This is a genomic window from Psychrobacter sp. CAL346-MNA-CIBAN-0220 (assembly GCF_040309805.1).
In the GTDB taxonomy this organism is placed as follows: domain Bacteria; phylum Pseudomonadota; class Gammaproteobacteria; order Pseudomonadales; family Moraxellaceae; genus Psychrobacter.
Window position 1 is genome coordinate 634,387 of record NZ_JBEOPF010000001.1, and the last position, 909,269, is coordinate 1,543,655.

Consider the following 909,269-nt stretch of genomic DNA (forward strand, 5'->3'; position numbering starts at 1 on the left):
TACCCGATCTGAGCCATTGACAGCTCTCACAGCTCCCACATGCACCAAGTGGATGGCTGTCACGCTCACGACATAACAGCCATGCGACCAAGCGCCAAACAAACGCACGTTTTCCCATGCCTTGCATGCCAGCCGCTAACAGTGCATGCGGTAATGACTGTGGCGGCGTTAACACCCTTTTAGTCAGCTGCGCCCATAGCCCCTGCTGCCATGGTAGTAATGGTGCAAAATAAATGCTCTCTGTCGTGTCGTTTACGTTGTCCACACATGCCACCTTGTAACTTGAGGTATTGCTTAAAAGTGTTAAGACTTAATTTGTGACTATATTTTTTATATTACTTAGGCTATTTAGTAGTGCTTAACACTTTGAAATTCAATAAAACTCATGGCATTTAAGCGATCCAAATCTTCTTGAGTATCAACCCCTGCTGGCAATTGAAGTGCTGCCGCAGCGATGGCAATTTTACCGCCATTTTCTAAGACACGTAGCTGCTCTAAGCTCTCCAGTGTTTCAAGTGGTGTTTGGGGCCAATGCACAAACTGCTGTAATAGGCTAACTCTATAAGCATATAAACCTAAATGACGATAAGCATGCTTTGGGGCAGGCCGTTGTGTTAGCTCTTGGGTATTCGTTACTAAATTTGAGTTTACATCGGCGCTATTTGTTGTAGCCAATACTAGCGCTACATCTCGATCACAGGGAATAGGCGCCCGGCTAAAATACAGCGCCCGTTGCTTATTATCAACAGTCGCGCTCACTACTTTGACCACAGATGGGCGCATAAAGGTATGATAATCCTCGATAGGCTCATACAAAGTTGCCATGACACTAGCACTATCTTGTACCAATAAGGTTTTGACTTGCTCTAATAATAATGGCGGTACCAAGGGTTCGTCTCCCTGCATATTAACCACGATATCCTGCTCTGACCAACCTTTTATAGCGGCAACTTCAGCCAAACGATCCGTACCTGAGGCATGATCAGCGCGGGTCATCACTACCTCGTAACCAGCATCTATGCAAACTTTGGCAATACGCGCGTCATCAGTAGCAATACACATATCATCAGCGAAATGCGCCGCTTGTGCTTTTTCAGCCACCCAAAGTATCATCGGTTTACCATGAATACTCAGTAATGGCTTGCCAGGCAGCCGTGTGCTTTTAAAACGTGCTGGGATTACGATATGAGTTTTAGCCGGTATTGTTACAGTAGACATAGCTGACTCCTATAATAAGTCATATAAAATCGTAGTTATTATCTATGTTTAACATAGCTATTATCTGTTTTAAATATAGATGTTATCTATAAGTTATTACTAATTATTATCAATCAATTAATGGCTCTCTTTATTGCTATGTATCTTAATATTCAAAGCTTCTAGTTGGCTCTGTAGCGTTTGATAACAGTCATTAGATAATACTGCGGTTACTGGTAATATCCATAATCTAGCTGCTAACTCCTGCCAATTAGCTTTAACGGCTTTATTAGTTTCTTGCTGTAAGAATAACGTACGGATTTTTACTGCATCCTTACTAGTGACAACAATAGGATATTGGGTATATTGCAGCAGATCAGTAAGACTAAAATCATAATGGTCGGGATAAGGATGCGGGATAACCTCAAAACCTAGAGTACTGAGTGTGTCAAAAAACCGTTGTGGATAGCCGATACCACTGATCGCATGCACTTGACTGCCTGCAGTCGGTGCTATACTACTCATTTGAATATCAGGTAGCAATGTCTGTAGCGTATCAGGACTTAATTGCATGGTTAAGCCACCAGCGGAAGGCTGATAGTTATCAGACATTGATGGTTGCTTCGGTTTTTGATGGTAAACCACCGTCGCATTTTTTAGCCGCGATATTGGTTCACGCAAAAACCCTGTTGGCAACCGCTGCTGATTGCCAAAACCGCGCGCTACGTCCACTACAATCCACTCGATATCTCGCTGCAACGCATAATGTTGCAAACCATCATCAGCAATAATCAGCTGCAAGTCAGGATAGGCCTCTAATAAAGTGCTAATCGCTTGCTGTCGATTAGGGCATACTGCCATCGCCGCGCCAGTCATATTAACAATCAAACACGGCTCATCACCTACGGCGCTGGGTAGACTATCCGCTGTGACCAATGCTGGCATCTGGCTGCTATCGCCGCCATAGCCGCGACTAATAACGCCTACCTTCAATCCCTGCTGTTGTAAATAATTGACCAAAGCAATAATTAATGGCGTTTTACCACTGCCGCCAACCGTAATATTACCGATTACCATCACTGGTATGGGCGCACGATAGCTTGAGAACAGCCCGACATTATAAGCTTGACGGCGCAACAAGGTTAGCAAACTATATAACCAGCTTAGCGGCAGCAGTAGCCACAACCAAAAAGCTTGACGTTGCCATGCACGGGTAATTGCGGTCTCAACACTCATGAATTAACACTTCACCTATTATTACTTATTTGCCAGTATCTCTATCAGCAAAGACTTATTTAACGATTATATTGCTATAGTTTAGTGAGCATTTAATCGCGTGTCCTTACTTATACATTTTTTGATGAGCAGCCATTTTCTTAAGTATTTAAATGCAAAAAGCTACTCAAAATCTCTTTCATACATTTGCGCGTAATGACCTTGCTTTTGCATCAGTTCACTATGGGTGCCAAGCTCCACAACCTGTCCCCCATCTAACACGGCAATACGATCAGCAGACTCGATAGTCGTTAAACGGTGCGCAATGACCAGTGTTGTACGGTCTTTCATAACGTTATCAAGCGCTTGCTGAATATAGAATTCTGACTCATTATCAAGGGCACTGGTCGCCTCATCTAAGATTAAAATAGGGGCATCTTTTAGTAACGCTCGAGCGATAGATAAGCGCTGACGCTGGCCGCCAGATAATTGTAAACCTTCAGCCCCAATCTGACTTTGATAGCCATGCGGCATTTTCATAATAAAGTCATGAGCAAAGGCGTCTTTTGCCGCGAGCTCAACCTCAGCCTGTGTCTTATGGGCTAAACCGCCATAAGCAATATTATTAAATACCGTCGTATTGAACAGCACCACTTGCTGATTGACCATGGCAATCTGCGCACGCAAACTCTCTAAAGTGATGTCTTCAATAGGTAACCCATCTATGGTAATTTGTCCTGAGGTAGTGGTTAGCGTACGCGTCAATAAATTCACTAAGGATGACTTACCTGCACCGCTACGACCAACCAAGGCTACAGTCTCGCCAGCTTGTACATTTAAATTAAAGTCACGTAATGCAACCGTAGAGTCTGGATAGATCAAGCTAACATTATCCATATGAATCTCACCTGACAATATGGGGCTTAGAATACCACTGTCCTGCTCTTCAGGCTCGTCAAGTAAGGCAAATATTGACTCACCTGCCGCGATACCTTTTTGTAGTTTTTGATTGACATCAGTCAGCGAGCGCACTGGCTTACTGAGTAGTCCCGCCGCGGCGATATAAGAGATGAACTCACCTGCTGAGATATTGTTAATCACCTCAGGACGCAGAGCAAGCCATACCACTACCGCCATCGCCATTGCCATCAATAGCTGTACAGCGGGCGTATTAATACTATTGGTGACCACCACTTTCATACCTTGGCGCAAGTTCTTTTTGGAAGTCTCATCAAAGCGCTTTGCCTCATAGGCTTGCCCACCGTAGTTTTTGACCACTTGATAGCCACCAATCACTTCATTAGTAATATGACTGACATCCCCCATGGTTTCTTGGATACCCTTCGACAGTTTAAGATAGCGCTTGGAGGCAATGCGAATCAACCATAATATTGGCGGTAGCACCAAAAATAAAATCAAGGTCAAGCGCCAGTTGCTGTATAGCAAAAAGCCCATCAACGCCACGACGGTCAAACCATCACGTAATAAGGTTTTCATCGAGTCGGTACTGGCAGCAGTGACCTGTTCGACATCAAAAATAAGTTTGGAGGAGATGGTACCGGCAGGATTGGCTAAATAGAACGAGCTTGGCAGGCGCAGTAGCTTATTAAAGACCTGGACCCGCAGCTCATATACTAAGTTGCGTGATACTAAAGCCGTATAATAGTTACCTAAAAAGCTACCCACACCGCGCACAAAGAATAGCCCAACAATAATAAACGGAAATAAATCTTGCTTACTTTGGTCGTTTTGGTTAATAGCATCCGTGATATATTCCAATAATTTAGCAATCCAAATCTCGGTTCCCGCATTGATGGCAAAACCGACAACGGTTAGCATCAATGCCCACCAATAAGGCTTTAGATAGCTTAACAGACGCAATAATGTCTTGTGCTTAGGCGTGCTAGTTGATAGCGCGGGTATTGGTTTGGTAGAAGTTTTTGTAGAGTCAGATTGATAAGCTTGGCTCATAAAAGCCTCAATGTAGGTATAAATAGGTGGGTTTGTCACACTGGTAGCGCGGCGATATAGAACGTCGATATCAAATAGCAGTATAAAACGTTTGGATAAATTTCTTAGGTAACTTATTGAGATAAAATGGTTAAGAGCGATAACGGGCAATACAGCAGATCACTGACCAAAATATTGCCGCTCTTTTCTTTTATTCTCTTGTCCCGATCGTTTAAAACCAGATAGTGACGACTTGTTTTTATGGTGAGTAATAAATCATTGCGCTTCTAGCATAAAAATAAAGTTTTGGCTTATTACTCATATCTTATTTGTTACTCACCTCTTAAATATAAGTTTTTAAAAAGGTATTAACTCTGAGCCTCTAAATGTTTCATTAAGGCCGTAAACTCATCTTGATTATGAAAAAATATCTCGACACTGCCTTGGCCATCTTTCTTATGCTTGAGCTTGACCTCTGCTCCTAGGGCATCAGTCAAACGCTGAGTTAAGCGCTCAGCATCGCGGCTTTGTGCTTGTTCAGTATGGCTCACTTTAGGCGCAGGCTGCAGGATCGATTTGACCAGCTTTTCAGCCTCTCGTACCGTCATACCGCCATCAATAATTTTTTGGGCGATGATAGGCTGCTGCTCAGACGATAAAGCAAGCAAGGTGCGTGCATGTCCCATATCGAGCGCATTATTGGCCAGATGATCTTTGACCGTATCATGGAGCTGATTGAGGCGAAGTAGATTCGACACTGTGGTACGCGCTTTGCCCACCACTTCTGCAATCATGGCGTGACTCATACCAAATTCAGTATGGAAACGCTGTAAAGCGGCCGCTTGATCAATGACCGATAAATCTTCGCGTTGGATGTTCTCAATCAGTGCTAACGCAATGGCCAGCTCATCAGATAATGCCCGCTCAATTGCGGGAATAACCGATTTACCCGCCATTTTTGCCGCCCGCCAGCGGCGCTCACCAGCGATAATTTCATGGGTGACATCGACTGTGCTTTTGTCTTCGCTTGCCAGCAGTGGTCGAATGACAATGGGCTGCATAATACCATGCTGCTCAATAGAAGAGGCTAACTCAGCTAATGCCGTCTCACTCATATCACGCCGTGGCTGGTATTTTCCGGCCTGTAAGCGCGTCACATCAATCTGTACTAGACTGATCTGATCTTCAGAACTCTCACCATACATACTGCTGCTACGCGTTTTGAGACTGTTGCGCTTTTTAATATCAGTGCTAGCTGATTGCGACATACGGCTGTTTGCATTAACCGATTTTTCAGCCGTTTTTGTACTACTGGTTGGCGCTTGCAACGCAGCTTTTGATACCATATCGGTTAGATTGGTATCACGCGCAGCCGTATCATCTTGTAATGCAGAGGCGGTAATTTGCTTTTCTTTTTTGATTGATCCTAATAAGGCATCTAAACCCCGATTGGCAGCCAATCCTCGTTTTTTCGCCATGATTACCTATCCTCTAACGCTAAAATAAAAACCAAATGAGTGTTAATAAATGTCTAATAATTAATAAGCAAGTATCTATTGATACCTCTAATATTTAATAAATACCAAGCCATTTATAATTCGACACTTTGATACTTCAATAATTTAATAATTTAATAATTTATTCTCTAGCTGCGGCTTTGTTTGATCACTTCAGCAGCAAGCTTTAAATAAGCTTGTGCACCTTTTGAGCTTTTTTCAAACGCCAGTACTGGCATACCGTGGGCTGGCGCTTCCGCTAAGCGGATATTTCTTGGAATATGAGTACGGTACATGATATCGCCAAAATGTGCATCAAGCTCAGCTGATACGTCATTGGCTAAGGTATTACGCGCATCAAACAAGGTTCTAACTACCCCGCGAATATATAGCTTAGGATTCAGCTCTGTTAAGCGCTCAATGGTCTGTGATAAGTCCGCGAGACCTTCCAGTGCATAATACTCGCATTGCATCGGAATAATAACGCCATCCGTTGCCACTAACGCATTAATAGTCAGCAAGTTTAAACTGGGTGCACAATCCATTATAATGTAATCATAAGGCTTTTTTTGGCCAGTTGCTTGGTCAGCGACTAATTCGGTCATTGCCGTCTTTAGTAGCTCGTGGCTATTGGTCTGCCCCATTAAGGTAATATCTATACCCGCTAATTCTCTATTGGTACCGATGACATCGAAGCCAGCTGGACTGTTGACAATCGCTTCTTGTAGCGATACACCGTCAAGCAAAACATCAGCCATGGTCAGCGCTAAATCATTTTTCTCCAGACCAGTACCCGTCGTAGCGTTGCCTTGTGGGTCTAAATCAATCAGTAGTACACGCTTGCGCTTAGCGGCCAAGCTTGCAGCCAAATTCACCGCCGTAGTGGTTTTACCTACGCCGCCTTTTTGATTCGCAATGGCTATGATTTCCATACACTCACTCAATTTAATTAATATAACGCGCTTTACTGATGCTCAAATAGTACCGACGTAAATGCTACGTGCCTATAAATGCTACGTAATTAATAGCCTATAATTAACAGCTGCTTACTTTGATCAAACTGTCTTACTGTTATGATCTAGCAAAAAAATATACCGTTTTATAGACGTCCATTTAAGCATAGCTTAGACATTCTTAACCGATAATTCAATCAAATGCCGGCTATCCTCTAAACGTGGGACGTCTAATTTAATGGTCTTAATCTGCCAAGTGTCCTGCAGCGCTTGTAATTCTTCAGCACTTGGTACTTTGCCTTTCATCGCACATAGATAGCCATTATCCGCTAAGCGGGGCTGCGCCGCTTCCACAAAATCTATCAAGCTGGCAAAGGCTCTGGAGGTAACAACGTCATATTGCCCTTCATGCGCTTCAATACGTGCGGCAATCGGTGTTACATTATTCAGGCCAAGCTCGCTGCTGATCTGCTTAATAAAACGAATCTTTTTCTTATTGCTATCTAGGGCAGTACAGTGACGCTCAGGCTGACAAATCGCGATAATCACTGCCGGTAATCCAGCACCCGTACCGATATCCAACAAAGACCCTGCAGGCAAGTGCGCTATAATAGCCAAGCAGTCAATCACATGCTTGATCAGCGCCTCTACTGGGTCAGTGATGGCGGTCAGATTATACGCTTTATTCCATAATAAAAGCTTGTCTAAGTACAACAATAGCGTGCGCTGCTGCGTCTCATTAAGCGGTAGTGCCAATGTTTGCAATGCTTGTGCTAATATATCAGCCAACGCTGGTAGCTGAGCGCCAAGCTTTACGAAGCCTGTTGAATCCATAGGTGGCCGAGCGCTGTTAATAGATTTAGCAAGGGACTTATCGGATGCTGACATAGAACACGTTATCCCGTTTTGGCATGTGAACCGGCTATTTTATCATGCAGGTTGCTTATTGAATAGTTGCAGATTGCGTCAATGTTCGCCATCTTATACTATCTGCGCTAGTATTAATGATTTATTCAGCCTTAATCACACTAAATTTATAACTTTAGGTCAAGCTTAATAAGTTATCTACCGCGCCAATGTATCCACCTAACTATTTATCTGGTTGTTCATTTGGTCGGGCATGACCTCTTTAACTTTGTCTAAGACTGGCTATAAATTGCGATTTTATATTTTATATTTTAATGCCACTAACACTACCATGTACGATTTTTGAGATGACCAAACATACGCTTATGACCGAACAGAAAACTGCCCCTACGACTCAAGCTTCAATAGACCTTAATTCGACACCCGCTGCTGTAACAACGGCTCAAAAAATTGATAATACGGCAACACAAATACAGGCTGTGACGAATATTGAGAAAGCACCACTGCCTCATCCTATATTAGTGGAAATTAATCAACGCTGTCTCATAACCGCAGAGCAGCTCAAACGCTATAGCGTTCCTGACGATCTACCTACCGATACGCGCACCGCCCCAGATTTAGATATTGGCTTTGGCCAGCAGCGTGCGATCAAAGCACTACGAACCGCACTAGATATCAATGCCAGTGGCTATCATGTGTTTGCTGCTGGAGAAAATGGACTGGGCAAGCGCACAGTAATCAGTCGCCTACTACAAGGTATTGCGGCAAATGCGCCCACACCTGATGATTGGGTGTATGTACATAATTTTGTTGACCCACGCACACCCATGGCTCTGCATTTACCCGCTGGACAAGCTACAATTTTGCAGCAGCAGATTAATAGTTTATGGCAACAGGCAAAAAAACGCCTTAATCAGCGTTTTCGTAGTGACCATTATCAAAGTAAAATCGAAGCAATAAAAAACGACACCCATCAAAAAGAAAGCCAGGCTTACGATGCGCTAAATGCTGAAGGCAAGCAATACGATTTGGCTCTAACTTTTCGACCGTTTGATAATAAAGCGGTCTTTGTACATCCTAGCGAGCTATCAACAGAAGATGAGGATAGTAATGATGCGGACAAGGTTGCTAATAATGCAAAAAAATCTGCTAGCAATCCAAATAATAAATCAGCATCAAATAAGAATAAAACCACCAGCAAAGACATTAAAAACAATAATAGCCATAATAATAGTCACTATCAGACTGAGCTAAATAATTTCACGCAAAAAAACCACATGCAAAAGCGGCTGAATCAACTGACCATCGCTTTAGAGCAGTTAGAAGATGAGGCTAATGATGCCATTGAGACCCTTCATAGTGATATCGCGCAGCGTACGCTACAGCCTCTATTTGCCCCTATTCGTGAGCGGTTTGCTGCCAATACTTCCGTAATCAATTATTTGGAAGCAATGTTTGCTGATATGGTCACCCATGTCGAGCGTATCGTCAATGGCGATGATGAAGAATTTATTACTGCCGTGCTGGCGACGACGCCAAGCCGTTATGCCGTCAATGTCATGGTCAGCCATGAGCCTGACAGTGGTTCACCGGTCATATTTGAAGACTTACCGACCCACTTAAATCTATTAGGTCATGTTGAGCAAGTTACTCAGCTTGGCACGGTTACCACCGATGTCAGCATGATACGTGCTGGCGCATTGCACCGTGCCAATGGCGGTTACTTGTTATTAGAAGCCAGTCATCTGCTTGAGCATCCCTATGCGTGGCAAGGACTAAAACGTGCGCTGCAATCACGCAAAATAAAGCTCTCTAGCCTTGAGCAAATGCTGACCTTAACCGGTAGCTTATCGTTGGCACCTGCGCCAATTGACCTTAACGTTAAGGTCATTCTGTTAGGGGAAGCGGATCTGTATTACGAGCTATTAGAGCTAGAGCCAGAGTTCGATGCGGTATTCAAAGTACGTGCTGACTTTCATGATGACGTCACCCGTACCGACGACCACGAATTGGCCTTGGTTGCCAAAATGGCCGATATTATCGATTATGCCAATCTTTATCCGTTTGACAATAATGCTCAAGCCGCACTGCTCGAGCATTTAAGTCTGCAAGCTGAAGACCAAGACCGTTTAAGCTTGCACAGTGATCGCTTAATTAAGCTATTACATGAATCCAATCGCCACGCTCGCCTTAATGGGCAAAGCATCGTCGATGACAGCCATGTTACCCAAGCCATCTCTGATATGGATGAGCGCTCAGGATACCTACGCGATCTCTACTGGGAGGAGCTCAAAAACGGTCAACAACTGATCAATACTCAGGGCCAAGCCGTCGGACAAGTCAACGCCTTGACGGTAGTCAGCTATGCCGATAGCGAGTTTGGCATGCCAGCACGCCTAACAGCCGTTATTCAACCCAATGTTGGCACGGGTGAAATTCTCGATATTGAGCGCGATGTCGATTTAGGTGGTAGCTTACACGCTAAAGGTATGCTGATTATGACCAGCTATCTGCGTGCACTGTTTAGCCACCATCACACGCTAAACTTTAGTGCTTCCTTAGCGTTTGAGCAAAGTTATGCCCATATTGATGGCGATAGCGCCACCGTTAGCGAAGCTTGTGCGCTACTGTCGGCATTAGCCAACGTTCCGATCAATCAAGCCTTTGCCATTACTGGCTCGATGAATCAGTTGGGCGAAGTGCAAGCAGTTGGTGGTATCAATGCCAAAATTGCTGGCTTCTTTGATGCCTGCCGTGAGCAAGACTTGACCGGTCAACAAGGTGTGGTCATTCCGATGGCCAATGTTAAACAGTTAATGCTGCGTGATGACATTATTGATGCGGTTGAAGCCGGGCAGTTTCATATTTATGGTGTGCATACTTTGAGTGAAGCTTTAACCCTAATGACTGGGCTGCCTATTGATACCATGAATAAAAAAGACCGCTATCGTAAAGATACTTTATTTGGCAAAGTATTACGCCGTCTGATGCTGTGGGATGAGAATCAAGACACAGCCGACACTGGCGAAGATAAAAAATCTAAGAAAAAAGCCAAAAAGAAGCGCAAATTACAACGCCAGAAAAAAGACGATAAAAGAAGGAAAGAAAAAAATAGAAAAGAACAAGATGAGGCAAAAAATATCGTAGAAGATAAAAACGTAAAAAAATAGCGCGGTCTTTAACCATCCGGTAACGGCTAACCCAGCTAGATTTGGTGAAGACAAACGAGCGAATTCAATATTTTATGAACCATAAATCTGAGCGTTCTTTACTAAACCATGATTAAGGTGTGTTGATTTTGGCTCAAATTAATTATATATCAGCAACATCATCGGGAAAGTGTGCCTAATCGACCCTAGACGCTATCGCCCTTTTCTGCGATGATAAAGTTTTTCAGTGAAAAACAAGCAACAACCAGCAAAATAAATCTAACCTAAGACTGGCTTCATACAGGTTATCTCTTAATGACTGTACAAACACCAACTGAACAACCAGCTAATGCCACCAACCTTACGGATAATGGCATTACTGATACGGCAAGCGATACCGCTGCTAGCCGTCATGGCGCAGCGACTACAGCACGGCAATGGCAAGTATTGTCACAGCTGCAGCGCAATCGCTGGATCGGTACTACTCATATCTATGAGCAGCTCAAACTGGCCGGCTTTGATAACAGCTTGCGTACCGTCCAAAGAGACTTAAATGCCTTGGCTAAGCGCTTTCCTATTGAAAAAAATAACGCCAATCCGCAAGGCTGGCGCTGGAAAGAAGACGCACCGCTACAAAGCTTACCGCATATGAACCTATCGCAAGCGGTCGCTTTTAACATGGTCGAAGCCAATTTAACCCAGCTTCTGCCTCCGGCTATCTTAGATGAATTATTTCCTTGGTTTGACTTGGCGCGGCGGCAGCTTAAAGACAGTAAAGTTACCCATTCATGGATTGATAGAGTACGTATCGAACCGGCAACTCAGCCATTAATTGCACCGCATATTGATTTAGACAGTAAAGACAATATTTATCACGCGCTGTTTTATCAATTACAATTCAAAGCTTGCTACACCCGTAGTAATAAATCTCAGGCCAGCGAATATATTTTAAACCCTATCGCCATTATTCAGCGCGGTGTCATTATTTACCTGCTCGCAACCCGCACCGATGATCCAGATACCATTATTCGCACCTTTGCCTTGCATCGATTTGCTAGCGTTGAGTTACTTGAGAGTACAGCGCAGACCCCTGATGACTTTCAGCTTGACCGCTATTTGGACGCAGGTAGTATGGGGTTTACCCATCCCCTGCTGAGCCAATTACCTGATCATGGTAAAAACACTGCTATTAAATTACACTTTACTAAAAAAGCAGGTAAGAGCCTTACTGAAAGTAAGCTTAGCGATGATCAAGTTGTCACTATCAATGCCGATGATACTCTTACCATAAATGCAACTGTGAATTTGACTTCGCAGCTGGTCTGGTGGCTACGTGGTTTTGGTAGAGGGCTATTAGATGCCAAGCCAGAGCTACTTTACCAGGCAGTTTTGGACAAAGCATTAGATGATGAACAGCAACTATAGCAGCTCGTTTAGATAATATCTTAGAGAAAACTTGTAGAGTATGACATCAACTAGATTATGACGATTAAGATGAGATAAATTAATGCTAAACAACGAGGAATTTGCAGTGAATATGAACATATTGACGTAATTTAGCGAAATTTTAACCATTTTAAGACTATCAAATTTTCAAATGTGCCAATTGATGACAGACCCTATACTTCGCTTATAAAATTCAGTGCTAAGAAGGAATATTATGCCACCGACTATCTCATCATCGCTACTCTCAGACAACTTAACCGCCCTTGGTCTTAGCGCTGATACCTTATTTTTTGCATTAAATTATGACTTTACGCCACCTGAAGCTAAAGGTATCAAAAAACGCTTAAAGCAAAACCAAGGTGCAATCGATATTGATATCGCCTGCGTATTGTATGACGATAATTGCACCATAGATGATATGGTCTGGTTCAAGCAGTTGCGTGATAAAACTGAATCGGTACGTCACCAAGGCGACAGTTTAAACGGCAAAGATCGTGGGGAGCAAGCGATGTATCACGCCCCACTCGATCAAGAACAGATTCGTCTGTACTTAAACCATATTCCAGCGCATGTCAGCCATATTGGATTGATTGCTAGCTCATACTACGGACAGCCGTTGGCTAAAGTAAAAGAAGGTGAGATACATCTCAGTGATGATGAAGGCAATCGCGCTTTTGAAGTGAATTTAAAGCAGCTGCCGCGTGACTGTAGCGCTATTTGGGTAGCCAGTTTGCGCCGCGAAGTTGATGATTGGCATTTAACCCTACAAAATTTGCCATTGGCTGACAATGACCTACAAAAAGCAGCGCAACAAGTCGCTCATGAACTGGCTCGCGCCTTACCAATACCACAGGCAGCGCTTATTTAGTTAGTAGGTGCTGAGTTATTGACTGGTTCATTAAGCCTAAAAGGGGCGATGCGCTATCAACGAGCACATCGCCCCTTTTATGTTTGGCGGTTCTATTTCTACTAGTGCTATAGCATTACTCTAGCGCCTCTCCACAATGCGGACAAAAATTCTTTTTACGTACTTCTTTTTCGCGGCGTTCAAGCTCTTGCTCACGTAGTACCTGTAACACAATATCTTGCGCCTGTTCTTTATCCAATCCCAGCTCACGACGTATTTTATCGATCATGGTTTGGTTCTGTACTAAATCGAAGTCGCCATCGACTAAAAACTCACGGAACTGCTGCTCCAGCTCGTCACGACGCTGGGCAAGCTCATTGGCCAGGCCAGTGGCCAAAATACCGGCGGGCAAAGCAGCCAAACCTACCCCTAATATCGTAATGACCGCGCCTAATATTTTGCCTGCTGTCGTGATGGGCGTCACATCTCCATAACCAACTGTCGTCAGGGTTACTACTGCCCACCACATAGCTTTTGGTATCGACTCAAACTCATCTGGTTGAGCATGGTTCTCCACTAAATAAATACCGCTAGATGCCGTCACAATCATGATAATTAAAATAAAGATAACCGCTTGAAATGAGCCTTTTTCTTTGCTGATAACCACCAATAAGATACGCATGGAGGCAAAGTAACGGGTGAGCTTCAAAATCCGAAACAGACGCAAAATTCTTAAGAAGCGCAAATCGATACTGACAAAGAAGTTTAAAAAGGCAGGGGCAATCGCTACCAAATCAATCAATGCCGAAGGACTTCTAAGCCAATTCCAGCGCTGCCGCCATGTGGTATTATCAGGTTTAGCTTCAGCCACACTCCATAAACGCAACAGATACTCGATAGAAAATACCACGATTGAGAAGTTCTCAAACCACGTAAAGTAGCTTTGATAAGGGTAATACCATTGATCAACTGACTCAGCAATCACTGCCGCCACGTTAGTCATGATCAAAAAAATTAGAAAATAATCGACGTAGCGACTGAACAAGGTGTCATGATCATCATTTTGTAAAATATTATAGACAAAATGACGCAGGCGCCGTATAGATTGGAATAACATGCCGTACCTATGCGGTGTAATACCGTGATTGTATGAGTAGAAAGTAGATCATGAGAAGTTAAAACAGTAAGTCAGGACAGGTACGTGACAATAATATCAATTGAGTGGTTAATAAGGCTCGGTTATTAAAATACAGATTTATTTATGATAGATTTATCGACAACTGTGCATAAATTTATACCTATGATATATGGTATTTCTTATGTTTATACTTAGTGATAGTAGGCTATTTGCAATGGTGTGACTATGCAAAATTTGCATAGTAAATGTAGACTAAAGCAAGCAACAGTAACCCCGTAATACCAAAACTAATATGCAAAAATTGCTGTTCCATTCGGGTACTACTACTTAGACTATTAACAGGTATCAAGGATAACCCACACTGGGGACAATTGTTATCAGCTTGATTCAATATGATCATCGAACGTGCATTGACACAACGTAAGGGTGAATTACTACAATAGCCAATCATAATATATTACCACTCTTTTTATAATAAAAAATTCATCAGTAATAGGTATTCAATCAATCTTATTATAATCCTACCTACAAGCATCAAAAGTATACTGCCTAAAATTCCGTACCAAACCCCAATATTAAGTAGACGACACCATAATTGATATAGAAAGTAACCAAACAACATCATATAAATGTAAATGTAAATGTCAAAGCACTATTCTATTGTAAATTCTTATAACAATGTTACTTGTTTATATCTAATTCACTACTGTTAGCAAGGTATTTGTACTATAATAGGGTTAAGAAGTTACGAGCTATACTATAACTGTAACTTTTTCTATCAGTAACGGATGTTATCCATCATCTGATATTTACTGACAATCTTGTATTACGTTGAGGAATTAAATGATGAAACTACAATCCCTAGTTTTAGCTACTGCTGCTGCGCTTACCATGACTACCGCCTTTGCTGTCCCTGCAGGTACTTGGACTGTTGGTGCCGGCGCACATTATGTTATGCCTAAAGATGATAATGGTACGTTGGCTAATGGCGCACTCTCTGTTGATGTTGATGGTGACGTTCGTCCCACTATTACTGGTGAATACTTTGTTGCGAATAACATCGGTGTTGAACTACTCGCTGCTATTCCATTTCATCATGACATCACGTTGACAGATACAGACGGTAATCCGTTCGATGCGAAAATCCAGCATCTGCCACCTACCCTGTCTTTACAGTATCACTTCGATGGCTACAATATGCCGATGAATGTGAAGCCTTTTATTGGTGTTGGTGTTAACTATACGACTTTCTTCAATGAAAGACTGTACCTTGGTGGCCCAGCTGATTTAGATATCGACGATAGCGTTGGTGTTGCTGGTCATATCGGAGTTGATATTCCATTCGCTGACACTGAATCTTTCCGTATTGATGCTCGCTACATGGACATCAAACCAGATGTTAGCCTAAACGGTGCTGACATTGGTTCTGTTGATATCAGCCCTTGGGTATTTGGTGTTGCATACGTCAAAAGCTTCTAATTAGAAGTGAAATAGACCAGAGATTGCCAATTAAAAAGCCAGCGCTAGCTGCTGGCTTTTTTGGGTCTGTTATTTAAATGTCTTGATAGCTAGAGGCAGTATCTAGTAGCTAAAAATAGAAGTCAGGTGCAATAAAAAAGACCATCCGAAGATGATCTTTTTAGTATTTACCATTAACTTATTGAGAGTCCGCGCTATACCCTATAGTAAGATACGGCGAGGATCGGCCAGTAATCCGGCAACATAACGCGTAAATACAGCGGCATCAGCCCCATTGATGACTCGATGATCATAAGACAATGACAATGGCAACATCAGACGCGGCTCAAAAACTTGCTTGTCTGCATTCCAGCGTGGCTGCATAGTTGCTTCTGAAGCCCCTAAAATACCCACTTGTGGCCAGTTTACCAGTGGTGTAAATGCCGTACCACCTAAGATACCTTGGCTTGAAATAGTAAAGCTAGCCCCTTGCAAATCTTTAGTGCTTAGCTTCTTATCACGAGCTTTTACCGCAAGCTCACCGATTTCAATGGCGATTTGCTTGATACCTTTGTCTTGCGCATCTTTAATAACGGGCACAATCAAGCCATCATCAGTCGCGACTGCAATACCCATATTGACACTTTTACGCAGAATCACTTGGGTATTATCATCGTTTAGATGACTGTTAAATCTTGGATGCTGAGTCAAGGCATACGCCGTCGCTTTAACGATGAAAGCTAGGATAGTGAGGCCAATACCTTGAGCTTTCATACCACCTTTTAGCTCACCGCGTAGCTTTTCAGTGTCAGTAATATCGGATAAATCAAACTGCGTTACTTGCGGTAGCAAAGTATTGTAGTTGAGCTGCGGTATCGATACTTTTTGCAAACGGCTAAGGTCTTGAGTTTCCGTTTCACCCCAAATAGCTGTATTGCTCATATCGGGTAATTTTGGCAGGCTTATGCCTGCTGTGCTATCCATCGTCGGAGCAGATTTTTGCGTGTTTACGCTGTTTTTAACATACGCAAACAAGTCTTCTTTTAAGATACGGTCATTTAGTGCCGAACCGGCAACTTGGGTAATATCTACGCCCAATTGACGCGCCAGCTTGCGTACGGCAGGCCCTGCATACACGTCAATTAGCTTCTCATTTACCTGCGCTTCGGTCAGCTTACTATCTGCTGTATTTGTAGAGGTGGCGCTGGTTGCAGGCGCAGACTTAACCTCCGCTTGCTTAGGCTCTCCAGTTGTTTGCACTTTAGGAGCAGCTTCCTTAGTATCAGCACTTGTATCACTCGCACTATCAATGCCAGAATCATCTGCAGCATTACCAATAATCACGATAAAATCTTGACCATTGGCAACCATATCACCAGCTTGTACTAAGATTTTCTCAATCTTTCCCGCTGCCGGTGCAGGTACTTCAACCGAAGCTTTGTCTGATTCAATCAGTAATATTGACTGATCAACACTGACGACATCGCCGACGCTAACCATAATTTCAGCAACCTGAGCTTCATCAACACCTAGGTCTGGTAGGGTGTATGTCGTTGCTGTTTCTGCTTTTGAGGCAGGTTTAGAGGGACTTGGCTCACTAGCAGCGACCTTATCCTCTTTACTATCGTCTTTACTGTTATTGCTAGTAGCAGACTGATTAGCATCAGGTGTCTTAGCACTTTCTTTATCAGAGCTGCCTTTATCAGAGCTGTCTGTGTCAGCGCTTTGACCATCAGTAGCGCTATCAATTTCGATGAGCACCATACCTTCACTGACTTGATCACCGATAGCAATATTAATTTTGGTAATTTTACCAGCAGCCGAGCTCGGTACTTCGACCGATGCTTTATCTGATTCTAGCAAGATAATGTTGTCATCTTTTTCGATGACGTCGCCAACCTGCACCATAATCTCACTGACTTCGGCGCTATCGACACCCAAATCGGGGGCTTTAATTTCCATCCTTTATCTCCTCGTCTTATGGTTATTATTCTTTGACATCATCATTATTAAGTAAAGCGGCGTCTGCTTGGTCTTCAGCACGGCCTTCACTAGTGATTTCGTCATCGTCTTCACCGACAAACTCAGGTACAGGATTCGGGTTGACATTATCAGGTGCTGGAGCATCTGGGAAATGATCATAATAAGGCTGTTGCTGCCATGCTGGTGGTTGATCAGCATCAATACCGAAGCTTGAGATGGCGTCTTTTACCAAGCGCTTCTCAACCTCGCCTTCATCAGCCAAACGTTTAAGGGTGGCGACCACAATATGGGCGGCATCAACGTTAAAGAAACTACGTAGGTTCTCACGGGTATCAGAGCGACCATAACCATCAGTACCCAGCGTGGTATAAGGACGATTGTCTGGTAACCAAGCGCGAATTTGTTCTGAGTAATTGCGCATATAATCTGTCGCTGCAACTACGATACCTTCGTGTGGGGCAATTTGTTCAGTAACCCATGGCACGATTTCTTCATCCATTGGATGCAGACGATTGTAGTCATCACACGCCATACCATCACGAGTCAGCTCGTTAAAGCTGGTTACACTCCAGACGTTAGCGGTGATATTGAACTCATCTTGTAAGATGCGTGCCGCCTTTTGCACTTCACGTAGAATAACCCCAGAACCCAACAGCTGCACTTGGCTTGAACCATTGTCTTCTAACAAATACATACCGCGCTTGATGCCTTCTTCTGCACCTTCTGGCATGGCAGGTTGCTCGTAGGTTTCATTCATTAAAGTCAAATAATAGTAGACGCGCTCGCCTTCACCATACATCCGGCGCAAACCATCATGCATAATTACGGCTAGCTCATAACCAAAGCAAGGATCATAGCTGACACAGTTCGGCACCACACTAAATAGAATTTGTGAATGACCGTCTTGATGTTGTAAGCCTTCACCGTTTAGCGTGGTACGGCCAGCGGTTGCGCCTAATAAGAAGCCTTGTGCTTGGCAGTCGCCTGCGGCCCATGCCAAGTCACCAACGCGCTGAAAACCAAACATCGAATAATAGATATAGAGCGGAATCATCGGTAAGGCATTAACAGAATAGCTGGTTGCCAGTGCAATCCAAGTACTCATCGCACCCGCTTCGTTGATGCCTTCTTCTAACATATGGCCGTCTATAGCTTCTTTATAACCCATTAAGGCTTCGCTATCTTCTGGGGTATATTTTTGTCCAGAAGCAGAGTAAATACCCAATTGACGGAACATACCTTCTAGACCAAAGGTACGCGCTTCATCAGGAACGATAGGTACCACGCGATCTTGAATGTCTTTGTTTTTCAGCATCGCTGCTAGCAGACGCACAAAGACCATGGTAGTTGATTGCTCTTTACCATTACTGCCTTTTAATATCCGGTCAAAAATAGATAAGTCAGGAATATTTAGTGGAATATGTCCACTGCGGCGATTGGGCAAATGACCACCCAATGCTTCGCGGCGACCTTTTAAATATTTCATCTCCGCTGAGTCTTCAGCGGGACGATAAAATGGCAGGGTCTCTAACTGCTCATCGGTAAATGGCAAGTCAAAGCGGTCGCGGAAATACATCAAGCCATCTTGATCCAGCTTCTTAATTTGATGCGATTTGTTAACCGCTTGCGCTTGATTAGACAAGCCGTATCCTTTGACCGTCTTGGCCAAAATAACCGTTGGCTGACCTTTGGTCTTCATGGCTTCACTGAAAGCGGCGTATACTTTCATTGGATCATGACCACCACGATCTAAGCGTGAGATATCTTCATCAGATAAGGCATCAGCCATCTCTTCTAATTCTGGATATTTACCAAAGAATTCTTTACGTGTAAATTCAGGGGTACGCGCTTCATAAAGCTGATACTCACCATCAACCGCTTCTTCCATGCGATGCTTAAGAACCCCAGTGTCATCGTTGGCGAGTAAACTATCCCACTTACCACCCCAAACGACTTTGATTACCCGCCAGCCTGCACCGCGGAATACCGATTCTAGCTCTTGAATGATCTTACCATTACCACGTACCGGACCATCGAGGCGCTGTAAGTTACAGTTCACCACCCAAATCAAGTTTTCAAGCTTTTCACGGCCTGCAAGAGAGATGGCACCTAAGCTTTCGGGCTCATCGGTCTCACCATCACCTAAGAACGTCCAAATCTTACGACCTTCAGCCTCAAGTAAACCACGATTGATCATATATTGATGCACATGCGCATGATAGATCGACATGATAGGTCCCAGACCCATGGAAACTGTTGGGAACTGCCAGTAATCAGGCATTAAGTAGGGATGTGGATAACTTGATAGGCCTTTGCCGCCCACTTCACGGCGGAAATTATCGAGCTGCTCTTCGGTCAAGCGGCCCTCTAAATAAGAACGCGCATAGATACCTGGGGCTGAGTGACCTTGGTAATAAATCATATCGCCGCCAAAGTGATCACTGGCTGCGCGGAAGAAATGGTTAAAACCAGTTTCATAGAGTGTGGCACTAGAGGCAAATGTCGCTAAATGACCACCCAAATCGTCATCGTTTTTATTCGCGCGCATGACCATTGCCAAAGCATTATAGCGAATCAACGCCCGAATCTTGCGCTCGATAGTCAAATCACCAGGATACATCGGCTCGTCTTCAACCGCGATAGTGTTGATATAAGCGGTATCTAGACGATTGAACGGCAGACCCTCTTGTACTGACATATTGTATAGCGCTTTTAGGAGAAACTGAGCGCGATCCTTGTCAGCATGTTTAATGACGGATTCAAAAGCTTCCAGCCATTCCTTGGTTTCGGTGCTGTCAGCATCCTTATAATAATTCATCTCTATTGATCCTTTTATATCAGTCATCCCTGCGCAATGACAGGGTGTTATTAAATATGGTGATGAGATAACGGTTCACTTAATGACGTCCTTGCTCACTATAAGCAATCCATTGCTAAACGCGATAATGCACCACGCCGTGGTATTCGATTGGTGTGCGACGAACTTTAATAGGTGTCATTAGATATAACGAGCCTATTGTAAAGTCTAAATATAAAGGTGCACACCGTTATGTAGTGCCCCATAAATGATTGTACACCGTAAATGGGCGTGCATGATAACCATCATGCTTGTCTGTCATCGGTCCACAATGATATTAATGCAAAGGCACCGAGCACTGACTATACCTGAGTATGGCAAGCGCGGTTAGTGATAACATTGTTTTATTGTGGGAGACTATAACATAACAAAGCTAGGTGCCAATCGTATGGTTACGTTTAAACCTTTAAGTGGTTACAACAGCCTATTATAAGCGCTTATTGCCAAAATGTTTATGGCCTTGGATAAATGATGATATGACAAGTATTTTTCAAAAAAATACTCGTTAGTTACAAAATAAATATTTGCTTAAAAATATATTTATCAATCAAAGCCTAATAACTTAGCAATTATCTCTATATCTCGCCTTTAGTTTTCTACTCTCAGCCCTGTAGTCCTCATATCTCTATTTATAAACATAGTATTCCTATAGACAGTACAGATTAAAAAACAGTAAGTACTCTACTTATTACTCTATTTAGTTAAACATACTCTTCACCAAAAACTCATGATCAATATAGCCTAAACTCCCGCGCTTAAATATCGATAGCGATAAAGTATGTTCGATACCTCTATTTTCTATCCATTTTTCCCTCACTTTAATTGCCATCTCCGTTCATCGGGTTTTTCCGATAATTGTTTGTTTTGTCAACATAACAAGTAAGTTATATGTGACAATAGTAATTACAATATAAATACAGTAAGTATACATCCGTTATACAGAATATACAAAAATCACATACTACAACTTGCCAGTCAAAACAGGATTTTACGATGAAAAATACACCTTCTATAAAACAGCTGATGATAACGGCGATAGCCTCTCTAGCATTTATGAGTAGCGTACACGCTGCAGATGCCCTAAAAATGGAGCTGACCGCCAATAAAGTCGTTAGGAATGCACAAGGTAAAGTGACTTATTTACCAGTACGTACCGCCCCAGCAGGTACGGTGATTCAGTATAAGGCCACCTATACCAGTACTGTTGATCAAAACATTAATGACTTGGCGGTTACCCTCCCTATTCCGGCCAATATGACCTTCACTGGTGAGGTATCTCCTACCAGCGCTCAAGCCAGCGTCGATAACAAAAACTATGCGGACCTGCCTTTGATGCAAAAGGTCAATGGCAAACTGGTCAACGTTCCATTGTCTGAATACCGGTCTATACGCTGGAATATCAAGCTATTGCCCGCCAAAAAATCAGCTGACGTGTCTCTGAATACCGTTACTGACTAATACCGTTAATCACACCCTTTTAGCTGTTAAATTTTTTCTCATCCTTTGGAGAATTACCGTATGAAACCCAATGTATTTAAATATTCCGTCTTAAGCCTTGGTATCGTCGCCGCTATGGGCGTCACTGGTATCGCTAATGCGGCAACCGAACAGTCTGTTACCGGTACCGCTCTCATTGAAAACACTGCAACCGCCACTTATAGTGTTGAAGGCGACAAACAGACTGACGTTATCTCTAATATCGTGACCATTAATATCGAAGAAATAGCTGCATTTTCATTAATCGCTACCAATGAAGACACTGGCGTCACAATAGGAGCGGTAGCTGATGATGATAAAAACGAACAGGTGGAAGTCATCCCCACTGGTATTGCGGCATACAACCATACTCTAACCAACGCTGGTAACTTAACTGATACCTACACCATGGCACTGCTCAGTAATAAGACTGCAGCACAATTGGATAATATTAGCGTTTCATACATCATTTATAACGTGGGTGGTATTCCAGCTATCACGTCAGACAATGCCTTAGGTGTTACAGTAGCTGACTTATCAGGTACTGATTTCGATACCTCAGCCATTACCCTAGAAGCAAGTCAATACGCCAAGATTGTGATTAATGAAACAACGGTTGGTAATAAGGGCGGTGAGACTCAAAACCTAACCTTGACGGCTACCAGTAATTATTTCACCAATGCGACAGACAGTCCCGAGGCAGACGTTACTAACACTAGTGACCTAATCACCAAGCTACCGGTGTTTGGTATCGTTAAAACCGTAACCAACCCGCTCGATCTTAATAACCCTGCTAGCAAAGCAGCCTATAAAATTGTCGTAACCAACGATAACTCAGGCGAATATGCGGCTGATGCCATAGACATCTCTATTATTGATAACTTACCAGCCGGTCTTAAGCTAGTAGCCGGTTCAGTAAAATCTACTGACGCTACAGGTACAGATACACCAGCAGTTACTGAAAACGGAAATGGCGCAGGTAGTGGTAGTGATGATGATGGCTTTGTCTATAGTGGCATCAATCTTGCCAAAGACGAAAGCGTAACCATCACTTTTGAAGTTACAAAAGACGTGGATGAAGACGAGGGGTTTGAGACTTTAACCACTGTCAACCATGCGCGCGTAGAGGTGACCTTGGGTGGTGTAGGTGATGTAGCTCAATATACCGTCACTGATAGTACTGATGGTACTGGTGGTGGTCAGAATACAGGTACTTACTATACAACGTTAGGCGATAGTCAAGTACTTGATATCGATGCATCTGGAATTGGTGGCGATTCAACAGAGACATTAACCATTGTACAACGTGGTCTAGCGATACTATCTTCATCAGATGACAAAGAAGTGCCCACCACTTCAAATGCAACCAGTATAGCCACTCATACTGCCGTCATCACCAACACCGGTAATCAGGTTGAAGGTGAGATCGCTGATGAAGTGACATTCAGTATTGTTGATAGTGAGACGAATGAGCTCATAAATATCGATGGCGATGTGACTATTGCCTATGATGCAGATGGTGAGGACGGAGCAGCGGCAGGAGATCCGACTACTATTACTGCTGTAGAGGGTATATATGACATCAATACTGTATTATCTGGCGGTATGGCAGCTGATGCTGATAGCACAGTAACCATCAGCTACAAGGTAGCCTCAGCAGGCGCTGCCCTTAATGACTTTGAGACCACTAAAGTCACCTTAATTCCAGGCAACGGCAACGGCGCAGCCAATAACAGTGTACCAACGGTAACTGACCCTATCATCACTGATACCACCACGGTTAGAGGCTTGACCTTGCTTAAAACCCAAGCGCTAGACGCTGATTGTGCCGATGGTGCGGATGGTGCCTTTAGCCAAGATGATGTCGCAGCAACGCCTGGCCAGTGTGTGGTGTATAAAATATTAGCCACTAACACCTTCAGCGATTTATCAAGCTTTAGCCTCAGTGACGTGGTCATCTCAGAACCTTTCACTAACTTTGACACTAATGCTGACTATGTAGAAGAATCTGCAACTACTACTACCACTGGTGAAGAAGTAACCATTACAGTACCAGCGTTTAAGGATACTGATGCTATCACTACTACTGTAACCCCACTGGTCTTTGCTCAGACTGCAACCTTACAGTACTCAATCAAAATCAAAGCAAATGCTGCTAAAGTAACACCAACACCAGCTGGACCATAAGCTATTAAATTTATTATGTAACTAATATCATTCATCCGACTGTACCTTCTATAAGTGTCACCCGCTACTTATAGAACTCCCCTAGTCTGGCACTGCTTAGACTGGGGGAATTAAGTTTATTCAACCAGGGTTTATTCTATTGGATAAGCAACATATGACCCCTCATTTTATGACACCGTCTAGACATGGCTCAGCACGCACCGTTACAATTTCGGCGTTGTCGCTAGCGATGTTGCTTATCCAATCAAATATGGCACTAGCTGCCCCTAATTCTGACCTAAATCTGATCGATAACGTCGCTAAGGCCAGCTATAATGTCAACAATCAAACCGATATCACCCTAACGACCAGCTCTAATCAAGTACAAGTTAAGGTGGCGGTCCTACCTGATTCCAGTATTGCCTTGACGCATTCGCCAATACAGACAGCAGCACCCGATACGACGGTCAGCTGGCTTAACGTACTGACCAATAATAGTTATAGCGACCAAATCATCGCCTTCAGCGATGATTATCCTGATACCTTGTCTAACTTTAAAATCTATCAAGATGTCAATAAAAATGGCCTTATTGACCCTGACGATACCTTACTGTCTAAGACTGAACTGTCTAATACTGATCCTATTACAATCACGCAAGGCCAGAGCCTTCAGCTTATCGTTCAAGCCTTAACCGCTAGTGAGGCACACGATGGCGATAGCGCTGATATCAAAATCAGTGCAGTTGTACTTGAGGATAAATCAGTAACAGCAACGGTGACGAACAGTCTGCGTATCGTCACTTCTTATCTTAACTTTACGACTGCTAATTTCGATGGGGGCAAAAGCACCTCACAAGTAGGCGATGACGTTTATATCGAAGCCAGCTATGCTCAGTGTAACGTCCAGCCTGATGAGCAAGATGAAGCGTGGATTACCCTGGCCTCGCCTTTAACGGGTGACAAATACTCGCTAAAAGCCATAGAGACTGGTAATAATACTGGTAAGTATCGCCTATCAGCCCCCACCCAAAATAATGCCAATAAAATCACCGATGATATCCTGCAAACTCTGAGCGGGGACACCTTAAATGCCAAGCTGGCAGCTTGTGTTGCGCCGTCTGCTGGTATTGAGCAAAAACAGCGCCGCTCTAAATTTGATCCTATCCCTGATGAAATCGCCAGTGACATTAAGAGTGACATTGCTATTATCAATACAAACCCTAGCTTACGAGTCGAAAAAGAAGGCGATATCAAGGCTGCTGAGCTTGGCGACTATGTCAATTACAGCATTAAAGTCACCAATGATGGTAAAGCGACCGCTTATGATGTGCAGCTAAAAGACGCGCTGCCGCGCGGATTTGATTATGTCAAAGGTAGCGTGCGCATAGATAAAAACCTTGATAAAAACAGCATCGATAGTGCTCAAGCGCCAACCACTGAGTTTAAAACCGATGGTAAATACCAAGTCTTGAATTTAGGTAGCATTGAAGTAGGCGAAGCCAATGCCAAAACAATCAGCTATCGTGTCCTTATTGGTGCATCGGCATTAGGTGGTGACGGTATCAACCGCGCGGTTGCTCATGGCCGTGATGAGAATGATAAAGCCCTCTCATCAATGGAGGCGCAATGGCCAATTGAGGTCAGCCGTGGAGTGATGAATACTGATGGCATCATCGTCGGTAAAATCTACCATGACATCAACCGCGACGGTATTCAACAAAAAGACGCGAGCGAGCTTGGGGTTGCAGGCGTGCGTATCTACATGGAAAACGGTAGTTTTGTGGTTACTGACTCCGAAGGTAAATATAATTTTTATGGTATCAGTGCCAAGACTCACGTCCTAAAAGTCGACCGCACTACCCTTCCTATAGGCACAGAACTGATTATCCAAAGCAATCGTAACGCTGGCGATGCAGGCAGCCGCTTTGTGGATTTAAAATATGGCGAGCTTCATCGCGCCGACTTTGCCTTAGTTAGCGGTATAGCAGACAGTATTGAGCGCCTAAATCAGGAACTGAGCGCTCGTAGCAAAAACATTAGCGCCAAGAATGACACCATGGATCAAGCGGTCAAAAGTGAGCTAATCTTAGAACCTGACTATGATCGTAATAACAGTGATAATATCGATGCCAGTGGCTGTAAGTCCAACGATATTTTAGAGCGCGGCATCCAATGTGATTCAGCGATTGTCGCTGAGAGGGTCAATCCAAATGCCACACGGGTGGATATGAGCGTTACCACTATCACGCCACCAAAGGCAGAAGATTTGAAAGAATATCTTAAAAAGGTATCGGATAATAACGTTCACTTTATTAATTTAAGCAGTGGTCAACAGTTGACTTCCTATAAACAGCTGGTACAAGTGCAAGCGCCGCTAGGCTCGAACTTCACTCTTTATGCCAATGACGTAGCGGTATCTAAGCAGCAAATCGGTAAAACTGCCAAGCAAGAAAAACAAAACGTCACTGCCTTTGACTATTACGCAGTTGTACTAAAACGCGGACGTAATACCTTGCGCGGAGTCGCAACGGATGTGAATGGCACCGTTATCTCTGAGCAAACTATCGAAGTATTGACCCCTGACAGTTTACAAGCCATCGACTATCGTACCCAAGCACAATTGGTTGAGGCTGATGGCGTCAGCGACTATCAAGTGATTATTAGCCTAAAAGACCATGACAATCGCCCCTATATTTCCCCAACACCCATTACCCTTGATACCAATATCGGCCGTATCAATCTGCCAGACAGCAATAAGGATCAAGTAGGCACCCAAATTATTGTCAATGGTGGCGAGTTGCTAATCTCAGTGATTGCACCCAGTGTTCCCGGTAAAGGCGAACTGGTAGTTGATACCGGCAGCAGCAAGCAAGTCATTCCGCTCCAGTTCACCGCCAAATTACGTCCGCTTATCGCCGTCGGTATCATTGAAGGAGCCATCTCCCTCAAAGATTTTGATGGCAGTAACATTACTGATGCTCAAGGCGCCTTTGAGCAAGAGCTACAAGAATTTGCTGGTAATAATGACTATTCAGCGACTGGTCGTACTGCAATGTTCCTCAAAGGTAAAGTACGCGGCGATTACCTATTGACCCTCGCTTATGATAGTGACAATAAAGGCGAGCGCCTATTTCGTGATATCGAGCCCGGCGAATATTATCCGGTCTATGGCGACTCATCAGCGAAGGGCTTTGACGCTCAATCTACCAGCAATCTATATGTACGTGTTGATAAAGACCGCTCATTTGCTATGTATGGCGACCTAAAAACCAGGATTGATAATGATGATGGTATCAAGCTGGGCCAATATAATCGTACGTTAACCGGTGTTAAAGCTCAATATGAAGATACCAATACTCGTGTCACCGCCTTTGCTGCCGAAACCAGCTCATCACAGCGGGTCAATGAGACTCGCGGTTTGGGTATTTCAGGGCCGTATCCGCTTGCTGAAAACTTCGATGCGGTACTTGAGAACTCTGAAACGATTGAAGTCATTACTCGTGATGCCAATAACCCCGGGCTTATCATTCGCATTGAGACTCTAACTCGTTTTGCAGATTATGAGATCGACCCGATCAGCCGTAGCTTATACCTTAAAGCACCGATTGCCAGCCAAGATTTAGAAGGCAATCCTATTTATCTACGGGTCACCGTAGAAGTAGACGAAGGCGGTGAGAAATATTGGATCGGCGGTATCGCCGCCAAGCAGCAATTGACAGCTAAAATATCGATTGGTGGCAGCTATATCAATAGTGACGACCCCCTCAATAAGGAAGCACTTGCCAGTATTAACAGCGTTATCAAATTTAACAACGAATTAAAACTGGTAGCAGAATATGCTAAAAATAAAGCAGAAAACCCAAACTATAAGCCCAGCACTCAAATCAACACCGAAACATTGAATGATAAAAACACAGACGGTGCCGCCCTACGTATCGAATTGGACTATGATAATAAGAAACGTACCCGTGCCAAAGCTTACTACAATGATGCCGATATAGGCTTTGTCACTGGTGCATCGCCTTTAACAGCGGGACGTACAGAGTCAGGGATGGAAATGACTCACGCCCTAGCTAATAAAAAAACCACGGTAAAATTTGAAGGGGTTCGTACCAAAGACCATAGCACTGACGCCAGCGTTGAGGGACTACAGGCCAGCATTGAGCAACGCTTAAGCAAAAATATCGTCGGTGAAATAGGGGTGCGGTACTACAAGCAAGAAGCCACCGCGGCCTCGCGTAATACCCAAGCGGCCCCTGATGTGGTCGACGTTACTGATGAGACAATCTTTAACGAGGACATCATCAATCAATCTGCACTCAACGGCGTGAGTGATGCAGATGAAGATATTGAAGGCACCACTGCTCGCGCGCGCCTCACTGCCCATCTGCCCAAGCTTAATAAGTCCTTGGTATTTGCAGAATATGAGCAAGATATTGACTATAGCAGTCGCAATGCCACTTCAATCGGCGGCGAAACCCCGCTGGGTAATCTCGGTCGTCTTTATGCGCGTCATGATCTGATCAATAGCTTGTCCGGCAGTTATGGACTCGACGATACTGATGAGCGTCAGCGCACGGTGATAGGTTTTGATGCCACTTATATGAAAGATGGTAAAGTCTATAGCGAATACCGCCTGCGTGATGCGATTAGTGCGCGCGAAGCAGAAGCGGCAATCGGCCTAAAAAATAAATGGTATGTACAGAAAGGCTTAACCCTCAACACCTTGTTTGAGCGCGTTGAATCTTTAGAGGGGAAAGAAGACAGTACCTCGACTGCCGCCGGTTTTGGGGTTGAGTACCTAGCAAAAGAAAACTATAAAGCATCAGGTCGCTTCGAGAAACGCTGGGGCGATACCAGTGATACGCTGCTAGGTAGTGTGGGCGTTGCCTATCGTTATACTGATGACCTCACCCTACTCGCTAAGAACATCTATTCACGGGTTGATTATGATGAGGGTCATCGTACTATTAACCGTCTTCAGATTGGCGGCGCTTACCGCGATTATGATAGCAATCAGCTGGATATGCTCGCCAAACTTGAGTATCGTCTCGATGATAATAATATAGGCAGTGATCCCTACCACAAAGACGCGGTAATCTGGTCATGGAGTGGTAACTATCACCCAACGCGCCCCTTAACCTTATCTGGTCACTATGCAGGCAAATATACCGAATATAACGCTGACAATATTACCAGTGACAATACGGCTCATGCAGTCTATGGCCGTGGGCTCTATGATATCAGTACGCGCTGGGATGTGGGTTTGCAAGCAGGAACTTACTGGAACAAGCAAGCTGATGACTTAGCCTATATGCTGGGTGCTGAAATTGGCTACAGCCCAATGACTAACCTATGGTTATCACTGGGCTATAACTTTATGGGCTTTGAAGATGACGATATTGCCTATGATGACAGCACTCAAGAAGGTGCTTATTTTAGACTGCGCTTTAAGTTTGATGAAGATTTGTTTAAGCGTAATGATCCCCGTAAAAACAAGGGTTAACAGATAATTCTATACTCTAAGTGATATAGCCTACGCGCCATTTTCTTATATTCAAATTATTGTGGATTGGCTATCGGTTCTTAGTGCTTATAAGGTAGTTATTGTGGTGATCATTGTTATAATGATGGCCATTCAATTGATCACTGTAATATAAGGTTGGTACTATGTTTAACTTGATACCTTTAGTAGATAAAGTAATCCTTTCTCTATGGCTTAAATTTTCTCCATGGCTTAAAATAACTCAAGGCAGCACTTTATCAGCGGTGTTATTGTTGACACTCACGCCCATAGCCCAAGCTGCTCATATCAATAATAATACAGCTTTAGCGGCTACTTTTACAAATCCGGCAGCCTATTGCGGTAGCAATACTGAAAACCAAACCTCTCATCTAACCAATCCTAGTACTCAGAATCCCAGCATTGACTGTATGCTTATCAAGCTACGGGGTTACCAACAGCAAGACCATCACTCAGCGCGCCAGCAATATCTTGCTTATAAAGCACAAGCTTGGCTCAACTATGCCAATAATGATAATGAGACCAGTGTTAATAGCCTTACGCCCACTGGCGTGCAAGCATTATTAGCAGGTAGTGCTATTTTTCAGGCTCTACAAAATGGTAATGATAAGAGCCTCCGTTTAACGCCTGATGTCCCATCGACATCGACTTTGATGCGTCCAGATCTTTGGGCAACACTGAATGCTTTAAAAGCTAGTAGCGGTATTGATAATGCACCTAAAGAGCTGGCATTTAGTGAAGTCGCACTCGTTTGGGCCGCAGCCAATCAGTGTAAAAATAGCGAGAGACAATTAGGGTCTTATTTTCGTATGGCAGATCGCTGGCTTGAACAGGCGCGCGAAGCTTATGTGAATACTCATGATTCAGAGGCCAATGTGGCGCTTGAAAATTTAATAAACAACTATTACAAACAATACGCGCTTCTAGATACAGGCGATGATATTTGTGGTGTCAAGAACTACCGATAATGACTCAAACCTTACATCTAGAGATTAAACCTACTTTATTTGTCACGTAAACAGTCACTGTTCCTATGCCCATCGTGATCGCAACCTAGCGTATGGTTCATTAGATAATAGTGATGTAGCCATAAGGTTATTACTGCTAAGCTTATAACTAATAAAGTGCTGACAATAAAAAGCCGACTTCACGTCGGCTTTTATTGGGTTTTTATTAAATCATTTATCAGCTGTCTGTTGAGTCCAGTTTTTCAAACTCAATCTGCTAAAATCGAACGCTTGATCTCATTACCACTATTATCACAACGCCAAATTAACGATTTTTACGGGGTAGTTTTTCTGGCAGATAGCAGCGTAAATAAGCGATAGAAGCCGTATTTGCCTCTTGCAGATAACTATCGGTAATACTTTCGTGGTGGCGGTAAGACAACGTAAATATACCGTTGATGATGCTATAAGTAACCAATAAAATATCTTCAACATCTTCAAAATTTGGCATCTCATAGCGCTCTGATAAACGCTTATATACCAGTTTTACAATTTGATGATCCATATCTTCGCCGAAACTATCACCTTCAAAATCTGGTGTATTGGTATCATATATCAGCTTGGCTTTGGTCTGATCGTCATGGAAAATGTGTACGCAGCGTTCAATTAACGCCGTCAAATATCCTTGCCATCTATCATAGTCAACCGTCTCAACCGTTGCTAATATCTCTAAGATTTCAATAGCATTTAGAAAACGCAGCGCTAAGAATATTGCTTCAATATTAGGAAAAAAGTGATAGGCAGAAGCTCGTGGAATACCTGCTTCTTCGCAAACAGCAGCTAAAGTAATGTCATTAATAGGATGAGTAGCGCTTAGCTTTTTGGCACCCATTAATAATTTCTGACGGCGTACGCGACCTTGCTGACTCGTGAATTTAAACTTATTGGGTACCAGCTTTCTCGCCAGCTCCGAGTCTACTAGTACATCTTCTATTTTGTCGTCTCTATTTTCACTCATGATAAACCTCTTAATGTTACGCCCTATTTTTATAGATATAGTTTTCATTGAATAGCATTTGCACTAAATTAGTACGCTACTGACAGATTTATGGTTAATGTAACCACTGTCATACCCAATGAAGATGCATCATAAGCACTTCTACATTATCAAGCAAGGGCTGGGATGGGTTAAAATAATAAATTAACAATTGATAATTTCAATCATTATATAATGCTATTAACTGTGAAGCTTTATTTTCGCTCGTATAATGCCATGGTCAGTCACTCTATCTGCATAGTCCCACTTTAAATGGTCGTTAAAATAATCTACCCGTTCAACGTGACCAAGCGAAAACTTACTATCCGGTAAGAACTCTTCTGAGACGAATAGCTGATCAATAACCTCTGGCATACCCTGATAAATATGGGTATAAGCCACATCCTTCATCCAGCCATAACGCCCTTGAATACGGGCTGCATCAAACAAGGCCACATCGCGCATACTTTTATCATAATTTACCTCACCGGTCTCAGTCATCAACTGGGTCGTCACGCTACCAGTAACATCATTCATATCACCTAACAGAATTAACGGCTCGCGATTGTGCTGTAAACGCTGAATAATAGACATACGAATTGACGCTGCTTCTGCCGCGCGCATACACAAACTGCGCAGCTTAGCACGAACTCGTATATTGGGATCGTCCATATCTTCTAACAGATTGCCCTCTGAATCTCGTAAAAAATAAGGGCGTTTACTTTTAAGATGAGCGGTAATAATAGTTATGGGTTGCCCAAATGCATTGACGCGTAAGAGCAATGGCGGACGATTAAAACGATGATAAGGGCCAATATCAGGAATATCTATTATGGCTTTATCAGCGATTTCTTCTAGTAAACTACTTTCTAGCTGCTCAAAACGACTGATAATACCAACCGCTGGCGTCTCTTGTGCGCCTTGACCTTGAGTATAGGGGCTAGCGCTATCATTACTTGCCAACGGAATGACCACATGTTCAGCTTTAAACCCTAATGAAATTGCCAATGCTTCGAGTGCGTCGCTGTCCCAAACTTCTTGCACGGCAATGATGTCAGCATGAGCCTTAGCAAGGAGCCCTGTTATACCATTTAATTTATGCTGATAAGCTTCATTGTCATACGCTGGGGCATTATCGTAATAAATGCGACCGGGATTGGCAAAGTTGAGTAAGTTAGCAGTCGCTATATAAAACTGCTTGTGGCCATCGGTATCCGTATGATGAGTCATAAATTACCTATTATTTTTATTTGGTCTTTTGAAGGCTATCTATTATTTTTCATATTGCAAAAAAAAACTTCCAAAGTAAACTCTGGAAGCCTTAAAGTAGCACGAATAACAATGACTCATAGTATAAGCTGTCAATTGTCTACAATTTATCTTATCTTGTTCACAAAGTAGCAAGCTTTTGTATTATTTCTTATTGATTTTACCTGTCTCTTGCTTACTGTATAACTTTATTGAAATGACCATTACTATTATATAACATTTTTTGGCGACTTAACTGACACGGTTCCAAGCATCACGTGACGCTGGACGAGCCTCATCCCATGCCAAGTTTGAATCCCCTTTTACTTCTTCCCATGAGCGTTTTAGATCTGCTTCATGATCATCAAAGTGTGCATCTACAGGATAACGGGCACGGTTGGCATAACCTACCGCATAAGCTGGATGTAAGTCACGGTCAAAATCATAGCTTTCTTTAGAATAACCAGAATTAGCATGTTCAGCACGCCAGTAAGCCTCTTCACGCGTGGGGTCAATTGCTTCTGCTGAAGCATGGCCTGCTCCGCCGCCTACGATAGCACCGATAGCACCGCCAATAAGTGTTCCCAATGGACCTGCCATTGAACCAATAGCTGCGCCCGCTACTGCACCACCAACGCCACCAACAGCAGTACCTACTGGATGTGATCCTGGTTCACCGGTGACCATATCCGCATTCAAATCTTCTTTGGTTTCTTTTGACATGGCTTTTACGTCATGACGGTCAATGTTGTCATGGTTATCTGTCGTTCTGTGATTCACAACATGATCAGAAGTTCCTAATCTGCGGGCATTGTCATCTATTATGCGTTCTCTATCCCCTATTTCAAGATTATTGTCCGTTATTATAGGATCGTCTTCTTTGATGACGCGTTCGTTAGCGATGCGATTGTCATCGTTTAACATACGATCATCATTGTTTATCATGCGTTCATTGTCGTTCATAATATAATCCCTTAATTAGTTATTATAGGTTTAATTAGTAGCTGCTAAAAATTTTCTATAAGATGAGTCGATTTAGCAATTCCCGTTATTACTCTTAAAGTATAAAAAATTACTCTCACTGGCAGATAGACTGGTTATGTAAGCTATGTCCATATCACGATGAGCTTACGTTACAGCATGTATGTTTATGACAGACTTACATGAATAGTTATCGATTAAGGTAATTGTTGAGACTGGTATTAATAGAGCTATTTAAGTAAAAGCTTAAATGTCTATCAGCGCTCTTGCGATAGCGCTTTGCCATTTGGTAAGATGCTGCTGGCGGATATCAGCGGGCATGTTAGGCTCAAAGATACGGTCGACATCCCAAGATGCCTTTATAGTTGATTCATCGTATAGCCCACTTTTAATCCCGGCCAGTAGAGCCACTCCTTTAGCGGTAATTTCTGTGTCTTTCGGACGTAGCACCGGCACCCCCAATAAGTCGGCTTGAAACTGCATTAATAAATCATTGTTAGCCGCACCGCCATCAACGCGCAGTTCGGTAAGCGGATGTGGACTGTCTTTTTGCATGGCAATAAGTACGTCGTAAGTCTGATAGGCAATCGCTTCGAGAGCAGCACGTGCGATATGCGCTTTAGTGGTTCCGCGGCTCATCCCACTAATACTGGCACTGATATCTGAGCGCCAATAAGGGGCGCCCAGACCGGTAAAGGCAGGTAGTAATACCACCGCTTCGCTACTATCCACTTGTAATGCTAACGATTCAATATCGCAGCTTTGTTTAATCATACCTAGATTATCACGCAGCCATTGCACGATTGCGCCAGCCATAAATACACTACCTTCTAATGCATAAGTCACGTTTTTTTTAGGCGCTTGGAGCATACGCTTGCCCGATTGTATAACCTGACCTATGGATAAATTATCGACGCGGCTGGGTATAGTTTTGCGTTGCCAAGCGATAGTAGTCAGCAATTGGTGCTCACTAAGCTTAGGCGTTTGACCGATATTCATAAGCATAAAACAGCCGGTTCCATAGGTGTTTTTGGCCATACCTGCATCAAGACAACCTTGCCCAAATAGCGCGGCTTGCTGATCCCCTAATACCGCATGAATAGGAATTTGTTTGGCGAACAGCCCTTTTTTGGTTTTGCCAAACTCACTGTCAGAAGGCAACACTTTCGGTAGTATTGCCTGGGGAATATCAAAACGAGCACAAAGCTCATTTGACCATGCCAGTTTATGAATATCATATAATAAGGTGCGTGAAGCATTAGTAATATCAATGACGTGCTCACCGCCGGTAAGCTGATAAATTAGCCAACTGTCAATAGTGCCAACCGCTATCTGACCACTGCTCGCGCGCGCCTTAATCTTAGGATAATGCTCAAGTAGCCAAGCAATTTTGCTAGCGCTGAAATAAGGATCCAAACGCAAGCCGGTGATACGCTGCACTTCCTTTGAGATATCGCTGTCTTTATTAGTATCGTTGTCCGCAAGTGCTTGACAATAACTGGCGGTACGCCGATCTTGCCAAATAATCGCTGGCGCCAGTGCTTTCCCTGTTTGCTTATCCCAGATGACGATAGATTCGCGCTGGTTGGTAATAGCAATGCTGGTAACATCAGTTGCCAAGAGCCCCGCTTGATTAATCACATCATGCGCACAACTGATTTGGGTTTGCCAAATTTGGCGTGCATCTTGCTCCACATAACCAGCCTTTGGCGTCTGTAAAGTAGTGGATTTCTGAACAATTTTGATTGGCCGTGCATGGTCGTCGTATAAAATTGCCCGACTCGACGTTGTTCCTTGATCCAAGGCCAAAATATATCCTGCCATCGCCTATTCCTTATTGTAATGTCATTTATTTTTATTAAGTATTGCTTTGATAACCAACCAAATGATTAAAGATATATGTATTTATAGCATGCAAAAATACAGCATCCCCCACTATTATCTAACGATTATTGATCCTAATATAACAAAATGCTTATCTGCGCTGACCGCAAACCTTGTATACTTTTGGGATAAAAATGTGCTGCCTTACTTTTATACTGATATGACAAACATAATCGACCATTTTATTCAACGTAAAACAAGCAATTACTGAGCATTGACCCGTCATGATTGTGGCCCTACAGTGTAGGCTGTGTTATTAGCATCGTCCTTTCTCATTAATGGTTTATCTGAATTATGAAATGTGCTTTATCCTTCTTACCTACTGCTATGCTTGCTACCCTGTCACTGGGGTTCTGCGGTTCTACGCTTGCTAATACGGATACCGCTAGGCAAAGTGATAAGCACCAAAACATGATAACACCGGTCGCAACCACACAAATTTTCGACACTAATGTGAATAACTACGATAAAAATAGTTTAACAGTACGCAAAAACGCACCTGATATTGCGCAAAAAAACAGCCTTAAACTTGATAGTCTTATTGATCCCATCACTCGTAAACGCATTGACAATAGCTATTCGTTAGAAGTTGCCAGCTTTTTGAGTCTTGAGCAAGCGCAGGATATTTTATTACAAGTCTCACCAAAACTAGCAGCCAATCAAGCAGCAATCGCCTCTAGTGAATACCAAACGGCGGCGCTTAAAACCCTTGATAATCCATTCGTATTTGCCCAAGTATCCGCCAACGCCTACACCTTGCAAGAAGATATTGACTTATCAACGCTCAAAAATGAGGTGATTAGCGGTATCAATAATACAGGTGCCGATGCAGGCAGCGGCATTCCTCCTATTCCTGCCTTACCCGCTTTGCCAAACTTCGGTGAATTGGTCGGTGATCGTATTCCAGATTCTTACGCTTTTAAACGCTCCGGTAGTAGAGCAGGTGCAGGGGTTGGTGTGGTTTGGCCGGTATACACGGCTGGACGTAGCACTGCGCTGACCGGAATATCAGATGCACGCACCCAAGAGGCCGTGGCGGACAGTATTTTAGATAAAAACGAGCTGTATAACACCTTGATTGAGCGTTATTTTAAGGCGCAATTGGCGATTATTGCTGCTTATTTACGCGAAGATGCTTATGACACTTTGCAGCAGACTGATCATATGGCACAACGGTTATTTGAAGAAGGCTTTATCGCCCGTATTGACCGTTTGGAGGCGCAATCGGCGCTGGCTGATGCTAAAAGTGAGGCTATTAACGCTAATAATGATGCCCGCCTTGCGATGATTGCCTTGCAGCGCCTGCTACGTACGGATTATCGTATCAAACCCACCACGCCCTTATTTGTTTCCAGCCGTCCACTGACCGATGTGAGCTATTTTCAAGAGCTGGCACTCAATCATCATCCGGGGTTACAAAAAGTCGCTGCCAAACGTGCGCAAGCCCAACAGCTACACGCATTATCTGACACTGGTTATAAGCCGACCGTTATGCTATATGGTTTCAGTCAAATTGACGAAAAACCCAGTTGGGTAGCAGGGGTCTCAGCCAGTTGGAAGCTGTGGGGCGGTCTTGATAAAACCGCATCATTGGCATCCAGTACCGCCAAAATCCGTCAAGCTGATTTATCTGAGATTGAAGTCAGTGACAACCTATTACTGCTGGTGGAAAAGAACTGGCACGATGTCAATAACGCCCAATCGCGTTATCAGGCGCTGCAAAGCAATGTCGACTTGGCCGCAGAAGTATTACGCTTGCGCCGTTTGGGTCTACAAGAAGGCGTGAATACCACCGTTGAAATAGTGCAATCACAAACCCAATATCTCAAAGCGCGCACCGAACAAGCCCAAGCGGCGAACAGTTATGTGCAAGCGCTTGCAGCCTTAATGCAAAGTTGCGGTACGCCATTGGCCTTTAATGCTTATCTCAATGCCGCTGATATTAGACTACCAACTTTATATAGTGAGTAGCCTGACCTCTAGCTATAACTAAAAAACAGAATAGCTAATATTAAAATGTGTCGTTACCTTATAAAAATAAACCCTTTATTTTGATTATCACTGACTTTACTGCTTTAGGAATCTCATTGTCATGCATGAACCCTCAGACGACTCACGCGAATCAGACGCACCGCACAGTGAGAATGCAGCTAATAACAATCCGCCTAATGACCCTATCGCTCATAGCAGTGTTCCTAATAACAGTGCCCCGACTGACTCTAGCACTGACCTTGAGCCAGAGGAAGGTACTTCTACCTATAACCACAACAAATCGAAAAGCGACAGGTCAACGGTCATCAAAAAATCCATTCTTGCGCTTCTTATTGTCATAGTACTTGGCGTCATCGCTTATGGTTTATTCAAGAGTAATGAGTACAGTGAGCCGGAAGTAATTACGTTGCAAGGGCAGATGCAAATGCAGCAAACCTCTATCGCGGCAAAAGTTCCGGGGCGTATTGCCACTATTTTGGTTACTGAAGGCAATATGGTGACTAAAGGTCAGCAGCTCATTGAAATGGACTCGCCAGAGATTAATGCTAAAATTAATCAAGCACGCGCTGGCAAACAAATAGCTCAAAGCCAACTGGATAAAGCCGAAAATGGTGCTCGCCCGCAAGAAATTGACCAAGCAAAAGCAGCTTGGCAAGCTCATAAAGCCGCCTCAGATTTGGCAGCCAATACTTATGAGCGTATCAATCGCCTTTATGAAGAAGGTTTAATGGCACGGCAAAAACGTGACGAGGCCTACGCTCAGTATCTGGCTACCCAAGACCAAACCGAAGCAGCGCGCCTGCAATACGAAATAGCCAAAGAAGGCACGCGCAGTGAAGACAAGTCGGCAGCGAGCGCGCAAGTAGCGCAAGTGGATGCCAAGCTAGAGGAAGCGTTGATTGCCAAAGAAGAAGCCAATCTCAAAAGTCCGATTGCTGGCATTGTCGATAACGTCATCGTGAGCGCAGGCGAAGTCATCGGTCAAGGCGTACCGCTACTCACTTTGGTGGATACCAACAATCAATGGGTTGTATTAAACGTCACCGAAACGTACCTAAATCAGTTTGCCATTGGTCAGCAGTTTACCGGTACTATTCCTGCCCTATCGATGCCTGAGCGTCCTTATACTAAGCAATTTACAGTATATGCGACCTCGACATTATCGGACTTTGCCACGTGGCGACCGACCAATAATGATGATGGCTTTGATGTACGTACCTTTGAAGTGAAGGCGCATCCAACCGCGCCAGATGCACGTATCCGTTCAGGAATGAGTGTCATCGTGCGTATCAATCCGCAAGCGCCTCAGTCAAAAACCAACAATCAGACCCCAGAGTAAGCCATGCGCCTGATTAAGGCTTTTTCACGCAGTGCCGCCTATGAGCGTCGCTTTTTAGCCAAAAACCAATGGGATTTGGCGATGGTAGTGTGGATACCACTGGCGACGGTGCTGCTGATTTGGTGGATTTTTTCGCAAACCCAAATTACCGATTTACCCGTTGGCGTCATTGACCAAGACCATAGTCCTGTTGCCAATACACTGGTGCGTTATTTGGAAGCCAGCCCTGATATTACCGTTGCAAATCTCTACCACTCGTCAGCTGATGCTGAAGCAGCTATTTTACAGCGCGATATTTATGCGGTGGTTATTATCCCTGAGGACTTTTCACGTAATATCTTATCTAGCAAACCAGCGCCCATTATGCTGCAAGTCAACGCCCAATACGGCACTCATTCTGGCATTATCCAAAAAAGTGTACAAGCTGTCGTTGGTACATTATCCGCAGGTGTTGAGATTCAGCGCTTGGTCAAGCAAGGCATGGCACCCTCACAAGCGGCCATCGCCTACTCGCCTATTAGCATTCAACGTATCAGCCTGTTTAATGCCGCCACCAACTATCAGCAATTTTTGGCATCGACCGTTATTCCCGCATTACTGCATATTTTGGCAATGGTGATTGGCGCAACCACTATCGGCCGCGAGTTACGCGATAAGCAACTTGGGCGTTGGTATCGTTTTATTGATACGGGCAAACCTGACTTAATGTTATTAAATAATAAAGAATGGCAACACGATAAATTAGAAAAAAATCAGAACCCACTTATCAAAAATAATAAGCCAAAAAATCAATTAAAAGCGCCTCAGAATGTCAGTATTTTAGTATTGCTATCGGGTCTAGCCGGCAAATACTTTTGGCCGACGCTGGCTTATAGTCTGTGGTCAGCATTGGCGCTATGGCTAGCCACTTATCAGCAAGATATTGCCCTTGCCTCTTGGATAGCCACTTATATCGGGCTAGTGATACTGATGAAACTGTCCTTTTGGCTGGGCGCCATTTTTACTTTAGGGTCATTTTCGCTACGTAGTGGCTTATCGGCGACTGGCTTTATCTCCGCGCCTTCTTATGCATTTGCTGGCGTCACCTTCCCTTATATCGCTATCAGTGACAGCGCCAAGCACTGGTCAAATGCACTACCCTTAACCCATTATCTCAAGCTACATATTGCCCAATTACAGATGCAAGCACCAGTCGCCATATCCTTACCGATTGTTTATGGGCTCGCGCTAGCAACCGTCATTACCATGAGCCTTACCGCTTTATTAACCAAACGCGCACTGGCGCATCCTGAACGCTGGGGAGCACGCTAATGTCGCCACTACCGCAAACCAAGCTAGCAAAATCTACCCCGCAAAATCTACCAGCAACCCAAACATTTTGGGCAAGCTTTTTGCAAACGTTAAAAGATATTTTTGCCGATAAAGGCGTGATTTTAATGTTGATTATCGCACCAGTTATTTATGGTTTCTTTTATCCATGGCCGTACTCATCCGAAGTGGTCAATCATGTGCCCGTTGGTATTATTGATAATGACAATAGCAATTTATCGCGCACCATTGCTCGTTATGCCAGTGCCAGTCCGCAACTGGATACGCAGCGTTTTATCAATGCACAAGCCGCTAAAGAAGCGATGTGGTCAGACCAAATTGCTGGTTATATGATTATCCCCAGTGGACTTGAGCAACAAGTATTGTCAGGTAAAGCGGCGCATGTCAGTGTGTTAGGCAATGGTGGCTATTTTATTTTAAATAAAAACGTTCAGTTGGGATTCTTGCAAGCCATCAGTACCGTATCGGCAGGTATTGAAGTCAAAAAGAATATCGCGCAAGGGGCTTATTCACCAACGGCAATAAAAAATACGCAAGCGATGCCCCTACAAATTATTCCTTTATACAATCAAACCGAAGGCTACGGCGCTTACGTGGTGCCTGCCGTATCTATTCTTATCTTACAACAGACCTTATTAATGGCAACTGCCATGCTGATAGGTACTTGGTATGAGCAACGCCGCCATGCAACCAGCGTACGTGGTTGGTTAGGACGAATTATGGCGCTGAGTATGCTAAGTTTTATTATTGGCTGCTTTTATTATGGCTGGGCATTTGAGCTCCATCACTATCCGCGTGGACAAAATATGCTGGGCAGCTTACTGTTCTTACTATTATTTTGTCCAACAGTAGCAACCCTTGGCTGTGTGTTGGGGCTTTGGTTTCGACAGCGCGAGCGGGGTTTGCAACTTTTAATCTTCAGCTCATTACCGATATTTTTCTTGAGTGGTTATCCTTGGCCGGCAAACCAACTGCCTGAAGTACTACAACTGGTACGCTGGCTTGTGCCTACTACTCCGGCTATTAATACGTCTGTGCAGCTCAATCAAATGGGCGCAAGCGTAGCGCAAGTCGCAACCGGATTTTATGCGCTTGCAGGTCTATGGCTGCTTTATTTTCTCTTACTGATGCTGTTGCGTTGGCGTACACGGCCCATAGCAAAAAATGCAGCCGTTGAATAGAAAGATAACAATATTTTTAGGTAAAAAATTAAGCAAAAAAAACGCCTGCATAGGGAGCAGACGCTTTTGTTATCAAAATATTTTTTTATTAAAGATTAGAACACGCGGTTAAGACCGTTCAGTGCCGCGACCCGATAGGCTTCTGCCATGGTCGGATAGTTAAAGGTAGTATTCACAAAATACTCAAGTGTATTGCAACACTTCATCACTGCCTGCCCAATATGAATAATCTCTGAAGCATGGTTACCATAACAATGAATACCTAAGATCTCTAAGGTCTCACGATGGAATAATATTTTTAATACCCCAGAACGTTCACCGATAATTTGAGCACGTGCCAAATCTTTAAAGAATGCTTGGCCTACTTCATAAGGTACTTTCTCATCCGTCAGTTCTTGCTCGGTTTTACCGATACATGAAATCTCAGGGATGGTATAAATGCCTGTTGGTACGCTAGAGACCGGTTCTGCATCACTATCACCAACCATAAAGGCCGCTGCACAGCGCCCTTGATCATAAGCAGCAGAAGCCAGCGATGGCCAGCCGATAACATCACCAGCAGCATAGATATTTTCGACTTCCGTACGGTAAGTATCATCTACTTTGAGCTGGCCACGACTATTAGATTTGAGACCAACGGCTTCTAAATTGAGTCCTTCAGTGTTGCCTGAGCGACCATTTGACCACAAAATAGCATCGGACTTGATTTTCTTGCCACTTTTTAGATGCAAAATAACATGGTCAGCATGAGTTTCTAGATGATCGATTTCTTCATTGCTGCGAATCAGTACCCCAAATTGTCTAAAATCATGGGCGATGGCATCACTGATTTCGCTATCAAGATAGCTGAGCAGTTGGTCTTTGTTATTGATCAAATCAACTTTATAGCCAAGACCCGTAAAGATAGACGCATATTCACAACCAACCACACCGGCACCATAAATGATGATTTTTTTGATTACATAATCCATTTGTAGGATTTTATCAGAATCAAAGACGCGTGGATGGTCAAAGTCTAACGTATCAGGACGATACGGACGGCTGCCAACAGTGATAATTGCTTTATTAAAGGTAATGGTTTCAAAGACGTTTTCGTCAGTTTCAACCCGCAATGTATGCGCGTCCGCAAAGCTTGCCCAGCCATGAATGACTTCAATCTGATTGCGTTCATAAAAACGGGTATGGGTACTGACCTGACGACGAATGACTTGGCGTGCTTTGGCCAGTACAATATTTAGCGGTACTTGATGGTAGTCCATCGCTTTGGTGAACATCGGATCACGGCGAAAGTTAATCAAGTTAAATACTGATTGGCGTAGCGCTTTACTAGGAATCGTCCCGACATGAGTACAGTTACCGCCTACTTGCTCACGCGGATCAACGACTGCGACTTTTTTGCCGGATTTGGCAAATTTCATGGCGGCAGCTTCACCAGCAGGACCGGCACCTAGTACGACCACATCATATTCAAACTCGTGTTTATCCCCTTTTATACGCTTTGAATCTTTGTTAAATCCAGACTTAATGTCGATGCGCGTATCATCTAGCGGATTAACTAGATCAGGGTGATGCATAATATCGTCAGTCACTTGCTCGTGTGTTTGTTCGATTTGTTCTTTCTTATCTGCCTCTTTGGTCTGTTCAGGGACTGTCACTGGCGCACTGCCACTGTCTTTATTAGAAACTTCAGTATGGGTGTCTTCACCAGTATCATTGGTGGTATCATTTTTACGTTTACTTCCCATGTGATCCTCTTGATTTATTTATTTATTAGATAATTTATGAATGAGTCGATGCTAAATACGCTACTATTGAGTTAGCATTTAGCCTGTCATTAGGGTGTGCCTACCATACGTTGTGATAGGGTTTTTTGCAACGTCCAGTGTCCAGTCGGGCTCTGCTTGCCTTCGTCGATTTGGGGGCGTGCGCTAATCATATACTCGGTTCCAAGACTTGGCTTAAAGTCATCAATCCAGTCATAAGGGATTTGAAATACGGAACCGTCTTTGCTTGATTTAGCCAGTAAACACTGCATAGGTAGCGCTGATTCGCAGGCCACACGCGTTGGCATAATGGTTAAGGTTTGCGCTTCACCCAACACAATGGTTGGGATATAACGCGGTTCAGGTACAGGCTCGCGAGCAAAAGGTGAGGTCTGACAGGCACTAAGCAAAGTCGCACTGCATAACAGACTTACCAATAATAAGGGAGATTTGAACAGTTTATGGGTTAAACTCATAGCACTCTCTATAGGGTAATAAAAACTCTGTGGTAATAAAAATATAGTGATGACCGTATAATCGTAATTGGATATGTAACAACTATATATGAAGGCGCAATATCATAATCATAGCTACGGTTACTTAACCAATACGGCCACTTAACCAATACGACGTTTAAGACCGGTCATCTGTAAGATACGCGTGGCAATCTCTTCAACTGACATCTCGGAGACATCAAGGCTCGGAATACCTTGCGAGGTATAAATTCCTTGAATGGCACGTTGTTCTTGCTGACACTGCTGATAGCTGGAGTAACGGCTACCCGCGCGGCGTTCTTGACGAATTTTCACCAAGCGATCAGTATCGATGATAAGGCCGAATAGCTTGTCTTTATGCTCACGCAGCGCTTTTGGTAGCTGATTGTCATACAAATCATCTTCGGTCAGCGGATAGTTAGCGGCACGAATACCGAACTGCAAGGCCAAATATAATGAAGTGGGGGTTTTGCCCGAGCGTGAGACCCCAATAAGAATAATATCTGCTGCACTATAATGACGCGTGCGCGCACCATCATCGTTATCTAAAGCGAAATGTACCGCATCGATACGTTCTTTATAAGTCTCAGAGTCGACATTGTCATGCGCGTGACCAGAGTGACCATCAGGCTCAATACCAATTTCTTCGGCGATGCGGCCAATCAGCCCTTCATACATATCCAAGTTGCAGCTATGCGCCGAATTAATTTTTTCGCGTATCTCAGGACTAACGATGGTATCGAAAACCAGTGGCAGCAGACCATCACGTTGATACGCCATATTGATTTGCTCAACGGCATCTTCAGCGCGCTCTAAGGTATCAACGTAGGGTAAAACACGAGTCTCAAAAGGCACAGAAGCAAACTGACTCAAAATAGAGCGTCCAAGGGTCTCAGCAGTAATAGCGGTACCATCAGAGATAAAAAACGCACTTCTTATGGTTTGTGAATTATCCAAGCTTAAGGCGTGGCGGTTCTGAATAGTGGGTTTATCTTGTTCGGACGGATTGTTAGCGTACATAATTTAAGAACCTTGATAGTAGCGCGCTATGATGACTGATACTAAGATGACTAATGCTGAGATGAACGATGCTAAAAATCTGCTGTGAGGTTTTATCTTACAGATATCTTGGTCATACTCCTATCATTCAAACTTATCATCCTAGACGTTTATAAACGATAGGAATAAACAATCGCAAAGGCAGTCACTACTCTATTAATGATTATCCTACTACCAATAAGAACAGTATGTAGATAGTCAATTATGGAACGTCGCTATCTATCAACTGAATCATCCTAAGCGTCATCGCGCGCGCTTGATATTTATGCCTACATTATACCCATAATAGACGCTCAATAGGAATCAATGTTAGCATAACTGGCTAACAACGACCCCAACCTACCATCCTACTATTTTGTGCTAAGTTCTGTACTATTAAATAGTGGGTGTTACACATAAAAGTATATTTTATGCAAATATCTAAGGCAGTTTTGCTCTTTTATATTGGATGCTTATAGACCGATATCTTGGTCAATTATCAAAAAACACTACAATTTGTATCTTTTTCATAATATTTTTGGTCTAACCCCTCGAAATTGTCCTAATATAGCGGTATAATTTAGCGTTATAATCCTTACTAAATAACCTTATTTTCTGGAGTTATCATGGCACTGCAATCTACAGCACTTGTAATCAATCTTGATCAGCTAGGAAAAAACGATGTTGAGACCGTTGGTGGTAAGAACGCTTCACTTGGCGAGATGATCAGTCATCTGTCTGATTTGGGCGTCAGTGTCCCTGGTGGCTTTGCCACTACCTCCAATGCCTTTAATCGTTTTTTGACCGAAACCGGCTTACTTGACAAAATTAACAGCGAACTTAAAGAGTTAGATGTTAATGACGTGAATAAACTCACCGCTACTGGCAAAAAAATCCGTAACTGGATCATTGAGCAAGAATTGCCAAAAGATCTGGAACAAGACGTTCGTAAATCATTTGAAGAGATGAGCGATGGCAAAGATATCGCCGTTGCCGTTCGTTCTTCTGCGACTGCTGAAGATTTACCAGATGCTTCATTTGCCGGTCAACAAGAAACTTACTTAAACATCCGCGGTATCGATAACGTCCTTATCGCCATTAAAGAAGTCTTTGCGTCATTATATAATGACCGCGCGATCTCTTATCGTGTGCATAAAGGCTTTGAGCACGAAGGTGTTGCCCTTTCTGCAGCCGTTCAACGCATGGTACGTTCAGAAACTGGCGCTGCCGGCGTAATGTTCACTCTAGATACTGAAAGTGGCTTTGATCAAGTGGTCTTTATCACCTCAAGCTATGGCTTAGGTGAAATGGTCGTCCAAGGGGCAGTCAACCCAGACGAATTCTACTTATCAAAAAAACTGCTTACTAATGGTAAGCCTGCGGTCATTCGCCGTAACCTAGGCAGTAAGCAGAAGAAAATGATCTATGGCGAAGAAGGCAGCACTACTAAATCAGTTAAAGTCGTTGATGTTGAAAAACAAGACCGTATGCAGTTTTCACTCTCTACTGAAGAGCTGATTGAACTTGCCAAACAAGCCATGACCATCGAAAAGCATTATGGCCAAGCAATGGATATTGAATGGGCAAAAGACGGCGACACCAATGAAATTTTTATCGTTCAAGCCCGTCCTGAAACCGTAAAGAGCCGTCAAGACAGCAACGTCATGGAACGCTATGTGATTAATACCACTGGCGCTAAAGTATTGTGCGAAGGTCGTTCAATCGGTCAACGTATCGGCTCTGGTAAAGTTCGTATCGTTGACAACTTAAACGAGATGGACAAAGTACAAGAAGGCGACGTCTTAGTTTCAGATATGACCGATCCGGATTGGGAACCAGTTATGAAGCGGGCGTCAGCCATTATCACCAACCGTGGCGGTCGTACGTGTCACGCGGCGATTATTGCTCGTGAGCTTGGCGTACCCGCTATCGTTGGTTGTGGTAATGCCACTGAGCTGTTAGTTGACGGTCAAGATGTTACCGTTTCTTGTGCTGAAGGTGATACTGGCTTTATCTATGAAAGCCAAATTGATTTTGAAATACAGACCAATTCTATTGAGTCTATGCCAGAGCTGGCATTCAAAATTATGATGAACGTCGGTAACCCAGATCGTGCTTTCTCATTTACCCAAATGCCAAACGAAGGTATTGGTCTGGCGCGTCTTGAATTTATTATCAACCGTATGATCGGTGTGCATCCAAAAGCGCTACTCAACATGAATAGCCTACCACGTGAAGTGGCTCAAGCGATTAATGAGCGCATTGCCGGTTATGCCTCGCCGGTTGACTTCTATGTTGATAAATTGGTAGAAGGTATCTCAACCTTAGCCGTTGCCTTTATGGATCAGCCCGTTATCGTGCGGATGTCAGATTTCAAATCGAACGAATATGCCAACCTGCTTGGTGGTAAATTATACGAGCCCTCAGAAGAGAACCCAATGTTGGGCTTCCGTGGTGCGAGCCGCTACGTATCCGACAACTTCCGTGATTGCTTTGAGCTTGAATGTAAAGCCCTTAAGCGTGTGCGCGATGTCATGGGCTTGACCAACGTTGAGATTATGATTCCGTTCGTTCGTACTGTTGACGAAGCCAAGCAAGTCATCGACTTACTTGAGAAAAATGGTCTAAAACGTGGCGAAAATGGTCTACGCATTATCATGATGTGTGAGCTACCAACCAACTGCTTACTCGCAGATGAATTCTTGGAACACTTCGATGGCTTCTCAATCGGCTCTAACGACTTAACTCAGTTGACTCTCGGTCTTGACCGTGATTCAGGTATCATCTCTCATCTATTCGATGAGCGTGATCCTGCAGTCAAAAAATTACTGTCTATGGCTATTGATGCCTGTCGCAAAGCTGACAAATACATCGGTATCTGTGGTCAAGGACCATCTGACCACCCAGATCTTGCTTACTGGCTGATGGAACAAGGTATCAGCTCAGTGTCATTGAATCCTGACTCAGTACTCGATACGTGGTTCTTCCTAGCGGGTGAAGAAGTCCAGTAAGTCACCACCGGAAGACACCGCATAAGAAACTTTGTCATTAGGGCAGGTTTGATGATTACAAATAAACGCTGTAAAACAGCAAAAGTGCCCTAATATAGTGAATCAAATACCAATTTAACATCCAGATGGCAAGTACAAATTGTCGCTGGCTTCTGAAGGCTAGTACGTTAAACGTGTCCAGCGCAATAACGAGCTGGTATTTGTTTTACTATATAATGACTTAAGATACGACTAACTATGCAGGCAACTATGCAGATTTTTCTTGCTCGAAATAATGTACAAGCAGGTCCCTACGATTTGGATCAGCTCAATATCATGCTGGCATCGGGTGAAGTAGTACTCGATGACTTGATATGGCATGACGGTTTAAGTCAGTGGCAGCGTGTTGGCGATTTAACGGGCAATCAACACGTATATCGCCCTACAGCTGCTGCACCCAATGACTCTATTGTTAATGATTCGATTGTCAATAATGTCACCGTGTTCCCTGAAGATTCTGATACTAATAGCAATGTTAATAGTAATCATCAGAATGGCAATAAGGTTTCCATTGATAGACTCTATGGAAAGCCTGAAAGGCCAAAATCTGACGCTAAAAATGCCAAAACTGACATGACAACCAATCGTCATCAAACACCGCATAATAACGTGTCACTGAACAAGCCGCGTAGTACTATACCGGTATTGGGATCAGATAAAATGCTCGGTAATATGGTGCTTGCGCCTATTATGTCGCGAGTATTGGCCACAGCAATCAATGCTTTAATGTATCTATTAGCGATTTTTCCGCTGGTGATGGCATTGACCAAAATGGACGTAGACTACTCAAAATTTCAAAATATTCAGAACATGGACGCCGCTTACCAGTATTCAATGACATTGATGGAGAGTATTCCCAGCACGACGCTGATGATGTCACAAGTGCTAGTATTCGGTTTGTTTGCTTTGCAACTGGTATTTATTACGCTGCGTGGACAATCGTTAGGTAAGCTAATTACGGGTATTCGCGTAGTGGATCAAACCACTCACCGCTTGCCATCATTTATTAAGCTTATTGGTGTGCGTACTTTGCTACTGTTTATCATTTATAATTTGCTATTCTCATTTACTAGTTTTTTAGGTTTTGTGGTCATTGCGGTTCATTATTATATGGCCTCTAAAAGCCCAGAAAATATTGGCTGGCATGATAAGTTAGCCAAGACCTTAGTAGTAAAAGCGGATAGTAGTCAATTGGTTAAACAGCCAAAAGTAAAATAGCCTAATAGCCTATAAGTACGATTATTAAATACAGACCATAAAATAGTAGCAAAAAGCAGCGTTACGCCGTTGCTTTTTTCTTCATATTACCTTATCTATATTCATTTATTGGTAGCGGTCTATTTATATTTGTTTATTGACAGTCTTTCGTTTATTAACCTTTGTGTTGAAGCGCGATTACTGTTACAATACGGCGCTTTATAAAATAAGCTTATCTCTTGTTTTTCTTTGGGCTTGAGCTTACTTTATAAATCTCCTTGCTATTAACATAGGGTTAATAGCTCCTAATCCGTAAGGAGCCATAATGCGACATTACGAAGTGGTGTTAATTGTACACCCAGACCAGAGCGACCAAGTGGTCGGCATGGTTGAACGCTATATCAAATTAGTTCAAGACAACAACGGCATTATCCATCGTCTAGAAGACTGGGGCCGCCGTCAATTGGCTTACCCAATCAACAAGATTCATAAAGCTCATTACGTCTTATTCAATATCGAATGTGATGGTGAGACTTTAGCTGAACTTGAAGAATTATTCCGTTATAACGACGCGATCATTCGTAGCTTAGTTATGCGCCGTGACGACGCAATCGCTGAAGAGTCACAGTTAGCCAAAAATGCCGATGAAAAACGCGCACGTAAAGCTAACCGTCGTCCAGACAGTCGTAACGACAACGATAATGACGACAATGACCACAGTGAAGACTAATTAAAGGAGAATACTTATGGCACGTTTCTATCGCCGTCGCAAATTCTGCCGTTTCACTGCTGAAGGCATCACTCACATCGATTATAAAGATGTTGAATTGCTAAAACAGTATATCAGTGACAATGGCAAGATCGTACCTAGCCGTATTACCGGTACATCTACTAAATATCAGCGTCAACTGGCCACTGCTATCAAGCAAGCTCGCTATCTTGCGCTACTTCCGTATACTGACAATCATCAGTAATTGACGTTTATCTAGGAGTGACTCATGCAAATTATTTTGTTACAGCGTATCGTCAACCTTGGTAAACTCGGTGAAACTGTCGATGTGAAACCAGGTTACGGACGTAACTTTCTTATCCCTCATGGCAAAGCGTTACCTGCAACGGCAGCTAACATTGAAAAGTTTGAAGCACGTCGTGCTGAACTTGAAGCTGAAGAGGCAGTAGAACTTAACGCCGCTCAAGAACGTGCTGATGCTTTAACTGACGTTAATGTTATCATGCGCGCCAAATCAGGCGATGAAGGCAAACTATTCGGCTCTATCGGTACTCGCGATATCGCTGAAGCGTTAACCAATTCAGGCCTAGAAGTTGACCGTGCTGAAGTTAAACTTCCAGACGGTGCTTTACGTCAAGTTGGTGAATATAACGTTGAGATCCAGCTACATCATGACGTTATTGCCAGCATCTTAGTCACTATCTTATCTGAAGATGGTGATGACGAAGAACTAGCAGTAGCAGAAGATCAGAATGAGGATGACTCTGAAGAGTAATCTTTAGGAATCTGACTCAAGTCTAAAAAAAAGCCAGCCATAATGCTGGCTTTTTTTGTGGGTAATGGATTTAAATTTTATTCTAGCTAGCCTTATGTGTTACTAAGTGTAAATATTCGAGATGGCGCCCTTGCTATCAATCTGTTAATACTTTATAATTCGTCGTTCTATTGGGGATGTTCTGGCTTCGACGCTGGTGATGAAACTCAATGATGCATGTCGAGAGTATATGTCCTCTCGTTAATCAAACATATATTGTTATAGTCGCAAACGACGAAAATTACGCTCTAGCAGCTTAAACCCTGCTTACTTGGTTGCTGATTACCTATAGTTGGTCAACTAAGTTGAGGCGTCCGCATATAGGATCGCCACAAGCGATTGTCTCAATTGCTTGGGTTCAAAAGTAGAGAATCGCTCAATCCATCCTGACTGTCGGATCGGTGCGAGTTAAAGCCAAAGACAGAAACTAAACATGTAGATTCATGAGCGTAATGCTGGCGGACGCGGGTTCAACTCCCGCCATCTCCACCAAACACTAAAAATCCGATCACTTAATGTGGTCGGATTTTTTTATGTCTTATTTTTTATATCCTATAGAGGATTTTATATTTAGCTGCTTATAATTTAGAATTTTCTACTTAGGTTCTGATTGATATATTATTTTAAATCTCAATAACAGTCACTTCAAAAAGACACCACCCTGTCCCGCAGCTGATCAATGAGTAGCAGAGTTATTTAAAGCCCAACGATGTAGCTTTCTGAGCCCATAACTTGCTGGATCTACTAACTCAAGCATATCTGCACAGGCTTCAGAGCAAAATAATCGATATTCAGGATTGTAGAAGCCTGGAATTATGGTTCTGATTAAGGCAAGGTAGTCATATTTAAAGGTTTGGCGTTTATTAAACCAACGTAAGGCATAGTCTATATCACACATAACAGGTATCAGTACCCAGTGATTAGACTTCATATGTATGGTTTTGCGACGCAGTCCACCATCACGATGACTTGAACTAATACAGTCATAACATCGATCACCAAGATCATTAATTATCAGCTCGCAATGACTATAAGGTGAACCGTCAATCATACTAATGATTCGGTCTAAAATCTTTCCCTGATCAGCAATATAAAAAGCTAAATAAGTGAGTTGCATAGTCAACCTCCGAAAGTTTCTTTCTGATTGAATCATAAGCTACACAGTTCTTTAACGTAACTTTAATCTTACGCTAGATATCCTTATAGATATTATTGTAAAACGATAACGCCTTCTTTACTATTGTTCATTTTATTATGACAACATAAAAGCCAACCGCATAACACGGTTGGCTTTTATGTTCGACTTCTCTTAATTTAAATATTATCAAGTGGAGTACTATAAAGCTTCGTAATTTATAAAAACTTTTACCTTAACACCTCATTCAACCACTCGCCGATACCTTGAATCTGCGGCATACAGACCTGATGTGCCATTGGATAAGTTCGATAATCGATATTATAACCTTTAGCGGATAATAGCTGCTTTGCTTGCTCACCAAGGATAACAGAAACAACTGGGTCATGAGTGCCATGCTCAATCAATATCGGCATATTTTTATTAGCGGCGCTATAGTCAATGTTATCATTAGTCGCTAAGTAGGTAGACAGTGCCATCAATCCAGCTAAACGCTGTGGATAGCCAAGTGCCACATGATAAGCCACTGCCCCGCCCTGCGAGAAACCAGCGATGACAATATGCTCAGGCGCCACACCGCGTTCTATTTCACGAGTGATTAAATCATGAATTTGCTGAGTAGACTCTTTGATTTGATCAATATCTACCTTACGCTCGAGGCTCATCTCTAGAATATCGTACCAGGCAGGCATCACCATGCCGCCATTGATAGTCACTGGCCGATTGGGCGCGTGCGGGAAAATAAAACGTACCGCCATGTCTTTACTGAGTCCCAATTGTGGGACAACTGGCTCAAAATCATGACCACTGGCACCCAACCCATGTAGCCAGATAACTGCCCGATTAATAGTTTTTTGGGCAGGATTGTGCTCGACGATAACGCAATCTAAATATTTGCTCATTTGATATCCTTTTTATAGATAAATTTTATAGATTTAGCCTTAAACAATGCTTATATATACATTATGCTTATCATTTTTATTATGACGCTCAGTATACTACATCTACTCTAAGCCTTGTGACTGAGCTCTGTTTAGAGCATTGCAGTTCACTGCTCAACATATCTTTTCTTAGTAGCCTACCACGCAATCTAGCAGTCCTTATCGTCTAAAGACTATTCACTAAATTTTAACTTTCTAAAGACGCAAAAAACCCTTTACCCTTTCTAATTGGAGAAAGAATAAAGGGTTAATCACTCAATAATAAATAGCTTAGGTAATTGAAGCTACCGGTTGCTCAACATCAGCATTTTGACCCCGGTGACGCAGATAGTGATCAAGCAATACAATGGCTAGCATCGCTTCCGCAATGGGCGTTGCACGCACACCCACACAAGGGTCATGACGACCTTTAGTCAACATATCGACTGCTTCGCCTTGAGTATTAATACTTTTACCGGCAGTAGTAATACTAGAGGTTGGCTTGAGCGCAATACTCACGCGAAGGTCTTGTCCTGAGGAAATACCGCCTAAAATACCGCCAGCATGATTGGCCGTGAACCCATCTGGTGTTAGCTCATCACGAGCACTATGTCCAAACTGTTCAGCAACTGCCATACCATCCCCAATCTCAACGCCTTTTACTGCATTGATACTCATCATCGCATGGGCAATATCCGCATCTAGGCGATCAAATACAGGTTCGCCCAATCCGACAGGGACACCGCTGGCAATAATTTCAAGACGCGCCCCGCAGCTGGTACCTTGACGGCGCAAGCTATCGATTAAAGTCTCAAAACGCCCCACCGCTTCTTTGTCGGCGCAAAAGAACGGATTACTATTCACAAATTCCCAATCAATCTCCCGAGAGTCCAAAACTTGACTATGTTCAGGGCCTATCTGAGTCACATGACCACGAACTTGGACACCCAAGCGATCTTGCAGGTACTTTTTAGCAATAGCCCCCGCAGCAACACGCATTGCAGTCTCACGTGCTGAGGAACGTCCACCACCGCGATAATCCCGAAAGCCGTACTTCATACTGTAAGTATAGTCAGCATGACCGGGGCGAAAAGTGTCTTGGATCTCGCTATAATCTTTTGACTTTTGATTGGTATTGCGAATCAATAAGCCAATGGAAGTACCTGTCGTTTTACCTTCAAAGACGCCAGAGATAATCTCAACTTCATCAGACTCACGGCGCTGAGTCGAGTATTTAGAGCTGCCCGGTTTGCGACGATCCAAATCAACTTGTAAGTCAGCCTCGCATAACGCTAAACCTGGCGGCACGCCGTCTACGATAGCCATTAGGCCGGCACCGTGTGACTCACCACAAGTGGTCACACAAAAAAGTTTTCCAATACTATTGCCTGCCATGTTTGTCCTTAAACCGGTTAACTCTATTTATGAGTATTTGATTATTGGTTGTCAGAAATAACTACGTAACTAATACTAGTGTAGTAGCCGTTAGGTTAATACCTGTTATTCTGGCACTTGGTATTTTAATGACTACTATCTAATAGCTGAACATAATTTGCAAACAGCTCACGGTGTTCAATCAAATCATCAAAGGTAATGGCAAATACACCATGACCACCATGGGCGAACTTTAACCAATCAAACTTGATATCAGGATAAGCTTGACTAAGCGCCCATTCGCTATCGCCAACTTCACAGACTAGCAAGCCTTCAGGGCTTAAGTAATCCGCGGCTTCGAACAAAATACGATGCACCAAGTCCAGTCCATCTTGACCAGCAGCAAGCGCATGTTCAGGCTCATATAAAAACTCAGGCGGCAAGTCTGCCATGATGGCAGCATCGACATATGGTGGATTGGTAACGATCAGCTCGTATTGATGCTCAGCTGGTATCTTGGCAAATAAGTCAGATTCAATAACATTGACTTGATGACCGATTCCATGATGATCAACGTTGACCATCGCGACTTCTAGCGCCCCTTTATCAATATCAACCGCATCAATCAACGCATCAACGAAACGCGTTGCCAAGGCAATCGCGATACAACCAGAACCGGTACATAAATCTAAAATACGCTCTGGCTGTGACAATTGCTTCATATCAAGGCCATGATCATAAAATACTGTTGACTGATCATTGACCGTTGCGCCTAGTGGTTTAGCAAGCTCATTAACATCAAAGTACGGATAGAACTGCTGACGAATCAGCTCTGCTATAGGTGAACGCGGAATCAAAACGCGCTCATCGATATAAAACGGTAAATCACAGAAATAAGATAAATTAATCAAATAGCTTAATGGTTTACGTTCAGCAATGCGCTCTTCTAATAAGCTCAGCACCGCTTGCTTCTCTGAGGTGGTCAAACGACAGTCAAGAATCTGTTCATTCGCTGACCAATCTAAAGATAGAGAATGTAAAACAATCGCTGAGGCTTCAGCAAACTCGTCCGTCGTTCCTTGTGCCACTACCACATCATAATTGCGCAACTGGGTCACTGAAAAGCGAATAAAGTCACGAATGCTAACCAGCTGCTGACGCGCTTCTTCAAGCTCAGCATGCAGGGTCGCAAACTCACTATCCTCAATGAGAAGTCCGGACTCATCTGCCTTTAAATCATGATCTAGGTCTAAGTCTTGAGACTCATTATCACTCAAATATTGATTCTGAAACTCTTCTGCGCTCATGATCTGGTCGTCTGACATATCGCACCTTATAAATTACGTGTTAATTTACTACATGCTTATTAGCGGCATGTGAATAAGTTAAATAGCTTTCGACTAAAAGCTTATGGTTTAAATAAAAATATATTGATGCATTATAGACGCAAACGCTAGGTAGCGCCAATCGCTGTTGCCTTTACTATTATAAAAAAATTGCTTAGAATTTACTAAGATAAATGCGGTTTGTACAAAGAAAGCTAATCTGCTGGAAATCCACTTTATTAGCATAACAGCATAATGAGAATAGCAGTGCAGCGACCCTTATTTTTATTAAGCTATTACGTTACCATAAGCTTACTGAATCAAAAATCTGTGCAATACGCTCTATAGACCATAACCCAATTATCACCAAACTGTAGTGAATACGTCAGTGATTGACGCCTAATAGCCTATTGGTATAAAAAGATATGTCGAAAGTTTGCGAAGCATCTAAATTATGCGCATAATAGCCCCATTGTAACAACCAACTGTGACTAAACATGATGAAAATAAAGCCACTCATTACCTCAATGTCGATTGCTGCTTTTGCTGCAAGTATTAGCGTCAGCGCGCTTGCCGCACCTAATGACAATAGCCGCGCGGCTGACAAGCTGCCTAGTATGGCTGTTTTAGCTAGCCTCAATGTGCAGGAAAGCCGTAGCCGCTCAGTCGACGGTCGTGCTGAAGTAACGACGCCTACGGCTAAACCTGACACTAATACAGCAAAACCAACTGATCGTATGAATCAGTTAATTAACGCTAAGCAAGACGCTCAACTAAAAGCAGACACAAAAACGACTGCCGCCGATAACATGAGCGCAGAAGAGCTGACTCGTAAAGACCAGCAGTCTGATAGCACTGATGACATCAGTGAAGGTCAAGCTGTTGCCGCGCCTAGCGACCTGTCATCTATTAACTCGTCTGATCCATTGGCTTTTGAGTTGCCTAAGCATGAGCAGCGTCAAGACTTTAGTGATGACCCTACTATCAAGAATATCGAAGATGTTGATGGTAAAAAACATACGACGCTGAACTTATCTAATTATGCCAAACAGGTAAACGGTGCTACCTGGTCACCGAATATGAAAGTTAACTCGGCGATGACTATTAAGATGCAAGCCCTGCTGGATTGGAACCATGCCTCTCCTGGTGCTATTGATGGCGGTTGGGGCATGAACAGCAAAAAAGCCTTAATCAACTTTCAAAATATGAAAGGCTTGTCAGCAACGGGTAAGATGGATCAAAAAACATGGAATGCATTAATTAAAAATATTCCTGCTAATAAGCCCGTTTTAGTCACTTACACCTTAACTGACGCTGATATTAAAACCAATTTTGCTTCTACGCCTTCAGGTTCAGAGGCCAAGTCAAAGATGAAAGGTCTATATTACCAGGATATCAAAGAGATGCTCGGTGAGCGTTTTCATATGGACGTGCGCTATCTTGATAAGTTGAATAAGAATAAAGCCTATCAAGCAGGTGAAACCGTCACTGTGCTCAATACCCGCGGCCCACTTAAAGAGCGTATTACTCGCGTAGTCGCTAACAAAGCCGATAAAACCTTATATGCTTATAATGGTAATAGGCTAGTCGCTACTTATCCGACTACTGTCGGTAGTGACAGTACCCCGTCACCACAAGGCAGCTATAAGATCGTCAATAAAGTCAAGATGCCGTGGTATAAAGCAACTGTTGGTGAAGGCGATCAAAAGAAAGTACATATGCTACCGCCTGGACCGAACAACCCAGTAGGTGTCGTATGGATGGGACTGTCTAAACCTTCTTATGGTCTACACGGTTCACCTAAGCCTGAAGGCATCAGCCGTCAAGCTTCAGCAGGCTGCGTACGACTGACCAACTGGGATGTACTAGAAGTCTATGCCAATATCGAAAATGGCGCGTCCGTTGAGCTAAAATAGCCCTTAGGCTAGTGCCATTTAATTGAGATATGTACAAAAAAGACCTTTTAAATAAAGGTCTTTTTTTTCATTGATTGAACCAGTCCGATAATAAAAAACGGTCCTTATCAGGTCTATCTTCTAGTAGTAAGGTGGAGCAGCAAATCCTTTGCGCAACAACATTCCTTCACGTATTAAACTTTATAGCCTTCCTCGTTACCAGTAATACTGCCAATTTTTTTGGTATAGAATAATCCAACAGGAACAGAGATTAACACGCCAGCAGCCACTGCCATTTGGATATGGGGAATCTCATTAAATCCAGTTACCAATGCGGTAATCATAAGAACGCCGATGCTAACAGTTGCTGCTATTGAGTAGATCACGGAGAATAGTGGCCAATTCATAACGTATTCCTCATATTGTGTGTGGGTATAACTCCTTTATACCTTATATCCACACAAATAGTAAGCCTTTCAGCTAGACTCGCAAGGCACTTATCCTAGCTGACTTTTGTTCAAAACCATGCTAATATTAAGGAGTTAGTTGAAGTGCTACAAAAACAGTCTATTTCCTAATTTATTACCCATTTTGCTTTCTTTTTTCTCCTCAATTTTTATTATCAGTACTTCTTATTCACTTCTCAATTCTGCTGATATAAGCTTGTGCATATAACCTCTTTTATTAGCAAAAAATTGATATGTTTTTTGTGGTTTATCATTACAATGGTGACTTTCTTTTCTTTTATTGATAAAGCCTTGTTACCATGACCTCATCTGTCAAACCCCCATTGTCTTCAAACAAAAATCAAGACCCGCAGTCTTCGACTTTTACGCCAGATAACGAATCATCTGCACTCAATAATACTCCTGCTAAGCTAGCAAATAATGGGCAAGCAGAAGATACCAGTCAGGAAACTATTGATAACGATACCAGTAATAAAAAAGACGCTGACATCCTAGATTCTGGTGAAATGGACGCTGATGAAATTGAGGGCGACAAGGAGGCCCAGCATCCTGAACCTAAAGTAACAATGACTTCGCCCAGTCCCGATGTGGTCGTCGCGACCTTAGAGACCCCTGACCCCGAAACTCAAATTGCTATCGAAGTGCTCAAAGCAGAAGCCCAAAACGAAGACGGCGCTCAAGTAAATAATAAGGAAACTGAGGCTGAAGTTATTGACGAGCCAAATCCACCCTCTGAACCATCCGTTGATACCTCTGTTGAATCTAAAAACATTTTTGATGTTTCTTATATCCCTGAAGCTTCTAGTAACCTTGGAGAGAGTAATAGTAATAGCGCTAATAGCAGTGACATGCCGCTTGAAGAAGATATTGATACCACGTTACCCACTGTCAATGACAAACAAGACGATGGCGATGAGAGTGAATCATCAGAAGCAGAAACAGTAGAAGAAAAGCAAGACGAGGTAGAAGAAAAAAAAGAAGCCAAACTTGAGTCTTACAAACAGTTCGTTGCTGAACAGTTTAGCCATAAAAAAATAGACTACCCAGAAGTGCGGGTTACCATTGAGGCTAACGCGCTGCCCAGTAAAATGTATTTTATGATGAATATGCTTTCTGCCATTATCGCCAGTTATGGACTGATTGCGAACTCTGCCGCAGTGGTTATTGGCGCGATGTTAGTGGCGATGATGCTAGGCCCTATCACTGGCGTGGCGCTAGCGATTATTGATTACCGAATGCCCTTACTACGCAAGTCGCTATTTACCGTAACGGCTGGCATATTTTTAGTGATATTTGTGGGCTTTGTAGTGGGATGGTTACATAAAGGTCAGCCGTTGACTGCTGAGGTATTATCACGAACTCAGCCTACGTCTATGGACTTAATGATTGCACTTGCCGGCGGTACGGCTGGGGCTTATGCCATGGTATCGCCTCATCTTTCTGTCGCGGTGGTTGGGGTGGCGGTAGCAACGGCTTTGGTACCCCCACTAGCCTCAAGTGGCATCCTATTTGCCAATGGCGAGATGACGCTTGGTTTTGGGGCAGCACTACTGGCATTAACCAACATTATCGCTATCCAATTTACCAATGCCATGGTGCTTTGGTTTTTAGGCTTTCGGCGCTTAGTCGATGACGACTATAAGTCAAACACTCATTTGACTTTTTTGCGGCGTAATGCGGTCACATTACTACTATTAATCGGTTTGGGTATTTATCTGACTATTAATCTAAATACCAATGCTCGGCAACAAACCTTTGAGAATAATGTCAAAGAGACCATTAATAGTTACTTTAAAAGTAAAGGTAATGTGCTGACTAATACTCAGTTTGATAGGGCAGATGGTAATGAGGTTGTGCGGGCGGTTATTCGAGGCGAGACCACGCCAAGCTCGTATGATGTGCAGCAAATCGAAGCCACAATCACCCAAAATATGGCAGACAACTTTCCCAACTACTTGCCCATTAAGCTACAGCTGCGCTATCTGCCGGTACAAGTCATTGAGTCCAACCCCCTAGTTCAGGATAAGCTTGATCAAACGGATGCGGCTATTTTGACCCATTAATTTGTGTAATGATCTTTATCAGCGTCTATGGAATAACGTAGCAGTGTGTATATGGTTTACCAAGAGCTTAGGCGTATGTGCTAAAATCGCTTGCAAAATTATTTAATCTATTTTTATTTTATTGTTGTTCTCATTTAATCCGTTACTCATCCTATCCGTCAGTAAGGAGCCGCTGTGAGCCAGCCATTTCGCTCAGCCGATATTCGCCAAGCCTTTATCAATTATTTTATAAGCAAGCAGCACACCCCCGTTGCCTCATCGAGCCTTATTCCACATAATGACCCCACGCTATTATTTACCAATGCGGGCATGAACCAGTTTAAAGAGACCTTTTTAGGTATGGAGCCTCGTGACTATACGCGGGCAGTAACCTCACAAAAATGTGTGCGCGCGGGTGGCAAACATAACGATTTGGATAACGTCGGCTATACTGCACGCCATCATACCTTCTTTGAGATGTTGGGTAACTTCTCCTTTGGCGACTACTTTAAGCAAGCGGGCATTGGCTATATTTGGGAATTTTTGACCTCAAATGAATGGTTGGCGATTGATAAAGACCGCTTATATGTGACCATTTATGAAACCGATGATGAAGCGTTTGATATTTGGCACAAAGACATCGGCGTGCCAGCGGAACGTATTATTCGTATTGGCGATAATAAAGGCGCACCATACGCCTCAGATAACTTCTGGACCATGGGCGATACCGGGCCTTGTGGGCCTTGTACCGAAGTCTTTTATGACCACGGTGCCGATATCGAAGGTGGTCTACCCGGTACTCCAGAAGAAGATGGCGACCGCTTTATTGAGATTTGGAACTGCGTCTTTATGCAGTTTAATCGCCAAAAGGACGGTACGATGCTACCGCTACCTGCACCCAGTGTCGATACTGGGATGGGACTTGAGCGTATTAGTGCCATCATGCAAGGCGCCCATAGCAACTATCAAATTGACTTATTTATCCATTTGTTAGATGCTGCTGCGACAATTTTAGAGATTAATAATGAGCAACAAGCGTCATTAAAAGTCATTGCTGACCATATCCGTGCGGTATCGTTTTTAATTGCTGATGGCGTCATGCCCAGTAATGAAGGTCGTGGCTATGTGCTGCGCCGTATCATTCGTCGCGCGGTTCGTCATGGTAATAAGCTAGGCGCAGAAAGTGAGTTTTTCTATAAAATGGTCGCGCCTTTGGTTGCTGAAATGGGTGACGCTTATCCTGAATTGAATGCCAAACAAGCCGTCATTGAAAACGCCATTCAAAAAGAAGAAACTCAATTTGCCAAGACGCTTGCCCAAGGTTTGCGTTTACTTGCTACTGAACTTGAAGACTTGCAAGACGGCGACGTGCTCTCTGGTGAGGCGGCCTTTAAACTTTATGATACTTACGGCTTCCCGCTAGACTTAACTGCCGATATTACTCGTGAGCGTGGTATTAGCATCAACGAAGCCGAATTTGATGAGCACATGCAGGCGCAGCGTGAACGCGCTCGTGATGCTGGCAAATTCGACGTTGATTATAGCAGTGTCATCCAAGTGGAGACGCCAACGACCTTTATCGGCTATGAACAATTAAGCGACGATAATGTCAATATCGTTGCCCTATACCAAGAAGGTCAAGCAGTCGATAGCTTAAATGAAGGTATGGAAGGGGTGATTGTCCTCGACCGCACACCATTTTATGCCGAAGGCGGTGGACAAGTCGGTGAACTGGGTGAAATTCGCAGTGCATCTGGTGTCTTTGAAGTCCAAGATACTAAGAAATCGGGGCAAGCTATCATCCATTATGGCGTGGTCACTATGGGTGAGATTAGTGCCAAACAAACGGCTGATGCGCAAGTATTGTCTAGCATTCGTGCTGCCAGTGCCAAAAACCATTCTGCTACCCATCTGCTTCATGCCGCTTTACGCCAAGTATTGGGCGCGGAAGTGACCCAAAAAGGCTCATTGGTCTCTAGCGAAGTTTTGCGTTTTGACTTCTCTTATGATAAGCCTGTTACCAATGCCGAAATTACCAGCATTGAACGCTTAGTCAATGAACAAATTCAGGCTAATACACCCGCTTGTATCGAGAACATGTCTATCGATGACGCCATGAATAAAGGCGCAATGGCGTTATTCGGTGAAAAATATGGTACGGACGTTCGTGTCCTAACTATGGGCACAGACAATATTGTTGATGGCAAGCGTCAGCCCTTCTCTATCGAGCTGTGCGGTGGTTTACATGTACAGCGTACTGGTGATATTGGACTGTTAAAAATCACCAGCGAGTCAGGTATTGCTGCCGGTGTGCGCCGTGTTGAAGCAGTTACTGGCATGAACGCGATAAAATACATTCAACAAAGCGAACAGCAATTGAGCGAGCTTGCAGGACAACTTAAGGTTAAACGTCCTGAAGTCGCCCAGCGTGTGCGTACGATGGTAGACAAGCAACGCGATTTAGAGAAGCAACTTGAACGCCTACAACAAAAAATAGCCAGTGCCCAAGCGGCAAACTTGCTCGATGATGTACAGACTATTGCTGGTACGCCAGTATTAATCAGCACTTTATCAGGTATTGATGGCAAGTCGATTCGGACGTTAATGGATGATATCAAATCCAAACTGCCTGATAGCGTGATTATACTCATTGGCGATAAAGATGAGCAATTGGCCTTAGCAGCGAGTGTGGCTAAATCGGTCACCAACCGCCTTAAAGCTGGCGATATTATTCGTCATTTAGCAGAGGAACTTGGCGGTAAAGGCGGCGGTAAACCTGATTATGCCCAAGGCGGCGCACCAAAATCTGATAACAGCGCTACAGTCATCAGTGCCCTCCCGGCTTGGCTTACATCTCAACTTGGCTAAAGCTATTTTTTGCTCAAAATACTGGGCTACTGCGTCTATATGATGCGATTGGTTATAAAGGTTATAACCAATCGACATACATCTAACCACCACTGCGCCTTAAATTTGTGTCGCGAATGTGGTATAAAGTATAGCGGTCAGGTAATAAGTCAATAAACAACGACGCAATTTTTATAATTCGGCTTTATCGTAGTTAGCATTAATCCTGAGTGATATGGATAAGTAGACTCATGATAGATTAAAGCTGACCACACACAGATAGCCATTGATGAATAATAGGTAAAATTTTTATGGCGTTAATAGTACAAAAATACGGCGGCACGTCAATGGGCAGTATTGACCGCATCAAAAGCGTCGCCAAGCGAGTCAAACGTTGGCATGATAACGGTCATCAGATTGTGGTTGTGGTGTCTGCTATGAGCGGAGAAACCAACCGCCTCATCGACTTAGCCCGTCAAATCAGCAGCGAGCCTGACCCGCGTGAATATGACCAAATGGTCTCAACCGGTGAGCAGGTATCGATATCACTATTAGCAATGGCGATTAAAGAGCTTGGCGTTGGCGCACGTTCATTTACGGGCAGACAAGTGGCCATTAAGACCGATGGCGCACACAATAAAGCACGTATCGAAAGCATCGAAGATAAAAATATACGCGAGCAATTAGAGGCAGGCAATATCGTCATCGTAGCAGGGTTCCAAGGAATCGACGAGCACGGTAATGCCACCACTTTAGGTCGCGGTGGCTCTGACACTACTGGCGTGGCGATTGCTGCGGCATTGGGTGCCGATGAGTGCCAAATCTATACCGATGTTGACGGCGTCTATACTACCGATCCACGCGTCACCTCAAAAGCCAAAAAACTTGAAAAAATTACCTTTGAAGAAATGCTAGAGATGGCCAGCTTGGGCTCTAAAATTTTACAAATTCGCTCAGTAGAATTTGCAGGCAAATACGGCGTACCTTTACGGGTGCTATCTAGCTTTGATGAAGACACCGATGGCAGCTATGACGACGATTTTAAAAATAACGTCGGTACCCTAATTACGATAGACGAAGGAGACAACATGGAACAGGCAATCATCTCAGGTATCGCCTTTAATCGCGATGAGGCAAAAATTGTAGTACGCGCCGTGCCCGATCACCCTGGTATCGCCTCTGCAATCTTAAGTCCTATCGGTCGTGCGAATATCGAAATCGACATGATTGTCCAAAACTTATCAACCAATGGCACTACTGACTTTAGCTTTACCGTCAATCGCAATGACATGGAAAAAACCATGAAAGTGCTCAATGATGAAGTTAAAAACGAGATTGGTGCCAAAGAAGTCATCGGTAACAGTGATGTGGTGAAAGTATCACTAGTGGGTGTTGGCATGCGCTCACACGCTGGTGTTGCTAGCCTGATGTTCCAAACCCTTGCTGAAAACAATATCAATATCCAAATGATATCGACTAGCGAAATCAAAGTGTCGGTTCTTATCCAAGAACAATACTTAGAAAAAGCAGTCAGATCCCTGCACACTGCTTTTGGCCTGGATCGTGAGGATGGCGATAGTCAAGTTGCTGGTCAGTAAAATAATTAAAGAGCGCAGCTGTAGTCTTAACGACTATTTAAGCATTTAACCCACTCAGCTCAGTCATGTTTATATTAATAGGGTCTCTTGAAGCCCTCTTTTTTATCTTTATGACTGATACGGTCAGCATTTACATCGCAGTTTTGTTAAAAGCCGTGACAGTATCCGTTATGACACTTATAATGAATCTTTCATTTGGGCTAAATGAATCTACCTATCATCACCGTAATGCGCATGACTTTGGCATGTTGCCCAGCGATATATTTATTATTGATAAAATGCTTATTTAGCGCGGCGGTGATGTCCTGCAATTGAGATGTAATTTGATGAGTAATAACTTGTTAATGCGACATAAGGAGTGTGACGCATGTTAATTTTGACACGCCGTGTGGGCGAGACGTTAATGATTGGCGATGAGGTCAGTGTGACTGTCCTAGGCGTCAAGGGTAACCAAGTACGAATCGGTGTCAATGCGCCAAAGGATATTGCCGTGCACCGCGAAGAGATCTACCAGCGCATTCAACATGAGCGGTCTGTACAGTCGCAAATGCAGCATTTAGAGCAAGGCAATTTTGCGCCTTCCTTTGATGATGAAGATTATTTTAATCGTTAGGCTGCGATCCCTAAAAACCAATCATTAAGTATAGATTAGGCATAAAGTATTTCTTGCTTGTTTAATCTGCTTTGAGGTCATTTACTTATGAGTATTCGCCAATCAGATGTATCCGCCCTACTCAATGGTTTGAACAAAAGAGCCATTGGATTTAATGATGTCATCAGTTTTATCGATGACTTTTATCGTTATGCGCCTGCCCCGTTCGTCAATGGTGCGATGCATAATAGCGCTGGCGAGAATGAAGGCAGTGCTAAAGTTTTTGGTTTTGCCAAGCATCATGGTCTAAGTCAGCTGGACACGCTCAAACTATTTGGTGAGCATTATATACAAGTGCAAGAGACACCAAATGGTACTAACCATGCCAATATCCGTAATTTTTTACATTGGGGTTGGCAAGGATTTTTGATGGAGAAAAATCCTTTAACTGTGCGTCCAAGCGTTGATACTACAGCACTTTAGTATTGTATTGGCGTTATGAGTATGCATGTTGTAGATCTAAAAAAGCCACGCTATCAATCGATAGCGTGGCTTTTTCCTTTAAGCGCGATCAAACTTTAACAGTCGTTAAAATAAAAGCTACTTATCGCGGAATTTTACCGGTTGAATCGCACCTTTAGGATTAGGCATGTTGGGATAATGATGCTCGTGCTCAACGTCACATTCAGCGCCAACGATAGAGCCGTCATCCTTCACCGGTTTATGCATATACCCAGTACGCTCAGCGGGTGCTAAATGCTCGTGCTCCCAGACCATTACCGCTTGCATGCAAATCTCGCGCTGTTCAGCAGTTAACTTGCGACCATCAGGCCATTTGCTAAGCTCAATAGCCATACGGAACTTATCAACCACTTCAGGCGTCAAGGTTGCTAATATCGTCTGTTTGTCCATTATATTCTCCGTTACTTTTCTCTTTATTTTAAGTATCTTACCCGTATTTATTCCTGTATTTTTATCTTATAAAGACGGCAAGCTTACTCATCATCCATAATATCATCATCGGTATCAAGAATGAACTCTTCGGCATGTACATTCCAGTGCAGCTTAGTGCGGCAGGCTTCGTAAAAGTCAAATCCTGGTGGATGCAATAAAGTGAGTTTGTCAGGATGTTTACGAATATATAAACGCTGCTCTTGTTCTAATGGTACGCTTTGCCTGCCATCGGCACTAACCATAGGCTGGGTACGATTGTCCTCATGGATACGGATGCTAATTTCACTGTTACCACTGACCACAATCGGGCGACTTGATAAAGTATGTGGATGCATGGGCACTAGGCAAATGGCATCCATACTCGGGTGAATGATAGGGCCACCACCCGAAAGTGCATACGCGGTTGAACCTGTCGGCGTCGCTGCTATTAAACCATCACTATGCTGACGATAAACATCATGGCCATCAATTTTCATCTGAAAATCGATCATATGTACCGACCTACCAGCATGCAATACAATGTCATTTAACGCCATATCTTCATGGATAATTTTTTGACCATCACGTATCTCCATGGTCAATAAGAATCGATGATCTAACTGATAATCGCCCATCAATACCTGACGTAGTTTAAAAGCAACTTCATCAGGCTTAACATCGGCTAAGAATCCAAGGCGACCGCGATTAACGCCCAATACTGGTACCCGATAACGTGCCAGCGCTTCAGCGGCATGCAATATCGAGCCATCACCACCCACCACGATAACTAAGTCACAAATCTCACCAATCAAACTACGCTTGACGATTTTGACTCTTTCAATCTCTTTTAAAACTAAGCTTGGCAGATTGGCAGTTTGAACGTCCATAATTAGGGTTAGACCCATCTCATTTACGGTTTGCGCAACTTGGATGAGACTTTGGATCACACTACGTTTTCCTGCGCGCCCCATAAGGCCAATACGACGAAAAGCAGGGTTTTTGATGGCGTGAAACAGCTCTGATTCATGTAAATGCGGCAATCTTTCTGACTGCGCTGAGTTTTCCATAAAACGACTCGGTATGGCTTTAAAGTACGTGACAATGATAGCGATAAATGAGCCGTTAAACTAGCATGTTTTACCAATTATCGTTGTTAACTGTCGTAATCGACCCCACATATAGGACATCATGCGTATCTTGTAGGCGCATCAATCTTTTTATTCAATGCTAGCTGTTAATTACAGCATTTTCTCTATTTATTAAAGACGTTAAACCTTAAAGGCAGTCACGTAAACACCGTTGACAATAATAGCGATTTTGCTAGAGTAGCAGTTATCTAAATCATTATATTTTTATTAAGGACAACTATATGGCCAATCCTATTGTCAGTCGCGCAGAACTTGCGATCGGTGGTGAGCCGATGACCGTCAAAGGCGTGATACAAAAGACCAGTCTATTACTGGGCCTGTCTGCCATCACTGGTGTGGGTTTTTTCTTTTATGCTCTTATGGCAGGCTTGTCTCAAGGTTTTATCACCGCTGCTGCTTTTGGTAGTATGTTCGCCGCGTTTGGTTTAGCCATGTATATTACTTTTAAACCCCAAAAAGCCAAAACCTTGGCGATACCTTATGCTTTGTTAGAAGGTATTTTCTTAGGCGGTATCTCACTATTCTTTATGAGAATGTATCCAAGCGTGCCAGTTACGGCTATGTGTGCGACTTTTGTGACCGCAGCGGTGATGTTAGGTCTGTATCGTTCTGGCCTCGTCAAGGTCACTGAGAAGTTTCGCTCAATCGTCACCTCAGCTATTATTGCCATTATGTTGGTTTATGTCGCTCAATGGGTTCTTTCTTTGGCGTTTGGTTCAAGCTTACCTTTCTTATTTGAGGGTGGCACTATTGCTATTGGCTTTAGCTTATTTGTGATTGTTATTGCCTCTTTTACGCTGTTATTAGACTTTGATAACATTGACCGCGGCGTAGCGGCGGGTGTCTCTGAAGACTACGAGTGGTTATTCAGTATTGGTATCCTTGCGACCCTAGTATGGATGTACATTGAATTCATGCGTCTCCTTAGCTATTTACAAGACTAATTTAGAGGCAGTTTTAAAAAGCTGTTTATAATTGAAAATAAAAAACCGTCTGCGGCTATTATATTTAGCTACAGGCGGTTTTTTTATGGTTAAAAATGCGAGAGGTTATTCTAAGTAATTAATTATCGGTTAGCATTAGATTAAGCACGTTTTAAACGTAGCGCATTCAATACCACCAGTAATGAGCTGAGCGACATCCCAATAGCGGCAAGCCAAGGTGGCACATAGCCAAATATGGCGGGCAATAACACAATGCCGTTATAAGCCAGTGCCCAGTGGAAGTTTTGCTTGATAATACGTTCGGTTTTATTAGCAATACGCTTAGCTGCCGTAATGGCTTCTATTTGGCCGTTAAGAATAATACTATCGCTTGAGACCTGCGCTAAATCTGCCGCACCAGCAATGGAAGTCGAAACGTCAGCCGCTGCCAATACTGGTGCATCATTAATACCATCACCAACCATCAATACCACCGCGTTCTGTGCTTGTAACTGCTGAATATGATTGACCTTATCGGTTGGTGATAGACCATTATAGGCTGCCTTCATTCCTAGCGATTTAGCCATAATTAACGCTTGCGGACTGGGATCACCAGTCAACATGACAGCCTCAATGCCCAATGCTTTGAGGCTATCTAGCATTGATTGTGCCGTATCACGTACCTTGTCGTTGAAGTAAAAACATGCCAGCGCTTGCCAAATATCCGACTGTTCATCATTAATAGAACCGTCTAATTCCGAAACTTGACGGCAAGACAAGATCACCGCCGAGCTGGCACGGTGCGCGACTAAATCAACTTTCAAATTATTATTTATACTTTCATTACCAGCCGTTCTATCCAACGCAAAGTCAACATGCCCGATCCGATACAATATTCCATCAATTATAGCCTCGACGCCGCCTGCTGGATAATGCTTTAAATCTTGGGTTAGGGGTAGATGTAACTGATAGGCGGAAGTGAGCAATGCATGAGCAATCGGATGTCGGCTACCAACCTCAAGAGCGGCGGCTATGGATAACAGTCTGTCTTTTTGGCCAGTTGATTCGGTTGCCTGACTCGCAGTTGATTTTAGGGCAAGCGGTAGCAGCTCAATATTTAATAGATTGGGCTTGCCATAAGTAAGCGTACCGGTTTTATCAAAGGCAACATGAGTAATCTCAGCTAAAGTCTGCAAGGTGTGACCGCGAGTGGTTAAAAAGCCATAGCTGGCCAACCGATTGGTAGCGACCGTTAAGGCAATGGGGGTAGCTAAAGACAGGGCACAAGGGCAAGTAGCGACTAAAACTGCTACCGTTGCCCAGATAGCTTGACTCGGATCAACAATATACCAACCAATAAATACCAGAACCGACAATACTAAAATCCGCGCCACAAACCAGCGTGCCAGTTTATCCGCTTGCTGCGCCAGTTTGGGTTTTTCACTCATTGCACGGTTCATAAGCCGATCAATGAGTCCAATTTGACTGTCTTCTGGCAGAGCAGTGACGAGCATCTCAAAGGGCTGACTGTCATTTTGTGCGCCGCCGACAATATAGTCACCTTGGCTTTTTATAATCAAATCGCCCTCGCCCGTCAACAAGCTTTGGGAAACAGTCGCGGTTTGGCTAAGTAGAATACCATCACTGATGATTTCTGCTCCCGCTTCAATCATAATAATATCGCCAACTTGCAAACTTTGGGCGGTAACCATTTGCTTTTGTTCTACAGGCTGTTGTTGTTCGGAAGTCTGCTGCTTGCGTGCCCATTGCCAATCAAGCGCAATACGCAACGTGACCTTATGCAGGCTGGCATCCATACTTTTCATAAAGTCGGGCGCAGCACTTGGCGCAGTAGCAGTTAACGTGTCAATTTGAGAGCTTGAATCATTAGGAGGTGAGCTGTCGATGGCATCAAGAGGCTCATTAAACTTGGTAGTGCCACTATCCTGCGCTACCTGTTGTAAAATAAGCTCGGCAGCATCTTTGTCCTCAGCGATTTTTCGTACTAGAATGGGCTCAACGACGACCAAGTCATTAGCCATGGTAGCGGCCTTTAGCCGCGCATTGTGCTCAATATAACGCCCGGCTAGTAAAAAGAAAATAAACATACTGACCGAATCATAATAGGTCTGCCCATTACCCGTAACAGTGGCATAAAGACTCGCAAAGAAAGTGACGATCAGCGCGACACTGACGGGCACATCCATATTAACTTGGCGGGCACGAACCGCTGACCATGCTGAGGCAAAAAACGGAATACCCGCATAAAAGAACACCGGCACACTGACAAATAAAGACACCCAGCGCAGGAAGTCACGTTGCAATATCAACATACCACTATATTCACCAAAATATAGCGCTACGGCATACATCATCGCTTGCATGGCACCAAGAGCAGCGATACCAAGTCTTAACAGCATCTTATTATTGTGTTTTGCCAGCATTGCTTCGTGGGTATCTTGCCGATAAGGCTTAGCTTCATAACCAATTTCATTAATCACTGCTAAGATACGACTGATTGGCAGTTTGGTTTCATCCCAAACGATACGCATACGTTGATTGGTCAGATTAACCTGGCATTTACTGATGCCGTCAATCTCATATAGCCGCGACTCAATCAGCCAGGTACAAGCCGCGCAGCGTAGATTATTGACAGATAACTCAGCGACTGATAGACCGTCTTGAGCATAGACAAATTGCGATTTAATCTCATCGTGGTCATAAGCTTCAAGGCGAGTCAATTGCGTAGGCAAACTTGCCGTTCGGTTGATCTCTGAGCGGTCGAGATAATACTGATCAAGCCCAGCCTCAACGATACTTTGCGACGCCAGCTGACAGCCCATACAACACATCTCACGTGATGAGCCAAGTATAGTCGTATGAAATGGCGGTCGCGGCACCGGATCACCACAGTGGAAGCAATGCCCAATCGGTGGTAGCACCAATCCTTGGGTGATAGAGTTATCTTCATAATGAGACGTGGTAGACGATGCCATCGATGACATTGGTGATGGGGCACTGGACATAATCGCGCTTACTTCCTTTAAACAGACTGACTTGAAACAAATATATTTAGAATAGAAGGCTTTTAATTAAAACTGGCTTTAAATAAATTTACTTTTATTTTGAATATTTTTACTCTGAGCATCTTTTAAATATAGCCGCTATTATTTAAATTACAGTAGCTTATCCATACAAAAAATATCGTTATAATAGCGGTGAATTGCTATTTTATATGGCATCTACAATCCAAATTAAAAGCCATCTACTCTTTAGTGTTACTATGGCAGCTATATGATAATTAATGGCTGTGATTAGTATAAACCTTTGCAGCTCAATATTAATGAATGCCTGCGTTAATGATGATAGATTGAAAATTTTATCAATTTGCGTCATTATGAGGCAGTTTTTTTATGTCAAAACGGTGCGTTATCAGTGCAAAAAAACAATTCTACTCTACCACAGCCGCCTAAGTTTGCTGTAAACACCCTACCCTCGCAGCAGCGTGGTCTGGTATTTAGCAGTCTCTTATTAATTATTGTCATCGCTGGCATGGTGTTATTGGCGCTATATCTGGTCAAGCTTGATCGCACCATTACCCATAAGTTTGAGGGTAAGCGCTGGGATATTCCTGCAAAAGTGTACTCGCAGCCTCTTGAGCTCTATCAAGGCGCTAACGTTGATAACACAACCATTAAGACTTGGCTTGAGCTGCTTAATTATCGCAGCAATAAGGCTTATGAGCGTACCGGTAGTTATCATAAATCAGGTAATAACTATTTTATTCATACACGCGGCTTTACTTATAGCGCTAATGATGTTGATAAAGAACAAGTCATTAAAATGACGATTGCCGATAATAAGATTAAGGCGATTCAAAGTACCGAGCAAAATAAAACCGGTATTATCCGTCTTGAGCCAGTAAGTATCGGTGGTATTTATCCCGATAGTAATGAAGACCGCTTGGTAGTCTCTCTAGATGAGGTGCCTCAGCCGCTGATTGACGCCTTGATAGCGACTGAAGATCGCGGTTTTTATGAGCATAAAGGCGTATCTGTACGTGGTATCGCTCGTGCCGTGCTCAATAACTTCTCTGGCGGTTCGATGCAAGGCGGCTCGACTATTACTCAGCAGCTGATTAAAAACTTTTATCTTAACTCTGACCGCACCCTAAAGCGCAAAGCCAATGAAGCGTTGATGGCAGTGTTACTAGAGCTGCATTATAGCAAAGATGAAATACTACAAACCTATCTGAATGAGATTTACTTAGGCCAAAACGGTAATCGCTCTATCAATGGCTTTGGCTTGGCCTCACAATTTTATTTTAACCAGCCTCTTAAAGAGCTGCGTATCGATCAGCAAGCCATGCTAGTCGGTATGGCAAAAGGCCCAAGTGTTTATAATCCACGCCGCCATCCAGAAGCTGCTAAAACGCGCCGTGATACGGTGCTGAATAATATGCTAACTATTGGTACGCTAACGCAAAAAGACTATGACACTGCCCTTAAAAAACCGCTTGGTGTCGTTGAGAAGCCGGTTGAAGGGAAAAGTCAATTTCCTGATTTTTTAGACATCGTCAAGCGTGAGTTGAATGATGTTTACTATCCTGACGATCTTAAAAACGAAGGTTTGATTATTATCAGTACGCTAGACCCTATTACTCAGTTAGCGGCTGATAAAGCGGTTGATAATAAGCTGGGTGAATTGCGCCGTAGTAGTAGCAAAACTAAAAATTTACAAGGTGCGTTGGTCAGCGCTAATCCTGAAACTGGTGAGCTGGTCGCGGTGGTCGGTAGTGGTAGTGAGTTTACTGGCTTTAACCGTGCGGTCGATGCTAAGCGCCAAGTAGGTTCATTATTGAAGCCCATCATCTATATGACGGCACTAGAGAGTGGCCGCTATAACTTAGCAAGCTCAGTCGATGATTCACCGATTACAGTCAATTTAAAAGACGGTACCCAATGGAATCCTAGCAACTACGACAACCGTGACCATGGCTATGTGCCATTGACCACGGCGCTGGCCAATTCTTATAACCAAGCTACTGTGCGCTTAGGAATGGAATTTGGTGTCGATACTTTTGCCAAGCAACTACGACGCTTAGGTATTGAAGAAAAAATTCCTGCCTATCCTTCAGCGTTACTAGGTGCAGTTAATCTTAGTCCGATGGATATGCTCGGTGTCTATCAAGTGTTTGCCACTGGCGGCTTTCGTACCCCAATTCATAGTATTCGTACCGTCATCGATGACCGCGGACGTATTTTGCAGCGTACTGGCCTAAACACACAGCGTAGTATTCCACCTGAGACTAATTATTTAACCAACTATGCGTTGCAAGAAGTAGTCAAAAATGGGACAGCTAAGCGTCTTAAATCGCTTGGTAGTAACCTGAACCTCGCTGGCAAGACCGGTACGACTAATGACTTCCGTGACGCATGGTTTGCTGGCTATAGCGGCAACTATGTCAGCGTGGTTTGGGTTGGCCGTGATGATAATAAGCCAATTGGCCTTAGCGGCGGTACCGGTGCGTTGCCAGTATGGGTTGACTATATGAAGCGGCTAAAGCTTACCCCCGTATCGATGGCAGAACCCGAAGGTATAGAATGGCTATGGCTTGAGAACAACTCCGGTAAGCTATCAAATGAGCGCTGTGCTGATTCCCGTTATTTACCCGTTATGTCAGCGTATTTACCAGAAGAGGCTAGCAGCTGTGCGCTGGCGTTGTATCAACAAGATCGTGATCGTGAGCAAATACAGCGGGAAAATGGGCAAGGATCAATCAATCAACAACGCCGTAGCGAAGGGCTAGCTGATCAAAATAACGGTGACGAACAGGGTGACAATGATGGCGCCGCGCAAAGACGTGCAGATACTTGGTATGATCGAGCGCTAGAATGGTTCTAATAACTGTATAGTTTAAGACATTCATAGTTTAATAAAATTATATTTTAATAGCTTTATAGTTTATAGACAGCTACGAGTAATTGATAAGTTTGAACCATTATTGATAATGATATGGGCAGGGGTTTGACATGACGGTATCGATACAACAGCAAAACTTAATCATCGCAGCAGCGCGTGGTTCAATAAAATATAAGCCGCTACTGTTATTAAGTGCGGTGATTAGTGCGATAACATTAAGTGCCTGTCAGACCGCTCCGAATGCGGCATCTGGTCGTACAGGGTCAATAACCAGTACCAGTACGACTGCCGTTATTCAAGCACCTGCAACTATAGAGGATACATACGCCGATGACTATTCTATTGAGCCTAGCCAAACCATTACTTCACCACCTTATACCATTACTTCACCACCTTATACCATTCAATCAGCACCGCCCATTAATGACAATACTGCGTCGCGAAACCCTTTAACTCAGCAACCGTCTACTCAAACCCATACAACAACGCAACAGCTCCCCGATATATTAAGCAACAATAGTGCAACGACCGTGACGCCGCTGCCTGAAGTCGCGATTGACGAGGCAATTACTCGTGATGATTACATGATATCTCAGCCATCGCATAATGAGCTATTAGAGCGCGCTCGTCAAAATTCGCAGCAGCAAACTCGTCGTACATCGTCTGATAAAAGCAATCTACCAGCATTTCGTAATCTAATGCAAACCGGTACCAAGCAGTTAAAAACCGGTAAGCTGACCGAAGCTGAAAGCAGTTTCACCCGTGCTCAGCGGCTAGCACCTAGATCGTCAGCGGTATATTTTTATTTGTCTCAAGTCGCACTTAAAAAGAACCAGCCACGTAAGGCTGAAGCGATGGCACGTCGAGGACTCAGCGTCTCACAAGAAACCAGTCGCCGCCGTGCGTTATGGCAGCTTATATTACAGTCAGGACAGCTACAAAATAATCCTCGCGTCATACGTGAAGCGCAGCAGGCATTACGCTAACTACTAAACTGATATTCACTAAGCTAATAATTACTAGACTAATGATTACTAAATCTTTAAAGGCTCGACTCTAAACGCGTAAGATAGACGTTATTCATTACTGATACATACTCATTCTTTTATTTTGAACTAAGGTTTTCGTTATGGCATGGCAACAACTCCACCTACAATGTGAAAAAGCAAACGTCGATCTCGCCGAGTCGCTATTATTAGAAGCAGGGGCACTATCGATTGGGTTAGAAGATGCAGGCGATCAGCCGTTATTTGAGCCACTTCCTGGTGAATCTCCATTATGGGACGAGGTGGTGTTAACCGGACTTTTTGATGCCGCAACTGAGATCGGCAGCCGCCAAGCCGTTGAGCGCTTAGGTAATGAGATTGCTGCTCAAGCACATGCCAGCCGTATATGGCTAAGCGCTGTTGAGGATAAAGATTGGGAACGTGAGTGGATGAGTCACTACCATCCTATTGAATGTGCCAATAATTTATGGGTTGTGCCTGACTGGATAACGCCACCAAATCCTGATGCGACCAATATCATTATGGATCCAGGTTTGGCTTTTGGTACTGGCTATCATGCCACTACCCGTTTATGTCTCGACTGGCTATCTGAACAAGACTTAAACGATAAAGTAGTCATTGATTATGGGTGCGGCTCAGGAATATTAGGTGTCGCTGCGCTGTTATTAGGTGCGCGCCAAGTCTATGCCGTAGACATCGATCCACAAGCGGTACTGGCTACCAATCAAAATGCCACCCGCAATAGCGTTGAGAGTCAGTTGCAAGCATTTTTGCCAGAGGACTTCACCACCTTCTGTGCGCAACATAACATTGTACCCGTCGATGTTATCGTTGCTAATATTTTAGCCAAACCACTCATTGGTTTAGCGCCCTACTTTGCGACTTTAATTGCTCCTCAAGGTCGTATTGTATTGGCAGGATTGATTGAATCACAAACTGAGCAAGTTAGTGATGCCTACCAGCCCTACTTTGCACTCGATCCCAAACATGCATTTACTGCTCAAGAAGATCAACATTGGCAACGTTTGTCTGGAACCTTTACAGGCTAATAAAATTTGATTATCTCTATTACAGTAGGGAGCTGGTTATCGTTGATATATTTGGCGCAGCTCTCTCATTGTCTGTCGATTAATAGATAATTTATAGCATTTAGACATTTAGGGTACCAAGCAAATTTTGGCAAGTAGATATGCAGAATTATTGCCGTATCTTTTTATTTAACATTGTGACCCTATTCATCAACACCCAATACCCATGCTGCAAAACTCATTTTAGTTTACTGGACGCCCAGTTAAGTGCTTTAGTCGAAAAAGCATACTGTAGTCGCTGCTAACCAGTATTTTTAGCAGACGAGCATATTATAGTTCCCGCTGATAATCATTCAACGCCCTCCCATAAAACTCCTTTACCTAATAATACTAAAAACAATACTCAGAGCTCAATTGGTCAGCAAAATAAAGAGAGTTTTTTAGGCTCGGACATTTTAATTTATAATAAAATACCGGTTGATGATACGTAAAATACAAGTAAGACCTATGGCTCACTTAATGAGAAAAATATTTTGCTTTCACAGCTAGAATTCGAGCAAACTATTAATGCAAAAATAAATACGATGAACTGATCACTGCATTGAAAATAATCAGTCACCAATCGTTATTAAAAAAATCTGCTCACACTATAGATTTGCCCATTGAAATAGTAGCGAGCCCAGCTACAGCTTTTAGATCGAACACTACTTCTATTGCCAGAAACATCCAAGAAATCTTAAAAATTACTGCCAGCTCAGCATCCGCTTATGATATTCATGCTACTATCAGTAATAACAAGTGGCTTGAGAGATGTCTCGAATAGCAAAAAAATAATATAAAAATCGGGCTTTCTGCAGACAGTCTTAGTGATATACAAGTGCCATTATCCAATCAAAGAACGCCGCCGTCGCTACTATTCAACCTTAAAGTGAGTGCTTGTGTTATGAATACAGTGATTGAACTGTATATCACGATGTCGAATAAACAATTTATTAAGCGTGAAAACTAACTAATGGCTAAAAACTGTCAGCAAATAATAGTTACAATGCCCATCGAAAACAATTAGATGGGTTAAATTAATATTAATCCTATTTATTAACATAAGCTTCCATAAAAAATATCTCAATAGGCCATAGTGCCGAGATGAATGCCCTGTTTACCAGTTGTTTTATTATTTTGTTGTTTAATACATTAACGAATGGATACGCTATAGTTTTAATCACTGATAGCCTTATCCTTACTCTTAAGGACATCACCTTATGGCACACCACGCACAACGCTCTGCCAACCGTTTTGCCCAGAGCCCTGAACACTCCAATGACTACAGTTATCAAAAAGACAGTCATCCAGATCACAACCAGCACTCCTCCAGTAGCTTAGAGCATCCTATGGGCAGCAACTTAAGTGGCCGTTCTAGTAATCAGTCACATAGTCGCTCAGACAGTGAGGATGAACCTTTACGTGTCCATGTTGAGCGTGTGGTACGTCAATATTTTGCAGCGCTAGGTAATGAGATGCCAACGGATTTGTATGCATTAATTTTAAAGGAAGTAGAACGGCCACTACTAACAGTTGTCCTTGAGCAAACGCGTGGGAATCAGACTAAGTGCGCGCAAATATTGGGCCTCAATCGCGGAACCCTGCGCAAAAAGCTGAAGACCTACGATTTAATGTAACCAGCCTTTATGACCTAGAACTATTGATATTTTTGTATAAATTTGACTGATGCTTTATCATTATAGCCCTCATAGTTTAATTACTGATGATTTCTTACGTAATTATTCATTGAGAATTTTAATATAATTGGCATTAACTTATTGGGGTTAACCCTTATTCGTGATTGTTATTACTATTTTGCCAGACGGTTGCGTCAGGCTTTTTTTATGGAATTGTTTTTATGGGCATAACACCACTTGCACTACTCTCGGTCTCTAATAAATCTGGTATTGTTGAGTTTGCTCAAGGCTTAATTCAGTCAGGTTTTGGTTTACTGTCTACTGGGGGTACTTATCGCCTGCTCAAAGAGCACCATGTAGAAGTAACCGAAGTATCGGATTACACTGGTTTCCCTGAGATGATGGATGGTCGGGTCAAAACCTTACATCCTAAGATTCATGGTGGTATTTTGGGCCGCCGCGGTACTGATGATGCCATTATGAGCGACCATGGAATTGACCGTATTGATTTAGTAGTGGTTAACCTCTACCCGTTTGCTGAGACTATCGCCCGCGCTGATGTGACCATGAATGAAGCCATTGAGAATATTGATATTGGTGGCCCTACTATGGTACGAGCTGCTGCCAAGAACCATGCCCATGTCGGTATTGTCACTGATCCGGTTGATTATGATCGGGTACTGGAAGCATTAGGTGATAACACTGAGCTGACCGCTACTTTACGTTATGACTTAGCAGTTAAAGCCTTTGAGCATACGGCTCAATATGACGGTATGATTGCCAATTTCTTAGGCAGTCGTGTCAATGAGACTCAGCAGCCTGAAACCTTTGCGCGTACTCTTAATTTACAATTCGATAAAATGCAAGATCTGCGCTACGGTGAAAACCCGCACCAAAAGGCCGCGTTTTATGTTGAAAACCTAGCCTCAAAAGATCAGCAAGCCTCTATTGCCACAACTCAGCAACTACAAGGTAAAGCATTATCTTATAATAATATCGCCGATACCGATGCCGCTCTTGAATGCGTTAAAGCCTTTACTGCCCCGGCTTGTGTCATTGTCAAGCATGCCAATCCATGCGGTGTGGCAGTCCATAGTGATCAAGTCAGCGCTTATCGCACCGCATTCAGCACCGATCCTGAATCTTCCTTTGGTGGTATTGTCGCTTTTAATCGTCAGCTAACCGTTGCTGCTGCTCAAGTCATTATTGACAATCAGTTTGTAGAAGTAATTATTGCGCCAAGTTTAGAGGAGGGTGTACTACAAGTGACTGCCAGTAAGAAAAACGTGCGGGTATTGGTCTGTGGTGAGTTATCTGTCCCTGATGCGCACTCAACGCCGCTCGACTATAAACGTGTCAACGGTGGCTTATTGGTACAAGAGCGAGATTTGGGCATCATGAGTGCCGATGAGCTGCAGATCGTCACCGATGTGCAGCCTACAGAAGCTCAGATTGCTGATTTACTATTTACATGGACAGTGGCCAAATATGTCAAATCTAATGCTATTGTCTATGGTAAGAATCAACGTACTATTGGCGTGGGTGCGGGTCAGATGAGCCGTGTTAACTCAGCGCGTATTGCAGCAATTAAGGCTGAACATGCAGGTCTTATTACCGAAGGTGCAGTTATGGCTTCTGATGCCTTCTTCCCCTTCCGTGATGGTATTGATAATGCCGCAGAAGTGGGTATCTCCGCTATCATTCAGCCTGGTGGCTCTATGCGCGATGACGAAACCATTGCTGCCGCTAATGAGCATGGTATCGCCATGGTATTTACTGGCATGCGTCATTTCCGCCATTAATTTAACCGTTAATAGCTTTTAGCCATAACTGAACCCTATATGATAGATATGACTTAATAAAGAATACTCGATTTCGTTGCACGCAGACTTTCAAAATATCTCTATTGTTTTATTGAATCGTTGTAATTTTTTATTCATTTCATTTTAAATTGATTACAAGCCATCCATAAAAAAGCCACTATATTTTTATAGTGGCTTTTTTATTCGTGCTATTTTTTATTTATCTACTGAAGTTAATCTATACAAGCATTAGCGTCCCTGCGCACCTGCCATATTTGCTTCATTAACCTCAACCTTATAAACCAAGCGTAAATAGTCTAGGTAATCTTGTAGCTGATCCTGTCCTAAATTATCACGGATAATGGCCGCTGTTTGAGATTTTTCAGTAGCGGATAGCTGTGATTGTTGCTGGGTTTTGATACGATCACCGATTATTACTGTCGCACCCATTTCCGTCTCACTTGCTAGCACTACTATACCATTATCAGCAGCCTGTTTGCTGAAAGCTAAACTACGCTCTTTTTCTGTTAATAATGTGGTTTGCCGGTTTAATTCACCCAAGGCTTGAAAACTGACAGGTTGTTTATTAATATCAGCAGCCGTTTTAATACCAGCGGCTAATTTTTTAGCATCTTTAAGCGCCAATGCGCTGGCTTTTTGTTGACGTAATATCTGAGTAATTTGCGGTGTGGCTGCTGCCAAAGTAAGCGTTTGAGTGGGCCGATAGTTACTTGGCTGTACCCACGCTGTACCATCGCCAACTTCGATGCCAGCGGTTACTGCCTGATCTTGGATGGTAAAATCATCAAAGGCTTGCTTAATGACCGCCGGTTGCGCCAGTACTGAAGTATTGTTCTCTTTACGATAATCTTTGAGTCGTTTTAGGACCACGTTTTCTTGTTGGGCAATATCTTCGATACTAAAACCATCTGCTGCTAAGTCATTAATCGCCGTAACTTTGTCTGCATAAATTGCTTGACGCTTGTATTCTTTGGCTTTAGCCGTCAGCTTTTCACGCATGCTGTCAAGACTGGGCACTTTACTGCCATTATCTTCAGTTACTGTAAATATTTGATAGCCAAAACCGGTCTTAATAGGTTTACTGATATCACCGACACTTAAGCCTTGCAATGCTTGCTCAACCGCTGCTGCATCATTACCGAATACTGATGGATTAAAGCGACCAATGGCACCACCGTCAGCGCCTGATGGATCATCAGATTCTTTTTTGGCCAGCGCTGCAAATGACTCCCCTTTATCAAGGCGTGCTTTTATTTTATCTGCCCGTACTTTAGCATTATCACCGGTGATTAGGATCTGACTGATTTTACGCTCATCAACGACAGCCAATCCCTGCTTATAGCCTTCATATTGCTGTTGTAACTCTTCTTTTGTAACGCTATCAACTTTAATCGTTGCTGGACTAATTTGCACATAAGCTAAATTTACCATAGCATCACTTTTTAGGGTGTCTTTATTGGCATCATAATAGGCTTGTATATCGCTATTGGTCAGCTTTACTTGTTGTTGATAATCCTGCCAATTAAACCGATGTAGCCAAATATTACGTGCCTCTAACTGTAGCTCAATCAGTTGGCTGACCGCCTTCATTGGATAAATAGCGGTGCCGACAATACTGGCATTAAGCTGATCTAGGCTCAACTGATTACGAAACTCTGCAAACAGCTGGTCTTTGTTCATACCGCGCTGACGTAAAAAGGCTGAAAACTGCTCGTTAGAGAAATCACCATTCTCATCTTTGAAAATATCTTCTCGGCGTAACAGACGGTTAATAGTGTCATCAGATACAGTCATGCCAAGCTTACCGGCTTGCTGCTCTAGTAAAGTACGATCAATAAGCCCTCTTAGTACTTGCTGATGTAGCACATCTTCATTCAATAAACTGGCGTCATCAAGCTGGTCTAAAATCTCAGAACGCCGGCTATTCACCGCGGTTTGATATTCTGATAATCCCACACTTGCCTCACCTACCTGAGCGATCTGGTTGGGATCGACACCACTTTGAAAGTAGCTTTCGATACCTAATAGAGCAAGTGGTGATAGGCATAGAATCAATAAAATGCGACCAGGCCAGCTTTTTAAAAAATCGCGCAATTTATCCATAATTATTTCTGCTTTATTAACCTATATTAATGAAAACCGTTACAATGATATTTATGCTATCTGAGCGAGCAATGGCAAGGTAAGGGATGTAAGTGTGCAATAGCTGTCTAACGCGGTTCGGTTGCATAATCAACCTATCAAGTAACTAAATGACTATGACTAAGGTCAAACCGTTAAGCAATACCAACGCGCGCCCTATGATACTTGAATTTTAGCATAGACTCAAAATATTCATACTATCTCGGATATAAATTTCTTCTATAAAAAAAGCACCCTATTAGGTGCTTTTTTATTACTTGTCTCATCATATTTAATATAGATGATAACATCATATATGCGCTATTTATGTTGCTACACAACGCTTATAAGTTGGTAACAATTTAGTTCAAACGCTCTTTAAGATTTTTACCGGCTTTAAAGCTAGGCACTTTGCTGGCTGGAATATCAAGCTCTTCGCCAGTTTTAGGGTTACGGCCAGTACGTGCTTTACGGTCTTTTACGCTAAAAGTACCAAAGCCAACTAATGAGATGCTTTCACCAGCTTCTAGAGCTTGGCCAATGCTTTCCATAACGGCGTTTAGAGCATCACCAGCTTGGGTCTTGTTTAGGCCACTTTTGTCTGCAATGCTATCAATTAATTCTGACTTGTTCATAGAACTTCCTTCAAGTTTAAGGGCTATAATAAACGCTAACGTCAGGTATTGTATCGCTCTCATACTATTTAAGCAATAAAAACCATTTGACTCATATATTAGCGGGTCACAGGTTATTAAAGCCTTTATAACAAGGCTGCATAAGGAGCGCAAGCGATTTTACGTTTTTTCGTGTCGTCTACTACGTATTTGACACTTAACGTTACGCAAAACCTATGTCATTTATCACGTCTCTCACAAATTTGTATGAAATCCACTAAAGATACCCTTTTTTCCTTATAGGGTGTTATCTGATATCCATATATACTTACCGCCTTATTTAAGCTCATATTGCAACAATTTGCTAACTGACAGCAGTAGGCGTTACTTTTTATCATGAAGACGTTATGATAAGCACAGTATGATCGCTTGTTTTTCGACAATCTTCACCTTACTTTTATCTTTATCTTTGTATTTTTAACGTGCCCAATAAAATGGATTATTTACATGAAGCGTTCTACGTTGTCTCACTCTTTTCTCAATATTGTTCTGGTTTTCATTGAGTCAGCACTGACGCTGCTGCTACGCTTAGACCCTGAACTACGCAAAGCAGCTTATCCGCTTGCCAAGCAAGGTACAGTCGTCTGTCTACGCTTATACCTACCTCATGTGCAAATATTTGCCACTTTTAGTTATAAAGGCGTGCTGCTAGATGCTAAATTACCAGCTGGTCGTAGTGAGCCGGATGTCATTATTAATGCTTATAGTATTCAAGTCTTAAATGCTATCACGACGCACGACAGCGAAACTACCGACAAACTACAAATGCGTGGCGAGCTGGCTCAAGTACAATTGGTTAAACAGTTCATCATGCAACTGGGTTTAGGTAGTCTGATTCAAAGCGTCATCAAAAAGCTCAAAGGCGGTGGCAATAAATCCAAGCCTAATGATGCTGAGATGGAAGAAAAAAAGAACAACTATAAACTGCGTATTAAAGAACAACAAATTCAGATCAGCGCCCTAACCATCAAAAACCGTGAGCTTGAGACTACGGTTAAAGAGCTGCATAGTAAGCAAAAGGCGCTCACCATAACCGCTGTAATTGCTGCCATTGTTGCGATTGGCGCTCTCATTATGCTCTTTACGAGCTAAATCTACAGCTCGAACGCTAAGCTGCCAACGTTACGGTTCAGCAGTTAGCCTTGCTACCATGCCTTGTTTGTCGTTTACGTCACCTATATTGATCTGCAGTTTTATAGATAAATATGGGTGATTGTTTTTACAAATAATGATGATAGATAATATTAACCATTTAACGACATTTCAATCTTGACTAAATTACTCGGGATTAAGTATACTAGCTCTATTGCAGCACACATCGGGTTAATCATCCCATCTGTTGTTTAATAGCGATAACGCTCAACTTAGTGTCAAACTTTCTAAAATTACGGTACTAAACTCGTTATTGAATTTGGCTTATGACTGATCAGTTTGGAGATATTTTATGCGCTTAACCACCCGAGGCAGATATGCAGTTACTGCGTTGCTAGATTTGGCTTTACAAACCAGTCAACAAGATGGAGCAGTCTCTTTATCTGACATCGCTAAGCGGCAGTCTATTTCAATCTCTTATCTTGAGCAGTTATTTTCTAAACTTCGTAAACGCGGTTTAGTAAGCAGTATCCGCGGTGCGGCAGGTGGCTATTATTTAGCCAAACCTTTGAATGAAATTGACGTGATGAGTATCATCTCAGCCGTTGATGAGTCCGTTGACGCAATGCAATGTGAGGGACGTGGCGACTGTCATGATGGTACGATGTGTTTAACACATGACCTATGGTGCGCTCTATCCAATCATATTGAGCAATACTTGAAAAGTATAACATTAGCACAATTATTAGATATGGAACATGTGCAGTCTATATCAGAACGCCAGCATATTCCCTCTATCAAAGACATTAATACTATTACCTTATCGACCAGCGAGGCAAACCCAGCATGAGCCAACATAACAAACTTATATACTTAGATTATGCCGCCACCACGCCAGTTGCCAAGTCGGTCGCTGCTAAAATGAGCGAGTATCTGACGGTAGATGGCATTTTCGGTAACCCAGCATCACGCTCACATGGCTATGGCTGGCAGGCTGAAGAAGCAGTCGAAACGGCGCGTCAACAAGTCGCTGAAGTGATCAATGCTGACCCTCGTGAAATCGTTTTCACCTCAGGTGCAACAGAATCTGATAACCTTGCCATTAAAGGCGCTGCGCATTTTTATCAGTCACGTGGCAAACATATTATCACCAGCCAAATTGAACATAAAGCAGTACTAGACACGTGCCGCGAGCTTGAACAAGAAGGCTTTGAGATTACTTATCTTGAACCTCAAAAAAGCACAGGACTGATTTTACCGCAGCAAGTCAAAGATGCACTGCGTGAAGATACAATTCTAGTGTCATTAATGATGGTTAATAACGAGCTTGGCACTATCACAGATATCGGCGCTATCGGCGAAATCACCCGCGAAGCTGGCGTTATCTTTCATGTGGACGGTGCGCAAGCCGTTGGTAAAATCCGTATTGACCTTGCAACCACTAAAGTTGATTTAATGAGCTTTTCCGGTCACAAAGCGTATGGTCCTAAAGGTATTGGCGCATTATTCGTCAGCCGCAAGCCACGTGTACGCTTAAAAGCAGAACAACATGGTGGCGGTCATGAGCGCGGTATGCGTTCAGGTACCTTACCAACCCATCAAATTGTTGGACTTGGCGCTGCATTTAGCTTAGCTAATGAGCGTTATGAGCAAGATCATGCACATGCAGCAGAACTGCGTGAAAAGCTTTGGAATGGCCTGCAAGATATTGAAGAAATTTATCTTAACGGTGATCTTGAGCACAGCGTACCTAATATCGTTAATATCAGCTTTAACTTCGTTGAAGGCGAGTCACTTATGATGTCGCTAAAAGATTTAGCAGTATCGTCAGGATCAGCTTGTACCTCAGCGACTCTTGAGCCTTCATACGTGCTGCGAGCTATCGGTCGCCCTGATGAATTGGCGCATAGTTCTATCCGTTTTAGCTTCGGTCGTTATACCACGGCAGAAGACATCGATACCGTTATCAGTCAAATGCATGAAGCCGTTGACAAACTACGCGACCTATCCCCTCTTTGGGATATGTATCAAGAGGGTGTTGATTTAGACTCAGTCGAATGGTCTGATCATTAAAATTAAAAAATATCATCCTAAAATATAGCAGTTAGTTTAGATTACTAACCGAAGAGAAACCAAACAATTTATTATAGAATAAATGTTTGACCCCAATTATCGATGAGTGTAGAAGATAACACTCATCGTCTAACCAGGAGAAGACTCATGGCATATAGTGACCAAGTTATTGATCATTACGAAAATCCACGCAATGTTGGCAATCTTGATAAAAATGCTAAAAATGTAGGTACTGGCATGGTCGGTGCCCCTGCTTGTGGCGATGTGATGCGCTTACAAATTCAAGTCGATGCTAACGGTATCATTGAAGATGCACGTTTTAAAACTTACGGCTGCGGCTCTGCTATTGCCTCAAGCTCACTCGTCACTGAGTGGCTAAAAGGTAAAAGTTTAGATCAAGCCGGCGAAATCAAAAACAATGATATTGTTAAAGAGTTGGCGTTACCACCGGTGAAAGTGCATTGCTCAGTATTAGCAGAAGATGCAATTAAAGCGGCTATTAGTGATTATAAAGGCAAGGCTGCCGCTGAAAACGCAGAAGTAGTGACAAGCTAAGCATTTATCACATTCGTTCTTTTATATTAAATAGCTGCTAATAATTTTTAGTTAGCAATATGGAGGTGGCAATAACATTAATGTAATTGTCACCTTTTATTTTCCAGCTTTTGTTAATGCTTGTGTTTAGTATTTTTAGACTCTTGAATATTAGTTGGTTAGTAGTTTTTAAAAAAGTTGTCTTATTATTGACAGTTAATAGGAGTTGGCATGATTGAAATGACAGAACGCGCCGCTCAGCATGTTCAAGACTTTTTGGACAATCGCGGTAAAGGTTCCGGTATTCGTGTTGGTATTCGCACTGCTGGTTGCTCGGGTTTGGCTTATGTATTAGAGTTTGTCGATATTCCTGATGATAATGATACACGCTATGATAGCCGTGGTGTGAGTATATTTATTGATCCTAAAAGCTTGGTTTATTTGGATGGATTATTGATGGATTATGAAAAAGAAGGCCTAAACGAAGGTTTTAAGTTTACCAATCCAAACCAAAAGGGCGAATGTGGTTGCGGTGAATCTTTTACAATATAAACGAACGCAACCTAAGTATGAAGCAATTGGCTCATAGATAGAGCTAGCTGTTAATATTGACGTTTTAATTAATACTTCAATAAAACCATAAATAAAAATAAAAACTAGAATGTAAGGCGTATGATATGACAGATATCACCCCAGAAGCGCAGTTCGAAAATTTCTTTGCATTATTTGAGCAGCCTATACAATTTGAGCTACCGCAAAAAAGTCTCGATGAGCGTTTGCGTCTATTACAAAAACGCTATCATCCTGATAATGTCGCAAAAAATATTGCTGATGTGGTCAAGGCTCAACAGCAATCAGAGCAAGCCTCCGCACTGATTAATCAAGGCTATCAGACTCTAAGTGCTCCTGATAGCCGCGCCGCCTACCTACTCGACATGGCAGGACAAGCGCAAAATGTAGAGCAGTCAATTGCCGATTTCGACTTTTTAGAAGATGCGATGCAAATGCGCATTGACCTAGATGAGGCTATCGACAATAAAGACCGCCCAGCACTACAGCAGCTGCATCCGAAAACTGCTGAACGTTTAGCCACTCAATCAACACGCTTTCAAACCGCTTATCAAAATAAAGAGTGGCAAACGGCTATCGATGCGACGCAAAAGCTAAAATTCTTAGTTAAGTTGGATGCTGATATTACGACCGGACTTGATGACATTGCTAGCACCGAGCAGTCTGACGATGACGACTTATATGTTTAATCATCGTTCCAGACCGCTAATGACGGTTAAAATAATATCCACAATACCGTATAATCAATCGCTCCAGACGCAAATAAAAATACTACCTCATATCGCTGCAAATTTATTACATGAGTGAGTCATAGCTAAATAGCTAGAATTTGTATTTATATTTGTACGTCTACTTATCTTGGCTGAACATTTCTTATTCATTTTATATCTGAGTTGTCTTATGTCTTTATTGCAAATTGCTGAACCCCATCAAAGTGCCCAGCCTCACCAACATCGTTTTGGTCTTGGTATTGATCTCGGTACGACGCGCTCATTAGTCGCCGTAGTACGTTCAGGCAAATCGCAGGTCTTAGAGGCAGACTCAAATTTAGATACCCTATTACCCTCAGTGGTTTATTATCCAAGTTCCGGCTCGCCACTCGTTGGTTATAAGGCCTTAGCTCATCTACCTGATGATCCAAAAAATACTATTATTTCTGCTAAGCGTTTTATGGGTCGCAGTCAAACCGATATTAAATTCTCTCATCCTTATGAGTTAAGTGGTGATGCTGATGCTATGCCAGCATTCGTGACTGCCCAAGGGGAGATTTCACCTGTTGAAGTGTCAGCACGTATTTTGGCCACACTCAAGCAGCGTGCGGTAAGTGCTTTACCCGAAGATAGCATTGAAGGGGCGGTAATTACAGTTCCTGCTTACTTTGATGAAGCTCAGCGTCAAGCCACTAAAGACGCCGCCCAAGCTGCTGGTATCAATGTCTTACGTCTGCTCAATGAGCCTACTGCTGCTGCAGTGGCTTATGGACTTGATAAGCCCAACCAAGATGATGCCGAAAGCTATTATCTTATTTATGACCTTGGCGGTGGCACTTTTGATGTGTCTATCTTAAAGCTGACTGATGGCGTATTTAAGGTGCTAGCGACTGGCGGTAATAGCGCTTTAGGTGGCGATGATATCGATCGCTTATTGACTAATTGGTTGATCAAACAGCTCAATATTGCTCCAGCTGATGTTAGCCTGCATGATAAATCAGTGCTCGCGCAACAAGCCAAAGCGTATAAACAAGCTTTAACAGATACCGCGCAAGTGGATATTGATATTGTGATTAACGGGCAGCCTTTTCAAGGAATTTTACGCCGTGAAGATTTACTCACTATTGTTGATCCTGTCAGTCGCCGGACGCTCAGTGTGTGTGAACAAGTACTACGTGATGCTAAGTTAAGTGTAGAAGATCTCGACGAAGTTATCCTAGTCGGGGGCTCGACACGTATGCCTGCTGTCCAACAAGTCGTGACAACATTTTTTGCTAAGCAGCCTTTGTGCCGCCTTAATCCAGATGAAGTAGTGGCATTAGGGGCGGCGCAAACCGCGCATCAGCTTGTGAATGGTGATAGCGATAATAACTTATTATTGCTTGATGTGACGCCGCTATCGCTTGGACTTGAAACCATGGGCGGCTTAGTTGAAGTCATCATTCCTCGTAACACCCCTATTCCAGTTAAAAAGCGCCAAGTATTTACCACTTATCAAGACGGTCAAACCGGTATGGTAATTCATGTGGTACAAGGCGAACGTGAGACGGTGGAGAATTGCCGTTCACTCGGACGCTTTGAGCTATACGGTATCCCGCCAATGAAAGCTGGATTTGGGCGCATTGAGGTAACCTTTAGCATTGATGCCAATGGCCAGTTGACTGTTAGCGCGCAAGAAACCACAACGGGTACTGAGAGTAAAATTGAAATTAAACCCGCTTATGGTCTATCCGATGAACAAAAAGAGCAGCTTCTTGTCGCAGGATTTCAGCATGCTGAAGAAGATAAAAATGCGCGCTCTTTAATTGAAACTAGAGTAGAAATCGAACGTGAGCTACTGGCGTTACAGTCCGCCCTTACTGATTTTTCTGACTTGTTGACCTCTGAAGAGCAACAAGCGTTAGCGGCACAAATGCAAGAAATGAAACTAGCTTTAGACTCTAATAACTCAACGATTATCGAAGCTCAAAAAGCCCAACTCAAGCCTCACAGCGATGCCTTTGCCGCCCGCATTATGGATCAGAGTGTCCAGACCAGTATGGCTGGCACCAATGCCCAAGATTGGTAATGAGTAAGAAAACGGTTCACTGAACACTGTATCATTAATGCCTTATACCACTTATATTTTAACTTTTTTGAATTGATCAGTACTGGATAAATTAGCTATGCCAAAAATTACTGTACTACCCCACCACGAAATTTGCCCTGAAGGCGCTGAAGTTGAGCTAGAATCTGGTAGCAACTTATGTAAAGCGCTAATAGAAAAAGGTATAAAGATTGAACACGCCTGTGAGATGTCAAAAGCGTGTACCACTTGCCATGTAGTGGTGCGTAAAGGCTTCAACGGTTTAGATGAAATGGACGATATCGAAGCGGACTTACTTGATCGCGCTTGGGGCCTTGAGCCTGATTCGCGTCTGTCCTGTCAAGTTATGCTCGACGATGATGATTTAACCATTGAGATACCTAAATACACCCTGAACCATGCTAAAGAAAATCACTAATTATTATTAATTTTCAATATGATAGAAAAAAGCCCGTCATAATAATGGTGGGCTTTTTTGTGGGTACTGGTTTATTGCTAATAAATTGGCTACATTTGCCAATCAAATGGCATTTGATGGTGACCTCGTAGTGCCATCATTAAGGTCTGTTGCATTTGAGCCAATACTTCTTTGGTATAAGGAACCGCAGGTATGCCCCATACTGGATTTGGCCATTGCATGTCGTTTTGATAGCGCACAATATGATGAAAATGCAACTGCGGTACTTGATTACCTAAGGCGGCAACATTCATTTTGTCTGCTTGAAAAGTCTTAGCAAGTTGGCTTGATAACCAGCTTGATTCGCGTAAAAACTGCGTTTGATCGGTCTCAGATAACTCATACAGCTCCTTGGTACCCGACACACGCGGGACTAGAATCAACCAAGGAAACTGACAGTCATTGATCAAACGACATGTTGATAATGGAAAATCACCCACCAAAAAACTATCAGCGGCAAGCTTAGGATGCAGTTGGAACATAATGATGGTTTCTCTTGTTATAGAATATCAATAAATAAAAGGAGCTAAAAATACATTGATGCCATTTTATCAGGTATCTACTGGATAAAATAGCGTCATTACCTATTCACTGTTGATGAACTATCTAGCACTATGCCGGCTCTGCTACCATATGCTCGCTAAAATAGTGTAATAGCTCTTTTATAACATTGACGCGCTGCTGCGGTGTTTCAAGCTTATCAGGGTCATTGTAGCGAATACCGGATGCTCCATTCATACGATAGCGCTGCCCATCCGATTGAATCAATTTAATAATCGCTAAGGCATCAACAGGGGTGTCGGGCGCAAACTCTAATGTCATACGGTTACTATTGGCATCAATTTTATTGATATTCAACGGTTCAGCTTGTAGACGCAGGCCATGAACGGCGAAAAGTTGCTTAGTTTGATCCGGCAATGTGCCAAAACGGTCGATCATCTCGGTACGGATATCAATAAGGCTTTCCTTATCATCAGCCTTACCAATACGCTTATAAAACAACAGGCGCTGATGAACATCGTGCACATATTCTTCAGGAATTAGAGCAGAGCTGTGCAAATTAATCTCACTGGTCAGTGATAATGGTGTATTTAAATCCAACTCTTTTCCAGCTTTAATAGCTTTCGTGGCGCGCTCAAGCATATCCATATATAAGCTAAAGCCAATGGCTTGCATGTTACCACTTTGCTGTTTACCTAATATTTCACCAGCACCGCGAATCTCTAAATCCTCACTTGCCAGCATAAAACCTGCACCCAATGTATTGGCGCGCTCGATAGCATGTAGCCGGCGCTTAGCATCGCCTTTAAGACCTTTAAGCGAAGGCACTAGCAGATAGCAGTAGGCTTGGTGATGGCTACGCCCCACTCGCCCCCGTAGCTGATGCAATTGGGCTAAGCCAAACTTATCGGCGCGCTCAATAATAATGGTATTGGCATTAGGTACATCAATTCCAGTTTCAATAATGGTGCTACAGATAAGTACGTTGAATTTTTTATGGTAATACTGCTGCATGATCTGTTCAAGTTGCCGCTCTTGCATTTGTCCATGTGCAACCCCGACTCGCGCTTCAGGAACCAGTTCACGAATAGTTTCTGCCATACGCTCAATACTAGCGACATCATTGTGCAGCAGGTAAACCTGACCGCCGCGTAATAACTCACGCAAGATAGCTTCTTTCATCAAGGCTTCTGTTTTTTGCATCACAAAGGTTTTAATGGCAAGCCGACGCGCTGGCGGAGTGGCGATAATTGACATATCACGCATACCTGACAACGCCATATTAAGGGTTCGTGGAATCGGGGTGGCGGTCATCGACATGCTATCAACATCGGTCTGAATGGCTTTGATACGTTCTTTATGACGGACACCAAAGCGGTGTTCTTCGTCGACAATCATCAAGCCTAAGTTGGCAAATTTAACATCTTGCTGCAATAGTTTATGGGTACCAATTACGATATCGACTTTACCAGCAGCCAAGTCAGCCAATACATTTTGTTGATGCTTTTTACCACCAAAGCGCGATAAAGTTTCAATCCGTACTGGCCAATCAGCAAAACGATCTAAGAAGTTATCTTCATGCTGCCCTGCCAGTAAGGTCGTCGGCACTAATATGGCAACTTGGTAGCCGGCACTTACCGCAATAAAAGCGGCGCGCATGGCTACTTCTGTTTTACCAAAACCCACATCACCACAAATCAAGCGATCCATCGGCTGATTTTGCTTCATGTCATCTATCACTGCATGGATAGCATTGGCCTGATCAGGGGTTTCCTCGAACTCAAACTGACTGGCAAACAGCTCATATTGCGAGATATCAATTTTAAAATGAATACCCACTTTTGCTTCACGCCTTGCTTGCATATTGAGCAGTTCAGCGGCAACGTCATGTATTTGCTCTAGCGCTTTTTGTTTGGCCTTATCCCACTTGCCACTACCAATCTTATGTAACGGTGCCAGAGCGGGATCACCACCACTGTAGCGGCTAATCATTTGTAAGTTAGCTACGGGAACATAGATACTGGCATCATCGGCATATTTTAGATGGATAAATTCTTGCTCACCATCACCCACGTCTAAGGTAATCAAACCATTATAGCGGCCAATACCATGCTCGATATGAACAATGGGACTGCCTTGAGTCATTTCGGTAACGCTCTTAACAAGGAACTCTTCTGAGACCCCACTTTGCTGACGCCGCCGCGTTTGTAGAACTTGCCTGCCAAACAGCTGGGTCTCACTAATCATTACCAGACGTTCAGGAACATAGACCCCACGCTCAATTGGCGCAACCGTTAAACCGACATGTGGTCGATTATGGTTAGAGACTGTTTTATCTGTTGCTAAGAAGTCTTTAAAGCTGGCATAGGTCTTAATATCAATCTTGCCCTTAAACAGCTCAATTAATATCTCACGACGACCAGCAGTTTCAGCGACTACCAATACGGGTGTACCCGTCTGCTCCTGCACTGCTAAAAAATCTAGCAATTCAGTTAACGGTTCTGCTTTTTGGTGATTAACTGGCAGTTGCGGTGGTACCTGTGCGCTCAGCGTTACGAGACCTTGCTGCTTATTTGACATTGCTGTCGAATCTGAGGCCAAATCATCATCGATAGCGGCGACGTCTGTCATCGTAGCTAATTCTGCACGGGCACTTAATATCACTCGTGGATAATGGTTTAAATATTCATTGAGAGTACTGGATAACAAGTACAGTAAATCAGGTGCGAGAATAGGTTTATCAATATCATGCCGACGTTCCTCATAACGTCGCTGAATCTGTGACCAATAATCTACTTGGCGCTCACTAATCAGCTCATCGGTAATAAACAACGCGTCACTCGGTAGATAGGCAAATAGACTGCTTTCCTGTGCCCAATCTTTTAGATCAAAAAATAGCGGCTGATAATATTCCAAACCACTACTGGCAATGCCTGCCAGCACGTCTTTATGTAGCTCAAACTTACGGCTACTGGCATTGGGGAACATAGCAGCAAAGTTCATCCGAAAAGTCTCTTTACCTTCTTCTAATGGAAACTCTTTGGCGGGTAGTATTTGGAACTGTTGAATAGGTTTGGAGATATCTGGAAGCTTGTGCAACAGGGATAGCGACTCTTTCGCCATACTACTGTCATTACCTGACACCATCGCCTTAAGATCGTCAGCAGTTAAGGTACGCTGGGTCTGCGAGTGAAAGAATCGAATAGTTTCAATTTCATCATCGAATAAATCAAGACGTAATGGAAACGGCTGACCCATTGCAAAGATATCTATAATGCTACCGCGTACTGCAAACTCACCAGGCTCAAAGACGTTTTCGACTGCTCGATAGCCAGCTTTCGTTAAGAGCTCACGCTGGGTATTGATATCAAATGTATCGCCAACACTCAGGTCAAAATGCTGACCGATAAGCCAGCTTGGCGGTGCCACACGTTGCATCAAAGTTTGTACTGATATTAGTAGTACACCGGTGGTTGGCATATCCGTCAATAGATTGATACGTTCACTGACGATATCTTGATGTGGTGATAGCTCATCATAAGTCAAAGTTTCCCAATCTGGAAACACGTAGGCATCAACGCCGCAAAACGCCAGCTCGGTCTCTATCTGATTGAGTTGATTTTGATCACGGGCCACGACGACCTTCAGTCGATCTGCCACATCCCATATCGGCGCCTTGACTAAGCTTGCTAACCATAGGCTACTAACGGCCCCGTGGACAGGTGCAAGCCAACGCCGCTGCGTGTCTTTGATGGGAAATAGCTGCTGGTTAATGGGAGCAAACGCGTCAGTCAAAGCAGTGATAGGCATAGAAGATAAGGTCAAGGTTGATAGTCAGGAGGTTATTATACGAACATTTTGGCAATTGACCAAAATTTATGCCGTAACGGTTTGTCACCCAGTTTATTATTAAAAATAAAGCTTATGAAAGAATAAATTCCTAATAACTAAAGCGACGTACAAAATTATTAAACACAAAGATTCCAGCTGATTGCTTAAGGTATAAACATAAGCTGGAATCGTTAAGCGGTAGTCATGTCATGTTACTTGTATTAGATAATACCAAGCTGAATTGTGATTATTATAGTAGCGGTTTATCACTGGCAATAATGCCATTATTATCTGCATAGACAAACATCCCAGAGTTTAAGGTTAGATCGCCAAAGCTAATCTCAATATCGGTCTGGCCTTCCTCACGGCGGGTAGATTTGCGCGGTATACAACCCAGCGCCATCACCCCAATATCCATCTGCACCATATCATCGACATCACGGACGCAGCCATAAACCACCACACCTGCCCAACCGTTATCTATCGCTGACTGAGCAATCATATCACCAAGCAGTGCACAACGCATTGAGCCGCCACCATCGACAACCAGTACCTTACCATTGCCATTGCTGTCTTTACCATCACTATTGAGCAACGATTTAACACGGCTATTATCTTCGAAGCACTTCACAGTCACAATCTCACCACAAAACTTGTCTTTGGCGCCAAAACTGTAAAATGATTTGCCTTCAATATTTGGTAAGCAGACTTGCGACTCAGGATTGGCATCCAGTAAATCACAAGTCACAAAATTTTCTTTATTCATTGTTGTCGATTCTGACATGGTAACGCTCCTTGTTGATGATTAATATTTGTATAGCAACTTATTCGCTAGGTTGTTATTTTATTAACTTGGCCTGTTTTAATTAGATAGTAGCCTAGTTTTTTACCCGCGTCATCGCCAGCATCTGCTTATTTTCTATGATGTCAGTATTGGTGGTTATCACCTCTGCACGAAATTTACTACGCTCATAAACATCATGCGCCGTCATGGCCATGGCACTTGCCACACGTTTAGCAGAAATAGGATGTAGCGGTAGTGACTCTGAAACCAAAGGTAAAATCAGCTGAAAAGCTTTTTGACTGATACTCTCAAATGGGCGACCTTTATGCTTACCGAGTAATAAAGATGGCCGAAAAATCACTAACTGGGCAAAACCCAACGCCATAATAGACTTTTCAGTCTCTGCCTTTACTCGATTATATAAAAATCGACTGTTACTATCAGCATTGGTAGAGGACAATAAAAAGAAGTTCTCTATACCTTTGTCATGGCATAACTTCGCAAAATTGACATTATAATCATGATCCACTTTTCGAAAGGCTTCATCACTACCGGCCTGCTTTTTGGTAGTACCGAGGCAACTAAACGCATCAGCAGTTCGATCTGCACCCACACTAGTGAACACTTCTGCCAGATTATCAAAATCGTTGATTTGATAGAAGCGCATACTGGCATTAATATAGCGCGGAGGACGTCGTGCAATCACAATCAAAGTGTCATAAAACTCAGTTAGCTGCTTGATAAGGTGTTGACCTACCAATCCTGTTGCGCCGATTACAATTGCTTTTCGTTGCATACCTTATCCGTATTTTCGTATTTTCGTATTTTCGTATTTTATATAATAATATTTTTACAGAAAAATATTGGTTAACACAATGTGGTTAATACCTAGCCATTAATAGCTTATGAGAGTAAAATATAACGGGTACTTCTTATTGACTTAGCTTAGCATCCTATCGCAATTAAGCTCATTTAGGTATAGTTCAACCGATTTAATTTCAATATAAGAGGCCCAAATGTACGCTATAAAGTTAGCATAGCAAGTAAAACCGTCTATGTAGTGTGTTTATATGCACTTATCTGACTATAACTATCTAATTATATCAGTCACGTTATAAATGAGGCAATTACTCACAATTTATTGTAAGAAATTTTGTCCGCTGGTTGATTCTTACTTCACTATTAATGTGTTCAGCAGCCGATAAACTATATCTTTGCACAACTTCTTTGTGTATTGACTATCAAATATATTGTCCTAAGCGCAATAATTTGCTAAGATGTCCGGCTTTACACGTCGATGCTATTTAATTATTCCAAACAGTATCGGCGCGAGCGATGATATCTATCGACATCATATTTGATGAGACGGCTGCTCGTCATCGATGATGGTTAAACCCATTATTGCAATCAACTTTCATATTTTTATCTGTCTTTCATAAAGGAGATTCGCGTGGCTAATACTGCACAAGCTCGTAAACGCGCCCGTCAGAACACCAAACGTCGTCAGAACTCTGCGTCACAACGCTCTATGGTTCGTACTTATTTGAAGCGTGTTGATGCGGCAATCGCAGCTAAAGATTATGACGCGGCTACCGAAGCTTATAAAAAAGCGGTACCGGTTCTTGATCGTATGGCTGACAAAGGTATTATTCATAAGAATAAAGCGGCTCGTCGTAAGAGCCGCCTAAACAAAACAATCAAAGGCTTACAAGCTTAAGATTGGTTTGGTTTAGACCGTACGCATAAAAAAACCTTGTCCTAGTGACAAGGTTTTTTTATGCTATTCTTGTTTATATATGTCTTTGGGAGAGACTCAGTGGAATCAATGAATAAGCGTGCAATCGTGATTGGTGGTTCGCTAGCTGGGTTATTTTCAGGGACACTATTACGCTCTATTGGCTGGCAGGTAGATATTTACGAGCGCTCTGCTCATGATTTGGATAGTAGAGGCGGCGGTGTTGTTTTGCAAACTGATGTCGTTGTTGCTCTTAAAAAAGCAGGAATTGCGACAGACAAGCTAGGCGTCGATGCCATTGAGCGCTATTACTTGCAAAAAGATGGCCAAATTGAAAAAATAGCAATGCGTCAGACACTCACCTCTTGGAACATTCTTTATCGCTCGATGCGAAGACACTTTCCAGACGAGCATTATCATCAAGGTAAAATGTTAGCGCACGTACAGTCAGAAGGCACTAAGGTCACGGCTGTTTTTGACGATGGCTCTTGTGAAACTGGAGATTTGTTAATTGGCGCTGACGGACCAACGTCAACGGTACGCCAGCAGCTTCTACCTACCTATGAGCCTCAGTATGCAGGTTACGTTGCCTATAGAGGCTTGATCGATGAAGTGAACTTAGAGCCAGAAGCAGCCAAGATATTTACTGAACGGTTCGTGTTTTATGATTTTCCAAACTCACATATTTTGGCCTATGTTATTCCTGGTGAAAACGAATCGCTGGCTTCAGGAAAACGTCGGTTTAACTGGGTTTGGTACGTTAACTATGATGAGCAGACAGAGCTACCTCATATACTCACTGACAAAAACGGTAGACAGAGAGCCAATTCCGTTCCGCCAGGGATGATATCCGCTAATGTTGAGCAAGCCATGCGCGGCTACGCCGATCTTGTACTTGCGGCTCCTTTTAAAACCTTAATAGCCGCGACTAAAGAGCCCTTTGTACAGTCGATATTAGACTTGGCTGTGCCGCAAATAGTTTTTGATAGAATTGTATTAATAGGAGACGCCGCTTTTGTTCCTCGGCCACATACAGCAGCGGGGACGGCAAAAGCGGCGGCGAACGCTACCGCACTGGTAGAAGCACTTGTCGACCACAGCCACAACGTTCCTAAAGCTTTACGAGAGTGGGAGATCAATCAGATGTCACAGGGAATGCAGTTATGCAAACGCGGTCGCAGCTTGGGCAATCGTTCTCAGTTTTCTTATGGTAAAGGCAGAACAGAAGGATAGAAAATAAAAATAGAATAACTGTCTACTTTTGCAATAGATAGGTTAAATTTACGATCAACAAGTAAACTAAACGTAAGTTACCCCAAAAATATCAGGTCCATTTTACCTCGGGTGGTAGGAGTAGCTTGCTAGGATGAAAGCCCGCAGCACGGTAACTGTCTAACAGCGCACTAACTGGACGAATATAAACCTCACCGCGCCATACGAAATACGCATTTGCCTCATTAAAAGGCTTGTCATCGAACCACAAAAAAACCCCTTCCATCATTTTTGGCCAATCATTCCAATCAATTTCGAGCACATCAAGCATCACTGCTAAAAATGCAGACAATAAAGTATCATGGCTCACAGCCAACATTAAATGACCTTGCTGAGGCTGATGTTGATAGAACAGCGATAGAATATCTAGACCGCCTTGATAGGCGTTTTTGGTGCCTTCAAGGTTGCCCTGTAAAAAGCGATTGATAAAGTTAAGCACACCAATCTCTTTGAATACTGCATTGGCGATTTCAGGCTCAATCACCAAGCTGCCCGGTTCAACTAATAATGACTGATGAGCAATATGACGCTGTAGGCCAGCGCCTTCTTGCATCAGCTGGGCGGTATCAATACAGCGACCTATAGGGCTAGAAATACTATCAACGTCAAGAGAATACGGCAGGTGACCCGCTAACCACCGGCCCCAAGATTTAGCCAGTACGCGACCTTTAGGGGTCAGTGGCAGCTGATAACTGGCAAAACCATTGCCATCGGAACGTTCTCGCAGAGAGTGTCTAGTGAATAAAATCAGACGCTTATCGTTAGGCAATAAATTGACCGAAGATATCATACTATCAGGCAAGTGCGCAGGTGCGGGCGCGCTCGGACTATGCCGTGATGACAAGTCAGAATCTAAATTGGATTTATGGGAATCAGGGAGTTTATTCATAGTAGTTAGCGTAGCAGATTTTTGGTCTCTAGTGAACGAAATACAAATTTGGTAGCAATAAATCTCACTGAGATAACTTCAATAATTAGACAATAATCACTATCACCATCAGCCAATATCGATAACTTTATCCCATGCAAACTCGATAGCAGTACTGCTCACTTCATTGGGATAAGCACGTGGATTGACAATCACTCGAGTATTATTAATACGATAGTCAAATGCTTCATGCGTATGCCCATGTATCCATAGCATAGGCGCCCAGCGTTCAGCCATCCAGGCCGAGAAGTCACTGACGAAGGCGGCATTACTTGGCAAGGTAGCATATTTTTCAGAAACTGATAACGGACTGATACTATGGTGACTCATGACGATGGTTTTTTTGCCCAGCTGCTTGGCAGTTATAAGGGCTTGTTTAAGCCACTGGCGCTGCTTTGCATGTAACTGCATAGATAGCTCAGGTGAGAATAACTCATTACCAGCATAGATTTGCTTGTAGTCACGCATAAAGCGCTTAGCAACCACCATCGTATCCTCGTTGGCTTGATACTGATAGTCAGTCCATAACGTGCAGCCTAAGATACGCACTTCACCGATATCGATATACTGACATTGCAGCACACGCACGCCTAAATTTGTGGCAACGTTATAGGTATCCCATGTTGCAAGCTTGTGGTCAAAATGCAGCACATCTTCATTAAAGTATTCATGGTTGCCCGCAATAGTGATCAGCGGTACTTGTAAGCGCGTGGCTTGCTCTTGTAGCCAAGGCATGCCACTATCACTATTAGCAGTATCACCAGCTACTAGAACCACGTCTGCATCAGTTTTAGGAATATGCCCCATCGGATGCGATTGTCTGGCGTAGCTATCAATATGCAGGTCACTTAAAATCTGTAATTTCATACGGTCCAATATCACTAAACAAACGTAAATGGGTCAAAGCATCTAGTGTAGCACTTATTTATCTGCCATTAAAAAGTAAAAAAAGACAACTTAGTGGTTGTCTTTTTTTTACTTCATATTTAACAATGGCTATTTATTTCTAGTAGCCTGTCTCTAGAAGAGAGGGCCCTTACAAGGCTAAATGCTCTGTAATATTTTCTGTAATTTTACTGCTGGATCTGGGGCTTGAGTAATTGAGCGACCAATGACCAGATAGTCTGCGCCATCGTTTAAAGCTTGCGCAGGGGTGCAGATACGTTTTTGATCATCGGCGTTATCTTCTGGCAGACGAATGCCTGGGGTCACTAGTTTAAAATCATCACCGCATAGTCTTTTAAGCGCTTTTGCTTCCTGTGCTGAACAGACGACGCCATCAAGACCTGCTTGCTTGGTCAGTTGCGCTAATCTGCTCACTTGCTTATCCAAATCATCAGTGATACCAATCTGTGCTAGCACCTCATTACTCATAGACGTTAATACCGTTACTGCTATTAATAACGTCTCATAATTACCATCAAGCAACCGCTGTTTTGCCAATGACATCGCAGCGCTACCTACACTAGCATGGACATTGACCATCCAAATTCCCAGCTCCGCAGCGGCCAGTACCGCTTGCGCCGTGGTGTTGGGAATATCATGAAATTTTAAGTCTAGAAACACTTCAAATTGTCGTTGATGCAATGCTTGGACAATCGCAGGGCCACAGCGCGTAAACAACTCCTTACCAACTTTTAGACGACATAATGCCGGATCTAACTTATCCGCTAACGCCAGCGCCGCATTCATATCAATGTTGTCTAGCGCCACGATAATAGGAGAGGTTATTATTTTATTACTCATAGTTTGGCCGTTTTATATCAAAATTATCAACGAATTATAGACTTAAAGGTTCATCTTACTCATATTTAATCACGCTTACGCTTGGTCAATAACGCAGGCTCAATAGCATTTCTATCCTCTAAAGGCATGTCATCAATGCCATCTTGTACATGCACAGCAGTCGCTCCATAGACGGCATCTTCTACGGTAGGCGCATTTGCTTGACGATCAATAACTATATTGGCTTGAGCGACCTGCTCTTGCAAATTCTTATTGAGCTTTTGTAATCGTGAAATTTCCCATTTATTTTGTAAGACGCGAAACATTAACAAAGCCAATAATAAGCCAATAACAATACCCAGTATGAGACAAAGTATCAATAACAGCCCTAAGTTCATGGTAGGGGCTTGTGAAAAGAGTAAATTTACCCCTACTTCAGTGTTATTTGCCAATACCAAACCAAGCGCATAAGCAAAGCTCAAGAACAATAATACAAACAGTAAAAATCGCATCAGCATATACCTCAGTTGTCAGTCGTAAGGAGTCTTTATTGATAAAGTATAGCAGTGATGAGCACTACGCTAATCACAATAATACAAACAATCTTTTATTAGGCCTCTATTTTTTCATTAACCGCTTCGCGTAGGGCTTTTCCTGGTTTAAAATGCGGGATAGCTTTGGCAGGCACAGGTACGCTTTCACCTGTTTTTGGATTTCGACCCAGGCGTGCGCGGCGGTGATGCAAACAGAAGCTGCCAAAACCGCGAACCTCAACACGGCCGTCATTCGCCAACGTGTCTATCATTAAATCTAATATTTCGCGTACGGCATCATCAATCACCATGTCGGTCATCGCGTCACAATTAGCACTCAAATTGTCAATAAATTCAGACTTATTAATCGCTTGCTGCATTATTATACTTGCCTTATTAATTTATGGGTATCATAGCTATGATGTCGTCTCATTATTTAATAACATATATGTATAAGGTATTACTTCACAAAATGATTACTATCATATCCAGCTGTTATTATGAGTACGGTATCGCTTAAAAGTTCATGATGTTTCAAGCACTTAGCACCATTTTACATTTCGTTACTCAAGGTTGCAAATATTAGCGAGAATTATTATAGGTAGGAACGAAATTTCGGCCATTTAAATAGAAATTTTACCCTATTTTACTGGAGTTTAAATCAATAGTAAAAACGAGACATAAAAAAAAGCGACCGAAGTCGCTTTTTTTCGTATTACTCTTTACTAAAAACTAATTGGTTATTAAGAACAGGTAGCTTACTGCATTTGCTCTTTAATCAAATCACCAATTGTTTTTGGTTGTGCATCAGATGTAGATGACGCTTGGGGAGTACTGCTGCTGCCACCTAAATCTTTGATCGCTTGACGCTCTTCAGCTTCGTCTTTCGCTTTGATTGACAGGCTGATGTTACGTGTTTTGCGATCAACGCTAATGATTTTAGCTTCAACGTCATCACCAACAGTCAGATGCTTAGTCGCATCTTCAACGCGGTCACGCTGGATTTCAGAAGCACGTAGATACGCTTCAACTTCGTCAGCAAGTTCAATAGTTGCACCTTTTGCGTCAACTTCTTTCACTTTACCATTAACGATAGCACCACGGTCATTATTAACTAGGTATTCGTTGAACGGATCTGAGCTTAGTTGCTTAACACCTAGGCTGATACGGTTGGCTTCTGAATCTACAGACAATACCATCGCTTCTACGGTGTCGCCTTTATTGTAGTTACGGATAGCATCTTCACCTGTTTCGTTCCAAGAAATGTCTGACAAGTGAACTAAACCATCAATACCGCCATCTAGACCAATAAAGATACCAAAGTCAGTGATTGATTTGATAGTACCAGTGATTTTGTCACCGCGTTCGTGTTTCTTATCAAACTCATCCCATGGATTGGCTAAAGTCTGTTTGATACCTAGGCTAATACGGCGACGTTCTTCATCAATATCAAGGATCATGACGTTAACATCATCACCTACTTGAACTACTTTTGATGGATGAATATTCTTGTTGGTATGATCCATCTCTGATACGTGTACTAGACCTTCGATACCTTCAGAGATTTCAGCGAAACAACCGTAATCAGTCAAGTTGGTTACGCGAGCTTTAACAACACTACCCACTGGGTAAGTGGCGCCAACGTTATCCCAAGGATCAGTACCAAGTTGTTTTAGACCTAAGCTAACGCGGTTGCGTTCACGATCAAACTTCAATACTTTAACTTTTAGATCTTGACCAACTTCAACAACTTCAGATGGGTGCTTGATACGGCGCCATGCCATATCAGTGATGTGCAATAGACCATCAATTCCACCTAGGTCAACGAACGCACCATAATCAGTTAGGTTCTTGACGATACCTTCGATTTCGATACCTTCTTCAAGCTTATTCAATAGCTCTTCGCGTTCAGCTGAGTTTTCAGCTTCCATAACAGCGCGACGGCTAACCACAACGTTGTTACGTTTCTGGTCAAGCTTAATAACTTTGAATTCTAGCTCTTTACCTTCTAGATGCGTCGTATCACGGATAGGACGAACGTCTACCAATGAACCTGGTAAGAACGCGCGTACTGAACCCACGTCTACAGTAAAACCACCTTTTACTTTGCTAGAAATAATACCTTTTACAATCTCATTGTTGTCATAGATTTTTTCAAGGATATTCCACGTTTCGACGCGTTTGGCTTTTTCGCGTGACAGTAAGGTGTTACCCATACCGTTATCAACTGCTTCAACCACGACATCAACGCTATCGCCAACTTCTACTTCAAGCTCGCCTTCTTCGCTTAAGAACTCTTCACGAGCAACGATGCCTTCAGATTTCAAACCAGTGTCTACTGTGATCCAATCGTTATCGATGGCCACAACGATACCTGTAATAACCGAGCCACGCTCGATATCCAGACCCTGATTTTCAATACTCGCTTCAAATAGTTCAGCAAATGATTCCATTATATCTACCTTTGTATAGCCGTAGCCTGTCCAGCACAGTACGGATCAAATTTATGAAGATATAAAACGCGATACTGGTTTTATATCTTATATCTCCATGTAAAAAAACATTTGTTGCTAATAAGCTAATACCAACTAAAAATAGGCCTGCTTAGCCAACTCATTAGCAACAACTGACTTTTTATCTCTTGACACTGTTAATTTGATAGCTATCTTATTCTAATCACTACAATTTTATACTAAAACAGACGCGGTAGGGGCTTTTTTAGCGATTATCTTTTTATATCTATGGTCTACCAAAACCATTTAGCAATAATATTAAAAACAAAATCCTTTTGATTGGCAGTGTGCTTTTATTTGTTGATAAACTTCATCAGCATTTAATAATGAGCTGTCTATCAATAACGCATCATCCGCAGGCCTTGATGGGGCCGTAGCACGATTTTCATCACGATCATCGCGCGCTTTAATTGTTGTTAATATCGCTTCAAAATCTGTCGTTTGGCCGGCATTCTGTAATTGGGTCACACGGCGCAGCGCCCGTGCTCTAGCACTAGCAGTCAAAAATATCTTAGCATCAGCATTGGGAAATACCACTGTTCCCATATCGCGACCATCCGCAACCAATCCTGAGCGAGTCGCCATGTCTTGCTGTAGCTTTAATAGTGCTTGGCGCACTTCTGGATATACCGCTATTTGTGAGGCATATCCGCCTACTGTTTCATTGCGTACCTGTTCGCCTATGGTATCGCCGTTGACGATGATATCTACTCGTCCTGAGTCATTATTAGGCTCAAACGCAATCTGTAAGCCTTGAGTAAGCGCTAATAAAGCCGACTCATCAATGGGTTTTTCTCCCTTTGAGTCAATCAATCCTGCTGCAAACGCCTTTAGTCCAACAATACGATACAGAGCCCCTGAATCTAATAATTGATAGCTTAAAGCTTGCGCTAGACGCCAAGCTGCCGTGCCTTTACCAGCCCCACTCGGACCATCAATGCAGACAACCGGATAGCGTAATGCTTGGTCATGATTATCAATAGCATCAGTAGCGCTAAATGATGACGTTAAGGCGATCATAATACTCACTTAATAACAGGCACTTATATGGCGATATTTACTTATTTATCAACGGCTTATTGACCGAGGTCTATTTTCACAGCTAAATAGGGCGATATTATAGCAAAGAAACCCTTTCATCACTAGCACTGAAACTGACATTTTGTTCGTTAGCCACTACTTATCAGTCGCTGATTCGATTATAAGAGGTTGTCTTTGTCTTTTCTTGCCATTTGCCTACGCTGACGAAAGAATTTTTTGAGCATCTGGCTGCTTTGATTCGCATATAGACCTTGATAGACTTCGATATGGTGGTTGTAAAATGGCTGGTCTGGTAAGTTGATCTGACTGCCGACCATACCAGCACGCGGCTCATAGGCTGCATATATAAGCCGATCAACCCGCGCATGAATGAGCGCGCCGATACACATAGTGCACGGCTCTAAAGTCACGTATAAGGTCGTTTGTAGCGGTAGGCGATAGTTATTCAAGCGCTGGCAGGCATCTCTTAACGCGACAATCTCAGCGTGAGCCGTCGCATCATGGCGACCAATGGGCTCATTAAAACCCATACCGATGACGACATCATCATGTACTAATACCGCACCTACTGGCACTTCTCCACGCTTGCCACCGCGCTGTGCTAATGCTAACGCATAGCTCATCCACTGAACATCTTGGATTGACCAGAACGTGCTAGTAGCTAGCGGGTCACCTACTGACTGGTAAGGCTGTAAACTTATAGTCTGCATATAGTTGGTCTGCTTTAAAACGAACACAGTAGGCATGGCTGTGGAGAGTTTTTGAAGTTTCTGGAGTGGCGTAGCCGCACAGCAAACAAGAAGATTTTGCCAAACTTGCGAGTTTATGTACCGTATCTATTTCATTTAGTATTCAATATATTCATCATTTACTGCGGCAACTGCCAATCAATAGGGGTTTGACCATACTGCAATAGATAATCATTGGTTTTAGAAAATGGCTTAGAACCAAAAAACCCACCGCGATTGGCGGCTAATGGCGATGGATGTACCGCCGTTAAAATTAAATGCTTATCAGTATCAATATATTTACCTTTCTTTTGAGCTTTGCTACCCCACAAAATAAATACGGTATGATTGGTCTGCTCATTAACCACATCAATAACCGCATCGGTAAACTGCTCCCAGCCTTTATTTTGGTGGCTGTTTGGCGCCCCTTCACTGACGGTCAGAGAACTATTAAGGAGTAAAACACCTTGTTGTGCCCAATAAGTCAAATCCCCATGCGCTGAATAACGAGTATCAATATCAGTAGCCATTTCTTTGAGCACGTTATTCAGTGATGGCGGCTTTGGTATGGTTTTGGGTACAGAAAACGATAATCCCATTGCCTGCCCTGGGCGATGATAAGGATCTTGACCCAAAATGACGACTTTGACTTGGGATAAAGGCGTTAAATTAAAAGCATTAAACATTAAATTTGCCGGAGGATAAATACTCTCATCTGATTGATAGGCCTGCTTCAAAAATGCACGTAAGTCATCCATATTATCAGACGTTAATTCATCCACCAATGCCATTTTCCAGTCATTGGGAAGACGCACGTTATCTAAGATTGCTTGTTTTTGTGCAGCAGTTTTTGGTGTTGTTTGGCCATCTGATTGTTCATCATCAAATAATTGCATGCGTATTTAGCCTCTTTTTTAGTTGTTTTATAACTGCTTAAGATATGTAGCGCTATATTAGGATTGTCATCAAAACTATCATTTCAATAGCAATAGTAGCAAAAAAGTGTATGACGTTTCATTATAAAAAACAATAAAAAAACGGCTACTAATCATAGTAACCGTTTTATGCTTGTATTAATTATTGGCCATAACCAATTACTAGCTGGCTACTGACTCAGAATCTGAGCGCGGCTCATGGGTTTCAACCACTGTCAATATAATCCGACTATCTGCTGAGCCCTTATCGCTTTGTACCTTGCCACTAAAGGCTGTTTTCTCAATAGAGACATTACTATCAGTGTCCGTATCTTTTGGCTCTAAAGTGAGATGTACTACCCCGCCATTAACCAAATCACCGAATAAAATCATATTTGCCAACGGTTTTTTGATCTCATCTTGAATCAAACGCTGCATGGGACGCGCACCCATCAAACGGTCATAACCTTTCTCTGCTAAATAATCACGAACCTCATCATCAATCTCTAAGGTCACTCGCTTATCATCAAGCTGTACTTGCAGCTCAACCAAGAACTTATCAACTACTGATACCACTACTGAAGTATCTAGCGCGTTGAACTGAATAATCGCATCTAAACGGTTACGGAACTCAGGAGTAAAGACCCGTTTTAGAGACTCAGTATTATCTCGGCTGTGATCTTGTTGAGTGAAGCCCATAGAAGAGCGGCTGATACTCTCTGCACCAACGTTAGTGGTCATAATGACAATAACTTGCTTGAAGATGGCAACACGCCCATTGTTGTCAGTCAGCGTGCCATGATCCATGACTTGTAATAACAAGTTAAAAACATCAGGATGTGCTTTTTCGATCTCATCAAATAACAAGACACAGTGCGGATGCTGATTGATCTTTTCAGTGAGCAAGCCACCTTGGTCATAACCTACGTAGCCAGGCGGTGCACCAATCAAACGCGACGCAGTATGAGCTTCCATATATTCTGACATATCAAAGCGTACCAGCTCTACCCCTAATAGGTTTGCCAACTGACGTGAAACCTCAGTTTTACCGACACCGGTTGGGCCTGCAAACATAAATGACCCAATCGGCTTATCTGGTGCTTTCAAACCTGCACGGGATAATTTAATGGCATCCGCTAAGGTTGCAATGGCTTCATCTTGTCCAAATACTAAGCGCTTAAGATCACGATCTAAGTGCTCAAGAATACTCTTATCATCACTTGATACGGACTTGGGTGGAATACGTGCCAGCTTGGCAACGATGGCTTCGATATCCGCTACACCAATTCTTATTGGTGCTTTTTTCTTACTAGCAGTCTGCGATTTATCAGCTTTTTTAGACTGATCATTTGCTTTAGCCGCCGTTGCTTCTTCATACATTTCGTTATCGGTATCGCCAATGTCCGCCTCGATATCATCGTAGTTTTGCTCGTCAATACCTTTCTCTAAATCAGCAATAAAACTTTCTTCGGCATTGATATCGTCCGCATCAGGTATAACACCCAGACGCTTATACGCACCTGCTTCGTCAATGACATCAATAGCCTTATCCGGTAGAAAACGCTCATGAATATACTTGGAGGATAGCTGTACCGCACTCACTAATGCCTCATCAGTATATTCGACGTTATGAAACTCTTCATAACGTGGTTTAAGGCCGCGTAAAATGTCGATGCTGTCTTCAACACTTGGCTCTTTAACATCAATTTTTTGAAAGCGACGAGATAATGCATGGTCTTTTTCAAACACCTGCCGATATTCAGTAAAGGTAGTCGAACCCACACAGCGTAGCTCGCCATTAGCAAGTGCTGGTTTAATCAAATTCGACACATCCATATTACTACTCATCGACGAGCCTGCACCGATGATCATATGAATCTCATCGATAAACAAGATGGCATTGGGTCTGTTTTTGAGTGCATCAAGAAGTGATTTCATGCGCTTTTCAAAATCGCCACGATACTTAGTACCCGCAATCAGCGAGCCAATATCAAGGCTATAAATCACGCAACCATTAAGTGGTTTTGGTGCTTTATCGTTAATGATTAACCATGCCAAACCTTCCGCAATAGAGGTTTTACCAACACCAGGCTCACCTACTAATAATGGATTGTTTTTGCGGCGACGACATAATACTTGCGCGGTGCGTTCAATCTCAGGAGCACGGCCAATTAAGGGATCAGTTTTGCCTTCGGCTGCGCGCTGGTTTAAATTGGTGGCAAATTCTACTAATGGGTCTTTACTGGTTTTTTCTGAGGCAGCACGGCGTTCACCAGTCATCGGAGCGCGAGGCTCTGAGGGTTCATTTTTATCTTGTCCATGTGACAAATACTGAGTTAACTCAAGGCGACTAATACCTTGCTTTTTCAGTAAGTAAACGGCATAGGTATCATGCTCTGAGAACATAGAGACTAAAATATCTGAGCCCTCAACCAAACGACCACCACCGATAGACTGCACATGAAAAATCGCTCGTTGCAGAATACGATCGAAGCTTTGGGTAGGCTGCGGTGACTGCTCCATATCCGCATCTACTGTTGGCGTGTGCTTATTAATATAAGCTTCAAGTTCAGTGCGCAGATTGGTGACATTAGCATTACAAGCGGTCAAAGTACTTGCCGCATGGGTATTTTCTAACAGCGCCAGCAATAGATGCTCAACTGTAAGATACTCGTGCGATTTTTGGCGCGCAAGGGTCATTGCTAGACGCAAGGATACTTCAAGATGACGACTTAACATAAGGAATTCCTACGGTTATACAACTTTTTATAATTGGATAGCTTAACTAAGCACTTAGATAGTAAATCAGGGCAGTAGGTGAATTGTTCAAGTCAGATAACCGATCAGCATCACTAATAGAGGCGAATTGATACAAAATAGTTATCACAAGATAGTTGTCAAGAAACAATTAACACCGAAAGTTTTAGGTTAGCTTTCATTCATATCAACATGATCAGCACGCATAGTCAATCTATTAACTCGTACTAAAATGTATCAAAGCATGCTGTGAATAAAGCTTATAGAAAAAGCGATGATTCTGAAGTCTTTTTTACAAAAATTAAGAATAGTAAAGACTTATATAAAAACAGAAAATAGATGTGGATAATATTAAAAGCTATTGCTTAGGATGAATATCTAAAAAATGTTTGGGACGAAGATAACAAGTATGAGATTAAAATAGCCATCGATAACAACTATATAAGGTTACATAAGGTTAAAATCAAGATTAATATGAAGAGATAATTGCCAACGTGGATGGCTTATAGAGCAAGGTTTACGTAGAAGGGTGTTAGATAAACTAACCTAGCAAATTAAGGGGACAAGACTTAAAAGTATTTATCAGAGAAAAATAGCTTTAAAAAGACTAAAAATTAGGCATAACTAATGACGGAATCTATTCGCCTTGATGGGGTTCGATTTGAGTCAATAATGGATAACCCTCGCGGTGAGCGAGACTGTTAACTTTTTTGGCTTTGGTCTCAGCAATGTCTTTAGGGTAAATGCCAGCAATACCCTTACTATTGTTGTGAATGTTCAGCATAATTTCAACGGCTGAATCAACAGTATGACGAAACTCTGATTGTAGAACGTAGACTACAAACTCCATTGGGGTGTAGTTGTCGTTATACATGACTACTGCATACATGGGTGGTTTGGCCACTTCTGGCTCAGCGACCATAACATCTGCTTGCGGCGTGGTTTCACTGTCGGTGTCACTATCTTGAGCACGATGGTTTACTGGCACCTTTGGAAAATGCCAGTCAGAAACGGTCGGTTCAGAATTCGGTAGTATTTGCGTCATCATCATAGTAATAAAATAACTTCAAAAAGTAAGATTTATAATCAGAGGGAGATAGAAGGTAAGTTTTAGGACTGCTATTACTATATTTATGGTTTAACTGGGCTTTGATCAACTTCTGGCAAGTCTGATAGTGATAGCGGCATGCTATCCACCATAGCACCAAGCTTCCAGTCATACAACTGCTCAACTTGTTGATCATCTGCCTTTAGGTTAAGCTTAACCTGTAGCGGTTTAAATCCTACTGGCATGACAAAACGGCCACGTATACGTACAATACCTTCGATAGTATATCGTGCAGGATCCAACGGTACTTCCACAAAGCTGTCTTTATTTTGTAGAGTTAACATCACCTTTAAGTTTTCAGCTTGACCATCTTCGCTGAGCATACCCACATCAAAGGCGTATTCAAAGGTATTTTCAGGCAATGGTTCAATCTTAGCGCCGAGTATCTGTAAAGGCATACCCCCTTGTTTGACAATTACCTTTGCATATAATTTGTTCAGCTGCGAAACTTGGCTGCTCTCAACCTTTAACGCTTGCTGGTTTTGGCGTAGCTCATCTAAAGTTGCTAAACTAATAGCCAATTCTTGTTTAGATGTCGCCGCTTGATTGGTCAAAGCTTTATGGCTGGTACGTAAGTCTTTGAGATCGGTAGTGGCTTGTTCGCTGTTGATGGTTGCTTGCTTAGATTCTGTTTGCATTACATAATAGCCACGTTGATAACCAAGCTTATGGCCAAGTAATATAGCCACTATCGCCGTTACTAATATAGCCACTACAAATAATGCCATCAACCAGGTTGAAGCCCCTTGCTGTCTACCAGTTATATTGCTACTACTTGTGATGCTATAGACGCTCTGAGAAGAAGGCAGTAGATTGCGCTCAGAATCGTCTGATGTAAAAGCTTGGCATGACAAACATGTTGGCTTAGAATGCAAATGCGGAATAGTCTTAACACACATCTAGACAGTATCTCTTAACAGTAAGGGCGAGATATTATAACGGAATTTATAACCAATACCTAGCACAGCGCTGTAAGCGGAATAAATTAACAATAAATACTCGGTGATAAGTAGATATTGGGCTATATAGTAGACACGCCATCTAGCAATATTAAGGTACAATCGGCGCAAAATTTAATCCCATTGCTTCATCAAGCCCAAACATCACATTCATGTTTTGTACCGCTTGCCCTGCTGCGCCTTTAACTAAATTGTCTTGCACTACTAACACGGTTAGCTCACGGCGATCATTGTCTTGATGTACCGCAATACGCAAACGATTACTGGCACGCACACTACGAGTATCAGGATAAATATCGCGCGGCATTACATCAATAAATACTTCTGACACATAACTGGTCTCAAACTCATGCTGCCAGTCAATCTGGGTACCGTCTTCGGTCAACTCCATGTGAATCGAGCTGAACATACCGCGAATCATCGGTACTAAATGCGGTAAAAAGCGAATACGCTGGGTGAATTGACTCTTTAATAACTGCGCAACGCCTTGTTCAATTTCTGGCAAGTGACGATGACCTTTAACACTATAAGCTTTAAAATTATCAGTGGTTTCAGCATAATTGAGGGCTATACTCGCTTGCCGACCGGCGCCTGATACCCCAGATTTGGCATCGATAACAATGCGAGATTCAATCAAACGCGTGGCTTGCTGGTTTTGTACCTCTATAATAGGCTTTAACCCTAAGATAGCGGTGGTTGGATAGCAGCCAGGGTTGCCTACAATCAAAGCGTTTGCCAGCTTGTCACGATTGATTTCAGGTAAACCATAAACAGCCGTTTTTAGCAAATCAGGACAAGCGTGTGGTTGTTGATACCATTTTTCAAAATCAGTTAATGATTGCAAGCGAAAGTCAGCAGCCAAATCAATAACTCTAACGCCAGCCTGGGTTAAGGCCTCCGCTTGCTTCATCGCCACCCCGTGTGGAGTAGCAAAAAACACCACATCACAATCTTGTAGTGCCGATAAGGTATCATCCCCTAAATCGCTAAAAACAATATTCGAGATACCGCGCAAACTTGGAAATATCTCATCAGCGCGCGTACCAGCTTCACTACGCGAGGTTAACAGGTCAATAGATACCTCAGGATGGGCAGATAGTAAGCGAATAAGCTCAATACCTGTGTACCCCGTTCCACCGACAATCGCTGCTGAAATCATAAAATGTCCTTGTTTGCTCAGTAAACGCTAAATATATAAATACTAAAAACGTATAGCAGTTTAAAATATTTGTTTAAACCACCTATCTGTTTAGTATCTAATGGCTTTTCAATTCAAAAAACTTTAAGAATGGTAGCTTTTAAAGCTTATAGTCATGTACAGCATCGATAAATACTTTGGCATTATCAGGATTAACCCATTGAGTAATACCATGGCCTAAGTTTGCCACATAACCGGTCTTCTCGCCACAAGCATACGCACTGTCCAGCATCAACTTCACTTCCGCACGGATAGTCTCAGGTGAACCATAAAGCGTTGCCGGGTCTAAGTTACCTTGAACGGCTTTTTTGCGCTGTAGTGGTTTATGCTGTTCAGTCAGTACTTGGCGCGCACGATCAAGCGGCATCGTCCAGTCTAGTCCCAACGCATCTGCTTCACTATCAGCTTGAGTATCTAACCAGAGACCACCGCCTTTGGTAAATAAAACCACTGGAATATCGGGGTGACGTACTTTTAACTCAGCAACGATGCGCTTATTGTACGCATGTGAAAATTCAATAAACTGACGATGGCCTAACGCGCCACCCCAACTATCAAATATCTGTAAAATTTGTGCACCAGCAACGACTTGCGCGTCTAAATAATCAATCACAGAAACTGCAATCTTCTCAAGCAGTTGATGTAAAAACTCAGGTTTGCTGTACAAAAAGCCTTTGGTATAACGATAGTCTTTTGAGCTACCGCCTTCAATCATATAAGTAGCCAGCGTCCAAGGGCTACCTGAAAAACCAAACAGCGGTACTTGTCCGTTTAATGCGGTACGGATACTGGTCACTGCACGCATGACGTAATCGAGTGAATCATTGACATCAAGTGTCGGTAGCCGATCAAGATCTGCCTGCGTACGTATAGGATATTTAAACTTAGGACCTTCTCCAGTCTCAAAATATAAGCCTAAGCCCATAGCATCAGGAATGGTCAAAATATCACTGAATAAAATCGCTGCATCCAAATCAAAGCGGCGTAACGGTTGCAATGTCACTTCCGTGGCGCGGGCTGTATCTTTGCACAGGCTCATAAAATCACCGGCTTCAGCACGGGTGGCTTTATATTCTGGTAAATAACGTCCGGCTTGGCGCATCATCCATACTGGGGTGGTATCGACAGTCTCAAAACGTAGCGCGCGCAGCAGTCGGTCATTTTTAAGGGGAGCAAAGTTTTGCTTAAGCGAGTTACTATTGTCTGAAACGCTCATACACAAATCTCCAAAATAGAACAATATTTATTATTGTCGTTGTTAAAAATAAGGATAAATAAAAATAATAAGCACATTGGGTATTTGTAAAAGTTTAATCAACAAAATAAGTGAGATTATTAAAACCATACATAGAGTTAATGCCATAAAGAGTAACTCTGTTATAGCATTAACTTTTCAATAGCTAACCAATATGAGCTTAACCAACCATAAATGGGTTTTATAGGCCAGCTATGTACCTGTTGGCTACAGACCCCTATTTTACACAGACAAAGCTAAGTTATCACGATGTACCATGACCACGCGCTCTTCATTATTACCTAGAATTCTATCAAACTGCTCGGTACGCTCACGCGCAACACTGCGCGCATCGGTAGACGAGAAGTTAACTTGGCCAACCGCTAAACGCTCATTGGTATCTTGATGAATAATCTCTACTACATCACCTTCATCAAAGTCGCCACGTACTTCGACTACTCCAACTGGCAACAAACTTCTATTGTGCTCGGTTAAGGCTTTGGCAGCACCAGCGTCCACAATCAAAGCACCTGACATCCGCAAATGCGCCGCGATCCACTGTTTACGGGCGATGACTTTGTCTTCATCATTGGTGGTGAGTAAGGTTCCTACTGCTTCACCCGATACCACACGAGTAATGACATCTTCAATCGCACCGCTGACAATGACTGTCGGACAACCACCCATTGCCGCCAAACGACCGGCACGGATTTTGGTTAACATCCCACCACGCCCAAGCTTACCGCCATCGCCGGCAATATCAAATAGATAATCAGCCATCGCACGCTCTTGACGAATCATTCGGGCATTGGGATTATCACGTGGATTATCGGTAAACACACCTTCTTGATCGGTTAAGATAATGTATAAATCAGCATTGACCATCGCCGCTGCCATCGCGCCTAAAGTGTCATTATCGCCAAATTTAATTTCATCAATAGTGATGGTATCGTTTTCATTAATCACTGGCAATACACGCCACTCTAGGAGCTGAGTCAGGGCGCTAGTAGTATTCAAATAACGGCTACGGTTGGACAAATCATCATGCGTCAACAGCAACTGCGAGCTCTGGATACCGTGTTGGATAAGTGCTGACCACCACGTACCAATCAAACCCATTTGCCCGATAGAGGCACAGGCTTGTAATGCTGCAAGCTTATTAGGCCGCTCATCAAGGTTCATGCGTACCACACCTTCAGCGACCGCACCTGATGAGACCAACAGCACTTCCACACCTTGGTTGTGCAATTCAGCAATTTGGGTGGCCCACTCGTAAATGGCAGTACGATCCAGCCCTCGACCATTATTAGTTAATAACGATGAGCCAATCTTGACAATAACGCGCTTAATATCAAAGTTACGAGTTTGCTTAATAAACCTTGCTTCTTCGATGGGTTGTTCCATGTCATCTGCCATATAAAATCCTATATATTGCGTGGATTAAGTTAAAATAAATAAATTTAACTTAAATAAGTAAGGGACTTATCAAAGTAGCTCACAAAGGAAGCAACTTATGAGCTAGTGCTTCCTTTATCGTCTTCATAATAATACAGACTTTGATAAGTGTCTGTTAGTTACCAGTTTTAGCTATAAATTCTAGTCGTAATTTAAGGGGCGTAGACTACTTCGACATCATCGTCGTCATCAAAGCTATCATTATCGAGGCTATCGTCTTCCACTAAGTCTGTACCTTCACGTTGCGCCTTACGGGCAGCACGGTAGGCTTCACGCTGAGCTTCCGTATTACGACGCACTTCTGCCTCTAAACGCTCGAAGCGCTCTTTTTGCGCCTCAGCAAAGAGTGGCTCTTCTAACTCGCGTTCACGCTCACGCTCAATCTCATTCATTAAATGATATTTTACGGCATCAGTACCTTCACCCATTAAGGTTGAAGTACGAAATACCATGCCAGTCCAGCCAAGCTCAGCGACAATATAGTTACACAACTCGTCTAATTCTTCTGGATCGATAACTTGGTCAATCTTGTTCAAGATTAAAATCTGCGGCAAATTAGCCAGTTCAGGAGAAAAACGTTCAAGCTCATTTAAGATAATACGAGCATTGTTGACCGGATCTGTGCCATCAATAGGTTGTATATCAACGATATGCAGCAAACGGCGCGTACGTGCCACATGCTTCAAAAAGCGAATACCCAGGCCAGCGCCTTCTGATGCGCCCTCGATCAGCCCTGGAATATCAGCCATTACAAATGAGCGATGGCGACCAATATCAACCACGCCCAAGTTTGGCACGATAGTTGTAAATGGATAATCCGCAACTTTTGGCTTAGCGGCAGATACTTGACGAATAAAGGTAGACTTGCCAGCATTTGGCATACCAATTAGCCCGACATCAGCAACAACTTTTAGCTCAAATTTGAGTATTTTAAGCTCACCTTCAAAACCTGAGGTGGCTTTACGCGGTGCTTGGTTGGTCGAGCTTTTAAAATGGGTATTGCCCAGACCACCATCACCACCTTTGGCGATTAATAATGTCTGACCGATCTCAACCATATCACCGATAACTTCATCAGTTTCAGTATCGATAATAGTGGTACCAACAGGAACTGACAAGTAAACAATGTCTGAGCCTTTGCCTGCACAGTTTTTACTATGACCATTTTCACCGCGCATCGCATCATAGCGGCGGGTGTAGCGATAGTCGACTAAGGTGTTGGTATTGTCATCAGCGATAACATAAACGTCACCACCAGTACCCCCATCACCGCCATCAGGACCACCGCGCGGGACGTATTTTTCTCGGCGAAAACTGGCGATTCCGTTACCACCGTCACCTGCTTTTACCGTTACGACGGCTTCATCAATAAATCGCATGTTACGTTCCTTAATTATCAATCTAGATAACAGTCAGCGACTGTTTTATAGGGTTGTGCGTTTTTATAGGCACATATTTATGCTGTTGCTAGAAACCTAATGTATTCTGACCATTCAGCAATCATTATGGCAACAACACCCGATAACCAATCGGACTATCGGGTGCTGTGGGCTCTATAACTGCTGTACATTCTAACAGCAATACAGTCTATTAATAATCAGTATAACATCTAACAGCCACTTTCAAATCGTGCTAATAAAATGCATTTTAATACCAATAGATTTTATGCTGGGATCTGGGTGTAGCTGATACCGGCCATTTGCGTCGCTAAACGCAATACTTGGGTACTATAGCCCACTTCATTGTCATACCAAATATAAACGATGGCATGATTATCAGTAACGATAGTGGCTTGCGCATCAACGATACCCACGTGCTTAGTACCAACAAAATCAGTCGATACCGCTTCTGTTGAATCGGTATAAGCAATTTGTGATTGCCATGTACTGCTGTTAGCCATTTGACGCATAAATTTATTCAATGCATCAGCACTTTGTGGCGCGCTTTTTAGATTTAAATTCAAAATCGCTAAGCTGACGTTTGGCGTGGGTACTCGAATGGCATTACCTGTTAATTTTCCACTCAGCTCTGGTAGGGCTTTACCGACCGCTTTTGCGGCGCCAGTGCTAGTAATTACCATATTGAGTACGGCGCTGCGACCACGGCGGTCTGCTTTATGATAGTTGTCAATCAAGTTTTGGTCATTGGTAAAGGAGTGAATAGTCTCAACGTGACCGTTTTCGATACCATACTCATCATTCAGTACTTTTAACGTTGGGGTAATAGCATTCGTAGTGCAGCTGGCGGCACTGACAATAGTATCGTCACCAATGGTATCGTTATTGACACCATATACAACGTTTTTAATCTCGCCGCCAGCAGGCGCAGTTAGTAGAACTTTGCTCACACCTTTCGACTGTAAATGCTTGCCAAGACCCGCTTCGTCTTTCCATATACCAGTGTTGTCAATGATTAAAGCATTATCAATACCATAGGCAGTATAGTCAATTTCACTTGGATCGTTAGCATAAATAACTTGTACAAAACGACCATTAACAATCATGCCATTATTATCGTCGTCAATACTAACGCCGCCCAAAAATCTACCATGAATCGAATCACGTTCAAGTAATGAGATACGCTTGGCTAAGTCGCCAGCAGCGGCAGGACGTACTACGATAGCTTTTAGTTGCAGACCTTTTACACTTGACGCTTGCGATAATAACAGACGCGTTAAGATACGACCAATACGACCAAAGCCATATAGAACCACGTCAGTAGCACCATTTACCGCGCTTTTATCACGGCTAATCGCTTGCAACACTTGTTGAATATCACTGTCGTTGGCAATCAGCTGACCAACATCAACGCTTGCGGATCGAATGTTATCGCTAGCGACCAATGCTTTAACCATCGCTAAAGTATCTGCAATAGCGATAGGCTTAGCGTCTTGCTCGCGAGTTGCTGCTTTTTGATGCAGTGCCAATACTTGACCGACTGAAGTGGTGTCAATAGTCTCGCCAAACAAAGTGACTTGTACATCTTGCTCGTTATATAGTTTATTGAGTAACCCAATCAGCTCAATAGCTTGTTGCTCTTGATTGTTATATTGGCTTAGGTGGTCTTGATGTAATTGGCGTAAGGTATCAGCGTTGCTCACGAGAAACATCCTTATGGTCGGTAAAAATAATAGTTAGTAAAAATTGAGATCAATAAGATTGATAACGTATAGAAATCTATAGAAACGAGAAGAGAAGGGAAATAATCGCTCTTTTGATGTAATAAAAATGCAATAAATAAGAACTATTGTCATTATCTATTATGATCAGTACGATTGAATTGTCTAGATTTTAGCTCAAAACGCTCTATTTTGCCAGTAATAACCACTATTGTTATGAGTGATGATCGGTTATAAATGATTTGATAAAAGCATTCCTATCTGTTATTGCGTTTTATCATTGTATTACGCACCTATATTTATATTCTATGATTGATTCCAACACATAGAAGACAACTTGTTAGGCTAACTTTTGAATTGTCAGGTAATGCCTAGTCACCTAAGACATGTCCTCGATACCGGTATTGTTGCTCTAATAGTTGCTATCAATCTAGTGGCTATCAAGGGTCTAAACTAACGGTTTGATTGGTATGCGGGGTCAACTTGAACTCTTTTAAATCATAGCCTTGTTGCTGTGCAATTTGACGATATTTCGCATAGGTTTGCTGGGTGATATTAGGCGAGCGCGCAAGTAGCCAAAGATAGTCATTATCTGGCGTTCCCACTAAGGCGGTTTGATAATTAGCATCACGCGCTAGCACCCAATAATCAGCCCGACCTACTGGTAACCAGCGAATCCATGACGGCAAAAAAGAAACTTTTAACTTGCTACCCGTATTGTCGGCAGGTTTTGCGATTCCTTCAGCAGTGATCATCTTGCTGTCTGCGCCAGTACATTGGTTAAGGACCGTAATCCCTGAACCATCGGTTTTGCCAGTATAGGTAGCTGTCACATTACTAGCGCAATTGCGCTGAAAGTACATCGGTAATCGCCCAATCTCATACCAAGTGCCGGCATACTTTTCAAGATCAACACTATCAACCGTAGTCGGCACACTTGCAGACTTGTGAATAATAGCGCTCGGCTCAATCGCTAGCGTTGCCATCGTCGTTTTATCAGAGGTTGCATTAGCGGTCGTCGCATTAACGGGTAATACCTGCGGAGCAGCATAAGCCGAAAATGCTGCCAGCGGTATAATAATAGCTAAAGCAATCGCAGTATGCTTAACAAGTCCATTCATAAATATACGCTCTGGTATGTCAGTATTTGATGTATAAATCTCGGGGGGTCTATTATTTTTGTCTCGCTTCAAACGGCGGGGATTAAAGTTACTAGGCTTAATAATATCTAACTTAATATCCTGCAGCTCAAAATCGTTCTGAAGTTTATTGGTATTATTAGTGGTCTTATCAGATAATTTTGCTATAGATGGCAATACACAAGTCGCTTTAATTGCCTTTTTATAGCCATGATTTACACGTACCTGTTGTGTACTAGTAGTTTTTTTATTCGTACTCACGTCGTTCATAGCATGATCTTCTGCCTTTGGCAGGCTACTGTCGAAACGCTTGTATATAAGACACCTATTATTTAAAAGTGTCTCTTCTACAAGATAATGTGAATTTTTACTGTTGTAATGGGCGTCATTGCTCGCGCTGTCAGTCCGCTGCACTTTATCGCGTCTTAAATAGCTAACATTTGAGTGGCTATTATGCGGCGATTGAGAACCGGCTGCCTTTGAATCAGACTTTGCTGACTGAGGTAACTTATTGGTTTTCATAGTAATACCATTGGTAGTTAAGTGTTAAAAGTCACTATTTATGACTGTTCATTATTAAACAAATTAATAGATATATAGAGTTTTAATTCCATCGATAACAATAACGTTGGATGTCACTAATTTCATAGCTCATTAGTTCTATAGACAAGACTAAGATATTTTTGTCCGCCTACTGTCTAATTCTAATTACCTAATTCTAATTACTTTCTAATTCTAGTTATTATCTGAGCTAATCACTCTAGGTTTTTATAGTAAAGGTATATGTGCGATTAGGACAGTGCAGCAATGTAGGGAAACGCAACGGTTTGTAAGTAATGCTAGGGTTAACTCACAAATCCTATATAGCGTTAACAACATGTAAAGTAAGCAAAAATTAACACTTTATTTCCAGCAGTTGTCTTTTATTTTTGTTTATGAGCGCAATTCAATGATGACTCTAAACGCTTAATATTTAACTCAGTAAAAACTGCCGGATACCAGCGATACTTACCGCACCATATTGTGCTGCTTGTTCGAACATTGCTGGTGACAACCCCCCTAGACCAATAACCGGCATATCAGCCAATTGTGCCCATGATGACCAAGACTTCCAGCCAAGCGGTTTAGCATCGGTATGAGTCTGAGTTGCCAATACTGGCGATAAAAAGACAGCAATTACTGGTGGCAGCTGATTTTGTAAGCGATCGGCAGCTAGCCTATTAGCCGCCTGAATACTGTCCACATCATGGCAGCTTACTATTAGGGGAAAATTTGCTAGCGGAGAATTCAAAGAAGCAAGCGGGCTACATTTAGACTGGCCTTTAGAATCCCTATCTTTAGAGGCATGAAACCCTTGCATTAATTCAGTGTGCGTTAAGTGAAAAGCTTTTATTTGTCTGCTCATGTCATTCTGTTGCGACCATTTTGTCTCTTCGTTATGCTGTTCTGATCTTATTGGTTCCAACACAACAGACTTCATTAAAGTATGGTTCGTATCGTCGTAATCATTGGCGTTGCAAGGCAAGATCGTATAAATATCAGGTCGCATACTCATTAATTTCTTTGTCATTTGTTCTGAATTTTTGGTTTTGATTCGTATATATATCCAGGCGTTTTTGGGAATATGCTGCTGATGGTAAGTCAGCCATGCTGCCTCTGAATCCAAATCTGCGCTAAAGTGGGCCTGCGGATAGGTGATAGCAATCTGCGTCGGTAATTGTAGCCAAGCTAAAATGGTCTGATTGGCAGCAGGTAGCGGATAATCACCTGCTAACAACGCCTGCTGAGGAACCCAGGTTAATGCTTGCTCTTCTAATCCATATCTACAATGTCGATGCTGCTCATATTGCGCTGCTGTCAGTGCTACCTTATACACCTGCAAACACACTTGCTTATCGATATAGTCATGATGCAAGCGGCCAAGCTTAACGAGTACATTGTCACTAATATCGATACCCGTCTCTTCGACGACTTCCCGTATTAATGCCCCTACTGCCGTCTCGTTACTCTCTATCTTACCGCCTACAAACTCATAACGGTTACCTTGGTGCTGCGCGCTGCTGCGAAATCCAAGTAAATATTGATCTTGATAATGAATGACAGCAACGGCGACATTAACTATGAGGGCTTTTTTGTTTTCTGATTGTTTTTCTGAATTACTCTGCATAACGGTATCCTATAGTACTTTTCAATTTTATAATTTTTGTGAATTCTAAATAATAGCTATTATTTACTTGAGAGATTAATCGATTTAACCCTAGCTTCATTTATGGCTCAATATTATGACTTATAGACACTGCCTTACATAAGTTTACGTAATAACTGCATTTTATTTTATCAATTGGCTTGCAAAATACTCTTATGTAAATGATAATCATTGTCGTTACCTAATTTATTCTTTGTTTTGTTTTTATTATTTAGTATGCCGCTACCCTATCAAAAGGAATTCACTATGAGCATGGTTATCTCTCGTTATTTAAACTGCCGTGACAATCGCCTACCTACTCTACAATCACAACATCTATTTGCGCTGACCAAAGAAGTGCGTATTGAGCATGAAGGTGAGGAATATCGTTTACGCCTTACTCGCAACAATCGCTTAATCTTGACTAAATAGCTTAGGGCCTGTTGAACATTCACAAATAGGCACTGCTGATAGCTGCTAGTTAATCAAAGCTGTGTTCCAGACCAGACGTAAATCGACGATAATGCAGGTGCCTTAGCTAGAGTTACAACACAGTATGGAGCAATTTTAGTATCAGCCCCAACAATCCAAAATAGAGACAGGACTCTTTTTGCCGCTACTTTGCTAAAATTATCCGCTTAGAATGACTAAACTAGATATTTTTAACTTTGAATCGCCTAAAAAAATAGTCTCTGTCAGTGCCATGGTCGAATGTTCAACAGACCTTAGATATTCTTAACCGCTTAATTATTTTTAATTCTCATAAAAAAACGCCTTTGATAAGGCGTTTTTTTATGACTGATATTCTCTTAGCTTATATTTTTTGAAAATTTTAATCATAAAAGCGACTGATAATATAACTTAAGCAGCGTATTAAAACTGCCAGCTATAAACCACATCAACTGCATTTTCTGCAGCCGACGTCGCTTCAACATAAATACGACGAGTCAACTGATACCGAATCGATAAGCTATTCTCTGCATTGAAGACCCCTACGCCATAGCGAATATATAAGTCGGGCGTCACGTAGCCGGTGACATTGACGTTGGTATCTTCACTACTACCGGAGGCATCAACCGTGAGACTTTGTAAACCAAAGGCTTGGCCGATTTGATTGGTTAAGCTGCGCGTACCACTAAGACCAAAACTCAGACCTGCGGCAGCTAGATTATTAGTCACCTCAGATTTAAAACCTTGCTCACTGATTTGGGTTGCACCCGAATTACTGAGACGTCCCGTTACTAGGGCATTCATCGCTTGCTGCTGCGTCAGTCCCGCATTATTAAAGACCACAATGTTTGGATTTTTAGTATTGCCTTTGACTCGTAGACCGACTGTTTTTCCACTAATGACCTTTACCGCCTCAATGCTTAGATTCGGTTTCATCACATCACCATTAAAGCGTACTTGCCCATAGTTGAGCTCTAAGCTCTGCCCAAAGACGTTCACATTGGTACGACGAGAGACCTGTACCACGCCTTTGGCACGCATGATACCTTGACCACTCTGATTGATATTCAGCGCACCCGCTAGAGGAATAACTGCTCCAAAGCCGCGAAAGTTAATATTATCGCCTAAATCAATACCAATATCAGCATTAATAGACCACGGTTTTGAGAGGGCTAAGACCTCATTGATATTACCAATCAAACGTCTATCAAGCACGACCGCATCTTCAGTTTGGGTAATGATATCTTCGCTGGCTTCTGGTGGACGTATAGTCGCTGATGGGACACTAACCGATCCCTGAATATTGACGTATCGATCAGTTGGACGCACGATGATGTCGATATCTGGGTTAATTTCTGCCAATAGCAATGGCGGCTGGGTCAATACCAAACGCTCACCGATAATACTAAGCTTAGCTTGTAATTTTTGTTGCCAGTTCACTGTGCCCGTCAGCGTGCCTGTACCTGTACCACTATTAAAGTTCCCATCAATCGTCGCTTGGGTACCTCGAATTTTAGCCGCCGCGTTAACTTTGGATAAATTAACTGGCAAATCAAGCATTGCAATACGTCCATCAGCCAACTTAACATCACCATAGAACTGCGGTTTATCGAGCGTGCCGCCCAAACCACCTGCCATAGTGATATTGCCTTCAAGTACTCGCATACCAGGAAAGAAAGGCTTAAAAATCGCTAAGTTAAGCTCATTGAGCACCAAGGCTCCTGAGATGGGCTTAGATGTTTTATAAGGATCGACGATGACCTCAGCATAACCACGCGCGTCATCTCCAGTATTGATGTCGGTACGCAGCTTTAGTCCTTCAGGAACGGAGAGCGCAATGAGTGATATACGCTTGTAAGGTAAGTTTATTGATCCTGCATCGCCCTCTTGAATTAAGCCGATTTTACCGTTGTCTGAATATAAAGTAGTATTAATAGTGGGCGGTTTACCACGCTGCCAACCGACGACTGCCTTACCGTTAATCTTACCGTGCCAATCAATGTCTTTCGGTAAAAATACTGAAAGCAGCGACGTATCTAGCTCTTGCAGTGCTAAATTGACTTGACCACTAGCGGCTGAAGCGATGAGGTTCTCGCGTAGACACAGTTTGCCAGTTTGATCTGCTGCCTGCCAACAATGCGCTGCCAGTTGTACTTTTAGATCACTGGTACCCTTGGCTTGAGTTTGTGGCAGATTAACGATTAATTGTGCTGGTTGCAGCTGATTTAAAGTAGCATATTTAGACTTAACGCGACCTTTACCTATTACTCCTGACCAGCTGAGCTGATCTCGGTCAAAGCCGCCTTTAAGCCGCGCTGATATATCGAGCTGCTCATTAGCCACGTCAAGGTCCAGCACATGCGCCTGTTCAGTACCATTAAAGGAGGCATTAACGCTTTTAAAGGTTTGCCCAGCCACATCTAAACCTTCGGCGCTCACTATGAATTGACTGGGGCTATTGGCTAGATTGACCAGTTTACCGCGGATACGCCCTTGACGTAAAATAAATCCTGGCAGTGCAATACGCTCACCAACCAAATCAACATAGATGGTTGGCAGTGCCTGTCCAACTGGCTGCGATAAGGTGGCGCCGCCAGTTACTTTACCCGCAAGCTTCTCTGAGAGCTGATCGAGACTGGTGATATTAATCTTCGCCTGTAACTGCTTGGCATTACCATTAGCAGTCAAATAATTATCACCCCAACGCAGCACTAGATTATCAGCATTGAGACTATCAATAAGCGCATTGACCTGCTTATACTGCCCTTTAGCATCTTTCGTCTGTAGATTCTTAAAGTAACTTGCTAAATCTTCTGGTAAATACAGCTTAGCGGCCAAACTACCTTTAGCACTCAGTGGTTGACCTTTTAGAGTGCCTTTTAGATTGATTTGCTGCAAGTTAATAATTTGCTGCGCTTTACTCCAGCGTCCATCACTGTTTAAAGTGCCAGTAATCACACTCGGGGTGTCTTTAAGAAAATAACCCAGATTAAAGCGATCCATCACCGCACTAATATCCCATGCGATTCCTTGGCGCACGTCGACTGATCCTTTGGCATCGATGCTGCCGGCTGCACCAACATGGCGAAAACGCTTGATTTGAATCAGCTGATCATCGCCACTAGCATCAATCGTCAGCTTACCCGCTGGTAGCTGCTTGGCATCTAATATTCCATCAAAGTTAACCGCAAAACGCTGCAATTTACCTTTGGCTGCTGCATTATTTTTAGGTGCTGATTGCCATTGGCCGCTGGTGGTCAAGTCGCCGGTGAGAATGGCTGGATTATTCGGTAAGAAATAACCTAAATCAAAGCTATCAAAGCGCCCCGACACGTTCCAGCCCAGTGCTTGGCGTAGGTCTATCACCCCTTTCGCCTTGAGCGCTCCTGCCTCGCCAGCGTAGTTTAATTTGCGGATACTAATCAGCTTGGGCGTACCTGCTGCATCGATAGATAAGCGACCTTTGGGTACATCAGCAGTATCCACTTGCCCATCAAAGCGCGCATCAAATACGGATAGCTCGCTGCCGATGATATCGACACTGGCATCGCCGCCACCTGTGAGTCCAATCCTACGACCTTCTTGCGAGGAATCAAGCTGCGCCTGCAAATCTGTATTATCAAAACCAATAATATGGCGCTGACCTTTGACCCGGTTTTTACTGATATTTAGCATACGGCCGCGTGCACTGATACGGCCAGTTAAGCGCTCAAGCGGTAAGTCGCTGCGGTATTGCTTAGGTAACAAACCCTTGGTACGCGCGTCAATCTGCCAGGTAAGTGGACGTTTTTTATTGGCCAGCTGAATCTGTCCATTACCCGACAGATCACCTACCACGCCTTTATAGTCAAGACCATTAATATCAATGACGTCGCCAGATTTACGTACGCGCACATCATAGCTACCTTTGGGGGCAGCGTTAAGTTCATTAATTACGGCATTTGCATCGACAGAAAGATGTGAGCCACGAACAATAACATCTGCTTGTCCGCGTGGACTGTCGATATTGCCAACATTGGGCACATTTTGGCGGAGTAGGTTTTGCCATTTGGCAGTAATATACCAGGGGGCTACTTGACTGGATTTGGCTGGGGTTTTACCGCGCACTATATTGGCATTGACATGCTCGCCATCACGCTGACGTAGATCGGCATCTAGTTGCAAGTTACTAACGGCATTTTTTTGTTGATAATGCAGCGATAACTTGCCGTTAAGCTTTTTTGGAGAATAAGGCTTAAAGTCAGCATAATCAGTAGGTATAGCACGGCGAATATCAAAATTACTGCCAGTAACTAATAATTTGGCATCAAAGCTATTTTGCCAATCTAGGATACCTTGCAATAGCAAACGTCCCGCTGGAACATTGGCATTGAGTTGATCCACACGCAGTTGGCTATTCGCAATTACCCCACGCGCTTGATAGTGCCCTGAGGGAATATCTTTGGCCGTCAGATCAGTATTAATGCGCAGACGTATCTCTGAGATAACGCCATTTGCGTTAACTGTGCCGCTTTTTAAATGCATATTTTGGGATTCAGCATAAGGAATGAGAATATCATCCCATTGTAGCTTGGCCTGAAACGGCGAATTATCATCCAGTCCCTGCACTACAAATTCACCGCGTATGTCACCTTCGTTATAGCGGCTACGCACCTTACCTACTGTACGTTTTAAGCTACCAGTAGCGGTGATATTTAAGGGATCAACATAGACTTTTTCTAAGGCACTGACCTCAGCGATGGCAGTAAGATCTAGTGGATAATCACCTTGTAGATTAATATCACCTTGTAAGGCTGTAACTTTAACAATATCGGCATAGCGCAAGTCGCCGCGCCCAACAGTGACCTGACTACCCACCCAGGTTAAATCACGCGCAACAATATCATGAATAACAATGGGCTTTTTAGTGACCTGTTTGTAGACGATGGTCTTTATTTTTGCTTGGTCAAAGCGCAGATTAACCGGTAGTTTGAGGGTTTTATAATCGAATGGTTCACCGGTCGGAGGTTTTTTATTGATGATCTCAATACGTTGGATGTTTGCCTCACGTAAATGGACTTCTTTGGCAAATATCGCTCGCCAGCCTATTTTGACATAAGCTTTATCTACTAGTATCTCGAGATCATCGGTTGCTTTGATATCGATGTCATTGACCCAAATACCATCACGCAGATTACCACTACCGTATTTGAACTCGATACCGGTCTCAGCACTGATCTTTTCTAATAAAAATTCTGTGCCTGAGTCTGTCCCAGCCAAGTAAAAAAACACTGCAAACATTATCACTAATACGATAAGGATTAATACCAGTAACTTGAGCACAAAAGACAGCGGATACCAACGACGTAGCGCACGGGCATCTTTTTGAGCCGGATCTTCATCCGATGGATCTTGCGGTGGGGTCTGATTGGTAAACATGACACTCAACTACGTTAAAGAATTATATGACTAATCAATGTTTGGCACGATTAGCACAATTAATAGGTACCGTTTATGGGGCTTTTTCAGCTTAGTAAATACTTAAATAACGGCTTAAATAATAAGCGGGCTTATAAAGGCGAGCCAATAAAGAAGTGCAGTCGAATAGGTATACTCTCTTCTGTCACGCCAGCGGCAACGTCGACACGCACCACACCTACTGGCGATGCCCAGCGAATACCAACCCCGACGCCAACCTTAGTTTCGGTCTCAAAATCTTTATCATAAGCATTACCAATATCAGTAAATATCGCCCCTCGGAATCCAGGCTTAAACTCATAATTATACTCAGCGCTACCAACTGCCAATATTTGACCACCAGTCAGATAGCCTTTGTCTATGGGCGATAGACTATTATAGTCATAGCCTCGAAGACTTTGATCGCCGCCAGCAAAGAAGCGCAATTTATAGGGCACATTATAGAAGTCATCCGCCCAAATATAACCCGTGTCAAAGCGACCCAGCACTTGATGTTTATCATCTTCACCAAAGCTATAAAGGCCGCTGACGCCAGCATGAATAATCGCCATATCCGTATCACTAAGCGCTTTATCTGCTCCTGCTTCAATACCATAATATTGGCGATAACCCTGAGTTGGGTTAGCAATATTATCCACACTGGTTTTACTGACACCATAACCGAGTAGTAGCGCTTGCTGCTTAGGATTAGAGGAAGCAAAGCGTACCGGCAAGTCATCAAGAGCAGCATCATCAACGCCGGTCTCTAGCTCATCCAAACGATAGCGCACAAAATAGCTGCGATCCCAGCCATTTTCGCTACGAATATTGCGTGCCAAAGCTGCTTTTAAGGTTTTGGTCGACAAGTCAAAGTTACCTTCGCCTTGATCTATGGTTTCTTCTTCATAAGTTAGACGCGCTTCAAGCTTATCGTTAAGTGGATGCTTCCACGGCCGGCTAGCATAAACGGTGGCATTTTTATTAATTCGCGATAATGCAACTTCTGCGCCTGCTTGATAGCCTTTGCGATTGATCAAATTATAATCAATCTTCCCAGTAGCGCGCACGCCGGTATCAGTACCATAACCGATACCGAATTGGGCATCACGAGGCTTATCGGCGGATACAAAGACATATAGCGGTACTTTTTTATTCTCTTGTACTTGCTGGGGAGTAATGCGACCTTCCAGTGTTGGTGGTACAAAATTTTCATCAGCGATCAATCCCTCTTCATCAGGGAAGACTTTTTTGGCCACTTTGCTGATAGAGTCACTGATTTTACCTAAGATACTGTCTGTTTCTTGCGTTTTTTCATCCAGCACCCGATCCGTTGGTAAGCGGCTTAAACGATCTGCTTTTTGTTTAATAGCTTGTAGCTTATCTAGTGTTTGTTCATCGACTTCAAACTCGATAGGCGCAATATCTGCTTCATTCACAGACTCGCCATTGTTAGCACTGCTATCAGTATTATCCTGACTGTCTTCATCAGCATCACTGGCCTCGCGCGTACGGCTGTCTGTTGCTACTATTGGTTCAGCAGAATTACGGGGGTTATTCCCAGTATTATCACCACTATCATTAATATTCACGTCATCTATAATGGCATTATTAGAATCGGCATTTTCTAGCGTATTATCAAACGCTAAGGAGCTATTTTCGCTACGCTCATCAGGGGGCAAAATAGACTCAACGTTAACGGTATTAAAATAACGAGTCGCCGATAAGTCATTAGTAAACTTAGTGATGGCAGGGCGATAAAAGGGATCACCTGCTTCAAAGTCAAACAACTGCTGCAACAATGATAATTCAACCGGTAACTTCTCAGGATCGCGCGTCAAAGTGCCCGATTCTTTGTCATAAGTAAAAAATACCACGTCATCGAAATCATAACGCTCACCGGTATTATAAACCAGCGACACATCAGCGATGTTGTCCGGTAAAATAATATCAACCGATTTGTTTAACCAGTATTGATCAAAGTAGCCATAGGTGTTACTGAGTGATTCAAGCGCCGCTTTAGTATTTTTATAAACACGGTGGTTAAATACGTCGCCCTCTTGCGGCGGTAACTCTTTTTCAAGGGCTTTAAATTCTGGCTGCTCAATACCGGCACCGCGGATATCAATGGTGCGACTGTCAACGCGCACCGGCTCGCCTAATTTCTCAATAATCACATCAAGAGTATCGCTATTGGGTTGGCGCAGACTCAAAGTAATGTCATAGTAACCAACCGCTTTTGCAGCATCTAGTGCCGTTTGACGTAGACGCGGTAAGGCAGCAGTAAAATCAGCAACAGACTGCACAGTGGTGTCATCAAGCGCGGCTTTGATATTGTTGACCGGCTGAATATCCTCATCAGCTTTGATTAGCTTTGGTTGCCCATTGATATCATCGGTCGCAGAGGCTTGTCGCAAATAAACAGTGGTTTCGACATGGGGTAGCGCCATGTAGCCCCCATTAAAGAAACGGTTATATAAGCGCTTAACGAAGTTACTGCTATTACGTGCCCGCGGTTTGGAGGCTTGCTGCACACTTTCGCTGACTGCTTGGGTGTCTGTTGCCGCTTGATAATCCGGCAGATAATTATTAGGGTTCAACGCGCTTGGGCGCTCGGCTTGCTGCTGAGCCTCAGCGCCATTCTCGTTGGACAGCTGGTCAGCACTAATCTGCGCCTTAATATCAGTAGGGGAACTGTCAGCCCCGGCCACCGAATTACGTTCTTGCTGGGCAAGCATTTGTGCTGACGTAGCTTGCTGATTAATAGTAACCCCTTCATCTACGCGTCCGCTGCTGACAGCATCACTCACGTCAATCGGACGTGTCATGATTTCGGCGGTTTCAACACGGTCTTGCTCATTTTGAGGCTTTCTAAGCGTATCAAGATTGGTTGGCGCTGGTAGACTGGCGGCGTCCAAGCTTGGATCTAAGCCGATAGGTAGCTGCTGGCTGTCTAAAGTCGCCACAGGGTTATTGAAATCACTGTCGCTGTTATTATCTGCCTTATTCTTTGCATCCGTCGCTGCCAGCTCACGATCAATTTGCTCAGGCGTCATCATTTGATAGCCCTGCTGCTGGACACTCGTCGCTTGCTGCTGCAGATAGTCATCTAACTGCATACTGTCTAAATTGTCTGCACGATTTGGGTTATCAGAATTACTATCACCCAAATTACTATCACCTGAGTTATTATCCATAACAGGTTTAGTTGATGAGAGCGTATTTCGCTTATCGCCTAAGTTTTGTTCCTTATAATCCTCTAATACCGATTGATCAATAATACCTTGTTCCACCGCCTTTTTTAGATGTAAGGCATCTAAAGCCGCATCAAGCTGATCGTCATTGTCAGCTATTGCAGTATCATTTATCGATTGATTTTGAGACTGACTTAAAGGTTGGCTTGAAGAAGGATTTGATACATCAGAGCGGGTATCAGCGGCGATAGCAGGTGTCATTCCAAAACCGACTAGCGTACTAGCAAGTGCAGTAAATAATGCAGATCGAGTAAAATGAAGGCGCGGGTAAGCATCTGAACACAGATCGCGTTTAGTAATGGTCTCAACTTTACTGGGTTGCGACCCACGCGGCTGGCATGACAAGTTGCGCGGTAGCGTTGAGGGTTGACGTCTCATGTTACTTATTTCCTATCACCTTACGCGGCACAATAGTACTGACGATATCTACCTATTATCTATCGCCACCCTTTACCGGTGAATAAACTTACAGCACGTGGCTGAGATTATTTGACTAACAACGTGGCGCTGACAACATCTTGTAGCTGGTATTGAGCGACATCATATCTTTTTTGGCGCTCAGCTTTTAATGATACAGACACGTAAAATTCACAAATCATAACTTAGTTAATTATTAAATCATAGTATCTAACGCATGTATTTCTAGCAAAGCCTTGCTATTATACCGCCTAATATTTATAAAACCTATCTTATGTTTTGATAAGTTTTTGATAATATTCATAATTATATAAAGATATCAGCAAATTCAACTGCTGCTATTTAGCCACTTCACGCAGTAGACGCTGGTCGCTTGTAGGAGCCCCCATGGCAAGTCAGTTTCAGTTATTCAAGCGTCGTCGCTTTAGCGCTATGTTTTTTACCCAATTTTTGGGGGCGTTTAATGACAATATCTTTAAGCAAGCACTGATCTTAGTCCTCACTTATACCGCCGCCAGTCAGTTGGAGGTAGAGGTCAGTATTTTAAATAACTTAGCTGCCATGCTGTTTATTTTACCCTATTTCTTATTTTCAGCCTTGGCAGGGCAAATTGCAGATAAGTTTGAAAAGTCTAAGCTCACGCGCTTTATTAAGGTGTTAGAGCTAGTGATTATGGCAATTGCAGCCGTAGGTTTTGTGTTTGAATGGTATGCGCTGTTATTTGTAGCGTTATTTTTGATGGGCACCCACTCTACCTTTTTTGGCCCCATTAAATACGCTTATCTACCGCAAGCGATGCAAGAAGATGAGCTAGTCGGTGCCAATGGTCTATTTCAAATGGGCACATCCTTAGCAATTTTGCTCGGTATGATTATTGCCGGGGTCTTAACGCAGCTGCCGCAGTCTTTATACTGGATCAGTGCAACGGTAGTGGTGGTAGCACTATTAGGCTATATGGCAGCGCGTTTTATTCCGGTCATGCCAGCAATGCAGCCCAGTTTAACTATTAATTGGAATATTTTTACCACCAGCATGGCGACGGTACGCTACTTATATTCATTGCCATTTTTATTCTTTGTAATTTTGGGCAACAGCTGGTTTTGGTTTTATGGGGCAACGTTTTTAACCCAAACTCCAGAATTTAGTAAGGTAATCTTACATGGTGATGAGTCTGTGGTTATTTTTCTACTGACACTATTTTCCGTTGGGGTGTCTATCGGCTCCTTGTTATGTAAAAGCCTCACTAAAAATCAAGTTAGCTTGCGTCTATTACCCTTTGGTATTGCTGGCCTAAGTATCTTTGCAGTTGATTTGTACTTTTCTCTTTCGGCGTTAAATATTGACCTTAATACTGAATCGCTATTAGGGGTTAGTGAGTTATTTAATGTTGCTGGCAGCTGGCGGGTATTTGTCGATTTGTTCTTTTTGGGATTTAGTGGTGGGTTATATATTGTACCTCTTTACGCCTCCATGCAGGCTTACGCGCCCAAAAGCCATCGTGCACGCATTGTGGGTGCCAACAATATTTTTAATGCTATATTTATGGTTAGCTCCGCCATCTTTGCTATTGTCGTATTGAATACTTTAGGCTTAACGCTGCCGCAGCTATTCTTAGTCACGGGTGTGCTCAATATTGCCTTTGGTATGCTTTTATACCTAAAGCTAAATAAACATATCAAACAGGCAGTCATGCAAACCCATGAGGATTTCCTTGATCGGCAAGATTAGGTTGGATAGATGGGTACGTGGCATGCTATGTAGTGGTTAGCTGATGTTTAAATGGTGACTTGACTGATAATTTTCATGCCGATAATTCATTTTGTTTGCTATAGTAATAATTATTGGCCATTTATCAGCAGCTGTTATTGATAGACGGTTACTATTTATAAACAGCTGTTATTAAAAACCAACTATAAATATCAATATTCTATATATCATACGCACAGCGTTAATAAATGAATTATCAATAAATAAAGTATTAATAAACATAGCCATCAGGAGCTGATTATGGCACTGCGTTCCTTATCCAAAGTTGATCATTTGCTACTCGGTGTTGATAAAGCACTGCGGGCAGTAGTACCACATTCCAATCCCAGTACCCGTCCACTACCGGTTAATAACGATACGATTCCTGAACTGAGTATCACTGAATCTCGCCATGTTGCAGGACTAATGCGTATCAATCATACGGGCGAAGTCTGCGCGCAGGGGCTCTATCATGGTCAGGCTTTTACCGCTAAAGACGATGGTGTTAAGCAAGCCATGCGGCAGTCAGCCGCTGAAGAAGTAGATCATCTGGTCTGGTGTGAGACCCGTCTGGATGAGCTGGGCAGTCATCCGAGTGTCTTTACCCCTTTGTGGTATGGGATGTCGTTTGGACTCGGCGCAGTAGCCGGCGCTATCTCTAATGAGTTCAGCTTAGGATTTGTTGCTGAGACTGAAGCGCAAGTCAGCGAACATTTACAAGATCATATCGGCCAACTGCCTATGCAAGACAGTCGCTCAAGAGAAATACTGGCGCAAATGGATACGGAAGAGCTCCATCACCGTGAGCTGGCATTAGAGAATGGCGGCGCAGCATTGTCACCACCGATACGTCATACCATGCGTTGGATGGCCAATCGTATGAAAGCCACTGCCTATCATTTATAACTTATTCTAGATGAGGCTTAAACATCCTGTTTTTAACAATCCTACTACTGAGAAGCTAGAGACTAATTTGCTAGGGTAGTGAAAATTTACACGTTTTTTGGCCAGTAAGGTACTGATGGTTATAACCTGATAGCAAGTAGCTATCCATAATAGCAAACCTAGTAACTGCAAAGCGTTTACAACTTAACGAATTGAACTCTGACTATTTTTACTGAAAAACTTTATCAAAATAAACGTCTAAACATGACTCACAACAGATAATGAAGGTAACTACCCCTATGAATTTTGTAAATCAACCGCTTAAAATATCAAAGCAGCATAAGTGTGCTACTCTCACGGCGCTAGCTGCAGCTTGCACTATGCTGCTATCTGCTCCCGCCATTGCCGCCACTGATACCGCAGCCGCTAATGACATCAGCATGAGTGCGCCAAGCGCTATTGATTCAAGCAAGCGTATCATTCGCCGTGCACAGCCTAACGCCACTGTAAGCACCAATCCCGCTGTAAGTGATGGTGCTCAAGTCAATGAGCAACCAAACATTGCCCAAGCACCCAATGCCCAAGCATCTAACGCCCAAGCACCCAACATCCCGTCTAATACGCAGTCAAATATTCCACAAGCGTCAGCAGAAAAGCCTGAAATGTCAGAGCCGACCGGAACAACCACTGTATATGAACGCGGTCCTATTACGGTCACTGGTATTGATATTAGCAGAGGTCAGTTGCCAAGCATCCCAGTACCGCAAGTGCGAGTCTCGGATATTAGCTTTGTACAGACAGTATTGATCCCGCAAACGCAAGGTCTAGGCACCGACAAGATAGACGTTAGCTTGCTTGATGACTTCATTAGAGAAGTATCTCCTAATGCCCGCCATTATCCACCAAACTTTCCTAACCGCTCACAGCGCCACTATACTCGTGAAAAAATTAAAGTATTGGCTGAATGGATTGAGCCTTATGCCAGCGCACCCAATGCTTCGTACGAGGTGCTTATTCGGGCGGCCAAACTCAACGGCATGGGTCGTAACTTAGATTTAGGTTCAGACTTCGCGGTACGCGGTAGTCAATATGTTGATCGCGCGATCAAAAGTAAAACGGATAGCGGTGAAGCCAACTTTTTATATGGCATGATGTTATCAGAAGGTGGTGGCTTTAAAGAAGGTCAAAAGTATCTAGATCGTGCGGTTGCGCTAGGCTACACTGAAGCGGAGCAAAGCTTGGCACAGTCTGATCTCTTAAGCGATCGTCGTAGTCAGGCGTTAGATCGTCTGCGTCGACTTGAGCAGCAAGTGCCTGATAACAGTATTATTCGTCAGCAAATTAAAATGGTTGAAGACGGTAAATTCTATATTTGGGACTTACCGGCGCCTGACGTCAACATCAAGCCCACGATCTAAAATTAGCGACATATTAAGCTGAACTGACTTATATCATAAGGCTGTTTGGTTAAGCTATAAAGTCTCACATAACGAGCGCGTTCGTTTTATATTGATGCTATATCAATCATAAAGCAAACGCGTTTTTTTATGCTTAGCGCAAAAACGGCTGCATCTATTCAGGTCCAATGATCAGAACGCTTTTATTAAGAACGTCATTTGATAAGTACCCTTGCATGATTAAGATTTAAATAAGATTTTTTCGTAAATAAGCTTTGAGCAAAGATTTTAAATAGCATGGTGTGATAATAAAAGGTACGCTACACTTATCATGGTGTGCCGATCACGCTTATGTTAATAACTCACATCTACTGAGACTATTTATGGCAATTGTCAGTCTGGGCGCATCTATGGCAACGACCGCTTATAAAAACACTGTCCCAAGCATAGCTTTAATAGCAGCGATAATTTTGCTGTCTGCCTGTAGTACCGTCTCAGTAGACAAGCAAGCCTCGGCAAAGACCATTTCTGCTCAGCGCGGCAATATCGTGACTGATGATAAGTTTAGTAGCAATACCGCATCGACACTATTGTCAGCAGGCCTTAATGAACAAGCTTGTATGCAGCACTTTGATCTGTGTTTAACGCAACTAACGGACAGTATGTTGAATGAACACTATAGATCAGCGCTTGCTATCTTCGCTGAGCTACACTATGCCAAGGCACGCCAGCTGGCAGACTTGCAAGACTGCCGTGCTGCACTTGTGCGCCCGCCGATTGATCCTTATTATGCCAACGCACCTTTGAGCGCGGCGCAAAAAGAAACCCAAAAGCAGAATACCAGCACGTGCTTAATGAACTATCAAGCACGGCTCTTTGACGCCGTTAAGTTCAGCTATACCTATCTATTTTATGACCGCTTGGCTCATGATTTTGAAGGAGCAGAGACCGATAAAGCCAAATCACATCATCAAAACCGCATTCCAGATGACCTCGATATTCAAACCCAAGATATTTATAACGCTGCCAGTAACGATGTCATTACCCAGTTATATGAGTCCACAAACAACGCAGATAAACTGCTAGGTGCTACCTCGGATATCAAAGTCACTTATCTACCAATCACTCTGAACAATAGCAATCAAGCAACCATTGCCAATAGTACGCCGCTTCGTGGTAAGCCTACCGATCAGATTAATGTTATGAACATGCAAGTGGATAATTATAATCTGAACGTCTATCTGCCAAACGAAAATAACTACCTACAAAACGCTCGTGAGCAAACCTCAGCATTGGCCGATTTAGTATCTACTTATGAGCTGCGCCTATCCGGACTTAATTCGATCAGCAAGCGTCCAGGATTAGGTATTAGCTTGGTAGCATCATTGGACGACCGCTATACCACCACCATTCGCCAGCTGTTAGTATCCTCTCTATCAGGCAAGCTTACTAAAGCGGCGAACAACGGTAGCATGAATGATAGCGAGGCCAGCGCCCGCATTTATCCAACGGGACATCTGCTAATGACCGGGCTAATAAAGCCAAAAGGTGACAGCGTGCTGAATGTACTTAATAGTGAGCAACTCGACATTCATTTATATAACCCTTATCGTAGCGAAAGCGTAAATATTTTGGGTGATAACTACCCGCTTGCTGCTAACTTCTCGGCCGGTTATGGCTTGTGGCTGGCAGAAAACCAACTGGACGGTGTGGGCTATCTAAATTTGTTGACCCGCCGGCAAGAAGCCAGCTTGCCCAAATTATTTATGCTTGAGCCTTACGACCCTAATAAGCGCGTCCTGATTATGCTGCATGGTCTGGCCTCAAGTCCGGCAACATGGGTCAACTTAACCAACGATATCTTTAATGACGACAAGCTACGCGATAACTACCAAGTATGGCAAATTTTTTATCCGACTAATTTGCCTATTTTAGAAAACCGCTATCAGATTCAGCATTTACTTGAAACCACTTATCAGCAAACAGATCCTAGTGGGCAAAACAAGGCCAGTAAAAATAGTGTGATTATCAGTCACAGTATGGGCGCAATTATCGCCCGTATGATGCTCTCTAATGATAATTTGGCCAAAAACTTAAACGCCTTAGAAGATCAAGATGTACTATCAAATAGTAGTAAACGTCAAATTGATACTATGCTTAAGCAAGCCTTCGGTAATCAGGAACTTGCCAAACGCTTTGAGTTACAGACCTTACCGCAAGTTGATACCGCCGTATTCTTATCGGCGCCCTTTCAAGGCACTGACTATGCTGACCGCTGGTTTACCCGTGCCCTACGCCGCATCATATACCTACCAATAAGTTTGGTAAAAACGGTCACTGATAACTTGGCGACTATTGCCACTCAAGGTGATCTGGCACAAAACCCATTAGGCGCCTTGTATCTACAAAACGGTGCCAGTCAACTGAGCGACAAATCATCGTTTATTCAGCTAACCAAAGACATTACTATCAACGATAGAATCACCTATCATTCAATCATTGCTAATAATGATGCGGATATTATCAATGGGCTGGCGCAGATGCAGCCGAATGGCGCGAGAATTGACTTATCCCAAGCAGTGCCTGACGATATAACCACCCTGCCCAATGGGCCACTCATCGCTTCGGTCACTGTCAATGGAGATATTAGCCAAGTGCTAACTGAGCGTTTATCTGATGGTATCGTACCTTATACTAGTGCCCATCTTGATGGCGCGGCATCTGAAACTGTCATTAGTGGTGGTCATAGTATTCAAGCCAATCCGCAAACCATTCTAACTTTGCGACGTATTTTACATCAGCAATTGCAACATTAATAATGACAGCGTTAAAGCAACTCAAACGTCAACTTAATAGGTTTAACAATTTAAAGTATAAAATAAGCGATTCTTATATTATTTAACTTTGTAATATATTATAATATATATTGAATGTCACTGTAGTGTATGTTGTATTATCTACTGTTAGTAGGATGAGGCCTAAAGATTAAAACAAAACAAGTTTTTATTGATCGGTAGCTGCTGTTGATTGACAAGAATAATTAAACAGTGTCCAATCTACTCAGCCTTGATACATGTCTTTATGAGGTGTTATTTTCAATTATTTATGACTGTTAGGTACGCAGCTATAATGATGCGTTACTTGCACGCTGACTTAGGGTGGCGCATAATATACTTACGTTAAATTATGATAATATTCTGATTTAACAGACAAATGATTTTTAATTTATAAGGATATAAATTATTCACTTCAGCTAAACAGTTTCTGGCTAATTAATATTTTATTGAGAAGCCCTTAATCAAGCAGTTTTTAGCTAAATAACATTTGCAACCAAACAACCATTGGCTATTGCCCGTAATACTTGATCCCCCTAATTTATGGACAGTTACGGACAGTTACTTAAGCGTATCATGGAAGCTAGCGCCAGTCAGCTAACAGATAAAGGTAACCGTTTATGTTCGCTACGTTTATGATCGACCAGCTTGATGCGCTGATGCTCGCGCGTATCCAGTTCGCTTTTGTTATCTCATGGCATATTGTATTTCCTGCCTTTACCATCGGTCTTGCCAGCTTTTTAGCTGTACTAGAATATCGTTGGCTCAAAACCGGTGAACCTATTTATGCGGAAGTCTATAAACACTGGGTCAAAATATTCGCTGTTGTCTTCGGAATGGGGGTGGTATCAGGCGTTGTCATGTCCTATCAGTTCGGGACCAACTGGGCGGTCTTCTCTGATAAAGCCGGTAACGTCATTGGCCCTCTACTCGCCTATGAAGTCTTAACCGCGTTTTTCTTAGAAGCTTCATTCTTAGGTATTATGCTGTTTGGTTGGGGCCGCGTTAGCAAACGTATGCACTTTGCGGCAACTGCGATTGTCGCTGCTGGTACGCTAATGTCAGCATTTTGGATTTTGTCGGCTAATAGCTTTATGCAAACCCCGCAAGGCTTCATGGTTGGCGCTGATGGTCTCCTATATCCAACCGATTGGTTAGAGGTTATCTTTAACCCATCCTTCCCTTATCGCTTTGCACATATGGTAACGGCGGCGTTCTTGACCACAGCCTTTGTCATCGGTGGTATCGGTGCTTATTATATTCAATCTAAAAAACATCCCGAACACCGTAAACATGGTCGTGTGATGCTGGGTATGGCGATGATTATGGCCATATTTGTTGCACCAGCACAGGTGCTTATTGGTGATATGCATGGGCTTAATACCCTTGAGCATCAACCAGCTAAAGTTGCTGCGATGGAAGGTCTTTGGGAAAATGAGCGCGGTGCGCCACTGGTGCTATTCGCCATTCCAGATCAAAAAGCACAAAAGAACCACTATGAAGTCAAAATTCCTTATGTGTCTGGTCTAATCCTGACCCATTCATTAGATGGCGAAGTGAAGGGGCTTAAAAATTGGGCACCAGAGGACCAACCGTATGTTCCTATTGTATTTTGGTCATTCCGGGTCATGGTTGGCATTGGTACGTTGATGGTGCTTGTGGGTCTGTTCAGTGCCTACAAATACTTTAGAAAGCAACAATTCAATCCCGAAAGCAAATGGTTTCACCGCTTATGGATGATGATGACCCCGCTCGGTTTTATTGCGCTACTTGCGGGTTGGTTTGTTACCGAAACCGGCCGTCAGCCTTGGACAGTATACGGCGTAATTCGTACTGCCGAGAGCATGTCACCGGTTGCCGCTCAGCAAGTTGCAACGACGCTAATTGGCTTCATTGTGCTATATATCTTCGTCTTTGGCGCGGGCAGTTTTTATATTCTACGCTTGATTGCTAAAGGTCCTCAACCATATGAAGATCCTGCTGATGATAACTTCTATGAGCATTCGGTCACTGAAGGTCAAGGTCGCACATTAAGTGGCGACAGTCATGCCAGCGATAATATGGAAAAAAATTCGGCTGAAGATATTGACAAACCAGCGAATGACAAAGAAGACGGAGGGTTACGCTAATGTTTAACTATGGTGATGTATTAGATTTACCCTTAATTTGGGGCGGCTTGATTGCCTTAGCAGTCTTCGTTTATGTGTTACTTGATGGCTTTGATTTGGGCTGTGGAATTTTATTCCCGTTTGCAGGCTCTGATAAAAACCGCAGTCGGATGATGAACTCTATCGCTCCGTTTTGGGATGGTAACGAGACTTGGCTAGTGTTGGGTGGTGGTGGTTTGTTCGCCGCTTTTCCAGTCGCTTACGGCATCATTATGACCGGCTTATATCTGCCCGTCATCTTTATGCTGTTTGGTTTGATTATGCGCGGGGTGGCGTTTGAGTTTCGCTTTAAAGCCTCTGCTCATCGATATGTGTGGGATTTCTTCTTCTTTATCGGCTCTGTATTAGCGACCTTCTGCCAAGGGCTTATGTTAGGCGCTTTGGTACAAGGGCTAGAGGCCAGCAATCGTTTATATACTGGCGGCCCGTTTGATTGGTTCACGCCATTTGCTGTCGTCTGCGGTATCGCCCTTATTATCGGCTATGCCCTTCTCGGCTCGACATGGCTAATCATAAAAACCGAGCACAAGCTACAAGTATGGGCACGCAAAGTATCAAGCTGGATACTTTCCGCCCTAGTTTTAGCGATGGTGGTAGTGACGATATTTATGTACTTCTCAGATATCAATGCGCTTGAAGGTTGGTTCAGCCTGCCGGGTCTGCTATATCTTGCACCCATGCCAATTATTGTGCTGCTATTATTCTTTGTGATGCGTAAAGACTTAGCGACTGAGCGCGAATATCGTCCATTTCTATTAACTGTGGCGCTGTTTTTAATGGGTTATATTGGCGTTTGTTATGCCATGTTCCCTTATATCGTGCCCTATCAAATGACTATTTATGAAGCCGCCGCAGCCGATACCTCACTATCATTTATGTTGATTGGGGCCGGTATTATGCTACCGATTATTTTGAGTTATACCGCTTTTGCCTATTATACCTTTAAGGGTAAAACGGACCATGAGCATATGTACTAAGTAAAACATTTAGTATTTGATAAAATATGATAATGCCTAGCAGCTGCCGCAAACCATTGTGGCAGCTCAGTCTAACAAGCAGCAAAAGAGGTCATCATGAAAAATCTTAGTAAAAAAAAATCGCAATGGGTATGGTTTATTGGCTTATATCTAGCAGGTTTTTTGACCATTTTTATTATTGCACAATTGATTAAACTGGCAATGGGTGTTTAAAACACTCGCTTATTAACTTTATTGATCAATAAAAAACCGCAACCTTAATAGCATTATTAGGGCGGCGGTTTTTTATTAATTTCTCATCGTCAAAATCACACCGCTATCTTATAAGTATTTAGATAAAAAATATTCGACTGAGTTATTCACAAGCTCCTAAAGTCGCCACCTATTTGTACCAAATCCTGTTTGGAATGTTTTTTGTAGGATGAACTATAGGCTTTGAGAACCGCAATAATCGTTAGCGCCTTTATTGGCAATAAAAGTATTCACCTGCGTCAAACGCTCAGGCGTGCCCACATCTATCCAGTTATCCGTGATAACTTCTGCGGTCACTTGAGACTTAATCATAGCCTTTTTAAGTAGCGGCCCAAGGGCTGCTGGCTGCCCTGATACCAAGCCATCAACCAAGCGCGGTGACATAACACTAATACCCGCAAAGGTATATTTATCCGCATTGCCAATCGGCTGCTCACTTGCCAAGCCATCATTAACCGCAAAGTCGCCGCCACTATTATGCACTGGATTGTCAGTCAGTAATAAGTGTGCGCGCTGATCGGCTTCCAGCTCATAGTTTTGCAACTGGGCAAAATCATAAGTCGTCCAGACATCGGAATTGACTAAGATAAAAGGCGCGTCTTTTAACTTACCTGTTTGCAAAGCATTAAAAATACCACCAGCAGTTTCAAGTGGCTCATCGTCTTCAAGCGACCAATGCAGGTTTACGCCATATTGCGAGCCATCACCCAAGGTTTTCATCAACTTATCAGCAAGCCATGAGGCATTAATAGTGATATCAGTAATACCTGCTGCTTGTAGCGCCTTGATATGCCAGACAATAAGCGGTTGTCCACCAACTTTTACTAAAGGCTTGGGGGTCTCAAGGGTCAGCGGACGCAAACGCGTACCCTTGCCAGCAGCCAAAATCATTGCTTGCGTTATTGCGGACATGGCCGCTCCTTTTTATCATGTTTGTATAAAGTATTTGTACTTAAAATCATGAAAGATAAAGTTAGTTTCAATATAAAAGTTTGCTTATAATCAGTTACTTATAGCAGTTCAGGCTACTAAGCAAACTTCCGCTGATAAGCTGGCAAGACAGTATTTGTCATCCATTTATTAAAAGGCAATACCGTTTGTTGCATACTATTATTACCATTCTTACCAAGCCATTCCAGCTCAAGGATTAAATCGCGCATGACTTTAGGAATATCAGCCAAATAGCGATTTTTACCATCGCGCTCAGCTAAACGAATAAAAATACCCAAGACTTTTAAATGTCGTTGCACACCCATGACATTGACGTCACTCTCCAGCTGTTCAGCGCTACCTGCTGTTTGTAATTCCGCTTGCTGCTGCAGTTGCCAAAAATTATGAATCCAACTGGATACCTGATCCTCAGGCCATTCCACGTAGGCATCACGCACTAATGATACCAAATCATAGCTATACGCCCCAATAACGGCGTCTTGAAAATCAATCACGCCTAAACGCGAGGGTTCCCTCTGATCTTGCATGAGATTACGGCTGTGATAATCACGATGGACGATCACTTGCGGCTGCGCCAAGATATTTTCTATTAACGCGGCTTTTAGGTTTTCCCAAAGCGCCTTCTCAAGATTGACATCAATAAAAGGCAAGAACCAATCACTAAACAGATCCATCTCGCGAGTCAGTAACGCGGTATCATAATCTGGCAATTGATACTGAGATTTTGCTGTCTCTACAGATATATTTTGCAGCGCAATTAAGGTTTGCATAGCCAGTTGATAATAGTCATTGATTTGCGCTGGCTGGCAACCTACCAATAAGTGTGCAAACTCCACCGTACCAAAATCTTGCAGTACCAAAAACCCTTGTGCCACATCCTGCGCTATCAGCTCTGGTACATTTATCGCAGGCGTCATTAGCTTGGCAACTTTGATAAACTGCTGCAATGCTTCTTGTTCATCAGCAGAATCCATGACAATATAGCGCGCCGTGCTGTTATTATTACCATCTGACAACTGTATGCGGTGATATTGGCGCGCGCTAGCATCACCCGGCAGACTATCAAGAATGAAGTCTTGATTTGCAAATATTTGCTGTAGCCACTGCTCTAACTGTTGCTGGCGAATGCCGACTGTAGAGATACTCGCATCAGGCTTGGACGTTACATTTTCTATCATAAGAGGCACCGCTGGTTAAATATCAATTATCAATCACTAAAATAGTGATAATTCAGGTAGATACTTGCTAAAATGGCAAGTAATTTTAGGGTGTTGGTTATTTTTAATGGTTTTGCCATCACTTTTTAATCGTGAAGTTAAGGTTTAACCTTAAGAAAACACCTTACTACCCCATAAAATTTGATGAATAGTGTAGCTGATTTGATTTTTTTTGACTATGATAAGTCATTAATAGTTGTCAGATGTTCAAATATCCTAACTTATATTATCGTATAGTGGTCGTATGGTTGTTTGTTTACTACCCATCTTAATTTAACAAACGGCTATTAAGCACAGTTATCGTACTATTTATTGTTTTATGTTGGTATGCCAAGCGTGCGTTTTGATATTAATGCTATTTAGTAGAATGCTATTTAATAAGCAAGTTTGCTAACAGATAAACTTACTGAACCCAAATTATGTTCCATTAGGCTCTGCAATCATAGGTGTGCCCTTGTTATATTCTCCGCTTTACCAAAGCATCCGTTTGATTTTATTTGGTGCATTAAGCCTAACCATGAGCGCTGCAGCAGTAGCGAGTACTAACCCGCAGGCAGCTGCCCCTTTAATTTCTGATAGTCCTAATTTTGCAAATGCCAGTACTAAGGTCGTAGACGCTGATAATTTGTATATCAATGAGTCGTCTGTTATTCACGCCTCTACTGATCTTCCAGTAATGAACCCCGCCATTGCAGTGACTGAAATTGCTGAAAGCTCAAACGACCCTGTAGTCAAAGCCTCAGATAATAGTCTCTATGATGATAACGCTGAGGCTAACGGCAGTAATGAAAATAGTAGTGTTACTAAAAATAGTGATGGTATTGATAATAGTAAAGGCTCAAGAGCACGTCGAAACATGGCGTCAGATCCAGCGCTGGATAACAGTCGCCTTGATGTCAGTGATGAAAGTATTCAAGACAGTCTCATGCGCCTAGCAGAATTTTATGAATTGACTCCTGATTCTAAACCCAATACTGACACACCAGAACCACAATCGCTAACTACTGACAATAATACAAACCCTGCTCAGCCGATAATGGATAGTCAGCTACCGCCGACGATTGATAGCCCTGCTACTCGTCAACCTATGCGTAAGCTTGGAACAAATTTAAATCTGTTTCCCAATACCGTAGATAGTGCTCAACGCTGTGAGGGCCAATGGGTTTATCCTAAGCGTAACCCTAATTATCAACGCGCCGTCAATGAAGCCAACGCGACGAATGGACAAGCTCCTACAAATCTGACCGGCACTTCTAATAGCCAAGCCGCGCTATTTACAGAATCGGATTACGGCTATTATGATAATGTTGACTACGCCGAGTTATCAGGTAATGTCATTATCGATCAAGGTACGCAGCATATCGAAGCGGATAAAATTGTGGTGGATTTAACCAGTGGTGTGGTCGGTGCTCAAGGTAAAGTAATGTTTACCGATCAAGCGACTGGCAATATTAACGGGTCTACGCCGCAATCAACAGCTAATAATACGGACACTGTTACCGATAAGGCCTCACAAGGTGGTCTGATTGGCGTCGCTGACAGCTTGGCTTATAGTACTGAAACGGGGCAATCAACCGCTTATGGTGTCGCGTTTGCTAGTGTGCCATTACAAGCGCATGGTTATGCCAAACGTCTTAATCGTCCTGATGAGAGCCAATATGAGCTTGATGAGGTTATGTTTAGTACTTGTCCGCCAACGGATCGCAAGTGGCAGTTAGAAGCCAAAAGCATCAATTTAGATACTGACAGTGGTCGCGGCAAAGCTTATAACACTACCTTTCGTATTGCTGATGTACCGGTATTTTATTTACCTTACTTTAACTTCCCAATCGACAGCCGCCGCAGTAGCGGATTTTTATTGCCCAGCGCCAGTATTGGTAGTGAAAGCGGCCTTGAGATCGACGTTCCTTACTATTTGAACTTAGCACCTAACTACGATGCGACGATCAACACTCACGTTTATACCAATCGTAACCCCATGCTGTCAGGTGAATTTCGCTATCTAACTGAGCAGTACGGCGAAGGTATTTTTAACGGTTCATACTTACCCAATGATAAAGAATACGATGACGAAGATCGCAGTAGCTTTTTTTATGATCATTACTGGTCCTCTAATAGCATTCCACGCTTAAGCGGCGATGCCAAGTACAGCTATGTGTCGGATGCCGACTATCTCAATGACTTTGATACCCTAGGTTTGTCGGACAATACTTTAAATCTGCCACGACGGGCGCGTCTTAACTACTATAACGATTATGTCAGCGGTGAGCTAAAGCTCGAGACTTTCCAAACGCTCAATGCCTTTACCAACAACGGTGAGGCATTAGAAGACAAAGACAAGCCTTACTCGCGCCTACCGCAGCTGAGCTTGGACTATCGCGTGCCTTGGTCAGATACTATCGATATTACCGGTGTTCATGACTCCGCCTACTTTAAAAAATCTATTGAAGATGGCTCAGAGGACGAAAAAAGTGGCCTAAGGGTTTATAACAAACTAAGCGCCGCTTATCCTATCGAGTCTGCTTGGGGCTATGTCAATCCCAAGCTTAGCCTGCAACACCTATACACATCATACGATCAAGACAGCTTAGTGGATAATGCGCTGAATAAAGGAGACGGTAGCCAGTCAGTATTTGTACCCCAAGCCAGTATTGACGCCGGACTACATTTGTATCGTGCTGGCTCACCATTTGGCGCTTTTGACGACACCATGGGTGGTTATCAGCTGCTCAGCCCGCGCCTAAAATATACTTATTCGCCTTTTGAGGATCAAAACGAGCTTCCCAACTTTAATACTCGTATAGCCTCTATTAACTATGAACAGCTGTTCTCGGACAGCTGGTTCTTAGGGCATGATCGCTTGCAAGACTTACATGCCATTACTCCTGGGATTAATTATCGTTACATCGATGCAACGGGTGTGACACGTTTTGATGGTAGCATTGCAGAGCAGTTTTATTATGGCGCTGGCCGTGTCACTCTTGAGGATCAGACTCCTGTCTTTAACACCTCCTCCTCTGGAATGGTCTGGGATACCAGCATTCAACCTTATAACAATGTTTGGGTTGATGTCAGCGGTGCGCTCGATAATAGCTATGATGTAAATTTCATCACCACTGAACTGCGCTATCAGCCATCAGATAATAGCTTGTTTAATGTCGGTTTTGTCAAACGTCAGAGGGATGAAAACACCAATCAGTTGCCATTGTCAGCCTTTACAGCGTCGGCAATTTTTCCTGTTAATAATAATTGGCGGGTGTTAGCGCAAGGACAGTATGATTATCAAAGTGATAGAATGCTCGACGCCTTAGTCGGTGTTGATTATGAAGATTGCTGCTTTGGCTTTGCTGTTTATGGTCGCCGTTACTATAATGACCTAAATGTAAAAGACAAACCCAATCAAGCGATTATGGCAGAGATCAGACTCAACGGACTTGGCAGTGGCAGTAGCCGCTTAACACGCTTGCTCTCGGATAAAATCTTGGGCTTCGAGCCTGTACAAACTGCGTGGAAAGACTAGCGGGCTATTGCCAACAATTAATTGCAAAATCAGTTATAAAACCAACTATTAATTGAACCTAAGTAGTCAAAGTTATAAAGCCAAACGAATAACAGATAACAACCTGACAACATTGAGGGCAACTCTATTTAACTTATGACTATTCAGCTCATAGTGAATACAGTTGTCCAACTACCATCCGATGCGATGACATTGATGAGGAGCATCATGAGATTTTTTTCTTTACGTCAGACCAGTCGCGCTGTACTGCTTTCTATGGGTATGAGTGCAGGCCTTGTGCTGAGCCTCAATGCTCAAGCCGCAACAGTCAAACCTATAGACGTGCCAGCCAATACCCCTACTAGCCAAAATAGCGATACTCGTCTAACCCCTGCTAATAGCACTGATGGTATCATTGCTCTAGTTAATGATAATGCTATTCTCAAAAGCGATCTGATTAATGCGGTGATTCAAACTCAAGCACGGGCGCAGGCCACTGGTGAACCCATTGCTAACTCAGCGCAGCTACAGTCTGAGGTATTAAATGCGCTTATCTTGCGTGAGTTACAGCTGTCATTGGTCAACCGTGTTGGACTCAAACCTGACGAAGCAGCCATTAATCAGCGTCTTACCCAAATCGCTAAGTCTGAAGGTGTCGATAGTCTTGCTGCCCTACAGCAACGATTGGATGCCAATCAAGCGGGCAGCTATGCGGCTTTGCGTGCACAGATTATCGAAGACGCTGCTATTCAATCTTTGCAGCAGCGTCAGATTACCAATCGTGTGCGTATCAGTGAACAAGACATTGAGGCGTTTTTGGCGTCACCTGAAGCTAAGCGTCTCAACCAAAGCGAATATCAAACCATTCACGTTCGCGTCCCTTATATAGATGACTATAGCCGATTGTCCCAAGATCAGCGTGACGAGGCGCTAAAAGTGGCTCAAACGCTACGTGCGCGTCTACAAGCCTCCAATGTCGATGTTGCTGCCATTATAGCCGAAGTCCAAGGCAGCTATCCGATTCCACTACAAGGTGGCGATACAGGATTTCATAAAGCGGCTGCCCTACCTACAGAGCTAGCGAGCGAGATTATCAAGCTTGATGTTGGTGCCGTCAGTGCACCACTCGTGACCCCCGAAGGCATCGATGTAATTAAGCTTGCCGGTAAAAAAGCTAGTGATACGATGATTATACCGCAATGGCACACTCGCCATATCTTAGTTAAGGTCGATGACCTCCAGACTGATGCGCTTGCTGAACAAAAAATTAATGATTTATATGCTCAATTACGCGGTGGTGCTGACTTTGCGGATCTAGCGGCAACTTATTCAGATGATCCAGGCTCAGCAGGACGTGGCGGTGATCTGGATTGGGTCAGTGAAGAAGATATGATTGGTCCTTTTGAGGCAGTTATGAAAAACACTGCAGTCGGTGACTACTCTGCTCCTTTTAAAACTCAGTTTGGTTGGCACATTCTTAAAATCGAAGGCAAACGTCAGCAGGACGTTAGCGACCAATATCGTCGCAACATGGCGCGCCAAGCACTCTATCAACGCTTAGCACCACAAGCTAAAGAAGACTGGCTACAGGAGCTACGGGCTGGCGCTTATATTCAAGTGCTCGAATAGTATTTGTAGATTAATTTAGTAGTGTTCCACTATTTCAATCTACAAATGTGATGTCTGACAATAAAGGGTATAGGCAAATGCGTATGCCCTTTTTGTATCAAGGACAATAGATAAGGTATCTAAATTTGAGCCTTATTTGATGCTTTGTTTAAGAGGTTTTAAACATACACAAATAGACTCAGTGGCTAGTCAAAAAGGTCTCAGGCATGCCGGAAAAAACAGGCAAGGCTTATTATCTCTCGAAAAACATCTATTATGTACCAAACTACGCACCAACTGTATGAAAAATAAACCTCGATAAATTAAACCTTTAACCCACAAGAAAAAACCCGAACCTAGGGCGATTGGTTCGGGTTTTTTGTGCTTCATTATGTTGTTATTATTATTTCTTCCGTAGTGACTTATCCTAAGTCATAAGCAGTAGCCTATAAGACAGTGGGCTGACCTGAGCTTGTATTGCTACTACCTCAACACTGCATCCTTGCTTTTCCTTGTGTTGATGATGGTATTATAGGGTAATTCCATTTAGGTGGATAGACGCTAAAAACCTTATTTGACGTAAGCATTTACTTACATGCATACAGGTAGGTTTGTAGAAAAAGTAGACCTTGTTTTAGTTAACCTATTAACGGTCATTTTGCTTCTCTTCCACATGCTCTTTTGAAACTTTACGCCCTTCTTTTTTACCTGCTTTGATCTTATTTTCTGTCTCTTCAATGTCTTCAGCTTGCGCCGTTGGCGCGTTTTGCTCTTGCTTACTGGTTTCTTCGGGTTCGTATTGTAAGGTAGTCAATACTGGAAAGTGATCGGAGCCGATAGAGGGCATACGTTTGATATCGACGACGGTAAAACAGGTGCTATGGAAGATATGATCGAGTGCCCAACGCAAAACGGGATAATTCACATTAAAAGTATTGATAAAGCGGCGGCCAATACGCGGATCAAGTAGCCCTGAGATACGTTGAAAACGCCGCGTGGTTTTTGACCAAGCCACATCATTGAGATCGCCTGCCAAAATTGCCGCTTGCTCCTGCTCTTTAATATGACGTCCAACCATTAACAACTCAGCATCACGTGTAGTGGACTTATCAGCTTCTGTCGGACTTGGCGGCATCGGATGCAAGCAATAGAGCCAAATAACGCGGCCACTTTGCAGCCGCAATTGGGTATGAATGGAGGGAATATCATCAATCATCAGATATTTAACTTCAGGCTTAATTAGCTCAAGCTTAGAATATAAGTGCATACCATATAAATTATCAAGTGGTACCTTAACGGTGTAAGGATAATCCGGTTCTATTTTGTTAAGCGCGTCTTGCCACTTTTGATCACTCTCAAGAGTAATTAAAATATCAGGCTGATTTTTCCTGACGAGATCAATTAAAGCTTGCGTGTTGTCATTAGTAGTTAGAACGTTTGAGACCATGATTTTAAGCTGACGCTTTGCGCTTTCAGGCCTATTTTTAGCACTTTGCACTTCTTTTTTCCACAGTTTGGTATAGGGCAATACCATTCTAAGCTGAAAAGCTAAGGTGACGCTTAAAGCGATAAATAATAGCCATTGGCCCAGTTGCCATTGCGACCAAAACACTAGCATACCAATCCATGCAATAATACCGAGCACCATAATCTGGATACGTGGAAAGTCGACGCTGCGCACCCACCAGTGATCGAGTGGCAGCCAGCCCCAAATAGTTATAAAGGCAATTAGCCCTGCCAGCAGCTGTATACCATAATATAGTAAAGAGAAATCCATAAGGTGTATTAACCGTTTATTAAATTGATGGCCAAGCCAATGATCAGATTAATTGTCAGTCCAAAATTCAAATCTTCTATTAGCTTAATATGACCTGACAGTAAATACTTACTTTAGCATCTCAAAGCCTTAACGCCTACTGCTCAACTTTGATTATAATGAGCTGCCAGTAAAATATTACAATCTTAGCATCTATATTTAGACTCAAGGATGCCCCGCTCAAATAAACCCACATTCCTTTACTTTGATAACGTAAAGTTATAATCAGTATAGTTAATAGTGATTAAAAAATGAGCAGAATTATTCAAAACGCCTTGCTTTTTATCACTATTCACGGCATTGTTATCGGTCGGTATTGCAACAAACAACTGTAAAAAGGATCGAGATTCATGAGCAATTTAACAGTAGGCTTGGTAGGCTGGCGCGGTATGGTAGGGTCAGTACTGGTACAACGTATGCGTGAAGAAAACGACTTTTCTGGTATCACCCCAGTGTTCTTTTCGACCAGTAATGCAGGCGGCGATGCCCCGAGCTTTGATGGTATCACTACCAGCCAACTGAAGGATGCTCATGATATTAAAGCGTTAGCCGCTTGTGATGTAATTATTACCTGCCAAGGTGGCGACTACACTCAAAAGGTGCATCAGCCCTTGCGCAATAGTGGCTGGAATGGCTACTGGATTGATGCCGCCAGCACACTACGGATGGAAGATAACAGTATCATTATTCTTGATCCGGTCAATCGCAAAGTCATTGATAGCGCCCTTGCAAACGGTAAAAAAGACTTCATCGGTGGCAACTGTACTGTCTCTTTAATGCTGATGGCAATCGGTGAGCTGTTTAACAAAGGCTGGATAGAATGGGTCAGTGTGATGACCTATCAAGCAGCAAGTGGCTCAGGTGCGAACAATATGCGCGAGCTGATCACCGGTATGGGCGTACTGCATGACGCAGTAAAAGATGAGCTGGCCAACCCTGCCAGCGCGATACTTGAGATTGATAAAAAAATTGCCCAAACACAGCGCTCGGACGACTTTCCTAAGCAGTATTTTGGTGTGCCGTTAGCCGGTAGCTTAATTCCTTATATCGACGCGCAGTTAGAAAATAAACAGTCGCGAGAAGAATGGAAAGGTGGTGTTGAAACCAATAAAATTCTTGGTAATAACGCCGAAAACAACATCGCTATAGACGGTATGTGTGTACGAGTCGGCGCGATGCGTTGTCATGCACAAGGCTTAACGATTAAACTAAAAAAGGACATTCCACTAGAGGAAATCGAAGCGGCGTTAAAAAACAGCGGCAATCAATGGTTAGATGTGGTCGAAGATGATAAAGAAGCAACCATGAACCGCTTAACGCCCGTAGCAGTGACTGGCACCTTGACTGTTGCTCTTGGTCGTCTGCGCAAACTTAATATGGGCGGTGAATACTTAGGCGCCTTTACGGTTGGCGATCAATTATTGTGGGGTGCGGCAGAACCTTTACGCCGGATGCTAAACATCATCCGTGAGCAAAAAAACTAAATGGCTTTTTATTAGTAGTCATTTATATTGACATAAAAAAGACAGCCTGTGCTGTCTTTTTTATGAGCTATTTTAGAAAGTTATATATCTTTAAAACCACCAAAATCTTATTTTTGCTTATAGGCAATCATAATCTCATTGCGGCGCATAAACGGTAATGTCCACGGTGGATTGTAACGTGCCAGCTCAGGTGTGCCGATGACCGTCAATTTTTGACTTTGCATCCAGGTACTCAGTATCTGTGTTTTTTCTGCGACTTTTTGTGGGCCAGCAAGTCCCGAAAATTTAATGATCCCATAAGTCTGTACGGGTAGCTTAGTGATAGTAATGTCCGGGTTATTGGGCTTAGGTAGGGTTTGCATAGTATAATGACTGGGCATCACAAATTGTACCCGCCACTTGCCATTATCTTGTTGCATACTTACCGGCGCGGTCATGGCAATTTTTTTTGACTTACTGTTATCAGCGACTTGTGGCTGCATCATCACCGGCGCGGTCATACTAATCTTACTACTAGTGCCACTTGGTGCAGTGTTATTGCCAAATATATAATTGGCTAAGGTTTTAAACCCTTGTCGACTGGCCGCATCTTGATCACCAGTTACCCAAGTTTGAGCAACAAGCTGCGCATCATAACGTCTTAATTCAAAGTCTTCAGTTTGGTTCAAAACGGTGTAGTTAGGTTCTTCAGTAGCCATAGCAACTCCTGGTATCCATAGTAAACTGCCAAGCAATAAGTAAACCCAAGTCTTCATAATAAGCCTCCACAGGAAAGTAGCGATTTTTAACGTGTGGTTTAATAACATTCTGTCCAGTCATGCAGCTGTTTATAAAGTAGTGAGTTGACTGTATATTTTATTAAGACTATACCTTATCAATATTTTAATGCGGTTGTCTGTGCTTTTTAAGTATAAGTTTAGACTTGTTTTCGATGTGTCTGTGCGACAAAACATGACTCAGATTATCTATTATCTACATTAACCCCTATCTACATTAGACATCGTATCAAGAACCGATTCCCAAAAAAATACCTAGCAGTGCTATAATTAGCGCTATTTTCATAGCTTAGATAGCGATTATTATATGCAATTTATATTACATAAGACAGCCAGTGGTGAAAGTCGGGCACGCCGCGGCACGGTTCATCTTAATCATGGCGATGTACAAACACCTGCTTTTATGCCTGTTGGTACTTACGGTACCGTCAAAGGCATGCTACCGCGCGATATCGAAGCCATTGGTGCAGATATTATCTTGGGCAATACCTTCCATTTATGGTTACGTCCAGGCACGGACGTCATCGATAAATTCGGTGGTCTGCACAAGTTTATGCATTGGGACAAGCCGATTTTGACCGATTCAGGTGGCTTTCAGGTGTTCAGCCTAGGTGCTACGCGTAAAATTACTGAAGAAGGTGTGCACTTTAAATCACCTATTGATGGGGCTAAAGTATTTTTGTCACCAGAAAAATCGATGCAAATTCAGTATAGCTTGAATTCTGATATTGTTATGCAGTTCGATGAATGCACGCCCTATCCGGCCACTCATAACGAGGCCAAAAAATCTTTAGAGCTGTCATTGCGCTGGGGCCAGCGCTGTCTTGATGAACATCGAAATCTCAATAGCACCAATGCTTTATTTGGTATCATCCAAGGCAGTATGTATAAAGATTTGCGTCAGCAATCACTGGAAGGCTTGCTCAATATCGGCTTTGATGGCTACGCAATCGGCGGTCTATCAGTCGGTGAACCTAAAGATGAGATGATGGATGTCTTAGACTATATCCCCAATGCCATGCCTGCGGATAAACCACGCTATCTGATGGGTGTCGGTAAGCCTGAGGATATCGTCGAAGCCGTACGTCGCGGTGTAGATATGTTTGACTGTGTAATGCCGACTCGTAACGCCCGCAATGGTCATTACTTTGTCACCGGTAACCTTGATAATGTCGGTGTGGTACGCATTCGTAATAGTCAATACCGTAATGATGAAGGTCCGTTAGATCCAGAATGTGACTGCTACACTTGCCAAAACTTTAGCCGTGCTTATTTATATCATTTGAATAAATGTAAAGAGATGCTAGGTGCACAGTTAGCGACTATTCATAACTTACGCTATTATCAGCGCCTTATGATAGGTATTAGAGAAGCCATTGAACAAGATGACTTCGATGCGTTTGTGAGTGAATTTTATAGCAAGCGCGGTCAAACCGTATCTGAGCTAAATTTACGTTAATGGCTATTGGTTTTTGGAGTATTAACGTCTAAATCCTCAAATACAGATTAAAGAATATAAAAAAGGCTTAAAATAAACTTAAGCCTTTTTTATTGAGCACTATTCTAGTAATACCGACAAATACTTAGCCGAGTAACGTTGCAACAAAAACCGCAATGACCGCGATTGGTGCAACAAACTTAGCAACGATTTGCCATATCTGCCAAGCACCATTAGATAAACCAAGCTCTTGTTGGATGGTATGCTGATCCATTCTCCAAGCAAAGAATATGATACCCGCAAGACCTGTTAGTGGTAATAAGAACTTACTAGTAATTTTATCTAACGCATCGAAAATACCATTGCCCATGATAGTAAAGTCAGCCCATAGGTTAAATGATAATAGTGCCGCTATACCAAGTAACCAAATGACCGTACTAGCAACGATAGTTGATACCGTGCGGCTCATAGCCGTACGCTCTTCTAAGAACTCAACAGTGGGCTCTAGTAACGATATTGATGACGTCACTGCCGCAAAGGTAATCAATAAGAAGAACAAGGTACCAATGATAGCGCCGCCAGCCATACTACCAAAAGCAATCGGTAAGCTGACAAAGATAAGGCCAGGGCCCGCAGAGGGATCAAGACCATTACTAAAGATAATGGGGAAAATGGCCAAACCAGCGGCTAGTGCAATGACCGTATCTAAAATGACAACCGTACGTGCCGTCTTTAGCAAGTTCACTTCACGACCTAGATATGAACCATAAGCGACCATGATGCCCATACCGATAGATAGGGTAAAGAAGGCATGACCTAAGGCTGCTAGCATTACTTCTCCAGTCAGTTTGCTAAGATCTGGGGCAAATAGATAAGTAACGGCTTCAATAAAGCCACCATTTACCACATTGTAACCAACAATGACAAATAGAATCAGGCCTAATAGTGGCATTAGTACTTTAGCCGTAGTTTCAATACCACGGGTCACCCCAATACCAACAATTAAGGCGGTAATAACCATAAATACCGTGTGCCAGATGGTCAGTGTGCCAGCTGATGCTAACATAGCATCAAAAGTAGCTGCGACGGCATCGCCATCTTGTCCTGCAAAACTACCTGTTCCTACTTTGGTAATATAGTTAAGCGCCCAGCCACCGATGACGCTATAGAAGGATAGAATTAAAAATCCCCCTAAAATGCCCGTAGCACCAACAATACCCCAATTGCGTGATTTTCCTTCGCTTACTGCCACATCAGTAAAGGTATTAATCGGGTTTTTTTGCCCACGGCGACCGATCAACCATTCCGCAACCAATACGGGGAAACCGACCAACGCGATACAAAATAAGTAGGCAATAACGAAAGCGGAACCGCCGCTCTCACCAACCATATAAGGAAATTTCCAAATATTTCCTAAGCCCACCGCTGACCCTACTGCCGCCAGCACAAAGCCAAAGCTTGAGCTCCACTGCGCATGTTCTTGTTTATTGTTAACCATTTTACCGTCCTTGTACTTCCCTTACTGTTGCTTGTACTCGCAGCTTATGATCATAAATAGTATTAAAATATTTAAACTATCTATCAATGGGCAATGTGACGTACTCAGCAACATTAAGAAAGAATTGTTTACAATTTTATAGACAATCAGTTTCTGCTAAGCAACCTAAAAAGTCAAGTAGTCATAAATACAAAAAGTCATAACGCTGAGTTATGACTTAATAAGTTTTTGGCAATTTGATAGCTATATTTTTCTTACTACAAAAAGCTATCTAGCAGACCTTAGCGAACAACGCCGCGTTTACTCTGCTGTAATGAATCAATAAGCAGCTGGATTCTGGGTTCAGTGGGCAGTAACTCTTCTTGTAAAACAGTGAGCGCTTGTACCGTCGTTAGCCCGGATCTAAAGATAGTCAGATAAGCTTGTCTTAGTATATCAATGGTCTGCTGAGACCAGTTTTTACGGCGCATTCCCTCGATATTGAGGCCATGCACATGTGCCGGATTACCCGATACCATAGTAAAGGCCGCCACGTCTTTTAAAATTAAGCTGGCGCCGCCTACTAAGCTGTAATCATCGACTCTACAAAATTGATGAATACCGGAGTTGCCCCCAATAATGGTATGGTCGCCAATGGACACATGCCCTGCAATACCCACATTGTTAGCCAATACATTATGATCACCAATTGAGCAATCATGGGCAATATGCGTATTTACCATCAATAAGTTATGACTACCAATCTTAGTTAGCTCTTTATCTTGTGCGGTTCCACGGTGTAAGCTACAAGCTTCACGAATGGTATTATAATCACCAATCTCAAGCCATGTGCGCTCACCATCATACTTTAGATCTTGTGGATCTTCACCAATACTGGCAAACTGATAAATTTGATTGTGCTTACCGATACGGGTTAGCTTAGTCACCACCACATGCCGATGCAACGTGGTGTGTGCACCAATTGTTACCTCGTCGCCAACGATACAATAAGGACCGATAAATGCCGTTTCATCAATCGTAGCGGACGGTGAGATGAGTGCTGTAGGATGGATCTGACTCATAATGGAGGCCTTTGTATCATTTAATGCGAGTAGATGGTAAAGCGAAATACTTATGGTTGATCTGTATGGCTAATATTGGTAGCTTTCAGACCAATAGCTTTAATTTTGATTAAAAATTTCAGCAGTTCTCATTTTTATCATGAGTCATGGCCAATACCAGCTAGATAGACTGAAGCCATAACGCTATTAGCAAGCAATCCGTCTCAGACAATTATTGCTCTTGACGAGCGATCATAACTTGAGCACTGGCCGCGAGCTCATCACCCACATGCACGGTACAATCAAATTTATAAATACCACGCTTTTGCATGACAGTTTTTGCACGGATAATTAGCTGATCGCCGGGAATGACTCGGCGCTTAAAGCGCACTTTATCGACGCCTGCAAATAGATATAAATAGCCATCTTCTGCTGTTAGCCCGGCACTTATAAAGCCCAATACGCCTGAAACCTGCGCCATCGACTCTACCATTAATACGCCTGGCATAATCGGCTCATCAGGGAAATGTCCATTAAAAAACTCTTCATTAATAGTGACATTTTTGATACCAGTAATGCATTCACCGGGTTTACAAGCGGTGATTTTATCGACCAGCATAAATGGATAACGATGCGGCAGATAATGCTTCAGCGTATGATACGTTAATGGTAAGGTCAGGCCTTGCTCAGATAAGGTTTTGATATCTTCATCACTTAAGGTATCAATATCGATGTTCATAACGGGGCTTCCTTGCTTTTATTGCGTGCTGTTAGTGACAATATGTCAGGTGTTAAATTTATTCTTAATAGACTTATAAAATGCTCAAGCTTAGTATTTAGTCGCTACCAAGCTGACGAAAACGCACGGCTGCACGCCTCCATTTAGCGGTTGGCATCGCTGCTGTTCCTGATGAATAGGAGCCGGCTATTTTAATAGATTTGGTTACCATCGTCATACCCGATAAAGTAACATCATCCGTAATTTGGACATGACCATTGATACCGACTGCGCCACCTATAATACAGCGCTTACCAATAGTAGTACTGCCTGCAATACCCGTTTTGGCAGCGATAGCTGTCCCATCACCGATACGGACGTTATGTGCCACTTGTACTAAGTTGTCGATAATAACATGATTGCCTATCACCGTATCATCAATAGCACCGCGATCGACACAAGTGTGACTACCGATACGCACATGATCACCAATAATCACCCGACCAAGCTGTGCAATACGCTCCCAGCCGCTACTGCTAGGATCTTGGGTCGGCGCAAAGCCAAAGCCTTCAGCGCCAATACTAACCCCTGCGTGAAATCTAGCATAATTACCGATAATACAGTCATGCCCTACGACCACGTGCGACTTGATAACGCAATCGTCACCTATTAAGGTATGCGCCTCAATAACCACATGCGCATCAAGACAGCTACGCGCACCAATGTGTACCTGCTCACCAATCACGCAGTACGCCCCAATACTAACATCAGCGCCAATGACAGCACTATCAGCAATTATTGCGCTAGGGTGAATACAACCAGTAGAGAATTTGCGCTCAAACAGCTGACTGCCACTAGCGTAGGCCAGATAAGGCGTTGCTACCACCAGCGCCAAAGAAGTCGCTGGCACTCGTGCCCGGTAAGGCTCAGTAACCAGTACTACCCGCGCCTTACTGCTGGCAAGGTGTGAGATATACTGAGGATCAGCCAAAAAGCTCAGCTGTGTGTGATCAGCGTCGCTTAGGCTACCGACACCTTTTAGGGTGACGTACAGCTGCTCAGCGCTGAACTCAGATTTATTTAATACTGGCTGACGCTGCTCAATTTGGGATATAAGTTGTTCAATCGTTATCATAGCTAAGATTAATATGATTAATAGAAGTAAGGCAGTCGCTAAGCGTAGCTTTCAGCTTAGCGACCAACTAAAATTCAGTAGCAGGCTACTTAATTTAATAGCTTTAAATGACTAAATTAAATTATGCCAATTCAAATTATACTAAATTAAAAAGTGCTACCAATTTGGAACTGTACTTTTTCAGTTTCATCGCCTTCTTTATCGCCAATAGGGACCGCATAACTGAGTGAAATTGGCCCAATAGGCGTATACCAAGTGATACCAGCACCGGCACTAAAGCGCAATTTATTGTCTTGGGTGAGTAAGGGTACATCAGTATCGTCACCACTTAATGGATCAATAAAGGTACGATCTTCCTTATCCGTGGTATCAAATACTTGTCCGCCCTCAGCGAACAGCACCGGACGCACTTGATCTGCCCAGTCGCCTTTAAATGGCATTGGTAAAATCAGCTCGGTACCGAAGCTTACTAAGGCATTACCACCGACTTCTTCGTCTCTGATACTACTAATACCGTCTTTTCTAACAGCATCATAGTAGGACTTAGATCTAGGGCCAAGGGTTGAGGCCTCATAACCTCTTACGGAACCATAACCGCCAGCGTAGAAGTTTTCATAAAATGGCAAATCATTACCATAACCAACCTTGCCGTAGCCGCGTGCAACCCAGTCTTTATAAATGGGATAATATAGGTTGCCACTATAAATCAATTTTTGGTAACTGGTATCACCCAAACCAATAGTAGCATCAACCGTATGGCTCATACCTTTGGTCGGGAATACTGGGCGATCCAAAGTACTATAATCCCAGCCTAATAGAAGGTTATAGGTGCTATAGTCATTTTTAAAGCCAGTACGTCCAGAAAATTCATCAGTAAATTTTTCAAACGTACCACCGTCATCAATCAGCTGCTGAACGTTTGATACGCCAAGAAAGCGGCCACCACGGACTGAGGTGTTATCAATATTTAATCCTGCACTAACGCGTTTGGTTTCATCAACCGGATAACTGTAATTCAGCGTCGCACCGTAGGAGTCGGTCACATAGTTACTGACGTTTCTGTCATCGTACTTGGTCTCCCGATAATAAGCACTAACCCCTTGCGAGACCCCGTTTTCAGTAAAATACGGGTCGGTATAACCTAAGCTGTAAGAGTCGCGAGTCTCTGAACGTGACAAGGCAGCTTTGACCCGATTACCGGTACCCATAAAGTTATTCTGAGTAAGATCCAACTGGAAAGTCACACCACCACTTTGTGAGTAGCCTGCAGCAATGGTCGAGCTACCAGAAGGCTGTTCTTCAACCGTATAATTAACATCAACTTGATCGGGCTGGTTGGGTACGGGCTTGACATCGACATTGACCACTTTAAAAAATCCGGTACGCAGCAGACGTGTACGTGATAGCTGAATGTCCTTAGTAGAAGCAAGAGACCCTTCTAATTGACGCATTTCACGGCGTAGTACTTCGTCCTCGGTACGTATATTGCCACTAAAGTTAATACGACGTACATAAATGGGACGCGCCGGATCAATATAGTAATCGATATTGACGGTTTTGGTTTCATCATCAATGCGTGGAACCGGACGAACTTGCGCTAAATAGTAGCCTTCATTACCATAACGGCTTTTGAGAGCGGCGGTTGTCGCATCAAGCTTGGCTTGAGAATATTGCTCATTTGGCGCAAATGTGACCAAATCTCGTAGTTCATCATCAGCAAATTTAGGCTCACCTAAGAAGTTTATCTCTCCAAATTGATATTGCTCACCTTCACTTAGACTGACTTCAATAAAGACACTGCGCTTATCTTCACTGATATTGAGCACCGCATTATCAACTGAAAAACGCACATAGCCATCATTCTGATACAGCGCCTTTAGATTCTCTAAACTGGCTGCTAGCTTCTCTTTAGCATAACGATCAGATTTAGACAGGAGACGTGTCCACGATGATTCTTTTACCGCAAAGACGTCTTTAATATCAGCATCGCTAAAGTGCTTATTACCAATAATATTGATATCGACAACTTTAGCCGGCTTACCTTCAATAAAGCGCACGTCTAGTTTGACCCGGTTACCATCAAGTACCGTTTGGTCGACTTCAATATTACTATTATAGTAACCTTGGCTGATATATTGCTGCTGAAGCTCATTGGCTACGCCTTGTAGCGTTGATTGCTTCAGTACATCGCCTACAGACAAGCCCGCATTTTTAAGCCCCTGCTCAAGGCCTTCTTTTGGAATAAGCTTATTGCCATCAAAGTTAACCTCAGCGACAATGGGACGCTCGACGACCTCAAAACGTAACTGGCTACCATTAACACGACTTTGAATATTAGCAAAGTTGTCAGTGGCATATAAGGCTTTAATACTTGCTGCAAGGCTACTATCAGTGACCGTCTCGCCCACCGATATAGGTAAAACAGGATAGAGGCTATCGGGGGTTAGACGTTGCAAACCAGTAAAGCCGATATCGGTTACCACGAAGTCCGCGGCTTGTGCCGACACACTCATCATTGCTACAACTAACGGCAACCCAGCCGCGCTCATAAATAAAGGCGTACGCATAAACACTATCCGTCAATAAAAAACTTGCTTAAGTTAAGTTAAAAAGTGCATGTTGTCTGGCCCAATTACTGCAGAGTCTTTAACTCAATCATGGGGGACTCAGGACACTTTATATAAAATGCATCATAAAATAAACTAAAAATTACCATTAGTATAGTAAGAGCGATAAAACGACGATGCTAAATACCAATAACAATCAACGCATTATTTTAACGCAGCCGTTAGTGTATCGCGTCTTACTCTACAAGTAACGCCGCGTCTAGTTAAAATAACCGACTGATATCATTACCAATCGCTAACACCATGAAACCTGCCAGCAAGAGTAAACCAATATTGAACCCTATGATTTGCACCCCTTCCGATAATGGCTTACCGCGAATCAGCTCAATGACATAATATAAAATATGGCCCCCATCCAATACCGGAATAGGTAATAAATTTAACACTGCAAGGCTCAAACTAATTAAGGCAGCGGTAGATAATACCATCTCCCAGCTGATGTCGAAGCTTTGTTTGGCAACTTTTGCAATAGTAATAGGACCAGATAAATTATCAAGGCCAATCGTTCCTGACAGCATTTTACCCATTGAACTGACCGTCATTACTGCCAGCTGTTCGGTCTTCTCAAACGATTTGACCAAGGCTTCACCAGGGCCATAGACAACGGTAGTCTTATAGACATCAGGGATCACAATTTCGGACTGAGCAACCATCGCTCCAATCTGTCCATAAACGTTACCTAAGGTATCTTTTTTACCTTGCGGCATGATTTGTAGCTGTACTGGCTTATCGGCACGTAGCACGGTAAAGTTTAGTAAAACCTCAGGATTGTCTCGAATAATTCGAGTCGCACTAATCCAGTCTGTCACTGGGGTTCCATCAATGGCGGTGATACGGTCACCTGCTTGTAGCCCTTGCCGAACAGCGGCACCATCCGCTGATAGCTCACCAATAACAGGCGCAATTTGTGGTTGCCACGGCAACATACCAAAGCTGGTTAAAGCATCTTTACCTTGAGCAGCACCCTGCATAAAACGCGTAACCGGTGCTTGGTAGGTTTTTATATTTTTGGCAGTGGGTTCAAGCGACTGCAAAGTAGCTTTAGATTGTAGGGTAACACTAACGTTATCGGTCTCGCCCATACGTCCGGCTAGACGATAATTAATCGCCTCCCACGTTTGCACTTCGTGACCATCAATAGCCACAATTTTATCACCAGCAGGTAACTGTGCCATAGCTGCTGGGGTATCTGGTAACACCTGTCCAATCTTAGTTGCCAATTGCTCAGAGGGGGTCATAAACAGCACCCAAAATAGTCCAATGGCAATGATAAAGTTCATAATAGGGCCAGCCGCCACAATAGCTATTTTCTTAAGCGGATGTTGACGATTAAAGGCTAAATGCTGCTCATGCTTTGCGACTTCGCCTTCACGCTCATCAAGCATTTTGACATAGCCGCCTAACGGTAGTGCTGAAATACGATAATCAATGCCACTACGCTTACTGGTCCAACCAGTAAGCTTAGGACCAAAGCCAATAGAATAGGTCAGGATCTTAACGCCGCACAAACGTGCTACGATATAATGACCCCATTCATGCAGAGCAATCAGAGGACCTAAGACAAAAATTGCCGCTAGTAGCGTTAATAAGAACGTCATGACCTTTTCTCGATTAAGTTGCTATTGCTTGAGTCAACGCTGAAATTATTATTTGAATTATCGCTTAAGTTATGCCATTTTAGCAATAAGCACCTCAGTATAACGCCGCGCTATCCCGTCAATGGCTAAAATATCATCGATATCAGCATTCGCACTTAAGGTTGACACTTGTACTTGACTCAGTGCTTGCTCATTAATATCAGCAATATCTGTTAAACGTACTTGTCCGGCCAAAAATGCCGCTACTGCCATCTCATTAGCAGCGTTCAAGACAATAGTTGCCTGCGTTCCTGACTGCATCGCTTGCCGTGCAAGATGCAGACAAGCAAATTTTTGTAAATCCGGTTTAATAAATTCTAGCGCGCTTAGCGCATATAAATCTAATGGTTGTGAGCCGCTGTTAATACGCGCCGGATAGCTGAGCGCATGAGCAATGGGGGTTTTCATATCAGGGCTGCCAAGCTGCGCCAAAAAGCTACCGTCGCTATATTCTACCATTGAGTGAATGATACTTTGTGGATGAATGACCACATTTATTTTATTCTCTGGCAAATCAAATAAATGGCAGGCTTCTATGAGCTCTAAACCCTTATTCATCATGGTTGCTGAATCAACGGATATTTTTTGCCCCATCGACCAATTTGGATGCTTGACTGCTTCTGCAACCCCTGCTTTTTGCATCTGGCTAAAAGACTGTTGTAAAAACGGTCCACCGGATGCCGTCAGCCACAGTTTTCGTACCCCGTGGCTGCGCTCATGGATTTGAGTATTGTCTTGTTGAATAACGGGCGGCAAACATTGAAAAATAGCATTATGTTCAGAATCAATCGGTAGCAAAATAGAATGATGGGTCTTTACCGCCTCAATCATGACTTGCCCGGCCATTACCAGCGCTTCTTTATTGGCGAGTAAAATACGCTTACCGGCACGCGCTGACGCTAGGGTCGATGGCAGCCCCGCCGCCCCAACAATAGCGGCGACCACGGTATCGACTTGGCTGTCAGTGGCGATATCTATCAATCCTGCTGCGCCGCCTACCACGTCGATTTTTAGACCTGCCTGGTTTAAGCGCTGAGCAAACTCATTAACGCTATCCACAGCTACGCAAACACGCTTCGGTATAAACTGCTGACACAGTGCAAATAGCTTGTCTAAACGCTGATAGCCCGATAAGGCATACACCTCATAATCATGCGGATGCGCCGCTAGAATGGCTAGGGTGCTATCGCCAATAGAGCCTGTTGCGCCAAGTACCGCGATGCGTTGCGTCATAACCATGAATGCCTATGAAATCGTTAGAATTATAAAAACAATGAATAACCAAAAATAAAAACATGAGAAATAATAATAGGCAAATGCCAATTATAAAGGGCTATAAATAAAACTCAGTAAGTATGAAGAGCCAAGCTATACGCTAAGCTCTTTAGCTTTTTAATCTTTTAAACAACCAATAAACCGAGCTGCTGTAGTCCCCAAAAACCAAGCGCAAATATCGGAGTAGCAGACAAAAGCGAATCAATACGATCGAGAATACCACCATGTCCTGGCAAAATAGTCCCTGAGTCTTTTACCCTAGCACGACGTTTAAGCATCGACTCAAACAAATCACCCAGTACCGATGCCAAGATGGTCAGCGCTGATAATGCCACAAAGGCAATCAGAGTCGTACCAGTCAGCTGTAGCTTAAAGACACTGATGGCAATAACAACAACCAAACCTGTCACTAGCCCACCTGCCAGACCTTCCATGCTTTTATTGGGAGAAACATTCGGTGCCATCTTGCGTCGACCCAACTTACGACCCACAAAATAGGCCCCACTGTCAGCGCACCAGACCATTAAGAATACATACAACAACCACCACGCCGACTGCTGCCATAAATAAAACATAGCAGTAATAGATGCCGTCAAAATTACCACACCCATCAATGCCAGCTGCTTACCATACCAGCTGGTATGGGTTGGAAACTTTCTAACCCAAGACAGTGCCATTAGCCATATGATTATCGATGCGGCCCACCATAACACCCAAGTCATTTGGAACATTAATGATACTAAGGTCACTAGCAATACGAGTAGGACAAAAACGATAGGCTGGCGCCATTTTGGCATCAGCTTGGTCCATTCGTGCGCAGCAATAGTTACGCCAACGGCTAATAGTGGTGCAAATAAGATGGGCGTTTGGCTCGCAAACAGTGCAATACCAACAATAATAATTAGAACAACCGCCGTTTTAATCCGTTGCCACATACTTATCAGGCCTTATAATAATAAAAAATATCTAATAAAATATGTATTATAGCAGTTAATTCCTTACTCACTAATCGCGACTTAGTAACATCGGCTTATAGTGGCTTAGGTGGACTCATTTGAATAAACTTAATATCTAAATCTCTATCTGTTCACTGGTTTTACCAAAACGACGTTGACGCTGAGCAAATTCTAACACCATAGCAGCAAGTTCCTTCGCTTCAAAATTTGGCCACAATGTTTGAGTGAAAAATAACTCTGCATACGCTGATTGCCACAATAAAAAGTTAGAAATACGATATTCACCGCCCGTCCGTATCAGCATATCTACCGCCGGCGCATCGGCCAGTTGCACATACTTGGCCAATCGCTCTTTATCAATATCCTCAACGCGCAACTCCCCTGCTTGTACTTGCACAGCGAGCTGGCGTGCGGCATGAGCAATATCCCATTGACCCCCATAACTGATCGCAATTACCAGCGTCATCGCTTCAAAATGTGCCGTTTTTGCTTCCGCATCTATCATTAACGCTTGCAAATCATCAGCAAGCTGACTGCGATCCCCAATAAAACGCAGCCGAATACGATACTTGTACATGCGCGGCATTTGTTCATGAATAGTAGCCGTTAATAGCCGCATCAATAGCGACACTTCATTCGGTGGACGTTGCCAGTTCTCACTTGAAAAGGCAAAAACAGTTAATACTTCAACTCCCCTATCGAGACAATATTCTACGATAGGATCTAGCGCCTCTTTGCCAGCGACATGACCTTCACCTTTGCCAAGATCATTGGCTTTACCGTAACGGTTATTACCATCCATGATGATAGCGATATGACGAGGGATAAGAACAAGAGGCAATGGGTCGGAATTAGACATGAACGTTACTGCTTATTGATAAAGGAAAATGAATGCGGATAAAAAATCGTATAAACAAGGCTTTTATGATAGCGCGTGCTTAGGCATTTAAAAAGTATCAGGCTTAAAATCCATCAATTTATCATGAGAAAAATTAGCTCATAGCAAACTTTAGAGGCCTTTTGCAATGATAGTATTTATACTTTATGCTGATTACATCTAACAATTTCATGCGAAGATAAATTTTAACAAAAGGCTATAGCCAGTGTCTGAAGTAATGAATATTTGTAAAAATGAATACTTGAAGTAATAAATATCTATAGCAATAAACAGCCAATAGTATTACACCATTGGCTGTTTACTTAACTTAACTACTTTAAAACCAAGCAGAAAAAGTCGACTTATACTGCCATCAAATCGGTTTCTTTTTTGCTAAGTCTGCTGTCAATAGTCTCAATATATTTATCAGTGATTTTTTGGATATCATCACTTGCCCGATGCTCTTCATCTTCTGAGATTTCTTTTTCTTTGGCTAAGTCTTTGATATCACCAAGCATATCGCGGCGAATATTACGGATAGAAACCCGGCTATTTTCAGCCTCACTGCGTGCTAGCTTTTGCATATCGCGACGGGTCTCTTCCGTCAAAGCAGGCATTGGAACGCGAATAACATCTGCAGTCATTGGATTCAAACCTAAATCTGCTTCACGAATGGCTTTGTCTATCGCTTGTACCATAGTGCGATCAAACGGCTGCACCAATAACGTGCGTGAGTCTTCAACGTTAACGCTAGCTACTTGGTTCAAAGGCGTAGCAGAGCCATAGTAGCTGACCATTACTCCTGATAGCATACCTGGGTGCGCGCGACCAGTACGAACTTTACTAAAGGTACTTTCAAGCGCTTCTAACGTTTTTTGCATACGCGCTTCGCCGTCTTGCTTAATCTCTTTAATCATAACGTGTCCTTATTTATCGATACCGATAATATTCATTGTTATTAGATGTTCATTAGCTATTATTTTACTGTATTCTAAATACGGTTATTGCACTTTCGATTTATATTTAAACGTCATCTGCTTTCAGATTAATGATAAACGCGCGTGCCTTCATTTTCGCCCATAATGACATTTAATAAGGCGTTAGGCTTGGTCATATCAAAAACTTGTAGCGGTACGTTATGCTCACGGCACAAGGCTATGGCGGTCAAATCCATCACCCCAAGCTTTTGCTCCAGCACTTCATCAAAGGTCAAGCCATCATATTTAGTGGCGTCAGCATGTAAGCTTGGGTCTTTATCATAGACACCATCAACTTTAGTGGCTTTCAGAATCAAACCCGCTTCAATCTCAATGCCGCGCAAACAAGCCGCAGTATCAGTGGTGAAAAACGGATTGCCCGTGCCTGCAACAAAAATACAGACTTCGCCGTTTTTAAGATAACGAATCGCATTACGACTGCTATAACTCTCAGTGACTTCACCAATTGGCAAAGCTGACATCAAGCGCGTTTTAATATTACGGCGCTCAAGGGCATCACGCATCGCCAAACCATTCATCACAGTGGCTAGCATACCCATTTGATCGCCGGTAACCCGGCCAACCAAGCCTTCTTTTTGTAATTGCGCGCCGCGATATAAGTTACCACCACCGACGACGATGCCAACCTGAACCCCAAGTCCACGCAAATGCGCAATGGATAAGCTCATTTTATCGAGCACGTCGCTATCGATACCCATATCTTTGCCACCCGCTAAGGCTTCACCTGAGAGCTTGAGCAAAATACGAGAATAACGGGGATTTTTGTCAGACATGAGAGCACCTTTTTATCGTTGAATGATAAGCAAAAACATTGTTAATACACAAATAGGGTTAGCATAGAAAGCAAGACATCATCATAAGCAGGTCAAGCGCGCTAAATTGCGCTAATTGTAGCAAAAACTGCCCGCTATTGGGCAATTTTCATATTTAATAGCTAACCAATGCTCTTGAAAGATTCGTCATACTTAGCCCTTATTAGCACTTATAACTGGCAAATAAGTCATATTCGCTGGCATCGTCAATAGTAACCGTTAAGAACTGCCCGACTTGTACTGCTGCCGTAATATTATCGACATAGACATGACCGTCAATCTCAGGGGCATCGGCATAGCTGCGGCAAATGGCGATATTCTCATCAAAATCAATCTCATCGACCAATACCATCAAAGTCTTACCAATTTTCTCTTGAAGTTTTTGCACCGATATATCTTGCTGTAAGGTCATCAAGCGCTCATAACGAGACTGTTTGACATCTTCTGGCACATGGTTTGGCAAATCATTAGCAACTGCGCCTTCTATTTCAGAATAGGTAAAAGCACCTACTCGATCGAGACGTGCCTCGACTAACCAATCAAGCAGACATTGAAAGTCTTCTTCGGTTTCACCCGGAAAACCAACTACGAACGTTGAGCGAATGACGATATCAGGACAAATCGCACGCCATGCATGAATACGCGCCAAGGTGTTTTCACTATGGGCCGGACGTTTCATCGCTTTTAGTATGCTATGACTGGCATGCTGAAAGGGAATATCTAGATAAGGCAGTAGTTTTTTCTCACTCATCAATTGAACGACTTTATCCACATGCGGATATGGATAAACATAATGCAAACGCACCCAAATGCCTAAATCATTCAACGCTTGGCATAAGTCATAAAATTTCGACTTCAGCGGTATACCATTCCAAAAGCTGGTCTTATATTTTAAATCTAAACCATAGGCAGAGGTGTCTTGGGAGATGATTAACAGCTCTTTAACTCCAGCATTTTTAAGCGCCATCGCCTCATTCATCACACTATCAATTGGACGCGAGACCAAATCACCGCGCAAGCTTGGAATAATGCAAAAAGTACAACGATGATTACAGCCTTCTGAGATTTTTAGATAGGCATAATGACTGGGCGTTAATTTAATCCCCGCCTCATTAATCAAATCTATTTTAGGATTATAATCTTTATCGGTGCTGCGATCCGGCTTAGGCACATGCAATGCTACCGCTCTAATCACTTCATCATAAGCATGTGCACCCGTTACCGCTAATACAGCAGGATGCATTTGGCGAATTTTATCCGCTTCTTTACCGAGACAACCCGTGACAATCACTTTACCATTTTTACTAATGGCTTCCCCGATCGCATCAAGCGATTCTTGCACTGCTGACTCAATAAAGCCGCAGGTGTTGACCACCACTAAGTCAGCACCTTCATAATCGCTGGCAACTTGATAGCCATCGCGGCTTAGCTCAGTAATGATACGCTCACTATCAACCAATGCTTTAGGACAGCCCAATGATACGAAGCCAATCTTAGGCGCCGATGATATTGCTGGGCTAGAGGTTGACGTACTTGTCGCATCGCCACTTTGGGCGATACTGCGGTTTTGATTGTGATTGGCTTTATGATGATAAGGTTGACCGCTGTCTGTTGGATTCTCAGTTTGTTGTGGCGACTGAGCAGGGTTAAATACAGTGGCAGTATTTTGCAGCGGTTGCGCGACAGTATTTAACGACTCTGAGGATAAACTATCGACTGAGTACATAGAATCAGGAGACGGGGTAGAAATTTTGGGCATGGCTGACCTTGCTAGAGATAAATTGGCTGAGCGCATTGTACGTTTTTTTTATGATAATCACCAGTTTTGCCGCGCTAGAGTGTTGATTTGTGGTTAAATATTATCTGACTTACCTTAATAGAGTAGCATCAATCATCAGGCAACTCATACTTATGACCCATTCAATATTAGCTGAACCCACTCCCAACTTAGCATTTATATCTCAGCATTTATTCACTGCTATTCTATGGGTCGATGATACCTTACGTATCACCTGGCTTAACGCTCAAGCTGAGCAGATTTTGGCAATTAGTCGTGGCCGGTTACTACAGCAATCCATATTGACCTTGCTTGCCCCCGAAGAATTAAGCGAGGTCAATAGCGTTACAGAATCTGTCACACTTTGTGATTCTAATCAAAATAAAACGTGTACGCTCGCTGAACGCTTTGCTCAAGCCCAGCACTATCAACAGCCGTTTATCGATTACGATCATATGATAAATCCCCAGCTCAGTAGTGGTGCGCCCGTATTGGTTGACTATAGCGTGACGCCAGTAATTTATGAGCAGCAGTCTTATTTTATTATTGAAATGTGGGGTAAAGATCGCCAAAGCCGGATATCAGAGGAGCAGCGCCAACAGCAGCAATATAGTGTCGCACGCCATATGCTACGCTCCGTTGCGCATGAAGTTAAGAACCCATTGGCTGGTATTAGGGGCGCAGCACAGCTGCTACAAAGACAGTTTAGTAAATTTAGCAACCTGACTGCTCACAAGAAACCTAGCACTATTATTGAGCCAAATGTACAAAAAACAGCACAAAAACTACGTACTTATACTGATATCATTATCTCTGAAACCGACCGCTTAACCCAACTGATTGGACAACTTCTTGGTTCAGCAGAGTTACCCCACTGGCAAGCGCTAAACATTCACGAACCGCTAGAGCACGTGTTAACCTTGGTAGGCAGTCATTATCCACAAATAATAATACAACGCGATTATGATTTGTCACTGCCTGAGCTAAATGCGGACAAAGACCAATTGATCCAAGTATTTCTAAACCTCATTAACAACGCTTGCGAAGCGATGACAGAACATCAACAAGAGCAGCAAAAATATTTGTCCAAATCTACCATTTCACAATCTAAAAGCGCTCAGACCGACAACCATTATCAACCGCAGCTACGTATCCAAACGCGGGTCGCCTTTCAGCACACCATCGGTAAGCAACAGCATAAGCAAGTATTACAGATTACTATTACTGATAATGGACCGGGTATTGACCCTATGCTTATTGAGCAGATATTTTTTCCGATGGTGACCAGTCGCGCCGCCGGTACGGGATTAGGGCTAGCGATCGTTCAAGATATTATCAGCCGCCATCATGGTATGATTGATGTCAGCTCATTACGCGGGCAAACGCGCTTTACAGTGTATTTACCGTTTACTCAGCCTGCGCCTACCAGCAGCAATTCCTCTATTCTGTCTAAACGATAACACCGCTTAATTGCTCATTAAGGCTTCTGTATGACTGATCACGATAATAACTCTAATTATAAACATAATAATAACCTAGCACCCCTACCAGCGAGCGATAATGACATTTATATGCCTACTGGTGACTTAGCAACTCTGTGGCTTATCGATGACGATGCTGCGTTGCGCTTGGTATTAGCCGACACCTTTGTCGATGCTAATCTCAACGTCATTAGCTTCACCCAAGCACAAGCGGCATGGACACGCCTCAATGATATCTTGCAGGAGCGCGAATCTACCTCACAGCTACCTGATGTCATCTTGACCGATATCCGCATGCCACTAATGGATGGCTTATCGTTTAGCGACTGGGTCCACAAGCATTTCCCCGACCTGCCTATTGTCATTATGACTGCCCATTCCGATCTGACTTCAGCTATCAATAGTTATCAAACGGGCGCTTTTGATTACCTGCCCAAGCCCTTTGACCTCGATGATGCGGTCGCGACTATTTACAAGGCTATTAACTATCAAGTAAGTAACAGTACGCCCGCTAAACAACCTAATACTGACGCTAATTCAAAATCCAGCTCTGATATAAAAATAAATTCGAAAAAAGATAACGAACCAAGTAACAGCAATAAGTCCGATGGCAGTTTTAAAAATAATAATAATAATAATAACAGTAATCCCAACGGCATTATCGGTCAGTCGCAAGCCATGCAAACCGTCTTTCGTGCCATTGGACGCTTGGCACACTCACCGATTACCGTCCTCATTACTGGTGAATCAGGTACGGGTAAAGAATTGGTTGCCAGTGCTTTACATCAACATTCACCGCGTCAGCAACAACCCTTTATTGCGCTTAATATGGCCGCCATTCCCCATGACTTAATTGAGTCTGAGCTATTTGGCCACGAAAAAGGCGCGTTCACAGGAGCCACCACCCAACGGCAAGGTCGTTTTGAACAAGCCGATGGTGGAACGTTATTCTTAGATGAAATTGGTGATATGCCATATAGTACTCAAACACGCTTGCTACGGGTGTTAGCGAATGGTGAGTTTTATCGAGTTGGTGGTCAACAGCCGGTCAAGGTCGACGTACGTATCATTGCTGCCACCCATCAAAACTTAGAGAATCTTGTCCAACAAGGCAAATTCCGTGAAGATTTATTTTATAGGCTTAATGTCATTCGCTTACCTTTGCCACCACTGCGTTCACGCCGTGAAGACATTCCAACCCTTGCCAAACATTTTATGCAGCGTGCCGGTGAGCAAATGCACACTACGCCAAAACAATTGCATCCTAAAGCGCTACGCACCATGCAAGCATTTGACTGGCGCGGTAATGTACGCCAACTCGAAAACGTCTGTCTGTGGCTCACCGTTATGACCACTGGTGACACCGTATTGATTGAGGACCTACCGCCAGAGATGCTGGTTGATAAACGCCATTCCTTATTATATTCGCCTGACGACAACCAATCATCTTTACACCCACTAAAGACTCTTCAACAAACGGATACTTATAATAATTATGAACCCATACCTACTGTAGCCACGACACCAGATATATCTGCTAATCCAACTTGGCAACAAGTATTGGCAGAATGGGCCAAACACTCTTTACAATCTGGGGCCATCGATATCCTACAAACGGCAACGCCTGAGTTTGAGCGCGTATTATTAACCGCTGCCCTCAATCACAGTGGTGGTAAAAAAATTGCGGCCGCTAGTCTGTTAGGTTGGGGTCGTAATACGTTAACCCGAAAACTCCAACAATTAAATATTGGTCAGTCAGAAAAGCGACTAGATACACAATCGAGTATGCAAAAAGACTGATTTAAAAAATAGAGCAATATCATCCATTTATAGAAACACATATAAAAAATTGTGAGAAAATTAAGATTAATTGCAGAAAGGGCTTGCCAAACCATTCAAACTCTATATAATGCCAACCACTGAGACGCACTACTGAATCAGTTAACTATCCTCACGATGTTTGAATTTAAACGCCAGTGATGATAGAGTAACGAATAAGGGGCTGTGGCGGAATTGGTAGACGCACTAGATTTAGGTTCTAGCGCCGAAAGGTGTGAGAGTTCGAGTCTCTCCAGCCCCACCATTTTTCAATAGTGAATAATTTATCTCAAAGCTATACAGAACCTGCCTTCGAGCGGGTTTTTTTGTGTCTTGAGTTTGAGAATCAATCAATAATAAAGAGCACTCAAGCAGATAAATTAGTAATAATAAAGTGTGCCATACTGACAATTATCTATTAAGAGCATAAAGTACCTAGGTAGAAACGATGAATAGAGGATTTTGGATATCAGTAGGTCTATTGGCACTTTTAGCAGGTAGTCTTGTCGGGCTGCGAAGCTGGTTTAAACCAGCTACCTCAACAAATACTAACGCAGCTATTGTTGATACTAATTCAAATACTAAGCTTATGATAAGTTTAGAAAGTTTTAAGGGCTTTCACCATGACGCAGCGATACTGTTGGAGAAGTTAACCGTTTTAAAAACGGGTCTGGAAAGTGGGATTGATACTAAAAATATCGGCCTATTAGGAAGTACTGTAAATAATACCTATAGAATTATGGATAGTGTGAGTGTTAATCGGCTGCCAACTATTGCCCCTTTTGAGATCTGTGATGAGGCGCTAGCTAGATTGGGTGTTTATGCTGTGGCCGCCAAAACTTATTATTCTGATACGGGAAAAATAAATATAGACCAGATAGATGAGATGAGGAATACATTTAATACGAAGTTTAGCCAGTGTCAAAGCATGGTTAATGACAAATCTGTTGAGGCACTCTATCAAGACTACCAGTGACCAGCTCTACCTAAGAATTCTCTAAATCCCCCAACACCTCCTCCATACTCTTATAACGCCTCTCTATCCGCTTCGCCAATACCTTATTAATAACAGGCTGGTAATTTTGATACTCTTTCGGCAATGCAGGAATTGGTGTTTGGCAATGCTCAATCGCCCAATATTTTAGGGGCTCACTACGTTGCCAAGCAATCTTAAATGGTCGTATGCCGGTTAATATTTCATACATCATTATTCCAAACGCATAGATATCGCTTTGCTGGGTTACGTCTTGCCCTTGCCAGCGTTCGGGAGCCAGATAAACGGCCGTGCCAGCAGCATTTATTGTGCTCTCTTGATTAAAGTCTTTATGAGCACTTCCATCAGAGGCTTCATAAAAGCAAGTAGCTAAAGAAAAATCAGTGAGTAATAAAGTAGGCGTGAAGTTCTCATTATCAGTGCTATGTAATAAAGTTTCTTTTATTAAAATATTACTTGGTTTGATGTCATTATGTAGCCACCCGCTGTTGTGTAAACAAGCTATGAGATACGCGCTCTGAACAATAAGTTGATATTTTTGCTCGTCTGTTAGTAATTTATCTTTTTTAGTATTGATATCCTGCTGTGAGAGGTGCTGATGCAAATAATGCGCCAAGCTACCGTGTAAACAATGAGGCATAACAAGGATAGTAAGCTGATAATTTTGGTTTAATATATTTATCTGCGAGGCATCATAAGCCAATATAGGCGGCGCGATACACAATGAGGTTGTGCTATTATTTTGAGCTTCGGTTGGTGCTGACTTATTCAAGATTTGTAGAACAGCTATTTCATGGCTAAGGTCAGATGACCTATGATTAGCGTCAGTATTGCGAGGCATCAACTCCCATTTAATCATCACATCCCCAAACTGCGTATGCTGCGCACGGGTTAAGCCTTGATAGGTGGTAGTTTTGATATGATACTGTTGATGACTATCTTGCTGGCTAATACGCTGATGAGATAATTGATGATAGCCCAGCTTCGACAACGAAGTGGTCAATAATGGCAGTAACTGTACGGCTTGCGCACGCAATGCTTGTGTTATGAACGGATTACTGGCACTATTTTTCATGGTACAGTCAAACCTTTATAAAATCGCTATAGCACTATTAAACGTAACATCAATTTAACTTATCAACGATAGAGTGATTATGTCCCCCTCATCTAAGTCATCATCTCATTACGCCCTGCCCGATCCACTGCTTGATTTACTGAGCCAGTATTTACAGCAGCAAGTAACCCCAAGTATTGAAATTGACCCTGAACAACTGGCCTATCGCTGGGTTGGCGGGCGCACTGGACATTTAGAGCCATTAGCGGTTAACTTGTTCCTAAGTTTAGACGATTTGCACGGTATTGATACTCAAAAGTCAAAACTGATACAAAATACGCGGCAATTCCTTAAAGGCTATCCTGCCAATCACGTATTGATGACTGGTACGCGCGGTGCGGGCAAATCATCGCTGATTCGAGCATTACTACAAGCCTATCATAGTGAAGGACTGCGTATTATTGAGATTGCCCGTGATGACTTATTCGTACTTGATAAAATTCGGGCAGCCATTGGTAAGCTACCTGCCGACTCTAACTGCCGCTATGTGGTTTACTGTGATGACTTGGCATTTAATGGGCAAGATGAGAGCTATCGTACTTTAAAAAGTGTGCTGGATGGGTCGCTTGATTCTGAGCAAGATAAGCTGTTGGTCTACGCTACCAGTAACCGCCGACATTTATTGCCGCAGTTAATGAAAGATAATGTCAATATTTATAATGGACAAACTGACGAGGTTAACCCTTACGAAACTATTGATGAGACCGTATCACTATCCGATCGTTTTGGTTTATGGTTGTCATTTCATCCAATGAATCAACAGACATACTTACAAATTGTTCAGCATTATTTAGCCCTTCAGCAACAGCAAATCAACAATGCTACTGCTACAGATATTAAATTGAACATTAACGTTACTAATGATTCAGGGCTTGCTGAGAATATTAGAGCCGATGCCCTGCGTTGGGCATCAGAGCGTGGTGGACGTTCGGGGCGCGTAGCGTATCAATTCAGTCGCTATTGGATAGGACAAGCACAATTAAAAGCGGCGGATAATGAGTTTTAAAACTTTAATAGTAGTCTACTGGTGTTTTATTTAAAAACCACTGCTCATTGCCGCGCCTCAGTGTTATGTAAGGAACCTAAATACTGTACGCGGCCAGCGGTTTGACCGTCTACTTCTGCGCCGTTGACCATATACTGAGCAAAGTCCGCTGCCAGCCATAAGTTACCTTCATACACCTTTTCAGCGTCCAAACGAACATGTGCCATGTTTGGCGTGCGACTGCTTGGATTATCAAAGCTTTGATAGCGGGCGCTAAAATGGGTTAAAATTAAATTATTAATACCAATATCTCGTGCGAACTTGCCAATTTGCTGTGCGCTACTATGCATCGGATCGAAGGCTGGATTTTTTTCTTGGATTGAGGCTAACACCTCAGACGTATAGGTGGCCTCATGTACCAATAAATCAGTATCGTGCAGCGCACTCTTAAGGCAAGATGACGTATCGTTATCACCTGCCACGACTATTCGTGTGCGCTGCTGCTCATTATCGACGTAGTCCACTGAGCGTAACTGCTGCCCACTTTCCGTACAGACATTTTCCCCTTGTTGCAGTTTGCCCCATAGTGTACTGGCCGGAATACCCGCGGTTATCAGCTTATTGGTATTTAGCGTATGGCGATTGATAGCTTGAGTAAATCCAAATCCATAAGAGGGCACACGATACGATAATAGTGTAATGTCAATCTCGAGCTGTTGTTGCCTATCTAGACTAATAGCGACCTTACCTTGTTGCTGGAACAGTACTTCTTCAATCGCCATAAAATCAATGGCGAATGGAAGGTATAATTCGGTGGTTAAGGTAACGGTATCGAGCAATTTGGCAATGGCTTTTGGTGCGATGATAGTGAGCGGGCTGGTACGTCCTGACATGGCAGCACTGGCAAGAAGTCCGGGCAAACCGTAGCAGTGATCGCCATGTACATGCGTGATGCAAATAGCAATCAGCTGATGCAGTGATAATTTGGTATGTAATAGTTGCTGCTGGGTGCCCTCGCCGCAGTCAATCAGTAACCACGGTCGTACTTTCTTATTATGATGGCGACTATACTGCTTAGGCCCTGCTAGATAAGGGTTAAGACACTCAATAGCCAGCGCCGTCACGTTGCGTTGCTTAGTAGGTACACCTGCTGATGTGCCCAAGAACGTTAATTGCAGCATGGCTGGTCATTTATGGAACATCTCCTCTTCATAAAATACATGATTTATGATATCTCGCACAATATGGTTTTATCGCGCTCAACGATTTGTCCGCCGCTAGCGAAGCATTGATTGACCATACTAGATTCGTACGACTTCCAGCCACCGTAGAAGCTGGCAAGGCATAATAACGCAACCAGCAGCTTTTGCGACCATGCCTTAATAGAGACTTGCTGGGGATCGACCGTATGCTCTGCTAAATGGCGTTGATTTTTATCAAGGGTGTCTTTATTACTGCCATCCCGTTTATTGCGCTCTGTCATCACGTTACCTTATCGAGATTCTATCTATTAACCAGTAAAATATATATAAAACGCCAAAAATGACTTCTTTTACGTTTAAAACTGAATACGACCACCTTTTGCTTCAGCGCGCTTAAAAGCGTCACGCTCCTGACAGCGTTTGAGCCAATTTAATAAATTAGCATAGTTGCCATTATCTAGTCCTGTACGAGATTTGGCAGCGACCACGACAAAATACATTTGAATATCAGCAGCACTGAAGGCCTCACCTGCGAACCAGTGATTGTCCTGTAGCTGTTGCTCCATCATGGTCAATATACTGCTAATACTGTCCTCAATTAAGCTACTTTCGACCTGCTTTTGGATATTTTTACTAATGGGCTTGATCAGCATTGGTGACTTCTCCACCACTTTATTAAATACCAAACGCATGACCAAGGGTGGCATCGCTGACGCTTCGGCAAAGTGCAACCAAAAAGTGTACGCGTCCCAAGCTGCTTCATTACTATCGGCAGGCTTAAACAGCTGGTCTTTATCATAATGCTTAAGCAGATATTCAATGATAAATCCAGACTCAACCAACGCGCGATCACCCACTTCTAGGATTGGCGCGTGACCCAGTGGATGAATTTTCTTTAAGCTATCGGGTGAAAGATACGCTTTATTGCGCTGATAACAGGTCAGTTTATAGTCAACATCCAGCTCTTCTAACAACCACAGAATACGAAAAGAGCGTGAATTTTCTAAATGATGAAGGTGTAACATAGACCATCCTAATAATAAGTTATCGTAAACCAAACATAAAACGTTGACGGCATCAGACTCGCTTAACGGAACTGTTTTGTTAAGTTAGCCACAATTTTCGCGCGTCTTTTTTCTACTCGTTTCATATTTTATTCACTAGCGTGCCTTAAATAAAACAGATTGATACAAGCTAATATAGAGCAGAGTGATATACAGTTGCTATTGATAATAGCGCACTTAACTTACCTTTGACACCACACACGGACACTACTGTTACGAAAAACAATGTCTGTCTGGTCAGGTTAAAACTGTCTGATTATGATCTACCTCTACCTTGAATGCAGTTGCTCAATTTTACGTGACATCTTATTAATTTTTTGTCGATAGCGTCTGATTTTACGAAACCGATGTGCGGTTAATACCCCTTTGATACGGCGGTTTTTTAGGCGACGACGCGGCGGAAAACTGTTAATTTGGGGCTCAGTATAACCATGCAAGCGGTTGTCACGGCGGCGCGCCAAGTAGCCCATCGCACTATCGGCAATCATGATTAGCAGCGCCACGAAAATCATACCATACATGAATAAAGAGCCAGCCTCTTCAACATTTTGGTTTAAAATGGTTAACGAGAATACGAACAAAAATATCGGCTCAAGATAGCATAAGGTGCCAAATAGAGAGACCGGTAGCTTGCGACTGGCAATCATAGTCAGCGACATTGCTGCTGTACTAATAATACCGAGCAGCGGTAGTAAATACCACAATCTACTGGTTGATACTGCCAGATCAAAGCCGCCACTGCTATATAATGCCACTAAAACAACCGGCGATAGCAGTACAAGATCTGATATTAAACCGGTGATAGGCGGTACGGCTAATTTGCGCCGTAGTAAATAATAAGGTGGATAACCCAAGCACACAAACAAGGTCGCCCACGATATAGTACCGTATTGCAGCACATCGTAGCCAATACCAGCAGCAGCACAGACAGTAGCAACCCACTGCAAGGTACTCATTGACTCATGATAACAAAAGCGGCCAACCAGTATCATCACCAATGGGTATAAAAAGTAGCCCAAGGTCACATCAAGGCCTAAACCATTAACGGGCCCCCACATAAACAGCCAAATTTGCCCACCCAAAATCGGGGTTGGTAATATAAATAAAAACCACTCTGTTGGTGTTTTTAAGGTCTTTAAATAATCAAAAATATGCTGCCACTGCTTTAGTATACTGACCAATAAAACCAAACTGAATAGCATCATCAACACGCGCCATGATGCTACTTGCGTACCCGATAGCGGGTGCATAAATAGCCCAAACAAAAACAATAACGAGAATAAAAAATTTGCAATCGCCGCAGCGGCGGTTCCCTGCACAGTTTGGTTGGTGGTCAACATAACAACAGCCTTGAAAAAATAGCTTTTAAAAAACAGCCTTTATAAATAGGTTATATCAATAATGATTTATCAGAAAAAAAACAAAAGCCTCAGACGCGAACGTCGGAGGCTTCCTTTCATTTTGTCATTAGCCAATCAAACACTGCTAAGACAATCTGGATTACTTTATGGTACTCACATTATAGGCCAGTATTATGTCAAAATCAGAACTGATAAGCAATAACTCTGCTTATCAGTCTATAAGACTAGGAGCTATAAAGACCCACACTTATTCTACGTCGTTATCGGTAACTTCATCACCATCAACAATATCATTGTTAACAGTACCATCAGTAGCGGTGCTATCAGTGACAGCAGCATCGATGTCCATTTGTTCCTGACCTTCTACTTCAAAGACACCATCTTCTTTAAGCGCATCGACTAAAGCGTTATCGCTTTCTACATACTCAACCCGCGCCATAGCAACCAGTTTTTCATCTTTTGACAAACGAATCAGGGTGACGCCTTGGGTGTTACGACCTGCACTAGCCACGTGTTCGACGGGTGTACGCACCAAGGTACCTTTATCAGATATTAAAATAATATCGTCTTCAGGTTCAACCTTAGTCGCACGTACCAGTGCTCCATTACGTTTACTGGTTTTAATAGCGATAACACCGCCACCGCCACGCCCTTGTTTATTAAACTCTTCAATAAAGGTACGTTTACCAAAGCCGTTTTCACAGGCAATCAAAATTTCTCGGACATCCTCTTCAATGACCACTAGCGACTTAATGAACTCGTCTTTAGCTAGACGCATACCACGAACGCCTTTAGCAGTACGTCCCATCGAGCGCGCATCATTCTCATCGAAGCGAATGGCTTTACCACTGGAAGCAAACAGCATCACATCCTGTGATCCATCAGTAATACGAGCGCTAACCAACTTATCACCATCTTCTAAACCAACGGCAATTAGACCATTAGAGCGAATGCTAGCAAACTGCTCAAGCTCAACCCGCTTGACTGTGCCATTAGCGGTAGCAAAGAATACAAAATGACCGGTCACTTCATCAGTCGTTTGCGGAATCGGTAAAATAGTGGTTACGGTCTCATCGTTATTAAGACCAATCAGATTCACCAATGGACGACCACGCGCACCGCGACTGGCAATCGGCACTTCAAAACCGCGCAAACTAAACACTCGGCCAGTATCGGTGAAACACAACACAGTTGCGTGCGTTGAGGTCACAATTAAGTGGTCAATCACATCGTCTTCTTTCATAGCGGTAGCAGATTTGCCTTTACCGCCACGTTTTTGAGCAACATAATCATCAATCGGCTGGGTTTTTGCATAACCCGTACGCGATACAGTCATCACTACGGTTTGTTCAGGTATCAAATCTTCACGGCTAAAATCAGTCCGTGAATCGATGATATCAGTACGACGTTCATCACCGAAGTTGTCGCGAATCTCAATCATCTCATTAGAGATAATGGTCATCAGTTTATCAAAATCACCAAGGATAGATTCTAAATTAGCGATTTCACGTAATAAGTCTTGGTATTCTTCCGTCAGCTTATCTTGCTCAAGACCGGTTAGGCGATGCAATTGCATCTCTAAAATCGCATTGACCTGATCTAATGATAAGCGATAATTTTCCGCACCTTCAATCAGACCAAACGGTGCTTTTGGATCTTCACCTTCGATAAAGTCAGGACGTACCGATTGGCTTCCAGCAGCGTCTAACATTGCTTGTACGCTACCTGAGCCCCAAGTAGTATTTAGCAAGTTCTCACGGGCGGTAGCGCGACTGGCAGAAACCTTAATAGTTGCAATAATCTCGTCAATATTGGCAAGAGCAACGGTCAAACCTTCGAGCAAATGACCACGTACACGGGCTTTATTAAGCTCATAAATAGTACGACGAGTGACGACTTCTTGACGGTGACGCACAAATGCAGCAATCAGCTGACGCAAGGTCAATAGCTTCGGCTGTCCATTATCCAGCGCTACCATATTAATACTAAAGCTGGATTCAAGTGGTGTTTGCAGAAACAAGTTATTAACAATAACTTCAGCGGTTTCGCCACGACGTAAATCAATAGCGATACGCATGCCGTCTTTATCAGACTCATCCCGAATCTCGCTAATACCTTCGATTTTCTTGTCACGAACTAATTCAGCAATACGTTCAATAAGCTTGGCTTTATTGGCCTGATAAGGTACTTCAGTGAATACAATACGTTCACGATCCCGGTTAACACCAGTATCAGCCATAGCCTCAATAATATAGCGACCGCGTATATGTAAACGACCTTTACCAGTGCGATAGGCGTCTAAAATGCCCGCACGACCATAAATAATACCGCCGGTAGGAAAGTCAGGACCTGAGATATAGGTCATCAGCTCCTCACCAGATATTTGCGGATTGTTAGCATACGCTAGGCAGGCATTAATCACTTCGGTAAGGTTATGCGGTGCCATATTGGTCGCCATACCGACGGCAATACCAGTCGCACCATTAACTAATAAGTTGGGAACACGTGCCGGCATAACGCTGGGCATGCGCTCAGATCCATCGTAGTTATCTTCCCAATCAACGGTGTCTTTATCCAAGTCAGCAAGCATCTGATGGGTCAGTTTGGTCATACGTACTTCGGTATAACGCATGGCAGCCGGTGGATCATCATCAATCGAGCCAAAGTTACCTTGACCATCAACCATTGGATAACGCAAGCTAAAGTCCTGCGCCATCCGCACAATCGCATCATATACTGCACTATCGCCATGCGGATGATATTTACCGATGACATCACCGACCACACGTGCCGACTTCTTATAGGCTTTATTGTAGTCATTAGATAACACGTGCATCGCATACATCACACGGCGGTGTACTGGCTTGAACCCATCACGCACATCAGGTAGCGCGCGCGAGACAATCACACTCATCGCATAATCCAAATAGGATTGCTTTAATTCATCGACGATGCCAATAGGACTGACCGATTCGCTCATATACATTCCTTCACTCGCATCCATTTCACTATCTTGCAGTTTTGTTTTGTATGCAAGGCTTATAATCACAGCCAATAGGTATAACCAAACATAGCCGCACAAACGCGCAGCTATTGCCCAAATATAACCCATAAAAAAACGCTACAAAGCGTGCAAAATGATAGGGAGATAGCGATAGTTTTAATGTTGAATAAAAGAAACTATTTTAGCACAAATTTGCCTATTTAGGGGCATTCGTACGTCATTAAACTTAAGCAAATCAGGTCACTAGTAGTAAATTTTCCAGAATATTAGTGAAGAGTTATCTTACGATATTGGTAGATATCGAACTTGCCCTAACGACATATTTTTTTAGATTTGCTTATCTTTCCATTTTTGCAGACGAACTTGCCGTCTTTTGAACAATGATCGATACCACCCATTTTACCAGAGCAAGGTATGTTTTGGGCTTGTGCTTGAATCACCGGTGCGGCAGTAAAGGCTAGCGCTAGTAGTGCCGGTATGATTGCTTTCATATTCTTCTCTTTATTATGTGAAGAGGTTAACCATTAAAAAAACTGCACCCACGTGGATACAGTTTTGTTTGGAATTGTCTTTTCTTAGATTAAGAAATACTGACTATCCTACGATTTTATAAATTCTTGATTAAAGAACTCACGCGTCGCTTGAGTACAAGCAGTACTGACGAGTCCAGCATGATAGGTACTTAATACAGCAACTTGCGAAGCTTGTTCCGCCTGTGCTGGCGTACCACCATTGCTAATAACTTGATCCGCTGCGTTTTTACCGACTAACTGAACCGTGCCAGCGAACTTAGCTTGGACATTGTCAATGACTGTCTGAACATTCCATGCGTTCATTGACGCTTGGCCAATTGTAGTTAACGTATTTTGATCGCGCTTAGCTGCGTTAGTCGCATCAACGTCTAATACGGTTACGTTAAGCTTAGCAGCTGGGTTTTGCATGCTTTTGCCCTGCAATAGCGCTGACATCGCACCAGTATTCAGATCATAGAATACTGTTGGGTCTTGGTTACCACCGCAAATAAGGGTTGGCATAGTGGGTGCATAACCGCGTAAATCATTGGCTTTTAGTGCTTTACGGAGATTGTTTTGTGGAGTAGCTGCTGGTAACGCATTGCCATTTTTAATCAGCAATCCATCGGGATTAGCTTGAGCGTCCGCTAAATAGACAGCACGAAAATTTGTCTGTACCAAATAATTTTTGTCCGCAAAACCAAAGCCTTCTTCTGGGGTAACGGCATCTAACTCCGGTATTCCAGTCGGTGCTGTTTGGAATAATGTGGTCTGCGGTAGTTTTCCAGTTTTTATGAGATCTTCAAAACTCGACGTGGTTGGCAGCCTGGTATTCGCATACTGCGGAGAAAAGAGATCGGTTGGGTTTCGATAGATATCGTTATTTACTTTTTGTAGACTGATGGCTAGCATCGGTGCAAATGCGGTCGCCCCAATATTTACATTACCTGCAAATATCGCGTCACCAAAAGCAGCCAATGCATACGGACCTGATGAAGGTGCCATAGCGGTTACAGGCTTGCCAGCTTCCTCTAAAAGACGTGCGGTCGCCATCGCCACATGCCCACCTTGTGAATAACCGGTAAGAAATAACTTACCGGAATCCTTAACCTTGACGTAGTTAGCATTATTAGCACCTTGTTGCTGCTTAATCAGCATACGTGCAGTATTTAAAGCGGTTACCATTTCCGCCGACTGCTGATTAGCATTCAAATATGGATGATAATCAAGATCAGAGGTATCATAGCCTGCATAGTTTGGCGCGATCACAATGTAACCTTGCGCTGCAAAGTTCGCCGCCATTAACGTTGCTCTCACGCCCGCAGAATTCTCAGTATTGCCCACCTGCGTAAAGTCGTAGGACTTCTCAGTCGCCGTACCATGAGCATGTAGTAATATCGGACGATCACCTTGACACTCAGCGGTATTACCACTAGGCAACATCAATGCGGCAGTTGCATTGGTTGACTCCCCTGCTGAACCAACCGTTTGATAACTTATTTTTTCTACCGTAACCCCGCAGACAGCATCTGGTGTCACTGCTTTACCGATAGCAGAGGCTTCTAACAATTCATCATCGATTTCATCGGCAGTAAACGTTGCAATGGGCTGAGGTGCATTAATATAAGTGATGGTTGTTTCACTATCATCGCCACAACCAGCAAGTAATAGCGCACTCGCTACTGCAACTGATAATAGACAACGAGTCATTATTGGCGTATTTATCTGGTTGATGCAGGAGAGTGATTGAGCATTAGCGGCAGGCTTGGTGGTCATGTTAGGTATGATCATAAGTGCTATCCTTAGCAGTAATCAAAAGAGGCTGTCTATCTCCTAGGCAGTCGATAAGAGCAAATGTTGTGTCTTGCACCTTACTGTTTATACCGTAAAATGTTATGAAAAGCTACTATGAAGTATGCAAGCAGACGTCATCATAAAATGTATGCCAAACACAACCACTGAATGCTGATGTCTGAATTGTACTTTTAATAACTTACAGCTTTTAATAACCTACAAACAGCTTTTAATAACCTACAATTAGTAACGCTGTTCTCATTAACTGTATTATCCGCTTACCTCACGAAAATGTCGGTTATTGTAGACAAAATATTTCTACCCGCTACACTAGTCGCAGTTTCGTTTTAACCTTGGTGACCTAACACCTTAAAATATCGTCACTTATATACAGGTCTTACTTATTATGGATATCATTCTTGCTATCGTTTGGATTTTGGCGATGGTGCTATACAGCTTTTCTAGTGACTACGCCGCCAGTTTTCCAAATCACAATAACAGCGCATTACCGTTTGTGCGCTGGGGTTCGCTACTGATTGCTATGGGGCTGTCAGCTTATCTCGCCTCTGCTTATCAAGCCAACTTACAAGGGTCTGGTATTTGGGTGTTTGTTGCGGTGGTATTTGTGATCATTACCCTATCTAAATTAATATTTAAATGGGTCATCAATCGGCGGCGCAAGCGTTAGTGTGATCTACTTACATAACCTCATGAACCTAATCCCAGTAAAAACAGCGTAAATCCTTATGCAAACTGATAATAAAGACCATCAAGCGCAAGACCCAATAAAGCAGGAAGACCAACCTACTGATCGTAGCTTTGATGCTATTGCGGATCATTTTGAAAAAAAGGTTTATGGTGGCTTAAAAGGTGAGATTCGGCTGGCAGTGTTACGCCGAGATATTTTTGAGTATGTCGACCAAATGAGTAACGCACTTGAACGTCCGCTACAGATTTTAGATGTGGGGGCAGGATTGGCGCAAATAGCGATTGACCTTGCTGGGCAGGGTCATAGCGTCGTGGTTAATGACATCTCTACTAATATGCTTGCCAAGGCCAAAGCCAATTTTAAAAAACAAAAGGCAGCTGTCAATAGCCATACTTTTGATACAAGGGCTTTCGGGCCGATCACATGGGTTGTTTGCCCTTATCAACAGCTTGAAGATAAGCTGCGCGCTGATAAAGCAGCCAAGTTTGATTTAATTCTATGTCATGCGTTACTGGAATGGCTGGCAGAACCAGAGGCAATTATGGACTTTTTTGATAGTCAGCTTACCGAGAATGGCACGCTGTCGTTATGCTTTTATAATCCAGCAAGCTTTGATTATCGCAACCTTATTATGGGTAATTTTAATCTACTCGATAACAAGGAATATAAATCGGACAACAAAACAAGCCTGACCCCTAATCATCCTGTTGCTAAGCAGCAAGTAGAGTCATGGTTACAAGACCATCATTATCAAATAGTGCTTACCAGTGGTCTGCGCGTGTTTCATGATTATACGCCGTTAAAACGCGGCGGCAATACTGATCCCGAAGCAGTGATACGGATGGAGCTGCGCTACTCACAGCAAGAACCCTATAAATGGCTCGGGCGCTATTTACATATATTAGCGACTCGTAACCGTCACTAACCCGCCAGACAGTTTTTAAACGCTGGCCTTTTATGACATATCATATTCTGACCACGTGGTAGCGTTGATATTCTTTTCATCGAAGACCACCACATGCTTAAGCATCGGCAATATACCAATACGCGAGCCCACCTCATGGTTATGATGGCTGGAAACCAAAGCTAATACTGTCTGTCCGTCGTCCAGTTGTAGGCGATATAGATAGTTTGCACCGCGAAATACCCGTCCAACCACCAGTGCTGTTTGTGTGCTGTCATCATCATGAATGATATCGTCAGGGCGTACAAGCACCTTAATCAGTGTGCCATTGGGATAGTCGTATTGACAATACTGCGGCTGCCCTGCCTCATCATAGACTTCCATACGTCGGTAAATATCACCAAGTGCGGTCTCGACATGGCCTTCTTTAATGACGCCATCTATCATTGCCCCTTCGCCAACGAACTCGGCAACAAATGGACTGACTGGCTCATGATATAACTCGGTTGGGGTCGCCCACTGGACTAGTTTACCCTCATGCATCACACCGACTTTATCCGCTAATGCAAAAGCTTCGTTTTGATCATGAGTGACTAAAATTGCCGTGGTATTGGTACGCTTCAGAATATCACGCACGCTCATCGCTAACGACTCACGTAGTATCACGTCAAGATTAGAAAATGGCTCATCAAGTAGCAATAATTTAGGCTTAGGGGCCAATGCTCGTGCTAAGGCAACTCGCTGCTGCTGACCTCCCGAGAGTTCAGTTGGCCGCTTATCAGCATGTTCTGAGAGCTCAACCAGACTTAACATTTCAGCCACCCGTGCTTTTTTATCAGCGGATGACCATTTATTAAGGCCAAAAGCAATGTTTTTGGCAACACTTAAATGTCCAAACAGCGCATAATCTTGGAACACCATACCCATGCCACGCTTAGCGGGTGCTACTGAAAAAGAGGTACGTGCCGCCTGCTCAGTTAGACACTGATTATTTAAGCCAATTACCCCAAAACGTGTGGGTTCTAAACCTGCAATTGCCCGTAGCGCCGTAGTTTTTCCACAGCCGCTGTAACCCAAAAAACAGCCAATCTCACCTTGTTGAAGGGTCAGTGATAACCCATTCACCACCGTGGTATCATCATAACCAACCACTAAATCTTGCACACTAAAATAAGGATTATTGCCGACTTCGTTGTTAGTATCCTTTATATGATAATCCTCTTGCCTAGGTGTATTGCGCTTATGAACCTGATTTTTATCAGTTTGCGATGCTGCTGTTAGAGACGCTGGCGGTTGCTGAGCATGATCAGGTCTCGTCTTAATCTTGGTGGACTTTTGATCTGGTTGGTCTGTCGAGTCATTCATCAAGTCAGTATACATAGACGGTACCAATAAGCGGTTAATGATTAGAGGGGTAAAATAAAGCAGTAAAGCAGCTCATATATAAAAACGAGCATTAACCAGTTTTGTCACTTTGACGCAGTAATATCCATACCGGAAGCAGTCCAACCAGCACAATGAGTAAGCTGGGTAGCGCTGCTCGGCCCCACATACCTTCACTGGTCATCTCAAACACTCGCACTGCTAACGTATCCCAACCTTGCCTGCGCGTCATCAAGGTAATAGGCATCTCTTTCATGACTTCAACAAAGCCCATCAATAAAGCAGTCAATACCCCAGGACTAAGTACGGGTAAGACCACTTGTCGCCAGCGCTGCAATGGACTGTCACTAAGCAATTTAGCAGCCGCTTCTTGATTAACCGTTAAACGTTGTAACTGTCGATCAACTGGCTGAAAACTAACGGTCATAAAGCGCGTTGATAAGGCCAGTAGCATCACAATGACACTACCTGACAACACTTGCTCCGATGTGACTCCAAAAGCTATCAGCTGATTATCAACCCAAGCAATTGGGATAAAAACGCCCACCGCCAATACTGTACCTGGCACTACATAGCCCAAGTTAGCCAAAGTCGTCATTAATTTAGTAGATTTATCTGGATATTGACGCTTGACCCACGCAATAATAATGGCTAAAACGGCAATAAACAGCGTGGTCATACTGGCAATCAATAGACTGTTGATGACAAAATCAATATAGCGGGCATCAAAATCTTGGCGAAAATTCATCGCTGTCCAGTAGATCAGCTGTAAGAATGGGATCAAAAAAGCAATTAAAAAGACTACTGTACATAATAATGCCATCGCTATCTTAGCTGGCGTGCTAGCCTCAAAGCGGCGATTACTACCTTGAGTGACGATAGTACCGCGCCTTGCTTGCCAGTACTGCTCAAAGAGCACCACGATAAATATCACTCCGATTAACAGACCTGCTAACTGGGCGGCAGTGGTCAGACTAAAGAAACCAAACCATGCCTTATAAATCGCGGTGGTAAAGGTGTCGACATTAAAAACTGACACCGCCCCAAAATCAGCAAGGGTTTCCATAGTGGCAAGCAACAGTCCGCCAATAACCCAAGGCAATGCTTGCGGTAACGCCAAGCGAAAAAATATCCGACTACGGCTTAAACCCAGCATTTGACCCGCTTCAATCGCACGCCGACCTTGAGATAAAAAGGCTTGGCGTGCCAACAGATAAACATAAGGATAAAATGCCAGTGATAATACCAAACCGGCGCCCCAAACATTACGTACTGAGGGGATAGCTGCACTGATACCTAAATCTCGTAGTCCCGTTTGCAACGGCCCACTAAAATCAACAATACCTACCGTCACAAAAGCCAAAACATAAGCTGGTATCGCCAGCGGTAACATCAGCGCCCACGAAAAAAATCGCTGCCCAGGGAAACGATACATACTCGTTACCCAAGCAAGCGCAGTGCCAATACTGCCTGATATTATAGTCACCATGAGCAATAAAATGGCGGTATTTTTGAGAACTTGCGGCAGTACATATTCGCGCATATGCGTCCAAATATCTGCCATCGGCTGTGTCCATGACAGCAGCACAATTAAAATTGGTACTAGCATAAACAACGAAATCAGCCCTAAGACTGATTTCGATAGAACACGCTTACTGACAATATGATCTTGGCTGACCGACTGGTTGTCATGGTTATTATCATTGACAGTATGGTCTTGACGCACAGCCGCTTTTCGCATTGTCATCATAAAATTTTTACCGTGTCAGACGCATAAGGACTGTACTATAAATACTAGATTATAAGAGTTATATTACTTTTAACCGTTTATTTATAACCTGCTTTATCCATCATTTGAATCGCTTGAGTCTGTAATGCGCCAAATTTTTGTACACTGATATCGTCTTGTTTAAACTCGCCCCAAGATCTGAGCAAATCTGACTCATCAACACCTTCTTTTACCGGGTACTCTTTATCAGAGCTGGCATAAATACCTTGCGCCGCATCAGAAGACAACCATTCCATCAGTTTGAGCGCACCATCTGGATTGTCTGAGTTAGCAATCACCCCAGCACCAGAGATGTTCACATGAGTTCCTGTGGTGTCTTGATTTGCCCAAAATATCTTCACTGGAAAATTAGGCTTTTCATCAAAAATGCGACCATAATAATAGCTGTTGGCAACAGCCACTTCACACTGACCAGCAGCAATCGCTTCTAACATACTGGTGTCATCACTGAAGACATCAGTGGCTAAGTTAGCGACCCAGCCGCGTATGACTTGTTCAGTTTTTTCTTCGCCTAAATGCTCCATCATACTGGCAACCAGTGACTGATTATAGACTGAATTCGAGGTACGCAAGCATAGCTTACCTTTCCATTTTGGATCCGCTAGATCTGCATAGGTTGATAGCTGATCCGCATTAACTTTGCTTGGATCATAAAAGATAGTGCGCGCACGTAGCGACAGACCTGTCCACTGACCTTTTGGGTCACGATACTTAGCAGGGACATTGGTCTCTAAAACGCTAGAAGCAACAGGTTGCAATAAGCCTTGCTGCGCTGCTTGCCATAGATTACCAGCATCTACCGTCAATAGCATATCCGCAGGGGTGTTTTTGCCTTCCGCTTGTAGACGTGCCATTAGTGGGCCTGTTTTATCAGTGACCAGCTCAACTTTCACACCCGTTTCTTCGGTATATTTATCTAATAATGGCTTAATAAGTTGCTCATTACGTGACGAATAAATGGTAACCACTTGATCATTATCAGAGGTAGTAGCCGTGCTATCTGTAGCAGCATCTTGCTCAGCGGGTGCATCCGCATTCGCATTTTGCTCAGGCGTTTCCGCTTTGTTACAACCTACTAGCCCCAACATTAAACTAAATACAGCAACAGATAAGGTGGCTTTAATGGGGTGAGTAAAAGATAAAGGTGCTGTAACCGCATTCAACGACATGGTTTTCTCCATAATAGTGCACAGATAGATGGGATAAAATTATATGATAGGCTATTTATTGATGCTTAAAATTGAAAAGTTCTTACTAAGAAAACAATGAAAACTGAAAGCAATATACTAATATAAATGAGATTAGTTATCAATACATTTATCAAATAGCCTAATGTTTTTGTTATGTTGCTTAGGGAGTAAGATTTAGAGACCACCTTTTGTCAGGCGTTAATTAATCTTGATCGCTTAATCTTGACTGTGTAGCAACCAGTGCCCAAGAATGATATTGACTGCCGCCTCTGTCCGTAGCACTCTTGACCCGATATTGACTGCTTGGCAGCCTTGGGTTTGTAGCAGCTCAATCTCGTAATCAATCCAGCCGCCTTCAGCCCCAATACAAACCACGCTTGGCAACCCTGTCTTTATTGTATTTATAGCTGGGTTAGTTTTGACAAGGCGATGTTCACTTTGTGCTGGTTTCGATAACTGATTTTGAGATAAAGCAAGTTGCTGAAGATAGGCCAATAATGACAGCTCACTATAAGGATGGGCGACAATGGCATGCTGAGTAATCAAACTTGCCAGCTCATCTTCAACAAAGGGTTTAAAACGTTTTTGTAGAGTGATGCGCGGAACAATTGTATCAACCCCTTGTTGCAGACCCTCTAAAACAAACTCATCAAGACGCGTCAATAATGGGCTTTGCCAATAGCTTTTTTGAGTACGGTAGCTATTAATAAGAATAATATCGCGTACGCCAAGCGCCGTCATATCCATAATTAAACGCCGCAAAACTTTTGGACGTGGCAGTGCCAGAACTACGGTGACATCTAGCTTAGGAGGTGGTGCAATAGTCAACTGTACATCACAAAGCTGAATGTTATCAGGTGTCATCTGTTTAATCACAGCGGTACCCAAATTGCCACCAAGCTGACCAATCTTTAGGGTATCGCCAATTTGCAAACCCAATACTTTATTGATATGCGCAATTTGCGTTGGTGTATCAATATGCGCATAAGGCAAGGAGAAGTTGGTAGTTGACAATAAAATACAGTTCATAAGAGTGATGACTTACTTAAAGTGAGGGACGGTTATTATTAAGAATTGATAGGAGTAAGAATAGTTAATAGTAAGGACAGTTGTTTGATGGAATTTATTCGTCAACTGTCGCGAACGGCACAATCACTTTTTCAATCATCAGCAGCTGCCGCGTAAGTACCGATTGTTGTTGGACAGTCAACTCCGCGCCTGCCCGCCCTGCTCGCTTGGCAACTTGCGGATGACTGAGCCAAAATTGCAGCTGCTCATAAATAAGGGCATCAACATCAGCATCAGCATCAGTAGCTTGTAAAATAGGTAAGGACTTATACTGCTCAGCTGACTGTTTATCAAGGGTAATGGGCCGATAAAATTCATTATGTGGCTGATATAGCGCACCCACGCCAGCCAGCTTATCTACCACGCTTTGACAGGATTGAGTATATAATCCCATAATAACAGGCGTGGCCACGCTCGCGGGCTCAACAGGATTATGACCACCAATATCAGTTAAAGAGCCGCCAACCAGTGCCACATCAGCCAACGTAAACCAAGTCATCAGCTCACCCATACTGTCAGCCAGATAAACTTGCGTCTGTGGATTAATAGTATCATTGCTACTGCGCCGTGCCATCTGCAATCCTGACTTTTGAACAAGGTCTGCTACCTCATCGAAGCGCTCAGGATGTCTGGGTACGATAATTAATAAAGTATCAGCTAATTGAGGATTTGATAACAGCTGCTGTTGCCATAATAAGGCGGTATCTTCTTCACCGCTATGGGTGCTCGCGGCTACCCAAACTGGACGATTTATATTTTCTAACTCAATTTTTTCTAATTCGGGTTTGGTGATATCTTCTTTACTGGCAATAAGCGGCTTTTCTTTATCGATGCTGGCAAGTTTTGGAGTGTTAATCACCCACTTAAGAGAACCAGCAACCCGAATTTGCGAGCGGTATGCGCCCAATTTCTGAAAACGCTGAGCAGACTCATCATCTTGGGCAATGATTAGCGTGAGATTCTGCATCATGCTACGGCTCACCGCACTAATTTTTTGGTAGCGGGTAAAAGAGGCTGCTGACAGCCGACCATTGACTAATATACTGGGAATATTCTGCTGTGAGAGAACCGTTAAAATATTTGCCCACAGCTCAGTCTCGACAAATAAGGCAGCAATCGGTTGCACGTGAGCTAAAAACGTTTTAATAACTGACGGACTGTCCACTGGTACATAGCTGTGACTCATGCGCCCGCTTGCAATGTCATTTGCGAAACGGCTGGCACCACGTGCAAAGCCAGTCTGGGTAGTATTGGTTAGCCATATTTGATAGCCCTGCACTAATAACTCATCTAACAAGGGCGCAACCGTATTGGTTTCGCCCAATGAGACTGCGTGACACCAAATGACTGCATTATTAACATCGATTTTATTAGTAGCAGTTTTATCAACGTCAGCTAGCGGACGCGGCGGATAGTGCTTACCAAAGCGCTGTGCCACTTCTTGCTGATAATTATCACGCTTGTGCGAGCGTCGCCAGACTTGCAGTCGATATAAGGGTTTCAGTAACGTAATGATGAGTCGATAGTACCAAGGTACTTTGCTAGGCGGACGTTCAGATAGCGCTGTAAGTATCGTAGCATCACGATTAACAGCTGCTAATAGCTCAGAATCATTTGTTGGCTTTTGAGGAGGTAAGTGCGAAGACGGCATGAAAAAGCCCAGATTAATAAGTAATAAAATAATATAACTAAAAGCCACACTATCAAAAAATATGTTAATTTTACCTGAAGATAGCGCTTAACAATATGACCTTATCTTTTTATACGCAAAGCTCTACGCCTAAAAACATTCATACAAAAAGCAATAGTAATAAAGCCGCTATTAGGATAACACCAATCAATAATTGATAACGCTTTATACTATGCTGCTCTTGCTTTTGGGTCGTTATTAACATTTGCGCTTGTTGCCACTGCGCTGCAATACTTGCGGCCTCAAGATGACCATTTTCTGCCGCTTGCCCTAACCAATCTTTACCATTATCGATATCTTGCGGCACGCCTATTCCTTGATAGTACATTTTACTCAATAAACGCTGAGCACGGTTATCTTTAGCACTAGCAGCTTGTTTAATCCAATTAACGCCTATGTTTTTACCTGCTACCTCATCCGCTGCTAGCCCTTCACCTAGCAATTCATACATAGCCAATCGCAGCATGGCGGCCGTATTACCAAGAGTTGCTGCATTTTGTAAAAGATTTAACGCTTGCTGGCGTGCCGCTTGGTGCGTTTCTAAAAATGTCACTTGATTGCGTGGTTTATGTTGCTTGGCAATATGCCGTTCAAACTGATCCAGTATTTTGCATGCTTGTTGATAGTCATCATGGCCAGCAGTTTGCGGTACCTCAATTTCATTAAGTTCGATAAGTAATTGGATAAAAATTTCTGGGGTTGGGGCTGCCTTTAGCGATGACGGTGCTGTTTTAGCAATAACCTCTTTATCAGCAAATTCATTTTTCGATTTATTAACTATAGGCTGGTTTGATTGTGATGTTAAAGCAGTACTAGTATTTGAAGCAGTAGACATAATATCAGTGGCAGTCTCCGGTAACCGTACACTGACCGCTTGATATAAGCCACTGGCTAATGGCCCACCTTGTATCGCCTCAAACGGTCGATCAATATGACCAAATAAGCGCAACCCTATGGGCTCTAAAGCAAAAAATAATGCCCTGCTCAAATTCTGATCAGACAAATCTTGATTACAATCGTCACAATATACGACTGCTATATGCTGATAAAAATCATCAGGGATAAATGGTAACTCAGGATAGCGACTCGTCAGCTCAAATTGACCATACCAATGTGGCGTACTTTGCCACTGCCGCGCGAGCACCCGTCCTGCATAGAACGCCAAGAAAATAAGCAAATTGCAATAACGTTCATCAGCCAGTAGCACCGTCTCAGTTAAGGGCACCATTTCATTCATGGTATGAGACTTAGTAATGTCACGGCGTATCCGTGACAACAGCGTATCTACTCGCTTTAAACTTGCCAGCGACTCATCTAGCTGGCAGTCGTGGAGCTCCGCTTCATAAGCAATAACGCCCGCCATAGGACGTTCCATTAAAAAATCTTGCCAATAATCTTCTGCGATACAATCAAGTAGCGTCTTGGATAAGGACATTGCAGACATAATTGACATAAGGCCAGCATATCCTGTCATAAAATGAATGGGCAGTAATGAGTTAGTACTAGGCATAATCACTACTATGAACAGCAAGATAACCAGAGTTTACCTTAACCTAAAATCTAGACCGCTACAATAAAGGACTAAATAAGCGCACCACATTGTCAAATAAACGCCGAGCGCTATGACGCTCTTGCCATTCCTCTAATCCTAGAAAACGGCAATTTTGTAAATATGACTGCTGACAGTCGGCAATTTGCGCGACCATCTCGGGGGTATAAATCGCCAAACTGACTTCCATATTTAGATAAAAGCTGCGCATATCAATATTGACCGTACCGAACAGACAGTAATCATCATCGATAACCACCATTTTGGCATGCAACAAACCCCCTTTAAAAAGTGCGATTTTTACCCCAGCCTCAAGCAACTCTTGATAATAAGCTTGTGAGGCGTGCTGCACTAAAAAAGAATCAACCTTTTCAGGGATAATGAGAGTCACATCTAAACCGCGCTTCGCTGCCGTTACCAAGGCACCCGACAACGCCTCGTCAGGAACAAAATAAGGGGTAGTGATTTGGATGCGCTTATTAGCACGATGGATAATCGTCACTAAAGTATTATAAATAACGTGAGCCGTTACTTGCGGTGCGGAGGGAATGAGCTGCGCAATCACATCTCTTACTACCGGCAGTGGCGCAATTGCAATCGACGTCGTTCCTACTATCGGCTGAACACTGGGGGTTAATCCATCACCCAGCACCTCAACACGGCTATTAATATCATTAATGGTCGGATGAGAGACATATAATTTGCGCGTGTAACTGTTTACACGCTGATGCAGCGCATGTAAGTTGTCGTTGCTTTCAGCACCAATATCAGTTACCACCACTTTTGCCATCGCTGTTGCAATACTAATCGGTTGATAGCTGACACTACGCATCATTACATCGATCCATTGCCCAACATCTTTATCTTGCTTAAAAAACTTCGGATCGACTAAGTTAAAACTACCGGTATAGCCAATATACTCATCAATGACCACAATTTTTCGATGATTGCGTAAATCAGAGCGCTTAAATAAGGTCTTAAACAAACCTACCGGTAACGACTGATGCACAAACACGCCCGCACGCTCTAATTTCTGATGCTCATGACTATTAAAAAAACTAAAACTACCGACGCTATCAACCATAATATGACACTCTACCCCGCGCCGTGCTGCTGAAATCAAGGCCTGTACCACATCTAGCACCTGCCCCTTAGGATAGACTATATAGAACTCCATCAAAATAGTACGCTCAGCACCATCAATATCAGTAATCAGATGCTCAAAAATTGTCTTAGGAGAGGTCAGTAGCTGCATTTGGTGACCTGTAAAAACCCCAAACCCTGTCCAGCGCGTACCAATACGACTAACGCCTCGATAATTATCAGGAATAAGATCTTGACCTTGATCGAACACTAAGCGTTCACGTGCTGCCATATCGTTCATAAGCAAACGCGCCTGATCCATCCGCTGACGATAGCGGCGCCCAATCATTGGTTCACCTACTAATATATAAGCGACAAACCCAAACAAAGGGACTGTATATAAAACTGCAATCCATGCAATCGCTACCCCAATATTGCGCTGCACCGATACAATACGTAAGGTCATCACCACCATCAGAATAATGTGTAATATTAGTCCAACCCCTGCAAAGTCAATCCACGACCAGGGTGCAAGATGCTGATCAGTAGCTAAAGCGTCTATGTTTGCCTCCATTAACCAATATGACTTATAAAATCAAATATAAGCCCAATGTCTAAAACGTTATCAGTATAATGGCTTTTAGCAGGCACACAATAGGTAACTATGTAGCCTACTTACCGCTATTTTCTCTATGTCCTCAAAGCATACTAATAAGATTTCTATAAAAGATATAAAATAATATTTGACAGGCAGGTGTAAATGTATATAATACACACCCACAGCAAGGGGCTTTAATTAGTTCTACGTTGTTAGAAATTCTCTTTAAGAGATTTCGATTATTGGCTAGAGAATGACTCCTTTGGTTGATGAAGCTCTAGAAAATTCTATTTAAAGAATTTTCTCTTGCGAAGCTAAAATTGCAGTGCAATTTTTTAACGCTTCTCAGGGTGATTAGCTCAGTTGGTAGAGCGTCTGCCTTACACGCAGAATGTCGGCGGTTCGAACCCGTCATCACCCACCACTCTTTTAGCGAAGTGGAAAAAGACGCTAAAAACGACCTAAGCAGCGGTAGTTCAGTTGGTTAGAATACCGGCCTGTCACGCCGGGGGTCGCGGGTTCGAGTCCCGTCCGCTGCGCCATATTTAAAACGAATTTAGACTTTCGAGTTTAAGCAAGTTTCGCCTCAAGTATTCATTTACTTGAGGTTTTTTTGTGTCTGTATTTTTCTCCAAAACTATCATTTATGAAGATTTTTTTATATTCTGCTAGAATATAAAAAATAAATTACTTTCTACTATTGCATCCAATATGAGTTTATGAGTAGGCAATATCTCTTGATAACATTGGTGACCAAGTGCTTGTTGATTAAACGTTGGCCATTTAATACCCAAAGTTTTTACAATCTGGGTGTGACAGCCTCTTCCTAATTTCTGATCAAAAGCTCGATACCCAACACAATGGGTTGGTTTTCAGAGGTTATCTTTTTACCAAAATAATGTTCGTTTTGGCTTTTTTAAGCACTACATTGAAGTTTCAGTATTACATAATCACGAGCCATTCATTTATCGCTTGGCTTTTTCTACTAACCTGACTAAATATGCACAAAAAAATTAATCATTAACAATTTGTTGTGTTTATGTTAATAACTGAATTTATAATACAATTGTTCACTTGTTTACAATATAATAGAGCAAGCACACTAAAAATACTCTTTAGCAAAAGTATTTTATAAGACTCATCAAACCATAATTCTACAAAAAATTGTTGAATAAATTGCCAATAGCTCATAACTTCATTAAATTTTCAACCTTATATATTCGTATGCTTACATATAGTTATCAATTGTTTCTACTAAGTAAGCTAATATACCCAATCACAGGCCTTTTTTATATCTCGATTCACAAATAGAGGATTTTCTATGTCGCAGTCAACGTTACAATCAAATACATCAGATAAAAAAGTTGCTTTAGTAACCGGTGCGCTTGGTGGTATCGGTACTGCTATTTGCGGAAAACTAGTAACTAGTGGATATCACGTCATTGCAACTGTAAGCAAAGACGATCCAGAACGTATAAAAAAATGGTGTAACGATAATGAGTTTGATTCAAATAGCTTCGAGTTTATTGCTGTTGATTTAAGCGATCATGAAACAGCAATGGCAACCATTCAGCAAACAATTGATAAGTATGACAGCATTTATGCCTTAATAAATGGAGCAGGCATCACTCGTGACAGTAGCTTTAAAAAAATGAGCTTCACACAGTGGAAAGAGGTAGTTGATACTAATTTAACGTCTCTTTACACGATTGTTCATCCCATTTTCGTAAAAATGTTGCAACAAAAAACCGGGCGTATTGTGAATATCAGCTCGATAAATGGTTTGCGTGGTCAGTATGGTCAGACCAACTACTCTGCTGCTAAAGCCGGTATTATTGGATTTACTAAGGCGCTGGCATACGAAGGTGCTACCTCATCAGTTACTGCTAATGTCGTCGCTCCTGGCTACACACACACCCCCATGGTAGAAAGCGTGCCTGAACATATCATGGATAAAATTAAAGAAACCATTCCAATGAATCGTTTGGCTAGTGCAAACGAAATAGCCGCTGCTTGTATGTATCTCATCAGCGATGAAGCAATATTTGTTACGGGAGAAACTATCTCAGTTAACGGTGGTCAATACATGTCTTAATTCGGGTATTAAATAATTTTTACCTATTACACCACTAACGTACTATTACAATGTCTTTTTAACAACCGACACACGGAGAATCAATATGTCACAATCGAACCCTCAAGATTTTTTCAATCAGTTCAATCAGTTCAATGGCGACACACAAAAAATGTTCGAACCTTGGAACAAGCTAAATAAAGCGTTTTTGAAAAACGCAGAAATGATGAGCGAGTTTTCACTCAACACTATGAAATCTTATTCAGAAATGGGTCTGGAAAATATGCGTCAAGTTGCTGGAATAGATTCTCCAGAATCTGCCAAAGACTTTAACGACAAGCAAGCAGAAATGCTTAATGTAATCAGTCAGAAAATGCTAGCAGATGCTCAACGTATGACAGAGCTTGGTACTAGTATGCATGATGAAGTTATGCAAGTGATGGGTGACGTTCATGGTCAAACCAATGAGGAAATGCAGGCTAATATGCAAAAAGCTGCCGACCAAGCAACAAAAACAGGTCAAGAATACGCAGAAAACATGAGCAAAATGGCCGAGCAATTTAATGAGCAAGCTGCAAAAAATGCTACAAATACTGGTAATGCAAATACTAGTACTGCAAACGCAAATACTAGTACTGCAAATGCAAAGACTGGTACTACAAACACCAATACTAGTACTACAAACGCAAAGACTGGTACTACAGACACAAAGACTGGTACTGCACACACAAAGACTGGTACTAGCAGTACTGGAAAATCAACAAGTAAGTAGCGGTGAGTATTAATAAGATTAATCACTTGTTTAACTATCTTATTAGTCGTCATTGGCACAATGTTACTTAATGATGTTATTTAATAATGACACTCAAAAGGTGGGTTAGCGAGAGTTTACCCACCTTATTTTTATTATATTGGCAGTTATTGTGCTGACAGTTTTAGTGTAGTTGCACTTTCTTATAAACTAGATATAAATATGGGTACCAATATGGATAACCAGCAATCTGACGACCAATCAAATAAGTCAAATAAGTCAAATAAGTCAAATGAACAAGATAGCACTAATAACTCCTTTGATTTTAACAGTTTAGGTAAACATTACTTAAATCAGTTGAATCAGATGAACCAATCTTTTTCTAATCAACATAAGCAATCTAATCAAACTTCAAACCCATTTGAAGCAAATATGAAGCTATGGCAAGATTCAATCAAAAATTTTAGTCATTTCATGACCCCAAATGCCGATGAGCACTCTACTGAGAACTCTGATGCTCACCAATCAAGCCAACAGACTCAGCAAAATCAAAGCAATCAGAGCACTGATGACGACATGGGTAGTTTTAATGAATTGACCCAAAGGTTTTTTAAAGAAACGATGAAACGAGGTGGTCAAGATAACAATATAAGTCAATCTCTCATGCTTAACCTCGTAGATGGATGGCAACAATTCACTACTGGCGTGACCGATAAAAGCCCCACTGTGTTACTGGAGCAACAGACGAGCCTGTGGCAACAGCAATTTCAACTGTATCAAAACACCTTAATGAAAGTATCAGGACATCAAACAAAACCTCTCATCACCCCAGAAAAAGGCGATAAACGCTTTACAGATGAAGACTGGTCCAACAATCCTATGTTCGACTTTCTAAAACAGAGCTATCTGCTAACGGTTAGTGGCATTATGGATACCATTGATAATACTGAAGGTATTGATGACAAAACACGCCAGCGTTTGTCTTTTTTTACTCGTCAATGGTTAAATGCAGTTGCTCCGAGTAACTTTTTATGGAGTAATCCAGAAGTGTTGCGACTGACAAGAGAGTCAAAAGGACAAAACCTTATAAGGGGATTCCAGCAGCTCACAGAAGATATGGAAAAAAGCTCTCACATGCTGAGCATTAGTATGACTGATGATGATGCTTTTCGGCTTGGTGAAAACATTGCCATAACACCAGGCAAAGTGGTATTTCGCAATCGTATGTTTGAGTTGATTCAATATAATCCGACCACCGCCAAAGTCAATAAACGTCCCTTATTGATTGTACCGCCATGGATTAACAAATTTTATATCATGGACTTAAAAGAAGAAAACTCTTATATCCGTTGGGCATTAAACGAAGGACATAGTGTATTTGTTATCTCATGGGTCAATCCAACTCGGGCGTATAAAGATGTTGGTATGGAAACCTATATGCACGAAGGTTTGCTGACCGCTTTGGACGTCGTTGAAGAGATTACTGGTGAGCCAGATGCCAATGTCATCGGTTATTGTATCGGTGGTATGTTACTGGCGTTGACCCTATCTTGGTTAACTGAGAATAAGCAAGCAGATCGTATTGCCAGTGCTACTTTCTGGGCCACGATATTTGATTTTAATGACCCTGGAGATTTGGGCGTATTTATTGATGAACGTGTTGTCAGTGCCCTTGAACAAGAAGAAGACACTCAAGGGGTACTTGACGGGCGTATAATGGGCGTCGCCTTTAGCTTGTTACGTGAAAACAGCCTTTATTGGAATTATTATGTACAAAACTACCTAAAAGGTGAGCGTCCTATGCCTTTTGATCTTTTGTATTGGAACTCTGATTGCACCAATGTTACCGCCGCACTGCACAGCTTTATACTACGTGAGCTGTATCTGGACAATAAGATGATCAAAAAGGGCGAGTTAGAATTTGACGGTGTGAAGATTGATTTGTCAAAAGTGACTATTCCAACCTATGTCGTGGCAACATTACAAGATCATATTGCCAAATGGAAAGGTAGCTATCAATCCACACAGGCGCTGGGCGGTGACGTTACGTTTGTACTCGGTGAATCAGGACACATCGCTGGTATCATCAACCCACCAACAGGTAAATATGGCTTTTATGCTCATGAAGAATATGTTGCAGATCCTGATGAGTGGTATACCAAATCAGAAAAACAGGATAGAAGCTGGTGGCTACATTGGGGAGAATGGATCAAGAAGCACACTGTAGACGAAGTAGATAGCAGACAACCTGGTGTAGATCACACCGGCAAATCATGGCAGGTACTATGTGACGCCCCAGGAGAGTACGTACATGTCAGAGCGGAGGAAGCTTTAGGCTCGGCTAACATTTAGCGTTACCTGATATTTAGCAATCTTCACGGTCATGTATATGCTATTTGCTTGTTGACACAGTTCTACTTTTTATTCTATTCAGATTTAACATTGTAACTACGGTTAAAAAACAATCAAATGTATAAAATAATATTATTCTTAAATTAAAATTGGAACAACCCATGTCAGCTACCATTGAAAAAAATATTGAAAATCCAGATAAAGCCGAAGTATGGTTAAGTCGTAATAATCTACATCATAGAGCCACAAGTTCGATACCAAACTTTCAGGAGATGTTAAACCATCAATTTCACAAAACTGAAAGCACCATAGACGAATATAACCGCCAAAATCGCTATAAGAAAGACAGTACTGGCTTGATAACAGAGGTTACTTCAAGGCATCTAGAGCAAAACCATCAACAAATCCAAGAAAATGCACAGACCCTGAAGCAAGATACTGATGCCATTATGAAAAGTTGGCAAAAGACGTCTACCCCAGACAGACTGTGGAAAGAATGGTTAAGCTATAGTACAGATAGCAGCAAACGCCTTTTACAAACGGTCGACGTACTTAAAGAACGTGGCGATGTTTTTCTTGAGCATGAACTGGCTGGCTGTCCCCCTGTTTTAGACTATGATTATGAAGTAATCTTGGATGCCGTCGAGTTTGAACGCCCATGTAACTATGTCTTACTAAGAATAATACCGCCTGTAGGGATTGTCACTAATGACGATAATCGCCCTTACATCATTATTGACCCTAGAGCTGGGCATGGCGCGGGTATCGGTGGCTTTAAACATGAAAGTCAGGTTGGTGTCGCACTCAATCAAGGTCACCCGGTATATTTTGTGGCGTTTAAGCGCCTACCAGAGCCCAAGCAAACCATTGCTGATATCACCTATGCAGAAGGAAAGTTCGTTCGCGAGGTGGAAAAAAGACACCCTAAGTCAGAGTCGCCAGTAATCGTCGGTAACTGTCAGGGTGGCTGGGCAGCCCTCATTTTAGCGGCAACCAATTCAGACATTAAAGGTCCTATCGTCCTGAATGGTGCGCCAGTCTCAGCGTGGAGCGGAGAAGTTGGCATTAACCCAATGCGTTATAAAGCAGGGGTCAACGGTGGCACTTGGCTCTCTATGCTTAGTGCTGATATGAATAATGGGGTCTTTGATGGGGCGGCGCTAGTAGATAACTTCGAAAAAATGACCCCGTATCGAAACTATGTAGGAAAATATTACGATCTATACAAAAACCCAGAGGCTAACCGTCAGCGTTTTCTTGACTTTGAGCGCTGGTGGGGTGGTTTCTTCTTAATGAATGAAGCGGAAATCAAGTGGATTGTAGAAAACATCTTTATTGGTAACCGCCTTGCTCGCAACACCGGACAGTTAGAAAAAGGGGTCAATATTGACTTACGCAATGTCAAAGCACCCGTTATCGTTTTTGCCTCGCATGGCGATGATATTACCCCACCGCAACAGGCACTATCGTGGATTTTGGATGCTTATAGCGATGAAAAAGATATTGAAGTTTGTGGTCAACGCATCATCTATATGATTCATGAACAAGTGGGCCATTTGGGTATCTTTGTCAGCTCAAAAATTGCTAATAATGAACATACAGGTATTGCTTCGATTTTGGATATGATTGAGGTATTACCACCAGGCCTGTATGAAATGGACATTGAAAATTTTGAAGGTCATGGTAAAGAAAAAACCTTTACCGTTGATTTAGGCCGTCGTACTTTTGATGATTTAAGCAAAGCGATAGGCGAACATCGCAATGATGAGGAATCATTTAAAGCGGTACATCGCCACTCAATGGCTCAAACTCAAGCTTATGAGAAGAACTTGCGCCCATTGGTTAAAGCCATGAGTAATGAAACTTCTGCTCAATTGCTGCGTACTATGCACCCAATGAGACTGCAAAGAAGTGTCTGGAGTAGCAAAAATCCGCTAGCACTAGCGTCCAGTAAATTGAGTCAAGTGGTCACGAGTACCATCGACAAAAACCAACATGGAAATGACAACCCTGTACAAAAAACTCAAGAGTCTTTTGATCCTTGTGACGTTTATGCCAGAGTCAAACTACCCGCCATTGAATCTATGGAGCAGGACAATCTTTTCTTGCAAGTAGAAAGAATGTTTATGAATAATGTTAAAATGACACTGGACTTCTGGCGAGATTTCCAAGGTAGACAGACCGAGAGCCAGTTCTTTGGAATTTGGTCAATGCCTTGGCTTCGTCAATATGGCGAACCAGTAGGCTCACGCCGTCTGACAAATAAAGATTCATTGCATGAATTGCCAAAGGTAGATGAAGCGCTTAATAATATCTTTGAAGGCAACTTTAATGAAGCGGTTGTGCGTATGCTGATTTTGAGCAATATTGTCGCTCATAACAACATTGACCGTGATCAGCTGGTACGTTTGACTGAAGTACTCACCAAAAAAGAACCGTTTACGCATCTGTCGCAGGCTCAACTGGCGGCTATGATACATACTCAGACGCTTATCGTCCGTTTTGCTGAGGATCAATCTATCACGTCACTAAGCACACTGCTAAAAACCAAATCTAAACGCATCGACGCGTTTAAACTGGTTCGTTATGTGGTTGGGGATAAGCTAGAAGATCAAGATCCTACTATCTTATCTATTATAAAGCGTATTGAAGCGGCGTTAGATTTGACTGATGCTGATATCAAATAGAAAACCTATTCCATAGCAAGCTCAAACGGATTTAAACTTTAGAGTTTAAGCAAGTTTCACCTCAAGTATTCATTTACTTGAGGTTTTTTTGTGTCTATTGGTTTTTGCATTTTCTTAAATGACTGGTTGTTTACAGTTCGATTACTTTTTTAGCAGAGAAATATTTTATAAAATGAGTCTAGTCTGCTCTTAAGGTTCAACCCTTGTGGCAACTTAAACGACTAAAGCAATATATTGGTAGCGTGTTGGTCAATATAATATCAATACGCTAAAATCAATTAACACTTCTCCAGATGGCTGCACCCAATAAACGCTCGATTAGTATATAGTTAAGTATGAAATCAAAGTATAAACACTTAAACATATTCGTTTTGAGGAACGTAAACGGTGTTCAATTACAGAAAAACATCTAACAGAAAATAAGCGCCCTATGATCTATGAGACTAGTCTAGAGAGTATCAAGCACTTAAATTAACAACGCCAACTCAGATAGTATTAGACAACAAGATAAGTATAAGAATACAAGGCTGCATTTATCATAAGCGGCTGTTTATTTACTGTTAAATAAGCCACTTAGTAACTACCGCTATTAGATTAAATTTCTCACTGCTTCACAGAATAAGAAATAGACACAAGGAAGAACACCATGTCAGGGATTGAGTTTTATACTAACGGACATATTGTCAGTAACACTGACAGTATGCGCCAAAAGCTAGGAGCGCTAGCCAAACAGTACTCTGCCACATCAGCCATTATCGTCACTGACGCTGGTATCTCGCAACTGGGTTACGTTGATATCGCACAGCAGTCTTTACAAGAAGCGGGCGTTGAAGTCGTGGTTTTCGATGGTGTCGTTGCTGATCCACCTGTTGAGGTCGTTAACGACGCCATTACACTGGCCAGAAGCAATCACTGCGACTTGGTTATTGGTTTGGGCGGTGGCAGCTCTATTGATACGGCAAAAATCGTCGCTCTATATCCCAATGACTTTGAGTCCGTCACTAATATCTTAGATCTTGATTTAAGCGGCTTTAAGAAGTTACCGCTGTTCGCGATACCCACCACTGCCGGCACGGGTGCAGAAGCAACTTTCGTATCAGTCATAACCGCGAAAGATGGCAGTAAAAAGGCCATTTATACCCCTAAAATTCTACCGGATGTTGCGATCTTAGATGCGACGCTGACGCTCAAACTACCTCGTCACATTACCGCTGCAACCGCGCTTGATGCGATGGTCCATTGTATTGAAGCTTATACCAGTCGTACTAAGAAAAACCCGATTTCAGATGCCCTAGCCGTTAAAGGCTTGCAAATGCTGTGGCATAATTTTGAACGAGTACTGGATCAAGGTGATGATATAGAGGCGAGAGGTGAGATGTTATTAGGTTCATCGCTGGCTGGTATCGCTTTTGTCAATGCGTCAGTCGCGGCTGTCCATGGACTCTCCTATCCGCTCAGTATTAACTTTCATATTCCTCATGGTCATGCCAATGCGCTGGTCATGTGCTCGGTATTTACTTTTAATTTGCCAGAAGCAGCACCTATGTATGCAGAACTGGCCCGCGCCGTCATGCCGAACCAAACCTCGACTATGACGGACTTAGAGGCGGCAAGTCTATTTATACATCAATTAAAGAAATTCTTAGAGATGAGTGGCCTTAAATATCGTTTAAGCGAACTCGACATTACAGAAAAAGATATTCCAGCACTAGTGGACATCGTTATCAATACTTATGCGCGGCTGATTGCGACCAATCCCAAGGATATGACAGTAGAAGAGGTGACGACGATGTATAAGGACATACTCTGATAGACCCTATTATTTTTTAATAAGCGTTTTTTAATAATCATTTTGCTCATTAATTAAGGAAGACATTTATGTCAAAATATAAATTGAGTGTTGTTGTTGATAGATTTCATTATTTAGAAGGGCCACGCTGGTATAAAAATGCCTTATGGTTTGTCGATTTTTATACCAAAGGAGTTTATTGTGTTAACGGTCAAGGCGTGGCAGAAAAAGTTGTCCATGTTGAGCAGCAGCCTTCTGGCTTAGGCTGGTTACCTGACGGGCGCATGTTGGTTGTATCGATGACAGATCGTAAAATATTACGCTTAGAAGACAATGGTGAACTAGTCGTTCATGCTGATATCTGGGAGCACTGCAATGGTCATGCTAATGATATGGTGGTGTCGCCAAACGGTCATGCCTATGTCGGTAACTTTGGCTTTGATTTGATGGGCGGTGCTGATCATAAAGATGCAAGCTTAATACTCGTTCGACCAGACGGGAGCTCGCAGATCGTTGCTGAAGGTTTAGCTTTTCCAAATGGTATGGTGATTTCTGCTGACCAAAAGACGTTAATTGTTAACGAGCTGTTTGGTAATAGAATTTCACAGTTTGATATTAAAGAAGACGGCACTCTGGGCGCAAGGCGTGATTTTGCTAGCTTTGGCGCGTTAGGAGATGAGCCAAATGTCGGTCTGCGTATAGAGCGTGCTGAAATCTTACCAGATGGACTAACCTTGGATGCTGAAGGTGCCGTTTGGTTTGCGGATACCCTACACCATCGCGTAGTACGTATGGCAGAAGGTGGTGAAATCTTGGAAGTAGTAAATACAGAGCCTGAAGGTGTCTTTGCGGTTGCCCTTGGCGGGACAGATGGCAAAACGCTATTTATGTGTGCGGCACCTGATTGGGATGAAGCTGCTCGCAAGTCTGAGAGAAAGGGTCGTATCTTATCTACGAAAGTCAACGTTGGTCATGCCGGTATCCCCTAACTTCCCTTGTGAGCGAATATTTCATTTTCAATCTTACTCATTAAGTTTTTAATCTCTTGATGACTGGCATGTAAATATTCGCTCCTTTGCTGCTCTTCTACTAAAGAAATAGAACGCTTTTCCTTTTCAGGTCGATGAAAGCGGCTCATAAATGCGTCATTATTGGCATTATGCGTCAGTAGCGTAAAAGTATGGATTGGATCATTAAAGTGTGGGTTAAATTCGAACATGCCAGCGATGGTAAAAGCTTGACTGTCTTTACGGTAGATACGTTGCCAATCGTTCTTACCGTCTAGGTAGTAGGGTTCAAAAAATGCTTGCATAGGCACCAGGCAGAATTGATTGTGCGTAAAAGGAGGCTCAAAAGTCTTTTTACTTTCAATGCCTTCTAATCGGGCGTTATAGGTCGAATAGTCAACTGGTTGGTTTGCCCATTTAGGACTTAATCCAAACTGCCCCATGACTACCTTCATATTACCATCTGATGAGATAATAATAGGACATTGATCCTTTGGGTAGACATGATTTTTATAGGAATCTAAACCGAGTGTTATCTGATTATCAAGAATGGCCTCGATTTGCTTAAGCGTAGCGGGTTCAAAGTTTGAGCACATAGCAGTCAATCCTTAATGGCAGTTAGACAGTTAGATACTTAAATATTTAGAAGCTTAGATAATTAGATAAATTGTAGGGGGCTGATATCAGCCTCCTACTTGTCATTACTTATAAGTATCTATTTATGAGAGATTTTAATCACAGTTTGTTAATAACTATCTGGGCATTTTTAGAATAGGCTTGATAGTAATACCGCTTGCCGAGTCTGCAAATGCCTGTGTAATCTGATTAAATTCATAGAATTTGGTTAGCTTGTCAAATGGGAACTGCCCTGCTTTGTAATACGCAATCAGCTGTGGAATAAATACTTTAGGAATAGAATCACCTTCAACGACCCCAATCATGCTTTTACCTTCAGCCATCAGATCATCCTGAATATTAAGCGTTACTTCAGGTGTAACGCCTACAATAGCAACGGCACCTAAAGGTCTCAAAGCATGCAATGACTGCTTGACAACTTCTGGAACGCCTGTGGTTTCAACAGCGTAATGACTGCCACCATCAGTAAGCTTTTTGACCTCCGTAACCACATCGATATTTTTACTATTAAAGACATGAGTTGCGCCAAGCTCTTTTGCCAAATTAAGTCGATTGTCATGAACATCAATGGCAATGATATGTTGACAGCCCGTAATCTTAGCAGCCATCACGGCACTAAGACCAACGGCACCAGCACCGTATATCACTATACTGGAACCAAATTCTGGCTTGAGACGATTGAGAACAGTTCCAGCGCCGGTTTGAATACCACATCCAAGCGGCCCAAGCAGGGCCAAATCAACATCCGGATCGACTTTTACCGCATTTTTAGCTTTGGCAATGGCGTGGGTAGCAAATGAGGATTGACCGAAAAAAGTCGCCAATTCTTGTCCGTTCTGAGCCAGTCGATGACTGCCGTCGTCCATAGCACCACCGAAATTAAGCTCGTTAAACGTATCACAAACGGATGGATGACCCATCAGGCAATGGGCGCAATGACCACAATGAGCAAACGACAGCACAACATGATCACCGACTTGCAATTCAGATACGCCCTGACCAATAGCCTCTACAATGCCAGATCCTTCATGACCAAGCACAATTGGGAAAGGCGCTATGCCTTGATCTCGAGCTACAACATCCGTATGACAGACTCCGACCGCAACAATGCGAACCCTTATCTCATCAAACTCAGGATTGGCAAGCTGTACAGCTTCTATTTTGAACGCGTCGCCTTGGCTATGGGTTACTGCTGCTTTAATATCCATTATGATGGCCTTTTTAGTTAATTAGACTGTCCTTCAACTAGATTACACGCTTCTCAAAAGCTTTCAAAGACTGCTCTAAGTAACTAAATAGATAAAAACGAAAGGTCTTGTAAACAGTGTTAAAAGTATATTTCACGTTGAAAGTTTAGGTTAGACAAGATCACCAGACAACGTTATTTGAGTGTTTAATTCCACTTTTAATTTCTTCGCACACTCAATAGTTTTTTTTCTATCAGCAGGAATAGCCCCATTTTCAATAGCGATTACTCGCATTTGTAGGGTAATATCATAATGAGGATAACTGGCATTGCGATGAAATAAACGTTTGTCTATCTCAATAAACTCAGCAAAATCGTGCAACTCTTGTAGGCTATCCGCTAACATATGGCACCATCTATAGCCTTTGAACTCTATACTCACAAAATCTACATATATTGCCATCTCGTTATGTCCTTAAAGAGATATAAATTGTCCATTTTACTCTACTGTATACGGACCGTGTCAGCAATTAAATCCTAAAGTCTAATGCTCAAAAAATACTTTATCAAAAGCCTCTTTCAAACGCTTTGGTTCTTAGTGCTTAACACTATTCAGCTCCTGACAAAGCTCACAAGCAATTTCATAAGCCTTCAAACATGCCTATTACAGATTAACAAGAGGTCAATTGGCCTCTAAGCTGCGAAATGGCGTAAACAATAATTTTTCCATTATCTCAAAGTTGCCGTCATTAATCATTAAAAGGAAATTCTATTAATCCAGAATAATAAACTTATACTGCGGACTTATTATTAGACTTAACAATCATACTAAACCCAATTAATTTACTCAAAACATTACAATTTACTCAAACAAAACGCTACAGACTCTAAACGTTTATCAAAAATATCTTAACTGAGACAGTTCAATTAAAGTAACGTAGTCAAAGTAACCACGCCTACCTTTATTTAAGTATTTGGATATCAGCGTATTTATGAGTTGGTGAGACTACACCTACTGATGAGAAGCATAACCAGCTTCCAACTGCGTAGAGATATCCAACAGAGGTTGAGAATGAGCTGAACGTTATTTATAAAGCGCAACAAAGCACTAAAAGACCGTACAAAGTTATCTATCATTTTGTCTCTAGTTACACCGTTAGAAATGCAATAATTACCTTACTTATACCATCGACTTTGTCGCTATTTATTGCTAAAGTAATTTTTCGCTGTTGATCAATAACAAAGCTCAGGATAGATATTTCACGGCCTTAAACTTGTTGTAAATTTGACTTACTTTTTCTACTATTTTTTAGTAATTATCGAAAACCGAGATTTTTATGATGTTAAAAAAGCAATATGCTGTCTTTTTTCCAATTTTGCTAGCGGCTGGCTGTGCTACTCAGCAGACTACTCAGCAACCAAGCAAACCGATCCGTCAAGCCAAGGTTCAGGTTACTCAGACCCAAACCATTCAAGTAAAACCCAAGCCTGTCATCGTTAAGCAAAATACTATCATTACCCCCAAACCTAGCTATCGCAGCTTTTCGGATTGGAAGTCAGACTTTTCTATGCGTGCTATGTCCGCTGGTTATCGTTCGTCGGATGTCCAGCGCTTGCTTGGTGCTGCCTACTTAAATGAGCAGGTTATTTCACTTGATTCAGGTCAGCCTGAATTTTCTAAAATGCCATGGGAGTATGCAGATTCGGCGGTATCGAATGCGCGGGTTGCGAATGGTAAACGCAATTTTGCAGAGCAACGCTCATATTTATCAGGTTTAGAGTCGCAGTATGGTGTTAATGCAGAGATAATCACTGCAATTTGGGGTATGGAGTCGTCTTATGGTGCGGTTACTGGTAGTAGTCATTTGCCCAGCGCGCTTGCTAGCCTTGCTTATGAAGGTCGTCGCCAAGAATTCGCTGAGACTCAATTACTCTCATTAATTGAGCTATTGCAACGTGGGGATGTCTCTTGGTCACAGCTTGAAGGCTCTTGGGCTGGAGGGATGGGACAGACGCAGTTTATTCCTGGCACTTGGATAAAAGAAGGCGTTGACGGTGATAGCGATGGACACCGTAATCCGTGGTCAACTGCTGATGCATTGGCATCGACTGCCAATTATTTGAGCAACTCTGGCTGGGTGCGCGGTCTTGCCCCATTTTATGAAGTGACATTACCGTCATCTTTTGACTACTCGATTGTCGATACTAAGCAATCAGCTTCTAGATGGGCGTCTCTTGGTATCGATACCATAGATGATGTCTACTTGGATGCCAATACTCAAATGGAGCTCTGGCTACCTGCTGGTAAAGAGGGTCCAGCATTATTACTTAGCCCTAACTTTGACGTGATAAAAGTTTACAATAACTCATCAAGTTATGCTTTAGGGGTTAGTTTACTGGGTAAAGCAATCGCGGGACAAAGTGATCTACGAACGTCATGGCCGCGCTACGAGCGTCCGTTATCAACGACTCAAGTGACTCGTCTGCAACAGCATTTAACCAGTTCAGGCTACGATACTAAAGGGGCCGATGGTATCATTGGTACCAATACTCGCAAGGCGTTTCAACGCTGGCAGGGTAACAATGGGCAAACGCCCGATGGTTTTATCAGCCAGCGTAGTGCATCATCATTGACCGTATGGTAAAGCTATTTTGACTGTTTAACGTCAATGATAGCCGCAATGAATAAGGCACAGTGAGTAGGTAGCTTCTAGCAGTCAGTAGATAACTTCTAAATGTTAGACTAGACAGTGAAAATGATAAGCATAAACATAGGGAGTGAGTGGTGATTAACACCGTCATTCCCTTTTTAATGATTGATATGCACCCTTTATACTGAATCGTCAGTAATTCTTAAAATTTTCCAGCTATCTAGTGTCACCCACACTCCTCTATCCAAATAGGCTTCGAATAAGCATTATGGAGTGTACTCAACTGCTATATAGTTTATATATTATCTAATATAATTATTCATTAGCAGATGCTGGCGCTAGAGCGGATTTATAGAAGTCTGATTATAGTTCTACATCATCTTGTGTTATTGCACTTATTTTAATGGGTACCGCAAACGACCAAGGCAACCCAGAGGTACAAATAAACTTACCATCATCATAGGACACCACATAAGCGGTGAAGTCATTGTTCTCAAGATCTGTGATAGCTCTCTCATCACTATCATCATCTATAGCACACCAGATCTTTCTATGACCCTGATCTAACATTGCGCGAGTTAAATTACTACCGATTAATTTGATGTCCACTTTTTGCTCCTTACATCATGGGATTCATTTTAGCTGTCAATATGGCGACTATTTACTCAGGATTGTTCTGTTGATGACTAGATGGCTGGGGGTCAACTAAATCTTGATATGTGTTTGACCCTCTTGTCATTTTTTTATTTGACTACCCAATAGAGCGGTACAGATAAAATTTATCGTTTTTAATTCAACAGACTATGAGTATTTAATTTAACAAACTATGAGTGCTTTTTACTACTGATTGTTATGCGAGTGGCATGATTATTGTCTTAAGTGGTAAAAACAATAAACCATCATTTATATTCATTTTTTTACATATATAAAATTTTAGATGAATTTTTTAAAATTTATAAAAAATTAAACAGTTAATAATATTAAGTCTAATATTTTTCTAAACATACTGATTAGTTGTATTTAAGCTAAGAATCTATGTCATTATTATTTCATTTCAGGCTATAAAAAATGTCTAGTACTAAAAATTATTACCAAAAGATATATGCGACTTGATGTAAAATAGAGCGTATGACAGCTCCTATAAAATCAGCCCCGCGTAAGATTATCCATCTGGATATGGATGCCTTTTACACCAGTGTTGAACAGCGCGATTTTCCACAATATCGGGGCAAACCATTAGTTGTTGGCGGTGATCCGAGCGGACGTGGTGTGGTAGCTGCTGCCAGCTACGAGGTACGCAAGTTTGGTGTGCGCTCGGCGATGTCCTGTTATGAGGCACGCAAGCGTTGTCCAGAGGTTATATTTGTACCTCCCCGCTTTGAGGTATATCGTGCGGTCAGTGCTCATATCCGCGCGATTATGCACACTCTAACGTCGCAAGTTGAGCCATTATCTTTAGATGAGGCTTATCTTGATGTCACGGGGCTGCAAGTACACCAAGGCTCAGCAACCTTAATGGCCAACTGGTTACGCGCGCAAATATTAGAGCACACGGGTCTATCAGCGTCTGCAGGAGTCTCATTTAATAAGATGTTGGCTAAGATTGCTTCTGATATTAATAAGCCTAACGGTACCGCAATTATCACTCCGGACGATGCGGATGCTTTTATTAGCACGCTACCTATTGAGCGTTTTCATGGTATCGGTAAAGCAACTACCAAGCGCCTACATGCTATGAATATCCGTAATGGTGCTGATCTTCGATGTACGCCAGCGCCCCTACTCGTTAATGAGTTTGGCAAACGTGGACAGTTTTATTATGATATTGCACACGGCCGTGATGAAAGACCCGTCAAGGCTGAACGTCAGCATAAGTCCGTTGGCTCTGAGACCACATTCAGAGATAACTTAAGCAATGATAAGACGCTGCGGACACAAATTTATGAACAGAATGCAGATGCTTTTACCCAGATGCATAACAAAAAATTGGTTGCATATACCATCACTCTTAAAATTAAATATGCTGATTTTACTCAAATTACCCGCTCACATACGCTATCTACTGCTTTTGTTAATGCCGACTCTGCCCATTATTGGCTGGATAAGTTATTTTTAGATATTCCGCGTGCACTACCTATTAGGCTAGTAGGCGTGACCTATTCGTCATTAGCGCTTGCTACTCAGATACTGCCGCAGCTTAATTTATTTGAGTGACAGCAATTTATTTGATTGATGGAAATATATCTGAACGATAAGAACAATTATGGTTAACTCATGATATCGCTTAGGCTATTTTATATATTAACAACAACAATCCTATTAATGAGGAATGACGTGCGCAACGTTTAGGAATTTTTCACGCCACACTGATGTTTCTGCTACACTTATACCAAAATCCTATCTACTGAACGCCCTTATTATGACTGACTCTCACTCGTTAATTTCTGAAAACCGTATGTCTGCTAGCAGTAATACTGATGACCATAACCACTCAGAAAATACGCCCAACTACTTAAGCGTTGATGATTATAATTATGAACTGCCCGATAGCTTTATTGCTCGCTATCCACTAGCACAGCGTTCAGCCTCCAAGCTGCTATATTTGCCAGCTACTGCTGATAGTAAAAATATAAGCCTGGTTGAAGATCATTTATTTACCATGCTGCCATCGCTACTCAATGCGGGCGATTTGATCGTATTTAATGACACTAAGGTAATGAAAGCTCGACTATTCGGTAAAAAAGACACTGGTGGTCGTGTGGAAGTTCTTATTGAACGTTTGGTTGATACTGCCTCTTTAAATTCTAATGACCCGACTTCAAGCACTGATGATGAGGCTCTTGTAACACAGAAATACGTCGCACTCTGCCATGTCAAAGCCAGTAAAGCGCCGAAGCTAGGACAAGGTTTGCTATTGGCAGATAGCCATATAAGTTGTGAGATGATCGGTCGTCAAGATAACTTATTTATTTTAGCCTTCGATGCCCCTATTTTACCCGATTTAGAACGCTACGGTGAGCTACCGATACCGCCCTACTTTGAGCGCCATGCAGACGCTACTGACAATATTCGTTATCAGACTGTATTTCATGATCCCGCCAAGCTTGCCAGCGTAGCTGCTCCTACGGCCAGCCTACACTTTGACGAATCTATACTGACAATGCTGGCAGAAAAAGGCGTCAATACCGCCTTTGTCACCTTGCATGTCGGTGCTGGCACCTTCGCCCCGGTAAAGACAGAAAACCTGCTTAATCATACTATGCACAGCGAGTATGCTCACTTGCCGCAAGCAACCGCCGATATGATCAATCAAACGCATGCTAATGGTAAGCAAGTTATCGCAGTTGGTACGACGGTAACGCGGGTGCTTGAAACCGCTTATCAAAAAACAACTCAGAATGGACAAGCATTGGCTAGCTGGTCTGGAGATACTGATATCTTTATTTACCCAGGGTTTAAGTTTGGAGTGATTGATCGCCTGCTCACTAATTTTCATCTGCCTAAATCTACCTTGTTGATGCTAGTATCGGCATTTGCTGGTAAAGCGGCTATTGAGCAGGCTTATCAGCATGCCATTGGCGCCCAATACCGCTTTTTTAGCTATGGTGATGCCATGCTACTCGACAAAGTTGAGCTATAGTCCGCTCTTATCGGTATTGATCGCGACGGTTACGAAATATCCTGATAGACTAAATGATATTTATTTATATCCGCATCAATATCTGATATCTGCTTCTTATCGTATGTCGTTATTATCAGTCATTAGTTACCCTCATGAGTCATTATAAAAAGGCGGCGTATGTCTTGGCATTTACCTCATCGATTGACTCACATCCACCACATGGTGTCAATCGTGCTACTTTACTCACTGAGTTCTGCGGTACTACTGCCTATTGCACAAGCAGCAACTATGGGTAAAATAACCGTTACTTCTGCCCAACATGAGCCTCTAGCTGCGAGCATTACAATGACTGATATCAGGTCTGCCAGCCTTATGGCTAGTCTAGCAAACCCTGTGGTTTATCAACAAATGGGTTTGATACCGACGCCTTCAATGTCAGTACGTTTTATACCGACTTCTGCGACCACGGGTCAATTGCTTATTCACACCGCGCAGCCGGTTGTAATGCCATTTGCAGATATGGTATTAGTGATTAATAATAATGGTCGACGTCACCTTATACCCAAAACGTTACTGATGCCGCTTAATGATAATATAGCGATTAAGCCGCTTGATCGCGAGACAGTAGGTACGCAACAACCCAGCTTATCAGCGTTACCGGTTGGTATGTCTAAATCCCTAACTATCACCCGCGGTACACCGCCCCCATTATTTGCAGCGCCGAGCTTGCAGATACCATTACAGGCGCAGAAGAAGGTTGATGTTGATGTTAGGGATCTTAATAATAGCAGCATATTGCATGCCACTCGTGTCACTACTTTGCCGCCGTTAGAAACGTCCCAAACCTTAGGTATGGCAAACGTGATAGCACCTCGTCCGCAGATAATGAAAGCGACTAAAATACAGCAACCGACGAACAGGCTAGATAATAATATTAACGTACAAGATAACAGTTTACAGGCTGTTGGCACTAGAGATAAGCCGTTCGACCTTCTAACTATAAAAGTGACGCGTTATATTCATATTAAAAATAGATTTGCTAAATCAGAAACTCTAACTTCAGAAGTCGCTCTCAATACAAAAATAATGGTATCCAAATCCGCACCAGCTGAGTCAATACCAACATCCAAAAATCTGGAGATAACTAGCGGTACTTTTAGTAGTAGTACTTTTGGCAACGATAGCAAAACATCGCTACTATCGAACTAAAATTCGAAAGAGCTTGAAGCGCTTCTAAAAAATCACGCAATAAATAATTGCCTAGCTAATCAGCATAACAGGCTGTAAACAAGACTCGTAGGCGGGGAAATATTTATGGACAACATGCTATATATCATTGCAGGCTTAGTAATCCTTTTACTGATCGGAGTATTGGTACTGCGCAGAAATAAGGCACAAAGAGCGCCTACCCAGGCTTTCATACAAGCGGGTGAAAATAGTACCGCAAATACTCTAATACCAGAGTCATACGCAGCGCGCACAAGTCTCGATCAAAAGGCTACTAAGCAAACGGCCACTAAATTTGATCCGTTAACTATCGCTCAACGTTTTATAGATCAGCAGCGTTATGATAAAGCGATTGAGGCAATAGAGCGTGGTCTTATCAAGACACCTCAAGACTCTCAAATGTCACTTAAACTCCTAAACATTTATATCATCACCAATCAATATAAAGAGTTTAGTAGCGTTTATAATGCTATCGAAGCCCATAGTGATGCAGAGGCTATAGCGGAAGCGCGCCAGCTAAGAACATTATTGGATCAAGATCTAATAGCTCAGCCGCTATACTCACCAACGTCATCATCTAGAGATCACTTAAATGTGAGTAGTCGTGTGAGTTTACCTGCTGATAGCACCCAGTCAAATAGCCATCATAGCGCGACGTCACCTACTAATATCGATGCCACTCAGGACAATATACCTTTAGATGTTAAACCAGCGGCTCAAAATAGCGTGAATACAGAGTTGCCTGTTGTTACTACTGACCTCAACGATAGCGATGCATTTGATATTACTTTAGATGATTTAGAAGCCAATACTATAGAATCTACTACTAATGATTACAGTGACCTTAACTTTTATGCAAGCAAAGAGAGCAAGCTTAAAGAGGGCCAGCTCAATGATGATCCAAGCAAAAAATACACAGCTACTGATGATTTAGATGCTACTCATTTAGATATTAGTGAAAATATAGACGATGACTTTACACTTGACTTTGATACGCTGGACTTCGATTCAAACTCAGATACTGAACTATTTTCAGAAGCAGCTCAGATAGACCGTGCACAAAAAGATAGCTCACCAGATGTTGGTGTAGATGATGATTTTGTTTTAGACTTTGATGATTTAATTGAAGAGAGCGATGATCTAACGGCATCTACAGACACTGCCACATCAATGTTTGAGCATAAAACAGTTGATGAGGACACTCAGCTAGATAATTACGCTGACTTTGATATATTATCGACCGCAGCGACGGCTACCGCAGCGGTAGACGTTATGAATGACAATCCTAGCCTTATTGCTAGCGATAGCGTAAACATTCAAGATAGAAACACAACTCTCGCTACCGATTTTGCCGCGCAGTTTGCCGGAGATTTTGATTTTGTTAAAACTCTAGATAGCAATCAAGTAACTTTAGACTTAGCTGGTCAATATTTACAGCTGGGTGAATACGATAGCGCCAAACGCTTACTAAATGAAGTCATCGCTCAGGGCAATAGTGAACAGCAAAATCAAGCACAAGAACTACTTGCTCGCACGGCTTAACCTAGAGACACCTGCTCTCTATAACGCTAGAAGCTTGGTGTTTTTTTGCTGATTATGATTTATATTACGTCTATTTACTTTATTTTTTATGCCCAATTACTGCGATAATCTTATGTCATCAAGCTCAGCACTATCACATTATGACTCTAGTCCTATTCAGCTTATCTATGCTGGTGGTACCTTTGGCAGTTATGGCCGTCCCCTAGAACCACTAGATGCTGAAGTGTTCTTACCAGCATTGCAGGCGCTACTTAGCAAGCACAATCAAGCAGGGCAATTACCGGCTATCTCGTGGTTAGATAACACTCTTATTAAAGACAGTAGCCAATTGACACCTAAAGATTTTGTACACTTTTACAAGTTGTTGCTAGAAGCGTACACACAGGGACATCGGCAATTCATATTAATTACTGGTACTGATACTTTAAGTTATTTAGGCGCATTTTTAGCAGAAGCCTTTGCGGGATCTGACATCTGTATTGTCGTCACTGGTAGCATGCGGCCATTATTAGACAGTGACATACTACAGACTTATAGCGTCGATGCCAGTAGTGATGCCTGGGATAATTTAAGCGCGTCTTTAAGGTTGGCAGCTGCTGGAGAATCAGGGGTCAAAATAAGCTTTGGTGGCGAGTCATGGCCCGCGCAAACCGTTCAAAAGATTCATAGCCACGACTTTATGGCGTTTACCGGACATTCGCGTGCAGCTTACCCTGCTAATAGCTATATCAAAACTCTACCAGATACGCGCCGTCAACACTGGCTTGACGACCAACAACCCCTGTTAAATAGTATTCAAACCCGCGCCGAGCAAGCAGATATTCATGCGCTATATTGCTTACCCAATGACTCTGAAGTGGTGCGCCTGCAGCTGCAAGCCTTATTGTCGCGGCCAGCATGTGGCATTATACTATTAGGATTTGGTGCAGGCAATATACCCTATTCACCAGCTCTGGCAGAGTCATTACAGCATGCTTACGAGCATGGTCATATGGTGGTATGTGCCAGTCAATGTCCGTTTGGTGGGGTCAGTGACAGCTACGCTGCTGGCAGTTGGCAATACGACTATCAGGTACTTGCTGGTGGCCGATTAACTATTCCTGCTATTTACGCGCGATTACTGTGGTTACTGCTACGCTATGATACACCAGCGCGCAGACGACAGCGCTGGATACATAATGTGAATCAAATGGGTACAACCATCAGAAAACGCTAGGTGTTAGCTATTCGCAACGCTATAAATAGCGACTGCCAATGATTGACTAATTATTAATAACCGTTATGAGTAACTATGAGCACTTTATGAACTCTTTGGTATCGTCCGATCCATCTATACTACCCGTCTCTATAACGTCTGAAACTAAAATAATGCAAGATATTCCAACTTATAATTTAGCCATTGCTATTGAGTTTTTAGGGACACACTATCACGGCTGGCAACGGCAAAAAGAGGTGCTTGGGGTACAAGAAGCGCTCGAAACTGCCATCAGTACCGTTGCCAATGAGTCGGTAGAAGTGATAGCCGCTGGGCGTACAGATTCCGGTGTTCATGCTGGCAACATGATTGCACACTTTGTCACTCATGCTTATCGTCCGACCCATAACTGGCTACGCGGCGTCAATAGTTTGCTGCCTGATGATATTGCTTTGCGCTGGATTCAACCAATGCCAGCCGATTTCCATGCCCGCTTTGGGGCAATTGCCCGCCGTTATCGCTATATCACTCTCAATCAAGCCCCGCGCCCTGCTATCCTTAATCATCAAGTTACCCATATTTATGAGCCCCTTGATTTAGCAGCAATGCAGCTGGCCGCCGCTGATATTACCGGTACCCATGATTTCAGCAGCTACCGCGCAGCTGCCTGTCAGTCCAATCAGCCTATACGTACAATCCGTCATGCCAAACTATTTACCCATGGCCCATTTATCGTTTTTGATATTCAGGCAGATGGTTTTTTGCATCATATGGTGCGCAACCTAATGGGTACATTATATGCTATCGGTAAACATGACTTACAGCCTGCAGACTTTCTGAATATTTTAGCAAAAAAAGACCGCACTATAGCACCGCCTACCGCATCAGGTGAGGGCTTATACTTTATCAATGCGTATTATCCCGAGCGCTACCAACAGCTCCTACCTGATGCACCATTAACACCACTTTGGTTAAATCTGCCAGATTAACATAACATTTAATGGACATACATATCACTTACAGGCTGTCAAGTAAAAACAGATATTTTGTTGCTTTAATGGGCTAACTTACGTATAATATGGGCTTATTTTTCATTGATTGATATATAATTATGGCCAAAAAAGACGAGATTATTGAGTTTGAAGGTGAAGTTATCGACACCCTTCCAAATACATTATTTAAAGTTCGTTTAGAAAACGGACACGAAATCATTGCGCATATTTCAGGTAAAATGCGTAAGCATTATATTCGCATTTTGACCGGTGATAAGGTTAAGGTCGAGATGACTCCTTATGATTTATCTAAAGGTCGCATTACTTACCGCGGTAAGACTTAATTATTTAGCTAGGCTATAGACTGCACAAGACTAAGATTGCTTAAATACCCATACTGAGTAACTGGAATAAATCAGCTTACCAAGTGGCTAATAAGTAATTAAATCGGCTAGCTAAGCACTATTACGTTATATTGCTAAGTAACCATTTAAACTTTAATATTGGGTACTACTATTTATTAACTAGGCTAATTCTCGATCTGTCATAAATGCTTGCAGTGTTAAACAGATGCTAATAACGCCATTAATAAACTGCCCATAAAAATACCGCTATGTATCAGCGGTATTTTTTTATCTGTATTTTACTATTTTGGATACCAACCTATCTTATTTAACGTCTTCATAGAAGCCTATTTGAACTCGACAACCGCATCATCTTTAATAGTGCCTAACAGAGCTAGAGCATCCCAATTGGTCAGGCGCACACAACCCGCTGATGCTTGTCGACTAATACGCTCAGGATCAGGCGAGCCATGAATACCATAAGAAGGCTTGCTGAGCCCAATCCATACTGAGCCTACTGGGTTATTGGGGCCCATTGGAATAATAGACTTACTACCATCATCATGGGTATAAGTATAATTAGGCTGATATACTTTAACTTTGACCTTATGTGTCCCTGTTGGCGATGGCGTGGCAATGCTACCTACTGTGGTCGGATAACTGGCAATAAGCGTGTTCTTATCATCATAAGCGTATAAAGTCTGAGTGGTTTTATCAGCAACGACGCGGCTCACAGATTTCGTATTTGGTTTACCTGGATTATAAACGGTAATAGTTTCGCCAACGTCAAAGTTAGTATTGGGATTCAACGCTATAATATACTGTTCGCTCATATGGAACTTTTCAGCTAGCCCTTCAAGCACACTTTCATAATACATGCCCTCAAGTTTCGCTTTCGCTTTTGTGTCTGTAGGGATGGTGGTGGTTTTAATATAGATATCATTGTCGTTGAGTTTATAGTTAACCAATACGGGCTGAGCGGCTAATCGAGCGTTCTTAGTAAGCGCTTTCCAAGTTTCCTCATTTAAGGTATCGGTGACAGCTAGCCCTTGCGCTTTTTGAAAAGCTTGCATGGCTTTTCGAGTGTTTTTACCCCAATAGCCATCTACAACCCCAACGCCACTTTGATGCCAGTTTAATAATGCTTGCAACTTAGTGCCAGTAATACGGTCTATATTTGCTCCTGCTGTCCAATTAGCCGCATTGACCTGTTGCGCCATTTTTGACAAATTTTCTGTATTATATTTAATAGTGGGTAAAAACTTATTGAGTGACGTTGCCGTTTCGCTGGTGCTGGTGAGCTTTTGACTAACACCTTTAGTTACTGGGCTAATGTCAGGGCTATTAGTAGGGTTATTATTGATAGAGTCGTTACCGTTGATACTTTCCTTCTTAGTATTGTCTTTATTGATGTTATTGTTATTGTTATTGATAGTATCACTATTAACAGGCTTATTGTTTAAGTTGCTATTGTTACTACTGCTCGCGTCATTTTGAGCACTCAGTATACTAATAACAGATATAGGCATGATCGTTGAACTATTAGTAGCGGCATCAGTAGTGGTGCTATTTTCAGCATAACTTTGACCCATAAACAAGACCGTAGACAAACCCACCGCCGCTATCGCGCTATTGATTTTTGTTAATTGACGCATGTATTGCTCCTAAAATTATTCTTAATTTTGATGTCACTATAATGTTTATTATTATTTATTAATCATGCCATAGCGTTACGTGAGGATGTAATCACTTTATGTTAATAATTGTCGGCTCGTACAGTATCTGTGTTAATAACTCCATAAAAAACCCATAAACTGCAACGCAATTTATGGGAATAAGCACATTAGAATAAAGCTTTTTTAGTTAACGCTATTAGAGGAAGTATTATCTAAAACCACTTGAAAAACACCCTTTAAAATACGCTTTCTTAACTTAGTTTAGCCAATACCGCTTCACCCATCTGACGACAGCCTACTTGGGTCAATCCAGCTTCACTACTGTCTAAGATATCAAGAGTACGCAGTCCGTCATCAAGCACATCACTGACCGCCTGCTCAATGGCTTGAGCCGCTTGTTCTTGCTTAAAGGTATAACGCAGCATCATCGCCACAGACAGAATCGTTGCTAATGGGTTGGCCTTATCTTGACCGGCAATATCAGGCGCTGAACCATGACAAGGCTCGTACATACCTTTGCCCTGTTCATCTAGGCTGGCAGATGGCAACATGCCAATAGAACCGGTCAGCATAGCCGCTTCATCTGATAAGATATCGCCAAACATATTGCCGGTTACCATGACATCGAATTGCTTGGGGTTCTTGATCAATTGCATGCAAGCATTATCAGCGTACATATGTGATAAGCTCACATTACTATAATCCGTTTCTTGCATGTCTATCATCGTCTGCTTCCACAGCTCAGTCACTTCTAGGACGTTGGCCTTATCGACTGAGCACACTTTAGCAGGTTGGCCTGAGGCTTGAGCACGGGTTTGTGCCATCTCAAACGCCACTTTACCAATACGCTTAATCTCACTGGTGCTATACACCATCGTGTTATAGCCTTGTTGCTCACCATTGTCTAGAGTACGGATACCACGCGGCTCACCAAAATAAATGCCACCAGTCAGCTCACGAACGATTAATAAATCAAGGCCTGAGATGATTTCAGGTTTAATACTCGACGCATTAACCAGCTGCGGATACAGCTTGGCCACGCGCAAGTTAGCAAACAAACCAAGCTCACTACGGATTTTAAGTAGACCTCGTTCAGGGCGTTTACTACGCTCAATATTATCCCACTTAGGACCGCCAACAGCGCCTAACAATACGGCATCCGCTGCTCGTGCGCGACTTAAAGTTTCTTCTGGTAATGGCTCACCCGTCGCATCAACGGCCACGCCACCGATCAATCCCGACTCAAGGATTAGATTTAACTCAAACTTTTTATTAGCCGCCTCAAGCACATTAATTGCTTGAGTCATAATCTCAGGGCCGATACCATCGCCTGCTAGTGTTAAAATCGTTGCCATACTAATCCTTGTGAATGAGGTAAGGAAATAAAAAATGAGAGGATAAAAATGCAATCAAGCGGAATACGCTACTGCACTAACTTTGGGCCTTGGCCTTGGGTACGGGTTTATTCATCATGCTAGCTTCTACAAACTCGCCTTGATTGGCAGTATCTAACTCTTTGCAAAAACGACGCTGCAAAAGGTTGTCTTTTAGCAAATCAATACATAGAGGTTCAGGTGATGCCGCTTCTAATAAGCTACCGTTATCTCGTGGTGACTTTTGGCGATAAGCGCGCAGCAGATACGTCCCTGACTCTTTAAACTCATCAATCATTGCAAAACGTTCAACATAGTCAATATTATTTTCAGGATAAAAATTAATATGTATTTCACGCTTTATAGGTTTAACGCGCACATAATAATTGGTTAAACCATGCATACCAGAGGCTGATAATGGAACTATCTTCACTGATTTATTATTTACAAGCGGTATCATGTCCACTTGCATTTGCGTTTGCTCACGTTGATTGAGCTTAGCGTAAGGTATTCCATCAGCGCTTGACATAGAGACCAACATCGTAGGATCAACTGGATGATGGGTATCGGTTGATATCACTGACGTTTTATCAATTTGAGTAATCTCACAGTGATACGTTCCCGCACAGGCAATATTAACCTCGCCAGTCACAGGTATGATTTGGCCTGCCCATGCCGTGGCATTTTCAGGCTCATCTATTTTCTGATAGCCAGTCAATAGCTGACAACCGGATAGCAGCAAGCTTGCGGCAATAGTTGTACTTGTGAATACAGCATAATATGTTTTATTCATAATGACGGCTACTATTTATATCGATGATAAATTCCCTTCCATTTTAGCCAGTTCGTCATCATAACTCAACGCTGCATTCACAATCGCTCCGCTTTTATTAATGCTTGTATTTAAGCGTTAACTTCATTAAATATCCACGGTGTTTTTTGCATCATTTGTTGCTCGTAGGCTTTAATCGCTTCACTTTGCTGCAACGTTAAGCCAATATCATCTAAACCGTTAAGCAGACAATGCTTTCGATAGGCATCAACTTCAAATGGATATTCTGCACCTGTTGAAGTAATAACCACTTGCCGCTCTAAGTCAGTGCTTAGCTCATAACCTTCATTGGCCAAGGTTGCTTGCATTAATTCATCGACGATTGCTTCATCCAAAACGATCGGGAGCATGCCATTTTTAAAGCAATTGTTATAAAAAATATCTGCAAAACTTGGCGCAATAACGGTACGAAAACCATATTCTGATAGCGCCCACGGAGCATGCTCACGGCTTGAGCCACAGCCAAAGTTTTTGCGCGTAAGTAAGATAACGGCATGTTGATAACGCGGCTCATTTAGTACAAAATCCGGATTGATAGGACGTTTGCTGTGGTCTTGACCGGGATAGCCTTCATCAAGATAGCGCCATTTATCAAATAAATTAACACCAAAGCCAGTCCGTTTAATAGACTTTAAGAACTGCTTGGGAATAATCTGGTCGGTATCAACATTTGAGCGATCAAGAGGACAGACGATGCCGGTTTGGATATGGTAGGCTTGCATAATAGTTCCTATATATAAAATACTGATTGAGAGGCATTGATGAAAAGGTACTGATTAAAAAGTACGAACATCAACAAAATGACCCGCCAATGCCGCCGCTGCTGCCATCGCTGGACTGACCAAATGTGTACGTCCACCAGTACCTTGACGGCCCTCAAAGTTACGGTTAGAGGTCGACGCGCAATGTTCTTCAGGTTCAAGCTTATCGGCATTCATCGCCAAGCACATTGAGCAACCCGGCTCACGCCATTCAAAACCCGCGTCTGTAAATAAAGTATCTAAACCTTCTGCTTCCGCTTGACGTTTTACTTGCCCTGATCCAGCAACGACGATAGCTTCTTTGATATTGTCTGCAACCTTACGACCTTTAATCACCGCTGCTGCATCTCGTAAATCTTCGATACGCGAGTTGGTACAAGAGCCAATAAAGACCCGATCAAGTCTAATATCGGTGATCGGCTGTCCAGCCTGTAAGCCCATATAGGTATAAGCGCGTAGCCAGCCTTCTTGCTGTGACTCATCAGCCGCTTGCTCAAGCGTTGGCACCGATTGGGTAATATCGACGACCATCTCAGGTGAGGTTCCCCAAGAGACTTGTGGCGCAATGTGGCTACCGTCGATCTCAATAACAGTATCAAATACGGCACCATCATCTGTATATAGCGTACGCCAATAAGCTTCTGCTTGTTGCCATTGCTCGTCCGTCGGCGCATAAGGACGACCTTTTACATAGTCAATGGTGGTGTCATCGACTGCCACCATACCGACGCGGGCGCCAGCCTCAATCGCCATATTACAGACAGTCATCCGTCCTTCCATACTCATATCTTCGAACACTTGCCCTGCAAACTCAATGGCATGCCCTGTCCCGCCCGCCGTACCGATTTGTGCAATAACAGCCAACACCACGTCTTTTGAGGTCACGCCAGCGCCAAGCTTACCCGTAACCCGAATTTGCATATTTTTCATTTTCTTTTGAATCAAACATTGGGTCGCTAATACATGCTCAACTTCAGAAGTACCAATGCCATGCGCCAAACAACCAAGCGCGCCATGAGTAGCGGTATGCGAATCACCACATACTACGGTCATACCTGGCAGCACTAGACCTTGCTCAGGGCCGACCACGTGCAGGATACCTTGGCGAGCATCATTGATAGTGAATTCAGCAATATCAAACTTAGCGCAATTGTCGTCCAGTGTGACCACCTGCAAGCGTGACACTGCATCTTTAATACCTGAGATACCCTCTAAACGCTCTTTGGTCACCGTTGGCACATTATGATCAGGACTGGCAATATTAGCAGATAACCGCCACGGTGCTCTATTGGCTAGCTCCAGGCCTTCAAATGCTTGTGGACTGGTCACTTCATGTAACAGATGACGGTCAATATAAATCAAACTTGAACCATCATCACGCTTGGTGACTTCGTGAGCATTCCAAAGTTTGTCGTATAACGTTTGAGCTGCCATATTACTATCCTTTATTGGTTGCTAATTGCTTACTATTTATCCCTGCTTATATCTTATGAGCTAAGGGTTAAGCGTTGGCGTTAGGTGCTTATGACGTATAGCCGACGCAATCTTGCGTCAGAATCTGGATCTTTTATCTATTGTTTATCATTAGCAGCTATTTTTCTATCTTCAATAAATATAATGTCATTATGATTTAATAAGACACGCTCGAACTTTTTGGTCGTACTGTAATTTGCAGACACTTAAAGTCGCTCATATATCCTTGCTAAAACCTAATACATTGCTAATTGGTAAAGCTAACCGAATAAAAATGTCAAAAAGGGTCTAGATACCTTGTGATTATAGCAGGCTAATCCTATAATAATAATTGATGATTTTTGACCGGATGCAAACTTTTATTTCTAATACTTTGTGACTGGGTCAGCCAACTTTTATTTATAGCTCATTTTATAGCTAAGGAAATCAGTTTGAATACCACTAATTTGACCACATTTGTGACTGTTATGAAGACAGGTAGTATCTCAGGCGCGGCAGAAAAGCTTTTTATTACTCAGCCTGCGGTCAGTAAACGCATCAAAAACCTAGAGGACGAGTTTAAAATTACTTTGTTTGATACGGTAGGTCGCGGTATTGTACCGACCCAAGCAGCAAATGAGATGTTACCGCATGCTAAGCGCTGGCTCGAAGATTATGAGAATTTCAAGATTAACTTGCAACATTCCAAGCATATTGTGTCCGGCAAACTGGTTATCGGCACCAGCCATCATATCGGCTTACATCATCTGGCACCGGTGTTAAAGCACTTTATCCAAACTTACCCAGCGGTACAGCTAGAAGTGCACTTTGTTGACTCAGAAAAAGCACACAAAGCAGTATTAGATGGCGATTTATCCTTAGCATTTGTAACCCTACCGCCCGTTTATGATAAGCGCTTAACCTACCATACCTTATGGTCAGATCCGCTGTATTTCATGACCGGCACCTTATCGCCATTAGCGAAGCAAACCAACGTGACTTTAGAGCAATTAGCGCGTTATCCAGCTATCTTGCCCTCTGCCGATACCTTTACCAGTCAGATTACTTTAGCAGAATTTGCTAAGCACAATCTAAAGCCCTATGCCACGATGAGTACTAATCCCCTTGAATCTATTCGTATGCTGGTATCTGTTGGACTCGGCTGGTCAGTATTACCGCAAACCTTAATCAGTCAAGATCTTGAGCGTATTAATATGGCTGATAACATCGAGCTACAACGTTATCTAGGCGTGGTTATCAATCCAAAGCTAACCCCTTCTAGTAGCGTTACCGCTTTATTAGATCTACTTGCGCCTATCGATTAAAGGCCCTTCATAATTGTTTATTGTCCTCTACAACTAACTATTTTCCTCTACAGTTACCTGTATGGTTACTTAACGCTTACGTATAGAACACCTGACTTTGGCGTTATTCGCAATTGAAGCATTCATACGTTATAATACGCCTAAGTTTACTTTTATAACACAGTGTTACCAGAATAACGCACACAGTTATATATCGAATAGCTTTAGTAAGGTATGATGGAAAATAAGGCTTTTAACCCTTTATATTACGCTCAATGATAAGAGCATATGCTAAAAATCTATTATTTGTCGTAAGCCATCTCTAATCGTTTCTTTATAATGTACTAATAGGCGATTCTGAGATGACCCTTCTAAATAGTAAATTTAACGGTTTTGAATGATTGATTTTATCCGTGGCAAAAAATAGGATTATTAGATAAAAAATTCCTTTTGCTCATAAAATAGTACCAATCATATAAAACTAGAAGCATCTACTTATCGAAAATTAAAAGCCATTATGTCTTACTTAATGGCTTTTCTTATCTTTAAGTATTGTTTTGAGACCTGGTCTTTAAACATTAAACTTATATAGCCAAATATAATTACAGCCAACACAGTTGGTTAAGGACAGTTTATATGAACGGAGTTTCTACTGGCGTACTGGTATCGTTAGGCGCCTATTTTATAGTGATGATTGGGATTGGTATTTATGCTTACTTTAAGCAAGCCAATGATACTGAAGGTTATATGCTCGGTGGTCGTAGTTTAGGTCCTGCAGTAACCGCGTTATCCGCTGGCGCATCAGACATGTCAGGTTGGTTACTACTTGGCCTGCCAGGCTATATGTATGCCGATGGGGTTGTGAGTGTTTGGATTGCTCTTGGCTTAACGATGGGTGCCTTCTTAAACTATATTATCGTCGCACCGCGTTTGCGGGTTTATACTGAGATTGCAGACAACGCAATCACACTACCTGATTATTTCGCTAACCGCTTTGAAGACAAATCACACATGCTACGTGTATTCTCAGCAGTGGTTATTATTCTATTCTTTACGGTTTATACCGCAGCCAGCTTAGTTGGTGGTGGTAAGTTATTTGAAAGCTCACTCAATCTCTCGTATAGTACTGGTCTTTGGGTTACCGCAGGTGTGGTTGTTGCATACACTCTATTTGGTGGCTTCTTAGCGGTATCAATGACTGACTTTGTGCAAGGCATTATTATGCTATTTGCCATGGTCATTGTTCCTATTGTTGCCTTTACTGACCTTGGTGGTATATCCGCAACGACCGAAGCGGTCAGAAACATTGATCCAAGCTTACTGAATCTTACCAGTGGTATGACTATTCTTGGTATTATTTCATTACTGGCATGGGGCTTAGGCTATTTTGGTCAGCCGCATATTATCGTCCGCTTTATGGCGATTCGCTCGGTTAAAGATGTACCAACCGCCCGTAATATCGGTATGAGCTGGATGATTGTCAGCCTGATTGGTTCTTTGGCGACTGGTTTCGCTGGTCGTGCTTATGTACAAAAAACATCAATGGTCTTGGATGACCCTGAGACTATTTTCTTAGTATTCACTCAGTTCTTGTTCACTCCACTGGTCTCAAGCTTCCTATTAGCAGCAATTTTAGCAGCTATTATGAGTACCATCTCATCACAGCTATTGGTGGTATCAAGTTCGCTAACTAAAGATGTTTATAAACTATTCTTTGATAGAGACGCGCCAGAAGCCCGCCAAGTATTGGTCGGTCGTATTTCAGTAGTATTAGTAGCAGTGGTCGCAATCATGCTAGCCTCTGATCCAGAAAGTTCTGTACTAAGCCTTGTATCTAATGCTTGGGCAGGATTTGGTGCTGCTTTTGGACCACTAGTAATATTTAGCCTCCTATGGCGTGGTATGAACCGTAATGGCGCTGTTGCCGGTATGGTCATTGGCGCATTAACCGTGATCCTATGGATATATGGTCCGTTCGAGATGAATGGTATGGCGCTGAATAGTTGGTTATATGCAATTGTTCCAGGCTTTGCCCTAAGTACTATTGCTATCTTCGCCGTTAGTATCATGACAGGCGGTCCAAAAGATTCAATTAAAGAGAAGTTTAAAGAAATGGAAATGAATTTAAACAAGTAAGTTCAATCCATCAAATATAGATTACAACAATAAACCTCGTTATCACCATGATAGCGAGGTTTTTTATTGGCTGCTAAGTGAGTGAGTTTGTAGCTGCAAAACGCAAGCAACCGCTTTTAGGCTGACCCACTATTAAGCCTTATTGACTGTATTCAAGGCTATGGCGATATGTGATCTACCAATAGCAGGCCTGTTCCGCTTTCATACTCTTTATTAGAGACAATGTTTATACTGCTTTGCCCCTCAAAATAAAGCTCTGCTTATATAATAATAAAACGCCCATTATTGAACTCAATGCTTAATTTACCTATGCTGTTTTCCCTCTAAATTCCTACTTATTTTCTACTTTTAATTGAAGCAAAAAAAGCGACCCATTATGGATCGCTTTTTTATTTCTTATAGGCAGCTGGCGTTACTTACAAGCCCTACTATTTATCTTGATATGAGAGTTTGACACCTAAGATGTAACCATCATTGTCTTCAAAATTACCAACGATCTTGTTGGTCGGTAGTTGGCCTTTAGCATCGCCAAACCATAGGTATTTGCCACCAGCTGATACTGCCCAGTTTTCCGTAACATTGTATTTAGCACCAAGGCCAACACTGTAGTAGCCTTCAATAGGGCCTAATGACGTGGTTGGATCACCGGCACCACTATCCCAACCAACCGTACCACTGACGGCAAGTGCTGGCGCCAAGCGCTTGGCAAGACCCACTTCTACCATCCACTGATCGTCATCATAACCCACAAGTGCTAAACCATCAGGACGGTAGGCTGGATTATTTTTACTAACTTGATTATATAGTGGCGGAACAATCTCAAAATCGCTCCATGGTACATAGCGTACTTTTGCTGTCGCTAGAGTTGTGGGATTAATACCGGTTTGGAAGTCGAAATTCACCGATTTAGGCGTAGTAATCTCGATGGTGCCACTTTGATTTGCTGCAGCAGGATCACCCGCTAATGTACCTGCTAGCGGATAAGTCTCAAATATTTGCATATTATGATCAATCTCGGAACGATAAGTCAAAGCAGCCTGTAAGGCAATTTCAGGCTTACTGTAAGACATACCTGCTAACCAACCATAATCCTGATCAGGGCTGAGACGTGAAGTATAACCAGTCGCTGGGCCATACGCAATACCACGCAATCTTACATCAGCCTGCACACGCTGAGCGACTGGACCACCGTAAATTTGGAAGTTTTTCTTAGCACCAAACTTTGCACCAAGAATAGCGGTGATACTTTCACTACGCACTTCGACTTGCGTGCCCTCGCCTTTTGTTGCTTCTTCAGCGTCTGCAATTGCTTTTGCAGTGAGCAGCCCAGTAAGATTATCTCGTGCTGTTTGTAATTGTGCAGGTGTTAGATTGCCAGGATTTCCTGCACTAAGCGCACCTTTTAATTGAGGTATTACAATATTATCGACAACTGCTTCGCTATACGCTGGATTGCCGGTAACATCTTTGATAACCGCATCACGATCGCCTCTTGACACAAAGTTATTATCGCCATTATAAGCGGCAGCTGCACCAAACGGCTCATCATATAAAATACCAACACTAAAAGTATCGTTGATATCAGCTTTTACCCCATAACGGAAAAAATCATAAGATTCGGCGATATCTCCGGTTTTGTTACCTTGGGTATAAGCGTTCTTATCAGTACCAATATAAGCATTATCGTTACCAGTGACATCGGCATCAATATAAGTATAGCTGGCTTCAGCGTACAAACCATCTTGTAGGAATGCTGTAATATCTTGGCCTGAACGATCAAGTCCGGCGGCGCTAGCAGCGCTGGCTACAGAAAAAGCAGCAACGGCTACTGCGAGAGTTTTTAAATGAAAGGTAGGGCGCATTATATATCTCCAAACATCCTCGTTGTTTTACCGTTACGCTAATTAGCAAGTGGCAGCGATTGCCCGCGCTATGCCAATTATATAAACGGTATCCTAAGCTAAATAGTAATGGCTTTTTGACACTAAAACAACAAGTAAAGCACTTTATTTCCCAATTATGACTATACAGTTCTTAATTATGACGATACCGTTACAGACATAATCTAGCAAGATTTTAAAACATTAAGGACAAAATAGAATTATCTTTTTTCTTAGTATGGATCTAAAACTAAAAAAGCGATCCCATAAGGATCGCTTTTTTATACAGAGTAGTGTTTGGATTAACTCTATAACACTCTAGTTAATACTGCTTAGCTTGATAAGAAAGTTTAAAGCCCAGTGCATAACCATCGTTATCCTCAAAGTTACTCACGATATTTTTGGTTGGTGTTTGGCCTTTAGCATTGCCGAACCATAAATATTTACCACCTGCTGATACAGCCCAGTTTTCGGTTAGGTTGTACTTGGCACCCAAACCCGCACTGTAATACCCATCAATAGGACCTAGCGATGACACTGGATCGCCAGCACCACTATCCCAGCCAATATTACCGGTAACTGCTAGGGCGGGTGTTAAACGTTTGGCTAAGCCCAGCTCTACCAACCATTGATCGTCGTCATAGCTTACCAATGGTAGGCCTTCAGGATACTTAGATTTGCTGACTTGGGTATATAACGGCGGTACAATCGTAAAGTCACTCCATGGCACATAGCGTACCTTTGCAGTGGCAAGTGTCGTTGGATTAATACCGGTTTGGAAGTCAAAGTTTACTGATGTAGGAGTGGTGATATCGATAGTACCCCCCTTCGAGATGCCAACTGCTGGATATTGCTCAAATATTGGTAAGCTATGATCAATCTCAGAACGATACGTTAGCGCGGCTCTCAAGGCGATTTCAGGCTTACTGTATGCCACACCAGCGAGCCAACCATAATCTTGGCCAGCACTGATATGGGTAGTATAGCCAGTAGCAGGACCATAAGCCAAGCCCCGTAGTTTAACGTCCGCTTGCACACGCTGAGCGACAGGACCGCCATAAACTTGGAAGTTCTTATTGGCTCCGAGTTTCATACCGATGATACCAGTAATACTCTCACTACGTACTTCGACGTTGGTTCTTTCGCCTTTGGTGGCTAGTTCAGCTTGAGCAATAGCTACTGCTGGACCATATGCTTTTAATTGAGCCTGTTCTGTTCCAGTTAGCGCTTCACCTCGACCAATTTTTTTCTGAATATCACTAACTATACCTGCTACTGGTGCGAACTCAGTAATTTTTCCATCTGATACAGATGTAATGGTAGTATCACGGTCGCCTTGTGCCACAAAATTATTATTACCACTATAATCAGCAGCAGCACCAAAAGGCTCATCGTATAAGATACCGACACTAAATGTATCGTTTAGATCGGCTTTGACGCCATATCGAAAAAAATCATAAGATTCTGCAATATCATCGATTTTTTTACCTTGCTGATAAGCATTTTTATCGCTACCCACATAGGCATTATCATAACCACTTACATCGGCATCAAGATAAGTATAGCTGGCTTCTGCATACAAGCCATCTTCTAGGAATGCGCTGATATCTTGACCTGAGCGATCAAGACCGGCAGCATTACTCATGCTAGCCACAGAAAAAGCAGCGACAGCGACTGCAAGCGTTTTTAAATGAAAGGTAGGGCGCATTAACTATCTCCAAACATCCTAATTGTTATACCGCTACGACAGTGATTACTGTTCAGGCGGTAGACTAGATGCAGGATACTAATGACTTTTAAAAACTAAAACAACTGCAAAAACACATTATCGCTCTATTATGACCGCCTAGTCATGTTTTGATAGGCTTACCTATCCATGTAGAAATATTGGTTTCCGCATATAGTATGAGCAGCACTAAAAATCGCGGCTACTTTAATAAATACTCATTAAGGGCAGTCGCTATTAACTATTAGGCGCTTAGATGTCAAGTTATCTGATTTATTGCTTTTTAAAGTCAATAGTGCGGCGGTCTGTCGGCCATCACATCAAACGGTGCAATACCATCCTCAGTACCTTGACTTTCTACTTGGTTATAAACCAGCTGTAATTGCCGTTGTAGAGTTTGGATATGTTTATCTTGGCGCGTAATTACCTCATCTAGGCGCTCAACCGTCAGCTCGAGATGCGCCATACTCATTTGGAGCTCAATCATTTGTGCTGGCAGCTCAGTTTGCAGAGGTAAGCTTTCTGATTGGGATTTATTGGTATCTTGTGGCTGGTTCATTTGTGTCTCAATATAATAAATTTTATGGTTTAGGGTTTAATTCGTATTTGCTGACTGGTGTTACTCATCGTTAATTACTGATAACTAATAACGATCACCCTACCTATCCATTATGAATATCCTTTCAATAAAATCATAGCGATAAAAAGTTTATGCGCACGCTAAAGTCGTCTGACAGCATGTTATACTGCTGGCAATTTAGCAGCATTCCTTACTCTAATTTGACCCTTACCTCATTATTCATCTCACTACTATATATAAGCTTAAGATAACCTATGGCACTGATACATTTAAAAGATATTCATCTCGCTTTTGGCGTTGCCCCTGTTCTTGATGGCGTTGATTTTAGCATTGACGCTGGCGAGCGCGTGTGTTTAATCGGCCGTAATGGCGAAGGCAAATCCACCTTATTTAAATTAATTAATGGCTCCTTGCATCCTGATAGCGGCGAAGTCATTATTAATAATAATGTACGGGTAGCGATGCTTGAGCAAGATGTGCCTGAAACGACTGGTCGCATATTAGATATCGTGATGGGTGGTAGCCGCCGTACCGCTGATTTATTAATTAATTATAATAAACAAACCGATTTATGTGCAGATGGCGATATGAATGCCTGTGAGCACATGGCAACCTTGCAGCATGATATTGATGCGGTGCATGGCTGGGATTTGGAGCGTGAAGCAACGCGCTTGATCACTACTATGGGGCTTGACCCAAATGACGATCTATCCTCTCTATCTGGTGGTCGTAAACGCCGTGTGCTATTGGCACGCTCTTTAGTGACTAAGCCTGATGTGCTGCTACTCGATGAGCCGACTAACCATTTGGACGTTGATAGTATTGAATGGCTTGAGCGCTTTTTATTAGATTGGCAAGGCTTGACTTTACTATTTGTCACCCATGATAGAGCCTTTGTAGATAAGCTTTCGACCCGTATAATTGAGCTTGATCGCGGACAATTAACCAGCTATGACGTGACCCAAGGTGCAACTGGTTACGCCCGTTATCAAGAGCTAAAAGAGCTGCAATTATTAGCGGAAGAGAAGAATAATGCTAACTTTGATAAGAAACTAGCTCAAGAAGAAGTTTGGATTCGCCAAGGTATTAAAGCCCGTCGTACCCGTAATGAGGGACGCGTCCGTGAGCTAAAGTCCTTACGTGAAGAACGTGGCGATCGCCGTGAGCAAGTCGGTAATGTCAACATCACTATGGGCGCAGGCGAGAAAAGTGGCAAATTGGTATGTAAAGTCAAAAACCTACATCTTGAATACGATGGTAATGTGCTGGTCGATAACTTTACCACCACTATCATGCGTGGTGATAAGATTGGTATTATAGGTCCTAACGGCGCGGGTAAAACCACGCTTATTAAAGCCCTACTCGAAATGTCTGACGACGAAGTGACCAAAACTGGTAGTGTGGAATTAGGGACTAGCCTAAAAATTGCCTTTTTTGATCAGTTGCGTGACCAGTTAGACCTTGAAGCCACTGTCGCCCAAAACGTCTCAGAAGGCTCAGACTTCATCGAAGTAGGTGGTCGTAAAACTCATATTATGAGTTATCTGCAAGATTTCTTGTTTGCGCCAGAACGTGCCCGTACACCGGTCAAAGCCCTATCAGGTGGTGAGCGCAACCGCGTACTACTTGCCAAGCAGTTATTAAAGCCTGCCAACATTTTAGTACTCGATGAGCCCACCAATGACTTGGATATGGCTACCCTTGAACTATTGGAAGAGTCGGTCAGCAGCTTTAACGGTACAATTTTACTGATTAGCCATGACCGCTCGTTTATGGATAATGTGGTCACCTCGACATGGGTATTTGATACTGATGAAGACGGTAAAGGTATCGTCAAAGAATACGTTGGTGGCTACCAAGAATATCTGGTACAAAAAAACCGTGCACAAGCAGTAAATGCAGCTAAATCCAACAATGGTGCTGCAACTAGTAGATCAGCCAACAAGGTGGCGCAAGCCACTGCAAAGTCTAGTAAGGTAGCTAAGAAACTTAACTTTAATGACCAACGTGAACTTGATAACTTACCAAAAGAGATTGCAACTCTTGAAGCGGAACAAACACAGTTACAAGAAAAACTGGCGGACGGTTCATGGTTTATTCAAGACGTCGATGCGGCAACGGCCGCTAGTGAGCGCTTACTTGTTATAGAAGATGAGATAATGTATAAGCTTGAGCGTTGGGATATGCTTGAAGGTTAGTGCTATTCGTTAGAAACCCTTGCTTTATATATCCAGACTTTATAGACCCTAGTTTATAAGTACTACCACCATCATCATTTTATAACATAACTTGGTGATAGGTGGTTTACCTATGTTTACGCAAGGGAGAGGTGCTGAAAGTTAGTGAACATTGTCCTAATTTCAAGTATCATTCACTATTGTCAAATGCCTTATTCATTTTAGGGACATTATCAACCCTTTCCTTAGTCAACTAGATTTTGATGCCAGACCTAAACAATAAGGCGGCTGTGGACTTTTTTGGGATGTTCAACTGCCAAAAATTTTCCATCAAGTCAGTTTTATTTTTAACACAATAATTTATTTTATGACCAAAATAGCTTAGAATAGCAACAATTAGTAAAATTAGGCACAGCTAACGTGGCTTGTAATTGATATTGTAAATTTTCTAAGCCATAAACCCAGTGTGGGATAATCCCATTTCATTCACCTGGAGGAAGTATTAATGAGCCATGCCGAAGGCGTTAATGTACAACGCCGTAGAGTTCTGATTGCCTCGACTGCCGTAATTGGTGCAGCTGGGGTAGCCGCTGTAGCGACGCCTTTTGTCCGTTCTTGGACGCCAAGCGCTAGAGCGGAAGCTGCAGGGGCTGCAATTACCCAAGATATTGGTTCTATCGAAGAGGGACAAATGATTGTCCTAAAATATCGCGGTAAGCCTACCTATGTGGTGAAACGCACCCAAGATATGTTAGATAAATTAGATGAAGTTAAGCCATTACTGGTTGACCCTGATTCTGGTGAATCTGTTCAGCCTGAATACTGTAAGAATCCTACTCGTTCTTTAGAACCAACAGTGTTGGTCGTTTATGGCGTGTGTACGCATTTAGGCTGTGCACCAAACTACCGTCCTGACGTTGGCGCAGCTGACTTAGGCGGTAATGACTGGTATGGCGGGTTTTTCTGTCCTTGTCACGGCTCTAAGTATGACTTAGCAGGTCGCGTCTATAATGGCGTTCCAGCACCGCTTAACTTACCCATCCCAGAATATAGTATGGATGGTACCATCTTGACGGTTGGGGAGGCTTAATATGAGTATGGGTAAAAAGATCATGCATTGGGTTGATGCGCGCTTTCCAGCGTCTGAAACCTTTGAATACCACATGTCTAAGTACTATGCACCAAAGAACTTTAACTTTTGGTACTTCTTTGGCGTGTTATCGATGGTGGTATTGGTTAACCAGTTGGTTACCGGTATTTGGCTGACGATGATGTACAACCCAAGTGCCGAAGGGGCATTTGCGTCTGTTGAATATATCATGCGTGACGTTAAAGGCGGTTGGCTCATCCGTTATATGCACTCTACTGGCGCCTCAGCGTTCTTTGTGGTGGTATATCTGCATATGTTTAGAGCATTACTCTATGGCTCTTACCAGAAGCCACGTGAGCTAATCTGGCTCATCGGTATGGGCATTTACTTGGCCTTGATGGCAGAAGGCTTCTTCGGTTATTTATTACCGTGGGGTAACATGTCATTCTGGGGCGCACAGGTTATCTTAAACCTTCCTGCTGCTCTACCAGTCATTGGTGATGGTCTTGCTGAATGGGTACGTGGTGATTATATCATCTCAGGTATTACTCTAAACCGTTTCTTTGCGCTGCACGTAGTTGCTATTCCGTTAGTATTAGTCGGTCTGGTATTCATGCATTTAGTGGCTTTGCATCATGTTGGTTCGAACAACCCTGATGGTATTGACATTAAAAAGCTCAAAGACAAAAACGGCGTACCTTTAGATGGTATTGAGTTCCATCCGTATTATACCGTGCACGATCTGGTCGGTATTGTGGTGTTCTTTATTTGCTTCTTTGCAGTGGTATTCTTCTTTCCAGAAGGCGGCGGCTTCTTCCTTGAGCCTCCAAACTTTGAAACAGCGAACGCCTTGAAAACGCCTGCGCATATTGCACCAGTATGGTACTACACGCCGTTCTACGCTATCTTACGTGCCATTCCTGATAAGCTTGGTGGTGTTGTCGCGATGGGTGGTGCAATTGCGGTATTATTCTTAATACCCTGGCTTGATAGATCGCCTGTACGCTCTATGCGTTACAAAGGTATCTTATCTAAAATCGCTCTAACTGTCTTTGCGATTAGTTTCGTAGCCTTAGGTTATTTAGGCGCGACGCCAACCACACCAACAGCAACCTTAGCGGCGCGTATATTTACCGTCTTGTATTTCTTATTTTTCTTACTGATGCCAATTTATACTGCCATTGAGAAGTGTAAACAGCCACCTGAACGCGTCACCGGAGGTCACTAATGAACACGCTAACAAAATACCTAACTGGTTTGGGCTTAGGCGCGGCATTGACCTTAACTGCCGGAACCGCCCTAGCAGAGGGTGGCTGCGGTACATTTACTAATGCTGATGGCGTCGAAGAGCACTTAGCTTGTAGCACAGCCCCTATTGATTTTACCAATAAGGGCTCGCTACAGAATGGTGCGAAGATGTTTATGAACTACTGCGCGGGTTGTCACTCAGCAGAGTACGTTCGTCATTCACGTATTGCTAAAGATCTAGAGATACCACCTGAGCTGGTCGAAAAATATTTGATGGTGACTACTGATCAGATTGGTGATCATATTGATGCTGAGATTGATTCTGACATCCAGGCATCATGGTTTGGGGCAGCACCTCCAGATCTATCGCTTGAATCAAGATTACGCGGTGATGATTGGATTTATACTTACCTGCTGACTTTTTATGAAGATCCAAGCCGTCCTTGGGGTGCGAATAACTTAGTGCTACCGAACGCAGCGATGCCTCACGTACTGAACAATCTGCAACAAGACTTGAGTCAAGAAGAGTTTGAAAGCGAAGTTGGCGATTTGGTTAACTTCATGGCATGGATGGGCGAACCTGTTCGTCATGACCGTCAAGTAATCGGCTTCTTTGTGATCTTATTCTTATTGGTCTTGCTCATTCCCGTCTACTTGCTTAATAAAGAATTCTGGAAAGACGTTAAATAGTTTAGCAGCTGATCAGCTAAGTCATATCTATCTAAGTATTATTCATCTAAATTCTATATTGAGCACTACTTCGGTAGTGCTTTTTTATGGCTATTGCACCACTAATGATTAGATCTGATGCCAGCACTATATAAATGACCCACTTCTTGAAAGGCGCAGTTGATTTGTTCAATAACCCGCTTAGATGACACTATAACTGACTCAAACATTGGCTCAAAACTCAGATAATAGCTAAGGTTAAAGGACAGTTTACGCTTACTACCTTGATAAAGGAGGCAACTTTGTTTACGATGGCAGCCTTAACCGCTAACTTTAGGCTTTCATGATTGATGCGAATGACATTCCAAGTAGTCAGCTGATTTTATACGCTGATGATGGCTACGATAGTCATGTGGTACGCTTATTACTTGAAGAAAAGAAGCTGGCCTATTATTTATCACGTTTGCACTCAGAGCGTCCTGAAGATTTGACCGAGCTGAATCCCTATCATACCTTACCCGTCTTGCAACAACGTGAGATTGCACTGTATGAGATCAATGTTATCTTTGAATATCTTGAGGAGCGCTATCATACTAATAAGCTGCTACCTGATACGCCGCAAGAGCGCGCCCAGTTTCGACAATTAGCATGGCGTATTCAAAATGATTGGCTAGTACTCGGTAAAAGGCTGCTGATGCATTCTGATAGTTTTAATAAAGCCCAAGCGGCCATTGCAAAAAAACAGCTGGCAGATTCTTTGATTACGCTGTCACCACTGTTTGCTCATAAGTCCTATTTTATGGCGGACGATTTCGGTTGGTGTGATGTACTACTGGCCCCATTATTATGGCGACTTGAGGAGATGGATATTACTTTACCTCGAGCTATCAGCCGTCCGTTACTGGACTATCAAACGCGCCTATTTGAACGGGATAGCTTTCAGAAAAGTATTCGCTGATTGGGTAAACGTAACTGACTCGCTTGTATAACAGAAACGTTTTATTTAATAATAAAATAGCCGAATAAAAAATTAATTAATAATTCAATACCATCAGTATAGGAAACCATAAGATGAGCGAAACAACGTCTATCACCCCCACCCGCCCGTATATGGTGCGCGCACTTTATCAATGGATAGAAGATAACGAGCTTACGCCTTACCTAATGGTCGATGCGACTGCGGCTGATGTTCAAATCCCAACTGAACATGTGCAAGATGGACGTATCGTGCTTAATATTGCCAGCCGTGCCACCGGTAATATGAGTATGGAAAATGACTTTATTAATTTTAGTGCGCGTTTTGGGGGCGTCTCCCAAGAGATTTGGATACCCATTACTGCTGTACTGGGCATTTATGCTAAAGAGAATTCGCAAGGGATGTTCTTTGATCCCAATGAGTATGACAATTATCAGCCTGAAGATGAGGCAACCACTTTCTCCAAATCAAATAATACCCCTGCTGCTGCTAAGGTCAAACGTGATAACAAAGCGGGTTTAAAAGTTTTAAAATAATGAGAATAATTACTGCATAAAAAAGCTGGGCGTATCAGATACGCCCAGCTTTTTTATTATTTTCTTGTATGAATTTAATCAGATAGAATCTAACATTAAACCTTGTTGTTAGTCAAAAATTAAACTAACACCTGGTTTTTATAATAATTTGGTAAAGAGCACTCGACTCCGTTGTTCGCCAGCTCTCAAAGTCGCTCATTTGTCTTTACCAAATCGTTACTATGACACTTTTATTCAGGATTAACTCTATTAGGTTCTAGGTAACGTCACACCTTTTTGCCCTTGGTATTTACCGCCACGATCTTTATAGCTGGTCTCACAGACATCATCAGCATCACTTTGGAAAAATAACATTTGTGCAACTCCTTCACCAGCATAGATACGTGCTGGGAGATTAGTAGTGTTACTAAACTCTAAGGTGACGTGCCCTTCCCACTCTGGCTCAAGTGGTGTGACATTGACAATGATACCGCAGCGTGCGTAGGTTGATTTGCCGAGGCAAATGGTCAGTACATCACGCGGAATGCGAAAGTATTCAACCGTTCGTGCTAGCGCAAATGAGTTAGGCGGAATAATGCATTCATCACCAACAATATCAATAAAGCTTTTTTCATCGAAATTCTTGGGATCCACAACCACTGAATGCACGTTAGTAAATACCTTGAATTCACGGGCACAGCGTACATCATAACCGTAGCTTGAGGTGCCATAGCTGACCAGGCGTTCGCCAGCGTCATTAAAGCGTACTTGACCAGCTTCAAACGGCTCAATCATGCCATGAGCTTCAGCCATTTGACGAATCCAGCGGTCAGATTTGATAGACATTGTCATTCCTTAGCAAATATTAAATAGCGGTGATTATACGGACTTGAGTAATCAATTTATAGGGTCGCTGATAGTTTTAACCTTATCACTCAGAATAATTTATTTAAAAAAATGAATGTCTACTTCATTATTTTTTCTTAAAAGATACGTTTGTCATCGACTGGTTTGGCAAACTTCTCAATATTAGCTTCGATATTCTTAGCAATACTGAGGTAATAAGGCGCAAATTCATCACCAGCCAAGACGCTGGGCTCGCCTTTATCCACTTGGGCACGAATACCACTGGCTAATGGCAGCTGCCCTAATAATGGCACTTGATATTGCTTAGCGATATACTCGCCGCCGCCAACACCAAAAATAGCCTCGGTATGGTTACAGTTGCTACAGGTATGCAGCGCCATATTTTCCACCACACCCAATACCGGAATATGGGTTTTATTGAACATCTCAATGCCTTTTTGGGCATCTAGCAGAGCAACATGCTGCGGGGTGGTCACGATAACCGCGCCCGTAACCGGAATGCGCTGTGCCAGCGTCAACTGAATATCACCGGTACCAGGCGGCATATCGATGACTAAATAATCAAGCTGTGGCCAGTTGGTTTGGTTAAACAATTGCATCAGTGCACCAGTCGCTTTCGGCCCACGCCATGCTACCGGCGTATTATCACCATCGAGCAAACTGCCAATAGATAACATCGCCATTCCATGCGCATTAACCGGTATAAATTGTTCATTTTCCAGCTCAGGCTTTACGCCAGCAACCCCTAACATGGTGGGCATACTGGGTCCATAAATATCAGCATCGAGTACGCCAACGCGATTACCGATTTGCTGTAAGGCTAAGGCAATATTAACGGTGGTGGTTGACTTTCCGACTCCGCCTTTACCCGATGCTACGACGATGATATGACGAATATGTGGGTGCGGACTCAGTGAGGCTTGTGTCGGAGCGGGCTTAGTAATCGGCGCTTCTGAAGCAGGGCTAGATTGCGCTGGAGCATCGGAAGCACGGGAAGAGTTGCTCATCGCATCGGTAGTCTTAGGCATTGATTTTTCTGGCTTTTTAGGCAAGCTTGCTTCTGCACCCTTAGCTGGAGCTGGCAGACGCACATTCATATGAATCGCCTTGATACCGTGTGGATGCAACAGTTGACCCAGTTCTCGCTGAATGGTTTCAGGGTCGCTATCTTGCGGTAAGCGTAAATCTAAGGTGAGCTGATCACCGTCACGATCTAAACCTATCACCATCTGGGCAATACTGGTATCGCCTATTTGATAGCCGAGCAATACTTTATCAACGGCACTATCGCGTGCCGCTTGTTGCTGCGGATTTTCCGTTTTTGAGAGGGTTCTTTTTTTTATAAAGTTAAACATAGTTACCTTTGCTGTCGTTATGAATGTGTAGGGGTAAATTATTATTATAATAGTAACGATAAATTAACTCAGCGGAAATAAATAGCCGTTAAGCCTATTAAATCCTTTACTTATAATAGTGTAGCCGAATTAAGACTATAAAAAAACCACAACGCCAGTAGGCCTGACCTTTGTACACTACATTTAGCTCGGCTTCTTCAAGCAGCTCGTTGCTAAACGCAATAACTGAAACCCAATCAATGAAGTTATTGCCATATTCAGGCGTTGGCTATTTTTATTAAACTGACGCTTATTCAATTGCCACCCATTATCATACCGCTAAAAACTTTGAGGCAATAAACAGATAAATAATCACCCCTGAAGCATCACATACTGATGTTATCAAAGGCGCACTGGCTGTGGCGGGGTCAAAGCCAATTTTATTAAGTATAAAAGGCAGACTCATACCAATCATACAGCCGATCATGACTACCGACATCATGCTAAGCGCCAATACTACAGACAGCACTTCATCGCCGCGGATATAACCGATAATGGAAATAGCAACTGCCATAGTACCGCCTAGCAACAGGGCAACCATTGCTTCTCGGCCCAGTAGCGAGAACCAGTCGCGCATTACCACGTCCCCGGTCGCCAAAGCACGTACCATCAAAGTAGCAGACTGAGAACCGGCGTTACCGCCACTATCAACCAATAGCGGCAAGAAAAACACCAGCACTAAGTTAGCGGCAATCACCTCTTCAAAGTGGGAAATACCAATACCAGAAAGCAGGTTACCAAATACTAAAAATACCAGCCAGAACACGCGCTTGCGATACAGAATCCCAATACTGACATCTTTTAGTCGACCCACCATAGTGGATACACCACCCGACTTATGAAAGTCGTCGGTGGCCTCATCACTGGCGACGTCCATAGCATCATCGTGAGTCACTATGCCTACCAAAGCACCACGGTCATCGGTAATCGGCAGTGCAATCAAGTCATAACGGGCTACCATTTTAGCGACATCTTCTTGGTCGTCGTTCACGTCGCAAGACACGATAGCACTGATCATGATGTCACTAATTAACTGCTCCGGAGATGCCAGAATTAAGACCCGTAAGGACACCACACCTAATAATTTGCGTTGTTCATCAATCACATAGGCATGATAAATGGTTTCTGCGTCGGGAGCTTCTCTTCTTAAGTTAGCCAGAGCCTCAGTGACATTCATCTGAGCACCAAGGGTAGCATAATCCGACGTCATCAAGGCCCCAGCGGTGCCTTCTTCATAGGCAGCTAGCCTACGGATATCTTCGCGCTTCGCCTGAGCTAATGCCGGTAACAGGGCGTCACGTTGATCCTGATCTAGGCATTTATATAAGTCAGTCCGTTCATCAGCAGGCATTTCGCCCACCAATCTCACCAAACTAGATCGGGGGAAAACCTGCGCCAAAGCAACCTGAATATCCGCATCTAAGTAAGAAAATACCGTAGAACGATTCGGTAAACGCTCTAATAACTGCCAAGCAAACGTAGGCTTAATGAGCGCTAACACATCAGCAATATCGATAGGGCGTAATGCTTGAACCTGATTGGTCGCTTGTGCAAATTGTTGTTGTTCGATGGCGTTGCTTAGTATCAACGCCAGAGCTTCATTGTGCATTATTTTGACTCCGTGCGACCCTAAAGCGGTGCAGCAAGCGCCCTTAAATAGAATCAATAAAAGAGGAGGCTAAAGTTCAACAGTTTACTGTCAATTACTTTACTGTGGATCAACATCATCAATATGTCTGAGAAATAAAAAACTACTGGTGCATAAAAAAACCACAATACCAGTGAGACTGACATTGTGGTGTTATAAAGCTTATATTTATAATACTACGTTTACATGCTTAGACTTATAAATATTTTGGCTTATAAACCAATTAATTCAAAGAAACTACTTCATACACCAACCATGACTGGCATTGATAGATTGACCAGTGAATACATTGGTTGGGAATGCAGCCAAGAATAATGCTAATTGGGAAATATCTTCGATAGTAGTAAATTCTTTATCAACGGTATTAACCAGCATAATGTCATTGACCACAGACTCTTCACTAATACCTTTTTCAGCCGCTTGTAGTGGAATTTGTTTTTCGACCATTGATGTTTTTACAAAACCTGGACAAATCAAATGCGAGCGCACATTATGCTCAGCACCTTCTTTCGCCAGTACGCGGCACAGTCCAAGCAAACCATGTTTGGCAGTAACATAAGGCGCTTTAAACATCGAAGCCTCATGCGAATGTACCGAACCCATATAAATTATCGTGCCGCCTTTATCATCTTTATACATGTGCTGGACGGCTGCTTTGGTGGTCAAAAAAGCACCATCTAAATGAATGGCGAGCATTTTTTTCCAGTTATCGAAGCTCATTTTATTAATGGGATCAATCAGCTGAATACCAGCGTTGGAGACCAGAATATCGATACTACCAAAAGTGTCGACTAGCTTTTGAACGCCATCATTTACAGCATCTTCAGAAGTGACATCCATGACAATCGCCAGTGCACGCCCGCCAGCAGCTTCGATTGCATCGACAGTCTGTTGTGCGGCTTCCATATTGATATCGGCAATACCAACGGCTGCCCCTGCTTTAGCATAGGTTTCTGCGATGTCACGTCCGATACCAGCAGCGGCACCAGTGACTAAAGCTACCTTGCCTGTCAAATCCTGTTGTATTTGGGTCGCCATATTTTATCCTTATTATGGGTTATTATGATAATAGTAACCAAACTCTATTGTTATGGCACACAGGTTTACGGTGCCATTATTGTAGCGTTCTGACTCTACTGCCATGGGTTAACGCGCATTATGAAATAATCTTTATTGCGCGGTCTTGAATAAACAACAGTTGTTAAGCTGCTGCTATTGGGGAGAAAAGCTAGTAATTTATTGAGGGCAAGCTATTATTGGATATTGGTTATATGCTGCTATTTTTTTATTGTTAGCTAGGACTTGTTTATTGATTTTTTATATTTTCTGACACTTAAACTTTTGCTTGGGGTTTGCTGATTTTACAGAGATGCGATTATTGATAAAGCGGGGTAATTAATTATTATAGTGTCGGAGCAGCTATTATGTCAGGGTCATTATTAAATATTAGTTATTAAATATTAGTTATTAGATAGGAGGTATCAGATAACAGTGAGGTTGTGATCGTAAGCTGCTAGCAACTAACAGATAATAACTGAGTTGCTGATTGTTAAATGTAACATAATATGTATTTAATAATAACTATTAAATACATATTATTATGTAGCTACTTGGTAATAATTACTGGTTAATGGTCACTGAGTAATTGTCACTGGAGTTTTTTCTTGTAGCTCATCGAAGCTAACACCCTCTGCCAGCTCAACTAGTTTTAGCCCATCATCAGTGACGTCCAATACTGCCAGCTCGGTGATAATACGATCAACCACGCCTTTACCGGTTAATGGTAACTCACAATTGGCAAGAATTTTTGGATCACCATGCTTATTGACTTGCTCCATTAGCACAATCACTCGCTGCACGCCTGCAACTAAGTCCATCGCGCCGCCCATGCCTTTGACCATCTTTTTAGGGATCATCCAGTTGGCCAGATCGCCATGCTCTGAGACTTCCATTGCGCCTAAAATTGCCAGGTTGACATGGCCACCGCGGATCATCGCAAAAGACTCTGAGCTACTAAAATAGCTGGCACCAGGCGCAGTAGTTACTGTCTGCTTACCCGCATTAATTAAATCGGCGTCGACATTTTCTGCTGTTGGAAACTCACCAATACCTAGTAAACCATTTTCTGACTGTAGCCAAACGTCCATTCCTTTAGGAATATAGTTTGCCACTAAGGTTGGCAGACCGATGCCAAGATTGACATAATAGCCGTCTTGTAATTCTTGCGCTGCACGTTGCGCCATCTGTTCTCTTGTCCATGCCATGATATCTTCCTTATTTTTGCAATATTCTATTGTTATTGGCTTAGTAAGTGTTTTTAATAGAAAAAATCAGCCAGTATTATATTTGCTTATATACCGTTTACTTAAGCATTTTCGACTGCTTTAGTGGTGGTCTTTTCAATGCGTTTTTCGGGGCTGCTATTTAATACAATACGCTGCACAAAAATCCCCGGCAAATGAATCTCGTCAGGATCAAGCGTGCCAATCTCTACAATTTCTTCTACTTCAGCAATAGTGATTTTACCAGCCATCGCACAATCTGGGTTAAAGTTCCGAGCGGTTTTATTAAATATTAAGTTGCCTGCTTTATCGGCTTTTTGTGCCTTGATTAATGCCACATCAGCAACTAATGAATGCTCAAGCACATAGGTACGGTCATCAAAATCACGGGTTTCTTTGCCTTCAGCAACTAGCGTACCCACACCAGTAGCGGTATAAAACGCTGGAATACCAGCGCCGCCAGCACGTAATTTTTCAGCAAGGGTTCCTTGTGGAGTCAGCTCAACTTCTAGCTCGCCTGCTAAATACTGGCGTTCAAACTCTTTATTCTCACCTACATAGGAGGAGATCATTTTTTTAATTTGCCGCGTTTGCAATAACAAACCTAGACCAAACTCATCGACGCCGGCATTGTTACTGATACAGGTCAGACCCTTGACCCCACTATCGCGCAAGGCTTCGATTAAGGCTTCAGGTATCCCGCACAGGCCAAAGCCACCAATGGCAAGAGTCTGTCCATCGTTGATAACATCTTCTAACGCACTGTTAGCACTACTATATACTTTTGATTGACTCATATTAATCTCCTTGCAAGTCTCATATTTATTATTTATCTTTGCTGACATAGAGTCGTTGTTTGGCATACGACGTTGGTTTTATTAAAGTGTGGGTATAAAAAATATCTTATATAAATACTTACTCAAATAGCGGTATATCAAAAACAATACGATATGTATTGTTATATAACACTTATCGTATTGTACTAAGTTAGCACATTATTGTCGAAGCGACTAGAGAGCAATATTAAGAAAGTTTGAGCAGCGTTTAGTGGTTGCGTAGATCAACGAGACAGTTGCAGGTGTGCACTTAATATAAACTATCTATGAACACTGTGCTAATAAGTTATGCTGATAAATAGTTTGTTGACCTATAGCGGCAAGCAATACATACTTACGGCTTGAATTTTGCCAAGGAGAGGCACTCATGTTTAGCATACTTGCTATTGTTATCACTTTATTATTATTGATGTTCTTTGCCTATCGGGGATATTCCGTGCTGATTTTAGCACCGATTATGGCGATTTTAGCGGTATTCTTATCAGGTGATTTCTTAAGTAGTATTCCTGCCTATACTGATGTTTTTATGTCCGCATTAAGCGGATTCTTGCTCAAATTCTTCCCTATTTTCTTACTAGGTGCCCTGTTTGGACGCTTGATGGCGGATTCAGGAGCGGCAACAGCGATTGCCAATACGGTGGTCAAAAAACTAGGGGCGAGTAAAGCGATTCTTGCCGTTATTTTGGTCTGTGCCATTTTGACTTATGGCGGTGTCTCTTTGTTCGTCGTAGCCTTTGCTATCTATCCAATCGCCAAAGACTTGTTCAAAGCTGCTGATATTCCTAAGCGCTTGATACCGGCTGCCATTGCGCTAGGCTCATTTACTTTTACCATGACGGCGCTACCGGGCACGCCAGCCATTCAAAACGCCATCCCTATTCCTTACTATAATACTAACGTGTTTGCCGCCCCTATTTTGGGAATTATCGGCGGTACCATCATGTTTATCTTTGGTTGGTTATGGTTACAGTCGCGAGCGAATAAAGCCAACGCTGTGGGCGAAGGTTATGGTCAACATGATGATGAATTTGAGGGCGAAAGCAGCGCCGTTAAAAGTAAAATGGCAAGTAACAATGATGGACAAGATAATGACGCGCAAAGCAAAGTGGCGCAAAGTAACTTAGCAACCGCCGCCGAGGCACGTGATACCCATCACACTTCATTTGGCATTGCAATGATACCGCTGGTCTTGGTCATTGGCTTAAACGCCTTACTGACTTACGCTATTTTTCCGTCCATGGATTTCAGCAATCTGCAAACTCAATACCCTGACCTTAATATTGCTGGCTCTTTAGGCTTATGGTCAATTATCATCTCGCTAATTATTGCTTGTGTGGTGTTGATTCTACTGCGTATCGGTCATTGGAACAATTTACAAAAAACCATTAACCGAGGTACTTATGATTCGATGTTACCGATTTTTAACACCGGTTCAGAAGTCGGTTATGGGGCAGTCATTGCCTCACTTGCGGGCTTCCTTATTATTCGTGACAGTATCTTAAACCTAAGTCCTGATAATCCATTAATTTCAGAAGCGGTAGCGATGACGACCCTTGCCGGTATCACAGGCTCATCATCCGGTGGTTTGAGTATTGCCCTTACAACATTGGGCAAGGATTATTTGCGGATGGCGGTTGAGGCGGGTATTGATCCAGAATTAATGCACCGGGTAGCTGTTATGGCAGCGGGTGGTCTTGATACCTTACCGCATAGTGGTGCCGTTATTACCTTGCTAGCGATTTGTGGATTGACCCATAAACAGTCTTATCTCAACCTAGCGATGGTAACTATGGTTATTCCACTAATTGCTGTGGTGGCAGTCATTATCTTAGGTACACTATTTGGTTCATTCTAGTAGTTCACTCAAAGGTCTCTCAATAGAAATTTTTACTAAAAAACCTGCTTGATCACTGATTGAGTGGGTTTTTTAATGTTTAAAAATTAAAAAATATTGAGCCTCATAGACGGAATTAAAAAAGAAAGATTTGAATAAAGACTAATGCATCTATCCTAATTGTTGGATATACAGTTACCAATAGATAGTTACTAAGCAATGGCACAAATTGTGCCAAATTACGGTATTATAGGCACAATTTTTAGTTTTTATAACTTTTAGTATTCAAAATATTGCGTCTGCTAACGGCTAATAATAAATAGCTAAGACCATTGTTAATTAATCCTTTTAGACTATGATATAGGTGATTTTGTGCGTGAGATTTTAGTAACCAGTGCCCTTCCCTACGCCAATGGCTACATCCATTTAGGGCATCTTGTAGAGTATATTCAAACTGACATTTGGGTACGGGCAATGAAAGCGCAAGGCCATCAGGTTACCTATGTTTGCGCCGATGATGCCCACGGTACGGCCATTATGCTCAAAGCCGAAGACAATGGCATCACGCCAGAAGAGCAGATCGCAACCGTTAAAGCGTCACATGAAGCAGACTTTGCCAAATTTTTGATCGATTTTGACAATTACTATTCTACCCATTCAGAAGAAAATAAACATTTTTCTGAGCTAATTTATTGTCGTCTCAATGACGCTGGACATATCAGCACTAAAGATGTTGAGCAACTTTTTGATCCCGAAAAACAGCTGTTTTTAGCGGATCGCTTTGTCAAAGGCACCTGCCCTGAGTGCGCAGCGGTTGATCAATATGGTGATAACTGCGAAGTCTGCGGTACGACTTATAATGCAACGGAACTTAAAAATCCACAGTCGACGCTGTCGGGTGCGACGCCAGTACTCAAAACCTCTAAGCATTATTTCTTTGATTTGCCCGAGTTTGAGCAATTCCTAAAAGATTGGACACGCACTGAGAATCGCTTGCAGCCAGCGATTGTTAATAAGCTGCAAGAGTGGTTTGACTCTGGTCTTGCCAGCTGGGATATCTCCCGTGATGCGCCGTATTTTGGTTTTCAGATACCTGATACCCCAAGCGATGAGCCAGACAAATATTTTTATGTCTGGCTAGATGCCCCAGTCGGTTATATGGCAAGCTTTAAAAACTTGTGCGAACAACGTGCGGGGACAGATAATGCGCTCGATTTTGATCGCTACTGGATGCAAGAGAACGAGCATAAGACCGAGGTCTATCACTTTATTGGTAAAGATATTGTTTATTTCCATGCGCTATTTTGGCCTGCGATGCTTGCCGGTAGTGAATTGCGCACGCCCACTGGGGTATTTGCGCATGGATTCTTGATGGTCAATGGCGAGAAGATGAGTAAGTCACGCGGTACTTTTATTAAAGCTGAAACCTACGCTGAATACTTGCATCCTGAATATCTACGCTATTACTTCGCCAGTAAGCTATCTGACAAGGTTGAAGACATCAACCTTGATTTGGAAGACTTTATGCAAAAGGTCAATTCTGACTTGGTTGGCAAAGTGGTCAACATCGCCAGTCGCAGCGCTGGATTCCTAGTCAAAAAGTATGACGGTATGCTGTCTGAGACTTGTGCAGAGCCCCGCCTATTAGAAGACATTACTAAAACGGGTGACGAGATTGCCGCCGCTTATGAGAACCGCGAGTTTTCACGGGCGATGCGTTTGATTATGCAGTGCGCTGACAAGGCCAATGAGTATATCGACGACAAAAAACCCTGGGCGCTTGCCAAGCTTGAAGGTTCTGAGCAAGAAGTACAAGACGTTTGCTCAGTAGCAATTAATATTTTCCGTCAACTCATGGTGTATTTAGCACCAGTATTACCTGAGTTAACCGCTAATGCTAAAGGCTTTTTGAACATTGATGACTTGAGCTTTGCCAGTCGTAATCAATGGCTACTGGGTCATCAAATTAACAAATTCAAACCGTTAATGCAGCGTATTGAAGATAAAGATGTGGCGGCCATGGTTGAAGCATCAAGAGCGTCCTTAGCGGCAACAGCGACCCCAATCACAACTCCAGACCCAAAACCTGCTGCAAAAAACGGGCAAAAGAGCCAAAAAGACCAAAAAGCTACGGATACTACGGAGCAAACCGGCTATATCGGCATTGAAGACTTTGCCAAAGTTGAAATGAAAGTTGCTCATGTGTTGGCTTGCAATTATGTTGAAGGTGCGGATAAGCTGCTGCAATTTACCTTAGATGTCGGCGAAGATAAACCGCGTAATGTATTTAGCGGTATTCGTAAATTTTATGAACCTGAACAATTAGTGGATAAGAAAGTTATTTGCGTCACTAATCTTGCGCCACGTAAGATGAAATTTGGCATCTCAGAGGGCATGGTATTATCATCAGGTGATCCAAAAACGGCACTGGTGGTTATTACCTTACCTGATGCCGCAGTCGTTGGCGATATTCTCGCCTAGTACATAAATGAACGTTTAGAATTTATTTTTTTATTAATAATTTTTTGTAAACAACCATCAAAAAGGTGTCCTTAGTGGCATCTTTTTTTATGTCGTTAAATAATATGTAATAAAAAGGAGCCTATGACTTTTAGACTTTGCAAATAATGACATGAAGAGCACTTTAATAAGTCATTGTGAATGCAGGATATTAAGTTTATTTCAAATGCACTATCCCTAAATATTTTAGCTAAAAAATGGCTATTCATACCTTATTATTGCTAGTGACAAACATGCTTTAATTTTTTATTGCGATAAGTTACATTGCTGTCATAATATAACCACCATGATCAAGGGATCGATCAATTTAAGGTTGGCCATTTATCCTCGTGTCTATTGATTTGGCTAACCTGCACCTTCTAACCTATGAGCCAAACTAATAATGACTATTGCCACAACTCTACGCCTAAGCCTGTGCGGAGCTGCTATTAGTGCCATCAGTATGCTTGGCCTAATGGGCTGCTCAAACTCTACCGAAACTGCGCCATCAGCGGACAATGCCGCTACCGCAGACAAACCAGCCAAAACGCTGGCCATCACGCAAATTGTCGAACATCCATCGCTCGATGATATGCGTCGCGGCATTATCGATGAGCTGGCAGATAATGGTTATATCGAAGGTCAGAATCTAAAAGTCAACTTTCAAAGTGCGCAAGGAAATACCGCCACTGCCGGCCAGATTGCCAAACAGTTTGTTGGGGACAATCCCGATGTCATTGTGGCAATTTCTACTCCTTCTGCTCAGTCTATCGTTGCCGCAACTACTCGCATACCCATCGTCTATACGGCAGTGTCAGATCCCCTTGGTGCCAAACTAATCAACGCAGATGGCACACCTTTTCAGGACAATCTAACGGGTTTATCAAGCCAATTGCCCTTGGACCCGCAGCTGGATTTATTGCAACAGATTAAACCTAACTTGAAGACTATCGGGTATGTTTATAGCCCTGGTGAAGCCAACTCAGTCTCGCTACGTGATAGTCTTAAAGAAGCGTTACCAGCACGAGGGTTATCGTTATTAGATATTCCAGCCAACCGCCCAACCGATATCGGTATGGCAACGCGCAGTTTACAAGGACGTGCAGATATCATTTATACCTCATTTGACAATAACGTGGCCTCTGCTTTTGAAGCGATGACCCAAGCGGCTAATGAGATACAGATTCCAATCATCGCTTCTGATGAGTTTAGCGTTCAGCGCGGTGCGACTGCAGCGCTTGGCGTTAATGACTATGACTTTGGGCGTATAACTGGCAAAATGGTATACCGCATATTAAATGGCGAAGCGGTTAATACCATTAAGCCTGAAGTTATGAATGACTTAACGCTATACGTTAGTCCTAAGCATGCTAAAGCGCAAGGCGTCAGCTTATCGGCCGATATACTCAAAAACGGTATTAACGTTGATACTAAAGGCCAAAATGCCAGTAAATAGGTGCTAATTGGTAAATACTAGTAAATAGTAACTATTAACACGCCACTTTATCTATCCTTTGTTTGTTGTATGGACACACTATTATATTCAGGAGTAAGACCCATGTTGTATCAAAATCGTTTTGCCAAAGCTTTGTTATGGGGCGGTGTCTGTACCGCCATTTTGACTGGCTGTAGCCAATCAGCACAAGACACCGCTAATGACGCTACAGCAGGTGGTGATAGCACAGCCGTTAAGACCGTTGCCATTACCGCTATCGTTGAGCATCCAGCACTTGATGAAGTACGTAAAGGCGTTATCGATGAGCTCAACGAGGCCGGATTTAAAGAGGGTGAGAACTTAACAGTCAACTTCCAAAGCGCACAAGGCAACACCGCAACTGCGGGTCAGATTGCCAAACAATTTGTTGCCGATAATTCAGATGTGATCGTTGCTATTGGTACGCCATCAGCACAATCAGTTGCGGCCGCCACCAGCACTATTCCGTTGGTATTCTCAGCGGTTACTGATCCGGTTGAAGCAAAACTGGTACCAACGCTTGATGGCTCGGGTACCAACGTTACTGGTGGCTCTGATGCGCTTCCTTATGAACCCCAAATTGAATTGATGCGTCAGATTATCCCAAATTTGAAAAATGTCGGTTATGTTTATAGTCCTGGTGAAATCAACTCAACCATTATTCTAAAAAACCTAAAGGAAAAACTGACGCCACTTGGTATCACAGTGCACGAAGCACCAGCCGCGCGTAGTAACGATATCGCTATGGCAGCACGCAGCTTAGTCGGTAAGGTTGATATGATTTATACCTCGACCGATAATAATGTGGTCTCAGCCTATGAGTCATTGTATCAAGTCGCTAAAGAAAGTAAAATTCCACTGATTGCCTCTGATACCAGCTCCGTTGCACGCGGTGCTGTTGCCGCCTTGGGTGTCAATTACTATGACCTTGGCCGCGAGACCGGTAAAATCGTGGTACGTATCTTAAATGGTGAGAAAGCGGGCGAGATTCCAGTCTATACCCCACAGGTTCTCGATTTATATGTCAGCCCTAAGAATGCTAAAGTAGAAGGCATTACCTTGCCACAAGCGGTTATCGATAAAGCAAAAGAAGTGGTAGAATAGCGCCTGATTATTGAGAGCAATAATGAGACAGACGACCATACTGACTACATCGTGAGGAATGGCTGTTTGTCTTTAAAGCCGTAACTGTTTAGAAAACCCCAGCTATCATATCGATAAATAGACTGGGGTTATTGCCGAAGCACTTTTGTGTTTAAAGTGTTTTGATTTTTGCATCGATTAAACACTTCAGATTGCTTGAATAGTAGCGTGCTTAAATAGTGTTGAAAGTTTGCAATGTTCTAAACCTAAGTTTTAAACCAAGGTAGTTTATGATAACGCTTTATTACGACATGTTTTGGTTTACCCTAACTGCAGATTGCATAATCTGTTAAATTCACCGCTCAGCCGTTTAGATTATGCTAGCTTATAGAGAGCACTGGCATATGCCGCTTATCTATTTATAGCAATAGTTACTAAACGCTTGGTTATGACTTACTGATCTCTTATGTCTTTAATTGCTTTTTTTGGTGCGCTTGAAAGTGGTTTGATTTATGGCCTTGTAGCTCTTGGCGTCCTTATTTCATTCCGTACTCTTGATTTTCCCGATTTGACCGCTGATGGTAGTTTTCCGTTAGGTGGCGCGGTTGCTGGTATTTCTATCGTTGCTGGCATCAATCCTTGGCTGGCTTGTGCCTTTGGCATGCTCGCAGGCTCAGTGGCGGGTATCGTTACCGCTTGGCTACATGTCAAGCTCGGTATCTTACAACTATTAGCCAGTATTCTAGTTATGGTGGCGCTATATTCGGTCAACCTACGGATTATGGGCGCACCTAACCTACCACTATTAGGTGAAACCACAGTGTTTAGCACGCTGGTTACCGATGGTAATGGTTACTGGATGCGCTGTTTAATTATCGGCGTAGTAGTAATATTGGCCAAGCTATTCTTAGATTGGTTTTATAATACTGAAACCGGACTGTCCATGCGCGCGACTGGCTCCAACCTAAAGATGGCGCAGGCCCAGGGTATTAATACCTCGTGGATGACCATTATCGGTATGGCAGTCTCCAACGGTCTGATTGCCTTAGCAGGCGCACTGTTTGTACAGACTCAAGGCGGCGCAGATATCTCTATCGGTATCGGTACCATTGTCATTGGTCTGGCAGCGGTCATCATCGGTGAGACCATTATTCCCGCCAAGCGTATTTGGCTCATCACCATTGCGGTTATCATTGGGGCGATACTCTATAAACTATTTATTCAAGTGGCACTATCGAGTGATATCTTGCGTAGTATTGGCTTTGGCCCGCAAGATTTGAACTTGATTACCGCGTTACTGGTAGTGTTTGCATTGGTGTTACCAAAAGCTAAGAATAAGTTTTTAAGCCGTAAATTGCGGGTTTAAGGTTAACAATTAAAAGCGACTGTACTCGTTAAGCTTGAATAAAGCATAAGGAATAATAATTAAGGAATAACAGTTATGATGCAAGCCAAAGATTTACGCTTGACCTTTAACCCAGGCACGCCCATTGAAAACCCTGCCCTACGCGGTATTAATTTAAACATCGCCGATGGTGAGTTTGTTACCGTCATTGGTACTAATGGCGCAGGTAAATCAACGTTTTTGAATGCGGTCAGTGGCACGAATCTAGTAGATAGCGGCTCAATTCTACTCAATGGCATTGATGTCACCAAAAAAACAACTTTTCAACGTGCACATTGGGTAGCGCGGGTATTTCAAGACCCGATGGCAGGCACCTGCGAGGCGCTAACCATTGAAGAAAATATGGCCTTAGCCTATAAACGCGGCGGTAAGCGTGGTTTGAATTTTGCTTTGAACTCCAGCAACCGTGAACTGTTTCGAGAGAAGCTTGCCGTACTTAAACTGGGGTTAGAGAATCGTTTAACGGATCGTATGGGGTTATTATCAGGTGGTCAGCGCCAAGCAGTAAGCCTATTGATGGCATCGCTACAACCGTCCAAAATACTGTTGCTCGATGAGCATACGGCTGCTCTTGATCCTAAGACCGCAGCGTTTGTGTCAAAATTGACCGATCAGATTGTCACTGACAATAACCTGACGACTATGATGGTCACTCACTCAATGCAGCAGGCATTGGCGCATGGTACTAGAACCGTAATGCTACACCAAGGTGAAGTGGTACTCGATGTCTCTGGCGAAAGACGTGAAGGTATGACCGTCCATGATTTACTCGATATGTTTGAGCAAACTCGTGGCGAAAAAGTCGACGATGACAGTTTGATCTTAAGCTAGTTGATGTCAAGTTAATCGATTTAAATTAAAAAAATGCCCGCTTAATTCAAGCGGGCATTTTTTATGGCAGTCCGTTCACTGTTAAGAAAATCAAGAACCAAGTAGCACTAACTTTTGAATCAGCTCGCTCACATGCTGTGATTTCATTTTTTTCATCACCTGTGAGCGGTGCACCTCTACCGTACGCACAGATACATCTAAATGATCGGCAATAATTTTATTGAGATTACCTTGTAACAGCTCATTGGCAACTTGTTTTTCTTTATCAGTCAGCTGAGCATAGAGTTTACCAATATAGTAAAGCTTAGCACGTTTAATGGTTAATACTTGCGCACGGGCAAGCGCCTCTTGCAAACGACGACTGCTAATGGGCTTTTCTAAATAATCTGCTGCACCTTTCTTAAGCATAGTTACCGCATCGGCAATTTCCCCATTACCAGTTAAGGCAATCAAAGCTATCGGGCTATCATGTTTATTAAGGTACACTTGTAGTTCCTGACCACTCATATCCGGTAGCATCAAGTCACTCACCACTACCGCTGGAGTGTAAATATCTACTTGCTGTAAAAACGTTAAAGCACTTTCCCAAATTTGCGTGGTTAGACCCAAGCTACTAATTAAAAACTCACACGAATGTCGCACAGTTTCTTCATCATCGATAATATGAATCACCAGCTGCTCAGGGACGATTTTGTCATATAAGCTATCGGACAAACTATCGGCTGTTAGAGAATCGAGGTTTTCATTTGATATCGATATAGAAGTCATAAACTGCCTTTTGTCTTACATTTTATACGTTGTTAATATCTGCTATATCTAGCTGCTATTTTTATTGCTATCACTGTTATTGCCATCTACTAAATGCAGCGGTAAATATAACGATACTTGCGCACCAAGCACATTTTTTGACGGGTATAAAGTATCGGTTTCGGTCAATTGCACTTTACCATTTAAGGTGCGTTTAATACGCCGCTGATAATGACTGTCTACGACCTTTATATTAGCAAGTTCAGTCTGCACATTGACATTGCTAAGCTGCATCTTACCATCAAGCGATCTACATAGACGCTGGCAGATCATTAGCCCCAATCCTAAGCCATCTGCTTTGGTTGAGCGAGTGCCGTACTGATTATTTGAATAACTATGGGGTTTATCTTGCGACTCATTATTCATCAGCCTCTCATCATTAAAACCACCCGCATCATCAGTAATATATAGCGCTAGCCATTGTGTGCCTTGATATTCTGTCATCTGACAGCGCAGCATAATATGCACAGCACCTTGCTGTTGGGCATTGAGCATACTATTAATCAGTATTTGATCTAGCATTAAGCTTGGCAGCTGTAGTTGCTGATAGTCACTGGCGAACCAAAAAGTAATGCCCACTGCTTTGTCGCCAAGTAACATAATACATTGCTGATAAGTAGCAGCGATATCTACGTTGACCTCATCTGGCTGGGATCGTCCTGCCCAATGCCTAATATTTTTGATAACGGCGGCGGCACGCTCGGTCTCATTAACAATTTGCTGTAAGGCATTTTCCACCTTTTCTTTCTCTACCGCTTCTTTTTTTAATGCCTCTTTTTTTAAAGCTTTTTTCTCTATAGCAGCGGGTTTTTCTAAATCTGTTTTTTCTGAAAGGGTATCTTTATCAAAATACGTATTTTGGCTACGAATTAGTAAGCCTTGGGCATAATTCTGAATGGTCGCGAGTGGCTGATTAATTTCATGGGCAATCGCGCCACTCATCTCACCAATGACCGCAAAACGCTCAGACTGCTGTAGCTTATAATCATAGTCCCGAATCAGCTGGTTTTGTATGACTATCTGTTGCCGACGACGCCATGCCAGCCAACTCATCCAGCCATAATTAATGCTTGATATGATAATAATAAAAAATATTAATCCTACCCATACTCGATGCGACCTTATCCAATCTAATAAATATGCGCCTAACTGCCTTTGGGCAGGATGACGATTCATTTCATACAAAATACGTTCGGCATCAACACTCGACTCAGGCGCTAACCAGCGAAGCTCTGCGACATCATCAATAGAATTAGCATCGCTATTAGTGCTTCTCTGCCCTCCAGTAAATAAGTGTTGATTAATCTGTTCAGTCAATGCTGCTGGTGCTTGGCTCGTTACTGCTAGTGTCCAATTGGGATAAATCTTGGTTGAAGATTGGCAGTTTGAATCAGTCATAATTGGGTTTATAAGGCGATATTGTGATTGCTCAATTTTGCCTTGACCTGCCATCTCCTCCATCAAGCATAGTGGCGCTATCGCCGCATCTACTGCGCCACTAGCGAGAGTGCTTAAGGTAAGCTCAATAGGATAGCCCACAAACTGAGTCTCATAGTCGCTTGGCAGCACCCCATTCTGCTGTAATAGATGGGCTATCAATAAATAACCGCCAAAAGCATCGGGATCAACCGCCACTATTTTGCGCTGCTGTAAATCTCGCAATTGCTGAATATCGCTATCTGCTTTGACCCATAACGCACTGCCAATCTGCTCCATCGCACTAGGCTGATTTACCGACTTATCAGCTTTAGCTTGTTTGCTTAGCGAAAGCTCATTTTCTAATTGTTTATATAATTTATATTGCTCATCAGTTTTAAAATCAGCTTGTTTGACATCAGACATTTTAAATTCATTTAATTTAACGGTTTGTGGATCTGCTTGCAAAGTCGCAAGCCAACGCCAGCCCATAGTATCCATTTTAATAAACTGTATTTGCGGACCTAAAACCAAGGCAAACTGCTGCGCTTCAATTTGCTGCTGCCAATTCTCAAGCGCGAGTGGCACTAGCACAATAGTGTCATCTGTTAGATTATCATTAAGTTCATCAAGCCAAGATTGCCAGCGTTGCTGGGCGGCCGCCTCTCCTTGCGGTGCTAATACGCCTAAATAATAAGTCTGCGCATTTGCCTTAGTAAGTGGCAACAATACGAACATAAGCGCAAATACCACTCTCATCAAAACGTAACCTACCTCCATTATCTGCTGTTTAAACTGCATTACTTATTAATAACCTTAAAATAAATGTGGTTTTCCACAATATCACTATGTTACTGACTATCTTATACTATATGACAGAATTGTATCTCTTAAATGACTCAGCGTTAACTTGTCGAGTTACCAATAAAGTAAAGATACTCATAATAAAATCTAATCAATTCGCCTAACTTTACTGAGCTGTACCTAGATTAAACTGTACTTAAAGTAACCAGTATCTGGATTAAGCAGCTTCTGAATATAAGCCAGGCAAATATTTCATTACGGAGGGCGTGCTTGTGAAAAAGTGGCCATTAATTATTCTTATCGCAGCAGTCATCGGACTAGCAGTGGCTTTTATTATTGGGCAATTACTGCCAAATATGCGTACTACCAACAGCGATTTAGAAGTCAACATTACTGATCCTGCTTTAATTAAGCAGGGAGCCTATGTTGCACGTACGGCTGATTGTGTCGCTTGTCACACGACTCTTGATGGTGAAGCTTATGCTGGTGGTTTGCCGATGTTGACCCCACTTGGTGCGATTTACTCAACCAATATTACCCCTGACAAAACCACTGGTATTGGTAATTACACCTTTAATAACTTCAAAAATGCGGTCAAGCACGGTGTCCGTAGTGACAATAGCGCATTATACCCTGCTATGCCCTATCCGTCTTATCAGATCATGCCCGACGATGACATGGCAGCGATGTATGCCTTCTTTATGTCAGATGTCAAAGCAGTGAATAAGCCTAATATAAAGAGCGAGCTACCACCAATTGCAAATTGGCGCTGGCCGTTGGCGTATTGGCAAGTATTGTTTGACCGTAAGCGGGACTTTGTTCCAGAAACTGATGATGCAGTATTAGCCCGTGGTCAATACTTAGTCGAAGGCCCAGGTCATTGTGGTTCTTGTCATACCGAGCGCGGTATTGGCTTCCAAGAAATAGCCCTAACCAATGCGGACTCTGAGGAATATCTAAGCGGTGCAGTCATTGATGGCTGGCGTGCAAAAAGTATCCGCGGTGAGCATCGTGGTCTAGGTACTTGGACTGTTTCTGAGCTTAATGACTTCTTTAAAACGGGTCGTACCAACACCACTGCTGCCTTTGGTGCCATGGCTGAAGTTGTCGAGCACAGCACCCAATATATGACTGACGCTGACTTAAATGCCATGTCATCATATCTAAAAACATTGACTCCTGTGCCTAATAAAGAAGTCACTCTACCAGTGAAAAAAGACGTCACTACCGAAAAATTATTGGCTGGTAACTATGACTCACGTGGCGCATTACTATATGTAGAATATTGCACCGTCTGTCACCGTGCTGATGGTAAAGGTGTCCCGCGCATCTTCCCAGCATTAGATGGTAACAGTGCGGTATATGCTCGTGAAGCTGACTCTGTGTTGCAGATCACCCTAGGTGGTGGTCGTATGCCTGAAACCCCTCACGACCGCATGGCCTTTACCATGCCTGAGTTCACCAACTTAGCCGATGCTGATGTAGCAGAAGTGGTCAACTATGTGCGTAATAGTTGGACCAACCAAGCACCTGAAATCGATGTTGATGATGTGGTTAAAATGCGGGCATTCCTTGCCAAAAAACCAAAAACAGGTACAGACGTCGCGCCAGATCTAAGCGTCAATACTGCAGCACAAGGAGCAAGATAATGAATAAGTACTCACATAGACTGCTCAACATTTTTCATACGCCCACCGTTGCTAGCGTTATGCCTCATCGACTAACAATAGCGGTGCTTACCGCTGCAGTGGCTGCTATTAATATAAGTGGCTGCTCACAACCTGAACCTATCGAGCAGAACGCGTCTGAATATGGTTTGGTCACTACGGATGACGCTAACGAAGATATCGGCACTTATGTGTTACCGCAAGATACTTCGATACTAGATGAACCGAATGCTGACCAAATATTTTATGGTAAGCGTTTATTGAACGAAACCAAGCGCTTATTACCTGATAACGTGGGCGCGAGCATGAACTGTAATAGCTGTCATATTGCTCAGGGTAAAATTCCGCTTGGCGATCCGTACATCAACAGCTATAACCACTACCCGCGCGTCATGCCGCGCTCTGGTAAAGAAGTTGATTTGGAAGCGCGTATTAATGGCTGTTTCCAACGCTCAATGAATGGCAAAGTGCTCGACCGTGAATCTCCTGAGATGCTTGCGATGATGGCCTATATGAAATGGTTATCACAAAAAACCCCGAAAGCCCAAAAAGTTGATATTATCAATGCCGGTAAAGTCGACGAGTCATTAGTTGGTGACCCAGTACACGGTGAGAAAATCTACAAAGCTCAATGTGCTACCTGTCACGGTGACAATGGTGAAGGTATTAAAGACAGCCGCGGTGATATCGTATTCCCGCCATTATGGGGTGATGAGTCCTTTAACATTGGCGCGGGTATGGCACGTACTTATAAAGCCGCAGCCTTTGTGAAGTACAACATGCCAATGGGTATTCAAACTAAAGGGTTATGGGGTCATGGCAACGTCTTAAGCGATCAAGACGCTATCGATGTGGCAGAGTTCTTTACGCATCAACCGCGCCCTGATTTTGCTAAAAAAGATGGTGACTGGCCATCAGGTAAAAAACCGAAAGATGCTCGTTATTAAGTATTGCTTATAGTTTTATGAGTTTACAGTTTAATGAACTTATATTTTCATAAAGCAATCTAGTAACATTGCCTACTAAAAAACCTCAAGTGTGTTTAATTCGCTTTGAGGTTTTTTATTGTCTGCAGGTTTATTTGCAGCGAAGTAAAGATACGATAAAGTTGCAATTTTCTACTGGTTATTCTATAGATATCATTTAATATTATTTAGTATCGTTTACTCATTGTCATTTACCTACACACTTACTTATAAGGTCTATCATGCGCAAAATTCCTGTTTATACGCACCCTGCAGCCGGTTGGCCTGCGCTGATTGCTTCTACTCGTAAGCTAATGGATTACAGTGCCTTTCTGCGAGGTAGTTTAAGTGTATTGAGTAGCAATCAGCCCAAAGGGGGATTTGATTGTCCGGGCTGTGCATGGCCAGATCATAAGTCACATAAAACATTTGATGTCTGTGAGACTGGTATCAAAGTCATTGCTAGTGAAGCGATGTCTACGCGTGCCGATGCTCAGTTTTTTGCTAAACATACGGTTAAAGAACTACAAGCCTGGTCGGGCTATGAGCTCGAGCACATCGGGCGCTTATCAGAGCCACTATATTATGATGCGGCTCAAGATCATTACATCCCTATCTCTTGGCAGGATGCTTACGCACGTATCGCTACACAATTACAGAAGCTTGACTCACCTGATGAAGCGTTATTTTATACCTCAGGACGAGTGACCAACGAGCCGGCCTTTATGTTTCAGTTATTTGTGCGTTGTTTTGGTACCAATAACTTACCCGATTGCTCCAACATGTGCCACGAGCCCACCTCAGTGATGCTGGGTAAACAGTTAGGCATAGGCAAAGCGACCGTCATACTAGAGGACTTTGAGCAAGCTAAATTGATACTGATGTTCGGACAGAACCCCGCAACCAATCATCCTCGCATGCTTGAGATGCTAGCTCATGCGCACAAGCAAGGGTGCCGAATTATCTCTATCAATCCTATGCGAGAACAAGGTTTAAGCGCGTTTAGAAATCCGCAAAAGCCATCACATATGGTTGCAGGAAAGAGCGATGATATAGTCGATGACGTGATTCAAATCCAAATCGGTGGTGATGCGGCACTATTAACAGGTATGGCAAAATGGCTCACCAAAAATAATAAAATTAACACAGATTTTATTGAGCAACATACTTCAGGATTCGAGGCGCTAGATACTTGGTTACGTCAGCAGTCTTGGGCAGATGTCGAGCGCGGCTGTGGTATTAGTAAAGATGAAATTATCAATCTTGCTCGCCTCGTTGCCGACAGTCCGGCGACAATTTGCACCTGGGGCATGGGCATCACCCAGCACGTTCAAGGCGATGACAATGTCGCTATGATTACCAATTTGCTGTTATTAATGGGTATGATTGGTATAGACGGCGCAGGCGCGTCGCCAGTTCGTGGGCACTCTAACGTGCAAGGCGATCGGACGATGGGCATCCACGAACGACCCAAGCAGAGCTTGCTTGACAGTCTTGAGCGGGTATTTAAACGTCCAATGCCACAAGAGGACGGCCTAGATGTGGTCGCAGGCGCAAAAGCAATGATAGATGGCAAAATTAAAGCCTTTGTAAGCATGGGCGGCAACTACGCCGTTGCAGCGCCTGATTCAAGTACCATTCAACAAGCATTAACTAATAATCAGCTTAACGTTTTTGTCGCCACTAAGCTTAACGAGACCATGCTTTATCCGGGTGTGGACAATTTAATTTTACCGTGTGTGGGTCGCACGGAGCGCTTAATTACGGCCAAAGGTGAGCAGTTTGCGACCATTGAGGATTCCATGTGCCAAATCGTCGCTACTCAAGGTCGACTTGATCCGATTAGTGATACCTTAAAATCTGAAGCGCAAATTGTGGCAGATATTGCCACGCAGTTGTTTGGGGCTGAGTCATCGATTCCTTGGCAAGCGATGAGTGAGAATTTCGATATTATTCGTGACTATATTGCTCAAGCTATTGAAGGTTTTGAGGACTTCAACCAGCGTATCCGTACCGCTGATCGTGGCTTTCATTTGTATCATCCTGCCCGTCATCGTCAATGGGATACCGAAAGCGGTAAAGCACAGTTTGAAGTGCCAAAGTATCCGATTACCTATGTTGCAAGCCAAATGACCGAGAGAACCGCAAAATTTGCGGCAGAATCAAAGCAGAAAAGCGACATTAATAGTGATGTTAAGACTGCTCAAAGCAATTCTGAATCTAACTCACAAAACGATACTCAGGCTAGTGAACAGGCAGTCTGGCAATTAACCAGCGTCCGTAGTCATGATCAGTTTAATACCATGATATTTGGCTTTCAAGATCGCTACCGCCAAACGGATCGCCGTGATGTACTATTTATGCATCCTGATGAGATGAACCGCTTGGGTTGGCAAAAGGGTGATACCGTTATGGTCTCGCGTCAAGACAGTAAGGATCAGCAGCGCACATTAGGGCCATTAATACTGACTGAGATGGATATTGCGGCTAATGCCGTCGCAACCTACTACCCTGAATGTAATGACCTAATCGACTTAGATACACATGCTCCAGATTCTAGAATACCGGCGTATAAGTCATTAACCGTCGTTTTACAACGGGTTAGTACAAATACTGGACTAGCTGACTCTGCTTAGTAGGAAATAACAAGGGTGATTAATAGTGATAATGGCATTTGAGATGATAGTGACATTTAAAATGATAGTCACGTTTAAAGAGCTGACAGCCGTAGCAATATCGATAACAACACCATACAACGAGCGTTCATGATAGTTGAAAACAATGCCCAATATAGCGCCACAGTATCGGCAGATATCGTGTCTGACGACTTAGAGTTGCCAGCGACACCGCTTGCACGTGACCATATGGCGCAAAAACATGCTTATCCATTAAATGAGTATGGTCGCAATAATATCGATATTGAAGGCTTTGATGAGATTCATATTGATCGGATGTCAGCAAGCTTGGCGGTGGAGGCGGCAATTGCCATTGTCATCAATGGTATCCATTATGCGGTATTGATGGCCAGCCCTAGCCAGCTCGATTATTTAGCGGTTGGATTCTTGTTCAGTGAGGGCTTGATTCAGCACAGTTATGAGTTACTCGATTGGGAAGTCACTCAGCTTACGGATAGCGCAAGCCTCAAAAAATTTACTGAAGATTCAATCGATCAGGCTAATGCCTCAATGGCATTTGAGCAGCTGTTAGATTACGATGTTTATGTGGTGGAACTGGTATTAAACCAGCGCTGCTATCAGCGTATACAAGCACAAAAACGGCAGCTTGCAGGTCGAACAGGATGCGGTATGTGCGGTATAACAGGACTGACCCAAGCGCTGCCCGATCTAAGTGGTTATTTAGAGAATAAGCCAAAAAATAAACAACAGCTTATGGCAACCAGACCAAGTCTCGATAGTTTATTGGAAATACGAGCACAAATTAATGCCAAGCAACATACGCATCAATTGACTGGCGCAGTTCATGCGGCTGCCACTATGCACGGTCAAGATTTGTACCTGTTTGAAGACGTAGGACGCCACAATGCGCTTGATAAACTCATTGGCTGGAAGCTGCGCCACCGAGTAGAGGTTGAGTGCGTTATCATGACTTCACGACTGTCGATTGAGCTGGTACAAAAATCTATTCGTACTCAAATACCTTGGTTGGTTGGTATGTCCGCGCCTACCAGCACCGCAGTGCGTGTTGCTCAGCGCTACGGACTGGGGTTGGCGGGATTTTTACGTGATAATCGGGTCACTTATTATTCAGGGTTTTAGTGTTAGTATTCGTAATGAAAATGAGTATAATTATTTGAAGCAGTAGTCATTGGTAAACAAGACAGGTAAATAAAAGGGCTAGAGTGGTAAGGCCCATCACTGGCCAATGCTCTACTGCATTTATCGCCAAAAATTTAGTTATATTTATAAGTGAATGATACTAGCTGGACTTAACATAATCACCATTATGGTCTTTATAGAATTATTAACGATGCGTTTTAAAGTCATATTTTAGTTATAAAAGGAGCAAGACATTAGATGTCTTGCTCCTTAAATGATGTTACGATTAGTCAGTAGTTTGGTCTAACGAACATATTGAGAATACTTAGCACATGACTCTGGCTGCCAATAAAGCTCAGTTGCAAAAAATTCATCTTTACGAAGTATGCCTTCATAGCTATCATCAAAAATGATTTTATAACGGCAGGTTTCTATATTGTTATTAGCATCATAGAATTTAAGAATATAATCCCATTCGCGAGCATTAAAGCCTTCTTGAAAGTGCGGTGTACCGATGAGCTGATAGATCTCATTTTTAGTTGTACCGACTCCAATTTTAGCAACATCATTTTGTTCAACGATTTTGCCCGCTTTTTGCCATGCTTTATCTTGATCAGGGAATACTAAGTCATTGGCATCAACAGACCCATGTTGAGCACCAGGACTTACGTGCCAAGTACAACCAGTTGCAGTCAGTAAGATGGCAGTAGCCAGTAAGCCCACGCGATATAGTGATGAATTCATTATTCATTCCTTAATATTATTATGAGTAATTTGACAACGCCTGTCTGTTTTAAAACCGACGCTGCCATAAGAGGATCTGGTTATATTAAAAATGGAAGCCTGCACCGATGGCTCCACCAGCATTACCCTGCGTATCTGCTGTACCATTGATCTTCATTACCCAGCGCCCGTTATCAGAGACTCTCGAGACCCCGATAGCGACTGCACTTTCACCATTATATGATGCGATACCACCGCCTATCATTGACTTACCTGCAATATAAGCTTGGGGTAGAGAAGACATGGCCATCGCCGCTGAGATACCCGCATTAGCGTCGTCTTCGACTTCGCCAATCCTATAACCTAACTCGTTAACGTTCCTATCGATAGTAGCGATCTGACCACTAACGACTCTATCAATCGTATTGAGTTGGCCAACGTTAGCAGCATCACTATCTTTAATACCAGTGGCTACGTTCGTAACAACCTTATTACCAGCGTCAATACCGTTAGTGGTGATACTTGCACCGTCTTTGATAGTCAAGCCATTGTTATCAACCGTGGTATTGCCAGTTTTAACGCTAGTCACCACTAAATTTTGAGCAGTCGCTACTTTGATACTACCCTTATCATTGCTCAAGACAATGTTATCACCACTGACAAAGTTGGCAATATTGTTAGTTTTATTGAGAGTATTGACGTTTACACCGTCCACTTGAGTAATCACTGTCTGCATAGCATTATCAGCTTTTACTAAGCTATCCTTACTGGCTTGACTTAGATCAACAGCGTAGTCGGTAACGTTACTGGTGTTTTTAGTACCAGCCGTTACAGTCACTGCATTAGAACCTGCAGAAGCACTAGCACCATTAGCATTAACAGTATAAATGTCTTGTCCATTACTACCCGTTGTTTTGACAACGTTAGTCACGTTAGATCCAGCAGCAACTTCCGTTCTAGAGCCAGCAGCAGCGGATAGTACATCACCGATATTAGCGGCATTGGTAGTGGTGGTGCCGCCACTAGCAACGTTGGTAATGACTGTGGTGCCTGCGTCAATACCGCCTGCAGTGATACTTGGTCCAGTCGCCCCATCGCTGTTAGTAAAGCTTACACCTGTCTGATTAACAGTAGTGCTGTTACCGGCGTTGTCACTAGCAGTAAAGCCTTCTGCACCGTAGCTAGTTGAATTACCAGCAGCATTAGTTACTGTCGTGCCAGCTGTGGTTACAGTTGTGGTATTACCCGCATCATCATCAATAGCAAGGCCGCTAGTATTCAAAGTGCTGTTACCAGCCTTAACGCTAGTAACATTAATGTCATCTGTAGTGGCTACTTGATAATTAGTGGAGCCATCTTCATTAGTCGTTGAGGTCACAGCAATATTGTTACCTTGGGTTACTGTGCTCTTAGCTGCTACCGCCACATTATTAACTGATGAGATTGCCTCATCAATAGTATCTTTGCCAGTACCACCAATGTCAGTCGATGTGACAATACCGCCATTATTTACTGCATTACCACCAATAACTGATGCAATAGAGCCTGCAGTATTATTCAGCTGACCACCATTGACAGCATCTGTGCTATCGACCGCAATGCTACCGTCAGCAACGTTAGTGATTTTATTGCCACCGTTATTAAGACCGTTGTTGGTTAGCGTAACTGTTCTGGTTGGATTAGCCCCTGTTAAAGTAACCCCGCTAGTATTAAACAGGGTATCACCCATTATCACACTGTCTAATACTAAATTTTTGGCAGTGGCTACTTTAATACCGCCATTTTCAGCAGTTAAGACAATGTTGTCACCCTTGAGGAAGTTGGCAGTGTTGTTGCCTTTATCAAGCGTTTTAACAGTGTTGCCATCAATTTGAGTGATGACATTTTGCATGGCATTGTCGGCATTGAGCAAGCTGTCTTTAGTGATTTGACTTAAATCAATAGCATAGTCAGTAACGTTGTTGGTATCTTTAGTACCAGGAGTTACTGTCACTGCGGCAGAACCAGCAGAAGCAGTGGTTTTTTCTGCATTAATGGTATAGATATTTTTACCGTTATTGTCTGGATTATTAGTGACGCTAACGTTAGTGCCTGCAATAACTTCGGTTTTAGATATTCCTACTGCAGTTCTTATATCACCAATGTTAGCTGCGTTTGTGTCGATGTTACCACCGCTAGTTACGCCTGTGATTTGATTAAAGCCATTATGAAGACCAGTTTTGCTTAACCTGACAGTATTGTTTGGACTGCCCGTACTGATAAAGGTCAAACCATTTTGATTAACTAAAGCATCACCCACTCTTAAGCCAGTAGATGAAATCTTGACGTTGTTGCCAAAACCAGCACTGCTAAGACCCGTTAAGTCTTTAGCTAGTTTTAGATTTAAGGTGTCAGTACCATCAGCGACGACGCCAATATTACTGCCGCTAGCTAGTTTTGTACTATCAGTCTGGCCACCCTTAATAGTAAGTTTTTCACCAAGCTTACGAGTAACGTTAGTGCCATTATCACCGGCAAAGGTAAGCGGGGTTTGTACCGCTGTATTTAGTACTGTAATCGCTTCACCAACAGTGTTGACTGACTGACTGGTATTTACAGTATCACTTGGATCAGTAAAGACGGTGTAGCTTGGTGCCGTATAGGTATTCGTTACTGGATCATAGCTTGCACCGCCACCTAAAGCACTAGCGTTGCTTGCTATATTTTGTCTGTTTTCAAATAATTGGCTACCGTTAACGGCATCTTTACTAACCGCACTAATCTCAGCGTTCGCGACATTAGTAATTCTATTGTCTCCGTTATTAAGACCATTACTACTTAACGTCACCGTGTTATTATCGCCACCTGTTAGAGTAATTCCTGACTTATTAACTAAGGTATCGCCAATCTGTAAGCGACCATTGTTACCCAGATCAATCTGCTTGTTAAGCTTGACTTGAACACCTTCATTGGTAGTGATTGAGGTTAGATTATTGTCACCAGTCACGGCAATGGTGTCGCCCAAAGCAAATTTATTAGAAGTAGTGCCATTACCGAAGTTAATACCTTTACCGATTGTTTTATTGATATTGGTATTAACTTCTGTCAACTGCTCTTGAGTTGCCGCTTGGCCACCAGTGTAAGTTGTAGTCCCATCAAAGCTAGTGTTGGTTAAACCTTTGATACTACCTGTGCTACCATCGATTGAAACAGAATTGGCAGTACCGATATTAACAGTATCAGCTAAGCCAATATCAACACCGTCAAGACCTGAGTTCGCAGTAGTATTAAAGTTGCTATCAAACTTAAATTTAATTTCTTCACCTAAAGCGAAAGTCTTCTGAAGTCCATTAACATTCAGCTTAATGCCTCGATTTACCGTTGTATTGGTCGCATGAAGCTGACTACCGTTAATGGCGTCGGTACTGTCAGCACTAACTTTGCCACCAGCGACATTTTTTATTTGACGCTCAAACCCAGCTGAGCCGACAGATACTTGCGCACCTGTTTTTAAATTATCACTAGGATCTAAAACATTACCGGCAACGTGATACGTAGTACCACCGACTACCATCGTCTTTTCAGAAGTAGCAATGCTATCTGTCAATGAGCCAGCACCCAGCGCAACTGAGCCATCTTTAGTTGCTGAGGCAGCGACGCCAAAGGCTGAAGCCGCAATGCCTTTCGTATTAGCATGGGTTCCAACCGCAGTAGATAGAGCGCCTTCAGATTGTGACTTTGCGCCAATGGCAATAGATGCAGCGCCACCGGCTTCAGTATATGTAATGTATTGGCCTGGTTCGACCAAATCGCGTTTAGCCAAATACTTGAATATGGTATTAACCGTACCACCATTTATAGTATTACTAACACTATTACCATCAATATTGCTCATAGATGCTTCATCTAGATCGTCACCACCGATAGCAATAGAGGATGCGCCTTTTGATACTACATTAGCGCCAATGGCAATTGACTGCTCGCCAAGCGCTGTGGTTACTTGACCATTGGAAACCCCGCCAATAGCGATGGTTTGACTGCCTACAGATTGAGCGTTCTTACCTATGGCAATGCCGTCATATGAACTGGCTGTGGCATTGGTTCCACATTCTACCGTAGTCATGCCTATGCATAAGGGGAAGTTGGCAGCACTTGCCTGCATACCGAAACCAGCAGCCAGTAACCCTATTCCTATAGCGCTTAAGCGCAAGATACCTGTAGATGAAAGATTTGACGTTGTATTTATAGTAGCGTTAGAACTTACGCTAGATTTTGATGATTTACCACGTGCTTTGGCATATTCTGCGACCGCTGTAAAACAGTTTAAGGCTTCATTCCAGACGACTTTATAATTGCGATTCATAGTGTGTACTCCCAAATAGACCTGTTAGATGTAAAAAATAAAACCAAAATCTATGTCACAGAGAGTTTAAACAACAAAATAAAATCAACTATAAGCTTGTATGAAAGAGGACTTTTAGCTAGAATTTAACTCTTGTTAATATTTATAAAATATATATTCTGTTTTGTAAATCAATTGTTACTCTCTGTATATTCATATTACCGGATATATAGAGAGTAACAATACCACTTAAGAATCGTTTACAGCCGTTCATCATAATTCTCATTATACTGATGACTAAGATAGTCAATATTATGCTAAAAATCATGAAATACTGTTAAGTTGAACCGACTTTTTAATAGATAAAAAACTATTTAATCGAAAATAAATACCGAATGTGGTAAAAATTAAATATGTTCAAAATAATATCTTTAATATTTGAGCAAGACATTATCTATTATTAATAAAGCCAAGAGAGAAAGCTCAACACTTGTAAATTAAGCGTCAAACTTACATTCAATTGGCTATATTTTATATATAAGCTATTTATAAAATCAAGACGCTTGCAGACTCATTTTAGGGCCAAATGGTTCGTAATGAACGCTATCAACACCATGTTCTAACGTCATCAAGCCATCAATAATACTTTCCATAAATGGCATTGAGCCACAGACATAAATGTCGGCAGGCTGGGGTAATGTTGCAAGCCACGCCTCATCTAGTAGTTGGTCGTTTTCAAAATAGAAGATGTGTTCTTCAACATTGGCGGCTGACTCTAATAGCTGATGAGTCTCATCATCAAAAGCATGATGGTTTTTGTTCTGACAGGCATAGACCCAAATAATAGGTCGCTTGGGATTAGTGGTTACTTGCGCCTCTAACATCGATAAGATGGGTGTTACTCCAACCCCAGCACTGATAAGTACTAAGGGAATCTCATTTTGTTGCATCAGTTCTTTATTTAAGGCAAAGTCGCCTGCTGGTGCCGATAATGAAACCGTATCACCAACTTGCAAATGGTCATGCAAGTAGTTAGAGACCAATCCACGATGCTCATCGCGATTGTCACGTCTGACGGCGAACTGGATACCTTTATCAGTATTGGCTGAATATAAAGAGTAATGACGCAATGCCAAATGCTCGCTGTCTTTGGGATCTGTTTTTACGGTGATATATTGACCGGCGGTTAAATCCAGTTTATTAAGATCGATACTGTCGCTACTGTTTTGCTTGTTGTCTACTGAACTGTCAGTTAATGGCACGACGGTAAAGGCAGCAATATCAGTGGCAGCGGCTACTTTTTCGATCACTTTAAAGGCGGCAAAGCCTGGCCACATCTCTTCTTTATACATGTCTTTTTCGAGTTCAATAAAGACGCCAGCAATCTCATCATAAGCTTCTGTCCAAGCGTTGATAATGTCATCATTCGCCGCTTCACCAAGCACTTGCTTTATAGCACCAATAAGGTGTTTGCCCACAATAGGATAATGCTCTGGCAGGATTTGTAGGGCGCGATGCTTGTGACTGATACCCGTGACTTCTGGTAGCAGAACGGCTAAGTGTTCAATATGTTTAGCAGCCGCTAAGACCGTCGAAGCTAGTGCGTTCTGTTGACGTCCTAGCTTTTGGTTGGTTTCATTAAAGATATCTAGCAGCTCAGGATGTTCAATAAACATGTTTTTGTAGAATACTTTGGTAATAGCAGTCCCATGTTCTTCAAGTACGGGGACAGTTGCTTTTATGATTTCTATGGTTTGAGGGGAAGCCATTAGGTCTCTCTTAGTGAGTTATCACATTGTTAAGTTGAGTTACTACAGTTGGCAATAGCGACTAGGCTTATCAGAAAGTAATCAAACTCCCATGAGTCAATTAATCAAAACATTGCCATAACATTCATTCAAAATGAATCTTACCATATTTCTTTCAGTATACCAATGCTGTATCATGATTTTGGTTGTTTCTATGGTGACTTTTTCTGTCTAAAAATCTAATAATACCGACCAAAAGACTAAACAGGCGCACTAGTGATATGGATCAGTCATGTGGACGGAAAAATTATGATTGAGATAAAAATTGATCTATTCGACTAAAAAAAGCAGCCATTATAAACTTTATAGTGGCTGCTTTTTTGTAATTCAATATTGTGCCAGCACCCTTTATTACCAATGAATCTCATAATTAGCATTAATAAGTGATGGTCGTTTTTATATCGCTACCGCGCTAGATGGGCCGTCATCTTCTCGACACCGTGTAAGGTCATTGGATACATTTTATTATCGAATAGTTTCTTAATTTCAATAATAGTTTGGGTATAGTGCCAGTAAGTTGGATTTTCAGGATTCAGCCAGGCTACTTTATCGAAATGCTCAAGCACTCTTTTTAACCACACCACACCGGCTTCATTATTCATATACTCAACGCTACCACCCACCGAAAATAGCTCATAAGGCGACATTGCCGCATCACCAACAAATATCACGCGATATTCACGACCATATTTATTGAGCAGCTCAAAGGTTGGTATGGGGGCACTGTGGCGACGGTCGTTATCCTTCCAGACATAATCGTATAGACAGTTATGAAAATAAAAGAATTCTAGCGTTTTAAACTCATTCTTAGCCGCAGAAAATAGCTTTTCTAGGGCCTCGATATGCACATCCATACTACCGCCAATATCGAATAGCATCAGAACTTTGACTCGGTTACGACGTTCCGCCTGCATATGAATATCGAGCACACCTTTTTTGGCGGTACGCTTGACGGTCTCTTTAATGTCTAGCTCATCAGCGCTGCCTGTCCGGGCAAATTGGCGCAAATTACGTAGTGCCATTTGAATTTGGCGCGTACCAAGTAAATTATCATCATCGAGATTGCGGTATTTACGCTGCTCCCAGACTTTGGCTGCGCTACGTTTACGGGATTCGCCACCGACACGTACGCCTTCCGGATGATCACCATAGGCACCAAATGGTGATGTGCCACCCGTTCCAACCCATTTACTACCCCCTTGATGGCGCTCTTTTTGTTCCTTTAAGCGCTCCTCCAAAGCTTTCATTAATTCTTCGAGTGAGCCATATTTTTTTAGTAAGCGCCGCTGCTCCTCAGTTAGATTCTTCGGATCAAGCTTTAGATCTAACCATTCTTTGGGAATGTCCGTCAACTTTGACAATAACTCATCAGTGTCTAGGCTATCAACCCCTTCAAAATAATCAGCCATCGCCCGATCAAACTTATCAAAGTGGCGCTCATCTTTGACCATGCACAGACGAATAAGTCGATACATATCTTCCCGACTGGCGAAATCGCGCAAGTCGGGATCGTCCGGATATTCAGGATGTGGCTGCATCATCAACCCTTGCTCAAGGGCCGCATTTAGGTCAAGCAGTTCACGCGTGCTAACCGGCACACCGTAAGTACGTAAGGTATAGAACAATTTGATAAACATAAAATACGTATCACTTATTAGCTAATTTAGTTACGACATAGCTCTTAACATTCATTGGCTTTTATTATCTGGTGTCGCTCATTTAGCTTAAATCACAACGACCTTGCGATCCAATTGCCATTTAACGGCGCATCATATTGGCAAAGCGCTGCAATAAATTGACATCGGCTTCGTTTTTGAGGAGCGCCCCATATAATGGTGGAATAGATTTTTCACCGCGCAAATTTTCTTCTAGTTCCGCTTGCGCCATGTCATCAGCGAGTAGCAAGGTTAGCCAATCGACTAGCTCTGAGGTTGACGGCAGTTTTTTAAGCCCTTGAACATTGCGCAGTTTATAAAAAATATCTAATGCATCATTGACCAATTTTTCTTGAATATTAGGAAAATGCACATCAATAATTTGACGCATAGTCTGCTCTTCAGGGAAGTCGATATAATGGAAAAAACAGCGACGCAAAAATGCAGCCGGTAGCTCTTTTTCATTATTCGAGGTAATAATCACTACCGGACGCTGTTCGGCAGTAATGGTCTCTCCCGTTTCATAGACATAAAAAGACATTTTATCAAGCTCATGCAATAAATCATTGGGAAACTCAATATCTGCTTTATCAATCTCATCAATCAATAACACACTACGCTCGTTACTGGTAAAGGCATCCCATAACTTACCCGGCTTGATATAATTACCAATCTCATAAACCTTATCATCGCCTAATTGCGAATCTCGCAAGCGTGACACGGCATCGTATTCGTACAAGCCTTGCTCAGCTTTGGTAGTCGACTTGATATGCCAAGTAATAAGCGGCATTCCCAAGCTGGCAGCAACCTCTTCAGCGAGTAAGGTCTTACCTGTGCCAGGCTCACCTTTTATTAATAACGGCTTTTGCAAGGTTATTGCAGCGTTGACTGCCAGTTGCAGGTCTTCAGTAGCAATATAACTGTCAGTACCGGTAAAATTTGGTTTGGTGTGGTTATTAGCAGTGGTCATTGAAAAGTCTCATTTATTGTTATCGATATAAAGGAAAGGTAATAAAAGGAGTGTTGGCAAGTACAGTAGAATAAATAATAATTTAGATTAGCACAGCCTGTCTTAATGCCAAAATACTCATGCGTTCGTAGTTTGTATAACTTATGACTTATTTTTAGCCCGCAAGATCTCATTGGCAGCCATAAAAAAAGACACGCAACGGTGTCTTTTTATCATCAGCAAAATAGCGCCGACATTATGTTTTCTTAATCATAAATTTCTGTCTGTCACGTCTTTATCTGCTATGACCACAGGATTCTTATTTGTATGCAGCTTAGGGTCGGCTGATTCTTCTGCTTTCAAGTTACTTTTTTTTAAGCTACTTTCTTTTTCAAGATTAATATCAGTTTCAGGAACAGGTGTTTTAGGCATAATTACTGGCAGCGGCTCATCAGTCTTTGCTTCTAAATAGTTACCTGTTGCCAGTTGCATATTTGCCCGAGTATCTTCAGCAGTTCGAAGGCGCGCTTTATCTAAGCTTGACTCAAAAGCGCCGCGGATCAGTTGCCAAATAAAGCCAATAAATAAACCTACTACCAATACCACTAGCACTGGTAATGCATTGGTAACAGCAGCGGCAGTATCTTTCATCATGACCGCATAGACGACGCTAATACTGGCTGGCGCAATTTGACCGGGGTCACTCAAAGCTGTACCTGGGGCTAATAGGACTGCAAATAATATCATCCAGCTCATGCCGCCAAGTGGACGCGGCAACATCCGTGCGACCAATATCCAGAGTACGAGCACTACAATCGCACCGCCAAGATAGGCATACATGGGCAGATCAGCAGGCGGGACACCTCTGACCAACTGGCTCCACCAGATAACAATCTCGCCGAGAATGTCACTGATTTTTTCCAGTGGTAGGCTTTGTAAAATACTTTTTAACCAGTCCATGCGTGTTTAGATACCTGCGTTTATAGGTCGTGCGCCACCTTATTATTTTCGACAAATCATTATGTATTTTGCTATATGTCTAATAAAGCTGTATATAAAAATTTAACGTGCGCACCTAATAGTCTTTAGTTTATCACGACTTTATATCAAAATGCATACCCTGCTCTTGTTAGCAACGTTTTATTTGCTCATATCTATCCTGATACTTGTAATATTAAGGGTATTAATCGTAGATATTATCTTGGGCTTCGAGCGCGCGAAGCTCTGCTTGTTTACGCATTATCTCTTGTGGTGGCATTTGTACATAATAGCCTTGCGACTGAAGTTTAGCCAGCACCTCTTCCTTATCAACACGGGCAAGCGTTGGTGTCGCATCCAAGTCTAAGTGCATCACAAACTTACTGACACCCAAACCTGTACGGAAATCTTTAGGCAAAATGTTCAGCCAGTCTTTGATCTCATCAGTATCGTTAGGATAATCGGGACGTGCAATATAAACATACATATCATCGCGTCTGAGAAATTTGTAAATATCACAATGCATAAAGGCACCCTATTGAATACTAAAAATTAAAACGAAAGGCGAATTAATATAACCATCAAAACGCTTATGAGTAATAATACTATAGCCTAGCATGAATTGCCCTACAATCAATATTAGCTTCTGGTATTAGCATAATTATGCTTTTTTAATGACTGATTAATAGATTTTATTGATAGTAACTACTAATTATGCTGCTCATTAATTAAAGCACAAACCCTCGATTCATAAACTGGTTAATAACTTAAATCAGTAAAATAATAGCCTTTTAATAAATTTATTAACATTAATCCCTTTGATGACTTGTAAAATGGCTGTGAACCTTTCATAATAAAAGCGTTTTTCAGGAGAGAGTTTTATGGTAGGACGCAGCGTTCATTATACGCCGTCATTATCTGCTATAACACCACCGAAGGCGCATCTACCCTGCTAATCGCTCAGGTAAAAGGACTGAAAAACACATGCATGCTATGTTTATTTGCTTTCTGCAATCTCTCATACCACTGCATAACAAATCTGGAGAGCGGTAAGGACGGACGACGCCTTACCCACCGAAGGGGAGAAAATGCGTTACCATACACTTCAGGCTTGTGTTAAAGCCAGCTCATATTGAGCATGCCTAATATATGGAACGTGTTGAAAATCTCAGGTTACAGGACAGATAGGGCTTTTGTTTAAACTGACGTTCAGCGTTTGTTTTGCATACGGCTTTATTTTTTGTGCCACCCTTTGCCGCAACGCTAGCATCTCGCAAGCTTGCTTCTCGCTATTAATGACGTCCATCACATATTGTACTTATCTTACTGAGTACTGATGGCGTATATACAAGGATTTGTTATGACCGATACTAATACCCAAGATACTAGCAATCAAGCCCCTCAGCGCACACCTCTCTACCAGTCCCACGTCGATAGTGAGGGCAAACTGGTGGATTTTTCTGGCTGGGAATTACCTATCAACTATGGCTCGCAAATCGAAGAGCATGAAGCAGTACGTACCGATGCTGGTATGTTTGATGTCTCACATATGGTCATTGTTGATATTAAAGGCGCAGACAGTAAAGCTTGGCTACAAAAACTACTGGCCAATGATGTCAATAAGCTAAAAACGGTAGGTAAAGCCTTATATTCCCCTATGCTCAATGAGCAAGGTGGCATCATTGATGACCTAATCGTCTATTTATCAAATAGCGATGAAACTGAATATCGTATCGTATCAAACGCTGCTACTCACGACAAAGACATAGCACAGTTCAAAAAAGTAGCTGAAGGCTTTGATGTTACCTTTACTGAGCGCAAAGAGCTTGCGATGCTTGCCGTTCAAGGGCCTAATGCCGTTGAAAAGCTCGCACAGACCAAACCAAACTGGGCAGATACCCTTGCCGGACTCAAACCTTTTGTTGGTGCTGACTTAACCGATATAGAAGGTCCAAACTGGTTTGTCGCCCGTACGGGCTACACTGGTGAAGATGGCGTTGAAGTCATCATGCATGGCGATGATGCACCCGCGTTCTTTGAGCAATTAAAAGAAAACGGCATTAAGCCTGCTGGCCTTGGCGCACGTGATACGCTACGTATGGAAGCCGGCATGAATCTCTATGGCCATGATATGGACGAGACCATCAGTCCCTACGACTGCAACATGGGTTGGACGCTTGCTCTAAAAGATGACCGTGATTTTGTTGGTCGCGACGCGCTGGTTAGTAAGCGTAAACAAGCCAAAGACGACAATACGGCAATGAAACAAGTTGGTCTGCTGCTAACCAGCCGTGGCGTGTTACGTGAAGGCATGGAAGTGACGATCAATCAAGGCACTGATAATGAGCAAACGGGCGTGATTACTAGCGGCACCTTCTCTCCTAGTCTCAAAAACTCTATTGCTATTGCACGGGTTCCTGCGAGCTTATCAGACGATGATAACGTGCAGATTGATTTGCGCGGTAAAGGCAAATTCGTCGATGTCCGTGTCCTTAAGCTACCCTTTGTCCGTAATGGCAAGCAACAGTTTGAATGATATTAGTTTTGACTTCATTTAAATAATGGTATTTTATTGTGGGTTAATCACTACTTTTAATGAAAGCTCTGATTAACCACTGCCTATTATTGGCTTCTATAATTTTTAATCAACCTCTATCATCTAGGAGAGACACTATGAGTAATGTTCCAGCAGAATTAAAATATATCGCCAGCCATGAATGGTTACGCCTTGAAGACGACGGTACTATCACTGTTGGTATCACTGATCACGCGCAAGATTTACTTGGTGATGTGGTGTTCGTTGAGCTGCCGGAAGTCGGCGCTACCATCACATTAGATGAAGAAATTGCTGTTGTTGAGTCAGTAAAAGCAGCTTCTGACGTCTATGCGCCTATTTCAGGCGAAGTCATTGCCATTAACGAAAGCCTTGAGGATGACCCTGAAATCATCAACTCAGACCCATACGGTGAAGGTTGGTTCTTTAGAATGAAGCCTGAAAATATGGAAGATTATGAAGCGCTAATGACCGCTGAAGAGTACGAAAACGAGTTATAAGCTTCTTGGTAACTAATCGTTCAAGCAATTATTTATTTAGTAAGTAGTATACGTTATCAAAGATAGATATTAACACTTGTTGGTATCTATCACGATTCAACACTAAACTCATATCGCTTCATGTTATTCACAATTCACTGCTGTCATCTATTTTTATATCCGCTATCTTGCAACCCTGCCCTGGAGTCACGTATGAAACCAGCCGATACTAACGACAATCATACCAATGCAGCCGATACCAAGACCTTGCATACGGCTCATCATACTGCCAACCAAAACAGCGCTACGGTTAGTAAGAAAACAGTAGACAGTATAGCGACGCCTAAACATACGCCGCAGCTGCAAGCATTTCAAGAAATAGTAGAGTCACGTCGCTCCGTTCGCCGTTTTACTGATACGCCGATTCCTAATGAGGTGTTGGCAGATTGTTTACGGCTGGCAATGCTAGCGCCAAACTCTAGCAATTTGCAGCCGTGGGAATTTTACGTGATTGATAGTGCAGATAAGCGTCAGCGCGCGGTCAAAAACTGTATGAACCAGAACGCGGCTAAAACATCAGCACGACTGATTGCGGTGGTAGCACGTACTGATATTTGGCACGATCATGCTCAGCAAATTTTGCGTGAATATCCTGATACCCCGGTACCAAAGAAGGTTAAGGACTACTACACCAAAGTAGTGGCCATGGACTTTTTGCGGGGTCCAGTCAATGTGGTATCAGCCGCTAAATGGGGCGCTACGCAAGTTTTTAGACGGGTAAAAGGGCCGATTAAATCACCTTATTATACCTTCGATGATGTCAAAAATTGGGCGACCAACAATACCGCACTTGCTGCTGAAAATTTGATGCTGGCACTGCGAGCACATGGGTTTGATAGTTGTCCGATGGGCGGTTTTGATGAGCCTGCGATGAAGCGGCTACTAAATCTAGGCGACGACCATCATATTGTGATGATGATTGGTGCTGGAGAGCGTGCGGATAACGGCATTTACAACTCGCAGTTTCGCTTTAACGATGACCAGTTTGTGCATTATGTTTAACGCATAATGGTTAACAAATAGGTCATACCCATTTTTTGTTTTTCATTTTCACCTTATCTATTGCGTGTATTATAAACGCTAACAAGGATTATTATGTCTACTTCTCAAAATCCGACCCTTGATACCTTCAAAGGTTTATTTAACGAATCAGAATTCGTCTATCGTCATCTAGGTTCTAACGATGCCAAACAAGCTGATATGCTAAAAGCAGTTGGTTATGACGATATGGCCAGCTTTATTAATGATACCGTCCCTGAGCCAGTACGCTTACATAAAGAATTAGACTTACCATTAGCCATGAGTGAGCACGCAGCGCTTGCTAGACTGCGCGTGATGGCAGACAAAATTACCGTTAATAAAAGCTATATCGGTCAAGGTTATTCGCCAGTACGTATGCCTGCTGTTATTCAGCGTAATGTGTTAGAAAATCCAGGCTGGTATACCGCTTACACCCCTTATCAAGCTGAGATTTCCCAAGGTCGCTTAGAAGCGTTGCTTAACTTCCAGCAAGTTTGTATTGATTTAACCGGTCTTGAGATGGCAGGTGCCTCGCTCCTTGACGAAGCAACAGCAGCTGCTGAAGCTATGTCAATGTCTAAGCGTATGAGCAAAAGCAAATCAATGCAGTTCTTTGTTGATGAGCGTATTTACCCACAAACGCTAGACGTCATCCGTACTCGCGCTAAATATTTTGGTTGGGAAGTGGTTGTTGGTGATTTTGAATTGGCTAAATCTGGCGACTACTTTGGTGCGATTTTCCAGTATGTCGGTCATGAAGGCGATGTTAAAGATTTAACGGACGTTATTAGTGCGGTGAAGAAAAACAAAACTTATACCTCCGTTGTCAGTGACATCATGAGCTTGGTATTGTTAAAATCACCCGCTGATATGGGTGCCGACGTCGCACTAGGTAGTACGCAGCGTTTCGGTATTCCAATGGGCTTTGGTGGTCCACATGCCGCCTACTTTGCATTCTCAGATAAAGCCAAGCGCTCAGCACCTGGTCGTATCATTGGGGTATCAATAGACGCACATGGCAACCCTGCCCTACGGATGGCGCTACAAACGCGTGAGCAGCATATTCGCCGCGAAAAAGCCAACTCTAACATTTGTACCTCACAAGTATTGCTTGCCAACTTAGCGGGTATGTATGCTGTCTATCATGGCCCAACAGGCGTGAAGCGCATTGCTACGCGTATCCATGCGTTTGCGACTGCCTTTGCTAACGTTATCAAAAATGCTGGTGATGATAATAAATTAAACGTCGTTCATGATCAATTCTTTGATACCGTGGTCGTTGATTGTGGTTCAGAAAAACTAGCTACCCAAATCTTCGAAAATGCAGACAATGTTGGCTATAACTTATGGCGTCTTGGCGACACCAAACTGAGTGTTTCTTTTAGTGAAACCAGTGATCAAGAAGACTTTAGTGTCTTGACTCAGCTGTTCGCTAATAAGTCACAGGACTTACCTGCAGACGCGACTGTTTCTTTAGAGGCGGCGCATTTACGTACCGATGCGATCTTAAGCCATCCGGTCTTTAATTCGTATCATACTGAGCATGAAATGCTACGTTATTTAAAATCGCTTGAAGATAAAGATTTGGCGATGAACCGTAGTATGATTGCGCTGGGTAGTTGTACCATGAAGCTAAATGCGACCAGTGAGATGTTACCCATCACTTGGCCTGAATTTGCTAATGTGCATCCTTTTGCACCGCGTGACCAAGTCACTGGTTATATCGACATGATTGATAGCCTACAAGACCAACTAAAAGCCATTACCGGTTTTGATGATGTGTCTATGCAGCCAAACTCTGGCGCCTCAGGTGAATATGCTGGTCTATTGTCTATCCGCCGCTATCATGAGTCCTTAAATCAAAGCAATCGTGACGTCTGCCTAATTCCACAGTCTGCGCACGGTACTAACCCTGCAACGGCAATCATGATGGGTATGAAAGTAGTCGTGGTCAAAACCGATGACAATGGTAACGTTGATATCGCTGACCTAACGGCTAAATGTGAAGAGCATAGCGACAATCTTGGTGCCTTGATGATCACTTATCCATCAACGCATGGTGTGTTCGAAGAAGGCATCCGTATTATGTGTGACCTTATCCATAAGCATGGCGGTCAAGTGTATATGGATGGCGCTAACATGAACGCCCAAGTCGGTATCATGCAACCAGCTGATGTGGGCGCAGACGTGCTACACATGAACTTGCACAAAACCTTCTGTATTCCACATGGCGGCGGCGGTCCTGGTATGGGTCCTATTGGTATGAAGGCGCATTTAGCCCCATTCATGGCCAACCACAGCATTAGCCCTGTGCATAATGCGCAAAAAGACTTAACCGCAGTGTCAGCAGCGCCTTATGGCTCAGCAAGCATCTTGCCAATCTCATGGATGTATATTGCAATGATGGGCCGTGATGGTCTGTTAGAGGCCACACATCTAGCGCTATTGAATGCTAACTATGTTGCCTCTGAGCTTAAAGATCATTACCCTGTTTTATATGCTGGTAAAAATGGTCAAGTAGCGCATGAATGTATCATCGATATTCGTCCGCTTAAAGAAGCAACCGGCATCAGTGAAAGTGAAATTGCTAAGCGCTTAATGGATTATGGCTTCCACGCCCCAACCATGAGCTTCCCAGTATCGGGTACTTTGATGATTGAGCCTACTGAGTCTGAATCAAAAGAAGAATTAGACCGCTTTATCAGTGCGCTAAAATCTATCCAAGAAGAAGCCATGAAAATCAAATCTGGCGAAGATGGCTGGACGGCTGAAGACAACCCATTGGTTAACGCGCCGCATACGGCATCGATGATTACTAATAGCGAATGGTCACACCCATACAGCCGCGATACTGCTGCATTCCCATTACCTTATGTCCGCGCACATAAGTTCTGGCCAAGTGTTTCACGTATTGATGATGCTTACGGCGATAAGAACCTAAGATGTTCTTGCCCCGGTATCGAAAACTATATGTAATTAGTAGCATTTGATAATACTAGGTCAATGAATCGTTTACGATAAAAAACCTCCAAATCAGTAGCTGGTTTGGAGGTTTTATTTTGTCTACTGATTATGGTTATTTATTATCAATGACAGCCATTAAACTTAGCATTTAAAATCGGTATTTAGCGCTATAATAAAACCATACGATGATAAAAATGTACATTTAATTATCAAACCAAACAATCTTATGGACTGAGCAATGCAGCAAACAATAATCAAAAAAAACCGCGTTATTCTTATTCACGGTCTTCATCAAACGCCATTTATCATGCGCCCACTCGCTAAGCGCTTACAAGCGCAAGGGTTTGACACTCATCAATACGGCTACCGCAGTATGCGTGATGGTATCAAGACCCACAGTCAACGCTTACATGCATGGCTTGAGGCGAATCACCATCCTGAGCAGCCGATAGACTTGGTTGGTCATAGTTTGGGCGGGCTTATTATTCGCGATTTTATTACTGCTTATCCGCAGTGGCAGATTGGACGCTGTGTGACCCTCGGCACGCCACACAATGGTAGTATTTGTGCTGATTATATTTGGCGACTCACTCCCTATATTGTGGGGAAATCGTATGTGGACGCGCTAGATGGGACGGTTGTACCCTTGCCTGAGCACATCACTTTGGGTGTGATTGCTGGCGATAAACCTTATGGTCTAGGACAATTATTTTTGCAGTATCATAATCGTAAAATGCGTAAAGCAGATAATTCATTGCTGAGTAAGAATCTGGTGCACGATGGCACCGTATATATAACTGAAACCAAACTTAATGCGGCTACAGACCATATAATTATGCCAGTTTCTCATACCGGTATGTTGGTCAATCCAACAGTGGCTGAACAGACTGCCTATTTTTTACGAAATGGGCAGTTTCAACGATGATCACCTGCAAACAGTAATACCTATCACTAATCTAAGACAAAATTAGCACTCATATTAATATAACGATTTAACCAAGGCTACTCGACTCCTTTGTTGGCAAGCTCTCAAAGTCGCTCGTTTATGTTCATTAAATCATATTTATCGCAGGTTTATAGCTGGCTTACTATACTAAACATTAATACCCATACCTTGTTTTAATTCAGCTATATGTTCTTCGATAACCGGAATTAGTATTTGGGTTACCCATTCATAGCGCCAGCCTTGCAGCCCTTGTGGTAACTCTTCTAGCCCCTTATCAAAAGCAATGACTTCGTATAGTTGCCCTAGCCACTTCTTACGCATCAGTACGTTTTCTGGTACGTCAATTTGCGCAGCACGTGTGGCAACCACGTCTTGTACCGCTTTAGATAGTACTTTATTTTTAGAACGATAAGGCGGCAGCAAACAAGCAGGATGCTCAACGGCGGCAAGCATTTTCGCTTTATTGATAACGTTCATCAACTCTTCCCCATACAGACGCAGCATACTACGGTGCATGGTCGTCTTATGTGCCAGCTCGCGCATATTGCTCGGTTTCTCAGTGAGAATCTCACGTACCGCTTGTTTCTTAATCACAAAAGTACGCGGTTGATTGGTCGCTCGTGCCAGCGCCTCACGCCATGTCGCTACTGCCTGTAAGATGGCCATTTGTTGCGAATTATAGCGATAGTCCGCCATCGTTAAATACATCGCCTCATCTTCGACATGTTGCGCGTCATATAGCTCAGAGGCATACAGTTGGCAATCTGCCCACACATAGTCATATAGCCCTTGCGACTTAAGTGCGTGCTCAATGCTTAAATATAACGCCGGCAAAAAGCGCACATCATCAATGGCATACTGCTCCTGCTCATCTGATAATGGACGTCTGAGCCAATCAGATTGACTTTGTTCTTTATCAATATGCATATCTAACTGATCATCAAGTGCCTGCTGATAACCCATTTGCAATTGTCCGGTCAAATAAGACAACGCAATTTGGGTATCAAAAATATTGGTCAATGGCGGACAGCCAGACAATAGGTAAAAAATACCTAAATCTTCTCCGCAGGCATGCCAAATAGCCACATCCACTTCGCTAAGCGCTTGCCAAAATTCACTCAGTTGTAGCTGCGGTGCATCTAATAGATAAACATGATCACCAGTATTGAGCTGAACCAATGCCAAGCGCGGATAATAAGTATCACGCTTAATGAACTCAGTATCTAACGCTACGCGCCCGCAAACTTCTAACGCATCGATAACCTCTTCTAACTGATATTGTTCGCGCACCCAAGTAATAGACACCTCATCTGCAATATCTAACAGCGCATCAATATCGGGTTCTACAGGCAAGGCTGTAGCATTGGAATCAACGGCTATAGTAGCGGTATCACTAGAATCAATAGTGACAGAGGGCGAGGGATCATTAGCTTTAGAACTTGAATCAGAAAAGATATGGTCAGACACGGGCAGATACCTGCATAAAGAAAAGAGAAGAAAAACGCTAAAGACAGGCATTATTATTCATAAAATAGCTGTCAGCATTTATAAAAAGGAGGTGTAAGATAAATTAATAAGCTAAGTATAGCAATTTCACTATGAAAAATGGAAAACCAGCGCACAAATTTTGGCATTTGCCAATTTTATGATTACTGAATACTATGGATATAGAGTGGTTTTTTTTCATAAAATAAGATAAGTAACCTCTCTATTAGCAACCACTGACTGATTTAAAATATTGAACCATTATAAAAAAGAACGATTTTGTATCGCTTGTCCCAAAGTCATGCTATCTAGATATTCAAGCTCACCACCCATCGGTACGCCTTGCGCCAAACGAGTGACTTTATTGACATGCCGACTTACCGCCTCACTAATAAAGTGCGCCGTGGTTTGCCCTTCAACAGTGGTACCGGTTGCCAGTATCAGCTCTTCAACTGGCTCTTGCTTGACCCGCCATACCAGCTGATCGATATTTAAATCATCGGCACTAATACCATCAATCGGTGACAGATGCCCCCCTAGCACAAAATAGCGACCGCGATAGCCGGCAGTTTGCTCAATCGCCATCACATCAGCAGCGGTCTCGACCACACACAATAATCCGTTATCACGTCTGGGATCTTGGCATAGCGGACAGACACTATCATCACTAAAGCTATGACAACGCTGACACTCAACGATATCCCGCATCGCCTCATCAAGCGCTTGCGCCAGGGCAATACCTTGAGGACGTTTTTTAGTGAGTAGATGCAGTGCCATGCGTTGGGCACTTTTTTGACCCACGCCAGGTAAAATACGCAACTGTTTAACCAGCTGATCAAATTTGGCTGTAAGCAAAGTGTTTTCCTTTGTAAAAGATATAACTTGTAAATAGTATAATTTGTAGAGATTGTAAGTAACTATTATAAATAGATATGCATAAAAATCTAAAAACTTACCTATAAAAATGGGGTCGTATCGTATCGATAACAACCTTGTTTCTTACGTTGATACAGTCAATTGACTACAAATTAATAGTTATATCAGTTCCAAAAATCAAAGCTAACTGTAAGTACGACGAGCACAAGCATTAAAATGATAGGCCTAGAAAGTCTGAATACCTTACTTTAGTTGTCTTTTTTTGGAATTGATATTAGAACATACCTTGCATACCTGGTGGTAATCCCATACCTGAGGTCGCGCCAGCCATGGTTTCTTCATATAACTCGTCAGCTTGACGAACCGCATCATTGATAGCTGCAGCGATCAAATCTTCAATCATATCTGGCTCATCCTCCAACAAGCTTGGGTCAATAGTTAAGCGCTTGACCACATGACGACCAGTCATGGTGACTTTGACTAAGCCGCTGCCCGCTTCGGCGTGTACTTCTTTATTGGCTAGATCTTTTTTTGCGGCCTCAACACTAACTTCAACTTTCTTTTGCATGGTTTGTGCTTGTTGCATCAATGCTTGAATATTCATAATTGCCTCTTTTATGGTGATGAATGATGTCGTAATAAAATGTTCTTAGTCATATAAATTAATACGCTCGCAGCGATTATACCGCTATCTTTATAAACTGTCTAAACCACGTGCCAAGTCTTTAATGATATCTTCCACATCTTCTAGACCCACTGACAGACGAATAAGGCCATCTTTGACCCCTGCTTCAGCGCGTGCTTCTGGCGACAAACGAAAATGAGTGGTCGTTGCTGGATGAGTAATAGTTGTTTTGGCATCGCCTAAATTATTAGTAATCGACACCATTTGCGTCGAATCAATGACATGCCAAGCGGCTACTTTTGAGTCACCATCGTCGGCTGCTTTGACCTCAAAACCCATAATCGCGCCATAGCCGTCTTTCATATGATGTTGGCGGGTTGCCAGCTCATGGGACGGATGATCACTCAGCCCTGAAAAATGTACAGTGCGAACATTGGGATGACTAACTAAAAACTGCGCCACTTGATTGGCGTTAGTACAGTGGGCTTGCATCCGTAGTTTAAGAGTCTCAAGACCTTTGGTAAATACCCATGCATTAAATGGACTCATGCTGATACCGCCCGAGCGTACGACAGTAAAGGCTTCTTGCATCAGCTTATCGCTACCGACCAGCGCACCACCAAGTACTCGACCTTGACCATCTAAATATTTAGTCGCTGAATGAATGACCACATCAGCGCCCAACTCTAGCGGGCGCTGCAAGGCTGGGGTCGCAAAGCAGTTATCAACCACCAATAAAATATCATTGGCTTTTGACAGTTGGCTTAAGTAACCAATATCACAAATCTGTGCCAATGGATTACTGGGACTTTCACAATAAATCACTTTGGTATTTGGCTGTACCGCATTTGCCCACGCTTCATTATCAAAGCAATCGACATAGCTGACCTCAACCCCAAACTTTGCCATGTAGTTATTAAACAGCCCAATCGATGAGCCAAATAATTGATTGGCTGCTAATAGATGGTCGCCCGCTTTTAGATAGGCTAAGCACATGGTCAAAATTGCGCCCATGCCTGAAGCCGTCGCTACGGCGCGTTCGCCATTTTCAAGCGCCGCTAGCCGGCGCTCAAAGGTGCGTACACTAGGATTGGTATGGCGTGAGTAAACATTACCAGTCTTAGTACCATCAAAGTGTGCGGCAGCATCAGCCGCTGAGGTGTAGACATAAGAGCTGGTGGTAAAGATAGGCTCAGAATGCTCGCCCTCGTCAGTACGATGTTGCCCTGCCCGCACCGCGATGGTCTGCATACCATAGTCCAGTCCTAAATCTAAGGCATCAGAACGCCAGTTCGAATCTAATGTATCTCCATTATTTGAGCTATTTTGTTGTTGCGTTTGCGACTGACTCATAAGTTTTCCATTGCTATTGTTAATTTTAGCATTTATGCGGCTATTGTCATTGTTTTTGGATAGGTTAAGAGAGGATTACACTTTTTAGATAGCTGTTTACTAGTGTTATGATCTCAGGAATATCATATCACGCCTCTTTATTTCAGGCACCTGCTAAGCGTTATGTTTGGTGGCGATTTACGTAAAGCTGACGGCTCGTCTAATTTTTTCATTAAAAAAATAACGTATTTTTTATAGGCAGATATCGCTGCACCTGCTAAGCTTAGCGGCGACTAACTTTGCACTTTAAGTGAACCTATTAGGCGCATCACAATTCTTGCTACCATTATACAAATCAGGCTAAGCACTTTTTAGCATGCCTATTATGAAAATCTTTTAAGCAGACCGTTTCTTAAAGCAGACTAAGGTAACCCAGTTATGTCGATGTTTAGTATAGATCCAAGCAGCTTATCGCTGAGTCTGACGCTTGGGCTATCTTTAGGCCTTAGTGGGTGTCAAGTTTTGCCCAAACAGCCCCATTTACCGGAAAGCCAATATCTATCAGCGCGTGTCAATGCTTTATACCAAAAAGGTAACATCCTAACAAATACCCAACATAAAGATACTGCTGTCTATAATACAGATTTGGTTGCTGCTATTAGTGAACAAAAAGATATTCACCCTGACTTATCTGGCTATCATCCTATTGTAACTGGTGCTAACGCTTTTGCTTCGCGCAGTATTCTGACAGGTATGGCAACTCGTAATATTGATGCGCAGTATTATATTTGGCACGACGATCAGGCCGGACAGTTACTGCTAAAAGATTTATGGGAAGCTGCTGAGCGCGGGGTTATCGTGCGTTTATTGCTCGATGATTTTAATAATAACGCTCAATTCGATCAGCATTTACTACGCTTTGCCAGTCACCCCAATATTGCAGTACGTATTGTCAATCCACTGATGTATCGTAAGTTTCAGACGTTGAACTTCGTCACTGGTTTACCACGTATCAATCGACGCATGCACAATAAGAGTATGACTTTTGATAAACAAATCACCATCATCGGTGGCCGTAATATCGGTAATGAATATCTAAGCAATGATCAGAACAGCCAGTTTGCCGATCTCGATGTCCTACTTATCGGTAAAGTCGTGGCCGATATTGACACTAGTTTTACTAGCTTTTGGTCGGCACCAATATCCTTCGATATCGAGACCCTTGCAACTCTTAATAAGAAAGGTACCAGAGATTTTTTAGCAGGTTTAGATAAGCTTAATGAGGATGAAAAAAGTAACGCGAACAGTAGTTTGACGAGGTATGAAACGGCTATCGAAGACTCTTCTATTGACACTGACTTGGTGAACAAGCGCGTACCCTTTCGCTGGACCGATATGCAATTTTTGAGTGATGATGTTGGTAAATTAACCAAGAGTGTCCCTACTAGCACTAATTTAGTACAGCAACTCCGCACTTTACTGGGTCGCCCATCCAACAAGCTGACTATTATATCATCCTATTTTGTTCCCACCAAAGACGGGGTGAATACGCTGGTGCAATTGGCAGATGCCGGTATTGAGATTAAGATTTTAACCAACTCTTTTGATGCAACGGACGTCACGGCAGTGCACTCAGGTTATAGCCAATGGCGGCCTAAACTGTTGCGTGCTGGCATTAAAATCTATGAGTTAAAATCAACTGCTAGTGAAGAGAAGCGTGAAAATAAATTATGGAAAGCGAGCAGCCAGTCATCAACCAGCTTGCATGCCAAGACTTTTGCTATTGATGACCATCAAGTCTTCATTGGCTCCTATAACGTTGATCCGCGCTCGGCAAATATTAATACCGAGATGGGTGTTATTATCAACGATGATGAGCTGGCACAGCAATTGCACCAAGCACTGAGTGATGACCTGTTAAACCAAGCTTATGAAGTCAAGCTAACGAATGATAACCAGCTACAATGGCATACCATTGAAGGTAACAAAAAAGTTGTTTATGATTCGGAGCCACGTGTTGATCTGACCGATCATATTTGGCTAACCGTTATGTCATGGTTACCCATTGATTGGCTGCTATAAAATTCAACATTTTTTATCTGTTGAGTCTTGAACAAACGCCACATCCTTTAACTCAAAGCCCTTCAAATTATTTTTTCGGTAAATCATCATATTAATATGCTGATTTATTATTGTTTATGGCAGATGGTTATCTGAATGATGACTGTCTTAATACCCACGTTGATAAACAGATACCTATAATACTATGCCCTCTCGTTCTCAATATGCGCTAATGTCTTCTAACGACAAAAATATGGTAATGTTTGTCTGCTTTAGTAGCGCCGTGGCGTTTTTTGACTTTTTGATTTATTTATATATGGCAGATATCGTCTCGTCTACTTTTTTTCCAGCCAACATCGATCCTCATGTTACTAAACTACAAGGACTCGGGCTGTTCGCAGTCGGTTATTTGGCGCGTCCATTAGGTGGCATCATTTTCGGGCGCTATGGGGATATTAAAGGTCGTAAACCGGTATTATTAATCAGTATGTTGGTGACCGCTATCAGTATGCTGGCTATGGCATGTCTGCCAACTTATGCGCAGTGGGGTCTGGTTGCCCCAATTTTATTTATTATATTGCGTCTGATACAAGGGATGGCATTTGGGGTTTATGTGCCACTGGCATGGATTTTTGTTGCTGAGCACGTACCGCGGCAGTATTTGTCCATTAGCTGCAGCTATGTGACCGCCAGTTTTTTTATCGGGGTGTTATTTTCTAATGCCTTTTTTGTTTGGCTTACCGGCTCCATGACTCCTGAACAACTGGTAACTTATGGCTGGCGTGTACCATTTATAGTCGCGGCAGTACTTAGCTTTTTGCCGCTTTTGGCGTGGCGATTTGTTCACGAATCCCCCTTTTTTATCGAGCTACGAGACGTAAAGCCAGACAAGTATACCAATCAGCCCTTTACGCTACTTTTTAAGCACTGCCGACAGTCAATATTTATCGGATTAATGCTCACCCTAATTCTTGCCAGTATCACTACGGTTATTGCTTTATTATTACCTGACTTAATTGAGCTACGTTTTACTTTAGACAGTGATTTATTTGGATTTTCCCACAGTCTTGGCATTGTGTTTATGATTTTTGGCTGCATATTTTATGGTCTGCTGTCTAATTATCAAAATTTTGGTAAAATTTTAGTCATTGGCTCAATTTTACTTATCAGTCAGATATTCGCGTTTTATTATCATTTGCAAGCAGGTGGCGACTACATCTTGATTATGTATGCGCTATTAGGATTTTTTGCTGGTATTGTCGGTATGGTGCCTGCAATTTTTGTTATGCTGTTTCCAACCAATGTACGGCTAACTGGTATGGCGCTCTCTTATAACGTCATGTACGGTATTGTTGGCGGCTTGGTACCGTTTGGGCTTAGCTATGCCACCATGTTTGTCAGCTTCTCACCCGCATTGTATATCGCTTTTATTGGCTTTATTGGCGTCATAATAGGGCTTTATTTTTATCATTTACCCGAATTTAAAAAAATAAATACCATTATTTAACGGTATTAATATTAACGCCAAACAGTAGAACGCTTTGATATTAAGCGGTTAATTACTTAAAAATAAGTATTTGAAAATAAGCAATCAAAAAAGGCATAGACAATGATGGTTGATATGACCAATAAGCGACTGTCAGTCGCCCCTATGATAGATTGGACGACAACTGATTATCGATATTTTGCGCGGTTATTTAATCCAAACGTATATCTATATACTGAGATGATTAGCACTGGTGCACTGCTACATGGTAATCGCGCACGGCATTTACGTTTTGATAATTGTGAGCATCCTATCGTACTGCAGTTAGGCGGCGCAGACATCAGCGAGATGAGCCAGTGTGCTGAATTTGCGCAGCAACATAATTATGATGAGGTCAATATTAATGTCGGCTGTCCATCAGATCGGGTGCAACATAATAAGATTGGCGCCTGTTTGATGGCGGAGCCTAATACTGTTGCAGAGTTGGTCAAACACATGCAAGCTGCTGCCGATATTCCGGTGACGGTTAAGCATCGGATTGGTATTGATGACTTTGATAGTTATGAATTTATGGCACAATTCGTACAGACTGTCGCTGACGCTGGTTGTACGCGCTTTATTGTCCATGCGCGTACCGCGTGGCTGCAAGGTCTCAGCCCCAAGCAAAACCGAGAAGTACCACCATTACGTTATGATGACGTTTACCGGCTGAAGCAAGATTTTCCCGAACTCACTATTGAGATTAATGGGGGTATCGATACTATACAAGAGGCTCAAAATCATCTGCAATATGTCGATGGGGTGATGATTGGTCGAGCGTTTTATCACAACCCTTATTTACTGGCAGAAGCTAACACTTTATGGGGTCAGCCGGTGCCTAAACGCTCAGATATTTTAGCGCAGTTATATCCGCATCTGCGTCAGCAAGTCGCAAAAGGTGAGCCTTTATCAACAATGGCACGGCATTATTTAGGATTATTTCAAGGTATGACTGGCGCCCGAAAATGGCGGCAAGCATTAAGTGGCAAGCCTAATTTGACTGTTGAAGATATTGAAAATGCAGCAGCTGAGGTCTTGCAACTGAATCCTGAAGCTTAGGACATATTTGATAAATACCAAGCTGCCAAGTGCTACATAGTTAAGACACTTGTAATAAATACTGCCCCATCGCGGCACCATTATTAATAATATGTAGCAGCATGGGTAATAATAATGAACCAGACTTAATACGCGCATAACAAAATATTAATGCCAACACTACAATCGTACTGATTTCATATAAGCCATATTGCATATGAATCGTGGCAAAAATAAGGCTAGTGACCATACTAGCAACAATTATCCCGCGCCGTTCTGAGTGCGGACTTGAAAACTGCTCAGCGATAGCAGCCCATAGTATGCCGCGAAATATTAGCTCTTCATATATCGGGGCAATAATAACCATCGCAATAACCAGCAGCCATACCGAGCTCACTGATTGATATAGCGGATCAACAAAGTCCAGTGGGGTTTTATCCAGCCAATAGGTCAGCGCTTGGCTGCCAATCATGAATAATAATAGTAACCCCAGTAACCCTATCCCAACGGCTAACGAAAACGGAGTTAGCGCCAAATACCGCCGAACATTACCGCCTTTTAAGCGAATAATAAAAAAGCTTAGGGCGGTCAATAATACGCCGCTTATAAGGATGGACACACTAACGACCGTACCATCACTACTGCCCAGATAAAATATGTCGCCAATAGTTAAAGTATTAGCGGCGGGTAGCACTAGCTTGCCAGCGATATAAACCCCGACCAGCTGACTGATAAAAAATGCAATCACCATTCCTACGCTGAGTGCCAACACGCCAAAACGTGAAAATAATGGCGCACGCATTGGTTGAGAGGCTAATGATTTTTTAGGAACGGTAACGCAGTTTGGCATAGCGTGGAGGCTCAAAACAGAAGTGTATAGATTCTTAATGATTATTTAAAAGGTAAAATAACTTATCATTATCTATGTTGGTAATTGCTGGACGATGAGTTTTAACACCTGATCTGAAACAGATTCTGGATATTCAAGCGGAAACATATGACCGCCTTTATGAGTTTCATAATGAATTCCCAATCGCGCTTGAACTTGCTGTGGAAATTGCCGCTTTAAGAACACACTATCTTCACCAATAACCAAGGTTACTGGCGGCTTAGGGGCATGGTTGGGTGTCAGCCAATACCAAGAAGGATTGGTACGAAAGACCGCCACTTCACTAGATTTGGGAATGGCTAAAGTCACCTTACCGTCAGCGCGCTCATGTAAGCCATGTTTGATATAACCTTGAAAGCTACGCTCGTCAAACCCTTTAAAAAATCCTTTATGGCGCAATTTATCGTAGGCATCTTCCCGACTGTCCCAAACATCACGGCGATGTTTAGAGACCCCTGCCGGTGATAACTTATCCATTAAACGATGGTTCATTAGCGGCAATCTGTCAATCGTCTTGGCAACATGCCAAAGTAAGCTGGTCTTACCATAAACCCAAGGCGGATCTAGTAATACGGCTTGGCTAAAACGTTCAGGTGCCTGGTATAGGGCCTGCAAAGTGCACATTCCCCCAAGTGAATGCCCAACGGCCACTACTTGCGACACCCCATGCTGCTCACAAGTATGTTCTACGCTGTCAACAATCTGCTGCGTTAGGCTGCGCCAGTGATCATCTACTGGATAATTAGGATCACCGCCTAACATCGGAATAGTTTCAATAGTAAAAAACTCAACCAAATCTGCAAAGAATGGCTGGTAGACCGCACTTGGCATTCCATTAGCATGGGCGAAATGAATAACTGGCTTTTGGGTTTTTTTAGACACTGGCAACGACGCAAAGGTCTGCGAATTAATAACACTCATGGCCTATTCTCACTAGTTTTCGTTGATTAGTACTATTTGGCGCTTATTAAAAAAATTATCAGATAATAAAACAACAAAACTGAGCCGTTATACATGGCTCAGTTTGTATGACAAGGTTTTACAGTAAATCATGTTGAGTCAATGCTAGATTGAAAACATCATGATATTAACGCATCTGCGCATTACCGTCTTCTTGCGGTAACACATCAAAGTTAATGCTTGAGCCCACGCCAGCACCCATTTTAATAGCAAAACGATCCATAAAGAGCTGGAACGGATCTGTCGGCGTATAATTCACCACATTGTCAAGTTTTAGCTGCTTCTCTAAGCTGGCAATACTGCCTGTCTTATCTGCCAAGCCTAGAGCAATAGACTGTTCACCAGTCCAGAACAATCCTGAGAATAATTTATTCTCTTCTGGTTTCTTCAGACGATCACCGCGACCCTCTTTAACCGCATTAATAAAGTGCTTGTGAGTATTAGCCAGTACCATCTCCACATGCTGCTCTTCATAGTTGGTTAATGGACGCGATAGGCTTAAGATATCTTTATACTCACCAGCGGTAATTGTACGGTCTTCAACGCCGACCTTATCCATGAGCCCTTTGATGTTGTAGCTTGGCATAATTACGCCAATCGAGCCGACTAAACTTGATGGATTAACATAAATCTCATCAGCAGCGGATGCAATATAGTAGGCGCCAGAAGCACCTATATCGCCAATGACCGCATAAAGTTTTTTGTCGGGGTATTCTTGGCGTAAGTCCATCATAGTCTGCCAGATTTCATCAGACTGTACTGGCGATCCGCCGGGTGAGTTAATATCGAGCGCAACCGCTTTTGAGTTGCTGTTTTCAAAGGCGCGAGTTAAGGCTTTGCTGATGTCATAAGCATTGGCAGCATCGCCTTTACTAATGGTACCTTGTAGTTCGACTACAGCCAGATGTGGCTTACTGGTATCAATACCTTCAATTCCAGTCGGTGTTTGAGTGCTACAACCACGCCCGAGAATCAAAAATACTAATAAAATATAACCAAAGGTTAACAACTTAAAAAAGATACCCCAACGCCGTGCTCGGCGCTGTTCTACGACACTGGCCAATAGAGTATTTTCGATAAGTCGCCATTCTTGTCCACTTGGCTGGCTTGCGGGGAGCTGTTGCATCGGTGCTGGTTGATTTGTGGAATCATCAGGGCTTTTGTTAGGGTCTGGTGGCCAGTTGGGCATATAACTTCCTAAGTCAGAAACAATCTAAAACGATAAAAGAGATAATATAAAAAGGCAGATAAAATGATAAAGTTTAAATGTCTTCGCCCTATTATATACCTGTATTGATACAGCTACATTGATATAGGTATTAAGAGTATGGTGGTATTTCGGTTATGGTTCAATAGTAGAGCCATGAGAAACTATGAAACTTAATATTATTACTGCATGATTGGTACTTAGTCTGCGTCATTAAGGCTCCCTGGTAAGTACAAATGCCACATCTAAAGACTTATTGTCATAGGTAATGACCTTGCCTACACGCTGGGTTCTTAATATATCCGTAGATACTTGCGAAGTACTGTGACTGAGCCATGTTGTATAATGGTCAAAAGCGTTATTAATAGCAAAGGGTTTCGCAGTGCATAACAATGACCACATCTGCCAAACGCGCTGATGAGTAGCGACATCAAGAACAACACGCGATTGATTACGTTCGATTTGATTGCTTTTCTGAGTTTTATCTAATGGCGTTATGGCGTCCGATAGCCCTTGTCCTGAGATTCTTTGTCCCAGTAGCAGCTGCGACTGCGATGGATCCGCCGCATTATACTGCATCACCTTTATTGGTTTATCGCTATCAATGGCTACCGCACAACCCCAAACGCTAGCATCATCTATTTTACTCCAGCCCGTTAATACCTGCAGTGACAACTCATTATTCGCTAGCTGCCAAGTTTTGCCTTGTTCGCAACGCTGGGCACTGACAATGGCTTTGTCATTAGACTGATTGATCTGCAAATATGTTTGCTTATTTGCTGCCAGACGCCCACTACGTCCTGCCTGCCAATATTGACTGGTTGGTAAGTTTTGGCTTAACTGTGCAACTGTCATCGGTAGCAGCGCAGAGGCACTCCCCTCAAGCCTATTACGTTTTTGCTTAGCGGACCGTACGGCCACGCTGGTTTGGACAATAATACCGTCTAAGCGCTCAGCAGATAAGGTACGTAGCTGCTGCTCTAATATTGCGGATAGTTTGTCAGCAGTTAGCGAGCTTGGCATGTTACGCCTTCCTTGGGGTCGATGATCTGCTAAAAATAGCCAGCTGACACTGTTTATTGCTAGGGATTTATTATTATCGTCAACTCGTCTGTTATTAACAGGGTACTGAAGCAGCACTGCACTTAGATAGCGATCGCCAGTCGGTAAAATATATAAGGTCGGCGTTGATGACAATGTCTGCTGGTTGGCAGTTATCGTCATCATCAGTAGGGCCAGCGGCGGCAATGCCAACCAACGACTAATAAGACCACGCGGCAATAACCACGGCAATAATATCAATAGCCCCATTAGCAACATACCCATGTTCATTGGAGTATATAGCCACGCACTTTGAAGTGCCGGTAATGTCGTGAGCCACGTTATCAGCTCATGTAAGCTAGCAACTATCGCGCTGACCAGTGTCCAGATACTATCAGCACCTGCGGGTAATAAAAGGTAACAAAGTCCAGCCAATAGATTAAGCGGTACGATTACCCAGCCAAATAGGCCAATGGCAAACAAATTAATAACCAAACCCCATAGTGACGCTTTACCAAATAACAATAAAGTAATGGGCAATAGCGCTATGAATAGCCAACACTGCAGTTTAAATACGCGTTTAAATAGTGACCATATTTTCGTATAAAACGTACGGCGTTTTTGCGTGTCTTTATTCTGCTGCCGATTCGTAGCGTTATTTTCAGCCTGCCTGTACAACGCCTCATCGTATTTTAGTAATAATGCTACGGCGATAAAGGATAGCCAGTAACCTGCCTGCCATAAAACATAAGGATCAAACCATGCCATTAGCACCGCTAAGGCTAACAACACGCGCATAGTAGTAACCGGCAACAAGGTCAATCGCACCGCCCCAATAGCCAATAACATCCATGCGGTACGCGCGGCGGGCACGTCGAATCCGGTAAATAATGCATAAATAAAAGCGGCACTAATCATTACCATCCAGCGTATTTGCCAACGTGACAGGTAACGATATAACGTTGGCCTCAATTGATTAACGAGTAACACTGCCGCACCTGCCAGCATAATCGCTAAGAACAGTACATGGGTACCAGAAATAGCCAATAGATGTGAGATACCTGCCAGTTGATATAAATCTTTAGTGTCACGATTGATTAAACTACGATCGCCCGTTAATAAGCTCAGCGTTACGGCATTGGCTTGCTGTTGAGCAGTGGTTTGCGATGACCAATCTTGATAAAAATGTTGCCGTAACTGCCAGCGCCATTGATCAATACGCGTACGCAAACGTTTAAAATAGGAGGTAGAATCAGTCGTTATTAGTGACGATGGCTTAGCAATATTACCAAACGACGTGCCCATGGTTATGATGGTTGCCACTCCATCAATGTGACGTCCTCGTAGCCAACGATAGCTGTCAAAGCCTGATGGGTTATTAATGGCTTCCTGAGAGCTGGCAAGCGGCGCAAGCTTCAACGTCATGAACAACTGATTACCAGGCTGTAACTCATTGACTGCTGTTAGTTTGGTATTTTTATTTGAATTTTTAGGATAAGCATTAAGTAGAACGCGATGCCCTAATGACTGAGTATGGTCTCTATCTAGGTTATTATCAGTATAGTTGTTAGTATGGTTATTAATATACTTAACAGCGGCGGCATCCAAGTCTTGAGCGCTAACATAAGAGACTAATGGCGAGATACTTTGTATGGTAGCGACCTGTCGATAACCACTATTCGTTGCAGGATCATAGACGCTGTCACTCACTCCCTCGATAGTGACCAGCGCTTTTATCCGCATTGATTCGTTTACTTGCTGGTTTTCTGCCCGCTGATGACTGCTTAACGCTTGTAGCGCACTACCAATAATTAATATAACCGCCAATAGGATTACCGATAAATAACCAATAACGCTGAGAGTAAACCTGAGGATAGGCGAGGAGTTTTGAGGCAGCGTTGGGCTAATAGTTGCCAGAGATGAGAATAGTGCCTTGCGCTGGGTGATAAACATTAAAATAGCAGCGACAATGCTTAGTAATACCGGCCATACCGAGACCTCAGTCATGCTTGCTAACAATGGACTGATCGGTAACAAGGTGCTGTCAGCAACCGCTAACACCCCCGTCATGGCGGTTATTATAAGAATGCTAACCCACCAGTACACCAGCGCTCCTTGTTTGATGATCTAAGCTTGATAATCTAAGATACTTCTCAGATACGTTTGTCGATAACTTTGGATCGCAATCAACGTTTAATGAGTTATAGCTTAATAATAGGTCATGTTAAGCGTACTCAATACCTGCTGAACAAATTGTGTTATAAGTTTTTTATGATAGCTAAAGCACAGAAATTATCAGTAAATACCGACGATAGCATTTCTATTTATATTACCCTATACTGATTAGAGGTGTCGCCGCTGGTTATGATTGCTGTTACCTATCTTAGGTTTTTACAAATAATATTTTACTACTATTCTTTATTCATAATATTGTTGCATAGCAGCCACTCGCAATATGCTGAGCACGCTGTAGATAATGATTGAAGGCAAGCCTGTGCCCCAAAAACGTCTTAAAGATCTACTGCCCACGCCCGAGAAAGTATTAGAGAGTCGCACCCTAAAATTATTTGCGCCGCATCTGGCTGACCCTCGTTTGTGGCATTTTAACCGCCATAGTTTGAATAAAGCGGTCTATATTGGGGTGCTCAGTGCTTTTTTTCCACTACCAGGACAGATGTTACTGGCCTTAATTGGTTCACTACTCTTTCGTGCCAATGTACCGATGGCACTTGGTCTGACTTGGATTACCAATCCACTTACTACCCTGCCTGTCTTCTATGCTGGCTATTATGTTGGTGCCAAGATTATTGATGTACCTATGATTAGCTTACGAGTAATTGGTGGGATGATTTCTGACTTTAGCTTATGGGTATTATCCGATGGCGCCAATCCATTTATCACTTATCGCGGCACCGTATCAATAACTGCTTTTTGTGTGGGACTGACGATACTGGCTATTGTTAGTAGTATTGTATGTGGTCTGACTTTCAAGGTAATTTGGCGTTACAAAACCGTCGCCAGTTGGCAAAAACGCCCACTAGACCCCCTAGAGAAACCACCCAAACAGCATTGGTTTAAATAAATAACTTTATATAAATTTTAACCGGTCTTATTTGAAACGTTTTATCTGTTAATATTCTTCCCAATGCCCGTTACGTAATAGTAACTGACGATCAGCAAGCGCTGCTAAATTTCGGTCATGGGTGACCATTAATAACGCAGTTTGCATAGTGCTTTGTAGCTCTGATAGCAAACCAAAGACGCTTTGCGCATTATCATAATCTAAGTTGCCAGTAGGCTCATCTGCTAGAATCAACGACGGCTTGGTCACCAAGGCACGCGCAATAGCCACCCGTTGACGCTCACCCCCTGACAACTCCCCTGGCCTATGGTCTAACCGATGTTCCAAGCCTACATTCTCTAGAATCTCAATAGCCTGTTGGCGTGCTTCAGTAGGTGAAACTTTTGGGCGCATCAATAGTGGCATAGCGACGTTTTCTACTGCCGTGAACTCTGCCAATAGATGATGAAACTGATAAATAAAACCTAGATATTGATTACGCATTGCCCCGCGCTCAGTTTCATTCATATTATTGAGGCACTTACCATGTAACCAAACCTCACCGCTAGTGGGCGTATCGAGTCCGCCCAGCAAGTGTAGCAAGGTACTTTTACCCGAGCCACTGGTACCAACAATAGCAATACGCTCGCTGGCATGGACAGTAAGATCCAAGCCGGTTAGCACTTGCGTACGTACCGCACCCTCATCATATATCTTATTGATATTGCTCGCCTCTAAAATGGCAGACATGGCACTTCCTTTATTTATACTTGTATTCATGCTTAATGACAGCTTAGTTCAGAATTGATTTCGCTAAGCTAATGGTTGCTGAGTTACTAGCTATATAAATTACTACTTACCTAAATCAATGATCACTTAAATTAATAACTACTTAGATCAATAGTTACTTAAATTAAAAGCTACTTATTCAATATTCGCAGCCATTTACTCATAACGTAGGGTTTGTGCAGGCTGGATTCTAGCAGCTCGGCGTGCTGGATAAATAGTTGCCAAGAAGCTTAAAATAAATGAAGCACCCGTAATCAGCACCACATCAATCAAACGCAGCTCTGATGGTAGATAATTGATAAAGTAAGCATCAAATAGATTCAAACTAAAGCTTTGGTTGATCCAGCCGAGAATATCACTAATACTTAGCGCAAATATAATGCCCAATATCGTACCAGCGATAGTGCCAATAAAGCCAATAACCACCCCCTGTACCATAAATATCTGAGTAATCAAACGCGGAGACGCACCAAAGGTTTTTAAAATCGCAATATCTGCTTTTTTGTCCGTCACTAGCATCACTAAGCTTGAAACAATATTAAACGCTGCAACCAAAATAATTAAAAACAGCAGCAAGCCGACCATCGCTTTTTCCATTTGAATGGCGCCAAATAGATTGCCATGGGTTTGCGTCCAATCGTTCGGATATAGCTGATCAGGTGCAATGGCCGCTGCTTTTTGAGCAGCCATCGGGGCAGTAAAGAGATCATTAAGCTTCATGCGGATACCTTGCGCCCCATCCGGTAGACGCAGCAATTTAGCCGCATCATTCATGGGGATGAAAGCCATTAGGCTGTCCACTTCTGGACTGATACTAAATATCCCTGTTAAGGTAAAACGCTTGAAGCGCGGTATCACACCAGCAGGTGATGGTGACGCTTCTGGTAACACTAACGTGACTTTATCGCCTAAGCGTAGTCCTAGCGATTGCACCATCTCTTCCCCAAGCACAATGCCAAATTCGCCGCTTTTTAGGGTATCAATGCTACCTTCAGTCATATGATCATTAATAATCGAGACATTTTTTTCGTATTCAGGATCAACACCAGTGACCATAATGCCCGCAACTTGGCCATTTGACGTTAGCATGCCTTGCAGCTGAATAAAGGGGGCCACTGCCACCACTTCTGGATCTTCTTTAATGCGGTCAGCCAACTGCTTCCAATCGCCAATGACCTCGGTTGAGATGACTGTCGCTTGCGGTACCATACCCAAAATTCGGGTTTTTAGCTCTCGATCAAAGCCGTTCATCACCGATAATACTGTGATCAGTACGGCGACTCCAAGGGTCAGACCCATCATTGAAACTAAGGATATAAAAGAGATAAAGCGGTTACTACGCTCTGCTCGAGTGTACCGTAAGCCGATAAATAACGCTAAAGGACGAAACATATTCAAACTCTTTATCTTATCTTTGACAGACGTTGCATGCACAGCACGCAAGATTTCTATATGTTAATAACACCTAAGCTCGTTATCAGCTTCGACGTTAATACAAGCAAAACCTGCCTATAGATATGGTTTTAGACAGACCCGCTACTTATCTAACTAGGGCTGCCAAAAAGTGGATAGTTTGACACAATTTGTTTAAAATGTGCCAACCATTAGCAAAAACTGCGCGTATTTTCCAACAAAGCACCCTACTTTGTTATTATTTTTTTGTGAAGGGCTTGCTATTACTTGCGTCTATACCTATATATTGTATGCTAAAGACAATTGTCATTAACCCATCATTGTTGTTTGGTGAGCTCTTGCTAATGATATTGCTGCGTAAACATAACACAATAATGAGCCTGTATATAATAGATTGCTTAGGTACTTACTTACTGTGTTAGCGACGAAGATTAGCAATGAGAGCTTGGAATCCAAACTTCATGGCTGACTTAAGTTTGAGTATCTTCATGACTATCAATTATCAATATAAAAACATACAATCTCCTACCAAAATTACATTAACCGACGAGCAAACTGCCGGTCATGCGGATCATTGGCGTATTTTAACCGACGATATGAGTCATGATGTACCGCATTGGTTACAACAAATGATTGAGCATGCGGCGCTGCCCAAAGGACTCAATACTAATGCTAGCGCTAAAGACAGTTGCTTATTATTATCTGAAGATCAGCCTTGCCATATCAACCAAGTATTAGCAATGAAAGAGGGTAAGCCTGAACGCTTTGTTAACGCCTATCCTTGTGTTGACGGTCCTTATGGCCTCACATGCAAAATTGAACGCTTGATTGTCAATGAAAAAACGCAAGATGCGGTAATGCGCTTGCGTAGTGCTGACGGCAGTATTATTTATGCTTTTGATCAGCTTTATACCGCCAATCGCCATTTGTACCAACAAAACACCCTCTATTATGTAAATTTTAGCGCATGGGCACACGAAATAACGCTCAGCGAGCAAAATGAAGTCATCATGGTTGAAGATCAAGAAGCCATACGTTATCACCGGGCTTTTAATGATATTGTCGCTGCTAACGATGGCCAAGTCCCAAAGGATATCCAAGAGCAGATTAAAGTCTGGAAACCTAAAACTAAAGAACAAATGGCACCAGTAGAAATAAACTTGGGCCATATGTGTGCTTATCTATTTGGTGACACTTTAGGACAAGAAGATGAAGCGTGGTGCCAAGGTCAAGTGCTGGGCAAACAAGAAACGCTATTTAATGGTAAAGCCATTATATTATTTGATGTGGTAATATTGCGTGAGCAAAATGCCGACCCTTTCGTGGTACGTATGGGCGCGATGGATACGGTAGGCAACCAAGCGATTCAAGTTAATGATTACGTCCAAGCCAATGTTTGGTTGCAGGCAGCCATTTATAAAGAAAACCAAGCATCCCAAACCTCAAAAGCGCAATCACAGGCCAGCTAAGAATGTTGACTTAATAAAGTAATTGCATAAAAAACAGCCGTCCAAAAAGTAACGGTACATAAAAAAGCCCCTACTCAATGTTAGGGGCTTTTTTATATTAGCTAAAACTGTATTTTTTGACCAACAGCCTATTAAGCCATCGTTGTCATTGACTTAACTTGTCTGAATAGTTCTTTCTGTTCAGTACTTGGGCGCGCCGTCTGTAAGGCCATCAACTGGGACATATCACCCTCAACACGAATTTTACCATTCATGAATGCACCCATAATTTCATTGGTATCAAAGTCTGTAATAATGGATTGCAAAGTATCACGATCTAACAGTAATGTAGTGGTCGCCTCAGCATTAAGACCGCGATGCAGTAGGCCATCAGCGTAATTGGCCTCAATATTAGCATCAGTCTCAGAGACCTTTAAGTTGATAACCATAGTCGCTAATGCAGGCGGTAGATTCAGCTCTCCCGCTTCCTTACCTAACTGCTCAACTTTCTCAAACCATGCATCCGTTAAAAAAACTGCCATATTATTTTCCTTGGTAAATATTACATGCAACCTGCGTTTTCTCCAATGCAGTATTGATGCTAATATTTAATATTATAAGTAAGGTGGTTGTTTCAAAGTTATTAAATGTAACTTATTAATCAGTTTATATAGACTAACAGTTAACGTCACTCAGCCTTATTATGGCGTTGTTTTATGATAAGTAAAACCTATTTACGCGACTGATTGTAAAATTGTAACAAAATCTTCTATTGATGTGTTCCCTGTTTTCTGTATCTAGTCCTGATGAGCCGCATTATTTTCTATGAGGTCTAGCCACACATTTCTTAATGGAATCGTCCTTCACCTGTTTTACTGACCTGCTAATAGTTTTTATTATGACAGTATTTAGATCCATTCTATTTATTGGCTGGTTTGCTTGTTTTTGACTTTGAAGGTTTCAGTCTTTTTACCAACTAACGGCTAGCTAAACCAAGCCAAATTACGGCTATTATTTGTATCATTACATGCTATCATTATCTAATAAAAGGACAATTAACATGATTAATCTGTTCTGAAGTCAACTCTATCTATTGATATGCTTTTCGGCTTCATTATGTTTATTTATACTATAGATACAAGGGTTTATAGCCATTCTATTACGGTGTTAATAAAGGTTATCGACTAAATTATTTACCAAAGAGTTTGTATTTTGGCGCATAGTTCTAGTGATATTTATTTAAGTTTGCGTTACAATACCTTAAACAGAGTCGGGAGTTTTAACTAAACATTACGTAAACATGTTTTTGTCAGCCGCCGCTAGCATATATCCATCATTAATAAGTTGTTCTACTTATCAGATGGATATTAATACCTATCCTTATCAATGCTTAGCAGAATTAGGTATTTGATGCTTAAAGACGGTGTATTTTCTTATTGATCTTAACGATGTATTAATTATCTTATCCCAGTTTGGCTGTGAGCAGAATGCACTTGTAGCATCGCCCACTTATCAGCAATAGCTGATAATTTTAAGAACCTAAATTGATAGTTGATAAACCGTTGTGATAATGAACAAGTTAGACAATAGCGTGTACCGTGAGCCTTATCTTGCTATAGCATAGATGCCGCGGAGGGTTAGTTAATTCTGTTGATAATTTAGGCTGTAAAGGAATCATCCAATGAGTTTACAAAACACAGCAGTCGCCCCTATTGACCGTGAATATGAAATCACTATTATTAGATTTTTTACGATCATGGCTATCGTTTGGGGCATCGTCGGCATGAGTCTTGGTGTGTTCATTGCTTCACAGTTAGCATGGCCAGCACTTAACTTTGATACTCCATGGCTGACGTTTAGTCGTCTAAGACCACTGCATACTAACGCCGTTATTTTTGCGTTCGGCGGTTGTGCATTGTTCGCAACGTCTTACTACATTGTCCAGCGTACGTGTAAGACAAGGTTATTTGCTCCTTATCTGGCCTGGTTTACCTTCTGGGGTTGGCAAGCGGTTATCGTATCCGCCGTTATTACCCTTCCTCTAGGTTTAACCTCGACCAAAGAATACGCTGAGCTTGAATGGCCGATCGATATTTTGATTGCTTTGGTATGGATTTCTTATGCCATTGTTTTCTTCGGTACACTTATCAAACGCAAAACCTCTCACATCTATGTGGCTAACTGGTTCTTTGCAGCCTTTATCATTACAATTGCGTTATTGCACATTGTAAACAGTATGGCTATTCCTGTTAGCGCCTTTAAGTCTTACTCATTATTTGGTGGTGCGACCGATGCGATGGTGCAGTGGTGGTATGGTCATAACGCAGTAGGTTTTTATCTGACGGCAGCTTTCCTTGGAATGATGTATTACTTTGTTCCAGTACAGATTGGTCGTCCTATTTATTCTTATCGTCTGTCAATCGTTCACTTTTGGGCGCTAATTGCGTCTTATATGTGGGCCGGTGGTCACCATTTGCATTATTCAGCGCTTCCAGATTGGACGCAGTCACTAGCTATGGTGTTCTCTATTATCCTATTCGCACCTTCTTGGGGCGGTATGATCAACGGGGTTCTCACCTTATCAGGCAGTTGGGACAAATTGCGTACTGATCCCATCATTCGCTTTATGATTGTGGCATTATCCTTCTATGCGATGTCAACATTCGAAGGCCCAATGATGTCAATCAAAACGGTCAACGCCCTATCGCATAACACGGATTGGACAATTGGTCACGTACACTCAGGTGCACTTGGCTGGGTAGGCATGATTACGATTGGTTCGCTATACGTATTGTTACCACGTATCTACAATAAGCCAAAAATGTACTCTATCAGCTTGATTACGACGCATTTCTGGCTAGCGACCGCGGGTACTATTTTCTATATCGTATCTATGTGGATTTCAGGTATTGGTCAAGGCATGATGTGGCTTGCCACGAACCCCGACGGTACTCTAGTGTACAGCTTTGTTGATACCGTTGAGTTCTCGCATTTTCCATATATTGGTCGTGCTTTTGGTGGCTCGCTCTATTTATCAGGTATGTTCGTTATGGCCTATAACTGTTATAAAACGCTTAAGATGCCAGAAGGTAAGCCAGTAGATATCGCTGATCCAACTGATCATAAACCTAGTGTCGATGAGTCACAGACAGCTAACGTATAAGGAGCGATCATGGCTGGTACACCGCATGAAATTATTGAAAAAAATACAGGCTTGCTGGTTATCTTTATCGTCATTGCCATTAGCTTTGCAACGCTAGTTGAGATTGTACCGCTAATATATGATAACAAGGGCCCTGAAGATGGTGGGGTGAACGCCCCCCTACCCGCTATGGAACCTTGGACCGCGCTTGAGTTTGAGGGTCGTGATATTTATATTCGTGAAGGTTGTCACGTTTGTCACACCCAAATGGTTCGTCCACTACGTGCAGAAGTTGAGCGCTACGGACCATATTCACGTGCTGCTGAGTCTACGTGGGATCACCCATTCTTATGGGGATCAAAGCGTACAGGACCTGATTTGGCACGGGTTGGTGGACGCTATTCTGAAGATTGGCAAAAGCAACATTTGATGGATCCACGTTCACTGGTCCCTGAGTCGGTTATGCCTGGTTTCCCTTGGCTGGCCACTAACGAGGTCAATGGTTCGAATATTCAAGAAAAAATGCGTCTATTCCGCGATCGTTTCGGCGTCCCTTATACTGAAGAAGATATCGCAGGGGCTCCTGACGCTGTTCTTGGCGCCACTGAACTTGATGCTTTGGTTGCCTATCTTCAACAATTAGGTACCGCAATGGAAGGACAGCGCTAATGGGTATTGGTGAATTACAAACGATTGCGACTGTTTCTGCCTTTATTGCGTTCATAGCTATTGCATGGTGGGCGTATTCGCCAAAAAACAAAAAACGCTTCGAAGAAGATGCACAACTTGCGCTTGATGATGAGGATAAAAAAACCTTATCTGAAGAGCAGCGCAATAAGGATAAACGATGACATTTTTTTGGAGTTCTTGGATTACCGTACTCAGTATTATGTGTTGGGCGGGTATCCTTGGTGTCTTACTAATGGTTTTAAAATACAAACCAGAAGTAGAAGAAGACGGTACAACAGGACATGACTACGACGGTATCCGAGAATATGACAAACCACTACCCAAATGGTGGTTAGTGATATTTTTTGGCTCCATCGTTTGGGGTGTCGCCTATTGGATATTTTTCCCTGCTATTTTTCCAGCAAAGTGGGAAGGTATCGCAACGGTAGAAGTAGATGGTGAAACGGTACCTTGGACCTCTCATAATGAGCTGTTCAGTGAACTTGAAAGTAATAATAAAGTATTTACCGATAACTTTGAAAAAAGTATCTTAGTAAAAGCGAACGCTACTGGTGCCGCACAGACCTTAGGTACTTTAAACGAGCTACAAGCGACGATGCGTCGTAGTGAAGCGCCTCCTGCCGATCTGCAAACCAAAATTGATGACAAGATTGCACAACTTGCACCAGCGGTTATGAAGCTTTCTGAAAATCCAAATGCTTTAAAAGTGGGTAGTCGTCTGTTCTTACAGAACTGCTCGGTTTGTCACGGCTCTAACGCTAAAGGTGCCACAGGCTACCCTAACTTAACCGATAATGATTGGTTGTATGGTGGGGAAGCTACTAATATCTTAACCACGCTACATAATGGTCGTGTTGGTGGTATGCCAGCTTGGCGTGATCAAATCGGTGAAGATGGCGTACGAGCAGCATCAGAATACGTCTTATCCTTATCTGCTAACAATGGCAGTAAAGAAAACGGTGAGCTTGATACGACATTAGTGGCACAAGGTGCAGCTATCTTTAAACAGCAATGTGCGCTATGTCACACTGAAAGTGGTAAAGGTATGATTTCAGCAGGCGCGCCCAACTTAACTGATAACATTTGGTTATATGGCGGGGAGCGTGAAACCGTACGTAATACTTTGCGTTACGGCCGTGCAGGTGTGATGCCTCAGTGGGAAACTAAGCTAGGTAATGAGCGTATCATGCTACTTGCTGCTTATATTTATTCACTGTCAGATAAAACCACCCAAGCAGCAGTTAAGCCACCTTTAACTGCAAGCGTAATAAAGCCTGTAGCTCCGGAAGCAGAAGCTGCTATTGCAAACTAAGCCAATCACGTTGTTTTAATTATAGTGTGACTGTATTGAGTTTACTAAATAGAACATCCGTTAAGCCATAGGGTTGGGTGATTCAAAAAAGGAGGACTGTCATTGCAGTCCTCCTTTTTTAGTTAAACGCTGTCTACTTTATTGTAATTTATAGGTTAACAGCAGGTGCACTCTAGGCTACATCCAACTATTTATGCTCATTTAACGATTGTTTTTTTGCATTATCCCCCCATTTATAGGAGGGGAATGTTAAAATAGTAATTAATTAAAATAGCTTGTTAATTTCTATTTAGCTTAACAATTAATCAATCTCAACCCCTTAATCCCAACCAGTTATTTATAATCGCTCACTTGGTAGTTGGTCCGTATCTATTTCAGACAATAAGCTACCCCCACTACTTACTGACATTGATAACATTGTTCGCCCCCGTACCTGATTGTTATGATAGGTGCTTGTTACTCATGCCAGCAGACTGATTCTTTTTTTAAAGAGGCAAGTTTATGTCAGCAGAACAACCTAGTCGAATTCCTGTCCATGAGGTCGATCTTAACGCTACTAAAAAGCGTATTCACCCTCGTTTTGTCACAGGTTTTTATCAAAATATTCGTGTCATTAGTATGTATACATGCTTGGCGCTGTTTTTGCTTTTACCATGGCTGCGTTTCAATGGCAGACAGGCAATATGGTTTGATGTTCCATCGCAGCATTATTATATTTTTGGTATGACCTTTTTAACCCAAGACTTTTACTTTATCGCAGCATTTGCGCTTATAGCAGCCTTTACCTTATTTATGGTGACTGTCTATGCGGGGCGGGTATGGTGTGGCTATGCTTGTCCACAAACGATTTGGACGCATTTGTACCAATATGTTGAAAAATGGGTCATTGGCGATCGTAACAAACGTATTAAGTTCGATAAAGAGCCAATGAGCTCTAAAAAGGCCTTTAAGCGCTTGCTGGTTTATTTTATATGGTTTGCGTTATCATTGATTACGGCGGCAACCTTTGTCAGCTATGTCGCTGGGACGGATTATCTGTATCACAGCTGGCAAATGATAGGTTTTATCCCTATACCCGAATGGCCAACATGGATCTGGGTATCGATGTTTATCTTTACCTTCGCAACTTATGCGAACGCTGGTTATATGCGTGAACAGATGTGTATTCAAATCTGTCCTTATGGGCGCTTCCAAAGTGTGATGTTTGATAAAGACACTCTTATCGTCTCTTACGATTATGAGCGCGGCGAACCTCGCGGTGCACGTAAAAAAGGTACCAATCCTGACGATTTAGGCGATTGTATCGAGTGCCAAATGTGTGTGCAGGTTTGCCCTACTGGCATTGACATCCGTGATGGCCTGCAAGTGGCCTGTATTCAGTGTGCAGCTTGTGTCGACGCCTGTAATGAAATTATGGATAAAGTTGGTTATCCGCGTGGACTGATCCGTTATACCACAGAGCGGCAATTGGCAGAAAAAGAAAAAAGCCGTGTATTCAGTCCGCGTTTATTTGCCTATTTAGCGCTGCTTACCGTATTATGTGGTGGTGTCGTATACGCCTTGATGGATCGCGTGCCATTAGAGATTGATATTCGCCGTGATCGCAACCAATTGTCTTCAATCAATGCTCAAGGGATGATTGAAAACAGTTATATCGTCAAGCTAACCAATAAAACCCAAGACGAGCACACTTACACTATTACCTTAGCACCAAAAGACGGCCTGAGCTTACATCTGACCTTTAATGATGTGCCACTAGATGCTGGTGAAAGCTTCGATATGTCAGTGAGTATTTACGGTGACCCTAAAGTCGTCAACGAAGGCCGGACACCTGTTACTTTAAACGTCGTTAGTGAAGGTGGTCAATATAAGGTCAGTAAGCAAAATGTTTTCACCACTCAAGGTCAATAAACGTTTGGGAAATATAACTTTCTATTAGAAGGATGCCGCTTTCTGTTAATTGTTTGTTTATCAGTCACTTAGCAGATACGGCGTCTCATCAATCAGGCTATACTGACTGCGTTTCCCAATTATTAATAAACGGGCTGTATTTAACAGTGATGTTTATAAATTGATATTTTTAATAGGTACCCTATGTCTACACCGACTCCCTCACCGAACTTTAAACATCAGGATAGCCAGCCGTGGTATAAGAACTACATGGTGATTATCTTTGTAATTGGTATGCCAGCATTTGTAGTTATTGCTTGTGTTTGGTTTGTCTATTACTCTTATCAAATACGCGATAGTGTAGTACGTGATGACTGGTATATGGATGGTAAGACCCTATATCACGATGTATCACGTGATAAGCTCACTTATGATTTAGACTTACATGGCAAAATGCAATTTTCCCCAGATGGTGATATTACTTTTTATTTAAATTATCCTGAACAAAGTCTGCAAACCGGTAAGCTGCTTAACGGGACGCCGCTTGTTTACCCTGATACATTAGAGCTGTCTATCTCGCACGCAACCGATATCAAAAAAGACCATGACTTAATATTACAACACCAAAGCGGTAATAAATATAGCGCACAAGTTAATATCGATCCCCTTAAGGCTAAATACTATTTGCAAGTCAGCAATGACGGTAAGGATGATTGGCGCATGCAAGATGTGGCAAAATTACCACGCTCAGAGGTAAGCTTTGATCCTCTACCCGTTTTTGCTGAAAATCTATAACCGTTAAGGCGCAGGTATTTACCATTAAATAAATAATTCCCGCTAATAAAAAACCAGCTATTAATAAGCTGGTTTTTTTTGGCCAGACAGTGGTTAAATCAGTTGCCTTTATAAGCGGATCAAATGACTGGGTTGATTGTCAGGATTTTTTCTTTTACTCGGCCATTAGCGGCAGTAACATCTTCAGTGACTGATTGATGTTCAGTATTAGCAAACTTTGGGTTGAAGGTTTTCGTTCTTGGCGCAAGAGGCAAACCAATCTCCGCTAAACTATCAGTTTGTCCTGCTTGGATATTGCCCCCCTCAAATAAGCGCTCATTACCATCGTCATCACGCTCCAAACTTAACTTTTCGAAGTCAAATAGCTCTCTATCTGCCAGCTGCGATGGCGCTACATTTTGCATGGCTTTAAAAATAGAGGTCAAACGCTGTGGATGGGCATTGTCCCACTCGCGTAACATGTCATTAATGATGCCGCGTTGTAAATTGGTCTGGCTGCCACATAAGTTACACGGAATAATGGGGAATGCTTTGTAGCGTGCATACTCAATAATATCTTTTTCTTCGACATAAGCCAAAGGACGAATTAAGATATTTTGTTTGTCATCGCTTAATAACTTCGGCGGCATGGCTTTAAGGGCGCCACCATGAAATAAATTTAGAAAAAATGTTGCTAACATATCATCACGGTGATGCCCAAGAGCAATTTTGGTGGCACCAATTTGTTGGGCAAAGCTATATAACGAGCCACGGCGTAAACGCGAGCATACAGAGCAATAAGTCTTACCTTCTGGCACCACACTTTTAACAATACTATAAGTGTCTTTTTCTAAAATATAGTGAGCGATGCCTTTTTCATCTAAGTATTTTGGCAAGGTATCTTCAGGATAATCTGGCTGCTTTTGGTCAAGGTTGACCGCAACCACGTCAAAATTAATTGGGGCAATTCGTTTTAATAATAGTAATATATCAAGCAAAGTGTAACTGTCCTTACCGCCTGAAACGCAGACCATCACTACGTCGCCATCTTCAATCATATTAAAATCACGAATCGCCCATGAGACTTGCTTGCGTAGCTTTTTTTGTAATTTACGAAAGTGTGCAGGGCTAGTGGTTACTTGCTGAGTAACGGACTGTTCAGCAGTGTTGTTCTCTTCAATACTCTTCTGCTTAGAACTGTCATTTTCAGTTTTTGAAGAGTCAGGATTAAAAAAAGCAGCCTCTAAAGAATGGCTATGCAGGTCAGTTTCAGCAGATGAGGCGTCAAATTCAGGCACGAGCTTTGGCGTAAACAAGGTAGCGGCGGTCATATATTACTCAGTATTCTAGACAATAATAGAGTGGTAATAAGGCGGCGAACGGCGAGCCGTTATATTGCAGGTTGTCCCCTATTACCAGCAGCGGCGATTATAACAAGGTTTGCTAACAGATTGAGAAGAGGACGTTGAATGGTATGATTAAAGAGTGCCACCACTCAATCTTGCGACGCTTATATAGTTATTAATTTTATTAAATTGTTTTAACAGTATTGCCTTCGCGGTTTTGTAATGGCCGTAATTTTGCTAAAATAGCGGTTTTCGCTTATTAACGATAGACCCTATTATGAACAAAGCTACGCTGCAATCTGCCCCATCTACCACCCCATTAGAATCTAACCCGGATAATACGAGTGATAAAAACCAGAATGCCGTCGTACTGCTGTCTGGCGGACTAGACTCTGTCACTTGTCTGTATTGGGCAAAGGCGCGTTATGCTGCCGTTACTGCGCTCAGCTTTGACTATGGACAACGACATAATAGCGAGCTGGTCGCTGCAAAAGCGATTGCAGAATCTGCAGGTGTCAATCACCGTATTATTGACATTGATATTGCTCAGCTTGGCGGCTCCTCATTGACTGATCACAGTATGATCGTCCCCGACGGCGATACTGATAAATTCCCTAATAAAAAACGTGATGAAATTGATAACGACGCCATCCCAAACACTTATGTACCGGCTCGTAATACCATATTTTTATCTTATGCCCTTGCCGTCGCCGAAGTGACGGATGCCAATCATATTGTCATTGGGGTAAGCTCAGTCGATTATTCTGGCTATCCTGACTGCCGGCCTGAATATATTGCTGCCTTTGAACACATGGCCAATTTGGCAACTAAGGCGGGCGTTACTGGCCATCACCTAAGCATTCAAACCCCATTACAACAACTATCAAAAGCGCAAACTATTGAGCTTGGTTTAACGCTTGGAGTCGATTATGGTCAGACCATTTCCTGCTATCAAGCGGATGCAAATGGCCTTGCCTGCGGTGTGTGTGACAGCTGCGCTCTACGACGTCAGGGTTTTGCTCAAGTGGGTATCTCTGACCCAACCCACTATCTATAATTGGTAGTATTAAATATCGCCTAATACTGAACGAGGGTGAAGTAATTATACACAAGCGTAACATTTGCTTGCATCAACACAGCACGCGCATAGTGTTTTTTAGCAAACATAATTGTTATGGTAGACGCGGTTATATTTACACTTGCTAAAATACGCAGGCTAATGAACAAAATCGTCCAGTAGCCTGCTATCGCGTTTTACCTATTAGTTTTTATCATTGTTGAATTTATTTTATCGACGCTACCTGTAAGAGGATACTTATGAAGTTGCTGCAATTAATACCTTTAGCGCTGGTTGGTCTCGTTGCCATGCCGCAAGCTAATGCAATCGACATCAAACAAAACAACATTAATCAGTGCATTAGTGGGGCCGTGAAGTATAAAGTCGCTGATCAAAGCACTGCTACCAAGCTGTGTAACTGCACTATTGGTGTGCGTAGCAAAATGACCATCGGTCAAATGTGGGAAATCGAGAGCTATGCTCAAGACAAAAAAGACCCCTCAGCCCTACCCTATGTGAAAAAAATGCAAAAAGACTTACAACAATGTACGGAAGGTCTTGATCTAAAGCAGCCACAAAAACCAGCTTAGAGTAAGAGATAAAGCAGTACAAAAAACAAGGTATGATAAGGAAGACTGGCGAACGTCAGTCTTTTTTTGTTGCGCGCAGTTAGTTGCCAATAAGCAGTTGCCAACAAACCACCAAAGTGTAAGACTAATACCTATCTATAATTTATCAATCAATTAAGATTTACTCTAAAAACATTAAAACTAAAAAGGAATTTATGATGGCCAAGCCAACTACTGAAGTAATTACCCTACCTGACTTTCCTGTCACCATGGTACGTGAGCTAGATGGTCATTTTATTCATGATGATATTAGCCTAAAAGAGCTGGTTTCCCATACCGATAAGGGACTTATTCTTTATTTTTATCCAAAGGACAACACTCCAGGTTGTACGACCCAAGCGACTGACTTCACCGCTCACATTAATGCGTTTGACACCCTTGGCTACGATATCATTGGCGTATCACGTGATAGCGTTGAGTCTCATAAAACTTTCATCGAAAAGCAAGACCTACAAATTGCGCTAATCAGTGATAGTGATGAAAAATTATGCCAGTACTTCGATGTTATTAAAGAAAAAAATATGTATGGCAAAATCACCCTTGGTCTGGTGCGCTCGGCATTTGTATTTGATAAAGACGGCACACTTACCCACGCGCAGCGTAATCTGCGCGCTAAAGATTATGCTGAGCGCCTGCTAACCATATTAGCGCCTTAGTAACCTTTAATAATACCAGCATTACGATAATTGGCCGTAGCCTTGCTTTGATCTAACATTGTTTTGATCTAACACTATTTTAATGTCAGTTATCGATTTTAAGCACGGCTAGAGTTACACATTTTTGCAACAGCTTACTACGCTTATCCTGCTGCACACTTTGCAGCGACACTTTACTATCGGTGATCTATTATTAGAATAACTGCCTATTAAACTATCAAACAACAATAACCTAATAGTTGAGAATAATATGACTGAACCATCTGATAGCACCTCTGATAAGATCACCCGTAGAGTCGCTGTTGCCGTAATTGGGGCAGGTACTGCAGGACAAAACGCCTTTCGCCAAGCCAGTAAAACCACCAAAAACATTGTTATCATTAACGACGGATTTTGGACGACTGTTTGTGCGACTGTTGGCTGTATGCCCAGTAAACTACTGATTGCGGCGGCGAATCGTGCTCATGAAGCTAAATATTCTGACCAGTTTGGTATCCACGCTGATGTAAAAATAGACGGCAAACAAGTGATGGCACGGGTACAAGCTGAGCGTAACCATTTTGCTAATAGTGTCAAAAAGCAAGTTGAAGGCTGGCCTGCGGATAAAAAAATATCCGGTCGCGCCCATATCAACAAAGACGGTCTGATTGAAGTTAATGATGAGCTGATTAAAGCCGATAAAATTATTGTTGCTACTGGTAGCTCACCGTTTATTCCGGATGGCTGGACCAATAAGCTCGGTAATGCGCTACTGACCTCCGATAATGTCTTTGAATTATCAGACTTACCCATATCAATGGCAGTTATCGGCGCAGGTTCGGTAGGTTTAGAGTTAGCACAAGCCTTTACCCGTTTAGGTGTGTCAGTCACTTTATTCAACCGTGCTAATCGTGTCGGTGGTTTACAGGATGAAGATATTAATAAAAAAGCGATTGATTGCTTAGGTAATGACTTAACCATGCACTTAAATAGTGAAATTAAGGATGTTGGCACTCAAATTGATAAAGACAAAAACTTAGCAGCCTTTGTTAAATATAAAGACAAAAATGGCAAAGAGGGGCAATGGCAAGGTGAGTATGTGCTGGTAGCTACTGGACGCCGTAATAATATCGAACCGCTGGGAATTGAAAATCTGGGCGTTGAGCTGGATGATAAAAATCGTCCTAAAGATCTAAATATTAACACTGGTCAAATTGGCGATCTTGAGGTTTATATTGTTGGCGATGCCAATGCTCATATTCCCCTACTTCATGTTGCCAGTGATGAAGGTTTCAGTGCCGGTAGTTCAGTTTATCCTAATAATACCGATGCTAATATACGTCCGCCTTCTATCCCATTGTCTATTGTGTTTTGTGAGCCCCAAATTGCGAATGTCGGTATGTCACTACCCGAAGTTCAAAAGTCAGGGCTGGAGTATGTGATCGGTTCCGTTAGCTTTGATAACCAAGGGCGTAGCCGCGTTATGGGCGTCAATTGTGGCCTACTGCATATCTATGGCTGTAAAAAAACGGATAAAATACTAGGGGCTAGCATGGTAGGACCTGATGCAGAATATATTGCCCATATTTTAGCAGTCGCCATTACCAATGACATATGCATCAAAGCCTTGCTTGATACGCCGTTTTATCATCCGACTATATTAGAAGGTCTGCGTACCGCGCTGCGTGATGTACAGGATAAGATGGCTATTCCTTACCAATCTTATGACACCCAGCAAGATGGCTTTTAGTCGCACACTCAGCTACACTTTTAAAGCACTATAAATACTAAAACTCCCCTGGATGAGATAATGGCAATTGCTGGTATTACTGATTTTTTTCAAGAGATTATTCGTGATTTACATACCAGTCTTTATCTTGCGATTGGGGGTTCATTAGAAGAAGACTCGCGTGATTGGACATCTCGAGCAGTAGAATGGGTCAGCACGAGTATTAAAATCCTTATACTGCTTGCGGTGTTAGGGTTTTTTTATTGGCTGGCAACTTATATTATAAACCATAATAAAGCACGTTTTCGCCTGAATGAACGCCGGGCGAAAATTGTACGTTCAATCCTGCGTTATATGTGGGTTGTCGCCAGCTTAATTGCGATAATGAGTCAGTTTAATTTTGAGCCAAGTACCGTTAAAGCCACTGCTAAAGCCAGCATTTGGGCTGGCATTTATTATGTGCTGTGGGCGTCATCTGGACATATCATCCATAAGATTCTCCAGCATTATGGTCTCAATGCTTCCATTGAGCAGCTACTCAAAAATATTTTCTCGGTACTGGTTTTGGTATTTGGACTTGCCAGTGTCATGGCGCAGTTTGGCTTTGATATTGTCTCCTTAGTGGCCGGTTTGGGTATTGCTGGCTTGGCAGTAGGTTTCGCAGCTCAGTCAACGCTGGCTAACTTCATCGCTGGTATTACTATTTTAATTGAGCAGTCCTTTGAGGTTGGCGACTGGGTTAATATTAATGATAAAGAAGGTCGCGTGGTGCTTATCTCACTGCGTACCACCCATATCTTAACTCGTGATAATATTACGGTGATTTTTCCTAACTCTAATGTTGCTTCCACCGAGGTAACTAATCTGACATCCAAAAACTTTATCCGCTTCGATATACGTATGCGTATTGCCTTTGAAGATGATATTGATACCGCACGCGAGGTGATACTGAAAGTTCTCACCGATAGCGACGTGGTATTAAACCGTCCTGAAACCTCAGCAACGGTAGCGGAAGTGGGTGAATATGGTATCTTCTTTATCGTACGCTTTTGGGTCAAGCCCGCGTCTGTCGCGCGGATGCCTAAAATTAAAGAAGGTTTACAAGAAAATATCAAACGTGCCTTTGATGCCGCTAATATATCTACCCCTTATCCGCATATGCGTCTGTTAATGCCAAAAGATATCGACTATCCTATTGCCACCAAACCGTTTGCGACTACGACGCAGTTGGTATCAAAAGACAGTTTATTAGACAAAGCATTAAGTAAAGACGATAAATAACGGCATAAATTATGAATTGTCTTGACTTCAACTAGTGACGTCTTTATATACGCACGATTTTTATCCGCCCATCTCATCATCAATCATCCTTTTACTATTCACTTATTTTATTTAGCCTAAATCAAGTAGCGTGTTTTAAACGTTAGGGCTTTAAACCATACCTCCTTGAATTATGGTAAAATCACCGGTTTTCAATACCTAATTTTATTCGCGCCATTGTCTATCAATTTAGCCCACTCAGTTTACATCACACTTCACATAATAGCCCACAGGTATCTGTATGACCGAACAAAACACGCCCGCATCTTCACTAGCATTGTCGCTTGAGCTAATCATCACCTGTGCCGATGGGCTTGAAGCACCACTTCAGACTGAGCTTACCAGCTTCGGTATTGCCAGTGACATTAAGAGCACGGGCCGTCTTACCGTCACCGGGTCGTTGCGTGATTTATATACGATTTGTTTATGGTCGCGGGTGGCTTCACGAGTATTGATGTTAATTAAACGTAAAAATATCAATGCCGAATACGATGTAGCAGAGCAGTTATATGGCTTGGCGAAGTCAGTCAATTGGACTGAGCAGTTTAATTTAGAGCAAACCTTTGCAATTCGCTTATCTGTCGATAAGCGCGTAGCGGTCAGCCAACAATTTGCTATGCTACGCATTAAAGATGCGATTGCCGATACCTTTAATGAAGTTTACGACAGCCGCCCTAACGTAGACAGTAAAAACCCAGATTTTGCTATTTTTGCCACGGTCAATGACAAGCAAGCTGAGCTGTATTTAGATTTATCGGGTACCAGCTTACATCGCCGTGGCTACCGTGTAGCAATGACCGACGCGCCACTAAAAGAAAACTTAGCTGCTGCATTGCTTTATAGTGCCGGCTGGCATCAAAAAAATGAGGCAGGTGATGCGCCTTTTTATAATGCTCTAGTCGATCCAATGTGTGGTTCAGGGACGTTTATCATCGAAGCGTTACTAATGCATTGCGATTATGCGGTTGGTATCGATAAAGCAGCCAATCAGTTTGGCTTCTATCAATGGCAGCATCATGATGAGACGTTATGGCTGACGATGATTGATGAGGCACAAACGCGGCATCAAAATGCTTTAGCTATCGCCTGCGAGCAACCGGATACGCTGCCACTGATTTTAGGGTTTGATGCCGATAGTGGCGCTATTCTCGCGACCGAAAAGAACTTGATTGCCGCCGGTCTGCACGACTTATTACCGCTAATAGACATTGAAACCCGAGCACTCGACCAGCTCAGTAACACCTTGCGTCCTATGGTCAACGATGGCAGATTAAGTAATCCACTGATTATCACCAACCCACCTTATGGTGAGCGTTTGGGTGATGAAGATATGATCAAACCGCTGTATCAGGCGATAGGGCTTATTCTACAAGACAGCTTTGCTGGTAGCGGTATTGATCCGATGCTGGGTATCCTTGCCGCCAATGTCGAACAAGTTGATATCTTGCCGATTAAAGACCCAAAAACCTTGCGTTGTCATAATGGCGCGATTACTGTCTACTTCCGCTATGGTAAATTGATTGCTGGGCAAGTGGGACACTTAATGAGCCGTTTTGAGAAACGCGAGATTGAGTCTGAGGAAGGACAAGACTTTATCAATCGTTTGCAAAAAAACCTATCGCGCCTCAGAAAACAAGCCAGTAAAGAACAAGTCAGTAATCTGCGTGTTTATGATGCTGATTTGCCTGACTTTAAAGTGGCCATCGATTTGTACGGTGATTATGTGCACGTGCAAGAATATGCGCCGCCCAAAACTATCCCTGTCGAGACTGCCAAAAAACGCTTCAATCTAGCGCTAATGGGCATCCGCGAAGTCTTCGGTATTAACCGTGAACAAATCTTTATCAAAACCCGCGCACGCCAGTCCGGTAACGAGCAATATAGCAAGCAAGGCAACACTGAGAAGCGTGGTAAGTTTTATGTCGCTCGTGAAGATGGCGCTTATTTTTATGTCAACTTTACCGACTACCTTGATACCGGCCTATTTATCGATCACCGTAATATGCGCGCGCGCATTAAGGCCAACAGTCGTGGCAAAGCGGTATTGAACTTATTCGCCTATACTTGTACGGCTAGTGTGCATGCAGCATTGGCTGGCGCTAAGAAAGTGACCAGCGTGGATTTATCACAGAATTATCTAGACTGGGGCAAACAAAACTTCGTGCTCAATGGTCTTGATGTCAGCCGCAGTAAGTATGAATTTGTTGCCGCCGATATCTTTGAGTGGATTAAAGACAATACCGAGCAATACGATATTATTTTTATTGATCCACCAACTTTTTCCAACTCTAAAAAGTTCCAAGGTACCTTTGACGTTCAGCGTGACCATTCTGCCTTAATCAATCGCGCTATGAACCGCTTAACAGCTGATGGGGTGTTGTATTTTTCTAATAACTTTACCCGTTTTGAGCTGGACGAACAGCTGACTGAGCGCTATGACATTATTGATATTACCGCACAAACGATTGGTTTTGATTTTAATGTTAAGAAACCGATTCATCACAGTTATGAGATTCGTCATAATCAAGCCGCTCCATATTAGAAGTAGCACCAACAGGGACTCTGTTCCTCACAAGTGAATGGAATCAAAGATTACTTGCTCAGCATACGGTTTAGATTTGTATCAAAAAGCATAATGACCTGATCAGCTTTGATTGGGTCATTTTTTGTTGTTATGATAGAGCGTTACTTAGCAATCGTTTTACTATCACGGTTTATTTTATTCTAATAAAAAGGACAATCTCATGGCTTTATCCCTTAATAAAGGCGGTAATTTATCGCTAACTAAAACAGATCCTAACCTAACCAAACTTCTTATTGGCCTTGGCTGGGATGAGCGCGCAACGTCAGGTGCCGAGTTCGATCTTGATGCCAGCATATTTTTGCTCAGCACCGCTGGTAAAGTACGCGGTGACCATGACTTTATCTTTTATAACCAGCTTAAATCCGACAACGGCGCGGTTGAGCACACTGGCGATAACCGTACTGGCGAAGGCGACGGTGATGACGAAGTTGTCAAAGTAAACTTAACCCAAGTCCCTGCTGATGTCGATAAAATTGTTGTGACTGTCACTATTCATGATGCTACTGCCCGCAGCCAAAACTTTGGTCAAGTCGCTAACGCTTTTATACGCGTTGTTAACGAAGAAACCGGTACTGAAGTGGTACGTTTTGATTTGGCAGAAGACTATTCTGTTGAGACTGCGATGGTATTTGGTGAAGTTTATCGTCATAACGCCGAGTGGAAATTCCGCGCGGTTGGTCAAGGCTATGCAGGCGGCTTGCAAGCCATGTGTCAGCAATATGGCGTCGACATCTAAATTGCTACTTATATTTATGGCGCGTCTAAAAAGTAAAGCGTATATAGTTGCAAAATAGTCACAGTTTGCTCTAGCCAAACGACTAATAATGCTTTATGTTTCATTTAAATTTATGCCTAAAAAGTGGTTAGCAATAGCCGCTTTTTTATGGTCTATGTCTATAGTAGGTCGGCCTTAGCTTTACGCAACCAGACAGGATATGTCATGAGACATTTTTATTTAGACTTCATCTTCACGGCTATCGCATTGATGGTAGCCGCGTGGTGGGGATATTCACATGGCGGTATGGGCGGGATGATATCCACCCTGTCGATTACCGCTATTTTGGCCGTCATGGAAATCTCGTTATCGTTTGATAACGCGGTGGTCAATGCCTCAGTGCTCAAACACTGGGACGAATTTTGGAAGAAGATTTTCTTAACCGTCGGTATTTTGATTGCGGTATTTGGTATGCGTTTGGTATTCCCTATCGTCATCGTCGCGGTTACCGCCGACTTGGGCATGATGGAAGTGATTAACTTGGCGTTAAACGATCCAAAAGAATACTCGCTAAAGCTATTGGCGCACCATGCTGAGATTTCTGCCTTTGGTGGCATGTTCTTATTATTGGTATTCTTAAACTTTGTATTTGACGACAAAGACGTACATTGGTTTGACTGGCTAGAAAGCCGCTTAGCCAAGCTTGGAAAAGTCAATGCCATGAGCGTGTTTGTTGCGTTGGCTGTTTTGATGATTTCTCTAACATGGGTCAGCGCTGAACAGTCTGCGGCGGTACTAGTAGCAGGCGTTTGGGGTATCTTAATCTATTTAGGCGTACAAGTAATATCAGGTATGCTTGAGGGTGACCTTGAAGAAGAGTTGGAGAACGAAGCCAGCAACTCTGGAGCCGCAGCAGGTAGTGCTATTATGAAAGGTGGTATCATCGGCTTCTTATATTTGGAAGTCCTAGATGCTTCGTTCAGCTTTGATGGGGTGATTGGCGCATTTGCGATTACTAATGACGTCATCGTTATTATGCTAGGTCTCGCCATTGGTGCGATGTTCGTTCGTTCTATGACTATCTTTTTGGTGGACAAAGGCACGCTTGATGAGTTCATTTATCTTGAACACGGCGCGCATTATGCTATCGGTGCGCTGGCAGTTATCATGTTATTGTCAATGAAATTCCATGTGCCTGAGCTGATTACTGGTCTTGTGGGTATCGCCTTTATTGGTTGGGCTTTGCTCGCTTCACTGAAACACCGTAAGCAAGAAGCTAAGCAAATCATTTAGCGTTGAGTGTTAGACGTTAAAATAAGCTTGTGCTTATTACAGGTTATATCAAACGTCTTGATATAACCTGTTTTTTTAGGCAACTTTTGACTTCCTTTCTCAACAGAACAATCTGCTTACTAACTGATAAACATGCGCACAAAATTCGCCTTGCTTAGTCAGTAAACGCTTAGTATAGTAAAACGTAGCGTTATTCATAGCGTATAACATTAGTCGCGACATTATAAGATCGCGTATACGTTTTGGATTTAGCATTGTTTCTATTAAAAAATCAACCCTCTCAATCATTACTATGAAGGACAATTACATGGCTATTAGCTTAACGAAAGGCGGCAACGTAAACTTATCAAAAGAAGCACCAGGCCTAACCAATATTACGGTTGGTCTTGGTTGGGATCCACGCGCGACTGACGGTCAAGATTTTGACTTAGACGCCATTGGTTTTTTGGTTGATGAATCAGGCAAAGTCCGTAACGACCAAGACTTTATCTTCTTTAATAACTTAAAGTCAGACAATGGCGCGGTCGAGCACACCGGTGATAACCGTACCGGCGAAGGCGATGGCGATGATGAAGCGATCAAAGTGAATCTAGCTAACATTCCAGCTGACGTTAGTAAAATAGCGCTCTGTGCTATTATCTATGAAGGCCAAGGCCGCAACCAAAACTTTGGTCAAGTTGGCGACGCTTATATCCGTGTCGTTAATGACACTGGCGCCGCTGAAATTGCTCGTTATGACCTATCAGAAGATGGTAGTACTGAAACCGCTATGATTTTTGGTGAGTTATATCGTCATAACAGTGACTGGAAATTCCGTGCCGTGGGTCAAGGCTTCAGTGGTGGTTTAGGTCCATTAGCAGGTTCTTATGGTGTTAATGTTTAGGTTAAAACTTAACCCCAGTATCTAAAACATAAAGGTGTCAATCAGACAACTGGTTGTGCATTATAAGCTGTCAAGTGTGACTTTTTAATCACATTTGATGGCTTTAAAATTAATTAACTATCAAAAAATCTTATTTAGAGCTTAGAGAAAAGCTAACTTAATTAAAAAATCTATAAGAAAGCCTGTATTAAACATTTAAAAGAATGAAAATAAGGATTTGTATCCCATGGCCGCTACATTTAGCTTGATAGGCACAATTGAACCATTTTTACATTGCAACCTTAAAAAAGGCGATTCGATATATTGTGAAGCCAATGCGATGGTGATGTTAGAGTCCAATCTTGAGCTTAAAGGTAAACTACAGGGTGGGCTTGTACAATCGTTAATGCGCCGCTTTGCCAACGATGAATCCCTGTTTCAACAACAGATTGAAGCGGTTAATGGCGAAGGCGATTGTCTGCTGGCACCAACACTCGATGGCGATATGCAAATTATAGATGTCGGCACGCAGCAATATACCCTAAGCGATGGTGCTTTTGTTGCCGCGCAAACTGGGGTCGATATCAAGGCCAGTATTCAGCGTAATTTAGGTGGTGCCGTATTTGGTGATACCGGCGGGTTTATGGTGATGCAGACCCAAGGTAACGGTCAAGTAGTGGTATCAGGCTTTGGCTCACTATTTGAGATTGATGTGACCCCAGGTAAAGATGTCATTATTGATAATGGTCATGTGGTCTGCTGGGACTCGCGCTTAGACTATAAACTGTCAGTCGCCACCAGTAAGAAAAAAGGCTTCATGGGTAATATTATCAATTCCGTTACTAGTGGCGAAGGCATGGTCTTGAACTTTTCTGGTACTGGTAAAGTGATTATATGTTCGCGCAATCGTGAAAGCTATCAGGGCTGGCTACAAAGTATCTTAGGCTCCAGCTCAGGAGGCCGCGGCGGTAGCAATGGCTTTTTAGGAAATATTTTATAGACCACATTCTGTGATGGTATCAACATAACATTCTATAAATATCAATTTTTATTCAATAAACATTATTTATCAAATTCATAAGGATTATCATATGGCAGTCAGTCTACAAAAGGGACAGAAAATATCCTTAAGCAAAGAAGCCGGTGGTACGCTTACCCAAGTCAAACTTGGTTTAGGTTGGGATGTTGCACAAGGCCCACAAGATAAAAAAGGCGGCTTTTTAGGTAAGTTATTTGGTGGCGGTAGCGGTGGCGATTCTATTGACTTGGATGCGTCATGCATTATGTTCGATAGCAACAAGCAGCCAGTCGATGCTATTTGGTTCAGTCAGCTGAAGTCAAAAGATGGCAGTGTTGTCCATACTGGTGATAACCGTACCGGTGACGGTGAAGGCGACGATGAAGTGATCAATGTTGATCTCTCAAAAGTACCTGCTAGTGTGGTCTCACTGGTATTCACGGTTAATAGCTTTACCGGTCAGACGTTTGAAACCGTAGAGAATGCATTTTGTCGTATCGTTAATGCCAATAATAACGTCGAGGTGGCGCGCTATAACTTATCGTCACAAGGCACTCATACGGCAATGATTATGGCAAAAGTTTATCGTCATAATGATGAGTGGAAAATGCACGCGATTGGTGAGACTGCTTCCGGTCGTACTTTCCATGACCTGATGCCCGCTATCACACCGCATGCTTAATTAAATCAAGTGTTTTACATTTGATTCATTATATAGTCGTGTGAACACACTAAAAGCAATCAGCCCGTCTATTACTTAGTTGTTAATAGACGGGCTGATTTTTTTGGTTTTAGCGTTATCTAGTTTTGCATAACTATATTCTAAGTACAATTTATTAAGTAAACTCGGCTCTGTTGTTCGCAAACTCTCAGAGTCGCTCTTTTATTTTTAATAAATCGTTATGGCTCCAGACGCTCTACTATTGTTTCAATATAAAGATACAGTCAGTTCAAAATAAAAGAGACACATTCATATCAGCGTGCTACTGGTATAATTTTTTCTTGCTTGCTGTTCGCATGCGTGACAGAGGCTGCAAAAAATTCATACCAGCAGCACTGTCTCGTTTTTAAATTGGATCGACTATACCGAAACAATCTACTTCCTGCCCTTTTTCCAGCTAAAGCCCCAATTAAAGGCTTGATCCATCTCCTTGTGACCCTTGAAGTATTGGTTAATGCGCTCAACGTTTATGCTGCCTTGTTGGTTGACCAATCGCGCAATCGCACACATCGGCAAATTACCGGCACCTTCTGTCAAACGAGTCTCAATAGGCGGCTGCTCAGGCGCATGAATAGTCACCACTCCATCGGTTTGCGCCCAATTGGGTGCGCCTTCATAAATAAAGGCAAAGATAAATACTTCCTCAATTTGTGACCACTGCTGACCGTTAATATCGAGCCACTCGCCGCCAGAGGTTTGTCCGGTTCTATCATCAGCACGCAAGCAAACGTAAGGTGCTGATTGCAAACTACCGAAACGATTACCCAACGCTTGAATTAGCGTTTTTTCACCGTTTTTAAGATGAATCATAGCCCCAATGTCGAGGTCAATTCCGCCAGCGCTATTTTGTTTAAACAAATCTGCTAATAGACCTTTTTTTGGCGCTTGCTTGTCGGTATTTGGGCGCTGGTTCCAGTTGAGATTGACAGATATTTTACCAAAGTCATCGCGCTTGGTTAAATTAATACTAGACTGGTTCTTGGTTAAGGTAATTTTGCTTAGATTGATAGACGGTTTTGTAGCGGCGCTATTATTTGCAGACGCGTTATTGACAGGAATCGGCGGCGGACTGCTGTTTTTTTGGGTATTAATAGGTCTTTGAGTATTAATAGACGCTGACGAATTGTTAGCTGCTGGATTATTAGTTGAAGAACGGTTGGCTGACGGCGGCGCTTGAGCTGGAATATCATCGGCAATCTCAACCCCAAAATGTTCAGACAAAGGCTTAAGACCACCGTTAAAGCCTTGAGCGATAAAACGAAACTTCCAGCTGCCCTGTCGGCGATAGCACTCTGCTAGGATAATGGCTTTTTCAGAACGTCCAGTTGCATTGAGCTGACAAGTGAGCACCACTTGGCTGCCTTGTAATACTTGGATATCGACATCACCAATTTGCGCCAATGTCTGGGCGCTAGAAAATGCCAAAGCAATCTTATCAATGTCAGCTGGTTGTGCAGGCAAATTAATATCAAAGAAACCATCGCTATCATGACCACGAAAGCTTACGCTACCATCATCACTACGCGTTTGCCCATAAAAGATCATATCGCCATCACCACGGACACGACCCGTTGTCATCAGTCGATAAGCAACGCAGTCGATAGAATTCTGGCTTAGAATACGGATGCTAATATTATCATTAGGCAGTGGCGCATTGGCACCAGCAATCAAGGTTTGACTCATAGTATGTCCTTTAGATTGTTTATAAGGGATGATGTAAACGGTTCAATAATAGTCAGTTAACGTAAATTCTGTAAGCTATAACTATCCATATTTCTAGGGGTAATTATTTTAGCTATCGCTGTATAGTAGCATGGATATCCCTGGGTTCTTAATACGTACTTTTCCAAAAGAAACACCAAATAACGCTCAGCGCTATTTGGTCACAAGCATATATATTTAGTGACATTTGTATATAATGGTAACGATATAAAATAGATATTAAATATCATGGCCAAAATAGCAGCGTGGCTGTATTTTGAGCATCATTTTGTGCGGGCTGGATTAAATTATCAAACTGTAAATAAAGCTACCGATAGCGCTGAGAGGAATATGAATAACCGTATTAAAGACAATGACCACCAAATTGATAAAGCGGCCGTTTGGGTGGCAGAGGGTCAGTCAAGCCAGCGTGATATGCTTGCAAGTTTGCAAACATTGAAGATGACAACGGATATACCCTTTACTGTTATAGCGTCCCATCGTCAAGATCGCCCTGAAATTTTCGAATTTGCCGATAAGGTTTATTATGAACCCACGGGCAAGATAGATCATCGTGATTTTCAAGCTGCATCTGAAATTGCTATACCGCGCTGGCAGTTTGTACTAGATCACGCTAAGAAAAATAACGTCAAAGTGCTACTTACTGGTCGTAACGGCACTGACTATGAAGCTCAACGCGATCAATTTAGCGCGGCAGGTATTCGACTACTGACAGGCGCGACCAGTGTCTCAGCATTGGAATCTATTAATGACAAGTTTGCCTTTATGCAGCAGTGTCACGCGCACGCTATTCCGGTCGCGGAATGTTGGCGTTTTGACAACATCGACGAGCTTAACGCTTTACTTGCTGAGCATGACCACCAACCGCTGTGCGTAAAGCCAGTTATCGGTATTTTTGCGCAAGGTTTTTGGCGCTTGGATACTGGTATGGATGACAGCGAACGCTCGCATTGGGATAGTTTTGAGCATTTGTATTTCACTGAAGATAAAAAGATAAGTACCGAGCAGTTTATTAATGCTTATACCAGCAGCAAAATGATTCAAGAACAACCGATTCCGATGTTGCTAATGCCGTATCTGTCAGGACAAGAATATTCTATTGATGTGGTTTGTGAATATGGTGAGGTGTTGGCGGCAATAACCCGTTATAAAACTGGAAAAATACAACATATCGGCTACGATAAAACAGTCATGGACGTGGTCAAGCCGTTAATTAAAGCATTTGGCTGTGATGGTATCATCAGCGTACAGACCAAAGCCGATGATAACGGTCAGCACCGTGTGCTTGAGATCAATAGTCGTCCTGCAGGTGGCATCGGTTACACGACTCATAGCGGTGTGGACTTGACTCAAGTAGGGTTTGCTTATTGGCTGGGCTTAATCGACAAACCAAACCTAAATGATATCGCTGAGCAAATTATCCCGTGTCAAGTGCGCTCAATTATGACCAGTGTGAAGATTGGAGAAGAGAGCGCTCATTAGAATAATTATTAAAGCAACTATCTATAAGCATATGAGATAGAGTCAAACGTGTGCGCTAGATGAAAGTATAACTATAGTACTTTGTTGGCTTAAGCAACGTATTTAGATCGGTCTAGATATTTACCTACCCGCTATATAAGCCTTAAGCCAAAAAGCAAAACGGCGGTAGCAATACTGGCCGATTAGGCAATCAAATAACTAAATAACCAGTAACAGCTTTCGCCAAAATACCAAAATATAGACGGCGGCTGATGTTATCTTTGCAAAAAATATGGGATAGAACGAAGCGATGACTAAAATTAAAAATGACGATACACCTAACAAATTTTATAAGCGCACTATTACTCTACCTCGAGGTACGCTTGAGCTGAACTATCAGATCAACACGGCTACTAAACGCCTTGATGAGGCAACCAAATGCGATGATAAAAAATCAGAGACCAACAATCAGCCGTATCAATTAGAAGACTTACTTGGTTTTGCTCAGCGTATTAATCCAAAGCGAGCATTTTTGTTTGTCTCAAAAGTTCTAGGTCGGCATATTCCAGTTGCACCAACGGTTATGCGCCATAGCTTTACTGATTTAGCCAATTTACTACCTGATGGCTTACCTGAGCCTATTTTAGTCATTGGTATGGCAGAGACGGCAGTTGGGCTGTCTGCTGGCGTCCATCAAGCACTACAAACACGCTATTCAAATGCCTTACTGCTTAACTCTACCCGTCACGCGCAGCACGATGACAATAATACTGACACTTTATTAACTACTTTTAATGAAGACCATAGTCATGCCAGCCAGCATTTAATGTACCAAAGTCCGAATCAAACCACCCAAGAGCAGTTGCTCGCCAGCAAAACCCTAATTATGGTCGATGATGAGGCCTCAACCGGTAACACTTGCATGAACGTAGTCAGCGCACTACGCCATGCTGGCTTGACCCAGTTAGAACAGGTACATTTGACCACCTTGGTTGATTGGTCGTTAGGCCAAGTGGGTATGGACGACACTCTAGCTGAGCGTTTACCAGATATCGACTTTCATCGTCATCATCTGTTGTCTGGTGCGTGGCAATGGACAGACGCACCGAATCCGGAATCGATTGTCATGCCGTCGGTTGATACCACCGCTGCTGGCAGTCAGCCGCTAAGTGATACAGGTAATTGGGGCCGCTTCCCGACCTCTAATAGCGCTAATGGCTTTGCTGATTATCTAGCCCAGTTTCAACAGAAATTCGCATGCTTTAATAAACAAACAGTGTTTAATAGTCACGATTTGCCCAAAAAGGTATTGGTATTAGGCAGTAATGAATTTGTGTGGTTGCCATTTTTATTAGCCGAATGGTTAGAGAGCGAAGTAACCATGCAAGCGCAAAAACAAATGTCTGAAGCAACATCAATGATTAAGTTTAGCGCCCTCACTCGCTCGCCCATAGCCACAGGTAGTGCGATTACCACGATGCTGAGCTTTACCGACAATTACGGCCTAGGCATGACTAATTTTGTTTATAACGTCACTCCCGAGGACTGGGATTTGATTGTGTTGTGTGTCGAAACACCTGTTGCTAGTGTTGATACCCTGTGGAAAGATTTGGATAATGTGTTGGTGGTAAGTCCTGCTCTTTAAATTATTCTACAAAATTAAAACTCATTGCTTACGGATAGCTTTATGACTACCCCATTCTTCCAGCCCAACAACGACCTTATTAAGCCTTACACGCTAATGGATTTAGACGATACCCTATTTCAGACAAAGCGTAAGATTGATGCATGGGATTTACCCACGTCTGAACAGGATAAGTTAGTATGTGCCACGGTCAATAAAAATAACCAGCCGTTAAGCTTTATGACTCAGCGCCAATCAACGTTTTTTAATTGGCTGCTTGCCAGTACTGAATTGATAGCGGTTACTGCACGTGATCGTCACGAGATACAGCGGGTCAAATTGCCCTTTGATAGCTGGCAAGTGCTTACTCACGGGGCAATAATTTTAACGCCTGATGGTCAACTGCTTAGCGATTGGCAGCAGCATATCTACGAGCAACTTAGCCCGTTACAAGATCCGCTAAATCAGCTCACCGAGTTGATTACCAAACAGAGTGAAAGTAATAAAAATGGCCATAGTGATTTGATCTTTACGCCTCATAGTGATCATTTTAATGACAGATTTGATGATGAGAAATTAACCATTTATCTTGCCATCAAACATGCGCAAAAAGACCATCAAGCCTTAGCCGAATTAGCTCAGCAGCTACCGACATTAATGCTAAACTTTTCGCAAAATTTTTATGTCCATGTCAATGCTAACAATCTAGCGATACTGCCACACGCTATTCACAAACAACACGCCGTTCAGTTTTTGTTAGAGAAATGTTTGGATCATCAGCGCCCTAGTTTTGGCTTTGGTGACAGTTTGGCAGATTTGCCGTTTCTGCATTTATTAGACTGGTACGGTATGCCCAATCACGGTCAGCTCCACTCCCAACTCCATTCTCAACTATAGACATGGCAAACCTAATGAGCGCAAATATTTCTATATTGACATCAAAACCATCTCACTCCACATTATTGGCCTTAAATAATTATGGCTCAGGCAGTTATCTTGCCAGCGATGTTACGGTATTATTAGATATCGTTGCCAAAGATGCCGTTGCTGATGTACCAGTCACCCAAAAAGAAGCTCTAATTCAAAGTGGTCAGCGTCATTATTCCGATATGCTGACTCTAGAGCAAGCGCCCAGTGTGATGCATGAGCAACTATACGCACAAGCTTTAACGCAAGGCACTTTTAGATGCGCCACCGATATTACTAATCTTGCGTATTCCTTGCACCAGATCTTTCATAATACCGTTACGAGCAAACGCCCGCTAGTGTTGGTTAGTTTAGTACGAGCAGGTTTACCGGTTGGCGTATTATTACAGCGCGCTTTAGCGGATACTAATAGCGGCTATTCGCTACCCAGTGTGCATTATGGTATCAGCATCATTCGTGATCGCGGTCTTGATCCGCTGGCATTGCAATTACTGCTGGATGCTTATCCGGACAGTCCGATCGTATTTGTCGATGGCTGGACGGGAAAAGGGGCTATTTATCAAGAATTAGCACGTAGCCTTGAGGCATTTAATAATCCTACTCATCCAAATTTTGCCAATATTTTTCATCAAGGCGCGGATACGATCCCACTGCTGACGCTCGCTGATCCCGCTGGGGTCGCCTGGCTGGCAGCCAGTAGCGATGATTGGCTAATGCCATCAGGCTTACTGAACAGTACCGTATCAGGGCTCATTTCGCGTAGCTTGTACACTGCGCCGCTATCGGGTCTACATCGCAGTGTATTTTATGATAACTTAGTGGATGTTGATCATAGTCTTGCGTTTGTGAATCATATTAATACCGCTAGAGAGCAATTAAAGGCTCTACCTCAGCAACTTCCAACGTTTAATCAGCCACGTTATGCAACTAAAGCCATAATCGATATGTTGGCGACCCGCTATCAAATCGAGAACCGCAACCGTATCAAACCCACCATTGCAGAAGCAACTCGGGCGATATTACGCCGTGATCCAGAGCGCATCCTACTGGCGACCCCAGATCATCCTGATACGGCATTGCTGCGGCATTTATGTAGTGAGCGTCATGTTAATATTACGGTCTTGGGTGCTAAAATATTACCTTATCAAGCCGTTACTCTTATTAAGCAGCGTACTACCAGTGCTTAGCACTCACAATACGAAAAATGCTTTAATATTATAAATACGATTTGATAAAGATAAACGCGGAACTTTAAGCGTTTACGAACAACGGAGTCGAGGTTTTTTCATTAGATCACTGTGAATCTTTTGTCTTCATTTTATTTCAGATTAATCCTTCTTTTTTATTTATATTTATTCTCATTTACTACTAATTACGACGCCTACTATGCCAGATAACCAGTCCAACCTTTATAATTATACTCAGTCTTATGCCCATTTAATCACTGAGCGCCACGCAATGGTCAAGCCGCACACTCATCATCCTTATCAGCTGGGTGCAAGTCTCTATATGCCAGCAACTCGGCAAGATATTTGGCAAGTGATTAAACGGGATAAATTACCGACGATCAATAGCATTATCATTTGTTTAGAGGATGCAGTCAGCCATAGCGATGTTGAGCTGGCACTGACGCGATTACAGGCACTACTCAATACCTGGGAATCACATGTTAATAGCATCAATGTGCCTTCAACCCAAGCAGAGATCCAAACCCAGCAACCAACACGCCCGTTAGTATTTGTGCGTCCACGCAACCCAATGATGTTACAGCAATTAGCAGATTTTGAGCATATTGATTTGCTTGATGGCTTTGTAATGCCTAAAGTCGATATGTATAGCTTGTCCAATTGGCGTATGGCCTGTCAGAATCTAAGCAGTGATCAGTTATTAATGCCAACTTTAGAGACTGCTGCTTTATTTAATCCGCATCACAATCAAGAGCTGGCGATTGCCTTTAAAGAGGCTTTTAGTCAGCCTATATTTGCACTCCGTATCGGTGGCAATGACTTGTTTGCAGCGCTGCGTCTGCGCCGCCCAAAAGACACCATGATTTATGACACACCGATTGGTACCCTTACCTATCAGCTGCTCGGCTGCTTTGTGCCGCATGGCTTTTATTTAACCGCCCCAGTCTTTGAATATCTGGATCAGCCCATGCTATTTATGCAGGAGCTGAACCGTGACGTCAACCTAGGATTGGTGGGTAAAACGGTCATTCATCCGAGCCAAATTGCCTTAGTACAGCAAGCTTACTGCGTGCCTGTGAGCACTTTAGATGAAGCACAAGCAATACTACATAGTGAGGCCAAAGCGGTATTCAAATACAACAATACTATGTTAGAACCTGCGACCCACCGTGCTTGGGCGCATGAAGTGATTAATCGTGCAGAAGTGTTCGGTACTATTAATGACGGTCATAGCGATTATAAGCCGCTGTTGTGAGAGTAAGGTGCTGACACCCTAAACATTGGATATAGAAAAGTCGCTATCATTACTCCGATAACGGCTTTTTTTCTGAGAGAATAGTCAAAGACTAGGCGGTACTATCAACTAGATTATGAGAATTAAAATGAGATAAATTGATACCAAACAATGAAAAATTCGCAGTAAATATGAACATATTGACCATAATTTTGACACCGTCTAGCGAAAGTTTCGCCATATTAAGACCATAAAATGCATGACTGTACTAATTGATGACACGCTCTAGACACAGCATTGCAAAAAATGACTGATAACTGTATTGATTTGTTCAGGCTCTTCTACCGTTGCAGTATGTCCAGCTCGTTTAATGACCGCAAGTTTAGAGCCTGCAATCGCAAAGTGCATACGCTCAGATTTTGGATAAGGCGTCGCCGCATCTTCATCACCAACTATAATCAAGGTAGGCGTCGTAATATCACCAAGTTGTTCATAAACCCCTTTACGCTCAATGACGCCCATCGTTGCTTTAGTCACGCCAAACTTATGATTGGCTTGCATATGCGCGAGCCATTCTTTACCTTCAGCTTTACGCGACTTATCTTCTAAGAAACTGCTACCAAACATAATAGGCATTACTTTTTTGCTGACGCGCTTCATGCCCAACCAACGAATAGCGGTAGTGAGCTTACGATATTTCGGTGCAGTTTTAGGATCTTCAGGATCGGCTGAAGTCTCTAACAATATTAACGATAACAGCATTTCTGGATACTTAATCGCAATACGCTGCGCTATAAACCCGCCCATTGATAAGCCGACAAAATGACACTTATTGATATTAAGTGCTTTAAGTAACGCGATAGCATCCTCGGTTAGGGTGTCCATATCGTAGCCAGACTTAGTAATCTGCGACTGCCCCTGCCCACGAAAGTCAAAAGCGATACAGCGATACTGGTCTTGAAAGTGCGCGACTTGCTTATCATACATCCGCGTACTCCACAGCAGTCCGTGCGCAAACACCATTACTGGCTTATGTTTATCGTCAGGCGCACTGTCTTCATAATAAATACTAGTGTCATTAATCTGGATATGGGGCATAACCGTTTCCTTGTATGGCTAATATAGCTTATATCAATAAATAGGAGCTTATTAAGAAGCAACCACATGATATTCGTAGGAGTCTTTTAGCATAAATCACACAGTAGCCGTTTAGTAGCTTTATTTTTTACTATCATATGAATAAACCCACTTCAATCCGCTACTCATAATGTATAGACATCCTATACTATCGAATCATATCGGTACAAATGACCTTATAGTGTCGCAAGCGCTCATCAAACTGGCTTTTATAAAAACACCAAACTGCTATAGTCATTAGCATTAAATAATATAGTTATAAGGAGAACCACCATGTCACAAAATCTAGTCGAATATAAGACTGCACAACACATCGCTACCATTACCATGAATGATCCCAAGACTCTAAATGCTTTCAGTACACCGCTAAAGAAAGCAATGATGGCGGCCCTGAAGCAAGCAGATGCTGACGAACAAGTGCGAGTAATTGTCCTACAAGGTGCAGGTAATAACTTCTCAAGTGGCGGTCATATTGGTGAGATGCTTGAGAATGGTATGGAAGGTGAGGCACTATCTGACAAGCTTAACTTTATGGTGGGCGAAGTCGCTGAGATTAGTCTAAAACTGCGCAATATTCATAAGCCTATTATTGCCAAACTAGAAGGCGCGGTCGCAGGTGCGGGTATGAACCTTGCCTTGACTTGTGATTTTCGTATTGCTGCTGACAATGCTAAATTTGTACAAGCGTTTGTCAATATTGGTCTAGTTCCCGATGCTGGTGGGATTTATTTACTTAATCAACTCATTGGGGCAGCGAAGACCACAGAGCTGGTGATGCTTGGTGATAAGCTAACGAGCGATGACATGGCGCGTTTGAACTTAGTTAATACAGTGGTTAGCGCGGATGAGTTAGATGCAAGCGTTAACGCCTTGGCGACTCGTTTAAGTAATCTACCTGGAAAAGCATTGGCCTCGATAAAACATATGATTAATACGCATGCGTATATGGGTCTTAATGAAGCCCTAGATATGGAAGTGGATCAGCAAACTATGTTGGCAAAGACCGAGGATTTTAAAGAAGGCATTAGTGCGTTTATGGAAAAACGTAAGCCAGTTTATAAGGGTAAATAAGTTGTAAATCGAAAGCTAATTCTGTCTCTATTTTTCAATCTTCACCACACAAAAACCCCGCATCATTACGATACGGGGTTTTCTTATTCGAAAAATTTACAACTTCAAAAACTAGGTCAATTGAGCAACGTTAATTTTATCCGCTTCTTCGGTATACTCTTCCATACGGTCAAAGTTCATGTATTGATACACTTCATCGCCCATACTGTTGAGCATGCCAGCATATTGCTGATATTCATCATTGGTTGGCAATTTACCCAATACTGCAGCGACAGCAGCAAGCTCAGCTGAAGCAAGATATACGTCCGCGCCTTGACCCAAACGGTTCGGGAAGTTACGAGTTGACGTCGATACCGCAGTAGAATTCGGGGCGATACGTGCTTGGTTACCCATACATAATGAACAACCTGGCATTTCAGTACGAGCGCCGGCTTGTGCGTAGATGTTGTAGTAACCTTCTTCCATCAACTGACGCGCATCCATTTTGGTTGGTGGCGCAATCCATAAACGAGTTTTTAAGCTACCTGATGGGACGTCTTGGAGCAATTTACCGGCAGCACGGAAGTGACCAATGTTGGTCATACATGAACCAATGAATACCTCATCAATGATGTTCCCTGCCACGTCTGACAATGTTTTGGCATCATCAGGGTCATTTGGGCAGCAAAGAATAGGTTCTTTGATCTCGCTCATATCAATGACCATATCGATGGTATATTCAGCATCTTCATCAGCGCGCATGAGGCTTGGATTCGCTAACCATTCTTGCATGGCTTCAACACGGCGGCTAATAGTACGCGCATCGCCATAACCTTCTGAAATCATCCATTTGAGCAAAGTAACGTTCGAGTTCAGATATTCAGTGATTGACGCTTCTGATAAGGCAATGGTACAACCTGCGGCACTACGCTCAGCTGACGCATCAGACAGCTCAAATGCTTGCTCAAGCGTTAAGTCGTCAAGGCCTTCAATCTCAAGGATACGACCGTTAAACTCGTTAATTTTACCTTTTTTATCGACGGTCAATAAGCCATCTTTGATCGCTTGGTACGGAATCGCATGGACTAAGTCACGTAAGGTAATACCAGCTTGACGTTCGCCGACGAAACGGACACGGACAGACTCAGGCATATCAAGTGGCATTACGCCAGTTGCGGCTGCGAAAGCGACTAGGCCAGAACCGGCTGGGAATGAAATGCCCATTGGGAAACGGGTATGCGAGTCACCACCAGTACCAACGGTATCTGGAAGTAGCATACGGTTCAACCATGAGTGAATAATACCATCACCTGGACGTAAGCTTACGCCACCACGGTTCATAATAAAATCAGGTAGCGTGTGCTGAGTTTCTATGTCAACAGGCTTGGGATACGCTGCTGTATGACAGAATGACTGTAATACCAAATCTGTTTGGAAACCTAAACAAGCCAAGTCTTTTAGCTCATCACGAGTCATCGGACCGGTGGTATCTTGGCTACCGACAGTGGTCATTTTTGGTTCGCAATACATGCCAGCGCGGACGCCGTCTAGACCACAAGCTTTACCAACCATTTTTTGCGCTAAAGTGAAACCTTTACCCGTATCAACTGGCTCTTCTGGCTTAGCAAAAATGTCTGAATGAGGCAAACCCATATATTCACGAGCACGATTGGTCAAACCACGACCAACGATTAGCGGAATACGGCCACCGGCACGTACTTCATCCAGTAACGTTGGTGAGTTTAGCTTAAAAGTTGATAATACTTCATCAGAATCATGCTTAGTAATTTTGCCTTCATACGGATAGATATCAAACACATCACCCATATTTAAATTATCGACATTAATTTTTTCGATAGGTAGTGCACCTGAATCTTCCATAGTATTAAAGAAGATTGGGGCGATATTGTTACCAAGAACCAGACCACCACCACGTTTGTTAGGGACGTTAGGGATATCATCACCCATCAGCCATAATACTGAGTTAGTCGCTGATTTACGGCTAGAGCCAGTGCCGACTACGTCACCAACATAAGCAAGCTGATGGCCTTTTTCTTTTAGCGCTTCAACCTGTTTCATAGGACCAATAACACCCTCTTCGTCAGCGGTGATACCGTCGCGAGAGTTTTTGTGCATGGCTAATGAATGTAATGGGATATCAGGACGGCTCCAAGCATCTTGCGCCGGTGACAAGTCATCAGTATTGGTTTCGCCAGTGACTTTAAAGGTCGTATAGGTTGATTTCTTTGGTACTGCAGCGCGATTCAAGAACCACTCAGCGTCCGCCCAAGATTGAATCACTTCTTTAGCGATGTCATTGCCCGCTTCTGCTTTTTCAGTGACGTCATGGAACGCATCAAAAACCAATAAGGTTTTTTTCAAAGCTTCGGCAGCGTCTTGCGCCAGTTCTTTGTCATCTAATGCAGCAACCAATGATTCAACGTTGTAACCACCTTGCATGGTGCCTAAGATTTCAACGGCTTTTTGCTTACTAACCAATGAAGAAGTCGCTTCACCTTTTACGATAGCAGCTAAAAAGGCTGCTTTCACATAAGCGGCTTGGTCAACACCGGCCGGAATGCGGTTTTCTAGCAAGTTCATCAAGAACGCATCTTCACCTGCTGGTGGATTTTTAAGTAACTCAACTAGGTCTGCTACTTGCTTCTCATTAAGTGGAAGCGGTACAGTTCCTTGCTCGGCACGTTCTGCGACATGTTTACGATAAGCTTCTAACACAATAGTCGTCCTCGTCGGTTGGATGGTCGGCACATTACGTGAGTAGTCTGAATGACTGCCTGCGTCGATGCACCAATTTGGATATTTATGCCTACCAATATAGCTTAAAACGGCTAAAATGTTAATGACCAAAGCGTAAACAGGCCTACATAGCCAACATTTAGTAGAGAAATGGGAGGTATTTCTTCCTGTATATTGCTAACATTACTCATCATGATATTAAGTTAATTTAACTGTGTTTTTTGGCTATTTTTCTGTTAAATTAGTAGGCGCGCGTCATATAGAACGCTTTTGTAAAAAGTAGCATATCTTAGTATTTATCAATTGTTATCTTTATTAATTGTCATTTTTACTATAAATAGCGCTCATGTCCGTATTCTATATTTAATGTTAATCACTTATATAAGTACAACTGAGTGCACCTTCCAAACTAATATTTATACCCGATAAATAGCGATTTTTCACACCTTTTCTGCTTGGACACCTGCTTACGCCAACCTGCAATAGAAGGGTGAAAAACAACCTGATTTTTGCTATAATCATCGTATTAAACTTCACATCTCACTGTCATTGAATAATAAACAAAACCCGTGACTTAATAAGGGTTTAGGATAAGTCTATGAACTCATTAGCCGTACAAACGCACGTTCCTGCTGCCAGAGTCAAACCCAAAAAAGCCATCCAAGGTGAAAAGCTCCGTGGTTATGACAAAGTAGCGCGTATCCCAATTAAAGTAATCCCCACGGTCGAGGCCAAAAAAAAGCCAGACTGGATTCGGGTCAAGATGTCGTCCCCTGCTGAAGTGGCTCGCATCAAAAAAACCTTACGTGAGCAAAAACTATATACTGTCTGCGAAGAAGCGGCCTGCCCTAACTTGCCTCAGTGCTTTGCTGATGGTACGGCTACTTTTATGATTATGGGCGATATCTGTACCCGCCGTTGCCCATTCTGTGATGTAGGACATGGTCGCCCTAATAACCTTGATGCCGATGAGCCACGCCATACTGCTGAAACTATCTTAGGCTTGCAGCTGAAGTATGCCGTTATCACCTCAGTCGATCGCGATGATTTAAAAGATGGCGGCGCCGCTCATTTTGTCGAAGTACTTAACGAGGCAAGAGCGCTCAGCCCCAACTGCCTAATTGAGATTTTAGTTCCCGATTTCCGTGGCCGTATGGATATTGCGTTAGATTTATTAACTGAGACCGCGCCAGATGTTTTTAACCATAATATCGAGACGGTGCCACGCCTTTATAAAGCGTTCCGTCCGGGTTCTGATTATCAGCATTCGTTGGACTTGCTCAGAATTTATAAAGAACGTCGCCCTGATATTGCGACCAAATGCGGCTTTATGGTCGGACTTGGTGAAACCGAAGAAGAAATCTATACGCTACTTGATGATCTTAAAGCCAATGATGTCAATATGATTACGATCGGTCAATACTTACAGCCCAGCAAAAACCATGTACCTGTTGAGCGCTATGTGCATCCAGATGAGTTCCAGCGTTATATGGACTACGGTAAAAAGATTGGCTTCTTTAGCATTTGGGCAGGCCCGATGGTTCGCTCAAGTTATTTTGCGGATCGTCAATATTATGGTGAAGATTGCCCCGCCCCTATCCGTAGCAAAAAAGCCTTAGAAGCGGAAGGCAAGCTCGGTTGCTAAGCACTGTTTAGTGATTAACAACTAAGTTAAAGCACTAAACTAAGAAAGAAATAAGGGTGAATAGTAGATACCTACTATTCACCCTTATTTTATGGCTTAAATTAACCTTTGAGCACTTAATTTTTAAATCTTCAATACCTATATTAAATCTTTAAACGCTCAGAGAGGTTGTAGGTTTTTTACTCGTTCTGACGTTAAATATAGCGATACTAAGTACAATAATACCCCCTGCTAGACCAGTCATAAGCCCAGGATAAATGAGCAGTAACGCGCCAATGGCTAATATTGCACGCGTCAGGAAGTTCATACTTCCTTTGAAATAGCCCTCTAACGCGGCACTTAGTGCAATAACACCCGTAACAGAGGTCAATACCACCGTGACTATGTCAATAATAGGCGGTATTGGGTAATCTTTAGCCGTTACTGCCAGACCAGTAGGATCTATCATCAACATGGCAGGATTATAGATAAACATAAACGGTACGATAAATCCGGCCAAAGCTAATTTTAGTGCCAAATATCCGGTTTTCATCGGATCGCCGCCTGAGATACCAGCGCCCGCGAAAGCTGCTAGACAAACCGGCGGAGTAATATTGGCAAAAACCCCAAAGTAAAACACAAACATATGCGCTGACAAGATAGGAATATTAAATCCTGCTAAGGCTGGCGCGGCCATGGTCGCGGTGATGATATATGCAGGAATTGACGGCAATCCCATCCCCAAGACCATCGACGCTAGCATGGTTAAGATTAACGTGAGTAACAATGACCCCGCCCCTAACGTCACAATTGCAGAGGTCATTACCGTACCAAAGCTGGTCAGACTCACCACTCCAATGATAATACCAACTACCGCACAGGCGGCCATTACTGCTAGTGACTGGCGAGCACCATCTTCTAGAGCACCCAAAATATCAGCAAACCCCATTCGCGTCTCTTTTCGCAGCAGACTAACCACCACTGTGAACCCAATAGTATAAGCGGCTGCATAACCTACCGGTACATTTTTGATCAATAGATAAATCAAAAATACAATCGGTAGTAACATATGACCGCGCGCTTTTAATACCTCTTTTACCTGCGGGAGGCTCTCTTTGGCAATGCCTTTTAAGTCGCGACGTCCTGCACGAAAATGAACTTGTGCGATGACTCCCAGATAATAGAGTACCGCTGGTAACAAGGCCGCCAAAGCGATAGTGCTATAAGGCAACCCTGTGGTCTCTGCCATAATAAAAGCACTGGCCCCCATAATCGGTGGTAAGATTTGGCCGCCGACCGAAGCACTGGCTTCTACTGCACCCGCAAAGTCTTTATGATAGCCAACCTTTTTCATCAAAGGGATGGTAAACGCCCCGGTACTGACCACGTTCGATAAGGCTGAACCATTGATACTGCCCATAAAACCGCTTGAGATTACGGCCACCTTGGCTGGACCACCTTTTTTATCACCTGCCAGCGCTAATGCCAAGTCGTTAAACAGCTGTCCCATTCCAGAGCGCGCCAAAAATGCCCCAAACAAAATAAACAAAAAGATAAACGTAACCGATGCCCCAATCGCAACGGAGTATAGCCCTTCAGTTTTCAAAAATAACTGACCAAAAATATCACCAAAATCATACGGTCGAGTGAGTAGCCGGTCAGGCATAAAGTCTAAATGACTTACGAATGGATAGAGCAAAAATATCGATGCCAATATGGGCAAAATCAAACCAGTGATTCGTCGACTGCCTTCAAGCACACAGATAACGGTAATAATAGAAAATATCACATCCATCTGATTTGCCATTCCACCGCGAGAGGTCACAATGTCTTGGTACTCATAGATGAGATAGGTTACTCCCGTTAAGGACAGCAAAAACCAAATCCAGTCATACCAAGCCACCTGTTTACGACTGCTTTTTTTACTCGCTGGAAAGATTAAAAAAATCAGCGCAAAGCCAACCCCTAAATGCACCGCCCGTTGTAGCAACGCTGGCATGGGATTGAAGGTGACATATAAATGAAAGAGGGAATATAAGATACAAATCCCAGCAATAAAATATTTTACTGGTCCTTGGGTGATATGACGGGTAATTGACTCGCGGTCATATTTTTCCAATATCGCTTGAGTGACGTTAGGGTCAACATCATTATCAACGCTGTTATCAACATCAGTATCGGCATGAGCGTTCGGCTGCTTCGACAAATCAGTGTCATCGCTAGACATATGAGGCGCGCTACTGTGATTCGTCGCTTTGGAGTTCATGACAAAAGTCCTTATTCAATCTATCAATTATACTATACGCTTTGGGCGTAATAGTTACTTCGGAATAGTCTGGCGCCCATTGATGAATCAAAATCCGATGGTCAGCATAATCAATTTCACCTTTGGTTAGCCTCGATACCACCCAATTAAGACTAGGCAGTCTCTCATTGATTCGATACCCTATATAGCCAGGCTTTTTTACTTTAGCAACTGCTTCGGTTGCTGGCGTGCCTGCACCAAAAGCTTCAAAGTAAGTCGTGGTCAGCAGTAGCCCGTCGTTCTCACGGTGATACTGCTCCTCCCACCATTGTTTTTCCACAGAATGAATCCAGCGCAACTCGAAGTTGGGTTCGACGAAATAACATACCTTTTCATCAACCCGCACCTCTATTACTGACTCACGTGTAGAGACCACCCATAGCAGAAAAAAAACGAGCGCAACAATGACTGTTGCGCTAGATATTAACCACAAGCGTTTATTTTGCGGCTTGTTCATCATAGTATCTTTTGGCTCCAGGATGGATAGGCGCTACCATACCTTGCTGTGCAGTATCTAAACTGATATCAGCGGCCGCTTGGTGTGCATTTCTCAAACCCTCTAAATTATCAAATAAAGTTTTGGTCAGTTTATAACCATCCGCTTCAGATAGCTCAGAGCGTACTAATAATGCATTCATGATTGCCGCAGTTGGAACCGCAGTTTCATTACCATAAGTGCCTGCAGGAATCTCAAAGGTTTTGAAGTAAGGTTTTGTTTTAATAAGCTCTTTAAGCTTGTCTTGATTGATACTTACCACTTGCAAGTCTAAGCCCTGCTCTAACTCTAATAACGATGAGTTTGGTAGCCCACTACTAAAGAATGCAGCGTCAATTTTGCCCGCTTTCATGGCATCAGCAGCATCAGCAAAGCCTAGATAGTCTACCTCGACATCATCATAAGTCATGCCAAAGCCTTCTAATAACGTTCGGGCATTGACCTCAGTTCCAGAACCTTGATCGCCAACCGCAAAGCGCTTGCCTCTTAAGTCTTCAATATTTTTAATTCCAGAGCCTTTGGTGGACACTAGCTGCACCACATTGGGATACAATACGGCAATCTGTTGAATATTAGTAATTGGCGCATCAAAGTTATTTTCACCTTTAACCGCATCAGTGACGACATCACTAAGAGCCAATACCATATCAACTTTGCCTAATGTCAATAAATTGACGTTTTCTACTGAAGCGCCTGTGGTTTGAGTCTTTGAGTTGACACCAAAGGTTTTGACATAGATTTCTGCTAATGAGGTGCCAATGATATTATAAGGGCCTGATGCACCGCCTGTAGCGATAGTGACAAACTCGGCATCAAGTTTGTCATCAGCAGCTGGAGCAGCGGCGTCAGTTGCCGTAGTGTCACTGCTTTCTGAGCTTGGAGATGAGCACGCTGTCAGGCCTAAAGCGGCGCTTAGCATAGCGGATAGCAGTAAAGGAGATCTTGAGGAATTAAGCATTGATTTCATCCTTGAAGTTGAGCGATTTGATACATTTGACCACATTAACGTATAAATGTTAAATGATTTACAGGTCTGCAATGATATAGCAATTTTTGAAAAAAATATACTGTAGTCTATTTTTCCTTTTATATTCAATAGCTTATATCTTAGCGATGTTTTTACAATAGACAGACTATAACCCTACTTTTATTATACTAGATCTTAATACCACCTCTTATCATCAGAATTTTGGAGAACCCTTATGACATCACTTATAGTAGAAGATACGGCGCTGTTATCTGCTAATATTGCCATTATTGGCGGCAGCGGCCTATATCAAATGCAAGCCTTAACCAATAAGCGTAGCGTTACTATACAGACGCCATATGGTGATCCGTCTGATGATATTATCCTTGGTGACTTAGATGGTGTAACGGTGGCCTTCTTAACGCGACATGGGCAAGGCCACAGGCTGACGCCATCTGAAGTACCTTATCGCGCGAATATTTATGCGCTGAAAACTTTAGGCGTGCGCTATATTATTTCGGTATCAGCAGTAGGCTCATTACAAGAAGCCTTTAAACCTTTAGATATGGTTGTTCCAGATCAAATGATCGATATGACCAAGCATCGAGTGAGTACGTTCTTCGGAGATGGTGCGGTTGCTCATGTGTCAATGGCCGATCCACTGTGTCCTGTTCTAGCAGGTATACTAATGCGTGCTTATAGTGAAGCAAATATTAATGAGGGAACCTGTCACCCAAAGGCGACCTATGTCTGTATTGAAGGGCCACAGTTCTCAACTCGTGCGGAATCGCACTGGTATCGGCAGATACAAGCAGATATTATCGGTATGACCAATATGCCTGAAGCCAAATTAGCGCGTGAAGCCAGTATCGCCTATGCAACCTTAGCATTGGTAACGGACTTTGATTGCTGGCATCCTGTTGAGGAAGCGGTCAGTGCGGATTATGCGATTCAAAACCTTATAAAAAATGCCGAAAATGCTCAGCAAGTAATCAAGCAAGCGGTGGCGTTAATTGCAGCTGAGAGGCCCGAATCAATTGCCCATAACGCTTTAGCACAGGCATTGGTCACCCCGATTGAAGCGATGGACGAACAGACTAAGACAAGGCTTGCGGCGTTATTATCGTAGATTGTCCATATTAATTATTGTGTATCACCAGTAATCGCATGGTCATCAAGCCAGCCCGAAGGCAAATGCTGTAAATCAGCGGGCTCATCAATATCATGCAGTGGCTCTAGTAGTGCCAGCGTCCAGCCTAGTGCCGCAATACGTTGCTGGGTCACTGCGGCTACGCTATCAACACTCCATGTCATATTTGAAAATAAACTCTCATGAGCGTACTTTAATCCAAGCAACACATAACCACCATCTGAAGCAGGAATCATTACCGCATCGTGCTGATCTAATTGCTGCACTGCTGCTTGAATGCATTGTGCTGTTAAGCTGGGGCAATCGGTACCTATTAATACTATTTTTTGATACTCATTTAACGCCTGATGACTGGCATTCAATAAGCGCACCCCTAAGTCGCCCTCCATTTGAGCTGACCACCGCAACGAGTTAGGTAAATCAATTTTTTGCCAGCAGGGATCAGTAGGCACAGGACTGACGCACAACTCAACCACATAATCGGTAGCTACAGCGTGCTCAACACTATGCAATAGTAACTTTCGAGCCATACGCACCGCACCATTACTGCCAAGTGCGGGTTGTAGACGAGTCTTCGCCATATCTTGGGCCGGATATTTAGCAAAGATAACAATACAGGTATCTGTTTTGGCTTTTTTGACTGTCTGTTGGCTGGTTTGCGCTAGGGACGTTGTTACTTCCTTCACCATACTTATCCCTCTAACTGCTATTATTTTCCTAATTTCTTCTATTTTCCTAGCCACTGTTATTTTTTAATTATTATAATAACGTTGCTTTGATATCTCAGGTGAGATGCCGCGCCAGTAATCAAAACGCAACTGCCACATTAAAAATATCGTTCGCCCTGTGCCATTCTGCTGCCAGCGCCGTGCTGAAGTGGTCGCTTTACTACGTAAACAAGCAGGCTTAGCGATATTTTTTAGACGTTTGCACAGCTCTATATCCTCCATCAACGGCTGATTGGGATAACCATCAATTTGTTCGAATAATGACCTTTTAATAAAAATTGCCTGATCGCCGGTAGCTATTCCCGTCAACCGTGAACGCACATTCATCATTCTACTTACTATGCATAGCATCAGATTGCGACTGTCTAGGTGCACGTCAAAGCGTCCCCAAGCCGATTGGACCATTGCGTTTTTGATATCACTAGTAGCGTTAATTGGCAGCTGAGTATCCGCATGTAAGAACAGTAATATATCTCCAGTGGCTAAAGCTGCACCCATGTTCATCTGACTGGCACGACCGGCGGTAGTTTCGATAATTTGCCAGTCGATAGATGACTGCCTATTCTCTACTAATTCATTAATCAGTGCTTCGGTAACGGCTACTGACTCATCGCTTGAGCCACCATCCACTATTATAACTTGCTCTGGTAGCGGATTAAGGTTAGCCATATGTGTAATCAACTGGGGCAGATTTTCCGCTTCATTTAATAAGGGGATGATAATAGAGATGCTAATTGAATAGTTAGTCATAGTTGGCAACACTCAACTTATTTTTTATTTAAGCGCCAATCGTAATCGGTATAGCTTATGTTGATTTTACCTTGTTTTAACGATGCTGCTTGGGTTTTGTCTAACCCTAACGATTGACTATAACGTCCTAAAAATCCTGCTAGATCATTACTGTCACGCCAGCTGGTGGCAAAATCTTCTTTGTACCATTTAAAGAGTGGCGATATCTCCAACGTATTGCCTTTTATACGGTTGCGACTGTTATCTGCTAAGAATTTAGCAGTGACTTGCTCCAACTGTCTGTCCAAACGCTTACCCGTAAAGGCATCATTTTGTAGCGCCGGACAGCCAATACTGGCACAGTTAACCGCAAAGTGAATACGGGGGTCGTTATAGCGTTGTGAGCCGCGAATCAGAGTATGTTCGACATCATCTAGCGAGCGGGTTTTACCCAATAACGGAATGAAATCTTGCTTCCACGGCGAGCTAAACAGCGAGCCGATATCTTTGATTGATTTGATATTGGGATACTTGGTGAGGACTAATTCGACTGTGCGGGCATTATAAACGTTGATTAAAAATGCCAATTGATCATTCTTATTCCAACGATCAAATCCAGATTGGCTCACCTTGCTAGTAGCATTAAGATAATCTGTCAGCTGTGACTTATCTGCTTGCATACCTATATAATCAACCACTGACGCTTTGCCACCATTGGTCATAGTAACGTGCTGATCTAACAAGCTATCCCAACTTTGATGGCTAAAGTCTGCATAGACTGCGACACTAGGCAGTAGCATAGCTACTGCGATAAGAGATTTTAATATCGAAAAATTAAATAATGACATCGGATTAGCTCCGTCTAAAACGGTGGTATTTTTCCACCCATTTTAATAGGGTTTGCGGGGCATGAGCACGTTTCCACTCGCCCGCAGCGGATTTGTTGGCTTCGCTCATGGTGGGATAGCTGTGTATGGTACCAAGTATCTTATTAAGTCCGAGGCCGTGTTTCATAGCAAGAACATATTCGGCGAGCAATTCACCAGCGTGATTGCCTACAATGGTCACGCCCAAGATTTTATCTTTTTTTGGAACGGTCAGTACCTTGACCCATCCGGTAGCGCGACTGTCAGTAATCGCCCGGTCAAGCTCAGCAATATCATAGCGCGTCACTTCAAATTTAATACCTTGCGCGCAAGCCTCTTGTTCATTAAGACCAACGCTAGCAACTTCAGGATCAATAAATGTCACCCTGGGTATCACTCGATAATCGGCTTTAAACTTTTTAAAGGTACCAAACAACGCATTGACAGCAGCATACCAGGCTTGATGCGAGGCCACATGGGTAAACTGATAAGGCCCAGCAACATCACCTGCAGCCAAAATATTGGGGTATTTAGTTTCAAGATAATCGTTAGTCACGACGGTGTGTCCCTTATCCACATCAGGATCAATGCCTAGTTTTTCAAGTCCATATCCTGTCATGCGCGCACGGCGACCGACAGCAATAATTAGCGCATTAAACTCTAAGACATTTTCAGTATCATTGTGCTTCACTATCAGGCGTTGGCTGGCATTGCTGTCTACACCCATGCGTTCACAACGTACCGCATCATGCTGGAGTAGCACCTGTACACCATCGGCTTCAAGACTCGCCTTGGCATAGTCTGAAACCTCTTGATCTTCTTTTTTTAGCAACCGCGAACCGCGCTCCACTTGAAAAACGTTAGATCCTAAGCGCGCAAAAGCTTGCGCCAATTCGCAGCCAATCGGCCCACCGCCAATGATGACCAAGCGCTTTGGCGGTGCTTGTTGTTTACTAAGCGCCTCCCACATAGTGTCACTGGTCAGATAATCAACGCTCTCAAGTCCTGCTATCGGCGGTATAACCGGTTGGCTACCAGCGGCAATGATAATATTGCGCGTGGTTAGACGTTGACTCTTACCTGCCTCGTCAACAATCTCTACTGTCCACGGATCAATGATAGTGGCATAGCCTTTGATGACGTCGACGCCGAGGTCAGTATAACGCTCAACACTATCATGAGGCTCAATTGTGGCAATAATACGATGTATCCGCGCCATGACTGATTTAAAGTCATAATCGATGTCGACATTTTGCAAGCCATAATCCGTAGCATGACGCATATCGTGAGCAACTTTGGCACTTTTTATCAGCGCTTTACTGGGTACGCAGCCATAGTTGAGACAATCGCCACCCATTTTATGAGCTTCAACCAAGGTGACTTTTGCTTTAACAGCCGCTGCAATATAAGACGATACTAAACCTGCAGCGCCTGCCCCAATCACTACTATATTTCGATCAAAGGAGGAGGGTTTAGTCCAGCCTTTATAAACTTGTCGGCCTTTGTACCAATTAAGGAGTTTCTTAGCAATGAGCGGAAATACTGCTAACAAAGCAAACGAGCCCAGTAGCGCGGGCGAGATGATGTCTTTTAGACTGTCAATTTGTGCCAGTTGTACACCCGCATTGACATATACAAAGGTGCCCGCCAGCATACCGATTTGGCTGACCCAATAATACGTCCACGATTTAATCGTGGTCAGTCCCATTAAGATATTGACAAGGAAGAACGGAAATAACGGCAGCAGACGCAAGGTAAATAAATAAAATCCACCGTCTTTTTCCATACCTTGATTGATACTTTTTAACTTAGTAGCAAATTTATTTTGCAAGCTATCGCGCAGTAGATAACGCGAGGTAAGAAAAGCAAACAACGCCCCAATACTGGACGCAAAGGAAACCAGCAGCAGACCCCACCATAGGCCGAACAGTGCTCCTGCCAGCAGGGTCATCAATGCGGCACCTGGCAAGGAGAATGCCGCGATGACCACATACGTTAAGAAAAATACCCCACCAACTAGCAGGGGTGTATCATCACGCCATTGATAGAACTGACTTAGACGTGCTTGAATCCCTTCCAGTGTGAATAAATCATTTAATCCAAAAAAGAAAAATCCAGCGACGACTAATGCAATAGCAAGGACAATCAGTACTTTTTTCATGCGTTGCCCTTTATATTCTGAGTAATATTAGATGTGACGTTATAAATTAGACGGTTGTGTCTTCTGCTATATTTTGTGCTGTGCTGTGTTTTGTACTGTGTCTGTTATTGCCTCTTATTCTAAAGCGCCGCCACAGCTACTTCCCTGTCCTGCCGTGCAGCCATAACAATGGTCAGCAATAGCGATGTCATCATCGGCAGGATTTTGGGTTAGTAGATCGCTAAGCTGTCGCCGCGACTTATTAGGTACAGGAATCTCTAACTGCTGGTTAAAATCACAATCAAATAATTCTCCCAGCCAATTGACACTGATAGTCGAGCGGCACATCACATCGGCTATATTAGCTGCTACATGATTTTTCTTGAGCAAATCCATATAGGAATGAAACTCGTTCTTGGCCAATAATACCGCACCAAAGCGCTTAATCGGCATATTGGTCAAAGCAAATAGCTGGTTAAATTCAATATCAAAATGCTGCTTTAACTCACGCTTATAATCAGCTTCGAGCTTCTGTTGATTGGGCGGCAATGAGGCACCTTGCGGGTTATAAACGAGATTTAGGATTAAATCTTTTCCATACCCTAAACTATTGAGCTTTTGTAATCCTAAGATACTGTTATCAAACGCGCCTTTACCACGCTGTTTGTCCACGTTCTCTAGAGAATAACAAGGCAATGAAGCCACTACTTCAACGTCATTATCAGCCAAGAACTGCGCCATATCCTCATAACCTTCTTCCATGAGGATGGTCAAATTACAGCGATCAATAACCTTGACACCTAATGCGCGCGCAGCGTTGATTAGATATTTGAAGTCGTCATGCATTTCAGGCGCACCGCCAGTCAAATCCAGCGTATCGATATTTTGTGCTTGCAAGACTTGCGGAATCAGCTCAACCAATTCGCGTGACATCATCTCTGTACGATAGGGGCTGGCCGCAACATGACAATGTACACAGGACATATTACACAAGTAGCCCATGTTGACTTGTAGGGTTGTCAACTGACGGCGCTTGATGGTAGGAAAATCAGTATGTTCGAGTAGTTCAATAGTAGATTTCATGAGGGAATAGAATCCAGTTGATAGCACTCTTGGGTATGAGAAAAAAGGAAAACTTCGTATGAATATTTCATTTCCCATTATTAAACTGTTTAGTTGCTTTATTATAACACTATCTAATAATTAGTTAATCTAATCAATACTACCTTATCACGCACTTATTGTTTCGATTAATAATAGCAAACCATCTCGTTATTCCAAATTAGTATTAACCTTGATCAGTTTTTACAAAGCGCTTATCGATATGACGTTTTAAGTACCATAACCAATGGCCTTGTAAGCTGATCTTGCCCCAACTGGCAATCGCATACTTATCACCGCAGGACAGCAAATATAAAGTGCGTGCGCTCGGCTGATACTTTTTTAGTGACTTGCTGGGTAGCGGCTTCTTTGGCACTGATTCTCCTGCTACATAGGCAAGTAAATTATCAGCCATCACCGCGCCGCCATGTACCGCATGAACCCCGGAGTGCGCCACCTTTTGATCTACTCGCGTTGCCACATCACCCACTGCAAATACATTGGGATGAGAGATACTTTGCTGGGTGCCATTAACAGCTATAAATCCATTATCTACCGTTTCTAAATCCGTGCACTTTGTCCATGCGGCACCAGTGACCCCAGTGGCAGCAATCACCGTATCCATTGGTAGAGAATCTTGGGTAGTGAGCAGATGACTTTTACTATAGCCCGTTGCTCGCGCCTTAATCATGGTAATGCCATGGCGCTTGAGCTGATTGATAACACGCCGCTTAAAGCGCTGATCAAACCCAGACAATAGATTTTGCCCACAGATCAAATACACTTGATGATTGGGATTGATGCGCTGCAAAGCGACTTGTGCAGCCATGACCAATTCGGTCGCTGCTGCCCCTGCGCCAACAATTGCCAGTCGATAATGGGTAGCGTGCTGAGCATCTATCATAACCTGCTGCCACTGATGAATAAATGCTGATAGTGGTCTGATAGCAATAATAGCAGGAACATTATGGATAGTAGTTATAGCTGTCCTTAACCAGTACATATCCGTATCTGCACCGGTATTTAAAGACAGTACATCATAATCATAGTCAAAGCCAAAGGGCTCGCTATCAGTGGTCGTCACCGTGCGAGACGTCGCATTGACCTTGACTATTGGCTGCTGAATAAAGCGCACGCCTGCCTGCTCGCAGAGTAACTTAACATCAATACTGATGTCATCAAGACCATAATGTCCCGCCATCCAGCCGGGTAACATCCCAGAATAGACAAACTGCGGTTGTTCAGTAATCAAAGTAATATCAGCATTTGCTAGACGCTCAATGCTAAAACGACGCAATAAGCCAATATGAGCATTGACCTGCGCCTGCTAATAATAATTTCTTTACAGGCAAGTTTTTCATAAGAGTGCTTAAAAAATTATTTGGTTATTTAGTAAAGCATAGTCAATTCACAATGCTATCGGTATAAAGAAATAAAGCACAAGCCAGACATTAATAGGATTAGAGAGAGTAGAGCGGTTTTATAATAGACTGACTATAACGGTATTAGCAGATAAAAGTACAAGCGCAATCAGAATTAAAACATAACTTAAAAGGATTTAAGCTCATTCTATTGTACGATGTCAATAAATCTGCAAATAATATTGACCCTATAAAGCTTTGTGGTTAGATTGATGACAGCAAGTACTGATCTAATAGCGACTTTATTTCATAAAAAATTAAAAAGAATAAAATCAGCGGTATAACTTTTCAATGGAATGAACTCTAAGGATAACGCCATGACCATAATTACATTAATCAAACCAACTTTACTAAGTCTTGGGCTTGTTAGTATCATGGGTTGTACTGCTATGCAGACCACCAAAGAGCAGACAGGCAATTCAGCGACTGTCTATTACAACGGCACTATTATTACCATGGAAGGTGACCAGCCGCAGATGGTTGAGGCCCTAGTCACCCAAGCGGGTAAAATTGCCTATGTCGGTCGTTTAAACGCGGCTCAATCTAAATACAAAAATGCCGCGCAAGTCGATCTTAACCACCAAACCTTATTACCAGGATTTATCGACCCACACAGTCATTTTGACATGGTGTCGAACACTATGGGTCAGGTCAACTTAAACCCGCCACCGATTGGTAACGTTGATAGCATTGATAAAATGCTGCAAGCCTTAAAAGATTATAAGCAAGATCACAATATCGCAGATGGCGACTGGATCTTCGGTTGGGGTTATGATGAAAGTCAGTTAATCGAGGCGCGTCATCCAACCAAGGAAGATATTGATAAAGTGTTGCCTAATAATCCGGTTTATCTGCAGCATACCAGTGGTCATATGGGTGTGGCCAATACCAAGGGCCTAAAGGCCATGAACATTACGGCTGACAGTAAAGACCCAGCTGGTGGTAATATTGCGCGGGTCAAAGGCTCTAACGAACCTAACGGACTCGTACAAGAGACCGCGATGTATCCATTTGTGCGCCACATGTTAGAAGTGTTAGCTCCGAATCAAGCCAAATTTTTTGATCAGACGCAAGATTATTATGCTGAGAATGGCGTGACCACTGCCCAAAATGGTTCGACCACCCGTGATACCATTGCGTTTTTCCAAACGCAAGCCGATGCTGGTAAACTTAAAATTGACTTGGTAGCACTCGCAGGCGTTAGCGACTTAGATGAAAATTTAGCTGATAAAAACTTTAAGTGGAAAACCTATCAAAATGGCTTTAAGGTTCAGGGTACTAAAATTATCGCTGATGGCTCACCGCAAGGCAAGACCGCTTACTTTACTCAGCCTTACCTCACACCGGTTGCCGATTGCGCCCAGGATTGCCGCGGTCTACCTAGTGTCAGTCAAGATGAGCTCAACGAGATGTTTGTAAAGGCCTATGCTCGCGACAATCAGTTGTTTATTCATAATAATGGTGATGCCGCTACCGATATGATTATCAAAGCGCACGAATATACAGTTAAAAAGACAGGGCAAGCGGCTGATAAGGATCGGCGTACCATCCCAATTCATGCGCAGTTTGCTCGTCTTGATCAACTTGAAGCCTTTAAAAAATACAACATGCTGCCCTCGTTTTTTACCAATCATGCGTATTTCTGGGGTGATGTACACGTTAAAAATCTAGGCGAGGCACGCGCTAAATTTTTAAGCCCAATGGCGACTGCTGATAAAATGGGATTAAAATACACCAACCATTCCGATGATACCGTGACCCCAGTAGATTCGATGTTCACTGTTTGGTCGGCGGTCAATCGCACTTCACGCTCAGGTAAAATTATTGGTAAAGAGGAGCGCATAAGCCCTTACCAAGCGCTTAAAGCCATTACCACCAATGCTGCTTATGAGTATTTTGAAGAAGACCGCAAGGGCACGTTAGTGACCGGCAAACTGGCTGATTTGGTCATTTTAAACGCCAATCCTTTGACGATAGAGGCCAATAAACTCAAAGACATCAAGGTTATGACAACCATAAAAGAAGGTGAAACAATTTTTAAGCGCCCAGTACAATAACCATTATCGAATCACCCGTTTTTTAGAACTTTATAAATTTAAGCTATTTTAGGAACCGCTTATGAGTAACCCCAAGCAAATTACCTCTTCCGATCAAACCCATTACCTGCATCATACTTTTTTTGAGCCGAGCGATGGCGATATTAAAGCAACTTTGCTAATTGTCCACGGTATGGCAGAGCACAGCGGTCGTTATGCCGATTTTGCGCAGTTCTTAGCTAACTATGGCATTGCAGTGGCAACTTATGACCAGCTTGGGCATGGCCAGACAATCAAAGCGGTGGATGAGCTCGGGTTTTTCGGTAATGAGCATCCAGTACAGTTATTACTAAAAGATGTCATTGTTATGGCGGATAGCATAAAGTCTCGTCATCCTGATGTGCCGCACTTTATTATGGGGCATTCAATGGGCTCATTTATTGTGCGTACAGTCCTTAAGCATCATGCTCAAGAATTCACAGGTGCGATTCTTATGGGTACGGCAAATGCTAATCCACTAGTAAAAGTACTGCTGCCATTGAATAAAATTCTCGCCAAAGCCGCGCCTAAAAAGCCCAATACTGTCTTTGCTGAAATCATGAATAAGATGCTCAATGCTAAGCTGAATAACCGTATTTCGCCATCTGAATTTGCTTGGTTGAGCGAAGATACTACTAATATTGCAGCGTATGAAGCAGATCCGTTAACCGGCTTTACCTTTACCAATAATGGCTTTATGACTTTATTTGCGTTAATGCAAGCGGGACTGCATAAAGGCTGGACGTCGACTATTGCTAAAGACTTCCCTATGCTATTTGTCAGCGGTGAGAATGATCCAATCGGTAATATGGGTCGCGGTATTCGCGATATTATGAGTAATTTACAAAAACAGAGTTTTAGCAATGTAGATGCACGCCTGTATCCTAATATGCGTCATGAACCATTACATGAGCAACACCATAGTGTGGTATATCACGATATTTTACATTGGATACGCACTTTAAGTGCTTAGAGTATATTTACGGTGCTGCCAACATGGTTTGCTAAAAGCGTCTAAATTAGCGACAATATGACGGGCAGTCATTTTTAATAAAAGTAGTAACCTTATAAACCGCATATTTAATCCAGATAAAAACTATTTTCTCTTACTTTAATATAGTGAGCCAACTATAAACGACCTTTTAGGAATTATTATGTCATTACAACAAACCATCGAACAAGCTTTTGAAAAACGCAATGAATATAGTCCAAGTACTATGCCTCAAGACATACGCGATGCTATCGAGCAAGTGCTTGAGCAACTTGATAACGGTAGCCTACGCGTTGCTGAAAAAAAGGATGGCGAATGGGTCGTCAATCAATGGGCAAAAAAAGCAGTATTACTATCGTTTCGCCTAAATGACAACTACGTTATGGCCGCTGGTGATCACGTGCAGTTTTACGACAAAGTACCGACTAAATTTGCTGATTGGACTGAAGCGCAGTTTAAAGAAGCGGGTGTACGGGTTGTGCCACCTGCTATCGCTCGTAAAGGTTCATACATCGCACCGGGCGCCGTTCTAATGCCGTCTTATGTCAATATCGGTGCTTATGTCGATCAAGGCGCCATGGTAGATACCTGGGCAACCGTTGGTTCATGCGCCCAAATCGGTAAAAACGTGCATCTGTCAGGCGGTGTGGGTATTGGTGGTGTATTGGAACCATTACAAGCAAATCCTACTATTATTGAAGACAACTGCTTTATCGGAGCGCGTTCTGAGATTGTAGAAGGCGTGATTGTAGAAGAAGGCGCAGTCATCTCTATGGGTGTCTATATCGGTCAATCAACGCGCATTTATGATCGCGAAACTGGTGAAATCCATCGTGGACGCGTACCAGCAGGTTCAGTCGTGGTTCCTGGTTCACTACCTTCTGAAGATGGTACCCATAGCTTATATGCTGCTATCATCGTAAAAAAGGTTGATGCCCAAACGCGCGCCAAAACAGCAGTCAATGAGCTATTACGCTTAGATTAAATGGTGTTGTTATCGCGATAGCAGTGATTATTGTCATAAAAAAGATGCTGAGGATAAACTTTAGCGTCTTTTTTACAGCTTAACAGCGTATCTTAGGATATAATTCAACACGTCCTATTCTGTAGCACCCTAGCATCAGCTATTTTTTACATGCAAACCTATTCATTATTGATGAATACCTATTAAGACAGTGGCACATAATCTCGCCATACCCAAATAAGCACCGCCCAACCTTGCACACCGTTAGCGCCGTGGCTGTCATGCCTGCCGCTTCCTTGTGCCTTATTATCGTTTTGTCTGATAACCGTGACTTTTTGCCTAATTTAATTCGCATTATTGTTTATTTTATTATGCGCGTTGGTACAAAGGCTTAAGTAGGGTATTGACACCTAATTCTATTTGACATTGTTATGAGTGAGCTATCGCTACGCAGCCCCGCTATTTTTGTGACCGATCCGCAAGCTGGATTGCGCGTTACTGAGATTTTTTATTCCTTGCAAGGTGAGGCGCTGACCTCAGGCTTGCCGACCATCTTTGTGCGCTTAACCGGCTGTCCACTGCGCTGTGTCTACTGTGATACAGAGTATGCATTTAGTGGTGGCGAGCGTCAGTCGTTAGAAACCATTATGGCGACCATTCAAAGCTTTCCTTGCAAGCGTATTTGTCTGACCGGCGGTGAGCCATTAGCGCAGCCGAATGCAATTGAGCTGATGAAACGCCTACTGGCTGAGGATTATGACATCTCTTTAGAAACCGCAGGTGCGCTATCGGTAGAAAATGTGCCAGTAGCAGTCAGCAAAGTAATGGATTTAAAAACCCCAAGCTCAGGGGAAGTGGATAAAAATCTATGGTCAAACCTTGACTACCTCACTCAACATGATCAGTTAAAATTTGTGATTATGAACCGCGAAGATTACGACTGGTCAAAGGCTAAACTCTTTGAGCATCAGTTAGCTAAATTAGTCGGTACGGTGTGGTTTTCGCCGATGTTTAATGTAGCGGAAGATGATAGCAGTCCCGATGTGCCCGTGCTTGCGCGCGAATTGGCTGAATGGATATTAGCTGATGCCTTGCCCGTGCGCTTTCAGCTGCAATTGCATAAAATTATTTGGGCAGATGCTAAAGGTAAATAAAAAATAGGTAGCGAAGTATAAGCCGCCAAAAATAGCCAAAAGTGAAACATGATTGCAAGGACACAGGGATGGTCAAACTAATTTTATTGGGCTTATTGGCCGGTGCATTGTTTAGCTCAACCTTTATTTTAAACGAGCTGATGAGTTCTGCTGGTGGCCATTGGTTCTGGTCAGCCAGTCTACGCTATATCTTTATGTGGCTGATGATTACCCTCATTATTACTATGCAACACGGTTTTGGGCGCATCAAAGAATTGGCCACTATTTTTCGTGAGCATTGGGGCTTTTGGTGTACTACCGGTAGTATAGGTTTTGGTATATTTTATACTGGTATTTGCTATGCCGGTGACCACGTTGCTGGTTGGGTAGTAGCAGCAACCTTTATGTTCACCGTAGTCACCAGCTTATTGGTATTATTAGCCTTCGGTCAGCGTTTTGATAAAAAATTCATTATTTATGCGCTACTGGTGTTCCTTGGGGTGGTATTAGTTAACGTCAGCGAAGGCTTGCGCGCCTCAAACGTGGCGGCTACCCCTATGGCTGAGATGCTGTTATATGGGGCACTGCCCGCCTTAGTCGCCGCCTTTAGCTATCCCATTGGTAATCAGCTGGTTTGGCAAGTGTCTTACAATTCGCGCCAACATACAGCGGCTCTGCGACAAGCGCGTGACAACAATACGACTCAAAGTAGCACTCATCAAAACAGCGTTCATAAAAGCAGTGCCCAACCACTCGCGACAGAAGCGCCACCTTTATCTATAGAGATCAGTAATACTACAAACACAGACAGTCTTGCCAGCGCCATAAATACGGCGCAAACACCACCCAAATCTATGCTGCAAAACCTGATTGCACGCATCCCCGCTATAGAAACGGAACTGCTGCAAAATGCGTTTAATAAAGTATGGTTAATGACCTTGGGTAGTTTACCATTTTGGCTAATTTTGGGCATTATAGTGCGCCCTGAAGCGCCTGATACCTCACAGGTATTTAACACCCTACTGGTGGCTTTATTGGCAGGTGTTGGCGCGACTAGTATCTTCTTATATGCACGCGAACGGGCGGAAACTTCAAGCGAGGTCGCTGGCGTTGATTCAACGCAGGCCAGTGAAGTCATATTCGCCTTAATCGGCGGCATATTATTACTCAATAACGCCCTGCCCTCAGTCATGGGCTTGAGTGGTATTGGTCTTATTATGCTGGGATTGGTACTGTTTGCTAAAGACGGTTAAAAAATATTTAATCCTTAGCTTTAATAGCTATTAAGCAACTAATAAATAGCCATTTTAATCAGTAGATTTTATGTTGAGCAGTATTCAGGGAAATAATCATGTTCAATGCTTTCATTTTTCCTGATGTTTTGCTGTATTTATTAGATATGATTGGGGTCATTGCCTGTGCGATTGCGGGTACTTTACTGGCACAGCATAAAGGTTTTGATATTGCGGGCTGTATATTGGTAGCAATGCTAAATGCCATTGGCGGCGGCACATTACGGGATATGGCGCTAGATCGGCATCCATTATTTTGGATGACGGACCTCAATTATTTAATTACTATTACCGTCACCTCCCTTATCTTACAAATATTCTTTCATCTATATCATAAGATTGATAACGCCCTAAAATTATTCGATGCTATTGGATTAGCAGCCTTTAGCGTTATTGGCTTTAAGATTGCGCTGAATCAAGATATGTCGCCAATTATCGCCATTATGATGGGCGTATGGACAGCAATTATCGGTGGATTGCTACGCGATATTATCTGTAATGAGATACCACTTGTGCTGCAGCGTGAGATTTATATTAGTGCGAGCGTTGCAGGATCAGTGACTTATTTGCTGCTTGAATATTGTGGCGTGAATGCAGGTCTGAATGAATTTATTATGCTTGGCGTCATCTTTGCGGTGCGGATGTTGGCACTGCGTTTTGATTGGCATCTTCCCTCCATTCGCTTACGTGGTTAACTTCTTAGCCGCTTGAGTGAATTTTTTATGTGAATCATTATGATTAGTATTATGAGTGTCAATGTCTACGCGTGGCTTAATGCCTGCTATATGACTTTATTTGGCAAAACTTTTGATATATTATCCGTCCCCACTTTAGGCGTGACAACATCCTCTGTTGTTCCTGCGACTATTAACCCAGCTATTAATCAAATAGCTCAGAACCCGCTAGTCCTCACTCCTGAGTTTGTAACGCGATTTGAGCCAACCTCGTTTATGTTTTGGTTAGAGATGTTTGGTATTTTTGCTTGTAGCGTATCAGGAACAATTTTGGCTAAGCATAAAAATTTTGACGTGTTTGGCTGTATTTTGGTGGCGATGATTGCCGCCATTAGCGGCCCTACCGCGCGTGATATTATTCTTGATCGCTATCCACTGTTTTGGATGGTGAATATGAATTATCTATTAATTATCACTATTACCTCCGTTGGGTTTCAAATATTTTGTAACCCGAAAGCGCGCCATGTAGATCGCTTATTAAAGCTATTTGACGGCTTGGCGCTGGCGATTTTCACCTTAATTGGTATCCAAGTGGCACAAGAGATGGGCGCAAATATCCCCATCTGTATCTTGCTTGGGGTATTGAATATTTTGTTTGGTACGGTCATTCGCGACATGCTATGTAATGAGATTCCATTAGTATTACAGCGCGAGATTTACGTGACCGCAGCGATTATTGGCGGAATACTGTATTTTGTGATGGAGGGGATGGGCATTACTCCTTGGATAACCGAGTCGTGTACCATGATTACGATTTTTGTGATTCGTATGCTGGCGGTGCGCTATGATTGGCACTTTCCAAATATTGGACTAATGAAAAACCATCCGCTTTAAAAGGGTAAAAAAGACACGCTGATAACAACGTATAACTGATAAAATTTTCTTGCGTGCTGTTCGCAGACGTGACAGAAGCTACAAATTTTTCTAATAGCCACACTATGTCGATTTTAAATCAATCTTATTATAAACAGCAAAAAAGGGCGTTAACCTTAATGATTGACGCCCTCTTTTTTATCAAAACTTATGAATAATACTTTTAAAATCAACCCTTCTAAAGTTAACGCTTTTAAAACTAAGTGACAACTGCCAAATCCTTAGCCATTAGCTGTAAGCTTTTTTTACCATTCCACTCGTTGATATCGAGTTCAAACAATAAATGTACTTTTTCAGCGCGATAATCCCATGCACTATTATCAAAGTTAAAATAAATAGCCTCAATCGGATATTGTACCTCGGGATAGCGCAGTGATAATTTAAGATGCTTATCTTTTAATACCTTAAAGCTTAGTACTTCAAACACCCCATCAAATATCGGGGGTGCAAAACCATGACCCCAAATACTGGCATCTGCTAAATTTTCGGCAAACCATAAGCTAAAGTCACCCGCTTGCAGAGGACCATCAGTAAATTTCTGCTCTGCAAAAACCTCATCATTAAGCTGATCCATTACCTCATCAAAAGCACTGACAAAAGAATCGAAGTTACCCCGCTTAATAGTCAGACCTGCCGCCATCGCATGTCCGCCAAAGTGGCTGATTAAATCAGGATATTGCTCTGCCACTTGTTCAATTGCATCACGAATATGCACGCCAGCAATTGAACGAGCTGAGCCTTTAATCATATCATCCGTATCAGTGCGCTGGATATCGGCTGGCGCAAAAACAATACTAGGACGATAATGGCTTTCTTTTAAGCGCCCAGCGACAATGCCAATAACGCCTTGATGCCAATCGTCTTGGTATAAAATAATGCTACGATTGTTATTGTTAGCAGCAGCTGGCTTTTTTTCATTCTTTTTCAAAATGATAATTTCATTACTATCTTTATTATCATTGCCGTCATTGCTACTACCTTCGACATCATTATTAGCATTTAACGTTTCTACAATACTATCCGCTTGGCTACGCATCTCGCCTTCGACTTTTCGGCGGTCACGGTTTAGCTGTTCAAGCTCATGCGCTAGACGCTGAGCGGTGCTCCAATCCTCAGTCAACAAACATTCAATACCGACGCGCATATTGTCCATACGCCCAGCCGCATTAATTCGGGGCCCCAATACAAAGCCAAAATCCTGCGCATGCAACTGCTTGGGGTCACGTCCTGCTTGCTCAAGTAGCGCTAAGATGCCCATACAGCAGCGACCTTGACGAATCGCGGCTAGTCCATGATGCACCAGAATACGATTATTTTTATCGAGTACCCCAACATCTGCAATCGTACCCAGCGCCACTAAGTCTAAATACTGACTGACCTGTACCGTAGATTTGCCAGCGTCGCGGCGCAATTTTGCCAAACGCCCCAACACATAAAACGCCACACCAACGCCAACCAACGCTTTACTATTAAAGTCACATTTAAGCTGATTGGGGTTGACCACTGCCTCAGCAGGCGGCACCGGTTTAGTGGTTAGATGATGATCGGTAATAATCACGGTAATGCCGTCGGCCTGCGCGCGTGCCACGCCTTCGTGGCTGGAGATACCATTATCGACGGTGACAATCATTTGCGGCTTATAGGTTTCAATACCTAATTCGACAATTTCAGGGGTCAGGCCATAACCGTATTTAAAACGATCCGGTACTAGAAAGTCCACGACCGCGCCCATAGCCGTTAAAGCACGCATCATCAGCGCGGTACTGGTCGCGCCATCACAGTCAAAGTCGCCAACGATTAAAATACGTTGGCCCTCATCGATAGCCACATCCAATAAGCGCACTGCCTCCGTAACGCCATGCAGCATCTCAGCAGGCAACAGACCAGACAGCTGAGTGTCAAGTTCATCAGGTTCAGTGATACCACGCCCCGCATAAAGACGGGCGAGCGTGAAAGATTGGGCGGCAAATGATTGCAACGCCGTGGGCAGCTCGTCAATGCGAGTGCCGGTATATCGGGGGGTTAAATTTAGCATGTTGGTATTCTACTGGCTTTAGTAGCAGGTCACAATGTTAATTTATGGCAGTAGCGTCTATAAATTATTACTATTAAATAATCCTGTCTAACCTATCTTTTATTCGCTAAACCCGCCCCACTATCTTATTCATAACTTACAAAAACTGTGCAGAGGTAACGCGTTTTTTTGTATTTTGATACAAAGCTATGATTGTATGCCGCTCATAAATCCCTAAAATGATAACTAACTTAAATATTAGCCGTATTCAATTATTGAATAATCAACCTTTGAATAACCTTATAAGGATCGTTTTATGAAAACCACACCAGCAGCCGAAAAACTTCCTAACACTATTGATCCAAACTTAGACCTGGATAATGTCAAAAAAGAATGTATCGCGATGGTCAAAAAACGTGCGAAATATTCCGCAGGGGTGGCGGTTATTCCCGTACCCTTCTTTGACGTCGCAGTGGACGCTGGCATGTTGACTCAGCTGCTCCCTGACATCAGTGAACGCTTTGGTTTGATTGAAGGTCGTGAATCAGCCGTTGATTTAGAGTCACGTGCCATTCACTGGCGCGCGCTAAAAGATCGCACTATCGATTTCGCTGGTCTTATGGCAACACGCGGTATCGTCAAAAAGACCGTCCAAGGCTTTGGTGGCCGTATCGCCGCCAAACAAGTGACCAAGTTTATCCCGCTTGGTGGACAGCTGGTCGCTGCGACAATGGGCTACATGATCTTTAAAAAAATTGCCTCTGACCATATTGAAGAATGCTATAACTTAGCAAAAGAAATTCAACAACAGCAGCATGGTAAGAATGTCTAAAACTAAGTGACTAAATAATAAGCACTTGGTAATAAGCACTCAAAAATAAAACCAGCTAAAGAGGTTTATATCTCTTAGCTGGTTTTTTTTGATTGCTGAATAAGCGGAGCATGGGTTAGCGGTAGCACCACTTATGGAATGTAGCTGTTAAGTTTTCAACTATTTGATGGGTTATGTATCGCTAATAACTCTCGCCCTTGCCATACGTGATGTGAGTCAAAGTTATAAAAATATGTAATAATCACAGCTTGTTGCCAGCACACTAAGTCGGGCGATGCTTGTCATTTTTAAACGCATATTTTCTATGCCACTTTCGAAAAACACTGATAAACATTATAGGATAAAACCATGAAAAAACTCTTAATTTCAACCGCTATGCTTGCCATGTTTACATTAGCTGGATGCACGACCACCGGAGCAAATACCAATGCAGGTAATGCTATCAACACAGCAAATAATATTGGTATGAATGTATTTAAGGCGGCTATTGATAACCAATGCCGTAGTCAAATTCAAAAACAACCTGCTTGGCGCATTGCCAGTGTTGCCATGAATGACGGACAAAAAGAAGCCATACAAAGCAAGGTTTGTGGTTGCGTGAGTGAGCAAGCACCCCAACAAGTGACTATCGTTGAATTAGGTAATGCGGCAATAGATGCAGAATATAGAGCAAAGCTAGTGACTAAAGTAGTCGCTAAATCTCTACAGAGTTGCTATGCGAATTTCACAAAATAAATTGCTAGTCGTTTAAAATAATAAGCAGCCATTCAGAGTGCGTTAGTCAAGCATAACGTACCCTGAATGGCTGCTTATTGTAGATAGTTATGGCTTTAAAGGAACTGTTAAAGATAAAGGGGCTGCTGAAGGTAAAACTATATTGGTAAAGTATTTAGATTCACTATCAAGAATTTTGTTAACTTCTTTCACTAAATCTTCGATAATGTCATCATAAATTCCGTGATTCAATTCCCTATCAAAAGAGGTAAATGGATGTTTACGAGCCGCTGCTCTGACATCAGTAACACCTTGCTTAGTATAAAAAATATTGACTCGACCATCGCTATTCAATACACACTTTAAGTCACCTTCTTCAACCACCATCTCTATACTTTCAGGCATAAAGATATAATCATCTACATCCAGCAGTTCTTTCTCTATTCCTCGTTTTAATAATGATTTAATATCAAACATAGTTACATCCTAAATTTAAAGAGTTTGTAGACAGGATCAGTTACAGATAATTTTCACGCACGTTTGCTTCTAACCAAAATTCGCTTTTATTTATCTATCATTAATCGTAATATTTTAATCTGACAGCAGCAAATATATAGCACTATCATTGGCTTTATATAACTAAAAATATGCTGCGGTTGAGTAAAAATATATGATTGGTCTGTAACTTCCTAATGTCAAACTACTAAAAAAATATAGGGTCTATGTACGAGCTTATTATCACGAGTTTTCACCGCATTCTCAAACTTAAAATCACACGATGTCTGCTTCATTAGCTTCTTAAGACGATTGATTTCTTTAGCTAATGTATAGGTTGCGGCTTATTGAACTACCCTACAAAACCATTCAAACCCAGCCTTTTTGACGGAATGACTTTAGTACTTTAATAAATACCGTCATCTCATCGAATGTGCTGAGCGTTAGGCGGCTAAAGCCTGTGATGGGCGGAAATTCTCGACCAACCAAAATGCCATTATCTCGCATTCTATCGATGTATGTTTTGACATCACCCTTTATTTCATGAAGAATAAAGTTGGTTTGTGAGGGCAAATAACGAAGTCCAAGCTCATTTAGCGTTGCCTCAATCCTCTGACGCGATTGATTGGTAGTGCGCAAACTCAATTCTAAAAACGCCTTATCATTTAACGTTGCCAAAGCAGCGACAGCCCCTGATAAATTGGTATTGTCTACAGACATAAAAGTTTCGACTGCTTCAATAGCTTGCGGGTTTGCAATCGCATATCCCACTCGCATACCGGCTAGAGCATGTAATTTTGAGAAAGTGCGAACGACGATAATATTTTTTGATAACTGCTGTTTCACCCACTCAACACCACTCTCAAAACTTGGGTCTGTGACGTATTCCGAGTAAGCTTCATCTAATAAGAAGTAATGGTTCTCTGGTGCAGACTCTACCCACTTTTTTAACGTTGTCGTTGACGTGATCGTTGCTGTTGGGTTATTAGGATTGCAAAGATAAAATAAGCTGACACCGTCAAACTCGTCGGCAGCTTTTTGCAAATTTTGGAAGTCTAAATCATAGCTTTCGGCTGTTAAAGGCACCTTTACGACGGACGCGCCAATAGAATTGGCATACACTTCTGCACAAGAAAACGTTGGATCGGGCACCACCAATTGAAATTTCTTACCCTCTTTTAAGGCTTGGTTTTGCAGCATTTGCACGACGGCTCGGATATTTTCGCTTGATCCATTGCCTAATGAAACTTGGTTGTCTGGCACGCCGTTGATTTCAGCAATTTTGGTAATTAATGCAGCGCGTGGATTATCCGGATAACGAAATCCCCTATCTAAAGCGTTTACAATAGCTAGTCTGGCAGAATCTGACATGCCTAATGCGTTCTCGTTAGCATTTAACTCTAGGAATTTATTAGTATGCACAGTATAGAATCCGCCTAATTTGTAAGTAAGTTATGAGCTTAATAATAGTCTTTAATATCATATTAAGGCGCATTTAGTATGATTACAAGTATTGCAGTACCCAAATATTAGTTATTAATTTTAATAGATAATAAAGACCGTTTGTTTCAAGCATTACAAGCCCTATTTACTAGGTTATTTTTTTAAATACTAATTAAGAGAAGCTACACATGACTTGAAACTCTTTTGGATAGTACAAACCACAAAAAAAAGTGACTTGCAAAATATACAAATCACCTTTTTTATTACTAATTAAAATTCAATAATACCGCCGTCTAAATCAAATGCGCTTTCAATTCCAACACTTTATCGCGAGTTTTAGCCGCATTCTCAAACTTCAAGTCACGTGAGAATTGCTTCATTAGCTTCTCAAGACGATTGATTTCTTTAGCGAGCAAGTCAGGACTGCGTAAGATACTGATATCGACATCGGGCAGATTACTCTTAACTGGAATGGCTTGATTGTCATTGGCATCAAGGTCTTCACCGGTATCAATTTTATCCGTGACATTCCGGCGTGCGCCTCTTGGGGTGATATTATGCTCAAGGTTAAAAGCCACTTGTTTTTCGCGGCGACGGTCAGTTTCTTCTATCGCCCGCTGCATGCTGTTGGTGATACGATCAGCATAGAGAATAGCCTTGCCATTAATATGACGCGCCGCCCGACCAATAGTCTGAATCAAGGCACGCTCAGAGCGCAAAAAACCCTCTTTATCGGCATCAAATATCGCTACCAGTGACACCTCGGGCATATCGAGACCTTCACGCAGCAAGTTAATGCCGACCAACACATCATGCACACCCGTCCGCAGCTCATGGATAATCTGCATGCGCTCAAGGGTATCGATATCAGAGTGTAGATAAGCGACTTTGACATCATATTCTTTGAGATAGCTGGTTAAGTCCTCTGACATACGCTTAGTCAAAGTAGTGATTAATACGCGCTCATCTTTTTCACGGCGTTTGCTAATCTCTGATAGCACATCATCAACTTGCGTCAATACCGGACGAATCTCGATCTCAGGGTCAATCAGACCGGTTGGGCGCACTACTTGCTCGACTACTTGTTCGCTATGCTCAAACTCATATAGCGCAGGAGTAGCACTGACATAAATAGTCGTGGGCTTAATACGCTCCCACTCTTCAAACTTCATCGGACGGTTATTCATCGCACTTGGTAGACGAAAGCCATAATTGACCAAGTTTTCTTTACGCGATCTATCGCCTTTATACATCGCTCCAATCTGCGATACCGTTACATGTGATTCGTCGAGGAACAGCAAGGCATCCTCTGGAATATAATCAAACAAGGTTGGCGGCGCTTCCCCTGATGGACGACCGGATAAATGCTGCGAGTAGTTTTCAATCCCATTACAGTAACCGAGCTGCTGAATCATCTCAAGATCATACTGGGTACGCTCTTTAAGACGCTGCGCTTCAACCAGTTTATTATTATCACGGAAATATTCTAGGCGCGGTTCAAGCTCAGCACGGATGGTATGAGTTGCGGCTTCTAACTTATTGCGCGGCGTCACATAATGTGACTTTGGATAAATGGTAATACGCGGCACACTACGCACCGTTTTACCGGTTAAAGGATCGAACCAAGTTATTTTTTCTACTTCATCATCGAACAAATGCACACGTACGGCCAGCTGCTCAGACTCTGCCGGATAGATGTCTAATAGCTCACCACGTAAGCGATAAGTACCACGGCCAAAGTCTAATTCATTGCGCATATATTGCATTTCAACCAAACGTTTAATGGTCGCCGTACGATCTATGCGGTCACCAACGACAATATGCAGCAGCATCTTCAGATAACTTTCTGGATCACCCAAACCATAAATACACGACACCGAAGCCACAATAATCGCATCACGGCGCTCTAATAGCGCACGAGTAGCAGACAGGCGCATTTGGTCAATATGATCATTAATAGCACTGTCTTTTTCGATGAAAGTATCGCTGGCTGCCACATAAGCTTCAGGCTGATAGTAATCATAATAACTAACGAAATATTCAACGGCGTTATTCGGGAAGAACGCTTTAAATTCACCATACAGCTGCGCCGCTAAGGTTTTATTATGCGCCATAATAATAGTTGGCTTCTGGCATTCGCTAATGACTTTTGCCATAGTATAAGTCTTACCAGAGCCAGTTACGCCAAGCAATAGTTGCTCATCCATTCCCGAGTTAATACCCTTTACCAACTTTTCAATCGCCTGCGGTTGATCGCCTGCCGGCTCAAACTCGGTTACCATCTCAAAGGCGCGGCTCGATATTTGCGTACCTGACGCATTAACACCACTAATTTCAGCTTCGCCTTGTAGCTGAGTGGCCAATTGGTTTAACTGACGCGATGAGCGCGGTTCGGGCATACGCATAATGGCTTTCTTCCTCAATAGGTTTATAACAATGTGGGGGCTAAATGACTATTTTTAAAGGACAATTAAGGGGTTATCCTTGCGTTCAGGGTATGAATTTGACAGTAGATAACCTAGGTATAGGTAAGAGTTGATAAAGACAAACGAGCGACTTTGAGAGGCCGTAGACAATAGAGTCAAGTATCCTTTTTGAGTCGTTATCAAAAATATATACACAAGAAACAAATACATTCCAACGACAAAATAGTGTGAGAAGAAAGCTTAAAAATTCAGGTATAGTCTGATGACACCTAATAAAGGAATGACTTATGAAAGGCCACTGTTTGTGCGGTAATGTGACGATTGAATTAGAAGATATTAACACCTTTGAGGCCTGTCATTGCACGATGTGTCGGCGCTGGGGTAGCGGCCCATTAATGGCGGTACATAGTAGCTCAAAACCTGACATTCAAGGTGAGGACTCAATGACTGTCTACCCATCCTCAGTGTGGGCAGAGCGCGCATTTTGTCATAAATGTGGTACCAATTTATATTATCATCAGCTCAACTCTGAAACCTACGTCTTATCTTTAGGTCTATTCCAAGCCCATACGAACTTCACCTTTAAAAGCCAAATTTTTATTGATAGAAAACCTGATTATTATGAATTTGCCAATGACACTAATAATCTAACTCAGCAGCAATTATTTGATAAATTCAAAGAGAAAGGCATTATACCAAGTGAGTGAAAAGTGTAAAAACCAAAGATTTATTGGTGACTTTTTATCAAATCTATCTATTTTAGCCCTTAGCTTTACAAAGCTTTTCACGTTTAACAAAGTCGTTACACGACCACTTAACAAAGCCTAACGCATTGGGGTTCTATCATTGATTTAAGCTGCTATCATTAGTACTGAATTAATCATTAACACCAAGTTTATAATATATAAAAGCAACACATTTAAATTTGATATAACAATTCTAACCAATCAATAATTAAATAATGGAGCAAAATATGAGAGAACGTTACGCAAGTGGAATAGATGATGCTACTGCTAAAAAAATGATCGATTTGTTAAACGCTAATCTAGCAAATCTGATTGACTTGAGTATGGACAGTAAGCAATGCCATTGGAATCTTCAAGGTACTGGCTTTATTGGTGTACATCAATTATTAGATGACACTTATGGGCGCTTAACTGAAGCTTTTGACACTGTCGCTGAACGTATTGTTATCCTTGGCGGTAAAGCCAACGGTATCTCTAAGCGTGTCGTTGAGGACTCTATCTTAGAGACTTACCCTACTGATATCACTGAAGTTGAACAGCACGTTCGTGAGCTTACCAATCGCTATAAAACAATTGCAGCATCATTGCGTGAAGCTATTGATACTGCTGGCGATGCTGGTGATGAAGATACAGCTGATTTATTGACTGAAGTTAGCCGTACTATCGATAAAGATGCTTGGTTCATCGGTGCTAATGCACCAAAGAAATAATACTGTTTTAATTTAGCTTAATGCTAAAGCAGTATAAGCAAAAAGGTCACCGTAATCGGTGACTTTTTTTATGTCTGCAAATTTTTAATAACTTACTTCATCTATGACGGCAACTTGCAGCTGCTCGACTACCCTTGATTGTCTGCTAAGCTTAAAGGTTCTGCGTTGGGCACTGACAAAGTCAAGATAGCTTCTTGAAACAGCGGATTGGCACGGAATTGGTTTTCAATATCTTCAAACTTTTGCGCAATCTTTTCTTCTTTTTGGTTGCCTGCGATGTCTACTGCTGCCACCATAAATATTTTTTTAGGTCCCACCCATTCTAAATGTAGATACGAGACGCTATCAATATCTGGATGATCCAGCAGCTCACCTAAGATATAGTGATGCATTCTATCCGTGACTTTATAACCGACTAAAAAATCGCGATTACGACTGATCAAAAATATTGCCACCACGCCCAATAACAAGCCCACAATGATAGAGCCGAGCGCATCCCAAAATGGTTGGCCCGTATAAGCATGCATACCCATGGCAGCAGCGGCAATGACTAAGCCAATGACAGCCGCCAAATCCTCAAAGAATACACCGCGCAAAGTAGGGTTTGAGGTATCCATTACATAGCCAATGGCACTGACATTAATGGCCTCACCATGCTTTTTGCTTTGCCGATAGGCTTGCAGTAATGAGAATCCTTCGAGCAAAAATGCTACCGCCAAAACGATAAAGCCGATGGTGTAATTAGTCTCAGTCTCAGCAGTGTTCCACTCTGTTATACCGGTATAGATAGAGACGATAGCGCCTGCCATAAACACACCAAAAGCAGCAATCATCGACCACACGTAAGATTCTTTACCGTAGCCTAACGGATGACTTCTATCAGCAGGTTTAATTGACTTTTTTTCTGCGACAATAAGTAATGTGCCATTACCCGCATCCGCCCATGAATGCGCCGCCTCTGCAATCATAGAGGCAGACCCGGTCAGAAAAGCAGCAACTGTTTTAGCGATAGCGATAATGAGATTGGCACCAACGGCAATAAATACCGTGATTAGTGAGCTTGAGTGCTTATTCTCACTATTGGGCGTAGGATTAGAATTGGGATTGAAATTAGCATTATCAGGAGATCTAGACTTGCCAGCACCGCGAGCACGAGGGGAACTGTGCAACGGCGGCGCGACATTAAGATGGGTTTTGGGATTGGCGACAGATGGTTTTAAACTCATTCTAGACTCAATAAAATAATGCGAGTACAGTAAATGCAGTTCAAATGAAGGCATTTACTATCAATGCGCAGTTACTCAGTGCACTGTTGCTCAGTTGAAAGAGACTTTAGCCTAAAATAGAACGGCAAAAATATCAGTAACTTTTTAGTGCTTTGCTGTTTAGAGTGTTCGCTTTTTAAATAACTAACCATCGCTTTTTGCAACATCGTCATCATGATTGGTGGCTAACTCGCCCACCATGTTAGAGATGTCACAGCTGGGTCGACTTGAATTTTCCATATGTAAACGTTTACGCTCTACAGCCGCGTCAAAACGACATTGTCTCATCGGTGTATTGACATCGAGCGCTGGGATAGGTGTGGGTTTACCATTGTCATCAATGGCTACCATCGTGAAATAACAGCTATTGGTATGGCGAATGGTACGCGCCCGTACGTCTTCTGCCTCAACGCGGATGCCGATCTCCATCGACGTTCTACCCACGTAGTTAACACTGGCCGCAAAAGTGACTAACTCGCCCACATAAATAGGCTCACGAAACATTACTTGGTCGACCGATAGCGTGACGACATAACTACCGCTATAACGACTGGCACAGGCATAAGCGACTTGGTCGAGCATCTTGAGCAGGTCGCCACCGTGGACGTTTCCGATGAAATTGGCCATATCAGGCGTCATTAATACCGACATGTATAGCTCATGGTTTAAAGGGGCTTTTTTGGCAGTTGAGGTGGTATTGTATTGCGGCATAGCATTCCTTACTAACATTTCAGACTTATTTATTTGAGTCTTATTTATACAGGAGCATTCGGTGTAGCGCAAATTAAAGACGGTTATAGAGACCTTTCTTAATACAAGCGTTGATATGTACCTTAATTTACACCACAGAATATCAGCTACTTCAAAACTATTTGTTTCACTCATTACTTAACTTAAGTGATTATCGTTACACTTCTTTTGCTTAGTGATTTAACAATATCTCTAGCTCAGCCAATGGAAGCGATACGCCAACCATGCCACGATAGCGCTGACCGAACCAGTCAAAAATCCACCCCAGACAAAGTCTACTAAGGCGGTATCTAACGTATAACCCTTGTACAAAGCTAAGTTAGTGAAGTCGTAAGTACCGTACGCCATCAGCCCTATCAAGGCACCAAGAAAAAAGATATAACCAACTGAAGAGCCCGCTTTAATCTGTGGATATAAAATTAGTATGCACAGTGCGAATAGATAAAATAGGTAAAACACACCAGCGGCTACCATATTTGGCTCATCAGCCAGTAGATGCCCGATACGCTCTTCATAAAAGGCACTTTTCATCGTCGTTAACCAGACCGAATCAACGCCTAAAAATATGACAACGGCAGCAAGATAAATAAATACATAGCCCATGATAATATCCTTATATGACGAAAGCTAAGCGTATGCCCTAATCGCGTATTTACTCAGCACTTCTCTATTCCCACGTTATTGATCCTAAAGGTTAGAGCCCTATTCTCTGAGCCATATCCTTGTTTTAACAGTATTTTGCCAATACTTCAGTACGACTTTAATAACTATAGTTTGTTTAAAGGTATTTTTGATAAAGTATTAAGCAGTGTATTTATTATCAATATCTGCTGCTGGTAAATCAACAAAATGTAGGGTGTCAATGTTGTCGGGCTTCACTGCCGTCACCTGCACCACACCAATAGTACGCTCCAAAAACCCACCTTCACAATAACAGAAGTAAAAATTCCATAAGCGGATAAAGGTCTCGTCATAACCAAGCGCTTTAATCTCTTGACGCTGTGCCATAAAGGCAGCACGCCAATCACGTAAAGTATAGGCATAATCAAAACCATAATCATGCAGCTGCTTGATGACCATATCAGTCTGTTCAGTGAACTGGGTAGTCAGCTCTTTGTTGGATAGCAAGCAACCGCCAGGAAAAATATGGGTCTGAATAAAGTCGACTGACCCTACATAATCACGATAGTTTTGGTCATTAAAAGTAATGGCTTGTAGCACCATCAGCCCCGTCGGCTTCAGTAAGTCATTACATTTGGCAAAGAACGTCGGCAGAAACTCATGCCCGACCGCTTCAATCATCTCAATGCTGACTAATTTGTCATAATGCCCGGTCAGCTCGCGGTAATCTTGCTTAAGTAGCGTAATCTTATTAGACAATCCAGCATCTTCAACACGGCGACGCGCTTCTTGATATTGAGCGTCGGAGATCGTGGTGGTAGTCACATGACAACCATAATGACGCGCGGCATAAATCGCAAAGCCGCCCCAGCCTGTACCAATCTCTACAACATGATCGTCAGCCTTGAGCTGTAGACGCTGACAGATAAGTGCCAACTTATGCTGCTGTGCCTGTGCAAGTGTGGTATCAGGCGTCGGATACACTGCCGATGAGTACATCATAGTGTCATCTAAAAAGCGCTCATACATCTCATTACCTAAGTCGTAATGCGCCAATATATTAGATTTTGCCCCTGATTTATCATTGCTACGCAGTTTATGCTTGGCTTTTTCTAAAGTCTTACTAACACCCCCAAAGCGGCTTTCTAGCTTATCAAGCACCGCCAAGTTACGTGCTGCCAATCGTATCAATCCCGTCAAATCATCAGTGTCCCATTCACCATCAATATAACTGTCCGCGAGGGCAATAGAGCCACCAAACAACAGTTGACGATAGACACTGCTATCATGAATTACCAAGGTCACATCGAGTGGATGCCGCCCTACTTCTGAACTGCTCGGTTGCCTTGCCGAGGTGCTTGTCGCCTTTTTAACACTTTTGCCAAAAGTCTGGTTATTCGTTATCTTTTCATCAAAATCTTCAATGAGGGTGATACTACCAAACTGTAAATGACTGAGCGCTCGAAATATGGCCTTTCTTGCTAAATAATTTACACTATGGCTGACGGGCTTTAAGAGGCTGGTATCGTTGACCGCTTGGCTGATACGAGCCGTAAGTCTTTCTAAGGTTGAAGTTGGCGTGCGATCGGTTGGGCGTGCTGGCATCGTCTTATCGTCCTTTTTAATAAACAATCTTAATGGCTCATCTTAATTATATTATTATAATTGTCATGCTAGACGCTAATTAGAGCGTGTTGAACGTGCAATCATAACTCTGACAGAGACTATTGCTGGGTATTTAACACGCCCTATGCTCAGTCTATTGATTACTTTTGTGCAGGCATTACTTTTTCAATACCTTTAAGTGCACAGCTTTCATCTTGTACCGCACCGCCTGCGCCACCCGCAGCAATAGCACCTATCACGTCATCACCAAACTTTAATGGTACGCCGCCACCAAGCAGTAATAAATCATTGACCGTATTTAGATTGTTCGAGTCTGGATTGGCACGTGCAACATCAGCAAGCTTACGAGAAGGGGTTTTAGTTGAGAGTGCGGTAAATGCTTTACGAACCGCGGCATCAGTATTGTGCGGGCCGACATTATCATCACGCTGCAGGGCAATTAAGTTACCACCACGATCGACAACCGCCACCACAGCAGATTTACCTTCGGCATGACAAGCAGCCATAGTGGCATCAATAAGTTCATTGGCAAGCGCTAAAGATACATTGGGCTGTTGTAATACTAGACTGGCTTTGGCCGCAGTAGGGGTCGCCGCTATAACACTCGTTGAACAGCCGATTACTGCTAACGCTAATAAAGCGTTGGATAAATAGCTTGACATTAAACGCATAAAATCACTCCTAAAAGGTAGCTCACACACATGAGCAGGAGCTTAAAATAATACCTTATAATATTTAACTTTCCATACTAAAAGTGTAAGTACCATAAGGGCTGTAAGGGATGCTAATAAGAAAATATGTTTGTCCTTAACAACCTAATGTCTCTAGTCAGCTTCTTGCTGTTGGCTATCTGCCAACTTCTCATCATAATTAATATAGGGCACTTTTTTGATGGCATAAAGCTTCAAAGCGTGCCAATAAATACGGGTTAGTGAGCTGATATTCATCAAGGGGTTTTTGCGTAAGTTATGCCGAATCACTTTATCAGTCATCGGTACGCTCGTCATTTTTACGCCCGTTTTTAATACTGTACCGCGCGCATCACTAATGTTAATAGCAATACGAACCTCTAAACAGTTCTGCTCCTGAGACTTAGAATGCTCTGAGAAATTAGGCTTGATACTAACCTGCCAGTGATATTGTTGGTCAATGGGATTGAAGGGTGAGACATGAAAATTTTTATCGTGACGAAACTCAGTATCCACACCATCTAATAAAAATCCATAATAATGGCGCTTATTCCACGGAGTGTTAGAGACTTCCGCTAATAAATGGGTCGGCGTCTGCTCACTATCAAAGCCTAAATAAAAATTCACCGGACTAAAATATATCCCAACGTTGCGGCAGACCACCAACCCCAACATATCGCCTGTGGGCGCGCTGCCAGTATGATGGACAAACGCACGCTGTAGACGTTTTGACAATGTTTGGGCAGGAGTTTGCTCATCTTGACTGGCGTTATTCATAACATCAGTATTGCTACTATTTGTATTAGCAGCATCGATGCTCTCTATGACATCCAAGCCCTCATGTAAATAGTCTTCAGGGCAAAACTGCTGTAAGGCATTATGCTGTGCTGAAAATAACAGTAGCCCTTTTTTAAATAAGTTACTTTTTCTAAATATTGGTGATGTCATGACTGACACTTCCGGTAATGCTTGACCCGCTGCTAAGGCGCTGATATTGACACCCCAATAACGATAAGGATAAGCAAATTTATGCACACTTGGTAGCAGGCGGCTGTGCCACGTCGTCCCATGGAATAGCTGATGCGGCATTGAATGAGGTGACGCGTGCGGTAACTCAGATTCAGACGAATGAGCAATAGTGGGCATAGCGCTCTCTTTGTTGATAAAATTCGTAAAGTAATTTTTAATCGATAAATATAAAAATATTAATCAGCTTTTACGTTTTGTTTGGCTAAGCGACGTCTACCAAACAAACCCAGATTTTTCTTATGGTGAAATTCACGCACAGCAGGCTGTAAAGTTGCAATATAATCAACCAGTTCTTGGTTAGTAGTGGCGGTAATCACCTGACGTTTTTTGAGTTTACGCAGCTTGCTATCCGCTTTTACCGGTAAGTCTCGATAACGAAATGGCGTGTGCGCACTCTCGGTATCAGGCAGATGGCTTGGATCGACGTCATCCTTAATGTCAATGCTGCTACCCAATGCCTGACAAACACGCAAACCGCTGCGTACGCCGTCTTCATGAAAACCATTAAACCAATAGGCACCGCAAAAATGAGTATGCAAACCATTACCAGAAATGCGCAACCACTGCGCTTGAGCGGCAATCGTCCTATTGTTATATACCGGATGACTATAATGAATCTTCTTAATCACCTGCGTGGCATCGATATCATGATTAAGAGTGACCAGATAGTTATGCTGCTTGGTTAGCCGCTGCAAAATGTTCATGTGATAAGTGAGTACTGGCTTCGAAGGCGCTTGCTCCCTTTCAACATTATTAGCATTTTTTCGGTGAGTTTTTGCATCTATTTTGTCGTCAATAAGATAATTCCAACTTGCCCATGCCAAAGGCTTCTTAGGCAATACACGGGTATCGGTATGCAAAATAGCGGTATTTTTAGTGAAGTGGAAATGACTCAGTATTTCTGCCTCATCTGCACTGGCATCCTGTAGCAACTTAAGAGCGGTATCAGCATGACAGGCAAAAATCACCTCATCAAACGCCAACGTTTGAGTTTCGCTGTTGTCAGTTCGATTATTTTCAATGCTACCAAGCACTATACTCACCTTGTCATCATGACGAGTGACGGATTGCACCGGACTATTGACCCGTACCGTGCCACCTGCTTTGACAAAACGCCTAACCAATTTATTAACATATTGTTTTGATCCACCTTTAATGGTGAACCACTGCGGACGGTTGACGACATCAAGTAAACCATGATTATCAAAAAACTGGGCAAAAAATACCAATGGAAAGTCTTGGACGTCTTTGAGACTGGTCGACCAAATAGCAGACACCATCGGCAATAAATAGTTATCATTAAATAACACGCCATAGCGTTTGCTAGCCAGATAATTACCAAGCGTTTGCTCCGTTAATGCACTAACGTCTTGCCCTTCTGCGCGTGCAGCTTCAAAGTCTTGGCGCAGCTGTTTCATATGCTTATTAAAATGTAGAATATCTTTAAAAAATTGCCAAAACTTAGGGTTTAATACATTTTTACGTTGCGATAAAAGGGTGTTAAGCGTATGACCATTATACTCAAAATTGCGCGCCGTGTTTTTAACTGAGAAGCTCATATCCGTCGCTTGAAATGGCACTTGTAACTCATGCAATAGACGGAAAAAATTCGGATAAGTGCGCTCATTAAACACAATAAAACCAGTATCAATAGCGCTACTTTCTGTTTTACTGCCTTTTGACTTGTTGCCATACTGTAGCGTCACATCAACTGTATTTACATGCCCGCCGATATAATCACTGGCTTCAAATATCGTCACCTCATATTGCTTAGCGAGATAATGCGCACAAGTCAGTCCTGATACCCCTGAGCCGATAATAGCGACGCACTTTTTTGTATCAGGTTTTGTCGATTTTTGAATAGCGTCAGTATCTGTGGAAGCTTTCGGTTGGTCAATCATAGGCTTGCGGCGAAAAAATGGCATAAAAGCATTCCTTGATATTTTCTTAGACTTAGTAGTCTGTTTGATAAGCGATAACGGCTTACTTTTTATTCATTTTTTTGCTAACTTGCTGCCAAACCATATCTGGTAACGTACCCAAAGTCTTCAGTGGTAACGTTAGCTTTTTGGGGAATTCAATCACCTCATCGCCGTTCTCAATACCATCACGGATAGCGCGACTGGCCTGCTCTGTTGTTTGAATAAATGGCATCGGAAAGTCATTTTGTTTGGTCATTGGGGTTTCCACGAACCCCGGTACGACCAAGCTTACTGACACATGATGTGGAGCCAAGCTAATTTGCAAAGTTTTCATTAAATAATGAATTGCCGCCTTTGAACTGCCATAGGCTTCTGCGCGCGCAAACGGCACATAAGCAGACGCCGAACCGATTCCTACTAACCGACCTTTCGAGGCAATAAGCTGTGGCAATACGCCTTCAATAGCATGCGATAAGGTACCCATATTGACCGACATCACTTTCATAAACACGCTACTATCAAAGTTTGGCATATCTAGATATTCGCACATGCCAGCGCCACAAATCGCTACATCTACCTGACTGATTTTCTCAAAAGCTTCAATGACCTTGTCGCGGTCCATTAAGTCCAAGTCAACCGAGGTTGCGCCTAACTTTTTAAGCTCAGCTAATGCCTTATCATCACGTCCAACGGCATATACTTTATGACCTTCTAACAGATAGTCTTTTGCCAATTGATACCCAATACCAGAGGTCGCTCCAGTAATCAGAATATGAAGTTTTTCAGGAGAATTTGTCATTATAAACATCCTTTTTTAACCGTTATTTAGGGTATAGCATTGCAGAGCATGAGATATTATAAGCGCTGAGCCGTCCTCTTTTTTAGCAGTCTGCTTATCAAAGCGCTACTTCTATTTAATAAATCTAAATAATCCGAGCATAAATAAGTATAGTATAAGGAGCGACTGCTATTGTTGTAACTTCGCAAACAGCTCGCCGCACCTGACTATTATTGTCTTAGTTATCTTAGTCAAGATGAACGAATGGTTGAGCAAATTTAGTCCGCTCTTTTCTATATTTTTTATACTTTCTACTAAATGGTGCCTAAGATAGTGCTATATTGACATGCTACAATGTGATGATCCAAGATCAAAAGCGCTTAATATAGTGTGTTGTTAAAATACATTTAGCGTATCGTCAAAGCTATCAATTTTTTATATGCTATTTTCCACTGAACGCTGGCGAAGCGCTATGCGTTAAATAATTATGCGTTATATAATCAGTATCAGTTTATCCAAAACATCACTCAAATATAAAAAGGACCTCTTATGAGCGAGCTGCACCTGTCTGACCGCGTTAATAATATTAAGCCTTCACCAACCCTTGCCATTACCAATAAAGCCAAAGAGCTAAAAGCGGCTGGCAAAGACATTATCGGTCTAGGTGCCGGTGAGCCTGACTTTGATACCCCAGAACATGTTAAACAAGCGGCTATCAAGGCGATTAACGATGGCTTTACTAAATATACCGCTGTTGATGGTACCCCAGAGCTCAAAAAAGCGATCATTGAAAAGTTCAAACGTGATAATGATCTTAGCTACGAGCTTAATGAAATCTTAGTATCAGTCGGCGGCAAGCAATCCTTCTTTAACCTTGCTCAAGCCTTTATTAACCCAGGTGATGAAGTTATTATTCCCGCCCCATACTGGGTCAGCTATCCTGACATGGTGATTATCGCAGAAGGCGTGCCAGTCATTGTTGAATGCCCCTCTGAGCAAGACTTCAAAATCACCCCAGAACAGTTAGAAGCCGCCATCACTGACAAAACAAAAATGTTAGTACTGAACAGCCCTTCTAATCCAACTGGCATGATTTACACTTTAGATGAGCTAAAAGCGATCGCTGAAGTGCTCAAAAAGCATCCGCAGGTTTATGTGGCTTCAGATGATATGTATGAGCACATTCGCTGGACGGGTGATAAGTTCTATAATATATTAAATGCAGCGCCTGAACTAAAAGAGCGCGCTATTATATTAAATGGCGTATCAAAAGCCTACGCGATGACGGGTTGGCGTATTGGCTACGCCGGCGGTCCTGCAAAACTGATCGGCGCGATGAAAAAAGTACAGTCGCAGTCAACCTCATGCCCAGCGTCAATCAGCCAAGTCGCTGCCGAAGCGGCTATCAATGGTGACCAAAGCGTACTGACACCTATGGTAGAAGCTTTTGAGAAGCGTTGTGACCTCGTCGTTGATGGCTTGAATGCGATTAAAGGCATTACTTGCTTGCGTCCAGATGGTGCGTTTTATGTCTATCCCAATATCAAGCCATTGATTAAAGCAGCTGGTCTGTCGTCTTGTACTGAGTTCTCAGAATGGTTACTTGATAAAGTAGGCGTTGCCGTGGTTCCTGGCGATGCATTCGGTCTTGGTGGTTATATGCGTATCTCCTACGCTACCGATGAAGCGACGCTAAAAGATGCGCTATCACGTATCGAAAAAGCAGTCGCTGATTTAGACGTTGCCGAATAGTTAGGAAACAACTGGTTTTAAAGCTAAAAAGACGGTCATTTATGAGCGTCTTTTTTATGAGTATCTTTTTTATGAGCACTTTACTGTGTCTTACTAAATCTAGTATTCATTGAATTAAACCTTAAAACGATGTTTTTAATCAAAGAAATTGATAATATCCATTAAAAATGCAAAAAAAGCTTGACCTATTTCTTATCTTTGCTAGAATACGCCCCACTTAGCCGGAACTCATCAGAGTCAACGTTAAGCTCGTTGTAAGACAATAACCCTTGCAGCTTATTCCTCAATAGCTCAGTTGGTAGAGCAACGGACTGTTAATCCGTGTGTCCCTGGTTCGAGCCCAGGTTGAGGAGCCAAATTTTAGCAAGTCGCTAGTTAGCAATTTACTAGCCAGTGTCAAAGTTAAATATTTTAAGTTATCTTTGATTCGCTTATGGCATTTGCCAAAACCCTCATCTACTTGATGAGGGTTTTTTTATGAGGATTAAAACAGTATTTTAAAAAGCATAAGGCTTTAATTGGTAAAGCTCAATCGTTAATAATAAATCGTATAGTGTTGACCATAAATAATATTTTTTGGGTTAGGGTTGACAGATATCGAAACCTTGGCTAGAATGTGTCCCACATAACGCGAACCGTTAATTAGTCACCTTGTCGTTATAACCACTTATTCCTCAATAGCTCAGTTGGTAGAGCAACGGACTGTTAATCCGTGTGTCCCTGGTTCGAGCCCAGGTTGAGGAGCCATATTATAAAAAACCTTCATCATTATTAGATGAAGGTTTTTTTATGGATGCCATTTTTAGCACGGTGAGCGTGTTATTTTTGAGTGCTTTGCTGTATGGTAAGTATTAGACAAGGTGTGTTTGATAGTCACAAATAATTTCGTTCAAGTTCTTTATTCCTACTCACTAACAGTAATGGTTTATTATGATACCTGTACGCATTAAAAATAAATTTTCTGAGCATCCACAAAAAGTCATGCGCCCCATTAGTATTCGTCTCTCTGAGGAGATGATTGAGCTGTTAGGAGCAACCTCATCAGAACTTGGCTTTAGACGTATTCAAGGGCTGATTCGCTTGTACATTCGTCAAGGTCTTGACCGTGACCACCAGGATTATACGCTAGCGCATGACGAGGTGTTTATCGAGACCTTACGCAAAAAAGGCGTGAGTCAACACATCATCGATGAAGCTATCGTAGTGACGCATAATAACAACATTACCCATCCGCTATCTGAGCTGCAAGATAAATAATCAAAGCGCACACAGCAACGGGCTTTATTGACATTTATCAACGGCACTAGCCTTGATATTAAAGACATAATGAGTTCCCTATCTAGAGGCTAATTTGCACAATAACGTTTAGCCTCTACCTCCGTGGTTGTTAATATTCTTTCTGTTTTACTGCCCTTCTTAGTTTTACCCTGTTCTTTTTGCCTGCATTACTTATAGAGCCTTCTTGGTTTTAATACATTTTCCTTTCTTTTATCGCCCCTTAAATACGCCTAGCCGTCGTCTTGCAAAATTTAACATACTGTTTTGCAGTGATTGGGCACACTGACTCTTTAAACTCAGTATATTGTAGTGAATAGTCTGAATTGAGGCTGTGCTATAAAGGGTGATGCTGTCGGCTGTCTTTGTAGATAGTAATAGTAAACACAACCAGACCTAAAGCAATTTATTAATTCCAATTATAAATATTAGCACTGGATAACTAGTAGCGGAAGCTGACAAGGAGGTGAGTAATGGTGACTTTGTTAAAAAAGTGTTTAACTTTAAAAAGGTATTCAGTACCTGATGATCATGCATCTATGCAACGCTGTACAACGTCATGCCAAGCGGTAATTGACAGCCCGCCTAAGCCTACTCGAGCTATTTTGTTACTAATGTTAGCATTTGCTGTAATACCGGCCATAAGTAGCTGCTCAATGCCGCAGAATGACCCCAGTAAGCAGACAATACCCACTGATTCTGATCAATGGCAAAAAAAGCTGGGTAATACCTTTGAGCAATTATCTAACAACGACAGACAACTACTGAGCCGTTACATGCTACGGATGAAACTTAGTGATGCTTATGAGTCAGGAGCGATGCCGCGCACGACTATCAAGCAAGCTTTAGTACAGCAGCGTGAATATGAACGCTTGCATCCTAATAATCCAACGGGTAGAAAAAGCCCAATTGTCGCTAACAACCAAGTTGGCGCTGTCGATGCTCAGATCTACCCTATTGCCCTACTTCCCGTCAAAACCAGTGACGATGACAGCTTAAATCAAGTTAAGCTCCAGTTTATGTTGTCTAATCATGGCAGCATACCTATCAAAAGCTTTAAAGGCTCGTTACTGATGAAAGATGCGAAGCTGACTCAAGGTAAACGCTTTAATGTGCCGCTTACGCAGTTCGTACCACCTATCGTTCCTGAACAGTCTGGTAAAGTTGTTATTGAAAGTAGTATTGAAGATATCAATGTCATGCGCGCTATTAGAAATGCACAGGATGTGACGATAGAAATTAGTGAGGGCACACTAACCTTAACTGATGGACAAAAAATTGTATTCAGAAATGAACTTGCGAAGTGATTAGTGAGAGTGGCAGTATTTGAATAGATGAATGAGGTCTGTAGTAAGTACCCAGCTGGTTTGTAGCCCCCTTTAAACCATTCTTAAATTGTCTAGTAGTTAATGATAACCACAAAAAAAGCCCCAATCAGTTAATGATTGGGGCTTTTTGAATTTGGAGGAGACGGAGAGATTCGAACTCTCGAAGGGCTACGAACCCTTGTCGGTTTTCAAGACCGGTGCATTCAACCACTCTGCCACGTCTCCATTTGTGCATCATTATAACGATCTGAAATGAGAATGCAAGCGCTAATCTAAAAAGACATAAATTATTTTCGTATCGGCTAGTTTGCTGCAGTCTGCTTACTTGCTACCTGCTTACTTGATGCTAGATGCAAGCACATATCGAGCAATCGATTGGCATAGCCCCACTCGTTGTCATACCAAGCGAAAACCTTGTATTGATTGCCGACTTGCATGAGCTGTTGACCATCAATGATAAGCGATTCAGGCTGATGAATAAAGTCACTTGAGACCAGCGGCTCATCAGTATAAGCCATAATATTAATCAAGTGTCCTTTACTGGCAGATTGTAGCGCGTCTCTCATCGCCTCTATACTAACATCTAATGTACTAAACACAAAGGTCACATCAATAGCCGCGACGTTAATAGTCGGTACTCGGATAGAGTGGCCATTAACTTTACCGACCATTGCCGGTAGCACACGTTCTGTCGCCGCGATACTACTCGAGGTAGTCGGAATAATATTATACCCAGAAGCACGCGCCCGCCGTGGATCTCGATGCGCTTGATCCAATACCGTTTGATCCGCAGTCACCGCATGAATTTCGGTCATCATCGCCGACTCTACCCCAAAGGCCTTATCCAAAGTGTCAATCAGCGGCACCAATGCCTGCGTGGTACAAGAGACGCTGGAGATAATCGGCAGCGTACTGGTCAGCTCAGTACTATTCACGCCCATAACAATGCAAGCGTCGACATCATCAAAAGGTGCCGCACCAATAATCACTTGCTGCGCGCCAGCCTCAATATGCAAATATGCTTGTTTATAAGAACGAAAGTGTCCGGTGCATTCTAGTACCACATCGATACCAAGCGTTTGCCACGGCAGCTGCTGTGGGTCTGCTTCTGAAAGCATTCGAATACAATAAGTATGATTGTTTTTGGTCAGGCAAATTTGAGTTTCACTATGATCATCAACTAAGTCCTTTACTATCTCCGCATTGACACCCAGTCGGCTTAAACGCCCGTGGGTACTGTCAAATTTTAATAAGTGCAATAAAATATCAGCCGGTGCCAAGTCATTAATGGCGACCACATGAATAGCACGCCCAAGCACCTCAAAGCGCTCCAGCAGCGCGCGCAGTACATTACGCCCTATACGCCCAAAACCATTAATCGCCACTCTCAGTGGCTGTGTGTGTTCACTGGTAGCATGGAACGCTGCTGCGACGGCAAGATCTGAGGTCAAACGGTAGGTGGCGCTAGAAAAATCAGGCATAAGACGTTATCGCTATCAATGTAGAGAACAAGAAGGTTTAGACGGCATATAGAAAATGACGATACGGGGTTAAGCGTGCTGATAACGTCATGCACACTTCTAAGGTTTTAATAATGAATAATAGTTTTGATAATGAGTGGCTGTAATGAGTAACTCTAATAAGATTAATAGTTATGGGCTAATAAAAATCAACGCTAAACGAATAACATTGTAATCAATACTTTGTTTTAGATGCTCATAAATAGGCTTAATTTTAACGCTACCACTGTCGTTAAAGTCATTCGGATTGTTGGCTACTTTGATAGTGACATAGGCATTACCAACCGCTGTCATTACGTCATCATCGGGTCGCAAGTGATCACAAGCGAGGCTTGGGTCGTCACGTTTAAGCTCACTAATATGGCGCATAATGGTCGATTGTGCAAGTCCACGTGTATGAGCGATATCAACGATACTCAAACTTTCCTCTAATAATAAACGCGTCGCTGATAAGGTACTCTCCGATTTATCAGTAACTTGATTACCCAATTTCTGTTTTTTATCTTGCTGTGCTAATTGCTGTTCGCGGCGCTTCTTTTGTAAACTGTCATAAGCGTCAATCACAGATTTACTGAGCGTACCGCCTGACTTTGTAATAAATTTATCATGGGCTTGCTGCATGCTTTTTTCATCAAGCATCGCGTAATTGGCATCCGCTTCATCAGATAAGACTAAAAAGCGCTTATCTGCCCCGCGTGCTAACGGATCTAACTGTAAGCTCATCTCATTCATGCCCAGCAGTTTTAGTCCCGCCAGCGACTTGAGCCGTGATAGCGCCACATAACCTTGACCAAGCTCAAAAGTACGCGACAAATCAATCTCAGCCGCATCAAGGGTCATGCCCTGCGATTTATGAATGGTAATTGCCCAAGCGAGGCATAAAGGCACTTGCTCATAGCTTGCCAACACTTCACCACTTTCATCTTCAATGATCCATTCCTCAGGCTCTGCGACAACTTCACGCCCTGAATTAAGTCTAACCACGGGCATTTTTATCGGTGCTGGTTTTTTGGTTTTAGCTTTTAGTTTTTCTTTAGCGCTTACATTGGTCTCAGCATCAGCGTTTATCTCTTCACTATCAGCCAAAGCAGCGCTTTTAGCTCTGTCTTTATCGCTACTGTCATCGACCTTTACCGCAGCAAAGCCGATTAGCTCGCCCATCGTACCGTTTGAAACCCCAAGCTCAGTGTTATTCTTGATAAACATGACTTTTGCGCCAACTTTTAAGACCAAATCATCTTGGGTACGCACGGTCTTTTTTAACGTTTCAACCAGCTTACTATCACCAATCGCAGTAGCATCAAAACGCTTCATTTCGCCCGATAGCGCCGCAAGCTCATTATCATTTATTTTATTAACGTTAAGATTATGAGTATATAAACGCGTACGTTTGATATCGACATCTTGATCATAGGTGGCTTCTAACGCTGTAATGGCCTCAAAAGTTACCTGCTGACGACGAATTTGGTTCAAGATATCATCTAAATCAAGTCCACCATTAGCGGCATCATTAACTTGTCGATGCTGTTCACTGAGATAACAAATGTGAAACTTGGCATCAAGCCAGGCTTCGGACATAAAGGCGAATTTCTCGCGATTGCTCTCACTTCTACTACCAATCGGTGGCAACTGAAAAAAATCTCCGGCGACTACCACTTGAATGCCACCAAAAGCTGAGGTATCTTTGCGTACATGCTTAAGCACTTCATTGACGACATTTAGTTGCTTTGCATGCAGCATGGATACCTCATCAATAATAAGCACTTGGGTATCTTTAAGCCTATCCGCTAAAAACTGCTTACGCGCTAAATTGGTTAAATCGCGCTCGGTCAGCTCATCTTTAATACCAATACCCGACCAGCTATGAATAGTAGTGCCATTCATATGGGTAGCAGCAATACCAGTACTGGCCGTCACTGCCACAGGCACACGACGGGCACGCAAATAATTAATATATTGATTAAGAGTATAAGTCTTACCTGACCCTGCTGAGCCGGTCAAAAAGACATTTTGACCCGTTTTTAAAATATCAAGAGCAGAAGATTGACGCATATATCAAAACCAATTAATAAGAGAAGAAAAAGAAAGCTGTTATGGACAATATCTAGAAGCTGCTATTAGAATCAGTTAAAGCCGTGGCAGCCTAAAATATTTGACCTCAATTATAACAGCTCCATCAGTTTTACGAACATTTTAACGCACGCCTATTACATAACTTAAAGTTATGTAATAGGCTATTTAATATTATTAAAAGTAACTATAATTCTAGATAAAAGCTCAGTATGCTAGGTTGGTAATATAGATTAAAAAGATCAGGAAGATCATGTTAGCGTTTATTTTATAAGGTTATAAATAAATGGACGCACATAATTTGTCTTATGAATAACACAACAAGGAATCGTTTATGCTATACGCCCATCCCAACACCGAAAACAGTCCAGTACAGTTCCGCGAAAAATATGATAACTTTATCAATGGTGAGTGGATCGCGCCCGTTGATGGTGAATATTTTGACAATCCAAGTCCTATCAATGGTAAAACCATCTGTCAGATTGCACGCTCAAAAGCAGCTGATATCGAAATAGCTTTAGACGCTGCTCATGCCGCCAAAGATGCGTGGGGTAAAACCAGTGTCACTGAGCGCTCAAACATATTGCTCAAACTTGCTAATAGCATGGAAGCCAACCTTGAAAAAATTGCTATCGCCGAGTGCTATGAGAACGGTAAACCAGTGCGCGAAACCCTTGCCGCTGATATTCCAATAGCAATCGATCATTTACGTTACTTCGCTGGGGTGATTCGCGCGCAAGAAGGTGGTATCAGCCAAATTGATGAAGATACTGTCGCCTATCATTTTCATGAGCCCCTAGGCGTCGTCGGTCAAATTATTCCATGGAACTTCCCTATATTAATGGCAATATGGAAAATTGCTCCTGCGCTTGCCGCCGGTAACTGTGTCGTCCTTAAACCTGCCGAGCAAACGCCTGCTTCTATTTTATATATGCTAGATATTATTGGTGCCGCTGATATTCTACCTAAAGGCGTACTCAACGTGGTGAATGGTTTCGGTGTTGAAGCCGGTAAACCTCTCGCCTCTAACCCGCGCATTGATAAGGTTTCCTTTACGGGTGAGACCACAACTGGTCGTCTTATCATGCAATACGCTAGTGAAAATATCATTCCAGTGACTTTAGAGCTTGGTGGTAAGAGTCCAAACATCTTCTTTGCTGATGTGATGGATGAAGACGATGACTTCTTAGATAAAGCGGTTGAAGGCTTGGTCATGTTTGCGCTGAACCAAGGTGAGGTCTGTACTTGCCCGTCACGCGCCCTCGTTCACGAAAGCATTTATGATGAATTTATGAAACGCTGTATCGCCCGCGTTAAAGCCATCAAAATGGGCAACCCACTCGATACGGATACTATGATTGGTGCACAAGCCAGCTCTGATCAGCTAGAGAAAATTCTTTCTTATCTCGATATCGGTAAAAAAGAAGGCGCCAAAGTCCTTGTCGGCGGTGAAATAGCCAAACATGATGGCGATATGGCAGACGGTTACTATGTACAGCCGACTATCTTTGAAGGCACGAATGATATGCGCGTGTTCCAAGAAGAAATCTTTGGTCCTGTACTTGCCGTCACTACCTTTAAAGACGATGAAGATGCGATGACTATCGCTAATGATACTTTATACGGTCTCGGTGCTGGGGTATGGACGCGCAACGGCACTCGCGCTTATCGTTTCGGTCGTGGTATTAAAGCCGGTCGTGTTTGGACCAACTGCTATCACCTCTATCCTGCCCATTCAGCGTTTGGCGGTTATAAGCAGTCTGGTATTGGCCGCGAAAACCATCTAATGATGCTAGATCATTACCAACAAACCAAAAACATGCTGGTTTCTTACAGTCCTAAAGCAATGGGATTTTTCTAAGCCATTAAGTAATACTACTTTATGTATCGAATCATGAAGTCATAAGATAGGTATTTTTTTAAGACTATAATCAAATGAAAATGACTAGGGAATAATATCATGAGTAATAAAATGAAAGCGGCTGTATTACATGAATTTGGTCAGCCTCTACAGATTGAAGAAGTAGACATTCCAACCCCAGGTGCTGGCGAAATTGTGGTCAAGATGCAAGCGTCAGGTGTTTGTCATACTGACTTACATGCTATTGAAGGAGATTGGCCAGTAAAGCCTAGTCCACCGTTCATTCCTGGACATGAAGGCGTAGGCCTGATAACGGCGGTTGGCGAAGGCGTCACCCATGTCAAAGAAGGCGACCGAGTTGGCGTTGCTTGGCTCTACTCTGCCTGTGGTCACTGTACCCATTGTTTGGGTGGTTGGGAAACGTTATGTGAGCGTCAACAAAACTGTGGCTATTCAGTTAACGGCAGTTTTGCAGAATACGTTCTAGCCAATGCCAACTATGTCGGCATTATTCCTGATAATGTCGACTCCGTTGAAATTGCACCCGTTTTATGTGCAGGCGTTACGGTATATAAAGGCCTTAAAATGACTGAAGCCCGTCCAGGTGATTGGGTGGTTATCTCAGGTATTGGCGGATTGGGTCATATGGCCGTGCAGTACGCCATTGCTATGGGACTAAACGTTGCCGCTGTAGATATTGATGATGAGAAGCTTGAATTTGCCAAAAAATTAGGCGCGACCATCACCGTCAATGCTAAAAATACCGATCCTGGCGAGTATCTAAAAAAAGAGATTGGTGGTGCTCATGGCGTGTTAGTGACAGCTGTGTCTCCCAAAGCGTTCGATCAAGCGCTAAGCATGGTAAGACGTGGTGGTACGGTAGTCTTTAATGGCTTACCAGCAGGTGATTTCCCCGTATCTATTTTTGATACGGTTCTGAACGGTATCACCATTCGTGGCTCAATCGTTGGTACGCGTCTTGACTTACAAGAGTCGTTAAACATGGCAGCAGCAGGCAAAGTAAAAGCCACTGTCACCGCTGAACCGTTAGAGAATATCAACGATATTTTTGAGCGTATGCGTCAAGGTAAAATCGAAGGTCGCATTGTTATCGACTATACTATGTAGCTATATCATAGCTCGATGTGGCTATAGCGTTTAATATAGTGGCATCGTTTAATAGTTTATACGCTTAATAATAAATAATGGGTCGTATTATCTCCAGCCACATACTATTAGTCATGTGAATGGATATGATACGACCTTTTCTATTTTTATATAGAGCACTTATTTCTAATGATAATGGAAATTTTCACGATAAGGAGTACAAAATGAAACTCGAAGCGACAGAAGCCTGTAAAGAGCTGATTGAATTATTAAAGTCCAAGCACGGCGAGCTAATGTTCCATCTATCGGGCGGCTGTTGCGATGGCAGCTCACCGATGTGTTATCCATTAGGTGAGTTTAAAGTTGGCGGCCAAGATGTGCTGATTGGTGAGCTGGCTGGCTGTCCATTTTATATGGGTAAGCCACAATATAATTTATGGCAACATACGGACTTAACCATCGATGTGGTCAATGGTCGCGGTGCGAGCTTTTCGTTAGAAATACCAGAGGGCAAACGCTTTATGGTGCGCTCGGAAGTATGTGCGGTTTAGAATATTTTCACATTTAAACTACTGTTAACTTTCTCCATGCACAACTTCTTATATTAAATGGCACTAAACTTTCATAGTGCCGTTTTTTATTATTTAGACTGTTCCCTCACTAGCAATTTCTTGGTGAACTTCTGCACAGGGTTAGCAAGTATCAGTACACAAATAAAAGCCGCAGGAGCTGCAAGTAACCAAGCTTTTAACCAATACTGAATGAAACTTTCTATCATACCAAGGTTGATATAAGTGATATAAATGGTCATCACTCCTGATAATAAAATTGCCATAGTAGCCGTATTAAGTAAACGAAATTTCCAATTCATAACAGTCCCATTATTTAACATGTAATGAATACTAAACTAAAACATCGCTTTTTCTAAAGCGGCGGTGTCTTCATGCATGCGATATAAACAAATTTTACCTGCTTCATCAAAACGTACAATCATAGCCCAGAGACTATTGAATACTTTTCCTGTTCGTTTAACAGTATGAGCGAGCCTACCGAACCTTATAATATAGTTGTCATTGACTACTGACTCCTCTACTTCAAAATCGCCAAATTCAAATAACGCTGCAAGGTTTTTGAATAGTGTAATTCCTGCTAACTTACCAGTGTGAGCACCATAGATGGGAAACTGACTATCTACGTCAGTTCGAAAAACAACAAACTCAACGTTAGTAGCACATAATTCAAGAGCGTGTTCATACTCTCCTTTAAAAATAAACTCTAGAAAGTGATCAAGAGTTTGAGAGTTGGATTGTCGTTGCATGATGAACCTCAGAAATTTATACAATGAATAAAATGTTTGGCTAATACGTTAAGCGTAGTCTAATCACTTATCATTCAAATAAATATCTGATAATTAAACAATCACTGTGCAAAAATCCTCAATAAAATTTGTTAAGCTTAGCGTTTGTATTTAAAAAAGATGACTTTAAAATGCATTGGGATGATTTGGCCTATTTTATTAGTTTGGTAGAAAAACAAACTCTAACCGCATGTGCCGAAAAGATTGGAGTACAACACAGTACAGTCGCACGACGAATTGAACATCTTGAGCAAACACTGAAAGTTAAGCTTTTTGATCGCATGGGAAAACGCTATATACTGACCCAAGAAGGCGAGTTGCTTTATATACAAGCCACTGAAGTCCAAAAAGAAATAACAGTATTTGAGCGGATGGCAATTGATCAAAATGCTATGCAAGGTAAAGTAGTCGTATCAGCACCACCTGTATGGGCTAATGAAGTACTTATGCCTAGCTTAATTAGCTTTCGTCAGCAGTTTCCAGATATATTGTTAGAAATATGCGGTGAGGTTGGAGTGAGCAATCTGCACCAAAGGGAAGCTGATATTGCGCTAAGACTGCATCGCCCAACGCAAGAAGATTTAATCATTCGCATGTTAGGAGAGGTTAGGTATGGATTTTTTGCTCACTGTGATTATATTGAGCACAACAAGCCTGAACAATGGCAATTGATCGAGTTTCAAGCCAACTCTAGAGTTTTGGCTTGGACTCAGATGCTGATCGAGCATCACTCATATACTATTGCGTTTAGTACCAACGATTTATATGTAGCTTATAATGCTGCTTGTGAAAAACTGGGTATCGCTCTATTACCTTACTTTTTAGCGAGCCAGAATCCAAAGCTTTTACCAGTTAATCCTGTGACTAGAATAAGTGTGACGTACGAAAAGCTAAATACACTGCTAACACTTGATCCTTTGAATCCACCATTAAAGAACGAAGATGCGCTCTCTAATACAACGGTTTCCTTAACTCAATCTTATACCATGTACTTAGTTATGCACCCAGACGTTAGACGCTCGGCACGTGTTAGAGCAGTGGCAGATTGGTTGATTACAACGACCGCCCATCTAAACTGATATGACTTCCAAACATCGCCTCTTTCAGATAAAGTAGAGCTAGCGGAATCCACGGTTATAATATAAGCACAGCGAAGATTACAGCTGAAGTGTGCCGCACAATTATCTGTATCTCTCAGGCTAGCGCCTATATAGTATTAATTTTCATCGTAATTTTAAAATTATCAATAGTTTCTTAGGTTTTATTTCATTGTACCAACATTACTATATTCCAAAATATATAAAAAGGCCCGAAGCTGTTTAAACAGCTTCGGGCTTCTACGTTCATTACTTTTATAAGGCTTACTTAAACCAAACTATTCACCGCATCAACTACCGCTTCAGTAGTAATACCAAACTCTTTATACAAGTCACTAGCAGGGGCTGACTCACCATAAGTAGTCATGCCAATGACTTTGCCATCCAAGCCAACAAACTTATACCAGTAATCTACATGCGCTGCTTCTACTGCGACACGTGCACGAATATTAGCAGGCAATACCGCTTCACGATAGCTGGCATCTTGCTCACTAAAGATTTCAGCACACGGCATAGAAACCACACGGACGCCAACGCCATTTTGACTCAAAGTCTGATACGCTTGCATGGCAAGGCCAACTTCTGAACCAGTAGCAATAATAATCGCTTGTAACTCGCCCTTCTCTTTAGCAAGAACATAACCGCCTTTGGTGATATTGGTGACTTGCTCGGCATCACGTTGCTGATGTGGCAAGCTTTGACGACTGAAGATCAATGCTGATGGGTTGTTTTCTGATTTGATTGCTTCAACCCAAGCAGTGGCAGATTCTGTTGCATCACAAGGACGCCATGTGCGTAAGTTAGGCGTGGTACGCAAGCTGGTTAACTGCTCAACTGGCTGATGCGTAGGGCCATCTTCACCAAGACCGATCGAGTCGTGAGTATAGACATGGATGATACGTTGCTTCATCAAAGCACCCATACGGACCGCATTACGGGCATATTCCATGAACATCAGGAAAGTGGCCACGTAGGGGATAAAGCCACCATGTAGCGCGATACCATTGGCAATCGCAGTCATACCAAATTCACGCACACCATAATAGATATAGTTGCCGGCGGCATCGTCTTGAATGCCCTTCGCGTCCTTAAATAGGGTTAAGTTCGAACCTGCTAAATCCGCTGAACCACCCATTAATTCTGGTAGTAAAGGCTGCAAGGTATTAATCGCATTTTGGCTGGCTTTACGACTGGCGACATCGCCGCCTTGATCTTGGCATTGTTGAATATAGTCTTGCGCTTTTTGGTCAAAGTCAGCGGGTAGATCACCCTCTAAACGGCGTACCAATTCAGTAGCTAATTCTGGATAAGCCTTTTTATAGGCTTCAAAATCCGCCTGCCAGTTCTTTTGTAATACATCGCCTTTTGGCTTGCCATCCCATGCTTGATAGATTTCATCATCTAATTCAAATGGCGCATGCTTCCATGATAGCGCATCACGAGTTAAAGCAATTTCGTCATCACCCAGTGGCGCACCATGGCTGGACGCTAAACCTTGTTTGTTCGGACTTCCCGCGCCGATAGTAGTTTTGCAAATAACTAGGCTTGGCTTATTACTCTCATCGATAGCAGCGGTTGTCGCTTGAGTGATGGCATTTGCATCGTGGCCGTCGACTTTTATAACTTGCCAGCCGTAAGCTTCAAAGCGAGCTTGCGTGTCATCGGTGAACCAGCCATCGACATTGCCATCGATAGAGATACCATTGTCATCATAAAAAAGTACCAATTTTCCCAGTCCTAGCGTACCGGCTAACGAACAAACTTCATGGCTGATACCTTCCATCAAGCAACCATCACCTAGGAATGCATAAGTATGGTGGTCGACAACGTTATGACCGTCGCGATTAAACTGCGCGGCTAGCGTTTTTTCAGCGATAGCAAAACCAACCGCATTGGCAATACCTTGGCCTAATGGACCAGTGGTGGTTTCAATACCTGGTGTATAACCGTATTCAGGATGACCTGGGGTTTTTGAATGCAGTTGACGAAAGCCTTTTAGATCATCGACACTGACGTCGTAACCTGATAAATGCAGCAATGAGTAGATAAGCATTGAGCCATGACCATTCGATAACACAAAACGGTCGCGGTTATACCAGTTAGGATCAGCAGGGTTATGCTTCAAAAACTTGCGCCACAGGACTTCAGCAATATCGGCCATGCCCATCGGTGCACCAGGATGACCAGAATTGGCTTTTTGAACCGCATCAAACGACAGTACACGGATGGCATTGGCTAGTTTACGTTCGCTAATTGGAGCTGGCATAGAGTGTCCTAGTATTACTGATAAGAGGAGAGTTTACTCAGAGGGTAAGCAAATAAGGACACAAAATGCGCCCTTATAGTATAGGCTGTAAAATCAAAGCGTAATATTAACATATTTGGTATAAGTCACGCTAAGAAATGGCGTGACAATACCGTTTGTATTTAACAATAATTCATATTAATTTTGTCAAAATACTCCTAAGCGTAAGCTATGAGCGATGACTATAAGCCATAAATACAAAATACTTATTTAAGCCGAAATAGTTTCCGCACCGCCCATAAACGGACGCAATACTTCTGGAATAGTAATGCTACCGTCAGCATTTTGATGGTTTTCCATTACCGCAAGTAGCGTACGCCCTACTGCTAAACCAGAACCATTCAAGGTATGCGCAAGGCTGGTTTGCTTGCCATCTTTGACTCGTGTGCTCATACGGCGTGCTTGAAAGTCGCCACAGTTTGAACAGCTTGAGATTTCACGATACGTATCTTGGCTCGGTAACCAGACTTCGATGTCATAAGTTTTTTGTGCGGCAAAGCCCATATCACCCGTACACAGCTGTACGACACGATACGGCAAATTAAGCTGCTGCAAAATATTTTCCGCTTGTCCGGTCATCGCTTCAAGTAACGCATCAGATTGCTCAGCTGTGGCGATATTGACCATTTCGACCTTTTCAAACTGATGCTGACGAATCAAACCACGGGTATCGCGACCATGTGAGCCCGCTTCACTACGGAAGCATGGCGTATGGGCGGTGAACTTTAACGGTAGCTCACTGATGTCTAAGCGCTCGCCGCGTACCAAGTTGGTCATGGGTACTTCAGCAGTTGGGATCAGATAAAAATCCATGTCATCATTATTAGTATGATTGGTTAGCTTAAACAAATCATCTTCAAACTTGGGCAGCTGCCCTGTACCTTTTAAACTATCAGAATTAACAATGTAAGGCACATAAGTTTCGGTATAGCCATACTTCATAGTATGGGTGTTAAGCATAAGTTGAATCAACGCCCGATGCATCTGCGCCAGTTGTCCTTTAAGGACGTTAAAACGACTGCCTGTAATCTTGACTGCCACTTCAAAGTCCAGCATACCCAAAGTCTCACCAATATGGGTATGGTCTTGAATTTCAAAATCAAACGCGCGCGGTGTACCCCACTTGCGTACTTCTACATTGTCGTCTTCTGATGTCCCAACCGGTACATCGGCTGCGGGAATATTGGGTATTTGTACTGCTGCTTGGGTAATACGCTCTTGCAAGCTGCGCAGATCATCTTCGGCTGCCTTAATTTCACCACTAACACTCTGCATTTCGGCTAATAAGTCACTGGCATCTTCGCCAGATTTCTTTAGTGCGCCCACTTGTTTGGCCCCAGCATTACGACGTGACTGCAATTCTTCAGTCTGTACTTGTAACGATTTTCGCTCAATTTCGATGGTTTGCCAAAAGTCGATATCCAGCTCATAGCCACGGGTGGCTAATTGCTGCTGTAAGTCGTGTAAGTCGCCGCGTAAAAGCTTAGGATCGATCATAATATCTGCCTGTAATGCTAAAAGTGAGTGAAACGTCTGAAAAGGAAAAAATGATATCAAAGTGATAACGTCAATAACGAGTAAACTTAGTCTTATAAAATAGTGATGTCATCGTGCCGCTAATAGTGACGCTAATAAGTACTGTTAATGATGGCAAACGTTAGCCCCTATGATACCAAGACCCAGCAGATTTGACTACGTTTTCACGCATTGCGGCATTGCGGCATAGGTTTGCATCGTACTTGCCTATTACTAAGCGGGTACTCATAGGTTATTCACATAGCACTATATGGTAATTATGTTTCTTTTAGGGACACTTTTCGGTAAGATAAGCGCATACGTTTAATCCACTATACTAGCGGTACGGTGTTCTCAATGACGCCTAGCGCTGCTAACCTGATTATTTGAGAAATCTTTATGGCCCTGTACCCCTACACGCTTCAGCCTATCGCTCTAAACCTAACTGAGGCTGAATTTCAGCAAGCACAATACGAGCTATTTGCCAGTGCCAGCCCTTCTTTTGGTTTATCAACTCTTAAGACTAAAGAGTGGGCTATCATGGCGGTGGTCGCGATACTGGCGATTGCTGGGCTGGTTTTTGTGACAGGTTACTCAACCATTATTTTTTGGGTAATGTTGGCCGCAGTGGTCATTTATCTACTCATCCGTACCCTCGGCTTTAAATGGTATGTCAAAAGAGAATTTGAAAAGCAAGTCGCTGGACAAGAAATGCCTGAGGAGATGCGTCAGATGAAACTGGGGGTACAAAAGCATGGCTTAGTCATGGCAATACCATCCAATCAGCCTGATACCATGAAAAGCAATCAAACGCGCGGCATGCAAATGCGCGCAAGCTCAACACAGCAAGCGGTCATTCCATGGAGCGCTATCAAGAGCTGGGATGAGACTGACGACTATATCTTTATGATGTTCGAGATGAAAGGTCAGCAAGGCAGCCAAATCGTGCCCAAACGCTTGAAAGCACAAAAATTTCCTATCGATACCGTACGTCAGCATTTAGAAGAAGTCATTCCCGTTCGCGGCTTACAGCCTGAAAAATTACAACCACCGGCATAACAATCATAAGTTAAGTTAAAATATATATCAGTTTTATAAAACATAACACAGATTTTAATTTGTTTAACTTAACTTATGAGTGCTGGTTTGTTATGATAGTAAACATCAAAGGCGAAGCAATTAATACCTAATATCTATACTTAGACCCTAGACATATCAATTGCTATGACTTTAATCTTTTACTCCAACATTCATACTCACACTACAAGGATAATATTATGAGTAATGCTACAAATAATACTGCAAATAATGATAGCACCAATCAAATTGGTTTAGAAAAGGCAGATATAAGCCACGTGATTGCTAATCTTAACGGCTTATTATCAAGCTATCATATGTTCTATATCAACGTACGCGGCTATCACTGGAATGTAAAAGGCGAACATTTTTTCTCGCTACATCCTAAGTTTGAAGAGCTGTATACCGCATTACAAATACAAATTGATGAAATCGCTGAACGTATTTTGACCTTAGGCGGCACACCATTCCATGCTTATAGCGACTTTGCTCAGCATACTGGTATCTCCGAGGATAAGAACGTTAAGGATGGCAATACCTGTGTAAAAGGTGTGGTTACTGGCCTACAAGAGCTCATCGAAGAGCAACGTCAAGTTTCTGCGCTTGCTGCCGATGCCGATGACCAAGGTTCAGCTGACCTCGTTGATGCTTATGTCCAAGAGCAAGAAAAGCTAATTTGGATGTACAACGCCTTTTTGGGTTAATAGTTGGTTATAAATCCCAATCAGAACTATAAAAAAAGCACCTCATGTAGGTGCTTTTTTTATGCTCAAATTTCGCTGATATTTTACTAAAGCTCGTTATTTATTGCTGAATCCACTGGCGGATTTTTTCACGCTCAGCAGGCGTGGCATTGAGCCATAACTGCATAAACTGATCAAGCTTATTGTTCGACTGACTTACAGTGGCAGTAGGCGTATACTTTGTGGACGTTACCGCTCCCGTACTTACATTTCCCTGAGTGGTCGCCGTAGGCTGACCTAATGCGGCTATAGCGCGCTGATTTTGTAGTTCAGCACTACTGCTGCCACCAAATACACCGCCCAAAGCTTTGCCGATTCCTGAGAAGAGTCCGCCATCATTACCAGCCACACTTTGCTGACTGGCAATGATCGTATTATTCTGTTGTACGGCTAAGGTTGGGCGCTCAGCATATTCTTTAGCAGCCATGTAGTCTTCTGGCTGATTGGGCATGGTTAAACGGTACGTTTGGTTATCCGCCATGTCTGCTGCGACACTGATATTGCCAGAACGTAAATAATCGTGCTCATCACGGGGTAAATTATACAAACGGTCATATTTAGCAGTAATCACATGTTGACCAGGCTGTAAGGTAAACGTTTTAGACAACGGTTGAAAGGCACTTTGTTTGATTTCTTGTCCATTGATAGCGGTAACTTTAATATTGTCATCGATCAACAATGTAACTGCTGCATGTGACAGCATAGATACTGAGCCAGCACCAACTAACAGCGTACTGATAGACAGTTTTTTTAGCCAAGATGAAGTAAGTTTCATAAGTTATCCTGTCAATAGTGAAAAAATCGAATAGAAAATAGCATGTCTTAGTTTAAAGGGTTTTTCTTAGTTTAAAAAATCTTAGAAATCTAGCGGCATCGTATGCTGATCCTGACTTGCTGCTTGATTATCCACTTGTGTCTCTTGAGCGATATCAGCAAGCTCGGCAGCGAGCGTCTGCTCATCAATGGTGCTCAGCGCATCACTAATGACCGCTTTTGAGATATTACTACGTCCCAAATTAGAAAACATCGGCTGAATATAGTTAAGTACATCCATCATCGCACCAATACGATGCGGCCCTTCATTAAGCAGATGATCAATGATGCGCTCATCAAACTGCCAACCACGGCGACGTAGAATAGACTGCAATAACGCTTGGCGATCCGCTAAATCTCGACCATTAGGTACTTTAAATGCAGGGGCTTGCGCCAATCTGCTCAGCAAATCTGTCAATTGGAACGGCAACTCACTAGCAGGCTTATTAGCAGCGAACAATAACTGACGCTGCCCTTCACGACTGCGATTGATGAGATGAAACAGGGCTTCTTGCCACTGACTGCTATGATCCAATACTTCTAAATCATCAATAGCGATCACATCGAATTTTTCTAAAGAGGACAACACATCAACATCGGTATGTATCAGCTCGTTAAGTGATAAACAAATCGCTGACTTATCCATCTCAATAAATGATTCGCATATAGAAGACAACAGATGGGACTTGCCTGTAGCAGGGCTACCGAATAGATACAGCTGACCGATCAGGCCGACATGTAACTGCCGAACTGCATCAATAATTGACATCCAACCGGGACCCGCAAAGTCGCTGAGACTCGCATCATGTTTGATGTCCAGATTGAGACTTAGCTGTGCTTCTGCCATCACTCATCAACTCGGTTCGCGTAGCGCAAGGGGTAAATAAAAGACTAATCTCTAAACTAAATTTTTGAAACTGTCTTTAAAACTGCGTTACATAAATTTGTGTTCTTTTTTATAAAACTGTCTACTCAAAAATCATTGACCCACTATTTTGCACAAAGGTTGTAGTAACTGCCGTTACTTTAAACACTGCGTCTATATATACCATATTTACAAAATGACTGACAAGTCTTTTACATTTGAACGCTAGTATCCGCTACTTTATGCCGTCTAGCAATGACTACATTCTGCCAGTTTTCAGATCATTTGCACGACTGTTGCCATTTGAATTAAAAATAAGCTAAACATCCTGTTTAATCTTTCGAGTGGTTTATTTTTTTTCAAATAAATCAAGCTGCTTTCGACCTTTGTAAAAATCAGTCGTTCGGTAATAAGCGTATAGATGGCGGAACAATACATTAATTACCGCCGATACGGGCAGCGCAATCAGCATTCCTACAAAGCCTAACAAGCTGGCACCCGCCAATACCGCAAAGATGACCCATAGCGGTGACAGGCCAATTTTATCGCCCAGTAATAATGGCTGTAGCACATAACCTTCAGCGGCCTGCCCGACTAAAAACGCGCCAACAATTAAAGACAAGTGAAACCAGTCTAGCCCGAACTGAAATAAACCAGCGACAATTGAGGCAATAAAGCCGAGACCAAAGCCTAGGTAAGGTACAAAGCTAGCAATACCTGCTCCCATACCGATAATAAGCCCAAGCTCAAGACCAATCAGCTGTAACTGCACCGCATAGATAATACCCAACAGTACCATGACCAGCAACTGCCCTTTAACAAACTCCATTAGCGCGCGATCACATTCTCGTGTGATTTCGATAACTTTTTTACTGTAGGCGGTAGGAATGGCCATCTTCCAACTGAGAAGACGTTTATCCCAATTAAATAAGAAATAAAAGGTCAAAATAGGCACCAGCACAATAAGACCCGCACTATTAATAAAGTTCATGCTTGAGGCCAATATTTGGCTCATCCATGTACTAGCGTCCGAAAACCTATAATGTGCTTGTATATACTCAACTAGCGTTTCAGAAAAGCCTTTGCTCTCCATTTGTGGCAAGCTCATGCGAGTATTATTGACAACCCATTCGCGCACTTCTTGATTGTACCATTTCAGTATCTTTGGCAAATAATCCCACGCCGCTTGTAGTTGATACCACAATGTCGGCACCAACCACCACAGTAGCAATGCCATTCCCAAAGTAATCGTTCCATAAACAACGATAATCGCTATCCAGCGCTTCACATATCTCGATAAGCGTTTGACCAGCGGATTAAATAAGTAAGCCAGTACAAAAGCAAATACAAATGGAACAATAACCGGCATCATTAAGTTCAGCATAATGAGCGCTAATACAATGACAACGACGATAAATAAGCGCCGAAAAAAGGGATCTATCGTTTGGTTAATCATTAATGGCAATCTCGCGGGTAAGCTAATATCGATAGCTATAGATAGGTCATAATAAGAGTCATTATTTTAATGCTCCGGTATAATACACCAGCTAATGATGCACTTTACAGACGCTCTATTATCGCAGAGTACACCAAAAATGCAGTCATTTTTTGTTTCTTAGCTATTTATTTGCCGTTTATAGTCATTGTTCACCGAATAGTGGCAAGTTGCTTTGCGAGTGCGGTCTATTTTTGGGTATAATGCGCGCACTATAGTCAAAATTTACGCTACTGACTGCAATTATTGATTCAGTTACCGACTCCAATTATTTACCCAAATGTGAGATGACCATGAGTGATAAGCCTTCTTTAAGCTACAAAGATGCCGGTGTTGATATTGATGCCGGCGATGCATTGGTTCAACGCATTAAGTCCGTGGCAAAAGCCACTACTCGTCCTGAAGTGGTGGGCGGGCTTGGCGGCTTTGGCGCGCTGTGCCGCATCCCAACTGGCTACACCTCACCGCTATTGGTTTCAGGTACTGATGGCGTTGGCACTAAGCTTAGATTAGCATTACAGTTGAATCGTCATGACACTATCGGGATTGATTTAGTAGCGATGTGCGTCAATGATTTGTTAGTATGCGGCGCTGAACCGTTATTTTTCTTAGACTATTACGCCACAGGTAAGCTTGATATCGATGTTGCAGCGACGGTAGTGACAGGGATTGGCGATGGCTGTAAGCTGGCTAATTGTGCCCTTATTGGTGGCGAGACTGCCGAGATGCCAGGTATGTATCACGACGACGATTATGACTTAGCGGGCTTTTGTGTTGGTGTGGTTGAAGAAGCAGAAGTTATCACTGGCGAAAATGTTGCAGAAGGCGATGTACTGATCGCCCTTGCCTCTAGTGGTGCTCATTCCAACGGCTATTCACTAGTACGCAAAGTCATTGAAGTCAGCGGTATCGATGTGACTAATAGCACTGAGCAACTAGATGGTCAGTCAATCCAAGACGCGCTAATGGCTCCTACCCGTATTTATGTTAAAGCCATTAAAGCGCTACAAGATACTCTTGGTAATTCAGCTTTGCACGCGATGTCACATATTACTGGCGGCGGTCTAACAGACAATTTGCCACGTGTCCTTCCCGATCACCTAGCAGCCAGTATTGATACCAATAGTTGGCAGTTCTCAGAGCTGTTTACCTGGCTACAAACTCAGGGCAATATTGCTCAAAGTGAGATGTATCGTACCTTTAACTGCGGGGTTGGCTTTGTTATCGTTGTACCACAAGATAAAGCTGATACTGCCATTAAAACCTTAATCGATGCTGGCGAACACGCTTGGCAAATCGGTGAAATGGTCAGTCGCGCAGCGGATGCAGTGGTGTACCGTTAATGTCAGCGGATAACTTACAGCCATCAAGCAAACAGCAGCCGAGCAAGCAACAGCAGGTCAAACCGTTACGCATCTCTTTTTTGGTGTCAGGTAATGGCAGCAATCTACAAGTCTTAATAGATGCGATGCAAGCAGGCGCTATGCCGATTGAAATTGTCGGTGTCATTAGCAATCGTGACGATGCTTATGCTATCAAGCGCGCGCAACAAGCAAATATTCCAGTTGCTATACTGTCACATACTGAAAGTGGCAAACGTATGGGTATCAAGACTTTTGAAACCCATGCCAGTGCCCAGCTGGCAGCATGGCAACCGGACTTAATTGTACTTGCCGGCTTTATGCGAGTATTAAGTGCAGGATTTACTGATAACAGCCCAGCGCCAATCATTAATCTACATCCGGCGCTATTACCTGCCTATAAAGGCCTTGATACCCATCAACGCGCCCTACAAACAGGTGAGCGTTATCACGGCTGTAGTATCCATGTAGTCACTGCTGAGCTTGACGCGGGTCAAGTATTAACCCAAGCACTACTTCATGTTAACCCCAAAGATAGCTCTGATAGCCTGCAAGCACGCGTCCAAGCGCTGGAGCATCAACTATTGCCGTGGACAATTTTATTACTGGCAAAAGGTGTTTTACCGCTCAACGCTAACGATACACCGTCGGAAAAAATATCTCATTTACCAGTTTTACCTTTAAGGCTTTGGTTAGATAATTAAGGATTGAAAGTCGATTCTCATATAAAAACGAAGCTTGTTATCCAAAAAAATCGCTATAAGCGACAGACATAAAAATACCCCGCTGCTGAGCAGCGGGGTATTTTTATGTCTGTCTTAAAAACTTATGAGCAAATATAAAAACTAAGCAGGTTTTTTACCAACCACATGTACCGCTTTAATATTAACGAATTCTTTTATACCAAAGCCACCATGCTCACGACCGTAACCAGAGTCTTTGACCCCGCCAAATGGTAATCCCGGATTAACGAGATTGTAACCATTGATATAGACCATACCCGTATCGAAATACTGTTGGGCTAGACTGATAGCCTTGTCTTCATCTTTGGAGAAAATAGCACCGCCTAATCCATAACGGCTATCATTCGCAATGCGCAGTGCATCGTCTTGGTCTTTAGCACGGATTAACGAGGCTACTGGGCCAAACAACTCATCTTTATAGGCTGGCTGATCTGGTGTGATGTTTTCCAAAATAGTTGGTGGATAAAAAGCACCGGGCTTATCTGGTACTTCACCGCCTAAAGTAATGGTTGCGCCTTTACTGGTACTCTCTTGAACTTGCTTATGCAGGTTATCACGTTGCTTGCTACTTGATAGTGGCCCTATATCAGTCGAATCATCCATTGGATCGCCGACTTTATAGCTATTGAACTTTTCAATAATCAGCTTGCGGAATTCATCATAAACGCTATCCACTACCACAAAGCGTTTGGCAGCAATACAAGTTTCGCCATTATTATACAAACGAGCATGCGCACAAGTTGCGGCAGCTAAATCTAAGTCGGCATCTTCTAACACGATAAATGCATCGTTAGAACCAAGCTCCATGACTGTTTTCTTAAGGACTTTAGCCGCTTGCTGGGCAACGACTCTACCGGCTACATCACTTCCTGTCAGGGTAACACCGCGTACTTTATCATGTTCAATGACGTTTTCGGACTGGTCATGGCTAATAAGAAGGGTACGGAATAAATCATCTGGTAAATCAGACTCATGAAGTATTTTTTCAATCAGTAAGCCCGAACCAGTAACGTTTGAGGCATGTTTTAACAGAATACTATTACCGGCCATTAAGTTGGCAATGGTATAGCGAAACACTTGGTAGGCTGGAAAGTTCCATGGCTGGATGCCATAAATAATGCCAATGGGTTCATAACTGATCAGACCTTTCTTTATACCCTCGATATCTCGCTCATCTTCAGCTAATGCAGCAGCGCCTTGCTCAGCAGTAAAATCACAGATGGCTTTGCATAGATCTACTTCGCCCAAGCTGGCTTCATAAGTTTTGCCGCGCTCTTCAGTCATCAATTTAGCGAGCTCTTCTTTGTGCTTCATTAAAGAATCACCGATAGAGTTGATAACTTTTGCACGCTCTTCATGACTAACCGTACGCCACTCTAAAAAGGCCTGATGCGAGGCGTCAATTATCTTATTAACCTCATCGCTACTCATATAACTATAATCTTTGATATCTTTACCCGTGGTTGGGTTAACAGTAGTAATATCTGCCATGATAATCGTCCTTTTTTTAGTTTTGTACTTACATTGATAGATTAATGAACGAGCGTCTTTGTAACCTCATTAGCAAACAGTGCATGATAAGATTTATACGAACATTTATTGCCTGTTGTTTTTATTATCTTTATCTACTATAACAAACCAGTGGTCTTGAAGTTTTACAAGATATTGAGAAATGTGTTTAAGATGTTAAGAATGTGACTGCCTTAATGGACACAATCTACAGACCATAAAAAACCAGCACAATGGCTGGTCTTGGTTAGCGTTTGTAATAAAACAATGTTAAAACAAATGGTTAATCACTGGAATTTCATGCTGTTGTTGATCTTCTTCTTCAGCGACTACTTGTCGCGCCACATGCATAATCAATTGCCGCAACCAGCGGTGAGCGGGATGATGTTGTAATAAGGGCGACCATGCCATCGTTAACTCAAATTCAGGAATAAAAAACGGTGGCTCTTTCATCATAATGCTATCGTTATTGGCCTGCATTCGTGCCACTCGAGTAGGAAGCGTGGCGATGAGGTCTTTATTTGCAGCGAGCATAGCGGGCATTTGATAGTGACGGGTAAAGACACTTATCTGCCGTTTTTGACCCAAACGCTGTAAAGCTTGATCAATAGAGCCAAGGCCGCCAGATTTTTCTGGATTAACGCCAAAGCCCACACCCATACCGGTCTTAGACACCCAAACATGCTGGCCTTTTAAATAGTTTTTTAGATTAAAGCGGTTGGCATAAGGACTCTCAGAGGACAGCAGGCAGCTAAAAGTATCGCGCCAAACCAGTACTTGATGAAAGCTTTGCGGTATCTCATTAAAACGGTTGATAGCAAGATCGACCCGCCCCTGCTCCATATCACGGTAAGAAACATCTGATGGGGTTAAGAAATCCAAGATGACATTAGGCGCCTCCGAACGTAACGCTTTAACCAACTTAGGTACCAGCGTCGCCTCGGCATAGTCTGAAGTCATAATACGAAAGACGCGTGAGGTGCTATAAGGGCGAAACTCAGTACGTGGCTCAAGTACTTGGGTTAAGTCAGCCAATATCTCACGAATACGGGGCTGTAATTCTAAGGCGCGCTCGGTAGGCGTCATACCCTCAGAGGAACGCACTAATAATGGGTCATTGAAGAGCTTACGCAAACGCCGCAAGATGTTACTCATTGCCGGCTGGGTAATTCCTAGCTGCTCTGCGGCACGTGTGACATTTTTCTCTCGTAGTAGTACATCTAAATGTACTAATAAATTCAAATCAACCCGCTGCAAATTCATACGTATTTCTCTTTGGCTTAGAATAAATGCCATTCACATAGTAGTAATTTTTAGCACTATTATGATGCAAAAATGACTCGAAATAGCACAACGCTACTGTTTTTTAACTTATTCTCATCAAATTTCTATTAATTTATATATATTATAGCGCAGATTTATAACCATAAGCTATTGTTTTTGTTATACTATAGAAAAAATAAATACCTAAGATAACAATCATAAATTAGATAAATCTTGATAAGACCGTTATAGTTAGTAATATAGATAAGTCGAAACCCAGACGATAAACCTCAAGTTAAGTCGTCAACCCTACCTAAACAATATTTTAACTGCCCAGTCTTCATCATGCTCAGTATTCACAAATAGTAGTGTATAAGTACTAAGCGACTGGCCGCAACGCCTAACATGCTAGTAATTTATCTTTGGATATATCATTGGTTATTGTAGCATTTCCTACTGGCCAGTAGTGATACTGCCGTTTAGCAAATAGCCAAACACCGTACAAATACGCTGTCAAACCACTCTTATTTTAAAGACTTATTAGCAATACTAGCAAAAGCATATGGCTTAATCTTGTGTCCTACGGATAAGTATTTACTAATACTGGTAATTAATCGTAGCGTCTACTATTAACTATAATGAGTAAACACTCTCGTAATTTTATTAAAGCTTAAGTCACTTGTGATACTGGTTTAGGTCATTTATGATACTGATGGCCATTATTCCAATACCCACAGTAAGGATATGGCGCTAGTAAGTACAGTAGGGGTTTATATACTACCAACTATTTGTTAGTAATATGATTGGGCAAAGCACTTGTATTTTTTAGCCGGTTTGTTTAGGGTAAGTGGGGCTAAGAATTATGATAATCTGCTGTTTGTTGTTTATGGATAGAACTTCAATACATTCTTAGTCATACCAGCAACCATTAAGTTTCGACGTAATCAATGCAATCGTAATCCCTGCGAATCCCACGCAAAATTAGTTATGATCGTTTTTACCACTTGATTTTTTGTTCGTTAATCTTTTAATACCCCACCAAGGAGAAGTATAGATGTCAACTTATACATCAGCAATCGATTTAGTACGTGAATTAAAGCAAAAACATGGCAATTGGGAAAACATCAGTGAGACTGATGCCGCACGTATGATGGTACAAAATCGCTTCAAGACAGGTTTGGACATTGCAAAATATACTGCAGGTATCATGCGCCAAGACATGGAAGACTATGACAATGATACGTCACAGTACACGCAGTCTTTAGGTGCTTGGCATGGCTTTATCGCTCAACAAACCATGTATGCTAAGAAAAAATACTTTGGTACGACCTCAAAAACCTACATTTACCTATCAGGTTGGATGGTTGCGGCATTGCGTTCAGAGTTTGGTCCCCTACCTGACCAATCTATGCATGAGAAAACGTCGGTACCAAAACTAGTTGAAGAGATTTATACCTTCTTGCGTCAAGCTGATGCTAAAGTATTAAACGACTACTTCCGCGAGCTAAACGCTGCTGAAGAAGCCGGTCAAGACACCACAGAAATTCAAGCTAAAATTGAAAACTTCGACTCACATGTGGTGCCAATTATTGCTGATATCGATGCCGGTTTCGGTAACGAAGAAGCGACCTACCTGTTGGCTAAACAGATTATCGAAGCCGGTGCTTGTGCCCTACAAATCGAAAACCAAGTATCTGATGCCAAGCAATGTGGTCACCAAGCCGGTAAAGTTACCGTACCGCACGAAGACTACATCGCAAAAATCAATGCCCTTCGTTATGCATTCTTAGAGCTTGGCGTTGAAGACGGTATCATCGTTGCCCGTACTGACTCTGAAGGCGCATCATTAACTCAGAAAATCCCAGTATCAAACGAACCTGGTGATTTGGCCTCTAAATATATCGACTTCATCGATATGGAAGAAGTGACGCTTGCTGATGCCAAAGAAAATGACAGCTTGCTTAAGCATGATGGCAAACTAGTACGTCCTGTACGCTTAGCAAACGGTCTTTACCAGTTCCGCGAAGACACTAACATTGACCGTGTTGTGCTTGACTGCGTCACTGCTCTTGAAAACGGTGCTGATTTACTATGGATTGAGACCCCAACGCCAGACGTTGAGCACATCAAAATGATGGTAGATCGCATTAAAGAGCAACAGCCAAAAGCGAAATTGGTCTATAACAACAGCCCATCATTTAACTGGACCCTAAACTTCCGTAAGCAAGTAATCGCAACATGGGAAGAAGAAGGTAAAGACATCTCTAAATACAATAAAGATGACTTGATGAGTGCTGATTACGACGGTACTGATCTTGATACAGCCGCTGATGAAGCTGCTAAAAGATTCCAACGTGATGCCTCACGTGAAGCGGGTGTATTCCATCACTTAATCACCTTGCCTACTTATCATACTACTGCGCTTAGCGTACATGAGCTTGCTAAAGGCTACTTCGGTGAAGACGGTATGCTTGCTTATGCTGCGGGCGTACAACGTAAAGAAATCCGTGAAGGTATTGCTTGTGTTAAACATCAAGCCATGGCTGGATCTGATCTTGGTGATGACCATAAAGAAATCTTCTCAGGTGACAACGCGCTAAAAGCTGGCGGCGGTAAGAACACCATGAACCAGTTCTAATAACTACTATGTTATAAGTAACTGTTAGCAGAAAAATAAAAGCCGCTCTACATGATATAGAGCGGCTTTTTTATGCGTGTTACTTTACTATAATTCGACTAAAAATTGGCCTAGAGCAACAGATCGAACCATAAGTTTTACTTGTTATTATCTGGCAGCTCTCATAGGATGATAGTGTCATCATTATTCAGAGCTGCGGAGTAACGTCATGCAAGAAATAGAACTGAAGTTTTTAATACCAGAGGCACGGCTAAAAGGTCTGATGCGTCAAGCAAATGTTAAATCATCAGAGACCACACAAATGGCCGCCCATTATTACGATACGCCTAAGCATGAATTGGCAAAATCTGGCATTGGTCTGCGTATTCGTAAAGAAGGTGATAACTGGGTACAAACTATCAAGGCTGGCGGCGATGGGATTGCTGCGCGTCTAGAGCACAATACGCTGTTAGATAGCGAGCACGTACAAGCCATGCTCGATGATAATAAGTTGATGCCTGATTTGACACTTTATAAAGACACTTCAATCGCTCCAGCATTGGCTGATTTTAAACTAAAAAAACTGGCGAAAATCTTAACGCACCAGTATGTAACCGATATACAGCGCACAACGCGGCTGTTGACAGAAGATGACAGCACGATTGAGATCGCTTATGATATTGGTCAGATTATCCACGGCAACGATAATACCCAATATCAAGCTATCCAAGAAATTGAGTTTGAACTGGTCTCAGGTGAGCTTAAGTTTTTATTTACGACTGCCAAGACTTGGTGTAAGCGTTATAAGCTCTGCCTATCCACAGTAACCAAAGCTGAGCGCGGCGGTTTGCTGGTTAAAGGACAGGATTATAGCCCAGCGGTTAGCGCTGATCTTGCGCAGCTAAATATTAACAAAGACAGTAGCATGCCAGCCTTTGTACGCGCCGCCGTGCATAATTGTCTACTACAAATACTACCGAATAGTAGCGCTATCGTGGCAGGTAGCCAAGATAACGCCCACGTCCTCCAACTGCGTATCGGTATTCGCCGCTTGATTATTGTCATAACCACCTTTAGTAAATTCTCGGAGCAGTTAAACGCTGATTGGCAGCCGATACTAAGACAAACCGCTACCTTGCTTGGTGACTACCGCGAGCTTGCTTATTTGGCCTCGCATATCGAACCGAAATTACAACAGCAGGGAGCGCCTACTATAGATTGGCAGGCAGAGATTGAGCAAATCCAAGTCACACCTGTTGCTGCAGTGCGTGCCAATGACTTTCAGCTGACTTTATTGGAGCTAATTGAGTTTACCATGAGTGACTCTAGTACTGAGCCGCAAGTGCATAAGCTAGCCATAGACAAACTATCCAAAATCTTATCTAAAAAGCATATGACATTACTCAAAGCTGAGCAAAAATTTGATGAGTGGGATCAGAATGGTTTAGATTGTGATAGCTTAGAGCGTAATAATTTAGAGCCTGATGAGGTAGCGCCTGATAATTCAATAAGCAGCGTTGTGCATAAAGTACGCCAACGCCTTAAAGACTTACGTTATGTTAGCGAGTTTGCTGCCCCGCTATATTCTAAAAAGAAAAGCAAACGCTGGCTTAAACACTTGGTAAAAGCCCAAAAATCATTAGGGCAATATCATGACCATTTACAATATCAACAATATTATCAACAAAAAGCACTGACTGATACTAACGCGCTGTATGGTGCTGGTTGGTTTGCAGCAACCTTAAACGACGACCATAAACGCTGTCAGAAGCGTTTAGATCGTATTCAAGATAGTGCTGCTTTTTGGTAATAAAAAAACGGCAATAAAAAAAGACAGCACCCGTTATAGGGGCTGTCTTTTTTATGCTTATCTAAGGTATAAAGTCAATCAGGGCTAAAAATTTTGCGAAAGCAAATTGATAAAGATACACCAACGACTTTGAGTGAACAAAATAAACTTAGTTAGTTAATCCAAGTACTTTCATGCGTTCATTAAGCGGCTGATAAGTTTTCTCGCCAGCAGGCTCAAGGATATTACCAAATGGTATTTGCGCCACTAGCTCCCAGTTATCAGGGATTGCAAATGCGGCGGCGATATCGTTATCAATCAACGGATTATAATGCTGAAGACTGGCGCCAACATTCAAAGTACGTAGCTCTGTCCACAGCGCATACTGATGCATCGCTGAAGTCTGCTGTGCCCATATGGGAAACTTATCAGCATAGAGCGCAAACTTATCTTGTAGCGATTTTACTACTTCTTTGTCTTCAAAAAAGAGCACAGTACCGGCGGCTGCACGAAAACCATCCATTTTTTGCTTAGGGCCCGTAAAGTCACCATCGCCCACTTCCTGACGCAGTTTGTCTTCGGCAATGTCCCACAGTTGCTGATGCTGCTTACCAAATAATACTACCAGCCGCGAGGATTGAGAATTAAAGGCAGAGGGGGTATGTAGAAGTACGCGCTCAGCAATGTTGACAATCGCTTGAGGTTCTACTGGTAACTCATTGCCTAAGGCGTAGATAGAGCGACGTTCATCAAAAGCTTGTTGCAGAGTTACCAAACTGGCTTTAGACATTATTATTATCCTCGTTATTATTGAATTTCTAGTTTTAATTTTTAGCCATCATCTCTAATGCTAAATTCGGTCACGATTATAACAATTAACTTAACCACTGAATGTTACCGTTAAGTTTATTTTATAAATAGCCTTGTGACATGCTATGGCAAGGTGCCTTTTACTCACCCAATAATGTCATCAGTAATAGTCACAGGCGTACCCACGTTAACCTGTGCAAATAACTCAATAATGTCATGATTACGCATACGCACGCAGCCATGCGAGCGCGGGATACCCATCGGCTCACTATCAGGCGTGCCATGAATATAGATATAACGCTGGTAAGTATCGCAGCTTCCCTGATTATTACTGCTTTTATTAATGCCGTCCTCCAAACCTGCTAACCATATAATTCGGCTTAGTATCCAATCACGATCAGGATGCTCAGCGTTAAGATGGGCACTATATATTTCGCCTGTAGGTACTCGTCCAATGAATACGGTATTGATAGGCTCACTGTCACCTATTTTTTGCGCGATAGTATGCTCGCCAAGTGGGGTACAGCCGCTATCTTGCTGACTGCCGCTACCATTGGTGGCAGTCGAGATAGCATAGCGGCCAACCTCATTATGCTGCCGATATAAAATAAGTGTTTGCTCAGCAATATTAATCAAAAGCTGAGTGGTTGGCTTATCATCTTGTATCATAGGTCACTGTCCGGCTATTTTCTGTTTGTGGTTTTTGATTGCTGTTTTTGATAGTTATAAAAATCATTGTCGTTATGACTATTAATAAACCAACGAAGATTTCTGATTTTAAGGGATTGTATCAAGGCGGTAGGCACCGTAATATAGAGTCACATTTTTTGATGCTAGCAAATTATGACGACTATTTCACCGACACGTGTGTCGATGTATGATTTTTTATATCAGAATACCCAACCAATGGCCTCTCTATTAGCCGATACCGCCAAGCTGTCCTTACCGCAAACACGCCTTGCACTGAGTAGCAGCTTACAAGCTATCGTCAGCGCCTTACTTTCTTATCAGCAGCGCTATCAGGGACAAGCCGTTAGCAAAAAGCTTTTTACTCGTAGTGCGGTTAAAGAACTGCGACAATATCATTCCATGAACTTCGCTACTATTAATGCTACTTTATACCATCGTCACGATGTTGCTGAAGCTATATTTTGTGACAGTACCCGCGTCATAAAAGCAAGTGAGCATATCGCAGCGCAGATCGATACCAGCGTAGCGCAAGTACAAATATTACTGTCCTCTCTATGCGTTATCGTCCTGCGTGAGCTGGCAGTCTTGGCAGATTATAGCCAGCTTGATAATGACGAGCTAGACAAGTGGTTCGCTCTGCAACCCCAGTTTTTATCAGCAGAACGCTTTGCCATTGTCAGACCTATCAACACGCCTTTGAGCTTAGCAGATAATAACCATAATAGTGTTAATCCTACAACTCATGCTAATGACGATAATAATAGTGAAAGAAGTACAAATCAAATAAGTGCCGATCAAGAAAATTATATAGCGATAGAAGCAGAGAAAATAGACACTGAAACCAAACGATTACTAAGCGAGCCACCACCTTTTGACCCTTATTGGTACGAATTAACCACGTTTAAGTCAGTAGATAATGTCCTAGGGCAAGATATGCAGCAGGCCACCGCCAACTATCTAAAAGTGATCGGACGCTCGACAGAAAATATCCAGCAAGGCCGGCATAATGATTTGTTAATGTTTGCGCAGATGCCAGCTATTGCTCTACCGCATCAACGCTGGCTCCTACAACTGGCTAAAGTCTCCGATATTTACCTACATCGTAATCGACTGCGTATCAACTCTGAACCGACTACTGCGCCTACCCCGCCGTCGGTGAATCTACAACTCATTAGTGGCAGTAGCGACCATACATCTGCTATTCCTATTAGTGATACGCCCGTTAAAAATAATAAACCAGTACCCCTATGGAAAAACCCAATTATCTTAATTATTATCATGGTGATTGGTAGTCTCAGCGCCCTTGCCTCCTTAAAATATCAAAAGCAGAAGTCTGATGGCATCTTACCAGCAACTGAAGCGGTGATGGAGCAGGAAAATTCTAAGGAGCCTCAGTAGCAAGATAGGGCTGTTTTCAAAAGTAGAGGATGGTATTGAAAGCACAGTGTTAGATAAGAGCGCTATAAATAACCCGACAGCTGCTAGCAAATATAAAACCAAGCTTTTAGTAAAAATTATTATCAGTAAAAGCGACTAGCCATAAAAAAACAGAAACATAATGTTTCTGTTTTTTTATGACGTTCAATTTAGTTGAGCTTTTTAGACCAGAGGCTTAACTCTTTTATTTAGACAAATCACGACCACGGCTGGCTTCAATCGCCAAACGTAGACCATTTAGACGGATAAAGCCTTCCGCGTCTTTTTGATCATAAGCACCCGCATCATCTTCAAAGGTAGCGATTTTTTCATCGAATAGTGAATCGTCTGACTTACGGCCGACCACACTCACGCTGCCTTTATACAGCTTCACACGTACCGTGCCATTGACATATTCTTGTGACTTATCGATCAAAGCCTGTAGCATCATACGCTCAGGGCTGAACCAGTAGCCGTTATAAATAATCTTCGCGTAGCGTGGCATTAATTCATCTTTTAAATGCGCGGCTTCACGGTCTAGCGTTAGGGACTCAATACCACGATGCGCTTTTAGCATGATGTTACCTGCTGGGGTTTCATAACAGCCACGTGATTTCATACCAACATAACGGTTTTCGACGATATCCAAACGACCGATACCGTGACTGCCACCGATCTCATTGAGCTTAATCATAATCTCGTACGGCTTAAGCGTTTCGCCATCGATAGCAACGATGTCACCTTTTTCATATTCTAATTCTAAATATTGCGCTTTATCTGGTGCTTGTTCTGGGCTGACTGACCAGCGCCACATATCGTCTTCTGCTTCGGCATACGGGTCTTCTAGAATACCGCCTTCATAAGAGATGTGTAATAAGTTAGCATCCATTGAATAAGGCGACTTGGTCTTATTACCAGCATAGTCGATAGCAATGTCATGTTCTTTGGCATAGTCCATCAAGCTTTCACGGCTGGATAAATCCCACTCACGCCAAGGTGCAATGGTTTTGACATCCGGAGATAAAGCTACTGCGCCCAACTCAAAGCGCACTTGGTCATTCCCTTTACCGGTTGCGCCATGACTGATGGCATCAGCGCCATGCTCTTTAGCAATCTCCACCAAACGCTTGGCAATAAGCGGACGTGCGATAGAAGTACCAAGTAAATACTCGCCTTCATAGATGGCATTGGCACGGAACATTGGGAACACATAATCACGCGCGAACTCTTCGCGTAAGTCTTCAATATGGATACTTTTAATACCCATGGCTTCAGCTTTGGCACGTGCCGGCTCAACTTCTTCACCTTGACCAATGTCAGCCGTGAAGGTAATTACTTCGGCATCATAAGTATCTTGTAACCATTTGGCGATTATGGAGGTATCAAGACCACCAGAATAGGCCAAGACAATTTTATTAATGTTTTTTGGATCTAGCTGAGCCATGAATAACTCCTAATAAGAAAATGTAGTTATAAAAAGAATGATTAGAATAAATTAAAGGATAGATTGCCTGCTCAGTGTACATCATATTTACTATAGGCAAAAGTGCAACGGCTTTATAGGGTTATTATTCGCGCTGAGGTTGCCTAGTTTTTATCTTACAGTAGCATAGATTTTGATGCTTAAAATGCTAGCCATTCATAATAGGTTAATAACTACACCAACTATAGCAAGTTAATAAATAGCCAAATAACGGTTGTGAGGATATTTGGAGACATATTTAGTCATGCGGGCAAATCTGTTATCATAGCAGCAGACTAAAGGCCTTTATTATTAGCCTTATGTCATCTCCTTTTCCCTGTATTCTATGATATAGAGCGCTATGACATCTATTACTGATTCGTTTAAAGAGTTAACCATTCTGCAGCCAGACGATTGGCATATCCATTTGCGTGATGATAAGGCACTGGCAACTACCGTGCCGCACGCAGCTGGCAGCTTTAACCGTGTTATCTGCATGCCAAACTTAGTACCACCGGTCAAAACTGCCGATGATGCCCGTGCCTATCGCGAGCGTATCTTGCAGTATTTGCAAGCCAGTAACTTGAGCGCTGAGCGTCAAGCAGCCTTTGATCCGCGGATGACTTTATACCTGACTGATCATACCACCGCACAAGATATTGAAGCTGCTGCAAAGTCTGGCATCGTACAAGCTGTTAAGCTCTATCCTGCCGGAGCGACCACTAACTCTGCTGATGGCGTTACTGATATTAATGCTTGCGCCGATGTGTTTGAGGCGATGGAAAAATACAATTTGCCCCTGCTATTACATGGTGAAGTGACTCACGATCACGTGGATATTTTTGATCGTGAAAAACGCTTTTTAGATGACGTATTGGTTCAAATTATTACTAACTTCCCTACCCTACAGATTGTAATGGAACATATCACTACCCGTGATGCCGCTGATTTTGTTCTTGCTCAAGGCAATCAAATTGCAGCCACTATTACTCCGCAACACCTGATGTTTAACCGTAATCACCTATTACTTGGTGGTATTAAGCCGCACTTTTATTGCTTGCCTATTTTGAAACGCGCAACCCATCAAAAAGCCCTATTAGAGGTGGCTACCAGCGGCAGCCCGAAGTTTTTCTTAGGGACTGACTCAGCACCACATACGACCGATAAAAAAGAAGCCGCTTGCGGTTGTGCCGGTTGTTATAGCTCAGCTACGGCCTTACCTTTATATGCAACGGCTTTTGATAGTGTCGGTAAAATCGATAAGCTAGAGGGCTTTACCAGTCGCTTTGGCGCTCAATTTTACGGGCTACCCGTTAATGAAAATACGGTGACCTTGATCAATATACCAATGCAAGTACCCGTAAATTACCCTTATTTTGATGGGTCAACCCTCACACCATTAATGGCGGGTGAAATGCTTCCTTGGTCCATTAAGGGATAAAAAAACAACGACTTGGTTCCGCTACTATAAAAGCTAGAGGCTTCCATAAACTAAAATCGCTACCTTTATACGTTACCTGTATATCGATAGCGGTTTAACTGTGATTTAAATATCTCTGTACGACCGATAAAAGTGATTTAATCTGATATGACAACCCAAACTGACAGTACTTTGCCTGATGACAATTTATTAAATTCCGCAGCTAGCAGTAAAAGCACCCCTACTGGTGAGAAAGAATCTATAGAAACCCTCGCACCCATGACGATAAAAGAGCGTTTCCGCAAGTTTTTGCCGGTGGTCGTCGATTTAGAGACCGCTGGCTTCAACGCCCAGACCGATGCGCTACTAGAGATAGCTTGTATTCCTATTCTACTGGATGAGCAGGGTGTATTTTATCCAGGTGAGGCATTAAACGCTCATATTGAACCTTTTGAAGGTGCAAATCTAGAACCAAGTTCGCTAGCCTTTACCGGTATTGACCCTAATAATCCCATGCGTAAAGCTATCGCTGAAGATGAAAAGACGGCGCTACGTCGTATTTTTAAAGGGCTTAAAGAAGTTCGCCGTGCTGAAGATTGTCGTCAATGCGTGCTGATTGGTCATAATGCGCATTTTGATTTGGGTTTTTTAAATGCAGCGGTGTTGCGTACCAATAGTAAAACTCATAATCCATTTCATAAGTTCTCAGTATTTGATACCGTCACCCTAGCGGCACTGGCGTTTGGTCAGACAGTATTAGCACGCGCTTGTAAAGCTGCCGGTCTTGATTTTGATGGTAGTAATGCCCACTCAGCGCTGTATGATACCCAAAAAACTGCCGAGCTGTTTTGCCATATTCTCAATCATTATCCTATGCTGCCTAATGCTTTACTTGGTGAACAAATCAGGGTAGAGTTAAAAGATAGCGATGATAAATAAGCAATCCCTACGTAAACTATGATCGTGGCTAGCTGTTTGTTTTATTGGTACTGTTATTATTAATAATGATAGTACTAAGGATACTGTCGTTAATAAGGCCAATCTTGTATATACTTTGACTTTGCCATCTAGATTTTGCAATCAATAAGGATATGATTGATACTATGATAAGCAAGTCAACTGTCATCCCAAACTTTATGTACTGTACTGTCTAAATGGAATTGATAGTTCACTTACTTAGTCCTGTTCTCGTCTGAGATGACGCGATGATATCCAATAGATGATTTAAGTTGCTCACTCCGCCTCAATAGCGTGCACCATACGTTGTTTTGAGCTTAATAAGGGGAACTTTTCTATGGAACCATATTATTATACAGTATGGTCAACGATCATCGGTTATATGTTGCTCGCTATAACCATTAGCTGTATAACCTCACTCTGGATCCGCCATCATTTAAAGAGCAATGACCTACATCCACGTCGCGCCCTCAAGAAAAGATACTTAACTTTAAAAAAACGTAGAAAACAGCTTGACAGCAACCGCAGACGCTATTAGAATATGCACCACTTCAGCATAAACAGTGAAAGCAGCTGAAGCATCACTAGTCCCCATCGTCTAGTGGCCTAGGACACTGCCCTTTCACGGCGGTAACGGGGGTTCGAACCCCCCTGGGGACGCCAAACATTAAAATGTTATAATCAGCATTTTTAAAACCCTCAAAATTTAATAGATTTTGAGGGTTTTTTTATGTCTTTTTTTTGATTCTATACTTCTATCCTGAAATCTCACCTGCTATTCAAATTGCAGTTAGACTGTTCAGCTTACTGTATAACGCAAAAAGCCAGCTATTCGCTGGCATTGACTGTAAGCTAATACTAAAGACCTTTTAAAATTTATCTGACAACATAAACCACAGTAGTGCCAATACAATCAGCACCCCCAACACCGTTTGAATCAAAAAGAACGCTTGATGCTCTCCCACTATTTTACTTAGTGTTAAGCCTAGAGCATTGTATTTTATAGGCTGCGTATCGATATCGCCTGTATTTTCTTGCTCTTCATAGTAGCCATGTAAAATATCTAAAAACTGATGGCGCTCATCAGAGCTCCAACTATAGGGCTTAAACGGCATGAGTGCTTTTGCTTTAGGATCATTAATCATCCAGCGCTCAAGTATGATAGAACGTAGCGACCAACCAGTAAAACGGCGCTTAGTAATCGCTGAAAAGTCTAACATTTGTATATCTTTATGCCGATCGTCCGTCAATATTCGATTTTTCAAATTGGTCAATGCCTGCTCAGAACCTTCTACGCACTGAAAAAAGTAGCCGTTGCCATAGCAAAGTATACCGGTCACGTTATCAGCTTTATTATTTTTTATAGCAATTTTTGCAATATCATTAAGCGTACTGGCACTTGATAAGCCAGTTGAGGTAATACGACTCATATATATAATCTGGTAAAGATCTCTTATCTCAGAGTTTGTCTTATTAATGACTGCTGACAATCAGCTTCTCCTTATTATTAAAAGTTTGACTGAGCCCATAGGCTTATAGACGTTAGAAAACAATTTAGAGATAAAACAAACATATAAACGAAGCCTCTTATTATATTATTGATTTTATGGGGATTAGTAACAATTGTATTAAGTTAGTTACATCATATGATAGTTTGGTCATCAAAGCAAATGAATACGTTAATACAACAGCTTTTATTTTTTAAAAAAATATTTCATTATTTATATACATATATTCATTAAAGTTGATATTTATGACATACATAGAAAAAAAGCGAGCAACGCCAACGAAATAGGTTACGCGCTGATCGTTATTATGAGCGTAATAGATATTCAATAGAAAGGTTCGATTGGTTATCAAGTCAGGTAACATTTGTATCAAAAATGAATATAGAGGATGATTGATACTGCTACTCCACCGTATAAAAGGTAGAGTAATTATTTTTGAGCAGCCAAAATCGCTGCTAATAAAATAGCATCATCAGGATAGGTAAGTTTGATGTTTTGACGGCTGCCAGAGACTAGGCGGATAGGTAAATTTAGATGTTCAAAAGCGCTGGACTCATCAGTGATATTAAGCTGATGTTCAGCGACATAAGATAATACATGACGCAGTTGAGCGACTCGAAAAACTTGCGGAGTTTGTGCTTGCCACATATTATGGCGATCGATAGTACGTTCAACGTAATCGTGTAGAGTACTCTCATACATAGGTTTGGATTGAGAGATGGACGTAGAGAGTTTAAGAGTATCGGCAACAGGCGTGGCTAAAATCGCACCATACGCTTCCAGCCTTGCTGCATCAATGACTTGATCAATATCATTACATGGCACTGCAGGGCGCGCGGCATCATGAATTAAAATTAAATCATCTTTATCAGCACCCGCTTCAACGATAGCCTCTACCCCTGCACGTACCGACTGCCAACGCTCAGCACCACCAATCGCATACTGTACTGGTAGGGCAAAATCAAGGGTCTGTGCAGTACTATCGTCTGCTGCCACTACTAGGAAGAAGTCGCTAATATAAGCGCTACGTGCAAGCCTTGCGACGCTATGTTGCAATAAGGTTTGACCTTGCAGCATTGAATACTGTTTGGATACAGACGCGCCAAAACGGCTCCCACGACCAGCAGCGACAATCATGGCATACACACGGGGATGAGTATTCATAGCATCATTATAAGTAATATGAAGTGAAGGGATAAGAGATATTTAAAGTAGTAAGGGGTGAATAACAGCAAACAGACACTAACAATGGATTATAAAAAACTAATAACGACTGTGAGTGGTTGGTGCAGTAGATATTTGCACAAAAGTTTCGTTGGGTTTAATGAGCCCTAAGTCTAAACGTGCATGCTCCTCTACCGCCTCAAGACCATTCTTAAGATCGTAAACATCAGTACGTAGCAAATTGTTTGCAGACATTTGGTTGTCATTTAAATGCTGCTGCTCAGCAATTTTTGTCAGCAATCTATTGTGCTCAAAATGACCGTTTTCACCCAGCCAATACTGGTATTGCAGCCCTAAAAGTACGGCAACCGCTAAGGCTAGTAGCATAAACTGGCTAAAGTATTTCATATAATAACAACGCCAAACGAGATAGAAATAAGAAGAGGAATAACCGCTGAAGCTGAATAGGCTAAAGGATATATAAAATAGGCAGTATATAAGAATAATCATATACTGCCCAGCTGTAAACTTATCTTACCCAGCCTTTATAACTAAGGTCAACTGACCAGTTTAAGCGTCTTAGCCACGTAAACCAATAAACTCTTCACGGCCACGATAGCTTGCACGTACTTGCTGTTCGATACGAAGCAGCTGATTGTATTTTGCGACGCGATCGGAGCGGCATAGTGAGCCTGTTTTTATTTGACCGGCAGCAGTACCTACTGCTAGATCAGCAATAGTGCTGTCTTCGGTCTCACCTGAGCGATGCGAAATAATGGTCGCGTAGCCGTTTTTCTTCGCTAGATAAATAGCGTCTAAAGTTTCAGATAGCGTGCCTATTTGGTTAAACTTGATCAAAATTGCATTAGCAATGTGCTTATCAATACCTTCTTGCAAGATAGCAGGGTTGGTCACAAACAGATCATCACCAACCAACTGGACTTTATCCCCAAGCTGCTGGGTTAAGTAAGCCCAGCCTTCCCAATCTGACTCATCAAGACCATCTTCGATAGAGATGATAGGATATTGACGCGCTAGATTAACTAAATAATCTGAGAACCCTTGGCTATCGAAGGTCTTATTGCCCTCACCTGCCAAGATGTACTGACCGTTTTTATAAAACTCACTGGCGGCACAATCTAGGGCTAAGTGAATGTCTTCCCCTGCTTTGTAACCGACCTGCTCAATGGCTTGCATGATAACAGTGATCGCTTCTTCGTTGCTACGCAAGTTAGGCGCAAAGCCACCTTCATCACCTACCGCTGTATTTAGGCCTTGAGATTTAAGAACCGATTTTAAGCTATGAAAAATCTCAGTACCAGCGCGCAGGGCCTCAGAGAAGCTGGTAAAACCAACTGGCTCAATCATAAACTCTTGGATATCGACCGTATTATCCGCATGCTCGCCACCATTTATGATATTCATCATTGGTACTGGCATGGTTAATGAAGTTTGATTACGCAAATCAGCGATATATTGATATAAGGGTTGATTCTGCGACTTTGCCGCCGCTTTTGCTACAGCAAGAGAGACAGCCAACATGGCATTAGCACCAAGACTGTCTTTATTTTCTGTACCATCCAGCGCGATCATAGCATCATCAATACTCTGCTGATCCGTCACATCTTTATCAACTAGTGCACTGCGAATTTGGCTGTTGACATTGGCAACGGCTTTTTTGACGCCTTTACCCATATAGCGATCTTTATCACCATCACGTAGCTCAAGCGCTTCACGTGAACCAGTTGAGGCGCCACTTGGTGCTGCTGCGCGCCCCATAGTGCCATCAGCTAAGGTCACATCAGCTTCAATCGTTGGGTTACCGCGTGAGTCTAAAATCTCACGGGCGCGAATGTCTTTAATTGCGGTGACGTTGTTGGTTTCTTCAGCGTACATAATGTCTGTTAATTCCTTTGGTCATGCCAAGTTTGTAGGATAAAAAAGGGAAAATAAAATACAAAAAGGATAAAGCAAATGATTGTATAGCGCATACGCTAACAGCACTACGAAATATCTATTTAGAACACTATTCAAAACATTAAATAGAGAGCAATTTATCAGCACTTTTTAGGGTCTGCTTGGTGTGCTAACAATTGGCTATAGTGCTTGGCATCATAGCATAAATTTCGTTAAACATCGCTTATCTTAGCGCGCGCTTTCCTCTAATAAACTGCATTTGGAGGTCTTTTATTCATAATTAGCCATATATTAATACTATATTAAATACTTGCTGAGCTTTGTGGTTCTAGCACAGGTACAGATACCGTATTATTTAGCTCCACATCGGTTTTAAAACGTGTCAAACGCAAGGCGTTCATCAATACTGAAATAGAACTGAGCGCCATAGCAGCGGCGGCGATCATAGGATTTAAGAAGCCAAAAGCAGCCAGCGGAATACCGAGACAGTTATAGATAAAGGCAAAAAATAAGTTCTGTTTGATATTGCGTACCGTTGCCTGAGCAATTTTTTGTGCGGCATCAATATGCATTAGTGACTCACCCATCAGACGTGCAGACGCACTATGCTGAGCCACATCAGTACCTTCAAACATCGCAAAACTGGCGTCAGCGGTCGCCATGGCTGGCGCGTCATTGACCCCATCTCCTGCCATCGCCACTTTATGCCCTGCGGTTTGCAATTTGGCAATTTGACTGGCTTTATCACGTGGGCTCATTTTGCCATAAGCCGCTTTAATACCCAACTGTCCTGCCACATGATCGACTACGGACTGTTTGTCACCACTCATTAATATTACATCAATACCCGCATTTTGTAGTGCGGTAATCGCTTGCGGCGTATCTGCTTTTAGATCATCAGCCAAGGCAAACGCACCTAAGGGCTCATCATTAATACTAACGGCAACGGTACTGGCAATTTGCCATACTTTTAGCATTAGCTTCGGTAGCGTTAAATTCGCAAAGTCTGCGGTACCCACTTTTACGATACCAAGACCTTCGATCTGCGCTTGAATACCCGCCCCTTTAATAACGCTGATATCAGTAACGGACAATAATGAGAGCTGGCGATCTTTAGCGGCATTAATCAATGCCGTTGCTAATGGATGACTGGCATGAGCTTCAACACTAGCGGCCAGCTGTAGCACCTCATCAACGGCTAATGATTTATCGACCATTACTTGATCGACGATAGTGGGTTTGCCAATGGTCAATGTGCCGGTTTTATCCAACACTACAGTATCGATATCGCCTGCGGCTTCTAGGCTTTGTGCGTCTTTGAACCAAACACCATGGCGCGCAGCTACCCCCATGCCCGCCATAATAGCTGCTGGGGTTGCCAAACCAAGAGCACAAGGACAGGCAATCACTAACACTGACACGGCATGCATTAGGGCGGTATCGATCATGCCGGTCAACCACCAGGTTAGACCAAAAGTAAGCAGCGCAATAGCTACCACCACTGGCACAAAAATAGCCGTTACTCTGTCAGCAAGGCGTGCCAGCTTAGCTTTTGAGCCTTGAGCGTCGCTGAGCGCTTGTACCATATCACCAAGTTTGGTGTCGCTGCCTTTAGCACGGACCCGGTATAATAAGCTGCCGTTTTCGACCAAGGCGCCTGCTAATAGTCCGTCACCTTCTTCTTTTTTGAGGGGTACTGATTCACCGGTTAAATGGCTCTCCACACACCAGCCACTGCCATCGATAACCACCCCATCCGTGGCCACCCTGCTACCTTGTTTGGCGCGTAAAATATCATCGACCTGTACGTCTTGGAGTGCGACATTATGAAAGTCGCCATTGGGCTGCTGCTGCTCAACTTCGTCTGGCGTTAGTGATAGTAATAAATCAATACTGTTTAGACTGTGCTTTTTGGTACGCTCTTCTAGATATTTACCCGTACGTACAAAGGCAATCACCATTACCCCTGCTTCAAAGTATACCTCAGGACCATAATGAACAGCGCTCTGTAGCCCTTGCAACATATTTCCCATGCTGCTATCGCCATGAGTCAGCCACGTATAAGTCGAATAGGCCCAAATGGTCACTGTACCAATGACCACTAGCACGTCCATATTAGCCAGACCACCTTTGATTGATGCCCACGCACTTTTATAAAATGGCAGTGCAAAACCAAACTGTACAATCGTTGCAAGTACAAACTGTATCCAAACCGGCGGCATCCATGCCATCCCTTGACCACCGAGCATGCCTGCCATCCCCACTAAGAACGGTAGCAGACAGACCCAAAGCCCAATTAAGCGCCATGGCAACTGTGTTGCGGTATCTTTATCAGTCTGGGCAAATAAATCATCACCTGCCTGCACATTCGCCACAAAACCGGTCTTATCGATCCATTCGGTGATTTGCTCTGGCGTGGTCTGCGTTGGATCGTAATCGACATTGGCAGTCTCGCCAGCAAAGTTGACGCTCACCTCATAGACAGCAGGCTTCTTATTGAGTACCTTCTCTATTCGTGACGCACAGGCCTGACACGACATTCCATCAATCGCCAGTTGTAAATGCGCACGCTGCGCCTGCAACTGAGTATTTTCTTGGATATCAGTCTTTACTTCGTAGGACTGGTCGGTAGCGGTGCGGGTAGAATCAGTCATAAATAGAACTCGTCATGGCGTTTGTAAATTACAGAAGCTATAAATAGAGGATATAAAAATATGTCGGTAAATAGATAGCAGGATAAAGGCAAACAAAATATATTGCTTACCTTAAGGTTAGGTTATTAGTCGACTTTTCAAGACCTAAGTCTTTAATGCCAAACTATTATACTAAAAAATATATTGATAATATATGTTAAATGACCATCGTTAACTTAAACTTAAGCACACCAAATATAAGTAGGCTAAATAATCTAAATTTACTGACATTTGGCCATTAAAAAACCAGCTATTATAGCTGGTTTTAGGGTGATCATTTACTTAGATTAAGCATTAGCGACGGTGGCATCAAATCCAGCATCGTCAATGGCAGAAGCAATCGTTTCTGCACTGGTCATACTGTCGTCAAAAGTGACAGTCGCTAGATTGTCCGCAAGTTCAACAGAGATAGTATCTAACCCTTCAATCTCAGCAGTAGCAGCATGGACACTGGCCACACATCCAGCGCAGGTCATGCCATCAATTTTAATAATACGTGTTTGATTTGCCATATTAGGCTCCTTATTGTTATTTATTACTCTCTTATTACTTGTGAGAATTTTTATAGACTAACCAATAGCTATTATAAGTTAGCCACTCACTACGTTAAGCGATATCACCCTTAACATCAAGCAAGTTTAGTAGAGATTTTATGACTAGCTCAGTCATTGCAGAGTTAACACGTAAGTCTTATATAACGGCTATCTTTTAAAAAATCAGCCCTGTTAGCGTTAAGTCATTAGTGACTTTTAGTACCGTTACTGCTCATCATGACTGTTCATCATTATAACGCGGGTTTTGTGGCGCATCGATAGGATACGGCTGGGTAACATAATCTACCATACTGATTGCTGCGGTAAACGCATGAATGCTGGTATCGTTATCATCATAGCGTATTAAAGCAGTACTAGTAGCAGGATCAAGCTCAATAGCAGTCACCCCAGTGATGTTTTTCAGTGCCACCATTACGCTGTCAACACCTTCGCTATCGTCAATATTTTCGATACTTACTTTTGCAACTTTGATTGCCATTATCTTATCCCCTTATTATTATATATTTGACTGTCAATTTTATTACTGGGTATCTAATACATCAAAGCCTTTAACCAAGTCATCGATCTGTTTTAATTGACGCAAAAATGGCTCTAGTTGATTCATACGCAGTGCGCAAGGCCCATCACACTTTGCGGTCTCAGGACTGGGATGGGCCTCCAAAAACAACCCTGCTAAGCCGGTTGCCATACCTGCACGTGCCAAAGTAGTAATCTGCTCACGGCGACCACCAGCACTATCGCTACGCGCCCCTGGCTGCTGCAAACTATGGGTCACATCAAAGAATACGGGCACCTCCATCTGCTTCATAGTATCAAAGCCCAGCATATCGACGACCAGATTATTATAACCAAAGGCGCTACCACGCTCACATAGGATAAGTTTATTATTACCCGCTTCAAGGCATTTATTAACGATATGACGCATTTCGTGCGGGGCTAAGAATTGAGCCTTTTTAATATTGATAATCGCGCCGGTCTTGGCCATCGCTTCTACTAAATCGCTCTGTCTCGATAAGAACGCTGGCAGTTGAATAACATCAGCAACTTCTGCCACTGGCTGTGCTTGATACGGCTCATGAACGTCAGTGATAATTGGTACTTGGTACTTCTCTTTGATTTGTCCAAGCCAATCAATGCCTTTGTCTAAACCGGGACCACGAAATGAGTGCAAGCTTGAGCGATTGGCTTTATCAAAGCTGGCCTTAAAAACATAGCCAATACCCAAACGCTGACAGATATCGATATACTGCTCGGCGATTTCAAATGCCAGCTCTTTAGACTCTAAAACGTTCATACCACCAAACAATACAAACGGTTGATCATTACCGATATTAATAGTGTTGCCATTACTGCTATCAAGCTGAATATGCGATTGTGCGGTTAATAAATTGTCCATGATGAATAGGTATCCTAATTATTGTTATTTATATCTTCAAACTTATTGTAACCGATAGAAGGGCAAAAAAAAGTGTACATATGCAATTAGCCATAATCGGTACAAAAACAAAACCAGCTATTTATAAAAGACAAGCATAAAAAAAGACCGATCCGCAGATCAGTCTTTTAGGTAAAAATTAAGGCCATAGAAGCTTAAAAACTACTTCTTATCGCTATAAGTTTTTGCTGCTTTTACAAAGCTATTGAATAGCGGGTGACCACCACGTGGAGAGCTGGTGAACTCAGGATGAAACTGGACAGCGATAAACCAGGGGTGATCGGCAATTTCTACCGCTTCTACCAAATGCTGTTTGGCAGAATAGCCCGACATCATCATACCCGCTTGCTCTAATGACTCAATATAGCGGTTATTCATCTCATAGCGATGACGATGACGTTCGGTGATGGTGCTGGCGCCATATATTTGGCTAAGTTTACTACCAGCGACCAGTTCTGCTTTTTGCGCGCCTAGACGCATGGTGCCGCCAAGATCTGAATCATCGCTACGAATTTGGAGCTCGCCGCGCTCATCTAGCCATTCCGTAATTAGGCCAATGATAGGTTCAGCAGTTTTACGATCAAATTCAGAAGAATTGGCATCAATATTTAGCACGTTACGCGCATATTCGATAACCGCCAACTGCATACCGAGGCAGATACCTAAATACGGCACTTTATTCTCACGGGCATAGGTAATGGCTTTAATCTTGCCAAACGTCCCACGCTCCCCGAAGCCGCCAGGAACTAAAATAGCGTCCGCCTGAGTCAACTGTGCCAGTAAGCTATCATCATTCTCTAAGCGCTCAGCATCGATATAGTCAATCTTGACTGCCGCTTTATGAGTGATGCCAGCATGGAGCAGAGCCTCATTAATAGATTTATAGGCGTCAGGTAGCTCAACATATTTACCTACCATCGCGACCGTTACCGTGGTCTCTGGATTGAGCTGCGCGGCGACTACTTTATCCCAATCGCTCAAATCAGCTTCAGGTAAATCAAGACCGAAACGCTCACAGACCAGATCATCAAGATCTTGCTCATAAAGCGTACGTGGTATCTGATAGATGCTTTCCGCATCTTCACACATAATGACCGCACGCTCTTCGACGTTGGTAAATAGTGAGATCTTACGGCGATTATCGAGTGAGATGTGATGCTCAGAGCGGCAAATTAGGATATCAGGTTGCAGACCGATAGAGCGCAGCTCTTTTACCGAATGCTGAGTCGGCTTGGTTTTGGTTTCACCGGCACTTGCAATATAGGGAACCAAGGTTAGATGCATCAACATAGCGCTGTTGCGACCGAGCTCCACTTGCATTTGGCGTACTGCTTCCATAAAGGGTAGCGACTCGATATCACCGACCGTACCACCAATCTCGATAATAGCGATATCATAACCTACACCACTGGCAAGAATTTTGCTTTTAATCTCATCGGTGATGTGCGGAATAACCTGTACTGTACCGCCAAGATACTCACCGCGGCGCTCTTTATTGAGGACGTTCTGATAGATGCGCCCACTGGTAAAGTTATTACTCTTGCTCATTTTTGAATGGCGTAAAAAACGCTCATAGTAGCCCAAGTCCAAATCGGTTTCCGCACCATCCTCAGTGACGAATACTTCACCGTGTTGAAACGGGCTCATGGTCCCTGGATCAACATTAATATAAGGATCCATCTTGGTCATCGTCACCTTCACACCACGCGCTTCAAGGATCGCGGCAAGAGAGGCTGCGGTAATACCTTTTCCTAGTGAGGACACTACCCCACCGGTCACAAATATAAACTTGGTCATAGTACTCTGTCGGTAATTGGTAAAGAAGGATTTTACTAAAAATACGCCACAAAATATAGGGCAAAAGCACAAACTCTCTGAAACTCTTAGTTTTTAGCGCTTGCTTATTACGAGATACTAACTATTTAAGCGTGCTATAACAAAAAACTCACCCTGAAGGATGAGTCTTTTAGCTTACTATCTATCCAGAGTATTAATTTAGAATATGTATCTAAACTACCGACCACCACAGATGGCCAATACATCAAAATTGCCGTATGTTCTGACTGCTTCTCTAGTATCGCAATCTTGTGCCGACTGTTTAACGATATTGCTCTGTCTAATGCCTAATTAATCAGTAGTAGCATTGTTTAGAGCCCACTCATAGAGCTTTTTAATTCCATAGCTTCCAGGGTCTACTAACTCCAGCATATCCGCACAAGCTTCAGAACAAAATAACCGGTATACAGGATTGTAAAATCCTGGGGTTTTTGGTCTAAGTAAAGCAAGATAGTCATATTTGAAATGTTGGCGTTTATTGAACCATCGTACAACATATTCCATATCGCAAATAACGGGTAGCAGTACCCAGTGACTGCCTGACATATCAATATTCTTACGCCGTAGTCCGCCATCACGATGACTTGAGCTGATACAATCGTAGCACTGATTACCAAGATCAGCGACGATGAGCTCACAATGACTGAAAGGCGAGCCATCAATCATACTAATAGTTCGGTCTAACAGCTTTCCATGTTTAGCAACATAAAAAGCTAAATAGGTAGGTTGCATCACACAAGTAAGTTGCATAGTAAGCGTCAAAAGTCCTTTTTGAATAGCATCAAACTCTACAGTTTAGTTTTTTTATCCTAATACCTTGTCTAACCAATTACGACATTTTGAGTTTATCGCTAATAAGTTTATCAAATCTAGAAAATAAAAACCTTCTAAGATTCATGGTTTAATAAGTGGTTTATTTATTCTTTGAGCATATCTAATTGAGTTGCCCACCGATATAGCTTCCTAGGTCCGTAGCTCCCAGGGTCTACTAACTCGAGCATACCTGCACAAGCCTCAGAACAAAATAACCAATGTGCAGGATCATAAAAGCCTGGGATTACAGTTCTAATCAAACCCGGGTAGTTATATTTGAAACTTTGGCGTTTATCGAACCAGCGTAAAACATAGCACATATCGCACAGAACCGGTATCAGTACCCAATGACTGCCTGTCATATCAATACTCTTGCGCCGTAGTCCGCCATCACGATGGCTTGAGCTGATACAGTCGTAGCAATGATCACCAAGATCGTCAATCACAAGTTCGCAGTGACTGAAAGGCGAGCCGTCAATCATACTAATGGTTCGGTCTAACAGCTTCCCATGATCGGCGATATAAAAAGCTAAATAGGTGGATTGCATAGTAAGCCTCCAAAGTTCCTTTTTTAAATTAGGCTTTAAACTATAGTGCTCTTTCATATTACTTTAAAATTGGACTAAATAAATTTATATTATAGTATAGCGATAATATTCCCTTTACTATTGATAGTTTTATCATCATAAAATAAAAGTAACCTTTCATATATCTCTTGCAAAAGTCACAATTTAAGCTTGAAATTAATCAAACCTGCAAATAGCGTCATTCTTAGATCATAACAGTGATAATGATTACGATACCTTTCAGTAGCAATCAGTAGCAATTTTGAAAGCCTTAATCAAACTTGTTGTGTGTTCACTTGGGATGCAACAGCGAGGTAAATACTGGTTTGCTACTGCACCACTACTTGAGCTTTTAAGGTGTGTTGTTTACGCTTACTACTACAGTAGTTTCTTCGTTTTTTTTGATCGAGGGGTCGAGGTTTCAGTAGCGTCGCTGATAACAGCTGTCCAGTTAATGTTGTCACTGTCGCCTTAAGGCCATTTTTTAGATAACTCGAACTGTCCTTAGTCGATAATAATATCTTTTATTTTGTGAACTATACGGCTAGAAGATGACTCATAAAGGCCAAAGTCCATACCGATATGATAAAGAGTTCGGTATGCACGCCAATAGGTAAGCACAAGCATTATCTGCACTTTCAAGGAGAGCTCATCCAGACGACCTACTTTAGTCTTCGCAGCGTCATGTTGTTGCATGATCTCTCACATGGCATAGCATAAAAAGGGACTTTTTGAATATCCGTGTAGTGTTTGAAGCCTGCATTATTTTTTTAAGTAGTTTGTTTATTTCTGATATAGCGCTTTGTTCGTTAAGAATAAATGACTTGTTTTAAAAGATTAGACGGCTTTTGTAAGAGGTCTAATATTGTTTGATAAATCACTCACTAGTAAAGGTATCGATCTTACTTATTTATCAACTTAGTGAGAGTACTCTAACCGTCATTGGTAAAAGAGAATTTTACTAAAAATATGTCATAACATATAGTGCAAAATTTAAACTCAAAGTTTTTGATACTCACCCATTGTATCGTATTTATTATTTATGAGTAATTAAACCTTATTCAAAATATTTATAACAAAAAAAACTCACCCTGAAGGATGAGTCTTTTATCATACGTTTATACCAGTTCGATACTAGAATAAGTATTCTAGACCAGCACCGATAGCCAATACATCAGCATCGCCACGTGCGCGAACCTTTAAATCGTTACTTACATCTTTATCACCTTGATCTCTAATAACGAACGTATCATTATCTAAATCAGCTGAGTTTAGACCAGCATAAGCATGAGCAATCATGTTCTTTTTGAACATATATTTGCCACCTAAGACGATTTGATCTGAATCATTGCCGCTAAGACCACTTAAGCTCTCAGTTTTATTGTACTGAAGATAGACAGCAGCGGGTTTAGCAAAGTTGGTTAGACCCATTTCAGCGCTTACTACTAAACCTTTTTCTTCATCATCAGTATTATCATAGTCAGCTTGCTGATATAAAGCGCCTAGTTTTACAGGGTAAGCAACATACTTGCCTAGATCGACAGTCGCGCTACCACGAACGATATCACCAGCGATACTCATGTCTTTGTCCATAGCAACACCGGCAGTGAAGCCATTACCTGGATTGTAGACTAAAGAAGCACCATAGCCATTATCATTACTATCGCTGAAGCTTTCGTCAGCACCATACTGTAGCGCTAGCTCTAGTGGTAGGTTATTATATTTAGGGGCTTTCCAGACGATAGAGTTATTAACACGGCCACCATCAGTTAGGGTCAAGGCTTCAGCAACGGTACCGCCTTTAAGAGAACTGGCGCCAAGATTGTCCCAATAACCTTCAGTAACCGTTACGTTGTTAATATAATCAGTGACTGAGTAGTTACGACCAAAGCGAAATTCACCGAAGTCTTTATTTTTTACACCTAGATAAGTATCACGGCTTTTAAAGCCAATGTTATCATCAGTGCCATCAATTCTGATGCCATATTCTAACTGATAAATAACATCAGTATTAGCAGTAATAGCTTCAGAACCTTTAAAGCCTAGGCGTGAAATATTTGAGTTGACTTGTAATGAATCACTATCGTTTTCAACCTTTTCAAAAGGGGCGTTCATAGCCTCGACATTTAGGTCAGCGTTAACATAGTCGGCAGTAACGAACGCTTTACCATAGACAGTCGGTGCCGCTTGAACTGTAGATACTGATAGAGCCGCGATTGCTGAAGCTAAAAGTAGTTTTTTCATGGGGGTATCTCCACTTTACAATTTTAGTAATAAGCTAGCTATGATTAGCTGGTGCTCATAATGGTATCGTCACAAATCCTCAAAGATATAATGTGTAACTGGCTACCGAGGTTAGTCAGAAACAAGTGTGGCGAAATGCTATTACCGTAAGATGAAAAAAACCATGACTTACATAACTGAGACTATCCATGTAACCATTATGTAAACTTAGGTCTTTAACGCTCTAGTGTGTAACATCCGTTACCAAACTCATACTTCAGCTACAAGCATAACAACTTTGACATAATTTGCAACAATTTTTTTGATATTTAATTATGGCAATTACTTAGGTCAGCGCTTAACCACTACTATCATTAGGGATTAGGCTAAAAAAACCTTCAGCCACAAAAAAACACTGCCACCTATCAGGGTAGATAGCAGTGTTTTATACAACCTTACTTATAAGGCTGATTAGTAAAGCTATAATAACGGCCAGCTAACTGTAGTTGAATGAATTATGAGCTGGTCAAATGCAATCTTTATCTTTAGTTTATAAGCTGCCTTTTAGAGTCCGACGTGCATGGTGCAATAATGGTTCAGTATAGCCACTCGGCTGCACACGACCTTTAAAGACCAAATCACAAGCGGCTTTGAACGCTATTGAGTTTTCGAAGTCAGTGGCCATTGGTTGATAACCAGGATCACCCGCGTTTTGCTCATCGACGACTTTTGCCATACGCTTCATGACTTCCATCACTTGCGACTCGCTGACGATATCATGATGTAGCCAGTTGGCAATATGTTGGCTTGAAATACGTAAAGTAGCGCGATCTTCCATTAGGCCGACGTTATTGACATCAGGCACTTTTGAGCAACCAATCCCTTGGTTCACCCAGCGTACAACGTAACCTAAGATACCTTGGGCATTATTCTCAAGCTCTTGTTGCACCTCCTCATGAGTCCAATCTGTATCTTTGGCCAACGGAATGGTCAAAATATCATCTAGACTCGCACGTTTACGCGACTTTAGGCTATCTTGGACTTCAGCGACATTCACCGTATGATAGTGCATGCTGTGCAGAGTCGCGCCAGTTGGTGACGGAACCCAAGCGGTATTAGCGCCTTGCTGGGGATGGGTGATTTTGGTGGCGACCATCTCTTTCATATCATCAGGACGCGCCCACATGCCTTTACCAATCTGGGCGTGACCTTGTAAGCCGGTCTCAAGACCGATATCAACGTTCCACTGCTCGTAAGCTGGCTGCCACGCTTGAGCTTTCATCTTAATCTTACGTACGAACGGTCCAGCATTCATACTGGTATGCATCTCATCACCAGTACGATCCAAAAAGCCAGTATTGATAAAAATAACGCGCTCTTTTGCTTGGCGGATGGCTTCTTTGAGGTTGACCGTCATCCGGCGCTCTTCATCCATGATGCCCATTTTAAGAGTATTACGTGGTAGATCTAATACATCTTCGGAGGCGGCAAATAACTCACTGGCGAATTTTACTTCATCAGGGCTGTGCATTTTTGGCTTAACAATATACATAGAACCGGTACGCGAGTTCGACAGCTTAGTCTTACCCTTAATATCATTTAACGACATTAATGGGGTGATTAACGCATCCATGATACCTTCAAAAATCTCTTCTTGACCCTCGCCAAGATCGACTAAGATCGATGGGTTTTGCATCAAATGCCCAACATTACGAATCAATAATAAGGCACGACCTGGTAATACCAGCTTGCCACCTTCTGGAGTGGTATATTCGCGATCTGGATTTTGCTTACGGGTACATACTGTACCGTTTTTCTCAAAGCTTTCTTCTAGATCACCATTCATGAGGCCAAGCCAGTTACGATAGACATCGACTTTTCCGTCGGCATCAACCGCCGCAACCGAATCTTCACAATCTTGGATCACGCTAATAGCAGACTCAAGCAACATATCTTTGATATTGGCTGGATCGTCTTTACCGATAGGATTATTAGCATCAATCTGAACCTCAACATGCAGGTTATTATTCTTCAGTAAAACACCTGTTGGGCTACCCGCTTCACCAACATACCCAGCAAATTTACTTTGGTCTTGTAATTGGGTGTTGCTATCGCCTTGGGCAATGGCAAGCTTGCCATCAACGATTTTGAAGCCAGTGACGTCATTATATGAGCCTGAGGCTAGGGCAAAATTATCATCTAAGAATTTTTTGGCATAAGCCACTACTGCCGTGCCACGAATCGGATTATAGCCTTTCGTGGTCTCTTGACCATTGTCTTCGCTGATCACGTCAGTACCGTAGAGCGCATCATAGAAGCTGCCCCAGCGTGCGTTGTTGGCATTCAAGGCATAGCGAGCATTTTTGACCGGCACCACCAATTGTGGCCCTGCAATATCAGTAATCTCTTTATCGACATTTTTGGTGCTGACTTGAAAGTCATCGCCTTCTGGCAACAAATAGCCGATATCTTTTAGAAATTGCTTATATAAAGGGTAGTCAATCTCGCCACCTTTGGCAGGATGATCCAAATGCCACTGATCAATCTTGGCTTGCAACTCATGACGGGTAGCTAGCAGCGCCTTGTTACGAGGCGTGAACTCCTTGACGACCTTCTCAAAACCTGACCAATAACTATCCGAATCAACGCCAACTTTAGGTAGTACTTCGTTTTCAATGAAATCATACATCTGCTGGTCGATTGCAAGAATGCCTTTTTGGATGCGATTAGCGTGAGAAGCCTGACTCATAGTGGTGTCCTTATGTGTTCGTTAGATTTATTGAGGTTAGTTTATGACGCTTACGGTCTAAACTACTAGCGATCTAAACTAATAAAGCTGGGTGCCGAACATTCAGTCCAAATTTGAATGGTACGCTTGGCTGGTTGGCAACGGTTGCAGTGCTGATGAGTATTATTAATAAAGCAGCACTGACCTACTCAGTTATCACGGGTTACTGACGTTATTTCTACTACTAACCGTTACACCTATTATTGAAACTGGTACTGCGCTTGCACAATGATGTCATTTAAATAGTAAGTTTAATAACGATATGTCTTATAGTAACTGTCCTAATAGCAGACTTTGGTTGCAACCCTATCTCTATAGATAGTAAGACAAAACACCTAGAAAACAAAATAGCATCCTACTATCAAATAATAAAATAAGCGATAAAAAGCCATTCAGCAGATAAATAATGAAGTTTTATGAAATTTATAACCTATAGCCCATCTAGCCTTGGAAATAAAACAGTGCTTAATAAATAAGATAACTCATGAGTAAGACTAAACTGTAAGTAATCATTTCAGGGAGGGTTTATGCTTAACGGTTATCTATTATGACCAATTTTTATTTACGGTGATATTTAATCCATTAAATCAAAACACTGCCAAGGCTGATACAATAACCGCTATAAACAACGACTCATTGATAAAGCCTGAGCAGCCTATGAATACCAGTAACAACACTTTGCATAACCCTATGGGTAACCATAGAACAGTAGAAGAAAGCCGACAAGAAGACTGTGAAAAATACGATTCTGAAAAAGGTAGTTTTGAAAAAGGTAGTTTTGAAAAAGACGGTTCTAACAACGAAGACAGTATTGATATCACTCAACTACGGACGCCTCTTAAGGTTGATCTGTCTTCTATTTATAACTTCTTAGGTGGCAGAACTACGGATGCTTGGGTAGATAAAGCGCTTAGCAATCTACCTACAATTATTCAAGACCATGCCAATTGCGAAAAGAAAGCCGCCGGTACCGCGATGAATCTGATCTTTCGTTACGAGTTCTCTTATGACTTACAGTGCAAGCTTGCGCAGCTGATACGCGAGGAGATGCTGCACTATGAACAAGTGCTAGGTATCATGCATGAGCGTGGACAGGAATGGATCTATCTGAGTGCGGGCCGCTATGCTAAGGGCATGCTTAAACACAAGCGTACTTATGAGCCGGCAGCGATGGTAGATATATTGATCATCGGTGCATTCATTGAAGCGCGCTCTTGTGAACGCTTTGCTGCACTAGCCGCTAAGATTGATGACGAACGCTTGGCAAAGTATTATCGGTATCTGCTCAAGTCAGAAAGTCGTCATTTTGAGGATTATCTAGCACTGGCGCAGTCTTTATCTGATGATAATATCGATGAACGTGTGGCGTTCTTTAAAGAGGTCGAAGCTGAGCTAATAGCCAGTCCTGATAAAAAACTGCGTTTTCATAGTGGCGCGCCCGTTTAGTCACGGCTTAAATAAATGCGCCTAAAAGCCTTATTGATGTCTGCTACCGCTCAACTCTGCTACCTTACAGTCTAAATATAAATCAAGCACAAAAAAAGCAATTGTCCCGCCTTTATTATTAATATTGGCTAAACACAATTGCTTTTTATTGGTAATAAGCTATTAGTGATTGTTCAGTAGTAGCTATTTACTATGTCTGACGTTATTACTTGTTGTTGTCTTCCATTAGCGCACTATCATATTGCTTATGGCCTTTGGCTACATGATGCGGATCATGATCAGCGGTTACGCGCTCTGCTGCCGCTGGATTGACTTTTTGTAAGGCATCATCAGGTATAATTCCTGCATTATCATTAGCGTCTTTTAATTGATAATTTTTATTATTGCTTTTTTGATCGTCTTCATCATCAACATTGATATCCTTTGGCGTATCCATAAGTGCTCCTTATTATGATAGTCATTATTATAATAGTCATTAAGTAAAAATAGGCTTAACAAGATGAATCATCCAACGGGTATTTATTTAGTCTTTTTCATCAGGATTTAGAATACGCGTTTGGGCATTATCAACATTGGCATAGCGATTCATATCATTTAATTCCTCGCTTTTAGGCTCTTCACTACCAACCGTATCTTCATTAATATTTTCATCAAAAGGACTGCCTTGTTGGTCACGACGGTCAGGCTGACGCGCAGGATTGTCACCATCATTAACATGCTCTGAATGTACGACACCTTCTTCAAAGGTGTCAGTACCTTTATTAATAGTGGTATCGTCTTCAATGTTACTATCGGCATCATGGAAAATCTCTGAGCCTATCATGCTTTCCTGAAAGGTCTCCGTGCTCTTATTATCAGCACTCTTATTGATAGCAGTATTATTGACATTAGTAGTGTCTTCAATATCATCATCTTCAAGGTAACCTGACCCTATTACGGTTTCTTGAAAAGTCTCGGTACCTTTAGTATCAAGCGTATTTCCTGCAATATCACTGTCATGATGATTATGATGATCAATAGGACTGGCATTAGGTTCTTGAGGAACAGCGTCTAGGCCGTCGATACGAGTCTTAGTTAGTGCCGGATCTTTAGTTTCCATTATAATGCCCTTAAATAATAGTATCCTTAAATAATACGCTTAGAATACTTAAATGGTTATTGTTAAACACCTTATACTCGTTACCCTGATTCCCTTATAGTAACCGATAGATCATCAGTGAACGTTTAGATGTCATTACCTTCTTGACTTAGGTCATCAGCACGTAAATCGCCAACATTTTTGCCACCGGGCGGTAAATTCTCTTCTTTACGAGGGTCTGAATAGATCTCGTCCGTTTCTTGTGACTCTTGCTGCGGTCCCTTTATATTTGGATCATGTTTACGCCCCTCATAGCTGTCTCTTGTATTGTCAGGCTCCCTGGCTGCAGGATCGTTGACCACTACTTTCTCTTCGTCACTTTCCATTCTCGCTGCTGCAGAACTAGAGACCACAACGTCTTTTTCATCGAGCATTTTTTTATGGGTAGTCATAGCATCTCCCTTGCAAATAGTTGATATTTATAGTTATTTATCTGTGCGCACCTCTTCATCAATAAAAGGCGCTTTTTGCTCTTCGGTCAACGATTCTGGAGCATCTGTTTGTTTTTGATCTTCTAAATTTTTTTTGATTTGCGTAACATCAGCATGGTCTGCCGCTTCTTTTACATCTGAAGTATCATTAGTAGTGGTACTCATCGAAAAACTCCTCTGTATTCTTTGTCATTAATCATCTATAAATCGGTGGTTGCTAAAGTAATTAACTGCCCTCTCTGTCTAACCATTAAAGTATCTAACAGTTAGACAAAGAGCTATTGCCTCAATATTAATTATAAGTAGTCTCTTAACTACCATACCAGTGTACTGCCGTATCAATGTGTGAATAAATGTGAGGGTTAAAGACAGTTTGTAACTTATTCTCAGCGAGCAGCTATAATGAAAAAGCCAAGTAAGGAATGTCATCCGTACTTGGCTTTTTATAAAGACAGGATAGTAAACAATAGGCTACACGGGCTCACCAACGTGGTTGATCACCTTTAATAAGTAATCTTGCGCGATGTGCGGTGGCTCACCTACTGCGGGTTGTATTTGCTGCCAACTGCCATCGCCACTAAGTGTCCATGCTTGCATGTTGTCTTGTAAATAATTTTGTAGGCCATCCTCATAAATTTGTTCAAACAGTGTTTTATCTTCAATCGGAAACGCAACCTCCACACGGTGGAATAGATTGCGATCCATCCAGTCGGCACTACCACAATACAGACGCTCATCGCCATTATTATAAAAGTAATAGATACGGGTATGCTCCAAAAAACGACCAATGACAGAGCGCACAGTAATGTTCTCAGAAAGCCCTTGTACTTGCGGGCGTAAACAACATATAGAACGTAAAATCAGCTCAATCTTAACGCCAGCTTGCGAGGCATCATAAAGCTTACTAATGAGTCGGCGTTCAGTCAGGGCGTTGACCTTGACAATAATATGCGCGCGCTTGCCAGCTTTGGCATGGGTAATCTCATCATCAATAAAGTCCATTAACTTATCATGTAAAGTAAATGGCGCATGTAGCAGCTTTTTGAGATTGGCAGGTTTACCCATACCTGTCAGCTCTTGAAAGATTTTATGCACATCTTCAGAGATATCAGGATCAGCACTGAACAGGCCATAATCGGTATAAACCTTGGCATTGGCCGCGTGATAGTTACCGGTCCCTAGATGAATATAACGGCGGATACGATCGTCCTCACGGCGGACGATAAGCATCAGCTTAGCATGGGTTTTATAACCAACAATGCCATAAACCACTACTGCCCCGGCCTCTTGTAAAAAATTGGCCACCGCAATATTGGAGGCTTCATCAAAGCGTGCGCGCAGCTCAATGACGGCGGTGACTTCTTTACCATTACGGGCAGCGGCAGCAAGTGCTTGGACTATTTCTGAATTGGTGCCCGAGCGGTACAGTGTTTGCTTGATAGCTAAAACTTTGGGGTCATTTGCAGCTTGCCATAATAGATTGATAATCGGTGAGAAAGCATGAAAAGGATGGTGTACAAGCACATCGCCTTTACGCATCGCCGCAAACATACTGGTGGTTCTATCAAACTTATCAAATTCACGGCGGAAGGGCTTGGGAACGATATGGTTAAATGGCTGATAACGCAGCTCTGGAATATTGAAATCAAATAACAAGCGGGTCAAGTTTACCGGCCCATTGACACGGTACAACTGGTTGTTATGCAGCTCAAACTCATTAAGCAAATAATCGCTAATATGCGTCGGACATTCAGTAGTCACTTCAAGGCGTACCTTATCCCCAAAACGGCGATTTTCAAGCTCACCTTCAAGTGCTTTGGCAATATCATCGACGTCATCGGCCAAGTCTAAATCGGCATTACGCGTCAGCCTAAACTGATGACAGCCTGTGACACTCATACCGGGGAACAGCTCGCCGATGTGCTCGTGAATAATCGCAGAAAGCATCACATGATGCTCTTTACCGCCAGTCAGCGCATCAGGCAGACGAATGACGCGCGGCAAACTGCGCGGCGCTGGCACAATAGCGAGATTAATATCACGGCCAAAAGCGTCTTTACCTTCTAAAGTAGCGATGAAGTTAAGGCTTTTATTAACCAAACGCGGGAACGGGTGCGCCGGATCAATACTGATCGGAGTCAATACTGGCGAGACTTGTTCAGTAAAGTAGCGCTTCATCCATGCTGATTGCTCAGCGTTGAGCTCGTCACGTTTTAGATAGCGGATATCTCGCTCAGCGAGTGCCGGTAAAACGTCTTCGTTCAAGATACGATATTGCTCATCAATAGCATCGTGCGCTATCGCTGATATTTCGTTTAGAATTTCACTAGGGCGCATGCCGTGTGGATCGCTCGCCACATCACCAAGATTTAGCTTTTGCATAATACCAGCAACGCGAATCTCAAAGAACTCATCCATATTGGATGAAAAAATAATCAAAAAGAACAAGCGCTCAAGCAACGGATGGCGTGGGCTGGCTGCTTGCGCTAAGACTCGTAGATGAAACTGCAATAGTGACAAGTCGCGATTGATATAGCTGCTGGGTGAATAGCTGCCATCTTCTGAGCGCTGCCATGCAATTTGGGTGAGCTTGTCATTATTCTTAGTAGGGCTACTTTTGCTATTGCTGCTATTAACATTACTATTTTTAGCATTAATATCGTTAGTATTAGCGTCATTACTTAGGTTATCGTTCGCGCACGCCATGCCACTGCTCCCTTATGGTTATTAGCTATAGTTATCCCTACTATAGTCGAATCCATATGATTTCGATACTAGAAAACCGAGCATAAATCGTATGTATAGTAGGTTAAGCGATGGTGATGCTGTAGCGACTTTATTTATAGCGTTTTATTAACCCTATAGTGCTGCTCTATAAACTAAAGAATTAAGCTGCTTGCGGCAATACGGCGTTTTTCATACGTTTTTTGATGATGCGTTGTTTATTACGCAGGCTTCTGTCACTGCGATTGTCTTCATAGTATTTCGGGTTGGTAAGCATACCGATCAGTAACGCGGACTCATCACGGTTGAGCTTGGCCGCAGGCTTATCAAAATAATGCTGCGCGGCGGCTTCAATACCATAGATACCATCACCAAACTCTGCCACATTCAGATAAGCGGTCAAGATACGTTGCTTGTCCCATAAGGTTTCAATCATTAAGGTGACAACGGCTTCTTCACCTTTTCGCACATAAGAGCGATGCGAGGTTAAGAACAAATTTTTGGCCAATTGCTGAGTAATGGTGGAACCACCAGCTGACATTTTGCCAGTCGCTTCATTCTTTTTCATTGCCGCTTCAATGCCATTAAAGTCAAAGCCACTATGTTGATTAAAGGTCGAGTCTTCACTGACAATCGCCGCTTGCTTGGCAGACTTGGCAATCTCATCGTACTCTACCCACGTTTGCGTCACACTGCCGCCCGTGAGTCTATGGGTCAGCATAAACATACTGTTATTAATTGGCTGGGTCTTCCAAACCAAAAGCAGTCCTGCAGCCAGCACATGAAAGGCTACTACTAGCAGTAGGAGTGCCCATAATAGGCGTTTGATAAATCTGCCAAAACTTGTCATGCGTCAGAAATCCGAATGATTAAGAAAAATAGTTAAATAGAGGTGATAAGCAGGCTATCTTACCTAATCTCACAATCGCTGTCATTATTTGCGCCATTTCTTTATCATGTAGAAATCGCACCGCATCATTAAATGCCTTGATATTGAAGCTTTGAGATCAGAGTGCTTATGACAGAATTTATAACAGCGCTGCCTAAAAAACGACTTCCAATAGAGACAATTAAACCCTAATGATAACTAGAATATGAGTCCGATATGAATAAAAACGCGAATTATAACGCTAGCATAGAAGAATTAAGGGCGCGTATCAGTAGTGCGGTGACGAGCTTAGATAAGCCTAGCGCTCAACTTGAGTGGTGGTTGCTGGGCACGGTCGGTTGTCACTTATGTACCGAGGCCGAGAATCTCATGACCTGCTTTCAAGCGGTGCAGCCTATTACTTATCAGCATGTCGATATCGCAGACTTTGATGAACGTTTAATGATGGCCTTTGCAACCAGTATTCCAGTATTGCTAACGCCGTCTAAGCGTTTGAATTATCCCTTTTCGGTGATGGATATGCAGCAACTAATCGAGGAGGAAGACAAAAGGAGGACAATTAGTATAAGTAATGTTTATAGTACAAGTAATTTTTAATAGTTTTTCTGTTTAATAACGTCTAATTCCTCATAAAGTTTATAGCGTTAGTTTTGCTAAGCTAAATCACTCACCCTCTACGCTCATTTTCCTTGTTGCTCATTTAAAACATTCTCTTATCTCTATACGCCCTTACTCATTAGCATCTATTGTTACCTTTGTCAGTAAAATCAATAGTTATAATCAAATAATCTCCGTAAGCTAGCACCTATGTTTGCTGCTAAGCCTATAAATTTAACAAAATCGAACAGCACCCTTAATCTCTAATTTATTATTAACTTCCTATTTTTTCCTAATTTTTATTATTTACTAGTAAATTATTCTAACTTTTGTTATTTTTACTGCCTAGTCAGCTTACTGTATTGACTGTAAAAAACTATCAACCCTAGACCTCATAATATTTACCCTATGTTTATTCCAGAATAAAAATATGCGCTCAGCAAAGACAAATTAAATAAGTCGATTAATACCTAAAAGCATTTATCAACAAGGATCGTTAATAATGTATACCTTTCTGGCCTTAGCGCCCATTCTAGTCGTTCTTGTACTACTGGTAGTCATGCGCCTACCTGCTAAGTACTCTATGAGCGCCGCCTATTTAGTGACTGCGCTTTTGGCATTGTTCGTTTGGCAAGCCAGTGGCGCTCAAGTGGCAGCCGCTACTGTAAACGGTATCATCGTCGCACTCACGCTGCTGTTTATTGTATTCGCCGCTATTCTATTGTTAAATACTTTAAAAGAAGGCGGGGCTATTGTCGCCATTCGTAAAGGCTTTATGGATATCTCACCTGATAGACGCGTTCAGGCGATTATTGTGGCGTGGTTATTCTGCTCAATGGTCGAAGGCTCTTCAGGGTTTGGTACGCCATCGGCTATCGGCGCGCCGCTATTATTGGCTTTAGGGTTCCCAGCGATGGCATCCGTTATGGCCGTTCTGATTATTCAATCGACCCCGGTATCATTTGGTGCGGTTGGTACGCCCGTACTACTGGGTGTTTGGACTGGAATCAATGATAAACAAGACATAACGCAGGCTATTGCGCCACTCTCACCTGAAAACTATTTATTACAGATCACGGGGGATATTGGTCTGATACATGCGCTAGTCGGTTTTTTAATTCCGTTAATTTTAAGTGCGTTCTTAACCCGGTTCTTTGGTGAAAAACGCTCTTTTGTGGAAGGGCTTAAAGTATGGCCATTCGCCATCTTTGCCGGTCTTAGCTTTACCATTCCCTATTTCTTAGTAGCCAAATATCTAGGCCCTGAGTTTCCGTCATTGGTGGGCGGTTTTATTAGCTTGATGATTGTCGTTCCTGCGGCAAAGCGCGGCTTCTTGATGCCCAAAGAAACCTTTGACTTTGCCCCTCGCGCCAAATGGGACAAAGACTGGCTAGGGTCACTTCCAGAAGAGAAATATGATGATACGGTCGCACCGAAATTTTCTTTAATGCGGGCGTTTTCCCCTTATATTATTATCATTGCCCTACTCATCATCACTCGGACTATTGCACCACTAAAAGCTTTTTTGACTGGGAATTTAACCACGTTAGAATTTACCAATCTTTTTGGCACCACTATCTCCAGTAAAGTACAACTTGCCTATTCTCCGGGCTCCATTTTAATTATTACCTCATTACTGTGTATCTTATTATTTAAAATGAATGGCAAAGCCGTAAAACGCAGTTGGAGTAGCTCAGCAAAAACCATGGTTGCCGCCGCACCTGCCTTGCTGTTTTCAGTGCCTATGGTACAAGTATTTATCAATTCAGGTTCAGCTGCTGAAGTCGCTAATTCACTACCCGCGATGCCCATATTACTGGCTGAAAGTGCCGCTGGTGCTTTCCAAAACGCATGGCCACTGGTGTCGCCGTGGATTGGTGCGATGGGTGCGTTCATTGCGGGCTCGAATACTGTCAGTAATATGATGTTCTCCTATTTTCAGTGGTCAACCGCCACTCAAATTGGCCTTGATAGTAATCTTGCAGGTCAAGTAGTGGCACTGCAAGCGGTGGGCGGCGCGGCTGGTAATATGATTTCGGTGCATAATGTGGTTGCCGCTTGTGCGGTGGTTGGTCTGATGGATAAAGAAGGCTATGTCATTCGCAAAACCTTGGTGGCGATGACCTACTATGTTATTCAGGCAGGTTTGATTGGTATGGGCATTATCTTCGGTGACATATGGTGGTGGATATTGGCTGTCATTTGGCCCCTAACATTTTTTGGACTGATGACGCTTACTGATAGAAAAAAAGTGGTTAGTTAATGCGGTTAGTTAATATACGATGGCTGTACTATTAAATGGGTCAAACCATATGCGTTAATCATCAATACTTAATCTGACGCTATTATCTTATTTATAATAACGTCAGATTTATATCATAGTTACAATACGGTAGTGCAGTATGATTAACGGCAGCGATAACATTATAATTGCCAAATGATTACCAAATATTTACTAAGGAAAATCTCATGAAAGACTTGAGCAAAATTACGGATATTGAAGACCTCCGTCGTATCGCGCAGCGAAAAATACCCCGTATGTTTTATGATTATGTGGACTCAGGGTCATGGACCGAGACTACTTACCGTAACAATGAAACTGACTTTGACCGTATTAAACTGCGCCAGCGAGTCATGGTAGACATGGACAACCGCAGTCTTGCGACAGAAATGATCGGTGAGCCAGTAAAAATGCCAGTCGCGATTGCACCGACTGGATTTACAGGCATGATGTGGGCCGATGGCGAGATTCATGCCGCGCGCGCCGCCGAGAAGTTTGGCGTACCTTTTTCATTATCAACGATGAGCATCTGTTCTATCGAAGATGTCGCCACTCATACCAGTAAGCCATTTTGGTTTCAGCTATATGTGATGCGTGATCAAGATTATGTGGCCAATCTGATTAAGCGCGCTAAAGCGGCAAATTGCTCTGCATTAATATTGACCGCCGATCTTCAGGTATTGGGACAACGCCATAAAGACATCAAAAATGGCTTGTCTGCACCGCCTAGACCGACCTTTGCCAATATCGTCAACCTGATGACCAAACCGCAGTGGTGTATGAATATGCTGGGTACTAAGCGCCGTACCTTCGGTAATATCGTTGGTCATGCCAAAGGTGTTGATGATCTGTCCTCATTGTCTGCTTGGACGGAAGAGCAGTTCGATCCCCGTTTAAGCTGGGACGATGTCTCGCGTATCAAAGACATGTGGGGCGGCAAGCTTATCATCAAAGGTATTATGGAGCCTGAAGATGCGATTATGGCTGCCCGTAGTGGTGCTGATGCGTTGGTGGTTTCAAACCATGGCGGCCGTCAATTAGATGGTGCCCCCTCCTCTATTTCTGCGCTAGCTGATATCGTGCAAGCAGTCCATGCCGAAAACAGTGATATCGAAGTGTGGTTAGACAGTGGTATTCGCTCTGGTCAAGATGTCCTAAAGGCCATGTCATTAGGCGCTAAAGGCACGCTTATCGGTCGCGCCTTTCTTTATGGTCTTGGCGCTTATGGTGAAGATGGTGTACGCCGTGCGCTTGAGATCATCCATAAAGAATGTGATATCAGCATGGCGTTCTGTGGTCATACTAATATTCAGTCGGTAACCGATGATATTTTAGTCAATGGCACTTATGAGCAGCTCAAATCTGCCCTGCCTTATGTCGCGCCCATGCGCTGGTAGTACTATAAGATGATAGCTTTCTTTATACCAACCATATCTCTTATACTCTATTTATACTCTATTTATACTCTTTAATTGATATTTGGGTTTATGACCATCCAGCAGCTATTTAAAACCGCGCCTGTCACTACTTTGCTTCTTATGAGCTTTATCGCACTGTTTATCGTGCAAGTACTGTCAGGCGTCGATGCTAACAATCCCTCGACAGAGGCACTACTTAAGTGGGGCGCTAATGCGCTACCTTTTACTATGGGCGATGAACCGTGGCGATTGGTGAGCAGTGCCTTTTTGCATATAGGTTTGATGCATTTATTATTTAATGGTTTTGCGATGTACTTTTTTGGACAGGTTGCCGAGCCGATGTTCGGTTCAGCTAAATTTCTGGGGCTATTTTTGTTGGCCGCAATCGGCGGTAACTTGCTTAATAACTATGTTACTTGGCAGGGTATTTTAGATGCGACTGTACAACCAGGCCTATCCGCCGGAGCGTCTGGTGGTATTATGGGTATTGGAGCAGCGTTACTTATTGCTGCAATATTTAAAATATCGGCTAATGGATTGATACTTAATTTAAAAAGTTTGATAGTTATTATGGGCATTAACCTAGTATATGGTTTTGCAGTACCGGGAATTGATAATGCTGGACATATCGGTGGCGCGCTCACTGGCCTATTAATTGCACTGGGCATAGGCATCGCTCATCGGCAGCGTACGATAGCGCTAAAAGCGTCTGTGCCAACTTATCAAACCCATTACGTCAATTATCCTAGCAGTAGCGATATTTATGCTGATAACGAGCGCAATATCTCTGTAAAATCGGCTATAAATACAGACGTCAAGGCTACTTATATCGATGTAAAGAACGATGCTAAAGGCACAACGCCCACTACTATAAAGCCTGCCATCATTTGGCAATGGTTACCGTGGATAATAATGTTATTAATCACTATCGCCTTTGTTTGGTGGTGGCAAGACATTCACAACCAAATATTACAAGTATTGGCAGCCACTAAATAATTTTGACCCACACCATAAGCCTCCCCTCTATCTAACTATGAGATTTGACTATGTCTAATTTATCAGCCACACCTATTATCAATAGCCGTACATTACTGTTGGGCATGATTGGTGCTGCTTTATTTAGTACTTCTGGTATTGCTAGCGCCGCATTTTTTAAGAACCTACCCGCTGATCCAGACGCTGAGTTGAGTGTCGGCTTAAATGTTTTAAGCGCTAATACCGCTTATGATACGGATGGCAGCGAAATACGGGTACTACCGGGTGTATTTTATGATAATAATAAATTCTATGCACGTGGTGCTCAAGCTGGTGCCTATCTGATTAATGACGGCACCAACGAGCTGTCCGCCTCAGTCCAACTCGCTGGCAATTCATTTGACCCTGACGATGCCGAAGGCGCACTTGCTGGTCTTGATGAGCGCAAAATATCAGCTTCAGCGGGTCTGACTTACCAGCGCCGCACGCCTATCGGTGGCTTTCGAGCTCAGTTCGCAACCGACATCTTAGATCGTAGTGGTGGCAACTCTGGCCGTTTATCGTACCTTGCTAGAATCAGTAAAAACAAACTAACGGTCTATCCAAGCATAGGCTTTGAGTATCATGATGCGGACTATAATAATTATTATTATGGGGTAAGTGATAAAGAATCAGCGAAAACGGGCGTTGAAGCTTACTTATCCAACTCGAGCTTGAATCCATATATCAATATTAGTGCTAACTATGACTTTAGTGATAAATGGGCAGGATTTGCCAACCAAAGCCTGAGTTATCTACCAAATGAGCAATACGATAGCCCGATGGTTGATTCACGTACTGAATCCACGACTACGCTTGGATTGTTGTATAAGTTTTAGTATTTTTTAGACATTTTAGTTAAAAAAAGACCTTGTTGCATTATGTGACAAGGTCTTTTTTTAACTAACGACTTTAACTGTAGGGTGCGCCTAGCGCACCGATAAGATACATATTTCTTAAAATTGGTGCGTGGAGCGCACCCTACACGATTTTAGTCTACCGTACGCAATTTCCCATGATTTATCAACCATACTACACGTCAAAAAAATAACGAACTTCGCCATAGCAAGGCTTTTAGCCCTGATTGAAGCAGTTATACTTGGCTGATTACTGGGTTGCGGAGGCTTGGCTAGAGGTGGTCGCTCGAATGATGGAACGATTCTAGCCTTAGCCCCGCCCCAGTGGACAGGCAAGATATTAGCAAAAAGCAGGATTAGCTACAAAAAAACTCTGATAAATACATGACAATAAAAAAGACCTTGCCACATTACATGACAAGGTCTTTTTATTTAAACAGAACAACCGATTCTGTTACTTAAGAAGGATGTACCATATCTTCAGGGATCACCCACTCATCAAACTGTGCTTCCGTTAACAAGTCTAATTCCACGGCAACTTGCTTAAGGGTTTTGTCTTCTTTATAAGCGGTCTTCGCAATTTTCGCTGCATTTTCATAACCAACATGACGGTTCAATGCGGTGACTAGCATTAAAGAGTTATGCAAATAATAGTCAATTTTTTCTTTAACGGGCTCAATACCAGCGGCACAGTTTTCATTGAAGCTATTGCACGCATCGCCTAATAATTTAATAGACTGCAGTAAGTTGAAAGCAATCACTGGTTTAAAGACATTTAGCTCAAAGTTACCAGACGCGCCAGCCATATTAATAGTGGTGTCGTTACCCATTACTTGGGCGACAACCATGGTCATGGCTTCTGACTGAGTTGGGTTTACTTTACCCGGCATGATAGATGAGCCTGGCTCATTTTCTGGAATATTAATCTCGCCAATACCGCAGCGTGGACCTGATGCCAACCAACGGACGTCATTAGCGATTTTATTTAAGCTACCCGCTAAAGTTTTTAGGGCACCTGAAGCAAATACTTCCGCATCACGAGCAGCCAATGCTTCAAATTTATTCGGTGACGTTACAAATGGTAAGTCAGTCAACGTTGCTAATTGTTCCGCTGCTTTTACCGCATAATCAGGATGCGCGTTCAGACCCGTACCAACCGCAGTACCGCCCAATGGCAATTCATACAGGCCTTGCAAAGCATTATCAATACGCACTAACGAATGGTCAAGTTGGCTCACATAGCCGCTAAACTCTTGGCCTAACGTCAAAGGCGTGGCATCTTGCAAATGCGTACGACCAATTTTAACGATGCTATCAAACTCTTGGGCTTTTTTGTCTAACGTATCACGTAGAGCTTTAATAGCAGGGATAAGTAGGCCGTTAATTTCACGAGCAGCGGCGACACGAATCGCGGTTGGGAAGCTGTCATTGGTCGATTGCGCATGGTTAACATGGTCATTCGGGTGAATTGGCTGATAGCTACCACGCTCAGAACCAGCAATCTCATTAGCACGATTGGCAAGCACTTCGTTCATGTTCATGTTTGACTGCGTGCCAGAACCCGTCTGCCATACGACGAGTGGAAACTGGGCGGTTAGACCGCCATTAATCACTTCATCAGCAGCTTGGACGATTAAGTCACGCTTATCATCGTCAATACGCTCAAGGCTAGCATTAGTAATAGCAGCGGCTTTTTTGACCATTGCCATCGCTTCAATCATCGGACGTGGTAAAGTTTCACCGCCAATTTTGAAGTTTTCGCGGCTGCGCTGAGTCTGTGCGCCCCAATAAGCATCAACTGGGACTTCCACGTTGCCCATGGTATCTTTTTCGGTACGAGTTGCCTGATTCTGTGTCGACATAACGATCCTCTTTAGTTATTTATCCGTGAAAAGTGCAACACCCGCTGCACATAAAGGAAAATAGGATGTAAAGCGCCATTATGATAGCATGACTTATCATAAATTTCTCAACGTCTGTGAGGGTAACCGATGTCTAAAAGCGCCAGCCAACAACAATCTGACACTTCGTTATCTAACTTATCTAATGACATACCTACCATCACTGATGCCTTAACAAACCTCGCAACTAGCAATCCGCCCAGACGGCAATTTACCCGCCAGCGTCGGCAGTTGAGCGCTAACGAGCGACAACAACACGCGCGCGATGCCAGTCTACACTTAATTAAACTACAGCAGCGTTTGCCAGCAGGTGCGCGGATTGGCTTATATTATGATGGTTTCGGTGAGCTGCCTACTCAGCCACTATTGGACTGGTGTCAACGTTTGGATTACCGGCCTTACTTACCAGTGGTTGGCTCATTAGGACAACATGATAAGCGTTTACGCTTTGTGCCGATTTATCATACAAAATTGTTAAACATACCGACACGAATTCATAATTTGGGTATGAAGCAAAATTACCATCGTAGGCTACTATGGGCGCAAGAACTGGATGTGATTATCTGTCCCTTAACGGCGGTCGATAATAATGGTAATCGCATGGGGATGGGCGGTGGTTTTTATGATACGACCCTTGCTAAGAGCTATCAATCAGGCACTAAAAACCCCCTTAAAATCGGCTGGTGTTACGACTTCCAGCGAGTAGAGTCGCTCATTCGTCAGCCTTGGGATGTACCGCTTAACAGCTTGATTACGCCAAGTGGCTTAACGTGGTTCTAATAATTAAATATAAAAAAGGTTAAGAAACTTCATGAATAAATCAGTCGCTGACTATGTGTTCGAGCATCTTTGTGCTCAAGACAGTACTTTAGAAGCTGATGCTTTAGACAAAGATACTAAATCAATCAACACAACTGATTCTGATAGTGGCTTTAGCAATGCTGAAATGGCGGCTATTATAAATCCTGAGCGCTTAAATGCCCTATTATATAAATGTGATAATTTTTTAGCTGTAGCCGAACAGGATATGGCTGATTTTGAAACTATAGATGAAGCTAATAAAAAAACGGGCACAAGCAATAAGCCGATACCCGTTAGGAATGATGTTATTTAACCTAGCTATAGTTAATTTTTAAAGGTAATAACTACAATACCATCGCCGCTATCCAACCAAATATCAATAACGGAATATTGTAATGGAGAAAAGTGGGTATCACGCTATCCTTAATATGGTCATGTTGCCCATCAACATTCAAACCAGAAGTGGGCCCAAGGGTCGAATCTGAAGCAGGAGAACCAGCATCACCCAGCGCGCCAGCCGTACCGATAATCGCTACCGTTGCGAGTGGTGAAAAGCCCAATGAGATACATAGAGGCACATAAATAGCCGCCAAAATAGGAATCGTAGAGAATGATGAGCCAATGCCCATCGTTACGATTAAGCCAAGTAATAGCATAATGAATGCCGCTATTGCTTTGTTACCGGCGAATAAGGAGGTAGCACCGTCAACCAAAGGTTGAATCTGTTCGGTGGCTTTCATCACCTCAGCGAAGCCTTGCGCAGTAATCATAATGAAACCAATCATCGCCATCAGCTTGATACCATCATTAAAGACCGTATCCGCATCCCGCCATTTGACCACCCCAGTCGCCATAAAGACGCCAAAACCAAACATCGAGCCCAGTAACAACGAATCAGTATAGAGCTGAACCACAAAGGCGGTAACAATCGCGGCCAATGCTACGAACGTTTTTAGCTTACTTTGCACTTGTGCAGTAGCGGCAGTTTTGCTTAAGGCATCGCCCTCTACTACGGCATCATGCGCTTTTTTATCAATTGCAAGTTGTTGATACTGACGCGGCTTACGATAGCTGATAAATACCGCCGTTAATAAGCCAACAAACATACCCAATGCTGGAATTGCCATCGCTTTAGTGACTGAAATACCAGTCACATCAATCCCCGCTTCACCAACGTTTTTAAGCATAATTTGATTGAGATAAATATCACCAAATCCATATGGAATGAACATATAGGTGGTTACTAGCCCAAAGGTAATCAAACAGGCAATCAGACGACGGTCAATCTGCATCCGGTTAAACGCCAATAATAACGGCGGCACTAACAGCGGAATAAAGGCAATATGAATGGGAATTAAGTTTTGGCTAAAGCAGCTCATCATCACCAAACCGGCAAACAGCAGATATTTAATCATACCGCTTTTGCCACCGGCATCAATCCGCTTGATAACCGAGCCTGCCAGCGACTGTGGCAATCCTGAATGAGCAATCGCCACTGCAAAAGCACCGAGCAGCGCATACGACAGTGCAATTTGGGCACCATTTCTGATACCTTCTTGAAAGGCGTTTAAGGTATCGGTCAACCCGAGACCGGCTATCAACCCACCTGCCATCGCCCCAATTAATAAGCTAAGTACCACGTGTACCCGCGCCAGTGACAGCCCAAGCATAATGACTACTGCCAGTAATACCGCATTGATCGTCATGTTCTCGTCCTCTTCACTTTCATTTATAGCCCATTTTTTAACTTTGTTATCTTAAACGCTCATGCCAATTTTTTAAAATAACGCAGCATGCGTTTAAGACGCGCGCCAGTTTACCTGATTTTGGGGCTAAAACCCATGCACAGAACCTAGTAGGCATTGGGCAGATACTATTTATGGCATTTACTATTAATAAAATGGGTAACGGTCTTACGGTGGTTATGACGGTTTGGTGAAGATAACCGAGCGACTTTGAGCGCTTGCGAACAACGGAGTCGAGGGTTGTTTGTTAAGTCGACAGGCTTAACAGTACTCTCGATAAGCGCATCGGCAGTATTTTCACACCTCTTAAACCATAAGCCTTGCAATTTTTGCGGAGAACACCATTTATCTAAGCATGAACCACGAACTTGACTTTACAAGTCTGGTTAACGAGGAAAAGATACTTATGAGTAAACATGAACCTAACATCGAAAATGAAGAGATTGAACTGAATAGTCTTGAGAAAGAAAGTCTTGAAAAAGACAACATTCAACAAGACAACATCGACCCTGAGAACACACCTGTAACCACAGATGAGACTAAGCCGGATAGTCATTCAGATGACCTATCAGAAAGTTATCTACCCCTACTGGCGCTCAGAGATGTGGTGGTCTATCCGCATATGCAGATTGCTCTATTCGTTGGCCGCGCGCCATCGGTAAAAGCCGTTGAGCTTGCGCAAGCTGAATACGGCGATAAGGTGCTGGTCGTTGCTCAAAAAGACTCACTGACCGAAGACATTGATCAAGATAACTTGTATCAATACGGTACCGTTTGCCGCATCGTTAGCACCATGCCGCATGATAGCGACGAAGACTGCATTAAAGTCCTTATCGAAGGGCAGTATCGTGCGCGCGTCAACACCTTAGAGACCCATAATGAGGTCTTAATGGCTACCTTTGAGCGTGCTGATCTTGAAATGCCCATGGATGACAGCCAGCAAAAAAACACTATAAAAGCCTTAACCGGTCTATTCGAAGGGTATGCTGATGCCCGCTTACGTAATGCACGTGAGCTGACTCGTGTGGCCAAGCGTATCGAAGACTTGCTTGAGCTGGTGTATTTTATATCTACCCGAGTCTCAATGGATCTTGACGTTAAGCAGTCGTTTTTAGAAAATGATGATCTAAAAACCCACATCAATACTTTGACCGAATATCTAGTCAAACAAAGCGCCGAGCAAAATATCGAACAAGATATCCAAGATGCGGTTCGCCAGCAAATGGAAGAAAATCAGCGTGAATACTTCTTAAACGAGAAGATGAAAGCGATTAAAAATGAGCTGTCAGATATGAACGAGGGCGCGTTTGATAGTGACGATGATATCGGTGAGCTCGAACAGCGTTTAGAGGATGCTGACCTGCCAGACGATGTGCGCAAAAAAGCAGAACAAGAGCTTAAAAAGTTAAAAATGATGCCACCTGCATCGTCTGAGTCTTCTGTCGTACGTAACTATATCGAATGGATTTTAGATACGCCGTGGAATGCGACGACTAAAGTATCGATCAATTTAGATAAAGCCAAAACTATCTTGGATGAAGACCATTATGGTTTGCAAGATGTAAAAGACCGTATTTTAGAATACTTAGCGGTACAGTCACGAGTGAAAAAACTTCGTGGCCCGATTCTATGTCTCGTCGGTCCTCCAGGTGTTGGTAAAACCTCATTAGGTGAATCCATTGCACGGGCAACCGGTCGCAAGTTTGTACGGATGGCGCTTGGCGGCGTGCGTGATGAAGCCGAAATTCGCGGTCACCGCCGTACGTACATTGGGGCGATGCCCGGTAAAATTGTACAGTCACTGGCAAAAGCAGAAGTTAAAAATCCGCTGTTTTTATTAGATGAAGTTGATAAAATGGCGCAAGACTTCCGCGGCGATCCAGCATCAGCATTACTAGAAGTATTAGATCCGTCACAAAACCATAGCTTTAACGACCATTATTTAGATATGGACTTGGACTTGTCACAAGTGATGTTTATCTGTACCGCTAACAGTATGGATATCCCGCCAGCACTCCTTGACCGGATGGAAGTTATTCGCCTACCAGGCTATACCGAAGAAGAAAAGGTCAATATCGCGCAGAAATATCTAGTGCCAAAAGCTATCAAGCAAAATGGTCTCAAAGAAGGTGAGATTGAGATTGTGGAAGCGGCATTGCATAGCATCGTGCGTAGTTATACCCGTGAAGCAGGTGTGCGTAACCTTGAGCGCGAAGTCAATAAAATCTGCCGTAAAGTCGTCCGCGGTTCCGTTGAGAGTCATGGCGCTCGCGCGCCAAAGAGAGCTGAGCGTGAGCTGATTAGAGTTGATGATAACAATATCGACGACTATCTTGGTGTCAGTCAATATGACTATGGTCTGGCTGAAGAAGAACCCGAGGTTGGCCGCATTACTGGACTTGCATGGACACAAGTGGGTGGTGAGTTGCTCACTATCGAAGCGGTAGCCATGAAAGGTAAAGGTGAACTTACCTTTACCGGCTCACTTGGCGATGTGATGAAAGAATCTATTCGCGCTGCCATGAGTGTGGTTCGTGCGCGTGGTGACAGCTTAGGTATTGATTATGAAACGATCAAAACTACTGATATCCATGTCCATATGCCAGAAGGCGCGACGCCAAAAGATGGTCCATCAGCTGGCGGTGCACTAACCACAGCGCTGGTATCTGCCTTGACGGGTATCGCTATTCGTCCAGACATTGCCATGACCGGTGAGATAACTTTACGTGGCAAAATCCTACGCATTGGTGGTCTTAAAGAAAAGTTATTGGCAGCACATCGCGGCGGCATCAAGCATGTATTGATTCCAGCGACTAACGAGCGCGACTTGGCCGATATCCCTGACAATGTCAAAGCGGGGCTGACTATTCAGCCAGTAGCGACTATTGACGAGATATTAAAAGTCGCATTAGTAAGTATGCCCATACCGCTTAAGCCTGCTAAAGTGACGGTAGATACGACCAAGTCTAATAAGGCGCTACATAACTAAGCTTAAAACTGATAAACAATTGATATAGAAAAGACCGCAAACTAGATTGCGGTCTTTTTTTGTTTGTTATTTGAGTTATTCACTGGGTTATTTTAATAGCCTTTAATGCTGAAAATATACTCTGCTTTAAATTACTTAATCGTCACCGTCATATAGTAAGGCTTAGGCGTATTACTATCACGTGCTTGGTTGCGTGGCTGTAATACTCGAATAGTATGTTCGCCTGTTTTATCAAGGGTTACCGTCTCAGTGCTTAAATCTGGTGAGTTGCTGCCGTAAAGTACAGGATATAAGTCGCTGCTACCAACGATGGTGGCGCTTACCTTTTGACCCTTGTTAGCGTAGAATTGGTACTCGCAGTATTTACTACCTTTGACAGCACCTGCTCGATTGACGTCATAGCTGCCTTTTGCCATGCGCAGTTCCTTAACACCGCAATCTGCTGAATAATGTAAATCACCAGTTGGTGATGCGGCTGAGGCAGTGATTGTGCCGGCACTTATGATTCCTAAAACTAGCGCAGTAGAGCCCACCAATTTAAATAATGTTTTCATGTTAATTCCTAATTGCCGTTATTTTTATATCAGTCATTAGCTAACGCTTATTCTGCCTCATAGTTATTTGCTTAGCCGTTTTATTTCGTCGTTTTATCTTAAGCATTTGTTAACCCAATCCCTTTATATGTTATCAATGACTTACATATATTAACGCTTTGTTGCGCATCTAATGAATATCTAAGTTCAATGCTTAGCTATACTGATTGCGAGATTAATAAAACCTATAGCAAGTTTAGAAGTAATTATAGTTAAGAAAGTTAAATACAAACTTTAAATACAACAAACGAATAAAATTGGAGATAACAATGAAAAAGATTATACTTGCGAGTGCCTTATTATGTGGTTCTGCCTTGGCGATAACTGGTTGCCAAAGTACGGAAGGTCAATTGAAAACGGGGAACCCACTTAATCAGCCCGCTTTAAAATCTACTCTTAAAACCGTAGATGGTACCAATAAAGAAGTTGGACAAGTCTATCTGCGTCCTGTCGATGGCGGTGTGCAAGTCTATGGTAAGCTTATGAATATGGTGCCAGGAGCAACGGTTGCACTACATATCCATGAAACGGGTAGCTGTGATGATATGGGCAAAGCAGCAGGCGGTCACTTTAATCCAGATAATAAGCCACACTCTAACCCTGATGATATGAATGGCCATGCTGGCGACTTACCGAACTTAACTGCTAATGATAATGGCGTTGCAACCATTAATTATGTTAACAAGAAAATATCTGCCGCCCAAGCTGGCAAATACAGCGTCAATCGTCGTGCCTTTATCGTTCATGCCGGTGCTGACGATTATACCAGCCAACCAGCAGGTGCCTCAGGCGATCGTATTGCTTGCGGTATCATTGAAACAAACTAATTATCAAAGCTAATTGAATCCAAGCTACTAATGGATTATTTATAGCTTAAATATAACCAGATAAATATAGCTAGATAAAAAAAACCTCTTAGATTATCTAAGAGGTTTTTTATTGGGTATCTATTCTGAATCAGACCTTAAGTAAGTCTAACGTTATAACCGCTTTATAGTTATTTACTATGGGCTATTCTTCTACCCACTCGCCCTTACGCCAGTATACGCCCCATCGCGAGGCCTTACCGTTTTTCTCAGAGCCGATATATTGCTCTTTTTTCTTACGCGACCAACGCAGAATAGTTGGGTTGCCATCAGGGTCTGCATCCGGCCCTTCAAACAGATACTGGAACTTGTCTTCCATCTTATCTTTGATAGGACGCAGCTCAGCCACTTTAGGTGCACGTGTTTCGCGTACCTTCGGGAACTTAGACGCCGCTAAGAACATACCAGCCGCCCCTTCACGCAATATAAAGTAATCTTCATGCTTAACTGATTTTAGCTCTGGCATATGAATAGGATCCATACGTGGCGGCGCAGGCTCACCCGTTTTAAGCACCTTACGAGTATTGTCACATTGCTGACAGGCAAAGTAAGGACCAAAACGTCCGGTCTTAAGCTCCATCTGCCCATCGCACTTATTACAGTCGATAGTTGGCGCGTCTGAGCCAGGAACTTCAAACTTACCTTCTTCTAAAATATAACCATCACAATCAGGATTATTACCACAGATATGGAGCTTGAGGCCCCCGTCAACGATATAGCCATCCATTGCCGTACCACATTTCGGACAGCGCTTTTTTTCCATCAAGTCTTTGACTTCAGCGGCTTCGTCGTCGCCTTCTGGGTCATCAAGATTGGCAAAAGCTTCGACCGGCATTAGGTTCTTAGTGCCTTTACAACGCTCTTTGGGTGGTAAGTTATAACCCGTACAACCTAAGAATACACCAGTTGAGCCCGTGCGTAGCTGCATCGGACGATCGCATAGATCACAGTGCACGTCCGGTACATCAGTCGGATCATTGGGGCGCATGCCATCTTTATCTTTGGCATGCTCAAGCTTAAGCTTAAAGTCGCCGTAGAAGTTATCTAATACGTCTTTCCAATCTTGCTCACCCGCTGCAACGTAATCTAGCTTGTCTTCTAACGCAGCAGTAAAGGTATAATCCATCAAGTCTGGAAAGCTTGCCGTCAGTCTATCGGTGACAATATCACCCATTTTTTCGGCAAATAAGCGTTTGTTCTCGAGTTTTACATAACCGCGATCTTGAATAGTTGAAATAATAGAGGCATAAGTTGATGGACGACCAATACCTTTTTTCTCCAGCTCTTTAACCAAACTGGCCTCGGTAAAGCGCGGCGCGGGCTTCGTAAAGTGTTGACTAGGATCTAGCTGATCTAAGATCAGCTCATCGCCTTTTTTGACATCAGGTAATAAGCTATCATCGGTTTTTGCCGGTGCTTGTACTTTAGTATAACCATCAAAAGTCATCGTACGACCGCGAGCTTTTAACTCGACATTATCGGCAGTTACGAATAAATTAACCGATAGATATTTTGCCGGTGGCATCTGGCAAGCGACAAACTGACGCCAAATTAACTCATAAAGACGAATAGCATCACGCTCCACCCCTTTTAGCTGGGTAGATTTCATATTGACATCAGAGGGACGAATCGCCTCGTGCGCCTCTTGGGCATTTTGTTTGTTACCATAGAAGTTCGGTTTTTCTGGCACATATTGAGCACCAAAACTGTCTTCAAGATAAACACGAACCGTCGCTAAAGCGTCACCTGATAAGAAGGTGGAATCGGTACGCATATAAGTGATATGACCCGCTTCATACAGACGCTGTGCCAAAATCATGGTCTTTTTCACTGAAAAGCCCAAGCGCGTACTGGCTGCTTGTTGCAAGGTCGAAGTAATAAAAGGCGCACTAGGACGCGATTGGGTTGGCTTCTCTTCGCGCTCTTTAACCAGATATTTTGAAGAATTTAAAACGTCTAGTACTTTATCAGTCTGCTCTTTATTAACAAGCTTTAGGGTTTTGCCATCTTGCTTGGTTGCTTCTAAGCGGATACCAATTTGCTCGGCATCTTTTTTGCTGTTTGCGATATGAGTATCAGCAAAAATCTGCCAATATTCTTCGGGGATAAAGGCACGAATCTCATGTTCACGCTCAACCACCAAACGCATAGCGACCGACTGTACACGGCCAGCAGACAGACCACGGGCAACTTTTTGCCAGAGTAGTGGTGACACCATAAAACCAACGACTCGGTCCAAAAACCGCCGCGCTTGCTGAGCATTAACGCGATCAATATCCAACTTCGAAGGTTGCTTAAAGGCATTTTGAATGGCAGATTTGGTAATCTCGTTAAAGACTACCCGCTCATACTTACTATCTGCGCCGCCAATAACTTCTTTAAGATGCCAAGCAATGGCCTCTCCTTCTCTATCCATATCCGTTGCCAGATAAATTTTATCTGCGTCTTTGGCTAAGGCTTTTAGCTCTTTAATAACTTTGGTTTTATTCGGTAGTACTTCGTAAACAGCGGCCCAATCATGCTCAGGATCAACGCCCATGCGCCGTACTAGTGCTTGCTGGGTTTTCTCTTCTTTGGTCAGGCTCTCATCTTTTTTGGTAGTTGCCGCTTTTTTGGCACCTTTACTCGCACCTACTGGCAGATCACGCACATGTCCAATACTGGAACGTACGATAAAATCATTACCAAGGTATTTATTAATGGTTTTTGCCTTAGCAGGTGACTCAACAATCACCAAAGATTTACCTTTAGTGTTATCAGGAGAAGACGAGGAACTTTTTGTACTTGGGGTTTTTGCCATGTGTAACGACACCATAATAAATGGATTAAATGTAAATAGAATTTAGCAGCTAAGCGATTTGTTGTAGCCAGTCAATTTTTTATAACGGTAGCTGCCAATAAAAATGGTCATAAAATAGGCGATAACTAGGTAATAACCACGAAATAGCTAAAAAACAGCGATAAACTTACCAAGACGTTACACTGCTAAGAGTTGAGATGTCAACTGTAAATAACTTTAGATGACTCAAAACAGCGTGCCTGTTACTAATAAACGTCAGCTAAATAGCTGTTTATCATTTTGGAAAAAGGGGCTGCTGAGTTTGAATTTTTGCGACTACGATTTGATTGGCAGCCTGCCCTTAGAAGCTTTTATTTAGCATCTTGCTATTAATACCACTACTGTTAGTACTACTGCCATTATTAGTGCCACTACTATTAGAATAACTACCCGGACTGGTCTGCATTTGCAGTGCCCATTGCTCCAGCTGCGCTTTAAGCAGCAATAAGTCAGGTTCAATAGCGCTGCTCTGATAGCCAGGATTGGTCAATGGGCGCACATAGGCGATATCTTCCCAATAAACCACAATGCTATTGGCTTTAATCAATAACGCTTTTACAAAAGGCTCAATCGATGCCGGTAATGCTAGCGGCACTTTATCCAAATTAAAACTAGCAGGTGACGTGATAATGTTGGCAGTAACGTTAGTGGTAGTAGTCGTAACCTGACTTTCCGGACGCCATTGTCCATCAATCACTCGATAGCGAGTATAAGGCATCTGCACCTTGTCCAGCACTAAACCATATTGGCCAATCATACCGCGACCATATTCATTATCTTTACCCCTAACCCAATCTGGACAACCAATCAGCTTCGGATTGAGTTGCAAGCGTCGCGCAGTCATACGTAGCTTGTCCAAACGCTGGTCAATACCGCTAGGTTTGAGCGCCATCATACTCCCTAATACGAATAGTACAATGGCAATGGCAATCCATACACCCATAACAATTTGGCCTTATAGAAGAATAAATAAATGGGTTTAAAGTAAGGGGTCATGCTGATTCAGCACGTTATCGTTATACCATCTTACTTGACTGGTTGGACACTAATATCGCGTCCCTAATTCTAAAATTCAAGTGCCAGCATTTTACCAACAGCATTATAGTGATCATTAACGCTTCAATATCAGTAGTTTAGCAAGTAGAAATCTATCGATATAATAACAAGATACAAAAAGTCGCTGATATAAAAAAGTGCTATGATAAACCATAATTTTAAACGCGCGCAGGTTTATTATGACTTATATTCTTAAAATACTGTCATCCTTAAAGCCTTCATTAAGGAAAGCTACTATCAAATCCACTTCTGCGTTGACAGTAATGACGGTGGCATTCTTAACACTATCGGGCTGTGCAACCACCCAACGCTTAACCCCGCAACAGTGTCAGGCAAGTAACTGGCAACAAGTCGGCTATACCGATGGAACACTCGGACGCTCTGGTGCTTACTTTGGACATTATATCAATAGCTGCGCCAGTGTAGTCGGGGCGACACCCAATCGCATCCAGTGGGAACAAGGTCGACAGCAAGGACTCAAAAAATACTGTACCGAGCTCAATGCTTATAAGCTTGGCCGTGACGGTTATGATTGGCAGTCCGTCTGTCCACTTGAGGGTATTGATAAGCTAGAGGAAGCCTACTCGCAAGGGCGCTACTATTATATTCGCCAACGTGATCTCGACTATCTACGCTCCCCCTATCCTTTTGGTTATGGACACGGGCGCTTTGGTTATGGTTATGGCCCATTGGGCTACGGGTGGTAATAAGATGATGTTGATTAATAGCTATTATAAACAATCAAGTTTAATGATAGAGGCGTCAGTAGCCACACAGCAATAGCAACACAAAAGAAACCTCGCAAGGTTGCCCAAGCGAGGCTGGAGATAAAAGTTATTATTTTATTTATTTTTCTTATTATTTTGGTTGTTTTTTTGCTAGTAGGCTTACTGGTTTATATTAGTCGCCTTTTTCTATAAAAATAGTCAATACCAAATAAAATAGATACGCTAATAGTCACGTACGGCTGGTAAAAATTTTCTTGCTGGCTGTACGGTTATGCCACTTTTCGATGCGGCAAAAATCTCTCCCAGCCACACTGTATCCGCTCTAAATTAAACCGACTATAGCGCGTTTATATGAAGAGTTATTCATTAACAAAGGCAATTTTGCTCAGTCCTGCTTGACTGGCAGAAGCCAATACTTGCGCCACTGTATCGTATTTACTGTCTTTGTCCGCGCGCAGCTGAATAGCAGGGTCTTTGCCACTCGCACTCTCTTTTTGCAGCCGAGTTTTAAGCGCTTCTATGCTAATAGGAGCGCTATCCCAAAAAATGCCGGCGTCTTTATCAATGCTGATTTGAATCACCTCTGGTGGGGGCTCATTAATAGTGGCACTGGTCTTTGGCAGATCTAACGGTACTGTCGGATTCAAAACCGTGGCGGTCAATAAAAATATAATCATCAATACCAGCATGACATCGATAAGCGGAATGAGGTTCATCTCATTCATACTTTGTGCGTCATCATCACCTAACTGAAATGCCATAATCTTCTCAATCGTGGGTCAATATTTGATAGGGCCATTAAGTTATCAATGGTCTATAGTCAGCTTATTTTATGATTTTGAGGTCGCCGAATCACGATAGTCTGCGTTTGGATTGGCGTCACTTTGTTTAGTAGGAGTCACATGAGCTGCCGTCACACTAGCCGCCGTCGGTATGTTGGCAGCCAAATGATCCGGCGTTCGATTGGCTGCTTGTGGTGCCCCTGTTGAATCAACAGATTGGGCCAATAAATCATGGGCTCTATCGTTCGCCTGATACATCACGCGGCGATTGATACGCACTGCAAGGTTATAAAACACCACGGCCGGAATAGCAACGGCAATCCCAAGTCCTGTCATAATCAATGCTTCACCAACCGGTCCTGCCACTTGTCCCAGTCCTGCTTGTCCGCTAGTACCAATATTGTGTAGCGCATGAAAAATACCCCACACCGTCCCAAACAGCCCAATAAATGGCGCAATGGCAGCCGTCGTACCTAAGATAGGCAGTCCGCGCTCACTCATATAGCGATAACGGCCAATATGCTGTAATAGAGCCTGCTCAGTCACTAAACGACGTGCCGCTGCATCAAGTCTTGATAGCATTGAGCGCTTTTCTTGAATTTGTTGACTTAAATCATCGGCAACTTGTATGGCTAGCTTATGGCTTTGCAGCACGCGGATGATGCCAGTGACCCAAGAAAGCACCGATAATACCAGTAGTATGAAGAATAGGCTTTTGGTCACCATGTCGCTATATTGCCAGTAACTTGCAAAGTCCATGTCAGACTCCTTAATATTTTATGCAATCACATAAGACCACGGCGACTATCGCCTCTGGTCTGATCATGAAAAGAGTATAAGTAGATTTTTTTATAAATAACGAGCGTTTAGGGTACCGCGTAGCTGATGGGCAGGGTCACGTTGCCTACTACCGGCACCCCATTTTTCATAAATGGTTTGAACTTACCGGAGCGTACTTGGCGCTGCGCCTCTTTATCCAATATCGGATTACCAGAAGATTGCGCGACACCCACACTATCAATGCCACCTTGCTTATTCACACGTAAAATCAATACGAGGTTAAAAGTATCACCCGAATTGGCGCGACGGGCAGCGCGACTGGGAAAGCTAAAGTTCGGCGTAGACGCCCAATTGGCGTTACTGGCATTGAAATTCACCGGCGTATTACTGGCTGCTGCAGCGGCTTTTGCATCGGTATCAGCTTTTGTACGGGCAGCAGCTTGGGCAGTTTTTGTATCAGCTACCGCTTGCGCTGCGCGTGCTGCTTTAGCATCCGCTGCCACCTGAGCGTCTCTCATCACTTTGATATGAACTTCTTGTGCCGCCTTTTCAGCTTGGGCTGCCATCGCTTTACGTTCATTAATCACAGCCAAGTTATCTGCTTGAACAGCTGATATTGACGCCTGCCGTTGTACCTCATGTTCAAAAGGTGCATGGTTCACCACTTTAGGTATATCAGGTTGCGTCTTTGATTCAGGTGTTGTCATTTTTGATGCTGGTTTTTCTGGAGCTGGTTTTTTTTGAGCTATAACAGGTGGATTAGGTTTTACTTCAGGCTGAGATTTTTTGACTGCTTGAGGCTTTAATTCGGGTTCAGCAGCAGATTCTGGCTGAGGTTTAAGCTCTTTTATAGGCGCCATTCCTTCTATTTTTATCTCAGACGTTGCAATCTCAACAGGCAGTGTTACCAGCTGAATTTCGATAGGTGATGTGATTGCGGTCTGTTTGACGACCGGTACAGGTGGTTTTATCGCCACTAATGCCATTGCCGTCAGCACATGTAGTGCGATGACCACACTACTGGCCAGCAGCGTTATCTTAAGCGGTGGCGCGTTGAAATTCGTTGAGCCCATAACACCCTAACAATTAACTGGAATAGAATTAAGTCGATAATAATGCAAACGATAACTATTATCAATAACAATTTATTTTTTATATCTCTATTTTTAGTTACTGCTTATTATGTTAGCGCCATTATATGACTCGTTTTAGTTATAACACTTACTATTACAACACTATCTCGGTGTCGCTACAGGATCAAATAGCTTATATTATAAGGCTATGGAATGTAAACCATATTATTAATAGCAATCATTATCATTATCATTGATAAAAATTATTAATTCCTTTATCATGATCACTGTTTACTTTTTCTATTCTCTTAAAACAATTAAATCCAGCAATAAGCTTCAGATTCACAACAGACGAGCATTGTATTAGCGTCTCTATCGACAACGCTAAGCAGGCTCTTTTTCTTTTTATACCTTGCCGTCGTTTTATAAACGTCCTGGTTATGGCCTGTAATATACCGAGTTTTTTATGTTTACTACTTCCCTTTCTTCTAGCCACTCTACAAACACTTCTTTTTTTAAACGTCCCCTGTTAACGGCAATGACCGCCGCATTATTCGCTAGCATTGGCTTAGCTGGCTGCTCGTCGTCTACCGACTCTGAGTTGGATGATAGCAAAAAAGAAAATAAAACTGCTGACGCAGCGTCGAACGATGCGGTCTCTGTTACTACCATCGATGTCGATACCGTTAAAGGTAAGGTAAGCTTACCGATTAATCCATCACCTGTTGTGGTGTATGACATGACCTTGATGCAAGATTTGGCGGCACTCGATGTGGCTGTTGATGGTATGCCAAGCAGTTTACATTTGGATAATTTGCAATCGAAAAAACAACCTGACCCCAAAGAAGTGGGTACCGTATTTGAGCCAGATCTTGAAGCCTTAAATGCGATGCAGCCGCAAGCTATTTTAGTCGGTTCACGGATGGCAGAAAAATACAATGCGCTATCCAGCATTGCGCCAACGTTAGATATGAGTATTGATACCGCCAATATTTATGACTCCAGTAAGCAGCGCTTGCATGACTTAGGCGCATTATTTGGCAAAAGCGACCAAGCCTTGAGACTCCAACAAAATATTGATGGCCTCATTGAGCAAACTCAAGTTTTAACCAAGAATAAAGGCAATGGCTTAGTGGTCATGGTTAATGGCAATAAGCTATCAGCCTACGGTGATAAGTCACGCTTTGGCTTTGTGCATACTGTACTTGGTGTGCCGATGGTTGATAATAAGATTGAAGATGCCCGTCATGGTCAGCCAGTATCGTTTGAATACTTGCAGAAAACCAATCCAGACTGGTTATTCGTCCTGGACCGTAGCGCGGCAATCGGTGAAGACAGTGTCGGTGCAAAAGCGGTATTAGATAACCCGCTAGTTGCCCAAACCACGGCATGGAAAAAAGACCAAGTGGTTTATCTCAGCCCAGATTCTTACCTTGCATTCGGTGGTTATTATCAATGGATGCAGGACTTGACCACTATTAAAACTGCATTTAGTAACGCCAAGTAACCGTCAGAATTATAAAAATTATTTAAGCCAGCAACCGTTATGTCGTTATTTTCTAATCCGGTCAGCGTTGCCGATAAAACCAGCGCTTCTGCACCCGCGGCCTCATCGCGCTGGCAGCAGAGCGCTAATAATAACTCCAGTTATAAGCAACGCCGTGCCGCAATACCGCCATGGCTAATGAATACCAGTAGCCTCATTGTAATGGGGTTTTTGATATTGCTGAGCTTATCTATTGGGGTGGCAGACTTTTCATGGTCGGGTATTTTGCAAAGTCTTATCAGCCAGAGTGCCAATTCAGACAGCTCGCTAATGCTCGTCAGCCGCTTACCGCGTACTATTGCCATTATCTTAACCGGTGTGTCTATGGCCGTCGCGGGCATGATTATTCAGGTGGTGCTCAAAAACCGTTTCGTTGAGCCATCGATGGTAGGCGCGACCCAAAGCGCTGCCCTTGGATTATTGGTAGTGAGTCTGCTATTTCCTGCCAGCGCCCTTATTATCAAGATGGGCGTTGCTACCATCACTGCGATGCTTGGCATGATGCTCTTCATGCTGCTCATACACCGTATTCCGCCCACTGACTTTTTAATGGTGCCATTGATTGGCATTGTCTTTGGCGGCATTATTACTGCTATAACCACCTTTATTGCTTATCAAACTGAGACCTTACAGATGCTCAGCGTTTGGCAATTCGGTGACTTTTCAGGGGTATTAGCAGGACGCTATGAGCTATTATGGCTGACGGGCGGGCTATGTATTATCGCTTATATTATCGCAGATAAGCTAACCATCGTTGGCTTAGGTGACAATATCGCCTTGAATTTAGGTATCAGTAAGCGTCATGTGACGTGGATTGGTGTCGGCATGGTAGCGATGATGAGCGCGGTGGTGGTGGTCACAGTTGGGGTTATTCCTTTTATTGGTCTGATTGTCCCTAACATCGTCAGCCGTATTATGGGTGATAAGCTTAGGCGCAGCTTGCCAGCCGTTGCCTTGCTGGGTGCTTCAGCAGTTTTACTCTGCGATATCATTGGGCGCTCTATTCGCTATCCGTTCGAAGTGCCGGTTGCTACTGTGTTTGGGGTGGTAGGTACGGTAGTATTTTTATGGCTATTATTACGTGCCCCTGCTGAGTCTTAGTATCTATATAGACAGCACTAAATAAAATGGATACACACATGCGCTCACCTTCTGCCTTTACTACAACAGATACGGATCCTCATACTAAGTCATCTGAGCATGCCAAGTTATCAGGGTTTTGGGCAAAGTTGTGGGTTACGATAACTGAACATCCAAAATCAATTGCCAGTATTATTTTATTAATCTCAGCCATCTTGTTTTTGACCGTTAATGTTAATGGTTATTGGGACTTTGCGCTGCCATTACGCGGTAAGAAACTATTGGCGCTAATGGTAGTCGGCTATGCTATCGGCGTTTCCACTCTATTGTTTCAAACCTTAACCCACAATCCTATTTTGACCCCGTCGTTATTGGGCTTTGACTCCTTGTATGTGCTGCTCCAAAGTTTACTAGTATTCTTTTTAGGGGCAATCAGCTTTACCAGTATTAATCCGGTAGCAAAGTTTGGGCTTGAGATTGTATTGATGTTTGGCGCCTCACTACTCCTGTTTCGATTGTTATTCTCGAAGAGCAGTCAAGACTTAACGCGTCTTATTTTAGTAGGCGTTATCTTTGGGGTATTGTTTCGTAGCTTATCAGCATTGATTGCGCGGCTGATTAATCCAGATGACTTTGTGGTGGTCCAATCAGCCAGTTACGCGCAGTTCAATACGGTGAATCCTAACCTGCTGAGTATTAGCATTGTTATCTGTGCCATTAGTGCGGTATTCATCTGGCGCTGGCGTTATCAATGTGATGTCTTAATGCTCGGTAAAGACCAAGCAATTAACTTGGGTATTAATTATCAGCGTTTGGCCTTTGGGCTATTAACCGTTATCGCTATTTTAGTGGCGACCGCTACCGCTTTGGTCGGTCCAGTAACCTTTTTTGGACTGTTAGTCTGTGCCTTAACCAATCGGCTCGCCCGTAACATGACTCATAGTGAGCGCTTGATATTAGTCAGCTTAGTGGCGATGATTTGCTTGGTACTCGGCCAAACGGTATTTGAGCAAGTGTTAGGAATGGCTGGGGTGTTATCGGTAGTCATTGAGCTGGCTGGTGGTTTGGTATTTTTAGTATTGATATTTATAACCCATCACCGCTAGCAATGTTAATCCTATTCTAAAACATATACGCTAAGCATAGCGGTGGGAAATCTTTGACGTCTCTAGAGTGGTGTAGCCTCACAGCACGCGAGAGATCTTACCAGCCGCCTTGCAAGCTTGCTTATTATCGTAAACCCATCTTTATTAAAAAGATGAAAATACAGTTAATAAATTAACAAAAATCTTATTAAAAATTCAGCTTAAAGTAAGAACGACTATGATTAAAATAAATAACGTCTCGCATCATATCGGTAAGCAGCAAATTCTGCACGACATTAGCTTATCTTTACCAAGCTCACAAGTCATTGCCCTTATTGGCCCTAATGGCGCGGGTAAATCGACTTTGTTTTCGTTGATGTCACGACTGCAACCGTTGCAATCAGGAAAAGTTAGCTTCGCTGAGCATGATATTGTCAGCTGTAATGCACGCACGCTTGCTACTACAGTCGCCATGCTGAGCCAGGACAATCAAGTCCAAGGGCGGCTGCGCGTCCATGAGCTACTGATGTTCGGGCGCTATCCTTATCATCAAGGACGACCGACTGCCAACGACCATCAAAAGGTCGATGAGATTATCGAGCGCTTTGAGTTAGAGCTATTAGCCGATCGTTTCTTATCAGCGCTATCTGGTGGACAGCGGCAGCGCGTGCTGATTGCGATGATTGTCTGCCAAGATACGCCTTATTTATTACTCGATGAGCCGCTGAATAATCTCGATATGTACCACTCTGGGCGCTTGATGCGTGAGCTGCGTGAGTTAAGTCATACCCAGCAAAAAACCGTGGTGATAGTCTTACATGATATCAATCAAGCCGCGCAGTTTGCGGATACCGTAGTGACCATGAAAGAGGGACGAGTGAAGGCAACCGGGCGGCCAGTTGATGTTATCACCCAAAAAACTATGAAAGAGCTTTATAACGTTGATGTCACGGTACTAGAGCACCAAGGTCGTCCGGTTATTGTCGATAGCTTCTAATCTCTTATAAATAAAAATCGGTATTAACCCCTACAAAAAAAGACCGAAACTTATTCTAAAATAAGAACTATAAAAAAGGCCACCTATAAAATATAAGTGGCCTTTTTATTACCAATAATTAGAGTATAAATAATAATGGTATCGTTTAGACCCGTACCATTTAGAACTGATAGGTTAACGAGGCTTTGATATTGCGACCTAGCTCAAAATCGGTATTATCATCTTGGATAGCGTTGTAGCGTGAGGCATGACTGGCATAAGTTTCATCAAACAGGTTGTATATGCCAACCGTGGTGGTTACGCCATCAAACTGACGTGGTGAATAGTTCATATACACATCGTGCACATCATAATTTGGTTTAGTATCTTCGTTATTATCTGTAATTGATGCTACATAAGTGCTGCGCCAACCTAGACCAACGACATCATTTGGTTTGTAATTTAAATTCACCATGTAACGATCACCTGAGTCGGTACTACCGCCACTCACTGATGGAATGCTATTGCCTGTCTTGTCACCCACGCTACGTGCTCGCGAGTAGCTTAGACCCATACCAAAGTTACGAGTACTATAGTTGGCCGCCAGCTCAACGCCTTTGATTTCATAGTCTTCATCACTGTTAATCATACCTTGGCACTCACCGCCTATTTCGCCCGTATCACAATCAATCCCAAATCTACCAGGGCGATTACCTGTACGCATAAACAGCTGATAGTTCTCAATATTAGACTTAAAGTATTTTCCGCTTAATTCTAGCGCATCGTCAGCGATAGTTAGATCACGCAGTGTCGTCGCAATACCCACTTCTGAGTTATAGCCTTCTTCTGGCTTTAAGTCATTATTGACATAAATACCATCGCCATTGCGATTGAACACTGCTTGCCCTAAGTCTGGACCGTTAAATAATTGCGTATAGCTGGCAAATACTTGGGTACGCGGTGCAATCTCGTAACTGGCAGCCAAGGCACCAACCACGTTATCATATGTTGAGCCGCCCGCCACAAATTTAGGTGATTTGTAACGATCATAACGCACGCCAGGCGTTAGAGTGAGTTTACCCATTTGCCATTGGTCTTCTAAATATATTGAGGTGTTGTTTGCGCTGTCACTGCCTAAATTCTGATTATCTCGTATCATCTCAGATTCTTTTTTATAATGCTCGACACCAGCAATCAGCTTATGGGTGCCAACATTACTATCAATTACACTGGTATTTTCAATTTTGGCACCAGTGGTTTTTACCTTAGCTTGCCAGTCATAACCTGGCGATACTTTAGGAGCATTGTCACGCGAAATTTCTGTTTCAGTTTGATAAACAGTGGTATCCACATCAACCAGCGAATTTGACGGATTGAAATTGTAATCAACCGTATAGGTATCTCGGTTTATCTTTTGTGGTATTGGATCATCAGTTAAGCTCGGAAAGTCTGGACGAAACGGAAAGACACCTTCTTTTTTAGTACGACTAAAGCTTGCGCCTACGCGATGGTCATCGGCAATATAAGCGCCCGCCTTTAATAGAATATTTTCGCCTTCGCTGTCTTCAAAAAGCTCACGACCACTACCATCCTCACCAGAACTCACATCACGCTTACCATAATAAGCAAGCAAATCGATATTTTCTGTTGGCGCCGCAAAAACAGTCGCTGAAGTTAGTAGCTCATCATTATTACTGGCATAACCGGCGTGTATTTTTGCGCCAATTTTTTGACCCGGTTTTAATAAATCAGCCGCATCAACCGTTTTAAAAGCAACCGCACCGCCGAGTGCATCATTACCTAGCGTCACTGAATTATTTCCCACAGCCACATCTGCCTGCTTTAATAAATCAGGGTCAATAGTGATATCGCCCATATGATAGAACAACGCGCCTTCTTGACGCGCGCCATCAATCGTAACTTTAAGATTGGTATCATCAAGACCGCGTATGCGCACGCGCTGATTGACCGATGAGGTGCCACCCACAGTGACGCCTGGCACTACATTTAAAAAATCACTTAGATGACTCGCTTGTGCAGCTGGTGTGTAGTCATCTATATAAACAGAATCCTCTTGTACCTTTTCACGTACCGAGCTATTTGCCGTAACCGTAATGGTTTGTAAGGAAGTACTGGGCATATTGTTTACAGTGGCCGCACTTGCAAACTGCGACCCCAATATTGTGGTAACGGCTACTGATAATACGGTTAATCGACTAGACAATCTCGCTTCACGCATAACACACTCACTTTATCTGATTATAAAACCTAAAATTATTTACAACCCTGTTTGCCATATCTACCTATCAAGCAATTACTACCCTAGCTGGCTTTTATCGCGCAATCTTTTATCACATGATAGTAAGCACCTATCTAGCAACAATTACGGACATAGCTATGCACCTTAATACTCTAGTTGGCTTAACCGATGAATACGAACAGTATTGTAAATACAAATGATAATTATTAACATTAAAAAGAAAAGTATAATAACGAATTGTTAATACTTTAGCAATATTAAAAAACAAAAAACCTTACTCGATAGCAAATGCCTACCGGTTTTGACTTAATTACCCTATCTTGATAGTAACGCTAAGTCCCCGATTTTATGAGCTCACTCAGCTGTGTGAATTTTGTTTATTATCTTGGTCCTACTCGGGTTTTATTATTGTTATTATTTATTTAACACAGCTGACATCCTTATATACTGGCTGTTTTTGCTTATTATTTACGATATTCATAGTGATCATACAACCTCATTTATAGAGTATCTTTTTACTGAGTACTGGTAATGAATGTTTTTATTTTTAGAAATTAAACACGCAAAAGCTAAAAAAAACGTTGCAATAACGGTCACTTTCACTATACCCTATCCAATAGCTGACTAAATAGTCAGGTTTTAAGCTGCAATGATTCATAAAAATAGCCAATAATATTTTTCTATTTTATGAATGAGCACAAGGATAAGTGCGACTCTTTGTTGAATGGATAGGCAATACGGCAAGTTAAATATTTAAATGGAAATTAATATTAACCTGCGCATCCACAATATTGCCTGAGACCCTCACAAAGATAGGACTAAGACGTTACTCTAGGAGAAAGCCGTCATGAGTGAAAACACTCAAGGAAACCCTGATTTATTATACGGACTGCATGATCGTCCTGCCCCTGCAAAAGCATTTTTAGGCGCAATCCAGCACGTACTTGCCGCTTTTGTCGGTATCATTACCCCTTCGCTAATCATTGGTGGCGCCTTAGGGTTAGGAGAACATATCCCCTACCTTATCAGCATGTCGTTGATGGTATCAGGGGTGGCGACTTTTATTCAAACGCGTAAGGTTGGTCCCGTAGGCTCCGGCCTCATGGCATTGCAAGGAACCAGCTTTGGTTTCTTAGCGGCCGTACTTGCTGCTGGTTTTGTGGTAAAAAATAAAGGCGGTAGTCCCGAAGATATTCTCTCTGTCATTTTTGGAGTCTCGTTTCTTGGGGCATTCGTTGAGATATTTTTAAGTCAGTTTATTACTAGGCTTAAATCGTTGATGAGCCCTATCGTTACCGGTTGTGTCATTGTTACTATTGGTCTGTCACTGACCAAAACCGGTCTGACCGACTTGGCAGGCGGTGTTGGTGCCGAGAACTTCGGTAGTATGGAGAATCTACTATTGGGTGGCGGGGTGCTGGTGAGCGTGGTATTGATCAGTATCGTTGATAATAAAGTTATTCGCTCCAGTGCTATCTTTATCGGGCTAATGCTTGGTTTGATTGCGGCAATGTTCCTAGGACGTATCGATTTCTCGCTAGTCTCTGAAGCCCCTATATTTACTGTACCAGTGCCTTTTAAATTTGGTTTTGGTTTTGACTGGCAGGCTTTTATCCCTATTGCCTTTATGTATATCATTACCAGTATCGAGACCTCAGGCGATCTAACCGCGACCTCAATGATTTCAGGCGAACCTATCAAGGGCCCGGTATACGAAAAACGTATTAAAGGCGGGGTATTGGGTGATGGTGTTAACTCTCTAATCGCCGCCGTATTTAACACGTTCCCAGTGACCACCTTTAGCCAGAACAACGGTGTGATTCAGATGACGGGTATCGCCAGCCGCTATGTTGGTTTTTATGTGGCGGCTATATTATTCACCATGGGGCTATTCCCTATCCTTGGTGCTATTTTTACTCAACTGCCTAAACCAGTTGTTGGTGGGGTAACGCTGTTGATGTTTGCAACCGTTGCAACCGCTGGTATCCGTATCCTATCAACGGTTAACTTTACCCATCGTAATGTCTTGATTATTGCAACCTCACTAGGTTTATCAATGGGTATTGCCTTTGTTCCGGATGTATTCGCCCAAACCCCACAGTTTTTCCGTAATATCTTTGGCTCAGCAGTAACCATGTCAGGCATCGTTGCTATCACTCTTGATATGATCTTACCGAAGAACTATGGTGTCGAGTTTGATACTGCCGAGCAGCATGCTGATGATGGTTTAAAACCGCTTAAAAAAGCCTCTTAAACTTAGCGCACCGCCTTAATGATAACGCGGCAATCCTCTTATCTGCTGGTTATGTACCACCATAAATTAATCACGCCTTAAGCGTGATTTGGACTAGCAGCAGATAAGTGCTTCATCGTATCTTGGACTGATGACTGCAGTCATTTAACCTTACTCGGTCATGATTAAAGACCACAACCACGCAGGATGAAAGGCACTAAGAAGTCGGCAGCGCGCGCTTCATCTTGTTTGTCGTAGGCATCTTTTTCCATTAGGCCGATAATTTCGGTTTCAAACTCAGCATAACGCTGGGTGGTCGCCCAGATTAGAACCAGCAGTTGCAAGGGATCAGCAATACTTATTTTGCCCTGTTCATGCCATATTTTCATGACTTCTGTTTTATCAAGTGCCCAGTCTTTCATAGTTGTTGACATAAAATCATGTAAATGCGGGGCACCGCCGATGATCTCAACTGCAAACAGTTTATGACGGTTGGGATGGGCAAATGCTTGACGCAGTTTAGTGCGCACAAACTTCTCAATAACCGTCGTTGGATCACTGTCGACAGTCATAGTAATCAAGCCCTCATTCCATTCTTGAATGATTGAGCGTAGTACCACCTTATACAGATTTTTTTTATTTTTGAAATAATAATGAATATTGGCTTTTGGTAATCCGGCCCGATCAGCAATTCCTTGCATGGTGGCACCGCGATAGCTTTGGAGTACGAACTCTTCTTCAGCTGCTGCTAGAATTAATGCTTGGTTCTGCGCACGAATATCTTGCTGGCTACGGTGAGTCGTTGCCTCGGATGGGGACGATGCATTTTCTTGAATATTTTGAGTCATAGCGATCATTAATTGAGCCATTTGGCATATTTGTTAAGAAGTAAGCCATATTCCTAATAATAATGGTAATAAATACACCTTTTTATGGAACATAGCACGACAAAATAAAGTTTTTTGTAAAAAGTAGTTGACCAAATGGTCAGGTTTTAGCAGAATAGACAATATAAACCAATTACTGCTTAATTAGTATCACTTTAACACACGATTTGTTTAATCGAATTCTCAGCGTTTTTTTAATCGAGCGTATTTCATATTAATTAAGAGCAATACCCCATCACAATATTGACTTAAAAGTATCAGCCTCTGAAATTTTGGCTTCAGGCAAAGGGCTAAAATTAATATAAAGAGCCAATAAAAAGAGATATGGTGACCTGGTCATTGCTCAATAGCCTTTAACTGTTACACCAGGCTTTCATCATAAAAGATAAGGATGTCATCATGAGCTTAAACTTACCCCAATTTAACGAACTTACCCAAGCGGATGCAACCTCACAGCTTTTGACTTGTTGTACCAGCACCAGCTGGGCACATAAGCTTGCCAGCGCGCGACCCTTTACTGATATGAATACGCTGCTAATCAGTAGCGATGAGGCATGGAATCAAGTACAAACAAACGAGGCGGACTTATTAGAAGCCTTTGACGGCCATCCACAAATCGGTAATGTCGATTCTCTGAAAGAAAAATATCGCAATACTCAAGACAGCGCAGCGCATGAACAATCGGGTGCCAATGATGCTGAGGACAAAGTCCTAGAAGATCTAGCGCAAGGCAATCAAGATTATCTCGATAAGTTTGGTTTTATCTTTATTGTTTTTGCGACCGGTAAAAGTGCGCAGCAGATGCTTGATTTATTGCTGGCCCGTCTACCGAATGACCGTGCTACTGAGCTTGCAAATGCGGCTACTGAGCAAAATAAAATTACCCGTTTACGCTTAAACAAGCTATTCGGCAATGCTTAGATGAATGCTCAAATGATTGAATTGATTTCATAGACATTACATTGCCCCAAAACTTGTACGGTGCAAAAGCATCGACATCTATTATCATTTTCCACTTTATACAAAGGAAGCATTATGTCCGCTACCCTATCATCACATATTTTAGATACTCATCTTGGCAAACCTGCCGCTGATATCGCCGTTACCCTACATCGCGTTACAGACAGTGGTGAAGCGACCCTATTAGCCAAAGGTACGACCAACAACGATGGCCGCGTCACACCAGACAGCTGGCAATTCGATGCTGCCGTTGATAGCAGTTTGAGTACTGGCCGCTATACCATAACCTTTGATACCCAATCTTATTTTGATGCGCAAAAGCTGACTGCGTTTTATCCGCAAGTTGTAATCGACTTTGTGGTGAGCGATGCCAGTCATTATCATATTCCGCTATTACTAAGCGCGCATGGTTATGGCACTTATCGGGGCTCGTAGATTTATATCAGACCGCATGGCCTCATATAAATCTATAGTCCTGTAAAAGGATAAGGCAAAGCTTCATCCCTCAACTAAGAACATTACAGACAGCTAACACTGGTAACTTTCATTTATTCAAATAATGTATCACTTATTTATCTAATGTCCTTTACCTATTAATAGACATCGTTATTAATAGATAAAATTATCAAAATATATAGACATTAGACATATAAAAAGACACGGATAGCGCTTATATCATAAACAATGTGATTAGAAGTCGTTACCAGTTACTAATACATAGCAACATAAAAGGACAATTGTCGCATGGGCGCATATCTTCTCGATTGGGTAGCATTATTTTTCCGCTGGTTTCACGTTATTGCTGGGATAGCGTGGATTGGCGCCTCATTTTATTTCGTTTGGTTAGATCTCAGCTTACGTAAGCCACCACAATGGAAAACAGACAAAGGTATCTCAGGTGATTTATGGGCAGTTCATGGCGGTGGTTTCTATGAGATTGCTAAATACAAGCTCGAACCTGAAGAGATGCCAAAGACATTACATTGGTTTAAATGGGAAGCCTACACCACATGGCTGACCGGTATGGCGATGCTCTCCATCGTCTATTACGCCAATGCTACTGCCTACTTGGTCGATCCAAGTAAAGTTGAGTTTGGCAGTAATATCGGTGCTATTTCGACCAGCTTACTATTCTTATTCGGCAGCTACTTTATTTATGAAGTCATTGTACGTAGCCGTATCGGTAAAAATGCACTGGTTTTTAGTATTACCATTTTTGTCTTAATGATTATTGCTACTTGGGGCTCATACCAGCTGTTCAGTGATCGTGCCTCCTTTATCCATGTTGGTGCCATATTAGGTACAGTCATGGCCGGTAACGTCTTCTTTGGTATTATGCCCGCTCAGCGCGCACTAGTAGACTGTGTACGCAAAGGTGAAAAACCAGGTAAAGAAGTAGCAGATTTGGCGCTAATGGCCAAAAACCGCTCGCTAATGAATAACTACTTTACCCTACCACTAATCTTTACCATGATTAGTAATCACTATCCAATGATGTATTCACATGCCCATGGTTGGTTGGTATTGGTATTCGTTGGTATCATCACGGCAACCGTTCGTCATTACTTTAACCAAAAACATTTGGGTCACAGTAAGCCAAAATTCTTATGGATTCCTGCGATAGCAACCGTCCTGTTAATTATTTGGATGCGTCCGGCACCGATTGAGCCGTTACCAGTTCCTCCAGTAGCCTCTGCTGTACCAGTAGGTTCGGCAACTACTGATGCTACGCCGCCACCCGCTGCTGGTGCCAGTACAGACACAGCTGCTGCTAATCCAAGTACGGCAACTGCTACAGCCGTACCCGTTACTGCCTCAGCTGATGATGCCATAATGGGTGTTGTACATACGCGCTGTAGCGTTTGTCATGCCGTGCAGCCAACGCAAGCAGGCTTTGCTGCTCCACCAGCGGGCATTGTCTTGCAGACACCCAACGATATGAAAATATATAAAGCTAAAATCGTCACTGCGGTACAGACAGGCTACATGCCATTAGGTAATATTACCCAGTTAACCGATGAAGAACGCCAACAAATCGTAGCGTATACGTCAGGGTTATAGTTTTTAACCTAGTCTCTAAATATCTAGTTTTAGAGACTATATTAGGCCTCTACTCAAAGCACATGGTAAGCGTTATATCGTCACTGTGTGTTTACTATGTTTTTAAATTGTTGATATATTAACCAAGCTTAGTCTTTAGATTTCTGTATTTTTAGTAGTCTCAAATTTATTCATAAACAGACTGTAAGAATTACCTTGACCAAACCGTCAGATACACATAAAGTAAAAGTGTGCTCAATTATGACTGTCATCTGCTAAAAGGAATTACGGATGTCTAATAATGCTAAGCGAACGCAGCGTCAAACTGTCTATGATCATAGCCAACTTGATCCTGCTATTAAAAACTCAAGATTGTACAACGAAGACTTAGCACCACTTAGACCAGAAGATCGGACATGGGGCTGGTTTGCAATATTTAATGTTTGGTCCAACGACATTCAGAGCTTATTTGGCTATACCCTTGCCGCCTCATTATTTTTGAGTTATGGCTTAAGTGGTTGGTGGGTAATGGCCGCCATTATATGTGCCGGCTTTATCGTGATGTTGATGGTTAACTTGACGGGTAAACCTAGCGTTAAATATGGTATTCCGTTTCCGGTACTGATACGTGCAAGTCTTGGCGTCAATGGCGCGAACCTACCCGCAATACTACGGGCTATTATTGGAATTTTTTGGTACGGGGTGCAGACCTACTTTGCATCGACTGCCGTTGCTATTTTATTAACTATTGTCATGGGCAGCTCAGATGCGACTTTCTTAGGTCTTAACAGTACTGATTGGCTCGCCTTCGTCATCGTTTGGTTATTTCAAATTGTGCTATTTTGGGCAGGCATTGAACCTATTAAGCACTTTTTAAATTGGGCAGGCCCCTTAGTGTATGTGGTCATGGTTATTCTGACGGCAGTAATATGGTATCAATCAGGCTCTGAGTTGTTACCCGCGATCGGTTCTATCTTTGCCAGTAACAGTGATTATAGCGGTAATCAACTACAAGCATTTACTGCTATTGTGGGTACGATGGTCGCTTATTTTGCGGCAGTAGTGATTAATTTTGGTGACTTTTCGCGCTTTTTACGTAGTGAGCGAGATATGCGCTTGGGTAACTTGCTTGGCTTACCTATCAATATGGTGTTCTTCTCGTTCATTGCCTTGGTCATTACGGCTGGTACCTTAGTATTGTTCGGTGAAGCGTTAACCAATCCCTCAGATATCGTTGAGCGGGTTGACTCGTTACCCTTAACTGTCATTGCAGCATTAACCTTCTTTGCGGCGACCGTTGGTATTAATATGGTCGCAAACTTCATACCACCTGCTTATGATTTGGCCAACTTATTTCCTAAACGAATTAACTTTCGTATGGGTGGTTTAATTACAGCTGTTATTGCCTTCTTTGTTGGAGCCTTGTGGCTGTCGTTTATCAGTAAGATCGGTATTGTGGGCTTTGTTAATGCTATTGGCGCGGTAATCGCCCCATTCTTTGGTATCTTGGTGGTCGATTATTATCTAATTAAACGCCAACATATCAGCATGAATGACTTATTTTCTGATAAACCCGATGGTGCTTATTACTACTATAAAGGTTGGAACATTCGCGGTCTGATAGCTTTTGCCATTGGGGCACTATTCTCTATAGCCACGATATTAGTGCCCGTACTAACGAAGCTTGAAGGCTATGGCTTCTTATTAGGAGCAGCTTTAGGTGGTATCGTTTATTGGTTATTGATGCGCCAATATGCAGTGAAACCAAACGAGATTTTAGAATAAGCCAAGTAAGTAAGCATTCATTCATTCATTCATTAATTAATAAGCCAGTCGGTCAATTTTATGTACTTATTGTCATGATTGGCACTATGACCCTAACTTCTTAACGTCCATCTTATTACTCAACAGATTGCTGTAGTTTTATTACTATCAACTTAGTAATACCTACTTAAAAAATTTATTTAGCTAGTCTTGAGCAACATTATTGCTCTGTTTTTATAAAGGAATATTTAACATGACCCAAAAAATCACCAGCGACTTTGATCAGGACGCTTATCCTCGCGACCTAAAAGGCTATGGCGATAACCCACCGAAAGCAAATTGGCCAGGCGGTGCAAAAATCGCCGTTCAGTTTGTATTGAACATTGAAGAAGGCGCAGAAAATAACGTCATTCATGGTGATGGTCAATCTGAACGTTTCTTATCTGATGTCTTAGGTACGCCAGAATTTAACAATCGCCATCAGTCTATTGAATCCGCTTTTGAATACGGCAGTCGGGTGGGTGTTTGGCGCGTACTAGATGTGTTTAAAGAGTATGGTTTACCGATTACTACCTTTACTTGTGCGGCCGCTGCTGAAAAAACACCGCATATTGTTGAGCGTATATTAGAAGATGGCCATGAAGTAGCCAGCCACGGTTTGCGCTGGATTACTTATCAGTATATGTATCGTGAGACGGAACGTGAGCATGTTCGCGCTGCCACTAAAATCTTTGAGCGCATGCTTGGCAGACAGCCATTAGGCTGGTACACGGGTCGTGACAGCCCCAATACGCGAGAGCTGGTCGCCGAACAAGGCGGTTATATTTATGACTCCGATTCTTATGCGGATGAGCTCCCATACTGGCTCAATGTCAAAACTCAAGACGGCAATACCATTACTCGCAAGCCGCACTTAGTTATTCCTTATACCCTTGAAACCAACGACATGCGTTTTGCTTCAAGCCCCGGGTTTACCAACGCTGAACCATTTTATCAATATCTAAAAGATAGCTTTGACACCCTTTATGAAGAAGGCGAACATGCGCCAAAAATGCTGACCATCGGTCTACATTGTCGTATCATTGGTCGTGCCGGTCGTATCACCGCCCTCAAGCAATTTTTAAAGTACATCACCAGTAAACCTGATGTTTGGGTATGCCGCCGCGATGAAATCGCTAAGCACTGGTATGAAAATCATCCAGCCACTGCAGACAACAGCGCAGATTGGATGTAACCCTGGGACGTATCATCAAATCACTAAGCACGTAATAGCAGTCACGTAAGCTACTAGATGATACGCTCAAGACAGTTTATACCTCAGTGATTCAATTGCTCAAAAACTACATCTTGTGTCTGGTATTTACTTAGCTCAAATAATTAAGTATCGGTAACACTCGGCCTGATCGTTTAATAATATGAGCAGCAAACTGCGGATAAACTGCCTAACGGTAACAATCGTGCAGCGCAAGTAGAAAAGCTCACGAATAAAAAAAGCAAGACAGTTATCGACCACTGATGGTCTATAACTTAATAAACCATATCATTAACAAAGGTAAACTCATGAAAACCACGATAATTGCCCAACCTTTAACCAAGGCTGCTTTTGCTCCTTATGGCTCAGTTATTGAGCCTTATGATGATCAAGAAAAATGTCCTGAAAACAGTTGGGATATCAATCGTGGCTATGCGTGCCGTCATCATGCCATCTCAAAAGTTGGCCTAGACGGTGGAGAGGTCGGTTTTAGCATTTTTCGTACCAAAAGACGCGATTGTCCGATTACGTTATCAGTGATGGAATACCATCCGTTTGGCACGCAAGCCTTCTTTTCTATGAATGGCACAGACTATCTAGTCGTTGTGGCCAAAGCTGGCGATGCGCCTAAATCAGCTGATGATTTACAAGTGTTTTATGCTCATTCGCATCAAGGTGTACAGTATGATGCCAATGTTTGGCATCATCCGCTACTGGCGCTAAAAGCTGATTGTGATTTTTTAGTGGTCGATCGCATCAACGGTGATGGTAATAACTGCCATGAATTAGCGATTGATGATTGGGAAGTTTGCATCGATGTATCTGCTGAGCAGGCTAAAAAGCAGGCTTAATGGCTATAAAAGAACACCCAATCAAACACTCTAAAAGTAAATTCTAGCCAGACGGGCGCACTTACACTTACCCTTTGCTCCATGAGTTTAAACACAAATTTATCGCGGCACAAAACCACTAAGGAACATTAACAATGACAACAAAAAGTACTTATTACGCACCAACTGGCGGATTGCCTCCGCAAACACAATTACTATCCGATCGCGCTATCTTCACCGAAGGTTATGCGATTATTCCCAAACGTGTACTAACCGACATTGTTATTAGCTATTTACCTTTTTGGGAAGGAATGCGGATGTGGGTGCTTGCACGTCCACTTACAGGTTTCTCTGAAACCTTCTCACAGTATATCGTCGAAGTTGAGCCTAATGGCGGTTCAGAAAAACCTGAGCTAGACGCAAAGGCCGAAGGTGTTGTATTCATCGTTGAAGGTGAAATGGATATGACTATTGAAGGTGAAGTGCATCATCTTGAAGCGGGTGGTTATGCATTTTTACCACCTGGCTGCAAATGGACGCTGAAAAACAATAGCGACAAGCATGTTAAATTTCATTGGATCCGCAAAGCTTATCAATTTGTAGAAGGTATTGATGCGCCCGAAGCCTTTGTAACAAGCGATCACGATGTTGAAGCTATTGAGATGCCGAACACAGGGGGCGTATGGTCAACCACTCGGTTTACAGAGCAGTCTGATATGCGTCACGACATGCATGTAAACATTGTGACTTTCCAGCCAGGTGGCGTGATTCCATTTGATGAAACTCATGTTATGGAACATGGTTTGTATGTACTAGAAGGTAAAGCCGTCTATCACTTAAATGGGGAATGGGTAGAAGTTGAGGCGGGTGATTTTATGTGGCTGCGCGCATTCTGCCCACAATCTTGTTACGCCGGCGGACCTGGTCCATTTAGATACTTACTATATAAAGACGTGAATAGACATATGCCGTTTATTCGCCCAGTACGATAATTAATCTAGAATAATAAAATAGTATAGAGGCATAATCGTTAATTCGAATATATCATTTATTACTTTTTAAAACTGCGCTAGCAATTGCATTGATAGCGCAGTTTTTTATGAAAAGGAATAAATCTCTCGAGTTAACCTTCAACCTGCATTAAGTATCGTTTCAAACCCCAATAACGGCAACATCACCTAAGAAAAAATAAATTATAAATCAACCTCCTCACGTTATGTAGTCTATAGCGTCAAGAGGTTAATCGCTTTATCGGTGATGGAATATCATCCATTTGGGTCGCAAGCGTTCTTTTCGGTGACTGGCCAAGACTATATCGTTATCGTTGCCAAAGCTGGTGAGCCACCTAAGTCTGCTGATGACTTGACGGTATTCTATGCCAAGTCCAATCAAGGCGTGTAGTACGATCCCAATGTTTGGCATCATCCGTTATTAGTACTGGGCAGCGATGCTGACTTTTTAGTCGTTGACCGTATCAATGGCGAAGGCAAAAACTGCTATGAGCTTGAGATTGGCGACTAGCGACTGGAATATCTATGTCAAGTTAGAGAGCAAGCTACTGCTACTGCTGTGTAGCTAATCGTTCCTGCTAATAATTTTATATGAGCCAGTTAATTTCGATTAGCTGGCTTTTTGTGTTTAAAATTAAAGTACCATAAATTTTAAAGTATATAAAAAACCATTAATTATCAGTACCTACCACTCATCAATAGCAATCGTGACAAAATTTATTAGGATATGACTTGTCTTTTTTGTACTATCGTACTAGTATGTTGAAACAAACTCATCACTTGCTTACTCTACCTATTAAGACCCCCTTTTATGAGCACTGATACTTACCAAAGCCTATTAACCCACTTAGCAAATTGTGATAACAGCGCGGATATTGACGTATTGTTGAGCGCGTTATTGACTGACAAAGAACAGCTCGAAATCGCCAATCGTATCCGCATCTTTGATTTACTAGAACGCGGTGTCACCCAACGTGAGATATCCGAGCAGCTCGGTGTCGGTATTGCCACTGTGTCTCGCGGCGCTAAAGCCATGCAAAATCATGATGTTAGTGACTTATTGGCGACGCATCGAAAGCGCTAATAATTCAAATTCAAATTACTCTCATTTTTTACCCTATAAATAACAGACTTACTTTGGACCCTGTCATGACTTCTCCTACCCCGCATTATATTCAGCCCGCACCCATTGATATCCCAAGCAAGCCCCAGCGTATTAAACTTACCCAAGATATTGACTTCTTTGCACTATTCAAACGCATTGAAAGCGCTTTTGAGACTTGCTATTTGCTCGAGTCATTGGGTGAAGAAAGCCACATTTCACGTCATCATGCGATTGGTTTTGATCCCGTCATGACCATCACCGCCATTGACCGTATCACTCTCGCGATTACGGATAACAAAACGGCTGAGACCACCTGCTATCAAACCGACAATCCTTACCAATTGTTGCGCGAGATCACGCCTCAGCACGTCATCGCCCGTGATCAAACTGGGGGTTTAGTCGGCTATTTGGGCTATGACAGTGTCAATTTTTTTGAACCGAGCTTAGATGCCAAGACCAGCGAACATTTTGAGCCGTTTAAGTTTGGGGTATATTTGGATGGATTAACACTGGATAAAATGACAGGAGAAATCTTCTATTTTTATTACCCAACGGACAATCAGAACAATCGTATTGAGCAAATAACCGCTTTACTCGATGCTCCGATTCCAACTTATCCGCCACCAATAGTTGAGTCTTTAGGAGACGGTATGAGCCAAGAGGCGCATGCTTGCGCCGTGACAAAAGTTAAAGAAGACATTATCGCTGGTCGTATATTTCAATGTGAGGTGGGATTTAAGTCACATTATCGAATTAGCGGCGCGCATATGCCCATTTATGAAAAGCTGCGCGTGGTCAATCCATCCCCGCACATGTATTTTATGAAGTTTGGACAACAGCGCATTATTGGGGCGTCCCCTGAGCTGTTATTCCGCTTACGCCAAGGTGAAATGGAGACTTATCCGCTAGCAGGCACTGCCAAACGTGGCGCCAATCAAATCGAAGACCGCCAGTTGGCACGCGCCCTATTAAACGACGCCAAAGAGATAGCCGAACACAATATGCTGGTGGACTTGCATCGCAACGATATCGGACGGGTGGCACGATTTGGCACGGTCAAAGTCCGCAGTCTGATGGATATCAAACGCTATTCACACGTCCAACATATCTCCTCTGAAATCGTTGGTATTTTGCATCCTAATGAGGATATGTTTAGCGCACTTGCCAGTAATTTCCCTGCGGGCACGTTGTCAGGTGCTCCTAAGATTGAGGCGATTAAGGTTATTAATGAGCTTGAGCCAGATGGGCGCGGTGCCTATGGTGGGGCGTTGGGCGCTTTTAATTTTAATGGGGACTGTATCTTTGCCATTCCCATTCGCAGCCTATTCATCAATGGTGAATCAGCCTATGCCCAAACTTGCGGCGGCAACGTCTATGACTCCAATCCAGCGGATGAATACTTAGAAATCCAACGCAAGCTGTCGGCTATGAAAGTGGTATTGGATAGCTTCATCAATCCATGAATTAATTGTTTTTTTACCAAAGAGTTTATTGCTAATGAATGTTTTAATTATTGATAACCACGACTCGTTCACTTTTAATCTCTATCAGTATGTGGGCGAGATTTTGCAGACTATGAGCAATCAGGAAAATTTCACGGTCATCGTAAAGCGTAATAATGAGATTAGTTTGGCAGAGGTGCACGCTATGAATCCTGATAGAATCATCATATCACCGGGTCCTGGCGCGCCGGATAATCCTGCCTATTTCGGTATTTGCGCTGAAGTCATTGCAGTACTGGGTAAGACCACGCCCCTGTTGGGCGTCTGTTTAGGTATGCAGGGCATCGCTCAGGTATTCGGCGGTCAAGTTATCCGCGCCAGTGTGCCAATGCACGGTAAAGTGTCAGCCATCCGTCACGATGGTGCAGGCCTCTATCAAGGATTACCGCAGGAGATTGACATCATGCGCTACCATTCACTGATGGTACAAGCGCATGAGCTACCGGACTGCTTACAGATTACCGCCGTCGTCTCCAATGCCAATAACGCTCATTTAAGTATGGCTGAGGCTGCTAATGCGGGTGATGAGATTATGGGCGTTCGTCATAAACAATATCCTATTCAAGGGGTTCAGTTTCATCCTGAATCATTTGCTACTGAAGGTGCCAAGCGTTTGCTTACTAACTTTTTGTTGCAAGTAAATGATTTATAATAAAGCGTCAAATTTAGATTGAGATAAAAGTGAAAAAAGCATGGCAAATCTGTTAATTAAAAAGCCAGCTAATTGAAATTAGCTGGCTTTTTTGTGTCTAAAATCAAAATCCAATCAAATTTTAAGTATAAAAAATCCCCTCATCTATATAAATAAAGGGATTTTTTATCAAATACTACGACGGCGGACTGTTCAGAAACTACTCACCGATACGCTGTAGAAACTCTTGGGTACGTGGATGGGTGGATAATTCAAACATCTGCTCAGCGCTACCTTCCTCAACTATGTGTCCATCCTCAATAAGTACCACATGATCAGCAACATCACGAGCAAAATTAATCTCATGGGTGACCACCACCATTGTCCAGCCTTCGGACGCCAGCTGCTTCATAGTCGCTAAAACGTATTGAACTAATTCTGGATCGAGGGCAGAAGTGGGCTCATCAAATAATAGTAACGAAGGTTCAATAGCTAATGCACGAGCAATGCCAATACGCTGCTGCTGGCCGCCAGATAACTGAAAAGGATATAAATCAGCTTTATCCGATAATCCTACTTTTTTAAGTAGCGCCAATGCTTGGGTGCGACCTTCTGCTTTACTTTTGCCTTGTACCACCACCGGCCCTAAGGTCAAGTTCTCAAGTGCGGTCTTATGCGGAAATAAATTATAAGACTGGAACACCATGCCTGACTTACGCTGTAGTGCTAGCAAAGTTTTCTTCTTAGGCTTGGTAGCAAAGTCTACCGTTAAACTCCCATCATCAAAGGCAATAACGCCTTGATCTGGAATTTCGAGCGCGTTAAGACACCGCAAAAAGGTCGTTTTGCCCGAACCTGATGGCCCTAATATCACCACCACTTTACCTTTATGAATGGTCAAATCAATGCCTTTGAGCACTTGATTGCTACCAAAGGCTTTATGAATATTAGTAACTTGAATCATAAAAGTTCCTATTGCGCGTCTCTTAATTATTGCGCTTATTTTAATTATGTCGAATACATTAGTAGCAATACGCTGTGGTTAGTAAATGATTTATTTGGCAACATAGCGATCAAGTCTGGTCTCAAGCCTACCTTGGATAAAGGTTAAGAACAAACAAATACCCCAATAAATAACCGCCGCTTCGGTATAGACCAACATAAACTCATAATTACGCGCGGTGATAATTTGCGCTTGTTTAAACAGCTCAGTCACCAACACTAAAGACGCCAAAGACGTGTCTTTTACCAGACTAATAAAAGTATTGGATAACGGCGGTACCGAGACTCGTAGCGCTTGTGGCAAAATCACATGTCGAAAGGTTTGTAGATAAGTCAGCCCGACTGTCGAACCTGCCTCCCATTGTCCCTTTGGAATAGACAAAATAGACGCGCGCACGGTCTCTGATGCATAAGCACCAATATTGAGCGAAAAGGCAATAATCGCTGAAGGAAAAGGATCAAGCTTGAGGCCAACACTGGGCAAACCATAGAAGATGATAAACAACTGCACCAACATCGGCGTACCGCGAATGGCAGAGACGTAAATGCGTGCAAGGCGATAAACAATCTCATGCCATATGCTAGCGCGTGGCACGATACGAATCAGTGCCACGCTCAAGGCAATAGCCATCCCTATTGCAAAGGAGATTAGTGCTAGCGGTATCGAGTAATAAATACCACCTTTGAGCATCGGCCAAAACGAGTTGATGACAATATCAGCCCGATCAGGGCTCATAAATGGCAATAATGCTAAGAAATCAGTTAACAAAGTCATTAGTCTTGTTTGCTTATATCGGCACCAAAGAAGGTATCACTAAGCTTAGTCAATGTACCATCAGCTTGCAACGCCGCCATAGCTTCGTCAAGTTTTGCCACTACCGCGTCATCGCCTTTAAGAAGTACCAGACCAGAACCACGCTGCTCACTTGCTGGCGCGACCAGTTTAATCTCAAGACTGCTGTCTGGGAACTTTTTAAGATAATCCAATACGGCAAGATTGTCGTTCATCGTAAAGTCAGCGCGGTCTTGTTTGACTAATTGCACCGCTTGCGCCATGCCATCCACAGGAACAATTTCTGCACCATAGCGTTCTGCTAATTCACCATAGTTGCTACTGAGCGACTGTGCTGAGCGCAGACCTTTTAATGCTTCCCACGAGCTATAGCGATTGTCATCAGTTGGCGCCAGCGCAACAGCACCTGACCAGCTATAAGCGGTGGCTTTGTCATATTTTGCTAAACGCTCAGGCGTGGTCAGACTGACTTGGTTGGCCACCATATCAAAGCGTTTTGAATCCAGTCCTGCCAGCATCGCATCCCACTGGGTTTCTTTAAATTCTACTTCTACGCCCAGTTTATCAGCGACGGCACGGGTGACTTCGACATCATAACCCGTAAGCTTGCCCGTCTCATCATGATAGGTAAATGGTGGATAGGTCCCTTCGGTACCGACGTTAATAGTACCCTTGTTATTGATACGCTGAAGCAAGTCTGAACCACCAGCTGTTTTATCAGCACTAGTATTGGCATCGTCAGTATTAGACTGACTACAAGCCGTAAGCAAAAGAGCGCTAACAGCTAGGGTTAATAGGGCGCGACGTTTCATAAGAGGTCCTTATTCGAGTATATGCAAATGAATGATTAACGCGAGTAGAAAAATAGATAACTATACGATGTAAATACAGCAACACTATATGAGCTATGCGTCTTATTCCATTAAATTTATTATATTTTATTCAATTGATTAAGTTTGCTTTTGGCTGCCTGATTTGAGGATTAAACCCATCTTTTTCAATACTAGTTTTAATATTAAAGCTGTTTTTGAGACAGCAACTCTTAGAGTGGCAAGTTTTGATAGTAAGCTTTGATAATAAATTTTAAGGTCAAATATTCTAAAATCAAAAGCGATCAACTGTGTCTATACTATCGTGACTGAGTTAGAAGGAACGTACAAAAACAGTGAGCATGCGTAAGAATATTATAGCTCACCTGAAAACTGATACCGATCGCCTGCATGCCACATCTTGACAAAAGTCAATACCTGACCTGATGAATACGTCTGTCGGCTGAGCACTAAAGTTGGTGACTGCGCCTCAACCTGCAATGCATGAGCCACTTCTTCCGGTGCCGCTAATGCTCGGATAGTATAGCTACCGCGCTCAAGTGGAATCTTCGCAATCAAATAATCACTGGTATTAACGACACTAAAGTCTTGCTCGATGAACTTCGGAACTTTTATCGCATCGACCCAGCGCTCTTCAAACTGAATCGGCTGACCATCGGCAAAGTGAATAATCTTTACTTCATATAACACAGCCATGTCATCGTCATCGTCATCGTCATCGTCATCGTCATCGTCATCTGAATCATTTCTGGCCGCTTGCTCAGTAAGCAACACTTTCGGCGTATCAATATCAAACTTGCGGCGTAAATACTCATCTAGCATGGCAGCTGTGATACTGCGTTTACTTACCACCTGCGCTTGATAATCACGATTGGCTGACTTTAAATCTTGGGCGATATTACGCACTTCAACGAAGGTATGATTAAACTGTTGCTGTGCCACAAAAGTTCCTGACCCTTGTCGACGCTCCAATACCCGCTCTTCGCTAAGCTCTTTTAAGGCCCGATTCACCGTCATTCGCGAAACTCCAAATTCCTCAGCTAAGGCCATTTCTGTAGAGATAGCCTCGCCTGCTTGCCACTTGCCGCGATGAATATTATCTAATATTGCATTTTTAATGCGTTGATACGCAGGAACCCTCTTTTTCGTACTCAATTTGGTCATGCCCATCGTCGCCTTTGTCATTTTTACTTTTATTATGCCCACTATCGATTATCAATTCTAACTATCAGATTTAACCTTTAATTTTAGCCAGCAATATCAATCACACTAATGCCGCCATAATATCACGGCATCGTCAAAATCATGGCGCTATTCATCGTTCTATCAAGACCACATTGCAAATAATTGAACTATTGGCTAAAAAAAACTTGCAAGATAAAACAGTCTCTGATAATTTGTATATACAACTTATCAATAATTTTAATATACTAATGCTGTTATTAATCATGCTTCATCAACACCCCATAAGCAGGTTATTTTAAATAATTTATATTAGTGGCCTTTTTTGGCACGAACAGATGATCACAAGGAATGACGATGACTACTAGCAATGGAATGACCAAGAGCAATGGATTTACTCGCCGCGATGAGACTCGTAATATTGCCGCCCCTACTGGTAGCACCTTGCATTGCAAAAGCTGGCTGACCGAAGCGCCTTATCGCATGCTACAAAACAATCTACATCCTGATGTGGCCGAAAACCCTAAAAGTCTAGTGGTTTATGGTGGTATTGGTCGCGCGGCACGTAACTGGGAAAGTTATGATCAGATTTTGGAGTCGTTAAAAGTCTTAGAAGATGATGAGACGCTATTGGTCCAATCGGGTAAACCAGTCGGTGTTTTTCAGACTCACGAAAATGCACCGCGTGTATTGATTGCCAATTCCAATCTGGTACCGCGCTGGGCGACATGGGAGCACTTTAACGAGCTCGATCGCAAAGACTTGATGATGTATGGGCAGATGACCGCTGGTAGCTGGATATATATTGGCACTCAAGGCATCGTCCAAGGAACCTATGAGACCTTTGTCGAAGCAGGCCGCCAACATTATGATGGCAGTTGGGCAGGACGCTGGATTTTGACTGCTGGTCTTGGTGGTATGGGCGGCGCGCAGCCATTAGCCGCGACTTTTGCGGGTGCGACCTCTCTAAATATCGAATGCCAACAATCTAGCATCGATTTTCGTCTGCGTACGGGCTACGTCGATAAGCAAGCTAATGATTTAGATCACGCTTACGAGCTGATCAAACAGCATACAGACGCTGGTGAAGCAGTTTCTATTGCCCTACTTGGCAATGCCGCCGATATATTACCAGAAATGGTCAAGCGTGCTCGCGCAGGCGGTATGAAACCAGATTTAGTCACTGACCAAACCTCAGCCCATGACCTTATCAACGGTTATCTACCAAGTGGCTGGACCGTTGAGGAATGGAAAGTGGCACAGGAAAATCCAGACCAACATGCCGCATTAACCAAAGCAGCTGCTGAGTCTTGCGCCGTACATGTACAAGCTATATTAGACTTGCAAGCTATGGATATTCCAGCAACCGACTATGGTAACAACATTCGCCAAGTTGCCTTTGATGAAGGCGTTAAGGATGCTTTTAACTTCCCAGGCTTTGTACCCGCTTATATTCGCCCGCTGTTTTGCCAAGGTAAAGGTCCGTTTCGCTGGGTAGCTCTATCTGGTGATCCAGAAGATATCTATAAGACCGATCAAAAAATCAAAGAGCTGTTCCCTGAAAATACCCATATCCATCGCTGGCTTGATATGGCAAAAGAGCACATTCAGTTTCAAGGACTGCCCGCACGTATCTGTTGGTTAGGCTTGGGTGAGCGTGATAAAGCAGGACTTGCCTTTAACGAGATGGTAAAAAGCGGCGAGCTAAAAGGTCCTATCGTTATTGGTCGTGACCATTTAGATACCGGTTCAGTTGCTAGTCCCAATCGTGAAACAGAAAGCATGAAAGATGGCTCAGATGCGGTATCTGATTGGGCGTTATTAAACGGTATGCTCAATGTCGCCGGCGGCGCAACATGGGTATCGTTGCATCATGGCGGCGGTGTTGGCATGGGTTACTCACAGCATTCAGGCATGGTTATCGTCGCTGATGGTACGGATGCAGCAGCCAAACGCTTAGCTCGAGTATTGGTCAATGATTGCGGTTCAGGCGTGATGCGTCATGCAGATGCCGGCTACGAGCTGGCGATTAAAACGGCTAAAGAGTATGGTTTAAATCTACCTATGATTAAGTAACTGTTGCTACGGTTGCTGATCAAACATCTATTGCTATCGTTTTCCATAACATTGATTTATCAGCTAGCGCGGTGCTTTAAGTACCGCACTACAAAGCCTTTCAATAACTGCTAGCAATCATTATAACCGTGCTACCCGTCCGCCGCTCCTAAACACAGTGGCTCATACATTATCAAGGAGGATAATATGGCTGAGCAAGATACCATTAAGCATGGACAATCTGGGCAACCTGCTAACACTACGCCCGATATGACGCCACCTGAAAAGCTACTATCAACTCCTATCGCAATATTACAGCTGATCGTATTTAGCACCATCGGTTTGGTAATGTTCTTTGTGCCGTTTACTATCGGTGAAAAAAGCACTATTTTATTCGATCACGGCGCGACCTATCTGGTCAATCAGCAGCATACCCTAGCGGTGACATTGTTATTCCTCCTGATGATCTATGGAGTAGGTAAACCTTTTTATGATGGTTCGTGGCGTAAAGATATTACCAATACCATACTGACCGTATTTAAAGTCATTGGTTTGGTACTTGCGGTTATGTATGTCTCCGGTGCCGCGCCTGACTTTATAATGGAAAAGGACATGCTGCCGTTTTTGTTCGAAAAACTGGCACTTCCGGTTGGCATGATTGTCCCTATTGGTGCGTTGATCTTGGCGTTTTTAGTTGGCTTTGGCCTGCTGGAAATGGTTGGTGTGCTTATGCAACCTATCATGAAGCCTATTTGGAAAACTCCAGGTGCATCAGCTATTGATGCCGTTGCTTCTTTTGTCGGTAGTTATTCTATTGGTCTATTAATCACTAACCGCGTTTATCTACAAAAACAATACTCTGCTCGTGAAGCCATTATTATTGCGACCGGTTTTTCTACGGTATCAGCGGCATTTATGGTTATTGTCGCCAAAACTTTAGGGCTAATGGAATTTTGGAATGTATTCTTTTGGTCGACGTTAGTGATTACTTTTATTGTCACGGCGATCACTGCTCGTATTCCACCCATCAGTCGCGCTAACAATGAAGTAGATCGTCCAGAATTAACTTATAAAAAAGGCACTCGTCTGGCTGCAGCAGTAGATTTGGGGCTTGCTACCTCACGCCAAGCGACAGATTTAAAACATATCTTATGGTCTAACTTTAGAGACGGTATTACGATGGCAGCAGCTATTGTGCCTTCTATTATTGCTGTCGGCTTAACGGGATTGTTGTTAGCAAAATATACGCCGGTATTTGACGCGCTTGGCTTATTGTTATATCCATTTACTTGGTTGGGCGGACTGCCTGATCCGTTAGTCGCTGCCAAAGGAATGTCAGCAGGACTTGCTGAGATGTTCTTGCCAGCATTGTTATTAAGTGATGCCGATATTTTGACCCGCTATGTTGCTGGTGTCATCTCAATTAGCAGCGTACTGTTCTTTTCAGCGATGATTCCTTGTGTGCTGGCAACTGAGATTCCGTTGTCAGTGGGCAAAATGGTCGTTATTTGGTTTCAGCGGGTGGTGCTTAGTATTTTATTGGCCGCTGCGTTTGGACAATTAGCCCTGTACTTTGGTTGGATTGCTTAGCTTTTTTTTATCACATTTTGATTACGCTTTAATCACGTTTTTTAAGCGTATAAATAAAACTAATTATATAACTAATATAAATAGGAACACTGTTATGAACACTATAAAAAATCTAATTCTAAACCCGCGCCAATTAAGCTTTGAGATGTTACGCGATATTTATGACCAGCCCGTTACCTTCTCGCTACCCGATAGCGCGTATGACGCGATAGATGCCTCGCACGAAGATGTACGGACCATCATCGCTCGTGATAAAAGTGCCTACGGTATTAATACCGGTTTTGGCTTATTGGCAAAGACTCGAATTAACGATGACCAGCTTGAACTACTACAGCGCAATCTTATCGTATCGCATTCCGTTGGTACTGGTGAACCTTTACCAGATAGCGTGGTTCGGCTGATAATGGTCATGAAAGTTGCCAGCCTAGCGCAAGGCGTTTCTGGGGTACGCCGCGTCGTAGTCGATGGTTTATTGGCTTTAATTAACAATCAAATCACCCCGCACATTCCTGTTAAAGGTTCAGTCGGTGCATCCGGTGATTTAGCGCCTCTATCCCATATGACCCTAGCGCTAATGGGTGAAGGAGATGTTTATGTCGATGGTCAATGTGTGCCAGCCGCTGACGCTCTAGCACAGCATGGACTTGAGCCCATTACCCTTGCCGCAAAAGAAGGTCTTGCCCTAATCAATGGTACTCAAGTCTCAACCGCCCTCGCCCTACGTGGTTATTTCTTAGCGCGTGACCTATTAGAATCGGCGACTATCGTTGGTTCCATGTCTATCGATGCGGCAAAAGGCTCAGATGCACCATTCGATGCGCGTATTCATGAAGTTCGTGGCCATCATGGGCAAATCGAAATTGCCAAAGCGCTTAGAAGCTTAATTAAAGGTAGTGACATTCGAGCTTCACACCAAGGGGAACAAGACGATAGAGTGCAAGACCCTTACTGCTTACGTTGCCAGCCGCAGGTCATGGGTGCCTGCCTTGATATTATCAATCAAGCGGGGCAAACCTTATTGATTGAAGCCAATGCCGTAACCGATAATCCACTAATTTTCACCAACGATGATGGTCCCGTTGCTATCTCAGGTGGTAACTTTCACGCTGAGCCAGTTGCGTTTGCTGCCGATATATTAGCTTTAGCAATTGCTGAAATTGGCTCAATGTCTGAGCGACGCGTGGCATTATTGATTGATGCAACCTTATCAGGTCTACCGCCGTTCTTGGTCGACAATGCTGGCTTGAACTCCGGCTTTATGATTGCTCACGTTACCGCAGCGGCATTGGCCTCAGAAAATAAATCCATCGCCCATCCGGGTAGTGTCGATAGCATCCCAACTTCTGCCAATCAAGAAGACCATGTTTCTATGGCAACCTATTGTGCAAGACGTTTATACGAGATGGCGCAAAATACTGCGACCATTATCGGTATCGAGCTATTAGCTGCCGGCCAAGGCATTGATTTTCATCGCGAGCTTGATACCTCAGAGCCATTGACGACCGCTCATCAACTCTTACGTGAGCAAGTAACTTTTTATGATAAAGACCGCTACTTAGCGCCAGATATCGAAGCGGCAAAACAGTTGATACTCAGTCGTTCTTTAACGAAGTATTGGCAGAAAATGCGCAGTGACTGGTACCTTTCTAAATAAAGGTGCTTTTTAAATAAGTAAATGTCTTCAAATTAATATTAAAGGAGATCAGCGATGACTATAACAGCCGTTAGCCAAACTGCTGCTGATATGGCACTATGGACAGGACGTGCGGAGCCATTTGAAAGCGAGCGCGCCTGCTATTGGTATCAGCTGGCACAGCCTTATGCGTTTGATAATATAGGACAGCGTATCGGATTGGTTGGCTTTGCCTGCGATCAAGGGGTTAGACGCAATCAAGGCCGCGTTGGGGCAAGATCCGCACCGCCACTGATTCGTAGCGCGTTTGCTAAGCTTCCCGTTATCGCTGAACTACAGCAAATTTTTGATGGTGAGTTGCCAACCTTGCTAGGTGATGCTGGCGATATTCACTGTGACGATAACGATGGTTTTGCCGAGCAACTGCTTGAGCAAGCCCAAGAGCAATATGCCGATGTTGTCAGTAACGTTATTCAACAAGGTGGTCTGCCTATTGGTCTTGGCGGCGGTCATGCAATGGCTTATGGTAGCTTTTTAGGATTATGGCAAGCGCTTCAGCAAACCGCTAACAGTAATATTAGTGAAAACAATGACGCGAGCGCTATACCGACTATCCCCGTTATTGGCATCATTAACTTTGACGCCCATCTTGATATTCGCCAATCCGATGTAGCCACTTCGGGCACCCCTTTTCGCCAAATCGCAGAACACCTAACCGAACATCAGCAGCCTTTCCACTATTGCTGTATTGGGGTTAGTCGATTCTCCAACACAGCAGCGCTATTTGATAGAGCCGACAGTTTGGGTGTCCGCGTTATCAGTGATGAAGACTGTTATTATCAAGCGTGGGAAACACTTGCCGCTCAGATTGAAGCATTTATCAATCAGGTTGATATTGTTTATTTAACCATTGATATGGATTGCTTTCCCTCTAGCGTCGTGCCGGGTGTCAGTGCGCCAGCCGCCTATGGTATCGAGCTAAGCTTCGTTGAGCGCGCTGTCAAAACCATTATGGCATCCGGCAAAGTAAAAATGGCCGATATCGCTGAGATTAACCCGACCTATGATAGTGACCAACGCAGCTGTAAAGTGGCTGCTCGGCTATTGGCTCTTATTATAGAGCGCCACTTATTCACCTTATAGCTAGTATATAGCAGGAGTATATTATGACTAACACTACCAATCAGACGACGACTGATACCTCAACCATGACATCGTTCGATCGTATTATTACCAACGCCAATCTTGCCACTTTTTCAGCGCATTATGGCTTTGATGTGCATACCAACCGTAAAGAAAGCGGTAAATCAACATCCGCAGACAGCACCTCAATAAAAAGCAAACCTTACGGTCAGCTAGAAAATGCTGCAATCGGTATAAAGGAAGGCACAATTGCTTGGATTGGCTCGAACGACCAGATGACCCCGCATCTTTCTCATTATCAAGCAGAACAAATACAAGATGCTAACGGCGGCTGGTTAACGCCAGGCTTAATCGACTGTCATACTCATTTGGTCTATGCCGGTAATCGCAGCAATGAATTTGAGGCACGTTTGCACGGTGCCAGTTATCAAGATATTGCAGCGCAAGGCGGCGGTATTGTCGCGACCGTCAGTGCAACGCGCGCAGCCAGTATCGAGGAGATATTTGCCCAAAGTGAAAAACGTCTTCTAGCCCTCATAAAAGAGGGCGTGACCAGTATCGAAATAAAATCTGGCTATGGTCTGGACTTAGATACTGAGCGCAAAATGCTCACCGTAGCGCGTCAACTGGGTGATAAATACGACATCCATGTCAGCACGACCTATTTAGCCGCCCATGCTTTGCCACCCGAGTATAAAGACCGTGCGGACGACTACATCGAACAAGTCTGCGAGTGGCTGCCGATCCTACATAAAGAAGGTTTAGTCGATGCAGTCGATGGTTTTTGTGAAAACATTGCCTTTAGCTCAGAGCAAATCAGACGCGTCTTTGAAGTGGCCCGCTCATTAGATTTGCCCGTCAAGCTCCATTCAGAGCAGCTGTCTGATATAGGCGGTAGTGCCTTAGTTGCTGAGTACCAAGGCTTATCAAGCGATCACTTAGAGCATTTATCAGAAACAGACATTGAAAAAATGGCCGCCAGTAATACGGTTGCAGTACTCTTACCCGGTGCTTTTTATACTTTGCGTGATACCAAACTTCCACCGATAGCAGCACTGCGTAAGCATCAAGTTGCTATCGCTATTTCAACCGACTGTAATCCAGGTACTTCACCGCTGACCTCGCTATTACTCGCGATGAATATGGGCTGTACGCTGTTTTATTTAACCCCTGAAGAGGTGTTAGCAGGAGCTACTATTAATGCTGCTCAAGCACTAGGGTTGTCTAAAAAGGGCCGGATAGAAGTAGGCTGTGATGCTGATCTAGCGCTTTGGGATATCACCCGCCCTGCGGACTTATGCTATCAAATTGGGCTCAACCCTATTGAGGATATTATGCGTCAAGGTCAGTGGAGTAAAGGCTAGTGTCGAAATATCTGAACCCACTCTGCAACGAATAAAATGTGGTTGGGAGAAATTTCTGCAGCCTCTGGAGTGACGCAGTCACACAGCAAGCAAGGAAATTTTTACCAGCTACATGAACCCATAGCTCTATTTTGTTTAATACTGAATGTACAAGTCTCATATTTGGTTCACTATACAAGAAAAGCCCCAATCAATTGATGATTGAGGCTTTTTGGTTTATAAGAATAAAAAACTTATAACGCTAAAAACTTAGGCCGCGTATTTTTTACGGACGATATGAGTCATCTCGACCATGTTACGCAGCTGTTGACGCACTTCTTCCCAGTTACGCGTTTTTAGACCACAGTCTGGATTGATCCATAAGCGCTCAATCGGAATATACTTTTGCGCTTCATCAATGACAATCTGCATAGTATCGCTATCAGGCGCACGCGGGCTGTGAATATCATAAACGCCTGGGCCAATGGCGTTTTGATAGCCGCCTTCAATATTTGCAGAACCATCGGCCCTATCAATATTGCCGTCAACCTTGAAAGCGTCTAGCAATTGCAAGCCTGAGCGTGCCGTTTCAATGGTGATGACGTCAGCATCCATGGCAGAAATATGATGCAAGCAATCATGGAAGCTTGAATAACACATGTGGGTATGAATCTGAGTTTCAGGCTTGGCAGAACTAGCAGAATGCTTAAAGCTATCAACCGCTTGCTTCCAGTAGCTCGCATGTTCAGCTTGCTTTAATGGTAAGCCTTCACGGAATGCGGGCTCATCAATCTGAATAATACTAATTCCCGCGTCTTGTAAATCACTGACTTCTTGATTAATCGCTTCGGCAATCTGTAAGCGCAAGATATCACGAGTCGCTGCATCACTTGGCGCAAACGACCAGTTCAAAATAGTTACTGGCCCTGTCAGCATACCTTTCATTGGCTTGTTAGTTAAACTTTGCGCGTAGCTGATCCAATCAACAGTCATGGCTTTTGGACGGCTGATATCACCTACCACGATTGGTGGACGGACACAGCGCGTGCCGTAGCTTTGTACCCAACCATTTTTGGCCAACCAAAAACCATCTAAATACTGAGCAAAATATTCGACCATGTCTGTACGTTCCGCTTCACCGTGAACTAATACATCAAGACCCAACGCTTCTTGGTCGGTCACACACTGACGAATCTCAGCTTTCATGGCGTCTTGATAATCGCTATCGCTCAACTCACCATTGTTCCATTGGCGGCGAGCTTTACGAATTTCAGCGGTCTGTGGGAATGAACCAATGGTAGTAGTTGGTAACAATGGCAAATTAAGCTTGGCTTCCTGTTTAGCATAACGGTCACTAAACACACCGTCGCGAACTTGCGCGTCTGACTGTGTTGGCGACAAACTAATATCTGTTGCGGTAACATCAGGTTGTAGCTCACCCGTTGCTAATTTGGCACAGATAACCACTTCACTTAGTTTTTGCTTGGCAAAGGCCAGTTTGCCCTTCAAATTTTTAGGAACCTCTTCAGAGGTTAAATCAACGGGTAAATGTAATAATGAAGAACCAGTACCCACCCATAAACGTTGATTGTCTTTGCCATCAGCAGCTTTTGGCTGGTTACCATTATTATAAGAATGAGGAGTATTTAATCGCTCATTGGCCTCTGTTAAGATATCTTGCACTCGAGCTTGGTCCGTAGTCCAGACACTGCGACCGTCGACGACGCCGATAGACAGCAGTTTATGACTTGGTAGATGATCAATTACTTGAGTCACATATTGCTTAGGCTGGCTTGAACGGGTGATATCAATATGAATGCCGCTAACCGGTAGATTACAAGCAACATGGCAATTGTTGCCTAGCGTGTCAAAGTAGTTTGCCACTATTAATTGTGGCGGCGTCTGTTGCAGACCATTATAAGCACGCTCAAACGCTTGTTGCCAGCGACCATCTAAATCCAATGACAAGATTGGCTCATCCATTTGCACCCAATCAACGCCTTGCTCGCCTAATTGGTTTAGCAAATCAGCATAAACTGGCAATAATTTATCCAAATGATCCAGCTTATCTTCCGCTTTTGAAGTGGCCAAATATAAAAAACTCACCGGACCAACTAATACTACTTTTAATTTTTTATCGATTTTACCTTCTTGCGCATTTTTTTCAATAATGGCTTTAGCGTCGCTTACTTGTTTAAATATCTGGGTAAAATCCGTATTGCTAAAGTCTTCGTCGGCTTCTAATTCAGGTACTAGATAATGATAGTTAGTATCAAACCATTTAGTCATTTGCCAAGCCGCATTATCTTCATACTGACCGGTATGGTCACAACCACGAGCAAAGTAGAACTGACGATCAAAGGTATCTAATGTTGCGGCACCAGCAAAACGGGGTGGCTGCACACCAAAGGCAACGGCTTGGCTTAGAACTAAATCATAATGGGCAAAGTCGCCAGTGGTTATGATATCGAGGCCAGCATCGATTTGGTCTTGGATATTGGTGGTAAATACTTCTAGCAAAGCGGCTTGAGTAGCGGCCTTGTCTTTTTTACCTTTCCAGTAATGTTCTAAAGCAAATTTGGTTTGGCGTTTATCACCGATACGCGGATAGCCTAGAATATGGCTGGGTACTTTAGATTGCGTGTTCGCAGTAGCCATGTGTTACTCCATTAATCGTATTCAGTATTTAAGGACTGAGATGAATAGTTTTGATGAAGTAATCATAGCGGATTATCTATATGAATAAAAATCAATTTACTTATTATAAGATGAATTTTACTAATGTTAGTATTTTAGCTCGGTCTTCCTGTTCTTTTTCTCATTTAAAACACTTTTAACTTTCCTATAAAAAAGACACCTGCCAGTAATTACTAACAGATATCTTTTCGGTTTTTTAAATCTTTCTATCTTTAATATCGTCTAGCTCATCTATTTTTTAACCTTACTATTGAATATTTCACCCGTATTGGCATCAACGTTTAGCTCAACGATATGGTCGTTCTTGAGCATTTCAATTTCATAATATAAGGTATGGTTGTCATAATTATTATCATTTTTAAATTCAACTTCCATGATGCGGCCACCTGTTTTTTTCTCAACAATACTCATGGCCTTCATGATATTAATTCTTGCTTGCTTAAGGATTTTATAATCAGCAACATCGCCACTATCTAGTTGGTCTGTTTCGGTACTAATGATTTTACCAGTGATAGCATCAATCTTAACCTTATGGCCAATACTTTCTGTACTGAACTCTATCTCATAGACGCCGCCTTGTGCCTTATCGTCATCATCATCGAACTCAGCGCTGACAAAAGTACCTAAGGCTTTTTTATTGGCGATGCTAATTGCTTGTTTTAAGCTAATTTTACTTGCTTGGGCGGCGCGTACTTCATTCAATTTTGTGGTTTGGGTCGCAGCGCTTACCGTCATGCTTAGCAGACCGGCAGTCAACGCTACTGCAAAACAGGCGCTTAGTGTGGTTAGCTTAAAGTTTTTTAATATTGTATTCATAATGTTATTTCCTTGACTGTGTTATTAGTTCTTAGTACTAAGTTTTGATATTGGTATCATGATACGTTTGTCTAGAAACAACTTTGAGGCAAAAAAGTAGCGTAATGTAGCATCCCTGTATTGTGAACTACCGACCTATACATACTCGTTTCATTTTAACCAGCTCACGGTATAATATGCTCCCTCATTTATTATCATTTTACTTATTTTTTCTCACTAGGCCATTCATGATCGTATGCTAAACACCTCACTAAATATGCCAGACTTGCTGTCTGATAAAAGTACAAATAACGATAATAGTGCTTGTTTTGACCTTGCTATTCATTCTGAGGCGGCGAATGCTTTTAATAGTTTACCACCCATCATCCAAGATGCCTTAGCGCAACAAAAGCGTATTGTCTGTATCGCTAATAATCCTTCTATAGATAGATCAAGCCTTGAGGTCTTGCTGCAGCCGACAGATATGTTGGTGTTGTTTAATGACTTTATTCATGCTGATTTTTTTGTAAATCACCCACTAGCGCGTGTTCTGCCCAAACTGTTATTTTTTCGCCAGATGGGCGATAGCAAGCTGCATTTTGGCTTACCGCCTAGAAGCAATAAGGTAGCCGCTATTAACGAGATGGCTAAACATGCCCCGCTTGGGGTGCTATCTAGTAATGTTCACTATCAGTTCCCATTGCCAGATGAAGACCCAAGTCCGTATGACGATCCAGTGACTGCAAGCCGGATATTAACTATTCCAGAGGCGTTAAAATATTTATTAAATAGTGATGAGCATTGTCGCGTGCTCTCAGAGCAGCATCCAGTAGTGGCCGATTATCCTCATTTTTCTGACATTCATTCATCTGCGCCGTCGTCGGGGTTTTTATTGTATCGACTGCTATTAGCAGCACGTATGCATGTGCAGCAGCTGCAAGATTCTGCAATGCCACTACAAATAGTGATGATTGGCTTTAATGACGAAGATAAAACTGAGCATTTTTGGCAGGGGCACAATTGGAAGTTTGAGCGTCAAGAAATGGCAAAAGCACCTTACGGCGTAGACGTTATTCGCCAGTATTAAAAGCTGCGATATAAAGATCTAGGTTACGGTGCAACACTAGATGATGAATCAAGAGGCTTAACCTCGTAACTAAACGCTCTCAACCAACCGATAGATATTTCAGAAGTTAAATCATCTAAACATAAGGCGCATCAGGACAATGGGCGGCGTCAATTTCAGCAGTACTTGGCTGACGAATCATAGTAATCGGCGTCTGCTGCTCAGTATCCCAATTAATCAGCTGCATCCGCTCAAACGCTGCCAGCCATCCTGCCATTGGCCAATGTTGCCATTTATCGTAAAATCGATTGGCATTAATGACAATGCTGGCTAAATGGTTGAGCGGCGGTCGATAAACGCTATGCTGCTGGTGATAAATCACATCGGCAGTTAAATAAAAGTCGATATTTAAGGCGCGCGCTGTAAAAGCAAAATCGGTATCTTCAGCTCCATAGCCAACATAATGCGTATCAAAGCCGCCAACTTGCTCAAATTGCGATCGCGATATCGCAAAGCATAAACTCCAAAACGCGCCATAATCTTTGGTTTGTTCAATATCAACTTCGACAGCTGGCTCAAAGTTATAGCGATAAGGGTTATAAACGGACAGCTTATATAAATCTGAGCTAGATAGCGTACCTTGTTGTAACTGCGCACCTTCGGTATCGGTTAAAGGTCGAGTAAGATAACGCGGCTGTCCCATTAGTAACGCATCAGGATGCGCTTGTAATTTAGCACTTAACTGCGCAATAAAGGTTGGCGCAACGATACAATCGACATCTAAGAATATCAGCGCATCATGTGTGGCATAGCCAACACCGCTATTGCGATTGCGCCCGATATCAAACTCTGACAGCTTACCCTTATTATTTAATGATGCACCAATAGTCGTCGGGATTTGCATAATATTTAAAGGAAATTGAGCCAGCCGCTTAGGGTCAGCATCGTCATTTACGACAATAACTTCAGCAGGTCTAACGCTACCTTGCGCCAGACTACTAAGCAGATTATAAAGATGACGGTTACGTCCGTAGCAAGTGGTAATTACACTAACAGGAAGGGTAGTAGAAGTAGCTGTCAGTTTAGTGCCTGCCGATTTATTGACTATTGGCTTATTTGTTATTGCTAAGGTCATTGACTGCCTCTTTTATAATGCTTGTTCTTATCGTGAAAATCGTGAAATTTACTAAATCTCAGTATGTAATCCCAGCTGTGGTAATAGCCATTCTTTAAACCATAGTTTGGTCGATGAATAAGCGACGATGCTGTCCATAAAGGTTTGAGCTGGCGAATGAGAGTCGTCTTCAAATCTAGTTCTTTCATTATTATACTTATTATTCTCGTACGCTAATGCCATATCCTGAATCTTTCCTTCTACTATCCGCCCTATAAACTGCTCCCAACTTAATGCCCGTCCTTGTTTTATCAGAGTTTCGGCCATCACTTCTTGCTCTTGATGTGGGCGGTTATCTGGCAGTACTACTAGTGGCGTATCATAATGATACGCTTGCGCAATACCGTTAAGACCACAAGCCATCAACAGCCAATCACTATGAGCAATAAATGGCGTCACGTCATCAACATGAGCAGCAATATCAACAAACTTGCGCATGTCATCATCAATAGGGCCAAGCGATATGATAATGGCATCTGGCAATGCACGGCGTAGTTCAGGCAACTTAGCATCAATAGCCTCATGACCGCCATAGCCCTTAATCAGGGTAATTAGCATGGTATCTGAAGACTCATTGATAGTACCTGATAACAAAGTATATAAACGATCATGAACAGTCGTTTCAGTTGTTAAAGTACTTAGCATCTGAATAAATGCTTTATAGGGTAGTATCTCACCATTAGCCGCCGGTAAAAAATCAAGATATAAGGTTTTTTGCCGTACCCAATCTGGGGTCTTTAAAGCTTCAAGCGCTTGCGGATAAGGCGCTAGTAGTCCAAGTGCGCCGGTAAAAGCATTAATATGCGGCGTATCATCACGAATACCAGCCAATCTAACATAAAGATAAGGCACGCTAGCAACGCGGCATAGCATTGCGACCTCGACACTGACATCAATAATCATCAGATCAATTTGACGCTGTTTGATGCCATCCAATATCTGCCAACTGCGTGTTTGGATATCAGTATTACCAACAGGTGAATAATGCAGACTACTCGGCTGCCAATACTGCCCAGCACGACCTGCCAGCACATCGTCTGGCCGCTCGTCTTCAGCATTAAGTCGGACAATTTGCTCTTCATTTATGGTAGTAAAAGTATAAGCGTCGGTAGGTAAACTGGTAAATACAGTTAATTGTTGTCGTATCTCAAGCGACAATAGTGCCGCTAGTTTATCCGCTTGTCGGCAGTGACCTGAGCCATGATGATGAGCATAATAGCCAATACGCATGATATCAATTCCCTAAAAAACAGACGCTGTTGCTTTACGGTCTGTATGCGTAGTGTCTAAAATAGAAGTGTCTAAGCTGGAAGTGTCCAAAATCATCTTATCCGAACCTTTTGGTTTATTATCTTTGTATGATTCACCAGTGAAAGAATTTTCTTTTAATACGTCTCTATATAACTGCACATATCCTGCCACCATTGCTGACACTGAACAAAACTGCTCGGCGCGATTGCGACATGCTTGCCGTGAAATATCGTTAATATCTTCAAAAGCTTGTACAAATGCTTCTTTGTCCATTTTAGCTACGATAATTCCGCTATCTGGCGTGATAATCTCAGCGCTAGCACCCACATCAAAGCCAATCACAGGTGTACCGCAAGCCAAGCTCTCAGCCAGCGTTAACCCATAAGGCTCGTCCCAAGTACTGGTAAATAATAGTGCGGTTACATTACCTAGGTAATCATTAATTTCGGCTTTGCTTAAATGCCCGACATAATCAAATAGTGGTGGTGTGCCCTGCTCTTTACTAATCTTGCTATCTTCTGCTAATAGCGGAGCAACATATTGGTTGAAGTAATCCTCATTGCTTTTAGGGCCGGCAATAACCAGTCGCTTACCAGCAGCTTGGCAATATTCCATCGCTAAATGCGTGCCTTTTTCGGGACAAATACGTCCGTACCAAAAGTAAACCTCATCTTTAATAGGGTGAACATTGGCGGTAAACGATTGCACATCGATACCGTTATAAACCACATGCGACGGTACAAATTCCGCAAACAATTGCTGTTGATGACCACTAATCGCGGTAAACTGAGTTTTCGTGCCTTGCCGTAAGGTCAATAATGCCAAACGCAGCTGCGGAAAAATAGGCGTATGAAAAGTGGTAAAAAACCGTGACCCAAACGCTTGACCCAGCATCATTGGGATATGATGCAAGCTATGATTGTGTACCACATCAATCTCACCGCGCTCATCACGAACAATAATATCGTGCATCGCGCGCTGATACACTAAATACTGATACAGCTCTTCACGACTCATCCCCACCGAATCATGCTCATTGTCATATACCAGCGCTTCAAACTGCGCGCGCGTGAGTAACGGTACGAGCGTCGCCTGCGTTTGACTGTCTGAATGTGCATAAAGCAAAACATCATGACCTTGGGCAACCAGCTCATCACAAAGCAACTGGGTAATCATTTCAAGTCCGCCAGCATAAGGCTCTGCAATTGGATATAGGGAATGCGCGATAATCGCTATGCGTAATCTCGCAGTATCATGCGTTTGTGTAGGGCTAGTAGTATCAATACTAAAAGCATTGTGAAGCCTCATATTTGGTTTATTAGCAGCGGTGGCAAATGGCATATAGTATCCAAGGTAAATGAATTAATGAAAACATACAAATAAAGCTGAGTAAGGGAAGCTATAAAATAGCTGTAATAATTTGAAATGAAGACCACCTAAATCAACATTAAGAATTAACAGTTTTTTTATCTTCAAATTTAGTAATGTCGGATGTTTTTGTTATTATAAAAGCGCTGTTCTGAGTGGTATTAATAGGCGTTATCGACTGCGCAGCGATGGTATAAACCTTGGGCTCTGTATAAGCATAATTGGCAAAAATCACTTTGGCTGCCCATAACTTTAAAAGACAAACAGTGATTGCACAGATAAATAAGGCTGGAGAATAGAGCGGTGATAACGGCGACACGACGACTGCCGTGATGATATTTAGCATCAACAGCAACTTAGGTAACGCAACTATATTGGCAGCCCATACCGTACGACGCGTACGACTGTCTTCTTGCTTTGGGGTACAAATAAACGGCTTATCACGCCCCCAAAGCACAGGTAACCACGATAAAGCGCCAAGCTCCCAAAAGTTAAGATGTAGAGCCCAAGCACGTAACCTTTTATTAACGCTCGGAGTGTAGTTGCTATTTACTTGTTGATTAAGAGGCTCGCGATCATGCCAATACGCCCAAAGACGTCTTATCAAAAATAATGCATAACCTGTATATACGACATATAAAGGCATTATTAGGGTTGATAAGTTAATACTCGCATCTGTTAGTAACGCCCCGGTGATAATAAGCAAGATACAAACGTGTAGTAGTATAAAAATACCAGTCAAGTTTATCCAAGCACTGAGCTGTGATAAATGCGCACGCATATAAGCCAGACGCTCACCAATCCCGTCAGATTGAAGTAAATTTAGGGGAATTTTATTTAAGGGTGTAGTGAGTTTTGATACTTCATTATTATTAGTAACGTCAGTATTAATAGCATCATCATTAATGGCGACAGCTAACTGAGAGGACAGTGGACGAATAGAAAAGTAGCTATTGAGCACCTGCATATTGCCATAAATCCAGCGTCGACGTTGACTCATCAAATCACTTAAAGTATTCGGCAGTATCCCGGTAGCAATCACTTGGGGAATAAACTGGCTACACAAACCATGCCGATGCATCAGCACTCCCATCTGTGCATCTTCTGTGATTGACGCCCCTGACCACCCACCCAAACGAAGCAGCGCTGTGCGGCGAATAACCGCATAAGTCCCTGTCGATAGTGCACGCTGGCGATTAAAAGGACGGTATAAATGATGGTTAAAGTAATGATTCAGCTCACTATGAACATCTACTCGATCCGCATCACGGTAGAACTGCGGAAACTGTAATAGCGCATGATTAGGATAATTGGCAATAGCGGCAGCAATCGACCTTCTCGCCTGCGGTAGAGCCTGGTAATCACTATCAACTACTACCACATAGGTACATCTCGGATCCATTAGCCCCAAAGCTAAATTCAGCGCTCCTGCTTTAAAGCCTGCTACCGCATCGATATGATAAAAATGGACATTTAACCGCTCATTTAGTTCAGCACAAAATTTTGCTAAAGGCTCATATAATGCGATCTCAGTATGATTATTATCAACGATTAATATCTCATCATCAGTGGCTTTAATCGCGAGCAATGATTTGATAGTTGCAATCACCATCTCCGCAGGTTCTGCATGAGTCATTAACTGAAAGCTCAAACGTACAGGTGTTGCCATAGATGACGAAGCGTTTTCTAATACAGCATTCTTTATTTTAATTGTCTTCTTGATAGAGTCGCTATCATTATCTACAGTAACTGATTGATAAAAAGTAATAGAATTATCGTTAGTATTAAAAGCGCGATGGCTAATATTATTGTTAACATCTTCTCTAAAATGATCGTTCTGATCCTTGCTGTCTTTCAAAACACTATTTTCAGATACGTTGATTTTTAATAAAGAGGTTCCCGATAATCCAATAAGGCCATCGTCATTACTAGAAATATGTTGTCTTAACGCCTGGTTGTTTATAGCAGGCGAACTGCTTGAAAGTAAACTTTTTTCAGCATAGACTTCGCGACCGATCGTCATGTCTTATCCTTAGGCTTATACGTCAACTCAAATTAACGAACGAAGTCCATGTTAGCCCAAAGGGTTACCAATAATTATCTATGATCTGTCTATAAATTCATATAAATGTAACGCCACGTAAAACATGTAAAAATCTTATATATATTAGTAGTTTATAGTCCAAATAACTTTATATAACGTCTTTTGAAAACCAGTAAGTAGATTGCTTTGAACAAAAAAATACAGCGCCTACTAATAAAAGCAGACGCTGTATTTGATAAATACGATAAGGTGATTTTAGTTTAGGATACCATAAGCCAATAGCGCATCAGCAACGCGCTTAAAGCCAACCATATTTGCGCCAGCCATATAGTCAATATAACCGTTATCGGTCTGACCATATTCTTCTGAAGCGCCAGCAGCGCCGTCATGAATATCTTTCATAATATTCTTCAATTGCTGATCCACTTGCTCAAAAGTATTGTATTGGCGTACTGAGTTCTGTGACATTTCAAGCGCTGATACTGCCACACCGCCAGCATTTGCTGCTTTGCCAGGCGCATAATGTACACGGTGCTCACGCACATGGTCGATAGCTTCTGCAGTCAATGGCATGTTAGCGCCTTCAACAACGTATTTTACGCCATTATTAACCAACTGCTTGGCTTCATCTTCATTAATTTCGTTTTGAGTCGCTGATGGAATAGCGATATCTGCTTTAAACTGCCATGGCTTTTTGCCATCTAACCACTCACCGCCGAACTTATCGACGTAATCAACCAATGGCTTGTTTTGCGCTTTTTGCGCTTTTAGCCAGTCGATTTTTTCTTGAGTAAAACCGCTGGTATCATGTAGCGTACCGCGAGAATCTGATACGGTGATAACTTTGGCACCAAGTGCGATACATTTTTCGGCAGCATGCAATGATACGTTACCCGCACCTGATACTAAGACTGTTTTGCCTTTGATGTCTTCATCTTGAGCAGCTAGCATGTTTTCTAGGAAATATACCGCGCCGTAACCTGTGGCTTCAGTACGCATTAAGCTACCACCAAAACCAACACCTTTACCGGTAATAACCCCAGTAGATTCGCGCGTTAGGTTTTTGTACATCGCATACATGTAGCTGACTTCGCGGCCACCCACGCCGATATCACCGGCTGGTACATCCATGTCTTTACTAATGTAGTGATGCAACTCACGCATAAAGGCGTAGCAAAAACGGCGAATCTCACTCTCAGACTTGCCTTTAGGATCAAAATCAGAACCCCCTTTACCGCCGCCAATTGGCAGACCGGTTAATGCGTTTTTGAAGATTTGTTCAAAGCCTAGGAATTTTAGAACAGATTCGGTCACCGTTGGATGAAATCTGAGGCCACCTTTGTATGGGCCCAAGGCATTGTTGAACTGCACACGCCAGCCGCGGTTAACTTGCACTTCACCTTTATCATTTTCCCAGTTTACACGAAAGTTGAAAATACGGTCGGGCTCTACTAAACGCTCAAATACTTTTAAGGTTTCATATTCAGGATGCGCGTCATATAACGGTTTGATAGAGATTGCCACTTCTTTTACCGCTTGAATAAATTCAGGTTGATGCGCATAGTTTGCTTCAACTGTTTCGATGGCTTGACTGATACTCATATATCTTCCTTAACTGGAGAACGGGGATGGTACTGGATGACGTCCGCGCAATATCGTATTACAATACATAATAATATTGCAAATAATATTGCAGGATTAGTTTTTTATTCATGCATAAAGCATATAAAAACTGGCGGACTTGGAAGCCAATGGACTACGTGACCGATAGATACGATGTTGTTTATATGCCAATTAAAGACTATCAAATGTGGATAGACGTAGACAATATTACATGAATGCGGCACGAAGTGCGCTTTACGGTCAGAACGGTTAGGCAATAGACTTCGCCTATTTAATTTACCTTGCTTCCAAAAAAAGTCAATCCTATATTGCAATATAAATCACCACTAACCATGAACGCTTACTATTACAGACTAAATGCATAGTGACGTTAATAATCAATATCTTTATTACTGCACGCTCAATAATCATACAAATGGTATAAAAAAGCAACCAACTCATAAAAAAAAATTATAAATATTTAGTAATAGTCCAAAATTTTGAGAGCGATATTGACAATAAGGACAGGTGTAATACTTAGTTTTGTACCCAACTGCGGCATATTTTTGAGCCCATTAAGACCTTACCTCAGATTCTGGTAATAGTAGTCTCCTGTTAATTAACAGTAAATAACTAAGAAATAGAGCATAATATAGTTAATTTCATCTAATTCCTGATCCCATCTAAACTTTTGATTGGCCTTTCATACCACTCTTATTACCCAATCCCTGATAGTGGCAACCTCTGCCAGATTATGCACTCTTGCTTCTTTTTTAGGATGGTTTATGACTTCGCTTACCTCTGTGCGCGTGCGTTATCAAACGATTGAAATTGGCAATACCGATATTCATGTCTGTACCTTACGCGACAATCAGCAATTCAGCGACCCTGATGATGAAGCGCTCAACTTAGGCATTTGCTCCGCTTCTTGGCCATTATTCGGCGTGATATGGCCGTCAAGTTTGGTGTTGGCCAATCATATGCTCAATTATGATATTGCCGGTAGGCGTATTCTAGAAGTCGGCTGCGGAATGGCGTTATCTAGCCTACTGCTCAATAACCGGCACGCAGATATCACAGCGACCGACTATCATCCGACAGTCGAGTACTTCCTTGATAAAAATACGACCCTAAATAATAATAAAGAGATTGCCTTTGAGCGGCTAGATTGGGCGCAAGTGAACAGCGGTCTTGGTCGTTTTGATATGATTATCGGTAGCGACTTACTCTATGAAGACCAGCATGTCGATATATTAGCAGCGTTCATCGAGCGCCATGCCAATCCACACTGTGAAGTGATCGTCGTTGACCCCGGCCGTGGCCGCAAAAACAAACTCACTAAAAAGATGATTGAGTTTGGCTTTAGTAGCAAACATATTAAACCAGAAGATACCACTTATTTGGATATGCCTTTTAAAGGACATATTTTGACGTTTTCGAGGGATGCTTAGTCAATATTGGCTTTCTGCCCCTGCTGCTGATTGATTTTATACAAGACATGCTCAGCAAGTGGATGGTCGGATGACAGCGCAGGATGATAAAAATTGTCCTGCGTATTGGTCATGCCGATACGCTCCATAATCGATTGGGAGCGCTTATTAATAACAGCGGTGAATGCGACCACTTCATCAAGTGCTAGCTCCGCGAAGGCAAACTTTAAAGAGGCACGTGCGGCTTCAGTGGCATAGCCTTGTCCCCAATAATCCTTGCGCAGTCGCCAAGCAATCTCGACACAAGGGGCAAAATGCAGAGCAGCATGCGTTTGATTCAAGCCCACAAAACCGATAAAGGCATCACTTTTTTCTGAATCTTCTTTTAGACTTACTGCCCAGAATCCCCAGCCGTTATCTTCAATGAGCTGCTGGCATTTATTCGCAATGATATCACTCACTGTAGCTGATAATAACTTGGGGAAATAGCGCATCACTTCTGGATCGGCATTCATATCAGCGAATATCGCAAAGTCGCTTGGCTGCCACTGCCTAAGATATAAACGTTCTGTTTCTAATATCGATACGGTCATAAAGCTCAATCCTCACCTAGTCTGTATTAAATATTAACCTTTTTGTCCTCTGGCATCCCAAGCACCGACTGCATGCAGCTGTGTATGACATCAGAAAGTTGTGCTTTAATGAGATTAAGATTGTCTTTAATACCGTAGATCACGATCATAATAGTGCCTATAAGTTACTTTAAATATCATTTAACATCTTTAGAAGTGCTTATTTATTAAACCCTTATTTATTAAATAGGACGCTAATAACAGCCAGTAAGCGCGCCATAGTAGCACTAAATTTAATGAAAATTACTCCTAAACTCTAAATGAAAATGGCCACCCAAGCACAACAAGGACGGTAGTTAAATAAGATAAAAATAGCCTATAATTTTAACCACCACATAAAAAAGAAGACCCATTTTTGATGAGTCTTCTTTTTTATTGTTAACTCAGCACTAAATATGTTGATTGTTCGTTTATGTCGGTTGAACGCGCGAATATATGACCAACGATATACCGTTAGAGAATAGCTTAACCGCAAGTAAAACACCTACGAACAAAAACAACCATCCTGCCAATTGTTCTGCAGTAAATGTAGCACTAAGTGGATTAAATAGCGCAACAATAGCGCCAAGAAAACTGATAATACCAATCAGTAGCCATAACCTACGACTCATAAGGTGATATTACTTAACATTTAAATGCATATTACGGTTGAATTTATCTCTTTTGTGCCCCCAGCTTTTTTGCCTAACAATTACCTCTATATGCGATATCACTATATTCAGATTATCACACGCCCCCTGCCCCTTTACTTGACGCCTCACTGTTTTCTACCAAGATCGCAGTAGCACTTTTCTTAAGTATCGCCCACTGTTCATCGCAGACATAAATCCCTTCTTTCCAGGCGCGTTGATGGGTTGCAAACAACTCATCCGTTGATACTTTACGATCAAAATGTTGAATGTCTTTTTCGATATCGAAGTTAGAGGTCGACATCTCAATAACCATGTCATTAGTATTATAGTTATTCTGTGCCTCATTAAAAAAATACAGATCAGGGTAAACAAACCTTTTATCTAAAGTAAATACAGTATGCTTAGGTGCGCTGCCATTATCCCATTTAGCCAGACAAGCAATACCCTTTGCAGCAAGACTTACCAGCTCACTATAGGCTAACCAGCGGTTGTGACAATTGTGCAAATAAATTTTAAAATGATCACGCTTGCCCATTTTTTCAAGGGCATAGTCCATCACTACCGGTAAATGACAGACCAGACTGCTACCATGCAGATCTAAGCTAACTTCACCCTCAGCTTGATGGATAATATCAATAGGAACATCGCGTTCAGATAGAATAAAAGGGCTGGCATTGTTAAAGTGTAAGATGCCGTTTAACCCTGCCATTTGCAACTCTGCTACCATAGAAGCAATCAAATCAGCCTCACCTACTTCTCGTTGCATACCCAAGAAGGCTTTATTTACCGTCGTTACAATTTCATTATGCGATACAATCATGTCTTAATCCTCCTTGATTTTTTCTGATAGCGCAGATAAATTTGGCAGTAAAGGAAACAGCCATTCATCACTATGTACGTCATCAAATAAAGGTGCACCTTGGAACAACGTGACTCGTACCCAGCGATCAGATCTTGGATCAAACTTAGTCGCACCAAACATAGACAGCTTACAACGCAACAGATGCATCGGCAATGCGGTCTTCTGCAACACATTAATCTGAATATCTCCCATTTTCTTATGACCCATGGTCCAGACACGCCGAGCAATCGAACGATGTTTTGGCTGACTTAGGATAAATTCAGAAATAAGCTGCTGCGAATCGGCTTGCTGTAATGCTAAATACAAGGTATTCGCTTGTCTGCCAATATCTAATAGAAACTCTTTATCATCACCATGTTCTTGTCCACGTACGCCCATTCTCGGCTCTTCTTTATCCTCAGAGCGATACCAAAACCAATAGACGTTATCTGCTGCTGCAAAATCAATGCTAATTGCCCACTGATAACGCGCTTCTAATACCTCAATAAGGTCTTGAACAACTTTACCACTGGGTAACGACATACTCTCGTCAGCATTGGCTTGCCCGGCAAACGGATCAACGCGCTCAGGATAGAGCTCCATCATGCAGGAGATCATAACCTCTTGGCTCTCAAAACTCAGATGCTGGTTACCCTGTAAGAAGTCAGCCCACGTGTTGCAGCCTTTAAGCTCGGTTATAAAGTTACTTTGCAAGTGCGTCAACTCATCAACAACCGTATTATTCAGGATGATTTGCGGCTCGTTAATAGTCACCACTTCAGAAAAATGTTGAATAGCACGGCTCATTAAATTTGTAAAAATTTCTACTTTTTTAGGCTCAATAGCACAAACCAATACCGCTTGTAGCCCCCCTTCACGAGCGCTTAGCCATTGATCGACGACACAAGGGTGATTAATCAGATATGGCGCCATGCCAAGGCCAGTGGCATTACCAATACCTAAATAGCGCTTAATCTCTGGATGTAAGCTAACTGCCTTCTTACCACCTTTTTGCTTGGCCAAATAATCGACCCAATCAAGGCTAAACTCTCGAAGCAAATAAACCGCACACATCTGCGCGCGAAAGGATTGGTTAAAATCTTCGCTATGATCTAGAGGTTTAAAGTCAAAAATACCGAACTTGCCATTGCCATAGACCGCAGTGGTGCGCAGGATATAACCCACTTGTGCCAGCACATCTAGATTAGGCTGCTGCCCATCGGCAAGTGAGCTGACGATATGATCAAAGACGCGCACGCTTTTATTTGCACGCGCGAGCACCATGACCATATTAGAATTGCGACCCGCTTCTTGTAGTGGTACGTTGGCTTTTAGATTTGCCAGTAACTCATCGCCTATCTCGCCATAGACCAGAGCAAAGGTAACATCCCATTTTTGGGCAATGACGCGATCATTACGTTCCTCATCGGCGATCTGATTGCAGAATACGACCAGATGATAAACATGTTCATGGGTTTGCAAACGGTAAATCACTTGCCCATAACCCTCTTTATCCAAATCCCAAAGATGGTTGCTTAACGTCCAGTTCTCTTTGTCAATTTTACGTAGTAGCGTACGCACAAAGCTGATACGGGTTTGGTGCATTGCGCCCAATCTTTCAGAGTGCATCACCACATCAGGGGTACGGAAGCTGACTGCATTTAGCTTATCGTTGCTTGGATTATCATTGATTAATAGGCTATGTTCCATATAACTCTCACCTTAAATAATGCGTTAAACCGATAACTTAGTTGATGCTTTTAATTAATAACATCACTTAACAATGTCAATCAACAAATAAATTACCGGTTATATTGATAACTTACTTAATCAATTTCTTTGGTAGTTGTTTCTTTAGCACGCTTTTCCTCAGCGATTCTATGATCAGTTTCAACTCGGTTAGGACGATACAGATCTTGATCGTGAGCCATTTGCTGAGCAATTTTTGGTCCGTTCCATAATGACGGTAGAAGAACAAAGGACACTGGCACAGCGGTAATCACGATAAAGGATTGCAAAGCCGTCACCCCGCCTGCACCAAGCGAGATTAGAACGATAGCCGTCACCCCCATCATGATGCCCCAAAAGGTGCGGATCATAGCGTTAGGCTCTCTCTCGCCGCTGATAACCACACTGATGGTATAGGTCATTGAATCACCCGTAGTCACAATAAATACCATAGTTAAAATGATAAACAGTAATGAGGTAATCAAAGGAAACGGCAGTTGCTGAGTGATTGCCAACAACGCACCAGGAAGGTTAAAGCCTTCAAAAGCAGTACTAACACTACCCGGATTGGCAATCTCAAACGCGAGGCCTGAACCACCAACGACCGTGAACCAAAAGCAAGTGACTAGTGGTGCAATAATACAAACCGTCGTAATCAGCTGGCGAATAGTACGGCCACGAGAGATACGAGCGATAAAGATGGCCATCATCGGGCCGTAACCCAAAAACCAGCCCCAAAAGAACACTGTCCAGCCACCAAGCCAAGCTTCATCACCACGATAAGTCGCCATCGGGATAAAGTTATGGACCATGGTGCCAACACCTTGAATATAGCCATTGACAATAAAGTTGGTTGGCCCAAATATCAAAATAAAGACCATCAGCGCTACCGCTAGTATGACATTGAAGCGGCTGAGTATTTGCATACCGCGGGCAAGTCCACTAATCGCTGAAAGTGTATAAAGGGCAATAGCAAATATGATAATAATGAGCTGGGTGGTAAACGTATCAGGAATACCAAATAAAGTATTGAGTGCATAGCTGGTTTGTAGACCCAAAAAGCCAATGGGACCAATCGTACCAGCAGCAACCGCGACAATACAGCAAGCATCAATAATTGCTCCGGTATGACCGGTAAGCACCCGTTCACCAAACATAGGATATAGCAGCGTACGAGGTTTGAGCGGCAAGCCTTTATCATAATGTAAGTGCATAACCACAATAGCCGTCAAGCTACCGACAATCGACCAGGCCAAAAATCCCCAATGCATAAACGATTGTGATAGCGCGTTGAATGCTCTTTGTTGGATGTCAGCTGTTTCACCATAAAGTGGCGGTGCTGTCACGAAATGGGCGATAGGTTCAGCGGCTGCCCAAAAGACCCCGCCACCAGCCAGTAGCGTACAGAATAAAATGGCCATCCATTTAAAGTTGTCCATTTCAGGCTTGGGTAGATTACCTAAAATAACTCGCCCTGTGCGACCAGCCCCAACCGCTAAAGCGATCACAAAAGTGGCTAATAATAAGATTTGCCAAAAAGGGCCAAAGACTTTAGCCGACCAAACAAAGCCCGCATCAACTATTTGTGCTAGCTGCTCTTCTGCAAAGATCGCCATGAGAACAAAGGCAATAATAAACCCACCGCTGTACCAGAACGCAGGGTTTTTGAGTCCTAAGGTATCAGATGAGTCTTCTGTATGACTCAAATCGCCACCTACTTTGCCAGCGTTATGCGAGCGTCCTTGCCCATTATCTCGTTTAAGTCCCTTTAAATCGGCCATGGTGTGGCTCCATATGATAATTTTGCGTCATTTAAATTAGAGTTACCTCTAAATCGCCTTACTTTGTCTTATCTCGCCTTTCTATACTTTGCTGTTTGGTGATTAAAACAACACTTAGTGCTATACGATACCGAATGTCTTTTAGCGGTTTAAAAATCAGCTTTTAAGCTAAAGGTTTTATGCCATTTTCAAGAAAATCAAACCAGTTCTGACCAATTATTTTCCCAGCATCCTGGTCATTAAAACCATGTTGCAACAGGCCATTATAAATATTTTCCATGCCTTCCTTGCCAGCGAACCACGGTAGCGTATCTGGCCAGCCTGAATTATTGGCATTACCTTCACCATAATCCATTGCCTTTGACCAGCGTCCGTTGCGCATCCACTCAAGCACCGCTTGCGGCTGATTGAGGCACAAGTCACTACCAATTGCTAAATACTCAGCGCCATATTTATCCGCACAATCAGCAATCATTCTGCAAAAGTCATCTAAGGTGCAGGCGCTACCATTGGGCAAATGAAATGGGTATAAACTAAAACCTAACAGCCCGCCTGCCTTGGTTAAAGCGCTAATGACAGCATCAGACTTGTTACGCAAAGCATCATGCGCGGTAGTCGGGTTGGCATGACTAATACATATCGGACGCGATGATATCTCTATCGCCTCCAGCGTTGATTGCTCGGCGCTGTGCGACATATCAATAATCATACCAACTCGATTCATCTCAGCGATTGCTTGCTGACCAAAACGAGTAACGCCACTATCGTTCTGCTCATAACAACCGGTTGCTAGTAAGCTTTGATTGTTATAAGTCAGTTGCATAATCAGCAACCCTAAGCGGCGCATCACACCAATCAGGCCAATCTCATCATCGATTGGCGAGCAGTTTTGCGCACCAAAGAAGATACCGACTTTGCCTTGCTGCTTGGCAGTCTCAATATCAGCCACCGAATATACTGGTAGGATAAGGTCTGAATTCTGTTCAAAACGCGCATTCCATTCAGCAAAGCGGGTCATCGTCTGCCGCGAATCTTCGTGATAGACCAAAGTGGCATGTACCGCATTGATACCGCTGGCTTGCAGCATTTTGAAATAGTCACGATCCCAGTTGCTATACTGTAAACCGTCAATGACGATATGGTCTTGGTACATTCTCAAATTCCTTTTATGCTTTTATAAGTAGTCGCTAGGCGCGTTTTTAAACAGTTGCGCCATTATTACGGCTAGCATCCTTTTTTGATAAGCTGTTAATAAGCTTTCTGATAGGCCGTTTTAACCACAGTATAAAACTCTTTAGCATATTGGCCTTGCTCGCGCGGGCCAAAGCTGGACTCTTTACGGCCACCAAATGGCACATGATAATCCGTACCGGCAGTAGATAGGTTGACCATGACGCAGCCTGCTTGTACTTGCTCTTTAAACATGGCACTGCTACGTAAGCTTTGCGTAATGATGCCGCCAGTCAAACCAAAGCGAGTGTCATTGGTCATGGCGATTGCTTCTTCTAAACTCTTAACGCGCATCACACAAGCAAGCGGTGCAAACACTTCTTCTTGGTTGATATCCCAGCTATTATCGGTCTCAGTAAATAAGGTTGGCGACATATAATAACCCTCATGTGGCATCTCTAAACGCTCGCCACCAAAGGCTAAGTTCGCACCCGCTTGCTTGGCTTTTTCGATCCAGTCCATGTTCGACGCAAGCTGCTTGTCATCAACCACGGGACCCATAAATATACCGTCATCAAGCGCATGACCGACTTTTAAGGTTTTCATTTTTGCCACTACCCCTTCAACGAAAGCATCATGAATACCGTCCATGACAATCAAGCGTGAAGAAGCCGTACATTTCTGTCCTGAACCGCCAAACGCACCAGCAACCGCAGCATCAATTGCGACTTGCAAATCGGCATCATCGGCGATAACCAAAGCATTTTTACTGCCCATTTCTAACTGACAGCGCACGAAGTTAGGGGCGGTTGCCGCCGCGACTTTGCGACCGGTTGGCACTGAACCCGTAAAGCTGACCGCATCAATATCTTTTGAATTGATTAAGGCATCACCGACTGATGAACCGCCACCCAATAACAGGTTAAACGTGCCTTCAGGCATCCCTTGACGGTGAATAATTTCAGCTAAGGCAACGGCACTGGCGGGGGTTAAATTAGCAGGCTTCCAAATGACCGCATTACCAAAGGCTAAGGCTGGCGCAATTTTCCACACGGCGGTTGCAGTTGGAAAGTTCCAAGGTGAAATGATAGCGACCACCCCGACCGCCTCACGGGTAACTTCAATTTTAATCATAGGCCGTACCGAGTCAGCGGTGTCGCCCATTTGACGCAACACTTCCGCGGCAAAGTAATGAAAGAACTGTCCAGCACGATAAATCTCGCCACGACCTTCCGCAAACGGTTTGCCTTCTTCACGTGATAACAAGGTACCCAATTCATCACAACGGGCAATCATCTCATCGCCAATCGCTTGCAGAATCGACTGCTTTTTTTCCATGGGCGTTTTTTCCCATTTTGGCTGCGCTAAGCGTGCTGCAGCAATCGCATCTTTGACTTGTTGATCGCTTGCTTGGGAATAGTTACCGATCGTTTCGCTAGTATCTGATGGGTTAATGTTAGCAAGGGTATCGCTACCTGCTTGCCATTCACCATTAATGTAAATTGATTTTTGTGGATCTTGCTTATGTGCTTGGGTTGATAATGTTTGGGCTGACATAGTAGTGTCCTCAGTTAATTTATTAAAAAGTACGATTATTAAATAATGAATAAAATTTGTGAATCACAAAAATATAAAAGGTGAAGCGTTATTAAAATTTATGGTACTGCCGCATAAACCACTAGCTCTACCAGCATTTCTTCTCGCGCCAATCCTGATATGACAAGTGCAGCTCGATTTGGATAGGGCGCCGTAAAGTATTCAGCATAGACTTGATTGACCGTCTTTAAATACTCACGATCTGTGACATAGATTAATACCTGTAATACCGAGTCCATACTGGTATTGGCACATTCTAATGTGTGCTTGAGATTATCTAGCGTTTGCCGAGCTTGGGCTTCGATGCCACCGGCTACCACATCGCCATTTTCATCAATAGGTATTTGCGCAGTATATAAAGTGCCATTATTCGTGATAGCCCACTCAAGAGGCGACTTAGAGGCATAAAGTGACGTTTTAACCGCTTGCTTGGTTGATTGGGTAGTCATGAATTCAAGTCCTTTGAATGATGAGTTTATAAATTATTTCTTAGCTTTTCTCTGATATGACACTCATGCTACGCACTTATTAATGATAAATCTAACCAATTAAATATTAAATATGATAGATTTAATCTATCATCTAAAGTCATCTTATTTTTTGAAGTTCAACAAGCATAGAGGCATCAACTACTATGAAACTACAGCAGTTACGACATTTTTTATTTGTGGTAGAAGAAGGGGGTTTTCGCGCGGCAGCCAATCGTGCCAATCGCTCACAAGCGGCAATATCTTCATCAATAAGAGAGCTTGAGAAGACGCTGGACCAGCGTTTGTTTGAAATCGGTAATAAGGCAGTACTAACACCTTTTGGGGAAAGTTGTGTACCCAAGATTCAGCAGTTTCTCAGTGTCTATCAAGCATTAGAAGATGATTTACAGGCCATAGCAGCAGGCGATAAAGGGAAAATAAGAATTGCTAGTGTGCCATCTCTAGTAACGAAGCTGCTGCCTAGCGTATTAGTCGCCTATTCAAAGAAATATCCCGATATCGAGATCGTCTTGATAGACGATAATTCTGTTGGCGTGGCAAACCGATTACTCACCGGTGAAGTAGATCTAGCATTAGGAAATTGTACGAGCATTAATCAAACAGATATTGATTTTACCTTGCTCATATCAGATCCCATCGGTGTGGTCTGTCTTAAAAGCAATGAGCTCAACAGTAAATCAAGTCAGTCGAAGGGCTTAAAATGGGAGCAACTTATGACCCAGCCCTTTATTTATAATGGTACCTGTCGGTTGCTCGAAAACACACCCGCAGAAGCACTCAATCGTAAAGCTCGCTACACGGTAGAAAATATCACCTCCCTATTCTCATTATTGCGACATGATCTTGGTATCACTACCCTACCAAAATTAGCCTTCCCTTCTAATGAGCCCGAGCTAATCTGGATAAACTTGATTGACCCTTCTTTAAATAGACAAATCGGTATCTTTAAACTGGCCAATAAATCCATCTCTCCGCCAGCCCAAGCCTTTTATGAGCTATGTATTGCGTATGTTCAAGATAATTACTTATTATAATATATTAACAATAAAAGTACTGAATGCCTTACTGGTTCTTGCCACACTAAACCATCTATTATAGATAGGGATTCGTTATGAAATTTACTTCCAAAAATATATTGCACTCATTGCTTTCCTCTATACGCTACAACTCTAGCTGTAACTGCACAAAATGCGGATGTACGTGTCCTGCTACTTGTGAAAAGTGTGATATGTGCTCGAAATGCTGTCAGTGCAACGAAAAGTAATAGCTTTTACCATTTATAGTCCTCTACATTATTGATAATAGTTAAAAAAAAGCAGCATCCTTAAACCATAGTTTAGGATGCTGCTTTTTTGGACCTAAGAGTTATAAAACTTTTACTGAATAACTTTACCCAGTAAGAATTCCAATATTATTTACCTTCAATGACTAAGCGACAAGTATTAAGTAGTCGGTTTTTGGGTACCCTGCTTAGCAATCCACTTTTGCATCAGCTCAATTTCTGACTGCTGTGCATCGATAATCTCCTGTGCCAGCTGACGCATCTTTGGATCTTTACCATATTTGAGCTGTACTTCTGCCATATCTACCGCGCCCACATGATGGGGCAGCATACCACGAGCAAATGCCATATCCGGTACTGGGTCTGCGATACCGAGCATCATCTCACCATGCATCGCATCCATACCATCAGCATAGGCTTGTTGCATCGCTTTGGTATCAGCTGTTGGGTTTTTGGCATCAGGATGACTGGCAAGCCAAGTTTTCATCGTAGCAATCTCAGACTGCTGTGCATCGATGATTTCTTGTGCCAGCTGACGCATCTCTGCATCGGTACCGTATTTTAGCTCAATTTCTGCCATATCTACCGCGCCGATATGATGACCGAGCATTCCTTGAGCAAACGCTGTGTCTGGATCGTTATAATCCATACCAATCATCATCTCCTCATGCATTTTAGTCATTGATTCGCTGTAGTCTTTGAGCATAGCCGTCATTGGTGTTCCGTCTGCCACCATAGCATCTGCACTCATATCATGACCAGCATGCGGGTCCATTGCGGCAGTAGTATCAGTTTCAGTTGCTTCGACTAATATCGGTTTGGCCGCGCTACCCTCATTAGTAGGCTGACAGGCGCTTAGTGTAAGCACTGCACTAACAGCAAGAACAGAGAGGCGCAATTTGTAATTAATGTTCATGGTATATCCTTAAGTTAAATGGGTTAAATAACTTTATAGTTTGAAGGAGGCTCTTTAAAATAGTAATCGAATGATGCGGTATCATTACTGCAACCACACAGTAAATGCTTAACAAAAAATTAAATGGGACAAATCCTAACGTACGCTCAAAAAACTATAGATCTACTGCTAAATTAACAATAGGCATTCAGATATCTAAAAATATCTTGTGGTTTTTCCAAGTTTATTCTGTCACTACATCTCCATTGGGACTCGAAAGATCAGTTTCTGGAATAGGATATACCTTGTCATAAACCCAGTTATAGATAAAGGCATACACCACATAAAAGGTAGCCATAGCGATATCCATCATAAAGGCTTCCCACAGGCTAATACTCAGGTACCAGGCGATTATCGGCATGAATAGTAATAGCAGACCACCCTCAAATAATAGGGCGTGCAGCACTCGTATTGGAATTGTCTTATGCACCTCTCCATGCAGTTTCAGCATGCCGTGGTCAAACAATAAGTTATAAAAATAGTTCCACACGGTCGCAATAATGGAGCCAACCACGGCCATAACGCCCATTAGGTGGAGGTCGAAGCCAAATACCCAGCTTGCCAACGGGGCAAAGATAATTAGGCCTATTATCTCAAAGCCTAGGGTATGGCGAATACGATCTTTGGTGGTGCGCATTAAATTTCCTGCTTTATTCCGTCATTTATGGATTCATTCTATCTGTTAAACTATTATATCAAATTTGGGGTGTATAGGATTTAGAAAAGCTTTAGCGTAGTAAAAGAATAGCTGAAAGGGTTTTAGCCATAATTCGGGTGGCCATACTTCTAACGAACAACGACTACCACTTAGAATGTCCGTAAGTACCAACCACGATGATATCGAGCTCATGGTTTGCTTGAAATACTAACAACCCCTCAACGACTTACATACCCTTTAAAAGCTGACTATTGGTCATCATTTGTAAATTAATGACTATCTGCTTTTATACTGCTCTATGCCATCGTGATAACGTGCCATGCAGCGGTCGCTTGATATTTATCTTGATGAGCAAACAGCGGATGACTTTGCGCTTCTACCAAGCTTAATACGGGTGTTACGCAGGCATCAACTTCTGCAAACACTACTTGCCAATGCGCCATAGATTGACTCGAGAATTTGTCTGCTACTGCATAAGCGGCGGCTTGGCTCTCTACCGTATTGGGCATGAACCCGCGTTGCCAATGAGCATTGGCGTATTCAGATAAATCTAAAGTCTCACACAATAATCGCCAAAACTTAAACTCTAATGAGCCGATTGCCATATGGCGATTATCTTGAGTCTTGTAGAGTCGATAGCACGGCAACAAACCACCTAAAAAGTCATGCTGCGGCGCTGGTCGCTGTCCGCTTATATTTTTCATCATGCTAGCGGTTGCTTTTGGCATCACCAGATGATGATATAAGCTATGGGTCATGCTAATCGCGATATGTCGCCCTCGCCCTGTATTCTTAGCGGCAAATACCGCCGCCAATAATGCGATAACAGCGCTGTCGCTACCTCCTGCCAAATCTGCAAACTGTACATTAGGCATGGCTTGATCGCCCGAGGCCGTTTTTAGCTGGCCAAGAGTGCCACTCATCGCCATAAAATTGATATCATGCCCTGCTTTTGTGGCCCAAGTCTCAGCGCTAGTATCGAGGGCATCCGGAATACCATAGCCGGTGATAGAAACCATTACCAGCTTAGGATTAATAGCATGCAAGGTAGCGGCATCTAAGCCCATACCGACCAGCACTTCAGGGCGGAAGCTATCCAGCATCACGTCCGCATCCTTTAAATGCGCTTTAATCGACTCAATGCCCGCATCACTACGAAAATTCACTTTTTCACAATGTTTACCATGATTTAAAACCTCAAATAACTCACCGAAAGCGCGTGCCGGATCACCATTCTCGGGTTCAATTTTAATAATCTCTGCGCCTAAGTCAGCCAGTAAGCGGGTCGCAAAGGGTCCGGGTAGATTACGAGTGAGATCGACGATTTTCAACCCATTTAAGCAGTCTGACATCAGTGCTAGCGCTTGATTATTAACAGCTTCATTAACAATGGTTTCATCATTAGCCGCTATATTATTGATCATTTGGTTATTAGTCATCCGAAAATACCTCACCAGTTTGAGCCATATCGACTAAAATCTGTGCAGGCTTAAAGCGCGCACCAAATTTTATGGCAAGCTCATTGCTGCGTTTAACAAACCTTTTTATCCCAGTCGCATTGATAAATTGCAGCGTACCACCTTGATTCGGTGCAAAGCCCCAACCAAAAATTGACCCAATATTTGCATCCGCGACCGAGCGCACTACGCCCTCTTCATAACAGCGGGCAGACTCGTTGGCTTGGATATATAATAGACGGTCTATCAACTCTTGCATCTCTGGTTGCTCATTGACAGGAGGAAATAGTTCAGTAAGCTGTGGCCATAAATGCTTGTCGCCATTAACGTCGCCCTCTTTAGGATAATCGTAAAAGCCTTTGCCTGATTTTTTGCCCAAGCGCTCATAATCTTTGGCTACTATATTGAGCACCGCTTCTGCGGGATGGCTGACCCACGATTTACCCGCGGCTTTCATATCCTTTTTGGCTTGTTCTGTGACGTGTATGGCCAAATCTAACGACACTTCATCTTGCAAGGCTAGCGGCGGCATCGGCATATCCGCTTTCATACCGGCAACCTCAATGCGCCGTGGGTGCACGCCTTCACTAAGCATCGCAAGACCTTCTGAGACATAAGTCCCAAACACCCGTGAGGTATAAAACCCTCGGCTGTCATTGACCACGATAGGCGTTTTGCCAATCTGTAACACATAATCAAAGGCTTTTGCTAGCGTCGCATCATCCGTGTCATCCGCCATAATAATCTCAACCAACGGCATTTTATCGACTGGTGAGAAGAAATGTAGCCCAATAAATTGAGCAGGGCGCTTACTGACTGTGGCTAAGCTGGTAATTGGTATGGTGGAAGTATTAGAGGCATAAACAGCCGTATCAGCAATAATAATTTCTGCTTGCTGCGTACATTTGGCTTTAATATCACGGTTTTCAAACACCGCTTCAATCACCAAACCACAGCCTTTTAAATCATCATAAGACGCCGTGGTTTCTATTTTAGCTAGCAATGCCGTCTTTTTAACTTCAGACGTCTGACCTCGGCTAATGGCTTTGTCTAAGAGTGTCGCTGAATAGTGCTTACCTTTATTCGCGTTTTCAATACTGGTGTCGAGTAGTACCACGTCGATGCCAGCTTTGGCAGTCACATAAGCGATACCTGCGCCCATCATGCCAGCCCCTAAAATGCCTACTTTGTTCATTTTATGAGGCTCAAATCCAGTAGGACGTGAGTGGCCTTTTTTAATACGATTTAGTTGTACCCACATTGAGGCAATCAAATTATGGGCTACAGGAGACAACGCACAAGCGGCAAAATAGCGCGACTCAACCTCAAGCGCAGCATCAATATCCAGCAAGCTACCCTCAAACACACAAGACATTATATGAGTGATAGCCGGATAATTGCCGTGCGACTTTTGATAAGCCATGGCTGGTGCTATGGATAGCATTTGGGCATTTTTTGGACTGTTGGCATTGCCATTTGGAATCTTAAAGCCTTTTTTATCCCAAGGTTGCTGAGCCGTAGGATGGTCTATAATCCATTGCTTGGCTTGCTTTAACATCTCATTTTTATCACTTACGATAGCATCAATCAGGCCAATGTCTTTGGCAACATTAGGGCTGACAACTTGACCTTGAGTCATCATCTCTAATGCTTTTTGTAGTCCAACCAAGCGCATTAAACGCTGAGTGCCGCCGCCGCCCGGTAGCAAACCCAGCTTAACTTCTGGTAAGCCAAACTTGGTTTTGGGCGAGTCAATGGCAATGCGATAATGACAGCCTAATGCGACCTCTAACCCACCACCAAGTGCCGTACCGGTCAGCGCAGCAACGACAGGTTTGCCAGATTTTTCGAGTTTACGTAAGCTTGCTTTTAAGGATTCTACCAACGCAAAGGCTTGCTCATGGGTTTTAATAGTGGCGAGCTGGTCAATATCAGCGCCAACAATAAAGGTATCTTTACCTGATGTCAGAATAAGCCCTTTGGCAGTAGCATCACTTATAAAAGCATCCGCTAATATAGAAAATGCATCATTAAAATTATCATCAATGACATTCATTTTGCGGTCAGCTTGATTGATACTGACCGTCACCGTACCGTCATCATCACGCTCTGCATAAAAATTATTCAAAGCATTAATCGTTTGGGTGCACTCCGTGCTCATAGCTATTCCCTTTATTATATGACCAATCTCGTTTTATAGTGGACGAACTATACGCGTTCAATGATGGTTGCGATGCCCATACCACCGCCCACACATAGGGTAATCATGGCAGTTCTGAGGTCACGGCGCTCTAATTCTTCGAGCACTGTGGTCAACAACATCGCTCCTGTCGCACCCAGTGGATGCCCCATTGCAATCGCACCGCCGTTGACATTGACCTTATCCAGTGAGATACCCAAATCTTTAGCCGTTTTCATGGGCACGGCTGCAAAGGCTTCGTTGATTTCCCATAAGTCTATATCTGCTGCGGTCATACCGGCTTTTTTAAGCGCTTTTTGGCACGCTGGGGTCGGACCGGTCAGCATAATGGAAGGCTCAGAACCAATGACGGAGGCCATAATCACTTTAGCTCGCGGACGCAATCCTGCTTTTTGTCCTGCAGACTTACTACCGAGTAAACAAAGCGCGGACCCATCGACGATGCCAGATGAGTTACCCGCATGATGGACATGGTTTATGCGCTCTATACTGGTGTATTTATCCAATAGCACGCTATCAAAGCCCATTTTGCCTAACGTTGCAAAAGATGGCTTTAGTCCTGCCAAAGTTTCAACCGTGGTATCAGGGCGAATGGTTTCATCTTTATCCAGTAGCAAGCGTCCATTTAAATCATAGATGGGTATAACGGCATTATCATAATAACCGCTTTGCCATGCTGTCGCTGCACGGCGATGTGACTCTGCCGCAAAAGCGTCTACTTCCTGGCGATTAAAGCCTTCAAGCGTCGCAATAGTATCGGCACCCACGCCTTGCGGGGCAAATTGAGTCGACGTATTTACCCGCGGGTCAACGTACCATGCGCCGCCATCAGAACCCATCTGCACCCGACTCATAGACTCAACACCGCCAGCGACTACCATATCCTCCATACCTGACATAATCTTACTGGCTGCTAAGTTAATTGACTCCAGACCCGAGGCGCAAAAGCGCGACAAGGTCACGCCGGCCACTGTTTCGTGCCAGCTGGCATCAATGACCGCAATACGGGCAATATCCGCACCTTGCTCGCCAATTGGGGTCACACAGCCCAGCACCACATCATCTACCAAGCTGGTATCCAAATCATTGCGTTGTTGTATGGAATTTAATAACGTTCGCACTAACCAAATGGGCGTTGCTTGATGCAGTCCGCCATTCGCTTTGCCTTTACCACGCGGGGTACGAATGGCATCATAGATATAAGCCGTCTGAATCATAGGTTGTCCTTAGTTTTTATACTTTTAATAACATTTTCTAATCAACTGATTACATAAAACGTGAGGCCAACTCTTTCATAATCTCGTTTGTACCGCCATAGATTTTTTGCACCCGTGCATCTGCATATAAGCGCGCAATGGGATATTCCGTCATGTAGCCATAACCGCCGAATAACTGGACACATTCATCCATCACAATACATTGCTTTTCAGATACCCAATATTTAATTAATGCCGCATGTTGCATCGTGAGCTTTTTTTCTAAAAGGGCGTCAATAGCCGCATCACATAGCGCGCTTGACGCGATATAATGGGTATTGCATTCTGCCAGCTTAAAGCGGGTATTTTGAAAGCGCCATACCGGCTGACCAAAGGCGGTTCGCTGTTTGGTATAATCAATGGTCAAATCCAGCGCCAGCTTCATCGCCCCAATGGCCGCTAAAGCAATAATTAAGCGCTCTTGCGGCAACTCTTGCATAAGTTGGGCAAAGCCCGAACCTTCTACCGTTCCCAGTAAATTTGCTTGCGGTACACGCATGTTACTAAAAAACAGCTCAGAGGTATCTTGTGATGTTAGACCGAGTTTTTTCAGCTTTTTACCACGCTCAAACCCTGGAGCATTGTCAGTTTCAACCACAATCAGCGATACCCCTTGTGCGCCCTTTTCTCTGTCGGTTTTACAGGCCACGATAATTAAATTGGCCAGTTGACCATTGGTAATAAAGGTTTTTGAACCATTAATAATATAATCATCACCGTCTTTGGTGGCATAAGTTTTGATATTTTGCAAATCAGAACCCGTGCCCGGCTCAGTCATGGCAATCGCCCCAATCATCTCACCCGTTGCCATTTTGGTAAGCCATTTTTGCTTTTGAACTTCAGTACCGTGATGCAAAATATAAGGCGCAACAATACCTGAATGCAAAAAGCCGCCGAAGCCCGCTTGATTGGCTTCTGACTGCGCATAAATGAGGGCGGCTTCATGGCGAAAATCACCACCTGCACCGCCATATTCTTCTGGCATCGACGCACATAAAAAGCCCATCGCGCCCGCCTCTTCCCAAGCGGAACGGTCAAGCATGCCATTTTCACGCCACTTTTCGTCATGCACTTCCCAACTTTTAAATAGCTTGAGCGCACTCTCATGCAACATCTCAATCTCTTCATCCATCCATTTGGGCTTAAAGCATTCAATAGTCATGAGTCCATCCTTGGTATTTAATTAATATTTGGTTGATATCAGGCCATACGATAACTGCTACACTAGCAATAATTGATCTACGGTAATAATCATTACCCTAAACGATTAATAATCGACATCCTTATCATCCTATAAATTATTAACACTGATCAATGATATTGACAAATAATAATACCTTAAGCAATGACTATCTTAATAATGGTAATTAGCATTACCTTCAATAATTATCATTGTTATCTATTATAAAAAAGTCTGCTAATTAACATTGTGAGCGATCAACTCACCTTGGAGACCCGTATGGGCAGTGCCAAATCCTCTATTGCAACCGCGCCGCTCTCCGCCATGCGTCCATCTACGCTGGATAAAATTGAGCTGGCGGTATTACAGCTGTTTGATGGTCGCGATGCCAGTGAAGTGAGCATGATTGAAATCGCCAATCGCGCCAATGTATCGCTACAAACGCTATATAAATATTTTGGTGACAAGCAAACGGTCATCTATACCATTTTAGATCGAGTATTGGCACGACTTGCTGCTCGTATGATGGATCACTTACAAGGGATTGATAGCGTCAAAGAACGGCTGCGTAAAACGCTGTGGGTATGTTTTGATTTTGTTGATTCAAGTCCGGATGCGGTGATGGTATTGTCAACCGCCGTCCCGGTTTCTCGCTATCGTAATATCGCTATTTATGGCAATAAAGAGCTGCTGAATGCTTTTTTGAAAGTGTTAGCCGATGGTCAACAGAAAGGAATATTGAACGATACGGTGCCTTTGTATATTTTGTTTGATATCTTTATGGGCTTTATCAGCCGCTTGGGATTAATGCACATCATTCGGCAACAACCTCGCCCCATCACTGAAGATTTTGATGCGCTATTTATCATGTTATGGCGGGCTATTAGTAAACCTGAAGCGGTTTAGTTTGAATGGTGAGAAGATCCATCTTAACTACAACAGCGACCATTAACCAAAAAAAACCCCAGCTATGCAACTGAGGCTTTTCTTTGTTAGATAAAATTCACCACGCATTATCATGACAACATTATAATGGCTTGCTAGCGGTAATTAACGTTCTAGATTAACTAGCGTTCTAAATGTAGATACTGCATATGGCGCTCATACTGATTAAGAATATCGACCAATACTTGCTCTTTAGTGTAGCCAACCAAATCATACTCTTGCGAGCCATCACTTAGGAACACCTCAGCTCTATAGTAGTACTCAGCAAGTTTACTTGAGGTATTAAGCGTGAAGTTAGGACGTTCAGCTTTCACTAAGTTGACTTCATAAATAAAGTCATCTTGATCGCCATGGCCAACTTGTAGTTTCAGACCCTCTATTTGAACGCTCTCTTGGCCTTTACCTTGATCTATATCTTGACCAATATGCTCAGGATTACGGACGATCAAAGCCGTTTTAAGTCCGCCTGCTTGCAACTCTTTCTCAACTTCAGTCATCGCTGGTAATACGACATTCTGTAAAAAGCGCTCAACTTGGGCATGTCCCGGGAAGCTGACAATACGTTGCAAGCGTGCCTTCCAGCTCTTGCCACTATCAAGCACGTTGGCCGTGCCTATGTTACTGGCTTTGCGTTTATTACCCTCTTCTTTTAATGATTTCCACATGGCTATCATATAGAGCACTAAAATAATCGAAAACGGTAGTCCAGCAATAACAGAAACGGATTGTAATGAGGCAAACCCACCGGCAAATAGTAATCCAAGCGTGATAAGGCCGGTCGCTGCTGCCCAGAATAATCGTAACCAAACGGGAGCATCGGTATCATTAGTCATCCCTCTTGAGCTAAGGTTGGCCAATACTAAAGCGCCTGAGTCAGCTGAGGTGATAAAGAATACCAAACCAATAATAACCCCAGCAAGTGACAACACATCACTGTACGGATAATACTCAAACAACGCAAACATACCCATCGCGGCATCATTAACAGCGATTTCACCAAGCTCAGTGGCACCATTGGCTACTAAGTCGATCGCAGAGTTACCAAAAATAGAGAACCAGGCGAAGATGAAGCCCAATGGAATAAACATCACGCCAAATACGAACTCGCGTAAGGTACGGCCACGGCTGATTCGCGCGATAAACAAGCCTACAAACGGCGCCCATGCCACCCACCATGCCCAGAAAAATATCGTCCATCCCGACTTCCATTCGGCACCAGCAGCACCATCGTAAGCATAGACGTCAAAGGTCTTAGCAACGATTGTTTGAAAGTATTGACCTATATTCTGAGTAAAGGTATTAAGCAGATAAACCGTGTTGCCCATTACCAACATCGCAACCAGCAATAATATAGCGGATAGCATATTGAACTCGGAGAGGCGGCGTACGCCTCTCTCAACACCGGTCATTGCTGATATAGCGGCTGCCGCGACCACACCGACAATGATAAAAGTCTGAACCATTTTGCTCGATTCAATACCAAAGACATGGGTCAGTCCCGCATTGGCCTGTAGGATTCCAATCCCTAAACTGGTCGCAATCCCCATCAACGTACATACCACGCCAAAGGTATCGATACTATCACCCAGCCAGCCCTTAATTAAACGCTCACCAAAGATAGGGGTTAAAGGAGAACGCAGCGCCAGCGGCATGTTTTTACGATAAGCAAAATAGGCCAATGCCATACCGATTAACGCATAAATGCCCCAGCCATGAAGACCCCAATGTAAAAAGGTTTGGGCGACTGCTTGGCGCATAGCCTCTTCACTGGCCGGTGTCAGGCCAGCATGTGGCGTTAAGTAGTGCATCAAGGGTTCGGAGGCACCAAAAAACAGCAAGTCAATACCAATACCTGCTGAGAACAGCATTGCCGCCCATGCTAAGAAAGGAAACTGCGCCTTTTCGTGGTCTTGACCAAGCTTGATGTCGCCGTAACGCGAAAAGCCAACGAATAGAGAAAAAATACTGTAGGCCGCCACCACCAGCATGTAATACCAGCCAAGACTCTCTGATACCCAAGTCATTCCAGAACTGAGCAAGGCTTCACTATAATCTGGAAACGAGATGGTCCAGATAATTAATAAAATAGAAATAAGTGCTGAGCCTAAAAAAACCGTTTTGTTTAGACTCAGGGTTTGCGTCGCATCCTTTGAGGGCGAGCTGGACATAAAAGACCTCAATAGGTAAGGTTAATCATAATCTGGTATTACCTTGTCCGTCATAGCGTCATGACGTCACAAAAGCAGGCAATACCCATAAATAGAGCATTGATCATTTTCATAGTTTTAAAAAGTTAGCACTAATCGAACGACAGTGAACACTAAATAAAATAGAGTCGGAATGTAGAATCGTATAGCTGTTTTAAGTGCGACCACCTATAGCTGTTATCTAGCAGGACTGTAATCACGCATCGGCTCCGCTCTTAACGGCGCGCCATTCGCAACGTAATAATCTGCGTTAGACCGTGGCAGTTTCTTACCTCTCATTTTATCGACAATTTTTTCTGCCATCATAATAGTGGTCGCGTTTAGATTGCCACTGATAATGTTGGGCATAATAGACGCATCAACGATACGCAGGCCTTCAATACCGTGTACTAGACCTTCTCCATTGACTACCGCGTCTTTATGTTCACCCATCGCGCACGTGCACGAGGGATGATACGCAGTTTCACTATTCTCACGAACGTAGTCATCTAACTGTTGGTCAGTGACTAAATCTTCAGTTGGTGAGATAGCACGACCGCGGTAAGGATCGAGTGCCGGCTGATGCATAATTTCACGAGTGATACGCATCGCCGCACGGAACTCGCGCCAATCCTGATCATGAGACATATAGTTAAATAAGATACTAGGATGCGCTTTTGGATCTCGTGAGGTCAGCTTTACGTGGCCGCGACTCAGTGAACGCAGAGAGCCGACATGCGCTTGAAAACTATGAGAATTGCTGGCACTGCGGCCGTCATAACGAACGGCAAGTGGTAAGAAATGATATTGAATATTGGGATGCGTAAAAGTCTCATCAGTACGGATAAAACCGCCACCCTCAAACTGGTTAGACGCTCCAAGTCCGGTGCCTTTAAATAACCATTCTGCACCAATCGCTGGTTTGTTCCACCATTTATTGGCAGGGGCAATCGAGACCGGTTGGGTACATTCATACTGCATATAAAGTTCTAAATGGTCTTGTAGATTGTTGCCAACGCCTGGCAAATCTAAAACTACAGGCACACCCAATTCCTTGAGCCATTGGCCGGGACCAATACCTGAACGCTGAAGTAATTGCGGCGTTGCAATCGCGCCTGATGAGACAATCACTTCACGGGAAGCATGGAAATTCTTAGTCTGACCTTCGTGCTCCACTTTGACACCAATAGCATGCTTGCCATCGAACAAAATCACGTCGGTCAGCGCGCCAGTCAAAATCGTGATATTACTGCGCGGCTTAGCGCGATCAAGATAGCCTCGAGCAGTCGAAGCGCGGCGGCCATTTGGCGTGACAAAGCGATCCATCGGACCAAAGCCTTCTTGCTGATAGCCATTTAGGTCTTCAGTTCGAGGATAGCCTGCTTGTACACCTGCCTCAATCATGGCTTGGAATAATGGATTAACGCCTGGCTTTGAAGTGGTCATCTCCACAGGTCCACCCACACCATGATAATCATTCTCGCCAGCATCACAGTTTTCTAACTTTTTAAAATAAGGCAGACAATCTGCATAGGTCCAGTCTTCTAGACCTTCTATCTTAGCCCAGTCGTCAAAATCTAAGGCATTACCACGGATATAGCACATACCGTTAATCAAAGATGATCCACCAAGGCCTTTACCACGACCACAGTCCATGACCCGATTATTCATGTAGGGCTCAGGATCGGTTTTATAGCCCCAATTGTAGGTCGTCCCTTGCAACGGCATTGCTAATGCTGCTGGCATTTGCGTGCGAAAGTCTAGCCGATAGTCCGGACGGCCTGCTTCTAATAGCAACACCTTGATATCAGTATCTTCAGTCAAGCGCGTGGCCAACACGTTTCCCGCTGACCCTGCGCCGACAATAATATAGTCATACTCAGGTAGTGTTGATGACATAAAAATCTCCATAGTATTGAAAACATAATATTGAAAAAATAAATCATTTAACCGCAGTAAGGTCGAATAAAAAGGTCAAATAAGTCCGAATAAAACAACCTGACTGCGTTAATAATTTCTTCAGTATTAGTAATTAACGAGCAAAAATTTAAAGTGAACCTTAAAAATTTGCCATTAAGAAGCAATGGTTAAAAACCAATCGCTAAAAAGTAGCCGCTAAAAAACAACCCTTAAAATACCGATTCAAATGCACCTAGCTCTACTTGGATAGATTTAGTCTGAGTATAATGCTCGAGGGTTTGCATGCCGTTTTCGCGGCCGATTCCTGAATGTTTGTAGCCGCCTACTGGCATTTGCGCTGCTGACTCGCCCCAAGTATTTAACCAGCAGATACCCGCTTCGATTTGAGCAATGACACGATGGGCACGTTTCAAATTAGCAGTTACCACCCCTGCGGCTAGACCATATTCGCTAGCATTGGCACGGCGAATGACCTCTTCTTCGGTCTCATACGTCAATATAGACATGACTGGACCAAAGATTTCCTCGCGCACGATACTCATATCATCCGTACAATCGCTAAAGACGGTCGGTGCCACGTATGCGCCATCAGCAAGTGAGCCTTCCGTTACTCGCTCGCCGCCACACAACAACCGAGCACCGCTAGCCTTACCTTGCTCCATATAGCCGAGCACTCTTTCCATATGCGGGAAGCTGACCAACGGCCCCATGGTGACGCTCTCATCCATAGGATCGCCTAACTTGATGCGCTTAACACGTTCTAAAATAGCTTGCTCAAACTTAGCTTGTAAAACTTTGGGAACAAAGACGCGCGTACCATTGGTACATACCTGACCAGTGCTATAAAAGTTTGCCATCATAGCGATATCAGCAGCAGTATCAAGGTCGGCATCGTCAAATATAATTAACGGTGACTTACCACCAAGCTCAAGCGTAACGTCTTTAAGCGACGACGTTGCAGCGCTAGACATGACTTTTTTGCCAGTCGGTACGCCGCCAGTAAACGATACTTTAGCAATATCAGGATGCTGAGTAAGCGCTTCGCCAACCTCATAATTACCCTGAACTACGTTAAAGACCCCATCCGGTAAACCAGCTTCAGTGAAAATTTCTGCTAATTTTAGGACGGATAAAGGCGTCATCTCAGAAGGCTTAAAAATCATCGCATTACCAGCAGCTAACGCAGGAGCGGCTTTCCACATGGCGATTTGAATCGGATAGTTCCAGGCGCCAATGCCAGCGATAACGCCTAATGGCTCCTGACGGGTGTAGACAAAACTGGTATCACGCAATGGAATTTGACGGCCTTCAATAGTTGGCGCAAGCCCCGCATAATATTCAATGACATCGGCACCAGTGACGATATCGACATATTTAGTCTCAGAGATTGCTTTGCCCGTGTCCATAGTTTCAAGCATCGCAAGCTCGTCATTGCGTTCGCGTAATAGTGCAACTGCGTTTAGCAAAATACGACTACGCTCAACCGGAGTCATGGCTGCCCAGACTTTCTGACCTTTTTGCGCTGCGATGACGGCTTCATCAATTTGCTCAGTCGTCGTTTGTTGAATTTTTACTAATACTTCACCGGTCACAGGGTTGATACTATCGAAAGTCGATGTCGACTCGTCTACCGCAAGATAGCTACCATTAATATAAGCAGTTTGTGTTTGGTTAAAATCAATAGTATTTTTCATATTAGTTGAATCAGTCATGATTACTCCTTATGACAACCGGCAAAAAAAGGGCTATAGCAAGCCCTTTACACCTAATAAATTGTCATTTTTATAAATGGTTAAAATAAATAAAGCTATATTTTACTGCTGCTCACTCTGGGTCATGTTTATTAAGCGGTTACGCAGTGACTTTTTATCAGGAATACTAATACCCGAAAAATCAGAGAGCCAAATGCCATCAGCTACCAGACGCACCATACATAAGGTTTCAGTATTATCTGTTTGTTCATGCTTGCGTAATTGCTCATTAGACCAATAGGCCCAAACCTCGCGAAGGTCGCGATCCCCTAGCATCAATACATATAAGGTTGCTTGGTGATTAAACTCTTCCAGCCCTTTTTCGCCTAGACTGATGGTGGCATCGATATATGCGCGCGTAAAAGAACCATAACTCACGGGGTCTTTGGCCATGGCGTCATTTACTTCTGATTCAAACGTTGCCATGGCATCGTTAAATACGGCAAGAATAAGCGCGTCTTTAGTCGCAAAATGGTGCATCACACCGCCTTTGGTCACCCCCACTACATCAGCGACCGCTTGAAAGGTGACTTTAGACAAACCTTGCTCTACCGTAATTCGTGCCGCTTGCTCAAGCAGAGCACGGCGAACCAGCTCCGGCTGTTTTTTGCGTTTATAAGCATTGTCTATCATTTAATGTCCTACAGAATTGGAGAGTACATTCATTACCACCACACCACCGACGATCATAGCAATACCGACCACCGCTGGTGTATCCAGATTTTGTTTAAATACGATGATGCCAATAATAGAGGTTAGGACAATACCCAGACCTCCCCACATGGCATAAGCAATGCCCAATGGCAACGTTTTTAGCGTGTGCGTTAGCAAGTAAAACGACAACACATACAGCACACCCATAATAAGGGTCGGAACTAAGCGGGTAAACTGTTCTGACTTGACCAAAAACGTCGTACCAATCACCTCACAAATAATAGCCATGCCAAGATAAAAGTAAGCAATAGTGGTAGGACTCATAGTTAAGGGGCTCTTGTTAGTTATAGCGCTATCAATTAAAACGTTATTAACTGAAGCAATATTAATAAATCATTATAAAGAAACCATACGGAAGGTATCTTATAGCCTTTCATAGAAGATTGGAAGGGGCAGTTTGTCCCTTTGTCATTTAGATTCCGCTATTTGCTTCTTATCATTGTTGTTGGTTATTGGCTGAGTGTCCACCTATGACCGTGTATTTTGGGTAGACTGTGCCGTTATAACTAAGCCTTAATAGCTAATATTTAACACAGAAAAATGATCATTTGGAGTAATGACTATGAGTAAAGAGCCACTAATTAGGTTATCAGAAGAAGCAGAAGAAATGGTTTTGGAGGGTCTCAGTGCATATATGAAAGAGGAATTCGATACCGATATCGGCAACCTGCCCGCTCGGTTTTTATTGGACTTCATCATTGAAATGCTAGGCCCGCATTTATACAATCAAGTGATTGAAGATATTGAGCCTTGGTTATATGAGAGATTTACAGTTATTTTAGAAGACATGCACAGCTTTAAAAAAGATTAAAACTCAATAGATTTCTTGACCCTACTTTGTTACATCGTATTAATTTGGAATGAACTATCTCCACTATATTGCATACTATACTGTTAGAGGTAGCCAGCTAAACCTAACAAATTAAAATTATCGTAATACATGGTTTCAATCCACGCACCCGTGAAGGATGCGACTTGTCACCCAACGCATACTTTGGAGCGCAAGCTAGTTTCAATCCACGCACCCGTGAAGGATGCGACCTTGTAAGGCGTGGGAGGGCAGATAGTGTACTGTTTCAATCCACGCACCCGTGAAGGATGCGACGCTAGGTATTCACGATACGGCACCATGTCATCAGGGTTTCAATCCACGCACCCGTGAAGGATGCGACCATGCGCCATGTTGAGCGAGCAGGCCAATATAAAGTTTCAATCCACGCACCCGTGAAGGATGCGACAACCCACAGATGACATTTGGTCACGAGCCGACAAGTTTCAATCCACGCACCCGTGAAGGATGCGACTACATGATCCGGATGAACAAGCGATTGAAGGCAGTTTCAATCCACGCACCCGTGAAGGATGCGACTTTGATAAGTTGGTCTGCTAGCACTTACTGTCTGTTTCAATCCACGCACCCGTGAAGGATGCGACTAACTATACCCTCCAACTCTTTGAGCATATAAGTTTCAATCCACGCACCCGTGAAGGATGCGACAAAGGTTGATATATTCAAAGTACCGGGCTTAATGTTTCAATCCACGCACCCGTGAAGGATGCGACGACGTTGATTATCTGACTGGTGATGATATGCCGGTTTCAATCCACGCACCCGTGAAGGATGCGACTCGCGTAGAGCATTGTTGTTGCAGCCTTTTGGGTTTCAATCCACGCACCCGTGAAGGATGCGACCATGCAACACCCCCAATAGACCACAGAATAAGGTTTCAATCCACGCACCCGTGAAGGATGCGACAACAGTAAGCCTAAAGCCGATTCAGTGTTTCTTGTTTCAATCCACGCACCCGTGAAGGATGCGACCAACTTATTAACCTTAATACTCGTGTACTGCCCGTTTCAATCCACGCACCCGTGAAGGATGCGACTGTCATAAAACGATCTGTTGGGTATGATTATGTTTCAATCCACGCACCCGTGAAGGATGCGACAGCTATTGCCAATATGGAAGATAATGGAAAGTTTGTTTCAATCCACGCACCCGTGAAGGATGCGACTGATTATCAGGACTACATCAAAAACAAATCATTAGTTTCAATCCACGCACCCGTGAAGGATGCGACTTCAAGTCTCTTACAGTGTGCCCGCTTGCAGAACGGTTTCAATCCACGCACCCGTGAAGGATGCGACACAGTATTTAAAACAGCACCGATCCACGTAAAGTTTCAATCCACGCACCCGTGAAGGATGCGACCTGGCTATTGGCATCAGACTGCTGATTACTACGTTTCAATCCACGCACCCGTGAAGGATGCGACCGATAACCATTACCCTGTGTGCCCTCGGTATAAGTTTCAATCCACGCACCCGTGAAGGATGCGACTGTCTAGCGATAACTGTAAACTGGTATTAATTTTTTTCAATCCACGCACCCGTGAAGGATGCGACCTGAGCAAACTGGATTAATGACAGTTGGCAGCTTGGTTTCAATCCACGCACCCGTGAAGGATGCGACCATGATTAATATCCTTAAGGCTGAAATTTAGTAAAGTTTCAATCCACGCACCCGTGAAGGATGCGACCGATACCATTAAACTTGCGCGACCCAACGAGTATGTTTCAATCCACGCACCCGTGAAGGATGCGACCCGCCGACAAACATTGCAGCGCTGCCTATCGTGTTTCAATCCACGCACCCGTGAAGGATGCGACCACTAATGACACGCCATTGCCTGCGCCACATTGCGTTTCAATCCACGCACCCGTGAAGGATGCGACCTTTTATAGTATGAGTATAATTACAAACGTAATGTGTTTCAATCCACGCACCCGTGAAGGATGCGACATATGCTGTTCAAAGTTGAGTGTGATTTGCCAGTTTCAATCCACGCACCCGTGAAGGATGCGACTTGTGTTGCCATGCGGGTCCGTCCAAATAAACGGTTTCAATCCACGCACCCGTGAAGGATGCGACTACGGGTACGACGCATAACCGCTAACGATGCTAGCGTTTCAATCCACGCACCCGTGAAGGATGCGACCTGTTTGGGAGTCATGATTGATAACCTTTAGTTATGTTTCAATCCACGCACCCGTGAAGGATGCGACTTCTTTTTGATATCGGGGACAAGGGTAAATTCTGTTTCAATCCACGCACCCGTGAAGGATGCGACAAATTAGCCGGTTTGAAAAACAAGCTGTAAATAGGTTTCAATCCACGCACCCGTGAAGGATGCGACAATTAGCCGGTTTGAAAAACAAGCTGTAAATAGGTTTCAATCCACGCACCCGTGAAGGATGCGACGCACCGACTGCCATAAGCCAAAAACGCATGCTGTTTCAATCCACGCACCCGTGAAGGATGCGACCTGAGCAAACTGGGTTAATGACAGTTGGCAGCTTGGTTTCAATCCACGCACCCGTGAAGGATGCGACCCAAAATATTACGATTATTGTTTGGCGCTAGTCGCGTTTCAATCCACGCACCCGTGAAGGATGCGACACAAGTTAATCTAAGAATATCTGTAGAGTTAAAAGTTTCAATCCACGCACCCGTGAAGGATGCGACCTCATCACAGCACTGTGTTTTAGCGCCGTCACTGTTTCAATCCACGCACCCGTGAAGGATGCGACCTCAATGGTATTCACATCGTTGTCACGTTTTAAGTTTCAATCCACGCACCCGTGAAGGATGCGACATAGCCGTCTAAGCAGCCTTAATACTCTATTTGTTTCAATCCACGCACCCGTGAAGGATGCGACACGGATCGCGCTGGCAAGACGGTGCAAACGGGCGTTTCAATCCACGCACCCGTGAAGGATGCGACTAGAGCGTATGTCATTGATATTATTCGATATTGCGTTTCAATCCACGCACCCGTGAAGGATGCGACTCAATGCTTGTGAAATTAAAGTCAGTGGGTGTGTTTCAATCCACGCACCCGTGAAGGATGCGACTAAGCTAATTTATAAACCCCAAGCGGTGCTTGTCTTGTTTCAATCCACGCACCCGTGAAGGATGCGACACACCCTGCTATTCATTTCTCGTTATTACTTTGTTTCAATCCACGCACCCGTGAAGGATGCGACTTCATGTAATAGCAACCGACTTAGATACAAGTAGTTTCAATCCACGCACCCGTGAAGGATGCGACTAAATAACTATGAGCCAATAACAAAGCGATTGACCGTTTCAATCCACGCACCCGTGAAGGATGCGACCAAAGATTTTGATAACCAAGATACATCATCAGGTTTCAATCCACGCACCCGTGAAGGATGCGACAAATCATGGACTTGATACAAGGTCAGATTGACGTTTCAATCCACGCACCCGTGAAGGATGCGACAGCCCTAACCAATAGTATTAATTCCATTAATGCAGTTTCAATCCACGCACCCGTGAAGGATGCGACAGCCCATAGTTTAAGTCACTAATAAGGTTGAGAAAAAACCTTGGAATTTGCGAACGTCTAAACCATAAGCGAATCTGGCAAGTACGGCACTCACCAAAGTTTTGTTTTTATAAAATAAAGATAATAAAATCATGTTGTTAAATAGATTTGCGACACCTTTGCGAATCTCCTAGAGATTTTATGTATGCTATGGGTTCGCAATGACCTTTGACAGTCAAATAGTACGTTTTACGGTTTATGATAATGCTTAAAAAAGCAGTACATCATTCAAGTCTATCACAGGTTTTGCGCCGACATGCTCCACTTTATGCTGCCAGTTTTTACCAAGATGATAATAGCGCAGACTATCAACATCAGGATTAATGACATCCTCAAGCGTGGCTTTAAGCGTTGTCCACTGGGCAGGATTTACTTCGATTTCAAACACAGAATATTGAACTCGTTGCCCATAATTCAGGCAATGCTTAGCGACGTGACGCAGACGTTTGGCACTTGATGCGCCCTCTGAGCTAATGTCGTAAGTGACCAGTACCATCATGATATAAATCCTTAATGACTACTTGAACTATCATTTTTTAATGCAAGTTTACTTCGTTTTATAAGCTTATTAATTAGGTTTATCTACTTCCACAAAAACGGAATATAAGCATCGATATCGCCTCTGATATGGCGTGCCATAATGGTAGCCTGTAAATGCGGTAATAAACCAAACGGTACGGTCTCCTCAAACCAGTCATGGTAGATGGTTTGCTGCTTACGGTCATGCCACGCCTTAAAAAAGGTTTGACGCGCATCATCCTTTAGCCAAACTGCCCCATTAGGCTCTTGCTTAAAGTCTGATTTACTAAGCTGCTTTTTATTGACTAGCGAGAGCACAAATCGATCAACGATAGGTCTGAACTCTTCCACCAGATCTAGTGCTAGTGAGGGACGACCGGGACGTAATTGATGAAATACACCACAAGCAGGATCAAGCCCAACGGTTTCGAGCGCACTACGGCAATCGTGAGTCATGAGCGTATAGGTAAAAGATAACAGCGCATTCATCGCATCGGTAGGTGGATTACGAGTACGTTTGGCAAAATGAAAATCAGGATTGCGAATGAAATGTGGAAACACACTAAAGTAAGTGCTTGCCATCTCACCTTCACGGCCTAGCAAATCTGGTAGCGTTTGGGTGGCAAGGATTTTACTCAGGCCACGCTCCAAACGTTTTTGGGCCGAGTTTAAACTATCAATAGTAGCGTCATCAAGCTGCTGTTTATAATCACGAAGATAGCGCCGGATAACTTGGCGCTGATTGTGGACTTTACCTAAGATAATACTATGACAAATTGGCTGAGTACGCTCAGGGTCATCGCCAATTCGATATTGCTCACGCCGCAATAGCACATTGCCACTGACTGCACCTTCAATACGGGCTTGAAACTTGCCATATCGATTAAGATGAGTGATAGTGATGGCGTTATCCGTACAATGCGCCATCAGAGCTGGTGATATAGAAACTTGTCCAAAGCAGACGATGGCCTCTAGTTTATGAAGAGGGACACGGCCTTTGACTTCATGATCAATATTCATGACCACATTCTCACCTTGTTTATTCATCCATGCGCCTTGAGTCTGAACAAATAGAGTATTTTTTAATGGGCGCATGAATATCCTTATTAAGGCTATAAAAGTAGAGTTTTTGTTGTTTTGCAAATGAGTTTATTAATTTTTAATCATCTAAACTGGCAACAATATGTTTGGTAAGCCATGCCTTGGCGTTTTTATTAAATATTTTGGGATGACAGTGGTCTTTTAGCGAGCAGTTGCGGCATTTACTGGTGCTATAGATAGGCTTTGGTGTTTTTCCACTTTCTATAATATGTCGGCAGTCATCAATCGCACCTAAGGTTATCTGTCGCAGTTCATCGTCAAAATCTACTGCGTGACGGCGACGGGTTTTGCCATAGAATAGAGCCCCTTTCGGTACGATACAGTGGTGCATGTCTTCTAAACATAAAGCTTGCGCACACAGTTGCACCTCATCGGCTCGATGGGATTTAGGCTTGCCACGTTTGTATTCAATCGGAAATGGCACTTGGTTGCCATCGTCATCCGTATGATATTCGACGACATCAGCAATCCCTTCTAATCCTAAAGCTGCATGACCCAGCGCTAGGGTGCGAACCGTTTTAATATTACCGCGCGTATCATGCCCGCCGGAGTTCACCTTTTCATGCATGACTTGGCCTTCAGCGGTGAAAACATTCTCCTCCCATGCGCATTCCAGCTCAATCAGCGCAAACTGACGCGGGCAAAATAAGTAATGCTGAAGGCGTGATAGGTAGAGGGTTTGCATGGCTATGGCTCTTCATTAAATAATAAGGTTTGAGCGAAACTCACTGTGTAAAGTTTGCTCAAATATCTAAAAGTTAATGACAGACTAAAATCCTTCAATAATCTCAGGCGTTAATCCATCAAGTACAGATTTTAATGCTGACTCATCAAACTCACCTTTATCATTCAACAGTTCTTTTAAGCTACGATGTACTTTCGCTGACGAATACTGTCCTGACTTACTGCTATGTGGCCACCAAACTACCTTCTTAACTTGCATACTGCCTTCAGGACGTGCCGATGAGGCATCACCTTCAAACAATTTAGGTAAGATTTCTTTTATCTTTTCAGCATCCGCATCACTAAATCCAGTGCGCTCTGCTAATTGCGGTGTGATAGCCCCATAAGTCACATAAATACCTTCATCTACACGGTGCTTCATACCCATAGTATCGCTACCTTTTTTCGTGCCATCACCTTCACCACTGACACTTTTGGTGATTTGCGTACTGGTAATATCGACAGGTTGCAAACTAAAAGCAGACTGAATAGTGACAGGGCCTCGAATAGGAATAGACACTCCGTCCGCATTCTTGTTATCCGCTTTAAAGGCGAATACTTGACCAAAAGCACGCACATCAAACCATTTATCACAGGCTTTTTGCGCGGTCTCATCACGTTTGGCTTCGAGATTTTCTTTTTTATTGGCTTCAAAGGCACCTTTACCCAAGCCTACTTCTTCATCATAAGCGCGGTTTTTTAGGCTGGTCATGCCATCAGTTTTTTTCTCGTCAGACTGTATGAATATCGCCTCGCCAGACTCTTGCAGACGGTCACGAATTTTACGTTTTAGACAGACATCAGTGATTTCACCATTGCCTTCAAAGTCAGTACGCGGACGGTTACCATTCAATGGGTCGCCATTAGGATTGGCATTGTTAACGCCCATGATGATGGCGAAGTCGATTTTATTATTGATAGAATTGTGAGTAGTAGCAGTCATAATTATTTCCTTTTCTTAAATTTAGGTTATTAATAAGTGTATTTGGTAAGGCAATAGCTGTCTTACTACTTGTGGCTTTACGCGTCCACAGAACTATCTTGCTGCGCTGTTATTTTGTCATTTTCACGCGCCTTTTTAGCTTGTTGCTTATCTAATCTCAATTGCATTTTTTGGCTGTGATAGCCCAATAAAAATTCGCCTGACAAAGCCAAGTTATTATTGAAATCTTCTATTTCAAATGAACTCATAACTTGGTCAATCATAGACTGCATGTTAGCGAGATAACCACCACGACTGGACTTTAGACGGTTTTCGTATGGCTTAAGAGCCAGCTCGATATTACGCCAAGTACTAAAAGGACGATTGGCGAACTGTTGCATATAACGCTGGGCAGTCGTGTTACGCTTTTCACCGGCAACATATAACGCTAGACTTTCGATATCATCTGCAATAGCTAGCAAGCGTCCATATAGATAGTCACGGCTGGTGTAATCTGTTTGTAGTGCCACGGTGTAGCTCCTTTGTTTTGAATGACGCTGATAATAACCACGGAATAATGCACAAGCTACGCTAATTGCTTGATCCCATTCCCCATTCTCTAACACTAATGGATTGCAGGCACGTTTGATGCATAGTTCAACCAGTTGCCATGGTAGTTGCCTGACTTCCCCCTCAACGATACAGGGCAAGACTTGCGAGACGACCTGCTTTTTTAAGGCATCGGACAAACGAGACCCGTAAGCAACTTGAGCAATCTGTTTGGGTGTTGGTGCTTTAATAGTGAGTTTAGACTCATTACTCTCTTGGTCTTTGTAATAGAAGTACCATGAGAACTGGCGATACCACGACTCTAGCGCATCAATATACGCATCGGGCATGCTTTCATGATAGTAGGTAACGGCCATTCGCCCAGGGGTAGCAGCATCTAGAGTAATAACGGAAATTTGGTCGTGAGCATCGAGCTTCTGACGGTAGCCTTGCATGGTATTGTTTAAACGCTTGCCAAAGTTAACACCTAGATTTTTATCATGGTTAGGACAAGGCGAGAAAGGCTTAGATTCAACGGTTGGGGCAAGGCTGTTGGTAGAAACTATACTATCGTCATCGTCGTCATAACTATCATTTTCAAATTCAGTATTGTCAAAGCCGTTGCCATCTTCTAAACCAAAGTCTTCATCATCAAAAACCTCACTATCATTGCCAGTACTGCTATCAATACTGTCATTTTGGTTATCAATATTATCCACTACATTAAACCCTACAGCCTCTGCTATATCTTGTGTAGGTTGAATGATTTCTTGGGCAGATGTTGCCCATGCGACCACTGCTTGCCCTGCTTCTTCACGACCTTGGCGAGCTAACAACCATGACAGTGCCGCATGCGCTTTTTCAGTTACGACCGCACTAACGTTTGCGCCTTGCAGACCAGTGGCTGCAATAGATTTTTTATCGTCAGTAAAGCGTCCCAAAAAGGTAAAGCTAGACATATCGTTGGCAGAAATTAGCTTGGCATTGGTAGCACTACGTAAAATACGATTGGGATGTTTGCTGGCAAGAGGGTGCGTATCTCCTGTGACATAACAAAAACCATCGGTACTATCAAGTGTCGCATAAAACTGTTGCCATGATTCAAATAGACTAGTATCTTTCCATGTTTCAGCAGGGCCGCCTTTTGCCATATTAGTGATATCACTGGGCGTTACTCTCCATGCTATAAATGCAGCTCCTTGATCAAAGGTCCCTTTGTCTGGATGTTTATTTAATGAAGATAAAATACTGTCCGGATAGTCTCCTGCCTGCGTGGGATAAGCCAGTTTGTCATTATCAATAGGGTCAGCAATAAGGACATTAGCTTTTAACAAGTCTTTTACTACTGTGCCTTTCTGTACGTATCTGAGCACTGCCTGTGCTTTTGGATGGGCATACTCTGAATTACACCAAAAACTTAGTATTTCAATGTAAGGTTCATAGAAGTTGCGTTTAGGGTCGACTGCATAATGTTCAAAATAGTCTTTAGCTAAATACTGAACCTTATCTGATAATGGATGTGGAGGTGGTATTTGGCCTGCACGAGTTGCGGAATCATTAGTTGCAGGAATAGCTAGATAGCTTGATTTTACTTTGCCTGTTCCGCGCTCACCATTGTCTCTACATATCTCGGCTTTGACGAAGTCACCTTTATCATTAATAGTAACGATAATTTGAACGTTCTGATTAACATGATAATAAGGCATCAACTGAGTTTCTTGAGACTGGACTTCCTCATTTTGGCTGGCCTGCTCATAGGTTTGATATAATCGTTGTAACCAACTCATAACGACTCCTCCGTCTGAGTGACTGGCTGCATATTGTCATCCAGCTCAAATACTTTAGCCGTCATCTCCCGTACAAAACGATTCGGCATACCGTTATTAGCGTCAGCTATAAGGTCATCTGTAGGTTTGGGAAACTCTAAAACGCCATTCCGCATGACTGTGTGCCAAAAGCGACTGTGCAGCTCATCTACACCTGTCTCATCAGGATAAGCAAAGCTATGAAACATCAGTCCATAATGCGTTTGCCCAGCTTCGTCATAAAAGCTGTTTCCACTACCAAAATCACAAGGCTCGACATAGCCTTGGCACTCTCTAGCACCTAAGAAGATATCTTGACGACCGCCTTTATCGACCATACGCTGAGCGATACTGTAATGCTTACCATCAATACGGTCGGCTTTTAGTTCAGGCCGATGCATATTCCACTCAAAATGCGCTTGGACTTGATAAGCGACATCATGAAGATAGGTGTAATAGGCCAAATCATTTCCATCTTTATGGAACTTGATGGGCTTCATGCCTTTAGTCTGAGTTCGAATGGGATTGACTATGCGGACTTTATCGATATACCAAATAATAGAGGGTTTCCAATAAATGCTTTTGCATACCCCTTTTAAGGCTTCATAGGTCGGCAAGTGATAACTGGTCTTCTCACCACCGATACGCGTGATAGGGTCAGTGAATAGAGCGTTACGACCCGTGAGTAAAAATTCGATAGAGTTTTTTGGTTTTATATTTTCTGTCATAAATTATCCTTTTAACTAAGTTTAATAAACATTGAAACGTAAAGGGAAATATGAGTATGTTTTCTCAACAATGACTCTCTAACCCCAATTGAAACTACCTTTTCGAGACAGTCAATTCAAATTAAAACCCACCTAAAAAATCTAATTCCCCACTTCCCGAAATATCCAGTCCCATCTTGTCATCATAAAACTGTTCATCTAACGTCAAAATACCTGTGTCTCTGACCATAGCAATTGCTTTAACATCCTGTAATTGTTGTAGCATATAAGGAAATACATTCACGCTATATTGCTGCGCTTCGCGGACTAGCTTATAAAAGTCTTTAGTACTCACCTGTGTACCGTGTAAATCATTAATTAACTCACGACCTGCTTCACCATACGGCACGACAATGGCCTGAGTAGGCGCATCAATAGCCTTAAACGCTCGTCCTGCATCCATAAATGACTGCCATAGTTTTGGATATTGCTTGTTCTGTAACCTCACAGAATTGTCATTATTAACATATTCATTAGTAGGATTGCTACTAAGCCAACCATAAATCGTATCACTACCACTCTGCTTTGAATCCAAATCTTTCACGGGATATGCCATCTGCTGCTCAATAGTAGATTCGGTATAAAAGTATTCAAAATAGCTGGTCATAATATCGGGGTCGAGTAGATGCTTGTCTTGATTCTCAGGTAAGCTTAAACTGTAAAGGAGATCAGCCATTTTGTTTCTACCCAGCTCGATAGTGGGTAGTTTGCTTAAGTTTTCCTTATCAGGACTTACAATAAATACCTGTCCTTTAATCGGTTCGCCTACATCATCAAGCATCTCGCCATGACGGTTACAGCGGCCTGCTGCTTGTGCAATACTGTCAAGCCCTGCCAAAAACCGAATAACTGACTTAAATGAGACATCTACACCGGCCTCAATTAATTGCGTTGAGACGACTAAGGTAGGCAGTCCTTGTTTTAAACGGCCTCTAATCTCAGATAGTAAGTCTTTTCGATGCCTCGCACATTGACCCGTACTTAAATGAAATAGTGCTGATAACTCTGTTTCTGTATTTTTTAACTGTTCTGACAAAGTTTGATATAGCTGGCTTGCCCATACTTTGGTATTCACAATGACCAGTGTGCTCTCAAACGTTGTAAAATTATCCAGTATATAGCTGGTTAAGCCATCCAAATCCTTATCAGGCTGAGTATGGTCATGAATATCTACTCGCTTTAAGGTGTCAAACAATAAGCTCAAATCTTGCCGCTCACCAATGATTTCCGTAGGGGTATTCAAAGTCCCGTTTTTTTTGTTAGGCAGGTTGTCTAGGACAGGCTGAGTAGCCGTACATAGCACGGCGGTGCTATTAGCGTAGCTGGTTAAAAAGTTAATAGTATTGCAAAAAAGGTAATAGCAGTTAATAGGTAGGGTTTGAATTTCATCAAAGATAAGCACCGCTCGACTGAGTTGGTGCAGCCGTCTGACGCCTTTAGTACCCCCACCGAAGCAGCTTTCTAAAAACTGTACCATGGTAGTAAATACAATAGGAGCATTCCAATTGTCCATTATCAGCTTACTTTGCCACGTCTGCACATCAGGCTCTAGATTGGAATGCTGCTCTAACACCCAGTCACCTAGATAACTGCCATCAGGTAACTTGCCTTCTAAAATCTTCCGAATTTCAGCTGCGTTCTGCTCAATAATACTGGTAAAGGGAATGATATAAATGATTCGGTCGAGGTCATGGCGCTTGGCATGTTGCAGAGCAAAACGTAGGCTGGCTAGAGTTTTGCCACCACCTGTAGGTACGGTCAGTGAATAGATACCTTGATTTTTCTGACCCGCATCAAAACAAGTTTGAGCGATACGATTGCGTTGGTCATTGATAGGGTTGGGCGGATTACTTGGGGATTCATCACTAAACGCTTGATAAATAGCCTCTAGCTTATCAATGGCTGTCTGCCAATTTGGCTGATGATAGGTTAAAAGGTGGGCTTGATTAGGATGTTCAAAGGCAATGCTGTTGCTGCGGTCAGCATCAATCAGACAGCTAAACAGTAAACGAGTGTAGAAACCTGTATAGAAGTCTTTTTGTTTATCAGCTAATGTACGACTACCAAGAATAGGGGCATAGGCTTTAATAAACTCTTTTAAAGCGAGTGTAAATATATCAGAGTTTAATTTGGTGAATAACTTTTCATCAATTGCGTTAATGACAGCCTCTTGATAATGACTTTGGTCTTCTTCTTTGTGTTTGCGCTGATTGAGATAAGGTTTACCTACTTTATCTACTACATTCACTAAGCCACTGTGATGTGAGGCAACACAGATAAATAAAATGTCGGCTAATAATACACCTTGCTCTACTTTTATTTTTAAATTGCTCTGTTTATCTGTCGTATTGGTACTTAATTTTTTGAGCTTGTTATAAAGAAAAATAGCACCTGCTGTTGAATGATCCACAGACCCCCTGGCGGGCTTTCCTTGGAGTTCTAGAGCTTCAAAATCATCATCTACAGTACCATTTCCTGCCTTAGCTCTATCATAAGTTACACATTGTTGAATATACACTTGAAATGCTTGACTATATTTCCCTAAGTCATGCAATAGCCCAATCAGCTCACCTGCTAATGGCAAACCAATCTTAGTTGCCAAGGCTTTGGCTATTTGTGCTGTACCTGTCAAATGATCATAAAGTAACTGCTCACTACCATCACTTTCACGCACATGTGCAATGAAGTTTTTATTGATTATATTCAAAGGTTCGTTTTGCTTATCTACATTTTCCATATGAGATGTTATTCCAAACAAGAGTTCTTTAATATATTAGTTCAACGATATCGTAATCTATTTCAAGTAACAAGATAAAATACTACTAAATGCGACACTTAATGTCGTCGATGTATGTAAATCGCTTTTTTCTCACTTTAAATGGGTCATATTCAAGGGTATAGAAGTTATAATGAGCAAACCAGTTGTATTGATTTTAGGATAGTGAATAAAATAGATGAAGAAATAAATATCGATATTAATCGATTTATATACCCACACAATAAGTTAAGTGCAAAATCAGTAGACAGAATTAGGTTAGCTTGACTGCCTTTTGTATAGTAATAAAATCATATTTAAGTGATAGTAATGAAAGAAGATGGAATCACTCTAAAAGCTATATTTTATAGGCAAAAAAACCCCAATTGTTAAACTGGGGCTTTCAGAATCTGGTAAGTGTAGTTGAATACGAGACGAGCTAGCTGCCGCTACAATAACTTCTTATCAGTTAAATTCGCAGGCTCCGGGGCATAGTACGAGTTACGAGGTAGCAATATAATCGAGACCAAATTAGCGGTAAAGTAGTAGAAATGAGTTGAAATTGTTGTACTGAGTTTTTATCTGGATTGATAATCTAATAGCTTAACCCTATACGAAATAGAGTACTGACGATCACAAAACTCTTTGATATCAAATTCATCAAAATGATATTTATCGAGGATGTACTATATATAGTTAAGCACAAAGTCGAATCCCACAAAAGTTGGTGTCTCATGACTTATTCTAGTACTTATGCTATATCGCACTTTATTTGCAGTTTTTTTATTATATTTTATGAAGGAGCTTATTTATGAAACGTGCCAATCAATTACAGCCATTATCTCGCCAACATCATCTGGGACTACATGTGGGCCGTCACGCTAAAGAGTGCGCTGACAATCCGCAAGAGATTGCTGAGCATTGGCAAGCGCTATCCTCTTATATGAGTGATATGCGCCATCATTTTAAAATCGAAGACAATCTAATCGTTGATGCCCTACTGCCTCATCAAGCTGCCCAACCTGAGGTGGCATCCGTACTTGATACATTGGAAGAGCAGCATAAGCAGTTAAATGAAGTAACAGCCAATATTCAAGCCTCTCAAGAGACTAAAAATGGTCAGGCTACTGATAGCGTAGTCACTGTAGACCAAGTCAGACAACTTGCTAATCTGCTCTATGATCATGTTCGTTTTGAAGAACGCGAGCTCTTTCCTATCGTTGAAAAATATCTGACAGAGGATGAGCTGAATGCTGTTTATGATGCGAGTCCAGACCATATTAAGCATTTAGATGAGCAGCGCTAGATTGCACGACGTTTGAATAACATAATCAATTCAAAATAAGAAACACTTATAGCAACGTGCTACTGGTATAAATTTTTTTGGCGTGCTGTCCGCTAGCGTGCTTCGAGCCTGCAAAACGTTTGTTACAGTAGCATGCCAGTAGCACTCTGTTGTTTTTAAATTGGATTAAATATATCTCACATAAAGACCGTTTTATGGCCGTTGATTTAGCTTATTAACGCTAGCGATTAAAGCGACCATTATCATGCCCATTACAATCAGAATAATGGACATCGTATGGGCAGCCTCATAATTAAGGGCCTCTACTTGCTCATAGATAGCAATAGAGACCACTTTGGTTTCGCCTGAGATGCTGCCCCCTATCATTAATACCACGCCAAACTCGCCAATCGTATGCGCAAAGCTAATGAGACTACCGAGGACAATACCAACTCGTGCTTGCGGTAGCGCCACTCTTATAAAACGTTTCAGTCGATTGGGCTCTAATAACTGGGCGACTTCCATCACGCTTCTTGGAATACGTAAAAACTGCGCATAAACAGGCTGTACATAGAACGGTAACGAATAAATAATCGACCCTATCACTAAGCCCTCAAAAGTAAAGATGAATGGGCTGATATTATGCTCAGCAAGCCATTTACCGATGCCAAAATTCGGACTCATCAGTAGTAATAAATAAAAACCAATCACCGTGGGCGGTAATACCAATGGCATAGCAATAATGCCCATTAATAATATCTTAAGACGACCAACAATATGGCCTCGGCTTGGCTTGGCCAACCAGTAAGCCAACGGCGTCGCAAACAATAACAAACACAAGGTCGTCACACCGGCAAGCTTAATACTGACCCAAACTGGGCTGAGCATGCTTGATATAAGGGATTGAGTGATCATAACGTCAATACTGATTGATGAGGGTTATAGTCTGCATAACTGTTTATTATTGCACTGTCAGATGACTATTGAACGGCCAAATAGCCCGCTTGAGAGAAGTATAGTTGTCCTGCGGTAGACTGTAAGTAATCAGTGAAGTCTGTAGCGGTAGATGCGTCACTAATGATTATTCCATCTTGTAGAATAGAGGGATAAGCATCTGGCGGCAAGGTATAAAATTGCTCAGGGGTGGCTTTAATCGCAGTGACTTGTGATTGCGCGACAAATCCATAATCGACACTACCCGTATGAGCGTACTGAAAGGCTTGGCCAATATTTTCAGCTTGTATCAGGCGTTTTTGCTCATTTAGTGAGTCATAGATGTTTTGTGATTGTAGATACGCTTTTGCAGACTCGCCATAAGGAGCAAGCTCAGGATTAGCGATTGTTATCTTACTATTAGGGTTTGCCACAAACAAATCTATCAATGTCGTTTGGTTAAAGTCGTTAATCGGCTTAGTCACACTGTATAGGGCCAATTGACCTTGAGTATAAGTGAACGGTTTATAAGTTTTTTCACCTTGAGGCCTTTTATTAGCCATCTCATTTGCTAACTGAGCAGGGAAGGTTTGGTTGGCAGACAAGAATATATCATAGGGCGCACCGGCTGTGATTTGCGCATATAACTTGCCCGAAGACGCATAGGTTACCTCAATGTCTTGCTGAGGTAGTTTTTTATCTGCTTTATAAGCGTCAACGATATCAGGCAATACATCAGATAAATTAGCAGCAGCGGCAATACGTAGCGTTGCTGTCTGACCAGTCATCTTATTAGACCCAGCTTGCACCGTATCATTTGTGCTTTCTTTAGTACAAGACGTTAACGCTAACGCCAAACAAGTAGAGGCACTGACCGTTAATAAAGCTTTAGATACGGCTGTAAAATCCTGCATTAGAGTCTGACTGCCGCGACCCCTTAATGTATCAATTTTCATAGCCTACCCTATTTACAGATGATGTTTACAAGCTTGCCGTTTTACTACTAAAATGAAAACTTGCACGATTTTAAGACCCATTTTTTATTTAAAAAGCCTTACTAAAACGACTAAGCAAAAACAGTTCTATGACCATTCTTACTTAGCCGTTATTGGTTAATCATTGTTACTTAACCATTCTTATTTAACCACTGCTACTTAGCCATTGTTACTCAACCATTTAGAGGAGTCATCCTCATAGTATTCTTGCTTCCAAACCGGAATGTCCGCTTTGATAGTATCCAATATCCAGCGGCAGGCATCAAATGCAGGATAGCGATGGGCGCAAGCAACCCCAATCCATACCGCTATATCGCCTATCTCTAATGCCCCGATACGATGAATAGCGATGGCATGGGTAATCTCAAATTTGTTTTTTGCCTCTTCAATGATTTGACGGCCTTGATTGATTGCTAATTCTTCATAGCCGTAATAACTTAAGCGATCGACGCTACTGGCGTTATTATGATTACGTACGCGTCCCTCAAAACTGACAAAGGCGCCGCAACTGTCATCATCCAGCATCGCTTTAAGTCTACTCTCATCAATGGCGATGTCTAACAAAGCAAAGCCATCACGTTGAGCCAGCGCGTAGGCCTCATCGACGCTACGGTTTATGTGCATAGATTGGCTATGCACCTCTTTTTTAGCGTTTTCTACGCCAGAATCTGTACCTACATTATTCGTACTCTCTTGCATTATTAACCGCCTGCTACAGGTAAAATAAAAACCACATTATCGCCATCGTTAATCGCTTCCGTCCATTTGACAAAGTAATCATTTACCGCGACCCGTAACTCAGTTTGTGGTCGTGTAAAACGATGCTTTTCACTTAAGTGTTCATACAAACCAGTGAGGGAGAGTGACTGCTGGACGGTAACTTTTTCCTCATGGCAGTTGGCTTCATCAGCCAAACCAGCAAAGTATAAGATATTAATATCCATGGTGGCATCTGTTATTACAGTATTTGTAGTGCTCATAGAGGTCTCCCTAGCTGGCTGATTGTCTCATTAAATATTTAAGTATTAAACCGAAGGATAGTTATAATCTGATTTGCCACCGGTTTTATTAATAAGATGAATACCCTCAATAACGATGTCATGCGACAAGGCTTTGGTCATATCATATATAGTCAAACAGGCGATACTAACGGCGGTTAGTGCTTCCATTTCTACGCCTGTTTTATGAGTGACTTTCACCGTTGCGGTCACTGTAATCGCTTGAGTCACATCGTCATAATCAAAGGTTAAACCAATTTTATCTAAAGGTAGCGGATGACAAAGTGGAATAAGCTCATGAGTACGCTTGGCCGCCATAATACCGGCTATATGCGCGGTCTGAGTGATACTACCCTTTTTAGTCATACCATCAGCGGCTTTAATCTGCGTATAAATACCCTCTGGAAATCGTACTTGCCCGCTGGCATGCGCTTCTCTAGTAGTTACTGTCTTGCCGCTGACATCGACCATATTAATATCGCCATCACTATCCAAATGGGATAACCCAGATGCGGCTAAATCAGTTTGCGTGTTCTGTTCAATATCAGTATTAGAATCAGTATTAGAATTGATCGGCATAGTCTATTTACTCTTTAAAAGTCTCGTTACTCTATTAACAGTCTCGTTATTTTATAAATCATATAAAGCGGCGCACGCCTGTTTGAAATCCTCAGGGGTATTAAAGTTAGTCAATGACTGCCATTCTTTCACAATTGGAATAGCCTGAGTCATTGGTTTAATAAACGTCATCACTTGCCGTTCTCCACTATCAATATAAGCCTTTAAGTCAGGCTCAATACTCAACTGATAAAGCCCTAATAGCGGATATAGATGCGTCTCATCTGTTAAACAAATTACTGATTTCTCTAAAGATTGAGCAATAAAGGGTCGTAGCTTTTGCCATAAATCGGTAGCTGGAATTAAGCTATCACAACTAATGACCATCAACCACGATGAGTGCTCATTCTTTAGCGTTCCAGCGTCAGTTATATTTGTCAGTGGCTGTTTTACTAGTGCCTGCTTTAGCAATAGCTCTTTTATTAATAACTGCAGCGCTGACTCAATCGCTACTAATGCCCCGCCTGTAACTGTATCGCTATTATCGTCAATAGTCGTCGTAGAACCATAATCAGCAACATAATAAATAGGCGACTCTGGGCGGTCTAAAAGCAATTCTGGCGTTACGGTAAAACCACGCTCATTATCAGCAATGATAATGGGTACATTTAAACCGATAGCGTGTCGGACATGATAGTCCAGCAAGCTTTCATCAGTAGGCAGTGTCAACTTAGCTTTGGGTGTGCCCATACGTCTGGAGTTACCGCCAGCCAAGATCACAACACCAGCTAAGCTGTCTAAACGATCAGTCATGGCTAGGATTAGCGCGCATAAAATGAGGCACAAAATTACAAGGACGAGTGCGACTGTCAAATTGATCTTTTAATAGGTCTTCCCAACCAGTACGACAGGCGCCAGTTGAACCCGGCAGGCAAAAGATACCCGTTCCGTTTGCCATACCGGCAATCGCCCGCGACTGTATGGTAGACATACCAATATCGTCTTTTGAAATAAGCCGAAACATCTCACCAAAGCCATCAACAGATTTATCAAACAGCACCTGTACCGCTTCTGGCATACTGTCTCTTATAAAAAAACCAGTACCGCCAGTGGTAATAACCGCATGGACATTGGAATCTGCAATCCAGCCACTAATCACTGCTCGAATATTATAAATATCATCAGTAATGAGCTGGCGGTCTGCCAAATTATGCCCGGCTGCCGTTAAACTATCTACCAAATACTGTCCCGAGGTATCTTCTGCTAGAGTGCGGCTATCAGAGACAGTTAACACCGCGATATTGAGCGGGATGAATTCTGCAGCGGGCTTGGACATGGGTATTCCTTAGTCGTTATTTTTTAATGGTTATAGGTTTGCTATAAGTTATAAAAGTGCGATAAAAAGGTGTGCGATAAAATCTATTTTAAAACGATAAATATCTTACGAAACTAAAAAGAATGGTAAGCCAGCAGCCGTTTAATTATTAGCCACCAATCATAGATAAATTATTCATCATGCCGCTATTAGAATCATGCAAATGGTGATGCTCAGGCTTGATCGGCATAAAGCTGCGTAGCGTGGCCATCAGACCATCGACATCATTTTGACGTAGGTGCTCACGAATGTCGTAATTACCTTGGTCAAATAAGCACAAATGCACCTTACCTAAGCTACTGACCCGCAAACGGTTACAGTTATCACAAAAGTGGGCCGCATAAGGGGCAATCATCCCAATACGTCCAACATAATCCGGATGGCTGTATTCTATCGCTGGGCCGTCGGCGCTACCACGCTCGTTAGTCTGCCAGCCGTGCTCTAATAAATAATCAGTAATGGTATCAGCTTGTGCATGCTGGGCAAAAAACAAGTCGCTGTTGTCACTGGTCTGCATAAACTCGATAAAACGGTAGGTCACCCGACGATTCTTAACATAATCCATGGCATCTAACAGATTTTGAAAGGCGGTTTCTGCCATCAAGATACTGTTTATTTTTAGCTTAATATCCGTGGTTTCTAACAGCTGATCCATATCAGCCATTAACTGCGGTAACATATTAAAGCCGGTCATCTTATGAAAGGTAGCCGCATCAAAGCTATCCATACTGATATTAATCTGATTCAGCCCAGCGTCGTTCCAGCCAGCCAAATGTTTGCCGAGCTTATAACCATTGCTGGTCATTGCCACGGTCTCAATGCCAGGCGTCTGCTTTATGGTTCGGATAATGTCCACGACATCACGACGAATAGAAGGCTCGCCACCCGTGATTCTCACTTTTCTTGTTCCCACTTGGGCAAAGCCACGAATCAACGTCGCAATTTCAGACACGCTCAACTCGTCATCAGGACGCTTGCCCTGATAGCCATTAGGCAAACAGTATTCACAACGGAAGTTACAAAAATCAGTGATGGATAAGCGCAGGTAAGTTAGACGTCGCGAAAAACCGTCTGTTAGAGGTTGATGGTGACTGATAGAGGGGTCAGTAGGCATGGCTGCTACCGACGATGCTATGTGGTTATTCACATTAGTATCGAAATTAGCGGGTGTCGAGACAGGTGAATACAATTGAGCATTCCCTATTGTGGGGCTGTGATAAGTCATATGTCGTTACCATCAATAGTGCGTACGTTAGGCGTTGCCTCAGGTTATGAGTTGGTAAAGTTTTATTGAAAATTTATTATATCAAATTGATAACAGATAGCAATTAACCCTAAGTGCCTTAATATCTACCACTAAAGTAGTATACGTCAAGGCATTTAGGGTAAAATTAATAGGGTTAAATAAACAGCTAGATAGCTTTACTAAACATGTAGCCAAGGAAATGGTTGTACGTTCACGCTATTACCTGCTGTCACATTGCCACTATCTTCTGCTAAAACAATAAAACAGTTTGCACGGCTGAGCTGCTTTATTCTATGAGAGTCTTGTTTAGAGAAACACTCAACTTGATAGCTACCACATTCGACTTGTGACAATACGCCGCGTTGAAAATCAGTACGACCGACTGATTTTTTAATATCATTTATCAGAGTTGCCGTTACCGTTAGCTGCATTGGTTGCTCAGCTATAGAAGCACCAGATAATTGCCATAATGCCGGAATCACAAACTGCAGCGCACCCACTACCGTTGATAAAGGGTTCCCTGGTAAGCCAAAGTACAATACGGGCTTATCAGCTTTGGGTGTCAGCTCACCGAAAACGAAAGGTTTGCCAGGTTTCATTGCCACTTTATAATGATTGATTTGGCCTAATTGCTCAATGACTGTGGTCAAAAAGTCGTAATCGCCCACTGACACCCCAGCGGTGGAGATCAGTACATCACATTCTTTCATGGCCTTAGCGACCGCTTTGGTGGTTTTATCTAAATCGTCAGGAATGATGCCATAATCACGAACAACGATTGGTAACGGCTCTAACAAAACTTTTAGAGTGGGTGTATTAGAGTTATATATTTGCGCCAAACTTTTTAATTTACCACCAAGTGCTACCAGCTCATCACCGGTAGCCAAAACACCTACCGTCAGTGGCTTAAATACTTTTACTTTATCAACGCCTAAATTGGCGAGCAAGCTAATATCAGCAGGGTTTATACGTTTGCCTTGTTGTAAGACCAGCTCGTTGTATTGTATCTCTTCCCCTTGCTTGCGGATATTCGCATCTACGTCTGCCGCCTTTGATAAAATAATCTCGTAAGGTTGCGTTTTATCTAGGCTGTCTTTTATATAAGCAAAATTAGTATTTTCTTGCATAATAACGGTATCACAACTGTCCGGCACCACAGCACCAGTAAAGATACGGATACCTTGGCCTTTTTTGACAGCGCTCGTGTAAGGACTTCCTGCTTGCGACTCACCAATAATCTCAATAAGACTGCCTTTCGATAGCGTGCTACCGTGAGCCATAGCGTAGCCATCCATCGCCGATATATTCTGTCTCGGCACCGAAAATGGTGAAATAATATATTCAGCCAGTATGTGGTTACGGCTGTCTAATAGCGCGCAAGTTTGCGTCGCTCTTTTTTTTAGTGGCAAATCATTTTGATTATAAATAGCTATGCGTTGCTGGATTGCAGACCGCAACTGCTCTGTAGTAATCATAAGTGTACACTCGTTTTATTAATAATAAATATTCGATCCATTTATCAGTGATAAGTTTATTAGTGCTAGGGCATGTTTGCTAACATCATATACCTTTACTAGCCGCGATATACATTTTCTTGTGCCAGCACCATTTCAATCCCTTCTATCTGCGCCTCATCAGCTAAGGTAAATAAGTAATCACAAAGCGACTGATGAAAGGCCAGTTGACTCAGCTTATTGGCTATCGCAGCGCCTACTTGCTCATAACTCATTTGTATTCCGGGCTGTTTATTGAGCACCTCAACAATGTGAAAGCCATATCTGCTTTCGATAGGACTAGGGGCTATACCGGTCTCTAACTGAAATAACACGCTTTCAAACTCTGGTACGGTTTGACCTTTACTAATAATACCCAAATCGCCCCCTTGTTCTTTTGAAGGACAAGCCGAGTGCTGACGTGCTAATTCAATAAGTGCCGCAGTAGAATTGCTATCAGCCTTAATTTGCTCAATCATATCGTAAGCGGTCTTTTTGAGTTTCAGTCTTTCGTCACCATCTTCAGGCAAGCAAGCCAATAAGATATGGCGAGCAGTCATAATAGGATCAGTCTTAAAGTCACTTATATTTTGATCATAATAACGCTCGCAGGTTGCACTGTTCGGTATAGTGGCTTTTACGTTTTTATCAATCAAGCTAGAGATGGCTTTTTCTTCATCTGCTTCCCATGCCGATTCGCCTATACTGCTGTCACTTAAAACAGCAAGCCTTAACAATTCACGAACCACCAGCGCCTGAGTCGCTAAAAATACCGCATCCTCTTTAGTTTCTGCGGGATGGTATTGCATCTCTTGCGCAATATCAGTTCTTTCGATCATCACGCCGTTGACCAGTACAGAAGGCAGCTCATCACGGCTAGAGGCGATTAGGTTCTTATGGTTACTTCGCTCTTCTGCCATTGCTTTTTCGATGAACTCTTGATCAGAATGTGGCTTTTTAAGATCCGTTAAGGTTGGCATAAGATGAACAATATCATCTGTGTTTTGCATTTTCGCAGTGTCCATTGCCATATTATCCGCTACAGTAGAAGAATTAGCGGCATGAGTATCACAATTAACGTGGTCGGCGGGGTTATAGGTACTGACAGTCATAGTTGGTGCTCCGCTAAGAATTCGTATAATAGACATTTAGAAAATGCTGTGTTTAAAAAGATGGTATTTAAATACAACATTGAGATCATTAATTTAAGTCGGGCTAAATGTTACAAAAGACCTCTTATTGAGAGCTCTTTTGTCTAACAATCTGATAGCGACGACCGAGATACCAAACGGGTGCACTAACAATATGAATCAATCGGGTAAACGGAAAGATCATTATAAGAGTAATACCCAGAGCCATATGTAGCTGATAAATGATATCGGTTTGCTCAATACGTGCCGCTGCCTGTATAGGTCTTAAGATAGTGATATCTTGCGCCCAACCGGCTAAGTTCATCATCGTCAGTCCATCTAAATGTTGCACAGAGGTAAAAATAGACGCCAAACCCAAGTTAAGCTGAATAAATAACAGTACCAGTATGAGCTTGTCTGAGAACGACGAGGTATTGGAGATACGATCATCAGTGAAACGTCGCCACATGAGCATAACCAAGCCAATCCAGCAGAAGACCCCTGCGATACCGCCAACGACTACCGCTACCACTTGTTTGCGTCCCGCACTGATAAAGGATTCATAAAGAAAGTGCGGGGTTAACATACCGAATAGATGTCCCAGTAGTACGACGATAATACCAACATGGAATAGATTGCTGGCCCAGCGCATGTTTTTGGTTCTGAGCATCTGCGAAGACCCTGATTTCCATGAGTACTGAGACAAGTCAAAACGTACCCAGGTACCGACGATAGCGACGGTCAATGCAATGTAGGGATAAATACCAAAAGTGAATATTTGCAGCCAATTTAGATTGGCTAAAGTCTGTATACCAGGATCTGCAATATTCATATCTTCTCTCCTTGTTATTGTTTGACCGAGGGTTTTTGTTTAAAGTCCACCCAGTGCACAGGGGCATCAACAGCATTTTTTGTTTTGACAGGTCTAACGCCAGCTTTAGCGGCCAGATTATGGGTACTGGTCTCTGAAGGACAGCGCTCTTCCTGCTGGGCACCCAAGAAGTCGACCACTTCTTCTTCCCACTCTTTATCTAACGCTTCAAAGCTATCATCTCGCGTCTCTTTACTGATTTTTTCCTGAAAGTCGTCAACCATCTCAAGGGTTTTTCCGGCAATCTGTAATAGTGCATTAAAACACCCTTGATATAAGCTTTTTCGGTCACCGAGTCGGGCGGCCAGCAACGCAATAATATGACTGACATCGGCAATATCCATACGAATCTGAATGTCATCTTCAATAACAGTGGCTTGATAGGCCAAGAATTCTAGATATAAAGGCAGAAAGTCTGGTAACTCTTTAACACCAATCTCAAAGCCCGCCTCTTCATATTGACCCATCAGATCGACCATAGCTTGACCGCGGTCACGCGACTCGCCATGGACATGCTCAAATAACCATAACGACAACGAACGACCGCGCTCAAACAGGCCATCATAACGAGATTGCGCCTCAAGAGATCCGGTCTCAACTAAGTCGTCAATTAAGCTGATTATTTGGCCCCGTACTTGGGGGCTAATCAGAGTTGATTTTACAACGATCTGCTTACACTGAGCAAAAGCATCGCCTTCAAACAGCTCGTTACTCGGATAGTCTATGAGTAAGCTCAACACTTTTAATAGCTTTAATTCCGAATCACCAATTTTAGGTAGCGGGTTCAGATGACTGGCTGGATCTGGATTATAAGACTGAGCACTATAAGACTGAGAGGTTTGCATATTATGATTCCCACTTTTGGACAGTATCAATAAAGTCGCGACGGTTGGTTTTACGTTGGCCAAACATACTATTATCAGTAGAACCGGAACAACCGTCACCAAAGGTGAAGCCACAGCCCCCACGCTCAGCAAAAGCATCACTCAATGCTTCTTCTCGATGCGCGGTTGGGATGACAAAGCGGTCTTCATAGTTGGCAATCGCTAGATAACGATACATCTCTTCGACCTGAAGTTTGGTGAGACCCACATCGTCCAATATGCTTTGAACCTCTTGCTTTTCGACCAGCTGCATACGTTTGTAGCTACGCATAGCAAGCAGACGTTTTAGAGCCAGACGAACGGGCTCTTCATCACCAGCAGTCAGTAGATTGGCTAAATAACGCAGCGGTATACGTAGGCTGTCCACATCTGGAATGAGTCCATCCATGCCTACCTTGCCGGCTTCAGCAGCATTTTGAATAGGAGAAAGTGGCGGCACATACCAGACCATCGGCAAGGTACGATATTCAGGATGTAGCGGTAAAGCGAGCTTCCAATCTACGGCAAGTTTATATACCGGTGAGCGCTGCGCAGAATCGATAACGGATTGCGGTACGCCATCTTTTAATGCTTGTTCGATCACTAGCGGATCATTAGGATCTAAAAATAAATCCAATTGCGCCGGATAGATATCTTTTTCGTTTGGTGTACTAGCGGCCTCAGCAATTTTATCAGCGTCATATAACAGCACGCCTAAATAGCGGATACGACCGACACAGGTTTCTGAACAGACTGTCGGCAAACCAGCTTCAATACGCGGATAACAAAAGGTACATTTTTCAGACTTTCCTGACTTCCAGTTATAGTAAATCTTTTTATAAGGGCAGCCTGAGATACACATCCGCCAGCCGCGACATTTGTCTTGATCAATCAGGACAATACCGTCTTCTTCACGCTTGTAAATAGCGCCACTAGGGCACGCCGCCACACAGGTAGGGTTCAAACAATGCTCACAAAGACGCGGCAGATACATCATGAATGTATTCTCGTATTCTCCGTAAATATCCGCTTGGATATTATCGAAATTTTTGTCTTTGCGTCTTTTTTCAAACTCCGTGCCTAGAATCTCCTCCCAGTTAGGGCCCCATTCTATCTTTTGCATGCGCTTGCCAGAAATTAATGAGCGTGGGCGGGCAATAGGCTGGTGGTTACTAATAGGCGCGGTATGAAGATGCTGATAATCAAAATCAAACGGTTCGTAATAATCATCAATTTCTGGTAAATCGGGGTTGGCAAAGATATTAGCCAACACTCTAAACTTACCACCAATGCGTGGGTTAATAGTGCCGTTAGCGTTACGTATCCAACCGCCATTCCACTTGTTTTGATTTTCCCATTCTTTGGGATAACCAATACCAGGCTTGGACTCAACGTTATTAAACCACGCATATTCCATGCCTTCACGGCTGGTCCAAACGTTTTTACAGGTGACTGAGCAGGTGTGACAACCGATGCATTTATCAAGGTTAAGCACCATGCCGACTTGCGAACGAATTTTCATGGGTGTGCTCCGAGTATGGATAGAAAGAAGTCGCTTTAGCCGTCAATGCTGGTAGGCAATGGGCGCGGCAATGAATCATCTGGCTTGTCTTCTAACCAGTCAATTTTTGACATTTTACGGATAACAACAAACTCATCACGGTTACAACCTACCGTTCCATAATAGTTAAAGCCGTAAGATTGCTGCGCATAGCTACCAATCATATGGGTTGGCTTTAAGATAGTACGGGTCATTGAGTTGTGAATGCCGCCACGAGTACCAGTCTGCTCAGAACCAGGAATATTGACCAGTTTTTCTTGAGCGTGATACATCATGGTCATGCCTTCTTTGACCCGCTGACTGACGATGGCACGAGCGGTGAGCGCGCCGTTAGCATTGAACAGTTCAATCCAGTCGTTATCGACGATACCTGCTTTTGCCGCATCAACTTCTGACATCCAGACACAAGGGCCACCACGGCTTAAGGTCAACATCAATAAGTTGTCAGAATACGTACTATGGATACCCCACTTTTGATGCGGTGTTAAAAAGTTAAGGACAATTTCTTTATTACCATTGGGCTTAGCGTTTTTGACTATCTCAGTGGTTTTGGTATCAATCGGTGGACGATACTGCTGCATTTGCTCTCCAAATGCCTGCATCCAAGGATGATCTTGATAAAACTGCTGACGGCCGGTAAGCGTACGCCAAGGAATGAGCTCATGAACGTTGGTATAACCGGCGTTATAACTCACTTCATCAGACTCGATACCTGACCACGTTGGGCTTGAGATAATTTTTCGCGGTTGCGCCACAATGTCTTTAAAGCGAATTTTTGTATGCTCACTAGATTTGGCAAGATGCTCGTGTTCGCGACCGGTAAACTCAGATAATGCCTGCCAGCCCTTAACAGCGACATGACCGTTGGTTTCTGGAGCAAGCATTAAGATGGTTTCAGACGCATGGATTGCGGTACTGATACGCGGTCGACCTTCGGAAACACCAGGTTCAGTCACGCGGTAATTGAGATCGCCCAGTTGTTTAACTTCAGTTTTGACGTCCCAATTTAGACCTTTTGAGCCGTTACCTAGCTCTTCTAAAGCAGGACCAAGCGAGGTGAACTTAGCATAGGTACTTGGATAATCACGCTCAACGATTTTAATCATTGGGCAGTTTTTACCTGGAACGGGTTTTTCGCCAGCGGTTTTCCAGTCTGTGCCGCCAAATGGCTGAGCCAATTCGCCTGGGGTGTCGTGTTGCATCGGATAAGTAACGACGTCAGTCTCAACACCTAAATGGCCTTTAGAGATTTCAGAGAAGCTCTTAGCGATACCTTTATAGATTTCCCAATCGGTTTTAGATTCCCAAGCAGGGTCTGTTGCTGCGGTTAAAGGATGAATAAAAGGATGCATATCTGAGGTATTCATATCATCTTTTTCATACCAAGTCGCAGTCGGCAGGACGATATCGGAATACATACAAGTAGAAGACATGCGGAAGTCTAACGTGACCACCAAATCCAGCTTGCCAGTCGGGCCTTTTTCTACCCAATCGACTTCTTTTGGTTGTAACTCACCAGCAGCGTTTTCTTCGTTTAATAGACCGTTTTTGGTACCCAAGAAATACTTGAGCATATATTCATGCCCTTTACCTGATGAGCCCAAAAGGTTTGAGCGCCAGATAAACATATTACGAGGGAAGTTAACGGGGTTGTCCGGTGCTTCACAGGCAAAACGCATACTGCCATCTTCTAAAGAGTCCACCACATAATCCTCAATCTCCTTACCACTCGCTTTTGCTTGCTCAGCAATGATTAGCGGGTTGCGATCGAGTTGCGGGGCAGAAGGTAACCAGCCTGCACGTTCCGCCTGAATATTGTAATCCAGCATATGCTCAGGAAAGTCTGCTTTATTAGCATTAGGAGAGAGAATCTCATGCGCGGAGATGGTCTCATGACGCCACTGCGAACTATGGGCATAAAAGAAGCTAGTACCCGCCATTTGGCGTGGTGGACGATGCCAATCCAGCGCAAAGGCTAGTGGCAACCAACCAGTCTGTGGACGTAGTTTTTCTTGACCCACATAATGTGCCCAGCCGCCACCTGATTTGCCGATGCAACCACACAGCATTAGCATGTTAATAACGCCGCGATAGTTCATGTCGAGGTGATACCAGTGATTCATACCCGCACCGATGATAATCATCGATTTGCCTTTAGTCTTATGCGCATTTTCTGCAAACTCACGGCCCACTTGGATGACCCGCTCACGACTGAGACCCGTAATCACTTCCTGCCACGCAGGCGTTCCTGGGACACTAGCATCGTTATAATCATCGGTGACGTGATCGCCGCCAATCCCATTATCAACACCAAGATTGGCCACTGTTAAGTCAAATACGGTCGCTACTATAGCGGTGGTGCCATCAGCAAGGGTGACGGTTTTACAAGGAACGGTTTTTTGCTGTAACGCGTCGCCTGGTACGCATTCAAAATGTGGGTGTTTAACATGACCAAAGTAGTCAAAGGCGACTATGCTGGTTTCACCGCTGTCTTTTAGGGTTAATGTCAGGTCAATTTCCTCACCTGTCGTACCGTTCTTCTGCTCAATGTTCCATTTACCCTTTTCGCCCCAGCGATAACCAATAGAGCCTTGTGGAGAAACCAACTCGCAATCATTATTCAGGCCGATGGTTTTCCATTCTGGATTGTTTTCTTGACCTAAGTTATCAATCAAGTCAGAAGCACGAAGATAGCGACCAGGACGACGCGAGCCTTCTTCCCCTTCTAGCATGACCAAGATTGGCATATCGGTATAGCGCTTGGCGTAGTCTAGAAAATAAGCACTAGGCTGCTTGATGTAAAATTCTTTGATAATGACATGACAAAACGCTTGAGCGACCGCCGCATCCGTCCCTTGTTTAGGGTTCAGCCATAAATCAGTTAACTTGGATATCTCCGCATAATCGGGAGTTATAGACACTGTTTTGGTGCCTTTATAACGGACTTCAGTGAAAAAATGCGCATCGGGTGTACGCGTTTGCGGGACGTTTGATCCCCAAGCAATAATATAATCAGAGTTATACCAATCGGCTGATTCAGGTACATCCGTTTGCTCACCCCAAGTCATTGGAGACGCCGGTGGCAAATCACAGTACCAATCATAAAAAGATAAGTTAGCGCCACCAATCAAGGATAAATAACGGCTACCAGCAGCGTAGCTGACCATCGACATGGCAGGAATAGGAGAGAAACCGACGATACGGTCAGGGCCGTAAACTTTGGCAGTATAGACGTTACTTGCGGCAATAATTTCGTTGACCTCTGCCCAAGTTGAGCGGATAAAGCCCCCTAAACCGCGCTTAGATTTATACTGTTCCGCTTTGATTGGATCTTCGACGATACTTCCCCAAGCATCGACTGGGTCTGGAAACTCACCCTTGGCTTCACGCCATAATTTTAGTAAAGGCTTACGTACTTTAGGATATTTGACCCGGTTGGCAGAATACATATACCAGCTGTAGCTTGCGCCACGAGGACAGCCACGCGGTTCGTGGTTGGGTAAGTCTGGACGCGTTTCTGGATAGTCGGTTTGCTGAGTTTCCCACGTTACCAGTCCGTTTTTCACATAGATTTTCCATGAGCAAGAACCCGTACAGTTGACGCCATGGGTTGAGCGCACGACTTTGTCATACTGCCAACGGCTGCGATAAGCATTTTCCCACTCACGCGACTCATCACGTGTTTCGCCGTGTCCATCGGCAAACTCACCCTTTTTGCGTTTAAAAAAACGGAATTGGTCGAGTAAATGGCTCATTTCGCTATCCTCTATTATGTTGTTACTTATGGTGTATCTAGAATTGAACTTCGAGTAATTTAAGTAATTTCTCTAAGTTCATAAGCTATAAATACTATTTCGATATCGTCATTTTAAGTAAGCGCTAAAGGACTTACTATTATCTAACATGAGCACAACACTACTCCTTTAGTAGTAGCCATTATAAAAATACTGTCGTCAAAAACTAATCAATAAGAGAGAAAATGCTCGATAGAAAAACCAAATAAAACTGAATTAGCAAAAAAAATGCTACTTACCGAAGTAAGTAGCATTGTTAAAAAACCTTAATACTATATTCTAGTACTGATATGGTTTTAACACCTTTATACTTTTAACACCTATAATTGATTCACTTTGGAAAGCATACAGTGCTACTAGGATAAATTTTCGAAGCCTCTGGAGTGGCGCAGCCACACAGCAAGCGAGTAAAATTTGTACCAGTAGCACGTCATCATATCTGTAGCTATTTTATTATAAACTGACTATATATAAATCTAGCAAGGATATTCAGCGTTTTTGCGACTGTAATACCACCAAGTCAATACGATGCAAATGATATAAAAAATGATTAAAGTAATAAAGGTACCGAAGACTCCTAAGCCCGACCCAAACATTTTAGGTATAAAGAAGGCGCCATAAGCTGCGATAGCTGAAGTAAAGCCAACCACCGCTGCCGACTCTTTGCGAATTTCTACGAACAGCCTTTCTTGGCCAATTTTCTCTGGTTCGAGGCGCTCATGTAGCGTTCTAAAAATAACCGGAATCATAGTAAAGGTAGAACCATTACCAATGCCAGTGGTGATAAATAACACCATAAATGAGATAAAGTACCCGGCAAAGCTGCCTTTACTGCTCTCATTGGGTAAGAAATACATGACAGCCAACACGGCCAATACCATCACAATATAATTCCAAAAAGTAACTCTAGCGCCGCCTACTTTATCAGATATCCAACCGCCTAACGGACGAAACAACGCGCCTACCAAGGGACCTAAAAAGGCAAATTTCAGGGCATCTATGGCGGGGAATGAATTCTTAATCAACATAGGAAACGCAGCAGAAAAACCAATGAATGAACCAAAGGTTGCCATGTAAAGAATGCACATAATCCAATTGTGCTTACGCTTAAAGATAATGGATTGATCTTTAAAAGAAGCTTTGGAAGTTGCAATATCATTCATGCCAAACCAAGCCAGTACTGAGAATAAAAGGATAAATGGCACCCAAATAAAGCCCGCATTTTGCAGATAGAACTGTTGGCCCGAACCGGAAATCTGTGGATCGCCTCCTAAGCTCCCGAATGCGGCAAATAAGATAACCACTGGGACGACGAACTGCATGACAGACACGCCTAGATTACCAAGACCTGCATTAAGGCCAAGGGCGGTACCTTGTTCAGATTTTGGAAAAAAGAATGAGATGTTAGACATAGAAGAGGCAAAGTTGCCCCCACCGAAACCACAAAGTAGCGCAATGACTGCGAATATAATAAACGGGGTATCAGGGTTTTGAACCGCAAATCCCATCCATAATGCTGGAATTAATAGTGATGCAGTAGAGATCGCAGTCCAGCGCCGGCCACCAAAAATAGGCACCATAAAAGAATAAAAAATCCGCAGTGTCGCTCCTGATAAACCTGGCAAAGCAGCCAACCAAAATAGCTGCCCGCTATCAAAATCAAAACCAATCTCTGGGAGGCGAACAATGACCGCACTCCATACCATCCATACCGCAAAAGCCAGTAATAAAGCGGGTATAGATATCCATAAATTGCGACGGGCGACTTTTTTGCCGCTACTTTCCCAAAACTCCTCTATTTCAGGACGCCAGTCAGTGATGAGCTTACCACCTTTAAAATCGTCATTACTGCCCATACTGTTCCTCACTTAATATCGTCTATACAGTTAAGCCGTTATAAAAATAGGCAGTAGGAAGTAAGCGTTTAAAAGTGCTTGCAGATCTTAAACAGCGTACCACCCTTGCTTATTGGCTCTATTATTCACTTGATGCATTACCAACAAATGATAACTGACGGTACTTGTTTATCACTGTTATTAGTATTAATACATAGTGGTATACTGATGGCTTAAAGAGGTATAGTGAAGACAGATTCATCAATGACAAGTTGGTATTTAGGCTTATACGCTTAGATATTTCGAACTCAAAGTTGCTAAAAATTTATGTATTTTGATAGGTAAAAGCTTATTAATTATGAATAATCGTCTATTACGACATTCTTTACCCCTTCATGCTTGGGCCGCTATCTTTACCATTTCTATCTTATGCTTTGTATCGGCATTAGGTAGTGGCATGCTGGCTTGGGTGTCAGAAGCCGATGCGCAGGCCCTTAACACCGCGGGCTCCATACGGATGGCAACCTATCGTATCAGCTTTCAACTGGCGACTGATTTTGCTGAAGACAACCCTTTTAATTCGAACATTGGTCTTAAGAAAAACGACTTTGAAGGTAAGGACGAAAATAAGGTTGGAGAGCAAACTCAGTTAAGTCTTGTCAATAAAGGAGAGGCTGAGAAAATACTAATTCTCATTAAAGATATGGAAAATAGGCTTGCAAAATTACATGATTATCAATTGGCTAATGCTAATAACGATAAAATAATCAATAACCAACTTGAGCAAATAAACTCACAGTGGTTTCGCGATTTAAAGCCCGCTTTGTTACTACAGGACAAACAGAAATTTTATATCACCTCATCTCAGTATGTTAAAGATGTGGATAGCTTCGTCAGTAGGCTACAGCATAGAAATGAGCAGCGTCAGACGTGGCAGCAGATCCTACAAATTGTATCGTTACTGCTGACCATTATTATTATGCTTATCGGTATGCACAAACTGCGTCAAAATGTGCTAATACCTGTACAACAGCTTATTAAAGCCAATTATAAATTTAAGCAGGGCAAGCGCAATACGAGAGTATCTATATCAGGCTATAGCGAGTTCAATAAACTTGGCGATTCTTTTAATGATATGGCCAGCACCATTGAGACTCATCAACGCTCACTCGAAAGTGAAGTACAGATAAAAACTCAACATTTAGTGAAAGCCAACCAAGTACTATCGCTGTTTTATGATTTTTCTAAATCCCTAAGCACCAGTCAAGTGAGCTTATATAGACTTGATACCTTAATTACAGACTTTGGCAAGATTTTCCCTCATTTAGAGTTCGTTTTATGTATTCAGAATAAATTTATAAATAATAAAAACGCCATCATCTTACACGGTGAAAAAATGAAGGAACTGTGTAAAAAGCTAAACTGTGATAACTGCTTAACTAGAGAAGGGGTATATACCAAATCCTACCCTATCGCCCACCAAAAGGTTGAATTCGGCGAGTTGAAAGTCAGACCAAAGTCGGTCCTACTGATTAATAGTACGTTGTCGCCAGATGATAATAGTCATAATACAAAGCCTAGCGACACCCAAACCTCACAACGTATTCAGATGGCAAAAGAAGGCAGAACCTTTTTTAATTCTGAAATAGGTTCTGAGCTGGATGTTGAAAACAATGAGCTGATCGTCGCGCTCACCAATCTAATCAGTACGGCTCTGTCATTGCGTAAGCAACGACAGCAGGAGCACCAACTTATCTTGTTCGAAGAGAGATCCACTATCGCCAGAGAGTTACATGATTCTTTGGCTCAGTCATTGTCCTATCTGAAAATTCAAGTCAGTGTATTAGAGAGGCATCTTAAAAATGGCTGTAACGAGCAAGTTGAAGCGACCGTCCGGCAGCATATTGATCAAATAAAAGCAGGTCTTAGCTCCGCCTATCAACAGCTAAGAGATTTATTAATTACTTTTCGACTCACTATTGATAATGATAATTTTGATGAAGCATTACACGAAGCCGCCAATGAATTTGCCTTAAAGGGGCAGTTTGATATTTCGGTAAGCAATCGAATAATGACTTTAAATTTAAGTGCCACTGAACAAATCGATTTGATCCAAATTGCCAGAGAGGCGTTGTCGAATATTAGCAGGCATGCCCAAGCTAAAAATGTCGCCATTGATTTGGGTTATGATGATGAGGATAAATATATTGTGATGTCTATTGCCGACGACGGTGTTGGTATGTCAGGCACCGTAGATCAGACTCAGCATCATGGCTTAATGATTATGAAAGAGCGCGCCCACAACTTAGGTGGGGAATTGACCGTCTCTAACAATCAACCACAGGGCACTACAATAACCGCAAAGTTTGCGCCTAATTTCTTTGACGAAAGTACCATCGAAGACGCTTATCTATAATTTAGTAAAAATAGCCCGTAAAACTTATTAGCTTGTCTTTTCTTGAGATTTAAAACGCTTATTTTGTAGCATTTTTAATATGTGAGTATGTTATGAGTACCAAAGTTTATACCGCCGCTTCTCCCGCTCGGCTGTTATTAGTAGATGACCATCCTATGCTACGTCGAGGCGTCGCAGAATTATTGAGTCTTGAGAGCGATGTCAAAGTCGTTGGTGAAGCGAGTAATGGACAAGAGGCATTGGCGTTCTTAGCAGATAATGAGGTCGATTTGGTCATCCTAGACCATAAAATGCCTGTACTAACCGGTATGGAAACTTTAAAAGAAATCAAAGCGAGAAACATTAAGACCAAAACCGTATTATTTACGGTTTCTGATAGCGGTGAAGATGTGCAAGATGCTTTGAAGTTAGGCGTAGATGGCTACCTATTAAAAGATATGGAGCCCGAATTAATTATTATTGATATTAGAAAAATATTGCGCGGCGAGCTGGTTATCAGTCCAAACTTAGCGTCAATATTGGCACAAACCTTACGTACCCCCAGCATTGAAGATATTGCCGGCAATCTGACGGGTAGAGAGTTACAAGTGATTCAAATGATCGCTGAAGGGCTTAGTAATAAAATGATCGCCAATAAGCTCGATATTGCAGAATCCACGGTAAAAGTACATGTAAAGCATATCCTCAATAAAACTGGTCTGCGTACGCGGGTGGAAGCCGCTGTTTGGACAGTCAATCATTTATCCAAACAATAGCCGTCAAAATAACTTGTTGTCGAAACTGACAAACGAAAAGCCACCTAACTACAAATTAGGTGGCTTTTTATATTCGTCGGAAGAATAATTGCAGGAAAAACAGTCGTCGGAACAACAATACTAACCGTTATATTCTTTAGCAATCTGAATATCCACTGATGACATTTTATACTCATCACCAAAGCCGTCTTCAGGTTCTTTTAGCCAGAAGAAACAAAGTATCCAAGCAATAAAGGCACCTATAGCGATAATAAAAAAGAACTGATTGGGCTCAACTAAGGTAAATACAAACAAGTAGAATACCGCACCCACGTTGCCATAAGCCCCTGCTAAACCTGATATCTGACCAGTAAGACGGCGCTTAATTGAAGGAATAACCCCAAAAGTCGCCCCTTCTGCGCCTTGTACAAACACTGAGCATAAAATGGTAAACACCACCGCAATAAATAACGGCCATTCTGCATTTAATAAGCCCATTAGCCCAAATCCAATACCAATGCCGAACATATATATCAACATAACCAGACGGCGATTGCCTACTCGATCGGAGATATAGCCGCCAAGTGGCCTTGCCCATAAGTTAACAAAGGCAAAAGTTGAGGCAACGAGGCCTGCTACCGTAGGATCAAGTTTCCAGGTCGCTGCAAAGAACATCGGTAGCATAGACACTACCGCAAGCTCTGCCCCAAAGTTAGCAAAGTAAGTTACGTTTAGCGCAGCAACAGAGGTAAACGGATATTTATCATCTTCAGGAATCCCCGCCTTAATGATAGGGACGTTAACGCTAACGGCTTTATAAATTTGATATAGCACCATTAACCCGATAACGCCATAGCACACCCACGCGCCAGTCTCACTTAAAAATCCCATGCCTTGAGTACGATAGACCAGTAGCGATAAGACCCCATATAAAGGAATAATAAATAAACAATATAATAGTAGATCTGCCCAAGTAGACACCTCTAAGGCGCCAGCCGAACGTGCTTTTTTATGGGTATCGGCCGTTGGACCATCGGTAATCAGAAACCAGTACGCAACGCCATATGCCGCCATAAGTAAGCCAGACAAAGCAATGGCCCAGCGCCAACCATCATCGCCACCGAAGAACTGTAGCGCAACCGTCGGAATAGTAATCGCCGCTGCTGCTGAGCCAAAGTTCCCCCACCCTGCATAAAAACCCTCGGCAAAGCCAATATCTTTCGGCTTAAACCAAAGGGCAGTCATGTGGATACCAACGACAAAACCGGCACCGACGATAGACATAAATAATCGTGCAACGAACAGTTGCATGGCAGAAGTACCAAAGGCAAAAAACCAAGTCGGTATCGCCATGACCACCATTAATATAGAGAATACTCGTCTAGGTCCAAAACGATCTAATGCCATTCCCACGACTACTCGGCCAGGAATGGTCAAAGCAACGTTTGCAATTAGAAACAACTTAATATGATCTGGCGTCAAATAGCTTTCTGTCTGTAACATAGACGTGGCTAGCGGCGCCATGTTAAACCAAACATAGAAGGTAAGAAAAAAAGCGATCCACGTATAGTGAAGCGCTTTTATTTCTCGGCGTTCAAGCTCAAGTAGCTCTTTTGCATGCATAGTAAATAGCCCCTATCGTAAATTTCTACCGTTGTAATAGGGGCAATATACCAATAAGTAGTGAGGCTAACTATTGAGCGAAAGCAGTATAGATTCTACTTTCAATACTACTTAATAGGGATTAAAGAGTAGTATTAACGGAGGTAGTGCTCTGTAAAACCCATATAGACTTCTTAGAGCAGATGAATACCTATACAGGCTATTTCTTATTTAATTAATAAGTCGTTTAGTGGATCACTCTCATTCATGATTTTGGCTCTGCCAACGTGTTAGTGGACTTACCATTAGCAGCAAGCGAGCGTGCCCTAGCGCTATTAAGCTTTAACGTAGGAATAGAGCTGGGACAGCTGGTATTTATCGTCTTAGTATTTCCGATAGCGCTGTTGCTACGTCACACGCGTTTTTACAAATCAGTCATATTTTATGCAGGTTCTCTGATCAGTATTGTCATTGCCTTGTGGTGGTTTTTTGAGCGAATAATGTGATGACGCTTTAGAGCTCAAAATAAAAGTTCTTTAACAAAATATAGGGCGTGCTGATTGTGTTTATTAAGTGTTTTTGAATAGGTAGTCAATAAAAGATAAAGATCATCAAAATCTAGTTACTTAATAACCTCAACATTGATAGCTTTGGCCCAATCATTATATTTGCAGCGTATACAAGTCTGGTTTGGCTTAGAGATATTATCGACATAGCCGCAATGCATACAAGCATAGTAAGTTCCCGAATCTATCTGCTCGACTGCCTCATAAACATTCAATACCTTGTTGGTGCATTTCAGCAAAAAACTCATCGTGCGACATTTCTCCCTGTTCAATCTTATCGAGAATCAATTGGCCATTCTCTACAATATAAATCTGTCTTCCTTCTATAAAATCTTCAAAAGGCTGGTATTTCATCATAGTCCAAGTACACAGCCGATATAGAGCAATCACCATACTCATAATCAGTACTGCCTGAATCAGCGGTAAGTCCTCGGTGAACATCGGGGCACCCGCAATAGAACCCAGCGATAAAATAATCGTCAGCTCAAAAATTGATAGTTGACGAACACCACGATTGCCAGTAAAACGTAGAAATAAAATAATCATGCTAAACATCACGATCACGCGTATAACAATTTCGGCGGCAAATGTCCAAGTCGTGTCATGAATAAAGATACTGGCCCAATCCATGTGTTGTTTTCCTTTTTATAATTCCTAGGCATTAACCTATAGGATCGTCTTTAAATTGGATCAACTATGCCAGTTTTAGGTCTACGGTTTTTCAGCGCATATCAATCAAGCCAGCTTTGTTGTTGCGCGTGGGCGAGTTGATCAGGCGTATCAACATCATAACTGAGCTGATGATTTATGACGGTACTGATTTGATTGGGTGGCAATGCTCTAATTAAATGCCGCAGACCCTTATCTCCTATCAGCGCTGATTGCCATTGTTTGAGTAGCTCATAGCTAATTACTAAGGGTAAGCCAACAATATTTTCTTTATTCGACTCAGAAAGAAACTTCTCATTCAAATGTTGATAGCTGCTCGCAACCACAGGGGTCTTGCCTGCCAGCAAATTGATTAGATGGTGTTTGTCCAATAAGACTTGGTCGATCCCCATGATTAACACCCGATCAATTGATGGGCTATTAAGATGGGTTAGTGTTTCAATACCTAGAGATAGACTGTGCGCCATACCGGTTTCAGGTACCGGATTGACCACAGTATGAACCTTTGGTTCTTTAATAATTAATTCTGCTAGCGCGTTGACGATCACTGGATCATTGGCAGGAATAATAACGATGACGGTATAAGGTTGAGTGACCACTACCAGCTTAGTCATATAGCAAATCAGCGGTTCGCCATTTTTACTTAATAGTTGCTTGTATTGACCAAGACGCTGGCTGAGACCGCTCGCTAAAATAATAATGGCATGGTCTTTAGTTATGGGCATGGTCATTCGTATAGTTATCTGTATGCTTATGCGCGCTTAAAGAGTGCATCGATACTTGTGGATTATGTTTATTATCTAGCAGCATTACTGGTGGCGATTGACCGTGAATAACCGCACTCATTTGTGCCATGATACTTAGTGCCAAGGCTTCAGGTCCGTCACCGCCTAATTTATAGCCGATAGGATAATGTAAGCGGGAAATACCTTCCGTTAAAACAGCAGGATTTGTAGTTGCGGCGCTAATCTCTTTAATTAAGCGTTCAGTACGATAACGAGGTCCCAGTTGCCCAACATACTGACACTGAGACGAGCATTCGAGTAACACTTTAAGGCGAGCGCGGTCTTGAGACAAACTATGCGACATCACGGCAACGACAGCGTGTTGGCTAAGCTCAACTAACGTCTCGCTATCGTCTAACGACAAGCACATTACCGTATCTGCCTGAGGGAAACGCATGCGTGTCGCATACTGCGAGCGACTGTCTATGACCGTGACATGCCAATCTTGCAACTTCGCCATCGTCACAAGCGGCATCACATCAGTACCTGCCCCGCAAATGAGTAGCCTTACTTGAGGTTGCAGTCGTTGTACTAGCCATTCTGTTTGTACGGTTCTGTCTTTAATACTCTGTGCTGAGCCCTGCTCTACCTTACTTTTTATGACAACGTATTCGGCATTTTTTTTATTGAGTTTATGTTCTGATAATATTTTAGCCATAGCGATTAGCGTATCTGAAGCATAAGGTACCCTTTGACTTAAACCACTATTAGCATCAACTGCAGTCACTTGCCTTCTATTGGTATAAGCATCCAAATCCAATCGCATGCCAATTCGATGTTGACTGTCTTTATTCTTATAGTCATCGGATTTAATTAAAGTTGCCATCATTACTGGCTGTTGCGTGCGACGTACCTTACGCATTAAATTTAATAAGGAATTTGCTGTTGCTAGTCGCTCAAACAAGACATGCACGCGTCCGTTACACCCTAAACCAAAATTCAACTCGCTGGCTAAGTCGCTATTTTCTTCACCTTCACTGCCATCTTCAAAATCACCCTCTGTATCTGTCTGCTCATCGCCGGTTTGATAAACCTGAACCGTAGCGCCAAGACGGGTTAACCAGAACGCACGTTTGATGATATGTGGTTCAAGGCAGCCGCCACTAATCATCCCCACTGAACGTCCGTCAGCGCAAATAAGCATCATAGCGCCAGCCTGCCGATAAGCTGAGCCTTCAGTATGTACCACCGTTGCCAATACAGCATCGATGTTTTGTTGCGCAGCTTGTCTAGCAAGGTTAAGAATGTCAGAAACTTGATTCATAACGCGCCTCATAAACCTAAAAAATAGCTTAAAGAATAAGCTTAAAAAAACCCGTTTAAATAGCGGGTTTTTCTAAATTAGAAATAATTAATGTTAATAAAAAATCAATCGGGAAGTTGGTCGAGTAGCTTATCTAAAGTAATCGGAAAATCACGAACCCGAATACCGACCGCGTTGTAGATAGCGTTGGCTATGGCAGCGGCGGCACCTGAAATAGAGGTCTCGCCAATACCTTTAGTATGCATAGGATTGGTATAGGGGTCGTCTTCTTCTATCAAGATTACCTCTATTTGGGGTACATCCGCATTAACGGGAACGTGATACTCCGCCAAGTCATGATTACACAGGCGACCATCCTGCTTATCATGGATAATTTGTTCCATCAGGGCTGAACCAATGCCAAACACCATACCGCCGTAACACTGTGAGGTAGCCGTTTTGTGATTGAGAATACGCCCGGCAGCGAATGCGCCCGTCATGCGTTTAACTCGAATTTCACCGGTGACTCGGTGCACCGCTACTTCAGCGAACTGAGCACCGTAGGATGCCTGACGATAGTCTTTACCATTTTTGCCAGGTTTTATTTGTCCTTTAGCACTGAGCTTTTGCTCATCGTATTGGCCGATAATTTCTGCTAATGAATAGCTTTGGGCGTTGCTAAAGTCATATTCTTTTTGTTCAGAGCTTTCTTGCTGAGAGCCTTTTTCTTGAGAGCTTTCTTGCTCAGGCATAGACAGGCCTGTTCTCTCTGCTAATTTATCAACGAAGTTAGTGGTTTTATCTATAAGATCAGTGGCGACGTCTTTGCCAGCTTCCATTACCGCTTCTGTAGTCGTGACGTTGTGCTCACCTACTTTTTCAAGTTGACCTGCACGCAACTGGATAGTATCGGGATACAAACCAACCTTTTCCGCGAGTATCTCACGCAGCTGCTGACAAGCCAGATAAATACCACTACCTGCGCTTGAAGCACCAACGCTACCGCCAGAACCTGGAGATGGTGGCAGACTGGTATCACCAAGCTTCATCTCAATATGGTCGATAGGCAGACCTAATAAATCGGCGGTTACTTGGGTAAATACGGTATAAGATCCGGTTCCGATATCGGTCATGTCGGTCTCAATAACCGCTTTGACGCCAAGCTCTTTTGAGCTATCAACTTGTAGGGTTGCCCGCGCTTCAGAAGGTTGTAATTGGTTACCACGGGCAGCCGCTGCCATACCGATACCCATCCACCAGTCCCCTTCCAAACGACTGGCAGGGACAACATTGCGCTCCTTCCAACCGAACTGTTCAGCAGCTTCATCCATACAAGCGACTAAACTTCGAGTTGAAAAAGGAATGTCTTTACTCGGGTCTTGAGTTGGCTCATTACGGCGGCGTAGCTCAAGTGGATCCATGTCAAGCTTAATAGCTAACTCATCCATCGCACATTCGACTGCGATTTGCCCAACCGCTTCACCCGGCGCGCGCATGGAACCGGATAGTACTTGATTGGTATCGATCATCTGGTACTCGACCTGACGATTCTCACCGCGGTATAGGTAATGCGTAGACGCCGCAACAGGTTCGAAAAAGGTTTCACCTGGCAAATTACTGGAAATACTATTGTGAATAAAAGTATTAATCATACCGTCTTTATCACAACCAATACCTATGCGCTGACGGGTATTTGAGCGTCTTACGGTCGCTTCCATAACTTGCGGACGAGTCATGACAATTAATACTGGGCGACCTAATTCTTTGGCAGAGAGGGCTGCCGCGATTGATTCGGGAGCAATCCCAAGCTTACTACCGAAGCCACCACCGACATAACGGGCAATCAATTGCACTTTGTCGCTATCCAAACCTAAGGCATCAGCAATTTGCTGTTTAGACGATGCCAGCATTTGGTTAGAGGTATACATGATTAGCTTATCGTTTTCCCAGTGTGCTAGCGTTGCATGCGGCTCCATGGGTGAATTACTCTGACTGGGCGTATGATAGACATGGTCAAGTGAGACCTCAGAATCAATCAGCCCTTGCTCAGGGTCGCCTTGGGTTTGATTCTTATCAGAGCCTTTCGCTTCATCAACCGGATGAGCGTCAGACAGCGCCGCCTCAAAATCTATTACGGCATCTTTTGTCTCATCTGTATAAGTCACTTTGAGCGCTTTAGCGCCTTCAGTGGCAATCTCAAAAGTCTCCGCGATAACCGCTGCAATGGGTTGACCATGGTAAAAAACCTCAGTCACGCCTTGGGTAGGTGCTTTTTTTGCTCCGCCCTGTGCAGCATTACGTAGAAAATGCTTGGGGTCAGTGACAACCTTAATCACTCCTGGAATCTGCTCCACTGCACTGCTATCGATGTGCTTGATTTTTCCTTTGGCAATGGTCGCGCTGACTAAAACGCCGTAAACTTGATCCTCAAGATGAAACTCTGCCGAATACGTTGCTTGACCGCTGACTTTTAGTGAGCCATCTACACGATTGATAGGCTTACCAACCAATTGACTCGGGGTTTTGTCAAAAAGGGAATCAACGGGCTCATCCATGGTCATCTTTTTGGTAGGTTCTGATTTAACTCCTGAATTGAATAGTGCCATGATTATGCTCCCTTATTCTCTAATGAACAGTCCGCTAACGCGCGTTGAATGACCTGCTTTAGCAGACGACGCGTCAATGGTATTTTAAAGTCATTTTGACCACTGCCTTTGGCCTCTTTTAATAATAAATCTGCCGCTTGCGTAATGACGTCAGTATTGCCATCTGTGCCAGTTAACACTGCCTCAACCGCTTCATTGCGCCATGGCTGAGTACCAATACCGCCAAACGCTAAACGTACAGTAGACATTTTACCGCTCTCATCAGCATCTATTACCGCAGCACAAGACACTAGAGCAAAGGCATAAGAAGCACGATCACGTACTTTGTCATAGGTATGCATTCCTTTGATAGGTGCTGGGAGAATAATGTGAGTAATGAGCTCACCCGACTCTAAGACGGTTTCAATATGTGGGGTATCTTTTGGCAAGCAATAAAAATCTTTAATCGCAATCTGACGGGTTGAACCATCTGGCTTGTGAGTCTCAATAATGGCATCCAGCAAGCGCATAGCGACTGCCATATCGGAGGGATGCTGGGCAATACAAGCATCACTAGTACCCAAAATGGCCAGCGAACGGTTCTCGCCATTGATTGCAGGACATCCAGAACCCGGCTCGCGCTTATTACACGGACTGTCTGTTTGATAGAAGTAATAGCAACGGGTGCGCTGTAATAGATTACCGCCTGTGGTTGCCTTGTTACGTAACTGCCCTGATGCGCCAGCTAAGATTGCCCGGGCTAGTACCGGATAGCTTGCAATAATCGTCGGATGTACGGCCAAATCACTATTGGTCACTAGTGTACCGATACGCAATCCGCCATCAGCGGTAGTCTCAACTTGCTCTAGCTCTAGTCGGTTAATATCAACCAACTTGAGAGGGGTTTCAATTTCAAACTTCATTAAGTCCAGTAGATTGGTGCCACCGGCGATAAACGAAGCGTCTTCAGGAGTAGCAAACATCACCGCTTGCTGAGGTTCAAGGGCACGGATATATTCAAAGCGTTTCATGAGCGCTCTCCTTTAGTCTTACTGCTTGTCGACTGCTTACTTGTCGACTCCTTACTTGTTGATTGCTTACTGAGTTGAGTTTCACTGGGCGGCGGCGACCAAATACCGCTTATCGCTGAATTTTTTACTGAATTAGAAGACGTCGCTGACATCGAAGACTGGTCTGGAATTTGGTTTTCGATGACTTGTTGAATGGCCTTAATAATATTGGGATAGGCTGAACAACGGCAAATATTGCCGCTCATGCGCTCAGCAATCTCTTGCACTAATAGTCCATCTGGATTCTGCAAATCAGTAGTCACATGACTGGGCCATTGTTGTTTGAGCTCTTCTATCAGTGCAGTCGCTGAACAAATCTGTCCCGGCGTGCAATAACCACACTGAAACGCATCGTGATCCTTAAAGGCTTGTTGCAAGTCCGATAGCGATTCAGGCATTCCAATACCCTCAATAGTAGTGATTTCATCGCCATCATGCATGACCGCTAGTGCCAAGCAAGAATTAATCCGCCGTCCATTGACCAGCATAGTGCATGCGCCACACTGCCCGTGATCACAGCCCTTCTTTGGTCCGGTAATGTGTAGATGATGACGGCAGACATCAAGCAGTGTCGTCCGCGGGTCAAGATTATCAAAGTCATAATTCTGCTGATTGATTGTTAACGTCAAGTTAGACATGCTGGCTTCTCGCTGGCGGATGATAATAAAATTTTAGATGGCGCACGATGTCTAGTCTATGGATTAAGTGTTAATTTATTTAATTTGATTTATCGAAGTGTAATGAATAGCCAGCAAGGCATGTACACTAATAATATGGTTTTTTATCAGCTTTTAGGGATATGTAGTTTATAACCAACGCCAATTTCCGTTAAGAAATAATTAGGTCGAGATGGGTTGTCTTCTAGTTTTTGCCGTAAATTTGACATAAATATACGAACATAATGTTCTTGATGGTTATGACCTTTACCCCAAACTTCATTGAGTAGTTGTTTGTGTGTAAGTACTTTTTCTGCATGGCGAATCAGTACTGTAAGTAGACGATATTCAATAGGGGTTAAATGGATTTCTTGTCCATTTTTCTTTACTTGCCTTTGGATAAGATCAATACTGACATCACCAAGCTCTAACTGAACGGGTGCTTCATGACCGACCTGCCAGCGCCGCATATGAGCATTAACACGCGCCGTTAATTCGCCCATGCTAAAGGGTTTTACTAGATAATCATCTGCTCCTAAATTCAACGCTTTAATTTTATCTTGTTCATCACTGCGAGCCGATAATACTAATATAGGCAACGATGACCACGTTCTAATATCTGTAATGACGTCACAACCGTCGCCGTCAGGCAATCCTAAATCTAATATCAATAAGTCAGGACGGCGCGATGCCGCTTCAATCAAACCTCGGTGCGCGCTATCGGCTATATAGACTTGATAGCCTTCTTGCTCCATAGCCGTTTTGATAAATCGTGCAATATGCGCTTCATCTTCAATGATTAATATGGTCTTCATAAGTATATTATTCGCTGTTTATATTTACCTTATGATATATCAGTTGTCGTGCTGAGTTTGCCGAATATATTTTATATACTGAGGCTAAAAATTCTCTGGTCTCACGACATTCTCAACAGTTGGGTTGCTTGGTATAAAGTGGTTACTCAACAAGTCCTGTTCAGGCAAAGGTTGCCAAGGTAGCGTGATGATAAATTGTGCACCGTGAGGTTGTACGTTGTTAGCGCTTAAGGTGCCCCCTAAGTGTGTAACTAAATCTCTGCTCAATGCCAATCCCAATCCCAGGCCCGTTGTCGTACTTTCAGAACTTCCTCGGGTGAAGCGCTCAAATATTTGTGCTTCCATACCTACAGGTAACCCTTCTCCGGTATCTGTCACTGTTATTTGATACTGCTGCTGGTTAAGTATGACTTTGATGCAAATAGAGGCGTCATCTGGGGTGTAATTTATAGCATTAGTGATTAGATTGTTTAAAATACGTGACAGAATTAACTCATCGGTATAGATAAATTCAACATCATGAGGAATGTCTATGACAACTTGACGGGTTTTTAGAAAATGCTCAAGCTGACGGATATTACTCCCAACAATCTCCTCTAGGCTCACCCACTGTTTATTCAGTTTCATACCCCCAGACTGTAGCGACACATAATCTAAAATATTAATCACCAACCGCTGAATCACGTTTGCTTGCTGTTCAATATCAGTTGCCAGTTGCTTTTGCTCAGATACTGTTAAAGTCTGGGTAGTAAGCGATGAGGCCAAACCAGATAATACTGTAATGGGCGTGCGAATATCATGAGACAGCGCCGATAGTAGCGTCCCGCGAAGTCGTTCTGACTCTACTTTTATAAGCGCGTTTTGTGCCACTTTTGCATAATAGACGCGCTCTAAGGCTAAGGTTATTTGGGCAATAGCGACATCAAGGGTTCGTTGTTGCTCGGGTTGGTTAAAATTGTCGATATCTGCTGGCATCAATGCCAATACGCCAAGTACCTGACTTGAGGTGGCGAGCGCTCGATAGTGCATAGGATTGGCGGTAAGCGTGTTGGTCGCAAGGCCAGCGCTTTCATTATGGTCAAATACCCATCGGGTCACGTTCCAATTGAATTCTGCTGGGACAGCTGACTCTGATACGATAGCAAGCTTGCCTTCAGCATTGGGCATGACCATGATTGCTTTGCTAGCGATATGTTTGGTGAGCCAAACGGTAGCTTGGCTGATAATGTCATCATTTTTGCGAGCAGCACTCAGGCTTTGAGCAAGATAGCTCATAGATATCGCCTGCTGTTCACGTTTACGGGCGGTTTGTGCCTGAAATCGTAGTCCAACGGCTAAGTTATTAATGATTAAAGAGACGACCATCATGACCGCAAAAGTAACTAAATACTGGACGTCACTGACATTAAAGGACAGCTTTGGCTCAACAAAAAATAAGTCAAAACTTAACACACTCAAAAAAGCAGCCAATATACCAGGAGCGCGGCCAAAGCGTGCCGAGATAAAAACAATCACCAATAAGTACAGCATGACCACGTTGGCTAAATCAAACCAGCGCGTAAGTGCTACTAAGGTAATGGTTACTAGCCCGCAACCCAATACTGCCATCAGATAACCGTTACGATTATCTACAGAAGACAAGGCTGCAATATCCCAAGAAGGGAGCTGACGATTACTGGTATGCTTAGTGGTCTTTTTAGTTTGATTCACTAGTATTAAATCTAAATTAACATCTTGCTGTGAGATAAGCTTTACCAGCGATTGTCCACAACGATAAGCTCTGGAACGGCTAGTATAATTGGCATAATTCTGTCCGATAATAATGCGGCCAATGTTGAACTGATGGGCATAGCTGGCCAATCCTTCCGCCACTGTGATGGCACTAATAATTTCAGTTTTTGCGCCAAGCTCATCTGCCAAACGCAACGCTTCTAACACCTGTTGCTTATTATTAGAGAACTTGCGTAGACTTCGAGGCGTCTCGACATGAACCACGTACCACTGAGAATGTAAGCTACTGGCAAGTCTAGCAGCATGACGTATGAGGCGTTCACTATGCTCTCGTGTGCCAATGCCAACCAACAGCTGATCCGCCGTATTCCAGATTGGTGAAATCCTAGACTGGTTGCGATAATCTTGCATATCGGCATCGACTAGGTCTGCAGTTCGGCGTAATGCCAGCTCTCGCAGGGCAATCAAATTACCTTTTCGAAAGAAATTGTTGATAGCATGTTTGGCTTGGCTTGGAATATATACCTTACCTTCGTGAAGACGCGCTAATAATTCATCTGCCGGTAAGTCAACTAATACCACCTCATTAGCTTGATCAAAAAACCAATCGGGTAAGGTTTCTTGCACCACTACCCCAGTAATTTGATTAACCACATCATTTAAACTTTCTAAATGTTGAACATTTAAGGTGGTGTAAACACTGATACCCGCTTTTAGTAGTTCTTCAACATCATGCCAACGTTTCGGATGCCGAGATCCAGAGACGTTGCTATGCGCTAGCTCATCAACCAGCAAGATGTCTGGATGGCAAGCTAGCGCTGCATCAATATCGAACTCTTTTAAAACTTGCCCTCGATATTCAATCTCGCGCAATGGTAACAATATCAGTCCTTGCAACAGCGCAGCCGTTTCACTGCGGCCATGTGTTTCTACAATGCCAACCAATACATCTAGTCCATGCGCTTGCGCTTGATGAGCGGAAGACAGCATGTCATAAGTTTTACCAACCCCAGCAGAAGACCCAAAGAAGATTTTTAACTTACCTCTACTAAGCGCATTTTCTTGCTGCTTGATTTGCTGCAATAAATCTTCTGGGTTAGGTCGGTTATCATGCATAACAATGCTCATTAATGCTTATCAATGACTGATTTAATACGTCAATTTCTAATTAACCGTTATTTAGCTGGGAGGGCAGATATCTCATCTAAAGCCAAGTTCACAGCCAACACATTGACGCGAGATTCTCCAAATACATTGAACTGCTTACCTTCGGTATGGTCGTTGATGGCTTTTTGTACTTGCTCAACGCTTATTCCGCGTATACGAGCCACTCTAGTTGCTTGCCATTGTGCGGCCGCAGGTGAGATATGCGGATCCAAACCACTTCCCGACATGGTTACCAAGTCAATTGGAATGGGCGCTTTATTCTGTGGATCAGCTGCCTTTAGCTTCTGTACTTGCGCTGCGACACTGGTGGCCAGTTCAGGATTTAAAGGCCCTAAATTACTACCTGAAGATTGAGTCGCATCATAACCGTCACCTGCAGCAGAAGGACGCGTCCATAGATATTGTGGTTGATCAAACTGTTGACCGATAAGTGTAGAACCAACTAACTGTCCATTTTTTTCTATTAAGCTGCCATTTGCTTGATTGGGCATAGTAGCTTGCGCAACGCCAGTCATCAGTAATGGATAGCATAATCCTAAAATAATACTTAATAGGATAAATAACAATATAGCAGGTTTGAGCATCGGCATATGAGTAGCAACATTATTCAATGGGTCGCTGGTATCAGTTGTTACATCTTGCAGGGATGGCTTAGTGTTAGTGTCTGGGTGAGAATGAGTGTGCATAGTAATATTCCTTATGACTGGTTAGACCAATTGCAATAAATTAATGAGCATATCGATAATTTTAATACCCACAAACGGTAGCAGCAATCCGCCCAAGCCATATATCAAAAGGTTTCGGCGCAATAGGTTAATAGCAGAGTCTGGACGATACTTGACCCCGCGCAGCGCTAGTGGAATTAGAAATACAATGATTAAGGCATTAAAAATAACCGCTGATAAAATAGCGCTCTTTGGGCTGCCCAACTGCATAATATTTAAAACGTTTAAGGCAGGGTAAGTACCCGCAAAGGCTGCTGGAATAATCGCAAAATATTTGGCGACGTCATTGGCCAAACTAAAAGTCGTCAGCGCCCCGCGGGTCATCAACATCTGCTTACCGGTTTGCACCACTTCAATAAGTTTGGTCGGATTTGAGTCCAAATCCACCATGTTTGCGGCTTCTTTGGCCGCTTGAGTACCACTATTCATAGCGACGGCAACATCAGCTTGGGCAAGTGCTGGCGCGTCATTGGTACCATCGCCAGTCATCGCCACCAGTTTACCTTGGCGCTGGTAACTACGAATCAGCTCAAGTTTTTGTTCTGGTGTGGCCTCCGCCATAAAGTCATCAACCCCAGCTTCAGCAGCGATAGCAGCAGCCGTTAAAGGATTGTCGCCAGTAATCATCACGGTAGTAATACCGATTTTGCGCAATTCAGCAAAACGCTCTTTGATACCAGATTTGACCACGTCTTTTAGCTCAATGACGCCCAATATCTGCTGACCCTCTGCAACTAACAGTGGGGTACTACCGCGGCGAGCCACTTCTTCTACTTGTTGCTCCAAATTACTAGGGAGTGTGCCACCTTGTTCTGTCACCCAATTTACAATGGCATCATAAGCGCCCTTACGGATGTGACGTTGTTCAATATCGGTACCACTCATTCGAGTTTGTGCCGTAAATTCGATAGTTTCAAATGGCTTTGACTTCCAGACATTTTCATCGATATCAAAACGACTTTGTGCGAGTTTGACGATACTGCGACCTTCGGGCGTCTCATCGGTTAGCGAGCTAATCAATGCCACTTCAGCCAGCAAGCTCTCGTTAATACCATTCGATGGCAGAAATAATGAAGCTTGACGATTGCCATAAGTAATGGTGCCGGTCTTATCGAGCAATAGCACATCGACGTCGCCCGCCGCTTCTACTGCACGTCCGGAGGTCGCAATGACATTGGCTTGCATCATACGGCTCATGCCTGCTACGCCAATAGCCGATAATAAACCGCCAATCGTTGTTGGAATAAGGCAAACCAGTAATGCGACTAAGATAACAATAGAGATGGGTTCGCCTTGACCCGATGCGAGCACCGCAAACTGAGAGAACGGCAATAGAGTGACACACACCATGAGAAATATTAGGGTCAGGGCAATAAGCAAAATAGTCAGCGCAATCTCATTGGGCGTTTTGGTACGTTTGGCCCCTTCTACCAAGGCAATCATCCTATCTAAAAATCCTTGCCCCGGCGCTTGGGTAATACGAATGATCAGCCAGTCAGACAAGACTTTAGTACCGCCAGTGACTGCGTTAAAATCACCGCCACTTTCACGAATGACAGGAGCGGATTCACCAGTAATGGCTGATTCATCGACTGAGGCAAGACCCTCTATCACCTCACCATCTGCTGGAATGATTTCTCCCATTTGTACTAAGACAATGTCATCTTGATTGAGTTCAGTGGCCTGTATCATAGTGGCAGCAGACAGTCGGTCATTATCAGCAAGCTTACGAGCTTGCACATCTTGACGTGCCTGCTTAAGACTAGAGGCTTGCGCTTTGCTGCGACCTTCTGCTAACGCTTCAGCAAAGTTGGCAAATAATAAGGTAAACCATAGCCAAAACGTAATCAATAAGGTAAAGATCAATCCAGCTTGACCTTGGATTAGCATGCTAATGGCTAATATAGTCGTCAACCATGAGCCGATATAAACAACGAACATCACCGGATTGCGCCACTGAACGCGAGGATCAAGCTTGAGTAGCGCATCTTTTAGTGCCGGTTTAATCAGCGCCGGATCAAAAAGACCTTGTGAAGATTTTTCGGGTAAGTCGGATTTATCGGGGTCTTGCTGTGATGGCAAATTTATTGCCTGAGTATTAGAATCTAGTGAAATGCTCATGGTTTATTTTCCTAACATAATCATAAAATTGGGTCAATTCATCACTGATGAGGTAAATGCTAATTTGTGTGGCTCTAGCCAAACATAAGCCAACATACAGCCACTAGCCCGCTAACATCCAAATTTGTTCTATGATAGGTCCAAGTGCTAACGCAGGTATAAAGGTCAATGCACCAATCATCAATACGGTTCCGACTAACAGCCCTACAAATAATGGCGTGGTCGTCGGCAAAGTACCGCTATTGACTTCGAGTCTTGGCTTTTTCGCCAACGATCCTGCCAAAGCCAGCACTGGAATGATGACCCCAAAACGCCCGACCACCATCGCAATCCCAAGCATGGTGTTATAAAAAACTGAATTGGCCCCCAATCCTGCAAAAGCAGAACCATTATTATTGGCAGCAGAGCTAAAGGCATACAGCACTTCACTGAAACCATGAGCGCCAGGATTAAAAATCCCTGCTTGACCGCTCGTAGTCATAACACTAATCGCCGTTCCTAATAGCACCATGCTAGGAGCAGCAAGTAACGCCAATACCACCATTTTCATCTCAAACGGCTCAATTTTTTTACCGAGATATTCTGGTGTCCGCCCAATCATGAGTCCTGATACAAACACAGCCAATATTGCAAATAACAACATGCCGTATAGTCCGGCTCCAACACCGCCAAATACCACTTCACCTAACTGCATCTGTAACATCAAACCAAAGCCGCCCATAGGTGTAAATGAATCATGCATTGCATTTACCGCACCACATGATGCCGCAGTAGTAATAGTGGCAAATAACGATGAGGCCACAATACCAAAGCGCACTTCTTTACCTTCCATATTGCCACTGACATCAGCAGCGGTTAGCCCTGACACTTGTAATGTCAACCAAGGGTTACCAGCAAGTTCACTACTCACAGTTAATGAATACATACCGATGAACAATAGGGTCATGGCTGCTAATATAGCCACCCCTTGCTTCAAGTTGCCACTCATCTTACCGAGACAAAAACACAGTGAAGTAGGAATAAGAAAAATAGCGAGCATCTGAATTAAATTAGAAAAAGGCGTGGGGTTTTCAAACGGGTGGGCAGAGTTGGCGTTAAAGAAACCACCGCCGTTAGTACCTAACATTTTAATCGCTTCTTGTGACGCGACTGGTCCTAAGGCGATGGTTTGGGTATCACCTTGTAGAGTTTGCACGTCCATATAGGTCGATAGGGTTTGTACAACGCCTTGACTCATTAATAGAAGCGCGATGATTGTCGCTATGGGTAATAGAATATAAATATTACAGCGCCATAAATCGACCCACGCATTACCAAGGTGAGCACTTTTCTTAAACACCAAGCCACGCATCAAGGCAAAAGCGACGGCAATCCCCGTTGCTGCTGACAAAAAGTTTTGTAGCGACATGCCCAGCATTTGCGTGAGGTAACTCATCGTGCTCTCACCGCCATAGGCCTGCCAGTTAGTATTGGTCATAAAACTAATGGCCGTATTCATGGCCAAGTCCAAAGTGAGCCCGGTCATGCCAGCAGGATTCAGTGGCAAATTACCTTGCATCAGTTGCAATATAAATAGCGCCAAAAAACCAATAACATTGAACAAAACAATAGCGAGTGCATACTGTTTCCAATTCATCCCAGACGCAATATTACCTTTGCTATCTCGTCCAAGCATGCCAAGTGACGTAAAGCCACGCGATTCAAGACGGGATATCGGCGCCTGCATACGCTGCATAATGTAGCCTGATAAAAAATACCCCAGAGTAAATAAGATGAGAAGGTAAATAAGCAGCTGAGATAATGCGTGCATGGTCATTAGAACGCCTCCGGCTTAATCAGTACGTATAACAAGTAGACAAATAAACCTAGGGCAATAAACCCGGCAAACACTTCCATGGCACTCTCCTAAAATCAATAGAAACGGTTAGCTAATGGGTAGTCAGGAAGCAGTGATAATCGATGGCGTAGACACGGTGATAATCGTAATAACCGTTATTAGTTTGCTGACAGTTTTATTATCGTTCACCAATGGACTGCTACCAGCTTACTAAAACCTTGCTGCTCATTGAATAATCTAGTTAGTATGCTGCGAGAGGTATAAAAGTGTTATTAAGATGAGGAGGTAGGATATAAAGAAAGTATAAAGATGAGAGTCGGCCAAGAAATAGGCGAATTTTGACGAAGGATTATGTTGAAATTAGATATGTTTACCTAATAATTTGATCATTCTGAGATGAGGAATTAACCACTATTTATCAAATAAAAAAAGGCAATATTAAGGAGTGAATCCATAATATTGCCTGCGTTTTTTACGGCTATTCAATTAACGATTGTCTTTTAGCTTATCCCAATACCGCTTGTATATTTGTACTGAAGAAACTATTTACCTATACGTCTTATCGTAGTTTTATTATGCACTGATAATATCGAAATATAAAACCATTATTAAAGTGTGCTACAACCACTAAAATATTGATTAATTCATAACTTCTTGTTTTACTGGATCTAGCTTAGTAATAGTAAACCCAGTAAAGCCAAATAATATCGTCAGCAGCAGCGACAGATAACAGAAGAAGGCATAAGGCAGATACTCAAGCACTGGCACGCCTAAAGCTTGACTGATAAACACACCGCACACACTCCAAGGGACCAGTGGATTAATTACCGTGCCAGCATCTTCAATGGTGCGTGATAAGTTCTTAGGATGTAGATTCAAGCGCTCAAAGGTCGGACGGAAAGCGGTACCTGACAATAGGATACTTAAATACTGCTCACCGATTAGGACGTTGATACTTAAGGCTGCCATAGCGGCGGCAAAGATGGCGCGACCTGAACTGGTCAGCATATCTCTGATACCTAACAGCAGCGCAGGCAAGATACCCAATGCGCGTAGCAGACCACCTAAACTTAATGCCAAGATAACAATAGTCTGTGTAAAGAACATGCTCTGCATACCACCGCGTGAGATCATGCCGCCTACTTCGCCTAGCTCTAGGTTTTCGGCAGGCGCATAGCCGCCAAACATATAGCCGCCTAACTGTCCGATACTGGGGGTACTGTGCAAATAGGTAATGAGTAAAGCGGTAGCAATCGTGTAAATAATGGTATAGATCGCATTCACTCGGCATAACGCCAACACGACCAACACGATAAACGGTAGTACTGAATAACCATGCACTAAGCCGCTATCGACCAGCTGCGACTGAAGCAAGGTAACTTGATCTAAATTGCCGGTACCCGCCTGCCCAGAGAAGAACCAAAACAGCCCCGCAGTGATGAGCCATGCAGGTACTGTGGTATACATCATATTACGAATATGCTCGAACAAATCAATGCCTACAACAGAAGAAGCAAGCGTACAAGTATCTGATAGTGGGGACATTTTGTCGGCGAAGAATGCGCCTGAGACTATGGCACCTGCAGCGATAGCAACGTTGGCATCAAAAGCATTACTCATGCCAATAAAGGCCACGCCTATAGTCGCTGCCGTGGTCAAACTACTTCCCAGCGCTACTCCGATAATTGAGGTCAAGACAAAGGCAGAGATATAATAATACTGCGGTGAGATGAGATCAAAACCATAATACATAATGGTTGGAATAGCGCCCGACATCATGAGAGCGGCGACTAGCAATCCAATAAAGAATAATAAATAGATAGCACCAATACCACTGACGACGCCTGAGGACATTTGTTCCTGCATCTTCTCAAAGCTTAAGCCCTGAAACATACCTAGGGCCAGCAAAACAGCAATAGCAAGCATTAATGATAGGTGCGGAACCCAGCCAAAGCCAATCATGGTGACACCCATAATCGCGATGACCACGCTAGCAATGATAAAAGCTACCTTAGGAGATAGCTCGGTAAGTACTTGTGGAGGCATAACACATCCTTATGTTGCCTATTATTTTTAAATACTTAAAAACTGACGGCTAAAGATTGATGACGGAATACTAACGAAAAATAATTAGTGATTAGTGATTAGTGATTAGTGATTAGTGATTAAAAAAGTATTGAAGTTATTGGCTCAACAATTCATCTGTCTTTGCTGCCATGATGAAGTCATTACTATGCAAACCTTTGATACTGTGCGACCACCAAGTGACCGTCACTTTGCCCCATTCCACCAACATGCCAGGGTGATGCCCTTCTGCTTCGGCAATATCGCCAACTTGATTGGCAAATGCCATAGCCTTGACGAAGTTTTTAAACTTATATTTACGCTGCAATTGATTGACGCCATCAACATTAATCAATGACCAATTAGGAATCTGTTTTAACAGCTCGCTTGCCTCTACATCGCTGACTGTTGGTGCACCGATACGGCAGACTTCACAGCTGGCTTGTGATAATTCGGACATAATAATCTCCTTGGTTTAAATTTATGCTATTGATAATTTATTTGATGACTCGTTTATTTGATGATTAGTTTATAGCAGCAATATTTTAAGTGATAAATAACAAAAGACACAAAGTAGCTCAAAGACGTACTAATGCTTATGATCTTTATTGTAGGCGCTAACAATACTCATGCCAGTTAAGCTAATGACAGCTAGGCTAATGAAAGCTAGAACGTCTTTATATATAAATAGCTTTATGCATAAGTAGCGTCAAATAGCCCAAGGCTCATAGCCTTTTTGACATAACCCATGATGTCGCTATTCAAAATATCAAACAGCGTATCTAAATCATCGATGGCGTAATAGATAGGCTGGATGTGATCTATACGATAAGGGGTACGTAACACATCCAACAAATCAAATTCCCGGCAGTCCGGCTCGTCGCTCAACGCATATACGGTTTCAGAGGGTGAGCTTAATATACCGCCGCCATAAATTCTACGAGATTCCTTGCCTTGGTCACTGCTTTGTCCCACCAAGCCAAACTCGATGGTAAACCAGTACAACCGCGCCAGACACATCCGCTCTTCTTTACTGGCATTCAACCCCAGCTTGCCATAAGTCTCGTTAAAAGCGGCAAAGGCAGGATGGGTAAGCAGCGGACAGTGTCCTACAATTTCATGAAAAATATCAGGCTCTTCGATATAGTTCATATCCTCAGAACGACGGATAAAAGTGGCTACTGGGAAGCGTTTATTTGCTAAGAGTTTAAAGAACTTACCGAAGCTAATCAACGCAGGCACAGCGGCTGTCTGCCAACCTGTGGCGTCTTGTAGTACCGCGTCGATATCATAAAGTTGTGGGATTTGGTTGGTAGGGAGGGTTAGCTTGTCCAGCCCTACTAGATACTCTGAGCAGGCGCGATCGGGTATTTGCTGGGCTTGGCTTGCAAGCAGCGTTTGCCATATGGCGTGCTCATCGTCACTATAATCAATGTGACCATTGGCATCAATTTGATGCGACACATAGGGTTGCTTTTCATTGTTGGTCTGGTCGTTGCTAATTTGGTCGCTGCTAATATAAGCGCTATTAGCATTGGGGGTTTGGGTAGTAGAAGCTGTGCGTTCCATGCCTGCTTTCCTTCTGAAGTCAGTTCACTATAGTTGACTACCATGCCATCCTCGCTAGCCGTATAAGTGTTACCGTCTTCGCTTGGTTTTTTGATGGTAGTTTTATATTGAACTCATTCTTATTTTGTTCTGAATTTTTAGAGGTATTTATGAATGATGTTTTATTAACGATGCATTATTAACGGTATATGGATAGTGATACCTTAATAATGGCAGGACAAAGTCCTTGCTGTCCTGCCCGTACTGTTACTGACTGAACTATTTACTCTGTTACTGTTTATGCTTCAGTTTTTTTCTCATCAACGTCACCAATCACGCCGCGGCTGATTTGATCACGTTCTATCGATTCAAATAGCGCTTTAAAGTTACCTTCACCAAAGCCGTCTTCATAATCGCCTTTACGTTGGATAAATTCGAAGAATACTGGGCTACCAAGGATGGTTTCAGAGAAAATCTGTAGTAGTAAGCGCGGCGCACCACCTTCTGTTGTGCCATCCAGCAAGATACCGCGCATCTGTAGATCAGAGATATTCTCACCATGACCGGGTAGACGCTCATCAAGCATTTTATAATAACTATCCGTTGGCGCAGTCATCAACGGAATACCTGCCGCTTTAAGCTTATCGATACTGGCAAATAAGTCATCACTTGCTAAAGCAATATGCTGAATACCTTCACCATTAAAGTGCATCAAATACTCTTCGATTTGTCCGCCGCCTTGCTTGGACTCTTCATTTAATGGAATACGAATTTTGCCATCAGGAGCAGTCATCGCTTGACTGGTCAAGCCGGTATGTTCGCCTTTAATGTCAAAAAAGCGAATTTCGCGGAAGTTAAATATGCGCTCGTAAAAGTTTGCCCAGTAGGCCATGCGACCACGGTAAACGTTGTGGGTAAGATGATCGATAACTTTAAAACCATGGCCCACAGGATGCTTGTCAACTTCTGGGAGAAACTCAAAATCGACATCATAGATAGATTCACCATCTTCAAAACGATCAATCAGATAGATAAGTGAGCCGCCGATACCTTTAATAGCCGGTAGTCTAAGCTCCATCACACCAGTGGGTACGTCTACTGGCTGGGCACCATTTTCAATAGCAAGCTCATAAGCTTTCTTGGAATCTTTGACTCGGAAGCCCATGCTAGTAGCCCCTGCTCCATGCTCTTCAACAAAATAGCTGGCTGGACTTTTAGGTTCACGGTTTAGTATGAGGTTGATGTCACCTTGACGGTATAGAGCGACATCTTTAGATCTATGGTTGGCAACATGAGTAAAACCCAGCTGCTCAAAAAGTGCGGATACCGCTTCAGGTTTAGGTGAGGCGAATTCAACAAAATCAAACCCGTTTAGTCCCATTGGGTTTTCAAATAAATCTGCCATTGCAATCATCCTTAATTTCAATTGGTGGTATAAAAATGTTATGAATCAATAATTCTCATTGACGATGCGTTTATATTAGATTAGCTTTATTTATAAGACTAATTGTATTTAATGATTTATTTATCAGGTTTTCTTATGAATGTAAGTATTCGCCAGCTAGATGCTTTTATCAAAGTCGCTGATAATGGCAGCTTTACCCGTGCCAGTGAGCAGATGCATTTGACTCAGTCTGCCGTCAGCGGACTGATCAAAGAGTTAGAGACCAACCTTGAAATCGTGTTGTTTGATCGCACTACCCGGCAGCTGTCGTTATCTACGGTGGGACGAAATCTGCTGCCGCAAGCTCGTAGAGTCCTTAATGAAATGCACTTGTTTGTCAATGAAGCGAGTAGCTTGACTAGCCTAGCGCAAGGACAAGTACGATTGGCCGTATCACAATTTGCCGCCTCATCCATGCCTGCGGTGGTGGCACAATTTACTAAAGAGTATCCTGATATTAGTGTGTCTTTGTTAGATTGCTCAGCAGAAAACGTGCTTGAACATATTCAAAATATTGAGGTAGATTTGGGCGTAGGCGTAGAGCTTAGCTTTATGGAGATAGACGATGACGTCAGTGCCGATTTGTTATATCAGTTGCCGTTTTGTGTGGTGATGCCTGATGATCATGAGCTGGCGCAACAAAGCGAGATAACTTGGCAACAGCTACTAGGAACTCCGTTGATTACTCTAAACGGTCCTATTAACGAGCAAGTATCTGCTGAGCTGGATGAAGCCGTTGCTACCCATATACAGCAGGCGCGCTATAAAGTTAACTTTATGTCCACGGCGCTTGAGATGACCCGTCAAGGCTTTGGTATCACCTTATGTCTGCCCTATATGCCTGAGGTGATTGACTGGGTGAGCGCCAATGGATTACAAATGCGGACGCTATCACAACCTGTTAAAATGCGACGATTTTTTATCTATCAGCGCTCCTCTCGAGGGTTGTCGCCTGCTAGTATTATTTTTAAACAGTTTTTACAAACCTATTTTGACAGCCATTTCAACGATTTACAGAGTTTTTGAGAGAGTTTTAAAACAGTTTTTAAAAGCTAAATGAACGAATTAAGAGGTTATGTAAAATCTAACGTTGAGTTAATAATCAAACTGGTCTATGCTTTTTGGCGGCTCAATTTATATTTTGTTGTATAAGAAAATAAGGGAATAACATGTTTGAACGTATCGACTATTACGCTGGCGACCCGATTTTAGGGCTTATGGAAAAATTTTTGGCGGATAGCAATCCTAAAAAAGTAAACTTAGGCATTGGTATTTATTACGATGAAGTCGGCGAATTACCGGTACTCGACTGTGTAAAAACAGCCGAACAGCGCATTGCCGATCCTATTTCTCCTAGACCTTATCTGCCAATGGCAGGACTGCCTGGCCATCGCAAAGGCTGTCAGGAGCTATTATTTGGTAAAGATGCTCCCGTCTTGCAAGAAAATCGGGTCGCCACCATCGCCACTATTGGCGGCTCGGGCGCATTAAAAGTGGGTGCTGAGTTTATCCATCAGTGGTTCCCGCAGTCCAAATGCTATGTTAGTGATCCTACTTGGGGCAATCACATTGCCATCTTTGAAGGCGCTGATGTCGAAGTGGGCACCTACCCTTACTACGACAAAGCAACCAGTAGTGTCAGATTCGATGACATGGTCAGCTTTCTTGAACAGCTAAATAAAAACGATGTGGTGTTATTGCACCCTTGCTGTCATAACCCTACTGGCTTGGACTTGACTCAAGCGCAATGGGACACAGTGCTAGAGGTCATTCAACAGCGTGAACTGATCCCATTTATGGATATCGCTTATCAAGGTTTTGGCGAAAATATGGACAGCGATGCTTATGCTATTCGTAAAGCCGTCGATATGGGTTTGCCAGTATTTGTCAGTAACTCATTCTCTAAAAACTTATCGCTATATGGTGAGCGTGTCGGCGGCCTATCAGTCGTTTGTCCTACCAGTGATGAGGCCGAGCGAGTCTTTGGTCAGCTCAACTTTTTAGTCCGTTGTATCTACTCAAGCCCACCGTCACATGGCGGACGTGTGGTCGATATCGTTATGAATGACGAGCAATTACACCAGCAATGGGTTGGCGAAGTTTATGGCATGCGTGACCGTATCAAAGCCATGCGTATTAAACTCAAATCGGTATTAGAAGCCAATCTCCCTGAACACGACTTTGACTATATCACCCGTCAAAACGGCATGTTTAGCTTTACCGGACTGACACCTGAGCAAGTCGAGCGCCTACAAAGCGAGTTTGGCATCTACATGGTATCCAACTCACGCATGTGTGTGGCCGGCCTCAACGTCAGTAATATTGACTATGTTGCCAATGCGATGGTAGAAGTCTTAAAAGACTGATTGTTGATTGATTTAAATAAATAGGCTGATGTTGAAAAGAGCTGGGCGATTGCTCAGCTCTTTTTATTTAAGTAGCTATTTTATTCTGAAGCAATTTATTCTGGAATAAATCATTCTAAAACAACCTATAGTTAATCCAATTTAAAAACGACACCGTGCTACTGGAATGAATTTTTTGCAGCCTCTGTCACGCTTGCGAACAGCACGCAAGAAAAATTTATACCAGTAGCACGTTGATACAAGCGTATTCCTTTTATTTTGAATCGACTATATTATGAAATAAGCTAACGAAAAAATACTGCTTTATACGACGCCAGATAGCAAACCAAATAGCAAAGAAGTTACTAAAACTCCTTGCAATATGGCTGGTTATAAATTACATTATTCGTAAGCAGTTAACTATAGCGTAATTTATTGCACTAGATTTCATTATCCTAACTAAGCAACTACTATATTAATTAAACCACTTATACTCATTTAGCAAGGAGCATTTCATGTCAACGATTGACAAAAACCTTACTTCATTTATCGATATCGCTAGCGATTCTGATTTCTCAATTCATAACCTTCCTTATGGCATCTTTAGTGAAACTGAAGACGGTAAACGCCGTGCCGGTGTGGCTATTGGCGAGCACGTCTTAGATTTATCAGCACTTGAAACCGAAGGCCTACTTACTCTAGAGGGTGGCCCCTATTTTGATCAGCCTACGCTAAACCCTTTCATTGAATCCGGTCGCGACAACTGGGCGACAGCGCGTAAAACTATCCAAACCCTACTCTCTACCAACAGCAAAGATTTAGGCGATAACCAAAACTTGCAGAAACAAGCCCTGTTTAAGCAAGCAGACGTCACCATGCATTTGCCTGTTCATGTACCTGGTTATACCGACTTTTATTCCTCTAAAGAGCATGCCACCAATGTCGGTACCATTTTCCGCGACCCCAACAATGCCTTATTGCCTAACTGGAAAGAGATGCCTGTGGGTTATAACGGTCGTGCCAGCACTGTCATCGTTAGTGGTACTGATGTCGTCCGTCCTTCAGGCCAGCTAAAACCTCATGCTGATAAGCGCCCTATTTTCTCGCCTTGTCAACGTCTCGACTTCGAACTTGAGACCGCATTTATCGTTGGCCAACCCAACAAAATCGGTCAGCCTATCGCTATGGAAAACGCCTGGGATCATATTTTTGGCATGGTTTTACTTAACGACTGGTCAGCCCGAGATATCCAAAAGTGGGAATACGTACCCTTAGGTCCATTCAACGCAAAAACCTTTGCTTCTGAAATTTCTCCTTGGATCGTCACGTTAGATGCTTTAGAACCTTTTAAAACCTCGTGCCCTACTCAAGATCCTGAACCGCTGTCTTATCTAAGTGAGAAAAAGGCCGATAACAGCTTTGATATCACCTTATCGGTAGAGCTACTACCTAAAAATGCTGATAGCGTAACCGTTCTTTGTGAGACCAATTTTAAATATATGTACTGGTCAATGGCACAACAGCTTACCCATCACACTATCACTGGTTGTAAAGTAGAAGTCGGTGACTTGATGGGTTCAGGGACAATTTCAGGGCCGACTCCAGACACTTTCGGCTCGATGCTTGAGCTGGCTTGGAATGCGACTAAACCAGTTGAACTGAGCAACGGCGAGACCCGCACTTTTATTGAAGATGGTGATACCGTTATTATGAAAGGCCATGCCATAAAAGATGACATTCGTGTGGGCTTTGGCGAGGTACGCGGCAAAATATTACCCGCTTTAGAGTTTAATTTTTCTGACTAATTATTGTACTGATATAAATTCAAAGCGCTGCTCTACTTTATAAATTGCAGTCCAGTTCAATCAAGCAAAGCAGCAACTGTATTTTTATTGCTATAAATCTACGGTTGCTGTGACTGCCCTCTTTTAATTATTTATCAAAAGGATATTGATAATGACCTTTAAAATAGAACAAATCCATCACGTCGCTTATCGTTGTAAAGACGCGAAAGAAACCGTCGAATGGTATCAAAAACACCTTCATATGGATTTCATCTTGGCATTTGCAGAAGATCATGTGCCTTCGACCAAAGCCTTTGACCCATACATGCACGTTTTTTTAGATGCCGGTAACGGCAATGTATTGGCATTTTTTGAAGTGCCCAATCAACCTGAGATGGGCTTCGACCCCAACACCCCAGATTGGGTGCAGCATCTAGCGATGAAAGTAAAAGACCGTGATACCTTAATAGCTGCTAAAAAGCATTTAGAGGAAGGCGGTATTGATGTTATAGGAGTTACCAATCATGGTATTTTCCATTCTATTTATTTCTTCGATCCTAATGGTCACCGCATGGAACTGACCTACGATGATATTACTTCAGAAGAAAAAGTCTCGATGATTACTGAAGAAATCAAGAAAGATATGCTTGATGAATGGACGCGTACCAAACGTGCCCCAAGCCATACTCACTTTTTGCATGCCGAAGAGCTTGCTGAAGCAAAAGAGCATGTTCCTGTTGGGGAATAGTTTTAATATCCAAAGTTTAAAACTATTCTTAAAAATGGTTTTTTATTGAGAGTACAGCCGATTTTTTTAAAACAGATACAGTGTGGCTAGGAGAAATTTTTGCAGCCTCTGGAATGGCGTAGCCACACAGCAAGCAAGAAAATTTTTATCAGCCACAGGTATTTATTAGTTTGCCTATTTTATTAGGTATCAACTATAGCTGTAAGTGAGAGTAGCTCGTTATTAAAAACAAACTTGAAAGAAAGATAACCGATTATTGATATATGGATTTAGAAATTAAATTTGTAGTAGAGTAATACCTAACCATCAAGAAAGGATCTCATGATGAAAACGAAACTGTCTTTTGGAATAGCATTAGCTGGTTTGCTTGCTATTTCTGGCTGCTCTGATAAAAATGAAACGGCATCTGCCGCTGGTGATGCTATCAATCCTGACGACGTTACCGTGCTCCGATTCTCGCACTTTATGCCCGCCACTGACGAAATTAACAAACAAGTTTTTGAACCTTGGGCGAAAAAAGTAGCAGAGGATTCAAATGGTCGATTAAAAGTCGAAATTTATCCTTCTGCCACCTTAAGCAAGCCTGGGGCTACCTATGACGCTACTGCCAAAGGTACGGTAGATATCGGCATGCAAGCTCATGGTTATACCGCCGGACGATTCCCTTTGTCTCAAATTGTTGAGCTTCCTGGCATTTCAAACACCGCAAAGCGACAGACTTGTATTCTTCATAAACTCTATGATGATGGAGTCATTGCAGACGAATACAAAGATACCCACCTTCTCTATATGATAGGCACAGGGCCAGGCGCCCTTCATACTATTGATAAACCTATTCGAACGCCAGCAGATATGAGAGGCATGCGCATCCGTCAGCCTTCTGCGGTGGCCAGTTATATCATAGAAGCGGTTGGAGCTTCTCCGGTAGGTATGCCAGCACCTGATACCTATACCGCCCTTCAGCGCGGGGTCATTGATGGTCTCAGTTTTGCTTGGCAACCGGTCCGAGCTTTTCGTTTAGATGATATTGTTAATACTCATACTAACATTCCCTTTTATAGTGCCGCTTTAGTGGTCACCATGAACAAAGACAAATACGAAAGCTTACCTGACGATCTAAAAAAAGTCATTGATGATAATTCTGGAAAAGAGATGGCTGCTAAAGCCGCCAAGGTTTTTGATACGGCCAATGCCGAGATTATGAATGAAGCTAGAGCAAAAGGTGATTTGATGATTGAGGTTCCAGACCCGCTTAATGATCCTGACTGGAGTGGCCCATTAATAGAAGGCTCACAAAAATATCTTGATGAGGTAAGCGCTACCGGACTAGATGCTCAAGGGGTTTATGAAAAAGTTAAAGCGGCCAGTGCTGCCTGTGAAGCTTAATTGACTAGACGTTGTTAAATAGTACTTTGAGCAAAAATAGCAAGGTTTTCTATAGCCATAAAATCTAAGCAATTTGATAACGTTGAGCGATCGCCCGTACTTTATCAGCCACTTCATGTTGCTTACTCATTGGCAATTGCTCTGAGGTACCAATAATAGTAATGGCATAGTCTAATGGCAGATCTTTAACAAGGGCATCTGTAGCACCATCTTTATCGTTGGTTAATTGCGGCAACAATACTGGAATAGTAATGGCGTTGATACCTATTAACATATCACCGGTGACCGTTGCATAACCTTGCGTGCGAACATCATCTTGTAACTGTTTAAAGTGCAACCATTTAGCCGATATTTCAGCGCTGCTTAATGTATCAGATTCGCCTTGCCACTCTGCCATTACCAATGGTTTGATGACCGCATCTGGTTGATAGCTGGCAAACAACTGCCCTGTGGCAGAAGTTGTCAGTGGCATGCGTGAGCCTATACGCGTGATGATACTAATCGGGCTATCCGGTTCAACGGACTGAATAATAATGGGACCTTCACTAAACCACTTGGCGATTTGTACCCCGCAGTTTAGAGCATCTTTAATAGCGTTGGCGGCCGTAGTCAATCGCTGTAAGATGTTGTTTTGATTGAGACCTGTATGGCCTAGAGCCCCTAGAGCGTTAATCCGCTCGCCCAGCCCATAGCGTCCATCATCGAGCTTACGAGCATAGCCTTTACGAATCAGACTAACCAAGTAACGATGAGATTTAGCCGGATGCATTTGCATTGCTTGAGCAATGTCTTTTAGCATCATAGGCTCGTTATAGGCTATGAGTACATCTAATATCGATAATCCAATCTCAAGTGACTGCACGCCACTTTGGTTCTTGTTCGATGGTAAAGAATTATTTAAGGTTGAAGCGTTATCTGATGATGACATTATTTGCTCAGTGGCCTGTTTTTTGCTCAGTTAAATAAAGATACGACTTGATGCTTATATCTAACCGTTTGAAATAAGCTAGATTTCACTTTTAAGGTTATCAGTTCAAGCGCATTGGTTTAAAAAAATTAGCTTGCGACGACTCATAACACCTTGTTAAGTTTAGCAGATTTATGATTGTGACTGATTATATACATAATGATGAGCGTTTGATACCTGCCCAAAAAGGAGAATAATGATGATGAAGCTTTATAATTACTTTCGCAGTAGTACCTCTTACCGTACTCGTATTGCCATGAATCTTAAAGGTTTGGATTATGACTATATCGCGGTTAATTTGGCCCAAGACAAACAATTAGAGTCGGCATTTAAAGCTATTAATCCACAAGGGCTAGTACCCGTCTTACAGACTGATGACTTATTGCTATATCAAAGCCCCGCTATTTTAGAATGGTTAGAAGAGACTTATACACAGAGTCCTCTATTGCCTAAAGATGCGGCAGGCCGTATGCAAGTACGCGCACTGAGCGCCATGATTGGCTGTGATATCCATCCCCTTAATAATCGTCGCATCTTGCAGTATTTGCGCAATGAGTTAACGGTTGGCGAAGATGAGGTTATGGTTTGGTGCCAGCATTGGATGGACGAGGGTTTTGCTGCTTTAGAAAAACTACTGGCAGAAGATAAATCGCGTGGAAAATTCTGCTATGGCGACAGTCCGACGTTTGCAGACTGCTATTTAATACCGCAAGTCTCCTCCGCCCGCCGCTTTAAAGTAAACTTAACCCTTTACCCTAACATCGTCGCTATTGATGAGCATTGCCGCTCGCTTAAAGATTTTGATGATGCTGACCCTTCAAAACAACCTGATGCGCCAAAAGCTTAATCCTTTTCTTATTAGGCAATGAGGATTTAGTCGCTTTCAGCACTGTTTTGTTTAGTGCGATATTGTAGTCGTTTGGCAGTTTCTTAACTGATGTTCAAATTAGCAAGCACTATGCCTATCCAAAGGCTCAGAGTATCCTAAACAGGTCATGAGTTCTTATTAAGAGTCGTTATTATCTGTCCTAGATTCTAGTATCTAAGTACTTGTTTAAAACAAACAGTCCCTACTCAATTTTTTTACCATAAGATTACATCTTTAGAAAATAATCTCTTTATCTGCACATAATCTTTGGGCGTTACATTTAACTCATAATCAGTTGAGCACTTTATGAGGGAAAATAATATCCTCGCTTTGTGCAGTGTTCTAATTGACGCTTGGTTTCTAGTAGATTTAGGAGCGACGCTTTGTTTCTAAATCTGAAATGAGTTTCTACTGACTTTATAGAGCTTAGCTGCTTTATGATATTCAGACCGTTATCAGTACTACACAGTGCTTGTGTACGGGAGTCTAGGGACTGGTTCACGACTGTCTCAATCGGGTTAAGAATTTTTTATATGTATATTGCGATACCCAAATGTATGTTGTATTATTTAATGCTCTCTGTTTATTCATAGTCGTTATTTAGGGGAATAGCATGGCACGGATGCCTAACGATCAAGCAGGTGAATCATTTAGTACTGCTCAAGCTGAAAAGGACTATTTCTCTAAACGACAACTTGAAAAAGGGGCCGTTGGTTGGATATTATTAGTAGGCCTTGGAGTCGCTTATGTAATTTCAGGAGACTTCGCCGGTTGGAACTTTGGCCTTGCGCAAGGGGGTTGGGGCGGCATGTTTATGGCCGTGGTAGTAGTGGCCGTGATGTATCTGTGCATGTGTTTATCGATGTCAGAGATGGCAACTATGTTACCTACAGCAGGCGGAGGATACAGCTTCGCCCGTACGGCTTTTGGCCCTTTAGGAGGATACTTAACCGGTACCGCGATTTTGATTGAATATGCCATCGCGCCAGCTGCTATTGCGGTATTCATTGGGTCGTATTGCGAGTCATTGTTTGGTATCGGGGGCTGGATAGTATATTTGTCCTGTTATATCCTTTTTATAGCGATTCATTTAAAAGGTGCAGGGGAAGCATTAAAAATAATGTTTGTCATTACCGCTATCGCCTGTATTGCATTGGGCGTCTTTATAGTCGCAATGTTTCCACATTTTGATAGTAAAAATTTATTCGATATTGCAGTCGGAAATCAGACAGGAGCAAGCTCGTTCCTACCTTTTGGTTACATCGGGATTTGGGCTGCTGTTCCTTATGCTATTTGGTTCTTTTTAGCCGTTGAAGGTGTGCCTTTAGCCGCTGAAGAGGCTAAAGACCCGGCTAAGTCGTTACCACGTGGCTTGATTGGCGCAATGTTAATTTTAGCGACGTTCGCGCTACTTATTCTGTTCTTAGGGCCCGGTGCTGCTGGTGCAGATACCTTAAAAGATTCGGGTGCTCCTTTAGTCGATGCCTTAATCTCTGTCTATGGTAAAGATACCTGGTTGGCAAGTTTTGTAAACTTTGTCGGTCTTGCTGGTCTTATCGCAAGCTTTTTCTCTATCATCTATGCCTATTCTCGGCAGATATTTGCTTTGTCTCGTGCCGGTTACTTACCAAAAAAACTATCGCTAACGAACAACAATAAAGCCCCCTATTTAGCCCTTATTGTTCCTGGCATCATAGGCTTTCTATTATCGCTTACGGGTGAAGGTGATCTTCTTATTCTTATGGCGGTGTTTGGCGCGACGGTCTCATACGTATTAATGATGGCGTCTCACATCAAATTACGCTTGTCTCGATCTGATCTTCCCCGTCCCTATAAAACACCAGGCGGTATAATGACTTCGGGTATCGCCCTTGTTCTCGCACTACTTGCCGTAATAGCAGGATTGATGGTAGATCCCAAGGTATGGTTTATGGCGGCAGGCATTTACATCGTATTTATTCTTTATTTTGTAATATTTAGTCGTCATCATTTAGTGAGTGGTACACCAGAAGAAGAGTTTGCTCAGATCAAAGCAGCAGCCGATGATTTGAGCTAAAGACGTTTGTAACCCTATCTTGTAAATTTGCCAAAGACTGCTGGCGTGTTTTTACAATTAGGCGATTTTTGCACCATATTTTTAAGATCATCTTCGACAGATGAACCGTTGTTAGAAGGGATGCCTCGAACATACTGGCAAACTTATAGATAAAAGGTGGATGATATGGCGTATCAACATACTGTAGGACAAAGATGCTACCGATTTAAAGATTTAAAGACTTTGCTTGCAAAAGCTTCGCCGCGACGATCGGGGGATGAGTTGGCTGGCATTGCTGCCTCTGATGCGACCGAGCGCGTAGCAGCGCAAATGGCACTGGCTGAGTGTTTGTTAAGTGACTTTTTAAATGACTTCCTTATCCCTTATGAGACCGATGAGGTTACTCGGCTGATTATGGCACAGCATGATCCTCAGGCATTTTCTAGAATAGCCAGCTTTACAGTTGGCGATTTAAGAAACTGGCTCTTAGGAGAGTCAGCCACAACGGATACGATAACCCAGCTAAAATATGCCTTTACACCAGAGATGGTAGCCGCCGTTAGTAAAATAATGCGCGTTCAAGACCTGATCTTAGTCGCCAAAAAATGCCGCGTCGTCACTAAGTTTCGTAATACCATTGGTTTAGAGGGATGTCTATCTACTCGGTTGCAACCCAATCATCCTACCGATGATATGTTAGGCATCTCCGCCAGTATTATTGATGGATTAATGTACGGCAATGGTGATGCGGTAATTGGTATCAATCCAGCCACTGATAATCTACAGAATCTATCAGAATTACTCAAACTGTTAGACCATGTTATAGGCGAATATCAAATTCCTACTCAGTCTTGCGTGTTGACTCATATCACCTCTGCCATTCAGCTTATTAATAAAAACGTACCTGTTGACTTAGTATTTCAATCCATTACCGGCAGTGAAAAGGCAAATACAAGCTTTGGTATAGATTTGGCTCTTTTAAGAGAGGGTCATGACGCTGGTCTCAGCCTTAATCGCGGCACAGTAGGTCAAAACGTAATGTACTTTGAAACGGGACAAGGCAGTGCGCTATCAAGTAACTCGCATTTCGATGTAGATCAGCAAACACTTGAGGCGCGAGCTTATGCAGTAGCTAGAGAGTTTGATCCCCTACTGGTCAATACTGTGGTTGGATTTATTGGCCCGGAATATCTCTATGATGGCAAACAAATTATTCGGGCAGGATTAGAAGATCATTTTTGTGGCAAGCTTCTTGGGGTGCCCATGGGGTGCGACATCTGTTATACCAATCATGCCGATGCCGATCAAGATGACATGGATACCTTACTCACGTTGCTCGCAACCGCTGGGATTAATTTTATCATGGGTATTCCAGGCTCTGATGATGTCATGCTCAATTACCAAACCACGTCATTTCATGATGCACTATATGTTAGGCAGCTGCTTGGTTTAACCCCTGCCCCAGAGTTCGCTCAGTGGCTAAGTAACAATGGGATTTATACTCAATCTCAAAATAACATTCATTGGTCAGATAAGCCGTCTGCCCTACTTTCTGGAATAATGTGAGACTGTCTTATTTGAGTTAAAGCGATAAATTATTGTAATACTGACATATAAAGGAGAACCCTATGTCTATTGATCATCTGCAAATTAAGCAATCAACCATTACAGATGGTAAGCTTCAGGCAAGTAATGGCGACTCCAAAAGTAACCAACCCGCTGAATTGGTTCATCTAGATCCATGGCAAAAATTAAAAGAATATACAGACTCTAGAATCGCTTTAGGCCGAGTGGGCTGTAGCATTCCTACCAAACCCTTATTAAAATTTCAGCTTGATCATGCCGAAGCCAAAGATGCGGTCTTACAAGCTTTGGATGTCGATGCTTTAATGGTCGATCTGTCTAAATGTTGTAATATAACTCTTCAAGAGCTAGATATAGAGTCAGTAGCAAAAGATTCAAGAGAAAATAATAAGCAAGAGCAAGCAGATGGTCTCTTGCAACTATTTAAAGTGATGAGCCAAGCGGAAAATAAATCCGACTATCTCAAACGTCCAGATTGGGGACGACTGCTAAGTACTGACTCCGCTACTAAGTTAGAGCGCTTTGGTAACCATAAATCTTATGATGTGGTCATTGTTATGGGAGATGGCCTATCGGCTCGGGCGATAGCAGAGAATGGACCGAAACTTGTGGCAGAACTCATTTTTTTATTTAAGGAGGAAGGTTGGAGTATTGCACCTTTGGTTATTGCTACAGGAAGCCGAGTTGCTTTAGGCGATGAAATTGCAGAACGCCTTAATGCAAAGATGCTAGTCATGCTTATTGGTGAGCGCCCAGGCCTTAGCTCTCCTGACAGTTTGGGCATTTATTATACTTGGAATGCTCAATCCTCAAGCCATGACGCCATGCGCAACTGTATCTCTAATATACGAACAGCTGGACTGCCGATTAGAGTAGCGGCGAGTCGCCTTTTGGCATTAATGAAAAAATCTCATCAACTTAAATTGTCAGGTGTTGAGCTTAAAGACGAGCAAGAATTACCTATCGTAGATCAGAGCCAGCCAGCGATCAAATTACTATAAAAGAAGCTACGTTTGCTCTAAAAACTATATTCTACGGACAAAAAAAGGCCTTAGTTTAATCGCTGGGGCCTTTTTGTATTTGGTAGGTGTAACTCTATTCGAGATAGCGAACTTCCCGTCTATCAATAGCGCTAAAAAATTCTTATAGCTCTTATTTCAAGCCGTATACCGTATTTATAGAATGTACATAATTCATCAGCTCCGGAGAAAGACTATTAAGGGGGTTGCCCTCAAGATTAATACAGTCTAGATTAAATACAGATATTTTTTGATACTTCTTCTTATTATCTTGAGTCCTACTTTCACTTTTTAACCCGCTTGGTTAATCAGCATATTACGTAAATTGCCAATTGCTTTCGTTGGGTTCAATCCTTTTGGACAATACAACACGCAATTCATAATACCTCGGCAACGGAATAAGCTAAACGGATCTTCTAAACGTGCCAAACGTGCCCGAGTATCGGTATCACGGCTATCAACAGCGAAGCGATTAGCGTTCAATAGTGCTGCTGGCCCTAAGAACTTATCCGGATTCCACCAGAATGATGGACAAGCGGTTGAGCAGCAAGCGCATAAAATACACTCATATAGGCCGTTTAGCTTTTCACGCTGCTCAGGAGTCTGCAAGCGCTCCGTTGGCGGTGCTGGTTGATCGTTGATTAGGTAAGGGTGGATCTTTTCATATTGCTCATAAAATTGATTCATATCAATAACCAAATCACGAATAACTGGCAAGCCTGGTAGCGGACGAATAGTGATCTTCTCAGGTAAGTTATTCATGTTAGTTAAACACGCCAAACCGTTTCTACCATTGATATTCATACCATCAGAACCGCAAATACCTTCACGGCAGGAACGGCGAAAAGTGATGGTTTCGTCTTGTTTTTTAAGGCGTATTAATAGATCAAGTAACATACGATCTGAATCTAGGAGTTCAATCGTATAGCTTTGCATACGTGGCGCGGCGTCCTTATCAGGATCGTAGCGATAGATTTCGATAGTGCGAGTACCTCGGTTCATAATGCTAAACTCCACATACAGGTGATGGTGGGCGTACAAAGGATGCCACCTCAGGTTAAATAGAGTGATGAGGCAGTAAGGCATCAACGATTAGATTGTCTTTAATTTAAAAATGATTTGATTGCGACTATTATTCACCTCAGAGGGTAACGCTTGCTAAAGTTCAGTAATCTCTTGTGGATTGTCAGCGCACTCTAATGGATAGATAATAATCTGCCTAAAATTTTTCATGATAGGAGCTATATTCATTTTATTTTAGACTGACTATAGTTCTTGATAATAACCGCTTTAGACAATACCAATCAAATAAAACTTGCTGCGGGTATCATAACAATGACGAAAATAAATATTACTGAACCGAGTAAGCAAAAACGTTTCTTGCGAGCACGTGCTAAGGTCCTGCAGAGTTTAATCCCAATTCACTTAATAACCATTCCCTGAAAACGGTTGCAGACTTGGACAGAGGTATTCCTTTCGGGTAGGCCAAATAATAGTTTTCTTCCGTGGCAAGACATATATCAAAAGGTGCCAATAATTTTTGACTGTATGCTTGATCAGTAAAGAAATCCGGATAGCCCAGAAACACCCCCAGTCCCGATTCACCCATCGACATTCCTGCCGCTAGATTGTCAATCTTATGATAGAGAATATCAGCATTAACCGTTTTAACAGCAGCTTGTTGAAACCACCCCTGCCAGCCCTGCCGGTTACCTAAAACTTCCAAAAGCGGCAATGACAGCAGGTCACTAGGGTCATGTAGCTGATGAGCAAGTTTGGGCGCGCAGTAAGGGGTCAGTTCGGGTGTAAATAATGGATATAGCTGCATTCCAGGCCAATCACCGTTGCCATGCTTTATCGTTATATCAGCCGGACTGCGATTAAACTCATTATCCCAATTGGCGTGGACAAGCTGTAATTTGAGTCCGGGATACTGCGCACAAAAACGGCTTAATCTGGGTGATAGCCACATTATCGAGAAGGCAATATTTACTTCAATCACCAAACGGCCTTTACCCAGCGGGGAAAAAATCTCCGAGGTATGACGTTGCAAGTTACTGACTGCACTCTGTACAACGGGCAAATATGCCATGCCACTATCGGTTAAATATACGGTGCGGTGTTCTCGAATAAATAACGGCTCACCCAAGTGATGTTCTAAAAGCCGTATCTGTTGGCTCACCGCAGACTGGGTGAGATGCAACTCTCTCCCTGCAGCACTAAAATTAAGCAGTCTTGCTGCTGCTTCAAATGTTTTTAGCCAGTTTAATGGAGGTAGGTCAGCGCGTTTATTCATTAGCGTTGCTTATCAAGTAGGTCATAATTCATTGTTTGAATAAGTAATCTTAGAAATATACCATGGAGTAGATTTTTACGCCATGTATATGAAAGGTCCGCTTAAATGAAAATGCTTCAATCAGAACTATCCTCAGACTTTTCAGTAGTAACTGATTTTTATATAGAATCAGTTGAGCTTAGTGATCGTGCCATTCAAGTACGCTGGAATGATGGCATCAATAGTACTTACCACTACATCTGGCTGCGTGACAACTGCTCAACCGCTTTCCATCCACAAACAGGTGAGCGTTGTTTTGATCTGCTGAGTGTCTCGCAAGATATTTATCCGTTATCGGTCTCTTTTGATGCAGGACCTCTTACTATCGAGTGGTCTGAACAAGGACATATCAGCAGCTTTGCGCAAAGCTGGTTGCGTGAATTCTGTTATTCTAGTGAATTGGCTAAAGATCATAGCAATAGTTATCAAAGCTGGGACTGCGAATTTATCGACCGGATTCCTGTTTATAATCAGCAGGATATCATCACCAGTGACAGCGCTCTATATGAGTGGATGAGCGCTTTGGATAAATATGGGCTAACTATTATTAACGGTATGCCGGATGATTCCGAAGCCGTTGTGCAGACGGCAAAGCGAATCGATTATCTGCGTCAGACTAACTTTGGAATGACGTTTGATGTGATATCAGAAAAATCGCCGATTAATGTGGCTTATACGTCCCTCTCATTGCCATTACATACCGACCTGCCAAATCAGGAACTGCCTCCAGGATATCAATTCTTACACTTTTTGAGTAATGAAAGTGTGGGTGGTGAATCTACTTTTGTGGATGGCTTAAAAGTACTGGAAGGGCTGCGAGAAGATCAGCCTGAGTATTTCCGGCTGCTTTCTGAGTATGCGATTCCATTTCGTTTTCACGATCAAGCACACGATATCCGTCAACACCACCGAGTAATTAACCTAGACAACTTTGGGAATATTGTTGAAATAAAATACAACGCTCATATCGCAGATATCTTTGATCTGCCTAGCGAAGTTATGTACGACTACTACATCGCTTATCGTGAGCTTATGGGCCGGCTAAAAGATACTCGCTATAAAATCGAGCTAAAGTTGACTGCTGGTCAAATGGTGGTGTTTGATAACCGGCGGGTACTACACGGCCGTAACGCATTTGATGAAAATGTTGGCGAACGTCGTCTTAGAGGGTGCTATGTTGACCGCTCAGAATTTAAAAGCCGCTTAAGGGTACTGGGCGAACAACTGGCGCTCTGAATATGAGAAGGCTCATCTTAAAAAGAGGTATGCTGAAGAGCGACTCCAATCAGATATATTACAGGATGCTAGGTCAAAAAAGTGGTAACCCCATCAAAGCGCGAAAATCTGGCTCATCATGATATAAAAGTATTCAGCATCAGCCTCTAAAAACTATATTCTACAGACAAAAAAAGCCCCAATCTTAAGATTGGGGCTTTTTAAATTTGGTAGGCATAAGCAGACTCGAACTGCTGACCTCTACCATGTCAAGGTAGCGCTCTAACCAACTGAGCTATACGCCTATTTAGGTCAAGCATTTTAACAAGTTTTTGAGACTTTGCAAGCGTTTTTTATCGAACAACCTAATTATTAATTAAATACTGTGACTTATTGTTCTAAATACCCTAAATAAATGGTTAAGCATTTAATAGTTAATATGATGTTTTTTCTCATATAATCGCTCTAATAATGACAATAACGCCTTTACCTGCTTCTTAAGCTGCTTGAGCGTTTTTTGATAGTCTGGGCTCTTACTGTCTAATGTACTCAAACGCCCATAACGAAGTTGTCGGTAGTCTTGTTTAATCTTATCAATAGTGTGCTGAGTCGCTGATATGCTATTAATCCTAGCATTATCAAATAAAATATTATTGATCTTAGTATCGTTAGGAATAGAAAAGCGACTTGCCAGCCGATCAAGCCAAGCCAGCTGTCCTTCATTATCATTGCGAGCAAGCGTTTTATGTTGTTTACCAAGGCGCTTCGATAACTTGATTAAGGGCTTATCTGCTGGATGCCAACGTTTACGCCGACGTTGGTAAATCATAAGCGCCAAGAGAGCCATAACCGTAATAGCAGCACTCGCCAGCCAAACGATTTGTTGCATCACAGAGCTGATATTAAACCACTTGAAGAGCGATCCCGCTTGTTTATCTTGATCGTAACCGACGACGTCTTTTTGCCAATAGTAGCTGGCTTGATCCGATAAGCGCCGCAGGGTTTGGAGCATTTGATATTGCTGATAGCTGATTTGGGCACTAGCACCCTCACCGAATAATGCTGCCCCTTGCACTTGGGTCAAAGCTTCCATACCTTTTTCGACGCGTTCAGGCGCAACAAAGGCAGTAGGGTCAACGCGTACCCATCCTTGTCCATCGAGCCACACTTCAGTCCAAGCATGGGCATCCATCTGTCTGACTTCCCACACACTACCATTGCGGCTTGGCTCACCGCCTTGGTAACCGGCCACTACCCGCGCCGGAATATCAGCAGCACGCAGCATAAAGGTAAAGCTTGAAGAATAGTGCTCACAAAACCCTGCTTTGGTATCAAATAAAAATTCATCAATACGATTGTTATTCAACTTAGGTGGTGACAAGGTATAGCGAAATTCAGTCTGATTAATCCAGCGCTCAATTGCATTTATATAACGCACGGGGTCTGAGCCTGATTGCTTAAATAATTGCTTGGCAAGGGCATGTGCTTTTGGATTGCCTTGCTTAGGTAGCTCTAAATTAAGACGCCGGGCGGCCTCATCAAGCTTAGGATCAATACGCATGGGCGCATAACGCAATACGTCATAGCGCAGCTGCTGAGTAACCGGTTGCGATTTTAATAAGGTAAAGTCTGAGGTCAGGCTAATACCTTGACGCTGCGCAAAAGGGTAATCAAGTCCAAATAACCAGCGCTGCTGGGTGGGCTCTAGAATAACCTCATAACTGCTCGGTCCAAGTTTGACTTTGTCAGTAGCAGTCGCCAGCGCAAGCTCCATCCACTTAGGTGTTTGCTGTTCAGGCTCCCATTGCCACTGCTGCTGCTCACGACTGGGACGCCAGGTTACCCCATCAAAATCACTGAATACCAAACCACGCCAATAAAGCTGATCTTGCGGCGGTTGTGCACCTGCAAATTCGACACGAAAGGCCAGCGCAGTTGATTGGCCTAAACTGGCAAAGTCACCCGGTGACATACTATCTGACACCCCCGTGATCGCCTGCTGCCCTGATAATTGTACGGACCATAAAGGTGGCAGACGCGGAAAGAATAAAAACAGCACGACCAATAACGGTAACGCCCCAACCCCTAACACCCCTAAAGTACGCAAGCGCCCATCGCCCTGCGTATTACCATCATCGTTAAGCGCTATAAATGCCAATAAAATAGCGACAGTGCCAACAACCACTTCTAAAGTGGTAACCAGCCCTTGATCCATTAAGAACAAGGAAGCAAGCACAAACAATGATAAATTCAGTACTACATACGCATCACGGCGCTTATATAACTCCCATAATTTACTAACCAAGCATAGCACTAAGAACGCCACGCCCATATCCAGCCCAAAGGTGCCGTTATACGTCACCCATAACCCTGCCAACCCTAATAAAAACCCCAGCATTTGTACGCCTTGATAGAGCCGCTTGAGGTGGCGTACCTGTCTAAACTTAGCTTTAATAAGCGGCAACTGCGCAATAATGCTAATCAGTGCAAATCCCATTAACCATAAGGGCAAATGACTCATGTGAGGCAAGGTAACGCTAATTTGCGTTATCAATACCCAATAATAGGCAGGCAGTGCGAGCAGCTTTTTATACCATCTATCGTTTGTCGATATACTATTATGAGTGCTGACTCGCTGACCTAACGCCAGCGACTCAAAGGAAGAATCAGTGGCAACGGAAGATACCTTAGCTAAGGGGCTTTTAGGAGAGGCTTTGCAAAAGCGTTTGAATAAGCTTTTAGAATCAGTCATGGCGCTTTTGCCAATCGTAATAAACAAGCGTGGGCAAACGATTCCCCTTGACCGATGGCGGCACTTGGATGCGTTTCATCAGGCAGTTGCATTTGAAAGGGAACCCCAAGCTGTCCAAGGGTAAGGGCACCATAAGCCAGTTGTGCCAGCTTTTGTTCATGATGGACCGCTGGCATATCCGCATAATCTAAAGTCTGCTCATGACCGACAGGATCAGCAAAATGCTTAGTAAACATCCCCTGCCCACGTGCCACATGCGCCCATGAAACTCGCGCCAGTGACTCGCCTTCGATATAGTTATCGAGGCGCTCAAAGTCATCTTGTCCTTGGGTAGTTTGCCTGCCTGTCGGTAAACTCTCTGAGCTTGCCGTTAAATATTGCGCCTGCCAATCAAATGTTTCAGGTTTGGGATAGACCCATGCTATACGTGCAAAATACACATACGACCAAGCGCGCATAATACCTAATGGATAGACCGTTTTAATCTGCAGGCGTGGCAATTCAAGCTGACCACGATAATTGGTAGGAATGGACAGACGAATAATTTGCGCTTCTTGCAAGCATGGTATTAATACTTGCGTATGGGCATCGACAGTCAGCTTATCGATACCCGATCTACTGTCATCTTGTCTATTATTGGTGCTCTGAGCCAAGTGTTGATCAAAACTAACTGCCAATTGCCGTCTTGGTTGCCGGCTCTCACTGCGCAGCTGTAGTGTCACCCATACCGCTGCACCTGCTTCTGCCATGGTGACTTCAAGCAGGCGCACTTGCAGACCTGAGATATGGGCAAAGGTCACATGAAAGCTGATTAGCCAGACGCTGACTAAATAAAAGCACAATCCCAGCACCAAGTTATTGGCGTAATTGATACCAGCAATAAAGGTGATGATTAGAAGCAGGGCAAACAACGCCCCTTCTTTACTAAAAAAGATATAGATATTGCGCAAGTTAAGCGTGGCGCTGTCACTCTTAGGAGCGCGCTTGGCAAACCAACGTGCCAGCGCCGCTGTTATTGGTTGGGCTAAAGCTTGTGGAAAGACGTTCATGACCACCCTATCATTGTCATAGTCAGCGTTTGGATAGTTAATGGCGCAATCATCACAATCATTTAAACAATCACTGGTACTTCAGCCATAATACACTGAGCAATACTTTGCGCTGCTTGACCACTGACAGCAGGCGACGGTATAAACCGCTGTCCTAACCTGTGATCAGTGACTGCTGCAAATACCGCTTGAATATCCTCTGGCGTTACCTCTTGATGTCCTGATACATAGGCATAAGCTTGCGCGGCGCGCTGTAGCGACAATACCCCACGCGGTGATAAACCGTAATATTCTTGGCTTACACGAGTTTTAGCCACCAGCTGCTGCAAATAATCCAACACCACATCGGTCACATAAATCTGCTGAACCCCTTGTTGCGCCAATAGCACTGCTTTGGTATCAAGTACCGCATCTAGGCCTGCAAGCAATTCGCGGCGATCTTGTCCTTGTAGCAAGGCACGTTCTGCTGCAGGTGATGGATAGCCAAGTGATAGACACATCAAAAACCGATCCAGCTGTGATTCAGGTAACGGATAGACGCCTGCTTGCTGCATTGGATTTTGGGTAGCAATGACAAAGAACGGCTGCGGTAAGCAATAGGTCTGCCCATCCTGAGTCACCTGCCGTTCTTCCATCGCCTCAAGTAAGGCACTTTGGGTCTTGGGACTGGAGCGGTTGATCTCATCAGCCAATAGTAGCTGAGTAAATATGGGTCCTTTACGAAATTCAAAACCTAGCTGGGCTTGGTCATAAATACTCATACCTAAAATATCAGCCGGTAGCATATCATTGGTGAATTGGACACGGCTAAAGGTCAGTCCTAATAGCTGTCCCAACCCTTGGGCTAAAGTGGTCTTGCCCATACCCGGCAAGTCTTGTAGCAGCAGATGCCCACCTGCCAGCACGCAGCTGAGTGCCAGCTTGATCACTTGCGGTTTATCCAGCACGATCTGATTTAATTGAGCTAATAGCTGCGCGACTTGTCGCTGATTGGTCATGTAATCAACATCGCCATGTGACAAGGTATTGATTGTTTGTGCTGAGCTGCGGTTAGGTAGTGTTGCTGACAGCAATGTCTCGTTAGTATGACTTTTACGCATAATAAACTACCAGCTTATTTTATTATTATAAATTGATTAACAATAAATTTAGTGAAAATAAGAATATTAAAAATGAGCTTAAGGCGCTTAAAAGCCACTCTACTGAAAGTCTGCTGCCGGTTTTTGGGCTGCATCTGGTGATATCTCGATTGGCTCATTGCTCATCTTCGACTGCTCATTATTTGCACCTTTATCAGCGCCTTTATTAGCATCGGCCGCTATTGGAAATCCATCGGCATCAAGAGCAGGAATTGCTGCACGCAAAGTAGACAAATAAGCGATAACATCAGCGCGCTCACCAGCATCTGGCATCGGATCGGCTAGCATTTTTGAGTCTGGCATTGCTTTTTCAGCATCGGCAATATAAGGATCTAGCGTCTCTACATCCCACACCCAGCCTGACGCTGTTAATCCTTCGCTATAATTATAATCTGCTAAACCTGCCGCCGACGCGCCGTATATATTCATTAGCTGCGGGCCTTTTTTATTGCTCCCTGGATTCAACTGATGACACTGGCCGCAGGCCTCTTCAAAAATTATCGCCCCACGGTCAGCATCGCCTTCGGTATATACTGGTAGCGTCACAGGTACAGGAGTACGATAATCAGGCGGTGTGCGCTCACAAGCTGTGAGTAAAAATGCTGTGATTAATATACTGCTCAGTTGGACTTTAAAGTTAATAGGCATGTTTACTCATTCTTTAGTTGAGTTCTGTAGTGGAAGAGGCTTTTACTAGCTTGTGAGAATAATAGCAGGCGTGCAAAGAAAGATTTTGCAGCGGTTATGATATAGCACTTAGGGCTGGCTTAAAAGCTTGCTGAGTATAATTTCATCAATAGTTGCTATTGAGTTAGGGAGCTGTTTAAACGCGTTAATAACAGATAGCTTCATAGCGCATTATGGGCGCTTTAAACAACGTTCATCGTGTCGCTCAGCTCCTCAAGATAATAACCTTGCAAATAACGTGCACCAATACTCCATGCGACAGACATCGTTGCAGCCTCTTCAATATAAGGTATTAGTACGTCAATATTGAGCTTATTAGTGCGTATAATCAGTGATTTAATAGTTTCTAGATTATCCGCTTTATTGATGTCTTGCATATAGCTACGCGCCAGCCTAACCATATTAGGTTGTAGGAAGTTGGCGCTTTCAATCGATTTTGCGAAGGTACCAAAATTACGGATACCTGTTTGACAATTAACTTGGCTCAACGCGGCAAACTGAGACTTAGCAACGGTCAAATGATTGACGACATCTTGCTCATTAAACTGTAGCATCAATGCCCCTGATACCCCGCCCACGGCTTTAATCAATTGGCTGACCACATTTGGTAGTTTGTTGTCCACCAATGAAGCACTGGTTAACTGCACCAGTATCCGTGCTTCAGGATGAGTTTTACGGACATCGTTTAGCTTTTTGCAGGCGTTAACCAGCACCCAACGATCTATTTTTTTACGTAATTTGTGGGTTTTTGCCACTGCCATAAATTGAGTTGGGTTTAAAACTGTATTTTCAGCGTCGGCTAGTGGTAAGCGCAGATAGACCTCAAAAAAGTTACTACGATCATGATTAATATCATAGATCGGCTGAAAGAGCAGCTCAAAGCGATTCTGCGTGATCGCGTTTGCTAAGTGTTCTGCTAGAGCAGTGTCATCACTGTCAGCATGTTGACCTGGAATATAAAGATGAGAAGCATTACCTTGGTCGGCGGTTTCAATCCTAATATGCCTAATCGCATCAATAGCACGATCAAGCAGTACTTTTGGTTCAGCAGCATGAGAATCTATATTGACAATGCCAATACTGGCCGTGGTATGAATCGTACGTTTATCCATTTCTATGAGCATATCACCGATACGCTGACGAATACTTTCGGCTAATGCTTCGAGCGCTTGAACCTTAAGGCCTTCAACTAAGACCGTAAACGCAGCATCACTAAAACGACTAACATAACCATTCGGCACGGCTTTATCTAACATATAAGCCACTTGTTTGAGGGTAATGTCTACCCCTTGTAAGCCTAGGCTGCTACTGATTTTACCGATGTTATCCAGATGGATATACAATAGGCCAGCACTCACCTTATCTTGTAAAACCAGTTGATATAGTACCTCAAAGCGTTCTTCAAAGCCGCGGCGATTATTGAGTCCTGTTAAGCTATCCTTACTTTCAGCAATAGCAAAACGCTTGGCAACCTCAGCACTATTATTACTATTTTGTAGGATAAAAATCTGAGTAACGGGCTCACCATTTAAAGTAGCAGCGGCCAATTGAAGCTTGGCCTTGAAGGTACTGCCATCCATACGTTGACTTGCAAAATTAAATTCAACCTGCTCGCGATCGCCCTTATCAAACTGACGTAAAAATTGCTTAAAATCTTTAATATCATCGCCACCTGCGATTAAGTCAATAACAGGTAAACCGATGATATCGTCCATGGTTTCAAAGTTAAATAGTTTGAGATACGAATCATTGGCAAAGACATGAATACCTTCATCAATATAGGCCACCGCACTTTTGGAGTTTTTGATTAAGATATTGGCGCGCAGCTCCGCTTCAGAGAGAACATGGCGCAGGGTATTGAGCTGGCGGCGGCTTTGTAAATTGGCATGCTGCAGACATATCGCCATAACAACTTGGGTCTCTTTTTCGGCTAGCAATGCTTTTACCATAGTACCGTCGATCACCGCTGGCATACCTTCATCATTGCGGCCAGTCGTTGCCATCTCGTCACTCATGAGACCCACCAAGGGCAAATCAAGGCCTTGCTCTTGCACAATACCCACGACATCCGTGAAGCTCAAATCATAAGCACGTCCGAATACCAGTACATCCCACTGATGACGCAGTGATTTTAGCAGCTTTTCTTTGTCATCTAAAAAACCCAAATTAACGTCATCATAATAAGCAGACAACAGCTTAACCAAACGTTCGGCATATATCTGATCATCGTCTATGACTAATAAATTTAAGATGGACTTGGTTCGCATAACAGGCCTTTTAATCTTATTATCACGCTTCAGCGTGTTAAATCGCAATCATATCTGACGGCTTAATTGTCTACCTAACATCGTATCATCATATCGTCTTATTAATAAACATTTGTCCTAACGATATACCATTAACTTGGGATACCCTGCCTGTTGATTAAGATAGCAGTTAGGAGCTTCTATCTTAATCAATAACACGCTATAAAAAAACTACTAATACTTAGTAAAAATATAATATTCTATCTTATTATACTGAAGGCTTTACCGCTCTTTATAAATATCGATAGGCACTTTAAATGCTCTATTCGGTAACTCTCTTACCAGTTTGGGCATTAAATAACCAGGAAGTACTGCTAATAAAGACCAATATAAATCGCTAGCTGACTGCTCATCACTATCGAAGTGGGCAGCACCAGCAACTTTATCCAGCACGTGCAGGTAATAAGGCAAAACGCCAGCACCAAACAAGCGCTGACTCAATGCGACTTGTGCCGCTACGCTATCATTAACACCGCTTAATAACACCGCTTGGTTTAATAGCATAACCCCTGCAGTCCGTGCGCGCTGTAAGTATTCAGCGGTAATTGCATCAATCTCATTAGCATGATTGCAATGAATCACCATCACAATATTGCAACGACTTTGAGCAAGACGATCTAAAAGGGCATCATCTAAGCGTTCAGGAATAACCACAGGCAGGCGGGTATGCAAACGAATAGTAGTCAATTGCGAAATGGCCTCTAAAGTATCGAGCCATGCAAACAGTCGGCGATTAGACACACTCAATGGGTCGCCGCCACTTAAGATAACCTCATTAATCTCAGGATGCTCAGTAATATATGAGATAATGGCGGCATGAGCGGCAGAATTGGGCATATTGGCACTATAGTCAAAATGCTGTCGAAAACAGTAACGGCAGTGAATAGCGCAAGCGCCTGTAATCGTTAAAAGTACTCGCGATTGATACTTATGCAGCAGCCCTTTAGTCGGGTTTTGATCGTTTTCGCTTAAGGGATCAGCGACATAACCGGCCACCACGGTTTGCTCTTGCTTATCAGGTAATACTTGGTGCAATAACGGATCACTGGCATCGCCAACCGTCATTTTTGCCACAAAGGCCCGTGGGACCCGCAGCTCAAAGTGCTTAGGAATGTAAATCTGTGTTATTAACGATTCCAGCTTAAGTAACCCAAGCAACTCATCGACTGAGGTAATGGCTTCGGATAATTGTGTTTGCCAGTTTTTTTGTGTGATTAAATGGTTTATCATAACACCCTAATGCGTACGCTTAAAAACCAACATTATACGCTGTAAGCCGACGCACTATCAAAGTATGTCAACTGAACACAATCATTCAGACCTATTTGTTTTTGATATGATTTGAGCACGGTTGTTGTAGCGTCAGGTTTGGTGGCGCTTTGATAATTGATTATTAACTTATGAATATACTTACTAACAACCCTTAGGAGTCTCTTGTGGCAAGTTTTTCTACCAACGAGTTTAAAGCCGGTCTAAAAGTAATGCTTGATGGCAACCCTTATGCCATCGTTGAAAACGAGTTTGTCAAACCTGGAAAAGGTCAAGCTTTTAACCGCGTTAAAATGCGCAATCTACGCAGTGGTAGAATGTTAGAGCAAACCTTTAAATCAGGTGACAGCTTAGAAGCGGCTGATGTGATGGATATTGAAATGAACTATCTATATAACGATGGTGAGTTTTGGCACTTTATGCATCCTGAAAGCTTTGAGCAGCTACAAGCGGATAAAATAGCAATGGGTGATACGGTGCAATGGCTAAAAGAAAATAGCAATGCGCTATGTGTCATTACCTTATTTAATGGTGTACCGCTAACGATTACTCCACCTAACTTCGTTGAGCTGCAAATTACCGAAACCGATCCTGGCTTGCGTGGAGATACTTCTGGTGGCGGTGGTAAACCTGCCAAGCTAGAAACTGGGGCGGTGGTGCGTGTGCCTTTGTTTGTACAACAAGGTGAAATAGTCCGTGTGGATACGCGTACCAGCGACTATCAAACGCGCGTTAGCTAATATGTTTAATCCTTGATAGGCCACAAACATAGGCCGAAAAGTAAAGTTTCGATAAAGGCTCAATCATCATAACGATGCTTGAGCCTTTTTAAGTCAATTATGATAATCGTTAATTTGCATCATAATTGACTTAAAGTATGAAACATAGAAATAGAAAAGCGCAGATTGTAGATTACCTTTTTATCGACTGTTTCTGCATTAGCCAGTATTGAACCAGCGTATTGAGCTGTTCTTTTTTAAAGGGCTTGGTACAGTAGTCTTGCATCCCCACCTGCATGTATTTTTCGCGTTCGCCGTCCATTGCATTGGCCGTCAAAGCAATGATCGGCGGTAGCATTTTTGGATCATATAGCTCATGCAGCTTAATCGTTGCATGTATCCCATCCATAATCGGCATGTGATGATCCATTAATATAATATCGTAACGTTGTGGATGTGCTGAAAACTCTTCAATGGCCTGTTGCCCATCAGAAACGTGAGTGACCGTATGTCCACTATTACGTAACACTTTTTTAGCAATCATCGCGTTAACATTATCATCTTCAACTAGCAGTATATGACCCGCATATTGTGAGTCCGGTTTGACAGCTATATTATTTGAGCGTTGCCACTCGTCATATTGGGCTTGATCTAAAGTGGGCAGCGGTAATAATACCTTAAACGTGGTGCCCTCCCCAACCACACTATTTGCCCAAATATGACCCTCCATAAGATTAACTAAAGATCTGCATATCGATAATCCAAGACCAGTACCACCATATAGACGATGAGTCGATTTGTCCTCTTGATTATAGGCATCAAATATTACGTCCAGAGACTCAGGCTTAATACCAACACCGGTGTCCGTAATATCAATACATAAGGTCATATCACGGCCGATAGTCTTATCGTCTACAACGCTGTGTCCGTTTTCATCACAATGTAGTGCGTGTTTAACATCGATACTAACACGCCCCCCTTCACGGGTGAATTTAATAGCATTGCTGACTAAATTGACTAAAATTTGTTTTATTCTTACAGGATCGCCTTTCACGTAAGGCGATAGCGCTTCGGTATAGTGATAATCTAGAGTTATACCACGCTCGCGAGCTTTGATTGCAAATAAACTGATAATTTCACTACATAACAACGATAAATTCATCGGTACGGCATCGATTATCATCTTACCGGACTCAACCTTTGACAAGTCCAAAATACCATTGATAATCACCAAAAGATGCTCTGTAGAGACTTTTATATTATCCACATAATCTTTTTGCTCAGCGCTTAGCTTAGTATCATCGAGCATATCAACCATGCCCATGATACCGTTCATTGGGGTGCGTATTTCATGACTCATATTGGCCAAAAAATCTGATTTCATCTGATTGGCATGTCTGGCCAAGCGCTGATTTTTTTGTAGTTTTAGCGAATCTGCGGCCATTACTGCAAATTGGGCTAACAGTCTGGCTTGTTTGTTATCGAACTTATAATTAGGCTGATCATCAATTAGGCAAAGTGACCCTAGACGATAGGTCTTGTTGTCCTCGTGCAAAATTATGGGGACACCGGCATAAAAACGCAAATAGGGAGCCTGTGTGACTAAAGGGTTATGAGTAAAGCGCTCATCAATACTCAAGTCTGGCACTATAAAGGCCTCATCGGATAGAATGGTATAATTGCAAATCGACACTTCCCGTGCGGTCGTACAAATATCACCAAGTCCATGAGGGGACTTTAAATATTGCGTATGCTCATCCATAAAGGCGATAGTAACAATAGGCACATCAAAAAACAGCTGTACCAATTCAGTCAAACGTGCGAACGCCGGCTCATCATTAGTATTGAGCACTTGGTATTCATGGAGCTTAGCAATGCGAGATTTTTCATCTAGCGCTATTGGATAGGTATTAGTTGACAAGACTGTCTCCAAAATTAATATGAAGTGATAGGCTTAACGCTGAGCTTGTTTGGTCAATATCTGCAGTGCCTCACTGACCATGACCATTGCCATTACAGAGGTCACCGTAACTGCCGATCCATAACCGCCACAATGTAGTCCACTGGATTGACAACTTTTGTCCACCTGTGGCGGTTCTGTTGAGTATACACACTTAATGCGAAACCTTTGTCTTAAGCCGCTATTGATGCCCTTCTCAAAACGCAGTTTATGACGGAGACTCGCCAGTAACGGATCTTGATAGCTGTTTCTTAAATCACTGGCCGTAACCTGAAGAGGATCTATCTTGCCCCCCGCTCCGCCAGCACAAATCAGTTTTAGTTTATTAGAGCGGCAATAGACGGCAATAGCGAGCTTAGCACCCATATCATCAACACAGTCTAAGATTACCGTCGATCTCTGCTCGGCTGCTGCAGCTTGAACGTCCCTACGACTCGGTAGCAGTACTGCTACATTGTCAGCAGACAAAAAATCATCAACCAAGTGTACGGTAACTTTTGGGTTAATCTCTCGAATACGGGTTGCCATTGCTGCAATCTTGCTTTGACCAAAAGTACTATCCAGAGCAGGTAACTGCCGATTGACATTGGAGGCGACTAGCACATCCAAATCAATCAAAGTAATCGTTCCCACTGCCGTCCGTGCCAACGCTTCAGCGGCCCAAGAACCAACGCCCCCTATCCCAATAACGTATACATGAGCGGCAGCAAAAGCATTGAATACGCTATCGCCATAGAGAGTTTTTGTTCCTTGAAAACGGCGTTCATATTGTGTTGTCGTTGCATTTTTTATGCCATGATCTGAGGTTGAATTAATAGTATTCGTTTTTGCATCGTTTTGGATCGCTTGTATTGATTGACTCATACAGATTAAAACTCTTATTATTAATGATATTTTATTTTGGATAAGCCCAAGTAGTATGTAGAGCGTCACAACTATTTTGCCACAATTGCCGTGCAAGATCGTCCGGTTCTACACTGAGCATCTCACTAAGACTCATGAGTACCCAGGGCAAATTAGCCGGCACGTTCCTATTGTGTATTGGCGCATCGCCCCACTCATTGTCTACGCTTTGTCCAAGGGCCAACTGGTTGCTATTTGGCGTCTGGCACTTGATAGGCATCATATCTGGACAGTCAGTTTCAATGACCAGACAGCCAATCCCATAACTAGCAACGGCAGCTTGAATAGCTCGGCGCAGCTTTTTAGCGTTAGGATTGGTCACCTGACCAGTCACGCCCAACTTAAATCCCAGCTTAACAAAGGCTATGGCTTCTTGCTTGCCACCACTAAAGCTATGGGCAATACCGCCAAGCTTATGGGCGTCATAATAGTGCGCTTTTAATAGTGCTAAGGCTTCGGCGTGAGCTTTACGGATGTGCAGAAGCACTGGCAGCTGGTGGGTTACCGCCATATCCAACTGTGCCTTAAAAAAGCGCTGTTGTTTAGCAACCATCTCAGGCTGTTTCATCGTATCGGTATAAGTATCTAGACCAATCTCTCCAATTGCCAGGGGACGGTGTTGATTTAACCTCTGCGCCATGGTCTCTAAATGGGTCTCAGTATGCTGCTCAATATAAAAAGGATGTAACCCCAGTGCAATATGTACTTTAGGGTATGAATTCAGCTGGTCACTGTCATCAGCTCGCGTAAACTGCGGCATCTGCTCAAGTGCTTGCTGGACATCATATAGTCGCTCAAAGTGCCGATATAAATAGCCCACCAGTACAAGGTGACGTACACCGTACTCGTAGGCTTGTTGTGCCTGACTCTGTCTATCATTATCAAATATTGGCGCATCAAAATGGGTATGAGTATCAATCAAAGGATATAGAGGTAGAGAATACTCAGTAGCTAGGAGGTGCTTATTAGTTGTCAGATTTAAACTTGTAACGGTCATTAAAAGCCTCCCTATAAGTAGCTATATTAAGCAGATGTACAACATCTCCTATTCAAGGCAATCATCAACACCAGTAACAATCAAAAAGTAGCGATCAAATTTCAGGTCATTTAATCTATCATCCATTAAGGTAATAACGATAAAATGGTCTGAAATATGACGAGAGAACGGCTTTGTAATGCTACACTCACTACTAAATTTGAGCTACTAGGATAGTCTTTATATAAAATCAATGAGATAAACGACTGCAAAATTTTGCAGAAATTACTCAATATAACCGAAGCCTCCTTAAATACTTATTGCACTTTTTTAGAATTGCTATTTTTTGGATCATTATGACTAGCAGCGCTATTTTCAGTCTGTTCATTTTCAGAGTTATCATTTTTAGGCTGAGGGTGTATCGAATTTTGTCGGCTACTGCGTCTTGGTATCAACAATAAACCAGTAGCCACTACGCCTAAACTTAACCACTTTTTTTTATTCATGGTTGTTCACTTTTATTGGCCTTGTTACTTTTTATCATAACCCAAGAATAGAGTAAGCTTTGTTTGTCTGTGTTATGAATACGCAAGATAATGTACAGAGTCAGTTCGATACCTGACCCTGTATTTTTGATGTAGATTTTATTAACGATTTAGGGGATAGGTAGTCATACTATTGCTAGGACTGTCTACTTTAGTAAAACCTGGGGTTGTAGGTTTTGGTATTTGATTGCGTTTAGGGACTAGCGGATTAAGCGGCATTAACTCATAGTCTGCGCTCACCTTGCCATTCCAGCCTTCAGTGCCACTTAATGGCAGTTGTTTAATCGTACCGTTTTTATCAATAACCAGTTGCAGCACGCGCATCTGGTTAAATTTGCGCTCAGTAACGCTTGCTACCGCCCCGCCATCACGTAGGATAGTGGGCTGCAAAAATATGATTAAATTGCTCTTTTGGGTCTTGTCATTATCGGAGCGAAACAGCCGTCCAATGAAAGGAACATTACCCAGACCGGGAACTTTTTGTTGACTGGTGGTACTGTTGTCGCGCATCAAGCCACCTAGCGCGATGGTTTGCTGATCATCCGCTAGAATGGTGGTATTGATCAGGCTTTTATTAGTAATTAAGCCGCTAGCATTACCGATACTACTGGGTACGACTGAGGAAACCTCTTGTGAGACCTCTAAGCGTACCGTACCATTGTCACCGATATGCGGAATGACATTTAAATTGATACCAATATCTTGACGGTCAATGGTCTGAAATGGATTGGTTGAAGAGTTACCGCCAGTGGTAAAAGAGCCAGTAACAAATGGGACGTTTTGACCGACTAAAATACTGGCCTTTTCGTTATCTAAGGTTAAAATAGACGGCATGGATAGCAGGTTGGCGCTGGTAGAGGAGTCTAACGCTTGCAGGATAGCGCCATAAAATTGCGCGTTGCCTTGACTGTCTTTACTACTATTACCAATACCAAGTAGAGCACCGGCAATAGAACCGGCAGCAGCACTGATACCTGAACCACCACCTGTTAAGGCGGCAGCGGCTAGAGACGCCGCACTCGCGCCAACGTTATTAAAATTAACGACGCCATAGCCGCTATTGGCATTACCCAATGCCCACTGGACGCCAAGCTGGGTCGCATCGTCACCCGAGACCTCAACGATAGCGGCTTGAATCAGGACTTGTGCACGGCGATTATCGAGCTGATTGACCGCTTCTTCAATCTCAAACATGAGCTCAGGCGCGGCATTGACGATGACTGCATTTTGGGTTTCGTCTGCAATAATACTAAAAGGCCGCCCGCCAATACCAGTACCCGACCCACCCGAGCTGGAAGCAGGTGCTCTCGCTGAGTTACTGCCACTAAGCGCATCACTAGCATTATTATTTAAGGTAGCACCCGTACTGCTAGCATCAGTTAGGGAGGCTGACTCTAAGGTTGAGGTGGCGCCAGAACTATTGATGGATTGATTAGCGAGTAAACCGCGTAGCATTTGGGCAATATGACCCGCGCTGGCATATTTTAACCGAAAGACCCGCAGACCGCTTAGTCTGCGTGTGGGCATGGTATCCAGCTGATTGACCATCTCTTGTACTTTTGCAATCATCTCAGGGCTACCTTTTACCAGTAGCCTGTCGCTTGAGGCATCTGCGATGACTTTTAGCTGATCTCCACTTTGCCCTTGCGCCCCACCTGCACTGCTAACCAGCGAGCTAATCAAATCCATCATGCGCTCAGCATCGACATGACGCAGAGGAATTACCCGCAGACTATCGTTGACGTTGCTATCTAAGTCGCGAATTAGCGCGGTTAATTGATTAAGACTGTCAGCACGATCGGATAACACTAAGGCATTAACCCCAGGAACGGCAGCAGCATGCGCAGATTGCGGCATCAAGGGTCGAATGACGCCTAACACTTCGGCAGCTTGGGTATTGGTCAAATAAATCACCCGCGTTGCTAGCGCTTCTCCGACAGTATCACCGCGTAAATCAACCGCGATCCCAGATTGTTTGGCGACATTATCCGGTACTAGCTTAACAGTCGTTCCCGACTTAATCGCAGCAATACCATTGACCTGCATCACACTTAGAAATAGCTGGTAAATCTCATCACGCGACAAGGCACGATTAGAGATAACAGTCACGTTGCCATTAATGCGCGGGTCGAGGACGAAGTTTTGATCGGTAATAGTGGCTACTTCATTGATAAAGGCTTTAATGTCAGCATCTTGCAGATTGACTTTCCAGCTTTCAGCATTAGCAAGGCCACAAGTCGCTGCCCAAAGTGGTAACGCCAAATATAGCGGCCGGCATATGCGTAGCAGGCACTGCAATGAACGACGCAAAGGGGTTACTGAAAATCTATGCAAACTTACCATGGTCATAATTACCTACTGTAATATCGCTCAGTATAAGGTGAAATATTGCTAAAAATAGCGTTCACGTGCCATATCATTTAATTTAAATAACAGCTTTAAAATTGCTGGCGAATGGTAATAACCTGCTCGCCACGCTGTACTTTGATTTGTGCTTCGCCTGATTGCTGTACTTGTTGCAACACGCTGGCATCTTGTGCAGGGTTATTTCCAACACTTTGACCATTGACGGTCAGTACCCGATCGCCCGGCTCAAGTCCTAAGCGGTTGCGTAACCCTGCTGGCATGGCAGCAGTAACTTGATAGCCTTCTCCTGACGCCATCACGCCCATGCGGCTTAAATAACTGGCTGGATTTTCTTGTAAGGCCGTTACAGCTTCACCTATAGCAGACTGCGGGTCACCCTCACTAATAGAGTCGGTAACAGACCCAGTACTACCATCATCAAGCATTGGCATAGCAGGGAGCACGTTATTGTCCGGTAGACGCTGATTGCTTACTGCACCTATTGCCTTGTCGCTTTGATCAAGCAGCAACGCATCCGCCATTTTAATCTCTGTTTGCTTATTAGCGGCATCAGCAATAATGACTGCATTCCAATTTACTGCAATGAGAGTATAACCACTGTCTTTCAGACTATCGTTAATCCGGTAATTTTTTACCTCACCATTTACATCTAATAAGGCTGAAGACAGACTTGCTGGCATTGCTAGTAATACGCCTTTTAACCCTACATTAGGCGGTGGTAGTATAGCAGCAGCAATAGGCTCAGCATCAGCAAAAATAGCAAATATACTACTATTATCAGCCGTAACTGTTGACCCATTCTGCACTGCTTGTAGTGGTAATGTCGGTGCTATAGGTGGCGCTAATATCAGCCATAATAGCTGCGCTGCTGTCCAGCATAACCAGCCAATCGCTAGTAGCAACAACCACACTGAAAAACGATTAAGAGTCTCAACCACTGGCTTTAAACGTGCCGCGATACTTATCATTTAACGTACCCCTAACCCTGACAATAATGGCTGGCGTACACTCACCACTGGCGTATCTTGCGGTGCTTGTCCTTTATACTCAGGCATGTTTTCAAGTAAGCGCTGGGTCAAGCTCACATCCAGCATATTATCACCATCGATATATAAATCACCTAAGCGTTTATCTTGGTTATTCAATAGGTTAATGTGCAGCAAATTTTTATTATTTTTTTGCTCTTGGCTTAGTTGAGCGTGCATCGCTGGCATGTCGATATAAAAGGTTTTACCACCGCTAGGATAACCCACTTCACCGCCGACCCATGTTAATTGACCCTGCGCTTGACTAAATCCAGATACTTTTTTATCTGACTCTTTATCTAACCCTGACTGTCGCTGTAATGATACGGCATTGACCTGAATAGGCGTATTGGGTAGTTGCCAATCGACCACACTTGCTAAGGTCTCAGGTGCAATCTTGCCGGTCATATTATTGATTTGCCAAGAGCTCAGCCCTATTTTAACCTGCCCATCAAGTCTCGTCTGACCTGTGCTAATCTCAACATGAGCACCTACTTTACCTAATAACAGCTGCCAAGGCTGCCATGTCCAACTGGCAGAACCAATCAAGGGAGTGGCAGACTCTGGCAGCTGCCAAATAGCTGAGCCTTGCCATAAGTTACCTGACATATGCTGTATATAAGGCGACTCTGGTGCGTATTTTTCGACCACCCATACCGCTGGCATTTGCAATAATGCAAATAGCATAAATAAAACAAACCCAACCAGCCACCACAGCTTTCGAGGGCGCTTATTAGATGAAGTAGACGCTTTGGACACAGTTAAACTACTCTTTTAGCAAGGTAAAAACGTCATTATCATAACAAACAATCACCTATAAATGACATAAAAAAAGCCAGTATCTTTATGTCAAGATGCTGGCTTTTATCTAGTGGTCAAACAAACCCACTATCACCTTTATAAGTAACTCTCTAAAAGAGACGCTATAAATAATTTGATTCAATAAATTGGCTTTTATATTTTTTCATAGTATCAGTTTGATCACTGTACTCAGTAAATACTCAATACAAGCCTAACTCGATATCAAAGGGTTTTTTAAACTGCAAAATCTTCAAGATCTTTACCTGATGCAAGCGCGTCAACTAACCACGTCGGCTTACGGCCACGGCCTGTCCAAGTCTCTTCATTGTTATCAGTATTACGATACTTGATACTGCGTTTTTTCTCTAGTTTTTCACCAGCTTTTAGTATTTCATCTATTGTACTACTACTGTCTGCTGCAATTTTTTCGAACTGCGTATACGCATCATATAAACGCTGATGTTGTTTTTTAGCAATGAGCTGTTGTGCATTTTCAGTAATTGCACGTAGCTCGTCTACGTTTAAGCTGTCTAAATCAATTGCGTTATTCTTATTCATAACAACCTCGGTCTTAAAAATAGAAATAAACTTAATAGGTCTTTTATGACGCATTAAGCACTGGATAGCTGATTAATGTTACTGCTTTATCACTGTCAATAATTATTAAACTTAATATTAAATCAATAACTTTTAGGATAAATTAAGTATAATCTATGAATGTCATCCTCTAATTGAACAGTTTTAATAGCTGTAGCAGATTACCATATTTTTTATTATTAATGAATAATTAAATATGAATAATATTATTCATATTTAATTATATCTCAGCTATCTTTTTATAACTATTTTTCTTTATAGTTTTACTATTACTATCTAATACCTAAACAATAAATTTGATAAGCTAGAAAAATTCTTCTATTTTTTAATCCCTTAAAAAATTTATGGTTATCAAAAACTATAATAAATAAAAAGAGCCTATAAAAATAGACTCTTAATGGTTGTAATCAACGGACGTAATTTATATCCTAAAACGGAATATCATCATCGACTGGACCATCAGGCATCGCTGTCGGTTTATTCGCTGAGCCAGACCCTTGATTGGGCGCTTGGGTTGACTGATTAAACTGGTTGGATTGATTGGGCGAGCTTTGCTTAGGATTGAAGTCATTTTGGTTACTGCCTTGACTTGCTGCACCACCCGCTTGGTTATAGCCACCTTGCTGGTTATTTGATTGCTGACCAGAGTTGTTCTGATTGTTTTGACCGCCTTGGTCACCCTGATTATTATAACCCTGTTGGCCATTTTGGTTGTTGTTACTAAAACCACTATCTTGACCGCCACTAGCACCATCTAGCATCTGCATTTGTTCAGCACGAATTTCGGTGATATAGCGATCTTGGCCGCTTTGATCTTGATATTTACGCGTACGCAGACTGCCTTCGATATAGACTTTACTGCCTTTGCGTAGATACTGGGCGGCGATTTCGCCTAAGCGATTAAACAATGAGATACGATGCCATTCGGTGGCTTCTCTTTTTTCACCGCTTTGCTTATCTGTCCATTGCTCAGAGGTTGCAACCGAAATATTGGTCACGCTACCGCCATTATTGAATTGACGTGCCTCAGGATCTGCACCGAGGTTACCAATGATGATAACTTTATTAACACCGCGCATAATACCGTCCTTTTTTGATTAATAACTTTATAAGTGATTTTATATAAATAATTTTATCGAAAACTTAATAACTTGTTGTAATAAAACTAACTAATACTATCATTAACATCGTTTTACTTTATACCGTTTTTTATTAAATATCTAGGGGGCTTTACCTAATATGCGACACTCTTTGTCGTGCATCATTAAGCCTTTTGATTTTATAAATACAAAAAAAGAGATTCACTCTTCCGGCATATTAACTGGCCTGCCAACTGTACTTTAATAGACTTTATAGAGACAAAAGACTCTTATTGGCCACAGACGGAAAACGGTATCTCTCTTGATAAGGCTCATACTTATTTATTATTGCGATGCATACTCAAAGTCACGCTACCTAACTCAACACCATATTTTTTCATTACTGAACGGTTAAGCATGACATCTTTATTGATTAAATACATCCAATCATCGAAATTTACGTTATAAATTTTACCATCGACTGGCAGCGCTAACACATACTGCCAATGCAATGTATTACCAACCACCTCTCCTGTCGCTTCGCCAATAACGTCACCTGCTACCCCTTTCCAGTGCCCATCCGCTTGCTGAGTCAGCCGCCATATACGCTGTGACTTTGTTCCATCTACCCAATCAAACTTTTCATCTAAAACGATGACATTATCACCTTCATGAGTCGCATTAATATCGACATAAAATCTTTTTTTGACCTCACCATTGCGCCCTTGGAACATTCCCCAACCATCAATTTGACCTGAGAAAAACTGATGCATATCAAGCGTTGGCGTTGTATCCTGATAGGACTGAATATTTTGTGTGGCACAGCCAGAGGTCAATAGCGTTATTGACACACCAAAACCTATACCAAGCTTAGCTATCGATTTAGTTATGGTGATTGGCAGTTTTTTATTGGGCAACTTTTTAGCTGCTGGGTCTTTAATGCACAGATTTTTAGTGACAACCATAGCGGATAACGTATTAAATTTACTCATCTTAATTCCTTTTTAGAGTGAGAATAAAAGTTATATTTTACTTGTTAGCTGCCGTGATTATAACTTAGGTTGTCTCTTAAATATCTAGGGGGCTTTGTGCTAAATGCGACAATTGTTGTCGTGAAGCATCAGTCAGCTGGGTTTTATCTAGTTTTAAATAAGCCACCTGCTCTTTTGCCATGACCACCAGTTCATCAACGCCATTAATCGCCGACATCTGCCGCGACCAGTCTTGGATATTAATATTTTTAGGTATGGTTACCGTAGTACTAGATAAATAGGGTGGATCGGCAATAGGGATAATGAGCAATAATGCTGCTGCCATTATTATTGCCAGTAATCCCCATGCCAATAGATTGGGCTGGTTCAATAACAGCCCACCCATCGCACCGCCAACAAATGCCCCAAAAAACTGACTGGATGAGTTTAGACCCATTGCCGTGGCTTTATTGGCAACCGGTGCACGCTTAGAGATCCACGAAGGAATAGTGGCTTCAAGCAAGTTAAAGCCCATAAAATAGAGCAGCAACCCTAAGATAATGCCGATACCCACATGGCTACCAAGCGCCAGTAATATCAAGGAAACAGTCATTAATGCAATTGCCCCCAAGAATACTTGACGCATTTTTCGTTTCTTTTCAGCAATGATAATAAAAGGTATGGCCACCGCAAAGCCGATAAATAATAGCGGTAAATAGACCAAACCTTGCTGTCTTACTGTCAAGTCCATCACCTCTGAGAGCTGATGCGGCAGGATCACGAATATCGCGGTCATGGTCAGATGCAGGGCAAAAATGCCAATATGCAAACGATTGAGATCACCAATTTTTAGCACATCAGACAGCTGCTGGCCAATCGACTTATTATCTAGATTGTGCTTCAGCACCCGTAGCGGTGAGGGTACTACCCAAAGCAGTAACATCGCTAAAACGGCAAAGCCAGCGGTCAACCAAAACAGCCCTGACATACCAAGCGAACCTACCAACAATGGCCCAAAAGCGAATGCTAGCATAATAGAGGTAGCGATAGTGAGTCCCATAGTCGCCATGGCTTTAGTACGCATCTCCTCACGGGTAACATCAGCCAATAGCGCCATTAACACTGCAGAGACCGCGCCACTACCCGCCAGCGCCCGACCAATAATAACGCCATAAATATCAGTAGCGTTTGCCGCTATGATACCGCCCAACGCGAACAGTACTAAGCCAAGCATGATAATTGGCTTGCGCGGGAACTTATCAGCGGCAAGACTCATTGGTATCTGAAAGATAGCTTGGCCGAGTCCATACACCCCAACTGCTAAGCCAATTAAAAACGGCGTGGCATGTGCATAATTATTCCCGTACACAGAAAATACCGGCACGATCATAAATAGGCCAATCATTCGCAAGGCAAAAATACCACCGACCCCTAAGATTGCCCGTTTTTCTACGCTATTCATACTTGCCTCACTGGTTTATTACGTAACGACTGACGTTCTACACCCAATTACGGGGTAACACTGCGCTATCTTCATGCATCTATAGCTAGATATGGTTATTGGTTAAGGCTATCAAGACTGCTATCAAGGTTTTTGTTAAGATATAGCGATAATACTTATTACAGCCTTTATCAGCGTAGCCTATAAATCAAGCACCACAGTATAAAACATTCACCGTTTGGCTGCCGAGACTTTTGCCTACCTACTTACCACTATTCTGCATAACCTACTTAACCCAATAAATTTGTTACTAAGTGCATCCTGTGCGCACTCGTACCTTGAATAATCCATCAGTCATAACAATAAAGTAAGACGCTGCAAAGAGTCTTATGCGGTAATTTTTTCGTTTATATCAAAAAATTATTCAAACTTATAATAATAATCAATAAATAATAACCAATACTTTTTTATTGTTAAAGTTAGGCTATTTAAAGACGGCTATTTGCAACCTTAATGCTATCTTTTAAGTCTTTCTTTAAGCTAACTTATAGTTGATTTTACTTTAGATAAGCCAGCTTATCACTTCTTTTAAAAGGCATGCTATAGGTCGATTACTCACGATTAACTAAAACTTATAATTAACCTAGATATCAAACTTTTGTTAGCAATATAACCGCTACTAATACTCAGTAGTAACTATTAGTATCAGAAAAACAACAACGGTTCTATGACAGCAGATGTCACTACTCTCATTTTTTTGTTAATAGACTCAATTATTTTTAATATTTGTTTGATTTAAAAATAATTTACTTTTTTAATTCTTTATTTTAATGACCTTTGTTTATATTTTAAAACCACATTCATATGTTGGTTTTAACAACCCTTTTAGCAAATAGGAAACCTGAAAACAATGGCACATGACCATATTGCAGTACGCGGCGCACGCACCCATAACCTAAAAAATATCGACTTGGATATTCCACGTGATAAGTTCGTGGTGATTACGGGCTTATCCGGCTCAGGTAAATCATCTTTGGCTTTTGACACCCTTTATGCTGAAGGGCAACGGCGTTATGTCGAAAGTTTGTCCGCATATGCCCGCCAGTTCTTATCGCAAATGGAAAAGCCGGACGTCGATAGTATCGAAGGACTATCACCAGCGATTTCTATTGAACAGAAATCAACCAACCATAATCCGCGCTCAACAGTCGGTACGATTACTGAGATTTATGACTATTTGCGCTTGCTTTATGCGCGTATCGGAACGCCTTATTGTCCAGAGCATAATGAGCCCATGGTTGCACAGTCTGTCACCGAAATGGTGGATCAGATTATGGCACTGCCAGTTGATAGTAAGCTGATGATTTTAGCGCCGGTGATTCGCGAGCGTAAGGGTGAGCATACGGTACTGCTTGAGCAATTAGTCGGACAAGGTTTTGTACGGGTTCGCGTCGATGGTCATGTTTATGATATGGACGAGCTACCGGCACTTGAGAAGAATAAAAAGCACACGATTGAAGTGGTTGTCGATCGCTTTAAAGTACGCGATGATCTAGGCAACCGGGTCGCCGAAAGCTTGGAAACTGCACTGCGCTTGGGTCAAGGTTTGGTTATTTTGCATTATATGGATGGCAATCCTAAGCCTGATGGTAGCGATAATCAAGTACTATCGGCAAAACACAGCTGTCCCGTTTGTGATCGGGCGGTGTCTGAGCTTGAACCACGGATGTTTAGTTTCAACAATCCTTACGGAGCCTGTCCTGCGTGTGATGGCTTGGGTAAGCGTCAGTATTTTTCGGCTGAAAAGCTCATTACCAATCATGAAAAAAGCCTAAATCAAGGGGCAATTAATGGTTGGGACAAGCGTCATGCTTATTACTTTGGCCTACTGTCTACGGTCTGCCATCATTTTAAAATTGATATGGATACTCCGTGGCAAGCCTTGCTTAAAGAACAGCAAGACCTAATCATGCACGGCTCAGGTAAAGAAAAGCTCACCTTCAACTTCACGGATGAGCGCGGTCGTAAAACCAATAAAACCATTCCTTTTGAAGGCGTGCTGCCCTATTTAGAGCGCCGTTATGCGAAAACCCAAAGCAATCTAGTCCGTGACGAGTTGGCCAAGTATCTAGCAGATACCACCTGTAATATCTGCGATGGCGCGCGCCTGAATGAGATTTCGCGTAATGTGCGGGTTGATGATCAAACCATCGCTGAGATTGTTAAATTGTCTATCGGTGATGCCGCTGACTATTATAAAACGCTTAAGATTGGTGGTCATAAAGGTGAGGTTGCCGAAAAAATCTTTAAAGAGATCAATGAGCGCCTGAATTTCTTAGTCAGTGTCGGTTTGGATTATCTGTCATTAGCACGTTCAGCTGAAACTTTATCTGGCGGTGAAGCACAACGTATTCGACTTGCCAGCCAAATTGGTGCCGGTCTGATGGGCGTGATGTATGTGCTTGATGAACCCTCAATCGGACTACATCAACGCGATAACGACCGTTTGCTTAAGACTTTGATGCGTTTGCGTGATTTAGGCAATACGGTTCTGGTAGTTGAACATGATGAAGATGCGATTCGCCACGCCGATCATGTCATTGATATTGGGGTTGGTGCGGGCGTCCATGGCGGTGAAGTGATCGCTCAAGGAACAGTAGATGACATCATGGCCTCCAAAGAGTCACTCACTGGCCAGTATATGTCTGGCAAGATGAAAATCGACATTCCTAAAGTTCGTCATCAACCAAAAATGATCGAGATTGAAGTTGAAGGTAAGGCAAAACCTAAAAAAGTACCGATGACCATTGAGCTAAAAGGCGCAATCGGTAACAACTTACAAAACGTTGATTTGAGCTTACCCATTGGCATCATGACTTGTATTACTGGGGTTTCAGGCTCTGGCAAATCAACGCTGATTAATCGTACTTTAATGCCCTTGGCAGCGACCCAGCTGAATAACGCATCAACGCTTATCGCTGATAAATTTGACAGTATTAGTGGTCTTGAGCATTTGGATAAAATGGTCGACATTGATCAAAGCCCGATTGGCCGTACTCCGCGCTCAAATCCAGCGACTTATACCGGTGTGTTCACTCCAGTACGTGAAATGTTCGCCCAAACTGAAGAGGCGCGAGCGCGTGGTTATAAACCCGGACGCTTTAGCTTCAACGTCAAAGGCGGTCGCTGTGAGACTTGCCAAGGTGATGGTCTCATCAAAGTTGAGATGCATTTCTTACCTGATATGTATGTGCCGTGCGATAGCTGTGAGGGTAAGCGCTATAACCGTGAGACCTTAGAGATTCGCTACAAAGGTAAAAGCATCGCTGAAGTGCTTGATATGACCGTTGAAGACGCCACTGAATTCTTCTCCGCTATTCCGTCTATTCATCGTCGCCTGCAAGCGTTAGTAGAAGTCGGTCTCAGTTATATTCGCCTTGGTCAATCCGCACCAACGCTATCCGGCGGTGAAGCTCAGCGGGTTAAACTAGCGCGTGAGCTAGCCAAGCGTGATACCGGACAGACCTTATATATTTTGGATGAACCAACCACTGGTTTGCATTTCCATGATATCGCTAAGCTGCTTAACATTCTGCATGCGCTACGTGATAAAGGCAATACTATCGTGGTCATTGAACATAACTTGGATGTTATTAAAACCGCGGATTGGGTGATTGATCTTGGCCCTGAAGGCGGTAAAGGTGGTGGTTTAATTATCGCGGAAGGTACACCTGAAGAAGTTGCTAATACCAAAGGTTCACATACTGGTGAATTTATGAAACCGATGTTAGAGCAAGGTATGAAAGAAGTAAGCTAGTTGATAGAGATTGGTTAGCAATTATTAAAAGGTTATTCTTTAGGGAATAGCCTTTTTTATTGGGTGGGTTTTGAGTTAACTCATTTTCTACTTGAGTTCGTGCAACTTTCATATTACCTCTCCTCAAAATGGCTACTGACTATGACATTAACACTTGTTATGCTTGGGTCTTCGAATATAGCTAAATCTTGAGTAAGCTTCATAGTTGTAGTGCAAAAAATAGCGAAACTATCCTCTATAGTTTCAGTTACTTTAAGTGTTTGTTCTAAGCTAGGAGGACTACTAGCACTCATTACACAAATTATATCTTTAATGTCAGTCGGATTAATTCCAACTTTACTTAATCCTTTTAAATAATCAGTCTTGAAGTTATTCTTATTTTCGTCGCTTGCATACGTTGTAGGAAGTACATTTAGTAGTCTGTTACCACTAAATACTTGTTTCCAGTCATTAAAGTCATAGCCAATCATAGAGTCATCCTGCCTATAAACGGTACAAACTGTTGTTATAACAAAATCTACAAAGGAATAGTAATAATTATAGCTCTCACTGTGTATCTCTTTTACAAAATCGGTTTTGGCTTGTAATGTGATAAAAGGTACAGCAAAAGTAGGAATAAATGACAGTGTGTTAATCTTATTTCTTAAAATATTTTTTGGTTCAGTTTTGAAGCTAATTATTTCATCTATAGTTGAAGGTACGATTGCACAAGTTAGTGCTTGAATAGAAGCTATTTCTTCGTGAAAGGCAAACAAAGCTTCAAAGGAAGCTTCACTTTCAATTAAAAAAATTACGACTTTCTGACTTTCAAAGCGCTCATTTCTATCGAACTCGGTCAAATTCTGTAAAGTATCTAAGCTAATTACTTTAAAACCTGAATCTTCAAAACCGAGTTCTAAATAATTATCAGATACTTTGTCGAACTTGTCTTTACCAATATCTTGGGCTACTTTCTCTGTTGTTTGTCCTGTGGTGACACACATAAAACCCTTAGACTCTTCGGACTTAAAACAACTACTCATTTTATATTTAGAAGAACTGCTCATAAAAACGAACTCTTTGTAATGTTTTGGAATACATGCAGGTGTGTGTTAGTTTGTTAACCTTACCTTTACAATTTATATTAAAAGCAACAGGAAAGATGGCTATGCTTAATAATAATTTTAAACAGAAGTTTTCAGCTTTACAGGAGAAAGAACAAGCATCTCAGAAGCAGCACGATGATACAAAACTAGGTTTCAATGTGTTTACAATTTTGCGTAAGACGGGTGAAGAAGTTGGTTTGCACTCTCGTTTTCTTGCCGAACTACTAAATTTAAACGCTAGTCATAAAATAGCAGGTTTTCAACAGTTATTCATTGAAATGGTATTAAATAATGCTATAGCGGCACAAGAATGGAATCGAGATAAACTAGACTCAAAGGACACTTATAGTTGTGAGGTTGAATATAGTTTTCGTAATTCAAGTCATGGTAGAGCAGACATTATTCTTAGAAATGCAAACAATATTATCGTTATTGAAAATAAGATTTACGCTTTTGACCAAAAAGGACAGTTAGCTAAATACTATAAAGCCTGCCAAGAAATGGGTTATGACGATAAAAACATCTATGTAGTATATTTAAATCGTTTTGGTGATGATGTATCACATTATGGTAAGGGGGATATTAATGCTGAAGACTATGGCGTAATCAGCTATAAGGAAGATATTTTTAACTTTTTGGCGCTATGTAAGACAGAGGTAACAGATTATCCGCATATAGAACAGACTATTGAGCAGTATATTAATACCGTTGCTAAAATTACAGGACAAACAAGGAATGCAAAAATGAAACAAGAGTATGTAGATTTTCTGGCAGATGAAAGTAACTTTAAAACTGCCTACCAATTGAGCCAGAACTTTGAAACGTTTCAACAGCGTATTCAGAATGAGATGTGGAATAGTTTACTGGCTTATTTTAGCGAAAAAAACCTAGAGTTTACTTTTTGTGATAATCAGCTGTTGCCTTATAGCCAAGAAAAAGCATTAAAGCAGTATTTCTTAGGCGGTGGCACAAAAGGCAAAGCTAAGACGTACGGACTTTGCTATAAAATAGCCGAAAGGGATAACGTAGACGTTTATTGTTATATTGAAATAAATCATCGTTTGTATTACAGCATAACGCTAGCAAAGAAAGATGGACTACGTCTGCCAGAATACCCAAGCAATATGGAAGACTTTAAAAATGAAGTTGTAGCATTACGCAAAAACTGGGAAGGTAAAAATAAAAAGAAAAATCTAGGTGGGCTGATTTATCCTCAACGACCAGTTAACTTCAAAACCCCCAACAATAATTTTTTCAATATTGCACATAAGCAGAGTCGCCAACAGTGGGTGGCTGAAACAGCTGATGATATTATTCAGCTGATTAATGATGTAAAGAGTATCAATATTTAGCGAGTATGATACTACCTTACCAAAGGATGTCATGATCAATTCTTAAACATTGCCTTGAAACGCTGCTTAGCCCCGATTGCAGCAGTTATCCTTGGCAACGCGCAGAGCTGCGGGTGCTAATCAAAATATGAGCGGAAAGCGGGATTAGCTCCCCATAAATATCAAGCTAAACTAAATAAACTCCCGAATCACATTCATCACTCGCGCGTCTACAGTACGCTCTATCTTCGCCTCTAACTGACTACACTGTGACTCGACCTCACGTTTAGACAGCCCGACGATCACAAACGTCCACTCGCTAGCGTCATGCCGATCACGCTCGCCGCTTTCACATACCGCGACGCTTGGAGTATTGCCGAAGCGTGCGTGCAAACCGCCCATGCGCTGGCGCTTTTCTTTTAACGAGCTGCATCCAGGCAGAGAAAAAGTCAGAGTTAAGATGGCAATATGCATGGTATTCTCCCTGCTACAGTGGTTTACGCTTTATATTAGCATCAAATACGATGCGTACGCTTCACTGAGAGATCAGGCTGAGATAATGTCAATAAAGCGAGCTGCTACTAAGACCGTAGTTTTATCTTTTGTACTTATACGTTTACCAAAGTAAAAAACACCGCAATTCATGCTATCGTTATGTTACTCCGATCTATGGTATATCCGTATCAGTACCCCACAATCACTCATACTGTTTGTATGAATGAATCCATAGCCAACATGCGTATCTAACCAATGACTCCTATCAGCTACGTACAGCAACAGCGCATTACTCGATTGTGCGTGCGCTGCGGATTACTGCTTATGCAATATGGTGCTGAGTCTGCCATTGTGGTTGACTTATCTAAGCGCTTGGGCATCGCCTTGGGGATGAACAGCGTAGAATGTTCGCTCAACTTTAATGCCATTACCTTGACAACTATTTGTGATGAACGCTGTATCACCACCACTAGGGACACCATCAATCAGAGCATTAATGTCAATTTATTGGTACAAATCCAGAAAATTGTCAATAAAACCGAAGCCACCGTAAGCGATGATAAGCTGAATCATGAGCTGACTGAACTCACCACGCTTGCGTTTGATGAGTTAGATAAGACGGTTTACCCAACGTGGCTAGTGTGCCTATTTGTTGGCGCCTCTTGTGCCGCATTTGCTTATCTTAACGGCGGCAGTTGGTCGATTACTGCCGTGACCTTTACCGCAGGTATGGTGGCGATGCTCACCCGTATTTATCTGGCCAAACATCACTTTAACCCGTTTATAGCCGTCATTGTGACAGCGTTTATCGCCTCTTTAATTGGGGCGACAACCTATTATTTTGATATCGGTAATAATGCAGATATTGCCGTTGCCTCTAGCGTTTTGCTATTAGTACCAAGCTTTCCCCTAATCAACTCTTTGTCGGACATCTTAAAAGGCTATGTCAATATTGGGGTTGGGCGTGCCGTTTTTACCTATATGTTGACCTTTTCAGCTGGCGTTGGCATTGTTATGGCCCTTGTTCTACTTAGAATACAGCACTGGGGATTTTGATATGTGGTTCATTAAAGCCGTTGTGCTGTCCTGTATTATTACCCTTGGTTGGACGCTGATGTTCACCGTCCCTAAAAGGTATATTCTGCCTTGTTTGCTCATGACTGCTTTTGGGTTCGGATTAAAAACAGTCCTTGTCTATCAGCACATACATATCGTGGTTGCCAGCTTTTTTGGGGCGATGCTCGCCAGCTTTTTGGGGGTTTATTTTTCTAGAAAATATACCCTACCACCCAAAGCCCTTATCTCGCCAAGCGTCATTTGTATGATGCCAGGCATCGTCGCGTACAAGGCGATGGTCAGTATGGTACAGATTGGTTATTTTGGCTTTTCAGACGAGTTATTTAGCCAAATGATGGTTTATTTGTTTGAGGCCTTATTTGTGACCTCAGGATTGGTGCTGGGCTTGTCGATTCCTGGACTGTTGTTTTATAGGCGTCGTGCTATCGTTTAGATCGCGGTAGCGGCGGTATTCCATCGATCAACCGAGCAGCAAGCTATGACAAAAAATGCGCCATTGTTGAAGCCAGCTAATTAGGCGGCATTGGCATGAATTTGGGCTGCGTACCCAAAAAGGTAATGTAGTATGGCGTGCAAGTTGCCGAAGCCATCCATAAGTATGCACCAGACTATGGATTCGATATTAAGGTTAAAGGCTTTGATTTTCAAAAGCTGGTGCAGAGTCGCCGACAATATATAGAAAATATTCACCACTCTTATGATAATAACTTGGTGAAAAATGGCGTTGACGTGATAAAAGGCTTCGCCAAATTTGTCGATGCCAAGACAGTAGAGGTAAATGGCGAACATATTACGGCTGATCATATTTTGATCGCAACGGGCGGTCATCCTATTTACCCAGATATCAAAGGGGCACAACACGGTATAGGCTTTGGCGTAGATGAGATAATTCAAGACTTTGCGGTAGCCATAAAAATGGGCGCTACTAATGCTGACTTTGATAATACTGTTGCCATCCACCCAACCGGCTCAGAAGCGTTTGTGACGATGCGCTAGTCTTTATAGGTTGAGCAATATTAAGGCGTGTCATCAATCAGCCTCTGCATATATTAAATGTATGCAAAGGCTCTGATAAATATAGTTTTAGGGTACTTAGATATTTCTAATACTGACAGCCAAACGCTGATACTGCTATGATGCTAGTAATAAAAACTGTTAGGAGAGGACTGTGTGGGAGGTATATTTTTTTATTCTTCCAATTGGCCTAGGTATCATGACTTTAGTAGCAAGCTTAATGTGCCTGTTTGCTTATCTGATGTCCGATGATAATGCCACCCGCCTACCTGCCTTTAATTGGTTTAAGCGTTTGATTCTGGTGGCATTTATATTGCTTAGTATTGGGATATTCATGACTTTTAAAAATTTTTGGTATTAAATTAAACACCTTATTTCTAATCACAGACTGTTTTTTCTAGTTCTAATAATTGTAAGTCTTGCTGCTTGGGCTCACCATTATTACCATCGTCTGGAAACGGCATAGCCACTCCTGTAAGCTTATAACCACGGCGCTGATAATAAGCCAACAGCTCAGGGCGGTGGCTTAAGATGCTCATAGTTAAACGGCTAGGCTGATTACGAGATTGCAAATGTCGCCCAGCAAAGGTTTCTGCCGCTTGTAGTATTTGATGCCCAACACCCTGTCCTTGCAGTTCCGGACTAACGGCAAACATGCCAATATAGGCACTGCTATCTTTCATGTCAACGGCAATGCACCCTAATAATTCACCCGTTTCTTGTCCATCGCGGTCACCCGTGTCAGTCTTCGGATAGATAAAAAGATAATGCTTAGAATCAGCGATAACGGCAGTAAGCTCGGAAGCAGTGATACGAATACCACCGACCAAATCGGCTTCATTTGTCCAGCCCTCCGCCTGCCGATAACAGCGGTTAAGCAGTAGCTCAAGCGCGCTAATATCGGCAATTTCAGCTTGGCGTAAAAATATGGAATGCTTGCTCATAGATACCTATATATAATAATTACCTAACAATTATATTGTCATTACCCGATAATAACTAGAGTCATTATCCTGATAAGCTTAACGCGATAACGCATGGGCTTGGTCAATAATATCGAATCCTGCATTTATCTGCGCACGTGTTGGTGCGTGACCTTGACGTAATAGCTCACCAAAGGCCACTAAATCCTTATCTCGCCCTAAGGTGCTGGCAGCACTGGCTCGAGTATTGTCACCATCATCATCGAAGTAATATTCAATATAATCAAGGGTATCAGGTGACCCTACTAAGATATTATTATCCGGCGTTTTTGCATGACCGCTATAACGCAAGCTTTTACCATATTGCATTGTCCAAAAGAACGGCACGCGCGCGTCTAGCGAATTTACACTATTGTCTTCTAATATCGCAGCCGCCGTCACGAGACCGTGTTGCAGTGCCACGCGCCAATGCTCAATACGCAGCCGACCCATTTGACCCTCTGCTTTAGCAATATCACCCAGCGCGTAAACGCCATCGCGCAGCTGTAGATGACTATCCACTTGCACGCCATCAGGATCATTAACTTCGCTTAGCAAATCCGTTCGCGGTGCCACGCCGGTACCTAAGATAACAATATCGGCGTCTATCTGCTCACCATTTGCCAAATTTACGCCGCCAACTTGTGAAAATGTTTTGTCATCAGTATTATTGGCACTGTTGCCAACAGCCGTGATTTCATTAACCGTCGCATCCAATACAAACTTAATACCATTATTTTCATGCAATTTTATCAGAGCGTTACTGACCGTTTCAGAGACAATATTACCCATTACTCGCTGATCTTGCCCAATAACCGTAATAGATGCGGTTGTACCTGCTTGCGATAAAGCTGAGGCCACTTCCATACCGATAAAGCCAGTACCTATGATGACCACACGCTGATCATGACTGGCGGCTTTAATCAATTTGGCATCATCCATACTGCGTAAAGTATACACACCATCGAGGTCAGCGCCTTTTATAGGCGGAACCATAGGCTCAGCACCAGTTGCCACCACTAAGAAGTCTGCTGATAACTTTTCATTATCGCCCTTAGTATCATCGCCTTTCCCGTTACTAACCACCAATGTCCGCTCATTCGGTAAGATTTCACTAACGGTTTGATTTAGACGCAGGGTAATATTATTCTTTGCAGCCCAGTCCGTACCGCCCAGCAGGAGTTTTTCCTCAGCCATATTGCCTGCTAAGAAAGCTTTAGACAATAAAGGACGATTATAAGGGGCTTTATTGTCTTTGCTGATTAACGTAATTTTGCCGCCATAGCCGGTATTGCGTAGTTGATGCGCGGTCATAAAGCCAGCCGCACCGCCACCGACAATAACCGTGTGGGTTTCGGTCAACTTGTCATTAGCAACCGTCGCCTCGACTTTGTGATCTGTATTCACCGTCAAGCTATCACCATTGTCGGTAAACTCATATTGAGTCAGCCCTTCGGTCGCTACCGGCTCTAGTAATGTGCCATCACGACTATCAAAGGTGCCATGATGCCATGGACAGACCACGCGATTGCCACAGCGTAATCCGTCGCCTAAATCTGCGCCAGCATGTGGGCATTTACCATCGAACGCATAAAACGTATTGTCGTCGCGAGTGATTAAAATGATACTATCATCATCTTGCTTATACGATTTCATGCCGCCACTAAGAATGTCGGCTTTATTGATAGTCACTGTATTAATAATAGCTGGATTAACAGGTGCGTGGGTCATAAGTCATCCTTAACGGTGGCGATTGCTGCCTGATGGGTTGCATAGTACTGTTTATAGTTTTTGATGTGTAGCTACATCGCGTTGTTATGTTACATACGGCGTTGAATTGAAGATTTTGCTGAAATTAAAACACGACATTGATTGATAGTAGCAAGTACACCGCTCGCAAGATGTTTTATTGTATGTCTGCCACGTAGTAAAACGTAACTTTCTAAATGAATTTCTACACAAGCGACTGCCTTTTATTACCCATTATTTAAACGCTGCTTTCAACTTTTAACCCTAATAGACGACTATTTTATGCCTTCTCAAGAGACTGATATTTCCATCCCTACCCCCCAGCCAGCAACGGATAAAGAGCTATTTGATAAAGAGCCTATCGACAGTGCAAGCTTTGACTTTGCCGCGCTGACAGATACTTCACAGCTGCCGCAACGGATGCTACCGCCTTTGAAGCAAGCTACTTATAAAACCTGTGCCCAAGACTTTATTGTCAATGAAGTACTACCCAATACTTTTACAGGTGAAGGTGAGCATTTATGGCTGCACATGCAAAAAATAGGTATGAATACTGCTTATCTTGCTAAATTATTATCTGAGTGGGCAGATATTCCACTGCGGGATGTTGGTTATTCCGGACTAAAAGACCGCCATGCATTGACGACGCAGTGGTTTAGTTTACGGTTACCAAAAAAGCACTTACCGCCGACTACTTTTGCGCCTGTTGACCTTGGCGATAATGAAAGCGTACAAATACTCACCCAACAGTGGCATAATAAAAAACTCAATCGCGGTGCGCACCGAGCCAATCAATTTATCATTACTTTACGTGATATCCAGTTTGAGGCTGATATTTTATCAGTTGAGCAACAACCAGCTGAACAACAGCAGCTCATAGAAAAGCATTTACAGCATATGAGCCAATATGGCGTGCCCAATTACTTTGGCCCGCAACGCTTTGGTCATTATGGTAATAATATTAGAGAAGCCCTTAGATTATTTGCTCGTCCTCCACAAAAAAATATTCCGTCACAAAAGAAGAGCAAGCGCAAACGTCCACCGCGAGAACAAAATGCCATGCCACTGTCTGCCGCGCGTAGTCTGATATTTAATCATATCTTAGCAGCAAGAGTGCGTGATGGCAGCTGGAATAATGGCATGGCAGGTGAAGTATTTAATTTAAATGGTTCAGGGTCGATATTTTCTAGTGAGCAAATGGACGATACATTACGCGCCCGAATTGCAGAAGGTGATATTCATCCAACAAGCGTTTTGTGGGGTGTGGGTAATGACAAGGTATGCGGTGCTGCGGCCAAAATTGAGAATGATATAGTGCAGCAAAGCCCTTTATTAACTCAGCTGGCAATGGGTTTAGAGCAGCGTGATATTAAAGCGCAGCGGCGCTCACTGCGGTTGCTTATCGAGGAAATGGCTTGGGAGTGGGTAGATGAGCAAACACTAGTATTGCGTTTTAGTCTGCCAACCGGTAGCTTTGCGACTAGTGTACTAGCAAGTTTGGTTCAGGATTTACAAATGTCAGCAGCATATTAAATACCTTTTAGGCAAAGGCCGTTTGAATAACTGTTTTTTAAATTTAGGGTGCTTTTTTAAGTGCTATAACTAGGCTCAGTGATAATGCCTTCTGCTAATAAATCATTAGCACTGACAACTTGATTGCGACCACGATCTTTGGCTTTATATAGCGCCTTATCAGCAGTGCTGATAAGGCGCTGGCTGACATCACTAGACAATTGCGCCGTTTGTTGACGGTGAAATTGTTCGACGGTGCGTTTATCCGTACGTGAGGGCACAATATGCGGCTTATTTAACTTATTTTTGCACGTTTGGACTTTATTCGCCTTAGTCTCATTCACGTTAGACTTGTCCTTTCTAGCAGCGTTGATGTCAGCATAAGCCGGCATAGAGCCTTCAGTATGGGTCATCGCTGGTGCACATTGTTGCTTGATGCGTAGCAGTTCAGCGTAATTCAAAGTATAAAGACCGAGACTGGCGGTCACCCGAAAGCTAAGATTAGCATCGACTTGTATCACATGCTGGGCGATATCTGCACGCAATTGCTCAGCGATATCCAACGCGCTGTCATGCCCTGTATTGGGCAGTACAATCAAAAATTCTTCACCCCCATAACGACTGACTATTTCTTTATCAGTGAATGCTTGCGCCAGTACTTTCGCCACCTCGCGCAGCACTTGGTCGCCCACTTCATGACCATAATTATCATTGATATTTTTGAACCAATCTAAATCTAGCAAAATGACACTATAGTCCTGCGCTGCAGTGGTTGCCATGATAGTTTGCTGCATTTGACTTAAACCGAAGCGGCGATTGTTCAACTTAGTCAGCTCATCTTGATTGGCGTGCTGTAAAATTTCCTCTTTACTGTCATCCAATATCAATAGCAATTTTCGGAACACATAAACTATAAAGATAGCTTTAGGCAGTGCCAAATACATATGGGTTGAACGCCAAAAAAATGCGGAGGAGCGACGCAGCTGATGCAGACTGTCCCAGCTTAGCGTACCCTCTTTAAAAATAGAAGCGGCTATTGCATTCTCAATGGTGGTAGTATCGTTATAAGTCAGATAGCTGTAGGTATCAAGGGGGATGGAGGTGATGGTAAGTTGACATAAACTAGGTAAGTTAACGCCCAAATAAGGAATGAGTGTCACTATAATAATCAAAGCAATTTGCCATAAAAAAGCACGCCAAACATATCTCCGGCGTACCAGCATCATCCCCAACATTGCACCGCCCACCAGCGATATCCCAGATACCAAGCTGCTGTGACCCATCATTAAAATAACGACGGCAATATACAGGCTATAAACCGCAATCAACACAATCTGCCAATAGTGCAGACGTTCATCGTTGTTCTTAATATGCGATAGATGGCCAATCATCCACCAAAAAAACAGACCCATCACCGTGATACCCAACCACATCGGATAAAGTAGAGTCATATTCACATAAGTGACATAAGCATCTTGGCGTAGCCAAACATATAAAAACCAAAACCAATGTAGTGAGACTTCAATCACAATAAACAATGCCAGCAGCGACGCTCGGTCCGCGGCTTGCCACTCGAAAATAATCCGAGAAAGTTTTTTATAGCCTAATTGGTATATCGATACAGGCATGTATACGCTACCGTTTATAGTTTTATTAATTACCTTACGGATGTCTAGTTATCCAGTGTGGCAATTTTTATGGCAATTAGCAATCCTTCTCTTGCCTGAGCTTTAATTTATAAACCATAGCAGCGATCGCTATGAAAATTTTGAACAGTGATAATTGTTAAATAAAAGTGAAAATTCAATGGCATTAGTCGTTAAATGTCCATCATTACTGAGTTACAGTAAAGCTTAAGAATTTGATAACATTAAAAATATTGCCAAATTCCCTGCTGTTCAGGGTTCAAGGTTGGCACATCGCCAATGCGTCGCCAAGGCATATTACTACCATGAAAATCGCTGCCTATCGAAACTGCCAATTCATGTTCGGCAACACTGCGATCTACCATTCTACGCGTGCTAAGCGGTTCACTATTGGCGGGAAGCTCACAACCATCACCACCAAGCTCAGCAAACTCTTCAATAAGTTTGCGTACTCTGGTCGCGGATAACTGATAGCGGGTCGGATGCGCCAATACGGCCTTGCCGCCGCAAGCATGAATCAGCTCAATACCATGCGCCATACTCAGCGCATCAATCGCCACATAAGCCGCCTTGTTATCAGCTAAATATTTATCAAACGCTTTCTGTACGGTTTTGACCAGTCCGCGCTCATACAATACTTGCCCAATATGCGCGCGCCCAACTGCTTGTGGGTTATTGCCGGCCTTAGTGCAAATTTGTTGCCACAGCTCATCATAGTCAAGCGTCAATAACTCGCTAAGTTTTTCGGTAATACGCTGACCACGCGTGGCGCGACTGTCTTGCAGTTGTTGTAAAGTCTCATGCATACGATCTCGATCAGTGAAATTAAATCCCAGCACATGAATAATTTTATTAGTGGATTTATTTTTGCCATAGCCCCCATTAAGAGTGTGCTCACAGCTTATCTCTACCCCATTAATTAGCTGCATACCGCAAGCATCGGCGGTCGCGCGCGCCTCATCAATACCTAATAAAGTATCATGATCAGTCAGTGCCAATACGTTGACGCCCGCTGTATGCGCGCGCTGTACTACTTCCGCTGGCGCATAAGTACCATCAGAACAAGTACTATGGCAGTGTAAGTCAATTTTCATAAGGTTGGCCTTAAGGTTTTGGAGCATGATATAAATGAGATGAAGATAGAATAGCTCAATGATAAATAATAGTGCTGTTTATTATGAGTGCTTATTATAAGTAATTATCATAGATAATTAACAGAGGTGTTGGTTATAGAGCGCTATTATAGTTTTGATTGCTTTTTTTTGGCGCAGTAGACGTGTAAACTACCCCATACGTTTTTGTAGGACATCTCACCTGATATGAAAGCCTTATTAGACTTCATTCCCTTGATTGCTTTTTTTATTGCTGCCCGTACTAACGGAATTTTAGCAGCAGCAGGCGCATTGCTAATTGCCACGCTTATCATTTATGCCATTCATTTTGTGCGTCAAAAAGGTAAATTTGATAAACAGCAGTGGGTTGTACTGTTACTGACTATTGTCTTTTGTGGCGGTACGCTACTGTTGCGTGATGACATTTATCTGCGCTGGAAATCACCGATTATCAACGGGATTTTTGCCTTAACATTACTGGTAAGCGTTGCTATCAATAAACCGCTGATGCAACTGGCAATGAAAGATGTGTTTAACCTATCAATGGGCGGCTGGAAAAAACTGACTATCGCTTGGGCGCTGTTTTTTGCATTCATGGGTGTACTCCATTATATCACGGCATTTACTATGTCTGATGAAGCATGGATTAACTTTAAAACCTATGGCTGGATTCCAATCATGCTGGTGTTTGTTATCGCCCAATTTGCGGTATTAAAAAAGCATATCAATCCAGCTTTGACTGATAAAACAGTCAAATAAAAAAGATTAATTATTAACCGTTATGAAGCGATAGTTAGTCTACTATAAAACCGATATAGCACAGTTGTGGAAAATCTTCGAAGCCTCTGGAGTGGCATAGCCGCACAGCAAGCGAGAAAATTTTGCCAGCCTTGCAAGTTTATATATCTTTTCTACTTTATTCATTATTAACTATGGATAAATGAAAATAATCAATAATATTGTCTATTAAGGAAATCTAATGCCTTTATTTGCAATCATCGGTTATGACGTTGCTAATAGCAGTGCGCAACGACAGCTTACTCGTGCTGAGCATTTGGCTCGTCTACAAGCGTTAGAAGCTGAGCAAAGGTTGCTTATCGCTGGCCCAACGCCTATTGAACATGGTCAAGGCGCCATGACGGAGATGTCAGGTAGTATTGTCATTGCTAATTTTGAATCGATAGAGGCTGCGCAAGCATGGGCAAACGCTGAACCTTACTTGCGTGACGGGGTATACAGTCATGTAGATATTAAGCCATTTATCCATGTGTTGCCCGCACCCGCTGATAAAACTGCAGCATCGTGAATCAACGACCAGAGCTATTAGCACCAAACACTCTATTAGCCGCACACCGCTGCAAACGTGGCTTGGCAACGGTCATTTTTGCAGCAGCTATGAGTGTACAAGCAGCACCAACCGTAACGCCTACTGATTCAGTAGTAGCACAAGATGGTAATAACCAGACACCTACTGCAGACGCTGTAATACCAGTTGATAACCCTACTTTATCGGCCCAACTGCAACCGTCCAATCAAGCATTATCAGCCGCCAATCAAAAACTACTTAGCCATAACGCACAATTGCAAAGACAGGTTAATGACTTACAAACTCAGGTCAATGTCTTGATATATGAGAGTAAAGGTCAGCTGTTTTTGTACGGCGCTTTTACGGTATTGATCAGCTTATCGGTTGGTAGTTTTATCTCTTGGCTGGTATTTTTACGCCGTGAACGCTGGTAAGTTAAAACACTATACCCATGGTACTCTGTCAATCTCGCTAGCTATAATACGCGTAGAGCCTACACATGATTTCATACCGTTTTTATCCTGTTTCCACGTTAGTATGATAAAGCCTGCATAAACAACCTGTATTGTCAGACTCGTTCGCTGTACTTAGCAACTTTCTACGCTCATCTTCCTAGTATTCTAGGGTTTGTTGGTTTTGGTTATCTCGCTAGATGACGCTATCAAAATGCCTTGTTTTAACTGAAATGACTTAACTTACGTGATCCTCTATGTCTAAATCTTCTTCTGTATCTATTAATAGCAAAAATGCTATCAACCAGCCAGCGACTCAATCAAAAACATTTGAACCTTCAAACGTTATTACACCGGCTAAAATTGACTGGCAAACCGATGATACGGGCAACAAGGTACCGTTTTCGGGAGAATTTGGTGATGTGTATTTTTCACACGCCGACGGCTTAGCAGAGTCACGCCACGTTTTTCTTAACTGCAATAAGCTACCCGAGCGCTTGGCAAATTTAGTACCACTACAATGTTTTACTGTTGCTGAATTGGGCTTTGGTACTGGACTTAACTTGCTAGCATTATGGCAACTTTGGCGTCAACTCCGCGCTACGCATCCAGAGTTAGCAACGGCTCGTTTACATCTAATTACCACCGAAAAGTATCCTATAGCGCTTGAAGATTTGACCCAGATACTGACCTTATGGGGACAACGTGCGCCCGAATTAGCCGAATTGATTAAACAGCTGTTAGCGGCTTACCCTGCTCTTATTGCTGGCTGTCACCGTCTAAACTTTACCCATGATAATTTAACCGTTGATATCTGGTTGGGTGATGCTACCGATAGCTTAGCGCAAGTAGATACAACCGCATATAATCAACGGGCCGCTCATGTTGATGCTTGGTTCTTAGATGGTTTTGCACCGTCTTGTAATCAGTCGTTGTGGGCAGATACAATTTTTGCGCAAATGCAGCGCTTGTCATGCTCGGGTACAACTGCTGCCACCTATAGCTGTGCCGGTGTTGTCAAACGTGCCCTAAAGGATAGCGGCTTTGAGATTAAAAAAGTGGCAGGTTTTGGACGTAAGCGTGAGATGCTAACGGCGGTCATGATTGACAATATAGCGGCAGATAACAGCCTTGAGAAACAGGATAGCTTTGATGGCACGGACAGCTGTTACAATAGAGACGGTGATAATTCGTGTGTTTTAAGCAGCGTTGATAAGTCTAAAGATCAGCAAATAGTAACAACTAAGCCCCCTCATACTATAATAATCGGTGCCGGGGTTTCAGGCTTAATGACCGCCTGGTCGCTTGCTAACCGTGGTATTCAAGTGACGCTCATAGACAAGGCAGCGCCATTAGCAGGTGCATCAGGCAACCCGCGTGCCCTACTCGCCCCAAAAATGACCCCGATTCATCATGCCGATGACCACCTGCATACCACCGGCTATCTCTATAGCAGCAGACTCTATCGCCAGCTCAATGATAAAGCGGTTCAAGGTAATACGGCGCCAGTACTTGAATCCACAGGGGCGCTCGATTTATTAATGAAAGCCAATGTCAGTGTTGAGCAGATTGCGAACTATCCGGATGAGATGGCAACCACCCTATCGGTTGTACAAGCGCAGGAAGTTACGAGTTTAACAGCACAAGATTTATCCGAAAATTTATATTTACCGCAATCAGGATTGGTCAATCCACAGGCGCTAAAGGATGTAATACTCGCGCATCCGTCAATCACTTACCAGCAGTTAACAATCACGCAGATAAATGAGACAGAAACCAGCGTTGGTATCATTGGTCACAACCGTAATGACACTAACAATGATAAAGATAACGGTGAGAGTGTTATCACTATCCAAGCCGATAATGTCGTCATTTGTGCAGCTTATGAGAGCCACCAATTAGATAACCGTATCTTTGATTGCCGCAAAATCCGTGGGCAGTTGTCTTGGTTTACCCCGACAGTAGCACAATGGGCTAAACTGCCTAAATTACCACTTAAATATAGCGGATACTGCGCACCGTTTATGGCGCAAACTGGTGATGCTGCTTTAAATAATGTAGAAGAAGGTCAACGGCTATTATTGCTGGGTGCAAGTTTTGTGCGCAATGATATTGAGACGGATATTCGGGCTTCTGAGCAGCAAAATAACCGTGATAAGCTGGTCAATGCTATTCCTGAACTGGAAGCAGTTATCCCAACTGATACTAGCTTATGGCAAGCACGTGCCGGTATTCGGACCCAAACCCCTGATTATCATCCGCTCGTTGGGCAGTTAGCACGAAGTAAACGCTTGTGGACATTGAGTGCCATGGGTGCTAAGGGCTATGCCTTTGCACCGATATGCGCTGAGGTTTTGGCGGACATTATGCTAGGGTCGTTCCCGCCTTTATCAGCGACGATGCTAGCTCGACTATCGCCAAATCGTGCCCGTTTACAAACACCACTGCTTTAACTCATTCAAGCTAACTTATGGGTTTGCTCCACCTAACAGTGAGAATCATCTGATGCCTTACCATCAAACTACTCTAACTTTCCCTCCCTATACGCGAGGCATTCATGTCGTCACCCCGCTGATTCAAGATGCTATTTGTGAGATGTTGCCTAACAAAGTAGAAGCTGGCTTAGTGCATCTGTTTTTGCAACATACCTCAGCAAGCCTTACTATCAATGAAAATGCGGATCCAGATGTGAGATTGGACACCGAAGACTGGCTCAATAAAGTCGCACCCGCCGATCAACCCGAGTATCGGCACACTTTAGAGGGCTCCGATGATCTGCCAGCTCATTTCAAAAGTATGATGCTGGGGATAAGTTTAACTATACCCCTCGTAAATGGAGCATTGGGACTAGGAACGTGGCAAGGTATTTACTTATGCGAGCATAGAGATTCTGGCGGTCGACGCAAGCTAATCCTTACTGTCAGTACTTAAAAGCGGGCTGTTCCTCTTTGCTAACCGTGCTTCAATAAAACCCTCTTAACAACTAATGTCCATTTTGTGAATAGCATCTCTATGAATAAACTCTTTCTGAAAATCAATGCCCCAATCTTATTAGCACCTAAGTCATATTTCCGCATTCTTCCCGCTGTCCTCTTAAGCCTTTGTGGCTTTCTTACTCTGAGCGCTTGCCAAAAGATGCCTGACTCTGAGACCGCTGCTGACACTCAAACCGCAACAGACGACCAAATGACGCCTGTCGCTACCAGTATTAATGACCATAATCAAAATGTAGATGACGTGGTGGTAGTCGAACAAAGCGCTGAAGGAGTCACTTCAAATGCTAAAACCATCACGCCAAGTCCCAAGCAAGCCATAAAAGGCACGCAAATCACTGATGTACGCTATCGAAGTGCCGCAGGTGATACTTTATCCGTAGTCTTTGAGACCTCAGCGACAGGTGTGCTAAATGCTATTCTGACCTTACCGAATAAACCAAAAATGACTCTTAGCGCGCCAGAAGGACAAGGTAACAACCCAACTTATCGTTCAGCAGATGGCAATATTGAGCTACTCAGTCATGGTGGTGGTAGCACAATAGACCTGATGCAAAATGATAAAGTTACTAGTTTTGAGGCTATTAGTGCCGAAGCTGAAGTCGTCACTCAGCCTTAGGGCTTTTTAAGATTGAATTGCTTTAAGACTACATTACCTTAAGAAGGTATTATTTTATTCAAAGCCATAAAAAAGCGGTTAACGATATAAATTATCGCTAACCGCTTTCTTAATCTGGTTCCTACTCTAATCTTTTAGATAAAAACTTTAACCAAACCCTGTTAAATTGCTAAAAGCACTTACCAACCAGCCAATCGCCGTCCACAGCCCCCAGCCGATAATTACGATGACTATCAGCCCTAAGATGTCAGGTATATGCAGATAGAACCAAGCAGCGATTGGATGACGCCAAAAGCGACTGCTACGCTGCTTATTTTCTAACTGTTGATGTAAAAAGGGCCGATCCATATGGGTGGTTTCAGTGATGCCATATTCATCTTGTATATGCTGATGGACGATGCTGAGAGTTTTACGACTGGGACGAATAAAAATGTCCATCAGCGTACCGACCCCCGGAATAATACCCACCACCATATCAATTAATGCCAGTCTTACCGCAGGAGTCATTTTGCTTACCGGCACGCCTAAACGGCGGCCTAATATAAAGGCGTAGCTGGTTAACGCTAATCCGGCCAAGTCACCTGCTAATGGTATCGTTGATAATGCCGCGTCCGCACCTAGTCCTTGCTTGGTAAAAGGAATACGAACCACTGAATCCATCGCGTTAGCAAATTTGGCTAGTTTGCGTTCGGTAGCAATCACTTGCACGCGTGTCAGACCTTGCTCGGCAAGATTAAGCTGATAACTTATTTTTAGCTCATCTAATGATGAAGTTTTGGTAGACCCACGCTTTGGAGATTTACGTACTTTATCCATTAAAACTGGTCCAGATACAAGATATAGCGATCAAGGCAAAAACATAACGTCCCACCCAAATATTAGCTAAAAATGCTTGAAAACAGGCGAAGGCTTCGCGGCTACCGCAAGCATTATTTTGCTTAGAAAACATCATCGCTACTAAGGCTAATCCAAATATAGGCACTACGCCCAAAGTAGTTGGCGCAAAGTAATGCCATAACACCACGCCCATTAATAATAAAAATAAGGTTTGTAATACCGAGATAATCACCACATCAAAACGACCAAATAATATCGCTGTAGACTTGACGCCAATTTTTAAATCATCATCCCGGTCAGCCATCGCATATTGGGTATCGTAAGCAACCGTCCAGCACATATAGGCTAAGAATAGCAACCAACACCAAATATCAGTGGTGCCTGTTATTGCCACATAGGCCATCGGTATCGCCCAGCCAAAGGCAGCAGCCAAAAACACTTGCGGCAAATGAGTAAAGCGCTTCATAAAAGGGTAAATAAACGCTAAAACCACCGCTCCCAGTGACCAGTAAAACACTTGAATTGGTAAAAAGAATAATAAGCTGGCACTTAACAATACTAGTATTGAGAAGGCGGCAATGGCCTCTTTTCCAGAAAGACGACCATCCGCTAGCGGTCGGCCTTTCGTACGAGTGACATGACCATCTACTTTGCGATCCGCAAAATCATTAATCGCGCAACCCGCTGCCCGCATTAAAATCGCACCTAACGCAAAAATAACAAATATCTTTAAGCTTGGTAGACCCGCACTTGCTCCTTGCTGTTGGGCTTGACCCATCGCTGCAAGTAATACGCCCCATAAGGTAGGCCACAGTAACAGCTCAATCCCGACTGGCTTATCGAAGCGTGTTAACTGCATGTAGGCGTGAAGTTTGTCATTGAATGTCATAGATGGACTATTACTAAGTGTCATTGTTTTACAATCTCTACTTTTGCTGCCATAACTGATTTGCTTCTGACAACGATAACTCCGGATATTGTTCACGCAGTGCTTTGATAGCCGTTATTTTATTATCATGAGGCACATGTTCACGCAAATAAACTAATTTTTCTTGTGGGTTGCTTAATTTTCCTAAGCGCGCTTTGAGATGGCGGACTCGTAGGCGTAGAGCAATATTCACCAATAGCAAACCTGCTATCACCACCCAAATTATTATCGTTACCATCATTGAACCCCAAACTTATTGGTTTTATGTTTATAAATGAGTGAACCAAGTAACCATTGAGAAAAATAATCGCTAGGTAAAGTACCCATCAAAACGTACCGCACCATTCTGCCAACTATCATCTGGGATTTGATTAGCAAATAATGGTGCGTGCTGTGGGCGCTTAACAATAACCCGTCCCTGCTGTTTAGTGTTATCACTATCGCCATTAATACCGATATCGTCACTAACACTGCTATTGCCGTCAACCTTGCCACGAACCAACGCCTGCGCACCTTGTAGCAATTGCTGTTCTTGCATTAGAGACGGTGCACTGGCTAAATAGTGTAATGCTTGCATAAGTTTACCGACTTTAGCACCTTTACCCGTTTTGCTGTCTTGATAGCTGTCTTCTGGAAACATAGGATCTAAGTACACCACATCGATTACTTTATTAACGAAAGCATGGGTAGTTGCAACTGTGCTGCTATCAAGCGTGCCGCTATATTGACAAGAAGCAAAATAACTGAGCGCATCAGTGTTGATAATATGCAGGCGTGCCATTAGTTTTTGCCAATTCGGCTGTGTACTCATACGTTGTTGCTCAGCAAGCAACAGCAACGCCATTAAGGGATGCTGTTCTAACATCGTGACCTGCGCGCCAGTACTAGCCAAGATCAAGCTGTCATGGCCAAAGCCTGCGGTAGCATCGACTACATGGCTATCGACACCAACTTTTGTAGCCTGTAGTAGTAGCTCCGTCTTGCGACCAGCGCTGACCACTCGCCGTTGTAGCTTGTCCCACTCAGGCGCGACACTCAGACCACCACTCAGCAATGACAGTTTACTTTTATCATCTAATAATAAAATAGGCTGAGTAGCATCTGCACTTAATTGCTCTCGGTTTTTTTGGTTTAGCTTAACCGTTATCAACTCTACATTTAAACCTAATGACAGCTTGTTCCTGCTCACTAGAGCTTGTAAGCACTCGACTTTTGGCAACTGCGTTTTGGCAGTATAGAGCAATCGGCAGTCGCTCAGAGAGATAGATGCTGGTAGCGCCGTCATGATTGCCGTCCTTTGTTGATGCCACTGATTTTAATGACTGTTGTTAGCAGGTTTTAGTTTAATTATTACTCAAAATGATACATCTGACTCGTTCAAACTTGTCAAAAGCTAGCCTGCAAACTGATAGCCAAAGCCCCATGCGGCTACCAATACCACTACACCCGTAACAATACGCAACCATGCAAATATTTTGAAGTCGCGAAGACTTACCCACGCTACCAACCAACGAATACACAATAGTGCCACTATAAAAGACACCGCGGTACCGATACCTAGTACCAACCAATCCTGGCGGTTAGTCAATACGTCACCGTGCTTGAGTAAGTCAAGCAGCGCGGCACCCACAATAACTGGAATGCCTAAAAAGAAGGAAAACTCTGCCGATGCTTTACGTGAAACGCCCAGCCAAAGGGCACTTACAATAGTAGCGCCAGAGCGCGACGTACCGGGTATCAATGCAAAACACTGAAATAGACCAATCAGTAAAGCGGTCTTGAAGCTGACATCTTCTGCTTCATTGGCAATAATGGCTTTCGGACGGTTTTCTACATAAAATATCAAAAAACCACCGATAATTAGCATAATCGCCACGGTAATAGGATTAAATAGATAAGTTTTGATTTCATCGGCAAAGGTAAAACCAACCAGCATCACTGGAATGGTGGCTACAATGAGACTCAAACCTAATTGTCTTGGATTATTAAGACCTTCCGCCTTGCCGGTTAATAGTCCCAACAGCGCTTGCCACAGTCGTCCCCAATAGTCGTAAATAACCGCTAAAATAGCACCCAACTGGACAACGACAACGAACAAATCGACTTTTTCTTTAGTCCAAAAACCCATTAAGTCTGCTGATAAAATCAAATAACCGGTACTGGAAATAGGTAAAAATTCAGTGATACCTTCAACGATACCCATGATCACAGCTTGAATCAATAAGATAATATCCACAATCGCTTTCCTAAAAACGGACCTGCTGGTCGCTTTATATTGTTGTGATACGGTTGCTGCTAGACTTTTGAGAGATAAGGGGCCTAGCCGTCACGCATAGTGTTTAAATCAAGGTCGGAATTATTATGCCTTGCCTTGTTCTTTTAAAGTTTTCCAAGCTTGATTGCGTAAATATTTTGGTAAGGCAAGCGCCGCTTCTGTACCGCCCAAAGCTATGAATTGTGCGATGCCCAATTGACCAATTACTGTTGCATTAGGGCACACATCCTCATGGATTGTCTGCTCATTATACAAACTTAGTAGGCCCGCGCCATTACCGACAATAGGAATATTCAACGCTGTTTGGCTGTCATAATCTAGCAGTTGCTCAGTGTCTCTATTGTCTTCAAAAACAGGTTGCATGATGGCAGTTTCTAATTGACCATCTAACTGACTGTCTAATAGATACTGTCCGAAATATACTTGCTGCATGCGAGCATCAAGGGCGCTATAAACGTGCGTTAAACCATATTTTTGATACGCGCATTGGGCGATTGCTTGTAGGCTTGATATACCGACACAAGGCAAATCATGGGCGACTGACAACGCTTGTACCACCGCGGTATTAATGCGAATACCACTAAAGGCGCCCGGGCCACGGTTAAATATCAATGCCTGTATATCAGCAAGTCTTAGCTGACATTCAGACAAAGCCGCATCAATCATCGGTAAGATTTGCTGGGTTTGCTGACGTTTACCGGTTTCGGTCTGGCATGATATGACCTCACCGCTGTCATCAAGTATCGCGATTGAACACTGATCAAACACGGTATCCATGGCTAAAAACATTATGACCTCGGCTTAAGCTGCTGCTGTTTCAAAATAGCGCCTATCATAGCATTTAGGGTTCACAAGTTTTATCACTTTCTATATTTTTCACAACTTATTCATTAAGAGTTATTTCATAAAAAGTAGACAGTATGACATTGACTTTTGAACTGAGCTCATACTAATTAAACCTTATAGTCATAAAAACCCCAGAGCTGTCATCAGCGTTGGGGTTTTTATATTTATGCGACGTTAATAAATATAGTAGTTGTAGTTAATGAACTATATTTAAAAGCGTTTTTTGAAATTCTTAGAAGGTTCATTTTGCATCTCTTGCATCTGCTTTTGCATCTCATCGGTGCTGGGCATGTTATTGGGATCAAGTCCCATTTGCTTGGCCATTTGCGCTTGGTTCACATCTTTCATGCCCCCTTTTGACTGACCACCGCCGCCAAATAAAGGGCCACCGCCACCGCCGCCAGCTGCACCACCGCCGCCGCCCATCAATCCTTGCATAGATTTCATCATTTTACTGATGCCTTCAGGCTTAGAAATCATTTTCATCATTTTTGCCATTTGCTTATGCTGCTTGAGCAAGCGATTGATATCTTGAATCTCTTTACCAGAGCCAGCGGCAATTCGGCGCTTACGGCTGGGATTGATCTTGTCCGGATTTTTACGCTCGAATGAGGTCATCGAGTTAATCAAGGCTTCCATCTCACGTACTTTTTCTTCCGGCTTGGCATCTTCAACCGCTTTTTGCATATCGGAGCCGCCCATTCCCGGCATCTTATCAAGGAAGCCTGACATGCCGCCCATATTCTTCATTTGCTGGAACTGGGTAAGTAGATCCTCAAGGTCGAACTCGCCACCCTTTTGCATCTTTTTCGCCATTTTTTCGGCTTTATCACGGTCGATTTTTTGCTCAACTTCTTCAACCAAACTCAGTACATCACCCATACCAAGGATACGCTGGGCGATACGTTCTGGGTGGAAGAGTTCTAACGCATCTAATTTCTCACCGCGACCTAAGAACTTAATCGGCTTACCGGTAATAGCACGTACAGAAAGTGCTGCACCACCGCGAGCATCACCGTCAGTCTTGGTTAAGATAACACCAGTCAGCGGTAGCGCATCGTTAAAGGCTTTGGCCGTATTAGCCGCATCCTGACCAGTCATGGCGTCGACTACGAACAAGGTCTCAGAAGGATTAACCGCTGCGGTTAGCGCCTTAATCTCATCCATCATGGTTTCGTCAATAGCCAGACGACCTGCAGTATCAATAATCAAGATATCTTGATATTGAATTTTGGCTTCTTCGATGGCACGTAAGGCAATATCAATCGGGTTTTCATCAGTGCTCGAGTTAACAAACTTGGCATTCACTTGCCCTGCAACCTGCTCAAGCTGTTGAATCGCTGCCGGACGATAGACGTCAGCTGAGACTAGCATGACCTTCTTTTTATGGCGCTCTTGTAAATACTTAGCCAATTTACCAGCGGTGGTGGTTTTACCTGCCCCTTGCAAGCCCGCTAATAAATAGATGATAGGTGGCTTGCCAGTCATTTCTAGCTGCTGATTGGCACTGCCCATCATTTCGGTCAGCTCGTCATGAACGATTTTTACAAATGCCTGGCCTGGAGCAAGCTCTTTAAGTACCTCAGCACCTAGGGCTTGCTCTTTAACACGTTTAACGAAGTCACGAGTTACTGGTAGCGCCACATCAGCTTCCAGTAGCGCCATCCTCACTTCGCGTAAGGTATCTTTGATGTTGTCTTCTGTTAGCTGACCGCTACCGACAATATTGCGCAGACTCGACGATAAGCGTTCTGTTAAGGTATCAAACATAAATAGTTCTCAGTTAAACAATTAAAATGAATATCTATTAAAATTTTGGCCTAAAGGCTATGTACTTGTATTAGGCTTTCAATAAATGACTAAAAATAGCTCGCCAGTTGGGACAATTATTATTTAAAATAGTGATCAATTGGGATATTTTATGCCTATCGAAAAGACAAATAATACAAAAAACGATAGATTATCAACACTATAGCGTAAAAAGGGCTAAGACTTTATAGGCATTTTGCATTGTGTTTATAATATAGGTGTTTATAAAGAATGATAGCGATGATTCTCAATTGGCATCCATTTTATGATAAATTGGACGTTTATTCTAACCATCCTAATAATACCATTTTAGCATTAATTTGAGCGGCTATTTTGCGCTCTTTACGAAACGAGGCTTACCTGTGCACCTTGCGTTTATGATTGCTAGTATGGTTTATATTACGGTCAGTATCTATATCAGTTGGGCGTTGATCAAAGATAAGCCTGTTCATAAAGAGGTTAGTCTTGGCCTATTGCTGGTGGGAATGCTGGCGCATACCGTACTCCTGTATCCCCATATTGTCACTTTATATGGGCTAAACTTTAATTTATTTAATGTGCTTAGTTTGATCAGCTTATTTTTCTTATTTTTCTACGTGCTGTTTAGTCTATACCGCCCTATTGTTAGCCTCGGTATTTTGGCCGCACCGACCGCTCTTATCGGCATGACGGTTGGCTACTTTGGACGCGCGCCTTATAAACCACTGACCGATGTCAGCATGGGCCTTGAAGCGCATATTTTACTGTCGTTTGCCGCCTATTGTGTGCTGCTGATGGCGGCGGTGCAAGCGCTATTTTTACGATTGCAAATCCGTGAACTCAAGCATCATAGCATTCACCGCTTTTGGGTTAATAAATTGCCTTCACTACAAAGTATGGAAAGCTTATTATTTGATATGATTTTGGTCGGCTTTGTCCTTCTCAGTATCGCACTGGGATTAGGGTTTGTTTACGTCCAAGATTTAATGGCTCAACATATTGTCCACAAAACCGTATTTAGCATCCTATCATGGCTATTGTTTGGTGGCTTATTGCTGGGAAATTGGCGTGCTGGCTGGCGCGGTAAACGTGCTGCCAGCATCACCATTTATGCTTTTATTTTACTAGCGATCGGTTTTGTCGGTAGCAAATTCGTTTTAGAACTGGTGTTATAAGGCAAAGCGTGGCGGTCGGCAACATTTTTTGTAATCCGTGCTTCCCATCCTCGCGATTACTTTTATCATCTATTGGTAATAGCACTTTTTTAATTGAAAACCACCGTCTTATTACCAGTGACAATTACCCGATTTTGCACATGCCAATTGACCGCCCTTGCTAATACATTACGCTCAACATCGCGTCCAATTGCGCGCAGATCAGCAACACCTTGACGATGAGTCACACGGTGTACATCTTGCTCGATGATAGGCCCTTGATCCAGCTCAGCGGTCACATAGTGAGCAGTAGCGCCAATCAGCTTCACACCTTTATCATAGGCCTGTCGATAAGGGTCTGCGCCCACGAATGCCGGTAGAAATGAATGGTGAATATTAATAATCTGCATCGGCCAACGTTTAATGAAATCAGAAGATAATATTTGCATATAGCGTGCTAATACCAATAAGTCATTACCTGCCATCAGCTTATGAATCTGCGCTTCTGCATCTGCTTTATTATCTTTGGTTACAGGGATATGATGAAAAGTAATGCCAAAGTTTTCGACCGCTTGCCGTAAGTCAGGATGGTTACTCACTACTGAGGTAATTTGACAATCTAACAGTCCGCGCTGATGTCGCCACAATAAATCCAATAAAGCATGGTCAAACTTCGATACCAAAATACCAACCTTAAGCTTGATAGCATTGTCATGCAAACGCCAGGTCATTTTGTGGCGCTTAGCAACCGTGTGCGCAAAGCTGGCCTCAAAGTTATCTATAATCTCGCTCAGACCTTCTAAAACAAACTCTAAACGCATAAAGTATTGCCCGCCTTCATGAGCGGTCGAATACTGATCCAAACTAATAATATTAGCGCCATAGCGATGAATGAACTCTGATACGGCTTGGACAATACCTGCCTGGTCTCTACATTTAATCAATAACGTGGCGGTATCGGTAGTGGTAGCGCTAGGAGCAGTTTTTGTTGCAGTTTTCGGTAATGCAATCGTTATATTATCTGACATATTACGCCCAATCCAAAAATAAAAGTAACTATTCGCTATATTTAACAGTCTATCGAAAGCATAGCAAATCGGTCATTTTAATCGTTTTTGTGATTTTTTGCTGGCTTAGCCAGTAATTTTTAATTATTTAGGCTAATAAAGAAAAACCCAAAAAACTGACCTGACTCTCGTAAGTTGTGTCTAACTTATGGGGGTCAGGTCAAACATAAGATTAGGGGTTTTGTTAAAATCATATTAGGGCGTGTTAATTCTGATTACGTTCTTAAAACTAAACCCGCTATTACTGACTCTTATTTCAGCACCCTTAACAAGAGGCTTATTATTATCTGCAACAGCAAAGGCTTGATTAAAGTCTACTATAAAAGAGTTGAAGCCTTGTGACGTTGTTGAAGGATTAAAGATATCTCCGTCGTCATTAATATTGACAGAAAAATCTTGCGAAGGCGTTAATAATACTCGAGTTGTCTTGTTCGGTTCATCAATGTGAATACTCATGCTATCTATACACTGTGCACCGCCAGCACCAAAGGCACTAGCATTATTGGCCCAGGGCGACTTTAAGGTACCATTAATTATTTCTACGTCCTCCTCTAGGTAGGGTAATACAAAGTTTAGACTTTGTATATTTTTACTACCATTTACGAGCGTAGAGGCATCAAAGCGTACTTTTACCCAATTGGCATAACGTATTGGATAGCGAATGCTAAAGTCAGCACGTCCTTCATCATTAGTCATAAAGGTATAACCATCATCAGATACTGCATTACTACCTATTATAGATACAGGGTTGATAGCATCTAGACGATTATTACCATTTAAATCATCATCTTTTTCTAAAGTATAGTTATAATCTGGATCTTCAGTATTAAACCAACCTGATTTCATAGGTATGGTTAATTGCTCAGAATAACGTTCTAGACTATCAGTCGTTTTATAACTGACTTTGCTATCTAGTAGACAGACATTACCTTGTGCATATTCAATAGCATAAGACTTTATCGATATATCTTGGTTTGAAACGGCGCGACCGGAACCATCCATGACAGAAATCGAACCTTCTAAGGTGTAATAAATATTATCCGAGGTCAATTCGTTACTAAATGCTAAGGTGGTATATACCGCTTCTTTTGATACCGTAATATTGGTGGTTTTGGTACCAATTTCTGCATTATCATTCAATAAACGCGCGTTGATGCTGACGCCGCCAATCGGCGAGCTGGCATTGGCCTGATAAACCACGCGCGCCTCACCTCTACTATCCGTAATGGCTGTGGCTGCTGATAGACGTCCTGCTGATGAGTCTGCAGCTCGACTAAACACTACCGTCTGCCCTTCTACAGGTACATCGTTTTCGTCTTTAACCGTAGCAACGATCTCTGTGCTGCTACCTGGTGTAATGACTGATCTTACCGCTTGGAACAGCATTTTCGCAGGCGTTGTCGCTCTAAAGCGTGTATCAACGGTAGCTCGATAGCGCGGCTCACCACTTGGTAATGATTCGCCTAGCACAGTCGCTTGTAACGCAGTAATACCAGCCAGTTGTGACGTTAAGATGACTGGTATCGTAATAATATTACCTGTAACATCGCTTGCGCTAATAGTCTTTGTGACAATAACATTACTGCTATTATTATTACCACCAGCAAAGGTACCGATTGATGTCTGAACCTCAACTTGTTTACCAATTAGTTGTGTGGCTTGTGCTGCTGTATCGCGACGTATTTGGACAGTGATTGTCTGCGGCGTATTTACATCATAGACATCTTTAATATCAATGAAGCTAATCCCCGCCTGTGAGACTTTAACCAGATTTACAGTATTTGAGCTACGCTGAGTATTTAATTTGTTCTCACCAAAAGCACGCGCAAACACACGTAAGTTACCGTTGCCGTCAAAGGTTAAGTCGCTTTCATCAATATTAAAACTTGCCTCACCATCAGCGTTCGTAGTGGCATTGGCGTCAGTGGCAATGATATCACCGTCCGCATCTACTAATTCCATACGTGCATTAGCGATAGCACGTCCTGCACCATCTATCAGCGTGGTCGTAATAGTGGTCGTTTCGCCATCATCTAAGTTAATCTCTGACCCTGCAAGCGTAATCTCTGTACCTATCGCTGATAAGCTTAAAGACTTCTCTTCACGAACCTGCATGCTAACATTACCATTCGCATCGTATTGCGGCGTGACAATCTTGGCATTGATGACGACGCTATGATTAAGACGGGCGTTGATACTATTGGCAGCTAATAAGACACCGACATCGATTTTGCCATCAGCGTCTGTTGTTACCATACTAGGCGTTGTTAGTGCTGCACCACTGGCTTCTAGATTATTAATGCTTAGCTGTACTGGCACACCGGTAAGTACACCACCGCTACTATCCGTAACCCGGAATGTGGCATTGGTTTGATCGCCACCAGTATTTAATGTCGATTTATCAGAAGAAACTAGGATTTGATAACTATCAATGGTGGCCGTATCAACTGCGACGATATAGTCTTGTGTTATTTCAAGACTTTCAGCAGTGATAGTGGTTGCAGTCAATCGAATACCAGCCTCTAAAAGCGCGTCGTTGACATTAGCACCTGGCTCAAGTTTAAGATTGAAGGTAGCAACACCATCACTATTGGTTATAGCGTTACCATTGGTCACACTGACGCCAGTTTTGATAGGTTCGTCAACATTTAAGTGCACCTCACGTTCGGCGATACTACCCTTATTATTGGCAACCCGCACAAATACTTTAAAAGCATCGCCTTTGGTATTGACGACTTTGTTAGCGCCCATACTTAAGTTCTCTTGGGTGCCATTCGCAGACGGCGTGACCGTTGAGACGCGACTGGTCTTAGTCGAAATATTACCGTTAGCATCTGCTGCCGATAGCGCAACTATAAAGCTATTACCAATAGCGGCTTTTTGCGTATCAGTGAGATTATTTGGCACAGCAATCGTAAAAATGGCTTTACCTGAACCATTAGTCGTCTGAGTACCACTTGAAGCAAGAATGACACCTTGACTAGCAATAAACGCTGGTAGCGCAAGGAATACTTTTTGTCCATCGATGACATTATCTTTACTATCTTTGGCTATCACTTCAATCTGAGTCTCACCACCATTTAAGTTAAGGTCTTTTGGTGTTATAGCTATCAGATCAATAGCCGCTTTTGTAGACTGGATATTAAACTTGATTTCTTGGGTTTCACCTGTCAATGTTTCAGTCAGTTGAGCCGTCAATTTTTGGTTTTTCAAAGTATTCTTTTCTTTCTGGGTCAAATTGTTAGGCACGATAACCGTAAAGCTGACTACACCATCAGCGTTGGTGCTGACAATACTTGTTGCTGAGCCTATTTTTCCATTCACATTCAAGAAAGCTGCCAGTTCTTTATTTACACCTACGAACGCTAACTCAATCGGTTGGCCAGTGATTTTAAAGCTAGTATTTTGAGTACTCAGTTCTGCTTGGATGGTGGCCGTATCGCCTTCTCCATTAAGCGTATAGAAGGGACGATTATTAATAAAATTAGGGGCATTTAGAACGGTTAAATCAACGGATGGCGTCGAGATATCAACTTGTTGTACTTTAGAGTTATAAGTGTTGTCTTTTTCAACATAAGACAGCTGATAATTGATACCGGCACGCTTAAGCCCCGTACGCTGCTGAGCCGTTAGGTTTTCTGGTATATTGATAACGAAGATTGCTTCACCATTAAAATCAGTTGGTTGCGTACTTGGGATAATAGTTACACCATAGGTTTCAGCGATACCTTCCAGTTTAATTACGACGCTTCGACCTTCGATAGGCTTATTAGCATCGGTTTTGCTGGCCAGCTTGACGCGTACACTGCCACTACCACCAAGCTCACTGATACTTGGCGTTATGATAGAAGCAAATTTAATACTGGTCGCAGGTTGCATAACATCGATTTTTTGATCAGCAAGCTTAGCTTCTGTGCCATCATTATCCGTAATCGTAGCTGTATAGCTAATACCTGATGCAACCAATGCGGTACGCTGGTCTTGGGTTAAATCTTGACTTAGGTTAATGGTGAATACCGCATTACCAGCAGCATTGGTAATTTTCTCGTTACCTTGTATTGTGATACCAAAGGTTTCAGGAGTCTCTTTGATGATCAACTTCACTATATTACCCACCGCTGCACTACTATCTGGGCGTTTAGCAGATACTTGGATGGTAAACTGGGTATCTGTCACAGTGACCACTTTAGGGATGCTAGTAGATGTCAATTTAATATCACCTTGGCCGATGGCCGAACCTATAGCAATAGGAGCGCTAGATATAGAGCTACTCGCACCCGAAGCTTCGACTGCGCTAGCAGTTAAGATAAATTCGTCAGCCTCCTCAAGCCCTGTTTTCTGTTTAGATGACAACCCTGCTGGGACACGAACGGTATAGCTGACGATACCTTGGTTATTGGTGATTTGCTCAGCACTGCTTTCCAGAGTGAGTAGGCCTTGACCAATCAAATTAATCGGTAGGCTCGCTGTTACTTTCTGATTGGCAATGACACCACCACTTTTATCATTGACTCGGAAGCTGATAATGGCGCTACCACCTGAACTTGATAACTGTACTTTAGTGCTGGTACCGAAATTAATTTTGTACTGTGCAGTAGGAATAACGACTGATGTATTGTATTTACTGGTAACTACCCCATCGTCATCAGTCAAGCTAGCTGTATAAATGATACCCGACTTGACTAATGCTTCACGTTCAGCTTGGGTTAAATCTGTATTCACACTTACTGTGAATACAGCATTACCCGAAGCATCAGTGGTGCGCTCATTATCTTGAACCGTCAAGTCATCTGAGTTATCAATCGTTAGTTTCACGACTTTATCAGATGCTGCACTACCATCCTTTCGTTTGCCAGACACTTGAATCGTAAACTGATTTTTTAAAATGTTCACTACCTTGGGATTATTTTCTGAAACCAAAACAGTTGAGCTTCTCTGAACCTGTTCACTAATACTAATAGGAGCACTATCGACGGTACTACTGGCTCCTGATGACTCAACCATATTTACGTTTAGTAAAAACCCGCTTGCTTTTTCTAAAGCTGATTTCTGTGCAGTCGATAATCCAGTGGGTACGCGAACGGTATAGCTCACCGCACCTTTATTATCAGTGGTTTGAGTAGGAGCGCTGTCTAAGGTCAATAATCCAGAATCAATCAAGGCTCTTGGTAAACGAGCCATTATTTTTTGGTTGCCAATCACGCCGCCATCTTTGTCATTAACTCGGAAGCTGATGATTGTACTGCCGCCTGAGCTTGATAGCTGTGCATTACTGCTACTACCAAAGTTAATTTTATACTCAGCGCTAGGAACAGCTGCTCGTACGTTATAGTTTTCAGTTGCAATGCCGTCTTCATCGGTGAGGGTAGCAATGTAAGTAATACCAGTTTCCACAAAAGACTGACGCTGCGGCAAGGTTAGGCTCGGATCTATATTGATAGTAAAGACTGCATTACCAGCACTATCAGTAGTTTTTTCACTACCTTCAATGCTAAGACCTTTAACATTGTTAATGACAAGTTCCACAGCTTTACCCGCAGCAGCGCTACCATTTGGACGTTTGGCTGATACTTGGATAGTGAATTGATCTTTTAGGACATTAACTACACCAGGAATACTTTTTGAAGTCAGTAGGGTTTTACTTATACTAGGATCAGCAGTAACTGAGATAGGATTACTAATCGTATCAATACTGGCACCTGAAGACTCGACCAGACGTGCGTTCAGTAAAAACCTACCAGCACTCTCAAGTTCTGCTCTTTGCGTCGCAGATAATCCTGTTGGAATACGAACCATATAGCTTACGTTACCTTGAGAGTCAGTCATTTGACTGGCCGCACTTTCAAGTGTAATTAACCCCCTTTGTATTAAACTGCTAGGCAAGCTTGCGGTTACAGTTTGATTGGCAATCACGCCGCCGTTTTTATCGTTGACTCGGAAGCTGATGGTTGTCATACCTCCTGTACTCAACAGCTTAGCCTTACTACTGCTCCCGAAGTTCAGCTGATACTCAGCCATCGGAATGATAACCGATGCTTTATATTCATTAGTAGCAATGCCGTCATCATCCGTCAAAGTAATGGTGTAAGGAATACCAAACTTAACCAAAGATTCACGCTGCGCTTTAGTCAAATCTTGGCTCAGGTTAACTGTAAATATTGCATTGCCTGAGGCATCGGTGGTTTGCTGATTACCTTGGATACTGACGCCTACGACATTGTTAATAATCAACTTTACATCTTTTCCAGCGGCTGCACTGCCGTCTAGACGCTTACCTGCTACTTGAATGGTAAATTGATCTTTTAAGACATTGACAGCACTAGGAATACTTTTTGAGGTTAATATTGTTTCGCTTTCAGCAGTCACTTGGACACGCTTATTACTGATACTACTACTGGCTCCTGATGCTTCAAGTACCTTAGCCGTCAATATAAAACCGCCCTCTTTTTCTAGATTTTCTCTTTGCACTGTGCTTAGCCCTTCTGGTACACGTACCTTATAGCTCACCATACCTTTATCATCACTTACTTGCGTAGCATTGCCTTCTATAGTCAATAAACCCGCATCACTTAAAACTTTCGGTAGGCTTGCAATGACTTTCTGCTGAGCTATTGCACCGCCATTGCTCTCATCATTGACCCGAAAGCTAATGACCACGCTACTACCAAAGCTTGATATTTTTTCTTTATTATTTTCAGAAAATTGAATCTGGTATTGAGCTTTAGGTATGTAAGCAGTGCTAGAATAGGTTTCTGTAGTCACTGAGCGGTTGGGTTCAGACAGCATGACCGTATAGCTGACACCATTTTTTGCAAGTTTTGCGCGAGTCTCTTCATTTAATTTTTCTGCTACAATTAGATCTACCGTTGCTTGACCTTTATTATCTAAAATGAGTGATTCACGGCTTAAGACTACACCTTTAATCTCATTATTAAGCTTTACACTCACTTTAGCGCCATTGATTTGTGTAGGAACATTATCATTTGTAGGTTTAGCGGTGATAATCAGCTGCTGCTTATCACCATAGGCGCTGAGTTTATTGGTAACGCTTTCTATATCAAGTTTGTAATCAGAGATAGGCGGCGCTACTATAAACTTATTAGAAACGTCTTTTGCAGCACCGTTTTTTTCTTGGATATTAATAACATACGTAACACCTTGCTGAATAAGCGCGTTACGTTCAGATTTTATTAATTTACTATCGACTTCTATATTAAAATTGGCGATACCGCTAGCATCTGTTTGCTTACTATTACCACCTGTAATAGATACCCCTTTGACACTCGCAATTCCTAAACCTACTGTAACGCCGGCAGCACGCGCACCATTATCATTTTTTACAATCACACTAAATACCGCAGTGTCGCCAAAAGCGTTCAAAATATTGTTAGACACTGAGCTGGTATTTAATAACGGTTGAATATTAAGTTTGCTGACCTCCACCTGAGTTCCATCACCGCTGCCTTTTTTGAACACAGGAACTTTATTCATCTGTGTGATAATAGTGCCATCAATTTTGATAGCAGAAGCGGTTAGATTAAAGCCATTTGCCAATAGCTGCGCTTTATCAGCAACAGCATTTGGATTGAGCTGGAGGTTATAAGTAACATAACCATCACTATCGGTCGCAAGCGTACTACTTCCATCAATGGTAATACCGTTATTTTCAGAATTCTCAATTTTTAAGCTAATATTTTTATTGATAATTGCACCGCCACTAGCTTTTTCAGCTGCTTTTATCGTCACTGTAAAAGTTGTGGGTTCATCAGATAACTCAATATTATTTGGAGTGACCGCTATGGTTTGTAAGAAAAAGTCAGGCTCGATATCTGGCGTTTGGTCAGTACCGTCATTATTATTACCGTTGTCATTGCCATCATTACCACTCCCCGGCTGAGCCCCTAAATCTGGTGCAGGTGCAATAGAATCTACTGTATCATCACCGCCACCGCAGCCTGCTAATGCCAGCGCACAAGTCAACGATGTGAGTTGAAACAATTTAGAGTTAAATCGGTGTGAGCTATATGACATACTTTTTGGGCTCCGCATTAGCAAGAATTTATTTGAACAAATAAGCAAAAGTTGTCACACCATTTATTAGAAAATAGGTGACGCTAGGTAGAGTTACAGAAATATTAACTGTATTAACATATTGTATTAAATATATAACAGTAACTTTACGGACTTTTACGATAACTTACAATCAAATATTTGCTCTTCACGTTAAACAATCAGTAACATTGAACTGTAAATTCAGGGTATAATGGCTGTCTTTTATGACGACACTTATCACAAAATAATTTGAGTATTTACTGATTTTATGGTATAAATGTCGACTTTAAAATTTTCTGAATTGGTTAACCTGTTATTTGCCTTTAGATGACAGAAATACCAGCTCAACCTTCATGTAGTTTTGTTTGGTGCAATGTGTCGTTTGCTGTGTCCATGCCGCAAATTCGCGCAACTTGCCCAGACTGGTATGAGAATGCCTCATATCTTATAGATTAGGAGTTCGCCATGTCTAAAGTTTGCCAAGTGACTGGAAAGCGCCCTATGGTGGGTAATAATGTTTCGCACGCAAACAACAAAACCCGTCGTCGCTTTCTACCAAACCTTCAACGCCATCGTTTTTGGGTAGAATCTGAAAATCGTTTTGTGCGTCTACGTATATCTACTAAAGGTATGCGCATTATTGACAAACTGGGTATCGATAAAGTGTTAGCAGATTTGCGCGCACAAGGTCAAAAAGTTTAAGCCACGTGCTTGCATGCTATCATTTAAAGGAAAGCTATCATGAGAGATAAAATTAAGTTGGTATCAACTGCTGGTACTGGGTATTACTATACCACTACCAAAAATAAGCGCACGATGCCTGGCAAAATGGAAATCAAAAAGTTTGATCCAAAAATTCGCCAGCACGTGATCTTTAAAGAAGCAAAAATCAAGTAATAACCATTTAAGAATGACTATTATTTGATGCATAAAAAAGGGTTTATCAATTGATAAACCCTTTTTTATGTCTGCTGTTTTTATAACCACATCATAACAATGATATGTTAGTTATGATTTATAGCTGTCCTAACTGTAGTTCGTTGGTTCTTTGTCATAAACATGCGCATGCCACTGGCTCATTTGCTTTTGCATAATGACTTGGATTGCGGCATGAATCATATGCTGACCAATCGCTTGAGTGTCACTGCCTAGGAGCTCTTTAAGCTTGTCGGAGAAATCAATAGTCATTAGCGGTACATCATCTTTGTCATCAGCGTCCTGCAACAGAAGAGTGCCATTGTCCGCCTCTACCAGCTCAAGGGTCGTCTCTTTAGCAAACTCTGTAAACTGATCGCTACTGTCATTGTCTACTTCTATCTCATTATCAATATCATATGGCATTTGGCATTTTCCTCATTATCCCATCTTATAATTCCACAGGACTCATCATCTCATGGCAAGGCGGGCAAATATGTAATACTCCTACAATGGACGCTTTGAGCCTGGATTTCAAGGGCATCAATGCAAGTCTTATGAAGGAGTTACTATTACTTGAGCATTTGGAGTGACACGCTAACGCCAGTAGCGCAACTTGCCTATGGTAAATAACAAGGCGACAAACATACCCATATAGTATGCCAGCTTTAGCTCAAAACTCGGGTCGCGATATTTAAAAGGCAGGGCAACCACTGCGGTCGCCGTAGGCAATATCAGCAGCATCAACAGCCAGTTTTCGATGACGTTAAGCCAACCTTGTAGCCCCGTACCATTACGTAACGATGCCAATCCTAGTAATAAACAAGCAGTAATTAAGATAATAGTTAGGCTTTTTGGTAGATCTTTTGGAAAAATAGTATCAGAGATTTTAACAAGTGGTTTTTGCATGTAATAATCCAGTCACGATTGCACGGCATGACTTATTGATTGTTGATTAAAAGAGATATACTTATTGAGTATTGGACATATTTATTGAGAGTCTTAGTTGTAATTATAACTACTAAAACGGCAAACTTAGCTATAAGTTCCCATCAGCCATAACAAAGAGATACAAGAAGTTAGGTAGCCAAGACTAATCGCATTCCAGCTCTGAATATGCATGCTTTTAACTTTATTGAACACACGAGATCCGAGCCAAAATAATATCGGAATACCGAGCATAAAGGCAGGCACTACCATCGCCGCATGGCGTAATACTTCTCCGACATCATCGCCCACCATTAAGCGAAAACCATAACCGGCGAGACTCAAGATTAATGCAAATACTGCCATCCCAATAGTAATACCTTTAGGCACTAAGCTGGGAGATTTAGGGCTAGACGGTTCAGAGTGATGACTAGCGCCCTGCGCTTGGTTAGGCAGTGCTGACGGGGCAAACGGTTTTTGCGTATCCATATTTCACCTCTATGTGGCTTAGAGTTATGCTTTAACTCACGGCATCAATGATTCATTATCAATATAGCAGCTATTCGTTACTATTTGCTAATGCTAATTCGTGGCGCATAGTAGTAATGGCAGCAGTGTAGTCTTCTTGGTTAAAAATAGCCGAACCAGCAACGAACATATCAGCACCGGCCTCAGCAATCGCCCGTATATTACTCGCCTTAATACCACCATCCACCTCTAACCTAATATCACGACCACTGGCCGTAATGAGCTGGCGGACGTCACGCACCTTATCCAGGGTACTCTCAATAAAAGACTGACCACCAAATCCAGGATTGACACTCATTAGTAGGATTTGATCGACCTTATCCATCACATAATCTAAATGGTGTAGTGGTGTCGCTGGATTGAGCACCAGACCGCATTTAGCGCCGCCATCTTTGATCAGTTGCAAAGAGCGGTCAACATGGGTGCTGGCTTCTGGATGGAAAGTAATAATACTCGCCCCTGCTTCTAAGAACTGCTCAATCATGCCATCAACAGGCGTAACCATCAGATGTACATCAATCGGCGCATCAATACCATAATCACGCAGTGCTTTACAGATCATACTACCAAAAGTGAGGTTCGGTACATAGTGATTGTCCATCACATCAAAATGAATGACGTCAGCCCCCGCTTCTAAAACAGCATCAACTTCCGCGCCTAAACGAGCAAAGTCAGCAGATAAAATAGAGGGGGCGATTAGATAAGGCTTGGACGGGCAAATCATAATTGAGCTACCTAGTTAACGTTTGCTTAAAAATACAATAACAATGAGAACTTAATCCTCACTATTAAAATGTTGGATAGACCAATAAAAGCATTATCCAGTATAGATACTATCGTGGCTTATATTGAGTTTTACAATAGGCGCGGCCTACCACAAATGAGCGTTTCACTTGATGCTTAGTCGCACGACCAGTCACTCGCTGCCGCCACAATCGAAAAGAAGAGGGCTTTAATTGCTGACGCATTACTGTAATGACATCAGCTTCAGTACATCCATAACTGTATTCTATAGCAGCAAACGGCGTTCTATCTTCCCATGCCATCTCTATCACACGCGAGATTTGTGAATCATCAAGTACGGTATTATGTGCCACATCTACGTTATTTGACAGTAGCGTACCTGACTTAACGGTACTTGAATCAGCGCCAGCTTGCTGCTTTACTCGCAAGGCCGCGTCTATATCGGCCTGCATGATAGCTAGCGAGGACTTAGCATTTTGTTGCTTATGCTGTTGGGTGTCTAAGCGGTCATCTACCACTAACGCTTGAGAATTTGTCATAAAAATTACCTTTAAAGCGTTTATACGCCTTGTTGTCTACTTAAAGTACAATGGTATTTATTTCGACCCAGTACAGTTTAGCTCAGCTGCGCCATCCGCCAGTGATGGTCAATATGGTCATTAATAACGGTCTGGATAAAGTAATAACTGTGATCATGACCCGCTTGATAACGTAACGTTAAGGGTTGTTTTGCTTTTTTACAAGCTTGTTGGAGTATAGGCGTTTGTAATTGCCCGTCCGCTAAAAATTCATCGGCAGCGCCTTGATCTACTAAGATACTGGCATATTGCTGACCCACTGTTTCAATCGTATGCGCCGCATCAAATTCTTTCCACAAGTTCTTATCATCACCGAAATACTCTGTATAAGCCGCCTGCCCCCATGCCGACTCACTGGCCGCGCATACGGGTGATAATGCTGAGACGCTACCAAACTTACTGGGGAATTTAAAGCCTAATAATAGCGCGCCATGCCCACCCATAGAGTGACCCATAATACCAATACTGCCAATAGCAAACTCAGCACGCAGCAAGTCATATAGCTCATCAACGATGTAGGTTTGCATATTAAAGTTGTCCGACCACGGCGCACAAGTAGCATCGACATAGTAGCTGGCACCTTGACCCACAAAATAGCGCTCATCGTTAGGCACATCCGTGCTTGCATTTGCATCAATACGAGGCGAGCTATCTGGCGCAATAAATATCATGCCAAGCTCGCTACATTTTTGTTGAAAATGCGCTTTATGAGTGACATTATCCGCATTACAAGTCAAACCTGATAGATATAAAACTGCTGAACAAGAGTGCCCAGCTAGCGCCTCATCTGGTAAGTAGATGCTAAAGGTCATCGGCGTCTTGGTAGCCATCGACTGATGACTGTAATAATGTTGCTCGCCATCAAAACAGCGGTTGGCGCTTATTTGTGTTAATTGCGAATTAGCGGGTAAGCTATGGGTATGATAATTACTCATAATTGATATCTCTTTTATTCTATCTTTTATGTATTTTTATTGGTTTTTATGAACGATATACTGGAACTTAGTCGTAATAAGCTTCTTGATAACGATCAATTTATGGCTAGCCAACAACTAGTATACAAACTCTAAGCAGGTACAACGTAGCCTTTATGGGGCTCTTTGTTAAAACCGTCTTAAGCCGAGGTTACTCGAAGTGATTGACGAATAATTTATTATTTAGCGTTCGTCAGTAACTGCGGCATTAGATACTGATTCAGGTACTGTATCAGGCAGCCTATTTATGGTAGCGCCACTACCCTCATTACTACCGGTGATATCTGCCACTGTTGGACGCGTCTTATCAAACAATACTTGCTCAAAGGCTGGTAGCGCAGTTTCCATTAGACTACCAATCACCATTTGTGGTTCAGAAGGCTCAAAGCCCATAAAGCCTTCGCGCTCACTTACCCGTAAACTGGCATCCTTAAAAGCCGCTGCAAAACTGGTATTTTCGCGTAGGCTCTCAGCAAAGAACGCCTGTCCAAAATAGGTCATCTCCGCCGTATTGGTACAGCCAAATGACATTTTATCAGCCGCTGAAGCAGTGATCACTACCGTAGTTGGCGAGGTTAGCTCATCGATAAAAGAGCCAGAATAACAGGCAGATACCACAATGACTCGCCAGCGGATACCTGACGCATCTAACGCCTCACGTAACCATGCCGCCTCTAAATTATCCATCTCAAGCGGTGGGTTCACCAGCTGGATGATGTCTTGATCACCGTGTGACGATAAGGTTAGCAATAATACATCTTCATCAGCATTCATCTGCTGACCTATTCTTTTCAGACCGCGCAAAATACTGGTCTTAGTCGCAACCGGTTCATCAAGCCAGCTATAAGTATTATTAATCAATGATAGCGAACGTCCACTAGTGCCAAAGCGCACATCAAACAACTCGCGCACTTTATTAATCTCAGAGCGAAAAACATTTTGCTCAGAAAATCCAGCCACTCCCATAAAATACCAATCACTGGCGCCGGATACGCTCGGATCAATACTATCTAATGCTTGTTGTAATAAGCGCGGCTGCTGATATAACGCCGCCTCCTTTATTACTGGCTGTACGGGTATTTGCTTAAATATAGGCTGATCTGCGACATTACGTTGCCAAATGGTTAATAGCGCCACGGCGCCCACTAATACAATAATACGCTCCCACCATGGCGTACGTTGGCGACGAGCAAAAATCCATAACAATGCCAGTGTTTGCCATAAGAACAGGACTAAAAACAATATCGGTAAAAAAGAATAGCTCCAGTTTGGCAGCCAGCCATGACTTCCCAAAAACTGTACCATGCTTTGTAGCAGGGCGGATAGCGTATCAGCTATTAACCATAGAACCACAGGTACAAACACTAACGTTTGATTGCCTGAACGCCGCGCAAGAATAATACCGCCAAGTAAAATAATCACCGGCCAAATTAAATAGCTGACCAACCCTTGTTCATTAAACACGCTTCCACTTTCGGCCGCTAACCATGAAAACAAGACATTGCTGCCCAGTGCTAATAATGCAAACAGCGCAAACTGTAAGAAGGTCGGCTTTACCCAAGAAAACGCACGGGTTGACCCGACCAGCATCCATAAGGCAGCAATAATATTGGCAGCGAAATTAAGCGAAAAGCGCTGGAGGGAAATGGTTTTTAACGACGTAAGTGACAAAGACTTAGACCTCTATCCAGTCGAGAGAAATAAAGAGATAGCAAGAAGCTGATAACATAAATAGATAGTTTATCCTGCTAATATAACGCGATTGTAACGGATTGTCAGTCATGACGATAAGACTAATTTGTAAAAAGTCGCATTTCCTATGTAACCTAGCGAACCGGACAGCATCAATAAAAACTTCTCACAATACAGACCACTTATTTCCCCTATTAAATATATGACATAGGACTGGCTATCAATTTATTTCGCCTCTAAAACCATCGTACAGTAAGCAAATAAATTTTTATCTGGTACAGTAATAACAATCGTTATTTTACTTAAAATAAACAATTAAGATGTCCATAAAAAAAGAGGTCTTAGATTAAGACCTCTTTTCTGTAGCTAAACTTTTACTGTCATTGTTTCTACAGCATGATAATAAAAGCTAAGTACTATCTCATCAATAGCTCATTAACACGTTTAAGATAAGCAGCTGGATTCTCAAGCTGTCCACCATCAGCTAATAACGCCTGATCAAAGATTACTTGCGCCAAATCATCAAAATGAGCGCTACTTTCAAGCTTTTGGATCAAAGGATGCTCAGGGTTGATCTCAAGCGTCGGTTTGCTCTCTGGTACTTCTTGACCCATTTGCTTAAGCATCTGAATCATTTGTGGTGATAACTCACCTTCGCCAACCACTAAGCACGCTGGGCTATCAACTAACCGAGTAGACACTTTAACGTCTTTTGCGCGATCGCCCAATGCCGCTTTGAGTTTATCGACCACCGGTTTGAGCGTTTCTTGCGCCCTTTCAGCTTCGGCCTTTTCGGCTTCGTCTTGCAAGTCGCCTAAATCAACCGCACCTTTAGCAATGTTCTGTAGCGGCGTACCGTCAAACGAAGTTAAGAAGTTCATCGCCCACTCGTCGACACGGCTGGTCATCAAGATAACTTCGATACCTTTCTTCTTAAACAGCTCTAGTTGTGGGCTATTTTTCGCAGCAGCTAGATTATCCGCAGTCAAATAATAAATGGCTTTTTGACCGTCTTTCATGCGCGCTTTATAGTCCTCAAAGCTGGTTTCTAGGCCATTTTGAGTGCTGGTAGTATAGCGTAGCAACTTAGCAATACGTTCCTGATTGCCCGTGTCTTCGCCAAGACCTTCTTTGATGACATCGCCAAATTCAGCATAGAATTGTGCAAACTTATCTTGCTTGTCGCTGTCTTCACTATTAGCAAGGCTGGCCAGCAAAGTCAAGATGCGACGGGCGTTACCGTCACGGATAGACTTCACATCACGCGATTCTTGTAAAATCTCACGGCTAACGTTGAGTGGCAAATCTGCTGAGTCAATAACCCCTTTTACAAAACGCAGGTACATCGGTAGCAACTGCTCAGCGTCATCCATAATGAATACACGTTTGACATAAAGCTTTAGGCCATGCTGTTGCTCGCGGGTGTATAGGTCTGTTGGCGCTGTTTTAGGAATATACAACATTTGGGTGTATTGTACGCGGCCTTCAACCCGATTGTGCGTCCAGGTGAGTGGCTCATCCATGTCATAAGTGATGTTTTTATAAAAATCGATGTACTCTTCATCATCAATCTCTGAGCTTGAACGCGTCCATAAAGCACTGGCCTTATTGATGGTTTCCCAGTCATCGGTCAATACCATTTCGCCGCCAGCTGGAGTGTCATCGCTTTCGTTATCGTCGGCGTCATCGACAACGTCTTCTTGCCAAATTTCTTTACGCATCTGAATGGGCAAACTGATGTGATCAGAGTATTTATTAACTAAGCGCTTGATTTTGCCACGGTCTAAATAGCTGTCTTCACCCTCAGAATATTCTTCTTTTAGGTGCAAAGTGATGGCGGTGCCGCGTTCAGCTTTGTTGATGGCCTCAACCGTGAATACGCCCGTGCCATCAGATACCCAGCGTACGCCATTATCTGCTGAATCGCCTGCTTTACGTGAATCAACGCTAATACTATCAGCGACAATAAAGCCGGAGTAAAAGCCCACACCAAACTGACCAATCAACTGGCCGTCTTGTTTTTGAGATTCAGACAATTTGTCCAAAAAGGCTTTGGTACCAGATTTGGCAATCGTTCCTAGATTGTCGATGGCATCCGCTTCATTCATGCCGATGCCATTATCAGTAAAGGTAATGGTTTTGGCAGCTTCATCGATTGCAATACGAATACGTAGCTCGCCATCATTTTCATACAAGCTGTCATCATTGGTGGCTTCAAAACGCAATTTATCACAAGCGTCAGAAGCGTTTGAGACCAATTCACGGACAAAGATATCGGCATTGGAATATAGCGAATGGGTCACCAAATGCAATAATTGGGCAACTTCCGCTTCAAACGTATGTTTTTTTAGTTCAGGGCTAGCGTTAGCAGCACTTTGTTTATCGGCGCTTTGTTTATCAACACTTGGATTATCAGATTGGGTTGCTTCACTCATAAAAAATTCCTTCAATTTATTATTAAATAGCGGTCATTAAGCTGAGCGGGTCTATAATCATAAACCCAATGCTCAACGTTAAAGACAGCTAGACTGGTTATACAGATAGGGGCGCTGAAAAAAATTTCAAGCGCCCCTACTGGTTTAAGTGGTCTTTATTATCATTATTGGGTTATACATACGCCACTTATCGTTAGTCATGATAAGACTAGCGCGGCATCGGACGAATAGTGAGTATTTGCTCACTGCGACCAAACGGTCCATGCACATCATGCAGTACTGCACTAGTCACGCCAATACCATCAGTACCATATTGTTGTACTGCTTCAATACCAAGCCAGCGACCTTGTGGTGAGCGATGCATATGAATCTGTAGATCGGTATTGGGAAACATCCATTGGGCTTCTGAAAGCCGCAATCCAAGCCTTGGCACAACGCCATTGGCAGTATCTACCATGCCTAAGAGATGCACCACATCATCAGTAGGCTCGCCGTCTACCATCTCGATATCATTGGTTATCCAGACCATGCCCTTACCCGGACGACGATCTGCCTCAGCGACCAGACGTACGCTTTTAATAAACCCGCCTGGCCAACCTTTCATATCTTCCCAGACTGGTAATTCATGGGGTTGATGCGGCGCTGTATGGTCCTCAAGACCTGCAACGGTGCTAGTATCTTGAGTTAGCAGTCGCCACGCACGAGCGATGATACAATCACGGCCACGACTACTCATCACTGATTCTATTAACTCAATGGTTTTGCCAGGGCGAATACAGCGCGTGGTAATGATAAAGTCATCAAGTGGTATGAGCCCCAAGATATCAAGGCTGATGCGTGCAACACGCATATTATCTTGCGGCGCGAACTGGCTCAGCTCAGCAGTAAGCACACCAGTGGCTGGCGCCATATGTTGCTCATGCTCGTTCCATGCCCCTTGTGCATGTTCAGTTGGCTTATAGTGTGCCACGCAGACGCCGTCTGCTTGCTGTTCGCGGTTGCTACATTGATAATAAGCGCTCATAGTTATCCTTAACTTAATTGATTGGAATTTTCTTTTTTCGGTAACAGTTAACTTTTATTTTTGATTGTTTATTTTTGCTATTTACTAACTTGTGCTACTGGAATACGCAACGCTTTAGGCAAACTAAAAGTAACGTTTTCCTCAATTCCTGCCAGCTCATTAGGCAACTGTCCGCCCCAATCTTGCAGCTGTTGTAGCACTTCTTGAATCAAGATTTCAGGTGCTGAAGCACCAGCGGTGACCCCCACACTTTGTATGTCATTGAACCAAGTGTTGTCCATTTCGCTAGCGTTATCAATCAAATAGGCCTGACAGTCCATGCGCTGCGCAAGTTCTCGCAGACGATTAGAGTTTGATGAGTTTGGAGACCCTACAACTAAGACCACCTCACAACGCCCGGCCAAATCTTTAACCGCATCTTGGCGGTTTTGGGTTGCATAACAAATATCATCTTTACGTGGGCCTTGGATACTTGGGAATTTGACGCGCAGCGCATCAATAACCCGAGCAGTATCGTCCATAGATAAGGTCGTCTGGGTCACAAAAGCCAAGCGTTCAGGGTCTTGTACTGTCAAATTTTCGACATCCGCTTCATTTTCGACCAAATGGATTTGTCCACCGTGATTGTGGTTAAAGCGCCCCATGGTCCCTTCAACTTCAGGATGTCCAGCGTGTCCAATCAGTACTGCATCCATACCGTCTTGAGCAAACTTCGCCACTTCGATGTGTACTTTGGTCACTAAGGGACAGGTAGCATCAAATACGGTCAAATCACGGCGCTTTGCTTCATCTTCGACGGCCTTTGAGACCCCGTGCGCAGAGAAAATGACAATCGAGCCATCAGGAACCTCATTGAGCTCTTCGACGAATACGGCGCCGCGATTGGCCAAGTCTGAGACTACAAATTTGTTATGCACTACTTCATGACGGACATAAATGGGGGGCTCAAAACGCGTCAAGGCTTCGTTGACAATCGCAATCGCGCGATCCACACCAGCACAAAATCCACGTGGATTGGCAAGATAAATTTGCATAAGGCGGCCTATCATTGGATAATTTAGGTTAAAAATGAATGCTCTACTTTATCATAATTTACTTTTATTGCCTTTTAAAATACTACCGGTCCAGTCGTTTTCACATTATGGGCATTCAACTTGACGAAACCTAGCCCTTTTTATGATGGCGGGTACTTTTTATTGTGGTAATTTTTATTGTCGCTCTTTTTTCTAACTAGGACACTCTGTATGACAGGCTCATTATTTATTATTACCGCTGCCTCAGGTACTGGTAAGACTTCACTGGTCAAGCAGCTACTGGCCACCACCAACGACTTGACGGTCAGTATTTCCCATACTACTCGCGCTCCACGCCCGGGTGAGATTGAGGGTCACGACTATCATTTTACAGAAATAGATACCTTCATCACCGCTATCGGTGACGGTGCATTTTTGGAGCATGCCGAAGTGTTTGGCAATTATTATGGCACCGCAGAGCGTAGTGTCCGTGCCCAATTAGAATCAGGCGTCGATGTCATTTTAGAGATTGACTGGCAAGGGGCGCTACAAGTGAAAGAAATCTTCACTGAGGCCACGATGATTTTTATCTTGCCGCCAAGTCTTACTACCTTACGCCAGCGTCTATCCACCCGCGCCCAAGATAGCATAGAGGTGATAGAACAACGCTTAGCAGGAGCGGTCACCGAGATGGCACAATACGTACATTTTGATTACGTCATTATTAATGATAATTTTGAGGTGGCCTTGACTGAGCTGAAGGCTATTATTGTCGCTGATAGACAGACCTTAACGCGCCAGCAGCGCCGCTATCACCGAACGATTACAACTTTACTGGCTGATAATACTGATGAAGAATGATATTTAGCATAAACAATTTTTCTTATAAAGATAAGCAATGCATCAAGTTTAAAGATAAAAAGCAAATGCGCGTCACCACAAAAAAATGCTATAATGACGGGTTATTCCCCTATATTTTTATTTTATTAGATGACGGACAATATCCGCCACCGATAAAAACAACCGAGGTAGCTAACTATGGCACGAGTGACGATTGAAGATTGTTTGGATAATGTTGATAATCGCTTTGAGCTGGTTTTGGTCGCTAGTAAACGCGCCCGTCAGTTGGCAAAAGGGATTGCTGAACCTTTGGTTGAAGTCGATAATGACAAGCCTACGGTATTGGCACTACGTGAGATTGCTGCTGGCAAAATAACCCGTGATATTCTAAACCAGCCAGAGCATCACTTTGCGACCAGCTCGCTAGATTTAGCCTTGTCCGGTGATCACAGCTTCTAAAGCTTTAATGATTAGAGCTTTAGACATCAATTGGTCTTTTAGAATAAGGCTTGGACCAAATATTTAGAACAAAGCCACAGTATAATGCTGTGGCTTTGTCGTTTGTATTCAGCTATTTTATATCCTGTATCTTTATAATTATTCTTGCTAATGTCACCTCCTGTTTGCCCTAAAAGAAGCACTACTAAGTGAAATAGATTTTAATTTTTGCGTAGCAAGCGCGCTTAATAGTTGACATTCGGCGCAATTTACGATTAATTAGAGGGTGGCCTACTCAATCGCTCACTTTGTTGCATAACAGATCAGCCCTGAGTCAATTATCATTCACCTCACTAACCATCACATATTGATTAGATAAGTAACCACTATCATATAAGCAATAAGCAGATAGGTAACAAACAATAGGATAGTCACTCTATGAGTCAAACCTTACCCAAACTCAGTCATCATTTGGTTGACGAGGCTCAGTATAACTTGCTGCGTTCGGTTGGTTATCTGTGCATTGCTGAACGCCATGATATTATTGATGCTTGTGAGTTTGGCGATATTGCGCATATCAAAGATAAACGCAAGTCAGGCGAGCCTTATATTACTCATCCCATTGCGGTCGCTGAGATATTAGCGGGCTTCCGCTTAGATCGTGATACGATTATTGCGGCGATTTTGCATGATACGGTCGAGGATACTGAGGTTAGCGATGCTCAGCTCGAGCAGCGTTATGGCAAGGTGGTCGCTCGACTGGTTGATGGAGTAACAAAATTAAAATCATCCAATCATAATAAACAACAAAATAAAGCCGCTACCTTTCATAAAATTTTGACCGCCACTCTTGATGACCCACGGGTATTAATTATCAAGCTGGCTGATCGCCTACATAATATGTCTACCCTTGATGCCGTACGCCCAGAAAAACAGCGTGCTACCGCGCAGGAAACCCTCGACTTTTACGTCCCATTTGCCCGCCTGATGGGGCTTAATGATATTGCCGATTATATTGAGGTCTTATGTTACCGCAACCTTGATTCCGGTATGTATAACAAGCTGTCTGATAAGCTATTGCAACATGGACTTGGACGTAATTTCCAAAGAGAAGCCATTCATCGTTATTTAACTATTGTATTAAATAATTTAGGTCTTGGCGGCCATGTTAAAGTTTTAGACAATCGCGTGGTTATTTATCGACAGTTTTTTCGTAATCGCGGCGAGATTAATGCATTGCTACGCCACTATGCCTTTGAGATTGTGCTCGATAATATTGAAGCCTGTGACAAGCTCGCCTATTATCTGATTAAAAAATATCAAATTGATGATGCGCATATTGAGGACAATATTCGTCGCCCACTACCGGGCGGTAATCAGTCCCTTACCCTCATCTATGAGCGTGATAATGACTTTATTAAAGTGACGATCTTGACCAAGCAAATGCAACAAGCCGCACGGCTTGGGGTGATTGGTGCAGAGCATGCTTCCGATGTCAGCCAATCTGTCATTCAAGCATCGCTACGTAATATGAAAGACTTGATCGATGAAGATTCTTTAGAGGCCAATAGCCCTGATTTTATCACCGCCGTTTCCACCATTAACGATTTAATGGACTATCTACATTCTAGTAAAATTCTCTGCTACAGTCCGCAAGGCCGTGCTTATGAGCTCCCACAAGGGGCAACGGCACTAGACTTTGCCTATGCAGTTGGGCCAATGGTTGGTAATGTGGCTGTTGGTGCAAATGTTGAAGGCAAACATGCCAAATTAGGCACAGTAGTCAAAAACGGACAGCTGATCGAAATTGAAGTAAATAGTCACTCTGAACCAAAAGCTGAATGGCTTGGTTTTGTGGTGACCAATAAAGCACGTGAAGAGATTTTACGCTGGTTTAAAGACTTATCCGCTATCGACAAGCAGCGCCACGGCAAACAAGCCTTAGATCGGGCTTTAAAAACCTATCAAAAAAGTCTCGATGATCTCAGTGCTAACGACTGGGATAACTTGCTTGAATGGCGCGGACTGGCTGAGAAAGATTTCTTATTTGAGCAAATTAGCTCAGGTACTTTATTGCCACAGCTGGTCGTATCACGCTTATTTAATGACGAGGTAACGAGTCTACACGCTCAAGAGTACAGTAATGAGATGCCACAGCCCCAGCAATTAGTGGCAAATGCTGCAGGGGTAGAGCTTGATTTTGCCAATTGCTGTCATCCTATCTACGGTGACCCTATCGTTGGGCATCTATCACGGCATGGTCTGGTCGTGCACCGTCATAAATGCTTTTCTCTCGATGATATCCGTAAAGACAACCCTTACCAAGTCATTCAATTGCGCTGGCGGGATGATAAAGCCGTTAAGCAAAGCGAGTCAGGTGAATCCAGCAAAAAAATTCGTTTCCCAGCCTACTTAAAACTGTCGGTAGCGCTAAGCGATGAGCAAATCAGCGAAGTGGTTTATCATCTGCGCCAATTAAACATTGGGGTCGAAACTATCGATGTGCGCAGTAGTGATACTATTGTCCATATTATCGTCCGCAGTCGTGTTCATTTAGCACAAGGCATCCGCGAGCTACGTTCATTACTGGGTTTTCCCAATATTATGCGCCTATATCAGTTATAATTTCTTTATCATCATTATCCATAAAAATTTAATTGATTTAATTACGTAGAGTCGTTCAAAATAAAACACTATTTTTGAGATATAAAGTGCTACTTTTACCTGCTAAAATTTAGCAAAATAAATCAGCAAAAACACTATAAGGATCTATTATGACCCGTCAAACCATCCAAACTGATAAAGCGCCTGCTGCCGTTGGGACTTATTCACAAGCTGTAAAAGTAGGTAATACCGTATATATCTCGGGACAACTTGGCTTTGACCCTAAGACCATGGAATTAAAAGATGGCTTTGAGGCTCAAGCTAAGCAAGTATTTGCTAATATTGCCGCTATTTGTGAGGCCGCAGGTGGTAGCCTTAACGACGTGGTTAAATTTAACGTGTCATTAACCGATTTAAATGACTTTGCTGCCCTTAATGAGCTATTTGTCGCAAATTTGAGCGAGCCTTATCCTGCCCGCGCTGCGGTACAAGTTGCCGCCCTGCCAAAAGGCGGCGTGGTTGAAATCGAGTCTATTTTATATATTGAATAGCTTAAGTATAAAAATATAATTGAAACATAAAACGATTAAGCCCAAATACTGCTATTTGGGCTTAATCGTTTTATCCTAATTTATCTTAATTCCCCTAACCTCTTCATTATCCTAACTATGAGAGACTACGAGCGCGTTTTATGTTGGTACAAGTGGCTCTACCCGTTCCCCTTTATCGGGTGTTTGACTATAACTTACCGTCAGACAGCCTTACTTTGCCTGACATCGGCAGTCGGGTGGAAGTTTCATTTGGACGGCAGACCTTAATCGGTATTGTCATCGCACATATTACTCAAGCCAATAGCAGTGTACCGAGTAACAAGCTTAAACCTATCAACCACTGCTTAGATGACACACCTGTCTTAGATGAGCGCATGCTGGCATTGGCCTTTTGGCTAGCACGTTATTATCATTATCCCCTCGGTGATGTACTAGCAGTAATGTTGCCGACCTTAATACGTCAAGGTAAACCATTAGATTTGCTTATTACCCATTGGCGGATTTTGCCAAACGTCAGTGATGACGACTTTCGTGCTAATGCCAATAAGCAAAAGCAGCAGTTTGATATGCTCAAATTGCATGGCAGACGCGGGGCAAGTGAAGAGGTATTGTTATTAGAGGGCATGCAGCGGGCATTTTTAATCACACTCGAAGATAAAGGACTGATTGAACGCTACATTCAGCCAAAAACTGCCCCGTCCCTAGTGAAACTAGCCAAAATGCCCTTAGACTTGAATGCTGAGCAACAGCTTGCCGTCGAGGCTATTATTGCTGCTCATGAAATGGGTCACTATAGCGGATTTCTATTAAATGGCATTACGGGTAGTGGTAAAACTGAAGTTTACTTGCAAGCGATGCAAGCAGTATTAGAGGCGGGTAAGCAAGTACTTATTTTAGTGCCGGAGATTGGACTTACCCCACAAACTCGTGCGCGTTTTGCCAGCCGTTTTGCCGCCCAGATTGTATTGTTACATTCAGGTATGAGCAATACTTACCGGATGCAAGGGTGGCAAGACTGCCGTACCGGTCATGCACAAATTATCATTGGTACGCGCTCAGCCGTGTTATATTCTTTTGCAGATTTAGGATTAATTATCGTTGATGAGGCCCATGATGCCTCTTATAAACAACAAGATACTTTACGTTATCATGCTGCTGATGTCGCGCTATACCGTGGACTGCAAGCGAAAATTCCAGTAGTACTTGGTACTGCTACCCCGACGCTTGAACACCTCAAGCTGGTCGATGATGGCAAGCTAGTAGAATACCAACTGCGTACCCGACCCGGCAATGCCAAACCAGCCACTATGCAGCTGATTGACGCGCGACTGCAAAGCACCCATCAACAAACCCAAGATGATGGTGCCCGTTACGATACCGGTCTGACCGATATACTCATTGGCGCCATTCGGCAAACCTTAGAAGCTGGCGACCAAGTCTTAATCTTTCTAAATCGGCGCGGCTATGCTCCTGTTTTACTATGCGATGCTTGTGGCTGGCAAGCAGACTGTCCGCGCTGCGATGCCCATTTAACCGTGCACTATAGCAGTCAGGTTAATCATAACTCATATTTAAAATGCCATCATTGCGATTGGCAAGCTTATATTCCTGCTGCTTGTCCAGATTGTGGCAGTCAAAACTTAGATGCCAAAGGTATGGGAACCACAAGACTTAGCGAAAATCTCCATGCTATCTTTGCCAATCCACAAACCAGTAAAAACCTATATCCCATTATTCAAATTGATCGTGATACCACACGCCGTAAAGACAGCTGGGAGAATATTTATCAGCGTATTAATCAAGGCAAGCCCGCGATCTTAGTTGGCACCCAAATGGTCGCTAAAGGCCATCATTTCCCCAATGTAACCCTGGTCTGCTTGCCCAATGCCGACCGCGGCTTTTTATCCGCTGATTTTCGCTCGCCGGAACATACCGCGCAGCTGATGATTCAGGTTGCTGGACGCGCTGGACGCGGCGATAAAGCTGGACAAGTATTGATTCAAACCTTGCAGCCTGACAACCCCCTGCTACTGAAATTAGTAAAAGATGGTTATTTATCATTTGCAAGAGAGCTCCTACAAGAGCGCAAAATGATGGGCCTACCACCTTACAGTCATGCTGCCTTAATTCGCTGCGAAGGCAAAACATTAGCGGCTACCACTCAAGCACTAAACGATGCTATTGCTGCTCTGCCAAAGCCTCATAACTTGGCAGTACTCGGCCCGATTGATGCGCCGATGAGCAAAAAGAACAGTCGTTACCACTCGCAATTGCTACTATTGGCTAAAGACCGCAGCCAATTACATCATATTTTAAATCAATGGTGGCAGCCGGTGCTGGCTTTGCCCAGTACCAAATATTTAAAGCTAACCTTGGATATTGACCCTGTTGGTTGGTAGTACCAGTCACTAAGTCTTAGCCGCTTATACTTATGCTTACTTCGCCATTACAGCTTCTCACTGCTAAATATGCTAAATTCTGTGGATATATTGAGTGAGACTGCTTAGCAATTTATAGCGCTAAACGAGTCTTTTTTTTGCTATTTTATACCGTAGTTACAGTTTTTATTGTAGTCTGCATATACTGTCCGTTTTGAATTTTATCATCTTAATTTTATAGTCTTGAGTGTTGTTATGAGTCCAAAAAATCCCAGTCCTGAAAGCCATGACCACAGTGAGCCATCAGTAAATAACGTCTCGCCACAAGACACCAAAGGCTACCAGCGTACCCTATTGTTTAGTTTTATTATTATTACTGGCTATATGTTTATCGAGGCGATAGGCGGCTGGTTGACCGGTAGCTTGGCGCTACTGTCGGATGCTGGCCACATGCTTAGTGATGCGGTAGCGCTAGGTGCCACTTTGATGGCATTTAAAATTGGCGAAAAAGCGGCTACCCATCAAAAGACCTTTGGTTATAAGCGCTTTGAAATCTTAGTAGCTGGTGTTAATGGTGCGACTCTGGTCATTATTGCGCTGATGATCTTTTATGAAGCCATTAAGCGCTTTAACTCGCCACCGGATATTGCCACTCAAGGTATGCTTATTATTGCCACTATTGGTATGTTGGTAAATATATTGGTCGCTTGGCTGATGCATCGTGGTAGCGGCGATGGACACGATCACGGTGCAAGTGATGGACATGATCACAGTGCAAATATAGTCAACGCTGACTCTGAAAATACAGAGCCATCGGCAACTACTCAGACTAAAAAACCAGCTAACTTGAACATGCAAAGTGCTTATTTACATGTATTAAGTGATTTGATGGGCTCAGTAGCAGCCATTATCGCGGCTTTATTAATGATGGCCTTTGGTTGGGTGTGGGCAGATGCAGCAGCCTCGGTTATCGTTGCGGTGCTGATATTAATCAGTGGCTACCGCGTGATGCGCGACTCGGTACATATACTTATGGAAGGCACACCTAAAGGCTTATCTTTAGTAACCATTGAGCAGCGCTTAGTTGACCACTCTCAAGTGAAAAAAGTGCATGATCTGCATGTCTGGAGCATCACCAGCGGTCTAAATGCCCTATCGTGCCATGTCGTTGTCGATAGTGAGATGAGCATTCATGAAGCAAGCTTGATGATTGCGGAGCTTGAGCAGCGCTTACAAGACTTAGGTATCAGTCATGCGACCATTCAAGTTGAAAGCTTGTCGCATCCACACACGCAAGGCCACAGTGATGCTTTAGTCTGTGATATATCAGAGCGTCCCGTTAGCGATACCGGTGGCCATCATGGTCATTCACATTAATTTATCAGTTTTATTGATGGGGCTACTTTAGTACTATTAAAATAATATTAAACTCACGCTGATTTATTGCGTTGTGTTAGGATGTCAAAAATGGTAAAAAATTAACCTAATAGTTATATCACCCTTGTACTGCCTATATTTTTGAATTATTTATTACACGCCACCTGATGAAATTTTGCTATGTCTAGACGCTCAGCTCCATTTGTTGCTCCCAATTATAGTAGCAGCCCTATAGACGGTTATATTGATGACCCTGAATCAAAAGAGGGTAAAAAGCACGCCAAAATATTACTATCAACCTTGCAAGAAGACATTGCCAGCTTTCGTGACCAGCAGTTCCCGCCTGATATTTTACGCCAAGTCCGAGATATGCCTATCTATGCAGGTAACTTAGCAGAAGTCCAAGCCTATCAGTGCCAGTGGCAAAATCTAATTGAACGGGCGCTGGCTTTTTATCCTGCGGCCTACCTGCCACCCGATCATCTTCCCCTACCTGCCAGCCTTGAGATTCCGCAATTTATCTATCATGTTCAACGTTTACATTTGACTAAGACCCGTGCCAAAGAGTCTAAAAGTTTTGGCTCAGTTGGCGCGTTAACCGATAAATGTGGTGACTACAGCGCTCCAGAGCTTGAGCGCATGGCAACAGTATTTGATAATGATGATGAGGCGCGATTAGTCGCCCATAGGGATTTCATTGACTTACGAGCCTATGTTTTCTGTAGAGATCATAAAGGTGAGCTATTAGAGCCTGAACGCATCCGTTTTTATCGTACCGGCCTTATCGTTCACGCTTTACCTGATTTTAAAATTATCGATAGCCGGCAAACCCCAAGAAAGCGGCGTAATGATGCATATAGCAATCCGCTAGCAGACAATGGAGTCTGGAAGATTTATCGTAAAAAATAGCTTACTTTAATGACTTTTTTATTATTGTTGTACGGTTTATATTGATTGCTTAGGAGCTGATATGTTCGCTGCCGCCGCCGGCTCACCAAATTTAATGTTACAAGCCACTATTTTTTTGGGTGCCGCGCTGCTCTTTGTACCGCTGGGCAAACGTTTTGGTATTGCGACTGTTCTCGGCTATTTGATTACGGGACTAATTTTAGGACCAAGCGCTTTAGATGTGGCAGGCGACGCCGAAAGCTTACTTCACTTCTCTGAATTTGGGGTGGTGATGTTGCTATTTATCATTGGTCTTGAGCTCCAGCCCTCGCGCTTATGGGCGCTACGGCGCTCTATATTTATGCTAGGTGGTTTGCAAGTCGGACTTACCGGCATACTATTAATGGGAATTTTATATCAATTCTTCTCCCTACATTTAGATACCGCCTTTATTGTTGGCTTTGGCTTAGCGCTCTCCTCTACTGCCTTTGTACTGCAAATTCTCACTGAAAAGCAGCAGCTGTCCAGCACACATGGCCGCGAAGCGTTTACCATTTTACTATTTCAAGATATCGCTGTTATTCCACTACTGGCCGTCATTCCGTTTTTATCAGGAGTACGTGAACAAAGCTACGATCTGATTTACTTTGCCAAGGTTTTTGCAGTTTTTGCAGGTCTGATTTTTGCTAGTCGTTATGTTGTTCGGCCATTTTTTAAGTTTGTGGCATCCAGTGGTGCAACAGAGTTATTGACTGCTGTGGCCCTATTTATTGTGATGGGCGTGTCAATTTTGATGGGACAAATTGGCCTGTCTATGGCACTAGGCGCATTTTTGACTGGTGTGCTGCTTGCCGATTCCGAGTATCGCCATGAGCTAGAGGCCAGTATTGAACCCTTTAAAGGGCTACTTTTAGGGCTATTTTTTATGTCGGTTGGTATGCTTACCGATGTCAAACTTATCATGGCGCAGCCAATATTTATCATCAGTTGTGCGATCGCCTTAATGCTAATCAAGTTTGCGGTGATTACCGCTATTGCAAAAGTATCTGGCAATCGTTGGCCAACCAGTATCAGGCTTGGGGTCACCTTAGCTCAAGGCGGTGAGTTTGCCTTTGTCTTGTTCAGTGTGGCAACCGCCCAAAATGTACTCAACCCTGAACTGGCAAATACACTCAATCTTATCGTCACCATTTCTATGGCACTCACGCCACTGGCCTTCTTATTATTAGAGAAAATCGGTGAACCTTCATTTGCTAAGCGTAAAACCAGCCGCGAATACGATACCATTCCTGACCATGAGCATCCGGTCATTATTGCCGGTTTTGGGCGGGTCGGTCAGATCATTGGCCGCGTACTGCGAATGCATAATATTGAATTTACCGCCATTGAACGCTCAGCGAATCGAGTAGATTTCGTCCGTAAGTTCGGTAACCAAGTCTATTATGGCGACCCAAAAAACCCCGAAATTTTACGTGCAGCTGGTATCAGTAAAGCCCGCGTATTTATCATTGCCGTTGATGATTTAGAGCGTTCTATAACTACCGCTGAGTACCTCCGTAAAAACTACCCTAATTTAATTGTGCTGGCCCGTGCCCGGGATCGTCAGCATTACTATCGACTACGGGAAGTAGGCGTACGTCATATTTGGCGCGAAACCTATTTGTCATCTTTAGATATGTCACGCGAGTCACTACAGTTGCTCGGTATCTCACCTGAAAAAGCGCGCGAAACCATTCAAACATTTCGTGATTATGACGATGATTTACTTGAACGCCAACAAGCTATCTATGATGACGAGGCGCGAATGATTGAATCTGCGCAATCAGCAATGGCAGAGCTTGAAAGCTTGTTCGATGAAGATATCGATAAAGCACGGAAGATGGATTTAGATAATTTTTATACGGTGCTAAAAAACCAAGCCACTCCAGTGGAAGATGAGCCAGATGAGACTATAGCGACTGATCCTAAAACTTAATAGCTATCCAATAACTATCAAATAGCTTTAAAACTTGAATACAGCTAAACGCTCATTTTCTAGCCATGAGCATTTAGCCGTATTTAGTAAATAACAAAGCCTAATTGTCAATACAGTAAGCAGGCGCTTGTTTTTCGTTAAGCGAGCTCGTACAGCGCCAGCTATTATCATCAACATTATGATAAAACATCAACGTCTGATCATTAAGGTAGCGTATTGGAAACTTAACATTTTGAATGGTAGCCAATACCGCACAGTCTGCTTTAGGCGCACCAGCTGCTTGGGTAGCAATTTGGATACGCACCTGCTGCTCATCGATATTCAGTGTTAAATCAACAGGACATCGCCCAGTCTGCTGATAGAGTAATGCCACCTTATTTTGCGTGGTTTTGGCGATATCATAAGTATTAAATAGCACCTCATTCTCTTTTGGCTTAGCGATAATGGGTAAAAACTGTACATAAATTACCATCATCGCAAAAGCAAAGAACCCAAACCCTAATCCCAAGCCAAATAAACTGACCCCACCTTCACGTTTTAGATGGTCTTTTTGCGCCGCCTCATCGCGCGGATTATCATCAATCGCATCGGCAATCTCGCGCCGCGCCATCCGGTAGTAGTAAGCATCCGTCCAGCGCGCCACCATAAACGCCCAAAAAAACCAAATCACCGCTGCAATACCGACGCGCGTTGCCATTTGATAAGCGTCCGGAATGTATGACATTGCCGCGAACTCAAAAAACACCAGTGTCATCACAATGTTGAGCTGAATAAATGACCAGCCAGCAACGCTATATACCAACGCATCCATGTAGCGTTTACGATAAAGAAGCCAAGGAAAGGTGATAAAAAACGCTGCCCAATGCCACTTTGGTGATAGATATCCTTGCTTATCAAACTGCTCAAAACGCTTGAGATAATAGTTTTGTGTCCGATGTCCGATAAACCACTGGTCCAGCTGCTTACGCTTAGTGGGCGTCAGCTTTTCTTGATAAAACGGTGGTGGCGAATCCGTCTCGATAAATAACATGGCAGTAGGCTCTGTTGGCTATTAATAAATAGGCTATCGTAAATTAAATCAGCATCACTTATTATATGATAACGCTAAGACAGATGTACATGTTAACGAATGTTAGATATGATGCGTTTAGAGTAGATGACAATAGTTTTGCTTATTGATCGTTAATTCTCAACTTCTTATGAATGTTCAACACGCTCTAATAATACGCTAAAATATTGTACATTCACACTGGCACTCATTTGACTTATAATAAGCACATATTCGCCACTTTATTAAGCCCAATTAATCTTATGAGTCAATATCCTCACACCGATACCTGTATCAAAAATGACGCGCCCGCAGATGATAAGGTCAACCTTACTGACTGCCAAAATTTAAACTTGCCTAGCACTAGCAATGAGACAAGTGACCCTGAAGCCACTGAGATGGATACAGACACTGAGCTAAAGTCAGATCCTAGCAAACATATACGTATCGTCAATACCTTTATGAAGCGGCGTACGCACATGAATAAAAATGCTGAGCAAGCGCTGACTGATCCAGCATTTGCACAGTATTTGGTTAACAATAGCTGCGGTGATGGTAATCTTAACGATATTCATGATTTACGATCTTTATTTGTTACTACACCTAATGGGTTTGACGCGCCGCTTACATTAGAGATTGGCTTTGGGCTTGGTGACTCGCTGATTGAGATGGCAGCTGCTGATCCAGGACGTAACTTTATAGGTATTGAAGTCCATGAGCCCGGTATTGGCAAATGTGCTTACATGGCCGGCACTCAAAATCTGACCAATATTAAGATCATCAATGGCGATGCCATTCAACTGCTCAAACAACTACCAGAAAATCATATCGATCGTATTCAACTCTATTTTCCTGATCCTTGGCAAAAAAAGCGCCACTATAAGCGCCGCTTCGTTAACCCTGAACGTATGGCTATCGTCACTCGTAGTCTAAAAGTTGGCGGCTGGTTTCATACTGCAACAGACTGGGAACATTATGCTTTTTGGATGGTTGAGGTATTAGATGGTTTTGCAGGCTTAAGTAATCAAGCAGGTAGCGGTCATTTTATTCCGCGCCCCGACTTTCGTCCTATGACTAAGTTCGAACGCCGTGGATTAGACCGTGGGCATGGGGTATGGGATTTAATTTATACCAAAGAATAAAAACAAGAGTGTTGTTGATAGCATTTAAAACCAGCGGCTGCCCTATGCAGCCGTTTTTTTATTCAGTTACCGGTACTAATAACCTTATCTTCTGTAAAACATTATAGTGCGCTAATAAATAGCAAACTATAGTTTATCATTTTCAAATTATTTATATAGGCGCTTTTATAACAATAAAAATAAACGAGTATTTTAAAAGTTCGTGAACAACGGAATTAAGCGGATTTTATCAAACTGATATTAAATTATTATAAAGAAAACGACATCGTTCGCTTGGCTTGCTGTAGGGGCATATAACCAACACCCGATTTTCTTATGCTATTACTAAGATAGACCCTCTACTAAGATAGATCCACCCTCTTTTACCGTTTTACTTTTTTCATAGAATATCTTTAGCTATCACTAAAATTTTTGGACTTGTAGCTTGGTTGGTCTTTTTAGATGGGCTTTCCGGATTAATATTTTAATGAAGCAACACTATAATATGCCTTGCTATTTTTACTTATTATATTTATTAGTAATGGTGTTATGTTGGCCTTGCCTTATTTGCTTATATTTAGCTTCATTTGATAATGTAGTATTAATTTATCATAATGGTAATCGAGCAGATAAAGTGTGAAACATACTCAAATCAACCTTGTATGCCGACTAAGGACTCCTTTAAGAAAGACCAGACCAACCTTACGGCGCGCTTTGATAACGGTTACTCTAGGCGCGAACCTTTATAGTATAAGGGCTGTATGAGTTCTCCCCATAAGCTGTGGATAACTATGTGGATAAGTCGGTACTTGACACGTATTTGCCTTGGCAGCTTATAGGTTAAGGTAAAATTGGTTATTTTTTATACAACTTATAATATCATTAAAATCAATAACTTAGAAAGTATTTAGAATACAACCAATTTAATTTTAATTTTTTTTAATTAATTTTTAGCAATTTCTATGTTTCACGCGTTACCTAGAAAGCTGAATTATTTGTTGAGGACAGCTTAGAATCTTATTGACAAATGGCTCTAATAGTTGTTTCAAAATTATTGCAACAGGTGATAGTTATTTTAAGATTTTTATACTTATTACCCCTTTAATATAAACAATACCATACGACAATCACTGTCGCTTAGCGTGTACCAATCCCTGACGTTGCCTATAGTTTTTGGTATAATTACCTCATCCAATCAAACAGCTACCCGATGATTAATACGTTATAAATCTAGCGTTACGCTTACTCATTATGGACTTTTTTTACTTCTATTATTATTTATGTTTACGGTATAGTAAGATGATATGCTCAGTATGACTCTTTAGAACCTCTCCTTTACCACTTACCCTATAACTTTTCAAGACTGATTTCATCTGACAATTTAGGATGACTAGTATCGTAAATATACATTATTCAACATACGTTATTTAATATAAAAGTCACTATCCAATACACAAACCCCTATAGTTTACGTATCCAAATTACTTATTGATGACAAGGAATCCAGTATGGACGACAATCAAGCCAAAGCACTCAAAGCGGCGTTAGGTCAAATTGAAAAGCAATTTGGCAAAAACACTATTATGCATTTAGGTGATAATTCTACAGCATTAGATGTAGATGTGGTCTCAACCGGTTCGTTAGGATTAGATATTGCTCTGGGTATTGGTGGCCTGCCTAAAGGTCGTATCGTTGAGATTTATGGTCCTGAAAGCTCTGGTAAAACCACTATGACCCTACAAGCGATTGCAGAGTGTCAAAAACAAGGCGGCACTTGCGCCTTTATCGATGCTGAGCATGCACTAGACCCAGTCTACGCTCGAGCACTTGGGGTAAAGACTGATGACCTATTGGTCTCTCAGCCTGATAACGGCGAGCAAGCGCTTGAGATTACCGATATGTTGGTGCGTTCAGGCGCTATCGATATGATTGTGATTGACTCAGTTGCCGCTTTGACCCCGCGTGCCGAGATTGAAGGCGAGATGGGCGATTCGCATATGGGTCTACAAGCCCGCTTGATGAGCCAAGCCTTACGTAAAATCACCGGTAACGCTAAGCGCTCTAACTGTATGGTGGTATTTATTAACCAAATTCGTATGAAAATTGGCGTTATGTTTGGTAGCCCAGAAACCACCACTGGTGGTAATGCGCTTAAATTCTACGCCTCTATACGTATGGATATTCGCCGTATTGGTGCGGTCAAAAACGGTGATGAAATCATCGGTAACCAAACCCGGGTTAAAGTCATCAAAAATAAAATGGCACCGCCATTTCGTCAAGCTGAATTTGAAATCACTTATGGTGAAGGTACCAATCATTTAGCAGAAGTCATCGATTTAGGCGTTGAGATTGGCGCGGTGGGTAAAGCCGGCTCATGGTATAGCTACGGCGATGAAAAAATCGGTCAAGGTAAAGCCAATTCAGTAATATTTTTGAAAGAAAATCCTGCAATTGCTGAAGAAATTGAAGCCAAAATTCGCGCTGAAAAATTGGGGGTACCCAATGACAGTAAAGAACCAGATGCAGCTAAGACCAATAAAGAATTAAAAGCTGATAAAGAATTAGAGGCAGCACCGGTACAGTAACTGTTTACCATCTACCCTTTATTGACTATTGGCTGACTGTTATGAAGATTAAAACCTTAGCCGAAATCCTAGCCGAGTCAGATTCTGACTCGGCTAGCTCGTCTGAATTTAAACAAAAAAATGCCAAACGAAAAAAATACTCTAAAACAACTAACCATACAAATAAAACCCCTGCTGAATCAAACGCAGAATATCGAAATTCTAATCTAAACCAGTCTTCTAACAACGCTAATATTGATGATGCTTCTATTTATGAGTTTGTTTCTTCTCATGACTCTACTACTACCCTTTCCTCATCTAGATCCTCCACAAAAAAGTCCAAAAAACGCCAAAAACGCCAAAAACGCTTTCATCCTGCTTCAAAATTTACGGTTGAACCTAATGATGCACCTAGCTATCAGCATCCTAAAGCGCAAAGTATCAAACAGATGCTTGCGGAGGTAAAACGTGAGGGTCATGATGAGCATAATAATGAAAACGCTACTGATAGCGCTTTAAAAGTGAACCCTAACTCAGCAGCGGATACGACAAGTGAAGAAGTAGACAATCTTCCCTCTGCGCTTAAAGCTTATTTGCGTACTCCCGAACAGCGCCAAGCAGAAACAGACGCAATCAAAGCCGAGAGCCGTTTGCGTTGGTTGGCCTTTTATTATTTATCGCGGCGTGAATATGGCAAGGCGGAGCTCAAGCAGAAGCTACTTGATAAAGAGCAAGACCCCGACCAGATTGATATATTACTAGAGGAGTTTGACAGCAAAGGCTATCAAAGCGATTACCGTACCATCCTAATGCTGATCCGTGAAAGTATTCGTAAGGGTCGTGGCCGAGGTCGTATTAAGCAGGAGTTTTATCATAAAAAAATCGCCATGCCGGGCAATATCGATGAGCTGATTGATATGGCAAATGCAGAGTCCGATGAATTTAGCGAGTTTATTGATGACAGCAGCGATAGCTTAGTTGAGGGAGTTGATTGGCTTAAGCTAGCAGTGAGCGCACGTATCAAAAAATACGGTGATGACATACCTACTGAGCAAAAAGACAAAGCAAAACAGCTACGATTTTTACAATATCGCGGCTTTAATACTGATATTTGCTTTCAGGCGCTCCGCTATACTCTGGATAACTTAGATGAGCGCTTTTAGCGTATATTTTCAGAAATCGTTTAAAATTACTACCCATCATTAATGATTATTAATAATATCCGAGCAGCTTCCACCAAATCAGTCCTGCGCCAATCCAAACTACCAGATTGACCACACTCATTATCGCCCCAATACCCCACCATTCCCCTAACGTCACATAGCCTGAGTTAAAGATAACCGGTGCGGTACCGGTTGCATAATGAGTCAAGGTCATCATGATATTACCTGCTGCTGCAAGTATCAGCGCATACAACATTGGCGGTGCACCTAGGGTTAATCCTACGGCATAAAAAGCGGCAAACAACGCAGTGATGTGAGCAGTGGTACTGGCGAAAAAGTAATGGATATATAAATAGACTAAGGTCAAAATTGCTACTGCGCCCATCCAACCGACACCCGTCATACCAATCATGGTTTCAATGTTACCTGAGAACCAACTGATTAAACCCAATTTGTTGAGATACGACGCCATCATAATCAGCGCACCGAACCAAATGATGGTATCCCATGCCGATTTTTCTTTGAGTATGTCATCCCAAGTCAGCACACCCGTTAATATCAACGTCGTCAAGCCAATAAAGGCGGTCGTAGTAGCATCCACACTGAATTGCGCACCAAAGATAAGCGCCGGAATATTTGCCCATAAGAGCAACATAAGGGCAAAGACACCGAGCATGATTTTTTCTTGAGTACTGACATGACCCATTTCTGCCAAGTTGTCTTTAGCAAATTTTTTGGCATCGGGCGTCGCTTTTACTTCAGGCGGATAAATCAGATAAATAACCAATGGCATTAATACTAAGCACAGTATTCCTGGTAGAAACATCGCCACTGCCCACGTCGTCCATGACAGTTGGAGATCGCCACCGGTTGCCTTATTAACCAGATCGACCACTAATGGATTGGGTGCGGTAGCAGTAATAAACATGCCTGAGGTAATCGGATTGGCGTGATAGTTGACCATTGCCAAATAGCGACCAATCTTTTTTTCTGTCCCTTCTTCTGGCGTTGAGTGAAAGCTTTGGGCAATGGATTTCATAATAGGGTGAATAATACCACCACCTCGGGCGGTATTAGAAGGGGTAATAGGCGCAATTATCAGCTCTGCAGCTGTCAATGAATAAGCAACGCCAATAGTTTTTTTACCGAAGATAGAAATAAAATAATAAGCAATACGCCGACCTAAACCGGTTTTTATTAAACCGCGTGAGATCATGACTGCAATACCAATCAACCAAATTAAAGGACTAGAATAGCTTGATAGCGCATCCCTAATGGCTTCTTGTGGGCTCTCGTTAGTCACTCCTGTAACTGCTACCAATGTCACTGCAATAATTGCAATGGCACCAATCGGTAAGACTTTAGCGATGATGGCCACAATGGTTGCGATAAACAATGCCAACATATGCCACGCGTTGGGCGTGACGCCATCAGGAACAGGAATGACAAACCAAATAATCAAACCAACTAACACTGCAATTGCAGCAGGAATAAGCTTAAATGGCATGAGTGTTACCCCTTGTAAAACTTCCATATTACAGAATAAAAATATTATTAAGGTGAAAGCAGTTATGAAGTAATATTAAATTAATTATATAGTCATCATATAATGATTATTATTATTATTCTCTAACGTTCACCATTTTTAACAAATTATCTAGGTGAAATGATTTTTGATCGAAAAGAATATTGGTAATCATTATTTCTAATAATATTACAACACTAGCTATAATGCATGGTGGTCATAATATATAGAGCATAAAAAAAGCACGTCATTAAACGTGCTTTTTTTATAAAATAATTGAATTTAAATTATATATTGTTCAAGTTAGACTTGTTTATTGTAGGGTACCTAAACGGCTAGATAATTGGCTTATAATTTGATCAATTTCTTGATTGGCCTCTGTTTCATTGTCTAAGTTACCATGAGGAGTCAACTGATTCATCACCTCAGGCAATAATTCAGCCAGTCCTTGACGCACTTCCATATCGTTAGCACCAGTGTTCGCTGCTACTTGTTGAATTTCATTTTCATCAAACAGACGGTTAACCTCGTTGGGATTAAGATTATCATTTAATTCATGATTGCTCATCCAAGAGCGTGCCTGATTGTCGTAGCCCATATCGGTTATTTTTGATAGCGCGCCGCTCAGGCCCCCATTACGCTGAATCCAGCTCAGTACCATTGGCATTAGTGCAGCGACTAGCATGCCTTTGCCGCCAAAGCCGCTGCTATTACGCTGACCACCCAATACGCTCCCTAAAATATCACCCAATCCACCAGAGCCCGTACTAGCATTACCCTGCTTATTACCACCCACTAGACCACCTAAGATATCATCTAAACCAAAACCATTATCTGGCTGACGATCATATTGCTGTGGATTATAATCGCGTGGTTGATTGCGGCTTCCGGTCAAAACTCCCCCTAAAATATCACCAAGGCCACCAGTACGCCGAGGGGTGATACGCTGATTAATAGGATTACTCTGGGCGTCTTCTGGATCAATGGCACTACGAGCGACTTGTGACACTAAATTCCCTAATAAGCTCATAATATTGTCCTTTTATTATTGATTGGATATCGTATATTGTTAAGTAAAATCACGTAAATGGTTCAAAATTATTGTTAGAATCATTATCAATCAATAGCAAATATAGCAAATCTTCTTCATCGTCTAGATAGGTGTTTTGTTATAGGATGTAGGACTTCGTTAGCAGATATGAGGTAGCGTTGATGCTAATAATAAATGCTAACAGTAATACGTAAGTAGCTAGTAATTAACATTGACTAAGGAGAGGTTAATTACTCTTGACTAAGTAAATATGGTCTACCTAAGTTGTCGTTGACGGGATGACATTGGCTAAAATATTTAGCTCGCGCCACTGCTCAATACTCACTTGATCACGAAATACAGTTACTGATAAAGAACGCTGATAAGGCTCAATAATCATAAACTCAAAATGAATGAATAAATGATAACGATGTACTTTGACTAAATCAGCTTGCCACAATGTATCACCGCGACTGGTTCGCATCAGTAATTGCCAATGTTGATCTATACGCTGGTTAAGAGGCGGCTGGCTTAAATGCAGCAGTAGTGGACGACACAATGCTAGGGAGATCATTACCGCTGTGCTTACCACTAGTATCAACACATATTGCCATAGTAATAGATAAGCAAGCCACGCCAGTATTACTATGACACCAGCTAAGCTGATATATAACAGCATGCATAAATGACTGGTCGACTTAATAGGGCTATCGATACGTAGCGACTTCATCTGTGGGATATCTCTATCAATGCAATATATATGGATAATATAAAGTACAAAAGTATAAGGGGCAAAAATATAGACAGACAATCCACATTATTTAATAGTTTAGAACGACCAGCCAGATGACTGTTAAAGATCTTTACCATGACGCCACGTCTTAATCTTATTAACCAATGTCCAAATGGCATCATCTTCTGGTTTATTCTGGTTGGTAAAATAATCTAATAAATCCGGATCCTCATGAGTAAGCATCTGTGCAAAGGTTTCTTGCTCGGCAGGTGCTGCGGTCAAATATAGCTCTTTTACATAAGGGTCGATATAAAAATCTAACTCTTTAAGGCCGCGGCGGGCTTGATAAATAATGCGGCGCTGCTCATTAGTTGGTTCAGGCTGATTTTGAGTATCTGAGGGGGTCATTGACATAAGAGTAGTCTCATTATTTAGAAGTAGAGTTATATTTAAAAGGCAACCTCACCGGTATAGTAAGCGTAGTTGCTAAGACTGGTATTGATTATAGGCAGACAATTGGCTCCACAATGCCACCGCTTGCTGCATCATCGCTACATTATGGGTGCGGATAATACAGGCGCCTTGCTGCAGCGCAAAAAGTGCTGCCGCAGTGCCAGCAGGATCTCGCTCTAACGCTTGGGTCTCCGCAACTGTTATAACGCCGCTTTTGGTGAGCACTTCTGCCAAAAATCGCTTACGTGAGATACCGAACATTACTGGCAGACCAAGCGCTTGTAAGCGACTAAGCTGGGTTAATAGTGCGCAGTGATGCTCATAATTCTTAGCAAAGCCAAATCCAGGGTCAATAATTATCTTATCATGCTTGACACCAAGGCTCATCACTTCAGTAACGCGAGTAGCGAGCTCAGCGCTAACCTCGCTCACTACATCATCATATTGCGCCAGATTATTCATCGTGGTCGGCTCACCGCGCATATGCATGAGCATTACCGGGATATCAAGTGCCCCCGCCATCGCTGCTGCACCCTTACGTTTGAGCGCACGGACATCATTCCAAATATCAGCGCCTGCTTCAAATGCGGCTTGCATGACCATAGGATTGCTAGTATCGATAGACAACCAAAGCGCAGTGCCACACTGTTGCCGAATTGCTTTGACTACCGGTACAACACGCTGTATCTCTTCACTGGTAGCAACAGCTTCAGCATTTGGACGCGTAGACTCACCGCCAATATCTATGATAGATGCACCCGCCTCTAACATCTGCTGACAGTGCGCAACGGCTTTCTCCACGGCATTAAATTGACCACCGTCAGAAAATGAGTCTGGAGTCACATTTAAAATACCCATAATTTGTGGCTTAGACAAATCTAGGACTTTATCGCGGCTAGACACAGTGTAAATAGGTAGAGGGTGAAACAAGGACATAACTTATCCATTTTGTTTAAAAATTTTAGTTGAGCTGTATTTTTATAGCATTATAAATCAATATAAAACGTCGTCTTAGCTCATCATATCAGTAAATCTTACCCTGTCCTAAACTTATGCCATCCTAAAATAACGACAATAAAAAAGCCCTTTATCAAAAAGGGCTTCTATACTCAATGCTAACTGACTATTGGCTTTACATCGCTGGTAAGGGTGGTGGTATTGAACCCGTGGTTTTCATATCATCTTTCGATAAATTTACTTCGGTTCCTTGATAAACCTTAGGTGGACGCGGTGCTTCACCGGCTAAGATATCTTGCAGCTGGTCACGGTCGATGGTTTCCCACTTCATTAAGGCATCAACCATAGCATGCATCTTATCTTGATTGCCTTCAATCAATTCACGAGCGATGTCATACTGCTCCTCTAGCATCCGTCGTACTTCTTCATCGACTTTTTGCTGGGTGGCTTCTGAGATGGTGCGGGTGCCCCCACCAAAGTAACCTTGCGAGCTGTCATCGTCTTCGTACACCATGATCCCAAGCGCATCAGACATGCCATACTTAGTAACCATTGCACGGGCCATTTTAGTCGCACGTTCAAAGTCATTAGAAGCACCCGTTGATTGCTGATGAATAAATACTTCTTCAGCAATACGGCCACCAAATAATATAGCAATGTCACTCAGCATCTTTGTTTTATAAAGACTGGTCTGATCATGCTCAGGCAACTGCCAAGTGACCCCAAGAGCAAATCCGCGTGGCATGATAGTAACTTTGTGCACAGGATCAGTACCTGGTAGCAGTTCAGCGACTAAAGCATGACCAGATTCATGATAAGCAGTAGCACGACGTTCTTCTTCACGTATCACCATTGATTTACGTTCAGGACCCATGTATAGCTTATCTTTGGCGTCTTCAAAGTCGTTCATATCGACGCTTCTCTTGTTACGACGAGCGGCAAATAGTGCGGCTTCGTTAACAAGGTTAGCCAATTGCGCGCCACTAAATCCAGGCGTGCCACGAGCAAGTGCATGAGCATCAACACCAATCGTATTCGGTAATTTTCTCAAATGTACTTTTAAGATTTGTTCGCGGCCTTTGATATCTGGCAAGCCTACTTGTACTTGACGGTCAAAACGACCCGGGCGTAGTAGTGCTTTATCAAGGACATCAGCACGGTTAGTAGCAGCAATAACAATAACGCCTTCATTACCTTCAAACCCATCCATTTCGACCAGCAATTGGTTAAGCGTCTGTTCACGCTCATCATTACCACCGCCCATACCAGAACCACGATGACGACCGACTGCATCAATCTCATCAATGAAGATGATACAAGGGGCGCTTTTCTTTGCTTGCTCGAACATATCGCGTACCCGTGAGGCACCAACACCGACGAACATCTCAACAAAGTCAGAACCTGAGATTGAGAAAAATGGTACTTTAGCTTCACCAGCAATGGCTCTTGCTAATAGCGTTTTACCGGTACCTGGTGGGCCAACCATTAAGATACCACGTGGAATAGTCGCGCCAAGCTTAGTAAACCTATCTGGATCACGTAAGAATTCCACAACTTCAACAACTTCTTCTTTGGCCTCTTCACAGCCCGCAACGTCTTCAAAGTTTACTTTGATTTGATCTTCGGTGAGCATTTTGGCTTTTGATTTGCCAAAGCTCATCGGACCGCCCCCTTTACCACCAGCGCCGCCTTGCATATTGCGCATAAAGAACAGGAATAGACCAATAATCAGTAGGATTGGGAAGCTGGCTATCAGCAACTGCATCAACACGCTTTGGCGTTTAGGCGCAGTCCCTTCGATATCGACTTTGTTCTCACGTAGGAGTGGCATCAGCTGCTCATCGGACACCGCAGGTCTAATAGTCTCAAACGCTGAGCCATTTTTCTTCTCGCCGGTGATCTGCTCGCCGTCAATTTCAACACTGGCTACCTGACTTTCTGACACAGCGGTCACAAATTCAGAATAGTTAAGGCTATCCGGCTCTGTAGATTGATCAAAGCCGCTAAACACCAGCACCAAAACGCCGATTACCACCAGCCACAATAAGGTATTTTTTACCATGTCGCTCACTAGTTATTCCCATCCCTTACTTATTGGTGTGTTTACTAAACACGTGACGCCTATAAACGCATTAATCATTATCGACAGTCCATTCACATTTAGAATCTCGAACTTAACTTACCGGCAACTTAAATTATTAGTTGGATAAAAGCAATGGCTCTCATCAGGTTAGTAAAAGTACAAATCAATAGTAAATAGCTGCAGTTATGAGTGGTTTATGGTCAGACGACTTTGCTTAAAGATATGCTTAAAACAAAGCTTATAGATCGTTATATGTGGTTTTAACTTATATAATTCAAGCAAAATCTGCATTTATTCAGTTAACTATTGTAGCGATTTTTATGCTGTTATTAGCAAACTTTATACTATCATTAACCAGCATATTATTACTACAACCTATTGAATATATGGGCTATTTAATAGCAATCCAAAACATCTCTTTTGAGCGTGGCCGTGAGGCGTCTGGTTTGATACTACGCACTTTACTAAATTTTGGCTGCATTTGCTTGCGTAACTCCTGTGATCCCTCACCTTGAAACACTTTCATAATAAGTGCGCCACCTTCTGGCAAGGTTTCTAAGGCGAAATCTATAGCAAGCTCACATAAGTACATCATGCGTGGCTGATCGACAGCGCTGTTACCCGCAGTATTAGGTGCCATATCTGATAACACCACATCTACCTGCCTATCGCCAACCGCTGCCATGATGCTATTGAAGATTTCAGCTTCGCGAAAATCACCTTGAATAAAAGTGACGTTTTCTAATTTATCCATAGGTAGGATATCCGAGGCGATCAAGGAACCATTCTCGCCTACTAGCCTGCCAGCTACTTGTGACCAGCTTCCGGGGGCACTTCCTAAATCTACTACGGTCATACCTTTACTAATAAGATTGGTTTTTTCATTTATCTCAAGCAATTTATAGGCAGCGCGCGCGCGGTATCCCTCTTTTTGAGCCTTTTTTACATAGTGATCGTCAATATGCTCTTTCATCCAAACACGGCTGCTTTTTGACAACTTTTTATTCTCAATACGCGTGGCCAAATTTTCTGCTCCTGTTACTTTGCAAAGCGTTAATACTCTACTACTTAATTTTCATGTTATTTATTAACAAATTTAGCTAATTTTTCATTCTTTTAAACTTTGTTTATATAAACGCTGTTTATTTGAAGGCGAGGGATGTCGCTTCCTTATTAAATTGTTATGATGCCCATCTGCCTGTTTTATCTCTGATTTACTATACCAATTTCAATCAGCGATCTATAGGCTCTACGCTCAAGTGCTAATGATTTAGCAGCTTTATATGCCAGTAGCGTCTATAATGCACCAAGATACTCAGTTTAACATTTTCATCACGTAAAATCGTGCAAAATCCTGCTGATTTCATGCAAGATGGCTATAGATTATTTATAATAGAGATTAACTTTTTTAATAATACCCTTTTTTATTTTTTTACTTTTTAATAGTCGCTATTGTAGTCTTTGCTATTATGACGGCTTTCTTTTAAGTCCAGATTTTATATTTACTAACGCTTAGGAATTTTATGGAACTCGATAACGCTACGATTAAACGCCTAAAAGGTATCGGTCATGAGCTGAAACCTGTGGTCATGATTGGCAATAATGGTATCACCCCTGCTATCAGCGAAGAGATCGACCGTGCTTTAACCGATCACGAATTAATCAAAGTGAAACTGCCTGCGGGTAGCAAGCATGATCGTGATGTGGTTTGCACTGAGCTTGCAGCAAATGCAAATGCGTATCTTATTCATACTATCGGCCGTATGGCTTTATTACTACGTCAAAACCCCAATGCCAATCCAAAATTGTCTAATTTAGTGCGTCACGCTCAATAAGTGCTATTGAATAAATGACCCTAGATAGAAGAATAACGGTTACCTCTACAAAAGCTGCGCGGCATAATTGCTCGCAGCTTTTATGTTATCTAGCCTTTAATACGCCTTTATACTTCTTATTAATAAACTCTTTTAAGTTATCCCCATTATGAGTCAGATTTTTAATCTACAATTAGCGACTGGTAGCTTACGGTCTGATGCGCAACAGCTTGGCGTATCTTGTGAGCAGCTGCAACAAATCCGCGTTGAAGTCAGCGCTACAATCACCCAGCAAACCGAACCACAGTTATGGCTAACGTATCAAATCCAGCTGCAACACCCCTCTTTAGCCGCACAATTAAATTGGCCAACATGGGATCAAGCACGGGTCAATTTTACCGACTATTTATGGGAACAAACTTGTTTGGAGTGTTTTATAAGTGATGGCTCTATGAGCACTGATGAATCGACTGCTTATGTCGAGGTTAATGCTAGCCCCGGTGGGTGTTATGCACTCTATCACTTTAAAGGTTATCGTACCCCATCAACCCTACCGCCAACGCCTTTATTAAAAGCAGATGGAAAACTACCTGCTCATATCAACTGGGCTAAAAACCTATCAAGAACTGAAAGCCACACTTCCTCTATCTTAGAATCGCTGCTCTCTCACTCAATCGTGCCACCTTATTATTATGAACGCAGCTTTGGTATCCCTCTAAATCAACTTCCCTCTAATTTATTAGCCAGTAGCAACAATAACAACAGCAGCGGTAAAGCTTCAAATAACATTCCTATTAAACAACTTCACCCTTGCGTAATCTTAAAATTTAGCAAGGTTTTCTTATATTTTGCGCCCATCCACGCTTCTCCACCTGATTTTCATCAACGTCGCTATTGGACACGTTTTGAGTATCCAGTAGCACTCAACAATCAGTCATCTTGATGCCTAGCGGTTACTCTCAAAAAAATCGAAAAAAAACTCAGCAATGATATCAAGATCATTACTGAGTGAGGAGAAAACGGTAAATCCAATATTTAAGGGTCGCTTTGTTGGATCTTATTTGTCAGCCATAGCAAGGTAAATACCACGATTCGACGCATCATCAACGTATTGCGAATCACGCCATGTGGTATAGGCATGGACACCACTGTAAGGGCTGATGCCATTTTGACGGAAATCAGAAACCCAGTCAGCACCATCGAATATTTGGATATGGCCGTGTGGACGACTTGAGCTACGATCATAGACGATAACATCACCAACTTGGGTCGGCATATCATTGCTGATTTTACTAAAACCTGCATTGGCAAGAGTACCGCGCGTGGCATATTGATACGCTGACGGATTAGGCGTAAATTCGTAGCCTGCAGATTGTAGCGCTTTACGCACATAACGAGCACAGTATCCAGAGCTGTTAGATAGAGCGACTTGTGATGCCCGAGCCGCTGCAATAGCAGGGGCTGAGTTACGATCTGGAGCTGAGCTGGCTTGTTGCTGACGCTCATAAGATAAACGGCTGGTTAGTGATGCCAGCTGATATTCTTTTTGCTTAGCGTGCGCGCTTAGGTTATCGATAGCCCGACTGATTTCGTCATTGCTGGACACATGCGCGCCACTATTGGTGCTATAGATATTTCTTGTAGAACCATAGTTTGTAGAAGCAGAGATATTGGTGATGGTATGAGTCAAGGTATTATTTGATTGAAAGGTCGTTTCGGCAGCACCACTCGTTTGTACTACGCCCATTCCCAGTACTGACAAAATTAATAAAGCCTGTTTCATAAATTTACTACCTATTGTTAATACGGGATTGCCTGTCATCCATGACAATGCATCAATTAATTTAGAGAAGATGACCATTAAGTAATCATGATAAAATTCTAAGTACAGCAGCTAACTTTCTAGTCTATAGTGCTCAACACCAGCATTATTGCCAGCTTCGTTGTGCACCTCGTAAATTGTCAGCTTTAAATATGGTATGTATTGACTGCCCAGCTACTTAAGTCTTATGCCACTTGCTTTCACCTCAATAATGAGTAAACAAGATGTCTAAAAAACAGCCTAATCGGCTTGCTACGCTTATTGACCATCAAGCCTTTGCTGGTAGCGCACTACCTCAAAGCCTGAGTGATAATATGCGTCGTTATGCACAAGCGACCACTGAAGTAAAAGAACTGCTGGTAGATTGTCTACCAGAAGAAATCCTTAATACTTGTTGGGTCGTCGGTTTAACTGCTGAACAACTGACTCTCAGTGTGAGCTCAATGACTGCTGCTAACCATATTCGCTATTTACAAAAAGCTTATCTACGGGTGTTATCAGAGCAGTCCATTACATTTCAACAACTCAAGCACATTCGCGTCGTGGTAGCACAAACTCTCACTGATACTTCATTATCTGAACAACAATCGGTGAACTTAGCAAGTGGATTAAAGCGTCACAAAGCCAATAAAAATCAGGCTCTTAGCCGAAACACCAAACGGACTATAGCACAGGCCGCAGAGCATGTCACCACGGACAAAAACCTCAGAAATGCACTTTTGCGACTGCTAAATGAGTAAAAATTCCTATCTTACAATGTAATCTTATGTAAATAAAATTCTAAAATGTCAGCTTTTTACAGGAACTTTTTGTTAATTTATAAACAAAAAAATCGTTCGATCGTTATATCCAAAATATGGATTCAACAATCGAACGATTTTTTACTAGAGAAAGTGTTGATAGGCTCTAGCTTTCAGCACCTACTTTTATAGGCATAGGTTTTAAGCTTTTGATAATTCTCTTTAAGTTGAAATCAAACCCTGTAATCTTACGTAAATGTTGCGATACAACATGTATCTTGGTGTATTCATCCCTCGATAGTTAAAGACGTCAAGGGTAAATATTCGATAGGACAGGTTACATTGTCATCAAAAGTTACAATTTCGAAATTTCTTTTATCCGACAACATCTCACGTACTAGTAAATTATTCAGTGCATGACCAGATTTATAGGCATTAAAACGGCCTAATAAGGGATAGCCGATCAAATATAGATCGCCTAACGCATCTAATATTTTATGACGTACAAATTCATCAGCAAAACGTAGACCTTCAGCGTTTAAAATACGCGATTCATCGATGACAATGGCGTTATCCATACTGCCACCTAACGCCAGATTATTCTTCCGTAGCGCCTCAATATCACGTAGAAAACCGAAGGTACGTGCTCCACTTAGTTGTTCGATAAAGTTCTGAGTAGAAAAACGTAGCTGTGCATGTTGAAAGTCTTTATCAAATGCAGGATGATCAAAGTCAATCTCAAAATTTAGCTCAAAACCATCATAAGGCCGTAACTCTGCCCATTTATCGTCCACTTTAACGCGAACAGGACGGATAATTTTCAAAAACTTCTTCAGAGCATCTTGTTCGTAGAACCCGGCTTGTAGTAGCAATCCGACAAAAGGTGAGGCACTACCGTCCATAATCGGAATCTCGCTTGCTGAGACACGAATCAATAGGTTGTCTACGCCAAGACCAGCAATGGCACTTAGTAAGTGCTCAACCGTACCAACTCGGGTACCACCAAAAACAAGGTTTGATGACATCATCGTATCTTGTACTAAAAAGGCGCTAGCAGGAATCGGTGCACACCCTTCAATATCAGAGCGCTCAAATACAATACCGGTATTAACGGGCTGTGGATGAAACTCTAAGTCAACAGGCTCACCACTATGCAAACCAATACCTGTGATAGCGATAGCTGTTTTTATGGTTCGTTGATTCATGGCTGCTTTCTCACATATCTTGTTACAATTGCCATAGTGTACCATTAGCGTCTACTAATTCGCCATAGTAAAAAAGCGATAATTTACTCAATTCTGTAATTGAAAGTGCTTATCATGAAAAAAATTTTAATAATATTTACTCATAATAATCTCAAAAAATCAGCAGAATATAGGCTATTCGTAACCAAAACCCTATTTTTTGGTGTCATTTACCCTCAATAAGCACAAAAAAACCAGCGCCTAAGCACTGGTTTTTTAGAGTATTTATCACGATTTTCTTATACTGTTTCACTACAATGACACAAAAAATATAACAAATAATCAGTAACATTTTAAAATAAGTGTCATTCAAACCATCCAATTATTTATTCTGCTGACGCTTTAAATAATCCTGGATACTATTGGTTTTAGTCGGTTGTTGCTCTTGCGCAGGATTTGGACGCGTTATGTTGTCTTGATACATCTGAGTTTGGGACTGCTTTTGACTGTTCAAAGCACTGGTATGCAAGTTAGGATCAACCGGTTGAGTGCTGGTAACAGACGGAATAGGTTGTGGTGCTTTAGGCTCTTCGCCTGCATGCTCATCCAAGGTCAAACCTGTGGCAATAACAGTAACGTGCAGCTCATCACCCATATCTTCATCAACTACTGAGCCGTAGAAAATATTAGCATCATCAGTATCGGTAATGCCTTCAACGATTTCGCTAATTTTGCTAAATTCATCTAACGATAAGCTCTGAGAAGAAATAACGTTGACCAACAAACCTTTCGCATTTTCTAAACGTAAATCATCAAGTAGTGGCGACTTAATCGCTTTTTCGGTCGCTTCACGTGCACGGTCATCACCACTAGCACGGCCAATACCCATCATCGCATGGCCTTTAGCAGTCATCGCGGTACGGATATCATTAAAGTCGATATTTACTAAACCTGAACGGGCGATAGTCTCGGCAATACCTTGAACCGCATGCATTAGTACATCATCCGCTTTTTTGAAAGCATCTTGCATCGATAAGTTACCGTAAACACTCATTAACTTGTCATTAGGAATGGTAATAATGGAGTCAACGAAGTTAGTCAGTTGCTCAATACCAGCTTTAGCGGCTTTGATACGCTTACCACCTTCAAACTTAAAGGGGGTGGTCACTACTGCCACGGTTAATACTTCCATCTCTTTAGCAATACGGGCGACCACAGGAGCAGCACCCGTACCGGTACCACCGCCCATACCGGCAGTGATAAAGACCATATCTGCATTTTCAAGTAAAGCACGAATTGATTCTTCTTCACTTTCAGCAGCTTCACGTCCCACTTCTGGATTTGCACCGGCACCAAGACCACGATTACTCTTAGCACCCAATTGCAATTTATGCGGTGCAGTTAGGCGATCAAGGGCTTGTTTATCTGTATTGGCGCAAACGAACGTCACCCCTTTAATACCTTGTTGTACCATGTGTTCAACCGCATTACCGCCGCCGCCGCCGACACCAAATACTATAAAGCGAGCTTGACCGTTATTTTGAGATTGATTATCATCTGGCATGGTGTATTTTGACATAAAAAAGGTTCTCCAGTTGCAGATAGCGTGGTGATCGACATGTAGTAACACACTCGCATGACGCTCTATCAGCTTACTATATAAATGTATATAAATAAAATAAGGGTAATATAGGCGTAGCTGCTTTAAGTCTCAATTCACTCAAGCTATCGCTACTTAATCTAAAGGTGCTTTTTAAAGTAAATTTCTTTAAAACAGCTGCTATTAGAGTATCTTTTTAAGTACGCTACTGAAGCGTTGACCCGCATTTTTAAACAAGCCTTTAACCCTTCTTTGCTCAATAGCTTCAGGCTCGCTTTGCTCACTATGACGGAACTGCTCGCTCTGACTGTATAGCAAGGTACCAAAAGCGGTCTGATAAGCGCGATCATTGACCTGAGTATTCAGCTGTTTAAACGATACTTCATTGTCAAAATGGTTATAAGCACTGATAGCAGGATGCCTATTGGTCAATACTACTGGCATTTTTAGTAATTTTTTAGCAAACGGAATCATACCTTTAATAGCACTACCGCCGCCGTTAAGTACAATACCGCGATCAAGATAACTTATCAAATGAGCTTCATCTAGCTGACGGACAACCTCAGTGAAGATTTGTATATAACGAGCTTCAATAATTCGCGCTAGATTATACAAACTGACATTGATCTCATCTCCTGAGCCTTGTGGTTTATAGATAAAAAACGCACTAGGATCGATACTATGAATATCAACTGTGCCGTGTAGTTTTTTGAGTTTCTCAGCCTCTATCATAGATATTCCCATATCCGCTGAGATATCCATTGTCACTTCATGGCTACCACTTGCTATGCAGTGAGTAAAAATTAGCTTATTTTCTTTATATACACAAAGGCTAGTGGTACTTGCACCAATATCTATTAAACAAATACCCTGCTGACGCTCTTCGGTCATGAGACTATATTCAGCACTAGTCACTGCATCAAAAACGATATGATCGATACCGACATCGCAGCTTTGCAATAGTTTTTGGATGTTTTGGCGACTAGAAACTGGCATCATCATCATATGATAGAGCACGGTTATATTATTTGCGATCATCTCAATCGCATCATCGACGATTGTTTCTTGATCATCAATATAAATACCTTGCTGGCAACAGTGCATCAAGTAATAATCAGAAGGCAAATCTTTTGATTTAGCATTAGATAATGCTTGTACCATATCTTTGGCACGTACTGTATCTTCTTCAACATTCACATGACCAGAACTGTTTGTACTTGATAATTCAGGGGTCGATAATGTCAACCATACGCTATGCACGCGACAGTTTGCCGTATCTTCAGCTTCTTGGATAGCCTGTCTAATGGCGCTTTGCAAGCGTTCGCGATGTTTGATTTGGCCTTGATAAAAGTCACTGTTTTTGACTTGACCAACACCCATAATACGAATGTCTTTTGCAGACACGACACTGCCGATCACAGCATAAACTGCCGTGGCACTTAGATGGACAACAACTAGATTTTCAGTATTTTTCATGGTACCAAACAAATTATCGCTAAACAGGGGGCTAAATGACGCCTCCATTAGATCATTGAAAAGAATGCTGTAAAATTATGATGCTAAATTATAACACTAGGTTTCGCTATTAAGTAACCAGATTTTAGGACTAAGTCGCTATAATACTAAATCTTCGCCTTAAATTACCCTATTAACTACTTGCTTGCTGCTTTCGGCGCTTGCATATTCCAAGCAATGGTAAAACCATTTTTATAACGTAAGTCTATCGATTGCATCTTATCACGACGCGTGCTCAACTGATTGCCAAGCAATTGGCTAAGGCTCAGCAGTTTTTGCGCGGTATTTTCATTATCAACAATAACGCGAAGTCCATTATCGAAGCGAATTAACCAGGTCATTCGTGGAGACAAGATAATGTCTTTGACACGCATATCAAGCGGCGCATACCAGTTATTAATTTGCTGCATTTGTTGCATAATAACGGGTGCTTGCATGATCTCACCTTGCAAGGTAGCGAACTGCGACTGTGTCAGCTCTTGATCGTCAGCAGGAACAAATACAATCCCTTTTGCATCGACCAGACGTTCAGTACCAAAATTAGCAACGGCCTGTTTAGGCAAGGCGGTAATGACAATGCCGCGCTGCCAATCACGAGTCACACTAACTTGATCGACCCAAGCCAAACCAATGGCAATATCGCGTAATGCCTGTAAATCAGTGGTAAAAAAGCTATTGATGGTCTGTTGACTCATCGTCTTCTGTAGGGCCTGATATTGCGGCACAGTCAAACCTTGAGTACTGATCTGAATAGCTGCTGGCGGTGCGTCACGCAATGCCTTACCACCCATTGCTAATATCAACAACAGCAAACCAACTACCAAGGCCGTAAAAAAATATTTGGCTGATGTTGGTACCTGTAGGCTAGACTTTGGATGGCGGGTCTTATGACTCATTAAGTCAGTTACGTCATTGACAGTTTGAGCCATAATTGCGTTCGTCCCTATATTTGATGTTTACTACTGCTCGTCTATATTTAAATATTATATGTTGGTATCTTTCTAACTAAATAAAGTAGGCGATATTAGGGTACTAGTATCGTTTGTTTATTGTTATTAGTCAATTCAGCACTACTAGACAATATCGTAACATTTTACTCATTCATTTAACAAAATGAGACAGGTTTTACCAAAATACTTTTATCTTGGTAATCTTAACGTATTTCGCTCGTAAACAGTAGCCTAACCGATGCCGCAACTAATGAATTTACACAAGTTTACATGAAGCTGTGTTATAGCAGCTCTAGGGCTACAATTATAGATTTATAGGTCCTGTTTTAGGCCTACAGTGTCTGCGCTAGAATATGCCAGCACAATTGATCAAAATCCATACCATAGGCTTTTGCTGCCATAGGAACCAAGCTATGACTGGTCATTCCTGGTACGGTATTAATTTCAAGTAGCCAGAAATTCCCATTGTCATCCTGCATAGCATCAATTCTGCCCCAACCTTTGGCATCAACCGCTCGAAAAGCTGACAGACTTAAATCTTGTAAATGTTTTTCATCATTGGTATTAAGGCCGCAGGGAATATAGTAGCTGGTATCATTACGATTATACTTGGCTTCAAAATCATAAAAGTTACTGATATCAGCAGGCTCTAAACGAATTACTGGATAAGCCTCATTATCAATAATGACGATGGTAAACTCGCGGCCTGTAATCCAGCGTTCTGCCATCACCGCGTCACCACATTGTATCGCTGTCGCATAAGCCGCTGGTAGCTCATCCAGTTGATTGACTTTGGTCATGCCAATACTTGAGCCTTCGTGTACTGGCTTAATGATTAATGGTAGCCCCAGCATATTGACCACTTGCTGCCAATCGGTATCCGCAGTAAGTAGTGAAAATGGTGCAGTCGATAAGCCGCAACCTTGCCACAGCTGTTTGGTACGTACTTTATCCATACCCAGCGCTGAGGCCAATACGCCTGATCCCGTCTGAGGAATGTTCAGCCATTGCAACACGCCTTGTAGAACGCCATCTTCACCACCGCGACCGTGGAGTACATTAAAAACCCGATCGAAATCGCGCAGTTCGGTAACGTCTTGATACTTAGGATCAAAATGGCTGGCATCTACCCCTTGATTCTGTAGTGCTTGTAATACCGCAGCGCCGCTATCTAAGGACACGCTACGCTCATTACTATTGCCACCGTAAACAACAGCTACTTTACCAAATATACTGGCATCCAAAGCTAAGGCAAGCTTTAATGCTTGATCTTTAGCCTGTTTATCGATGAATATCTTATCTTCATCTTGCTGAATCTGAGTAGCAGCGGCTAGCTCAGGCTCTGGATTAATGATATTGACCGCATCTAAGTCGCCGTTGTTATCAAAGACATTGCTATCAGCAACGTTATTATCGGTAATATTGCTGAAATTTTTAATATTGCTGTTGTTGGTCATGACGATGGTTCCTACAATGCTTACTGACACCTTAATAGGCGCGATAATATGAAAATCAAATATAGTTATTTAAAAAATCTGGCAATTATTTTAAAGAACTGACAACCTTTTTATTTATATGATTACTTGATATATAAATTGTTGGCGGCTAAGTCGATAGCGATTTGCCCAATGTTACCAGCGCCTTGGGTGAGGAGCATATCATTGGCTTTTAATAAGCGTTGCATGGCAGGGGCAAGATTATTCTTATCCACAATGGTAGGCTCAACGGCGCCGCGCATACGAATACTACGCGCTAAGGCTTTGGTATCTGCACCAGCGATAGGGTTTTCGCCTGCTGAATAGACATCTAATAATAACAGCTCATCAACACTGGATAACACTTCGACAAAGTCATCAAAGCAGTCGCGGGTACGACTGTAACGATGCGGTTGAAAAAGCATAACCAAACGGCGCTCAGGGAAGCTTTGGCGCGCCGCTTTGATGGTGGCCTCAACTTCTTTTGGATGATGTCCATAGTCATCAATTAATAAGACATCGCCACCATCAATAGCGACTGGCTCATGTTGCTCAAAGCGACGTCCAACGCCTGCAAATTTTTGTAGCGCGCGCTTAATCGCTTCATCATCAACGCCTTCATCGGTTGCCATGGTAATAGCAGCAAGCGCATTGTAGACATTGTGGATACCAGGGATATTTAAGGTTAAGGGTAGTGGTTCGTGGTCACGGCGTAAGACAGTGAAATGGGTTTTGGTACCTTCAACGACGACATCGATTGCTTGTACGTCATTAAAAGACTCAAGTCCAAAGGTTAATACCGGACGCCCGATGTCATCGATCATCGCATACAGTTCAGGATCATCACCGCAAACGACAGCCAAACCATAAAATGGCATGTTTTGTAGGAACTGAATATAAGCCGCCTTTAATTTATCAAAGCTATTCTCATAAGTTTCCATATGATCTTGGTCGATATTGGTCACAATCGCCGCCATTGGGTGTAGCGATAAAAAGGACGCATCTGACTCATCTGCTTCGGCAACCAAAAACCGACTGCTACCCAAGGCTGCATTCTTACCTGAAGCATTAAGCTTACCGCCAATCACATAAGTCGGATCAAGTTGCCCTTCAGCCAGCATAGTGGTTAACAAGCTGGTGGTGGTGGTCTTACCATGAGCGCCCGCAACTGCGATACCATGACGATAGCGCATCAGCTCACCCAACATATCAGCCCGGCGAACAACTGGCAGGCGAGCTTTGAGTGCGGCTGTAATTTCAGGGTTGCTGCGATCTATCGCTGAGGACACCACCACCACATCAGCATGTGCAATATTCTTAGAATCATGACCGATAAATATTTCAACACCAATTTCCTGTAAACGCTTAGTTACAAGGCTTTCAGCGATATCCGATCCACTTACTTGGTAACCTTGATTGCTCATTACCTCAGCAATACCGCACATCCCAGAGCCCCCAATCCCCACAAAGTGCAAATGCTGAATCCGGCGCATCTCTGGAATCTCAATCAGACGTTTAGGCAAAGCATTATTGATCGGCGTAGCAGATGAGGCATTAACAGAAAGTGTGGACATAGAAGTTTCTCTTTATGGACAACGAGTAAAATACGGATAAGTAGAACAAAGAATAAAAGATCACAAACCATGCAATCAAAGCGTCTGCCAAATAAGGTCTGCAACTTGCTGGCTGGCGCTACGATTGGCAAGCGCATGACCTTTTTTGGCCATCTCAAGACAGTCATGCCGATTAAGTGCGACAAGCTCATCACTTAGGCGTTTGGGTGTTAGCTCAGTTTGCGGTAATAATATTGCAGCATCGTGTAGAGTTAGCGTACGTGCATTGGCCGTTTGATGATCATCAACTGCACTTGGTAAAGGTACAAAAATCGCCGCGATACCAACATTTTGAATTTCAGTAACGGTCAGCGCACCCGCTCGGCAAACGATAATATCTGCCCAATTATAAGCAGCTGCCATATCGTTAATAAAAGGCTGCACGGTTATTTGATGGATACTTAAGTCTTCAGCATCATAAGCGGTTTGGGTTGCCTCTTCATTATTACGACCACATTGATGGCGCACCTCAAAAGGCTTATCTATCAACGCCAGCGCTTTAGGAACGGTGTTGTTAAGCACTTGCGCTCCTAATGAGCCACCCACTACTAATAATCGTAGCGGCGAATGATCACTAATATCATAACGTACCGATGGCGCAGTGATACCCGTGATGGCATTACGCACTGGATTACCAACAGTTTCAAGCTTGCGATCAAGCTGACTATTGGCAAAAGTATCTTCAAAGGCCTGCAGCACTTTAGTGGCAATTTTGGCCAAATAACGGTTGCTCATACCTGCAATTGCATTTTGCTCATGAATAATCAGCGGCGTACCTGTCATGCGTGCTGCAATACCGCCAGGCGCAGTGACATAACCGCCAAAACCCACCACTATATCAATTTGATTGCTACGAATGATTTTAATGACAGCCAGTGTTGCTGATAATAGAGTGACTGGCATCTTAAGCAGCCGCCCTACTCCTTTACCACGCAAGCCTTGCATAGCAATCGCATGAAAAGTATAGCCAGTAGGCTGAACCAAGTCGTTTTCCATGCCATTTGCCGTACCAAGCCAATGGATAACCGCGCCACGCTGAGTCAGCGCTTCGCTAACCGCCAGCGCTGGAAATACATGCCCACCCGTACCTGCGGCCATCATTAATATATGCGGTGTCTTCATTAACGCCTGCCTTGCTTGTCTTTTCTGATTGGTTGTAAGTGCTTATTAATTATGGATCAAGAGCTGCAATCCCGCATAGTATAGAGGAAATTATCCTCATATATATCACGTTTTATGAGCTAAATGATGCGTTAAATGGGTGTATTGCCTATTAATAAAATTTTGTCAGGCAACATATTTTTGCTAAAAATACTTTAGAGTGAACCACCCATTTTTGATCATATTTTACAATCTAGGTTTTGAAGCCCGATGCAACCCCTGTTTCTTTAACAGCGCGCTTCTATTGCTATAATTAAATCTCTCGCAATGTCAGTGCCGCACTGATCATCAATCTCACGTACACAGGTAGGACTGGTAACATTGATTTCGGTAATACGGCCGCCAATTAAGTCTAAACCGACAAACATCAAACCTTTTTCTTTAACGATAGGCGCCACCACTTGCGCGACTTGACGTTCAATATCCGTCAACGGCATCGCTACCCCGCTGCCGCCTGCCGCCAGATTACCACGGGTCTCGCCTTTAGTGGGAATACGCGCCAAGCTATAATCGACTACCACCCCATCAACGATTAATACCCGTTTATCGCCCTCTTTGATTTCGGGCAAATAGCGCTGTGCCATAATTGGCAAGGTTTCAAGCTCAGTCAGTATCTCAAGCGTTACCCCAATATTGGGGCTATCAGCAGTCAGACGAAAGATACCAGTCCCGCCCATACCATCAAGAGGTTTGACAATCACGTCCTGCTGCTCAGTGATGAATTTACGGATATGTGCCTGTTTACTGGTCACAATCGTGGGGCTCATATAGTCACTAAACCATGTCGCGAACAGTTTCTCATTACAGTCACGAATAGCTTGTGGATCATTGACCACCAGCACGCCAGCAGCTTTAGCATGATCGAGCAGATAAGTGGCATAAATGAAGCGCATATCAAACGGTGGATCTTTACGCATCAGAATCACATCATAGTCGCTGACCTTATAAGTCCGCTTTTCACCTAGTGTATAAAAATTCTGAGGATCGCGCTGCACGGTTACTGGCTGCGCATCTGTCATTAATTGACCACGATCAAGCCATAAGTCATGGATTTGACAATAACCAAGCTGATGACCACGATCTTGCGCTGACCACATCATTGCCAAACTGGTATCTTTTTTATAATTGACCTGCTCAATAGGATCCATAATTACTAAGATATTCAAAGAGCTGCTTTGCAAAGAACGATCATCCAAAGATGGTTTAGGGTCTGTTTGGCTCATGATAAGGCTCACTTACGGGTTATTATTAAGGATGAACGAATAGAAATACAAACAAAACACGCTACAAAACACGCAAAATTATACCCCGTACTGGGTGCGGTAGTGCTGCATTTTTGCAAGCTGAGTCGAGTCTTGATGGGTGCTGTGCTCATCAGCTAGATAACTGATTAAATCATCCATATCGAATAGTGCCCGTACTGGTACTTGCAAGTTTGATGCTAACTCTTGAATAGCAGAATACTCTGCTTGACCTTTTTCTTTACGGTCCAAAGCGACGATAATTCCTGCAACGCTCGCGCCTGCCTGCTCCAAAATTTCGATCACTTCACGCATCGCTGTACCTGCAGTGATAACGTCATCAAGTATCCAAACAGATTTGCCGCTGACATCAGCACCGACTAAATTGCCACCCTCACCATGAGCTTTAACTTCTTTACGGTTATAGCCCCACTCGGCATTGATGCCATGATGTAACCATAACGCTTGCGCGGTAGCAGCCACAAAAGGAATACCTTTATAAGCAGCACCAAAGATGACCAGCTTTTTATTATTATCGCCATTAACATCGCTATTGCCACTAATACCGTTATTAGAGTTCTGCATTTGCTCAGCTAAGGCGGCGGCATAACCACGTGCTAATAACGACAACATTTCACCAGTCGCCAGTAAGCCGGCATTAAAAAAGTAAGGACTGATACGCCCAGACTTAAGAACGAACTCACCGAACTTGAGTACCTTATTGTCTAGTGCTAACTGAATAAAATCATGAGATGAAAATGAAGTGCTGTGCATGAAGCCTTCCTTAGTGTCAAAAATCGATCAGCAAAAAATTTGCATTATTGTACGCATTATTGTTTAGCTTGACCAACCATTGATATCATAATCTTGCATGTTGGCATAACGAGTCAACAAGCTACAACGTGAGGAGATATTAAAATAACAGTTGCCAGCATCGCACACTTGAATATCCCAACCTAAATGATAGGCGGCGACAATAATATGTCCGGTAAATAGTCGAATCTGCCGATACGGATAACGCTGTGCAGGTGCGCGGCAAATTTGGCTTAGCAAATAACTGCGCAGGTGCTGACAGATTTGCGCCGCGCTATAACTGTGATTGATACTTTTACGGGTAGCGCACTGCTTTAGCGCATGAACCGCTACACTACAAGCCATAATATCAGTAGCGAGACTGCCCGCACCAGTCTCAAACTGCTGCGGCTGCAAAATAACTTGCCAATCATCCGCATAAAGACTGCTAAGCAGCTCATCAGGATCATAGCGTTTGGTTAAGGCTCTTAAGGTATTAGGTTTTTTGCCACTATTAGCAGTGGCATTAGCGTGGCTACTAGCGGTTATACTCGCAACGGTAGCACGATCAGAATCTGTAAAACCGTAACGGCTAAGCTTAGGATAGTGCCTGATGGCGCGTTGGATATCTGCCATATCAAGCAGCGTCATCTGTTCAAGTGCCGTTAATAATGGCGGCGCGCTCTGGCTGTGATAACGGCGATAAAAGCTATCCGGCAGTGCAATAAGCGTTGCCGCACTTAATAGCGCTAAATGCTCGGCGAAAGACTCAGACGCCATTAGCTGCCACTTTGACAACGTGTCCTCATTAGGCTGAGAAAAGCGCATTGATTTGCCATAGAGCTGCTGTAATTGACCATTCACGCGCCGTGCGGGCTCTGGAATATCACTCAAAGGCCTGGCAGGGTCAAGAGGTGTTTGCTTGGGATCAAAATTGGGATGCACAATAGCAGGCTGCTCGCTATTTGGCAGGTTGGATGATGACTCAGCGCGGTCTTCTACAAGCTTATCCCGCCCTAACGCTAGCTGGGCGGTGGGTAAACTGTCATCAGAAGTAAATGGCTGGGTCATAAAATCTCCATAGGTTATAGAACATAAGACAAATAAAACCTAGTTTAAAAACTACCAATAACACGTATCAATAGCGCTATTGGTAGTATTGGTCTAAGTAGTACTAGGGTACATCACTATTGGCAACGACAAAACGCTAATTATACCAATCTATAATATCATCCTTGCTGCTGCAAAATATCATGATAGCCTGCTTGCCAATCAGGGTAATTGAGCCAAGCTAACGGAATGTTGCTGTGTAAGCGCTTCCCCGTAACAGACGTTTTTTCGCTATCGACTTCCGGCAGGGTTTCCCTGACTTGCTTGCTGAGCCAAGTGGTCAGCTCAAGCGTGGTCACTGGCAAATAATCAGTGGCAATATAAAGTGGCTTTGGTGCCTCTATGGTCAGCACTTTAGCAATAATCGTCACTAAGTCGCGATCCATAATGCGATTGCTCCAGCTCTCAGCGGCAATCGGGTCTTTTTGCGCCTCTTTAGCCTTACGTAAACGCATCAAACGCTCACGGCCATAAATACCACTGGGCCGAATAATGATTGCCTTGTCACCAAAACCTTGTTGCAAGGCTTGTTCCGCTTGTAGTATCACTTTTGAGGCATCGCGCTCAGGGGTAACAGGCTCGGTATGCTCATCGATCCATTCGCCATTATCTTGGCCATATATACCGGTTGATGAGATAAAAACCACGCGTTCAAGAGTAGTTAATTTATCCGCAAGCTGTCCTAAATGCTGACAAATTCCTAAGTAACTATTGTTATAACCACTGGTCGAATACTCATCAGGGGTCACAATAATAGCAATGCGGGTAAATTTTTGCAGCTGCTCAGCGCTGAGTTTGAGCGCATTGGCTTGCATAAACTTTGCTTTATCGTCTAAGGCGTAATGGGTGCGCTCACTACGTGCCAATCCCGTCACCAGTAAATTTTCTTGCGCAAGGGTGTTGGTCACCGGTAAGCCAATATCGCCCTGACCGATAATAAGCCAATTCTGAGTCGTCATAAAACATCCTTATTTATAATGGTATTAATAAGTTCTATTTCTTATAAGCCATTCACTGAGTAACTTAAATCATGATTATTTTATAGTTAACAACGCTTAAAAATAACGTCGATACGACAGTTGCACATCGTCATTGGCATCAACGCGGTCTTGCCACTCATAGCTGGCATTGAGCCGCAGCGCCTGCTTTTTATCGATATCATATTGTAAACCCAGAGTCGTGATAGGCTGCCAGTAATGGCCACGGGCATCAGGCTCATTGCTGTTGCCATGATACCAATATGGCAGTTGCAATTCAGCTTGCACGCGTAACTGATTGTTAATCTGATAAACACAACCCGCGTTCATGCCAGCACTTACGCGATAACCTTTATTAATGCCGCGTCCGACTTGAGCGCCGCCCATCGCCAGCGCATAACAGAGCTGCGGCGGCATCGCGCCCGTGTTCGCTTTTGGGGTGCCAAGCGCCCATGACCAACCAGACTCATAAGCCATACTGCCGACCAAATGGTCGCGCCCCTCCTCTTGCGAGCCATCATTAACGCGATTTGCCTCAATGCTTGCACCCCACGTTTTGCCTTTTTTAGCTGAATTAAGAGGATTAAATGAGCGCCCTTTAATCAAAGTAAAGCTTTGCAGCACCACACTATTGGGAGTTGTTTTATTATTATCATCGCCTTTTTCATTGATACGCAGCGTGGCAGCTAGCCCTTCTAAATTAAAAAACTGCGGGAACCCTGATGGGTTATCTAGCAGATCATGATAGCCTGCGCGCAGTCCGATATCGATATAAGCGTTATCACCGCGCTGCCCGATGCCAACGCTTCCCATTTGCAATGAATGCCGATCTAAAGGGTTGTTATCGATAGAACCAAGGGTGGGTACAAGCAAGGTCTGCCCCTCTGCGGCGATGCTCGATATTGGGTTGGTTTGTGCCGACTTAATCTCATTAAAGGTTTGTTTTGCAGAATTGTGATAGCCCAACTCATCGCGTCCTTGCTTAACGGCATTTAGATGCGCTTGACGCAACGTACCATCGGACGGGGTGTAATGCATATTGGCCAACAACTGTTCTTTATTTAATAATTGGATAACATCAGAAGGAATGACCGCATAAGGCAATTGGCTTAATACCTGCTTTTCGGGGCGTACCACATCAATCAGGCGCAAAATCTCTGAGGCGCAATTATCGGTGGTAAAATAATACGGTAAGTCTAAGTCTTTGGTTTCCCAAACGTGGAACATGATTTGCCGTACTTCCGCGGGCGTCAAGTCCAACTGATAAGTCCAGGTATCACGCTCATCGTCTTTTAAGTACTTAGCAAGTTTTTCTGGATAAGGATCGATTTCGATAATATTGTTATAGCGGCCGGTCATCGATTTGATGGCATAAATAACAAAGCTGTCATCAGGATTGCCATCAACCGTATCATTAAGTGCATAAGCATGATGAATTTGGCTGGGGTCGGCCACACTCGCCTTTGAGTCAATACGCAACAGGGTATGGGCAAAAGCGGACAACGGATTGTCTAAATACTCTTGCGCGAACATCACTGACAATTGCTCAGGAGCTAAGGTTGCCATCCACTCATCAAGTTGTGGACAGTCAGTCTGTAACTGTGATTTATCGATATTTAAAGTCTCTGACAGCCATTGTGTCCGCGCAGGAAAACGGCACAATATAGCATTGTCTGAGACTGTGCGAGTATTGCTATTGCTCGTAGTATTAACCGTATTGTTAGCATTACTCTTATTAACAGCCGTGGTCAATTCTTGAGAAAGTTCAACCAGCATAGCATCAAGCTCTGCCCCTGAATCTTGCCGACCATTCTCACTTAAAAAGAAATCTTTATCATTGACCACGCTTTTAGTCTTACTCTTGCCTAGTAAACTTTTTTTATCATCGAGAAAATATAACAAGCGTCGCCATGTTATATGCTGGGCAAGATTGTCTGCTTGTACTTGTTTGCGCCACGTTGCCAGATATTGCTCAGCGTTGTTTTTTTGAGCGTTTTGTAATGGTATTGCATCATTGATATTAATATTATTGGTACTGTTATTAGCGCTATTATTAGCGTCATTATTAGTACTATTATTTTGACCAGTCGCTGATGTTATGTCAGCAGTTGAGGTTGTCGCCACTAATTGCGGTGACTGCCCTGATGTCTCTGCTGACAGGGCACCTGTAGTCACCACCGATAATGGTGTCGGCAAAAATGCTGGTGCGGGCGCGGATAACAGTAGCCCTACGATGGCAAGCGGCAAACAGGCGCGCTGACTTATTGGGCGTGGTGTAGACTCTACAGATATAGTATTCGATTTTATAGACATGGCACCACCTCTCACCTTTTATCATTCACACGCTATCAGCATTATTAAGATCTGTTTAATTTTATCACCACCAACCACTCAATAACCTCACAACAGAGACTATTATGTCACTCACATCATTACCCTCACAGTCACCTTTATCGCAGCCAGCACCGTCGATGATCATTAATGAAGGGCGCTTATCAGCAGCAACCTGGCTGTGCTCGCCCAATAATAATAAACGTCCTGACGGCATAGCTGTCGATACTATCGTCATTCATAATATTAGTTTACCGCCGAATGAGTTTGGTGCATGTGCTGCAAATGGCCTGCATTATGTCAAAGCCTTATTTACCAATCAGCTAGATTGGCAGGCACATCCGTATTTTCAAACCATTGAGGGCGCAGAAGTTTCAGCGCATCTATTTATTGAGCGTGATGGTGCGATTACCCAATTTGTAAATCTTAACGCGCGCGCATGGCATGCCGGCAAGTCCAGTTATCTGGGTCGCACAGAATGTAATGATTATAGCATTGGCATTGAGCTGGAAGGGTCCGATTTTGTGCCCTTCACGGAGGCTCAGTATGAGGCCTTGACGCAAGTAGTCGCCGCTATTTATCACGCTTATCCAAAAACACGCCGACATTTAACCGGACATAGTGATATCGCTCCGAGCCGTAAAACCGATCCGGGTGATTATTTTGAATGGGCAAGATTACGTAAAATGGTTTCTCAGCGGCCCACTACCTCTTAATCATTCAATTATTTAAATGACACTCTACATTCCATAACCATTTCATTTATATATGCCATGAAAATGCTATAATCCGTCAGTTTTTTTGACCTTAGTAAATTAATAGACAACTTAGCAAACCAACAAGCACAATGGGTTCTCATGGCAAAAAGTCGGTTATTTCGTTCAACCATGGTGGTTAGTAGCATGACCATGCTGTCGCGCATCTTAGGATTGGTACGTGATATCGTATTGCTAGGGGTTTTTGGCGCAGGTGGTCTGATGGATGCCTTTTTGGTCGCCTTTAAGATACCCAATTTTTTGCGGCGGTTATTTGCCGAAGGTGCCTTTAGCCAAGCCTTTGTGCCGGTATTATCAGAATATAAAGAAAAATATAGCCTACAGCAGGTACAGATATTAGTCAGTCGTACTTCAGGCGCGCTCTTGCTGATTTTATCGATGCTTACCGTGGTGGTGATCTTGATGGCACCGTGGGTAGTGACCTTATTTGCGCCCGGCTTTGCTGACCAACCCGATAAATTCGCGATTACTGCGGAACTATTACGCCTAACTTTTCCTTATTTATTGTTTATCTCCATGACCGCTTTTGCTAGTGGTATTTTACAGAGCTACGGACGTTTTGCCGCGCCTGCCTTTGCACCTGTATTATTAAATTTGTGCATGATTGGTGCAGCGCTGGTATTTGCACCTATGTTCGAGACGCCCATTATGGCGCTCGGCTATGCAGTGGCCATCGCCGGTTTATTACAATTATTAATTCAACTACCACAGTTATCGCAACAAAAACTCTTGGTATTGCCTAAAATTGACTTTCAGCATGAAGGCGTCAGACGTATATTAAAACTGATGCTACCCGCCATTTTTGGGGTGTCCGTTACTCAGATTAATCTACTGCTCAATACCATATTTGCCTCATTAATGATTGGCGGTTCGGTCTCGTGGCTATATGCTGCTGAGCGTATGAGTGAGCTGCCACTGGGACTGATTGGGGTGGCGATTGGTACGGTCATTCTACCAAGCTTATCAAAAAGTGAAGCTCAAAAAGATGACATAACCTTTAAGAAAACCATTGATTGGGCGGCGCGGTTGATTGTGGTGGTCGGTCTACCAGCTGCAGCGGCATTATTTATGCTCTCTGATGTGCTGATGCAGGCACTATTCTTACGCGGTGAGTTTACTATGCGTGATGCGCAAATGAGTTCACTGGCGCTACGTAGTATGGCGGGTGGCATCTTAGGCTTTATGCTGATTAAAGTATTTGCTCCTGCATTTTTTGCCCGTCAAGATATTCGCACACCAGTGAAAATCGGTATTATTTCTGTCTTTGCCAATATGATTTTTAGTGTCATTTTTATTGGTATATTCTACTTTTTGAAAATTCCACTACATGGCGGTCTGGCGCTTGCGACCACTGGCGCCTCTTTTGTCAATGCTGGCTTATTGTATTATTTCTTACACAAACGCGATATTTTCCGCTTTGGTGCACATTGGAAAAAACTCTTTGCCCAGTTTGCGATTGCCACCAGCGCTATGGTTGGCACACTTTATGTGATGCTGCCCTATTTTCCGACCGATTCAGCACAGTGGCGACGACTGATTGCGTTGCTCATTATGTGTAGCGTTGGCGCCGTGGTTTATGGAGTAGTACTACTGGCAAGTGGCTTTCGTCCGCGTCAGCTTAAACATGGTTAGTAGATTGGTTATGTTAACTTAGCCATGCTTTACCAAACAGGCACAAGCTTAAATTAATCAGCGACTGTTAATGACACTAATAGTTGCCATAATTGGCTATCACAGCATAAATGAATTTTGAGGTTTGATATGAAGTCTAAACAGTTAACATTTAAACGTTTGCCAATGCTGCTCGCCACGGGTGTATTAAGTACGGGGTTGCTATTAAGCAGTTGCAGCAATAATGATACCGCAGAGACAGAAGTAAATGCTGAGGACGCGGCTACGGTTACCACTACCCAAGAGGCAGATAGCCAAACGACTACTGTAAATAATAATAATGTAAATGATACTGAAAAAACAGCCGCAACCACTGATGCTAAAGCAGAAGCGTCTGATACCGAAACGGTGAGCAAGACCATCAATCCGACAGCAGCAGCTGATAAGCAACCCAGTTTACTCACCAATCCCACCCAAATAGGCACAGCAGAAAATACTGTCAAGCTGGCACTCGATACCTTGTATTATGGTGATGTCGAAAAAGCCGCAACTTATTATAAAGTGGATATGGCTAACTTCAGCGATGAGCTGAAAAAAACCCAATTCGCCTTTCAGCAAACGGTTGAAGCCGTCACTATCACCAATACTAAATACAATAGCGATAAAACTCGTGCTACTGTTACTGGTGAGCTTAGGTTAAAAAATCAAAAACAACCGGCACCACTGACCTATGAGTTACAAAAGATAGAGGGTGAATGGAAGATTTTGGGTTAGAACTTTTATACCAATTAACTTAATTTAGATAATGAAGGCGACCGCTTATATTAATCGTCAGAGGCTACCGCTTTACCCAGTATCACGACATCAGCGATGAAGCCTTGCATATCGCAGACTTGCGGCATGTAGCCCCACTGCTCAAAGCCAAGCTTATGAAACAGTCCTAAACTTGGTTGATTATGGGAAAATACAAGTGCCACCACATTACGAAGACCAAGGCTTGGTGCTTGGGTCATCATCCAGCGCGTTAAAGAGCTGCCCAAACCTTGTCCGTGGTAGCCTTGATGCAAATAGATACTGATCTCACTACTGATATGATAAGCCGTACGCGCATATAAATCACTAAAACTGCCCCATGCCACGATTATCGGTGAGGCATCATTTTGGATATTAGTTTGGTCAATATCTGTAATAGCTTTGACCACATATATCGGACGCGTAGGATGGTTAAGGTGTTCTTGAAACCAAGTGACACGCTCTTCAGTGGTAACCGGTGCTAAGTTAGCCGTGGCTTGTTTACCGGCGATGCTTTGGTTGTAAATATCTAGAATAGCTGGCAAATCATGGTTACTCGCACGCTGAACCATAAACTGGTTGTTGAGGCTAGTAGATGTACCGTTGACGTCAGACATAGCGTTTCTCATCATTGGGAATAGGTGTTTAGTAATGCGTCGTTAGTGATACGCTGTTAGTAGTGCGCCTTTAAGTATGTGCATAGCGCTATTTTACTTTATAATAGCAGGCCTTAGACACATCAAATTCGATTTTAGATGTGTTTTTCTTTATTTAACTGGTCTTATCATAGCTGTAAATTTATGAATACCTATTTTCTTGAACAACTGATTGCCACGCACCTCAATGACAGTCCAATAGAATTAGCACCTTGCGTGTTGACTATCGGTAACTTCGATGGCGTGCATTTGGGTCATCAAGCGATGCTGGCCAAAGTACGCAGACTAGCAGATGAGCACCAGCTTGGCTCTGCAGTGATGCTATTTGAACCGCAGCCGCGTGAGTTTTTTGCGCCGGCGACTGCCCCCGCACGCCTTACTAATCTTGCAGAAAAACAAGCCTTACTAGCCGAATATGGGGTTAAAACCTTAATCGTTGCCAGCTTCGATAGTGATTTTCGTTCCCTATCCGCCCAAGCGTTTGCTGATCTTTTGGCGCTACGCTTAAATGTAAAAGCGTTAGTATTGGGGGATGATTTTCGCTTTGGTCACGATCGAACTGGTGACAGTCAGTTTTTGCGTGACTATGGCTTGCACGTGACCAATCTGGATACGGTTACTGATGATAATCCTATTGATAAAAACAGCGCTGAGCGCATTAGCTCTACTCGCATTCGTGATCTGCTACTAGCCGGTGATATTAGCGCTGCCAATCGTTTGCTTGGACGTGATTATGCCAACATAGGTTCTGTCATTGGCGGCGATAGAATTGGTCGTACGATGGATTTTCCAACTGCTAATATTGATCTAGCGCGGCTAAAACCGGCGCTACACGGTATTTTTGCCGTCGATGTGGTAAGCCTTAATGAGAGTGGACAGGTGATTTCTAATGGACTTACTAAACTCGCCACTCACGGCAAAACAGGCATAGCTGGTTTACGTCCACATAGCTTATTTGGTACCGCCAGTATTGGTACCAGGCCCTCTGTGGATAAAGCTCATGACTGGCGTTTAGAGGTCCATTTCCCCCAGTTGCAAGCTGATTTATATGGGCAGATGCTACATGTGCGATTTTTGCATTTTTTACATGGCGAACGTCACTATGACAGCTTAGAGGCGCTAAAATCTGGTATCCATAACGATGTGCAGAATTTAATCGAATGGCGCGCACAGCAGCGTGGTTAAACTTAAAAACTGAATTTAAGAACCAGATTTAAGAACCATAAAAAACCCACAAGCTAACAAACTGTGGGTTTTATTTTATAAGCTTTTATATAAATAATTAAGCGCTGGGATGCATGCGAACGTTCAAATCATCGATAATTTCCACCCATGCAGCATCTTTTTCCCATTCTTCTTGTAAGAACATACGTTGATTGTCATTCCAAACATCGGACTCTATGAGCTTTTCATCTTTTGCCAGTTGATGTTTTTCAACGAAATTGTCGATAGCTTGATCTGAGCTATCCAGTCCTAATTGAGCAAATAAGTCATTAATAGTATAATCTGGTTCACCTAACATCGTCTTTCTCCTTGAAGTTTTTTGATTAATCATGCTGGTTTGTTTTTTATGGCTTGTTGTTTATCTACTTTCGTATATCTAAATTATGTCTAAACTTTTAAATGCTTATTTATTGTAGCAAAGCTCATTTTAAAAGCTGTTATTCAACGTTACCAATTATGTTAACGGCTATTATATTAACGTCTATTAGGTTAACGTCTATGTAACAGTAGGGATTTAAGACGCAAAAAAGCCCTCGAATTTAAGAGGGCCTTTCTATTTTAATTTGCTAACTCTGGTTATTCACGAGCTAGCAAATTAATAACTTATCTAACTATTCATCCACTATCTACTTATGGAAGTAGATGCGCTACCGCGTCACGCTCTTCGCTAAGCTCTTGCTCAGTGGCGGCCATTTTCTCTTTAGAGAAATCTGATGACACATCAACGTCAGCAACGATAGACCAATCGCCATCTTTACAAGTACATGGGAATGAATAAATCAAGCCTTCAGCGATACCGTATTCGCCATTAGAGTAAACACCCATTGATACCCAATCGTTGTCTTCGGTACCCATTACCCACGTACGTACGTGTGCAATAGCAGCATTGGCGGCAGAAGCTGCTGAAGAAGCCCCGCGAGCTTTAATAATTGCCGCACCGCGTTGTTGTACTTCTGGGATATAAGTCGCTTCGTACCAATCACGATCAACTAAGTCTAAAGCTGGCTTACCGTTAACGGTACAAGCAGTCAAATCAGGATACTGAGTTGATGAATGGTTGCCCCAGATGATCATTTTTTTCACGTCATTAATGGTGCTGTCAGTTTTACCAGCCAACTGAGCCATGGCGCGGTTATGATCCAAACGAGTCATCGCAGTGAAGTTACGTGGGTCTAAATCTGGTGCATTACGCTGAGCAATAACCGCGTTGGTATTAGCAGGGTTACCCACAACCAATACTTTAACATCACGGCTAGCAACGTCATTTAAGGCTTTGCCTTGGGCTGAGAAAATCGCCGCATTGGCCTCTAATAAATCTTTGCGTTCCATACCTGGGCCACGAGGACGTGAGCCGACTAATAAAGCATAGTCGATATCTTTAAAGGCGACTTTGGCATCATCAGTTTGCACAATACCTGCTAATAAAGGAAATGCACAGTCTTCTAATTCCATGACCACACCCTTTAGCGCGTCAAGTGCAGGGGCGATTTCAAGTAATTGCAAAATAACAGGCTGATCTTGACCTAGCATCTCACCAGATGCAATACGAAAAAGCATGGCATAGCTGATATTTCCAGCGGCACCAGTCACGGCAACACGTAAAGGCTGTTTCATAAAATATTCCCTAATTGATTATTAGATAATGTCATTGTCATTCTAGACATGGTCATTTTAAATATCGACTTGCTAAATGATAGCAGTCACAAACCGAGGGTTAGTGTAGCACTTCGTTTGGTAAACCGTCTAGAGACAATACAACGTAGGCTTCGGTCTATATTGTTACATTTTATACATACAAAAGTTTAGTAGTAATTAGAATCAGATGAAATAAAATAGCTGAGAAGGAATTACATGACCTCTTAATTAAGCAAATAAGTTCTATAAAGCTTGCAAAAATAAAAATATTGAAAGGTCATAAGTGTTGAAAGGCAATCTATTTTCCACCTGATATAATGAAATTTTTACCGCAATTATCTACCACGTTGGTACAGCTACCAAAATCATTGCCTTCGTAGCAAACATGGATGTCGGTAAGTATCGACTGACGACGGCTACCGTCTTGACAAATTAGATCAATACTTGAGGACGTCATACCACTATTTAGACGCGTCATTTGTCTAACAAAACTTGACTTAGAAACGGTATAACTATTGCCCGTATTAAGCTCATTAGGCAGTTTTAGTTGTCCGGCATGATTGATAATCTGGCGAAAGTAACTGCTGGCGCTTAGCGGACTACATACCCCATAGCGTTGCCATGCTTGGCTACGAACTGTAATATCCGGCATAATACGGTTGACTATTTTGAGCTGTAGTGGCGTTAATCGCGGCTCACTACCGCGTCCGCAGCGCTCGCCATAACCCAAATCTAAACCCGATACTGTTAGTGAATAACCCTCTAAACACTGACGCATACGGGCACGCGAAGGTTGCAGATTACATAATGCTGGCGTCATCTCAATCATCAATACGCGCTGTCCAGTCTTGGCCATACTAGCCGCTTGGGCTGGAATTAGCAGCGCGCCTTGCATCAATAAGAAGCCGACCATACTAAACATTGTATTACGTTTAATGGTCTGCTTTTTATCCGATGAACGTCTACTTAGTTGCTCTAACCGTTGAAGCTTTAAAACAGCGCACATCAGCGCCTGATTGGACATTTGACGTTCCATAGGTCTAAATATTGGCAGTTTTAGATATTTTTTTATCATAAGTAACAGGTCATTCAGCAGTTATCAAACAGGGCCTATAGGCTTATTCTATGGTGCTAATAATTATCTATATGCTCATAACTAAGTGCTAACAACATAGGAACTAAATAAACGAGATTAAGTAAACGCGATTAAATAACCGTTAAGAGTAAGATATAGAATCTAGCTAAGGTAATGTTAACAAAACGCGTTTTTTAATCTATAGCAAAAGCGTAAGCTTAGCGTAAAGTTTTTAGAAAATAAGCGTACAGAATCTTACTTATCGCTTTAGAGAACCAACAAACAACAAGCCATCAGCAAGTCATTGCTAATGGCTTATTTTTAGTATTGTAGATACTTATCCTGATACATCATAACGACTGCGTAACTATTGCTGTTACCAACAAGCTTTCTAGCTTCTCTATTCTCTAGCTTCCGGCAAGCTGCTTTAAAACGCTGCAGGAATCGTCCCCATTCGCTGACTGATTGGTTGGGGACGCCCAAGCAAGCTACTATAAATGGTAGCATTTTCCATTACATGCTTGACGTAGTTACGAGTCTCAGGATAGGCAATCGATTCGACATACTGGTCAGCAGCCAGTGAGCCATAAGTAGGCTGCCAACGCTTGGCTTTATTGGGCCCAGCATTGTAGCCCGCAGTTGCAAGAACCGGCTGATAGTTTAGTTTGGTTAAGATATCGCTCATATACCAGGTGCCATAACGAATATTGGTGTCACCACTGTTAGCACGGCTAGAACTGTAGGACTCGCCTAAATTACGCGCGATATATTTTGCGGTATCGGGCATAATTTGCATCAAGCCACTAGCACCCACATTGGAGCGCGCTGAGGTTACAAAGCGGCTTTCTTGACGCATAATACCATACGCCCATGCTGGATCAATACCGGCTGACTGACTATAACGAACGACGGTATCTTGGTGCGGCATCGGATGTGATAGCGCTAAAATATTGGCATTGTCGGTATTATCAGCCGCATAAACAGCACGATCCAGCCAGCCCATATCATGAGCTTGACGAGCAGCAGCAATAATTAAATTGTCGTCACGATTGTCGCGCGCTTGCTTCACCGCCCAGTTCCATTCACGGTTGGCGTAAGCACGGTTGGTATCAGCATTATATAAAGCAAAGGCGCGTGCAAAATCTGGATTTTGCATTACCCGCGCGCGATCGTTATTACTGACGTTCGGTAAGTTACTACCGCCCATACGGCCAGCATCGAAACGTTGCCCGACTTTATCTTTTGCCATGAGTCCATAATATTCATGGCTTTTGGCGAGATGCTGATACATTTTTTGAGCGATATTACGCTTATTGCCATCGCTTGATTGCTCATAAGCGCGCGCGAGCCAATACTGCCACTGGTTGGCCTTTTGAGTTTCTGCATCCATTTGGGAGATGGCTTCAATCACATCATTCCAACGACCAAATCGAATGGCGGCTTTGGCATAATCTTCGGCTTCTTCAAAATTAAAGTCATTATCTAAGCTGCTGCGAAACCAGTCGACGGCCTCCGCATTAAAACCATCATCAGTATTGTGGCTCATACGCTGCACCCCAAGGATGCGATAAGCGTAACGACGGGTCTCATCATTTAATAACCGCGCTGAACGCTGATTGTCTTGCTTGATATCGAAGTCAAGCTGTAGTGCGGCTTCACGATAAGATTTGTTGGCGATCCGGCCGATGGCGTACAGATATAAATATTGATTGGTTTGGCTGTTTGGCTGCAGCCCAAAACGGCTAAAAAATGAGGAGGGGTTTAACTGAATATCACTTAGCGCTGAATAAGTAATGGGCGTGCCAAGACGTGACGATAGTGCCATAATGTCGCCGGTATTACCTTTACGTAGCATACGCTTCAGACGCGCGGCGCGATCTTGATTGCTAATTAGCGCGTTGTCATTCATCTCTGTTGCCAATTGCTCACATAGCGCCGGCTGCTTTAAGGTACTGAGCCAAACATCTGACTTTTCTGCCAGCGCACGCATGGTATCGCCGCCATGATTAAATCCAAGACCAATCGCACAGCGCTCACTACTATCGGCATTGGTAATTAAGTTTGCCACTTGACGCACTGAAGCATAATCCCCTGAGGCCGCTTTAGTCTCAGCAAAATCTGCAACCAGTTTTTCTGCCATCACGGTATTGGGATATTGACGCACAAACTGCGACACAGCCGCTGAGCTTTGCGCATTCAAATCCAAATTCATTCGCCAATATGTTGGATACATGGCAAATAAACCACCACTCATCAGCTGTTCATAGTTATATAATGCGCTAACATCACCACGATCAGCGGCCTGTGCTGCTGCGTTGAATGAATCAATACTGCTGTCCTGCTGATAACTGCTGCTATAAGGTGCTGGCTGCGCACACGCTACTTGAGATAATCCTAGCGCGCTCATTGCCGTTGCTAAACTAAGCGCGCCCACCCGCAGTGAGCCCACATCTAAACGGTTAAGCATCAGCATTGGGCTGGCTTTACGTTTAGGCATATCATTATTGTGGCTGTGACGATGAATGCGCTTAGCAGTGTGCGGCTTTGTCATACTTACTCTCTTTATGATCTTATAGTCACACCCAAATAAATCCGCTACAGCATTAACCGCGCTTGCCATACTGGCTTTAATAAAGCAGCTACAGCCTGCACTCGGTTTTTTTGTACTGAAAATATCGAAATTATTTAGATTCAACTTTAGGGGTTATTTGGTATTCGACTTGTTAGTATCTACTTAGTATCTACATTTTTTAGTAATAGTACTTTTTGATACAGTATCTTTTAATGTGATTAATTTTAGTATAAAGGCTTATTACTTATCATACTATATTCGTTCAACTTTCAACCACCGTCCTTACCATTTATCAATAAATACGATAGCGACGCGTAACACAGAGATGACGCAGCTATAAAATAGCCCTGTTGCCTAAACCTTTGCTATCCAAACAGATATTATTTAACAACGTACCCTTAGCAAGTATCTACCTATTATATGATTCATTAACTCGCACGCCCATTCAATATTAGCAGCTATGAGTAATAATAAATAATACGATAAATAATTGATACTATTATAAATAATGAGTCTTAATTATACATAAATGAATTCGGTTAGTTTTCACATTGTGATACGATTATGATAAAATATGCCACCATTTAAGACAGATTACCGATATTATTTTCGATAATCTAGTCATTATCTTTCATTTGTCAGTCATGGACTTTCGCTTATGAGTGTTACAGTATTTAATCCCCGTATTGATGATTTGGCGGACACTACATCTGCTGTCAATGCACTCGTAGAGCCAATTTTAGAACCAGCTTCAGCGACTGCACCCGAAAATGCAGTGACCGCCAAAAAAGTCTTTATTACCACCCAAGGCTGCCAGATGAATGTCTATGATTCTAGCAAAATGCTCGACGTCCTTGGTGATTCGCACGGAATGGAGGTGACGCATAATATCGATGAAGCCGATGTGTTGCTGATGAATACCTGCTCAATCCGTGAAAAAGCCGAAGAAAAAGTATTTTCGGAATTAGGTCGCTGGCGCAAACTAAAAGAAAAACGTCCGGACTTAGTGATTGGTGTTGGTGGCTGCGTGGCATCGCAAGAAGGCGATAATATCCAAAAGCGCGCGCCCTATGTCGATATGATATTCGGTCCACAAACCTTACATCGTTTGCCAGAGTTGTATGATCAATCAAATGAACAGCGTGATATCTCACCTAAGAATCGAATTGGTACGATTGATATCTCATTTCCCAGTATTGAGAAGTTCGACTTTTTACCAGAACCCCGAGTGGAAGGTTATAAGGCTTTTGTTTCTATCATGGAAGGCTGCTCGAAATATTGCTCGTTTTGCGTCGTGCCTTATACCCGTGGTGAAGAACTCTCACGTCCACTTGATGATGTGTTAGCAGAGATTGACAGTCTTGCGGCTCAAGGTATTCGTGAGATTAATTTATTGGGTCAAAACGTCAATGGCTATCGCGGTGAAAAAGACGACGGTAACATTTGCCGTTTTGCTGAGCTGCTCCATTATGTCTCGCATGTGGACGGCGTTGAGCGTATCCGCTATACCACCAGCCATCCGCTAGAATTTACTGATGATATCATTGACGCTTATGCGCAACTGCCCGAACTGGTATCGCATCTGCATCTACCGGTACAAAGTGGCTCTAATACAATATTAGCCGCGATGAAACGTAACCATACTATTGACGTTTATATCAATCAAATTAATAAGCTCAGAGCTATTCGCCCTGATATTTACTTGTCCAGTGACTTTATTATCGGCTTCCCCGGTGAGACTGATGAGGACTATCAACAGACCTTGCAGTTGGCAAAAGACTTAGACTTTGATCATTCTTATAGCTTTATTTATTCCAAGCGTCCGGGTACACCAGCAGCAGAATTACCGGATGATGTGAGCTTTACTACTAAGAAACAACGTCTAGCGGAATTCCAGAAGGTAATTATAGATTCTACTTTGCAAAAATCTCATGATATGATCGGTACAACAACACGGGTACTGGTTGAGCAAGTGGCCAATCGTCATCCTGAGTGCTTAATCGGTACTGCCGATAATACGCGTACGGTGATGTTCCCTTATAATCCTGAGCAAATGGATGAGCTATTGGGTAAAATCGTCAGCGTCCGTATTACTGACTTTGTCAGTCCGCATATGGTCAAAGGTGAGCTTGAGGCCATATTGGCTTAAAAGCATACTAAAGCATATGACTATTATCTCTATAAAAAAGCCGCTAAGATTGATCTCTTAGTGGCTTTTTTTATCTGTGATTTCTTAGTATATTTATGATTTTAGGGTTTTATGCTTTTAGAATTTTCTTAGACATTTAGAATCAATCACTGCTGTTAAGTAAAGCGCAACCTATGCAACCTTTAATCACAGCATTTTAATCGCCTTATAAGGTACTAATAACGTCAACAATTAAAGCGGCTGCGATTAGAATAAAGATCACTCCGCAACCACGATTGAGCCACGCCAAGCGCTCGCCAACATCGAGCCAACCTGCTAATTTTTTACCACCGATGGTATAAATAAGCTGCCAAATAGTCTCGCTTAAAAACAGCCCTACAGTCAACATAATATATTGCGGCCATAGTGGCGCACTAAAATTGATAAATTTAGGAAAAAAAGCGGCAAAAAACAAAATCGCCTTTGGATTAGATAAGGATACCCACATGCCAGTTCTGAATAGTATCCAGTCGTTAGGAACCGACTTAACGGCTGCACTAGACAGTGAGCGTGGCAAAGGTTTAGCAGACCTATCAGGGTTTGGTGTCAGCTCAGCGCTAACCTCTGCACTCATCGCGCTTGCATCACTCATCAAGCTACTATTATTAGTATCACGCCATGAGCTAATGCCTAAATATATTAAATATAACGCACCGATGGTCTTAATAACCGTCAGCAGCCACGGTGACTGGCGGCTGATCACATCTAGACCGAGTAGCGTGGAAAGTAGCAGAATAAATAGCCCAAGACTCAACCCCGCGAGCGTCCATAACGTGCGCTTAACGCCATAATTGAGACCATATTGAAACGCCAGCAACATATTAGGCCCTGGGGTAGCTGATATAAAAAACGTACTTGCAAAAAATACCACAAACAGATGCCAAGACATCAACCAACCCCTACCTTATCGTTTAAAAACATTTAATTTTAAATCGTATCACTGTGAACCATTTGGCTCTAAAAAGTAAACACCGCCATTAAGACGGTGTCTTTTATCCTAACCAGTATTAAAAATGGTTTATGAGTAATTTTGTAGCTGTAATTTAGGGGAAATAAACGTGCTACTTTGAGAATCTATGTACATAATTCACGAACAATCAAGTCAAGTGCTCTTTGCTAAATTGTAGAGGCCACATGATCGAGTGCCAAATTAACTAACGATAATTACCTAACGACAACTATCTAACAGGCGCTGCAAAAAACCATCACAGCGCTCAATCTCACTCAGCTCAACATATTCATCGGCTTTATGTGCCTGTTCAATACTACCCGGGCCACAGATAATTGTGGGAATACCAGCATTGGTAAACTGACCACCCTCGGTTGCATAGGCGACTTTATGGCGTTTATCATCCTCGACCAGCGCTGCTATTAACTGTTGAAGCTCATCACTGTCATCATCGGTCATCGCTGGCACGCTTTCTTCTTGATACAGCTCAATACTCGTCTCAGGCGCACGCGCTTGCATCTGTGCACTCAGCTCGTCTACCTTCGCTTGAATCGGCACTAAAATATCGTCCTGAGTCATGTGCGGCAGATTGCGATAATCAAAGGTAAACTCGCACAAGTTAGGAACGATGTTGGTCGCAGTGCCGCCTTGAATCGTACCCACCGATAAGGTCGAATAGGGCACATCAAACAACGCATCCCCATTATCAAGAGCGTCATCACGGACACTTAATTGCTCCGCTAAACTATCAACAAATCCCACCAAACGACTGGCATAGCTGATGGCATTGACACCTTGCATCGTCAATGATGAATGCGCGGACTTGCCATGCACACGGCAGCGATAAACCGCAATGCCTTTATGCGCCACCACCATCGTCATATTAGTCGGTTCACCAACGATACAATAGTCCGGTTTGATACCACGCGCTTTTAAGTCTGCTAATATTAATGGCGCCCCTAAGCAGCCGACTTCTTCATCAAATGATAAAGCCAAATGTAGCGGGCGACGCAGCTGACCGGCTTTAGATAAAGTGGCAGCAGATGGCAATAAAGTCAACACACAAGCAATAAAGCCTTTCATGTCGCAAGCACCGCGACCATAAAGACGCGATCCGCGAATCGTAGCGTTAAATGGCTCAGATGTCCATTCTTGACCATCGACTGGTACCACATCGGTATGACCAGAGAGCACCAATCCACCATTGTTTATGTCAGCGTTTTTACCTGCTGGTATGGTGACAAATAAATTGGCTTTATTTTGCGCCTCATTAAAGGTTAAATCTACTGTCAAGCCTAGCTGCTCACAGTAAGCTTGCACGTCTTTTATTAACGCTAAATTCGAATGGCGACTGACTGTATCGAAGCCGATTAGACGCGTTAGCCAATCGATACTTTGCTTAGGATAAGACGCGCCAGAGTTGAGCTGAACATCGCTATTGTTATTAGTATTTGAAGACATTGGATATCCCTTTAGTCAATCTACTTTAAAATGGTTACCGTATGGCTGGGAGAAATTTATGTGTCGTATCTATTTTATTGGGTAGTAACTATATTGAATGAAAGCAACGTTAAGGTTCCTGTTAGATACATGGCGTATAACCCTTAATTTTTTTGTTGGGCACGGCGTTGCAACTCTTTAACGTCATCATCTAACCCAGCGATTGGACCTTCTACCGGCACATTAGGCGCAACGTCTTGGATTGAGAGTGATTTAATCGGTGATGTTGATGCGATACCCATCTCATCCATCCATTCGCCCAATTGCTTGGAGGAGCTAACATAGACAATCCGACCGAGACCTGCCCAAGCATGAGCGGCTGAACACATGGCACAATGCTCACCTGAGGTATAGACCACCGCCTTGGTGCGTGCCTCTGGGGTCATATTCTTTGCCGCCCAGCGTGCTACAGCAATCTCAGGATGATAAGTGGCATCGACGGTATTGACGCGATTTCGGTCTTCATGTAACGCATTACCATCGCCATCGACCAACACACTGCCAAATGGCTCGTCACCAGCGGCCAAGGCTTCAGCAGCAAGCTCAACACTGCGGCGCAAATGTTGCCTATCGCTATCCGTTATCATTACGCTATTCTCCTGCTTATTTTATATGTATACCATAAACAAAATTCGTATGATTGTTTTAAATATTAACTATACGACTTGCTATATTATTAATACACAGGCAAGTCGCATAACTATTATCCATCGTTACTATTATGCAAAACAGCAGTTTGTTTATTTTAAAGTTATACCATTTTTTACGATGGGTTATTTTGGTTCATTACATCAACGAACGGCGATATAGGCTTGGGCAGCTTACCTTCCGCTTGTAATTCTTTGGTGGTTTTAGCATCCATTTTCAGTCCTGAAATCAAGGCTAAGTCTTTGACAGGCTTACGTTTGCGCGTTGCAAAACTGACTGGCACCATCCGCGCAAACTCATAAATATATAAATAAGACTCTTCACCGCCTTCATACTCTTCACCTTCTTCAAGACGAATACCGCCAATCTTTGCCAGGTCCATGAGCATCTCGTTTTCTTCAGCGCTCAAGCGACAATCAGAAATACCAAAACCGGTCATAAAGCCGTTGGCCCACTGTTTTAGGGCCATGACACGCTCATATAAGTCATGTTCGTCATCAGGTACTAGCGGCGTATAAGAATAAGCATCGTCTTTGTCCTTGAGCTGAAATACCGTATCTTCCGCCTCTTCAGTCAATAAGGTCAATGCATTATCTGGCAAGGACGCAAAACTTAACTCTTCAAGTACCGCCACCCAACCTTGCTCATCAGGCGCATCACAGGCTGTCATCAGCCCTGTCATTAAACCATGTATCTCACTAACAGTCACATCAGTCCATTCTTCAAACGCCGTACACCACGTGTTCCAGCCAGAGATATTGTCATTCATAAGGTTTATCCTAGTTTTTAATGGGCGATAGTCGCGGCGCCACACTATCTGTAGTACGGCGACTAATAAAGGTGAAAAATAACAGGCAATGTGTGTAATTACTTTGTTGATATAGATATTATGCGGTCACCTATGGCATTATTAAATGCATAGCGTAAAATTCATCCACACTCACTTGTTAAGGGTAAAAACTGACTATGTATGATCAACTTAAAGTTTTAGAAAAAACGGTACTAAACATCAAAAAGCAGTATCAGCTCGTCAGTGCTGAACTTAATAGCCTCAAACAACAACCAAATACTGATCCAAAAGAGCTGGCCGCCCTAAAAACCAAACTTGATAACAGTTATTTAGAACGTGATAAAGCCAACAAGCAGCTGAACAACCTTGATAACCGCTATCAGAGTCTTGCTGAGGCGCATCATATGATTGGTGAAGAGCAAGATAAGCTACAAACTCAGCTGGCTAATTTGCAACAACAAAATAGCAAACTACAGCAGCATAATAGCCAATTTAAGCAGCAAAACGATGAGCTACAACAACAAAACAGCGATATCAAACAGCAAAATCACGATATCAAACAACAGAACAGCGACTTACAAGAAAAAAATCAACTGGCAGCCGAACGTACACAAGTGGTGTTAAATCGGCTCACACGTATTGATCAAATAGAAAGCTGATACTGAGAACTTCTATCGCTCTATGATTTCACCTTTATTCTAATATCTTGTAGGATTTCTTATGACTGACAACCGTACTAACACTCAAAACAACTCATCTGAAAATAAAGACACCTCTGCACCAAATGCAAATCATCAACCTACTCCAACCAAAACCGTTACTCCCAACAATCTCCCTACTGAGCGCAAAAATTCAAATAGTAGCGTGAAGGATACAAAAGGCTCTAAACCACAAGTGAAAAAAGTCGTTGTGGTCATTGCGGGGCACAACTATAATATCTTTTGCCCGGTGCACGAAGAAGCAGAGCTACGCTCAGCGGTGTTTTATATCAATAATTTTGTGCTTGATACGAAAAGAGAGGCACCAAATTTAGGGCAAGAGAGCCTGTTGCTATTAAGCTGCTTAAACTTATATGAAAAAATTAATACGCAGCAAAAAGCGGATGAAACTCATCGTCATGAGACCGAACAAGCTGTCGCGTTATTAAGCAAAATCATGAAAGATGCGCAGTCTATTTTATAACCATTGAGTTGTTATGGCCATTAAATACAGTCATGCGCCTTATGATTCAAGGCGCACGCTATCATGACATGAACCTTAAAGCAGACAGTTTAAAGTCGCGGCTTAGTCTTATGGCTGGTAACGTTTACCGGCATGAAAATCGGCTTGATGCTCATAATTGCAAAAGAATAATTCGTTATTTACTGTTTTATCATCCATCGTAGTGGGATTAATAGCATTTGTAGGGGCCACGGCATTGGTTTCAAGAACTCCACGATACTCAGCTAAGTGGTTAGCGCAAAAATTACATTGGCGCAGTGTGGTTACGTCGCCTTCTTTGGGCATCATGCTCTTTGGAGCACGTGGATACATGAACTTATAAAAGATCCACATTATAATCCATATGATGATTATGATACTGATAGCAGCAAACACGGCGACGCTCCTTCGAATAATGGTGAATGAACTAGGTACATTGCATAAAGTTTACTGTAAATTGCGCCTTTAGCATAATCATTGCTCTACTTAATGACTAAAGTGCTGATACCATATTCATAACGCCCCTCTCATCATACAAAAAAACTGGCTTAGCATGGCCAGTTTTTTTTGTGGTTAAGGTCATGATAGAACAAAGACTCAGATCTTTAACTAATGACGTTATAACTGTAATTCACTGATATCAGCTACCGTTAAGAACAACGCACGTACTTGCTTCAGTAACGCTAAGCGATTGCTTTTCAATGCTGCATCATCGCTATTGACCATCACCCTATCGAAGAATTGAGTCAATGGCTCATCTAAGCCTGCCAAGGTTTGTAATACCTGAGTGTAATTTGCCTGCTCAAGTAATGGCATGACGTCCATCTGTGCTTGTTGTACAGCTTGGTATAGTGCCTGTTCAGCAGGCTCTGACAATAGCCCTTCATCAACGCTATCAGCGACTGTAACTTCAGACTTAGCTAAAATATTAGCCACGCGCTTGTTAGAATCTGCAAGCATTGAGGCTTGTGGCAGCTCACTAAATATCTGTACAGCACGAATACGCTGATCAAAATCAAGCGGCATGTGCGTATCAATTGCTTGTACGGCCTGAATAGTATCGACGCTGACGCCTTGTTCGGTATACATCGCCCGATAGCGCGAGTTTAAGAACGCCATTACCGGCGTAAAGGTATCACCCATCTGAATGATTTTGCTGCTTTCGGTGCTGCCATAGTTTTCTATCGCTTGCTCAACTAAGGTAACTAGATTAATCGGTAACTGCTTTTCGATTAAAATGCGTAAAATACCAATGGCGGAGCGACGCAAGCTGAACGGATCTTTCGAACCGGTAGGGGCTTGGTTTATCGCAAAAATACCCACTAAAGTATCTAAGCGATCAGCCAATGCCAAACATATCCCAGTGGGTGTTTGCGGTAGTGCATCGCCACTGAACTTCGGTAAATACTGCTCTTCTAAGCTTGCAGCAACCGCTTCCGGCTCGTTATTAAGACGCGCATAATAGGTGCCAGCAATACCCTGTAAATCAGGGTACTCACCGACCAGTGAGCTTGCCAAATCTGCTTTTGACAATATAGCCGCACGTGTGGTTTCATCAATATCAATCTGCTGCCCTTGCTGCTGTAATAAGGCGGCGATAAAGGCGGCAAGTTTGGCAATACGCTCGGATTTTTCCCAAATAGTACCAAGCTGATCTTGGAAAACCCGCGTTTTTAAACTATCAGTCAACGCAGATAATGGCTGCTTCTGATCTTGTAAAAAGAAAAATTCAGCATCAGCCAGACGTGGACGAACGACCTTTTCATTACCTTCAACGATTTGGTTGGCGTCTTTAGATTCGATATTAGTAATAAAGATAAAATAAGGCTGTAGCTTGCCCTCTTTATCGGTCAAACAAAAATACTTTTGATCCGCTTGCATGGTCGAGATGAGCGCTTCTTGCGGCACTTGTAAAAAGCGCGGCTCAAAACTTGCGCGTAGGGCAATCGGAAAATCAACCAAAGCGGTGACTTCGTCTAACAAGTCTTGTGGCACAATCGCCTTAGCATTGACTTGGTCTGACAGTGCTTTGACTTGATTTTTGATCAGCATTTGACGCTTATCAAAATCAGCAACGACTTTTAAACTATCTAATAGCTGCTCATAATCATCAGCATGGTTAATAATATGATAGTCAGGACTATGGAAACGATGTCCACGCGTTTGTATGCCAGTTTGATGGCCTTGAATAGTGGCATTAATGAGCAGGTCATCTTGCATCAATACAGCCCACTGCACAGGACGCACAAACTCATCTCTGCTCGCGCCTGAACGCATGCGTTTGGCAATTGGCAAATGATCTAAGGCTTCTTGGAGTATTTGCGGTAACAGCTCAGTGACCGCTTTACCCGGCATGGTCTGCTCGTAGCCGACATAGTCGCCCTTGTCAGTATTAATAGTAACCAGCTCACTGGGCTCAATACCCAGGCCTTTAGCAAAGCCAGTTGCTGCTCGGGTCGGATTGCCTTCCGTATCAAACGCCGCTTTAATCGCAGGGCCACGTTTTTGCTCGGTACGGTCGGGCTGCTTCTCGGCAATACCGTGAATCTGTAACGCTAAGCGGCGCGGCGCCGCAAAGGCCTTCATACCATCAAAGCTAATATTAGCCTCAACCAGCTGCTCAGTGACGCTATTTTGTAGCGCATCGCGTAAGTTTTTTAGGCTCTTTGGGGGCAACTCTTCACACCCCAGTTCAAACAAAATCGTACTCATGGGATGCTCCTATTTGTCACTGCTGTTATTATTGTTTGTACTAGGTTTGGTTTTATTGAGTTTCTCTGTGCCCGACTCTTTAGCCGCATTATCAGTAACCGTCTCGTTATTTTCTTTAGGCAAATACTTATCCAATGCGGCTTGACGATGCGACGCGTCTGCTAATGGAAAGCCTAATTTAGCGCGGGCTTCAACGTAACCGAGAGCAACCTTCCGCGCTAATGTGCGAACACGTAAAATAAAGCGCTGACGTTCTGTGACCGAAATCGCGCCCCGAGCATCAAGTAAGTTAAAGGCATGTGAGGCTTTAAGCACCATCTCATAAGCAGGTAGCGGCAGACCTGCTTCCACTAACTTATCCGCTTGCTGCTCATAGAAGTCAAATAGCTCAGACATTTTAGGGACATCAGCGTGCTCAAAATTATAAGTGGATTGCTCAACTTCGTTTTGATGGAAGACATCGCCATAAGTTACCTTGCCAAACTCACCATCCGCCCATACCAAGTCATAGACACTATCAACACCTTGGACATACATTGCCAGACGCTCAAGACCGTAGGTGATCTCACCTGTGACGGGGAAGCATTCAATACCGCCGACTTGCTGAAAATAGGTAAACTGGGTAACCTCCATACCGTTAAGCCAAATCTCCCAGCCTAATCCCCACGCGCCAAGCGTCGGTGATTCCCAGTTGTCTTCAACAAAGCGCACATCATGTACTAAAGGATCAATCCCAATAGCTTCCAATGATCCCAAATATAGCTCTTGCATATTGGGTGGATTGGGTTTGAGTACCACTTGGAACTGATAATAATGCTGCAAACGATTGGGGTTGTCACCATAGCGCCCATCGGTTGGGCGACGTGATGGCTGCACGTAAGCAGCGTTCCAACGCTCAGGACCTAGCGAGCGCAAAAAGGTGGCGGTATGAAAGGTACCTGCACCCACCTCCATATCATAAGGTTGTAATATCACACAGCCTTTAGCAGCCCAATAATTCTGTAGGGTTAAGATTAAATCTTGAAAAGTCATCGGTTGGGAGTTCATAGCTTGGGACGTCATAGGAAAATCACTGTGGAATTAGTATTATTAAACGTAATTTAATCGGCGTTAAGGCGCAACGTTCGTACAGCCTCTTTGTCTACATATCTATTTGCCTACTCACCTTACTAAAAAATCGCTATTTTATCCATATTTACGGCAACTAAATTTATCTTAGGTCGCAAAACAACATAAAAACGGCTAAGAAGTTAAGGATGACTGCTTGCTGCACAGCCACGCTGTTTACTGTCCTTCCCAGATAAAAAAATACCCAGATGAGTTAACATCTGGGCAGGAGGAAAGGTATATTACGGGTATCCTGTTTGTGCAGGCTTTTTGTTTTTAATAGGCTTCTATTTTTTTCTTTAATTGCTCATTGCTTGCTTTTTTTAAAATCGAAACTTGTCATTAATCATTCATAAGACTGATTGGTAGCATTTGGCATGATAATCCATAAAATAATATAGATTAGAATACCGGGTACCGCAGCACTTAATGAGGAGATGACAACAAACAATAGACGCACCCAAAGTGGTGACCACCCTACATACTCTGCAATACCACCCATTACGCCTGCAATCATACGATTATTCTGCGAGCGATGTAACTTTGCTAATTTAGCCAACTTTTATACCTCTCTATTTCTCTATCTTAGAAGTGCCCTACTGTTTTCGGTAGCTTTTTAACTCTACTTGTTCATATTTATTATTAACTTTATTTTAGAATTACCGGGCTGCTTAACTTATGAATAAGTATAGCAAGTATTTACGACTTAATTGTTGATTATGTGAGCGTGCTTTGTGAGTTCATGCTACGTAAGCTTGCCCTAAAATGTCAATATTACCTCGTAACCTGCTGATTTTAAATAATTATTTCAAAGTGTTTCAAATATTATTTTGTTGCTGATTTATTGCTATCACTTTGCTACTGATGTGCTGGTAACATTATTTTGAAATATGAGGTGGCAAAAGTAAAGGGCTTGGCTTGATTTAAGTTTATCTGATTAATTGACGAGAGAATTACCTACATGGTGACATTATCGGTAATTAAAAATCGCCTTCCTCTTTACATTACCTCATCATAATAACGCGGCTATTTACAATAACTTACCTGCATCTACACGCAATAATTTATACCATGCTGATAGACCTATGATAAAGACATACCAAGAAATATAAGGGATATTATGTACGCTACTGGCTTGATGATTGGGCATTTTGAACCGCTACATTTAGGACAAATGCGTAGTATATTATATGCGGCGGGACAAGCAAAAACCTTACATATCGTCATTACTACACACCCTGACCCGCATCCGGATTTTGCCATTACTTTAAAAGATAAAGCCCGTTGGATACAAATGGCATGTGCTGAGCTGCCATTTATTCAGGTTCATATCACTAATGAGATCGCACTACCTTTACATGATAGTTTCGATGAGGTCAGTGTTGATGTAGTGGCCAGTAATGCTAAATTGCAACGGTTAGTCGAAGCGCTAAGCTTGCCGGCAGATGTCGTATTGTTCACTGCAGACAATCATCCATTAGCACAAGACGGTACCCGAGAGCAATTATTAATGACCGTGCTCACTACCCCGCTACAGCCTGAATTTGACTCTTACGCTATTGCGTGTAATCCAGTAGCACATTGGTCAGCGATTCATCCACAAGCGCGCGGTGACTATACTAAGACGGTGGCTATCGTTGGCGGTGAAAGCTCTGGTAAAACCACTTTAGTACATAAACTTGCTAATTATTATGGCGCTAGTTTTGTGTTAGAAATGGGACGTTTATATGTAGGCACTGATCTAGGTGGCAAAGAAATTGGCCTACAATACAGCGACTATGCACCGATTGCGCTCAATCATGCCCAAGCCATACGCGAGGCAGCGGCTAGGGCCACAGCACCAATAACCATTATTGATACCGACTTTGTGACCACCCAGGCGTTTTGTGCAGAATATGAGGGACGGACCCATCCGTTTGTGGATGCCTGTATCGATGAGTTTCACTTAGATCATACGATTATGCTAGATAATAATACGCCATGGATTGCCGATGGCATGCGCTCGTTAGGTAATCCTAAGGCACGTGGGCGCTTTGAGGCGCTACTATTGGATATTTTTGCCTGTCATAACATTTATCCTCATATGATTGACAAGCCTGACTACGATGCGCGCTATCAGCAAGCACTGAGTTTTATTGATCAGCAAATTTATGGTCAGACGCTATAAAAATATTTTTGTAATAATCGCTTTTTTATTCGCAACTTACTGATACAACTATTTTGAGGGCAATACATTTATGCGCATTCAGCTATTGGACAACATTACGGGAAAATGGGCCATGCAGTGGATCATTATTTGGTTCGTTTGCGGGGTTGCTGCTTTGTCCACCGGCTTTTGGATGACCACTGAACATACTACTCTTGATATATTTTATTTAGGCGTGTCGTTTATTGGCCTGGTCTGCGTGGTGTCGCTATCATTCCGCAAAAATATCATGGGTAATGGCTTTGGGATGGCAGCAACCTCTGGCGAAGTAGTGGTACAAGCAACCTCTGGCGCAGTAGGTTTGATGCTCGCGCCGCTATTTAACTTTTTTACTCATGTCTACGGGATCTTTTATTGGTCCAAGCATACCGACCCTGACGGCAACATGGTCCCCAAATCTGCTAATAAATGGATTTGGCTGATCACTGCCACCTTTATCGTCATTGGCTTAGCACTGTTCCCAATCGTCAATAATCTGCTTGCAAGCTATGGCTTTGCTGTCGTAGAAGACGATAACAGCAAGTTTTTGGGATTTCTTTCTTTCTATTGGATTAATGTCATTGCCTTCGTGCTTTCTATTACTGCCCAAGCAGCGATGATTTTGCGTTATTCATTTAACTGGTGGTTATGGATATTCTCAAACTTCGTCTGGTTGACCGTAAACTTAATGTCTGGTAATTATATTTTTGCGATACAGACCATGATTTATCAAATCAATTCCTGTATTGGTCTCTATGAATGGCACCGGAGTGAAAGGGATGCGCTAGCAATACCCGCATAATGATAGGACAAAAAGTCGCTAAACTCTTAATATGTAATAAATAAAAACTGACAAAACAATGGCTTATGCCTATAGGGTCTACCATATAAAATAGTAGACGGTCTCGAATAATGTTATAACTGTTATTGAAGATTGTAGTGATGAATGGCTAATAACTTATCGCTGACAAGGAGGTTAGTATGTCTCGAGTTTTTCATAAAAAGATGTCTAAACGCACTCTAGAGCAATGGCTATCTGAATACGCGGTTAGCCATCAAAATCTGGTTAATAAAAAAATCCATTGGTTATGTGTCCCCACCATCTTTGTCAGTATTTTAGGGATGGGGATGTCGTTATCAGTCTGGTTTACCTTGATAATGAGCGCGTTAGTGCTGCTGTTTTATATCCGACTTTCCACCCCATTATTTTTAGCAATGGGAATTTTTATCCTACTCTGCTTGGCGGTAATGGCAGTTATGCCGTGGGGCTTTAAAATCTGGGCAAGTGTGTTTGTCATCGCTTGGATTGGTCAGTTTGTCGGTCATAAAATCGAAGGTAAAAAACCCTCCTTTTTTGAAGATTTACAGTTTTTATTAATCGGTCCAGCATGGGTTGCTAATAGCTTAATGAAAAACAAAAAACATAAACAACAAGCCACATAAAACCAATCAATTTAAAACCAATCAATTTAAAACCAATCAACTTAAAAATAGACAACAAAAAAAGCGCAATCTTGCTCTTGATATAACAGAGACAAGATTGCGCTTTTTATTTGATAACCTTATTTACTTAAAGGTTAGCTATTATATATTTAGCTACTATCTATTAATCTAATGTTTGCACACCGCCACCATTGACAAAAATCGTCTGACCACTGACCCAAGTGGAAACTGGTGACGCAAAATATAACATCGCACCGGCAATATCATCGGCTTCACCCAAACGCTGAATAGGCGTATGTGCCAGCATTTTCTTTTCAATCTCTGGCGTTAATACTGTTTTTAAGGCATCGGTACGGGTTGCGCCCGGACCGACCGCATTGATACGCACTTCAGGGCCAAAATCATGCGCTAAGTTAGCCACCATATGATTGACTGCCGCTTTTGATGCCGCATAACCACTCATATCTGGGCTTTTATTAACACTCGACATCGAAGTGGTGATAACAATTGAGCCATAGCCCGACTCTTTCATATGTGGCACACATAATTGACTGAGGCGCCAAGCACTAAAAACGTTCAACTCAAAGTCACGGCGGAAGTCATCGACTGTGATTTTAAACGGGTTTTCTTGACCGCCACCGCCGCCGCCAGCATTGTTAATTAAGATATTGATGCAGCCAAACTCTGCTATGACTTTATCAACCATCGCCACTAAGTCTTCGTCTTTTAAAATATTGCATTCGACTGCTAAGCCTTTGACACCAAATTCTTCGATATCTTTGACCGCCGCTTTGGCATCGTCCAGTTTTAAATCAGCAATAACAATGTTTGCCCCAGCTTGAGCCAAACGTAGCGCCGTTGCTTTCCCAATCCCATTGGCGCCACCAGTGATAATCGCTGTTTTTCCGGATAGATCAAACAACTCGTTAAATTCTTTAGGTTGAAACTCTTGCATGTTGGTTCCTCATTATAGTTATTTATTATTAAATCTACCGTTTGAATACGCTAAATATAGATATCTGTTTTATACGTGAAACTTTGGTCAGTGGGCTTTTTTGTGCTTAACATTTAGAAGCGTTCCTAGTATGGACGGCTCTTTTCAGTTTCATGTGCTAAGTTCGCTCACTTTTTGTAACTATTATTTGCAATAACTGACGCTAAGTTGCTCACTGCTAGGTTACAGCCATCTGGCTAGTCAAATCGTTTTTGCTCAAATTTCAGCCATAAAAAAAGCCTCACTATATAATATATAGTGAGGCTTTTTAGTATTTGGAGCGGGAAAAGAGATTCGAACTCTCGACCCCAACCTTGGCAAGGTATTAGAACTATTTTACTTTAAATTACATTAAGCTAAAACGTACATTATGATAGGCTTTAACCCTTTATATATTATGGGTTGTAAACATTATTTAGCATAATTTAAAATAGATTATTCATATTTTAGTTACTTTATTTTACAAGTACTGATAAACGATATTTTTTTATATATCGTTAGATATATCTACTCTCACCCTACCTTTATCCTAAAAGTGTGAGTATCTACAAACAAAAATATGTTCAAAGAGAATAAAATTTTATTAAATAGAAAGTGCAATTATCAAACTTATATAAACAATATTGTAATAACTGGTCAGTTGTTACTAACATAAAATGTCAGGCTTATGGCGAAAAATAAATTACAAAACAAATATAAAATAAGACACGGTCTTTACACTACCTTTAATCGTAACTCCAAGCTTACTACCTATAAGCTTAAATGCATAGGGCACGCAAACATTTGCAGTAGTTACCAGAACAATGATGATTAGACTAATGCCACCAACAAACTGACATATCTTACCAACCAGATAACTTATTCTGACTAAAAATGCCATTTGCCACCAACAAATAAGTTAAACTTTACAGGCAGCACTAGCCACTTTGGCTTTTTCGTAAACGGCATCTGCATCTAAACCTAGAGCCTTGACATCAGTAAGGTATTTTTGGGTCCCTTTTTCAAGAGGTCCTTTCCAGTCTGGGTCATTGAGAGGATCAGGAATCTCGATGATAGTATCTCCTTTTGCACGAGCCTGTTCCATAACTCTAGAATCTTCTCTATCAAACATTTGTCCTGCAATGTCTGCCATTACTTTACCTGAATTATCGTCAATTATTTTTTTCAAATCATCAGATAAGCTTTCGTATTTATCTTTATTCATCGTTACCAATAAAGCTGAACTGTAGAAAGGTATATTAGTATGTGCGTTAGTTAATTCCGTAATTCTAAAATCACCAGTAGGACTCCAAGCAAAGCTCAATCCATCAATAACACCACGTTGTAATGAAGTATAAATATCAGTAGCAGGTAATCCTACAGGAGAAGCGCCAGTAGCTTCGATAATATCACCTGCAATTGCTGAAGGCCTACGAATACGCATACCTTTCATATCTTCTGGGGTACGAATAACTTTATCTACTGTATGGAATGCTCCAGGACCTGCACCCATCATAAATAGTAGGTGAGTATCGTTATATTCGGTAGAAATATCACCATCATCATAAAGTTTTTGTAACATGCAACTCATTTGACTGGCTGAATTTGATAAGCCCGGCAACTCGGCAATTTGGGTTAATGGGAAGCGCCCAGCATCATAACCCTGAACCTGTGCTCCAATATCAATGGTTCCCTTAGCAGTAGAGTCATAAGTAACATCTGCTTTACTTAAAGTTGCAGAGGGATAAATCTCAACTTTCAATTGACCATTTGATTCCGTTTCGAGCTTTTTAGCCCAAGGTTCAAACACGTCAGTTTGCATTGCAGAAGTTGCAGGCCAAAAGTGTGAAAACCGTAGAGTAGTTGTTTCTTGTGGTGAAGTGGCAGAAGCCTCATTATTACTATCTGACTGACCAGAACAACCTGTCATACCTAATGTTACTGCTATAAATAAAGATATAGCACCAACTTTAATTTTAATAGACATTTTTATCTCTTCCTTGTAGATAAATGAAAAGTTATGTTTACTCACAATATATTACACATAGTTTACAATAATGTAATCACATTATTATGTTAATTGAATATTAAATTATCTAAGTTGAATTGTTAATCAACAGTTATTTAAATGATAAAAACCTCATAAATACTACATCGAAAACTATTATTTTTATTCTAAGTAGTTATATCTTAAGAAAAAAATAATAATTAGCCGATTATTTATGAGGTTTTATAGTAATGATTAATTATTTATGCTTAAACGGATTCAATTGCCATAGCAATGCCTTGACCAACACCAATACACATAGTAATCAACGCTTTGCGACCGGGATTGCCAGCAATGTCTGTCAATGCACTACCAGCAATGCGTGCACCTGAAGCGCCTAGAGGATGACCTAAAGCAATAGCACCACCATTTGGATTAAGCCGAGTATCATTAGGCTCAATACCGAAGTAATTTAATACTGCTAAGCTTTGACTAGCAAATGCTTCATTAAGTTCAATGACATCAAAATCAGACATCTTAAGTCCCGTACGCCTTAACAACGTTTCAACTGCTGCTATAGGACCAATTCCCATTATACGTGGTTCTACTCCTCGAGCAGCAGTAGCAATAACGCGAACTTTAGGTATAAGATTGTGTTGCTTACAGGCGTCTTCAGATGCAAGAAGTAAGGCCGCTGCACCATCATTAACTCCTGAAGCATTACCCGCAGTTACTGTGCCACCAGCAAAAATAGGTCTGAGTTTCGATAGGCTCTCTATAGTAGTATCAGCACGAGGATGCTCATCAGTATCTACTGTAATTAGGCCTTGTTTACGATCAGTATAAGTAACTGAAATAATCTCTTTTGCTAAGCGCTCAGTGGCTTTGGCAGCTTTCATTTGCGAATGATATGCAAACTCATCTTGTGCCTCACGTGAGATATTAAATTCTTGGGCTACGTTTTCTGCGGTTTGTGGCATAGAGTCGATACCATATTGTGCTTCAAGCGCTTTATTAGTAAAGCGCCAGCCAATAGTGGTATCATAAACCTCAGCGTTACGATCAAACGCTCTAGTAGGCTTGCTCATGACAAAAGGTGCCCGTGACATGGACTCCACGCCACCTGCCAACATGACATCAGTTTCGCCTGACTTGATACTTCTAGCTGCCAAACCAATGCAGTCAATACCTGAGCCACAAAGACGATTAAGAGTAGTGCCAGGTACTTCGACAGGGTATCCCGCTAACAGAAGGGACATCCGTGCAACATTTCGGTTATCTTCACCTGCTTGATTGGCACACCCAAATAGACAATCATCAATCATTTTTGTATCAAAGTCATTGTTTTCACGAATATGCCGAAGAACTGTAGCTGCCAAATCATCCGGACGAATTGATGATAGGCTACCACCGTATCTACCAAATGGGGTACGGCAGTAATCTACTATATATACGTCTCTCATTTTATTCACTCAGTTTAATATTGGCGCAATTGATCATTAAGAAATTTTATCTGCTATCTATACTATAAAAATAGTAGATATCAAAAAAACCGTTAAAATTGTCTGAAACTTGAGTACCAATTATGTGGTTATTAAACGTCAAAATCTACTACAGCAGTTTCAGTTTGTACATGCGCCTGACAGGTAAGTACATATCCGAGATCAACCTCATAATCTTCAAGCCCATAGTTGACATCCATAGTGGCTGACCCATTAATCATTTTTGCTTTGCAAGTCGCGCAGACTCCGCCTTTGCAGGCAAAGGGTACATTCGTACCAGCCTCAATCGCTGCATCAAGAATGCTTTGACCTTTAGCTAAACCAATTATCTGCTTACGACCACCAGAGATAATAGTGATTTGTTTGTCAGAATTACTATGTGTAACAGGGCGACGTACAGTCTGACTGGTAGGAGTACCAAACAGTTCAAGATGAATATTCTTTTTATCGATACCTTTTTCAATTAAAGCAGCCCTAAACCCTTCAATTATAGGTAATGGACCACATAGATAAGTATGATCCAACTTCTCAGTATCAACAAAAGCAGACAATAGCTGCTCAAACCGCTCACCTTCAGGACGAACTGATAGAATATCCAAATCTCTAGGTTCACGTGTCAAAACATGAACAATTGATAACCGATCCATGTATCTATTCTTTAAAGCTTCAAGCTGCTCAAAGAACATTATACTCTGGCGTTTAGCATTGATGTATACAAAATCTATCTGAGTGTGTTCATTATTTTCAAGCAAATATGTCATCATTGCTAAGATAGGTGTAACTCCACTCCCAGCCGCCACAAAAAGATATTGTGTTGCTTGCTGCATAGACTCAACGTTTTCGACAGGTAAACAAAAATCTCCTTGGGGTGCCATAACTTCAAGAACATCACCCACTTTTATCGTGTGGAATACATGCTGAGAGAAAACCCCTTCAGGCACACTTTTAATACCTACCCGCAAATAATCGTCACCCATCTGACATATGGAGTAAAAGCGCTCAACCACCTTATCTGCAATATGAGTTTTGAGTTTCAAATGTTGGCCAGGTATAGCTTTGAACTGGTTTGATAATTTTTTCGGGATATCAAACTTCAATGTCACGGCTTCATCAGTTTCAGGAAGTACTTCGACTACCTTTAGAGCATGGTAGACATACATAATTATTCCTTTAAAATTTGTAGTCAATTATTAATAATTAAGTAGGTTAGACATTTATAACTAAGAGATATTTTTTATTGTAAAATAAACCAGTACCTCACTAGTAACCTTTTTTAATGGCACTTAAAGTACTCAAATGGTTCCTTACACTCAAGGCATCGGTATAGAGATTTACATGCAGTAGAGCCAAAATGACTAACCACTTGATAATCATGGCTTCCACAGTTTGGGCAGCGCCTAGGCTCGTTATTATCCCCTGAACCTGGTGGTGCAATACCATAGGTTTCAAGCTTAACTAGTGCCTCAGGTGATATCCAATCTGTTGACCAAGCTGGAATTAGTTGCTCTTTTAAAATAGGTTCAGGGTAACCTGCATCTGTTAACGCATCACTCACCATCTTCCTAATCGCTACTGTAGCAGGACAGCCAATATATGTAGGAGTAAGGGTCACAGTAATAGATCCTGCTTGCTTATCGGTACTGACATCTCTAATAATACCTAAATCATCTAACGTCAATACTGGTACCTCAGGATCAGGTACCTCAGCCAATATTTTTTTGATCTCTTCAATATCAAGCATCGGTGTTAGCTGAATTTTAGTCATAATAGTATCTACCATTTAGCATTAGGAAATTCACGACGTAAGGATTGCATTTCAGCCAGTAAAATACCAAGCGTTTCGGTATGTAGTCCTTGTGTGCCACCGCTGTGATGATAGGTATCTTGTGGCATAGTAAGGCCAGCTTCTTCGATAAGAGCAAGAACATCCCTGCGCCACTGTAACTTTACAGTTGCCATTGACTCTATGATTCCCAATTCTTGGGCCGATTTAATAGTATCGTCTTCTTCAAAAAGCTCATTAGTATAAGCCCAAATATCATTTAAAGCCGACTGCAGTCTACGATGACTCTCATCAGTGCCATTGCCAAGACGTATCAGCCAAGCACGTTGATGAATGTAATGATATTGAACTTCTTTTGAAGATTTAACAGCGATAGATTTAAAAGCATCAATACTACTATTTTGCATATCTTGGTACAGATATTTAAAGTAAGTGCTAATAAAGAACCCACGTAACGTAGTAACCGCGAAATCACCTTTTTCTAACTCAGCTAGCAGATAATTAGTATATTCACGCTCGTTACGAAAATACGCTAATCTGTCAACATCTCTCTTTTCATCATCATTATTTGCTGCAACATCTAGCCAAGTCATAGCTTGACCCAGAGTGTCTAAACCAATATTGGCAAGAGCAAGCTCTTCTTCTATAGTAGGTGCGTGACCCACCCATTCGCAATGACGTTGAGCCAGTATTAATGTTGTGTCACCTAAACGCAACGCATAATCAAAAATAGCTTTTTCATGATTTATAACTGTAGTATTCATAGCAATCTCTATTGGTAAATTATGTCAATTACATGTGACCAACTTCAATTGGAATATCATAAAAAGTTGGATGACGATAGATTTTATCAACAGATGGTTCTATGAATACATCTTGATCATCGTAGTCTAATGAAGTAATATTATTAGACTTGACTACCCAGATAGAAGTTCCTTCATTACGACGAGTGTATAGATCACGAGCATTTTGTAATGCCATTTCATCGTCAGTCGCATGCAACGATCCGACATGTTGGTGAGATAAACCAGCTTTAGCTCTAATAAATATTTCGTATAATTGAGGTTCACTCATAGCTAACTCCTTTAGCATTAGGTAAAGACCAGATTTATCTGGTGATATTAATATATAATTAGATTAGAAGAAAATATTTCTGTAAAAGAAGACATCTTTATAATAAACAAAATTGAATAAATCTCTAAGTGCATAAAAACAATATGCTTTGGGTAGACCACATACAATAGCGATAGCTAAACGCAATCGCTATTGTATAGTTTATTTAAAAGCAGAGAAAGGATGTTCAACTAAGCTGCCTCGTTCATACTCTTTTTAGCATGGTAAGCAAGTCCTGCTTCAACTACCCATTTACCTTCCTCTTGGGCTTGGCGACGGGCATCCATACGTTCTTTATTACATGGGCCATAACCACTAACGACTTGTTTAAACTCTTTCCAGTCTATTGGACCATGATCATAATGACCAGTCTTTTCATTCCATTTTAAGTCAGGATCAGGAATAGTAATATCTAGGTATTCTGCTTGACGAACAGTTATGTCAATGAATTTTTGGCGTAGTTCATCATTACCGAGACGTTTAATCTTCCAAGCTATTGACTGTTCGCCATTAGCTGAATCACTATCATGTGGACCAAACATCATTAAAGAGGGCCACCAAAATCGATTAATGGAATCTTGTACCATTGCTTTTTGTTCAGCGTTACCTTCTTTAACTAGTTCAGTTAACAGTTCATAGCCTTGACGTTGATGGAATGACTCTTCTTTACAAATACGCACCATAGCTCGAGCATACGGACCATATGAAGTACGTTGCAATGCCACTTGGTTAACGATAGCTGCACCGTCAACTAACCAGCCGATCATGCCCATATCTGCCCAGCTTCTTGTAGGATAGTTAAATATAGAAGAATACTTCAGCTTCCCTTCAAGCATTGCATCAATGGTAGCTTGTCTTTCTGCTCCTAATGTCTCAGCAGCACAATACAAATATAAACCGTGACCTGCCTCGTCCTGAATCTTAGCCATAAGAATGGACTTGCGGCGTAATGATGGAGCACGAGCTAACCAGTTCGCTTCTGGTAGCATACCAACAATTTCAGAATGGGCATGCTGTGATATTTGACGAATCAAACTTTCACGATATGCTTCTGGCATCCAGTCTCTAGGCTCTATCTTTACATCCCGTTCTATCTTGTCTTCAAACTTTTTGAGTTCAGCGTTACTCATAACTTACTCCTTGTTGTGTGTTTACCTACAATATATATTGTATAGTTGATACTACTATCATAGAGAATATATATTATATTCAAAGACTTATAATGTATTAAAAATATTATTAAATATAAATATAGCACAATATCGATAATGCACACAATTTATTGTCAGCATCAAATATACTTACTTGACCTCTGATCACTTTACTACCTGCACGTATTACTTCGGCATTAATAGTAATTTTTCCAGCTTTTATTGGTCTCAGAAATTCGGTATTGGAACTCAATGTCACTATCTCTTGTGCCTGACCTATCTGAGTTAAAACTGGAAAGATCAATAAAGAATCAGCTAAAGTCATAATAGCTTGACCTGAAAGTATCTCTGAAGCATTTGGTCCAGGAACTTTCCTATATAAATCAGGGTTATACGCTAATTCATATAATGCTTTGCCTGCAGTAAGTTCTATAATCTCAACAGAGAAATTATTAAGTACCCATGCAGGAAATACTTCATCAATTTGTTTTTTAATAATATGGCCATACTTAGATATAATATTTGAATTAGCATTAATCATCAAAGGATTATTCCTATAGAGATAGATAGTTCAAGTCAGTCACCTATTTTAAATAATCAGATTAAAAACTGACAAACTAAAAGTATAAAAATATATTTAATCTTATTTATTAGCTCTAAATCAATTTTTGCCTTTATAAAAAATAGCAGGCCGTTTCTCTAAAAAAGCAGTGACGCCTTCTTTGTAATCATCGCTATAACCTGCTTTTTGCTGATAATTTGCTTCTAGCTCAAGTTGCTCTTCTAACGAATTTTTCGTCGCCTGATTTAAAGCTTTTATTGTGAGTGCAGTGCCAAGGGCAGGACCATGGGCCAAAGTTGTCGCTAATTTCACTGCTTCATTCATGAGCCTATCGGATTCGTAGATTTTCCACACTAAGCCATAACCTAAAGCTTGCTCTGCACTTAGGTTGGCGTTAGTTAACACCAAAGCTTTTGCACGTGCCAGACCGACCAACTGTACCAATATCCAAGTCAATCCTGAGTCTGGTACAAGTCCAATCTTGCCAAATGCCATCACAAATTTGGCTTTGTCTGAGCATAGAACGATATCACAAGCCAAAGCAATACCGATTCCTGCTCCAGCTGCCACACCATTAACTACTGCTATAGTAGGTTTGCCTAAATTTTTTAAACGCTTCATTAATGGATTGTAAAACTCTGTAATGGTTTTACCTAAATCATAAGTTTGTTTGCGAGGGTCGCGGTTGCCTAAATCCTGTCCTGCACAAAAGCCTTTACCCTCACCAGTAATTATGATAGCGCGCGCTTGATCGTTAGCCACTACCTCATCAAGTATTGTGGAAAGTGCATTATGCATTTCTTCATTAAAAGAATTAAGCTGTTTGGGACGGTTTAGAGAAATAACAGCGATACCGTCTTGGTACGTGAGTTTTACAGTATCTGATACAATATTCTTAGAAGTCATTATAATCCTCAATCCATTGAGCCTTACAGAAGCAAAGTAGGTATTTATAGAACGATAGTAGTTAAAATTATTAGGATTAACAAGTAAAAGGCGTAAAATACATGAGAAAAATAAAAACAGATATACGAGAAAAATAAAAACATTGTTGATTTGCCTTATTTTTTTGTTCAAAATACTGGCATAAAAGGGATTATATAAATATTTTCAAGAATTTCTTTCATGTACTTTATTGTGTGCTAATGTGTACCTTATTGCATCATAAATACTAATGTAGTATGGTTTTTCAGCCTACTAAGACATATTAGTAAGAAAAATTGGGTTTAAAAAGTGAAAGTATTGAACGTTAAAAGTGGAAGATACTAATTCTCACAAGGAGCAGTAAATGTCAGATTTATATGAAAAACATAAAGAAAAGCTATCAAAAGCTAGAGAAGCTATCAAAAATAGAAAAGAATGGTCGGCTTATCCGGAAATGCCAAGTGAAAAGCATTATGGCGAAGGTGCTAAACAAAAAGGCGAAGATGATTTTCATGCTTTGTTAGGCGGTACATATAAGTTTAAAGTACCCATGCAAGATGCTGAGTATGTCCAATGTAATGCCACGTCTCCTTATGGTATTGATATGGGCATGCAGTATCCAAAGCTTGATAAAACTATCCTGTTAGAGCGATCACAGCAAGCACAAAGAGAGTGGCGAAAGCTTGATTACCAGACACGCTTTGGTATTTGTATGGAAATGCTTGAAAGGCTATCACAACAGTCATTTTTGATGGCTCATAGTATTATGCATACTACAGGTCAGCCTTATATGATGTCGTTCCAGGCAGGTAGCCCCCATGCCTTAGAACGTGGTCTTGAGACAATTGCCTATGCAGCTAATGCAATAGAATCAACTGCCCCAACTGTGGAATGGAATAAAGTAACAGGCAAGGACAAAGAAGGAAAACTAATTTCAGTCAAAATGAATAAGACATTCAAAACACGTGGTAAAGGCGTGGGAGTAATGATTGGTTGTGCAACTTTCCCAACATGGAATGGGTATCCTGGACTCTTTGCTAGTTTATCTACAGGCAATAGCGTTATTGTTAAACCTGCCGATAAAGCGATTCTTCCTTTAGCCATTACTGTAGATATTATGCGCGAGGTCTTACAAGAAGCTAATATTAGTCCAGACGTCGTTCAAATTGCTATTGCTAACGGTGATCGTGCATATACACAAGATATTGTACAAGACGATAGTATTAAGATGATCGACTTTACGGGTGGTAATACCTTTGGTGACTGGCTTAAAAAGAACACTGATGGTGTGCAGCTATATCTAGAACAAGCAGGATTAAATAATATTCTTATTGAATCAACTGATAACTTTAGGGCGATGACGAGCAATATTGCTTTTTCATTGTCATTATATTCAGGACAAATGTGTACTGCTCCACAGAATATTTATATTCCTAAAGACGGTATTGAGACCAATGATGGGCATAAAAGCTTCGATGAGGTAGCTGGAGGTATTGCTTCTGCGGTTGAAAAACTTTTAGGCGATGATAAACGTGCTTTTGCTTTATTGGGCGCCTTAAATAGCGAGGATGTAGATAAGCGGGTGAATGAAAGTGCAAATAGTGACAAAACATTCGTACTTGGCATGCAAACAGTAAATTATGACGCTTTCCCTGACGCTAAGACTGCTAAACCGCAACTTATTAAAGTTACCCAAAACGATGTAGAAATATATGAAGAACAATTCGGTCCAATAGCATATGTAATTGCTACTGAGGATGCGCAAAATAGCCTCAAATTAGTTTGCGACAGCATTGAGCAACATGGCGCTATGACAACTTCTTTATACAGCAAAGAGGAAGAGTTTAAGAACAAAGCAATGGATGATATTTCTGATGCTGGATCTCCGCTTTCTGTTAATCTCACTGGGATGGTATATGTGAATCAATCTAATGCTTATTCAGATTTTCATGGTTCAGGTCTCAACCCTGCAGCTAATGTTTGCTTGACTGACTTGGGCTTTGTAGCACCTCGTTTCGGTTGGGTAACGGTACGTGAACAGACCAACTAATAATCCGATAATAGTCAGTTTACCTTTATCCCTTTGATTATATTTTCAATTTTTTGACTTTATATATTCATTGATTTTTAGATAAATCGGCTGAGGCTTAGTTCAAGTTAATGATAGAGCCTACTGGCAACAAACAGTTGGCTCTATTTTTTACTTTATTAGTTCTATTGTTTGTGTGCGCAAATATTAATTTAATGACATACAAGGAAGTTGTGTATGAGTACTAAAAAATTCATCGTTGGTGTAATCGGTGCAGGTACAATGGGTCAGGGTATAGTGCAGCTTGCTCTACAAGCTGGTCATGGCGTTATTCTAGTAGATAAATCTCAAAAGCAATTAGAAATCGCGCAAGCATCGCTTGATACTTTATTTATTAAGTTTGTCAAAAAAGAAAAGATTACTCAACAAGAAAAAGATAATTGGCTAGGTGCACTGGTACTTAGTAAAAATAGTAGTGAATTAACTGATGCTAAGCTAGTTATTGAGGCGATTGTAGAGCAACTGGATATAAAGAAACAAGTATTTAGCGAACTTGAGTCTATCATCAGTCATGACGCTATTTTGGCTACCAATACTTCTTCGCTTTCTGTTACCGCTATTGCGTCATGCCTACAAAAGCCGCAGCGCTTTATCGGGCTACACTTTTTTAATCCTCCTGGCATCATGCCATTAGTTGAGGTAATTGATGCTCTTCAAACTCATACTGAGACTACACAAAATTGTATTGAATTGATGCAAAGTTGGGGCAAGTCGCCAGTGAGATGTAAAAATACGCCAGGCTTTATTGTTAACCGTGTCGCCCGTCCATTCTATGTCGAAAGCTTCCGTCTACTCGAAGATCAAATTACAATTCCTGCCCACCTTGATGCCAGTATGCGTAGTGCAGGGTTTAAAATGGGTCCTTGTGAATTGACGGACTTTATAGGGCAAGATATCAACTATGCAGTTAGCTGCTCTGTGTTTGATAGCTTGTTTTATCCCACACACTTGCGACCAAGTTATATACAAGGCAGCCTAGTTGAGGCAGGTTTTCTTGGTCGTAAAACAGGTAAAGGTTTCTATAACTATAGTAATGAAGACTCTAGACAAAACCAAAATGTTCATGAGAACTCTTTAAAGACTGATAAAAAATCGATTAGTTTTTCGGCTTATGGTCGTCAATCTTGGGTAAATGAGCAGTTAGATGAGCAAGATAGTCAAAGTATCGATAATAATTCAAGAGTAGAAAGTGCTCCACTGCTAGATAATTTAATTGGAGTGTTAGAAAATAATGTGTGCATGTATGCCTCAGATGGTAGGTTGGCTGCCGACTGGGAAGACTCGCTTCAAGTACCTATTATATTAGTAGATATCAAACATCCTAATAAGCAATCTGCAACAGTTGCGATAGCAGCAGGCCCTAAAGCTTGTATTATAATGGATGGCAGATTGCCTCAATCTTTGGGAAGTATAGACTGGATTCTAGTAACAGATTGTCCCGGCTTAATAAATCTGCGCGTCATTAGTATGATTATCAACGAAGCAGCTATTTGTGCCACTCAAGGTATAGCTACACCCGAAGGTATTGATACCGCCCTCAAAGGTGGTGTTAATTATCCTTTAGGTGCCTTTGAATGGCTTGAGTTTATTGGTACCGAAGTAGTTGTTAACACACTAAGTGCTCTGAGCTGTATGTATGGTAGTGGCAGTTATGTTGTTCCACACATGCTTGCAACGCAATTGTCTAAGGAACGTACTAATGGCTAATAACGACTCTAAGAATGAGGACCAATCAGTTGAAGCTAGTTTTTTGACCCGGTCACCTAGTTTGAATCGCTCATTGTTGTCGAACAAGGTTTCAGGTGAGGCTATTGAGCGAGGCAATATAATAAATGAAGATAATCAAGCACTAGATATTGCAAATAAAATGCTTGCTGAGGACTACTATTCACAGCATTTAGGCATTAAAATTGTAACAGCTAGAGCTGGTTATTCAGTTTGTAAAATGCTGGTTCAGTCTTTTCATTCCAATGGTCATGGTAGTTGCCATGGTGGGGCAATATTTAGCTTAGCTGATACTACATTTGCCCATATATGTAATGCTCATAATCAAATTGCAGTTGGTCATATTTGTACTATCGCTTACTGGCGACCGGGTAACCTCGGTGATGAGCTATATGCTTATGCCTATGAGTCAGGGGTGCATGGGCGTTCAGGCTCTTATCGTATAGAGATAACTTGTGGTGAGGACGGAGAATTAGTAGCTGAGTTTCAAGGGTTCAGTCGCTCTTTAAAGGGACAAAGTCATTTTTAATAGCGCTATTTGAATTTATATAACCTTACATATTACTAATTACTAACTATTTTTGAAAAGGAATTTAAAATGAGTTTAGATTTTTATAATCGTATTGAAGTTGCGTCTCGTGATGAGATATCTGCGTTACAATTAAAGCGTCTTAAGCGCACTATCAAACATGCTTACAATAATAATGCTTTTTGGAAAAACCATATGGCAAGTGCAGATGTTCATCCAAATGATATCAAGTCATTGGAAGATTTAGGCAAACTCCCATTTATGAAAAAAAGTGATTTTAGAGACAATTATCCTTTAAAGTTATTATGTGTTGATCGCAGTGATATAGTAAGAATACATGGATCATCAGGTACAACAGGTAAACCCACTATTGTGGCTTATACTCGAAATGATATTGATATGTGGTCAGAAGCAGTAGCTCGTTCTCTAGTAATCGCTGGCATTACCCCTAACGATACAGTACAAGTAGCTTATGGGTATGGATTATTTACTGGAGGTATGGGCGCTCATTATGGTGCTGAAAAATTAGGCGCAGCGGTTATTCCAATATCAGGTGGGATGACTAGTCGTCAGATTCAAATTATTGAAGAGCTTGAACCAGCGGCCATGATGGTAACACCATCCTACATGGTTAATATAGCTGAAGCTATGGAAAAAATAGGGAAAGACCCTCGAAAAACTAGCCTGCGTGTGGGTATATTTGGCGCGGAGCCCTGGACTAACGAGATGCGAAACCATATTGAGGAACGCTTTGATATAGATGCGGTAGATATATACGGGCTATCTGAAGTGGTCGGCCCGGGCGTAGCGCAAGAAGCGGTAGCTAGTAAAGGTGGTCTTACTTTTTGGGAGGATTTATTTTATCCTGAAATCATCAATTCTGAAACTGGGGAAGTACTACCTGATGGTGAGCAGGGTGAGTTAGTCATTACTACACTTATGAAAGAGGCTATGCCTGTAATTCGTTATCGCACTGGCGATATTACTCGCATTATTCCGGGAGATGTACGATCAATGCGCCGCATTGAAAAAATTACAGCTCGAAATGACGATATGATCATCTTGCGTGGAGTGAATATCTATCCTTCGTTGTTAGAGGAGCAGATTATGAAAGTATCTGGTTTATCTTCTAACTATCTAATAGAACGCTATCATATGGGAGCAATGGATCAATTACGCATACGTGTAGAGCCGGTTGATGAGAGCCAAAGTGGCTCGCGCTTGAAGAAAGAGCTTATTTATAATATTAAATCAACCATAGGTGCTAGTGTAGAAGTTATTATTGAGCCTATGGGAGTTTTACCACGCTCAGAAGGCAAAGCTAAACGAGTCCTTGATTTACGCCGGAAACCTTGATAGTAAAGATATCTTTATATAATATCAGGATAATTCATGAATTATCCTAGGATACATTAACAAATAATTTTGATAAGGTCTATTGGGTAAGCTTTAGGCCTTTTAAGATTGCTACATATCACTATGAAAGTAATAGGCTTGCAAACGTTACTTAGATGTAATATTTTTGGATGTTTATTTTAGGTTGAGATTGAAGCAATAATATAAACTTGTAATAAAAGAAGGTATTTATGGAACACAAATCATTTTTGCAAGTAACCAAGTTAGTTGATGGTATTTTTCAACTGGGTATTAATCGTACAGAGCGCAAAAACGCACTCAATACCGAGCTAGTTGTACATTTAGCAGATACCATAGAGTCTATTGTAAAAACAGAGTCAGCTAGAGTCATCATCATATATGGTCTAAAAGGTAATTTTGCTGCTGGAGCTGATATCGACGAAATAGCAACCCTAAGTCCAAAACAGGCTCTGCTAGACGCTAGAGTTAGCGCATGGCGCCGTATCAGACAATGCCCTATTCCCTTAATTGCTGCTGTTGAGGGTTATTGTCTCGGCGGTGGTATGGAACTACTACTTTCTTGCGACTTTGCATTAGCTCATAAAGACGCTAAGTTTGGTCTACCTGAAGTGAAGTTAGGTCTTATGCCGGGCGCTGGTGGTACTCAAATTTTACCAAGAATCATCGGTAAAAATAGAGCAGCAAGAATGATATATTCGGGTGAAATCATGCCAGCTTCTACAATGGCAGAATGGGGTGTGATTACTGATTTATGTGATGAGAACGTATTAGAATCTGCTGTATCAGTAGCAACAAAAATAGCAAGAAATGCCCCATTTGCTATCAGCCAAGCAAAGCGATCGTTAAACAACTCAGTAGAAATGGGACTTGAATCAGCAATGAGTTTTGAGCGACAGACTTTCTCAATTTTGGCCGCTACTACCGACAAGACAGAAGGCATTGCTGCATTTAAAGAAAAAAGACATGCTAAATTTACCGGAAACTAAATCTCCCTATCATCATTCGTGAAATTAATAATATATTTTAAATATAGTCATAATATTATTATCAATAATAAAAGAGATAACTATGAAAAAGAATATCGTAGTAGAGTCAAATAACCTGACAAACGATGTAAAAGCTGTTTTGAAAAAATACGAGTACGTAAATGTCATACAATATGAATTTGGTATATATAAACTATCCTTAAACAGACCTGAGGCTTTTAATGCCCTTAACGATGAATTGATGTTTCAACTGAGTGAAGTTGTTTCTTTGTTACAACATAATAACGCTCGTTGCTTGGTACTGACTGGTAACAAAAAAGCTTTTGCTGCTGGAGGTGACATTAGTGAGATGAGCGGCAAAAGTTATGCTCAAGTCGCAGAGGAACAATATGTCACATCAATATGGTCAAAGCTAGAACAGCGTAATATTCCCATTGTGGCCGCAGTAAACGGTTTAGCACTAGGTGGTGGCTGTGAGCTAGCTATGCTTTGTGACATTATAGTAGCTGGTCACAGTGCGACGTTTGGATTACCTGAAGTAGGTTTAGGGATTATACCAGGAGCGGGTGGAACGCAACGATTGATTCGTGCTGTAGGTAAAGCTAAAGCAATGGACGTTATATTAAGTGGAAAAACATTGACAGCTATAGAGGCTGAGCGTAGCGGTTTGGTTTCAAGAATCGTTGAAGACGATAAAGCGGTCGAAGAAGCACTTTATGTTGCACATAATATAGCTAAGCGCTCCAAGCCTGTAATTAGTATGGCAAAAAAAGTAGTAGATTATGCCAATGAGTCCAGCTTACAGAATGGTATGCAATATGAACAGCAAAATTTTTATGCTACATTTGCATTAAGCGACCAAAAAGAAGGTATGAAGGCTTTTTTAGAAAAGCGTCAACCAAATTGGCAAGATAAGTAAGATAAATCACTGCCTCACTAAAAAAATCCTCACTTTTAAAGTGAGGCTTTTTTTAGTGAGGCAGTGATTTAACCGTCCTGATTTTATCGGAGACTCATTAGTTTAAAAAAATAGAGTGATAAATAAACTTCAAAAATGCGCTATCTGTATACTAATTGAAGCAACAAGCGATTACCCATCGACATGGTGTGCGTCCTAAGCCAGCTTTCGAAGCACTAAAGTCAGAATGTAAACAACCATAGAAAGTCAATGAGATATCATGCAAGGCTACCAACTTTTTCTCAAACAATGTGATTTATTATTTAAAACACAAACCGCAGAGTTTAAACGGTGTTGAGCTTACTACACTTGATTAAGTGAATTATTTTAGTGAAAAGCCTCTACACAGTGCGTTTAGTGATATGTCGCCTTTCGAGTTTGAGGCGACTTATTATGAAGACTTAATCTTTTCAGGTTTAGTAGCCCGAATCCAATAACGTTGCAATTTCACTTTGATCAGTCGATAGAAACTGTAATACTAGCGCATCTATGCTTCTTGTTCACCTTACTTTTGAAATTGCTCTTCATAGGCTAATCTAAAAAATGTCCATTAAGATTTAAAAATTTGCACCGTTTGTATAGAAGTATACTCTTTGAGACCCGCCTCTCCGAATTCCACTCCAAACCCTGAGTCCTTAACGCCACCAAATGGTGCATCAGGTTGAATCATTGCATGATTATTTATCCAAACTGTACCACATTCTAAACGTGAAGCAATAATTTGCGCTTTTTCCAAATTTTTAGACCATACTGAGCCACCAAGTCCAACTTGCAGCCGATTTGCACTGGTAATCGCATCTTCTACATTGCTAAATTTTATAATAGGTAAAATTGGACCGAACTGTTCCTCATCGACTAATCTTGAACCATCATTGATATTGTTTACTAGGGTTATGGGATAAAAGTAACCATTATCATTGGAAACTTTACCACCACATAAGAAATTTGCACCCCGATCCTTAGCATCTTCTACAAGCGCTTTTACGATATTTAGTTGCGCCTGATTCTGTAAAGGTCCAAAGTCTGTGTCTTCATCAAACCCATTACCCGTCTTCATACTGGTCGCTATGTTGGTCAATGCTTTACAGAGCTGGTCATGCACTGATTCATGAACATAAAGACGTTTTAGTGCTGCACAAGTTTGTCCGTTATTAATAAAAGAGGTTGCAAAAATTTTAGGGACGCAAGCGTCAATATCGGCATCGGCCAAGACAATACCTGCATCATTGCCGCCCAACTCAAGAGTCAAGCGTTTTAAGTTATCAGCAGCACTCCTCATAATGGCTTTACCTGTGAGTGTGGAGCCCGTAAAAACAACTTTGCGAATATCTTCATGTGAAGAAATAGCTGCGCCAATATCGCCTGCACCAGTCACCACATTCAACACGCCTTTTGGTAAAATTTCTTTAGCAATTTCACCAAAGTATAATATGGTCAATGGTGTCATTTCAGATGGCTTCATGACTACTGTGTTGCCAGTTAGCAAAGCAGGAATTATGTGCCAAACGCCTATTAGTAATGGATAATTCCACGGTGTAATTGAACCCACAACACCAAGCGGCTTGCGATGTAGCTCTATACGAGCGACATCATTATCCTGAATAGTTTCTGGAGTCAACTCCATGCTGGCTGTGCCACGTATCCATGCTAGTGCACCGTTAAGTTCAAATCCTGAACCTAAATCAGCAAATCCTTTCATAGGTTTGCCTTGTTCTTTAGTAAGTAGCGTCATGATATCCTTACCATGAGCTTCCACCGCATCAGCAAGTTGCATTAACTTGTCTCGCCGTTCTGCGTAAGTTAGTGCTGACCAATCAGGGAATGCCGCTTTGGCAGCAGCTACTGCGTCATTCAATTGTTCGACACTGGCCTTTGGACAGCGAGCGACCACAGATTTATCTGCAGGATTGATAACATCGAAATAATTGGTAGCTGCGATACTTTTACCGTTGATAATTAAGTTAAAATCTTTCATTACCTTACCTCTATATTGGTAGGATTATTATTTGTATGGTTAAACGACAAGACTGAAGCTAAACCATAAAACTAAATGAGTTGACTTTTTAGTCTTCACATAGATATCTTAAATTAACGTGAAGACTAAATAATTGCCAAATTTACAATGCAATACAACGAACGCTTCTATTTATCTTCACTTTGATTGTTTTGTAGCGATGGTGTTTGGTCAAAGAAATTCCACGGTTTTAATAGTACATTCACCCATTCTGTAGGCATGATAGGCCACTCTTCAGCTCGTGCGATATGGGTTGTACCTGTAGTGAGCCATGTCACTAGATCTTTATTATGGATGCCTTCGTCATTTGCAGTAAACATGCCTAATCCCGTATCTCGGTCAGAACGATTAGGATATTTTCCTTCTGGATACAGCTCATCTGAGTTATATTTGGTCACCCAAATCTGCTTATCCATAAAGTTGAGACGCTTAAACAACCACTCATCATCCGCAAAGTTAGCGCCTTTCGCGATGGGGTGAGTAGCTCCTGCAAACGGTATCATTTGATAAGACACAGGATTACCCATCCGGTTTTCCTTACTGGCATTACTGATTAGGCGGATGGTAGTAGGGTCGAAGTTTTCTATAGCTGCCTTCTCGGTCAACACCGTGGTTTCTCGAGTCTCCATTGCACTGGTACGCGGACCACCGCGAGTATTTGCTGCTACCACTGGATCTACCCGTGTTATATGATTGGACTCTCCGTCGATATCTAAATCCAAGCGGAAGTTATAAATATGCTGGTGAGTAGGACCGACGATATTATGATCAATCAGCGTACCGTAGCGAGTATCTTCTTCAGCAGTTGGGGAATGCATGGTGTCTGCAAGTACGGCTTTGACTGCTTCAATGCCCGTGGCGCCAGCGTCGATACCAATCGTCCCGTTTGTCTGAAATACCCAGTCAAATATATAATCATAATTACCTATGGTGCTCACCCAGCGTACCACTAACTCACGACGTTCGGTACTGACGTTTTTTTGTCCCATTTCTTGGTGTTTAAACTCGGGACCAGCATAACGTTCAAATACTGCGATGGCGTTAGGAATGGTAGTTGGATTGCCTTTATAATCTGGAATAACCGCTTCAAGAAATACAGCGTTTTCTGGTGCGTCGACGTTCCTTTCTAGTGGGGAGGTCAACGTTCCCATACCGTATTCGCCGGCATCTAGATAAGACTTAAAGTACCAGCCCATGTCAGGATCACCATAAGGCACAACCATACCTGCCAAACTGCCTTGATACATGATTTTGCGATCATCGCCTTTATCATTAAACGTGACTGTATTGATTTGTAAGCCAGTACGACTATCAAAACCAATATGAAACTTCCAGTTATTCCATTCAACATCTCGACCAGTGATAGTATAGTTTTTCCCTTCTGGCTCAATAATATTTAACGGTTTACTAGTGACAACGTCCAAACCACGACCGTCGATCGGGCGCGGGGTCATCGGTACAGGAATAATACTACCCTCTTCAATTTTGATAATCTTTTTCTTATCTAAATCAACGACTGCAACTAAATTTTCAATTGGATGCGCCCAATAGTTGCCATCTCCCACATCTAGGTAAGATACGATCTTAAGAATTCGCTGCTGCTGATCTAGAAGACCATCTTGCCCCCCAAAATAGCCAACAGTCAGCGGTGTTCCCACGACTTTAGTCACATCGTCAATACCACGTTTTTTTAACGCCACTTTATATTCTGGGCTACTTTGAATAATATCTTGAACCGCGATAAAATCATCTATCAACACCATACCAAATGTATTTTCTAGAGTTTTCCAGCTGGTCAGCACTTCTTTGCTTAAATTCGCTTCTCCTTCAGTGACAGTGCTTCCCTTCAAAAGCGTAAAAGTTGCAATACGATCGCCAGTATAAGGAGTATCTTCGATCACATTGCGCCACACCTTATCTTTATCAGGCTGTTTTAGGCGGATATCAGAAAATCGTAAATTGGTCTCGGTAGGTTTGGCCTTTTTTATAATAGCCAACGTTTGTTTGATTTCATCGCTGCTCAAAGCATTTAACGGATGCGGGATTTGCTCTATCTTGAAGGTTTGATCTAAGCCGGATTGTAATATCTCATTAGCTAAAGTTTCGGGTGCTAATATCTGCCCCTGCTGTACTAATAAAGGATTAGTGAGTTCTAAAGGCTTCCCATTAATCATAGCGGTACGGCTACCAGGTTTGAGTTGTACGCGTGTGGAATTCTTGGTAATGGTATATACATCAGCGTAGCTATCGTATTCAACATCTGCCCCTGCTGTACTCATTGCTTCTTCGATCGGAATCATATTTACCTTTCCGCCATGAGCAAGCGCCTGACTACCATAAGCAAGGGCCAAGCTAGCTACTAAAGCCGTTAAAGTAGATTTAAATACGGTATTGTAAGCAGATTTTGTGTTGGTTTTGGTATCAATCTCTTGCTGACGATAAACGTTCAATTCAGGGTTTGTCATAGATAACTTCCTTGTTGTTTAAAAGAGATAGAAATAGCATATAATTTTGATAAAAAAATTAGTAATAATCGTTATTCTTTAGTTTAAACTTACCAAAATACAATATTGTAAACCAATTAATATAACGCGCTAACTCTGTGACGAATTCCATTTCGTACTAGAGGAATGTTGCGACTAATGGGCAAATATAGTTAAGACCTAATAAAGAGTGTGAATATAGTTTAATCCATAGTAGCTGCCTTACTTATATACCTCAACTTGGTTAAAACACCTCTTTATTATCTTACATTAACTCTAATATCTGTGAGTGAGTTTTTAAGTTAATTTGCAGATCTATGCTAATTGACTTAAAAACATAATTGATTTGAAGTAACTAAGCAGAAAATTTTTGTTTTTAACATTGAAAAATGAATATTACAGTAGATTACATCTCACAGAAATTCACCCTATTTTTTAAAATATTCTATAATTGAATTAATTTGTACAAGTTACGGCTATGAACCTGACTATATGCTATAGCACATACTCTATAATCATTTTAGTATAATCATACTGCACAGAACTAATATAACAATAGTTCTATTATTATACAATAATATATTTCTGATATATTTCTGCTTGTTACTATCATCTATAAATTAACTGTATTTAGTTTAAATAAATAGGATATTTACTAGCCTTAAACAGAATTGATTGCTTATTTGAGTTGTCAGAAGTATAAATTTAATATATTCCGAAGATGAAGAATCACAACAAAAAAACTTAGGATTATCACAATCAAACCGCTTTGACCATGCCGGAGATTACTATACTGAAGTTAAGCCGTTAAACTTGACTGGATTAATTTTTTTATAATGCATCGATCCAAACTCAAAAGGAGGTATACAAATAATCGCCCTGTGCATGCTCTTATCATTATAGCTAGCGCTCTAATTATAGCTTGGATACTACTTTCATCGCCCATCTTAAAGAACTTAAAATTAGCGTTTAGCAAATGGATCTTAGTGTAACCTTTTATTATAGGTGAGATAGTTAGGTTGAAGTTACTTATACAGTTGGAGCTTTAGAACTTGGTCACAAAATAGTCATATTGCTGTTTTCTATATTTTTTATATATTAGATAATAAGAGTGATTGCTTAATGCAAAAAACAGCTGTAGCCTTTGAGAATAAGACAAAAAAAAGCCTCACTATATATTATATAGTGAGGCTTTTTAGTATTTGGAGCGGGAAAAGAGATTCGAACTCTCGACCCCAACCTTGGCAAGGTTATGCTCTACCACTGAGCTATTCCCGCTAATCTAGTCGCACTTCAATGCTGCTTTATATCTTAGCTCTTATGAGCCGTAATATCCAATAACATCGTTGTCTCGATAGGCTGGCTATTCTATCAAATATTCTGACGCTGTCAATGCCTTTTTTCAGTCATATCCTGCCTAGCAGCAATTTTGGAGAGTGACTCATAGTAATATTAGTTGCAGCTGTTTGATTTTATAACTAATTTTACTATAAATCGAAAGTAATATTTTTTAAGTTATTTTAGCAAAAATAACTTAAAAAATATTACTTTCTATGAATCGATAAGCGCCTCGACAACTTTTAGGGTTACCTATAAGGCAAACAGGTGTTACTTATCGTTACTTACTTCTGACCCTCAACAAACTCACTTACAATGACACGTAGTATTGTTACTTTTTCTGCATTGGTTTTGTGTAACTATCATTATTATAATGACACCTAATATGGCTCTGTTTTCTACCTAATTTGCTCAACTTTATTTTTTATAGCGAGGATGTCTTTTATGAAAAAATTGCTTACTACCACGGTTATGGCGGCTTCATTGTCGGCATTAAGCCTGACCGGCTGTACCAGCACGACTAGCAGTGGCGCGATTGGTGTTGATCGTCAGCAACTATTGCTGGTATCTAGCGAGCAAGTCTTAGAGCAATCTGCACAAAGCTATAATAAGAATATCAAAGAGGCGCGGGCGCGCGGTGTACTCGATAATAACAAAGCTCAATTGAATCGCCTGAAAAATGTTGCGAACCGTTTGGTCGGTCAAGTTGGTGTTTATCGTCCCGATGCAGCCAATTGGAAATGGGAAGTACATACCATCAATTCCAAAGAGCTCAACGCTTTTGTGATGCCCGGTGGCAAAATAATGTTTTATAGTGGTATCATCGACCGCTTGAATCTAACCGATGATGAAATTGCAGCCATCATGGGCCATGAAATGTCGCATGCGCTACGTGAACACTCACGTGAACGTCTGTCACGTGAATATGCAACCCAAACCGGTATCGGTGTTGCCGCTAGCGTCTTTGGTCTCACGCAAGGTCAGGCGCAGTTGGCTAACTTAGCAGGTGACTTTGGTATAACACGTCCGCACAGTCGCACCCAAGAAAGCGAAGCGGATCAGATTGGTCTTGAGCTGATGGCACGCGCCGGTTATAACCCACAAGCTGCTATTACGTTGTGGCAAAAAATGCAGCGTGCCAGCCAAGGCGAGCCCCCACAATTTTTGAGCACTCACCCAACAAGCAGCAACCGTATTGCCCAGCTTCAAGCTTTGATGCCTAAGGTAATGCCGTTATATCAAAAATCACGCCGCTAAAAACTTACCAACCAAGCATTTGTTAATAAAGCATCGTAGATAAATTCCATAGCTACCTTTTAAAAAGATTAAAAATTAGCAGAACGTGACTTATAGTTTGCGTTCTGCTTTTTGATCTCTCAATTATTTGGAATTATTAGCTTATTTGTCTACTAGCGCTTAACCCATTCCTATACGACGCTCGTGCCAGCATCTGTTATAATCCCACTAACGAAACCGCTATGCCCTATTAGTTATTATTCTATAAAGGATCGCTATGAGCCCCTCTAATTCCGCCTCTTCTGCACCTACCGCTGCCGCTATCCATGAAATATTACAAGACCTGCAACCACAACATATCGACTTGGTAAACGAGTCTATGAATCATGCTGGCTATTTTGCCGGTAAAGAGAGTCATTTTAAGCTCACTATCGTGAGTGATGCTTTTACTGCTAAGCGCTTGGTCGCCCGTCATCAATTGGTTTATCAGCTGGTAGATAAATTACTGACCTCACAAGGTGGTAATGTCCATGCCTTAGCCATTCATGCCTACACACCTGATGAGTGGCAAGCTCAAGGTGGAAGTCCTGACAGTCCGTCCTGTGCCGGTCAAAATGAAGGCTAACTGGCAACAACCTTGATAGTAACAACATTGACAGCAACTATATTAATAGTAAAAAATCACGAACTCTATACCTAAGTCAGCAAATGCTAACTGATCATTGTAAAAGGAACCACGTTTAATGAAACATTTACACACGCTCTTGGCATTGCTGGTAATTGTGCTGTTTTTATACCAAAGCTATCTGGTATTAGGCGCCAACAGACGTGCGCCGCGCGTCATTAAAATCTCCAATCATATTCTCTATGCACTGATTATCGTCTCAGGCGCTTGGATGTTAATGCAGCTGATGAGTGCCAATGCTCCTGTACAGTGGGTATTTGCCAAAATCATCTTGCTGGTTGCCGCGATCAGCGCCAGCATTAAAGCGTTTAACCCTAATGCAACGCAAAGCCAAAGCAAGGTCGGTATTCTTATCGCGGCTGCCGCTTATATTGGCATTGTAATACTGGCCTATGTGAAACCCGAAAACTTGTTCTAGGGTCTTATGAAGTGCACTGATAAGTGGCACAAATATAACAAAAAATGCATCATTAACTTTACGCTTTTAGTATCGAAATTGACTTATTTTTGCTATCTTAAATACAACACTTCAACCTCATGGGTCTTATGGAGCCATTATGAAAACTCTTACTGCAATGACATTATTGGCAACAGCTGGCATATTCGGTCTTACAGGCTGCGCGTCTACCGGTAACTTGACCCCGCAATATGTACCGCCGAGTACTTATCAGCGCTATGATTGCCAAGCACTGAATCAAGAATATATGCGCGTTAATCGTTATGTTGAAGCGACCCGCAACGAACAATCAACCTTGTCCGCTTCAGGTGTAGGGGTTGGTGTATCTGCAGGGCGCTGGGGCATCTCTCCTAATATCAGCTTTGGGGTCGGTAAAAGTAACAATACCAAAGGCCGCGACGCTAAATTATCACGGCTTTATGGTGAACGTGACGCCATCATCCAATCTGCTCGTATTCAGCGTTGCAGCTTCGCTAATGGTATTAAGATTTACGGTGAATAAGTTTGTAATGTAGGAGATTACATCAGATATATCTGATTTAATCTGCAAGGCATTATTTCATTAAAAGCACTTAATAAAAAGATAGAAAAAAGCCAATACGCTACTAGGGTATTGGCTTTTTTAATCGCTTTGATCGGTGAGCGTTCAACAGGGTAATGACTGTGACTACAAGCTTTGTACCCACTGCACAATTTGATTGGTAGGCAGTGCACCTGACTGCCGAGCCACTTCTTTACCATGTCGAAAGGCCACCATCGTCGGTAGACTACGAATATTATAAGGGGCGGCAGCTTGCTCATACTTATCGGTTTGTATTTTAGCAAAGATAACTGTTGGTAGCTCACTTGCTGCTGCTTTAAACTGCGGCGCCATCATCAGACAGGGCTGACACCAACTTGCCCAAAAATCCACAATGGTCAAAACATCATTTTTTTGAATAATTTTATTGATCGTTTGTGCGGTTAGTTCATGCGGACTGCCCGTCAATAACGGCTGACCGCATTTACCACAATTTGGCGTGGCACTGAGTCGCTCAGCTGGTACCCGGTTGGTCGCTTGGCAATTTGTGCAAACGATATGCAAATCCTGTTCACTCATATCATGACTCCTATCGGTCTTTATTCTAAAAGGGTCAATAGCGCTGTTGCACTATCGACCCTATCAACACTTATCTTACCTTACCATTAAATCGACTTAACGCTGACAGGTATTGGTACCCAACATTGTATATAGTGGACAAAAACGAAAGGCACCTGTTAATAGAGGCACCAAGCCGATCACACCCCACCAGCTTTGGTAATAAAGACCAATGGCAATAATGGCCAAACCGACGACAATACGTAGCAATCTATCAGTACTTCCAACATTGATTTTCATCGTTAATTCCTTAAAATAATTTAATATAATAATCTGAGAAAATAAGCCAGCTATCTATTGATGATATAGACTCGCATTATGATGAATAGTATTCGTTCAGTGCTTACCTAATACAGCATGTCCTTACAGCTTATTACTGTTACTCACTTATTGCTTATCTACATTCTATTATTTACGCACACTGTCAACGCCTATTATCAGGGGCGTTACTCAAGCATATTACCCAAGCATATTAAGGGGTACTTTAAGGTAACGGGTACCATTATCCTCAGGCTCAGGCAAATGGCCAGCATCGATATTAACTTGTACTGAAGGAATAATCAGTCGTGGCATCTCAAGCGTGGCGTCACGATGCTCACGCATTTGTACAAATTCAGCTTCATTAATACCGTCTTTGACATGAATATTACCTAGCTTTTGCGCCGCGACGGTAGTGGTTGGGCAATGTTTGCGGCCTTGGCTAGGATAATCGTGACATAGATAGATCACCGTATTGTCATCAAGTGCCAACAGCTTTTTGATTGAGTGATACAAAGTTTTAGCATCGCCGCCTGGAAAGTCACAGCGCGCCGTACCTACATCTGGAGCAAATAGCGTATCCCCAACAAAGACCGCTGTTTTTTCATCATCAGCAGCGACATAAGCCATATCAGCAGGTGTATGCCCAGGAACATGCATGGCAGTAATAGTAATCGCACCAAGTGCTAAGGTGTCCCCCTCATCGGTCAAAATATCGAACTGACTGGCATCAGTGCGAAAGCTGGTATCGAAATTATAAATTTTCTTAAATATTTTTTGAACTTCGGTAATGTGCCGCCCCATTACCAGCTCGCCGCCCAAAGTTTCTTTGAGATGAATAGCACCTGAGATATGGTCAGCATGGGCATGGGTCTCGATAATATATACCAGCTGCCAATCTTGGCTACGCACGAACTCAATGACCTCATCGACACCTGCCGTACCGGTACGTCCTGACTTAGGATCAAAATCTAATACTGGATCGATCACCGCACATAACTGTTGCTGAACGTCGGCTAATACATGGGTAAAAGTCTCGGTGTCGCTATGTAAAAAAGAATGTACTTGCATGGCTACCTCGCTATTATATTTGTTTTTTTAATAGGTCTTAACTGTCACTATTAATATAGCAGCAACCAAACACTTTATCAATTTATATAATGTAAATGACGATAACTTGATATAATAAGCTATATAATTGATAATTAACTATCAATCAATAATATGAATGTTTGTATTATCGCAAGCGTTCGTTAATTTTGCATACTTTCATTGTCTTGTTAGTGTCATATTGCCACTACAAGCGCCTACATTGGATGTTAAAATGACTGTAACTAATCACTCCATAACCTCCGCGACCACTGTCGCTATCCCTTACACTGTCGCTATTCTCTATAAGGAGCCTACTCTGACGACTTCTACCCCAGCAACGACTTCATCGGTGTCAACACCCACTCACGATATAGCTGATCATTTAGAATCAAGTACTATAGATTTTGTGCCGGTAGATCTTGCCAAACAAATGCAACAAGCATCACTACAAGCCAGCCAATTATTGAAATCGCTATCACATCCGGATCGATTATTGCTCTTATGTCAGCTGACGCAGGGCGAGTATTGTGTTGGTGAGCTTGAGAGTTTAGTGGGCGTTGGACAGCCGAGCCTATCACAGCAACTGGGCATCTTACGTAAAGATCAGCTGGTCAATACCCGCCGCGAAGGCAAACAAATTTATTATAGTATCGCCAGCGATGATGCCTTAGCGGTATTGCAGCTACTTTATCAGCGCTTTTGTGCAAAAACAGATTAATAATAGCTTAGCCATGCTGTTTAATGCGATGATAATTTAACGTAATGATACCTTAAGGTGATGATAAATTAATATGTCTTCAATCGGCGCTCGTCTGATACCTGCTTGGCTACGTCAATACCAGCTTGCAACCTTACCGACTGACATAATTGCAGGTTTAGTAGTCGGTGTGCTAGTCATTCCGCAAAGTTTGGGCTACGCGGTACTAGCAGGACTGCCGCCCGTTTATGGACTATATGCAGCGATTGTGCCTGTCATTGTCTATGCGTGGCTTGGTTCTAGTAACGTCCAAGCGGTTGGGCCGGTCGCTATTACTGCCATTATGACGGCCAGCGCCTTGCACGCTTATGCCAACCAAGGCGCTGAGCAGTATGTGATGATGGCCAGCTTACTCGCAATGATGGTAGGCGCGCTATTGTGGATTGCAGGACAGCTCAAACTGGGCTGGATTATGCAATTTATTAGCCGCGGGGTGTCAGCAGGTTTTGTTAGCGGTGCAGCTGTGCTTATCTTTGTCAGTCAGCTTAAATATTTAACTCATATTCCAATAGCGGGCAGTAGCTTGATTGGCTATTTATCAAGTATGCAACAGTATGCGCAGCAACTGCATCCGTTGACCTTACTCATCGGTGTTGTCGCCTTTGCGCTGTTAATTATGAACCGTTATGGTAGCAAATGGATATGGCGCTCATGGTTATCATCATCTTATGCTAAATGGGCAGAGCGCTTATTTCCACTTATTTTGCTTGGCATTGCTATTGTTCTTAGCATCAGTATGCAATGGTCAGCCCATGGGGTGGCGACTATTGGTATTATTCCGCAAGGGCTGCCGGCTTTTACCCTACCTTACCTGCCAGATTTTCGCGAAGCACTTAACTTATTGCCTACCGCCGGACTGATGGCGCTTATTGCCTTTGTGTCTAGCAGCTCGGTTGCTAGCACCTATGCACGCCAGCGCAACGAGAGCTTCGATGCCAATCGTGAACTGACTGGACTGGGTTTAGCTAACCTCGTTGGTGGCCTATTTCAAAGCTTTGCAGTCGCTGGTGGCTTTTCACGTACAGCCATCAACGTCGATTCGGGAGCAAAAACACCGCTTGCCAGTCTAGTGACGGTGCTGGTAATGGTTGCTGCCTTGATAGCGTTTGGTAGTACGTTTGCCCCGCTACCTTATGCGCTGTTAGGGGCGACTATCATGGCCTCTATCATTGGTCTGATTGATATTGCGACCTTAAAATCTGCCTGGCAACGTGATCGCTTAGATGCAGCAAGCTTTATAGCAGCGTTCATTGGCGTGCTGATATTTGGGCTTAATACTGGCTTAGTTATTGGTCTGATGGTGTCATTTGCCAGTCTGATTTTACAATCGAGTAAGCCGCATGTGGCTATCGTAGGGCAACTGGCGGGCACAGGTCACTTTCGTAATATTAATCGCCATGATGTCGTGACTTATCATAATTTATTGATGTTACGTATTGATGAGAGTCTATTTTTTGGCAATAGTGAATCAGTACATCGCCGTGTATTAGAAGCTACCAAACAATACCCCGAGGCGCGTGAGATTATCCTAATTATGGCAGCGGTCAATCATATCGATTTGACCGCCCAAGAAATGCTCATTACTCTTAACCAAGAGCTTGCTACCCAAGATAAGCATTTGCACTTTAGTTTTATCAAAGGACCAGTGATGGATATCATTGAGCATACGCCACTACTTACTAAGCTATCAGGGCAGGTTTATTTGAGCACTATCGATGCCGTCGATGCATTAAAAGAGGCTTAGTAAATTTTTAATTACTGTTTAATTAGTGCCCATCTTTTATTCTAAATAAATACTGATACTTGCTGTCTACTACAAAATACCGTTATGATAGGCTGTTGTTGTACTACAGCGTAGTTGTGATACATAATAGTTTTGACTATCTTAGTACAACTGATCCTTTTTAACTTCTTTAACGTAATTTCTCCAACGAGAATAACAGACATTTCTTATGACTGATAATCTAACGATTTATAAGCAAATTTATCCCGTGCAATGTGCCAAGATTGCTGAGCTTGGCTATCGCTCAGTGATTAATGTTCGCCCTGATGATGAACATATAGCACAGCCTAGCAGCGGTGAATTGGCGGCTGCCACTGAGCAGGCGAACCTAGCCTATCATCATCTACCTTTTGACGATGAACACTTAAGCCTAGTTACGGTCGAGCAATTCGCGGCATTTTATCATTCGATACCTAAGCCTATATTGATGTTTTGTGGGACAGGCGCTCGTGCTAAGTTGTTATACCAAAGCGCTCTAATGCAGGGATTGCTCTAACGTTGATACTTTTTAGCGTTACACAGCTTATCTTTAAAAGTAAGCTCAATCAGCCTACGCTTGGACACTACATGTTAATCGCTATATATTCATCACTACATATTAATCACGGCGTTTAAGTCGCTGTCGGTTAGCATCTAACTCGCAACTCTTTAAATAGATAATAAAAAAGGAGCTCTTATGAGCCACGAAATCAGCATTACCGGACAGATTACCCCTGACCAAGTACCTATGATCGCCGAAAACGGCTTTAAAACCATTATTAATAATCGTCCAGACGGTGAAGAAGCCGGACAACCAACCAGCGCTGAGATTGCCGCTGCCGCTGAAAAAGCCGGTCTAGCCTATAAAGAAGTTTCTTTTGCCGGTAACGAGCTAAACCAAACTCACGTAGAAGCATTTGCGGACTTTTTTAATCAAGCCGAGCAGCCTGTTTTAATATTTTGCCGCACTGGTAATCGCTCAACAGGTATTTATGAAGCAGCTAAGCAAATGGACTTGTTGGATGACTAGTACGCGTCATTTGAGCTTGATTTAATCAAGTTATATAACAAACATTCCTCTTTATAATTACGTTTACCGTTCAACAAAAAAATCCCGACGCCTGAGCATCGGGATTTTTATTTGGACTGACAAAAACTTAACTTCTACTGCATTACCAAGTATTCAAACGCCGACAATGCTGCTTTACTACCTTCGCCCATCGCAATATTAATCTGCTTAAACGGAACCGTAGTCACGTCACCACAAGCAAAGATACCTTTGCGATCAGTACGGCAACGCTCATCAATCTCAATCTCGCCAAAGCGGTTCATATCGACGAAGCCTTTGATAAAATTTGTATTAGGTATTAACCCAATTTGGATAAATACTGCTGATAGGTCAAGCTCTTTAGTCTCACCCGAATTGCGGTCTTCATAGACAATAGAGCTAACTTTATCGTTAGTCGCTTTGATTTCTTTGGTCGCCGCACTGGTAATGATCTCAATATTGGCTTTTTCTTGGGCTTTATTGATCAATATTTGGTCGGCTTTTAGATCATCAGCAAACTCAAACACGGTCACATGTTTAACGATATTAGCCAAGTCGATTGCGGCTTCGATACCTGAGTTACCACCACCGATGACGGACACGTCTTTACCTTTAAAGAACGGGCCATCACAATGGGCACAGTAAGCAACGCCTTTACCGATATTCTCCTCTTCGCCTGGGACCCCCAGCTTACGCCATTGGGCACCAGTCGCTAAGATAATACTGCGACTCTCAAACACTTCACCGGTATTTAGATGAATACTATAGTTTTCCTCTTCAGTCTCATCAATCTCTTTAACACTGACATGTTGTTTTAAAGTGATATTGTATTCGTGCATATGCTTTTCGAAATTGGTTGTTAATTCAGTACCGGTAGTTAAGGGTACAGAGATCAAGTTTTCGATATCTTGGGTATCTTTTACCTGTCCGCCGATACGATCAGCCACCATAGTTACTTTTAGGCCTTTACGAGCGGTATAAATGGCCGCTGCTATGCCAGCAGGACCGGCACCAATAATGGTCACATCTTGCTGCTCTAGCTGTTCAGCGTCGTCTGCACTGCCTTCTGCTAACAAGTCAGGGAATTGATCCTGCAACTTTCCAATCAGCTTGGCGGTATCAATCATACCATTAGCGAATGGTTTGCCATTTAGGAATACCGCAGGTACGCCTTGGATATTATTAGCATCTACTTGCTCTTGGAATAGAGCACCATCAATCATCTCATTGCTAATACCGTCATTTAATAGCGCAAATTGGTTTAGCGCTTGCACCACTTCTGGGCAGCTATGGCAAGATAATGACACATAGGTTTGAAACTGTAATGGCTTATTAAAACGCTTAACTAGCTTTTGAATGCCTTCATCAAGTTTTAAAGTATGACCACCAGCCTGCAAAATCGCCAAAATTAGCGAAGTAAATTCGTGACCACCAGGAATACCGCTAAATACGATACCCGTATCAGTCAATTCGCCGTCAATATGACTACGAACCGCAAAGCTAATGGGGCTTGGTAAGCTGTCATCATTAGAAGCTGCATCAAAGTTGATTTTATCTGTAGTGCTTGCGATTTTAGTCAAAAAATCAATCAGTTCGGCACGCTTATTATGTTCACCGCTACCTAATACAAAGGTAATAGGGCGAGTCATATTTTCACTATAGCTTTTAACCGCGTCTAATAAGCTTTGGTCTATCATGATTGTTCCTCATTTTTATTGAATATGTAACGTCAGCACTGTTTTTAGACTTAAGCTGATTATATAAATGTGAAAAGTCAGTAGCAGTTAATAAATTTAAAAGCGTTTTAACAACTGTGTGGGTGACCTTGAATACGTCTATTATCGGGCGTTTCAGGATTTTGAGCAAGCTGAGAAATTCAATTAATATCATTGATAAAACCAATCATATACTGATATTTGTTTTGAATTTTAAATATAGGTATGAATATTAACCATGGTATAAGCGCTTTTATTTCGCTACAATCGAGAATAGGTCATAAGTTTAATCACTTAGTTTCCTAATGATAGTCTCATTTTTATGGTGAGTAATTACTATTATTTTCTTTTAATTATATTTCTTCTTAATGACGCTTTTTTAATAGCAATAGCCTTCTAACAGCAAGCCTTATAATAATAGGGCTTCATAATAAATAAGTCTCATAATCATAAACCGTCTTAACCCCCACGCGCCAGTGCTTAAGAACTTACTCTAAGCTTGCGCTAAATAACAAGGATGACAACATGAGAAAGACTGATACATGGCAAGATAACAGAGATATTATCGCTGAAATTAAACAGAAAGACAGCCACTTTGCGAGTATTTTTGATGAGCATACTCAGCTCGATCAGCAAATCAATCAGCTCGAACATGACGTAGTCAAACATGCCAGTCGTGATGAAGAAATCGAAAAAATGAAGCGACGCAAACTCCAGCTTAAAGACGAGATTTATAAAATAATCGATAAGAATAAAATCCAGTCTCGCGCCTAGGCATTTACCATATATAATAGGTAAACATTATAAACCCCAATAAATATAAAAAGACCCCATCAACATGTGCTGATGGGGTCTTTATTCATGTGGTCTATCTAAACTAAGGCGTTATAGATAGACTACTTATTAAACTGTCGTTATTAAACAATAGCTTAGATTTTACCAACCAAATCAAGACTTGGTTTTAGAGTTGCTTGACCGGCTTCCCAAGCGGCTGGGCAAACTTCGCCATCGTTTTCACGTACATATTGAGCGGCTTTTACTTTACGGAGCATATCTTTTGCACTACGGCCAATACCTAGGTCATGGATTTCAGCAACTTTGATTAAGCCATCTGGATCGACTAGGAAAGTACCGCGTAAAGCTGCGTTATCTTCTTCAATCATGATGTTAAAGCCACGAGTGATTTTACCAGTACCGTCGCCAAGCATTGGGTAAGTGACTTTACCAATCGCTTCTGAAGAATCATGCCATGCTTTATGGACGAAATGAGTATCGGTTGATACGGCATAAACTTCAACGCCTAAGCCTTGTAGCTCTTCGTAATGATTGGCCATGTCTTCAAGTTCTGTTGGGCATACAAACGTGAAGTCATGTGGATAGAACATAAAGATTGCCCAGCTGCCTTTGACGTCTTCTGAAGTAATGGTTTTGAACTCACCATTTACGAACGCTTCTGTTGAGAATTCTGGGATTTCTTGGTTAATAATAGCTGCCATGATGGGCTCCGTTATTGTTAAGTTGATTGGTGATTATTTATCTAGTTATTTAAACTAAGCCTTTAATGAACGAGGCCACCTGACAAACTATACGTGAATTCTATGGTTAATCCAGTTAAAAGTTTTTAATGTGATGTTTTGTTTTATTAAACTTGTTAGACTATTCTATCTGTTGTTAGTCAATAGATAGTGACACGTAAACCACCTTGCTGCTTAAATTTAATAAGCAAAAGCTTGCTGCTTAAATTTAATAAGCAAAAGAATCACTAAAAAATTGTGTGGAAATTACATCATTTTTCTTTGCAATACCTGATTACTGTCCGTCAAAAGAGAGCCATTATGATTACCCTACGTCAACTTGAATTTGCCTTAGCTGTCGCCAAACATCGCCATTTTAAACGCGCGGCTGAAGACTGTAATATTTCCCAGTCGGCACTTAGTTTGGGGATAGCAGAACTTGAGAAACAGCTGGATACGCAGATTTTTGAGCGTAACAATAAGCAAGTACTGATCACCCCTATTGGACAAGATATTCTGACCCGAGCGCAACGGGTATTTTCTGAGATCAATGATTTGACCACCCGCGCTCATAGCCATCAGACGCCGCTTGCTTATCCGATGACTGTCGGTATTATTCCAACTATTGCCCCTTACCTACTACCTAAGGTGCTACCGGCGCTTAGACAACACTATCCAGAATTTCGCATGACCATCGTTGAGCAGCAGACGGAGCGTCTACTGGAACAAGTTCGCTATGGTCATATTGATACGGCCATTATTGCGCTGCCTTATGCGGTAGATGGACTGCATACTTTTGAGTTTTGGAGCGAAGACTTCTTTGCCGTATTCCCCCAAAACGATGTCCATGCCAAACTAGACACCATCAATTCTGATGAGCTAGCAAACGCTAATTTAATGCTGCTGGGGGAAGGTCATTGCCTAACCGATCAGACTCTATCAGTCTGTCATTACGATCGCGAGCAGATGAAATCAAGCTTTTCTGACGCCAGCTTGAACACTTTAATTCAGATGGCACTGGCTAATATGGGTACCACATTAGTGCCGGAGATGGCGCTAGATCAGCTGCACCTACAAAACCAAAATGCAGTAGCCATACCGCTAGCTGAGGCAGGCCCGCACCGTCATATTGCTTTTGTGACCCGTCTAAATTATGCCCGCGTCGATGACGTGAACTTGCTCGGCGACCTATTTAAACAGGCATTTGAAGAGGCTGCCAAAAGTGCTGACTAGCGACTTAGCATAGATAACATACCCAACTCCGAGCTATTTAATGCTAACGTTGGTTTTGCATCATAACAAACAACTCACTACCCTGACGTGCAGGATGTGAGTTGTAACAAAGCTCCATTATCTTAATATCAAGACAGGACTCAAAACGCTGGCGGTACTCCGCCGCGCTACCACCAAATGGGGGGTAATCCTTGCCAAAATCCTTATCAAATAATAGCCCAACCAGTTTACCTTTAGGCTTTAATAACGCAGCCATTTGCTGCACATAGTTATCACGATGCGTAGGGTTTATCGCACAAAAAAAGGTCTGCTCTAGTATCAAATCGAACTGATACTGGCTTGGCGATAATGTGAAAAAATCGGCACAAATCAAATGTTCAGGTGGAAAGCTGGGATAGCGCTCAGCAAAGGTTTTAATCGGGGCCGGGGCAAAATCAACTAAGGTAACATTGGTAAAGCCTTGCTCATGCAAGTAACCGACTTCATAGGCATTACCTGCTCCAGCAACTAAAATTGACTGATTTTTAGCAGATGCTGGCAACTGGTCGATGTAAGCTTTGAGTGGCGGTGAGACCTCCCCCATATCCCAACTGATGCTGTTCTGCTCATAGTGCTGCTGCCAAAAATTAGCTTGATTGATATTTTCCATACGATATCTACTCCTTATAGGCTACTATGTGGTTTAAACGATACGTTTTGTAGCATTATGGCTTATCATAGCAGGCTTATATAGGTCTAGCATGTTTAATCTAATCCAACTTCCCAGATTTACCGGCCAAAATATCATGCCATTGCTGATACTTTGGCATAGCTGTAGCAACCGTTTGCCAAAATGCGTGACTATGATTGGCATGATATAGATGACAAAGTTCATGGACAATCACATATTCCGTACACTCAATAGGATAAGCAGGAAGATAAACCGATAGCCAGATACGACGTACGCGGGTATTACAACTGCCCCAGCGCGTGTGCATTTTTTTGATGCGTACTTCATTGGCATAAACGCCAACAATCGGTTGCCACTTATCAAATAGCGAGGGCGCTACGGTAGATAGTTGTTGCCGATAGTAGGCAATTTTTTCATTACTGTTCAATGTAAAGGATTGCGCCTTACCCCATAACATAACCGGGTCAGACGCTGCTGATGGGTTAAGCGTGGCTAGATGTCCCTGTTTTTGCCCGCGGTTATGCTGGGCTAATACTTGGGCGTGATTGTCTATTGCCCACGATACCCGCTTATCTATCACCTGTGCCATTTGTATGGTACTGATCCTAAACGGTACTGAAACCAGTAAAGCATAAGGCTTAAGGCGAAAATTGATGTTTTTAACGCGCTTTTTAGTAATCTGTAGCTCAATGCCTGCCACCATTAAACGCTGGGCAGTATTATCTAATAAAGGCGTAGCATATTCTCGCGGCATCATCACCTCTGCTCAATACTGTTTAGCATTAACTGCTTTATTATAAAGCTTGCAAGTGATTGTCAAAAGACATCAGGTGCAGATGGCTGTCTTTAACAATACGCTCAGCTTGCTTGTCATCTACCGCCTCTGACTCTATTACCGATAAACATTTGATGCATAAGGTTGTCAGCTGACCTTGCCCATCGCTGACGATAAATCCAGCTTGTCCAGCATTCGGATAAGCGTCATCGTTTGCACTAGTTTCGCCTTTGCTACCCAGTACCGACGCCCCGGCACAGTCAAGAAGGCGCACAGCAGTAATCAGCTCACGAGTATTTAAATCATAAATAGCTGCACAGCCGCCAATCGGTGTGGTGACGCATAATAGATTATGCTGACTATCAACTGCCACACTAGCAATATAGTGATGAAAACGTTGCCATTGATTGTTGGGCATAATTAAGGGCTTTAAATCAACGTCACCACGCTTATGGGTCAGCACCAAAGGCACATTGAGATACTTTTCCCCTTGAAATTGAATACCAATCATCACCGTGCCATCATCATGCATGGCTAAATGACGGATACTCATTTGATTGTGCTCAGGGACAATTTGTTCTAATAACCTGCCATCATGACGGTTTAAATACACTAGTGATGGGCGCATGCTGTCTAAATTTAACTCCTCACGAGAGGCTTGTTCTGTTTTGATACCACCATTAGCAATGATGAGTGTTTCGCTGTCAGGATACATAATAAGTTCATGCGGTCCGATACCATGAGAGTCAAATTCTGCTACCTTTTGATAACCTTTATTAACGTCATAAACACCAATTTTGCCCGTTAAACTTACGGTATCATTTTCGGTCACATACAGCAGTTTGCCGTCTAAGCTATAACAAGCATGGCCATAAAAATGGCGATCAGCAGCTGATTTAATGGCGTACTTTACTTGTCCTGTGGCAGTATCTAATACCCAAAAACTTTCACTAGGACGCCGTCCCATGACTACTACATCGCGGTGTGACACTTTGCTAAAATCGTCAGACAGTGGTTGTACGACAATATCATGGACGCGCTCAGGCATAGTAGTCTGCCAGACAATTTGGCGGTCAGCATCAATGCCAACCACCCCAAAGCCACTATCGTCACCGTCTTGATGGGTTGATGCAGTAACTTGCGGTATGGACGTCACACCACTGACCCAGCATACTGGACGCGCCAGCATGATAGTGGTGTGTACATCTACAAACTTATCCTGGTTACGGCCATCGGTACTTTGATTGATATCACAGCTATTAGGATGGCCTTGATAGGCCTGTTGCCAAGCAGACATTCCTTGCTGACAGGCATATTGCAAGCGTTTGAGCTGCGGAGCAAGTAGTGCCTGTTTTGACTGTTGAGGTTGTTGTAATAAAAATGATGGTAGCGACTGCAGCTGGGAGTTAATACCTGTTAAGTAATCTTGCAAACGTGCATCCGGCTGCTGCTGCTTACGATAGTAATGATGGATACCGACCAATGCGGTTGTGCCTATTATGCTTCCTAATACCGTTGATGTAGTACCAAGAATCGTCCGTCCTGACTGCGCATCGAGCTTAAGGGTATCTACCTCAGGCGTTGCTATTTTAGGTATTGCTCTCTCAGACGTTACACACTTATCCATCGTATTTAGACCTTTGGTTTCTAGAGCTTCTATCTGTCTGCTTATCGTTTAACAACCATTATTTAATCACCATCATTACTATTAAAGCCCACACGAACACCTAACGTCGGAATCAGCTGCCGCTTAATCAATCGCGTCACTGTGGTTAAGTGATCATAGAGCTGTTGTTGGCTGGTTTTATCCGCAGTCGCTAAATCCTCTGGCATTTGTGCCAGTAGAGTCGTGGTCTCAGCAAGTGCTGTTGATAAATTATTACCGATGTCGCTTTCGTTATTACTACCCAACATAACGGTTAATACCGGATCAGTAAGGGCTTTGTTAAGAGTTGCCAATTTAGCATTGATAATCGCACGGCTTTGTTCAGCGGTGGCTGCGGGTAGATGACCTTTGGCTTTACCGGTCAGTCCTAGCGGCTGATCAATAGCAGTAGACTTCATAGTCTCAATCAATGACAGTAAAGAGTTAAACCATTGGTTCAGCCCTTGATCGCTATCAGCAGTTTTATCAATAGCTAACAGTTCAGTCGCATTCTCTCGCCAGTGGTTCTCGATATCTTTTAGGCGCGTGCTTAATGCACTACTGGCGCTAATAACATAGGCACATTGACCAGCATCTAAGCTATCATTCGCATATAGCACTTCTTCTAACCCTGGTATACCTTGTACAATAGCACTTTCATTCGCCAACTGTTTAGAGGTTAGCGCAGGATTAGCAGCGATAAGATCAGCCACGCCGCTATGCACTAATCCGCGCTCATCCGGATAATAGTTGATATATAGATTGCTCATGCTATCAGTCGCAGGGCCAAAGTCAATCATCTCAGCACTTGCCCATGCTTGCGCTAGCGTCAGCCACTGATCGCGCAATGCTTGCAGCTCATCACCACTAACCGGCACTTGCTGACAATGTTTCTGTGCTAGATCATGTAACACAGCACTTTGCTTGGCTGCATCGGTATACGCAGGAATAACGATGTTTTCAGCAACATGGGTTAGATAGGTTTTTGAGGTATCTGCGCTAATCTCTACCGGTGTAATAGTGATATTTTGGTCCGCATTATTACTCTCGCTAGAGGTTGCATCAGTAGCAAGTGCAGCGCTATTTTGCGTTACTGTTTGGCTGTCGCTATCAGGCGCTTTATTGTCATCAGCCGGTTTAACGCAGCTGATCAATAGTCCGGCACTTAAGGCCGATAGTGCCATCGCTAAGGCATGGTTTTTTTTCATAAGGCTCTCGATATATATATCGGTTGGTAGATGAGGCGGATGACCTCGTCAGTATGTTTAGCGATTAATAATAATCAATAGCTATTAATAATCACTACTGTGTCGTTACTACAATGATTTTAAAAAGGCATTCAGCTCAGCACGACCTTGCTTATCAAGCTGTAATACTTTTTGTTGCTGTTTGGCTGCTTCACCACCATGCCACAGTACCGCTTCCATCAACGTACGAGCGCGGCCATCATGTAAGAAGGTCGCTTGTGGATCAACGGTTTGTGCCAGACCAATTCCCCATAATGCCGGTGTACGCCACTCATAAGAGTTGGCTAAGAATTCAACCTGCGCATCTTTGGGTGGTAACTTGCCAGCGATGGTACGATCTGCTAAGTCATTACCCATATCGTGGAGCAATAAATCGGTATAAGGATAAATCACTTGGCTGTGCTGTTCGAGATGATCATCATTAGTTTTTGGCAGCTGGTATCTTGGGGTATGGCAACTTTGACAGCCCATATCATAAAAGCGCTTTTTGCCGGCCAATACTAGCGCATCATCGGCATTACGTCGATTTGGAACGGCTAAATTGCGGGTATAAAATTCGACAAACTTAACCACCTCATCGCTCACTTCAACAGGTGGTTTACCATTGCCTTGTTCATCAACACCTGTAGTCGCATTGAGACAAGCAGTTTGCGCAGGCATACAAGAGCCATGCGGACGGATATTTGAGGTCAGTCCCATATCTTCGCTAAAGGCGCTTTGATTCTGAGTAACCAGCTTGGTTTGGCCCGCTTTCCAGCCAAAACGTCCAAGGGCGCGCTTGCCAGTTTGTGGATCCATCACCCAGTTAAATTTACCGCGTATACTATTGCCATTATCATCAGCATTTCTATTATTACTGACGGCTTGTTGTTTAATGTCAGCATCAGGGATTTGTTCTAGTAACCCAAGCCCTATCATTGGTAGCGCAATACGCGGTGATACCATCAACTCATCTTCAAACGGCGCATAACCAGGTTTGGTCAAATTAAAGGTGGGTGCACGCAGGGTCTCGACATGACCATCAGTGAAGGTAATTGGATTATCTGCCCACTGTACAGCAATACGTGCTTCGGCAGGTACGCCTTGAATGCCGCGATCTTGTAGCTGACCACCATAGATAGGAGGGACGATCTTTTCAATCGATGAGTCTTGTAGCTGCTGTCGTTGCTCATCAGTAGTCGCTGGCATGGCGAGACGAATTAACAAGCTGTCCGCATCGTCTTCCGCTGTCATTGGCGCATGACCACGGCCGTCTTTCACATGACAGGACTGACAAGCAGCAACATTAAATAACGCACCAAGTCCATCACGGCTATCGGTGCTGGCAGGAGCAATGACCCACGGCTGCTTAAAAAAGGCGTTGCCAATAAAAAAGCTGCCCTTTCGTGAAGCCGTTAGGTTAGATGAGGGTTTAGAATAACTCTCGCTACTGGTAATAGTAACCCCAGTATCGCCGCCTTGCTTAATTTCTTGCGGATCAAAAGTAGCCAGCTGCTGCATTGGCACGCCAGCTAAGGTCTCAATAGTTTGCGTGCGCTCAGCAGATAATGCTTGAGGCTGCTTGTTATCAGACACGCTATCGGTCGGCTGACACCCACTCACTGACAACACACATAGAAGGCTAAGCGCCAGCTTAGATGACCTAGTGCGTAAGACGATAGGATTTAATGGTAGATAAGGGTTTGTCGACGAAGAAAGGCAAGTACTGCTAAGAATTGAGCGGTTATTTTTGATGACATTAATTTGCGAGACTGGCGTGAAGGATGGGCGAAGAAAAGTTGATAGTATCGCTTTCATAGCTTTCATAGCTTTCATAGCTTTCATAAAGATTACCTTAGTTCTAACATCAAGCTATTAAAATCGTATGCTATTCTGACATCCATATAACGCTGTTTTTGAATCAAAATATCTGCGCCACTCGTCATTATTTCAGGCTATTTTAATAGAGAAACAACACACTGCCAACGGTGGTTGGCAATGCATTTATTATATCTAATTTATGGAGTTGTAAAAATCGTTCGCATTAACTTATAGCGACTCATCAGGCATTCGCTAGGTTTGCGTCTGTTTATAATTTAGCATGGAAGATACAATATTTATCTTAAGACTGTGAACCTGTATCGGCATCTAAATTATCAATACCAACTGATTTGGCTGCATTTTCAATACCAGCAGTCAGCTCTTGTAAGTTATTGATAGCACCTTCGATCCAACCACGGCGCTTATTTTGCTCTTCAGCTGAGATACCGTACTTACTCGCCTGCCCTACAGTCGCGATCATTTGATCGACTTTAATGCCTTCTTTCTCGCCTTTTTCCACAAGAATATTAAACGCATTTTCTACCCGTTCAAAGTCAGCAACAAGCTTATCGGCGGCAGCTTTATGACCATTATCGACAAGGTACTGCTTCACGCCGTAACCGCCAACTGATTTGCCAGCGACTGTTTTATAACTGCCATCAAAGACATTTTGGATACCGCGCGCATTATTAGCATAGCTTAGGTGAGTCAAGTCACTAAAGCACTCGTGCTCATCTTCAGTAGAGCCAGTCACAAAGGCCACCTGCATACGCTGAGAGGCCAGCTCACCAAGAGCCAAGCTGCCCATTTGGTACATAATTTGACGCAAGCCGTTATTATCTTTACGTGCCATCATATCGCTACGTAGCGTATTGTCACTTTCTGGCTGCCACTGTGCTTCCATCGCAGTTAAATCATCAACCAGTAGCTGAGTAGCCGCTTTTAGATACTGACCCCGACGCTCGCAAACGCTCGCATCGGTGTTCGCTATGTCACCGCTAGTACATTGGCCTGCTTCAGTCATGTAATCGCTGACCGGACGATTACCTGCGCCCTCACCAACGCCATTGGTATCTTGACCCCATAATAAAAACTCAATAGCGTGGTAGCCAGTAGTAACATTGGCTTCGCTACCACCAATCTCATTCATCTCTGCCAATAGCTCAGGAGTAATATCGCGGGTGTCTTGCTTAAGGTTACTAACAGTGATGCTATCGCTATTAATAATATTGTCTTTGCTATTATACTGGCCTTCGTAGCTGTCGCTAACGTAATCGATTAGTGCTTCATCAAGTGGCCACGCATTTACTTGAGCTTCCCAGCTATCGATGCTACCCACTTCTCGCTTGTCATTGGGAGTAACGAAACCCTCATCAAAACGGAAAACTTCAGTTTGAGAATAGGGTTGGCGGGCGGCTTTGTAAGCAGCTTTTGCCGCATCAAGGTTTACTTGGGTTGGCGTAGCCACATAGGTATTAACCGCCGTTTGTAATATTTTACCAGTCTCTAACGAGTCGTTATAAGCAGCATGCACCATATCCGCATAACTGAGAAGTAGTCTATCGATATGAGCTTGATCAGCTGCTGATAATTTCATGGTATCTTTATCATTAGTCATCGTTTGTGTGTCGGTCTGCTTATCAGTCGCCGCCGTATCGTCAGTCTGCTTAGTGCAGCCGGACATTATTAAGATGCTAGCAAGCGCAACGGCTAAAGTGGTCGGTAAAGTCTTACGGCTCGTCACTGTATTGATAGTCATACACGTCCTCGATAGGATTTATGGAATTACAAAGATAAAAAAGGCGGTTAATGCTGAGATGATATTCAGAATTCTGTAAATTATAATGATATTGATAACGATTATCAAATATAAATTAACAATCACTAGCTTATCTGCTGATTTAAACCTCTATCAAAACCACGAACGGTAACTTCTATAGATGGTTTACAAAAATTTTCCATAAAAAAAGGCCAGCTCGATGCTGACCTTTCTTGGAAAATTTAGAACTTTGAATCTAAAATACTCAGCGTTAATTAACGTACGCTTTGTGGGGTATTAATGGTCAGCTCAACACGACGGTTTTTCTCACGACCATAATCAGTGTTGTTATCAGCGATTGGACGTGATTCGCCGTAAGCAACTACATTGACACGGCTAGAAGAAACACCGCGAGCAGTTAGATAGTTTGCCACTGAATAAGCACGATCACGTGATAGTCCCATGTTATAAGAGGCAGAACCTTTACTGTCAGTATGACCTGCGATAGTGATGGAATTCTGGTTATACTGGTTCATTGTCGATGCAAGTTTATCAAGAGTCGGTTTGAATGATGAGTTTAACGTGGCATCATCAAACGAGAACGTGATATTCCCTGGCATAACAAGATCGATATTACCATTAGGGTTTTGAGTAACGGTTACACCACTACCAGCCATTTGCTGCTCAAGCTGTTTGGCTTGACGTTCCATATAATAACCAACGCCAGTACCTAATGCTGCACCGATAGCTGCATCACGGCCAGTATTGCTACCACCAGTTGCTTTAGAGATAACAGCACCACCGGCAGCACCCGCTAAAGTACCAATAGCAGTTTTGTTTAAGCGTTGCTGTCCAGTATTGGGATCAGTAGTACAGCCACTAAGAGCTAGACCAGATGCAACGGCTACGATTAATAATTGGTTACGCATAATATTTTCCTCTTAATTTTTAAATTAAAACTTTAAGTTTTGATTACTGGCTCATTGCTTATTGAAAGCTTATTAGATGTCATTTAAATTCGATATTATTATGTCAAGAACAACCACTTTCTGTGTAATATTTTGTCACATCTCTGTACGGGAAGTACATGACATTTTACGCAAAGCTCTGATATGTTGCTACTTACTGTCTTCTAATCACTTTTTATTCTATACGGTTTTAAAACATGACACCCTTAGAAGGTTAAAAAGCACCTACCATAATAAACTGCTTACCAATAGCTTAATACTCATCTTATATGCTGATATGATCTGCAATTACCAGTCACCTTAACACTCATATACTGTTATCAATTTCTGCTAAAATCAATAGTTATCAATTAATCATAAATAGTAGTTATTATTAGCTGACAAGATTGGTCCTGTAATAAAGCAAGCTAATAATGGTTATAATCACTTATTACTTATAGTCACTTACTTATAACCACTGACTCATAAGCAATTACGCTAATATATTATAAATATTTTGAAAATTGATAACATCAATAGATAAGGATTCAATATGCGACTGGCCTCTACCATTAAAAAACTACATGAACGCACGCCCAGATTGGGCAAAGCACTCTCAATGGCAACGGCGACCAGCGTTATTGCTATCAATAGCTTTGGCGTAAGTGTTCCTTTGTGGCTAATGGGCGCTACCAAAATCATTACCGGCGCGGCTATTGCAGATAAAACTGTGATTAAGATTACTAATTATTGGATCAACAGTAATAACGCCTTAATCGATAACATCTTACCGTATAAAGACTGGCGTATCAGCCTGCCTGATGACGTGCATTCGCATGGCAAGTATCTGCTGATTAGTAATCATCAGTCATGGGTAGATACCAGTATCGTACAATATATTAGTGAAAATCGTTTGCCATTAACGCGTTTTTTTACCAAGTTTGAGCTGATTTATATTCCTGTCGTCGGACAAGCTTTTTACTTTTTAGATTTTCCGATGATGCGTCGGCATTCAAAAGAGGCGGTCGCTAAAAACCCTGCCTTAAAAGGTAAAGATATTGAAGAAGCCAAACGGGCTTGTGCCCTACTGAGAAATAAGCCGTTCACCTTACTGAACTATTTAGAAGGCACGCGCTTCACTCAGAGTAAACATGACAAGCAAAACGCTCCTTATACTCATCTACTTAAACCACGTGCGGGTGGATTATCTCTTGCCATTGACGCCCTAGGTGCAGATATTGATGGTATCTTAGACATGACCATTGTCTATCCCGATGGCGTACCGACCTATAGTGATTTGTGGAAAGGTAATATTAAACGCTTAGGCGTTGATGTGCGTCATATTGAGATGCCTGAGGCTTTATTCAAAGGTATCCAAAACGGCGGCTATGAAGATGAAGCCATCAAAGCGCAAATGTTTGATTGGCTGGATCATGCCTGGCAGCAAAAAGACCAACGTATTACGGATATGCTTGCTGAGTTTGAGGCCAATCCCGCTACTTTAAATATTTCAGATGTTGATTAGAGTCGTTATAATTGCGACAAGAATGGCAATGAGTCAAATAGCACTATCGTTGAATTCGAATGATTTCATTAAATGATTTCATTAATAGGAGCTCAAGTACAGACTTTGTCTTTAGTATAGTAGACGAGATTGTTAGCAAACAGGCGTTATAGGGTATGACTCTGACCTCACATTTTATATGTCTTTCATTTATAATGTCTAATAGGTTGTTTTTTATTGCTATTTACCGATAATATCAACGCACCTTGAGACTCGCCGCTTACTCACTAGCCATTCACCCAACATAAGGTATGACTGTGTCCGCCTCTTCTTCTACTGCCAATCCTTCTACCGATTCTAAGCCATTGCCCAACCAGTCATCAGGACAATCACATACACAGGCGCAAAGACCTCAGCGTCCTGAGCATCCAAAACCAAGTCGCTTAAAGCTAACCTATGATATCGTAATGATTGTTGCAATCAGTATTGATCTACTCCTGATCAGTATTGATGCTATTTTAATGAGTAATTTCAGCAATAATGTCGCAGGATGGCTGACCCTTAGCGATGGTTTGATCTGGTATCAAACTACCATGCATGATCCATTACGTACTGCTGGCGGGTTTTTTACTATATTTTTGATTATGGAGCTGTTACTGCGCTGGGCGGTTGCGATTAAAGAACAGATCTATTATCGCTGGTTTTTCTTCCCCTTTGTACATTGGTATGAAGTACTAGGCTGTTTTCCGCAGCTGCGTGCATTACGCTTATTTCGGGCAGTAGTCATTGGTCGGCGACTTCATCAGCTGGGCTATCAAGTATTACCGCAGCCATGGCTCAACCGTATTCAATTTTATATCAATCTACTGTTAGAAGAGTTGTCCGATAGGGTGATCTTAACCACCATTCAAAACTATCGGCAACAATTAACTGATCCTGACATGCAAAAATCCTTGATGGACTCTATCGTCGAGCGCAATCGTGATGAAATTGAGACGGTACTGTTGGCTTTATTGCGCAAAGAGTTAGTGCCACAATTACAAAAGCTGGCAGGTAAATCAGAAGGCAGCCAGCTGATAGCGAGCGAAGTCGGTAACGCCATTCAAGACGGTCTTGCCAATACCCCTGAGCTGCGCCGCTATTTACGTCTGATTCCAATTGCTGGTAGTTTGATTGAGTCACAGTTGCAGCATATCGGACATAACGTCGGTGAAAACGTGGTGTATTCTCTTAATGCGCGACTCTTAGATGCTGGGCGTATTGATGCCTTAATGGTTGCGATCGCCCACGGTATTGCTCATATCGATACGGAAAATACCGCTCTAGAAGCCCTTATAGCGAACATTATCGCTGATAGCCTGGCCGAGTTTGAAGCACAAATAAAAGTACAGCAATGGAAACACCAAGATATGTTTAAGTTTTAACGGTATTTTATGTAGTTGAGGGCTTGTTAATCCCTAGCATCCCTTAGTACACTGCTTACTAAACACTCAATAAATCTATAATAATAACTGCGCTATGATCGCAGCGATACTAGTATCTTTTAAGGATCGACATTATGACTATTTCAGATACAGACAACCAAGCGATGACCACCCAACCGGCTATTGATTTTTATGGGAAAATGCTAACATTCTCGCGCCTGCAGTTAAATACCGACGATTTAACCGCTATTGAAGCGCATCTAGCCAGTATGCTCAGTAATAAGACCAGTAATATTCCGGTTATCATTGATAGCAATATTGAACAAGATCTAGATGCCTTAGTAGAATTGCTATGGTCATGGGGACTGCAGCCCATTGGGGTAGTAACGGGCATGCTTGAGACCCAAGCACGCGCCAAGAGATTGGCAATATTCCCAGCCGATGGCAAACGTATTGAGCGTATTTTACCCAGTAAAAAATCAGCAACTCAGCTGAGCCAAGCGGCTATTGATAATACAGCAGAAGCTCAGCCTGATAGTAATAACGAGCAAGGTAGTCATACGGATACGACCTCAGCAACGGGACAAGACTCTGATACAGAGGCGTCTGCCCCCACCGAGATACTAAGCACTGACCATATTACTAGCATGATCTATGATCAGATGCTGCGCTCCGGACAAACCATCAATCATGTTGGCGGTGATTTGATACTGACCAATAGCGTTAACAGTGGTGCCGAAGCCATCACCGATAACAGCCTACATGTCTATGGCCGTGCTCAAGGGCGTTTGGTAGCAGGCGCCACGGGTGATAAAGATGCACGCATTTTTTGCCAAGTATTCAATCCCTCATTAGTATCGGTTGCCGGCACTTATTGCTTACGTGATAACTTACCTGCACATGTGATTGATAAGCCGGTACAAGTACGCTTTATAGAAGGTGAGGGCTTAGTATTTACGGTGATAGAAAACACCTAAAGCATAAACATATAATCTACTGATAATGACGTCTATATCTATAGTTACCCTAAGTCTATATCTATAGTTACCCTAAACAGGCTTTAGATAATATTGGTTTTATAATAGGTCATTTAGTTTAATGACAATAGGTTACTATAACCCTAGGCGTCAGACATGATTTGAATGAGCCTTTTATACTGATAGGCCATGGTGTTTATTTTAGCCTTTCAGGCGGACCCACTATAAATTTTTGTTTATTTATGCTAGGCTTACGCTCGCAGATAGCAGTCGTATTATACTCTTTTAGTTTATTCTAAAAACATATTCTAGCAAGGCTCCAAGCAGTATTAACAAAGTGTATATACACGTTTATCAGACGATTTTTATCTATTAGATATCCCATTGATTTATAGGAGTGTGCCATTGTGGCGAAGATTGTAGTAATCACTTCAGGTAAAGGCGGCGTGGGCAAAACCACGACTAGCGCTTCTTTTGCCGCCGGTTTAGCATTACGTGGCTATAAAACGGTTGTTATCGATTTTGATGTGGGCCTGCGTAATCTAGACTTGATTATGGGCTGTGAAAATCGCATCGTATATGACTTTGTTGATGTGATTAGCGGCAATGCCCGTTTATCGCAAGCGCTGGTTAAAGACAAACAGCTAGAAAACTTATATATTCTACCTGCCAGCCAAACGCGTGATAAAGACGCGCTAACTGACGAAGGTGTGGCCGAAGTGATGGCTGAGCTGTCTAAACAGTTTGACTATATTATCTGTGACTCCCCAGCAGGTATTGAACGCGGTGCGCAGCTAGCAATGTATCATGCTGATGAAGCCATCATCGTTACTAACCCTGAGATCTCTTCAGTACGTGACTCTGATCGCATTATTGGTATTCTGCAAAGCCGTACCAAAAAAGTCGAAGAAGACAAAGGCTCAATACGTGAGCATTTGGTTATCACCCGCTATAATGCTGAGCGTGCCGCTGCCAACGAGATGATGAGTATTGATACCATTTCTAATGACATCTTAAAAGTACCCCTACTCGGTGTTATTCCTGAAAGTCATTCAGTGCTTGAAGCGTCTAACCACGGTGAGCCTGTTATTCATTATACCGATTCGGTCGCTGGTCAATGCTACGACGATATCGTCGCCCGTTTCTTAGGGGAAGATCGTCCACTCCGTCATATTGACGTGAAGAAAAAGAGTTTACTACAGCGCTGGTTTGGAGGTTAATAATGAGTAAGAAGAAAGGATTTTGGAGCAGCCTATTCGGCGCAGATGACAGCAGTAACGCTGGTAGTGCAAATCTGGCAACTGAACGTCTAAAGGTTATTGTCGCTAGTGAAAATCGGCTAAATAATCGTCTGACGGCTGATCGTATCGAGAAAATGAAACGCGAGATATTAGAAGTGGTCAATAAATACGTCAACGGCGTACAAATTGACGATGTGAACATCAATCATCGTAGTGAAGATACCCTTGATGTTCTTGAAATGAATATTAGCTTACCTGAACACAAAAAAGAAATGCCAAGAAAAGAAATACCTAAGACAGAAGTCCCTACTAAGACAGAAGCGTATAAGAAAGAAGGCTAAAAAGTAAACTCATAGCCTAATAGTTCATAAAAAAGCCCTAAGTATGTTACTTAGGGCTTTTTCTTATGGGCTAATTAACAGGTGATACCATTATTTCATACGCGAAATCAGATTGTCTTTTTTGATAAACTGATGGTATAAAGCCGCACCAATATGAAGCAAGGTGAAAGCGATGATCATTGGCCAAATAATATCAGTATGCACATCATTATAAAAACGCGCGGTACTACGATCTGGGGTGACAAATACCGGGATTTGAAACAAGCCAAAAATATCTACAGGACGACCGCCATATACTGACATTAACAACCCAGCTACTGGCATAGCAATCAACAAAGCATACAGTGCAAAGTGATTCAAATGCGATATCACCGCTTGCCACTTAGGCATTGGTACTGATGGCGGTGCTTTAGTAAATACGCGATTGATCACACGTGCAATCATCCAACATAATACGCTGATGCCAAAAGCTTTATGGAGTCCAATATATACCTTATCATCGATATTCTGATATAACAGCATTAACACCCAAGTGGCTAACAATAAAATTGCGCTCACCCAGTGAAATATCCGGCTGCTAACTGGCCACTTTTGTATGCTTGGTTTAACCTCGTTCATAAACTATCCTGTTCAGCATTGCTCTAAAACCAACACTGCTGCTCTATTGAAATGCCCTAAAGAATTGTCTCGAATAATACTTTTAAACTATGTTATCAAAAATAGTATTATCAAAAACAATATTGGTAAAAATTACGAGGGTTAAAACCACTTAGAATTTTTAACCCCATAAATAGGTTAACGGTGTTTCTCAATTAGTTTTAATCAGTGGTCCAAATCAAGCAACTGATGCGCAATTTTATCTAAGTCTGATGTGAGGTAAAGTGTGCAATTAATGACCACTGAAGTGTGCCATTAAAAACCATTATTTGGAACATGTAGGATGTTACCAGATTTTCTCTAAAAAGACGCTTTTATAGTGTTAGTCATATTACTCTCAAACGCGTTATTGTCAGGGCTATTACTAGTAGGCTAGTAGCTGCTGTAGGTTATTGTAAGCTTTATTATTATCACTACTGCTACCATTATTGCTATCAGTAATATACATCTAGCGATCAGGTCACTCAGCGCCTTTAACATCTGAAATACCCGCATTATTTTGACACAGCTGGCCTTTGGTCTGTTAGGGCATCAGAGACCGCAATTGTTAGCGGAGTGGTACCCGAATAGTAAAGCGCGACCCTTGTCCAGCTTCAGACGTTACAGAAATAACGCCGCCCAATTGTCGAATGTCAGTGATAACCACGTTTAGCCCTATTCCGCGTCCTGATATTTGAGTCACTTCCTGGGTAGTGCTCAAACCGGCATTAAAGATAGTTTGCATGATATCAAAATCAGACAAACTATTATCATTTGGTTCTATTAAACCTTGAACAATCGCCTTTTTGCGCACGGCATCGACATTGATACCGCGTCCATCATCGGTGAGATAAATGATCAGATCATTATCCTCCTGTAGTACTTCTAAAGTGATATGACCGCTATAATCTTTGCCCGCTGCTAGACGCGTTTGGGCGCTTTCAATACCATGGTCAACTGCATTACGTAGCAGGTGCTCAAGCGGCGAAGTCATACGCTCTAGAATGGTTCTATCCATCTCATCGGCAGCATTAATAATGGTCAGCTCTACTGATTTATTAAGCTCATCAGCAGTTTGGCGCACGACACGCTCAAGACGCGGCTTTAAGCGCGTAAATGACACTATACGTGAGCTCAGTAGTCCATCTTGTTGTTGCTTAACAAGGCTACCGGTCATAGGCGACCTCTCATTGATAGTCTCAACGATGCATCCTGTCTCTGGCTGCATTTTTGTAGCCAGAGACATATTACGCTGGTCTCGTAACGATTCGCTAGGAATATATTTTAAGTTATTAGGATTTTTACTGAACTGCTGTAATGCTGCGATCAATGCGGTAGCTGCTGGAGGATTCACTTGCTGCTTGAGAATAAAGACGGCATCGGCCAGCCAATCATGGCAGACCCTTAGTAACTGCGACACCATCTTAGTTGCTGGACGTTGATGAGTAGCCAATTGCTCGTATACGGTCTCCATCTGATGCGCTAGATCAGCGATACTATTCGCTGCTACCATGCGCGCGCCTCCTTTAAGCGTATGCAGACCTCGTTGTAGTATCTGCAATGCGTCCACATCATTGATATTGTTTAAAAATAACTGCGAGTGCTGGTTAATACTGATAATGATTTCATCCGCTTCTTCTGAAAATATTTCTAGCAGCTCAATATCCGTATCAATCGTTGCAAGTTGCGATTCATGCGCTGGTGTACTTTTCACGCCATCTTCAATAAAGACCGCTTTGGTAGCTGGGTCGGCATCTTGAGCATCAACTGGCAGCAATGATGATTGGTTTATAAAGGGCTCAAGGACTGTAGGTATATTCAGGTCGCTGATTGGTAGAGACAGGCTTTGTAGAGTTGCCCTCTGGAAAACTGCATGTTGGACAGTGACAGTAGACTCAGTACCACAAGAATCTACTGTCATATCTTCTGGTATGCGGTGCTGATCCACGGTTGGTAGTTGAGGCTCTATTGGCTCTGCTTGCGCCATGGGCTCTACCAATATAGAGGACGCTAATAACGCTGGCGTGTTCATACCATAAGATAAAGGCTGATCTACTACTGATAGAGTGCTACTTTGCAAAATAATGATAGCCGGATCAATACTGGGTGCGCGCTGCGCTGTAAAATCTACGACCAATACTGGTAAATGCGCTATCGTTTGGATAACTAGCGCAACCACGTCATTGGTAACGGGTAATGTCTTATTTAACACCCGGTTAAGCAGATTTTCAATCGCTCCTGCCATCTCACTGATGCTAAAGCACCCAACCATGCGACCTGAGCCTTTTAGGGTGTGAAAGCCACGATGTAATTCCATCAACGGCGTCAAATCTTGCGCCTCTTGCTGCCAACGATCTAAAAAGTCTTTTAGATCAGCAATAATTTCTGTCGCTTCTTCAACAAAAATATCATTAATCTCTTCATCATTATCAAAGTTATCAGGCTTGAGCTGCTTACGAGCAGCTTGCAATGCGGTATTATCTGAGCTTACGGCATTAGCTACGTGAGCATTTTTTATTTCAGCACTTTTTATTTCAGCGCGCGCATTATCCCCTACTATTTTGCTATCCAATGCTGTATCAGTAGGTGCAATCTCACCATTGTCATCATAACGAATCACATCAGAGGTTATTAGCTTGGCAGGTGAATAAGTATCTGTCACAGTATCAGACGCTGCTGTTAATGCCGTCAGCTCATGCCGCAACAATTGATGGGAAAATTGACCTATCTGGCTCTGCTCAGCATCTATTCCATCACAGCTGCCCGTTTCTGCTAACAGGCTAAGCCGAGCTGCTAAGAAAGCACTAGGTAGATTGGCCAGCGTCAATGCATCATAGAGCTGCCGATAATGCTGCGCTATGTATTCAAAATCAGGATGCGGCTCTAGTAACCAGCTATCAGTTACTTGTGATAAATGCTGGTCAAACAGGGGTAGCAGCCATTCTAGCGTCGCTATCTTATTAGGCTGGTTGTTCATAAAGTTATCCTAACTCGTTCATGCCCTGATTTTTTGCCACGTATTAACTTACGCTGGGGTAAGGCGGCACAGATTTGAAAATCATCAAAATAGCCCCTTGCTTAGAGCCTATATAATATAATTGCCTAGCGCGCTTTGTGCGACCAATCTTACTAAGATAACGCTAATTGAATTATCTAGTTTTTATTGTTGGTAGCTATGATCGATATCGATTAATGGCCTCAAACAGCTCATCTTTACTAAATGGCTTGGTCAAATACTCATCAGCGCCGACAATACGGCCACGTGCTTTGTCAAATAAACTGTCTCTTGAAGACAGCATAATGACCGGCTTATCCGCATAATCAGGATTGTTTTTAATCAAGGCGCAAGTCTGATAACCATCGAGACGTGGCATCATAATATCAACAAAAATGATGTCTGGATTATTATCAACGATTTTGGCGAGTGCATCAAAACCATCGATGGCGGTAATGACTTCACAGCCGACTTTTTGTAGTAGCGTTTCAACGGTACGACGAATGGTTTTTGAGTCATCAATAACCATAATCTTTAGCCCTTCAAAATTATTTTCCATTATCATTGTCCTATGACTAACGGGTTATTCTTAATACAGCTGTCTGTTGTTTTCTAACGTTATTACCTAATAGGTAATGTATAGCCTAGACTAGGTCATGATAGCAAATTAGAAACATAAAACAGATGAAACAGCATCTATCAACCGCTGGCACTATACGCACTTAGTCATCAATTATCGACATATGTTTTATATTTAATTTTAACTATAGTCATTAAGCCTTCTATTTGTAACGCAGATGCATCAAGTTAGTATCTATTACTTGTTTCACCACACTTTTTTGATGTGACCAATTAATTAGTTTATAACAACGACGATTCACTCTATTGGGCTGTCTTATCAAAAAAGAATAGAGTCTACTTTAACACTTTACCCTATTCGTCATTATCATGTAGCCCTATAGCTGACTAGTTACTGTAGTCTAGTTTATTAGACTAGTTATCGCACCTAACGCCCTTTATCTATATAATAAAATTACGTTTACGATGGTGACTGATAATGAGTAGTATAAGATTTTCTATGTGTTGCAAGAGTAGTGCTCTTGTACTGAGCACCTTACTTATGGTTGCTTGTCAGCCCCCCTCATCTAACAATAACCGGCAACCTAATGAGAATAGTGAGCAGACGGATTCACCCATTGTTATCAGCGCTGATAGCGTTACTATGGCACCTGGTTATATTCTAAATATTAAACCATCACGCTACCAGCCAAGCCTTGGACTGCAAGGTGTTATTGAACCTATCAAGCAGTCACGCTTCGTTGCCGCCCATCATTTAACAGTGCAAAAAGTGCTGGTCAAAGAAGGTCAATGGGTAGAAAAAGGCACCCCTTTATTAATCGTACAGCGTCAATCGGCCAGTTACAAACCAGCTGCGACTGCCATTACCACTGATACTAAAGCCGAGCTAAAAGTAAAAGAAGACTCTCTAACAACTCAATCAACCCAGCCTCAGCCCGACAGTAAAGTGGCTAGTAATAATAAAAAAATCTCTGATAAACCTCTCGACAATTTTCTCGATATGACCCAAGGCCGTACAGAGCAAAGCGACTCTAAGCCTAATATATCGACCCAAGCACCAAATAACTCTCCCCCAACAAATATTGACCCAGCAAATAACGATGCAGTAAATAGTAAGGAAATAAATAGCAATAAAGCGAATAATAAACAACAGGCAACCCTCTCAGCACAGCCGATTACCGTTCGCGCCAGCTTTTCAGGACGCGTGGACACTTTATATGTTCAAGTCGGACAGCAAATGGCCGCCCGTACGCCACTGTTACGGCTAAGCGATGACAAAGATTTACGCTTTATTGCTACCTTACCCATTGAAGCTGAGCCTCAGCTCTCTGTTGGACAAACGGTAAACTTTACGACTGCAGGTCTATTAGAAAAATTTACCGGACAAGTCAGTAAGCTGGCTGGTGATCCGCCCAATCAATTGTTGGTCTACGTGCATGTGATCAACAACGAAGCCAGTCGTGGTAAACTTAAACCTGATATGGCCGTCACTGGTCGGGTCGATTATGGACAGATAGAAGTCGGTACTATTGTCCCAAAACATGCTATCCACGATGCTGATTTAACAGAACTACAAACGTCACCTTATAAACCACTCACCCCGCTCACAGCCAATGTCTGGATTATCCAACAAAACCAACGCTTAGCCCGGCAGCCTGTAGAAGTCATTGAATATGACCCGAGTACAGGCCAATATCTTATCGCTGGCATTAGTAATGATAGCTTGATTTGCTTAGCGGAGTTGCCATCAGAGTCGGCTGGTAAAAAAGTGGTGGTGTCGAAGTAAATGTTTCAAAATAGGAAGTTTACAGTTATCGTCAAACCCAGCTGGCTGACTTTCACTTCTCATCTTTATACCATTAACTTATAATGTTTAGCTGTATTCTATGCTGAGTTATATTGCTAATTATAAAAACAGTTACATGGTGTAGAAATATTAACAAAGCATGTCTTGTTTGCTCATGCCCTATATAGGCAAGATGGTCATAGTATTTGTTAAGACCTATCGACTAAAATATATTTAATTATGCTTTCAATTTACTTTTGAAAATGTCATTTTATTTAAACTATTTGAAAATAACTCATTATAACCAAATAAATAGACCAACCAATATAGACAACTACTAGGAGCCTAACCATGAGCATGAGTAAGCAGATTTTATTAATTGAAGATGATCCAGATCTAGCGGAATTAATCAGCGATTATCTGACTATGAACTATTATGATGTGCATCATGCTGGTCTTGGTCAAGAAGGTCTTGAGATATTAGATACTAAAGAGCGCGATGTTGATTTGGTAGTGCTCGATCTGATGCTACCGGATATGGACGGTATGCAAGTCTGCCAAAAAATTCGTGGCAATAAGAATAATATGACCAATAAAGTACCGATTATTATGCTCACGGCCAAAGGCGACACCACTGATCGTGTTTTAGGGTTAGAGATGGGCGCTGATGACTATATCTCTAAGCCCTTTGAGCCTCGTGAACTATTGGCACGTATTCGCGCCGTTATTCGTCGTCACGAACAGCCCAATCAGGCTGATAGCCAATCAGATAGTTTAACTTTCGGGCGTTTAAGTGTCTTTCCTGACAGTCATGAAGTTACCATCGATGAGAAGCCTGTACGCCTAACGACACATCAGTTCCAATTGCTGCATTATTTTGCTACACATTCAGGTAAAGTGCTTAATCGTGAGCAGCTATGGCAAGCAATGCCAAATGATGACAGCTCAGACAATATTGATCGTGCGATTGATGTGCATATTTCACGTCTGCGGGCTCTAATTGAAGACAATCCACGTCAGCCAAAACGCATTATTACGGTACGCGGTGTCGGCTATCAATTTGCCACTGATCAAGTTTAATCGATAGTAAAACCATTGATTAACAATCATCATGATGAACGTGTTTATCATTATTGTAATTAGCAGAATAATTGAATATGAGCATATGATAATAGAGATTATTTAATGCAACAGCTGGGTTTTCGCTCCGTCTTTGCTAAGCTATTTGCCAGTGTCATGCTGGCTCTCATCTTGTTTGCTGTGGCTATGGTATTGTTGACCCAGCTTGTCCATGATAAAGACGCTGGCATTCGCTCAGAGGTAGTAGCGACTCAGATTCTGGGTCAAATAGATCCGTTTTTGCATGAGCTAAATATCGCTGTTAGCAAAGACAATCGCTTACAATCGCGCTTTATGCTGGCCGTTGTCAAAAAGAGCTTTGACATCTTTGATGAGTCATTGCAAGCAAAAATGGGCCTGTATAACAGCGAAGGTCATTTGCTTATGCAAACAGACAATAGCGATTTGCCCCTAGAGCTACCAGCCAAACCGTCTTTATTATCACGTGTTTTCCCTTCGTTTTCGGATACCCCGCCTACCCTGCAAGCACAAGTCTACAGCAATACCGGCTACACTCTGCTCTATGAATCGCGTCTATCGCCTAAAAAGCCAGTACTCTCTGCGGCGTTAAATTTATTTACGGGTACTTTGCTATTACTACTGATTATGGCAGGCGTACTATGGTGGATTGCGCGCTCAATGACTTGGCGACTCAACCAGATGAGCCAACAAATGAGCCAGCTTGGCGATGGCGATTTTACAGTACGTGTCAATGCGCGTGGTAATGACGAGATTGCGTCACTAGCGCGTGGGTTTAACCAAGCAGCGCAAAAAATCGAACACCTTATCAATGCCAACAACTTACTGCTAGCACATGCATCACATGAGCTGCGTACACCGATTACCCGTATTCGTCTACAAATTGAGATGATGGATATGCTTGCTGGCGCCATGCCTACCGACGTTAAAGCAAAATTTGATAAGCGTGCCCAAGCTATCAATCGTGACCTCTCGGGACTCAATGACTTGGTTGAAAGTATTTTGCTAGTCAGTCGTTTGGATGCTGGTCATGTGATGCAGCAAATCGAACGCTTAGATTTATACGATTTGGTTAATCAAGAGCGTCAGCACTATTCTGAAGCGACCTTAATCGGCGAGCATATCGTCATTGAGGGTCAGCCATCGATGTTGACGCATTTAATTCGCAATCTATTAAATAACGCTATGTTACATGGCGTACCGCCTGTAACTGTCTTACTTTATGGCGTACAAGCTATCGATGAAGCGGATATAGTGCCTGATTATCTATTGCAATCAGTGCTGTCTAATAGTTTCTCTGATTACAATAATTCAGATTATAACTATTATGACGAAAAATCTGATAATAGCTTAGTGAATGAGCTTGATGAAAACGAACCACACTTCTCTACAGCAACTGACAGCAATTCTGATAGCGCTAATAAAACCAATACAGATAATGTAGCAATATTGTCCGTTCCCGTTATTTATCGAAATGGTGAAACCCTTGTCCTCGAGGACAGCCATAACATTGATAACAATAATATCAGCGATAACAATAATAGTAGTGGCATAATAAAATCTGACTCAAGTGCTGATAAAAAAGGTTCGCAAGCAAACTCGACGTTACATCAAAATACAGCGAAGCAAGAACCGCCAACGGTAATTAGCACTGAAAATGACAATGCTAGCAATAGTACATTAAGCCCTAGAACGCCTACTGTTAGCGATGATTCTCTTATTAATAACTATAATAAATTCACCACTGACCTAACCGATAAAATAAAAAAAGTCATTTGGCGGGTAGTACCTGATGCGATAGAACTAGAGCAATCGCAATCAGGTAGTCATAGTAGTAACAGTAATAACTCTGATCACATCAAGAGTGCTGCCTCCACAGACAATAAAAATAAAGCGTATAAAAATGACAATAAGGATAGTAGTAAAGAAAACAGCGAGACGTCCACTACGCCGCGTAAAGAAAATTTATTTAGAAAACATTTAAAAAAATCTAAAGCGGAACCTACACGTCCGCTACCAAAATATGCCGTCCTGTCTGTGATTGATGAAGGTAATGGCATTCCTAAAGATAAGCGTGAAGAAATATTCAGCCCCTTTGTACGTCTGCAACAAAAGAACAAAGGCTCAGGTTTAGGTTTATCACTAGTATCACAGATTGTTACGGCCCATCAAGGTCATATCACCACTGATACGATTAATGGGCATACCAGATTTCTGATAGTGCTACCAGTCAAAAACGATCCAGATTATGACTATCACGAGCATAATAACCGTGATTAGATAACCCATCTGCTCCAATAAATGTCTTATAACTTCAGCTTGAGTAGGCTAATTATACAATCCTATGATTACCGTTCCATCATCCTTACCAAACCCTAAAAATCGCCGGCAGAGATGTGGCTACTAATCCTTTTTCTATCATAAGCCAATCGTGGATGCGCATATCCAAAACGCTTAATAATATGCTATATTACCGCCCCTCACTGTTACTGCCAGCGGTCCGTATTTACGCTGACGTTACAACATTTTTATAACCGCTAAAATATTTATTAAATTTCGAGCATTCCATGAGTGACATGATCGTTCTAAATGATGTGACCAAAAGCTTTTTAAGCGACCGTTCAATAAAAAATAAAGACGGTAAGCCGCATTGGTTTACTGCTGTTGAGCCGACGTCGCTATCTATCAAACAAGGTGAAATCTTTGGCTTGATGGGCTATTCAGGCGCGGGGAAATCTACCTTACTACGGTTGATTAATTTACTTGAGCGTCCTGATAGCGGTGAAGTGATTATCGATGGCGTTAATTTAACTAAGCTATCCGCCAGCAATCTGCGTATTGCACGACATAATATTGGTATGATTTTTCAGCAATTTAACCTGATGTCGAATCGTACGGTATTTGACAATGTGGCGTTCAATTTGACGGTCTCAGGCTACCCCAGTCGTGATGTTCATAAACGGGTGATGGACTGTCTTAAGATTGTTGACTTGATCGACCGTGCCAGTCATTATCCTGCGCAGCTGTCGGGCGGTCAAAAGCAGCGTGTTGGTATTGCCCGCGCTATTGCGCCCAGCCCTAAAGTATTACTGGCTGATGAACCAACCAGCGCGCTTGATCCTGAAACTACCCGTAGCTTATTGACCTGCCTGCGTGATATTAACAAACAGCTCGGGGTGACCATTGTCGTTGTGACCCATGAGATGAGCGTCATTCGCCGTCTATGTCACCGCGCCGCATTGCTTCATCAAGGGCAATTGTTAGAGGTCGCAGATATTCGCGATGGTCTGATTCAGGCTACCACCCCGATTGGCCAAGGCTTAGTGTACGAAGACTAATGAGGCAGGAGAGATAAACATGTTGACTGGTGCTGAATTATCCGCCTCAATAGACAAGCTGTTTGAACTGCGTAAAGAGATTTGGAAGGCGTTCTTTGATACCTTTATCATGCTGGGCATTTCCACTACGGTGGCGATTGTCATCGGCGGACTGTTCGGAATATTTTTATTCTTATCTAGCGATCGGCAGTTTTTGCAAAATAAGACGTTGTATGGGGTACTGGGTGGTATCACCAACTTTATGCGCGCTTTTCCATTCGTAATTTTGATGATCGCCATGAGCCCCTTTACTAAAGCTATTGTAGGCACCGGTATTGGACCGATTGCTGCCTCTTTGGTATTGGCGATTGCCGGTTCGTTTTATTTTGCGCGTTTGGTAGAACAGAATCTACGAGAAGTACCGCGCGGTATTATCGAGGCGACCGAATCTATGGGTGCGCGGCCGTTTACTATTATTAAAGTACTGCTCAACGAAGCGCGTTCAGGACTGGTACTATCGGTGACTATTCTTTGTATCAGCTTGCTGTCCTATTCAGCTGCTGCTGGTATGATTGGTGGCGGCGGGCTTGGCGATTTGGCCATTCGTTATGGCTACTATCGCTATCAGACTGAGGTGATGGTATTTATCGTGATTATGCTATCGATTATGGTGGTCTCCATTCAAGGCCTCGGTAATTTGCTGGCGACTCGTCTAGACAAACGCTAAATATTTTCATAGATGCCCAACGCTCTAATAAGCATGAAATCACTTGCATCTATTACTGAACACTACTAATGAATAACACTCAGGATTTAACATGTATTAATCCTGAGCTTAGCGCTTGACTTTGTAACTGAGTAAGTTTAATTTTGTTATCATTCTAGCAACATTTGACCCAGCAGCATGCCTATTCATAATGTTGCTTTTTTAATGACTGCATTAACCTTATTTGTACCTAACATATTTATTATTGAGGAAATTCCATGAAATTAACAGATATCAGCCGTCAGTTAGCGACCGCATTTGCTGCTGTTGGCGTATCAAGCCTAGTCTTAGTCGGTTGTAATAATTCATCAGCGCCAGAGGCCACGCAAGAGCCGGTTACTGAAGGCACGGAAACTGCGGCAGCCGCAGGCGATATCGACCCTGACCATACCAAAATCATCATCGGTACGACTGAAGGTGACTTTGCTGATATGGTACGCAATCAAGTTAAAAGCTCACTTGAAGCCCAAGGTTATGAAGTTGAGCTGATTCCTTTCACTGACTATGTCCGCCCTAACCTAGCATTGGCCGATGGCGATTTAGACATCAATATCTTTCAGCATAAGCCTTACCTCGATACTTTCAAAAAAGAGAACAACCTTGATTTGGTAGAAGTCTTTCAAGTGCCCACTGCGCCACTTGGTATCTATTCAGGCAAAAAAACCAATCTTAATGAGGTTTATAAAGGCATGAGCGTTTCTGCGCCCAATGACCCCAGTAACTTTGCCCGCGCCTTGGTCATGATGAACGATCTAGGCTGGATTACTTTAAAAGATGATATCGACCCACTCACTGCCTCAAAAACTGATATCGCTGACAATAGCAAATACGAGATCAAAATCATTGAGTTAGAAGCTGCTCAGTTACCACGCGCCCGTGACGAAGTAGACTTTGCGGTCATTAATGGTAACTATGCAACTGACGCTGGTATTAAGCTGACCGAAGCACTATTTCAAGAACCCAGCTTTAACTATGTCAACTGGTCGGCAATCAAGTCTGCTGATGTTGGTAAGAAGTGGGTTAAAGACGTTACTAACGCTTATAACTCAGAAGCCTTTAAAAAGTATGCCCATGATACATTCCCCGGTTATAAATATCCAAAAATCTGGGGCGCTGGTGACAGTACCGTTACCGCCACTGACGGGACTGCGAGCGCAACAGGTGACGTTGTAGCCGCACCAGCTCAGTAGTTAAGTAAGCACTAAAACATATAGAAGATATAAGTATCAAAACGTCCATTACCTACTGGTAGTGGACGTTTTTTATGATCTGTATTTTATAACTGACACTGAGTCTAGTTACTAAAAATGACGTTACAGCCTGTGTGCCCTTTGTAGGAAAGCGTCACTTGCTCTTTCACTTAGCGCCAGTTTTTTTTATAGTAGATAAGTTGAATCAGCTCTTACTATAAAGATGCTGGTTATTTTTCTCTAATAGTTAAATTTATGAACCAACCAAATTCATAAATCAATAATAAGGATAATTATATGACTTCTAAAACCTATAATATTCGTACTGCCGGACAAGCGAGCATTCCTGTGTTAGGCCTCGGCACATGGCAGTCAACAGGTCAGGACTGTATCGACGTGGTCAGCCAAGGCTTAAAAATGGGCTATGAGCATATTGACACGGCTCAAGCTTATGACAACGAGAAAGAAGTAGGACAAGGTATTAAGCAGTCAGGTATCGCTCGCGATAAGTTCTTTTTAACCACCAAAATATTTCCTGATGACTTAAAGTTCCAACCAGAAAAACTGATCGCTGCCACTAAGCGCTCTTTAGAAAATCTCGATACTGATTACGTTGATTTATTATTGTTGCATTGGCCTGATGATCGCGTCCCCTTATCTGAGACGATACCTGCGCTATGTGAGCTACAGAAACAAGGGTTGACCCGCCATATTGGGGTCTCTAACTTTAACATTGCCCATTTGATTGAAGCAGAAAAGTATGCCGATGTGCCTATTGTGGTCAATCAAGTCGAGTTTCACCCTTTTATTAAACAACAGACTTTACAGTCATTTTTGAACAACCATCATATTTTATTAGAAGCCTACTCGCCACTGGCACGCGGTGATGTATTTGATAACAAAATCATTAAAAAAATTGCTGAAAAACATGGTATTACCCCAGCGCAAGTATCATTGGCTTGGATTTTATCAGATAAAGACCGAGTAGCAATTCCAAAAACGGCTAACCCTAAGCATTTGCAAGGCAATTTGGACGCTATTGACGTCCAGTTGAGTGCTGATGAACTGGAACAGATCGGTAGCTTAGCACGCAGTGATGGCCGTAAAATTGAACATCCTGACTATACCCCTGAATGGGATGACTAAAATAGAGCGCATCAACTGTAAAGCTATTACATCGCAAATTTTAAGTACAAAAAAAGCCACTGATATCGAATCAGTGGCTTTTTTATTGATACTACTGAATGTTAATAGTACTTACTGCTGTAATGTTTGAGCTTCGTTAATAGGTTCAGCAGGGTTGTATTGCTCTGATGCGGGAGTTAAGCCGCGGCGATTATTTTCCTTTAACGATTTAGCAACTTCTGGCGGCATGTAGTTTTCATCATGTTTAGCCAGCACTTCACCAGCAACAAAGGTTTCGCCTTGCATTTTACCAGTAGCGACAATACCCGAGTTTTCAGCAAATAAGTCCGGTAAAATACCCTGATAAGTGACTGGAACCGTTGATTTAAAATCGGTGATAGCAAACTTAACATTCAATGGATTGTCTGCCGCCCGATGGACACTACCAGCAACCACCATCCCGCCTGCGCGAATACGTTTATCTTGTGGGGCGTCACCTTGAGAAATAGCAGTCGGGTCAAAATAATAGTCGGTTTGCTGCCCGATGGCATAAATGACTAGCACTACTGCCACTGCTGCGCCTGCAAGCGTAAAAAAGACCCACATAAGTTTTTTGCGTCGAACTGCGTTCATACCACTACCTCATTGATGAGTGATTGCTGTGCAAAACAGAGAAAGAGAATAAGGAGGCCTTTTTCATAATAAATGAGACAGGAGGTCCTTCTTATGGCTACTTATTAATGCTTGCTTATAATGGCTATATGATAGCATTTTTCACCCATATCAATACGCTCTTTGCAAATTGGGTGCACTGGTAAGTATCATCTTTAAGTAGAGTCAGAAAAATATATTGATAGCTAAGGTTATGATTTTAAGCTGATTTTATAAAGCAGAGGATTTATTAACCTTAGAGCTGCGCTGCGCTTGCCGTGCTTGTTGAATGGTCAGCTGCTTAATGAGCGCTTGTCTTTGACGACGACTATACCAGATAAAAACAAACATTATACCGACCGTAATCGCCCAGCACGACCAGACGTAAACCCCATGATCACCCATAGCGATAAACTCAGATACGCTATAAAAATAAGGCTGCATAGTGTTCTCCCAAACGCTATAAAGCGTTATTTATTTTGTCCACGGATGTATTCTTTGACCCAAGCCTTACCTTGATCGCGATATAGAATAAGCGTATTGGTTCGGTAAATGGCTAAAGTGGCTACCAACAAATAGCCACCGATCAGCATAAGTAGTAGTGGCATCCACATATCAGCAGACATTTTTGGGGCTTCGGTCAAAGTAAAGGTCGAACCTTGATGTAAGGTATTCCACCATTGCACTGAGTACTTGATAATTGGCAAATTTACCGCACCAACAATACATAAAATAGCAGCGGCTTTACCACGATTAGCAGTATGCTCAAAAGCCGCGAACAGCGCCATCACCCCAGCATATAAAAACGCTAAAATCAGCATCGAAGTCAGACGCGCATCCCAGACCCAGTAGGTACCCCAAGTTGGTTTTGCCCAGATAGAGCCAGTTAAGAGACTAATTACGCACAATAAAAAGCCAATGGGCGCCAGCGCTTGCGCCACCAAATTAGCAGTTTTAATCTTCCATACCAAGTAGATCACGCCCAGTACAGCAAGAGCAAAATAAATGGAGATGGCAAGGCTAGCGGCTGGCACATGAATAAATATAATGCGATAGCTGTTGCCTTGCAGATAATCAGGTGGCGCGAAGACCAAGCCCCAAATACTACCCACCAGCAGGAACATACTGGCTAATATCGCCAGCCATTTGACCCATGGCGCAAAGATACGAAAAAACTGCTTAGTACCTACAGTGGCCAAGAAGCTTTGCCAAATGCGCTGCCATAGGCTTGGAGATGAGATATTATTTAGGTTGGGCATGGGGATAAACCTATTGCACAGCATAGCGGTTGTGGCTGATAGATGGACATTTCTTGACACTACTATCTGCGAACCTGCCAGCGTTAAACACTGGACAGAATCTACTAATCACCATTATAGCAAAATTGCCGCTTTTCACCACGTCGATAATACATAAGGGATAAATATCACAGATTACTGAGTAGATATAATCAATCTTGCTTAAAAATTTTGCAGATACGATTTGATAAATATAGACAAGCAACTTTGAGAGCTTGCGAACAACGGAATTCAGTATTATTTATCAAATTACTATCAAAACTAGAGACTGGTTTTACTTTTAATTAATTATCTAGGCAAACAGATGATTTTTTTAAAACGCTTTAATTTAACCATGCCATTTTTAAGGTCATGGCAATTACCCATGGCATCACTAAAACCGAGACAATACTACCAGCCAATAATAGCGCCAAAATAGGCAAGCCATTAAGACCGGTGGCAAATAAATCAACGGCACCGGTCGCAAAAATGAGTACTGGCAGCTGCATCGGTAGCGCAATCAAGGGCACGAGCACCGCGCCATTTTTGAGCGATAATGTCAAACTACTGGCAACCGCTGACAACATTAGCAACATCGGACTACCCGTCACGATAGAGGCCATCAGCACACCAGTTTCAAGCCAGCTTAGCTGAAATAAAGGCACCGCAAGCAAACTAAGCACTGCCACAATACCACTGCTAAATATCCAGTGGATAACCAAGCGAATCAGCACCCAAAGTGGTAGCGAGGCTTTTGCTACTACCAATTGCGCTAACGTACCGTTATCAAGCGCCGGTTTGAACAAACCCTCGACACCCATGACCAATGACAATAAAGCGGCAATCCATACGGCCGCTACGCCTAGACGTTGGAGTAATTGTGGCTCACTTCCCACGGCTAGCGGAAATAAAGTGATAATAACCAAGAACAATACCAAAGGATACAGCCACTGTACCGCCCCTTGCTGCTTAACCTGCCATTCGCGGCGCCACAATTGCATAAAACTGATACCACGTGTGGCTGTATTGTCAGAAGTGGTATTATGAGCAGAAGTGACATTATCAGCTGCTATTTGTACTCGACTCTCTGTCATCATCCACCCCTTATACCATATAATCTGACAAATCGAGCACTTGATTGGCAACGCCTACTGGTTGATGACTGGTCATCACTATTGCGCCACCTGCGCCTACAAACTCACGCAATCTAGTCTCCATTCGCGCCACCATATCGACATCTAGCGCCGTAAATGGTTCATCCAATAACCATAAGGGCGTCACTTGCGGGGTCAATAAATATAAGCGTGCAAGAGTAATACGGCGGGTTTGCCCAGCAGATAAATGGCTTGAGCTAATAGTCTCAAATCCTTGTAGTCCTACCCATGCTAGTGCGTCATCAACATCAGCATTACTAGGCGATATGCCATATAAATTCAACAAAAAAGTCAGGTTTTGTGCCACAGTTAAACTGGGATGAATACCCAATTGATGTGACACATAAAGCGGCTGTACTGGTACGCCAGCTGTCCCTTGATAATAGATTGAACCGGTTATTATTGGCAGTAATCCGGCAAGCTGCATCAGCAATGTGGTCTTACCTGTACCGTTAGCGCCAATCAGATGGCAGATACTACCGACAGATAAATCAAGCACCACACCTTCGCACAACGGGATTTCACCACGCTGAACCGTCAGCTCATCAAAGGTCAGTAAAGGTACATGCAGAACGGGCATCAAAACCTCTTATTACAAATTCAGCGAGCGATAAATATTCACGATAAACAACTATTGCGTTCATGGCATAATACGCTATGCTCACTACCACACCACAGTATAACAAATTGTCGATTATTATGATCTCAAAACATAAGCAGACCTCCACAGACACCCAAAACTCAGATACGACTTCAAGGTCCGCTGTTACTGAGGGGTCGTCAACTCCCTTAAGCGCAACCCTGACGATAGGCCGCTTAATCGAAGCGCACGTGGTGTTTATCCAGCAGTGGTTGCGCGAGCAAGCGCAGCCACTCGCTATGGAAGCTTGGCAGTGGCTTGGCGCACAACCGATGCGTAAATATGTGAGTAGCGAGGATTTGCAGCGTTTGCTTAACGACTGGCTTCTCAGCCAGCCAATGACTGAGATTATGCGTCAGGATATCCGCGATATTTTACAGACCCTGATTTATCATCCAGTCAATGATAGCGTACCTTTGTCTGAGCTGGTCGATGATGCCCAAGTCGATACCCTCGCCACTTATGTCGGTAGTCATAAACAGCAGCGTAATATCCTGATTCATACGCTGGTTGGTAATGAAACTTTTGCCGATTTATTAACGCAAACGCTTTATCACGCCATCAATGATTTTATGGAAACCACCCTTGATAAAGCCGGCGGCGTGGGTAAATTAATGAAGCTTGGGCGTAGCTCCTTTGAAAAAGCCACCAACCGTAACCTTGACGAAAAACTGCAAGCTTATCTGCATCGTAATATTAAAGATTTGACCCGACGCGCAGAAACTAATGCACAACAGCATCTGTCCAACGAAGAAGTCACGCGCCTGCTAGTTACTGGTTGGGCACGTGTTAAAGACCAGCCGGTCAGCCAGCTACAACGCTATCTAAATAATAATCCTGATAATAGTAGTATCGACCATATTGAAGCCAGCGTACAGCAAAGCTACAACCGTTTGCGCTTGTCACCTTATTTGCATAGCTTAGTGACCGCATCCGTAGAGACTTGGTATGCCAATCATCAGTCTGACACTATTGCGACGGTAGCAGCAAGTTTGGCCATTGATGAGCAGGCAATGGCCCAATTAAGCAACGCCTTACTGCCGATTGCCCAAGATGCTATTGAAAGCACATGGCTGAGCGCGCATATCCGTGAGATGTTGCAAGCATTTTATATGCAGCCTAATATCAAAGAGGGTCTAGGGTTTGATAACACTTAATTAGCTATTTTTTAACTTATTTAGTTTTCATGATTTTTTATTCTTTACTAATAGTTAGTACTTTATTTATGAGTCCCCACGATAAACGCAGTTTTTGGCAAAAAATAAAACGGCTGCTGACCCCATCAGCATCGCGCTCTGTTATCGATGAAACCGATGCGCGTGGTGGTTCGCTGCGAGTAGATGTCAGTGATAAAAAGACTGACACTAGCACTGACATTGTTAATAAAGGCGATAGCGTGAGCACTAGCGACGCTGATCTATCAGATTCTAGTGATACTCAGAAACGTGACCTTGATGGCAAAAACTTTGAGGGCAAAAATTCTCAAGATCCTACATTTAACAGTGATAACTCTAAAAACATTGCTCCTAATAAAAGTAACGACACGCCTATTGTAGATTACCTCAAACAATATTTACATAAGAGACAGTGGCACTACACTTATTATCGTCCAAACTCCTCTGATAGTCAGCAATCGCACCATCTGTCTCTACGGATGAAAAACAAACAAATAGACTGTGGCTACCTATTTCGTGTCCAAGAAAGTAATCGCTTGCTGGCAGTTTATGGTATTTTGCCGTTTTTAATACCGGAAAGCCATCAAAGTGCCGCCATGCTACTCATTACTCAAATCAACTATGACATGCTCGTGGGCAATTTAGAGATGGATGTTAATGACGGTGAAATACGCTATAAAAACGCCATTGATGTTGAAGCAGTCGGGATAAATGACGACATTACTGAGCACTTACTACAAAGTGTGATAGCGATGACCACCGTCACTTATGAGATATTTAGCGACTTGATTAATACTCAAGAGCCTGCCGAAGATATGCCGACGTTACTCGGTGAGCTCCGTCAGCAAGCCGACGCGCGAACGTTCTTTTTAGCCACTCAAAAAATGCAATAAGTAGGGCGTAAAAAAAGCTATTCGAAACTATTTACTAAACAGTACTTTTAAAAAAAAGTGACTATACACTTATGCTAAAAATTGCCTATTCTGAAATTTTCCGTTATTCAGTTCCTGAAAAACATCGCTTTCCAATGCAAAAATATACCCTAATTCCTGAGCGCCTACTCGCTGAAGGCACTATCAATACTGCTAACTTTTTCGCCCCGTCAAAGTTAACAGAAGCTGAAATTTTAACCACTCATACCGCCGAGTATTGGCATAAGCTCAAAACCCAAACATTAACCCCAAAAGAAGCGCGGCCGATCGGTTTTGAGATGACGCCCACACTGGTAGATCGCGGTCGCCATATCGCTCATGCAACCTATGAATGTGCATTATACGCTCAGCAATATGGGGTAGCCATGAATGTCGCGGGTGGTACCCATCATGCTTTTGCCGATCATGGCGAGGGCTTTTGTGTGTTTAATGATGTTTGTATCGCCAGCAACTTATTATTGACACGTGGACAAGCACAAAAAATATTAGTGGTCGATTTGGACGTGCATCAAGGCAATGGCAATGCCAGTATTATGGCCGATGAGCCCCGGGTCTTTGTATTTAGTATGCATGGCGCCAAAAACTATCCCTTTCGCAAGCAAATCTCCGACCTTGATATCGAGCTAGATAATGATACCGGTGACACCGAGTATTTACAGATTTTGGCCGAAACTTTACCACGCTTAATTATAGAGGTCGCGCCGGACATGATTTTTTATCAATCGGCGGTAGATGTATTGGCAACTGATAAGTTAGGTAAGCTGGCATTGTCGCAAGAAGGCTGCAAAGCGCGTGACGAATATGTACTACGCCAAGCAAAAGCGGCCAATATACCAGTGACAATCGTGATGGGCGGTGGCTATTCAGAAAATATTGAAGATGTGGTTGAAGCGCACTGTAATACTTTTCGCCTTGCTCAGCAGATATTTTTTGATGAGATGGATTAGTGAGTAATTAAGCTTATATAGTTTTTGGCTACAAGCATTTGTAATTACAACAAGGCAGTAATACCTTGCCAACCAACACGCACTCCAAGTACCGTTAAGATCAATAAAATAAGCTGACGAAAACGTGCTTGCGGTAAATAACGACGTAGGCGAATGCCGACTAATAGTGCGGCAACAGACAGCACGCTTAAAAGTGTAATTAGCTGCCATTCGCTACCACTGAGCGCCATAATAGGCTCACGCAGCACGATAATTTGCGCGACTTTGCCCAGTAAATAACACATATTGCCAACCTTAGCGACAGTATTTTTATCCTTACTAGCGGAGAGCAAGTACATCATCAAAATCGTTGACATGGCATTGGTCGCCCCACCAATGATTCCAGCACTCAGCCCAACAATAATCAGCACTGGCTTGGTATCTGGTAGGCGAACTTGTTTGCCCAGCAACGCGCTGATAACGTAAAAGGCAATCACGACTGCCAGTACCAACAAGATATAAGCACTATCTATCCAAAGCAATAATTTTGCGCCAAGGATACTGCCCAGTAAGCTGGTCAATGCCAGTAACCAATAGCGCCTACCATAATAGATAAAATTTTGCCAAATACTACGCTCGCCACCAGTCAGCCAAGTCATGGCATTCAGCAATAATGACGGGAAAATCACTAACACGATGGCATGAGGCAATGGATACATACTGGCTAAAGCAGTAGTGGTCACCAGCGTCACACCCAGTCCGCTGATACCATGTAATAATGAGGCCAGCGCAAATATCGCCATCAACAGCAATGTTTGGGTATTATCACTATCAGTCATAACAGCCCCCACTCACGATTTGGGGCTTATGGTTAATATTCATTGCTATAACTAACCTTGCTTGCCCTACTCACTGTCTTGGCACTGCCATAACGTCTCGCCAATGATATTGGCCAATTGCTCAGCGATCTTATCTTTACTGGCCTTAACTAAGGTTACAGAATCCTGCTCATAACGCTCAGCAAAGAATACTTGCATGGCATTATCGTCACTGGCAAAGCCAATATCCGCGCGTGAGACGTCATTACAGGCAATCAGATCTAGGTCTTTGGCAACCAATTTGCCACGGGCATAGCGCTCAATATCTTGGGTTTCTGCAGCAAAGCCCACCACAAACAGTTCAGGATACGCATGAGAAATGGTTGCTAAGATATCAGGGTTTTTGACCAAATTTAGCGTCATGGCATCTTGGGTCTTTTTGATTTTTTGCGGGGCTGCTTCCTCGGTGCGATAGTCAGCAACGGCGGCAGTCGAGATAAAGATGTCCGCTACTAGGCTGTCATGTTTAGGGGACAGTTCTGTATGGTCATTATCTGTGTCCAGCTCGTGACAATCGCAATCGCTATGCTCATGATGATGCTCATGTTCGTGATCATGATGATGATGTTCGTGCTCATCCTCACTTTCAAACTGTAGCGCGGGATGCGTACCAGCAACACAGTGCTGAACGGCGATGAGCATCTCTTGTGCTGATAACGCATCAATACGCGTGACCCCAAGCGGTGTTGGCAAGGCAACTTTACCACTAGCGATTAAAATAACTTCTGCCCCAGCTTCTACGCAGGCGCGCGCTAAGGCAAAGCCCATTTTCCCTGAGGAATGATTGGATAAATAGCGCACGGGATCAATCGCTTCAACCGTTGGCCCGGCGGTAATGACAACCCTCTTATTGACCAATAGTTGCGGAATACGCTGCTGCGCATTAAACAGACGCACCTCATTCAATAATTGCTCAGGTTCAGGTAATCGTCCTGCACCGACATCCCCGCACGCTTGCTCCCCGCTTGCTGGCATAATAATCTGATAATTCATATCTTGCAGCGTCTGCACATTCAAACTAACCGCTGGATGCGCCCACATTTGCTGATTCATAGCAGGCGCAATCATGACCGGCGCTGTCGTCGCCAGACAAACCGTGGTTAGTAAGTCATCGGCCATACCCATTGCCAGCCGTGCCAAAGTATTGGCTGACGCCGGAGCGATAATCACCAAGTCCGCCCACTTTGCCAGTTCAATATGACCCATACCTGCTTCGGCATGCTCATCAAGTAGCGAGGTGTGCACCTCATTACCGGTCAAGGCTTGCAAAGTGAGCGGTGTGATAAAGGCTTGTGCGCCGGTCGTCATAATGACGCGCACCTCAAACCCCGCTTTAATTAATAAGCGAGCAAATACAGCAGATTTATAAGCGGCAATACCGCCAGTAATAGCGAGTAGAATATTTGACATAAGCAGGGCACTAGTATTAGTAACAGAAAAAAGTTAAGAGATAAAAATTGCGCTTATAGTAACAATTATGAGATAAGTTAGGTAAGGTTTTCGCATTTATCTATAACGGTTCAATATTCAAGGAGTAATAATGGCCATCAAAGACTGGCACGAAGACGATAGACCACGCGAAAAACTGTTGAAATTTGGTGCGAACCACTTATCCGATGCTGAAATATTAGCAATATTTTTACGTACGGGCACTCCAGCGCAATCCGCTATTGAGCTTGCTCGTCATTTAATTGGCCAATTCGGTAGTCTTGCTGAGTTATTAGCGGCCCCCAAAGAGACTGTTCTCGCCTGCCATGGTATCGGCCCTGCAAAATACGCGCAGATGCTTGCATCACTGGAGATGGGCACACGCTATCTGAACAGTCAACTTAAAACGGGGCAGGCTCTTGGGCGCTCGCAAGCGGTTAAAGACTATATCAGTACTCAATTGCGCGGTGAACAACGTGAGGTTTTTGCAGTCTTATGCTTAGATAATGCGCTGAATCTATTAGACTTTGAGGTTTTGTTTACCGGTGGCATTTCTTCTTGCTCAGTATGTATCAAACATGTGCTACGCCATACTCTCAGCCACGCTGCCAGCCAGTTGATTGTCGCTCATAACCATCCGCATACCGATGCCCAGCCTTCAACTGCAGATAACTTATTAACTTATGAGCTTAAAAAAGCTTGTGATCTAATAGATTTATCATTGATTGATCATATTATTGTTGGCCGTAATGACACCTTATCTTATGCTGAAAATGGCTTAGCACCTTTTGGTTAGCTGAGTTGAAGCAAAACTCCTATAGAATAGTGGCTGATACATATTCTCGACACAGCGTAGCATTTTCACTATTGATAGTTGTCAAGACCTATTTCATATTAGAAGATGTGTTTATATCAATAGTATGTCGAGAATATGTAGCAAAGGTTAAATTACGCTCACTGAATCTTACCGTTATTTAATTGATTAAAGATATAAGTACCAGCTACTAGCTGTTAAGATTACGTTCTATTATTTAATAATTAATATAAGCTGAATTTTCTACAGCTTTCAACCCCGTTTTGTTAAGGAGACAGTCATGGCGATTGGCTTATTTATTTTGGCAGTAATCATTCAATTAGCCGTCGTCTTGGCCATATTTTTACTGTCTTTATCTCGTATCATCGGTAGCCTTGTCGCTATTGTAACCGTAATAGTCACCGCGTTTATCAGTCCATGGTCGCTGGTTCTAGGTGTGCCTATTTTACTGCTATGTTTAGCCCTTCTCATCGCACCAATTCGGCGCGCGCTCATTACTAAGCCTGTATATAAGGCTTTGGGCGGCGCTATGCCCAGTATGAGCGATACTGAACGCGAAGCGCTCGATGCGGGTACCAGCTGGTGGGAAAAAGAGCTGTTCATGGGGGCTCCGAATTGGAAAACCTTTGCCGACTACCCCTATCCGCAGCTGTCAGAAGAAGAACAAAGCTTCATTGATAATGAAGTTGAAACCCTATGCATTATGCTTGATGAGTGGAAAATTCAGCACGAAGATAAAGAGCTGTCACCAGAGGCGTGGCAATTTATCAAAGACAGTGGTTTTTTGGGTCTCATTATTCCGAAAGAATACGGAGGTCTAGAATTTACCTCGTATGCTCAAAGTCGAGTGATGAGTAAGATTGCTTCGCGCTCACCTACCGCAGCGGTCACTTGTATGGTGCCAAACTCACTCGGACCGGGTGAGCTCCTCATGCACTACGGTACGGACGCGCAGAAACAACACTGGCTACCAGGATTGGCAAAAGGTGATGAGATTCCCTGCTTTGGTCTCACCGGCCCTGAGGCTGGCTCTGATGCAGGTGCTATTCCTGATACGGGGGTAGTGTGTTACGGCATTCATGACGGTAAGCAAACGCTAGGTCTACGGATGAACTTCTCTAAGCGCTGGATTACCTTGGCACCGATTGCCACAGTAGTCGGCCTGGCCTTTAAAATGTATGACCCAAAAGGTCTACTGGGTGATCTTAATAAAACGGACTACGGCATCACCTGTGCCTTAGTGCCTTCAAGCCATGAAGGCGTTATTATAGGCCCGCGCCATTATCCTAGCGGCTCACCGTTTATGAATGGTACTGTCGATGGTACGGATGTCTTTATCCCGCTAGATTATATTATTGGCGGCGTTGAGAACGCTGGTCGCGGTTGGCGGATGCTGATGGAATGTCTTGGTGTTGGCCGTGGTATCTCTTTACCTGCCCTATCGACCTCAGCCAGTGAGATGACCTATCTATCCGTTGGGGCGTTCGCTAAGGTACGTGAGCAGTTTAAGATTTCAGTCGGCAAATTCGAAGGGGTACAAGACGCTACCAGTCGTATTGCCAGCCAAACTTATATGTTAGAAGCTTTTCGTCATTTGGTCACTTGTGGATTGAACCAAGGGGGCACGCCCTCGGTGATGACAGCAATGGCAAAATATTACGCCACCGAAACTATGCGTGAAGTGGTTAACGATGGCATGGATGTGGTTGGCGGTCGGGCGATTCAGATGGGACCCCGTAACTTTTTGGCCATTCCTTATCAAGCGATTCCGGTCTCTATCACCGTTGAGGGTGCAAACATTTTAACGCGCTCGTTGATGATATTTGGTCAGGGTGCGATGCGCTGTCATCCTTATTTGTTCGATGAGTTGCAATTACTGCAAAGTGACGATAAAAAAAGCGCGCTTAAGCAATTTGACATCTTATTCTTCAAGCATTTGGGTTATACCTTTAATCGTGGCGCTAAAGCTTTTATCGCTGGTTACGTCGGTGGTAGTGATGAGGCACCAAGCTTCGCCGACAGCTTTACTCGTCCCTATTACAAACATATTAACCGCTTAAGCGCCAGCTTTGCATTGACGGCAGATATGGCTTTAGGCTTACTTGCTGGTGATTTAAAACGTAAAGAGATGCTTTCTGGGCGCTTATCCGATATTCATGGACACTTATTTATCGCCACCGCTATCTTATATTTTTATCAGCACGGCAGTAAATCAGCAGCCGAGCGCTTGCATGCAGAAGTCGCCTTACAGCACAGCTTATATACGATTCAAGAAGCGTTTGTATCCTTCTTTGCCAACTTTCCGAATCGTATGGCAGCTAATGTTGTCAGCTTTGTGACCTTTCCGAGCGGACGTATCTTTACGCCCGCCAGTGATGAGCTTAAGCGTCAGCTGGGTGATACCTTTATGGATGACTTTGAGGATAACCCGTTCCGTGATTATCTCAAAACTATGGTCTATTATAATATAGAGCCTGATGATGTCACTGGCCGCATGGAACATGCTTATCAGACCTTACTTGCGGTTGAACCGTTATGGCAGAAATTTAAAAAAGCGGAGCATAATGACAGCTTTGAAGGCTTAACCTTTGAAGATCACGTGGTACATGCCAGCCAGAGCGGCGTGATTACTGAAGAAGAAGCAGAACAGCTGATTAACTATAATGCGCTGCGTTTTGACTCATTATTGACTGATGTGTTCGATGGGCATCTACTGCAAGCACAAGAACGTTTCAATCCGCACAGTTTAGAAAACGCAGTCAGCAAGCTTACCGACTACGCACAAATTAAAAACGACGCACAAATTAGAAATGGCATGAAATTAACTGACAAGGAACAGGCCGATAACAGTAGAAACAGTGCTAATCCTAACCATGTAGCAGCGCACACAACCAACATTCATGGGCAAACTGGCGATGCCAACCCCGATCATGGTTACGAGCCTGACGGCGATGTCAAACTGGTAGGCGAACAAAATACCGCTAAAGAAATAACCGAGCAAACTGACTTTAACAAGTCGCATCCCAAAGCAGAAGCATTGAACCCTCGCTATCGTGATGCGGAATCAACGTTAAGCGAACGGATGAGTTACAACCATAGCCACAGCGCTGATGATCAGTCAACTGTAATTGAAGATAAAAAGTCAGGCAGTTCTAAATGGCAAGACGGATTACGCCGCGAAGAAGATGACAAGGCTTAAGACTACTTATAAAGCATTATAATTAACTGATTATTAACTGCTTTATACCTTTACTAGCAAGATTATCTAATAAGATAATCTTGCTTTTTTATGGCGTTTTCATTAACGCTTAGACTTATGAAATCCAAATTTCTCCTAAGATTTTTATCCTATTATCAACATTAAGGTAACACCATTTTAGGGATCTACTATTCAAACGATCACTAGAAACCTTAGTACATTGTCAACAAAAAACGGTTTGGAATACCTATATAGTCATATTTTGAGCCAGTACATTTAAGAGCTGATACCCACAAAAAGCGATGATGACAATGCCATATTGTTTAAATCATAAAAAAATCTTGCAGTACCCCTAACAATTATTTTATATTGTCCCCCAAAATGTGACCCTAGATGATAGAAAAAAGAAATTTATAAACGTAACAAGAGCCGTAATGAGAAACAGAGTCGTAATCATATTGATTTAAACACTAGTTTCAATACGGAGAGTTACGTACACCAAGGATATAAGTTATGTGGAAAAAGATGGGACTGACAGGCAAGATTATTGTTGCCATGGTACTTGGTATCATTCTAGGTTTGTTTATAAACTATTCCGGCTTGAATGCCGAAGGCAGCTTTGTTAACACCTATGTAACCAATGGATTTTTTGCCATTATCGGCAAGTTATTTGTTAATTCTCTCAAAATGTTGGTAGTGCCGTTAGTGCTAATCTCGCTGATTTGCGGCGTGTGCGGCATCGGTGATATCCGCTTATTAGGACGTATTGGCGGCAAAACTTTTTTGATTTATATGATGACCACGGCGCTAGCGATTGCAACGGCAATTGGCCTTGGGGTACTATTTGGTATCGGTAAAGGTATGAATATCGAAACCGAGGCCGCATTTGAGGCAGAATCAGCACCGCCTCTGCTCGATGTATTCTCCAATATCATTCCCTCCAATCCCATCAGTGCGATGGCGAACGGCGATATGTTGTCGATAATTTTCTTTGCTATCTTAATCGGCGTCAGTATTTTAATGGTTGGGAAGCCTGCTAAAGGGTTGGTACAAAGCTTAGAATTAATTAATGAAGTCATCTTAAAAATGGTGACCATCATTATGAATCTTGCACCATACGGTGTATTTGCACTATTAACCAAAGCCATGGCAGAGTTAGGTTTAGACTTGATTTGGTCATTACTCGGTTATGTGGCGGTGTTGATCGGCTCGCTCGCCTTTCATTTCTTTATTACCATGATGATAGTGCTCAAGCTGTTCTCAGGCTTATCGATCAAGACCTTTTTGACCAAAATGCGTGAAGTACAAATCTTTGCGTTTAGTACGTCAAGCTCAAACGCTACGATTCCTATCACCCTGCGTACTGTCACCAAACGTATGGGCGTCAATAACTCAGTAGCCTCATTTACGGTTCCTTTTGGCGCAACCATCAATATGGATGGTACGGCCATCATGCAAGGCACGGCAACTATTTTTATTGCCAATATCTATGGAATCGATTTAGGCATTGCTGAATATCTCACGGTTATTTTAATGTCAGTACTCGCCTCCGTTGGTACGGCGGGCGTTCCTGGGGTTGGTCTGATTATGTTATCGATGGTATTTGCCCAAGTCGGCTTACCCATCGAAGGTATTGGTCTTATCTTAGGTGTGGATCGTATTCTTGACATGTTACGTACCGCAGTGAACGTCGGTGGTGATGCAGCAGTTACCGCTATTGTGGCAAAATCTGAAGGTAAAATGGATTTAGCAATTTATAATGATCCCGATGCCGGCTCAAAAGAGGTGTTCGATGGCCATATCGATGAAGATAACGAGCGCGAGTTCTCGAAAGTCTTTAGCGATGGTATTATGGGCAGTGAGTATGATGAGGTTGATCGCCGTCGATAGTAATTGATTTGTAATTAATTTATTAGCAACCAACAACTCGCTAAACAGAAACCCCAGTTCAATTTGACTGGGGTTTTTTATTGAAATATGTTTTATTCAAATTACTTTTTATAGATAATATCGCTATGACATTAACCAAGAACGTATTTAGTCACCATCGCCAAGCACACCAATACAATCATGGGGCGAATCAGTTTACTACCACCTCTGACCACCATGTGCGAGCCAAAATAGGCACCAATCGTCTGTCCAACCATCATCGCTAGACCCACTTTCCAGAGTACATTACCGCCGAGAATAAAGAATATCAGTGAGCCGATATTGGTAGATAAATTCAGCACTTTTGCCGCACCAGTCGCCTCAATAATTTGCCGACCGCGCAAGGCCACATTACCGAGCGCAAAGAACATACCTGTCCCTGGCCCCATATAACCATCATAAAAGCCAATCAAGGGCGCGGCGACCTTTTGCCATGCGCCTTCACTAATACGCGGTTCGGCTTCTACTTCGCCAAGCTTGGGTGCAAATAAGGTATAAATACCGATAGCAGCAATCAAGAAAGGAATCAGTTTTTCTAACACGTCAGGTGGCGACAGTTGTACTGCGATTGAGCCAATAATTGAGCCAATAAAGGCGGCAATAATAGCAGCTTTAATACGCTGAGGTTTAATGATACCTTTTTTGATCATAGTAATAGACGCCGCCAATGCTCCTGACGCTGCTTGCAATTTATTAGTACCCAAAGTCAACACTGGTGGAATGTTCGCTAGTAGCATAGCGGGAATGGTTAATAAGCCGCCGCCACCAGCAATAGCATCAATAAAGCCGGCAAGCGCTGCCACCGCAGTAAGCATTAAGATAATCTCTAAAGATAGCGATACGTCCATTAAACTGGCCTTGTCAAAAATTTGTGATAAAAATAGCAGTAAGGGTTAGGTGTCTAGTTCAGTATGTATAAGCCTATATCATTTATGTAACATCAAAAATAGAGGGCGATTTCGGTGAAAAAATAGACGCAAAACTATTAAAAACGGCTCATTATAAAGTTAAAATTATAAAAAAAACCAAAACCGTAACAAAGTCTGCTAAATTTGTCATTAGTATATGTTTACTATCAGTAGACAGTAGCGGGTGACGGCTTTATATTCTATGCTATTTGCTGTCATCCACCTTAGGCGATCAGGCATAGTAGCAGTAGTTATCGGCTGCTAAAATAAGGTAGAAGTCATCTTATGGCAACCATAAGGCCCTTAGAGGATAAGGGCTGCAGACTAAAAATATTTAACCAATCACAACCATGATATCATCTGCCTTATCAGCTTTATTAATACTGCGCGGTAGGCTAGTGGCTATTGTTTAACGCATTTTAATGTCTATATTGATAAGATTATGAGAAACTGAGGCTGTTTGTCGGTAACGTTATAGAATGTTATCAGATAGACATTTGAGTTTATGGTATGTATTTAGCAAACGAGGGTGTTATGGCAATACGAAGAATCAAGGCATTTTTTGAATTTGAGGCGGCAGGCGGGATCGTTTTAGCATTGGCTGCTATTGCTGCAATGATCATTGCCAACACTCCCCTCAACATATGGTACGAGTCCTTTATTCATGCGCCAGTTGCTATCCGTATCGGTAGCTTTGAGATTGCTAAAGACGCCCATCATTGGATCAATGATGGTTTGATGGCAATTTTCTTTTTTTTAGTCGGACTTGAGCTTAAGCGTGAAGTGCTCATCGGTGAGCTGTCTAACGTCAAACAGATTATCCTGCCAGCAGGCGCCGCTCTGGGTGGTATGATCATGCCAGCTATCGTCTACATACTTTTTAACTATAATAACCCTGAGTATTGGAAAGGCTGGGCGATTCCAGCAGCGACGGATATTGCCTTTGCGATAGGTATTTTAAGCTTACTTGGCAACCGCGTACCAAACTCTTTAAAAGTATTTTTAGTCTCGATTGCGATTTTTGATGATATTGGGGCGATTTTAATTATCGCTTTGTTTTATACCAGCGATTTATCCTTAGGCTCACTTGCCGTCGCCGGATTGTGCCTGCCCTTTTTATATCTACTCAACCGCCGAAACGTTACTAGCATTACCCCCTACCTGCTTATTGGCGTCATTATGTGGATTGCGGTACTCAAATCTGGCATTCATGCGACTCTAGCGGGTGTGGTCTTAGCGCTATTTATCCCCATGTTTGATCGTACTGATCCTGAACACTCGCCACTTGAGGAGCTGGAGCATGACCTACAAAATACAGTCTCCTATGGTATTTTGCCACTATTTGCTTTTGCTAACGCGGGTATATCACTAAAGGGTGCCGGTTTCTCTGAGCTATTTCACTCAGTACCGCTGGGTATTGCTGCCGGTTTATTCATCGGTAAGCAGATGGGTGTAATGATTATGTGCTGGCTGATCTTTAAACTGGGTATCTCAACCATGCCCAAAGGTATGAACTTCAAGCAAATTTATGGCGCAGCATTACTATGCGGTGTGGGCTTTACTATGAGCTTGTTTATTGGTGGCTTGGCCTTTGGTGGCGCCACCCCATTATTTGATGAGCGCTTAGGCATTATTATGGGTTCCATTGTATCTGGTATTGCTGGTTATTTGATGCTTAAAGCGACCCTAAAAGACACTACCAGTGGCACCTCAGTAGACTTAACCCGGCATTAAAGGTACAAGGGTGCCACTTATCGTTTTTTGCTATCTCATGACATCTAACTATGATGGTGCATTATGGATATGAATAAAAAGCAATCTTTCCAAAACGATTCGATGACTGCAGCAGCAGAGCTAAAAAACTATCAGCGTCATGGCCGTACTACGAGCATTAATGATCATAGTGATTTGCAGGTCCTGCGCCGTATCAAACGCTACTTACTGCCTAAAGACTTTACTATCTCACCGGCGTTATTAGATGAGATAGTAGCGGGTTATGATATTGGAGATCCACTCGCCGATATGCTGGCAGCTGACAGTGTGCGCTTTGCACGGCCATTACAGCAGGCGATTATAGACAATGATATTGACAGCGATCTAGCTAATAATTCATCATTTATGGCGTTAACTACGCAATTTAGTAGTCATCCAGATTGGTTTGATGCTAAGCTTGCCCAAATTGGCGCTATGGCCTATCGACGTTATCCTTTGATGCTGATCTGGTTGTTACGTAATGTTGCCCTAATGGCTGGTTACAGTATCCCTGCTCTCTCACTACCACTGATCCAAACTGGCGCACTGATGCACGATGCCTTGCCACGCTTGATGCGTACTTATGCTTATATTTTGGCCGTGTCTGAGCATCCACAGCTTGAGGCTTCACCTCACTCGCAGCGCGCGCCTAATTGTCGTGACCCTATTAACCAAGTATTAGCGATTGGCTCTGAGGGCTGGCGGCAGTCTATAAAGGTACGCCAAATTCATACGCTGGTTCGTCAAAACCTGCTTAAGGGTAAACTGTCTGCTGCAAATGGCGTAATAGCGGATACAGCACAACATCATCATCCTGATGGTAGCTGGAATACTGCTTACTGGGGGGTGCCTATCAATCAGACCGATATGGTTGCCACCCATTTGCAGTTCTCATTACTAATTATGCGCGGCCTGCGCCTATTAGGTGCCCGTATCAGCACCGAGGAAGCCGAGGGTATCTTGCATCTATGGAATCTTGCCAGCTATTGGATGGGGGTTGATTTGCAGCGCTTACCTAAAGATGAGGCCGCATGTTGGGAATGGCTCTATACATATCTATCGATTCAGCAGCTCGATTTTAAGATGGGGCGCCCACTAGCAAAAGCGCTGCATGACTTGCCGCGCCAGCTAATGGGTGAGGACAATCGCCGTGGCCGCTTTGTCGAGATGGTCAATGCCAGCGTCACTCGTACTTTAGTTGGCGATGATATTGGCGACGGCTTAAATTTACCCAAATCAAAAATACGCTTTGGGGTGCTATCGTCAGTGCCAATTTTATTTGCGCTTGATACCGCACGCCAACACAACAGCACCGTCGCCAATAAGCTGGAGCAATTCCGCGCTAAGCGCCAAGATAATATGAATTGGTGGCTGAAAAAGAACGATGATTATTATAAGTAGCTGTCGTTATAAATGGCCTTTTTTTATAACCTCATAACTATCAAAGTTTGGTGTCTTGTATGTGGTAATACCACTCAAGCTGTCGGTCAAATCCGGTTTTAAGCAAGCTGGCAATGACCTTTCCCGTTAGACCCCAGACGGTTTCGCCATCGATTTGCCAGCTGGGGGTTAACAAAGTAGCCTTCTGTTCTGGTAAGTGACCTTGCATCGTATACTCGACAGAATACTCTACGGTAGGCTGCTCAATTAATAGTTCAAAATCTGCCCAAAAAATACGTGATATTTCTCCAAGCTCGGGCACTAATATTAAATCAGGTTCAATCAGCGCCACGATAGGACGTACGCTCATGCCACTTTTTGAGATTTGTATGGGCAACTGACCGAGTAGCTGCACCTTACTTGGTGGCAAGGCGGTCTCCTCACAAGCCTCACGTAAGGCGGTGATTACATTATTACCATCACAAGCTTCGTACTTACCGCCAGCACAGGAGACCTCGCCTGCGTGGCTGCTGAGATGCACAGCGCGGCGTGTTAATAGCAGCCTAGGGCGCGGCTCATTGGTAATAGCAACCAATACCGAAGCATCTGCAATGGGGGTCTGATAGAGCATATCTAAGATAAGAGCGCTTTGGGCTACATGGTCAAAGTTATGAGTGGTCGGAGCGGCAGTTAGCCCTAAGAGCTCCATTTGTATGCGTTCAGCCAGCTGCCTGAGTGCGGGCTGATGGATGTAAGGTGGCAATGCTACCGCCAACTGATTAAAACTTTTAGAATGTGATGGTATTATCATTATTATTATCCTGTTTGCTTATCTTACTATTTTTATTTTGCTAATCATCTAATTGTTAATCATATTATCATGCAATAGAGTCAGCGTTCTTGACTTGACAGACTACCATGCTCGATGACAGTGTCTTTATTTACAATAACTACTTTAAAACAACTACGCCTGTACATGACAGGGTTAGCAATTTTTATAGTCGATATCGTATTATTTATGATGGGTAAATAAGCTGTTGATGTTATCACTACTCAGCACAGCATAAATTTATGCTATCTTAAGTGCAGAGCATCAAATAAAACCCATAACTATTATTTGGTTATAAAAAGAACAATACCCTCCCAAAAAATCCAAAATTTATCCTTTCTCCTTTTCATTAAATAAGGCAGTTAATATGAGCTATTGTCTACAATGCGGTCACGAAGCTGAACGAAAAATCCCTACCACTGATAATATGCCACGCTTGGTGTGCCCAAATTGCCATTACATTCATTATGAAAACCCAAAAGTAATTTGTGGCTCACTAGTAGTGCATAAAGATAGAGTGCTGCTGTGCCGCCGTGCTATTGAGCCTCAATATGGCTTATGGACGATACCCGCTGGTTTTATGGAAAATGGTGAAACTATCGCTGAAGGCGCTGCGCGTGAAAGCTTTGAAGAAGCGGATGCAGTCGTTCTCAATCCACACCTCTACTGTATCTATGACATTCCAAGTATTGGGCAAATATATGTCATTTATCTGACAGAACTTAAAGATGGCGCTTATGGTATAGGCTCTGAAAGCCTGGATTGCGCCCTTTTTAGTGAAGAAGATATTCCATGGGACAAGATTGCTTTTGAAGCCGTACGCCGTACCTTAACCAGTTTTTTTGCGGATCGTAAGCAGTTTGATAGTCATGATAAGTTTCCCATTCATCAAGACTATGTCGGTAAAGATCAAAGTATCAAACGTTATTAACGTTAAATATTTAATAGCAAAAAAGCCAAGCATGATGCTTGGCTTTTTTGTGCGCTATCAATGCTGTTGAGCTTTAACTTTTTACTTTACAGACCGTAAAGCCTAGGTTTTTAACCTCGTCTTCTTTGTCATATGGCGCTAATACCGCACGCACATGTGGCTGACCTTGCAAGTACTGCTTAGCAACGCGTTGCAAATCAGCGACAGTAACCGCTAAAATTGCTGCCCGCATTTTACGTTGCCATGCTGCGCCGCGATGATGAAGGTTTGCAAAACAAGCTTTAACCGCCTCGCCTGCTGGTGATCCTGGCTTATCCATACCTGAGATAATTCCTAAGATGGCTTCTTCTAACTGCTCATCAGTTTGTGCCTCATTAAGCAGCCACTCGATGCTGGCATCAAAATGTGCAAAGGTCTCTGCACAATGCGGATCACGGTAACTAAAGAATTTAAAGGCACACGCATTGGCATCGTAACCCGCTCCGCCTCCATACGCACCGCCGCGCTCACGAATAGCACTATGCAAGTAACCATTACGCAAATAAGGCGCTAATACCATCAATGGCGCAGTATCTGGATGGTCAGCTGCTGGAACCGTATAAGCACTGGCATTATGATAGACATTGGTTGCTACTAACCATGCCAAGTCTTCAACGTCAACTATCGCACCATTTTCAGTGGTTTTAGCTTTATTTTCTTCACCGTTTAGAGCAGGATTTAACGTTAAATCTGCAAATTCACTGGGAATATTGGTTTCAGTATCTAACGTTTTTGCAGCCAACTCTGGTGCACGACTGTCTTTCCAGCTATTAACAATCAAGTCACTTAAGCGCTCGGTTTGCTCAGACTCACATATAATGACCGCATGCTTAGGTAAGCTGATTAAACGTTGATGCAAGTCCATTAGACTGGTGGCCAATTGATCCCAAAGGGCATCATCATTGCTAGCGTGGGTCAAAAAGTCTTTAAGCGCATTTAAGGCAGGCAGGCCACTACGCACATATTCAAGTTGCGCCTGACGGCTCATACTGCGACTGGCGGTTTGCATCGCATAAGCATGCCCTGAGCCGGAAAGACTTGATTGCCAGCCTGCTTGACGCTGCTGCAAAATCTCTTTGATACGATCATGCTCTGTAAAGACGCTATGCTCCATCACTTCTTTAAGCAAGTCAATCGCTTCAGGTTTACGATTGAGTGCCCGTGTTGCTACCACAAAGTAACTGCTGATGTTTTGACGGTCATCAATATTAGTACGTTGACTGACACGCGCGGTTACTCCTGACGAATGTGCTGCTTGCTTGGCTTGCAGCTCATAAGCGCTTAATGAATCTGTGCCCAATTCTGACAATAAGCTTAAATAGATAGGCAGTAAGGGATGATTAATCACCTCATTTGCTGGTAGCTCAGCTGGGTTTGTGTTACCAAGCGCCTCGGTTAGTGGCACAATGACTTGATAATAATACAAGCCATTAGTGCCTGCTTCATATTCAAAGAGCGTACTGTCTTGACCGCTTAACATTACCTGCTTTTGTGTGCCTTGCTTAAAGCTAATATCAACTGGCACGTCTTCTAAGCCAACTTTTGGTAATAAACTCACATCATCAGGCGCTGCTTGGCGCGCCGCTAAGTCTAACGCTTGTTTATGTAAGATATCTTTATCAGCAGCAGTCAAATCCATCGCAATGGTATCGAGGCGCGTCTGTTCAGCCGCCGCAAGACGCGCTGACTTTTCGCTGTCTGGCGTTAGGGTCAGGCGCACACGATGGTTGTTGTCTAATAAATGAGTTTTGATTAACGTAGGCAGCCATTGCTCATCTTTCACTTGCTCGCGTAGCCAAGCTAGATGCTCATCAACTTCCCAAACATCGATAGGATTGCCGTCATGAATCGCAGTGCTAAAGCCCTCTAGCATCAAATTAAGACCATAAGGAATGCTATCGCCGCCAATGTGGCGCTGATCAACCTCAATTTGGTGCAAAATGGTTTCAATAGTCTCATCATCAATTGGCTGACTGGCAACCTCAGCCAGCAAATCCATAATGCCTTGCTCTACGGCTTCGGCATGTTCAGGTTCAGAGCCACGCAGACCGGTATAAAACACCATTTCATAATGGCTGTCATCAAGCCCTAATAATGGACTTGGCGCTTTGCCCAGTGGATGGCTGTCTAAATATGCCCGTAATGGCGATCCGGCATGCTCAATTAGCACCCCTTCAAGTAGACGCAGTGCCAAGCGCTGCTTAGGATCGGTAATCGTCGGTAGTAACCAAGCAATCACATGATGGGTTTGATCAGGTCCGGCCTCATCAGCGGTATAAGTATCGGTAGCTTGAATCGGCGCAGACAGACGCTGCTCTGGGCGCGAGACATGTTTTTTACCAGTCTCAAACTGTATCAGCGCATCATCATGCATCTTCGCTTGGGTTTCAGCTACCAGAATATTACCAAAGCTCATAATGACACTATTGGACGGATGGTAATGGCTGTGATGGAACGCGATTAGCTCAGAATGGGTCAAATCTGGAATATCAGCAGGATCGCCCCCTGAATTATAGTGATAAGTAGTAGTCGGGAACAAATGATGGGCAACCGCATGATACAACTGATCAATCTCACCACTCATCGCGCCTTTCATCTCGTTAAAGACAATACCCTTAAACTGCGGCTTATCATCAGCATCTAACTCAACGCGAATACCTTCTTGAGCGAAATCGAGCGGATGAATATTGGGGAAAAATGAGGCATCAAGATAAACGGCCAATAAGTTAAAGTAGTCATTTTCATTCTGGGTCGCATAGGGAAATGCGGTCCAATCAGCAGCAGTCATCGCATTCATAAAGGTATTAAGTGAGCGCTTAATCATCGAAAAGAACGGATCACGTACCGGAAACTTCTCAGAGCCGCATAATGCCACATGCTCTAAGATATGCGCCTCACCTTTTGAATCCATAGGTTGAGTGCGAAAGCCGACTAAAAAGGCGTTTTCATCACTAGGGTGTGCCAAATGATAATGCATCGCTCCAGTTTTGACATGCTGACTGATCAACACATCCATTGATAACGCCTCAATATGGCGATGCTCAATTAGCTCAAATGCTGGGTGTAAGGTTAAGTCAGCGCTAAACGGGGTATCAGTCATAGTTGTCCTTATAGATCGCCCTTAATATCAGGGTAAATAATAAATAAATAGTGAAAATCGTGGTTATAAAGGTAGTGGTTATAAAGATAGTCACAAGCGTTGATAATCAATCAAAAATAAAAATTAATACTTAGAACGATTCAATAAAATAATAATTTAATAAAAAAGTCATTGAGTCAAAAATTCTTGACTTCTTTTTTTGCCAGGTTCGTAGGGTTCATAAGCATTTATGTTGATCACTTATCATTATTAGAACGTATTAGTAGTCCGATTTGCAGAGTTTATTGCCTATCCGCAAGTGTTTTATAGAAATATTATGGGTAGTCTGCGTATTTAATGGCATATTCAATTAATCAAAAATAACCGTTAAAAAGCTTTTGCCTAACGGGACTAGATGGGGCTAGCACCTCGATAAGTCAAGATAGTCCATTGATAAAGATAACAAGCGCTAAAGATAGCACCCATTTAACAAAGTACTCTTAACAGCGGCCATTCGTAGTGCTATAGTTAAGACTACTTGCTACGAGGACTACACTCATGAGTTACCAACATATCTTACTGGTCACCGACTTACTATCCGACGCCGATGTGGTCGCCCAAAAGGCCAAACGTATCGTCGACAATCGTCCTGATTCCAGATTATCAGTACTACATATCGTCAAAGACACGATGGTTGGCTTTGGCTATGAATTGGTACCTGCCTCCAGCCTCTATGATGAGATTGATGATGAACGCTGCCAAGAAGCACGGGCAAAACTTGCCAAGTTCCTTGAGCGTAATGAGCTGAATGTGGTAAATTCTGAAGTAACCACTGCCATCTCTAATAGTGAAGGTATCGTTAATTATTGTCATAAGCATGACGTTGACTTATTAGTTATCGGACGTCATGAACGCCACGGTATCGCGGCTTGGCTTAGTGGCGCCACTGCAGATAATATATTGCCGAACGTTCCGTGTGATAGTTTAGTAGTCAGACTCGATAAACCAGGCTCAAAACGCAATTAGCCCTATTACCGGTCATTTAGTCATCTAGAGTGTCATTAATCCTAGATGACTCTATTACGGTAGGCGATATTATCCTGAACATTATGACTGTCGCAGCTGGCAATATTATATTTGCTTGTTGTACGATAGCTACGCAGGCAGGCTACCTAAAGTTTTCCTGCCGCTATTAACTAATTAAGCGCATCGTAAAGTTTTCTTTACGGTGCGCTTTTTTTCTATTGGCGTTTTCCAAATTAATTTTCTTGAATAATATCAATAAATGTCTGCCAAATCGGGCTTTGATGGCGGGATTTATGCCAGACCAGCCACCATGTCCGCGCCAAATCTATCCCTGCTACCTTAACTTGTACCAGCTTGCCTGTCTCTAATTCTGCCTGGATGACATGCTGTGACAAACAGCCTAGCCCAATATCAGCGCTTACCATATGCTTAATAGCCTCCGACTGCTGAATGGCCATAATCACCTCGGCATCGGGCATATGTTGTAGTAGTTGCTCATCGATAATCTGCCGTGTACCCGACCCTGCTTCACGTACCAATAATGGCAGCGTTGCCAACTGCTTAATGGTTAGCCGATAGCAGTAATCATTGTGGTCGTAATTTGCCAAGCCAGCCAGCCATTTGCTATCAGGCTTGGCAAATACTATCAAAGTATCCGTCCGCCATACGCGCTGCTCAATTACCTTCGTATCGAATGGTCTAGGTTTCCCTTCCACTAGTGCAATATCAATATTTAATTGCTCAACCTCACTGACTACTTCTTGGGTGTTAGCAATATACATATCGACGTTAGCATCAGGTAACGTGCTATATAGCTTAGCGAGTAACGGTGGTAATACATAATTGCCAATGGTGGTACTGGCGCCAATATAAATCTGCCCAGCGTGGTGCTTATGATAATGCTCAAGGGTCAACGCTTGCCCTAAGATCGATTGAGCTTGAACATACACTGGATGGGCATTAGGATGCTGATTTAGCCTGCGCCCAACGCGCTCAAACAACGGCAGTTGTAAGCGTGATTCCAGTTCTGCCAAAGCACTACTGACCGCAGACTGTGATAAGTGTAGCTGTTCGCTTGCGCGACTGGTGCTTCCCGTTTGATAAATACTGACAAATACCGCCAGCTGCTTGAGGGTAATCTTCGGTAAGGTCTGGAGTACTTTTTTCATTGTTAACTACTACCTCTCACTATTAAAACCTTTGCAATAATCTCTATTTATTCACTTAAATCTCTTAACCTAAAAAACCGATAGTTCCTATCTTATTAATCTGTTTTTATTATAGGTCAACGTTCCTTATAATGTCTATTCATAAGCTTATGCCCTTTTCGATTATCGATAAGAGCCTACTTTATAAATTATGCTAATCCCTACTCAAACCTGCGTTAATAGGATCCTCCGTCATGAACGCTTTTACCCAGTCAGTTGCCAGTTATATCCCACAAGGCCGCCATCTAAAAGGTCTCCTCGTGGTGTTGGTTGGCAGCTTGTTCTGCTTATGGCTCAATAACAGTTTAAATATCTGGACGAATGGGCGCATTGTTGGTCTGTCCTCACTAACATTAGCCATTTTAATCGGTATAGTGCTTGGCAACACGGTTTATCCGAGTGTCGCTGAGCGTTTAGGTGAAGGGGTGGGTTTCGCTAAAGGCCAGATTTTACGTTTGGCAATTATGTTCTACGGTTTTAAACTGACCTTAACGCAGATCGCAAGCGTTGGCATGCCTGCCATCATGAGTGATGCACTGGTATTAACCTCAACATTTTTATTAACCTATTGGCTGGGTACTAAATGGCTGAAAATTGATAAGCAAACGACCTTATTAATTGGTTCTGGTGCCAGTATTTGCGGTGCAGCAGCAGTTATCGCCGCTGAGCCAGTAGTAAAAGCAGAAGCGCATAAAGTCACTATCGCTGTAGCAACAGTAGTGGTGTTTGGCACTATCGCTATGCTGCTTTATCCATTCTTATACCATCTTGGCTGGCTACAGCCTTGGTTGAGCGCACAAGATTATGGCGTTTATACCGGTGCAACCATTCATGAAGTCGCCCAAGTGGTGGTCGCTGGTAACGCGATTAGTCCTGAGGTGGGCAATACTGCAGTCGTAACCAAAATGATTCGAGTAATGATGCTCGCGCCATTCTTACTCATTTTATCCTTTGCCTTAACACCTAGTAGCAATGAAGCTAACGGTGGCAAAAAATCATTATTGCTTTCATTTATGGCACGCGCTAAGCAAGTCAAAGTACCTTGGTTTGCCTTTATCTTTATTGTCGTCGTGCTGCTACATACTTGGCTGCCAATGTCTGCAAGTTTTGAGCAGACCATGGTAAAGTTAGATGATGTTCTCTTAACGATGGCCATGTTTGCCTTAGGCTTGACCACTCATTTAGGCGCTATTAAACAAGCTGGAGTCAAACCTCTGATCTTAGGCGCAATTATGTTTGGTTGGCTCATCATTGGCGGTGGTCTAATCAACGTTGGTATTGGCTTTATATGATTGAGTTTATTTTCCAATCGACTCGCTTTAAATTTATCAAGTATTTATTTTAATATACAATTTTTGATAAATAGAAGTTGGGAAAATCTGTGCAGCCTTTAGAACGGTATACAATAAGCAAGTAAATATTCAACAGCCACGTCATAGCCTCCTATAGCAGCCCGATACTCTAACGATTGATTGGGTAAAGAACGCTTTATCCCATCGTTCGCAGGCTCTTAACGTCACTCGCTTATCGTTACTAAACCCTAGCTAGAACTTCTTTAATAAACTCAAATGACAGACGAAAAAAAACGAACCCGGAGGTTCGTTTTTTTATTCATCGTATGGTCATTGTTTACTAATTAAAGTAAGTGTTAACCATTACATGCTAATTATACAGCAACGATGTTATGTGCTTGTGGGCCTTTTTGGCCTTGAGTTACAGTGAACTCAACTTCTTGGCCTTCAGCTAAAGTTTTGAAGCCTGAACCAGTGATTTCGCTGTAATGAGCAAAAACGTCTGCGCCGCTTTCTGGAGCGATGAAACCAAAGCCTTTAGCTTCGTTAAACCACTTAACTGTACCTTTCATAGTATCTGACATATTGATAATCCTACTTTTTAATTTATTAATGGTCTAATGACCGGCAACGCTTGCAAATAGCTACTGAACGATAAATATTAAAACGAAGGATTATAACTAATACTACGAGGTAATGATTTGGTGCAGAACTGCTCTTAAGCTTGTGCGTATTATAAGGGGCAAACTGCGTTACTGCAAGCTTTATCTCATAATTCATGTAAACGAATACAAATAATAGCCTTTTTGTCTTTAATTATATGATTATTAGGCGTTTGGCAATCGGAACAAATAAATTGCAACGGCACTACAGACTGCTGCTATTACCCATGCCATCCACATTATATCATTAGGCAAACGATAAAATAACATGCTCGTCGATAGTGCCATCATAACAGTCGCCAGCCACTTAGCATAATGTGGCACCGCATGATTTTCTTCCCAATCACGGATAAATTTACCAAAAAATCGATGATTAATCAGCCAAAAATGAAAACGGCGTGAACTACGTGCCCAACACCCTGCTGCCAGTAATATAAAAGGTGCTGTTGGCATCACGGGAAGTAACACCCCGATAATCCCTAATACAAAAAATATCCAACCCATGATAAGAAAAGTCCAACGCACTGTAGGGCTAGCGGACTGATTGGTCTTAGGACGGTAATAAAAGGAGCGTTTTTTTTCAGTCATGGAAATGATGTCAGTCGGCGATAGAGGTCAGATAGCAATCTTACCTACATAGGTAACTAATCATGCAATAAAGTGTAAAACAGCACAAGATTATTTTTGCGATGTTTTGCTATTGGTGCTTGTGTTTGGTTAGTAGCTGAGTAATTGAGGAGAATCAGGCGAGATAAGGAGTATTGTCTTTAATAATTCCGTAAGTACCAGCCTTGAAACTAAGAAAATGTCTAATCCCTTGTATACTAAGTAAGTAAAACCTTAATCTTAGGTCGAATTAATTCAATAAAAAAACCGCTCACAGTTTAGGTTATAAGCAGTTTTCTTTCACTGTACAAAGCATTCACGACAGATAGGTTCTAAACCAGTATCAACGCCAGTATTGGAAATATCAAAAAATAACCAAAAACAGCCAAAATCGCGTACATGGTCTTAATGTCTTTACCGTTAATGTGAATTCTAGCTAACGTATCGCCGAGTTTCAAAATCGAAACTGAATAAAAATAAAATGCTAATAAAAGAAGAACTGTGCTGATAGCAAATATCGCAATAGAAGAAAGTATGCCAAAAAAGACAACGGTTCCGGGGAATAAAACCTCGCCTTTAATAATCAAAACCAATAAAACGACAGCCACACCTGATGCAGAAGCATGAAAAAATATAATATCGTGCAACGTAGCATCAGCTCTATAAAAACTGGTCTCGATATCGAACTTATCGCTACTAAGCGCTCTTGAAGTAGAGTCTCCACCAATGATTGACTTATAACCTTTTATATTACTAACGGTAACAAGGAAGGTAAAAAATGTCAGGGCGACCCAAAAGATTACATGTATATTTATGATAGTAATTACTCCTAAATCTATGGCAGCATGATTTAAAAATATCTTTTGTACCAATGAAGCTCAGCATAATGCTTTGTGTTTGTATAGACTCAACTCTTATAAGAATTAATGCTCGTATATTTATATTATCATCCCCATCACTTTGATTTGTAAAAAAGTGCTCTAATGCATAGCTTTATTGTAGCGATAGTAGTCACTGCTGCCCATGCTGCTACTTTCTCTGGTGATTCGTTTGCACATAATATTTAGTTTTTGGCATAAAAAAACCGCGCACAGTTTTGTAGGCGGTTTTTTTATTACATGTTTAACTTGGTTTATTGGACCAAACTTGAACTACAAGCTTATTATCTTTACTGTTATTGAGGATAGCTCTCCCAATAGTCGGCAATCACTTTTGGGAAGCAATATTTTCTTGGCATTACGGTAATAGCGACTGGAACTAATATTGATTGAGTAACGCCGCCGATACTCTCACATGTGGCATCTGTGGGGACTTTATAATAGATAACGCGTAAGGTATTCTCAGGACACAAATCTGAACATTGAAATGATTTTACGACTTCAGTACCATGGTGATAGCCAATTACCCATTGTTGCTCACCTGCTGTTGGCGCTGACTCTTTTTGTTCGGCCGCTCGAATGAGATCAGCATCCGTCATAGTATCTTCATTGGTCGGTGGACTGACGCAAGCGCTCAGACTTAAAAACAAGATACTTAAGATAAAAATTTTAGCTTTTGAAGTCATTTGCGTGATGTCCATTGTTATTCAATTCAAAGTACCTAACATTTATCTATATAAGACTTTAACGGGTAAAATTCAGCGTTATCGGTACGGTCTCGCCAATATTGGGATTGCTTAAAGGTGAGCGCTATTCGATAGTGAGATGATTAATTGTATTCTTGTTTTATAAGGATGTGAAAGCCTTTAAAAGAGAATAGCGTAATTACTGGCATAAAAAAACCGCTACAGCTGATACCGTAACGGTTTTAATCTAAATACACGTAATGGTTAGCTTGTCTGCATACCTCTATTACATGCTCTAGCTTCCATATCACTTTCTTTTCGATGATCGGAATTTCCTAAGAATGCTGATAAATATTTAATGGATTCGTGTCTTTTAGCAACTTTGTTAGGGTTTACCTTACGACCATGCTGTGAAGAAACAATTACTCTTACTTTAGTATTTGAATTCATAGTATAAGTGCCTTAAATTAGGACTTTCCCTTATACTGCTTCATTGATAACAGATAAAGCTCTAACTCGACTCTATTGCTAAATTCTCTTGAACTTTCTGATTGAAGAAATAATTGCTGATGAACCCCTTCTTTTAAGTCCGCTAAAAAAATTGCTACACCACTGTCTATTGATTCCCTTGCTAAAGGATTACCTTTCATCAATGTATTGGCATTGGGATGACTTCTCTGATGGTCTAACTTTAAAATAAACTTCCAATTTTCATTATCACTTTCATCTTTTACTACACTACTTAATACAGTTACAGCCAATTGACTACGTTTAACACCCCAAAACTCAAAGAAATCACTCAGTTGGTTCATTATGAACTTAATCTGATCTTGGGGATGGGTAATCTCTTGAAAAAAATTTACACGCTTACTTTCTGTTTTTGATTCTGTTGCCCTTTCATAGAATCTACTTTTTTTAGTATTTACTATACCTCTTATAAGACTGATAAACCTTCGTAAGACCAGCTCATTCTCTTTCTTATTTTTATCTAGCCTATAATCATAATATGCTTTAAAGAGAACACTTATTACAGTAGCCACTATTAGAAACTTATAAAAGTTTCCATGCGAATCCTTATTTTAGTATATCCAACTCCACTCATCACCCCAAATATCAAGAGTAGTGTAGTACAAAAATAGAAATATTGATAAGATTGAACTTGACCACGAAATATTGAAAATAGGTTCACAGTTTTTCAGAATTTTTTCTAAAATCTATCCTAAAGGGTACTTTTAAGTTTATTATCAGAATTGAGGAATTGAGGAATCAACCAAACGAAAAATAACTTAACCTAAAAAATACAGCATAACTGCCACCAAATTAACTGAATTTCTTTATACCTTGTACATGGATTATTGTATTTCTCTTAGGAAATACAACTGCACTACAAAAGCTAGTAGATAATAGCAAACAAATATTCAGTTATATCATAGGAGTAAGATGTAGAACTAACCAATAGACAATAAAAAACGCCATCATAAATTATGATGGCGTTTTTTATTAATACAGATACCTATGTGTTAGTTACAACGCCTTTAACTCTTCCATCTGCGCCGTCATCGCCACCAACTGCCCTTTTAGCTCCGTCAGTTTTGCCTTTTCAGCTTCAACGACTTCCACTGGCGCTTTACTGACAAAGCCTTCATTACCTAATTTACGCGAGATACCTTCTGCTTGCTTTTGGAGTTTTTCATGGGCTTTGCCCAAACGTGCTAGCTCAGCAGTCGGATCAATTAATCCTTTCATTGGTACCAGTACGCGCAGCTGTCCAATCATACTGGATGACGATAATGGCACCTCATCGCCATCTTCTAGAATATCTAAGCTTTCGACTTTTGCCAAGGCTTTAAACTGATTGGCGATACGTGATAAGCGCTCATCCTCCGCTAGCGAGATATTTTGTAGCAATACTGGCAAGCGTACGGCATTGCCCAGTTTCATCTCGCCACGGATATTACGCACGCTAGCGATAAGCTGTTGTAGCCATGCCATGTCCGCTTCAGTTTGCTCACTAACTTGGCTATTATCCACTTTTGGATAAGCCGCAATAACGATGCTGTCAGTGTCTTTACGATTGAGCAGCGGTGCGATGGTTTGCCAAATTTGCTCGGTTAGATACGGCATAATCGGATGAGTAAAGCGTAATGCAGTCTCTAACACATGCAGCAATACATAGCGGATTTGCGCTTTACGTGCCTCTGTTACCGAATCATCGTTCAGGCTGGCCTTGGCAAGCTCAACATACCAATCACAGTATTCATTCCAGATGAACTCATAAATATCATGACTCACCATATCAAGACGATACTGGGCAAAATGCTGATGAATATCGGCAACAGTAGAGTTGAGACGGCTGATAATCCATTTTTCAGGCAATTCCCAAACCTCAGGCTTAGCAACTTGATCGATTGATAGCGCATTGCCCTGCCCTTCTTCAGAACTATCCACACAGTTCATCAATACAAAACGGCTGGCGTTCCAGATTTTATTACAGAAGTTACGATAGCCTTCGACGCGTTTTAAATCAAAGTTAATATCGCGTCCGGTACTGGCTAAGGACGTAAAGGTAAAGCGTAGCGCATCGGTACCAAACGCAGGAATGCCTTCAGGGAACTCTTTACGGGTTTGTTTTTCGATTTTAGCCGCGTCTTTAGGATTCATCATATTGCTAGTACGTTTAGTGACTAAGGTTTCGAGGTCGATACCATCGATGATGTCGATAGGATCGAGGACGTTACCTTTAGACTTAGACATTTTTTGGCCAAAGCTATCACGTACTAGTCCGTGAACGTAAACGGTCTTAAATGGGACTTGCGGCGTGCCATCTTCATTTTTGACGAAGTGCATGGTCATCATAATCATGCGCGCAACCCAAAAGAAAATGATGTCGAAACCAGTGACTAACACGCTGGTCGGATGGAACGTATCCAGCACGCGTGGATCGGCATTAACGTCAGCCCAATCTAAGGTACTAAATGTCCATAAACCCGAGCTAAACCAGGTGTCAAGCACGTCATCATCTTGGCGCAATTTTATGCTATCAGCTAGATTGTACTTGCTGCGTACTTCCGCTTCATCACGCGCCACATAGATGCTACCTTCCTCGTCATACCACGCTGGGATACGATGCCCCCACCATAGCTGACGGCTGATACACCAATCTTGTAAGCCATTCATCCATGCCATATACATGTTTTTATATTGCGCGGGAACAAATTCAATGCTGCCATCCTCTACTGCAGTAATTGCCGGCTTAGCCAACTGTTCAACAGCCACGTACCATTGATCGGTTAGCCACGGCTCGACAATCGCACCACCACGTTCGGCACGCGGTGCTTTTAGCGCATAGTCCTCGATTGCCTCTAACCAATCTTGTTCTTGGGCTTGGATGACTACCTGCTTGCGAGCGGCAAAGCGTTCGACCCCGGCATAAGTAGCCCCAAGATGGTCACTTGGAGTGGTTTCTAACGTTGGCTCACGAGTTTGCAAGTCCGGATAGACTTCCATCGCTGGTAAAATATGGGCATGTTCATCAAGAATATTAATCAAGGGCAAATCATGACGACGACCAAGCTCATAGTCGTTAAAGTCATGAGCAGGAGTAATTTTTACGCAACCGGTACCAAAGTCACTTTCGACATAATCATCGGCAACGATAGGCACGATACGACCAGTAATCGGTAAAGTAATGGTTTTGCCGACTAAGTGTGCGTAACGCTCATCGCTAGGATTGACCGCCACGGCGGTATCGCCTAATAAGGTTTCAGGACGAGTGGTGGCAACCACCAAGTAGTTTTTGCCATCTTGAGTCATTATATCACTGTCAGTGAAATGATAGCGAAAATGCCACAATGAGCCTTTTTCGTCATGGTTTTCGACTTCTAAATCGGATAACGCGGTTTGGAACTTGGGGTCCCAGTTGACCAAACGCTTACCACGATAAATCAAACCATCATCAAACAAGCGTACAAACACTTCTTTGACCGCATTAGATAAGCCATCATCCATGGTAAAGCGCTCACGCGACCAATCGACCGAGCTGCCCAAACGGCGAATCTGACTGGTAATATTGTCCCCTGACTCTTCTTTCCATTCCCATACCTTATCAATGAAATCCTCGCGACTCATATCACGGCGTTTAATACCTTGCGCTTCTAAACGCCGCTCGACGACCATTTGGGTAGCGATACCTGCATGATCGGTACCTGGTTGCCATAAGGTATTGTCACCATCCATCCGGTGATAACGGGTTAGCGCATCCATAATGGCATTATTAAAGCCATGTCCCATATGCAGCGAGCCGGTAACGTTCGGCGGTGGTAGCGCAATAGAAAACGATTCTTCCTTATCAAAAGTCGGCTGAAAGTAGCCACTATTTTCCCAGCCTTGATACATACCCGCCTCGACCTCGCTTGGATTATAGGCGTGCTCGAGTTGGCTTAAGGCAGCTTGGATAGAGGTGGTTAAATCAGTTTTGGTGCTTTGGATATCAGGGGGGTTACTCATAAGGCTCTCAGACTAAAACGTAAATGGATAGTGGTAAGCAAGCATAGCTACCGCTGAATTCATACAATTAACCAACGCAATAGGGGTTAAAAAATAGTACCTAGTATAGATAATAAGCGTAACTAATAATGAACCAGCGTAATATCTATAAAACGCGCCAGCAAAAAAATTTAATGCTATGATTTTATCTTATATGAGCAGATTTTGTTAGCATCGGATGACTTTTCCTTGTTTGTGGTACTTATACACTTACTTTGACGTCTCAAACCATCTTGACTGATCATTATCGCTACCCTATCTGAGTCAATGTTGGCTTGTAATAGCATCTGTTTACAACCGTTTAGCCGCCACTTCTTATAATCCTATATAAGCTCATTCTCATGCCTAATAATAAAAGCAATGATAGCAATACGCCAAGCCATAATCCTATTCATAACAACGATGCTGATATGAATAAAGTTATTGTGCCCGAATCTGATGTTGACCCTATTAATAACGACAACGTCGATGATTGTCACGATGAAAAAAAGGATAGTGATCCTAGTGATAATGAGGAGCCTGATGAGCTCCAAGCGACAGAAGTGCTAGACGATGAAGACTTTTCTGAAGATATTAGCGATGAAGATAAAGCCACCATTAAAGAAGTTGCCAGCGATGACAATGCTAGCGCGCCCAAAAGCTATGCTAGCATCTTAGTCGAGCAAGTTATTGATGCCAAAGAAACCTTTAACCGTTCATTGGGCTCATTATTTACCAGTGCTTTTACCGCTGGGCTGGAGATTGGTATCAGTTTATTCATGATTTTATCGGCCTTTGCGTTATTGAGCGACGTACTACCCCGCGAATATGCCATAGTATTGGCCTCGTTATTATATCCAATAGGTTTTATTATCGTGGTCATCGGTCAGTCGTTGTTATTCACTGAGCAGACCTCTTTATTAAGTTTACCGGTGCTTAATAAAATTGAACCGCTAAGGAAGCTGCTGCGTCTCTGGGGAATTGTTATTGCCGGTAATATCGTCGGTGGTTGTCTCTTTGCGGCATTAATGATTGGCTTAGGTATTAATATGCAGCTGTTTACCGTTGCTGATATTGATGCCTATGCGCAGCATGTTTTGGGCTTTGAGTGGTGGGTTATCTTTGGGAGCTCAATACTTGCGGGCTGGATGATGGGGGTAGCGGCGTGGTTGGTGACTTCAGCCCGTGATACTATCAGCCGTATTGTACTGGTATCTTTGATTACCGGTAGTATTGGATTTTTGGGTTTGCATCACAGTATCGTGGGCAACATTGAAGTATTTTCTGCCTTGATGTATGGCAACACAGTCAGCTTATTAAGTTATTTATGGTTTTTAGTTATAGTGCTGGTCGGTAATACCATCGGCGGCGTGGTGTTTGTAGCGGTGCTCAAAAATCGGACATTTTTGTTTGATTTTGAAAAGATTAAACAAAAAACCGAGGATGACAAAGACAACAAAATAGCGCGGATGAATACTCACCAGCGCTAGCACTTTGTCTAAAATAGGTACTTTACTTAGAATAGGTACTTTACTTAGAATGGATACTTTACTTAGAATGGATACTTTACTTAGAATGAGTACGATATCAACGTTAATACCGTCTTTAACCTTGATACTGCCTAGATTTATTAGCGGTGTTTAGAGTTCTGGGTACTTACGACTGCAGTGCCGTAGGCAATGGCTTCTACCATACTGCCCAATTGATTGATATTGCTAACCTCAAGGCGCAGACCATAGATGTGATTGTAGCCTTTTGCCTTAGCTTGCGTGCGCATACGTACCAAGGCTTCACGCCGTGCTCGGTCCAGTAAAGTCTCGTAGGTGGTCAAGTTCTTACCAAATAAGCTCAATATGCGAGCAATCACCATCTTAAAATAATCTTGGCCGATAACCACACTGCCAAGCACTAGCTCACCTTCACTATTGGCCACCAGCGCTGGTCGATAAAAGCGCTCAGTAGATACAATAATATGTTCTAGGTCTTTTTCTGAGATTGCCAACTGCGCTAAATGCTGGCGCTCATGCCGCGCACCAAAAAACCAACCGACCACAAATAATAAAATAAGCGGTGCGTAGTTAAACAGCAATTGGGTAACAGAATTATTCATCACACGTCTCTTATCGTGAAAAAGCTTTGCGGCTTAGCCAAAAGGATTAAAACGTGGCAAATCTTCGACAGCCGTTTGAGCTTGGCTCTGCTGGCTTTGTTGCTGTTGATCATATGGCGCGTTTGGTGGTTGATTTTGGAAGGATTGATTTTGCATACGCACGACCTTGACCGCGGTACCATAAACGAACAGCTCTGAGGCACCTTGGGCGATACTAGAAGTCGAAAAGCGTAGACCAACCACCGCATCAGCGCCCAACGCTTCGGCCTTTATTACCATGCGATCTATCGCTTCTTGTCGCGACTCTTCTAACAGCTCGGTATAAGCAGTCAGCTCACCACCGACGATATTTTTAAGACCGGCAAATAAGTCTTTACCAACGTGCTTTGAGCGCACCGTACTGCCGTAAACCACGTCTAAGCGCTCCGTGATCTGATAGTTGGGTAAGTGCTCAAGGTTGGATAGTTGCACAGTCATGGTATTACCTTATCGGTGGCTTATAAAATTGCTGATAGCACTAACAGCATGCTAGTCGTTAGTATGGAATAATAAAAATAGTTCGGTTAAATTGCCTTCGATACTATTGGCCATTTGTGCTAGCTTATCTTGGTCGCCACGCATCTCAGCAAGTTCAGTATCTTCATCATCAATGCCGCTGAGTACGATCATCGGCAAGGTTAATACGGCCACATCTTCGGCAGTATCTTCATCTTCAAACCAATCGCTGGCCTCATCACCATACATGGCATCAACAAAACCAATTGACCACGCCACAATATCTGACTCATCTGAAAAATCAACGGCAATTTCTTCATTGCCAGCATCTTCACTAAATGGTAGTTCAATAGGAGTCTCATTTTTGAGCTCGTCCATAATGGAGGCGCGCCAGCGATGAATACCATCGATAACGTTTTCTGGAACGTCTTTCACATGACCTTCAAACAGTGCATCTATCCAGTTCGGTAGCGGACGACCAATAACAGTCGCCGTCAAAAATCCATGGGTGGCGACACTATCGAGCACAAACTGGCTCTCTTGATTGTCTAAAAAATCCAGCAATTCATCAAAGCTTAATTGGTTGCTCATAATACAGTTGTCCTTAGGTAGATAGCATGTGCTGAGCACAATTGCTTATCTGTTAAATGCAGTCTGTTACACGCGATGTGGTCATTAAAACGGTAGTCATTAAAACCATAATCGTTAAATAAGTAAGAGTGAATAACTATGACAAAAATGGTTGTTCTAAAAATGGTCGTTATAAAATAGCATTGGTTAAACATTGACAATATTATTCAATTAGATTAGCACAGTTACGTAATGATAAATGCTTGTGCGCTTGCCTAAGGCTTATCTAATACCTAAATATCATCATCATCCCAATCATCGCCATCTTCATCAAAATCATCTAAGTCGTCTAGCTCATCTTTAAGGGCTTTAGCCAAACGTTTTTCTTCTAACAAATTATCGATTAAGCGGCGTTTCTCTAAACTACTTAAGCGCGTACGTACGCTAGTTTCTGCTTCTTCTACCATCTTGGCATCATCATCATCGGTAAATTCACCATCAAACTCGTCATCGATATCAGCGTCACTCATGACAAACTCCTATTATTTGCGCACAGGTCTTAAAATAAATTGATATATATATGCCTTATAAAGTCTCTGTTGAACGTTGTCAATTCTTTTTACACCTACAGCAACTTTAATATCTACCATAAGGATAGCGATAGCGTCAACTATTCATCTTCATTTCCAGTCGTTAGCACCTTGTTACGCACATCTGCTAGGCGCTGAATCATAGCATCATTGCCACCATCGAACACCGCACACTCTCGCTCATAAACGGTAGTTGGGCGCTTTAAGCTATGAACTTGTACATGATTGCCGATTTGTTTGAAACCAGAGTTTGGCAACAAAATAAGCATCTGCTCTTTTCTACCAATGCTCTTTAGTAATTGGGTCATAGCAGCCGTTTGACCACTATCACTGACTCCCGCTTTTGCTGATAGCGCAAAACGTGACAGCTCAATATGCTTGTCATGGATAATCTTATTCAGCATTAAGTACAGCTTAGCTAACATCACCCCTGCCAGCGCCACTTTAGCATGACTATTATCCGCTTTGAGCAGCGCACACGCACCTTTGTCATCAAAACGAGGCTGGTTGACGGCACTGACACCTAATAGCAAAGGTTGTCTGAGTAGTTCGGTAAGCGCTTGATTCAATAACTGGGTACAGAGTGCAAGATAAGGCATCCGCATTTCAGGCGTTAGACGTTCAAGCATATTATATTCATCATGGAACATAATCTGCACACTCACACTATCAAAAGCGCGGGTAGCAGACAATTTAGAAGCACTCCTAGTGAACGTGTTAGCGCTTATATCAGTGCTAGACGCCTTAGTCTGTATATGATTCGGGTCTAGACTGGTACTGTCTTGCGTTTCAGAATCGCCGCCATTATTTTGTTGCGACTTTAGATAAGCGTTAAGATCATCATGAATGCCTGTGGTACTGACGGTAGCAGACTTATTAGCAGCTTCTTTATGGGCAGCTTCGTGGTTCGCATTTTGGCTATTGCCACCGTTGCGACTCTCATTTACAGCGTTATCATCACTACCTTCGGCGTTAAAATTAGGAGCCTGACCACCAAAGAATGGTCCTCCTTGGGCATATCGCTCACGATGCAAGTCTTGAATATCACGGCTCAGCGCATTGATTTGCTCTTTGGTGGGACGGGCAATATAGCCATATAATAGCCACAAAAATAAATGCAATATCATTGAACCGATGACAAACGGCCATTGCTTGGCGATAATCTCACCTTTACTAATGTCTTTGAGGGTCAGCGCCACACTACCAATGACCGCATCACCCTTAGTCGCGATTTGGCTGATGGTATCGCCCTGCTGCATCGGCGCATTGCCTACCGGTACCAGCACATCATTATTATTGTCTTTAATTAAAATCCGTGCGACATCTTGTTCGCTAGTATAGCGATTGGCAATGACACTAAGACTCACACGGTCTTTATTTTCTAAAGACAGCCGCGCCTCATCGATAAGTTGGGCGACCATTTGCTCGCCTTTTTGCGCACGACTTTTGGTCAGCTGCTGGTCAGTGCTGATCACTAGCAGTAAGGTTTGCAGGCAAAAACTGACCAGAATAATAATGGCAAACAACCCTTGCCGCGGCGCTAAATACATCATGGTATGGTAAACTTTTTTGAATGAGGGAAATTAAAAAACGAGACTGTCGCTCATTTTCTGGAAGAGTGTACTGCTAATGTGCTTAATCTAAAACTGGCTTTGTCTAACAATAGCCCGAACAAAGGGTCAAATAGTGCTATTCACTCAGTCAACACCATCTACTATAGCACCATAGTAGTATTTATAAATCCAGTTTTCATAGATTCCGTTTTCTTCGCCGGTCATGTATAGGCGAGGCACGGTAAAGCTGTTATTATTCCTAATCTTATCTGAGCTTACAAGGGACAATTGAGCCATGCCAAAAAATACGCCTTACTCGTTACCAAAAGACAGCAAAGCATGGCAACAAGCCGTCGATTCTGTAGCATCATTATTACCTGATGCTACCGACTTGCATGATTTTGACGCGTTGCAATCGCTCCCTGTCTTTGCGCTAATTGTCGTATTGCCAGCGCATGTACCCGCGCTTGATATCCATCAGTATGTTCAGTCATGGGTTGACGCACAACCAAACTGGCATTTAGTAACGGTTGCAGAAGATAAAGAGGCAACCTTTGTCGATATTGCGATTCCTGACTCTGATATTCATACTAAGTCTGACGCTGATTCTAATGCTAGCCAAACCTCTAAGCAACCTTTTGTTCCCGCACAGGTCTTTCGTTACTTGCTAGTGCCCGTTACCGCAACCCTTATGCATCCTGCCAAAAAGACGGCTGCTGCCCATATTATTGACGATCAACTGACCACCAGTTTACGTCAAGAGTTAGCAAAAAATTATCTAGCCAAAAATGATAATAAAGCGCCACAGGCTGTTGATACCCAAAACGACAATATGCAACACAACAGTCCGATACAAAACCCAGGGCTTGACAGCTCAAACTTAGTCGATTGCCATATTTTATCTATTGGTCATATGCTGCGTACCCATAAATTGGTCTGCTTCGATATGGATTCAACTTTGATTGAGCAAGAAGTTATCGTTGAGCTGGCAAAAACGGCGGGTATCGGTGAACAAGTTGCCGCAATCACTGAATCCGCAATGCGCGGTGAAATAGATTTTGATGAGTCTTTTGCCCAGCGTATGGCTTTGTTAAAAGGCATCCCGACTACCGTACTCGATGATATTTGTGCGCGCCTAACTCTATCGACAGGCGCTCATACCACTATCAGTGCCTTTAAAACGTTAGGTTATCATACGGTATTAGTCTCAGGTGGCTTCACTTATTTTGCCCGTTATATTGCTGAGCAGTTAGGCATTGATGAGGTGCATGCCAATCATTTGGACGTTGACGAGGGCGAAGTCACTGGTCATGTGCAACTGCCTATTGTCAATGGTGCAAAAAAAGCAGCTATCGTTGCTAATATTGCAGAGCGTTTGGGCATTGAGATGTCGCAAGTGGTTTGTGTTGGTGATGGTGCCAATGATCTGCCGATGATGGCCAATGCGGACTTAGGGGTGGCTTACCAAGCCAAACCTATCGTACAAGCGCGTGCTGATGCCGCTGTCAATGTCACCGGCCTTGAAGGTGTGCTCTACGCCCTTGGCTATCCGGCACTTGTCCCTGCAAAATAAAGACTTTTAATCGGTCTTATACTATCAGCTGTGTCTGATAAAAAATCCGTGCACGCTATAAGCTGAGTTAGCGACTTTATTGCTAACTCAGCTTATTGTTTACTAGCGCTGAGCATTAATGCTTATTTTTACGACTTTTAAACCAGGAAGGAATATCCATGACGGCATCACCATCACCACGGCCGGACGCGCCGTCGCCAAGCCTACAATCTGAGGCAATACCATCACCACAAGATAACCCAAAGCAACTATTAGGCGTGTACGTCAAAGGAATGGTGATGGGTGCCGCTGACATTGTGCCGGGTGTTTCTGGGGGTACGATTGCGCTGATTGCCGGTATTTATGAGCGCTTGATTAATGCCCTTGGTAGTATTGGTCCCAGTCTTTGGCGGGTGTTTCGGCAAGAAGGCGGAATTAAAGGCTTGCTTGCCGTTTGGCGCTACGTTGACGCAACGTTTCTATTGTGTTTGCTATTGGGTATTGGAACTAGCATTGTGACCTTAGCAGGTATAATTAAAAACCTGCTAGACACTCAACCGCTCTTGATTTGGTCATTTTTCTTCGGTTTAGTGGTTGCCACTGTCATTATCTTATTGACAGAAATTAAACGTTGGAATGTGGCACGCGCAGGTTTATTTATTATTGGACTGGTCGCTGCAGTAGTCATTAGTAGTATGCCGCTACTCACGACGACGCCAAGCTTACCTTATTTATTCTTTGCTGGCGCAGTGGCAATTTGTGCAATGATACTGCCTGGTATTTCAGGGTCATTTATTTTATTACTGCTAGGCGCTTATGATACGGTGTTAGAGGCAGTGCACACTTTTAATTTCTCTATCATCATTACGGTAATGGCCGGCATGGTAAGTGGCCTGCTACTATTTACCCACCTTTTGAAATGGCTATTAGCGCATTATTACCAAGGGACGCTGGTGCTCTTAACAGGCTTTATCGCTGGCTCACTAGTGAAAGTCTGGCCGTGGAAAACAGATGCGCTAGGCACACTCAATGCTGAGGCAATCAATAATGTTCTACCGTGGCACTATCCTAGCGGTCCGCATTGGCTCACTACTTTAGGACTGATGTTATTGGGAGCTATCTTAGTATCAGCGCTATCTTGGTGGGGTCATCGTAGCAATCGTCGTCTAAACTAAACGTCAACGGTTGTCGCAAATCCGCACCGACCCCCTTTAGATTTATTCGCCAAGCTTTCATAATGGAGTGGTTGGGATAACCCTGTGATGAGCGAGATGAATGATGTTTTTAACTATATTTTCTATCGACAGTATGGGTACATGGAGCAGTGATGCAGTGCTTGGCTACGGTCTGTTAGTGGGCTTGATGGTTGCAATCGCTCTATCCTCCCAGCGCTGGCTGCTGTGGTATCTGTTTGGTGGTATGGGGTACTGGCTTGCGGTTGAAATTATCCAGAGTGTGTTATTAAACTGGGTAGTGCTATCAGAATGGCACAGCTACGTGACGGCAATAGGTATCAGCTGGCTACCGCTATGTGGCTGGATACTATATCGTGTGCTACGCTATGACAATGTCAGCCAGACTATGACCCAAGAGCGTGAACGAGAAGCGGCGCGCTATATTGAGCATTCCCCTGTTTACGATGACGGTTATGAGCCACGCTTTCACTAAATCTGATAGCATCAGATAATACACTTAGCATCATAATAACCATATTTTTACAGAATCCTTTCTTTATAGTATGGTTGTCGCTTTATAATATAACTATCATTTCATAATAAAATTATTACTCCATAATAAAGTTACTACTAACGCTAATAAAGATGCTCCATAGCAGGGCTTTTTTACTGCTCGATTGGTACACGATGCTTAACGCTCTCTACGCAACTACTAAAGATTGTAAGATGGCTAATAGTTTATAATTTAATGCTGCCACTATATAATTGGGGTCAAAATTGTTATAAAGTACGCTTTATTTTACCTCTCACTTTTTAGGAGTCTGACTATGTTTACTGTTCCTGTTTTAGATATCAAATCCGATCCATTAGATGTTTTATTGGCGATCATTGGCTACCGTTTATCTATGCTTGCCGATAGCGATAATGAAGATATAAAAAAGATATTAGCTGATCGTAAAGTCACTATCGAAATTGCCAGTGATGAGTCTGATATTGCGCGCTATTTTAATTTTGATAATGGGCAGTTTAGTCAACATAGTGGGCACGCTGACAACGCAGATTTGACTATTAATTTTAAAGATTCAATGACTGGTGTGAAACTGTTAACCAAAGGCAGTCTTCCCGCCTTTATGACTGCGGTACAAGAGGGTAAACTAAGCATAGATGGCGACTATAGCTTAATGATGTGGTTTAATAAGCTTGCTAAACACATTGTGCCGGCCATACCTGACGAGCTCAAACCTCATATTGAACGTGCCAAACCTTACGCCTATAAAGCGCAACAATTCGCTGAACATTGGATCGGTGTTGCTAAGCATAAACTTGGCAAATAATTGCTGAGAACATGCATTAGATAGGTAGCAGCTGCACTCATGACTGCTTGCCAGCACCACCCTGCTATTTTCATTAAGGTTGCGGTATACTACGGTTACTGCGACCTTTTTTATATCTTCAAATATCTAGTGAAACGCCCCCTACTCTTTATCCAAATCTAACTATTCAGATTTTTGTCACAGTTACCACTGCTTATAAAAGGACTTAATTCATGGCAGGACTACTTTCAATCACAGAACCCACTACTGAAGCGACTAATATGTCTCCGAACACCGCAACCGACTTCTTCGCTAAGTCTTCTATACTAACCACAACGTCATCCAGCAAACACAGCCGCGAACAAATAGCACAGCTTTTTGACTTGCCATTGATGGATTTACTATTGCAAGCGCAAACCACTCATCGTGAGCATTTTGTAGCCAATGAAGTACAGATCAGTACTTTGCTGTCTATTAAAACGGGCAACTGTCCTGAGGATTGTGGCTACTGTTCACAATCAGGTCATCACCGTGATAAGACTAAACTACAAGCAGAAAAACGCATAGATGTTGATAAGGTGATTGCCGCCGCCAAACGCGCAAAAGCCTCTGGCTCATCGCGGTTTTGTATGGGTGCCGCGTGGAAACATCCGAGTGCCAAAGATATGCCGTATGTGGTCGAACTGGTTAAGGAAGTCAAGGCGTTAGGGCTTGAAACTTGTATGACCTTGGGTATGCTTGATACCAACCAAGCAACTCAGTTGGCCGATGCCGGACTGGATTACTACAACCATAATTTGGACACCTCAAGACGCTACTATGAGCAAGTGGTCAGCACTCGCAGTTATGATGAGCGCCTAGATACCATTACCAACGTGCGCAATTCGGGAATCAATGTCTGTAGCGGTAATATCGTTGGCATGGGCGAGAGCCGGGAGGACCGTGTTGATTGGGTACATGAGCTGCTCAAAATGCCCAAAGCACCTGAGTCTATTCCGGTTAATTTACTCGTCCCTATTGCAGGCACGCCAATCGGCGATAAAGTATTAGCAGAGGGTGAGCTATCCGTCCTTGAATGGATTCGTACCATTGCGGTAACGCGTATTTGCTGTCCAAGTAGCTATGTGCGCTTGTCTGCTGGTCGTGAGAGCTTATCCGATGCTGAGCAATCTTTAGCCTTTATGGCAGGGGCTAACTCGTTTTTTTATGGTGATAAGTTGCTAACGACCGGTAATGCCAGTCAATCAGGCGATGATAGATTAATGCGTGAGCTAGGCTTAACCAAGCAATTTGCAGCGCCAAGAGCACCCAAGCAATTGCCAGTTATTGATGCGATGAGCGGTCATCAATCACAAATGATGTTGGCCGACTAAATCAAATTAACCTGATGTTATGCCAGTAGACTTTTATCATTTGCCAGTGCCAGCCTAAGGTAAGCTTGCCAGCGTTGCAGCAGTGATGACATAGGTTTAAAATTGTCAGCGTTTATCGATAGTCAGAAACAGAAATATTAAAAGACCGAGTAATAAGAGATCAAGCTATGGCAGATTATTTTAATTGGATTAAAGCGGCACATATTATTTCAATGGTCACTTGGTTTGCGGCTATTTTTTATCTGCCACGGCTGTTTGTTTATCATGCGATGAGTGACGATCAGGTCAGTCACGAGCGTTTTATTATTATGGAGCGTAAGCTATATCGCGGTATCATGACTCCCTCGATGATTGCGACTTGGACTTTTGGGCTGTGGATGGTGTTCTTAGGTTGGGATGTTTACAAGACCCAAGGCTGGCTCCACGTCAAGATTTTTCTAGTGGTTCTATTATCTGCTTATCATAGCGCTTGTGGCTTTTATCGTAAAAAGCTGGTCGATAACCCACAATATAAGTCACATGTTTTTTGGCGCTGGTTTAATGAAGTACCCGTTTTTGCTTTAGTCACTATCGTTATATTAGTCGTGGTTAAGCCATTCTAAATTTTATTATTGCTAAAAACGGCTAACTTTTAATAAAAAAAGCGTCCGTAACTTATTAGCTACGGACGCTTTTTTATGTCTGAATAAATATATTTTATCAGTACCGTCAGTTTAATATAGTCACCATAAAAAATTTGAACGTAGGTTATATCTCGCTTATCAAAACAAGCATGCTAAGCTCAATGGACATCATAGCGCCACTATAATGAACTAAATATCTAAACACTAGGGCGCATGATTTGATACACATGACTCAAATCATAGACGCGATAGCGTGCAGGCTCCTGGCGGCTTTCACCAGCATAGCTTAGTATCAATGCTTGCTTAGCCGCTTCATCGACCCAACCGACAAACAGCCCGCTGTGCTCAACATCATTGTAGCCATGATTGATATAATATAGCCAATCACCAATCTCAATCTCGTTACTATTAGCATAGGGGCCTTGTTCATAAGCGCCTTCATGCACGGTATCGCGGGTCACTCCTGCTCGTTTAAATACGGCATCAAGATAATCCCAGCAACCCCCTTGAATGATAGTGCGCTCATTAAGTGCCATGGCACGGGCCGTACTGATCACCTCGCGAGCGGCGGTGTTACTTTGGGTCTCAGCATTACTCAACAGCGGCAAATACTCACTATCGACATTATCATAGCTTCCTGTTAAAAAAGCGGGCAACACAACAGGATTTTGGCGCGATACATTAGGGTAGCGATACGAAGTTTTAATAGCAGGAGGATTTAAAGGCTGTTTTTTATAGCTATAATTATTAAAGACAGGGGCAGGAATGCTATTAATATGATTAGAATAGTTTGGGTATTCAGTACGTGCCCGCTGAATGGTAGAGCGGGTACTAATTCTAGCAGAAGGTACGGCGACTTGCGACGCTGTATAGCGAGCAGTTAGTTCAGGCTGAGCAGATTTTTGTGCGATAAGTGCACTCATACTGTCTGCATGGACATAACTGGCACTCATGACAAACACTGATAATAAAGTGGCAGCTGATATTTGTTTTATAACGGTCGCTTGAATAGGTAAATAGCGAGGTAGCATTAAATAATAATGATGAACAAACGGCAGTTTGCTCATAACAGTAACCAGCAAAGGTGGCATGACCAGCTCCCTGTCAATACAGTCATAATGACTATAGTAAGGTTTGAATCAGTAAGGTTTGAATAATTTAATTTTATTTATAACACCCTAGTTATAATACAGCTAGACAAGTTTCTGCAAGCACTATTAATTATAAATAGATGATAAAAATAAAAGCAAAGCTGAATAAGCTAAAAAATTAGGCTACTGCTTAGGGTAACACCTTCGTAGATTAGGATATTGCTATGGTGGAAAAGCGGTATTTGAGCAAGAGTAAATAGTGATTTTCAGATGGTAAAGAGCATGATTAATAAACAACGCTTATCACTATTTATTAGTCACTATTCATCTTAATATTGACGTGGCGTTTGTTAAGGGGTTGGCCTTGTAAGATCGCTTTGGTAGCCTGGGCTTCTTGTACATTATCGAAGCCGCTAATATGATATTTACGTAGATTAGTAGCATCAACGATTTGTAGCTGCTCACCATATAAGGTGATTTTGTCACCTTCAACTAGGGTTATATGTTCGCGCTTACCTTGGTTATCATGCACCAACTCGCCATTACGTACCCATAGGATGCCGCTACTGATAACACCACTCATGGCTTTTTTACGCTGTTGGCGCTGCCGATTAAAGATAAAGCTACCAATAATCAGCAGTGCAAGCGCACCAATGGCTAAGCGTTCAGGCAATAGGCTCATGGCCAGTGCCACCGCTACTGCGCCCACTAACAATGCCGCACCAAACCAGAACAGCCCATTTTCACCTGCTTGTGGCTGTCCTTGTAAAGTAATCTTGGCGCCGTCATCAGTCAGCTTAAGCATGGGTTACTACCTGTTACGGAGTTATTGGTAAGTGATGAAAAGCAGTTAAACGTCCATTAGATCACTATTAACAATGAGACTACCAGCCTAGGACGGTTTTTTGCATGGTGATCAACTCGGCAATACCTTTTTCAGCCATCACTAGCATGTCATCCGCTTGGGCGCGGGTAAATGGTTTTTCTTCAGCAGTTCCTTGTAGCTCGATAAACTCACCCTTTTGAGTCATGACCACATTCAAATCCGTATCACAGCTGGCATCTTCTTCATAATTTAAGTCTAAATAAGCATTGCCATCTTTCATGCCGACAGAGACCGCAGCGACCAATCCAATTAATGGATCAGCTTTAAGCTTTTTGGTTTTTTGAATGGCCTCTAATGCATCAATTAAGGCAATAGCAGCACCAGTAACGCTAGCAGTACGTGTACCACCATCAGCTTGTAACACATCACAATCGAGGTAAATGGTGTTTTCACCTAACTTACTCAAATCAATCATTGCCCGCAAACTACGGCCAATGAGACGCTGAATCTCTTGAGTACGACCTGATTGTTTACCGCGTGCCGCTTCGCGCTGATTACGGGTATTGGTTGCCCGTGGTAACATGCCGTATTCGGCGGTGATCCAGCCTTTACCTTTACCTTTGAGCCAGCGTGGCACGCCTGACTCAACACTGGCTGTACACAATACTTTGGTATCGCCAAAGCTGACCAACACTGACCCTTCGGCATGCTTGGTATAGTGGCGCTCAAAGCTAATTGAGCGAAGTTGATCGAGCTCACGGTTGTCAATACGCATAATTTTTCCTAGTACGAGATTTTAAAAGCGGTGTTTTAAAAGTAATCTTATAAAAATGGATAGTCCGCCAGTGGTTGTTTAAAAATATGATAACAGCTGATTATCAAACACCTTGGCAGACAATAATAGTGAGATATCCTAACGTGACAGACGCGTAATAGCAAGATAAGCACTTACTATTGCGCTGCGTTTTCGCCAAAAAATACTGCTGAAACTTGGAGACAATAAAAGTAATTTCGCCTCTATTTCTCAGTATAGCTGACCTTGTTTTATATCTTTATAGATACGATTTGGTAAAGATAAATGAGCAAATTTTAGCATTTACGAACCACGGTAAGCACTGTTCTTTACTAAATCGTCTTTACCAAGTCGTTATTAAAGAAATCTCTACTTAATTATTTGCACCCTTATTCTAAGCCTTCCATTTTACGCAATTCTTTACGCAAAATTTTACCAACGTTTGATTTGGGAAGTTCGTCAACGAACTGCACATGACGGGGACGTTTATAGCCAGTCAATTGTTTTTTGCCAAAGTCGAGCAGCTCTTTTTCCGTCACCTCACCTTTTTTGACCACAAATATTTTAGGATCTTCACCGCGCATATCATTGGGAATACCAATCGCGCCGCACTCTTTAACCGCCGGGTGCTCACTCATGACCTCTTCGATCTCATTAGGGTAGACATTAAAGCCTGATACCAAAATCATATCTTTTTTGCGATCGACAATTTTGATAAAGCCTTTTTCATCCATAATACCAATGTCACCAGTTTTTAGGTAACCATTTGCAGTAAAGGTTTCCACAGTTTCTTCAGGGCGGTTTTGATAGCCAATCATGACTTGCGGGCCTTTGACACAAATCTCACCCCGCTCACCGATGGCGACTTCTTTTTCATCCTCGTCAATCAGTACGATATCGGTACTAGACGCTGGAATACCAATTTTGCCAGTAAATTCAGCAATGGTCATTGGATTAAAGGCCACTACTGGTGAGGTTTCAGACAAACCGTAGCCTTCAACAATAGGCAAACCAGTAATTTTATGCCATTCTTTTGCGACGCTAGGCAATACTGACATGCCACCACCAATAGCCGCTTTTAGGTTAGAGAAGTCCAATTCAGCAAAGCTCTCTTTGTGTACCAAACCATTAAATAGAGTGCTTACCGCTGGAATAAATGATGGCTTATATTTGCCAATTTCTTTAATGAGACTGTCAATATCGCGCGGATTGGGAATCAGTAATCCTGCGTAGCCTTGATACATACCGTACATGCCGCAGACCATAAATGAAAAGACATGATATAACGGCAGCGCGGTTAAAATCACATCGTCAGCACTGGCATCATCATCAAAGGCACTGTTCATCAAGGCGCTAATCTGTAGCATATTCGCAACTAAATTACCATGAGATAACATCGCGCCTTTTGCGACACCGGTTGTCCCACCGGTATATTGTAATAACGCCACATCACTTAAATTCAAATCCGGACGCTGATATTTACTGGCAGAGACAGCATTAAGCGCGTGTTTAAAGCTGGTACTGTCAGGTAAGTTATAAGCTGGAATCATTTTTTTGACATGGCGTGCAACTAGGTTGACTACAGCTCCTTTGACCATGCCCAGCATATCGCCAAGCTTACAGACAATGATGTGTTCAACTTGACCTTTATCGGTCGCTTCTTGATAGGTCTTCGCGAAATTTTCAACGATAAATAATGCTTTAGCGTCACTATCATGCAACTGATGTGACAGCTCACGACTGGTATACAAAGGATTGACGTTGACCAACACCATACCGGCACGAATAATACCAAGCGCCACAATAGGATATTGCAAAATATTGGGCATCATCACGCCCACTTTATCGCCTTTAACCAACCCTAACGATTGTAAATAACTGGCAATTTGACGGCTATATAGGTCTAATTGTTTAAAACTAATTGAAGCGCCCATGCAGATATAGGCCGGTTTTTGACCATAACGACGGAAGTTACGCTCGAACACTTCAAGCAAGGAAGTTTCATCGTCTGGCATATCAATAGTAGCACTGATGCCATAGCGCTCATAAGCATTAAGCCATGGGCGATCACTTGGAATAGTCGGCATTGTTGGAAATGCGCTTGTCTCTGCTATCGACTGTGCATCTTTATGGGCATTACTTTTATTGCCTTTTACAGGCTTAAGGTTTGGCGCTTTTTTATTGATACTGTCAGTCATAACTTTCCCTAAATGTTACAATTAAAGCCATAGAATAATCTACTGAGAAGTCAAATGTGGTGTCTATTAGTGATATTTTTTGCACTGGAAGTCACTACAGACAAGACACTTACAATGTTTTTATGATTCTTGGAATCAAATAGTCGAAGGCAGTTTTATCGCTAAAACAAAACTTGTATCTGTAGTCACTATAGCAGTTTTGCCAAAAGTTCTCTATGCATAGTAAAGGCTTATCGGGTAAAAGCGCATTGCTATCATGCGATGAAAAATACTATTTAATGAAGCGCCCCAATAAAAAATGATAAGGCCGCCTATTGCTATCCTTATCATTTTCTTCTTAGTATTAACTGTCAGCGAACCGCTAACTATTTAGATTACGCATGGCTGTCTTCTTCTAATTTACGTAAGTCTTTATGTAAAATCTTACCGACGTTGGACTTCGGTAGCTCATCGATAAACTCAACATAACGAGGGCGCTTATAACCGGTTAAATGCTCTTTAGCGTAGGCGAGAACTTCTTCTTTAGTGAGACTAGCATCTCGACGTACGACGTAAATTTTTGGAGCCTCACCACTTTTCTCATCTTCAACACCAATGACGCCGCACTCTAAAATTTGTGGATGACCGGCCATAACCTCTTCAACTTCATTCGGATATACGTTGAAACCAGAGACTAGAATCATATTCTTTTTGCGATCAACAATAGTAATATAACCGACCTCATCCATAACCCCAATATCACCAGTACGGAAAAACCCGTCATCGGTCATAGATTCACGAGTAGCCTCTTCACGATTCCAGTAACCTTTCATTACCTGTGGTCCACGCACACTGATTTCACCGCGCTCGCCTAGTGGGACCTCATTGCCAGCGTCATCAAGAATAGCCACGTCAGTGCTTGGCATCGGTACGCCAATCGTGCCGCTAAAGGTAGCGCTATTATATGGATTGGCAGTCGCTACTGGCGAAGTTTCTGATAGACCATAACCTTGGATGATAATATTACTGGTTATCTGGCGCCATTTTTCTGCAGTTGAACTTAGTACTGCCATGCCGCCGCCCATGGTTATGCGCAGCTTGCTATGATCCATTGCTTTAAACTCTTCATTATTGGCAAGGGCATTAAATAAGGTATTTACGGCGGGGAAAAATGCGGGCGGATTGTTTTTATAGGCCTTCAATAAGCTATCAAGATCGCGTGGGTTAGGCACTAAAAGTCCAATACAACCGCGATAGAGACCAAACATACCACAAACCGTGAATGAGAAAATATGATATAGCGGTAAAGCAGTCATAATCACTGGCTGCTCGTTACTGCTGTCAAACTGATCAAAGGCAGTGCCCAAAAAAGTATCACATTGGATAAGGTTTGCTATCAAGTTCTTATGGGTCAACATCGCCCCTTTTGCGACCCCAGTTGTACCGCCAGTATATTGCAGAACGGCAATATCATCGAGGCTAATATTGCTTGGGCGCTTGTATTGACCCATCGTCACTTGCTTCAACATACCTTTAAAGCTCACGCTATTGGCAATTTTATAATCGGGTACTAATTTTTTGACATGGCGGACGACCGTATTGACCATGAAGCCTTTAAGCGTGCCCATCAAATCGCCCATACCAGTAATGACCACGTGATCAACCACTTTACGTCCAATGTCTTGGTAAGTTTTGGCAAAGTTTTCAACCATAATCAGTACTTTAGCATCTGAGTCAGTCAGCTGATGTTCAAGCTCTTTAGTGGTATATAAAGGATTAACATTGACCAGCGTAAAGCCTGCCCGCAGTACACCAATGACGGTCACTGGTAGTTGCAAAATATTGGGCATCATCACCGCAACTTTATCGCCTTTAACCAAACCTAATGATTGTAGATAAGCAGCAACTTGCCGACTATAAAGGTCTACTTCTTGAAAACTCAGTGACGAGCCCATGCATACAAATGCAGTTTTATTATTGTATTTAGTAAAGCTTTGCTCAAAGATATCGATGAGCGAGGTATCGTCTGCTGGTAGCTCAATATCATAAGTTAGCCCAAGCTCTTCATAGGTTTTAAGCCAAACTTTGTCATCACGCCGGGTTAAGTTATCTTGACCTTGATTGTCCATAATCTTATTTCTCCTAATAATGATGCGCGGTAAATAACCCTGTAATCTTTAACATACACACTTTGTACACACTACTCAATCTAAAAGATTGGCATTAGAGTACGCAAAGAAACTTGACGACTTATATTCTTAACCATATCAATAATATAGTGCACTATTACCGGTGGTTTTAGGCGATTTTTACTACTAAACGGTAGTGTATTACCGACTAGCCTTATTGAGAGTTTATTTCGATATCAATGGCCAGCATTACCTGAACCCACTGGCTCCTTTTAGCTCTTAATCCGCTTATTAGCGCTCTTTTTTACTCAATAAAAAATTGCTTAACAAAGAATGGGGCTAACCGTCATTTATCACAATCTGGCATTGAATCTAAAAAACCCACGAAAGAACAAAACTGAGTGACACTATGACTTCATTATTACTTGGCTCAAACCCATTATTATCCAACACTTTGATACTGCTCCTGATATAGTCAGTTCACAATAAAAAAGAGTCGTTCCTATCAGCGTGCTACTGGCACGCCGTAGACGTCACGTACTGTCGTCTATTACGACATGTACCTTTTTAATTGTCACGATTTCCTTTACGATAGCCCTATCTTGTTTTTATTTTCAGCCTGTTTTTAACCGAGCACTTCTGTGTTAAATCGCCTCTCATCTATATAAAATCTAATAAGCAAACTGTTATTTAAAATACAAAACTCTAAAAGCGAAACCTATTCTATGCCTGATGTTATTGATAATACGATTACCCCTACTGTTCCTAGTGAACCTATGGATACCCGTTCTGTAGCCGAATTTACCGAGCAAGCTTATCTCAACTATGCCATGTATGTGATCATGGATAGGGCGCTACCCAATATTGCTGATGGTCTAAAACCAGTACAACGGCGTATTATTTATGCTATGAGTGAGCTGGGTCTTAAATCAACTGCCAAACCCAAAAAGTCTGCGCGGACAGTCGGTGATGTGCTGGGTAAATATCATCCGCATGGTGACAGTGCCTGTTATGAAGCGATGGTACTAATGGCACAGCCGTTCAGCTATCGCTATCCTCTGATCACCGGCCAAGGTAATTGGGGCAGCCCTGATGACCCTAAATCCTTTGCTGCGATGCGCTATACCGAAGCAAAAATGTCGGCCTACGCCAATACCTTACTAGCAGAATTGGGGCAAGGAACGGTCAATTGGCAAGATAACTTCGATGGCACCATGCAAGAGCCCACTACTTTACCTGCACGCCTGCCCAATATCTTATTAAATGGTACCACTGGTATTGCGGTCGGGATGGCCACCGATATTCCACCGCACAATCTCAATGAAGTGGTACGAGCGGCCATTCGTCTGCTCAAAAATCCTGAGCTTTCCGTCAAGCAATTAACTCAATCAATACCAGCCCCAGATTTGCCAACCCCTGCTGAAATCATTACCAGCAAAAAAGACTTGCAAGCTATTTATGAGAGCGGACGCGGCAGCTATAAAATGCGCGCCACTTATCATATTGATGATAAAGAGAAGAATTTAGTTATCATTGACGCGCTACCCTATCAAGTATCCGGCAATAAAATCCAAGAGCAAATCGCCAAACTGATGACAGATAAGAAGCTGCCTTGGATCACTGATATTCATGATGAATCTGATCACGAAAATCCTTGTCGTATCGTTTTGGAATTGCGCTCAACGCGGGTCGATGTACAGCGGGTGATGAGTCATCTGTTTGCCAGTACCGATCTTGAAAGCAACTACCGCGTCAACATGAACATGATTGGCTTAAATGGTAAACCGCAAGTCAAAAACCTAAAAGAGATATTAGAGGAATGGCTCATTTGTCGCCGTTCAGTAGTCATGCGTCGCTTGCAATATCGCCTCGATAAAATTGATAAGCGCTTACATATCCTCGCAGGCTTACTGGTTGCTTATCTAAATATTGATGAAGTCATTCGTATTATTCGTGAAGAGGACGATCCAAAATTAGCGTTAATGCAAGGTTATAATTTAACTGATATTCAAGCCAATGCCATCTTAGATATTCGTCTGCGTCAATTGGCAAAGCTACAGGAAATGGAACTGAGACGTGAGCAAGATGAGCTAGCAGCTGAGCGCGCTATTCTACAAGAGCGTATAGATAACCCTAGTAGTCTGACTAGTCTTATCATTAATGAGCTTACCGAGGACATGAAAGCGCACGGTGACAATCGCATGTCGCCACTTGCAGAACGTGAAGAAGCGCAGGCGTTAAAAGAATCAGACCTTGTACCCAGTGAACCGATTACCGCTGTATTATCCAAAGCGGGCTGGATCCGCGCAGCCAAAGGCCATGAGGTCGATGCTGCTAGTATGAGCTATCGCTCAGGTGATGCCTATCAAGCACACGTGCGCGGTAAATCTAATGAGAAAATATACGTGCTCGATAGCACAGGACGCAGTTATAGTATCGATGCGCACAATCTTGCCTCGGCTCGTGGTCAGGGTGATCCACTTACCAGCGTCTTAAAACCGGCAGCAGGCGCCACTTTTGAGCAGCTACTGACTGGTGACAATGACCAGCGACTTATCTTAGCAAGCTCACAAGGCTATGGTTTCATTAACACCATTAGTAATCTGGATAGTAATCAAAAGGCAGGTAAAAATATCATTAACCTTGCTGCTAATAGTCGACTATTACCTATCGCGCGTATTGATGCTCAAGGTGATACGAATATCAATTCAGAGAACGGCAGTACGCTTTCTACCGAAAATAATCAAATTTCTAATCATGCTCCTGACCATCTTGCCGTGGTTACTAATGCTGGATATTTATTAATCTTTGCACTGAGCGATTTACCGGAACAGGCTCGCGGTAAAGGTAATAAAATGATTACTCTTAAAGATAAAGAAGAAGTGCTGGCCATCACGCCATTACGTCAGCAAGACAGTCTGATTATTACGGCCGGTAAGCGTCATGTGACGTTGAAGCCGATGGACTTAGTGAATTACACTGCTAAACGTGGCAGCCGTGGCGGTCAGCTCCCAAGAGGCTTTCAGAACGTGACTTCGGTTGAAGTGGTTGGGTAGATTTGCTCTAATCTCAATTTTTTATATTTTAAATGGTTGGGCTAAAAGCTTAGCCTACGCACAAAATGGATAATGACAAAACATCAACAACATCTAAGTAACGCCAAATAGTTTTGGCAAAGCTTACTAGTCGTTTTTAAAAGAATAAAGAAAAATCACATTTACCATAAATAGGACTGCCAAAGCCACTATGAATAAGAAAACACCCACCCCTAAAATCATATTTTTTGATATCGATGATACGTTGAGTCGCAAAGGTATTATTGCCGAACATAATAAGGCAACTCTTGAAGCGCTTGCCAAGACTGACATTAAGCTGGTGATTTCAACAGGACGTTCCAAAGCGATATTACCTGCTGATATTCTAGCTTTACTTGAGGCTGATGTATTAGATGCCATCATTTGTATGAATGGACAATATAGCTTCAACAACAACGGCATGATCAGTCATTATCCATTATCAGATGCGCAGACTAGTAAGATTGTGCAGCTGTGCCAAAAAAGTGAACTCATTCATAAATTTGACTCGGCGACTCATATCGCATGGTCAGATGAAAACGAGCGCTTGCGTGATTACAATGCGATAACGCCAAACTCTATCCTTGACCCAGAATATTATAAATCAAACCTTGTCTATCAATGTTCCGTATTCTTTAACAATCAAGAGGATAAAATGCAAGAGGTTGATTTTGCTCAGGATGATTTAAAACTGGTTCATTGGCATCATATTGGTGCAGATATATTACCAGTAGATGCATCCAAGGCACGGGGGATTAAAGATCTATGTCAGCATTACGCCGTAGATGTGAGCGATTGTATGGCATTTGGTGATGGGATGAATGACTTAGAGATGTTTGACTTGGTCGGGTTTGCCGTAGCAATGGGTGATGCGCAACCCGCACTTATAGAGCGGGCAGATTTTGTCACTGGTACTATTGAAGAGTACGGTATACAAGCGGTGCTCGATCACTTACATATAGAGCAGAAATCGTGAAAAAATCTTAAATAAAGACTTTTTTTTAACCCCGTCTCGTCACCCAACCATAAACCTTACTACCAAATTTATAACACCCTACAATAATCAAAATAAATACTAAAGTAGCGAGCACATAAGCCAACCATGTCGGCACACTGGTTAGCCAGCCAATAGTAAAAGCCACACCTAGAGACGCTTCTAGCGGCCAGCTTAGAATTGGGGTATTCATGCCGATATTGAAGAAGACAATAATAGCAAATATGCCAACGACAGCGGTGATAATGCCAGCAATTTTACGGTTGTTCATCTCATCTCTCTTGTACCATTACATCGAATTTGGTTAGCGACTGCTGAAGTTATCAAGGCATGGTCAGACCGCCATCAACAGCGATGGACTGGCCAGTAATCGCCGCGCTTAAGTCAGACGCCAGTAGCAATACTGAATTAGCAAAGTCCGCTACTGAGGTCGCTTGACGAAGGGGCGTGGTAGTCGCGATATAATCAAACACTTCTTCTGTGGTTAACCTACTGGCATCAGTTGTTTTTAGCAGTCCACCTGCCAGTAAGTTAACGCGAATACCATATTGTCCCAGCTCCGAAGCCAGATTGCGCGTTAGACCAATCAAGGCTGATTTTGCGGTGGTATAATCGTAATAAGTCACCACCGGATTATAAACCAAGTTGGTGGAGATATTGATAATCTTACCCATCTGCTGGGTTTTCATTTGTGGTAATACCGCTTGTACTGTATTGACCGCGCCTTTAACAATACCGTCTATTTGCTGGGAAAAATGCGCCCATTTAACAGTTTCAATACTGGTGTAGTCGGCGCTTGGGTTGAATTGATAACTAGGTAAGGCATTATTGACCAATATATCAATACGCCCATACCGCGCGATAACGTCAGCTACCATTGCCTGCATCTGCTCAAGCTCGGTGACATCTGCTTGACAAGCAAATGCTTGTCCACCAGCCACTATAATATCAGCAACGATCGCCTCAGCAGACTCTTTACTATTGAGATAATTGACGCAAACGCTTGCGCCAGCTGCTGCCATTTTCTGGACAATCTGTGCGCCAAGGCCGCGACTGGCGCCTGTGACAATAGCAACCTTCTCTGTTAATAGAGCCGGTATGGTAGCGTAATTCTGACTCATGATTTTTCATCCTTGATGGTGTTATTTTTATTAAAACAGCCACTTTAATGACATGAATAATTAGACCGTAAACAGCGCCCATCATAGCATGAGATTAACTATCATCATGATGCGAGGCCGTATGCTTAGCGTTGATAACAGCCAAGAGAATTAAACTCATCACCCTTTAAATTACTACATATCATAACCATAACAGTATTATAACCTGCGACAAGTAGGTATCATGCGCTCGTTTTTTATCAATTTGTCTTACTTTAGGAGAGATATTTTGTCTCGTTTATCATCCCAGCTGTCTACTAACACCGCCTCTCACGCCTCTATTCATGTGCTACCCAAAGCACTGTTATGTGCGGCTATTGGTTCTATTGGATTGGCGCTTGCCAGTTGTAGCAACTCTGATAATGCCGCGACCGACAGCGCTGTTACCAGTGATGTAACGCTTAATCTTTATAATTGGTCGGAATATATGCCGCAAGAGATTCTTGATGGTTTTAAAAAAGAGACCGGTATTAGCGTCAATTACACCACTTTTGACTCTAATGAAGCGATGTATGCCAAGCTGAAATTGCTCGACGACTCCAGCCAATACGACCTTGCTATTCCGTCGACTTATTATGTTGAAAAAATGGCGAAAGAAGGGTTATTACAAGAGCTAGATAAGTCAAAACTAAGCAACTTTAAGAATCTTGATACCTCCTTTACCAATAAGAAAGTAGACCCTGAAAATAAATACTCAATTCCCTATATGTGGGGTAGCACAGGCCTTGCGATTAATGGCGATATGATCGACCCTGCAACGGTTAATAGCTGGAATGATTTATGGCGTCCTGAGTATAAAGGTCAGGTGATGCTAATGAATGATATGCGCGAAGTGTTTGGCATGTCATTGTTGACTCTTGGCTACTCGGGTAATAGCCGTAATCCTGATGAAATTAAGGCCGCTTACGATAAGCTCACCACCCTAATGCCCAATGTCAAAACCTTTAATTCAGATGCCACGCGTATTCCTTATATCGAAGGTGAGACTAATATCGGTATGACCTGGAATGGTGAGGCAGTGATGGCCAATAATGAAGGTTTAACCAGCTTAGTCTATAAGTATCCAACCGAAGGCGCAATCTTATGGATGGATAACTTTGTCATTCCCAAAAATGCTAAAAATGTGGACGCCGCGCATAAATTCATCAACTATCTACTACAACCTGAAAACGCCAAGATTGTGAGTGAAGAGATAGGTTATGCCTCGCCTAACTTGGCTGCACGTGAGCTAATGCCAGAAGAAGTCCGTAATAATCCGGTCATTTATCCCAGTCAGGAAGTGTTAGCAAAAGCAGAATTCCAAGAAGATGTTGGGGATGATGCGTTGCAAGTTTATCAGCAGTATTGGGATAAGCTAAAAACTGGTCGTTAAGTATGATTGATTAATAGCTAAGTATTAAAAAAACGCTGACCGTTAGCGATCAGCGTTTTTTAGTATCTATAAATGCAAATCAGTCTCGCCGCCATGCTCATCAATTCGGCGTTGTTCGCGGCGCTGATAACGGAGACCCGAGGCCGAAAACCAGCGTGGCTTGGTAGCTTGCAATAAATCACTGAGCAGCTGTAGCTGTGCTTGCAAGGTTTGGGTCAACCAAAAATATCCCTGCCACTCGAATGCTAAATGTTGCACGCTCGGATATTCGGAGACCGCAATGCGGGTAATGGGACGAAAAACTTCATCATTTGGGCTGCGTAGCACCGCTGCCATATGTTGCATCGCTTGTGTCAGCTCATGCTGATAGTGCATCAGCAAGATATGATTGTCCTCATCAATCTCAATATTTGCCAAACGCGGCGCGGCACTTAACAACAAATCAATCGTACCGATAATATTGCGATGAGTACGCTGAATAGTCTCTAGCGTCTCTTTTTTGATCCCTGATTCACTAGCAGTCGCTGCAATATGTGGTCGCACTGCTAACAGACGCTTATTAATCTTCTGTAGTGCCTTAACCAAGGATTTATTAACGGGCACGTCCGGTATAGAACTGCTCGCAGGATAAGTAAGACTTGATAAGCGGGTAACCTTGGTATATTTCAAAGGCTTAGGGATAAGCACCTCAGCATCAATATGGTTACCGACGTCTGCATATAGATTACTACAGGTATCAAGATTACTTGCCAATAAAAAGCGCCACATCAAAGTCGACTTGAGCGGTAAAATCAAGGTCGCTGCTACTGCCACGCCCGCACCTAGCAAAATATTGAACGCGCGGTAAAGTCCATCTTGGCCAATGTTACTTCGGTCAGGACTTGAGACAATCATCAGCATGGTGATACCCGTAAGCAAACCAATATAACCCAACTGCTTAACCGCTACATAACCGATGATACCGCTAATAACACCGATAAGTACATAATATAACCACAGCCAAGTGCCAATATCTTGGCTTAGCCATAAAACCCCCAGTCCGACTGTTACCCCAAGCAAAGTGCCTAAGATTCGCTCTTTGGCCTTGGTATAGATGGCCCCTTGATATTGCAGCAAACCTAATATCACAAAGACAGTAATCGTTGTCCACTCTCCATGTGGTAAATGAGTGAGTTTATTCAGCAATAATGCCGTTAACACCGCCACACCCAAGCGTATGGCATGTAAGACGTCAGCGTGCTGATAGCGCGCATAAGGCTCAATAAGCGGGGCGGTAAATCGCCGCCAAAAGGTCAGTTTCACGCAGGAATACTCTTTTTTTAAGTGGGTTTTAATTGAAAATTTTTTAAGTGAGAAATAATTTAAAAAGTAAGGATTGATATCAGCAGATAATATATTCGTAAAATAACTGTCTTTGCAGCGCAACTGCCTTCGAATAGCAAATATTTTGACAGAGCAACTAGCAAAAAAATAACGCCTTTCACCTATTAAAAGGTAAAAGACGTTAAAGGTCAAAGCATGCTAGCACACAATACAAAAAACTTACTGTTTCGCTAGCGTTTAGCTAACGCAAGCTTAAGAAAATTATACTTCTAAAAAGTCTAATATCCCTTCGGCAGCTTCTCGGCCTTCCCAAATGGCAGTCACCACCAAGTCAGAACCACGAACCATATCCCCACCTGCAAATATTTTAGGGTTCTTAGTTTGAAATTTAAAGGTTTGCTCTTCCGCCGCTAATACGCGACCAGAGCTGTCCATCGCTACTTGCTGCGACTCAAACCAGTCGGCAGGACTAGGACGGAAACCAAAGGCCATAATCACCGCATCACAAGGAATGATCTCTTCAGAGTTGGCAATCGGTTCAGGACGACGGCGACCACGGTTATCTGGCGCGCCCAGATGCGTAGTGACCACCTTAACCGCATTGACCTTGCCATTTAAGCCGATGATTTCAGTAGGCTGGCGGTTGAATAAGAACTCAACGCCTTCCTCGCGCGCATTGACCACTTCCCGACGGGAGCCTGGCATATTTTCTTCATCACGGCGATAGGCACAGACGACTTTTCCAGCGCCTTGACGAATACTGGTTCGGTTACAATCCATCGCGGTATCACCGCCACCAAGTACCACGACCCTTTTACCTTTGAGGTCAATATACTCTTCTGGATCTTTTTCCCAGTCATTACAGCGATTGACATTGGCAATCAAAAAATCTAGGGCGTCATGGACACCTGCTAGCTCCTCGCCTGCAAATCCGCCACGCATATAAGTATAAGTACCCATTCCCATAAAGACCGCATCGTAATCACTCAGGAGCTCATCGATACTAACGTCTGTGCCGATTTCTGTCTCTAGGCGAAACTCGATTCCCATGCCTTCAAAGATAACCCGACGATTGCGCATGACGTCTTTTTCCATTTTAAATTCAGGAATACCAAAAGTCAGTAAGCCGCCAATTTCAGGGCGTTTATCGAAAACCACCGGCGTCACGCCATTTCTAACTAAAATATCGGCACAACCCAAACCTGCTGGCCCTGCGCCAATAATCGCGACTTTTTTGTCGGTCCAAACCACATCAGACATATCTGGACGCCAGCCAAGGGCAAAAGCGGTATCGTTGATATACTTTTCAACATTACCAATAGTCACTGCGCCAAAGCCATCATTGAGGGTACAAGCGCCCTCACATAAGCGATCTTGTGGACAGACACGACCACAAACCTCTGGCAAAGTATTGGTACGATGGCATAATTCTGCAGCTTGAAATATCTGTCCTTCGGTCGCTAGTTTGAGCCAATTAGGAATATAATTATGTACCGGACATTTCCATTCACAGTAAGGGTTGCCACATTCAAGGCAACGATGCGATTGCTGCGCCACTGACTCGCTCTCAACCGGTTTATAAATCTCAACAAACTCAGTAGCACGAGTGACGATATCTTTTTTGATGGGCTCCAGCCGCGGTACGTCTAAAAACTGAAAACTATTATCTAAGCGTTTTGCCATGGTGAAATTCTCTTCTATAGTGGGCAATGGCAGTTAGCAAAAGCAGGCGTTATCAACAGCAGCTATTAACCATCATTAATAAAGCCAACTAAAAAATGTATTCCGCTTTCAGTACTGCCACTGTCCTGCTTAAAACATGTGAACGGTAAACTTGTCTTAAAACGTTTGGCTACAACCCTTATTGCGGGTCTGCCATCGTACTCTTAAGCAAGCTTACAATGTTCGCCGCTTTGGGCTTGACCAAGTAGAACTTACGCGCGTAATGCTCAAAGTCAGCCAATATGGCTTGACCCCAAACGCTGCCAGTTTTATCCACATGACTTTCAATCACTTGTTGCAAATAGATCCGATGCTCTTCAGTTTGCTCACTCGAGATACGATTCAGATCAATCAGCTCATGATTGCAGCGATCAAAGAAGTCGCCGTCCATATCGAGTACATAAGCAAAGCCACCAGTCATCCCTGCACCAAAGTTAAGCCCTGTGCGCCCAAGAATAGTGATGATGCCGCCGGTCATATATTCACAGCAGTGATCGCCTGTGGCCTCGATGACGGCATGCGCGCCCGAGTTGCGTACGCCAAAGCGCTCGCCTGCCGTGCCAGCAGCATAGAGCTTGCCGCCAGTTGCGCCGTATAGACAAGTATTACCAATGATGGCGGTATCTCGGGCGACAAAGCTAGAGTCTTTCGGTGGATAGATAACAATCTCGCCGCCTGCCATGCCTTTACCAACATAATCATTGGCATCGCCTTCAAGCTCAATATTTAGGCCGCCTGCATTCCAAACGCCCAGACTTTGCCCTGCAGTACCGGTAAGGTGCAGCTTAATAGGCATATCGTTCATGCCTAGATTGCCCCATACTTGAGCAATCTCACCTGAAATACGGGCGCCAATAGAGCGATCACAGTTACCAACATCATAGCTATAATCCCCGCCGTTACCTTGGCGAATATTAAGTAGCATGTCGCTAATCATTTGCTCAGCCAGCAACCCTTTATCAAACGGCTCGTTACGCGCTACTTGACAAGTTTGCGGGGCGCCCGCGCTCGCGGGATGACTATACAATAAAGGGGTTAAATCAAGATGGCGCTGCTTATCGGTTGTGCCTTCTAATATCTCGAGCAAATCAGTACGACCGACCAACTCTTCCATACTACGTACGCCTAATGCCGCCAGCCATTCACGAGTTTCAGTCGCAACAAACCTAAAGAAGTTAATCAGCATTTCCGCTTCACCGATAAAGTGCTTATCACGTAGCTCAGCTTTTTGAGTAGCAACCCCAGTCGGACAGTTGTTAAGGTGACAAATGCGCAGATATTTACAGCCAACGGCAATCATTGGAGTCGTGCCAAAGCCAAAACTTTCTGCACCCAGTATTGCCGCTTTTATCACATCAAGGCCAGTTTTAAGACCGCCATCAGTTTGGATACGTACTTTATGACGCAAGCCATTAACTCGTAGCGACTGATGGGTCTCAGCAAGACCCAATTCCCACGGCGATCCCGCATGATGAATAGAGGACAGTGGCGAAGCGGCTGTACCGCCATCGTAGCCTGAAATGGTAATTAAATCGGCATAGGCCTTTGCCACGCCTGTTGCAATCGTACCCACTCCTGGACGTGATACCAATTTAACCGAAACTAAAGCATCAGGATTGACTTGTTTTAAATCAAAAATCAGCTGGGCCAAATCTTCAATAGAATAAATATCATGATGCGGCGGCGGTGAAATTAAGGTCACCCCAGGCACTGAATAGCGCAAACGCGCAATTAAAGCATTGACCTTACCACCCGGCAGCTGACCACCTTCACCAGGTTTGGCGCCTTGTGCTACTTTGATTTGCATGACTTCAGCTGAGCGCAAATAAGCAGGCGTTACTCCAAAACGACCAGAGGCGACTTGTTTGATTTTTGAATTACGTAAGGTGCCATAACGGACAGGATCTTCACCGCCCTCGCCTGAGTTTGAGCGCCCGCCAATAGTATTCATTGCCATGGCTATCGCTTCATGTGCCTCAGGCGACAACGCTCCCAACGACATACCAGCGGAATCAAAGCGCGCTAAAATCTTCGCAGAATCTTCAACCTCGTTAACATCAATAGGATTATTAGTCTTTAGCTGTAATAAATCACGTAAGGTAGCGACTGGACGACTATTAACCAAATCAGCATAGTGACGATAATTGTCATAATTACCCGTACGTACTGCGGTATGCAGGCTGTTAATCACGTCAGGATTAAAAGCGTGATATTCCTTATTAAACACAAACTTGAGCAGACCCCCTTGATCAAGCGGCGCACGGCGCTTAAAGGCATTGGCGGCTAGTTGTGCTTGATCAGCGGCAAGATCAGCAAAGGTTGCGCCTTTAATCCGACTTTGTACCCCTTTAAAGCATAAATCAACCACAGGTTCAGAGAGTCCAACCGCTTCAAATAACTGGGCGCCGCGATAAGAGACTATGGTAGAAATACCCATTTTGGATAAAATCTTTAGCAAACCTTTATCTAAGCCTTTACGGAAATTCACTCGGGCTTGAATCGGATCGCCTAACAGCTCACCAGTAGCGACCAAGTCGTCAATAACATCGTAAGCCAAATAAGGATAAACGCAGGTAGCACCAAAACCAATCAATACAGCCACTTGATGTGAATCGCGCACTAGCCCTGTCTCTATAATTAGATTAGCATCAGTACGAATACCTTCGGCAATCAAATAATGATGTACCGCGCCAGTGACCATAATGGCATTGGCCGGTACTTTATCCGCATCGATATCTTTATCAGAGAGCACAATCAGCGTATGTCCTGCACGAATCGCGCTTGCCACTTGCTCACAGATAGTAACAATCGCAGCTGATAACGCTTGACTGCGCTCATAGTTCAAATCGATACGCGCTATCTGAAAAGCAGGATCGTCTATGGTTTCAATCTGCTGCATTTTACTGGCTGATAACACTGGCGAGGACAAAATCAGACGATGCGCATCTTTGGCAGAAGGCGAAAACACATTAGTCTCAGCGCCTAAACAAGTCTGTAGTGACATAACGATAGACTCACGTAGTGGGTCAATCGGTGGATTGGTCACCTGTGCGAACTGCTGACGGAAGAAATCTCCCACATGACGAATTTGCTGTGACAGCACCGCCATTGGGGTATCATCGCCCATCGAACCGACTGGCTCTTGACCATTTTCGGCATTCGGTCGAATGATCTCAGTACGCTCTTCATTAGTAATGTGATACATTTTTTGTAAGGTTTTGAGCTGGTCACCACGACATGCTTGCGCGGCAAATTGTTCTTCTAAGCGCTCATCATCACGGATACGCGTCGCTTCTTCGCGCAGCCATTTACGATAGGGATGAGCGTTTTTAAGTAAAGTAGCGATTGCCTCAGTATCTAGAATTCGACCAGTCAAGGTATCAATGACCAGCATTTGACCAGGACCTACGCGGCCTTTGGCGATCACATCTTTTGATGCGTAATCCCAAACCCCAATCTCAGAGGCAACGGTGATATAGCCGTTTTTAGTCGTGACCCAGCGCGACGGACGCAGACCATTGCGATCGAGCATACATACCGCATAACGTCCATCTTGAATAACCAGACCTGCTGGCCCATCCCACGCCTCCATATGTTGCGAGTAAAACTCATAAAACGCCCGCAAGTCCATATCCATACTATCTACGTTTTGCCACGCAGGCGGTACTAGAATAGACATAGAGTGAAAGAGACTCATGCCACCTGACATCAGGACTTCAAGCATATTATCTAAGCTTGATGAGTCCGAGCCACTGCTATTGACCAGCGGATGCAACTCACCGATATTAGGCAGTTTGGCTGATTTTAATTTCGGTGTACGCGCCTCAGACCAACTACGGTTACCTGTAATGGTATTGAGCTCACCGTTATGAGCAAGATAGCGGAACGGCTGTGCCAGTGGCCAGCGCGGTAGGGTATTGGTAGAAAAACGCTGATGAAAGACCACGATATGCGAGGCCAAACGCTGATCTTGTAAGTCGGTAAAAAACGCTGGTAGGTCTGATGGCATTACCAAACCTTTATAAATAATGGTCTGACAATTTAATGAGCAAACATAAAACAACTCATCATCAACTAAGCGTTGCTCGGCTTTTCTGCGGGCGACAAACAGCTTACGGTTAAAATCATCAGCAGCAAGGCCGTCAGGAGCATTGACAAAAATCTGCTCAAAGCCCGGCAAGGTCTCACGACCAATTTCACCGACGATATCAAGGTTAACAGGCACCTCACGCCAGCCAGCAACGGTTAATCCTTGGGCAGTAACCTCGTCGCTCAATACTTGCTTACTATGCTGGGCTTTGGCATCCTCTAAATTGGTGAATACCATACCAACGGCGAAATTATCCGTAATGTCTAATTGCTGCTCAGTAGCAATAGCGGTAAAAAACTTAATAGGTGTCGCCAGTAGCAACCCGCAACCGTCACCGGTCTTACCGTCAGCCGCGACGCCGCCGCGGTGGGTCATACAGCTTAAACTATGAATGGCGGTTTTTACTAAATCGTGACTGGCTTGACCTTCAATGTGAGCAATCAGACCAAAACCGCAGTTATCGGAGAAATCATCTGGGGTCGCCAAATGCGTGTGGGAGGATATCATTGACATGGCTTGTCCTTTTAAGTGAGCGGCTAGCCTATATCTAATGCAGATAATAGACTTAATACCGCAAGCAGAACGGGCTAATGAATAATATTCGTATATCCGAATTAATGGCGCAATAAGTGATAAATGCTTGCGCTTTGATAGAGATAAAAATAATCATCACTATCGCATTTATTCGAGAGCAAACGCAGTAACGGTCAATCAAAACCAGCAGATAGTAGATAGGTAAAATACAGTTGCTAAAATAAAGCACTGAAAAACAGTTACCGAGCTGCCAGCAGCTTAAGCGTTGGCGCGTTATTTATCGTCTGTTATTGTTAGGTGACGCAGGTCAATATGACAGGCGCAGCGACGGACGATCAGCTCATCGAGCACCTAATGACAAGGTGATCGATTAAATGTGAATATCAGACGCTTCGTGTTCAAACGCCCTAATAACCCTTAGTGAGAATATCATAAGAAAGGTAGTGTCGCTTGCAATATGTTTAATAGCGATAGCAAGAAACAGCGTTTAAAACTACAAAATAGTTGTAATAAATTATCATAGAATAACCATATAAATAGCTATTTACGATAACTATACAGAGCGTCGCCCACAATCATCTTAATTAATGCTAGACCAAAAATCCAGTCTTTTTTATTAATTTATTTGCCAAAATTTACAAGCAGCCATCTTAATATTTACTCTTGAGACGCTCATCTTTTATAGTAATAGCTATTATCAGTAAGATATATAAGTTTGTTATTAGCCACTGCTAAGTACCTCCAAGCATAATTATTGATACCCCATCACCATCAAATGATACGATCTAAAAATAATGACCCCATAAAAAATCCCGCTAGACATGACATCTAGCGGGCTCGATATAAACGATTGTTATTATGAGAAATTAATTGCCTTTCTCTTCTATAATCTCTTTGCTACTGTCGTTATTGTTTTTGGTAGCCGCCGTATTTTTATTACTGGTGTCTGAGCTGGCATTACTTTTTTCGGTATTGTTAGCGACGCTTGGTGATTTCGGTGTGGGTACAATCGGTAGCTTTTTAGACGGGGCCGATGCGCCGTTATCATTTTCGGCTGCCATCGTACGCTCTTCATTAACCGCTAAAGTGTCAGAGGTGTCCGCTGATTGACGAATACTCTCACCATCGTCAGTTGCCATTTGGCTGCTGTCATTATTAGCTAGGTCCTCAGTCGAGGTTTCAGTTCTTTGGCGAACAGGCACTTCACGCTTGGTTGGCTGCAGTCTCACTGAGCGTGAGCGTCTAGTGCTGAGATCTTTAATAGGTCCAGGGCGCTCATAATTATCGATAATGCCGATATAGCGATTGACCTCTTCAGGCAATACACGCACATCGGCTGGCAGTCCAAAGTCTATCAGCTTAGCTGCGCCTACCGCCTCTTGTGAACTACTCATGAGCCCATAAGTGAGCATATAACGCGGCTGACTGTCTTCATCACGGTAGCGAAAATAAGAGAATTTTTTGCGATCTTCGCGACCTTCTAAATAGCTAACAATGACCTCATTTTCTGCAACATTCATGACCTGTATGGTCCACTTGCCTTTATTGGCCAACAAATAACGTTTGTCTTTAAACTCATCAGGATAATTGCGTAAATCGCGCACCGTATCTTCAAAGGTAATCGGCTGCACATCAGTATCGAGCTCATGCAGCGCTTCAATAGACGATGGCTGCTTAAGCTCTCCGCTCAATGATTGCGGTACTGATATCGGTGCATTCTCGATTTTAGCGCCGATTGCTGGGGTTTGACTAAACATCCAAATCAGTGCGGTTACAATCCCCAATAGCAAGGTCATCATCAACCAAATTAGCGCTTGGCGACGATAGGACTTGGGTGCGGGGCCAGTCGTTGATCTCGATGCTGCCATGAGTGTTTCCTTGGAAAAATATTATAAACACGCTGATACAAGTGTGGTTAAAGTTGTCATTCAGTCATAGTTAATGTAATAGTAAGTAATGTAATAGTAGGTAATGCATATTAAGGCTATACATATAAAAGTTAGCAGAAGCTACCGGCGCCTAATGGAAAACCTATCTTACATACCTAGTACTAGGATATATCGACCATTAGAGTGTGAGGCTTAAAATAAGATAAGTTGATGACACACCCTGAGTAGCTTACAAACTTATACTGCGTGTTGCGACAGTACCTCTGTGAGGAACTGGGCATCGAAGTCATCTGTCAGGATGGCTTGTCCTAATGATTTTAACAAAATCAGACGGATTTGTCCGTTTTTCACTTTTTTATCATGACCCATCAAGTCCAAGGCAGTCTGCACAGCAATGGGCGGCGGTGTGGTGGGTAAATCTGCTAGCGCTAAGACGCGCTTAATACGAGCCACCTCATCCGCGCTCAACCAGCCGATTTTGTGTGACAGTTCAGCAGCTTGCACCATACCGGCGGCGACCGCCTCACCATGCAACCAACTGCCATAGCCTTCATGGGTTTCAATCACATGGCCAAAGGTATGACCAAAGTTCAACAGTGCCCGCAAGCCTGCTTCGCGCTCATCTTGTGCGACAACCGCAGCTTTATAATCACAGCAGCGCTTCACCGCCTCGCCAAGTATTACTAAATCTAATGCCATCATGGCAGGCAGGTTTTGCTCAAGCCATGTTAAAAAGTCCACATCCATGATTAGGGCATATTTGATAACTTCTGCAAGCCCTGCCGACAGCTCACGCGCAGGTAAGGTTTGTAGGGTACTCATGTCAGCAAGTACCATCTGCGGCTGCCAAAACGCGCCAATCATGTTTTTGCCTTGCGGGTGGTTGATGCCAGTTTTGCCGCCAACACTGGAGTCCACTTGTGATAGCAGCGTGGTTGGGATTTGGATAAAATTCACCCCACGCATAAAACTTGCCGCTGCAAATCCAGTCATATCGCCCACTACGCCGCCGCCAAGCGCAATTAATGTCACATCACGGTTAAAGTGCTGCATCATAAGCCTGTCATAAATCTGATTGATACTGGCCTGATTTTTATACTGCTCACCATCAGGCAGGACACAGACCGCTACCGTAAAATTTTCTGCCAGCGCCTGCTGTAATGGCTGCAGATATAGAGGTGCCACGGTTTCATTGGTGACAATCAACACCTGCTGACCGCTAATATAGGGTGCAATTTGCTCAGCCATGATACTTTTTGCTGTAATGATAATTGGGTAATCATGGCTTTGAGTATGAACCGTCAAGCTACTATCAAACTGTGGTGTGGTCATAAGCGCTCCTTCTGCCCCTTTGATTAGACGTTTGCACTGAGGTATCTTACATGGATGATTGCCATACCATCTTCAATAAGTTCGATACCCTTATAAATACTATTAAACAACTTTGATGGATCGGTTTGGCCACTTAATTAATAGGTTACTGTGCCACTTTGATCTTTGAAGTGACCCCTCTACTTATCTTATAGGTAGTTAGTCTTCAGATGAGCCTGAATCGGTGGTGATTGTGGCTCTATCAATAGCAGTAGGCACCAGAAAGGACTCTAATTGCTGTAATAGTTGATGAACCATATGTCGTGGGTAGGTGTGTCCAGTGGGCAAAATAATATGCGCCACTTGCCGGTATAAAGGGTCGCGAATACGATATAAGTTTTGTAAAATCTGTCTGGGATTGGGCTGCTGTAGTAACGGCCGCGATTTGTCTTTGGAGGTGCGCGCCATTTGCACATCAACAGGCGCATTAAGATACACCACAATGCCGCGTTGGTGTAAGAATTCACGATTTTCAGCCCGCATGACTGCACCGCCGCCAGTTGCTAGCACAATCTGTTGGTGCTGAGTTAACTCATCAATTGCCCGCGTTTCACGTGCGCGAAATCCTGCCTCGCCTTCTTTAGCAAATATCCAAGCAATATCAGCGCCCGTTTGCGATTCGACGTACCAGTCGCTATCCACAAACGATCGCCCCAATTGCTTGGCGAGCAGGCGGCCAATAGTGGTCTTCCCAGCGCCCATCGGCCCGACTAAAAACACCGACGGCAGTTCCTCCAACATAACACTCACTCAGATAAATTAACTATCATACAACGTCATCGATATTCTGGCTAGTAAAGAGACTTTATTATTACTGATAAAAATTAGCTATTAGTAAACATCAGCCAATAAAAAAGCAAGCGTACAGACTTACTTTTGATCCAGCTAAATATGAGCTTGGTTCTATTAGTCTAAACGGCTGATGCCGTCATTAATCAATTTCGGGGTTACAAAGATGAGCAGCTCTTGCTTATCATTACTGCGCATATCACGTCTGAACGCATGGCCAATATAGGGCAGGTCTCCTAAGAATGGGACTTTTTCTACCCCTTTAGAGATACGATTTTTAAAGACGCCACCCAGTACGACGGTTTGACCATCTTCTACGATCACGTTAGTAGAGATAGAATCTTCAGCGATGGCCACATCACCATTAATAATAGTTGGGGTACCATTGGTAATGTTAAGCTGCATGCCAATTTTGCCATCAGGAGTAATGTTTGGGGTAACCTCTAAACTTAGGGCTGCTTCTTTAAAGCTGGTGGATGTTGCACCACTGGCAGCCGCTTCTTGATAAGGAATTTGAGTACCTGAAGAGACTTTGGCGGTTTGTTTGTCAGTGGTCAATATTTTAGGTGTAGAGATGACCTCACCACGATTGTCTGCTTGCAGGGCCGACAGCTCAAGATCAAGCATCACATCAGACATACTGAGCAAGCCAAAGGCAATACGTCCAGCAGGATTTGCGACGCCTAAATCAACGTTTAAATTATCAGGACTACTGATGTCATATTTAGGATAAGATACCGTTTGTCCATCAATGATGGTGGTCTGTACGGTAAAGTCCTTAAGCTCTGCCAAAGTCTTATTACTACCACCGACCAATAGATTGCGGTTGTTGGCCGCACCATTCGACAAAATACCCCAACGCACGCCGATCTCTTTACTAAAGCTGTCAGAGGCGCTGACAATTCGCGCCTCAATCATCACTTGGCGTACTGGAATATCGATTTTGCTAATCAGTCTATGGATATTTTCAATGCTTGATGTCACGTCTTTGATAATCAAAGTATTGGTACGCTCATCAACTGTCACTGTGCCGCGATTGGATAGCAGCGTATTATTGTCTTGCACCGCATTATTCAAACCGCCACTACTACCCGTAGGCCCACTACCTTGAGAGATAAGGTTAAGGACATCTTGCACTTTAGCGTAGCTAAGCCGAATATACTCTGTCCGTAGGGGCGCATAGGCTGCAATCGCTTGCTGGGCTTCGAGCTCACGCGCTTCTTGCTCCGCAAGCTCAGTAGCAGGTGCGACTAGTATGACGTTACCATTTTCACGTTTACCGAGATTTTTACTTTTTAAAATGATATCGAGAGCTTGATCCCAAGGAACATTAATCAGGCGTAGCGTGATGTTACCGGCTACTGAGTCACTGGCAACAACGTTCATGTCAGTAAACTGCGCTAGAATATCAAGCACGCTACGAATCTCAACATCTTGGAACTCCATAGATAGTGCTTCCCCACTATAGACTTTTTCTTCTATAGTCGGCTCACGCAGTAGTTCAGGCTGACTAATCTCAATGTTAAGCTGATTGCCTGCTTGATACGCTTGATACTCATAGTCGTCAATCATATTAATAGTGATAATACCAGTTTGACCTTGGTTTTTGGTATCAATAGTATCTACCAGACCGCTATTGATATTGAGGCGGCGTAATAAGTTTTTGGGAATAGTGCTGCCAGTTATACGTACCACTAGCTTGTTACCTTGACGCTGTACATCAACAGGAATCGCTTCATTGGCAAGCGTAATACTGACATTACCGCCCCTATTGTTTCCTGCTGCAAAATTAAGGGCGGTCAGACCATCATAGCTATATTGCTTGCTCACTTGCGAGGAAGCAAGGTTAGGATCTAAGAGAGGATTGACCCGTACAACCATAGTATCAGCGGGGAGCTCATTACTAGCGCCTACTACACTGCTATTTTCGATGATAGGCGTCACAATTGCAGTAGTGGTCATCGCCGCATCGTTAGTTATAAGCGGACGATCAGGATCAGTAATAGTGAGTAATAAATCATTACCATTCACCGTAGTGGTATAATTACCCTCCTGTTTTAATCCAACGATCAGACGCGTGGTATTGTCATTATTTAAGGTAGTAACGTCAGTGATCATACCAATATTATAGTCAGTAAAGCGGCTAGCAAGACCGTTTTGTACCTGCTCAAAATCTAATACTAGGCGGCTTGGATCGGCAAGTTGATAAGCAGCAGGCAGAACGGGTACCCCCGTAAACCCCAAGCGTAGCTGAGTGACCGCTGGCGCAGTTTGGATCACAGAAACATTATTGATACGCTGTTCTGCATAGGCTGGGCTGCTAATAGCGGCCATACTGACTGCTAACGAAGATATGGCGAAGGTAGATATAGCAAAGGTAGAGAAAAATCGGTTGCTCATCATCATTACCTTGTTATTACTTACTGTCATTACTTATTCCTCAAAGAGCCTACCAATCTACCATATATGGAAAACTAGCTAGGGGAAACCAGCGACTGAGGCCTCTCGATAAACCCGGCACGGCTGTCTGGTACAATTTCAATTAAATTAATCTGGGTCGCTGTAATTTCCACAATACGACCATCATTTAGTCCAAGATAATCCCCTACTTTGACGCTCGCGACTGACCCATCAGGACGCTGTATCAGCGCATACAGCTGACCTTCAGGAGAGATTAATATCCCACGAAAGGTCAGCTGCGAGAGCTCATATTGCTCAAGCGGCTCTTTAGGGCGTGTGATATCAGGACGTACGCCATTAATAGGGGCAGTTGGACCTTGGACATTAACTAAGCTTGGCGGTAGAAATGGACTACGTAGCAGACTGGCACTATAGACAAAGTCTTCAACCCGCTCAGTTTTTGGCAGTGGCTCAATAGGCTGCGAGGGCGAGTTCCGAATCTCAGCTAACGCCTGCTCTTCCAATCCAATGCGATCCGAGCAGCTTGTTAACCACAAAGTCATGATAATCAGGGTTAGGAGGGCTGGCAATTGTGGTTTAATATTCACATCAGTTGCTCCCTACATTATCGTCTGTCACCGCGACGTCTTTCGGTATCACTTCTTTTGAGCGATAGGTTTTGGTCTGTAATATCAAATTCAGCTCCGGTACGGTATCCAAAGTAGGCTGCGGGTTACTGACTTCAAAATCATGCATAGTGATAATACGCGGTAATGCCGCAAGACCGCTGATAAAACTGCCGAACTGATGATATTCTCCTAATGCCGCAATACGAATCGGCTGCTCAATAAAAAACTCGTTTTCAATCTCAGGTTCTACTGAAATATCCTGAAAGCGTATATTACTAGCAACACCAGTCATATTAATACCCTCCACCAGCTCCGATACTCGAGTATCTTTAGGTAGCTGCTCAAGTAAGGTATTAAATTCCGTTTCCATCTGATTAAATTGGGTTTTATAGGCTTCTAAATGGCGAGCGCGTGACTCTTTTTCACGGTAGCCCTCAAGTAAAGTCTGCTGCTCACTTTCTGCGGCTTTGATTTCGTTAGTCTTATTACTGATTGGCAGCGCCCAAGATAAAGTAATGATAAAAGCGATGACAAATCCAAGTAAGGTCACTTTGACTGGTAGTGGCCAACTACCATAGTTTTCAGAATCTAATGACTCAAAGCTGCGGCGAAAGTCATTCAAATTAAATGGCTTTTTGCGGCGAACGGCTGTCTTTTTAGGCTTGACTAGACTTTTTTGGCCGATAAACTTCATAACTTACCTCCAAGCTCAGCGCTGCCAGCCAGACTGGTGGCCTCTAACTGCACTTGGGTCGTAATGACAAACTGCACATAGCTGTCTTCGGGGTAAACCGGACGCGACTGCTCTCCAGTCGTTACAGTCTCATTAAGCTTAGGAACAGACTGATAAGCAGTAATATTTTGCTGAATATTACGTACAGCAGAATCACCCATCCATTGACTCTTATCTAAATCGCGAATCAAGCTTGAAACCACATTAGGATTGTCCGCAAGACCGGTCAAGGTAAGCAGATCACCTTCACGTTTTAGATTATTTAGATAGAGGCCAGGTGGTATGGCTTTGGCAATATCATCCCACAAATGAACAGGGACAGGACGTTGGCCTTGCAAATCTTGAATGACTTGCATGCGCGAAATAATATCTTTACGGCGCTGCTCTAAGTTATCAATTTCAGTCAATGCCGTATCTAAGCGGCTGTTTTCTTGCTCAATGAGCGCGTTCGCATCGCGCTGTTCATGAAGCTCATTATTGAAATAACTCCATGTTGCAAACGCAGTTAATAGCGCCAGCAAGGTCACTACAACCACTAAGATAATAAATTCTTTATTACGGCGTTCTCGTTCTTCTTGCCGCCAAGGCAGTAGGTTAATACGAGCCATCAGTCAAAGCTCCTTAACGCCAGACCGCACGTGGCCATTAAGCTTGGAGCATCGATTATCAGTTGCTCGCTATTTATATGGGGGTTTATGGTCATATTGATAAAAGGATTGGCGACAGTGACTGGGACACCAAGCTTTTGTTGCACCATATCAGAAAGACCTGGAATAGAACTGCTGCCTCCAGCAAGTACGACCTGATCAATACTTTTATGCTGACTAGAGGAAAAATAAAACTGCAAGGATCGCATGATTTGCTGAATAGCATTTTCCATGAAAGGCGTTAGAATCTCTGGATAATAATCATCAGGTAGCGTCCGCTCGCGTTTATTGATGCTGGCCTCTTCAAATGATAAGCCGTAGCGGTTCTGGATGCCTTCGGTCAGCTGCAAACCCCCAAACAACTGCTCACGGCTATAAACAAATTCACCATTTTTGGCGACGTATAAGGTGGTCTGGTTGTGACCAATATCAACCAGTGCTACCAGTTCTGGTATACCGGGTAGATTGTTTACCATAAGCCCAAAAGCACGCTCAATCGCATGCGACTCAATGTCCATAACTTTAGTATTCAAACCACCAAAGGTGAGCGCATCAACACGCTGATCAACGTTTTCTGAGCGCGAGGCAGCTAACATTACTTGTACCATGCCGTCCTCGACAGCCGAGGGGCCCAGTACCTCAAAATCAAGATTGATCTCTTCTAAAGGATAAGGAATATATTGTTCCGCATCCAAACGAATCTGGGCTTCACGTTCAATATCGTTTAGCGCTATATCCATATCTATAACTTTAGTAATAACTGCTGAACCTGGAACGGCAGTAGCCGCATCACTACCTATTGCCTGACAGCGCCTTGCTAGACGCGCAATAGCCGCACCAACCATTTCGGTGTCTACAATTAGCTTATCGACGACTGCACCTAACGGTAATGTTTCAATACCGTAAGACTTTAAATAAAATATCCCTTGCTTACGCTGTATATCGACTAACTTTACTGACGTGGTGCGAATATCTATCCCGACCAAATGTCGACCTTTAGCAGAAAGTAGCCTCACAAACACGTTACCTTGTATAAAATGTACGTTTTGATAGTTATCTTTAGTGATCAAATACAATTTTGATAGTTATCTTTAATTATCAAATACAATACGTTACTTGATAGACGTATTCAACCATTTATCTATTATAATATACCACTCATGCGAGATGATATCTCTTCATAAGAGAAATTACACTTTTAGTATGACCCACTCATTTTGTTCAGAGTATAATATAATATTTGTTGCAAATTTTAATCAATAAGTCTCACTATGACCGAAAAAAATGCTACCACTCATTTCCTACGCTTTTTGGTGGGACTTGTCATTGCCTGTCTGGCCTTGGCAGTTATTCTAGCACTGGCCGTACCCATTGGGTTTTATGGTATGGCGATGTATTTATCGCCCACCCTACCCAGCACTCAAGAAATTAAAACGGTCAGTTTGGAGATGCCACTACAGATCTATAGCAGTGATGATAAGCTAATCGGTCAATATGGCAATCGCCTATCACTACCAGTTACTTTTGATGATATTCCTGAGAATTTGACCCATGCCTTTTTAGCAGCAGAAGATTCCTCATTTTTTCAACATAGCGGGATTAGCATTAAAGGGCTTGGACGTGCGGTTACCGAAGCGGTTATTGATGACGAGGGTCAAACAGGTGGTTCTACCATTACGATGCAGGTCGCCAAAAACTATTTCCTAAGTCCAGAGCGTACTTTAAATCGTAAGTTAACAGAGCTATTTTTAGCGCGCAAGATAGAAGACGAGCTGAGCAAAAATGATATTTTGACGCTATATGTCAATAAAATCTACTTAGGCGAAGGGGCTTATGGTATCCGCGCCGCTGCCAAAAAATACTATAGTAAATCGCTTGAGAATCTTACGGTTGCTGAGATGGCAATGCTGGCAGGCCTGCCAAAAGCCCCCTCAAAATACAACCCCGTTGCCAATCCCAGTCGCGCACTGACTCGGCGTAACTGGATTGTTGGCCGTATGCATGAGCTTGGCTATATCAGCAAAGCTCAATATGAAGAAGCGGTTAATGCCCCAATCGGGCTGAATTTATATCAAGAAAAACTTGACGTTAATATGCCGTATTTGGCAGAGATGACGCGCTATGCCTTGGTTAACCGTTATGGTAAAGAAGTCGTTAATGGCGGCTGGCGTGTGCGCCTTACCGTTGACAGTCAAGCGCAACAGGATGCTGAAGCAGCGGTATTAAAAGGACTAATCGCTTATGATCATCGTCATGGCTGGCGTGGCGCTGAAGCAAATGATGAGCCGCTTGAAAACTTTAGCCGTTATGGCAATATGTATCCAGCTAAAGTTACCAAAGTGAACTCTCGTAGTTTTGAGGCGATGATGGCATCAGGTAAAAGTGTGACAGTCAACTGGTCGGGTATGAGCTGGGCACGCAAATATTTCTCAGCCGATCGTATCGGCTACTATCCTAATAACGCAGCAAAAATTGTTAGTAAAAATGATAATATTCGCCTAGCACCAACCAATAACGGCGGCTGGAAACTGGCACAAATACCTGATGTACAAGGTAGCTTAGTCTCCTTAAATCCAGAGACTGGCGCGGTCAAGGCATTAGTTGGTGGCTTTAACTTTAATCATAGTAAATTTAACCGTGCCTTACAAGGCTGGCGGCAACCAGGTTCGATTATTAAGCCGCTTATCTATACTAGCGCATTAGAAAAAGGCTATCGTCCTGATAGTATTGTTTCAGACCGCCCCATTCAAGTGGGCGAATGGCAACCTAAGAACTCTGACGGACGTTTTTTAGGTGATATCACCTTACGCCGTGGTCTATATTTATCACGCAATTTGGTGTCCATCCGTCTACTACAAGCTATCGGTATCTCCGATGCCCGTAGCTTATTAGATCAGTTTGGCTTGGATAAAGAAAAGCTACCAACAACCTTGTCACTGGCACTTGGCGCCGGTCAAGCGACGCCCCTACAAATGGCGACTGCCTATACGTCTTTTGCCAATGGTGGTCACCGTGTTCAACCTTATTTTATCGAACAAATATATAACTATGATAATAAGCAATTGTTCCAAGCCAATCCGCAGCGTGCCTGTGCCTTGTGCTTTAACGAACAAGTTGATGAGCTCAACCAACAGCTAATTGAAGAGCATAATAAGCTTACAGCGAATGAAAAGGCAGCTGCAAATACCAATAAACCAGCTGATAATGAAGCAGTCGCAACCCCTGATTTAAAAGATATCACTGATGCTAATAGCTTGCCTCTAGACAACACCGCTATTGATCTTAGCGTTTATGATGCAAGCCCTGCAGCTGATCGCCTCCAAGCTCCTACTACTCAGTACTTACTTGCCACCCAAGCACCGCGTATCTTACAGCCACGAGTGGCTTATGAGATGGCAGATATCTTACGTGATGTGATACAACGTGGTACTGGCATTCGGGCAAAAGCACTCGGTCGGACTGATATCGGTGGTAAAACTGGTACGACCAACGACGCTAAAGATGCTTGGTTTGCAGGATTTCATCCTACTAATACAACTGTTGTATGGATGGGCTTTGATAAGCCTACGACTCTTGGTCGCCGAGAGTATGGTGGGGTAGCCGCACTACCCGTATGGATGGATTTTATGCGAGCCCAGTTAAAAAATGTTCCTTATCAATGGGTATCACTCAATAACCGTGCTAAGTCAGAGAAACAAAAACAACGGGTGATAGAGATGACTGATGACGGCATAATTATCCCCGATGATGACGAAGCCAGTTCCAACAGGGTAGCAAAACCAGTCAAGACTAGAACTCAACAGCGTAAGCAGCCTGAACCTGTCACTGAGCCTGAGCCTACAAAACCAAAAGTTAGCAAAGACACTATTAACAAACCCATAGCCATACCAAAACCTAGCAACGACAATGTACCGCAAAATCCGTTAACAGCAATACCAGCAGAACGTTTGCCGCCAATACCAGAATAAATTACTCGTATTGCAGGCGTAAAAACCCAGTTTATAAAAACTGTTTTCAATAAAAAATGCTTGTTCAGTAATCACTGAGCAAGCATTTTTTATGGGTGATTTTATAAAGTATATAAATTCTGATTTTACTTACTAAGTATTTTTCAAATACCTTTATAGTGATTAACTATTAAATCACTTTTGCTAGCACTTACTAAAACTCTACCATACCTGCCCGTAATTGTTCGATAAGCTCTAGAAACTGCTGGCGCCATTCACGTATCGTTGCTTCATCAGGCAACCATTGATTTGATAACGTCACCACATTAACGATCAAATCTCGCGGCTCTATCTCGGTAGTATTTGTAGCCTCATCACCTGAGTTGTTAAGCGGTACAGCATATAGACAACGCTGATAAGCGCGCTCTATATTTGCTAAAAATCCTTGCTGTTGTAACTGCTGTAAGCGCTGTACCTCTGGTGACACTTGCGTACGTTCGCTAAGTGCCTGCTCAATATCTACTAAAGTCGGGGCCGTCATAGTCAGCCCATAAAACTGTGATAACTCCTGCATAAAGGCCAGAAAAGTCCCATATAAATGAAATATAGCCGTCTCGCACTGTGCCTGATACAGCTGCTTATCCTTGCTACTACCTGCAGCTTGACAGGCCAAACGACAAAAATATAACTTTTGATTGGTACGATCTGCTTGATATTTGGCAACGCGACTTTTACCTGCCATAGGTTTCTTATCCTTATGTTAATGGTAAACAACTATTAATCAATAACAGCTACGATTAATAAAATCGCTTTTTTAGTGTACTATTTTCTTAAGTAAATTTCTTAAAAAAAGCAATAATCAGTTTTTTACTTTTTTAGAGGTACAAAAAAGCCAGCAACATGGCTGGCTTCTTATTATAAGATTAAAATCTAGCTAAATACCATTTCAACTACTGATTGTTTTGGTTGAGCTCTTGAGCAAAAGCTTCATCAAAACTAGTAAAGTCTTTGCTATCGCTGCTAGCAGTGGTCATATCAAACGCTGCATTTTGATTTTTATCGAGCAATTTCTGCTCAGCTTTGTCTTTACGCGCTTTATGATACGCAAGACCAGTACCAGCAGGAATCAAGCGACCCACAACCACGTTTTCTTTCAAGCCGCGTAATTCATCTACTTTACCAGTAACTGCTGCGGCGGTTAGAACCCGTGTGGTCTCTTGGAAAGAAGCCGCTGAGATAAAGCTTTCAGTAGCCAAGCTGGCTTTAGTGATACCGAGCAATTGACGCTCATACTGAACTAGGAATTTATCTTCTTCAGCCAGTTTAGTGTTCAGCGCTTTGATATCAGCATATTCAAGTTGATCACCTTTAAAGTGGCTTGAATCGCCGCCATCGGTGACTTCAACTTTACGCAACATCTGACGAATAATAACTTCGATGTGCTTATCGTTGATCTTCACACCCTGCAAGCGGTATACGTCCTGTACTTCATTAACGATATAGTTAGCAAGCGCCGTTTGACCTTTTAGACGTAAGATATCGTGCGGGTTTTGTGGACCATCAGCAATAACTTCACCACGTGCTACAGTCTCATTTTCAAAGACGTTGATTTGACGCCATTTTGGAATCAGCTCTTCGTGAACTTCACCGTCTTCATTAGTAATGATAAAGCGGTTTTTACCTTTGGTTTCTTTACCGAAGCTTACGACACCAGTCATCTCTGCCATAATGGCATGATCTTTTGGACGGCGTGCTTCAAATAAATCCGCAACTCGTGGTAAACCACCAGTAATATCCTTGGTACCTGAAGTTGCTTGTGGTACACGGCCTAGTATCGACCCTGCTGCCACGTTTTCACCATCGCTGACACGAATAATCGTTTCAGCAGGTAAGAAGTAAACCACTTCTTTGCCAGCATCGGTGTTCAAAATAATTGCCGGACGTAAGTCTTTAGCAGTATTTGAGCGGTCACGGGTTGCTAGAATCTCAAATGAGCTCATACCCGTGGCGTCGTCAACTTTAACAGTGGCTGTTAAACCATCGGTGATATCACTAAAACGTGCTTTACCAGCAAATTCAGTAATAATAGGATGCGTGTGCGGATCCCATTTAGCGATAGTTTGACCACCTTCGACATAATCTTCACTTTTCACTAAAACGCTTGAACCATAAGGTACTTTGTAACGCTCACGCTCACGGCCTAGCTCATCGGTTAGGGCGATTTCAGCTGAGCGCGATACGATAACCAAGTGACCATCAGTATGCTGAACGGTTTTCATATTCTCAAAATGCGCTTGACCAGCATTACGGACAGAGATGCTGTTATCCACTGATGCTGAGCTTGCTGCCCCGCCCACGTGGAAGGTACGCATGGTCAGCTGAGTACCAGGCTCACCAATAGACTGCGCCGCCATAACACCGACTGACTCACCGATATTAACTTTATGACCACGAGCAAGGTCACGACCATAACACTGTGCACAAACGCCGTGCGACACATTACAAGTAATAACTGAGCGTACCCAAATATCATCAATCGCGTTTTCATCAAGCGTAATGACCCAATGCTCATCGATTAAGGTACCCGCTGGAATCAAGATTTTATCGGCATCATCGTTATAAGTCACATCACGAGCAGTGACACGGCCAAGTACCAGATCACCAAGTTTTTCAATGATCTCACCACCTTGGATATGTGGCGTCATGAGCAAGCCTTGATCCGTACCACAATCATCACCGGTAATAACCAAATCTTGTGCAACGTCGACCAAACGACGAGTCAGGTAACCTGAGTTAGCGGTTTTCAATGCGGTATCAGCTAGACCTTTACGCGCACCATGGGTTGAGATGAAGTACTGAAGTACGGTCAAACCCTCACGGAAGTTGGCTTTAATCGGAGTCTCAATAATTGAGCCATCCGGTTTGGCCATCAAGCCGCGCATACCAGCAAGCTGACGAATCTGCGCCGCACTACCACGAGCGCCAGAGTCTGACATGATAAAGATAGAGTTGAAAGATTTTTGCTCTTCCTCGACACCTTGCGCATTAATCACTTTATCGGTTGCCAAATTATCCATCATCGCTTTAGCGACTTTGTCATTGGTACGTGACCAGATATCAACTACTTTGTTATAGCGCTCACCAGCAGTCACAAAACCTTGTTCGAATTGATCTTCAATCTCACGAACTTCAGCTTCAGCCACTTCGATAATTTGCTTTTTACTTGGCGGAATGACCATGTCATCCAGACCAATAGACACACCAGATAGCGTTGCTTGGGCAAACCCTAGATACATCAATTGGTCAGCGAACATAACGCTGTCTTTGACGCCCATCTTACGATAGCAAGAGTTAATCAAACGTGAGATGTTTTTCTTAGTCATCTCTTGGTTGCATTCTTCAAACGCCATACCTTTAGGCATGATGTTCCAGATTAGCAAACGACCAGCAACGGTCTCTTTGATACTGATTTCTTTAGTGTGATTGCCGTCGTCATCAATATGGGTTTCAGTAACCCGTACTTTGATCTTAGCATTCACATGTAAATCATTAGAACCAATCGCTCGCAATGCTTCATTAACGGTGGCAAAAATCATGCCTTCGCCTTGCGCATTAACTGACGAGCGGCTGATATAGTATAAACCTAAGACCACATCTTGTGATGGTACGATGATTGGATCACCGTTGGCAGGTGACAAGATGTTGTTGGTCGACATCATCAAGGCACGTGATTCGAGCTGCGCCTCTAAGGTTAATGGCACATGAACCGCCATTTGGTCACCATCAAAGTCAGCGTTAAACGCAGTACAAACTAAGGGATGCAACTGAATCGCTTTACCTTCGATCAATACTGGCTCAAACGCTTGCAGACCCAAACGGTGCAAAGTAGGCGCACGGTTTAGTAGTACTGGATGCTCACGGATGACCATCGCTAGCATATCCCACACTTGTGGCTCTTCACGCTCGACCATCTTTTTGGCCGCTTTAATGGTGGTTGCCATACCGTGTGATAATAATTTTGAATAAGTAAATGGCTTGAAAAGCTCAAGCGCCATCTTTTTCGGCAAACCGCACTGATGCAAACGTAATGTTGGACCTACTACGATGACCGAACGGCCAGAGTAATCGACACGTTTACCCAGTAAGTTTTGACGGAAACGACCTTGCTTACCTTTGATCATATCAGCCAAAGATTTCAATGGGCGCTTATTACTACCCGTAATAGCACGACCACGACGACCGTTATCTAATAACGCATCGACTGATTCTTGTAGCATACGCTTTTCGTTACGCACGATGATATCAGGGGCGCTCAGCTCAAGCAGACGCTTAAGTCGATTATTACGGTTAATAACCCGGCGATAAAGATCATTTAGATCTGACGTTGCAAAACGACCGCCTTCTAGTGGTACTAACGGACGCAAGTCTGGCGGTAATACTGGCAAGATGGTCATGACCATCCATTCAGGCTTATTATTAGAGTCCCGGAAGGCTTCTAATAACTTAAGACGCTTAGACATCTTTTTAAGCTTAGTCTCAGATCCGGTTTGCGGAATAGCTTCACGCAGCTCATCAATCTCAAGATCTAAGTCGATATCTTTTAGCAGATCTCGTACGGCTTCCGCACCCATTTTAGCTACGAACTCATCGCCAAATTCTTCAAGCGCTCTGAAATAATCTTCATCATCAAGCAACTGATAGCGCTCTAAGCTGGTCAAACCAGGCTCAGTGACAATGTAGCTTTCAAAATAAAGAACACGCTCGATATCACGCAAGGTCATATCAAGTAACAAACCAATACGGCTTGGTAATGATTTTAAGAACCAAATATGCGCAACAGGGCTCGCTAAGTCAATATGACCCATGCGATCACGGCGCACTTTAGCAGTCGTGACTTCTACGCCACATTTTTCACAGATAACGCCTTGGAATTTACGACGCTTATACTTACCACATAGACATTCAAAGTCTTTTACTGGCCCAAAAATTTTGGCACAGAATAAACCATCACGCTCAGGCTTGAACGTACGATAGTTAATGGTTTCAGGTTTTTTAACTTCACCATGCGACCATGACTTAATAACGTCAGGTGAGGCTAAAGTAATTTGAATACTATCAAACTCATGGTTACCATTGCTGGTAGGGCTTTGCATGATATCGAGTAAATCTTTCAAGTTGCTTCTCCGTTATCTTTATAATCATCTGATGGCGACAAAAAGTCGTCGCTGATAAGATGAATGAAGGCAATGAATAGGGTTGAGATAAATGACTAAAAGCAGCAGCAAGGGGCATGCTGCCTTTAGTTGACAACTAAGAGTAATAACCAACTTACTAATTAACGTTAATAACATTATAAATACTAATAACATCAGTCACGTTAATTCAGAATCAGTCAGCCATATTTAGTGCGTTTGCTTTAACTCAATATTGATACCCAATGATTTGATTTCTTTGGTCAGTACGTTAAAGGACTCAGGCATACCTGGATCCATATACTGCTCACCATCGACGATGTTTTTGTACATACGGGTACGGCCTTCAACGTCATCCGACTTCACGGTTAGCATTTCTTGCAAGGTGTAAGTGGCACCGTAAGCTTCTAGTGCCCACACTTCCATCTCACCGAAGCGCTGACCACCGAACTGAGCTTTACCACCAAGCGGCTGCTGCGTGACCAGTGAATATGAACCCGTTGAGCGCGCATGCATTTTGTCGTCAACCAAATGGTTAAGCTTGAGCATATACATATAACCAACCGTTACTCTACGGTCAAACTTCTGACCCGTACGACCGTCATATAAGGTTTGCTGACCATCTCTTGCGAGACCCGCAAGCTCTAGCAAATCTTTGACTTGGTGCTCATGCGCGCCATCAAATACGGCGGTACCCATTGGCACACCTTCACGTAGATTATCAGTTAACGTCATGATGTCATCATCAGTTAGACTATCAAGATCAACACTTTCGCCACCCACTTTGTTATAGATTTGGTCTAAGAAATCACGTAAGTCTACCATCGCTGCTTGGGCTTTAAGCATACCATCGATTTTCTCACCCAAGCCTTTGGCGGCCATACCCAAATGGGTCTCTAGTACCTGACCGATGTTCATACGCGATGGGACACCAAGTGGATTCAGGACGATATCTACGGTGTTACCGTGCTCATCATAAGGCATATCTTCAACTGGCATGATACGTGATACCACACCCTTGTTACCATGACGACCGGCCATTTTATCACCAGGCTGGATACGACGTTTGACCGCTAGATAAACTTTAACGATTTTTTGCACGCCATGCGCTAAGTCATCCCCTGACGTCAGTTTGCGTTTTTTCTCAGCAAACTTAGTATCGATATCTTTTTGCTTATCGACCAAATACTCTGCAATTTGGGTCAAGCGCTCAGAGATTTCTTCTTCAACCGGCTGAATGTCAAGTAAGGTCTCAAGGCTCATATCTTTCATATCAGCTGCTGCCATAACGGTACCAGCTTTTAGTCCAGAACCACCACTGACTTTTTGGCCATCAAGTAGCGTACCAATACGTCCACGTGCTGCTTCTTCAAAGATACGTAACTCTTCTTTTAAATCTTTACGATAGCTGTCGAGTTGTGATTTTTCAATCGCCCGAGCACGGGCATCTTTTTCGACGCCATCACGGGTGAAGACTTGCACGTCAATAACCGTGCCTTTGCTTGACGTTGGTACACGTAAAGACGTGTCTTTAACATCAGCGGCTTTTTCACCAAAGATTGCCCGTAGTAGTTTCTCTTCTGGGGTTAATTGGGTCTCACCTTTTGGCGTGACTTTACCCACTAAGATATCACCAGAGTCAACTTCAGCACCGATATAGACGATACCGGCTTCATCAAGACTTGATAAGGCCGCTTCGCCAACGTTTGGAATATCAGCAGTAATTTCTTCGGTGCCAAGCTTGGTATCACGTGCCACACAAGTCAATTCTTGAATATGAATGGTGGTAAAACGATCTTCTTTAACCACTTTCTCAGACAGCAAGATTGAATCTTCGAAGTTATACCCATTCCACGGCATAAATGCGATACGGATGTTCTGACCCAAGGCCAACTCACCAAGATCCGTTGAAGGACCATCAGCTAAGATATCACCGGTGGCGATATCATCGCCTTGGTTAACAATAATACGTTGGTTAATACAAGTATTTTGGTTTGAACGGGTATATTTGATTAAGTTATAAATATCGATACCTGCCTCACCGGCAGTCATCTCATCTTCATTGACACGTACCACGATACGTGACGCATCAACATCTTCAATCACACCGCCACGCTTAGCGATAACACAGACGCCAGAGTCACGCGCGACATGGCGCTCCATGCCAGTACCGACTAACGGCTTATCAGCTCGTAATGTAGGAACGGCCTGACGCTGCATGTTCGAGCCCATCAAGGCACGGTTAGCATCATCATGCTCTAGGAATGGAATCAAGCCTGCCGCTACCGATACCACCTGACTTGGTGATACATCCATATGGGTCACTTTTTCAGGGGGCATACGGACAAATTCGCCGTAGCTACGGACGCTGACCATCTCATCACTCAATGCGCCATCTTCGGTCATTGGTGAATCGGCCTGTGCAATCACAGTACCCACTTCTTCAATCGCTGACAGATATTCAATCGTATCAGTGACTTGACCATTAACCACCTGGCGATAAGGCGTCTCTAAGAAGCCAAAACTGTTAGTCTTAGCAAATATGGCTAACGAGTTAATCAAGCCGATGTTCGGGCCTTCAGGAGTCTCAATGGGGCAGACACGACCATAATGAGTATCATGAACGTCACGTACTTCAAAGCCGGCACGCTCACGGGTCAAACCACCCGGTCCTAATGCAGATACACGACGTTTATGGGTAATCTCAGACAACGGATTGTTCTGATCCATAAACTGTGACAATTGGCTTGAACCAAAGAATTCTTTCACCGCCGCAGCAACAGGTTTTGAATTAATCAAATCTTGTGGTGACAGGTTATCAGACTCAGCTGAGCTTAAACGTTCTTTCACCGCACGTTCAACACGTACTAAACCGACGCGAAATTGGTTTTCTGCCATCTCGCCAACTGAGCGAATACGGCGGTTACCTAAATGGTCAATATCATCGACTTCGCCGCGACCATTACGAATCTCAATCAGCTCTTTTAGAACGTTGACGATGTCACCGTTAGTTAGAACACTACGTTCGCGCTGAATATCAGGGTCAGCAGTATCATCAAAATCTAAACCTAAACGGCGGTTAAACTTCATACGACCGACATTTGATAGATCATAACGATCGGCGTTAAAGAACATACTGTCAAAGAGTTTCTCAGCGGTATCGACCGTTGGTGGCTCACCAGGACGCATGACTTTATAAATCTCAATCAACGCTTCTTCGCGACTTGAGGTACTATCAGCGCGTAGCGTATCGGCAATATAACTGCCTTGATCAATATCGTTGGTAAATAGGATACTGATTTCTTTAATGTCTGTCGTGCTTAATTTCACCAATAATTCATGGTCAATTAGCGTGTTAGCTTTAGCAATTACTTCATCATCAACGATAATGTCTTCTGCTAAAATACGCTCATATAAATATTCATCAGGCACAGAAATCTTAGTCATACCCGCTTCTTCAAGCTGACGGATACGGCGGGCGTTAATACGCTTACCTTGCTCAACCAACACCTCGCCTTCAGGTGATAGGATATCAAACTGCGCCATCTCACCGCGTAAGCGATCAGCAACCAAATCAATCTCGAACTGCTCTTCGCCTTTATAAACCGCTACTTTATCGAAGAATAAATCTAAAATCTCAGAAGTACTTAAACCTAAAGCGCGTAGAATAATAGAGGCCAATAGCTTACGACGACGGTCAATACGAGCAAAGACTAAATCTTTGGCATCAAATTCAAAGTCAAGCCACGAGCCACGGTAAGGAATAATACGGGCATTATAAAGAACTTTACCACTGGAGTGTGATTTGCCTTTATCATGGTCAAAGAACACGCCTGGTGAGCGATGTAACTGAGACACGATAACCCGTTCAGTACCATTAATAATAAAGGTACCGTTGTTGGTCATCAATGGCATCTCGCCCATGTAGACGCTTTGCTCACGGATATCTTTAATCGCCGCTTTGCTGTCTTTATCTTTGCTGTCTTTATCTTTAATAATCAAGCGAATTTTGACGCGCATAGGGGCAGCAAAGGTTGAGCCGCGTAAGATACACTCACGCTCATCAAATTCAGGCGTACCTAAATAGTATTCAACGAATTGTAGCTCTGCGTTACCAGAGTGACTTTCGATAGGGAAAATAGAGGAATACGCAGCTTGCAGACCCGTATTCTCACGAGCTTTTGGCTTTTTGTGCTCTTGCAAAAAGTGCTCGTAGGAATCTACTTGGATAGACAGTAAATAGGGAATGTCCATCACAGTGGGTAATTCGGCAAAACTTTTGCGAATACGCTTTTTTTCAGTATAAGAATATGCCATCGAGAGTCCTTACAGTAGACGTGAAAACAAATTAAAAGCGTGGCCAGCGTGCATAAATGCTATGCACGCTTAGCGACGTAAACGATAATAAAAAAACGGTTCTTGCTACAACTATTCTTTTCTACAACCCATCATATCTACAGCCAATAAATATATGATAATTAAATATATATAAGGATTAAATAACAATCACTTATTATCGTTGTTGGTCATAAACAACAGCAGTATAAATTAGAATAGCGGTTTAAACTTATAGACGAAACTTAATGCTGGCTTAGCTACCACAGCACACTTGAACGCAATATCAAAAACCATATAACTACATGGCTACCTTTACTCAAAATTTCAATAGGTAATTCAGTTAATCAGCCTATTATGAGAGCCAGATGTTTAAATCGTGTAAGCACACAATAATAATGTCGTCACTCCTATCTACCGTCTATAAGCCTTAATACTGACAGTAAAACCATACTGAATGAGGAGCAAAATAAATTAGGATAACTAATGGTTAAGATCAATATAAACGACCGTTTTGCTAAGGAAGTATACAGCCACAAAAAAACGCCAAACATCTACTGACGTTTAGCCTATATTATCTGGTTTCAAAAACTGGCGTGGTTGCTTGCATTTATATTGTCTGTCCTTTTGATGGGTATCCACCGTTAATGCGTACGTGTGTTAGCAGACACAAAAGGTCAAGCAGGTTATTATAATAAAAAAAAGCTGGCAATGCAAGGCATCACCAGCTTTTTTCGTACAAAGTTAAACTTATTTTAGTTCAACAGTTGCACCAGCGTCTTCAAGTTTCTTTTTCAACTCTTCGCCGTCAGCTTTAGAAACAGCTTCTTTGATTGGTGTTGGAGCACTTTCAACCAAATCTTTCGCTTCTTTTAGACCAAGGCCAGTCGCTTCACGTACTGCTTTGATCACAGCAACTTTCTTCTCGCCAAAGCTGGCAAGAATAACGTCAAATTCGTCTTGTTCTTCAGCAGCAGGGCCGGCAGCAGCGGCAGCAGGTGCAGCAGCAGCAACAGCAGCAGTTACGCCGAATTTTTCTTCCATGTCGCTGATAAGCTCAACGATATCCATTACTGACATTTCAGCGATTGCGTTTAACACATCATCTTTAGATAGTGCCATGAGAACTCTCCGTTATCTGATAAAAATTAATTGATTCTAATATCGCTTGGACTGCTTGCCAGATCTGGCAATAAAGTGCAACCGGCGATATTAAAGTTACGTTAAAACAAGCAATTAAGCAGCTTCTTTTGCGTCTTTGATTGCTGCTACGGTGCGAACAAACTTGCCAGGAACTGCGTTCATAGTTTGGACAAGCTTGGTCACTGGTGCATTCATGGTTGCCATCAAGATAGAGATCGCTTCGTCGCGAGTTGGAAGCTTCGATACGCGTTCTAGATCTTCTGGACCAAATAATTTACCACTAACTGATACCAATTTGGTTTCAAGGGCGTTGTTATCTTTGCTAAAATCAAAAATGATTCTAGCCGCAGATCCCAAATCGTCCATTGAGAAAGCCAAAAGTAATGGACCAGTTAGACTGTCTGACATGCACTCAAAGCTAGTACCTTCAAAAGCGCGTTTTGCTAGGGTATTTTTTACCACTTTCAAAATCACACCTTGATCACGGGCTTGTTCGCGCAGCTTAGTAAGCTTTGCAACACCAATACCATGATACTCGGCAGCTACCGCTGAGTACGCATTAGCAGCAACTTCAGACACTTCAGCCACAACTTGCTGTTTTTGTTCTAGCGTTAATGCCATAAGTTAACTCCTTAATCTTATCAGCCGCCTTATGATTTAAGCTTTTAGCCACTTAGATTTTGATAATCCGAGCTTCTAAAAACAGCAGTCATAAGGTGAGACTGACTTGATACGACACATTACCAATAGCAACTTGCCTACTGGTAACGACTGATTACGGCACCGTTATCAGAGTGACATTGAGTAATAGGACGATATGACTAACTCCCCCTATCCGCTCTTGTCGTAAACTGTGTGGGCCACCGTCTGCGTAGGCCAACTAAGATTTTCATCTGTCGTCGATTAACAAGACCAGCTTATCGATGCTAAACACATCACCAAACTGTTCTCTACCTACGGTCTTAGACAGCGTAGCGACGGCTACGCTGACCTAATATTTAAAATTCGTTGGTATTTGTTATTACAATATTTTAAATAAAATATTGTAATATAAAGTACCTATATTAATTAACCTGCTTAATTAATAAAGTAGTTTTATTTAGCAACACGATAAGGAACAGGATCAACTGTTAGTCCTGGGCCCATAGTGCTAGACAGGGTAATTTTCTTAATAAAAATACCTTTAGACGTTGCAGGCTTAGCACGTTTTAGATCAGCCATAAGCGCTTGGGCATTCTGCATCACTTGCTCAGCAGTAAAGCCAACTTGACCGATAGTCGCATGGATAATACCCGCTTTGTCAACGCGATACTGAGCTTGACCGGCTTTAGCGTTGGTTACGGCTTCGGCAACATTTGGCGTTACGGTACCGACTTTAGGGTTAGGCATCAAGCCACGTGGGCCTAAAATCGTACCTAATTGGCCCACAACACGCATCGCGTCAGGAGCAGCAATAACCACATCAAAGTCCATATTACCGGCTTTAATTTGCTCTGCTAGATCTTCAAAACCAACGATGTCTGCACCTGCTTCTTTAGCAGCTTCAGCAGCAGCGCCCTGTGCGAACACAGCAACGCGTTTGGTTTTACCAGTACCTGCAGGAAGGTTGGTTGCACCACGAACGACTTGGTCAGATTTACGTGGATCAACACCTAGGTTTACCGCGATATCGATAGACTCTTTGAATTTTAATGCGGGTAAATCATTTAAGATCTGTACCGCTTCTTCAATAGTGTATAGTTTTTCGTTATCAATACGGTTTTGAATTTCTTTTTGGCGTTTGGTTAGCTTAGACATTATACACCCTCCACGGTAATACCCATTGAACGTGCGGTACCAGCGACGGTACGGATAGCAGCATCAAGATCAGCGGCAGTTAAATCTGCATTTTTGGTCTTAACAATTTCTTCAAGTTGCTCACGATTCACTTTACCGACTTTAGCCGTATTTGGTGTACCTGAACCTTTAGTAACGCCCGCAGCTTTACGTAGTAAAAACGCAGCTGGTGGTGATTTCATGATAAAGGTAAAAGATTTATCGCTGTATACTGTGATCACAGTTGGAATCGGTAGACCTGGCTCTTGGCTTGAGGTCGCAGCGTTAAACTCTTTACAGAAAGCCATGATGTTCACGCCCTTTTGACCCAAAGCTGGACCAATCGGTGGTGAAGGGTTTGCTTTACCTGCAGGGACTTGTAGTTTGATGTAACCATCAATCTTCTTAGCCATAACTGTCTCCTAAATGGGTGATAACGCTAAACCAATATTACATATTATAAAAACAATACGGTACTGATTAATAGCTCCCCGGTTTATAGTTGTCTAGTCTAGTTTTTCAACTTTACTAAACTCAAGTTCAACCTGAGTCGGTCGATTAAATACGTTTACAGTTAAATGTAATTTAGACTTCTCGTAATCCACTCTTTCAACCAACCCTTTAAAGTCGGTAAATGGACCATCGATTACCAATAACTCTTCACCCGGCTCAAATAAAGTTTTTGGACGTGGATTAGTCTCGGTCTGGATCAGACGGTTTAGGATGCGATCCGCTTCTACTTGCGTAATAGGCGCAGGGGTTTCTGGTGTGCCACCAATAAAGCCCATAATACGTGGACATTCTTTGACGATATGCCAAGTATTATCATTCATTTCCATCTGGATCAATACATATCCTGGAAAGAATTTACGCTCGCTTTTACGTTTTTTGCCGTCTTTCATTTCGACGACTTCTTCAGTAGGTACCAACACGTCACCGAATGAGTCGGCAAAGTCACTACGATTAATACGATCAGTTAATGAACGTTGTACTTGCTTTTCATATCCTGAAAACGCTTGGACAATATACCAACGCATGTCACGCTCCTGACCATTATAAATAAGTCGTTATAAGTAAACCGTAGAAATAATACGGCGGTTAAAAGTTGCTAATACGCTCAACTTAACCAATAAATAAGCCAACAAACCAATTAAAAAAGTTATCTAATAACCAAATAAAAAACCCAACAATTGCAATCACGACAATCACTTGCCATGTGTATTGAAAGGTTTCGTCTTTACTTGGCCATGTCACGCGACGTAATTCAACCGCAGCGTCTGTTAATAATGTTTTAAATGCACGACCTTGATGGGTCAGTGCTAAGCATACTAGCGCAAACACAAAAAGGGCGACAATAATACTAATACGTATCCAGACATCATTGGCAGGCTGCCAGTAACCCGGTAGATACTGATTAGCTAGAGTCGCACCAATTAAAATTACGATAGCTAGTAGCCATAGTAGCATATCTTTTACTGAGCCAGTTTTAGCCACTTCAACAGCAGACGTATTGTTCGCTGATATATGGTTATTTTTAGTCAGCAGTCCACCACCAGCCGCCTTGGCATCAGATAACTTATTATCGAGGTTATCTTGATTATTGCTCATAAAGGACTCGCTTTGGAGATGATGGGTACAACCAGATATACTAAGAAGATGGCAGGCGATGTAGGACTCGAACCTACAACCCTCGGTTTTGGAGACCGATGCTCTACCAATTGAGCCAATCGCCTATGGGTGTTAAGGCTGACAATTATACATGTCTTTAGTTAGAATGCAAGTTCTAAGGCATTATTTAGTCATATTAATCTAACAGCTGACTTATATCTGATAAAACCTCATGAATACGAGCATTAAAGCCCTATTCAATGTTATTTATATTTAGTAGCACGCTGCTTTTTAGACATCAACGTATATACCAATAAAAAAAGCCGCTCTCAATTACGAGAGCGGCTTTTGGACTAACTGTTTGGTTACAACACTTAAATACTGAGAACA

At 42.7% G+C, this 909,269-nt stretch carries 705 protein-coding genes, 10 tRNA genes, 1 other RNA gene, 5 pseudogenes, 1 CRISPR repeat array and 2 riboswitches (1 of these 724 running past the window's edge); of the genes and pseudogenes, 299 read left to right on the forward strand and 422 right to left on the reverse strand.

Annotated features, from left to right (window positions below; translation table 11 throughout):
* From AAEY88_RS02460 to rsmG, 7 genes are all read right to left on the reverse strand, one after another.
* Positions 1-265 carry the start of a DNA polymerase III subunit delta' gene (locus AAEY88_RS02460; protein WP_350558557.1) on the reverse strand. Its footprint begins 866 nt before the window's first position, so 265 of the gene's 1,131 nt are visible here — the first part of the coding sequence; the start codon lies at positions 263-265; the stop codon falls past the left edge of the window.
* 83 nt (positions 266-348) lie between these two features.
* A complete protein-coding gene (kdsB, locus tag AAEY88_RS02465; RefSeq protein WP_350558560.1) occupies positions 349-1,218 on the reverse strand; it encodes a 3-deoxy-manno-octulosonate cytidylyltransferase in 870 nt (289 codons plus the stop codon).
* Between the two features lie 117 nt (positions 1,219-1,335).
* On the reverse strand, positions 1,336-2,433 hold the full coding sequence (gene lpxK / locus AAEY88_RS02470; protein WP_350558563.1) for a tetraacyldisaccharide 4'-kinase: 1,098 nt from the start codon (positions 2,431-2,433) through the stop codon (positions 1,336-1,338).
* A 162-nt stretch (positions 2,434-2,595) separates the two neighbouring features.
* Positions 2,596-4,383 (reverse strand): lipid A export permease/ATP-binding protein MsbA, encoded by a 1,788-nt coding sequence (gene msbA, locus AAEY88_RS02475; RefSeq protein WP_350558566.1) that lies wholly within the window; start codon positions 4,381-4,383, stop codon positions 2,596-2,598.
* A 347-nt stretch (positions 4,384-4,730) separates the two neighbouring features.
* Positions 4,731-5,840, reverse strand: a complete 1,110-nt coding sequence (locus AAEY88_RS02480; protein ID WP_350558569.1) for a ParB/RepB/Spo0J family partition protein — start codon at positions 5,838-5,840, stop codon at positions 4,731-4,733.
* Between the two features lie 167 nt (positions 5,841-6,007).
* Complete coding sequence (locus tag AAEY88_RS02485) at positions 6,008-6,790, reverse strand: AAA family ATPase (RefSeq protein WP_350558571.1); 783 nt, start codon at positions 6,788-6,790, stop codon at positions 6,008-6,010.
* 192 nt (positions 6,791-6,982) lie between these two features.
* Entirely contained in the window at positions 6,983-7,645 is a 663-nt protein-coding gene (gene rsmG / locus AAEY88_RS02490; RefSeq protein WP_350560421.1) for a 16S rRNA (guanine(527)-N(7))-methyltransferase RsmG, read from the reverse strand.
* Between the two features lie 380 nt (positions 7,646-8,025).
* Between rsmG and AAEY88_RS02495 the strand changes: the two genes are divergently transcribed.
* From AAEY88_RS02495 to AAEY88_RS02505, 3 genes are all read left to right on the forward strand, one after another.
* On the forward strand, positions 8,026-10,848 hold the full coding sequence (locus AAEY88_RS02495; protein WP_350558574.1) for an ATP-binding protein: 2,823 nt from the start codon (positions 8,026-8,028) through the stop codon (positions 10,846-10,848).
* Between the two features lie 294 nt (positions 10,849-11,142).
* Positions 11,143-12,252: a WYL domain-containing protein gene (locus AAEY88_RS02500; RefSeq protein WP_350558577.1), complete on the forward strand. Its 1,110-nt coding sequence runs from the start codon at positions 11,143-11,145 to the stop codon at positions 12,250-12,252.
* 235 nt (positions 12,253-12,487) lie between these two features.
* Positions 12,488-13,141, forward strand: coding sequence for a TerD family protein (locus tag AAEY88_RS02505; protein ID WP_350558580.1), 654 nt, complete (start codon positions 12,488-12,490; stop codon positions 13,139-13,141).
* Between the two features lie 115 nt (positions 13,142-13,256).
* Here AAEY88_RS02505 and AAEY88_RS02510 read toward each other — a convergent pair whose 3' ends face one another.
* Entirely contained in the window at positions 13,257-14,237 is a 981-nt protein-coding gene (locus AAEY88_RS02510; RefSeq protein ID WP_350558583.1) for an ion transporter, read from the reverse strand.
* Positions 14,238-15,104: 867 nt separating this feature from the next.
* On the opposite strand from AAEY88_RS02510, the gene AAEY88_RS02515 reads away from it, so the two are divergent.
* Positions 15,105-15,737: an OmpW family outer membrane protein gene (locus AAEY88_RS02515; RefSeq protein ID WP_350558586.1), complete on the forward strand. Its 633-nt coding sequence runs from the start codon at positions 15,105-15,107 to the stop codon at positions 15,735-15,737.
* 201 nt (positions 15,738-15,938) lie between these two features.
* On the opposite strand, the gene AAEY88_RS02520 is transcribed toward AAEY88_RS02515, so the two are convergent.
* Entirely contained in the window at positions 15,939-17,678 is a 1,740-nt protein-coding gene (locus AAEY88_RS02520; RefSeq protein ID WP_350558589.1) for a 2-oxo acid dehydrogenase subunit E2, read from the reverse strand.
* Between the two features lie 25 nt (positions 17,679-17,703).
* Positions 17,704-20,517 (reverse strand): pyruvate dehydrogenase (acetyl-transferring), homodimeric type, encoded by a 2,814-nt coding sequence (aceE, locus tag AAEY88_RS02525; RefSeq protein ID WP_350558592.1) that lies wholly within the window; start codon positions 20,515-20,517, stop codon positions 17,704-17,706.
* A 1,032-nt stretch (positions 20,518-21,549) separates the two neighbouring features.
* On the opposite strand from aceE, the gene AAEY88_RS02530 reads away from it, so the two are divergent.
* From AAEY88_RS02530 to AAEY88_RS02545, 4 genes are all read left to right on the forward strand, one after another.
* Positions 21,550-22,014, forward strand: coding sequence for a hypothetical protein (locus tag AAEY88_RS02530; protein WP_350558595.1), 465 nt, complete (start codon positions 21,550-21,552; stop codon positions 22,012-22,014).
* A 60-nt stretch (positions 22,015-22,074) separates the two neighbouring features.
* Complete coding sequence (locus AAEY88_RS02535; RefSeq protein ID WP_350558598.1) at positions 22,075-24,219, forward strand: hypothetical protein; 2,145 nt, start codon at positions 22,075-22,077, stop codon at positions 24,217-24,219.
* A 169-nt stretch (positions 24,220-24,388) separates the two neighbouring features.
* Positions 24,389-29,704, forward strand: a complete 5,316-nt coding sequence (locus AAEY88_RS02540) for a hypothetical protein (RefSeq protein ID WP_350558601.1) — start codon at positions 24,389-24,391, stop codon at positions 29,702-29,704.
* 164 nt (positions 29,705-29,868) lie between these two features.
* Entirely contained in the window at positions 29,869-30,690 is an 822-nt protein-coding gene (locus AAEY88_RS02545; protein ID WP_350558604.1) for a hypothetical protein, read from the forward strand.
* 304 nt (positions 30,691-30,994) lie between these two features.
* On the opposite strand, the gene AAEY88_RS02550 is transcribed toward AAEY88_RS02545, so the two are convergent.
* The 4 genes from AAEY88_RS02550 to glpK all read right to left on the reverse strand — a co-directional run bounded on the left by AAEY88_RS02550 (position 30,995) and on the right by glpK (position 35,758).
* A complete protein-coding gene (locus AAEY88_RS02550) occupies positions 30,995-31,687 on the reverse strand; it encodes a TetR/AcrR family transcriptional regulator (protein ID WP_350558607.1) in 693 nt (230 codons plus the stop codon).
* Between the two features lie 219 nt (positions 31,688-31,906).
* Positions 31,907-32,935, reverse strand: coding sequence for an endonuclease/exonuclease/phosphatase family protein (locus AAEY88_RS02555; protein ID WP_350558610.1), 1,029 nt, complete (start codon positions 32,933-32,935; stop codon positions 31,907-31,909).
* 270 nt (positions 32,936-33,205) lie between these two features.
* Complete coding sequence (locus AAEY88_RS02560; RefSeq protein ID WP_350560423.1) at positions 33,206-33,676, reverse strand: hypothetical protein; 471 nt, start codon at positions 33,674-33,676, stop codon at positions 33,206-33,208.
* Positions 33,677-34,180: 504 nt separating this feature from the next.
* Positions 34,181-35,758: a glycerol kinase GlpK gene (gene glpK / locus AAEY88_RS02565; RefSeq protein ID WP_350558613.1), complete on the reverse strand. Its 1,578-nt coding sequence runs from the start codon at positions 35,756-35,758 to the stop codon at positions 34,181-34,183.
* A 354-nt stretch (positions 35,759-36,112) separates the two neighbouring features.
* On the opposite strand from glpK, the gene AAEY88_RS02570 reads away from it, so the two are divergent.
* The 4 genes from AAEY88_RS02570 (at position 36,113) to AAEY88_RS02585 (ending at position 41,659) form a co-directional block, all read left to right on the forward strand.
* Positions 36,113-37,789, forward strand: a complete 1,677-nt coding sequence (locus AAEY88_RS02570) for a TolC family protein (protein ID WP_350558616.1) — start codon at positions 36,113-36,115, stop codon at positions 37,787-37,789.
* A gap of 121 nt (positions 37,790-37,910) precedes the next feature.
* Positions 37,911-39,149 carry an efflux RND transporter periplasmic adaptor subunit gene (locus tag AAEY88_RS02575; protein ID WP_350558619.1) on the forward strand — a complete coding sequence of 413 codons (1,239 nt, stop codon included), beginning with the start codon at positions 37,911-37,913 and terminating at the stop codon, positions 39,147-39,149.
* 3 nt (positions 39,150-39,152) lie between these two features.
* Complete coding sequence (locus AAEY88_RS02580; protein WP_350558621.1) at positions 39,153-40,460, forward strand: ABC transporter permease; 1,308 nt, start codon at positions 39,153-39,155, stop codon at positions 40,458-40,460.
* Positions 40,460-41,659 carry an ABC transporter permease gene (locus tag AAEY88_RS02585; RefSeq protein WP_350558623.1) on the forward strand — a complete coding sequence of 400 codons (1,200 nt, stop codon included), beginning with the start codon at positions 40,460-40,462 and terminating at the stop codon, positions 41,657-41,659. Before AAEY88_RS02580 ends, AAEY88_RS02585 begins: the two co-directional genes overlap by 1 nt.
* A gap of 95 nt (positions 41,660-41,754) precedes the next feature.
* On the opposite strand, the gene sthA is transcribed toward AAEY88_RS02585, so the two are convergent.
* The 3 genes from sthA to AAEY88_RS02600 form a co-directional block, all read right to left on the reverse strand.
* Positions 41,755-43,404, reverse strand: a complete 1,650-nt coding sequence (gene sthA / locus AAEY88_RS02590) for a Si-specific NAD(P)(+) transhydrogenase (RefSeq protein ID WP_350558626.1) — start codon at positions 43,402-43,404, stop codon at positions 41,755-41,757.
* Positions 43,405-43,493: 89 nt separating this feature from the next.
* On the reverse strand, positions 43,494-43,898 hold the full coding sequence (locus AAEY88_RS02595) for a hypothetical protein (RefSeq protein WP_350558629.1): 405 nt from the start codon (positions 43,896-43,898) through the stop codon (positions 43,494-43,496).
* Positions 43,899-44,039: 141 nt separating this feature from the next.
* Positions 44,040-44,936, reverse strand: a complete 897-nt coding sequence (locus tag AAEY88_RS02600; RefSeq protein WP_407074383.1) for a pyruvate, water dikinase regulatory protein — start codon at positions 44,934-44,936, stop codon at positions 44,040-44,042.
* Positions 44,937-45,580: 644 nt separating this feature from the next.
* Here AAEY88_RS02600 and ppsA point away from each other — a divergent pair.
* The 6 genes from ppsA to ssrA all read left to right on the forward strand — a co-directional run bounded on the left by ppsA (position 45,581) and on the right by ssrA (position 51,237).
* Positions 45,581-47,965 carry a phosphoenolpyruvate synthase gene (gene ppsA, locus AAEY88_RS02605; protein ID WP_350558632.1) on the forward strand — a complete coding sequence of 795 codons (2,385 nt, stop codon included), beginning with the start codon at positions 45,581-45,583 and terminating at the stop codon, positions 47,963-47,965.
* 237 nt (positions 47,966-48,202) lie between these two features.
* Positions 48,203-49,222 carry an RDD family protein gene (locus AAEY88_RS02610; RefSeq protein ID WP_350558635.1) on the forward strand — a complete coding sequence of 340 codons (1,020 nt, stop codon included), beginning with the start codon at positions 48,203-48,205 and terminating at the stop codon, positions 49,220-49,222.
* A 304-nt stretch (positions 49,223-49,526) separates the two neighbouring features.
* Entirely contained in the window at positions 49,527-49,931 is a 405-nt protein-coding gene (gene rpsF, locus AAEY88_RS02615; protein ID WP_350558638.1) for a 30S ribosomal protein S6, read from the forward strand.
* A 16-nt stretch (positions 49,932-49,947) separates the two neighbouring features.
* Positions 49,948-50,175 (forward strand): 30S ribosomal protein S18, encoded by a 228-nt coding sequence (gene rpsR, locus AAEY88_RS02620; protein ID WP_068404827.1) that lies wholly within the window; start codon positions 49,948-49,950, stop codon positions 50,173-50,175.
* A gap of 24 nt (positions 50,176-50,199) precedes the next feature.
* Entirely contained in the window at positions 50,200-50,706 is a 507-nt protein-coding gene (rplI, locus tag AAEY88_RS02625; RefSeq protein WP_350558641.1) for a 50S ribosomal protein L9, read from the forward strand.
* A gap of 172 nt (positions 50,707-50,878) precedes the next feature.
* Positions 50,879-51,237: a transfer-messenger RNA gene (gene ssrA, locus AAEY88_RS02630) on the forward strand.
* A gap of 184 nt (positions 51,238-51,421) precedes the next feature.
* Here the strand turns inward: ssrA and AAEY88_RS02635 are convergent.
* From AAEY88_RS02635 to prmB, 4 genes are all read right to left on the reverse strand, one after another.
* Positions 51,422-51,862, reverse strand: coding sequence for a hypothetical protein (locus AAEY88_RS02635; RefSeq protein WP_350558644.1), 441 nt, complete (start codon positions 51,860-51,862; stop codon positions 51,422-51,424).
* A 248-nt stretch (positions 51,863-52,110) separates the two neighbouring features.
* Positions 52,111-52,782, reverse strand: coding sequence for a dienelactone hydrolase family protein (locus AAEY88_RS02640; RefSeq protein WP_350558647.1), 672 nt, complete (start codon positions 52,780-52,782; stop codon positions 52,111-52,113).
* Between the two features lie 309 nt (positions 52,783-53,091).
* Positions 53,092-54,195 (reverse strand): chorismate synthase, encoded by a 1,104-nt coding sequence (aroC, locus tag AAEY88_RS02645; RefSeq protein ID WP_350558650.1) that lies wholly within the window; start codon positions 54,193-54,195, stop codon positions 53,092-53,094.
* 125 nt (positions 54,196-54,320) lie between these two features.
* The gene (gene prmB / locus AAEY88_RS02650) at positions 54,321-55,499 is read right to left on the reverse strand and encodes a 50S ribosomal protein L3 N(5)-glutamine methyltransferase (protein ID WP_350558653.1); all 1,179 of its coding nucleotides are present in this window, start codon (positions 55,497-55,499) and stop codon (positions 54,321-54,323) included.
* 497 nt (positions 55,500-55,996) lie between these two features.
* On the opposite strand from prmB, the gene AAEY88_RS02655 reads away from it, so the two are divergent.
* A complete protein-coding gene (locus tag AAEY88_RS02655) occupies positions 55,997-57,415 on the forward strand; it encodes a L,D-transpeptidase family protein (RefSeq protein ID WP_350558656.1) in 1,419 nt (472 codons plus the stop codon).
* 173 nt (positions 57,416-57,588) lie between these two features.
* Here the strand turns inward: AAEY88_RS02655 and AAEY88_RS02660 are convergent, their stop codons facing one another.
* Positions 57,589-57,801, reverse strand: coding sequence for a hypothetical protein (locus AAEY88_RS02660; RefSeq protein ID WP_350558658.1), 213 nt, complete (start codon positions 57,799-57,801; stop codon positions 57,589-57,591).
* A gap of 359 nt (positions 57,802-58,160) precedes the next feature.
* Here AAEY88_RS02660 and AAEY88_RS02665 point away from each other — a divergent pair, with 359 nt between their 5' ends.
* From AAEY88_RS02665 to AAEY88_RS02685, 5 genes and pseudogenes are all read left to right on the forward strand, one after another.
* Entirely contained in the window at positions 58,161-59,924 is a 1,764-nt protein-coding gene (locus AAEY88_RS02665) for a DUF389 domain-containing protein (RefSeq protein WP_350558661.1), read from the forward strand.
* A 174-nt stretch (positions 59,925-60,098) separates the two neighbouring features.
* On the forward strand, positions 60,099-62,771 hold the full coding sequence (gene alaS, locus AAEY88_RS02670; RefSeq protein ID WP_350558664.1) for an alanine--tRNA ligase: 2,673 nt from the start codon (positions 60,099-60,101) through the stop codon (positions 62,769-62,771).
* Between the two features lie 290 nt (positions 62,772-63,061).
* Positions 63,062-64,348, forward strand: coding sequence for an aspartate kinase (locus tag AAEY88_RS02675; RefSeq protein WP_350558667.1), 1,287 nt, complete (start codon positions 63,062-63,064; stop codon positions 64,346-64,348).
* A 367-nt stretch (positions 64,349-64,715) separates the two neighbouring features.
* Positions 64,716-64,883, forward strand: a pseudogene (gene csrA / locus AAEY88_RS02680) (carbon storage regulator CsrA); the annotation flags it as partial.
* Between the two features lie 165 nt (positions 64,884-65,048).
* On the forward strand, positions 65,049-65,423 hold the full coding sequence (locus AAEY88_RS02685; RefSeq protein ID WP_350558670.1) for a HopJ type III effector protein: 375 nt from the start codon (positions 65,049-65,051) through the stop codon (positions 65,421-65,423).
* A gap of 117 nt (positions 65,424-65,540) precedes the next feature.
* Here AAEY88_RS02685 and AAEY88_RS02690 read toward each other — a convergent pair whose 3' ends face one another.
* Together AAEY88_RS02690 and AAEY88_RS02695 are read right to left on the reverse strand one after the other, a co-directional pair.
* Positions 65,541-65,852 carry a DUF1315 family protein gene (locus AAEY88_RS02690; protein ID WP_350558673.1) on the reverse strand — a complete coding sequence of 104 codons (312 nt, stop codon included), beginning with the start codon at positions 65,850-65,852 and terminating at the stop codon, positions 65,541-65,543.
* A gap of 83 nt (positions 65,853-65,935) precedes the next feature.
* Complete coding sequence (locus AAEY88_RS02695) at positions 65,936-66,940, reverse strand: NAD(+) kinase (RefSeq protein ID WP_350558676.1); 1,005 nt, start codon at positions 66,938-66,940, stop codon at positions 65,936-65,938.
* A gap of 302 nt (positions 66,941-67,242) precedes the next feature.
* Between AAEY88_RS02695 and AAEY88_RS02700 the strand changes: the two genes are divergently transcribed.
* Complete coding sequence (locus tag AAEY88_RS02700; RefSeq protein WP_350558679.1) at positions 67,243-67,965, forward strand: Bax inhibitor-1/YccA family protein; 723 nt, start codon at positions 67,243-67,245, stop codon at positions 67,963-67,965.
* A gap of 140 nt (positions 67,966-68,105) precedes the next feature.
* On the opposite strand, the gene AAEY88_RS02705 is transcribed toward AAEY88_RS02700, so the two are convergent.
* Positions 68,106-70,970, reverse strand: coding sequence for a heavy metal translocating P-type ATPase (locus AAEY88_RS02705; RefSeq protein WP_350558682.1), 2,865 nt, complete (start codon positions 70,968-70,970; stop codon positions 68,106-68,108).
* Between the two features lie 409 nt (positions 70,971-71,379).
* Here AAEY88_RS02705 and mrcB point away from each other — a divergent pair, with 409 nt between their 5' ends.
* From mrcB to prmA, 3 genes are all read left to right on the forward strand, one after another.
* The gene (mrcB, locus tag AAEY88_RS02710) at positions 71,380-73,848 is read left to right on the forward strand and encodes a penicillin-binding protein 1B (protein WP_350558684.1); all 2,469 of its coding nucleotides are present in this window, start codon (positions 71,380-71,382) and stop codon (positions 73,846-73,848) included.
* 128 nt (positions 73,849-73,976) lie between these two features.
* Positions 73,977-74,852: a tetratricopeptide repeat protein gene (locus tag AAEY88_RS02715; protein ID WP_350558687.1), complete on the forward strand. Its 876-nt coding sequence runs from the start codon at positions 73,977-73,979 to the stop codon at positions 74,850-74,852.
* Positions 74,853-74,995: 143 nt separating this feature from the next.
* Positions 74,996-75,922 carry a 50S ribosomal protein L11 methyltransferase gene (prmA, locus tag AAEY88_RS02720; RefSeq protein ID WP_350558690.1) on the forward strand — a complete coding sequence of 309 codons (927 nt, stop codon included), beginning with the start codon at positions 74,996-74,998 and terminating at the stop codon, positions 75,920-75,922.
* Between the two features lie 1,067 nt (positions 75,923-76,989).
* On the opposite strand, the gene AAEY88_RS02725 is transcribed toward prmA, so the two are convergent.
* Positions 76,990-77,247, reverse strand: a complete 258-nt coding sequence (locus AAEY88_RS02725) for a hypothetical protein (protein ID WP_350560425.1) — start codon at positions 77,245-77,247, stop codon at positions 76,990-76,992.
* 42 nt (positions 77,248-77,289) lie between these two features.
* Here AAEY88_RS02725 and fis point away from each other — a divergent pair, with 42 nt between their 5' ends.
* Entirely contained in the window at positions 77,290-77,577 is a 288-nt protein-coding gene (fis, locus tag AAEY88_RS02730; RefSeq protein ID WP_350558693.1) for a DNA-binding transcriptional regulator Fis, read from the forward strand.
* 221 nt (positions 77,578-77,798) lie between these two features.
* Entirely contained in the window at positions 77,799-79,379 is a 1,581-nt protein-coding gene (purH, locus tag AAEY88_RS02735; RefSeq protein WP_350558696.1) for a bifunctional phosphoribosylaminoimidazolecarboxamide formyltransferase/IMP cyclohydrolase, read from the forward strand.
* A gap of 249 nt (positions 79,380-79,628) precedes the next feature.
* Here the strand turns inward: purH and AAEY88_RS02740 are convergent, their stop codons facing one another.
* Positions 79,629-81,503 (reverse strand): SurA N-terminal domain-containing protein, encoded by a 1,875-nt coding sequence (locus AAEY88_RS02740; RefSeq protein ID WP_350558699.1) that lies wholly within the window; start codon positions 81,501-81,503, stop codon positions 79,629-79,631.
* A gap of 380 nt (positions 81,504-81,883) precedes the next feature.
* Positions 81,884-82,156, reverse strand: coding sequence for an HU family DNA-binding protein (locus AAEY88_RS02745; protein ID WP_350558702.1), 273 nt, complete (start codon positions 82,154-82,156; stop codon positions 81,884-81,886).
* A 486-nt stretch (positions 82,157-82,642) separates the two neighbouring features.
* On the opposite strand from AAEY88_RS02745, the gene AAEY88_RS02750 reads away from it, so the two are divergent.
* The 8 genes from AAEY88_RS02750 to fdx all read left to right on the forward strand — a co-directional run bounded on the left by AAEY88_RS02750 (position 82,643) and on the right by fdx (position 89,678).
* Complete coding sequence (locus AAEY88_RS02750; RefSeq protein WP_350558705.1) at positions 82,643-83,287, forward strand: hypothetical protein; 645 nt, start codon at positions 82,643-82,645, stop codon at positions 83,285-83,287.
* A 352-nt stretch (positions 83,288-83,639) separates the two neighbouring features.
* Positions 83,640-84,137, forward strand: coding sequence for an Rrf2 family transcriptional regulator (locus AAEY88_RS02755; RefSeq protein WP_350558707.1), 498 nt, complete (start codon positions 83,640-83,642; stop codon positions 84,135-84,137).
* Positions 84,134-85,360, forward strand: a complete 1,227-nt coding sequence (locus tag AAEY88_RS02760) for an IscS subfamily cysteine desulfurase (RefSeq protein WP_350558710.1) — start codon at positions 84,134-84,136, stop codon at positions 85,358-85,360. The genes AAEY88_RS02755 and AAEY88_RS02760 overlap by 4 nt, the downstream gene beginning before the upstream one ends.
* Before the next feature lie 147 nt (positions 85,361-85,507).
* Positions 85,508-85,915: a Fe-S cluster assembly scaffold IscU gene (gene iscU, locus AAEY88_RS02765; RefSeq protein WP_350558713.1), complete on the forward strand. Its 408-nt coding sequence runs from the start codon at positions 85,508-85,510 to the stop codon at positions 85,913-85,915.
* Between the two features lie 210 nt (positions 85,916-86,125).
* On the forward strand, positions 86,126-86,446 hold the full coding sequence (iscA, locus tag AAEY88_RS02770; RefSeq protein WP_350558716.1) for an iron-sulfur cluster assembly protein IscA: 321 nt from the start codon (positions 86,126-86,128) through the stop codon (positions 86,444-86,446).
* Between the two features lie 125 nt (positions 86,447-86,571).
* Positions 86,572-87,153, forward strand: a complete 582-nt coding sequence (hscB, locus tag AAEY88_RS02775) for a Fe-S protein assembly co-chaperone HscB (RefSeq protein ID WP_350558719.1) — start codon at positions 86,572-86,574, stop codon at positions 87,151-87,153.
* 211 nt (positions 87,154-87,364) lie between these two features.
* Positions 87,365-89,242: a Fe-S protein assembly chaperone HscA gene (hscA, locus tag AAEY88_RS02780; protein ID WP_350558722.1), complete on the forward strand. Its 1,878-nt coding sequence runs from the start codon at positions 87,365-87,367 to the stop codon at positions 89,240-89,242.
* 97 nt (positions 89,243-89,339) lie between these two features.
* Positions 89,340-89,678, forward strand: coding sequence for an ISC system 2Fe-2S type ferredoxin (gene fdx / locus AAEY88_RS02785; RefSeq protein ID WP_350558725.1), 339 nt, complete (start codon positions 89,340-89,342; stop codon positions 89,676-89,678).
* Between the two features lie 89 nt (positions 89,679-89,767).
* Here the strand turns inward: fdx and AAEY88_RS02790 are convergent, their stop codons facing one another.
* From AAEY88_RS02790 to AAEY88_RS02805, 4 genes are all read right to left on the reverse strand, one after another.
* On the reverse strand, positions 89,768-90,199 hold the full coding sequence (locus AAEY88_RS02790) for an HIT family protein (RefSeq protein WP_350558728.1): 432 nt from the start codon (positions 90,197-90,199) through the stop codon (positions 89,768-89,770).
* A 130-nt stretch (positions 90,200-90,329) separates the two neighbouring features.
* The gene (gene mfd / locus AAEY88_RS02795; RefSeq protein WP_350560426.1) at positions 90,330-94,028 is read right to left on the reverse strand and encodes a transcription-repair coupling factor; all 3,699 of its coding nucleotides are present in this window, start codon (positions 94,026-94,028) and stop codon (positions 90,330-90,332) included.
* A 271-nt stretch (positions 94,029-94,299) separates the two neighbouring features.
* Complete coding sequence (gene rraA / locus AAEY88_RS02800; RefSeq protein ID WP_350560428.1) at positions 94,300-94,815, reverse strand: ribonuclease E activity regulator RraA; 516 nt, start codon at positions 94,813-94,815, stop codon at positions 94,300-94,302.
* 112 nt (positions 94,816-94,927) lie between these two features.
* On the reverse strand, positions 94,928-95,629 hold the full coding sequence (locus AAEY88_RS02805) for an NAD-dependent epimerase/dehydratase family protein (protein ID WP_350558731.1): 702 nt from the start codon (positions 95,627-95,629) through the stop codon (positions 94,928-94,930).
* A 654-nt stretch (positions 95,630-96,283) separates the two neighbouring features.
* Here AAEY88_RS02805 and rpsT point away from each other — a divergent pair.
* Both rpsT and AAEY88_RS02815 read left to right on the forward strand, forming a co-directional pair.
* The gene (gene rpsT, locus AAEY88_RS02810) at positions 96,284-96,550 is read left to right on the forward strand and encodes a 30S ribosomal protein S20 (protein WP_010200097.1); all 267 of its coding nucleotides are present in this window, start codon (positions 96,284-96,286) and stop codon (positions 96,548-96,550) included.
* 108 nt (positions 96,551-96,658) lie between these two features.
* Positions 96,659-97,801: an FAD binding domain-containing protein gene (locus AAEY88_RS02815; protein WP_350558734.1), complete on the forward strand. Its 1,143-nt coding sequence runs from the start codon at positions 96,659-96,661 to the stop codon at positions 97,799-97,801.
* A 91-nt stretch (positions 97,802-97,892) separates the two neighbouring features.
* Here the strand turns inward: AAEY88_RS02815 and AAEY88_RS02820 are convergent, their stop codons facing one another.
* The 19 genes from AAEY88_RS02820 to AAEY88_RS02910 form a co-directional block, all read right to left on the reverse strand.
* Positions 97,893-98,729, reverse strand: a complete 837-nt coding sequence (locus tag AAEY88_RS02820) for a histidine phosphatase family protein (protein ID WP_350558737.1) — start codon at positions 98,727-98,729, stop codon at positions 97,893-97,895.
* Positions 98,730-98,837: 108 nt separating this feature from the next.
* Positions 98,838-99,635: a metallophosphoesterase gene (locus AAEY88_RS02825; protein WP_350558740.1), complete on the reverse strand. Its 798-nt coding sequence runs from the start codon at positions 99,633-99,635 to the stop codon at positions 98,838-98,840.
* Between the two features lie 177 nt (positions 99,636-99,812).
* Positions 99,813-100,514, reverse strand: coding sequence for an orotidine-5'-phosphate decarboxylase (gene pyrF / locus AAEY88_RS02830; RefSeq protein WP_350558743.1), 702 nt, complete (start codon positions 100,512-100,514; stop codon positions 99,813-99,815).
* Between the two features lie 65 nt (positions 100,515-100,579).
* Positions 100,580-101,005, reverse strand: coding sequence for a lipopolysaccharide assembly protein LapA domain-containing protein (locus tag AAEY88_RS02835; RefSeq protein WP_350558746.1), 426 nt, complete (start codon positions 101,003-101,005; stop codon positions 100,580-100,582).
* Positions 101,006-101,103: 98 nt separating this feature from the next.
* The gene (locus AAEY88_RS02840; protein WP_350558749.1) at positions 101,104-101,406 is read right to left on the reverse strand and encodes an integration host factor subunit beta; all 303 of its coding nucleotides are present in this window, start codon (positions 101,404-101,406) and stop codon (positions 101,104-101,106) included.
* Between the two features lie 378 nt (positions 101,407-101,784).
* Positions 101,785-103,482 carry a 30S ribosomal protein S1 gene (gene rpsA, locus AAEY88_RS02845; RefSeq protein ID WP_350560430.1) on the reverse strand — a complete coding sequence of 566 codons (1,698 nt, stop codon included), beginning with the start codon at positions 103,480-103,482 and terminating at the stop codon, positions 101,785-101,787.
* Positions 103,483-103,797: 315 nt separating this feature from the next.
* On the reverse strand, positions 103,798-104,559 hold the full coding sequence (gene cmk, locus AAEY88_RS02850; RefSeq protein WP_350558751.1) for a (d)CMP kinase: 762 nt from the start codon (positions 104,557-104,559) through the stop codon (positions 103,798-103,800).
* 179 nt (positions 104,560-104,738) lie between these two features.
* Positions 104,739-105,290 carry a tRNA adenosine(34) deaminase TadA gene (gene tadA, locus AAEY88_RS02855; protein WP_350558754.1) on the reverse strand — a complete coding sequence of 184 codons (552 nt, stop codon included), beginning with the start codon at positions 105,288-105,290 and terminating at the stop codon, positions 104,739-104,741.
* A gap of 158 nt (positions 105,291-105,448) precedes the next feature.
* Positions 105,449-106,204 carry a uracil-DNA glycosylase gene (locus tag AAEY88_RS02860; RefSeq protein WP_350558757.1) on the reverse strand — a complete coding sequence of 252 codons (756 nt, stop codon included), beginning with the start codon at positions 106,202-106,204 and terminating at the stop codon, positions 105,449-105,451.
* Between the two features lie 201 nt (positions 106,205-106,405).
* Complete coding sequence (gene clpA, locus AAEY88_RS02865; protein WP_350558760.1) at positions 106,406-108,961, reverse strand: ATP-dependent Clp protease ATP-binding subunit ClpA; 2,556 nt, start codon at positions 108,959-108,961, stop codon at positions 106,406-106,408.
* Positions 108,962-109,616: 655 nt separating this feature from the next.
* Entirely contained in the window at positions 109,617-110,030 is a 414-nt protein-coding gene (locus AAEY88_RS02870; protein ID WP_407074384.1) for an ATP-dependent Clp protease adaptor ClpS, read from the reverse strand.
* Positions 110,031-110,110: 80 nt separating this feature from the next.
* Positions 110,111-110,986 carry a hypothetical protein gene (locus AAEY88_RS02875; protein WP_350558763.1) on the reverse strand — a complete coding sequence of 292 codons (876 nt, stop codon included), beginning with the start codon at positions 110,984-110,986 and terminating at the stop codon, positions 110,111-110,113.
* 151 nt (positions 110,987-111,137) lie between these two features.
* Positions 111,138-112,205 (reverse strand): N-acetyl-gamma-glutamyl-phosphate reductase, encoded by a 1,068-nt coding sequence (gene argC / locus AAEY88_RS02880; protein WP_350558766.1) that lies wholly within the window; start codon positions 112,203-112,205, stop codon positions 111,138-111,140.
* Between the two features lie 139 nt (positions 112,206-112,344).
* Entirely contained in the window at positions 112,345-113,460 is a 1,116-nt protein-coding gene (gene hemE, locus AAEY88_RS02885) for a uroporphyrinogen decarboxylase (RefSeq protein WP_350558769.1), read from the reverse strand.
* Positions 113,461-113,721: 261 nt separating this feature from the next.
* Positions 113,722-114,894 carry a glutamate 5-kinase gene (gene proB, locus AAEY88_RS02890; RefSeq protein WP_350558772.1) on the reverse strand — a complete coding sequence of 391 codons (1,173 nt, stop codon included), beginning with the start codon at positions 114,892-114,894 and terminating at the stop codon, positions 113,722-113,724.
* Positions 114,895-115,085: 191 nt separating this feature from the next.
* A complete protein-coding gene (gene cgtA, locus AAEY88_RS02895) occupies positions 115,086-116,312 on the reverse strand; it encodes an Obg family GTPase CgtA (protein WP_350558775.1) in 1,227 nt (408 codons plus the stop codon).
* Between the two features lie 284 nt (positions 116,313-116,596).
* Positions 116,597-118,042 carry a glyceraldehyde-3-phosphate dehydrogenase gene (locus AAEY88_RS02900; RefSeq protein WP_350558778.1) on the reverse strand — a complete coding sequence of 482 codons (1,446 nt, stop codon included), beginning with the start codon at positions 118,040-118,042 and terminating at the stop codon, positions 116,597-116,599.
* A gap of 449 nt (positions 118,043-118,491) precedes the next feature.
* Entirely contained in the window at positions 118,492-119,460 is a 969-nt protein-coding gene (locus AAEY88_RS02905) for a lipocalin family protein (protein ID WP_350558781.1), read from the reverse strand.
* Between the two features lie 703 nt (positions 119,461-120,163).
* Positions 120,164-121,357, reverse strand: a complete 1,194-nt coding sequence (locus tag AAEY88_RS02910) for an NUDIX domain-containing protein (RefSeq protein ID WP_350558784.1) — start codon at positions 121,355-121,357, stop codon at positions 120,164-120,166.
* Positions 121,358-121,648: 291 nt separating this feature from the next.
* Between AAEY88_RS02910 and hemP the strand changes: the two genes are divergently transcribed.
* Entirely contained in the window at positions 121,649-121,807 is a 159-nt protein-coding gene (gene hemP / locus AAEY88_RS02915; RefSeq protein ID WP_407074417.1) for a hemin uptake protein HemP, read from the forward strand.
* A gap of 441 nt (positions 121,808-122,248) precedes the next feature.
* On the opposite strand, the gene AAEY88_RS02920 is transcribed toward hemP, so the two are convergent.
* Both AAEY88_RS02920 and AAEY88_RS02925 read right to left on the reverse strand, forming a co-directional pair.
* Positions 122,249-127,243, reverse strand: a complete 4,995-nt coding sequence (locus AAEY88_RS02920; RefSeq protein WP_350558790.1) for a translocation/assembly module TamB domain-containing protein — start codon at positions 127,241-127,243, stop codon at positions 122,249-122,251.
* A gap of 131 nt (positions 127,244-127,374) precedes the next feature.
* Positions 127,375-130,890, reverse strand: coding sequence for a BamA/TamA family outer membrane protein (locus AAEY88_RS02925; RefSeq protein WP_350558793.1), 3,516 nt, complete (start codon positions 130,888-130,890; stop codon positions 127,375-127,377).
* A 426-nt stretch (positions 130,891-131,316) separates the two neighbouring features.
* Here AAEY88_RS02925 and AAEY88_RS02930 point away from each other — a divergent pair, with 426 nt between their 5' ends.
* From AAEY88_RS02930 to AAEY88_RS15825, 7 genes are all read left to right on the forward strand, one after another.
* Positions 131,317-132,657: an MFS transporter gene (locus AAEY88_RS02930; protein WP_350558796.1), complete on the forward strand. Its 1,341-nt coding sequence runs from the start codon at positions 131,317-131,319 to the stop codon at positions 132,655-132,657.
* 285 nt (positions 132,658-132,942) lie between these two features.
* Entirely contained in the window at positions 132,943-133,581 is a 639-nt protein-coding gene (coq7, locus tag AAEY88_RS02935; RefSeq protein ID WP_407074418.1) for a 2-polyprenyl-3-methyl-6-methoxy-1,4-benzoquinone monooxygenase, read from the forward strand.
* 278 nt (positions 133,582-133,859) lie between these two features.
* The gene (locus tag AAEY88_RS02940) at positions 133,860-134,978 is read left to right on the forward strand and encodes a hypothetical protein (protein WP_350558802.1); all 1,119 of its coding nucleotides are present in this window, start codon (positions 133,860-133,862) and stop codon (positions 134,976-134,978) included.
* A 362-nt stretch (positions 134,979-135,340) separates the two neighbouring features.
* The gene (locus AAEY88_RS02945; protein WP_350558805.1) at positions 135,341-137,773 is read left to right on the forward strand and encodes an alpha/beta hydrolase; all 2,433 of its coding nucleotides are present in this window, start codon (positions 135,341-135,343) and stop codon (positions 137,771-137,773) included.
* A 638-nt stretch (positions 137,774-138,411) separates the two neighbouring features.
* Positions 138,412-139,920: a cytochrome ubiquinol oxidase subunit I gene (locus AAEY88_RS02950; protein WP_407074385.1), complete on the forward strand. Its 1,509-nt coding sequence runs from the start codon at positions 138,412-138,414 to the stop codon at positions 139,918-139,920.
* A complete protein-coding gene (gene cydB / locus AAEY88_RS02955; protein WP_350558808.1) occupies positions 139,920-140,936 on the forward strand; it encodes a cytochrome d ubiquinol oxidase subunit II in 1,017 nt (338 codons plus the stop codon). Before AAEY88_RS02950 ends, cydB begins: the two co-directional genes overlap by 1 nt.
* A 96-nt stretch (positions 140,937-141,032) precedes the next feature.
* Positions 141,033-141,149, forward strand: coding sequence for a DUF2474 domain-containing protein (locus tag AAEY88_RS15825; RefSeq protein ID WP_407074386.1), 117 nt, complete (start codon positions 141,033-141,035; stop codon positions 141,147-141,149).
* 213 nt (positions 141,150-141,362) lie between these two features.
* Here AAEY88_RS15825 and murU read toward each other — a convergent pair whose 3' ends face one another.
* Entirely contained in the window at positions 141,363-142,100 is a 738-nt protein-coding gene (gene murU, locus AAEY88_RS02960; protein WP_350558811.1) for an N-acetylmuramate alpha-1-phosphate uridylyltransferase MurU, read from the reverse strand.
* Between the two features lie 116 nt (positions 142,101-142,216).
* Positions 142,217-143,317 carry a phosphotransferase gene (locus AAEY88_RS02965; protein ID WP_350558814.1) on the reverse strand — a complete coding sequence of 367 codons (1,101 nt, stop codon included), beginning with the start codon at positions 143,315-143,317 and terminating at the stop codon, positions 142,217-142,219.
* A gap of 493 nt (positions 143,318-143,810) precedes the next feature.
* Between AAEY88_RS02965 and lptD the strand changes: the two genes are divergently transcribed.
* A complete protein-coding gene (lptD, locus tag AAEY88_RS02970; protein ID WP_407074388.1) occupies positions 143,811-146,876 on the forward strand; it encodes an LPS assembly protein LptD in 3,066 nt (1,021 codons plus the stop codon).
* 207 nt (positions 146,877-147,083) lie between these two features.
* A complete protein-coding gene (locus AAEY88_RS02975) occupies positions 147,084-148,484 on the forward strand; it encodes a peptidylprolyl isomerase (RefSeq protein ID WP_350558820.1) in 1,401 nt (466 codons plus the stop codon).
* A gap of 625 nt (positions 148,485-149,109) precedes the next feature.
* Here the strand turns inward: AAEY88_RS02975 and AAEY88_RS02980 are convergent.
* Positions 149,110-150,240, reverse strand: coding sequence for an endonuclease/exonuclease/phosphatase family protein (locus AAEY88_RS02980; protein ID WP_350558823.1), 1,131 nt, complete (start codon positions 150,238-150,240; stop codon positions 149,110-149,112).
* A 389-nt stretch (positions 150,241-150,629) separates the two neighbouring features.
* On the opposite strand from AAEY88_RS02980, the gene asd reads away from it, so the two are divergent.
* On the forward strand, positions 150,630-151,763 hold the full coding sequence (gene asd, locus AAEY88_RS02985; protein WP_350558826.1) for an aspartate-semialdehyde dehydrogenase: 1,134 nt from the start codon (positions 150,630-150,632) through the stop codon (positions 151,761-151,763).
* 107 nt (positions 151,764-151,870) lie between these two features.
* Here the strand turns inward: asd and AAEY88_RS02990 are convergent, their stop codons facing one another.
* The gene (locus tag AAEY88_RS02990) at positions 151,871-152,461 is read right to left on the reverse strand and encodes a heme-binding protein (protein WP_350558829.1); all 591 of its coding nucleotides are present in this window, start codon (positions 152,459-152,461) and stop codon (positions 151,871-151,873) included.
* Between the two features lie 385 nt (positions 152,462-152,846).
* On the opposite strand from AAEY88_RS02990, the gene tgt reads away from it, so the two are divergent.
* On the forward strand, positions 152,847-153,998 hold the full coding sequence (tgt, locus tag AAEY88_RS02995) for a tRNA guanosine(34) transglycosylase Tgt (protein WP_350558832.1): 1,152 nt from the start codon (positions 152,847-152,849) through the stop codon (positions 153,996-153,998).
* A gap of 124 nt (positions 153,999-154,122) precedes the next feature.
* Here tgt and AAEY88_RS03000 read toward each other — a convergent pair whose 3' ends face one another.
* From AAEY88_RS03000 to rimO, 12 genes are all read right to left on the reverse strand, one after another.
* Positions 154,123-155,475 carry a sodium-dependent transporter gene (locus AAEY88_RS03000; protein ID WP_350558835.1) on the reverse strand — a complete coding sequence of 451 codons (1,353 nt, stop codon included), beginning with the start codon at positions 155,473-155,475 and terminating at the stop codon, positions 154,123-154,125.
* A gap of 281 nt (positions 155,476-155,756) precedes the next feature.
* A complete protein-coding gene (gene lpxA, locus AAEY88_RS03005) occupies positions 155,757-156,536 on the reverse strand; it encodes an acyl-ACP--UDP-N-acetylglucosamine O-acyltransferase (protein ID WP_350558838.1) in 780 nt (259 codons plus the stop codon).
* Between the two features lie 211 nt (positions 156,537-156,747).
* Positions 156,748-157,254, reverse strand: coding sequence for a 3-hydroxyacyl-ACP dehydratase FabZ (gene fabZ, locus AAEY88_RS03010; RefSeq protein WP_350558841.1), 507 nt, complete (start codon positions 157,252-157,254; stop codon positions 156,748-156,750).
* Between the two features lie 97 nt (positions 157,255-157,351).
* Positions 157,352-158,368 (reverse strand): UDP-3-O-(3-hydroxymyristoyl)glucosamine N-acyltransferase, encoded by a 1,017-nt coding sequence (gene lpxD / locus AAEY88_RS03015; protein WP_350558844.1) that lies wholly within the window; start codon positions 158,366-158,368, stop codon positions 157,352-157,354.
* A gap of 146 nt (positions 158,369-158,514) precedes the next feature.
* Positions 158,515-160,935 carry an outer membrane protein assembly factor BamA gene (gene bamA, locus AAEY88_RS03020; RefSeq protein ID WP_350558847.1) on the reverse strand — a complete coding sequence of 807 codons (2,421 nt, stop codon included), beginning with the start codon at positions 160,933-160,935 and terminating at the stop codon, positions 158,515-158,517.
* Positions 160,936-161,198: 263 nt separating this feature from the next.
* Positions 161,199-162,593: an RIP metalloprotease RseP gene (gene rseP, locus AAEY88_RS03025; protein WP_350558850.1), complete on the reverse strand. Its 1,395-nt coding sequence runs from the start codon at positions 162,591-162,593 to the stop codon at positions 161,199-161,201.
* A 69-nt stretch (positions 162,594-162,662) separates the two neighbouring features.
* The gene (gene ispC, locus AAEY88_RS03030) at positions 162,663-163,871 is read right to left on the reverse strand and encodes a 1-deoxy-D-xylulose-5-phosphate reductoisomerase (RefSeq protein ID WP_350558853.1); all 1,209 of its coding nucleotides are present in this window, start codon (positions 163,869-163,871) and stop codon (positions 162,663-162,665) included.
* A gap of 161 nt (positions 163,872-164,032) precedes the next feature.
* Entirely contained in the window at positions 164,033-164,842 is an 810-nt protein-coding gene (locus tag AAEY88_RS03035; RefSeq protein WP_350558856.1) for a phosphatidate cytidylyltransferase, read from the reverse strand.
* A gap of 136 nt (positions 164,843-164,978) precedes the next feature.
* The gene (gene uppS, locus AAEY88_RS03040) at positions 164,979-165,722 is read right to left on the reverse strand and encodes a polyprenyl diphosphate synthase (RefSeq protein WP_350558859.1); all 744 of its coding nucleotides are present in this window, start codon (positions 165,720-165,722) and stop codon (positions 164,979-164,981) included.
* Between the two features lie 380 nt (positions 165,723-166,102).
* The gene (gene frr / locus AAEY88_RS03045) at positions 166,103-166,657 is read right to left on the reverse strand and encodes a ribosome recycling factor (RefSeq protein WP_350558862.1); all 555 of its coding nucleotides are present in this window, start codon (positions 166,655-166,657) and stop codon (positions 166,103-166,105) included.
* A gap of 128 nt (positions 166,658-166,785) precedes the next feature.
* Positions 166,786-167,511 (reverse strand): UMP kinase, encoded by a 726-nt coding sequence (pyrH, locus tag AAEY88_RS03050; RefSeq protein ID WP_350558865.1) that lies wholly within the window; start codon positions 167,509-167,511, stop codon positions 166,786-166,788.
* Positions 167,512-167,713: 202 nt separating this feature from the next.
* Complete coding sequence (rimO, locus tag AAEY88_RS03055) at positions 167,714-169,276, reverse strand: 30S ribosomal protein S12 methylthiotransferase RimO (protein WP_407074419.1); 1,563 nt, start codon at positions 169,274-169,276, stop codon at positions 167,714-167,716.
* Positions 169,277-169,461: 185 nt separating this feature from the next.
* On the opposite strand from rimO, the gene AAEY88_RS03060 reads away from it, so the two are divergent.
* The 4 genes from AAEY88_RS03060 (at position 169,462) to AAEY88_RS03075 (ending at position 173,602) form a co-directional block, all read left to right on the forward strand.
* Entirely contained in the window at positions 169,462-170,787 is a 1,326-nt protein-coding gene (locus tag AAEY88_RS03060; RefSeq protein WP_350558871.1) for an ATP-binding protein, read from the forward strand.
* A gap of 111 nt (positions 170,788-170,898) precedes the next feature.
* Positions 170,899-172,608 carry a sigma 54-interacting transcriptional regulator gene (locus AAEY88_RS03065; protein WP_407074420.1) on the forward strand — a complete coding sequence of 570 codons (1,710 nt, stop codon included), beginning with the start codon at positions 170,899-170,901 and terminating at the stop codon, positions 172,606-172,608.
* A 198-nt stretch (positions 172,609-172,806) separates the two neighbouring features.
* Positions 172,807-172,891 (forward strand) — tRNA-Leu (locus tag AAEY88_RS03070).
* A 183-nt stretch (positions 172,892-173,074) separates the two neighbouring features.
* Positions 173,075-173,602: a hypothetical protein gene (locus tag AAEY88_RS03075; protein ID WP_350558877.1), complete on the forward strand. Its 528-nt coding sequence runs from the start codon at positions 173,075-173,077 to the stop codon at positions 173,600-173,602.
* 10 nt (positions 173,603-173,612) lie between these two features.
* On the opposite strand, the gene AAEY88_RS03080 is transcribed toward AAEY88_RS03075, so the two are convergent.
* Complete coding sequence (locus tag AAEY88_RS03080) at positions 173,613-174,695, reverse strand: protein kinase domain-containing protein (protein ID WP_350558880.1); 1,083 nt, start codon at positions 174,693-174,695, stop codon at positions 173,613-173,615.
* Between the two features lie 79 nt (positions 174,696-174,774).
* Between AAEY88_RS03080 and AAEY88_RS03085 the strand changes: the two genes are divergently transcribed.
* A complete protein-coding gene (locus AAEY88_RS03085; protein ID WP_350558883.1) occupies positions 174,775-175,740 on the forward strand; it encodes an ATP-binding protein in 966 nt (321 codons plus the stop codon).
* 44 nt (positions 175,741-175,784) lie between these two features.
* Here AAEY88_RS03085 and AAEY88_RS03090 read toward each other — a convergent pair whose 3' ends face one another.
* The 7 genes from AAEY88_RS03090 to AAEY88_RS03120 form a co-directional block, all read right to left on the reverse strand.
* Positions 175,785-176,900, reverse strand: coding sequence for an MBL fold metallo-hydrolase (locus AAEY88_RS03090; protein WP_350558886.1), 1,116 nt, complete (start codon positions 176,898-176,900; stop codon positions 175,785-175,787).
* 44 nt (positions 176,901-176,944) lie between these two features.
* Entirely contained in the window at positions 176,945-177,202 is a 258-nt protein-coding gene (locus AAEY88_RS03095; protein ID WP_350558889.1) for a hypothetical protein, read from the reverse strand.
* Between the two features lie 75 nt (positions 177,203-177,277).
* Positions 177,278-177,946, reverse strand: a complete 669-nt coding sequence (locus AAEY88_RS03100) for a glutathione S-transferase (protein WP_350558892.1) — start codon at positions 177,944-177,946, stop codon at positions 177,278-177,280.
* Positions 177,947-178,254: 308 nt separating this feature from the next.
* On the reverse strand, positions 178,255-179,325 hold the full coding sequence (gene rarD / locus AAEY88_RS03105; RefSeq protein ID WP_350558895.1) for an EamA family transporter RarD: 1,071 nt from the start codon (positions 179,323-179,325) through the stop codon (positions 178,255-178,257).
* Positions 179,326-179,593: 268 nt separating this feature from the next.
* Positions 179,594-182,326: a DNA gyrase subunit A gene (gene gyrA, locus AAEY88_RS03110; RefSeq protein ID WP_350558898.1), complete on the reverse strand. Its 2,733-nt coding sequence runs from the start codon at positions 182,324-182,326 to the stop codon at positions 179,594-179,596.
* A 335-nt stretch (positions 182,327-182,661) separates the two neighbouring features.
* Positions 182,662-182,841, reverse strand: coding sequence for a hypothetical protein (locus tag AAEY88_RS03115; protein WP_350558901.1), 180 nt, complete (start codon positions 182,839-182,841; stop codon positions 182,662-182,664).
* Positions 182,842-182,949: 108 nt separating this feature from the next.
* Complete coding sequence (locus tag AAEY88_RS03120; protein WP_350558904.1) at positions 182,950-184,653, reverse strand: dienelactone hydrolase family protein; 1,704 nt, start codon at positions 184,651-184,653, stop codon at positions 182,950-182,952.
* Between the two features lie 409 nt (positions 184,654-185,062).
* Here AAEY88_RS03120 and AAEY88_RS03125 point away from each other — a divergent pair, with 409 nt between their 5' ends.
* Together AAEY88_RS03125 and AAEY88_RS03130 are read left to right on the forward strand one after the other, a co-directional pair.
* The gene (locus AAEY88_RS03125) at positions 185,063-185,344 is read left to right on the forward strand and encodes a hypothetical protein (protein WP_350558907.1); all 282 of its coding nucleotides are present in this window, start codon (positions 185,063-185,065) and stop codon (positions 185,342-185,344) included.
* 58 nt (positions 185,345-185,402) lie between these two features.
* Positions 185,403-186,290 (forward strand): methyltransferase domain-containing protein, encoded by an 888-nt coding sequence (locus AAEY88_RS03130; protein WP_350558910.1) that lies wholly within the window; start codon positions 185,403-185,405, stop codon positions 186,288-186,290.
* A gap of 30 nt (positions 186,291-186,320) precedes the next feature.
* Here AAEY88_RS03130 and AAEY88_RS03135 read toward each other — a convergent pair whose 3' ends face one another.
* From AAEY88_RS03135 to AAEY88_RS03165, 7 genes are all read right to left on the reverse strand, one after another.
* Positions 186,321-187,649: an ABC transporter ATP-binding protein gene (locus tag AAEY88_RS03135; RefSeq protein ID WP_350558913.1), complete on the reverse strand. Its 1,329-nt coding sequence runs from the start codon at positions 187,647-187,649 to the stop codon at positions 186,321-186,323.
* Positions 187,650-187,725: 76 nt separating this feature from the next.
* Positions 187,726-189,402: an iron ABC transporter permease gene (locus AAEY88_RS03140; protein WP_350558916.1), complete on the reverse strand. Its 1,677-nt coding sequence runs from the start codon at positions 189,400-189,402 to the stop codon at positions 187,726-187,728.
* 77 nt (positions 189,403-189,479) lie between these two features.
* Positions 189,480-190,610: a Fe(3+) ABC transporter substrate-binding protein gene (locus AAEY88_RS03145; protein WP_350558919.1), complete on the reverse strand. Its 1,131-nt coding sequence runs from the start codon at positions 190,608-190,610 to the stop codon at positions 189,480-189,482.
* A 237-nt stretch (positions 190,611-190,847) separates the two neighbouring features.
* On the reverse strand, positions 190,848-191,660 hold the full coding sequence (locus tag AAEY88_RS03150; protein WP_350558922.1) for a 16S rRNA (uracil(1498)-N(3))-methyltransferase: 813 nt from the start codon (positions 191,658-191,660) through the stop codon (positions 190,848-190,850).
* A 94-nt stretch (positions 191,661-191,754) separates the two neighbouring features.
* Positions 191,755-193,350 carry a 3-deoxy-D-manno-octulosonic acid transferase gene (locus AAEY88_RS03155; RefSeq protein WP_350558925.1) on the reverse strand — a complete coding sequence of 532 codons (1,596 nt, stop codon included), beginning with the start codon at positions 193,348-193,350 and terminating at the stop codon, positions 191,755-191,757.
* Positions 193,351-193,489: 139 nt separating this feature from the next.
* Positions 193,490-194,842: a tetratricopeptide repeat protein gene (locus tag AAEY88_RS03160; RefSeq protein ID WP_350558928.1), complete on the reverse strand. Its 1,353-nt coding sequence runs from the start codon at positions 194,840-194,842 to the stop codon at positions 193,490-193,492.
* A 115-nt stretch (positions 194,843-194,957) separates the two neighbouring features.
* Entirely contained in the window at positions 194,958-196,595 is a 1,638-nt protein-coding gene (locus tag AAEY88_RS03165; RefSeq protein WP_350558931.1) for a cardiolipin synthase, read from the reverse strand.
* 372 nt (positions 196,596-196,967) lie between these two features.
* On the opposite strand from AAEY88_RS03165, the gene AAEY88_RS03170 reads away from it, so the two are divergent.
* The 8 genes from AAEY88_RS03170 to AAEY88_RS03205 all read left to right on the forward strand — a co-directional run bounded on the left by AAEY88_RS03170 (position 196,968) and on the right by AAEY88_RS03205 (position 207,261).
* A tRNA-Val gene (locus AAEY88_RS03170) sits at positions 196,968-197,043 on the forward strand.
* Between the two features lie 41 nt (positions 197,044-197,084).
* Positions 197,085-197,161, forward strand: a tRNA-Asp gene (locus AAEY88_RS03175).
* A 779-nt stretch (positions 197,162-197,940) separates the two neighbouring features.
* Positions 197,941-198,714, forward strand: a complete 774-nt coding sequence (phbB, locus tag AAEY88_RS03180) for an acetoacetyl-CoA reductase (protein ID WP_350558934.1) — start codon at positions 197,941-197,943, stop codon at positions 198,712-198,714.
* An 85-nt stretch (positions 198,715-198,799) separates the two neighbouring features.
* Entirely contained in the window at positions 198,800-199,465 is a 666-nt protein-coding gene (locus tag AAEY88_RS03185; protein ID WP_350558937.1) for a phasin family protein, read from the forward strand.
* Positions 199,466-199,678: 213 nt separating this feature from the next.
* A complete protein-coding gene (gene phaC, locus AAEY88_RS03190; protein ID WP_350558940.1) occupies positions 199,679-201,796 on the forward strand; it encodes a class I poly(R)-hydroxyalkanoic acid synthase in 2,118 nt (705 codons plus the stop codon).
* A 161-nt stretch (positions 201,797-201,957) separates the two neighbouring features.
* Positions 201,958-204,483, forward strand: a complete 2,526-nt coding sequence (locus tag AAEY88_RS03195; protein ID WP_350558943.1) for a DUF3141 domain-containing protein — start codon at positions 201,958-201,960, stop codon at positions 204,481-204,483.
* A 646-nt stretch (positions 204,484-205,129) separates the two neighbouring features.
* Positions 205,130-206,293 carry an iron-containing alcohol dehydrogenase gene (locus AAEY88_RS03200; RefSeq protein ID WP_350558946.1) on the forward strand — a complete coding sequence of 388 codons (1,164 nt, stop codon included), beginning with the start codon at positions 205,130-205,132 and terminating at the stop codon, positions 206,291-206,293.
* Positions 206,294-206,361: 68 nt separating this feature from the next.
* Positions 206,362-207,261: an SMP-30/gluconolactonase/LRE family protein gene (locus AAEY88_RS03205; RefSeq protein WP_350558949.1), complete on the forward strand. Its 900-nt coding sequence runs from the start codon at positions 206,362-206,364 to the stop codon at positions 207,259-207,261.
* On the opposite strand, the gene AAEY88_RS03210 is transcribed toward AAEY88_RS03205, so the two are convergent.
* The 3 genes from AAEY88_RS03210 to AAEY88_RS03220 form a co-directional block, all read right to left on the reverse strand.
* On the reverse strand, positions 207,258-207,875 hold the full coding sequence (locus AAEY88_RS03210; protein ID WP_350558952.1) for an SOS response-associated peptidase family protein: 618 nt from the start codon (positions 207,873-207,875) through the stop codon (positions 207,258-207,260). The two genes, AAEY88_RS03205 and AAEY88_RS03210, sit on opposite strands and share 4 nt — an antisense overlap.
* A 156-nt stretch (positions 207,876-208,031) precedes the next feature.
* Positions 208,032-209,123 carry an NAD(P)-dependent alcohol dehydrogenase gene (locus AAEY88_RS03215; RefSeq protein WP_350558955.1) on the reverse strand — a complete coding sequence of 364 codons (1,092 nt, stop codon included), beginning with the start codon at positions 209,121-209,123 and terminating at the stop codon, positions 208,032-208,034.
* A 150-nt stretch (positions 209,124-209,273) separates the two neighbouring features.
* Positions 209,274-209,564: a DUF4031 domain-containing protein gene (locus AAEY88_RS03220; RefSeq protein ID WP_350558958.1), complete on the reverse strand. Its 291-nt coding sequence runs from the start codon at positions 209,562-209,564 to the stop codon at positions 209,274-209,276.
* Positions 209,565-210,438: 874 nt separating this feature from the next.
* Between AAEY88_RS03220 and AAEY88_RS03225 the strand changes: the two genes are divergently transcribed.
* Positions 210,439-211,746 (forward strand): lytic murein transglycosylase, encoded by a 1,308-nt coding sequence (locus AAEY88_RS03225; protein WP_350558961.1) that lies wholly within the window; start codon positions 210,439-210,441, stop codon positions 211,744-211,746.
* Between the two features lie 369 nt (positions 211,747-212,115).
* On the opposite strand, the gene AAEY88_RS03230 is transcribed toward AAEY88_RS03225, so the two are convergent.
* A complete protein-coding gene (locus AAEY88_RS03230) occupies positions 212,116-212,361 on the reverse strand; it encodes a hypothetical protein (RefSeq protein WP_350558964.1) in 246 nt (81 codons plus the stop codon).
* Positions 212,362-212,880: 519 nt separating this feature from the next.
* Here AAEY88_RS03230 and dinB point away from each other — a divergent pair.
* The 7 genes from dinB (at position 212,881) to infA (ending at position 220,674) form a co-directional block, all read left to right on the forward strand.
* The gene (gene dinB / locus AAEY88_RS03235) at positions 212,881-213,966 is read left to right on the forward strand and encodes a DNA polymerase IV (protein WP_350558967.1); all 1,086 of its coding nucleotides are present in this window, start codon (positions 212,881-212,883) and stop codon (positions 213,964-213,966) included.
* Positions 213,967-214,171: 205 nt separating this feature from the next.
* Positions 214,172-215,392 (forward strand): tRNA preQ1(34) S-adenosylmethionine ribosyltransferase-isomerase QueA, encoded by a 1,221-nt coding sequence (queA, locus tag AAEY88_RS03240; protein ID WP_407074390.1) that lies wholly within the window; start codon positions 214,172-214,174, stop codon positions 215,390-215,392.
* Positions 215,393-215,551: 159 nt separating this feature from the next.
* Positions 215,552-216,583: a hypothetical protein gene (locus AAEY88_RS03245; RefSeq protein WP_350558970.1), complete on the forward strand. Its 1,032-nt coding sequence runs from the start codon at positions 215,552-215,554 to the stop codon at positions 216,581-216,583.
* A 105-nt stretch (positions 216,584-216,688) separates the two neighbouring features.
* A complete protein-coding gene (locus tag AAEY88_RS03250; protein WP_350558973.1) occupies positions 216,689-218,143 on the forward strand; it encodes a FimV/HubP family polar landmark protein in 1,455 nt (484 codons plus the stop codon).
* Between the two features lie 112 nt (positions 218,144-218,255).
* Entirely contained in the window at positions 218,256-219,359 is a 1,104-nt protein-coding gene (locus AAEY88_RS03255) for an asparaginase (protein WP_350558976.1), read from the forward strand.
* 152 nt (positions 219,360-219,511) lie between these two features.
* Complete coding sequence (gene truA, locus AAEY88_RS03260; protein ID WP_407074421.1) at positions 219,512-220,327, forward strand: tRNA pseudouridine(38-40) synthase TruA; 816 nt, start codon at positions 219,512-219,514, stop codon at positions 220,325-220,327.
* Between the two features lie 122 nt (positions 220,328-220,449).
* Complete coding sequence (gene infA / locus AAEY88_RS03265; RefSeq protein ID WP_350558979.1) at positions 220,450-220,674, forward strand: translation initiation factor IF-1; 225 nt, start codon at positions 220,450-220,452, stop codon at positions 220,672-220,674.
* A gap of 347 nt (positions 220,675-221,021) precedes the next feature.
* On the opposite strand, the gene AAEY88_RS03270 is transcribed toward infA, so the two are convergent.
* The 5 genes from AAEY88_RS03270 to leuC all read right to left on the reverse strand — a co-directional run bounded on the left by AAEY88_RS03270 (position 221,022) and on the right by leuC (position 226,750).
* Complete coding sequence (locus AAEY88_RS03270; protein WP_350558982.1) at positions 221,022-222,329, reverse strand: L,D-transpeptidase family protein; 1,308 nt, start codon at positions 222,327-222,329, stop codon at positions 221,022-221,024.
* 272 nt (positions 222,330-222,601) lie between these two features.
* Positions 222,602-223,705, reverse strand: coding sequence for a 3-isopropylmalate dehydrogenase (gene leuB / locus AAEY88_RS03275; RefSeq protein WP_350558985.1), 1,104 nt, complete (start codon positions 223,703-223,705; stop codon positions 222,602-222,604).
* 76 nt (positions 223,706-223,781) lie between these two features.
* The gene (locus tag AAEY88_RS03280) at positions 223,782-224,516 is read right to left on the reverse strand and encodes a hypothetical protein (RefSeq protein ID WP_350558988.1); all 735 of its coding nucleotides are present in this window, start codon (positions 224,514-224,516) and stop codon (positions 223,782-223,784) included.
* A 110-nt stretch (positions 224,517-224,626) separates the two neighbouring features.
* On the reverse strand, positions 224,627-225,277 hold the full coding sequence (gene leuD / locus AAEY88_RS03285) for a 3-isopropylmalate dehydratase small subunit (RefSeq protein ID WP_350558991.1): 651 nt from the start codon (positions 225,275-225,277) through the stop codon (positions 224,627-224,629).
* Positions 225,278-225,331: 54 nt separating this feature from the next.
* Positions 225,332-226,750: a 3-isopropylmalate dehydratase large subunit gene (leuC, locus tag AAEY88_RS03290; RefSeq protein WP_350558996.1), complete on the reverse strand. Its 1,419-nt coding sequence runs from the start codon at positions 226,748-226,750 to the stop codon at positions 225,332-225,334.
* 470 nt (positions 226,751-227,220) lie between these two features.
* On the opposite strand from leuC, the gene AAEY88_RS03295 reads away from it, so the two are divergent.
* The gene (locus AAEY88_RS03295) at positions 227,221-228,093 is read left to right on the forward strand and encodes a LysR family transcriptional regulator (protein WP_350558999.1); all 873 of its coding nucleotides are present in this window, start codon (positions 227,221-227,223) and stop codon (positions 228,091-228,093) included.
* A gap of 615 nt (positions 228,094-228,708) precedes the next feature.
* Positions 228,709-230,208: a sodium/proline symporter PutP gene (putP, locus tag AAEY88_RS03300; RefSeq protein WP_350559002.1), complete on the forward strand. Its 1,500-nt coding sequence runs from the start codon at positions 228,709-228,711 to the stop codon at positions 230,206-230,208.
* Between the two features lie 428 nt (positions 230,209-230,636).
* On the opposite strand, the gene AAEY88_RS03305 is transcribed toward putP, so the two are convergent.
* The 3 genes from AAEY88_RS03305 to AAEY88_RS03315 form a co-directional block, all read right to left on the reverse strand.
* Complete coding sequence (locus AAEY88_RS03305; RefSeq protein WP_350559005.1) at positions 230,637-232,070, reverse strand: outer membrane protein transport protein; 1,434 nt, start codon at positions 232,068-232,070, stop codon at positions 230,637-230,639.
* A gap of 340 nt (positions 232,071-232,410) precedes the next feature.
* Positions 232,411-233,796, reverse strand: coding sequence for an outer membrane protein transport protein (locus AAEY88_RS03310; RefSeq protein WP_350559008.1), 1,386 nt, complete (start codon positions 233,794-233,796; stop codon positions 232,411-232,413).
* 307 nt (positions 233,797-234,103) lie between these two features.
* Positions 234,104-234,373 carry a SlyX family protein gene (locus tag AAEY88_RS03315; protein ID WP_350559011.1) on the reverse strand — a complete coding sequence of 90 codons (270 nt, stop codon included), beginning with the start codon at positions 234,371-234,373 and terminating at the stop codon, positions 234,104-234,106.
* Positions 234,374-234,648: 275 nt separating this feature from the next.
* Between AAEY88_RS03315 and AAEY88_RS03320 the strand changes: the two genes are divergently transcribed.
* The 6 genes from AAEY88_RS03320 (at position 234,649) to AAEY88_RS03345 (ending at position 241,090) form a co-directional block, all read left to right on the forward strand.
* Entirely contained in the window at positions 234,649-236,592 is a 1,944-nt protein-coding gene (locus AAEY88_RS03320; RefSeq protein ID WP_350559014.1) for an ATP-binding cassette domain-containing protein, read from the forward strand.
* A 484-nt stretch (positions 236,593-237,076) separates the two neighbouring features.
* The gene (gene petA, locus AAEY88_RS03325; protein WP_350559017.1) at positions 237,077-237,661 is read left to right on the forward strand and encodes a ubiquinol-cytochrome c reductase iron-sulfur subunit; all 585 of its coding nucleotides are present in this window, start codon (positions 237,077-237,079) and stop codon (positions 237,659-237,661) included.
* 7 nt (positions 237,662-237,668) lie between these two features.
* Positions 237,669-238,889, forward strand: a complete 1,221-nt coding sequence (locus AAEY88_RS03330) for a cytochrome bc complex cytochrome b subunit (RefSeq protein ID WP_407074422.1) — start codon at positions 237,669-237,671, stop codon at positions 238,887-238,889.
* Positions 238,889-239,599 carry a cytochrome c1 gene (locus AAEY88_RS03335; protein WP_350559020.1) on the forward strand — a complete coding sequence of 237 codons (711 nt, stop codon included), beginning with the start codon at positions 238,889-238,891 and terminating at the stop codon, positions 239,597-239,599. The genes AAEY88_RS03330 and AAEY88_RS03335 overlap by 1 nt, the downstream gene beginning before the upstream one ends.
* Before the next feature lie 322 nt (positions 239,600-239,921).
* Positions 239,922-240,536 carry a glutathione S-transferase N-terminal domain-containing protein gene (locus tag AAEY88_RS03340; RefSeq protein WP_350559023.1) on the forward strand — a complete coding sequence of 205 codons (615 nt, stop codon included), beginning with the start codon at positions 239,922-239,924 and terminating at the stop codon, positions 240,534-240,536.
* 113 nt (positions 240,537-240,649) lie between these two features.
* The gene (locus AAEY88_RS03345; RefSeq protein ID WP_350559026.1) at positions 240,650-241,090 is read left to right on the forward strand and encodes a ClpXP protease specificity-enhancing factor; all 441 of its coding nucleotides are present in this window, start codon (positions 240,650-240,652) and stop codon (positions 241,088-241,090) included.
* A gap of 249 nt (positions 241,091-241,339) precedes the next feature.
* On the opposite strand, the gene dcd is transcribed toward AAEY88_RS03345, so the two are convergent.
* The 6 genes from dcd to AAEY88_RS03375 form a co-directional block, all read right to left on the reverse strand.
* Complete coding sequence (gene dcd / locus AAEY88_RS03350) at positions 241,340-241,915, reverse strand: dCTP deaminase (RefSeq protein WP_350559029.1); 576 nt, start codon at positions 241,913-241,915, stop codon at positions 241,340-241,342.
* Positions 241,916-242,052: 137 nt separating this feature from the next.
* Complete coding sequence (gene apbC / locus AAEY88_RS03355; protein ID WP_350559032.1) at positions 242,053-243,291, reverse strand: iron-sulfur cluster carrier protein ApbC; 1,239 nt, start codon at positions 243,289-243,291, stop codon at positions 242,053-242,055.
* A gap of 310 nt (positions 243,292-243,601) precedes the next feature.
* On the reverse strand, positions 243,602-244,939 hold the full coding sequence (gene mgtE, locus AAEY88_RS03360) for a magnesium transporter (RefSeq protein ID WP_407074393.1): 1,338 nt from the start codon (positions 244,937-244,939) through the stop codon (positions 243,602-243,604).
* Between the two features lie 276 nt (positions 244,940-245,215).
* Positions 245,216-246,016, reverse strand: a complete 801-nt coding sequence (locus AAEY88_RS03365) for a 3-hydroxybutyrate dehydrogenase (RefSeq protein ID WP_350559035.1) — start codon at positions 246,014-246,016, stop codon at positions 245,216-245,218.
* 596 nt (positions 246,017-246,612) lie between these two features.
* Complete coding sequence (locus tag AAEY88_RS03370; protein ID WP_350559038.1) at positions 246,613-247,242, reverse strand: CoA transferase subunit B; 630 nt, start codon at positions 247,240-247,242, stop codon at positions 246,613-246,615.
* A 101-nt stretch (positions 247,243-247,343) separates the two neighbouring features.
* A complete protein-coding gene (locus AAEY88_RS03375) occupies positions 247,344-248,057 on the reverse strand; it encodes a CoA transferase subunit A (protein ID WP_350559040.1) in 714 nt (237 codons plus the stop codon).
* Positions 248,058-248,463: 406 nt separating this feature from the next.
* Between AAEY88_RS03375 and AAEY88_RS03380 the strand changes: the two genes are divergently transcribed.
* From AAEY88_RS03380 to AAEY88_RS03405, 6 genes are all read left to right on the forward strand, one after another.
* Positions 248,464-249,951, forward strand: a complete 1,488-nt coding sequence (locus AAEY88_RS03380) for a GntP family permease (protein ID WP_350559043.1) — start codon at positions 248,464-248,466, stop codon at positions 249,949-249,951.
* A 351-nt stretch (positions 249,952-250,302) separates the two neighbouring features.
* Entirely contained in the window at positions 250,303-252,411 is a 2,109-nt protein-coding gene (gene metG / locus AAEY88_RS03385; protein WP_350559046.1) for a methionine--tRNA ligase, read from the forward strand.
* A 421-nt stretch (positions 252,412-252,832) separates the two neighbouring features.
* Complete coding sequence (locus tag AAEY88_RS03390) at positions 252,833-253,885, forward strand: ABC transporter substrate-binding protein (protein WP_350559049.1); 1,053 nt, start codon at positions 252,833-252,835, stop codon at positions 253,883-253,885.
* Positions 253,886-253,987: 102 nt separating this feature from the next.
* Complete coding sequence (locus tag AAEY88_RS03395; RefSeq protein WP_350559052.1) at positions 253,988-255,007, forward strand: ABC transporter substrate-binding protein; 1,020 nt, start codon at positions 253,988-253,990, stop codon at positions 255,005-255,007.
* Between the two features lie 445 nt (positions 255,008-255,452).
* Positions 255,453-256,352, forward strand: a complete 900-nt coding sequence (locus AAEY88_RS03400; RefSeq protein WP_350559055.1) for an ABC transporter permease — start codon at positions 255,453-255,455, stop codon at positions 256,350-256,352.
* Positions 256,353-256,427: 75 nt separating this feature from the next.
* On the forward strand, positions 256,428-257,222 hold the full coding sequence (locus AAEY88_RS03405; protein ID WP_350559058.1) for an ABC transporter ATP-binding protein: 795 nt from the start codon (positions 256,428-256,430) through the stop codon (positions 257,220-257,222).
* Positions 257,223-257,312: 90 nt separating this feature from the next.
* On the opposite strand, the gene AAEY88_RS03410 is transcribed toward AAEY88_RS03405, so the two are convergent.
* Positions 257,313-257,990, reverse strand: coding sequence for a response regulator (locus tag AAEY88_RS03410; RefSeq protein ID WP_350559060.1), 678 nt, complete (start codon positions 257,988-257,990; stop codon positions 257,313-257,315).
* 48 nt (positions 257,991-258,038) lie between these two features.
* A complete protein-coding gene (locus AAEY88_RS03415) occupies positions 258,039-260,204 on the reverse strand; it encodes a PhnD/SsuA/transferrin family substrate-binding protein (protein WP_350559063.1) in 2,166 nt (721 codons plus the stop codon).
* Positions 260,205-260,521: 317 nt separating this feature from the next.
* Between AAEY88_RS03415 and AAEY88_RS03420 the strand changes: the two genes are divergently transcribed.
* The 4 genes from AAEY88_RS03420 to fdhD all read left to right on the forward strand — a co-directional run bounded on the left by AAEY88_RS03420 (position 260,522) and on the right by fdhD (position 266,657).
* Complete coding sequence (locus AAEY88_RS03420) at positions 260,522-261,898, forward strand: cytochrome c (RefSeq protein ID WP_350559066.1); 1,377 nt, start codon at positions 260,522-260,524, stop codon at positions 261,896-261,898.
* Positions 261,898-262,863: a c-type cytochrome gene (locus AAEY88_RS03425; protein WP_350559069.1), complete on the forward strand. Its 966-nt coding sequence runs from the start codon at positions 261,898-261,900 to the stop codon at positions 262,861-262,863. Before AAEY88_RS03420 ends, AAEY88_RS03425 begins: the two co-directional genes overlap by 1 nt.
* A gap of 260 nt (positions 262,864-263,123) precedes the next feature.
* Positions 263,124-265,517 carry an FdhF/YdeP family oxidoreductase gene (locus AAEY88_RS03430; RefSeq protein ID WP_350559072.1) on the forward strand — a complete coding sequence of 798 codons (2,394 nt, stop codon included), beginning with the start codon at positions 263,124-263,126 and terminating at the stop codon, positions 265,515-265,517.
* Between the two features lie 129 nt (positions 265,518-265,646).
* A complete protein-coding gene (gene fdhD / locus AAEY88_RS03435; protein ID WP_350559075.1) occupies positions 265,647-266,657 on the forward strand; it encodes a formate dehydrogenase accessory sulfurtransferase FdhD in 1,011 nt (336 codons plus the stop codon).
* Between the two features lie 303 nt (positions 266,658-266,960).
* Here the strand turns inward: fdhD and AAEY88_RS03440 are convergent, their stop codons facing one another.
* The 7 genes from AAEY88_RS03440 to AAEY88_RS03470 form a co-directional block, all read right to left on the reverse strand.
* Positions 266,961-267,401, reverse strand: coding sequence for an outer membrane protein assembly factor BamE (locus AAEY88_RS03440; protein WP_350559078.1), 441 nt, complete (start codon positions 267,399-267,401; stop codon positions 266,961-266,963).
* 85 nt (positions 267,402-267,486) lie between these two features.
* Positions 267,487-271,722 carry a YadA-like family protein gene (locus tag AAEY88_RS03445; protein ID WP_350559080.1) on the reverse strand — a complete coding sequence of 1,412 codons (4,236 nt, stop codon included), beginning with the start codon at positions 271,720-271,722 and terminating at the stop codon, positions 267,487-267,489.
* Between the two features lie 533 nt (positions 271,723-272,255).
* The gene (locus AAEY88_RS03450) at positions 272,256-273,470 is read right to left on the reverse strand and encodes a globin domain-containing protein (protein ID WP_350559083.1); all 1,215 of its coding nucleotides are present in this window, start codon (positions 273,468-273,470) and stop codon (positions 272,256-272,258) included.
* A gap of 443 nt (positions 273,471-273,913) precedes the next feature.
* Entirely contained in the window at positions 273,914-275,146 is a 1,233-nt protein-coding gene (locus tag AAEY88_RS03455) for a VWA domain-containing protein (RefSeq protein ID WP_350559086.1), read from the reverse strand.
* Between the two features lie 121 nt (positions 275,147-275,267).
* On the reverse strand, positions 275,268-276,134 hold the full coding sequence (locus AAEY88_RS03460; protein ID WP_350559089.1) for a MoxR family ATPase: 867 nt from the start codon (positions 276,132-276,134) through the stop codon (positions 275,268-275,270).
* A 249-nt stretch (positions 276,135-276,383) separates the two neighbouring features.
* Positions 276,384-277,073 carry a hypothetical protein gene (locus AAEY88_RS03465; protein WP_350559091.1) on the reverse strand — a complete coding sequence of 230 codons (690 nt, stop codon included), beginning with the start codon at positions 277,071-277,073 and terminating at the stop codon, positions 276,384-276,386.
* Positions 277,074-277,296: 223 nt separating this feature from the next.
* Positions 277,297-277,617, reverse strand: coding sequence for a YcgL domain-containing protein (locus AAEY88_RS03470; protein ID WP_350559094.1), 321 nt, complete (start codon positions 277,615-277,617; stop codon positions 277,297-277,299).
* Positions 277,618-277,948: 331 nt separating this feature from the next.
* A riboswitch (glycine riboswitch) is annotated at positions 277,949-278,077 on the forward strand.
* A gap of 43 nt (positions 278,078-278,120) precedes the next feature.
* Positions 278,121-278,285: riboswitch (glycine riboswitch) on the forward strand.
* A gap of 166 nt (positions 278,286-278,451) precedes the next feature.
* Between AAEY88_RS03470 and gcvT the strand changes: the two genes are divergently transcribed.
* The 5 genes from gcvT (at position 278,452) to AAEY88_RS03495 (ending at position 285,093) form a co-directional block, all read left to right on the forward strand.
* Positions 278,452-279,627 (forward strand): glycine cleavage system aminomethyltransferase GcvT, encoded by a 1,176-nt coding sequence (gcvT, locus tag AAEY88_RS03475; protein ID WP_350559097.1) that lies wholly within the window; start codon positions 278,452-278,454, stop codon positions 279,625-279,627.
* A 137-nt stretch (positions 279,628-279,764) separates the two neighbouring features.
* Positions 279,765-280,145 (forward strand): glycine cleavage system protein GcvH, encoded by a 381-nt coding sequence (gene gcvH / locus AAEY88_RS03480; protein ID WP_350559100.1) that lies wholly within the window; start codon positions 279,765-279,767, stop codon positions 280,143-280,145.
* A 192-nt stretch (positions 280,146-280,337) separates the two neighbouring features.
* On the forward strand, positions 280,338-281,186 hold the full coding sequence (locus AAEY88_RS03485) for a nitroreductase family protein (RefSeq protein WP_350559103.1): 849 nt from the start codon (positions 280,338-280,340) through the stop codon (positions 281,184-281,186).
* Between the two features lie 93 nt (positions 281,187-281,279).
* Complete coding sequence (gene gcvP / locus AAEY88_RS03490) at positions 281,280-284,180, forward strand: aminomethyl-transferring glycine dehydrogenase (protein WP_350559106.1); 2,901 nt, start codon at positions 281,280-281,282, stop codon at positions 284,178-284,180.
* A 226-nt stretch (positions 284,181-284,406) separates the two neighbouring features.
* Positions 284,407-285,093, forward strand: coding sequence for an alpha/beta fold hydrolase (locus AAEY88_RS03495; protein ID WP_350559109.1), 687 nt, complete (start codon positions 284,407-284,409; stop codon positions 285,091-285,093).
* Between the two features lie 168 nt (positions 285,094-285,261).
* On the opposite strand, the gene AAEY88_RS03500 is transcribed toward AAEY88_RS03495, so the two are convergent.
* The 4 genes from AAEY88_RS03500 to AAEY88_RS03515 all read right to left on the reverse strand — a co-directional run bounded on the left by AAEY88_RS03500 (position 285,262) and on the right by AAEY88_RS03515 (position 289,453).
* Complete coding sequence (locus AAEY88_RS03500) at positions 285,262-286,581, reverse strand: HRDC domain-containing protein (protein WP_350559112.1); 1,320 nt, start codon at positions 286,579-286,581, stop codon at positions 285,262-285,264.
* 279 nt (positions 286,582-286,860) lie between these two features.
* Complete coding sequence (gene recR / locus AAEY88_RS03505; RefSeq protein WP_350559115.1) at positions 286,861-287,454, reverse strand: recombination mediator RecR; 594 nt, start codon at positions 287,452-287,454, stop codon at positions 286,861-286,863.
* A gap of 295 nt (positions 287,455-287,749) precedes the next feature.
* Positions 287,750-288,079 carry a YbaB/EbfC family nucleoid-associated protein gene (locus AAEY88_RS03510; protein ID WP_350559118.1) on the reverse strand — a complete coding sequence of 110 codons (330 nt, stop codon included), beginning with the start codon at positions 288,077-288,079 and terminating at the stop codon, positions 287,750-287,752.
* 90 nt (positions 288,080-288,169) lie between these two features.
* A complete protein-coding gene (locus tag AAEY88_RS03515; protein ID WP_350559121.1) occupies positions 288,170-289,453 on the reverse strand; it encodes an O-succinylhomoserine sulfhydrylase in 1,284 nt (427 codons plus the stop codon).
* Positions 289,454-289,870: 417 nt separating this feature from the next.
* Here AAEY88_RS03515 and AAEY88_RS03520 point away from each other — a divergent pair, with 417 nt between their 5' ends.
* From AAEY88_RS03520 to dusA, 3 genes are all read left to right on the forward strand, one after another.
* Positions 289,871-291,514: a phospholipase D family protein gene (locus AAEY88_RS03520; protein WP_350559124.1), complete on the forward strand. Its 1,644-nt coding sequence runs from the start codon at positions 289,871-289,873 to the stop codon at positions 291,512-291,514.
* Between the two features lie 184 nt (positions 291,515-291,698).
* Positions 291,699-293,000 (forward strand): MFS transporter, encoded by a 1,302-nt coding sequence (locus tag AAEY88_RS03525; protein WP_350559127.1) that lies wholly within the window; start codon positions 291,699-291,701, stop codon positions 292,998-293,000.
* Positions 293,001-293,105: 105 nt separating this feature from the next.
* Positions 293,106-294,077 carry a tRNA dihydrouridine(20/20a) synthase DusA gene (gene dusA, locus AAEY88_RS03530; protein WP_350560444.1) on the forward strand — a complete coding sequence of 324 codons (972 nt, stop codon included), beginning with the start codon at positions 293,106-293,108 and terminating at the stop codon, positions 294,075-294,077.
* Positions 294,078-294,117: 40 nt separating this feature from the next.
* Here the strand turns inward: dusA and AAEY88_RS03535 are convergent, their stop codons facing one another.
* From AAEY88_RS03535 to AAEY88_RS03550, 4 genes are all read right to left on the reverse strand, one after another.
* On the reverse strand, positions 294,118-294,906 hold the full coding sequence (locus tag AAEY88_RS03535; RefSeq protein ID WP_350559130.1) for a type II CAAX endopeptidase family protein: 789 nt from the start codon (positions 294,904-294,906) through the stop codon (positions 294,118-294,120).
* A 72-nt stretch (positions 294,907-294,978) separates the two neighbouring features.
* Entirely contained in the window at positions 294,979-295,866 is an 888-nt protein-coding gene (locus tag AAEY88_RS03540; RefSeq protein ID WP_350559133.1) for an alpha/beta hydrolase, read from the reverse strand.
* Between the two features lie 166 nt (positions 295,867-296,032).
* Positions 296,033-297,094 carry a signal peptide peptidase SppA gene (gene sppA, locus AAEY88_RS03545; protein WP_350559136.1) on the reverse strand — a complete coding sequence of 354 codons (1,062 nt, stop codon included), beginning with the start codon at positions 297,092-297,094 and terminating at the stop codon, positions 296,033-296,035.
* A gap of 231 nt (positions 297,095-297,325) precedes the next feature.
* Positions 297,326-300,259, reverse strand: coding sequence for a ComEC/Rec2 family competence protein (locus tag AAEY88_RS03550; RefSeq protein ID WP_350559139.1), 2,934 nt, complete (start codon positions 300,257-300,259; stop codon positions 297,326-297,328).
* 388 nt (positions 300,260-300,647) lie between these two features.
* On the opposite strand from AAEY88_RS03550, the gene AAEY88_RS03555 reads away from it, so the two are divergent.
* Positions 300,648-301,235, forward strand: coding sequence for a DUF2062 domain-containing protein (locus AAEY88_RS03555; RefSeq protein WP_350559142.1), 588 nt, complete (start codon positions 300,648-300,650; stop codon positions 301,233-301,235).
* 48 nt (positions 301,236-301,283) lie between these two features.
* On the opposite strand, the gene lolD is transcribed toward AAEY88_RS03555, so the two are convergent.
* Positions 301,284-301,964, reverse strand: coding sequence for a lipoprotein-releasing ABC transporter ATP-binding protein LolD (gene lolD / locus AAEY88_RS03560; RefSeq protein WP_350559145.1), 681 nt, complete (start codon positions 301,962-301,964; stop codon positions 301,284-301,286).
* 195 nt (positions 301,965-302,159) lie between these two features.
* Positions 302,160-303,395 (reverse strand): lipoprotein-releasing ABC transporter permease subunit, encoded by a 1,236-nt coding sequence (locus tag AAEY88_RS03565; RefSeq protein ID WP_350559148.1) that lies wholly within the window; start codon positions 303,393-303,395, stop codon positions 302,160-302,162.
* Between the two features lie 509 nt (positions 303,396-303,904).
* Between AAEY88_RS03565 and AAEY88_RS03570 the strand changes: the two genes are divergently transcribed.
* Complete coding sequence (locus AAEY88_RS03570) at positions 303,905-304,885, forward strand: hypothetical protein (protein WP_350559151.1); 981 nt, start codon at positions 303,905-303,907, stop codon at positions 304,883-304,885.
* 131 nt (positions 304,886-305,016) lie between these two features.
* On the opposite strand, the gene AAEY88_RS03575 is transcribed toward AAEY88_RS03570, so the two are convergent.
* The gene (locus AAEY88_RS03575) at positions 305,017-305,406 is read right to left on the reverse strand and encodes an SCP2 sterol-binding domain-containing protein (protein WP_350559154.1); all 390 of its coding nucleotides are present in this window, start codon (positions 305,404-305,406) and stop codon (positions 305,017-305,019) included.
* 1,139 nt (positions 305,407-306,545) lie between these two features.
* On the opposite strand from AAEY88_RS03575, the gene ccoN reads away from it, so the two are divergent.
* The 6 genes from ccoN to AAEY88_RS03605 all read left to right on the forward strand — a co-directional run bounded on the left by ccoN (position 306,546) and on the right by AAEY88_RS03605 (position 312,693).
* Complete coding sequence (ccoN, locus tag AAEY88_RS03580; RefSeq protein ID WP_350559157.1) at positions 306,546-308,027, forward strand: cytochrome-c oxidase, cbb3-type subunit I; 1,482 nt, start codon at positions 306,546-306,548, stop codon at positions 308,025-308,027.
* A 9-nt stretch (positions 308,028-308,036) separates the two neighbouring features.
* Positions 308,037-308,675, forward strand: coding sequence for a cytochrome-c oxidase, cbb3-type subunit II (gene ccoO, locus AAEY88_RS03585; protein ID WP_350559160.1), 639 nt, complete (start codon positions 308,037-308,039; stop codon positions 308,673-308,675).
* Entirely contained in the window at positions 308,675-308,857 is a 183-nt protein-coding gene (locus AAEY88_RS03590) for a cbb3-type cytochrome c oxidase subunit 3 (protein WP_350559163.1), read from the forward strand. The genes ccoO and AAEY88_RS03590 overlap by 1 nt, the downstream gene beginning before the upstream one ends.
* The gene (ccoP, locus tag AAEY88_RS03595; RefSeq protein ID WP_350559166.1) at positions 308,854-310,008 is read left to right on the forward strand and encodes a cytochrome-c oxidase, cbb3-type subunit III; all 1,155 of its coding nucleotides are present in this window, start codon (positions 308,854-308,856) and stop codon (positions 310,006-310,008) included. The genes AAEY88_RS03590 and ccoP overlap by 4 nt, the downstream gene beginning before the upstream one ends.
* 501 nt (positions 310,009-310,509) lie before the next feature.
* On the forward strand, positions 310,510-311,919 hold the full coding sequence (gene ccoG / locus AAEY88_RS03600; RefSeq protein ID WP_350559169.1) for a cytochrome c oxidase accessory protein CcoG: 1,410 nt from the start codon (positions 310,510-310,512) through the stop codon (positions 311,917-311,919).
* A gap of 183 nt (positions 311,920-312,102) precedes the next feature.
* Positions 312,103-312,693 carry a FixH family protein gene (locus tag AAEY88_RS03605; protein ID WP_350559172.1) on the forward strand — a complete coding sequence of 197 codons (591 nt, stop codon included), beginning with the start codon at positions 312,103-312,105 and terminating at the stop codon, positions 312,691-312,693.
* Positions 312,694-312,812: 119 nt separating this feature from the next.
* On the opposite strand, the gene ttcA is transcribed toward AAEY88_RS03605, so the two are convergent.
* The gene (gene ttcA / locus AAEY88_RS03610; protein ID WP_350559175.1) at positions 312,813-314,003 is read right to left on the reverse strand and encodes a tRNA 2-thiocytidine(32) synthetase TtcA; all 1,191 of its coding nucleotides are present in this window, start codon (positions 314,001-314,003) and stop codon (positions 312,813-312,815) included.
* A 292-nt stretch (positions 314,004-314,295) separates the two neighbouring features.
* Between ttcA and queC the strand changes: the two genes are divergently transcribed.
* The 11 genes from queC to AAEY88_RS03665 all read left to right on the forward strand — a co-directional run bounded on the left by queC (position 314,296) and on the right by AAEY88_RS03665 (position 326,542).
* Positions 314,296-315,075 (forward strand): 7-cyano-7-deazaguanine synthase QueC, encoded by a 780-nt coding sequence (gene queC / locus AAEY88_RS03615; RefSeq protein WP_350559178.1) that lies wholly within the window; start codon positions 314,296-314,298, stop codon positions 315,073-315,075.
* 260 nt (positions 315,076-315,335) lie between these two features.
* Positions 315,336-315,665: a hypothetical protein gene (locus AAEY88_RS03620; RefSeq protein ID WP_350559181.1), complete on the forward strand. Its 330-nt coding sequence runs from the start codon at positions 315,336-315,338 to the stop codon at positions 315,663-315,665.
* A gap of 197 nt (positions 315,666-315,862) precedes the next feature.
* On the forward strand, positions 315,863-316,360 hold the full coding sequence (locus AAEY88_RS03625; RefSeq protein WP_350560446.1) for a peroxiredoxin: 498 nt from the start codon (positions 315,863-315,865) through the stop codon (positions 316,358-316,360).
* A 250-nt stretch (positions 316,361-316,610) separates the two neighbouring features.
* The gene (locus AAEY88_RS03630; protein ID WP_350559184.1) at positions 316,611-318,089 is read left to right on the forward strand and encodes a dihydrolipoyl dehydrogenase; all 1,479 of its coding nucleotides are present in this window, start codon (positions 316,611-316,613) and stop codon (positions 318,087-318,089) included.
* Positions 318,090-318,149: 60 nt separating this feature from the next.
* Complete coding sequence (locus AAEY88_RS03635; RefSeq protein ID WP_350559187.1) at positions 318,150-319,349, forward strand: mechanosensitive ion channel family protein; 1,200 nt, start codon at positions 318,150-318,152, stop codon at positions 319,347-319,349.
* 280 nt (positions 319,350-319,629) lie between these two features.
* On the forward strand, positions 319,630-321,930 hold the full coding sequence (rlmKL, locus tag AAEY88_RS03640; RefSeq protein WP_350559190.1) for a bifunctional 23S rRNA (guanine(2069)-N(7))-methyltransferase RlmK/23S rRNA (guanine(2445)-N(2))-methyltransferase RlmL: 2,301 nt from the start codon (positions 319,630-319,632) through the stop codon (positions 321,928-321,930).
* Positions 321,931-322,132: 202 nt separating this feature from the next.
* Positions 322,133-322,708, forward strand: a complete 576-nt coding sequence (locus tag AAEY88_RS03645; protein ID WP_350559193.1) for a TerD family protein — start codon at positions 322,133-322,135, stop codon at positions 322,706-322,708.
* A gap of 204 nt (positions 322,709-322,912) precedes the next feature.
* Complete coding sequence (locus AAEY88_RS03650) at positions 322,913-323,980, forward strand: DUF475 domain-containing protein (protein ID WP_350559196.1); 1,068 nt, start codon at positions 322,913-322,915, stop codon at positions 323,978-323,980.
* Between the two features lie 307 nt (positions 323,981-324,287).
* Positions 324,288-324,863: a TerD family protein gene (locus tag AAEY88_RS03655; RefSeq protein WP_350559199.1), complete on the forward strand. Its 576-nt coding sequence runs from the start codon at positions 324,288-324,290 to the stop codon at positions 324,861-324,863.
* A gap of 226 nt (positions 324,864-325,089) precedes the next feature.
* A complete protein-coding gene (locus tag AAEY88_RS03660; RefSeq protein WP_350559202.1) occupies positions 325,090-325,842 on the forward strand; it encodes a TIGR00266 family protein in 753 nt (250 codons plus the stop codon).
* Positions 325,843-325,933: 91 nt separating this feature from the next.
* Entirely contained in the window at positions 325,934-326,542 is a 609-nt protein-coding gene (locus AAEY88_RS03665; RefSeq protein ID WP_350559205.1) for a TerD family protein, read from the forward strand.
* 414 nt (positions 326,543-326,956) lie between these two features.
* On the opposite strand, the gene AAEY88_RS03670 is transcribed toward AAEY88_RS03665, so the two are convergent.
* On the reverse strand, positions 326,957-328,264 hold the full coding sequence (locus AAEY88_RS03670; RefSeq protein ID WP_350559208.1) for a TerD family protein: 1,308 nt from the start codon (positions 328,262-328,264) through the stop codon (positions 326,957-326,959).
* Between the two features lie 369 nt (positions 328,265-328,633).
* On the opposite strand from AAEY88_RS03670, the gene AAEY88_RS03675 reads away from it, so the two are divergent.
* The 5 genes from AAEY88_RS03675 to AAEY88_RS03695 all read left to right on the forward strand — a co-directional run bounded on the left by AAEY88_RS03675 (position 328,634) and on the right by AAEY88_RS03695 (position 334,757).
* Positions 328,634-329,785 (forward strand): ATP-grasp domain-containing protein, encoded by a 1,152-nt coding sequence (locus AAEY88_RS03675; protein WP_350560448.1) that lies wholly within the window; start codon positions 328,634-328,636, stop codon positions 329,783-329,785.
* 289 nt (positions 329,786-330,074) lie between these two features.
* Positions 330,075-331,409, forward strand: a complete 1,335-nt coding sequence (locus tag AAEY88_RS03680) for a phosphoribosyltransferase domain-containing protein (protein WP_350559211.1) — start codon at positions 330,075-330,077, stop codon at positions 331,407-331,409.
* A 42-nt stretch (positions 331,410-331,451) separates the two neighbouring features.
* Positions 331,452-332,285 carry an HAD hydrolase family protein gene (locus AAEY88_RS03685; protein WP_350559214.1) on the forward strand — a complete coding sequence of 278 codons (834 nt, stop codon included), beginning with the start codon at positions 331,452-331,454 and terminating at the stop codon, positions 332,283-332,285.
* Between the two features lie 14 nt (positions 332,286-332,299).
* The gene (locus AAEY88_RS03690) at positions 332,300-333,502 is read left to right on the forward strand and encodes a cysteine protease StiP domain-containing protein (protein ID WP_350559217.1); all 1,203 of its coding nucleotides are present in this window, start codon (positions 332,300-332,302) and stop codon (positions 333,500-333,502) included.
* Between the two features lie 199 nt (positions 333,503-333,701).
* Entirely contained in the window at positions 333,702-334,757 is a 1,056-nt protein-coding gene (locus AAEY88_RS03695; protein WP_350559220.1) for an HpcH/HpaI aldolase/citrate lyase family protein, read from the forward strand.
* Between the two features lie 264 nt (positions 334,758-335,021).
* Here the strand turns inward: AAEY88_RS03695 and AAEY88_RS03700 are convergent, their stop codons facing one another.
* The gene (locus tag AAEY88_RS03700) at positions 335,022-335,834 is read right to left on the reverse strand and encodes an alpha/beta fold hydrolase (RefSeq protein ID WP_350559223.1); all 813 of its coding nucleotides are present in this window, start codon (positions 335,832-335,834) and stop codon (positions 335,022-335,024) included.
* A 312-nt stretch (positions 335,835-336,146) separates the two neighbouring features.
* On the opposite strand from AAEY88_RS03700, the gene AAEY88_RS03705 reads away from it, so the two are divergent.
* Entirely contained in the window at positions 336,147-336,944 is a 798-nt protein-coding gene (locus tag AAEY88_RS03705; RefSeq protein WP_350559226.1) for an enoyl-CoA hydratase-related protein, read from the forward strand.
* Positions 336,945-337,055: 111 nt separating this feature from the next.
* Here AAEY88_RS03705 and acnB read toward each other — a convergent pair whose 3' ends face one another.
* Positions 337,056-339,659 carry a bifunctional aconitate hydratase 2/2-methylisocitrate dehydratase gene (gene acnB / locus AAEY88_RS03710; RefSeq protein WP_350560450.1) on the reverse strand — a complete coding sequence of 868 codons (2,604 nt, stop codon included), beginning with the start codon at positions 339,657-339,659 and terminating at the stop codon, positions 337,056-337,058.
* A 619-nt stretch (positions 339,660-340,278) separates the two neighbouring features.
* Between acnB and lipA the strand changes: the two genes are divergently transcribed.
* Entirely contained in the window at positions 340,279-341,325 is a 1,047-nt protein-coding gene (gene lipA / locus AAEY88_RS03715) for a lipoyl synthase (RefSeq protein ID WP_350559229.1), read from the forward strand.
* 151 nt (positions 341,326-341,476) lie between these two features.
* Here the strand turns inward: lipA and AAEY88_RS03720 are convergent, their stop codons facing one another.
* Genes AAEY88_RS03720 through AAEY88_RS03730 form a run of 3 tightly spaced genes read right to left on the reverse strand, consistent with a single transcriptional unit; the run spans position 341,477 to position 345,063 of the window.
* On the reverse strand, positions 341,477-343,570 hold the full coding sequence (locus AAEY88_RS03720) for a TRAP transporter permease (RefSeq protein ID WP_350559232.1): 2,094 nt from the start codon (positions 343,568-343,570) through the stop codon (positions 341,477-341,479).
* Entirely contained in the window at positions 343,542-344,069 is a 528-nt protein-coding gene (locus AAEY88_RS03725; protein ID WP_350559234.1) for a DUF1850 domain-containing protein, read from the reverse strand. The genes AAEY88_RS03720 and AAEY88_RS03725 overlap by 29 nt, the downstream gene beginning before the upstream one ends.
* Entirely contained in the window at positions 344,047-345,063 is a 1,017-nt protein-coding gene (locus AAEY88_RS03730) for a TAXI family TRAP transporter solute-binding subunit (protein ID WP_350559236.1), read from the reverse strand. The genes AAEY88_RS03725 and AAEY88_RS03730 overlap by 23 nt, the downstream gene beginning before the upstream one ends.
* A gap of 244 nt (positions 345,064-345,307) precedes the next feature.
* Between AAEY88_RS03730 and mtnP the strand changes: the two genes are divergently transcribed.
* Complete coding sequence (gene mtnP / locus AAEY88_RS03735) at positions 345,308-346,201, forward strand: S-methyl-5'-thioadenosine phosphorylase (RefSeq protein WP_350559238.1); 894 nt, start codon at positions 345,308-345,310, stop codon at positions 346,199-346,201.
* A gap of 14 nt (positions 346,202-346,215) precedes the next feature.
* On the opposite strand, the gene AAEY88_RS03740 is transcribed toward mtnP, so the two are convergent.
* From AAEY88_RS03740 to AAEY88_RS03765, 6 genes are all read right to left on the reverse strand, one after another.
* Positions 346,216-346,911 (reverse strand): TIGR04282 family arsenosugar biosynthesis glycosyltransferase, encoded by a 696-nt coding sequence (locus tag AAEY88_RS03740; RefSeq protein WP_350559240.1) that lies wholly within the window; start codon positions 346,909-346,911, stop codon positions 346,216-346,218.
* Positions 346,912-346,974: 63 nt separating this feature from the next.
* On the reverse strand, positions 346,975-347,700 hold the full coding sequence (locus tag AAEY88_RS03745; RefSeq protein WP_350559242.1) for a TIGR04283 family arsenosugar biosynthesis glycosyltransferase: 726 nt from the start codon (positions 347,698-347,700) through the stop codon (positions 346,975-346,977).
* Positions 347,701-347,717: 17 nt separating this feature from the next.
* On the reverse strand, positions 347,718-348,527 hold the full coding sequence (locus AAEY88_RS03750) for a DUF547 domain-containing protein (protein WP_350559244.1): 810 nt from the start codon (positions 348,525-348,527) through the stop codon (positions 347,718-347,720).
* Positions 348,528-348,531: 4 nt separating this feature from the next.
* Entirely contained in the window at positions 348,532-350,706 is a 2,175-nt protein-coding gene (locus tag AAEY88_RS03755; RefSeq protein WP_350559246.1) for an FAD-dependent oxidoreductase, read from the reverse strand.
* A gap of 114 nt (positions 350,707-350,820) precedes the next feature.
* Positions 350,821-351,768 carry an arsenosugar biosynthesis radical SAM (seleno)protein ArsS gene (arsS, locus tag AAEY88_RS03760; RefSeq protein WP_350559249.1) on the reverse strand — a complete coding sequence of 316 codons (948 nt, stop codon included), beginning with the start codon at positions 351,766-351,768 and terminating at the stop codon, positions 350,821-350,823.
* 205 nt (positions 351,769-351,973) lie between these two features.
* On the reverse strand, positions 351,974-353,083 hold the full coding sequence (locus tag AAEY88_RS03765; protein ID WP_350559252.1) for an FAD-dependent oxidoreductase: 1,110 nt from the start codon (positions 353,081-353,083) through the stop codon (positions 351,974-351,976).
* Positions 353,084-353,524: 441 nt separating this feature from the next.
* Between AAEY88_RS03765 and AAEY88_RS03770 the strand changes: the two genes are divergently transcribed.
* The 7 genes from AAEY88_RS03770 (at position 353,525) to AAEY88_RS03800 (ending at position 361,230) form a co-directional block, all read left to right on the forward strand.
* Complete coding sequence (locus AAEY88_RS03770; protein WP_350559255.1) at positions 353,525-355,264, forward strand: amidohydrolase; 1,740 nt, start codon at positions 353,525-353,527, stop codon at positions 355,262-355,264.
* Between the two features lie 61 nt (positions 355,265-355,325).
* Complete coding sequence (locus AAEY88_RS03775; RefSeq protein ID WP_350559258.1) at positions 355,326-356,255, forward strand: alpha/beta fold hydrolase; 930 nt, start codon at positions 355,326-355,328, stop codon at positions 356,253-356,255.
* A 181-nt stretch (positions 356,256-356,436) separates the two neighbouring features.
* On the forward strand, positions 356,437-357,258 hold the full coding sequence (gene dapD, locus AAEY88_RS03780; protein WP_350559261.1) for a 2,3,4,5-tetrahydropyridine-2,6-dicarboxylate N-succinyltransferase: 822 nt from the start codon (positions 356,437-356,439) through the stop codon (positions 357,256-357,258).
* 410 nt (positions 357,259-357,668) lie between these two features.
* Entirely contained in the window at positions 357,669-358,391 is a 723-nt protein-coding gene (gene queE, locus AAEY88_RS03785) for a 7-carboxy-7-deazaguanine synthase QueE (RefSeq protein ID WP_350559264.1), read from the forward strand.
* Between the two features lie 68 nt (positions 358,392-358,459).
* Positions 358,460-359,623 (forward strand): multidrug resistance efflux transporter family protein, encoded by a 1,164-nt coding sequence (locus tag AAEY88_RS03790; protein ID WP_350559267.1) that lies wholly within the window; start codon positions 358,460-358,462, stop codon positions 359,621-359,623.
* 98 nt (positions 359,624-359,721) lie between these two features.
* Complete coding sequence (locus AAEY88_RS03795) at positions 359,722-360,357, forward strand: trimeric intracellular cation channel family protein (RefSeq protein WP_350559270.1); 636 nt, start codon at positions 359,722-359,724, stop codon at positions 360,355-360,357.
* Between the two features lie 51 nt (positions 360,358-360,408).
* Entirely contained in the window at positions 360,409-361,230 is an 822-nt protein-coding gene (locus tag AAEY88_RS03800) for a trimeric intracellular cation channel family protein (protein ID WP_350559273.1), read from the forward strand.
* A gap of 238 nt (positions 361,231-361,468) precedes the next feature.
* On the opposite strand, the gene recJ is transcribed toward AAEY88_RS03800, so the two are convergent.
* Positions 361,469-363,304: a single-stranded-DNA-specific exonuclease RecJ gene (recJ, locus tag AAEY88_RS03805; protein ID WP_350559276.1), complete on the reverse strand. Its 1,836-nt coding sequence runs from the start codon at positions 363,302-363,304 to the stop codon at positions 361,469-361,471.
* 295 nt (positions 363,305-363,599) lie between these two features.
* On the opposite strand from recJ, the gene AAEY88_RS03810 reads away from it, so the two are divergent.
* Together AAEY88_RS03810 and AAEY88_RS03815 are read left to right on the forward strand one after the other, a co-directional pair.
* Positions 363,600-364,115: a hypothetical protein gene (locus AAEY88_RS03810; RefSeq protein ID WP_350559279.1), complete on the forward strand. Its 516-nt coding sequence runs from the start codon at positions 363,600-363,602 to the stop codon at positions 364,113-364,115.
* Positions 364,116-364,463: 348 nt separating this feature from the next.
* Positions 364,464-364,850, forward strand: a complete 387-nt coding sequence (locus tag AAEY88_RS03815; protein WP_350559282.1) for a hypothetical protein — start codon at positions 364,464-364,466, stop codon at positions 364,848-364,850.
* 87 nt (positions 364,851-364,937) lie between these two features.
* Here the strand turns inward: AAEY88_RS03815 and AAEY88_RS03820 are convergent, their stop codons facing one another.
* From AAEY88_RS03820 to uvrB, 3 genes are all read right to left on the reverse strand, one after another.
* Positions 364,938-365,306 carry a hypothetical protein gene (locus tag AAEY88_RS03820; protein ID WP_350559285.1) on the reverse strand — a complete coding sequence of 123 codons (369 nt, stop codon included), beginning with the start codon at positions 365,304-365,306 and terminating at the stop codon, positions 364,938-364,940.
* Positions 365,307-365,693: 387 nt separating this feature from the next.
* Positions 365,694-366,746 (reverse strand): histidinol-phosphate transaminase, encoded by a 1,053-nt coding sequence (locus AAEY88_RS03825; RefSeq protein ID WP_350559288.1) that lies wholly within the window; start codon positions 366,744-366,746, stop codon positions 365,694-365,696.
* Between the two features lie 314 nt (positions 366,747-367,060).
* Positions 367,061-369,172: an excinuclease ABC subunit UvrB gene (uvrB, locus tag AAEY88_RS03830; protein ID WP_350559291.1), complete on the reverse strand. Its 2,112-nt coding sequence runs from the start codon at positions 369,170-369,172 to the stop codon at positions 367,061-367,063.
* 308 nt (positions 369,173-369,480) lie between these two features.
* Between uvrB and AAEY88_RS03835 the strand changes: the two genes are divergently transcribed.
* Together AAEY88_RS03835 and dps are read left to right on the forward strand one after the other, a co-directional pair.
* Entirely contained in the window at positions 369,481-369,900 is a 420-nt protein-coding gene (locus AAEY88_RS03835) for a GFA family protein (protein WP_350559294.1), read from the forward strand.
* A 266-nt stretch (positions 369,901-370,166) separates the two neighbouring features.
* Positions 370,167-370,649, forward strand: coding sequence for a DNA starvation/stationary phase protection protein Dps (gene dps / locus AAEY88_RS03840; RefSeq protein ID WP_350559297.1), 483 nt, complete (start codon positions 370,167-370,169; stop codon positions 370,647-370,649).
* A 128-nt stretch (positions 370,650-370,777) separates the two neighbouring features.
* Here dps and AAEY88_RS03845 read toward each other — a convergent pair whose 3' ends face one another.
* The 8 genes from AAEY88_RS03845 to AAEY88_RS03880 form a co-directional block, all read right to left on the reverse strand.
* Positions 370,778-371,875 (reverse strand): cation diffusion facilitator family transporter, encoded by a 1,098-nt coding sequence (locus AAEY88_RS03845; RefSeq protein WP_350559300.1) that lies wholly within the window; start codon positions 371,873-371,875, stop codon positions 370,778-370,780.
* Positions 371,876-372,058: 183 nt separating this feature from the next.
* Entirely contained in the window at positions 372,059-372,625 is a 567-nt protein-coding gene (locus AAEY88_RS03850) for an acyl-CoA thioesterase (protein WP_350559303.1), read from the reverse strand.
* Positions 372,626-372,856: 231 nt separating this feature from the next.
* Entirely contained in the window at positions 372,857-373,267 is a 411-nt protein-coding gene (locus AAEY88_RS03855; protein WP_350559306.1) for a DUF2177 family protein, read from the reverse strand.
* A 198-nt stretch (positions 373,268-373,465) separates the two neighbouring features.
* The gene (locus tag AAEY88_RS03860; RefSeq protein ID WP_350559309.1) at positions 373,466-374,890 is read right to left on the reverse strand and encodes a cyclopropane-fatty-acyl-phospholipid synthase family protein; all 1,425 of its coding nucleotides are present in this window, start codon (positions 374,888-374,890) and stop codon (positions 373,466-373,468) included.
* A 161-nt stretch (positions 374,891-375,051) separates the two neighbouring features.
* On the reverse strand, positions 375,052-375,582 hold the full coding sequence (locus AAEY88_RS03865; protein WP_350559312.1) for a heme-binding protein: 531 nt from the start codon (positions 375,580-375,582) through the stop codon (positions 375,052-375,054).
* Positions 375,583-375,735: 153 nt separating this feature from the next.
* Positions 375,736-376,746, reverse strand: a complete 1,011-nt coding sequence (locus AAEY88_RS03870; RefSeq protein ID WP_350559315.1) for a DUF1365 domain-containing protein — start codon at positions 376,744-376,746, stop codon at positions 375,736-375,738.
* 59 nt (positions 376,747-376,805) lie between these two features.
* Entirely contained in the window at positions 376,806-378,554 is a 1,749-nt protein-coding gene (locus AAEY88_RS03875) for an FAD-dependent oxidoreductase (protein WP_350559318.1), read from the reverse strand.
* 58 nt (positions 378,555-378,612) lie between these two features.
* Positions 378,613-379,350, reverse strand: coding sequence for an SDR family NAD(P)-dependent oxidoreductase (locus tag AAEY88_RS03880; protein WP_350559321.1), 738 nt, complete (start codon positions 379,348-379,350; stop codon positions 378,613-378,615).
* Between the two features lie 528 nt (positions 379,351-379,878).
* On the opposite strand from AAEY88_RS03880, the gene AAEY88_RS03885 reads away from it, so the two are divergent.
* The 5 genes from AAEY88_RS03885 to AAEY88_RS03905 all read left to right on the forward strand — a co-directional run bounded on the left by AAEY88_RS03885 (position 379,879) and on the right by AAEY88_RS03905 (position 383,663).
* A complete protein-coding gene (locus tag AAEY88_RS03885; RefSeq protein WP_350559324.1) occupies positions 379,879-381,081 on the forward strand; it encodes a pyridoxal phosphate-dependent aminotransferase in 1,203 nt (400 codons plus the stop codon).
* 280 nt (positions 381,082-381,361) lie between these two features.
* Positions 381,362-381,437 (forward strand) — tRNA-Asn (locus tag AAEY88_RS03890).
* 315 nt (positions 381,438-381,752) lie between these two features.
* Positions 381,753-381,828: transfer RNA gene (locus AAEY88_RS03895), tRNA-Asn, on the forward strand.
* Between the two features lie 183 nt (positions 381,829-382,011).
* Positions 382,012-382,338, forward strand: coding sequence for a CopG family transcriptional regulator (locus tag AAEY88_RS03900; protein ID WP_350559327.1), 327 nt, complete (start codon positions 382,012-382,014; stop codon positions 382,336-382,338).
* A gap of 674 nt (positions 382,339-383,012) precedes the next feature.
* A complete protein-coding gene (locus tag AAEY88_RS03905; protein ID WP_350559329.1) occupies positions 383,013-383,663 on the forward strand; it encodes a hypothetical protein in 651 nt (216 codons plus the stop codon).
* A 155-nt stretch (positions 383,664-383,818) separates the two neighbouring features.
* Here the strand turns inward: AAEY88_RS03905 and AAEY88_RS03910 are convergent.
* The 3 genes from AAEY88_RS03910 to AAEY88_RS03920 form a co-directional block, all read right to left on the reverse strand.
* Positions 383,819-383,909, reverse strand: a tRNA-Ser gene (locus AAEY88_RS03910).
* A gap of 77 nt (positions 383,910-383,986) precedes the next feature.
* On the reverse strand, positions 383,987-385,165 hold the full coding sequence (locus AAEY88_RS03915) for a type I glyceraldehyde-3-phosphate dehydrogenase (protein ID WP_350559332.1): 1,179 nt from the start codon (positions 385,163-385,165) through the stop codon (positions 383,987-383,989).
* Between the two features lie 171 nt (positions 385,166-385,336).
* On the reverse strand, positions 385,337-387,256 hold the full coding sequence (locus AAEY88_RS03920) for an AAA family ATPase (RefSeq protein WP_350559335.1): 1,920 nt from the start codon (positions 387,254-387,256) through the stop codon (positions 385,337-385,339).
* Between the two features lie 352 nt (positions 387,257-387,608).
* On the opposite strand from AAEY88_RS03920, the gene AAEY88_RS03925 reads away from it, so the two are divergent.
* From AAEY88_RS03925 to AAEY88_RS03935, 3 genes are all read left to right on the forward strand, one after another.
* Positions 387,609-389,135: an aldehyde dehydrogenase family protein gene (locus AAEY88_RS03925; protein WP_350559338.1), complete on the forward strand. Its 1,527-nt coding sequence runs from the start codon at positions 387,609-387,611 to the stop codon at positions 389,133-389,135.
* A gap of 99 nt (positions 389,136-389,234) precedes the next feature.
* Positions 389,235-390,263 carry an alcohol dehydrogenase AdhP gene (gene adhP / locus AAEY88_RS03930; RefSeq protein WP_350559341.1) on the forward strand — a complete coding sequence of 343 codons (1,029 nt, stop codon included), beginning with the start codon at positions 389,235-389,237 and terminating at the stop codon, positions 390,261-390,263.
* Between the two features lie 203 nt (positions 390,264-390,466).
* The gene (locus AAEY88_RS03935) at positions 390,467-390,793 is read left to right on the forward strand and encodes a DUF779 domain-containing protein (RefSeq protein ID WP_350559344.1); all 327 of its coding nucleotides are present in this window, start codon (positions 390,467-390,469) and stop codon (positions 390,791-390,793) included.
* Between the two features lie 89 nt (positions 390,794-390,882).
* Here AAEY88_RS03935 and AAEY88_RS03940 read toward each other — a convergent pair whose 3' ends face one another.
* A complete protein-coding gene (locus tag AAEY88_RS03940) occupies positions 390,883-391,113 on the reverse strand; it encodes a DUF2798 domain-containing protein (RefSeq protein WP_350559347.1) in 231 nt (76 codons plus the stop codon).
* 36 nt (positions 391,114-391,149) lie between these two features.
* Positions 391,150-391,560 carry a nuclear transport factor 2 family protein gene (locus AAEY88_RS03945; protein WP_350559350.1) on the reverse strand — a complete coding sequence of 137 codons (411 nt, stop codon included), beginning with the start codon at positions 391,558-391,560 and terminating at the stop codon, positions 391,150-391,152.
* Positions 391,561-391,730: 170 nt separating this feature from the next.
* Here AAEY88_RS03945 and AAEY88_RS03950 point away from each other — a divergent pair, with 170 nt between their 5' ends.
* Positions 391,731-392,678: a LysR family transcriptional regulator gene (locus AAEY88_RS03950; protein ID WP_350559353.1), complete on the forward strand. Its 948-nt coding sequence runs from the start codon at positions 391,731-391,733 to the stop codon at positions 392,676-392,678.
* Between the two features lie 286 nt (positions 392,679-392,964).
* Here AAEY88_RS03950 and tkt read toward each other — a convergent pair whose 3' ends face one another.
* Both tkt and serS read right to left on the reverse strand, forming a co-directional pair.
* Positions 392,965-394,962 carry a transketolase gene (gene tkt, locus AAEY88_RS03955; protein WP_350559356.1) on the reverse strand — a complete coding sequence of 666 codons (1,998 nt, stop codon included), beginning with the start codon at positions 394,960-394,962 and terminating at the stop codon, positions 392,965-392,967.
* A 249-nt stretch (positions 394,963-395,211) separates the two neighbouring features.
* Positions 395,212-396,498, reverse strand: a complete 1,287-nt coding sequence (serS, locus tag AAEY88_RS03960; protein ID WP_350559359.1) for a serine--tRNA ligase — start codon at positions 396,496-396,498, stop codon at positions 395,212-395,214.
* Between the two features lie 417 nt (positions 396,499-396,915).
* Here serS and AAEY88_RS03965 point away from each other — a divergent pair, with 417 nt between their 5' ends.
* On the forward strand, positions 396,916-397,575 hold the full coding sequence (locus AAEY88_RS03965; protein ID WP_350559362.1) for a YcxB family protein: 660 nt from the start codon (positions 396,916-396,918) through the stop codon (positions 397,573-397,575).
* Between the two features lie 218 nt (positions 397,576-397,793).
* Entirely contained in the window at positions 397,794-398,297 is a 504-nt protein-coding gene (locus AAEY88_RS03970) for a Dps family protein (protein WP_350559365.1), read from the forward strand.
* A gap of 100 nt (positions 398,298-398,397) precedes the next feature.
* Here the strand turns inward: AAEY88_RS03970 and AAEY88_RS03975 are convergent, their stop codons facing one another.
* From AAEY88_RS03975 to AAEY88_RS03985, 3 genes are all read right to left on the reverse strand, one after another.
* Entirely contained in the window at positions 398,398-399,111 is a 714-nt protein-coding gene (locus AAEY88_RS03975; RefSeq protein ID WP_350559368.1) for a DUF2057 family protein, read from the reverse strand.
* 81 nt (positions 399,112-399,192) lie between these two features.
* Positions 399,193-399,996 carry a DnaA regulatory inactivator Hda gene (gene hda, locus AAEY88_RS03980; protein ID WP_350559371.1) on the reverse strand — a complete coding sequence of 268 codons (804 nt, stop codon included), beginning with the start codon at positions 399,994-399,996 and terminating at the stop codon, positions 399,193-399,195.
* A 367-nt stretch (positions 399,997-400,363) separates the two neighbouring features.
* Positions 400,364-401,470, reverse strand: coding sequence for an AI-2E family transporter (locus tag AAEY88_RS03985; protein ID WP_350559374.1), 1,107 nt, complete (start codon positions 401,468-401,470; stop codon positions 400,364-400,366).
* A 332-nt stretch (positions 401,471-401,802) separates the two neighbouring features.
* Here AAEY88_RS03985 and purM point away from each other — a divergent pair, with 332 nt between their 5' ends.
* Positions 401,803-402,852: a phosphoribosylformylglycinamidine cyclo-ligase gene (gene purM / locus AAEY88_RS03990; RefSeq protein ID WP_350559377.1), complete on the forward strand. Its 1,050-nt coding sequence runs from the start codon at positions 401,803-401,805 to the stop codon at positions 402,850-402,852.
* Complete coding sequence (gene purN / locus AAEY88_RS03995) at positions 402,852-403,574, forward strand: phosphoribosylglycinamide formyltransferase (protein ID WP_350559380.1); 723 nt, start codon at positions 402,852-402,854, stop codon at positions 403,572-403,574. Before purM ends, purN begins: the two co-directional genes overlap by 1 nt.
* A gap of 141 nt (positions 403,575-403,715) precedes the next feature.
* Here the strand turns inward: purN and AAEY88_RS04000 are convergent, their stop codons facing one another.
* The gene (locus tag AAEY88_RS04000; RefSeq protein ID WP_350559383.1) at positions 403,716-405,104 is read right to left on the reverse strand and encodes an NAD-dependent succinate-semialdehyde dehydrogenase; all 1,389 of its coding nucleotides are present in this window, start codon (positions 405,102-405,104) and stop codon (positions 403,716-403,718) included.
* A gap of 288 nt (positions 405,105-405,392) precedes the next feature.
* Positions 405,393-406,385, reverse strand: coding sequence for a LysR family transcriptional regulator (locus AAEY88_RS04005; RefSeq protein WP_350559386.1), 993 nt, complete (start codon positions 406,383-406,385; stop codon positions 405,393-405,395).
* Positions 406,386-407,439: 1,054 nt separating this feature from the next.
* Between AAEY88_RS04005 and AAEY88_RS04010 the strand changes: the two genes are divergently transcribed.
* Together AAEY88_RS04010 and AAEY88_RS04015 are read left to right on the forward strand one after the other, a co-directional pair.
* Positions 407,440-409,023 (forward strand): isocitrate lyase, encoded by a 1,584-nt coding sequence (locus tag AAEY88_RS04010; protein ID WP_350559389.1) that lies wholly within the window; start codon positions 407,440-407,442, stop codon positions 409,021-409,023.
* A gap of 208 nt (positions 409,024-409,231) precedes the next feature.
* Positions 409,232-410,812, forward strand: coding sequence for a CYTH and CHAD domain-containing protein (locus AAEY88_RS04015; protein WP_350559392.1), 1,581 nt, complete (start codon positions 409,232-409,234; stop codon positions 410,810-410,812).
* Positions 410,813-410,960: 148 nt separating this feature from the next.
* Here AAEY88_RS04015 and AAEY88_RS04020 read toward each other — a convergent pair whose 3' ends face one another.
* Together AAEY88_RS04020 and AAEY88_RS04025 are read right to left on the reverse strand one after the other, a co-directional pair.
* A complete protein-coding gene (locus tag AAEY88_RS04020) occupies positions 410,961-411,581 on the reverse strand; it encodes a nitroreductase family protein (protein ID WP_350559395.1) in 621 nt (206 codons plus the stop codon).
* A gap of 164 nt (positions 411,582-411,745) precedes the next feature.
* Positions 411,746-412,270 carry a L,D-transpeptidase gene (locus AAEY88_RS04025; RefSeq protein WP_350559398.1) on the reverse strand — a complete coding sequence of 175 codons (525 nt, stop codon included), beginning with the start codon at positions 412,268-412,270 and terminating at the stop codon, positions 411,746-411,748.
* A 174-nt stretch (positions 412,271-412,444) separates the two neighbouring features.
* On the opposite strand from AAEY88_RS04025, the gene AAEY88_RS04030 reads away from it, so the two are divergent.
* Positions 412,445-413,689: a hypothetical protein gene (locus AAEY88_RS04030; RefSeq protein WP_350559401.1), complete on the forward strand. Its 1,245-nt coding sequence runs from the start codon at positions 412,445-412,447 to the stop codon at positions 413,687-413,689.
* Positions 413,690-413,912: 223 nt separating this feature from the next.
* Here AAEY88_RS04030 and AAEY88_RS04035 read toward each other — a convergent pair whose 3' ends face one another.
* Positions 413,913-415,151, reverse strand: coding sequence for an argininosuccinate synthase (locus AAEY88_RS04035; RefSeq protein WP_350559404.1), 1,239 nt, complete (start codon positions 415,149-415,151; stop codon positions 413,913-413,915).
* A 379-nt stretch (positions 415,152-415,530) separates the two neighbouring features.
* Between AAEY88_RS04035 and pyrC the strand changes: the two genes are divergently transcribed.
* The 3 genes from pyrC (at position 415,531) to AAEY88_RS04050 (ending at position 418,209) form a co-directional block, all read left to right on the forward strand.
* Positions 415,531-416,610, forward strand: coding sequence for a dihydroorotase (pyrC, locus tag AAEY88_RS04040; RefSeq protein WP_350559407.1), 1,080 nt, complete (start codon positions 415,531-415,533; stop codon positions 416,608-416,610).
* A gap of 258 nt (positions 416,611-416,868) precedes the next feature.
* Entirely contained in the window at positions 416,869-417,528 is a 660-nt protein-coding gene (gene rnt, locus AAEY88_RS04045) for a ribonuclease T (protein ID WP_350560452.1), read from the forward strand.
* Positions 417,529-418,133: 605 nt separating this feature from the next.
* Positions 418,134-418,209 (forward strand) — tRNA-Glu (locus AAEY88_RS04050).
* A gap of 206 nt (positions 418,210-418,415) precedes the next feature.
* Here the strand turns inward: AAEY88_RS04050 and AAEY88_RS04055 are convergent.
* From AAEY88_RS04055 to AAEY88_RS04120, 14 genes are all read right to left on the reverse strand, one after another.
* Complete coding sequence (locus tag AAEY88_RS04055) at positions 418,416-419,036, reverse strand: BLUF domain-containing protein (RefSeq protein WP_350559410.1); 621 nt, start codon at positions 419,034-419,036, stop codon at positions 418,416-418,418.
* 447 nt (positions 419,037-419,483) lie between these two features.
* Complete coding sequence (gene ispD / locus AAEY88_RS04060; protein ID WP_350559413.1) at positions 419,484-420,218, reverse strand: 2-C-methyl-D-erythritol 4-phosphate cytidylyltransferase; 735 nt, start codon at positions 420,216-420,218, stop codon at positions 419,484-419,486.
* A 99-nt stretch (positions 420,219-420,317) separates the two neighbouring features.
* The gene (locus AAEY88_RS04065; RefSeq protein WP_350559416.1) at positions 420,318-420,626 is read right to left on the reverse strand and encodes a septum formation initiator family protein; all 309 of its coding nucleotides are present in this window, start codon (positions 420,624-420,626) and stop codon (positions 420,318-420,320) included.
* Between the two features lie 171 nt (positions 420,627-420,797).
* Positions 420,798-422,114: a phosphopyruvate hydratase gene (gene eno / locus AAEY88_RS04070; protein WP_350559419.1), complete on the reverse strand. Its 1,317-nt coding sequence runs from the start codon at positions 422,112-422,114 to the stop codon at positions 420,798-420,800.
* Positions 422,115-422,437: 323 nt separating this feature from the next.
* The gene (locus AAEY88_RS04075; protein ID WP_350559422.1) at positions 422,438-424,789 is read right to left on the reverse strand and encodes a cation-translocating P-type ATPase; all 2,352 of its coding nucleotides are present in this window, start codon (positions 424,787-424,789) and stop codon (positions 422,438-422,440) included.
* Positions 424,790-425,115: 326 nt separating this feature from the next.
* Complete coding sequence (locus AAEY88_RS04080) at positions 425,116-425,340, reverse strand: cation transporter (protein WP_350559425.1); 225 nt, start codon at positions 425,338-425,340, stop codon at positions 425,116-425,118.
* A 256-nt stretch (positions 425,341-425,596) separates the two neighbouring features.
* A complete protein-coding gene (locus AAEY88_RS04085; protein WP_350559428.1) occupies positions 425,597-425,860 on the reverse strand; it encodes a cation transporter in 264 nt (87 codons plus the stop codon).
* 42 nt (positions 425,861-425,902) lie between these two features.
* A complete protein-coding gene (gene kdsA / locus AAEY88_RS04090; RefSeq protein ID WP_350559431.1) occupies positions 425,903-426,778 on the reverse strand; it encodes a 3-deoxy-8-phosphooctulonate synthase in 876 nt (291 codons plus the stop codon).
* 201 nt (positions 426,779-426,979) lie between these two features.
* Positions 426,980-428,614 (reverse strand): CTP synthase, encoded by a 1,635-nt coding sequence (locus AAEY88_RS04095; protein ID WP_350559434.1) that lies wholly within the window; start codon positions 428,612-428,614, stop codon positions 426,980-426,982.
* A gap of 330 nt (positions 428,615-428,944) precedes the next feature.
* A complete protein-coding gene (locus tag AAEY88_RS04100; protein WP_350559437.1) occupies positions 428,945-429,403 on the reverse strand; it encodes a hypothetical protein in 459 nt (152 codons plus the stop codon).
* Positions 429,404-429,570: 167 nt separating this feature from the next.
* Positions 429,571-430,014, reverse strand: a complete 444-nt coding sequence (locus AAEY88_RS04105; RefSeq protein ID WP_350559440.1) for a hypothetical protein — start codon at positions 430,012-430,014, stop codon at positions 429,571-429,573.
* Positions 430,015-430,536: 522 nt separating this feature from the next.
* Positions 430,537-430,728, reverse strand: coding sequence for a transposase family protein (locus AAEY88_RS04110; RefSeq protein WP_350559443.1), 192 nt, complete (start codon positions 430,726-430,728; stop codon positions 430,537-430,539).
* Between the two features lie 438 nt (positions 430,729-431,166).
* Positions 431,167-432,276 (reverse strand): porin, encoded by a 1,110-nt coding sequence (locus AAEY88_RS04115; protein WP_350559446.1) that lies wholly within the window; start codon positions 432,274-432,276, stop codon positions 431,167-431,169.
* Between the two features lie 529 nt (positions 432,277-432,805).
* Positions 432,806-435,004, reverse strand: coding sequence for a malate synthase G (locus AAEY88_RS04120; RefSeq protein WP_350559449.1), 2,199 nt, complete (start codon positions 435,002-435,004; stop codon positions 432,806-432,808).
* 696 nt (positions 435,005-435,700) lie between these two features.
* Here AAEY88_RS04120 and AAEY88_RS04125 point away from each other — a divergent pair.
* Complete coding sequence (locus AAEY88_RS04125; protein ID WP_350559452.1) at positions 435,701-436,489, forward strand: tRNA-(ms[2]io[6]A)-hydroxylase; 789 nt, start codon at positions 435,701-435,703, stop codon at positions 436,487-436,489.
* 205 nt (positions 436,490-436,694) lie between these two features.
* On the opposite strand, the gene AAEY88_RS04130 is transcribed toward AAEY88_RS04125, so the two are convergent.
* From AAEY88_RS04130 to mtgA, 6 genes are all read right to left on the reverse strand, one after another.
* Positions 436,695-436,925 (reverse strand): hypothetical protein, encoded by a 231-nt coding sequence (locus tag AAEY88_RS04130; protein WP_350559455.1) that lies wholly within the window; start codon positions 436,923-436,925, stop codon positions 436,695-436,697.
* An 87-nt stretch (positions 436,926-437,012) separates the two neighbouring features.
* Positions 437,013-437,588, reverse strand: a complete 576-nt coding sequence (locus tag AAEY88_RS04135) for a hypothetical protein (RefSeq protein ID WP_350559458.1) — start codon at positions 437,586-437,588, stop codon at positions 437,013-437,015.
* A 125-nt stretch (positions 437,589-437,713) separates the two neighbouring features.
* Entirely contained in the window at positions 437,714-438,019 is a 306-nt protein-coding gene (locus tag AAEY88_RS04140) for a hypothetical protein (protein WP_350559461.1), read from the reverse strand.
* Between the two features lie 33 nt (positions 438,020-438,052).
* Positions 438,053-438,223 carry a hypothetical protein gene (locus AAEY88_RS04145; protein WP_350559464.1) on the reverse strand — a complete coding sequence of 57 codons (171 nt, stop codon included), beginning with the start codon at positions 438,221-438,223 and terminating at the stop codon, positions 438,053-438,055.
* A 306-nt stretch (positions 438,224-438,529) separates the two neighbouring features.
* Entirely contained in the window at positions 438,530-440,764 is a 2,235-nt protein-coding gene (ppk1, locus tag AAEY88_RS04150; RefSeq protein WP_350559467.1) for a polyphosphate kinase 1, read from the reverse strand.
* Positions 440,765-440,945: 181 nt separating this feature from the next.
* Positions 440,946-441,632: a monofunctional biosynthetic peptidoglycan transglycosylase gene (mtgA, locus tag AAEY88_RS04155; protein WP_350559470.1), complete on the reverse strand. Its 687-nt coding sequence runs from the start codon at positions 441,630-441,632 to the stop codon at positions 440,946-440,948.
* Positions 441,633-441,887: 255 nt separating this feature from the next.
* Between mtgA and AAEY88_RS04160 the strand changes: the two genes are divergently transcribed.
* The 5 genes from AAEY88_RS04160 (at position 441,888) to AAEY88_RS04180 (ending at position 447,820) form a co-directional block, all read left to right on the forward strand.
* Positions 441,888-442,268, forward strand: coding sequence for a glutaredoxin family protein (locus AAEY88_RS04160; protein ID WP_350559473.1), 381 nt, complete (start codon positions 441,888-441,890; stop codon positions 442,266-442,268).
* A 502-nt stretch (positions 442,269-442,770) separates the two neighbouring features.
* Complete coding sequence (locus AAEY88_RS04165) at positions 442,771-444,531, forward strand: L-lactate permease (protein ID WP_350559476.1); 1,761 nt, start codon at positions 442,771-442,773, stop codon at positions 444,529-444,531.
* A gap of 206 nt (positions 444,532-444,737) precedes the next feature.
* A complete protein-coding gene (locus tag AAEY88_RS04170; RefSeq protein ID WP_350559479.1) occupies positions 444,738-445,946 on the forward strand; it encodes an alpha-hydroxy acid oxidase in 1,209 nt (402 codons plus the stop codon).
* A gap of 90 nt (positions 445,947-446,036) precedes the next feature.
* Entirely contained in the window at positions 446,037-446,963 is a 927-nt protein-coding gene (locus AAEY88_RS04175) for a rhomboid family intramembrane serine protease (protein ID WP_350559482.1), read from the forward strand.
* A 50-nt stretch (positions 446,964-447,013) separates the two neighbouring features.
* The gene (locus AAEY88_RS04180; protein WP_350559485.1) at positions 447,014-447,820 is read left to right on the forward strand and encodes a MipA/OmpV family protein; all 807 of its coding nucleotides are present in this window, start codon (positions 447,014-447,016) and stop codon (positions 447,818-447,820) included.
* A 476-nt stretch (positions 447,821-448,296) separates the two neighbouring features.
* On the opposite strand, the gene fumC is transcribed toward AAEY88_RS04180, so the two are convergent.
* Positions 448,297-449,700 carry a class II fumarate hydratase gene (gene fumC / locus AAEY88_RS04185; RefSeq protein ID WP_350559488.1) on the reverse strand — a complete coding sequence of 468 codons (1,404 nt, stop codon included), beginning with the start codon at positions 449,698-449,700 and terminating at the stop codon, positions 448,297-448,299.
* A 129-nt stretch (positions 449,701-449,829) separates the two neighbouring features.
* Here fumC and AAEY88_RS04190 point away from each other — a divergent pair, with 129 nt between their 5' ends.
* Together AAEY88_RS04190 and AAEY88_RS04195 are read left to right on the forward strand one after the other, a co-directional pair.
* Positions 449,830-450,519, forward strand: coding sequence for a 5-formyltetrahydrofolate cyclo-ligase (locus AAEY88_RS04190; RefSeq protein WP_350559491.1), 690 nt, complete (start codon positions 449,830-449,832; stop codon positions 450,517-450,519).
* A gap of 31 nt (positions 450,520-450,550) precedes the next feature.
* On the forward strand, positions 450,551-450,853 hold the full coding sequence (locus AAEY88_RS04195; protein ID WP_350559494.1) for a hypothetical protein: 303 nt from the start codon (positions 450,551-450,553) through the stop codon (positions 450,851-450,853).
* A 31-nt stretch (positions 450,854-450,884) separates the two neighbouring features.
* Here AAEY88_RS04195 and AAEY88_RS04200 read toward each other — a convergent pair whose 3' ends face one another.
* Positions 450,885-452,246 carry a Na+/H+ antiporter family protein gene (locus AAEY88_RS04200; RefSeq protein ID WP_350559497.1) on the reverse strand — a complete coding sequence of 454 codons (1,362 nt, stop codon included), beginning with the start codon at positions 452,244-452,246 and terminating at the stop codon, positions 450,885-450,887.
* Between the two features lie 445 nt (positions 452,247-452,691).
* On the opposite strand from AAEY88_RS04200, the gene lon reads away from it, so the two are divergent.
* The gene (gene lon / locus AAEY88_RS04205) at positions 452,692-455,274 is read left to right on the forward strand and encodes an endopeptidase La (RefSeq protein WP_350559500.1); all 2,583 of its coding nucleotides are present in this window, start codon (positions 452,692-452,694) and stop codon (positions 455,272-455,274) included.
* A gap of 131 nt (positions 455,275-455,405) precedes the next feature.
* Here the strand turns inward: lon and AAEY88_RS04210 are convergent, their stop codons facing one another.
* Entirely contained in the window at positions 455,406-455,828 is a 423-nt protein-coding gene (locus AAEY88_RS04210; RefSeq protein WP_350559503.1) for a hypothetical protein, read from the reverse strand.
* A 308-nt stretch (positions 455,829-456,136) separates the two neighbouring features.
* Here AAEY88_RS04210 and AAEY88_RS04215 point away from each other — a divergent pair, with 308 nt between their 5' ends.
* Positions 456,137-456,694, forward strand: a complete 558-nt coding sequence (locus tag AAEY88_RS04215) for a superoxide dismutase family protein (RefSeq protein WP_350559506.1) — start codon at positions 456,137-456,139, stop codon at positions 456,692-456,694.
* Between the two features lie 184 nt (positions 456,695-456,878).
* Here AAEY88_RS04215 and topA read toward each other — a convergent pair whose 3' ends face one another.
* Together topA and AAEY88_RS04225 are read right to left on the reverse strand one after the other, a co-directional pair.
* Positions 456,879-459,533 (reverse strand): type I DNA topoisomerase, encoded by a 2,655-nt coding sequence (topA, locus tag AAEY88_RS04220; protein ID WP_350559509.1) that lies wholly within the window; start codon positions 459,531-459,533, stop codon positions 456,879-456,881.
* Between the two features lie 340 nt (positions 459,534-459,873).
* Complete coding sequence (locus AAEY88_RS04225; protein ID WP_350559512.1) at positions 459,874-460,515, reverse strand: hypothetical protein; 642 nt, start codon at positions 460,513-460,515, stop codon at positions 459,874-459,876.
* 292 nt (positions 460,516-460,807) lie between these two features.
* Between AAEY88_RS04225 and AAEY88_RS04230 the strand changes: the two genes are divergently transcribed.
* Positions 460,808-461,335 carry a DUF2799 domain-containing protein gene (locus AAEY88_RS04230; protein WP_350559515.1) on the forward strand — a complete coding sequence of 176 codons (528 nt, stop codon included), beginning with the start codon at positions 460,808-460,810 and terminating at the stop codon, positions 461,333-461,335.
* A gap of 380 nt (positions 461,336-461,715) precedes the next feature.
* Here AAEY88_RS04230 and AAEY88_RS04235 read toward each other — a convergent pair whose 3' ends face one another.
* From AAEY88_RS04235 to AAEY88_RS04245, 3 genes are all read right to left on the reverse strand, one after another.
* Positions 461,716-462,117, reverse strand: a complete 402-nt coding sequence (locus AAEY88_RS04235) for a biopolymer transporter ExbD (RefSeq protein WP_350559518.1) — start codon at positions 462,115-462,117, stop codon at positions 461,716-461,718.
* 69 nt (positions 462,118-462,186) lie between these two features.
* Positions 462,187-462,897, reverse strand: a complete 711-nt coding sequence (locus AAEY88_RS04240) for a MotA/TolQ/ExbB proton channel family protein (protein WP_350559521.1) — start codon at positions 462,895-462,897, stop codon at positions 462,187-462,189.
* Between the two features lie 107 nt (positions 462,898-463,004).
* A complete protein-coding gene (locus AAEY88_RS04245) occupies positions 463,005-463,991 on the reverse strand; it encodes a TonB family protein (protein ID WP_350559524.1) in 987 nt (328 codons plus the stop codon).
* A 466-nt stretch (positions 463,992-464,457) separates the two neighbouring features.
* Between AAEY88_RS04245 and AAEY88_RS04250 the strand changes: the two genes are divergently transcribed.
* The 4 genes from AAEY88_RS04250 to AAEY88_RS04265 all read left to right on the forward strand — a co-directional run bounded on the left by AAEY88_RS04250 (position 464,458) and on the right by AAEY88_RS04265 (position 468,699).
* Entirely contained in the window at positions 464,458-465,498 is a 1,041-nt protein-coding gene (locus AAEY88_RS04250; protein WP_350559527.1) for a siderophore ABC transporter substrate-binding protein, read from the forward strand.
* A 39-nt stretch (positions 465,499-465,537) separates the two neighbouring features.
* On the forward strand, positions 465,538-466,638 hold the full coding sequence (locus tag AAEY88_RS04255; protein WP_350559530.1) for an iron chelate uptake ABC transporter family permease subunit: 1,101 nt from the start codon (positions 465,538-465,540) through the stop codon (positions 466,636-466,638).
* Positions 466,639-466,676: 38 nt separating this feature from the next.
* A complete protein-coding gene (locus AAEY88_RS04260) occupies positions 466,677-467,723 on the forward strand; it encodes an iron chelate uptake ABC transporter family permease subunit (protein ID WP_350559533.1) in 1,047 nt (348 codons plus the stop codon).
* A gap of 217 nt (positions 467,724-467,940) precedes the next feature.
* On the forward strand, positions 467,941-468,699 hold the full coding sequence (locus AAEY88_RS04265) for an ATP-binding cassette domain-containing protein (RefSeq protein ID WP_350559536.1): 759 nt from the start codon (positions 467,941-467,943) through the stop codon (positions 468,697-468,699).
* A 160-nt stretch (positions 468,700-468,859) separates the two neighbouring features.
* Here the strand turns inward: AAEY88_RS04265 and AAEY88_RS04270 are convergent, their stop codons facing one another.
* Positions 468,860-470,917 carry a TonB-dependent receptor domain-containing protein gene (locus tag AAEY88_RS04270; protein ID WP_350559539.1) on the reverse strand — a complete coding sequence of 686 codons (2,058 nt, stop codon included), beginning with the start codon at positions 470,915-470,917 and terminating at the stop codon, positions 468,860-468,862.
* An 868-nt stretch (positions 470,918-471,785) separates the two neighbouring features.
* Here AAEY88_RS04270 and AAEY88_RS04275 point away from each other — a divergent pair.
* On the forward strand, positions 471,786-473,192 hold the full coding sequence (locus AAEY88_RS04275; protein WP_350559542.1) for a nucleobase:cation symporter-2 family protein: 1,407 nt from the start codon (positions 471,786-471,788) through the stop codon (positions 473,190-473,192).
* Between the two features lie 164 nt (positions 473,193-473,356).
* On the opposite strand, the gene AAEY88_RS04280 is transcribed toward AAEY88_RS04275, so the two are convergent.
* Positions 473,357-474,019 (reverse strand): TetR/AcrR family transcriptional regulator, encoded by a 663-nt coding sequence (locus AAEY88_RS04280; RefSeq protein ID WP_350559545.1) that lies wholly within the window; start codon positions 474,017-474,019, stop codon positions 473,357-473,359.
* A 438-nt stretch (positions 474,020-474,457) separates the two neighbouring features.
* On the opposite strand from AAEY88_RS04280, the gene uraD reads away from it, so the two are divergent.
* The 11 genes and pseudogenes from uraD (at position 474,458) to AAEY88_RS04335 (ending at position 485,173) form a co-directional block, all read left to right on the forward strand.
* A complete protein-coding gene (gene uraD, locus AAEY88_RS04285; RefSeq protein ID WP_350559548.1) occupies positions 474,458-474,979 on the forward strand; it encodes a 2-oxo-4-hydroxy-4-carboxy-5-ureidoimidazoline decarboxylase in 522 nt (173 codons plus the stop codon).
* A gap of 114 nt (positions 474,980-475,093) precedes the next feature.
* Complete coding sequence (gene uraH, locus AAEY88_RS04290) at positions 475,094-475,453, forward strand: hydroxyisourate hydrolase (RefSeq protein ID WP_350559551.1); 360 nt, start codon at positions 475,094-475,096, stop codon at positions 475,451-475,453.
* A 309-nt stretch (positions 475,454-475,762) separates the two neighbouring features.
* A complete protein-coding gene (locus AAEY88_RS04295) occupies positions 475,763-477,079 on the forward strand; it encodes a urate hydroxylase PuuD (protein WP_350559554.1) in 1,317 nt (438 codons plus the stop codon).
* A gap of 270 nt (positions 477,080-477,349) precedes the next feature.
* Entirely contained in the window at positions 477,350-478,843 is a 1,494-nt protein-coding gene (locus AAEY88_RS04300; RefSeq protein ID WP_350559557.1) for an NCS1 family nucleobase:cation symporter-1, read from the forward strand.
* Positions 478,844-479,075: 232 nt separating this feature from the next.
* The gene (gene puuE, locus AAEY88_RS04305; RefSeq protein WP_350559560.1) at positions 479,076-480,056 is read left to right on the forward strand and encodes an allantoinase PuuE; all 981 of its coding nucleotides are present in this window, start codon (positions 479,076-479,078) and stop codon (positions 480,054-480,056) included.
* Positions 480,057-480,382: 326 nt separating this feature from the next.
* Complete coding sequence (locus AAEY88_RS04310) at positions 480,383-480,925, forward strand: ureidoglycolate lyase (RefSeq protein WP_350559563.1); 543 nt, start codon at positions 480,383-480,385, stop codon at positions 480,923-480,925.
* 134 nt (positions 480,926-481,059) lie between these two features.
* A complete protein-coding gene (locus AAEY88_RS04315) occupies positions 481,060-481,896 on the forward strand; it encodes a bifunctional allantoicase/(S)-ureidoglycine aminohydrolase (RefSeq protein WP_350559566.1) in 837 nt (278 codons plus the stop codon).
* Between the two features lie 196 nt (positions 481,897-482,092).
* Positions 482,093-482,425, forward strand: a pseudogene (locus tag AAEY88_RS04320) (ureidoglycolate lyase).
* 300 nt (positions 482,426-482,725) lie between these two features.
* Complete coding sequence (locus tag AAEY88_RS04325; protein WP_350559569.1) at positions 482,726-482,998, forward strand: Trp family transcriptional regulator; 273 nt, start codon at positions 482,726-482,728, stop codon at positions 482,996-482,998.
* Positions 482,999-483,063: 65 nt separating this feature from the next.
* Complete coding sequence (locus AAEY88_RS04330) at positions 483,064-484,482, forward strand: anthranilate synthase component I family protein (RefSeq protein WP_350559572.1); 1,419 nt, start codon at positions 483,064-483,066, stop codon at positions 484,480-484,482.
* A gap of 34 nt (positions 484,483-484,516) precedes the next feature.
* Positions 484,517-485,173, forward strand: coding sequence for an aminodeoxychorismate/anthranilate synthase component II (locus tag AAEY88_RS04335; RefSeq protein ID WP_350559575.1), 657 nt, complete (start codon positions 484,517-484,519; stop codon positions 485,171-485,173).
* A 199-nt stretch (positions 485,174-485,372) separates the two neighbouring features.
* Here AAEY88_RS04335 and AAEY88_RS04340 read toward each other — a convergent pair whose 3' ends face one another.
* The 4 genes from AAEY88_RS04340 to AAEY88_RS04355 all read right to left on the reverse strand — a co-directional run bounded on the left by AAEY88_RS04340 (position 485,373) and on the right by AAEY88_RS04355 (position 488,941).
* Entirely contained in the window at positions 485,373-486,116 is a 744-nt protein-coding gene (locus AAEY88_RS04340; protein ID WP_350559578.1) for an amino acid ABC transporter ATP-binding protein, read from the reverse strand.
* Between the two features lie 90 nt (positions 486,117-486,206).
* A complete protein-coding gene (locus tag AAEY88_RS04345) occupies positions 486,207-486,890 on the reverse strand; it encodes an amino acid ABC transporter permease (RefSeq protein WP_350560454.1) in 684 nt (227 codons plus the stop codon).
* A gap of 38 nt (positions 486,891-486,928) precedes the next feature.
* Entirely contained in the window at positions 486,929-487,759 is an 831-nt protein-coding gene (locus AAEY88_RS04350) for a transporter substrate-binding domain-containing protein (protein WP_350559581.1), read from the reverse strand.
* Between the two features lie 372 nt (positions 487,760-488,131).
* A complete protein-coding gene (locus AAEY88_RS04355; protein ID WP_350559584.1) occupies positions 488,132-488,941 on the reverse strand; it encodes a UTRA domain-containing protein in 810 nt (269 codons plus the stop codon).
* A 393-nt stretch (positions 488,942-489,334) separates the two neighbouring features.
* Between AAEY88_RS04355 and hutU the strand changes: the two genes are divergently transcribed.
* From hutU to hutI, 5 genes are all read left to right on the forward strand, one after another.
* Positions 489,335-491,035: a urocanate hydratase gene (gene hutU, locus AAEY88_RS04360; RefSeq protein WP_350560456.1), complete on the forward strand. Its 1,701-nt coding sequence runs from the start codon at positions 489,335-489,337 to the stop codon at positions 491,033-491,035.
* A gap of 186 nt (positions 491,036-491,221) precedes the next feature.
* Positions 491,222-492,604, forward strand: a complete 1,383-nt coding sequence (locus tag AAEY88_RS04365) for a YjiH family protein (RefSeq protein ID WP_350559587.1) — start codon at positions 491,222-491,224, stop codon at positions 492,602-492,604.
* Positions 492,605-492,698: 94 nt separating this feature from the next.
* Positions 492,699-494,258: a histidine ammonia-lyase gene (gene hutH / locus AAEY88_RS04370; protein WP_350559590.1), complete on the forward strand. Its 1,560-nt coding sequence runs from the start codon at positions 492,699-492,701 to the stop codon at positions 494,256-494,258.
* A gap of 54 nt (positions 494,259-494,312) precedes the next feature.
* Positions 494,313-495,380, forward strand: coding sequence for a formimidoylglutamase (gene hutG, locus AAEY88_RS04375; protein ID WP_350559593.1), 1,068 nt, complete (start codon positions 494,313-494,315; stop codon positions 495,378-495,380).
* 23 nt (positions 495,381-495,403) lie between these two features.
* Positions 495,404-496,744: an imidazolonepropionase gene (gene hutI, locus AAEY88_RS04380; protein WP_350559596.1), complete on the forward strand. Its 1,341-nt coding sequence runs from the start codon at positions 495,404-495,406 to the stop codon at positions 496,742-496,744.
* Between the two features lie 249 nt (positions 496,745-496,993).
* On the opposite strand, the gene metE is transcribed toward hutI, so the two are convergent.
* The gene (gene metE, locus AAEY88_RS04385; protein WP_350559599.1) at positions 496,994-499,381 is read right to left on the reverse strand and encodes a 5-methyltetrahydropteroyltriglutamate--homocysteine S-methyltransferase; all 2,388 of its coding nucleotides are present in this window, start codon (positions 499,379-499,381) and stop codon (positions 496,994-496,996) included.
* Positions 499,382-499,651: 270 nt separating this feature from the next.
* Positions 499,652-500,236 carry a PepSY domain-containing protein gene (locus AAEY88_RS04390; protein WP_350559602.1) on the reverse strand — a complete coding sequence of 195 codons (585 nt, stop codon included), beginning with the start codon at positions 500,234-500,236 and terminating at the stop codon, positions 499,652-499,654.
* A gap of 235 nt (positions 500,237-500,471) precedes the next feature.
* On the opposite strand from AAEY88_RS04390, the gene AAEY88_RS04395 reads away from it, so the two are divergent.
* Positions 500,472-501,302, forward strand: coding sequence for a hypothetical protein (locus AAEY88_RS04395; protein WP_350559605.1), 831 nt, complete (start codon positions 500,472-500,474; stop codon positions 501,300-501,302).
* A gap of 115 nt (positions 501,303-501,417) precedes the next feature.
* On the opposite strand, the gene AAEY88_RS04400 is transcribed toward AAEY88_RS04395, so the two are convergent.
* The 5 genes from AAEY88_RS04400 to gdhA all read right to left on the reverse strand — a co-directional run bounded on the left by AAEY88_RS04400 (position 501,418) and on the right by gdhA (position 508,720).
* On the reverse strand, positions 501,418-502,416 hold the full coding sequence (locus AAEY88_RS04400) for a glycosyltransferase (protein ID WP_350559608.1): 999 nt from the start codon (positions 502,414-502,416) through the stop codon (positions 501,418-501,420).
* A 51-nt stretch (positions 502,417-502,467) separates the two neighbouring features.
* Positions 502,468-503,685: a hypothetical protein gene (locus AAEY88_RS04405; protein WP_350559611.1), complete on the reverse strand. Its 1,218-nt coding sequence runs from the start codon at positions 503,683-503,685 to the stop codon at positions 502,468-502,470.
* Positions 503,686-503,697: 12 nt separating this feature from the next.
* Entirely contained in the window at positions 503,698-505,047 is a 1,350-nt protein-coding gene (locus AAEY88_RS04410; protein WP_350559614.1) for a glycosyltransferase, read from the reverse strand.
* Between the two features lie 106 nt (positions 505,048-505,153).
* A complete protein-coding gene (locus tag AAEY88_RS04415; protein WP_350559617.1) occupies positions 505,154-507,097 on the reverse strand; it encodes a glycosyltransferase family 2 protein in 1,944 nt (647 codons plus the stop codon).
* Between the two features lie 276 nt (positions 507,098-507,373).
* Positions 507,374-508,720, reverse strand: coding sequence for an NADP-specific glutamate dehydrogenase (gdhA, locus tag AAEY88_RS04420; RefSeq protein WP_350559620.1), 1,347 nt, complete (start codon positions 508,718-508,720; stop codon positions 507,374-507,376).
* A 785-nt stretch (positions 508,721-509,505) separates the two neighbouring features.
* Here gdhA and AAEY88_RS04425 point away from each other — a divergent pair.
* Positions 509,506-510,171: a histidine kinase gene (locus AAEY88_RS04425; RefSeq protein ID WP_350559623.1), complete on the forward strand. Its 666-nt coding sequence runs from the start codon at positions 509,506-509,508 to the stop codon at positions 510,169-510,171.
* Here AAEY88_RS04425 and AAEY88_RS04430 read toward each other — a convergent pair.
* The 9 genes from AAEY88_RS04430 to AAEY88_RS04470 form a co-directional block, all read right to left on the reverse strand.
* The gene (locus AAEY88_RS04430; protein ID WP_350559626.1) at positions 510,168-510,743 is read right to left on the reverse strand and encodes a GNAT family N-acetyltransferase; all 576 of its coding nucleotides are present in this window, start codon (positions 510,741-510,743) and stop codon (positions 510,168-510,170) included. The two genes, AAEY88_RS04425 and AAEY88_RS04430, sit on opposite strands and share 4 nt — an antisense overlap.
* Before the next feature lie 26 nt (positions 510,744-510,769).
* On the reverse strand, positions 510,770-510,892 hold the full coding sequence (locus AAEY88_RS04435; RefSeq protein WP_350559629.1) for a hypothetical protein: 123 nt from the start codon (positions 510,890-510,892) through the stop codon (positions 510,770-510,772).
* 300 nt (positions 510,893-511,192) lie between these two features.
* Entirely contained in the window at positions 511,193-511,393 is a 201-nt protein-coding gene (locus tag AAEY88_RS04440) for a hypothetical protein (RefSeq protein ID WP_350559632.1), read from the reverse strand.
* Between the two features lie 115 nt (positions 511,394-511,508).
* Positions 511,509-512,234 carry a DUF3726 domain-containing protein gene (locus tag AAEY88_RS04445; protein ID WP_350559635.1) on the reverse strand — a complete coding sequence of 242 codons (726 nt, stop codon included), beginning with the start codon at positions 512,232-512,234 and terminating at the stop codon, positions 511,509-511,511.
* A gap of 3 nt (positions 512,235-512,237) precedes the next feature.
* Entirely contained in the window at positions 512,238-513,965 is a 1,728-nt protein-coding gene (locus AAEY88_RS04450) for a hypothetical protein (protein ID WP_350559638.1), read from the reverse strand.
* A 116-nt stretch (positions 513,966-514,081) separates the two neighbouring features.
* The gene (locus AAEY88_RS04455; RefSeq protein ID WP_350559641.1) at positions 514,082-515,764 is read right to left on the reverse strand and encodes a BCCT family transporter; all 1,683 of its coding nucleotides are present in this window, start codon (positions 515,762-515,764) and stop codon (positions 514,082-514,084) included.
* A gap of 163 nt (positions 515,765-515,927) precedes the next feature.
* Positions 515,928-516,917 (reverse strand): membrane dipeptidase, encoded by a 990-nt coding sequence (locus tag AAEY88_RS04460; RefSeq protein ID WP_350559644.1) that lies wholly within the window; start codon positions 516,915-516,917, stop codon positions 515,928-515,930.
* Positions 516,918-517,012: 95 nt separating this feature from the next.
* Positions 517,013-518,491, reverse strand: a complete 1,479-nt coding sequence (locus tag AAEY88_RS04465) for an aldehyde dehydrogenase family protein (RefSeq protein WP_350559647.1) — start codon at positions 518,489-518,491, stop codon at positions 517,013-517,015.
* A gap of 98 nt (positions 518,492-518,589) precedes the next feature.
* A complete protein-coding gene (locus AAEY88_RS04470; protein ID WP_350559650.1) occupies positions 518,590-518,979 on the reverse strand; it encodes a RidA family protein in 390 nt (129 codons plus the stop codon).
* A gap of 185 nt (positions 518,980-519,164) precedes the next feature.
* Between AAEY88_RS04470 and AAEY88_RS04475 the strand changes: the two genes are divergently transcribed.
* The gene (locus AAEY88_RS04475; RefSeq protein ID WP_350559653.1) at positions 519,165-520,055 is read left to right on the forward strand and encodes a LysR family transcriptional regulator; all 891 of its coding nucleotides are present in this window, start codon (positions 519,165-519,167) and stop codon (positions 520,053-520,055) included.
* Positions 520,056-520,463: 408 nt separating this feature from the next.
* Here AAEY88_RS04475 and AAEY88_RS04480 read toward each other — a convergent pair whose 3' ends face one another.
* From AAEY88_RS04480 to AAEY88_RS04505, 6 genes are all read right to left on the reverse strand, one after another.
* The gene (locus AAEY88_RS04480) at positions 520,464-521,213 is read right to left on the reverse strand and encodes a DUF305 domain-containing protein (protein WP_407074423.1); all 750 of its coding nucleotides are present in this window, start codon (positions 521,211-521,213) and stop codon (positions 520,464-520,466) included.
* A gap of 229 nt (positions 521,214-521,442) precedes the next feature.
* Complete coding sequence (locus AAEY88_RS04485) at positions 521,443-521,895, reverse strand: PACE efflux transporter (RefSeq protein WP_350559659.1); 453 nt, start codon at positions 521,893-521,895, stop codon at positions 521,443-521,445.
* Positions 521,896-522,212: 317 nt separating this feature from the next.
* Positions 522,213-523,268, reverse strand: a complete 1,056-nt coding sequence (locus AAEY88_RS04490; RefSeq protein WP_350560458.1) for a CaiB/BaiF CoA-transferase family protein — start codon at positions 523,266-523,268, stop codon at positions 522,213-522,215.
* Between the two features lie 79 nt (positions 523,269-523,347).
* Positions 523,348-525,534 carry a 3-hydroxyacyl-CoA dehydrogenase NAD-binding domain-containing protein gene (locus AAEY88_RS04495; RefSeq protein ID WP_350559662.1) on the reverse strand — a complete coding sequence of 729 codons (2,187 nt, stop codon included), beginning with the start codon at positions 525,532-525,534 and terminating at the stop codon, positions 523,348-523,350.
* A 47-nt stretch (positions 525,535-525,581) separates the two neighbouring features.
* On the reverse strand, positions 525,582-526,787 hold the full coding sequence (locus tag AAEY88_RS04500; RefSeq protein ID WP_350560460.1) for an acetyl-CoA C-acetyltransferase: 1,206 nt from the start codon (positions 526,785-526,787) through the stop codon (positions 525,582-525,584).
* Positions 526,788-526,839: 52 nt separating this feature from the next.
* Positions 526,840-527,991 (reverse strand): acyl-CoA dehydrogenase family protein, encoded by a 1,152-nt coding sequence (locus AAEY88_RS04505; protein WP_350559665.1) that lies wholly within the window; start codon positions 527,989-527,991, stop codon positions 526,840-526,842.
* Positions 527,992-528,288: 297 nt separating this feature from the next.
* Between AAEY88_RS04505 and AAEY88_RS04510 the strand changes: the two genes are divergently transcribed.
* Positions 528,289-528,915 carry a TetR/AcrR family transcriptional regulator gene (locus tag AAEY88_RS04510; RefSeq protein ID WP_350559668.1) on the forward strand — a complete coding sequence of 209 codons (627 nt, stop codon included), beginning with the start codon at positions 528,289-528,291 and terminating at the stop codon, positions 528,913-528,915.
* A 161-nt stretch (positions 528,916-529,076) separates the two neighbouring features.
* On the opposite strand, the gene betT is transcribed toward AAEY88_RS04510, so the two are convergent.
* The 5 genes from betT to AAEY88_RS04535 all read right to left on the reverse strand — a co-directional run bounded on the left by betT (position 529,077) and on the right by AAEY88_RS04535 (position 535,789).
* A complete protein-coding gene (gene betT, locus AAEY88_RS04515) occupies positions 529,077-531,122 on the reverse strand; it encodes a choline BCCT transporter BetT (RefSeq protein WP_350559671.1) in 2,046 nt (681 codons plus the stop codon).
* A 216-nt stretch (positions 531,123-531,338) separates the two neighbouring features.
* Positions 531,339-533,039 (reverse strand): choline dehydrogenase, encoded by a 1,701-nt coding sequence (betA, locus tag AAEY88_RS04520; protein WP_350559674.1) that lies wholly within the window; start codon positions 533,037-533,039, stop codon positions 531,339-531,341.
* A 230-nt stretch (positions 533,040-533,269) separates the two neighbouring features.
* Positions 533,270-534,754 (reverse strand): betaine-aldehyde dehydrogenase, encoded by a 1,485-nt coding sequence (betB, locus tag AAEY88_RS04525; protein ID WP_407074424.1) that lies wholly within the window; start codon positions 534,752-534,754, stop codon positions 533,270-533,272.
* 120 nt (positions 534,755-534,874) lie between these two features.
* On the reverse strand, positions 534,875-535,444 hold the full coding sequence (locus tag AAEY88_RS04530; RefSeq protein ID WP_350559680.1) for a TetR/AcrR family transcriptional regulator: 570 nt from the start codon (positions 535,442-535,444) through the stop codon (positions 534,875-534,877).
* Positions 535,445-535,789 carry a multidrug efflux SMR transporter gene (locus tag AAEY88_RS04535; protein WP_321154454.1) on the reverse strand — a complete coding sequence of 115 codons (345 nt, stop codon included), beginning with the start codon at positions 535,787-535,789 and terminating at the stop codon, positions 535,445-535,447.
* A 298-nt stretch (positions 535,790-536,087) separates the two neighbouring features.
* Between AAEY88_RS04535 and AAEY88_RS04540 the strand changes: the two genes are divergently transcribed.
* Positions 536,088-536,336 (forward strand): DUF2164 domain-containing protein, encoded by a 249-nt coding sequence (locus AAEY88_RS04540; RefSeq protein ID WP_350559683.1) that lies wholly within the window; start codon positions 536,088-536,090, stop codon positions 536,334-536,336.
* 132 nt (positions 536,337-536,468) lie between these two features.
* Positions 536,469-539,898: a CRISPR direct-repeat array (repeat unit 32 nt; unit sequence GTTTCAATCCACGCACCCGTGAAGGATGCGAC).
* A 247-nt stretch (positions 539,899-540,145) separates the two neighbouring features.
* On the opposite strand, the gene cas2 is transcribed toward AAEY88_RS04540, so the two are convergent.
* The 7 genes from cas2 to cas3 form a co-directional block, all read right to left on the reverse strand.
* Positions 540,146-540,436, reverse strand: coding sequence for a CRISPR-associated endonuclease Cas2 (cas2, locus tag AAEY88_RS04545; protein WP_350559686.1), 291 nt, complete (start codon positions 540,434-540,436; stop codon positions 540,146-540,148).
* 83 nt (positions 540,437-540,519) lie between these two features.
* The gene (gene cas1c / locus AAEY88_RS04550; protein WP_350559689.1) at positions 540,520-541,551 is read right to left on the reverse strand and encodes a type I-C CRISPR-associated endonuclease Cas1c; all 1,032 of its coding nucleotides are present in this window, start codon (positions 541,549-541,551) and stop codon (positions 540,520-540,522) included.
* A gap of 64 nt (positions 541,552-541,615) precedes the next feature.
* Complete coding sequence (cas4, locus tag AAEY88_RS04555) at positions 541,616-542,242, reverse strand: CRISPR-associated protein Cas4 (protein WP_350559692.1); 627 nt, start codon at positions 542,240-542,242, stop codon at positions 541,616-541,618.
* A gap of 84 nt (positions 542,243-542,326) precedes the next feature.
* Positions 542,327-543,223 (reverse strand): type I-C CRISPR-associated protein Cas7/Csd2, encoded by an 897-nt coding sequence (gene cas7c / locus AAEY88_RS04560; protein ID WP_350559695.1) that lies wholly within the window; start codon positions 543,221-543,223, stop codon positions 542,327-542,329.
* A gap of 77 nt (positions 543,224-543,300) precedes the next feature.
* The gene (locus AAEY88_RS04565) at positions 543,301-545,538 is read right to left on the reverse strand and encodes a type I-C CRISPR-associated protein Cas8c/Csd1 (protein WP_350559698.1); all 2,238 of its coding nucleotides are present in this window, start codon (positions 545,536-545,538) and stop codon (positions 543,301-543,303) included.
* Entirely contained in the window at positions 545,535-546,284 is a 750-nt protein-coding gene (gene cas5c, locus AAEY88_RS04570) for a type I-C CRISPR-associated protein Cas5c (protein ID WP_350559701.1), read from the reverse strand. The genes AAEY88_RS04565 and cas5c overlap by 4 nt, the downstream gene beginning before the upstream one ends.
* Positions 546,285-546,405: 121 nt before the next feature.
* Positions 546,406-549,060, reverse strand: coding sequence for a CRISPR-associated helicase Cas3' (cas3, locus tag AAEY88_RS04575; RefSeq protein ID WP_350559704.1), 2,655 nt, complete (start codon positions 549,058-549,060; stop codon positions 546,406-546,408).
* A gap of 829 nt (positions 549,061-549,889) precedes the next feature.
* On the opposite strand from cas3, the gene AAEY88_RS04580 reads away from it, so the two are divergent.
* Positions 549,890-550,384: a hemerythrin domain-containing protein gene (locus AAEY88_RS04580; protein ID WP_350559707.1), complete on the forward strand. Its 495-nt coding sequence runs from the start codon at positions 549,890-549,892 to the stop codon at positions 550,382-550,384.
* Positions 550,385-550,576: 192 nt separating this feature from the next.
* Here the strand turns inward: AAEY88_RS04580 and modB are convergent, their stop codons facing one another.
* The 15 genes from modB to AAEY88_RS04655 form a co-directional block, all read right to left on the reverse strand.
* A complete protein-coding gene (gene modB / locus AAEY88_RS04585; RefSeq protein ID WP_350559710.1) occupies positions 550,577-551,278 on the reverse strand; it encodes a molybdate ABC transporter permease subunit in 702 nt (233 codons plus the stop codon).
* Between the two features lie 65 nt (positions 551,279-551,343).
* On the reverse strand, positions 551,344-552,252 hold the full coding sequence (gene modA, locus AAEY88_RS04590) for a molybdate ABC transporter substrate-binding protein (protein ID WP_350559713.1): 909 nt from the start codon (positions 552,250-552,252) through the stop codon (positions 551,344-551,346).
* 198 nt (positions 552,253-552,450) lie between these two features.
* Positions 552,451-552,990, reverse strand: a complete 540-nt coding sequence (locus AAEY88_RS04595; protein ID WP_350559716.1) for a molybdenum cofactor biosynthesis protein MoaE — start codon at positions 552,988-552,990, stop codon at positions 552,451-552,453.
* 2 nt (positions 552,991-552,992) lie between these two features.
* The gene (locus AAEY88_RS04600; RefSeq protein WP_350559719.1) at positions 552,993-553,271 is read right to left on the reverse strand and encodes a MoaD/ThiS family protein; all 279 of its coding nucleotides are present in this window, start codon (positions 553,269-553,271) and stop codon (positions 552,993-552,995) included.
* 45 nt (positions 553,272-553,316) lie between these two features.
* Positions 553,317-553,868, reverse strand: coding sequence for a cyclic pyranopterin monophosphate synthase MoaC (moaC, locus tag AAEY88_RS04605; protein ID WP_350559722.1), 552 nt, complete (start codon positions 553,866-553,868; stop codon positions 553,317-553,319).
* A gap of 51 nt (positions 553,869-553,919) precedes the next feature.
* Positions 553,920-554,660 carry an NTP transferase domain-containing protein gene (locus AAEY88_RS04610; RefSeq protein ID WP_350559725.1) on the reverse strand — a complete coding sequence of 247 codons (741 nt, stop codon included), beginning with the start codon at positions 554,658-554,660 and terminating at the stop codon, positions 553,920-553,922.
* Positions 554,653-555,183: a molybdenum cofactor biosynthesis protein B gene (moaB, locus tag AAEY88_RS04615; RefSeq protein WP_350559728.1), complete on the reverse strand. Its 531-nt coding sequence runs from the start codon at positions 555,181-555,183 to the stop codon at positions 554,653-554,655. Before moaB ends, AAEY88_RS04610 begins: the two co-directional genes overlap by 8 nt.
* A gap of 148 nt (positions 555,184-555,331) precedes the next feature.
* Complete coding sequence (moaA, locus tag AAEY88_RS04620; RefSeq protein WP_350559731.1) at positions 555,332-556,447, reverse strand: GTP 3',8-cyclase MoaA; 1,116 nt, start codon at positions 556,445-556,447, stop codon at positions 555,332-555,334.
* Between the two features lie 200 nt (positions 556,448-556,647).
* Entirely contained in the window at positions 556,648-557,943 is a 1,296-nt protein-coding gene (gene glp / locus AAEY88_RS04625) for a gephyrin-like molybdotransferase Glp (protein ID WP_350559734.1), read from the reverse strand.
* 98 nt (positions 557,944-558,041) lie between these two features.
* Complete coding sequence (locus AAEY88_RS04630; RefSeq protein ID WP_350559737.1) at positions 558,042-559,073, reverse strand: peptidylprolyl isomerase; 1,032 nt, start codon at positions 559,071-559,073, stop codon at positions 558,042-558,044.
* A 124-nt stretch (positions 559,074-559,197) separates the two neighbouring features.
* On the reverse strand, positions 559,198-559,923 hold the full coding sequence (narI, locus tag AAEY88_RS04635; protein ID WP_350559740.1) for a respiratory nitrate reductase subunit gamma: 726 nt from the start codon (positions 559,921-559,923) through the stop codon (positions 559,198-559,200).
* Positions 559,924-559,937: 14 nt separating this feature from the next.
* On the reverse strand, positions 559,938-560,807 hold the full coding sequence (gene narJ / locus AAEY88_RS04640) for a nitrate reductase molybdenum cofactor assembly chaperone (RefSeq protein WP_350559743.1): 870 nt from the start codon (positions 560,805-560,807) through the stop codon (positions 559,938-559,940).
* A gap of 1 nt (position 560,808) precedes the next feature.
* On the reverse strand, positions 560,809-562,347 hold the full coding sequence (gene narH / locus AAEY88_RS04645; protein WP_321154477.1) for a nitrate reductase subunit beta: 1,539 nt from the start codon (positions 562,345-562,347) through the stop codon (positions 560,809-560,811).
* Positions 562,348-562,382: 35 nt separating this feature from the next.
* A complete protein-coding gene (locus AAEY88_RS04650) occupies positions 562,383-566,141 on the reverse strand; it encodes a nitrate reductase subunit alpha (protein WP_350559746.1) in 3,759 nt (1,252 codons plus the stop codon).
* 515 nt (positions 566,142-566,656) lie between these two features.
* A complete protein-coding gene (locus AAEY88_RS04655) occupies positions 566,657-568,036 on the reverse strand; it encodes a NarK family nitrate/nitrite MFS transporter (RefSeq protein ID WP_350559749.1) in 1,380 nt (459 codons plus the stop codon).
* Between the two features lie 337 nt (positions 568,037-568,373).
* Between AAEY88_RS04655 and AAEY88_RS04660 the strand changes: the two genes are divergently transcribed.
* A complete protein-coding gene (locus tag AAEY88_RS04660; RefSeq protein WP_350559752.1) occupies positions 568,374-570,431 on the forward strand; it encodes a histidine kinase in 2,058 nt (685 codons plus the stop codon).
* Between the two features lie 92 nt (positions 570,432-570,523).
* Entirely contained in the window at positions 570,524-571,186 is a 663-nt protein-coding gene (gene narL, locus AAEY88_RS04665) for a two-component system response regulator NarL (RefSeq protein ID WP_350559755.1), read from the forward strand.
* Positions 571,187-571,306: 120 nt separating this feature from the next.
* Here narL and AAEY88_RS04670 read toward each other — a convergent pair whose 3' ends face one another.
* Positions 571,307-572,788, reverse strand: coding sequence for an MFS transporter (locus tag AAEY88_RS04670; RefSeq protein WP_350559758.1), 1,482 nt, complete (start codon positions 572,786-572,788; stop codon positions 571,307-571,309).
* Between the two features lie 242 nt (positions 572,789-573,030).
* On the opposite strand from AAEY88_RS04670, the gene AAEY88_RS04675 reads away from it, so the two are divergent.
* A complete protein-coding gene (locus tag AAEY88_RS04675) occupies positions 573,031-573,273 on the forward strand; it encodes a HupE/UreJ family protein (RefSeq protein WP_350560462.1) in 243 nt (80 codons plus the stop codon).
* A gap of 116 nt (positions 573,274-573,389) precedes the next feature.
* On the opposite strand, the pseudogene AAEY88_RS04680 reads toward AAEY88_RS04675, so the two are convergent.
* The 16 genes and pseudogenes from AAEY88_RS04680 to hppD all read right to left on the reverse strand — a co-directional run bounded on the left by AAEY88_RS04680 (position 573,390) and on the right by hppD (position 593,754).
* Positions 573,390-573,963 (reverse strand): annotated as a pseudogene (locus tag AAEY88_RS04680) (DUF421 domain-containing protein).
* A 101-nt stretch (positions 573,964-574,064) separates the two neighbouring features.
* Positions 574,065-574,727, reverse strand: coding sequence for a nucleotidyltransferase family protein (locus AAEY88_RS04685; protein ID WP_350559761.1), 663 nt, complete (start codon positions 574,725-574,727; stop codon positions 574,065-574,067).
* Positions 574,714-576,051 (reverse strand): XdhC family protein, encoded by a 1,338-nt coding sequence (locus tag AAEY88_RS04690; RefSeq protein WP_350559764.1) that lies wholly within the window; start codon positions 576,049-576,051, stop codon positions 574,714-574,716. The genes AAEY88_RS04685 and AAEY88_RS04690 overlap by 14 nt, the downstream gene beginning before the upstream one ends.
* Positions 576,052-576,155: 104 nt before the next feature.
* Positions 576,156-578,636, reverse strand: a complete 2,481-nt coding sequence (locus AAEY88_RS04695; protein ID WP_350559767.1) for a xanthine dehydrogenase family protein molybdopterin-binding subunit — start codon at positions 578,634-578,636, stop codon at positions 576,156-576,158.
* Positions 578,637-578,638: 2 nt separating this feature from the next.
* Positions 578,639-579,646: a xanthine dehydrogenase family protein subunit M gene (locus tag AAEY88_RS04700; protein WP_350559770.1), complete on the reverse strand. Its 1,008-nt coding sequence runs from the start codon at positions 579,644-579,646 to the stop codon at positions 578,639-578,641.
* Complete coding sequence (locus tag AAEY88_RS04705; protein WP_350559773.1) at positions 579,643-580,323, reverse strand: 2Fe-2S iron-sulfur cluster-binding protein; 681 nt, start codon at positions 580,321-580,323, stop codon at positions 579,643-579,645. Before AAEY88_RS04705 ends, AAEY88_RS04700 begins: the two co-directional genes overlap by 4 nt.
* 146 nt (positions 580,324-580,469) lie before the next feature.
* Positions 580,470-581,156 carry a response regulator gene (locus tag AAEY88_RS04710; RefSeq protein ID WP_350559776.1) on the reverse strand — a complete coding sequence of 229 codons (687 nt, stop codon included), beginning with the start codon at positions 581,154-581,156 and terminating at the stop codon, positions 580,470-580,472.
* A gap of 84 nt (positions 581,157-581,240) precedes the next feature.
* Positions 581,241-584,003, reverse strand: a complete 2,763-nt coding sequence (locus AAEY88_RS04715; RefSeq protein WP_350559779.1) for a DUF4118 domain-containing protein — start codon at positions 584,001-584,003, stop codon at positions 581,241-581,243.
* 59 nt (positions 584,004-584,062) lie between these two features.
* Positions 584,063-584,740 (reverse strand): potassium-transporting ATPase subunit KdpC, encoded by a 678-nt coding sequence (gene kdpC, locus AAEY88_RS04720; protein WP_350559782.1) that lies wholly within the window; start codon positions 584,738-584,740, stop codon positions 584,063-584,065.
* A 21-nt stretch (positions 584,741-584,761) separates the two neighbouring features.
* Positions 584,762-586,900, reverse strand: a complete 2,139-nt coding sequence (gene kdpB, locus AAEY88_RS04725; RefSeq protein ID WP_350559785.1) for a potassium-transporting ATPase subunit KdpB — start codon at positions 586,898-586,900, stop codon at positions 584,762-584,764.
* A gap of 103 nt (positions 586,901-587,003) precedes the next feature.
* Positions 587,004-588,716: a potassium-transporting ATPase subunit KdpA gene (kdpA, locus tag AAEY88_RS04730; RefSeq protein ID WP_350559788.1), complete on the reverse strand. Its 1,713-nt coding sequence runs from the start codon at positions 588,714-588,716 to the stop codon at positions 587,004-587,006.
* Positions 588,716-588,796: a K(+)-transporting ATPase subunit F gene (gene kdpF / locus AAEY88_RS04735; protein WP_193032053.1), complete on the reverse strand. Its 81-nt coding sequence runs from the start codon at positions 588,794-588,796 to the stop codon at positions 588,716-588,718. The genes kdpA and kdpF overlap by 1 nt, the downstream gene beginning before the upstream one ends.
* Before the next feature lie 580 nt (positions 588,797-589,376).
* A complete protein-coding gene (gene nhaC, locus AAEY88_RS04740) occupies positions 589,377-590,783 on the reverse strand; it encodes a Na+/H+ antiporter NhaC (RefSeq protein ID WP_350559791.1) in 1,407 nt (468 codons plus the stop codon).
* Between the two features lie 136 nt (positions 590,784-590,919).
* Positions 590,920-591,261 (reverse strand): 4a-hydroxytetrahydrobiopterin dehydratase, encoded by a 342-nt coding sequence (locus tag AAEY88_RS04745; protein WP_350559794.1) that lies wholly within the window; start codon positions 591,259-591,261, stop codon positions 590,920-590,922.
* 233 nt (positions 591,262-591,494) lie between these two features.
* Complete coding sequence (phhA, locus tag AAEY88_RS04750; RefSeq protein WP_350559797.1) at positions 591,495-592,370, reverse strand: phenylalanine 4-monooxygenase; 876 nt, start codon at positions 592,368-592,370, stop codon at positions 591,495-591,497.
* Between the two features lie 277 nt (positions 592,371-592,647).
* A complete protein-coding gene (gene hppD / locus AAEY88_RS04755) occupies positions 592,648-593,754 on the reverse strand; it encodes a 4-hydroxyphenylpyruvate dioxygenase (RefSeq protein WP_350559800.1) in 1,107 nt (368 codons plus the stop codon).
* Between the two features lie 135 nt (positions 593,755-593,889).
* On the opposite strand from hppD, the gene AAEY88_RS04760 reads away from it, so the two are divergent.
* From AAEY88_RS04760 to AAEY88_RS04780, 5 genes are all read left to right on the forward strand, one after another.
* Positions 593,890-594,819: a LysR substrate-binding domain-containing protein gene (locus AAEY88_RS04760; protein WP_350559803.1), complete on the forward strand. Its 930-nt coding sequence runs from the start codon at positions 593,890-593,892 to the stop codon at positions 594,817-594,819.
* A 143-nt stretch (positions 594,820-594,962) separates the two neighbouring features.
* Positions 594,963-596,159 (forward strand): amino acid aminotransferase, encoded by a 1,197-nt coding sequence (locus AAEY88_RS04765; protein WP_350559806.1) that lies wholly within the window; start codon positions 594,963-594,965, stop codon positions 596,157-596,159.
* A 503-nt stretch (positions 596,160-596,662) separates the two neighbouring features.
* Positions 596,663-597,943: a fumarylacetoacetase gene (gene fahA, locus AAEY88_RS04770; RefSeq protein WP_350560464.1), complete on the forward strand. Its 1,281-nt coding sequence runs from the start codon at positions 596,663-596,665 to the stop codon at positions 597,941-597,943.
* Between the two features lie 151 nt (positions 597,944-598,094).
* On the forward strand, positions 598,095-598,670 hold the full coding sequence (locus AAEY88_RS04775; RefSeq protein ID WP_350559809.1) for a VOC family protein: 576 nt from the start codon (positions 598,095-598,097) through the stop codon (positions 598,668-598,670).
* Positions 598,671-598,994: 324 nt separating this feature from the next.
* Complete coding sequence (locus AAEY88_RS04780; RefSeq protein ID WP_350560466.1) at positions 598,995-600,056, forward strand: TRAP transporter substrate-binding protein; 1,062 nt, start codon at positions 598,995-598,997, stop codon at positions 600,054-600,056.
* A gap of 64 nt (positions 600,057-600,120) precedes the next feature.
* Here the strand turns inward: AAEY88_RS04780 and AAEY88_RS04785 are convergent, their stop codons facing one another.
* On the reverse strand, positions 600,121-600,984 hold the full coding sequence (locus AAEY88_RS04785) for a helix-turn-helix domain-containing protein (RefSeq protein ID WP_350559812.1): 864 nt from the start codon (positions 600,982-600,984) through the stop codon (positions 600,121-600,123).
* Positions 600,985-601,222: 238 nt separating this feature from the next.
* Here AAEY88_RS04785 and maiA point away from each other — a divergent pair, with 238 nt between their 5' ends.
* The 4 genes from maiA to eutC all read left to right on the forward strand — a co-directional run bounded on the left by maiA (position 601,223) and on the right by eutC (position 606,511).
* The gene (gene maiA / locus AAEY88_RS04790) at positions 601,223-601,870 is read left to right on the forward strand and encodes a maleylacetoacetate isomerase (RefSeq protein ID WP_350559815.1); all 648 of its coding nucleotides are present in this window, start codon (positions 601,223-601,225) and stop codon (positions 601,868-601,870) included.
* 643 nt (positions 601,871-602,513) lie between these two features.
* Positions 602,514-603,947 (forward strand): ethanolamine permease, encoded by a 1,434-nt coding sequence (gene eat / locus AAEY88_RS04795; protein ID WP_350560468.1) that lies wholly within the window; start codon positions 602,514-602,516, stop codon positions 603,945-603,947.
* 165 nt (positions 603,948-604,112) lie between these two features.
* A complete protein-coding gene (locus AAEY88_RS04800) occupies positions 604,113-605,492 on the forward strand; it encodes an ethanolamine ammonia-lyase subunit EutB (RefSeq protein WP_350559818.1) in 1,380 nt (459 codons plus the stop codon).
* 62 nt (positions 605,493-605,554) lie between these two features.
* Positions 605,555-606,511: an ethanolamine ammonia-lyase subunit EutC gene (gene eutC / locus AAEY88_RS04805; RefSeq protein WP_350559821.1), complete on the forward strand. Its 957-nt coding sequence runs from the start codon at positions 605,555-605,557 to the stop codon at positions 606,509-606,511.
* 309 nt (positions 606,512-606,820) lie between these two features.
* Here eutC and AAEY88_RS04810 read toward each other — a convergent pair whose 3' ends face one another.
* Entirely contained in the window at positions 606,821-607,531 is a 711-nt protein-coding gene (locus AAEY88_RS04810; protein ID WP_350559824.1) for a succinate dehydrogenase iron-sulfur subunit, read from the reverse strand.
* Between the two features lie 391 nt (positions 607,532-607,922).
* Complete coding sequence (locus tag AAEY88_RS04815; RefSeq protein ID WP_350559827.1) at positions 607,923-608,825, reverse strand: LysR substrate-binding domain-containing protein; 903 nt, start codon at positions 608,823-608,825, stop codon at positions 607,923-607,925.
* A gap of 105 nt (positions 608,826-608,930) precedes the next feature.
* Between AAEY88_RS04815 and AAEY88_RS04820 the strand changes: the two genes are divergently transcribed.
* Positions 608,931-610,100, forward strand: a complete 1,170-nt coding sequence (locus AAEY88_RS04820; RefSeq protein WP_350559830.1) for a TauD/TfdA family dioxygenase — start codon at positions 608,931-608,933, stop codon at positions 610,098-610,100.
* Between the two features lie 207 nt (positions 610,101-610,307).
* On the opposite strand, the gene AAEY88_RS04825 is transcribed toward AAEY88_RS04820, so the two are convergent.
* The 7 genes from AAEY88_RS04825 to epmB form a co-directional block, all read right to left on the reverse strand.
* A tRNA-Val gene (locus AAEY88_RS04825) sits at positions 610,308-610,384 on the reverse strand.
* Between the two features lie 122 nt (positions 610,385-610,506).
* Positions 610,507-612,831, reverse strand: coding sequence for a DUF3488 and transglutaminase-like domain-containing protein (locus tag AAEY88_RS04830; protein WP_350559833.1), 2,325 nt, complete (start codon positions 612,829-612,831; stop codon positions 610,507-610,509).
* On the reverse strand, positions 612,828-613,880 hold the full coding sequence (locus AAEY88_RS04835; RefSeq protein ID WP_350559836.1) for a DUF58 domain-containing protein: 1,053 nt from the start codon (positions 613,878-613,880) through the stop codon (positions 612,828-612,830). The genes AAEY88_RS04830 and AAEY88_RS04835 overlap by 4 nt, the downstream gene beginning before the upstream one ends.
* Positions 613,881-613,942: 62 nt before the next feature.
* Positions 613,943-614,878, reverse strand: coding sequence for an AAA family ATPase (locus AAEY88_RS04840; protein ID WP_407074425.1), 936 nt, complete (start codon positions 614,876-614,878; stop codon positions 613,943-613,945).
* Between the two features lie 201 nt (positions 614,879-615,079).
* The gene (locus tag AAEY88_RS04845; RefSeq protein ID WP_350559842.1) at positions 615,080-615,667 is read right to left on the reverse strand and encodes a c-type cytochrome; all 588 of its coding nucleotides are present in this window, start codon (positions 615,665-615,667) and stop codon (positions 615,080-615,082) included.
* 221 nt (positions 615,668-615,888) lie between these two features.
* Positions 615,889-617,973: a bifunctional diguanylate cyclase/phosphodiesterase gene (locus AAEY88_RS04850; RefSeq protein ID WP_350559845.1), complete on the reverse strand. Its 2,085-nt coding sequence runs from the start codon at positions 617,971-617,973 to the stop codon at positions 615,889-615,891.
* 261 nt (positions 617,974-618,234) lie between these two features.
* Complete coding sequence (epmB, locus tag AAEY88_RS04855) at positions 618,235-619,242, reverse strand: EF-P beta-lysylation protein EpmB (RefSeq protein ID WP_350559848.1); 1,008 nt, start codon at positions 619,240-619,242, stop codon at positions 618,235-618,237.
* Positions 619,243-619,448: 206 nt separating this feature from the next.
* Between epmB and efp the strand changes: the two genes are divergently transcribed.
* Positions 619,449-620,021, forward strand: a complete 573-nt coding sequence (efp, locus tag AAEY88_RS04860; protein ID WP_350559851.1) for an elongation factor P — start codon at positions 619,449-619,451, stop codon at positions 620,019-620,021.
* 172 nt (positions 620,022-620,193) lie between these two features.
* Here efp and AAEY88_RS04865 read toward each other — a convergent pair whose 3' ends face one another.
* The 11 genes from AAEY88_RS04865 to AAEY88_RS04915 all read right to left on the reverse strand — a co-directional run bounded on the left by AAEY88_RS04865 (position 620,194) and on the right by AAEY88_RS04915 (position 632,686).
* On the reverse strand, positions 620,194-621,921 hold the full coding sequence (locus tag AAEY88_RS04865) for an ATP-binding protein (protein ID WP_350559854.1): 1,728 nt from the start codon (positions 621,919-621,921) through the stop codon (positions 620,194-620,196).
* Between the two features lie 33 nt (positions 621,922-621,954).
* A complete protein-coding gene (locus tag AAEY88_RS04870; RefSeq protein WP_407074426.1) occupies positions 621,955-622,752 on the reverse strand; it encodes a ThiF family adenylyltransferase in 798 nt (265 codons plus the stop codon).
* A 103-nt stretch (positions 622,753-622,855) separates the two neighbouring features.
* Complete coding sequence (locus AAEY88_RS04875) at positions 622,856-623,860, reverse strand: TatD family hydrolase (RefSeq protein WP_350559860.1); 1,005 nt, start codon at positions 623,858-623,860, stop codon at positions 622,856-622,858.
* 296 nt (positions 623,861-624,156) lie between these two features.
* A complete protein-coding gene (locus AAEY88_RS04880; RefSeq protein WP_350559863.1) occupies positions 624,157-624,345 on the reverse strand; it encodes a hypothetical protein in 189 nt (62 codons plus the stop codon).
* 141 nt (positions 624,346-624,486) lie between these two features.
* Entirely contained in the window at positions 624,487-626,727 is a 2,241-nt protein-coding gene (gspD, locus tag AAEY88_RS04885) for a type II secretion system secretin GspD (RefSeq protein ID WP_350559866.1), read from the reverse strand.
* Between the two features lie 95 nt (positions 626,728-626,822).
* Entirely contained in the window at positions 626,823-627,719 is an 897-nt protein-coding gene (locus tag AAEY88_RS04890) for a type II secretion system protein N (RefSeq protein WP_350559869.1), read from the reverse strand.
* Positions 627,720-628,535 carry a type II secretion system protein N gene (gene gspN / locus AAEY88_RS04895; protein ID WP_350559872.1) on the reverse strand — a complete coding sequence of 272 codons (816 nt, stop codon included), beginning with the start codon at positions 628,533-628,535 and terminating at the stop codon, positions 627,720-627,722.
* A 276-nt stretch (positions 628,536-628,811) separates the two neighbouring features.
* Entirely contained in the window at positions 628,812-629,135 is a 324-nt protein-coding gene (locus AAEY88_RS04900; protein ID WP_350559875.1) for an H-NS histone family protein, read from the reverse strand.
* 467 nt (positions 629,136-629,602) lie between these two features.
* Positions 629,603-630,253: a single-stranded DNA-binding protein gene (ssb, locus tag AAEY88_RS04905; RefSeq protein ID WP_350559878.1), complete on the reverse strand. Its 651-nt coding sequence runs from the start codon at positions 630,251-630,253 to the stop codon at positions 629,603-629,605.
* Between the two features lie 338 nt (positions 630,254-630,591).
* Complete coding sequence (locus AAEY88_RS04910) at positions 630,592-631,245, reverse strand: DUF3833 domain-containing protein (RefSeq protein WP_350559881.1); 654 nt, start codon at positions 631,243-631,245, stop codon at positions 630,592-630,594.
* A 76-nt stretch (positions 631,246-631,321) separates the two neighbouring features.
* Complete coding sequence (locus AAEY88_RS04915; RefSeq protein WP_350559884.1) at positions 631,322-632,686, reverse strand: MFS transporter; 1,365 nt, start codon at positions 632,684-632,686, stop codon at positions 631,322-631,324.
* An 889-nt stretch (positions 632,687-633,575) separates the two neighbouring features.
* Between AAEY88_RS04915 and uvrA the strand changes: the two genes are divergently transcribed.
* Positions 633,576-636,482 (forward strand): excinuclease ABC subunit UvrA, encoded by a 2,907-nt coding sequence (uvrA, locus tag AAEY88_RS04920; RefSeq protein WP_350559887.1) that lies wholly within the window; start codon positions 633,576-633,578, stop codon positions 636,480-636,482.
* 113 nt (positions 636,483-636,595) lie between these two features.
* On the opposite strand, the gene AAEY88_RS04925 is transcribed toward uvrA, so the two are convergent.
* On the reverse strand, positions 636,596-637,528 hold the full coding sequence (locus tag AAEY88_RS04925; RefSeq protein WP_350559890.1) for a hypothetical protein: 933 nt from the start codon (positions 637,526-637,528) through the stop codon (positions 636,596-636,598).
* Between the two features lie 50 nt (positions 637,529-637,578).
* On the opposite strand from AAEY88_RS04925, the gene AAEY88_RS04930 reads away from it, so the two are divergent.
* The gene (locus tag AAEY88_RS04930; RefSeq protein ID WP_350559893.1) at positions 637,579-638,919 is read left to right on the forward strand and encodes a PD-(D/E)XK nuclease family protein; all 1,341 of its coding nucleotides are present in this window, start codon (positions 637,579-637,581) and stop codon (positions 638,917-638,919) included.
* A gap of 171 nt (positions 638,920-639,090) precedes the next feature.
* Here AAEY88_RS04930 and AAEY88_RS04935 read toward each other — a convergent pair whose 3' ends face one another.
* Positions 639,091-639,372, reverse strand: a complete 282-nt coding sequence (locus AAEY88_RS04935; RefSeq protein WP_350559896.1) for a DUF503 domain-containing protein — start codon at positions 639,370-639,372, stop codon at positions 639,091-639,093.
* 276 nt (positions 639,373-639,648) lie between these two features.
* Here AAEY88_RS04935 and AAEY88_RS04940 point away from each other — a divergent pair, with 276 nt between their 5' ends.
* From AAEY88_RS04940 to AAEY88_RS04950, 3 genes and pseudogenes are all read left to right on the forward strand, one after another.
* Entirely contained in the window at positions 639,649-640,449 is an 801-nt protein-coding gene (locus AAEY88_RS04940; protein ID WP_350559899.1) for a threonine/serine exporter family protein, read from the forward strand.
* A 1-nt stretch (position 640,450) separates the two neighbouring features.
* Positions 640,451-640,903: a threonine/serine exporter family protein gene (locus AAEY88_RS04945; protein ID WP_350559902.1), complete on the forward strand. Its 453-nt coding sequence runs from the start codon at positions 640,451-640,453 to the stop codon at positions 640,901-640,903.
* Between the two features lie 17 nt (positions 640,904-640,920).
* A pseudogene (locus AAEY88_RS04950) lies at positions 640,921-641,463 on the forward strand (FAD-dependent oxidoreductase); the annotation flags it as partial.
* A gap of 398 nt (positions 641,464-641,861) precedes the next feature.
* On the opposite strand, the gene AAEY88_RS04955 reads toward AAEY88_RS04950, so the two are convergent.
* Both AAEY88_RS04955 and AAEY88_RS04960 read right to left on the reverse strand, forming a co-directional pair.
* Positions 641,862-642,428: a GNAT family N-acetyltransferase gene (locus tag AAEY88_RS04955; RefSeq protein WP_350559905.1), complete on the reverse strand. Its 567-nt coding sequence runs from the start codon at positions 642,426-642,428 to the stop codon at positions 641,862-641,864.
* 78 nt (positions 642,429-642,506) lie between these two features.
* On the reverse strand, positions 642,507-644,177 hold the full coding sequence (locus AAEY88_RS04960; RefSeq protein WP_350559908.1) for an FAD-dependent oxidoreductase: 1,671 nt from the start codon (positions 644,175-644,177) through the stop codon (positions 642,507-642,509).
* Positions 644,178-644,477: 300 nt separating this feature from the next.
* On the opposite strand from AAEY88_RS04960, the gene truD reads away from it, so the two are divergent.
* Positions 644,478-645,728, forward strand: a complete 1,251-nt coding sequence (truD, locus tag AAEY88_RS04965) for a tRNA pseudouridine(13) synthase TruD (RefSeq protein WP_350559911.1) — start codon at positions 644,478-644,480, stop codon at positions 645,726-645,728.
* 56 nt (positions 645,729-645,784) lie between these two features.
* Here the strand turns inward: truD and AAEY88_RS04970 are convergent, their stop codons facing one another.
* Both AAEY88_RS04970 and AAEY88_RS04975 read right to left on the reverse strand, forming a co-directional pair.
* Positions 645,785-647,335: a diguanylate cyclase gene (locus AAEY88_RS04970; RefSeq protein ID WP_350559914.1), complete on the reverse strand. Its 1,551-nt coding sequence runs from the start codon at positions 647,333-647,335 to the stop codon at positions 645,785-645,787.
* A gap of 242 nt (positions 647,336-647,577) precedes the next feature.
* On the reverse strand, positions 647,578-648,447 hold the full coding sequence (locus AAEY88_RS04975; protein WP_350559917.1) for a PHP domain-containing protein: 870 nt from the start codon (positions 648,445-648,447) through the stop codon (positions 647,578-647,580).
* A 225-nt stretch (positions 648,448-648,672) separates the two neighbouring features.
* Between AAEY88_RS04975 and ispZ the strand changes: the two genes are divergently transcribed.
* The 6 genes from ispZ to AAEY88_RS05005 all read left to right on the forward strand — a co-directional run bounded on the left by ispZ (position 648,673) and on the right by AAEY88_RS05005 (position 653,835).
* Complete coding sequence (gene ispZ, locus AAEY88_RS04980; RefSeq protein ID WP_350559920.1) at positions 648,673-649,224, forward strand: septation protein IspZ; 552 nt, start codon at positions 648,673-648,675, stop codon at positions 649,222-649,224.
* A gap of 220 nt (positions 649,225-649,444) precedes the next feature.
* Entirely contained in the window at positions 649,445-649,771 is a 327-nt protein-coding gene (locus AAEY88_RS04985; RefSeq protein WP_350559923.1) for a YciI family protein, read from the forward strand.
* Entirely contained in the window at positions 649,768-650,205 is a 438-nt protein-coding gene (locus tag AAEY88_RS04990; RefSeq protein WP_350559926.1) for a hypothetical protein, read from the forward strand. Before AAEY88_RS04985 ends, AAEY88_RS04990 begins: the two co-directional genes overlap by 4 nt.
* A 275-nt stretch (positions 650,206-650,480) precedes the next feature.
* A complete protein-coding gene (gene mnmC, locus AAEY88_RS04995) occupies positions 650,481-652,676 on the forward strand; it encodes an FAD-dependent 5-carboxymethylaminomethyl-2-thiouridine(34) oxidoreductase MnmC (RefSeq protein ID WP_350559929.1) in 2,196 nt (731 codons plus the stop codon).
* A 52-nt stretch (positions 652,677-652,728) separates the two neighbouring features.
* Positions 652,729-653,154: a secondary thiamine-phosphate synthase enzyme YjbQ gene (locus AAEY88_RS05000; protein ID WP_350559932.1), complete on the forward strand. Its 426-nt coding sequence runs from the start codon at positions 652,729-652,731 to the stop codon at positions 653,152-653,154.
* 81 nt (positions 653,155-653,235) lie between these two features.
* A complete protein-coding gene (locus tag AAEY88_RS05005; RefSeq protein ID WP_350559935.1) occupies positions 653,236-653,835 on the forward strand; it encodes a hypothetical protein in 600 nt (199 codons plus the stop codon).
* 147 nt (positions 653,836-653,982) lie between these two features.
* On the opposite strand, the gene AAEY88_RS05010 is transcribed toward AAEY88_RS05005, so the two are convergent.
* From AAEY88_RS05010 to ffh, 7 genes are all read right to left on the reverse strand, one after another.
* Entirely contained in the window at positions 653,983-654,651 is a 669-nt protein-coding gene (locus tag AAEY88_RS05010; RefSeq protein WP_350559938.1) for a DUF4112 domain-containing protein, read from the reverse strand.
* On the reverse strand, positions 654,644-655,561 hold the full coding sequence (ubiA, locus tag AAEY88_RS05015; protein WP_350559941.1) for a 4-hydroxybenzoate octaprenyltransferase: 918 nt from the start codon (positions 655,559-655,561) through the stop codon (positions 654,644-654,646). The genes AAEY88_RS05010 and ubiA overlap by 8 nt, the downstream gene beginning before the upstream one ends.
* A 37-nt stretch (positions 655,562-655,598) precedes the next feature.
* A complete protein-coding gene (locus AAEY88_RS05020) occupies positions 655,599-655,841 on the reverse strand; it encodes a hypothetical protein (RefSeq protein ID WP_350559944.1) in 243 nt (80 codons plus the stop codon).
* Between the two features lie 69 nt (positions 655,842-655,910).
* Positions 655,911-656,885, reverse strand: coding sequence for a class I SAM-dependent methyltransferase (locus tag AAEY88_RS05025; protein ID WP_350559947.1), 975 nt, complete (start codon positions 656,883-656,885; stop codon positions 655,911-655,913).
* A 108-nt stretch (positions 656,886-656,993) separates the two neighbouring features.
* Positions 656,994-657,836 (reverse strand): undecaprenyl-diphosphate phosphatase, encoded by an 843-nt coding sequence (locus tag AAEY88_RS05030; protein ID WP_350559950.1) that lies wholly within the window; start codon positions 657,834-657,836, stop codon positions 656,994-656,996.
* A 123-nt stretch (positions 657,837-657,959) separates the two neighbouring features.
* Positions 657,960-658,664 (reverse strand): tRNA (adenosine(37)-N6)-threonylcarbamoyltransferase complex dimerization subunit type 1 TsaB, encoded by a 705-nt coding sequence (gene tsaB / locus AAEY88_RS05035; RefSeq protein ID WP_350559953.1) that lies wholly within the window; start codon positions 658,662-658,664, stop codon positions 657,960-657,962.
* Positions 658,665-658,931: 267 nt separating this feature from the next.
* Positions 658,932-660,491: a signal recognition particle protein gene (gene ffh, locus AAEY88_RS05040; RefSeq protein ID WP_350559956.1), complete on the reverse strand. Its 1,560-nt coding sequence runs from the start codon at positions 660,489-660,491 to the stop codon at positions 658,932-658,934.
* Between the two features lie 401 nt (positions 660,492-660,892).
* Here ffh and AAEY88_RS05045 point away from each other — a divergent pair, with 401 nt between their 5' ends.
* Positions 660,893-661,684, forward strand: coding sequence for a cytochrome c biogenesis protein CcsA (locus AAEY88_RS05045; RefSeq protein WP_350559959.1), 792 nt, complete (start codon positions 660,893-660,895; stop codon positions 661,682-661,684).
* An 89-nt stretch (positions 661,685-661,773) separates the two neighbouring features.
* Here the strand turns inward: AAEY88_RS05045 and purU are convergent, their stop codons facing one another.
* From purU to AAEY88_RS05060, 3 genes are all read right to left on the reverse strand, one after another.
* Positions 661,774-662,691 (reverse strand): formyltetrahydrofolate deformylase, encoded by a 918-nt coding sequence (gene purU / locus AAEY88_RS05050; protein ID WP_350559962.1) that lies wholly within the window; start codon positions 662,689-662,691, stop codon positions 661,774-661,776.
* Between the two features lie 234 nt (positions 662,692-662,925).
* Positions 662,926-670,761 (reverse strand): hypothetical protein, encoded by a 7,836-nt coding sequence (locus AAEY88_RS05055; protein ID WP_350559965.1) that lies wholly within the window; start codon positions 670,759-670,761, stop codon positions 662,926-662,928.
* 334 nt (positions 670,762-671,095) lie between these two features.
* A complete protein-coding gene (locus tag AAEY88_RS05060; RefSeq protein ID WP_350559968.1) occupies positions 671,096-671,224 on the reverse strand; it encodes a hypothetical protein in 129 nt (42 codons plus the stop codon).
* Positions 671,225-671,247: 23 nt separating this feature from the next.
* Here AAEY88_RS05060 and rpmB point away from each other — a divergent pair, with 23 nt between their 5' ends.
* Both rpmB and rpmG read left to right on the forward strand, forming a co-directional pair.
* On the forward strand, positions 671,248-671,484 hold the full coding sequence (rpmB, locus tag AAEY88_RS05065; protein ID WP_350559971.1) for a 50S ribosomal protein L28: 237 nt from the start codon (positions 671,248-671,250) through the stop codon (positions 671,482-671,484).
* A gap of 39 nt (positions 671,485-671,523) precedes the next feature.
* Positions 671,524-671,679, forward strand: coding sequence for a 50S ribosomal protein L33 (gene rpmG, locus AAEY88_RS05070; RefSeq protein WP_068037488.1), 156 nt, complete (start codon positions 671,524-671,526; stop codon positions 671,677-671,679).
* A gap of 129 nt (positions 671,680-671,808) precedes the next feature.
* Here rpmG and AAEY88_RS05075 read toward each other — a convergent pair whose 3' ends face one another.
* From AAEY88_RS05075 to ispH, 10 genes are all read right to left on the reverse strand, one after another.
* Entirely contained in the window at positions 671,809-672,123 is a 315-nt protein-coding gene (locus AAEY88_RS05075) for a hypothetical protein (protein WP_350559974.1), read from the reverse strand.
* Positions 672,124-672,294: 171 nt separating this feature from the next.
* Positions 672,295-672,606: a hypothetical protein gene (locus AAEY88_RS05080; protein WP_350559977.1), complete on the reverse strand. Its 312-nt coding sequence runs from the start codon at positions 672,604-672,606 to the stop codon at positions 672,295-672,297.
* A 126-nt stretch (positions 672,607-672,732) separates the two neighbouring features.
* Positions 672,733-673,113: a hypothetical protein gene (locus AAEY88_RS05085; RefSeq protein WP_350559980.1), complete on the reverse strand. Its 381-nt coding sequence runs from the start codon at positions 673,111-673,113 to the stop codon at positions 672,733-672,735.
* Between the two features lie 70 nt (positions 673,114-673,183).
* A complete protein-coding gene (gene rpe, locus AAEY88_RS05090; RefSeq protein WP_350559983.1) occupies positions 673,184-673,876 on the reverse strand; it encodes a ribulose-phosphate 3-epimerase in 693 nt (230 codons plus the stop codon).
* A gap of 109 nt (positions 673,877-673,985) precedes the next feature.
* Positions 673,986-674,249: a TIGR03643 family protein gene (locus tag AAEY88_RS05095; RefSeq protein WP_350560470.1), complete on the reverse strand. Its 264-nt coding sequence runs from the start codon at positions 674,247-674,249 to the stop codon at positions 673,986-673,988.
* 263 nt (positions 674,250-674,512) lie between these two features.
* Positions 674,513-675,409, reverse strand: a complete 897-nt coding sequence (gene fghA, locus AAEY88_RS05100) for an S-formylglutathione hydrolase (protein ID WP_350559986.1) — start codon at positions 675,407-675,409, stop codon at positions 674,513-674,515.
* A gap of 222 nt (positions 675,410-675,631) precedes the next feature.
* Positions 675,632-677,119, reverse strand: a complete 1,488-nt coding sequence (locus AAEY88_RS05105) for a C13 family peptidase (RefSeq protein WP_350559989.1) — start codon at positions 677,117-677,119, stop codon at positions 675,632-675,634.
* Positions 677,120-677,556: 437 nt separating this feature from the next.
* Complete coding sequence (htpG, locus tag AAEY88_RS05110; protein ID WP_350559992.1) at positions 677,557-679,575, reverse strand: molecular chaperone HtpG; 2,019 nt, start codon at positions 679,573-679,575, stop codon at positions 677,557-677,559.
* 208 nt (positions 679,576-679,783) lie between these two features.
* Positions 679,784-680,599, reverse strand: a complete 816-nt coding sequence (locus AAEY88_RS05115) for a thioesterase family protein (protein ID WP_350559995.1) — start codon at positions 680,597-680,599, stop codon at positions 679,784-679,786.
* Positions 680,600-680,676: 77 nt separating this feature from the next.
* Positions 680,677-681,633, reverse strand: a complete 957-nt coding sequence (gene ispH, locus AAEY88_RS05120) for a 4-hydroxy-3-methylbut-2-enyl diphosphate reductase (RefSeq protein ID WP_350559998.1) — start codon at positions 681,631-681,633, stop codon at positions 680,677-680,679.
* Positions 681,634-681,843: 210 nt separating this feature from the next.
* Between ispH and gmk the strand changes: the two genes are divergently transcribed.
* The 8 genes from gmk to AAEY88_RS05160 all read left to right on the forward strand — a co-directional run bounded on the left by gmk (position 681,844) and on the right by AAEY88_RS05160 (position 692,663).
* Complete coding sequence (gmk, locus tag AAEY88_RS05125; protein WP_350560001.1) at positions 681,844-682,473, forward strand: guanylate kinase; 630 nt, start codon at positions 681,844-681,846, stop codon at positions 682,471-682,473.
* A gap of 177 nt (positions 682,474-682,650) precedes the next feature.
* Positions 682,651-682,911: a DNA-directed RNA polymerase subunit omega gene (rpoZ, locus tag AAEY88_RS05130; RefSeq protein WP_350560004.1), complete on the forward strand. Its 261-nt coding sequence runs from the start codon at positions 682,651-682,653 to the stop codon at positions 682,909-682,911.
* A 417-nt stretch (positions 682,912-683,328) separates the two neighbouring features.
* Positions 683,329-685,515, forward strand: coding sequence for an HD domain-containing protein (locus AAEY88_RS05135; RefSeq protein WP_350560007.1), 2,187 nt, complete (start codon positions 683,329-683,331; stop codon positions 685,513-685,515).
* Positions 685,516-685,664: 149 nt separating this feature from the next.
* Positions 685,665-686,045 (forward strand): Rid family detoxifying hydrolase, encoded by a 381-nt coding sequence (locus AAEY88_RS05140; protein ID WP_350560010.1) that lies wholly within the window; start codon positions 685,665-685,667, stop codon positions 686,043-686,045.
* Positions 686,046-686,185: 140 nt separating this feature from the next.
* Positions 686,186-688,444, forward strand: a complete 2,259-nt coding sequence (locus AAEY88_RS05145; RefSeq protein ID WP_350560013.1) for a primosomal protein N' — start codon at positions 686,186-686,188, stop codon at positions 688,442-688,444.
* Positions 688,445-688,678: 234 nt separating this feature from the next.
* Positions 688,679-689,800 (forward strand): cation diffusion facilitator family transporter, encoded by a 1,122-nt coding sequence (locus AAEY88_RS05150; protein WP_350560016.1) that lies wholly within the window; start codon positions 688,679-688,681, stop codon positions 689,798-689,800.
* Between the two features lie 180 nt (positions 689,801-689,980).
* Positions 689,981-690,709, forward strand: coding sequence for a hypothetical protein (locus AAEY88_RS05155; protein ID WP_350560019.1), 729 nt, complete (start codon positions 689,981-689,983; stop codon positions 690,707-690,709).
* Between the two features lie 61 nt (positions 690,710-690,770).
* Positions 690,771-692,663, forward strand: coding sequence for a monovalent cation:proton antiporter-2 (CPA2) family protein (locus AAEY88_RS05160; RefSeq protein ID WP_350560022.1), 1,893 nt, complete (start codon positions 690,771-690,773; stop codon positions 692,661-692,663).
* 100 nt (positions 692,664-692,763) lie between these two features.
* On the opposite strand, the gene AAEY88_RS05165 is transcribed toward AAEY88_RS05160, so the two are convergent.
* Complete coding sequence (locus AAEY88_RS05165) at positions 692,764-693,693, reverse strand: DUF2628 domain-containing protein (RefSeq protein ID WP_350560025.1); 930 nt, start codon at positions 693,691-693,693, stop codon at positions 692,764-692,766.
* A 416-nt stretch (positions 693,694-694,109) separates the two neighbouring features.
* On the opposite strand from AAEY88_RS05165, the gene trmB reads away from it, so the two are divergent.
* From trmB to AAEY88_RS05180, 3 genes are all read left to right on the forward strand, one after another.
* Positions 694,110-694,853 (forward strand): tRNA (guanosine(46)-N7)-methyltransferase TrmB, encoded by a 744-nt coding sequence (gene trmB / locus AAEY88_RS05170; protein ID WP_407074427.1) that lies wholly within the window; start codon positions 694,110-694,112, stop codon positions 694,851-694,853.
* Positions 694,854-696,340: 1,487 nt separating this feature from the next.
* The gene (gene recA / locus AAEY88_RS05175) at positions 696,341-697,417 is read left to right on the forward strand and encodes a recombinase RecA (RefSeq protein WP_350560031.1); all 1,077 of its coding nucleotides are present in this window, start codon (positions 696,341-696,343) and stop codon (positions 697,415-697,417) included.
* Positions 697,418-697,458: 41 nt separating this feature from the next.
* On the forward strand, positions 697,459-698,559 hold the full coding sequence (locus tag AAEY88_RS05180) for a regulatory protein RecX (RefSeq protein ID WP_350560033.1): 1,101 nt from the start codon (positions 697,459-697,461) through the stop codon (positions 698,557-698,559).
* A 49-nt stretch (positions 698,560-698,608) separates the two neighbouring features.
* On the opposite strand, the gene AAEY88_RS05185 is transcribed toward AAEY88_RS05180, so the two are convergent.
* The 7 genes from AAEY88_RS05185 to AAEY88_RS05215 all read right to left on the reverse strand — a co-directional run bounded on the left by AAEY88_RS05185 (position 698,609) and on the right by AAEY88_RS05215 (position 706,364).
* Positions 698,609-700,066 (reverse strand): anion permease, encoded by a 1,458-nt coding sequence (locus tag AAEY88_RS05185; protein ID WP_350560035.1) that lies wholly within the window; start codon positions 700,064-700,066, stop codon positions 698,609-698,611.
* A gap of 331 nt (positions 700,067-700,397) precedes the next feature.
* Positions 700,398-701,114 (reverse strand): YidB family protein, encoded by a 717-nt coding sequence (locus AAEY88_RS05190; RefSeq protein WP_350560037.1) that lies wholly within the window; start codon positions 701,112-701,114, stop codon positions 700,398-700,400.
* A gap of 280 nt (positions 701,115-701,394) precedes the next feature.
* Complete coding sequence (locus tag AAEY88_RS05195) at positions 701,395-701,844, reverse strand: hypothetical protein (RefSeq protein WP_350560039.1); 450 nt, start codon at positions 701,842-701,844, stop codon at positions 701,395-701,397.
* 123 nt (positions 701,845-701,967) lie between these two features.
* Positions 701,968-702,261, reverse strand: coding sequence for a succinate dehydrogenase assembly factor 2 (locus tag AAEY88_RS05200; protein ID WP_407074404.1), 294 nt, complete (start codon positions 702,259-702,261; stop codon positions 701,968-701,970).
* A 72-nt stretch (positions 702,262-702,333) separates the two neighbouring features.
* Positions 702,334-703,236: a dihydropteroate synthase gene (gene folP, locus AAEY88_RS05205; RefSeq protein ID WP_350560041.1), complete on the reverse strand. Its 903-nt coding sequence runs from the start codon at positions 703,234-703,236 to the stop codon at positions 702,334-702,336.
* Positions 703,237-703,432: 196 nt separating this feature from the next.
* On the reverse strand, positions 703,433-705,328 hold the full coding sequence (gene ftsH, locus AAEY88_RS05210; protein ID WP_350560043.1) for an ATP-dependent zinc metalloprotease FtsH: 1,896 nt from the start codon (positions 705,326-705,328) through the stop codon (positions 703,433-703,435).
* 403 nt (positions 705,329-705,731) lie between these two features.
* On the reverse strand, positions 705,732-706,364 hold the full coding sequence (locus tag AAEY88_RS05215; protein ID WP_350560045.1) for an RlmE family RNA methyltransferase: 633 nt from the start codon (positions 706,362-706,364) through the stop codon (positions 705,732-705,734).
* 499 nt (positions 706,365-706,863) lie between these two features.
* On the opposite strand from AAEY88_RS05215, the gene AAEY88_RS05220 reads away from it, so the two are divergent.
* Positions 706,864-707,175 carry a YhbY family RNA-binding protein gene (locus AAEY88_RS05220; RefSeq protein ID WP_350560047.1) on the forward strand — a complete coding sequence of 104 codons (312 nt, stop codon included), beginning with the start codon at positions 706,864-706,866 and terminating at the stop codon, positions 707,173-707,175.
* Between the two features lie 148 nt (positions 707,176-707,323).
* Positions 707,324-708,097: a hypothetical protein gene (locus AAEY88_RS05225; RefSeq protein ID WP_350560049.1), complete on the forward strand. Its 774-nt coding sequence runs from the start codon at positions 707,324-707,326 to the stop codon at positions 708,095-708,097.
* 114 nt (positions 708,098-708,211) lie between these two features.
* Here AAEY88_RS05225 and AAEY88_RS05230 read toward each other — a convergent pair whose 3' ends face one another.
* Positions 708,212-708,937 (reverse strand): CHAP domain-containing protein, encoded by a 726-nt coding sequence (locus AAEY88_RS05230; RefSeq protein ID WP_350560051.1) that lies wholly within the window; start codon positions 708,935-708,937, stop codon positions 708,212-708,214.
* A gap of 263 nt (positions 708,938-709,200) precedes the next feature.
* Between AAEY88_RS05230 and AAEY88_RS05235 the strand changes: the two genes are divergently transcribed.
* A complete protein-coding gene (locus tag AAEY88_RS05235) occupies positions 709,201-709,716 on the forward strand; it encodes a DciA family protein (protein ID WP_350560053.1) in 516 nt (171 codons plus the stop codon).
* 287 nt (positions 709,717-710,003) lie between these two features.
* Here the strand turns inward: AAEY88_RS05235 and lpxC are convergent, their stop codons facing one another.
* From lpxC to AAEY88_RS05295, 12 genes are all read right to left on the reverse strand, one after another.
* Entirely contained in the window at positions 710,004-710,921 is a 918-nt protein-coding gene (gene lpxC, locus AAEY88_RS05240; protein ID WP_350560055.1) for a UDP-3-O-acyl-N-acetylglucosamine deacetylase, read from the reverse strand.
* A gap of 361 nt (positions 710,922-711,282) precedes the next feature.
* Positions 711,283-712,479 (reverse strand): cell division protein FtsZ, encoded by a 1,197-nt coding sequence (ftsZ, locus tag AAEY88_RS05245; RefSeq protein WP_350560057.1) that lies wholly within the window; start codon positions 712,477-712,479, stop codon positions 711,283-711,285.
* A gap of 204 nt (positions 712,480-712,683) precedes the next feature.
* Positions 712,684-714,024 (reverse strand): cell division protein FtsA, encoded by a 1,341-nt coding sequence (gene ftsA / locus AAEY88_RS05250; protein ID WP_350560059.1) that lies wholly within the window; start codon positions 714,022-714,024, stop codon positions 712,684-712,686.
* Positions 714,025-714,152: 128 nt separating this feature from the next.
* The gene (locus AAEY88_RS05255; RefSeq protein ID WP_350560061.1) at positions 714,153-714,944 is read right to left on the reverse strand and encodes a cell division protein FtsQ/DivIB; all 792 of its coding nucleotides are present in this window, start codon (positions 714,942-714,944) and stop codon (positions 714,153-714,155) included.
* A gap of 353 nt (positions 714,945-715,297) precedes the next feature.
* Entirely contained in the window at positions 715,298-716,422 is a 1,125-nt protein-coding gene (locus AAEY88_RS05260) for a D-alanine--D-alanine ligase (protein ID WP_350560063.1), read from the reverse strand.
* Between the two features lie 122 nt (positions 716,423-716,544).
* A complete protein-coding gene (gene murC / locus AAEY88_RS05265) occupies positions 716,545-718,014 on the reverse strand; it encodes a UDP-N-acetylmuramate--L-alanine ligase (protein ID WP_350560065.1) in 1,470 nt (489 codons plus the stop codon).
* A gap of 75 nt (positions 718,015-718,089) precedes the next feature.
* On the reverse strand, positions 718,090-719,175 hold the full coding sequence (gene murG / locus AAEY88_RS05270) for an undecaprenyldiphospho-muramoylpentapeptide beta-N-acetylglucosaminyltransferase (protein ID WP_350560067.1): 1,086 nt from the start codon (positions 719,173-719,175) through the stop codon (positions 718,090-718,092).
* 266 nt (positions 719,176-719,441) lie between these two features.
* Complete coding sequence (gshB, locus tag AAEY88_RS05275) at positions 719,442-720,437, reverse strand: glutathione synthase (protein ID WP_350560069.1); 996 nt, start codon at positions 720,435-720,437, stop codon at positions 719,442-719,444.
* Positions 720,438-720,515: 78 nt separating this feature from the next.
* Complete coding sequence (pyrE, locus tag AAEY88_RS05280; protein ID WP_350560071.1) at positions 720,516-721,229, reverse strand: orotate phosphoribosyltransferase; 714 nt, start codon at positions 721,227-721,229, stop codon at positions 720,516-720,518.
* A 63-nt stretch (positions 721,230-721,292) separates the two neighbouring features.
* Positions 721,293-722,318, reverse strand: a complete 1,026-nt coding sequence (locus tag AAEY88_RS05285; protein ID WP_350560073.1) for a hypothetical protein — start codon at positions 722,316-722,318, stop codon at positions 721,293-721,295.
* A 158-nt stretch (positions 722,319-722,476) separates the two neighbouring features.
* Entirely contained in the window at positions 722,477-723,316 is an 840-nt protein-coding gene (locus AAEY88_RS05290) for an SDR family oxidoreductase (protein WP_350560074.1), read from the reverse strand.
* 96 nt (positions 723,317-723,412) lie between these two features.
* Positions 723,413-725,647 (reverse strand): DUF4105 domain-containing protein, encoded by a 2,235-nt coding sequence (locus tag AAEY88_RS05295; protein WP_350560075.1) that lies wholly within the window; start codon positions 725,645-725,647, stop codon positions 723,413-723,415.
* Positions 725,648-725,751: 104 nt separating this feature from the next.
* Between AAEY88_RS05295 and ampD the strand changes: the two genes are divergently transcribed.
* The 3 genes from ampD (at position 725,752) to AAEY88_RS05310 (ending at position 728,826) form a co-directional block, all read left to right on the forward strand.
* On the forward strand, positions 725,752-726,381 hold the full coding sequence (ampD, locus tag AAEY88_RS05300; RefSeq protein WP_407074405.1) for a 1,6-anhydro-N-acetylmuramyl-L-alanine amidase AmpD: 630 nt from the start codon (positions 725,752-725,754) through the stop codon (positions 726,379-726,381).
* A 141-nt stretch (positions 726,382-726,522) separates the two neighbouring features.
* Complete coding sequence (gene murJ / locus AAEY88_RS05305) at positions 726,523-728,073, forward strand: murein biosynthesis integral membrane protein MurJ (protein ID WP_350560076.1); 1,551 nt, start codon at positions 726,523-726,525, stop codon at positions 728,071-728,073.
* Positions 728,074-728,202: 129 nt separating this feature from the next.
* Positions 728,203-728,826, forward strand: a complete 624-nt coding sequence (locus AAEY88_RS05310) for a hypothetical protein (protein WP_350560077.1) — start codon at positions 728,203-728,205, stop codon at positions 728,824-728,826.
* A gap of 50 nt (positions 728,827-728,876) precedes the next feature.
* On the opposite strand, the gene AAEY88_RS05315 is transcribed toward AAEY88_RS05310, so the two are convergent.
* Positions 728,877-729,461 (reverse strand): N-acetyltransferase family protein, encoded by a 585-nt coding sequence (locus AAEY88_RS05315; protein WP_350560078.1) that lies wholly within the window; start codon positions 729,459-729,461, stop codon positions 728,877-728,879.
* 183 nt (positions 729,462-729,644) lie between these two features.
* On the opposite strand from AAEY88_RS05315, the gene ribF reads away from it, so the two are divergent.
* Positions 729,645-730,685 (forward strand): riboflavin biosynthesis protein RibF, encoded by a 1,041-nt coding sequence (gene ribF / locus AAEY88_RS05320; RefSeq protein WP_350560080.1) that lies wholly within the window; start codon positions 729,645-729,647, stop codon positions 730,683-730,685.
* A 97-nt stretch (positions 730,686-730,782) separates the two neighbouring features.
* Here the strand turns inward: ribF and AAEY88_RS05325 are convergent, their stop codons facing one another.
* From AAEY88_RS05325 to AAEY88_RS05340, 4 genes are all read right to left on the reverse strand, one after another.
* Positions 730,783-731,022 carry a DUF2789 family protein gene (locus AAEY88_RS05325; protein WP_350560082.1) on the reverse strand — a complete coding sequence of 80 codons (240 nt, stop codon included), beginning with the start codon at positions 731,020-731,022 and terminating at the stop codon, positions 730,783-730,785.
* Between the two features lie 332 nt (positions 731,023-731,354).
* Complete coding sequence (locus AAEY88_RS05330) at positions 731,355-732,338, reverse strand: malate dehydrogenase (protein WP_350560084.1); 984 nt, start codon at positions 732,336-732,338, stop codon at positions 731,355-731,357.
* 319 nt (positions 732,339-732,657) lie between these two features.
* A complete protein-coding gene (locus AAEY88_RS05335; RefSeq protein WP_350560086.1) occupies positions 732,658-733,383 on the reverse strand; it encodes a hypothetical protein in 726 nt (241 codons plus the stop codon).
* A 478-nt stretch (positions 733,384-733,861) separates the two neighbouring features.
* Positions 733,862-735,985 (reverse strand): transglycosylase SLT domain-containing protein, encoded by a 2,124-nt coding sequence (locus tag AAEY88_RS05340; protein WP_407074406.1) that lies wholly within the window; start codon positions 735,983-735,985, stop codon positions 733,862-733,864.
* 679 nt (positions 735,986-736,664) lie between these two features.
* Between AAEY88_RS05340 and miaB the strand changes: the two genes are divergently transcribed.
* The gene (gene miaB, locus AAEY88_RS05345) at positions 736,665-738,155 is read left to right on the forward strand and encodes a tRNA (N6-isopentenyl adenosine(37)-C2)-methylthiotransferase MiaB (RefSeq protein ID WP_350560088.1); all 1,491 of its coding nucleotides are present in this window, start codon (positions 736,665-736,667) and stop codon (positions 738,153-738,155) included.
* Between the two features lie 205 nt (positions 738,156-738,360).
* Here the strand turns inward: miaB and AAEY88_RS05350 are convergent, their stop codons facing one another.
* From AAEY88_RS05350 to AAEY88_RS05365, 4 genes are all read right to left on the reverse strand, one after another.
* Positions 738,361-739,083 (reverse strand): LysE family translocator, encoded by a 723-nt coding sequence (locus tag AAEY88_RS05350; protein ID WP_350560090.1) that lies wholly within the window; start codon positions 739,081-739,083, stop codon positions 738,361-738,363.
* A 279-nt stretch (positions 739,084-739,362) separates the two neighbouring features.
* Positions 739,363-740,604, reverse strand: a complete 1,242-nt coding sequence (argE, locus tag AAEY88_RS05355) for an acetylornithine deacetylase (protein WP_350560092.1) — start codon at positions 740,602-740,604, stop codon at positions 739,363-739,365.
* A 143-nt stretch (positions 740,605-740,747) separates the two neighbouring features.
* Positions 740,748-741,230, reverse strand: coding sequence for a nucleoside deaminase (locus tag AAEY88_RS05360; RefSeq protein ID WP_350560094.1), 483 nt, complete (start codon positions 741,228-741,230; stop codon positions 740,748-740,750).
* A gap of 176 nt (positions 741,231-741,406) precedes the next feature.
* A complete protein-coding gene (locus tag AAEY88_RS05365; RefSeq protein WP_350560096.1) occupies positions 741,407-742,060 on the reverse strand; it encodes a UPF0149 family protein in 654 nt (217 codons plus the stop codon).
* Between the two features lie 197 nt (positions 742,061-742,257).
* Here AAEY88_RS05365 and AAEY88_RS05370 point away from each other — a divergent pair, with 197 nt between their 5' ends.
* Together AAEY88_RS05370 and AAEY88_RS05375 are read left to right on the forward strand one after the other, a co-directional pair.
* Positions 742,258-742,740: a hypothetical protein gene (locus AAEY88_RS05370; RefSeq protein WP_350560098.1), complete on the forward strand. Its 483-nt coding sequence runs from the start codon at positions 742,258-742,260 to the stop codon at positions 742,738-742,740.
* A gap of 61 nt (positions 742,741-742,801) precedes the next feature.
* Complete coding sequence (locus AAEY88_RS05375; RefSeq protein ID WP_350560100.1) at positions 742,802-743,263, forward strand: cell division protein ZapA; 462 nt, start codon at positions 742,802-742,804, stop codon at positions 743,261-743,263.
* 108 nt (positions 743,264-743,371) lie between these two features.
* Here AAEY88_RS05375 and AAEY88_RS05380 read toward each other — a convergent pair whose 3' ends face one another.
* The 4 genes from AAEY88_RS05380 to AAEY88_RS05395 form a co-directional block, all read right to left on the reverse strand.
* Entirely contained in the window at positions 743,372-743,635 is a 264-nt protein-coding gene (locus AAEY88_RS05380) for a hypothetical protein (RefSeq protein ID WP_350560102.1), read from the reverse strand.
* 264 nt (positions 743,636-743,899) lie between these two features.
* A complete protein-coding gene (glyS, locus tag AAEY88_RS05385; protein WP_350560104.1) occupies positions 743,900-745,993 on the reverse strand; it encodes a glycine--tRNA ligase subunit beta in 2,094 nt (697 codons plus the stop codon).
* Positions 745,994-746,002: 9 nt separating this feature from the next.
* Positions 746,003-747,025, reverse strand: coding sequence for a glycine--tRNA ligase subunit alpha (glyQ, locus tag AAEY88_RS05390; protein ID WP_407074428.1), 1,023 nt, complete (start codon positions 747,023-747,025; stop codon positions 746,003-746,005).
* Between the two features lie 421 nt (positions 747,026-747,446).
* Positions 747,447-747,659 carry a PspC domain-containing protein gene (locus tag AAEY88_RS05395; protein ID WP_350560106.1) on the reverse strand — a complete coding sequence of 71 codons (213 nt, stop codon included), beginning with the start codon at positions 747,657-747,659 and terminating at the stop codon, positions 747,447-747,449.
* A 561-nt stretch (positions 747,660-748,220) separates the two neighbouring features.
* Between AAEY88_RS05395 and nadR the strand changes: the two genes are divergently transcribed.
* The 3 genes from nadR (at position 748,221) to AAEY88_RS05410 (ending at position 750,728) form a co-directional block, all read left to right on the forward strand.
* Positions 748,221-749,267 carry a multifunctional transcriptional regulator/nicotinamide-nucleotide adenylyltransferase/ribosylnicotinamide kinase NadR gene (gene nadR, locus AAEY88_RS05400; protein ID WP_350560108.1) on the forward strand — a complete coding sequence of 349 codons (1,047 nt, stop codon included), beginning with the start codon at positions 748,221-748,223 and terminating at the stop codon, positions 749,265-749,267.
* Positions 749,268-749,337: 70 nt separating this feature from the next.
* A complete protein-coding gene (pnuC, locus tag AAEY88_RS05405; protein ID WP_350560110.1) occupies positions 749,338-750,087 on the forward strand; it encodes a nicotinamide riboside transporter PnuC in 750 nt (249 codons plus the stop codon).
* Positions 750,088-750,266: 179 nt separating this feature from the next.
* Complete coding sequence (locus tag AAEY88_RS05410; protein WP_350560112.1) at positions 750,267-750,728, forward strand: Mpo1-like protein; 462 nt, start codon at positions 750,267-750,269, stop codon at positions 750,726-750,728.
* Between the two features lie 163 nt (positions 750,729-750,891).
* Here AAEY88_RS05410 and AAEY88_RS05415 read toward each other — a convergent pair whose 3' ends face one another.
* The 10 genes from AAEY88_RS05415 to AAEY88_RS05460 all read right to left on the reverse strand — a co-directional run bounded on the left by AAEY88_RS05415 (position 750,892) and on the right by AAEY88_RS05460 (position 760,876).
* Positions 750,892-751,683 carry a glucose 1-dehydrogenase gene (locus tag AAEY88_RS05415; RefSeq protein WP_350560114.1) on the reverse strand — a complete coding sequence of 264 codons (792 nt, stop codon included), beginning with the start codon at positions 751,681-751,683 and terminating at the stop codon, positions 750,892-750,894.
* A 937-nt stretch (positions 751,684-752,620) separates the two neighbouring features.
* Complete coding sequence (locus AAEY88_RS05420) at positions 752,621-753,688, reverse strand: TRAP transporter substrate-binding protein (RefSeq protein WP_350560116.1); 1,068 nt, start codon at positions 753,686-753,688, stop codon at positions 752,621-752,623.
* Positions 753,689-753,957: 269 nt separating this feature from the next.
* A complete protein-coding gene (gene pcaF / locus AAEY88_RS05425; protein WP_350560118.1) occupies positions 753,958-755,151 on the reverse strand; it encodes a 3-oxoadipyl-CoA thiolase in 1,194 nt (397 codons plus the stop codon).
* 131 nt (positions 755,152-755,282) lie between these two features.
* Complete coding sequence (locus AAEY88_RS05430; RefSeq protein WP_350560120.1) at positions 755,283-756,350, reverse strand: 2Fe-2S iron-sulfur cluster-binding protein; 1,068 nt, start codon at positions 756,348-756,350, stop codon at positions 755,283-755,285.
* A 113-nt stretch (positions 756,351-756,463) separates the two neighbouring features.
* Complete coding sequence (gene paaD, locus AAEY88_RS05435; RefSeq protein WP_350560122.1) at positions 756,464-756,955, reverse strand: 1,2-phenylacetyl-CoA epoxidase subunit PaaD; 492 nt, start codon at positions 756,953-756,955, stop codon at positions 756,464-756,466.
* A gap of 8 nt (positions 756,956-756,963) precedes the next feature.
* Positions 756,964-757,737: a 1,2-phenylacetyl-CoA epoxidase subunit PaaC gene (gene paaC, locus AAEY88_RS05440; RefSeq protein WP_350560124.1), complete on the reverse strand. Its 774-nt coding sequence runs from the start codon at positions 757,735-757,737 to the stop codon at positions 756,964-756,966.
* Positions 757,738-757,765: 28 nt separating this feature from the next.
* A complete protein-coding gene (gene paaB, locus AAEY88_RS05445; RefSeq protein WP_350560126.1) occupies positions 757,766-758,047 on the reverse strand; it encodes a 1,2-phenylacetyl-CoA epoxidase subunit PaaB in 282 nt (93 codons plus the stop codon).
* Between the two features lie 230 nt (positions 758,048-758,277).
* Positions 758,278-759,216, reverse strand: coding sequence for a 1,2-phenylacetyl-CoA epoxidase subunit PaaA (paaA, locus tag AAEY88_RS05450; protein WP_350560128.1), 939 nt, complete (start codon positions 759,214-759,216; stop codon positions 758,278-758,280).
* Positions 759,217-759,325: 109 nt separating this feature from the next.
* The gene (locus AAEY88_RS05455) at positions 759,326-759,778 is read right to left on the reverse strand and encodes a PaaI family thioesterase (protein ID WP_350560480.1); all 453 of its coding nucleotides are present in this window, start codon (positions 759,776-759,778) and stop codon (positions 759,326-759,328) included.
* Positions 759,779-759,898: 120 nt separating this feature from the next.
* Positions 759,899-760,876: an enoyl-CoA hydratase-related protein gene (locus tag AAEY88_RS05460; protein ID WP_350560130.1), complete on the reverse strand. Its 978-nt coding sequence runs from the start codon at positions 760,874-760,876 to the stop codon at positions 759,899-759,901.
* Between the two features lie 211 nt (positions 760,877-761,087).
* Here AAEY88_RS05460 and paaN point away from each other — a divergent pair, with 211 nt between their 5' ends.
* The 6 genes from paaN (at position 761,088) to AAEY88_RS05490 (ending at position 768,348) form a co-directional block, all read left to right on the forward strand.
* Positions 761,088-762,773 (forward strand): phenylacetic acid degradation protein PaaN, encoded by a 1,686-nt coding sequence (gene paaN / locus AAEY88_RS05465; RefSeq protein ID WP_350560132.1) that lies wholly within the window; start codon positions 761,088-761,090, stop codon positions 762,771-762,773.
* A 216-nt stretch (positions 762,774-762,989) separates the two neighbouring features.
* Positions 762,990-764,519 carry a 3-hydroxyacyl-CoA dehydrogenase NAD-binding domain-containing protein gene (locus tag AAEY88_RS05470; protein WP_350560134.1) on the forward strand — a complete coding sequence of 510 codons (1,530 nt, stop codon included), beginning with the start codon at positions 762,990-762,992 and terminating at the stop codon, positions 764,517-764,519.
* Positions 764,512-765,066 carry a hotdog fold thioesterase gene (locus tag AAEY88_RS05475; RefSeq protein WP_350560136.1) on the forward strand — a complete coding sequence of 185 codons (555 nt, stop codon included), beginning with the start codon at positions 764,512-764,514 and terminating at the stop codon, positions 765,064-765,066. The genes AAEY88_RS05470 and AAEY88_RS05475 overlap by 8 nt, the downstream gene beginning before the upstream one ends.
* Before the next feature lie 69 nt (positions 765,067-765,135).
* Positions 765,136-766,422 carry an AMP-binding protein gene (locus tag AAEY88_RS05480; protein WP_350560138.1) on the forward strand — a complete coding sequence of 429 codons (1,287 nt, stop codon included), beginning with the start codon at positions 765,136-765,138 and terminating at the stop codon, positions 766,420-766,422.
* A 230-nt stretch (positions 766,423-766,652) separates the two neighbouring features.
* Positions 766,653-767,429, forward strand: a complete 777-nt coding sequence (locus AAEY88_RS05485; protein WP_350560140.1) for an enoyl-CoA hydratase-related protein — start codon at positions 766,653-766,655, stop codon at positions 767,427-767,429.
* Positions 767,430-767,511: 82 nt separating this feature from the next.
* Complete coding sequence (locus AAEY88_RS05490) at positions 767,512-768,348, forward strand: enoyl-CoA hydratase-related protein (protein WP_350560142.1); 837 nt, start codon at positions 767,512-767,514, stop codon at positions 768,346-768,348.
* A 589-nt stretch (positions 768,349-768,937) separates the two neighbouring features.
* Here the strand turns inward: AAEY88_RS05490 and AAEY88_RS05495 are convergent.
* The 3 genes from AAEY88_RS05495 to AAEY88_RS05505 form a co-directional block, all read right to left on the reverse strand.
* Positions 768,938-770,362, reverse strand: coding sequence for an aldehyde dehydrogenase family protein (locus AAEY88_RS05495; RefSeq protein WP_350560144.1), 1,425 nt, complete (start codon positions 770,360-770,362; stop codon positions 768,938-768,940).
* A gap of 167 nt (positions 770,363-770,529) precedes the next feature.
* Positions 770,530-772,866 (reverse strand): stalk domain-containing protein, encoded by a 2,337-nt coding sequence (locus AAEY88_RS05500; RefSeq protein WP_350560146.1) that lies wholly within the window; start codon positions 772,864-772,866, stop codon positions 770,530-770,532.
* Positions 772,867-774,087: 1,221 nt separating this feature from the next.
* Positions 774,088-774,162: transfer RNA gene (locus AAEY88_RS05505), tRNA-Gly, on the reverse strand.
* 504 nt (positions 774,163-774,666) lie between these two features.
* Between AAEY88_RS05505 and AAEY88_RS05510 the strand changes: the two genes are divergently transcribed.
* The 4 genes from AAEY88_RS05510 (at position 774,667) to AAEY88_RS05525 (ending at position 777,102) form a co-directional block, all read left to right on the forward strand.
* Positions 774,667-775,479 carry a M48 family metallopeptidase gene (locus AAEY88_RS05510; RefSeq protein ID WP_350560148.1) on the forward strand — a complete coding sequence of 271 codons (813 nt, stop codon included), beginning with the start codon at positions 774,667-774,669 and terminating at the stop codon, positions 775,477-775,479.
* Positions 775,480-775,735: 256 nt separating this feature from the next.
* On the forward strand, positions 775,736-776,083 hold the full coding sequence (locus AAEY88_RS05515) for a BolA family protein (protein ID WP_350560150.1): 348 nt from the start codon (positions 775,736-775,738) through the stop codon (positions 776,081-776,083).
* A gap of 118 nt (positions 776,084-776,201) precedes the next feature.
* Complete coding sequence (locus AAEY88_RS05520; RefSeq protein ID WP_350560152.1) at positions 776,202-776,561, forward strand: SirB2 family protein; 360 nt, start codon at positions 776,202-776,204, stop codon at positions 776,559-776,561.
* 139 nt (positions 776,562-776,700) lie between these two features.
* Positions 776,701-777,102: a hypothetical protein gene (locus AAEY88_RS05525; protein ID WP_350560154.1), complete on the forward strand. Its 402-nt coding sequence runs from the start codon at positions 776,701-776,703 to the stop codon at positions 777,100-777,102.
* 165 nt (positions 777,103-777,267) lie between these two features.
* On the opposite strand, the gene trxC is transcribed toward AAEY88_RS05525, so the two are convergent.
* The 3 genes from trxC to AAEY88_RS05540 form a co-directional block, all read right to left on the reverse strand.
* Complete coding sequence (gene trxC / locus AAEY88_RS05530; RefSeq protein WP_350560156.1) at positions 777,268-777,699, reverse strand: thioredoxin TrxC; 432 nt, start codon at positions 777,697-777,699, stop codon at positions 777,268-777,270.
* Between the two features lie 96 nt (positions 777,700-777,795).
* Entirely contained in the window at positions 777,796-777,978 is a 183-nt protein-coding gene (locus AAEY88_RS05535) for a DUF2892 domain-containing protein (protein ID WP_350560158.1), read from the reverse strand.
* A gap of 219 nt (positions 777,979-778,197) precedes the next feature.
* Positions 778,198-779,067 (reverse strand): MBL fold metallo-hydrolase, encoded by an 870-nt coding sequence (locus tag AAEY88_RS05540; RefSeq protein ID WP_350560160.1) that lies wholly within the window; start codon positions 779,065-779,067, stop codon positions 778,198-778,200.
* A gap of 253 nt (positions 779,068-779,320) precedes the next feature.
* Here AAEY88_RS05540 and AAEY88_RS15830 point away from each other — a divergent pair, with 253 nt between their 5' ends.
* The 4 genes from AAEY88_RS15830 (at position 779,321) to AAEY88_RS05560 (ending at position 782,637) form a co-directional block, all read left to right on the forward strand.
* Complete coding sequence (locus tag AAEY88_RS15830; RefSeq protein WP_407074407.1) at positions 779,321-779,806, forward strand: ArsR/SmtB family transcription factor; 486 nt, start codon at positions 779,321-779,323, stop codon at positions 779,804-779,806.
* Between the two features lie 73 nt (positions 779,807-779,879).
* The gene (locus AAEY88_RS05550) at positions 779,880-781,589 is read left to right on the forward strand and encodes a SulP family inorganic anion transporter (protein WP_350560162.1); all 1,710 of its coding nucleotides are present in this window, start codon (positions 779,880-779,882) and stop codon (positions 781,587-781,589) included.
* Between the two features lie 208 nt (positions 781,590-781,797).
* Positions 781,798-782,124 (forward strand): beta-lactamase hydrolase domain-containing protein, encoded by a 327-nt coding sequence (locus AAEY88_RS05555; protein ID WP_350560164.1) that lies wholly within the window; start codon positions 781,798-781,800, stop codon positions 782,122-782,124.
* A 180-nt stretch (positions 782,125-782,304) separates the two neighbouring features.
* Positions 782,305-782,637: a TIGR01244 family sulfur transferase gene (locus AAEY88_RS05560; protein ID WP_350560166.1), complete on the forward strand. Its 333-nt coding sequence runs from the start codon at positions 782,305-782,307 to the stop codon at positions 782,635-782,637.
* A gap of 134 nt (positions 782,638-782,771) precedes the next feature.
* On the opposite strand, the gene ahpF is transcribed toward AAEY88_RS05560, so the two are convergent.
* A complete protein-coding gene (gene ahpF / locus AAEY88_RS05565) occupies positions 782,772-784,352 on the reverse strand; it encodes an alkyl hydroperoxide reductase subunit F (RefSeq protein ID WP_350560168.1) in 1,581 nt (526 codons plus the stop codon).
* Positions 784,353-784,895: 543 nt separating this feature from the next.
* On the opposite strand from ahpF, the gene AAEY88_RS05570 reads away from it, so the two are divergent.
* Positions 784,896-785,144, forward strand: coding sequence for a DUF465 domain-containing protein (locus AAEY88_RS05570; protein ID WP_350560170.1), 249 nt, complete (start codon positions 784,896-784,898; stop codon positions 785,142-785,144).
* Positions 785,145-785,299: 155 nt separating this feature from the next.
* Here AAEY88_RS05570 and ahpC read toward each other — a convergent pair whose 3' ends face one another.
* On the reverse strand, positions 785,300-785,866 hold the full coding sequence (gene ahpC, locus AAEY88_RS05575) for an alkyl hydroperoxide reductase subunit C (RefSeq protein WP_350560172.1): 567 nt from the start codon (positions 785,864-785,866) through the stop codon (positions 785,300-785,302).
* 339 nt (positions 785,867-786,205) lie between these two features.
* On the opposite strand from ahpC, the gene AAEY88_RS05580 reads away from it, so the two are divergent.
* Complete coding sequence (locus AAEY88_RS05580) at positions 786,206-787,117, forward strand: hydrogen peroxide-inducible genes activator (RefSeq protein WP_350560174.1); 912 nt, start codon at positions 786,206-786,208, stop codon at positions 787,115-787,117.
* A 43-nt stretch (positions 787,118-787,160) separates the two neighbouring features.
* Here the strand turns inward: AAEY88_RS05580 and AAEY88_RS05585 are convergent, their stop codons facing one another.
* The 7 genes from AAEY88_RS05585 to AAEY88_RS05615 all read right to left on the reverse strand — a co-directional run bounded on the left by AAEY88_RS05585 (position 787,161) and on the right by AAEY88_RS05615 (position 795,942).
* On the reverse strand, positions 787,161-787,766 hold the full coding sequence (locus tag AAEY88_RS05585) for a methyltransferase domain-containing protein (RefSeq protein WP_350560176.1): 606 nt from the start codon (positions 787,764-787,766) through the stop codon (positions 787,161-787,163).
* 100 nt (positions 787,767-787,866) lie between these two features.
* On the reverse strand, positions 787,867-788,544 hold the full coding sequence (locus tag AAEY88_RS05590; protein WP_350560178.1) for a M48 family metallopeptidase: 678 nt from the start codon (positions 788,542-788,544) through the stop codon (positions 787,867-787,869).
* A 37-nt stretch (positions 788,545-788,581) separates the two neighbouring features.
* The gene (locus AAEY88_RS05595; RefSeq protein WP_350560180.1) at positions 788,582-790,189 is read right to left on the reverse strand and encodes a DUF1513 domain-containing protein; all 1,608 of its coding nucleotides are present in this window, start codon (positions 790,187-790,189) and stop codon (positions 788,582-788,584) included.
* Positions 790,190-790,251: 62 nt separating this feature from the next.
* Positions 790,252-791,415 carry an imelysin family protein gene (locus AAEY88_RS05600; protein ID WP_350560182.1) on the reverse strand — a complete coding sequence of 388 codons (1,164 nt, stop codon included), beginning with the start codon at positions 791,413-791,415 and terminating at the stop codon, positions 790,252-790,254.
* 108 nt (positions 791,416-791,523) lie between these two features.
* Positions 791,524-793,278: a di-heme oxidoredictase family protein gene (locus AAEY88_RS05605; RefSeq protein ID WP_350560184.1), complete on the reverse strand. Its 1,755-nt coding sequence runs from the start codon at positions 793,276-793,278 to the stop codon at positions 791,524-791,526.
* A gap of 277 nt (positions 793,279-793,555) precedes the next feature.
* Complete coding sequence (locus AAEY88_RS05610; RefSeq protein WP_350560186.1) at positions 793,556-795,013, reverse strand: imelysin family protein; 1,458 nt, start codon at positions 795,011-795,013, stop codon at positions 793,556-793,558.
* Between the two features lie 275 nt (positions 795,014-795,288).
* Complete coding sequence (locus AAEY88_RS05615) at positions 795,289-795,942, reverse strand: OmpA family protein (protein WP_350560188.1); 654 nt, start codon at positions 795,940-795,942, stop codon at positions 795,289-795,291.
* A 571-nt stretch (positions 795,943-796,513) separates the two neighbouring features.
* Here AAEY88_RS05615 and AAEY88_RS05620 point away from each other — a divergent pair.
* The 5 genes and pseudogenes from AAEY88_RS05620 to minE all read left to right on the forward strand — a co-directional run.
* Positions 796,514-797,485, forward strand: coding sequence for an acyltransferase (locus AAEY88_RS05620; RefSeq protein WP_350560190.1), 972 nt, complete (start codon positions 796,514-796,516; stop codon positions 797,483-797,485).
* A 290-nt stretch (positions 797,486-797,775) separates the two neighbouring features.
* The gene (locus tag AAEY88_RS05625; protein WP_407074408.1) at positions 797,776-798,888 is read left to right on the forward strand and encodes a hypothetical protein; all 1,113 of its coding nucleotides are present in this window, start codon (positions 797,776-797,778) and stop codon (positions 798,886-798,888) included.
* 134 nt (positions 798,889-799,022) lie between these two features.
* Positions 799,023-799,865, forward strand: a complete 843-nt coding sequence (gene minC / locus AAEY88_RS05630; protein WP_350560194.1) for a septum site-determining protein MinC — start codon at positions 799,023-799,025, stop codon at positions 799,863-799,865.
* 407 nt (positions 799,866-800,272) lie between these two features.
* Positions 800,273-801,085: a septum site-determining protein MinD gene (minD, locus tag AAEY88_RS05635; RefSeq protein ID WP_350560196.1), complete on the forward strand. Its 813-nt coding sequence runs from the start codon at positions 800,273-800,275 to the stop codon at positions 801,083-801,085.
* Between the two features lie 2 nt (positions 801,086-801,087).
* Positions 801,088-801,375 (forward strand): annotated as a pseudogene (minE, locus tag AAEY88_RS05640) (cell division topological specificity factor MinE); the annotation flags it as partial.
* A 162-nt stretch (positions 801,376-801,537) separates the two neighbouring features.
* On the opposite strand, the gene AAEY88_RS05645 reads toward minE, so the two are convergent.
* The 3 genes from AAEY88_RS05645 to pilG all read right to left on the reverse strand — a co-directional run bounded on the left by AAEY88_RS05645 (position 801,538) and on the right by pilG (position 805,637).
* A complete protein-coding gene (locus AAEY88_RS05645; RefSeq protein WP_350560198.1) occupies positions 801,538-802,065 on the reverse strand; it encodes a cytochrome b in 528 nt (175 codons plus the stop codon).
* A gap of 586 nt (positions 802,066-802,651) precedes the next feature.
* Positions 802,652-805,060, reverse strand: a complete 2,409-nt coding sequence (locus AAEY88_RS05650) for an Hpt domain-containing protein (protein WP_350560200.1) — start codon at positions 805,058-805,060, stop codon at positions 802,652-802,654.
* A 196-nt stretch (positions 805,061-805,256) separates the two neighbouring features.
* Entirely contained in the window at positions 805,257-805,637 is a 381-nt protein-coding gene (gene pilG / locus AAEY88_RS05655) for a twitching motility response regulator PilG (protein ID WP_350560202.1), read from the reverse strand.
* A gap of 519 nt (positions 805,638-806,156) precedes the next feature.
* Here pilG and AAEY88_RS05660 point away from each other — a divergent pair.
* The 7 genes from AAEY88_RS05660 (at position 806,157) to AAEY88_RS05690 (ending at position 814,960) form a co-directional block, all read left to right on the forward strand.
* On the forward strand, positions 806,157-807,443 hold the full coding sequence (locus tag AAEY88_RS05660) for an HlyD family efflux transporter periplasmic adaptor subunit (protein WP_350560204.1): 1,287 nt from the start codon (positions 806,157-806,159) through the stop codon (positions 807,441-807,443).
* Between the two features lie 357 nt (positions 807,444-807,800).
* Complete coding sequence (locus AAEY88_RS05665; RefSeq protein WP_350560484.1) at positions 807,801-808,523, forward strand: response regulator transcription factor; 723 nt, start codon at positions 807,801-807,803, stop codon at positions 808,521-808,523.
* Between the two features lie 105 nt (positions 808,524-808,628).
* Positions 808,629-810,821: an ATP-binding protein gene (locus tag AAEY88_RS05670; protein WP_350560206.1), complete on the forward strand. Its 2,193-nt coding sequence runs from the start codon at positions 808,629-808,631 to the stop codon at positions 810,819-810,821.
* 287 nt (positions 810,822-811,108) lie between these two features.
* Positions 811,109-811,879, forward strand: coding sequence for a methionine ABC transporter ATP-binding protein (locus AAEY88_RS05675; RefSeq protein ID WP_350560208.1), 771 nt, complete (start codon positions 811,109-811,111; stop codon positions 811,877-811,879).
* 19 nt (positions 811,880-811,898) lie between these two features.
* Positions 811,899-812,585, forward strand: coding sequence for a methionine ABC transporter permease (locus AAEY88_RS05680; protein ID WP_350560210.1), 687 nt, complete (start codon positions 811,899-811,901; stop codon positions 812,583-812,585).
* Between the two features lie 257 nt (positions 812,586-812,842).
* Positions 812,843-813,814 carry a MetQ/NlpA family ABC transporter substrate-binding protein gene (locus tag AAEY88_RS05685; protein ID WP_350560212.1) on the forward strand — a complete coding sequence of 324 codons (972 nt, stop codon included), beginning with the start codon at positions 812,843-812,845 and terminating at the stop codon, positions 813,812-813,814.
* A 297-nt stretch (positions 813,815-814,111) separates the two neighbouring features.
* Positions 814,112-814,960 (forward strand): aldo/keto reductase, encoded by an 849-nt coding sequence (locus tag AAEY88_RS05690; RefSeq protein ID WP_350560214.1) that lies wholly within the window; start codon positions 814,112-814,114, stop codon positions 814,958-814,960.
* A gap of 111 nt (positions 814,961-815,071) precedes the next feature.
* On the opposite strand, the gene ccmE is transcribed toward AAEY88_RS05690, so the two are convergent.
* The 5 genes from ccmE to ccmA all read right to left on the reverse strand — a co-directional run bounded on the left by ccmE (position 815,072) and on the right by ccmA (position 818,601).
* A complete protein-coding gene (ccmE, locus tag AAEY88_RS05695; RefSeq protein WP_350560216.1) occupies positions 815,072-815,572 on the reverse strand; it encodes a cytochrome c maturation protein CcmE in 501 nt (166 codons plus the stop codon).
* Between the two features lie 249 nt (positions 815,573-815,821).
* Positions 815,822-816,034 carry a heme exporter protein CcmD gene (gene ccmD, locus AAEY88_RS05700; protein WP_350560218.1) on the reverse strand — a complete coding sequence of 71 codons (213 nt, stop codon included), beginning with the start codon at positions 816,032-816,034 and terminating at the stop codon, positions 815,822-815,824.
* Between the two features lie 26 nt (positions 816,035-816,060).
* A complete protein-coding gene (locus AAEY88_RS05705; RefSeq protein ID WP_350560220.1) occupies positions 816,061-816,849 on the reverse strand; it encodes a heme ABC transporter permease in 789 nt (262 codons plus the stop codon).
* Positions 816,850-817,211: 362 nt separating this feature from the next.
* Positions 817,212-817,868: a heme exporter protein CcmB gene (locus AAEY88_RS05710; RefSeq protein ID WP_350560486.1), complete on the reverse strand. Its 657-nt coding sequence runs from the start codon at positions 817,866-817,868 to the stop codon at positions 817,212-817,214.
* A gap of 103 nt (positions 817,869-817,971) precedes the next feature.
* Positions 817,972-818,601 carry a heme ABC exporter ATP-binding protein CcmA gene (gene ccmA, locus AAEY88_RS05715; RefSeq protein WP_350560222.1) on the reverse strand — a complete coding sequence of 210 codons (630 nt, stop codon included), beginning with the start codon at positions 818,599-818,601 and terminating at the stop codon, positions 817,972-817,974.
* A gap of 77 nt (positions 818,602-818,678) precedes the next feature.
* On the opposite strand from ccmA, the gene AAEY88_RS05720 reads away from it, so the two are divergent.
* The 3 genes from AAEY88_RS05720 to AAEY88_RS05730 all read left to right on the forward strand — a co-directional run bounded on the left by AAEY88_RS05720 (position 818,679) and on the right by AAEY88_RS05730 (position 821,715).
* Positions 818,679-819,818: a hypothetical protein gene (locus AAEY88_RS05720; RefSeq protein WP_350560224.1), complete on the forward strand. Its 1,140-nt coding sequence runs from the start codon at positions 818,679-818,681 to the stop codon at positions 819,816-819,818.
* Positions 819,819-819,886: 68 nt separating this feature from the next.
* Positions 819,887-820,729, forward strand: coding sequence for a YbjN domain-containing protein (locus AAEY88_RS05725; RefSeq protein WP_350560226.1), 843 nt, complete (start codon positions 819,887-819,889; stop codon positions 820,727-820,729).
* Between the two features lie 71 nt (positions 820,730-820,800).
* Complete coding sequence (locus AAEY88_RS05730) at positions 820,801-821,715, forward strand: histone deacetylase (RefSeq protein ID WP_350560228.1); 915 nt, start codon at positions 820,801-820,803, stop codon at positions 821,713-821,715.
* Positions 821,716-821,759: 44 nt separating this feature from the next.
* Here the strand turns inward: AAEY88_RS05730 and AAEY88_RS05735 are convergent, their stop codons facing one another.
* Together AAEY88_RS05735 and coaBC are read right to left on the reverse strand one after the other, a co-directional pair.
* Positions 821,760-822,533: a sulfite exporter TauE/SafE family protein gene (locus AAEY88_RS05735; RefSeq protein ID WP_350560230.1), complete on the reverse strand. Its 774-nt coding sequence runs from the start codon at positions 822,531-822,533 to the stop codon at positions 821,760-821,762.
* 66 nt (positions 822,534-822,599) lie between these two features.
* Positions 822,600-823,982 (reverse strand): bifunctional phosphopantothenoylcysteine decarboxylase/phosphopantothenate--cysteine ligase CoaBC, encoded by a 1,383-nt coding sequence (coaBC, locus tag AAEY88_RS05740; RefSeq protein ID WP_350560232.1) that lies wholly within the window; start codon positions 823,980-823,982, stop codon positions 822,600-822,602.
* Positions 823,983-824,112: 130 nt separating this feature from the next.
* On the opposite strand from coaBC, the gene radC reads away from it, so the two are divergent.
* The 3 genes from radC to AAEY88_RS05755 all read left to right on the forward strand — a co-directional run bounded on the left by radC (position 824,113) and on the right by AAEY88_RS05755 (position 829,903).
* A complete protein-coding gene (radC, locus tag AAEY88_RS05745; RefSeq protein ID WP_350560234.1) occupies positions 824,113-824,796 on the forward strand; it encodes a DNA repair protein RadC in 684 nt (227 codons plus the stop codon).
* A 298-nt stretch (positions 824,797-825,094) separates the two neighbouring features.
* Positions 825,095-828,013: an acyl-CoA dehydrogenase gene (locus tag AAEY88_RS05750; RefSeq protein ID WP_350560236.1), complete on the forward strand. Its 2,919-nt coding sequence runs from the start codon at positions 825,095-825,097 to the stop codon at positions 828,011-828,013.
* 513 nt (positions 828,014-828,526) lie between these two features.
* The gene (locus tag AAEY88_RS05755; protein ID WP_350560238.1) at positions 828,527-829,903 is read left to right on the forward strand and encodes a dicarboxylate/amino acid:cation symporter; all 1,377 of its coding nucleotides are present in this window, start codon (positions 828,527-828,529) and stop codon (positions 829,901-829,903) included.
* A gap of 131 nt (positions 829,904-830,034) precedes the next feature.
* Here the strand turns inward: AAEY88_RS05755 and AAEY88_RS05760 are convergent, their stop codons facing one another.
* Positions 830,035-830,790, reverse strand: coding sequence for a TSUP family transporter (locus AAEY88_RS05760; RefSeq protein ID WP_350560240.1), 756 nt, complete (start codon positions 830,788-830,790; stop codon positions 830,035-830,037).
* Between the two features lie 594 nt (positions 830,791-831,384).
* Between AAEY88_RS05760 and nhaA the strand changes: the two genes are divergently transcribed.
* Entirely contained in the window at positions 831,385-832,584 is a 1,200-nt protein-coding gene (nhaA, locus tag AAEY88_RS05765; RefSeq protein WP_350560242.1) for a Na+/H+ antiporter NhaA, read from the forward strand.
* Between the two features lie 69 nt (positions 832,585-832,653).
* Positions 832,654-834,003 carry an oxygenase MpaB family protein gene (locus AAEY88_RS05770; RefSeq protein ID WP_350560488.1) on the forward strand — a complete coding sequence of 450 codons (1,350 nt, stop codon included), beginning with the start codon at positions 832,654-832,656 and terminating at the stop codon, positions 834,001-834,003.
* A gap of 40 nt (positions 834,004-834,043) precedes the next feature.
* Here the strand turns inward: AAEY88_RS05770 and AAEY88_RS05775 are convergent, their stop codons facing one another.
* On the reverse strand, positions 834,044-834,793 hold the full coding sequence (locus AAEY88_RS05775; RefSeq protein WP_350560244.1) for a CoA pyrophosphatase: 750 nt from the start codon (positions 834,791-834,793) through the stop codon (positions 834,044-834,046).
* Between the two features lie 385 nt (positions 834,794-835,178).
* Between AAEY88_RS05775 and AAEY88_RS05780 the strand changes: the two genes are divergently transcribed.
* Positions 835,179-835,742: an NUDIX hydrolase gene (locus AAEY88_RS05780; protein WP_350560246.1), complete on the forward strand. Its 564-nt coding sequence runs from the start codon at positions 835,179-835,181 to the stop codon at positions 835,740-835,742.
* A 73-nt stretch (positions 835,743-835,815) separates the two neighbouring features.
* On the opposite strand, the gene AAEY88_RS05785 is transcribed toward AAEY88_RS05780, so the two are convergent.
* Entirely contained in the window at positions 835,816-838,881 is a 3,066-nt protein-coding gene (locus tag AAEY88_RS05785) for an insulinase family protein (RefSeq protein WP_350560248.1), read from the reverse strand.
* A 537-nt stretch (positions 838,882-839,418) separates the two neighbouring features.
* Here AAEY88_RS05785 and AAEY88_RS05790 point away from each other — a divergent pair.
* On the forward strand, positions 839,419-839,886 hold the full coding sequence (locus AAEY88_RS05790; RefSeq protein ID WP_350560250.1) for a universal stress protein: 468 nt from the start codon (positions 839,419-839,421) through the stop codon (positions 839,884-839,886).
* Between the two features lie 233 nt (positions 839,887-840,119).
* Here the strand turns inward: AAEY88_RS05790 and AAEY88_RS05795 are convergent, their stop codons facing one another.
* Positions 840,120-841,055, reverse strand: coding sequence for a LysR substrate-binding domain-containing protein (locus AAEY88_RS05795; protein ID WP_350560252.1), 936 nt, complete (start codon positions 841,053-841,055; stop codon positions 840,120-840,122).
* 233 nt (positions 841,056-841,288) lie between these two features.
* Between AAEY88_RS05795 and AAEY88_RS05800 the strand changes: the two genes are divergently transcribed.
* Positions 841,289-842,386 (forward strand): YeiH family putative sulfate export transporter, encoded by a 1,098-nt coding sequence (locus tag AAEY88_RS05800; RefSeq protein ID WP_350560254.1) that lies wholly within the window; start codon positions 841,289-841,291, stop codon positions 842,384-842,386.
* Between the two features lie 374 nt (positions 842,387-842,760).
* On the opposite strand, the gene AAEY88_RS05805 is transcribed toward AAEY88_RS05800, so the two are convergent.
* The 7 genes from AAEY88_RS05805 to AAEY88_RS05835 form a co-directional block, all read right to left on the reverse strand.
* Positions 842,761-842,970 (reverse strand): cold-shock protein, encoded by a 210-nt coding sequence (locus tag AAEY88_RS05805; protein WP_320157741.1) that lies wholly within the window; start codon positions 842,968-842,970, stop codon positions 842,761-842,763.
* A gap of 243 nt (positions 842,971-843,213) precedes the next feature.
* Positions 843,214-843,636: a YbaN family protein gene (locus AAEY88_RS05810; RefSeq protein WP_350560256.1), complete on the reverse strand. Its 423-nt coding sequence runs from the start codon at positions 843,634-843,636 to the stop codon at positions 843,214-843,216.
* Between the two features lie 350 nt (positions 843,637-843,986).
* Positions 843,987-844,526, reverse strand: coding sequence for a hypothetical protein (locus tag AAEY88_RS05815; RefSeq protein WP_350560258.1), 540 nt, complete (start codon positions 844,524-844,526; stop codon positions 843,987-843,989).
* A 302-nt stretch (positions 844,527-844,828) separates the two neighbouring features.
* Positions 844,829-845,218: a hypothetical protein gene (locus AAEY88_RS05820; protein WP_350560260.1), complete on the reverse strand. Its 390-nt coding sequence runs from the start codon at positions 845,216-845,218 to the stop codon at positions 844,829-844,831.
* A 264-nt stretch (positions 845,219-845,482) separates the two neighbouring features.
* On the reverse strand, positions 845,483-845,668 hold the full coding sequence (locus tag AAEY88_RS05825) for a hypothetical protein (protein ID WP_350560262.1): 186 nt from the start codon (positions 845,666-845,668) through the stop codon (positions 845,483-845,485).
* Between the two features lie 17 nt (positions 845,669-845,685).
* Complete coding sequence (locus tag AAEY88_RS05830; protein ID WP_350560264.1) at positions 845,686-846,258, reverse strand: hypothetical protein; 573 nt, start codon at positions 846,256-846,258, stop codon at positions 845,686-845,688.
* Positions 846,259-846,742: 484 nt separating this feature from the next.
* Entirely contained in the window at positions 846,743-849,724 is a 2,982-nt protein-coding gene (locus AAEY88_RS05835) for a valine--tRNA ligase (protein ID WP_350560266.1), read from the reverse strand.
* 380 nt (positions 849,725-850,104) lie between these two features.
* Between AAEY88_RS05835 and AAEY88_RS05840 the strand changes: the two genes are divergently transcribed.
* A complete protein-coding gene (locus AAEY88_RS05840) occupies positions 850,105-851,232 on the forward strand; it encodes a formate/nitrite transporter family protein (protein ID WP_350560268.1) in 1,128 nt (375 codons plus the stop codon).
* 140 nt (positions 851,233-851,372) lie between these two features.
* Here AAEY88_RS05840 and AAEY88_RS05845 read toward each other — a convergent pair whose 3' ends face one another.
* The 5 genes from AAEY88_RS05845 to AAEY88_RS05865 form a co-directional block, all read right to left on the reverse strand.
* Entirely contained in the window at positions 851,373-851,852 is a 480-nt protein-coding gene (locus AAEY88_RS05845; protein WP_350560270.1) for a heavy metal-binding domain-containing protein, read from the reverse strand.
* A 33-nt stretch (positions 851,853-851,885) separates the two neighbouring features.
* On the reverse strand, positions 851,886-852,329 hold the full coding sequence (locus tag AAEY88_RS05850) for a YbjQ family protein (RefSeq protein ID WP_350560272.1): 444 nt from the start codon (positions 852,327-852,329) through the stop codon (positions 851,886-851,888).
* A 51-nt stretch (positions 852,330-852,380) separates the two neighbouring features.
* Complete coding sequence (locus AAEY88_RS05855; RefSeq protein ID WP_350560274.1) at positions 852,381-852,938, reverse strand: UPF0149 family protein; 558 nt, start codon at positions 852,936-852,938, stop codon at positions 852,381-852,383.
* Between the two features lie 272 nt (positions 852,939-853,210).
* Positions 853,211-853,447 (reverse strand): hypothetical protein, encoded by a 237-nt coding sequence (locus AAEY88_RS05860; protein ID WP_350560276.1) that lies wholly within the window; start codon positions 853,445-853,447, stop codon positions 853,211-853,213.
* A 140-nt stretch (positions 853,448-853,587) separates the two neighbouring features.
* Positions 853,588-855,060, reverse strand: a complete 1,473-nt coding sequence (locus tag AAEY88_RS05865) for a hypothetical protein (protein ID WP_350560278.1) — start codon at positions 855,058-855,060, stop codon at positions 853,588-853,590.
* A 295-nt stretch (positions 855,061-855,355) separates the two neighbouring features.
* Between AAEY88_RS05865 and serB the strand changes: the two genes are divergently transcribed.
* The 6 genes from serB (at position 855,356) to hemJ (ending at position 861,075) form a co-directional block, all read left to right on the forward strand.
* Positions 855,356-856,633 (forward strand): phosphoserine phosphatase SerB, encoded by a 1,278-nt coding sequence (serB, locus tag AAEY88_RS05870; RefSeq protein WP_350560280.1) that lies wholly within the window; start codon positions 855,356-855,358, stop codon positions 856,631-856,633.
* Between the two features lie 158 nt (positions 856,634-856,791).
* Positions 856,792-857,787 (forward strand): DUF368 domain-containing protein, encoded by a 996-nt coding sequence (locus tag AAEY88_RS05875; protein WP_350560282.1) that lies wholly within the window; start codon positions 856,792-856,794, stop codon positions 857,785-857,787.
* A gap of 100 nt (positions 857,788-857,887) precedes the next feature.
* Complete coding sequence (gene aciT / locus AAEY88_RS05880) at positions 857,888-858,280, forward strand: AciT family ciprofloxacin tolerance protein (protein ID WP_350560284.1); 393 nt, start codon at positions 857,888-857,890, stop codon at positions 858,278-858,280.
* A 334-nt stretch (positions 858,281-858,614) separates the two neighbouring features.
* The gene (locus tag AAEY88_RS05885; protein WP_350560286.1) at positions 858,615-859,121 is read left to right on the forward strand and encodes an SCP2 sterol-binding domain-containing protein; all 507 of its coding nucleotides are present in this window, start codon (positions 858,615-858,617) and stop codon (positions 859,119-859,121) included.
* A gap of 212 nt (positions 859,122-859,333) precedes the next feature.
* Positions 859,334-860,473 (forward strand): biotin synthase BioB, encoded by a 1,140-nt coding sequence (gene bioB / locus AAEY88_RS05890; RefSeq protein WP_350560288.1) that lies wholly within the window; start codon positions 859,334-859,336, stop codon positions 860,471-860,473.
* 167 nt (positions 860,474-860,640) lie between these two features.
* Positions 860,641-861,075, forward strand: a complete 435-nt coding sequence (gene hemJ / locus AAEY88_RS05895; protein ID WP_350560290.1) for a protoporphyrinogen oxidase HemJ — start codon at positions 860,641-860,643, stop codon at positions 861,073-861,075.
* Between the two features lie 218 nt (positions 861,076-861,293).
* Here the strand turns inward: hemJ and AAEY88_RS05900 are convergent, their stop codons facing one another.
* The 5 genes from AAEY88_RS05900 to AAEY88_RS05920 all read right to left on the reverse strand — a co-directional run bounded on the left by AAEY88_RS05900 (position 861,294) and on the right by AAEY88_RS05920 (position 868,112).
* Positions 861,294-862,049, reverse strand: coding sequence for a hypothetical protein (locus AAEY88_RS05900; protein ID WP_407074429.1), 756 nt, complete (start codon positions 862,047-862,049; stop codon positions 861,294-861,296).
* 451 nt (positions 862,050-862,500) lie between these two features.
* On the reverse strand, positions 862,501-862,992 hold the full coding sequence (locus tag AAEY88_RS05905; RefSeq protein WP_350560294.1) for a hypothetical protein: 492 nt from the start codon (positions 862,990-862,992) through the stop codon (positions 862,501-862,503).
* A gap of 79 nt (positions 862,993-863,071) precedes the next feature.
* Positions 863,072-863,788, reverse strand: coding sequence for a ribonuclease PH (gene rph / locus AAEY88_RS05910; RefSeq protein ID WP_350560296.1), 717 nt, complete (start codon positions 863,786-863,788; stop codon positions 863,072-863,074).
* 407 nt (positions 863,789-864,195) lie between these two features.
* Positions 864,196-866,004, reverse strand: coding sequence for an AMP-binding protein (locus AAEY88_RS05915; RefSeq protein WP_350560298.1), 1,809 nt, complete (start codon positions 866,002-866,004; stop codon positions 864,196-864,198).
* Positions 866,005-866,378: 374 nt separating this feature from the next.
* Positions 866,379-868,112 (reverse strand): AMP-binding protein, encoded by a 1,734-nt coding sequence (locus AAEY88_RS05920; RefSeq protein ID WP_350560300.1) that lies wholly within the window; start codon positions 868,110-868,112, stop codon positions 866,379-866,381.
* 725 nt (positions 868,113-868,837) lie between these two features.
* Here AAEY88_RS05920 and parC point away from each other — a divergent pair.
* Together parC and AAEY88_RS05930 are read left to right on the forward strand one after the other, a co-directional pair.
* Positions 868,838-871,168 carry a DNA topoisomerase IV subunit A gene (parC, locus tag AAEY88_RS05925; RefSeq protein WP_350560302.1) on the forward strand — a complete coding sequence of 777 codons (2,331 nt, stop codon included), beginning with the start codon at positions 868,838-868,840 and terminating at the stop codon, positions 871,166-871,168.
* Positions 871,169-871,358: 190 nt separating this feature from the next.
* A complete protein-coding gene (locus tag AAEY88_RS05930; RefSeq protein ID WP_350560306.1) occupies positions 871,359-872,162 on the forward strand; it encodes a Cof-type HAD-IIB family hydrolase in 804 nt (267 codons plus the stop codon).
* 25 nt (positions 872,163-872,187) lie between these two features.
* Here the strand turns inward: AAEY88_RS05930 and AAEY88_RS05935 are convergent, their stop codons facing one another.
* Together AAEY88_RS05935 and AAEY88_RS05940 are read right to left on the reverse strand one after the other, a co-directional pair.
* On the reverse strand, positions 872,188-872,451 hold the full coding sequence (locus AAEY88_RS05935) for a hypothetical protein (protein WP_350560308.1): 264 nt from the start codon (positions 872,449-872,451) through the stop codon (positions 872,188-872,190).
* A 52-nt stretch (positions 872,452-872,503) separates the two neighbouring features.
* Positions 872,504-873,301, reverse strand: coding sequence for a 3-oxoacyl-ACP reductase (locus AAEY88_RS05940; protein ID WP_350560310.1), 798 nt, complete (start codon positions 873,299-873,301; stop codon positions 872,504-872,506).
* Between the two features lie 268 nt (positions 873,302-873,569).
* Here AAEY88_RS05940 and AAEY88_RS05945 point away from each other — a divergent pair, with 268 nt between their 5' ends.
* Positions 873,570-874,712, forward strand: coding sequence for an extracellular solute-binding protein (locus AAEY88_RS05945; RefSeq protein ID WP_350560312.1), 1,143 nt, complete (start codon positions 873,570-873,572; stop codon positions 874,710-874,712).
* 66 nt (positions 874,713-874,778) lie between these two features.
* Here AAEY88_RS05945 and AAEY88_RS05950 read toward each other — a convergent pair whose 3' ends face one another.
* The 11 genes from AAEY88_RS05950 to AAEY88_RS06000 all read right to left on the reverse strand — a co-directional run bounded on the left by AAEY88_RS05950 (position 874,779) and on the right by AAEY88_RS06000 (position 891,855).
* Positions 874,779-876,014, reverse strand: a complete 1,236-nt coding sequence (locus tag AAEY88_RS05950; protein WP_350560314.1) for an FUSC family protein — start codon at positions 876,012-876,014, stop codon at positions 874,779-874,781.
* Positions 876,015-876,296: 282 nt separating this feature from the next.
* Positions 876,297-877,718 carry an FAD-dependent oxidoreductase gene (locus AAEY88_RS05955; RefSeq protein ID WP_350560316.1) on the reverse strand — a complete coding sequence of 474 codons (1,422 nt, stop codon included), beginning with the start codon at positions 877,716-877,718 and terminating at the stop codon, positions 876,297-876,299.
* 178 nt (positions 877,719-877,896) lie between these two features.
* The gene (gltB, locus tag AAEY88_RS05960) at positions 877,897-882,360 is read right to left on the reverse strand and encodes a glutamate synthase large subunit (protein ID WP_350560317.1); all 4,464 of its coding nucleotides are present in this window, start codon (positions 882,358-882,360) and stop codon (positions 877,897-877,899) included.
* 887 nt (positions 882,361-883,247) lie between these two features.
* Entirely contained in the window at positions 883,248-884,249 is a 1,002-nt protein-coding gene (locus AAEY88_RS05965; protein ID WP_350560319.1) for a hypothetical protein, read from the reverse strand.
* Positions 884,250-884,507: 258 nt separating this feature from the next.
* Positions 884,508-885,602 (reverse strand): 3-dehydroquinate synthase, encoded by a 1,095-nt coding sequence (aroB, locus tag AAEY88_RS05970; RefSeq protein WP_350560321.1) that lies wholly within the window; start codon positions 885,600-885,602, stop codon positions 884,508-884,510.
* Between the two features lie 198 nt (positions 885,603-885,800).
* Positions 885,801-886,382, reverse strand: coding sequence for a shikimate kinase AroK (gene aroK / locus AAEY88_RS05975; RefSeq protein WP_350560323.1), 582 nt, complete (start codon positions 886,380-886,382; stop codon positions 885,801-885,803).
* A gap of 165 nt (positions 886,383-886,547) precedes the next feature.
* Positions 886,548-888,860: a type IV pilus secretin PilQ gene (pilQ, locus tag AAEY88_RS05980; RefSeq protein ID WP_350560325.1), complete on the reverse strand. Its 2,313-nt coding sequence runs from the start codon at positions 888,858-888,860 to the stop codon at positions 886,548-886,550.
* Between the two features lie 44 nt (positions 888,861-888,904).
* The gene (locus tag AAEY88_RS05985) at positions 888,905-889,438 is read right to left on the reverse strand and encodes a pilus assembly protein PilP (RefSeq protein WP_350560327.1); all 534 of its coding nucleotides are present in this window, start codon (positions 889,436-889,438) and stop codon (positions 888,905-888,907) included.
* 1 nt (position 889,439) lies between these two features.
* On the reverse strand, positions 889,440-890,153 hold the full coding sequence (locus tag AAEY88_RS05990) for a type 4a pilus biogenesis protein PilO (RefSeq protein ID WP_350560329.1): 714 nt from the start codon (positions 890,151-890,153) through the stop codon (positions 889,440-889,442).
* Positions 890,150-890,800 carry a PilN domain-containing protein gene (locus AAEY88_RS05995; protein ID WP_350560331.1) on the reverse strand — a complete coding sequence of 217 codons (651 nt, stop codon included), beginning with the start codon at positions 890,798-890,800 and terminating at the stop codon, positions 890,150-890,152. The genes AAEY88_RS05990 and AAEY88_RS05995 overlap by 4 nt, the downstream gene beginning before the upstream one ends.
* Positions 890,800-891,855: a pilus assembly protein PilM gene (locus AAEY88_RS06000; RefSeq protein ID WP_350560333.1), complete on the reverse strand. Its 1,056-nt coding sequence runs from the start codon at positions 891,853-891,855 to the stop codon at positions 890,800-890,802. Before AAEY88_RS06000 ends, AAEY88_RS05995 begins: the two co-directional genes overlap by 1 nt.
* 255 nt (positions 891,856-892,110) lie before the next feature.
* On the opposite strand from AAEY88_RS06000, the gene AAEY88_RS06005 reads away from it, so the two are divergent.
* Positions 892,111-894,807, forward strand: a complete 2,697-nt coding sequence (locus AAEY88_RS06005; protein WP_350560335.1) for a transglycosylase domain-containing protein — start codon at positions 892,111-892,113, stop codon at positions 894,805-894,807.
* A 193-nt stretch (positions 894,808-895,000) separates the two neighbouring features.
* On the opposite strand, the gene AAEY88_RS06010 is transcribed toward AAEY88_RS06005, so the two are convergent.
* The 10 genes from AAEY88_RS06010 to AAEY88_RS06055 all read right to left on the reverse strand — a co-directional run bounded on the left by AAEY88_RS06010 (position 895,001) and on the right by AAEY88_RS06055 (position 909,004).
* Positions 895,001-895,528 (reverse strand): DUF6586 family protein, encoded by a 528-nt coding sequence (locus AAEY88_RS06010; RefSeq protein ID WP_350560337.1) that lies wholly within the window; start codon positions 895,526-895,528, stop codon positions 895,001-895,003.
* 208 nt (positions 895,529-895,736) lie between these two features.
* Positions 895,737-899,960, reverse strand: coding sequence for a DNA-directed RNA polymerase subunit beta' (gene rpoC / locus AAEY88_RS06015; protein WP_350560339.1), 4,224 nt, complete (start codon positions 899,958-899,960; stop codon positions 895,737-895,739).
* Positions 899,961-900,188: 228 nt separating this feature from the next.
* Positions 900,189-904,295, reverse strand: a complete 4,107-nt coding sequence (gene rpoB / locus AAEY88_RS06020) for a DNA-directed RNA polymerase subunit beta (protein ID WP_350560341.1) — start codon at positions 904,293-904,295, stop codon at positions 900,189-900,191.
* A 768-nt stretch (positions 904,296-905,063) separates the two neighbouring features.
* Positions 905,064-905,435 carry a 50S ribosomal protein L7/L12 gene (gene rplL, locus AAEY88_RS06025; protein WP_350560343.1) on the reverse strand — a complete coding sequence of 124 codons (372 nt, stop codon included), beginning with the start codon at positions 905,433-905,435 and terminating at the stop codon, positions 905,064-905,066.
* A 114-nt stretch (positions 905,436-905,549) separates the two neighbouring features.
* Positions 905,550-906,077 carry a 50S ribosomal protein L10 gene (gene rplJ / locus AAEY88_RS06030; protein ID WP_350560345.1) on the reverse strand — a complete coding sequence of 176 codons (528 nt, stop codon included), beginning with the start codon at positions 906,075-906,077 and terminating at the stop codon, positions 905,550-905,552.
* A 474-nt stretch (positions 906,078-906,551) separates the two neighbouring features.
* A complete protein-coding gene (rplA, locus tag AAEY88_RS06035) occupies positions 906,552-907,253 on the reverse strand; it encodes a 50S ribosomal protein L1 (protein WP_350560347.1) in 702 nt (233 codons plus the stop codon).
* Entirely contained in the window at positions 907,253-907,684 is a 432-nt protein-coding gene (rplK, locus tag AAEY88_RS06040) for a 50S ribosomal protein L11 (protein ID WP_350560349.1), read from the reverse strand. The genes rplA and rplK overlap by 1 nt, the downstream gene beginning before the upstream one ends.
* Before the next feature lie 93 nt (positions 907,685-907,777).
* Entirely contained in the window at positions 907,778-908,308 is a 531-nt protein-coding gene (gene nusG / locus AAEY88_RS06045) for a transcription termination/antitermination protein NusG (protein WP_350560351.1), read from the reverse strand.
* An 85-nt stretch (positions 908,309-908,393) separates the two neighbouring features.
* Positions 908,394-908,879 (reverse strand): preprotein translocase subunit SecE, encoded by a 486-nt coding sequence (secE, locus tag AAEY88_RS06050; protein ID WP_350560353.1) that lies wholly within the window; start codon positions 908,877-908,879, stop codon positions 908,394-908,396.
* A gap of 49 nt (positions 908,880-908,928) precedes the next feature.
* Positions 908,929-909,004: transfer RNA gene (locus tag AAEY88_RS06055), tRNA-Trp, on the reverse strand.
* Between the last annotated feature and the right edge of the window lie 265 nt (positions 909,005-909,269).

What these genes read in the sequence shown, in the direction of transcription:
- kdsB (WP_350558560.1), bottom strand. Translation starts at nt 1,218, where the DNA reads ATGTCTACTGTAACAATACCGGCTAAAACTCATATCGTAATCCCAGCA.
- lpxK (WP_350558563.1), bottom strand. Translation starts at nt 2,433, where the DNA reads ATGAGTGTTGAGACCGCAATTACCCGTGCATGGCAACGTCAAGCTTTT.
- msbA (WP_350558566.1), bottom strand. Translation starts at nt 4,383, where the DNA reads ATGAGCCAAGCTTATCAATCTGACTCTACAAAAACTTCTACCAAACCA.
- AAEY88_RS02480 (WP_350558569.1), bottom strand. Translation starts at nt 5,840, where the DNA reads ATGGCGAAAAAACGAGGATTGGCTGCCAATCGGGGTTTAGATGCCTTA.
- AAEY88_RS02485 (WP_350558571.1), bottom strand. Translation starts at nt 6,790, where the DNA reads ATGGAAATCATAGCCATTGCGAATCAAAAAGGCGGCGTAGGTAAAACC.
- rsmG (WP_350560421.1), bottom strand. Translation starts at nt 7,645, where the DNA reads ATGGATTCAACAGGCTTCGTAAAGCTTGGCGCTCAGCTACCAGCGTTG.
- AAEY88_RS02495 (WP_350558574.1), top strand. Translation starts at nt 8,026, where the DNA reads ATGACCAAACATACGCTTATGACCGAACAGAAAACTGCCCCTACGACT.
- AAEY88_RS02500 (WP_350558577.1), top strand. Translation starts at nt 11,143, where the DNA reads ATGACTGTACAAACACCAACTGAACAACCAGCTAATGCCACCAACCTT.
- AAEY88_RS02505 (WP_350558580.1), top strand. Translation starts at nt 12,488, where the DNA reads ATGCCACCGACTATCTCATCATCGCTACTCTCAGACAACTTAACCGCC.
- AAEY88_RS02510 (WP_350558583.1), bottom strand. Translation starts at nt 14,237, where the DNA reads ATGTTATTCCAATCTATACGGCGCCTGCGTCATTTTGTCTATAATATT.
- AAEY88_RS02515 (WP_350558586.1), top strand. Translation starts at nt 15,105, where the DNA reads ATGAAACTACAATCCCTAGTTTTAGCTACTGCTGCTGCGCTTACCATG.
- AAEY88_RS02520 (WP_350558589.1), bottom strand. Translation starts at nt 17,678, where the DNA reads ATGGAAATTAAAGCCCCCGATTTGGGTGTCGATAGCGCCGAAGTCAGT.
- aceE (WP_350558592.1), bottom strand. Translation starts at nt 20,517, where the DNA reads ATGAATTATTATAAGGATGCTGACAGCACCGAAACCAAGGAATGGCTG.
- AAEY88_RS02530 (WP_350558595.1), top strand. Translation starts at nt 21,550, where the DNA reads ATGAAAAATACACCTTCTATAAAACAGCTGATGATAACGGCGATAGCC.
- AAEY88_RS02535 (WP_350558598.1), top strand. Translation starts at nt 22,075, where the DNA reads ATGAAACCCAATGTATTTAAATATTCCGTCTTAAGCCTTGGTATCGTC.
- AAEY88_RS02540 (WP_350558601.1), top strand. Translation starts at nt 24,389, where the DNA reads ATGACACCGTCTAGACATGGCTCAGCACGCACCGTTACAATTTCGGCG.
- AAEY88_RS02545 (WP_350558604.1), top strand. Translation starts at nt 29,869, where the DNA reads ATGTTTAACTTGATACCTTTAGTAGATAAAGTAATCCTTTCTCTATGG.
- AAEY88_RS02550 (WP_350558607.1), bottom strand. Translation starts at nt 31,687, where the DNA reads ATGAGTGAAAATAGAGACGACAAAATAGAAGATGTACTAGTAGACTCG.
- AAEY88_RS02555 (WP_350558610.1), bottom strand. Translation starts at nt 32,935, where the DNA reads ATGACTCATCATACGGATACCGATGGCCACAAGCAGTTTTATATAGCG.
- AAEY88_RS02560 (WP_350560423.1), bottom strand. Translation starts at nt 33,676, where the DNA reads ATGTCAAAAGAAACCAAAGAAGATTTGAATGCGGATATGGTCACCGGT.
- glpK (WP_350558613.1), bottom strand. Translation starts at nt 35,758, where the DNA reads ATGGCAGGATATATTTTGGCCTTGGATCAAGGAACAACGTCGAGTCGG.
- AAEY88_RS02570 (WP_350558616.1), top strand. Translation starts at nt 36,113, where the DNA reads ATGAAATGTGCTTTATCCTTCTTACCTACTGCTATGCTTGCTACCCTG.
- AAEY88_RS02575 (WP_350558619.1), top strand. Translation starts at nt 37,911, where the DNA reads ATGCATGAACCCTCAGACGACTCACGCGAATCAGACGCACCGCACAGT.
- AAEY88_RS02580 (WP_350558621.1), top strand. Translation starts at nt 39,153, where the DNA reads ATGCGCCTGATTAAGGCTTTTTCACGCAGTGCCGCCTATGAGCGTCGC.
- AAEY88_RS02585 (WP_350558623.1), top strand. Translation starts at nt 40,460, where the DNA reads ATGTCGCCACTACCGCAAACCAAGCTAGCAAAATCTACCCCGCAAAAT.
- sthA (WP_350558626.1), bottom strand. Translation starts at nt 43,404, where the DNA reads ATGGGAAGTAAACGTAAAAATGATACCACCAATGATACTGGTGAAGAC.
- AAEY88_RS02595 (WP_350558629.1), bottom strand. Translation starts at nt 43,898, where the DNA reads ATGAGTTTAACCCATAAACTGTTCAAATCTCCCTTATTATTGGTAAGT.
- AAEY88_RS02600 (WP_407074383.1), bottom strand. Translation starts at nt 44,936, where the DNA reads ATGTACGCTAACAATCCGTCCGAACAAGATAAACCCACTATTCAGAAC.
- ppsA (WP_350558632.1), top strand. Translation starts at nt 45,581, where the DNA reads ATGGCACTGCAATCTACAGCACTTGTAATCAATCTTGATCAGCTAGGA.
- AAEY88_RS02610 (WP_350558635.1), top strand. Translation starts at nt 48,203, where the DNA reads ATGCAGGCAACTATGCAGATTTTTCTTGCTCGAAATAATGTACAAGCA.
- rpsF (WP_350558638.1), top strand. Translation starts at nt 49,527, where the DNA reads ATGCGACATTACGAAGTGGTGTTAATTGTACACCCAGACCAGAGCGAC.
- rpsR (WP_068404827.1), top strand. Translation starts at nt 49,948, where the DNA reads ATGGCACGTTTCTATCGCCGTCGCAAATTCTGCCGTTTCACTGCTGAA.
- rplI (WP_350558641.1), top strand. Translation starts at nt 50,200, where the DNA reads ATGCAAATTATTTTGTTACAGCGTATCGTCAACCTTGGTAAACTCGGT.
- AAEY88_RS02635 (WP_350558644.1), bottom strand. Translation starts at nt 51,862, where the DNA reads ATGCAACTCACTTATTTAGCTTTTTATATTGCTGATCAGGGAAAGATT.
- AAEY88_RS02640 (WP_350558647.1), bottom strand. Translation starts at nt 52,782, where the DNA reads ATGAGCAAATATTTAGATTGCGTTATCGTCGAGCACAATCCTGCCCAA.
- aroC (WP_350558650.1), bottom strand. Translation starts at nt 54,195, where the DNA reads ATGGCAGGCAATAGTATTGGAAAACTTTTTTGTGTGACCACTTGTGGT.
- prmB (WP_350558653.1), bottom strand. Translation starts at nt 55,499, where the DNA reads ATGTCAGACGACCAGATCATGAGCGCAGAAGAGTTTCAGAATCAATAT.
- AAEY88_RS02655 (WP_350558656.1), top strand. Translation starts at nt 55,997, where the DNA reads ATGATGAAAATAAAGCCACTCATTACCTCAATGTCGATTGCTGCTTTT.
- AAEY88_RS02660 (WP_350558658.1), bottom strand. Translation starts at nt 57,801, where the DNA reads ATGAATTGGCCACTATTCTCCGTGATCTACTCAATAGCAGCAACTGTT.
- AAEY88_RS02665 (WP_350558661.1), top strand. Translation starts at nt 58,161, where the DNA reads ATGACCTCATCTGTCAAACCCCCATTGTCTTCAAACAAAAATCAAGAC.
- AAEY88_RS02675 (WP_350558667.1), top strand. Translation starts at nt 63,062, where the DNA reads ATGGCGTTAATAGTACAAAAATACGGCGGCACGTCAATGGGCAGTATT.
- AAEY88_RS02685 (WP_350558670.1), top strand. Translation starts at nt 65,049, where the DNA reads ATGAGTATTCGCCAATCAGATGTATCCGCCCTACTCAATGGTTTGAAC.
- AAEY88_RS02690 (WP_350558673.1), bottom strand. Translation starts at nt 65,852, where the DNA reads ATGGACAAACAGACGATATTAGCAACCTTGACGCCTGAAGTGGTTGAT.
- AAEY88_RS02695 (WP_350558676.1), bottom strand. Translation starts at nt 66,940, where the DNA reads ATGGAAAACTCAGCGCAGTCAGAAAGATTGCCGCATTTACATGAATCA.
- AAEY88_RS02700 (WP_350558679.1), top strand. Translation starts at nt 67,243, where the DNA reads ATGGCCAATCCTATTGTCAGTCGCGCAGAACTTGCGATCGGTGGTGAG.
- AAEY88_RS02705 (WP_350558682.1), bottom strand. Translation starts at nt 70,970, where the DNA reads ATGTCCAGTGCCCCATCACCAATGTCATCGATGGCATCGTCTACCACG.
- AAEY88_RS02715 (WP_350558687.1), top strand. Translation starts at nt 73,977, where the DNA reads ATGACGGTATCGATACAACAGCAAAACTTAATCATCGCAGCAGCGCGT.
- prmA (WP_350558690.1), top strand. Translation starts at nt 74,996, where the DNA reads ATGGCATGGCAACAACTCCACCTACAATGTGAAAAAGCAAACGTCGAT.
- AAEY88_RS02725 (WP_350560425.1), bottom strand. Translation starts at nt 77,247, where the DNA reads ATGACTGTCTTTTTGATAACTGTAGTCATTGGAGTGTTCAGGGCTCTG.
- fis (WP_350558693.1), top strand. Translation starts at nt 77,290, where the DNA reads ATGGGCAGCAACTTAAGTGGCCGTTCTAGTAATCAGTCACATAGTCGC.
- purH (WP_350558696.1), top strand. Translation starts at nt 77,799, where the DNA reads ATGGGCATAACACCACTTGCACTACTCTCGGTCTCTAATAAATCTGGT.
- AAEY88_RS02740 (WP_350558699.1), bottom strand. Translation starts at nt 81,503, where the DNA reads ATGGATAAATTGCGCGATTTTTTAAAAAGCTGGCCTGGTCGCATTTTA.
- AAEY88_RS02745 (WP_350558702.1), bottom strand. Translation starts at nt 82,156, where the DNA reads ATGAACAAGTCAGAATTAATTGATAGCATTGCAGACAAAAGTGGCCTA.
- AAEY88_RS02750 (WP_350558705.1), top strand. Translation starts at nt 82,643, where the DNA reads ATGAAGCGTTCTACGTTGTCTCACTCTTTTCTCAATATTGTTCTGGTT.
- AAEY88_RS02755 (WP_350558707.1), top strand. Translation starts at nt 83,640, where the DNA reads ATGCGCTTAACCACCCGAGGCAGATATGCAGTTACTGCGTTGCTAGAT.
- AAEY88_RS02760 (WP_350558710.1), top strand. Translation starts at nt 84,134, where the DNA reads ATGAGCCAACATAACAAACTTATATACTTAGATTATGCCGCCACCACG.
- iscU (WP_350558713.1), top strand. Translation starts at nt 85,508, where the DNA reads ATGGCATATAGTGACCAAGTTATTGATCATTACGAAAATCCACGCAAT.
- iscA (WP_350558716.1), top strand. Translation starts at nt 86,126, where the DNA reads ATGATTGAAATGACAGAACGCGCCGCTCAGCATGTTCAAGACTTTTTG.
- hscB (WP_350558719.1), top strand. Translation starts at nt 86,572, where the DNA reads ATGACAGATATCACCCCAGAAGCGCAGTTCGAAAATTTCTTTGCATTA.
- hscA (WP_350558722.1), top strand. Translation starts at nt 87,365, where the DNA reads ATGTCTTTATTGCAAATTGCTGAACCCCATCAAAGTGCCCAGCCTCAC.
- fdx (WP_350558725.1), top strand. Translation starts at nt 89,340, where the DNA reads ATGCCAAAAATTACTGTACTACCCCACCACGAAATTTGCCCTGAAGGC.
- AAEY88_RS02790 (WP_350558728.1), bottom strand. Translation starts at nt 90,199, where the DNA reads ATGTTCCAACTGCATCCTAAGCTTGCCGCTGATAGTTTTTTGGTGGGT.
- mfd (WP_350560426.1), bottom strand. Translation starts at nt 94,028, where the DNA reads ATGCCTATCACTGCTTTGACTGACGCGTTTGCTCCCATTAACCAGCAG.
- rraA (WP_350560428.1), bottom strand. Translation starts at nt 94,815, where the DNA reads ATGAATAAAGAAAATTTTGTGACTTGTGATTTACTGGATGCCAATCCT.
- AAEY88_RS02805 (WP_350558731.1), bottom strand. Translation starts at nt 95,629, where the DNA reads ATGCAACGAAAAGCAATTGTAATCGGCGCAACAGGATTGGTAGGTCAA.
- AAEY88_RS02815 (WP_350558734.1), top strand. Translation starts at nt 96,659, where the DNA reads ATGAATAAGCGTGCAATCGTGATTGGTGGTTCGCTAGCTGGGTTATTT.
- AAEY88_RS02820 (WP_350558737.1), bottom strand. Translation starts at nt 98,729, where the DNA reads ATGAATAAACTCCCTGATTCCCATAAATCCAATTTAGATTCTGACTTG.
- AAEY88_RS02825 (WP_350558740.1), bottom strand. Translation starts at nt 99,635, where the DNA reads ATGAAATTACAGATTTTAAGTGACCTGCATATTGATAGCTACGCCAGA.
- pyrF (WP_350558743.1), bottom strand. Translation starts at nt 100,514, where the DNA reads ATGAGTAATAAAATAATAACCTCTCCTATTATCGTGGCGCTAGACAAC.
- AAEY88_RS02835 (WP_350558746.1), bottom strand. Translation starts at nt 101,005, where the DNA reads ATGCGATTTTTACTGTTTGTATTATTGTTCTTGAGCTTTGCTTATGCG.
- AAEY88_RS02840 (WP_350558749.1), bottom strand. Translation starts at nt 101,406, where the DNA reads ATGCAGCAAGCGATTAATAAGTCTGAATTTATTGACAATTTGAGTGCT.
- cmk (WP_350558751.1), bottom strand. Translation starts at nt 104,559, where the DNA reads ATGATCGCCTTAACGTCATCATTTAGCGCTACTGATGCTATTGATAAT.
- tadA (WP_350558754.1), bottom strand. Translation starts at nt 105,290, where the DNA reads ATGCAGACTATAAGTTTACAGCCTTACCAGTCAGTAGGTGACCCGCTA.
- AAEY88_RS02860 (WP_350558757.1), bottom strand. Translation starts at nt 106,204, where the DNA reads ATGCAATTATTTGATGATGAACAATCAGATGGCCAAACAACACCAAAA.
- clpA (WP_350558760.1), bottom strand. Translation starts at nt 108,961, where the DNA reads ATGTTAAGTCGTCATCTTGAAGTATCCTTGCGTCTAGCAATGACCCTT.
- AAEY88_RS02870 (WP_407074384.1), bottom strand. Translation starts at nt 110,030, where the DNA reads ATGATGATGACGCAAATACTACCGAATTCTGAACCGACCGTTTCTGAC.
- AAEY88_RS02875 (WP_350558763.1), bottom strand. Translation starts at nt 110,986, where the DNA reads ATGTGTGTTAAGACTATTCCGCATTTGCATTCTAAGCCAACATGTTTG.
- argC (WP_350558766.1), bottom strand. Translation starts at nt 112,205, where the DNA reads ATGATTTCAGCAGCGATTGTCGGTGGAACGGGGTACACAGGTATTGAG.
- hemE (WP_350558769.1), bottom strand. Translation starts at nt 113,460, where the DNA reads ATGAGCGTTTCAGACAATAGTAACTCGCTTAAGCAAAACTTTGCTCCC.
- proB (WP_350558772.1), bottom strand. Translation starts at nt 114,894, where the DNA reads ATGGCAGATGACATGGAACAACCCATCGAAGAAGCAAGGTTTATTAAG.
- cgtA (WP_350558775.1), bottom strand. Translation starts at nt 116,312, where the DNA reads ATGCGATTTATTGATGAAGCCGTCGTAACGGTAAAAGCAGGTGACGGT.
- AAEY88_RS02900 (WP_350558778.1), bottom strand. Translation starts at nt 118,042, where the DNA reads ATGTTTCTCGTGAGCAACGCTGATACCTTACGCCAATTACATCAAGAC.
- AAEY88_RS02905 (WP_350558781.1), bottom strand. Translation starts at nt 119,460, where the DNA reads ATGAACGACGTGAGTACGAATAAAAAAACTACTAGTACACAACAGGTA.
- AAEY88_RS02910 (WP_350558784.1), bottom strand. Translation starts at nt 121,357, where the DNA reads ATGCAGAGTAATTCAGAAAAACAATCAGAAAACAAAAAAGCCCTCATA.
- hemP (WP_407074417.1), top strand. Translation starts at nt 121,649, where the DNA reads ATGGTTATCTCTCGTTATTTAAACTGCCGTGACAATCGCCTACCTACT.
- AAEY88_RS02920 (WP_350558790.1), bottom strand. Translation starts at nt 127,243, where the DNA reads ATGTTTACCAATCAGACCCCACCGCAAGATCCATCGGATGAAGATCCG.
- AAEY88_RS02925 (WP_350558793.1), bottom strand. Translation starts at nt 130,890, where the DNA reads ATGAGACGTCAACCCTCAACGCTACCGCGCAACTTGTCATGCCAGCCG.
- AAEY88_RS02930 (WP_350558796.1), top strand. Translation starts at nt 131,317, where the DNA reads ATGGCAAGTCAGTTTCAGTTATTCAAGCGTCGTCGCTTTAGCGCTATG.
- AAEY88_RS02940 (WP_350558802.1), top strand. Translation starts at nt 133,860, where the DNA reads ATGAATTTTGTAAATCAACCGCTTAAAATATCAAAGCAGCATAAGTGT.
- AAEY88_RS02945 (WP_350558805.1), top strand. Translation starts at nt 135,341, where the DNA reads ATGGCAATTGTCAGTCTGGGCGCATCTATGGCAACGACCGCTTATAAA.
- AAEY88_RS02950 (WP_407074385.1), top strand. Translation starts at nt 138,412, where the DNA reads ATGTTCGCTACGTTTATGATCGACCAGCTTGATGCGCTGATGCTCGCG.
- cydB (WP_350558808.1), top strand. Translation starts at nt 139,920, where the DNA reads ATGTTTAACTATGGTGATGTATTAGATTTACCCTTAATTTGGGGCGGC.
- AAEY88_RS15825 (WP_407074386.1), top strand. Translation starts at nt 141,033, where the DNA reads ATGAAAAATCTTAGTAAAAAAAAATCGCAATGGGTATGGTTTATTGGC.
- murU (WP_350558811.1), bottom strand. Translation starts at nt 142,100, where the DNA reads ATGTCCGCAATAACGCAAGCAATGATTTTGGCTGCTGGCAAGGGTACG.
- AAEY88_RS02965 (WP_350558814.1), bottom strand. Translation starts at nt 143,317, where the DNA reads ATGATAGAAAATGTAACGTCCAAGCCTGATGCGAGTATCTCTACAGTC.
- AAEY88_RS02975 (WP_350558820.1), top strand. Translation starts at nt 147,084, where the DNA reads ATGAGATTTTTTTCTTTACGTCAGACCAGTCGCGCTGTACTGCTTTCT.
- AAEY88_RS02980 (WP_350558823.1), bottom strand. Translation starts at nt 150,240, where the DNA reads ATGGATTTCTCTTTACTATATTATGGTATACAGCTGCTGGCAGGGCTA.
- asd (WP_350558826.1), top strand. Translation starts at nt 150,630, where the DNA reads ATGAGCAATTTAACAGTAGGCTTGGTAGGCTGGCGCGGTATGGTAGGG.
- AAEY88_RS02990 (WP_350558829.1), bottom strand. Translation starts at nt 152,461, where the DNA reads ATGGCTACTGAAGAACCTAACTACACCGTTTTGAACCAAACTGAAGAC.
- tgt (WP_350558832.1), top strand. Translation starts at nt 152,847, where the DNA reads ATGCAATTTATATTACATAAGACAGCCAGTGGTGAAAGTCGGGCACGC.
- AAEY88_RS03000 (WP_350558835.1), bottom strand. Translation starts at nt 155,475, where the DNA reads ATGGTTAACAATAAACAAGAACATGCGCAGTGGAGCTCAAGCTTTGGC.
- lpxA (WP_350558838.1), bottom strand. Translation starts at nt 156,536, where the DNA reads ATGAGTCAGATCCATCCTACAGCACTCATCTCACCGTCCGCTACGATT.
- fabZ (WP_350558841.1), bottom strand. Translation starts at nt 157,254, where the DNA reads ATGAACATCGATATTGATACCTTAAGTGATGAAGATATCAAAACCTTA.
- lpxD (WP_350558844.1), bottom strand. Translation starts at nt 158,368, where the DNA reads ATGATAACGATTGAACAACTTATATCCCAAATTGAGCAGCGTCAGCCA.
- bamA (WP_350558847.1), bottom strand. Translation starts at nt 160,935, where the DNA reads ATGCGTACGCCTTTATTTATGAGCGCGGCTGGGTTGCCGTTAGTTGTA.
- rseP (WP_350558850.1), bottom strand. Translation starts at nt 162,593, where the DNA reads ATGACGTTCTTATTAACGCTACTAGCGGCAATTTTTGTCTTAGGTCCT.
- ispC (WP_350558853.1), bottom strand. Translation starts at nt 163,871, where the DNA reads ATGGTTATGACGCAACGCATCGCGGTACTTGGCGCAACAGGCTCTATT.
- AAEY88_RS03035 (WP_350558856.1), bottom strand. Translation starts at nt 164,842, where the DNA reads ATGTGGCAACGGATTAAAACGGCGGTTGTTCTAATTATTATTGTTGGT.
- uppS (WP_350558859.1), bottom strand. Translation starts at nt 165,722, where the DNA reads ATGTCTAATTCCGACCCATTGCCTCTTGTTCTTATCCCTCGTCATATC.
- frr (WP_350558862.1), bottom strand. Translation starts at nt 166,657, where the DNA reads ATGATTAAAGAGATTAAGCAAGACGGCGAAGCGCGTATGCAAAAAACG.
- pyrH (WP_350558865.1), bottom strand. Translation starts at nt 167,511, where the DNA reads ATGTCTGACAAAAATCCCCGTTATTCTCGTATTTTGCTCAAGCTCTCA.
- rimO (WP_407074419.1), bottom strand. Translation starts at nt 169,276, where the DNA reads ATGTACTCAGTCGATAGTTTATCCTCAGAGTCGTTAAATACTGTCGCG.
- AAEY88_RS03060 (WP_350558871.1), top strand. Translation starts at nt 169,462, where the DNA reads ATGACCCATTCAATATTAGCTGAACCCACTCCCAACTTAGCATTTATA.
- AAEY88_RS03065 (WP_407074420.1), top strand. Translation starts at nt 170,899, where the DNA reads ATGCCTACTGGTGACTTAGCAACTCTGTGGCTTATCGATGACGATGCT.
- AAEY88_RS03075 (WP_350558877.1), top strand. Translation starts at nt 173,075, where the DNA reads ATGAATAGAGGATTTTGGATATCAGTAGGTCTATTGGCACTTTTAGCA.
- AAEY88_RS03080 (WP_350558880.1), bottom strand. Translation starts at nt 174,695, where the DNA reads ATGAAAAATAGTGCCAGTAATCCGTTCATAACACAAGCATTGCGTGCG.
- AAEY88_RS03085 (WP_350558883.1), top strand. Translation starts at nt 174,775, where the DNA reads ATGTCCCCCTCATCTAAGTCATCATCTCATTACGCCCTGCCCGATCCA.
- AAEY88_RS03090 (WP_350558886.1), bottom strand. Translation starts at nt 176,900, where the DNA reads ATGCTGCAATTAACGTTCTTGGGCACATCAGCAGGTGTACCTACTAAG.
- AAEY88_RS03095 (WP_350558889.1), bottom strand. Translation starts at nt 177,202, where the DNA reads ATGACAGAGCGCAATAAACGGGATGGCAGTAATAAAGACACCCTTGAT.
- AAEY88_RS03100 (WP_350558892.1), bottom strand. Translation starts at nt 177,946, where the DNA reads ATGTTACACCTTCATCATTTAGAAAATTCACGCTCTTTTCGTATTCTG.
- rarD (WP_350558895.1), bottom strand. Translation starts at nt 179,325, where the DNA reads ATGTTGACCACCAACCAAACTGTGCAGGGAACCGCCGCTGCGGCGATT.
- gyrA (WP_350558898.1), bottom strand. Translation starts at nt 182,326, where the DNA reads ATGAGCGAATCGGTCAGTCCTATTGGCATCGTCGATGAATTAAAGCAA.
- AAEY88_RS03115 (WP_350558901.1), bottom strand. Translation starts at nt 182,841, where the DNA reads ATGAAAGCAATCATACCGGCACTACTAGCGCTAGCCTTTACTGCCGCA.
- AAEY88_RS03120 (WP_350558904.1), bottom strand. Translation starts at nt 184,653, where the DNA reads ATGATCATACCTAACATGACCACCAAGCCTGCCGCTAATGCTCAATCA.
- AAEY88_RS03125 (WP_350558907.1), top strand. Translation starts at nt 185,063, where the DNA reads ATGGATATCATTCTTGCTATCGTTTGGATTTTGGCGATGGTGCTATAC.
- AAEY88_RS03130 (WP_350558910.1), top strand. Translation starts at nt 185,403, where the DNA reads ATGCAAACTGATAATAAAGACCATCAAGCGCAAGACCCAATAAAGCAG.
- AAEY88_RS03135 (WP_350558913.1), bottom strand. Translation starts at nt 187,649, where the DNA reads ATGTATACTGACTTGATGAATGACTCGACAGACCAACCAGATCAAAAG.
- AAEY88_RS03140 (WP_350558916.1), bottom strand. Translation starts at nt 189,402, where the DNA reads ATGATGACAATGCGAAAAGCGGCTGTGCGTCAAGACCATACTGTCAAT.
- AAEY88_RS03145 (WP_350558919.1), bottom strand. Translation starts at nt 190,610, where the DNA reads ATGTCGTTGAATGCGGTTACAGCACCTTTATCTTTTACTCACCCCATT.
- AAEY88_RS03150 (WP_350558922.1), bottom strand. Translation starts at nt 191,660, where the DNA reads ATGAACTGTATTTTATTGTCAACTACCAACTTCTCCTTGCCTTATGCG.
- AAEY88_RS03155 (WP_350558925.1), bottom strand. Translation starts at nt 193,350, where the DNA reads ATGCCGTCTTCGCACTTACCTCCTCAAAAGCCAACAAATGATTCTGAG.
- AAEY88_RS03160 (WP_350558928.1), bottom strand. Translation starts at nt 194,842, where the DNA reads ATGTCAATTATGTCTGCAATGTCCTTATCCAAGACGCTACTTGATTGT.
- AAEY88_RS03165 (WP_350558931.1), bottom strand. Translation starts at nt 196,595, where the DNA reads ATGGAGGCAAACATAGACGCTTTAGCTACTGATCAGCATCTTGCACCC.
- phbB (WP_350558934.1), top strand. Translation starts at nt 197,941, where the DNA reads ATGTCGCAGTCAACGTTACAATCAAATACATCAGATAAAAAAGTTGCT.
- AAEY88_RS03185 (WP_350558937.1), top strand. Translation starts at nt 198,800, where the DNA reads ATGTCACAATCGAACCCTCAAGATTTTTTCAATCAGTTCAATCAGTTC.
- phaC (WP_350558940.1), top strand. Translation starts at nt 199,679, where the DNA reads ATGGATAACCAGCAATCTGACGACCAATCAAATAAGTCAAATAAGTCA.
- AAEY88_RS03195 (WP_350558943.1), top strand. Translation starts at nt 201,958, where the DNA reads ATGTCAGCTACCATTGAAAAAAATATTGAAAATCCAGATAAAGCCGAA.
- AAEY88_RS03200 (WP_350558946.1), top strand. Translation starts at nt 205,130, where the DNA reads ATGTCAGGGATTGAGTTTTATACTAACGGACATATTGTCAGTAACACT.
- AAEY88_RS03205 (WP_350558949.1), top strand. Translation starts at nt 206,362, where the DNA reads ATGTCAAAATATAAATTGAGTGTTGTTGTTGATAGATTTCATTATTTA.
- AAEY88_RS03210 (WP_350558952.1), bottom strand. Translation starts at nt 207,875, where the DNA reads ATGTGCTCAAACTTTGAACCCGCTACGCTTAAGCAAATCGAGGCCATT.
- AAEY88_RS03215 (WP_350558955.1), bottom strand. Translation starts at nt 209,123, where the DNA reads ATGGATATTAAAGCAGCAGTAACCCATAGCCAAGGCGACGCGTTCAAA.
- AAEY88_RS03220 (WP_350558958.1), bottom strand. Translation starts at nt 209,564, where the DNA reads ATGGCAATATATGTAGATTTTGTGAGTATAGAGTTCAAAGGCTATAGA.
- AAEY88_RS03225 (WP_350558961.1), top strand. Translation starts at nt 210,439, where the DNA reads ATGATGTTAAAAAAGCAATATGCTGTCTTTTTTCCAATTTTGCTAGCG.
- dinB (WP_350558967.1), top strand. Translation starts at nt 212,881, where the DNA reads ATGACAGCTCCTATAAAATCAGCCCCGCGTAAGATTATCCATCTGGAT.
- queA (WP_407074390.1), top strand. Translation starts at nt 214,172, where the DNA reads ATGACTGACTCTCACTCGTTAATTTCTGAAAACCGTATGTCTGCTAGC.
- AAEY88_RS03245 (WP_350558970.1), top strand. Translation starts at nt 215,552, where the DNA reads ATGTCTTGGCATTTACCTCATCGATTGACTCACATCCACCACATGGTG.
- AAEY88_RS03250 (WP_350558973.1), top strand. Translation starts at nt 216,689, where the DNA reads ATGGACAACATGCTATATATCATTGCAGGCTTAGTAATCCTTTTACTG.
- AAEY88_RS03255 (WP_350558976.1), top strand. Translation starts at nt 218,256, where the DNA reads ATGTCATCAAGCTCAGCACTATCACATTATGACTCTAGTCCTATTCAG.
- truA (WP_407074421.1), top strand. Translation starts at nt 219,512, where the DNA reads ATGCAAGATATTCCAACTTATAATTTAGCCATTGCTATTGAGTTTTTA.
- infA (WP_350558979.1), top strand. Translation starts at nt 220,450, where the DNA reads ATGGCCAAAAAAGACGAGATTATTGAGTTTGAAGGTGAAGTTATCGAC.
- AAEY88_RS03270 (WP_350558982.1), bottom strand. Translation starts at nt 222,329, where the DNA reads ATGCGTCAATTAACAAAAATCAATAGCGCGATAGCGGCGGTGGGTTTG.
- leuB (WP_350558985.1), bottom strand. Translation starts at nt 223,705, where the DNA reads ATGGCAACGATTTTAACACTAGCAGGCGATGGTATCGGCCCTGAGATT.
- AAEY88_RS03280 (WP_350558988.1), bottom strand. Translation starts at nt 224,516, where the DNA reads ATGAATAAAACATATTATGCTGTATTCACAAGTACAACTATTGCCGCA.
- leuD (WP_350558991.1), bottom strand. Translation starts at nt 225,277, where the DNA reads ATGCAAGCCTACCATATCCAAACCGGCATCGTCTGTCCTCTTGATCGC.
- leuC (WP_350558996.1), bottom strand. Translation starts at nt 226,750, where the DNA reads ATGGCAGCTCAAACGTTATACGACAAACTTTGGAATGCTCACGAAGTC.
- putP (WP_350559002.1), top strand. Translation starts at nt 228,709, where the DNA reads ATGAACGGAGTTTCTACTGGCGTACTGGTATCGTTAGGCGCCTATTTT.
- AAEY88_RS03305 (WP_350559005.1), bottom strand. Translation starts at nt 232,070, where the DNA reads ATGCGCCCTACCTTTCATTTAAAAACTCTCGCAGTAGCCGTTGCTGCT.
- AAEY88_RS03310 (WP_350559008.1), bottom strand. Translation starts at nt 233,796, where the DNA reads ATGCGCCCTACCTTTCATTTAAAAACGCTTGCAGTCGCTGTCGCTGCT.
- AAEY88_RS03315 (WP_350559011.1), bottom strand. Translation starts at nt 234,373, where the DNA reads ATGAACCAGCCACAAGATACCAATAAATCCCAATCAGAAAGCTTACCT.
- AAEY88_RS03320 (WP_350559014.1), top strand. Translation starts at nt 234,649, where the DNA reads ATGGCACTGATACATTTAAAAGATATTCATCTCGCTTTTGGCGTTGCC.
- petA (WP_350559017.1), top strand. Translation starts at nt 237,077, where the DNA reads ATGAGCCATGCCGAAGGCGTTAATGTACAACGCCGTAGAGTTCTGATT.
- AAEY88_RS03330 (WP_407074422.1), top strand. Translation starts at nt 237,669, where the DNA reads ATGGGTAAAAAGATCATGCATTGGGTTGATGCGCGCTTTCCAGCGTCT.
- AAEY88_RS03335 (WP_350559020.1), top strand. Translation starts at nt 238,889, where the DNA reads ATGAACACGCTAACAAAATACCTAACTGGTTTGGGCTTAGGCGCGGCA.
- AAEY88_RS03340 (WP_350559023.1), top strand. Translation starts at nt 239,922, where the DNA reads ATGATTGATGCGAATGACATTCCAAGTAGTCAGCTGATTTTATACGCT.
- AAEY88_RS03345 (WP_350559026.1), top strand. Translation starts at nt 240,650, where the DNA reads ATGAGCGAAACAACGTCTATCACCCCCACCCGCCCGTATATGGTGCGC.
- dcd (WP_350559029.1), bottom strand. Translation starts at nt 241,915, where the DNA reads ATGTCTATCAAATCTGACCGCTGGATTCGTCAAATGGCTGAAGCTCAT.
- apbC (WP_350559032.1), bottom strand. Translation starts at nt 243,291, where the DNA reads ATGTTTAACTTTATAAAAAAAAGAACCCTCTCAAAAACGGAAAATCCG.
- mgtE (WP_407074393.1), bottom strand. Translation starts at nt 244,939, where the DNA reads ATGCACAATGAAGCTCTGGCGTTGATACTAAGCAACGCCATCGAACAA.
- AAEY88_RS03365 (WP_350559035.1), bottom strand. Translation starts at nt 246,016, where the DNA reads ATGGCGACCCAAATACAACAGGATTTGACAGGCAAGGTAGCTTTAGTC.
- AAEY88_RS03370 (WP_350559038.1), bottom strand. Translation starts at nt 247,242, where the DNA reads ATGGCATGGACAAGAGAACAGATGGCGCAACGTGCAGCGCAAGAATTA.
- AAEY88_RS03375 (WP_350559040.1), bottom strand. Translation starts at nt 248,057, where the DNA reads ATGAGTCAATCAAAAGTATATAGTAGTGCTAACAGTGCGTTAGAAGAT.
- AAEY88_RS03380 (WP_350559043.1), top strand. Translation starts at nt 248,464, where the DNA reads ATGTTTAGCATACTTGCTATTGTTATCACTTTATTATTATTGATGTTC.
- AAEY88_RS03390 (WP_350559049.1), top strand. Translation starts at nt 252,833, where the DNA reads ATGACTATTGCCACAACTCTACGCCTAAGCCTGTGCGGAGCTGCTATT.
- AAEY88_RS03395 (WP_350559052.1), top strand. Translation starts at nt 253,988, where the DNA reads ATGTTGTATCAAAATCGTTTTGCCAAAGCTTTGTTATGGGGCGGTGTC.
- AAEY88_RS03400 (WP_350559055.1), top strand. Translation starts at nt 255,453, where the DNA reads ATGTCTTTAATTGCTTTTTTTGGTGCGCTTGAAAGTGGTTTGATTTAT.
- AAEY88_RS03405 (WP_350559058.1), top strand. Translation starts at nt 256,428, where the DNA reads ATGATGCAAGCCAAAGATTTACGCTTGACCTTTAACCCAGGCACGCCC.
- AAEY88_RS03410 (WP_350559060.1), bottom strand. Translation starts at nt 257,990, where the DNA reads ATGACTTCTATATCGATATCAAATGAAAACCTCGATTCTCTAACAGCC.
- AAEY88_RS03415 (WP_350559063.1), bottom strand. Translation starts at nt 260,204, where the DNA reads ATGAGAGTGGTATTTGCGCTTATGTTCGTATTGTTGCCACTTACTAAG.
- AAEY88_RS03425 (WP_350559069.1), top strand. Translation starts at nt 261,898, where the DNA reads ATGAATAAGTACTCACATAGACTGCTCAACATTTTTCATACGCCCACC.
- AAEY88_RS03430 (WP_350559072.1), top strand. Translation starts at nt 263,124, where the DNA reads ATGCGCAAAATTCCTGTTTATACGCACCCTGCAGCCGGTTGGCCTGCG.
- fdhD (WP_350559075.1), top strand. Translation starts at nt 265,647, where the DNA reads ATGATAGTTGAAAACAATGCCCAATATAGCGCCACAGTATCGGCAGAT.
- AAEY88_RS03440 (WP_350559078.1), bottom strand. Translation starts at nt 267,401, where the DNA reads ATGAATTCATCACTATATCGCGTGGGCTTACTGGCTACTGCCATCTTA.
- AAEY88_RS03445 (WP_350559080.1), bottom strand. Translation starts at nt 271,722, where the DNA reads ATGAATCGCAATTATAAAGTCGTCTGGAATGAAGCCTTAAACTGTTTT.
- AAEY88_RS03450 (WP_350559083.1), bottom strand. Translation starts at nt 273,470, where the DNA reads ATGGCTTCCCCTCAAACCATAGAAATCATAAAAGCAACTGTCCCCGTA.
- AAEY88_RS03455 (WP_350559086.1), bottom strand. Translation starts at nt 275,146, where the DNA reads ATGTTTATCAAATTGTTCTATACCTTACGTACTTACGGTGTGCCGGTT.
- AAEY88_RS03460 (WP_350559089.1), bottom strand. Translation starts at nt 276,134, where the DNA reads ATGACCACTGCTAATAACCACACCAAACCAAATTTTACCGGTACTGAC.
- AAEY88_RS03465 (WP_350559091.1), bottom strand. Translation starts at nt 277,073, where the DNA reads ATGGACTGGTTAAAAAGTATTTTACAAAGCCTACCACTGGAAAAAATC.
- AAEY88_RS03470 (WP_350559094.1), bottom strand. Translation starts at nt 277,617, where the DNA reads ATGCATTGTGATATTTACAAATTTCTCAGACGCGATGATATGTATGTT.
- gcvT (WP_350559097.1), top strand. Translation starts at nt 278,452, where the DNA reads ATGACCGATACTAATACCCAAGATACTAGCAATCAAGCCCCTCAGCGC.
- gcvH (WP_350559100.1), top strand. Translation starts at nt 279,765, where the DNA reads ATGAGTAATGTTCCAGCAGAATTAAAATATATCGCCAGCCATGAATGG.
- AAEY88_RS03485 (WP_350559103.1), top strand. Translation starts at nt 280,338, where the DNA reads ATGAAACCAGCCGATACTAACGACAATCATACCAATGCAGCCGATACC.
- gcvP (WP_350559106.1), top strand. Translation starts at nt 281,280, where the DNA reads ATGTCTACTTCTCAAAATCCGACCCTTGATACCTTCAAAGGTTTATTT.
- AAEY88_RS03495 (WP_350559109.1), top strand. Translation starts at nt 284,407, where the DNA reads ATGCAGCAAACAATAATCAAAAAAAACCGCGTTATTCTTATTCACGGT.
- AAEY88_RS03510 (WP_350559118.1), bottom strand. Translation starts at nt 288,079, where the DNA reads ATGAATATTCAAGCATTGATGCAACAAGCACAAACCATGCAAAAGAAA.
- AAEY88_RS03515 (WP_350559121.1), bottom strand. Translation starts at nt 289,453, where the DNA reads ATGAGTCAGTCGCAAACGCAACAACAAAATAGCTCAAATAATGGAGAT.
- AAEY88_RS03520 (WP_350559124.1), top strand. Translation starts at nt 289,871, where the DNA reads ATGTCGATGTTTAGTATAGATCCAAGCAGCTTATCGCTGAGTCTGACG.
- AAEY88_RS03525 (WP_350559127.1), top strand. Translation starts at nt 291,699, where the DNA reads ATGCCCTCTCGTTCTCAATATGCGCTAATGTCTTCTAACGACAAAAAT.
- dusA (WP_350560444.1), top strand. Translation starts at nt 293,106, where the DNA reads ATGGTTGATATGACCAATAAGCGACTGTCAGTCGCCCCTATGATAGAT.
- AAEY88_RS03535 (WP_350559130.1), bottom strand. Translation starts at nt 294,906, where the DNA reads ATGCCAAACTGCGTTACCGTTCCTAAAAAATCATTAGCCTCTCAACCA.
- AAEY88_RS03540 (WP_350559133.1), bottom strand. Translation starts at nt 295,866, where the DNA reads ATGAGTGTTATTAATTCGCAGACCTTTGCGTCGTTGCCAGTGTCTAAA.
- sppA (WP_350559136.1), bottom strand. Translation starts at nt 297,094, where the DNA reads ATGCCCAACTGGCCACCAGACCCTAACAAAAGCCCTGATGATTCCACA.
- lolD (WP_350559145.1), bottom strand. Translation starts at nt 301,964, where the DNA reads ATGTCTGCCATTTTAGAGGCGAGCAATATCAATAAGATATATGATGAG.
- AAEY88_RS03565 (WP_350559148.1), bottom strand. Translation starts at nt 303,395, where the DNA reads ATGTTTCGTCCTTTAGCGTTATTTATCGGCTTACGGTACACTCGAGCA.
- AAEY88_RS03570 (WP_350559151.1), top strand. Translation starts at nt 303,905, where the DNA reads ATGACTATCAATTATCAATATAAAAACATACAATCTCCTACCAAAATT.
- AAEY88_RS03575 (WP_350559154.1), bottom strand. Translation starts at nt 305,406, where the DNA reads ATGGCAGTTTTTTTAACGGATGCATGGTTTGAGAAAGTTGAGCAGTTA.
- ccoN (WP_350559157.1), top strand. Translation starts at nt 306,546, where the DNA reads ATGAGTTTACAAAACACAGCAGTCGCCCCTATTGACCGTGAATATGAA.
- ccoO (WP_350559160.1), top strand. Translation starts at nt 308,037, where the DNA reads ATGGCTGGTACACCGCATGAAATTATTGAAAAAAATACAGGCTTGCTG.
- AAEY88_RS03590 (WP_350559163.1), top strand. Translation starts at nt 308,675, where the DNA reads ATGGGTATTGGTGAATTACAAACGATTGCGACTGTTTCTGCCTTTATT.
- ccoP (WP_350559166.1), top strand. Translation starts at nt 308,854, where the DNA reads ATGACATTTTTTTGGAGTTCTTGGATTACCGTACTCAGTATTATGTGT.
- ccoG (WP_350559169.1), top strand. Translation starts at nt 310,510, where the DNA reads ATGTCAGCAGAACAACCTAGTCGAATTCCTGTCCATGAGGTCGATCTT.
- AAEY88_RS03605 (WP_350559172.1), top strand. Translation starts at nt 312,103, where the DNA reads ATGTCTACACCGACTCCCTCACCGAACTTTAAACATCAGGATAGCCAG.
- ttcA (WP_350559175.1), bottom strand. Translation starts at nt 314,003, where the DNA reads ATGACCGCCGCTACCTTGTTTACGCCAAAGCTCGTGCCTGAATTTGAC.
- queC (WP_350559178.1), top strand. Translation starts at nt 314,296, where the DNA reads ATGAACAAAGCTACGCTGCAATCTGCCCCATCTACCACCCCATTAGAA.
- AAEY88_RS03620 (WP_350559181.1), top strand. Translation starts at nt 315,336, where the DNA reads ATGAAGTTGCTGCAATTAATACCTTTAGCGCTGGTTGGTCTCGTTGCC.
- AAEY88_RS03625 (WP_350560446.1), top strand. Translation starts at nt 315,863, where the DNA reads ATGGCCAAGCCAACTACTGAAGTAATTACCCTACCTGACTTTCCTGTC.
- AAEY88_RS03630 (WP_350559184.1), top strand. Translation starts at nt 316,611, where the DNA reads ATGACTGAACCATCTGATAGCACCTCTGATAAGATCACCCGTAGAGTC.
- AAEY88_RS03635 (WP_350559187.1), top strand. Translation starts at nt 318,150, where the DNA reads ATGGCAATTGCTGGTATTACTGATTTTTTTCAAGAGATTATTCGTGAT.
- rlmKL (WP_350559190.1), top strand. Translation starts at nt 319,630, where the DNA reads ATGACCGAACAAAACACGCCCGCATCTTCACTAGCATTGTCGCTTGAG.
- AAEY88_RS03645 (WP_350559193.1), top strand. Translation starts at nt 322,133, where the DNA reads ATGGCTTTATCCCTTAATAAAGGCGGTAATTTATCGCTAACTAAAACA.
- AAEY88_RS03650 (WP_350559196.1), top strand. Translation starts at nt 322,913, where the DNA reads ATGAGACATTTTTATTTAGACTTCATCTTCACGGCTATCGCATTGATG.
- AAEY88_RS03655 (WP_350559199.1), top strand. Translation starts at nt 324,288, where the DNA reads ATGGCTATTAGCTTAACGAAAGGCGGCAACGTAAACTTATCAAAAGAA.
- AAEY88_RS03660 (WP_350559202.1), top strand. Translation starts at nt 325,090, where the DNA reads ATGGCCGCTACATTTAGCTTGATAGGCACAATTGAACCATTTTTACAT.
- AAEY88_RS03665 (WP_350559205.1), top strand. Translation starts at nt 325,934, where the DNA reads ATGGCAGTCAGTCTACAAAAGGGACAGAAAATATCCTTAAGCAAAGAA.
- AAEY88_RS03670 (WP_350559208.1), bottom strand. Translation starts at nt 328,264, where the DNA reads ATGAGTCAAACCTTGATTGCTGGTGCCAATGCGCCACTGCCTAATGAT.
- AAEY88_RS03675 (WP_350560448.1), top strand. Translation starts at nt 328,634, where the DNA reads ATGAATAACCGTATTAAAGACAATGACCACCAAATTGATAAAGCGGCC.
- AAEY88_RS03680 (WP_350559211.1), top strand. Translation starts at nt 330,075, where the DNA reads ATGACTAAAATTAAAAATGACGATACACCTAACAAATTTTATAAGCGC.
- AAEY88_RS03685 (WP_350559214.1), top strand. Translation starts at nt 331,452, where the DNA reads ATGACTACCCCATTCTTCCAGCCCAACAACGACCTTATTAAGCCTTAC.
- AAEY88_RS03690 (WP_350559217.1), top strand. Translation starts at nt 332,300, where the DNA reads ATGAGCGCAAATATTTCTATATTGACATCAAAACCATCTCACTCCACA.
- AAEY88_RS03695 (WP_350559220.1), top strand. Translation starts at nt 333,702, where the DNA reads ATGCCAGATAACCAGTCCAACCTTTATAATTATACTCAGTCTTATGCC.
- AAEY88_RS03700 (WP_350559223.1), bottom strand. Translation starts at nt 335,834, where the DNA reads ATGCCCCATATCCAGATTAATGACACTAGTATTTATTATGAAGACAGT.
- AAEY88_RS03705 (WP_350559226.1), top strand. Translation starts at nt 336,147, where the DNA reads ATGTCACAAAATCTAGTCGAATATAAGACTGCACAACACATCGCTACC.
- lipA (WP_350559229.1), top strand. Translation starts at nt 340,279, where the DNA reads ATGAACTCATTAGCCGTACAAACGCACGTTCCTGCTGCCAGAGTCAAA.
- AAEY88_RS03720 (WP_350559232.1), bottom strand. Translation starts at nt 343,570, where the DNA reads ATGAACTCCAAAGCGACGAATCACAGTAGCGCGCCTCATATGTCTAGC.
- AAEY88_RS03725 (WP_350559234.1), bottom strand. Translation starts at nt 344,069, where the DNA reads ATGATGAACAAGCCGCAAAATAAACGCTTGTGGTTAATATCTAGCGCA.
- AAEY88_RS03730 (WP_350559236.1), bottom strand. Translation starts at nt 345,063, where the DNA reads ATGCTTAATTCCTCAAGATCTCCTTTACTGCTATCCGCTATGCTAAGC.
- mtnP (WP_350559238.1), top strand. Translation starts at nt 345,308, where the DNA reads ATGACATCACTTATAGTAGAAGATACGGCGCTGTTATCTGCTAATATT.
- AAEY88_RS03740 (WP_350559240.1), bottom strand. Translation starts at nt 346,911, where the DNA reads ATGGTGAAGGAAGTAACAACGTCCCTAGCGCAAACCAGCCAACAGACA.
- AAEY88_RS03745 (WP_350559242.1), bottom strand. Translation starts at nt 347,700, where the DNA reads ATGACTAACTATTCAATTAGCATCTCTATTATCATCCCCTTATTAAAT.
- AAEY88_RS03750 (WP_350559244.1), bottom strand. Translation starts at nt 348,527, where the DNA reads ATGTCATTATTTAATTTTTCGATATTAAAATCTCTTATCGCAGTAGCT.
- AAEY88_RS03755 (WP_350559246.1), bottom strand. Translation starts at nt 350,706, where the DNA reads ATGAAAAAAGTACTGATTGTCCTTGCTATTGCATTAGTCGTCGCTGGA.
- arsS (WP_350559249.1), bottom strand. Translation starts at nt 351,768, where the DNA reads ATGAAATCTACTATTGAACTACTCGAACATACTGATTTTCCTACCATC.
- AAEY88_RS03770 (WP_350559255.1), top strand. Translation starts at nt 353,525, where the DNA reads ATGACCATAATTACATTAATCAAACCAACTTTACTAAGTCTTGGGCTT.
- AAEY88_RS03775 (WP_350559258.1), top strand. Translation starts at nt 355,326, where the DNA reads ATGAGTAACCCCAAGCAAATTACCTCTTCCGATCAAACCCATTACCTG.
- dapD (WP_350559261.1), top strand. Translation starts at nt 356,437, where the DNA reads ATGTCATTACAACAAACCATCGAACAAGCTTTTGAAAAACGCAATGAA.
- queE (WP_350559264.1), top strand. Translation starts at nt 357,669, where the DNA reads ATGAGTGAGCTATCGCTACGCAGCCCCGCTATTTTTGTGACCGATCCG.
- AAEY88_RS03790 (WP_350559267.1), top strand. Translation starts at nt 358,460, where the DNA reads ATGGTCAAACTAATTTTATTGGGCTTATTGGCCGGTGCATTGTTTAGC.
- AAEY88_RS03795 (WP_350559270.1), top strand. Translation starts at nt 359,722, where the DNA reads ATGTTCAATGCTTTCATTTTTCCTGATGTTTTGCTGTATTTATTAGAT.
- AAEY88_RS03800 (WP_350559273.1), top strand. Translation starts at nt 360,409, where the DNA reads ATGAGTGTCAATGTCTACGCGTGGCTTAATGCCTGCTATATGACTTTA.
- recJ (WP_350559276.1), bottom strand. Translation starts at nt 363,304, where the DNA reads ATGCTAAATTTAACCCCCCGATATACCGGCACTCGCATTGACGAGCTG.
- AAEY88_RS03810 (WP_350559279.1), top strand. Translation starts at nt 363,600, where the DNA reads ATGAAAACCACACCAGCAGCCGAAAAACTTCCTAACACTATTGATCCA.
- AAEY88_RS03815 (WP_350559282.1), top strand. Translation starts at nt 364,464, where the DNA reads ATGAAAAAACTCTTAATTTCAACCGCTATGCTTGCCATGTTTACATTA.
- AAEY88_RS03820 (WP_350559285.1), bottom strand. Translation starts at nt 365,306, where the DNA reads ATGTTTGATATTAAATCATTATTAAAACGAGGAATAGAGAAAGAACTG.
- uvrB (WP_350559291.1), bottom strand. Translation starts at nt 369,172, where the DNA reads ATGCGTATGCCCGAACCGCGCTCATCGCGTCAGTTAAACCAATTGGCC.
- AAEY88_RS03835 (WP_350559294.1), top strand. Translation starts at nt 369,481, where the DNA reads ATGAAAGGCCACTGTTTGTGCGGTAATGTGACGATTGAATTAGAAGAT.
- dps (WP_350559297.1), top strand. Translation starts at nt 370,167, where the DNA reads ATGAGAGAACGTTACGCAAGTGGAATAGATGATGCTACTGCTAAAAAA.
- AAEY88_RS03845 (WP_350559300.1), bottom strand. Translation starts at nt 371,875, where the DNA reads ATGAGTTTAAAACCATCTGTCGCCAATCCCAAAACCCATCTTAATGTC.
- AAEY88_RS03850 (WP_350559303.1), bottom strand. Translation starts at nt 372,625, where the DNA reads ATGCCGCAATACAATACCACCTCAACTGCCAAAAAAGCCCCTTTAAAC.
- AAEY88_RS03855 (WP_350559306.1), bottom strand. Translation starts at nt 373,267, where the DNA reads ATGGGCTATGTATTTATTTATCTTGCTGCCGTTGTCATATTTTTAGGC.
- AAEY88_RS03860 (WP_350559309.1), bottom strand. Translation starts at nt 374,890, where the DNA reads ATGCCAGCACGCCCAACCGATCGCACGCCAACTTCAACCTTAGAAAGA.
- AAEY88_RS03865 (WP_350559312.1), bottom strand. Translation starts at nt 375,582, where the DNA reads ATGCGTTTAATGTCAAGCTATTTATCCAACGCTTTATTAGCGTTAGCA.
- AAEY88_RS03870 (WP_350559315.1), bottom strand. Translation starts at nt 376,746, where the DNA reads ATGCCCACTATTGCTCATTCGTCTGAATCTGAGTTACCGCACGCGTCA.
- AAEY88_RS03875 (WP_350559318.1), bottom strand. Translation starts at nt 378,554, where the DNA reads ATGCCATTTTTTCGCCGCAAGCCTATGATTGACCAACCGAAAGCTTCC.
- AAEY88_RS03880 (WP_350559321.1), bottom strand. Translation starts at nt 379,350, where the DNA reads ATGACAAATTCTCCTGAAAAACTTCATATTCTGATTACTGGAGCGACC.
- AAEY88_RS03885 (WP_350559324.1), top strand. Translation starts at nt 379,879, where the DNA reads ATGAGCGAGCTGCACCTGTCTGACCGCGTTAATAATATTAAGCCTTCA.
- AAEY88_RS03900 (WP_350559327.1), top strand. Translation starts at nt 382,012, where the DNA reads ATGATACCTGTACGCATTAAAAATAAATTTTCTGAGCATCCACAAAAA.
- AAEY88_RS03905 (WP_350559329.1), top strand. Translation starts at nt 383,013, where the DNA reads ATGCCGCAGAATGACCCCAGTAAGCAGACAATACCCACTGATTCTGAT.
- AAEY88_RS03915 (WP_350559332.1), bottom strand. Translation starts at nt 385,165, where the DNA reads ATGCCTGATTTTTCTAGCGCCACCTACCGTTTGACCTCAGATCTTGCC.
- AAEY88_RS03920 (WP_350559335.1), bottom strand. Translation starts at nt 387,256, where the DNA reads ATGCGTCAATCTTCTGCTCTTGATATTTTAAAAACGGGTCAAAATGTC.
- AAEY88_RS03925 (WP_350559338.1), top strand. Translation starts at nt 387,609, where the DNA reads ATGCTATACGCCCATCCCAACACCGAAAACAGTCCAGTACAGTTCCGC.
- adhP (WP_350559341.1), top strand. Translation starts at nt 389,235, where the DNA reads ATGAGTAATAAAATGAAAGCGGCTGTATTACATGAATTTGGTCAGCCT.
- AAEY88_RS03935 (WP_350559344.1), top strand. Translation starts at nt 390,467, where the DNA reads ATGAAACTCGAAGCGACAGAAGCCTGTAAAGAGCTGATTGAATTATTA.
- AAEY88_RS03940 (WP_350559347.1), bottom strand. Translation starts at nt 391,113, where the DNA reads ATGAATTGGAAATTTCGTTTACTTAATACGGCTACTATGGCAATTTTA.
- AAEY88_RS03945 (WP_350559350.1), bottom strand. Translation starts at nt 391,560, where the DNA reads ATGCAACGACAATCCAACTCTCAAACTCTTGATCACTTTCTAGAGTTT.
- AAEY88_RS03950 (WP_350559353.1), top strand. Translation starts at nt 391,731, where the DNA reads ATGCATTGGGATGATTTGGCCTATTTTATTAGTTTGGTAGAAAAACAA.
- tkt (WP_350559356.1), bottom strand. Translation starts at nt 394,962, where the DNA reads ATGCCAGCTCCAATTAGCGAACGTAAACTAGCCAATGCCATCCGTGTA.
- serS (WP_350559359.1), bottom strand. Translation starts at nt 396,498, where the DNA reads ATGATCGATCCTAAGCTTTTACGCGGCGACTTACACGACTTACAGCAG.
- AAEY88_RS03965 (WP_350559362.1), top strand. Translation starts at nt 396,916, where the DNA reads ATGGCCCTGTACCCCTACACGCTTCAGCCTATCGCTCTAAACCTAACT.
- AAEY88_RS03970 (WP_350559365.1), top strand. Translation starts at nt 397,794, where the DNA reads ATGAGTAATGCTACAAATAATACTGCAAATAATGATAGCACCAATCAA.
- AAEY88_RS03975 (WP_350559368.1), bottom strand. Translation starts at nt 399,111, where the DNA reads ATGAAACTTACTTCATCTTGGCTAAAAAAACTGTCTATCAGTACGCTG.
- hda (WP_350559371.1), bottom strand. Translation starts at nt 399,996, where the DNA reads ATGGCAGAAGCACAGCTAAGTCTCAATCTGGACATCAAACATGATGCG.
- AAEY88_RS03985 (WP_350559374.1), bottom strand. Translation starts at nt 401,470, where the DNA reads ATGATTAACCAAACGATAGATCCCTTTTTTCGGCGCTTATTTATCGTC.
- purM (WP_350559377.1), top strand. Translation starts at nt 401,803, where the DNA reads ATGAGTGATAAGCCTTCTTTAAGCTACAAAGATGCCGGTGTTGATATT.
- purN (WP_350559380.1), top strand. Translation starts at nt 402,852, where the DNA reads ATGTCAGCGGATAACTTACAGCCATCAAGCAAACAGCAGCCGAGCAAG.
- AAEY88_RS04000 (WP_350559383.1), bottom strand. Translation starts at nt 405,104, where the DNA reads ATGGCAGATATTACTACTGTTAACCCAACCACGGGTAAAGATATCAAA.
- AAEY88_RS04005 (WP_350559386.1), bottom strand. Translation starts at nt 406,385, where the DNA reads ATGAATTTGCAGCGGGTTGATTTGAATTTATTAGTACATTTAGATGTA.
- AAEY88_RS04010 (WP_350559389.1), top strand. Translation starts at nt 407,440, where the DNA reads ATGTCAACTTATACATCAGCAATCGATTTAGTACGTGAATTAAAGCAA.
- AAEY88_RS04015 (WP_350559392.1), top strand. Translation starts at nt 409,232, where the DNA reads ATGCAAGAAATAGAACTGAAGTTTTTAATACCAGAGGCACGGCTAAAA.
- AAEY88_RS04020 (WP_350559395.1), bottom strand. Translation starts at nt 411,581, where the DNA reads ATGTCTAAAGCCAGTTTGGTAACTCTGCAACAAGCTTTTGATGAACGT.
- AAEY88_RS04025 (WP_350559398.1), bottom strand. Translation starts at nt 412,270, where the DNA reads ATGATACAAGATGATAAGCCAACCACTCAGCTTTTGATTAATATTGCT.
- AAEY88_RS04030 (WP_350559401.1), top strand. Translation starts at nt 412,445, where the DNA reads ATGACGACTATTTCACCGACACGTGTGTCGATGTATGATTTTTTATAT.
- AAEY88_RS04035 (WP_350559404.1), bottom strand. Translation starts at nt 415,151, where the DNA reads ATGGCTCAGCTAGATCCAAAAAACATTAATAAAATTGTCTTGGCCTAT.
- pyrC (WP_350559407.1), top strand. Translation starts at nt 415,531, where the DNA reads ATGACATCTATTACTGATTCGTTTAAAGAGTTAACCATTCTGCAGCCA.
- rnt (WP_350560452.1), top strand. Translation starts at nt 416,869, where the DNA reads ATGACGATAAAAGAGCGTTTCCGCAAGTTTTTGCCGGTGGTCGTCGAT.
- ispD (WP_350559413.1), bottom strand. Translation starts at nt 420,218, where the DNA reads ATGAATACTCATCCCCGTGTGTATGCCATGATTGTCGCTGCTGGTCGT.
- AAEY88_RS04065 (WP_350559416.1), bottom strand. Translation starts at nt 420,626, where the DNA reads ATGAAATACTTTAGCCAGTTTATGCTACTAGCCTTAGCGGTTGCCGTA.
- eno (WP_350559419.1), bottom strand. Translation starts at nt 422,114, where the DNA reads ATGTACGCTGAAGAAACCAACAACGTCACCGCAATTAAAGACATTCGC.
- AAEY88_RS04075 (WP_350559422.1), bottom strand. Translation starts at nt 424,789, where the DNA reads ATGACTGATTCTACCCGCACCGCTACCGACCAGTCCTACGAAGTAAAG.
- AAEY88_RS04080 (WP_350559425.1), bottom strand. Translation starts at nt 425,340, where the DNA reads ATGGCAAATCAAACACGTATTATTAAAATTGATGGCATGACCTGCGCT.
- AAEY88_RS04085 (WP_350559428.1), bottom strand. Translation starts at nt 425,860, where the DNA reads ATGGCAATCAAAGTTGCAAAAGTAAGTATCGAAAATATTGACGATAGC.
- kdsA (WP_350559431.1), bottom strand. Translation starts at nt 426,778, where the DNA reads ATGGACAATTTATTAACCGCACAATCGCATATTCAGCTTGATAGCAGT.
- AAEY88_RS04095 (WP_350559434.1), bottom strand. Translation starts at nt 428,614, where the DNA reads ATGACCAAGTTTATATTTGTGACCGGTGGGGTAGTGTCCTCACTAGGA.
- AAEY88_RS04100 (WP_350559437.1), bottom strand. Translation starts at nt 429,403, where the DNA reads ATGCAACTTACTTGTGTGATGCAACCTACCTATTTAGCTTTTTATGTT.
- AAEY88_RS04105 (WP_350559440.1), bottom strand. Translation starts at nt 430,014, where the DNA reads ATGCAATCCACCTATTTAGCTTTTTATATCGCCGATCATGGGAAGCTG.
- AAEY88_RS04110 (WP_350559443.1), bottom strand. Translation starts at nt 430,728, where the DNA reads ATGCAACAACATGACGCTGCGAAGACTAAAGTAGGTCGTCTGGATGAG.
- AAEY88_RS04115 (WP_350559446.1), bottom strand. Translation starts at nt 432,276, where the DNA reads ATGAAAAAACTACTTTTAGCTTCAGCAATCGCGGCTCTATCAGTATCT.
- AAEY88_RS04120 (WP_350559449.1), bottom strand. Translation starts at nt 435,004, where the DNA reads ATGAGTCAGGCTTCTCACGCTAATCGCATCCAAAAAGGCATTCTTGCA.
- AAEY88_RS04125 (WP_350559452.1), top strand. Translation starts at nt 435,701, where the DNA reads ATGAATACCAGTAACAACACTTTGCATAACCCTATGGGTAACCATAGA.
- AAEY88_RS04130 (WP_350559455.1), bottom strand. Translation starts at nt 436,925, where the DNA reads ATGGATACGCCAAAGGATATCAATGTTGATGATGAAGACGATCAAAAA.
- AAEY88_RS04135 (WP_350559458.1), bottom strand. Translation starts at nt 437,588, where the DNA reads ATGGAAACTAAAGATCCGGCACTAACTAAGACTCGTATCGACGGCCTA.
- AAEY88_RS04140 (WP_350559461.1), bottom strand. Translation starts at nt 438,019, where the DNA reads ATGACTACCCATAAAAAAATGCTCGATGAAAAAGACGTTGTGGTCTCT.
- AAEY88_RS04145 (WP_350559464.1), bottom strand. Translation starts at nt 438,223, where the DNA reads ATGAGTACCACTACTAATGATACTTCAGATGTAAAAGAAGCGGCAGAC.
- ppk1 (WP_350559467.1), bottom strand. Translation starts at nt 440,764, where the DNA reads ATGGCGTGCGCGAACGATAACCTAAGTAATGACGCTAATACTAACGAT.
- mtgA (WP_350559470.1), bottom strand. Translation starts at nt 441,632, where the DNA reads ATGACAAGTTTTGGCAGATTTATCAAACGCCTATTATGGGCACTCCTA.
- AAEY88_RS04160 (WP_350559473.1), top strand. Translation starts at nt 441,888, where the DNA reads ATGAATAAAAACGCGAATTATAACGCTAGCATAGAAGAATTAAGGGCG.
- AAEY88_RS04165 (WP_350559476.1), top strand. Translation starts at nt 442,771, where the DNA reads ATGTATACCTTTCTGGCCTTAGCGCCCATTCTAGTCGTTCTTGTACTA.
- AAEY88_RS04170 (WP_350559479.1), top strand. Translation starts at nt 444,738, where the DNA reads ATGAAAGACTTGAGCAAAATTACGGATATTGAAGACCTCCGTCGTATC.
- AAEY88_RS04175 (WP_350559482.1), top strand. Translation starts at nt 446,037, where the DNA reads ATGACCATCCAGCAGCTATTTAAAACCGCGCCTGTCACTACTTTGCTT.
- AAEY88_RS04180 (WP_350559485.1), top strand. Translation starts at nt 447,014, where the DNA reads ATGTCTAATTTATCAGCCACACCTATTATCAATAGCCGTACATTACTG.
- fumC (WP_350559488.1), bottom strand. Translation starts at nt 449,700, where the DNA reads ATGTCGACACAGAATCAGGCAACTCGTACCGAAAAAGATACCATGGGC.
- AAEY88_RS04190 (WP_350559491.1), top strand. Translation starts at nt 449,830, where the DNA reads ATGTCTAAAAGCGCCAGCCAACAACAATCTGACACTTCGTTATCTAAC.
- AAEY88_RS04195 (WP_350559494.1), top strand. Translation starts at nt 450,551, where the DNA reads ATGAATAAATCAGTCGCTGACTATGTGTTCGAGCATCTTTGTGCTCAA.
- AAEY88_RS04200 (WP_350559497.1), bottom strand. Translation starts at nt 452,246, where the DNA reads ATGACGATCAATGCGGTATTACTGGCAGTAGTCATTATGCTTGGGCTG.
- lon (WP_350559500.1), top strand. Translation starts at nt 452,692, where the DNA reads ATGAGTAAACATGAACCTAACATCGAAAATGAAGAGATTGAACTGAAT.
- AAEY88_RS04210 (WP_350559503.1), bottom strand. Translation starts at nt 455,828, where the DNA reads ATGAAAACATTATTTAAATTGGTGGGCTCTACTGCGCTAGTTTTAGGA.
- AAEY88_RS04215 (WP_350559506.1), top strand. Translation starts at nt 456,137, where the DNA reads ATGAAAAAGATTATACTTGCGAGTGCCTTATTATGTGGTTCTGCCTTG.
- topA (WP_350559509.1), bottom strand. Translation starts at nt 459,533, where the DNA reads ATGGCAAAAACCCCAAGTACAAAAAGTTCCTCGTCTTCTCCTGATAAC.
- AAEY88_RS04225 (WP_350559512.1), bottom strand. Translation starts at nt 460,515, where the DNA reads ATGGGTGTATGGATTGCCATTGCCATTGTACTATTCGTATTAGGGAGT.
- AAEY88_RS04230 (WP_350559515.1), top strand. Translation starts at nt 460,808, where the DNA reads ATGACTTATATTCTTAAAATACTGTCATCCTTAAAGCCTTCATTAAGG.
- AAEY88_RS04235 (WP_350559518.1), bottom strand. Translation starts at nt 462,117, where the DNA reads ATGGCATTTCAGTTAGGTGATGATGACGCACAAAGTATGAATGAGATG.
- AAEY88_RS04240 (WP_350559521.1), bottom strand. Translation starts at nt 462,897, where the DNA reads ATGGACTTTGCAAGTTACTGGCAATATAGCGACATGGTGACCAAAAGC.
- AAEY88_RS04245 (WP_350559524.1), bottom strand. Translation starts at nt 463,991, where the DNA reads ATGGGCTCAACGAATTTCAACGCGCCACCGCTTAAGATAACGCTGCTG.
- AAEY88_RS04250 (WP_350559527.1), top strand. Translation starts at nt 464,458, where the DNA reads ATGTTTACTACTTCCCTTTCTTCTAGCCACTCTACAAACACTTCTTTT.
- AAEY88_RS04255 (WP_350559530.1), top strand. Translation starts at nt 465,538, where the DNA reads ATGTCGTTATTTTCTAATCCGGTCAGCGTTGCCGATAAAACCAGCGCT.
- AAEY88_RS04260 (WP_350559533.1), top strand. Translation starts at nt 466,677, where the DNA reads ATGCGCTCACCTTCTGCCTTTACTACAACAGATACGGATCCTCATACT.
- AAEY88_RS04265 (WP_350559536.1), top strand. Translation starts at nt 467,941, where the DNA reads ATGATTAAAATAAATAACGTCTCGCATCATATCGGTAAGCAGCAAATT.
- AAEY88_RS04270 (WP_350559539.1), bottom strand. Translation starts at nt 470,917, where the DNA reads ATGCGTGAAGCGAGATTGTCTAGTCGATTAACCGTATTATCAGTAGCC.
- AAEY88_RS04275 (WP_350559542.1), top strand. Translation starts at nt 471,786, where the DNA reads ATGAGTGAAAACACTCAAGGAAACCCTGATTTATTATACGGACTGCAT.
- AAEY88_RS04280 (WP_350559545.1), bottom strand. Translation starts at nt 474,019, where the DNA reads ATGACTCAAAATATTCAAGAAAATGCATCGTCCCCATCCGAGGCAACG.
- uraD (WP_350559548.1), top strand. Translation starts at nt 474,458, where the DNA reads ATGAGCTTAAACTTACCCCAATTTAACGAACTTACCCAAGCGGATGCA.
- uraH (WP_350559551.1), top strand. Translation starts at nt 475,094, where the DNA reads ATGTCCGCTACCCTATCATCACATATTTTAGATACTCATCTTGGCAAA.
- AAEY88_RS04295 (WP_350559554.1), top strand. Translation starts at nt 475,763, where the DNA reads ATGGGCGCATATCTTCTCGATTGGGTAGCATTATTTTTCCGCTGGTTT.
- AAEY88_RS04300 (WP_350559557.1), top strand. Translation starts at nt 477,350, where the DNA reads ATGTCTAATAATGCTAAGCGAACGCAGCGTCAAACTGTCTATGATCAT.
- puuE (WP_350559560.1), top strand. Translation starts at nt 479,076, where the DNA reads ATGACCCAAAAAATCACCAGCGACTTTGATCAGGACGCTTATCCTCGC.
- AAEY88_RS04310 (WP_350559563.1), top strand. Translation starts at nt 480,383, where the DNA reads ATGAAAACCACGATAATTGCCCAACCTTTAACCAAGGCTGCTTTTGCT.
- AAEY88_RS04315 (WP_350559566.1), top strand. Translation starts at nt 481,060, where the DNA reads ATGACAACAAAAAGTACTTATTACGCACCAACTGGCGGATTGCCTCCG.
- AAEY88_RS04325 (WP_350559569.1), top strand. Translation starts at nt 482,726, where the DNA reads ATGAGCACTGATACTTACCAAAGCCTATTAACCCACTTAGCAAATTGT.
- AAEY88_RS04330 (WP_350559572.1), top strand. Translation starts at nt 483,064, where the DNA reads ATGACTTCTCCTACCCCGCATTATATTCAGCCCGCACCCATTGATATC.
- AAEY88_RS04335 (WP_350559575.1), top strand. Translation starts at nt 484,517, where the DNA reads ATGAATGTTTTAATTATTGATAACCACGACTCGTTCACTTTTAATCTC.
- AAEY88_RS04340 (WP_350559578.1), bottom strand. Translation starts at nt 486,116, where the DNA reads ATGATTCAAGTTACTAATATTCATAAAGCCTTTGGTAGCAATCAAGTG.
- AAEY88_RS04345 (WP_350560454.1), bottom strand. Translation starts at nt 486,890, where the DNA reads ATGAGCCCTGATCGGGCTGATATTGTCATCAACTCGTTTTGGCCGATG.
- AAEY88_RS04350 (WP_350559581.1), bottom strand. Translation starts at nt 487,759, where the DNA reads ATGAAACGTCGCGCCCTATTAACCCTAGCTGTTAGCGCTCTTTTGCTT.
- AAEY88_RS04355 (WP_350559584.1), bottom strand. Translation starts at nt 488,941, where the DNA reads ATGACCAAATTGAGTACGAAAAAGAGGGTTCCTGCGTATCAACGCATT.
- hutU (WP_350560456.1), top strand. Translation starts at nt 489,335, where the DNA reads ATGACCAAGAGCAATGGATTTACTCGCCGCGATGAGACTCGTAATATT.
- AAEY88_RS04365 (WP_350559587.1), top strand. Translation starts at nt 491,222, where the DNA reads ATGGCTGAGCAAGATACCATTAAGCATGGACAATCTGGGCAACCTGCT.
- hutH (WP_350559590.1), top strand. Translation starts at nt 492,699, where the DNA reads ATGAACACTATAAAAAATCTAATTCTAAACCCGCGCCAATTAAGCTTT.
- hutG (WP_350559593.1), top strand. Translation starts at nt 494,313, where the DNA reads ATGACTATAACAGCCGTTAGCCAAACTGCTGCTGATATGGCACTATGG.
- hutI (WP_350559596.1), top strand. Translation starts at nt 495,404, where the DNA reads ATGACTAACACTACCAATCAGACGACGACTGATACCTCAACCATGACA.
- metE (WP_350559599.1), bottom strand. Translation starts at nt 499,381, where the DNA reads ATGGCTACTGCGAACACGCAATCTAAAGTACCCAGCCATATTCTAGGC.
- AAEY88_RS04390 (WP_350559602.1), bottom strand. Translation starts at nt 500,236, where the DNA reads ATGAATACAATATTAAAAAACTTTAAGCTAACCACACTAAGCGCCTGT.
- AAEY88_RS04395 (WP_350559605.1), top strand. Translation starts at nt 500,472, where the DNA reads ATGCTAAACACCTCACTAAATATGCCAGACTTGCTGTCTGATAAAAGT.
- AAEY88_RS04400 (WP_350559608.1), bottom strand. Translation starts at nt 502,416, where the DNA reads ATGACCTTAGCAATAACAAATAAGCCAATAGTCAATAAATCGGCAGGC.
- AAEY88_RS04405 (WP_350559611.1), bottom strand. Translation starts at nt 503,685, where the DNA reads ATGCGTATTGGCTATTATGCTCATCATCATGGCTCAGGTCACTGCCGA.
- AAEY88_RS04410 (WP_350559614.1), bottom strand. Translation starts at nt 505,047, where the DNA reads ATGCCATTTGCCACCGCTGCTAATAAACCAAATATGAGGCTTCACAAT.
- AAEY88_RS04415 (WP_350559617.1), bottom strand. Translation starts at nt 507,097, where the DNA reads ATGACGATCGGTCGCGAAGTCTATGCTGAAAAAAGTTTACTTTCAAGC.
- gdhA (WP_350559620.1), bottom strand. Translation starts at nt 508,720, where the DNA reads ATGAGTATCAGTCAAGCCATCGAAACAGTTGAAGCAAACTATGCGCAT.
- AAEY88_RS04425 (WP_350559623.1), top strand. Translation starts at nt 509,506, where the DNA reads ATGACTTCGCTTACCTCTGTGCGCGTGCGTTATCAAACGATTGAAATT.
- AAEY88_RS04430 (WP_350559626.1), bottom strand. Translation starts at nt 510,743, where the DNA reads ATGACCGTATCGATATTAGAAACAGAACGTTTATATCTTAGGCAGTGG.
- AAEY88_RS04435 (WP_350559629.1), bottom strand. Translation starts at nt 510,892, where the DNA reads ATGATCGTGATCTACGGTATTAAAGACAATCTTAATCTCATTAAAGCA.
- AAEY88_RS04440 (WP_350559632.1), bottom strand. Translation starts at nt 511,393, where the DNA reads ATGAGTCGTAGGTTATGGCTACTGATTGGTATTATCAGTTTTCTTGGC.
- AAEY88_RS04445 (WP_350559635.1), bottom strand. Translation starts at nt 512,234, where the DNA reads ATGATTGTATCGCATAATGAAATTGTAACGACGGTAAATAAAGCCTTC.
- AAEY88_RS04450 (WP_350559638.1), bottom strand. Translation starts at nt 513,965, where the DNA reads ATGGAACATAGCCTATTAATCAATGATAATCCAAGCAACGATAAGCTA.
- AAEY88_RS04455 (WP_350559641.1), bottom strand. Translation starts at nt 515,764, where the DNA reads ATGGCCGATTTAAAGGGACTTAAACGAGATAATGGGCAAGGACGCTCG.
- AAEY88_RS04460 (WP_350559644.1), bottom strand. Translation starts at nt 516,917, where the DNA reads ATGTACCAAGACCATATCGTCATTGACGGTTTACAGTATAGCAACTGG.
- AAEY88_RS04465 (WP_350559647.1), bottom strand. Translation starts at nt 518,491, where the DNA reads ATGTCAGCCCAAACATTATCAACCCAAGCACATAAGCAAGATCCACAA.
- AAEY88_RS04470 (WP_350559650.1), bottom strand. Translation starts at nt 518,979, where the DNA reads ATGACTACCCAATCAACCAAGCAAGCGGTTAAAACGTCACTTTATGCC.
- AAEY88_RS04475 (WP_350559653.1), top strand. Translation starts at nt 519,165, where the DNA reads ATGAAACTACAGCAGTTACGACATTTTTTATTTGTGGTAGAAGAAGGG.
- AAEY88_RS04485 (WP_350559659.1), bottom strand. Translation starts at nt 521,895, where the DNA reads ATGCGCACCACCAAAGATCGTATTCGCCATACCCTAGGCTTTGAGATA.
- AAEY88_RS04490 (WP_350560458.1), bottom strand. Translation starts at nt 523,268, where the DNA reads ATGTCAGACTGCTTAAATGGGTTGAAAATCGTCGATCTCACTCGTAAT.
- AAEY88_RS04495 (WP_350559662.1), bottom strand. Translation starts at nt 525,534, where the DNA reads ATGAGCACGGAGTGCACCCAAACGATTAATGCTTTGAATAATTTTTAT.
- AAEY88_RS04505 (WP_350559665.1), bottom strand. Translation starts at nt 527,991, where the DNA reads ATGACTATTGAATGCTTTAAGCCCAAATGGATGGATGAAGAGATTGAG.
- AAEY88_RS04510 (WP_350559668.1), top strand. Translation starts at nt 528,289, where the DNA reads ATGGGCAGTGCCAAATCCTCTATTGCAACCGCGCCGCTCTCCGCCATG.
- betT (WP_350559671.1), bottom strand. Translation starts at nt 531,122, where the DNA reads ATGTCCAGCTCGCCCTCAAAGGATGCGACGCAAACCCTGAGTCTAAAC.
- betA (WP_350559674.1), bottom strand. Translation starts at nt 533,039, where the DNA reads ATGTCATCAACACTACCTGAGTATGACTATATTATTGTCGGCGCAGGG.
- betB (WP_407074424.1), bottom strand. Translation starts at nt 534,754, where the DNA reads ATGAAAAATACTATTGATTTTAACCAAACACAAACTGCTTATATTAAT.
- AAEY88_RS04530 (WP_350559680.1), bottom strand. Translation starts at nt 535,444, where the DNA reads ATGATAGACAATGCTTATAAACGCAAAAAACAGCCGGAGCTGGTTCGC.
- AAEY88_RS04535 (WP_321154454.1), bottom strand. Translation starts at nt 535,789, where the DNA reads ATGAGTCCTACCACTATTGCTTACTTTTATCTTGGCATGGCTATTATT.
- AAEY88_RS04540 (WP_350559683.1), top strand. Translation starts at nt 536,088, where the DNA reads ATGAGTAAAGAGCCACTAATTAGGTTATCAGAAGAAGCAGAAGAAATG.
- cas2 (WP_350559686.1), bottom strand. Translation starts at nt 540,436, where the DNA reads ATGATGGTACTGGTCACTTACGACATTAGCTCAGAGGGCGCATCAAGT.
- cas1c (WP_350559689.1), bottom strand. Translation starts at nt 541,551, where the DNA reads ATGCGCCCATTAAAAAATACTCTATTTGTTCAGACTCAAGGCGCATGG.
- cas4 (WP_350559692.1), bottom strand. Translation starts at nt 542,242, where the DNA reads ATGCAAACCCTCTACCTATCACGCCTTCAGCATTACTTATTTTGCCCG.
- cas7c (WP_350559695.1), bottom strand. Translation starts at nt 543,223, where the DNA reads ATGACTGCTACTACTCACAATTCTATCAATAATAAAATCGACTTCGCC.
- AAEY88_RS04565 (WP_350559698.1), bottom strand. Translation starts at nt 545,538, where the DNA reads ATGAGTTGGTTACAACGATTATATCAAACCTATGAGCAGGCCAGCCAA.
- cas5c (WP_350559701.1), bottom strand. Translation starts at nt 546,284, where the DNA reads ATGACAGAAAATATAAAACCAAAAAACTCTATCGAATTTTTACTCACG.
- cas3 (WP_350559704.1), bottom strand. Translation starts at nt 549,060, where the DNA reads ATGGAAAATGTAGATAAGCAAAACGAACCTTTGAATATAATCAATAAA.
- AAEY88_RS04580 (WP_350559707.1), top strand. Translation starts at nt 549,890, where the DNA reads ATGAAACGTGCCAATCAATTACAGCCATTATCTCGCCAACATCATCTG.
- modB (WP_350559710.1), bottom strand. Translation starts at nt 551,278, where the DNA reads ATGATCACTCAATCCCTTATATCAAGCATGCTCAGCCCAGTTTGGGTC.
- modA (WP_350559713.1), bottom strand. Translation starts at nt 552,252, where the DNA reads ATGAAAATTGATACATTAAGGGGTCGCGGCAGTCAGACTCTAATGCAG.
- AAEY88_RS04595 (WP_350559716.1), bottom strand. Translation starts at nt 552,990, where the DNA reads ATGCAAGAGAGTACGAATAATGTAGGTACAGATTCTGGCGTAGAAAAC.
- AAEY88_RS04600 (WP_350559719.1), bottom strand. Translation starts at nt 553,271, where the DNA reads ATGAGCACTACAAATACTGTAATAACAGATGCCACCATGGATATTAAT.
- moaC (WP_350559722.1), bottom strand. Translation starts at nt 553,868, where the DNA reads ATGCCGATCAATTCTAATACTGATTCTAATACTGATATTGAACAGAAC.
- AAEY88_RS04610 (WP_350559725.1), bottom strand. Translation starts at nt 554,660, where the DNA reads ATGACTGATCGTTTAGACAGCTTAGCTGGTGTTGTGATCTTGGCTGGC.
- moaB (WP_350559728.1), bottom strand. Translation starts at nt 555,183, where the DNA reads ATGTCCAAGCCCGCTGCAGAATTCATCCCGCTCAATATCGCGGTGTTA.
- moaA (WP_350559731.1), bottom strand. Translation starts at nt 556,447, where the DNA reads ATGACTTATCACAGCCCCACAATAGGGAATGCTCAATTGTATTCACCT.
- glp (WP_350559734.1), bottom strand. Translation starts at nt 557,943, where the DNA reads ATGATTACTACAGAGCAGTTGCGGTCTGCAATCCAGCAACGCATAGCT.
- AAEY88_RS04630 (WP_350559737.1), bottom strand. Translation starts at nt 559,073, where the DNA reads ATGACTGTCAGTACCTATAACCCCGCCGACCACGTTAATTGTGATACT.
- narI (WP_350559740.1), bottom strand. Translation starts at nt 559,923, where the DNA reads ATGAATATTGCAGATCCTGGTATACAGACTTTAGCCAATCTAAATTGG.
- narJ (WP_350559743.1), bottom strand. Translation starts at nt 560,807, where the DNA reads ATGCAAACCTCTCAGTCTTATAGTGCTCAGTCTTATAATCCAGATCCA.
- narH (WP_321154477.1), bottom strand. Translation starts at nt 562,347, where the DNA reads ATGAAAATTCGTTCGCAAGTCGGCATGGTGCTTAACCTTGATAAATGC.
- AAEY88_RS04650 (WP_350559746.1), bottom strand. Translation starts at nt 566,141, where the DNA reads ATGAGCCATTTACTCGACCAATTCCGTTTTTTTAAACGCAAAAAGGGT.
- AAEY88_RS04655 (WP_350559749.1), bottom strand. Translation starts at nt 568,036, where the DNA reads ATGGGCAGTAATGACGATTTTAAAGGTGGTAAGCTCATCACTGACTGG.
- AAEY88_RS04660 (WP_350559752.1), top strand. Translation starts at nt 568,374, where the DNA reads ATGAATAATCGTCTATTACGACATTCTTTACCCCTTCATGCTTGGGCC.
- narL (WP_350559755.1), top strand. Translation starts at nt 570,524, where the DNA reads ATGAGTACCAAAGTTTATACCGCCGCTTCTCCCGCTCGGCTGTTATTA.
- AAEY88_RS04670 (WP_350559758.1), bottom strand. Translation starts at nt 572,788, where the DNA reads ATGCATGCAAAAGAGCTACTTGAGCTTGAACGCCGAGAAATAAAAGCG.
- AAEY88_RS04685 (WP_350559761.1), bottom strand. Translation starts at nt 574,727, where the DNA reads ATGCCCATAACTAAAGACCATGCCATTATTATTTTAGCGAGCGGTCTC.
- AAEY88_RS04690 (WP_350559764.1), bottom strand. Translation starts at nt 576,051, where the DNA reads ATGAATCAAGTTTCTGACATTCTTAACCTTGCTAGACAAGCTGCGCAA.
- AAEY88_RS04695 (WP_350559767.1), bottom strand. Translation starts at nt 578,636, where the DNA reads ATGGCACTATTCAATTCAGGAGTTAAATCAGAACCTACCAAAAAGATG.
- AAEY88_RS04700 (WP_350559770.1), bottom strand. Translation starts at nt 579,646, where the DNA reads ATGAAACGCTTTGAATATATCCGTGCCCTTGAACCTCAGCAAGCGGTG.
- AAEY88_RS04705 (WP_350559773.1), bottom strand. Translation starts at nt 580,323, where the DNA reads ATGTCTAACTTGACGTTAACAATCAATCAGCAGAATTATGACTTTGAT.
- AAEY88_RS04710 (WP_350559776.1), bottom strand. Translation starts at nt 581,156, where the DNA reads ATGAAGACCATATTAATCATTGAAGATGAAGCGCATATTGCACGATTT.
- AAEY88_RS04715 (WP_350559779.1), bottom strand. Translation starts at nt 584,003, where the DNA reads ATGCATGATAACCGACCTAACCCAGAAGATTTATTGCAGCAAATCAAG.
- kdpC (WP_350559782.1), bottom strand. Translation starts at nt 584,740, where the DNA reads ATGCACACTCATTCTCACCCAGACACTAACACTAAGCCATCCCTGCAA.
- kdpB (WP_350559785.1), bottom strand. Translation starts at nt 586,900, where the DNA reads ATGAGCATTTCACTAGATTCTAATACTCAGGCAATAAATTTGCCATCA.
- kdpA (WP_350559788.1), bottom strand. Translation starts at nt 588,716, where the DNA reads ATGACCATGCACGCATTATCTCAGCTGCTTATTTACCTTCTCATCTTA.
- kdpF (WP_193032053.1), bottom strand. Translation starts at nt 588,796, where the DNA reads ATGGAAGTGTTTGCCGGGTTTATTGCCCTAGGTTTATTTGTCTACTTG.
- nhaC (WP_350559791.1), bottom strand. Translation starts at nt 590,783, where the DNA reads ATGCCTCCACAAGTACTTACCGAGCTATCTCCTAAGGTAGCTTTTATC.
- AAEY88_RS04745 (WP_350559794.1), bottom strand. Translation starts at nt 591,261, where the DNA reads ATGTCCGAATTATCACAAGCCAGCTGTGAAGTCTGCCGTATCGGTGCA.
- phhA (WP_350559797.1), bottom strand. Translation starts at nt 592,370, where the DNA reads ATGGAACGCACAGCTTCTACTACCCAAACCCCCAATGCTAATAGCGCT.
- hppD (WP_350559800.1), bottom strand. Translation starts at nt 593,754, where the DNA reads ATGGCAGATTTATTTGAAAACCCAATGGGACTAAACGGGTTTGATTTT.
- AAEY88_RS04760 (WP_350559803.1), top strand. Translation starts at nt 593,890, where the DNA reads ATGAATGTAAGTATTCGCCAGCTAGATGCTTTTATCAAAGTCGCTGAT.
- AAEY88_RS04765 (WP_350559806.1), top strand. Translation starts at nt 594,963, where the DNA reads ATGTTTGAACGTATCGACTATTACGCTGGCGACCCGATTTTAGGGCTT.
- AAEY88_RS04775 (WP_350559809.1), top strand. Translation starts at nt 598,095, where the DNA reads ATGACCTTTAAAATAGAACAAATCCATCACGTCGCTTATCGTTGTAAA.
- AAEY88_RS04780 (WP_350560466.1), top strand. Translation starts at nt 598,995, where the DNA reads ATGAAAACGAAACTGTCTTTTGGAATAGCATTAGCTGGTTTGCTTGCT.
- AAEY88_RS04785 (WP_350559812.1), bottom strand. Translation starts at nt 600,984, where the DNA reads ATGTCATCATCAGATAACGCTTCAACCTTAAATAATTCTTTACCATCG.
- maiA (WP_350559815.1), top strand. Translation starts at nt 601,223, where the DNA reads ATGATGAAGCTTTATAATTACTTTCGCAGTAGTACCTCTTACCGTACT.
- eat (WP_350560468.1), top strand. Translation starts at nt 602,514, where the DNA reads ATGCCTAACGATCAAGCAGGTGAATCATTTAGTACTGCTCAAGCTGAA.
- AAEY88_RS04800 (WP_350559818.1), top strand. Translation starts at nt 604,113, where the DNA reads ATGGCGTATCAACATACTGTAGGACAAAGATGCTACCGATTTAAAGAT.
- eutC (WP_350559821.1), top strand. Translation starts at nt 605,555, where the DNA reads ATGTCTATTGATCATCTGCAAATTAAGCAATCAACCATTACAGATGGT.
- AAEY88_RS04810 (WP_350559824.1), bottom strand. Translation starts at nt 607,531, where the DNA reads ATGAACCGAGGTACTCGCACTATCGAAATCTATCGCTACGATCCTGAT.
- AAEY88_RS04815 (WP_350559827.1), bottom strand. Translation starts at nt 608,825, where the DNA reads ATGAATAAACGCGCTGACCTACCTCCATTAAACTGGCTAAAAACATTT.
- AAEY88_RS04820 (WP_350559830.1), top strand. Translation starts at nt 608,931, where the DNA reads ATGAAAATGCTTCAATCAGAACTATCCTCAGACTTTTCAGTAGTAACT.
- AAEY88_RS04830 (WP_350559833.1), bottom strand. Translation starts at nt 612,831, where the DNA reads ATGACTGATTCTAAAAGCTTATTCAAACGCTTTTGCAAAGCCTCTCCT.
- AAEY88_RS04835 (WP_350559836.1), bottom strand. Translation starts at nt 613,880, where the DNA reads ATGAACGTCTTTCCACAAGCTTTAGCCCAACCAATAACAGCGGCGCTG.
- AAEY88_RS04840 (WP_407074425.1), bottom strand. Translation starts at nt 614,878, where the DNA reads ATGACCAATCAGCGACAAGTCGCGCAGCTATTAGCTCAATTAAATCAG.
- AAEY88_RS04845 (WP_350559842.1), bottom strand. Translation starts at nt 615,667, where the DNA reads ATGCCTATTAACTTTAAAGTCCAACTGAGCAGTATATTAATCACAGCA.
- AAEY88_RS04850 (WP_350559845.1), bottom strand. Translation starts at nt 617,973, where the DNA reads ATGCGAACCAAGTCCATCTTAAATTTATTAGTCATAGACGATGATCAG.
- epmB (WP_350559848.1), bottom strand. Translation starts at nt 619,242, where the DNA reads ATGATAAACCATTTAATCACACAAAAAAACTGGCAAACACAATTATCC.
- AAEY88_RS04875 (WP_350559860.1), bottom strand. Translation starts at nt 623,860, where the DNA reads ATGACCGTTACAAGTTTAAATCTGACAACTAATAAGCACCTCCTAGCT.
- AAEY88_RS04880 (WP_350559863.1), bottom strand. Translation starts at nt 624,345, where the DNA reads ATGAATAAAAAAAAGTGGTTAAGTTTAGGCGTAGTGGCTACTGGTTTA.
- gspD (WP_350559866.1), bottom strand. Translation starts at nt 626,727, where the DNA reads ATGGTAAGTTTGCATAGATTTTCAGTAACCCCTTTGCGTCGTTCATTG.
- AAEY88_RS04890 (WP_350559869.1), bottom strand. Translation starts at nt 627,719, where the DNA reads ATGATAAGTATCGCGGCACGTTTAAAGCCAGTGGTTGAGACTCTTAAT.
- AAEY88_RS04900 (WP_350559875.1), bottom strand. Translation starts at nt 629,135, where the DNA reads ATGAATAAGAATAACGCAATTGATTTAGACAGCTTAAACGTAGACGAG.
- ssb (WP_350559878.1), bottom strand. Translation starts at nt 630,253, where the DNA reads ATGCGCGGTGTTAATAAAGTTATCATCATTGGTAACCTCGGTGCAGAT.
- AAEY88_RS04910 (WP_350559881.1), bottom strand. Translation starts at nt 631,245, where the DNA reads ATGAGTAAATTTAATACGTTATCCGCTATGGTTGTCACTAAAAATCTG.
- AAEY88_RS04915 (WP_350559884.1), bottom strand. Translation starts at nt 632,686, where the DNA reads ATGAATAGCGTAGAAAAACGGGCAATCTTAGGGGTCGGTGGTATTTTT.
- uvrA (WP_350559887.1), top strand. Translation starts at nt 633,576, where the DNA reads ATGGCACATGACCATATTGCAGTACGCGGCGCACGCACCCATAACCTA.
- AAEY88_RS04925 (WP_350559890.1), bottom strand. Translation starts at nt 637,528, where the DNA reads ATGAGCAGTTCTTCTAAATATAAAATGAGTAGTTGTTTTAAGTCCGAA.
- AAEY88_RS04935 (WP_350559896.1), bottom strand. Translation starts at nt 639,372, where the DNA reads ATGCATATTGCCATCTTAACTCTGACTTTTTCTCTGCCTGGATGCAGC.
- AAEY88_RS04940 (WP_350559899.1), top strand. Translation starts at nt 639,649, where the DNA reads ATGACTCCTATCAGCTACGTACAGCAACAGCGCATTACTCGATTGTGC.
- AAEY88_RS04945 (WP_350559902.1), top strand. Translation starts at nt 640,451, where the DNA reads ATGTGGTTCATTAAAGCCGTTGTGCTGTCCTGTATTATTACCCTTGGT.
- AAEY88_RS04955 (WP_350559905.1), bottom strand. Translation starts at nt 642,428, where the DNA reads ATGAGCAAGCATTCCATATTTTTACGCCAAGCTGAAATTGCCGATATT.
- AAEY88_RS04960 (WP_350559908.1), bottom strand. Translation starts at nt 644,177, where the DNA reads ATGACCCACGCACCTGTTAATCCAGCTATTATTAATACAGTGACTATC.
- truD (WP_350559911.1), top strand. Translation starts at nt 644,478, where the DNA reads ATGCCTTCTCAAGAGACTGATATTTCCATCCCTACCCCCCAGCCAGCA.
- AAEY88_RS04970 (WP_350559914.1), bottom strand. Translation starts at nt 647,335, where the DNA reads ATGCCTGTATCGATATACCAATTAGGCTATAAAAAACTTTCTCGGATT.
- AAEY88_RS04975 (WP_350559917.1), bottom strand. Translation starts at nt 648,447, where the DNA reads ATGAAAATTGACTTACACTGCCATAGTACTTGTTCTGATGGTACTTAT.
- ispZ (WP_350559920.1), top strand. Translation starts at nt 648,673, where the DNA reads ATGAAAGCCTTATTAGACTTCATTCCCTTGATTGCTTTTTTTATTGCT.
- AAEY88_RS04985 (WP_350559923.1), top strand. Translation starts at nt 649,445, where the DNA reads ATGCCTTTATTTGCAATCATCGGTTATGACGTTGCTAATAGCAGTGCG.
- mnmC (WP_350559929.1), top strand. Translation starts at nt 650,481, where the DNA reads ATGTCTAAATCTTCTTCTGTATCTATTAATAGCAAAAATGCTATCAAC.
- AAEY88_RS05000 (WP_350559932.1), top strand. Translation starts at nt 652,729, where the DNA reads ATGCCTTACCATCAAACTACTCTAACTTTCCCTCCCTATACGCGAGGC.
- AAEY88_RS05005 (WP_350559935.1), top strand. Translation starts at nt 653,236, where the DNA reads ATGAATAAACTCTTTCTGAAAATCAATGCCCCAATCTTATTAGCACCT.
- AAEY88_RS05010 (WP_350559938.1), bottom strand. Translation starts at nt 654,651, where the DNA reads ATGGATAAAGTACGTAAATCTCCAAAGCGTGGGTCTACCAAAACTTCA.
- ubiA (WP_350559941.1), bottom strand. Translation starts at nt 655,561, where the DNA reads ATGACATTCAATGACAAACTTCACGCCTACATGCAGTTAACACGCTTC.
- AAEY88_RS05020 (WP_350559944.1), bottom strand. Translation starts at nt 655,841, where the DNA reads ATGATGGTAACGATAATAATTTGGGTGGTGATAGCAGGTTTGCTATTG.
- AAEY88_RS05025 (WP_350559947.1), bottom strand. Translation starts at nt 656,885, where the DNA reads ATGACGGCGCTACCAGCATCTATCTCTCTGAGCGACTGCCGATTGCTC.
- tsaB (WP_350559953.1), bottom strand. Translation starts at nt 658,664, where the DNA reads ATGTTTTTAGCCATGGATACCGTGTTTGATCAGTGTTCAATCGCGATA.
- ffh (WP_350559956.1), bottom strand. Translation starts at nt 660,491, where the DNA reads ATGTTTGATACCTTAACAGAACGCTTATCGTCGAGTCTGCGCAATATT.
- purU (WP_350559962.1), bottom strand. Translation starts at nt 662,691, where the DNA reads ATGTCAGATAATATAACGATTGCATTACCGAAAACTGCAACAAAAACT.
- AAEY88_RS05055 (WP_350559965.1), bottom strand. Translation starts at nt 670,761, where the DNA reads ATGTCATATAGCTCACACCGATTTAACTCTAAATTGTTTCAACTCACA.
- AAEY88_RS05060 (WP_350559968.1), bottom strand. Translation starts at nt 671,224, where the DNA reads ATGAGGCATTCTCATACCAGTCTGGGCAAGTTGCGCGAATTTGCGGCA.
- rpmB (WP_350559971.1), top strand. Translation starts at nt 671,248, where the DNA reads ATGTCTAAAGTTTGCCAAGTGACTGGAAAGCGCCCTATGGTGGGTAAT.
- rpmG (WP_068037488.1), top strand. Translation starts at nt 671,524, where the DNA reads ATGAGAGATAAAATTAAGTTGGTATCAACTGCTGGTACTGGGTATTAC.
- AAEY88_RS05075 (WP_350559974.1), bottom strand. Translation starts at nt 672,123, where the DNA reads ATGCCATATGATATTGATAATGAGATAGAAGTAGACAATGACAGTAGC.
- AAEY88_RS05080 (WP_350559977.1), bottom strand. Translation starts at nt 672,606, where the DNA reads ATGCAAAAACCACTTGTTAAAATCTCTGATACTATTTTTCCAAAAGAT.
- AAEY88_RS05085 (WP_350559980.1), bottom strand. Translation starts at nt 673,113, where the DNA reads ATGGATACGCAAAAACCGTTTGCCCCGTCAGCACTGCCTAACCAAGCG.
- rpe (WP_350559983.1), bottom strand. Translation starts at nt 673,876, where the DNA reads ATGATTTGCCCGTCCAAGCCTTATCTAATCGCCCCCTCTATTTTATCT.
- fghA (WP_350559986.1), bottom strand. Translation starts at nt 675,409, where the DNA reads ATGAGTAATTATCATACCCATAGCTTACCCGCTAATTCGCAATTAACA.
- htpG (WP_350559992.1), bottom strand. Translation starts at nt 679,575, where the DNA reads ATGAGTGAAGCAACCCAATCTGATAATCCAAGTGTTGATAAACAAAGC.
- AAEY88_RS05115 (WP_350559995.1), bottom strand. Translation starts at nt 680,599, where the DNA reads ATGAGCGCTTATTATCAATGTAGCAACCGCGAACAGCAAGCAGACGGC.
- ispH (WP_350559998.1), bottom strand. Translation starts at nt 681,633, where the DNA reads ATGCAAATTTATCTTGCCAATCCACGTGGATTTTGTGCTGGTGTGGAT.
- gmk (WP_350560001.1), top strand. Translation starts at nt 681,844, where the DNA reads ATGACAGGCTCATTATTTATTATTACCGCTGCCTCAGGTACTGGTAAG.
- rpoZ (WP_350560004.1), top strand. Translation starts at nt 682,651, where the DNA reads ATGGCACGAGTGACGATTGAAGATTGTTTGGATAATGTTGATAATCGC.
- AAEY88_RS05135 (WP_350560007.1), top strand. Translation starts at nt 683,329, where the DNA reads ATGAGTCAAACCTTACCCAAACTCAGTCATCATTTGGTTGACGAGGCT.
- AAEY88_RS05140 (WP_350560010.1), top strand. Translation starts at nt 685,665, where the DNA reads ATGACCCGTCAAACCATCCAAACTGATAAAGCGCCTGCTGCCGTTGGG.
- AAEY88_RS05145 (WP_350560013.1), top strand. Translation starts at nt 686,186, where the DNA reads ATGTTGGTACAAGTGGCTCTACCCGTTCCCCTTTATCGGGTGTTTGAC.
- AAEY88_RS05150 (WP_350560016.1), top strand. Translation starts at nt 688,679, where the DNA reads ATGAGTCCAAAAAATCCCAGTCCTGAAAGCCATGACCACAGTGAGCCA.
- AAEY88_RS05155 (WP_350560019.1), top strand. Translation starts at nt 689,981, where the DNA reads ATGTCTAGACGCTCAGCTCCATTTGTTGCTCCCAATTATAGTAGCAGC.
- AAEY88_RS05160 (WP_350560022.1), top strand. Translation starts at nt 690,771, where the DNA reads ATGTTCGCTGCCGCCGCCGGCTCACCAAATTTAATGTTACAAGCCACT.
- AAEY88_RS05165 (WP_350560025.1), bottom strand. Translation starts at nt 693,693, where the DNA reads ATGTTATTTATCGAGACGGATTCGCCACCACCGTTTTATCAAGAAAAG.
- trmB (WP_407074427.1), top strand. Translation starts at nt 694,110, where the DNA reads ATGGATACAGACACTGAGCTAAAGTCAGATCCTAGCAAACATATACGT.
- recA (WP_350560031.1), top strand. Translation starts at nt 696,341, where the DNA reads ATGGACGACAATCAAGCCAAAGCACTCAAAGCGGCGTTAGGTCAAATT.
- AAEY88_RS05180 (WP_350560033.1), top strand. Translation starts at nt 697,459, where the DNA reads ATGAAGATTAAAACCTTAGCCGAAATCCTAGCCGAGTCAGATTCTGAC.
- AAEY88_RS05185 (WP_350560035.1), bottom strand. Translation starts at nt 700,066, where the DNA reads ATGCCATTTAAGCTTATTCCTGCTGCAATTGCAGTGTTAGTTGGTTTG.
- AAEY88_RS05190 (WP_350560037.1), bottom strand. Translation starts at nt 701,114, where the DNA reads ATGAGCTTATTAGGGAATTTAGTGTCACAAGTCGCTCGTAGTGCCATT.
- AAEY88_RS05195 (WP_350560039.1), bottom strand. Translation starts at nt 701,844, where the DNA reads ATGAAGTCGCTACGTATCGATAGCCCTATTAAGTCGACCAGTCATTTA.
- AAEY88_RS05200 (WP_407074404.1), bottom strand. Translation starts at nt 702,261, where the DNA reads ATGTCAATGACCCCCTCAGATACTCAAAATCAGCCTGAACCAACTAAT.
- folP (WP_350560041.1), bottom strand. Translation starts at nt 703,236, where the DNA reads ATGTCCTTGTTTCACCCTCTACCTATTTACACTGTGTCTAGCCGCGAT.
- AAEY88_RS05220 (WP_350560047.1), top strand. Translation starts at nt 706,864, where the DNA reads ATGGAACTCGATAACGCTACGATTAAACGCCTAAAAGGTATCGGTCAT.
- AAEY88_RS05225 (WP_350560049.1), top strand. Translation starts at nt 707,324, where the DNA reads ATGAGTCAGATTTTTAATCTACAATTAGCGACTGGTAGCTTACGGTCT.
- AAEY88_RS05230 (WP_350560051.1), bottom strand. Translation starts at nt 708,937, where the DNA reads ATGAAACAGGCTTTATTAATTTTGTCAGTACTGGGAATGGGCGTAGTA.
- AAEY88_RS05235 (WP_350560053.1), top strand. Translation starts at nt 709,201, where the DNA reads ATGTCTAAAAAACAGCCTAATCGGCTTGCTACGCTTATTGACCATCAA.
- lpxC (WP_350560055.1), bottom strand. Translation starts at nt 710,921, where the DNA reads ATGAATCAACGAACCATAAAAACAGCTATCGCTATCACAGGTATTGGT.
- ftsZ (WP_350560057.1), bottom strand. Translation starts at nt 712,479, where the DNA reads ATGTCAAAATACACCATGCCAGATGATAATCAATCTCAAAATAACGGT.
- ftsA (WP_350560059.1), bottom strand. Translation starts at nt 714,024, where the DNA reads ATGGAGGCGTCATTTAGCCCCCTGTTTAGCGATAATTTGTTTGGTACC.
- AAEY88_RS05255 (WP_350560061.1), bottom strand. Translation starts at nt 714,944, where the DNA reads ATGGCTCAAACTGTCAATGACGTAACTGACTTAATGAGTCATAAGACC.
- AAEY88_RS05260 (WP_350560063.1), bottom strand. Translation starts at nt 716,422, where the DNA reads ATGACCAACAACAGCAATATTAAAAATTTCAGCAATATTACCGATAAT.
- murC (WP_350560065.1), bottom strand. Translation starts at nt 718,014, where the DNA reads ATGTCCACACTTTCTGTTAATGCCTCATCTGCTACGCCGATCAATAAT.
- murG (WP_350560067.1), bottom strand. Translation starts at nt 719,175, where the DNA reads ATGAAGACACCGCATATATTAATGATGGCCGCAGGTACGGGTGGGCAT.
- gshB (WP_350560069.1), bottom strand. Translation starts at nt 720,437, where the DNA reads ATGAGCCAAACAGACCCTAAACCATCTTTGGATGATCGTTCTTTGCAA.
- pyrE (WP_350560071.1), bottom strand. Translation starts at nt 721,229, where the DNA reads ATGCACAGCACTTCATTTTCATCTCATGATTTTATTCAGTTAGCACTA.
- AAEY88_RS05285 (WP_350560073.1), bottom strand. Translation starts at nt 722,318, where the DNA reads ATGACCCAGCCATTTACTTCTGATGACAGTTTACCCACCGCCCAGCTA.
- AAEY88_RS05290 (WP_350560074.1), bottom strand. Translation starts at nt 723,316, where the DNA reads ATGACGACTCAGAATTGGCTTATTATCGGTCAGGGCGATATTGGCTTA.
- AAEY88_RS05295 (WP_350560075.1), bottom strand. Translation starts at nt 725,647, where the DNA reads ATGTCTATAAAATCGAATACTATATCTGTAGAGTCTACACCACGCCCA.
- ampD (WP_407074405.1), top strand. Translation starts at nt 725,752, where the DNA reads ATGTCACTCACATCATTACCCTCACAGTCACCTTTATCGCAGCCAGCA.
- murJ (WP_350560076.1), top strand. Translation starts at nt 726,523, where the DNA reads ATGGCAAAAAGTCGGTTATTTCGTTCAACCATGGTGGTTAGTAGCATG.
- AAEY88_RS05310 (WP_350560077.1), top strand. Translation starts at nt 728,203, where the DNA reads ATGAAGTCTAAACAGTTAACATTTAAACGTTTGCCAATGCTGCTCGCC.
- AAEY88_RS05315 (WP_350560078.1), bottom strand. Translation starts at nt 729,461, where the DNA reads ATGTCTGACGTCAACGGTACATCTACTAGCCTCAACAACCAGTTTATG.
- ribF (WP_350560080.1), top strand. Translation starts at nt 729,645, where the DNA reads ATGAATACCTATTTTCTTGAACAACTGATTGCCACGCACCTCAATGAC.
- AAEY88_RS05325 (WP_350560082.1), bottom strand. Translation starts at nt 731,022, where the DNA reads ATGTTAGGTGAACCAGATTATACTATTAATGACTTATTTGCTCAATTA.
- AAEY88_RS05330 (WP_350560084.1), bottom strand. Translation starts at nt 732,338, where the DNA reads ATGAAACAGCCTTTACGTGTTGCCGTGACTGGTGCCGCTGGAAATATC.
- AAEY88_RS05335 (WP_350560086.1), bottom strand. Translation starts at nt 733,383, where the DNA reads ATGTCCAATCAGGCGCTGATGTGCGCTGTTTTAAAGCTTCAACGGTTA.
- AAEY88_RS05340 (WP_407074406.1), bottom strand. Translation starts at nt 735,985, where the DNA reads ATGACAAAGCCGCACACTGCTAAGCGCATTCATCGTCACAGCCACAAT.
- miaB (WP_350560088.1), top strand. Translation starts at nt 736,665, where the DNA reads ATGAGTGTTACAGTATTTAATCCCCGTATTGATGATTTGGCGGACACT.
- AAEY88_RS05350 (WP_350560090.1), bottom strand. Translation starts at nt 739,083, where the DNA reads ATGTCTTGGCATCTGTTTGTGGTATTTTTTGCAAGTACGTTTTTTATA.
- argE (WP_350560092.1), bottom strand. Translation starts at nt 740,604, where the DNA reads ATGTCTTCAAATACTAATAACAATAGCGATGTTCAGCTCAACTCTGGC.
- AAEY88_RS05360 (WP_350560094.1), bottom strand. Translation starts at nt 741,230, where the DNA reads ATGATAACGGATAGCGATAGGCAACATTTGCGCCGCAGTGTTGAGCTT.
- AAEY88_RS05365 (WP_350560096.1), bottom strand. Translation starts at nt 742,060, where the DNA reads ATGAATGACAATATCTCTGGCTGGAACACGTGGTGTACGGCGTTTGAA.
- AAEY88_RS05370 (WP_350560098.1), top strand. Translation starts at nt 742,258, where the DNA reads ATGTATGATCAACTTAAAGTTTTAGAAAAAACGGTACTAAACATCAAA.
- AAEY88_RS05375 (WP_350560100.1), top strand. Translation starts at nt 742,802, where the DNA reads ATGACTGACAACCGTACTAACACTCAAAACAACTCATCTGAAAATAAA.
- AAEY88_RS05380 (WP_350560102.1), bottom strand. Translation starts at nt 743,635, where the DNA reads ATGTGGATCTTTTATAAGTTCATGTATCCACGTGCTCCAAAGAGCATG.
- glyS (WP_350560104.1), bottom strand. Translation starts at nt 745,993, where the DNA reads ATGAGTACGATTTTGTTTGAACTGGGGTGTGAAGAGTTGCCCCCAAAG.
- glyQ (WP_407074428.1), bottom strand. Translation starts at nt 747,025, where the DNA reads ATGACTTTTCAAGATTTAATCTTAACCCTACAGAATTATTGGGCTGCT.
- nadR (WP_350560108.1), top strand. Translation starts at nt 748,221, where the DNA reads ATGTACGCTACTGGCTTGATGATTGGGCATTTTGAACCGCTACATTTA.
- pnuC (WP_350560110.1), top strand. Translation starts at nt 749,338, where the DNA reads ATGCGCATTCAGCTATTGGACAACATTACGGGAAAATGGGCCATGCAG.
- AAEY88_RS05410 (WP_350560112.1), top strand. Translation starts at nt 750,267, where the DNA reads ATGTCTCGAGTTTTTCATAAAAAGATGTCTAAACGCACTCTAGAGCAA.
- AAEY88_RS05415 (WP_350560114.1), bottom strand. Translation starts at nt 751,683, where the DNA reads ATGCAAGAGTTTCAACCTAAAGAATTTAACGAGTTGTTTGATCTATCC.
- AAEY88_RS05420 (WP_350560116.1), bottom strand. Translation starts at nt 753,688, where the DNA reads ATGTCTATTAAAATTAAAGTTGGTGCTATATCTTTATTTATAGCAGTA.
- pcaF (WP_350560118.1), bottom strand. Translation starts at nt 755,151, where the DNA reads ATGAGAGACGTATATATAGTAGATTACTGCCGTACCCCATTTGGTAGA.
- AAEY88_RS05430 (WP_350560120.1), bottom strand. Translation starts at nt 756,350, where the DNA reads ATGTATGTCTACCATGCTCTAAAGGTAGTCGAAGTACTTCCTGAAACT.
- paaD (WP_350560122.1), bottom strand. Translation starts at nt 756,955, where the DNA reads ATGACTAAAATTCAGCTAACACCGATGCTTGATATTGAAGAGATCAAA.
- paaC (WP_350560124.1), bottom strand. Translation starts at nt 757,737, where the DNA reads ATGAATACTACAGTTATAAATCATGAAAAAGCTATTTTTGATTATGCG.
- paaB (WP_350560126.1), bottom strand. Translation starts at nt 758,047, where the DNA reads ATGAGTGAACCTCAATTATACGAAATATTTATTAGAGCTAAAGCTGGT.
- paaA (WP_350560128.1), bottom strand. Translation starts at nt 759,216, where the DNA reads ATGAGTAACGCTGAACTCAAAAAGTTTGAAGACAAGATAGAACGGGAT.
- AAEY88_RS05455 (WP_350560480.1), bottom strand. Translation starts at nt 759,778, where the DNA reads ATGATTAATGCTAATTCAAATATTATATCTAAGTATGGCCATATTATT.
- paaN (WP_350560132.1), top strand. Translation starts at nt 761,088, where the DNA reads ATGTCAGATTTATATGAAAAACATAAAGAAAAGCTATCAAAAGCTAGA.
- AAEY88_RS05470 (WP_350560134.1), top strand. Translation starts at nt 762,990, where the DNA reads ATGAGTACTAAAAAATTCATCGTTGGTGTAATCGGTGCAGGTACAATG.
- AAEY88_RS05475 (WP_350560136.1), top strand. Translation starts at nt 764,512, where the DNA reads ATGGCTAATAACGACTCTAAGAATGAGGACCAATCAGTTGAAGCTAGT.
- AAEY88_RS05480 (WP_350560138.1), top strand. Translation starts at nt 765,136, where the DNA reads ATGAGTTTAGATTTTTATAATCGTATTGAAGTTGCGTCTCGTGATGAG.
- AAEY88_RS05485 (WP_350560140.1), top strand. Translation starts at nt 766,653, where the DNA reads ATGGAACACAAATCATTTTTGCAAGTAACCAAGTTAGTTGATGGTATT.
- AAEY88_RS05490 (WP_350560142.1), top strand. Translation starts at nt 767,512, where the DNA reads ATGAAAAAGAATATCGTAGTAGAGTCAAATAACCTGACAAACGATGTA.
- AAEY88_RS05495 (WP_350560144.1), bottom strand. Translation starts at nt 770,362, where the DNA reads ATGAAAGATTTTAACTTAATTATCAACGGTAAAAGTATCGCAGCTACC.
- AAEY88_RS05500 (WP_350560146.1), bottom strand. Translation starts at nt 772,866, where the DNA reads ATGACAAACCCTGAATTGAACGTTTATCGTCAGCAAGAGATTGATACC.
- AAEY88_RS05510 (WP_350560148.1), top strand. Translation starts at nt 774,667, where the DNA reads ATGAAAAAATTGCTTACTACCACGGTTATGGCGGCTTCATTGTCGGCA.
- AAEY88_RS05515 (WP_350560150.1), top strand. Translation starts at nt 775,736, where the DNA reads ATGAGCCCCTCTAATTCCGCCTCTTCTGCACCTACCGCTGCCGCTATC.
- AAEY88_RS05520 (WP_350560152.1), top strand. Translation starts at nt 776,202, where the DNA reads ATGAAACATTTACACACGCTCTTGGCATTGCTGGTAATTGTGCTGTTT.
- AAEY88_RS05525 (WP_350560154.1), top strand. Translation starts at nt 776,701, where the DNA reads ATGAAAACTCTTACTGCAATGACATTATTGGCAACAGCTGGCATATTC.
- trxC (WP_350560156.1), bottom strand. Translation starts at nt 777,699, where the DNA reads ATGAGTGAACAGGATTTGCATATCGTTTGCACAAATTGCCAAGCGACC.
- AAEY88_RS05535 (WP_350560158.1), bottom strand. Translation starts at nt 777,978, where the DNA reads ATGAAAATCAATGTTGGAAGTACTGATAGATTGCTACGTATTGTCGTC.
- AAEY88_RS05540 (WP_350560160.1), bottom strand. Translation starts at nt 779,067, where the DNA reads ATGCAAGTACATTCTTTTTTACATAGCGACACCGAGACTTTTACCCAT.
- AAEY88_RS15830 (WP_407074407.1), top strand. Translation starts at nt 779,321, where the DNA reads ATGACTGTAACTAATCACTCCATAACCTCCGCGACCACTGTCGCTATC.
- AAEY88_RS05550 (WP_350560162.1), top strand. Translation starts at nt 779,880, where the DNA reads ATGTCTTCAATCGGCGCTCGTCTGATACCTGCTTGGCTACGTCAATAC.
- AAEY88_RS05555 (WP_350560164.1), top strand. Translation starts at nt 781,798, where the DNA reads ATGACTGATAATCTAACGATTTATAAGCAAATTTATCCCGTGCAATGT.
- AAEY88_RS05560 (WP_350560166.1), top strand. Translation starts at nt 782,305, where the DNA reads ATGAGCCACGAAATCAGCATTACCGGACAGATTACCCCTGACCAAGTA.
- ahpF (WP_350560168.1), bottom strand. Translation starts at nt 784,352, where the DNA reads ATGATAGACCAAAGCTTATTAGACGCGGTTAAAAGCTATAGTGAAAAT.
- AAEY88_RS05570 (WP_350560170.1), top strand. Translation starts at nt 784,896, where the DNA reads ATGAGAAAGACTGATACATGGCAAGATAACAGAGATATTATCGCTGAA.
- ahpC (WP_350560172.1), bottom strand. Translation starts at nt 785,866, where the DNA reads ATGGCAGCTATTATTAACCAAGAAATCCCAGAATTCTCAACAGAAGCG.
- AAEY88_RS05580 (WP_350560174.1), top strand. Translation starts at nt 786,206, where the DNA reads ATGATTACCCTACGTCAACTTGAATTTGCCTTAGCTGTCGCCAAACAT.
- AAEY88_RS05585 (WP_350560176.1), bottom strand. Translation starts at nt 787,766, where the DNA reads ATGGAAAATATCAATCAAGCTAATTTTTGGCAGCAGCACTATGAGCAG.
- AAEY88_RS05590 (WP_350560178.1), bottom strand. Translation starts at nt 788,544, where the DNA reads ATGATGCCGCGAGAATATGCTACGCCTTTATTAGATAATACTGCCCAG.
- AAEY88_RS05595 (WP_350560180.1), bottom strand. Translation starts at nt 790,189, where the DNA reads ATGGATAAGTGTGTAACGTCTGAGAGAGCAATACCTAAAATAGCAACG.
- AAEY88_RS05600 (WP_350560182.1), bottom strand. Translation starts at nt 791,415, where the DNA reads ATGAAAAAAAACCATGCCTTAGCGATGGCACTATCGGCCTTAAGTGCC.
- AAEY88_RS05605 (WP_350560184.1), bottom strand. Translation starts at nt 793,278, where the DNA reads ATGAAAGCTATGAAAGCTATGAAAGCTATGAAAGCGATACTATCAACT.
- AAEY88_RS05610 (WP_350560186.1), bottom strand. Translation starts at nt 795,013, where the DNA reads ATGACTATCAATACAGTGACGAGCCGTAAGACTTTACCGACCACTTTA.
- AAEY88_RS05615 (WP_350560188.1), bottom strand. Translation starts at nt 795,942, where the DNA reads ATGCGTAACCAATTATTAATCGTAGCCGTTGCATCTGGTCTAGCTCTT.
- AAEY88_RS05620 (WP_350560190.1), top strand. Translation starts at nt 796,514, where the DNA reads ATGCGACTGGCCTCTACCATTAAAAAACTACATGAACGCACGCCCAGA.
- AAEY88_RS05625 (WP_407074408.1), top strand. Translation starts at nt 797,776, where the DNA reads ATGACTGTGTCCGCCTCTTCTTCTACTGCCAATCCTTCTACCGATTCT.
- minC (WP_350560194.1), top strand. Translation starts at nt 799,023, where the DNA reads ATGACTATTTCAGATACAGACAACCAAGCGATGACCACCCAACCGGCT.
- AAEY88_RS05645 (WP_350560198.1), bottom strand. Translation starts at nt 802,065, where the DNA reads ATGAACGAGGTTAAACCAAGCATACAAAAGTGGCCAGTTAGCAGCCGG.
- AAEY88_RS05650 (WP_350560200.1), bottom strand. Translation starts at nt 805,060, where the DNA reads ATGAACAACCAGCCTAATAAGATAGCGACGCTAGAATGGCTGCTACCC.
- pilG (WP_350560202.1), bottom strand. Translation starts at nt 805,637, where the DNA reads ATGGAAAATAATTTTGAAGGGCTAAAGATTATGGTTATTGATGACTCA.
- AAEY88_RS05660 (WP_350560204.1), top strand. Translation starts at nt 806,157, where the DNA reads ATGTGTTGCAAGAGTAGTGCTCTTGTACTGAGCACCTTACTTATGGTT.
- AAEY88_RS05665 (WP_350560484.1), top strand. Translation starts at nt 807,801, where the DNA reads ATGAGTAAGCAGATTTTATTAATTGAAGATGATCCAGATCTAGCGGAA.
- AAEY88_RS05670 (WP_350560206.1), top strand. Translation starts at nt 808,629, where the DNA reads ATGCAACAGCTGGGTTTTCGCTCCGTCTTTGCTAAGCTATTTGCCAGT.
- AAEY88_RS05675 (WP_350560208.1), top strand. Translation starts at nt 811,109, where the DNA reads ATGAGTGACATGATCGTTCTAAATGATGTGACCAAAAGCTTTTTAAGC.
- AAEY88_RS05680 (WP_350560210.1), top strand. Translation starts at nt 811,899, where the DNA reads ATGTTGACTGGTGCTGAATTATCCGCCTCAATAGACAAGCTGTTTGAA.
- AAEY88_RS05685 (WP_350560212.1), top strand. Translation starts at nt 812,843, where the DNA reads ATGAAATTAACAGATATCAGCCGTCAGTTAGCGACCGCATTTGCTGCT.
- AAEY88_RS05690 (WP_350560214.1), top strand. Translation starts at nt 814,112, where the DNA reads ATGACTTCTAAAACCTATAATATTCGTACTGCCGGACAAGCGAGCATT.
- ccmE (WP_350560216.1), bottom strand. Translation starts at nt 815,572, where the DNA reads ATGAACGCAGTTCGACGCAAAAAACTTATGTGGGTCTTTTTTACGCTT.
- ccmD (WP_350560218.1), bottom strand. Translation starts at nt 816,034, where the DNA reads ATGCAGCCTTATTTTTATAGCGTATCTGAGTTTATCGCTATGGGTGAT.
- AAEY88_RS05705 (WP_350560220.1), bottom strand. Translation starts at nt 816,849, where the DNA reads ATGCCCAACCTAAATAATATCTCATCTCCAAGCCTATGGCAGCGCATT.
- AAEY88_RS05710 (WP_350560486.1), bottom strand. Translation starts at nt 817,868, where the DNA reads ATGCAATTGTGGCGCCGCGAATGGCAGGTTAAGCAGCAAGGGGCGGTA.
- ccmA (WP_350560222.1), bottom strand. Translation starts at nt 818,601, where the DNA reads ATGCCCGTTCTGCATGTACCTTTACTGACCTTTGATGAGCTGACGGTT.
- AAEY88_RS05720 (WP_350560224.1), top strand. Translation starts at nt 818,679, where the DNA reads ATGCTCACTACCACACCACAGTATAACAAATTGTCGATTATTATGATC.
- AAEY88_RS05725 (WP_350560226.1), top strand. Translation starts at nt 819,887, where the DNA reads ATGAGTCCCCACGATAAACGCAGTTTTTGGCAAAAAATAAAACGGCTG.
- AAEY88_RS05730 (WP_350560228.1), top strand. Translation starts at nt 820,801, where the DNA reads ATGCTAAAAATTGCCTATTCTGAAATTTTCCGTTATTCAGTTCCTGAA.
- AAEY88_RS05735 (WP_350560230.1), bottom strand. Translation starts at nt 822,533, where the DNA reads ATGACTGATAGTGATAATACCCAAACATTGCTGTTGATGGCGATATTT.
- coaBC (WP_350560232.1), bottom strand. Translation starts at nt 823,982, where the DNA reads ATGTCAAATATTCTACTCGCTATTACTGGCGGTATTGCCGCTTATAAA.
- radC (WP_350560234.1), top strand. Translation starts at nt 824,113, where the DNA reads ATGGCCATCAAAGACTGGCACGAAGACGATAGACCACGCGAAAAACTG.
- AAEY88_RS05750 (WP_350560236.1), top strand. Translation starts at nt 825,095, where the DNA reads ATGGCGATTGGCTTATTTATTTTGGCAGTAATCATTCAATTAGCCGTC.
- AAEY88_RS05755 (WP_350560238.1), top strand. Translation starts at nt 828,527, where the DNA reads ATGTGGAAAAAGATGGGACTGACAGGCAAGATTATTGTTGCCATGGTA.
- AAEY88_RS05760 (WP_350560240.1), bottom strand. Translation starts at nt 830,790, where the DNA reads ATGGACGTATCGCTATCTTTAGAGATTATCTTAATGCTTACTGCGGTG.
- nhaA (WP_350560242.1), top strand. Translation starts at nt 831,385, where the DNA reads ATGGCAATACGAAGAATCAAGGCATTTTTTGAATTTGAGGCGGCAGGC.
- AAEY88_RS05770 (WP_350560488.1), top strand. Translation starts at nt 832,654, where the DNA reads ATGAATAAAAAGCAATCTTTCCAAAACGATTCGATGACTGCAGCAGCA.
- AAEY88_RS05775 (WP_350560244.1), bottom strand. Translation starts at nt 834,793, where the DNA reads ATGATAATACCATCACATTCTAAAAGTTTTAATCAGTTGGCGGTAGCA.
- AAEY88_RS05780 (WP_350560246.1), top strand. Translation starts at nt 835,179, where the DNA reads ATGAGCTATTGTCTACAATGCGGTCACGAAGCTGAACGAAAAATCCCT.
- AAEY88_RS05785 (WP_350560248.1), bottom strand. Translation starts at nt 838,881, where the DNA reads ATGACTGATACCCCGTTTAGCGCTGACTTAACCTTACACCCAGCATTT.
- AAEY88_RS05790 (WP_350560250.1), top strand. Translation starts at nt 839,419, where the DNA reads ATGAGTTACCAACATATCTTACTGGTCACCGACTTACTATCCGACGCC.
- AAEY88_RS05795 (WP_350560252.1), bottom strand. Translation starts at nt 841,055, where the DNA reads ATGAAAAAAGTACTCCAGACCTTACCGAAGATTACCCTCAAGCAGCTG.
- AAEY88_RS05800 (WP_350560254.1), top strand. Translation starts at nt 841,289, where the DNA reads ATGAACGCTTTTACCCAGTCAGTTGCCAGTTATATCCCACAAGGCCGC.
- AAEY88_RS05805 (WP_320157741.1), bottom strand. Translation starts at nt 842,970, where the DNA reads ATGTCAGATACTATGAAAGGTACAGTTAAGTGGTTTAACGAAGCTAAA.
- AAEY88_RS05810 (WP_350560256.1), bottom strand. Translation starts at nt 843,636, where the DNA reads ATGACTGAAAAAAAACGCTCCTTTTATTACCGTCCTAAGACCAATCAG.
- AAEY88_RS05820 (WP_350560260.1), bottom strand. Translation starts at nt 845,218, where the DNA reads ATGACTTCAAAAGCTAAAATTTTTATCTTAAGTATCTTGTTTTTAAGT.
- AAEY88_RS05825 (WP_350560262.1), bottom strand. Translation starts at nt 845,668, where the DNA reads ATGAATTCAAATACTAAAGTAAGAGTAATTGTTTCTTCACAGCATGGT.
- AAEY88_RS05835 (WP_350560266.1), bottom strand. Translation starts at nt 849,724, where the DNA reads ATGAGTAACCCCCCTGATATCCAAAGCACCAAAACTGATTTAACCACC.
- AAEY88_RS05840 (WP_350560268.1), top strand. Translation starts at nt 850,105, where the DNA reads ATGCCTAATAATAAAAGCAATGATAGCAATACGCCAAGCCATAATCCT.
- AAEY88_RS05845 (WP_350560270.1), bottom strand. Translation starts at nt 851,852, where the DNA reads ATGAATAATTCTGTTACCCAATTGCTGTTTAACTACGCACCGCTTATT.
- AAEY88_RS05850 (WP_350560272.1), bottom strand. Translation starts at nt 852,329, where the DNA reads ATGACTGTGCAACTATCCAACCTTGAGCACTTACCCAACTATCAGATC.
- AAEY88_RS05855 (WP_350560274.1), bottom strand. Translation starts at nt 852,938, where the DNA reads ATGAGCAACCAATTAAGCTTTGATGAATTGCTGGATTTTTTAGACAAT.
- AAEY88_RS05860 (WP_350560276.1), bottom strand. Translation starts at nt 853,447, where the DNA reads ATGAGTGACGCTGATATCGATGACGAGTTTGATGGTGAATTTACCGAT.
- AAEY88_RS05865 (WP_350560278.1), bottom strand. Translation starts at nt 855,060, where the DNA reads ATGATGTATTTAGCGCCGCGGCAAGGGTTGTTTGCCATTATTATTCTG.
- serB (WP_350560280.1), top strand. Translation starts at nt 855,356, where the DNA reads ATGCCAAAAAATACGCCTTACTCGTTACCAAAAGACAGCAAAGCATGG.
- AAEY88_RS05875 (WP_350560282.1), top strand. Translation starts at nt 856,792, where the DNA reads ATGACGGCATCACCATCACCACGGCCGGACGCGCCGTCGCCAAGCCTA.
- aciT (WP_350560284.1), top strand. Translation starts at nt 857,888, where the DNA reads ATGATGTTTTTAACTATATTTTCTATCGACAGTATGGGTACATGGAGC.
- AAEY88_RS05885 (WP_350560286.1), top strand. Translation starts at nt 858,615, where the DNA reads ATGTTTACTGTTCCTGTTTTAGATATCAAATCCGATCCATTAGATGTT.
- bioB (WP_350560288.1), top strand. Translation starts at nt 859,334, where the DNA reads ATGGCAGGACTACTTTCAATCACAGAACCCACTACTGAAGCGACTAAT.
- hemJ (WP_350560290.1), top strand. Translation starts at nt 860,641, where the DNA reads ATGGCAGATTATTTTAATTGGATTAAAGCGGCACATATTATTTCAATG.
- AAEY88_RS05900 (WP_407074429.1), bottom strand. Translation starts at nt 862,049, where the DNA reads ATGAGTGCCAGTTATGTCCATGCAGACAGTATGAGTGCACTTATCGCA.
- AAEY88_RS05905 (WP_350560294.1), bottom strand. Translation starts at nt 862,992, where the DNA reads ATGCTTAAGCTGACTGATGACGGCGCCAAGATTACTTTACAAGGACAG.
- rph (WP_350560296.1), bottom strand. Translation starts at nt 863,788, where the DNA reads ATGCGTATTGACAACCGTGAGCTCGATCAACTTCGCTCAATTAGCTTT.
- AAEY88_RS05915 (WP_350560298.1), bottom strand. Translation starts at nt 866,004, where the DNA reads ATGACTGACAGTATCAATAAAAAAGCGCCAAACCTTAAGCCTGTAAAA.
- AAEY88_RS05920 (WP_350560300.1), bottom strand. Translation starts at nt 868,112, where the DNA reads ATGGACAATCAAGGTCAAGATAACTTAACCCGGCGTGATGACAAAGTT.
- parC (WP_350560302.1), top strand. Translation starts at nt 868,838, where the DNA reads ATGCCTGATGTTATTGATAATACGATTACCCCTACTGTTCCTAGTGAA.
- AAEY88_RS05930 (WP_350560306.1), top strand. Translation starts at nt 871,359, where the DNA reads ATGAATAAGAAAACACCCACCCCTAAAATCATATTTTTTGATATCGAT.
- AAEY88_RS05935 (WP_350560308.1), bottom strand. Translation starts at nt 872,451, where the DNA reads ATGAACAACCGTAAAATTGCTGGCATTATCACCGCTGTCGTTGGCATA.
- AAEY88_RS05940 (WP_350560310.1), bottom strand. Translation starts at nt 873,301, where the DNA reads ATGAGTCAGAATTACGCTACCATACCGGCTCTATTAACAGAGAAGGTT.
- AAEY88_RS05955 (WP_350560316.1), bottom strand. Translation starts at nt 877,718, where the DNA reads ATGGCAAAACGCTTAGATAATAGTTTTCAGTTTTTAGACGTACCGCGG.
- gltB (WP_350560317.1), bottom strand. Translation starts at nt 882,360, where the DNA reads ATGTCAATGATATCCTCCCACACGCATTTGGCGACCCCAGATGATTTC.
- AAEY88_RS05965 (WP_350560319.1), bottom strand. Translation starts at nt 884,249, where the DNA reads ATGGCAGCATCGAGATCAACGACTGGCCCCGCACCCAAGTCCTATCGT.
- aroB (WP_350560321.1), bottom strand. Translation starts at nt 885,602, where the DNA reads ATGACCACACCACAGTTTGATAGTAGCTTGACGGTTCATACTCAAAGC.
- aroK (WP_350560323.1), bottom strand. Translation starts at nt 886,382, where the DNA reads ATGTTGGAGGAACTGCCGTCGGTGTTTTTAGTCGGGCCGATGGGCGCT.
- pilQ (WP_350560325.1), bottom strand. Translation starts at nt 888,860, where the DNA reads ATGACAGTAAGTAATAACAAGGTAATGATGATGAGCAACCGATTTTTC.
- AAEY88_RS05990 (WP_350560329.1), bottom strand. Translation starts at nt 890,153, where the DNA reads ATGAAGTTTATCGGCCAAAAAAGTCTAGTCAAGCCTAAAAAGACAGCC.
- AAEY88_RS05995 (WP_350560331.1), bottom strand. Translation starts at nt 890,800, where the DNA reads ATGGCTCGTATTAACCTACTGCCTTGGCGGCAAGAAGAACGAGAACGC.
- AAEY88_RS06005 (WP_350560335.1), top strand. Translation starts at nt 892,111, where the DNA reads ATGACCGAAAAAAATGCTACCACTCATTTCCTACGCTTTTTGGTGGGA.
- AAEY88_RS06010 (WP_350560337.1), bottom strand. Translation starts at nt 895,528, where the DNA reads ATGGCAGGTAAAAGTCGCGTTGCCAAATATCAAGCAGATCGTACCAAT.
- rpoB (WP_350560341.1), bottom strand. Translation starts at nt 904,295, where the DNA reads ATGGCATATTCTTATACTGAAAAAAAGCGTATTCGCAAAAGTTTTGCC.
- rplL (WP_350560343.1), bottom strand. Translation starts at nt 905,435, where the DNA reads ATGGCACTATCTAAAGATGATGTGTTAAACGCAATCGCTGAAATGTCA.
- rplJ (WP_350560345.1), bottom strand. Translation starts at nt 906,077, where the DNA reads ATGGCATTAACGCTAGAACAAAAACAGCAAGTTGTGGCTGAAGTGTCT.
- rplA (WP_350560347.1), bottom strand. Translation starts at nt 907,253, where the DNA reads ATGTCTAAGCTAACCAAACGCCAAAAAGAAATTCAAAACCGTATTGAT.
- rplK (WP_350560349.1), bottom strand. Translation starts at nt 907,684, where the DNA reads ATGGCTAAGAAGATTGATGGTTACATCAAACTACAAGTCCCTGCAGGT.
- nusG (WP_350560351.1), bottom strand. Translation starts at nt 908,308, where the DNA reads ATGCGTTGGTATATTGTCCAAGCGTTTTCAGGATATGAAAAGCAAGTA.
- secE (WP_350560353.1), bottom strand. Translation starts at nt 908,879, where the DNA reads ATGAGCAATAATCAAGATAACCTCGATAATAAGTTATCTGATGCCAAG.